The following is a 922,746-nucleotide window of genomic DNA, read 5'->3' on the forward strand; positions in this document are numbered from 1 at the left end:
GGATCGTCCAGTACCTCCGCCTCGAACAAAAGCTGGTTGTCGCCCAGGTGCGCGTTGAAGAAGAACACCGTGGAGCCCTCCGAATGGCCTGGCGCGGGCACCGCCTGCAAGGCCACTCCCGATACCAGCTCGACGGCGGCACCGAAGCCGGCCTGCGGGAAGGGACGCACATCTGCGGGGCGCAGCCACTCCGTCCCGGTCAAGTCGGCGAAAGTCCGGCCATCCACGCTGATGCCAGTGGTGCCGTCCGGGTCATCCAGGCGGTACAGATCCGGCTGCGGGATATACACGGGCACACGCGTGGGGTCCTCCGGCGCGCCGGCCAAACCGGTGGTTACGCGCCCTTCGGTCACCGCGGTGTCAATCAGTCGCTGGGTATCCCACACGTGGTCGGCGTGGCCGTGGGTGAGCAGGATGGCACCCAGGGTCAGGTTGTACGAACGCAGCAGAGCCATCGCACCGCGAGCGGCACCCGCACCAGGGTCCACAACCAGGGCGGACCCACCCGGCTCAGCGGCCAGGACGTAGCAGTTTGATCCGAAGACTGCGGCAAGAGTGCGCTCGATGAGCATGACGGCATGCTAGCCGACCCCTCCCCGGCCATTTGTCCGCTCCTGGATGATTCACGCGTCTCCGCGACGGTTTCGCCGTGCCCTGCCGACGGGTAGGCTCGGGTCTAACTGCCGCCTTCCGGCGGCGTGTCGTCGTCCGGCCGTGTGCCGGACGTGAACGGAACGGAGCGGGACCGCTCGCTCCACCCCGTCAGATCCGTGAAGGAGCGCAATGACCGAGCAGACACAGCCCCAGGCCGAGTCCACCACTCCCGCAGTGGAGTCGACGGCCGAACCCGGGCAGGCTGCTACCCCAATCACGCCGACGGCGCCCGCCGCCGACGAGCAGGCCACCGCCACCGACGCCCCCCAGCCCGCACAGTCCTCCGCCGCATCGACGTCGGCGCCAGCGGAGGCCTCGGCGGAGCCGTCAGCCCAGGGCGCGGCCGAGGCCGCCCCCCAGGAGGACGCGGTGCCGCAGCCGGCACAGCCCGATGCGTCCTCTTCGCAAGCGGGCGCCTCCGAGTCGGCGGGCACCGCCTCAGCGGCCGAGACCCAGCCCGCAGCCGACGGCGAGCGGGCCGACAACCCGCCTGCGGACGGTCGGCAGACCGCCGAACCGGCCGCACCGACCGAGCCGGAGATCGACCCCGAGGCCGCCATGGATGCCGCCAAGTGGGGCCGGGTCGACGGCGAGGGGCGCGTCTATGTGCAGGACGGCGGCTCCGAACGCGAAGTCGGCCAGTTCCCCGGCGTTCCGATCGCCGAGGCGATGGCCTACTACGTGCGCCGTTACCTGGACCTGAACTCCAACGTCGACCTGTTCGCGGCCCGGCTGCCGCACCTGTCGGTACGGGAGATCGACTCCACCATCAAGAACCTGGAGGAGTCCCTCAAGGAGCCGGCCGCCGTCGGCGACCTGGAGGCGCTGCGGGCCCGGTTCGCGGCCCTGAAGTCGGTGGCCGTGGAGCGTCGGCAGGCGGTCGCCGCCGAGCGTGCCGCCGCCAAGGAGCAGGCGCTGAAGGACCGCACCGCGATCGTGGAGCGCGCCGAGGCCGTGGCTGCTCAGGACCCGGCCCGCACCCAGTGGAAGTCCTCCGGTGCGGAGCTGCGCACCCTGCTGGAGCAGTGGAAGGAGGCACAGCGCCGCGGCCCGCGTCTGGACCGCCCCTCCGAGGACGCCCTGTGGAAGCGCTTCAGCCACGCCCGCACCACCTTCGACCGTCACCGTCGTCAGTACTTCAGTGAACTGGACGCCAAGCAGGCCAAGGTGAAGGCGGCCAAGGAGGCGCTGATCAAGCGGGCCGAGGAACTGTCGCATTCGACGGACTGGGCCGGCACGTCTGCCCGCTACCGCGAGCTCATGGACGAGTGGAAGAAGGCCGGTCGCGCCTCCCGCAAGGAGGACGACGCCCTGTGGGAGCGGTTCCACGCCGCCCAGCAGGTCTTCTACGACGCCCGCCGGGCCAAGGATGAGGCCACCGACGCCGAATACGCCGGCAACCTCAAGGTCAAGGAGGAACTCGCTGCCAAGGCGGAGGCGCTGCTCCCGATCAAGAATCCCAAGGCCGCTCGCAAGGCGCTGCGCCCCATCCAGGAGGCGTGGGACGAGGCCGGTCGGGTACCCCGCAACGCGGTGCGTCGGCTAGAGGCCCGCATGCGCGCCGTCGAGGATGCGCTGCGCCGGGCCGAGCAGGCCGAATGGCGCCGCACCGACCCGGAGACCCAGGCCCGCGCCCAGGGGCTGGCCAGCCAGCTGGAGGACTCCATCGCCGAGCTGGAGGCCGACCTGGCCGCCGCGAAGGAGTCCGGTGACACCAAGGCGCAAGCGCAGGCGGAGGCGGCGCTAACCGCTCGGCGGGCGTGGCTGGATCAGGTGCGCCGCACCACGCGCGCCTGATCCGCACGGAACCTTCGGCCACGACGACGGCGGGCCACACTCTTGCGTGAGCGTGTGGCCCGCCGTCGTGCTATGCGGCGCGCATCGCGGGGCTGCGGTTCGGTGCCGGCTACTGGGCAGCCGGGGCCAGGTTGCGCCAGGCGCGGCGGTGCAGTAGCACGCCGGCGGCAACGGATACGTTCAGCGACTCCACCGCCGGGTTCATCGGGATGCTCACCGTCGCCTGCGCCAGTGCCCGCGCCTGCGGCGTCAGCCCGGTGGTCTCGGCCCCCAGGATCAGGGCCAGTCGTCCCTCCCAGGCCGACAGCCGGTCCAGGGAGCCCGTCGCCCCGGCGTCGAGCGCGGCCAGGTGCCCGCCGGCACGGGTGAAGTCGGTGGCCAGCGCCTGCACCTGAGGCCAGTCCATAAGAGCCACCGGCAGGGAGAAAACATAGCCGCGGCTGGCACGGATCAGTCGGCGGTCCGCAATGGAGGCCAGCCCGGAGTCCACCAACACGATCCCGGCGGCCCCGAAGGCGTAGGCACTGCGGGCGATCGCCCCGATGTTGCCGACGATCCGCACCCCGTCGAGGATCAGCAGGTCGCCGGAGGCCTGCAGTAGGTCCTCGGGCTGCACCGGTGCGGGTACGCGGGCAACACCGAAGATCTCCGGTCGCTTGTCGGAGCGGAACAGGTCCGTGGCCAGCGCCGCCGCCATGACGGTGACGGGGACGCGCCTGCGCGCACACTCGTCCAGTAGCTCACGGGGCTGGCGGGTCGAGTCGAGCACGTACACGTCGGAGAAACGCAGCCCGGCACGCAGGGCGTTCAGCAGAGGCTCATAGTCCTCCACCAGCACGGACTTGCTGGGACGCCCAGAGACCTTGGCCAGGTCGGCGATCCGCTGGGCAGCGGGCGCCGCCCGATCCACCATGACCTCTCCCTCGGGGACGTCCCCGTCTCCGCCCTCGGCCGCCTTCCCGGTCATCTTTACGTCCTCTCCTCGGAGCCAACTCGGTGCGCGGCGAGTCTAGTCGGTCGGTCCTTCTTGAACTTGATTACGTAGGGGACGCCACGGAACTCATGGTTCGTCGGTGGGCTGGACGATTATCGTCTGGATCTCAGCGACGGGGATGGTGGTGGTTGTGCTGGTGGTGTGGGTGTCCATCGAGCCCGAAGCGCCGTCGGTGGCGGTGTAGGTGATCGCGTAGGACACTTTGATGTCTACCGGGGTGACGCTGTCCTTGAAGTGCGCGCTGGACCGGTCGAACACGATCTTGCAGTCCGTACCCTTGGCGTCGTTCTCTTCAGTCCACGGGATGCCGAAGCCGGTGCACGTGGCGGTGCCATCCTTAGGCTGAAGGGTCAGCATCGAGGCCGTGGCGGTGATTGTGGCGGTCGTCGACCCAGCCGTAGCCGTCACTTCTACTTCTTTGGGTGTGTCACCCGTGGCCCACACCCAGGTATCCATACCCACGATCGTGGCCCCCACATCCCCAACCATCGGGTTATAGCCGATCGTCGCCGTAGGAATCGTCACCGCATCCCACGCCGCCCGCGCCAACGTCTCACCATCAACCACCGACTCCGGAGCCGCTTGACCGGCAGGCACATACACGGGGGTCTTGCCGTCCAACCACTCCCGAGCATAGGCGTCAAAGTCCCTGGGATCATCCCCCAGGAAATACCTGTAATCGCACGTCGCCCGATACCAATACCCATCGGCATCCTCGGCGTGCTGGTCATACCCGTCGAACATCTCACCCAACGACTCCGCCAGATCCGGATCACTGGTGTTCTCAATCATCTCAGCCGTAGCCGCACCCGTACGCAACTGCTTGTACCAGCACACCGGATGCACCGCGGCGGTCACCACCTGCGACGACGTGGCCACCCCACCACCAGAACCGGAACCAGACCCGTCCGGCGCCGCCGACGTGAACTCCGCATACACCGCTATATCAACCGATCCATCCCCACCCTGCACCACCGAACCAGAAGACGAACCAGAACCAGAAGCCCCGCCCGATACGTCGAAAGCCCACGCATTTGACGACGCCATTACCGGCAATCCGATAGACAACACAACCAAGGCCAATATAGACGCCAGTCGCCTAACTAATCTCATTACTGCACCGTGCACTCATTTGTCGACAGCCTAGCCTCCTCGGAGACCAGCCAACCGTAACCTTCATTCGTAAACGTTACAAGTATTTCAAATCTTCCTCGAAGGTAATCTGGATCAGTATTCTCCTGGCCTGCGGCGTCGTAAGAGGTCAAATCGGACTGATCATCACACACAAGAACTTGGGCCTCAGTGGGACTCATGGCAAACACTTCCGTGACCGATATCCGTACCGTCCCTTCGATGGTCTGCCCAGATGAAGCCTCGTAGTTATTCTCGATAATCTGATACTCCTCGGCGGTCGTAAGCGGTTCAGCGTTTTCTACGCCGGTGCCGGTGAACCAGATGTTCCAGGTCACCTCGTCGTAGTTGACAAAGGCCTTGAGCACCTCGGTCTGCTGCTCATCCAGGTCCTCAGGGATCGACGTAATCACATGCCGATCGGTGGACAGCGACTCCGCAGTGACTATGCCCGCAGCCTCAGCAGAAGCCGCAGCCGACGCAGACGCCTCAGCAGCGGCGGCAGACTCAGACGCCTCCGCCGACGCCGCAGCCTCCGGATCATAGGTGGGGATATTCAGGGGGTTGTCATCCGACTCCGATGAGCACGCCACCAGCGGCCCACACGCCAACAGCAATACGAGCAGACCCGTCAACGAACGACGTAAACGACCCCGCAACGCAGCAGCTAGATGTCCCATACTCACGATCTCCTTAACAGTAGACAGGACAGCGACAGGCAATACAACACAAGCGCCCGGGCCACTCATGGCGTCCAGTACGGATCAGGCGTAGGCGAAGGCGTAGAGCTAAAACCAACATCATCCAAAAGCACCGCACCGTGCCTAACCACAAGCTCCTCAAGGATGTGAGCCTGAGTCGCAGCAATAGCATCATCATTGGTTCGAGTGGTGGAGAAGATCACAGCCGCAGTTCCCTCGAACCAGCCTGCATACGCGTCCCCTCCCTGAATCCAGGACACCACAGTCGCATCCCCGACCGACCGAACACGAGCCCCAGGCCTCGCAGACACAGTATCCAGCACCGACACACCTATATCCTTGTAGTTGACGAGCACATCATCTGCATCCCGAGCCGCCTGAATGTAGAGACCTCGCTCATGAGCGCCATTGACTCCACAGGTCCAATAAGATTCGATCATTTGCTCGTCGAGACCATATACGTTCGTTGCCTCGTCTAAAAGTGGGACAACATCCTCGTCGCTGAGCACCAAACAATATGGCTCGCTGGGACGCGGAGGAGGCAGCTGCTGGTACCCCCACCAAGCCAAACGACCCACCAGCACCAAAACCACAATCATCAACGACACCACAAAAGGCGCACCCAAACGATTAGCGAAGCCCCACATACGCTCAGACAACTTTGACGAACTCATGCAAATACCCACCTAGCCATCAGCCTTGTCGTGCCCCTCCCAGATACCTGAGCCGAACTGGATCTCCAAATCAGACGAGGGGACGTCGGGGCTCTCCATCCAGTGGTTGAACTGCTTCCTGTAAGTGGAGTCGGATAGCAACATGGTCATATCGATCTGATGGTCGTCGTCCATCCAGTCGTAGAGATCGCCGAGATCCTTCTGGTTATAGTCGATGTAAGCGGAGTCGGGCAGTCGTCCCGCGTTCGAGATCTGCGCCATGGCCCCCTGGAAGGCCTCCTGCTGGGCGGCCTCGGACAGGTCCTCGGTATCCTCTACCTGTGTCAGGTCGAACTGGCTCATCTGCTCGGTCAATCCCGGGGTTGCAGCAGTGACCGCAACCGACGCGGCCTGGGCGCCCGGATGCGGCACTACCGACAAACCCGCGCCGAAGGCACCCAGAATAGTCGAGGCGGCAAGTTCGTTGGCATGTGCCTCACTTTCACCATGACCGGTCAGCGCACTGACTGCGGATTGCTCAATGAACCCCAGGAGTGCGCCGTCATTCCTGCTGGCGGTCTTGAACGCCTCGTCCATCCCCGATCCGTCACCCAAAGTGGCGTCGGGGTACTCGTCGAGGATGGCCTGGTTGCGTGCCGTGGAGTAGCGGCCGACCGCGTTCGACAGGATCGACAGCGAGCTCTCCTCCATACCGACCAAGCGGGTCAGTGCGCGGATGTCTGACTCGTGGTTGTCGGGCAGCGCGGCGGGCCGCGTTGCATCCCCAACAAACACCGCCCCCGAGGAGTCCGCATTCCCGTTGATGACGTCCTCAATATCCGCCATGGAGTTGCCGAGAATAATGGCGGTGTTGTCCCTACCCGTCTGGGTGAATGCTTCCTCATCTAGACCGCTGAGGTAAGTCATCGCCTCTCCGGTCGCCCACGCGGCGCGCTCGTCCGTCGAATCATCAGACGGCATGCGCTGTGCAGAGGCCCCTGTCATCGCGGTCGTCAAGGCCTCGTTGCCCTTGTCAGGGTCCCAGGTGCGGTTGGTAAGCAACTCCCAGCGGTCCACCGAGGCCTGGCTGGGAACCCAATGACCTGAGCCGTCGACCGATCCCCCATCCTCGGGTGCCAGGTATCCCAGCGCGGCCTCGGTGTTGGTGCCCATCGCGGTCAGCACGCCCTGAAGCGGGTCCAGGCTTTCGCGCGTGTACACGCGACCGTATTCGTCAACCTTGTTGGCGGGCATGGGATAGGTCGGCCGGGTTCCGTCATACGGCAGCTCCTCCATCCGATCCGCCAAATCAACCAAGAAACCCGTGTCGTAGTACAGACCATCAACCGACAACAACGCATTCATCGCCGCGGTGCGGCCCTTGTGACCGTCCTCGGTCACCGCCGTCTCCAACGCGGCCGCAAGTCGAGGACCCGTGACATCATGGTGGGAAGCCGCCGCCAGGACATGCCCCATCGTATTCACAACCGAGTCGGTCGCCTCCTCATCCTCGGCCTTCGGATGAGCATACTGAGAGGTGCCGCTACTCGCAGTAGAGTAAGTGTTATCCGCCTGCACCTGCTGGACCATGTCCAGGAAAGTATCTACTCCCACGGTGTTTACGAAGGCAGCGCCGTAGATGTCAATATCCTGCTTCTTCGACATGGCCTCGGCGATTTCCTCGACGGTGCGGCCGTCTTCCGCGGTCCCGTCCTTACTGGCCAGTGCCTGCTTCAGTGACGTGGCATCAGCCTTAGCGTCTGCAACCGACTGGCTATTGTAAGTCTTGACGTTCTCCGGGGTGTCCTCCACCCCATCAGGCAGGTAGTAACAAACGGTGCCGTCGGTGGAGCCGAAGGTGATGCCGGAGTCGTTCATGGCGATCGCCTCATCCAGACGGGTCTGCAGATCATCGATGATTTGCTGGAGACCGCCCAGCAACCCCGACATATTCGTAGACGGCATATTCGTAGACGTACCGCCCAGTCTCGCCACAGCAGCAGAGGATGGAGTGATAGCGTACGCCTGCAAAGAAGGAATCCATCCGAAGAGCATCTCCCCAACCCCCTCCACCGGCTCCTCGACCCAGTAGTCGTTCAGGGTATACAAGTCAGAGCGCACAGCCTCTCGCGGTGACAGTCAAATCAATACTGGTGCCAATATCATCGGCCAGCGGTGAAGACCACACCTTGCCCAACTGCCCGCTAGGTCCTGTTGTGTAAGTGCTTGGGTGGCGGTGCGCGGTTGGGTGTCTGTGTGCGCGGCCGTCGAACCTGTCAGTTGGACCCCTGTTCCCCCGTTGGACCCCTGTTCCCCCGTTGGACCGCCGTAGCCGCCGGTTACAGCGGTCCAACGGGGCGTGGGCGGTCCAACCGAGCGTGAGCGGTCCAACCAGGGCGGTACAAGACCTACTCGCCCCCTTCGACTGTCGGCAACCAGGCCCCCGACACCGCGGGAACGCCCTACGCGCCTGACTGCGCACACCAATCCTCGCTGAGCACACAACCGGCCCGCCCACAGGCACCCACGTCGACAACCCGGCTCCGGGACGACGCTCCCAACAGCGCGAGCGAGCTCACGAAGACGACTCCGCGTCCCCCACGGGCACACGCAGCCCACTCAAACTCGGGCCCCACAGCCACCAGACACGACCAACTCACCATCCGCCACCAGACCACCACCCACATCGCCAGCACCGCCCCACCACCACAAACGACTTACACAACACGACCTAAACGCGCTCAAACCGCCCGCGGCGCCATAGGAAGAAGACGGTATGCCACCCGCGGCCACGACGGCGCCCACAACCAACGCCGAAGCCAGAACCTACGGATCATTCGCAAGAACCTCCCGCACGGTCCCCGCCCGGCCCATGACCTCCTCAATCGCCTGCTTCTTCAGGTTCACCGCCAGATCTGACGAACCGTCGTCGTCATCGCCGTCAGCGCTTGCGTCTGCGTAGGAGTTGTATGACATGACTAGCTCAGGGCCCCTTCCCCGGGCAGGACCCGGGTAACCAAACACAGCCACACTCCACACGCCACCAGTGCGCTGTACGGAACATGACCGACTCCAAAAAGTTACCACACCGCCATAACTCGGCAAAGCGTCCGTAGACCGATCTGTTCCCGCGCCAGCTGGGACAATGCTCGTGCCGTCGCGAGCGACCGTGCCGGCGACCCTGGCTGTAGCAAGGTTTTCCACAGGCAGCCGTCGGGCACTGGTGCCGGCGCCCGCGCCCAGGAAGGATGAGGCCATGCCCACGGCCCCTTCCACTCCCCCGGCTCCGTCGTCGTCGCCGGAGCCGCTGGTCGACTTCGCCCCGGGGGCCCGGACCCGCACGGTTCCCGCCCGGGCGGTGCTGGCGCGCCTGCTGCACGGCCCCGTCGAGCCGATTATGGATGTCCTGCCCATGCAGGAGTTGGCGCTGCTGCGCTGCCACGGTCTGGATGAGCGGGTGTTGGTGGACGTGCACGGGCAAGCGGTGCCGGCGGACCTGCTCGGCAACCCGGCCGCCCGCGCCGCCGCACTCGCGCCGCGGCTACCGGCCAACCGGGTGGTGGCCGGGCGCACCGCCCTGTGGGTGCACACCGGCGGGCAGGTACCCGCAGGACCAGAACTTGTGCGCAACGCGCCCCCAGCCGACGTCGTCACCCTGGAAGGGGTGGTCTGTCTACGGCTCCCCCGGACGGTCGTCGACCTGGCGCGCACTGCGCCACCCGCGGTGGCCGTCGATGCGGTGCTGCGTGCCCGCCGCGCCGGGCTGACCCGCCGCGACCTGGAGCCGGCGCTGCTGGCCCGCCGCGGCGGCGGCATGCGGGGCCTGCGGCGAGCCCGCCGGCTGATCGACGAACTGTACGCGCCGATTGTGCCGGACTGAGTTCAGGCGTCGGCCTGAGCCGGGCGCTCGTGCTGGTGCCGATTGGTGGAGGAAGTCAGCCGCCGCGCCTCGAACACGCCGTCGATGCGCCGCAGGGAGGCCAAGGTGTGGTCGAGGTGGCTGGCCTCCGCCAGCTCGACCACGAACCGGCCCACCACCACCCGGTCCCGGGAAGTGCTCACGTTGGCACTGATCATGTTGACGTGATTGTCGGCCAGGACGCGGGTGATGTCCGCCAGCAGGCCGCCACGGTCCAGGGACTCCACCTCCAGCTGCACCAGGTAGGCGCTCTGGGCGTGCTCGGCCCAGTGGACCTTGAGCAGGCGCTCGGGCTGCTGCCGCAGCTGCTCAACGTTCTGGCAGTCGGCGCGGTGTACCGACAGACCGGAGCCGCGGGTGACAAAACCAACGATCTCATCACCGGGCATGGGGGTGCAGCACCGCGCCAGTTTGACGAGCATGTCGCCCTCGTTCATGCCCTCGACGACGACGCCGGGGTCACCGGCGGAGAGGGCCCGCTTCCCGGTGGGTGCCGCCCGGGTGGGCAGCACCCCCTCCGCCAGGGTCTCCTCCGCGCCGGCCTCCCCACCGACAGACGCGACCAACGTGTCGACGACGTGCTGGGCGGAGATATGCCCCTCGCCCACCGCCGCATACAGGCCGTCGATGTCCTGCTTGTTGAGCGTCTCGGCGACGTTCATCAGCGAGTCGTGGCTCATGAGCCGCTGGATGGGCAGATCCTTCTTGCGCATGGCGCGGGCGATGGCGTTCTTGCCGTCCTCAATCGCCTCTTCGCGCCGCTCCTTGGAGAACCAAGACTTGATCTTGTTGCGGGCGCGGGTGGAGCCCACGAAGTTCAGCCAGTCGCGGCTGGGGCCGGCGCCCTGCGCCTTGGAGGTGAAGACCTCCACCGTGTCGCCGTTCTCCAGCTTGGTGTCCAGCGGCACCAGTCGACCGTTGACGCGGGCGCCGACGGTGCGGTGCCCCACCTCGGTGTGCACGGCATAGGCGAAGTCAACGGGCGTCGACTCACTCGGCAGTGCCAGCACGTCCCCCTTGGGGGTGAACACGTACACCTGCCCGCCGGACATTTCATAACGCAGGGAGTCCAGGAACTCGGCGGGGTCCTGAGTCTCCTTCTGCCAGTCGACCAGTTGCCGCAGCCAGCCGAGTTCACCGGCGTCGGAATCACCGGGGGCACCCCCCAGGGGGCTGGGGCCGGTGGCGTTGGGATCCTCCTTGTACTTCCAGTGCGCCGCCACCCCGTACTCGGCCATGCGGTGCATCTCGTGGGTGCGGATCTGAATCTCTACCGGCTTGCGGCCCGGACCGATCACAGTGGTGTGCAGCGACTGGTAGAGATTGAACTTGGGGACGGCGATATAGTCCTTGAACCGGCCGGACATGGGGGTCCAACGCGAGTGCAGCGCGCCGAGCACCGCATAGCAGTCCTGGACGGTATCGACGATTACGCGCACCGCCACCAGGTCGTAGATGTCGTCGAAGTCCTTCCCTCGCACGATCATCTTCTGGTAGATCGAGTAATAGTGCTTGGGCCGGCCGGTGACGATGCCCTTGATCTTGTTGACCCGCAGGTCCTCCTCGATCTGCAGGCGCACCTGCCGCAGGTACTCCTCGCGGGCGGGAGCACGCTCGGCCACCAGCCGCTCGATCTCGTCATACACGCCGGGGTACAGGGCCTTGAACGAGCGGTCCTCCAGCTCCCACTTAATGGTGTTCATCCCCAACCGGTGGGCCAGGGGCGCATAAATCTCCAGGGTCTCCTTGGCCTTGCGGGCGGCGGTCTCCTCCGGCACGTACTTCCAGGTGCGGGCGTTGTGCAGCCGGTCGCCCAGCTTGATCACCAGCACCCGGATGTCCTTGGACATGGCCACGATCATTTTGCGCACGGTCTCCGCCTGAGCGGCGTCCCCGTACTGGACCTTGTCCAGTTTGGTGACGCCGTCCACGAGCAGCGCGATCTCGTCACCGAAGTCGGCGCGCAGCCGCTCCAGGGTGTAGTCCGTGTCCTCCACCGTGTCATGCAGCAGTGCCGCGGCGAGAGTCTGCGGGGTCATGCCCAGTTCGGCCAGGATGGTGGCCACGGCCACCGGGTGGGTGATGTACGGCTCCCCGGACTTGCGCACCTGCCCGGCGTGCGCCTTCTCCGCAACCCGGTAGGCGCGCACGATCAGGCTGGTGTCCGCCTTCGGGTGGTTGGCGCGCAGCGCCCGCATGAGTGGCTCAATGGCCGGTGGGGTGGAGTGGCCGCGCGCCCCGAACCAGGCCAGGCGACTGCGCACACGCGACCCCGGCACCACCGTCTCATCGGCGGTGCCGGTCCCATTGCGCGTGTCCGTCGTCATACCCGGATCATAGCCGGGTCAGCGGTGTTTTATGCCGCCCGGCGCCAGGTCAGGCGGATTCGAAGACGACGACGGAGTCGATGTCCCGGCCGGCGAGCTTCTCGCGTCCACCCAGCCCGGCCAGCTCCAGCAGCATGCAGATCGACTCGACCTTCGCACCGGCCTGCTCGAGCAGGTCGATCGATGCGGCCGCGGTACCCCCGGTTGCCAGCACGTCGTCGATCACCAGGACGCGTGAGCCCTCCTCCACGGTCTCGGGCCGCAGCTCCATGCGGGCGGTGCCGTACTCGAGCTCGTAGTCCACACCCAGCACCGGGCCGGGCAGCTTGCCGGCCTTGCGCACGATCACCATGCCGATGCCCAGGTGCACGGCCAGTGGAGCGGCCAGGATGAAGCCGCGCGACTCCAGTCCGGCGACGGCATCGATATGGCCCCGGTAATGAGCCGCCAGGCCATCGATCAGGTTGGCGAAGGCCTCCCCGTTGGACAGTAGCGGAGTGATGTCGCGGAACAGCACGCCGGGCTCGGGGAAGTCCGGGATCTCCCGGAGGTTATCCAGGACAAGCTGCGTGAGTTCCTTCGGGAGGGCGGGTGAGATGGTCATGACCGCTTCTTCTTCCTCTTGGGCTGGGCGGAGATTCCGAGATGGTGTCCGGGGATGACGGGGGAGGCTGCGGGCGTGGCGGCAATGGCGGCCAGTGCCTCCGGGTCGTCTCCGGCTGCTGCCAGGCGCTCCCCGCGGGCGCGGGCGACCCGGGCCGCCTGCTCCTTGACGGCCGGCTCGCGGCTGCGCAGGTCCACCAGCAGCGGCGTGGCCAGGAACAGCGAGGAGATGGTGCCGGCGATCATGCCGATGAACAGGGTCAGGGCGATGTCGCGCAGGGTGCCGGCGCCCAGGATGAACGCGCCCACCACCAGCAGGGAGGCCACCGGCAGCACGCCGACCACGGAGGTGTTGATGGAGCGGATCAACGACTGGTTGACCGCCAGGTTGGCCAATTCACCATAGGTGGAGCGGGTCTGGGTCTCGAAGCCGTCGGTGTTCTCCCGGACCTTGTCGAAGACAACCACCGTGTCATACAGGGAGTAGCCGAGGATGGTCAGCACACCGATGATCGTGGCCGGAGTGACCTCGAAGCCACTGGCGGCATACACGCCCACGGTGATCAGGATGTCGTGGCACAGGGCCAGTAGCGCGGCCACCGCCATCTTCCAGGTACGGAAGTAGGCCCAGATGAGGGCTCCTACCAGCACGAAGAAGATGACCAGTCCGCGGATGCCCTTATTGGTCACGTCCGCCGACCAGGTGGGGCCGATGGTGGTCGCGGACACGTCGGCGTCGGTGACGTCGTACGCCTCCGCGAGGGCGGTGGACAGTCCGGTCAACTCGGTGTTGCTCAGTTCGTTAGTCTGCACCCGCACGGACGAGGAGCCCACGGTGGTCACCGACGCACCGGAGGACAGCCCCTGCTCGGCCAGCACATCATTAGCTGGGCCCACGTCGGGCTCGGCCAACGCGGTGATGGTGACTTCCGAGCCGCCGCGGAAGTCGATGCCGGGGGTCAGCCCGACGGTGGCCAGCAGCACGATGGACGCCGCCACCACGACGCCGGCGATCGCATACCACAGGCGGCGCCTGCCGATGAAGGGTAAGGAGGTGGTGCCGGAATAGAGCTCGTTACCGAGCTGGGCGAGGGACTTCATGCCTGCTCATCATCCTTTCCGCTCGCGTCTTCGGCTTCGACGGCGTCGGCCTGCTCTCTGGCACGGCGCGCCTCAGCCCGACGGCGGGCCAGGGAGCCGCCCGCGCCGACCGCACTCGCTGCCGCCCCACCCCGGTAGACGGCGCCAGAGCGGGCGCCCAGGTGCTCAGGGTCCAGTCCGGACCAGCGGTGCCCTCCCCGAAGAAGCGGAACCGCAGGATCCACACCAGCATGGGGTGGGTGAACAGGATGATGACCGCCAGGTCGACGACGGTGGTCACCCCGAGGGTGAAGGCGAATCCCTGCACGCCGCCGACCGCCAGGAAGTACAGCACCACGGCGGCCAGCAGGTTCACCGAGTCGGACACGATGATCGTGCGGCGGGCGTGTCGCCAGCCCTCGTCCACGGCCACCACCAGCGTGCGCCCATTGCGCACCTCGTCGCGCACGCGTTCGAAGTAGACGATGAAGGAGTCCATGGTGATGCCGATGGCGATGATCAGTCCGGCCACGCCCGCCAGTGACAGGCGGTAGCCCATCAGCCAGCTCAGCAGGGCGATCACCAGGTAGGTGCCGGCGGCGGCCATCAGCAGTGAGGCGACTGCCACCACCCCCAGGCCCCGGTACTGCCAGGCCAGGTACACCACGATCAGGGCGAAGCCGATCAGCCCCGCGATCAGTCCGTTGCGCAGCTGCTCGGTTCCCAGGGTGGCGGAGATGTGCTGCTCGGACTGCACGGTGAAGGACAGCGGCAAGGAGCCGAAGGACAACTGGTTGGCCAGGGTGTTCGCCTCGGACTGGGTGAAGTCGCCGGAGATCTGCACGCGACCGTCGGTGATTGCGGTGGTGACGGTGTCGTTGAAGCCGGAGGCCATGATCGTCAGTCCGTCGAGCACGATGGCGAACTCGGCCTTCTGGGAATCGGTGGAGGTGGCGTCCGAGGCGGCGGCGGCCGCATCGCGGTAGGCGATTAGTCGCCTTGAAACCTCGGCGAACAGGTCGCTGCCCTCGGAGTCGAATTCCAGGTTGACCACCCAGTTGTTGGTGGTGGTGCCCTGGCTCGTGGTCTCCAGACCGGAGGAGGCCGCTGCGATGTTGGTGCCGGCGATCTCCGCCGGGCCAAGGATGTAGATGGTGCCGCTGCCGTTCCGGGCGCAGGAGATGACCGCGGCGTCGGGGTCCTGGGCCTCGCCGGACAGGGCGTCCTCGGAGGTGCAGTCGGTCATGTAGGCGTCGTAGATCAGCTGTTCGGAGATCCAGGCGTCCGAGGAGTTGTCGTCGCTGGTGGACTCCAGCGGATCGGAGGAGATGGTGCCGTCGCCGTTGACGTCCGCCAGGCTGGTGGCCATCTCCTCGGCGGTTACCGGGGCAAGCGTGGCGTCAGCGGAAGCTGCATCCCCGTCAGTCTCTGTACCCTCTTCTGTGCCGTCTGTACCTGTACCCGATTCCACGCCCGTTTCCGTGGCGCCGTCGGTCGCGGCCGCGGAGGCAACGGAGTCGGCGTACTCGTTCTGCATGTCTGCATAAGCCGCTGCGTTCATCTGCAGGATTCGGATCACCGGGCGGAAGTACAGCACCGCGGAGGTGCGTACCAGGTCCAGCGTGTCCTCGCTGGGCGTGCCGGGCAGGGAGACCATGATGTTGTTGCCGCCCTGGCGGGAAATCTGTGCCTCGGAGACGCCGGTGGCGTCCACGCGCTGGCGGATGATCTCAATGGCCTGTTCGATGTCCTCGTCGGTGATCTCCGAGCCGTCGGAGGTGGTGGGTGTGAGGATGATCTGGGTGCCGCCCTCCAGGTCCAGGGCCAGCCCCGGAGTCATCTGGGTGCGCCCGGTGGCCGTACCGACCGCCAGGGCCACATAGCCCAGCACAATAACCAGGAGCGCCACCAGCAGGCGCCGGCCCGGATGCTTGAGTTTTTTGGTGGACACTTGGGTCCTCTCCTCGGGAAGGGCGGTCGGTGCCTCCGCCGTCGCGGGGCATTGGCGCGTGTTGGTCTCAGGCCTGGGGCTGTGTCTCGGCCGGCTCCTCGGGGGGCTCGTCCGCGGCGCCGCCTGCGTCTTCGCCGTGCGCAGCATCCGGGTTCGCGGGGACAACGGTGTCAGATGCCTCCTCGGCAACCGCATCCTCATCCTCCGCGGACGCGAAGGGCGGCTCCTCGGCACCGACGATCGCGCTCTTGTTCCACAGTGACTCGTCCCCCAGTGGGGTGGCCAGAGTGACAACGTCGCCATCGATCTCGACAACGGTGCCGTAGAAACCGGCGCGGGTCCGCACCCAGGTTCCGGGAACGAGTGCTTCCTCGGTGCGCCGGTTCTGCTCGTCCACCATCCGCTGCTGCTGCTTGCGGGCGAATCTGGACATGAGCCAGAAGGCCAGCAGCATGATGATCAGCATTAGCAGCATGGGGTCCATCGTGATGACTCCGTTCGTGAGGAATCCCGTCGTCGCCTCGGCGTCGGGCGTGTGCGAGTCTAGGCCACCGGGGGCGGTGCCTGCCCGGACGTTAGGGGTGCGCCGGTGTGACACGCGCCCCTTATCCGTGCCTACGCGGGGCCTTTAGGTGCCCATTCAAGTGGTGTTCAGGTGAATAGGGCGCCGTCTTCGGGCGGGCGCAGGCCCAGGTGCGTGTAGGCGGCGGGCGTGGCCATGCGGCCGCGCGGAGTGCGCACGAGCAGCCCCTCGCGGAACAGGTAGGGCTCGGCAACCGTCTCGATCGTCTCCGGCTCCTCCCCCACGCTCACGGCCAGCGTGGCCAGCCCCACGGGCACGCCCGCGAAGCGAGTACACAGGGTCTCCAGCACCGAGCGGTCCAGCCGGTCCAGGCCCAGCTCGTCGACCTCGAACACCTCTAGCGCCCCGCGGGTGGCGTCCAAGTCCAGCTGTCCGGGCGTGCCGTGCACCTGCGCCCAGTCCTGCACGCGGCGCAGTAGCCGGTTGGCGATGCGGGGGGTGCCGCGGGAGCGGCGGGCGAGCTCACCGGCGGCATCGGCGTCAATGCTCACTCCCAACAGGCCGGCGGAGCGGGTGACGATGCGGGTCAGGTCGCCCGGCCCGTAGTAGTCGAGGTGGCCGGTGAAACCGAAGCGGTCGCGCAGCGGGGCGGGCAGCAGGCCGGCGCGGGTGGTGGCACCGACAACGGTAAACGGCGGCAGGGTCAGTGGGATGGAGGTCGCTCCCGGCCCCTTGCCGACCACCACGTCGACCCGGTAGTCCTCCATCGCCAGATAGAGCATCTCCTCGGCGGTGCGGGCGAGCCGGTGGATCTCGTCGATGAACAGCACATCCCCCTCCTCCAGGGAGGACAGGATGGCGGCGAGGTCTCCGGCATGTTGGATGGCGGGGCCGGAGGTGATGCGCAGGGCGCCGTCCACCTCGTTGGCGATGATCATCGCCAGGGTGGTCTTGCCCAGGCCGGGCGGGCCGGACAGCAGCACGTGGTCGGGTACGGCGCCGCGGGCCAGGGCGGCGCGCAGCACCACGGAGAGCTGGCCGCGCACCACCTGCTGGCCGACGAAGTCCTCCAGGCGCTTGGGGCGCAGGGCGGCCTCGGCGGCGCGTTCGGCGTCGTCGGCGCCGCCACCGACCATGCGGCCGCCCCCTTCCGGGACGGCACTGGCAGCGGGGTAGTCAGCCACGGGCTCCTCCTCCCAGGTGCCGCAGGGCGGCGCGCAGCAGTTCCGGCACCGGCAGCGGCGCGTCCGGCTCGGTTTCCGCGTGAGCGGCCTCGACGGCGGCGACGGCGCGGGTGGCGGCGGTCTCGTTCCAGCCCAGTTGGATCAGGGCGGCGACGACGTCGGGGTTGGGTTCGCCGGCGGGTGCCGTCGGCGTGGGCTCCGGTGCCGTGCCGGTGGGCGGGCCGAGCTTGTCGGCGACGTCGATGATGATCCGCTGGGCGCCTTTGGGGCCCAGGCCCGGTACGCGCTTGAGGGCAGCCACGTCCTCGCCGGCGACGGCGCGGCGCAGCGCGTCGGGCGTGTGCACCGCCAGGATCGCCAGTGCGAGTTTGGCCCCTACACCCTTGGCCCCGAGCAGTACCTGGAAGCAGCGGCGTTCGTCGGCGTCGGCGAAGCCGTACAGGGTCAGGGCGTCCTCCCGCACGATCAGTTCGGTGTGGACGAACCCCTCCTCGCCGACGCGTAGCCCGGCCAGGGTGGCGGGCGTGGCCTGGAAGGACATGCCGACGCCGCCCACCTCGATGGTCGCGGCGGCGAGGGAGACCTCGAGGACGGTTCCGCGCAGTGACGAGATCATGCGGCGTGGGCTCCTTGGAATGTGGGCGTCGAACACATGTTCAGCATGGGGTCGACTCTAGCGGGTTCGGCGGCGCGGGTCGACGGCGCCGGTGCGGCGCGCCCTCGCCTGTGCGGCCGCCCACGCCTGCTGGGCGGGAGTGCGGGCGGAGGCCCGGATCGAACCGCCCGCGGAGACCATGTCCGTGCTGCCGTCGACGCCGGTGCCGCCACCGCGCCAGGCGTGGCAGATGGCCTGGGCCAGGGCGTCCGCCGCGTCGGCGGGGCGGGGCGGGGCGTCCAGGCCGAGGATGCGCCGGACCATTGCCTGCACCTGGGCCTTGCCGGCGGTGCCGGAGCCGGTCACCGCCGCCTTGGCCTCGCTGGGGGTGTGCTGGGCGACCTCCAGTCCGGCGCGGGCCCCGGCCACCATCGCCACCCCGATCACCTCGGCCACGGGAACCACCGAGCGCAGATTGTCCTGGGCGAAGACGCGTTCGACGGAGATGGCGGTGGGCGCCAGCCGGGCGATCCAGTCGTCCAGGGCGTCGGCGATGGTCAGCAGCCGCAGTTCGGGACTGGCAGAGGCCGGGGTACGCACCACCCCGACCTCCACCAGGCGGGCACGGCGCCGCGCATCGACGTCGATGCAGCCCAGTCCACAGCGGGTCATGCCGGGGTCGATGCCCAGCACGCGCTGCTCGGCGACGGCGCCGCGACGGCGGCCGCCCCGTCCAGGGGCCCGCTCGGTGGCCAGCGGGGACGGTTCGCTCATGGCTGCGCCTGGCGGTGGCGAGGTCTAATCGTCGCCCGCGTCGAGCTGGGCGGCAACCTCGGGGGTGATGTCGACGGAGGTGTAGACGTTCTGCACGTCGTCGAGGTCCTCCAGGGCATCGATCAGCCGCATCACCTTGCGGGCGCCGTCAAGGTCCACCGCCACGGTGGTGCCGGCGACGAACTGGGACTCGGCGGACTCGTAGTCCATGCCGGCGTCGGTGACGGCCTTGCGCACCGCCACCAGATCGCCGGGCTCGGAGATGATCTCGAAGGATTCGGCACCCTCCACGACCTCCTCGGCACCGGCGTCGAGCACGGCCATGAGGATCGTGTCCTCGTCCACGCCATCACCCTTGGCGACCTCGACCACGCCCTTGCGGGTGAAGTTGTAGGCCACCGAGCCGGGGTCCGCCAGGGAGCCGCCGGTGCGGGTGAAGGCGACGCGCACGTCCGAGGCGGCGCGGTTGCGGTTGTCGGTCAGGCACTCGACCAGGAAGGCGACGCCCTCGGGGCCGTAGCCCTCGTACATGATGGTCTGCCAGTCGGCGCCGCCGGCCTCCTCGCCGCTTCCGCGCTTGACGGCGCGGGTGATGTTGTCCGCCGGGACCGAGTTCTTCTTGGCCTTCTGGATGGCGTCGTACAGGGTCGGGTTGCCGTTGGGGTCGCCGCCGCCGGTGCGGGCGGCGACTTCAATGTTCTTGATCAGGCGGGCGAAAAGCTTGCCGCGCTTGGCGTCGATGGCGGCCTTCTTGTGCTTCGTGGTGGCCCACTTGGAGTGACCCGACATCTGTTCTCCTTGCAGTCTTCCGTTCCTCCCGGCGGCGAGGGTCGGGAGGCCGTATGCGAACATACCTACGTCAAGTCTAAGGGGTCGGTCAAAACGCGCCGGCCCTAGGTCGCGTTGTGTAAGTCGTTTGCGGTGGTGGGGCGAGTGGGTCTTGCACCGCCCCGTTGGACCGCCCACGCCCCGTTGGACCGCTGTAACCGGCGGCTACGGCGGTCCAACGGGGGAACAGGGGTCCAACCGGGGAACAGCGGTCCAACTGACAGGCTCAACAACCACACACCGTCACCCAAGCACTTACACAACAGGACCTAGTGCTCGACGACGTGGCGCACCCGGCCGTCCCAGCCGTCCAGGAGTTCACGGGCGAGTGCCGGAAGGATATGCGGGTAGACGGTCATGCCGGCAGCTACGGCGGCGTCCAGCTCGTCCAATTCCCACCAGCGCAGCGAGTCCAGCACCTGCCGCTCGGTGTCGGTCCAGCCGGAGCGGTCCACGCCGACGCTCGCCTCGAGGTGCGTCAGGTAGAACAGCTCGTCCTGGCGGCAGGTGACCTGGTTGAAAGTGAACAGCGCCCTGCGTTCCACAACCGGTCCGGTCAGGGCCGCCTCGGCCAGGGTGATGCCGGTCTCCTCCGCGAGCTCGCGACGCGCCCCACCGATGGGCGTCTCCCCCGACAGCAGCCCACCGCCCGGCGTGAATCCCCACGCATGGGTGGTGTCGCCGAAGTCATGGCCGACGACCAGCAGGATGGCGGGCCGGGGCACACGCCGCAGGGCGATCACGCGCGCCGCCTGGCGGAACGGCAGGCCGGCGGCGTTCAGGTGCCACTCGGAGGCGTCGAGCAGCTGGGTCCAGTTGGGCGGTACGCGCAGCGGGTCACGCCCGTCGGCGGCGAGGGTGGGGGCGGGCCAGGGCAGGTCGCCGACGTCAGCGGGTGAAGACATAGCGTTGCTCGACTATAGCCGCCAGCAGGGCGGACTCCTGTACCGCAAAATCGGCGTCGGCGTGCCCGTCGATCGCCTGCTGACGCAGCTGCGCCAGGGAGGCGGCCGCCTTCAGGAACGCCTGCATGGCCCTGGCGGCTGCCGGACCGCGACTCATGGCCCAGCGGCGGGCGGCCGCCCGCCCGGCGCCGGTGGTAATCATGGTGACCTCGGCGGGCGTGAGCCAGCCCGCGCGCTGATAGTCCGCCAGCCGCTGCCGCATGGTCATGCGTTCGCTCCAGCGCAGCCACAGCACCAGGCCGATCGCGGCGATGAAGAAGGGGACTGCGACATAGAAGTACAGGGACGGTTCACTGGCCAGCACACCGTTCCAGAAGGAGTGCATCACGATCGCGCAGGCCAGCCCCAGCGGTGTGGTCCACATCCACGCCAAGTTTGACCGCATGCGCACGCTCGCCCCGATCGCCAGCCCGGTGCAGGCGGTGAAGGTGACGTGGGCGAAGGGCGAGGCGATCCCGCGCTGGAGGAAGACGAACAGCAGCTCGTCGGAATACCGCACGAAGTACAGGATGTTCTCGGCGAAGGCGAAACCGGCGGCTACCACCGATGCGTAGACGATCCCGTCGACGGCGCCGTTGAAGGTGCGCCGCCACAGCAGGAAGATGATGAGCACGCCCAGACCCTTGGTGGATTCCTCCGCGATCGGTGCGGTGACGACCGCGGAGACGAGCTCGCCGCCGGACACCGTGCCGGTAGTGGATGACACCAGTAGGGAGGCAGAGGTGTTGATCACCATGGAGACGACGGTGGCCACGCCGGCACCCCATAGGAAGGCGGCCACCAGTACGCCGGGCGGTTCGGGCTCCCAGCGGTCGATCCAGCGGACCGTTACCAGGACGATGCCCAGCGGTACCAATGCCAGCAGGATGGGCTCCATCAGCTCGGAGGCGGCTCCGGTGGTGGAGGAGAAAATGATCCACAGCATCACCGCCAGCCCTACCGCTCCCAGGCAGGCCATGATCCAACTGACAATGGTGCCGCGGCGGCGGTGCACCATCGCCTGCGGTGTCCACGTCGGGGCGGAGGAAGGCTGTACGGGGCTGACCGCCGGGTAGCCGTTGCGTCGATACCCGGGGCGGGGTGCCCAGGCGTTGCCGGGGCCGGGGTAGGAGGACGGGGTGCTCATGATGTCACCTGCGTGTTTCCGGATGGGCTCGGCGCATCGGTGGCGTCGTCAATGTCGAAGGTACGTGGCAGGGGGGCGTGGCCTGCCAGGTGCAGCGCCCGTACGTCCAACGCCGCACGCAGGCGCCGGGCCTCGGCCACGTGCGTGTTGTGGAAACGGCGGGCCAGCACCATTCGGTAGGCGGCCTTGTCCAGCCGGTCCAGGGCGTCCTGGCCCCGCGGGTCGGCGGCGAGCGCGGCGCGCGTGGGCGCGTCGACGACGGCGCGGATCACCCGGGACAGGTCGGACTCGATACGGGCACGGCTGCGGGTGCCCTCGCCGGTCGGCTGGGCCGGGGTGTCCGTGTCCAGGCCGTCGTCGACGATCGGGCCCTCGGCGTCGAGCGCGTCGTGTGCGGCCTGCGACAGCAGCAGCGCGGAGGCGGGGTCGAGCAGACCGGAGGCCGCCAGGTCGGCGGCGGCCTGTGCCCGGTGGACCAACTGTGCCTCCAGAGTGGCTCGCGATCCCAGCACCTGCCGGTGCAGTCGGTCCACGCGCAGTGCCTTGGCATACGCCGACCAGGCGATCCCCAGAAACACCAGTGCCGCTGCGAGCACGACGACGGCGGGTCCCAGCCAGGTGGGCGGCCCACCCGGCGGGTCCGCAGGCGGGGCCGGCAGCTGCGACCCCGCAGCAATGATCGGGTTGAGCATGGCTTTACTCCTCCGGTCAGTCCTCAAGGGCGTCGCGCAGTCTGCCCACCATGGTGCGCGAGCCGGGGGCAATGGTTACGCGCGTGTGGGCCGTGGACAGGGCCATGTCGTACACATCCAGCACGGCGTCGGTGACCGCGGACCAGTCGTAGCGGCCCACCACCGCGGACGCGGCGGTGCGGCGAGCGTCGGCGGCGGCGGTGTCGGTGAGAGTGTCGATGATGGCGCGGGCCAGGTCGTCACTGTCACCGTTGCGGAACAGGGCGCCATAGGTGCCCTCGCCGAGGACGTCGGAGAACGCGGTCAGGTCGGAGGCGACCACATGGGTGCCGGCCGCCATCGCCTCCACCAACACAATGCCGAAGGACTCCCCGCCGGTCTGTGGGGCCACGTAGCAAGAGCAGGAGGCGAGCATCGCGGCCTTGTCGGCGTCGGAGACGCCGCCGAGGAACACCACCTGGTCGCCGAAGCGCTCCAGGGCGGCGCGCTCCTCCGCGGCGTCACCACGGCCGGCGATGAGGAAGCGGGCGTCCGGGATGGCGGCCAGCACCGTGGGAATGGCGCGGGCAAGTACCTGCAGGCCCTTGCGGGGCTCATCCAAACGGCCCAGGAAGGAGATGGTGGGGGCCTGCGTGGTGCCCACGAAGCGCGGATCATCCTTGGGGGCGTCCGCGAAGGGGGCGACGTACACGCCGTTGGGGATGACCACCGCGTCGCCGCCGTGGTACTGGATCAGGGTGCGGCGCGCCTCCTCGGAGACGGCGATGCGGGCGGTGAGCTTCTCCACCAGCGGCACCGCTACCGGGGACAGCAGTTCACGGGCCAGGGAGCGGTCCATGGCGGCGTGGAAGGTGCCGACCACCGGCCCGTCGGACGCCTGCAGGGCGAGCATGCCGACGCTGGGGGTGATGGGCTCGTGGATGTGCAGCAGGTCGAAATCGCCGGCGGCCAGCCAACGGTGGGCGCGGCGAGCCACCGCGGTCCCGAAATTGAGGCGGGCGATCGAACCGTTGTAGGGGATGGCGATGGAGTCGCCGGCACTGGTGACCCAGTCCGGCAGCTCCAGGTCCGACGAGGCGGGCGCCAGCACCTGCACCTCGTGTCCGCGGCGCATCAGCTCACGAGCCAAATCCATGACATGCACCTGCACGCCGCCGTGCGCGTCCAGCGAGTAGGGGCATACGATCCCGATTCTCATGCGCCGGCCTCCGGCTCGGCCTCGCCCGCCGGCTGCCTCGCGGACTCGGCGGCATGCCTGCGCGCGAGCCGCTCGGGATCGAGGTCGGCGTCGAAAACCGCCTGCAGCATGTGCCAATCGACGGCGTGTTCCATCAGGCGGGGGGCGACGTCGGCCACCCAGGCGTGGGTGAGAGCGGTGACCCGCTCACGCCCCACCAGGCCGGCGGGCGCATCCACCGGGCGGATGGTCAGCACGATGCCCCAGCGGGATCCGGCCCGGCGGCGGCGCTCGCCGTCCAGGCGCTCGTAGTGCAGGGAGGCGTCGTACAGGGGCACGCCGAGCCTGCCGGCCAGGGCCGCCGGCCCAGCGGCCACGCGCGCCGGGTGTCCGGCCAGGTCGGTCAGGATGCCGGAGCTGGACAGGTCGCGGTCGGCCAGTAGGGCGACCACGTAGTGCCCCTGGCCGGCGGTCTCGACCAGCCGGTCGAAGACCTTCTCCCCCCGGCCCTGGCCGATGACCTTCATGCCCAGGCCCTCGCGGAAGTCCACGAACTGTTCGAACAGGTCCGCCGGCTCCAGCTTCTCTGCGACGGTGAGTACCTGGGCGAGCTCCTGACTGGCCCAGGCGCCGGCCAGGTCCCAGTTGCCCATGTGGGGCAGGGCGATCACGATGGAGCCGTGTTTGAGGTCGGCATATGCGCGCGGGTCGATGTCGGGGCGCACGCGGGCGCCGATCTGCTCCAGGCTCATACCGGGCAGGGCGAAGGCCTCGTAGAAGTAGCGCATGTAGGAGCGCATGCCGGCGCGGGAGGTACGGCGCACCTGGCGGGCGGAGGCGCCCGGCATTATCCGCGCCAAGTTCTTCTCGAGTTGGCCGACGCCCTTCTCGCCGCCGCGCAGCCGGTGCCAGGCCCAGGCGGCGTCGGCCCCGGCGGCGGACAGGGCGTACCCGATTGGCGCGGGCACCTTGCGCACATGCCGCCACGCCAGCCGGTACAGGTCCTCGATTCCGATGCTCATGGGCGCGCCTCCGCCGCCGGTCGGGTCAGCTGCCGGTGGACGGTGGTCACCCGCTGAATGACGGTGATCAGGGAGCCGACGGCCACGAGCGCCAGGGCGGCGGTGAGCACCCATGCGGGCGCGCCCAGGCCGACGGCGAGGACGCCGACGGCGGTGATGATCAGCCGGTCGGTGCGCTCGGCGATGCCTACTGCCGCGGTGGCGCCCACGGACTCGGCGCGGGCGCGGGCGTAGGGGACGGCGGCCGCCAGCACCACGGTGGTCACAGCGACGGCGACCGTCCAGGTGCGCAGCGGCCCGGCCTGAAGGTGCACGGCGGCCCATACGGCCAAGGAGCCGAAGACGGCGCCGTCGGCCAGGCGGTCCATGGTGGAGTCCAGGAACGCGCCGAAGGGCGAGCTGGTACCGGTCAGGCGGGCGAGGATGCCGTCGAAGGAGTCACCGATCAGCACGGCCGCCAGCAGGATGGGACCGAGGATGAAGCGCCCCTGCGGCAGGGTCAGCACCGCCACGGCGATGGTCGCCACGGTGCCGGCGACCGTGAGCATATTCGGGGTGACGCCGATCCGGGCCAGCCCCCGGGCGGGGGCGGTGAACAGGGCGCGGGTGATGCCTCTTCCGTGTTGTCCGAGCATGCGGCTCCTCAGCGTTCCGGGTCGGGACGGCCCGTGTCCAGTGCGGTGGGCGCGCTGTCCCAGGCCGCGGCGAGCTGGTCACGCTGGTCTCCCAGCAGCTGGGGCACGGGTTTGGTCTTGCCGATGATCGGCATGAAGTTGGCGTCACCGGTCCAGCGGGGCACCACGTGCTGGTGCAGGTGGGCGGCGATGCCCGCGCCCGCGACCTGACCCTGGTTCATGCCCAGGTTGAAGCCATGCGGGTGGGAGACGGCGCGCACCACCTCCATGGCGCGAGCCGTGAGCACGCCGATCTCGGTGCGCTCGGCGGCGGTGGCCTCGGTCCAGTCGGAGATGTGCCGGTAGGGACAGATCAGCAGGTGGCCGGTGTTGTAGGGGTACAGGTTCATCAGCACGTAGGCGGTCTCGCCCCGGTGGACGATGAGGGCGTCCGTGTCCGACCGCCCGGGGGCGGCGCAGAAGGGACACTGGTCGGCGGAGTCGTCGGAGGGCTTGTCCTGCCCGCCGATGTAGACCATGCGGTGTGGGGTCCACAGCCTTCCGAAGGGGTCGGGGGTGTCGGCGGGCTGGAAGGGCGCCTCGATACGCACGCCGTCGACGACGGTGCCCTCCAGGCGCGTCAGCGCGGGCGCCTGCCCGGACGCGTCGGTGCCCGGGTCGGCCGCCTCCGGGAGGTACTCCTGCGCGGCTGTCTGGCCGGTCATGTCAGTCACGGGTGAGCTTCTCCCCCGCCGGCTCGTTGATGCGCTCGGCAATGACGCGGGTGATGTGCTCGATGGCCTCGTCCACGGGCACGCCGTTGGTCTGGGCGCCGTCGCGGAAGCGGAAGGAGACGGCACCGGCGTCGGCGTCATCCCCGCCGGCGATCAGCGTGAAGGGGACCTTCTCCTTGGAGGCGTTGCGGATCTTCTTACCGAAGCGGTCGTCGGAGTGATCCACCTCCACACGCACGCCCCGGGCCCGCAGCCTAGCGGCCACGTCGTCGACGTATGCGTCGAAGGCCTCCGCCACGGGCACCAGCCGCACCTGCACGGGAGCGAGCCAGGCGGGGAAGGCGCCGGCGTAGTGCTCTGTGAGCACGCCGATGAAGCGCTCCACGCTGCCGAGCTTGGCGGCGTGAATCATGATGGGGCGCCGGCGCGTGCCGTCGGCGGCCGTGTACTCCAGGTCGAAGCGCTCGGGCTGGTTGAAGTCGTACTGGATGGTGGACATCTGCCAGGTGCGGCCGATGGCGTCCTTGACCTGCACGGATACCTTGGGGCCGTAGAAGGCGGCGCCGCCCGGGTCGGGCACCAGCTCCAGTCCGGTGGAGGTGCACACCTCCTCAAGGGTGCGGGTGGCGGCCTCCCAGTCGGCGTCCGACCCGATGAACTTGTCCTTCTTGGCGCCGTCCTCGTCGCGGGTGGACAGCTCCAGGTAGAAGTCGTCCAGGCCGAAGGCCTTCAGGATCGACAGGAAGAACTCGATCTGCCTGCGGATCTCCTCCCCGGCCTGCTCGGGGGTGCAGTAGGTGTGGGAGTCGTCCTGGGTGAAGCCGCGCATGCGGGTGAGCCCGTGTACCACGCCGCTCTTCTCGTAGCGGTAGTCGCGCCCCATCTCGAAGAAGCGCAGCGGCAGCTCACGGTAGGAGCGTCCGCGGGAGCGGAAGATCAGGTTGTGCATGGGGCAGTTCATGGCCTTGAGGTAGTACTCCTGGCCGGCCTTGGTGATGTTGCCCTCGGCGTCGCGCTCCTCGTCGGCGAGCATGGGCGGGAACATGGTGTCCGCGTAGTAGGGCAGGTGCCCGGAGGTGTGGAACAGGCCGCCCTTGGAGATCTCCGGGGTGTGGACCAGGTCGTAGCCGGCCTGGATGTGCCGGTCGATGACGTACTGCTCGATCTCGTGGCGCAGGATGCCGCCCTTGGGGTGAAACACGACCAGTCCGGGGCCGATCTCCTCGGGGAAGGAGAACAGGTCCAGTTCGGCGCCGAGCCGGCGGTGGTCACGGCGGGCGGCTTCGGCCATACGGGTCTGGTAGGCCTTCAGGTCCTCCTTGGTGGCCCAGGCCGTGCCGTAGATGCGCTGCAGAGAGTCGCCGTTCTGGTCGCCCTTCCAGTAGGCGGCCGAGGAGCGGGTCAGGGCGAAGCCGTTGCCGATGAGCTTGGTGGAGGGCAGGTGGGGACCACGGCACAGGTCCTTCCAGGCCACGGTGCCGTCGCGGCGCACATTGTCATACATGGTCAGGCCGCCCGCCCCGACCTCCACGGAGGCGGACTCGGCACCCGCCCCCTTGGTGGTGATCAGTTCCAGCTTGTAGGGCTGGTCGGCCAGTTCGGCCCGTCCCTCGGCCTCGGTGATGTCGCGCCGCCGGAAGGTCTGATTCTCCTTGACGATGCGCTTCATGCGCTTCTCGATTTCGCGCAGCAGCTCGGGGGTGACGGCGTCGATCCCGCCGAAGTCGTAGTAGAAGCCGTCGGTGATGAAGGGGCCGATGCCGAGGTTGACGTCGGGGAAGAGCTCCTGGACGGCCTGCGCCATGACGTGCGTGGCGGAGTGCCGCAGGATGTTCAGCCCATCCTCACTGTCCAACGTGATGGGCTCGACGACGGCCCCCGCCGGGAGGGCGCGGTCCAGGTCCCAGGGCTCGCCGTTCACCTTCATGGCGACCACCTCACGGGCGTCCACGAACAGGGTGGCGCCCGTGGTGCCCGCCTCGATGCTGCGGGTGGCGCCGTCGAGGACAATGTCGAAGGTGGGCTGGTTGGACACGGGGACTCCTTTTGATCAATCGATCAGCTCAGGCGGGCTGTACTGGTGCCCGCACGCACCGGATCATACCGAGTGACGCAACCGGCCCCGGATCAGAAGCCGGTGTCGGTGGGCTCGGGGTAGAAACGCCGGAACTTGCGCCACTGGTTCAGCTCTCCCGCCAGCCGGTAGGCACGGCGTCTGGCAGAGGCATCCTTGGGGTTGTTCAGCGGGTTGATGACGCGCCCCGAGCGGCGCAGTTCCCACACGCGACGGCTCAGGGCCTTATCGCGCACGTAGCGGTCCAGGAGACGCCCAGGCACCAAGGTGTACAGGCATCCGGCCGTGAAGCGGGCCGGCGCCGTCGGCTCCCCGTCCACCACGTCCGCGACCAGTACCTCCATCGGGTTCACGCCCGCACCCACGCAATAGAAGCTGTTGCGCCCGATGCGCGGGTTGACCTCCAGGAAGAAGAACTCGCCGGTGCGCGGGTCCTGCTTGATGTCGAAGTTCGCGAAGCCCCGGTAACCGGTGGCCGTGAGGAAGCGCTCGGCGGCGGCGAACAACTCCGGCGCGTCGAAGGTGATCATGGCGCAGGGGTTGCCGAGTGTCGCCGGGGCGTGCTCCTCCAGCAGCACGCGGGCCGCGGCGCTCATTGATACCTGGCCGCGGGAGTCGACGTACGCCGTCACGGAGTACATCGCCGTGTCATCCCCGGGAACCAGTTGCTGCACCACGAAGCGGCTGCGGAAACCGGCGTCCGCCAGGGTGCGCCACAATTCCTCCAGTGCGGCCGCATCCTGGATGAAGTAAACCTTCTTGCGGCCCTCGAACTCCAGGGTCTCGTAGGTGGAGGAATCCGCCGGCTTGGCCACCAGGGGGAAAGTGAGGTCATCCGGCAGCGGCGCCGGCCTCCAGTCGGGTGCGTCGGCGCCGGATAGGTCCTGGTAGAAGGAGCGGGGCACCGGCAGATCCTGCTCCGCGGCGACGCGGGCGAATCCCTCCTTGTCGCTTACCAGGTCGATGGTCTCCAGCGACGGGATCGGCACCAGGTAGAACCGCTCCAAGCGTTCCCGGTGCTCGGCCAGGACGCGGATCCGCCAGTCGGTGTTGGCTATCAGCAGCAGCGGCACGCCGGGGTTCTCCTCGCTCAGGCGTGCGCCCAGGGCCTCCAGTTCCACAACCAGTCCCTCGGCGTCGTCGGCGCGGTCGCACTGGTGCCGGGTGACGATCGCGGAGTCCCGGATCGCCAGCGGGTCGTACTTGGTGACCAGCACGGACACCACCCCGTAGGCGTCGTTGAACTGACGTGCCAGCGCATAAGCGCCAATGTCACCACCGACGATGACCGGCTGGAACTTCTTCATAAGCATGCTCCTGAGACTGAGGGGCGGCCCTCGTGGGCCTGCTAGCGGATGGTACCGGCTGCCGACCCGTTACACTCGCCTACACCCGCCGTTACCAACCGCGGGTCGCGTGGAGGAGGTCACCATGACTAAACCCGACAGCCGTTTCCCGGAGCTGCGCGCCGAACTGGCCCGCCTGAGCGGGACCAGTGCGCAGGATTGGTATCCGGTTTTCAAGGCGCGCTACGGCATGCAGGTGGCCTTCGAGCAGATTCGTGCCGTGCACGGTGACGGGGCGGTACTCACCCAGTTGTTCACCTGCTGCACCGCAGTGGTACCAATCATGGCGGCGGGGCTCACCCCGCGCTACGCCGATATCGACGCCGACACCCTGGCGCTGGCCCCCAGCGCCGTAGACGCGGCCACCGCCCCCGACAGCGGGGGCGGCCCGGTCGTCCCACTGCGCGGCCTGGTCATCCAGCACACCTTCGGCATTCAGGGGGGCGAGGAGGCCGGCCGGCTGGCGCAGCAGGCACGCGACCTGGGCGCCGTCGTCATGGAGGATGCAGCCCACTGCGTCACCCGACTCGCGCGTGGAGACGACGGGCAGCCGCTCGCCGACGTGTCCTTCCACTCCTTCGGCGTGCAGAAGATCCTGCCGACACACTTCGGTGGGGCGGTCTGGGTCAACCCTCAACTGGCACGCCGCGATGCCGCCCTGGACTCCGCACTGCGAGTTGCGCTGGCCTCCTTGCCGGACCTGAACCACCGCCTGGGCGCCGCCGCCCGTATGTACCGCAATCAGGCCCGGGTCCTGGCTCACCTGCCACGCGCCGTCTCGGCGCCCGCCCGCGCCGTCGCCTCCCGCACCGGCCTGTTGGAACCGCCGATCGCCACGGCCGAGGAGGCCGGTCGACTGCCCTACGCACCGATGGTTCCCTCCGGCTGGGTTGCCCGCACCGCCACCGCCGCCCTGCGCCGCCTACCCGAGGCCGACGCCGCCCGTATCCGGGTAGTCGACCGCTACCGCGAAGCCCTGCCCGGACTCGCGGGTGTCACCGTTCCCGGCGGGGTACTGCGCGGCGACCCGGCCCCCCTGCTGCGCGTCCCCTTGCTGCTTCCCAACACCGACGAGGCCGAGCGGCTCATCGCCGGCATGCGGGCCATCGGGGTTTTCGCGGAAAGGTGGGGCCGCCCGCTGCTGTATCCGGGAGTAGATGATGAGGCCGCTTTCTGCGTGCCCGCGGCCCCCGGCAGTCTGCCGGTGACGCGGGACGTCTCGGCGCGCGTGGTGGCACTGCCGACCGAGCTCGACGACGCCCACGCCGCCGACGCGGTCCGCCTGGTCCAGGAGTGGTCGCGCCATCGCGCCTGATGCCGCGCCGACGTCAGCGACCCAGCCACTTGCGCACCAAGTGACGCGTACGCCGCGCCCGCCCCAGGGCCTGGTACACCACGGGCCGGGTCGGTACGTCCCAGGCGCCATCGACCTCGGTGGGATGCTGGGCGAAACGGCGCTTGTAGCGGCCCACGCCGTACAGTTCCGGGACCCGGGTGGACTCGGCCCCCATCAGGTCCAGGCTGCGTATGCCCTCCTTGGCGAGGGTGCACGCCACCGCCCAGTCCAACGCCTCGGCGCCGCGGAAGCTGCGTGAGGCGTTGGAGGAAGCGCCGTAGTAGGTCGCCGCGTCCTTGCCTGCAACGGTTACCAGGTCCCAGCAGTGCGGAACGCCATCACGCCGCAGTACGAACAGCCGAGCATGCTGCGGCCCCAGGGTGGTGAGCATGTCCCAGTAGACCTGGGAGGGATGGGGCCGGAATCCGTCGCGCTCTGCGGTGGCTATAAGCACTTGGTATACGCTCTCGAACTCCTCTCGACTCAGACCGGTCTCCTCGGCAATGGTGCAGCCCGCCTCGCGGGCCACGCGCTCGGCCCGGCGCACGCCGCGACGCCCGTCCTTGGGCATGGCCGCGCGAATGGCCTCAGGGGTGCCGGGGCGCAAGTCAATAACATAGGTGCGGTCGTAGGTTATGGAACTCATGAGCGGCAGGGTGTCGCGCGCGCAGAAGCGGGCGTGCATACGGATGAAGACGACACGCTTGTCGCGCCGCCGCACTTCGCGCACGAGCAGCTTACGCAGCTCGGCCTCGCGGGTGGGGGACTGCTCGCCGAGCCACACCGGCCCGTGCTTTGCCCATAAGAACGGCCATCTCGCCATCGAGTAGCGGTACAGGGCGATCACCGCTACCGTTTTGGAATCAACTTCGTAGGCGTAGCGACCGAACAGGGGTCTGCCTTGGCTGCGTTCGAAGTCCTCCCAGGGCTCCAACTGCTCCAGGGGCGCGGGCGCGCCCCCGATCGCGATACGCATTTGGCGTGCGTCGAGGGCGATGAGACGGCCACGGGCGGGTGATGGCGTAACGGCCATAAGCACACTCCTGAGAGAAACCTGTGTTTTTCACATGTTATTGGCCGCTCTGATCGTCTGACATCCTTCGCGGGGATGATCGGCCACCCCGGCTCCTCCTCAGGGAGAGTTCCCCGTCCTCCTCCGGGCGCAGGACCGTGACGCGTCGCCGCGCCGACGCAGCAGCGGCTTCGGGTGAAAGCGGTGGAACTTACGATCGTGGTTGAGTTTCTGGATGGCTACCAGCACGCGGCGACGCAGCGAGCGCTCGGCAGGATCCAGAAGCGGGTCGACGGCCCGCGGTGCCAGCCGCACCACCCTTCGGCGCAGCGCCGGGTCGTCGAGCTGATGCAACAGAAGGTGATGTGGCAGCAGGCTGTAGAGCACTTCGCGGCGAGCCTCCCGACGAGGGCCGGGGCGGCCGTCGACGAGGTCGGAGATCATGGGGACCATCGGGTTGACGCCGGCGGCACTCATATAGAAGGAATTCCGGCCGATACGGGGGTTCACCTCGAAGAACACGGGCTGCCCGTCGCGGGGGTCGATCTTGATGTCGAGGTTGGCGAAGCCCCGGTAATCGACTAGGGACAGGAGCCGTTCGGAGGCCTCCCACAGCTCCGGATACGGCTCGGTGATCATGGCCACAGGATTGCCGATCAGTGACGGCGCATGATCCTCTAGGAGGACCCTTGCGGAACCGATCATGGTGGTCTCACCGGTGGAGGCGACATATGCGGTCACCGAGCGCATGGCGTCGTCGTCACCCGGTATGTACTCCTGTATCAGGAAGGTGGAGGCGAATTCGGCCCGCCGCAGGTCCTCCCACAGGCCGTGTAGCTGCTCGGGGCTGTCCAGGAAGTAAATCTTGCGCTTCCCCGCGAAGGTCAGCTCATCCCAGTCGGAGCCGATGGCCGCCTTGCCCACCAACGGGAAGGGGATGTCGATCTTCGGATCACCCGCGGCCAGGTCGGCACCGGTGATCACCGCCTGTCGCGGCGTGCGCAGTCCCAGACTCTCGCAGGCGGCGCTGAAGCCGACCTTGTTGCTCAGCTGCTCCATGGCCCGCAGGGAGGGGAAGGGCACGACGTAAACCGGTTCGAGCCGCCCCCGGTGGGAGGCGAGCGTGTGGGCGACCGAATCATGGTTCGCCATTACCACCGCGCTGTGCGCGGCACGGTTGGCGGCCAGTCGCTGCAACAGGGCAATCAGGGCCTCGCCCTCGGCCTCCTGAAAGACGACGTCGATGTACGAAGACAACACGATGGCTTGAATCGGCCGGGACGCGATGAGGGTCACCCGCTGGCCGGTGGCCTCATGAAGCTGACGAGCCAGAGCGTATGCGCCGATGTCTCCGCCGATGACGACTGGCAGCAGTCCCGGCCGGTTGGACTGGTCAAGCTGCGCGCCGGTCAAAACAACCTCCTGCTGGTGTACCCGTGTCGGGGTGCGTCCACGAAGAAGGCCCCGAACCACCCGGTCCGGGGCCATACGCGTGGGCGATACTGGGATCGAACCAGTGACCTCTTCCGTGTCAGGGAAGCGCGCTCCCGCTGCGCCAATCGCCCGAGCGGATGACGGGACTCGAACCCGCGACCCTCACCTTGGCAAGGTGATGCTCTACCAACTGAGCCACATCCGCATGCCTGGCCTCCCGCGGGAGGCGCACAGGAAAAGTTAGCAGAGCAGTCCGGAAGCTGACAAATCCTACCGGTCCCGGCACGTGATGACCTCGCTCACGCTCGCACGCCGTGCTCGGTTTCCGCCGCTGGAGCATCAATCCGTGGCACAGTTGTGCCCATGCACAGTTCCAGAAACGCCTCTGCCGACGTCTCTTCGCCGTCCGCAGTACCCTCCGCACCCCGGCCTGCCCGGGCTAAGTCGGCGTCGGAGGAGGAACGCCCGGAGTCGCCCAAACTGTCGACATGGCCGGGCCGCCCCTACCCGCTGGGTGCCAACTACGACGGCTCCGGCACGAACTTCGCCCTTTACTCCTCAGCAGCCGAGGCCGTGGAACTGTGCCTGTTCGACGACGCCGGTCGGGAGACCCGCATCCCGTTGACGGAGGAGGACGCGGACGTGTGGCACGCCTATCTGCCGTCCGTACAGCCCGGCCAGCACTACGGCTACCGGGTGCACGGCCCCTACGACCCCGCCAACGGGCACCGCTGTGACCCCTCCAAACTGCTGCTGGACCCCTACGCGAAGGCGATGTCCGGCCAGGTGGTCGGATCGCAGGCGCTGTACTCCTACGACTTCTCCGACCCCTCGACCCGCAACCAGGAGGACTCCGCGCCCGACACCATGCGCTCGGTGGTGGTCTCCCCGTACTTCGACTGGGGCCGGGACCGGCCGCCCAGCCACGAATACCACAACACCATCATTTACGAGGCACACGTCAAGGGACTGACCAGACTCAACCAGCACATTCCCGAGCACCTGCGCGGCACCTACGCGGGCCTGGCCGAGCCCGCGGTCATAGACCATCTGAAGGATCTCGGCATCACCGCGATCGAGCTGATGCCAGTGCATCAGTTCGTCAACGACGCCTTCCTGCAGGACAAGGGACTGTCCAACTACTGGGGCTACAACACCATCGGCTACTTCGCCCCGCACAACGCCTACGCCGCCCACGGCACCGACGGCCAGCAGGTGCAGGAATTCAAGGCCATGGTCAAGGCCCTGCACGAGGCCGATATCGAAGTGCTCCTGGATGTGGTGTACAACCACACGGCCGAGGGCAACCACATGGGGCCCACACTGTCGTTCAGAGGCATCGACAACGCCGCCTACTACCGGTTGGTCGACGGCGATCAGGCCCACTACTTCGACACCACCGGCACCGGCAACTCACTGCTCATGCGCTCCCCGGCGGTATTGCAACTGATCATGGACTCATTGCGCTACTGGGCCACCGAGATGCACGTGGATGGCTTCCGCTTCGACCTGGCCTCCACCCTGGCACGGCAGTTCCACGAGGTCGACAAGCTCTCCGCCTTCTTCGACATCATCCACCAGGACCCGATCCTCTCCCAGGTCAAGCTGATCGCCGAGCCCTGGGACGTGGGTGAGGGCGGATACAACGTGGGCGAGTTCCCCGCCCTGTGGAGCGAATGGAACGGTAAGTACCGGGACACCGTGCGCGACTTCTGGCGGGGCGAACCCTCCACCCTGGGCGAGTTCGCCGCCCGGATCACTGGCTCCTCGGACCTGTACCAGCGCTCGGGACGCACGCCAGTGTCCTCCATCAACTTCGTCACCGCCCACGACGGCTTCACCCTGCACGACCTGGTCTCTTACAACGAAAAGCACAACGAGGCCAACGGAGAGAACAACGCCGACGGCGCCTCCGACAACCGCTCCTGGAACTGCGGTGCGGAGGGGCCCACGGATGACCCCGACGTGCTGGCTCTGCGCGGGCGGCAGGTGCGCAACTTCATTGCCACCCTGATGTTCAGTCAGGGCGTGCCCATGCTCTGCCACGGCGATGAGATGGGCCGCACCCAGGACGGCAACAACAACGGCTACTGCCAGGACAATGAGACCACCTGGGTCAACTGGGACCTGACCGAGGAGCAGGAGGACCTGCTGCAATTCACCCGCAATATGATCCGCATGCGCCGGGAGCACCCGGTGCTGCGGCGCCGCCGCTTCTTCACCGGCGAGGCCGCGCACGGCGGCGAGTCCGAGCTCGGCGAGATCGAGTGGCTGAGCCCGTCGGGTGCGCGCATGACCGACGAGGACTGGGACACCTGGTACGCCCGGGCCATGGCGGTCTTCCTCAACGGCGACGCCATCCATGAGCCCGACGAGCGCGGCCAGCGCATCAGCGACGACTCCTTCCTGGCGCTGTTCAACGCCTCCGGCGAGGACATCGTCTTCACCCTGCCCGGCCCCGACCACAGCCCCCGCTGGCGCACCGTGCTGGACACCGCCCCGAGCACGGCTCCTCGACCCCAGCAGGTGGCGACCGGTTCCGGGGAGGAGTGGGAGGCCGGCCAGCAGGTGACGGTGGAAGCCCACTCCATGCTGTTCCTCATGTCCATCCCCGCGCCCGAACCGGCTACCCCCAAGCCGTGGCCGAGGAGGAAGCGCCCGCCGCACCCCAGGTCGCGGTGGAGGCACTCGCCGATACCGCTGCGGCGGTGACAGCGCCCGCCGCACCGTCCGAACCGGCGACAACCGTGGTCACCGAGCAGGCAGGAGAGCTCGCATGAATGACGACGACGCCGCCCGTCACCTGCCCGATCCGTCCAAGCGCACCCCGGTTACCACCTACCGACTGCAGTTGGGAGAGTCGCTGACCTTCGACGACGTGCGCGCCCAGCTGCCCTACCTGCGCAGACTGGGCGTGACCGACCTGTACCTCTCCCCCGTCCTGGCGGCCAGCCCGGGCTCGACCCACGGCTACGACGTCGTCGACCACACCCGCATCAGCGCCGTGATGGGCGGTCGGGAGGGCCTGGAGAAGCTTGCCCGCGAGGCCCACGCCGCCGGCATGGGCGTGGTGGTGGACATCGTCCCCAACCACATGTCGGTGCCGACCCCGGTATGGCACAACCCGCCCCTGTGGTCCGTGCTGCGGGACGGAGCGGACTCACCGTATGCCGCCTGGTTCGATGCCCCCCGCGGCGAGAAGCTGCTAATGCCGGTGCTCGGTCAGCGGATCGGGCAGGCCCTGACCGACGGCGAGTTCACCGTGGAGCGCATGGTCATACCCACCGAGCCGGAGCGGGGCGAGCAGTGGGTGCTGCGCTACTACGACCACGTCTTTCCGCTCGCCGCGGGCACCCACGCCCTGCCCTTGCCGGAGCTGCTGGGCCGCCAGCACTATCGGCTCGCCTACTGGCGGGTGGGTGACGAGGAACTGAATTACCGGCGCTTCTTCGACATTGCCACGCTGGCGGCCGTGCGCGTGGAGGACCCGGAGGTCTTCGCAGGCTCGCACGCACTCATCCTGGAGCTGGTCGACGCCGGGGCGATCGACGCCCTGCGGGTGGATCACCCCGACGGCCTGTCCGACCCGGAGGGCTACCTGGATCGGCTCGCCCAGGCCACGGGCGGCGCCTGGGTCGCAGCGGAGAAGATCCTCGCCCCCGACGAACTGCTGCCGTACTCCTGGCGCGCCGCCGGCACCACCGGATACGACGCCGCCTGGCGCATCGACCAGCTACAGGTCGATCCCGCAGGAGCCCGCACGCTTGGCGCCCTGATGCGAGAACTCACCGGTAACGTGCCGATCGACTACGCTCGCGTTTCCGGCGACGCCAAGCGGGAGATCATCGCCGGCTCCCTGGCCTCAGAAGTGAACCGGCTGGTGGACCTGCTGCACGCCATCACCTCCCGGGACCTGTATCTGTCCGACCACACCTTCCGGGACCTGCGCGCCTGCGTGGTCGAACTTCTGGTGGCCGCTGACCGCTACCGGGCCTATGTGCTTCCGGGACGGCAGGCCGACGCGGAGCAGGCCGCCGTGTTGCGGGACACCGCCGCACGAGCGCGCGCCCACCTGACTCCCGACCAGTTCCCCACGCTCGACCTGGTGGTGGCGCTCCTGCTGGGCGAGCAGGTTGGCTCCGGTGAGCCCTCGGACTCACCGGAGCGGGCGGAGATCATCACCCGCTTCCAGCAGGTGTGTGGCGCGGTCACCGCCAAGGGCGTGGAGGACACCACCTTCTACCGGTGGACGCACCTGACCAGCCTGACCGAGGTGGGCGGCGACCCCGCCGGTTTCGCCCTACCCGCCGATGAGGCGCACGCCTGGGCCGGGCGCGTCCAGCGCAGCTGGCCCGCCACCATGGTCACGTCCACCACCCATGACACCAAACGCAGCGAGGACGTGCGCGCACGCATCGACGTGCTCGCCTCCTACGCCGCCGAATGGGCCGAGGTAGTTCATCGGCTGCGTGATCTGACCGCGGGTATACGCCCCGCCGATCTGGATGGGGCCACCGAGAATCTGTTGTGGCAGACGCTGTGGGGCACCTGGGCTCCCGACTCCGGAGACCCCATCACCGGCGAGCGGCTGGGGGCCTACCTGATCAAGGCGGCCCGCGAGCAGAAGTCGTGGACGACGTGGACGGCACCGGACACCGAGCGCGAGGGCCAACTGGCCTACTACGCAACCGCCCTGCTGGCGCGCGCGGACGTGGCCGAGGAGCTGAACGACTTCGCCGCACTGACGTCCCGCGCCGTGCGGGACACCATCCTGGCGAACAAGGCGATGACGCTCACCTGGCTCGGAGTCGCAGACGTTTACCAGGGCAGCGAGGTCACCCGCACCTCACTGGTGGACCCGGACAACCGCCGCCCGGTCGACTATGACTCCGACGGTGGTCTGCGTGCCGCCCTCGACCGGGTGGAGCAGGCCGAGCCGCATGCCGAACTGACGCTGGATGAGGCCAAGCTGCGCCTGACCAGCCGACTGTGTCGGCTGCGCGCCGAAAGGCCCGAGACCTTCGTCGGCGAGCGTTCCGGCTACATGCCGCTGCCGACGACTACCGCCTGCGCCTTCGCCTACGCCCGTCTGTTGGACGATCAGGCCGATGTCGTCGTGGTGGTGCGACGCCTGGGGCGTCGTCTCGAACGACTCGGCGGCTGGGGCGGCCACACCATTGTGCTGCCGCAGGGCGAGTGGACCGATGTTCTCACCGGCGCACCGGTGTCCGGCGGCACCCGGCTCCTGGCCGACGTCGTCGGCGGGGAGTCGGTGGTGGTCCTGGCCCGCCCGCACCGCGAGCAGCCCTGAGGCTCGCCCGCGCCGCGCGGCCCGGCTACTGCTGCGCCGCGGCGTCCGAGTCGTCGCCGACGCCGCCGCGCAGCGCACCGATCCGGCTGCGCGCAGCGGCAACGCCCGCCTCCGCACGGTGCTTGAGCTCCAGTGCCTTCACCAGCCCGGCGTACACGCGCGGCCGCACCAGCAGGTCCCACGGTCCGGGCACGGATACTGGACCGTCGGCGGTGAACTTGGCCTTGAAACTGCCGACGCCGTTCAGTTCGGGGGTTCGCTCGGACCCCACCCCCATCAGGTCCCAGGTGCGCGCGCCGCGCTCGCGCAACCAACAGCCCGCCTTGTACACGAGCGCGTCGGCGGCCAGGCTGCGCCGCCCCTCGGCGGTGGAAGCGGCATAGTAGTGCGCCGCACCGTCGCCCCACAGGGTGTCGATGCTCCAGGCCAGCGCCTCCCCGCCGTTCCGGCGCACCACGTACAGTCGGCAGTGGTCGGTGCCGAGCGTGCGCAGCATGGTCCGGTAGGTGTCCTCCGGGGCGGCGTGGAAGCCGTCACGGTCGCCGGTCTCCAGGAGGATCTGGTACAGCTCCCCGAATACCTGCTCGGCCCGGTCCGTCTCATCGTGGAAGGTCAGCTCGGTGTTACGCAGCGCCTTGCGCACGTCCCGGCGCCCGCGTGACTTGAAGGATGCCAGGAAGGCCTCGTCGTCCTCCCGGTCCAAGTTCAAAATGATGGTGCGGTCGTGGGGCATGGTCTGCAGCAGTTCGTGCAACTCCGGGGCGGAGTGGGTGCAGTGCAGGCGCACAAAGACAATGGCCGGGTCGTGGAAGCGCACGCCCTGAACCAGCAGTTCCCGCAGCTCGGCCTCCTCCTCGGCGGTCGGCTCTGCGCCCAGCCACACCGGGGCGTGCCGGGCCCACAGGTAGGGGAAGCCGCGCACGGACATGCGGGTTAGCGAGATCAGGGCGCGGGGGGTGCCGTCGGAGGCGGAGTAGACCAGTCGTCCCCAGGGCTCGCGTCCGTCCACGGCCGCGTCGAAGGCGTCCCACGCGGCGCTCTGCTCGATGGGCAGCGTGGTGTCGGCGTCGGCGGCGATGTGCCGGAAGGTCTCCCAGTCGATGCGCCGCATGGTGCCGCCGGATGCGCGGGGGTGGCGTTCTCGGGCAAGGTCATGGATGGGGTTCCTGTCCTGTCTTGGGGCTGATGGTGTCGCCGCCGCGAGCTGCGCCCGCCTGGCCGGTCTCACGATAGACCAGGAGACGGGCCTGCGGTGCGCTTGCGCCTGAGACGTGTCCGACGGCGGCCCTTGACACGGCGTGGCGACGCGGTGGGCGCACGCGCGCCGGTAGCCTGGGGCGGTGGCTGATATCCCCCGCGCGTCGGCCCCAGAGTCGGCCGCATCCTCGATGCCGGAACGTTTCCGCACCGCTCTGCTGTCACTGCGCGAAGTCGCCCGACCGCGCGGCCTGATTCTGGAGGAGGTGCCCGCGCCGTCTCGGCTCGCCCCCTACGCCGCCGCCCTCACGGCGGAGACGGTTCAAACGGAGGCGGGCACGCCGCTGGCCTCTGGACGCTTCGTGGTGCTGCACGACCCGGCGACGCAGCCCGCTTGGGACGGCGACTTCCGGCTGGTGGTGATGGTGCGTGCACGGGTCGATGAGGCCATCGGCGCGGACCCGCTGCTCGGCGCCGCCGCCTGGTCCTGGCTGACCGACGCGCTTGAGCATGCCGGCGCCGGCCGACACGCCCTGGTCGGCACCGTCACCCGGGTGCTGTCCGACACCTTCGGAGGCCTGGAACTGACCGACGCCAGCGCCCAGGTGGAGATCCGCTCCTCCTGGACTCCGACCACGCCCGACCTCGGCCCGCATTTGCAGGCCTGGTACGAACTGATTCACTTGGCGGCGGGGCACGAGCCGGAAAGCGCCGTCCCGTTGGGCCTGGCGGGAGCGACGCGATGACCGCCGCCCCCGCACCCAGCCCGGCCGCCGTCCCGGGCACAACCGACCGCCCGGTCCCCGCCGACGCCGTCGTCGCCTATCAGCAGCCCGCCGAGGGGCTGCCCGCCGTGACCGACACGCCTGCCGCACTCGCCCGCCAGGCCGCCGCCCTGGCGGCCGGCACCGGGCCGGTTGCCGTCGACGCCGAGCGGGCCTCCGGTTTCCGCTACGGTCAGGACGCCTACCTGGTGCAGCTGCGCCGCGCGGGCGCCGGGACGGTGCTGGTGGACCCGCAGGGCGCGGGCGAGCTGTCAGCCCTGGCCGCCGCCCTGGACGGCCCGGAGTGGGTGCTGCACGCCGCCGACCAGGATTTGCCCTGTCTGACGGCGTTGGGGCTGTCCACCGAGCGCCTGTTCGACACCGAGTTGGCGGCCCGCCTGCTGGGGCGCGAACACGTGGGGCTGGGCGCCGTCATCGAGGAGACGCTGGGACTGCGTCTGGCCAAGGACCATGCGGCCGCCGACTGGTCGACGCGGCCGCTGCCGGAGTCGTGGCTGGTTTACGCGGCGCTCGACGTCGAACTGCTGTTGCCCCTGCGCGACGCACTCGCTGAAGAACTGCATGCGGCCGGGCGCGCCGAGTGGGCGGCCGAGGAGTTCGCCTACGAACTGGCCCATCCTGCCCGGGCGCCCCGTCCCGATCCCTGGCGGCGCACGCCCCGCTCCGGCCCGGCGCTGCGTTCGCCCCGCTCGGCGGCGGTGCTGCGTGAGCTCTGGATCGCGCGCGAGGAGCTCGCCCGGCAGTTGGACGTGACCCCGTCGAAGGTGCTGCCCCACCGGGCCCTGGTGGCGGCGGCGGTGATACGCCCGACGTCGCCGCGCCGGCTGGCCGGCCTGCGGGAGTTCTCCTCGCGCACGGCGCGCCAACACCAGGAGCTGTGGTGGCGGGCCGTGGAGCGCGCCCTGGAGCTGCCGGAGGATCAGCTGCCGCCCGTGCATGCGCCACTGGCCCCGGGAGAGCTGCCACAGCCGCGCTCGTGGCCGCGGCATCATCCCGAATCGGCGGCGGCACTGGAGCGGGTACGCGGCGGCGTGCGGGAACGCGCCGAGCAGTTGCGGATCCGCCACGAGGTACTGCTGGGCACGGACGCACAGCGGCGTCTGGCGTGGGAGGTCGGCGAGGCCGAGGCCGCTGGTCGGCGCGTCGACGTGTCCGTGGCGGGTGTGTCCGCCCTGTTGGCCTCCTTCGATGCGCGTCCCTGGCAGATCGAGCAGGTGGCCCGGTCGCTTGCCACCGCCCTGCACTGATCCGCACCAGACCTCCGTCCCCTCGCCGAGGCCGGTCGAAGTAGCAGCGCAAAGCCGAACCGCCCCCGGCACGCGTTACGTGCCGGGGGCGGTTCGCGCAGCGGGCGCAGAAGATCAGTGCACTGTGAACCCGTGCGCGCGGAAGATCTGGCGGGTGGACTCCACCAGTTCAGGCTCGGGCGGACGGGTGTCGCGGAGCTTGTACTCCAGCTTCAGCGCATCCCATTTGTCGGTGCCCATCTGGTGGAATGGCAGCACCTCAACGCGGGAGACCACCGGCCGCCAGCGCTCCACGATGCGGGCCACGTTCTCCACGTTCTGCGGGTCATCTGTCAGCCCCGGTACCAGCACGAAGCGCACCCAGGTCTCGATGCCCTTGGCGGCCAGACGGTCGCCGAAGTCGATCGTCGGGGCGAGTTCGCGGCCGGTGACCTTCTTATAGGTCTCCTCGTCGCCGCTCTTGACGTCCAGCAGCACCAGGTCGATGTTGTCGAGCATCTCATCCGAGGCGTGCTGGCCGAGGTAGCCCGAGGTGTCGATGCAGGTGTGGATCCCCATGGCCTTCGCGCCGGCGAGGATGCGTGCGGCGAAGGCCGGCTGCATGAGCACCTCCCCACCGGACAGGGTGATGCCGCCGCCGGTGGCCTTGAAGACGTTCCGGTAGCGCCCGATCCGGCGTAGGAGCTCGTCGGCTTCAACCGGCTCGCCGTCCCGCATGAGGAAGGTGTCCGGGTTGTGGCAGTAAAGGCAGCGCAGCGGGCAACCGTTGAGGAAGATCGTCATCCGGGTACCCGGCCCGTCGACGGCGGTAACCAGCTCCCAGGAGTGGATGGACCCCAAGGTGCCCTCACGCATGCGGGCGAGGCGCTCGGATCTCTGAAGGTCGGTCAGCTCCTCGAGCCCGCCGATTCCGGCCCCGCGCAGACGGGCGGCCGGGGCCAGAAAGTCCTGGTCCCGGCCGCCGATCTGCTCCGGGGTGATGGTCTCAGTCATCTGAGTCCCTCACCCGTGTCGGTTCAGGCGCCGGCGTGGAAGGTGCGGTTGAGCACGTCGAGCTGCTGCTCGCGGGTCAGCTTCACGAAGTTGACGGCGTAGCCGGAGACACGCACCGTCAGGTTCGGGTAGTTCTCCGGGTGCTCCATGGCGTCCTCCAGCGTGCTGCGGTCCAGCACGTTGATGTTGGCGTGGTACAGGCCCTTGACTCCGCCGTTGTCGTCGCGCTGAGCCTTCATGGACTCCAGGCGCTCTTCGTATGTGGGCATGTGCGGCCCCTTTCTAATGGTGAGAATGAGTTGATTCAGATGGTCTGGTGGCAACCGCCGGGGCGGCGCGATCAGGCCTCGACGTTCTCGGGGACGAACCCGGCGTCGAGGATGCCCACGAGGTTGGACACGCGCTCGTCGAGCGTGCGGCCCAGGCCCTGGGGCGTGATGGTGTTGGTCAGGGAGATGCCGTCGAGGGCGTCGTTGTAGTCAAGCTTGCCGACGCTCAGCATGGAGGCGACCATGCCGTGCGTGTCCATGCCGTTCTCCGGGTTGGCACCCGGGGAGAAGGGGGTGCCCTTCTGGTGGCCGGACGGGAAGGAGCCGGTGGCCTTGCCGTAGACGACGTTGGAGGTGATCGTCAGCACGGACTGGGTCGGGATGGCGTCCCGGTACAGGGGCTGCTCCTTGATCTTGGACATGATGGTGTGGACCACCGTCGCGGCGATCTCGTCGGCGCGGTCGTCGTCGTTGCCGTAGATCGGGAAGTCGCCCTCGGTGACGTAGTCGACCACGAGGCCGGTCTCATCGCGCACCGGCGTGACCTTGGCGTACTTGATGGCACTCAGCGAGTCGGCGACGATCGACAGGCCCGCGATGCCGCAGCCCATGGTGCGCACGATGTCGGAGTCGTGCAGCGCCATCTCGATGGCCTCGTAGGCGTAGCGGTCGTGGCAGTAGTGAATGATGTTCAGCGCCTCGACGTAGGTGCCGACCACCCAGTCGAGCATCTTCTCGTACTTGTCCCAGACCTCGTCGAAGTCGAGCGGGGCGTCGCCCTCGATGCCGGGCAGGCCGGTGACGACCTGCTTGCCGGTCATCTCGTCGCGGCCGCCGTTGATGGCGTACAGCAGCGCCTTGGCGGCGTTCACGCGGGCACCGAAGAACTGCATCTGCTTGCCGACCCGCATCGGGGAAACGCAGCAGGCGATGGCGGCGTCGTCGCCCCAGTGCTCGCGGATCTGCTCGTCCGCCTCGTACTGGATGGCGGAGGTGGTGATGGAGATCAGGGCGCAGAAGTCCTTGTAGCCCTTGGGCAGGTCCTCGTTCCAGAAGATGGTGATGTTCGGCTCCGGGGCCGGACCCAGGTTGCGCAGAGTCTGCAGCAGCCGGAAGGAGGTCTTGGTGACCAGCGGGCGGCCGTCCTCGCCGAAGCCGGCGTCGGACCAGGTGGCCCAATAGGGGTCGCCGGAGAAGATCTGGTCGTAGTCGGTGGTGCGCAGGAAGCGGGTGATGCGCAGCTTCATGACGATGTTGTCGATGAGCTCCTGGGCGCGGGACTCGTCGATGACGCCGTTCTTCAGGTCGCGCTCGAAGTAGATGTCGAGGAAGGCGGACAGGCGACCGATGCTCATGGCGGCGCCGTCCTGGGACTTCACGGAGGCCAGGTAGGCGAAGTAGGTCCACTGCACGGCCTCGTGGGCGTCCTTGGCGGGGCCGGAGATGTCGAAGCCGTAGGAGGCGGCCATGTTCTTGAGCTTCTTCAGCGCCTTGATCTGCTCGGCGTGCTCCTCGCGGTACCGGGCCCAGTGCTCGGAGAAGGGCTTGTCGGCAACGGCGTCCTTGGCCTGCTGCTTGAGCTCGATGAGGCGGTCGACGCCGTACAGGGCGACGCGGCGGTAGTCGCCGATGATGCGGCCGCGGCCGTAGGCGTCGGGCAGGCCGGTGATGATGTGGGAGCTGCGGGCGGCACGGATGCGCGGGGTGTAGATGTCGAAGACCGCGTCATTGTGGGTCTTGCGGTAGCGGGTGAAGATCTTCTTGACCTCGGGGTCGACCTCCTTGCCGGCCTCCTTGATCGCCTGCTCCACCATGCGCCAGCCACCGTTGGGCATCATGGCGCGCTTGAGCGGGGAGTCTGTCTGCAGGCCGACGATGACGTCGTCGTCCTCGCTGATGTAGCCGGCAGGGAATGCGTCGATGTCGGACGGGGTGTGCGTGTCGACGTCGAGGATGCGCACCTTGCGCTCCTCAGACAGGTAGTTCTTCTCCAGGGTGTCCCACAGGCGCAGGGTCTTGTCGGTGGCGCCGGCAAGGAACGACGCGTCGCCCGCGTACGGGGTGTAGTTACGCTGGATGAAGTCCCGGACGTCAATATCCTCGGTCCACGGGCCCTTGGTGAAGCCCTCCCACGCGTCGCGGCTGGTGGTCTCGTCCGCAGTGGCGGATGCTGTGACCTCGGTTGTCATCCGTGCCCTCCTATAGGGTGGGTGGCTCACGCCACCCGATGGTGTGCGCCCTTGTGAGGCGTGGCGGTACATCGTTGCGCCGTCGAGTTAAGACTAGGCCAGACGTCCCGCTTTGTGTCATGCCGATTCAAAACCACCCGGTGGGATGACTCACAGCCACTACCCAGCCCAACCTAACCTAGGACGTTAGTCCTAGGCGTCGGCGCAACCTGTTCCTCCGGTCACCACTCCCCGCGAACACCCAAGAACCGCACAATCACGGCGATCCGCGCCCGCCCCGGCAATCTGCTCTAGATACCCTCATGCCAGTCCGTCGCGCGCGCCGCCTCCGGTCGCGTGCCGCTCGTTCAACCGGACGACGCCGACGCATCGCCCCGAGCCACGCTCCACCCCCAGCCTGGGACTGGTGTCCTACATCTGCGTGGGTGCGCCGGTCGGGGCCGAGATCAGCCCCTGCCGTCCGGGGCCGTGTCCGGATTCACGAGGCGACGCACCGCTGCGCAGATCCCCGCGCGGTCCATGCCGAAGTCGGCCAGCAGCTGCTCGCGCGTGGCCGTCGGCAGGAAGCGGCGCGGCACACCCAGCCGGGCTACGCGGGGGACCTCCGCGACTCCGTCCGCAAGGGAGGCGTCCTCGACGGCGTCGCGCAGCTGCGAGCCCACGCCGCCCTCCACGAGCCCGTCCTCCACCACCACCGTGCCGCTCGCGGCGCGGGCGAGCTCGACCAGCGCGTCCGGCACCGGCACGGGCCAGCGCGGACACACCACCCGCACGGCAACCCCCTCCGCAGTCAGGCTCCGCCCGGCGTCGAGCGCGTTCTCGGCCATGGCACCCACTCCAACCAGCAGCACCGGCCGCTCCCCCGCCGTGTCTAGCAGAACGTCCACGGCGCCGAAGGGCCCGTCGTCCTCCCCCACGGTGCGCACGGCCGGCAGCGGGGCGGGTAGGGAGCCCTTCGGATAGCGCACCACCGTGGGCGCATCGTCCACGTCGACCGCATCCCGCACGGCCTGGCGCAACGTGGCCTCGTCGCGGGGCGCGGCCAGATGCAGGCCGGGCACGTGCGCCAACAGCGCCATGTCCCACATGCCATTGTGGCTGGCGCCGTCGGTGCCGGTGATGCCGGCCCGATCCAGCAACACGGTGACGCCGGCCCGGTGCAGGCCCACGTCCATGAGCACCTGGTCGAAGGCCCGATTGAGGAAGGTCGCGTACAGCGCGACCACCGGATGCAGGCCGGCGAAGGCCATGCCGGCCGCGCTGGTGAGCGCGTGCTGCTCGGCGATGCCGACGTCGATCACCCGATCGGGCAGCGCGTCGGCCAGTGGCTGCAGACCGACCGGCTGTTGCATGGCGGCGGTTATGCCCACAACCCGCTTGTCGGCACGAGCCAGCGCCAGCAGCTCCTCGGCGACGACGGCGGTCCACCCGAAGCGGGAGGGCACCACCGGCAAACCGGTCTCCGGGTGGATGCGGCCGACGGCGTGGAAGCGGTCGGCGGCGTCCTCCTCGGCCGGGGTGTAGCCGCGCCCCTTCTCGGTGATGACGTGGACGATCACCGGTTCGGTGTAGTCCCGCGCCCGGGCCAGGGCGAACTCCACCGCGGTCTCGTCATGCCCGTCGACCGGCCCGGTGTACTTGATGCCCAAGTCCTCGAAGAAGGCCGAGGGCACCAGGATGTCCTTGAGACCGCGCTTCAGGCCGTGCAGCGCATCGAAGGCGGCGCGCCCCGGAGCACCTTGCGACAGCAGCGTGTGCTTCACACTGGACAGCATGCGCTCGTAGCCGGGATTGGTGCGCAGCGCGTCCAAGTGGTGCGCCAGTCCACCGATGGTGGGCGCGTAGGAGCGACCGTTGTCGTTGACCACGATCACCAGGTGCTTATCGGCGGAGTCGGCAATATTGTTCAGCGCCTCCCACGCCATGCCGCCGGTCAGCGCCCCGTCACCGATCACGGCGACGATGTGCCGGTCGCGTCCCTGCAGGTGGTTGGCGCGGGCGATGCCGTCCGCCCAGGACAGGGCGGTAGAGGCGTGGGAGTTCTCGACGACGTCGTGAATGGACTCCTGCCGGGAGGGGTAGCCGGATACGCCGCCGCGTTCGCGCAGCCGACTGAAGTCCTGCCGACCGGTGAGCAGCTTGTGCACGTAGGCCTGGTGGCCCGTGTCGAAGACGATGGTGTCGCGCGGAGAGCGGAAGGTGCGGTGCAGGGCCAGGGTCAGCTCGACGACCCCGAGGTTGGGGCCGAGGTGCCCGCCGGTGCGCGCCACCGTGGCCACCAGGTAGCGGCGGATCTCGGCCGCGAGCGCCTCGATTTCGTCACTGGTCAGGCCGCGCAGGTCGGCTGGGCGGTGGATGCGGCTGAGCAGTGGCGTAGCGGGCAGGGATGAGGGGGTGCCGACGGCGTCGGGAACACCACCTGTGCGGTCAGCACCGGCCGCGCCGAGGGTGGCAGGGGTCTCACTCATCGGCGCGTCTCCTCCTATTGCCGGTCGGGTTGCGGCGGCACGCGGGGAACCGCTGCCACCACGGCGTCCCAGCATATGCACATCCGCGCCGGGCGGGCCGCCACGACCCGCGGCCCACTAGGCGCCACAAGCGGACACCGTGCAGCCGGGAACACGTAGGGTTGGCCCCGGACCGTGCGCACCGCCCGACGGGCGCCCTGCGCCGACCCACCGCTTTCAGGAGGAACGATGAGTACCACAGCGCCGTACGGGACCTGGCCCTCGCCGATCACCCCCGGAACCATCACCACCCGCACCCTGTCCCTGTCACAGGTGCGCGTGGATGGCGGGGACACCTACTGGGTGGAGCAGCGCGCCTCCCAGGCCGGCCGCCAGGTCCTGCTGCGCCGGGACGGCGACGGACAGATCGGTGAGGTACTGCCGCTGACGCCGGCCGACGAGCTGGTGGACGCCCGCACCCGCGTGCATGAGTACGGCGGGCGCGCCTACGCCGTCGACTCCGGCATCATCGTCGTCTCCCACGCCGGCGATGGGCGCCTGTACCGCTACGACGTCGCCCACCGGCTGCGCGGCCTGGTGCCGCTGACCATCTACGGGGACGTGCGCCACGGCGACCTGGAGATCGACACCGCCCGCGGCCTGGTCTACGCGGTGCGCGAGGACCATCGCGGCGACGGCGAGCCGGTCAACACGCTGGTGGCCATTCCGCTGGACGGCTCGGCCGCCCGCGACGACGCCGCCTGCACCACGATCGTGTCCGACACCGACTTCGTGGTCTCCCCCACGCTGTCGCCGGACGGGGAGCACCTGGCCTGGATCACCTGGAACCACCCGGACATGCCCTGGGACAACGCCACCCTGCACGTGGGTGACCTGCTCCCGGACGGCACCATCGGCTCCCAGACCGTCGTCGACGGGGGCGCCGGCTATTCCGTGTCCGAGCCGCGCTGGACCGAGGAGTGCGAACTCGTGCACGTGTCCAACGCCTCCGGCTTCTGGAACCTGTACCGCACCGAGGGATTCCCGCGCCGCGGCACCAACCGCGAGGGCTGGACCGAGTCTCTGCGCACCCGCCCGCTGCACCCGATCGACGCGACCTTCACCTCCCCCGCCTGGGTGCTGGGGCCGCACCACTTCGACGTGCTCGACGGCGAGCATTTGATCGCCTCCTGGGCGCGCGACGGCGTGTGGCACCTGGGCACGGTCAAGCTGGCCAATGGGGAGCTGGAGGAGTGGAACGTCGGCTGGCAGCCGATGGGCAACGTCGCCTCCTCCGGGGGACGCGTCGTCATGCTGGCCGGCAGTGAGACCGAGCTGCCCAGCATCGTGGAGGTGCGTGGACGGCAGGTGGAGATTCTGCGCGGCTCGGGTGACTTCTCCGCTCACGACGCCGGCATCTCCTTCGCCGAGCCCGTCTCCTGGCCCACCACCGACGGCGCCACCGCGCACGGCTTCTTCTACGCCCCGGCCTCCTCCGCCTATGTCGGTCCCGACGACGAGCTGCCGCCGCTGATCGTGGGCGTGCACGGCGGCCCCACCGCCATGGACCGCACCGGGTATGACCTGCGCATCCAGTTCTGGACCAGCCGCGGTTTCGCCTATCTGGCCGTTAACTACCGTGGTTCGACCGGCTACGGCTCGGACTACCGGCGCCTGCTGAACGGCAAGTGGGGCGTGTACGACGTTGACGACGTCGTCTCGGGGGCCCAGTTCCTGGCCGACTCCGGCAAGGTGGACCCGGCCCGCATCGCGGTGCGTGGTGCCTCCGCCGGCGGATTCACCGCCCTGGCGGCGCTGGCCCGCTCCGACGTGTTCAGCGCCGGCACCTCCCTGTACGGGGTGGCCGACCTGGCCCAGTTGGCCCGCACCACTCACAAGTTCGAGTCCCGTTACATTCAAAGGCTGGTGGGCGCGGACGACCTGGATGACCCGGTCTACGCCGAGCGCTCCCCGATCAACCGCATCGATGACATTCACGCCCCGCTGTTGCTGTTGCAGGGCAGCGCCGACCCGATCATTCCGCCCGCTCAGGCCACCGGCATGTACGAGGCGGTCAAGGCCAAGGGGCTGCCGGTCGCCCTGGAGGTCTTCCAGGGCGAGGGGCACGGCTTCAGCCTCGCCGCCAACGTGCACCGCGCCTACCAGGACGAGCTGAGCTTCTACGCACAGGTGTGGGGCCTGGCCTCCCCGGTGCTGGAGCGGGTCGCCCTGCACGTGGATAACCTGGACCGCTGACACCCGCGCCGGCCGTGACTGCACTCGTGCCCAGAAATGCAGGCGGCCGGCTGCGGGAGCACACCCTGAATCTGCTGCGCTACCACCGCACCGGACTGTTCATTCTGGCGGTACTCACCGGTTTGACGGCCGGGGCCGGTGCCGTCGTCTTTCGGGCCGGCATCGACCTGTGGACCCGGGTCCTGACCGGTACCGATGACTACACCCTGATTCTGGGGCCGTCCACCGGGGTGCTGGCGGGCCTGGGCCGTGGGTTCGTGCTGGCGGCGCCGGTGCTGTCCGGTCTGTTGGTCGGGGTGCTGATGAGCCGGCTGGGTGCCACCGCCACGGGCCACGGCGTGGCGGGGGTGATCTGGTCGGCCCGTCGGTCCGACGGCACCATGGCTCCCCTACCCGCCGGCGCGAGCGTGCTCGCCGCCACATTGACCATTGGTGGCGGCGGATCGGTGGGGCCGGAGGGACCGATCGCCGAGCTGGGCGCGAGTACGGCCAGCGTCTTCGGGCGGCGCCTGGGGCTGCCGCGGCGCTCCGTGCGCCTACTGGCGGCCGCGGGCACGGCCGCCGGGATCGCCGCCGCCTTCAACGCCCCACTGGCCGGGGCATTCTTCGCCCTGGAGGTGGTGCTCATGGACTTCACCGTGGACGCCTTCGCCTTCGTGGTGCTGGCCTGCGTGGCCGCCACGGTGCTGGCGCACCACCTGCTGGGGACCACCCTGTCGGTGTCGCTGCCGGCGCTTGACCTGCACGGCGACGCCCAGCTGCTGTGGGTGGCGCTGCTGGGCCTGGTCGGCGGCGTTGTCGGGGTGATCTTCTCCCGCTGTCGCTACCTGGCGGCGGACCTGTTGGGGGCTGTCGGCGACCGGCTGCACCTGCCCGCCTGGGTCCGGCCCGCGGTGGGCGGGCTGCTGGTGGGGGCGCTGCTGCTGGCGGTGCCGGAGGTGTACGGCGAGTCGGCCGCGGTGCTGGATCGTGCCCTGGGCGGCCAGTACACGGCGGCAGCACTGCTGGGACTCACGGCCGCGAAGATCCTGGCGACCTCGGTGACCCTGGGGGTCGGTATGACCGGTGGCGTGTTCGCGCCGTCGCTGTGCATCGGGGCCACCCTGGGGGCGGCCTGGGGCACCGCGCTGGCGCCGAATCGGCCCGAGGCTGCGGCCGTGTTCGGAGTGATCGGCATGGGCGCGGTCTTCGCGGGCTCGGCGCGCGCACCCATCACCGGCACCGTGCTGATCATCGAGATGACCGGCCAGTACCACCTGCTGCTGCCGCTGATGCTGGCGGTGGCGCTGTCCACCACCATGAGCCGGTTCCTGACCCGCACCACGATCTACACCGAAGAGCTGCGCCGCCGCGGCGATGACATTGACGACCCGGTGCGTGCCACGCTGGTGGGCCGGGTGGACGCCCGCGGCCTGATGCACGCGCCCCCGGCGGTGCTGGAGGCCACCGCCTCGCTGGCCGAGGCCGCCGAGGCGCTGCGTGCGGCGGGTGCGGTGCGCCTGCCGGTGGTGGGGGACACCGCGGCCGGTCGGCCGGGGGCCGGCGCCGGGGACCCGAAGCCGGTCTGGCTGGGGTGTGTCTCCGCCGTCGCCGTCGCGGAGGCGCGCTCCCACCCCGACACCGGCGAGGCCTACGGTTCTCCGCGATGCGTGGGCGGGCTGCCCCTGGACCGGGAGCACGTTGACGGCGGCGCGGACGCGCACCGTGTGCTGGGGGCGCTGATCGAATCCCACCTGGAGGCGCTGCCGGTCACGCAGGCGCTGCCGGACGGTGGACTGGAGCTGATCGGCTGGGTGAGTCAGGAGGACATGGTGCGGCGCCTGTACCGGCAGCAGCGGCGTGCCGTCGAGGCCGCCGAGCAGCGCACCTCCCTGGGGTCGCGCACGCAGGCGTGGCTGCGCCGTCGCCGCACACGTTGAGCGCGCCCCTTGAGGGCGGTTACTTGCGGTCGCGGTGAACGGTTCCCTGGATCGTGTCGGAGATGTCGGTGATGCGCTCGGCATTGGTGACGATGCGACGCGGATCGGCCAGCCACAATTGCGCGCCGCCGACCAGCGGCAGGAGCACCGGCAGGTACCACCAGGCACTCCCCCACACCGACCAGGCGGAGCCCGTCAGGCCCACCACATTGACGGCGACGAGCCCCACCAACTCAACTACTAGGCAAGCCCATCCGACACGCCGCATGCGCCGGCCGTTGTGAGCCACGGCAACCGACAGCACCACGTAGCCCACCCCGCATAGGCCACTGAGCCCGGCCGGCAGGCGCATGCCCGCACCCGACCGGGCCAGGTCGACGAAGGCGGGCAGGGCCACCGCCAGGCCGAAAAGCGCGAAGACCCCCACGAGTGCGCGCCCCCAGCCGTGCGCGGGACGGCGCGTGTCGTTGAGGGACCGCGCCTGGGAAGACTCATCCATACGGTTACTGACCTCGTGGTGCACTGATTCGGAGCCGGGCCGTTCCCGGATGGCGCCCGGCGGGCCCGGCAGTGGCCGGCGCTGTGACGTTACCATTCCCGCATGAGTGAGATTACGACCTCCAGTCTGTCGGCCGCAGAGGTGGGCGGCGATGTCCTGGTATTGGCGGCCCGCGCGGAAGCCGACGCACCGGTTCTGCTCGGTGAGGAGTCCGGACTGGGCATCCTGCCGGATCTGAGCGCGCTGCCGGCACTGCTGTCCACTCTCGGCTTCACCGCGGCCCTCGACGCCGTGGTGCGGGTGCCCACGGCGGCGCTGGAGCACTCGCGCCGGGATTCGCTGGCCCCCACCCTGCTGGTGGTGGGCACCGGCGACGGCGACGACGTCGCCGCACTGCGCCGGGCGGCCGGACGCGCCGCCCGCGACCTGGCCGGAACCGAGCATGCGGTCTTCGCCCTACCCGCGGACACCACCGAGCGCCTGGCCGCAGTAGCCGAGGGCGCGTTGGAGGGCGCCTACGTCTGGTCACGGCGGATCCCGGAGCCGACAGCACCCCTGGCCCGGATCACGGTGCTGACCCCGCTGGGCCCACTGCCGCGCACGCTGCTGCGCCGCAGCCCAGCGGATGGGGCGGCGCCGGTGCTGCAGCGCGCCCGCGTCCTGGCCGAGGCGGTGGCCGCCACCCGGGACCTGGTCAATGACCCGCCCGCCTCACTCACCCCCACCGCCTTCGTCGAGTACGCCCGCCGAGCCGCCGCCGCGGCCGGGCCCGGCCGCAAGGACGGCCGCTTGGAGGTTGAGGTGTATGACGACAAGCGCCTGGCAGCCGACGGCTTCGGCGGAATTGCGGGAGTCGGCCAGGGGGCGGTGCATCCGCCCCGCCTGGTCCGCGTGGCCTGGACGCCGCGAGTCAAGGACGCCGAGCACGTCGCCCTGGTGGGCAAGGGCATCACCTTCGACTCCGGCGGCCTGTCGCTGAAGCCGCCAACCTCCATGCCCACCATGAAGTCGGACATGGCCGGGGCGGCCACCGTGCTGTCCGCAACGCTGGCAGCGGCCCGGCTGGGGCTGCCGGTCAAGACGACCGCCTGGCTCGCCCTGGCGGAGAACCTTCCCGGTGGGGCCGCCCAGCGTCCGGGCGACGTGGTCACCATATTCGACGGCACTACCGTTGAGGTGACCAACACCGATGCCGAGGGCAGGCTGGTGCTCGCCGATGCCCTGGCCGCCGCCGTCGCCGAGGAGCCCGACGTCGTGGTGGACGTCGCGACCCTGACCGGCGCACAGATCGTGGCGTTGGGCGAGCGCGTCGCCGCGGTGATGGGTAGCGAATCGGTGCGCGACGGCGTCATCGCCGCGGCCGAGCGCGCCGGGGAGGACTTCTGGCCCATGCCGTTGCCGGCGTATCTGCGCGCCAACCTGGAGTCCCCCTTCGCGGATCTGCGCAATGCCGCCGTCGGCAACCGGGCCGGCGGCATGCTCGTGGCGGGGCTGTTCCTGCGCGAGTTCGTGGGCCGGACCCCGTGGGCGCACCTGGATATTGCGGGGCCCGCCTACAACGAAAAGTCCGCCTGGGGGCTGACCCCCACCGGTGGGACCGGCTTCGGCGTCGCCACGCTGTTGGCCTTCCTGGAGGACCGGATCACGGGCGCGCGGCAGGGCACCGACCGAGCTGAGTAAACACTCGCCGTGCAGGTGATCCATGCCGTAGGCTACCCGGGACTCTCGTCCCCATTCGCGGGACCGCGGCCATCGCTGGCCGCCGAACAACACCGCCGCTCACGGCCGACTTTGAAAGGAAGCATGCACGTGACACAAGCAGGTGCGATCGACGGGGCCGGAACCGGTCAAGACGCCGTTTACGACATGGTGGTGCTCGGGGGCGGCTCGGGCGGGTACGCGGCGGCGCTGCGCGGCGCCCAGCTCGGGCTGCGCGTGGCACTGGTTGAGGCGGACAAGGTGGGTGGCACCTGCCTGCACCGCGGCTGCGTGCCCACCAAGGCCATCCTGCACGCGGCGGAGACCGCGGACGCGGTTCGGGAGGCCTCCGCAGTCGGCATCCGGGCGGCCCTGGAGGGCATCGACATGCCCGCCGTCCAGGAGTACAAGAACAGCATCGTCGCCCGCATGTACAAGGGGCTGCAGGGGCTGGTCTCCTCCCGCGGCATCGACCTGGTGGGAGGCTGGGGCCGCCTGGTCGCGCCGGACACGGTCGAGGTGGCGGGCCGGCACTACCGGGGCCGCAACGTGGTTCTCGCCTCCGGCTCCTACTCCAAGACCATGGGGCAGGAGATCTCCGGGCCGGTGATCACCAGCGAGCAGGCCCTCGAACTCGATCACGTGCCTGCGTCCGCGGTGATCCTGGGAGGCGGGGTGATCGGGGTGGAGTTCGCCTCCGCCTGGGCCTCCCTGGGCAGCCAGGTCACCATCATCGAGGCCTTGCCGCACCTGGTTCCCAACGAGGACGAGGCGATCTCCAAGCAGCTCGAGCGTGCCTTCCGCAAGCGGCGCATCAACTTCCGCGTCGGCACCCGCTTCGAGTCCGTTGAACGCACGCATAGCGGCGTGCGGGTGCGCACCGCCGATGGTGCCGTCACCGAGGCCGAGGTGCTGCTGATCGCGGTGGGCCGCGGCCCGGCCACCGCCAACCTGGGCTTTGAGGAGGTGGGCGTGGCCATGGACCGCGGCTTTGTGCTCACCGACCCGCACGGGCGCACGAACGTTCCCGGGGTGTGGGCCGTGGGCGATATCGTGCCCGGCGTGCAGCTGGCTCACCGCGGCTTCGCGCAGGGAATCGCCGTCGCCGAGCGGATCGCGGGCCTGGATCCCGAGCCGGTCGACGACGTCAAGGTGCCCAAGGTGACCTTCTGCGAGCCGCAGATCGCCTCCGTGGGGCTGTCCGAGGCGCGCGCCGCCGAGTTGCACGGCGCGGAGAACATCGTCACCAGCCAGTTCAACGTGGCCGGCAATGCCAAGTCCCAGATCCTGGGCACGCAGGGCTTCGTGAAGCTGGTGTCCCTGAAGGACGGTCCCATCCTCGGCTTCCACGCCATCGGCGCCCGCATGGGTGAGCAGGTCGGCGAGGGCCAGTTGATCGTGTCGTGGGAGGCCGACGCCAACGACGTCGCCGCCCTGGTGCACGCCCACCCCACCCAGAACGAGACCATCGGCGAGGCCGCCATGGCGCTGGCCGGCAAGCCGCTGCACAACCACGGCTGACCGCATACTCGCTCCACCCGAATTGAACTGGCAATCAGCAAACCAACGAGGAAGGCAAGCTCTAATGGCTGAGTCCGTGAAGATGCCCGCCCTGGGCGAGTCGGTAACCGAGGGAACCGTCTCCTCCTGGCTGAAGTCCGTGGGAGACACCGTCGAGGTCGGTGAACCCCTGCTGGAGGTGGCCACCGACAAGGTCGACACCGAGGTCCCCTCCCCGGTTTCCGGAACCCTGCTGGAGATCCGCGTCGCCGAGGACGAGAACGCCGAGGTCGGCACCGTCCTGGCCATCGTGGGCGATCCGGCCGAGGCCGGCGGCGCGCCCGCCGAGCCCGCGCCTGCCGCTTCGACGCCGCAGGAGCCCGCCGCGCCGACACCCGAGCCCGCCGCGGCACCGGCTCCAACGGCACCCGCCGCCCCGGACGCATCGCCGTCGGTCGGCTATGTCACTCCGATCGTGCGCAAGCTCGCCCGTGAGCGGGGCGTCGACCTGGCCACCGTCACCGGCACCGGCGTCGGCGGACGCATCCGCAAGCAGGACGTGGAGGCCGCGGCGGCGGCGCGGGCGGAGGCCGCCGCGCCTGCACCACAGGCCGAGGCCACGCCGGCACCGCAGGCCGAGCCTGCTGCACCCGTCTCCGCACCGCAGCCGGCGGCGTCTTCGGCCGCTCCCACCGCGGCGAGCCCGACCCGCCCCGCGCCGTCGGCCGGCGAGTCCGAGCTGCGTGGCCGCACTGAGAAGATGAGCCGCCTGCGCCGCCTGATCGGCGACCGCATGATGACATCGCTGCAGACCTCCGCCCAGCTGACCACGGTCGTGGAGGTGGATGTGACCCGCATCACCGCCCTGCGTGCTCGCGCCAAGGACGAGTTCCTGGCGCGCAACGGCACCAAGCTCACCTACCTGCCGTTCTTCGTGGCCGCCGCCACGGAGGCGCTCAAGGCACACCCGAAGCTGAATGCGACCATCGCGGAGGACGAGGTGACCTACCACGACGTCGAGCACATCGGCATCGCGGTGGACACTCCGCGCGGGCTGTACGTGCCCGTGGTCAAGCACGCCGGCGACCTGAACATTCCGGGCCTGGCCAAGCGCATCAACGACCTGGCCGCGCGTACTCGCGAGAACCGGGTCGACGCCGGTGAGCTGTCCGGTGCGACCTTCACGATCACCAACACCGGCTCCGGCGGCGCCCTGTTCGACACCCCGATCGTCAACCCGCCCGAGGTCGCCATCCTCGGCCTGGGTGCCATCACCCGCCAGCCCCGCGTAGTCAAGGACGGCGACGGCAACGAGGTCATTGCCGTGCGCTCGGTGTGCTACCTGTCCCTGTCCTACGACCACCGACTGGTCGACGGCGCGGACGCCTCCCGGTACCTCATGACCGTCAAGAAGCGCCTGGAGGACGGCGACTTCGCCGGCGAGCTGAGGCTGTAGCGCAGCCCACCCCCTCAAAGGCAGCCGCGGGGCCCGCACGCAACGCGTGCGGGCCCCGCCGTGGTTGCGGGCCTGTCGCCCTAGACAGCCAGGCCACGCCGGGTCGGTACGCGGGCCCGCCGTTGTTTCGGGTTCGCGCGCCGCAGGCCCTATTGGGTCACCGCCCTCCCCGTTTGGACCGTAGTCCTCTGTTTGGTGTTCGGACCGCTTCTCTCCGTTTGGACCGCCGTAGTGTGCAACTGGGGCGGTCCAAACAGACGTGACGTAAGGGGTCCAGACTGGCGAAGTCGTGAGCCGCCCGGTCGCGAACCCCTCCGAGCCGGGCCTGGGGTGTGCGGCGCCATCGGGTGGCCGAGCCCCCGCATCTCCGGCGCAGTTGTCCGGCCCGGGCCGGACCATTGCCAGTCATCCCGGATCCACACGACGCATCGCGAACCGTCTGCGGGAAGCGCGCCGAGTCACGCACTACCCGATCAACACCGGCTTCCCCTGGCGTCGCAGCGAAAGCCTTGATCCTGCAGATGCATGTACGTCCAGAACCCACGGTCGCATATCTGCGCAACTTTGGTTGACAAGCCACCACCTGTCAACGTAAGTTGCTTACGTGGCTTTGAAAACGACACCTACACCCGACCAAGTGGCCGCCGCGGCAGCCGATACGACAGAGCCGACAACCGGTTTGCGCGCCGTGGCCGCCTTGCGCAGACTCACCGAGACTCTGGAGCTTGCACAGGTTGAGGCTGCTCTGCGCGCTGGCATGGGCTGGACGGAAATCGCGAACAACCTCGGCGTCACCCGCCAGGCCGTCCACAAGAAGTACGCGAAACGAGTCGAACCAGGACTGGCACCCACCAGGAGGAGGAACCGATGACAGTATCGAGCCGTACCCATCTGTGGTCCTGGATTAGTTATGCGCGACATGAGGCCGGGCGTTTGCAGCACCCTGAGATCGACATCGACCACCTGCTGCTGGGGCTGCTCGCCCAGGGCGGTGAGGCGGCGGCGCTGCTCGGCACGCACGGAGTCACCCTGGCGAACGCCCGACGCGCCATGTACGAAGTATCCGCCGCGGACCTGGCGACCCTCGGCATAGACGCAACCGCCATACCGGCTTCGCTGCAGTCGCCCGGCCAGGAGGCGCAGAGGCTGGCCAACCTCGGCGATATCCCCTTGTCCGGCCAGGCTCAGCAGTTCGCCGCCGATCGTCGTAATGATTTCAGTACTTCCCTATCCGCTCTGAGAAGCCTGCTGGAGACGGAGGGCGGGGCGCCGATGCGCATACTCGCCCACCTCGACGTGGATACAGAACGACTGCACGCCGATCTGGCCACACACGACGGGGGCCACCTCCGCTCCCCAGGCGTTACTAAAGTCGACCGCGGCCTGTTGCCGGAGACGCCATCCGGAGCCCTGTGCCTGAGACGATTCATCTCTGCACCACCGGAGCTGGTGCACGCGGTGCTGGCCGATCCGGGGATGCTCACCGGATGGGCCGTATTGCCAACAGAGGTGCGCGAGCAGCATCTGGATGGGATTGTCAGTATGCACCGCTCGCGCAACAGAAGCCGCCACCTGGATTTGCGCTGGAGACACCTCGAGCTTGGGACCGACGTGGTGTGCTGGGTGAAGACCATTCTCACCGGGCCGTATGACGGCCAAACCCACTCCTACGACAGCTTCGTTCTGCGACCGGCACCCGGCGGGTGCGAGCTGACCTTCACGCGCGCATACCGTGTCTGGCGCCTGTCCGGGCGTCTACTACACCCGGTGACCCGGCGACTGACACGCATAGGCATGGTCAACACCTTCGGCGCCATCGCCAGGACGGTCGCCGCCTCTCTATGAGACCCGGCCGGCGTTGCACCTGAGCGCCCTAGATGATCGATTCCAGAGGTGGGCAACTGTCGTCGCTGGATGACGGCCTGAGCCCCGGGAACATCAGAGCCTCACGAGGAAATCGACATTGGCGCTCTACGCAGCGCGCACCTCAGCCACGCGCCACGGGTCGGGGACGAGGATCAGTATCACCTCGCGTGCCGCCAGCGCCGGCACGGTGCGCACGGCACCGTCCGCGCCCGTGCGGGTGGAGGCCGGCTGGGACTGACGGATGCGCACGGCCCGGGCGCCCACCCAGGTCTGCTCACAGTCCTCCGGCACGTCCACCTCGGTCACGCCGAGCACATCGGTGTCCAGCCCGTCGACGCTCTCCCCCGCCGCGGCCAGCGCCTCCAACACGGCCGCATCGGCGTTCGCCGCCGGCGAGTGCGGCACCGTGGTGTCGGCCAGGGCGACGCCGTCACCGGCATTCAAGGCGGCGTCGCGCCGCCCGGTCAGGTCCACCACCACCTCCAACAGGCTCTCCTCCGCGACTTGCGTCGGAGCAGGGACCGTGGCCGGGGCGCCGGCGGCTGCGCCGGTGCCGGGCGCCGTGGCCCGTGCCGCCTGGCCGACGCCGAGTAACCCGACGCCCAAACCCAACACGCTCACCAGCGCCACCAGGCCGACTAGTGCAGCAGCCAGCCGCCGTCGCCCCGTGCGAGATCGGCCGCGCCGGCGCCCGCGTCCCGCTTCGGGCCGCGCTGCCGGCCCCCGACGACGGCGCAGCGCGCGGCGGGTGGGGACCACGCGGGTGGGTCGGGCCGCCGCGGCACGCAGGGCGCCCGCGGCCAGGCGGGCGCCCTCGGGCAGGACCAGGCGGCCGGGCTGGGCCAGTTCATGCGCCCGGGCCGCCAGGGCACGGGCGGTGGGACGACGGGTCGGATCGGCGTCGAGCGCGTCGGGCAGGATGCGTTCAAGGCGGGCCTGCAGCAGCGCCGACCCGGAGGCGCATTCGCGCAGCAGGGCCGCCAGCGCGTACACGTCCGATGCCGGGGTCGCGGGGCCGCCACCGTGGCGCTCGGGGCGGCGCAGCGGTCGGTCCCGGACTCGAGGATGCCGCCGAACAGGTCAATGAGCACCAGCCCGCCATCGGTGGTGACCATGACGTTGGCGGGTGAGACGTCCCCGTGTGCCAGACCGTGGGCATGCAGGTGTGCCAGCGCGCCGCCGACGTCGTCGAGCACCCGCGCTGCCTCGGCGCGGGTCAAGCCACCACGCGCCCCGAGCACCACCGCCAGGTCGGCGCCCGCGATCAGGTCGACGACGACCGCCGCGTACCCGTCGGGCAGGAAGATGACGTCGCGCACGGGGGCGATCGCGGGGTGGGTCAGCCCACGCAGCTCGTTCAGGCGGCGCAGCGTGCGGGCCCCCGCGGCGTCGTCGGGCAGTTCGAGTAGATGGATCACGACGTCGCGGCCGGCGCCATCCAGGCCGCGGCGGGGCGCTAGCCGGCCCGGTGCGTCGCCGCCCAGGGGCGAGCCGACGGCGAGGCCCGCCTCTATGAGTGCGTCCTGCAGTTGCGGCGCGAGCGCGTCGGGATCCTCCGCCTGCTCGTCCCGCCGGCGGCTGCGGTGCTGGTTGGTGCCCATGGCCTCCATGTTCGCCGGAGCGGCACCAAGGTGCCAGGGTCAATGCGTCGCCTGTGGAAAACCCGTCACACCTGTCACCGCCCGCCGTTGAGACCGGCACCGGTTACGCGCCCGGACCGGTCGAAGTCGCTGAGGCCGGCCCGGCGGGCGACCACGCAGCATCCATCGCCACGGCTCCGGGCTAGGCGTCGGCCATGAGTGGAGTCAAGTGGGTCTCCAGCGCCGCCATCACCGGATCGGCCAGTTCGGCCGTCGCGTAGTGGATGCCGGTCACGGCTGTCAACGAGGTGACCCCGGCGTCGGTAATGCCGCAGGGGATGATCCGGTCCAGGTCGAATGCGGCCAGGTCGGGGTCCACGTTCAGGCCGATACCGTGCATGGTGGTGCCGCGCGCCACCCGCACCCCCAGGGCGCAGACCTTGCACTCGCGCGCCTCGCCGCGGCCCGGTTGTCGGCCCGGCGGCACCCACACCCCCGAGCGCTCCGGCACACGCATAGTGGTCACGCCGAGGTCGGCGCATACGTCCATCACCGCCGCCTCCAGGGCGCGCACATACTTGATCACGTCGATCGGCTCGGCCAGGCGAATGATCGGGTAGACGGTCAATTGCCCGGGACCGTGCCAAGTCACCTTTCCGCCGCGGTCTACGTCCACCACCGGCACGCGCTCGGGCCCAGCCAGCGGGCCGGCCGGACGCTCCCATGAGTGCGTGCGCCGCCCCACCGTGTAGACGCTCTCGTGCTCGAGCAGCAGCACCGTCGCGGGACGGCGGCCTGCGGCGACGTCGGCGTGCACGGCGCGCTGAAGCGCCAAGCCCTCGTCAAAGGGCACCAGGCGGGTCCCCAAACCGACGTCGACGCGTCCCAATCCATGCACCTCACCAGCCTAGATGAGACCCGTGCGGGGGTGCGTTGCTCGTGCCGGTAGCGACGCGGGGTGGCGGATGAGTGACGACCGGGGCGGACCGCATAGACTACGGGCCGATGGTCCTACGCCAATGGTCCTACGGGAGGAGTTCCAGTGCCCGACGCCGTCGCCCCTGAGGGCCGCCGCCTGCTGCGTGTGGAGGCCCGCAACGCCCAGACGCCGATCGAACGCAAGCCCGGCTGGCTGCGCACCCGCGCCGTGGTGACCGACACCTACCAGGATGTGCGCGGCCTGGTGCGCAGCCACGGCCTGCACACGGTCTGCGCCGAAGCCAACTGCCCCAACGTCTACGAGTGCTGGAACGACCGCGAGGCGTCCTTCCTCGTGGGCGGAAGCATTTGCACCCGCCGCTGCGACTTCTGCGACATCGCCACCGGCCGTCCCACCGAGTACGACCCGGACGAGCCGGCCCGGGTGGCCGCTTCAATCAGGGAGATGCGCCTGCGCTACGCCACCGTTACCGGGGTGAGCCGCGACGACCTGCCCGACGGCGGCGCCTGGCTGTACGCGGAGACCGCCCGCCAGGTGCACGAACAAGTGCCCGGCTGCGGCATTGAACTGCTGGTGCCCGACTTCAGGGGCCACCCGGAGTCGCTGCAGGAGGTCTTCTCCTCCCGCCCGGAGGTGTTCGCCCACAACCTGGAGACCGTGCCGCGCATCTTCAAGCAGATCCGCCCCGCCTTCTCCTACGCCGGCAGCCTGGACGTCCTCGCGCGCGCGTCGCAGGCCGGACTGCTGACCAAATCGAATCTGATCCTGGGGATGGGCGAGATCCGCGAGGAGATCGAGCAGGCAATCGCGGACCTCGTCTCGGTCGGTGTCAACATCCTGACCCTGACCCAGTACCTGCGCCCGTCCAAGCTGCACCATCCGGTCGACCGGTGGGTCAAGCCGCAGGAGTTCCTCGAGCTGGCGGCGCTCGCGGAGGACCGGGGCATCGATGCGGTCATGAGCGGACCCATGGTGCGCTCCTCCTACCGCTCGGGGATGCTGTGGGCGCGGGCGATGCGTGCCACGGGCCGGGAGATTCCCGCCAACATGCGCGACCTGGCCGAGCCGAGTACGGCCCGCCAGGAGGCCGCCGCCCTGCTCGCCGCCGGGACCGCCGCACGCTCCGCGGCCGACCGGGCGACGCCGAGCCCGGTGGGCCGGGCCGCCTCCTGAGGGACGGCGTGCGCCGTCGTCGGCTAAGGTGGGATCGTGAGCACAGCCCAGAGCGCCCAGCCGAAGAAGAAGCGGCGCCTCGCACAGGTCGCCCAGAACGTCAAAGACTCCTACACGATCTCACGGCGCAGCTATCCGTGGATCGGCTGGGCCCTGCTAGGCATCCTGGTGGCCCTGGTGGCACTGGCCGTTGCGCTGTCCGCCGTCACCAGCCAGGCGCTGTGGTACTGGCTGCTGATGGGCGTGCTGCTGGCGCTCATGGCGGACATGGTGGTTCTCTCACTGGCCACCCGCCGTGCCTCCTACATGCAGATCGAAGGCCACCCCGGTGCGGTCAAGGCCGTGCTCGATCAGGCGGGCCGCGGCTGGTACGTGGAGTCGGATCCGGTCGCCTTCAGCCCCAAGGGCCAGGACTTCGTATGGCGCCTGGTGGGACGCCCGGGCATCGTGCTGGTGGCCGAGGGTGCGCCGGGTCGTACCCAGCGCCTGGTTGAGGATGAGAAGAAGGTGCTGCGGCGCATCCTGTCCACGGTTCCGGTGCACGTGATCAGCGTGGGCACCGCGGAGGGGCAGACACGCCTGATCCACCTCGAGCGCGAGTTGCGGCGCCTGCCCACTAAGCCCACCAAGCTGACCAACACCGAGATCGACCGGGTCGCCAAGCGGCTGTCGTCCCTGTCCTCCAAGGGCCTGCCCATCCCGAAGTACATGGACCCGAACAACATTCGTCCGGACCGCCGCGCCATACGCGGCCACTGAACCGCCGCCGCGCCCGCCCGAGGCTGGCGCTCCGCAAGTCTGCGGACCGGCTCGGCCATGCAGCCGAAACACGGCGGACATATTCGCGGCACCGCCACGACACCGCGCCCACCTAGCCTGCATACCCACGCCCGGGATCTTTCGGGCATACAACACGCACACCCTGACGGAGGGACCACATGTTCAGTGACGCTGCGGAAGCGCTGGCCTACATCGAGAAGGAGGATGTGCAGCTGGTTGATGTGCGCTTCTGCGACCTGCCCGGCGTGATGCAGCACTTCACCATTCCGGTTGCCGCCTTCAAGGATGAGGCGCTCACCGAGGGGCTCATGTTCGACGGTTCCTCCATCCGCGGCTTCACCGCCATCCACGAGTCGGACATGAAGCTCATCCCGGACGTCACCACCGCCTTCCTGGACCCCTTCCGTGAGCAGCGCACACTGGTAATCAACTTCTCGATCGTGGATCCCTTCACCGACGAGGTCTACGCCCGCGATCCCCGTTCGATCGCCGCCAAGGCGGAGGACTACCTGCGTTCCACGGGCATCGCCGACACCTGCTACATCGGCGCGGAAGCCGAGTTCTACCTGTTCGACTCCATTCAGTACGAGACCACGCCCGCCTCCACCCGCTACCTGATCGACTCCGCCGAGGCGGCCTGGAACACCGGCCGTGACGAGCCCGGCGGCAACAAGGGCTACAAGACCGCCTTCAAGGGCGGCTACTTCCCCGTATCGCCCAACGACCAGATGGCCGACATTCGCGATCGCATCGTGCGCACCTGCATTCAGTCCGGCCTCGACATCGAACGCGCCCACCACGAGGTCGGCACCGCCGGGCAGCAGGAGATCAACTACCGCTTCGCCTCCCTACTCGCCGCCGGCGACGACATGATGAAGTTCAAGTACATCGTCAAGAACGAGGCCTGGCGCAACGGCAAGACCGCCACCTTCATGCCCAAGCCGATCTTCGGCGACAACGGCTCGGGCATGCACACACACCACTCCCTGTGGAAGGACGGCAAGCCGCTGTTCTTCGACGAGCGCGGCTACGGGCAGCTCTCCGACCTGGCACGCTGGTACATCGGCGGCATCCTGCGTCACGCCCCCAGCCTGCTGGCCTTCACCAACCCGTCGGTCAACTCCTTCCACCGGCTGGTGCCGGGCTTCGAGGCGCCGGTGAACCTGGTGTACTCGGCGCGCAACCGCTCCGCCTGCATCCGCATCCCGGTGACCGGCTCCTCCCCCAAGGCCAAGCGGATCGAGTACCGCGTGCCCGACCCGTCGGCGAACCCCTACCTGGCCTTCGCCGCCACGCTCATGGCCGGCATCGACGGCATCCGCAACCGCATCGAGCCACGCGAGCCCGTGGACAAGGACCTGTACGAGCTGGCCCCCGAGGACTACCACGACATCGACAAGCTCCCGGGCACGCTGGATGAGACGCTGGAGGCGCTGGAGGCCGACCACGACTACCTGGGCGAGGGCGACGTCTTCACCCCCGACCTGATCGAGACCTGGGTGGACTACAAGCGCACCAACGAGATCGCCCCGATGCGCCAGCGCCCCCACCCCTACGAGTTCGAGCTGTACTACGACCTGTGAGCGGCCTCTCGTGCCGGCCCGCCCCAACCATTTGCATATCTATGCTCTGATGTGGATATCCTGGCGGCGGCCGTAGTCCTCGATTCGAAGGAGCCGCATGAGATCCGCACGCACCTTGAGCGCGCGCGTCGCCGCCGGGCTGTGCCTGGCGCTGACGGCGACGGTGCCGCTGACCGCCTGTACCGACGCCGCCGATTGGAAGGCCACCCAGACCGGCGACGCCGCCGCCTTCACGGGCTATGACACCTCCGGCATCCAGGCTCAGCAGGACATCATCGACATGCTCCCCGAAGGCGCCCTGGCCGACGGCGTGCTCGACGTGGCCGCCTCCACCGACTATGCGCCCGCCGAGTTCCTGGACACCGACGGCACCGCCATCGGCTACGACGTCGATCTGACCAAGGCCATCGCCGCCGTGCTGGGCGTCGACTCGACCACCCACACGGCGGAGTTCGACTCCATCATCGCCGCCGTCGGCTCCAAGTACGACGCCGGCATCTCCTCCTTCACCGTCACCGCCGAGCGCGAGTCGGCCATGGACATGATCGCCTACATCAACGTCGGCTCCCGCTTCAACGTGGTCGCCAGCAATCCGGAGGGCGTGGACCCCTCCGACCACCTGAACCTGTGCGGCCTGACCATCGGCGTGCAGACCGGCACCGCCCAGGAGGAGGCCATGAACGCCGACTCCGCCGCCTGCACCGAGGCGGGCTTGCCGGCCATCGCCGTACGTTCCTACTCGACCCAGTCGGAGGCGACCACCGGTCTGATGGGGCACGTGATCGACGCCGTCTACTCCGATTCGACCGTGGCCGGCTACGCCATCGAACTGACCGACGGCGGGGTGGAGACCGTCGGCGAGATCGAGGACGCACTCCCCCAGGCCATCGTCCTGGCCAAGGACGATCCGCAGTTCAACGCCGCCATCCAGGCGGCCGTCCAGTACCTCATGGACTCCGGCACTTGGGAGGAGATCCTGGACGCCTGGGGCATTGAGGACGCCGCGCTCACCACCGCCGAGCTGAACCCGAACGTGGAGCAGTGATCACCACCTTGAGACCTCCCCAGCCCACCCAATCCCCTTCTGCCACGGCCGTCCCCGGCCCCGACCAACCGGTCCAGTTGAACCGTCTGAAGCCGGTTCCCCGGCCCGGCACGTGGATCAGCGCCACCATCGTCGCCATCCTCGGTGCGATGCTCATCCACGCCCTGGTGACCAATGAGAAGTTCCACTGGGGCACCGTCTGGTTCTTCTTCCGCGAGGTGCACGTGGTGCGGGCGGTCGGTTGGACGCTGCTGCTGACGTTCCTGGCGATGCTGATCGGCATCGTGCTGGCGGTGACGACGGCGGTCATGCGCCAGTCGTCGAACCCGGTGCTGCGCGGCGTGTCGCTGGCGTACCTGTGGTTCTTCCGCGGCACCCCGATCTACACGCAGCTGGTGTTCTGGGGGGCGCTGTCCGCCCTGTACCAGTACCTGAGCCTGGGGGTTCCCTTCGGGCCGGAGCTGATCACCTTCCGCACCACGGCGGTGTTCACGCCGTTCGTCGCCGCCGTGCTGGGGCTGGGAATCAACGAGGGCGCCTACCTGTCGGAGATCGTGCGCTCCGGCCTGGCCAGCGTGGATCCCGGCCAGACCGAGGCGGCCGGCGCACTGGGCATGAGCCGAGGGCAGATCCTGCGCCGCATCGTCCTGCCGCAGGCCATGCGCGTGATCGTGCCGCCCACCGGCAACGAGACCATCTCCATGCTCAAGACCACCTCGCTGGTACTGGCCGTCCCCTTCACGCTGGATCTGACCTTCGTCACCAACTCCTACGCCTCCTACACCTACCAGACCATCCCGCTGCTGATCGTGGCGGCCCTGTGGTACATCATCATCACCTCCATCCTGATGGTCGGCCAGCACTTCATTGAGCGCTACTACGGCCGCGGCTTCGACGGGTCCACCGCCGCCGCCGGGAGCCGCGCGGGCCGCGGCCTGTCAGCCCGCCAGCAGGCCATCCTCGACTCCCACACCACCAAGGACTCCCCCTTCCTGGAGGTCACCCCGTGAGCAGCATGAACTCGAACACCGCCCAGCCCGTCCCGCCGGGTACGCCCAAGGTCCGCATCGCCGGACTGCACAAGTTCTTCGGGGAGCTGCACGTGCTCAAGGGCATCGACCTGACGGTCGAGCCCGGCTCCGTGACCGTGCTGGTGGGCCCGTCCGGGTCCGGCAAGTCCACGCTGCTGCGCTGCATCAACGAGCTGGAGACCATCGACGCCGGGCGCGTGTGGGTCGACGGCGAGCTGATCGGCATGCGGGAGGAGCAGCGCCCCGACGGCTCCGTACGGCTGCACGCCCTGACGGACAAGCAGCGCGCCGCCCAGCGCTCCAAGATCGGCATGGTCTTCCAGCGCTTCAACCTGTTCCCGCATATGACCGCGCTGGAGAATGTCATTGAGGCGCCCGTCCACGTGCGTCACGTACCCAAGGACCAGGCCCGCGCACGCGGCATCCAGCTACTGGATCGGGTGGGGCTGGGCGACCGGCTTGACCACTACCCCTCACAGTTGTCCGGCGGGCAGCAGCAGCGCGTGGCAATCGCTCGGGCGCTCGCCATGGACCCAGAGCTGATGCTCTTCGACGAGCCCACCTCCGCCCTGGACCCGGAGCTGGTCGGAGAAGTGCTCCAGGTGATGAAGGACCTGGCCGCCGACGGCATGACCATGGTGGTGGTCACCCACGAGATGGGCTTCGCCCGGGAGGTCGGCGACCAGCTGGTCTTCATGGACGGCGGCCTCGTGTGCGAGTCCGGCAACCCCATCGACGTGCTCGATCACCCCACTCAGGAGCGCACCCGGGCCTTCCTGTCCTCCGTGCTGTAACCGGCCGGCGGCACCAACCGCTGCCGTGAGACGTCCGGGTCGGCGGGTTGCACTAGCCGACGGCCTCGGCCCGCCAGGTGCCCTCGTCCCAGTCGACCAGCCGCCAACCCGAATGCGGGTCGCCCTCGACCACGCTGACCGCCGTGTTGCGCATGGGGTGCTCGGCGATCCAGGCGGGGTCCGCTCCCCCGCCGACCGCCGCCGCCAGCGCCGTCCACAGACGCAGGATGGTGCCGTGCGCCACCAGCAGAGCGGTGCCGCCGGCGCGGGTGGAGTTGTAGATCTCCTCCACCACGCCGTTGAAGCGCGCGAAGGTGTCCGCCCCGTCCTCCGGGCTGCCGGGGATCCGCGCGGCCATACGCCCCACCATCCAGGAGCGGGTAGTGTCGGTGTAGCAGGCCACGGAGCGGATGTCCGTGTTCATCTCGATGTCGCCGGCCAATACCTCGCGCAGGCCGGGGCGGATACGGGCGGCCAGGCCGGTCGCCTGCTCAATGGGAGCGATCGTCTCCCGGGCCCGCTGGATCGGGGACACCCACAGTGAGGAGATGGCATCCAGGTCCCCACTGGACTCCAGGCGCCCCGGCAGCAGCGAGGCCTGCTCCACCCCGACGGCGTCCAGCGAGTTGCCGGGGAAGGCGGTATCCAGGGCGCCGGCGACGTTGGCAATGGTGCGGCCGTGTCGGACTAGCAGAAGCTTCACGAGCCTATACTGCCAGGCTCGCGGGCCGAGGGCGACGTCAGGACCGTTCAGGACCAGGGGTAGGGTCCGGCGCCGCGGGGGCGTCTGGGGGGACGGGGCCTGACACTCCCACCGCTGCCGGCGGCGCCTCCGGTGTCGCCCATGCGTGCCTGACCATTCTTCCCGCGCCGGCCCGCCGAGCGCGTCCCCGCGGCGGTCGTGGGCGGGGCCGGCCGCGCCGGGACGGCGTCGCCGAAGACGACGTGCTCCACCACGCGCCGGGCGTGCCGGGCGGTGCGCCGGTAGATGTCCTCCAGGTCCCGTTCGCTGCCGGCGGGCAGCCCCAGCAGCCGGCCGACCAGGCGAATCTCGCGCGGCTCCGTGGGCAGTACCTCCACCCGACTGGCCCCCTCGCGGCCGGTTCCCAGCACGGTGGCGGCCCGCACCCGGGAGGCCAGAACCCAGGCGGCGGTGAGCTTGCCGGCCTCGTCGACGCCGAGCAGGCCCGCCCGGGTAGCGGCGGACAGGGCCTCCAGCGTGGAGGTGGTGCGCAGTCCGGGCACCTGCGCCGCCCGGGTCAGTTGCAGCACCTGCGCGGACCATTCGACGTCGGACAGGCCCCCGGGACCAAGCTTGACGTGCCGACTGGGATCGGCGCCGCGCGGCAGCCGCTCGGCCTCCATGCGGGCCTTCAGGCGGCGGATCTCCCGCAGCCCGGCGTCGTCGAGCCCGTCCGGGCTCCAGCGCAGCGGGTCGATGAGCGCCTCGAAGCGCGCTCCCAGGTCGCGGTCGCCGGCGCAGGGCCGGGCGCGCAGCAGCGCCTGCCGCTCCCACACGGCCCCCCAGCGCTGGTAGTACTCGGCGTAGGAGTCCAGGGAGCGGGAGACCGGCCCCTGGCGCCCCTCGGGGCGCAGCCCGGTGTCCACCTCGAGCGGGTGCGGGCGCGCCTGGGCCAGCAGCCGGGTCACCCATTTCGCGACCGCCTCCGCCTCGGCGGCGGCCACGTCCGGGTCGGCGCCGGGCCGCGGCTCGTGTACGAACAGCACATCGGCGTCGGAGGTGTAGGTGATCTCCCGTCCGCCCAGGCGCCCCATGGCGATCAGCGCGTGACGGGCGGCGGCACCGGGCCAGGCGCCCTCGGCATCGGGGCCGGCGGCGACGGCGGCCGGCCCGTCCCGCTGCGCGATCACCAAGCCGGTGGCCACCGTCAGGGCGGCCCCCAGGACCGCGTCGGTGGCGTCGCCGAGGATGCGGGCGGTGCGAGCGGGGTCCACGCCGTCGAGTGAGTCGGCCAGGGCGGCGCGGATCAGCTCACGCGTGCGCACCCCCATGACCGCGCGGATCGCCTCCGCGGCCTGCTGCTCGATGCCGGCAGGGTCCGTGGCGGTGAAGGAGCGGCGCCGCAGTACCCGTTCCGTCTCGGAGCAGATCGCGCCGGGCGGGCGGGCGGCCAGTTCGGCGTCGTCGTCGAGCCAGGCGATCGACTCCGGACGCTCGGCGAGCCGGTCGGTGGTCCAGCGAGCACCGGATAGCACCTGGCACAGGCGGCGGGCGGCCACCGGAGAGTCCCGCAGCATGGCCAGGTACCAGTGGGAGCCGCCGATGGACTCCGACAGGCGGCGGAAGGACAGCAGGCCGTGGTCGGGGTCGGGGCCCTGCCCGATCCAGCCGATGATCACGGGCAGCAGCTGACGCTGAATGGCGGCGCGGCGACTGACGCCCTCGGTGAGCGCCTGGATGTGGTGCAACGCGCCGTCGGGGTCGAGGTAGCCGAAGGCCGCGAGGCGCTCGCGCGCGGCGGCGGGGGTGAGGCTCAGTTCCTCCGTGGTCAGGCTGGCGGCGGCGCTGAGCAGCGGCCGGTAGTAGATCTCCTCGTGCAGGGCCCGCACCCGGCGGCGCACCCGGTGGAAGAGCTTGCGCACCGCATCGGCGTCCTTCAACCGCCTGCGGTCGATACCCCGCCCGATGCGGCGCAGATCTGCATCGGCGGCCGGCAGGTCGTGGGTACGGCGCATGCGCAGAAGTTGGGCGCGGTGCTCCAGCAGCCGCAGCATCCGATAGCAGTCGGCCAGTTCGGCCGCGTCCGCGCGCCCCACGTAGCCGCCGGCGGAGAGCTGCTGAAGCCCATCCAGGGTTCCGCGCACGCGCAGGCGCGCGTCGGCACGGCCGTGCACCAGTTGCAGCAGCTGCACGGTGAACTCCACGTCCCGCAGGCCGCCGGGGCCGAGTTTGATGCGGCGGTCGTCGGAACCCGGCTGTGCGGACTCGGACTCGACCCGGCGGCGCATGGCGCGCGCGTCGTCGACGAAGTTCTCCCGCTGGCTGGCCGACCACACCAGGGGCGCGACACCGGCCTCATAGGCGGCGCCGAGCTGCCGGTCGCCGGCGCAGGCGCGCGCCTTGAGCAGTGCCTGGAACTCCCACGAGGAGGCCCAGCGCTGGTAGTAGGCCAGGTGCGAGTCCAGGGTGCGCACCAGGGCGCCGTCCTTGCCCTCGGGGCGCAGCGCGGTGTCCAGCGGCCACAGGGGTGGCTCGGCGCCCGACGCGGAGGTGATGCGGGCGATCTCGGTGGCGATCTGTGCCCCCACCCGCAGGATGTTCTCCTCGTCCGCCGCGGCGTCGGAGTCCGCCGCAGGCCCGCCGTCGTCCCGGTGGGCGGGGCCGACCACGTAGACGACGTCGACGTCGGAGATGTAGTTCAGTTCGCGTGCGCCCGTCTTACCCATGGCGATGATCGCCATGGCCACGTCCGCGGCGGCGGGTCCCACGACGGCGCGGGCGATGGTCAGGGCGGCCTCCAGGGCGGCGTCGGCCAGGTCTGACATGCGCCCGCCCACGGTGGGCAGGTGCGCCAGTGGGCTTGCGGCGGTCAGGTCGTCGGCGACCACGGCGAGCAGGCGGTCACGGTAGGCCACGCGCAAGGCGCTGATGGCGCGGCCGGTAAACGCCTCGGGAAGGGGGGTGGGGGCGTCTACAAGCACGGCGGCGACGGCGTCGTGCAGGCCGATGGCGGCTTTGGGCTGGCCGGGGGCGTCCCAGGCGTGCGCGGGGGCGAGGGCGTCCAGGTGCTCGGGGTGGGAGATCAGGAAGTCTCCGAGCGCCTGGGAGGCGCCGAGCACCGCCAGCAGGCGACCGCGGTGGCCCACGAGTTCCTGTTCGTCTGGGTCGAGGTCCGCCTCAGCGTCGGGGTCTCCCGTGTCTGTCGGCTCAGCGACTGTGTCCAGGCGCAGCAGCCGCGCAAGCGTGCGAGCAGGAGCGCCCACGCCGTCGGCGACGGCGTCGGAGTGCACGGTTTCCGGCTCCGCAGTGGGCTCGGTGGCGGTTTCTGGGCCGCCGATGACCGTGCATGCCTCCGCCAGGCGGACCAGGGCGAGCAGGGCCAGGTCCGGGTCGGCGGTGCGGCCGAGCTCGTCCACCAGCCTTACACGGGCCGGGTCGAGGGCAGGCAGCTCCCCGGTGTCGGCGTCGGGCGCCGGGGACACGGCGGGCAGCAGGGGCGCCAACGCCGGGTCGATGAGCAGGCCGTAGGCGCGATCCACCTCGGTGAAGCCTGCCCACAGAAGCCGGGCGCGTGTGCTGGGCCACGGGCCGTGCCCGGTCAGGGCCGGGCCGCGATCGGTGGGCGTGTCGGGGCGAGGACCCCGATGCTGCTGCCCTAGTTCACGGTTGGTGGGCACGGGTAATCACAGTCTCGGGAAGAACTGGCTGAGTTCGAAGTCGGTCACCTGCGCGTCGTAGGCCAGGTACTCGCGGCGCTTGTTGCGGCGGAAGAACTCGAAAGCGTCCTCCCCCAGCGTGTCGGCGACCAGGTCGGATTCGGCCATGGCGGCCACGGCGCTCTTCAGCGAGGTGGGCAGCGCACCGATGCCCAACGACTTGCGCTCCAACTCGGACAGGGCCCAAACGGTGTCCTCCGCCTCGGCGGGGAGCTCATACCCCTCCTCGATCCCCTTCATGCCCGCGGCGAGAATCACGGCGAAGGCCAGGTAGGGGTTCGCGGAGGAGTCGATGCCCCGGAACTCGACGCGGGCGGACTGAGCCTTGCCGGGCTTGTGCATGGGGACACGCACCAGGGCGGAGCGGTTGTTGTGGCCCCAGCACACGTAGCTGGGGGCCTCGTCGCCGCCCCACAGGCGCTTGTAAGAGTTCACGTGCTGGTTGGTCACCGCACAGATCTCGGTGGCGTGGTGCAGCAGACCGGCGACGAACGCACGCCCGGTGGCGGATAGCTGGTACTGCCCGGACGGGTCGTGGAAGGCGTTGTGGTCGCCCTCGTACAGGGAAAAGTGCGTGTGCATACCGCTTCCGGGCTGGCCGACAAAGGGCTTAGGCATGAACGTGGCCTCGCACCCCTCCTGCAGGGCGACCTCCTGGACCACGGCGCGGAAGGTCATGATGTTGTCGGCCATAGACAGCGCGTCGGCGAAGCGCAGGTCAATCTCGTTCTGGCCGGGTCCGCCCTCGTGGTGGGAGAACTCCACCGAAATGCCCATCTGCTCGAGCATGAGGATGGCGTGGCGGCGGAACTCGTGCGCGGTGCCGCCGGGCACGTGGTCGAAGTAGCCGGCGTGGTCGGTGGGGACGATGCGACCGTCACTGTCGCGACCCACCAGATAGAACTCGATCTCGGGGTGCACGTAGCAGGTGAAGCCGGCGTCGGCGACGCGGGCCAGCTGGCGTTCGAGCACGGCGCGCGGATCGGTGCGGGCAGGCTCGCCATCCGGGGTGAGCACATCGCAGAACATGCGGGCGACGCTGTTAACCTCCTCCCGCCACGGCAGCATCTGGAAGGTGGAAGGGTCCGGGGACAGCAGCATGTCCGACTCATACACGCGGGTGAGTCCCTCAATGGCCGAGCCGTCGAAGCCGATGCCCTCCTCGAAGGCGCCCTCAACCTCGGCGGGCGCGATTGCGACCGACTTCAGCTGGCCGAGCACGTCGGTGAACCACAGGCGGATGAAGCGGATGTCGCGTTCCTCGATGGCGCGCAGTACGTATTCCTGCTGCTTGTCCATAATGCTGGCGTTGCCTCCTTGCGCGGGCGGTGTGGACCGGTGCGGTCTGCGGGTCCGGCCACCGCGGGCTTCCTCGGTCAGCCTATCGGCTGAAGGAGTCCGCCGGGTTTCACGCGGCGGTGCGGCGGGCACGGCTGGGCACGACCATTCGCGGGTTATCGGCGTGAACGTGGGTATCGGAACGAACGTGGTGCGTTAGACCAGCGTCTCACGGGGGCGAAGGATCCGGTGAGCAGTGCCGGTTCACCGCGCCGGACTTGTCTGCCGCCATCCCCCGTGCCCGGAAGCGGGACCATCTGCTATGCGACTTCGCCATCCACGGCGTCTACAACGCCACTTCGGGGTTAACAACGCCGGTTAACGGTCTACTGAAGGGCTCCGAGGTATACAGCAGAGCGTTAAGTAGCGTTGTTAACGCCGAACCGGCGTAGCAGACACCCCAGTCCACTCACACGCCCGACCCAGACTCCCGACCGGCCCGTGGACACCACGCCCTCAAACCCGAAGAGCCAGTTTGAGCGTGCAGACCTGAACCGTCACACCGACAGCAGCCTCGCCGCCGGGGCTCCGCTGCCGATCGTCGCCGTCAAGGAATCGGAATAGGAGCTCCGCCCGGCGAGTAGGCTCCGAACATGACCACTTCCGCTTCCGACCAGTCATCCGCAGACGCTGCCACGGTAGGCGCCTCCCCCGCCGCCGACCGCTCTGCCGCCGAAGTCACCACCCCGGCCGCGGCGGGGCCGCAGATCTCACAGGTCAAGAAAGTGCGCGTGCACCACCTGCTGAGCGCGAAGCAGCGGGGCGAGAAGCTGACCATGCTCACCGCCTACGACGCGGTCACCGCGCGCATCCTGGATGCTGCGGGTACCGACATGCTGCTGGTCGGCGACTCGCTGGGCAACGTCATGCTCGGCTACGACTCCACCGTGCCGGTCACCCTCGACGAGATGGTGGTGGCCACTCGCTCGGTGGCCCGCGGCACCAGCCGGGCCCTGGTGGTGGCGGATCTGCCCTTCGGCACCTATGAGGCCGGCCCCGAGCAGGCCCTGGCCAGTGCCGTACGGCTCATGCGCGTGGGCGCCAACGCCGTCAAGCTCGAGGGCGGCCGCCCCCGGGCGGCAACGGTGCGCGCACTGTCCGACGCGGGCATCCCGGTGGTCGGCCACCTCGGCTTCACTCCCCAGTCGGTGAACAAGCTCGGCGGCTTCCGCGTACAGGGCCGCGGCGAGGATGCGCAGGAGGCCCTGTTGGCAGACGCCGCGGCGCTGGCCGACGCCGGCGCGATCGGGATGGTTCTGGAGATGATGCCTGAGCCGGTGGCGGCGCGCATCACGCAGGCGGTGCCGGTGCCCACGATCGGTATCGGTGCCGGAGTCCACTGCGACGGCCAGGTGCTGGTGTGGACCGACATGGCCGGTATGGAGGAGTGGAAGCCGCGCTTCGCACGGCAGTTCGGCCAGGTCGGTCGGGCGCTGCAACAGGCCGCGCAGGATTACAACGCCGCGGTCCGTGACGCCTCATTCCCGGGGGCTGCGGAGAGCTTCGAGGCCTAGGCTCGCCCCGGCGCCAAGTGCTGCTTCCCTTCCGCGGTGATGCCGGCGCTTACACGCGGGTGTCGAAGGCCAGCTTCGCACCGAATCCGAGCAGAACGCCGCCGGTGACCCGGTCCGTCCAGCGCACCAGCGCGGCCCCGGCACCGGACTCCAGCCGGGGCGCGATCCACGACGCCCCGACGGCGAGTGCGCCCATCCACACCATGCAGCACAGCCCGTGCACGGTGGCGAGCAGCACGCCCATCAGCAGTGGTGGCACCCCGACGGCCATGAACTGCGGAATGGTGGCGAGGTAGAACACGCCCGCCTTGGGGTTGAGCAGATCGGTCGCCAGCCCGGTGAGCCAGCCCCGCCACAGCGGAGCACCGTCGGCGTCAGCGACACGTGCTCCCGTTGTAAGCGGCGCTTCCGCCGACGCGGTCTCCGCCTGTGCCGCGCCCGTTCCCAGGTCTATGGCCGTCCGCCCACGGGAGGCACGACGGAAGGAACGCAGCAGCATGCCGCCGCCCATCCAGGCCAGATACAGGGCACCGGCCAGCGACAGGAGCCGGTAAGCCGTGCGGGAGGCGGCCAGCACCGCCGTCGCCCCGGCGCCGGCGGCTGCGCCCCAGATGATCAGCCCGGTGAAGATGCCCGCGACCGTGGCCAGGCCGTAACCGCGAGAGTGATTGAGTGCGCCCCGCAGCACGACCGCGGTGTCGAGTCCGGGCACCAGCGTGAGCACAACCACGATGGCCGCGAATCCGGCGAGCGCCTGCGGCAGCGTCATGCATTGCTCCTAACACCGTTCCCAACGGCGTCGGCCGAGCCGGCCGCCAGGCCCTCCGGGTGCTCCCAGTCGATCGGTACGGGCACGACCCCAGCAAAGGCGTCGCTGAAGTCCCGAACCGGGTAGGTAACTCCCTGGTTCCCGGGGTCCTCCGCCCACGTGAGCAGGCGCGGGGCGCCGTCGACGGCGCTCGGCGTCACCTCAACGGTGGTCACCGCGCAGTTGGCCATCGGGGCCATGCCATAGATCTGCGGCCCCACCCAGCGGGCCATGATGGTCATGAGCGTCATGCCGTGGGAGACCACCAGCACGTTGTCCGCGCCGTCGTCACCCGCCGCGACGGAGCGCAGGTCGGCGAGGATGCGGGCTAGGGCGCCGTCGACGTCGGCGAGGTAGTCGCGGGCGGTAATACCGCCGGGGGCGCCGGGGTGCACGCCGGTCAGGACGGCGGGCAGGTGCTGCTCCGCAGGCAGGGCCGCGTGCATGACCGGATCGGGGCCGCCGTCGTAAACGCCGTAGTTGTATTCGCGCAGGCCGGTCAGGTTCACCGGGGTGAGGCCGGGGTGCGCCTGCAGCAGGATGCCGCCGGTCTCCTGGACGCGCCCCTGGGGGCTGAAGTAGGCGCGGTTGAAGGGAACGTCGGCCAGGTAGTCACGGCAGATCTCGGCGCCCAGGCGTCCCTCGGGCGTCAGTGGGGAGTCGGCCGCGCCCTGGGTGCGGCGCTGCTCATTCAGGACGGTACGGCCGTGCCGCACGAAGTAGATCATCGCCATGCGGTAATCGTATGGCAATGCTCCGCATACGGTGCGGCCGGTCGTCGGCACCCACCGGAGCCCAGTATTTTGGAGGCCCCGGCGGTTTGCCCACGTTTCAGTCCCCCGGCTTATCCCCGCCGGTGGCCGCCGCCCGCTGCAGCCGGTTGATCTCCTCGGAGAAGGTCCAGCGGTTGAGCAGGTGTTCGAAGCGCCGACCGTCGATGTAGACAACCGGGCTGGCATCGTCGGTCAGGCCCTCGACGTCGCTGGCATCGGCGAGGACCTTCGCCTCATCGACTCCGGAGTCGATGCGCTCCCACATGGCGTGGGCATCGATTCCAGCATCCCTGGCCGCACGTGTGATCGAGTGGGAGGTGATGCCGCCGCGCAGCCCGGCCAGGGCATCGTGGAAGGCCCAGAGGCCCGGCTCGTCGTTTCCGGAGGCGGCCTCCAGTGCTAGTGCCGCCAGCAGGCTCCCGGGACCGGACAACTTGTGCCGCAGGATCAGTAGCACCTCGCCGGAGTCGATCAGCGGCTGCAGGCCATAAAGCGCCTCCGTCAGCCGCCACCGGTCCTCGTCGTCCATGTCGGCGTAGTTGATCAGCACATGCGGCGCGTCCATGCTGCCGAACGTCAGTTCGTGTGCCGGCGCGGGCGGGCGGCACAGGCGCATCCCAGTGGGCTCCGGCAGCGGGCAGAGCCGGTCGGTCACCTGGAACACGAGGGCGGCCAGCACCAGGGCCAGCAGCGAGGCGAGCAGTACTCCGAGGCGCGCCTGGTCGCGCAGAGTCTCGTCCTCCAGCGCGATGTTGGCCACCAGCAGGGAGATGGTGAAGCCCATGCCGGACAGAGCTCCGAGTCCGGTGATGCGCGGCAGGTCCAGCCCCGGCATGCGGGAGGCGGGCACGAGCCACAGCACCAGCCCGGCCCCAAGGACGACGCCGATGAGCTTACCCGCCACGAGGCCGCCGATCACGGCCCACAGGATGCGGGAGGAGATGGCGGCACCGATGGTCTCGGCGCCGAGCGCCACTCCGGCGTTGGCCAGGGCGAATAGGGGCACCACCAGGAAGTTCACGTACGGCGGCAGGAGGAACGCCAGGCGCTGATTGAGCGGCATGGAGTAGTTCAGGGACTCGCGCAGCATCCGGGCGCTTCCTGGCGCCGGGGCCTGCCGGTAAAGGGCGGCGAACTCCCCGGCGGCGTCGACGTCCTCGCTGCGCACGTTGTACACCGGCATGAGCAGGGCGATGAGCACGCCCGCGAGCGTGGCGTGCACGCCGGAACGGTAGACCGCGTACCAGATGACGACGGCGAGCACCAGGTAGGGCGGCACGCGCCAGACCCCGCGACGCGCCATCAGCCACACCAGGAGCAGCCCGGCCGCGGCGACTGCCAGGGCGACGAAGTTCAGCGACTCGGAGTAGAAGACGGCAATGACCGCCAGGGCGCCGATGTCGTCGATGACGGCGAAGGCCAGCAGGAACAGCCGCAGCCGCGGAGCGCGCTTGGGGCCCACCAGGGCAAGCATCCCCAGCGCGAAGGCCGTGTCGGTGGAGATCACGGATCCCCACGCGTGGGCCCCGTCCGAGCCGCCCATAATGGCCAGGTAGATCAGCGCCGGCACCACCAGGCCGCCCACCGCGGCCGCCGTGGGCAGCAGCGCGCGTCCCGGCAGCCGCAGCTCGCCCAGCGTCAGCTCTCGACGCACATCCAACCCGACCATGAAGAAGAAGACCGCCATCAGGCCCTCATCCACCCACTCGTGCAGAGTCAGATCCACCGCGAACGGGCCGACCGTGATAGCCGCGGATGTCTGCCAGAACTGGTGGTAGCTGTCGCCCACATTCGCCCAGATCAGGGCGGCGACCGTTGCCACGGCGAGGGCGATCGCCGCATAGGTCTCATTGGTCTGCAACTCGAGCAGCCGCCCTCGGCGGCGCAGGTAGCTGTCGACGACGTCGCGGATGCGCCCCTGGTCACTGGCGGCACGAACGTCGGGAGTGCTCATTCAATCTCCGTTTCCGAGCGTAATCACAGGAGGTGGTTTCCTCGCGCACGGTCAGCCGCCCGGTTGCATTGTCGACCGGCGGCACCGAATGCGAGCGGCCCAGATCCCTACCCGTGGGAGCGAAGCAGAGCGATACACGGGGCGCGGGACGGGCCGGCGAACTGGTGTCATTGTATGGACCGCTGTCAATCGCGTCCCGGCGGTGGCCGTTGGGTACTCGTGCCTCGGACGGCTCCTATGCTGACGCCATGACTACACCGACGATCTCACTTGCGGACCGGGCTCCCCGCGGCACTCTCACCAAGGGCGTTCTCACCCCCGAGCGGCATGTGCCCGCCTCCATAGCCCGTCCCGAGTACATGTTCCACGACGGCCCGGAGCGCGTAACCGCGTCCGACGTCAAGGACGCCGAGACGGTTGAGCGGATCCGGGCGGCCGGGCGGATCGCGGCGCGTGCCATGGCGGAGGCCGCCAAGGCGATCGCCCCCGGGGTCACCACCGACGAGCTGGACCGGATCGCCCACGAGTACATGTGCGACCACCACGCCTACCCCTCCTGCCTGGGCTACATGGGCTTCCCCAAGTCGATCTGCACCTCCATCAACGAGGTGATCTGCCACGGCATCCCGGACTCGACCGTGCTCAAGGAGGGGGATCTGATCAATCTGGATGTCACCGCATACTTCGAAGGCGTTCATGGCGACACCAACGCGACCTACCCGGTGGGTGAGGTCGACGAGGAGACGGCACTGCTGATCGAGCGCACCCGCATGGCCATGGAGCGCGGGATCAAGACGGTCAAGCCGGGCCGGGAGGTCAATGTGATCGGCCGGGTCATTGAGAAGTACGCCACACGCTTCAACTACGGGGTGGTGCGGGACTACACCGGTCACGGGGTGGGCGAGGCCTTCCACTCGGGGCTGATCATCCCCCACTACGACTCCGCCCCCCGATTCGACGACGTCATGGAGGTGGGTATGGTCTTCACCATTGAGCCGATGCTCACCCTGGGCACCGAGGACTGGGAGCAGTGGGACGACGGCTGGACGGTGGTCACCAAGGACCGCTCGCGCACGGCCCAGTTCGAGCACACGCTGGTGGTCACGGAGGACGGCGCCGACATTCTCACACTCCCCTGAGCCGCATTTGAGGTATTGGGGTAGTGCTACCCATCCCCCGAGCTGAGACGGATGCCCAACAAACGCCGATGCACGTGTACATTCACGTCTGTGATCCGTCCGCGACCGTTGTTCGCGGCATCGCGTGACAATATGCATCCCCACTTCCCGGAGGTATTGACTCATGGCACTGCGCTTCAACCCGCCGCCGAACTGGCCGGCACCCCCCGAGGGGTTCAACCCGCCCCCGGGGTGGCAGCCCGATCCCGCCTGGGGCCCGGCCCCCGAGGGCTGGCAGCTATGGGTGGATGACTCTGCCCCCGGAGCCTCCGCCGGCTCGGCCCCGCAGGCCGGCTCCGCGCCGGTCGCAGACCCGACCGGCCAGTCGGCATCGGCTCCTTCCGGTGATTACGCCGCCGGTGCGAGTCCGTACGCGGCCAACATGGACTACGCCCAGTCCCCCACGCCATATCACAACCAGCAGGCGACCCCGGGCACGTCCCCGCAGGCCGCCGGCTGGCAACCAATCGATGTCGGTCAGGGCGGCACCCCCGGCGGTCAGAAGCCGGTGACGAAGCAGTGGTGGTTCTGGACCATCATCGCCGTTGTCGTCCTGGCGCTGGTGATCGGCCTCATCGTGGCGCTGACCGGCGGTGACGACGAGCCCGTCGCGCGCCCGACCTCCACGGCGTCCTCCCGCACCAGTGACGACTCGCGCAACACCACCTCGGACGACACCGACGACGGTGACGACACGCCCAGTGACGACCCGACCAGTGACGACACCACGAACGACGACAAGGACGACTCCAACTCCTCTTCCTCCTCTTCGGACGTCGGCACCACCATGGACGACCCGGCCGATCCGGAGAAGGACGTGCTCGTCTTCGAGGCCGACGACTACGAGGACGATCCGGACGCCAGCTTCGACGTCCAGTTCGGCTCGGTCGAGTGGGATGCCACCTCCGATGTCGAGACCGAGGCCGGCAAGTACCGTTACGAGGACCCGGGCAGCGGCAACGTCTACATGCGGGTGCCGGTGACGATCACGTACCACGGCAAGGGCAAGATGGACGCGTATGACCTGACGGTCGACTACGTCAAGGACGGCAACACCACCGAGGCGACCTACCTGTACATCGACAGCGAGTTCCGCCAGCAGGACATGCCGCGCGACGGCGGCACCGCCACGGGCTACTTCATGTTCATCCTCAGTGAGGATGACGCCAACGCCCAGCAGGGCGTATTCGCGGTCAACGGCTACTGGGGCACCGACGAGCTGTACATGGAGGCCAAGTCCTTCTAAAGACCAGTTGATGGGCTCCGTGCCCACCGCTGCACCTCGACGGCGGCCCCGCTGGATAGCGGGGCCGCCGTCGGCGTATACGGGGAGCGAGAACTGCGAACACACCGCCGTTGGCGCGCGGAAACACCTGCGCGAATAGAGCGCGGACGAGCCGACCTGTACGCCGGGTTCTGTTGCCGCCGGCCGTTACCGGCCTGGCGGTGGCGACCATCCATCTTGGACCACCGTTGCCGATGGCCTCACGCGACCTACCCGCAGGCTCGGGCGAGCAACCCTTTCCGCCTTGCGGCGGTCACCTGCTGCGCGGTCTTGCTCCGGGCGGGGTTTACCTAGCCGTGGCGGTCACCCGTCACGCTGGTGGGCTCTTGCCCCACCGTTTCACCCTTACCGGCATCTGCCGGCGGTTTGCTTTCTGTGGCACTGTCCCGCGGGTCACCCCGGGTGGCGGTTAGCCACCGCCCTGCTCTGTGGAGCCCGGACGTTCCTCGACCCGCCGGTTCCCCGACGGTACCGCGGCCGCCCGGTCGGCTCGTCCGCAGCGGCGATTCTAAACGACCGGCACACCCATGGGGTAGCGCACCGGCGCACCTGGCGCTCAGTCCTCCATGCGGACCACGATCACGTCGTTCTCCTCGGCGTGAATGACCCGGTCCTGCGGTGCGGCGGCGATCCGGGCGTACTCCTGCGGGCTGATCTCAACCCCGCCGCCTTCGACGCGGCGACCGTGCAGGGCCACCGCCCCCAAGCCGCCGGTGGACTTGCGCACCGCCTCATACTCGGCCAGCAGTGCGTCCCCAATCGCCGCGGCGAGGTCGTTCCGCTTGCCGCGGGCGTCCGCGATCTCGGCGTCGAGGCGGGCGAAGTCGGCGTCGCGGGCGGCCGTCAGCTCGCGTCCGCCGGCGCGGATCTCCTTCTCCTCCGCAGCGGCGGCGTCCACCTCGGTGCGCGCCGCCTCCAACTGCTCCATGGCAGCGATCTGGGCCTCCTCCAACACCGCCTGGCGGCGCCCAAGCTGGTCGATCTCCGACTGAATGGCGGTGAGTTCACGTGCCGGCGCCGCACCGGAGGACAGGCGCTCGCGCAGCACCTGCGCACGGTGCACCACTTGGTCCACTTCCTCCTCGCGCGTCTTGGCGTTGGCCTGCGCCTCATCCAGGGCCGCCGCGGCTACAACCGCGCGCCGACGGTTGAGCTTCAACCGCTGCACCGTGGCCTCGATGCGTTCCAGCACGGGCAGGTGCTTGCGCTCGTGGGTGAGACGGGCGAGCTGCGAGTCGAGCCTCTGCAGGTCGATGAGCAGGCGCTGCTGGCTGAGGGGGGCGCTGGTCACGGCTTGATCCTTCGCTGGTCAGTCGGGATGAGTATCGAATTCTTCAGGGCCGCATCCGCCGCCGGTTCAGCGACCGGTGCTCAGACGCAGTGCCCACGGGTCGGTGACGATCTGCGACACGTACGTGGAGAGTCTATGCCCGCGCGCCTGCGCCGCCGCCTCGAGCCGGGCGGCCAGCGGCGGCAGCCCGACCCACTCGGTGGCCCAGTGCGTGCCGCACAACAGGTAGGGGCGACCGGCCTCGAGATGCTCGCTGGCCGGATGGTGACGCAGGTCGGCGGTCAGGAACACGTCGACGCCGGCGGCGCGGGCCGTCCCCAGCAGTGAATCTCCGGCGCCGCCGGAGACGGCGACCGTCTCGACGACGGCGTCCAGTTCACCGCCCACGAGCAGCCCGGGAGCGGAGTCCGGCAGGGCAGCGGCAACGGCGGCGGCGAGGTCCCGCAGCCGGGTGGGCGCCGGGAGCGCGCCCACGCGCCCGATCCCCTGGGTCGGGTCCTCGGGATTGGGCTGCAGGGGGCGCGTGTCCAGCAGGCCAACCCGGTCGGCGAGTGCCGCGGCCACGCCCCCATGGGCGGCGTCCAGCGTGGTGTGGGCGTTCGCCAGCGCGATCCCGGCGCGCACCAGGCGGTGCACTACCTTGCCCTTCGGATCGGTCGCGGAGACGTGATCGGTACCGCGCAGGTACAGGGGGTGATGCGTGATGATCATGTCCGCGCCCCGCGCCATAGCCTCGTCGACGACGACGCCGACCGGGTCTACCGCCAGCAGGATGTTGCGTACCGGCTCGTCCGGGTCGCCGCAGATCAACTGATTGGAGTCCCACGACTCCGCCAGCTGCGGCGGGGCGGCCGCGCGCAGCAGGGCCTCCACCTCCCCGACGGTCAGAGGCCGGGTGGTCGTGTCCGCCGCGGCGGCGTCGCAAGGATCGGTCATGGGGCCAGGTTAGCGGTCAGTGCCCCTGGCGGGGATCGAACCCGCATGCCCTCAGGCAGCGACTTTTAAGGTCGCCGTGTCTACCGTTCCACCACAGGGGCCAGCATCTGCAATCCGGTACCCCCTCTGGGATTCGAACCCAGGACCATGTGCTTATCAGGCACGGACGAGGTATAAGCTCGCTGCTCTAACCACTGAGCTAAGGGGGCGCGAGAAGGCGTCCCGGCGCGGGGGCGACTTCGGCGTCGGTCGTGCGGCCGACGTGCCCACATTAGCAGGGGAAACGGGTGGTGCATTTCCCATCCCGGTCCCCGTGTGTCATCTACTAGGAGGGGCTACCCTCACACCGCCGTTTGTCATGTTTCGCGCGCCCAACCGGCGCACACGTCCCGGAAAGAGAACCATGAAGCCCGCGCAGCGCGCCACTTCCGCACCGCCATTCCACGCCATGAGTATCGGTGCCCGCGCTCGCGAGATCGAGGCACGCGGCGAATCGGTGGCAAAACTCAGCCTGGGCGAGCCCAGCTTCGGCGCCCCGCCGGCGGTACGCCAGGCGCTCAGCGTCGTAGCCGGGCAGGACCTGCCGTATACGCCCGCCGAGGGTCTGCTCGCGCTGCGCCAGGCGATCGCGGACTTCTACCGGGAACGCCACGGCGTGGACGTGGACCCGGAACGCATTCTGATCACCTCCGGCGCCTCCTCCGCCCTGCTACTCGCCACCGCCTTGACCGCTGAACCGGGCGACGACGTCGTGATCGCCGACCCCTGCTATCCGTGCAACCGCGAACTGGTCGACTCCTTCGGCGGGCGCATCGTGCTGGCCCCCACCTTCCCGGAGACCCGCTACCAGTTGAGCCTGGAGTCCATGGAGACCACCTGGACGCCGTACACCAATGCCGTCCAGATGGCCACGCCGTCGAACCCCACAGGCACGTCCATCCCCCATGACGAGTTGGGGCGGCTGTGCGAGGCGGCACGCGCGCGGGGGGCCTGGCGGATCGTGGACGAGATCTACCTCGGCCTGGCGGACCCGGACGCACAGGGGCGCCCGGCCCGCACCGTGCTGGCGACAGACCCGGATGCGATCGTGATATCCAGCTTCTCGAAGTACTTCGGGATGACCGGCTGGCGGTTGGGCTGGCTGGTGGTGCCGGAGGAGCTGGTCGCTCCGGCCCGCAACCTTGCGGTCAACTACTTCCTGTGCGCCCCCACGCCGGCTCAACTCGCGGCCCTGGAGGCCTTCACCCCCGATTCGCTCGCCCTGTGCGAGCAGCACCGAGTCGAGCTGGTTCAGCGACGCGGGATGACGCTCGATCGGCTGCGCGCGCTGGGGATGGAGGTGCCGGTGGAGCCCGACGGCGCCTTCTACATCTACTTCGACGTCTCCCACACGGGCCTGTCCTCCTGGGACTTCTGCATGCGGGCGCTGGACGAGGCGCATGTAGCGCTGACGCCGGGACGCGACTTCGGGGTGCGCACCGCGGAGACGCACGTGCGTCTGTCCTACGCAGCCGCGCGTGAGGAGATTACCGAGGGGCTGGATCGCCTGGGTGACTTCCTGGCCCGTTTGGGCTGAACACGCGCCAGCAGGCGGCGCACCCCGGCCAGGCCGTTGGCGGAGTTGCGCGCCCAACCGGGCACCCACACCGACAGTCCCAGGTCCACCAGGCCCAGTGCCACCACGGCGGGCTTGTGCAGCAGGTACTCCCCCGCCCGGTAATCGCGCGCCCGAGCCAGGCGGGCCGCCAGGTCGGGGCGCTGCCGACGCAGGAACAGGCGGGCCTTGAGCGCATGCACGGGCTCGGAGACGATGATGATGCGGTCGGCGTCCTCGATCATCGGAATCACGGCGGCGATGTTCTCCCAGGTGGAACGGCTGGTGGTCTCCAGCTCCAGCGGACCGGCATAACCGAAGCGGTCGGTGGCGTAGCGGGCCATGAGTTCGGCCTCCGGCACCGGTCCGGCCACCGCCCCACCGGAGAAGATCAGCCGGGAGTCGGGCAGCCGACGACTGCGCAGCCCGGCCCGCACGCGCTGACGGTTGTCCCTGCCGGCGATCGGGCCGGGGTCTGCGTGGCCGAGCACCACCACCGCCTCTCCCCTGGGCACGGCCACGGCGTCGTCGACCTCACCGAGCAGGCAGTAAGAGGCGGCCCAGGAGACGACCTCCGCGGCCGCCAGCGCCCCGACGACGACGCCCACCGCCCGCAAGGAGCGCTTGGACTGGGGTAAGCGGGACACGGAAAACGGAAACTCCTGCAGAGCCTTAAGCAGTGGACCCGGCCGGGCTCGAACCGACGACCTACGCGGTGTAAACGCGTTGCTCTACCAGCTGAGCTACAGGTCCATTTGCGCCGCCGGCGCGCTTGCCGGTGGCGTGGGCACATACTCTACGCCAGCTGCGGCGCTCTCAGTGCCGCCGGCTCGAGACGCGGATGCCACTCCAATACTCGCCCATGGAGGCGGCCGAGGTGGCGTGCATGCCGGCGGTGCGGGCCGCCTCCTCGATTTCGGTGGCGTCGACCGCGCCGGTGGTGCGCGCCTTGGGGGTGAGCACCCAAACCAGGCCGTCGCCGTCGAGGTTGGTTTGGGCGTCGACCAGCAGGTCGGTCAGGTCGTCGATGTCGCCGTCGTCATCGCGCCACCAGATGATGGCGGAGTCGGCGACGTCCTCAAAGTCCTCGTCTACCAGTTCGGTACCGGTCTGCGCCTGGGCGGCCTGACGCAGGGTCTCGTCGACGTCGTCGTCGTATCCGAACTCCTGGATGATGAGACCGGGGGCGAAGCCGAAGGCTCCGGCCGCTGTACTCGTCACTGTTGTCCTCTCCATTCCGTGCCTGGGCTGGATGGCCCGCTTCTCGGCCGCCGCTGTGACGCGCCGAAATGACTACGGGGGATAGCCCATCGCACCGGACCCGCTCGGCGCAAGCGAACACGCCCGAACGGCTCGACTACCTTGCGCCTGCTGTCGCTCTTCTATGAATCCCCACGTATTATGAGGTGTTCGACATCACGCCTTGTCTGGGACCTTGTTCCCGATTTGGGGTGTGCTGCGGGACGCGGACCGCATAGATTAGCCCCGCTGGTCGCGGATACGAAGAAGGAGAATCTCCGTGAGCCCCACCAACGAAAACCCGCCCTTGATCGACGGTCTGCTGCACAAGGTCGCGGACAATGACCCGCAGGAGACCGCCGAGTGGCGAGACTCGCTAGATGCCCTCATCGAAGAGCGGGGCGGCCCCCGGGCCCGCTTCATCCTGCTGAATCTGCTGGCGGAGGCGCGCCGCAAGAACGTGCGCGTGCCCGCCCAGACCACCACCCCGTACATCAACACCATCGACGTCATCGACGAGCCCTACTACCCGGGCGACGAGGACGTCGAGCGCACCTACCGCCGCTGGCTGCGCTGGAATGCCGCCGTCATGGTCACCCGTGCGCAGCGTCCCGGCATCGGTGTCGGCGGGCACATCTCCTCCTACGCCTCCACCGCCACCCTGTACGAGGTCGGCTTCAACCACTTCTTCCGCGGCAAGAACCACCCCGGGGGCGGCGACCACGTGTTCTTCCAGGGGCACGCCTCCCCCGGCAACTACGCCCGCGCGTTCCTGGAGGGCCGCCTGAGCGAGGCGGACCTGGACGGCTTCCGCCAGGAGGTCTCCCGCCCGGCGGGCGGCCGGGGCCTGCCCTCCTACCCGCACCCGCGGCGCATGGAGGACTTCTGGGAGTACCCGACCGTATCCATGGGCCTGGGGCCGGCGGAGGCCATCTACCAGGCCTGGTTCGACCGCTACCTGCAGGGTGCCGGCATCAAGGACACCTCCTCCCAGCACACCTGGGCGTTCCTGGGCGACGGGGAAATGGACGAGCCCGAATCGCGCGGCATGCTGCAGCTGGCCGCCTCCCAGCAGCTGGACAACCTCACCTTCGTGGTCAACTGCAACCTCCAGCGCCTGGACGGCCCGGTGCGCGGAAACGGCAAGATCATTCAGGAGCTGGAGGCCTGCTTCAAGGGCGCCGGCTGGAACGTCATCAAGGTGATCTGGGGCCGCGGCTGGGACCGGCTGCTCGCGGCCGACAAGGACCATGCCCTGGAGCACCTGATGATGGAGACGCTCGACGGCGACTATCAGACCTTCAAGGCCAACGACGGCGCCTACGTGCGCGCGCACTTCTTCGGCCGCGACCCGCGCACCGCCGCGCTGGTGGAGAACTGGACCGATGAGGAGATCTGGGCGCTGCAGCGGGGCGGCAACGACTACCACAAGATGTACGCCGCCTATAAGGCCGCCACCGAGCACAAGGGGCAGCCCACGGTCATCCTGGCCCACACCGTCAAGGGCTACCTGCTGGGTTCCCACTTCGCCGGCCGCAATGCCACCCACCAGATGAAGAAGTTGAGCCTGGAGGACCTCAAGGGGCTGCGCGACCGCCTGCACATTCCCATCACCGACGCCCAGCTCGAGGCCGACCCGAAGCGGCCGCCCTACTACCGGCCCGAGCCCGACGACCCCGCGCTGGCCTACATGCTCGACCGCCGGCGCAAGCTGGGCGGCTTCCTGCCCGAGCGCCGCGATCCGGGCACGCAGCTGCCGCTGCCGGACGAGGCCTCCTACGACATCCTCAAGGGCGGCTCCGGCAAGCAGCAGGTCGCCAGCACCATGGCCTTCGTGCGGCTGTTGAAGGAACTGATCAAGGACGAGCACATCGGGCGGCGCATCGTGCCGATCGTCCCGGACGAGTCGCGCACCTTCGGCCTGGAGTCGCTGTTCCCCACCCGCAAGATCTTCAACACGCAGGGACAGCACTACACGCCGGTGGACGCGGAAATGATGCTGTCCTACCGGGAGTCAACCTCCGGGCAGATCATGCACACCGGCATCAATGAGGCCGGCTCCGCGGCCCTGTTCCAGGTGATCGGCACCAGTTACGCCACCCACGGCGAGCCGATGATCCCCGTGTACATCTTCTACTCGATGTTCGGTTTCCAGCGCACCGCCGACCAGTTCTGGGCGGCCGGAGACCAGCTGACCCGCGGCTTCATCATCGGGGCGACCGCCGGCCGCACCACGCTGACCGGTGAGGGCACCCAGCACATGGACGGGCACTCCCCGCTGCTCGCCGCCACCAACGAGGCGGTGGTCTCCTACGACCCGGCCTACGCCTACGAGATCCGCCACATTGTGCGCGACGCGCTGCAGCGCTGGTACGGGCCGGAGACCGGCCGCAACCGGGACGTCATGTACTACCTGACGGTTTACAACGAGCCGATCGTGCAGCCCGCCGAACCGGACGGCGTCGACGTCGAGGGAATCCTGCGCGGCATCTACCGGCTGGACGATGCGCCCGACGGCGACGGGCCCGAGGTGCAGTTGCTCGCCTCCGGGGTGGCGGTGCCGTGGGTCCGTGAGGCCCGCCGCCTGCTGGCCGAGGACTGGGGCGTACGCGCCTGCGTGTGGTCGGTGACCAGCTGGAACGAGCTGCGGCGCGAGGCCCTGGAGGCCGACCAGCACAACTTCCTGCACCCGGACCAGCCGGCGCGCACCCCGTACGTGACCGCCAAGCTGGCGGACGCCTCCGGGCCGTTCATCGCCACCAGCGACTTCGACCACCTGGTGCCCGACCAGATCCGCGCCTGGGTACCCGGCGACTTCCACACCCTCGGCGCGGACGGCTTCGGTTTCTCCGACACGCGCGCGGCCGCGCGCCGCCACTATCTGATCGACGCCGAGTCCGTCGTCGTCAAGGCGCTGCAGGCGTTGGCCGAGCAGGGACAGGTGGATCGGTCCGCGGTCGCCCAGGCGATCGCCCGCTACCGGCTCGAGGACGCCTCCGCGGGTCGCTCCGGCGCTCAGGGCGGGGAGGCCTGAGCCGCTGACCGTGGGTCGTGCGGCGGCGTCGGCGAGCCGAGACTCGCCGACGCCGCCGCAGCTCCTTCAGTCAGTCTTCAGCCACGGCACGCACGTCGGGGTCGGTGCCGGAGTAGTAGTGCGCGTCCCGGTAGCGGGGGCGCATCAGGTTCTCCGGGCTGAGCAGCTCGTCGAGCGTGGCCTCGTCAAGCAGGCCCATCTCCAGCACGACCTCGCGCACGTTGCGTCCGGAACGGGCACATTCGCGCCCCACCAGGTCGCCATTGTGGTGGCCGATCACCTCGTTCAAATAGGTGACGATGCCGATGGAGTTCATGACGTTGCGGCGGCAGACCTCCGCGTTGGCCTGAATTCCCACCACGCACAGGTCCTTGAGCGTCACCAGCGCGTGGCGCAGCAGGCGGATGGACTCGAAGCAGGCCTGGGCGATCACCGGCTCCATCACGTTGAGCTGCAGCTGCCCGGCCTCCGCGGCCATCGTCACCGTCAGGTCGTTGCCGATCACCTTGAAGCAGACCTGGTTGACCACCTCGGGGATGACCGGGTTGACCTTGGCGGGCATGATCGAGGAGCCGGCCTGCCGCTCCGGCAGTCGGATCTCGGCCAGCCCCGCCCGCGGCCCGGAGGACAGCAGCCGCAGGTCGTTGCAGATCTTGGACAGCTTCACGGCCAGCCGCTTGATGGCGGCGTGCATGGACACGTAGGCGCCGGTGTCGCCGGTGGCCTCCAGCAGGTTGTGGGCGCCGGTGACCCGCAGCCCGGTGACTTCCGCCAGGTGGCGTACCACCGCCTCCCGGTAGCCGGGCGGGGTGTTCAGTCCGGTGCCGATCGCGGTGGCCCCCAGGTTGACCTCCAGCAGCAGCGCCGAGTTGTTCATCAGCCGCGGGATCTCCTCGTCCAGCAGCTCGGCGAAGGCGCGGAACTCCGAACCCAGGCTCATGGGGACGGCGTCCTGCAGCTGGGTGCGCCCCATCTTGAGCACGTCGGCGAACTCCTTGCCCTTGGCCAGCAGGGCGTCGATCAAGTCGCACAGGTCCATCTCCAGGGCGTTGACGGCCCGGTACATGCCCAGCCGGAAGCCGGTCGGGTAGGCGTCGTTGGTGGACTGGGACTTGTTGACGTGGTCGTTGGGGTTGACGATGTCGTAGCGGCCCTTGGCATAGCCCAGGTGCTCCAGGGCGAGGTTGGCGATGACCTCGTTGGTGTTCATGTTGACGCTGGTGCCGGCGCCGCCCTGGAAGACGTCGATCGGGAACTGGTCCAGGCAGCGGCCCGCCTTCAGCACCTGCTCGCAGGCCCACACGATCGCGTCGGCGATGTCCTCGGCGACGGTGCCCAGTTCCTTGTTGGTCAGGGCGGAGGCCTGCTTGACCTCCACCATTCCGCGCACGAACTCCTCCTGGTCCCCCACGGTCTCCTTGGAGATGCGGAAGTTCTCGGTGGCGCGCAGGGTGTGAATCCCCCAGTAGGCGTCCAGGGGCACCTGCCGGGTGCCCAGCAGGTCCTCCTCGGTACGGGTGGCTGTGGTGGCTGGGGTCATGATTCCTCCGTCCGCGCCGCGGGGCGCTCACCGCCGTCGGCCGGGGTGCCCCGCGGGGAGTCGACGGCGCCTGCCCCGCACCCTGCCGACCTTACCGGCCCGCGCGCCTGCGGGTGCCGCGCAGCGCCGTCCGCCGGCATTCCGTCCCCGGCGGCAAGGGCCGCTAGCATCGGCGCATGGACCAGCTCAGCGCCCCGGCCGTCACGGCCCTGCGGGAGGCGCAGAACACGCTCATCGAGCATTCCCTGGACCGCATCAGCGCGGCCCTCCCCTGGTATCACACGCTGTCGTCCGCCTCGCGCGACCAGATTCAGAAGGTGGCACGGGTGGGCGTGACCATGTTCGTGGACTCGGTGGGTGAGCGGGGCGCGGAGGTGGATCCCTCAGGCATCTTCAACGTCGCCCCGGTTGCGCTGACCGGCGCCGTAACCCTGGAGCAGACCCTGGATCTGGTGCGCACCGTCGTCGACGTCGTCGAGGAGGAGGCCCCCAATGTCGTCCCGGCCGCCGGGCATGACGCCGTCCGGGTGCGGGTACTCACCTTCGGCCGCGACGTCGGCTTCGCCGCGGCGAAGGTGTACGCCCGCGTGGCCGAGGCCCGCGGCGCCTGGGACGCCCGCCTGGAGTCGGTGGCGGTCGACGCGATGCTGCACGACTCCGCCGACGACGCCGCCACCCGCGCCGGCGCCGCCGGCTGGCGCGGCACCGGGCCCGTCGTCGCCATCGTGGCGCGCACGGTGCTGGATGCCCTGGCCACTTCCCGGCTGCGGCACGAGTGCCGCCAGTGGGCGCAGGACTGCCTGGTCTCGGTGCACAGCGACTCGGTGATCGTGGTACTCGGCGGCGATTCCGCCGATGAGACGGCCGATGCCGCGGCGCAACGGACACGGCTGGTCGCCGCCGCCGACCGCATCGCCGTGGAACTGGACGGGGCTGTGGTGATCGGGCCGGTGGTCGACGGCGTCGCCCAGGCCGGCCGGTCCCTGCGCTCGGCACTGGCGGGGCTGCGTGCGCTGCCCGGCTGGGCCGAGGCCCCCAACCCGGTGCGCGCCGACGACCTGCTGCCCGAACGCCTACTCGACGGCGACCCGCTGGCGGTCGAACAGATTCGGGCACTGGTAACCGAACCGCTGCGGGAGATGGGCGAGCTCTACGAGGAGACCGTCGCCACCTACCTGGCACTGGGCCGGAGCCTGGAGATGACGGCGCGTACTCTGTTCGTCCACGCCAACACCGTCCGCTACCGGCTGGGGCGCGTCAGCAAGCAGACCGGTTGGGACGCGACCGACGCCCGCGACGGCCTGGTGCTGCACCTGGCGGTGATCGTCGGCCGGCTCGCCGCCGGCAACTCGCACTAGCCGCCCGGACCGGCCCCGACACCACCCGATCCTTCACAACCAAGCCCATCAGCACGAAAGAACCAAGGAGAACGCCATGGCCGACACCCCCACCGATATCCTCGCCGCCGTTACCGAAATCGTCGCGGAAGAGGCCGATGTGGACACCACACTGGTCTCGCCGGAGACCCGTTTCGCCGACGACCTCGACATCGACTCCCTGGGGCTGCTGACCATCGCCACCCAGGTGGAGGAGCGCTTCGGCGTCACACTCGACGACGCGCTCATTCCGACCGTGAAAACCGTTGGCGCACTCGTGGACCTCGTGGGCGCTCAGAAGCGCTGAAGACCCCGACCGTCTCGACGCCGCCGAGCAGCCCGTGTCGCCCGCATCCGCCCTCGATCCACGCGCCGTCGTCGTAACCGGGCTGGGAAGCACCAACCCGCTGGCCGGAGACGCGCCCGGCACGTGGCGGGCGCTGCACGCCGGCCACTCGGCGGTGCGCCCACTGGATGCCGGATGGGCGGGAGACCTGCCCGTGCGGATCGCCGCGCCGCTCGCCGTCGACCCCGCCACGCAGTTGTCCAACCGGCAGCGGCGTCGGCTGGACCGGTCGAGCCAATGCGCGATGGTGGCCGCCCACGAGGCATGGTCGGCCGCCGGTGCCCCGGAGGCGGATCCCGAGCGGCTGGCGGTGTCCGTGTCGCCCGGCATCGGGCCGGTGCTGTCCGTCATGGGCGCCTGGGACGCCCTGCGCGAGCAGGGGCCGCGGCGGGTGCCGCCGACGGCGATACCGGCGCTCATGCCCAATGCGCCGGCCGCCGCGGTGGGGATGGAGCTGGGGGCGCGGGCCGGCGTGCACGCGCCGGTGTCGGCGTGCGCGTCTGGGGCGGAGGCGATCGCCTACGGGGCCGACCTGATCGCCCTGGGTCGCGCCGACGTCGTCGTCGCCGGGGGCACGGACGCCGCCCTGCACCCGATGGTGATGGCGGCCTTCGCCGCCATGCGCGCCCTGTCCACCCGCAATGACGCCCCGGCCGGCGCCTCGCGCCCATTCGCTCCGGATCGGGACGGCTTCGTGCTGGGTGAGGGGGCCGGCGTGCTGGTGCTGGAGGCGGCCGAGCATGCGGCCGCGCGGGGCGCGCGTGCACTGGCGGTCCTGGCCGCGAGCGCGGTCACGGCCGACGCCTACGACGCCGTGCGCCCGGAGCCAGGCGGTGCCCAGCAGGAGCGGGCGCTGCGCCTGGCCTTGCAGCGCGCCGGGCTGGAGGCCGCACAGGTCGGGCACGTCAACGCCCACGCCACCTCCACGCCCGCGGGCGACGCGGTGGAGGCGGCGGTGCTGGCGCGGACCGTGCCCGGGGCGGGCGTGTCGGCGACCAAGTCCGTCACCGGGCATCTGCTCGGCGGGGCGGGCGGCCTGGAGGCGGTGCTGACGGTGATGGCGCTGTACGAGCGTCGACTGCCGCCGACGCTGCTTCCCGGCGGTATCGACCCGGCCATCACGGGACTCGGCCTGGACGTGGTGGGACCGGAGGGACGGGATGCCCCCGGGCTGGAAGCGGCCGTGAGCACGTCCTTCGGCTTCGGAGGCCACAACGTGGCGCTCGCCTTCACCCGCCTTCCCTAGCTTCCAAAGTCACCAAGACCGGTGGACCCGCCCCCAAGACCGGTAGCCAAAACCACCGAAGTCGGTTGATCTTACGTACCGAGGCCGGTCGAAGTGGCGGGCGGAGCGCTGGGGCTGCAAGGCGGCCGGTCGCGGAGGCTCAGCCGACTCGGTGCAACCAGCGCACGGGGGCACCGGCACCGGCGTAGCGGAAGGGCTCGAGCTCGTCGTCCCAGGCCTGCCCGAGGGCGAGGTCGAGCTGGCGGCGCATGACCGCGGGCTGGTCGGCGTGGGCCAGGGCGGCACGCACCCGGTCCTCGGGAACCACGACGTTGCCGTGCACGTCGGTTTGCGCGTGGAAGATGCCCAGGTCGGGGGTGTGCGACCAGCGTCCGCCGTCGTAACCGGGCGACGCCTCCTCCGTGACCTCGTAGCGGAGGTTCGCCCAGCCGCGCAGGGCACTGGTGAGTTGAGCGCCGGTGCCGACGCGTCCGACCCAGCTGGTCTCGGCGCGCATCATCCCGGGTGCGGCGGGCTGCTCGGTCCACTCGAAGTGGACACGACTACCCAGCACCTCGGCCACGGCCCACTCGATGTGCGGGCACAGGGCGCGGGGCGCGGAGTGCACGAAAAGTACACCGCGGGTGTAGGCACCGTTCACGGGGATCGCCTCCTGGTTGTTCCGAGATTCGTCTTCCCCAACGTTCTCGAATCATCCGGGCGCTTCGCGTGACGCACGCGGCGTGCGGCATCATGATGCCAGAGCCGAAGGCGCAATGCCAGCCGCCGGGCCGACATCACCGCATCCGGAGACGTGCCGCCCGTCTCAGGCCGCGCCGGTGCCGCGGCGGGCGCGGATCACGGCGTGTGGTCCAGCATCGCCAGGATCGTGTACCTACCGGGCAAGCGCTCAGGGGCCGGCGGGTCCCGCAGGCGCAGGGAGGGATGCGCCTAGTTGGACCGCGTTCCTCCAGTTGGACCCCTGTCCCCCCGTTGGACCGCCGTAGCCGCCGGTTACAGCGGTCCAACGGGGCGTGGGCGGTCCAAGCAGGGGCAGGCCGCCACTCGCACACCGCCGACCCGCGGCGCCGGCGGTGTCCTCAGGATGCCCACCGGTACACCAGCCCTCCGCCGCACGCCTGGCGATCAGCCGTCCGCTTGCCTCTACGATCACGGGCATGCCAGCTGAAACAAAGGGCTCTTCTCGACGTCTGCAGTTGTGGGAGCACGTCACCGAGTGGCCGCTCATCGTCGCCGCCGTCCTCTTCCTCACCGCCTATGCCTGGGAGGTGATCGCGGACCTTCAGGGTTCTGCCCGGCGTCTCCCCGAGGCGGTGATGAACGTCGTTTGGGTCGTGTTCGCCGTGGACTACGGTGCCCGTCTCGCCCTGGCCTCCGATCGTCGCCACTGGTTCGCCCACCACCTGCTGGACCTCGCCATGGTGGCGCTGCCCATGTTGCGGCCGCTTCGGCTGGTACGGCTGTTGGCCCTGGTCGGCGTCCTTCAGCGCAGCGCCGGGACCGCCCTGCGAGGACGGATCACCGCCTACACGGCAGGGAGCGTGGCACTGCTCTCCCTCGTGGCTTCGTTGGCGGTATTGGACGCCGAACGCGGAGCACCGGGAGCCTCCATAACCAGCTTTCCGGACGCGCTGTGGTGGTCGCTGGTCACCATCACCACCGTCGGTTACGGTGACCTCGCACCCGTCACGACCGTCGGCCGAGCCACCGCAATACTGCTAATGATTGGCGGCGTAGCACTGATCGGCGTGGTGACCGCCACGCTCGCCTCCTGGATCATCTCCCTGGTCGCCGAGGAGAACGCCGAGCAGGAGGCGGCTACGCGCGCTCAGGTCACAGACCTACAAGGTGAAATCGCCGCGCTCTCCGAGCAGATCCAGCGCCTTACGGAGCCACGCGCCGCAGTCGCGGGTGCCGCGCTGGTTGAAGACGACAAAAGCCCCGCCCGTGAGGGCGAGGCCGACGTTCGGCTCCCGCGGTTGGACTCGAACCAACAACCCTCCGATTAACAGTCGGATGCTCTGCCATTGAGCTACGCGGGATCGCGCTTGGCGCGGGTGGAACTTTAGCAAGCCGCGGGCGCCGACGTCGAATCTGCCCCGTTGCTCAACCTGGCGCCAGCGCACCGGAAAGTCAGCCTGTGGGCAGTCCCACACCGTCGCGGGCGCGCCGGATGAGCTCCTCCAGCGCCGCGCCGTCGGCCTCGTCCAGTGCCGCTGCGTCATCGGTGGACAGGTCGGAGGCCGTGTACAAGCGACCATCCGAGTCGCGGCGCACACTGACGGTTACACGTCGACCAGCCGGCAGCTGCCCGGTGACCGCGTGCACCAGGGCCGACTCGACCCCCTGCCGCAACGCGCGGGCGAACGGGGCGACATCCACCGCCACGGCCTTCTCCCCGCGGCTGACCGCCTCGGGCACCGTCAGCACCAGCGGCCGGCGGGTCGCATCCGTCCAGGTGAGTGTGAAGGTCGCGGCCTGGGCGTCCCAGCGGCCGCGCTCAACCTCATGCCAGCCCCGCCTCAGTTCGACCCCGCCGTGGCCGACAACCGTCAGATAGTTGGCGGTGGCCGCGGCCCAGCGGGAGTCGTCCTCAACCAGTGGCACCGCCCCGAGCAGGGGGCCGTCGTCGGGCACCATTGCCGCCAGGACGGGTGGGATCGCGGCGCGGCGACGCAGGCGCGCCACAACACCGGAGCGCCATGCGGGCCGGGCGAAAGAGGCTTTACGGATCGGCGCCATCATGCCCCTCAGGCTAGCCGCCACCGACGGCGACGCGCACCCGAGTGCGAGACGCGCCGCGGAACGTGCGAGGATGGCCCCATGGCATACCGCGACATCCGCATTATCGGCGACCCGGTGCTGCGCACCGTGTGCGACCCGATCACCGACATCGACGACTCCGTCAAGTCACTGGTGGAGGACCTGCTCGAGACCGTCAACGAGGACGGCCGCGCGGGCCTGGCCGCCAACCAGATCGGCGTCAGCCTGCGCGCCTTCTCCTGGCACATCGACGGCGAGATCGGCTACATCCTCAACCCCCGGATCGTCGAGCTCTCCAAGGACGAGTTCCAGGACGGCGAGGAGGGCTGCCTGTCGGTGCCCGGCCTGTGGTACCCGACGGAGCGCGCCTGGTACGCGCGCGCCGAGGGCATCGACCTGGACGGCAAGAAGGTGGTCGTCGAGGGCGAGGAGCTCATGGGACGTTGCATCCAGCACGAATGCGACCACCTGGACGGACACCTGTACCTGGACCGCCTGTCGCGCAAGAACCGGGCCAAGGCCATGCGCGAGCTGCGCGAACGCGGGCTGTAACCCCCGCGCCGCCCGGGCCACTACTCGCCGACCTGCTCCGAGCGATCCTCGCGGTCTGCTCGCAGCCTAACCGGTTCAGGCCCCGCGGGCCATCTGCATGCGTCGGTTCTCCAGGCCGACGATCTCCTCGAACAGCTCCCGGTAGCCGTCCTCATTAGGGTTCATGCGCCGTTGCCGTGAGCGCAGCTCCGTAAGTCGCCGGTTGATGCCCGTGCGGGCCAGCGAGGACAGCACGCCCGAGGCATAGCGCTCGACGGCGTCCGGATCCGGTTCGGCCTCGCGGTTGCCCCGCGGGGCGGGCAGCGGAAGCGGGGCGACGGCGAGCTCGGTCACCGCGGCGGCGATCGGCCCAATGGCACCCGCACGCACCTGCTCCAGCCAGTGCGTGGTGGCGCGCTTGACCGCGTCGGGTCCCGTTAGTCCCGCCGCCTGCGCCTGCTGCACGAGCCCGTCCACCTCGGCCGCTCCCCCGGCCGCTTCGATCGCCTCGAAGACCGCGCGATGGACCGGCACGGAGAAGGCCACCGCGTTGATGTCATCCGCACCCACACGGGCCGCCACCTGTGGTGCCTGCACGATGACCTCCAGCGCCTGCCGTTCAAGCTTCTCCACCGGATCGGTCACCGGCGGCAGGCCGGGCCGCTCGACCGGGCCCGCCGTGGTCAACTCGTCGGGCGGCCCGAACTGGCTGTTCTGGCTGTACGGTCCCGGCCCGCCGGCGGGGTTGGCGGCGTGCCCGCCGCGGCGTTCATAGGCGCGCACGGCGCCCACCGCCTCGGACTCCGGCAGTCCCAGCCAGCCGGCCAGGCGCCGGGTGTATTCGCGCTTGAGCGCCCGGTCGCGGATACCGGCGACGACGGGCGCGGCCGAGCGCAGGCCCTGTACGCGCCCCTCGGCGGTGTCCAGGTTGAGGTTGGCCAGGGAGGCGCGAATGACGAACTCGAACAGGGGCACGCGCCGGCTCAGCAGGCGGGGAATCGCATCCGGGCCCTCCTCCATGCGCAGGTCGCACGGATCCAGGCCGCGCGGCTCGACGGCGACGAAGGTCTGGGCGGCGAAGTGCTGGTCCTCCCCATAGGCGCGCAGGGCGGCCTTCTGGCCGGCGGCGTCGCCGTCGAAGGTGAAGATGATCTCCCCGCCGCGGGTCCGGTTGCCGGCGATCACCCCGGCGGAGGGGTCGGCGGCGTCCCCGAGCAGGCGGCGCACGATGCGCACGTGGTCCGGGCCGAAGGCGGTGCCGCAGGTGGCCACGGCCGTGGTCACCCCGGACAGGTGGGCGGCCATCACGTCCGTGTAGCCCTCGACGACGACGATCTTGTGGGAGCGGGCGATCTCCGCCTTGGCCAGGTCCAGGCCGTAAAGGACCTGGCCCTTGTGGTAGATGGCGGTCTCGGGCGTGTTGAGGTACTTGGGGACGGTTTTGTCCGCGTCCGACAGGCGGCGCCCGCCGAAGCCGACCGTGGCGCCGGTGACGTCCCGAATGGGCCACATCAGCCGGTCGCGGAAGCGGTCGTAGATGCGCCCGGAGCTGCCGCGCCCGCACAGTCCGGACTCCACCAGTTCCCGCTCGGTGAAGCCGTGGGAGCGCAGCACGCCCGCCAGATTGTCCCACCCCTCCGGGGCATAGCCCACCCCGAAGTGGGCGGCGGTGTTGCGGTCGAAACCACGACCGGTCAGGAAGTCCCGTCCGGTCTGGGCGGCCGGTGTGGCCAGCTGCTCCTGGAACCAGGACTCGGCCAGGCGGTTGGCCTCCAGCAGCCGCTGCCGAGTGCCCGGCTCGACGCCGCGTTTGACCGTCCCGCCCTCCTCGTAGCGCAGTTGCACGCCCACGCGACCGGCCAGGTACTCCACCGCCTCCGTGAAGGACAGGTGATTGATCTTCTGCACGAAGTCGATGACGTCGCCGCCCTCGCCGCAGCCGAAGCAGTGCCACAGCCCCAGCTGGGGGCGGACGTTGAAGGAGGGGGTGCGCTCGTCGTGGAAGGGACACAGGCCCTTCAGGGAGCCCACTCCCCCGCTTTTGAGCGTGACGTGCTCGCCGACGACGTCCTCGATTTTGGCGCGCTCGCGCACCGCGTCGATGTCCTCGCGCTTGATCAGTCCCGCCATGGCCTCATCCTAGGCGAGGGGTGCGACAGGAATGGACGGCGATTGCCCCAGCCGACTCCGCCCACGGCCGGGCAGTAACGGCTTGCACCGCGGGAAGTGCTCACACCGCGGACAGCAACCCGCACAGGCGGGCATGCCAGGCCTGCGCGGAGGTGTCGGTCAGGGAGGCGATCTGGTCCACCACGGCCCGGAGGCGCCCGGCGTCGTCGGCGGCCTGGTGCCAGGCGGCCGCGAAGATGGGCTCCAGGTGCGCACCGTTGCTCTCGAGCAGGGCGTCGGCGAGGTCGAACAGTTCGGTGCGCTGGCGCAGGTAGACGGGCTCATGCTCGCGGGGTGCCATCACATAGCGCACGGCCGCGCCCTTGAGCACCAGGATCTCGGCGGAGGTCTCCTCGGGAATGACCAGGTCGGCGTCGTAGCGGGTCAGTGGCCCCTCCCCGAAGACCTCCCGGGTGGCACGCGCGACTGCGGAGACGAAACGGCCGATGAGCTGGCTGGTGAGGTTCTTCAGCTGTGCCGCGTCCGCCAGTGCCCCCGTGTAACTGTGTATCCAGAACGGTTGCGCGGCCAGGCGCTCCCAGGCGGCGCCGAGCGCGTCGGCGCTCATGCGCCCGCCGTACCAGGCACGGGTGGCGTCGACGACGGTGACGACCTCGGCGGGGTCGGCGAGCCGGGCGGGGTCCATTTTGAACAGGGCGATGGCGTCCTCGACGTCGTGCACGGAGTAGCCGACGTCGTCGGAGAAGTCCATGATCTGGGCCTCCAGGCAGCGGCGGTTGGCGGGAGCACCGGCACGCATCCAGGAGAAGATCTCGCGGTCGTCGTCGTAGCAGCAGTACTTGACCGCGGAGCGACCACCGGGGCCGCCCGGCCCCTCGCCCTTGGCCCACGGGTACTTGGCGACCGCGTCCAGGCTGGCGCGGGTGAGGTTCACGCCCACGCCGCGCCCGTGGGCGTCCAGGGTCTTGGGCTCCAGGCGCGTGAGGATACGGAAGGTCTGCGCATTGCCCTCGAAGCCGCCGATGGACTCGGCCACCACGTTCAGGGCCTGCTCCCCGTTGTGCCCATAGGGCGGGTGGCCCAGGTCGTGGGACAGGCAGGCCGCGTCGACGACGTCGGGATCACAGCCCAGCGCCTGCCCTAGGGCGCGACCCACCTGGGCGACCTCCAGGGAGTGAGTCAGCCGGGTGCGCACGAAGTCGTCCGCGGAGGGCCCCAGCACCTGTGTCTTGGCGCCCAGGCGGCGCAGGGCGGAGGAGTGCAGCACCCGGGCGCGATCGCGCTCGAAGGGCGTGCGCTGCGGATTCTTGGGCGGCTCGGGCAAGAAGCGCGCCACATCGTCGGCGCCGTAGCCCACCAGGTCACCGGTGTCCTCGCCCATGACGCCGCCTGCCTCCGGCGCGACGGCGGCCGGTGAGTGCGGATGTGAGATGGACATGAGTCCAACGTATCGCAGCACTTGTGGCAGCGGCGTTCATGACGGCGGGTTACTATGAGTCACGCTCTAGCCGAATGGCTTAGCAGGATGTCTTGTCATCGGGCAGCGCCCGTGCCCGTGCGGGCCCGGGTCAGCCCGCAGGTCCGGGGCACAACCCGGCGGAAGGGAGCCAGTTGCCGTGAGCACCACGACGACGCTCATCCACCGCGCATACGCCGGCCCGGTCGAGTGGTGGCGCGACACGCTCGTATACGAGGTCGTCTCCCCCGAGCTTGGGGCTGAGCAGCTGGGCGATCTGGGCAATATCTGCGAGCATGTCGTCTCCCTCGGCTTCGGGGCCGTACTGATACGCCCTTCCCGTCTGGCTACCAGCACCGACATCGCCGAGTTCCGCCGCTTCGCCGATCGCGCCCACGAGCAGGGTCTGCGCGTGATCGTGCGCATCTCCGGCGCACTGGGGCCGGTGACCGGACTCCACGCCCACGAGGCCAACCCGATTCTGGTCGGCGAGGAACGCGGCTTCGAAGGCCTGGTGGAAAGGGCCGGCTGTTTCCTCGCCGCCGGCGCCGACGGCGTGGATCTGGGCACGATCATCCCACCCGAGGTGTGGGACCAGTCGGATCTGCAACGACTCAGCAACTATTTCACGCTGATGCAGTCCCTGTTGGCACAGCACGTGCCCGATGGGACGCTGGGTGCGGACGTCTCCGCCAGCTACCCCGACGCGCTGCGCCATCACCTCCAGGACGACTGGCTGCACCACCTGCGCGACGACCGACTCATGCTCTCACGCTGGGACCCCCAGTCGCTCACCGACGCCATCACCCATTCCCTGCGCGAGCACGACCGCTTCGGCGCCGCCCCCGTGTGGCGCTTCCTTCCCGGCTACCGACTGGTGGATCGGGCCAACCCCGGTGACGGCAGCCGCTGGTTCGAGACCGCGCCCGACCCGGAGCTGCGGCGGCGTGCGCTGGCACTGCAGGCGTTGGTACTGGCGCTGCCCGGCTCCGTCTACCTGCGCCAGGGTGATGAGATCGGTCTGCCCGACGCAGACAAGCCCACCGACCCGCTGGCGCTGGCCGAGTTGGTGCAGACACAGGCCGCTTCTCAGGGCACCCAGTTCGGCTCACCGCTGGCCACCGTTCGCCATGCCACCTATGTACGCCACGAGCACCATCTTGCAGCGGCGCCCTTCGCCTTCGTGCAGGGCCTGGACTGGTCTCCACGGGACGTGCTGACGGCGCTGACGCGGGATGTGCTAGTGCTGGTCAACACCTCCTCGCGGGCGCTCTTGTTGCCGGAGCACGCCGAGGTGCTGTTGTCCTCCGCGCAGCTCGGGCAAGACGGCGACAACCTGGTCGTGCCCCCGGCGACGACGGTCTGGGCGGCCGCGGCGACTGTCGCCTAAGGTACTTTTCTGCAACAACTTTGCAGCAAGACCCCCTTCTCCTTGCATGGCTTGCACAGGCGCGTTACATTTTTTGCCGTCAATCGCAAGCTCCCATCCGATTCGAAGGAGAATCACGGTGTCCCTCAATCGCCGGTCGTTCCTCTCTATGACCGCTATCGCCACCACCCTCGCCGCCGCTGCCGCCTGTGGCTCAGACAACACCTCCACCGCCGCCTCGCAGGCCCCGGCCGAAGCCACCGACGGCTCCACCGACGAGCAGGTCGTCCGCGACACCAACGCCGACCTGGTCATCTGGACCGACGAGGTCAAGGCGGGCGCGCTCAAGGACATCGCCCAGCAGTGGGGCGACGAACAGGACATCACCGTGGCGGTGCAAACAGTCGCCAACGACGAATTGCAATCCAACTTCATCGCCGCCAACTCGGCCGGCAACGGCCCGGACATGATCGTGGCCGCACACGACTGGATCGGCAACCTGGTGCAGAACGGCGCCATCTCCCCCATCACCCTCGACTCGGCCGCCGAGTCCAACTACAGCCAGGTCGCCCTAGACGCCGTGACCTACGACGGCCAGTACTACGGCGTGCCCTACTGCGTGGAAACGCTGGGCCTGTTCGTCAACACGGACCTCACCGACGTCACCGAGCCCGCCACCATCGAGGAGCTCGTCGAGGCCGGCCAGGCCTCCAGCGCCGACGTCGTGCTCTCCCTGCCCGTGGGCGAGTCCGGAGACGCCTACCACATGGAGCCGCTGTACACCTCCGGCGGCGGCTACCTGTTCGGCACCAAGAGCGACGGCTCCCTGGACGCCACCGACGTCGGCGTCGGCGGCGAGGGGTCCATCGCCGCCGCCGAGAAGATCGGTGGACTGGGCGAGCAGGGCGTGCTGGCCACCTCCGTCACCAGCGACAACGCCATCTCCCTGTTCACCGAGGGCAAGGCCGCCTACCTGATCTCCGGCCCCTGGGCACTGGGCGACATCAACACCGCCGGCATCAACTTCGAGCTGTCCAAGATCCCCGGCTTCGAGGGCATGGAGGACGCCCGCCCCTTCGCCGGCGTCAACGCCTTCTACGTGGCCGCCGCCGGCGCCAACAAGGCCTTCGCGGAGACTTTCGTGGCCGACGTCGCCAAGGACTCCACCATCGCCGAGGCCATGTACGCGATCAACCCGCTGCCGCCGGTCCAGGAGGACCTGGCCAGCAAGCTGGAGTCGAGCGACGCCAACATGGTCAAGTTCATGGAGTTTGCAGAGAACGCCGACCCGATGCCGGCAATCCCCGAGATGTCCGCCGTCTGGGGCCCGCTGGGCATGGCCGAGGCCAACATCGTCGGTGGTTCGGACCCCGAGTCCACCATGACCAGCGCCGGCGACGAGATCCGTTCCACGCTCGGACTGTGAACCGCGGGTGAGGGCCGGCGGCCTCGCCGCCGGCCCTCACCATGACCGCGCCTCCCGGCCGTCGCCCGCCGGCCGCCGACGGCCCCCCTGACCTGCGCCGACCGCTCCCCGAGCCGGCCGGACGCTCGCCCTGTCTGTTTTTCATATCTGTTTTCACGTCTGTTTTCACGCCTGTCTTTTCAGCCTCTTTCAGCATTGTGAAAGGTCCTTCGACGATGACGTCCCCAACCGCCCACAAAGACGGCGCCCACGCCGCCACAGGCGCGGACCAACCCGAATCCTCCCGGCGCACGCTGCGGGAGCGGACCACGACGATCCGCTCCGTGCTCGGACGAGTGCTCGTCCTCGGCGCCGCCCTGGCCCTGGCCGCCTACCTGGTGCCGCTGCTCATCGCCGCGCGCATGTGGCTGTGGCTGTTCATCGTGGTGACGGCCACCGTCGCCATCTTCGTGCTGTACTCCACCCACCGGTTCATCCCGGGCAAGTACTTCTTCCCCGGCACCTTCTTCCTGGCGGTCTTCCTGATCGTCCCGATCGTGATGACGATCCAGACCGCCTTCACGAACTTCGGTGACGGATTCCGCGGCACCAAGGAAGACGCCATCACCACCATCACCAACAACTCCGTGGTCCAGGCCGCCGACTCCCCGCTGTACAACCTGTCGGTGGCCACGACCGGCAGCGCGGAAGAGGGTCCCTTCACCCTGTTCCTGGTGGACACCGAAACCGACGAGGTGCTTTACGGGGCCGACGGCGAGACGGTCCAGCCCGCCACCGACGTGGACCTGACGGTCACCGACGGCTTCGTCACCGCCGCCGACGGCTACACCATCCTGACCGGCAAGCAGATCAACACCGCCTACGACACCATCTCCAACCTAACCCTGTCGGTCTCCGACGCCAGTGCCATCAAGGTCCAGGGCGTGCGCTCCGCCTTCGAGGGCACCAAGACGATGGTGTACGACGAAGCAGCCGACTCGATAACGAATGTTCAGACGGGCGACGTATACACGGTGCAGAAGGTCGGCAGCTCCGACTATTTCGTCAATGCCAACGGCGACAAGCTCGCCCAGTCCTGGAAGCAGAACGTTGGCCTGGACAACTTCCAGCGCCTGTTCGGCAACCAGAGCCTGCTCAAGCAGCTGGGCGGCGCCTTCGCCTGGACCCTGGTCTTCGCCGGCGGCTCGATGCTGCTGACCTTCCTGCTCGGCTACTTCCTGGCCCTCACCCTCAACGACGACCGTATTCGCGGCAAGAAGCTGTACCGCTCCTTCCTGCTGCTGCCCTATGCGGTGCCCGGTTTCATCTCGCTGCTGATCTGGTCCAACTTCTACAACCGCGACTTCGGCCTGATCAACGAGATGCTGAATCTGCACATCAACTGGCTGGGTGACCCGAACTGGGCGAAGGTGGCCGTGCTGCTGACCAACTTGTGGATGGGCTTCCCCTACATGTTCATCGTCTGCACCGGCGCCCTCCAGTCGATCCCCGACGACCTGAAGGAGGCCGCCCGTATCGACGGCGCCTCCGGCTGGCAGACCACCACCCGGGTGATCACCCCGCTGTTGCTGGTCTCGGTGGCGCCGCTGCTGGTGAGCACCTTCGCCTTCAACTTCAACAACTTCAACGCCATCCAGCTACTCACCGAGGGCGGACCCTTCGCCGCCGGCGAGTACACGCGCGGCGGCACCGACATCCTCATCTCGATGGTCTACCGCATCGCCTTCGGCGGATCGGGGGCCGACTACGGCTTCGCCTCCGCCGTCTCCGTCGTCCTGTTCGTCATCACCGGTGTCCTGGCCGCGGCGCAATTCACCGCCACCCGCCGCCTCGAAGACATCAACTGAAAGCGTCGGAAGGGACTGTTTGAAAATGACTGCAGCAAAAACCGCCACTACCTCCACGGCGCCCCGCCCCACCGGCGTCCCCGAGACGGCACCGAAACAGAACCAGATGCCTTTCAGCCGGTGGTTCCGCGAGATCGGCTGGCGTCACGTCGTCGGCGTGCTGGCGCTCGTGTTCGCCGCCTTCCCGATCTTGTACGTCATCTCCGCCTCGCTGAACCCCCTGGGCACCGTGGCCTCCACCTCGCTGATCCCCACCCGGGTAAGCCTGGTTAACTACCAGACACTGCTGGGCGGCGACAAGGGGCCATTCACCCGCTGGTACCTGAACACCATGATCGTGTGCGCGGTCGTGGCCGCGGCGCAGATCTTCTTCTCCGTGCTGGCCGCTTACGCCTTCAGCCGCTTCCGCTTCAAGGGGCGCCGCGGCGGCCTGCTGGCGCTGCTGCTGATCATGATGTTCCCCACCACCCTGTCGATGATCGCCATCTACAACATGATCTCCGGCATCGGCGACGTGCTGCCCAGCATCGGCCTGAACACGCTGCTGGGCTACTGCCTGGCGCTGATGGGCGGCGCCCTGGGGCAGGTGTGGCTGATCAAGGGCACCTTCGACACCATTCCCAAGGAGCTCGACGAGGCCGCCATCCTCGACGGCTGCACCCACTGGCAGGTCTTCTACCGCATTCTGCTGCCCTCCCTGAAGCCGATCCTGGCGACCACCTTCCTGCTGGCCTTCGTCGGCATCATCTCCGAGTTCCTGCTGGGCTCGATCTTCCTGACCGACGACTCCAAGAAGACCCTCGCCGTCGGCCTGTACGGCATGCTCTCCGGCGACCGCTCCAACAACCTCGGCATCTTCGCCGCCGGCTCGGTCATGACGATGGTGCCGGTAATCGCCCTGTTCCAGTACTTGCAGAAGTACATCGTCGGCGGCGCCACCGCCGGCGCCGTCAAGGGCTGACCCCGCCCGTAATAGCCATCCCAAGAACCGATCGATGACCTGTCTGAACACCACGCACTATCTGAACCAGCCCCATCATGACACCGGGCCCGCCTACCTGCTGGGCACGCGCCGCCCCGGCGCCGAACTCACCGCCAGACTGTGGGTGCCCGCCCCCTGGCAACCCGAGCACATCATCCTGCGCCAGGTGGTCGACGGCGAGCCGTCCCTGTCCGCCGCCCAGCTGGTGGCCCGCACCGACGCCGGGGCCTGGTGGGAGGCGACCCTCCGGCTCGTCAACCCCACCAACCACTACCGGTTCCTGCTGCTGACGCCGGACTCCGACCGCCCCTACGTCTGGTTCCACGCCGCCGGCCTGGCCGACCACGACGTCCCCGACGCCATGGACTTCCGGGTCCTGGCCGAAGACGATGCGCCCGACTGGGTACTCGACGCCGTGTGCTACCAGATCTTCCCGGACCGCTTCTCCGCCCATACCCCACCGCGTGAACGCACCGCCCCCGCCTGGGCGCAGGCACACGCGTGGCTCGACGAGCCGCCGGTCGCGGGAGACCCCAGCGGAGCGGCCTGGTACGGCGGCGATCTGGATGGAATCGTCGATCACCTGGATTACCTGCAAGAGCTGGGCGTCAACACCGTCTACCTGACTCCGGTCTTCCCGGCCGGCTCCGTGCACCGCTACGACTCCACCAGCTTCGACCACGTGGACGCGTTGCTCGGCGGCGACGCGGCGCTGGCCCGGCTGACTCAGGCCCTGCACGACCGCGACATGCGGCTGGTGCTGGACCTGACCACCAACCACACGGGCGTCACTCACGACTGGTTCCGGCGGGCCGTCACCGGACGCCAGCTATGGCTGGTGGCCGAGCACGGGCACGACGCCTCCGGCGACCTGACCGGGACCGGCTGGCAGGGCACCATGAACTACCACGGGTTCACCCGGCCGCTGTGGTCCTGGCTGGCCCACCCCGACCCGGCCGACGGCCTGAACTGGCTGGGTATCCCCACCGGGATCCCGCGCCTTCCCGGCGGGCCGATCTCCCAGGGGGTGCGCGAGTACACCGCACACATGCCGGCCACCTCCATCACCCACTCCATGAACCTGCTGGGCTCGCACGACACGCCGCGCATCCGCACCGTCGTCGGCTCCCGGGAGGCACAACTGGTGGCGGCCACCGCCCTGTTCACCGCACCGGGCGTGCCGACGGTGTTCTCCGGCGATGAGCTCGGAGCCACGGGACGCACCGGCGAGCACTCCCGCACCACCATGCCGTGGACCGCCCCGCCGGGCGCCGCCCCCACCGACGAGCTCGGCCCCGACGGCGCTTGGGGGCCGGTGGACCGCGTCGCCCTGGGGCGCTACCGGCACCTGGGGCGGCTGCGCCACGAGTTGCCGGCGCTGCGCCGCGGCGGCATGCGCTGGGTGTACGCCGACGAGGACCTGCTGGTCTGGCTGCGCACTCACCCGGATGGCGACGTGCTGGTGGCGCTGGCCCGTGCCGCCGGTGCCACGGTGGACCTGCCGCTGGCGTGCCTGCCCGCAGGGGCGGTGGACGACGTGCATGCAATGGACGGCGTCGACGTCACCGTGATCGGCGGCGCGGACGGCCACTTGACCGTGAACGCCACCGGACCCGGTTCGGCCATCGTCACTTTGAGAGCGGTGCTTCCCCGCACCGATAAGATCTGCACGCACTAGGCGCGGTATGCATGGCTCGTCTCAACCCGTACCAAGTACCGCCGCGTGGCGGCAGTATCGGTCGGTTTCCCTTTAGGATTGGCATCGTGCAACAGCGCATCACCCTCGCCGACATCGCCGAGCAGGCGGGCGTCTCGACGGCGACCGTGTCACGGGTTCTCAACGGCAAGTCGAACGTAGCCGAAGCGACCCGACGTCAGGTGCTCGTCGCCCTCGACCTGCTCGGCTACGAACGCCCGGAGTCACTCCGCCAGACCTCGAAGGGACTGGTGGGGCTGATCGTTCCCGAGCTCACCAACCCGATCTTCCCGCTATACGCTCAGGAGATCGAGCAGCTACTCGCCCCCAGCGGGCACACCCCGCTGCTGTGCACCCAGACGCCGGGTGGCACCAGCGAGGACGAGTACATTGAGATGCTCGTGGACCGGGGCGTGGCCGGCATCATCTTCGTGTCCGGCCGCCACTCCGACACCGGCGGCGACGTCACCCGCTACCAGCGGCTGCGGGACCGGGGCGTGCCCCTGGTAACCGTCAACGGCAACGCATCCACCATCAAGGTGCCCGGATTCGCCACCGATGATCGGGCCGCGGCCCGCATGGCGGTAGACCACCTGGCCAGCCTCGGGCACACCCGCATCGGTCTGGCGACCGGCCCCGGGCGAATGGTGCCCGCACAGCGCAAGACCGCCGGCTACGAGGACGGCATGCGCGCCAACCTGCCCGACCAGCCGCTGCGCATCGTGGAAACGCTGTACACCTATGAGGGCGGCGCCAGCGCCGCAGGCAGGCTGCTGGAGCAGGACTGCACCGGCATCATCTGCGGGTCGGACATTATGGCGCTCGGCGTCATCTCCGGGGTGCGCGCCGCCGGCAAGCACGTCCCGCAGGACGTGTCCGTCATCGGCTACGACGACTCCCCGCTGATTCCCATGATGAACCCCCCACTGACCACGGTGCGTCAGCCGGTGGCCGCGATCTGCCGGGCGGCGGTAACCACACTGCTGTCCGCCATCGCCGGCGAGCATCCGGCCGACACGGAACTGCTGTTCAAGCCCGACCTGATTGTGCGCGGCTCCACGGCCCCCGCCCCGCACACCATGGTCTCCTGATCTCTTCCCCCGGTCCCAAATCCCGCCGAGGTCGGTGCGAGCCTCTCAGCGGGACCAGGTGCGGGCCAGCCGCGCGCCGATCGCCTCCAACCGCGCGCCCACTGCCACCGCCCCGCCGGCATTCCACACCTGGTCTTCCACCGTGCGCGGCTGTTCAAGCGAGTACGCCGACACGATGCCCGCCTCCGCGAGTTCACCGCGCGGCACGGCCAACCGGCCCGCCACCAGCACCGTCGGCAGAGCCCAGGCCCCAGCCGCCTCACCGACCACCGCGGTCACGGAGTCGGCGACGACGTCGTAGGCCTCGCCGGTGGCGGTCACCACCAGATCCTGCCCGTCCACGGAATCCTCCAGACCCAGCAGCAGCGCCAAGACGCGGGGGCCGGGCAGGGCGCGGGCGCCGAGGGCCCGCAACACCAGCGCCGCTCCCCCGCCGGCCCCCGTGCCCCGGGCGGTGGCGGATAGCAACTGTGCCTGCGTGGGCTCGCCGCCGACCACCGGGAGCGAGTCCGGCCGGGGCACGGCGACCCGGGCCGCGATCTGCGACGCCGCGGCGCAGGCCCGCCGGTTCAGCACCTGCGCACGCGCGCTAGACAGGCTGGTTAGGTCGCTCAGGCTCTGGCCGGCGCCGGACACACCCCCCAGCGGCGTGTCGTCGGCCAGGGCGAGCAGCAGCTCACGTCCATCGCAGAGTCCCCGGGCGGCTTCCAGACCGCCCATGCCGTCCAGCACTCCCGCTCCGCCGTCGTGGACGGCTGTGGATGCCAGGGTAACGATCAGCGTGTCACCGGGAGCGGTAGCACCGAGCGCCGCGGCCAGCGCCTGTCCCAGCCCCAGCGTCGTCCCGGCCTCGGCCTCGCGGGCCGCCTCATCGCGGCCGGACGGCAGACCGACCAGCCGAGCGGCGTCCAGCAGCCAGGTGGCTCCCGTCGCGCCCGCGCGGGGCGCGACCGCAGGCCGCAGGCGCAGCAGGTCCACCTCGCGGACCTCCCCCAACGGCCCGCGGGCCTGCAGCACCGCGCGGGAGATGACCGCCGCGGCGGGGATCGCCTGGGCGGTGCCGGGGCCGCCGTCGGGAAGCGGCAGCAGCGTGAGGACGTCGTCGGGGCGCTCGCCCGCCCAACCGGAGGCGAGTGCGTCTGCGGCGGCGGCCGCAGCCAGGCCGGTTTCCGGGGTCACCAGCGGGACACCGCCCGGCTCGGGGTACATGGGGCCGGGCGCCAGAAGTACGCGCATATACGTGTCCGCCTGCGCGAGGTCAGTCGGCGGACGCCACGCCGCCGAGGCGCGCGAGCAGCAGGACATCCGCGGCGACGATGCGCTCGAGGTCGCCCAGGTGCATGGACTCGTCCTCGCTGTGGGCGCGCGTATCCGGGTCCTCAATGCCGGTGACCAGTACCTGGGCGTCCGGGAAGGTCTGCTTCAGCGTGGCGATGAAGGGGATGGAGCCGCCCTGGCCGATGTTGACCGCCTCAGTGCCGAAGGCCTGCGTCAGCGCCCAGTGGGCGGCGCGGGCGGCCGGGCTGTCGGCACCACCGTCGAAGGCGGGGCCCATCTCGCCCGCACTGACCGTCACCCGCGCCCCGAAGGGCGCATGGGTCTCCAGATGAGTGCTCAGGGCCGCCAGTGCGGCGGCCGGGTCCTGCCCGGGGGCGATGCGCATCGAGAGTCGAGCGGTGCAGGAGGGGGCGAGCACGTTGCCCGCCACCCGCAGCGGCGTCACGTCCATGCCGATGACGGACAGCGCCGGCTTGGTCCACAGCCGGGCGGTCAGTTCACCGCTGCCCGCCAGCCTCACGCCTTCCAGCACGCCGGCGTCGGCGCGGAAGTCGGCGTCGGAGTAGTCCGGGGCGCCGGCCGCCACGGGCCGGGAGACGAGACCGGGCACGGCCACATCGCCGACGTCGTCGTGCAGGGTCGCCACCAGCCGACACATGGCGGTAACGGCGTCGATGATCGGACCGCCGTACTGGCCGGAGTGGAGGGCGTGGTCGAGCACGTCCAGACGCACATCCACCTGGATCACCCCGCGCAGGGAGGTGGTCAGTGCGGGCACCCCCACCCGCCAGTTGGAGGAGTCGGCCACCACGATCACGTCGGCCTCCAGCTGCTCGCGGTAGGCGTCCAGGAACGCCTCGAAGGACGGCGACCCGACTTCCTCCTCCCCTCGATGAACACGGTCACCGAGCAGGGCAGCTGGCCGTCGTTCAGCTCGGCCGCCAACCGCAGGGCGTGCACCAGGGAGATGACACCGGCGCCGTCGTCGGCGGTGCCCCGCCCGTACAGCCGCTCGCCGCGCCGCTCGGCGGTGAAGGGGTCGGGCTGGCGCCACTTGGAGGGGTCGCCGACCGGCTGCACATCGTGGTGGGCGTACAGCAGCACGCGCGGGGAACCGACCGGGCCGTCACGGTGGGCCAGCACCGCCGGACGACCGGGGCCGTCGGGGCCGGGCACCGAGGTGACGCGGGCCTCCAGGCCGGCGTCGCGCAGCAGCGCAGCCACGTGCTCCGCGGAGCGCTCCACCTGGGCGGGGTCGTGCCCGGAGGCAGAGACGGAGGGGATGGCCACCAATTCGGTCAGGTCGCGGACAACCCGGTCGAAGGAGTCGTGGACGGCGGCGGAAACGGCGTCGGCATTGATCATGAGTTGCAGGGTAGCGCGGTTGAGCCGCTAACCTGTGGCCCGTGAGCCTGTTAGAGAAGCTGCCGTTCATCAAGCGCGACCGGTCCGGCGATGCCGCCGAGGCCGCCACGGCCGCCCCCGCCAAGACCTCCGGTAAGAAGGGCCGCCCCACCCCCAAGCGCAAGGATGCGCAGGCCCGCAACGTGCACCCGATCGTGCCCGCGGACCGCAAGGCGGCCAAGCGGGAGGCCCGCGCCAGGCAGGATGCGGCCTGGGAGCGCCAGCGCCAGGCCATGCAGACCGGCGACGAGCGCTACCTGCCCGCCCGCGACAAGGGTCCGATCAAGCGTTATATCCGCGACTACATCGACGCCCGCTACTCGCTCGGTGAGCTGTTCATCCCCTTCAGCTTCCTGCTGATCATCGTGTTCATCGGCTTCTCCTCGCGGAACACGCTGCTCAGCTATTACTTCATGCTGGCGGTCTACCTGTTCCTGTTCATCGCGATGATCGACGCCGTGATCTGCTGGCGGCTGCTGCGGCGGCGGCTGTACGCCAAGTTCGGCCAGGAGAAGGTCCAGTCGCAGGGGCACATTTTCTGGTACATCTTCTCCCGCTGTTTCAACCTGCGGCGCTGGCGCCAGCCCGCCCCCCAGGTGGCGCGCCGCCAGTACCCCGAATGAGCGAATAAGCGCCCGAGTGGCCGAGCGCCCCTCCCCCTCGCCGAGGTCGGTTGATATGACGTCCTGCAGATCGATGGGGCGGGATTGTTCCATGGAGGTACTTACTGGTCTATGCTGGTGTCATGGTCGCATATCGTCATCTCGGCAGCTCCGGACTCAAGATCACCGAAATCACCTACGGCAACTGGCTCACCCACGGCTCCCAGGTGGAGGCCGACACCGCCATTGACTGCGTGCACACGGCACTCGACCTGGGCATCACCAGCTTCGACACCGCAGACGTGTACGCGAACACCGTCGCGGAGGAGGTGCTGGGCCAGGCGCTGAAGGGGCAGCGGCGCGAATCCCTGGAGATCTTCACCAAGGTGTACTGGCCCGTCGGCCCCAAGGGCCCCAACGACGTCGGCCTGTCCCGCAAGCACATCATGGAGGGCATCGACGGTTCGTTGCGCCGCCTGGGCATGGACTACGTCGACCTCTACCAGGCGCACCGCTACGACTACGCCACCCCGCTGGAGGAGACCATGCAGGCCTTCGCGGACGTGGTGCGCGCCGGCAAGGCCCTGTACATCGGCGTCTCGGAGTGGACCGCCGAGCAGATCCGGGCCGGCCAGGAGCTCGCCACCCAGATGGGCTTCCGGCTGGTGTCCAACCAGCCGCAGTACTCCGCCCTGTGGCGCGTCATCGAGGACAAGGTCGTGCCGACCTCGACTGAGCTCGGCATGGGCCAGATCGTCTGGTCGCCGATGGCCGAGGGGGTCCTGTCCGGCAAGTACCTGCCCGGGCAGCAGCCGCCTGCCGGCTCGCGCGCCACCGATGAGAAGGGCGGCAAGGAGATGATCAGCCGCTGGATGCGCGACGACGTGCTCACCGCGGTGCAGCAGCTGAAGCCGATTGCCGACGACGCCGGGCTGTCCATGCCGCAGCTGGCCATCGCCTGGGTGCTCCAGCACGACTTCATCTCCGCGGCGCTGGTGGGCGCCTCGCGGCCGGAGCAGCTGGTCGAGAACGTCAAGGCCTCCGGTGTGAAGCTGGGCGACGAGGTCATGGTCGCAATCGATGCGGCTCTGGGCGACGTCGTCGAGCGCGATCCAGCCCTGACCCGCTCCCCCGAGCAGCGTCCGGCCTGACGCACTCTGTTTGGTCAACCAAGTACCCGAATAGCCGAGACCGGTCGGATGGCACGCACCATTTCGACCGGTCTCGGTGCGTATCTTCCACCGATCTGGGCACGTAAGATCAGCCGACCTCGGCACGTAAGATCAGCCGACCTCGGTGATGGGAGCGAGACGGGGTCAGCGCAGGTGACGCGGGCTGGTCGCCAGGGCGCGGTTGATGCGGCCGGGCCAGGCCGGGCCGTTGTAGATGAACGCCGTGTAGGCCTGCAGCAGGTCGGCGCCGGCGTCGAGCATGAGTTCCGCGTCCATGATGGAGGAGATCCCGCCGACGCCGATGATCGTGGGGCCCTCCCCCATCCGGTTGCGCAGACGACGCACCACCTGTAGCGAGCGCGGCAGCAGGGGCGCACCGGACAGGCCGCCCTCCCCCAGGTCGTGGTCGATGGTGGTGTTGGTGGCGACGACCCCGTCCAGCTTCATGTCCAGGACCAGGTCGGCGACGGCGTCGATGTCCTCGTCAGCCAGGTCCGGGGCGATCTTGACCAGTAGCGGCACGTGCCTGTGAGCGGCGGCGTCGGCGGCCTGGCGCACGGCGGTGAGGATCGGCCGCAGCGACTCGACCTCTTGCAGGCTGCGCAGCCCGGGGGTGTTGGGACTGGAGACGTTGACGACCAGGTAGTCGACCCAGCGTGCGACCTTCGAGGCGGAGTAGGCGTAGTCCTGGGCGGCCTGCTCCAGCGGCGTGGTCTTGGTCTTACCGATGTTGGCGCCGACAACGATGGAGCGGCCCCGCACGGTGGAGCGCAAATGCCGCAGCCGCGCGGCGGCCTCGTCGGCACCGGAGTTGTTGAAGCCCATGCGGTTGCGTACGGCGCGGATGGTCGGGTAGCGCCACATGCGCGGCTTGTCGTTGCCGGGCTGAGGACGGGCGGTGAAAGTACCCACCTCCACAAAGCCGAAGCCAAGCATGTCCATGCCCTCCACGGCCTGTCCCTCCTTGTCCATGCCGGCGGCCAGGCCGAGGATCCCGGGGACGGGGCGGACGAATGGGCCGCCCTGGTTCGCGGACGGCACGGGGAAGGCGGGGCGCCGCCCCACGGCTTGCCGGACGACGTCGCGCACAAGCGGCACCTTGCTGGTGGCCTCGATCGCCTCCACGCAGACGTCGTGGATGGTCTCGGGGTCGATGCGGGCGAAGACGGTCTTGTACAGCAGGTCGTACAGCACGGCTCCAGGGTACTCGTGGTGGGGGCGACGGCGCACCGATGCGTCACCGGGATCCGCCGTGTCCGCTAGCCTTGGGCGCAGACCGCAAACAATCAGCGCAGCGACGCCCCGGCAATGAGGTGGGTTCCGTGTCATTCAACCGCAACATCAAGCTCGATCCCAACCGGGTGCAGACGCGCTCCGGTGGCCGTGGCGCCGTCATCGGGGGCGGCTCCGTGCTGGCCGTATTGGCGGTCTTCCTGCTTTCGCAGGTGACCGGAGTGGACCTGTCCGGTCTGCTGGGCGGGCAGGACGCGGCCTCCGGCACCTCCACCTCCTCCACCATCGACACCTCCATGTGCACCAGTGGCCAGGCCGCCAACCAGTACACCCAGTGCCGCATGATCGCCACCGCGGAGTCGCTGGACGCGGTGTGGGATGAGCAGCTGCCCGGCCAGGCCGGCACCGCCTATGCCGAGCCGGGCTTCATCCTGTGGGACGGGCAGTCGGTGTCGACGGCGTGCGGCTCGGCCACCAGCGCCGTCGGCCCCTTCTACTGCCCGGGTGACTCCAACGTGTACCTGGACATGAGCTTCTTCTCCGACATGGAGTCCACACTGGGCGCCCAGGACACGCCGCTGGCGGAGGAGTACATCGTCGCCCACGAGTTCGGCCACCACATCCAGAACCTGCTGGGCGTCATGGGTTCCACGGACCGCTCGGGCACGGGCGCGGACTCCGACTCGGTGCGCACCGAGTTGCAGGCCGACTGCTATGCGGGCGTGTGGGTGCACTACGCAGCCACGACCGTTGACCCCGACACGGGCACCGCCTTCCTGGTCGAACCCACCCAGGCCGAGATCGCCACCGCCATCAACGCCGCCGAGTCGGTGGGAGACGACCACATTCAGCAGCGCTCCAGCGGGACCGTCAACTCCGACACCTGGACGCACGGCTCCTCCGAGCAGCGGGTGCGCTGGTTCACCACCGGCATGGAGTCGGGCTCCCTGCAGCAGTGCGACACCTTCGCCGTGGCCGGCTCCCAGCTCTGAGCCTTCCGGATGCGGCTTGGCCCCACCGCGGCAGCGGCGCTCCATCTCACGTACGCGTTCGCCTCTCACGTACGCGCTTTGGAGCTTTCCCCGCGTAGGGATGTTGAATAACTCCAAAACGCGTACGTGTGACGAGAAGTCGTACGTCAGGCGGCCAGCTGAGAGCCGACCATGTAGGAGAACTCGACGAGCCGGTTCGAGAAGCCCCACTCGTTGTCGTACCAGCCGAAGACCTTCACCTCGTTGCCGATGACCGCGGTCAGCGGGGCGTCGAAGATCAACGAGTGCGGGTTGCCGACGATGTCGCGGGAGACGATGGGTGCCTCGGAGTACTGCAGATACCCGGCGAGCGACCCGTTGGTCGCTGCCTCCCGGAAGGCCGCATTGATCTCCTCGACGGTCGCCGTCCGGCGGGCGACGACGGTCAGGTCGGTGATTGAGCCAACGGGAACCGGCACACGCAGGGCGGCCCCGGTCAGGCGGCCTTCGAGTTCGGGAATGACGGCCCCGATGGCGCGGGCCGCTCCCGAGGAGGTCGGGATGATCGACTCGGCCGCGGCACGGGCACGGCGCAGGTCGCGATGCGGTGCGTCGTGCAGGCGCTGGTCGCCGGTGTAGGCGTGGATCGTGGTCATGAGGCCGGTCTCAATGCCCACCAGATCGTTGAGGACCTTCGCCAGCGGTGCCAGCGAGTTCGTGGTGCACGAGCCGTTGGAGAAGACGTCGGCGGCATTGACGTCGAGTTCACGGTCGTTGACGCCGAGGACGAAGGTGGGGACGTCGCCCTTCGCGGGAGCCGAGACAATGACCTTCTTCGCGCCGCCCTCCAGATGCGCAGCGGCCTTGGCCGCGTCCGTGAAGAAGCCGGTGGACTCAATGACCACATCGGCCCCCACGCTGTCCCACGGGATACCTGCGGGATCGGGCTCGGAGAAGACCGCGATGCGGCGGCCGCCCACTACGAGCGCGTCGCCGTCAACGTGGACATCGTCCAGGCGGCCACTGACGGAGTCCCATTCGAGCAGGACGCCCAGCGTGGCGGCGTCGGTGAGATCGTTGACGGCGACCACCTCGATGTCCGCGTGGTTGGCCAGGGCGGCCCTTAGGTAGGTGCGGCCGATCCGACCGAAGCCGTTGATTCCGATTCGCACAGTCATGCTGTTCTCCCTCTTCTGCAGGTCGTGGATGTGTTTCGCTCACGGACACGACCGTGAGCGGCTGGTTGGCGGAGCCCTACGGCCCGCCGGCCTCCATCCCACGACGTGCAGCTGCGAGTCCCCTGCGGTCCCACTGGCAAGGTGGCGGGCAGTGCCTAACTCCGGGCGCACAGTTCGATGAGTTGTGGCTCGACTCGAAGGTTGCTCACCGCCGGGCCGCCAGCAGCTCCGAACCGGGCCATCGCAACCGGTACCCGCTTGCGTGCGACGCAACGTCACACCCGACGCTGGGTGCGTCCGCCCCACCCGGGGCACCGCCGACAACCGGGAGGAACCATGGCCACCGCACCCACCGCGCTCATCGTCATCGAGTCCTGCTTCGGCAACACCCGGACGATCGCCGAGGCCGTAGCCGCCGGGCTCACGGATGCCGGCGCCCAGGCCCGGGTCCTTGATGCGGTCCAAGCACCCGCCTCGCTGCCCGCGAAGCTCGATCTGCTGATTCTGGGAGCTCCCACCCACAACCGGGGACTGCCGACCACGGCCACGCGCGCTCAGGCGGGTAAGCAGGCCGGTGCCGCCGCGCCGAACAGCGGCATGCGCGAATGGCTGGCGCGCACCACCATTCCGCCCGTCCTCACCACGGCCGTCTTTGACACGGTGACCTCCAAGAGCTGGCTGAGCGGCTCGGCGGCCAAGGCGATTATCAAGGCCCTGCGGCGCGGGCGGGGTCGGGATGCGCCGTCGATCAGGAGCTTCCTGGTTCAAGGGCAGTCGGGGCCCCTCGCCGACGGCGAGGAGGCGGCCGCCCGCACCTGGGGGCGTGCTCTGGCGGCCTCGACGACCAACGTTTGATGCCCGCCTCACGGCGAACAGTCACATCCGACAACCTTCCGTAAGGAGAGCAGAATGACGACCAGCAACATCAAGATCCGGTTGAGCGGCCGCGCCACCACCGGGATCTGCCTGACCGCCTGCGGTATTCTCACCATAGTCTGGGGAGGCACGGTCGTGCTGGTCAGCATGTTCAGCGGCGACTTCATGTCCTTCGCGGCCGGGGGCCTGGTGCTCATCGCCCTCGGCGCGTACCTGGTCACCGCACTGCCACCGGCCCTGCGCATCGCGGCCGTCTGGCTGGCGGCGTCGGGCTTGATCGCCTACCTGTTCATCATCGGCATGGAGACGATCGTGGCGCTGATCGGCTGTGTCCCGGTCGTGGGGTTCGCGGCTTGGCTCAGCACCAGGCTGTGGCGTTGAACAGCCGTTGTTGGGCCGGTGACGGCGGGGCCGTGGACGCCTACGGTGGTGCCATGAGCCCCGCCTCCGGCCCCGTCCTCCCGTCCGCCGCCCTGCCCTGTTCCGACGCCGTCGTCCTGAAGGGGGTGCGTGAGACTCCGGCGCCCGACGACGGCCTGCGGGTGCTCGTGGACCGGCTGTGGCCGCGGGGAGTGAGCAAGCAGCGGGCCGCGCTGGACGACTGGGCGAAGGACGCCACCCCCACGACGACGCTGCGCAAGGCATTCCATTCCGGCGAGCTGGACTGGCCGCGGTTCGTCGACGCCTACCGCGCCGAACTCGCCGAGCGGCCCGAGGCGGCCGCAGCCGTGGCGGAGCTGCGCCGTCGCGCCCTGGCCGGCCGGGTGACGCTGCTGTTCGCCGGCCACGACCACGTACACACCCACGCCCGCGTGCTGCGCGAGGCCGTCCTGGGTGCCCAGGACCCGGACCTGCCCTGAGCCGAGGCGCCTGGACTCGACCGAAGGAGAAAGCCCCCTCCCATGCGCGTCGCCGAAATTGCCCGACTCACCGGCACCACGGTCCGCACCGTGCGCTACTACCACAAGCAGGGTCTTCTGCCCGTGCCCGAAGAGCGCGGCGGCTGGCGCGACTACGACATAAGCCATGTGGCTCGCCTGTCACGCATCCGCTGGCTGGTCCAGGCCGGCGTCCCGCTGAAGTCCATCGCCCGCATCCTGGACTCCCCCACCGACGAAGTGGTCTCCACGGATGCCGCCGTGCTCGACGACCTGTCCGGAGCCCTGGCCGTGATTGAGGAGCATCTGACGGAGGTGACCCGCCAGCGGGACATGCTCGCCTCCCTGCTGGAGCGCGCGCGAGAGGGCTTGACCGTCTCCCCCATGCCGCCGCGCATGGTCGCCTTCTTCGACCGGCTGGAGGCGGAGGCCCCCGATGAGCGGACACGGGCGGCCGTGCGCCGCGACCGTGACCTGGTCGATGTGGCCTGCTACAGCGGGCACATGCCGCCCGAGGCACAGTACCTGTTCCCCGGACCGAACGACGGCGAGGACGCCGACGCGCTCGTGGCCTACGGTCAGGACACCGACAGTCTGACCGACTCCCAGGTCGAGGCACAGGCCGCAAAGAACATTGCGCGGTTCGAGCGCACGCTCGGCCCACGGCGTTGCCGTGAACTCGCCGATAGCGTTGATGCCGCTGCCATTGCGCCCCTGTTCAAGCTGTTTGCACACCTTGGAGCCGGTGGCGCCCGATTGGCCGGCGAAATGGAACGGCAACTAACAGAAGCGATCGCCCGCTGGCGCGCAACACCTTGAGTGTGACGCGACGTCGCACCCGAACCTGGGCGCATGACACCCACAGTTACTGTCACCAGGCCAGCCCCCGTCGGTTCACCGATCCAGGAACCGGCAATCGAGGTTGCCGGACTGGTCAAGACCTTTAGCCGCCTGCACGCCGTGGACGGCCTGGACCTGCACGTGCGCCGCGGTCAGGTCCATGGCTTCCTCGGCCCCAACGGCGCCGGCAAGTCCACCACGATTCGGGTACTTCTGGGCATGTACCGTCGCGATTCCGGCGAGGTGCGGGTGCTGGGCCGTGATCCGGCGCAGGAGGCGGGCGCCATTACCCGTCGCACCGCCTATGTGCCCGGGGATGTGGCGCTGTGGCCGAGTCTGACCGGGGCGCAGACGCTGGATGCCTTCGCCGCGCTGCGCGGCCGCCGCGATCGACGCCGTGAGGCGGAGCTGATCGTGGCATTCAGCCTGGATCCTTCCAAGCCGGTGCGCAGCTACTCCAAGGGTAATCGGCAGAAGGTTGCCCTGATCGCGGCCCTGGCGGCGCCCTGCGAGTTGCTCATCCTGGATGAGCCCACCACCGGGCTCGACCCGCTCCAGGAGGAGGTCTTCCAGACCTGTGTGCGCGAGGCGGCCACCGGGGGCCGCACGGTGCTGCTGTCCAGCCATCTGCTGGACGAGGTCGACCGCGTATGCGACGCGGTCACCATCATCAAGGACGGGCGCACCGTGGAGACCGGCACGCTGGCCGCTCTGCGGCACCTGCGCAACTCGACCATTACCTGCCGCCTCCCCGACGGCGCCGCTCCCGCTCTCCCCCGAGGCTCGAACGCTCCGCCACCGGGAACCGATGGTGTGACGCGGATATCGGTTCCCGCTGCCGAGGTTCCGGAGACGTTGAGCGCCCTCATTGCCGCGGGTGCCCAGGGGATCACCTGCACCCCGGCGTCCCTGGAGGACCTGTTCCTGCGTCACTACGAGGGCCAGGCCCGATGATCACCCCGCCGACATTCATACGACACGCCCTGCGCACCGCCCGCATCATCGCCCGGGAGGAACGCGCCTGGCTGCTGGTCCTGCCGACGGCGGCCGCCCTGCTGACCGGCCTGCTCGCCCCGAACTACGCGACCACCTACGCCACAGCCGCCGATCTGGCGCGTGCCGTGGCGATGAGTAGGATATCCAAGTCGTTAACGGCCCTTTACGGTGAGCTGCCCGAGGGCGCCGACGCCGTGCAGCTCGCGGTCTGGGAACTCGGGGCGCTGACCTGTCTGCTGCTGGGGATCGTGGTGGTGCTGCGCGCGGTTGCGGTCACGCGCGCCCAGGAGGACGGTGGGCGCTCCGAGATGCTGCGCGGCGGCGGCGTCGGTCCGGTCGGTGAGCTGGTCGGCGTCAGCCTGATGCTCGGGGCGCAGTGTGTGCTGCTCGGCATCGGCGCGGGCGTTGGGATCCTCGCGTTGGAGGGCGCCGGGGCGGCGGATGCGACCGCCTATGGGATCGCCGTGGCCGGAACCTGTGCCCTGCTGGCGGCAGTCACGGTCCTGCTCGCACAGCTGACCACAGACGCCACCGGCGCGCGCGGCGCCGGGCTCGCAGCACTGGCTGTGCTGTATGCGGGGCACGGGGCGTGGGCCGCCCAGGGGTGGGGGTGGGCGGGTGCCTGGTCGCCGTTCGCGCTGCGCAGCGCGATTGATCCCGGCGGGAAGAACAACTGGCAGCCCGCAGCGATCGCGGGCGCCGCCCTGGTGATTCTGCTTGCCACGGCGGCGGGCGCCGCGCGCCGCCGCGACCTGGGGGCCGGACTGATCCGCATCGGGCCGGGCCGGCACCGTCCACTGCGGGTTCGCGGACCGATGACGCTCGCGCTGCGGCGCTCGCGCGGCCAGCTGCTGGCGTGGGCGCTGGCCGCCGCCGCCATCGCCGGGGTGCTCACGGCCATGGGCGAGAACATGGTTGAACTGGCCCGGCAGGGAGCGGTGGACGGCGGCACGTTCAGCTCGCTGCTGGGCGGTGGCGATCCAGGCACGGGATTCCTGGGTTACATCGGCGTGCTGGTGGCGGCCCTGGCCTGCACGCAATCGGTGGCGCTGACGGGACGCTTCGCGGCCGAGGAGTACTCCGGGTTGGTTGAGGCGCAACGCTCCACCGGCACCGGGCCGGCGCGGCTGCTAATCGGCCAGTGTCTGGTCGCACTGTTCGCAGCGGGGCTCACGCTCGGTGCGGCCGCTCTGGTCGCGGGGCTGGTGGGACACGCGCTGCTGGACACCACCGCCGATGACGCGCTGCGGCTGGTCGCCGGCCAGTGGCCCGCCGCAGCGGCCTGCACTGGCGTCACCGCGCTGCTGGGTGGCGCCTGGCCACGGCTACGGTGGCTGGCATGGGCACCATTGCTCGCAGGGCTCGGAATCGCCCAGCTCGGCCCCAGCCTCGACCTGCCGCAGTCGATGATTGACGCAGGGCTGTTCGCTCAGGCGGGCGATCCAACAATGGTCTGGCTGGTCCTGGTCGGCGCGACGGGGACAATGGCGGGCGCGGTGGTGGCGCACCGCCGTGACCTGCACCCGGCCATCGGGCGGCAGCCTGCCGGACGTGGGCTGCAGTCTGCCTTCGCCTACGCGCGTCTCAGACGTTGAAACCGAGGGCGCGCAGCTGGTCGCGGCCCTCCGGGGTGATCCGGTCCGGGCCCCACGGCGGCAGCCACACCCACTGCACACGCACCTTGTCGACGATGAACCCGAGCGCCTGCTGGACCTGCTCCTCGATCACGTCGGTGAGCGGGCAGGCGGCGGTGGTCAGGGTCATGTCGAGCACGACGGTGCCGTCGGGCTCGATCGAGATGCCGTACAGCAGGCCGAGGTCGACGACGTTAATTCCCAGCTCGGGGTCGACGACGTCGCGCAGTGCCTCCTCAATGGCGGCGACGTCCACGTCCGCGACGCTGGTGGGCGCGTGCTGCGCGGCCATCGGGTTGGTGGCCGGAGCGGTCTCGCTCATAACTCCTCCTGGTGGATTGAGACAGGGGCTGTGGTTTTGGGGCGGCCGGGCGGAAGCCCGCCGCACAGGCGGTTTCAGTCCGCCTTGGCGGCGTCCAGCGGGACGCCTGCCTTCAGCAACGCATCCTTGAGCGCGATCCATCCCAACAGCGCGCACTTAATGCGATTGGGGTACTTGGACACGCCCTCGAAGGCGGCGGCGTCCTCCAGCTCGTCCAGCACCGAGTCGTCCACGCCGCGGCCGCGCGAGTGCATGAGGGCATCGAAGTCGCCCTCGAGCCGCGCCACCGTGGTCAGGTCGGCGCCGTCGACGAGGTCGTGCATGATGGAGATGGAGGCCTGGGAGATGGAACAGCCGTCCCCCTCCCAACCGACGGCTTCGATGCGTCCGTCGCGCACGCGCACACCCAATGTGACCTCATCCCCGCAGGTCGGGTTGACCTGGTGGGAGGTGGAGTCCGGGGCCTCCAGCGCCCCGGAGCCGTGGCGCTCTCGCGAGTGATCGAGGATTACCTGCTGATAGAGCTGATCAAGATCGTTCATGTTCACCTCTGGAAGTATCCGCGGACGGAGGCGACGGCTTCCAGGAAGCGGTCGATCTCCGCGGGTGTGGTCACCGGGCCGAAGGATATCCGTGAAGAAGACGGCACCCCGAAGTGGGCGTGGACCGGCTGGGCGCAGTGGTGGCCGGTGCGCACCGCTACACCGGCGGCGTCCAACACCTGACCGACATCATGCGGGTGCACCCCGTCGAGCGTGAATGCGACCACGCCGACGCGGTCGTGGGCATCGGCGGGACCGAGCAGACGCAGCCCGGGCACCTCCGCCATGCCCCGCAGGGCCCGGTCGAGCAGCACCTGTTCGCGGGAGTGCAGCCGCCCCAGACCCACCTCGGCCAGGTAGTCGACGGCGGCGTGCCAGCCGGCGGCCTGGGCGAGCGGCTGACTGCCGGCCTCGAAACGCGCGGGGGCAGGCATGTAGGTGGAGGAGGCCATGGTGACGGTCTCAATCATGGACCCGCCGGTGAGCACCGGCGGCATCGCGTCCAGCAGCTCCTCGGTGGCCACCAGGGCACCGATACCGGTGGGGCCCAGCATCTTGTGGCTGGAAAGCACCATCGCATCCACTCCGGCCGCGGACAGCGCCGCGAAGTCCAGGGGCAGGTGCGGAGAGGACTGACAGGTGTCCAGCACCACCAGGGCGCCGGCGCTGCGGGCGGCCGGCAGGATGCCCTCCAGCGGGGTGACCGCGCCGGTGACGTTGGAGGCGTGAGTCAGCGCGAGCACCTTGGTGCGGTCGGTGATGACGTCGACCGTGCCCAGGTCGATGCGCCCGTCCGCGGTCAGGTCCAGCCAGCGCAGGATGGCGCCGGTGCGGGCGGCCAGCTCCTGCCAGGGCACCAGGTTGGCGTGGTGCTCGGCCACGGTCACGACGATCTCGTCGCCGGGGCGAAGGCGCAACCGGGCGGAGGGGTCGGTGGCTCCCGCGGCCGGCCCGCCGTGGCCGGCGGGCCGGGACAGGCTGGCGTGCCCGATGGCCAGGGCCACCAGGTTGATGGCCTCGGTGGCGTTCTTGGTGAACACCAGTTGGCTGCCGCGGGCGCCGACGAAGGCGGCGACGGCGTCGCGCGCGTCCTCCCACACGGCGGTCGCCTCGTCGGCCAGCTGGTAGGTGGAGCGCCCGGCGGCACCGTTGGACCGGCGGTAGAAGTCGGCCTCCGCGAGGATGACGCCGACCGGCTTCTGACTGGTGGCGGCCCAGTCGAGGTAGGCCAGCGGCTCACCGTTGCGGGCCGGACGCTCCAGGTAGGGGAAGTCGGCGCGTAGAGCGTCGACCTCGGCAGCGGTCAGCGGCGCGTCCGCGCCGGGAGCGTCACCCACCTGGCTCTGGGGCGACTGGGGCGTTTCAATCATTTGCGTTTGGTCTCCTGCGGGGGCTGGTGCTGGCGAGACGCCGGCGGATTGGGGCTGTTCAGGCGACGAAGCGGTCGTAGCCCTCTTCCTCCAGCCGGTCGGCCAGGTCCGGGCCGCCCTCCTCGGCGACGTGCCCGTCCACGAACACGTGGATGTGGCTGGGCTTGATGTAGCGCAGGATGCGCGTGTAGTGGGTGATCAGCAGGAAGCCGGCGTCGGAGGAGTCGTGCAGGCGGTTGACGCCCTCGGAGACGATGCGCAGGGCGTCGATGTCCAGGCCGGAGTCGGTCTCGTCCAGGATGGCGAAGCGGGGGCGCAGCAGTTCCATCTGCAGGATCTCGAAGCGCTTCTTCTCGCCGCCGGAGAAGCCGGCGTTGACGTCGCGCTGGGCGAAGGCGGGGTCCATGCGCAGGTTCTCCATGGCCTGGTTGACCTGCCCGATCCACTGGCGCACCTTGGGGGCCTCGCCGTCGATGGCGGTCTTGGCGGTGCGCAGGAAGTTGGAGACGGTGACGCCGGGGACCTCCACCGGGTACTGCATGGCCAGGAACAGGCCGGCGCGGGCCCGCTCATCGACGGTCATGTCCAGGAGGTTCTCGCCGTCGAGCAGCACCTCGCCGTCGGTGATCTCGTAGTCGGGGTGGCCGGCGATGGAGTAGGCCAGGGTCGACTTGCCGGAGCCGTTGGGACCCATGATGGCGTGCACTTCGCCGGAGGCGACGGTGAGGTCGACGCCCTTGAGGATGGGCTTGGGGCCGTCGTTGGTGGCGACCTGGACGTGGAGGTTCTTGATCTCGAGGGTACTCATCGCTGCTTGTCTTCTTCTTTATCCGTGAGGCTGATTGGTGGATGGTCTGCCGGGGTGGCCCGGACGGGGTGACGCGGGGCTACTCGGCCGCTGTGGCCTGTTCGCGGGCGGAGACGAGCGCGTTCAGTTCGAGCTCCTGCTCGATGGCGGCCATGAGCCGTTCCTCGACCTCGGGCACGCGGATCTCTGCGACGATCTCGTTGAAGAAGCCAAGTACCACCAGCCGGCGGGCCTCCATCTCCGGGATGCCGCGGGCGCGCAGGTAGAACAGCTGCTCGTCGTCGAAGCGGCCGGTCGCGGAGGCGTGGCCGGCGCCCACGATGTTGCCGTTCTCAATCTCCAGGTTGGGGATGGAGTCCGCCTTGGCGCCCTGGGTGAGCACCAGGTTGCGGTTGAGCTCGTAGGTGTCGGTGCCGCGAGCGCCGGCGCCGATCAGGCAGTCGCCCACCCACACCGAGTGCGCCCCCTGCCCCTGTAGGGCGCCCTTGTAGGCCACCCGCGAGTAGCAGTGCGGCTCGGTGTGGGCCACGTAGGGGCGGTGCTCCTGGTGCTGGCCGGCGTCGGTGAAGTACACGCCGTAGGCGTCGATGTGGCCGCCCTCGCCCTTGAAGCCGAGGTCGGAGCAGATACGCACGTCTCCGCCCAGGGAGACGACGACGTGCTTGAGGGTGCCCCGCCCCTCCACACGCACGCGGTGGTTGGAGGCGTGGATGGCAGCGTCCTCCCAGCCCTGGATGGTGACCAGGGTCAGTTCGGCGCCGTCGGCGACGGTCGCCTCCACCGTCTGCGTGAGTGCCGCGGTGCCGCGGTGGTCCAGAACAACCGTGGCAACGGAGTCGCCCAGGGCCGCGATGCGGATGTGCTGGGCGGCGGGGTGCTCCAGCCCCGTGTCGGTGCCCGTGGTGGTCACGCGCACGGCCCGTTCCAGCCCGGCGCCCGCCGGCAGGGTGACGACCGTGGCGTCGTGGAAGGCGGCCCAGGCGACGACGCCGGTGCGGTCCACGGGGGCGCCGACGACGCCCAGCCGCGGGTCGTCCCGGGAGACGGTCTCGACTCCGACTCCCGCCGGGGCGTCGATGTCCACGCTGAGCGGGTTTGCGGCGGTGCCGGCGGTGACGGCGTCGAGGTCGAACAGTGGTGCGAAGCGCTTGATCGGGGTGAAACGCCACTCCTCTTCGCGTCCATGCGGCGCGGGGATGTCGGCCGGGTCGAAGGAGGTGGGCCGGTCGGCGCGCGAGGAAACGTAGCGGCGCTGGCCGTGCGAATGTGCCCCTCGAGCGCTGCACGCGAGTGGTCGGTTTTCAGTTCGGGCATTGGTGCTCCTTGCCGGCGCTTTGCCGGCGGCTCGTGGTCGGGGAGGGTACGGGGACGGCGTCAGCCGACGGAGTTCTCCATCTGCAGCTCGATGAGCCGGTTGAGCTCCAGGGCGTACTCCATGGGCAGCTCGCGGGCGATCGGCTCGACGAATCCGCGCACGATCGTGGCCATGGCCTCCGTCTCGGTCAGTCCACGCTGCATCAGGTAGAACAGCTGGTCGGCACTGACCTTGGAGACGGTGGCCTCGTGCCCCATCTCGACGTCGTCGGTGCGCACATCCACATATGGGTAGGTGTCCGAGCGGGAGATCTCGTCCACCAGCAGCGCGTCACACAGGACATTGGACTTGGAGTGCCGGGCGTTCTTCTGAATCTGCACCAGACCGCGGTAGCCGGAGCGGCCGCCGCCGCGGGAGATCGACTTGGAGACGATGTGGCTGGAGGTGTGGGGCGCCATGTGGATCATCTTGGCGCCCGTGTCCTGGTGCTGGCCGGCACCGGCGAAGGCGATTGACAGCGCCTCGCCGCGGGCGTGAGGCCCCATCAGGAATACGGCCGGGTACTTCATGTTCCGCTTGGAACCGATGTTGCCGTCCACCCACTCCATGGTGGCGCCCTCGGCGCAGGTGGCGCGCTGGGTGACCAGGTTGTAGACATTGTTGGACCAGTTCTGGATGGTCGTGTAGCGCACGCGGGCGTTCTTCTTGACGATGATCTCCACGATGGCGGCGTGCAGAGAGTCGGTGGAGTAGATGGGGGCGGTGCACCCCTCCACGTAGTGCACGTAGGAGCCCTCGTCGGCGATGATCAGGGTGCGCTCGAACTGGCCCATGTTCTCAGTGTTGATGCGGAAGTAGGCCTGCAGCGGGATCTCGACCTTAACGCCCGGCGGCACGTAGATGAAGGAACCGCCCGACCAGACGGCGGTGTTAAGGGCGGCGAACTTGTTGTCGCCGGCGGGGACCACAGAGCCGAAGTACTCCTTGAACAATTCGGGGTACTGCTTCAGGGCGGAGTCGGTGTCCAGGAAGATGACGCCCTGCTGCTGAAGATCCTCACGGATCTGCTCGTAGACGACCTCGGACTCGTACTGGGCGGCGACACCGGCCACGAGCCGGTCGCGCTCCGCCTGAGGGATGCCGAGCCGGTCGTAGGTGTTGCGGATGTCCTCGGGCAGGTCCTCCCAGGAGTTGGCGGGCTTGTCCGTGGAACGGACGAAGTACTTGACCTGGTCCAGGTCGAAGTCGGACATGTCCACGCCCCAGGTGGGCATGGGCTTGCGCTGGAAAATGTCGTAGGCCTTCAGCCGCTTCTGCAGCATCCATTCGGGTTCGCCCTTGAGTGCGGAGATCTCGCGCACCACCTGCTCGTCCAGGCCACGCCGTGCGGACAGGCCGGCGGCGTCGGAGTCGTGCCAGCCGTACTCATAGGTCTCAGAGATCGAGTCGATGATCTCGTCGTCGCTACTGCGCACGCTTTCCGTCACGGGTGCTGTCATCAGTTTCCTTCCGTTACGCGGGGCCGACGGCTCCGCTGGTCTGCCGCCCGGACCGCGCGCTTGCGCAGGGTGGGCATGGCGATGGGTACATGGGTGGTGCATACGTGCTCGCCGCCCGCGAGAGTGGCCAGGCGTTGCACGGGGACGCCGAGTAGGCGGGCGAAGGTGCGGGTCTCGGCGTCGCACAGCTCATGGAAGTGCCCGGCGACGTCGCGCACCGGACAGTGGCCCTGGCACAGTTGCACCGCGAAGGTGCCGTCGCCGACGTCGCGGACGGTGGCGGCGTAGCCGTCCAGGGTCAGGGCATCCGCCAGGGCGCGCGCCCGGTCGGCGGGATCCTTGCCGGCGGCTTCCACGATCGGCATGTAGCGGCGCTCCAGATCGCGTCCGCGGGAGGCGGCGAAGGAGTCGATCGCCTTCTCCCCGCCGACCTGAGACAGGTAGGACAGGGCGCGGTTGGCCAGTTCCGAGTAGCCCTCGCCGAAGGTGGTGCGGGCGTCGGGAGTGGCGACGTAGAAGCGTGCCGGGCGGCCGCGACGGCGTTTGCCGTTGGCAGCGGGGGCGTGGGCCTCGATTTGCCCGGCCTGCTCCAGCGCGGTGATGTGGCGCCGCACGGCCGCGGGGGTCAGGCCCAGGACCTTGGCCAGTTGTGCGGCGGATACGGGGCCCTTCTCGGCGATAAGGTCAAGGACTCGGGAGCGGGTTGAGTCGTCGTCGGTCTGACTCATGGTTGACTCCTCTCCGCGGCTGGGCGATGCGGCAGCGGGGCCCCGGTTGGCTCCGCCTGTGTGCACCAGATTTTAACGAACATCTTCGTTCTCAAATTCCGGTCTCGCAAGTTTCCGCCGCGACGTCAGCAAGTGCGATGGAGCACGTTGACGCCGGGGAGCTCGCTTCCACTACTCGCCCGGACGAATGCCCGGACAAAGTATGGCCGTGAGAAACGGCGCAACTCTGCCGCAGCCGACACCGGGTGGCACTTGGAGTGCGCCGACCTGTGCTAACTTACCCGGCCGTTGACCCGCCGCCATTGAACGTTTCAGCTGAGCGTTTCAGCCTCATGCTGCGTCTGTCGGCGGCCGAGATCACCAGCCCGCGGTTGGACGCCGTGTCCACCGTCCTCCCCGTCTCAGCCGGAGCGTGAGCGCATCGACGAGCCGGCCGAGGAGGGCGTGCTCGCCGGCTGAGCGGGCAGCGACCACGTATAAACGCCGCGAGCGGCCCCGGCACCTGATTCCCCAGGTGCCGGGGCCGCTCACTGTGGCTTCGCCGAGCGCATGCCCCTGCTTATGGCCGCATACGCGCCACGCGCTCTACCTGCGTCCACGCCAGCGGGTCCGGAGCGGAGCCGACGAACTCGCCGTCGACGACATTGTTGAACCCGGTCAGCACCCACTGCCCGTCGCGTAGTCGGAACAACTGACCGGCATACAGATGCTCGGGCCGCAGATAGCGTGCCGCATCCACATCCCACGGACCCAGCGGCCCGGCCCCCTCGGCGATCCACACGCCGCCGGGGCCGGGCTCGGCCTGCATGTCATCCCCGCAGGAGAAGACCAGCAGGTGCTGTCCCTCGACCTGCCGCGACTGGCTTACCTCGAGCTGGCCAAACCTGCTCGGATCCGTCAGTGGTGGCAGTACCTCCCAGTGGTCGAGGTCGTCGGAGACGGCATGGCCGATGACGCCGGCGTGCAAGCGGTCGACGCCGCGGGCACGGGCGGTGATCAGCATGTGCCAGCGTCCTTCGTGCTGGAACACGAAGGGGTCCCGCCATGGTTCGTCGAAGGCATACCCGGGGTTCCACTTCTCATACCAGCGGCCATCGGCCTCAAGCGGCTCCGCGCAACGGCGCTCGAAGGTGATTCCATCGGCGGAGTCCGCCCACCCGATCCGTTGCACCATGCCGCGTTCCGCGCGGGAGATGCCCGTGTAGAACACGCGCATGCCGCCGTCGGGCCGCATCACGGTGCAGCCGGTCCAGATGGCCTGGTCGTCGAATGCCGGCCCATCGGAGTGCACCAGCGCGTCGGGAAGCAGCCGCCAGTCGCGGGCATCGTCGGAGACGGCATGGCCCAGCGCGGCCCGCCAGTGCCGGCGGTCGGGATCATGCAGTGCACGAGAGGCGCGCAGGAAGAACAGGTGGTACTGCTCGCCGTCGTCGGCAACCCAGTGGTCCCACAGCCAGTGGTCTGGGAGCGTGAGCGCCATCGGTCACCCCTTCACTGCTGTCCCCGCGAGCGACTGCACGAAGGACCGCTGGAAGATGACGAAGATGATCAGCACCGGCAGGGTGATCAGGGTGCCGTAGGCCATGATCTGCCCCCACACGGGGTTGAGCTGGAAGAAGTACTGCATACCCACGCTCACCGGCCGCATCGACTCCTGCTGGATCACCATCAGCGGCCACAGGTAGGAGTTCCACGCCGGCAGCATGGTGATGATCGCGACCGTGGCGAACGTAGGTCCGGACAACGGCACGATGATCTTGCGGTAGATGGTCCACCATCCCGCGCCGTCCACCCGGGCGGCCTCATCGATCTCCTTGGGGATGTCACCGAAGTGCTGCGCGAACAGGAAGATCGCCAGGGCGTTGGCGATGTAGGGCAGGATCTGCACCTGGTATGTGTTCAGCATGCCCTGCTTGAACAGGAATCCGTCGACGGCCCACTGGATGGAGGGCAGTTTGGCCACCCAGAAGACCAGCGGCACGGCGATGGTCTCGAAGGGCACCATGAGGGTCGCCAACACCAGGGAGAGCACGATGTTCTTCCCCTTCCACCGCATGCGTGAGATGGCAAAACCGATCATGGAGTTGACGATCAGCCCGAGGCCGACGATTGCGACCGTCACGATGATCGAGTTGGCGATGAAGCGACCGGCGGGGACCCGGTTGAACACGCCGGCGTAGTTGTCCAGGCTCAGGTCGCCCACCGGCAGGAAGGCCCGCAGCGAGCCGAGGTCGGAGAAGATCTGGGCGTCGGGCTTGAGCGAGGAGAAGATCATGAACAGCAGCGGGAACACGGCGACGATCGCCGCAAGGGTGAGCCCGACGTAGGTCAGGATCTTCGAGCGCCGCTTGGTGGCGGCCCGGCCGCGACGGCGCGACGTCGGCGCAGTGGCGACGTCCTTGTTGGTGTCTGCGGCGGTCATGTCAGTCGTCCTCCCGGGTCAGGCGCCGCTGAATGAGACTGATCAGCAGCACGGCGATGAAGAAGATCAGGGAGATCGCGCTCCCGTATCCCATGTCCTGCTCGCGATAGCCCTTGCGCACGGCGTGGTAGACGAGCGTGGAGGTGGCGTCCTGCGGGCCGCCGGAGGTCATCACGTCCACCTGAACGAACAGGCCCAGTGCGGCGATGGTGATGGTGACGAGAATGAACACCATCGTGGAGTGCAGTCCGGGCCAGGTCACGTAGCGGAAGCGCTGCCAGCCGTTGACGCCGTCCAGGGAGGCGGCCTCGTAGAGGGCCGGGTCGATGCCCTGCAGGCCGGACAGCCAGATGATCATGTGCAGGCCAACGGCCTGCCAAATGGACAGGACGATGATCGCGGGCATGGCGGTGCCGGGGTTGTTGAGCCAGGCGACGGCGGTCCAGCCGCCTCCCGTGATGGTGTTCAGCATCGAGTTGAACAGGCCGTCGTCCTCGTAGAAGAAGCTCCACAGGATGGAGACCACCACCATTGAGGTGACCACGGGCATGAAGATCATGGTGCGGAACGCGGTCACGCCCTTGACCTTCTGGTTGACCAGGATCGCCAGTGCCAGGGCGAGGCCCGATTGGCATGGGACGACGATCAGCGCGAAGAACGCGGTGTTCGTCAGTGAGCGCATGAAGGTGGGGTCGGCGCTGAAGGCACGCGTGAAGTTACCCAACCCGATGAACTGGGGCGGGTTCGGGGAGATCAGCCGCGCGTTGGTGAAGCTCAGCACGAAGGTGAGCACGATGGGGATGACGAGGAACAGCAGAAGCAGCAGCAGGGCGGGCGTGGACATGAGCCAGGCCGTGCGCGCCTCCTGGCGCAACGCGGCGGACCGCCCGGCGCGCCTCTTCTTCGGTTTGGTTGATGCTAAAGACATAGCAGTTCCCTTCCCGGTGGGGGCGCGAGTCGCCCCCACCGGACTTGCAGGAGGGTTACCGGTCATCAGCTGGCCTGGTAGCCGTTGTTGGACTTGATGTCGGCGTCGATGTCCTTGACCGCCTGGTCGAGGGTGGACTTCACGTCGGCTCCGGAGACGATGTCGCGGGCGGCCTTGTCGAAGATCGAGGAGATGACCTTGTAGCCGGGCGTGGCGGGACGCAGGAGGGCGTACTTGGTGCCGATCTCGTACACGGGCTCGAGCGCGCCGCCCTCCTTGTAGTACTCGGTGCTCGGCGTAGCCGAGGGCACGGAGGGGAAGTTGCCGATGGCGTTGGAGTACTCCACCAGGTACTCGTCCTGCATGAGGAACTCGATGAAGGCGTTGGCCGCGGTGGGGTTGGAGCTGGTGGCGGACACGCCCCACTGCCAGGAGCCACCGCCTACGTGCGCGCCCTCGCCGAAGTCCACCGGCGGCAGAATGAGCACCTCGTCCTCACCGAAGGTCTCCTGCGACTGGAGCACCTTCCAGCCACCGGCGTAGTACAGGGGCACCTTGCCCTGCAGGAAGTCCTGCCCGTCGGTCGCCGGGGTCTCCGAGGCGTACCCGTTCTCGAAGCAGGAGCGGAACCACTCGCCCCACTGCACCGCCGCATCGCCGTTGAGGAAACCCTCGGCGGTTTCGAAGGTCTCCCGGTCGATGAGGTCGCCGCCGAAGGACTGCAGCATCGGCGCGTAGGCGTAGGGCCACCACTCGGCGGTGTCCGCGACGGAGAAGTCGATGGCGTAGTCGTAGTCCTCTAGTTCGGACAGCTTCGCCAGCGCGTCGTCGAACTCATCCTTGGTCCAGGGCTCGTCGATGCTCGGCACCGGGACGCCGGCGGCCTCGAAGGCGGACTTGCGGCCCAGGAAGCACAGCGACGTGTCGTAGGGCCCCACCGAGTACAGGGTGTCGTTCCAGTAGCCCTTGGCGGAGTCGATGATGTTGTTCTCCAGTTCGGAGGAGATCTGGAGCGGGGCGAGGTATCCGGCCCAGGCCCAGTTGGGCATGATCGGGCCGTCCAGGTCGAGGATGTCGGGCAGGTCGCCGGCCACAGCGGCGGCCGCGATGGAGTCGTTGTAGGAGGCCTGCGGGAACGACTTGAGCTCAACGGGGGTATCGGGGTTCGCCTCGTTGAAGGCGGCGACCGCCTTCTCGACGACGGCGAGCTCCTCCTCATTCCCGCCGTTGTGGGTCCACAGGCTGATGCCGCCCGAGGCGCCGGATCCGGACCCGGAACCGCCCTGTTGGGAGGAGCAGGCGGCGAGAGTGGCGGCGATGGCAGCGGTAGCACCAAGGCCGAGGAAGGTGCGGCGAGTGGTGGACATGAGCACTCCTTCGTGTGTCACCTAAATTGTTGGGTTGACCGGGATCGGGGCGATCCCGGGGATTGTGGGCCGCCGAAGGTCTAGGCGGATGCGGGCGCGGTCGAGCCGCGGACGATCAGGTCGCATTGGCAGCGGTGGGTGGTGGCCGGTGTGGGCAGGTCGCCGGCGATCAGGTGGCGCACCAGCCAGTCGGCCATCTCGTAGTGGGGCAGGCGCATGGTGGTCAGTCGCGGCGCCAGATTGGTGGAGATCAGTTTCAGGTCGTCGAAACCGACCACGGACAGGTCATCGGGTATGGAGAGCCCGAGCGCGGCCGCGACGCGATACACGCCGGCGGCAATGCCGTCGTTGTAGCAGAAGACCGCGGTGGGGGGATCCGCGCGGTCGAGCAGTCTCCAGGCGGAGGCGTCGGCCCCTTCGGGGTCGTTGCCGCCACGGATGATGAGCGAGGGATCGGGGGTGATCCCGGCGGCGCGGAGGGTGTTCTCGTAGGCGGTGTGGCGCAGCCCGATGGCGACCGTCGAGTCGTCGTGGGTGATATGCCCGATGCGCCGGTGGCCGAGCTCGAGCAGGTGGGTAACGGCGGTGTTGGCGGCGGCCGCCTCATCCGGAACGACACCGACGACGTCGTCCCGGTCCGCGAAGCCGTTCAGTACGGCGACGTTGGCCAGCTCGGGCGGCACATGCACCTGCTGGTGGTACATGGCGGCGTGGACGATGACGTCCACGCGCCGTGAGCGCAGCTCACGCACCGCTCTGCGGGACTGCTCCGGCGCTCCGCCGGAGTCCGTCAGCAGGACCGACCAGCCCAGTTCCCGGCTGGCGGTGAGGATCGCATCGATCATGGCGACGGCGTACGGCGTCGACAGCACGTTCTCGCCGAGAACCCCCACGGTGTGGGTGCGGCGGTTGCGCATACCGCCGGCAAGTGCGTCGCGCACGTAGCCGAGGTCCTCTGCCGCGGCGCGCACGCGCGCCGCCGTCGCCTCGGAGACACGCCCCTTGGCCTTGCCGGACAGCACCAGTGAGGCGGAGGCGGTGGAGACGTTTGCGGCGTCCGCGACCTCGGCGAGGGTCGTCATCGCTCCTCCTGTCCGCTCATGAGCCTGGCTGCTGTGCCCGTCAACACGAGTGTGAGGCTCACGACGACGTTAAGTCAATCGATTAACGTCACAGCTGCGTATACGAGAGGGCCTGGGCGCGTGGCCCGAACGTTCAGCCGGCGTTCGCCGCCCAGCTGCGCGCCCCGCGCACCAGCCGTTCGAGCCCGTCCTCCACGCGGGCGCGCTGGGTGCCCAGGTTCATACGCAGGAAGCCGGCCCCGGCCGCCCCATAGGCGGTGCCGGGCGTGAGCACCAGTCCGGTGCGGGAGCGGATGTGGGCGGCCAGGGCGGCGGTCGCGTCCCCGGGTGCGCCCGCCGGCCCACCCGGCCCGGCGCCGTCGGCTCCCCCGCCATTGCGGCCGACCGCCCCGGCGCCGCACAGCAGCGCGCGCACGTCGATCCAGGACAGGTAGGTGGCCTGCGAGACCGGGGCGGCGCAGCCGGGCAGTTCACCCGCCACCACCTCGGCCACCCGCGCCTTGTTGGCGGCGACGTAGGCACGCACCTCCCCCAACCAGGCCTCCCCCTCAGCGCTGTAGGCGGCCACGACCGCGGGCACCGCAAACACGCCCGGCTCGGCGACCTCATCGGTGTTCAGGCTGCGCTCCACACGGGCCCGCAGGTGCGGCTCCGGGATGACGACCGTCGCCGAGTGGACGCCGGCGGTGTTGAAGGCCTTCGACGGCGACAGGCAGGTGATGCCCACCTCGGCGCACACCGGTGCGGCGGCGGCGAAGGGCGTATAACCCACTCCGGGCAGGGTGACGTCGCAGTGGACCTCGTCGGACACGACGGTCACGTGGTGGGTGGCGGCGAGTGCGCCGAGGCGGGCCAGTTCCTCCCGCGTCCACACTCGGCCGACGGGGTTGTGCGGGTTGCACAGGATCATCAGCGTGGTCAGCGGGTCGGCGAGCTTGGCCTCCAGATCCGCCCAGTCGATCGTCCACTCGCCGTTCTCACCCTGCAGCAGGTCACTGGTGACCAGGCGCCGGCCGTTGTTCAGGACGCTGTTGGTGAAGATGTTGTAGACGGGCTGCTGGATCAGGACCTTCTCGAACACGTTGGTCACGCTGCGCACGATCGAGGAGATCGCGGCGACTACCCCCGTGGTGGGGATCAGCCAGTCTTGCTGGAGCGGCCAGTCGTGGCGGCGTGCCCACCAGGCGGTGACGGCCTGCTCGTAGGCGTCGGTGACGACGGCGTAGCCGAGCAGGCCCTCGCGGGCCACCCGGGCGAGGGCCCGGCGCACGACGGGCGCGGTGCGCAGGTCCATGTCCGCCACCCACATGGGCAACTCGTCCGGTCCGGCCTCGTCCCATTTCAATGAGCCGGTGCCACGCCGGTCGGTGGGCTCATCCAGGTTGAAGTCGGCGGGGGCCCTCATGCGACCGCCTGGGGCGACCAGCCGGTCTCAATGCGGGTGGCCGCGGGGTCCACCCGGTCGGGATGAATGATCTGCTCGCCGATGGAGCCCGCCCGGATGACGCCGTCGGCAGGGTCGGTCAGCGAATCGAGGTGGCCGATGACCTCGGCGTCGATGCCCCGGCAGTACTCGAAGGCGAGGGTGGTGTCCAGCAGGCGACAGCCACGCAGGACGAGCCCATCGATGTAGCACAGACCCTGCAGGCTCTGGATGGTGCAGTCGACGAAGGTGACGTTGCGGGAGTTCCATCCCAGGTACTCCCCCACGATCATCGAGTTCTCCACCACCACGTTCTCGCAGTTCCAGAAGGCGTCCTTACTCAGCAGCACACTGTCGCGTACGGTCGCGTCCCGGGCGCCGTCGAAGGCGTAATTGCCCGTCAGGCGCAGCCGCTCGGCGGTGACACCGGCGGCGTCCTTGGCGAAGTAATCGCCGGTGGCGTTCACGTCCTCAAGCGTGATCTCCCGGCAGCTCCACAGGGTTTCTTCGGCATGCGGCAGGTCTACACGCCGCAGGCTGATGCCGCGGCCGCGGCGGAAGGTCTTGGGGGCGGCCACCAGCGTGCCGTCCAGACGGATGTCGTCGGTGTACCAGATGCCGGAGCGGGCGGTCTCCAGCAGGGCGCCGCCGGTGACCGACACGTCCCGGCAGTACCACAGCGGGTACTTCCACTCGAACACGGTGTCGCTGATGCGCAGGCCGCGGCTCTCCTTGAGCGGGGACTCGCCGTCGGCGAAGGTGGAGTGGGCGATGGTCAGGTCGCGCGAGGCGTACAGCGCGCGTTCACCGGTCAGGCGGCGATGGTCAACCACCGAGCCGACATGGTCGGGACAGCCGCCCGGGGCCTCCGCGGCGGTACTAGGAGATGCGGTCAACGTCATGGCATCGACTGTAGGCGGGCGGCCTCCCCGCAGCGAGGCCATGACAGTACCCCTCAGTCCCGGCGTGCCAGGGCCGCCCGGATCAGGCCCGCGAACAGCGGGTGGGCGTGAGTGGGGCGCGACTTGAACTCGGGGTGCGCCTGCGTGGCCACATAGTAGGGGTGCAGTGACCGGTCGAGTTCAACGAACTCGGTCAGCTGCCCGTCCGGGGAGGTACCCGTGACATGCAGCCCCGTCCCCTCCAGCCGGTCGCGGTAGGCGTCGTTGACCTCGAAACGGTGGCGGTGCCGCTCGGACACCTCGGTGGCACCGTAGGCCTCCGCGACCAGTGAGCCCGGCGTGAGCAGGGCCGGGTAGGCGCCCAGGCGCATCGTCCCGCCGAGGTCTCCCCCGCCGGTGACGAAGCGGCGTTGCGAGTCCAGGGTCGTGACCACCGGGTCGGGCGTGTCGGGCTCCATCTCGGTGGAGGAGGCGCCGCTCAGGCCCAGCAAGTTGCGGGCCGCCTCGATCACCATGCATTGCAGGCCCAGACACAGCCCGAGGGTGGGCACGCGGTGCTCGCGCGCCCAGCGCAGGGCACCCACCTTGCCCTCAATGCCGCGGATCCCGAAGCCGCCGGGGACGACTACGGCGTCGACGCCTGCCAGCGCCCGCTGCGCTCCGGCTGGCGTCTCGCAGGTGTCGGAGGCGATCCAGCGGATGTCCACGGCGGCGTCGCAGGCGAAGCCGCCGTGGCGGATCGCCTCGGTGACGGACAGGTAGGCGTCGTGCAGCTCGATGTACTTGCCGACCAACGCCACCTCGAGGCGGTGCTTCGGGGCGTGTACGCGCTCCAGCAGGGCGTTCCACTCGGTCCAGTCCACATCCCGGAAGGCCAGGTTCAGGCGTTGCACCAGGTAGGCGTCCAAACCCTCCCGGTGCAGGGCGGGCGGCACCTCGTAGATGCTGTCCACGTCCCGGCACTCGACGACGGCGCCCGGCTCCACGTCGCACATGCGCGAGACCTTGTCCTTGGTGCCATCCGGCAGCGGCCGGTCGGTGCGCAGTACGAGGGCGTCGGGCTGAATACCGATGCTGCGCAGCGTGGCCACCGAGTGCTGGGTGGGCTTGGTCTTCAGCTCACCGGCGGCGGGCAGGAAGGGAATCAGGGAGACGTGGACGAAGGCGACGTTCTCCCGCCCCAGGTCGGCGCGCACCTGCCGGGCGGCCTCCAGGAAGGGCTGGGACTCGATGTCGCCCACGGTTCCACCGATCTCGGTGATGATCACGTCGGGAGTGGCACCGCTGTCATCCGGTTCCGCCTGGGCGCGCATCACCCGTTTGATCTCGTCGGTGATGTGCGGGATCACCTGGACCGTGTCGCCCAGGTACTCGCCGCGACGCTCCTTGGCGATCACGGTGGAGTAGACCTGGCCGGTGGTGGCGTTGGCGGCCCCGGACAGGTTCACATCGAGGAAGCGCTCGTAGTGGCCGATGTCCAGGTCCGTCTCGGCACCGTCTTCGGTGACGAACACCTCCCCGTGCTGGAAGGGGTTCATTGTGCCCGGGTCGACGTTGATGTAGGGGTCCAGCTTCTGCATGGCCACACTGATGCCACGGGAGCGCAGTAGGCGGCCCAGGCTGGAGGCGGTCAATCCCTTGCCGAGGGAGGACACGACACCGCCGGTGACGAAGATGTGATGAGGGACGGCGGGGGTCTTCCCGCCCGGACGTGCAGGTGCGTTACTCACGGGCCTTCAACGTAGCACCGGGACGAAACGCGCCCGACGCATACGCCCACCGGCGGCCCGCCCCGGCCGGTTGGGCCGCGGGCACCGGCGGCTACACGTCCAGGCCGTACAGGATCGTGCCGCGCGTGGCGGTGTACCCCAGGTCGAGGAACAGGTCGACGGCGCCGCTCGGGTCGTCTGACTCGAAGCCGGCCGCCGCATACTCCATGCCGTCGGCGGCGTAGGCGCGCATGACCGCCGTCAGTAGTGCCGGGCCGGCGTCGCGGGAACGGTAATCGGCAAGCACCCCGATGACGTCGGTGTAGCCCTCCCGCCAGCCGAGTGCCTCCCAGTCCTGCTCGTAGCGGCTGGAGAGCGCATAGCCGGCGACCCGGGCACGGTCTCCCGACCGGTCCAGTGCCACGAAGCTCCACTGGGGTGCGAAGTAGGCGCGCCCGGCCCGCCACTCCTCCGGGCTCATGCTGCCGCCGCCGGAGTCGGCGAAGGCCTGGTTGTGGGCGCGGCGCACGGCGTCGTCGAGTTCCTCCGACCAGGGCTCGATGGTGAGGAAGCCATCCAGGTCCACCTCCGGGATGGGCTCGGAGAGCGGGCGGCGCACCTCCCGATACCAGCGGCGCGGTTCGAAGCGCAGCTCGGCCAGGTGCTCCTTCATGCGTTCGTCATCCTCCAGCACGGTGGTGACGATATGGGCGGGCACTGCGACCGTTGAGGAGCCGGTCGGCTCCCCAGCGCGCTCGGCGCCAATAAGGTGCCGGGCCCGTTCGGTCTGCCAATGCAACAGCGCCACCCCGATGCCGCGCTTGCGCCACTGCGGGTCGACCGTCCCGGTCATGGAGGCGTAGATCTCTCCGGCCGGCCGCAGTCGCACCAGTCCGAAGGCACGCATGACACCGTTCTCGTCACGGCCGGCCACCCCCGAGTAGGTGGGGTCCACGAAGTACTCGGCGGTCTCCTGGGCACTGGTGCGGTATGGGGGGTTGTCCGCCGCCTCGGAACGGGCGATGAGCTCGGCCAACTCGGTATTGTCGCGCGGCCCCAGCGGCGCCCAAGTGAGCATGCGGGGCAGCGCGGAACGAGGTCCGGGACGGAGCATCGACCAGGGACCGCCCGGGCCGGTGCGGCGCGTAGAGCCGTAAACAGGTGTCATGTGCGTCTCCTTCGACGGGACCGGGCCGACATTAAGGGTACGGGCAAATGGCTCAGGCGTCGATGCGTTCGCGGTCGACCTCGGCGGCGCCCTCGATGATGAAGTCGCGCCGCGGCTCCACGCTGGAACCCATGAGCAGCTCGAACACGTTCTCCGCCTCAAGCAGCTCGGCCTCATCGCCCAGGGTGATGCGCCGCAGGGTGCGGTGCTCGGGCTCCATGGTGGTCTCGGCCAGCTGGTGGGCGTCCATCTCCCCCAGGCCCTTGTAGCGCTGCGGCTCCTTGAAGCTACGACCCTGCTTCTCCAGCTTGCGCAGGGTGGTGACCAGCTCCTCGTCGGAGTAGGTGTAGATGACCTCGCGCTTGCGCCGGCCCTGAGCGGAAACCTCGATGCGGTGCAGCGGGGGGACGGCGGCGAAGACCCGGCCGGCCTCGATCATGGGGCGCATGTAGCGGAAGAAGAGGGTGAGCAGCAGGGTGCGGATGTGGGCGCCGTCGACGTCGGCGTCGGTCATGAGGATGACCTTGCCGTAGCGGGCGGCGTCCAGGTCGAAGGTGCGCCCGGAGCCGGCCCCGACCACCTGGATGATGGCGGAACACTCGGCGTTGCGCAGCATGTCCGCCTGGGAGGCCTTCTGGACGTTGAGGATCTTGCCGCGGATGGGCAGCAGCGCCTGGAACTCGCTGTTGCGGGCGTTCTTGGCGGTGCCCAGGGCGGAGTCCCCCTCAACGATGAACAGCTCGGAGGAGGCGACGTCGTCGGAGCGGCAGTCCGCCAGCTTGGCGGGCAGGGTGGAGGTCTCCAGAGCCGTCTTGCGGCGGGTGATCTCCTTGTGCATGCGGGCGGACACGCGGGCGCGCATCTCCCCGACGATCTTCTCCTGCAGGGCGCGCGACTGCGTCTTCAGGTCCCGCTTGGAGGAGGTCAGCAGGGCGGTGAGTTCCTTCTCCACCACCTTGGCGACGATCTGCCGCACGGGAGCGGTGCCGAGCACCTCCTTGGTCTGCCCCTCGAACTGGGGTTCGGGTACACGCACGGTGATGACGGCGGTGAGCCCGGCGAGGATGTCGTCCTTCTCGATACGCCCGTCGCGACTGGTGACCTTCAGGGCGCGGGAGTTGGCGTCGATCTGCTTGCGCAGCACCTTGGTGACGGCCTGCTCGAAGCCGGTCAGGTGGGTGCCGCCCATGGGGGTGGCGATGATGTTGACGAAGGAGCGCTCGGTGGTGTCGTAGCCGATGCCCCAGCGCAGGGCCACGTCGACGGTGCAGGTGCGTTCGACCTCGGTGGGCCGCAGGTGGCCGGTGCGCTTGTCGAGCTGCTGCACGGTCTCGGTGTAGGTGCCCTCGCCGGTCAGGCGGAAGGTGTCGGTTACGGATCCGTCGGTGGCCAGGAAGTCGACGAAGTCGGCGGTGCCGCCCTCGGCGTGGAAGACCTCTGCCCCCTCATCCTCGGCGCCGGCGGTGAACAGGTCATTGGCGCCGCGCGCGGACCTGGCCGACTTGCCTGTTTTATCCGCCCTTGTCGCCCGGCCGGGGCTCGTCCCACCCTTGACGCTCAAGGCCGGGTCGTCGGCGGCACCACTGGCGGTGGCGGCGATCGCCTCCGGGTCGCGCTCGTCGGTGAGGGTGAGGGTGAGCCCGGGCACCAGGAAGCTGGTCTGCCGCAGTCGGGCCCGCAGAGCGGTGACGTCGTACTGCGCGGGAGCGGGGAAGATCTCGGGGTCGGCCCAGTAGCGCACCCGGGTGCCGGTGACGCCGCGGCGCACCTTGCCGATCACGCGCAACTGGGAGGCCTCGGTGTATTCCGCGAAGGGAGCGTCCGGGGTGGGGCCCGCGGCGGTGTCGGTGAAGACACCGGGCACGCCCCGTCTGAAGCTCATGGCGTAGGTCTTGCCGCCGCGGTCCACCTCCACGTCCATGCGGGCGGACAGGGCGTTGACCACGCTGGCGCCCACCCCGTGCAGGCCACCCGCGGAGCCGTAGGAGCCGCCGCCGAACTTTCCGCCGGCGTGCAACTTGGTGTAGACCAACTCGACACCGGTCAGCCCGGAGGAGGGCTCGACGTCCACGGGCACGCCCCGCCCGGTGTCACGCACCTCGATGGAGCCGTCGGCATGCACGACGACGGCGATGCGGTCCCCGTAGCCCTCCAGGGCCTCGTCCACGCCGTTGTCGATGATCTCCCAAACGCAGTGCATCAGGCCCCGCTGATCGGTGGAGCCGATGTACATGCCAGGGCGCTTGCGCACCGCCTCGAGCCCCTCAAGAACTGAGAGGTGGCGGGCTGAGTAGGACTGGGAAGAATCTGGCACGGGCCGAATTTAGCCGATTGTTGGGGCGGGTCAGGCATCCCGCGCCGTCGCCGGAGGTGTGGTCTTCGCCCGTAGCCGGAGGATCGGGGCCGCCGCTGATTCCCGCCGTTCGCCGTGGGCGCAGGCGGTGCGCCCGGGGCGGAAAACCGCCCGACGGCGTTGGCGTGGGCTCCCGGTGGTGGTGGAATCGAGCCATGAGCACGACAACTCCAATCTCCCCCACGGTCGCCGATCCGACGACCGCGCCCGAACAGGCCACCGGCCCCACCGCGGCGACCGAGACGCGTCCGCTCACCACGGCCGATCGTTGCGACGTCTGCGGCGCACAGGCTTACCTGCGCGTGGTCCTCGCCTCCGGCGAGCTGCTGTTCTGCGCCCACCACGGCCACGCCCACCGGGACGCCCTGGAGCGCCAGGCCCTGTTCATCCAGGACGAGTCCGACCGCCTGACCCGCTCCGACGAGGTCGACTAACCGATTGGCGACGACCGGCTCACCCGCCGGCCTGCCTCAGCCTGCTGCCTACGCCCTCTGGCCGACTCGGCCAGAGGGCGTAGTAGTGGTGCACGGGGCCGTGCCCGTGGCCGACGCCGAGCGCGTCGGCGTGCGTGAGGGCTCCGGTCAGGTAGCCCTTGGCATCCCTTACCGCCGTTATCCAGCTCTCCCGCTGCGGGCGCAGCGCCGCAATCGCCGCGGAGAGCGTGCAGCCCGTGCCGTGCGTGTTGCGGGTGTCCACGTGGCGGCCGGGCAGCAGCAGCGTGCCGTCCGCATCCGCATACACGTCGGTGGCGTCCGCGCCGAGGTGCCCGCCCTTCAGCAGCACCCGGCGGGCACCGGCGTCCAATAGGAGCTCCGCCTGGCGGCGCATCGCATCGGTGCTCGCGGCCGGTGAACGGTCCAGCAGGGCGGCGGCCTCGTCCAGGTTCGGGGTGATCAGGTCCGCACGCGCGCACAGGCGCCTGACGGCGCCGATGGCCTCGGCATCGAGCAGCCGGTCCCCGGAGGTGGCCACCATCACCGGGTCCAGGACGGTGTTGGCCAGGTCGGGCAGGTACTCTCCCACCGCCTCGGCCAGTTCGGCGGTGGCGAGCATGCCGACCTTGGTGGCGTCGGGGGTGATGTCCGCCAGCAGGGCGTCCAGCTGCAGGCGCACGAAGTCCACGGGCACGGCCCGCACTCCGGCGACTCCGCGCGTGGACTGGGCGGTCAGTGCCGTGACCACGCTCATGCCGTAGGTGCCGAGCGCCCCCATGGTCTTCAGGTCCGCCTGGACGCCGGCGCCCCCGGAGGGGTCGGAGCCGGCGATGGTCAGTGCCTTGGGGATCGGTGTGTTCATCGCGCGGCCTCCCAGGCCCGGCGCAGCCGCCGGGCGGCGGCGCGCGGATCGTCCGCCAGGCAGATCGCGGAGACGACGGCGGCCCCGGCCAGTCCCCCGGCGCGCAGAGCGGGCAGGTCGGCGGGCGTAATGCCGCCGATGGCCACGCATGGCAGCGCAATGTCGGCCGCCAGGCGGCTGACGCCGTCGGTGCCGATGCCTGTGGGCGCGTCGGCCTTGGTGGCGGTGGCACGTACCGCGCCGACGCCCACGTGGTCGCAGGCGCCCTCCGCTGCCGCCGCGGAAAGTGCCTCCGGGTTGGCCGCGGACAGGCCCAGGTAGGCGTCGTCGCCGATGAGCTCGCGCACCACGGTGGCGGGCAGGTCGCGCTGGCCCACGTGCACGCCCGCCACCGGCGCCCCCAGGCGGCGGGCGGCCAGGTACACGTCGACCCGGTCGTTTACGAGTACCGGGACCAGCTCACCGACGGCGTTGGCGACGTCGCAGACCTGGGCGAGGAAATCGGCGCCGTCTGCGTCTTTGGCACGCACCTGCACGCAGGTGGCGCCGCCGGCCACGGCGGCCCTGACCGTGTCGGTGACGGTGCGGCCGCGCGCGCGGCACTGGGCGGCGTCGGTGACCAGGTAGACCCGCAGGTCGGGGGCGGGCCTCATGAGATCGGAATCCTGGCGACGTCGTCGGCGTCCAGGGCGTACAGGGCGTCGAGGAATGCGGGCGGGAAGGAGCCTGGGCCCGCGGCCGTTGCCGCGGCGATCTCGGCGGCGGCACTGTAGGCGGCGTGACAGGCGACGGTCGCCGCGAAGGCGTCGGTCCCGATGGCGGTCCCGGCGGCTAGGAAGCCCGCCGCCAGCGCGCCCAGGGCGCAGCCGCCGCCGGTGACGCGGGTCAGCAGTACGGAGCCGCCGCCCACCCGGCTCACGCGTGCACCGTCGACGACGGCATCCACGGGCCCGGATATCGCCACCACGGCGCCGGTGCGCGCCGCGAGCGACCGGGCGGCGTCCAGGGCGGTCTCCACGGCGGCGGTTGTCTCCACCCCGCGGCCGCCCGCACCGGCGCCGGCCAGGGCGATGATCTCCGAGGCGTTGCCGCGGATGACCGTGGGGCGTTCCTCCAGGAGCCGTTGGGCCAGGGCGGTGCGGTGCACCAGGGTGCCGACGGCGACCGGGTCGAGCACCCAGGGCACGCCCGCCATCCGCGCGGCGGTGGCGGCCTCCACGGCGGCGGCACGCTGCTCGGGCTGGGGTGTGCCCAGGTTGATCAGCAGGGCGGAGGCGGCGGAGGCGAAGGGCCCGGCCTCCCCGGTGACGTCGACCATGGCGGGGGCGGCCCCGGCGGCCAGCAGCACATTGGCGGTGAAGTTCGTGACCACCGCATTGGTGATGCAGGCGACCAGGGGGCCCTCGGCGCGCAGGGACTCCAGCACGGCCGCGGGTCCCGGAGACGGCGCCGCGGCCGCCGGCCCCGTCGACTGTGGCGGGGGCTCGTTCGGTTGGGTGTTGACGGACACGTGCTGCGCCATGCGACATCCCTTCGTCAGCATTATCTGAACAGGTTCAACGGGTTTGTTCTCAGCCTTGCGGCACCCCGTGTCGTGGGCACAACGATAGCAAACGACACGCCGCTCACGCACGTCATGCGATCCTTGGCCAACATTGAGCGGTCCTAGTCAGATTATGAAGCACCCCAGGGGCTAGCTCTCGTTCCCCTCCGCAGACTAAGCGCTCAGCTTTCTCATCAGTAGAAGGGCCGAAACTCACGCAAGAGCTTCTTCGAGCTCCTTTCGGATCACCCACGTAGGTCGGTACATCTGCGCACCACCATTTACACGGCTGGATCGAACGAAGCCGTAGCGGTCCTGGTAGTAAGACACCAACTTGTCGTCCCGTACATCCAGCACGAGGAACTTGCTCCCCGCAATATCAGCCGCCTCCACGTGCTTGGCGTACGCACAGAGCATCAGAACTTCACCCAAACCCCTGCCCTGATGACCCCGATCAAGGGCGAACTTACCAAGCAACTGAGCCGGGAAGGGATTGTTCAGGTTATACACCCACTCCCTGTTGGAACCTACGAACGCCTTATCCGTCTTGGCCACGTTACTCGGGATGATCTGGTGGGCGCTGAGCGTGAAGAAGCCCCATACATCGGTATCATCACTAGCCGGAGAGAGCACCCACACCGCGCACATGTCTTCACGCTGCCATTTCAACGCAGTGTCACTTAACCACCGGTCCATCTTGTCGTCGCGCCCGCAACTGAAGAAATCGACGTAATGATTGTCGTCCATCTTCCGAAGGCTCAGCCCCTTACTGGAAAGAAAGCCAGTCAAGCGGTTGTGATTCATGACGCAAAGCGGAAGGCACGTACCGCATCAACGAAGGGGCGATGCACCTCTGCTCGGGATTCAATAGCAGCCAGTTCTGTTGCCGAGGCGGGTAAGACCATCGCGGGAGGCAGCCCGTCAAGCGTCTCGTCCGACTTCGGCGTGCGACCGAGAAAGTAAGCAATCATGTCCGCACGCGTCAGATCGCCGCGCTTCGTACCTGTAGGCCGCGCCTTCCAGGCATCATCCCAAACAGACTCCTCGTGCGTGAGTTCGACGAGATCCCGACTCGTTTTGCCACCATACGCCGACCAGACGGCGTCCAGAACGGCCGTCTTGTACGCGTCCAGCTCGTCCCGGTCGTCCTCACGCTCCTTGCGCTGGTCCTCGATCATGGAGAGGTCAGCATGCGCCTTTCCGGCATGGGCACTGAGCAGCTCGCCAACTACCGGCCCCTTAGGCATGGCGTAGAAGGTCTCGCCGAACAGTGGCTCGCCTGTCAGATGTGCGTACCAACCGAAGGCGTAGAAACAGAGCTTCTGCAGCTTCACAGTCTCAATCGAGCCTCCACTGCGCTCAATCAACTCTGTTGCGACGTCGAAGACCGTGGTCATGGTGTTCACCTCCCGAAGCCAGATGCGGTTGATACTACCAAGCGGCAAGACTCCAATCACGTGGGCTCAGTCTCACCCCGCTGCCCAAATCACGATACTGCTGGCAAACAACTGGCCGATACCCCGCGATGAGGAACTTCGACGCAGCCGACCCTGCTAAGCCGCCCCGGAACCGGTCAGTTCCGGGGCGGCCGAGCCGTGTAGGAATGAGGGCTTGCCGTCGCCTCAGTCGTCCAGATAGTCGCGCAGCACCTGGGAGCGGCTGGGGTGACGCAGCTTGCTCATGGTCTTGGACTCTATCTGCCTTATACGCTCGCGGGTCACCCCATAGACCTTGCCGATCTCGTCCAGCGTCTTGGGCTGACCGTCGGTCAGGCCGAAGCGCATGGAGACCACGCCCGCCTCCCGCTCGGACAGGGTATCCAGGACGGCGTGCAGCTGCTCCTGCAGCAGCGTGAAGCTGACGGCGTCCGCGGGGACAACCGCCTCGGAGTCCTCGATCAGGTCACCGAACTCGCTGTCCCCGTCCTCACCAAGCGGGGTGTGCAGGGAGATGGGCTCGCGCCCGTACTTCTGCACCTCAACGACCTTCTCCGGGGTCATGTCCAGTTCGACGGCGAGCTCCTCCGGAGTGGGCTCGCGGCCCAGGTCCTGCAGCATCTGCCGCTGGACACGGGCGAGCTTGTTGATGACCTCGACCATGTGGACGGGGATGCGGATGGTGCGCGCCTGGTCCGCCATGGCGCGGGTGATGGCCTGGCGGATCCACCAGGTGGCGTAGGTGGAGAACTTGTAGCCCTTGGTGTAGTCGAACTTCTCCACGGCGCGGATCAGGCCCAGGTTGCCCTCCTGGATCAGGTCCAGGAAGAGCATGCCGCGGCCGGTGTAGCGCTTGGCCAGGGAGACGACCAGGCGCAGGTTCGCCTCCAGCAGGTGGTTCTTGGCGCGCTGACCGTCCTGGGCCACCCAGTGCAACTCGCGGCGGTACTTGGCATCCATGTCGTTGCCCTCGGTGGCCAGCAGGTGCTCGGCGTACAGGCCCGCCTCGATGCGCTTGGCGAGCTCGACCTCCTGCGCGGCGTTGAGGAGCGCGACCTTACCGATCTGCTTGAGGTAGTCCTTGACGGGGTCGGCGGTGGCGCCGGCGGTGACGACCTTCTGTGCGGGCTCGTCGCCCTCATCGGAGTCGGAGACCGTGAAGGAGCCGTCCTTGCCCTTTTCACCCTTGGACTTCCGCGACTTCTTGTTGGCGGCCTTCTCCGCCTCCTCCCGGCGGATACGGTCCAGTTCGCCGGTCAGGGCGGCGATGGAGGGGTTCATCTTGATGCCCTTGATGATCCAGCCGCGGAAGATGTAGCCGTTCTGGGTCAGGAACTCGCGGGCGACGACGGGCTCCTCCTCACCGGGGATGACGAAGCGCGGCACGGGGCCGTGCCCGTAGGGGGCCAGGGTGATCGGATCCTCCAGGGTGCCGTCGCCGTTGATCTCCAGGCCCTCCACGACGGTGCGGCTGCGCACGAACAGCGTGGCGCCGGGCGCCAGTCGCACGTCCTTCAGGGCGGCGGGGGTGTTGAAGGGGTGGCGCTTGGTGCCGTCGCCGTTCTCCTCCAGGGACACGTCCAGGTAGTAGTCGCGCAGCTCGGGGGCGGGGGCCGCGGCCTCCGGCTCGTCGTCGCCCTCGTCCTCGGAGTCCTCCGGCTCGTCGTCGTCCTCCGAGTCCACGTCATCCGCGTCGACGTCGTCCTCCACCAGGTCGTCGTCCTCGTCCTGCGCGAGGTCCTCATCCTCGTCGAGGTCGTCCAGATCGACGTCCTGCTTCTCCTCCAGGGCCTCGTCAACGTCGTCGGCGAATTCGACACGCTCCCGCGCGGTGGTGGGAGCAGGAGCAACTGTGGAAGTAGCCACGGATTTCCTTTCGCGGAGCAGACGGTTCGGCCGGAGCGGTGCATGGAGCCTCGGCGAAGTTTACGCGAGAACCCAAATGGTCTCACAGGCGCACGCGCCTAACGCGAGGACTTCACACGAGATCCGGCTACCACTACCAGCGCGAAGAGCAACGATGCGGACGCCGTGTCTATTCCCGAGCCCGATCATCTAGCCTGTGCGCATGACCGACGTGGACGCCCTGCTGCCGCTCGTGCGCGGCGCCGTCGATGCCCGCCTGGATGAGGTGCTGGCCCGGCTGCGCGCCCAGTGGCAAGACTCCCCCGCCGTAACCGATGAGCTGCTCGAGGCAGCCGCCACGGCCCTGGCGGGCGGGAAGCGAATGCGGGCGGTTCTGGGCGCAGTGGGATTGACCCTGGCGGGAGGAGACGCCGACCCCGCCGCCGTGGCGGCCGGCCCGACCGCGGCCCGGCTGGGCGCCGCCCTGGAGCTGTACCAGGCGAGCGCGCTCGTACACGACGACGTCATCGACGCCGCCGACACCCGCCGTGGCCAGCCGGCCGCACACCGTCGTTACGCGGCCCGTCACCGTCGGGCCGGCTGGACCGGCTCGGCCGACGTCTACGGCGTCAGTGCCGCGATTCTCCTGGGAGACCTGCTCATGTCGGCCGCCACCGCACAACTGGGCCAGGCGACGGCCGGCTGCGAGCGCGGCGCGGCACGGGCCGCCCGGGACGCCTTCGACGCCATGACGGCGGAGGTCGCCGTCGGCCAGTTCCTGGACGTGCACCAGGAGGTGATGCCCCTGCCGGCCCCGACGGACCGACCGGTGGCGGCGGGTGCCGCCATGCGGGAGGCCGCACTGGAGGTGATACGCCACAAGTCGGCGCGCTACTCGGTGATGTATCCGCTGCAGGTGGGGGCGCTGCTGGCCGGCGTGGCCCCCCATGGCGAGTTGTTGACCGCCCTGGAGGTATTCGGTGAGGAGATCGGGATCGCCTTCCAGCTGCGCGACGACGTGCTGGGCGTATTCGGCGACCCGGCCCTGACCGGTAAGCCGGCCGGTGACGACCTGCGCGAGGGCAAACGGACGGTGCTGGTGGCCCTGGCCTGGCAGCGCTGCAACAACGCGGGCCGGAAGCTGTTGACCCGGGTGCTGGCCGGGGACGAGGCCGCCACGGCCGCGGACTTGGCGGCGGCCGCCGCACTGATCCGCGACTGTGGGGCCTTGAACGCGCATGAGGATGAGATCGCCGCCCACACCGCCACCGGCCTCGCCGCGCTGGAGGCCGCCCCGGGCGCCCTGCCGGAGCGTTCGCGGCGCACCCTGTTGGGGCTGGCAGAAATGCTGACCGCCCGCCGCAGCTGACTGCGGGCGCGGCGGCCCCTGACGCACCGGGGCGTGCGAGCCCCGTACACTCGGCTACGTGACCAAGGATCCTCTCATCGGCCGGCTGGTCGACGCTCGCTACGAGATCGTCGACCGCGTGGCCCGTGGGGGCATGGCCACCATCTACCGGGCGCATGACCGCCGCCTGGACCGCATGGTGGCCCTCAAGCTCATGCACCCGCACCTGGCGGACTCCCCGGACTTCGTGGCCCGGTTCCGCCGCGAGGCCCGCGCGGCGGCGCGGTTGTCCAACCCGGGGGTCGTGGCCGTCTACGACCAGGGCAGCCTGGACGGCATCGCCTATCTGGTGATGGAACTGGTGGAGGGCCCCAATCTGCGCGACCTGATCGCCTCCGGTCCGTTGACCGTGCGTGAGGCGCTCGGGCTGACCGCCCAGATCCTGGGGCCGCTGGGGGCGGCTCACCGCGCCGGCCTGGTCCACCGCGACGTCAAGCCGGAGAACGTGCTGCTGCCCGCCGACGGCTCGGTCGCCAAGGTCGCCGACTTCGGGTTGGCCCGCGCCGTCACCGAGGTCGCCCAGACCACCACCGGGAACGTGCTGGGCACGGTCGCCTACCTGGCGCCAGAGTTGATCACCACCGGCTCCTCCGCCCCCTGCGCCGACGTCTTCTCCGTCGGCGTGATCCTGTATGAGCTGCTCACCGGCGTCCAGCCCTTCGAGGCGGACACACCCATCCAGATCGCCTTCCGCAACGTGCACGAGGACATTCCCGCCCCCTCGCTGCGGGTACCCGACCTGCCCGAGAGCGTGGACGAGCTGGTCGCGGCGATGACGCGCCGCGATCCGCACTCCCGGCTGGACGACGCCGACGCCGCCCTGGACCGACTGCGGCAGATCGTCTCCACCCTGAGCGAGGCGGAGTTGGCCGTCAAGCGCGGCGGCGCCACCGGCTCGGTGCGCACCCAGGAGGTGCTGGCCGCTAACGCCGAAGCGGCCCGCACCGCGATGCTGGTCACCGACGGCACCGAATCCGATGCGGACGCCGCCGAGGCCGCCGCCGACGCGGCCACCCCGGGCGCCGGGCTGCGCACCGTCTCCCTGCCCATCGGTTCCATCGCCCCGGACGGGGCGGCCGGCGGCCGGGACGGCACCACGCGCGCCCTGGACCGCAGTCGGCTGTCCCGCGGCGCGGACACGCAGAACACGCAACCGGTGGCCCGCCACTCCGCGCGGCGCCCGCGCCGACGCGCCGTGATCGCCGCCGCACTGCTGCTGGCGGCGGCCGGAAGCGGGGGCGCCTGGTACCTCACGGCCGGCCCCGGCCGCACCGTCCCGGTGCCGCAGATCGTGGGGATGAGCGCACAGGACGCGCAGGATGCGGTCGAGGCGGCCGGACTGGTGTGGGGCGCCCCCACCCGCGCCTACTCCGACACGGTGCCCGCGGACTCGGTGATTTCCTGCTCCCCCGGCGCCGACACCCGACTGCACCCCGGCCAGGCGGTGACGCCGGTGATATCCCGCGGCATTGAGCAGAAGGTCGTGCCCGACGTCGTCGGCTCCACTCAGGAGGACGCCACCAGCGCGATCGTGGACGCGGGCCTCACGCTCGGGGCGGTGACCAAGACCTACTCCGACGACGTCGCCTCCGGCATGGTGATTTCCTGCGAGCCGCAGTCGGGCAGCACGGTGGATCACTCCTCCGCCGTGGCGATCGTCGTGTCCCTGGGGCGCCAGCCCGCCACGGTCCCGGACGTGACCGGCATGAGCGTGGAGGATGCCACCACCACGCTGGAGGCGGCCGGGCTCACGCTCGGCACCCAGTCGGAGGCCTACTCCGACGATGTGGCCTCGGGAATGATCATCTCCTCCAGCCCGGCCTCGGGGGCGGAGGGCTACCACCACGGCGACGCGGTGGACGTGGTCGTGTCCAAGGGGCCGGAGAAGGTGAGCGTGCCCGACGTCGTCGGGATGAGCGAGCGCGAGGCCGTGACCGCGCTGGAGGACGCGGGGCTGGACCCGCAGGTCTCCCGTGTCATGGGCGGCTTGTTCGACACGGTTCACTCCACCGACCCGTCGGCCGGGCAGAGCGTGGAGAAGGGCTCACAGGTGACGGTGAACGTGATCTGAGCCCGGGCCGACTCAGCCGCGGAGCATCTCCGCCACCTCGAAGGCCATCTCCAGGGACTGCTGGTGGTTCAGCCGCGGGTCCACGAGCGTCTCGTAGCGGCGCGCCAGCCCGGCCTCGTCAATGTGCTCGCCGCCGCCGAGGACCTCGGTGACGTCGTCTCCGGTGAGCTCCACGTGAATGCCGGCGGGCACGGTGCCCAGCGCCCGGTGTACCTCGAAGAAGCCGCGCACCTCGTCCATGATCGTGTCGAAGCGGCGGGTCTTGTAGCCGTTTTCAGAGGTGATGGTGTTGCCGTGCATGGGGTCGGTGATCCAGGTGACCGGTCGGCCGTCGGCGCGGACGATCTCCACCAGGGGCGGCAGCACGTCGCGGATGCGGTCGGCGCCCATGCGGGTGATCAGGCTGAGCCGGCCGGGGTCCCCATCCGGGTTGAGGTGGTCGATCAGGGACAGCAGCTCATCGCGGGTCGTCGTCGGGCCGATCTTGACGCCCACCGGGTTGTGCACGCCCGCCAGCAGTGCGACGTGGGCGTCGTCGGCACCGCGAGTGCGCTCCCCCACCCACAGGAAGTGGGCGGAGGTGTCGTAAAGGCGCCCACTGCGGGAGTCCTCGCGCGTCATGGCGTCCTCGTACTCCAGCAGGAGCGCCTCGTGCGCGGCGTAGAAGTCGACCTGGCGCAGGGCTTCGAAGTCGACGCCGGCGGCCTCCATGAAGCGCATGGCCCGGTCGATCTCCTCGGCGAAGGACTCGAAGCGCTTGTAGGCGGGGTTCGCGGTGAAGCCGCGGTTCCAGGAGTGGACTTCACGCAGGTCCGCGTAGCCGCCCATCGTGAAGGAGCGGATCAGGTTCAGGGTGGTGCCGGCGCGCAGGTAGGCGTCGACCATGCGCTGCGGGTCGGGGATACGGGCCTCGGCGGTGAAGGCGTGGTCGTTGACGGAGTCGCCGCGGTAGGAGGGCAGGGTGACACCGTCGCGGGTCTCCGTGTCCGAGCTGCGCGGCTTGGCGTACTGGCCGGCCATGCGGCCGATCTTGACCACCGGGGTGGAGGCGCCGTAGGTGAGCACCGCCGCCATTTGCAGAATGGTTTGCAGCTTCAGGCGGATGTTGACGGCGGTGTTGTCGTGGAAGGACTCGGCGCAGTCCCCGCCCATGAGCACGAAGGCGCGCCCCTGGGAGGCCAGCACCATCTTCTCGCGCAACGAGTCGACCTCGCCGGCGAACACCAGTGGCGGCCGGGTGCGCAGGTCGGCCGCGGCGTCGGCCAGCGCCTGCGGGTCCGGGTAGCGGGGCTGCTGGGCGGCGTGGTGCTGGCGCCAGCCGGCCGCCCCGCCGGGTACCTGGAGCTCGTTCATCATGGGGTCAGCATAGGCGTGCGGGACCGCTGCCGAACCGTCACGCCGAAAGGTGGGACGCAGGGCACGCCGTCGGCCGGGCTCCCCTTCGGCGTCTTGTTGCGCACAGCGAGCCCAGAAGGGGGCGGGCGGACGCGTTCTCCCGCGTCCGCCCGCCCCCTCTAACTGGGTTGTGGATGAGCCGGCGGCTCAGGCCTCACCGTCCGTGGCGGCGGCGGGCTCGAGGTTCTGGCCGAGCTCGGCCATCAGGTCGACGAACCACTGCTGGGTGATGTCGAAGGGCTTGCCGCCGGCAATGCGCTCGAAGGCGATGGCGCCGAGCTGGTCGCCGTTCTCCTCGTCCTGGCCGATGACACCGGGCTCGCCGCGCAGGGCGCAGTCGACGGCGAGGTCGCACATCTGCTTGATCAGGGCCAGGTCCTCCTCGTTGGCGGCGGCGGCACGCGAGTAGTAGCCGGACTTCTGCACCATGACCTTCTCGGCGCCGATCTTGTCGGCGAACTGGCGGGCGAACCACTGGCCGGGGTTGATGGTGTCGAGCTTGACGTGGCCGAAGGGGTCGCGCTGGACCTCTTCACCCTTGGCCTCCATCTCCGCGATGATCTCGGGGACGCCGGCGCCCTCGGACAGGAAGATGTTGACGTTGCCCTGCTCGTCCATGATGGCCTTGAGGCGCTCGGCCTCGGCGGCGATGTCCAGCTTGGCCTCCGGCACGAACACGGCGTGCACGTCCCAGCGCTCCTTGGTCAGGCCCAGCGAGGGGGCCCACTGGCGGTCCTTGAGCAGCTCGTGGTAGCGGCGGGCGGTCTCGGCGGTGAGGTAACCGCAGTTGCGACCCATGCACTCGTGGACGATCAGCATGCGCGGGTTGGAGCGGTGCTCACCGATGACGTTGAGGGCGAAGCCGGCGCCCTGCTCGGCGGCGGTCCAGGCGCCCAGCGACTGGCGGATCGGAACGATGTCGTTGTCGATGGTCTTGGGCAGGCCGACGACGGTCAGGTCGTAGTCGTGGTCGCGCAGGTAGGCGGCCAGGTCGGCGGCGGTAGTGTTGGTGTCGTCTCCACCGATGGTGTGCAGCACGTCGACGCCGTCCTCGCGCAGCCGCTCGGCGGCGAAGGCGAGCGGGTCCACGCCCTCCTTGACCAGGCCGCGCTCGACGAGGTTCTTGGCGTTGGTGAGCTTGACGCGGGAGTTGCCGATCGGGGAGCCGCCGTACTGGCGCAGCACGCCCGCGTTCTTGCGGCCCTCCTCGTCGATGACGACGTAGTTGCCGGTGAGCAGGCCGTGGTAGCCGTACTGGTAGGCGATGATCTCGACGTCGGGGGCGACCTCGGTGTAGCGCTCGATGAGGTCGCCTACGGCGGCGGACAGACAGGGGGCGAAGCCGCCCGCGGTGAGGAGGGCGACGCGACGGATCGACATCGGAAACCTTTCGTAGGTGATGGGGCTTGTCGCCGCCATCCTATCGGGATGCCGCCCCCGCGCGCCCGGAATCCTCACCCCAACCCGGATACCCGCCGAGGTCGGTGGAAGTTACGTGCCGGACCCCATCGACACCGGTCGGGCTGCAGCATGGCTGAGACGCTCGGCGATCACACGCGCGTTTTCATGTGTGCGTGACGCAGCGCGCCGAACGTGACTGGATCCGCTTCCGTCGGCATGCGGCGGGGCTGAGCCAGCGCGAGCTCGCGGATCGCACCGGTGTCACCCAGCCACTCATTGCCGCTATCGAGTCCGGCGCGCGTCGTCCGTCCGCTGACACACGGGAGCGGCCGCGAAAGGCGTTACAGGTGCGCCCCTCAGTTCTGCTGCGCGCTGGGCGCAAAGAGGCCATCGCGTTGGCCGGTTCGCATGGATGCGAGGTTATCGGCGCGTTCGGCTCCGTAACCAGCGGCGAGGATCGCCCAGACTCGGACATCGACCTGCTGGTCCGTTTTCCACCAGATGCGGACATCCTGATCCTGCTGGAACTTGAGGAGGAGTTGTCAGATCTACTGACGGTGCCCGTCGACGTGATCTCCGTCGGCAGCGGCCCTGCCACGACGACCGGAGCTTCCCTAGGTCGTGTTGTGTAAGTCGTTTGTGCTGGTGGGGCGAGTGGGGCTTACACCGCCCCGGTTGGACCGCCCACGCCCCGTTGGACCGCCCCCGCCCCGTTGGACCGCCCACGCCCCGTTGGACCGCCCACGCCCCGTTGGACCGCTGTAACCGGCGGCTACGGCGGTCCAACCGGGGAACAGGGGTCCAACCGGGGAACAGCGGTCCAACCGACAGGCTCAACAGCCACACACCGCCACCCAACCGCGCACCTCCACCCAAGCACTTACACAACCGGACCTAGCGCGAGCGTGTAAGGCCGCGAGCGTGTAAGGCACGGACTCACCCCTTCTGGGAGTCGACCAACTCGTCCTTGCCGAGTGTCTCCACCCGCTGAGCACCCAAATCATCCGCTCCTGCGCGGATCCGCTCGATTAGCGCGGGACGGCTAAGGATGTCGAGCGTCTCCTCAACCGACTCCGGACCATCGACAGAGATGACGACTGCCGCGGGGCGCCCGCGCCGAGTGATCGTCACGCGGCTGCGCTCCCGCTCCACCTGGCTTACGACCTCGGACAGGTGGTTCTTCACGTCGCGCAGCGGCATGAAGGCGTCGACCGACATAGCAACAATTGTTGCCACACCGGCGGTCTGCGTGCCGCACAGACACTTGACGAAGTTATACATACAGGGTTGCCTGTAAGCATGCGTCGCACCGCCGCCGAGGCCGCCGAGACCCGTAAAGCCATCATCCACTCCGCCTTGCACCGCTTCGCACAGGACGGCTGGGAGGGCTGCTCGCTCGTCGAGGTGGCGCGCGGCGCAAACGTGACTCGCGGCGCCGTTTACCACCACTTCACCGGCAAGCGAGAGCTGCTGGACGCCGTCCTGGCCGAACAATGGCACAGCCGGGGTGAGGCGCTCTTGGCCGTGCTAGACACCTCAGCACCGCCGGAGGCGCGGCTCACGACGTTCCTGGCGGACTACCTGCGCAGGCTCCGTGAGGACACCGACTTCCGCGAGCTCGCCGTCGTCACGGTCCTTGTAGCGTCCCAAGCACCGGCGGTCAAGTCCGGACTGGAGCAGAAAACGGCGTCCCTCGCACAGTGGTCGGAGCAGATCGTCCGGCTCCTGGCCACCTGCGAGCCGCGGCTGCGCGTTCCGCTTGACATCGCCCGCTTCACCATCACGACATTCCTGCACGGCGCCACGCTCACCGCCGCGCTCATGCCAGAAGACCTGCCCGAACCAGGGCGCTGCGAAACGACGGCTCGTGCCCTCGTCGCCGGCCTGATCAACATCGAATCGCCTTGACCCCAGAGAAAGACCGGACATGCAACCAACACCCTCCGATGCCACAACCAGCCCGCGCATGGCCGTGGTGGTCGCCTGCGTCGCTCTGTTCACCGACATGCTCGTCTACGGGATTCTCATCCCCGTACTCCCCCTGCTCCCCGCCATGGCCGAGGCCGGTCCCTCGGCAACCGGGCTGCTCTTCGCCGCCTATGCGGCCGCACTGGTGATGGTCACTCCTATCGCCGGGCGAGTTGTGGACAAACGCGGTTCTCGTGGGCCACTGCTCGCTGCGTTGGTGGGTCTGGCATGCGCGTGTCTGCTGTTCACCATCGGTGGTCCTTACTGGTTGCTTCTGACGGCCCGCACGCTCCAGGGAGCTGCCGCCGGATTGAGTTGGGTGGCCGGACTGTCACTGATCGCCGCGACCGTGCCACTGCAGCGACGCGCGACCTATCTCGGGCTGGCGATGAGTATGGTTTCGGTCGGCGCGTTGGCGGGACCTCCCCTGGCGGGCTGGTTGGCCGGGCTCGGCGGACACTCCGCTCCCTTTCTTCTCGCGGCCGTGCTGCTCATGATCGACGGCGCGCTACGACTCGCGTTCGTCCGACCAACCTCACCGCCCAGCGACGACCCCGCTACCGCCTTGGATGTGTTGCGCACGCCCGGATGTTGGCCGGTCGTCGCGCTGATTCTCATAGGTGCCGCCGTAACCTCATGCATTGAGCCGGTGCTCCCTATGCAACTGGCTCGGGAGTTCGGCGTAGGTTCTGCGGGCATCGGCATGCTGTTCGCGCTGCTTACGCTTGTCGCCGCATGTCTGAATCCACTGGTCGGTGCTTGCCTGCCGCGCGTGTCGCTAAGAGCATTGACGCTGGTGGGCGCCGCAAGCGCGGCCGCGGGTTTGTTGCTAGTCGGGGTTGGACCGAATCTCCCGGTAATCACCGCCGGGCTTGTGTGCCTAGGCTCCGCAATCGCACTCCTGGTGGCACCGGCAAGTGCACTAATAGGCGTTCAGGGAGCCATGGCCACACCTCCCGCTATCGGCGGCGCCTACTCCCTCTACAACCTGGCTTACGCGGGCGGCCTGGTCCTGGGACCTGCACTCAGTGGTCCGCTCACCGAGCACCTCGGCTTCACGCATGCCTGCTTGACGCTGGCGGGGTTCCTAGCGCTCACCGTTCCCACATTCATCCGGTTGCCGCGCAAGTACGCGGCCGCGACCGCCGAAAGTGTCCAGATTCGGGACAGACGGGGTCAGCATCCCTGATTGCGTCCGTTGAAATCGCATGATTTCAATGCACTGGCACACTGGCACGGCGACGACAGCCTCGTTTGTCCCGAATATGGACTGACGGTGTGCCCATGCTCAATCATCATCGGGGCGCGGCGCGTTTTCTGCCGCATCGTCCTCGGACGCCTCTGTCCCCTCGTCGTCTTCCGCCTTGTCTGGCTCCGCCGGCGGCTCGGGGACCTCGACGTCGGGGGCGGGACGACCGCCGGGTGCCTCGACGGGGGCGGCGGCCGGCCGCTTGGCGGCCAACTCCTCCAGCATCTCGTCGACGACCTCCGCGGCCGTCTTCTTCTCCGCGTCCATCGCCTTCTTCACGTCCGCGGCGTACAGGTCCACGTACTCCTGACCGGACAGGGACATCAGCGCATACATGATCTCGTCGGTGATGGAGCGCAGCACGAAGCGGTCGTTCTCCAGACCCTGGTAGCGGGAGAAGTCCAGCGGCTCACCGATCACGATCCCCACCCGGTGCCGGGTGGAGGGAACCACCTGGCCGATGGGCTGGGCGAGGTTGGAACCGATCATGGCGACCGGGATCACCGGCGCCCCGGTGGCCAGGGCGACGCGCGCCACCCCGGTCTTGCCGCGGTACAAGCGCCCGTCGGGGCTACGCGTGCCCTCGGGATAGATGCCGAACAACTCGCCCGAGCGCAGTCGATCGATCCCGGCCTGCAGAGCCGCCATGGACGCTTTGCCCCCCGAGCGGTCCACCGGGATGGTGCCGACGGCGGTCATGAAGTTCTTCACCGCCCAGCCCTTGATGCCCTTGCCGGTGAAGTAGTCGGACTTGCCAATGAAGGCGACCTCGCGGTCCATCAGCAACGGCAGAAAGAATGAGTCGATGACCGCCAGGTGGTTGGAGGCCAGGATGGCGGGGCCCTCGGCGGGGATGTTCTCCTCACCGCGAATCCAGGGCTGGTAGAGCATCTCCATGGCCGGGCCGACGGCGGCCTTGATACCTCGGTAACCCACTGTGGGACCTCCTGTGTGCATCCGCGGTCGGGAACTGGCCGGCCGCCCGGGTACACGCGCCGGGCGTGTCCGCGGCCGGATCGGCTGCTGATCAAGTCTAGCCTCGCGGTGTGGTCCAACACGTGCTCTCGCCTCCGCCGTCCGTCGGCGCCGTCTTCGGCCGTGGGCGACGCGAGCCGGCACGGACGCCGTCGTCACCGTCCCAGCCGGTCCAGGCGGCCTTCGCGGACATGGGAACGGCGCTGCGTGAGGTGACCTTCGTCGTCGTCGATCTGGAGACCACCGGAGGCGGCCCGGGCGCGCACGCCATCACCGAGATCGGTGCCGTGAAGGTACGCGGCGGGGTGGTCGATTCGGAATTCTCCACGCTCGTAAATCCGGGCACCGCCATTCCCGCCCAGATAACGGTCCTGACCGGCATCACCAACGCCATGGTCGCCGACGCCCCTCCGGTAGCCCAGGCGGTGGCCGCCTTCCTGCAGTGGGCGCACCTGGCCGACCCGACGACGGTGGCGGTCGCCCACAACGCCCGCTTCGACCTCGGCCACCTGCGCGGGGCGGCCCGGGCCCTCGACCTGGATTGGCGTGAGCCGGTCGTACTGGACACGCTGGCACTGGCCCGCCGGGCCTGGGACCGCACCCAGGTGCCCAACCACAAGCTGGGCACGCTCGCCACCTTCGTGGGCTCCCCGACGACGCCCACCCACCGCGCGCTGGACGACGCCCGTGCCACGGTGGACGTGCTGCACGCCGCCCTGGAACGCCTCGGTCCCCAGGGCGTCACCCACCTGGAGGACCTGGCCACCGCCACCGACCCCGTGCCCGCATCCCGGCGGGTCAAGAGCCGGCTCGCCGACGACCTGCCCGCCGCGCCCGGCGTCTATCAGTTCCTCTCCCCCGCCGGGCAGGTGCTGTACGTGGGCAGCGCCGTGAACCTGCACCGGCGGGTGCGTTCCTACTTCACGGCCGCGGAGAAGCGCACCAAGGTGGCGCGCATGCTGGACACGACCGTGGCGGTGCGAGTGATCGAGACCCCCACCGAGTTGGAGGCGCGCGTGCGCGAACTGCGGCTCATCGCCGAGCTGGATCCGCCGGTCAACCGCCGCTCACGCGCCCCGCAGCGCCGCCCCTGGCTGCACCTGGTCGACTCCCCGCACCCACATCTGGGGCTGACTGCCGTGCTGCCGCTGTCGGAGGCGAGCCGCGCCATCGGCCCGTTCCCGTCGCGAAAGGCGGCCTTGGAGGCGCAGCGGGCCGCCGAGTCCGTGCTGCGTCTAGAGGTCTGGGACGGTCACAGCGCCCGGGCGGTGCGCCGCGCGGACACCCCGGCCGACGCCGGGATCGCGATGCGTGCCCTGTCCGGTGAGATCGATCTGGTCGCCCACCCGCTGCTGGCGCGAATAGCGGAACTGTCGGCCCAGGAGCGCTACGAGGAGGCGGGGCTGTGGACGCAGCGGCTGCGGGCGCTGCTGCTGGGGGCGCGGCGGGCGGAGCAGACTCGGCCGCTGCTGACCTGCCCGCATCTGCTGGCGGCCCGACGGCGCGAGCATGGCGGCTGGGAGTTGGTGGCGGTGCGTTGGGGGCGCCTGGCGGGCTCGGCGGTCACGGCGCCGGGCGTGGACCCGCGCCCCACCATTGCCACACTGCGCGCCACCGCGCAGGTGGTGGACCGGCCCGCGCGGGTGGGGTCGGAGACAAGCGTGGAGGAGACGGCGCTGTTGGCCGACTGGGTGCTGGATGCCGGGGCACGCCTGGTGGAGGTCGAGGGACTCGATGACGATGTGGCAGGCCAGAGCCTCGAAGGCGGAGCGGCCGCAGCGCTGTCTTGGCCGGTGGGGGCTGCCGCCCGACACCGGCGCGTCATTGACGCCGAGGTTTGATGAAGTGTTCTGCCGACAGGCCCAGCCCAGGCGCCATAGGGCAGGGCGGTGTCGGCCCGCTATCAGCCTGCCGGGGTGACCGAGCCGCGCCGTGCCCGCAGCGCCTTGGCGACGCCCTCCTGCAGGCTGAGCGGGTCCAGCGGCCGTGGCACCACGACTTCCGCCTTGGCCCAGGCGGCCAACCAGTCGTCCTGGGGCGGGCGGTCAACAGCACCACCGGAGGCCGCTGCTCAAGCTCGGTGAACAGCTCGTGCGCCAATCCCATGCCGCCCAGCTTCTTGGTCTCGGCATCCAACACCAGGGCGGCGAAGGGGGCCTGTCCGGCCTTCTGCCGGTCCTTGATGGCCAGGCGAACACCCTCGGCGGTGGCGGCCTCGGTCCAGGACACCAGTGGCATTCCCTTGGCGGGGCGGCGTCCGACGCCGTTCTTCACCTGCTGGCGCACGGTGGCGTCATCTGAGAAGACAAGAAGGTCGAGGGTGGCGGGTGCTGCCTGGTCGGTCATGCGGTCCTCCAGTGGACGACGGGGGCTTCCGCGGTCAGTGTAATCGCGTGACCGACATGCGTAGGGCCCTTCTAAGCTCACCGATCACCGTCTACGATTAATCTCGTCTAGGACTTCAGTCGCACCCATGAGTGAGGCTGCGTACCGCGACGTCAGTACCGACAACCGCACACCGCGAGGCAGGACCGCTATGAGCGCACCGACCGACATCAACACTCCGAGGTACACGCTGCCCGAGTTCCCCTACGACTACGCCGCCCTGGAGCCGCACATCTCAGGACGCATTATGGAGCTCCACCACGACCGCCACCACGCCGCCTACGTCACCGGCGCCAATGCCGCCCTGGAGCAGCTGGCCGCGGCCCGCTCTACCGGCGACTTCGCCGCCATCAACCTGTGGGAGAAGAACCTGGCCTTCAATCTGGGCGGGCACCTCAACCACTCGATCTTCTGGAAGAACCTGTCCCCCAACGGCGGCGGCGAGCCCGAGGGCGAACTGGCCGAGGCCATCAAGGACTCCTTCGGCTCCTTCGCCGCTCTCAAGCAGCAGCTGAACGCCACCGCGCTGGGCATCCAGGGCTCCGGCTGGGCGGTGCTCGCCTACGACTCGCTGTCCGGCAAGCTGGTCACCTTCCAGCTGTTCGACCAGCAGGGCAACGTGCCCGTGGGGACCATCCCGCTGTTCCAGATCGACATGTGGGAGCACGCCTTCTACCTTGACTACCTCAACGTCAAGGCCGACTACCTGGCGGCCATCTGGCAGATCGTCAACTGGGAGGACGTGTCCGCTCGCCTGGCGAACGCCGTCGCCCACGCCGAGGGCCTGATCGTGCGCTGACACCCGCCCGCGCCGTCTGAGCGGAACAAGCGCATCGCATACGCGAGGGCCGCCCGGCACCGGTGTGGTGCCGGGCGGCCCTCGCTATGCCGAGGCCTGGGGCGGGTGGTTACAGGATCTTGGCCACGTCGACTACGTAGGCGGACGCGACGGTACCCGCCGCCTCGTCACCAGGCATAAGGATGACAACGCGGGAGCCAACCGGCACCCCCACCAGGCCGCCGATTAGCGTCGCGGCCGCAACAACGGTCGTGATCTGCGGGCCGCCCACCTCCCAGGAGGACTGCAACGAGCCGTTGTCGCCCCAATTGACGAAGGCCAGTTCCAGCGCCACCTGATCGCCCTCGGCCACCTCATCACCGGCACCGCGCGCCAGCACGAAGTTCTGCTGCTCGGTGGGCGCCTCGGCTCCGTCGGCCACGGAGATGGTGGCTGCGGCGCCCAGGTCGCCGGAGACGGTGACGCCCAGGTCCGCCAGGGTCTGCTGCGCCTCGGCGTCAACCTCCGCATCCTTCGTGGCAGAAACAACTTCATCGGTGTTGATCGCCTGTTCGACCTCAACCACGAACACCAAGGGGCCGGATGGAGAGTTCGGTGACACGGCCAACTGGCCGTATGCCACCTGACTCCTGACAGGTCGCTGGGGTGATTGGGGTTTTTCGTTGGTGTGGTGTGGTTGGGTTGGTGGTTGTGGGGCACTAATCCGGTGGCGGTAGAGTGATGGTGTGTGAGCCCGTATGTTCGTAAGGTGCGTACCGCGTCGGGGGCTACGGCTGTGCAGATCGTGGCTAAGGAGCACGGTGTGCGCCGGATTGTGGAGCACCTGGGCTCGGCCCACGATGAGGCGGAGCTGGCCGCCCTGATTCAGGCCGGCAGGGAGAAGATCCGGGGCGGCCAAGGGGTGCTGGACCTGGCCGGCCTGACACCTCAGGCTGCCCGCCAGGCCGCCCCGGCGGTAGTCGTCGGGCAGCGCTCTGCCCTGCTGTGGGACGTGCTGTGTGGTGCGTATGAGGCCCTGGGGCTGGATGAAGCGGTGGGTGGGGATGAGGGGTTTATGCAGATGGTGCTGGCCCGTCTGGTCGAGCCCACCAGTAAGGAGCAGGTCCCCGCCGTGCTGGGAGAACTCGGAATTGATGCCCTAACCCCACGCTCCTTGTTCCGGTCCCTGGCCCGCTGCATTACTGGCGACTACCGCTCCCGTATTCAGGCCGCCTGCCTGCGGCACGTGAGTGCCGGCGGGGACCTGTCCCTGTGCCTATACGACGTGACCACCTTGTACTTCGAGGTCGAGAAGGAGGACTCCCTGCGGCGGGTGGGGTACTCCAAGGAGAGGCGGGTCGACCCGCAGGTCATCGTGGGGCTGCTGGTGGACCGGACGGGCTTCCCCCTACAGATCGGCTGCTGGGAGGGCAACAAGGCCGAGACCAGCACGTTGATCCCCATGGTCGAGGAGTTCCGGAAGGCTTCCAACATTGAGCACCTGGTGGTGGTGGCCGATGCCGGCATGCTCTCCGCGGCCAACCTCGAAGCGCTCGACCAGGCCGGCTTGGGGTTCATCGTCGGGTCCCGCATGACCAAGGCGCCGGCGGACCTGGCGGCGCACTTCGCCTGGCACGGGGACGCCCTGGCCGACGGGCAGGTGATCGATACGATCACCCCACGTCGAGGCACGCGCTCGACCGAGAGGGACGACAAGACGCGTGATGAGCCCGTCTGGAGCCCAGTGGAGTTCCCGGGCTCGTGGCGGGCGATCTGGGCCTATAGCGCGCGCCGGTTCGCTCGGGACAACAAGACCCTGACCGCGCAGGAGAACCGGGCGCGGGCGGTGGTCGCCGGCCACAGGCGCCCCAAGGGCACCCGCTTCGTCACCACCCGCAAGGGCGACCAGGTGCTCGACGAGAAGGCTCTGGCTCGCGCTAAGCGGCTCGCGGGACTGAAAGGCTACGTGACCAACATCCCCGCCACCGTGATGCCCGCCAGTGAAGTGATCGCCTCCTACCACGAGCTGTGGCACGTGGAGCAGTCATTCCGCATGAGCAAGCACGACCTGCGGGCCAGGCCCGTCTTCCACCACACCCACGACGCCATCCAGGCCCACCTCACCATCGTCATGGCATCCCTGGCCGTCGCCCGCCACCTACAAGCCGCCACCGGCATCAGCATCAAACAACTCGTCCGCGAACTGAAGCCACTTCAGGAAGTCACAATCACCATCAACGGACACCAAATAACCGCCCAACCCCAGACCACCCAGACCGCACAGCAAATCCTCAACAACCTGAACGCCGCAGGGCACTAAACTGTCAGGACTCAGGTCTGAGCGGAACAAGCGCATCGCATACGCGAGGGCCGCCCGGCACCGGTGTGGTGCCGGGCGGCCCTCGCTATGCCGAGGCCTGGGGCGGGTGGTTACAGGATCTTGGCCACGTCGACTACGTAGGCGGACGCGACGGTACCCGCCGCCTCGTCACCAGGCATAAGGATGACAACGCGGGAGCCAACCGGCACCCCCACCAGGCCGCCGATTAGCGTCGCGGCCGCAACAACGGTCGTGATCTGCGGGCCGCCCACCTCCCAGGAGGACTGCAACGAGCCGTTGTCGCCCCAATTGACGAAGGCCAGTTCCAGCGCCACCTGATCGCCCTCGGCCACCTCATCACCGGCACCGCGCGCCAGCACGAAGTTCTGCTGCTCGGTGGGCGCCTCGGCTCCGTCGGCCACGGAGATGGTGGCTGCGGCGCCCAGGTCGCCGGAGACGGTGACGCCCAGGTCCGCCAGGGTCTGCTGCGCCTCGGCGTCAACCTCCGCATCCTTCGTGGCAGAAACAACTTCATCGGTGTTGATCGCCTGTTCGACCTCAACCACGAACACCAAGGGGCCGGATGGAGAGTTCGGTGACACGGCCAACTGGCCGTATGCCAGCTCGGCGGGAATGGAGAGCAGCAGCCGATCCCCGACACGATGCCCGGCAATCCCACAGCGCCAGCCGGAGATGACCCCCTGCAGGCTGAACGGCGTCGCCTCTCCCCGCGCATATGAGGAGTCGAAGACCTCGGTCGCGCCCCACTCCCAGCCGGCGTAGTCGGCGAGGACGATCGAGTCCTCGGTCAGCTCGGCGCCGTCGCCAGCATCAAGGGTCTTGACGGTCAGGTTGGCCGGCGCATCGCCGTCGCCCCAGGTGACGGTGGGCTCGGCGTCGGCATCCCCCTCGAGCGTGGGCAGGGAGTCGGCGTCGTCGTCAATCTTCAGCGTGGAGCAGTCGACATTGCTCAATGGCGTTACGGCGGCCTCAGCGGAGCCGCTGGCTCCTCCAGACGAATCGGAGCAGCCCGCCAGGGCCAGACAGGCGGTCAGGGCCAGAGCGGGCAGGACAGTCGTGACACGGCGCAATTGAATACTCCTCGAATGCGTGCGAAAAGCGACGGGGTGAGGCGGGAGACGTGCGTCCGCTGCGCCACCCCGGCGCTGAACGGCACCGACACCAGCGAAGGGCCGGCTGCACGTGGAGCAGGACGATCGACGCCCGGTGCACTCAGTGGAAGGACTCGCCGCATGCGCAGGTGCCGACGGCGTTGGGGTTGTCGATGGTGAAGCCCTGCTTCTCGATCGTGTCGGAGAAGTCGATGGTGGCGCCATTCAGGTAAGGCACACTCATGCGGTCAACGACCACCTCCACGGAGGCGAGCTCGGCGTCACCGGTCGCGAAGGAGCGGATGGCGTCGCCGTCCAGGAGGCGCTCGTCGAAGTAGAGCTGATAGACGAGCCCGGAGCAACCGCCCGGCTGCACGGCCACACGCAGACGCAGGTCATCGCGGCCCTCCTGCACGAGTAGGCCGGCCACCTTGGCGGCGGCGGCCTCGGTGAGCATGACCTCGTGGGTGGGAGCGATCGTGTCGGTGGAAGCGTCGGTCAGGGTGGTCTCAGCCATGTCTGTCTCCTACTAACTCCTACTAAGGGGTGCCTTGCACCGGGGCGAACACGCCGACGGTCCGAGATGTTCCCCTCACCCTACGTCGGGCCGCATAGTGAACGGGAACACCGACGGGAGTGATGACACTCACCGTTCCAGCCGAGTCAGGCGAGCGTGACGAGCTCCAGGTAGTCCTCGCTCCACAGATCCTCGTCACCGTCGGGCAGCAGCAGCACCCGATCGGGGTTCAGGGCCTTGACGGCGCCCTCATCGTGGGTGACCAGCACGACGGCGCCGGCGAAGGTGCCCAGGGCGTGCAGGATCTCCTCCCGGCTGGCCGGATCGAGGTTATTGGTCGGCTCATCCAGCAGCAGCACGTTGGCGCTGGAGACCACCAGCAGCGCCAGGGCCAGGCGGGTCTTCTCCCCGCCGGACAGGACGCGGGCGGGCTTATCGGCGTCGGCCCCGGAGAACAGGAACGAGCCCAACACGCTGCGCACCTCGGTGTCATCCAGACCGGGCGCGGCGCTGCGCAGGTTCTCCACCACGGTGCGCGAGTCGTCGATGGTCTCATGCTCCTGCGCGTAGTAGCCGAGTTTCAGGCCGGTGCCGGCCTGCACCCGCCCGGAGTCGGGTTGCTCGATGCCGGCCAGCAGCCGCAGCAGCGTGGTCTTGCCGGCTCCGTTCAGGCCCAGAACCACCACGCGGCTGCCGCGGTCGATGGCCAGGTCGACGCCGGCGAACACCTCCAGGGAGCCGTAGGCCTTGGACAGTCCGGCAGCGCGCAGCGGCACCTTGCCGCAGGGGCGGGGTCGGGGAAGCGCAGGCGGGCGACCTTCTCCTGGGCGCGCTCGGCCTCCAGGCCCTCCATGAGCCGGTCGGCGCGCTTGAGCATCTGCTGGGCGGCCACGGCCTTGGTGGCCTTGGCGCGCATCTTCTCCCCCTGGGCGCGCAGCGCCGCCGCCTTCTTCTCGGCATTCGCACGCTCACGACGACGCCGGTTCTCGTCATCGGCGCGCTGCTTGAGGTAGGCGTCCCAGCCCAGGTGGTAGACGTCCAGGACGCCGCGCCCGGCGTCCAGGTACATGATCTGGTTGACGGTGTCGCGAAGCAGCTCCACATCGTGGCTGATGACGATGAAGCCGCCCGAGTAGGCGCGCAGGTGGTCGCGCAGCCACAGGATCGAGTCGTGGTCCAGGTGGTTGGTGGGCTCGTCCAGCAGCAGCGTGTCCGGCTGCTGAAACAGGACGCGGGCCAGCTCCACGCGACGGCGCTGACCACCGGACAGGGTGCCGATCGGCTGGTCGAGCACCCGGTCGGGCAGGCCCAGGGAGGCGCAGATGCGGGCGGCCTCACTGGCGGCGGCGTAGCCGCCCGCCATGGTGAACTCGTGGTCCAGGCGGGTGTAGCGGTCCAGGGCCTTGGCCTGCGCGTTGCCGCTGGTGGTGGCGATCTTCTCCTCGGCGCGGCGGATGCGCGCCAGCAACGCGTCGATGCCGCGGGCGGATAGGACCCGATCGCGGGTGATCTCGTTCAGGTCCCCGACCCGGGTGTCTTGGGGCAGGTAGCCGACCGAGCCGTTGCAGGTGATCAGGCCCTCGTGCTCGACGGCCTCCAGGCCGTGGCGCTCATCGGCGTCGGCGACCGCCTGGCTGGTGCCCTGCGCCACCGAGGCGGCCGCCAAGAGCTTGGTCATGGTGGTCTTGCCGGCCCCGTTGCGTCCCACCAGCCCGATGCGCATGCCCTTGTCCACCCGGAAGGAGGCGTCGGCCACTAGCTGCCGGGCGCCGATGCGCATGGTGAGGTTCTGGACGTTAATCACGATGCGCATGCTACGGGTATCCGGGCGGCCGCCCGCCCCTGGGAACGCGGCGGCCGACCCGGTTGTCCATCACATCGCCGGGAGGCGGTCGCCCGGCGCACAGGGCGGCTCAGTCCCACCACAGCCAGGTGCCGACCGGCCCATGGGTCCAGTGGCGGCGCAGGGGCTTGAGCTCATCGGGGCCGGCGTGAGCGTCCAGCTGGTAGCGCTCGGCCACGCAGCGCCACACCTCCCGCAGCCCCAGGGCGACCAGCGCCTCGAGCTCTTCGACGTCGTCGGGGTCACGGTCCTCACAGGCCCAGTACTCGTCATCGTCATACTCGTCTCCGTCATCCTCGATACCCGCGATCACCTCGTAGAGGGCGTCGAGCAGGTCGGGGTCGGCGATCCACAGCCCCTCCACGCTGACGCGCTCGTCCTTTCGCTGGGGGCCGATGCCGTAGCCGGACAGGCGTACCCGCCCGTCGGCGCGCACGCAGGCGCGCAGTAGGGCGCCCAGGGTGGGGCCGAGGTTCTGCCGGTCGCCGAGCTGTTCGGCGGGCAGTATGTCCAGTAGCCGCCGGGCGGTGCGCGGCCCCAGGTCGTGGAAGGGCGTGTAGTCGTCCTCCGGGGTGCCGTCGGCACCGATGAGCCCGGCGGGGGCGAAGCCGAACTGGGCGGGGATCACGGTGGAGCGCAACTCGTCGCGACAGTCGGCCAGGGCGTGCCATACGCCGGCGCGCACCGTCCAGCCGCGTGGCCCGTACAGACCAGGGTCCTGGTCCCTCTCACTTGTGGGCGGCGCCGTGCGACGCGGCGACGGCGGTGCCTGGACCGTGATGGGAGCGTTGGTCGGGGTGGATGAGAGCGGGGTCATGATGAGTCTCCTCGGCTTGGGATGCTGCGACGGCGTCGTCGCCGTCGAGTTCCAGCCTGTGCCTGCTCCGGGGTCCGACGCCGAGCACCTGTGAATGCGATTCGCGCAGGCTGTCGCGAAGCGCACCGGTGGACTTCGGTGAGTTCTCGGGACGTCACCAGCAGGCGGTCAGGAGCTCGCAAGCCGCTCATCAGCGGAATGCGGCGTGTCGCCCAGCGACGCGCGGTCGGGCAAGGAAATATGCCCCAGGTCACCTTCAGGGGCGTTACTCTGACATGCAGGGCCCTATGCATCCGGGCCCCTCCACCCAGCCCGTCGGCCCCCCTTGGGGTGCGGCCGACGGCCGACGGTTAAGGTGAACATGGCAACAACCACATCCGCTCCAGAAGCGATTCTCGAGGCCGTGGGTGGCCCCGAGAACATCGTCAACCTCACCCACTGCGCAACGCGACTGCGCTTTGAGCTCCAGGACGCCTCCGTGGTCGACAAGGCCACGGTGGAGAAGATCCCCGGCGTGATGGGTGCGGTCCCGCAGGCAGGCGACCGCTACCAGATCGTCATCGGCGGTGCCGTCCAGAGCGTGTACGACGACATCATGAATCTGCCCGCCATGAAGAGCGGCGGCGCCAAGACGGCACAGTCGAACGCCGACGTCAAGGCCGCCGCCCGCGCAAAGGCGCGCGGCAAGAACGCGTTCGTGGACGCGTTCTTCGAGTACCTGTCCGACTCCTTCCGGCCACTGCTGCCGGTGCTGCTGGGCACCTCGCTGATCATCGCCGGCGAGGCCATGGCCGAAGCCTTCGGGCTCATCGACACCCACGCCGAGGTCAAGCCGGCCTGGCTGGCCTTCATCGACGCCATGTACCGCTCGGTGTTCTACTTCCTGCCGATCATGGTGGCCTACAACGCCTCCAAGAAGCTGCGGATCGACCCGTGGGTGGGCACGGCCGTCATGGCGGCGCTCATTACGCCGAACTACATCGACATGAGCGACCTCGCCAAAACGACCGACGTGGTCTGCACCCACAACGCTCTCCTCGACCGGGACTTCTGCACCGCCACCGTGTTCGGGCTGCCCATGCAGTTGAACGACTACGGCGGCCAGGTGTTCACGCCTCTGATCATGGTGGCGCTCCTGGCACCGCTGTACAAGGGGCTGACCCGGATCATCTCCCCGAACCTGCAGATGGTGTTCGTGCCCTTCCTGTCCTTCGTGATCATGATGCCGATCACGGCGTTCATCCTCGGCCCCATCGGCATCTGGGTCGGCACGGCCCTGGGTACGGCGCTGTCTACGCTGAATAACGCCGCCCCGGTCGTCTTCGCGATCATCATTCCGCTGTTGTATCCGTTCCTGGTGCCGTTGGGCCTGCACTGGCCACTGAACGCCCTGATGCTGGCCAACATCGACTCCCTGGGGTACGACTTCATTCAGGGCCCCATGGGCGCTTGGAACTTCGCCTGCTTCGGCGCCACCGCGGCGGTGCTGGCCATCTCCATCCGGGAGAAGGACAACGAAATGCGCCAGACGGCCTTCGGTGCGCTGGTGGCCGGCCTGTTCGGCGGCATCTCCGAGCCGAGCCTGTACGGTATCCATCTGCGCTTCAAGCGCATCTACCCGCGCATGCTGGTCGGCTGCGCCGTGGGTGGTCTGATCGTGGGCATCGGTGGTGGTGTGGACGCGCGTACCTTCGCCTTCACCTCGCTGCTGACCATTCCGGTCTTCTACCCCATGGCCCTGTACGCCATCGCCATTGCGGCGGCCTTCTTCACCTCCTTCATCATCCTGTTCATCTCCGACTACCGCACGGAGGAGGAGAAGGCGGAGGCCCGCGCGGCGGCCGCCGCGGACGGCTACGTGGAGGCCTCCCCGGAGGAGACCGCCGCCGACCTGGCGCTGGAGGAGGCCGCCAAGGCCCAGGCCGCGCAGCCCAAGCCGGCACTGGTTGAGGGCGCGGTCACCGAACTCGTATCCCCCGTGCGCGGCACCGTGGTGCCGCTCGCCGAGGTCGCCGACCCGGTGTTCGCCGGTGGCGCCGTCGGCCAGGGTGTCGGCATCGAGCCCTCCGAACAGCAGATCGTGGTGACCGCCCCGGCGGCCGGCACCGTGGTGGTGGCGCCGGAGTCCGGGCACGCCTACGGTATCAACCTGGACTCGGGCGTGGAGCTGCTCATCCACGTCGGCCTGGACACGGTCGAGATGGAGGGCAAGGGCTTCGAAGTCCTGGTCAAGCAGGGCGACCGCGTCGAGGCGGGCCAGGAGCTGGTGCGCGTGGACCGGGCCGCCGTTGAGCAGGCAGGGCACCCGCTGACCACCCCGATTCTGATCACCAACACGGCGGCCTTCACCTCCGTGGAGGCGATCGCCTCCGGCGAGGTCGCCCCGGGCGACCCGCTGCTGCGGCTCACCGCCTGATCCGCACCTCACCCGGTCGACGACACGTCGGCCGGCGAGACAAGGCGCCGGTGGCCGGCACCCCGTTGCGGGGTGCCGACCACCGGCACATTTCGCGGGTTCCCGGCGGCGCGGCCAACCAGCCACCACGACCAGATTCCGTGTTGAAGGAGTCCACCGGCAGGCAGGTAGAAGACTTCACTGTCCTCCTGTCGTGGGCAACCCGGCAAGTACTCCCAGGCTGATCAGACTGACCGTCCCCGGTTTGCTCGAACCCCTCGTCAACGGATACCGCGACCTGGCGCGCGAGGCACGAACCATCCCTACCACCCCGCAATGGTCGACGGCGAGCTCCGCTACGGATCGCTCAGACCGGTGACGCAGCGAGCCTGGCTGGCGGCCGCAGCGGCGGTGGCGCGAGGCCTGTGACACCGGGGACCGCAAGGGCGGCGTTATCGTTCCGGTATCGGGTAGGGTCGAGGTTATGAGAGTGGACAAGGCCGCCTGGCACGAGGCGTGGCTGCACGCCACCCCGCAGTGGGTGGACATGAGAATGGATGATGCCCTGGAATACCGGGGCTGGTCTCCGATGGGGGTGGGCCAGCCTGCCAGTGAGCAGCACCTAGAGCGGTTCGGGGGCGTGCTGCCGGCCTCGGTGCTGCAGCTGTGGCGCCGCTTCGGCTTCGACGGCTTCGGGGACGGGCGCTGGTGGTTCACCGACCCCCTGGAGTGGCAGACAGTAGTGGACGCCTGGCTGGAGGGCACGCCCATCCCGTTTCCGGAGCAGAAGTGGTGGTGCCTGTCCCGCTCCGCCATGGGCGACATGGAGCTGTGGGGGGAGGTCTCCGGCCCCGCACTTACCATCACCCCCACCCTGGGCTGGATACGCCCCGACGCCGGCAACGCCCGCAAGATGTCCGACCCGGTGATGCGCGAGCGCAAGGGCTGCACCATACTGGTATCGCCACGCAAGGATACGTTCGAAGATGATGACACCGGCGAGCTGCTGGTGGACTGGGCGATTGAGCACCTGGGCACCCTGGGCCCGGGCCAGGTCTACGGGCTGACCCCCGCCTACTGCTTCACCGGCAAGGCCAGCACCAGTCAGGTGGGCATCGAGGACGCCACCGCGCACCTGACCTTCCTCGCCCAGGCCCAAGAACACCAGCTAGTGGAGGACTTCTCCGACGCGGTCTCCGGCATAGCCGCAGGCATCGCCAACAACACCGACACCGATGGCGGTGGGGCCCAGGACAGCTCCGACAACAGCGCCGATGACCAAGGCGGGGACGTCGGCACCTCGGCGGAGGCCAATTCCTAATGCCTATACACCCCGACAACCCCAGCCCGGCCAACAACGCCGTCCCGGGTTTGGTGGCTGCGGATATGTTCACGCCGGGTCGTGCCGGGGGCAGGGACGTGCTGGTGTGGGAGGGCAGTGCTGCTGCGCCGGCGAGCCCGCTGCCCTGGCACTCGAGCACGCCGGTGGAGGTCTTCTTCCACACCGGGCGGCGGCCGGGTACCAAGGCGCTGCCCCTGGAGTTCACCCGCCAGCTGGACCGCCAGCTGAGCGCCTTGTCCCTGCTGTCGGCCGAGAGGTTGTTGGAGGGCATACGCACCTACCGGGAACAAGGCCGCCAACCCAACTCCAACACCACCAACAAAGCCCGCGAGAACTTCATGGACAAGGTCATGCGCGAACTGGTGGACGAGTATGACTTCTCCGAGCAGGAGGCTGAGGAGAAGCGGGATGAGATCAACGATGCCCTGGTGGTGCTGCACGAGTCCGACCAGGTCACGTTCGGCCCCTCCCAACCGGGAATGAGCGTGCAGGGCTACCCGTCGGTGGGGTACGGGCCGGTCAACTCCTCCATCGGCTCCCAAGGCAAACCCATGTCGCGGGTGCTGGAGGAGGCCGCCCAGGCCGTCCCCGCCGAGCAGCGCGCCGGCGTACGCATCCTGGTACGAGCAGTACTCACGCACTCCCCCAAGCTCACCAAGCAGCTGCGCAATGGCCAGGCAGTCTTGGAACCCCGCTCCCAGGCACAACAGGCCGCCACCAGCCCCAGAGCACCACCCTGGACCCCAGGCAAAGTCGCCGCCGACATCGCCAACAACACCACCCCCTGGCAGCCGCCCACCTCGCCGCAAACCGGGACACCGCCCTCACAACCACCTGACACCCAGCCCCGCCAGCAACCCGACCCGGCCGCCTCATCGCCACAGCCCTCGCCGTCGACATCCATACCCGGCCGGGACCCCGACAAGGCCGCCGCCCTACGCCGCGCCTCCTTCCCACAACCCCCCTCGACCGCTCTACGCAAACCACCACCCCGCAAACGCACCCCCCAAGACGTCAAGGCCACCATCAACACACACGCCCAGCAAATCCGCCAGGACGCCCGAACCCCACCAACCACCAGAACCCGCACCACCCCCAAACATCCAGGACTCAGCCGATAACTGAACTGCACCGGGTTTGATGGAGGCAGTGAATGCACGGAAGGATCACTGTCATGAGTGCACCGAGGAAGTATCCTGAGGAGTTGCGGGAGCGGGCTACCCGGATGGCTGTGGAGGCCCGCCGGGACCCCGAGAGGTCTAAGGGGGCGATCCGCAGGATCGCCGATGAACTGGGCGTCCACCCCGAGGCACTGCGTACCTGGGTCAAGAAGGCCGAGATCGACGCAGGCGCCCGGCCGGGAACCACGAGCGAGGACGCCCAGCGGATCAGGCAGCTGGAGGCCGAGAACCGCGAACTGCGCAGGGCAAACGCGATCCTGAGGAGCGCGTCGGCTTTCTTCGCGGCGGAGCCAGGCCGCCCGTCCCGCTGATCTGCGAGATGCATCGACTCCCACAGGGAGGAGCTGCGGGGCCTGTGCCGGTTCTGTCAGGCGCTGGCCAGCGCCGATGTCAAGATCGCCCCGAGCACCTACTACGCAGCCAGGAGTCGTCCCCCATCGGCAAGGACGGTGCGCGACCAGGCTCTGAAGGCCGAGATCGGGCGGGTGCATGAGAACAACTACTGCGTACTGGGCGCAAGGAAGATGCATGCGATGCGGGGCCGTCCCGAGGAATCCGCCCGGCACGGCCTGGGGCATGTGGCCCGCTGCACCGTGGAGCGTCTGATGCGGGACATGGGCCTGCACGGCATCCGCCGCGCCAAGTCGCCCAGGACGACCCGGTCCGTACCGAAGGACGCATGCCCGGCGGACCTGGTCAAAAGACACTTCAGCGCCTTCAGGCCGAACGAGCTGTGGGTGGCGGACATTCCCCCACTACGTGGGAGGTACCCCCACCTACGTACGCACCCTGTCCGGCTGGGTGTATGTGGCCTTTGTCACTGACGTGTACTCCCGTCGGATCGTCGGGTGGCAGACGTCAACGAGCTTGTACACCGATCTGGCGCTGGACGCTCTGAAGATGGGTATCTGGCAGCGCCAGCGCGAAGGAGCCGACCTTACCGGCCTGATCCACCACTCCGACCGCGGGGTCCAGTACCGGGCGATCCGCTACGGGCAGACCCTGTCCGACTGCGACGCTGTGGCCTCGGTGGGCTCCAAGGGAGACTCCTACGACAACGCGCTGGCCGAGGCCCTCAACTCGCTCTACAAGGCCGAGCTCATCCGCAACCACAAGTACCTCGACTCCCACGGGCCCTGGGAGGGCATCGACGATGTCGAGCTCGCTACCGCCGAGTGGGTGCACTGGTTCAACACCGTCCGGCCTCACTCCGCCATCGACATGCACAGCCCCGTCCAGCACGAGCAGGCATACACCCCACCACCACCAGATACCACCGACACCGCCGACGCCCAGGACGTCGGCGAGCAGACCACCACCAACCAACCCCAGCCGGCAACCACCGGCGCCAGATAAAACACCCTCTACGAAACCCGGGGCTTGACAAACCCCCTCAAGCACCACGTTCACGCCAATAACCCGCAGTCTCGAAGCTATGCCCGCAGCGCCCAGAAGGCGACCGCGGCGGCCGCGGCCACGTTCAGGGAGTCCACTCCCCCGGCCATGGGGATGCGCACCACCGCGTCGGCGGCGGTGATGGTGCGCCGTCCCAACCCGTCTCCTTCGGTGCCCAGCACCACGGCCACCCTCCCCTCCGGGTCGGTGCAGGCCGGCGAGGCGGCGAAGTCGTCCAGGCCGACCGAGTCGTCGGTCAGGGCCAGGGCCGCCACCGTCCAGCCGCCCACGTGGAGTTCATCCAGGGCGGGCCAGCGGTCGATGCGCGTCCAGGGCACCTGGAAGACGGTTCCCATGGACACCCGCACACTGCGCCGGTACAGCGGGTCGGCGCAGTGCGGGGTGACCAGCACGGCGTCAATACCGAGCGCGGCGGCGCTGCGGAAGACGGCCCCCACATTGGTGTGGTCGACCAGGTCCTCCAGGATGGCGATGCGCCGCGCCCCGCCCCCGCCGCGCGCCCGGGCCAGCAGCTCGGTGACGCCGGCCAGTGCGGGGCGGTTCATGGCCGCCAGCGCGCCCCGGTGCAGGTGGAAGCCGGTCAGGGTCTCCAGCAGTTCCTCCGGGGCGATGAACACGGGGACCCGGCCGCCGTCGTCGCGTCCATCGCAGCCGCTGGCGGCGGCGATCACCGGGCGCATCTGCTCCCAGTGACGCGGCGCCATCAGGAAGGAGCGAGGTGCGTGCCCGGCGGCCACGGCCCGGGTGATGACCTTGGTGGACTCGGCCATGTACAGGCCGCGCTCGGTCTCCAGGCGACGCCGCAGCGCCACGTCGGTCAGGCGCGTGTAGTCGGCCAGACGGGGGTCGGCGACGTCGTCGAGGGTCTCAAGCGGGATGATCACAGGCGGTTGCCCCGGGGGTCCCGGCCCACTGCGGCCAGCAGCGGGTCGACCTGAACCGCGGGCTCGTCCTCCCCCTCCGGACCGGCGAACTGGCTCTGGTAGAGCTCGTAGTAGGCGCCCTGGGCGGCCATGAGGGTCTCGTGGTTGCCCTGCTCGACGATGTCGCCGTGCTGCATGACCAGGATGGTGTCGGCGTCGCGGATGGTGGACAGGCGGTGGGCGATTACGAAGCTGGTGCGTCCCTGCCGCAGTCCGACCATGGCCTTCTGAACCAGCAACTCGGTGCGGGTGTCCACCGAGGAGGTGGCCTCGTCCAGCACCAGGATCTGCCGGTCGGCGAGGAAGGCGCGGGCGATGGTGATCAGCTGCTTCTCGCCGGCGGACACGCCCGCCCCGGAGTCGTCGATGATCGTGTCGTAACCGTCGGGTAGGGAGCGCACAATGTGGTCGACGCTGGCGGCCTGGGCGGCCGCGCGCACCTGCTCGGGGGTGGCGTGGGAGGCGCCGAAAGCGATGTTCTCCCCGATGGTGCCCTCGAACAGCCAGGTGTCCTGCAGCACCATGCCGATCTGCTCGCGCAGTTCGTTGCGGGCGAGGTCGCGGGTGTCCACGCCGTCGAGCGTGATCGCACCGTCCTGCGGGTCGTAGAAGCGCAGCAGCAGGTTCACCAGGGTGGTCTTCCCGGCGCCGGTGGGGCCGACGATGGCGACGGTCTGTCCGGGCTCCACCGTCAGGTTCAGGTCGGTGATCAGTTCCGTGTCCGGGCTGTAGGAGAACTTCACGTGGTCGAAGACGACGCGGCCGGCCACTCGCTCCGGCAGGGCGCGGGTGGCGGTGTCGTCCTCCTCGGGGGCGTCCATGATCTCGAACAGCCGCTCGGCACTGGCGGCGCCGGACTGCAGCAGGTTGGCCATGGAGGCCAGCTGGGTGATGGGCTGGGTGAACTGCTGGGAGTACTGGATGAAGGCCTGCACGTCGCCCAGGGTCATCTGGCCGTTGGTGATCTTGACACCGCCGATCACCGCGATGATCACGAAGTTCAGGTTGGAGACCACGCGCATCGCCGGCTGAATGGTGCCGGAGATCCACTGCGCCTTGTAGGAGCCGTTGTACAGGCGGTTGTTCTCCTTCTCGAACAGGGCGTTGAAGGTCTCCTCGGAGTTGAACAGGGCAACCGCCTCGTGGCCGGTGAAGGCCTCCTCGACGACGCCGGACACGTCACCGGTGGCGTCCCACTGCTCGGTGAAGTGCGGCTGGGCGCGAGAGGCGATCAGCAGCGTGATGATCAGCGCCACCGGCAGCGTGGCCAGCGAGATCAGGGACAGCTGCACGGAGACCGTGAGCATCATGGCGAACACGCCGATCACGGTGATGATCGAGTTCAGCGCCTGTGAGAGGGTCTGCTGCAGGGTCTGGGTGATGTTGTCGACGTCGTTGGTGACGCGGGAGAGCATGTCGCCGCGGGAGCCGTGGTCGATGTAGGACAGCGGCACCCGGTCCAGCTTGGTGGCGACCTCGGCGCGCATGCGCTGGCCGGTGCGCTGGATGACGCCGGCCAGGATGTGGCCCTGCAGCCACAGGAACAGGGCCGAAAGCACGTACAGGGAGAGGGTCTGCAGCAGAATCACCATCAGGGCGTGGGTGTCCAGGCCGTGGCCGACGACCACGTCGTAGGCGGAGAGCATGTCCGCGTAGGTGTCCTGGCCGGCGCTTCGCAGCGCCTGCGCCAGTTCATCTCCGGACAGCCCGTCGGGCAGCCCGAAGTTGGCCAGGAGTTTGCCCAGCACGCCTTCGAAGATGACGTTTGTGGCGCGGGCGACGACCTTGGGGGCGGCCACATTCAGCACCACCGCCCCCGCGGTCAGCACTATGACGGCGCCGATGCGCAGCCGCTCGGGGCGCAGCTCGTGCAGCAGGCGCCGCCAGGTGCCGCTGAAGTTCTTCGCCTTCTGGTTGGGGGCCCGCCGGGGCCCGGGTCCGTGGCTCATGCGGCCTCCTCGGCGCTGATCTGGGACAGGACGATCTCTGCGTAGGTGGGGCAGGTGTCCATGAGTTCGTTGTGGGTGCCGATTCCGACCACGTGGCCCTCGTCGAGGACCACGATCTGGTCCGCGTTGCGCACCGAGGCGACGCGCTGGGCGACGACCACGATGGTCGCCCCGCCGGTGGCCTGCGGCAGCCCGGCGCGCAGGCGGGCGTCGGTGGCGTAGTCGAGGGCGGAGAAGGAGTCGTCGAAGACGTACACGCCGGCCCGGCGCACCAGGGCGCGGGCGATGGCGAGCCGTTGACGCTGGCCGCCGGAGAAGTTGACGCCCCCCTGGTCGACCTCGTGGTCGAGCCCGTCGTCGAGGGCCTGCACGAAGCCGGCCGCCTGGGCGGCCTCAAGGGCCTGCCACAGCTCGGCGTCAGTGGCGTCCTGCCGGCCGTGCTGCAGCGTGGAGCGGATGGTGCCGGAGAACAGGTAGGCCTTCTGGGGGACGGTGGCGACGTTCTCACGCAGTTCGTGCGGGTCCAGGTCGCGCACATCGACGCCGTCAACGCTCACCGACCCCTCGGTCACGTCCAGCAGGCGCGGCAGCAGGTTCGCGAGGGTGGTCTTGCCGGATCCGGTGGAGCCGATGAAGGCGGTGGTGGTGCCCGGGGCCATGTCGATGTTGATGTCGGCCAGCACGCGGGAGTCCGCACCCGGGTAGCGGAAGGTGACGTTGTCCAACTTCACGTGGCGGCCCCGGGTGCCTGCGGCGCCGCCGGGGGCGGGCAGGTGCGCCGGTTCGGCGGGCGCCTTGATGGCGGGATCCACGGCCATGACCTCCTGGAAGCGGCCCGCGGCCACCTGGGCGCGCGGCAGGATCGTCACCAGCATGACGGCGATCATGACGGAGAAGAGGATCTGCATGATGTAGTTCAGGAAGGCGGTCAGGTCGCCGACCTCCATCTGCCCGTCGTTGATGCGCAGCCCGCCGAACCACATCACGCCAATGGAGGCGAGGTTCATGATGACGGTCACCGACGGCATCAGGATGGCGAACAGGCGGCCGATACTCATCGAGGTACGCGTCAAGGAGTCGTTGGCCTCGGTGAACACCTGGCCGCGTTCCTTCTGCCGCACGAAGGCCCGGATGACGCGCACGCCCTGGATCTGCTCGCGCATCACCAGGTTCACCCGGTCGATCCGGGACTGCATGACTTGGAAGTGCGGCAGCAGGCGGCTCATGAGCACGCCCACCACCACCAGTAGCAGCGGGATCAGCACCAGCAGCAGGGCGGACAGGGGCACGTCCACGCGCAGCGCCATGACGGTGCCACCGACCAGCATGATCGGCGCCATCAACATCATGGTGCTGGCCATGAACACCACCATCTGCACCTGCTGAATGTCATTGGTGGAGCGGGTGATCAGGGAGGGCGCGCCGAAGCGGGACACCTCCTCCAGGTTGAAGCGCTGGACGTGGTTGAAGATGTCCTTGCGCATGGCGCGTCCGAGTCCCATGGCCGCCCTGGAGGACAGGTAGGTGCCGATGACGGCGACGACCCCCTGGACCACGGTGATGGCGAGCATCTGCCCGCCCAGGGACCAGATCTTGTCCGTGTCCCCCGTGACCACGCCGTCGTTGATGATGTCGGCGTTGAGGGTGGGCAGTGATAAAACGGCGATCGTCTCGATGATCTTCAGCAGGAAGACGATCGCCAAGGAGCCCGCATAGGGCTTGAGGTAATGACGAAGTGTCTTAAGCAGCACTCGGAGAGGCTACCGCGAGCCGCCCAATGGGCATGTGTCTATTTCACTGTCGGCACAGGGTTGGGGCGCGTCTCACGCGCCCCGGCCCGACGGCGGAATCGACGGCGGCACGTCGTCGTCGGAGGCCGGCGCCTCGGCGTGGCGGCCCGAGGTGGGCGGTGTCGCCGTGGCAGGGTCCGCTCCGGCCTCGGGGGCGGCGGTGGCAGGGGGCTGCTGTGCAGGCGCGGACGTGTCTGCGGCCTCGGCCTCCTGGGAGGCGGAGGCGGCCTCACCGCGGGCCTGGGCGAGTGCCTCCTCGGGGGCCTGCAGGCTGGTTTCGGCGAGGTCGCCGGCGATGTCCAGGCTGGACTCCATGCCGGAGACGTCCACCTTCACGTCGTCGTCGGTGCCGGTGGTGAAGGCGGCCGAGCCGGGGCCGCCGGCGGCGGACTTGCCGCCCAGGGCGCCGGCGATGCCGTCCAGCGCGGCGGTGAACTCGGTGGGCACGATCCACATCTTCGAGGAGGAGCCGTTGGCGATCTTCGGGAGGGTCTGCAGGTACTGGTAGGCCAGCAGCTTGGGGTCGGCGTTGCCGCGGTGGATGGCGTCGAAGACCTGCAGGATGGCGCGGGACTCACCCTGCGCCTTGAGGATGGCGGACTGGGCCTGACCCTCGGCCCGCAGAATCGCGGACTGCTTGTCACCCTCGGCGGTGAGGATCTGGGACTGCTTGACGCCCTCCGCGGTCAGGATGGCGGCGCGGCGGTCGCGCTCGGCGCGCATCTGCTGCTCCATGGCGCCCTGGATGGAGGCGGGCGGGTCGATGGACTTCAGCTCCACGTTGGACACGCGGATGCCCCAGCGGCCGGTGGCCTGGTCCAGGACGCCGCGCAGCTGGCCGTTGATCTGGTCGCGGCTGGTCAGGGTCTGCTCCAGGTCCATGGCGCCGATGACGTTACGCAGGGTGGTGACGGTCAGCTGCTCGATGGCCTGCAGGTAGTTGGCGATCTCGTAGGTGGCGCGCTTGGGGTCGGTGACCTGGTAGTAGATGACCGAGTCGATGGACACAACCAGGTTGTCGGAGGTGATCACCGGCTGCGGTGGGAAGGAGACCACCTGCTCGCGCAGGTCCACGGTGGTGCGCACCCGGTCGATGAAGGGCACCAACAGGTGCATGCCGGCGCCGTATTCGGCCTGGAACTTGCCCAGCCGCTCGACGATGATCGCGTAGGACTGCGGGACGATCTGCACCGCCCGGAACAGGGCGACGATCACCAGCAGCAGTATCAGTACAAGGATGACGAGGATCGCGGTCTCTAGCACTGTTGGCCCTTTCGGTCGGTTGTGAGCGGCAGCTTACGCGACTATGCGGCAAATCGTTACCGGCTGCGCCGGGTTCGGTGGCTTGCTACTGCGGGACGACGACGGCGACGGCGCCGTCAATGGCGACTACGCGCACGCCCGCCCCGGGGTCGACGTGCGCGGCGGTGTTGGAGCCGTAGGCCTCCGGGGTGTCGGCCAGGCGGGCGCTCCACTCCTCGCCGTCCAGGTTGATGCGCCCGTCGCGCGCATCGATCACCGTCAGGGCGGTCGCGCTGCGGCCGATGCGCGCCTCGGCGTTGGTGCGCATCTGCGGGGTGGTCGCCGCCAGGTGCCGCTTGGCCCAGGGCCGCACCGCGAGCAGCAGCAGCGCCGCCACCACTGCGAAGACAATCGCCTGTACCCAAACCTGGGCGCCCAGGGCGGCCGCCAGGGCGCCGCCGAGCGCGCCGCCGGCGAGCATGAGGAAGGTCAGGTCCGCCGTCGCCGTCTCGATGACGCCGAGCACGAGGGCGGCTCCGATCCACCAAAGCCAAATCATCGGGTCCTCCTCTGGTTATGTGTGCCCCGGCGAATCGGGGCGGGACTGACGTAAAGGATTCAGGCGCCGCGGGCGGTATAGCGACCGCGGTCCTTGGTGATCTCCAGCGGGAGACCGAAGGTGGTGGTGACGACCTCACCGGTCAGCACCGTGTCCAGCGGCCCGGCGGCCACGGCCCGGCCACCGCGCAGTGCGAGGCCGTGGGTGAAGCCTACGGGTATCTCCTCCAGGTGGTGGGTGACCAGCAGCATCGACGGGGCGCCCGGGGCGGCCAGGATCTCGGTCAGCGCCGCCAGCAGCTGCTCGCGTCCGGCCAGGTCCAGGCCGGAGGCGGGCTCGTCCAGGATCAGCAGCTCCGGGTCCGGCATGAGGGCGCGGGCGAGCTCAATGCGCTTGCGCTCTCCTGAGGACAGATTCGCCCAGGTCCGTTCCGCGAGGTGACCGGCGTCGAGGGCGGCCAGCAGCGCGCGGGCGCGTTCGACGTCGAAGTCGTCGTACTCCTCGCGCCACACGCCGATGGAGCCATAGGAGGCGGACAGCACCACCGACAGCGCCGTCTCACTGCCCAGGACTCGGCCGGCCAGGGCCGAGGAGGCCAGGCCGATGCGGGGCCGCAGCTCGGACACGTCGACGCGCCCCAGCCGCTCCCCGAGGATGTCCACCGCGCCCGCGGAGGGGAACAGCCTGGCCGAGGCGATGCGGGAGATGGTGGTCTTCCCGGCTCCGTTCGGGCCCACCAACACCCAGTGCTGCCCCTCCTCCACGTGCCAATTCACGTGGGAGAGGATCTGGGTGGTGCCGCGGTGGAGCGAGACGTCGTCGAAACGGAGCACGCTGGTCATGGGCTCAGCCTATCCTGCGCGCCACTGCGGCCGCCCACCATTTGGCGCTAAGGTGCGGCGACATGGATCCGCTTGCACTGCCCGTCTCCGTCCTGCTGGCCCTGTGGGCGCCGCTGCCCTCCTCCCAGGGGCGGGCGGTGGTGCAAGGCCCAGACGGCGTGCATGAGGCCCTCGACGGCGCCTCCCCGTGGGGACTGGGACGCCTGCCCCTGGAGCAGTGGGTGGCCGACTTCGGCCCGCTCGCGCGGGCGAGCGCGGTGCTGCCCTCCCCCGCGGACCCACTGCCGGGTCTGGCCGCCGCCATCGAGGTCGGCGAGGGCGTGGTCCTCGAGGCGGTCACTGGTAGGCACGTGCTGCTGGTGCCGTGGGTCGCGGGCGCATCGGTGGCCTGGCAGGTGGAGGAGATGACGGCGCCGCTGCCGCCGCTGGACGCCTCCCAGGCGCGGCGCGACGTACACCGGGCCACCGAGGCGGCGATCGACGCGCTGATCAAGTTGGATCTGGCCCGCGAGCGCCCCGAACTGGCCGACACGCTCAACGACGTCGTCACCGCCGTGCTCGACCCGCGGTTGCTGCCGCCCGGCCTGGACGCCCGCCGCCGCACCCTGCTGGAGCGTTCTCTGCGGCTGCGGGCGATCTGCACCCTGGCCCTGCAGGACGACGGCGCGGCGGCGACGGCGCTGCAGGCCGAGCGGCGCGCCGCCATCCTGCGGCCGCTGCTGGCCACCGCCCGCCAGGGGGTTGCCGCCGCCACCGAGTGGTGGGCGCACTGAACCGGCCGGTGCTCAAGCGCGCAGGGTGATCGCCTCGGCATCGTGCGCGTGGAAGCAAACGTCGAGTTCAACCGGTCCGTCGGCCAGGGCAATCCGCTTGACCAGCGGGTCCCAGGCGCCCAGCTGCGTGAGACGCACTGGGACGTCCACCTCCGCCGTCCTTCCCGCCGGGACCGCCACCGTGGCGAAGCCGAGGAGCTGGGTCTCGTCGGCGTGAGTGCCTCCGCGCCCGTACACCTGGACGACCTGGATGCCATCGCGAGCACCGGTGTTGGCCACGCGGGACCTGACGGTGAGTACGCGTTCCGCCCCCGTGCCGGTGGAGGCGGCGATCTCAGCCGCCTCGAGCCGATAGCGGGTGTAGGACAGCCCCCAGCCGAGCGGGAATGCCGCCTCGACGCCGAGGCGATCCAGCAACCGCTGCCCGTGCCATCGGTCGTAGGTGACCGTGGTCCAGTCACGATCGAAGTCCGGCAGATGAGCCTCGCTCGTGGGAATGGAGAAGGGCAGGCGCCCTGACGGGTTGGCCCTGCCGAGGAGGATGTCGGCGAGCGCGTGGCCGCCCTCCATGCCCGCGTACCACATCATGACGATGGCAGGAGCCTCGTGGCGCCAATTCTCCATCATGATGGGGCCGGCGCCGACCAGTACAACCACCGTACGCGGGTTGGCGGCAGCAACGGCCCTGATGATCTCCTCATCGACCTCACGCAGGGTCAGACGGGAACGGTCGCCCCCATAGCCGGCGGTCATCACGGCGTTGGCCTCCCCGGTCGGTGCCTGCGCGCCTTCGGGCAGTGGGGGGAAGAGATCGAACAGTACCGGGTCGTGCATAGTGTCGCCGCCAACCCACTCGCCCTCGTCGTGCTTGTCGAAGCCGGCGACGACGATGGCCACGTCCGCCTGGGAGGCGGCTCTGGCGGCCGCCTGCGGGTCATCATCCTCGACGAGCAGGATGCGGGCGTTGGGGCAGGCGGAGCGGATGCCGTCGACGGGCGTGACATGGCTGGGCGGATGGACCATGGAGGAGCCCGAGTCACCCATGTTCTCGGCCGTTGCCAGCCGCCCGATCACGGCGATCGTGTCCAGACGCGACGACAGCGGCAGAATCGGGTCGCCGTCTATGGCCTCGTTCTTGAGTAGGGTCATGGCGCGTACCGCGGCCTCGCGGGCGAGGGCGCGGTGCGCTTCGGCGGCGAGCAGGGAGTCGTCCTCGGGGACGTCCTCACGCAGGGCGTAGGAGCGCAACTGGGCCGCCAGCAGCCGCAGGCCCGCGCGCCGCACCATCTCCCAACTGGTCTCGCCGCTGTCGAGCTGCCGGCCCAGGTGCTCGGCGCGCTGCTGCGCGAAGGGCTCTTCGAGGTCGAGTCCGTTGTTGAGCGAGGTCGCCGCGTCTCGCAGGCCCCAGATGAAGTCGGAGACGGTGATGCCGTCCCAGCCCCACTGGTCACGTAGCACCTCGGTGAGCAGCTTCCGGTTCTGTCCGGCCCACTGCCCGTTGACGGAGTTGTAGGCGCTCATGATGGCGGCCACCCCCTCATCGGCCACCCGCTTGAAGTGGGCCAGATACTGCTCGTGCAGGCTGGCGTCGTCGATGGTGACGTCGACCTGGAATCGCTTGTTCTCCATGGAATTGAGTGCGTAGTGCTTGGCGCAGGCCATGGCGTAGCGCTGGATTCCCCGCGTCAGTGCGGCGCCCATCTCCCCCAGGATGCAGGTGTCCTCGCCGTAGGTCTCCTGGATTCGTCCCCAGGCGGGGTGCCGGGGCAGGTTGATGCACACGCCGCCGAAGAAATTGCCGCCTATGGCGCGCACCTCGGTGCCGATTGCCTCACCCACACGCTCCTCAAGGTCCACGTCCCAGGTCGCTCCGCGGGCCATGGACACGGGGAAGGCGGTGCCGCGGCCGCTGACGCAGCCGCGTGGGCCGTCGACGAAGCGCGTGCCGGGGATTCCCAGCCGCTCGACGGCTCCGTGAACGTAGGGGGCGGAGTTGTAGCCGACCTGCATCATATCGGCCATGCCCTGCCAGAACGGCACGTCGCCGTCGAGGAGCCCCAGCCTCTCATCGGCAGTGAGTCGGTCATAGAGGCCGGCGGCCTCGACGAAGGGGTCGGCTCCGTCGCGGACGGCTTTAACGGACTGATCGAAGGGGGTGGTCATGATGCTCCTCACGGTGACGGCGTCATCCTTGACCCGTCAGACACGCCAACAGATTGGTTGATCGATACAACTAATGTAGTCCTCGCCCCGCCCCCTCGCAAGGGCGAATCATTACCGTCTCCCGCGCACCAAGAAACCGATGGCGGCGGCACCCCGAGGTACCGCCGCCATCGCTCACCGCTCATCGCGCAGTCGGCGTCATCACCGCGGGTTGGACAGCGCCCAACGGTAGACCTCCATGGTGCGGTCGGCGATCGCGGTCCAGGAGAAGTGCTCCTCCACCCGCTTGCGGGCGGCCGCACCCATCTGCTGCGCCTTGTCGGCGTCCATGACCAGCTCGGTCAGCCGGTCGGCCAGGTCGGTGGCGAACTGCTCGGGGTGGATGGGGGTACCGGTGCCGTCCTGCAGCTGCTCGATCGGAACCAGGTAGCCGGTCTCGCCGTCGACGATCACGTCCGGGATGCCGCCGGTGGCCGAGCCGACCACGGGCAGCCCCATGGCCATGGCCTCGAGGTTCACGATGCCCAGGGGCTCGTACACCGAGGGGCAGACGAACACGTCGGAGGCGGCCAGCACGGCCTGCAGTTCGCGGTGCGGGAGCATCTCCTCGACCATGATCACACCGGTGCGCTGCCCCTGCAGGGCGGCGACGGCGGTGTCCACCTCGGCCTTGATCTCGGGCGTGTCGGGAGCGCCGGCGCACAGGATCACCTGAACCTGCTCGGGCAGCTTCTCCACCGCGCGCAGCAGGTGCGGCAGCCCCTTCTGCCGGGTGATGCGGCCGACGAAGACGACGGTGGGGCGGGAGGTGTCGATGCCGTAGCGGGCGCGGACGTCCGCCGCCAGCGCTTCAAACTCGGCGTCGTCGGGGCGGGCCCAGCCGGCCAGGTCGATACCGTTGTGGACCACCTTGACGCGTTCGGGGTCGACGTTCGGGTAGGACTTCAGGATGTCGGCGCGCATGCCGTTGGACACGGCGATGATCGCGGAGGCGCCCTCGTAGGCCTGACGCTCCGCCCAGGAGGACAGGGCGTAGCCGCCGCCGAGCTGCTCGGCCTTCCAGGGGCGCATGGGCTCCAGGGAGTGCGCGGACAGCACGTGCGGGATGCCGTAGAGCAGGCCGGCCAGGTGGCCGGCGAGGTTGGCGTACCAGGTGTGGGAGTGGACGATGTCGGCGCCCTCCACTCCGGGGACCATTTCCAGGTCCACGCCGAAGGTGCGCAGGGCGGCGTTGGCGCCCTCGAGTTCGGCCACCTCCGGGTAGCCGGTCACGCCCGCGTCGGCGCCCTCGGTGCCGGGCTCGCGGGGGCCGCCGAAGGCGTGCACGCGCACGTCCGCGAGCGGCCGCAGCACCTTGGCGAGCTCGTTGACGTGCACGCCGGCACCGCCGTAGATGAAGGGCGGATACTCCTTGGTCAGCAGGTCGACTCTCAGTCCGTCACTGGTGTTGGTGTCTTCGGTCACAGCGCTCTCCTTCTTGGTCGTGCACCCGTGCACATCCGGCGGGCATTGTCGCACGTCACACAGTATCGCCGACCGGGGTTCACCGCGCGGCTTTTCCGCCACGGGGAGATCGTCCGATTCAGTCGCTCGAATCCCCTCCCAAGATGACGAAAATCACCGTAAGGTGGCCCCATGGCTTCTCCTCGCGTCCTCGCAATCATCCTCGCCGGCGGTGAAGGCAAGCGCCTGATGCCGCTGACGGTCGATCGGGCCAAGCCCGCCGTGCCCTTCGGCGGGATCTACCGGCTGATCGACTTCTCACTGTCCAACATGATCAACTCCGGATTCCTGAAGGTGGTTGTACTCACCCAGTACAAGTCGCACTCACTGGACCGGCACATCTCCAAGACCTGGCGCATGTCGGACATGCTGGGCAACTACATCGCCCCGGTGCCCGCACAGCAGCGCGTGGGCAAGCACTGGTTCCTCGGCTCGGCGGACGCCATCTACCAGTCGCTGAACCTGGTTGAGGACGAGCGGCCGGACTACGTGGTCATTACCGGCGCGGACAACATCTACCGCATGGACTTCTCCCAGATGCTGGACCACCACATCGCCTCCGGCCTGCCGTGCACCGTCGCCGGCATCCGCCAGCCGCGTTCACTGGCCGACCAGTTCGGCATCATCGAGTCCGCCCCGGAGTCCCCCGGCAAGATCAAGGCCTTTGTTGAGAAGCCCAAGGAGACGCCGGGACTGCCGGACTCCCCCGATGAGGTGCTGGCCTCCATGGGCAACTACATCATGAACGCCGACGCCCTGACCGAGGCGGTCACGATCGACGCGGCCGACGACTCCTCCAAGCACGACATGGGGGGCAACATCGTCCCCTGGTTCGTCAACCAGGGCGCCGCCGGCGTCTACGACTTCAAGGACAACGAGGTCCCCGGGGCCACCGAGCGCGACCGCGACTACTGGCGCGACGTCGGTACCGTCGACGCCTTCTACGAGGCCCACCAGGACCTGATCAGCGTCACCCCCGTGTTCAACCTGTACAACAACCGCTGGCCGCTGTATGCCGGCTACACCAACGCCATGCCGCCGGCCAAGTTCGTCTACGGGCACCACGAGCGTCTGGGCCACGCCGTCGACTCGATCGTCTCCCCCGGCGTGATCGTCTCCGGTGGTGAGGTCATCTCCTCCGTGCTCTCGCCGGAGGTGCGGGTGAACTCCTGGTCCTCGGTGCGCGAGTCCGTGCTGATGGATGGGGTGAACGTCGGGCGCAACACGGTCGTCAACCGCGCCATCCTGGACAAGAACGTCGTCGTCGAGGAGGGCGCCATGGTCGGCATCGACCCCGAGCACGACCGCGAGCGCGGCTTCACGGTCACCGAGTCCGGTATCACCGTCGTCGCCAAGGGCCAGCGCGTCGTGCGCTGATCGGCGTGGCCGCCCAGCGGCCTGATGCGGACCGCCGCCCCGGGATCCTCACGGTCCCGGGGCGGCGTCGTATGCGGCGGGGCGGCGTTGGCTACCATCCTGGCCATGCACGCCTCTACGCCCCCGTCCTCCCAGTCGACCGGTCTGCCGCGCGTGTCCGGGGCCCATGCGAGCGGGGAGCTGGCCGCCCTGGGGCCCGGCCTGCTGGTCATGGATGTGGACTCCACCCTGATCGAGCAGGAGGTGATCGAGCTGATCGCCGAGCGGGCGGGCACCCGCGAGCGCGTCGCCGAGGTGACCGCGCGGGCCATGCGCGGCGAGCTGGACTTCGCCGCCTCCCTGCGTGAGCGCGTGGCGACGCTGGCCGGAGTTCCGGAGACGGTGTTCGCCGAGGTGCTCGGCGAGGTGCGGCTGACCCCGGGCGCGCGCGAGCTCATCGGGGCGCTGCATGCGCGCGGCTGCCGGGTCGGGGTCGTCTCCGGCGGCTTCGAGGAGGTGGTGTGCCCGCTGGCGAGCAGCCTCGGGATCGACCATGTGGCCGCCAACCGGCTGGAGGTGGCGGACGGGGTGCTCACCGGCCGGGTGCTGGGGCGCATCGTGGACCGCCAGGAGAAGATTCGCTGCCTGCACGCCTGGGCGCAGGCCGACGGCGTGCCCATGACCCGCACCGTGGCGATGGGCGACGGCGCCAACGACCTGGGCATGATCGCCGAGGCGGGGCTGGGGGTGGCGTTCTGCGCCAAGCCGGTGGTTGCCGAGTCCGCGCCCGCGGCCGTGCACGTGCGTGACCTGACCGCGGTGCTGGACCTGCTCTGAAGCCGTTGCGATGCCGCGGCCGCCGAGTTCGGTCGGGCGGCCGCGCTCCCCGGTCTGCGCAGTGGCGGGCTCAGCGCGGGGCGGTGACGATTTCGTTCAGGTGTGCGGTCTGCGGGCCGAGCCCCGCCCAGTTGACCGGTACCTGCAGCAGGAGCGCCGTGGCGGTGGGGATGCCGAAGGAGACCTGGTTGGCCAGGTCGTCGACGGTGTCGTGCAGCATGTGCGCCAGCACCGACACGGTCGGCTCGTGGCCGACGACGAGCACGTGCCGGGTCGTCTCCGGCAGCGGCTGCAGCAGTCGCAGGATGCCGCCGGGGCCCTCGTGGTAGATCTCGGGCTCCACGCGGGTGAGTGCGGGGCTCATGCGCTCGCGCATGGGACCGGCGGTCTGGCGGGCGCGGGCGGCCGGGGATACCAGCAGCAGGTCGAGGCTCGGCACCCGCCGTTCCAGGGCGTGGGCGAGTTCGTCGGCGAGCAGCCGCCCCCGTGAGGTGAGCGGGCGCTCCAGGTCGGTGGGGGCGTTGTGGGACGCCTTCGAATGCCGAACCAGCACGAGGATCTTGCCGGAGGAGTCAGTCGTCACGCGGCTACCCTACCGTCAGCGGCAGGGTGGCGCCGCCGTCGGCCCGGATGACCTGGCCGGTGGTGGCCGGCAGCCAGTCGGACAGCAGCGCGACGGCAGTGCGGGCGACGGGGCGCGCATCGCGGTGGTCCCAGCCCAGCGGTGCCGTGGTCTCCCAATGCCGGGCCAACGCGTCCAGGCCGGGGATGGCACCGGCAGCGGGAGTGGACAGGGGACCTGCGCCGATCGCATTGACGCGCACGCCCGCCGGGCCGAGTTCGACGGCGAGACTGCGCACGCACGCCTCCAGCGCGGCCTTGAGCGGCCCCATCCAGCCGTAGCCGGAGTGCACGTGGGAGGTGTCGAAGGTGAGAGCCACCACCGCCGCGCGTGGGGCGAGTAGGGGGCGTACCGCGTCAACCAGGGCCGGCAGGGAGGCGGCCGTGGTGGTGAAGGCCTCCGCCAGCCTCTGCTGGCGCCCGGCTCCGGCCGTGGCGGGGGCGGCGTCGGGGTCGCCGTCGGGGCCGGGTAGCAGGGTTCCGAGCAACTCTGCGTCGGCGTGGGCGATGGCGTGTACGACGCCGTCCAGCCGCCCCACTCCGGCGGCCCGCAGCCGCGGCGCCAGTTCGGCCAGGTCGGCGGGGTCGGTGACATCCAGCGGCAGCACGAGGTCGATGCCGTGCCGGCGGGCGACCGCCCGGGTGAGCGACAGCGTGCGGGGGTGGCCGGTGAGCACCACGCGTGCGCCCTGTTCGCGGGCGGCGGTGGCGATGGCGGTGGCGATGGAGGCGGGTCGCAGCACGCCGGTGACGAGGACGGTGCGCCCGTCCAGCAGGCCCACGGGCGGGGCCGGTTGCTCGCTCATGGCGTCAGCCTTGCACGTGGCGGCGACGACGGCGTGGATATGCCAGCATGTGCCGGTGACCGCCTCACCCGACTCCACCCGTCCGCCCACTCCTGGCTCCTCCCCCGCCGCCACCCGGCCCGGGCCGGCCGTGGCCGCGCCGCTGCATATCGGCCCGCTGGAGATCGCCACGCCGGTGGTGCTAGCCCCCATGGCGGGAGTGACGAACGCGTCGTTCAGGCGCCTGTGCCGCCTCTACGGGGAGCGGGCGCTGCCCGAGGCGCTGCGTCCGCAACAGGAGGGCCCGGTTACCACCGTCGCCGGCGGCCTGGCCGCACCGGCGGGCCTGTATGTCACCGAGATGGTGACCACCCGCGCACTGGTGGAGCGCAACGCCAAGACCCTGGCGATGGTGCGTACGGACCCCGCCGAGCGGGTGCGTTCGATTCAGCTGTACGGGGTGGATCCGGCCACGGTTGCGGCCGCGGTGCGGATCCTGGTGACCGAGGACCTGGCCGACCACATCGATCTGAACTTCGGCTGTCCCGTGCCGAAGGTGACTCGCAAGGGCGGGGGTGCCGCCCTGCCGTGGAAGCGGGACCTGCTGGAGGCGATCATGCGCGCGGCGGTGCAGGCCAGTGAGAGTGCGGTTGCCGTCACCGGCCGGCAGCGCGCGGTGCCGGTGACGGTGAAGATGCGGCTGGGGATTGACGACGACCACGAGACCTTCCTGGACGCGGCGCGTCTGGCCGCGGACGCCGGGATCGCCGCCCTGACGCTGCACGCGCGTACCGCCCGGCAGCACTATGCGGGCAAGGCGAGCTGGGAGCAGATCGCCCGGTTGAAGGAGGCCACCAGCCTGCCGGTGCTCGGCAACGGCGACATCTGGAGCGGGGACGACGCCGTGGCCATGCTTGAGACGACCGGCTGCGACGGCGTCGTCGTGGGGCGCGGCTGCCAGGGGCGGCCGTGGTTGTTTGCCGACATCGTGGCGGCCATGCATGGTCGCGCGGAACGCACCCGACCCGACCTGGACGCGGTGATCGCCGTGATCAAGGAGCACGGGCGGCTGCTGGCGGCCGAGCTGGGCGAGGACCGGGGTGTGCGCGATCTGCGCAAGCACATCGGCTGGTACCTCAAGGGCTACCCGGTGGGCGGGGCGGCGCGCGCCGAGCTGATGCGCGTGTTCTCGCTCGCCGACCTCGATGCGGCCCTGGCGCGGATGCGGGAGCGCCTGCCCGCGCAGGTGCCCTTCCCGGGGCGGCGGCCGAGGGTCCGCGGGGGCGGGCCGGCAGCCCGCGCCGCCCCCACCTGCCCGACGGCTGGCTGGACTCCCCCTACCTCGGACCCGCGGATCGGGCGCTGCTGGCCGAGGCCGAACTGGACGTCTCCGGCGGTTGAGCCGAGGCGGCGCCCCCGGTCCCTTGCCGAGTCGAGGCGCCACGCCCGGTCCCCTTCCGGCATGCGGCTCAAGGCCGGTGCCCGCGTCGTGCCGATCAGGCCTCGGCGGTCGCGGCCGGCTCGCCGGTGCGGCACAGGGCGGCGGCGATCGCCGTCGTCGCCGGGATGGCCAGCACCAGGCCGATGGAGGACACCAGGGTGCGCACGACCTCCTCGGCGATCTCGCCCGAAAGCAGCGTGGCGGCCAGGGGCCGGTCGATCAGCGAGGCCGCCAGGATGAGCGGCAGGGCCGTGCCGGCGTAGGCGAAGGCGAGGGTGTAGACGGTGGAGGCGATGTGGTCACGGCCGATCCGCATGCCGCCGGTAAACAAGCGGGCACGGCCCAGCGCGGGGTTGGCGGCGTGCAGCTCCCACACGGCGGAGGCCTGGGTGATGGTGACGTCGTTGAGCACGCCCAGGGCCGCCACCACCATGCCGCAGGTGAGCAGCGCCTGCAGGTTGATGCCGCCCACCATTGAGGTCAGGGTCAGGGCGGTCTCGTCGGTGGCGCCGGTCAGGTTGGCGGCGTCCACGCCCCACAGGGACAGCAGGACGGTGATGACCACGCCGGCGAAGGTGCCCAGCAGGGCGGTGGTGGTGCGCACGGAGATGCCGTGGGCGACGTAGACGGCCAGCAGCATCATCGCCGAGGCGCCCACCAGCGTCACCCACATGGGTGAGGCCAGGTCCAGCAGCGCCGGGATCATGAAGCCGAGCAGGACGCCCGTAGCCAGCAGCAGCCCCAGCACGCTGAGGGCACCCTTGCGGCCGGCGACGGCGACAACGAGCACCAGGTACACCACCGCCAGCGCGGTCACCGGCACCTGGCGGGCGTAGTCGACGAACACGTACGGGGTGCCGGAGGCCAGCGCGGCGGGGGCGTACATCACCTGCAGGCGGTCGCCGACGTCGGCCGCGGCCAGAGACTCGGCGGGGATGTGCACCGGCATGACCAGACCCGCGCCGTCGCCGGAGGTGATGCGCGCGCACACCGCGTCGGCGAGCAGCGAGTCGTTGGTCACTCCCTCCAGCGCGCCGGTGGTGTCGGCGCAGGCGGCGGTGTTCAGGGAGGTGATGGTGGCCGATTCGAGGGTGGCGCCGTCCGCGGTGAAGGGCTGGGAACCGACCAGGGAGTTCCCACTCGGCCACAGCACGATCAGACCGATAAGCGTGGCCACCACCAGGGGCACGACGATGGCGGCCAGCATCAGGCGCACCCGCCGGGCCTCGGCCGCCCCCAGGTTGAGGGGGCCGGAGTGGCTGTGCGCCGCCGAGGATACGTGCGGGATCGAGGTGTGCGAGCCCGAGGCGTGCGGGCTCGAGGCGTGCGGGCTCGAGGCGTGTGGGCCCGAGGCGTGTGGGCCCGAGGCGCCATCGGCGCGCCCGGTCGGTGATTCCCCGGCGTCCGCGTTGCTCGGCCCGTCGATGAGCGGGTCGGCGGGCGCTGCGGCGGTCGGCGTCGTCTCGTCGTTCACGCCGCCATCATGCCCGCCGGCGGTGTGAAACCGCAGGCACCGCGCAGGCACGTCGCCCTGAGGCGGCCGGCCCCGGCTTGAGCCGGCTTGAGGTACCGCGGGCGGCACGAGCCGGCAGGCGTGCGCCGACCAGCCGCTCATGCCCCGGCCAAATACACCCCGGCGCGTTGCACGACCCCGGGCCGCGTTGCACGACCTTCGGGTGCGTTGCACGACCCCCGGGTGGTCGTGCAACAGGCACCGAGGTCGTGCAATGTCACCGAGGTCGTGCAGTGAGAGGCCCGCGGCACCGCAAAACGAGACCAACCAGCGGTCGAGGAGTATGGACAGGGTGGACCACCGAAATACTCCCGCGGAGGCTGGCCAACCAAGGCACCAAAACCCACAGGTGCCATTAGCGGCACCCCAGACAACCGCTTGTCCACAGTCGACGATGCGAGTAGTGGTCATCGCACCCGACTTCGGCGAATGCTGGAGGCATGCCCGCCTCGCCTGACCAAGCTCGCGACCGTGATCTGTTTCCCGTGCTGATTCACACCGGTCGGCATGACCGCGCCGGCGTCACGGTCCCCCGCTCCGCGCTGCGGCTTGCTCCCGGCATTCACTGGGTTCCAGCCCCCGAGGCGAAGCGCTGGCAGCACCGCTATACCTTGGCCTTGGCACGCGCCATAACCGCGCAAACAACGCACCGCTCCGCACGCTGCCTCACCCACGCGTCCGCCGCACTTGTACTTGGCCTGCCAATGATGACCCAGGAACCGGACGTATACCTGGCGGTTCCCAGCACGCCCAAGCGAGTTGGCACGCCGCTGCCCTTGATCAGCGTGCCTCCCACGGGACCGCCGCGGTCGAGCGCAAACGAGGACTTCTACTGCCGACAGATCATGCTCTGGCGCCGACACTTGGACCTCCCGGAGAAAGACATCACCGTGGTCGGCGGGATGCCGGTCACCACCGTCTTACGTACCGCCTTCGACTGTGCGTTCGACGAGCCCGCGCACAATGCCCTGGCGATTGCCGACGCGGCCCTGCGCCTGTACTGTCGCACACAGCACGACAACCGCAGCCTGGATGCGCAGGCCGAAGCACGCGCCCGCGACATTTGGCAAGAATGGCTTCAGCAGTCCGCACGCAGACACGGAGTCGCACAAGCACGGGCAGTACTGGGGGCGGCGACGCCGCTGGCCGACTCTCCTGGCGAAAGCGTCATGCGCTGGCTGACTCTCGTACTCGGACTTGCGCCGCCACAAGTGCAGTACCGGGTGAGCGACCGCGCGAACATGTGGTGGCTCGACCTGTGCTGGCCCGAGCACGGGATCGTCATCGAGGTTGACGGCCGGATGAAGTACAACACCCGGGAGGACGCCTGGCAGGAGAAACTGCGCCAGGACGCCATCCAGGCCATGGGCTGGCGATTCATACGCGTGACTTACGGAGAGTTCCGCGATCTGCGCGCGCTGGCGGACAAGATCCTCGCGGCCTTTCCGCCCGGGGTTGTCGCCTCGCTCAGACCCAACCGTGATCTGCTGCGGCCGGGTACGAGGCTGGAAGCGGGGCTGCACGAAGGCTCCCTGCTGGGAATGCGCCGACGCTAAACGCAGTCGCCCCACGCGTGCTCCCCGAACCGAGCCGACGCCGGGCACATCTCATGCACAGCACGACCCCCGGCTGCGTTGCACGACCTCGGTGCCTGTTGCACGACCACCCGGGGGTCGTGGAACACACACCAGGGTCGTGCAATGTCACAAAGGTCGTGGAACGGCCGCGCTGCCCGGCCAGACGCCAATCAGGCGCCGGCCGGGCAGCCAGCATCTAGTTGGCCAACAGCGGACTGTTCAGCAGCCGACCAGGCGCTCGGCGAGGTAGCGCTCCACGCCCTCGAGCGGGATGCGCTCCTGGGCCATGGTGTCGCGCTCGCGCACCGTCACCGCACCGTCCTCGGGCGACTCGAAGTCGTAGGTGATGCAGAAGGGGGTGCCGACCTCGTCCTGGCGGCGGTAGCGGCGCCCGACGGCGCCGGCCTCGTCGTACTCGACGTTCCAGTTGCGGCGCAGCCGGGCGGCGAGCTCGCGGGCCGGGCCGGTCAGTTCCTCCTTGCGGCTCAGCGGCAGCACGGCGGCCTTGACCGGGGCCAGGCGCGGGTCCAGGCGCAGCAGCACGCGCTTGTCGACGCCGCCCTTGGTGTTGGGCGCCTCGTCCTCGGTGTAGGCCTCCACCAGGAAGGCCATCAGCGAGCGGGTCAGGCCCGCCGACGGCTCGATCACGTAGGGGGTCCAGCGCTCGTTCTTCCCCTGGTCGAAGTAGGACAGGTCCTTGCCTGAGTGATCGGCGTGGGTGGACAGGTCGAAGTCGGTGCGGTTGGCGATGCCCTCCAGCTCGCCCCACTCCCCGCCGGCGAAGCCGAAGCGGTACTCCAGGTCGACGGTGCGCTTGGAGTAGTGGGAGAGCTTCTCCTTGGGGTGCTCGTACAGGCGCAGGTTGTCCTCGCTGATGCCCAGGTCCGTGTACCAGGCCTTGCGGTAGTCGATCCAGTACTGGTGCCACTCCTCGTCCGTGCCGGGCTCGACGAAGAACTCCAGCTCCATCTGCTCGAACTCGCGGGTGCGGAAGATGAAGTTGCCGGGCGTGATCTCGTTGCGGAAGGACTTGCCGACCTGTCCGATGCCGAAGGGCGGCTTCTTGCGGGCGGCGGTCATCACGTTGGTGAAGTTGATGAAGATGCCCTGGGCGGTCTCGGGGCGCAGGTAGTGCAGGCCGGCCTCGTCATCGACCGGGCCGAGGTAGGTCTTGAGCAGGCCGGAGAAGGCCTTCGGCTCGGTGAAGGCGCCGCGGGTGCCGCAGTTGGGGCACACGAGCTGGTCCAGGGTGACGGTGTCGGGATTGTCAATGCCGTGTTTGGCCGCGTAGGCCTCCTGCAGCTCGTCCTCGCGCAGCCGCTTGTGGCAGGAGGTGCACTCGATCAACGGGTCGGTGAAGGCGGCCACGTGGCCGGAGGCGACCCACACCTCGCGCGGCAGGATGACCGAGGAGTCCAGGCCGACGACGTCGTCGCGGGACCGCACCATGTACTGCCACCACTGGCGCTTGATGTTCTCCTTCAGCTCCACGCCCAGCGGCCCGTAGTCCCAGGCCGAACGAGTGCCGCCGTAGATCTCGCCGCAGGGGAAGACGAAGCCACGCCGCTTGGCGAGGTTGATAACGCGGTCGAGCGTCGAGGGAGTTGCTGCCACTGTGTTTCTCCGTAGGTCCTGTTATGTGCTCTCGTCAGCTGCCGTCCGCGCCCCGCACGCGGTCGCCCGGACGAACGGGCTCAGTCTAAGGGGCGTCACGGGTCGGATTTGACGCCCGCCCCACAAGTAACTGAGAATGGTTCCCATGAACGTTTCTTTGCGCCCGCGCCGCCGCCCGCGCGCCCGCCGCACCCTGGCCGCCCTCTCCACGGTCGCGCTCGGGCTCACGGGCCTGTCACTGACCGCCTGCTCCGCCGATTCCACCGACGACGACGCGGCCGGGGACACGCTGTCCGTGGCGGCATCCTTCTACCCGATCCAGTACCTGGCCGAGGCGATCGGCGGCGACAACGTGACCGTCACCTCCATCACGCCCACCAACGTGGAGCCCCACGACTACGAGCTCGCCCCCAAGGATGTCACCGCCCTGTCGAGCACGGACCTGGTCGCCTACGTTCCCGGATTCCAGCCCTCACTGGACGACGCCCTGGCAGAGGTCGCCGGCCCCACCGTCGTGGATCTGTCCGAGGCGGTCGACCTGGTCCCCCACGACGGCGTGGAGCACGACGACGAGGCCGACGACGCCCACGAGTCCACGCAAGCCGACGACGGCGCGGACGCGGCAACCACCGACCCGCACTTCTGGCTCGACCCGGTAAGAATGCGGTCGGCCGCCCAGGCGATCGAGACCGCCCTGGCGCAGGCCGACCCGGACCACGCGGCCGACTTCGAGGCCAACCTCGCAGCTCTTACCGAGACCCTTGACGGCCTGGACAACGACTACTCCACCGGGCTCGCCCAGTGTGAGCGCAGCACCTTCGTCACCTCCCACGCCGCCTTCGGCTACCTGGCCGAACGCTACGGACTCACACAGGCCTCCGTGTCCGGCATCGACCCGGAGTCCGAGCCCAGCCCCGCCGAGCTCGCCACCGTCAAGCAGGTCGTGCAGGAGACCGGGACCACGACGATCTTCACCGAAGAACTGGTCTCCCCCAAGACCGCCGAGGCACTGGCGGCGGAGACCGGCGCCACTACCGCCGTGCTCAACCCGCTCGAGTCCGCACCCGAGTCCGGGGACTACGCTGACGCCATGTCCGCGAACCTGCAGGCGTTGCGCACCGCGCTGGCCTGCGAGTGAGTACGATTCCCATCATCGACATTCTTGACTCGACTTGCCTCAAAAGGACCCCATGACCCCAACCTCAGCGCCTGCGCGGGCGAGCATCCCACCGATCGAAGTGGCCGACGTCTCCGTGGTCCTCGGCTCCAGTCTGATCCTGGACGCCGTCGACCTGACCGTGCGCGGCGGCGAATCCGTCGCCCTGTTGGGCGCCAATGGCTCGGGCAAGTCCACGCTGGTCAAGACGATTCTCGGCCTGCTGCCGATCCGCTCGGGAGCGGTACACCTGTTCGGCCACGACGTCACCGACCGCCGCACGGTGCCCTGGGAACGGGTCGGATACGTACCGCAGCGGGTCGGGGTGGCCTCGGGTGTGCCGGCCACGGCACTGGAGGTGGTCCGCTCCGGGCTGCTCTCCCCCGGGCATCCCTTCGCCGACCGTGGTCGCACCGCCCGACAGCGGGCCCTGGAGGCCTTGGACGCCGTCGACCTGGCGGACCGGGCCCAGGACCACGTGCAGATCTTCTCCGGGGGCCAGTCCCAGCGCGTGCTGATCGCGCGGGCCCTGGTGCGCTCCCCCGAGCTGCTGCTGTTGGATGAGCCGCTGGCGGGCATCGACCGGGCCTCCCGGGAGGCACTGGCCACCACTCTGGCCGGTTTGCGCGCGCAGGGACTGACACTGTTGACCGTCCTGCACGAGATGGGCGAACTGGCCGACGTCGTCGAGCGGACTGTGGTCCTGGACGAGGGGCGGGTGGCATTCGACGGGCCGAAGCAGGCACTGGCCCACGATCACGCCCGTCACGACGAGCTCGGGCACGACCGCCTGGATGACTGTGAGCACGAGCACGCCCACGGCAGCACCGAGCCGGCCATTCACCACGCCCCGGTACTGACCACCTCCGTGCGTCAGGCGGGAGGCGTCAAATGAGCGCGCTCGCAGCAGCGCTGGGCGACATGCTCGCCAGCCCGCTCATGCAGCGGGCCTATATCGTCGCGGTGCTGGTCGGCCTGTCGGCCCCGGTGGTGGGCACCTACCTGGTGCAGCGGGGGCTGGCGCTGCTGGGCGACGGCATCGGCCACATCGCCCTGACCGGCGTGGCGCTGGGCTGGATCGCCGGGGCGGCCGCCAACGTCACCCCGCACGACGCCTGGGCGATCCCCGGGGCGATCGTCGCCTCCGTGCTCGGGGCGGTGCTGATCGAGGTGATTCGCGCCCGGGGGCGCACCCGCGGGGACGTGGCCCTGGCGATCCTGTTCTACGGCGGCATCGCCGGCGGCGTGATCCTCATCAAGCTGGCCGGGGGCACGACGACGAATCTGACCAGCTACCTGTTCGGCTCGATCGCCACCGTGTCGGCCTCGGACACTCGGTTCACGGTGGTGCTCGCCGTCATCGTGCTGGCCGTGGGGATCGGCCTGCGCGGGCCGCTGTTCGCGCTTTGTCACGATGAGGAGTTCGCGCGCTCGATCGGGCTGCCCACTGGGGTGTTGAACGTGACGGTCGCGGTGGTGGCGGCGCTGACCGTATCGGTGTCCATGCGCGTGGTCGGAGCACTGCTGGTGTCGGCGGTCATGATCGTGCCGGTGGCCATCGCCCAGCTGGTCTCCTACTCCTTCGGCCGCACCATGCACCTGGCCATGGCGATCGGCGTGGCCGCCTGCGTGATCGGGCTGACCATCACCTACTTCCTGGCGGCCTCGCCGGGCGCCATGATCGTGGTGCTGCTGGTGTGCACCTACGCCGTCGTCGCCCTGGTCAGCGGTCTGGTGCGCACCGTCCGCGCCAGGCGCGGGCGCCGTCCGGAGGCCGGTGACATGCGCGGCAGCATTGCCCAACGCAACCGCAGCGAGCAGGAGGTGCCCGCATGAGCATGAACACGTCCGCCGGTAACGGCAGTTCCCCACGCCACCGCGCCACCTGGCAGCGGGCCGCGGTGGCCGACATGCTGGCGCGCACCGACGAGTTCCGCTCCGCCCAGCAGATTCACGCGGCCTTGCAGGCGGAGGGCACGAAGGTGGGGTTGGCGACCGTCTACCGCAACCTGACCGCCATGGCCGAGGCCGGCGAGGTCGACCAGATCCGCAGCGCCGACGGCGAGGTCCTGTACCGGGAGTGCGAGCGGCCCGAGCACCACCACCACATCGTGTGCCGCTCGTGCGGGCGCACCGTGGAGGTGGCCGGCGGCGAGCTGGAGGAGTGGATTCGCCGGGTCTCCGCCGAGCAGGGCTATACGGACATGGAGCACACCGTGGAGTTCTTCGGCCTGTGCCCCGTCTGCTCGCGAGGTCGGTAGATCTTACGCACCGAGATCGGTTGAAGTGGCGTCGCCGGGTTCAGGACCGGGACGTCACCCGGTCGACGGCGCCGCCGAAGCGCCGCTCACGGTGCGCGTAGGCCTCGCAGGCGCGCCACAGTTCGGTGCGGTCGAACTCGGGCCAGGGCAGGTCGGAGAAGTACAGCTCCGCATAGGCCGAGGACCACATCAGGAAGTTGCTGGTGCGCTGCTCCCCGCCGGTGCGGATCAGCAGGTCCACATCCCGCATGTGCGGCGAGTACAGGTAGCGCTGCACGGTCTTCTCGTTGATCGACGCCGCCCGCAGCCGCCCGGCCTCCACGTCCTGGGCCATGGCGCGCGCGGCGTCGGCGATTTCGGCCCGGCCGCCGTAGTTCAGGCACATGTTCAGCACCATGGTGTCGTTGTCGGCGGTGATGCGCTCGGAGCGGCGCACCTCCTTGAGCACCGACTTCCACAGCCGCGGCTCGCGCCCCACCCAGTTCACGCGCACGCCCCAGGCCAGCAGGTCGTCGGTCTGGGCGCGCAGCACCGAGCGGGTGAAGCCCATGAGGAAGCGCACCTCCGCGGGTGAGCGCTTCCAGTTCTCGGTGGAGAAGGCGTACACGCTCAGCTCCTTGACCCCCAGTTCGACGGCGCCGGCGATCACGTCCATCATGGTCGACTCCCCCACCCGGTGGCCCTCGGTGCGGGGCAGGCCGCGCGCGTTGGCCCAGCGGCCGTTGCCGTCCATGACGCAGGCGACGTGTGCGGGCACGGCCGCCGGGTCGAGCGCCGGCGGGGTGAGCCCCCCGCGGTGGAGGGGGACGACGTCGAGCGGGCGCGGATCCGTGCCGGTCCCGTCGGCGGATGCTGAGCCTGTGGCGTCGGGCATGTCAGGCCCTTTCTACTAGGGAGAGGGAGCGCAGGCGCCGTTCCAGGTGCCAGGTCAGGTAGGCGGACACGCACCCGGACGCTTGGGCACGCTCGCGCGGGCTCGAGGCGTCGGCCAGCTCCCAGTTTCCCGAGAGCAGGGCACCGAGCAGCGCCATGGCGCCCGGTTCGACGTCGACGGCGCCGGCGGGTCGGCAGCCGGAGCAGACGGCGCCGCCGGCCTGCACGTGGAAGGCGGTATGCGGGCCGGGGGCGCCGCAGCGGGCGCAGTCGTAGCAGGAGGGCGCCCAGCCGGCCAGGGCCAGGGCCCGCAGCAGATAGGAGTCGAGTACCAGACCGGGGGCGTGACGGCGTCGCGCCAGCGCGGACAGCGCGCCGTACAGCAGCAGGAACTGCTGGGGGGAGTCGCTGGTGCCCAGGTCGCCGTCGTCCTGCGTGAGGCGCTCGGCGGTCTCCGCCATGGTCTCGGCGCAGGTGAACATCGCGTAGTCGGCGGCGATGCTGCGGCCGAAGGGGGCGATGGTCTCCACCTGGGTGACCACGTCCAGGCTGCGGCCGGCGTGCATCTGCACGTCGATCATGGAGAAGGGCTCCAGACGCGCGCCGAAGCGGGAGGTGGTGCGGCGCACCCCCTTGGCGACGGCGCGCACCTGCCCGTGGGCGCGGGTGAGCATGACGATGATGCGGTCGGCCTCGCCCAGTTTGTAGGTGCGCAGGACGATGGCCTCGTCCCGGTAGAGCCTCTCCCCCAAACGGCGCCTCCGTCAGCGCATGGCGCGGTTGACGGCGGAGATCACGGCCTTGAAGGAGGCGGTGGTGATGGAGGGGTCGATGCCGACGCCCCACAGCACCTGGCCGCCGACCTCGCACTCGACGTAGCAGGCGGCGCGGGCGTCACGCCCCTCACTCAGGGCGTGCTCGGCGTAGTCGAGGATGCGCACCTCGATGCCGGTCTGCTCCAGGGCGGTGACGAATGCGTCCAGCGGGCCGGAGCCGGAGGCCGTGAGCAGCTTGCGCTCGTCGCCGTCGGAGATGGTGACGGTGAGGATGGACTCGTCGTCGCCGACTGCCGTAAGGGTCGCCCCCTTGAGGCTGTAGCGGCCCCAGGCGGGCAGGTCGGCGCCGGGGGCGGCCGCGGCCGGCAGGTACTCGTCGGCGAAGATCGACCACAGCTCGTCGGCGTCGACCTCGCCGCCGAAGGTGTCGGTGTGGTGCTGGACGATGTTGGAGAACTCGATCTGCAGACGACGGGGCAGGTCGAGGTTGTGGGTGGTGCGCAGCAGGTAGGACACCCCGCCCTTGCCGGACTGGGAGTTCACCCGCACCACGGCCTCGTAGGAGCGGCCGACGTCGTGCGGGTCGATGGGCAGGTAGGGCATGGACCAGGGCACGGCCACCTCGGCCTCGGCCTGGCTCATGCCCTCGGCGGTCTTGGCGGCGACCTTCTCGGCGCGGGCCGCGAAGCCCTTCTTGATGGCGTCCTGGTGGGAGCCGGAGAAGGAGGTGTAGACGAGCTCGCCGGCGTAGGGGGTGCGCGGGGGCACATCCATCTGGGTGGAGTGCTCGACGACGCGGCGCACCTCGTCGATGTCGGACAGGTCGAGCATGGGGTCGATGCCCTGGCTGAACAGGTTCAGGGCCAGGGTGACCAGGTCGACGTTGCCAGTGCGCTCGCCGTGGCCGAACAGGCAGCCCTCCACGCGGTCGGCCCCGGCGAGCATGCCCAGTTCGGCGGCGGCGATGCCGGAGCCGCGGTCGTTGTGGTTGTGGATGGACAGGCACACGGCGTCGCGGTGGGAGAGGTTGCGGCTCATCCACTCGATCTGGTCGGCGTAGACATTGGGGGTGGCGCGCTCGACGGTGGCGGGCAGGTTGAGGATGATTTCGCGGTCGCCCTCGGGCTGCCACACGCCCATGACGGCCTCGCACACCTCCAGCGAGTACTCGCGCTCGGTGTCCACGAAGATCTCCGGGGAGTACTCGTAGCCGAAGATGGTGTCATCGGTGAGCACCTTCTCGGCCCGTGCCATTACCTGGCGGGTGCCCTCGACGGCGAGTTCGCGGATGTCGTCCTTGCCCATGCGGAAGACGACCTCGCGGAACAGCGGGGACAGGGCGTTGTACAGGTGGACGGTGGCGCGCGGGGCGCCCACGCAGGCGTCCAGGGTGCGGTCGATCAGGTCCTCGCGGGACTGGGTCAGCACCGAGATGGTGACGTCCTCGGGGATGGCGTCGTCCTCCACCAGGGAGCGCACGAAGTCGTAGTCGGTCTGGGAGGCGGCGGGGAAGCCGACCTCGATCTCCTTGAAGCCCATGCGCACCAGCAGGTCGAAGATGGCGCGCTTGGCGGCGGGGCCCATGGGCTCGATGAGGGACTGGTTGCCGTCGCGCAGATCGGTGCTCAGCCAGCGGGGGGCGTGGGTGATGCGGTTGTTAGGCCAGGTGCGGTCCGGCAGGGAGGCGTCGACGGTGTCGAGGAACGGCCGGTACTTGGTGAAGGGCATGCCGGAGGGCTGTTGCGGGGCGGGGCGGGCGGTACGCATGGGTCTGGTTCTCCTGAGCAGGTGTGCTTGGTTCCCGGCGCCGGTGCCCGGCGCGCCGGGGTGGCTGGCTACGCGAAGTAAGCCGCGGTCGGGGTGCCGGCCTGGTCAGGCCCCGCCGCGGCGACTAAGCAGGAGGTTCCGCTCCCGGACGGAGGTCGCGCGCACGGGGACACCGTACCGCGAATCCGCTGCTCCGCCACGCCAGGTCACAGTGTGGACGGCGCGACGACGGACGGATTTCGCGACTTGCAGCCACAGCAATCGTCATCACTACACGCATTATGTAGTAGGTCTGCTACGATCGATAGCGTACCTATCAGGAAGGAGCGGTCATGTCCCCTGCACCGCCCGCGATTACGACCCGCGGCGTCGACTTCGCCTACGGCAAGAACCCCGTGCTGCACGACGTCAGCCTCACGGTCCAGCCGGGCGAGGTGGTCTGCCTGCTCGGCCCCAACGGCGTCGGCAAGACCACGTTGGTGGAGAACCTGCTGGGCTCACTGCGCCCGCACGCGGGCAGCGTCCGCGTATTCGGCACCGATCCGCGCCGCGCAGGCGCCGCATTCTGGGCGCGGATCGGGCTGGTGCAGCAGAACTGGACCGATCACGCCAAGTGGCGGGTGAAGGATCAGCTGGAGTGGATCCGTTCCATGCAGCTGACCGCATCGGCGCGGGTGGCCACGATGGCCGAGGTGCTCGACGCCGTGGGTCTGGCTGACAAGTCCAACTCGCGTCTGTCCCGGCTCTCGGGAGGGCAGCGCCGCACGCTTGATTTCGCGGCGGCGCTGCTGGGGCGCCCGGAGCTGCTGATTCTTGATGAGCCGACGACGGGTCTGGACCCCTCCTCCAAGGCGCGCCTGCACGATCTGATTATGGAGCGCGTCGACGACCGCGCTACCGTGCTGATGACCACCCATGACCTTTCCGAGGCCGAGCGCCTGGCCTCGCGCGTGGTCATCATGGCGGCGGGACGGATCATCGCCGACGGCACCGTGGCCGAACTGCGCGAGCGGATCAGCAGCGAGGCGGAGGTGACCTGGATGCAGGACGGCGTACGCCATGTGCATGCCACCTCCAACCCCGAGCGCTTTCTACAGAAGCTGGACCTGGACGCGATCAGCGGGTTGACGGTCACCCGCCCCACCTTGGAAGAGGCCTACCTCGCCCTGGTCTCCCAGCCCGCGGAGGCCGAGCGAAGCAGCACAGATCACCTGGCCGTCCGGAGCGATCCGGCAACCACCCCTAGCACCAAGGAACCCCGGCCATGACCCCCACTCGATCTCTACCCCTGTCCGTACTACGCGCGGCGGCGCGTCAGGCCTATGGTGACCTGCGCCCGAACATCATGGGAGCCGGCGCGGCGTCAATTGTGCTTACCGTGGCCGCCATATTGGTCGTCTCCCGGATAAGCGACGGTCCGCTCCAAGGTTTCGGGTCTTCCAGCGCCTTCGGCACCATGCTCGCGGCCAGCTGCGTCGGCGGCTTCGCCAGTCTCATCATGATGCAGATAGGCGCGGAGACCTATACCGACCGCATCGGTGGCGCACTGCTGCGGGTGCGTATCCTCCCGCACGGACCGCTCACCTGGGCGATCGGCAAGACGCTTTCCACCGTGGTGCTGGTTTTCATCATGCAGGCGATGATCCTTCTGGGGACTGTCCTCTTGATTGATGTCGCTATGCCCGCCACCGGGACGGCGCTGCTCTGCCTGCTTATTGCCGCGCTGGCCTCGCTGGCGTGCGCGCCACTCGGGTTCTTCCTCAGCGTGTTCATCCGCGGCGTTTACAGTTACATGGTGAACATGGTGATCTGCCTCGCGCTGTTCTTGGCCGGTTGCTGCTACCCGACCTCCGCACTACCGGGCTGGGTACAGGGCATTCAAATGGTGCTGCCGACCTACTGGTCCGGGCACCTGACCCGCTGGGCGCTCGTGGGCGACCCGTCGTGGGAGATCGGTGGCAGCTTCCACCCGGCGTTGGGCTTCGGGGTGCTGCTGGCCTGGGTCGTCGTCGGCTTCGCGCTGGTGCCGCCGGTGATTCGCCGCAGCTTCCGCAAGGAGACGATCGGCGGCCTGAACCGCACCCAGTCAACGATCCGCTCGCAGACTGGGCTGTGAGATGTCCGGAGAGGTCGTTCACAACCGGATCGCCGTGCTGCGCGCGGACCGCAGGGTCAGCCGACGGGAGTTGGCGGAGGCGCTCGGCGTCCACTACCAGACGGTCGGCTATCTGGAGCGCGGCGAGTACGCCCCGTCGCTGTATCTGGCGCTGCGCATCGCCCGCTACTTCGACGTGCCCGTGGAATCGGTGTTCTCCCTGGAGGAGTTCCCGCCCCTAACCTGAGCCGAGGCGCTCCGGGCGCCCGCCCTCGCCGAAGCCGGTCGATGAGGCATTCAGCTGTTGGGCTAACCTCACCTGCGCCCCATGAGACTTGAGCTTTCATTGACCTCATGGCAACGCGCGAGGAGAACAGGGAGCGCATACGCGTCCTGTGGGAGTACATCAAGCCGCACCGGAAGGTGCTGGCCATCGGGGTCGTGCTCGGACTGGCGGGAACTGCCAGCTCGCTGGCCACCCCCATGGTGACCAAGTGGGTCCTGGACACCCTGGGAACGGGCGTCGACCTGCTGCAGCCGGTGGGGCTGCTGGTGGGTTTGTTCGTAGTGGGGGCGATTGCAAGCTTCGCGCAGTTCGTGGTGCTGGGGCAGTTGGCGGAGAACATCGTGTTGGATGCGCGCCGCTCCCTCATCAACCGGTTCTTCCGCGCCAAACTGCAGCAGGTACAGCGCATCCGTACCGGCGAACTGGTCACCCGCGTCACCAGCGACACGGTGCTGCTGCGGGAGGCGACCACCAGTTCCATCACTCAGCTGGTGGACGGAGCGGTGGCTCTGGTCGGCACCATCACACTCATGGTGGTCCTCGACGTGCCCCTGCTCATCGCCACGCTCATCACTCTCATGGTCATCGCCGTCCCCTTGATCGTCCTGATGCCCATGATCGGCGAGGCGGACAAGCGCGCCCAGGACTCGCTGGGCGAGCTCGGCGGCTCGCTCGAGTCGGGCATGCGCGCCCTGCGCACCGTCAAGGCCTCGCGCGCGGAGGACCGGGAAGTAGCCGCCTCGCAGGACCGGGCGCAGACCGCGGCCAAGTTCGCGGTCCGCTCGGTGTGGATCTCGGCCATGACCGGGGTAGTCGCCGGCGGCGGACTGCAGTTGGGGATCATCGCCATCCTCGGTTTCGGAGCCTGGCGGGTGAGTACCGGGGCACTGGCCGTCTCCACGCTCGTCGCGTTCCTGCTGTACGCCTTCAACCTCGTGACTCCGATCGGAAACCTGACCACGGCCTTCACCCAGCTGCAGTCCGGCATTGCGGCGGCCGGACGCATTCGTGAGACCCAGCATCTTGAGCTCGAGGATTTGCACGCGGTTCCGGGCGGCGCCGACGACGTCGCCAATGCGGAAGACTCGCCCCGGATCGCACTGCGAGACGTCGTCGCCCAGTACGCCGACGCGAAGCAGCCGGCCCTGAGCGGAGTGAGCCTGGAGATCCCCCGCACCGGCCACGTGGCCCTGGTGGGGCCCTCCGGTGCAGGCAAGACGACGGTGTTCTCCCTGCTCCTGCGCTTCCTTGAACCGACTTCCGGAAGCCTTGAGCTCGACGGCGTCCCCTACAACCGTCTCAGCATCGATCAGGTCCGCTCGCGGATCTCCTATGTGGAGCAGGAGACACCGGTCATTCCGGGCACCATCCGGGACAACGTTCACTACCGGCATCCGGACGCCGACGATACGGAGGTGTGGCAGGCGCTCGACGCAGTCGGCCTGGCGGACCGCGTGCGTCAGTTGCCCGAGGGAATCGACGCGCAGGTGGCCGCCACCAGCCTGTCCGGTGGGGAGAGGCAGCGGCTCGCCATTGCGCGCGCTCTGCTGCGTTCCCCCGACTTGGTACTCCTCGATGAGGCCACCGCCCAGTTGGACGGTATCAGCGAGGCCGCGATCCAAAGGGCGATCCTACGACTGGCGCAGGCGGGGACCGTGGTCACCATCGCCCACCGCCTATCCACCGTCATCGACGCCGACCGCATCATCGTCCTGGAGGACGGAAGGGTGCGCGATGAGGGCACGCACGCGGAACTGTTGGAGCGCGACGGTCTCTACCAGGAGTTCATCGCCGCCCTACGGATCGGGACGCCACGATAGGCGGTTTCACTTGGCCCTATGACCCGCCGGACCCGCCGACGACGCCGAAGACGTCCAGGTAGGCCCGCTCGGCGCCGCCGGCACGCACGTCCACGGTGGCGGCCACCAGCCCGTCCTTGAGCAGGACTACCCGCTCGCAGACCTCGTCGAGCACGCTGAGGATATGGCTGGACATCAGGGCGATGCCGCCGCCGTCCAGGTAGTCGGCCAGGGCGCGTCTGAACAGCAGCACGCCCTCCACATCGAGTCCGTTCAGCGGCTCGTCCAGCACCACCACTCGTGGGGAGCCGAGGAAGGCGCAGGCGATCCCCAGGCGCCGGGTCATCCCCTGCGACAGGTGGCGCACCTCGGTGTCGCCGAAGCTGGCGCAGCCGAAACGGGTCAGGTGCTCCCCCAGCGCGGCCTCGTCCACCTCCAGGCGGCGCATCGCGGCCTCGAAACGGCAGGCCTGCCGGGCGGTGAGCTGTGGGAACAGCCTGCTTTGCTCGGGCAGGAAGCCACACAGTACAGCGGGCAGGCGACGGCCCAGGTGGCGGCCGTCCAGCCGGACGGTACCGGCCTGGAGGTCGCTCACCCCGCACAACGCGTCGAAGAGGGTGGTCTTGCCGGCACCATTGGGTCCGACAACGCCGAGCACCTCCCCCGCGCTTACCGTCAGGCTAACCGGCCCGGTGCCGCGACCTCCTCGGTAACGGCGCTGCGCGTCAATGACTTCGAGCACGAGTCCTCCTGCGAAGTAGGTGGGCGGCGGCCGGGAGCACCGCGAGGGGCAGACCCGGAACCAGTGCGAGCAGTGCCCCGCCCAGCTCCGCGGCGGGCAGCATCCGATGCCGCCGGGTGTAGGCGGTGGCCGCGTCGGCCAGCACAGCGGCCAGCAGGGGCAGATAGACCAGGCAGGCCACCACGGCGGCACCGTCGATACGAGCACCGGCCCAGACGCCGGACAGTATCGTCATCAGGCATTCGGCAAGCAGCAGCGGCAGCGTCAACGCGAGCTTGACTCGCCGCAGCTCCGCGTCGGCAACACCGTAGCGACTCCTGGCGAACCGGGCGGCAGCGGTGTCATCAACCTCCGACAGAACACAGATGACGGTCGCCGCCAGATAGGCGCCCGCCACATACACCCCCGCGGAGAGAGGTTGGTCCAGTCGCCCCAGCACGTACGCGATCAGCACGCCCTCGGCGGCTGCGGCAAGCACCGGCCACCGTGAGGCGGAGCGGAGGTAGGCGAAACCCAGCGCCGGGAGACGGCGCCGCAGCCGGGCTCCCAGCGGGAGGCGACACCGCAGCCGAGCGTTCGATGCCATTGGAGCGCCGCGCACCGCGCTAGTACGACGCACTCCCACGTTTTCCATGTCTGTCGTGTCGGTGCCACGTCCTGCGCCGGCTCTCGGCACGGGCAGTTCCCCCACGATATCGACACCCCGGAGCCGCTCCGCTGCCGCCGTCACCAGCGCCGTCGCCGCCGTCCACGCCGCCAACAGCAGCCCGAAGCGGCGCGCGTCGGACCAGCCCGGGAATTCCAGTGCGAGCATTCCGCACGCGGCTTCCAACGCCGTCAGCGGCAGGGACGCGAACGCGTACAGCATGAGGAAATCCGCCGACCCGAATCCGTAGTAGCGCAGCGCCCCACGTAGGGCGACATCGAGGTCCCGCAGCAGCGCCGAGGCGTTCGCCGCCGCGACCAACACCCCGAGACCCGCCACGGTCAGCGACCGGGCGAGGCTGCCGGTAACGGTTACCGCGCTCCGGGTGGCGGTCCAGACGAGCACGAACACCAGCGCGAGCGCGAACGAGCGCACCGACGGGGTCAATACCAGCCCCGGGCGGTGCAGCCGACACGCGACGGCGATCAAGTTCAGGGCTCTCACGGCCTGCCTTCACCCTCCCGATGACTCACACCAGCATGGGGAACAGGCCCCAGTAGGCGATCGCAACCAGCAACGTGGCCGCACCGATCACGACCGCCGAGAGCACCGCGGCCGCGGGGACGGTGAGCCAGCGGCCCTTCTCGCCGCGCTCCCGGTTGGCCGCGTGGGCGGCGGCGCGCATGAGCCGGGCGCGGTAGGTCAGTTTGACCAGGATAACCACGGCTACCACCGCAACCAGCTGGACCACCACCCAGCCGCCGTAGGAGAACAGGTAGTTGGTGTGGTAGCTGGTGGCCAGGGACGCCACGCCGAGGATGTAGACGATGTACAGCGCCCAGGCGACGCTGACACTCACGCTCAGGGACACGGCCCAACGGCCGATCGGGTCCGGCAGGTGCAGGCCGCGCCGGCCCCGCAGCCGCGGCCCCTGTCCGAGCAGCCAGCCCAGCCCCGCCGCCACCATCAGTCCGAAGCCGATGACGAATGTGGCCAGCATGAGGTCTCCGGAGGCGTACCAGCGGGTGGAGGCGGGCCGCTGCGCCCAATAGGCCTGGGTGGGGGTGGCGCCGGCGACGTGCGGGACGGCGGCGGCCGTGTCGGGCAGGCCATTGACCCAGCGCGACAGGTCACGGGTGACCCCCGGGGCGAGAGAACCGTCGGTGGTGATGCCGAGCTTGAGACCGTGGTTGGCGCCGTCGTAGTAGCGGACGGTGAGCTGGTCGTTGTCGGCGGCCTGCAGTGCCTCCCACACGGTGCTGGGGCCCTGCACCAGGGGCATGGAGGCGTCGGCGGTGCCGTACATCATGAGGATGGGAACGGTGATGGTCTCCAGGTAGGACACGGAGTCGAAGTCGGCGTACTCGAAGCCGCCGCCGGGGATCTCCGCGCTGCCGAGCACGCGCGGAATCAGGTCGAGCATGGCCTGCGGCACGCCGACGTTGCGCATATAGCTGTCCACGGCCAGCGCGGCCTGCTCGCGCAGCCGCACCACGGGGGCGCTGGCCAGAATGAGGAAGGCGACGCGGTCGTCCTCCGCAGTCAGCACCACCCCGGGGATGGCGCCCTCGGACTCTCCGTAGATGCCGACGTCGTCGCTGTCCACGCCGTCCAGGGCGACCAGGTAGTCGAGACTGCGCTGATAATCGGCGGCCATGGACAGGTAGTCCCGGTCGGTTGCGGAGTAGTTCTCCATGGGTTTGGAGGGCACGAGCGTGGTGACGCCGGTGGAGGTGAGGGCCTCGGCCTGTTCGGTGAAACCCCAGATGGAGTGGGTGCCCGCGCCGTGCATGAAGACGACGCCGGGCGTGTCCTCCTCAACGCCTACGGGACGGCGTAGCAGTGCGGGCACCTCCTCGCCGTCGGCCTGGGTGATGGTGATGGTGGTGGTCTCCACCTCGTAGGTGCCGACGGCGGCGGTGGCAACGGTCCCGCCGATGCTGGTGTCGGTGGTGGATGGGGCCAGCGAGTCGGTCAGCGGCTGGGGGTTCCAGCGGGGGCCGGCGAAGGTGCCGATCAGGCTGAGGCCGAGGACGGCGACCACCACGCCGCCGATGGTGCGGTGGTCGGTGGAGACCGCGAGCACGAGGGCGCCCAGGCCGACGGTCAGCATGATTTCCCAGATCTCCCGGCCGCCGGTGCCGAGCCACCCGAGGAGCACCGCTACACCGACGGCGGCCGCCAGCACGATCAGAGTGCGGCGCCGCTCGGTGCGCCACAGCCGGGACAGCAGCGCCCAGGCGCGGCGGGGAAATTCACGCAGCCATGCCCAGCCGGAGCGCAGTTCGGCGGCGGTGATGCGTGCGGGCTGGGCTTTGGGGCGGGCCCGACGCGGCGAGACCGGCCGGGTGCGTCTCCGGCGCGGCGACGCGGTTTTGGGGCGCGGAGCCGCACCCCCGCCGGATCGGTCGTCGGGTGGTTGGGACAGCGGGGACATGGGCGGGTGGGCCTTCAGAATCCGAGCCTGGCGAGGGCCTTCGGATCGGACTGCCAGTCCTTGACGGTGCGCACGTGCAGGTCGAGGTAGACCTTGCGGCCCAGCAGCTCCTGGATGCCGCGGCGGGCCTCGGAGCCGATGGCCTTGAGGTTGGCGCCGCCCCGACCGATCACAATGGCCTTCTGGGAGTCGCGCTCCACCAGCAGACTGACGCGCACCTGCAGCCGGTTGCCGGTGCCCTTGACGCGGCCCGCGTCCTGGGTCTTGGGGTCAACGATCTCGTCGACGACGACGGCCAGGGAGTGCGGCAGCTCGTCACGCAGCCGCTCCAGGGCGGCCTCGCGAACGAGCTCGCCGACCATGACGGCCTGGGGCTCGTCGGTGACGGAGTCGGTGGGGTACAGCGGCGGGGATGCCGGCAGGTGGGAGGTGAGGACTTCCTCCAGGACGTCGACCTGGTCCCCCTTGAGTGCGGAGACGGGCACGATGTCCGCCCACTGTCCGAGCTGGTCGACGGCGAGCAGCTGCTCGGCCAGCTTGGCGCGGGAGACGGTGTCGGTTTTGGTGACGACGGCGACGACGGGCTTGCCCAGGTCGGCCAGTTCCCGGGCGATGAGCCGGTCGCCGGGGCCGATCTTGTCGCCGGCGGGTATGCAGAAGGCGATCACGTCCACGCCCGTGAGCGTGTCGCGAACGAGGTCGTTCAGGCGTTGGCCGAGCAGGGTGCGGGGGCGGTGGAAGCCGGGGGTGTCCACCAGCACCAGCTGGGAGTCGGGCCGGCTGACGACGCCGCGCACGTTGTGGCGGGTGGTTTCGGGGCGGCCTGAGGTGATGGCGATCTTTTGGCCCACCAGCGCGTTGGTCAGGGTGGACTTGCCGGTGTTGGGGCGGCCGAGCAGGCAGACGAAGCCGGCGCGGAAGTCCTCCGGGTAGTCGGGGACGGTTATGGATGCGCGGGTGGGGTCGTCCGCGTCCGGTTCGTCGGGCAAGATGGGGAAGCCGTCGGCGTCGGTGGCACTGGTCATCGGGGGTCCTAGGTCCTCAGTCGTCGTTGGGGTTGTCGCCGTCGTCGGCGTGATCGTTGGGGGAAGCAGCGGCCGCGGGGCCGTCGGGCGGCGCGGGCGGCCCGACGGCGTCGATGCGGGAGGCTAGCAGGGTGGCGACCTGGCGGCGTCTACCGGTGGCCTCCTCGGCCACCAGGCGGATGCCCTGCACGTCGCCGCTGGCCCCGGGCAGTGGTACCCGGCCGATGGCCTTGGTGAGCAGGCCGCCGGCGGTGTCGACGTCGTCGTCCTCGATCTCCAGGTCGAAGAGCTCGCCGAGGGCGTCCAGGCCCAGGCGCACGGGCACGCGGAAGGTGCCATCGCCGAGGTCCTCGGCCACGGGCTCGGCGTGGTCGTGCTCGTCGGTGAGTTCCCCCACGACCTCCTCCAGCAGATCCTCCATGGTGACCAGGCCGGCGATGCCGCCGTACTCGTCCACCGCCAGGGCGATGTGGAAGTGCCCCAGCTGCATCTCGCGCAGCAGGTCGTCGGCGAGCTTGGTCTCGGGCACGTACACGGCCTCACGCACGAAGGACACCACCGGCCGCTCCCCGTGCTCGGGGTGGTCGGACAGGCGCCGCAGCACGTCCTTGAGGTAGAGGATGCCGCGCACGTCGTCGGCGTCCTCCCCGATCACGGGCACGCGCGAGTAGCCGGAGCGGACGAACAGGCGCATGGCGGCGGAGGCGGGCTTGTCCTCGTCAATGGTGACCATGTCGGTACGGGGGACCATGACCTCACGTACGAGCGTCTGGCCGAGCTCGACCACGCTACGCAGCATCTCGCGGTCCTCATCCTCGATGGTCTCCGAGTCGCCGATCTCGTCGATCATCTCGCGCAGGTCCTCGGTCACCTCGGCGCGAGCCTCGGCGTCGGTGCGGGTGGAGGCGCGGCCGAAGCGGGACTGGAACCAGCGCCAGGGCGCCCCCAGAGCGTCGACCCGCTCCAGAATGCCGGCCAGTGCCAGGAGCGTGCCGGCGGGGTTGCGGCGGCCGGCCGAGCGCGGGGACACGCCCACGAGCAAACCCAGCAGCACCAGGCTGACGGCCACGGCCACGAGGAGCGCCTGCCACCACTGCTCGAAGCGCCCGGCCACGCCCAGGGTGACCAGGACCGCCACCAGCATGTCGACGCCGGCGCGCAGGACGGCGAGGGTTCCCAGCACCTGCTCGCGCTTAGCGGTCAGGGCGGCCACGCGGCCGGCCCCGCGGCGGCCGTCCTCGACCAGGTCCTCGGCGGCGGCCCGGGTCATGCGGCTCAGCGCCCCCTCCCCCGCCGAGAGCACCATTCCGAAGCCGAGCACGACCACCGCCACGAACAGCAGCGGGGCGGTGGGGGCGGCGGTCACTTGCCGCGCTCCGCCAGGAAGGTCAGCAGGAGGGTGCGCTGGAGGGCGAACATCTCCTCCTTCTCCTCCGGCTCGGCGTGGTCGTAGCCGAGTAGGTGCAAGATGCCGTGCACGGTCAGCAGCAGCATCTCCTCCACGGCGCTGTGGCCCGCCTCGAGCGCCTGCTTCGCGGCCACCTGCGGGCACAGCACCACGTCGCCCAGGGTGCCGGGCGGCGTCTCATTCTCCGCGGTGCCGGGGCGCAGCTCATCCATGGGGAAGCTCATCACGTCCGTGGGGCCCTCCAGGTCAAGCCAGCGCTCGTGCAGCTCGGCCATGGGCTCGGGCTCGATGAACAGGATGTTCAGCTCTGCCATGGGGCTCACGTGCATGGCGGCCAGCACGTAGTCGGCCAGGGCGGTGAACTCGGTGGCGTCGATGGGGGTGGTGGTCTCGTTGATGACCTCGGTGGTCATGGGCGGTTCCTGTCTCGGAATTCGGAGGGGGTTCGGCGGCGGGCGCCGCCACGTTGGGGGGCCGGCTCGCCGCCGCGGCCGGGGCGACCGGCCGGTTCGGCGCGCTCGGCGTCATAGCGGGCGTAGGCGTCGACGATCTGGCCGACCAGCCGGTGCCGCACCACGTCGGCGGCGGTCAGCTCGCAGAAGCTGATGTCCTCCAGGCCGTCGAGGATGCGGCGCACCACCCGCAGCCCGGAGGGGCGCCCACCGGGCAGGTCGATCTGGGAGATGTCTCCGGTGATCACCATCTTGGAGCCGAAGCCGAGGCGGGTGAGGAACATCTTCATCTGCTCGGGGCTGGTGTTCTGGGCCTCGTCCAGGATGATGAAGGCGTCATTCAGGGTGCGCCCGCGCATGTAGGCCAGCGGGGCCACCTCGATGGTGCCGGCGGCGATCAGCTGCGGCAGGGCCTCGGCGTCGAGCATGTCATGCAGGGCGTCGTACAGGGGCCGCAGATAGGGGTCGATCTTGTCGGTGAGGGTGCCGGGCAGGAAGCCGAGGTTCTCCCCCGCCTCCACGGCCGGGCGGGTGAGGATGATGCGGGAGACCTGCTTGCGGGCGAGGGCATCGACGGCCTTGGCCATGGCCAGGTAGGTCTTGCCGGTGCCGGCCGGGCCGATGCCGAAGGTGATGGTGGAGTTCTCGATGGCGTCGGTATAGGCCTTCTGACCGAGTGACTTGGGGCGGATGGAGCGGCCGTGGGTGGTCAGTACCTCGTCGGTGAGGACCTCGGCGGGGCGGGCGGAGGCGTCCAGCAGGCCGATGGCGCGGTCGACGGCGTCGGCGGTCAGGGGAGTACCGGCGCGGGCGATGTCGATCAGTTCGGACAGCAGGACGATCACGACGTCGACGCGGGCGGCGGGGCCGGTGACGGTGACGGTGGTGCCGCGCACGTACACGGACACGTCGGGGAAGCCGCGTTCGACGGCGCGCAGCACCTCGTCGCGGGCGCCGAGCAGGGCGACGGGGGCGAGGTCATCGGGCAGGGTCAGGGTGCGCGTGACGTCGGCCGGGGCGGCACCGGCCGCATTGGCGGGTGTGCTGGTTGTACCAGCTGAGGCGGAGGTGGTCGCCGCGGTCGCGGCTACTGGTGTGATGGGCGAATTCGTCATCTTGAAGCCCATGCTACCGGCCGGACCCGGACGGTACAGGCCGCGTTCGCGCTGAACGGTGTCATCCCCACCACCGAGGTCGGTTGATCTTACGTGCCGAGGTCGGTTGATCTTACGTGCCGAGGTCGGTTGTTGTGGCGCACCCAACGGCTCGGCCCGGATCCGCTAGGGTTGCTCCGTCGCTCAGCGGCAGTGATGCCCACGGTCGGGAGGTGCGAAGCGAGTGGTGATTTGGTGAGTAGCGATCTCCGCGCGCACGAGTATGTGAGGGGCAGGATGTAAGCGATGACCGAACTTCTAACTCTCGGACCCGAAGGCCGAGTCGTCATTAATGAAGGAAAGACGCTTGAGCTCAAGCGCGATCTGTCTTCACCCGACGGGCCACTGCGGACGATTGTTGCCTTCGCGAACTCCGCGGGCGGGCGGCTGGTCATCGGAGTCGCGGACGATGGCACGGTGGTTGGCGTCGAGGACCCGCTCGCCGAGGAGGAGCGCATCGCCAGCCTCATTGATGACCGGATCTCACCTCAGTTGGTCCCCGCGATCGATCTGGTGACGCTGGCAGACAAGACGGTGCTCGTTGTTGACGTGCCGCTCAGTACTCGCCGACCTCACTACATCACCCACCAGGGCGCCGAGGCCGGCGTCTACGTGCGCCTCGGCTCCACCACTCGGCAGGCGGACCCGGCGCTGGTGGCCGAGCTTGAACGCAACGCCAGCGGTATCGCCTTCGAAGACCTTCCCGAACCGCGCGCCACACTGGAAGACCTGGATCTGCAGGTCCTTTCCGATCTGCGCGGACGCGACACGTCCGTCGACGACCTCCTGGCACTCGGTCTCGCTGCCAAACAGGGTGACCAGATCGTCCCCACCAATGCGGGCGTCCTCGCCGCCTGCCCCGACCCTACGCGCTTCCTGCCCTCCGCCTGGGTCCAGTGCGGGCGCCTGCGCGGCCCGCACGGCACCGACATCTTCGACCAGACCGAGATCCATGGCCCCATGGCGCTGGCCGTCGACCCCGCCGTGGACTTCCTACTCAAGCACGCCTACAAGACCGCGGTCTTCGGCGAGGTCCGGCGCCGGGATGTCTACTCGATCCCCATCGAGCCGATCCGCGAAGTGATCGTCAACGCCCTCGTCCACGCCTCCTACACAGAACGCGGAACCCCCATCCGCATCGGCTTCTACGACGACCGCATCCAGGTTGACAGCCCCGGCCTGCTGCTGCCGGGCATGACCATCGACTCTATGCGGCGTGTGTCCCGCCTGCGTAACCCCGCCCTCGCGCGTATCTTCCGCGAGGCCGGGATCATGGAACAGTGGGGTACCGGTGTCCAGCGCGTCTTCGAGCAGGTGGCCGAGGCCGGTCTGCCCGAGCCCGTTATTGAGGAGGTCCAGGACCGCGTACGGGTCATCATCCAGATCCCCAGCCATGACCCGCGGCATGCGGCCGCCGCACACGCCGGATCGCACGAAGTACGCAGTGCCCACGAGCCGGAGACTGAGGACCAGATCAGCTCAGAACATGCCTACACACATAGCAATGACGATAGATATGACGGTAGGTATGATGTGGCAATGATGCGCGCGGCAGCGAATGGGCCGGTTCACCGGAACACGCTCCTGGAAGCCGCTGGCCTTAGGCCCCTGTCACAGAACTACGCGCGGCACGTCGTTCCACTGCTGAATCGTGGGCTGATCGCCATGACCCTGCCGGACAAGCCCCGCAGCAAAGCGCAGAGATACGTTCTGACGGATAAGGGCCGCGCCTACCTGCGCACCCTTACGGGAGATGCCGAATGAATGCCATGTCGGCCGTCCGACGCCGCGAGCACTTCGAGCTCGACCGGCGCCAGCAGTACTTCCGGCAGGTCAGGGAGTTCACGATCGCCTACATGCGCAAGCAATAGCCGGCCGCCCGCGCCTGCCTTCCCCCACGCCGCCCTCACCGCACCCGCCGCGGCACGGTCAGGGCGGCTACCGCGAGGATCGCCACCCCCACCCCGGCCACCAGCCCCAGGTCGGCGGCGAAGGCGGTGGTCGGCGCGGTGCTCGTGCTCAGCTCGCCGACGGCGTCGACGGCCCAGCTCATGGGCAGCACGTTGCTGCACAGCTCCAGCACGCGCGGCAGCTGGTCGCGGGCCACCAGCAGCCCGCACAGGAAGATCTGCGGGCCGATGATCACGGGGAAGAACTGGACGGCCTGGAACTCGGTGCGGGCGAAGGCGGATACGAACAGCCCCAGCGCCACGCCGAGGAAGCCGTCGACCAGCGCGGTGAGGATCACCCACGCCCAGGGGGCGGTGATCTGCACCCCCAGGCACCAGGCGGCCACCGCGCACAGCAGCAGCGACTGCCCCACGGCGGTGGCGGTGAAGGCGGCGGCATAGCCGAGCAGCAGGTCGGCGCGGTGCAGCGGAGTGGTCCACAGCCGCTCCAGGGTGCCGGAGCCGCGCTCACGCAGCATGGTGACGCTGGTGACCAGGAACATCACCAGCATCGGCAGGATCGCCATCATGGCCACGGCGATCCGGTTGAACAGCTGCTCGCCGTGCGGATAGTCGTAGTAGACGAAGTACAGCAGGGTCAGCAGCGCGGCGGGCACCACCATGATCAGTCCGAGGGTGCGCCGGTCGGCGGCCAGCTGCGCCAGCACCCGGCGCACGGTAGCGGCGAAGGTGCGCGCGTTCATCACTGTCCCTCCCCCTGCTCCGTTCGCCCCGCATGCCGGACGACGTCGAGGAAGGCCGCGTCGAGGGTGTCGGCGCCCGTGCGCTCCAGCAGCTCGCCCGCAGTCGTGGAGGCCAGGAAGCGGCCGGAGCGCATGAGCAGCACGCGATCGCAGTGGAAGGCCTCATCCATGACGTGGCTGGAGATCAGCAGGGTGGCGCCCGCATCGGCCAGTTCCCGGAAGGTGGCCCACAGCCCCTCCCGGGTCAGCGGGTCCAGGCCGACCGTCGGCTCATCCAGTACCAGCAGTTCCGGGCCGGCCACCAGGGCGCAGGCGAGCGAAACCCGTCCGGTCTCACCGCCGGAAAACGTACTCACGCGCCGGTCGGCAAGCTCGGTCAGCCCCACCGTGTCCAGCACCTCGTCGATGTCGCGGGCGCGCGCCCCGGCCAGCGCGGCGAAGTAGCGCAGGTTCTGGCGGGCGGTCAGGTCCTTGTACACGGCCGCCGCCTGGGTGACGTATCCGATCCGGCCGCGCACGGCGGGCGTGCCCGGCCGCTCCCCCAGGACCCTCACCACGCCGTCGTAGCACTGCACCCCGACGAGTACCCGCATCAGGGTGGTCTTACCACAGCCGGACGGCCCCAGCAGGCCTGTGATGGAGCCGGGACGCAGGTCCAGGTCCAGGCCGTGGAGGATCTCGGTGCCGCCGCGGCTCACCCGCAGTCCGCGCACGTGTACCGCACTGCCGACAGCCTCCGCGACGGCCGGATCGGCATGACCGACGACAGCACCCAAGCCATTTTTCATCATGCGATGAATATTTTTCATCATGCGATGAATATAGGGGGCACGGCAGCGGTCCGGCAAGGACTGCGGACTACTCCTCGGGTTCTTCCATGGTCTTGAAGGCCCCGGCATCCTCGACCGGGACATCGTGCGCGTCGCCGAGGTCACCGGTCAGGTAGCGCTGGATCACCGGACCCACGGCGGCCGCGAGCTCCTCCGGGCTTGCGGCGGATACGGCGTCGAGGCGGGCGATCCAGCGCGTCATGCCCAACCCGACCAGGTGTCCCGCGATCAGCTGGGACCGCAGCCGGACCCGATCGGGAGCCACACGTTCGACCAGCGGAGTCACCAGGGCGCCCACCACGAGCTCCCGTATGCGGGCGACAACGCCCTCGTGAGCCAGCGCCGCGCGCACCACCGCGGCGAAGCGGTCCGCCCCCATGCGGTCCCACTGGGTCACGAACAGGCGCACCAAGGCGGTTCCCTGCCGAGAGGCGGGCAGGCGCCGGACGTCGTCCAGAACGGCCGGATCCATGACGGGCCCGTCCGGCCCGTCATAGACGGCCTCCACGAACAGGTGCGAGCGCTCCGGGAAGTAGTGGTGCACCAGGGCGGGGTCGACGCCGGCCGCCCGGGCGATGCCTCGCAGCGAGGCGTTGTAGCCGTCGCGGGCGAAGGCGGCGCGGGCCGCCTCTAGAATCGCCTGCCGGGCGTCCGGGCTCCCGGCCCGCCTACGCCCTCGCGTGCCCATCTCGCCCCTCCTGCGCAACTATTGACGAGTCGAAGGATACGTGCGGTGTCCTCATTACCGCCGGACTTTAGGAGGCCGCCGCCACCGCCGACCCGGCCACGTCGCACACGAGCTTGCCGGCCTGGTGCCCCCGAGCCAGTTGGGCGTAGGCGGCGGGCACCGCGTCAAGCGGCACCGTCTCGGCCACGCGGGCGTCGAGCCGCCCGGCGGCGACCAGTTCCAGCATCTCGGTGAGCATGGTCGCCAGGTCCGCGCGGTCGCGGGCGGTGCCCGCGGAGTAGGCGGCGCCGAGGGAGACCTCGTGGATCGAGGGCGAGATCGTGAATCCCGGCATGGCAGACAGATCGGGGCACCCACCGATGAACGCCAGGGCGCCGTTGAAGGCGAGCGCGCCCAGATTCGCGGTGGCGGAGGCGCCGTCGAGCGTGTCGAGCACGGCGTCTACGCCACGCCCCTGCGGAGTGAGGGCGCGGGCCGCCGCGGCGACGGCGTCGGGATCGCCGGCGGCGCGGTAGTCGATGACCTCGTCGGCGCCGAGGGCGCGGACGGCCCGCACCTTATCGGTCGAGGCGGTGGCGACGACGCGGGCGCCCAGGTGGTGGGCGATCTGCACGGCGTAGCCGCCCACTCCCCCGGCCCCGGCGGTGATGAGAATGGTCTGCCCGGCGGCCAGGCGCAGGCGGCGGGTGAGGGCGTGGTAGGCGGTCATGCCGGCGCAGGGCAGGGCGGCGGCGTCGGTGGCGGAGACCGCGTCCGGCAGGTGCGCCAGTGCGAGGGCGTCGACGACGACGTACTGGGCCAGGCCGCCGGGGCGCCGCAGGTCGTGGTGCAGGGCGACCGTGTCGCCGACGGCGAGATCGGGGCGCAGCGCGGTGGCGCCGTCCTCGGCGGGAGTGGCAACGCCGGGTCCGAGGGCGTCGACGGTGCCGGCCACGTCGAGGCCGAGCACGTGGGGCCAGGTCCAGGCCGGGTTGCCGCCGCGAGCGACCTTCCAGTCCACGGGGTTCAGGGAGCAGGCCTCCACGCGCAGCCGGACCTGGCCGTGACCGGGCTCGGGGAAGGGCAGCCGCCCCAGGCGCATGGCTGCGGAGAGCTCGTCGGGCCCGGCCGGCCGGTCGAGCAGCAGGGCGGTCATGGTGTCGGGCACGGTCTCCTCCTGGACGTCCGGCGGCAAGCAAGGTCAATATGCGGGCCGCCCGGGCGCGCCCGCCCCGCCGCCTGCACGGTCCGCCGACATCGTATCGCCGCGCCTGCAGACCGCTCCCGGCAGAGGGCAGCAATGCGCCCGAATTCGTGTCGTACCCCTGGCGGACACTTGAGTCGAAAGGAACCGCCTGCAACACCTCTTGACTACTTGCCGAAAGGGGGATTGAATAATGAAGCGCAGAGATCTCATCCGGCAGTTGGAGGAGGTCGCCCGTCAGAAGGGACAGAAGCTTGTACTCACCGAGGGCGGAAGGCACACCAAGGCAACCATAGGGACGTGGAGCGAGCCCATCCCCCGCCACCGGGAGATCAACGAGATGACCGCACGGGCAATCTTACGGAGGAGCAAACGATGACCAGAATTGAAGCCATGGCACTTTACTGCGAGGGTTGGTGGGCGATCGACTTCACCCTTGAAGGCCACGAGTACTCCACCCAGGCGCGACGTCTCGATGAAGTCGTCCCGATGGTCACCGATGCCGCCGTCCTCATGACGGGGCGCCCCACAGACGACTTCGAGGTGCACTACACGGTACGCAACGCGAACTACGTAGACGCCGTAGAACAGTACAAGGCAGCAGCGCAAGCATCCACAAAAGCCAGTGCGGCCGCGGCAGCCGCCTCACGCCGCGCCGTCACCCTGTTGCGCGCCGACGGCCTACCGCTACGCGACATCGCCACCCTTATGGGAGTCACCACCCAGCGGGTCTCACAACTGGCCCGAAGCTGAAGCCACCCGCTCCCGCGAGCCCAGCGCAACTGCCATGCCGCGCGCAGATCGCTCCCGGCAGAGGCCAGCAATGCGCCCGAATTCGTGTCAGTGGGGCGTGCGATCTTGTACGCATGATGCCTCAACGAATCAGTACCGCAACGGTATGGCGGAGCGCGCCGCGTGGTGCACTCTTGACCAACCAAACTCGTCAACGTAAGGTTGACGGATGAGGGTTACTCGGTCGGCCCTCAAACACGGTGTCTCAGCCGATGACGTCGTCCACGCCTGGGAGAACGCGTTGCGATTGGTCGAGTACGAGTATGACGGGGAGGAACGATTACTCGTGATTGGTCCAGCATTGGATTCGAGTCTGCTCGAGTTGGTCGCTGTTCCCTCAGCCGCACCTGCTCGCATAATCCATGCAGACCGTCTACGGCCGAAGTTCTACGTCTTTCTGAAGTGATTCCCATGCAGCGAACAACTACGACTACGACCAGTTCTCCGGATACCGGCCTGCAGTCTCTCGACCCGGCACGCACGCCATCACGCGACGCCACGCACTTCCGGCGCATCATCGCCGCGAAAAAACACGTGATCGATGCGGAACAAGACCTGGCTCACGCCGTCGCCGACGCTCGTGCGGCCGGTGAGTCATGGACAGTGATAGGCGCCGCCCTCGGCGTCTCGAAGCAGGCCGCGCACAAGCGCTTCGGCCACTCATCCCCCGCTGAAGACCCGTCTCAGCCCCACAGGCCGGTGCGCTGGGCGAGGACCGCGAGCGCGACCGGTCCGGCCGATGCCGTGCGCAGCACATGCGGCCCCAGGCGCACGGCGCGTGCCCCGGCGTCCTCCAGCGCCTCCACCTCCGTGTCGCTGATGCCGCCTTCGGGCCCGACGACGACGGCCAGCACCGGCGCCTCTCCCGCACCACCGGCACCCTCCCGAGGGTCGCCTTCGGTTGTACCAGCCCCCTCCGACGCTCCCGCACCCGCCCGCGTCTCCGGCAGCGCCGCGTCGCCGATCGGCCTGGTCGCCTCCTCGTGCAGTACCAGCACCGTCCCGCCGGCCTCGCACACCTGTCGCACCCATCCGGACAGCTCGGCGGTGGTGAGCAGCTCCGCGATCTCGGGCACGCGTGCCCGCCGCGACTGCTTGGCGGCCTCGCGGGCGGCGGCCTGCCAGCGCTGGCGCCCGCGGGTCGCCTTCACGCCGCGCCACACCGCAACGCAGCGCTCGGCCCACCAGGGCACCACCAGATCCGCACCCACCTCGGTGGCGGTCTCGATCGCCTGCTCGTCGCGCCCGCCCTTGGCCAGCGCCTGCACCAGCACCAGTTTCAGCCCCGCGTCGGGCTCCTGGATCCGCTGCACGACCTGCACGCCCAGGCGCTCCCGCCGTCCACCGTCGGCGGCCGCGTCGGTCACCTCGCACACCAGGCGCAGGCCCCGTCCGTCCACCAGGTCGACCCGCTCTCCCGGATGCAGGCGCCGCACGGAGACCGCGTGATGCGCCTCCGGACCGGTCAGTGTGAGTCGGGCCCCGGGCGTGGCGGTGGTGGCCGCCCCGGTGGGTTCGAGCGTTTCGGGTGTGATGAGGAAGACGGGTGCAGTCACACTTACAGGGTACGGTTCCGGACGGGTCAGTGCCGCGGTGCTAGCGTCACGGAACATGACCGATCCGTCGTCCCTCCCGTCCCCCAACCGTCCACCGCACCGCCTGCCGCCGGCTCCGAACCCGCCGCGCAGCCGTCCAGCGCCCCCACGGCCACCACCGTGGAGGACTTCCGCCGCAACCTGGCCGCCGTGCGCGCCCGCATCGACGCCGCCGCCCGTGCCGCCGGCCGGGACCCCGCCGAGATTCGGCTGCTGCCGGTGTCCAAGACGGTGCCGGAGGAGCGCCTGCGGGCCGCCTGGGCCGCCGGCATCACTCAAATGGGTGAGAACAAGGTGCAGGAGGCCAAGCGGAAGGCGGCGAACCTGGCCGACCTGGGCATCCACTGGGCGCTGATCGGCCACCTGCAGACCAACAAGGCCAAGGACGTGGCGGCCTTCGCCGACGAGTTCCAGGCCCTGGACTCCCTGCGCGTGGCCGAGGCCCTGGATCGGCGGCTGCAGGCGGCCGGGCGCGGCCTGGACGTGTACGTGCAGGTCAACTCCTCCGGAGAGGCCTCCAAGTTCGGCCTGGAGCCGGACGCCGTCGCCGACTTCCTGGCGGCCCTGCCGGCCTACTCGGCGCTGCGGGTGCGCGGCCTGATGACGCTGGCCGCCCACACCGACGACGCCGACCGCATCCGCGAGTGCTTCCGCATCATGCGCACCCTGCGCGACGCCGGGCTGCAAGCGGGCACGGTCGGCGATGGGCAACTGTCCATGGGCATGAGCGGTGACTTCGAGCTGGCCATTGCGGGCGGTTCCACGTGTGTGCGCGTGGGGCAGGCGATCTTCGGTGCGCGCCCCACCCCGGATTCGCTGTACTGGCCCGCCAACGGCGCCGAGTAGCCCGATGCGGGCGGCCCGGGAGGCGCCGCCCGCATCGCGTCCGTGTCGGCAGACCCGTCAGCGGCCGGACAGCTTCTCCTTCAGCTTGCCCATCATGGACTCGTCCTTGGGGGCGGCGTAGCCGTCCTCACCGCGCAGGGAGGCCAGCTCCGTCAGCAGCTCGCGCTGCCGGTCGTTCAGGCGGGTGGGGGTCTCCACCACGATCTGCACGCGCAGGTCGCCGCGGCCGGGGCGGCGCAGCCGCCCCACGCCGAGGCCGGACAGGACGATCTCGTCCCCGCCCTGGGTGCCGGCGCGCACGGAGACATTGCGCTCGCCGTCGAAGGTCTCCAGCGGGAAGGAGGCGCCGAGGGCGGCGGCGGTCATGGGCACGCGCAGCTCGGTGTACAGGTCGTCGCCCTCGCGGGTGAAGGCCTCGTGCTCCCTCTCGTGGATCTCCACGTACAGGTCGCCGTTGGGGCCGCCGGCGGGCCCGGCCTCGCCGCGCCCGCCCATGCGGATGCGGGTTCCGGTTGACACGCCGGCGGGAATGTTGATGTCGATCGGGGTGCGCACGTGCTTGCGGCCCTCACCGTCGCAGTCCTTGCAGGGGGAGGCGATGACGGTGCCGTACCCCTGGCAGCGCGGGCAGGGCATGGAGGTGACCACGTTGCCGAGCAGGGAGCGCTGCATGCGCTGGACCGAGCCCTGGCCGTTGCACTCGGCACAGGTGACCGGCGAGGTGCCGGGGGCGCAGCAGGACCCGTTGCACGTGTCGCACACGACGTAGGTGTCCATGGTGACGGTCTTGGTGGTGCCGAAGACGACGTCGGCAAGGTCCACGTCCACGGCCAGTAGCGAGTCCTGGCCTCGGCGGGTGCGGGACGCCGGGCCGCGGGAGGCTGCGCCGCCGAAGAAGGCCTGCTGGAACAAGTCGGAGAAGCTGCCGAAGTCACCGGTGAAGCCACCGCCGAAGCCGTTGTTGCCGTGCAGGGCGTCCTCACCGCCCAGGTCGTACATCTTCCGCTTCTCGGAGTCGGACAGGACCTCGTAGGCGGCGGAGACCTTCTTGAACTCGTCCTCGTGCCCCGGACCGGCGACGTCGGGGTGCAGCTGGCGGGCCTTCTTGCGGTAGGCCTTCTTGATCTCCTCGGCCGTGGCCTGGCGGGTGACGCCGAGGACGTCGTAGTAGTCGCTCACGCTTGCTGGTGTTCCTTCGTGGTGGGGTGGTGTCGGATTCTCGGTGGGCGGGTCAGCCCGGCGCGCTGCCCTCCGTCCCGGTCAGGAACCGGGACAGGTAGCGGGCGACCGCGCGCACGGCCGCCATGGTGGCCGGATAGTCCATGCGGGTGGGGCCGATTACGCCCAGGTGGGCGACGGCGTCCCCGGGGCCGTAGGCGGCGGAGACGACCGAGGCCTCCGCCAGGGCGTCCTCGTGGGTCTCCGAGCCGATGCGCACGGTGGTTCCGGTGTCGTCGGCGTCGTCGCGGTGGGCGGCGTCCTCGGAGGTGAACAGGCGCAGCAGCACCACTTGTTCCTCAACCGCGTCCAGGAGCGTGCCGATGGCGGTGAAGTCCAGGGAGCGGGCGAGGTTGGCGGTGCCGGCGACGACGATGCGCTCCTCGGCGTCGGGCCGCAGAGCGGCGATCAGCTCGTCGGTGACGGCGGCCAGCACGGCGCGCTCGTCGGCGGGCGCCTGCTCGGCCAGGGCGGCGAGCACCGGGACCACCTCGACGGCGCGGCGGCCGACCAGGGCGGTGTTCAGCCGCAGGCGCAGCCGCTCCAGGACGGCCGGGTCCACCAGCCCGTCGGGGCCGCGCCCGGACAGGCCGACGGTGCGCTGCTCGACGCGGCCGGTGTCGGTGATGATGACCATGAGCAGGCGGGTGGGGCCGAGGGCCACCAGTTCGAGGTGACGCAGGGTGGTGCGGCGCAGACTCGGGTACTCGACGACCGCCAGCTGGCCGGTCAGTTGGGCGAGCGCGCGCACGGTGCGGGCGACCACCTGCTCCAGGTCGACGGCGCCGGACAGCAGGGCGTTGATGGCGGCCCGCTCGGGGGCGGAGAGGGGCTTGATGCGGGCCACCTCATCGACGAAGCGGCGGTAGCCCTTCTCGGTGGGGACGCGACCGGCACTGGTGTGCGGCTGGTGGATGTAGCCCTCGTCCTCCAGGGTGGCCATGTCGTTGCGGATGGTGGCCGGGGAGACGCCCAGCCGGTAGCGCTCCACCAGGGCGCGTGAGCCGACCGGCTCGCGGGTGCGCACGTAGTCGGTGACGATGGCGGACAGCACCTTCAGACGGCGATCGTCCGACATGGGGCCCTCCCTTCTCGTCTGCGATGCGCGCACGGGGCGACGCGACGCCCGGCCGCCGGTTCAGGCGTCACCGGGCCGGCCGACGCCGTTAGCACTCCCGGGGCGCGAGTGCCATCCTACGCCGCGCCGCGGCCGGCAATCAGGGCCGACGGCGTGACCTTCCCCTACCGTGCCCAGAGTGAACACGCCACCCTCCCGCCGTTCCGGCTCCCAGTCCACTTCCAACGCCCGCGGCGTCGTGCCCGGGGCGACGGCGGCACGCCGTCGGGCCCTGCGGGAACAGGCCGCCCGCCAGCAGGCCGCCGCACGTCGCAGCGGCGCCCCGGAGGGTGCGGCCCGAGCGGCCGCGGCTTCCGGGCGTTCCGCGGCGGGGCGTGGGGGCCGGAAGGCCGCCGCTCCCCCGCCCGCGCGCCCTTCGGCCGACAACCGTTACGGCGGGGATGTGCTGGCGGTGGACCCCCACCGAGTGGGCCCGACGGCGGTGCGCCCGGAGTCGGTGCATGTGGCCCTCACGCGCGGCATGGTGCTCGAGGACCGCCAGACCGGCTTCGTGGGGGCGGCGGTGGCCGTGGAGAAGTCCGGCGGCAAGCACCTGGTGGTGCTGGAGGATCGGCGGGGCGTGCACCGCGCCTTCCCACTCGGGCCGGGCTTCTGGCTGGAGGGCCGGCCCGTGATCGTGGACCCGCCGGCCCCGCGCAGGCGTCCCCCCGCCGGTCCGGTCAGCGCCGGCGGACGCAGGCTGACCGCCTCGGGCTCCTATGTCGTCGAGGGCGAGCGGGCCCGGGTGGCGCGGGCCTCGCGCATCTGGGTAGAGGGCAAGCACGACGCCGAGCTGGTGGAGAAGGTGTGGGGTGATGACCTGCGCCATGAGGGCGTGGTGGTGCTCATGCTGGACGGCGTCGACAACCTCGAGGAGGTCATGGCCGCCTTCGGTCCCTCGTCTCAGCGGCGGGCGGGAGTGCTCGTGGACCACCTGGTGCCCGGCTCGAAGGAGTCGCGCATAGCCGAGCAGGTGCGGGCCATGCCCGGCGGCGAGAACGTGCTGATCCTGGGGCACCCGTATGTGGATGTGTGGCAGGCGGTGCGGCCCGCCCGCGTGGGCCTGCAGGCTTGGCCGGAGATTCCCCGCGGCACCGACATCAAGCACGGCACCCTGGAGGCGCTGGGGTGGCCGCATGCCGACCAGGCGGATATCGCCCGCGGCTGGCAGCGGATTCTGGCGACGGTGCGCTCCTACAAGGATCTGGAGCCGAGTCTGCTGGGCCGCATGGAAGAGTTGATCGACTTCGTTACCGCCCCCGGCACCCGCTGATGACGCGCCCTCCTCGCTCCTGCCCCACCCTCAAACGCCGAGATCGGTAGTAGTTACGTGCCCAGATCGGTAGAAGTGGCACCTGCCACTGGGCATGGCCGTCTCCGCACGAGCCCGGCAACCTCACAAGCGACTCACAGCAAGACTCCCGGGTTACGCTCAGACGGCACCGGTTGCATCCTGTCTGTCACCCTGACATCAACTGGAAGGAATCCAACGATGATCCTCTCACGACGCACCGTCATGCGCGCGGTGCCGGTGGCGACGCTACTCGGCGTCGCGGGACTGGCTGCTTGCTCCAACGACTCCGGCAGTTCGACCAATACCTCGGGCTCCCCAGCCGCCTCCACCACCAGCACCGACCTGGCGCTCAACCCGGCGGCCTGGAGCTATGACGCCGACGGCGACGTGTACTACCAGCTGGGACTGTCCTACGTGGCCTCCCCCCAGGACACCAGCTACGAGGCCCTTGGCGTCTTCGTGCCCGGCGCCTACATGTCCGCCACCGACAACGGGGACGGCACCTTCACCGCCGAGGTCGCCTCCGACGGCGCGGTGGGCGACTGGACGGCCACGACGGCGCCGATCGTGCTGCCGGTCAACACCCCGGGCTACGCCGCCCAGCAGCCGCCCGGCGAGTACTCCTACGACACGGTGTCTGCCTACATGGAGGCCGGCTTCATCTACGTACAGGCGGGGCTGCGCGGCAAGGACTCCACCACCGACGCCGCCCCCGGCAACGCGCCCTGGGGTGTGACCGACCTGAAGGCCGCCGTCCGGTACCTGCGCTACAACACCTCCGCCCTACCCGGCGACCCGGAGCAGATCTTCGTGTTCGGCCACTCCGGCGGCGGCGCCCAGTCCGCCGTAATGGGAGCCTCCGGCGACTCCGCGCTATACACCCCCTACCTGGAGGCGCTCGGCGCGGCCACCACCGACGCCGACGGCAAGGCACTGTCGGACGCGATCGCGGGGGCCATGTGCTGGTGCCCGATCACCAGCCTGGATGCCGCCAACGCCGCTTACGAGTGGAACATGGGCCAGTTCGCCACCACCGGCACCCGCGAGGAGGGCACCTGGACGGAGGCGTACTCCAAGAACCTGGCCGCCGCCTACGCCAGCTACCTCAACGGCCTGGGCCTGGTCGACTCCGACGGCAGCACCCTGACCCTTCAGGAGTCCGCGGACGGGCAGTACCTGGCCGGCTCCTACTACAACCACATGGTCGCGGTGGTCGAGCAGTCCCTGAACGACTTCCTGTCCACCACCGAGTTCCCTTACACGCCCAACGCCACCGAGATGGCCGGTATGGAGGCCCAGGGCGGCTCCGGCGCGCCTGAGGGCGGTCCAGGCGACTCAGCCGACAGCACCTCCGGGCTCCCCTCCGGCGCCCCAGACAGCGCGCCCGTCGGCGAGGGCACGCAGGGTGCCCTCGCCGACGGCGGCCCGGACGGAGACGGCGCCACCGCCGGCGCGGGCGGCCCCGGGGAGGGCTCCTCGGCGGATTCCTCCGAGTCGGTCACCTACGAGACGGTGGAGGACTACATCGCGGCCCTGAATGAGGACGTGGAGTGGGTCTCCTACGACTCCTCGACCAACACGGCCACGATCACCGGCCTGGAGGGCTTCGTCACCAGCCAGAAGGCGGCGACCAAGGACGTGGGCGCGCTCGACGGCGTCGACCGCGGTCAGACGGAGAACACGGTCCTCGGGGTCGGGCAGACGGCGATGCACTTCTCCGAGCTCTCCCGCGACGTGATCGCTGCCAACCAGGACGCCTATGCGTCCCTGACCAACTGGTCTGACGAGTACGGCTCTTCCGAGTACGACTCGGACTTTGCGCAGACCGACGCGCTCGGCGTCGATGTGCTGACCCGCGAGCACATGTACAACCCGATGTACTTCCTGTCCACCGCCTACGAGGGCGCAGGCACCTCGACGGTGGCACCGAACTGGCGCATCCGCACCGGTATCACCCAGGGCGACACGGCCAGCACGGTGGAGGTGAACCTGGCACTGGCGCTGCAGGCGGTCGGCCAGTCGGTGGACTTCGCGACCATCTGGGGCCAGGGGCACACCATGGCCGAGTTGACCGGCACCGGTGAGGAGAACTTCATCGCCTGGGTCACCGAGCGGGCCGCCTCCTGAGGAGAGCCCCCCGGCTGCCCGGCACAACTCGCCGAGATCGGTAGAAGTTACGTGCCGAGATCGGTAGATATGGCCGGCCCGATAGATGTGAGACGGACAAATACGAGGGGCCCGGACACCTGCGGGTGTCCGGGGCCGGCCCGCTCGTATCGGCGGCGGTGAGCGCCGTCGTCAGGCGTCCGCCAGCGCCAGGCGGCGGCTGGAGCGCAGCAGCCGGACATTGTTGGCCAGCAGCACGACTACCAGCACGACGCCGAGGAGCTTGGCCCACAGCGGGTTGGCGATGAACAGCAGGACCATGGCGGCCAGCACGGGCACCAGGTACATGAAGGAGCGGCCGATGTAGCCGCCGAAGGACGGCATCTCGACGTCGCGCGCCTCGGCGACGGACTTGACCATGAAGTTCGGGCCGTTGCCGATGTAGGTCAGGGCGCCGCACAGGACCGCGCCAAGCGAGATGGAGCGCAGGTACAACTCGGGCACGCCGGCAACCGTGGCCCCGCCGGGGTGAGGGATCTGACCGGCCATCTCGAAGAAGGTCGCGTAGGTGGGGGCGTTGTCCAGTAGGGAGGACAGGCCGCCAGTGAACACGAAGAAGGTGATCTCGTTCAGCGGCAGGCTGCCGGCGACTTCATCCAGGTAGCGCAGGGCCGGAATCATGGTCAGGAAGATGCCGATGAACAGCGCGGCCACCTCGGCAATCGGCCCCCACTCGAACTGGTTATCCTCGAAACGGGCGCGCTTGTCGCCGAACTTGAAGGAGGCGGCGGCCGCGGCGAGCATGATCATCTCCCGAAGCGGGATCCAGTCCATGACGGTGGCGTGCCCCTCCTCTATGGCCTCGGCGTCGATGGAGGGGGCGAAGGCGACGGCGGCGATGATGACCACGAACCAGATCAGGTTATTGGCGCCGCGCAGGCCGAGGGGCTCGATGTCCGTCTTGTCGGCCAGGATGTCGGCGGCGGGCTCCTGCGAGTAGTACCAGGAGTCCAGGGCGAAGTAGATGGACAGCAGCATGGCGTTGACGAACAGCCACTCGACGGCGAGGTTGAACGTCCAAGTGAAGGGGACGCCACGTAGGAAGCCCAGGAACAGCGGCGGATCGCCGAGCGGGGTCAACAGGCCGCCACAGTTGGCGACCATGAAGATGGTGAACAGGACGGTGTGGACCCGGTACTCGCGCTCGCGGTTGGTGTTCAGCAGCGGACGGATCAGCAGCATGGCGGCACCGGTGGTGCCGACGAAGCTGGCCAGCAGCGCACCTATCGCCAGGAAGATGGTGTTGTTGCGGGGGGTCGCCTGAATGTCACCCCTGAGGAATATGCCGCCCGAGACCACGAACAGCGCCAGTAGCAGAGAGATGAACTGGATGTACTCCACCACGGAGGCGAATACGGGCTCCCAGCCAATGGCCACCAGCATCCAGACCGCGACGGGCAGTCCCAGGACGAGGGCGACCAGCAGTTGGTGGGAGTTCTTCTCCCACCAATGGGACGTTGCCGGCACGAGCGGCAGGACCGCGATCGATGCCAGCATGACAACGAAGGGCAGTATGGACCACCACTGCAACTCCACGTGAGACTCCTCAGTTCGGGGCAGGCGTGCTCGTCGCCCCATCAAAGATGCGACGACGCTAGCTTCACCCTATGACGATATCCGTCCCATATCGCGAGACATCGGTGTGTCCCGGGCACAAGGTGACCGGAAGCACGCCGGGCTCCGACCCCGGTGAGGGCCGACGACGCCGCACACCGCCGTCGACGCGGGTCAGCCCTGGCTCGGGTAGCGGGCCACGTCGCGTCCCTGGACGCGCACGTAGGCGTAGGTGGTCATTAGAGCGACCAGGGGAACGGTGACGATCCAGCCGATGACGGTGACGGTTCCGGCGACGGTCAGGAGGAAACCGATCAGCGCGAACGGCAGCAGCACGCCGACGTTGGCCGACAGCAGGCGCATCGAGTGGCGCATGGCGGCGATGGCATCCAGGTGGTGCTCGACCGCTGCAAACCTGACGAAGGTGAACAGGTAGTACAGGATGATGCCGGGAACGATCAGGAAGATGGAGCCGATCACGGTGGCCAGGCCCGAGAGGAGCATGGCAAGGAAGGCCTGCAGGAAGTTCGGGAAGGTGAAGAAGTCGCCGAAGCTCGCCTTGCGACCGGAGGATGTTAGTAGCCCCACATGCGCCGTGGCGATGGGACCGACCAACATGGCAGCCAGAGAGATGACGTTGCCGCCGGGGATTCCCAGGCCGTAGCTGTGCTCGACGCCGTCGACCGTGTAGCTCGCCTGCACCCCGACGCCGGCGAGGATCGTCCAGATGCCAAAGCCGACCAGCAGGACCACAGCGTTGTCGGTGATGCGGGACCACGCCCAGGACAGCCCGTCACCAATCGTGAGGGTGGGCGGGACCGGGGGCATGGAACCGTACGGTCCGGAGGCGCCGGGCTGCGACGCGCCATAGCCGTATCCCTGGCCGGTGTTTCCGTAGCCGTTGTTCTGGGGTGCTCCATAACCGAGCATACCTGTGCTCATAACTCCAGGATGCCAAATCGACACGTTGCATGTCCCGCCGAAACACTGTGGAGGCCGCCACGCCAGCGGCGTGGCAAGATGCAGAACGGACCGCCGTACCAGGCGCGGTAACGTCGCAGACCACGGTCTCAGACCTGACTCGTGCCACTTTTGGTGACATGACGTCGGGATCGTGGTTTTTCGTTGGTGTGGCGTGGTTGGGTTGGTGGTTGTGGGGCACTAATCCGGTGGCCTGTAGAGTGATGGCGTGTGAGCCCGTTTATTCGGAAGGTGCGTACCGCGTCGGGGGCTACGGCTGTGCAGATCGTGGCTAAGGAGCACGGTGTGCGCCGGATTGTGGAGCACCTGGGCTCAGCCCACGGGTGAGGCGGAGCTGGCGGCCCTGGTTCAGGCCGGCAGGGAGAAGATCCGGGGCGGCCAGGGCGTGCTGGACCTGGCCGGCCTGACACCTCAGGCCGCCGGCCAGGCCGCGCAGGCGGTAGTCGTCGGGCAGCGCTCGGCTCTGCTGTGGGATGTCCTGTGTGCGGCCTACGAGGCCCTGGGGCTGGGTGAGGCTACTGGTGGGGATGAGGGGTTTATGCAGATGGTGCTGGCCCGTCTGGTCGAGCCCACCAGTAAGGAGCAGGTACCCCGTGTAATCAGTGAGTTGGGGGTGGGCAGCGTGTCGCGGGCGTCCTTGTTCCGCTCGCTGTCCCGCTGCGCGGGCCGCCAGTGGCGAGAGCGGATCGCGGCCGCCTGCCTGCGGCACGTCACCGGCCGCGGCGACCTGTCCCTGTGCCTATACGACGTGACGACCCTGTACTTCGAGGCGGAGAAGGAAGACGACCTACGGCGGGTGGGCTATTCCAAGGAGCGGCGGGTGGACCCGCAGGTCATCGTGGGGCTGCTGGTGGACCGGAAGGGCTTCCCACTACGTGTCGGCTGCTGGGAGGGCAACAAGGCCGAGACCAGCACGTTGATCCCCATGATCCAGGAGTTCCGGGAGGCATCCGGGATTGAGCACCTGGTGGTGGTGGCCGATGCCGGCATGCTCTCCGCGGCCAACCTTCAAGCGCTCGACCAGGCCGGCTTGGGGTTCATCGTGGGGTCCCGCATGACCAAGGCGCCGGCGGACCTGGCCGCCCATTTCCGCTGGCATGGGGACGCCTTGGCCGACGGGCAGGTGATCGACACCATCACCCCACGTAAAGGTGCCACCAGCACCGAACGCGACCGGAACGTCCGCGATGAGCCCGTCTGGAGCCCAGTGGAGTTTCCGGGCTCGTGGCGCGCGATCTGGGCTTACAGCGCCAGGCGGTTCGCCCGGCACCAGCAAGACCCTGACCGCGCAGGAGAACCGGGCTCGGGCGGTGGTCGCCGGCCACAGGCGCCCCAAGGGCACCCGGTTCGTCACCACCCGTAAGGGCGACCAGGTCCTGGATGAGAAGGCTCTAGCCCGCGCTAAGCGGCTGGCGGGGCTCAAGGGCTACGTGAGCAACATCCCCGCCACGGTGATGCCCGCCAGTGAAGTGATCGCCTCATATCACGAGCTGTGGCACGTGGAGCAGTCATTCCGCATGTCCAAGCACGACCTGCGGGCCAGGCCCGTCTTCCACCACACCCACGACGCCATCCAGGCCCATCTCACCGTGGTGATGGCATCCCTGGCCGTCGCCCGCCACCTACAAGCCGCCACCGGTGTGAGCATCAAACGGCTCGTCCGCGAACTGCGGCCCCTCCAAGAAGTCACCATCACCATCAACGGCCACCACATCACCGCCCAACCCCAGACCACCCAGACCGCACAGCAAATCCTCAACAACCTAAACACCGCAGGGCACTAAACTGGCACGAGTCAGGGGACCGCCGTACCAGGCGCGGTAACGTCGCAGACCACGGTCTCAGAGGCCGAACGAGCGCTTCACCTAATGTGGTGCATGGGCTGCTTTCCCCTGCCGAACTGCACCCGTCAACCAAGGCTCAGGGCGCGCTGGACCTGCCCCGGACGTCGACAGCGTGGGTGCGTTCAGCTTTCTCGGACCTGACGGCGCCAACTCGCGTCATGGTGCCACTGAACCCCACACGCCCCATCGCGGCCGTGTTCGTCTACCCCGGCAAAACTGCATCCAGCGCCTGACGCAGCTTCTCACGCTCGTCACTGCCAGTCGTCGGCAAACGCAAGAGCGCAATACCATTACGGTCACAGACAGCGTTCTTAAGTTCATCACGCGCCGTTTGCCGCGGGTCATCCTCATGATAGGCGAAACCGTCCACTTCAATCGCAAGAAGGACCTCTTTCGTAATACTGTCGCCCAACACAAAGTCGAACGACGCACGCCGAATATACTCCCGCTCCTCTTCTGTCAGCTCAGCCCCTGGACCGAGAACTTCTTTGAGCGGAACCTGACTAGCAAGATGCAGGCGCGAATACTTATCTTCCGCCAGCAACTCATCCAGGACTGTCCATATAATGTTCTCAGACAAATAACGCGATCGCAATGTCACCCGACTCCGCAGGCCCCTCAAACGATCGGAATACTCACTGTAAAGCAAATCGAACACTGATAACACTTTACTCTGTGTATATTCATCTTCAGGCACCGGCCTGTGGTACCGCATCCACCCCGCCAAACTTCTCAGGTTCTTGCTACGAGGGAGGAATGAGCTGTCAATGACTAGCACAAAACGGCGCCTTGCACGCGACACCGCCACGTTTATCAGGTGTGGATCATCCGCGAATGGCGTCGCCCGATGCCCATCCCTGGAGTCATCAACTACCGGGCTGAGAACGATGATGTCCTTCTCGCGCCCTTGGAACTTATGAACCGTATCCGCGCGCGGTTGATTGGCGTACTCTACCTGCACGCTTGTCTGCTCCGCAATCGCACGAGTAATCTTGTCAACCTGCCTGCGATACGGCGTAATTACACCGATATGGCCTCCATCGCGGGCTTCCATTGGCAACGGAGCCAGTATCTCCCTGGCGATCACCTCGGCCTCACGCTGGCTTGAGTTGCCACCTGAGCGGTAGTGGCGCATGTGATTGCCCTCAGCCAGGCGGATCAACATCAACGGTTCCTTCCACCTAGCACCTGTCGGCATGGAAATAAGTTGATCGTCATAAAACATGGCGTTACAGAACCCAATAATGTCCGGATCGCAACGGTAATGCTCCCGCAGGAGGGTTCGCGGCACGGACTCACCGAACACTGCAATCACCGATGATAGAAGACTATGAGACCGCGGATCATACGCCGGACTCGGCGCCGGGGATACGCGCTCCTCAGAGACATCCGGCAGGATATCTGGAAGTTGTTTAAGGTCACCCACCACCACAACTTGACGCGCACATGAGAGGGCCAACGCCGCGGGCAGTAAGCCGACCTGTGACGACTCATCCACGATAAGATAGTCCAGGAGGAATCCCTCCGGCAAACACGCGCGTAATGAATGGCAAGTCGACAAGATCACGGGATGTTGATGAATGAACTGCCGAAACTCGCCTTTCCTTCGATAGGTATCCGGGCTGAACTCTCTTGGCCGTCGTGTGCCATAGCGCCCCTGAAGCGCATGTCGTAGAGCAGCTTGAGACAATTCCTTACGCCTTGCCTGCAGCCCGAGAAAATCCGCGCGTTCTAGTTCGGCTTGCGCAGTCGTCACTCGGCGCCGAATCTCTTCGACTTTCGCTCTGTACCACCCGCGCTCGATTGCGATCACCGTGTCTGCATCGCCGGGATCAATACTCTTAGTGGGCCCATATCTGAAATAGTTGCGAACCAGCCGCCCAAGTTTCCTAACCCTTCCCTCGCCGGGCAGAACATTTCCATTCTCGACAAGGTAATCAAGAATCCGATCGGCGGACTTGTGCAGTAATGGCAAAGACTTAAGATCAGGAAGTCGCTGCGCCGCCGCCAGCTGTTCGAAGTGTTGCCGCTCAAGTTCGAGAGCTGCAAGTTGCGATTGGTCCTGCGCAAGACCACGACTGCTCTCGAACAAGGCGTTTAGATATGCGTCAAGCGCGGAAATCTCTCCATCAACAGGCCGCGGAGGCAATGGCGAGGACAAGTACTCAGCAATTTGAGTACACAATTCCCCCTGGCGGGCGAAGAATGCATCCCTTTTACTCTTGCGCCCGAGGTCCGCAGCCACAAACCCAAGGCCAAACCTCGTAAGCTTTTCACTCACATTTTCTACCGCCGCGTTGTTGAAGGAAACAACCCCGACACTCTTCCCGTCGGCAACGATATTCGCAACGATGTTGAGTATCGTCTCAGTTTTGCCGGTCCCCGGAGGTCCCTCAATTACTGATACTCGCGATCTGAGCGCCCGACGTAGGGCGTCTTGCTGGCTCAGATTGGAGTCGAACGGAACAATTGTTTCTGCGGCATTCTGGAGCGGCTCCGTGCCCCGGCCTACTCTGGACGACTTCCAATTGTCCGAGGTGACCTCGAATTTCACCCCTTCAAGGTAACAGGCAAGCGCACTGCTAGGGTGGATGAATTTGAAGCTCCCATACGACCGCATTAGCGGATCATCGGCTTTCAGCGAAGACACGACTGAGCGCCAATGGGACATAATGGCAGAAGCGAAGGGCACCCGAGTTGCGGAGTCGATCACTTGAACAGCTTCAGACGGGTATGTCTGACAACGTTCACCACCGTCTTTCTTTCTCATGAATAGCCGCGCGTACTTTTGCGATCCATCGGAAAACCAAACCACCTCGTTCACCCCATGGACAACATCCCCTTTAGCAATAACAATTGACTCTTCATCGATAATCCTGCTCCCAACCCTGGAAAGCTCCCGTAAACGATCGTATTTGTCTAGGTACCCATATTCCTTGCCCGATCCGGCGAACTGTACAATTGTCGCCTCTCCTTGACGCCACCTCGCGACAATAGAGCTTGTCTTGTCTTCATACGTCGCGCCATCATCATTTTTAGCACGTATCAATATCATGGTTTCGCGAAGGTCCACAACGATCTCTCTCAGGTCCAGGAACTCAGGATTTACAGACGGTCGGCGTACACGGCGTGACGCTCGATACGCTCGCATTGTCGCATTGTCGGCTGCGACGCACCAGTGGCCGCTTGAGGCTGGACCGCCGCGACGATGAGCGGATGCTGGCCGGCCCGGAGACCATCTACCCCTGGATTGACGCCACCCGTCCACGTGCAGCCCAGCTGTCCGGCCGCCTGGCACCCGCCCACCGGCGCCGCGGCCACGCCCACGGGCGGCGGGCTTCGGACTACTCGATCCACCTGCGCGTGGGGGTCGGACAGCGGCCCGTGGCTGCTGATGAGCGCGTCCAGGCGTGCCACGGGGTAGTGACCTACTTCGCTGACTCCTACAGCTCCTGGCAGCGAGTCCCTAACGAGAACCGCAACAGCCGTACTACGCCGCGACCTGCCCAAGTGTACCGATAAGTGGCTCCAAACTGGCGGGTTCAGCCATGACGACGCGCACCTATCAGTGATGGCGCTGCCCTAATCGGCATGGTCGGCGCTTTGTCTTGTGTTTCATGATCCAAACCACGTTGCAACGCCCGACTCGGAACCGTGGCGTTACTGCTCTTTCGGCCCCGGAAGGCTCACCCTGATAGCAAGGACGGTCCAGTCGACACAATGATGTTCTTTCCAACCCGAGTATGACCGCATCATCCCGAGAACATACTTCTGCGTCCGAGCGCGTCTCCGCGCTGCACTCACACCGGAGTAGCCAGATCACTAAACCAAGCCGCGGGTGACCGTGTCGGCCATGAGCCGTCCCCGCAGGGTCAGTACGGCGCGTCCGGCCATGGCCGCGGCACCCTCGAGCAGGCCCTGTGCCACGAAGCCTCCCACCACCGGCACGAGCCGCCGCGGGGTTCCCGACGCCGTCGCGGCCTCCCCCGGCCGCGTCAGACTCCGCAACTCCAGACCCTCCCGCATGCGAATGCCGAGCATGACCCGCTCCAGTTCTCGCGAGTCGGCATCGATGACCTCATGCCCCGCGACGGGCAGTCTCCCGGCCGTCACCTGTCCGGCCCAGGCCACCGGATGCTTGGCGTTCCACATGCGCACGTCCCCCAGGTGGCTGTGTGCCCCCGGGCCGGCGCCCCACCAGTCCCAGTCGCGCCAGTAGGCCTGGTTGTGCACGCACTCGTGCCCGGGCCGCGCCCAGTTGGAGATCTCGTACCACGCGTAGCCGGCACGGCCCAGCACCGCATCGGCCAACTCGTACTTGGCCGCCTCGTCGTCGTCGGTGGGCAGGGGCAATTCGCCGCGGCGCACCTGGGTCCACATGCGCGTGCCCTCCTCGATCACCAGGGCGTAGGCGCTCAAATGGTCCGGGCCGATCTCCACCGCCGCCTCAAGCGAGCGGCGCCAGTCGTCCAGGGACTCCCCCGGCGTGCCGTAGATCAGGTCCAGGCTCGTGGCCAGTCCGGCCCGCCGCGCCCATGACACCACCTGCGGCACCCGCTCGGGGGTGTGGGCCCGGTCCAGGGTGCACAGCACCTGCGGCACCGCGGACTGCATACCGAAGGACACCCGGGTGAAGCCGGCCTGCGCCAGGGCCGCCAGGTAGCGCTCGTCCACGGTCTCCGGATTGGCCTCCGTAGTCACCTCCGCGCCGTCGGCCAGGCCCCAAGCGTCCCGCACCAAGGTCAGCATGCGGGCCAGGTCCCCGGCCGGCAGCATGGTGGGGGTACCGCCGCCGACGAACACGGTTCGTGCCGCCCGCTGCGGCAGGCCGACCCGCTCCATCGCGGTGCGGGCCAGACGCAGCTCGCCGGCGAGTGTGTCCACGTAATCCCCCGCCGAGGCCCCGCCGCCCATGGACAGGTTCGTGTAGGTGTTGAAGTCACAGTAGCCGCAGCGCACCCGGCAGTAGGGCACATGCAGGTACACCGAGAAGGGGCGTTCCCGGCCCGCCTCTTCCCCGGTGTCCGCCGCCCGGATCTGCGCCGGCAAATCGGCCGCGCCGGGCAGGGGTGCGCCGTCGGGCTGGGCAGGGCTCAAAGCGCCACCGCCTCACGCCGGAGCGGTACCCACATCTCACCGGTGCGAACCGCGGTCAGGTCACGGATGGTGCGGCCAGCACGGATGCCCTTCTCCTCAAACCGGGTCAGCACCCGGCCCGGATAGCGCGGCGACCAGCCGCCGCGCACACCGGCCGGGGAGCCGGGGTCGAAGCCATTACCCAGGCTGCCCTCCTCGGCGGTGTCGGCACCCAGGTCCGGGCGGGCCCCGGCGTCGGGGAAACGGAAGTAGGGGCCGGTGCAGTCCGCCTCCAGGCCCTCGGGCAGGGCGGAGGCGGCCTCCAGCACGTCGCGCATCTGCCAGGCGTAGTCCGCCCAGTCGGTGGCCAGCCGCCACACCCCGCCGGGTCGCAGTACCCGGGCCACGGAGTCGGCGAAGGCGGCCGTGACCAGGCGCCGCTTGCGGTGCCTGGGCTTGCGCCATGGGTCCGGGAAGAACACCCAAACCTCGCTGGCGCAGCCCACCGGCAGGGCAGTGGCCAGCAGTTGGGCCGCGTCGGCGGGCACCACCCGCAGATTGCGCAGACCGGCCTTGGCGGCACCGGCCACCAGCTTGGCGATCGCCGTCTCCCACGCCTCCACCGCCAGGTAATCCACCCCCGGATGGGCGGCGGCATGCGCGAGAATCACCTCCCCCGCCCCGGAGCCCACCTCCACGATCAGTGGACGCAGCTGGCCGACATGGCCGAAGGCGGCGGCCGGGTCCAGGCGGAAGGCCGGATCGACGGTGCGGATCGCGTCAGCGCGGGGCACGTCGATGACGTAGCGGTCCCCGTAACGCTCCAAGGCGCGAGCCTGTGAGTCGGTCAGGCGACCCCCGGCCCGCGAGTAGGAGCGCACGCGGGCGTGGATGGCATGCGAGCGGGGTGGATGCTGCTGCGGCACGGGACCGTCTCCTTCCGCTGGTGTTCTTACTGCATTGCCGCCGACGGCTACTTGCCGGTGGGCTGATCCGCGCCCAGCACGGCGATGAAGGCCTCCTGGGGGACCTCCACGCGGCCGACGGCCTTCATGCGCTTCTTGCCCTCCTTCTGCTTCTCCAACAGCTTCCGCTTACGGGTGATGTCGCCGCCGTAGCACTTGGCGAGCATGTCCTTGCGCAGGGCGCGAATGGTCTCGCGGGCGATGATGCGACTGCCGACGGCGGCCTGCACAGGCACCTCGAACTGCTGGCGGGGAATGAGTTCCTTGAGCCTGCGGGTCATCTTCTGCCCGTAGGAGTAGGCGGAGTCCTTGTGGACGATGGCGCTGAAGGCGTCCACCCGCTCCCCGTTCAGCAGGATGTCCACCTTGGTCAGGTCGGCGCTCTGGGTGCCGTCGGGCTCGTAGTCCAGGGAAGCGTAACCGCGGGTGCGGGACTTCAGGGCGTCGAAGAAGTCGAAGACGATCTCCGCCAGCGGAAGTCGGTAGCGCATCTCCACGCGCGTCTCGGACAGGTAGTCCATGCCGAGCATGGTGCCGCGCCGGGCCTGGCACAGTTCCATGATCGGGCCGATGAACTCGCTGGGGGTCAAGATGGTGGCGCGCACCACCGGTTCTTGGACGTCGCGGACCTTGCCCTCGGGGAACTCACTCGGATTGGTGACCGTGTGCACGCTGCGGTCCTCCATGGTGACCTCGTAGACCACGGATGGGGCGGTGGAGATGATGTCCAGGTTGAACTCGCGCTCCAGGCGCTCGCGGATGATCTCCAAATGCAGCAGGCCGAGGTAGCCGCAGCGGAAGCCGAAGCCCAGCGCCACCGAGGTCTCCGGCTCGTAGGTGAGGGCGGCGTCGTTGAGCTTGAGCTTGTCCAGGGCGTCGCGCAGCGCCGGGAAGTCGGAGCCGTCCACGGGGAACAGCCCGGAAAACACCATGGGCTTGGGGTCCTGGTAGCCGGACAGCGGCTCGGTGGCCGGGGCGGCTGCGGAGGTGACGGTGTCGCCGACCTTGGACTGGCGCACGTCCTTCACGCCGGTGATCAGGTAGCCGACCTCACCGGCGCGCAGTCCCTGGGTGGGAGCCGGCTCGGGACTGATGACGCCGATCTCCAGCAGGTCGTGGACGGCGTCGGTGGACACCATCTTGATGCGCTCGCGCGACTTCAGGGCACCGTCGACGACGCGCACGTAGGTGACCACGCCCCGGTAGACGTCGTAGACGGAGTCGAAGATCATGGCTCGGGCGGCGCCGTCGGGGTCGCCGGACGGCGGCGGGACGGCCTCGACGATCCGGTCCAGTAGCTCGGGAACGCCCGCCCCGGTCTTGCCGGACACGCGCAGCACCTCTTCGGGCTCGCAACCGATCAAGGAGGCGATCTCCGCGGCGTGCCGTTCCGGCTCGGCGGCCGGCAGATCGATCTTGTTGAGCACCGGGATGATCGTCAAGTCGCCCTCAATGGCCATGTACAGGTTGGCCAGGGTCTGGGCCTGGATGCCCTGGGCCGCGTCCACCAGCAGGACGGCGCCCTCACAGGCCGCCAGGGACCGGTTGACCTCGTAGGAGAAGTCGACGTGCCCGGGGGTGTCGATCATGTTCAGCGCGTAGGCGCGCGTGACGCCGTCCTCCCCGGTCACCGCCCAGGGCATGCGCACGGCCTGGGACTTGATGGTGATGCCGCGTTCGCGTTCGATGTCCATGCGGTCCAGGTACTGGGCGCGCATGTCGCGCGGGGCGACGACGCCGGTGGCCTGGAGCATGCGGTCCGCCAGGGTGGACTTGCCGTGGTCGATGTGCGCGATGATCGAGAAGTTGCGGATCTGGGCCTGCTCGGTGGACGCGGGGGCGACGCTTGTGGCCTGCTCGGACGTAGGGATCGGTGACACGGAAGCCTTCCATTACGGCGCCCTCGGACCTGCGTCCCGGGGCGCGGGACAGAAACCTACGCCAAGTCTCCCACGCGGTGGGCGGGCTGCCGTGCCGGCATGGGTGTGATGCCCGACGGCAAGCCCGTCACATGCTGCCCTCACGGATCACGAGCCACCCGCGCCCCAAAGGACGCTCAAGAACCAGTGTAGCGTTCCCAAAATCAGTACTCATCGGGTTGGATATGTTACTTAGGTCAATATCTTCAAGCCCATCAGTCATCGACACATGCGTCGCCTCCGCGTGCTTCTCGATAAGATTGCCAGAGACCATAGTATAAGTCTCCGTATAGTCGCGGATGGCCTGGTCACTGGCCGTGAACTCAATAACGTAGCCCCACCCACCCGGGTAGGCCTCCGCAAAATTCACCGCGGGCTCAACCGACACCACCTCAGCACCCTCCGGCAAACTATTACCCTGCCCGACAGCCAGAATCTCATCCAGGTGCTCCACATCCGCCGGACACGGCGCCCCCACCTGCACCCCAGCGGCACTGGCGGACGCAGACGCCCTAGCCTCCGACCTCTCAACCTGCACACTCGAAAGAAACAAATACCCCACGGTGAAAAGCACCCAGAACACCCCAATACCCACCAACACGGCAACAATGACGAGCACCTGCCGGCCGGTCACCTCCTCACCGGCCAAAACCGGACGCCTCACCACACATCACCCCCACTCACGACCCACTCCCATGCATAACCGACGACTCACCCGACATGTAATGTCACCTGCCGCCCCGCGGATCACTAGCCACCCACGACCCAAAGGACGCTCGAGAAAGAGGTGCGCGTTCCCAAAACCAGCCTCCCATGGATCGGTCACCCCACTGAGATCCACGTCCTCGGCGCCGTCAGCATTAGGATCGGCCATCGGGTCGTCATCAATGTAGTCACCGTTATAACCGACACGATCCGTAATGTAGTCGCGGATGGCCTGGTCACTGGCCGTGAACTCAATAACGTAGCCCCACCCACCCGGGATGGCATCCGCAAAATTCACCGCGGGCTCAACCGACACCACCTCAGCACCCTCCGGCAAACTATTACCCTGCCCGACAGCCAGAATCTCATCCAGGTGCTCCACATCCGCCGGACACGGCGCCCCCACCTGCACCCCAGCGGCACTGGCGGACGCAGACGCCCTAGCCTCCGACCTCTCAACCTGCACACTCGAAAGAAACAAATACCCCACGGTGAAAAGCACCCAGAACACCCCAATACCCACCAACACGGCAACAATGACGAGCACCTGCCGGCCGGTCACCTCCTCACCGGCCAAAACCGGACGCCTCACCACACATCACCCCCACTCACGACCCACTCCCATGCATAACCGACGACTCACCCGACATGTCATACTCCTGGGCCAACCCAGCGCGGTGCAGCTCCTGGAGCTGGCTATCGCTGACATCGAAAGGACCGATCTGCGTCGACTTGTTGCCATCCCAGTTGTATCGGTCGGCCACGTGCACACGGTAGTCATAGGAGTAGGTCCATTCCGGGTTGTCTGCCGTGGGCGGGTAGACCGTGACGGTCCCATCCGTAGCGTAGTTGCAGCCGCCCGTGGCATAGAACCAGTTCTGATCCTCCTCGGCTCTGATGTAGTACCCCTCCCACTTGGTGGTGAAAGGATAGGTGACCGGCCCGGTCACGCCCGAGGCCTGAGCGTCGTCTAAAGCTTCGTCAGCCATCCTCGAGGCGCGTTTTTGCGCCGCTGTATCCAACCCGTCAACATCTTCCAGCATACGGTCGGCGTCGAGTTCCTGTGGTTCCCCGCTGTTCCCCAGGTAGTGCAGCAGATTTCTTGACGCGTCCGGCCAGTCCGAGGCCTTGGCAACCGCGCCGATCATGGCCGCATCGTGGACAAGATAATCAAACGGATCTGCTGGCCGACTTCCGTATAGGCCGGACCCCTCATTGACCGTATCCCCCGGATAGACCCAGGGAGTCACCCCCGGCATCTCAGCATGCTCCCCGGGAACCGGGTCGCCGAGCTCCGTCTTGCCCTGCGTCTCAGGATCCTCGTTCCCACTCCTGCGGTTACTCTCCGTTTTCCTGGCGCTGTCCTCTGTGTTCCTGCGGCTGTCCTCTTTGTCCCGAGGGTCAGTCCACTTCCGTCCCGACCGGGCGTGATCCGGGCTGTCATAGCTCGAGCCGGCCAGGACGGTGGCATAGTCCTCATCGACCTGGGTGGCCAGCGTCAAAGCGGAGGAGACCATCTCCTCCAGCTCGGCTGCGTGGGCCTGCGCCTGGGCGGCTTCCACCATGGCCCCGCCCAGCCCCACAGCGACCATCCTCACCGGGCCTGCCGCCGCCACCACGGCGCTGCCGGTGGCCTTCCCGGCGCCGCTACTGGCCGCCTCGGCAAGGGACACCGACACCGAGCCGTCAGCGCCCAGCGTCAGGTAGGGGTGCGCATCAGCGAAGTCCTGACAGGCGAGTACCCTGCGCCGCACCTGGGCCACGCCTTCGCAGGCGTCGGCGGTGGCACGCGTGAGGAGTCCGATCCGCTCGGTCATCTCGCTGTGAGCGGTCGCGCACCGGCGCAGCGCGCCAAGCGCGGCCTCCACACTGGGTGCCCTAGACGCCACCCGCGAGCTCGCGGCTTGCGCGTCATCCCCCATCTCCGCCATGGAGGTGTGCAGCCTCCTCAGCCCATCCGAGGCATCGACCAGCGGCTCAGGATTCCAGGTCAGGATTTCGCTCCACATCGCCACCTCACATCAGCCCCTTAGCGCGCGCCCACTGGTTACCTGCGGCCGCTGAGACGGCGGCCCCCAGCGCTGCAGCACCCTGGGCCACGAACTCGTCATTGCTCCGGTGGGTGGACGCCAGCACCCACATCCCTGTAGCGGCCTCCCAGGGACGTCCTGCGGCTCTCCAGCCCGCTCACGGCGGTACCGGCGCTCCCTGAACTCAGTGAACCCGGCATGGCCGCGCCGACCTTCTCCAAGGGTCCGGAGACGTCCAGGGCCCCGATCCCGTCGCGAAGCTCCTCCAGGGAGGAGGCGAGCATCTCCAGATCACCGCCGACGATATGGATATCCGCATCCACCACGAATAAACCTCCAGAGCGTCAAGGGATCAACTCGCTCACAACGAGCCAGTCAGTGAACTGGACGTCACCTAACCATCGTGACCTGCTCGTGTCAAGACCGTGACTTCGGCCAGCACATCATCTAGACAGAGCGGATCGCCGCCTGCTCCCCCTCACGCCCGGAACCACGCCCGCACCACCTGCTCGAAGCACTCCAGTGCCGCCGCGATGGTGCGGTCCATGTCCAAGTACCGATAGGAGCCCAGGCGCCCGCCGAAGACGATCCGCTGCGCCTCCAACTCGGCCGCCAACTGCTGGTAGCGGGACAGACGTTCACGATCGGCCGACGTCCCCACCGGGTAGTAGGGCTCGTCGTCGGGGCCGGCCATGCGCGAGTACTCCCGCATGATCACGGTGGCGTCGTCCGGGTGGCTGCGCTCGGGGTGGTAGTGGCGGAACTCGTGAACACGTGTGTAGGGGACCTCGGCGTCGGGATAGTTGATGACCGCGGCGCCCTGGTAATCACCCGTGTGCAGGATGCGGGTCTCGAAGTCGAGGGTGCGCCAGGTAAGGGCCCCGAGCCGGTGACCGAAGAAGCGGTCCACGGCGCCGGTGTAGACCACCGGCACCTGCCCCACGCAGGCGTCACGGCCGACTGGACCGTCGCCCGCCAGGAAGTCCTCCCCCAGCCGCAGCTCGATTCTCGGGTGATCCAGCATCCGCCCCACCCAGGCCCCGTAGCCGCCGGTGGGAATGCCCTCGTGGCGGTCGGAGAAGTAGCGGTTGTTGTAGTTCAGGCGCACCGGCAGGCGGGTGATGATGGAGGCGTCCAGCCGGGTGGGATCGGTCTGCCACTGCTTGGCGGTGTAACCGCGGATGAAGGCCTCATACAGGGGGCGCCCGATCAGGGTGATCGCCTTCTCCTCCAGGTTGGCGGGCTCTCCGGTGATCTCGGCAGCATGCTCGGCGATCAGCCCTCGGGCCGCCTCCGGGCCGAGGGCGGCGCGGAAGAACTGGTTGATGGTGCCCAGGTTGATGGGCAGCGGGTAGACCTCGCCTGCGTGGTTGGCGTAGACGTGGTGCCGGTAGTCGTTGAAGGCGGTGAAGCGGTTCGCATAGGCCCACACTTGCTCGTTGGAGGTGTGGAAGATGTGGGAGCCGTAGCGGTGCACCTCGATGCCAGTATCCGCATCCCGGTAGGAGTAGGCATTACCGCCTACGTGCTCGCGGCGCTCGACCACGACCACGTGCACACCCAGCTCCTCGGCGGCACGCTGGGCGACCGTCGCACCGAAGAGCCCCGAACCGACCACTACTAGATCCGCCCGCAACGCCTGCGCCCTCCGTCGTAGCTCAACGATTGCCTCACCCATCGCCTGCCAGTAACTCCTGACACCGATACCCAACGAACATTCGGCCCGGTGGGTGTCCACAGCGATAGCGGACTCCGGTGAGACCGCGGTTCCCCGCAGCGCCGGTACACTAGCATGGTCTCAACTGTTACTTTCGGCGCTCCTTCGAACGCGCGGCCCTGACACGCCGCCTTCCGTCAAGCTCCCCTCGCTCCGGTAACAGTACCCAAGCACCACCATAAAGCCACCAATGAAAGTGAATACGAGCTCGACTCCCGTACTCCGCGTAGGCGTCGTTGAAGACGATGCCCGGCACCGCCGTGTCCTGTCCGACTACCTCGACCGCTTCGGGCGCGAGCGAGAACTGGAACTGCGAATATCCGTGTTCGACGACGGGCAGGCCCTACTGGACGGGTTCCGTCCGGTCTACGACATCCTCATGCTGGATATCCGGATGGAGGGAACCGACGGCCTGGCGCTCGCCCGCGCAGTGCGTCGTACCGACCCGGACGTCATCATCATCTTCATCACCGCCGCACAGCAGTACGCGATCAACGGCTACGAGGTCTCCGCCCTCGGCTACCTGGTTAAGCCCTTCCCCTACGCCTCCCTGGCCCGCGAGCTGAACCGCGCCCTGGCGATGCTGAGCCGGCAGGACAACGCCAGCGTCGTGCTGAAGGACGGGCAGGGACTGCGGCGCGTGCACGTGCGTGACATCGTCTACCTGGAATCCTCCGGTCACCGCCTGGACGTGCACCTGACCGACGGTGTCATCACTCTTACCGGATCACTCAAGCAAATGCAGCCGCAGCTGGCGCCCCACGGCTTCTTTCGTTCGAACTCCTGTTACATCGTCAACCTGCGCCATGTGGTAGCAGTGCGGGAGCAGGACTCCGTTATGAGCACCGGCGAGGCGCTGCGCATCTCCCGTCCCCGTAAGAAGGAGTTCATGCGCGCCTTGACCGAGCACGTATCTGGGACCCTTACGTGATTCAGGAGGCGCTACCAGACATCCCCCGACTGTGGACGGCGCTGGCCGAGTGGGGCGCATGCCTGCTGTACGTGCTGGCTACGTGGCGGCCGCAGGACTCCCGACGCCGCGGGGCCGCCGTGATGACCGCGGCGCTGCCGGCACTGTGCGTCTACCAGGTGCTTGCCGCGCGCCTGCCGATCTCGCTGTGGCTGGCCGGCATGCTGGGGGCGGTCGCCGCCATGTGGAGCATCCTGCACCTGGCGCTGAACGGGTCGCTGCGACGCTCCACCTATCTGGTGGTGCGAGCCTTCGTCGCCGCCGAGCTGGTTGCCTCCCTCGAGTGGCAACTGGAGGTGTTCCTCCTCGACGGGCATGCCGGCACGCGGCCGGCGGCGCTCTGTGCAATCGTCGTCGACGGCGTCGTGCTCGGGGCCGTCTACCTGCTGGAGCGGCCCCGGTTCCGCAGCGAGGTCGTTCCCACCACCGCTACCGTGGCCGGGGCGGCGGCAATCGCCGCTATTACCTTCGCCATGTCCAATCTCAGTTTCCTCAGCACGGCCACCCCCTTCTCCGGGCGGCTGGGAGCCGAGGTCTTCTACATCCGCACACTCGTGGATCTGTGCGGATTCATCATCCTGTACGCCCAGCGGGAGGTGGACCTGCAAAACCGGGCTTCCTTCGAACTTGCCGGCACCGAGGCGCTGCTGCGCTCACAGTACGAGCAGTACCTGACCTCCAAGCGGGCCATCGACATCGTCAACCGCAAGTACCACGACCTGCGGCATATGATCGCTTCGGTGCGCGCAGAGCCGGACCCCACGATTCGCCTGGACCGGCTCGGCGAACTGGAGGCGTCCGTGCGCCCCTACGAGGTGTTCGTGCGTACCGGCAGCCCCGTGCTCGATGTGATTCTGACCGACCGGGAGCAGGTCTGTTCGGAGGCCGGCGTCACCATGACCACGATCGCCGATGGTGCCGCGCTCGGCTTCATGGCCGCCGCGGACCTGGCCACGCTGGTTGGCACCGCTCTGGACAACGCCCTGGACGCGGTCTCAAGCAGCGGGGACGCCGACCGGTGGATCCGTGTTGATGTGCGTACCCGCCGCGGATTCGTACTGATCGAGGTGGAGAATCCGCTGGCGCGCGGGCAGGTCATGTCCACCGACGGCGAGCCCCCACGGCGCGCCGGGGCGAGTGGCGGCGCGCACCGGTACGGCCTCGGCGCCATTCGCGCGGCCGCCGAGGCTTACGGCGGGCAGGTCACCGCGGGAGAGAGTACACAAGGCACCTTCATGCTGCGCGTACTGCTGCCGATCCCCACCGCGCTCCCTCACCGAGACCGGCATCGGTAACACACCGAGACCTGTAGAGGCTACGTACCGAGGTCGGGCGTTGTGATCCTGTGTTTGGGGTGTGGTGAAGCCCCACTCCCGGCCCCAAGGAAGGCTCCGGTCCCGTTCTCAGTTCAGGGCCAGTACTCGGCGAGCCACCTTGTAACCGGCCACCGGCACCCAGTCCCCGGGGCGCCCCGGCAGCGTCATCAGCCGTCCCATGACGGAGCGGCGCACCCGCCGGGCCACGTCGGGGCGCGTGGCATCCAGACGTTCCCAGAGCTGCTGCTTTATGGCGATATTGCGGGGCGTACCCGAGCGCAGCGCCATGGTCGTGATCACCACCGCGCTCATGGTGTAGATGTGCACCAGGTAGCGCAGCAGTGCTTTCGGCACGTCGCCCTCGTGGGGCATCGCCTCCAGCATGAGCGCGTTCACCCGGTCGTGCTGGTCCAGGCGTGCCACGATCACGTCGTCGGCGACCGACTGCCCGGCCCGCCCAACCGTGTAGTAGTACAGGTCCAGGTCCAGGTAGGTCAGCGTGCGCACGTGGCGTAGCGGTTCGAAGGCGAACAGGTTGTCCACGTAGAAGCAGTGCTCGGGCAGCCGCATTCCGGAGCGCTCCAGCACCTCCCGTCGGTAGGCGAGGGAGTGCATCATGAGGTACTGGTCGGGGCGGAAGCGTCCGACGTCGTCCCAGCCGCCAATGCGTCCGCTCGGGAGCAGCCCCCGGAAGCGCACGACGTGGCGGCCGGGCCTGATCCCCCGCGGGCCCCGGCGGGCGGGTCCGTGGCGGAGCCGGTACCAGGCGGGCGTGCCCTCACGGACGTACACGAAGTTGGTAACCACCAGGTCCGGCTCGTTGCCGTCCCGTTGCCACGAGCGCAGGGCCGCGAGCAGGGTGCGCAGGGCGCCGGGATCGATGGCGTCATCAGCGTCGCACACCTTCAGCCAGGTACCCCGGGACGCGGCGACCCCGGTGTTTATGGCACCGCCGTGCCCCTTGTTCTCCTGATGGATGACCTCGATGGCCGTGTGCGCCGCGGCGTAGGCGTCGGCAAGGGCGCCGGTTCCGTCCGTGGCACCGTCGTCGACGACGATGATCTCCAGGGCGCCGCTCCCATCATCTGCCGCCACGAGACTGGACAGGCAACGGCCCAGGCAGTCCTCGGCGTTATACGCGGGGACTACGACCGTGATGAGCGGGCTAGCGGTCACCGTGCGGATCTCCTTGTTAGACGGAGTCCCGGCGTACCGCGGTCATCGGGCAGTCGCCCGACCCGCGCCCGAGGCGCTCCTGGTGATTGACGTGCATGACCCTACCGGACCGTGCCCGGCTCAGTGTACCGACGGCACCCCGGCCTGAGTGTCTGCTTCCGACTGTGCGTCCGCATCCTCGGGCACGCGCTTGAAGATGACCTTGAAGATCGGGAAGAACACCCAGAAGGAGATGGCCGCGTTGATGATCATGGTGACCACGTCCGCCACGGTCTCACCGGTGGAGGCGCCGAGCGTGCCCTTGCACCAGGAGTAGATGGGCTCCTTGTACAGCACCTGGAGGGCGGCGGCCACGATGGTGATGACCACGTAGGCCAGCGCATACCAGAAGGCCGCCTTCCAGATGGAGGAGTTCGACTTGAAGGTGATGGAGCGCTGGGCGAAGAAGTTGATCACCTGGGCGATCAGCAGGGTGATCTCAACCGCCAGGAAGTAGGCAAGACCACCGCCGGAGCCGTCGGCCTGGATGGGGCCGGCCACGTAGTCGAACAGGTAGACGGGGCTGCCGCCCGAGGACCCGACCGGCAGGAACTGGAAGGTGGTGCCCTGGAGCGAGGTGAATCCGAAGATCCACCGGAACACCGGCATCAGGATCAGCTGCAGCAGGGTCACGCCGTTGGACAGGATGAAGAAGACGATGAACTGGGCGATGGTCTCGTGCCGCTCCTCGAAGCGGTGCCACCAGGCGGTGATCGATTTCATGCGTGGTCTCGGTTTCTGTTGTCTCTTTTAGCGACGGGAACTAGATGGATTAGAGGCGGGACCGGTATCCCCCGGGCCCGACGGAGTCAGCGGGGGCCATCAAGCCGTCTCTGGGTGGCCTTGTCCTGGCGCCGGTTGCGGAAGAAACCACCCACGATGGTGCGCAGGCCGTGCAGCCCACGGCCGCCCGCGAAGTCGACGATGCCGTCGACCATCTCGGCGGACACCATGCCGCCGGTCATCTTGCCCATGGCGCGCAGCGGCATGTTGAGCATGAACAGGATGTTCAGATCGGGTTTGCCGGAGGCGTCGGCCTTGGCCTTCTGGCGTTCCAGGATCTTGACGGCCAGCTTGCCGATGCGGCTGCGGCCGTGGGCGAGGTCGGAGATGGGGCTGTTGGGGCCGATGCGGCCGGATGTCTCCGGCTGCGGCACAGGTCGTCCGAGCAGCGCAGCGAACTCGGCGTCGGTGGCATCGGTGACGGTGCCGTCCAGGTAGTGGCCCAGGGCCGGGTCGGCCGGGGCGACCGGGTCGCCGTCCACCTCCCAGGGGGCCTCGAGCGGAAGGTCATCGGCGTTGCGCCCCACCCGCACGCGCCACGTTCCGGCCGGGTGCACCCAGCGCCCCTCGCGCACCGAGTAGCGGCGGAAGGTGTAGTCATCGAAGGGGATGGTCACTGTCGCCGTCTCCCCCGCCGCCACGGGGACCTTCGCGAAGCCCTTCAGCTCGCGGTCCGGCCCCCACACGCCGTCGGGGGCGGTGACGTACAGCTGGACCACCTCGGTGCCGTCGACGGCGGAGGTGTTGGTGACCGTCAGGTGCGCGCCGCCCTTGTCCAGGCTCAGCCCGGAGTACTCGAAGCTGGAGTAGGACAGTCCGAAGCCGAACGGGTGGGCCACGGGCGTGCCGGTGGTGGTGTAGTAGCGGTAACCGACGTAGGGGCCGTCCTTGTACAGGGCGAGCTCCCCCGTGGCCGGGAACCAGGCGGAGGTGGGGTTGTCCTCGTAGCGCACCGGGTAGCTCTCAGCCAGGCGGCCGGAGGGGTTGACCGCGCCGGTGAGTACCCGCAGTGCAGCGCCGGCACCGGCCTGCCCGGACAGACTGGTGTGGACCACGGCCCGGGTGTGCTCCTCCCAGTCGGTTTCCACCGCGGATCCGGCGGAGACGACGGCGACCACGTTGGGGTTGGCACGGGCGACGGCGGCAAGCAGCCGGGTCTGCGCCTGCGGCAGGCGCATGTGGGGGCGATCCAGGCCCTCGGATTCGGACAGCTCATCCAGCCCGATGTAGGCCAGTACCACCTCCGCCCGCCCGGCCAGGGCGACCGCCTCGTCGAGCAGGGCCTGGTCGGGCTTGCCCTGGCGGTCGTAGCCCTGGGCGTAGCCGACCAGCTCCAGACCGGTACCGGCAATCTCCTCCAGGGTGGTCTCCAGCCGGGTCGGGTTGATCTGCGAGGAGCCCGAGCCCTGGTAACGGGGCGTGGAGGCCATGTCACCGATGACGGCGACGCGTGTGCCCGGGGCCAGCGGCAGGATGCCGTCCTGGTTGCGCAGCAGCACGATGGACTCCTCGGCCACCCGGCGGGCCAGGGCATGGTGGGCGTCGACGTCGAAGGTCGGCCGGTCCTCCGGGGCGGTCCTGGCCGAGGGCGCGGACGTGGCCATGGCAATGACCTCGGCGGCCCGCGCGTAGACGGCCTCACGGCTGATGCGCCCCTCCTCGACGGCGGCGACGACCTCCCGTGCGGAGTGCAGCCCCGGTGCGGGCATCTCCAAGGAGGAGCCGGCCGCGGCGGCCGCCGCGGCGTCATTGGAGCCGCCCCAGTCGGAGACCACCAGCCCCGTAAAGCCCCATTCTCGACGCAGGATGTCGGTGAGCAGCTGCGGGTGCTCGTTGGCATAGGTGCCGTTGACCCGGTTGTAGGAGCTCATCAGTGCGCGCGGGTGCGCCTCGCGCACGACGACCTCGAATGCGGTCAGGTAGATCTCGCGCATGGTGGCCTCGTCGACTACGGAATCCGAGGCCATGCGGCGCAGTTCCTGACCGTTGACGGCGAAGTGCTTCGGGGTGGCGGCCACGCCCCGTGACTGGATGCCGCGGACGAGGCCGGCGGCCATGCGGCCGGCGAGGATGGGGTCCTCGGAGTAGTACTCGAAGTTGCGTCCGCACAGCGGGGAACGCTTGATGTTCATCCCCGGCCCCAGCAGTACGTCCACGCCGAGTGCGAGTGCCTCCTGTCCGAGCGCGGCGCCCATCTGCTCGGCCAGATCCGGGTCCCAGGAGTTGGCGACCGTGGCCGCCGTCGGGAAGCAGGTGGCGGGCTCGGAGGCGGCGATGCCTAGGTGGTCGCCGCTGCCGAGCTGGCGGCGCACGCCATGCGGCCCGTCGGACAGGACGAAGGAGGGGATGCCGCGCTGGGGCAGGGCGCGCGAGTCCCATTCGGAGGCGCCCGAGAGGAGGGCGGCTGCCTCTAGAAGGGTGAGGTCCGAGGCGGTGGCGGTCACGGCGTGTTCCTTACCTTGACGGGTGGTCTGAATGGGTTGGGTACCGAAGCGTGTGGCTCCAGTGCGGGTCGCCGACTGGGGCGGGGCGAGAAGCGGCCTCCTCGCCCCGCCCCACGCGCCGATTACTTCGTCTCGGAGCTCTCGACGGCGGCGGTGGCCTCCGCCCGGCGGTGCCGGTAGCGGCGGATGGCGAGTGCCTCGAGCGCGAGCAGGCCGATGCCGAGCACGGCCAGGACGCCCCAGGTCAGGTACTCCCAGGAGGCCCGCTGCACATCCGGCTGACCGTCCTGGTATATCCAGGAGTTGGCGACGGTGTACAGGATGTTGTGCGCGGACTCCCGCATGGCGATCACTCCGGTGGCGGAGGTGTTCTGCACGGAGTTGACGGTGATGTCCGTGGTGGCGAGCATCATGTCACCGCCGTTGCGGGTGAGCTGGTCGGCGTTCTGGTAGCCGTAGCCGGCGAAGTAGTCCGTCAGCGTCATGCCGCGGAAGCCCCACTCGTCACGCAGCACGGTCTGCTGCAGTTCGGGCAGTGCTCCGGCATAGGTGGTGCCGATGTAGTTGAAGGCGGTCATCACCGCGCCGGCGCCGCCGTCCTTGATGCCGATTTCGAAGGGCTTGAGGTAGATCTCGCGGATCGCCTGTTCGTTGGACCAGGTGGCCAGCATGTTGGTGCGGTTGGTCTCCTGGTCGTTCATGGCGAAGTGCTTGATGAAGGCGTACACGCCCAGTTCCTTGGCGCCCTGGATCTCCTGGGCGACCTGGGTGCCGGCCAGGACCGGGTCCTCGGAGAAGTACTCGAAGTTGCGGCCCGCGTAGGCGTAGCGGTGAGTGTTGGTGGCCGGCGCATACCAGCCGGCCACGTCCATGTCGTGGGCCATGGTGCCGATGGCGGTGCCGAATTCGTGCGCCAGTTCCTGGTTCCAGGTGGCGGCGACGGACACCGCCGACGGCAGGCCGATGGAGCCGACGCCGGTGAAGTTGTTGTTCAGCGAGGCGGGCCCGTCCACGTCGGACACACGCACCTTGCCAACGGAGTCCACGGCCACGGAACCGTAGCCGCCGTTGGCGATCAGGCTGTTCATGTCGGCGACGGACAGCTGGTCGAGCAGCTGGTCCCACTTGGGATCGTCGTAGTCCAGGCCGTACATGTCACCCAGGACCAGGCCGTTGTCGGCGCCGGTGGTGGGCATCTGGTCGGAGTCGTCATCGAAGGCGGTGGAGTCGTAGTTGGAGTTGGCGACGAAGGCCGCCCGGTGCTCCTCCGACATCTCCAGGCTGGCCGGGGCGCCGGTGGCCTCCTCGTAGTTGGCGAAGGAGTCCGCCCGGGAGAGGTAGGTGACGTCACCGGCGGCGGCGTCGAACTGGTTGGTGGCGACGATGGCGTCACCGCTGTGCGTGTTGTCGTCGGAGTCGTAGGTGATGGTCGCATCGACCGTGAGGGTCTGCTCGTCGATCACCGTGTGGGAGTCCGAGCGCAGGGAAATGGTGTAGTCGCCGGCCTCGAGCACATAGGCGCGAGCGTTCAGGTAGTCGTAGGAGGCCATGTCGTCCTCGGCGAAGGTGACGGTGACGGTCTCGGAGGCGCCTGGCTCCAGCAGGCCGGTCTTGCCGTAGGCGGCCAGGTTCACGGCCGACTTCTCAATACCGCCATTGGTGTAGGGCGCGGTGTAGTAGACCTCCACGACGTCCTTGCCGGCCGTGTCTCCGGTGTTGGTGACGGTCACGTCGAGGCTGATCGTGCCGTCGGCGTTGCGGCTGAACTCCCCCATCTCCTGGGTGAAGGTCGTGTAGGACAGGCCGTAGCCGAAGGGATAGGTGACGGCCTCGTCGTAGTCGATGACGCCCTCGACGGCCGCCGTCTCGTACCAGCGGTAGCCGACGTAGATGCCCTCCACGTAGTTGACGAAGGCGGGGTAGGTGGTGGCGTCGGTGAAGGGCGAGGACTGGCCGTACTCCTCCATGTTGGTGTAGGTGAAATCACCGAAGTTGTTGGCGGCCGGAGAAGCCTTCAGGTCCGCGGCGAAGGTGTCGGGGGTCTTGGCGGAGGGATTCACCTCGCCGTCGAGGATGCGCCCCAGGGCGTTGAAGCCCACCTGACCGCCGGGGATGGCCCAGATGATGGCGTCAATCTCGGGGTCGGCTGCCAGATCGGACAGGTCGAAGGCGTTGGCGCCGTTGTAGACAACAACCACGGTCTCGGAGTTGTCCTTGGCGAGCTGGATGAGGTCGCGCTCGGGGGCGGTGAGTTCCAGGTAGCCCTGCCCGTCGGCGAAGTCGGTCTGGGTGGTGGAGTTGTCGGTGTAGGAGAAGGCGTCGTTGGCGGCGACCTCGGCGTTGACGTCCAGTGGCAGGTCGAAGCCCTCCCCGCCGGAGCGGGCGATGGTCACCACGGAGGTGTCGGAGAAGTCCTGAATGGAGCTCACGACGGCGTCGGTGTACGCCTCGGAGGTGGGCTCCGGCAGGGTCCAGTCGGCGGCGAACATGCCGACCTCGGGGCGCTCGGCGCGGTAGTCGTTGTAGAGGTCACTCAGTTCGGTGTTGGTCTCGAATCCGGCGTTGTGCAGGCCGTCCAGTAGAGAGGTCGTGGGGTTGTCTGGCGAGAGAGAGCCGGATCCGGTGCCGCCGTAGACGGGGTTGGTGGAGGCCCAGCCGAGCACGTTGATGGCGGAGCCGTCTTCGAGCGGCAGCGCGGCATTGTCGTTCTTCAGCAGAACCATGCCCTCGTCGGAGATCGTGTTGCCGAGTTCTTCGACGGAGGCCTTGGTTTGCTCGGTCAGCGTGCCGGAGCCGGAGGAAAGGTCAAGGATGGTCTTCAGACCGCCGTACATCATGCCGGTCACGGCAACCGCGATGGCGACCACCGCCACGATCCAGGTGGTGGACCGCACGAGCTTGCGGGTCGGCTTGTTGAGACTGCGCGCGACAATCGTGATGATGAGCGCCGCCAGCAGCGCCACACCGATGGCGATCAGTTGCGGCCGCAGGCTCGCCACCACGTTCCAGACGTCGTTCCAGTTGATCGACAACACTGTCGGGACACCTCTCTGTGTTCCCCGCATGGGATTGCGAGGGGGATGGGGATGCTCACCGGCGGGACGGGCCTCGAACCGCCATCACTGGGCGTCCGGGACCGCGTACTACCGGCCATTGACATGCAGTCGTATTCTCGGTCGATATCAGTCCGCTACACCGTCTTGACCGCTCGATCTGTCGGTTCGTGCGCATAACCTGTCAAACGTCAGTCCAAGGCCACCTCGCGATCATCGAGCGTCCCAGGAGGATCCATGAGCACCACACGCATACTCATCATGATCGCCGTCTACGCACTCAGCATCATCATGGTGCTGCTGACATTACCCCTCCTGCGCGGTGGAGCCCGCCCGGACAAGGCACGCATCACCGAGCCCGTGCCCGGGGCGGGGACAACCACCTATGAGTACCCCGTCCAGCGCCCCGACGCGAGGGCCCAAATCGGCCTGGTCATCCTGTTCGGCTGCGGTGTGGCGCTCCTCGTCTTCGTCACATTGCCCCTGACTGATGATTTGAAGGCTGTAGCGATCATCGCCGCGCTCGCGCTGGTCTGTATCGGCTACTGCTGCTATACCCTGGCCGCCTATCGCAACTGCAGCCTCATCGACGCTCCCACGCTGATCGCCGGCACCGACTGGCGCGGCCGCGCTGTGCAGATCCCCCATCAGGAGATCGCCTCGTTCTCGACCACCGGGCAGCGCTCGTCGGTCGTGCGCGACCAGCGCGGGCGGAAGATACAACTCAACATGAACTGGTTCTCCACCCCCAACCTGGCTCTCTATCTGCTGCGCGCCACCGCCGAGGGCCGCTTCCCGGGCAAGCGTCCGGGTGACCCGCGGGAGCTCAACCGGGGGCTGAACCGGGTGCAGTCCGCGCTCAACTTCCAGTGCGCCAAGCCCCTGCGGGAGGTGCTGCTCCAGGGGCCGGCCGCCAATCCGACGGCCTTCCACCGCGACCCCGCCGCACCGGAGGGCACCGGCTGGACCGGTCCGGAGTATGAGGCGTGGGCAAATATGGTGAACACCATTTTCTGGAGCTAGCCGAGCCTTCGCGCGGGCGTGGACAGAGTTGTCTGCCCGCGCCCGCGCGCCCTCACCCCCTTAGGTCACTTGCTCAGTCCTCAATCACCGAGCCGTCCAGGTGCAGGCCGAAACCGTAGTCATAGGCGTTGCCCGCGGAGTCGGTGTAGGGGGTCAAGTCCTTCGGGACGTCCTCCTGGTTGGCCTCCACGGTGTCCATATCCGCGGGGAACTGGATGGGCAGGCGGCCGTTGGACTCGTGCAGGCCCAGCGCGATCCTGATCAGGGCCTCGTCGGCGACTCCGAAACCCACGACGATGGCGTCGGCGCGAGCCTCGAACTCTGCGGGAACCACCGGGTTCGTGGCCTTGAGCGCCACGACGACGGGGATGTCCCGGTCCGAGGCGGCCACCGCGTCAGCGGCCCGGTTGAAGGCGTCCAGGTCGGCGGCGTTGGAGATCGCCGAGGTGGCTCCGTAGTAGGAGCGGTTCTCCCGGCCGCCGTCGTCGAGGATGTCCCCGGAGATGGAGGTGCGTCGGACGTTTTCCCCATCGGCGGTATAGGTGCCGTACTGGAGGGAGAGTGGGTACCAGCTGTCCTCCTCCTCGTTCCAGCCGGCCTTGGAGAAGCTGGTGCCGTTGATCGGCGAGCGCATGCCCACGAGCACCAGGTCCACATCGGTCAGGTCGGGCGCCGTATAGCCGGTGACGTGTCCGTCGGCGTCGTATTCGACCTCGTCTGTGACGACCTTGCCGAAATACTGCTCGGCGACCTCCACGTCGAGGGAGGGTCCCTCGGTGTACTCGGCCTCGCTGAAGGCACTGTTGAATCCAGTGTCGTAAGTCTGCGGGATGTAGACCGTCTTGTCGGAGAAGTCCGCCTCCGGATCCAGGGTGATGGCGCCGTCGTTCTTGAGGGTCACGACGGAGTTGAGCTGAGCTTCCTGGCCGGCCGTCACCTTGTCCTGCGATCCCACCTGTGCCTGGGACGCGGCCAGATCCAGGAACGGGTCATCGAAGGCGCCGATGTTGAAGGACATGGTCAGGATGCGCGCCGCCGACTGCTGCCAGCGGGTCTGGGCGTCGATGTCCAACTCCCCGGCCTCGTACGCCTCCTGCCATAGGTCGTAGGCCGCCAGTACGGGGGCGGCGTCGTTGTTGCCGCCGAACATGTCGGTACCGTTCTTGATGATCTGGAAGTGACGCTCTTCGACGCTCAGGTCCTCCGCACCCCAGCCGGTGGCGATAACCGGATCGTCGGGGTCGGTGGTGGCGCGGGTGACTCCCCAGTCGGTGACGACGACGCCCTCGTAGGCGTTGTCATCACGCAGCTCGGAGAGCTTACCGTCGTCATAGGAGGAGCCCATCCGCTGGGTGTACTCGGGCTCGCCTTCGGCGTTCAGGGTGATCGAGTAGGAAGTCATCACGGCCGAAGATTCCAGCGCCTGCTGGAACACCGACCGGTGCTCGGCGGAGTTGCCCCCAACCATGACCTCGTACTTGCCGGCATTGGTGTGGGACTCGCGCCCGCCCTCGCCTGCGCCGTCACCGGGCCAGTGCTTGATCATGGTCGCCACCGAGTCCGTGCCCCAGTCGCCCTCGCCGCCGTCCTGCGTGTACGTGCCCTGGAAGCCGGCCACGTAGTTGGCGGCCATTGCCCCGGCCATCTCGGCGTCCTCACCAAAGGTTCCGGACACGCGCAGCCACCGGGGCTCCGTGGCCAGGTCGATCTGTGGGGACAGGGCCGTACCGATACCGAGGCTCCGATACTCCTGTGAGGCCATCTGCCCGAACTGGAGCACCGTGTCGGGATCGAAGGTGGCGGCCAGCCCCAATGATCCGGGCCAGCTGGAGATCTCACCAACCCCCGTGAAGGCGCCGTCACCGGAGGCGTCCGAACGCGGATCGGAGGAGAAGTTGACCGGGATGTAGGGGGTGTCGGCGGAGGCGAGAGTCTCCACGTAGGCCTGCATCTGGTTGACCCACTGCACGTTGGCGGTCACGTCCGAACCGCCCGCGTTCAGCACTGCCCGCAGGTAGGACTCGGACAGGTACTGCTGTTGTTCGGCGGTCAACCCGTCCTCGGGCGCGCGTTCATGAGCGGAGAAGAGCATCAGCCCGGCCATCTGCTCCTTGGACAGGCCGGTGGCGTAGTCGGCGGCCCGCTCGCTCCCCGTCCGCCGCCAATCCTCGGCGGGGTCGAGCTCGCCGTTGCCGTTGAAGTCCTTGAAGGCATAGGTGTACTCGCCCTCAACCTGCTCAATGATGGTCATGCCGCCGTCGGCCGAGTAGCTCAGTACCTGGCCCCCGTTGGGGTTGACGACTCTGGTGAACCTGGTTTGACCATCGTCCAGTTCCTGAGTGATGTAGGTGTTGCCGTTGTTCTCCAGGTTCGAGGATGCGGTCGCGTCGGCGGTGGAACCGCCGGAGGTGCATCCTGTCAATGCCAGAGCCGCAGCCACGGCAACGGCGGCTAGGCTCCTTCCACATGTGATCCTCATTGATCTCTCCTTGCAGGGTTCTTCAGGGCTCAGCGGCCCGCCCCGGTGGGAGGTGGGGCCGCGCGTTCGGGCGAGTCTGCCGGAGACGTACCGACGACGAACTCCTCACCGCGGTTGTGAAGTCTCGGGACGCAGCGGCACCGTCGCCGGGGATGCCCGAACTCCCTCATCGTATGAGTCACAGCCCATTCCTGCGGCGGACTACAGCAGGAACTGTCGGTCGCGGCGCATAAACTGCATCCAATCCACCACCCGGGCCGTTGTCCCGTCATGTGAGACGCCCGGGATTCCTTTTGCCCACCGCCCGCGGCGCCCTTACCCTCACGCACGCGACCGCCGTCGAGCGCTGGAGACAGCAAGGAGGCACCCATGCGCACCCCCGCAGACCAAGAAACCGCCCTTCCCGGGGCGGCCCCCACCGCCAACCGTGTGCCGACCGGGCCGCTCGGACCCGACGCGCCCGGCTACACTCCGCCCGCACCCGGCACCGACACTCCGCGCCACACGCTTCTACCCGCCTACTTCGGTCGCTTCGGCGGCCAGGAGGTCCCCGCCGAGTTGCTGCCCGCGCTCGACGAACTCGAGGCCGCCTACACCGAGGCCGTCGCGGACCCAGCCTTCGAGGCCGAGCTTGCGGACCTGCGGGCAACCTACCTGGGGCGCGAGACACCCGTCTTCGAGTGCCGTCACCTGCCGCTGACCGGCGGCGCCCGCATCCTACTGAAGCGGGAGGACCTGGCTCACGGCGGGGCCCACAAGGGCAACAACGCGCTCGGTCAGGCGCTGCTGGCCAGGCGCATGGGCAAGCGACGGCTGATCGCGGAGACCGGCGCCGGTCAGCACGGCACCGCCACCGCCATGGTGGCCGCGCTGATGGGCATGGAGTGCACCATCTACATGGGTGCGCACGACGTGGAGCGGCAGCGCCCCAACGTGGAGCGCATGGAGCTGATGGGGGCCACCGTGGTGCCGGTGACCGCCGGACAAGCGGGCCTGAAGGATGCGATCGACGCCGCCCTCGCCGAATGGTGCACCCGCTTGGAGGACACCTTCTACCTGATGGGCTCGGCCACCGGGCCACATCCCTTCCCCTCGATCGTGCGTCACTTCCAGGAAGTGATCTCCAGGGAGTCCCGCCGCCAGGTGCTTCAGCGCTACGGCGCCCTGCCCGACGCCGTCATCGCGGCCGTGGGCGGCGGCTCCAACGCGATCGGCGCCTTCGCCGCCTACCTGGATGACCCATCGGTGCGGCTGATCGGCGTGGAGCCGGCCGGACGGGGACTGGGCACCGGCGAGCACGGCGCCCCCATCAACGCCGGCCGCACCGGCGTGCTGCACGGCATGCGCTCCTTCGTCATGCTCGACGACGACGGCAGCGTCCTGCCCTCACACTCGGTCTCCGCCGGACTCGACTACCCCTCGGTGGGACCGGAGCACGCCCACCTGGCCGACACCGGGCGGGCCGAGTACGTGGCCATCACCGACGCCGAGGCACTGGAGGCCTTCCGTCTGCTGAGCCGCCACGAGGGCATTATTCCGGCCATGGAGTCGGCGCACGCTGTCGCCCAGGCACTCGAACTGGCCCGCGAATATGCCGAGACCGACCACCCCGACGCCACCGAACCGCTGCTGCTGGTGAACCTGTCCGGCCGCGGCGACAAGGACATGGACGAGGTGCGCGAGCACCTGTCCTGACGGACGAGGTACCCGCGCACCTGCCAGATCAGCGTCGCCGTTTCAGTCGGCGCTCGCCCGGGCCTTGGCCCGCCTCGAACGCCACCGCAACACGACGGCGGTCATCGCGCCCACGCACAGCAGGCCCGTCACCACATCGATGATGATCGCCATGGTGGTGAGCCGGTCCAGGCCGCCATCATCGGTCTCCACGCTGTAGTTGCCGGAGTTGGCCACCGTGTACAGCACGTTCTTCGAGGCCTGCCGCAGCGCCGTCACCATGGTCGGCGAGTCCTGGTTCTCGATCTCCGAGCGGGCCTGGGAGCCCATGCCCAGCATGATGTCGTTACCGTTGAGCACCGAGTCCATGGTGATCTGGTAGCCGTAGGACCCGTACCAGTCGGTCAGCACCATGCCCTCGAAGCCCCACTCGTCCCGCAGGACGCCGTTGAGCAGGTCGGCGTTGGCGCCGGCGTAGCGATTGCCGATGAAGTTGAAGGAGGACATCACCGCATACGGCCCCTCCGCCCGGTTCTTCACCACGATCTCGAAGGGCCTGAGGTAGATCTCCCGCATCGTCTGCTCCGTGGCGAAGGTCTGCAAGAAGGTGCAGCGGTTGATCTCCTGGTCGTTCATCGCGAAGTGCTTGATGTAGCCGTATACGCCCTTGGCCGCCGCCGCATTGGTGGTTGCCGAGGCGATCTTGCCGGCGAGCACGCCGTCCTCCGAGTAGTACTCGAAGTTGCGTCCGCCGAAGGCGGTGCGGTGGGTGTTCATGGCGGGGCCGTACCAGCCGTAGATGTGCGCATCGGCGAACTCCTGGGCGATGCCGGCGCCGACTTCACCTGCCAGCTCGGTGTTCCAGGTCTGGGCGATGAGCACCTCGGCCGGGTAGGGGGTGCCCATCACGCCGATGACCCAGTCGTTCAGGCCGGCGGGCCCGTCAGAGTCGAGCGCGGCCCGCTTGTCGATGGAGCCGATGCCAACGGTCTGGAAGCCGCCGACGGCGACCAGCTCGGACATCTCCTCGACGGTGAGCTGGTCCAGCAGCCGGTCCCACTGCTCATCGTCGTAGGCGAGTCCGGTCATGTCGCGCAGACTCAGGTCGCCGTCCGCACCGGTCGTGGGCATGACCGCATCAGGGTCCTCGTGATCGGCCGGGTTGTAGTTGGCCACCGAGTAGGAGTCGATGAAGGCCTTCTCCTCCTCGGTCATGGTCAGGTCCTCCGCGGTCGGCGCGGCGGTGGCCTCGTCGTAGTTGGCGAATCCGCCGGCGCGGGAGAGGTAAGTGACATTACCGGCCGAGTAGTCCTCGAAGCGGTTCGTGGCGACCTCGGAGTCGGAGGCGCGTCCCTCGGCGGAGTAGTCCACGTCGGCGTCCACCGTGAAGGTCTCGGAGTCCAGCACGGTGTGGGAGTCGGAGCGGGCGGAGATGGTGTACTCGCCGGCCTCCAGCACGTAGCCGCCGTCGGCGGTCTTCAGGGCGGAGGAGTCGTAGGAGGCGAGCTCCTCCTTGGGGATCGCGAAGTCGATCGCCTGGGTGGCACCGGGATCGAGCAGCTCGGTCTTGGCGAAGTCGACCAGGTTCACGGAGGCCTTCTCGATGCCGCCGTCGGTGTACGGCGGCGTGGAGTACAGCTCGACCGCGTCCTTGCCGGCCACGTCACCGGTGTTCGTGACGGTGACCGTCACCTGCACCTCGTCCCCGTCAGCATTGAAGGCGGTGATCTCGTGGGTGAAGTCGGTGTAGGACAGCCCGTAGCCGAAGGGGTAGCGCACGGCGGCGTCGTAGTCGAAGCCCTCCACGGCGTCGTCGTAGGCGGTCTCGTAGTAGCGGTAGCCGACGTAGATGCCCTCGTTGTAACTCACGCGGCCGAGTACGCCCTGGAAGCCGGGGTCCGCCGCCGTGTACTGCTCCACCAGGTCATCCACATTCGTGTAGGTGAAGTTGCCGTAGTTGTTGTAGGCGGGCGTAGTGGTCAGGTCGTTGACGAACATGTCCACGGTGTGCCCAGAGGGGTTGACCTCGCCGGACAGGATGCGTCCCAGCGCCCCCATGGCGTTCTGGCCTGTTCCGGGGGCGAGCAGCACGGACTTGATGGAGGGGTAGTCGTCCAGCCAGTCCAGCTCCATCGTGTTGTTGGAGTTGATCAGCACGATCACCTGGGAGAAGTTGTCGTTGACGATCTGCAGCATGTCCTTCTCGGTACGTGACAGCTGCAGGTAGTGCTCACCCGCCTCGAAGTCGTCGTAGTCGCCGTTGTTGGTGTACTCGGCGTTGAAGTAGCCGTAACGTTCATTACCTCCGGCAACAGTCTCGGCCATCTTGGCGTAGTCGCCGTCGATCACGGCCTTCATGTCGGTGGGCAGGTCCTGCCCCTCACCGCCGGAGCGGGCCAGCACCACCACGGCGGTGTCGGAGAAGTCCTTGGCCTCACCCAGCACCTCGTCGGTGTAGACGTCGGCGGTCGGCTCCGGCAGGGTCCAGTCGGTGAAGCCGATCGTGCCCGTGGTGCCCTGGGACTCGCGGGTGTCCCGGTAGCTGGTGTACAGCTGCGTTAGGGTGTCGTTGGTGGCGTATCCGGCGTCGTGCAGGGAGTCCAGGACGCCGGTGGCGTTGGACATGTCGGCAGCGCCGGAGCCGGTGCCGCCGTAGATCGGGATGGTGGAGGCCCACCCGAAGACGTTGAGGTTGGTGGTCTCGGCCGGAAGTGGCAACAGTCCGTCGTCGTTCTCGGCCAGCACGAATCCCTCGTCGCCGACGCGGCCGATGATCTCCTCCGAGGCGGCGCGCGAGGCGTCCGAGACACTGCCCTGCACATTGACGAGGATGGACACGGTCGAGTACAGCGGACCGAAGACCACCAGGTTGCCGATTACGACGACGGCCACAACCGTGGTCAGGCCGGCGCCCCAGCGCCACAGGTGCCGGTCCCCCTTCTTGGCCAGCCAGTGCGCGCCGATCGCCACCGCGATCGCAACCAGGATGATGACGAGGAGCGTGTAGATGTAGCCGGAGCATTCATGGACATATGTCTCAACGTCCGCCGATGAGACTCCCATGCCGCCGAGAATCGGCGTCAGTATGTTGATGATGAGCTGGAGCACAATGGTCTCCTTGGACAGGTTGGGTTCGGGTCGTTCGGGTCGTGCCCCGAGGGGCTTGCGGCTCGGCGGGAGCGCGTCGGTCGTCGGCGCGGCGGCGAGCGGGCCATCGTTGGCACCCAAGACTTTATGGCTCCGATCACATTCCCGGGCCCGATGCCGCACAATTTGTCGGCCCGGGCGCATGTTCTGCCTGTTCTCCGTCCGCCCGGCCCGTCTCACCACGTGTCACCGATTTGGCCCGTCCCGCACGCCGGTCTAACCTGCCGCCATGACCGCGTTCCGCACCAGCCAGTGGTGGTGGCTCCCCAATGGGCGAGCCACTCACGCCGCATAGCCGGCGCCGGATCACAAGAGCTCGTCACCTGGCGGGCTCTTCGCATACGGGGCGAATCCCACCGGTGGCACGAACAGGAAGGCAACCGATGACGCTTCCCCCACCCTCCGTATTGACGCGGTCGGTGCGCTACCAGCACGACGGCGGCACCCTGCTGGAGCACCTGGCCCGCACCGGCCTGATCGCCACCACGGCGGACACCGGCGAGCCGCGGCCGCTGGACACCGTCCTGCTGGAGTCGGTGGACATCGCCACCAAGGCCTCCCGCACGACGATCGCCGTCCTGGAGTCCTCGACCCGCCTGACCTGCCGCGGCAACGCCGTCGTCGCCGAGGTCCTCCCCCAGGCGCCCGCCGACGGCGCCGCCGCCCTGGACCGGCTGCGCACCGCCCTGGCCGCCCACGTCACCGACGACGCCGCGGACAGCCTCACCCTCACCTTCCCGCCCGTCGCGAACGATTTGGAGGAGCGCGAGCGCCTAAAGGCGACTTCCACCATCGAGCCGTTGCGCGTGCTGGCTGCGGCCGACGTGGATCACCCGCACCTGCCGCTGGAGGCGGGAGTCTTCGCCTTCGACTACCTGGCGACCTTCGAGACGCTGCCCGAGGTCGCCATGGGCGCCAACACCTGCCCCGACTACCTGTTCTACGACGCCCGCATCATCCTGGTGATCGACCACCCCACCCGTGTGGCGACCCTGGTGGGCGCCTCGGTGGATGCCGCGAGTCTCGCCGCACGCCTGGACGCACTGGCCGCCGCCGCGGACGCCTTCGCCGCCGGGGACGCGGCCACTCCGCCCCCCGCCCCGCAGGACGCCGCTGAGGAGGCCGCCCACCCGGTCCTGCATGCCGCCCCCACCCAGTCCGACGCCGACTACGCCGCCGTGGTGGAGTCCATGAAGGAGTCGATCGCCGCCGGGGACGTGTACCAGGTGGTGCCCGCCCGCGGCTTCACCCTGCCCTGCCCGGACGCGCTGGCCACCTACCATGCGCTGCGCGAGTCCAACCCGAGCCCGTACATGTTCTACGTGGGCGCTCCCGACTTCGAGCTGCTCGGCGCCTCCCCCGAGTCCGCCCTACTGCATTCGGCCAAGACCGGACAGGTCGCCATTCGCCCGATCGCCGGCACCCGCCCGCGCGGACTGGTCCCAGACGGGGGGATCAGCCACGAGCTGGACACGCGCCTGGAACTTGAGCTGCGCACCGACGCCAAGGAGGTCGCCGAGCACGTGATGCTCGTGGACCTGGCCCGCAACGACGTCGCCCGGGTGTCCGTGCCCGGAACGCGCCGGGTCGGGGACCTGATGCGTGTGGACCGCTACAGCCGGGTCATGCACCTGGTCTCGGAGGTATCCGGGCAACTGGCCCCGGACCTGGATGCGCTGGACGCCTTCCGCGCCTCCATGACCATGGGCACCCTTACCGGCGCCCCCAAGCTGCGGGCGGCCGAGCTGATCCGCGACGCCGAGGGGGTGCGGCGCGGCAGTTACGGCGGCTCGGTCGGCTACTTCCGGGGCGACGGCGAACTGGATACCTGCATCGTCATCCGCTCCGCCTTCGTGCGCGGGGGCACGGCGCTGGTGCAGGCCGGGGCCGGCGTGGTCGCCGACTCGGTGCCGGCCGCCGAGGCCGCCGAGACCGTCCACAAGGCCAGCGCGGTGCTGGCGGCCGTCGCCGCCGCCCAGGGAGCCCAGCTCGTCATCGACTCCGGCAATGGCGCCGCCCGGCCGGAAGGGAGGCGCTGAAATGCGCGTAGTCCTGCTCGACAACCGCGACTCCTTCGTCTACAACCTGGTGGACCAGTTCGCCTCCCTGGGAGCGGATATCGCCGTCTACCGCAATACGGCCCCCGCCGCCACGGTGTTGAACGCGCTTGAACCCGCCGCCGGTGGCGACGCACACGCCGAAACGGCCCGCAGCGAGCGCCCGGTGTTGTGCCTGTCCCCCGGCCCCGGTCACCCGCGCGCCTCCGGCAACCTGATGGAACTGATCGCCGCCGCCCTGGACCGCGGCATCCCCACGCTCGGCATCTGCCTGGGCTTCCAGGCGATCGTCGAGTCCTGCGGCGGCTCCATCGACCGGGTCGGGCCCGTGCACGGCCGCAGCGTGCGCGTGGAGCTGACCGAGGCCGGGCGCGCCGACCCGGCCTTCCGGCCCCTCCCCGACGGCCGCCTGGACGTGGCCCGCTACCACTCCCTGGGCACGCGCGCCCTGCCCGCGGCGCTCACGCCACTGGCGGTGACCGGGGCGGAGGATCCCGCCGGCCCCGGCATTGTGATGGCGGCCCGCCACCGCTCCCGCCCCGTCGTCGGGCTGCAGTTCCACCCCGAGTCCGTGCTGACCCCACAGGGCCCCACCATCCTGCACGCGCTTACCGCCGGCCTGGCCGCCGCCGCGATCACCTGACCGGCGCCGTCCCCGCCCCCACGCAATTCCTCAGAACCGAATCATCAACCCCATTGTTTGTTTTAGGAGCACACCATGACCCCCGCACCCGCTGAGAACAACGCCATGCATACCCCCGCGGTGGCCGACGCCGAGGACGCGCACCGCCTGCTGCGCGGCGTCATCCAGGGCCGGCGCCTGACCCAGGATGAGACCGGCATCGTCTTCGCCGCGCTCGGCGCCGGAGACCTGTCCGAGGCCGAGACCGCCGCCCTACTGGCCGCCCTGCACGCCCGCGGCGAAACCGCCGATGAGGTGGCCGGCGCCGCGAGCGCCTTCCGCGACGCCGCCCGTCCCTTCCCCGAGGTCACCTTCCCGCTGGTGGACGTCGTCGGCACCGGCGGCGACGGCGTGGGCACCATCAACATCTCCACCGGCGCGGGCATCGTGGCCGCCTCCATGGGCGTATCCGTCGCCAAGCACGGCAATCGGGCCGTGTCCTCCAAGACCGGCGCCGCCGACGTCGTCGCCGCCCTGGGCCTGCCCCTGGACGTGGCTCCGGAGCGGGCCGTTGAGATCCTGGCCCGTGACCACTTCACCTTCCTGTTCGCCCAGGCCTACCACCCGGCCATGCGGCACGTGGCCCCGATCCGCAAGGCCTTGGCCACCCCGACGATCTTCAACGTGCTGGGCCCCCTGCTCAACCCCGCCCACCTGACCTACCAGCTGATGGGGGTGGCCGACCCGGACATCCTGGACATGATCGCCGAGACCATGGTCAAGCTGGGCCGCAAGCGCGCCCTGATCGTGCACGGCGCGGGCACCGATGAGATCGCCGTGCACGGCACCACCCAGGTGCGGGAGGCCACCCCGCGCGGGGTCAAGGCCTATGAGGTCACCCCCGAGGAGCTGGGTGTGTCCACCTACGACCTTGCCGACGTGCTGGGCGGCGAGCCGGAGGAGAACGCCGCCCTGCTGCGGGAGGTCTTCGCCGGCCGGGGCGAACCCGCCCACCGCGACGCGATCGCCGTGAACGCCGGCGCCCTGCTGTACCTGGCCGGTCCGGCAGACAACCTGGCCGACGGCACCCGCATGGCCCTGGACCAGCTGGCCAGCGGCCGGGTCGCCGAGCACCTGGACTCCATGACCAAGGCCGCCGCGGAGGGTGAGGCCCGATGAGCGGCGCCCCCAACGCCGGCGGTGCCCGGCCTCAGCGCCGTCCGGTGGACGAGCGGCTGATCGCCACCGGCACCGTCCTGGATGCGATCGTGGCCGCACGGCGCGAGCGCCTGCCCGAACTGCGCGCCCGCTTCGGGCACCTGCGCGCCGAGCAGCTGGAGCCCTCCCGGCGCTCCTTCGCCGACGCCCTGCGCACCCGCAGCGGCGATCACGCGAGCCCGCGGCCCGCCCTGATCATGGAGTGCAAGTCCGCCTCCCCCTCACGCGGCACGATTCGCTCCAGCTACGACCCGGCCGCGCTGGCGCGCGCCTACGCGCCGTGGGCGGCGGCGGTGTCCGTGCTGACCGAGCCGGACCGCTTCAACGGCTCCTTCGAGGACCTGGCCGCCGTGCGCGGCGCGGTGGACGTGCCGGTGCTGTGCAAGGACTTCATCGTGGACCCCGTGCAGGTGCTGGCCGCCCGCAGCCTGGGGGCGGACGCGATCCTGCTGATGCTCTCGGTGGTGCCGGACGACGTCTACGCCGAGCTGGCGGAGCTGGCGCACTCGCTGGGCATGGAGGTGCTCACGGAGGTGTCCACGCCTGCGGAAATGCACCGGGCCGCCGCCCTGGGGGCGCAGGTGATCGGCATCAACAACCGCGACCTGCGCACCCTGGCCACCGACATCTCCCGCACGGAGCAGATGGCACCGCTGGCGCCGTCGGGCGTGGTGCTGGTGGGCGAGTCCGGGGTGCAGACGGCCGACGACGTGCGGCGCCTGGCCGGGCAGGTGGATGCCCTGCTGATCGGCTCGGCCCTGTCGGCGGCGCCCGACCCGGGCGTGGTGGCCGAGGTGCTGGCCACCGCCGTGCCGGCGCCCGAACGCGGTCAGGCACGCGACGCCGCCCAAGCCGCTGAACGGGTGGCCGGGGCGGACGCCGCCCGGGCGCAGCGGGAGCACGCCGACCACACGCACCCGCGTTTGTGCGCCTACTTCGGCCCCTACGGCGGCCAGTACGTGCCGGAGCTGCTGATCCCCGCCCTGGACCAGTTGGAGGATGCCTACATCGATGCCCAGGCGGACCCGTCCTTCGCCGCCGAGCTGGACGAGCTCATGCGCCGCTACCTGGGGCGCCCGACCCCGGTGACGGAGCTGCACAACCTGCCCCGCGAGGGCAACGCCCGCATCTTCCTCAAGCGGGAGGACCTGGTGCACGGCGGCGCCCACAAGGGCAACCAGGTGCTGGGGCAGGCACTGCTGGCCAGGCGCATGGGCAAGACCCGCATCATCGCCGAGACGGGCGCCGGCCAGCACGGCACCGCCACCGCGATGGTGTGCGCGCTGCTGGGCCTGGACTGCACCATCTACATGGGCGCCACCGATGTGGTGCGGCAGGCCGCCAATGTGGAGCGCATGGAGCTGATGGGGGCGCGGGTGGTGCCCGTAGCCAGCGGCGCCGGCACCCTGAAGGACGCCGTCAACGAGGCCCTGCGCGACTGGACCGCCTCCTTCGCCACCACCCACTACCTGCTGGGCACGGCCGCAGGCGCGCACCCCTTCCCCACGATCGTGCACGAGTACCACCGCTGCATCTCCCTTGAGGCGCGTGCCCAGATCCTGGCCCTGACCGGGCGCCTGCCCGATCAGGTGATCGCCTGCGTGGGCGGCGGCTCGAACGCGATCGGCATGTTCTCCGAGTTCATCGACGACGTCGGCGTCGGCCTGATCGGCGTGGAGCCGGCCGGCGAGGGGCTGGACACGCCCCGCAACGGCGCCCCGATCAACAACGGCACCACCGGTATCCTGCACGGGGCACGCAGCTATCTGATGCGCACCCCGGAGGGGCAGGTGGAGGAGTCCTTCTCCGTGTCGGCGGGGCTGGACTACCCCGGCGTCGGGCCCGAGCACGCCTGGCTGGCCGATTCCGGGCGGGCCCGGTACGTTGCGATCACCGACGACGAGGCGGTGGAGGCCTTCCGGCTGCTGAGCCGCTGGGAGGGCATCATCCCGGCCCTGGAATCCGCCCACGCACTCGCCCAGGCCCTCAAGATCGCCCGCGAGACGCCCGCCGACGCCTCCACACCGCACCTGCTGGTGTGCCTGTCCGGGCGCGGGGACAAGGACCTGGAGCAGGTGCGCATGCGCCTGGGCGGCAGCTTCTCCGAGGATTCCGCCGTCGCCCGGGCCGCCGCCATGGTGGAGCAGATGGGCAAGCGCACCGAGTACCTGTCGCTGGCACGTGCCGGGGCGAACGCAGAGTCGGCAGCGCCGACTCACCAGCCTGAGGAGGCCTGAGATGAGCCGTTATCCCGCCATGTTCTCCCGCCTGGCCGACGCCGGTGAGGGCGCCTTCGTGCCCTTCGTCATGGTCGGCGACCCCACCCCCGCAGCCTCCGAGGCGATTATCGAGGCGCTGATCGACGGCGGTGCTGATGCCCTGGAGCTGGGCACGCCCTTCTCCGACCCGGTGGCCGACGGCCCGACGATCCAACGCGCACACCTGCGCGCGCTGAACGCCGGGGTGAGCTTAACCGACTGTCTGGAGGTGGTGGCGCGCGTGCGTGCACGCCACCCTCAGCTGCCCATCGGCATGCTCATCTACGGCAATGTGCCCTTCGCGATCGGGCTGGAGGAGTTCTACGCCCGCTGCGCCGCTGCCGGCATCGACTCGGTGCTGCTGCCTGACGTGCCGGTGCGCGAGTCGGCGGAGTTCTCCGCCGCCGCCGAGGCCGCCGGGATTGACGCCGTGTACATCGCCCCGCCGTCGGCGACCGCCCAGACCCTCGACGCGGTGGCCAAGGCCTCCCGCGGCTACGTGTACGCGGTCTCCCGGGCCGGGGTGACCGGGACCGAGCGCGCCTCCTCAAGCGTAGGCCTGGCGCAGTCGGTGGCGCGGCTGCGGCAGGATGCGGCCGCACCGGTGATGCTGGGCTTCGGCATCTCCGGCCCCGAGCAGGTGGCCGAGGCGATTGCCGCGGGCGCCGACGGGGCCATCTCCGGATCGGCGACCGTGAAGATCATCGAGTCCCACGTGCCGACGCTGGCCCGCCTGGCGCAGGAGTCCGGCGAGGACTCCCCCGAGTACACCGCTGCGGTTCAGGCCTTGCAGACCGAGCTGCGCGACTTCGTCGCCACCATGAAGGCCGCCACCCGCCGAGATCGGTAAAAGTTACGTGCCGAGATCGGTAGAAGTTACGTGGCTCTTCGCGCTTGCGGGTGTGGTGAACTGATGGGCGTTGGGTCGCCGGGGGCCGTTGGCGCACGCGTGCCGGTTGCGCGGCGCGTGGCGCGATTGGTGGGGGTGCGCGTTGGAGCACGGTGGGCCAGGCACGACGGCTCGTGCGTTCGGGTCAACGTTCACGCCTTCGCCTGACGGTTCGTGCGTTCCATTGACGGTTCGTACGTTGCGGTCGACGGTTCGGCACATCCGGCGACGGTTCGTGGGGTAGGGGTACGAACCGTCGTCGTTCATGCCGAACCGTTGCTGCTACCTGACGAACCGTCACCGGAACACACGAACCGTCCACCCCACGACGCCGCCCTCCGCCGGCCCGACGCCGCCCTCCGATCGGCCGAATACGACCTCGGCGGCCCGAACACGACCTCCCACACGCGAACCCGACCGCCTGGCGGGCCGGTTCACGTCGAACAGGGCCCCGAACCCGACCACCACACCACCAGCCGCGCCCGAACCACCGCACCCACAAACACAAACAGCCAGTTGCGTGCCGAGAATCACCGCAGTTCGCCATGCGGACGGGCCTGGATTGTCGGCTCCGCCCTGTCCTATGGTCCGAGCTGTGTTCAGTACTCTCCCGCTCCGTTCGGTCGTCCGTGCAGTCGGCGGCCGTTTCGGCGCGGCCGAGATGTGTATGTGTCGCGGTATCCGCATCACCGCTGCCGACTGACACGCCCTTCCCTTGACACGAGCTGCGTCGGCAGGTGCCTGCCGACGACTCCTCCTGTGTCTGTCCCTCTAACGGGCCCCACTTGTCGGGGCAGGTCCTGACGTGTACGCAGCAGTACCCGAAAGGTCTGCCCATGTCCCCTACCAGTAACACCGGCCGTAATACCAAGGCCGCGGACGGCCACGTGGACGTCCCACCCACCACCGTCATCCCGCCCGATGGGGACGGAAAGTTCTCCTTGAGCGAGGACTGGGTGGCCACCATCACCGGACTCGGCCTGCTCGTTCTGGCCCTGCTGGGCATCATCCCGAACATCTCGGGGTGGTTGTGATGAGTGCTCCCGCCCGCGTCAACACGCCCGCGCCCACTGCTGCCGGCCCCGCCGCCGAGCCCACCCCGGACGCCCGCCCGGAGGCCACCTCCCCGGGCTGGACGCTGCTCGGTGTCATCGTCGTCGTCGGCCTGGCCGCCGCCGTCGACTACCTGGACAGTCACGTCCCCCTTTGGAGCGAGGGGACCTGGCTCGGCGGAATCGCCGGGTCGATCGAGTTCCCCGTCTACGCCATCGCCCTGGGATTCGTCGCCAATGCCCTCCTGTCGGCGCTCGGCGTCATCGACCGCCTCTCGGCGGCGTTCCGCACCGAGTTCTTCATTAAGACGGGGCTCGTACTCCTGGGGTCGACCGTCAACATCAACGTGATCGTCTCCGCGGCGGCGCCGGCGATCATTCAGGCCCTGCTCATGATCTCCACGGTCTTCCTGTTCACCTGGTGGATCGCCGGCCTGCTGCGCGTCGAACCGCACCTCAAGGCCCTGTTGGCCACGGCCCTGTCGATCTGCGGGGTCTCGGCCGCCGTGGCGGCGGCGGGTGCCGTCAACGCCAAGCGCGAGCAGCTCGCCTACACGGCCGGGCTCGTCGTGGTCTTCGCCCTGCCGAGCATCTTCCTGCTGCCGTGGCTCGCCGCCCTCCTGGGACTGTCCGCGCCGGTGGCGGGGGCCTGGATCGGCGGAAACATCGACACCACGGCGGCAGTCACCGCCGCGGGGGCCGTCGCCGGCGAGGACGTGCTCGAGTTCGCCGCGATTGTGAAGATGACGCAGAACGCTCTCATCGGCTTCGTTGCCGTGGGCCTGTCCCTCTGGTTCACCCTGCGCGTGGACCGCCGTGACGCCGACGGCACCGCCGCCTCTGCTACCCGCCCCGGTTGGCGCGAGGTCTGGCAGCGCTTCCCGAAGTTCGTTCTCGGCTTCATCGCCGCGTCGGTGCTGGTCTCCGCCATTGCCGCCGCCGCGCCCGGCCTGGTCGCGGACGAGAGCAGTTGGTTGAGCACCGGTCTGGCCTCCGCCAAAGCGCTCCAGACCCTGTTCTTCACACTGGCCTTCGTGTCGATCGGCCTGGAGTTCCGCGTCGGTGCCCTGCGGGAGGCCGGCTGGAAGCCCGTGCTGGTGTTCCTCGCCGGCACAGTCTGCAACCTGGTGGCCGGCCTGCTCTACGCCCAGGCACTGTTCGGCTGGGTCTTCGGAGGACTGTTCTAAGCCCGTCGGCGGCTCGGCCGCAGCCGCCGACGCAGGTCAGGACGGCCTGCGCGGCCTCCCCGAGGCCCCATCGGGTGCCGGAGCTGCCTCACGGCTGTCTCAGGACTGGCTCACGCCTCTGTCTCGATCAGCAGCTCATCAAGCTCGACGACGCCGGTGCGCAGCGCCAGTAGCACCAACTGCACCCGGTCGCGCGCCCCGGTCTTGGCCAACAGGTGGGAGATGTGCGTCTTCACCGTCGCCATGGACAGCCACAGCCGGTCGCAGATCTCCTGGTTGGTCAGCCCCCGGGCCACCAGCGCGAGTACCTCCGTCTCCCGCTCGGTGAGCCCACCGGGCAGCGGCGGCGGCTGGGACCGGGTTTGCTCCACCTGGCCGGCGCGTACGGCGGTCAACAACCGCCGCGTCGGTCCGGGCGAGATGACCGAGTCGCCGCCATGGACGGTGCGCACCGCCTCGATCAGCCGCTCCGGGGCCGTGTTCTTCAACAGGAACCCGGCCGCGCCGGCCTCGATGGCACCCATGACGTAGCCGTCGGTGTCGAAGGTGGTGAGTATGACGATGCGGCCCTGGGCTCCCGCCTCAATCAGGCGGCGGGTCGTGGCCAGGCCGTCAAGGCCCGGCATCTGCACATCCAGCAGGACCACGTCCACGGGATCGCTCTGCGCACACCGCAGCGCCTGGCGACCGTCGCCGGCCTGCCAGGCGACCTCGATGTCCGGCTGCGCCCCCAGCAGCATGGCCAGCCCCGCGGTGAACAGCGGCTCGTCGTCCACCAGCGCGACCCTGATGATGCCGTTCATGCGGCCTGTCCCGGCTGCGCCTGGGTGAGGTGCGGCGGCGCCGGCAGGGTGACGTGCACGCGCCAGCCGCCCTCCGACCGCTCCCCGGCCCACAACCGGCCGTTGAGCGCCACCACTCGTTCGCGCATGGTCTGCAGCCCCGCTCCCCGCCGGGTGTCGTCGTCCAGTGCGCCAGCGGCACCGCCTCCGGCCGATATGGGCTCCGCATTCTCGACGACGATATCGACTCCGCCGTCCTCGCCCCGCACCCGGACCTTGGTCGGCGCGGATGCGGCATGGCGCATCACGTTGGTCAGCGCCTCCTGTACGCAGCGGTACGCCGCCTCCCCCACCGGGGCCGGCGGCTCGGCGTCGCAGCGCAGGTCGAGGGTGAGCGGCAGGCCCGCCCGCCGCGCACCCGTAACGAGCCGTGGCACGTCGTCGAGGCCCGGACTCGAGCCGCCCGGTGCCGCGCTCCCGTCCGACTGCGGCGAGGGCCGGGCCAAGGGGGATTCGTTGACGTCGGCGCGCAGCATGTCGACCAGTGAGTGCACTTCGGAGACCGAGCGCCGGCTCGTCCGCCCGATCACCGCCAGCGCCTCGGCGGCGGCCGCGGGATTGGTAGTCAGGACGGCCCGGGCGCCCTCGGCCTGCATGCCGATGACGGACAGCGAGTGCCCCAGCAGGTCGTGCACGTCCCGGGCGATGCGCTGCCTCTCGGCCACCACGGCCAGACGTCGTTCGGCCTCCTGCTGGGCGGCCAGTACCTCTGCCCGCTCCAGGGCCTGCTCGATCCGCTCGCGAGCGCGTCGGCGCAGCAGGCCGGTCAGGACGGCGACGGTGATGAACGCCCAGCTCACCGCGAGGACGATCAGCTCGGTGCCCGGGGTGGGCGGGTCGATCAGCTTGTCCGCGCGCAGGGCGCCGACCGCGCCACCGAGGTAGCCCAGGGCCGCCAGCGGCCAGGCGTGGGGGCGCGGGACACGACTCGTGCAGGTCTCCACCGCCACCAGGCAGGCGACGATGGCGAGGATGGAGAGCCCGTCAAAGATCAGTACATGAGCGGCAAGCGCCACTCCGACGGCGACAACGGCGACGGTCGGGGCGAGGCGGCGCAGCGCGATGGCCACGCAGCACACGGCGAGGATGATGACGTAGGCACCGGAGTCGACGAGTGCGTTGCGCAGAGCGCCGGCCGGCTGCTCCGTGATCATGGGCGGATTCCATGCGCACACATAGGCCAGGGAGACGGCCAGCAGCATGTCGGCCACACCCGGACGCCCCCGTGGCGGCCACCGCCGCACACCGCTGTCCGGCACGGCCGGCGCCCGCCGGCCACGCCCCGCTGCCTCGCCGTCGCGCATCCTCATCCCCGCCTCTCCCTACCTGTGTAAGGGGCCTGCCCTCCACGGAGCGCTGTCCGGTATGCGACGGTAGCGGCACGGCGGGGGCCGGGTCTTCATACCCGAGTATGAGTCCGGCGACCAAGCGCGCCCGAACTTCCGCCCCGGGCCTGATGCCGACGACCGCGGGCGCGGGAATGCTGCAAGGCATGAACACAGTCACCCTCACCCGCCCCGGACCCACCGGGGGCGACGCCGCGGCGCGGTTCCCGGACGCCGTCGTCACCACCGGTGCCCTGACCAAGATCTTCGGCAGGGGCGCCGCCGCCCGCACCGCTGTCGACCACCTCGACCTTGTCATTCCCCGCGGCGTCGTCTACGGCTTCCTGGGCCCCAATGGCTCCGGCAAGTCCACGACCATGAAGCTGTTGCTCGGCCTGCTGACACCGACGTCTGGAAGCGTGAACCTGTTCGGCGTCCCGCTGGATCGGCGCAGTCGCGGCGGGCTCATGGCGCGCACCGGCTCCATGATCGAGCAGCCGCCCGGCTACGGGCACCTGACGGGCGCCGAGAACATGCGCCTGGTGCAGCGCATGCTCGGGCTCAGCGATGCCCAGGTGAACCGGGCCCTTGACCTGGTGCGTCTGACCGGCCATCGGGACCGCCTGGTGAAGACCTACTCGATGGGTATGAAGCAGCGGCTGGGGATCGCCATGGCGCTGGCCCGCCAGCCGGAGCTCCTCATCCTGGACGAGCCGACCAACGGCCTTGATCCGGCCGGCATCGAGGAGGTGCGCAATCTGCTGGTGTCGTTGGCGGGTGAGGGCGTGACGGTGATGGTCTCCAGTCACCTGCTCGATGAGATCGACCGCATGGCGAGCGTGCTCGGCGTCCTGTCGGCCGGCAGGCTCGTCTTCCAGGGCACGCGTGCCGAGCTCATGCGCCGTTCGGTGCCGGACCTGCTCCTGGTCACGCCCCGGCCACAGGCCCTCACCCCGACAATGCTGGCCGGCCTGGACGGTGCCGCAGGCAACCGCCCTGCCCCGGAGCCGCCTGCGACGACGGTCGTGACAGACGCCGGTGTACGAATTCCCGGCTTGTCTCCCGGGGCCGCCGCCGAGCTGGTGCGGCGGCTGGTGGCCGCGGACGTCCCCGTGTATGAGCTGCGGCGTGAGCCCCAAAGCCTGGAGGACGTCTTCATGGACCTGACCGGCGGAGCGGGGGCGCTGTGATGGGTGCACAGCCGACAGTCGCCATGCCCTCCCGCGGGCGCCACGGCTGCGGCGGTTACGTACCGCCGCAAAGCCCGGGCGGGTCCTTCCGCGTCGCCGTGCGAATGGAACTGGCCAAGCTGCGGCGCCTTCGCACCACGCCGATCGTGACCGTGCTGGGTGTGACGGCGGTGGCGTTCGCCGCGCCGCTGTCCGCGTCCTCCCGGGCGGGCCTGAACGATCCGGCCGCCCACCCGTGGGAGGGGATCCTGCTGCAGTATGCGCTGATCAACGCCCTGTTCTCGCCGATCCTGGTGGCCGTACTGGCCAGCCGCCTGACCGACATTGAGCACGCATCCGGCGGCTGGTACCTGTCTGCGACGGCCGGCCTGACGCCCGGGCGGCTGTGTCGGGCCAAGTTCGCCACCCTGGCACTCGTGCTGGTGCCGACACTCGCGTTGCAGACGCTGGCGCTAATACTGGCAGCCTGCACCGCCGGCGCCACCGTGCCGCTGCCGATCGGGATATGGGCCGGATACACCGCCCTGTTGATCGGCGTCGACCTGGCCATGTGCGCGCTGCATGTTCTGCTCGCGGCCGTGCTCGACAACCAGCTTGCGTGTGTGGGCCTCGGGCTGGTGGGGGCCTTCATCGGCGTGTACATGTTCCTCGCCCCGGCCTGGCTCGCGCGGCTGCTGCCATGGGGGTACTGGGCGATGATCTGCCCCATCTCCCAGGTCGGCACCGGCGACGTCATGGTCGCCCGCCCACCCCTGGGCTGGATAGCCGGGTTTCTGGGGCTGGCCGCCGCCTGTTTCTACGCAATCACTTCCCGCCTCGACCGCATCGAAAGGTGAGCCCCGTGCCCGCAACCAGTGTTTCACGCGGTACTCCCGTCCCCATTTCGGTTACCTCGACGCCGACCGCCAAAAAAGGCACCTGGCCGGCCCTGCTGGCCGTGGAGGCCCTCAAGCTACGCAGGTCCCTGGTGTGGTGGGTCGTGGCGGTACTGCCGGTGCTCACCGTCATCTCCGGATCGGTCAACTTCGCAATGAATCAGGAGGTGCTGTCGCCTACTTGGGAGACCTTCGTCGGTCAAGTCACCCTGTTCTACGGCCTGTTCTTCTTCTCGATCGCGGTCGCCCTGCTGCTGGCGGCGGCGTGGCGCCCGGAGCATCGGGGCTCGTCTTGGAACTACATGGCCACGACACCGCACTCTCCGGCCGCGGTCGCCCTGGCGAAGACGGGCGTGATCCTGATGCCGGTGGCCGCCATGCAGTTGCTGCTGATCGCACTCACCTGGCTGTCCGGCATTGTGTTCCTGCACCTGGCTGGGGGCCTGCCCATCGGCTTCGCGGTCTCGGCACTACTGGCGGTGGTGGCGGCGGTGCCGCTGGTTGGTTTGCAGTCCCTGTTGTCGATGCGGATGCGGTCCTTCGCCGCGCCAGTGGCCCTGGGGCTGGCCGGTGCGGTGATCGGCATTGGGGTCGCCTACAAGGCGCAGACACTGGCGGGTTTGTGGCCGTACTCGCTGGTAACGCGGGCGCTGACGCTCGGCTCGAGCGCCCTCACCGACGCCGGCGGCCTGGACTGGGCCGGCATCGGTCCGGTCCTGGCCTGGGCCGTGGCGGGCTGCGCGGTCTTCTGGGCGCTGCTGGCGCGCATGGCCCGGCGGGCAACGCCTCGGGTCTGATGGAGTGCCCCTCGCGCGTAGGCCTACGCCCCGCCGTGCGTACGCGTTTGCCCCTGACGTACGCGTTTTGGAGGTTCCCGCCTCTAGCAGTCGCATGGCTCCAAAACGCGTACGTGTGGCGGGAAGTCGTACGTGTGGTGGAGAACCGTATGCGTGACGGTAGGGTCGGCTCATGCCCTCCCCACTGCTCAAGCGGATCGCCCGGATTCTTACCTCCAGCGCCAAACGGACCGTAACCGACGCCCTAGAGGAGGAGCTGAGCACCCGGGAGAAGTCGCGCAAGCGCAGCTCGTCCCGGCCTGAGGCGAAGCGGGCGGGTGCGTCCAAGAGTGCCGCGCACACCGTCTCCCACCCCCAGGCGCCGGCACACAGCCCCCGCACGGGCGCGCACGACGGCGTCGGCGTTTACGACGTCGCCTCCCTGGGACTTCCGGACTTCACCTACTCCCCCGATCCCGACGGCGACGCCGACCCCGGCGAGGTGGTGTGGACCTGGGTGCCCTTCGAGGAGGACGCCACCCAGGGCAAGGACCGTCCCGTGCTCGTCCTGGCCCACCACGGCAAGCGGCTCGTCGCCGCCCAGTTGACCAGCAAGGACCACGACCTTGACGCCGCCCAGGAGGCCCGCTGGGGTCGCTACTGGCACGACGTCGGCACCGGGCCCTGGGACTCCAAGGGCCGCCCCAGCGAGGTGCGCCTGGACCGCCTGCTGCTCGTCGAGCCGGATGTGGTGCGCCGCGAGGGCGCCACCATGAAGCGGTCAACCTTCGACGGCGTCGTTACCGCTCTGCGGGCGCACTGGTCCTGATCACCCGCCACGGGTGGCTGCGGCGCGACGCACTTCACGTCGTCGGCCGGTATTCGACCGAGTATTGCCGGTGTATCCGGTGCTAAAGTGCGCTTGGACCTCTGGCCTGGCCGGCTTCGGGGTCCGGCGACCGGGCCTGCCGGGTGCTTCCACCACCTCAAGTCCGCCCGCGGCGCCAACCCTCTCTCCGGCCATTGACCATTCAGACACCAGAAAGCTTCACTCACAGTGGCGAACATCAAGTCTCAGATCAAGCGCATCAAGACCAACGAGAAGGCCCGCCTGCGCAACAAGTCCGTCAAGTCCGAGCTCAAGACCTACGTGCGCCGGACGCGCGAGGCCGTCGAGGCCGGCGACAAGCAGGCCGCCGAGGAGCACCTGCGCAAGGCCTGCCGCAAGCTGGACAAGGCCGTCTCCAAGGGCGTCATTCACCGCAACCAGGCCCGCAACCGCAAGTCGAAGCTGGCCAAGCGCGTCAACGCCATGTGACCCGGCGCGCGCACGAATGCGTCTGGAAGGGCGTCTCCCAACTGGGAGGCGCCCTTCCTGGTTTCCGTCTTCCGGACCCGTACTCGTGGCCCGCTCCGACGGCGTTACGATTCCTCAGGCCGGCGCCCTCCCGCCCGGCCGCACATTCAGGCGACCGTGAGGAGAACGCATGCGCATCGGGTTCGACCGGGACAAATACCTCAAACTGCAGTCCGAGCGAATCGCACAACGCCGGGCCCAGTTCGGCGGCAAGCTCTACCTGGAGTTCGGCGGCAAGCTCATCGACGACATGCACGCCTCCCGCGTCCTGCCCGGTTTCACCCCCGACAACAAGATCGTGATGCTCGCCGAGTTGGCCGACGACGTGGAGATCATCGTCGCCGTCAATGCCAAGGACTTCGCCCGCCACAAGATCCGCGCCGACCACGGCACCTCCTACGAGGACGAGGTACTCCGCCATGTGGATGCCTTCCGCGACTACGGGCTGTATGTGGGCAGCGTGGTGATCACCCAGTGGACCGACGACAACCAGCAGGCCGCCGAGTTCAAGCGCAAACTGGAGAAGCTCGGCATCACCGTCTACCGCCACTTCCCGATCCCCGGTTACCCCAACGACGTGGCGCGCATCGTCTCCGACCAGGGGTACGGGCGCAATGAGTACATCAAGACGTCCCGCGACCTGGTGGTGGTCACCGCGCCGGGGCCGGGATCGGGAAAGATGGCCACCTGCCTGTCGCAGATCTACCACGACCACGTGCGCGGCATCTCCTCCGGCTACGCCAAGTTCGAGACCTTCCCCATCTGGAATCTGCCGCTGGACCACCCGGTCAACATCGCCTACGAGGCCGCCACCGCCGACCTTGACGACGTGAACATGATCGACCCCTACCACCTGGCCACCCACGGCGTGCAGACCGTCAACTACAACCGCGACGTTGAAGTGTTCCCGGTGCTCTCACGCCTGTTCGAGCAGATCATGGGCACCTCCCCGTACGCCTCCCCCACCGACATGGGGGTGAATATGGCCGGCTACTGCATCAGCGACGACGACGTGTGCCGGGAGGCCTCCAAACAGGAGGTGATCCGCCGCTACTACAAGGCGCTGGTGGCGGAGAAGCGGGACATGCTCGAGCCGGTCCAGTCCGGGCGGATCGCCCTGCTGATGAGCAAGCTCGGCATTGCCAAGGAGGACCGTTCCGTCGTCAAACCGGCATTGGAGTTGGCCGCTGCGACCGATGCGCCGGCCGCGGCCATTGAGCTGCCTGACGGAACCATCGCGCTGGGCAAGACCTCCCCGCTGCTGGGCTGCTCCTCCGCCATGCTGCTCAACGCCCTCAAGCGCCTGGCCGGCATAGACCCGACGGTCGACCTGCTCGCCAAGGAGTCGATCGAACCGATCCAGACGCTCAAGACCCGCCACCTGGGCAGCCGCAACCCGCGCCTACACACCGACGAGGTACTGATCGCGCTGGCGGTGTCAGCCAACGGGGATGCCAACGCCGCCCGCGCGCTGGACGAGCTGGGCAGCCTGCGCGGCTGCGACGTGCACACCTCGACCATCCTGGGACCGGTGGACGAGGGCATCTTCCGCTCCCTGGGGATTCAGGTGACCAACGAGCCGGTCTTCGCCACGAAGTCCCTATATCGCAAGAAGTAACCCGGCCTGTTCCCTCTCCCCACCGAAATCGCTGGTGTCAATCGCCATGTCTCGGTATATTCGCCGCAACGAGACATTCTCGTGTGCTCTGGGGTCGGTGTAAGTCCGAACCGGCGGTGACAGTCCGCGACCCGTCCGCTTCTGCGGTCGGCTGACCAGGTGGAACTCCTGGACCGACGGTAAAAGTCCGGATGGGAAGCGCACACGGGACACGCGATGTCGCGTCATGTGGCCGTTGGCCGACGCGCCCGCGCGTCCTCTCCCCCAGCGCACCCGAGGGAGAGGACCACATGACCGCGTTCTCGATTGCGGAGACGGCCGCGATGCACCGCGCCCTCGACGCAGCCGCCTCCCCCGACGTCCCTGCCGGTCCCAATCCCCGGGTCGGTTGCGTCATTCTCTCCCGCACGGGAGACGTCCTGGCCGAGGGCCACCACCGCGGCGCCGGCACCGCCCACGCCGAGGTCGATGCCCTGAAGAACCTGGCGGCGTCGGGCTTCAGCGCGCGCGGCACCACCGCTGTCGTCACGCTTGAGCCCTGCAATCACCAGGGCCGCACCGGCCCGTGCTCTCAGGCGCTCCTCGACGCGGGGGTCGCCAAGGTCATCTACGCCCTGGACGATCCCACCGCGCAGGCTCGGGGCGGTGCGGCCGCCCTCGCAGCCGCCGGGGTCCGCGTCCAGCGCGGCCTGTGCGCCGAGCAGGCCGCACGGCTCATGCGCCCCTGGCTCTTCGCCGTCAGGACCGGCCGTCCCATGGTGACCTGGAAGCTCGCGGCGACCCTCGACGGCCGCATCGCCGCTGCCGATGCGACAAGCCGTTGGATCACCCCTCCGGCGGCCCGACACGACGCACACCGCCTGCGCCGCGACTGTGATGCCATCATGGTGGGCACCGGCACCGTACTCGCCGACGACCCGGCACTCACCATCCGTGACGAGGCGGGTGAACCGGCACCGGCCAGACTTCAGCCGCTGCGCGTCGTCGTCGGCTCGCGTCCCGTCCCACCCACCGCGCGGGTGCTCGCCGACGACAATCACCTCCTGCTATCGGAGCGCGACCCGCACGCCGTACTCAACGCCCTCGCCGCCCGCGAGATCCGCCACGTCCTCCTGGAGGGCGGCCCCACCCTCGCGGCCGCTTTCCTGCGCGCGGGCGTAATCGACGAGGTGGTCGCCTACATCGCGCCCGCGCTGCTCGGCGCCGGGCTCGCCGCCACAGCTGACTTCGGAGTGTCGACGATCGCCGACATCCTGCGCCTCGGGCAGGTTCACGTCGAGGTTCTAGACGCGGGCGGCGATCCTGCGATCCGCGTGACCGGTGATCTCGGCGGCACAGACCTCGCCACCACAACCGTCCCCTCATCCATGACTCCACCCACTCCCCCACAACACGCTGAGGAGAATCACTGATGTTCACGGGAATCGTTGAGGAGCTCGGACGGGTCGTCCGGCTCGAGACCATGGCAGACTCCGCCCGGCTCACGGTCGACGCGCCGACGGTCACCCGGGACGCGCGGGAGGGCGACTCCATCGCCGTCAACGGCTGCTGCCTGACCGTCACCGAACTGCACGACGGCGCCTTCACCGCGGACCTCATGGCGGAGACGCTCGCCCGCACCAACCTGGGCGACCTGGCCCCCGACCACCACGTCAACCTCGAACGGGCGCTGCGCGCGGGTGACCGCCTGGGCGGGCACGTCGTCCAGGGACACGTCGACGCAACCGTCAACATCCTTGACCGCCGGCACGGGGAGCACTGGGACCTCGTGCGCCTCGGCCTGCCCCGGCATCTCGCCCGCTACGTCGCCGGCAAGGGCTCCGTCGCCCTCGACGGGGTCTCCCTGACCGTGGTCGACGTCGACGACGGTACCGGGAATGGCAAGGCCCCGGACCGGGGCGGGCCGTCCTTCACCGTCGGCCTCATTCCAGAGACTCTGCGCCGCACGACCCTCGGCATCAGAGCGCCGGGCGATCGGGTGAACCTGGAGGTCGATGTCATGTCGAAGTACGTCGAACGGCTCCTCGCCGCCGGGTCGGATCGGGAGAAGGCGTGAGCATGCCCGACAGCACCCGCCCCATGGAGCACCGGGACGATCCGACTGCCGGTCCCGCGGGCACGTCTGCCGGCATCCGCTTCGACACCGTCGAGCAGGCCCTCGGCGCGCTTCGCGCAGGCCGCATGGTGATCGTCGTCGACGACGAGGCCCGGGAGAACGAGGGGGACCTCATTTTCCCGGCACAGACGGCCACCGCCGAGCAACTGGCCTTCGCCGTCCGCCACTCAACGGGAATCATCTGCGTGCCCACGACGGCGGAGGAGCTCGATCGCCTGGACATCCCCATGATGACTGATCGCAATACCGACCCCAAGCGAACGGCCTTCACGCTAAGCGCAGACGCCCGCAACGGGGTTACGACCGGCGTGAGCGCCGCCGACCGGGCACGCACCATCCGCGTCCTGGCAGACCCGGACTCCGTACCGACCGACCTCGTCCACCCCGGCCACGTCTTCCCGCTGCGCGCCCGCCGGGGAGGGATTCTTGCGCGCCGCGGGCACACCGAGGCCGCCATCGACCTCATGCGCCTGTCCGGTCACCGCCCGGTCGGGGTCCTCGTCGAGGTCGTCAACGACGACGGAACCATGGCGCGCCGCCACGAGCTGCGTCAGTTGGCCGACGCGCATTCCATACCCATGATCTCGGTAGGCGAGCTCGAACACTTCCGGTGGCTGCACGAGGAGCTCGTCGAGGAGGTCGTCACGGCGCACCTGCCCACCGCCCACGGAGAGTTCACCGCTCATGCCCTGCGCAGCCGGGTCGACGGCGCCGAGTACCTCGCGCTCGTGTGCGGCAGTATCGGCGACGGCGAGGACGTCCTCACCAGGGTGCATTCCGCCTGCCTGACCGGCGACGTCCTCTCCTCCCTGCGCTGCGACTGCGGGCCGCAGCTGCGCGCCGCCATGGAGACGATCAGCGCCCGCGGACGCGGCGTGCTCGTCTATGCCTCCGATCATGAGGGGCGCGGCATCGGGCTCATCGACAAGCTGCGCGCCTACGCGCTCCAGGAGGGGGGCATGGACACCCTCGACGCCAACGTCGCACTGGGGCTGCCGGCCGATGCGCGCAGCTATGCCACCGCCGCCCAGGTGCTGAGGTTCCTCGGCGTGCGCTCGGTCGAGCTCATGACGAACAACCCGGACAAGGTCGCGGGCCTGGAGCGCTACGGGGTGAGCGTGTCCGCCCGGCGGGCGACGCCGACCTTCGCCAACGGGGAGAACCTCACCTACCTGCGCACCAAACGTGATCGCATGGGGCACCTGTTCACGGGGCTCGACGCCGGCGGGACACCTCCCCCGTCGGCTGCCCTGCCCTCCGAGGAGACGGCCTCCAGTGACCGACCGGCGCTGGACGACAGCGGCGACCGCACCGGCGACAGCAGCATCAACGAGACCGAAGGAGCAGCACGATGAGTGGAACCGGGGCGCCGGAGCAGAGTGCACCGCGCGCGCATGGAATGAAGGTGACGGTTGTCGCCGCCCAGTGGCATGAGCAGGTCATGGACGGTCTGCTCGCGGGGGCCCTGCGCGCTATCGAGGACGCCGGGGCGCGGGCTAACGTTGTGCGGGCCGTCGGCTCCTTCGAGTTGCCGATCCTCGCCGCCGCCGCGGCGCGAGGCGGGGCCGATGCCGTCGTGGCGCTGGGGGTGGTCATCCGCGGCGGCACTCCGCACTTCGACTACGTGTGCCGAGCCGCCACCGACGGGCTGAGCAGGGTTGCCCTCGACACGGGGGTGCCGGTGGGTTTCGGCCTGCTCACCTGCGACGACGAGGCCCAGGCGCTCGCCCGCTGCGGTGGCCCCGGCTCTGACGAGGACAAGGGTTACGAGGCGGCGTGCGCGGCAATGCGCACCGCGCTGACTCTGGCCGCCATCGCGCAGTCCTGAGCAGCGGGCGGCCCGCCACCCGGCGTTGGGTCCGGCGCTAGGAGGAGCGCACCGGCACTCTTCCGCGGCGGGCGTCGCAGATGGTGATAACGGCCCGCTCGACGGCGTAGACGGGGTCGCGGGAGGCGCCCTTGACCTCGGCGTCGGCGCGGGCTACCGCCTGGATCGCCACGGCGAGGGCGTCGTCGGACCAGCCGGCCAGCTCGCGGCGGGCGCGGTCTGCCTGCCACGGCGCCATGCCCAGGTCGCGGGCGGTCATGCCACGGCGACCACCCATGGCGGCGACCCGGGCGAGTTGGCGGATCTTCATGGCCAGGGCGGCGACGATGGGCACCGGGTCGGTGCCGGTGGCCAGGGCGTGCCGCAGGGCGGTGACGGCCTGGGCGACGTTCCCGGCCGCGGCGGCGTCGGCGACGGTGAAGCCGGTGGCCTCGAAGCGACCGGCGTAGTAGGTGTTGACGATGTCAACGGTGATGGTGCCCTGCGTGTCGGATATGAGTTGCTCGGCGGCCGCACACAGTTCCCGCAGGTCGTTTCCGAGCGCGTCAACCAGCGCCCCGACGGCGTCGGGGTCCATGCGGCGCCCGGCCCGCCGTACGTCTGCGCTCACCAGGGCGGCCTTGTCCTTGGGAGACTTCACGGCCTGGATCGTGCAGACCGGGTAGGGGGACTTGCCGAGCGCGTCCAGTAGCCTCTTGCCGCGCTGGCCGCCGTTGTGCCGCAGGATCACGGTGACATCCGGGGCGGGCGCGGGCACGTAGGCGAGCAGGTCCGTCAGCAGCGCGTCGGTCATCTGCTCCAGGGCGGGTATGAGCACGAGCTTGGGCTCTCCGAACAGGGATGGCGACACCAGCGTGTCCAGCTGGTGGGCCTCGTAGGTGGCGGCCTGGACGATGGTGACCTCGGTGGCCGGGTCCCGTCGGCGCGCCTGGGCCTCGAGCCGCGATACGGCCCGGTCGGCGAGCAGCTCCTCCCCCGCCCGGATCAGCACGATCGGCGCGAGCTCGACCTCGTCCCAGGCGGGTCCGGTGGGGGCGCGGCGGCCGCCGCGGGAGGTTCGGGAGGTTGCCATGGCTCATAGCCTGCCACGGCGACCGGTGCCATGTTCGCGCCGCCGGCCACGCCGATACAGGGCCGCGATCGCCGCCGCCTCTATGCCGGCCAGCAACAGCGCCCCGCCCAACTGCCCCGGCCAGGCGAGGGCAGCGCCCGGAAGGCGGGCGCACATTCGGGCCACCAGCGCCAGCCAGGCGCAAGAGGCCGTCGCCGGCCACGCGATCACCGCTGCGGCCTGCGGCCACCACGGCGCCACCAGGGCGGCGAGGATGCCGCAGACGGTGGCTACGGGCACGGGCGGGGCGGCGAGCACATTGGCCGCCACCGACCAGATGCCGACGCTCGGACGCAGGAGTACCAGCACCGGGGCGCAGGCGAGTTGTGCGACCACCGGCAGCGCCAGGCCGGCGGCCAGCGGGCGCGGCAGGCGGCGGGACAGGGCGGCGGTCAGCGGGGCGGCGCCGAGCAGGATGCCGGCGGTGGCCAGCACGGACAGGGCGAAGCCGTAGTCGCGGGCCTGCCACGGGTCGACCAGCAGCAGGACGATCACCCCGGTGCACAGGGCCGGCAGAGAGGCGGAGCGTCTTCCCGCCGCCACGCCCAGCAGCATGACCGCGCCCATGGCGGCCGCCCGCAGCACGGAGCCGTCCGGACGCACCAACACCACCAGCCCGGCCAGGACCAGGGCGCCGACGCCGGCACGCGCCCACCGGGGCAGGATGCCCAGTCCGGTCAGCGCCAGGCCCAGGACGATGGCTACGTGCTCACCGGAGACCGCCGTCAAGTGGGTCATGGACACGGTGCGCATGTCCTCGCGCACCTCGGTGGGCAGCGCGTGGTCATCCCCGAGGGCGACGCCGGGCACGAGGGCACGGGCGCCGGCCGGCCAGGTCACCCGGGTCCCGCTCCCGGGTTTCGTCCGGGCGGGCTCCGGCCCGACGGCGGTGATGAGCCCGTCACGCAGGGAGGCGACGGTGCCGAGCACCCCGGTGGCGGGGCCGGTGGTGGTCACTGCGGCGTTGGCGCCGATGATGGCGGCCTCGGCGCCGCCGGGGTCCGCGGGCCGCAGCCGCACCTGTACGCGCACCGGTGCGCCCATGGGCACCTTCAACCAGTCGGCGTCTCCCAGAACCGTTGCCGTAAGGCGAGAGCGGGCGCCGTCGACGGTGTCGACGGCGAGCGTGGTCAAGACGGTCGTCCAGCGTGCGGTGGCGGTGGCGCGCGGTGTGCGGGTGACCGTGCCGGTCAGGATGACGGTGCGCTCCTGCGCGGCGGCAAGGGTGAGTGGATCGCGGCTGCGAGCCCAGGAGCCGGCCGCGGTGGCCGCGAGCACCGCTGCGACCGCCAGCACCAGTACGAGCAGTGAGGCGGACACCGATCCGATCGCGGAGCCGTCGGGGGCGTTGGCGCCGGGCCTGGGGTCGTGGCGGTGCCGGGGCGGACGGAAACCGGCACCGGCCACGGCCAGGGGGATTGCTGCCAGCACGGCACCGGCCGCACCGACCGCCGCGGGCAGCCAGGGCCGTTCTCCGCCTAGGCCGATCGCCCAGAAGGCGCCGGCCCAGGCAGCGACCGCGGCGGGAGCCAGCCGCAGGTCGAGTGGCGGTGGGGCACTGTCGCTGATGGCGTGCCGCGCACGCCGGTTCGGGGACAGGCGGCGCAGGGTGGCGGGATCGTCCCAGGGGGCGGTCTCGGTGCGGTGGGCGCGGTGCCGACGCGCGCCGACCGCCCTGGCGCTCATGCGATCGCTGTTCATACGGTCGCCTCGTCTCGGAGTGCCTCGAGCTTGGCGGCGCCGATGCCGGAGACGTCGGTGAGTTCGTCGACGGCGGTGAAGGGGCCGTGTTCGGTGCGGTAGTCGACGATGCGCTGGGCCAGGGCGGGTCCGATGCCGGTCAGGCCTTCCAGTTCGGCGGCGGTGGCGGTGTTGATGTTGACGCGGCCGCCGGTGGCTTCGGCGCCGCCGTCATTCCCCGCGGCGCTCGTTCCCGCCGCGGTGGCGTCGTCCAGGTTCCAGTTGGAGGCGTCCTCTCCCTGGTGCGGCACACGCACCTGCTCGCCGTCGGAGAGGATGCGGGCGAGGTTGAGCTGGTCGGTGTCCGCGTCGGGCAGGGCGCCGTCCGCGGCGGCGATCGCGTCGACGACGCGGGCACCCGCTGGCAGCACGACCACGCCGGGGCTGGTGACGGCGCCGGCGACGTGCACCACCACCTCCCCACCCGCCTCAGCTCCGGCCGGCGCGACGGTTCCCAGTGGATCGGTAGCCGGGACGGTCGCCGCGGGGGCAGCCGAAGTGGTGGCGGCATCGCGGCTGTGGGGCTTGGGGGCGACCAGCACCGTGCGCAGGGCGAGAACGAGTGCCAGTGTCACCAGGGCGACGCCGATGCCGATGGCGGCCCTGGGGGCGAGGGCGAGTCGCCGCGGGCGCCGCACCGGTTCGATCGGGTCGGTGGAGCAGGCGATGCGCACGAAGTCCGTCAGGGGGCGTTTGCCCACCCGGTCCGCCACCCGTTTGCCGCTCATGCGCCGACGGTAGGGCGACTGGGGTCGCCCCGTCTTTGGGACTGTGGATGGCGTCGGCGGTGGGTGCGGCGAACGGTGCCTGTGGACACTGGCGGCGCGTGTACTAGCGCGGCGGCTCCAGGTGCGGGGCGACGACGATGCCCAGGGCGCCGGGGCCCAGGTGGACGCGGCTGGCCGGGTCGGCGGGTGAACGCATGATGGACTCGACGACGGCTCCGGCCTCGACCATGGCATCTGCCAGATCGTTCTCCAGGGCGCGTCCGTCGGCCGGATCGTCGCCGTAGTGAACGGCCAGTCGCACCGGCGCGGCGGGTGGCCGCGGGCCGGTCAGGGCGGTTCCACCCGCCGCACGCACGGCCTGCGCGATCAGGTGGCGGCGGGCACGGGCGGCACCACGGACCGTCTCGACTACGCCGATTCCCTCCGGCCCGGTGGTCAGGATGGGGCGAATGCCCAGGGTTCCGCCGACGAAGGCGGTGCCACGGTTGAGCCTGCCGCCGCGCCGCAGGTGGTTCAGGTCCTGAACCAGGAAGAACAGCCTGGAGCGGGCCGCCGACTCGCGGGCGCGGGCGGCACCGCGGCGGGCGTCGTCGGCCTCGGCGGCGGCCAGGGCGGCCAGCCCCAGTGCGCCGCCCGAGGCCCCGGAGTCCAGGGCCGTGACCGGTATCCCCTGTGTGGCCAGTTCGCGCGCCGCCGTCCGGGCGTTTTCGACCGTGCCCGACAGGGCGGCCGTGACATGCACCGCGAGCACCTCGTCGCCGCGCCGCGCGGCCAGACGGTAGGCGTCAATGAGTTCGGCGACCGTCGGGCGCGCCGTCGTCGCCGCGCCGTCGTCCGCCTCCACGGTATGCAGGGGAACGACGATGATGCCGCGCGCATCCGCGAGCGCAGCGGGCAGACAGGCTGCCGAGTCGGTGACCACCGTGAGCGACATGCTCGAAGCGTAAGCCTCCGACGCCGATACCCTGTCAACCGGCGCTTCCGACTTGCGGGTACAGCGAGCCACGAGCCGCCGTCCGCCAACCCGTAAACCTGGAGAGTCTGTTAACCCGCCGGGCCGTTTCACACCCGGGGCACCCTGGCCGCGAGGAGAGCGAGGGCGCTCAGGCAGGAGGGTTCGTCGAGCCGACGCCACTGGTAACCACCGGTGTCGGACGAGGTCGGGGCCAGCGGCGGCAGTTCCTCCGCGAGCGCCACATCTGCCACCACCCCGTAGTGGTAGAAGTCGATGGTGTTGCCGCACGAGTCCTCGGTCACGTGGACTTCCACCCGTCGCATACCCTGCACCGTGAAGGACGAGATACCCACTTCTTCTTTCAACTCACGGCGCAGGGTCTCCTCCCAGTACTCGCCCGGCTCGGGTCTTCCACCCGGCAGATCCCACAGCCCCATGTACGGTCCGCGCGTCTTACGGACACAGAGCATGCGCGCGCCCTCGACTATGCGGGCATACACGCCGAAGTGACACCGGCTCATGCCTCCCATCGTCGCACGGATCGGCGACGCAAATGCGCCGGACCTATGCAACCGCGCGATGGCGGCTCAAACTCACCTACCGGGCCGGTGAACAACGGCCGGTATCCCTTATCGACCGACCTCGGCACGTAACAACTACCGACCTCGGCACGTAAGTTCAACCGACCTCGCGTTGGAATTGCATGGCCGCATACGATGCGGGCATGACGAGTCCCACACCCGACCCAGCCGAGATCGCCCGCCTCAAGGCCGCGGCGGCGCAAGCGGCCGCGGACGCCGCCGCGGCGAAGGCGGCCGCCGCACAGGCAGCGTTGGAGGCTGCGCTGGCCGCTCAGACCGAGCCCGCCGTCGAGTCCTCGCCTCAACCGCTCGATGCGCCGACTCAGATGGAGGCTCGCACGCCCGGCTCGGCGGACCCGGCCGCCACGGCGCCTGCGGCTCCCGCAGCAACGGAGCCGCAGGACGCCCCGGCGGTGGAGTCGGAAGCAGCCTCCGGCTACGCCGCCCGCGTGCGGGACGGATACGCCTTCGCCGGCCCCGTACTGCCGGTGGGTACCTACCTGGACTACCCCACCGAAGACGAGCCGCACCCGGCCGGGACGAAGACGTCGGAGCCGATCCCGGTGCCCGGGGTGAACGTGGGCATCCCGCTCGGTCTGCTCAACCGTCACGCCCTGGTCGCCGGCGCCACCGGTACCGGCAAGACGCGCACCCTGCAACTGTTGGCGGAAGGACTGTCCACCGCCGGCGTGCCCGTGTTCCTGTCCGATGTGAAGGGGGACCTGACGGGTTTGGCGGAGGCCGGCGCCGCCTCCGACAAGCTCGCGGCTCGCAACGCCGCCACCGGGCAGGCGTGGGAGGGGCGGGCCTTCCCGCTGGAGTTGTTCACCCTCGGGGATTCGGAGGGGACGGCGGCGCAGCCGGCCACCGCAGCGGGCGCCTCCACCGGGACCCCCATCCGCACCACGGTGACGGCCTTCGGGCCGGTGCTGCTCTCCCGCGTTCTCGGGCTTAATGACACGCAGACCTCCGCACTGGAACTGGTGTTCCACTGGGCGGATGCGCAGGGGTTGGCGCTGATAGACCTGAAGGACCTGCGCAGCGTGGTCGACTACTTAACCGGCACCGAGCCCGGTAAGCAGGAGTTGCGCGGCATCGGCGGGGTGTCCAGCGCGACGGCGGGGGTGATCCTGCGGCAGGTCTCCGCCTTGGAGGCGGCCGGCGGCTCGGTCTTCTTCGGGGAGCCGGCCCTGGACGTGCACGACCTGCTGCGGACCGCCGCCGACGGCCGCGGCGTCATCTCGTCCCTGGAACTGGCGGACATCCAGTCCCAGGGGACGTTGTTCTCCACCTTCCTGATGTGGCTGCTGGGCGAGCTGTTCGAGGTGCTGCCGGAGGTCGGCGACCCGGACAAGCCGGCGCTGGTGTTCTTCTTCGACGAGGCGCACCTGCTGTTCGAGGGTGCCAGCAAGGCCTTCCTGGAGGCGGTCACGCGCACGGTGAGACTCATTCGCTCCAAGGGAGTCGGCATCGTGTTCATCACCCAGTCCCCCACGGACGTGCCCGAGGCCGTGCTGGCCCAGCTGGGCAGCCGCATCCAGCACGCGCTGCGCGCCCATACGCCGGCCGACGCCGCCAAGCTGAAGCAGGCGGTATCCACCTTCCCGGTCTCCCCACTGGACCTGACTCGAGTGCTCACCGGCCTGGGTACGGGCCAGGCGGTGGTATCGGTGCTGGATGAGAAGGGCCGTCCCGCGCCGGTGGCGCCCGTCGTCGTGAACACTCCGGCCGCGGTAATGGGTCCGGCACAGCCGGCCACGATCCGGTCGGTGCTCTCGGCCTCGCCACTCATGCCCAGGTACGCCACCGCGGTGGACAACGAGTCCGCCTACGAGCTGCTGGCCAAGCGCACCGAGGAGGAGACGGCCCGCGCCGAGGCGGCCCGCGCCGCGGCCGAGGCCCAGGCCGCGGCGGAGAAGGCCGCACAGGAGGCGGCTAAGGCACAGGCGAAGGCCGAGGCCCAGGCCGCCCGGGAGGCCCAGCGCACCGCCGAGCGGCTGCAGCGTGAGGCGGAGAAGGCGGCCGAGCGCGAGCAGCGGGCCCGGGAGCGGGCCGCCGAGCGGCGTCAGCGCGAGGTGGAGAAGCTGATCGGCTCCGCCGGCCGCCAGATCACCCGTTCCATCCTCGGCAACATCCTGCGCGGCCGCTGACCCCAGCGCGTATCGCGTCGACGCACCTGGCCCACCTGCACCATCTGTACTAGTATTAGCAGTACAGATCAGTTCGTCGTGCCCTCACCGGGAGTTCGCAGCATGGACCTGGAAATCGACCCCCTGTCCCCCACCCCGATCTACCAGCAGATCCGCGACCGGATCGTGGAAGGAATTGCGCGCGGCGAGCTGCCGCCCGGACGGCGTTTGCCCTCCGTGCGCGCCCTCGCCGGAGCCTTCGCCATCAACCCGGCCACCGTTTCCAAGGCCTACGATCTTCTGCGCGCCGAGGGCTTGGTTGTCACCAATGCCAAGTCCGGCACCGTCATCGCTCCTGCGGGTGACTGGACCGAGGCCGCCGCGTGGCAGTCGCGGCTGCGCACGCTACTGGCCGAGGCCCGCGCACACGGCCTGGCCGAGAAGCAGATCCTCGACGCCGCCGCCCACCAGCTCGACACGCTCTCACCGGTGGGGAGCGAACGCTAATGCTGGCCTACACCGTAAGCATGAGCTTGACCGCCGTCGTGCTGGGCCTGGCGTTCTGGGCGACTCCGGCCATCTCCCGGGACACGCTCCCACTGGGCGTGTCGGTACCCGCCGACCACGTCAACGCACCGGTCGTGCGTCGCGCCATTCGCGCATGGCACAGATGCTGCCTGGTCGGCGCCGCCGTCGCGGTGGCGGCGATTGCGCTGCTGCACTTAAGCGGCATCTCCGCCAGCCGCCCGGGCCTGCCCGTGATCGTCATGTTGGCGCAGTTGGGCGCGGGTTTCGCGTCCTGGACGGTCGTGCGCCTGCCCATCATCGAGGCCAAACGGCAGGAGGGCTGGTACGAGGACCGGCGGGTGCGAAAGCTGGCCCCGATCGGCACCCCCGAGGAATCCGGCGGCGCAATGCCCTGGTACGTCGCCTCGGTGCTCCTACTGTTGGTCGCCGCGGTCTTCGTACTACTGCGCTACGACACGCTGCCCGACCCACTGCCGATCCACTGGGGAGCCGACGGCACCGTCGACGGCTGGGCGCGGCGTAGTCCCCTGCAGGTGCTACTGCCTGCGGCCATCGGCCTCGGTCTGGTCGCCGTGGTGGCGCTGTGCACCAGAATCGTCCGCCGCAGATTGCTCGCGAGCATCCCCGTCGACGGCGACCGGAGCCGAACTCGACGGCTCACCCTCGCCCAGGCGCACCTGATCGACCGGGTGATGGGACCGCTGGCCCTGGCCACGGGCGTCTCCTTCGCCGGCATCCTGGTGTTGCCGCTTGCGAAGTCACCGGCCGCCGCGCGCTGGTGGCTGGCTATCACGGTGACGGTCACCTGCCTGCTGATCATGTGGATGATCGCCGACCTGATCCGACTCTCCCGGCGGTTCACACGCCGGCTCACACCCGTGGATGCCGACTCCCCCGACGACGACGAGCTGTGGCTCGGCGGGTTGTTCTACGTCAACCGCGCGGACCCCTCGCTGCTGGTGCCCAAACGCGCCGGCGTCGGCGTCGACCTGAACTACGGGCACCCGGTCGGGCGGGCGCTCGCAGTCTTCATACTGATCAACCTGGTGGTCGTCATCGGCGTGTGCATCCTCCTGTGACCGGCTAATAGCCAACCGCCGAGACAACCACACGCGCCCGGCGAGGCGCCGCCCCCTCACTCGGGGACGACGGACACCAGCTTGGGGGCGCGCACGATCACCTTGCGCACGCCGCGGCCGTCCAGCGCGCGGACCACGCCGGGGGCGGCCAGGGCCAGTCTCTCCAGCTCGGCGGCGTCGATGTCGGGGTCGACCTCCAGGCGGTCGCGAACCTTGCCCTTGACCTGCACCACGCAGGTGACCTTCTCGGCCGCCAGCAGCGTCTCGTCGGTGACGGCCGGGAAGGGCTCGTGGGCGAGCGAGCGGGTGTGCCCGAGGCGCTGCCAGATCTCCTCGCAGATGTGCGGGGCGACGGGCGCGGCCATGAGCACCAGGGCCTCCACGGCCTCGCGCGGCACGGTCTTCAAACCGGTGAGGTGGTTGTTGAGTACGATCAGCTTGGCGATCGCTGTGTTCAGGCGCATGCCCTCATAGTCATCGCGCACGCCCACGATGGTGCGGGCGACCAGGCGCCGGGTGGCCTCATCGGCGGGAGCGTCGGACACCGTCACCTCGCCGCTGGTCTCGTCGACGACGTTGCGCCACAGCCGCTGCAGGAAGCGCTGGGCGCCGGCGACGGCGCGGGTGTCCCAGGGGCGGTCCTGGTCGAGCGGGCCCATGCTCATCTCGTAGACGCGGAAGGTGTCGGCGCCGTAGGCGTCGTACATGTCATCGGGGGTGACGATGTTCTTCAAGGACTTGCCCATCTTGCCGTACTCGCGGCTCACGGGCTGCCCCTGCCAGGTGAAGACGGGCTTGCCGGCCTCGTCCTGGGTCTCCTCGACCTCGTCGGCGGGCACGTACTGGCCCCGGGCGTCGGTGTAGGCGTAGGCCTGCACGTAGCCCTGGTTGAACAGCTTGTGGTACGGCTCGGAGGAGGACACGACCCCCAGGTCGAAGAGCACCTTGTGCCAGAAGCGGGAGTAGAGCAGATGCAGGACGGCGTGCTCGACGCCGCCGACGTACAGGTCGGTGCCGCCGGAGGTATTCCCGGCCTCGGGGTGGGGCCCCATCCAGTAGGCCTCGTTGGTGGGATCGACCAGGTGCTCGGCGTCGGTGGGGTCGATGTAGCGCAGCTCGTACCAGCAGGAGCCGGCCCACTGGGGCATGGTGTTGGTCTCGCGCCGGTAGGTCTTGAGCCCGTCACCGAGGTCGAGCTCGACCTCCACCCACTCGCTCGCCTTGCCCAGCGGCGCCTCCGGGGAGGAGGTGGCGTCGTCGGGGTCGTAGGTGCGCGGGGAGTAGTCGCTGACCTCGGGCAGCTCCACCGGAAGCATGGACTCCGGCAGGGCGTGGGGGCGACCGTCCTCGTCCCAGACGATCGGGAAGGGCTCGCCCCAGTAGCGCTGGCGGGAGAACAGCCAGTCGCGCAGTCGGTAGGTGACGGCGCCGTGCCCGTAACCCCTGGACTCCAGCCAGGCGGTCATGGCGGCCTTGGCCTCGTCCTTGCCCATGCCGTTGAGGCTGATCTCGGCGTTGGCGGAGTTGATGATCTGCCCGTCACCGGTCCAGGCGGCCTCGTCCAGGGAGAATCCCTCCGGCGGGGCGATGGTGGCGATGACGTCCAGGTCGTAGGCGCGGGCGAAGTCCCAGTCGCGCTGGTCACCTGAGGGGACGGCCATGATGGCACCGGTGCCGTAACCCATGAGCACGTAGTCGGCGACGAAGACGGGCACCTGTGCGCCGTTGACGGGGTTGGTACCGAACAGCCCCGTGAAGACGCCGGTCTTGGTGCGCTCGGTGTCGGTGCGCTCGGCCTCCGTGGCCTGGGCGGCGCGGGCCCGGTAGGCGGCCACCGCCTCGGCCGGGGTGGCGTAGCCGCCGGTCCAGGCGTCACGGGTGCCCTCGGGCCAGGCCTGCGGCACGGTCAGGGCTGCGGCATCCTGCTCCGGGCTGGCTCCGGACAGGCCGCCCAGCAGCGGGTGCTCGGGGGCGACCACCATGAAGGTGGCGCCGAACAGGGTGTCGGGGCGCGTGGTGTAGACGGTCAGCTCGTTCTGGCTGGCGCCGACGGCGTCGGCCTCGGGCAGGGCGAAGGTCACCTCGGCGCCCTCGGAGCGGCCGATCCAGTTGCGCTGCATGGTCTTGACCTTCTCGGGCCAGTCCACCGTGTCCAGGTCCTCGGCCAGCCGGTCGCCGTAGGCGGTGATGCGCATCATCCACTGGCGCAGGTTTCGCTTGAATACGGGGTAGTTGCCGCGCTCGGAGCGGCCCTCACTGGTGACCTCCTCGTTGGCCAGGACGGTTCCGAGTCCGGGGCACCAGTTGACCGGGGCTGAGGAGACGTAGGCGAGCCGGTGGGAGTCGACGATGTCGGCCTGCTCCCCCGGCGTCAGCTCCGCCCAGGGGCGCCTGTCGGGGGTGGGGATCTGCCCGGAGGCGAGCTTCTCGATCAGTTCACTCACGGGGCGGGCGGCGCCGGTGCCGCGGCCGTCGCGGCGGGGGGCGTCCGGGTCGAACCAGGAGTTGTACACCTGCAGGAAGATCCACTGGGTCCAGCGCACGTAGTCAACGTCGATGGTGGCCAGCGAACGGCGCGGATCGTGGGACAGGCCGAGCCTGCGCAGCTGCCGGCGCATATTGGCGATATTGGCCTCGGTGGAGATGCGCGGATGCTGTCCGGTGGCGACGGCGTACTGCTCGGCGGGCAGGCCGAAGGCGTCGTACCCCATGGTGTACAGGACGTTCTTGCCGGTCATGCGGGTGAAGCGAGCCACGACGTCGGTGGCGATGTAGCCCAGCGGGTGCCCCACGTGCAGGCCCTTACCGGAGGGGTAGGGGAACATGTCCAGCAGGAAGAACTTCTCCTTGGCGGCGTCGGGGCCGGCCAGGGCGCCGACGGGGTTGCCGGCGTTGAAGGTCCCCTCGCGCTCCCACCGGTCCTGCCAGGCGGTCTCCAGGCGTCCGGCCAGGTCGGCCGTGTACCGGTATGGCGTGGGGTTGTCGGTGGTCTGCTGCGCCCGGCTGTTCTCCGTCATCGCGGGAGTGCTCCCTTAGGTCGTGTGGATGGGGCGGGGCCGCTGCGCCGTCGGCGGGCAGGCCGAACGGCGCGCGGCCCCGTTGCTGCGGGCCAGCCTATCCCCCACCCGGCCCGGCGCCGGTGCCGGTCCGATTGGTGGAGCCGCGACGCCGGTCACGTCCGGGCCGGTCCGACGCGCGCGCAGGTTCGGAGGGGCCTCAGGCCAGGGCCGGGGAGCCCAGGGCAGCGGGTACGTTCCCGCCCCAGCCGTCTTCGCGCAGGCCCGCGCGCAGGCGCTCCATGGCGGCGTCGAGTTCGGCGGCGGGCACGTCGTGCCGGGCGGCTGCCGGCGCCACATCCGCCTCGGCGCGGATGGGCAGCACGTGCAGGTGCAGGTGGTCCACCTCGTAGCCCACCACCATGACGGCGGCGCGCGCGGCGTCGAACACGCGCGTCTGGGCGCGGCCGATGCGCTTGGCGACGATGGCCAGGTGGGCGATGAGCTCGTCGGAGGCGTCCACGTAGGAGACGACCTGCTGCCGGGGCACGACCAGGACGTGCCCGTCGGTGTGCGGGGCGATGGTGGCGAAGGCGACGCAGAGCTCGTCGGCCCAGACGAAGCGCCCGGGCAGCTCGCCGCCAATGATCTTGGTGAACACGGATGGTGCGGGGCTGGTTGTGTCGGTCACAGACCCAGCGTAGATGATTGTGGCAGTGTCTCCGCCGGCTCCGAGGGTGCCAGCACCCACAGGCTCCCCGCCGGGACGACGGCATCGACCGGGTCCGCCGCCGTGTCGCCCTCGGGCCGCACCGCGCGCACGCTGCTGGTGGGCCGCCCGTCCTCGGAGCCATCACGCCCGAAGACGACGATGCGGGTGTCCAGCCCGATGCCGGCGCGGGTCAGCTGCTTCAGGAGGGCCGGGTCGTCCCGGATGCGGCCCACCACTCCGGACTGCCCGATTTGGAGGGTTTCGAGGGCACACAGGGCGGGGACGACGACGCTGCCGTCCGCCGCCGGGATGGGGTCGCCATGCGGGTCCCGGGCCGGATGCCCCAGGGCGGCGTCGAGGGCGGACAGCAGCCGGTCGGAGACCGCGTGCTCGAGCACCTCCGCCTCGGCGTGGACCTCATCCCACTCAAAACCAAGCGCCGCCACCAGGTAGGTCTCCAGCAGGCGGTGCCGACGCACCATTGCCCGTGCCAGGCGCCGCCCGCGGTCGGACAGGGTGACGGCCCGGTAGGGGGCGTGTTCGAGCAGTCCCGCCTCCACCAGGCGGGCCACATTCTCCGAGGCGGTCGACGGCGCCACCCCCATGCGCCGGGCCAGGCCGGTGATGGAGGCGCCCTTGCCGCCCCATTCGCTGGCCGCCCATACGGCCTTGAGGTAGTCCTGGGTGACGGCCGAACTGTCGGCCGGGGTCTGGGCGGCCGCCGTCACCGGAGCATCGCCACCCAACCGTCCCAGAACGCCACCAGCACGATGACGGCGATGACGGCGTACATGGCCCCGGCGATCCACCAGCGCCCGGCCAGCAGCCGACGAGAGGCGGCGGGAGGCAGCCCCAAGTGCCCGCCCGCGGCGGCGCGCCCCCACGTGTTGGTGGCGATCGGTATGGTCACCAGCCAGATCAGGGTGCAGAACGGGCAGAGCTTGCCGAAGGTGAGCACCGATGTGGCCAGGAACCAGGCCACGAAGCCGATACCGCAGACGGTGCCGGCCACCAGGCCCCACCAGACCCAGCGGGGCAGCCGCACCCCCGCGGCGAGCAACATCCCAATCAGCGTCAGCACGGCGAAGGCCATGCCGCCGACGAAGGCGTTAGGCACGCCCAGCAGATTGCCCTGCCACGCATTCAAGGAGTCCCCGCAGGAGACCAGCGGGCTGACGTCGCAGACAAGGGCGGCGTCGGGGTCGCGCAACTGGCTGATCTGGCTGGCAATCAGTTCCCAGCAGGCGCCGATGCCGATCAGGGAGCCGATCACGAGCAGTACGGCGTAGGAGCGGGGGGCGCCGGTAGCGGTGGCGTCGGTTTCGGGCCCGCCGGCGTTCACGTCCGGGGCGGTCGCACCAACCGCGAGGCTGGATTCGCCGGCCAGATAGGCGTCCAGCTCCTCCTCACTCATCGCGTCGATCATCGCGTCGACCTCGGCCTGTGTGGGCACGTGTGTCATCGCCGGATCTCCTCAGCCTCTCCCGGGGACATGGGCGCGCCCCGGCCGCTCCGGGACGCGCGCCCCAATTGTGCCTCACGGCCGTCTTGGCGCGAATCGGCGTTGATCACGCCGGCCGACGGCGGCAGGGGCCGCCCGCCTGCGCGGCCTAGTCGGCTGCGCTGTCTCCGCCGTGGGCGGCCTCCGCGTTCTGCTCGACCGTATCGTCCGTCTTCTGCGCAGCCTGGTCGTCGGCCTCCTGCGCGGCGGGCACCGCCTCCCAGGCGCCCACGGTCACCGAGGCGTCCGGGTGCAGGGTCACGGTGCGCCAGGCGAGCAGGTCGCCGTCGGCGTTGAAGGACAGCAGGTGCAGGTAGGCGTCGTCGGTGACCTCACCGATGGAGGTACCGCCCTTGCCGGCGCCGGAGACCAGCTGGGTGACGGCGAGGTTTCCGCCGTCGGTGGTGGTCACGCCCCGTTCCTGGTGAACGTGGCCGGCGAGCAGCAGCGGGGTACAGCCATCCGCGATCAGCGGATCGAAAGTGTAGGGCTGGTGAATGAGCACCACGTCGGCCCGGTTGCCTGCGTGCTCCGCCTGGCAGGAGACCTCGGCCAGGCGAGCGCCCAGCCCGGCTGCATCCTCGCTCCCGCGGGGGACGGTGCCACTGGCGGAGGTGCGGTCGGGGTCGACGTCGCCGAGTACGTTCAGCCCGGCCACCTCCCGCACGGTGCCGTCGGTGACGGTCCACCCCTGGGCGCGCAGTCGCTCGGCGGTGGATTCGGAGTCGTGATTGCCGATGGTGGCTACCCGGGCGACGCCGGCGGGGACCGCGTTGGACAGGGCGTCCACGCAGATCGACTCGGGCTGACTGCCGGTCATCGTCAGGTCGCCGTCATCCATGTGGATGTCGGCGCCCGCGAGCTCGTCCAGCAGGCCGGTGAAGGCGATGACGTCGAGGTTGCAGTGCAGGTCGGTGGATAGCACCGCGGTGGTGGTCTCCCCCTGGTCGACCGCCCAGCTGCCCGTGACCGGGGTGGTTGGGGCCGCGGTGGGCCTGGCCTCGGGGGTGGCCGTCGGCAGCGGGGCGATCTCGGGAGTGGCTACCGCCATCGGCGTGGTACCGCGGGCGGAAGCCGCCCGGAAGGCCTCCGCCACAGCGTCCTCATCCACCGCGCCGTCGACCGCGGTGACGTCGACGGCGCCGTCGACCGCGGCGGAGGCCTGCCACGCCACCCGCAGGTTTTGCTCGGCGGCCGTGTAGAAGGCGGTGTTCTCCTCCAGGAAGGCGGAAACGCGCGGACCATATGCCTGCACGATGTCGGCGACCCGTCCGGACAGACGCGCGTCTTGAACAGGCGTGCCCGCAAGTACTTCCAGCCGGGCGCCCGGCTGCGGGCCACTGCGCACGGCCGGGACGACGACGGCGATCGCGACCGCGGCGGCGGACGCGAACGCCAGGACCTTGGCGTTGCGGGGTAGGCGGCGTGGACTGCGGCGAGGCGGTCGCGGTCCGGCCAGGCGTCCGACCGTAACCAGACTCAGCAGTACCGACTCGACCAGGCCGGCGCGCCGCAGGGCGTCGTCGGCCAGGGCCCGCAGGCCGCGCTCGATCGTCAGTTCGGGGTGGGCAACCAGGGCGACGTAGGCGGCTCCGTCCGAGCTGAGCGCCTGGCCGAGGGTGTCGGGGGAGACGGCGTCGGGATCGGGCTCTCCCGGGATCTCGCCGACGACCACCTCGACACCGAGCAAACCGGCAGGCGAGTCCAGCACCACCGAGCCGAGTGGACCGAGGTCGACGGTGAGTGTGGAGTCCAGAGTGACCGACCATTCGGCCTCGTGCGGTCCCAGGGGTGAGGACGCGGTCGCGGTGGACACACCAATCGCCAGCGACGCCAGCGTGCTCAGGAGCAGCAGCAGGGCAGTGCGCACGCCCTTGCGGAACCGGGCCGTACGGGATCGCCACCAGCGGCGAGGGCCGTCATGCAGCTGGCCGAGCCGTCCGGTGAGAACGCCGCGGGTGTCCCGCCGAGCCTTAGGCACGCCGGTCAGCTCCGCTCCCCCGCCGTTAGGCGCGCGGCCAGGTCCGCGACGAATGTGGCCGTGTCCTCCCAGGTGTCCACCGCCTGGCAGGGCACGCCCAGCGCTTTGACCGGGTAGTCGTTGCCTTCGGGGTCCAGCCGGTCACCCACGAACAGCATCTGCTTCAAGGGGATGCCGGTGACCTCGGCGAGCCGGTTCATGCCGTAGGCCTTGTCGATGCCCTTGCGGGTGATGTCCACGCTGGTGGAGCCGCCGGAACGGACCTCCAGGTCTGGTAGTAGGGCGGCGACGGCGTCACGCAGGCGGCCCTTCTTCTCCCCCGTGGGGTCCCAAGCCTGTTTGGCGTCCAACGGTGCCTCCTGTCCCAGGGCGGAGAAGGTGATCTGACTGCCGCGGTCCTCCAGGGCCGGTCCCCAGGTGTGCTCCTCCCACAGCCCCAGACGGCGGGCCTCCGCCTCGACGACGGTGCACGCCTGCTCAACCTGGGCGGGCGTGAGGTCGTTGGCGTAGACCAGCGTCCAGTCGCCGTCATCGGGATTGTGCGTGTAGTAGCGGGTGCCGCAGGTGGGCATGAGGTGGAGCCGACCCAGCTCGTCGTCGCTGGCGTTCAGACGGGCGAGTACCTGCTCACGGAACTGCCCGATCTGACCACCGGAGATGATGCACACGGGCACGACGTCCAGCAGGGCACGCAGCGCAGTGGCCATGGGCTCGGGCATCGGCGACTTGGAGGGGGCGAGCGTCCCGTCCAGGTCGAAGGCGACCAGCCGGGGTGCAGCGGGTGTGTCGGCGGCGGCGGGCCGCAGCGGAGTCGAGCGCATGGGGTGCATTGTGGCGCACGTTTGCGCTGCTACGAAACCAGGTCCGGGCGCGGGAGTGTCCCGTATCCTCACCGATCGTCCTGCGGGTGCTTGAGGTGCTCGTGGGCGGCAGCCAGCGCGGCCTCCCGGGCCTCAACGTCCTCACGGCGTCCGCGCACGACCAGGGCCGTCACGGAGACGGCCAGACCGCCCCAGATGATCACGATGGCGACGAGCATTACGGCGATTGCCGGTCCGGTCATCTCACTTCACCTCCTCAAGCACATCCAGGTTAAGAGGCGCGTAGTCGTCTACCGGCGTGCGCCAGGGCATGCGTGTGAACACAATCGTGGCGACTACGACGAGGAAGATCACGCCCCATCCGAACACACCCTGCAGACCGGCGGAATACGCGTCATAGCCGTTGGTCGCATAGGACCAGACGTTCTGGACGAACATGTAGCCCAGGAGCAGCGGGGCGATTACCGCCACCAGGCCACGCCACCAGCCGCCAATGATGCGGGTGTCGGAGACCAGGTTGAGATGACGCTGCAGCTCCTTCAGCCGACGCAGCACCAGGCCGAGGCCGACGCACATGACAATGGCGGAGCCGACCACGCCGATGTAGTTGATGTAGGCGTCGACGATATCCAGATCCCACAGTCCCGAACCGGTGCTGAACAGGATGAATGACAGCGCGGCACTGGGCAGTCCGGCCGCCAGCGTGGCCTTGCCGTTGGACAGGCCGAGCTTCTCACCGATGGCGGGAGCGACCACCTGCAGGATGGAGATGAAGGAGGTCAGCCCCGCCATTGAGAAGGAGGCGAAGAACAGGACACCGAACAAGGCACCGCCCGGCATCTGCGAGATGACGGTCGGGAAGGTGATGAAGGCAAGCCCGACGCCCTGGATGCCCTCAAGGTCGGCCACCGACACGCCCTCGACATGGGCCATGAACCCCAGCGTGGCGAACACGCCAATACCGGCGAGGATCTCGAAGGAGGAGTTGGCGAAGGCGGCGGTGAAGCCGGTACCCACCAGGTTGGAACGGCGCTTGAGGTAGGAGGCGTAGGTGAGCATGATGCCGAAGCCGATGGACAGGGAGAAGAAGATCTGTCCGAAGGCGGCCACCCACACGGTGTAATCAGTCAGCCGACTCCAGTCGGGGGTGAACAGAGTGTTCAGGCCGTCCGTAGCTCCGGGCAGCAAGATGGCCCGGATCACCAGGATGACGAACATGACTACCAGTACGGGCAGGAATACCCGGTTGGCGCGCTCCACGCCGCGAGATATGCCGCGGGCCACGACGAAGATGCCGAAGGCCCACACCAGCGCCAGCGGGATGGCGACCCCCAGGATCGGAACCGGCGAGTACGCCGGGGTGGAAGGGTCGGCCAGACTGGTCTGGCCGATGTAGTCGCTGAAGAAGCCTGCGGCGTCGTCGCCCCAGGCGGTGGTGAAGGAGAACACCGTGTAGCGTAGCGCCCAGGCTACGATCACGGCGTAATAGGTCATGATGATAAAACAGATGAACACCTGCCACCAGCCGAGCCACTCGAACCGCTTGGATACCCGGCGGAAGACGGCCGGAGCAGAACCGCGGAAACGGTGTCCGAGCGCGTAGTCGAGGAAGAGCACGGGCAGGCCGGTGATCAACAGGGCGATGATGTAGGGGATCATGAAAGCGCCACCGCCATTGGTGTAGGCGGTGCCGGGGAAGCGCCAGATGTTGCCCAGACCGATCGCGGATCCGATGGCAGCCAAGAGGAATCCGAGTTGTCCGCTCCACTGCTCGCGTGCGGGCATCTGTACGGCGGTTGAGGATCCGGGGCTGGATGGCATTAAGAACCTTCCGGGTTGTGGGTAACCGGCAAGCCGGCCGCCGGTGCCGAAGGCACAGGCCTAGAATCGCTAGGACGATAGTCGCAGATGGAGCACCTGCCTATGACGTCCCGCCATCCGGACAGGAGCCTTAGATGGCACGACTTGGGTATCTCCACCCCCGAGCTGGCACGGCATGTGCGAGACTGGCCTGTCGCACTCGCAGCACTGCTCGGCACCGCCGGAGCTGCTGACAGCGCAACGTTGACGGACAACTGAAAGGACAACCATGGCCACGCCTCACATTGCCGCCGAGCCCGGCGACTTCGCCCCTGCGGTGCTGATGCCCGGAGATCCGCGCCGCGCCCAGCGCATCGCGGAGGGACTGTTGGATGATGCCCGCCTGGTTACGGATGTGCGTGGCATGCTCGGTTTCACCGGCACCGTAGACGGCAAGCCGCTGTCGGTGATGGGGTCGGGCATGGGGCAGCCGTCCTTCTCCATTTACGCTACTGAACTGTTCAGCCAGTATGGGGTTGAGCGAATCATTCGCGTGGGCACGGCCGGTGGCATCGGCAAGCAGGTGCATGTGGGTGATGTTGTGATTGCCACCGGAGCCCACACCGATTCGGCGATGAACCAGCTGCGCATCCCCGGCGTGAACTTCTCGGCCGTCGCCGACTTCCGCCTAGCCATGGCCGCCTATCGCGCGGGCGTCGAGGCCGGCATGGGCGAGCGGCTGCACACCGGCACGATCATCTCCCGCGATCACTTCTACTTCACGCCCGAGGGGCAAACGGAGCGTCTGTCCGCCTACGGGACCCTGTGCGTTGAGATGGAGGCGGCAGCCCTGTACGGGGTGGCGGCCGAGTTCGGCAAGCAGGCGTTGGCGGTGCTGACTATCTCCGACCACCTGCTGGACCACTCCGGTGACATGACCGCAGCCGAACGAGAGACCCGCTTCCAGGATTCGCTCCAGCTCGCGGTCGCCGCTGCCCTGAGCTGATTCCAAACCATCGCCGTCGAGCTGCTGTTGCATGACGCCAGGCGACGACGCGTGGCGGGCCGAGCACCCATTTACGGTGCTCGGCCCGCCGCTTGCGTATGTGTCGGTATATACGCCGCACCGTTCAGCGAGGATCGGCTCCGGCGTCTCCTGCAGCGGCCACCGCCAACGCGGTTGCTACCGCCGCACGGGCGTTGCCGCCGGGCGTGGGCAGCAGGAGGATTCCCATACGCCCCACCACGCGTCGCATGCCTGCGCCCATATGCTCGGCAATGATCGTGTCGACGCGATGCTCGTTAAGGAACCGGACAATGCGAGCGTGATGTGAGCCCTCGGTGCCGGCGTCATGGGCGACGTCCCAGCCGACAGGGAACTCCTGCCAGCGAGTGATCACCCCATCCGAGACGTTTACCACCGCGACGCGTGGTGCACGGCCGAAGCGCGGCTCCACCTGACCGTCTGTCGTCACGGGGATGAGGACCGTGGACACGGGCCCGATCATCGGCTCAGTGAATGAATCGCTCATGGCAGCAGCGTAAGCCCGTGGGCAGATTCGACGAACTTGGCCACATCCGCCGACTCAGTCGTGTTGCTCTCGCGACGCCTGGTACGCAGCACCCACGATGCCCGCGGTGTTCAGCAGCTGCGCCGGAACGATGGGAGTCTTCAGGTCGAGTCTGGGCAGGAACTTCTCGTGCTTCTTTGACACGCCTCCACCAACGACGAACAGGTCCGGTGAGAACAGCATCTCCACGTGGGAGTAGTACCGCTGCAGCCGCTTGGCCCACTTCTTCCACGACAGGTCCTGAAGCTCCTTCTGCCCCGAGGAGGCGCGCTTCTCAGCGTCATAGCCGTCGATCTCGAGGTGGCCGAGCTCAGTGTTCGGCACCAGGGTGCCGTCGACGATGATGGCGGAGCCGATGCCGGTACCTAGCGTGGTCACGATGACCGTTCCGGCGACGCCCTTGGCGGCCCCGAAGGCGACCTCGGCCAGGCCGGCGGCGTCGGCGTCGTTCAGTGCGGTCACGGGGCGCCCAAGGTGCTGCAGCATCAGCTCGTTGAGGTTCACTCCCGCCCACGAGTCGTCGAGGTTCGCAATGAAGGGGATTGTGCCGTGCACGATAGGCGCCGGGAAGGCGATACCTACCGGTACGTGCTCGCTGATGCCGAGGCCGTCAAGTAGCTGCTTACAAACCTCCGCCACGGCATCCGGTGTGGACGGCTGTGGCGTCTCGATCCGAATGCGGTCACCAATGAACTCACCGGTGTCGAGATCCACACGCGCACCCTTGATACCTGAACCGCCGATATCAATCCCGCACGCAACCGAAGTCATCGCAGCCTCCTCCAATTCCGCCTGCTGCCTGTACCGCGAGGATATCGGAGTCGGACGGCCGTTGGTGCCCGTTTTGGGCGACGTCTTCCGGCCGCGTGTGTTCGTGGTGTCGTTCGGACGCCCAGAGGTCCGTCTGTGGGTGTGGCGTGTGGACGGCCGTGTGCGGGCCCTGGTGCGCGGTCGTGTTGTGTGCGTGTGGTGTGTGCCCCCCCGGGCCGGGGCCCCGGGGGCACACATGTGGGTGTGGGTGTGGGTTCGTGAGCGTGCCGGCAGTGTCCTACTCTCCCACCCGCCTTCCGGGGGCAGTACCATCGGCGCTGGGGGGCTTGGCTTCCGGGTTCGGAAAGGAAAGACCGGGCATGACCCACCCCGCTATGACCACCGGCACACACACCAACCCACACCCACCCAGAAACAACCAGGCCAGGCGGACGCTCGCGCACGCACCACACACCCTGTTCACATATCAGCACCCTATTCGGGTGGGTTGCCTGTGAACCGTACAGCGGACGCAAAAAACAAACCAACTGATTGAAAGAACTGCCCAACTCATGTTGTTTGCCGGCTGAACACTGCTGCTTGTGGAAGCCCCACGCGTCAAGCCATCCCACGCGCACCCACCCCGAACACAAGGGGCCGGGGGGCGTGTGCCTGCCGATTCCATGCCATAAAAACAATTGTTTCGCTCGCCACCACCCACCACCTAAGGGGCCCCCGGCCGGGAACCCCCGGGCAGTGAGTGTTGTGTTGTGTTGTGTCGGCCATTGTTAGTACCAGTCAGCTCAGCAACAGGATTCACCCCACACGGGACTGCCTGCTTCCACACCTGGCCTATCAACCCAGTCGTCTAACTGGGAGCCTACCAACCCCCCACAAGGAGGGGTTGCGGAGACCTTATCTTGGAGACGGTTTCCCGCTTAGATGCTTTCAGCGGTTACCCGACCCGAACGTAGCCAACCAGCCATGCACCTGGCGGTACAACTGGCACACCAGAGGTTCGTCCGTCCTGGTCCTCTCGTACTAGGGACAGCACTCCTCAAGTCTCCAACGCGCGCAGAGGATAGGGACCGAACTGTCTCACGACGTTCTAAACCCAGCTCGCGTACCGCTTTAATGGGCGAACAGCCCAACCCTTGGGACCTGCTCCAGCCCCAGGATGCGACGAGCCGACATCGAGGTGCCAAACCATGCCGTCGATATGGACTCTTGGGCAGGATCAGCCTGTTATCCCCGGGGTACCTTTTATCCGTTGAGCGACGACCCACCCACACGGGATCGCCGGATCACTAGCTCCCACTTTCGTGCCTGCTCGACCCGTCAGTCTCACAGTCAAGCCCTCTTGTGCGCTTGCACTCAACACCTGGTTACCGACCAGGATGAGAGAACCTTTGAGCGCCTCCGTTACCTTTTAGGAGGCAACCGCCCCAGTTAAACTACCCACCAGGCACTGTCCCTGACCCGGATCACGGGCCCAGGTTCAGACGCACGCCACCATCAGAGTGGTATCCCAACAACGACTCCACAACCGCTAGCGCGACCGCTTCACAGTCTCCCACCTATCCTGCACAAACAATGGCGGACGTCAATACCAAGCTGCAGTAAAGGTCCCGGGGTCTTTCCGTCCTTCTGCGCGTAACGAGCATCTTTACTCGTAATGCAATTTCGCCGAGCTCATGGTTGAGACAGTAGAGGAGTCGTTACGCCATTCGTGCAGGTCGGAACTTACCCGACAAGGAATTTCGCTACCTTAGGATGGTTATAGTTACCACCGCCGTTTACTGGGGCTTAGGCTCACCGCTTCACCCCACACTAACCGTGGGACTAACGGATCCTCTTAACCTTCCAGCACCGGGCAGGCGTCAGTCCGTATACATCGCCTTACGGCTTCGCACGGACCTGTGTTTTTAGTAAACAGTCGCTCCTCCCTGGTCCCTGCGACCCTCACCCCTAGCCCGCAACGGGGCTTCAAGGCTCAGGCCCCCCTTCTCCCGAAGTTACGGGGGCATTTTGCCGAGTTCCTTAACCATGATTCACTCGCACGCCTGGGCATACTCTGCCCGACCACCTGTGTCGGTTTAGGGTACGGGCGGTAAAGCACCTCACGTCGAGGCTTTTCTAGGCACCACAGGATCACCCTACTATCCCCCACCACACCGGCAGGGTCACCATCACGCCTCACCCAACCCCACCCAACAGGGCAGGGCACGGCACCCGGATTTACCTAGGCACCAGGCCACACGCTTGAACGGGACAAGCCATAAGCCCCGCGAGGCTACCTCTGTGCGTCACCCCAGTTAAAACACGCTTGCCTACCAGCACGGTCGGTCCCCAGACCACACCACCACCCCACAGCCAGGCCCGAAAGCCCAACCACAGGAAAACAGCGGCAACGGCGTGGGTTAGCACCCGCACGTCAGCATGGGCGGTACTCCACCGGTACGGGAATATCAACCCGTCATCCATCGACTACGCCTGTCGGCCTCGCCTTAGGCCCCGACTCACCCAGGGAGGACGAACCTGCCCCTGGAACCCTTAGTCATACGGCGCCGGGGAATCCCACCCCGGTCTCGCTACTCATGCCTGCATTCTCACTCCCACGCCGTCCACCCAAGAGTCACCCCCGGGCTTCACCCAACGCAGGACGCTCCCCTACCACCCCAACCCAACCAGGGCCGGGGTCCGCGGCTTCGGCGGTGCGCTTGAGCCCCGCTACATTGTCGGCGCACGACCACTCGACCAGTGAGCTATTACGCACTCTTTCAAGGATGGCTGCTTCTAAGCCAACCTCCTGGCTGTCACCGCGACCGCACATCCTTTCCCACTTAGCGCACACTTAGGGGCCTTAGCCGGCGATCCGGGCTGTTTCCCTCTCGACCACGAAGCTTATCCCCCGCAGTCTCACTGCCACGCTCAACCAATACGGCATTCGGAGTTTGACTGGCATCAGCAACCCTGTAAGGCCCCTCAACCAACCAGTGCTCTACCTCCGCACGGCAACACGCAACGCTGCACCTAAATGCATTTCGGGGAGAACCAGCTATCACGGAGTTTGATTGGCCTTTCACCCCTACCCACAGCTCATCCCCCCCGTTTTCAACCGAGGTGGGTTCGGTCCTCCACACGCTCTTACACGTGCCTCAACCTGGCCATGGGTAGATCACCCCGCTTCGGGTCCAGAACGCGCCACTAAAACGCCCAAACTTCAGACTCGCTTTCGCTACGACTACCCCACACGGGTTAACCTCGCGACACGCCCTGACTCGCAGGCTCATTCTTCAAAAGGCACGCCACCACCCACACAGACCAGAAAACCAGCCCGGCAGGCTCTGACGGCTTGTAGGCGCCCGGTTTCAGGTACTCTTTCACTCCCCTCCCGGGGTACTTTTCACCATTCCCTCACGGTACTAATCCGCTATCGGTCACCAGGAAGTATTTAGGCAGCCAGGTGGTCCTGGCAGACACACGCAAGACTCCACGAACCCCACGCACAAAAGGGGAAAAAAAACATGCTCAACACCACACCAGCAGGTTCAACCTACGGGGCTATCACCCTCTACGGCTCCCCATCCCAGAGAATCCAGCTACCCACCAGCAAACAGTGCGGGCCCACGGCAGCAAACCCACAAGCACGCCCCACAACCCCGCAGCCGCAACCCCTGCCGAGTAATCACACGACCACGGTTTAACCTAATCCGCTTTCGCTCGCCACTACTCACAGAATATCCTCTCCTACGGGTACTAAGATGTTTCACTTCCCCGCGTAACCCCCCACCCCCTATCAATTCAGGGACAGGTGACGCGACACAACTCGCGCCGGGTACCCCCATTCGGAAACCCTCGGATCACAGCCCGCAAGCCAGCTCCCCGAGGCATATCGCAGGCCGCCACGTCCTTCATCGGCTCCTGGTGCCAAGGCATCCACCGAACGCCCAAAAAACAACACAAACAAACACAAGCAAAACAAAACAAGCAAAACAGGCAAAACAACAACAAAACACGCAAAACAACCACAAGCAACAACAAACCAGCAAACAAGCTGAACAAACAATCATTGATGCTCGCGTCCGCTATACAGTTCACAACCAACCCACCCAACCAACCCCACCCCCAACCCCAAAGGCCAGAAGCAAAGCCAGCAGGCAACCCAGGACACGCAGCCCCGGAACCCGACAGCATGCCACCCCCAACCCCACCAACCAACCAACAAAAAGAAGGAAGGAGGAGAAGAGGGTCCCGCCCGCCCCCCAGCCACGCAACACACGCAACCACAAGGAAACGAACAGAGTGCCTGCCTGCCCTGCCAGCAAAACAATCTCCCTAGAAAGGAGGTGATCCAGCCGCACCTTCCGGTACGGCTACCTTGTTACGACTTCGTCCCAATCACCAGCCCCGCCTTCGACCGCTCCCCATAAGGCCACGGGCTTCGGGCGTCACCGGCTTTCATGACGTGACGGGCGGTGTGTACAAGGCCCGAGAACGTATTCACCGCGGCGTTGCTGATCCGCGATTACTAGCGACTCCAACTTCACGGTGCCGAGTTGCAGGCACCGATCCGAACTGAGACCGGCTTTAAGGGATTCGCTCCACCTCACGGCATCGCAACCCACTGTACCGGCCATTGTAGCATGCGTGAAGCCCAAGACATAAGGGGCATGATGATTTGACGTCATCCCCACCTTCCTCCGAGTTCACCCCGGCAGTCTCCCGCGAGTCCCCGCCATAACGCGCTGGCAACACGAGACAAGGGTTGCGCTCGTTGCGGGACTTAACCCAACATCTCACGACACGAGCTGACGACAACCATGCACCACCTGCAGACCAGCCCAAACCACAAAAAGCAGCAAGAGAACCACCGTCTCCGGCAGCAACCAGCCCATGTCAAGCCTTGGTAAGGTTCTTCGCGTTGCATCGAATTAATCCGCATGCTCCGCCGCTTGTGCGGGCCCCCGTCAATTCCTTTGAGTTTTAGCCTTGCGGCCGTACTCCCCAGGCGGGGCACTTAACGCGTTAGCTACGGCGCGGAAACCCCGGAAAAGGGCCCCCACACCCAGTGCCCAACGTTTACAGCATGGACTACCAGGGTATCTAATCCTGTTCGCTCCCCACGCTTTCGCTCCTCAGCGTCAGCAACAGCCCAGAGACCCGCCTTCGCCACCGGTGTTCCTCCTGATATCTGCGCATTCCACCGCTACACCAGGAGTTCCAATCTCCCCTACTGCGCTCAAGCCAGCCCGTACCCACCGCAAGCCCCCAGTTAAGCCAGAGGATTTCACGGCAGACGCGACCAGCCGCCTACAAGCCCTTTACGCCCAGTAATTCCGGACAACGCTCGCGCCCTACGTATTACCGCGGCTGCTGGCACGTAGTTAGCCGGCGCTTCCTAACCCGGCTACCGTCAACCCACCCACAAACGAGGCAAGCCTTCACCACCGGAAAAAGAGGTTCACAACCCGAAGGCCTCCATCCCTCACGCGACGTCGCTGCATCAGGCTTCCGCCCATTGTGCAATATTCCCCACTGCTGCCTCCCGCAGGAGTCTGGGCCGTATCTCAGTCCCAGTGTGACCGTCCACCCTCTCAGGCCGGCTACCCGTCAAAGCCTTGGTAAGCCATCACCCCACCAACAAGCTGATAAGCCGCGAGCCCATCCCCCACCAGAACAACCAAAGTTGAACCTATACCAACCCACCCATGCAGGCAGGCCAGACCACCCCGTATTAGCCGCCCTTTCAAGCAGTTATCCAGGAGAAGAGGGCAGGTTACTCACGTGTTACTCACCCGTTCGCCACTAACCAACCCCAGCAAAAAACCAGAGCCAGCCCGTTCGACTTGCATGTGTTAAGCACGCCGCCAGCGTTCGTCCTGAGCCAGGATCAAACTCTCCAAACAAAACAAAAACCAAACAAAGAAACCAACAAAAAACCAACAAAACAAACAAACACGACACACTATCGAGATCCCAAACAACACACCCACCGAGTTTTCACATCGCCTTACGGCTGAATGCTTCATCTCGGAAGCGCCGGAAGAACTTTAGCGAGCCGCCTGATTCGGGTCAAATCGGAATCCCGTGATTCCGATCTCGACCAGCGGCCCTGTTCAGTTCATTCCTGCCGCCGTCCCCGGGTCATCCCCGCGGCGGCGACAGGGGAAGACTTTACGCAGACCGTCCGGCTCGGTCAAACGCGGCGGCGGTGACAACAGCCACACGCCGTCGCCACCGCCGTCGCTCCGCGTCTCAGCGGTTCAGGACTGCCTGGCAACCGCCAGGTTGCGCCGTCCCTTCCGCACCAACACAACGCCGCCCGCCAGCAGTTGTTCCTGCGTCACGGGCGCGTCCTCGTCGGTCACTTTGGCGTTGTTGAGGTATGCGCCGCCTGCCGCCACCGTCTTGCGGGCAGCGTTGCGTCCCCGCTCCAGCCCGGTGGCAACCAGCAGGTCGACGATGGTCGAACTGCCCACCTCGAGGGGGGCGGCCGGTAGGTCCGCGGTTGCGGCAGTCAGCGTCGCCTCGTCCAATGCGGTCAGCTCGCCTCTCCCCCACAGGGCCGCGGTGGCGGCCTCCGCCTGCGCGGTTGCGTCCGCCCCATGAACCCAGGTAGTCACCTCGTGCGCCAGAACGCGCTGGGCCTCGCGTGCCTTCGGGTTGGTCGCCACGCTCTGCTCCAACCGCTCAATCTCCTCACGGGGCAGGAAGGTGAAGACCTTGAGGAAACGCACCACATCGGCGTCGTCGACCTGCAGCCAGAACTGGTAGAACGCGTAGGGGCTGAGCATCTCCGGGTTGAGCCAGATGGCCCCGCCCTCGCTCTTGCCGAACTTCGTCCCGTCGGCCTTGGTGATCAACGGGTTGGTCATGACGTGCACCGAGTCACCCTCGACCTTGTGGATCAGGTCCATGCCGCCCACAAGATTGCCCCATTGGTCATTGCCACCGACCTCCAGCGTGCAGCCGTAGCGGCGGTATAGCTCCAGGTAGTCATTTGCCTGGAGGATCTGGTAGCTGAACTCCGTGAAGGAGATGCCCTCCTCACTGGCCAGCCGACGGGCAACGATGTCCTTGGACAGCATGGTGCCCATGCGGAAGTGCTTGCCGAGGTCCCGCAGGAAGTCGATCGCGCTCAGCCCAGCGGTCCAATCCAGGTTGTTGACAATGCGCGCCGGGTTGTCGCCGTCGAAGTCAAGCAGATGCTCGAGCTGCTCACGCAGCCCCTGCGCCCACTCGGCAACTACTTCCTTGGTGTTGAGGGAACGCTCCCCCTTCGCACGCGGGTCACCGATGAGCCCGGTCGCACCTCCCACCAGGGCCAGCGGATGATGGCCGGCCAGCTGCAGGTGCCGCATGACCTTGACCGCGACAAGGTGACCGTGATGCAGGGAAGGCGCGGTCGGGTCGAAGCCGCAATAGAAGGTGACCGGTCCGGCGTTCAGCGCTGCGCGCAGCGCGTCGATGTCGGTGTGCTGGGCGATGAGGCCCCGCCACTGCAACTCGTCCAGGATGTCGGTCACGGTCCTGTGCCTTCCCATGTCTTCTCCCGGCACATGCGGGCCGGGGCCGGGGCGGTTGCCCGGCGCGGGCTAGTCTGCCACGGCCGTGCCGCATGCCAGACGAAGTGTCAGGAGAGCGGACATGCGCCTCCAGCGATATCGGCGCCACGGCTCCCCTCCGTCTTCTGGATGCACGCAGTACCTATCGGGGCCGCGCCGCGGCAATGCCGATCATGGGGCCGTAGGCCTCCCAGCCGCCGGCCGCCCGGGCGCGCTTGCCGGCTTCGATGATCAGTCCGTGGAGGTCCACGAGCTCCGCATGGCTGAGTCCCTCGGCATCGATGCGGGCCTCAAGGGCCTTCCTGGTGGTCTCGTAGTCGTGGCCGACGGCGTAGCCGGCCTGCCGTAGCAGACGCCGCCCGTAGGCGTCGAAGATGAAACGACGCCTGCCATAGACCATCAGCGCCGCCACATCAGCACTTTCCGGCCCAATACCGGGCAAGGACAGCAGCGCGGCGCGCAGGGCGTCGTCGTCCAGCTCCAACGCGGCCTTACCATCCGCGGACAGCATCCAGGCGGCGAAGGCGCGCAGCGAACGCGACTTGGCCCGCATGAAGCCGGCCGGGCGGATGAGCGCGGTCAGTTCCGCATCGGTCAGGCGCAGCAGTTTCTCCGCTTCGAAGTCGGTGGCGTCCCGCAGCAGCGCCAGGGCGCGCTCGACATTCGTCCAGGCGGTGTTCTGCACCAGCACGATCCCGCACACGTATTCGAAGGGGGTCCGCGCGGGCCATACCGGAGTCTCCCCCAGCGCGGCGTGCAGGAGCGCCAGTAGGTCGCGCACCGGCAGCGGGTCGCCGGTCATTGCCCCGCCCCCATCGGGCGGTCCCAGACCAGTGAGTAGCGCCAGTAGAAGCGACGACGCATCCGGGACCCCGGCAGGATCCGGGCGGACGCCGCGCGAATCTCCTGCAGCGACTCGCGCGCCGGCGCCGTGGGCACGCCGACATCGCGCCTTTCACCGTGCAGCAGGCTCGCGATCCGAATAGGTACCACGCTCATGGCGCTCAACGCCCAATCCCAGGCAGAGGCGTTGGCGGCCAGCCCGACGATCAGGAGCCGACCTCCCGGAGCGACCAGTGCGGCCAGGCGCTCCAGCCCCACTTCCAGCGGCAGGTGGTGCAGGACCGCCACGCAGGTGACGGTGTCGAACTCTCCAAGGCCGTCGGCCGCGCCCGGGGCCAGCACGTCTGCCTGCCGCACATCGGCTCCGGGGAGTCCGGCTAGGCGCGCGCGAGCACGGCTCGCGGTATCCGGATCGGTCTCGATCCCGACGACCTGGTCGCACACGGCCGCGAGCCGTTCCATGAGCAGTCCCTCACCGCAACCCACGTCCAGGGCCCGCCCGCCGCGGCGGGCGGCGTCCGCCACGAGCTCGTTGTGGAAGGCCGCATTGTGGTTCCAGTAGCGGTTGGAATGCGCGGTGCCTGCGGCGCTCATCGTCTGCTCCCGCCCCGGCTGCGTGGACGTGCGGGCTTGTAGGGAGAGACCGTCGGCTCGCCGTCGATCCAGAAGCGCCACGGGAAGACGACGCCGTCGCCGCCGGGGCCGGACACACCGGTGCGCGGGCCGGTGCAGATACGAGCAGGGTCCGGTGCGCCTCCCGGTACGGGCAGCGTCAGGACCACGCGGGAGCCCGCCGGACCGAGCCGGACGCCGTCGTCGTCCCGGGTCAGACCGAGTGCCTGACACAGGCGGGCCGGCCCACGTGCCAGATCGCGGTCGGTGCGGGCGGCGGGCCGACGCCGACGCGCCAAGTCGAGTCCGTCCGTAACCTCCCCGCCGCGCAGCAGTACGGCGCGGGAGCGCCCGGCGGGCCCGCAGACGATATTCGCGCAGTAGTGCATGCCGTAGGTGAAATAGACGTAGATGGCGCCGGCGGCCTCGAACATGGAGGAGTTGCGGGCGGTGCGGCCGCGGTAGGCGTGCGAGCCCGGGTCCGCCTCACCCCGGTAGGCCTCGACCTCCGTCAGGCGCACCGACACCACACCCTGCGGTGAGTTGGTGGTCAGCACCGCGCCGAGCAGCCGCGGAGCCACGTCGACCGGGTCGTCGGCAAGCAGCCGGGCAACGTCCGCGGGCACGCCCGGCGCGCCGGCGGGGTCATCGCGGGGAGATTCCGTCCCCACCGCCTCCGACCACGTCATGTGCCCGTCCCTACGACTCCCGGACGGTGGTCCCGCCGGCCTCCGCCCCGGCGTCGGCGGGACCGTCGAGCAGGGAGCCCTCCCAGGAGAACACGCGCAGTTCGGCGGAGTGCTCGACGGCGCGAGCCAACTGCTCGACCACGCGCACCGGGGCGGTCCCTCCGTGACCGGCCCGGGCGGCGACGGATCCCTCGGCGGAGAGCACGCTGCGCACCTGCGGCGTCAGCCGCGGATCGATGGCGGCGAAGTCCGCATCGGTCAGGTCCCACAGTTCGATGCCGCGCCCCTCGCAGGCGCGCACGCAGGCACCGGAGATCTCATGGGCCTCACGGAACGGCACGCCCCGCTTGACCAACCACTCGGCGATATCCGTGGCCAGGGAGAAGCCCTGCGGCGCCAACTGCGCCATGCGCTCATAGTTCAGGCGCATGGTGGCGACCATGCCGGACACGGCGGGCAGCAGCACGGCGAGCGTGTCGACGGCGTCGAAGACCGGCTCCTTGTCCTCCTGCAGGTCGCGGTCGTAGGCGAGCGGCAGGGCCTTGAGGGTGGCCAGCAGCCCGGCCAGGTCGCCGATCAGGCGGCCGGCCTTGCCACGGGCGAGCTCGGCGACGTCGGGATTCTTCTTCTGCGGCATGATGGAGGAGCCGGTGGAGAAGGAGTCGTCGAGGGTGACGAAGTCGAACTCCTTCGTGTTCCAGATGATGATCTCCTCCGCCAGGCGGGAGACGTCCACCGCGGTCATGGCCAGGATGAAGGACATCTCGGCGACCGTGTCACGGGCGGAGGTGCCGTCGATGGAGTTCTCGCAGGCGGCGTCGAAGCCCAGGTCGGCGGCGACGGCGTCGGGGTCGAGTCCGAGCGTGTTGCCGGCCAGGGCACCCGATCCGTAGGGGCTGACGGCGGCGCGCGCGTCCCAGTCCTGCAGCCGCTCGACGTCGCGCATCAGCGGCCAGGCGTGGGCGAGCAGTTGATGGGCGACCAGCACCGGCTGGGCGTGCTGCATGTGGGTACGGCCGGGCATGATGGCCTCGCCGGCCGCGGCGGCCTGGTCGATGAGCGCATCGACGACGTCGAGGACCAAGCCGGCCAGGTGCCGGGCCTGATCGCGCAGGTACATGCGGATCAGAGTGGCGATCTGATCGTTGCGGGAACGGCCTGCACGCAGCCTGCCGCCCAGATCCGCGCCGGCTCGTTCCATCAGGCCGCGTTCAAGCGCGGTGTGCACATCCTCGTCTGCGGGCGTCGGGGCGAAGGCGCCGGAGACGACGTCGTCCTCGAGCCGGTCCAGGGCGGCGAGCATGCCGTCGAGCTGGACGGCGTCGAGTAGCCCGGCGGTGGACAGGGCGCGGGCGTGTGCGCGCGAACCGGCGATGTCGTAGCGGGCCAGGCGCCAGTCGAAGTGCGTGGAAACCGACAGTGCCGCCAGGGCATCGGCGGGCCCGCCGGTGAAACGGCCGCCCCATAGGCTGATGCCGTTCGGTGAGGATGCGGGAGTGGAGGGGGTCTGGGGCGGCTGACTCGTCATGGGGCCATCATGACTCATCGTGACGGCCGACCGGGAGCGGGTCCGCTGCCCGGACCGACACAGGACGCTCGGTCCGCGGCCCGTCATCGGCGTCGCGAGAGAGTTCGGTGGCTCTGACGCGCGGATGAGCCGCGGCCGTCGGCCTCGCCATCGCCGCGGTTGCGTTCGTAGAGACGGTGCAGACCCAACCAGGTGCCCAGGGCGCAGACGAGCACCCAGTTGCCCTCGCTCAGCAGCCGGGACTCGGTGAAGGACTGTACGGTCATCGCCGTCATGAGCAGGGCGGGTAGCAGCACCGAGGCGTCGGAGTCGACGTAGCGCAGCGCCAAGCGGAAGGAGCGATACAGGAGCAGCACGACCAGGACGACGACGAGCGTTGCCCCGACCACACCGGTTTGGAACAGCGCCTCGATGTAGGCGTTGTGGGCACTCATGGTGGGGGTGCCGTCCGGGCGGACCACGAGGGTGGCGAAAAGCGGCAGCCACGGCACCCAGTACATGATCCAGCCCCAGCCCAGGATGGTGTGCTTCTCCCACAGGTCCAGAACCCGCTGCCAGATCTCCCAGCGGCCGGACATATCCGTACTGCGTCCCAGGGCCGCCGTCACCTGTGAGTGGAGACCGACCGCCGCGGCGACCAGCGCCACCCCCAGGGCTGCCGCGCTCATGAGTATGGCCGGGCGCAGCCGGGGCGGAGCGTGCCGCACCAGCCACAACAGCAGGCACACGGCGGCGCACACGATCAGGGCCACGGAAACGGTCGCCGATCCGGCGAGCACCAGCACCAGCAGGGACACGGCCGTCCAAGTCACCAGTCCCAGCGGACGCACCCGCCGGTCGGCCCAGCGCACCGCGACGCACAACAGGGTGAGCAGGGCGATGAATGCCAGCGGGTTGCGGTTGCCGACAATGCCTTGAATCGGGCCGCCGTTGAACAAGTCCCCGTTGACCCAGTAGTAGGAGATCGGCACCTCATCCCAGTCGCGCATGTACAAGGGGATGAGCGGGTGGTGCAATACCAGGGCCACCCAGGCCTCCAGCAGCAGGCTCAGCACAAGGGTGGCTTCGAGGGAGCGGCTGAGGGCATCGGTCAGCTGTCGCAGTGACAGGCCGCATGCCAGCAGCACGCCCGCCGCGCTGGTGGCAAGCATGAGCAGCGCCGCGAGGGCGGTTTCGCGGCGATACTGGGACCAGATGATGCTCAGCACGCAGACGACGACGTAGGCGGTTGTCACCGGGGGCAGAGCGCGCCAGGGCACGCGGTGACCCTCATAAAGGAAGACGAGCAGGAGCACGACGCCGCTCAGGGCGGCGATCACGCCGAAGGCCCACCAGCCGACGAGATCACGCACCCCCTGGCCGGAGAAGGTCAGGAAGAAGGCCCAGGTTCCCAGGGCGGGCAACAGCGGGCGGCGTGAGCCGCGTACCGTTGCGGTAACTCGGGCGCGGTCATCGGTTGGCACGCTGCTCCTTGCCGGTATTGCTTTCATAATTCTCCGCCGCGCGGGTCGAGGCGGTGCCTACGCGGCTGAGGCGATGCGACATGATGTCGTACCGCCCTGCTGTAGCCGAAGCGTAATCGTTTGCGCTCCTCGCCGAGGCGGAATCGGAGCCCGAATAGGCAATCGGAGCCGCCGACGCGGCCGGCGGCCAACCGCACGGTCAATGTACGGTCGGCCGCCGGTGCCGTTATTGATGCCGGTTTCGGCGCTAGAAGGTGACGCCGTTGCCGAGGCGGACATCACGAGCGGCAGCGAGCTTGGACTGCATGCCGTAGATCTCGATGAAACCGCGGGAGGAGGACTGGTCGAAGGTGTCCCCCGTCTCGTAGGTGGCCAGGTTGAAGTCGTACAGGCCGGTGTCGGTGCGACGCCCGTTGACGGTGGCGCGGCCCCCGTGCAGCACCATGCGGATGTCACCGGTCACGTAGCGCTGGGTGTCCTCAATGAAGGCGTCCATGGAGCGCTTGAGCGGCGAGTACCACTGGGCCTCGTAGACCAGGTCGCTCCAGGCCTGCTCCATCTGCCGCTTGTAGCGACGCTGGAGACGCTCCAGGGTGACGGCCTCCAGGGCCTGGTGCGCCTCGATCAGCGCGACGGCGCCGGGGGCCTCGTAGATCTCGCGGGACTTGATGCCGACCAGTCGGTCCTCGACCATGTCGATGCGTCCCACACCCTGGGCGCCGGCGCGCCGGTTGAGTTCCTGAATCGCCTGCAGCGGGGTGACCGACTTGCCGTCGATGGCCGTGGGCACGCCCTGCTCGAAGTGGATCACGACCTCGTCGGGCAGCGGCGGGTAGGTGGGGTCGTCGGTGTAGACGTACACGTCCTTGGTGGGGGCGTTCCACAGGTCCTCCAGGAACCCGGTCTCGATGGCGCGGCCCCACACGTTCTGGTCGATGGAGAAGGGGTTGTGCTTGGTGGTCTCGATCGGCAGGTCGTGCTTCTCGGCATACTCGATGGCGACGTCGCGGGTCAGGGCGAGATCACGCACCGGGGAGATGCAGTTCATGTCCGGGGCCATGGAGGTGATGGCCACCTCGAAGCGCACCTGGTCGTTGCCCTTGCCGGTGCACCCGTGGGCGACCGTGCTGGCGCCGAACTCGCGGGCGGCCCGCACCAGGTGCTTGGCAATGACCGGACGGGACAGGGCGGAGACCAGCGGGTACCTGCCCTCGTACAGGCCGTTGGCCTTCAGGGCGGGCATGCAGTACTCGGTGGCGAATTCGTCCTTCGCGTCCGCCACATAGGCCTCCACGGCGCCGCAGTCGAGGGCGCGCTGGCGGATGACCTCCAGGTCCTCCCCGCCCTGGCCGACGTCGACCGCGACGGTGACGACCTCGCGGCCGGTCTGCTCGCCGATCCAGCCGATGGCGACGGACGTGTCCAGGCCTCCGGAGTAGGCGAGGACGACGCGGTCCTTGTGGTTGCTCATATGCGTTCCGTTTCTTTCTCTGTGGTGTCTGCGTAAGACGGGTCGTTGATGGGGAAATGGTCGGGGTGGGAGGGGCCGGTCAGCCGCGCTGGCCCGGGTCCGCCAGGGCCAGCAGGTGCGCGGCCACATCGGCCGCGACCGCCTCCGAGCGGGTGATCACCAGCACGGTGTCGTCTCCGGCGATGCAGCCGAGCACGCCGGGCAGCATGGCGTCGTCGACGGCGCCGGCCAGCAGCTGAGCGGCACCGGCCGGGGTGCGCAGGACCAGCTGGTTGCCGGCCCATTCGGCGGTCACCACCAGGTCGGCGCACCAGCGGGCCAGGCGGGCGGTGGTGTGCTCGGCCAGGGGCTCGCCGTCGTTGCCGGCGGCCGGCACCTGTCCGGGCGCACCGGCCTCGGGGATCGCGTACACCTGGGTGCCGCCGGCGCCGCGGACCTTGGTGGCGCGCAACTCCACCAGGTCGCGTGAGAGCGTGGCCTGGGTGGTGGCCACGCCGCGGCGGGCCAGTGCTTCACGCAACTCGGCCTGGGAGCGGATGCGCTCGTGGCCGAGGATCCGCGTGATCAGGGCGTGGCGGGCGGCCTTGGTTGCGGGCGTGGCCGATCCGGGTTCGTGGGCCGGGGCTTCGGGCCGGGCGCTCATGCCGCCGCCCGCTCGGCCAGGACGTCGGCGAGCACGCTGGTGAAGGCGTCGGCATCGGCGTCGGACAGGATGAAGGGCGGAGCCAGGCGGAGCGTATCGGGGCGAGGCGGGTTGACGATGAAGCCGCGCTGCTCGAGCTCGGCGGCGACTTCGGCGGCCGGGCCGACCCCGTCGGCCAGGCCCACGCCGCGCAGCAGCCCGACGCCACGCACCTCGGTCACGCCGGGCACGGCAATCAACCGCGCCGCCCACCGGTCCCCCAGCTCGGTGACCCGTTTGAGCAGCCCCTCCTTATTGATCGTGTCGATGACGGCCAGGGCGGCGGCCGCAGCCACGGGGTTGCCTCCGAAGGTGGTGCCGTGCTGGCCCGGGCCCAGCAACTGGGCCGCTTCCCCGGTGGCGGCCGCGGCCCCGATCGGCATTCCTCCACCCAGTCCCTTGGCAAGGGTGACCACATCCGGGACCACGCCGGGGGCGAGCAGGTGGTGTGCCATCCAGGCGCCCGAACGCCCCATGCCGGTCTGCACCTCGTCGAGGATCAACAGTGCCCCCGCGGCGGTGGTGAGTTCGCGGGCCGCCTCCAGGTAACCGGCGGGCAGCGGGCGTACCCCGGCCTCCCCCTGGATGGGTTCGACGAACAGGGCGGCCACGTCCGGGCCCAGAGCCGCCCGCAGGGCGTCGACGTCACCGGCGGGGATGAATTCGACCCCGCCGGGCAGCGGCTCGAAGGGCTCCCGGTAGGCGGCCTTGTGGGTCAGGGCGAGCGCCCCCATGGTGCGGCCGTGGAAGGCGTCCTCCAGGGCGAGAATACGCGGGCGGGCGGCGCCGCCGTGACGGCGGGCGATCTTGAAGGCCGCCTCATTGGCCTCCGTGCCGGAGTTGGCCAGGAAGACCCGGGAGGCCTGCCGCGCACCGGGGAACACCAGGGCGTCCAGCGTCTCGGCCAGGCGGATCTGCGCCGGAGAGGTGAACAGGTTGGAGATGTGTCCCAGGGTGCCCAGCTGCTCGGTGACCGCGGCGACCAGGGCCGGATGGGCGTGGCCCAGGCAGTTGACCGCGATGCCGGCCAGCAGGTCGACGTACTCGTTGCCGTCGGCGTCCCAGACGTGAGCACCGCTTCCGCGCACGAGCACGCGAGCGGGGGTGCCGAAGGTATTCATAACGGCGGCCGCGTAACGGGTGCGCCAGGTTTCATTGGGGTCGGCGGCTGCGGTCGCCGCGGTTGCGGGCGTACTCATAGCGTGGCTCCTCCTTTCGTGCGGGACTGCGGGATGACGTCGGGGTGGACCACGGTGCCGACGCCGTCGTCGGTAACGATCTCCAGCAGCATCGAGTGCGGCTGGCGGCCGTCGACGACGTGGGCCTGGCCGACGCCGCCGCGCACGGCCCGCAGGCAGGCCTCCATCTTGGGCACCATGCCGCTGGACAGTTCGGGCAGGAGCGCCTCGAGCGCGTCGGCGCCGATGCGGGAGACCAGCGAGTCCTTCTCCGGCCAGTTGGAGTACAGGCCCTCCACATCGGTCAGCATGATGAGCTTCTGCGCCTTCAGGGCCACCGCGAGCGCGGCCGCGGCGGTGTCGGCGTTGACATTGAGCACGGTGGTGGCGTCGGCGACCAGCGGGGCGACCGAGGACACCACCGGGATGCGTCCCTGGTCCAGCAGTTCAGTCACGGAGCGGGGATCGACCTCGACGACGTCGCCGACCAGGCCGACGTCGACGCTCTCGCCGTCCACGGTGGCCAGGCGCTGGCGGGCGCGCAGCAGACCGCCGTCCTCACCGGAGATGCCGACGGCAGCGGATCCGGACTCGTTGAGCAGGCTGACCAGTTCGCGCTGCACGCCGCCGGTGAGCACCATGCGCACCACATCCATGACCTCGGGGGTGGTCACGCGCAGGCCGCCCTTGAACTCGGACTCGATGCCGAGGCGGGCCAGCATGGCGCTGATCTGGGGGCCGCCGCCGTGGACCACGACGGGGCGCAGGCCCACCTGATGGAGGAAGAGCACGTCTTGGGCGAAGGCGCGCTTGAGGGCGTCGTCGACCATGGCGTTGCCGCCGTACTTGATGACGATGGTGGCGCCCTTGTAGGCGCGCAGCCAGGGCATGGCCTCCAGCAGGACGGAGGCCTTCTGGGTGGGAGTCAGCGAGGTGGGCAGAGCGGTGGTGGTCATGTCGTGTAGTCCGCGTTGATGGTTACGTATCCGTGGGTGAGGTCATTGGTCCAAACGGTGGCCGCGGCGTCGCCGGCGTTCAGGGCGATGTCGATGCGGGTCTCGCGCGGGGTCATGTCCACGACGGAACGGTCCGCCCCGAGGGCCCCGTGGGCGTAGATGATCACCCCGTTGATGGCTACGTCGACGGCGTCGGGGTCGAAGGGGCACACCGCCTCGGGGACGGTACCGAGCTGGGAGATGACGCGCCCCCAGTTGGGGTCCTCGCCGGCGACGGCGCACTTGAGCAGGTTGGAGGCCGAGACGGTGCGGGCGGCGGCCTCGGCGGCGGCCTCCGTGACCGCGCCGGTGACGGTGATGGCGATGTCGTGGGTGGCGCCCTCCGCGTCGGCCACCAGCCGGCGCCCGAGGCGGCCCAGCAGTTCCTGGACGGCGGCGTCGAATTCATCCGCCACCGGTACCCTGCCGGAGGCGCCGGAGGCGAGCAGCAGCACGGTGTCGTTGGTGGACATGCAGCCGTCGGAGTTGATGCGGTTGACGGTACGGGCTGCGGCCCGGGACAGGGCGGATTGGGCGGCGTCGGCGTCGACGACGGCGTCGGTGGTGATCACGCAGAGCATGGTGGCCATGCCGGGGGCGAGCATGCCCACGCCCTTGATCATGCCGCCGATGCTCCAGCCGTCCAGGTGGAGGGCTTCCTCCTTGGAGACGGTGTCGGTGGTCATGATGGCGGTGGCGGCGTCGTGGCCGGCCTCCGGGCCGTCTTGCAGGGATGCGACGGCGGTGGCGGCGCCGTCCAGCAGGTTGGGCATGTCCAGGGGCACGCCGATCACTCCGGTGGAGCACACCAGGACGGAGTCGGCCGCGGTGCCGGGGCGGAAGTCGGCGAGCAGTTCGGCAACGCGGGCGGCCGTGGCTGCCGTGTCGGCGGCCCCGCGGGGACCGGTGCAGGCGTTGGCCGAGCCGGAGTTGAGGATGACCGCGCGGGCGCGGTTGGCCGGGCCGCGCCGACCGGAGAGTACTTCGCGGCACCAGCGCACCGGGGCGGCGACCACCCGGTTGGTGGTGAACACGCCGACGGCTACATCCAGGGGGCCGTCGTTGACCACCAGGGCGAGGTCGCGCTTGCCCGACTCCTTGAGTCCGGCACTGATCCCGGCGGCGCGGAAACCGGCGGCGGCGGTGACGCTCACGGGGCGACTCCTTCGGTGATGACCCCGGTGACCTCGGGCAGGCCGAGGGCGAGGTTGAGGGACTGGACGGCGGCCGAGGCGGTGCCCTTGCCGAGATTGTCGATGGCGCAGATGATCACGGCAACGCCGGCGGCGGCGTCGTAGGCGACCTGCACGGTGGCCACGCCGGTGCCGGCGACCGCGCCGGTGACCGGCCAGACGCCCGCGGACAGCAGGTGAATGAGCGCCTCACCGGCTCCGGTGGGGCCGTAGACGCGCTCCCAGGCCTGACGCAGCACGGCATCGGGGTCATCGCTGCCGCTGACGGCCGCGGTGACCGGGGCGGTGACGGTGGCGAGAATGCCGCGGCTCATGGGCACCAGCACGGGGGTGAAGGACAGGCGCACGGAGTCCGGGGCGGCGCCGGCGACCTGGAGGTTCTGGATGATCTCGGGGATGTGCCGGTGGGTGCCGCCGACGGCGTAGGGCTGAGCGGAGCCGAGGGCCTCGGAGGCGGTCAGGTGGGGCTTGAGCGCCTTGCCGGCACCGGAGTAGCCGACGGCCAGCACGGCGTTCAAGCGGCCCGGGTCGATGAGTCCGGCGGCGACGCCGGGTTGTGCGGCCAGGGTGATGGCGGTGACGTTGCAGCCGGGCACCGCGATCCGCCGAGTGGTGGCCAGCTGCTCGCGCTGGGCGCCGGCCACGGTCTCGCCGGCGTGGAGGAGCTCGGGCATGCCGTAGGTCCAGGCGCCGGCGTAGTCGGTGCCGTAGAACCGCTGCCAGGCGGCGGCGTCGGTGAGCCGGTGGTCGGCGCCGCAGTCCACCAGGATGGGGGTGGGGCCGTCCGCCTGTTCCAGCGCGGCGGCGACGGCGCCGGACACGCCATGGGGCAGGGCCAGCACGACGATGTCGTGTCCGACCAGATGCTCGGGGTCGGTGGGGGCCACCACGCGGTCGGCCAGGCCGATCAGGTGCGGGTGGTGCTGCCCCAGGCGCGTGCCGGCCGAGGCGTTGGCCGTGACGGCGCCGATCTCGATCTGGGGATGTGCGGCGAGCAGGCGGAGGACCTCTCCGCCCGCGTACCCGGTCGCTCCGGCGACCGCTGCTGTCCATGTCACGCCGGAACCATACATCCGAGTGGATACATATGCACAGCTGGGCGGGCGCTGGAGCCGGGTCGGCTTACTCACATCCGCCGGGAATGTGTCACCAGACCCCGCAGGCAGCGCGGAGCGATGCCTACCGGGCGCCCCTCAACGTGCGGCCAGGTCCTGGGCGATCTTGTCGGCCCAGGCGCGCACGGCGTCGAGGTCGAGAAAGTCCCCCTCGGAGGCGCCGCCCATGCGGGCGATTGAGCGTTCCCGCAGCGAGAGTTCGGCCGGGTTGAAGCGGCCCGGGAAGGTCGCATGATCCTCCGGGTCGATGGACAGCAGCACCGGGCCGATGCGGTGCGGGTCAGAGACCTTGCCCTTGGGCAGGCCGGACAGGCCCACCGAGAACGCCCACACGGGGTGGGAGTGCAGGGATTCGCTGAACCGTTGGGTGAAGTCAATGGCCTCCGCGGTCCAGCGGGTCATGTACACGGCGCTGCCGAGCACGAACGCGTCGTAGCCGGCGACGTCGGTGACGTCCTCGGGGTGGGACTGGTCGACGTCGTGGCCCGCGGCGCGCAGCTCCTGCGCGATCGCCGCGCCGACTTCGTCGGTGGACCCGTGGCGGGAGGAAGACGTGAGCAGGATTCTCATGGCGTCAGTATCACCGTGCGGGGACGGTTCCGGCAGGCGGTCCGTCCGACGAACCGCCATCCGTGACCACCTCCACAATCAGGCGCGCAGCTGTGCGCCCAAGCGCTTGGCCGCGCGCTTGACCACGCGCTTGCGCACCGCGGCGGTCTCCTCGGCGGTCAAGGTCCGGTCGGCCGCGCGCAGACGCAGGGAGAAGGCCAGCGATTTACGTCCCTCCCCGAGCTGCGGGCCGCGGAAGACGTCGAACAGGCGCACCTCATCGGCCAGGTCTCCGGCAGCCTCACGCACCACCTGCTCAACCGCGGCGGCGGTGACGGATTCATCGACGACGAGGGCGACGTCCTCCTTGGCGGCCGGGAAGGTGGACACGGGACGCACCTGAAGGACGCCGGCGTCGGCGGCTGCCGCCAGCAGCGGCTCCAGGTCGAGTTCGATGGCGCAGGCCCGCGGTGGCAGCCCAATGTTGCGGGCGATGCGCGGGTGCAGTTCACCGGCGTGGGCGATCAGCGCTCCGGGCACCAGTTCGCGGCCCTGCCGGACGGCGGGCAGGCGCACCTCGGCGGTGCGGCCGGGATGCCAGGGGGCGTAGGGCGTCTGCGGGGCGCCGACCTCGACATCTACCCCGAGCGCGCCGGCCACCGTGCGCACCAGTGCGATGGCGTCGGCCCAATCCCAGGGGCGGCCGGTACCGAGCACGCCGGCGCGCTCCCGGTCTCCGGCCAGGACGACGCCCACGTGCGTGGGCTGGGCCGGGATACCGGCGTTCAGCGCCGCGATCTCCGCGTCGGAGGGGCGGTGGTCCACACCCGGGATGGGCGCCGGCACGGTCCCGGCCGGATGGGTGACGGAGCCGACCTCGAACACGGCCACGTCCTCAAGGCCGCGTGAGACATTGCGGCGGGCCACCTCGAGCAGCGAGTCGAGCACGGAGGTACGCAGCAGCGGAGCATCGTCGGCCAGTGGGTTGGCCAGGCGCACCGCCACTCGGCGCGGATCGTCGGCGGGCAGCTCGAGACGGTCGTGCACATCGCCGATGAACGGGTAGGACAGCACCTGGGTGAGGCCGGCGTCGGCGAGGGCGCGCACGACGTCGCGGCGGGCGCGCTGCCGGAAGGTCAGGCCCGTGCCCGCAGGTGCCACCGGCACGATCGAGGCGATGTTGTCATAGCCGTCCAGCCGGGCGACCTCCTCGGCGAAGTGGGCGGCGCCCACCAGGTCCGGCCGCCAGGTGGGCGGGGTGACCGCGAGGAGCTCCACGCCGTCGACGGCGGTTCCGGCCGATTCAACCGTGCAGCCGATGGCGCGCAGCAGTTCGGTGACGCGGGCGGTGCCGTAGGCGACACCGGTCAGGCGCTGCGCGGCGTCCGCGCGGATGGTGATCGGCTGCGGCGCGACGGTGCGGTTGACGTCGGTGGCGACCGCATCGGCGGTGCCGCCACCGTACTGGACCAGCAGGTCCACGGCGCGCTGCGCGGCCACGGGAGCGAGCTCGGTGTCCACGCCGCGCTCGTTGCGCTTGGAGGACTCGGTGGGCAGCTTGTGCCTGCGGGCGGAGCGGGCGATGGACACAGGGTCGAAGTGGGCGGCCTCGATGAGCACGTCGGTGGTCTCCGCGTCGATCTCCGTCTCCGCGCCGCCGAACACGCCCGCCAGCACCAGCGGCCGGGAGCCCTCCCCGGACGGGGAGTCGGTGATCAACAGATCCTCGCCGTCCAGGTTGCGGGTGACCTCGTCGAGGAAGGCGAGGGTCTCCCCCGGCCGGGCGCGGCGCACCACGATCGGGGCGGCCAGCTTGTTCAGGTCGAAGGCGTGCAGCGGCTGGCCCAGGTCCAGCATCACGTAGTTGGTCACGTCCACGGCCAGGCTGATCGGGCGCATGCCGGCGGCGATCAGGCGGTCCTGCATCCACTTCGGGGAGGCGGCGGAGGGGTCGATGCCGCGCACCACGCGGGCGACGTAGCGGTCCACGCCCGGGCGACCGTGAATGGGGGCGGTGTCCTCGGCGAAGTGGACGGGGAAGCCGTCCGCCCCGGCCGGGGCGATGCCCTGCGGGAAGCGCTCGGGGTTGGTGGCGTCGGCCGGGTCCGTGAAGGCGGCACCGGTGGCGTGGGAGTACTCGCGAGCCACGCCGCGCATGGAGAAGCAGTAGCCGCGGTCCGGGGTGATGTTGATCTCCAGGACCTCCTCCCCCAGTCCGAGCAGGCCGATGGCGTCACTGCCCGGGGCGGGGACTGGTTCGCCGTCGCGACCGTGGGCGGCCAGCCAGCGCTCGAGCACGATGATGCCGGAGTGGTCGTCGCCGAGGCCGAGCTCCCGCTCGGAGCAGATCATGCCGTCGGAGATGTGCCCGTAGGTCTTGCGGGCGGCGATGGCGAAGTCGCCGGGCAGGACCGCGCCGGGCAGGGAGACCACCACGTGGTCGCCGGCCTCGAAGTTGTGGGCACCGCACACGATGCCGCGGCTGGGCAGTTCGGAGGGCTCCTTGCCGGTTCCGGGGGCGTCGTTGTACTGGCCGACGTCGACGCGGCAGTAGTTGATGATCTTGCCGTTCTTCTGTTCCTTGGCCTCACGGGTCAGTACCCGGCCGACGACGAGGGGGCCGGTGACGGCGGGGGGAACGATGCGTTCCTCCTCCAGGCCCACCTTGACCAGGTCGGCGGCCAGTTCGGCGGCGGTGGTGCCAACGGGAACATCGACGTGCTCACGGAGCCACTCGATCGGGACGTACGGCATGTCAGTTACCCCTTCCGGTGGTGCCGAACTGCTGGGAGAAGCGGATATCGCCCTCGACGATGTCATGCATATCGGCGATGCCGTGGCGCAGCATGAGGGTGCGCTCCAGGCCCATGCCGAAGGCAAAACCCGTGTACTCCTCGGGATCGATGCCGCAGGCGGTCAGCACATTGGGGTTGACCATGCCGCAGCCGCCCCACTCGATCCAGCCGGCGCCGCCCTTCTTCTGCGGGAACCACAGGTCCATCTCGGCGCTGGGCTCGGTGAAGGGGAAGTAGGAGGGGCGCAGCCGGGTGCGCGCCTCGGGCCCGAACATGGCGCGGGCGAAGTGGTCCAGGGTCCCCCTCAGGTGTGCCATGGTCAGTCCCTTGTCCACGGCGATTCCCTCTACCTGATGGAAGACCGGGGTGTGGGTGGCGTCCAGCTCGTCGGAGCGGAAGACCTTGCCGGGGCAGGCCACGTAGATCGGCGGGGCCTGGGCGAGCATGACGTGCGCCTGCACGGGCGAGGTGTGGGTGCGCAAGACCAGGTTCGCGGTGGCGCCCGGGGCGCCCCCCACGGAGGCGCCATCGATGTAGAAGGTGTCCTGCATCTGGCGGGCGGGGTGGTCGGCGTCGAAGTTGAGGGCGTCGAAGTCGAACCACTCGTGCTCGACCTCCGGCCCCTCGGCGATCGACCAGCCCATGGCGGTGAAGAAGTCGGAGACCTCGTCGACGAGTACATCCAGGGGGTGGCGGGCGCCGGCGGCGGCGCGGTCGGTGGGGACGGTGACGTCGACGGCCTCGGTGGCCAGCATGTCTGCCTCCGCCTGCGCCTCAAGCACCTCCTGGCGGGCGGCCAGGGCGGCGGAGATACGGCCGCGCGCGCCGCCGAGGAGCTTGCCGGCGGCCGCCTTGGCGGCACGGTCGGGCAGCCGGCCGATCTCGCGGTTGGCCAGGGCCAGAGCGGAGGCGTCGCCGGCGTAGGTCAAACGCGCCTCCTTCAGCGCAGCGAGGTCGGCGGCGGCGTCGATGGCGGCGATGGCCTGGGCGACGAGGGCGTTGACGCCGGCCTCGTCCGTTGGCGAGAGGGCGCCGGGGGCGTCAGTCATATGCGGTTGCCTTCCACCAGATGAGTCGGGAATCTCCGGGTCCAGATTAGTCCGCGCCGCGCCAGGGCCCGAAATCGTCTCAGATGCGCGCCTGAGAGCGTGCCCTCGCCCGTGGGCGATGCATTACAGCGTTGCGCGGACGCATACGCGGGCGGGTCTTGACGGTGACGTTACGTCACCTGTTGGGATGGGTGCATGCGCATCAAGGAGATGTCCGATCTGGCCGGAACAACCCCGCGGGCGGTGCGTCACTATCACCGCCTGGGACTGTTGCCGGTGCCGCCGACCGTGCGCGGGCGGCGGGAGTACGGCGTAATGCACCTGGCCCGGCTCATGCGGATCCGTTGGCTCGCAGACGGCGGGCTGCCCCTGGCGCAGATCGCCGAGGTGCTCGCCCAGGATCCGGGTGGCGCCGACCGCGAGGCGGTACTGCACAGCCTGCGGGCCACTAGGGACACGGTTATTGCGCGCCGCCGCGAGCTGCAGGCGCAGGAGGCCCGCATCGACGAGTTGATCGCCCGGGTCGAGGACGGTGAGGGGCTGGAGCCGATCCCCCAGTTGCTGGTGCGCTTCTACGACGCCGTGCAGGCACGCCTGGAGGAGGAGGGACTGAACAGCCGCGGACTGCGCGCCGAACGGCAGGTGGTGACGGCACTGGCCGCCCTGGCCCTGGTCCCCGACAGCATCGGCACCTTCCTGGCCGAGCTGGATGGCGCCGAGTGGGAGGCGGGCGTACGCATCTACGCCCAGATCGCCCGCCTGGAGCAGCTGCATGGGGAAGCCGCCCGGACCGCCGCCCTCGATCTGGCCGCGGAGACCTGGGAGTACACCCTCCGACACCGCCGTACGGCGCTGGCCGCATTCGCGGACTTCCCGACTGGGTCGCCGGGTCGCACCACCTGGCGGCTGACCCAGATGATCACCGACACCTACACCGGACCGGCACAGCACCTGTACCTCGACCGTTTCCTGGAGCTGCTCATGGCGGACCCGGACTTCGCCGCCGTCATCCGGCGCCTGGCCGGCGATGAGCCCGCACTGTGAGCGGCTCCTGTTCCGGACCGTCCCTGATTCCGATCCCACCACCCGCACTCTCATGAAAGGACGCCATTGATGACAACACGCAGAGACAGGGGCCGCGCCGTCGGCGCCACGAGTCCGTCCGGAACCCCGATTCGGGTGCAGGGCCTGGTCAAGCGCTTCGGGCGCTTCACCGCCCTGGACGGGCTGGACCTGGAGGTCGCCGCCGGTCAGGTGCACGGCTTCCTCGGCCCGAACGGAGCGGGCAAGTCCACGACCATTCGCACCCTACTGGGCCTGTACCACCCCGACAGCGGCAGGGTGCGCGTGCTGGGGCGCGATCCCCGGCGTGAGGCACCTCAGATCAACCGGGAAGTGTCATACGTGGCCGGGGATGTGGCGCTGTGGCCGAACCTGACCGGCGGACAGGCGCTCGACGCCCTGGCAGGTCTGCGCGGCAAGCGGGACCGCGCCCGGGAGGAGGAGCTGATAGACCGCTTCGCCCTGGACCCGACCAAGAAGGTACGCACCTACTCCAAGGGCAACCGGCAGAAGGTAGCACTGGTGGCGGCACTCGCCGCACCGACAAGCCTGCTGATTCTCGACGAGCCGACCAGCGGCCTGGACCCCCTGATGGAGCAGGTCTTCATGGATGAGGTAACCCGGGCCGCGGCCCAGGGGCGCACCGTGCTGCTGTCCAGCCATATCTTCGCCGAGGTGCAGCGCCTGTGCAGCGCCGTGACGATCATCAAGGACGGCCGTGTGGTGGAGCAGGGCGACTTGGCCCGACTGCAGCAGCTGGCCCGTACCCAGATCGAGGTCGGCGGCGATGCGGATCTGCTGCGCGGCATAGCCGCGTCGCTGCCGCAGCTGGAGGACGAGCTGACTGTGGAGGACGGCCGCCTGAGCGTGCAGGTGGGCGCCGCCCAGGTACCGGCGGTACTGGCGGCCGTCGCCGCGCAGGGAGCCACCGACGTGATCTGCCGGCCGGCGAGCCTGGAGGACCTGTTCCTGCGTCACTACGAGGAGGTGCGCGGATGAACCTGCGCAACGACCTGCGCGGCCTGGGCCGCGCCCTGCGCCTGACCGCCCGGAGGCTGCGTGTGCAGGCGCTCGCCTGGATCCTGCCCCTGTGGCTGGGCCTGGCGTCCTTCGCGCCGGCCTATCAGGACGCCTACTTCTCCGCAGCCGGCGACGCCGGTGGTGGGGGCGGCAATGCGGTGGTCGAGGCGCTGCGGGCCTCCCCGGGCACGCGCCTGTTGTACGGCGAGCTTCCCGCCCCGGGCACCATCGGCCAGCTGGTGCAGTGGGAGGGGGCCACCTACCTGCTGGTGTGCACCGCGCTTATGGCGGTGCTGCTGACCTGCCGCCTGTTACGCGCGGATGAGGACGAGGGTCTGATCGAACTTTTGCGGAGCGCGGGCACTGGGAGGTGGGTACCTTTCCTCGCCCCGGTGCTGGTTATCTGGGCGGCGGTCGGCGTCCTGGCCGCCTTGGTGGGCGGCACGCTCGCGGCCGAGGCCGCGCAGATCGAGTCGCTTCCAGCGGCGGGCGGATGGGCGTTGGCCGGAGTGACCGCCGTCGTCGGCTGGGGCTTCGCAGGCCTGGCCGCCGTAGCCTGCCAGTTGGCGCGCAGCGCCGCCGGCGCCCGCCCGCTGGCCCTGGCATGTGTTGGGGTTGCCTTCATGGTGCGGGTGGCCGCCGACCAATGGGAGCTCACCTGGCTGCGGTGGCTCACACCCCTGGGCTGGCGCGACCTGGTCGCCCCTTACACCGACGACGACCCCATGCCACTGGCGGCATGCGCGGCGATATGCGTTGTCCTAGTGGCGGCGGCCGGAGCCCTGTACGCCCACCGGGAGTATGCCGGCGGCTACCTGCCCGACCGGACCACCAGCGGGCGCCGCTGGCGGATCCACGGCTACGCCGACCTACTCACGCGCCTGTCCACACGCACAACACTGGCATGGGCGGCGGCGGTGGTCTGCTTCGCGGCGTTGTTCGGCTCTATGACCGAGGGCATCCTGGAGATGATGCGGGACGAGCGCATCGCCGAATACGTGAACATGCTGGTACAGGCCGGCGCCGACATGATGGAACAGTTCATGTCGCTGATGACCGTGATGATGGTGCTGCTGATCGCGGTGGCGGCGACTGGGCAGGCGGGTCGGCTCGCCGCCGATGAGGACGCCGGACTGGTGGAGGCCGAGGCCGCCGTCGGGGTGCCGCGCCGGCGTCTGTTCCTGATGCAGGCAGTCTCGGCGGCAGCGGTGGGGACGATTCTACTGGTGCTGTGCGGGGCCGTGCTGGCCGCAGTCACGGCCACGCAGGTGACCGAGGATCATGCAGTGGAGCGGGCCTTCGTGTTCACCGTCACCCAGCTGCCCGGCCTGCTGGCAGCGATTGGCATTGCCCTGGCGGTGGTCGGCGTGGCGCCGCGACGTTTCGGCGTCGTGTGGGCAGTGATCGCCTGGAGCGCCTTCGCCAGGCTGCTGGGCGGCATGATGGACCTGCCGACCTGGGCGCAAGACCTGAGCGTGCTCGGGCACTACCTCGACGTCGTCGGCGACCCGGACTGGGTGCCGCTGGCGGTGCAGACGGCTATCGGCGTCCTCGGTACCGCCGTCGGCCTGGTGGCCTACCGACGCCGCAACCTGAGTAGAGCCGGGTGAATCGAGGGCTACGTGCGTACCGCCTCTGCCAGGCAATTGACAGCGACGCAGGGTCGCTTGCTGGGATGTGGGCATGCGTGTCAAGGAAATGGCCGACCTCGCCGGCACCACCACACGGGCGGTACGCCACTACCACCGGCTCGGCCTGCTGCCGGTACCGCCGTCGGCGGGAGGGCGCCGGGACTACGGCGTCGAACATCTGGCCCGGCTGCTGCGCATCCGCTGGCTGGCGGACCGCGGCCTGTCCCTGACCCAAGTCGCACAGATTCTCGCCGCGGATGCGCGGGGCACGGATCGCGAGGCAATCCTGCGGGACCTGCGTTCGGCACGTGAGAACATCGAGGAACGGCAGCGGGCGCTGCGTGAACAGGCCGATCGCGTCGATGAGCTCATCGCCCGGGTTGCCGGCGGCGGCCCTCCCTCACCTTTGCCCACTGCACTCACCTGCTTCTACGACGACGTCGCCCGCCGGATACGCGACCTGGAGGCCCCGGCCGGGGACCGGGCCTTGCAGGTCCTGACCGGGGAACGGCGCCTCATGATGGCGCTCGCCGCGCGCGAGATGATTCCCGCCAGTGCGAGCCGGTTCATTGCGGAGCTCGACGCCGCCGAGCGCGACACGTGCGCCCGACAGATATGCGCCTTCGCCGAATTGGAGCAGACGGGTGAGGCCGGTGCAGTCGAGCTGGCGCAGGAGTCGTGGGCACTGGCCCTGCGGCACAAGCAGAGTTCGCTGGCCATCCTGAACGACCTTCCCGAGGGCGCGCTGGGGCGAGCCCTATGGGATTTGGCCGGAGTCCTCTCGACCATAAGCTATCCGCTCAAAGTCCACCGGCGCTTCACCGGCGCACTGCTCGACCTGATGCTGGCCGACCCAGACTTCGCGGCGGCGATCCACCGGTCCGCCGGCGGGAAGCGGGTCAGCTTGTGACAACTCGCGCCGAGCGCCTTCCCGTACGGATGCGCGCCGCACCCAGGCCGCAGGGAACTGTGCTCCATGGGCTGTATCCCTCCGTGCATCTACTGTGGCGACGCCTGCGGTGGCAGGTCCTGGCCTGGTGCCTGCCCCCATGGCTGCTGGCGGCTGTCACTCCCCCGGCGTATGAACGCGTGTATCCCTCGCCGCAGGCCCGGGAACTGCTCGTACAGAGCATGCGCGACACGCCGGGCACCCGCCTGCTGTACGGCGTCCTGCCGCTGCCGGGAGGGATCGGGCAATTGGTGCAGTGGGAGACGGGCACTTACCTGTTGTTCTGCGTGAGTCTCATGGCGGTGCTGTTGGTCACCAGGACGATGCGCGCCGACGAGGAGGACGGCCTGGTCGAGGTACAGCATGCGGCGGGAGTGGGGTGGGCGACTCCCTTCGCAGCGCCGGTGCTTGTGTGCACCGGGGCGGTTGCGGGGTTCGGACTCGGCGTCGGCATGGTTCTGACCGGCGTGGCTCGATTCGTGACCGAGATGACGGTTGTTGGGGCTTGGATGCTGGCGGGCGCGGTCGCGGTGACCGGCTGGGCCTTCATCGGTCTGACGGCGCTGGGCAGTCAGTTGTATCGGCGGGCGAGTCAGGCGCGGTTGCTCGCCCTGGTGACCCTGGCCACAGGGTTCGCGCTGCGGGTGGCCGCCGACCAATGGGAGCTCACCTGGCTGCGGTGGCTCACACCCCTGGGCTGGCGCGACCTGGTCGCCCCTTACACCGACGACGACCCCATGCCACTGGCGGCATGCGCCGCGATATGTGTTGTCCTAGTGGCGGCGGCCGGAGCCCTGTACGCCCACCGGGAGTATGCCGGCGGCTACCTGCCCGACCGGGCCACCAGCGGGCGCCGCTGGCGGATCCACGGCTACGCCGACCTACTAACGCGCCTGTCCACACGCACAACACTGGCATGGGCGGCGGCGGTGACCTTCTTCTCCGCACTGTTCGGTGCCATGGCGGGCAACCTCACCGGCCTGCTGAAGCCGGGCTCGGCGACCGGTTCATATGTCGGGAAGATGGCCGCCGGCAGTCCGATCCAGCAGTACCTGTCGCTGCTCACAATAATGACCGTCCTACTCGTCGCGGTGGCCGCGGTGCAGCGAATCAACGTCATCGTTCTGGAGGAACGGTCCGGGCTGATCGACGTCGATTACGCGGTCGGGCTGTCACGGACCCGAAAGTTCGCGGTAGTGGGCGGTGTGGCCGCGGTTGAGGCCTTCGGCCTGCTGGCGCTCTCCGGCGGTGTGCTAGCCGCCGCGACGGGTTCTCAACTCGCCGAGGACCACGCCGTGGGGCGGGCATTCGTGTTCACCGTCACCCAGCTGCCCGGAGCGCTGGCGGCGATCGGCATTGCCCTGGCGGTGGTCGGCGTGGCGCCACGGCGCTTCGGGGTCGTGTGGGCAGTACTTGCCTGGAGCGTGTTCGCTCGTTTCTTCGGTGGACTGGTGGAGTTGCCGACCTGGGCGCAGGACCTGAGCGTGCTGGGACACTACCTCGACGTCGTCGGCGGCCCCAACTGGGTACCGCTGGCGGTGCAGACGGCTATCGGCGTCCTCGGTACCGCCGTCGGCCTGGTGGCCTACCGACGGCGCGACCTGTCAGGTGTCTGAACTGCTTACTGAAGCGCGGCAAGACCGGCCAGATGACATGCGGCCGCAGCGACAGCACCGCCCGCCATGCCAGGCTGCCGACACGCAACACCGACCACCACATCACCGAGCTGAGCGAGCGCGGCAACGGCCAAGACGAACTGGGACAGCGGATACACGGGCGTCAACCAGACGACGCACGCAACCACCGCACCAAGCGGCACCGCCCTGGCCGCATACATCGCCGGATAGAAGCGATCAGCGTCGCCGCCTGCGCTGCCAGGCGCCAGCAGCTCCGGGCGGAGCAACGCCGCCGCAGCAGCAATCACCGACGCGACTCCCATGACTGAGTTGAGAAGCGCCAACCACCACGGCATGCCAACCACCTAGCTAGATCGTTCAATATTGAATGATTCAATAGAGTACCATCATAACCATGAAGACAACAGGGGCCGGCAGCGCAGAGGATGGCGGCGAGGCGATCCTGTCCGCCGCATGTTTTCGGCTGGGCATGCTCGGCGCACAGATCACCCGGGATTTCTCCGAAAGGATCGCGCCGTCCGGGTTGTCCCACAAACAAGTGGGCCTGCTGGCCGTCATAGACGCCGGGCTGGCGACCTCGCAGCGTCAGATCGCGACCCAGCTGCACGTGGCACCGAGCCTGGTGGTCACGCTGGTGGACCAACTCGTGGACCTCGGAGCCGTGAGCAAGACCCGCAGCCGCAGCGATCGCCGGACTCACAAGATCGAAATCACCCCCGAGGGGCGGCGGCTGCTCGCCAGTGCTGCTGTGGCGGCCGAAGCGCTGGACTCCGGCATCCGCAGCTCCCTCTCCCCCGCCGGACGGACCGCCTTGAGAACGCTGTTGATGGAGCTCGATACACACCAGAACCGGGATCAGTAGCGCGCTCACAGGATTGATTCGCCACCATGGGATGCAACCCGCGTCGGATGCTCAAGCAGGTGATGCATGCCGCTTGCTACGGAGCGATGACCATGACGACGATTCCACACCGCGAGCTACGGAACGACAGCGCCGCAATCCTCCGCCGAGTGGAGGCCGGCGAGAGTTTTGAGATCACCAACAACGGACGTCCCGTGGCTGAACTTGTACCTATTACTCACGACCGCTTCGCTCTACTGCGTAGGCAAAGAGCTACGCGTCCAGCGGTCCCCACAGACTTCAACGCCTTAAAACACGCGCGCCCTCAGTTCAAAAGATGTACTGGACGATCTGCGCGGCGAGCAATGACCATTTGCTACCTGGATACCTCCGCGGGAACATCTGCTCAACGCAGCGCGAGACACGGCGGGGCTGCGTGCGGCAGACGCGATCAACCTCGCAGTTGCCCTGAACGTGCGCTCCGACCTACTCCTCACTTACGACCGGGAAATGCAACAAGATGCGCTGCAACGAGGGCTGACGGTGACCGCCCCCAGATGATTGATTCCCAGGGCACCGCCGGGCTTCGCCTTGAAGTGCCCACCCACTTGGAACGCCTTGTACGCGCTCTCAGACGGTCCAAGTAGAAGAACGCGGTCCAACTGGACAAACGCGGTCAGCACGACGACCGGCTTGACTCACAAGTACGCAGGTCGGCCCGCAGCAGCCATGAGTTGCTGCGGGCCGACCTGCGTGTGTGCATGGCGGAACGAGCGATCAGCGCTCGACCTCACCCCGGATGAAGGCTTCGGTAGAGTCCATGGCCTCCTCGTCGGGACGCTGCTCCGGCGGAGACTTCATGAAGAAGGATGCCGGAGACAGCAGCGGACCGCCGATGCCGCGATCCAGGCCGATCTTGGCGGCCCGGATGGCGTCGATGACCACGCCGGCGGAGTTCGGGGAGTCCCAGACCTCGAGCTTGTACTCAAGGCTGACGGGGGCGCCGCCGAAGTTGCGCCCCTCCAGGCGTACGAAGGCGAACTTGCGGTCGTCCAGCCAGCCGACGTAATCGGAGGGGCCGACGTGAATGTCCTTCTCGGCGAATTGCGTGGAGACGTTGGAGGTGACCGCCTGGGTCTTGGAGATCTTCTTCGACATCAGCCGCTCGCGCTCCAACATGTTCTTGAAGTCCATGTTGCCGCCGACGTTGAGCTGGTAGGTGCGGTCGATGGTGATGCCGCGCTCCTCGAACAGACGCGCCAGCACCCGGTGGGTGATGGTGGCGCCGATCTGAGACTTGATGTCGTCGCCGATGATCGGCAGGCCGGCGTCGGTGAACTTCTGTGCCCAGGCCGGATCGGATGCGATGAATACCGGCAGGCAGTTGACGAAGGCGCAGCCGGCGTCAATGGCGCACTGGGCGTAGTAGCGATCGGCCTCCTCCGAGCCGACGGGCAGGTAAGAGACCACAACGTCGACCTGGGCGTCCTTGAGCGCCTGGACCACGTCGACCGGAGGCTCACTGGACTCCTGAACGGTCTCGCGGTAGTACTTGCCGAAGCCGTCGAGGGTGACGCCGCGCTGCACCCTCACGCCGGTGGGGGCGACGTCGGCGATCTTGATGGTGTTGTTCTCGGAGGCGTTGATGGCGTCGGCCAGGTCAAGTCCGACCTTGGCGGCGTCGATGTCGAAGGCGGCCACGAACTCGATGTCCGAGACGTGGTAGTCGCCGAATTGGACGTGCATCAGGCCGCCGACCTTGTCGGTCGGCTCGGCGTCGGCGTAGTGGGCGACGCCCTGCACCAGCGACGACGCGCAGTTGCCCACGCCGACGATGGCGACACGAATCTTGCTCATCTGTTCTCCTAATCGGCCAACCCATGACCGTTCGAGGATCTGACGGCTGAGATAGTAATGATCCGCCTCGATTGGGGCATGTCACGCCCGTGAATAGCGGCAGTCGGTGGTGTGCGCCTACGCACCGGCGGCTAGCACCTCGGCACCCCCAACTCATCGTTGGTGTTGGTATTGCACTCAAGCCGGACGCAGGCTACTCTTACTGAACACGCTCAACGAACCCGTTCAATGAACACATTCACGGCAATCCCGAGGAGAGTTCGTGCCCACGCGCATTGAAGCCCGTGCCGCCACCAGAGCCAAGGTCCTAGCAAGTTCCCGAAGACTGTTCGAGGAGAGAGGCTTCCGTGCGACGACCATCAAAGACATCGCGGCAGACGCTGCTGTCAGCGTGGGCACCGTCATGCACGTCGGAGACAAGAGTGGCTTGCTGGTTGCATGCTTCGACGAACACATAGAAGCCCTGCACACCACCTCCCCGCGAACCAGTCACGCGCCAGTACAGTCCGAAGGTGTTAACGGCGGCTCGGAGGCGATCCTCGATATCCTCTTTCCCTTCATCGAGCTGTTCGCCAGTAGCCCAGACCTCGCCCGGTCCTACGGAGCGGTGCTCATCTCCGGCGCTCACAGTTCGAGAGTCTTCAGCGAACTGCGGGAGGAGTTGATCAACGAACTCCAAGACGTCTTTGCCGCGGCTACCGGCTGCTCGATGACGGCCGCCAAACAGCGTGCCACAACTGCGTATCTTGCCTACCTGGGCGCGCTTCTCGAATGGGCATCCCTGCCAGGAACCGGGATAGACGCACTCTGTAGCCGAGTGCGCGACGCGGTCCGCCCGCTCCTGACAGCCTCCAACGAGGAGCACAACCAATGACGCTGCTCCCTCACTTTCCGTGGCTGGTGATCCTCCTCGCAGTTGTACTGCTGGGTGACGCCACCTTGTCGCTGCGACCTCCTTCCTTCATCCGTAACTGCCTCACCGGAGTCGGATTTCCACGGCAGTGGTGGTGGACTCTTATAGTCATCAAGGTCTTGGCGGCCGTCGGCCTGCTTATCGGTTTGCACGTGCCGGGAGTCGCGCTCGCCGCCTGCACGGGCGTGATCTGCTACTTCCTATGCGCCGTCGTCGCCCACGTCAGGGCAGGGTTCATGGGCCGCGAGCTGTGGATCAACTGCCTGGGCATGCTGGCCCTGGCTGCTGTAACCGCCATCGCGTCATTCGTCGGCTAGCCCCTCCCGGTCATCACCGCATCAGTCGCGGAGTCGCGTCTGCGCGCCCATGCTCATCTGCCCGTCGCCCTGACCGTCGCGCTGGCGGGCTACTGGAGGTGGCGCGCATAGTCCAGAGGCATACCGCTTCCGGGACCACACCGCTTTCCTGTCACCAGATGCACCACTTTCCCGGTCGGCTCCACATAAGCATCAGGCTCCTCCTCCGACATCCAGGGGTGTCCTAACTACTCGACCATCAAAAGTGGTGCATCCAGTGACACCAGCGGCTCTCGAACAGGCCGTCTCAGCGGGTGCGCGCCTCGACGCGCCTGGCCAGCACGCCCAGCGCCCAGTTGATGAGCACGTAGATCACCGCGATGATCACGTAGGCGGGTAGATAGACGTCCAGGTGCGCGGTGACGCGTGCCGACGAGGTGAGCAGGCGCCCGGCGTACATCAGCTCCGTGTACGCGACCACATATCCCAATGATGAGTCCTTCAGAATGGTCACCAGCTGGGTGATCAACGTCGGCAGCATTAGCCGCAGTGCCTGCGGTGCCAGCACCAGCCGCATTGCCTGGCCTGCGTTGAGTCCCAGTGCCTGGGAGGCCTCGCTCTGACCGCGTTCCAGCGCGAGCACCCCGGAGCGGAATACTTCCGCCGTAGTCGCTGAGGAGCACATGACGATGGGCACGGTGAGCATCCAGAAGGGAGACAGAGTGAGTCCCCAGCGCGGCACCGCCAGCAGGAAGAAGTAGATCAGCAGCAGCATGGGTATGGCGCGCATGGCGTCGATCCACGCTCCCACCGCGGACCGCAGCGCCGTCGAGCGGCTCATGCGTGCCCAGCCCAACAGGATGCCCAGCGGAAAGGACAGGGCCGCACCCACCGCGGTGACCAGCAGGGTGTCGGCCAGGGCGCGCCCGAGGTAGCCGACCACCGACTGCCCCAGGAAGTAGCGCCACTTGGGGTAGGCGAGCTGGCCGGCCTGGCCGAGCTGGAACAGAGCCGCTGCGGCGAGCGCCAGGACAATCAGGGTCACCAGCACCGATCCGATGAGGATGCGGCGCCGTCCCTTGGGGCCCGGAGCGTCGAAGAGCAGATCGGCGTCGGCGGCGCCGGATGTGCGGGCGGGGGTCGGCGTGGTCAGGGCACTCATGCGTGGGCCTCCCGTCCGGTTATACGGCGCTCGAGCAGGCCGCCGAGTTTGGTGGCCAGGAAGGCAATGGCCAAGTAGGTCAGTCCGGAGGTGAGGAAGGTGATCACCGCCTGCGCGTAGCGCAGGTTCAGCTGCTGAGTGACGTTGGTCAACTCGGGCACGCCGATCGCGGCGGCCAGGGAGGAGCCGATCAGGCAGGATATGAAGATGTTGACCAGTGGCTGAATGGTGCGGGCCAAAGCCTGGGGCAGCACCACCGCGCCGATGATCAGCCCGAAGGGCATGCCCAGGGCCCGGGCCGCCTCGATCTGACCTTTGGACACGGAGTTGATGCCGGAGCGCACCGTCTCGCACACGAATCCTGAGGCGGAGAAGACGATCGCGGTGACGGCCGCGGCGAACAGGGACAGGGGCACGCCGGCCCGCGGCGCGGCGAAGGCGGCCAGGATCATCAGGCACAGGGTCGGGATGTTGCAGGCCACCGTCGCCCAGGCGGCACCGAGCGCGCGCAGCGGCGGGATCGGGCTGACGCGGAAGATCGCGATCACCGTGCCGACGACGAGCGCGCACGCGTAGCCGATGATGGCGATTGTCAGGGTCGTGACCAACCCCTGGCCGAGCATGCCGAGGTTATCGGTGATGACGTTCATGGGCGCCTCCTCCGGAGCGTTGGGGCGGCCGCCTCGGAAGGCGGGCCGCCCCACCCACCGTGCTTTGCGAGCGGATTGATGTTGGCCCGAGCCGTCCGACCGAGGTCAGTCGGTAGCCGCCGCGGTGGCGGCGTCCGTCTCGGAGCCGGGGACGGAGCCGATGGCGGGCGGCTCGGGTGCCTCGCCACCGATGATGGTGCCGATCGTGGCCTCCCAGATGGCGTTCCAGGTGCCGTCGTCGTAAATGGTCTGTAGGAAGGTGTTGACGAACTCTTGGGCGTCGGAGTCCTTGGGCAAGCCGATGCCGTAGGGGTCCTCGGTGAAGGGGTCGCCGACGATCTTGACGGCGTCGTTGGACTGCACCTCGCTGAGCTCAAGGGACTGGTCGACGACGTAGGCGTCCACCTGGCCGGCCTCGAGCGCGGCGACGCAGCTGGCGTGATCGGTGAACTGCACCTGCTCGGCGTCGGGCGCAGCCTCGTCCAGGGCGGGGCCGGAGGAGGAGTTGGACTGGACGGCAACCTTCACGCTGGCCAGGTCGTCGACGCCGTTGATTTCAGAGTCGTCGGCGCGCACCAGGACGGACTGACCGGAGGAATAGTAGGGGCCGGCGAAGGAGATCTTCTCGGCGCGCTCGGGGTAATCGTGTAGGTGGCGAAGACTGCGTCGACCTGTCCGTTCTCGATCATGGTCTCGCGGGTGTCGGAGGTGACCTGGGTGACCTCCAGCAGGGAGCGGGCGTCTTCCCCACCGATGATGTAGCGGGCCAAGACCTGAGCAAGGGCGGCGTCGAAGCCGGTGATCTTTCCGGTAGCGGGGTCCTCCAGGGAGAACACCTCGGAGGTCTTGGTGCCGCCGGTCTTCAGCACGCCCGCGTCCTTGACCGCCGATGCCCAGGTGGATGCGGCCACGACGTCGTCGGCGGCGACGGGGCCGGAGTTGATGACGGCGTCGTAGTCGCTGTCATCACCGCTGGAATCGGCGCAGGCCGCCAGCACGGCGGCGAGCGAGGCCACGCCGGCGGCGGTCAGCAGGGTACGGCGAGACAGGCCGGTAAGAACAGACATGGGGGGTTCCTTTCGACTGTGGCTGAAGGAGCAGCTATAGCGGTTGTTAATGCCCAGCTCAGTGGCTGAGTACCTTGGACAGGAAGTCACGGGCGCGCTCGGTGCGCGGGGCGGCGAAGAAGTCCGCCGGCGCAGCGAGTTCGACGATCTGGCCGCCGTCCATGAAGGCGACGCGGTCGGCGACGGAGCGGGCGAAGCCCATCTCGTGGGTGACCACGAGCATGGTCATGCCCTCGGCGGCCAGGTCCTTGATGACGTCGAGGACCTCGTTGATCATCTCCGGGTCCAGGGCGGAGGTGGGCTCGTCGAAGAGCATGATCTTGGGGTCCATCGCCAGGGCGCGGGCGATCGCCACCCGCTGCTGCTGTCCCCCGGACAGCTGCGGCGGGCGCTTGCCGGCCTGGTCGGCAAGCCCCACACGCTCGAGCAGCTGGAGGGCGCGATCCTCGGCGTCGGCCTTGGGCACCTTGCGCACGCGGGTGGGCGCGAGGGTGATGTTGTCCAGCACCGTGCGGTGCGGGAACAGGTTGAAGGACTGGAAGACCATGCCCACCTCGGCGCGCAGGCGGGCCAGTTCACGCCCCTCCTCGGGCAGGAGTTCGCCGTCGATCTCAATGGTGCCGGACTGGATCGTCTCGAGCCGGTTGATGGTGCGGCACAGAGTGGATTTGCCGGAGCCGGAGGCGCCGATGACGGCGACCACCTCACCGCGGTGAATGTCCAGCGAGACGTCGTCGAGCGCCTTGAAGTCGCCGTAGTACTTGCTGACGTGACTGATGCGCACGAGCGGGCGCTCAGGGATGGAAGGGTTGGCGGGAGCAGGCATAGGAGCCTCTTCTCGTATTAAAGGGTTAAAGGGCGAATGGGACTGGAGCTGCCTCAGCGACAGCTACAGCAACACATTCGCATGACCACTGTTTCCCTCCGGTTCGGATTCGCGGCGACCGACCGCAATCCGGGTGGACCGCACGGTGCTCGCCGGACGCACAGTAGCACTCGAGACCTGGGAACAGGTGCGCGGGTATTCAGCATTCGGACGTGCTGGGAGCAGCATCACAGCACCGTCTCGGTGGTTGAGACGCGGCTCGACGCGCTTAACCGAGATGCTGCGCCCGGGCACTGGCGTACAGGCAGATGGCGGCGGCGGAGGCGACGTTCAGGGACTCGGCCCGACCGTAGATGGGGATCGAGACCACCGTATCCGCCGCGTCCAGGGCCGCGGGGGCAAGCCCGTGGGCCTCGTTGCCCAGCAGCCAGGCCGACGGCGCCGCCAACTCCGCCTCGGCGTCAAACAGACTCACGGTGCCGTGCCCGTCGGCGGCCAGCAGCCTCAGCCCCGCCGCCCGCAGTGCCCGCACAGCGTCCGACAGTTCGACGCCGGCCAGCACCGGTAGGTGGAACAGGGAGCCGGCCGTGGCGCGCACGACCTTTGGGTTCGTCGGATCCACGCCGCCCTTGACGAGCACGACAGCGTCGGCGCCCGCGGCGTCGGCGGCGCGGATGATGGTGCCCGCATTGCCGGGATCCTGCGCCTCAGTGAGCACCGCCACCAGGCGCGCCCCGGACAGGGCCGCCGCCAGGGTGGAATCGGAGGGGAGCCCCGCCTCGCTCCCGACGGTGTCGGCCTCCGTGCCGGCAGAAGCCGCCCCGGTTCCTCCCCCGCCGGCCTCCGTCTCCGGTGGCACCGCCACCGCCCCAGTATCGACGACGGCGAGTACGCCCTGGGCGTCCGCGCTCATGGCGCGCATGACCTCGGGGGTCACCAGGTGGGTGTACAGCCCGGCGGAAGCGGCGGCGTCGGCAATATCGGCGTGAGCCCGAGCCGCCTCCTCGGTGAAGTAGACGTCCAGCACGTGCCCGGCGGCGTAGTTGACGGCCTCGCGCACGCCCTGCGGACCCTCCACCACGAAGCGCCGGTACTTGCTGCGGGCGGCGCGGCGGACCAGTCCGGCCACGCGGGTAATGCGGGTGGCCGTGGGATTGTTCAGGATCGCGCTCGTGCTCATGAGCGGCAGGTTACCGGGAAAAACGAGGCGGCCCCTCCCCCGTGCCCCGCCGGTTGGTGGAGTCATGGGTGAGGAGCCGTCTCAAGTGTTGCGGCCGCGCGCGGCGGCCGGATGCGCCCGACGGTGTCGGGCACCGATGGCTCAGGCCTTGGGGGCGTTGACGTCCGCGGGCAGCGCCTTGCGGGCGGTGTCCACAAGCGCCTTGAAGGCGGCGGGCTCGTTGACGGCCAGTTCGGCGAGCATGCGGCGGTCGACCTCCACGCCGGCCAGGCCGAGGCCCTGGATGAACCGGTTGTAGGTCATGCCCTCGGCGCGAGCGGCGGCATTGATGCGCTGAATCCACAGGCGACGGAAGTCGCCCTTGCGCGCGCGGCGGTCGCGGAAGGCGTATACGCCGGAGTGGGTGACCTGCTCCTTGGCCTTGCGGTACAGGCGGGAGCGCTGACCGCGGTAGCCGGAGGCCCGGTCGAGGACGGTACGACGCTTCTTCTGGGCGTTAACAGCCCGCTTCACACGTGCCATGTGATGACTCCTTTAAGTGTTATGGGCCGGTCAGCGACCGAGCAGCCTCTTGACCTGGCGGGCGTCGGCCGGGGAGACGGCCTGGTCCTGGGACAGCCTGCGCTTGCGGCGGGAGGACTTGACCTCCAGCAGGTGGCGCTTACCGGCCTGCTCGCGCATGAGCTTGCCGCTGCCGGTGACCCGGAAGCGCTTCTTGGCACCGGAGTGCGTCTTGTTCTTCGGCATGTTTATTTCCTCATTCTCGGTCCCCGGCGCCGCTTGGGTCGGGGGCTGCTGACCTCGTCGGGTGACGGGGCTGGGTCGTGACTTACCCGCCGGCGGCGGGCTGGTGCTGGGGCGCTGTTACTCGCCCCCGCTCGCCGCCTCGGCGGCCTTCGCCTCCGCCTTGGCCTCGCGGGCCGCCTTGGCGGCCTGCTTCTCGGCCCGGCGGCTGGCGCGTGCCGCCTCGCGGCGACGGCGCTGGTCGGACTTGACCTCCGCCTTCTTGCGGGTGGGAGCCAGGACCATGACCATGTTGCGGCCGTCCTGACGGGGGTGGGACTCGATGGTGCCCAGCTCGGAGACCTCCTCGGCTACGCGCTGGAGCAGCCGAATACCCAGCTCCGGGCGGGACTGCTCGCGTCCGCGGAAGCGGACGATGCACTTGACCTTGTCCCCGCCCTTGAGGAAGCGCTCGACGTGCCCCATCTTGGTGGCGTAGTCGTGCTCGTCGATCTTGGGGCGGAACTGGATCTCCTTGAGCTGGGTGTTGGCCTGGTTGCGCCGGGCGTCGCGTGCCTTCATGGCCGACTCGTACTTGAACTTGCCGTAGTCCATGAGCCGGCACACCGGGGGGCGTGCGTCGGGAGCGACCTCTACGAGGTCGAGACCTGCCTCTTCGGCCAGGCGGAGAGCGTCCTCCACCCGGACAATGCCGACCTGCTCACCGCTGGGGCCGACAAGTCGCACCTCGGGGACGCGGATCCGTTCGTTGATACGGGGCTCGCTGATGACTGTTCCTCACTCTTGGAAGTGGTGACCGCCGCAACGAAGAAGGCCTTCGCCGCATACGCGCGCGAAGGCCTTTCATGTGCTCGTCGGAGCACGGCCGCAGAGCCCAAGAGGGCGGCGACCGCGAGGATCGCTCCTCGCATGACCCGGCTCCCTTCGGGAACCCAGGTGGGATTTCTCCGCTTGCGTGCCGGAGACGGAGCCTCCGGCCGGTCGGTGCCCGATATTAGCAGGCCCGGCCCGCTGTGGGCGCGCCGGGCGGCGGAGTGCGAACGTGAGTCTGCCCATACGCCCCGCACGCCGGGGCCCCGTCAAGCGGGGACGGGGCACAACTCCACGGTGTCGATGAGTTCACCCCAGGCCGGGTTGACCATCACGTACTGGCACTGCTCCAGGGTGGCGGCCACGGCGGGCGTGCCGGCGGAGGCGTCCACGCGGATGAACACGCGCAGTTCGGCGTCCTCGCCGGGAGCGAAGGCAACCCCGGTCACCCCATCGATGGCGCCCAACTGAGCGGCCACCTCGGCCTGCACCGGCTGGTTGCGCCACGACGGGATCCAGTCCTCTCCCCCGGCCAGGGCGACTACGGCGGGCCGGGGCAGGCGCAGGTCGCGCGTGCCCGGGTCCAGTACCCACAACTGGTCGGTTAGCAGGCAGGCGACCTCTGCGGCGCGACGCGGGGTCACGGGCACGGGACGCACATCTTCACGCCAGGCCGCGGCGGCCGCCGCGGACGTGAACACCGGTAGGGCGCGGTGCCCGTCGGGCAGCTGGACGGCCAGGTCCGCGGCGTCCTCGGCGGGGTCGGCGGTGTGGGGCTCGTGCACGGGGACGGCCGGCGCGTTTCGCCCCAGGTGGATGCGCGTGGGCCCACCGACGGCGTGGGCGGCGACCGGCACGATCAGCCGACTGGCGGCCAGCGCGGCAAGCAGCCGGTCCAGGTACTCGTGGCGGGGCAGTCCCTGTGCTTCCAGGGCGGCGGTCACGGCAGGGTCGGCGGCGCCGTCGTCGGTGGCGAAGGGGGTCGGGGCGGCCAGCAGCTGCTCCAGCCGGTTGCGGGCGGCCAGGGCGGCCGCCAGTTGCAGGTCCGGATTCAGTTCCGAGCCGTTGCCTTCGGTGGGCACGTCGGGGATGTCGGGGGAATCGGGCATCAGTGCGCCTCCTGGTCCCCTTCGCCGCGGCAGACGGCCAGTGCGTCTTGGAGGGTGAAGTTGCCGTTGTAAAGCGCCTTGCCGACGATGGCACCCTCCAGGCCGTAGCTCTCCAGGCGGGCCAGCGCGCGCAGGTCGTCCAGGTGGGCGATGCCGCCGGAGGCGACCACGGAGGCCGCGGTGCGCTCACAGACCTGGCGCAGCAGGTCGATGTTCGGCCCCATGAGGGTGCCGTCCTTGGTGACGTCGGTGACCACGTAGCGGGCGCAGCCGGCGGCGTCCAGACGGGCCAGGGTCTCCCACAGGTCCCCGCCCTCCTGGGTCCAGCCGCGGGCGGCCAGGGTGGTGCCGCGCACGTCCAGGCCCACCGCGATCTTGTCCCCGTGCTCGGCGATGACCCGTTCGGTCCACTCGGGGTCCTCCAGGGCGGCCGTACCCAGGTTCACTCGTGCGGCCCCGGCGGCCAGGGCCCGGTCCAGCGACGCGTCGTCGCGGATGCCGCCGGACAGCTCGACCTTGACATCCACCTCGCCGACGATCCGGGCGAGCAGGGGGGCATTGGTGCCGCGTCCGAAGGCCGCGTCCAGGTCCACCAGGTGAATCCACTGCGCGCCGGCCGCCACCCAGTCACGGGCGGCGTCGACGGGGTTGCCGTAGTCGGTCTCGCTGCCGGCCTCGCCGCGCAGCAGCCGGACGGCCTTGCCGTAGGCGACGTCGACGGCCGGAAGAAGGGTGAGCATGGGTGGTCTCCTTGGGGGGCGGGGTTGGCGAGTGAGCGTTCAGAGGGTGGTCAGCCAGTTGCGCAGCAACTGCGCCCCGGCGTCCCCGGACTTCTCGGGGTGGAACTGCGTGGCACTGAGCGCCCCGTTCTCGACGGCGGCTACGAAGTCCTCGCCGTGGGTGGCCCAGGTGGCACGGGGCGGGGAGGTGTGACCGGGTCCGAGCAGCGTGGCCGGGTCCGTCTTGGCGGCGTAGGAGTGCACGAAGTAGAAGCGTTCGGACCCGGAGGCGTCGAACAACCCGTCGAACAGGACCGTGCCGGCGGGTGGGCGCACCTGGCTCCATCCCATGTGGGGGACGATGTCCGCCTGCAGGCGGGAAACGGTGCCGGGCCACTGCGCCAGTCCAGGGACTGCTTCGGAGCCCGCGGCGTGCTCGGTGGAGGCCTCGAACATGACCTGCATGCCCACGCAGATGCCCAGCACGGGTCGTCCGCCGGCCAGCCGCCGGTCAATCATCCGGGGGGCATCGACGGCGCGCAACTGCTCCATGACGGCGGCGAAGGCGCCGACGCCGGGCACGACGAGCCCGTCGGCGTTGGCCACCGCCTCCGGATCCGCGGTCAGCTCGGTGGTGGCGCCCACGCGCTCCAGGGCGCGCACGGCCGAGCGCACGTTTCCGCTTCCGTAGGACAGGACGACGACGTGTGGTTGCCTCACGGGGCCCACACTACCTACACCCGTGGGGGCCGCGGCCTCCATGTCAGTTCCCGGACGGGTCACCCCGGCCCTGGTCGCCTCCGCGCGGACGCATCCCGCGGCCCAGCCAGCGCATCATGCGGCCGGGCTTGACCTCGCTGGTTTTGAGGGCGCCCGGTGCCTCCTCCGCGCGGAGGGCGCCGAGCAGAATGTCCTCAAGGGTCTGGTCGGCGGAGGCCAGCAGCAGCCCAGCACTGGTCTCCTCCCCCGCCTGGCCGTGCTGGTATCGGCGGGCCGTGATGGTGCCCGACAGTCCCGCCTCGGTACCGACGTCGGTGGCCAGGTCGGCGGTCATGAGCACCACGCCGACGCGGCTCAGGCGTGACAGCGCGGCGGCAAGCTCGGCGGCTTCGGCGGGCTCGGTCTCGGCGCCGCCCAGCAGCTCGGTGATGTCCCACTCCGCGTGCGCAGAGACGAATTCCTTGACGGCGATGGCGCCTGAGGAGGAGGGCACCACCGTGCAGTCCAGGCCGCCGGCGGCGCACAGTGCGGCCAGGGCCTCCGCGCTGGCCAGGGGCGTGAGTACGACGGCGATCTTGACCGCGTTGGGGCGGTCCGCGTCGGCGGGACCGTAGGTGTTGTGCGGCACGTCGTGGGGCGAAACCGGGCCGGTGTCCTCCGGAGCGTCCGAGAGGTCGGCGGGCAGGTTCAGACCCTCCATCATGGCGGCGAACTCGGCGTCGATATCGGGTTCGTCGTCGCGGCGGCCGGCGGAGTCGTCGGAGTGGTCGTCACGCATCACAAAGCGCCTTTGGTCGAGGGGATGCCGTCCACGCGGGGGTCGGGTTCGACGGCGGTCCGCAGGGCGCGGGCCAGGGCCTTGAACTCGGCCTCGGCGATGTGGTGGGGGTCGCGCCCGGAGATGACGCGCACGTGCAGGCAGATGCCGGCGTGGTAGGCGATCGCCTCCAGGCAGTGGCGGACCATGGAGCCCGTGAAGTGCCCCCCGATCAGGTGGTGCACGAAGGCCTCGGACTCGCCGTCGTGCACCAGGTAGGGGCGGCCGGAGATGTCGACGACGGCCTGGGCCAGGGCCTCGTCCAGGGGCACGAGGGCGTCGCCGAAGCGGCGGATGCCGCGCTTGTCCCCCAGGGCGGTCTTCAGGGCCTCGCCGATACAGATGGCGGTGTCCTCCACGGTGTGGTGCACGTCGATGTCGGTGTCGCCGGAGGCGTGCACCGTCAAGTCGATCAGGGAGTGCTTGCCCAGGGCGGTGAGCATGTGGTCGTAGAAGGGAACGGTGGTGGAGATGTCGGTCCTGCCGGTGCCGTCCAGATTCAGCTCGACCACGACGGAGGACTCGCTGGTGCTGCGTTCAATGCGGGCGGTGCGGTTCATGCGGGATTCTCCTCCAGGTTCTGGCCGTTGCGGTCCGGTTGGTGCGGGCCGTCGCTGGTGACGGCAGTGAGGGCGGTACGGAAGTCGGCCATCTCTGCCGGCGTGCCGACGCAGACCCGAAGGTACCCCTCCGGGCCGACGACCCGGATCAGGACGCCGCGGTCGAGCAGCCCCTGCCACACCGCCCGCCGGTCGGTGAAGGGCCCGAACAGGACGAAGTTGGAATCGGAGTCGTAGGCGGTCCAGCCCTGTGCGCGCAGCCAGCTCACCAGGCGGTCGCGTTCGTCGCGCAGGGAGGCGACCTGACTCATGAGCTCGTCCCGGTGATCCAGAGCAGCGAGGGCGGCGGCCTGAGTGAGCGCGGACAGGTGGTAGGGCAGGCGCACGATGCGCAGCGCGTCCACCAGCTGCTGGCAGGCGGCCAGATATCCCAGCCGCAGCCCGGCCATGCCGAAGGCCTTGCTCATGGTGCGAGTGACGGCCAGGTGCGGGTAGCGGGGGGCGCCATCGCCGTCGGTGCGCTCCAGCAGCTCCAGTGCGCTGGGCACACCGGGGCGGCGGAACTCCGCGTAGGCCTCGTCGATCACCACCACGCAGTCGGTGGCGCCGTCGTCGCCTGCCGCCGCGTCGACGGGGCCTTGGCCGCGGGCGGCCTCGAGGATGGCAACCACGTCGTCGAGCGGCAGGGCGGTGCCGGTGGGGTTGTTGGGGCTGGCTAGGATGACCACGGCCGGGTGCTCGCGCGCGATGGCCGCGGCGACGGCGTCGACGTCGACGGTGAAGTCCTCCAGCCGTGGCCCGGTGACGTAGCGGGTGAAGGTGTCGCGGGCGTACTCGGGGTACATGGAGTAGGTGGGGGTGAAGGACAGGCAGGTGCGTCCGGGCCCGCCGAAGGCCTGCAGCACATGTGTCATGACCTCATTGGAGCCGTTGGCGGCCCAGATCTGCTGCCAGTCCAGGCGCACGCCGGACTCGGCGGCCAGGTAGTCGGCCAGGGCGGCGCGCAAATCGGGGAAGTCGCGGTCCGGGTAGCGGTTGAGGCCGGCCGCCGCTCGCCCGGCGGCCGCGGCGATGTCTGCCACCACTGCCGGGCTGGGCGCGTAGGGGTTCTCGTTGACGTTGAGGCGCACCGGCACGTCCAGCTCGGGGGCGCCGTAGGGTTCGCAGCCGTGTAGATCTGGCCGCAGCGGGAGAACGGTCACGGGCCGAGTCTACGCGGAGTCCGCCCGGTCCCGGCACGCGTCTTATTCCGCGGTGGTCAGCAGGATCTCCTTGGCGTCCAAGCGTTCGAGCGCATACTCCAGGCTGCTGGAGGAGAACAGACCCTCATCGCGGGCATCGAGCAGGGCATGGCGCTGCACACGGATGGTCTCGATGGCGAGTTCGCGCGCCTCGGCGGGGGTGAGCGCGTCGGCATGCCGGCTGGTGGCGGCGTCGCCCAGTAACCGGAGCAACCGCTCGCGCTCGGCATCATCGGCGGTGCGAGAGGCCATGCGCGGGCGGACCAGCCGGATGACACCGCCGAGTGTGAGTCCCTGGATGACCAGTGACCCACTGGCGACCAGTAAGGCCACCAGCAGCAGGAACGGCCGGTTGGGTGTGGTTAGGGGAAGGGTCTGGGCGGCGGCCAGGGTTACGGCGCCGCGCATGCCCGCCCACACGATCACCGCCCCCTCACGTGGCCCGAGAGGATCGGCGGTGAAGTAGTCCAGGTCGGCTCCCCGGCGCCGCTGACGCCGTTGGCCGCGCTCCAGCCGGTCGCGCCAACCGGTGACCGCCTGGTGCCACTGCTCCGCGGACAGGCCGTGTTTGGCCAACAGCTCGTCGTCGATGTCACGTGCCTGCTCCAGGCGCGTCTCAAAGCGCTCCAGCCGCTGGCGCTCCTCCTCCAGATGCTGGCGGTGGCGGCGACGCACGCGACGCAGCCAGACCAGCAGCGGCGCCACGAAGGCCACCCGCACCAGGACGGCCAGGGCGCCGGTTCCGGCTGCCAGAAGCACGGCGGCGCGCAGGCCGAAGCCGCCGTCGACCACGTCCTGGACGATCCCGTATGCCTGCAGCCCCATGAACAGGAAGATGCCGCCTTCCAGAATCAGCTCAATGGTGCGCCAGTTCTGCTGGGCGGTCTGCCGGTGGGCGGGTGGCAGCAGTCGCGGCCTGCGGAAGGAGATGACCAGGCCGGCGACGACGGCGGCGACCAGCCCGGAACCGCCCAGATAGTCTGTGGGCAGGGACGCCAGGAAGGGGATGGTGAAGGACACGACCGTGTCCGCCGTCGGGTTGGTGATGCGGGAGCGGACCCGGATGCTGCCCTCCCCCACCGCCCAGCCGATGGCCAGGGCGAGGGCCAGCGAGGTGAGGAAGCCGGAGACGAGCGCGGCCGGCTGCAGGGCGTCGGCGCTGTGAGCAATGCCCGCGGCCGTGGCGGAGGACAGCAGGATCAGGGCGGTGGCGTCGTTGAACAGCCCCTCCCCCTCCAGGATGGTGATGATCCGCTGGGAGACGCCCGAGCCGCGGGCGACGGTGATGGCGACGGCGTCGGTGGGGCTCAGCACCGCCCCCAGGGCGATCGCCCAGGGCAGGGCGATCGTGGGCATTACGGCGTGCACCACCAAGCCGATGATGGTGGCGCTGACGGCGACCAGTCCGACCGCGAGCGCCGCGACGGCGCGCAGTTCGCGCCGGAAGTCCATCACGGGCATGGACACCGCGGTGGAGAACAGCAGCGGCGGCAGCACCACTTCGAGGACGATGTCGGGATCCAGCTCGATCGCCGAGACGAACGGCAGGAAACCGACACCCGCCCCCAGGGCCAGCAGCAGTAGCGGGGAGGCTACGCCGACCCTGGGGGCGAGTTGGTTGCCGGCGGCGATGACGAGCAGGCCCGCGACCGCGATGACGAGTATCTCCACGGCCGCACCCTAGAGCGCAGCGGCTGGGAGGGCGCTCACAGACGCGCGGAGGCCAGCCGGGCGCCCTCGGTCAGGGAGGCGAGCTTGGACCAGGCGATGTGAGCATGCACGCGTCCGCCCAGGCCGCAGTCGGTGGAGGCGACCACGCGCTCGGGTCCGACCAGCCGAGCGAAGCGCTCGATGCGGTCGGCCACCAGTTCGGGGTGCTCCAGCACGTTGGTGGCGTGGGAGACGACGCCCGGGATCAGGTACTTGCCGTCGGGCAGGGAGGTGTCCTGCCAGATCTTCCACTCGTGCTCGTGGCGGACGTTCGCAGCCTCGAAGCTCAATCCGTTGGCGTTCACGGACAGCGCCAGGTCCACGATCTTGTCGAAGCCGAGGTCGGTGGAGTGCGGCCCGTGCCAGGAGCCCCAGCACACGTGGTAGCGCACCTGGGCGGGGTCGATGCCCTCCAGGGCGTGGTTGAGGGCCTCGATGCGCACGGCGGAGAAGCGGCGGTAGTCCTCCAGGGGCGGTTCGGTGATGAACTGGTCCCAGGACTCGGCCAGGTCGGGGGCGTCGATCTGGACCGTGAGTCCGGCGTCGGTGATCGCCCGGTACTCCTCGCGCAGGGCGTCCGCCCAGGCCCAGACGGCGGCCTCGTCGTCCTCGTAGTAGTAGTTGCCCACGCGAGCCGCCGACGCCGGGCTGATGGAGGCAACGAAGCCCTCGCTCAGCGGCTTGCCGGCTCTCTCGAGCCCGTGCTTGAGTGCGGCGATGTCGCGGGCGACGATGTCCTGACCGGTGTAGCGGATCTCGCCGGTGACCACCGGGAACACCCAGGGCCTGCGTGTGGCCAGGTGGATGCCGGAGGTGGGGTCGGCGTAGGCGTCGGCGTAGGCGACCCAGTCGCGGCGGTCGGTCATGGCGTCGAGTTCGAGTTTGCCGGCCGGCGTGGGCTTGCGCTCGGGCAGCTGGTCGAGTAGCTCCAGGCCGCTGAAGCGGGTGAAGGAGTATGACCACCAGGCGCCGTAGTCGACCTTCTCGGTCATGGCGTGCCCGTATTCGCCGTCGTTGACGATCGTCAGGCCGATCTCGGCCTGCCGGGCGACGACGGCGTCGGTCTGCTCGGCGACGACCGCCGCGAGTCCGGCGTCGTCGAGCGTGCCGGCCGCGTGCGCGGCATTCGCCTCCAGCAGTGCCTCGGTGCGGGGCAGGGAGCCGACATGGGTGGTGCGGATTTGCTTGGCCATTTCAGGTCCTTCCATCGGTCCTGGCGGGAGCACCGCACCGCCGGACGCATGCCGACGGCGTGGTTGCTGCGGCGTCGACGAGCCAGGTCTCTCAGCCGCTCTGGATGGTGCACTCGCACCCTATCAAGGTCTGCCCACCACTCGGTACCCTGGGCGCGGGCGCGTCCGGGTTAGCGTGGCGTCCATGATCCGGCCAGTCTCGACCAGAACGCCCGCCGCATCCCCGTCCGCACCCGTCTCCGGAACCACGCCGCTCCGCGAGCGCGCCGAGGCGGTGCTGCGCGACCTGGTCGGCCGGACAGACGCGCACCTGCGCACGGACCAGTGGCGCGCCATTGAGGCACTGGTGGTGCAGCGGCGGCGGGCGCTGGTGGTGCAACGGACCGGCTGGGGTAAGTCCGCCGTCTACTTCGTGGCCACCGTGCTGTTGCGTGAGGGCTGGGCCGACTGGCGCCCGGGCGCTCCCATCCCCTCCGCCGGCGCCCGCACGGGCGCCGGCGCCACGGTGATCGTGTCCCCGCTGCTGGCACTGATGCGCGACCAGGTGGCGGCCGCCCGACGCGCCGGCATCCGGGCCGTGACCATGAACTCGGTCAATGCCCCGCAGTGGCCCGAGATCGAGGCGCAGGTGCGGCGCGGGGAGGTGGACGTACTGCTGGTGTCCCCCGAGCGTCTCAACAACCCGACCTTCCGGGATGGAGTGCTGCCACAGCTGGCGGCCGACGCCGGGCTGGTCGTGATCGACGAGGCGCACTGCATCTCCGACTGGGGACACGACTTCCGCCCTGACTACCGACGTATTCGTACCCTGCTGGTGCAGCTGCCGCCGGGGACGCCGGTACTGGCCACCACCGCGACGGCGAATGCCCGAGTCAGCGCCGACGTCGCCGAGCAGCTCGGCGCACCGGCGGGGGTGGGGAATGCGACCGCCGGTGCGGCAGCCGAGAACGAGGTGCTGGTGCTGCGCGGGACACTCGCCCGCGACTCCCTGCACCTGGGGGTGAGACGCCTGCCGGATGCCGCCAGCCGCCTGGCCTGGTTGACCGACTACCTGCGGGACACACCCGGCTCAGGAATCGTGTACTGCCTGACGGTGTCGGCGGCCGGCGAGGTCGCCACGCAGTTGCAGGAGGCGGGATTGAAGGTCGCCGCCTACACGGGGCGCACGGATTCCGCGGAGCGGGAGCGCTTGGAGGAGGAGCTCAAGGACAACCGGATCAAGGCGCTGGTGGCCACCAGCGCGCTCGGCATGGGCTTCGACAAGCCGGACCTGGCCTTCGTGGTGCATATGGGGGCGCCGAGTTCACCGGTGGCCTACTACCAACAGGTGGGCCGGGCGGGGCGCGGGGTCGAGCGTGCCGAGGTGATCCTGCTGCCGGGGCCCGAGGACCGCGCGATCTGGAATTGGTTCGGCGCACAGGGCTTCCCGCCCGAGGATGCGGTGCGCGAGGTGCTGGCCGCGCTGGAGGAGGCGGGCGGGCCGCTGAGCACCAATGCCCTTGAGGCCGTGGTGCCGCTGCGGCGCGCGCGTCTTGAGTCGATGCTCAAGGTGCTCGACGTCGACGGCGCGGTACGGCGGGTGCGCGGCGGCTGGGAGACTACCGGTGTCGCCTGGCGCTACGACTCGGCGCGCTACGCGCGGGTGGAGGCGGCGCGGGACGCGGAGCAGGAGCTCATGAAGCGCTACGAGGCGCTGGCGGAGCCGGCATGTCGCATGGCCTTCCTGCGCGGTGTGCTCGACGATCCCGAACTCACCGAGGATTGGCGCTGCGGCGCCTGCGACCTGTGCGGCGGGCTGGATCTTCCGCGCGCCCCGGGCGAGCAGGAGGTGGCCGCCGCCCGCCGGGCGCTGGCCCGGGTGGGCGTTGTGCTCGAGCCGCGCAGGCGCTGGCCGAGCGGCATGGATCGGCTGGGCCTGCCCGCGCTCAAGGGCACCATCCCCGACGACGACCGGCCGACGCCGGGGCTCGCCGTCGGCCGCCTGGACGGGCTGGGGGTGTCCGCGTCCCTACGCGAGTTGTTCGAATCGCCCAGCGACGGCGAGGTGCCGCCTGCCCTGCGCACTCCCGCGCTGGAGGTCGCCGATCGGCTCGCCGCCGAGCTGGGACCCCGATCCGCGCAGGGCGACACGGACGCGCCCAGGGGTGAGTTGGCCGTGGTGATTGTCGATTCACGCACGCGCACACACCTCGTGCGGCACCTGGGGCATGCCGTGGCCCGGCACCTGGGGGCCGTGCCGCTGGGGATCATCGGGGTGCGCGGAGAGCCGGGGCGGCACGACGTCGGGTCCGCCTTCCGGCTGGCCGAGGTCGCCGGGTCCCTGACGCTGGAGAACTGGTCCCCGCGCGCGCTGGCGCGCCTGAAGGGGACCCCCGTCGTGCTGGTGGACGACTGGACCGACTCCGGCTGGACGCTCACCGTCGCTGCCCGGCTGCTGCGCCGGGCGGGCGCCGCCTCGGTCCACCCGCTGGTTCTGGGACAGCGCTGAGTCGGGCCGTCGCCTCGGTGGCCCTATTGGGCTAGTGCCCGACCCGGCATCGGCATCCGGAGTCAGTCGGAGGCCTCGATGCGCGCCGCCTCAACCAGGTCCTGCGCCACCGCGCCGGAGCCGTCCTCGCCGTCTTCCTGCCCCGACAGGCCCGGCGCGTCCTGCGTGTCGGGGGCAATCACCCCCTCATCCTGAAGGTAGTACCACCACAGCGGCGCAGCCCAAGCGCGAGGTTGTCCAAGCGCGGCGGCCGTGAGATGCCGGGCAACCGCTGCCCGGCCGGCCTCGACGTCGTCGGGGGAGCCGAACCACCACGGCCCGTCGTTCAGATCCTCCGCCCCGTATCCGAGCTCGGTCAGCGCCGTGCGCTTGTCGCCCACCACCCGTCCCAGAGCGTCCAGGACGCGCCGGGCGCCGGAACCCAGAGGGTGCCACTGCGGGTAGACGGACAGCCCCACGACGTCGGTCAGCTCCGTCAGTTCCTCCCCCAGGTTGGCCGCGGCCCAGGACATGACCGACTCCGTGGCCGTGCCCTGCCCCAGCTGGTAGTACAGGGTGAGCAGCCGGGGGGCGGAGGCCGTCGCCGGGTCGGCAGCCAGGGCGCGGGCCGCCTGCAGGGTCCGTTCAACGGCATCGGAGCCGGCCCACTCCCCTGCGAGCTCGTTGCCGATCTCCCAGGCGTCGGCGTCGGGGAACGCGGCGATGAGCGCAGCGATCCGCCGCGTCCAGGCGGCCTCGTCAAAGTCGACGAGTGCCTGGGAGTCGCAGATCTGCACCATGACCTGGGCGCCTGCCTCGTGCAGCTCGGTGACGCACCGCCGCCACCCGTCCATCTCATCGACCGCGTCGGTGTCCTCGACGACGATCCGCACCAGCACCGTCCGGCCCGCACCTTCCAGGCGGGACACGGCCTGTGCAGACCGTCCCGATGCAGGAGCAGCCGTAAAAGTCACGCCCAACATCGCGTCTTCGGGCCCCAGCCCGGAGGCGGCCTCGTCCTGAGCGAGTTGCGCCGCGGTTGCCGCCTCCAGGGCGGAGTTGGCACTGATGGCGCGCTCGGCGGGGGCCGCCGCGGCATCGCACTCCTGCAAGGCCCGGGCGGTCCGGGTGCGGAGCACGTCCACCTCCCGCGCCTCACTGCCGGTGGCCCGCATCCGCGTCTGGACATCCTCCTGCGCCTCGTGCAGGCCGCGGGCGGCGAGCTCGGCCAGGGCATAGTGCCCGGGGCCGGGCAGGTCCACCAACAGCGCCGAGTAGCCGTGACTAGTCGGCCAGGACAGATTCAGGCAAGCGGTGCGCCCTGCGGGCAGCTGGACAGCAGCGCTGGCCTCGGCGTGCCTTTGCAGGGGCGCCAGTTCGATGAGTTCAAGCGTTTCGGCGTCGAGCAGGGCGTCGTCGCGAGCGTCCTCGCCGCCCCCGTTGGTCTGCACCTCCAGCACACCGTCGAAGTCCAGCAGCTCGCCGTCGGCCCCGGCGATATCAAGCAACACCAGGCCGCCCGTGCCCCAGGTGGAGCCGGTTGGTGCGGTGGGGTCTCGGGGCGCCGCCAGTTGTCGCACACGCGCCAGGACCGCCGCAACAATGGTGGCTGCGGCGGCTATGAACAGGCCGATGACGCGGCGCCGGCTCAGCGGTGGCCGCCGCGCCGGCTCCCGGGAACCGTCGGTATCGCGGTTCCCGGGGCCGTCGCGGACGCCATCATCTCCGGCAGTCATCTGCGGTCCGTGTCATCTCAGTTCGGTGGCGGGTACGAAGGTATAGCCCTCCGCGCGGACGCCCTCGACGATCTCCTGCAAGAGCGAGACGTCGTAGTAGGGGTGGAAGAAGAAGCTGGCTGTGGCGTGGGTGTTCACCAGGTTCGCGTGCGCCGCGGCCACGATGTCCGCGGGCAGGCGCGGCGGGTGCTGGTTGTAGGACTCCAGTTCCACATTGCCCAGGTTCTCCGGCAGCACATGGCTGCCGTAGGGGTCATTGACGGCGTAGGGGAAGAACTGCCCGAAGTAGTCGAAGCTTCCGCCGGTTCCGCCGGTCAGTAGGCCAGCGTGCAGGAGCTCGCGCTCGTAGCGCACCTGATAGACCTGGTTAATGCCGTTGTAGGCGGCGGCCGTGGCCGCGTAGTGGGGCGTTTCGAATACCGTCGGCTCGGACAGACCGACCTGGGTGAAGACGGCTCTGCCCTCCAGCACCCGCTGGGTGGCCCAGGCGGTGCCGGTGCCGGGCAGGTCGCCGCCGATCTGTACCCAGGAGTCGTTGGCGCAGGCAACCGCCGGCGCGGTGTTGTCGTTCGAGTCGGTGCACCAGGAGCGGATGAACTCGAAGTCGTCCGTGCTCACCGCGTTGTACGGGTTGCTCAAGTCGGAGAACTGGTGGCGGGTGCCGTGCTGGATCAAAGTGCCGCCATTGGCGACGGCGTAGGCAAGCACTTCGACCAATTCCGGATTGTCCGCCAGGGTGATGGTTTCGGGGACCGAGTCGTTGTAGACCCCGCCCGGGTCGGTGTACACGGGCACGACGGCGATCTGGAACGGGACCCCCGCCCCGACCAGGTAGTCGACGATGGTGCGCAGCTCAGTGCCCGTCGTGGCGGGGCTGACATCCTCGATGCGTACAGCCGCCTGCCGGATGGTGGCCGCCCCGGGTTGGAGGATGTCGAGCACGATGTCTGCGGCGGCCAGGTAGCGGTCTCGCTCCGAGAGGTAGGACAGGGGGATCTCGCCGATGTAGGTGAGGTTTCCGGACTTCAGTGCCCACGGGAAGGAGCTGCCGGTCGACTGCGCAATGGACGCGCAGTCGGTCGCCGTGCCCGCCGCGTCGGAGCAGTTGGCGGCCCCCAGGACTGTGACCTGCTCCGGGTTGGTGATCCGGGGGGCGAGGATGCCGCCGGTGTTGAGGGCGTTGCGGGCTAGATTCTGCCCGTTGTAGGCGATGCTGGTGACAGTGTCGGTGGAGTCTATGTACGAACTGGCCGCGTCCCAGCCATACCGGGTGGTGAAGGTGGCGCGATCCTGGGTGTCGGCTGCCAGCTGCCAGATGTTGAAGCCGGACCACAGCACGGGCACGTCACCGGTGAGGACGTCCTCGATGAAGGCCCGGGGCAACGGCTCGTCATAAGTGGATCCGGAATAGATGACCGCCGTGAAAGAGCCGGCCAGGCCGGCGACATAGTCGGTCACCGGCATGGCCGTCACCGTGCCCGAGTGAGAGGCCAGCATGCCCATGCCTAAAGCGTAGTACTCGCCCAGGTGCGCGTACTCACCGGTCGAGTCGAACAGCACCAGAGTGCGGGCCGGGCCGGCCTGTTCGGTTGAGAATGTGCGTGCCGACGCCGGCAGGGCGACGTTGGCCGGCAGGTCGCGTATCTCGGCGTCCGCGTCGGCGGCCTTGACCGGCCGGGCTAGCTCCGCCTCGTCGACGACGCCTGCGGCCACCAGCGGCAGAGTCTGGTCGGCGGCCGCCACGGGCTCCGGCGGCGCCTCGACCGCCGCCTCCTGGGTGATGTCGACCGGGATTATGGCAGGTTCGGTCTCGGCCGCTACGGCGGTCACGGAGGGGCCAGTGGTGGCAGGTACCAGCAGGGCTGCCACCAGCATCAGGCCGAGGACGGTGCTGCGGCGCCGATTCAGGAATCTGGGAAGCACTCAGTTCTCCTTGGTGATGGGAATGTTTCTTTCAGGGGTGAAGTCCGACACACGCTCGCCCACACCGGCCAACGCTGCCATGGCGGCGATGACGCGGGCGCACGCCCGCCCATCGCCGTACGGGTTGGCGGCATTCGCCATGCGCGCGTGAGCATCGGCGTCGTCCAGCAGGGTGCCGACCGCTTCGACAATCGTCTCCTCGTCGGTGCCGACGAGTCGGGCCACCCCGAAGCTGACGGCCTCCGGGCGCTCGGTGTTCTCCCGCATGACTAGGACCGGCTTGGACAGGGCCGGCGCCTCCTCCTGCACACCACCGGAATCGGTGAGCACCAGGTGGGCACGGTTCATGAGAGTGCAGAACTGCCCATATTCAAGCGGCTCGGTGACGACCACATTGTCCAATCCCTCGATATGCGGCAGGATTGCCGCCCGCACCTTGGGGTTGCGGTGGGCGGGCAGCACGATGAGGTCGTCGGGGTGCGCGCGTGCCACGCGGGCGACCGCGCGACCTATTGCCTGCATCGGCGACCCCCATGACTCACGGCGGTGCGCGGTCACCAGCACCACTCGTCGACTGGTATCGGCCGTGGCATCAGCCAGGGCGGGATCAGTGAACGGCACCGGCCTGGCCACGGCGTCCAGTAATGCATCAATGACGGTGTTGCCGGTGACTACGACGTCTGCGGGATCGGTGTTCTCCCGCAGCAGGTTTTCGCGGGCCAGCGCGGTAGGGCACAGGTGCAGGGAGGCAACCCGTGTCAGCAGCCGCCGGTTGGCCTCCTCGGGGTATGGGGAGGCGATGGATCCGGTGCGCAGCCCGGCCTCCACATGCGCCACCGGCACCTGGTGGTAGAACCCCGCCAAGCCGGCGGCGAATGCGGAGGTGGTGTCTCCCTGGACCGCCAACAGATCGGGGCTGAGCTGCTCAATGGCGCGCTCCACCCCCTCCAGTGTCCCCACGGTTACCTGCGTCAGGCTCTGGCCGGGGCGGTGGATGTCGAGATCCACGTTCGGGATGATGCCGAAGAAGTCATTGACCTGATCGAGCATTTCGCGATGCTGGCCGGTGACGACGACTACCGGCTCGAAACGCTCGTCGTGCTGCAGGGCGCGCACCAGTGGGGCCATCTTGATGGCCTCGGGCCGGGTTCCGTACACCAGCATCACGCGTGGGCGGGCACCCGCCGCAGTGGTGGCCAAGGTGTTTTGCATGTGTCTCCTCAGGGGTTTCAAGGGTATGGATGAGACTGGCCTTGCGGATGTAATAGCTGCTCAGGGCTTGGTTGGCGTGATCGTCACGTCGACGTCGGCGTCTTCGGTGTAGGCGGCCGCAGTACCGGACCGGTAGGGGTAGTCGGTGTCGGTCACGGAAACCAGATGCTCGCCGTCCACCGTGATGGCAGCGGTCATTTTGCCGCTTGCGGTGGTGTCAATGGTGATGTCCACGTGGTGCTCCCGACCGACGGCGAAGCGTGGAGTGTTGCCGGAGGCCAGGAACTGCTGTTTGCCGGGGTAGGCGGGATTCTGTTTGGACACCTCCCACCCGTTGGGTTTGAGCACGAGCGCATAGAAATGGTCATTGTCCTGATAGCTCCATATCAGCCAGGCGACCTCCCAAGGATTTGGGGTGCTGCCCCGCCGGAGCTGCCTGCGGGTGAACATATTCGCCTCGAAGGTCGTGACCCGTCCCGGGGCCACGCTGACTTCGCGTGAGACGGCCAGTCCCGCGTGGGTCTCGTCCGCCGCGGAGGCGGAAGCAGGCCTGAGGCTCACCGTCTTGCCGCTGCACGACGCCGAGCCGTACCCGTCGAACACCAGGTCCCAGGCCGTGCAGTTCATTTCCTCACCCCTGACGAGCCCGGCAGCGGTAAGGGTCGCTGCCATAACAATCGCTAACACCGCTGCGGACAGCTTGCGCGGGCGGCGTCGCCGAGACCTTCCAGCGGTGTCGGTCATGGTTGGGCCTCCTGAGTGACTACTTCGGGTGCGGAACCGTGCTCCGCCTCACGGGCTGTCTTGGCCCAGCCGGACCTGCCCAAGAACTCACGCGCCAGCGCTCGCCAGCCGAAGACTCCTGCGAGCAGGCCGTAGAGCACGAAGACGTGGCACCATGCCACGCAGCGCACAGGCCCTGCGCCCTCTTCGCGCGCATACAGCCAGTACACCAGGGCATACAGGTATGACGGCCCGAAGGCCAGCAGATATGTACCGGGCACCCACGACCACTGCTGAGGCACACCACGAATCACATTGATAATGCACAGCGTCAGCATCAGCAGGAATGAGACAACCATCAGGGAGCCGACGAGCAGCAGGTAGGGACTCAGTACCTGCCACAGGGTATCCGCACGGGCGCGGCCCCGTAGGTGCCGGGCGATGAAGCCCAGCAGGTTACGGGCCTGCAGATTGCCCTGGAACCAGCGGGTGCGCTGGCGAATCAGCCGCCGCAGGGAGGTGACGCCCTCCTGATGCACTGCGGCGTCGCCCCTGAACTCGTTGATCCATCCGGTGCCGTTGAGCCGGATTCCCAGGTCGAAGTCTTCCGTCAGGGACCGCGTCCAGGGACTCCTTCCCAGCGCGTTCAGCGCGGCCAGCCGCACGAACTGGGCGTTTCCCCCCATGCCGACGCTCCGCATGCGGCGGCGCCCCTGCTGAAAGATCGACGTGAAGGTGACAAACTCGATGTCCTGCATCCGGGCCAACAACGAACCGCCGCGGTTGGAGATGCGCACGCCGAGCTGGACGGCACCCACGGTCTGGTCGCGGAAGGCGCCGCGCACCACGTCCCAGGCGGTGGGGTCGAGGTGCCCGTCGGCGTCGACTACGCCTACTATGACGTGCTCGGGATCGATGTCCCGGTATCGCTCACGAACGATCTCCACAGCGTGGTTAAGTGCCTCGCCCTTTCCTTGCCGGGCGTTGGGCGGATCGCGTCGCAGCAACGCGACGCGCGGGTCGGCGATGGTGCTCACGATCTCGCTCGTCGCATCATCCGACCCGTCGTCAACCACCAGGACGTGCAGCGCCGGATTGGGGTCCTCCAGCAGACGCGCCACCGATGGCCCGATCACTGCGGCCTCGTTGAGGCAGGGCATCAGCACCACGATCTGCAGTGGTGTTCCAACCGGATGCGGTAACGGCGGTGACATGCGCTCCCGTTGCCCGGCGCGCCTGCGCCTCCCGGCCAGGGTATAGGCACCACACGCCAGCACCAGCATGTAGGTCAGCGCCACCACCACCATGCAGACGGCGGCCCAGAATCCGACCGCGTCCAGAGCGGCCGCGAGGCCTTCGTTGGCGATGACCCGACTGAACTGATCCCGACTCATGCCGCAGCCGCTCCCGGCTCGCGGGGTTGGCCGATGCCTTCGGGGGTCTGCGTTGTCGGCGCCCCGCTCGCGTCGGCAACGCGGGCTCGGCGGTACGCGAGGGATCCGTAAAGATTGAGAGCAAGAAACAACAGGGCGATCACCAGGAAACCGAAGCCCGACAAATCGAGCGACACACGGGCGAGGACTTGCAATCCTCCAGGAAACCCGCCGGAATCCGAGCAGCCCACACCGGGCGCAAACAGTAGAAAGGGCATGCTAACTCATTCAGGGACAGGGACCAGGGAGCAGCACACAAGCGATGTCAGGTTGACCTCGTGTACTTACCTGAACAAGGTAACACAGTTCAGCCGGGAATACCGTCGCGAACGCTCACCAATACCACAGATGTGCGGCATCTCCTATTTGCTAGTCACCCCGTTGAATGAGGCAACCTGGATTCATGCAAGCGAAACCTGAATTGGTGTCCGCCAATTTAGAACCCTCAATTCAACATCACTAATTCAGCACCGCCGGGCGCGGGCCGCCTCACTGTGTGCGGGCAGGTTCTCGGACTCGGCCAGCGCGGTCAGCGGCGCGGTCATCGCGGCCAGTGCATCGGCGTCGTAGTTGATGAGTTGAACCGGCTTGAGGTAGGCCATGACGTTCAGTCCGGCGGCGAAGCGGGCGGTGCCACCGGTGGGCAGGACGTGGTTGGAGCCGGCCAGGTAGTCGCCCAACGGGACCGGCGAGTAGGGGCCGACGAAGATGGCGCCCGCGTTGTGAATACGGCGGGCGACGGCGGCGGCGTCGACCGTCTGGATCTCCAGGTGCTCGGCCGCGTAGGCGTCCGCGACGGCAATTGCCTGCTCCAAATCCCGCACCACGACGATCGCCGACTGCCTGCCGGTCAAGGCGGTGTGGGCGCGCTCCCGGTGACGGGTGGCGTCCAGGCGACGGGCCAGCGCGGTGTCCACGGCGTCGGCCAGGGCGGGAGAATCGGTGATCAGCACCGAGCCGGCGTTAGGGTCGTGCTCGGCCTGCGAGAGCAGGTCGGCGGCGACGTATTCCGGGTTGGCGCCGGAGTCGGCGACGATGGCGATCTCGGTGGGGCCGGCCTCGGCGTCGATGCCGACGGCGCCGCGCACCGCCCGCTTGGCGGCGGCCACATAGACGTTTCCGGGCCCGGCCACGACGTCGACCGGCTCGCACAGGATGCGCCCGTCGCCGCCGCCGGCCAGGGAGTCGGCGCGATCGACGTCGTCGGCCGCCTCGGCGCCGTAGGCGAACATGGCGATGGCCTGGGCACCGCCTACCGCATAGACCTCGGTGATTCCCAGCAGCGCACAGGCCGCGAGCACGGTGGGGTGGGGCAGGCCGTCGAAATCCGCCTGGGGCGGGGAGGCCAGGGCGATCTGCTCCACACCCGCCACCTGCGCGGCGACCGCGTTCATCACCACGGAGCTGGGGTAGACGGCCAGGCCGCCGGGTGCGTACAGGCCCACCCGGCGTACGGGGATCCAGCGCTGGATGACGTGCCCTCCGGGGATGATCTCGGTGTCGCGCTCGACTGGCAGCTGGGCGACGTGCCCGGCACGGTTGTGGGCGATGGCCAGTTCCAGGGCATCGCGCACCTGCGGGTCCAGCCCGTCCAGGGCCGCCTGCAGGGCCGACGCGGGCACCCGCAGGTGGGCCGGACGCACGTGGTCGAAGCGCTCCGCGGCGTCTCGCAGCGCGGCGGCGCCACGCTCACGCACGTCGGCGATGGTGGGAGCCACGGCCACCAGCGCGGCGGCGACATCCTGGTCGGCACGCGGCAGGGCCGCCGCCAGTTCCCCGGCGGTCAGGTTCGAGTCACGCAGGTCGATGCGGTTCAGCAGCATGGTGAGAGCCTACCGGCTCCGGTAGCGGCAGGTGCGCACGTCATCAATGACGCCGGACCAGTTCAGGCCGAACCCGAAGGCGTAGGCGTGCCCGGCGGCGTCGGTGTAGGCCGCGTAGTCGAAGGGCAGGTCCTCGCAGTGCGCCTCGACGGCCTCCATGGATGCCGGCAGCGTGATCGGCAGCAGCCCCCTGGGCTCGAAATCGCCGGCCAGCAGCTCCCACACGGCCCGCTGCTGCACGCCGAAGTCCACCACGATGGCGTCTGCGTAGGGCTCAAGCTCGGCCAGCACGGCCGGGTTGTGCATGCGCACCACCACGACGACGGGCCGGTCCCCCATCGACTCGCGGGCGGTGATGACCGCATCCAAGTCGGTGGCGTTGGCGGCCCGGTTGGTCTTGCCGCGGTAGGCGCGGTCCCCGGTTTCACGGAAGTCGCCGGCGGCCAGGGAGCGGGGGCGGGCCGTGGCGGCGGTGTAGGGGCAGTACTGGAGCGTGAGCGGCAGGTAGCCGTTGCCGCCGGCGTCACGGTCCGCCGTCGAGTACGGGTTGGAAAGGGGCGACTCGATGAAGACGACGGCGGCGTCGGCCTCCTGCGGGGTGTCGGCCCGCATGTAGGGCGAGGCGGCGGCGTCGAAGGGGTCGATGTCCCGGGCGGGCTCGCCGCCGCGCATGAAGCCGGGCTGGGCGTCCACATGACGCGTGGGCACCCACACGCGGCGCACGCCGGCGCCCAGCGGCAGCACCGGCGCGGCATCGTCTGCGGCGTCGTCGGAAACGGCTACGGCGCTACGGTTCTTGAGCAGCACCAGGCTGTCACGCTGGGCGGCGCGGGCGGCGGCGGTAAAGGGCTCGCAGCCGACGACGGCGGTGGATCCGGCCGGGTCGAGGTAGGGGTTCTCAAACAGTCCGGCGCGGAAGAAGACCCGCAGCAGGCGCGAGGCGGAGGCCTCGAAGCGGGCGCGGGCCGTGGCCTCGCCGTCGCGGGCGACGATACGGCGGTAGGCCTCGATGATCGGGGCGGCCTCACTGTTGCCGCCGAACTGGTCCACGCCGTTGTCGATGGCCAGCTGGTGGCGGCCCGCCACATCCAGGTCCTCCACGCCGTAGCAGCGCTGACCGAAGTGGTCGATCTCCGGGTCGGGATCGGCGGTGATGCCCCAGTCGGTGCACACCACGCCGTCGAAGCCGTGGCCCTCGCGCAGCAGGTCGTGGACGATGGCGCGGTTGTAGGCGTTGGCCCGCGGCGGCGTCGGAGCGCCTTCGCCGTTGAGCACCTTCCCGTCGGGGGTGCGGTAATGCCAGGAGATCGTGTAATAGGGCATGACGGCGCCTGCCGATCCGGTGGGGCCGTCCAGGTGGAAGGCGGCGTCGAAGGAGCGCACGTGCTCGGACTCGTTGCCGCCGGGGTAGACGGCGAACTTGCCGAATCCGTAGTGGGCGTCGCGGCCGCCCTCACCGGTGCCGCCGCCGGGCCAGTGCTTGACCATGGTTGACACCGACGCGCCGCCCCAGCCGGGGTCGGCGTAGGAGACGGCCGTCGGCGGCAGGTCGGCGTGGCCCGGAGTCAGGCCGAAGGCGGCGCCGGTGCCGTCGGGAGTGGTCTGCATGCCGTCGCAGTAGGCGCGGGTGTAGTCGGCCACCAGGCCGGAGTGCGGCCCCCAGGTGTCCTGCAGCCGCATCCAGCGGGGGTCGGTGGCGATGTCGATCTGGGGGCCGAGCGCCGTGGTGATGCCCAGGGCCCGGTACTCGCGGGAGATGATGGCGGCGTACTCGGCCACCCGGTCGGGCTCGAACAGGGCGGCCATGCCCAATCCCTCCGGCCAGCGGGACACATCGGCGGCGGAGGTGGCGAACTCGGCGCCGGAGGCCTCCGCGGCACCGTTGCGCGGGTCGGTTGAGGTGTTCACCGGGATGCCCAGCGGTTCGGACTCCGCGAGCGCCTGCATGGCGTTGTTCCAGCGGGCGGCGGTATCCGCATCCTGGAGGGTGAAGACGAGCACGTGACGGACGTGGTCGGCGGTGAGCATGGCGCGCTGCTGGTCGGTCAGTGCCCAGGCGGGCACGCCGGCCTCCGGGTAGGGGCGGCCGCCGTAGGTGCCGGCGAAGGGGCCGACGCCGGGGTTGGGGACCGGCTGGTGGGGCGAGTAGAGCATGAGCCCGGCGATCGCCTCCAGGCTCATCCGGGAGGCGAGGTCGGCGGCGCGCGCGGCGGCGGGCAGCCGCCAGTCCTCGTAGGGCAGCAGCGTCCCGGTGCGGGCCAGGTCCTTGAACAGGCGGCCGTCGACCTCGATCACGGGGGCTGAGGTGGCCCCCAGGGTGGGGCCGTCGTCCTGCGGGTAGAGCGTGACGGCGGGCTCGGCGTCGACGGGGACGTCGGAGTGGGAGTCGGGATTTGAGCCGGTCGTTGGGGTGGTCACGGAAGCTCCTTCTTCGGGCGACGACGCGCGGGCGCTGGGGCAAGCATCGCACGAGCGCCCAGGGTTGCGCCGTCTTTCCACAGGCCGGGCGACAGACACCTGAGCACGGGGTTATCCACAAGCGCCGGACAATCGTGTCGTATGCCGGCGTTACCGTGAGTGCGTCTCCGGAGACCGGACGGCAGGCGCCGCTGCGTATCCATTGCAGGGCCCTATGTCCGGTCCCGACCGTTCCGACCTGAGGTGCCCAATGCGCAATTCCCTCCGTTCTCCGCGTTCTCCGCTCCCCTCGCGCCCGGTTTGGCGTGACCATGTCCACTGGATCGGCTACACGCTGGCTGCGATCGCAGTGTGGGTATTCATGTCCACAGCCCTGTTCCCGGCGTGGAGAGCCGAGACGGAAGACGGCGGCCAGCTCCTGCTCGTACTGGCCGCCCCTCCGCTGTTCCTGTTCCTGGTGTGGCAGGCGATGAGCCGGTTTGGGCGTTGCACCTGGCGGCACTGGCGTGCCTACCGCTTCGCGCATGGACACCCCACGCGCCGCGAGGCGCGGATGCTGGCGATGGTGCATGACCATCAGATGGCGATTGAGCATGCACGGGCGGTGGCCACGGACCTGGCAACGACACAGTCTTTGGACCTCGGCCCGGCCTGGGACGTCAATCTCAATCACGGCGAGCGAATCCTGTTCAACGGCTCCGCGCACTACTCCCGGTTCTACGGCCAGGAGGTCACCTACTGGGAGTCGAGCGCCTTCTTCTCCGGCTCTCCCCTGTTCGTAGTCGCCGGCCTGGGTGCGACGGCGCTGGGAAACCGCGCACGTCGCAATGCTGCCCTGCGTCAGGCCGCCGCCCAATGGCGCGAGGGGCAGATGACCAGATGCTTGGTGACCGATCAGCGCATTCTCATTCATCATCTTGACGGCAGGTGGCTGTCCTTCTGGTTCAGCGGTGCCGTGGGCATCTATCCCGCTCTGAATGAGGACACCCTGATCCTGGAGTTTGACGATACCTCACCACTGCGGGTGCAGGGCCCAGCCAGCCTGATCGCCTCGGTGAGCGCGATTTGGACCGCGCACGGCGTCCAGGGGCTGTTGCGGCACCCGGCGCTGGAGCCGATCCGGTAGCGGGCCGCGGTGTTCGACTCCTCGTACAGCCAAACCATTCGCCCCCTACGCTGCCGTCATGAGACTCGCCAACCCGAACTCCGCTTCCGCGGGCGCCCTGACCGACTCCCAACTGGACCGCATTGAGGGCGTGCTGCTGGCGCAGGCGGTCGGCGATGTCATGGGGGTGCCCTACGAACCGGGCGAGGTGCCCCTGGAGGGTCCCGCGCAGTTGCTCGGCGGCGGCTTCGGCGACTATGCACCGGGCGAGTGGAGCGACGACACTCAGATGTCCCTGTACATCGCCGAGATTACGGCCACGGGCGCGGACCTGACCGAGGACGCGGCCCTAGATGAGATTGCGCGCGGCTGGTGCCGTTGGGTGACCGTTGACGGCGCCACCGATGTGGGAGCCCAGACCCGCGCGGTGATCGACGCCGTCGCCGACACCGCTGCTGCGCCGGGAATCGCCGCCCGGATGCGGGCAGCCGCCGCGGACCTGCATGCGCGCACCGGCCGGACGGCGGGCAATGGTGCTCTGATGCGCAACGGGGTCGTGGGCCTGACCCGCCTGGGCGACCGCAGTGCGACGGCCGCCGCCGCCCGAGCGGTCGCCGAGCTGACGCACGCCGATCCCCTGGCCGGGGACGCCTGCGTGATTCAGGCCGAGATGATCCGTGCCAACGTGATGGCACCGGCGTGGCAGGGGATGCCGTATTTCGGGGCCAACGCCTTGGCGACCCTGGACCTGATTCCCGCCGAGCGTCGCGAGTACTGGCATGACCTGTTCGACGGCGGGATTCTGGACGCGGACCACTACCAGGCCCCGCCGGCCGGCGACGGCTTCGCGGTGCACGCACTCGGACACGCGACACTCGCCTTCATCTTCGCCAACCGCGCCGGCCACCGCTCCGCGGCGGCCATGAGCGGTGACCGCGGGGAGGTGGCGCGCGTCTGGATGAATCTGCTGTTGGACCGGGCGGTGCAGGCCAGCCAGGACAAGGACACGGTCGGGGCCATAACCGGTGCGATCGCGGGCAGCTACCTGGGTGCTAGCGCGCTTGACCCGCAGTGGGTCGCGGCCGTGCACGGCCTGCCGCGTCGCAGTGACGGCACCGACCGCACGGCCGCCGACCTGCGCGCCCTGGCCCGGGCCACCGCCACGGCCGGGCTGAACCGTTAAGGCACTCCATTTGCATTCAGCCAGCTCGCTATCCGCTGCCACTCGACTCGCCCCGCAGCAACCTCCACCACGCGGTCATAGGCCTCGTCGTCATCGACGTCCAGTTCCACGCCGTTGAGTCCCAGGAAAACGACCATGCAGAGCCACCCGAGCCGTTTATTCCCATCGACCAACGCGTGGTTACGAACAACCGATTCCAGGAGGACAGCCGCCTTCGCCGCCAAAGTCGGGTATGCGTCGTGTCCGTAAAGAGTGGTCGTTGGCCGCTGCGCTGCGGCGGCCAACAAACCCAGATCCCGTACCTCCCGCACGCCGAGGTCGGCTGCGAGTGCAAGTAGGTCTTCCAAATCGAGGAAACGTACCCTCACTCACCGAGCCTCCGCAGGAGATCGGCGTAACGGGTCCGAGTCTGCTCGGAAAGCTCGGCCAGCCGTTCCTGATGCAGGTGGCGCTCGGCCGTCTCCACAATCGCGCGCGCAGCGGCCTCCTGCTTAGAGATGTTCTGCGCCGCGGCCAACTCTCTGAGAAGTCGATCCTGGCGCTCGTTCAGCCGCAGAGTCATAGCCACTCAAGAATGATACCAGTTTGGTGGCAGGATCCAGGTGCTGCCGAGAGGCCGGCCCTTATCATCCTCCGCCCCCAGCCGGCGCATCCCGCCGATCGACGATGTGCACGGGCCCCTGCAGGCCGCACTCCCGCAGGGCGGCGTCGAGTTCCTCCACCAGGGCCTCGATGCTGGTCAGCCCCGCCGCCACCTCCGCATGGTCGATCCACAGCGCTGCCACTCCCCCGATCTCGGGCACCGGCTCAATGACGAAGCGCTCCGCGGCCGCCTCCTGGAACAGTTCCAGATCCTCGGAAGGGCCGTATACGACCGTCTGCGCAGATGGAGGCGCCTCGGGACCGTTGCCGAACAGCGGATCGTGCAACCTCACCTCCACGAACACGGTGCCGTCCGCCGCCTCCGGCCGTCGCGTGCCGAGGCGACGCGGCCGACCGCGCTCGCCCGCACGTGGCTCGGGCAGCCCGGTGCCCGCGTCGGCGAAGGCGCGCAATCCTGCGGCGTTGAGGGCGTCCGCGAGTGCCGCCAGGCGCGCGTCCGCCAGGCCGTCGACGTCGGCCAGGAGCAGCCAGTCGGCTTCGGGTGTAGCCCGATTCAGGCGAAACCCGGCCCGCCGCGCGGTTGCGGCCACCTGCGCCGTCGCGTCGAGGGGAAAGACGCGCACGAAGGCGGTGTGCGGACCGGCCCGGGTTACCAGCGCCGTCGGCAGGACCAGCCCGGTATCGAACAGGTAGGGCACGCCCGGCATGGAGCGGGACGTCATGCCGTCACCGGCGGACGGGTCGGCACGCCCATCGGCGGACTGCGGATCGGCTGGATGCGGATCGGAAGTGGGCTCGGTCATATGCGGAAGATATCCAGGAGGTACGACACGAATTCGGCGGGCTTACCGGAGACTCGGCGAGTGCCGGGAGTCGCCGAGCTACGCGAGCGGGACACGATATTGCCGCCGAGCTGTCCACCGGTGTACGCCGGGAGACTTCCACCGCGCGAGCCGTCACCCACAGTGAACGTTCACAATTCGTGGCCGGTCCCACTATCATGGCGCCCATGGGCCCGGCCGGGCGCGACGTCGCACCCGGCCGGAAGGCAGCAACACACCAATCAGCAACGGAGCTCCGCATGACCGCAGCAACCACCCCCGCAAACATCGATTCGGCCAGCACCGCCCTCGGCGTCGAGTTCGGCTCGACCCGCATCAAAGCGGTACTCATCGACTCCATCGGCACCGTGCTGGCCGACGGGGGCTTCACCTGGGAGAACGAGCTGGTCGACGGCGTGTGGACCTACTCGATGGACGCCGTCGTCTCCGGCCTGCAGGCCGCCTACGCCGACCTGGCCGATCGCTACCGGGAGCGCTACGGCGCACCGCTGTCCGAGGTGGGGGCAATTGGCATCTCCGGGATGATGCACGGCTACCTCCCCCTGGACGCCGACGGGGAACTGCTGGCGGCCTTCCGGACCTGGCGCAACACCTTCACCCAGGACTCCTCCCGCACCCTGTCGGAACTGTTCGGGCTGAACATCCCGCAACGCTGGTCAATCTCGCATCTGCACCACGCCATTACCCACGGCGAGGAGCACGTGACCCGCATCGCCCACCTGACCACGCTGGCCGGCTACGTCCACTACCGGCTCACCGGCCGCCACATCCTGGGCGTGGGCGAGGCCTCCGGCATGTTCCCCATCGGCCCGGACGGACGCTCCTTCGACGCCGGCATGCTCGGCGCCTTCGACCAGCTGGTCGACATGCCGTGGCGGCTGGCCGACATCCTGCCGGAGATCGCGCTGGCCGGGCAGGACGCCGGTCGGCTTACTCCCGCAGGGGCCCGCCTGCTCGATCCCACCGGGACGCTCCAGCCCGGGGCGAGGCTGTGCCCGCCGGAGGGCGACGCCGGCACCGGCATGGTCGCGACCAACTCGGTGCGCCCACGCACCGGCAACGTCTCCGCGGGCACGAGCGCCTTCGCCATGATTGTGCTGGAGCAGCCGTTGCGCAGCCTGGTGGAGCAGATCGACCTGGTGGCCACCCCGTCCGGAGCGCCGGTGGCCATGGCACACGCCAATAACTGCACCTCCGACCTGAACGCCTGGGTGGAGATCTTCTCCCAGTTCGCCGACGCCATCGGCCACCCCATCCAGCGGGGCCCGCTGTTCGACATTCTCCTGGGCGCCGCCGCCGAGGGCAATATGGATGACGCCGGGGTGCTGTCCTACAACTTCCTGTCCGGCGACGCCATCGTCTCTCTGCCGGAGGGGCGCCCGCTCACGCTGCGCCAGCCCGGCATCCGGTTCACCCTGGCCGGCCTGATGCGCTCACACCTGTTTGCCGCCTTCGCCTCCATGGCCTACGGGTTGAAGATCCTCAAGCAGAACGCCGACGCGCCGATCGACTCCATGTTCGCCCATGGGGGCATCTTCAAGACGCCCGAGATCCCGCAGCGGGTCCTGGCGGCCGCCTTCGACACCCCCGTGTCGGTCGGTCAGGCAGCCGCGGAGGGAGGCGCCTGGGGCATGGCACTGTTGGCCGGCTTCCTGCTGTGGGGCGACGGAACGCAACTGGCCGACTACCTGGAGCAGCGCATCTTCGCCGATCTGGAAGTCACCACCATCGTCCCCACACCCGCGGAGGTCGCCGAGTACGACCGCTATCTCGAGCGCTTCGTCGCCGCCCTGCCGCTGGAGCGCACGGCCACCGAGGTGTTCTAGTCGACGTCTCCCGGACGGCGGGCGGGGCGGGCTGCGGCGCGCCCCGCCCGCCGCTGTTGCTCGCCGGATGAGCCGATGTAGGTTTAGCTGGGTTCGTCGAGGCAATGGCGTCCGCCTCGGCTCCACTTCGGCTTCCTTCTTCCAAAACAAGAACAGCGACTTGGAACATGGCAACGATGAGCGACATCGCCCGTGAAGCGGGCGTCTCCCTGAGCACGGTGAGCTATGCCCTGAGTGGCAAGCGACCCATTTCTCCCGCTACACGCGAGCGTATACAGGAAGCCATCGAAAAGCTGTCATACCACCCGACGGCGTCCGCGCGCGCCCTAGCACTCAATCGCGCTTCGATTCTCGCCGTCGCGGTTCCGCTGCGTCCCGGAGCGAACGGACACGTCATCATGCAGTTCGTCCGCTCAATGCTCGGCACCGCTTATGAACGAGACGTAGACATCCTCCTGGTCACCGGGGAGGATGCCGATCATACTCAACGGGTTATCGAAGAGGGCAAGGCCGACGCCCTCGTAGTAATGGACGTCAGCGATAGCGATCCACGCATGGGATTCCTCCGCAAGCTGAGCAAGCCGGTCGTCCTCATCGGCTACCCGAAGCGCACCTACGGCCTTGCATGCGTCGACTTCGACTTCCGCGAAGCCGCTGCGCTGTGCGTACGAGAGCTCCACAGCACCGGTGCGCGCAAGATCTACATGATCCGCCCGCCTCAGGAGGCGCGCGAGCCTGTGTTCACCTACCAGCGACGCTCGCTTGAGGGCTTCCGCGATGGCCTGGACGATTTCGACCTGACTGGCGACGTCGTTGAGCTCCCCGCCTCTTACCCTGCAATCCTTCAGTGGGCTGAACAAGCGTTGACCGGCCCCGAGGCGCCCGACGCCCTTTTCGTTCACCATGAAGCCCTGCTGGCCCCCCTCGGACGTGTACTTCGAGATCTCAGCATTCAGATCCCCGACGCGCTCCAAGTAACCGCGATCGCTCCGGAAGATGTGGCGTCAGACGGCCCCTGGCAAGTATCGGGCACCACACTGCCAATCGAGGCAATCGGAGCCACAGCCGTGACCATGGCCCTCGATCTGGTGGACGACGCCGAACTCGCTCCCTCCGCGCAGCTCCTTGCGCCCCGCTTCACCCGTCGCGAGACCACGCGCTGATCGGGGCCACGCGCAGATGCACCCCTAACGGAGACCGTTAGCGCAACTGGAAATCGTCGAAGCGATTCGATAATATGCTTCGTACACCGACCGCACCACGCCGGTGCACGCCGACGCACGGAGGCACTCAATGACGAAACGCCGTACGCAGCACCCGCACGAATTCTCGGGAACCGCCGACACCAGGCGGCTCGAATGGGCCCGCAAGACAGTGGCCCAGCTCACTATTGACGAGCGCATCAGCTTCCTCCACCAGTATTCCCCGGGCGTCGAGCGGCTCGGAATCGGCCCCTTCGTAACCGGCACCGAGGCGCTTCACGGTGTGGCCTGGCGTGGACCAGCCACGAGCTTTCCCCAACCGGTTGGAATGGCGGCAACATGGGACCCCGACCTGCTCAGCAGAGCCGGCCAGGTCGTCGCGGCCGAAGTCCGCCAAATGAAGCAAGCGGATCCCAACATCAGCCTGACCGTATGGGCGCCGGTGGTGAACACCCTTCGGCACCCGCGTTGGGGTCGGACCGAAGAGGCCTACACGGAGGATCCCCTGCTCAACGCCGAGCTTGCCACCGGCTACGCGACGGGGCTCCGGGGCGAGGGCGAGCACTGGACGACCGTGCCCACACTCAAACATTTCCTCGCCTATTCCAATGAGACCGACCGCTCGGCCACATCCTCACAGCTAGACCCACAGCTCCTTGAGGAGTATGAGCTTCCCGGGTTTCTCACCCCCTTGCGGCGGGGCGCAGCGGGGTCCGTGATGCTCTCATACAACCTCGTCAACGGCCGCCCCGCCCATCTGAGCGAGCTGGTCAACACCAGGCTGCGCTCCGCCGTAGCCGAGCCGGACCTGCTCTTCGTCGTGACCGATGCGGGTGCCCCAAGCAACCTTTGGAGATCGGAGAAAGTGCTTCCCAACGCTCCCGCGGCGTACGCGGCGATGCTGCGGGCCGGGGTGGACTCCTTCACCGACCACGACTCCGACCCCGGCGAAACGATCGCCGCCGTTACGCAAGCACTGCAAGACGGACTGATCACGACCGCAGACATAGACCATGCCGTGGTCAGGCAGCTGGTGGCGCGCGCACGCACCGGAGAGTTCGATTCGCTCATGGGCCAGCCTCCGCGTGAAAGCACGCCAGCTATCGACCGCCCGCTGGCATGCGCCGTCGCTCGGGAGGTGGCGACACGCAGCATCGTACTTCTGACACATGGGTCGCGCGGGCGTGCTGCACTACCCATCGCCCCCCAAAGCGCCGTCGCTGTGATCGGCAATCGGGCCCACGAGGTGCTCCACGACTGGTACTCGGGAGACCTCATTGCCCCGGTGTCACTCGTGGATGAGCTGTCGACGCGGCAGCAGGTACCCGTAAAGGCCACCAAAGCCATCGAAGCGATTCGCCTATCGGTGTCGTCCGAGTCGTACCGGCGTGGGCAGTCCGCGACGGGCACTGCCTCGGAGTATGTCTTCGTCGGCGACGACGGATCATTGCGCCTCAGCCGTCCGCAGGCAGATGGCCCGCAGGTTTCGGCTCAACCCGTCCTCCTCGAGATGATCGATTTCGGCGAGAACGTCATTGCTCTACGCGGCGAAAACGGTCGTTACCTCCGCCCCGACGACTATGGCCAGCTCGCCCTCGAGGCGGAGGCAATCGGCGGGTGGGTGAGCCAGGAACTATTTCGACGCGAGCAGTTCTCGGATGGCCACTGGTTCCTGATCCATCGCGCTAGCGGACGCTACGTCGGGGTTGAGCACCATTCCGGCGCCCTCACGCTTCGCGGCACCGGGGCTGACAGTGGCGTGCCCTTCCGGGCGCAGTCTATGCAGACTCCAGAAAAGGCGTTCGCCGACGCCGCCCGTGGGGCCGACGTCGTAATCGCCGTCGTCGGGAACAATCCCTACGTGCACGGCCGCGAAACCGAGGATCGGCCGCACACGCACCTTTCCGAGCCGGATAAGGCACTCGTACGACGACTGCGGGAACTCCCCGAGGACGTCGCAACCGTGCTCCTCATCATCTCCTCCTACCCCTACGACCTCGAGGGGGCAGATGACGGCATTGATGCGGTGATCTGGTCATCTCATCTGGGCCAAAGCGAAGGCGAGGCGCTCGCCGACGTCCTGACCGGCGCGCAAGACTTCTCTGGCAGGCTCGCCCAAACCTGGCCAATCGACTCGGCTCTACCCGATCTGCTCGACTACAACATAGTGCGGACCGGGTCGACCTACCTTTATGGCCAACCGCACCGGTTCGCCTTCGGGCACGGCCTGTCGCTTGACGCTGCGCATTGGGAGCGGGCTGATTTGGAGTTGGGTCCGCACGCGGTCAACGTGCACGTCGACATCGCCGCGCCACGGCAACGTTGTACGCGGGGCCCCCTCCGTGACGTGGTCCAGGTATACGCCGATCTGCCCACCAGTGCGTTCGGCCGCCGTCCGCTGCACACGCCGGATACCCGTCTGGTTGGCTTCGCCACCGCCACCATCATGCCCGGGCAGGACTACGCCTCGGTCGATCTCGTGATCCCATTCGATCGCCTCGAGGTCTTCGCACCTGATACCGCTGCCTGGGAACTCCCCGACGGCCCGTTCCGAGTTCGCATCGCCCGCTCCAGCGCCCAGGAAACAACCGTCTTCGAGCGTGTATTCGTCCTGCCCACTGACCTCACCCGGCGGCCTCAGACGGCCTCGGCCGCACCCGCCTTCATCGACACGAGTCGCGCCGAAGATCTATCCGGCCTCGTCCGCGCGGCCGCCTCCCCGGCGCATGGGGAAGAACTTAGGCCTGAGGCAGGCAGCGGTACCTGCGACTTCATCCTGCCCGCGGGAACGCGGGTCTCCGAGCTCCGGACGCGCCGGCTGGCGGATCCCTGCGCTATCACGTCTCCAGCGGCCGAAGTCGTTGACGCCATCACGGGTGAGCCGCTCCGGGTCCCACTTACCGTCAGTGCGGAAGATCCCTATGACGTGGGTCGAGTGCGCATTCGCCTCAGCGGCCCAATCGCCCTGTTGGGTATAGAAGCCGCAGCGAATTAAACACCCAGCACAAACCCCTGAATGATCCAAGGAAAGATATCTTCATGAAGTTTTCAAACGGCTACTGGCTTACCCGCGATAACGTCACACTTCTCCACCCCAGCGAAGTATATGACGTAAACATTGCCGAAGATGGTCACTCCCTGCGCGTATTCGCCCCCACACGCCATATTGCCTCACGAGGCGACACGCTCAACACCCCGGTATTCACAATCACCCTCGACGCACCGGCGACCGACGTAATCGGTGTACGTATCACCCATCACGGTGGCACCCCGACGCCGACTCCGGCCTTCCCCCTCATGCCAGGAAGCGAGGTCGACGCCGAGGTGAGGCGGGCGGACGATGGGTCTTCGGTCACCTTGCGCTCGGGACGGCTTGAGGCCCGCGTTCGCCTTTATGGGCCTTGGCTAGTCGAGTACTTCTGGGACGGGGCCTTCCTCACCGCGTCCACGGAGCGCTCCGTGGGCTATGCCCGCGTGCGCCCGACCTCAGGGCCGACCGGCGGAGACTATGACGACGGTGCACAACCACTTGACACCCATCTTGCGGCGGGTGGCCCCTACGTGTACGAACAGCTGAGTCTCGGCCCGGGAGAGCGCCTTTACGGCCTCGGGGAGCGGTTCGGCGCCTTCGTCAGGAACGGTCAGGCGGTCGACGTGTGGAATGCCGATGGAGGGACCAGCTCTGAGCAGGCATATAAGAACATCCCCTTCCTGCTTTCCTCACAGGGCTACGGACTCTTCGTGGACGACGCCGGCCCCGTCTCCTTCGAAATCGGTTCCGAGAACGTCTCCGCCACCCAGTTCTCCGTCCCGGGCGAGACGCTGCGGTACGAGATCTACGGCGGTGGGGAGCCGCTGGAAGTACTGGAGCGGTACACCGCCCGTTCCGGTCGCCCGGCTAAGCTCCCCGAGTGGTCCTTCGGCCTGTGGCTGTCGACCTCTTTCACCACAAACTACGACGAGGACACCGTCCTGTCATTCGTTGACGGGATGGCCGAGCGGGGCATCCCGCTCTCCGTGTTCCACTTCGACTGCTTCTGGATGCGCGGCTTCCACTGGTCGGACTTCGCGTGGGATCCCGCGACTTTCCCGGATCCTCGCGGTCTAATTGACAAGCTACACGCTCGAGGCCTGCGCGTATGTACCTGGATCAATCCCTATATTGCCGAGCAATCCCGGCTATTCGACGAGGCCGCAGACCGCGGCTATCTGCTGCGGCGTGCCGACGGCGCGATTTGGCAGACCGACCTGTGGCAAGCAGGCATGGGCCTGGTCGATTTCACCAACCCCGATGCCACCGCTTGGTTCACCGACAAGCTGGAGCAACTGCTCGACGACGGCGTCGATTGCTTCAAGACCGACTTCGGCGAGCGGGTTCCCGTGGACGGCGTGATGTGGGCGGGCGGATCGGACCCGCTGCGAGAGCACAACTTCTACACTCGCCGCTACAACGAAGCGGTGTTCCGTCTGCTTGAGCGGCGGCGCGGAACCGGCGAGGCGGTGCTATTCGCGCGCTCCGCGACCGCCGGCAGCCAGGCATTCCCGGTTCACTGGGGTGGGGACTGCGAGTCCAGCTACCCCGCCATGGCTCAGTGTCTGCGCGGTGGGCTGTCGCTGGCCGCATCGGGATTCGGCTACTGGAGCCATGACATCGGTGGCTTTGAGGGGACGCCGGACCCATTGCTGTTCAAACGCTGGGTCGCCTTCGGTCTGCTGAGCTCCCATTCTCGGCTGCACGGCTCGAACTCCTACCGGGTGCCCTGGCTCTTCGACGACGAGAGCGTCGATGTCATGCGCGAGTTCGCGCTGCTCAAGGACCGGCTGCGACCGTACCTGCTCAGCACCGCGGAGGGCGCCCGAGAGCACGGTCATCCCATGATGCGTCCCATGTTCATGCAGTTCCCGCGTGATCCCGCCGCACGGGACCTGGATCTGCAGTACATGCTCGGGCCCGACGTGCTGGTAGCACCCGTATTCCGTCCGGACGGTGCGGTCGACGTTTACCTGCCGCGGGGAGTTTGGCGACACCTCATAGACGGCGAAGTCGTTGACTGCGCAGACGGAGGCCGCTTCATCCGACGCGTCTACGACGTGCACTCCCTGGGGCTGTTCGCCCGCGAGGGCTCCGTGCCGATCGATTTGGTCGGAAGTGAAGGAGGCTCCCGGTGAGTACGTGCCATCAGCCGTTCGACCCTGGGCACCTCCTGTACGGAGGGGACTGGAACCCCGACCAGTGGCCGCGTGAGGTGTGGCGGGAAGACGTCGCCCTCATGCGAAAAGCCCACGTGAACACCGTAACCGTCTGCCCGTTCTCGTGGGCCTCCATGGAGCCCCGCGAGGGCCACTACGAATTCGGCTGGCTCGATGACGCGATCGAGCTACTCGCTGACGCGGGTATCGGATTCTTTCTGGCGACCCCGACTGCCTCTCCCCCACCTTGGTTCACCCTGGCGCATCCCGACGCCCTCGCCGTTACGCCCAGCGGCGTCCAGCTGCGCCACGGCTCACGTGACACCTATGCCATTGCGGCCCCTGCCTACCGCAAGGCATGCCGACGTATCTCCCGCTTGCTGGCCGAGCGCTATGGCAAGCATCCGGCACTGCGGGGGTGGCACGTGCACAATGAGTACGGAACCATCGATTACGGCCCGCATGCCGAGCGCGGGTTCCGTCACTGGCTCAAGGACAAGTACGGCGACCTCGATAATCTGAACGACGCCTGGGGCACCAGCTTCTGGTCGCAGCGCTACGGTTCCTGGGAGGAGATCCTGCCGCCGGTCGCCACACAGTATCTGCCCAATCCCGGGCTGGTTCTGGACTTCCGCCGGTATTCGTCCGATGAGATGCGCAACGCCTACCTGGAGCAGGCAGAACAGATACGCGCGGCCGGTTCCACGGTCCCTATCACCACCAACTTCATGCTCCCGGACTGGAACAACCTCGAGCAGTGGTCCTGGGCCGAGGATTTGGACGTTATCTCCCTCGACCATTACCTGGACTCCACCTCTCACGAGGCCGAGGCGCACGTCGCCTACGGTTCCGACCTGGCGCGCTCCTGGAGCGGCGGCCCTTGGATACTCATGGAGCAGAATGCCACGCAGATCAAGCTGCGCGGCAGGGCTCTACCGAAGCCCCCCGAACGCACCATCCGCGATAGCTTGGGCTACATCGCACGCGGCTCGCAGTCATGCATGTTTTTCCAGTGGCGAGCCTCGACAGCCGGTGCCGAGCAGTGGCACTCGGGAATGCTCCCCCACGCCGGGGTCGACAGTGAGGGCTTTCGCACCGTCGTGCAGCTGGGACAGATCCTGAAACGCCTAGACGAGGTCCATCTGCCGCCCGTAGACGGACCGATCGTCCACGCTGACGTTGCGATCGTGTGGCACGCCGACGGCTGGTGGGCGCTTCAGACTCCTGACCTGCCCAGTGCGGACATCATCTATGCGAAGGAATTGCGCGCGACCCATCGCGCCCTACGCCGGCTCGGAATCGCCACCGACTTCGTCGCCCCCGGCGCCTCACTGGACTCCTATCGCCTGCTGGTCGTCCCCTGCCTGTATCCCATGGACGAGCAAACCGCCGCCTGGATCAGCGCTTTCGCCCGCACCGGCGGAACGGTGGTGGTCACCTATCTCAGTGGTTTGGCCGACTCGAATATGCGGGTGCTACCCGGCGGCTATCCAGGCCGCCTGCGCGATCTGCTGGGGGCCTACTCCGAGGCGCTGTGCCCGCTCGAGCCGGGCGTGCGGCACAGGCTGCTCAGCGCCCGGGGAAAGCCGTTGGACGCCGTTGCCTGGACCGAACACGTGCACCTTACGCACGCACGTTCCGTGTACTCATATGCGGAAGGCCCGCTTGCCGGTCTGCCGGCGATAACCTGGGCCCGGGCAGGCGCCGGGTCCGCATGGTACGTTTCCGCGCAGCTTACGCGGCCTTCGTTGCAGGACCTGTGGTGCCTCATTCTGCACGACGCCGACGTCAAGCCGACCGTCGTTGGCGCTGCTCCGCTAGGGATTGAAGCGGTTGTACGGCGTTCCCGCGACGCCGACTACCTCTTCCTGATGCACGATGGCGAGATCGACGTCGACGTCACCGCGCCTGGCGTCGACCTGATGAGCGGTATCGACCTCTCCGAAGGTGGCCTGCTTAGGGCCGGGAGTTGCACAGTCATTCGGCTTCAGCCCAATGCAGCCCATGCGGTGTCAGTTGCCATTCACAAGCCCGCCGACGACTCCACCCACCTCGAATCTGATCTCAACAGGGAGTACCAATAATGACCACCGAGGCCGATCTCACGCCAGCCCCGTTGGCGGCAGCAGGAGCTGTACAGCACGAGCCCGCGCCCGAGTATGTCTGGCCGTCAGATCCGTTGGTCAGGCAGAGCCTTGGGCACTGGCAAGACCTCAAGGTAGGCGTCATCATCCACTGGGGGATCTATACCTCTATCGGGCAGGGCGGGTCCTGGTCCCTACACCGCGAAGACCTCGGCTGGTTCACAGACCCGCCCGAGGATTGGCATGGGACCGACGCCGAGTACCACACCTGGTACTACGACCAAGCCCGCACGTTCACCGGCGAAGACTTCGATGCGCAAGAGTGGGCCAGTGCCTGCGCAGCGGCTGGGATGCGGTACTGCGTATTCACCACAAAGCATCACGACGGGTTCTGCATGTACGACTCCCAGTACACCAATCTAAAGTGCACGTCCGAAGAGTCCGGCCTCCGACGTGATGTGCTCCGGGAAGTCACCGAGGCCTTCCGCGACAACGGCCTGGAAATGGGAGCGTACTTCTCCAAGGCGGACTGGTCGCGCCCGGAGTACTGGAACCGATCTGTACCAATCAAAGATCGCTTCCACAACTACAGCATCCATACCCATCCGCGGGCATGGAACCGCTTCGTGGAGTTCACCCGTGACCAGATCGAGGAGATCCTGACCGGCTACGGCCCATTCTCGGTACTCTGGCTTGATGGAGGTTGGGTCTGCGCGCCCAAGGAGCCGATTGACATCGACGGCATCGCGCGTACCGCACGCAAAGCGCAGCCAGGCATTCTCGTGGTTGACAGAGAGGTTCCGGGGCCACACCAGAACTACCTGACCCCGGAGCAGCAGCTTCCGTCAACTCCGTTGCGGGTGCCCTGGGAGGCGTGTATCTCCCTCACCAAGGAGTGGTGCGCGATGCGACCGGATGATCCCGCCAAGTCAACTGCCGAGACGATCGGCAACCTGGTGAGGATCGTCGCCGGTGGCGGTAACTACCTGATCGGCATCGGGCCCGACGCACGCGGGCGGATGGTTCCTTCAGTCAGGCGCTTCCTGCGAGATCTGGGCGAGTGGATGCAGGTCTGCGGCGAGGGCATTTACTCCACCCGCCCGCCCGAGAACCCGCCATCCGTAACGTCCGACGACGATCTGAGCTGGCACCTCACGCAGCGTGATGGAGCTCTGTACGCGTTCGGCCTCTCCGGCGCAGACTCGATTCCGGCTACTACCCTGCACGTCGGCGCCAAACTGAGCACAGTCAACATGCTCGGCAGCGGACCACTGCAATTCCACGCAGATGGCGATACGACCGTCGTTACTGTACCCCCGTCCGCGACACGGTGGGCAACCTGCCTGCGGATCACGTTGGCATGAGTATTCGAGCAGGGGAGGCACCAAGTGGAGCCTGTTGATAACCGCACCGTCCGGGGTCTTTCGAGCTTCTTCACACTGGTAGCACTCAATCTCATCTACGTCGTCACCTGCATACCGGTGCTAACCATCGGGGCCGCAACCAGCGCGCTTCTAGAAACCATGGATGCAGTGCGCACCGATCCCGACACCGACATGTTACGCACCTACATGGCTGCACTGAAGTCCGACAAGATACGCGGCACCGTCGTCTTCTGGACCCTTTGTCTTCCAGCTCTCCTGGCGCTGTTCGCCATCAGCTTTTGGTGGTCCGTAGGCGGAGCGGCAGGCACTATCGCAGCTCTCGCGGCCGGGTTGTTCACGCTGTATCTCGCGGCAAGCACAGCGCACGGCATGCTCCTGGTTGCAACCCGCACTGCGCCTGCACGAACCACCATCCACAATTCGCTACTGCTCCCGGCTGCCGCGCCCGGACGCTCCCTCCTACTTGTTCTGGTTCCGGTCACCGAGATAGCGGTGGCCATCGCTGTGCCCGTGTCCCTGATCTTGATTCTGACGGTCGGACTCACCATCGGTGCACTCATACAAACAGCCGTCGCGGCTCCCCTCTACGCCAGCCTGTCTTGAGTTGCGGGTGCCGAATGCTAGACATCAACAGCGTCGAAGCGTATCGACACTCACGGTTGACCAGACCGCACAACGCGGGTACGCTGAGTCGACGTAGGGAGTCGGCAACCCCCTTGGAAACTAAGCGAGATCAGACGGTCCGCCATCATCTGCAAGGACGCAGCAACGCATCCGGTAATCATCGAACCGCTACGATCGATAAGGAGTAATCATGGCATTGCCACCAGCGCCGGCGTCGGTCGTTGCCGCCAACGAGAAAGCCGGGCGCTCACGTCGCCACGCGCAAACCGACCAGCCGCAGCACCGTCGTCCCAAGTCGTTCAAACTCTTCCTGTCGATCACACCGTTCCTGGTCCTGGTACTGCTGTTCAGCTACCTGCCACTGCTCGGATGGGTGTACTCGCTGTTCGACTTCAGGCCGGCCCGCGGCCTGGCCAATTCTGAGTTCGTGGGGCTCCAGTGGTTCCGGATGCTGGTCCAATCACCAACCCAGGTGCATCAGATCCTGCGGGTGCTCGCCAACACGCTGGGGATGAGCTTCCTTGGTATCGCGACGTCGGTACTCCCCCTGGGCTTCGCCGTGCTGCTCAACGAAATCCAGGCCAAGTGGTTCAAGAACCTCGTCCAGACGCTGACCACGCTCCCGAACTTCATCTCGTGGGTACTCGTCTACATGATCGCATTCGCACTATTCTCGTCAACCGGAATGGTGAACTCGACGATGCTGTCGCTCGGGCTCATCGACGTACCGGTCAAGTTCCTGGACTCCGGCTCACACGTCTGGCTCAAAATGACCGCATGGGGACTGTGGAAAGGACTCGGATGGGGCTCGATCATGTACCTGGCCGCCATTTCCGGAATAGACCAATCCCTATATGAGTCGGCGAAGGTTGACGGCGCCGGGCGGTTTAGGACCATGTGGTCCATCACCATCCCACAGCTACTCCCCACCTATTTCGTGCTGCTCATGCTCTCGATCGCAAGCATCTTGAACAACGGCATGGAACAGTACTACGTGTTCCAGAATGCCTTCAACAAGCAGCACATCGAGGTTTTGGATCTGTACGTCTACAACGTCGGCATGGGCGGCAATAACCTATCCCTCGCGACCGCGATCAGCATGCTCAAGTCGATCGTATCCGTCGTACTCCTTCTATCTGTAAACGGCCTGTCGAAGCGCCTGCGCGGAACTTCGCTCATCTGAGGGGTGTAGAACAATGCTCAAGTCCAAGCGGCCCACAGTTCCGCAGGCCCGCCGCATGAAGCGCACCCGCGGAGATGTTGCCTTTCACATCGCCAACTACACCGGTGCGGCCCTGCTCGCCTTCGTCTGCGGATATCCCTTCTACTACCTGATCATCAACTCGATCAGCGCCAACAACGTCGCCGCGTTGGGCGACGTGCGCTGGCTGCCAGAGGGAATCCATTTCAGCAACTACGCCAGCGTATTCCAACTCAGCGGACTCTCGCAGGCCGCGGCCGTGTCCGTGGCACGAACCGTGATTGGGACCGCATGTACCGTACTTGCGTCGGCATATCTGGGGTTCATGTTCACCCAGGAGCGCTTGTGGAAGCGTGCCTTATGGTATCGGCTCGTCGTCATCACCATGTACTTCAACGCAGGCATTATTCCCGTCTTCATCGTCATGTACGCGTTAGGACTTACCAACAACTTTCTCGTGTACATCCTGCCGGCTATCGTCCAGCCCTTCAATATCATTCTCGTGAAAACCTATGTCGAGTCGATGCCCCACGAGCTGCAGGAAGCCGCCGAGGTCGATGGCGCCAGCACCGTACAAGTATTCGCTCGCATAATGCTGCCGAACATGACCCCGATCCTGGCAACGGTCGCGATCTTCTCCGCGGTGGCGCAATGGAACAGCTTCCAGGATACCCTGATGTACATAACTGACAAGAGCCTATACACATTGCAGTACCTGTTGTACACCTACATCAATCAGGCGGACAGCCTCGCTCAAATGGCTCAGCAGTCCGGGGGCAACCTCGGTTCCGTCGCCGCGGCGGCAACTGCCCAGACGGCGACCTCGATCAGAACCACCGTAGCGGTCGTTGTCGTATTGCCGATTCTCTTCGTATACCCGATGTTCCAGCGCTACTTCGTCAAGGGAATCATGCTCGGCGCCGTCAAAGGCTAGTCAGCACTTCTTCAGTCATCCAGCCATCCACTATTCCTCACCCCATCAAAGGAGATGCACATGGCCACCTCAATCTCACGCCGATCGCTATTGGTCGGAGCAAGCGCCGCGTTCGGCCTGCTGACACTGGGAGCATGCGGCAAGAACAACGCATCCGGTTCATCGTTCAGCAACGCGGATGCCACCGCATTCCCAACCACGTGGTCCGACACGGCTAAGTTCGAAGTGTTCGACGGCCTCGCCAACCAGGCGGGCGAGCAACCCGGTTGGTTCGGCAAGATGGTCTCGGACCGCTATGGCCTCACTCTCAACTTGGTGTCGCCCAACGTCGCCGGAGGTGGCGACACGCTGTACAACACGCGCGTCACGGCGGGCAACTTGGGTGACATTGTGGTGGTCAGTGTTGGTAAGCAAATGAATGAGCTGATCGACGGCGGCCTGCTCATGGACTTCACGCCGGTATACGGCGCCATGAAGAATGTGGCACGCTTCGACGCGGCAGTCCAGAAGCTGAACGAGGACAAGGACGGACTGTACGGACTGCCCACCCAGATCTCGACGCTCAAGCCTACTGAACCCAGCGAAGGCATTGACCCGACGTTCGGTCCCTTCGTGCGTTGGGACCTCTACAAACAGATCGGCTACCCGGAGATCCCGACTCTCGAAGACCTGCTTCCGGTACTGCAGCAGATGCAGGAGGCCCAGCCCACCGCGGACAATGGTAAGAAGACCTACGCCATCTCCCTGTTCAAGGATTGGGACGGGAACATGATGAACAACGCCAAGCAGCCGGTGTGTTACTACGGCTATGACGAGATCGGGTTCGTACTCGCCAAAGCTGATGGCTCCGACTTCCAGGGAATCCTCGACGATGATGGCCAGTACCGCCGTGTGCTCAAGTGGTTCTTCGACGCGAATCAGCTTGGTATCGTCGATCCGGACTCGACGACGCAGAACTATGACACGTTGTTCTCCAAGATGCAGGCCGGCCAGGTCCTCTTCTCATTCTGGCCCTGGCAGGGTCAGTCTGCATACAACACCGAGGAGCACATGGCGGCCGGTAAGGGCTTCGAGATCGCCCCACTCGCGGACATGAAGGTCTTCTCCTACGGTGCCGAAGCGGTCGGCGGCCAGCAAATCATCGCTATTGGCTCACAGGTAAGCGACCCGGACCGCGCCGCAGCCTTCCTCGACTGGCTGTACAGCTCGGAGGGGGTATCTTGCAACTCCAGCCAGACGATGGGCGCTGCAGGGCCGCGGGGCCTCACCTGGGATATCAACGCCGACGGCAAGCCCGAGCTCACGGACTTCGGCCGCGAGGCGCTCCTGGGCGACGACGCGGACGTCCCCAGCGATTGGGGAACCGGCACCTACAAGGAAGGCGCCTCGTGGCTCAACGTAACGACCGTACTCGGTAACGACATCGACCCCGAAACCGGCTACCCCTTCAACTACAAGATGTGGGAGACATACCAGGAGACCACCGCTAACCCACTCTCCGAGGACTGGTCGGCCAAGATGGGCGGCGCAACGACAACAATGCAGTACCTCCAGGACAACGACATGTTGGCGGTCGCCCCGGGCGCTAGCTACGTGGCTCCCGACGATGACTCACAGACCGAGTCGCTGCGCAACCAGGTAAAGTCCGTCATCGTTGAAAGCTCCTGGAAGATGGCATTTGCCAGCGACGAGGCCGAGTTCGACTCCCTATGGGAAGACCTCAAGGCCACCGCCGATGGACTGGGCTACCAGGACGTCCTTGAGGTCGACATGTCCAACGCAAAGGATCAGCAGGCCGCGCGCGAGGAGATCGTGGCACAGTTCGGCTGAGTTCCCGTGACGTCCCCACCCCGGGTGTTGGTCGTGATGTATCACTCCGACGAGCACCCGGGGTGTTGGCTAAACCGGTTGCGGCGCCACGCCGTGGTCCTCGTTCATCCTTGGGCCCAGTAGTCCCAGCAGGCACTGCGCTCGGGCGGCGCCCAGGCGTCGTCGGCTGTGCCGACCTCACCCTTGGCCTGGTTGATCACCAACGCCGGCAGGCTCGGCTCGCCGCGCTCGGCGCAGTCGTGTCCGAGCATGTGCAGCAGCGGGCCCATGTGGCGAGGCAGGACGGTGCCGCCGATCGCCTCGCTGAGCTCGCCGTAGGTGATGACCTCACGGTGCGCGGCGACGTCGATCAGCACCTCGCGAGCACGCATCACGGCTTCGGCCAGCCGCGGCGTCAGCGTGTACCTGCGCTCACCCACCGGGTAGCGCTCCCCCACGGTCAGCGCGAGTTCGCCTCCCGCAGGCAGCTCGGGCTCGGGCGATGTCCCAGACGCAGACGATGACACCCGTTCATCCTCCCAGATCCTGACGCAGGCGTGGGCGGAGGTCAGGGCTCGCGGCTGCGAATACCGTGCGGCCCTGTCAAAATGAGCGCATGTCTGCATCCGCCTTCCCCTCCGTTCCCGTCTCCGGCGAGATCAAGCTCGGGCAGTTCCTCAAGCTCGCAGGCCTAGTGGACGACGGAGCCGACGCCCGCATCGCCATCCAGTCCGGCGACGTCACGGTAAACGGCGAAGTCGAGACCCGGCGCGGGCACCGCCTGGCCGACGGCGACGTCGTCGTCGTGGACCTGCCGATGGGTGCGGCCGGCGCCGTCGTGACCGCCGCGCCCTGAGCCGCCCACCCCCGGTAACCCGACTGCCGCCTGCGTGCGGCGTCTAGTACGAGCTTTTGCACCCTGGTGTATGGCAAATAGCCGCACACCAGGGTGCAAAAGCTCGCAGTAGAGCAGTAGCCCGCACCGGGGCAACACGGCCGTGTGATCTCATCGGCGTCCACAGGGAACACTCACGACACCCCACGGGCGTTCCATCAACAGCCCTCGGAACCCACTGCTCGCAACCGCCGCAGGCTTGAACCATGCAGTCCTACCCGACACCTCCACCGCTGCCCTCCGTCAAGTTCACCGCCGAGCGCACGCGCCGTTCCCTACCCGCCGGGGACAACCTGATAGCAGTGGATCGGGGCGCCTATGTGCCGCGTCCGGACTCGGCTGCTCCACTGTGGTCGCAGCGGCAATACATAACGCTGGCACGGTGCGAGGCCGTGCTGCATGCCCATACTTCGGCGATCAGTCTCACGCATGAGGCAGCTGCGGTTGTCCAGGGCATCGCCATCCCCAGTGCCGAGCCCGACATCCGCGTCGCAGTACCGCACAACCATTCGCGCACGCGCAGGCCCCTACCCCAGCAGACATATGTTCATGCCAACAGCGGGCACTCCGGCCGGCGCGTCGCTGCCGTTCGCTCGACGACCGCCCCGGTTCTAGACGACGTCCGTGTGGTCGGCGGCCTGCGGGTGACAACACCGCTGCGCACCGCCATGGACTGTGCCTTTGACCTGCCCGCGCTTGACGCGATCGTGGTAGTTGACTCCGCTCTGCGCGCTGTTTGCCGACCCGACCGCTTCACCGGTCGTTGCTGCGGCGATCTCTCCGCGACTGCCGCGATTGACACGCTGAAAGCGATGATTGAGGAGCAGGGACTGCGCGCCGGCAAACGGCGAGCACGCGCCGTCGTCGACATCGCCGACCCGCGAGCGGAGTCTCCCGGCGAAAGCATGCTGCGCGGAGTGGTCCACGCCGTCGGCCTACCGGATCCACAGATACAGGAACGCTGGCTCGATGACGGCGAGATGGCCGAGTACTTCTTGGACCTCGCCTGGCCCGAATATCGCCTCGCCCTGGAGTTCGACGGCTATGGCAAGTACCGCGCCAGCAGCGACCTTCGCGATGAGAAGCACAGGGAGATGCGACTACGCAACGCCGGGGGCTGGCAGGTACACCGCGTCGAGTGGGGCGACCTGCGCGATCGCGAGTCCTTCGGGCGACGGCTGGTGGACTTGTTCCCACCATCCGCGGCGCGCCTGACACGACGCCGGAAGGACCTGTGGTTGTAGGCCGCCGAGCACACCGAGCCACGTACCACTGACACACGCAAAACCCGTCTGGTACGAGCTTTTGCACCCTGGTGTATGGCAAATTGCCGCACACCAGGGTGCAAAAGCTCGTAGTAGGGCACAAAGGGTCGCAGCAGGCCGACGGTCAGCGCTTGAGACAGCCGGGGCCCAGCAGCGCCTTGATGTCGGAGTAGAAGGCCGCAGACGCCTCCACGCGCAGGGAGTTGTCCAATTGGGTGCGCACCTCACGGCCGGGACTCGTCAGCGTCAGCCGCACGGTGGACATGCCCGGGTGCTTCTCCAGCACCGTCTTGAACTGCTCCACCAGCGGGCCGGTGCAGCGGTTGGTCGGCAGCGTGATCGTCACCGCCTCGTGCGTGGCGCTGGACACGTCCGGCACCGTCATCTCCTGCACGTACAGGGCGACCTGCCCGTCGCGCCGGTTCAGGCGCCCGCGCAGGGTCACCACCGTATCCGGGGCCAGCATCGTGGAGACCGTCTGGTAGGTGGAGGGGAAGAACAGGGCTTCGATGCTGCCGCCCAGGTCCTCGATCTGGGCGATGGCCCACAGGTTGCCCTGCTTGGTGGTCTTGCGGGTCAGCGAGGTGATCAGCCCGGCGATGGTGACCATGGCGCCGTCGGGCCGGTCGTCGTCCTCGATGAGGTCGGAGATCTCGGTGTCGGCCAGCTTGGACAGGGCGCTCTCCAGCCCGAGCAGCGGGTGGTCGGAGACGTACAGGCCGAGCATGTCACGCTCGTAGGCGAGCTTCTCCTTCTTGTCCCACTCGGGCAGGTCGGGCACCTCCGAGGAGAAGACCGGGCCGGAACCGAAGCCGGCATCGGCGGACTCGCCGCCCCCCTCCCCCATGAGGGAGGCGAACAGGTCGAACTGGCCGGCGGCCTCGTTGCGCTTGACGCCGATGATCTCATCGACGAAGTCCTCGTGGCAGGCCTGCAGGGCGCGCCGAGACTTGCCCAGCGTGTCGAAGGCGCCGGCCTTGATCAGGGAGTCGATGGTGCGCTTGTTGCACACCACCGCCGGGACCTTGTCGAGGAAGTCCTCGAAGCTGGTGAAGTCGCCCTTCTGCTCGCGCGCCTGCACGATGGCGTCGACGACGTTGGCACCGACATTGCGGATGGCGCCCAGGCCGAAGCGAATGTCCTCGCCCACGGCGGAGAACTGGGCGCGCGAGGCGTTGACGTCCGGGGGAAGCACCTTGATACCCATGTGGCGGCACTCGCCCAGGTAGACGGCCAGCTTGTCCTTGTTATCCTTCTGGGAGGTGAGAATGGCCGCCATGTACTCGGTCGCGTAGTGGCACTTGAGATAGGCGGTCCAGTAGGTCACCACGCCGTAGGCAGCCGAGTGAGCCTTGTTGAAGGCGTAGGAGGAGAAGGGGACGACGACGTCCCACAGGGTCTGGATGGCCTCCTCGGAGTAGCCGTTGTCCAACATGCCCTGCCGGAAGCCGACGAACTCCTTGGCCAGGATCTCCGGCTTCTTCTTACCCATGGCCTTGCGGAGCTTGTCTGCCTTGCCCAGGGAGAAGCCCGCCAGCTCCTGGGCGATCCTCATGACCTGCTCCTGGTAGACGATCAGGCCGTAGGTGGTGCCCAGGATCGGATCCAGAACGTCCTTGAGCTCGGGGTGGATGGGGACGATCTCCTGCATGCCGTTCTTGCGCAGGGCGTAGTTGGTGTGCGAGTCGGCGCCCATGGGGCCGGGCCGGTAAAGGGCGCCGACGGCGGAGATGTCCTCGAAGTTGTCCGGCTTCATCAGCCGCAGCAGGGTGCGCATGCCGGAGCCGTCCAGCTGGAAGACGCCCAGGGTCTCCCCGCGGGCGAGCATCGCGTAGGTCTCGTGGTCGTCCAGGGAGATGTTGTCGATGTCCAGAGCCGGCTTGCCGTTGGCGACGATGTTGTCCAGGGCATCGGAGATGACCGTGAGGTTGCGCAGCCCCAGGAAGTCCATCTTGAGCAGCCCCAGGTGCTCGCAGGTGGGGTAGTCGAACTGGGTGATGTAGGCGCCGTCCTGAAGCCGCTGCATCATGGGGATGATGTCCGTCAGCGTCCGGCTGGACATGATGACCGCGCAGGCGTGTACGCCCCACTGGCGGGTCATCCCCTCCAGGCCGCCGGCCAGCTCGACGATCTTCTGCGCGTCGGGGTCCTCGGTGTGCAGGTCGCGGAACTGTTGGGCCTCCCCGTAGCGTGGGTCCTCGGGGTTGAACATGCCCTTGATGGTGATGTCCTTACCCATCACCGACGGCGGCATCGCCTTGGTCAGGCGGTCGCCGACCGCGTAGGGGTAACCCATGACACGGGAAGAGTCCTTCAGGGCCTGCTTGGCCTTGATCACGCCGTAGGTGACCACCTGGCTGATCTTGTCCGCGCCGTACTTGTGCTTGACGTACTCCAGCACCTCGTCGCGCCGGCGCTCGTCGAAGTCGACGTCGATATCCGGCATGGAGATGCGCTCGGGGTTGAGGAAGCGCTCGAAGATCAGCCCGTGGTTCAGGGGATTGAGTTCGGTGATGCCCATCGCGTAGGCGACCATGGAGCCGGCGCCGGAGCCGCGGCCCGGGCCCACGCGAATGCCCTGCCGCTTGGCCCAGTTGATGTAGTCGGCCACCACCAGGAAGTAGCCGGGGAAGCCCATCTGCACAATCACGCCGATCTCATACTCGGCCTGCTTGCGGCAGTCCTCGGGAATGTCGCCGTGGAAGCGGCGGTCCATGCCCTTCCAGCATTCCTTGATGAACCAGGACTCCATGGTCTCCCCCTCGGGCACGGGGAAGGCCGGCATGTAGGACACGCCATCGTCAACCGTCTGGAAGTTGACGTTGCACTGTTCGGCCACCAGCAGCGTGTTGTCGCAGGCCTCCGGCATCTCCTTGAACAGGGCCCGCATTTCCCGGCCGGGACGCAGATAGTAGGTGTCGCCGTCGAACTTGAAGCGGTCGGGGTCCGAGAGCACCGAGCCGGAGTTGATGCACAGCATCGCGTCCTGCACGGTGCGGTCCTCCGGACGCACATAGTGGGAGTCGTTGGTGGCCAGCAGGGGGGCGTCCAACGCCTTTGCGATGCGCAGCAGGTCCTTGGTGACGCGCCGCTCGATCTCCAGCCCGTGGTCCATGAACTCCACGTAGAAGAAGTCCTTGCCGAAGATGTCCTGGAACTCCCCGGCCGCCCGCAGCGCCTCGTCGTACTGGCCCAGCCGCAGGCGCGTCTGCACCTCGCCCGAGGGGCAGCCGGTGGAGCCGATCAGGCCCGCGGAGTAGCGGGACAGCAGTTCGCGGTCCATGCGCGGCGCCTTGCCCCACTGCCCCTCCAGCGAGGCGTAGGAGTCCAGCCGCATGAGGTTGTGCAGGCCCTCGTCGTCGCGAGCCAGCAGTGTCATGTGCGTGTAGGAGCCGCGGGCGGAGACGTCGTCGGAGCGCTGGGACTCGTCTCCCCAGAACACACGGGTCTTGTCGAAGCGGGAGGTGCCCGGCGTCATGTACGCCTCCACCCCGATGATCGGCTTGATACCGGCCTGCTTGGCGGCCGCGTAGAACTCGTAGGCGCCGAACATGTAGCCGTGGTCGGTGATGGCCAGGGCACGCTGCCCCAGCCGTTTGGCCTCGGCGACGTAGTTCTTGATCTTCCCGGCGCCGTCGAGCATGGAGTAGTCGGTGTGAACGTGCAGGTGGACGAAGTCGTCGTAGGGCTCCTGGCCGTCGGTCTGCTCGTCCACCGTCTGCGCAACGCTCGTGTCTGCCATGCGGCTCATCTTAGGAGCGTGTGAGCGTGCGGGCCATGTCCTGATGCCAGATACCGGCATCCAGGTAGCGCTCCCCGGTGACCACCCGGTAGCCACAGCGCCGATAGAAGCCCATGGCCGTTTCCTGCGCCGCCAGCAACACGGTGACGGCGCCCTCCACGGACGCGTACCGCAGGGCGGCCTGCTCGACGGCGGCGACCAGGCGCGCCCCCAGCCCGGTGCGTCGGGCGGGGCGTCTGACGGCCAGGCGTCCCAGGTGGACCTGCCCGGGGCGGTCGGGTTCCAGCAGCAGGCGCGCCGCGCCCAGTGGGGCGCCGTCCGCGCCGCAGGCGAGCACGTGGATGGTGGTGGCCGCGAAGTCGCGGGCGTCGATCTCCAGGGCGAGGGGGACGTCCTGCTCGTCCACGAACACCTCCAGACGCACGTCCGCCACCGCGCGGCGCAGCTCGTCGAGGGCGGGGTCGGCATCATCGCCGCGGGCGGTGGCGAAGCGGATGGGGGCGACGACGGCGCGCAGCGGCGTGATGCGCAGCGGCGGGTGGCCGGTCGGGTCAGGTGCGGTCATTGGCGGCAGGCGGTTCAGGGCAGGCGTAGGACTTCCAGGGCCCGGGTCAGGTCCTCGGGGTAATCGCTGTGGAAGGTCATCCGTCTGCCGGTGAGCGGGTGGGCGATGGTCAGTTCGGTGGCGTGCAGCCACTGGCGTCTCAGGCCGGTCTGGGCGCTCAGGGTGGGGTCCGCCCCGTAGGTGGCGTCTCCCACGCAGGGGTGGCCGACGGCGGCCATGTGCACGCGGATCTGGTGGGTGCGGCCGGTCTCCAGGTGGACCTCCACCAGGCTGGCGCGGGGCATTAATTCGATCACGTCATAGTGGGTGATGGACTCGCGCCCGCCGTCGATGATGGCCATCTTCCACTCCCTGCCGGGGTGACGGCCGATGGGGGCGTCGATCGTGCCGGAGGAGGGGTCCAGGTGGCCTTGGACGACGGCGTGGTAGACCTTGTCGACGGTGTGCTCACGGAAGGCGCGCTTGAGCACCGAGTAGGCCCGTTCCCCCTTGGCGACGATCATGACGCCGGAGGTGCCCACATCCAGCCGCGAGACGATGCCCTGTCGCTCGGCGGCGCCGGAGGTGGCCACCGATATGTGCATGGCTCGCAGCGCGCCGAGCACATCGGGACCGTCCCAGCCGACCGACGGGTGCGCGGCCACGCCGGCGGGCTTGTCGACCACGACGATGTCGGCGTCCTCGTACAGGATTCCCATGCCCTCCACCGGGGTGGCAGCCGGGGCGGGCGGGCGCGGGTCGGGCAGGTCGGCCTCGATCGTGGTGTCGGCCTCCAGCCGCTGCGCCTTGTCCGCGGCCGCGCCGTCGATGCGGACCCGGCCGGCGGCGCAAAGGGCCTCAACCTTGGAGCGGGACAGCCCGGTCATGCGGGCCAGGGCCGCGTCCAGCCGCTGCCCCACGAGCCCGTCCGGAACGGGCAGCAGCCGCAGGCTCATGCGTCGGTCTCCGCATGCCGACCGCGCCCCTCGCCAGCACGGCTGCCGTCCAACTCGCGGCCGCGCACGGACAACACCATGATGATGACGGCGGCGCCGACGATGGCGATGTCGGCCACATTCCCCACGAACCAGCCGCCGTAGTCGATGAAGTCCACCACGTATCCGCGCAGCACGCCGGGGGCGCGCACCAGGCGATCGATGAGATTGCCCACCGCGCCGCCCAGCACCAGGCCGAGCGCGACCGCCCACCACATGGAGCCCAGTCGTCGGGAGATGCGAATCACCACCACGGTTACGATGATGGCGATCAGGGCGAAGATCCAGGTCTGACCGGTGGCGAAGGAGAAGGCGGCGCCGGGGTTGCGCAGCAGCGTCAGCGTCAGCCAGTCGCCCAGCACGCGCACGCGGTGCCCATCCGACAGGGCTGCTACCGCCCACACCTTCGTCAGCTGGTCCACGGCCACCACCGCGACCGCCAGCGTCCACAACGCCGCCAGGGGGCGGTGCGGACGCCGGACGGACGCCGTCTTGGTCGCCTCCGGCATGCCGGCGGAGGTCGGCGTGTCCGGCGTGCCGGCGGAGGTCGGCCGGATCGGCGTGACGGGTTCGGGAGTCTCGCTCATGGTCCTCCGTGGAGTTCAACGGGTGGATGCGGCTTGCCACCGCCCGGCAGAGACGAACCCGGTCGGGGCGGCGGCCCGGCTGGGCCCGCCGCCCCGACCGGCGGATGTCATGACGCGGTTGCGGCGTCGGCGCTGCCGTTACAGGCTGGGCGCGGCCGACGCGTTGCCGTCCTCGACGGTGGTCAGCAGGTTCTGCAGGTAGCTCTTCAGGCGCGTGCGGTAGTCGGACTCGAAGCGGCGCAGTTCGTCGATCTTGTGCTCCAGGCCGGAGCGCTCCTTCTCCAGCTGCGCCAGGGTGCGGTTGCGCTGGTCCTCGGCCTCGCGCACGACCTGCTCACCGGTGGCGCGGGCCTCGGCGATGATGCGCTCGCCCTCGGCCTTGCCGTTGGCGACGTGCTCGTCGTGCAGGCGCTGGGCCAGCTCGAGCATGCCGGAGGCGGCGGCCGGTTCCTGGGACTCGTCGGCGACCGGCACGACGGGAGCCGGCTCGACGACGGGCTCCACCACCGTGGTCTCCCGCGCGGCGACCGGCGCGGCCGGGGCGCCCTCACCCAGCTCGGCGATGCGGGCGTTCGCGGCCTCAAGCTTGGCCTTCAGGTCGGCGTTCTCGGCCTCAAGCTGACGCATGGACTCGACGACCTCATCAAGGAACTCGTCGACCTCGTCCTGCTCGTATCCCTCGCGGAACTTGGTTGCCTGGAACTTCTTATTGAGGACGTCGTCTGCGGTTAGCAGCGTCATAGTCGTCACCTCGGTGTCGTTACGGAAGATGCCACGAGCACCGGATGACCGGCGACTCATGCGGACAGATTACCTGAACTCCAGGTTCAGGCCACATTCGGAGGCGCATGTCACGCGCCCGGTGTCGCCCCTGCCTGCCCCCTTAGCCTTGCATTGGCGCGCTCCAGGCGCGCAACTCGGGCCTTCGCGGATGCCAACTCGTTCTCAAGACTCCGCATGGCCGCGATCACCTCATCAAGAAACTCGTCAACTGCCTCCTGCCCGTATCCTTCGCGGAACCGGGTGGTCGGAAGCTTCTTGTTGAGGACGTCGTCCGCGGTCAGCGGCATGATGATGATCTCCTCAGCGTCGTGGGGTGGACTGATTGGGCACCGGAGAACCGGCCCTCATGCTGTCGGGATGCTCAGCTCCTGATGCGAGTTAAATCGGAAGGGACCGGCCACACCCCGTGTTGCGTTAGCGCCATGGGGCGGACCACATGTCACGTTACCATCACATGCGGCGATGTATGTCGCCTTCGGGCTGAATTCCTGCCGCATCCTCGATCCAGCGACCGCGTTGAACGTCACACCAGCAGCAGGAGCAGGCGCCGGACGATGACGATTCCGAACCACAGGACTAGGAAACTCAGGTCTATGCCGACGCCGCCCAGGCGCACCAGCGGCACGAAGCGGCGGATCTGCCGCAGCGGCGGGTCGGTAAGCCCGTAGACGGCATTGGCCAGAACCAGCACGACGCCGGTGGGGCGCCAGCTACGAGCGAACAGCTGGATCCAATCCAACACCACACGGATCAGCAGGATCAGAATATAGAGGTTGAGCAGGCTCGAAATGATCGAGACGACAATTGCGGTCATGGGCTGCGCAGGTCGGCCCGATCAACTCTGGTTGAAGAAGCGACCGTGGGCGTCATCGGCGCCCTCGCCGTCGTCGATCTCGACCGAAGTCGGGGTCAGCAGGAACACGCGCGGGGTGACCCGCTCGATGGCGCCGTGCAGCCCGAAGACCAGCCCGGCGGAGAAGTCGACCATGCGGCGGGCGTCGGACTCGCTCATGTTGGTGAGGTTGACGATGACCGGTACGCCATCCCGGAAGGACTCGCCGATCACCCGGGCCTCGTTGTAGGTGGAGGGGTGCACGGTGACGATGCGACGCAGATCCGGGGTCGCCGCCGAGGCGGGCGTCTCCTCGAAGGGGGCCTCGTAGACGTTGCCGGCGTCGTGGTCCGTGTAGTCATCGGCCAGGCCCTGGGTGAAGTCCACGTGGGTGTCCTCGGGGGCGTCGGCGTAGTCCTCTTCGATCGGCTCGGAGTAGCCGAGGAAATTGGTCATCTTACGCAGTGCGCTCATGAGAGTTGCTCCTTGTCCGTCCGGTTCCCTGCGGTCCGGACGAGGCTGACGGTATCGGGCGCCGACGGACTGGCGGCTGATTCACTGCGGCGTGTCATCGGATATCGGCGCGTCCGTATCCATTCGGCGCCGTTACGCCGGTGCCGGCAGCACAATCCCGGCCTGACGACCGGTCACGCCGTCGCGCCGGTAGGAGTACAGCTCGGTTTGCTCGTAGGTGCAGCGGTGGACGTTGAGAATGTGGCGTACGCCGGCGCGTTCGAGTTGGGCAGTGATGCCGGCGGCCAGGTCGATGCCGGGCGTGCCCCAGCGCGTGGTGCTGGCGCAGGCGGGCTCACGGTCCGCGGCCTCGGCGTGCAGCGCGGCGCCCACCTCGTAGCAGGCGCCACAGATCGACGGTCCAATGGCAGCGCGGATGCCGGCGGGCTCCGCGCCGACGGCGACCAGGGCCGCCACGGCCGCCGGGACGATTCCGGCCAGGAACCCGCGGCGGCCGGCGTGGACGGCGGCAACCGCGGCGCCGTCGGCGCTGGCCAGCAGCAGCGGTACGCAGTCGGCCACGAGCACGGCCGCGGCCGCCGCCGGGAGCGGACCGGAGCCGCCCGGGCCGGCGGGTGGGGTGCGGGTATCCAGGACCAGCGCATCGGCAGTGGGCACGGCGTCGGCCTGGGCGGAGGCGACGCGGGCCGAGTGCACCTGGTTCATCCAGGCGATGCCTGCACGGCCACCGGCACCGGGCGCGGCTTCCGCCGCGTCGGGAACAACGCCCAGCGCCCGAGCGAGGCGGCGGCGGTGAGCCTCAACCCGGACGGAGTCGTCACCGACGTGGAGGGCGAGGTTGAAGCCCGCATACGGGCCGCCCTCCCCCGCCGGTGCGGGCGCGCGGGTGGTGAAGTAGCCGCGGGCGCCGTCGCCCATGTCGACGGCGATCAGCGCATCCGCTACTGCCCCTTCCGCCACGGTTCAGCGCAGGAAGTCGGGCAGGTCGATGTCGTCCTTCTCGGCGTCCACGCCGATGACCCGAGGCACGGTCAGCTCCGGCTCCGCCTCGGGCTGGGAGTCGTCGACGTAGGTCGGCACCTCCGCCGTAGTGGGGGCGGGGACGGCCGGAACGGGGCGGGTGATCGGGTTCTCGGCCGCGTGAGCGCCGCGCGCCGGGGTGGCGGGGCTAGGGGCGGGGCGGGCCGTAGCGGCCGCGCGCGACAGAGGGGCCGCCGCGTCGGCAGCGGAGTCCGCGGGGCCCTCCTCGTCGAAGCCGGCGGCGATGACGGTGACGCGCACCTCGTCACCAAGGGCGCCGTCGACCACGTTGCCGAAGATGATGTTGGCCTCGGGGTGGACCGCCTCGCGCACCAGGTTGGCCGCCTCGGAGATCTCGAACAGTCCCAGATCGCTGCCGCCCTGGAAGAAGAGCAGAACGCCGTGGGCGCCGTCGATGGAGGACTCGAGCAGCGGGGAGGCGATGGCCTGCTCGGTGGCGGTCAGGGCACGATCCTCGCCGGTGGCGGAGCCGATACCCATCAGGGCGCTGCCGGCGTCCTGCATGACGGACTTGACGTCGTTGAAGTCAACGTTGATCAGGCCGGGCGTGGTGATGAGTTCGGTAATGCCCTGGACACCCTGTAGCAGCACCTGGTCGGCCTGCTTGAAGGCGTCGACGACACTGATGTTGCGGTCGGCGATCTGCAGCAGCCGGTCGTTGGGGATGACGATGAGGGTGTCCACCTCGGCGCGCAGGTTGGTGACGCCGTCCTCGGCCTGCATGGCGCGCCGCCTCCCCTCGAAGGCGAAGGGCCGAGTGACCACGCCGATGGTCAGCGCGCCCAGGGAGCGGGCGATCTTGGCGACGATCGGGGCGGCACCGGTGCCGGTGCCGCCACCCTCGCCGGCGGTGACGAAGACCATGTCGGCGCCCTCGAGGGCCTCCTGGATGTCGTCCTCGTGGTCCTCGGCGGCCTTGCGGCCGATGGTCGGGTCGGCGCCGGCGCCGAGGCCGCGGGTGAGGTTGCGGCCGACGTCGAGCTTGGTGTCGGCGTCGGACATGAGCAGCGCCTGCGCGTCGGTATTGACGGCGATGAACTCGACGCCGCGCAAGCCGGCCTCGATCATGCGGTTGACGGCATTGACGCCGCCGCCGCCGACGCCCACCACCTTGATGACTGCTTGATAGTGCTGCGATTCCGCCACTGTCTGCCTCCGCGTTTGGTGCCGAGTCCAAGGACTCCCCTCAACCTTCAACCTGAAGTCGAGGTCTATACTTATGTCATTCTTCCGATGACGTGCCCAACGCTATGGGCCCCTGGCCCGCCGCAGGCGTATTTGAGTTCGGCGTGTCAGGAGGTGGTGGGACTGTGCGGACTGGACACGTCGTAGGTCTGCGCCTCCTGGTCGAGCAGCACCGCCAGCACCCGTGCCTTGAGCTCGTTGTCGGTGGACTGCCCCCAAACCACGGTGGCGCCGCCGGTCAACGTCAAGGTCACCTGCCCGGTGTCCGAGACGGCGCCCTTGGCAACCTGTGCGCGTACGTCGGCGTCCAGGCTGCCGATCGCCTCGGTCACTGCCGAAACCTGTGCCTCGGACAGCTCCTGCCCCGGCTGGGTCTGGATCACGGCCAGGTCGTCCGGCGCCTGCTCGACGGTCTCAAGGACCACGGCCTCACCATCGAGCACCTGGTATCCGGCATCCGTGGGCCGGGCGGCGACGGGCACCCGCAGGGTCAGCCGCACCGCCAGGCCGTGCGGCCAGGAGCGGGTCACCGCCGCCGACTTCACCCGCACCAGGGAGTCGGCAACCTCATCGCCCAAGGCGCCGACATTCAGCCGCAGCAGGGACTGGCCGGCGTGGTCGGCGAGCGCCTGCTGCACCGCGGCGGCATCGACAGTGTCGTCGGCTCCCGTCACGGTGATGTCGGTGGTGCGCAGGGCCAGCAGCGGTGAGAACAGCGCCCCCCACCCCAGCAGGACCAAGGCCGCCACCAGGGCGACGGCACGCACCAGCCGACCGCGACGCAGCCGGCGGCGGGCGCGACGGCGCTCATCGAGCCGGTCGGTCAGCCCGGTGGACACGACCCGGTCGCGGTGCTCGCCCCGGACGGGAAGGGCGGGCCCGCCGTCATCGTGCACGCTCAATTCGGCCGCGGCCGAATCCGGCTCCGGTTCCGTTTCGGGGCCGCGCGGGCGCGGCGGGGTCGGCTTGCGCATCATGCCGAGGCGCTGCGCTCGGCGAGCGCCTCCAGGATGACGGGGCCCAGCCGAGTGACGTCACCCGCGCCGATGGTCAGGATCAGGTCGCCGGGTTGGGCGGCAGCCGCGGCCGCCCGGGCGGCGGCATACGGGTCGGCGATGTAGCGGGCGTCGCCCGGGGTGCGGTCGACGACGATCTGGCCGGTGACGTCGGGGAAGTCCGTCTGGGCCTCGCGGGCCGGGTAGATCGCGGTGACGATCACGCGGTCGGCGCCGGCCAGGGCCGCGCCGAAGCGGTCGGCGAAGTTGCGGGTGCGCGAGAACAGATGCGGCTGGAACAGGGCCACCACGCGCCCACCGCGGGCGTCGGCGACCTCACGTGCAGCCGCCAGCAGCGCCTCGATCTCGGTGGGATGGTGGGCGTAGTCATCGATGACGCGGACCCCGGCCGCCTCACCGCGATCCTCGAAGCGGCGCCCGGTGCCGCCGAATTCGCTCAGGGCACGAGCCATGGCCGTCGACTGCACGCCCAGCTCACAGCCGGCCTCCCACGCGGCGGCGGCGTCCAGGGCGACATGGTCGCCGGGAAGGGACAGTTCCAGCGACACCGGCTGCGAGCTCGGGCCGGAGCCCGCGGCGACGGCGTCGGCGTCCCAGCGGGTCAGGGATGCCTGCGTGCCGGTGGCGCTGCGGACGATCACCTCCACGCGCACGTGGGCCGCACCCGGCACCGGGCCGCCGGGGATGTCCGCGGGGGTGGTGGTGCCGTAGGTGGTCACGCGGGTGTCGGCGGCGGCGGCCGTGCGGGCCAGGTCCAGGGCGCCGGGGTCGTCGGCGCAGGCGATCAGCAGTCCGCCGGGGACCAGGCGCGCGGCGAAGTCGACGAAGGCGGCGGCGAAGGCCTCCGGGGTGCCGTAGTTGTCGAGGTGGTCGGGCTCAATGTTGGTGACGATCTCGACGGTGGGGGCGTAGTTGAGGAAGGAGCGGTCGGACTCGTCGGCCTCGGCGACGAAGGCGGGCCCGGCCCCGTAGTGGGCGCCGGTGTGCAGGGAGCGGACCACTCCCCCGATCGCGAAGGAGGGGTCCTGCCCGGCGGTCGACAGCGCCTGGGCGAGCATGCCGGAGGTGGTGGTCTTGCCGTGGGCACCGGCGACGGCCACGAAATCGCGACCGCGGGCCGCCAGGGCGAGGGCCTGGGAGCGGTGGATGACCTCCTGGCCGCGTTCGCGGGCGGCGCGCAGCTCCGGGTTGGTCTCCTTGATGGCGGTGGACACCACCACGGTGGCGGCCTCCGGCACGTTGGCGGCGGCGTGGCCCAGGTGCACCTTCAGGCCCTGTTGACGCAGTTGCTCGTAGGCGTCGCCGCCGTGGGCGTCCGAGCCGGTCACGGCGGCGCCCCGCGCCGCCAGGATCTGAGCCACCACGCTCATGCCGGCGCCGCCCACGCCGATCAGGTGGAAGGCGTGACCGGCCAGATCCGTGGGCGCCTTGTCTGTGTGCGCCTGGTCCGCTCCGGCGGCGGGGTTGGACAGCTGTGGATTGGTCACTGGCCTGGCTCCTGGTTCTCGTCGGCCTGCGCCGTGCCGGGCACGCGGCCGGCGGCGGCGCGGATCAGCGCGGCCAGACGGGCGGCGCCGTCGCGCACCCCGGTGGAGGCGGCGGCAGCCGCGGCCTGGGCGCGGCGGGTCGGGTCGGTGAGCAGGCCGGTGAAGGCCAGCACGTCGTCACCGCTCAGGTCGGCGTCGTTAACCAGCGTCCCGCCGCCCGCGGCCACGCAGTCGGCGGCGTTCAGGCGCTGCTCCCCGTTGCCGATGGGCAGGGGAACGTAGAGGGCGGGCAGCCCCAGGGCGGTGAGCTCGGCGACGGTGCCGGCGCCGGAGCGGCAGATGACGCCGTCGGCGCACGCATAGGCCTGCTCCATGGTGGTGAGGTAGTCCAGCACGTGGTAGCGCTCCAACAGCCCGGGGGCGCCCGCCGCGGCCCGCTCCAGGGCGGCGCGCACCGGGGCGTCCTTCCCGCGGCCGGTCAGGTGCAGCACCTGCAGGTTCTCCGGCAGGCGGGCGGCGCAGTCGCACAGGACCTCGTTGAGGTGCTGGGCGCCCAGCGATCCGCCGGTGACCAGCAGGGTCGGGGCGGCCGGGTCCAGGCCGAGGGCGGCGGCACCCTCGCGGCGGACGGCGTCGGCATCGTCATTGAGACGGGCGGCCAGGGCGCCGATGGCGGGGCGCAGCGGCAGGCCAGTGACCTCGGTGCGGCCGTGCGTGGCGGCCAGCGGGGTGGAGGCGAAGGTGAGGGCGACGGCGGCGGCCCAGCGGGCCCCGAGCCGGTTGGCCAGGCCGGGGCGGGCGTTCTGCTCGTGGATGACCACAGGCACGCCGGCGCTGCGGGCCGCCAGGTAGGCGGGGGTGGAGACGAATCCGCCGAAGCCGACCACGACGTCGGCACCAACCTGTGCGATGGCCTGGCCGGCGGCGTCGACGGCGCGGTGCAGGCGCCGTGGCAGCAGCAGCAGGTCGCCGGTGGGACGCCGCGGCATGGGCACGCGCGGCACATGGGCCAGGGGGTAGCCGGCCTCGGGGACGAGCCGTTCCTCCAGCCCCTCCTTGGTCCCCAGCACCAGGATGTCGGTGTCCGGGTCGCCGCCGCTGGTGTCGTCGCGCAGGGCGGCGGCCGTCGCCAGCAGGGGGTTGACGTGACCGGCGGTGCCGCCGCCGGCCAGCAGCACACGCAGCGGCCGGCCGGTGGGGCCGTCCGCGGCGGGTTCGGGGGTGGGAGTGTCAGACACGTTTCCTCCTGCGCGGGGCGATGACGGCCAGGGTACGGCGTACGGCGCCGCTGCGGGAGCGCAGCGCCTCGGGCGCGCCGGGCTCGTTGCGGGCGAAGGCGAGCAGCACCCCGACGGCGAACAGCACGGACACGAGCGCGGAGCCGCCCGCGCTGATCAGCGGCAGCGGTACGCCCAGCACGGGCAGCAGGCCGACCACCACGGACATGTTGATCAGGGCCTGGCCGACGATCCAGGTCATGATGCCACCGACGACCACGGCCGCGTACAGGGAGTCGGAGCGACGGATGATGCGCAGGCAGCACCAGCCGACCACGGCGAACAGGAGTATCACCAGCAGGGTTCCCACCAGTCCGAACTCCTCCCCGAGGACGGCGAAGATGTAGTCGGAGTCCGCCTGAGTCAGGTAGCCCCACTTCTGCCGGGAGGAGCCGGGACCCACCCCCCACCAGCCTCCGGTACCCAGGGCGTAGCGCCCGTGCAGGGGCTGGTAGCCGACGTCGAGGGGGTCGTAGCGCTCCGGATGCAGCCAGGCGAGGATGCGGGCGCGGCGGTTGGCGGACAGCATGGAGGCGCCCGCGAAGCCGACCATGCCCACCAGCCCCAGGGCGGCGAACCAGCGCCAGCCGAGTCCCCCCAGCCACAGGGCGCCGGCAACTAGGGCCGTCAGCACGATCACGGTGCCCAGGTCGCCACCGGCCATGACCAGGCCAATGCCGATGCCGGCGGGCAGCAGGATCCAGCCGCCAAAGCGCGCGAACTTGGGCCAGCTGTTCACGCCCCCCAGGAAGGCGTCCCGCCGGGCGGAGACCGTGGCGCCCAGGTACAGGCACAGCCCCAGCTTGATGAACTCCGAGGGCTGGGCGGTGCCCAGGCCGGCGGGCAGGGCGATCCAGTTCCGGTTCCCGTACACGTCGATGCCGATGCCGGGCACGAACACCAGCAGTTGCAGCGCGAAGGCTAGCAGCAGCGCGGGCCAGGCCAGGCGCTTGAGTGCCCGCAGCGGCAGCCGGGAGAGCACCACCATGCCCACCAGGCCGACGGCGGCGAACGCCAGGTATTTGGTGAAGGCGGTGAAGGCGTTGCCGCCCTCGGCGGCGGTGGTGACCGACTGCACCGAGAAGACCATGATGAGTCCGAACGCGAGCAGAGCCAGCGTGGCGATGAGCAGGGCGTAGTAGCTCAGGGTGCTGCCCTCGCCCTTGACCGGGCCGTCCTTGCCCCGCAGGCGGCGCCGGCGATCGGACCCGCGGCGGCGGGGGGTGGGCTTGTCGGCGGCCATGTCAGTGCCGAACCTCGCCGTCGGCGGCCCGGGCGGCGGCCTGGGCGAACAGGTCACCGCGCTGGGCGTAGGAGTCGAACTGGTCCCAGGAGGCGCAGGCGGGCGCAAGCATGACGGTGTCGCCCGGGCGGGCCAGGGCGGCGGCCGCGGCCACCGCGGCGTCGGTGACGTCCTGGGGGTTCCCGTCCGGGATCGTGGTCACGGGCAGGCCCGGAGCCTGGCGGGCCAACGCCCCCGCCACGGCGCGCTGGTCCCGGCCGATCACGACGGCGCCGCGCAGGTGCGGACGGACCGCGCGCACGAGCTCGTCGAAGCTGGCGCCCTTGGTGTCACCACCGACGATCCACACGCCGGTGCCGGGCGGCAGGGCGGTCAGGGCGGCCTGGGCGGAGTGGGGGTTGGTGGCCTTGGAGTCGTCGATCCAGGTAACGCCACCGGCCTCGGCGACGGTGACGATGCGGTGAGCGCCCGGCTGGTAGGCGCGCAGGCCGCGGGCGATTGCGGTCGGGTCGGCGGCGACGGCGTCGGTGGCCAGGGCCAGGGCGGCGGCGGCCAGGGCGTCGGCGACGACGTGGGCGGGCAGGCGGGTGGCGTCGCCGCCGGGGGCCAGGTGGGCCAGGTCGTCCAGGGTGGCGAGCTGGGCCCCGCTGCGGCGCCGGTCGGGGTGGTAGGCGCGGTCTATGAGCAGGTCCTCCACGCAGCCGATCTGCCCGAGGGCGGGGATGGCGGTGGTGAAGCCGATGGCGCGGCAGCCCTCGGCCACATCGGCGTCCTCCACCATGGTCAGGGTGGCGGCGTCGGCGGTGTTGTAGACGGCGGCCCGGCGGGTGCGGGCGTAGACGCGGGCCTTGTCTGCCCGGTAGGCGTCCAGGGAGCCGTGCCAGTCCAGGTGGTCGGGGGCGAGGTTGAGGCAGGCCGCGGCCAGCGGCCTGAGGGTGTGGGTGGAGTGCAGCTGGAAGCTCGACAGTTCCACGGCCAGGGCGTCCGCCCTCCCGGCGGCGACGGTGGTGATGACGGGGTCGCCGATATTGCCTACCGCGGACGCGTTCAAGCCGGCGGCCGTAAGGATCTGCGCGAGCATGCCGACGGTGGTGGTCTTGCCGTCGGTGCCGGTGACGGCCAGCCAGGGCACGTCGGGGCGGGCGGAGGCGCGCTGGAGGCGCCAGGCCAGCTCAATCTCGCTCCAGGTCTCGATGTGGGCGGCGCGGGCGGCGGCCAGGACGGGACCGGTGGCGGGCACACCCGGTGAGACCACCAGCAGGCGCAGGTCGGAGTCGGCGACGGCGGCGGCGATGTGCGCGTCGTCGCCTGCGGTGGCGCCGGCCAGGCCGACGGCCGTGTCGGCACCGAGCGCATCCGGCAGGGCGTCGATGGCGCCGGGGCGGGAGTCGAATACGGACACGCGGGCGCCCAGGCCGGTCAGTACGTCGACGACGGCGAGTCCGGTGCGGCCGAGCCCGACCACGCCCACGCGCGCCCCGGCGAGTGCCGCGACCCCGGTGCTGCTGGAGATGTCTGCTTGCATGACCTCTGCTTCACGTTTCGGCTACTTGGGCCGCGGGCTGGCCGCGGCGGCGGGCGCACGGCAGGTTTTCAGGACACCAGGTATTCGGCGTAGAACAGGCCCAGGCCGAGTACCACGAACACGCCGGTGACGATCCAGAAGCGGATCACCACGTTGACCTCGGTCCAGCCGCCCAGCTCGAAGTGGTGGTGCAGCGGGGCCATGCGGAACACGCGTTTGCCCGTGGACTTGAAGGAGACCACCTGGACGATGTCGCTGACGACCTCGGCCACGAACAGTCCGCCGATGAGCACCGCCAGGAACTCCGTGCGGGTGAGAATGGACAGCCCGGCCACGGCGCCGCCCAGCGCGAGGGAACCGGTGTCGCCCATGAAGATCTTCGCCGGCGAGGCGTTCCACCACAGGAAGCCGAAGCAGGCGCCCATGAGTCCGGCGGCGATCATGGCCATGTCACGCGGGTCCCGGGTCTGGTAGCACAGGGTGGCGACCACGTCGCCGTGCCCGTAGGTGCAGGACTGGTTGGTCTGCCACACGCCAATGAGGGTGTAGGCGGCGAACACCATGGCGGAGGAACCGGCGGCCAGGCCGTCCAGCCCGTCGGTGAGGTTGACGGCGTTGGACCAGGCGGTGATCAGGAAGTTAGACCAGATGGTGAACAGGATGATGCCGCCGACGGCGCCGGCGAAGGCGAGATCCAGATTCGAGTCGCGGGCGAAGGATATGCGCGTGGAGGCGGGGGTGAGCCCGTTGCGGTTGGCGAAGTTCAGGGCGGCTACCGAGAAGGTGATGCCGATGAAGGCCTGGCCGAGAATCTTCTGCCAGGGGCTCAGGCCCAGGGAGCGCTGCTTGGAGATCTTGGCGAAGTCGTCCAGGAAACCGATCAGTCCCAGCCCCACGATCAGGAACAGCAGCAGCACACCGCTCGCGCGCGGCGTGCGCAGTTCACTGAGGTTGGCCGCCGCGTAGCCGAGCACGGTGGCGATGATGATGACCAGTCCCCCCATGGTGGGGGTGCCGCGCTTGGTGAAGTGGCCCTGTGGGCCGTCCTGCCGGATGAACTGCCCGTACTCGCGCTTGTGCAGGAAGCGGATGAGCACGGGGGTGCCGAACAGGGTGATCAGCAGGCCGACCGCCGCGGACACGAGGATTGCTGTCATTGGGCGTGCATCTCCTTGAGACTGTCTCGGAGGTGGTCGGCCAGGCGCCACGCGCCCGACCCGTTGGATCCCTTTACCAGGACGGCGTCGCCGTCGCGCAGCGGGCCGTCGGGGGCATCCAGGGCCGCCTGGGCGGCATCGGCGTCGGGCATTTCCAGCACCGTTACGCCTGCGGCTCGGGCGGATACCGCGGCCGGCGCGGCGCCGGCGCCGACGGTGATCAGCAGGCCGACACCGGCCTGAGCGGCCAGCTGTCCGGTGCGGACGTGGTCGGCCACGGACGCGGCCCCCAGCTCCAGCATCTCTGAGATGATGGCGACTCGCCGGCGGCCGCCGGCCAACGTGGCCAGGGAGTCGAAGGCGGCCGTCATGGAATCGATGTTGGCGTTGTACGCGTCGTCGATCAGCAGCACGTCCCGCCCCAGGTGGTTCACGTCCATGCGGTGGGGACTCTCCAGGCGGGCGGCGCCGAGGTCGGCGGCGACTGCGGCCGGGTCGGCGCCGGCGGCCACGGCCAGGCCGGCGGCGGCCAGGGCGTTGGCCACGTTGTGGGCGCCGGGGACGGCCAGGCGGACGCGGCGGGGGGCGATCCCCGGCAGGTGCAGCTCGAAGCCGGCGTGGGCATCCGCGTCCAATTCAACCGCGGTGGCGCGGATATCCGCCTCGGGGGCGCCGGCGGCGGAGAAGGTGAGCACCGCGGGGGCGAGCTCGGCCATGGCGGCGGCGCGGGCGTCGTCGTGGTTGAGCACGGCGGTGCCGGTGGGCAAAAGCCCGCGCACGATCTCCGCCTTGGCGCGGGCCACGCCGTCGATCGAGCCGAAGCCCTCCATGTGGGCGTGACCGACCATGAGCACGGCGGCGGCGTCCAGCGGCGCGATGTCGGTCAGGTAGGTGATGTGACCGGGGCCGGAGGCGCCCATCTCCAACACCAGGTAGCGGGTGTCGGCGTCGGCCTCCAGGACGGTGAGCGGCAGGCCGATCTCATTGTTGAAGGAGGCGATCGGGGCGACGGTGGGGCCCTGGGCGGCGAGCAGCTGCCGGGTCAGGTCCTTGGTGGTGGTCTTGCCGACCGAGCCGGTGACGGCCACGACGGTCAGCGCCTGGCCGCGCTGCACGGCCCGGTGGCGCAGGTCGGCCAGGTGCCCGCGGGCCAGTGCCCCGAGCGCGGTCACCGTGTCCGGAACCGCGATCAGCGGCAGGCGGGCACCGGCGTCGGCCAGGGCGGCACGGGCGGCGTCCACGTCGCTGACGAGCGCGGCGGCGGCCCCGGCGACGGCTGCGGTGCCGACGTGGGCGTGCCCGTCGGTGCGCTCACCGGCAAGGGCGACGAACAGGGTGCCGGGCGCGGCCCGGCGGGAGTCCGTCACCACCGCGGACACGGTCGCCCCCGGTGCGGGAACGGCCTCGGCGTCCACCAGGGTGCCGCCGGTGAGGGCGACAACCTCGGTCAGGGGGCGGTCAATCATGCGGGCTCTCCCCACTTGTCCAGGACCGCCTCGCGCATGACGGGCGCGTCGTTGTAGCGGATGAACTCGTCGGCGATCTCCAGGAAGGGCTCATGCCCCTTGCCGGTGACGATGACGGTGTCCTGGGGGCCGCACAGCTCGACTCCGCGGCGCACGGCGTCACCCCGCCAGGTGGTGATCTCCTCCACGTCGTGCAGGTCGGGACGAACCTTGCGCACGCCGGCGAGGATCGCGTCGCGGATGGACTGCGGGTCCTCGCTGCGGGGGTTCTCGTCGGTGACCACCAACACGTCGGCGAGCCGGGCGCAGACCTCCCCGAGCATGGGCCGCTTGCCGCGGTCGCGGTCGCCGTCGGAGCCGAAGACCACGATCAGGCGGCCGGGGGTGATCTGGCGGACGGCCCGGAGGGTCAGCTCCATGGCGTCGGGGGTGTGGGCGAAGTCGACGATGCAGGTGCCGCGCACGCCGTCGCGCTGGCTGATGCGCTGCATACGGCCGGGGATGTTGTGGGCGGTGGCCAGCGCGGCCACGGCGGTCTCGGCCGGGACTCCGGCGCGGATCGCCATCACCAGGGCAAGCGCGGCGTTTTGGACGTTGACGAGCCCGGGCAGGGGGCAGGCGGCGGCGATGGTCTGCCCGTCGGGGCCGTGAAGGGTGAAGGTGGTGGCGGAGTCGGTCATGGAAACCGCCGCGTCGCTGACCCACCAGTCGGCGCCGGCGGCATCCTGACCGCCGGGGACGGGGTAGGCGCGTACCCGATCGACGGGGACCTGTCCGGCGGCGACGCGGTCGGCCAACTGCGCGCCCCACTCGTCGTCGACGCAGATGACGGCGCGGCGGGCGTGCTCGGGGGTGAACAGCTGCGCCTTGGCGTCCAGGTACTCCGGCATGGTCTTGTGGAAGTCCAAGTGGTCGCGCTGAAGGTTGGTGAACCCGGCAACGTCCACCACCATCCCGTCCAGGCGGTGTAGCACGATCGCGTGGCTGGAGGCCTCTAGGCTGGCGGCGCCCACACCCTCCTCCACAGCCAGGGCGAGCATGCGCTGCAGTACCGGCGCCTCCACGGTGGTGCGCGGGGACTCGACAGCAATGTCTCCCACGCGCAGTTGGACGGTCCCGGCAATCACGCAGGCGCCCCGGTGGGCGGTAAGCATGGCGTCGAGGAAGTAGGAGGTAGTGGTTTTGCCGTTGGTGCCGGTAACGGCGGTGGTCAGCAGCTGCTCGGCCGGGTGGTGGTAGACGGCGGCGGCGAGCGGACCGACGACGGCGCGCGGATCGGGATGGGTTAGCACGGGAATGCCGGGGCAGTTGGCGTGCACCATGGCCGCGCCGTCCGGGTCGGTCAGCACGGCGACGGCGCCGGCGGCCACGGCCTCGGGGGCGTAGACGGCACCGTGCGTCTTGAATCCGGGCAGGGCGGTAAACAGTTCCCCGGCGGACACGTCGCCGGAGTCGACGCTGACACCGCTCACCTCCAGCGCCTCCACCGAGTCGGTGCCGCCGTCTTCACGCCGGGCGGGGGTCAGCGCGAAGTCCCGGGCGAGGTCGCTCAGGAGCGTGGACGCGCACCGGTGTGGGCGCAGCCGTGCGGCCGACTCGTAGGCGTGGTTGCTCATAGGTCCCCAATCTATCGTGACAGGACGGTTACAGCCGCCAGGCGCGGGGCGGCAGCTGCCAGGACGAGGGTACTCATCCTTCGTCGCCTGTGCTTTCGGACTGTGCGGCCTCGACCGCCGCATCCGCCTCGGCGGCGGCTTCGGCTGCGATAATGCTGGGGTCCGGGGCAATCCCCAGGGAGTGCATGGCGGCCAGGGCAACCTTGCGGAACACGGGGGCGGACACGGTGCCGCCGTAGGTGTCGCGGGGACGATAAACGATGACGGCGACGGCGATGGCCGGGTCGCGGGCGGGGGTGAAGCCGACGAAGGAGGCCACCGTGCCGTCCTCGGCGAGGATCTCGGTGGTGCCCGTCTTGCCGGCCACCAGATAGCCGTCAATGGAGGCGGCCTCGGCGGTGCCGCCCTCCTGGGTGACACCGATCAGCATCTCGGTGAGGGCCTCGGCGGTGGCCTCGCTGATTACCCGCTCCCCCGCGGGAGTCTCCTGGGGGGTTTCGTTACCGTCGGCGTCGATCCAGGCGTCCACCACGCGCGGCGGCACCCGTACCCCCTTGTTGGCGACGGTGGCGAGCACCTGGGCGGCCTGTAGGGCGGTGCCGGCGATGCCCTGGCCGAACATGGTGGTGTAGCGGGTGCGGTCGTCCCAGTCCGCGGCGGCGGCGACCATGCCGGCGGACTCGGCGGGCATCTCAATGCCGGTCAGCGTGCCAAAGCCGAAACGCTTGAGGTACTCGTAGCGCACGGCGTCGTCGAGCTGCTCACCGATCTGGACGGTGCCGACGTTCGAGGACTCGGCCAGCACTCCGGCGGAGGTGAGTGTCTGGGTCTCGTGGTAGTGGGAATCGTGGAAGGCCTGCCCGTTGGCGGCGGTCCAGCTGTAGGGAACGGTCCAGGTGTCTTCCGGGCTCATGGTGCCCTCCTCGAGGGCGGCCGCGAAGGTGATCACCTTGCCGACGCTGCCGGGCTCGAAGATGGCCTGGACCGAGCGGGCGTTGCGGGATGCCTCCGGGGTTTCCGACGGCTTGGCGGGATTGACGGCGTCGGAGTCGGCGAGCACCAGCAGCTTCCCGGTGGAAGGTTCCATCACCACCACGCAGCCCCAGTCGGCGCCCTGAGCGTCGACCACCTCGTCGATGGCCTCTTGGGCAACGGCCTGCAGGTCGGGATTGATGGTCATGCGCACGCTGTCGCCCGCGGTCGCGGGCACCTCTTTCTGCTCGCCGGTGGGGATGATGGCACCGGACTTGCCGACCTCCACCCGGCCCAGGCCGTCGACGCCGGTCAAGGCGTCGTTCTGTGTCAGTTCCAGGCCGGCGGAGCCGATGAGCGTGCGGCCGGTTCCCTCGTAGGTGTAGCCCAGGATGTTTCCGGCTACCGAGCCGGCCGGGTAGGTGCGTCGGGTGCGCTGGTCCGGTTCCACACCGGGGATCGACAGCGCGTTGATGCGCCGCCAGGTGTCCGGGGCGACGGCCTCGGCGACGACGACGTAGGTGGACTCCCCCACCATCTGGGCACCGAGCTCCTGGGCATCCACGCCCAGGATCTCGGCCATCTGCTCGGCAGCTGCGGCGGCGCCGTGGCCGACGACGACGCTGCGAATCTCCCCGGTGGCGGGGTCGGCGCGTTCTTCGCTGCGCTCGTACTGGGCAATCTTGAGCTGATTAACGCCGATGTCGTATGAGACGGCAGAGGAGGCCAGCACCGTGCCGTCGCGGCCGAGGATGTCACCCCGTGGTGCCCGGTTGACCCAGGCGACGGTGCGTTCGGCCTTTGCCGTGGTGGCGAGCTCGGGACCATCCACCACCTGCAGCCAGGCGGTCCTGCCTGTCAGTGCGCCGAATCCCGCCAGCCCCATGAGTTGCAGGACGCGGCGTCGGCTCGGGTTGACCGGGTTCACTGGGCGTCGTCCGCCTCGGCGGCGGTGCCGCCCGCCAGGGTGGAGTCCGCCAGGTCGACGACGCCGGGGGCGGCGGCCGGAACCATGCCCAGCTCCGCGGCTCGAGCGGCCAGCCTGTCGGCGGCGGAGGCCTCTTGCACGTCGGCCCGCACGGTCTCGATGTGGTCGTTGAGCACGTTCAACTCCACCTGCGCCGTCTTCATCTTGTAGGCCGTGTCCGCCATGCGCGCGTTCAGCAGCATGCTGGAGACCAGCGCACAGGCGAGTATGCCGATGACCAGGACCAGGAAGGGCAGGGTGCGCCGGGAGGGGACAACGCCGCGCACCACGCGCAGTTCCGGCCGCGCGGAGCTCTCGCCCACCGGGCGCGAGGCGGGGCGGCGCGCGGCCCGAGCGGTCGCGCCGTCGGTGAGCGCACGCCAGGACGGATTGGCCGCGGCGCTGCGTTGAGCGTTGACAGTGGTCATCGGCGGTTCCTTCCTCGAGTCTTTGCGGCGGTAGTGGAGTCGGCGGGGTAAGGGGCGGGGGCCTCGGCGACGGGCCGGATGCGGGTGGCGGCCCGCAGGCGCACCGAGGCGCTGCGCGAATTGGCGTCCCGCTCGGCGGCATCCGCTTGCTCGGCGCCGCGAGTGACCAGCTCCAGGTAGGGTTCCAGTCCCTCCGGGACGACGGGCAGGTCGACGGGCGCGCCAGGGGAGGCGCCGGCGGCCAGGGCCTGTTTGACGATGCGGTCCTCCAGGCTCTGGTAGGACTCGACGACGATGCGCCCGCCCACCCGCAGCGAGTTGAGGGCTCGCGGCAGGGCGCGCTGCAGCAGCTCAAGTTCACCGTTGACGGCGATGCGCAGCGCCTGAAAGGTGCGTTTGGCGGGGTTCCCGCCCCGGCGGCGCGCGGCGGCGGGAGTGGCCTCACGTACCAGCTCGGTCAGCTCGGCCGTGGTGGTGACGGGCCGGCCGGCGCGGCGGCGGCGCACGATGGCGGCCGCGATGCGCGGGGCGAAGCGTTCCTCGCCGTAGGTGCGCAGGATGCGGGTCAACTCGCGCTCGTCGGCGCCGTCGAGCAGCTCCTGAGCGGTGCGTCCACCGGTCTGGTCCATGCGCATGTCCAGTGGGGCGGGCTGGGCGTAGGAGAAGCCGCGGTCGGCGTCGTCGAGCTGGAGGGAGGAGACCCCCAGGTCCATGAGGATGGCGTCGATGGTGCGGTCGGGACGGCGGGAGGCGTCGCGGGCAACGGCGTCGACGGCGTCGTAGGTGGCCTGCACGGCGCGGAAGCGGTCCCCGAAGCGGGCCAGGCGGGCGCCGGCCAGGGCGATGGCCTGGGGATCGCGGTCGATGCCGACCACGGTGAGGTTGGTGAAGCGCTCGAGGGCGGCCTCGGTGTGTCCGCCCATGCCGAGCGTGCAATCGATCATGACGGGTGCGGCGACTTCCAGGGCCGGGGCGAGCAGGTCCAGACAGCGCTCCAGGAGGACGGGCGTGTGGCGGCCGGCGGCGTCGGCGGGGGCCGGCTGCGCGACAGCCGGCGTTTGCGCGGCGGGGGCGTCGCTCACGGGTGTCCTCCTCTCCTGGTTCGGATTGCCACGACGTCGGCATTGCGACGTGCGGGGTACTCGGGTGCTGTTGGGCGTGGGGCCGCCGGTGGCGCCGCTCTGCCAGGACTCCTCCCGCGGGTTCCGGCGCCGGGGAAGAGGCGTCGGACGCTGCGGCGGGCGGAGACCTCACGGAACGGAACCGTTGCCGGTGGACTTCCGGGGGTTTGGGGCGGCTGGGGCCCATGCCTGACGGCGTTATGCAGTTGTACGGCCGAGGTGTTCGGGGCGGGTCAGAAGAACCCGGGGATGATCTCCTCGGCGGTGTCGGCGAAGACCTGCTCCTGTGCGGCCAGGTAGGTCTCCCAGGCCTTCGCGTCCCAGATCTCCACGCGTGCGCCGGCGCCGATGACCGCAAGATCGCGGCCCAGCCCGGCGTAGGCGCGCAGCGGCGCGGGGATGGTGATGCGCCCCTGCTTGTCGGGGATCTGCGAGTCGGCGCCGGAGAGCATGACGCGGACGTAATCGCGCGCCTGTTTCTGCGCCAGGGGGGCCTCGCGCAGTTGGGCGTACATGCGCTCGAACTCGGCGGAGGTGAAGGCGTAGATGCAGTGCTCCTGGCCGCGGGTGAGGATCACACCGCCGGCGAGCTCCTCACGGAACTTCGCCGGAAGGATGAGCCGGCCCTTCTCATCGAGGCGGGGAGCGTGGGTACCCAAGAACATGCGGACCTCACTCCTCTCCCCTCGACGATCCAACGTGCCCCACATTACTCCACTTCGCTCCCCTTTCTTCCACTCTGAGGTCGCAAACTGGGGTCATGATCGCGTCGAGGCGGCCAACGGGACGGAGTTTTCCCCGGAATCACGGGCTCATACTGAGGTGGTTGAAAGTGGAGGGAAAGGGGCGCGCGGGACGGCATGGGCGTGGCGAGGTCGACCGACGTCGGGCCGCGGACGGCAGCGCGAGCAGGGACGGCGGGGATGGCGACACCGGGGAGGCCACCCGTCGGCCGAGATCGGATAACGGGACCAGGCCGGGGAAAACGGAGGTGCCGGCGGTGGCGGTGCCGGTGTGTGGCGGACGCCCGGCACCCCCGCCCGGAACCACCCGTGGAGGAAAGTGGAGGGACGTCCGACGGACGCCCCGCACCCGCCCGGGCGGGTTGCGTTTCAGCCAATGGAGACCTTAGGTAGTGGCGCTGCTCACGACTTCGCGGTGAACTGACACAGTGTCAGCGTCGACATCCGAGGAGCCAGCCATGCTCACCGCCAACAGCCCCACTACCTCGACCACCAACCAAACCACCGCACCGGACACCGCCTACCCCCACCTCCTGTCGCCCCTGACGATCGCCGGTCATGTCCTGCGCAACCGCGTCCTCATGCCGCCCATGGGCACCGAGATGTGCACCGAGGACGGACTGTCCACCCCGCGCGAGGCCGCCTATTACGGGGCGCGCGCCGTGGGCGGCACCGCCGTCGTCATGACCGGCATCAACTTCGTCCAGTCCGAGCTTGAGCCCATCCACAAGGGCCTGGCCCGGGTCGATTCCGACGACTGCATCCCGGGCCTGCGCGGTATCGCCGAGGCCGTCCACGCCGGCGGGGGCCTCGCCGCACTGCAACTCACCCCTGGCCTGGGCCGCAACAACCAGTACTACGACGAGCTCGGGATGGAGCCGGTCTCGTCCTCGGACAACACCTATTTCTTCGACCCGTCCCGCCGCTGCCGCCCCCTGACGACCGAGGAGATCCGCCTCATCGTCCAGCGCGTGGGTGAGGCGGCACGCCGCGGCGCCGAAGCCGGCTTCGACGCCATCGACCTGCACGGGCACACCGGCTATCTCGTCGACCAGTTCATGAGCGCGCTGTGGAACCGCCGCACGGACGAGTACGGCGGCTCGCCAGAGAACCGCGCCCGCTTCGCCGTGGAGTGCCTGCGCGCCATCAAGGACAACGCCCCCGACTGCATCGTCTCCTTCCGCATCTCGGTCAACCACCGATTCGAGGGCGGGCGCACCTGGGAGGAGACCCAGGCGCTCGTCCAAGCCCTCGAGGCCGGCGGGCTCGACATGATCCTGTGCGACGACGGCTCCTACGAGGCCATGGACTACGTCTTTCCGCCGTACTACCTCGGCGACGCCCCGATGTGGGAGGCCGCCGCCAGGGTCAAGGAGGTCGTCTCCATTCCCGTGGCCGCCTGCGGCTCCCTCACCCCCGAGATCGGCGAGCGGCTCATCGCCGAGGGCAGCGCCGACCTCGTTGCCCTGGGGCGCCCGCTCATCGCCGACCCCGACCTCGTCGTCAAGCTCGAGCAGGGCCGCCGGGCCGACGTCCGCCCCTGCATCCGCTGCAACCAGATGTGCACCGGCAATGCCTTCTTCGGGCTGCCGGTGGCCTGCGCCGTGAACCCCGAGGCGGGTTTCGAGCTTGAGCGCGTGATCGAGCCCGGCAGCGTCACCGAGCCCAAGCGCGTCGTCGTCGTGGGCGCCGGCCCGGCGGGGCTCGAGTTCGCGCGCGTCGCCGGGCTGCGTGGGCACCGCGTCGAGATCTACGAGAAGGGCGACCGGATCGGCGGTGTCCTCCTGCCGGCGGCGACCCCCGACTTCAAGCGGGAGCTGTTCCGCATGATCGGCTGGTGGGAGCGCCAGCTCGAGCAGATCCCGACGGTGAGTATCCACCTGGGCCACGAAGTCACGGTCGAGGATGAGGTCCTCACCGGCGCCGACGTCCTCGTCCTCGCCAACGGCTCGCACCCCTTCGTACCCGAATCGGTCGCCGTCGCCCCCGGGGCGCGCCCCGTCGACGTCCTCGCCTTCCACCGCGGGGCGCCCCTGGGCCAGCGCGTCGTCGTGTGCGGTGGTGGCCTATCGGGCGCCGACGCGGCCCTCGAGATCGCCCAAAAGGGCCACGCGGTCGTCATCCTCGAGATGGTCGAGGAGATCGCCGGGGACATGCTGATGCTCAACCGGATCTCGCTGCTGCGCGAGCTCGAGGCGCACGGGGTCGAGATCCGCACCCGCACCCTCGTCAAGGAGATCACCCCCGAGGGCGTGCGCGTCACCGGCACCGAGGGCGCCGAGGAGCTCGTCGAGGCCGACACCGTCATCACGGCCTTCGGGCTCAAGCCCGCCACGGGCGCGGGCGATGCTCTCGCCGCGGCCGTCCCCGGCGCCGAGGTCATCCGGGTCGGCGACTGCGTCAAACCGCGCAAGGTCGGCGATGCCATCAACGACGCCTACGTCGCCGCGCTCGCCCTCTGAGACGCGAGCGACGGCGGGGCCGCACCCTCCTGCGGGAGGTGCGGCCCCGCCGTAATGCGCCCGGGGTGGTCAGTTCTGGCCGTCGCGGCGGCGATCCCACCGCTCTGACTGGCGCTCCATGAAGGAGGAGCGCTTCGCGTTGCCGACGCCGGCCGCGGTCGCCTTAGAGCTTGGGCGGAAGAGCATGAGCGTGACCCCCCACACGGCTAGGGCGAATCCGAGCACGCCCAGCAGGATGGACACGACGCTGCTGCTGCCGGCGGCCACGCCGCCGATCACGACGGCAAGGCCGAGCAGGAGCAGCGCGGCCCCAGCGCCGATGCGGCGTGGTGAGGGGCGCCGCAGTGCCGTTTCGGCATGCTGCATGGTCTCGGCCAGCGACGGGTCCTCGTCGTTGAGTTGTTCCTCAAGGTCGCGCAGCACCTGCTGCTCGCGTTCCGACAATGCCATGGCACGCCTCCCTTCCGGTTGTGGGCTCACATGGACGGCCGGAGGGTCGTCTCGGCCAACCCGCCTGAACAACATCCAGGATAGGCGGTTGTCGTCACAGGATGAAAACCAGCCCGTCCCATTGCCCAGAAAACAACGTACGACGCGGGGTTCTTCCCGAATCGCGGGCGCCCGACCCCCGCCCGGACGGCGGCGGATCGGCGCCGCGAAACACGTGCGCCGCGGCCGCCTCAGTGCGCAGGACGGTCGGGCTGATCGGGCTCCCGGGGGCGGGACAGCAGGCTGGCGGGGGCGAGGGCGGTGCTGCCCCAACGCTCGCGTACGGCGTCGGCGGCGCGCTCGGGGGCGCCGCGGCGCGGGTCATCGTCCAGGAGCAACTGGACGCCGTCGTCGGCGCGGGCCAGGCCCTCCACCCGCACCCCGAGCAGCCGGAAGCCGCCGCCCGGGGTGGGCAGGGCGTTGAACAGCGACTCCACGACGGCGAAGATGTCGCGCGCCAGGTCGGTGGGCACCCCCAATGTGCGGGAGCGGGTGACGGTGACGAAGTCGGCGCCGCGCGCCTTCAGCACCACCACCCGGCCCCGCAGTCCGCCCGCGCGCAGCCGGGCGGCACACTGGTGAGCCTGGTCCAGCAGCACCCGGCGGGCGTGCTCACGATCGGTGATGGTGTCAAAGAAGGTGCTCTCGGTGCCGACGGACTTCTCCTCCCGCTGCGGGGTGACCGGACGCGGATCGACGCCGTGGGACAGATCGTGCAGGTGGCGGGCGGCCGCCGGGCCGAGGATGCGTTCCAGGCGGCGCACATCGGTGGCGGCCAACTGCCGCACGTCGGTGATGCCCCAGCGGGCCAGCGCCTGAGCGCTCTTCTCCCCCACTCCCCACAGGGCGCCCACCGGCAACACGTTGAGGAAGTCCTGGGTTGCCTGCGCAGGAATCAGCAGAAGCCCGTCGGGTTTGGCGTGAGCGGAGGCCAGTTTGGCCACGAACTTGGTGGAGGCGATACCGACGGAGGCGGGTACCCCCACGCGCTCGCGCACCTGGCGTCGAATCCAATGCCCAATGGTCACCGGAGAGCCCATGCGGCGACGGGCGCCGGAGACGTCCAGAAACGCCTCGTCCACGCTGACGCGTTCCAGCAACGGGGTGACCTCACCGAGGATGCCCATCACCTGCCGGGAGACGGCGGAGTACACGCCGTGGCGCACCGGCAGGACCACGGCCTGGGGGCAGCGGCGCATGGCCTCGTTCATGGGCATGGCCGAGCTGACTCCGTAGGCGCGGGCCTCATAGGAGGCGGCGGAGACCACGCCGCGCCCGTCGCGGCCGCCGACGATGACGGGACGCCCGACCAGCTCGGGGTGCTCGAGCAGTTCCACCGAGGCGAAGAAGGCGTCCATGTCCACGTGCAGAATGGGGGTGGCGGAGTCGTCCTCGCCCCACGAGCGGCGGGCGCTCTCGGCCCGCGGTGCCCGGCTCATATCCGCCCTCCCCCGCGTATCCCCGCCGTGCCCCGTACCCGGGGCTGACTGGGCGACGTCTTACGCGGCCACGATAACGTGCCCCTGTGACACGCAGTCAATCCTCCGCCCGCTCCTCCAAACAGCGCCGCCGCGGCACCGACGCCGCCGTCCGCGTCGCGGCTCTGCCCACGGGGCCGGTGGAGACCTCCTGCGCGACGGCGCGCCTGGAGTTGCGGGACACCGGGGTGCTGCTGCTACTAGACGGCACCGAGTCCTCCTGGGTCGATCTGCGTGACCCCACGCACCTGGACTTCGAGTACCTCCAGCAGATGGACGCGGTCGTTTCGGCGCTGTGTGGGCGGGGTGAACCCTTGCGGGCACTGCACCTGGGCGGCGCCGGCTGTGCCCTGGCCCGCGCCTGGGATGCCGCCCGGCCGGGCTCGACCCAGTTGGCGGTGGAGATTGACGCTGTGCTGGCCCGCAAGGTGCGCGAATGGTTCGACTTGCCGCGCGCGCCGCGGCTGCGCATCCGCGTGGGCGACGCCGCCCAGGTGGTGGGCACGCTGCATGCCGAGGCGTGGGACGTGGTGGTGCGCGACGTGTTCGCGGGCGGCATGGTTCCCGGCGCCTGCCGGGGGCGCGAGTTCCTGGCCGAATGCCGCCGGCTGCTGGCGCCCGGCGGACTGTACCTGGCCAATACCGTTTGCCCGCCGCGCGACGTGGTGGCGGCGGAGCTGGCGCACCTGTGCGCCGTGTTCGGCGGGGTGCTGGTGGTGGGTGACCCGGCCGTGGTGCGGGGCCGGCGCCGCGGCAACCTGGTGCTGGTGGCCCGCGCGCAACCGTTCACGCCGCCGGAACTGGACGCCGTGGAGCGGGCGGTGCGGCGCCTGCCGCTGCCGGTGCGCACCTGGCGGCCGAACGACCCGGCGCTGCCGCAGCCCAGTTAAGGGGGGCCGAGAGCCCGCCCGCGGGGCAGCCCGGGACGGTACCGGCCGCGAGCGCGGCTCGGGCCGCGCTAGTGCTGGAGACCGTCGCCGGAGGTGTTTTCGTTCGCCTCCAGGAAGGCCTCCAGGCGGGCGCCTATCTCGTCCGCGCTGGGCAGGTCGAGCGTGGGGGTGCCTTCGAAGCCTAAGTCCTCGGCCTGCTGCAGCATGGCGTCGTACTGGGCCTCGAGCGCCGAGACGACGGCGCTGACCTCGGGCTGCTGGGCGGCCTCCGCGTCGATCTCGGCGCGGTTGACGTTGGCGGCCGCCTCCAGGTCGCCCAGGGGCAGGGCCAGGCCGGTGTTTTCAGCCACCGCGCGCAGCAGCGCGGCGGCACCCTGCGGGAAGTCGTCGCGGGCGATGTAGTGGGGAATGGAGGCGGACAGGCCGCGGGAGTCGATGCCGACCTCGCCCAGGCGCAACTCCAGGAAGGCGCCCATGGAACCGGGCAGTTCGACCCGGCCGAACACCTCCGTCTGCGAGTTGAGCTTGTCCGGCTGCGAACCGTGGGCGTGCACGTAGGTGGGGCGGGTGTGCGGGATCGCCATGGGGATGCCGCTGATGCCGACGGCCTGGCTCACCCCCATGGACACGGCCAGGTGGATTACGGCGTCGGCGAACTCCTGCCAGCGGTAATCGGGTTCCGAGCCGTGCAGCAGCAGCAGGTCTTCGCCGTCGTCGTCCTGCAGCAGGTCCAGGACCAGCTCGGGCATGGCGGCGTCGCTGTAAGTGTTGTGGTCGAAGGTCATCACCGGCCGACGGGCCCGGTAGTCGAGCAGGGAGTCGATGTCAAAGGTGGCCACGCGGGTGTGGGGCAGGGTCATCACCAGCTGGTCCACGGCCAGCGATCCGGCGTGGCCGGCGTCCATGGCTCCGTCGAAGTAGTGCAGGAGCACGCGCGGCGAGACTGGCTCACCCGCTGGGTGCTCCACGGTGTATAGCTGTCGCATCGCTCCTCCTCTCGCGCCTTCAGCGCTCGTATTCATGCAGGCGCATCTCGCACGTGGCCCGCTGCGGGCCGCGCGGACGGCCATGCGTCGGCTGGTGCAACACCGGGAGGGCGGCCTGTGTTCCCGTCCGGTGGGCTCCGGCGTAAGCCACGAAGCGGATTCCCCCGCCATCCCCGAAACCGGCGGTCCCCTACGCGTCCCCTCCGGGCGAACAAGATGACGCGTAGCTGGCGAGGCGGGTCGCCGGGGAGATAATGGACGATCCCCGTCGGCTCGGGTGCCGCCTCGTGCGGAGGCCTTGCGCCGACCACCACCGTACACGACTACTTCTTCTCCGCCGCCGCCGTCGGGCCCTGGCCCGCACCGGTGAGGGCCCAACGCCTAGCGAGGTCATGTGAGCCAGCATCATCCCTGCCCCGAACCGGCCGAGGCCACCGAGTCGGACGACCAGCGTCCGACCATGGCGTCCGCCCGTGACCGCGAGATCGCAGCGGAGCAGGAGGTGGTGGATCTGGCTTACAGCGAACTGGACCGGCAGCTGGGCGCGGCCCGCCGCTCACTGACGGCCACGCAGGCGCGGGGCGCCTCGGGGACGCACCAGTCGCGCGGTGAGCGGGACGCCTACGCGGTGCACTACTCCGACCTGATCGCCTCCCTGGAGGGGGTGGAGGACCGGCTGGTCTTCGGACGCATGGATATGGCGCAGCCGATTGCTGATAGTGCCGACGACCCCGCCCCCGCCGCCCCGGATGGGGATGGCGACGTGACCGCGGCGGGCCTGCGCCACTACGTGGGGCGTATCGGCCTGCAGGATGTCCGCCACCGCGAGGTGGTGCTGGACTGGCGCGCTCCCCTGTCGCGGGCCTTCTACCAGGCCACTGCCTCCGCCCCGATGGGATTGGTGCGGCGGCGGCACATCGACACGCGTGCGCGCCGCGTGATCGGTCTGGAGGATGAGCTGATCGACGTGACCGCGGCGGGCGGACCTGCCGCACTGGCCGCGGCCGACCCCGAGGCCGCGCAGACGCATATGGCCATTGACGGGCTGCAGGGTGAGGGCGCGTTGATCGCGGCCATGTCCGCGGCCCGTGACGGGCGCATGGGCGACATCGTCGCCACGATCCAGGCCGAGCAGGACCGGGTGGTGACCGGTGACGGCAAGGGCGTGCTGGTGGTGCAGGGTGGTCCCGGCACCGGTAAAACGGCGGTGGCCCTGCACCGGGTCGCCTACCTCTTCTACGCCGAACGCGAGCGCCTGGAGCGCTCCGGGGTGCTGCTGGTGGGCCCGTCGCGCACCTTCCTGCGCTATGTCGAGCAGGTGCTGCCTTCCCTGGGGGAAACGGGCGTGGTCTCAACCACGTTGGCGGACCTGGTGCCCGGCGTGCACGCCCGCGGCACCGAGCCGGGCGAGGTGGCCGAGCTGAAGTCCCGGTCGGTGTGGACGGACATTCTGCGCCGGGCGGTGCGCGGGCTGCAGCGGGTGCCGGACGCGCCCCGCGACATCGTGGTGCAGGGCACCCACCTGCAGTTGTTGCCCGCGGACGTGCGGGAGGCGGCCGCCCGCGCCCGGCGCTCGGGCAAGCCCCACAACCTGGCGCGCGAGACCTTCGTGCTGTGGTTGCTGGAGCGCCTGACCGACCAGTTCGCCGCCGCCACCCACCAGGACGCCACCGACGCCGACACGCGCGCCTGGATCCGGGAGGATATTCGCACCGCCCGTGACGCCCGTCGGGAGATCAACCTGTGCTGGATGCCGACGACGCCGGTCGGCCTGCTGGAGCGACTGTGGTCTCACCCGGACCTGCTGGCCCGGGTGGCCCCGGAGTTGCGGCCGGCCGAGCGGCGGCTGCTGGAGCGACCGGCGGGCAGCGAATTGACGGAGGCGGACGTGCCCCTGATCGACGAACTGGCCGAGTTGCTGGGGCCCAGTGAGGACGCCGAGGCCCGCCGCGCCCGTCTGGAGGCGCGCCGCCACGAGTCGCTGGTCGCCTACGCGGCGCAGGCGATCGAGTCGCAGGAGCTCGGGGACGGCATGGTCAGCGCCGAGATGCTGGCCGACCGGGTCGAGGAGTCCGGGCCGTCCCTCACGCTGGCGGAGCGGGCACGGGCCGACCGCAGCTGGACCTACGGACATGTCGTCGTCGACGAGGCGCAGGAGCTGGGTGCCATGGCGTGGCGGGCACTGGCCCGCCGCTGCCCGGTGCGCTCCTTCACCATCGTGGGCGACCTGGCCCAGTACTCCGGTCCGAGCCGCCCGGGCTCGTGGCGGCACGTGCTATCGGCTCTGGGCACGCGCCCGGCCAAGCGCCGTGGTGGGCGCGGCTCCCGGGCGCTGGCGGCGGCGACGCCGCTGCGTGAGGAGGCGCTGACCGTCTGTTACCGCACACCGGCGACGATCATGTGGGCGGCCGAGCAGGTGGCCGCGGGGCTCGGCGCGCCGGTGAACTACCCGGTGAGCTCGGTACGCGACCTGCCCGACTGCCTCGCGGTGGACGATCTCTCCGACTCCCCCGCCGCCGGGCGGGACGAGGCGGCCAATGCCGCCTGGGGCCAGGCCCTGCGTGAGGCGGTGGCGGCGGAGTCGGTCACATTGGATGCGGCCGTGGGCAAGAGTGCCGGCCGCATCGCGGTGATCGCCCCGCAGCCGCGACAGGTCGCCGCCCTGCTGGCGCAGGATCCGGCGCTGGCGGCCGCGATGGAGGCGCCGGGCGGCGACATTCTGCGCAGTCGACTGGCGGTGATGGGGCCGCGGCTGTCGAAGGGGCTGGAGTTCGACGTGGTGGTGCTGGTGGACCCGGCGGCCATCGGGGAATCAAGCCCCGGCGACCTGTACGTGGCGATGACGCGGCCGACGCGGCGTCTGCGCGTGGTCTCCCGTCTGCCGCTTCCCGCCGGCCTGTAGCCGGCTCACGGCCAGCGCACAGGTCGGCGCGCTAGCGTGCCGATGGTCGGGTCGGCAGTGAGCGTCAAACCACAGGTCGCACACTTGTCACGCGCCCACACACCTACGCGACCGTAGGTTACGGTTGCGTAGGCTACGACTCCCCGCCCGGTCAACCGCCAGGCCAGGGTGGGAAACTCGGGAAAGGGAACGATGAGCAGCTTTGACCAGGCCGCCGACGCCGGCCGCCAGGCCCGCACCCGGGGCGACTCCTCCGAATACCAGCGCCCCCATTACGCCCCCGGCATCCCGAGCGTGATCGCGCCCGTCACCGAGCCGCTCTCCCGCATGCTCGACGACGCCACCCGCCGCTTCCCGGACCGGATCGCCCTGGACTTCATGGGGCAGGCGACCACCTACCGGCAACTGAGTGACCAGGTGACGCGGGCCGCGGAGGCGCTGCGCCGCCTGGGCGTGGGCCGCGGCGACGTCGTCGGGGTGATTCTGCCCAACTGTCCCCAGCACGTCGTGATCGCCTACGCCGCCTGGCGGCTCGGGGCGATCGTCGCCGAGCACAACCCGCTGGCCCCCGCCGCCCAGATCCGCGAGCAGATTCAGATGCACCACGGCCGGGTGATCATCGCCTGGGAGAAGTCGCTGGCGCGGATCGTGCAGGCCGTCGGCTCCCTCGATCGCGCCGGCATGGCCGAGGCGCGGGTGCTGTCCGTGGACCTTTCCCGCGGGCTGCCGTGGAGCAGCCGACTGGCTCTGAAGCTCCCGGTGGCGGCCGCCCGCTCCCAACGCCACGAGCTGCGCGGCAGAGTGCCGGCCGGGGTGTCCTCCTGGGACGACCTGGTCGCCACCACCCCGCCGCTGCCCTCGGGCCACCCTCTGCCGGACGTGAACGACGTCGCCGTGCTGCTGTACACCGGCGGCACCACCGGTACCCCCAAGGCGGTCCAGCTGACTCACGCCAACGCCCGCGCCAACGCGGAGATGAGCCTGGCGTGGGCCTCCCAGACCTGCGAGGTCGGTCAGGAGACCTTCTACGCGGTGCTGCCCTTCTTCCACGCCTTCGGCTTGAGCCTGTCGCTGCTGTGTGCCGTCGGGCTGGCCGCCACCCAGGTGGTGCTGCCCAAGTTCGGGGCCGACATGGTGCTGGCCGCCTGGAAGCGGCACCCGGCCACCTTCTTCCCGGGGGTGCCGGTCATGTTCGATCGGATTGTTACCCGCGCCCGGGAGACCGGCGCCGACCTGTCCAGCTGCAAGATCGCCGTCTGCGGGGCGGCGCCGACTCCCAAGGCGGTGGCCGACGCCTGGGAGGAGGCCACCGGCGGGGTCATCATCGAGGGCTACGGCATGACGGAGACGGCACCCATCATCCTGGGCAACCCGATCTCCCCCGAGCGGCGGCCCGGCGCACTGGGCGTGCCCTACCCGTCCACCGACGTGCGCGTGGTCGACCCCGACCACCCCGAGGTGGAGGTGGAACCGGGCCAGGTAGGCGAGCTGGTGGTTCACGGCCCGCAGGTGTTCGTCGGCTATTGGGAGAACCCCGAGGAGACGGACGCCGTCATGCTGGACGGGGGCTGGCTGCGCACCGGGGATCTGGTGCGCCAGGAGGACGACGGCTTCTACGTGATGGCCGACCGCCGCAAGGAACTGATCATCTCCGGCGGCTTCAACATCTACCCCAGCGAGGTGGAGGCGGCCGTGCGCTCCATGCCGCAGGTGGAGGAGGTCGCCGTCGTCGGGCTGCCGGCAGAGGCCGGCAACGAGTCCGTGGTGGCCGCCATCCTGCCCAAGGACGGGCAGACGGTCACGCTCGACCAGGTGCGCGCCTGGGCGGAGAAGACCCTGTCCCACTACGCGCTGCCCCGCCAGGTGGCGATCCTGACGGAGATGCCGCGCTCCCAGATCGGCAAGGTGCTGCGCCGGGTGGTGCGCGAGGAACTGCTGGCCGCCCGGGAGGCGGCCGCGGGTGCGGCGGCGACGGCGGCCGCCGCCTCCCAGTCCGCCGCCACCGCCCTGGTGGAGCGCCTGGGTGAGGTCGGCCGCGGTGAGCCCGAGCAGGGCACCAGTGCCGGGGAGCAGACCCGGTGAGCGACGTGGAGGACGCCGAGCGGTACCGGCGCCCGCACTACCAGCCGAATATCCCCGCCGTCATTGAGGTCCCCGAGACTCCACTGGGCGAGCTGCTGCGCACGGCCGCCGAGTTCTACGGGGACCGGGTCGCACTGGACTTCATGGGGGCAACTCTGACCTACCGTGAGCTGCTCGAGGCCTCCGAGCGCGCCGCGGGCCTGCTGCGCCGGGCGGGCGTCAAGGCCGGCGACCGGGTCGCCCTGCTCATGCCGAACTGTCCGCAGCACGTGGTGGCGATCTACGGGGCGCTGCGACTGGGGGCGATCGTCGCCGAGCACAACCCGCTCGCCCCCGCGCAGGAGATCCGCGCCCAGCTGGCCCACCACGGCGCGCGGGTGGTGATCGCCTGGGAGAAGGGCGTCGAACTGGTGCTGGATCCGGCGTCGACGGCGGCCGGCGGCACGGATCCGGGAGCCGACCCGCTGGCCGGGCGCACCGTGTTCAGTGTGGACCTGGCCGCCGCCATGCCCGCCCGGCTGCGCGCCGCCCTGCACCTGCCCGTGGCCAGGGCGCGCCAGACTCGCGCCTCTATGCGGGCCGAATCGCTGCCGGCGGGCGTGCGCTCCTGGGACCGGGAGGTGGCCCATGCGGCGCGGCTGGAGGCCTCCTGGCCGCAGCCGGGCGGGGATGACGTGGCCGTGCTGCTGCACACGGGCGGCACCACCGGCATGCCCAAGGCCGCGATGCTCACGCACAAGAACCTGCGCGCCAACGCCAACCAGGCGATCGCCTGGGTGCCGATGCTGCACGAGGGCGGGGAGACCTTCCTGGCGCTGCTGCCCTTCTTCCACGCCTTCGGGTTGACCTTCAACGTGTTCTGCGCGGTGCAGAAGGCGGCCACGCAGGTGATGCTGCCGAAGTTCTCGGTCAGCCAGGTGCTGGAGGCCCACCAGCGCCGCCCCTTCACGTTCTTCGTGGGCGTGCCGGTGATGTTCGAGCGGATCCTGCGGGGCGCCCAGAAGAAGGGCGTGTCCCTGAAAACCCTGCGCTACGGCGTGTGCGGGGCGGCCCCGATGCCGCCGGCCGTGGGGGCGGAGTGGGAGGCCGCCACCGGCGGCTACTTCGTGGAGGGCTACGGGATGACGGAGACCAGCCCGATCGTCTCGGGCACGCCCATGGGACCCAGCCGCCGCCTGGGGGCGCTGGGGCTGCCCTTCGCGTCGACCGACGTGCGTGTCGTTGACCCCGACGCCCCGGACCCCGGGCGGGAGGTGCCCGACGGGGAGCCGGGCGAACTGCTGGTGCGCGGACCGCAGGTCTTCGCCGGCTACTGGGACGACCCGGAGGCGACGGCGGCCGCCATGCTGCCCGGCGGCTGGCTGCGCACCGGGGACATGGTGCGCCGGGAGGATTCCTTCCTGTGGATGGCCGACCGGCGGCGCGAGCTGATCCTCACCGGTGGCTTCAACGTCTACCCCTCCCAGGTGGAGGCGGCGATCCTGAGCCTGGAGGGCGTCGCGGACGTCGCCGTCGTCGGGCTGCCGGGTGGGGCGAATGGGGAACTGGTGTGCGCGGCGGTCGTGCTGGAGCCGGGCACGCCGGCCGGGGCGGTCACCCTGGAGACGGTGCGTGCCCACGCCGAGCGGGTGCTCCCCCACTACGCGCTGCCGCGTCACCTGGAGATCATCGAGGAGATGCCGCGCTCCCAGATCGGCAAGATCCTGCGCCGCGTGGTGCGCGAGCAGATCCTCGGCCGCGTCGACGGCGCCTGAGCGCGGCGGCGTACGGAGCCGGCTGGATCGGAGCCAGCGAGCCCGGCGGGCTCAGAGCAGCCCGGCGGCCTCGAGACTGTCACGCAGCGCGGCGACCTCGGCGGCGGTGGCGCGCACCAGGGGCAGGCGCACGGTGGCACTGGGGATGCGCCCCTGCAACGCCAGCGCCTCCTTGGCCATCACCGCGCCCTGGCCGCCACCCATGATGGCGCGCACCAACGGGCGCATGCGCTGGGCCACGGCGCGGGCGCCGGGCAGGTCACCGGCGTCGACCTCGCGGATCATCTCCCGCCAGGAGTGGGCGTCGGCGTGAGCGACCACGGATACGACGCCGCTGGCACCGTGGGTGAGCCAGGCGAAGTTCAGCCCGTCGTCGCCGGAGTAGTACTCCAGGCCGGTGGCCTCCATGCGCTCGAATCCCTGCTCGACGTCGCCGGTGGCGTCCTTGACCGCGAGGACCCGTTCGTGCTCGGCCAGGCGGGCGAGGGTGTCGTCGGTAATCTTCACGCCGGTGCGACCGGGGATGTCGTAGATCATGACCGGCAGGTCGGTGGCCTCGACCACCGCCATGATGTGCCGGTAGACGCCCTCCTGGCTGGGGCGGTTGTAGTAGGGGGCGTTGATGAGCAGCCCCTGCGCGCCGGCCTCCTGGGAGCCCACCCCGATGCGCACCGCGTGGGCGGTGTCGTTGGAGCCGGCGCCGGCCACGAGCATGGCCCGGCCGGCGAGCGCGTCCTTCACCTCGCGCAGCAGCGTCTGCTTCTCCGGCAGGTGGGTGGTGGGGGCCTCGCCCGTCGTGCCGGCCAGCAGGATCATGTCGGCCCCGTCATCGACCAGGGAGACGGCCAGCTTCTGGGCGGCCTCGACGTCGATCTCCCCTTCCGGGGTGAAGGGGGTGACCATGGCGACGCCGACGGAGCCGAAGGACCGGCTGGGGAGAGTGCTCATAGTGAGCAGCGTAACGGTATTGCCGCTCCGGCGGCGGCTCCGGTCGCACAGTGAGCGGCCGGAGGCGGGGCATTTGCGGATGCGACGGGCGAGCATGCGGGGTGAAGGCGGCTTCGGCCCGCACGGGCGCATAGGCTCGGCGACATGACTGATACGCGCCTCCCCGACGGATCGCCCCGCCCGCCGTCTTCTTCCCCATCCGCCGCCGGCTTCGTGCGTGAGGCCACCGCCGCGGACCTGGACGCGATCGGGCGGGTGCACGGCGCCGCCATGCTGGCCTCGCTGCGCGCCGCGTATACGGACGCCCACGACGCGCCGCTGCCGGCGGGAGTCGAGGCGATGATGGCAGCACCGGTGATCGCCGCCGGCTGGGAGCAGGCGGTGGTGGCTCCGCCGTCGCCGGCGCACCGCGTACTCGTGGCCGTGGATGAGGGCGGCGAGGTGGCGGGCCTGATCGGCGTCGCCCCCTCCCCGAGGGCACGGATGCGACGAGGGCCGCGGGCGAGACGAGCCGAGTCGGCGACGACGCGGCGGCAAACCCGGCCCTCACGAGCGAGCGGGGCCTGGAGATCACTGCTATCGGCGTCACCCCGGAGCAGCAGCGCCGTGGGCACGGCTCCCGGCTGCTGGCCGCCGCCACAGATCAGGCGCGCGCCCAGGGCGCCGAGGTGCTGCTGGTGTGGGCGGTGCGCGGGGACGAATCGCTGGCCGGGTTCCTGCACGGCGCCGGTCTGACGCGTACCGAGTCCTTCCGCCGGCTACCGGTCGGGCAGGGCGTCATTGAGGACTGCTGGGCGGCCGTGCTGTAACGGCGTCGGGCGACCGGGCCAAGCCGGCACGCGCCGTCGCTCGTGCGTGCCTCGAGTCGACGCGCGGCGCCCGGGCAGCCCCGGGCGCCGTCAGAGGTCCAGCAGCTGGTCCAGGCCGATGGTCAGGCCCCCGCGTCCGCCGACCTCACGCACAGCCAGCACCACACCCGGCATGAAGCTGGCACGGTCGAAGGAGTCGGTGCGGATAGTCAGTTGCTCGCCGGGGTTGCCGAGCACAACCTCCTCGTGGGCGGTAAGCCCGCGCAGGCGCACGGCGTGAATGTGCACCCCGTCGACCACGGCACCGCGGGCGCCGTCCGGGTCGGTCTCGGTGGCGTCGGGCACCGGCCCCAGTTCCGCCTCGGCGCGGGAGGCGGCGATGCCGCGGGCGGTCGCAATGGCGGTGCCGGAGGGGGCGTCCACCTTGTTCGGGTGATGCAGCTCGATGACCTCGGCGGACTCGAAATAGCGGGCGGCCTTGGCGGCGAAGCTCATGGTCAGCACCGCCGACAGGGCGAAGTTCGGGGCGATGATGACGCTGCGGCCGGCCGCCTCCGGGCGGGCCAGGTGCTCGCGCACGCGCTCGTAGGACTCGTCCGTCCAACCGGTGGTGCCCACCACCACGTCCACGCCGGCGTCGATGAGGGCGTGGACGTTGGCCTCGGTGACGGCCGGGACCGTGAAGTCGACGGCTACCTCGGCACCGTTCAGGGTTTCGGCGCTGATGGTGTCGCCGACGTCGAGACGGGCGACGAGCTCGAGCCCGTCGGCGTCCTGAACGGCCTGGCAGACGGTCGATCCCATGCGCCCGGCGGCGCCGACTACGGCAACGGCAATACTCATGTGGGCATCCTAGCCAGGGTTGTCCAAATTCGGGACAAACGAGCCCTCAGACCCTTTCCGACGGTTTCTGGATCGTTGGAATCATGCGGTTTTACGACCTGCGCTCAGCAGCTCCGGCGGCGTTTGTGCCGATTCTGGACACTTTTCGGCTCAAGCGCCCGGGCGGCGCGGTCGTAGACGGGATTCGTAGGTACCAGTCAGTCCTGCCTGCTGGAGCACGTGCCCGGCGATGGCCCGCTTGAGCCCGGAGAGCCGGCTCCATTCGGAAAGCCGCAGTACGGTGTCAAGCGCATACACGGTAAAGCGGTAGGTGTGGGTGGTACCGCGGGGAGGCTTCGGTCCGCGGTACCGGTGCAGGCCGTAGGCGATCCCCTGGACTATCCCGGTGCCGGGACTGACACGACCCGGCGGGATGGCCCCGGGGATCAGCTCGCTCGCGGGAATGTTCCACGCCACCCAGTGGGCCATGGTTCCGAACAACGGATGAGTCAGGTCCTCGAGCGTAACCGCCAGAGTCTTCGCGCGGGCATCCAGCCCTTGCAACCGCAGCACCGGTGAGACGTCCTCACCGCGTCCGGTGTATCTCGTCTCGAAGCGACCGGCGTCATCAAAGCACTCCGAAGTGAGAACGAGTGTGGCGGCGGGATCTGGCGAATTCATGACTCGGCTCCGGTATGTCTGGCACCCGGCCCGACCACCACGCGGCAGCGCTCCTGGGCGGCGAGCTGGGCCGCCAGGGCGCGCACGTCGTCGGCGGTGACCGCGTCCAGGCGGCGCAGGTTCTCCTCCATGGAGCGCAGGCGGCCGGTGACGACCTCGGCGCGTCCCAGCCGCCCCATGCGCGCCAGGGAGTCCTCTCCCCCGAGCACCATGGAGCCGCGGATCTGCCCGCGGGCGCGCTCCAGTTCGCGCTCGGTGACGCCGTCGGCGGCCAGCGACTCGAACTCGCCGGCCATGACGGTCAGCACCTCATCGACGTCGCCGGGGGCGCAGCCGGCATACAGCCCGAAGGCGCCCGCCCCGGCGTAGGGGGTGTCGAAGGCGTAGGTGGTGTAGGCCAAACCGCGCTTCTCGCGGATCTCCTGGAACAGGCGCGAGGACATGCCGCCGCCGAGGATGGTGGTGAGCACGCTCATGGTCCAGCGGCGCTCGTCCAGCGCCGGAATGCCCTGGCAGGCGAGGTAGACGTGGGACTGCTCGGCCTCCCGGTTCACCGTGATGTCATGAACCGTCAGCTCCGCCGCGGGTTCGGTCTCGAAGCGGCGCGGGCGCGGGGCGACGACGCCGGTGGTGTCCCAGCCGGCGGCGGCCAGGTCGGCGGCCACGCGCGCGCAGATCTCGTCGTGGTCGACGGCGCCGGCGGCCGCGACCACGAGCGTGTCGGAGGCATAAGTGCGCTGGTAGTGCTCCCATACGGCGTCGCGGGGAACCGCCGAGACCGTCTCGTAGGTGCCGCCGATGGGGCGCCCCAGCGGGGTGTCGTCACCGAAGGCGGCGCGAGCGAAAGCCTCTTGGGCGATTTCGGCGGGGTCGTCGGCGGCGTCGGCCAGCTCGGAGACGATCACGCCGCGTTCGGTCTCCACCTCGCCCGGGTCCAAGCGGGAGGAGGTGACCATGTCGGCGAGCACGTCCAGGGCGGTCAGGTCGTCCGGGCCGAGCACGCGGGCGTAGTAGGAGGTGTGCTCCTTGGAGGTGGCGGCGTTGGACTCCCCACCGATCATGTCGAAGGCCTCGGCGATGTCGTGGGCACTGCGCGTGGCGGTGCCCTTGAACAGCAGGTGCTCCAGGAAGTGGGTGGAGCCCTCCTGGCCGGCGCGCTCGTCGCGGCTGCCGACGCCGAACCACATGCCCAGTGAGGCCGAGCGCAGTGCGGGCACGTGCTCGGTGATCACCCGCACCCCGCCGGGCAGGATCGAGCGGCGGATCGTGGCGCCGTCGTCGACGAGGCGCAGTTCGGTGCCGGTGGCACCCGCGGGCGCGCGGTCGAGGGCGGCTTCGGCGAAGCTGGTTTCGGGGCCGGTCGGGGCGGGAGTGGTCACCGCACGAGCCTAGACGACCGACCTCGGCACGTCATTCCTGCCGGTCTCGGACGAATCCCACCCGCCGTCGGCCGACCCGTCGCTAAAACAACCGACCTCGGCACGTAACGTCAACCGACCTCGGCACGTAAGTTCTACCGACCTCGGCACGTAAGTTCTACCGACCTCGGCACGTAAGTTCTACCGACCTCGGCACGTAAGTTCTACCGATCTCGGTGAAGAGAGTAGGGGAGGAAGCAAGAAAAGGGGGGGCCGGGCTCCGGTTGATCGTCGTGATCGCGCGGAGCCCGGCCCCAGGTTGTCACCGGGTCAACCGGATCGGTCACTCCTCCTCGGAGGCCTCCACGGTGCGCATGCGGCGGCGGCGCGGGCGGCGCTCGCGGCGCTCGCCGTCCTCGTCGGTGCGCTCGCGCCGGCGGCGCGGCCGACGCTCACCGTCGCCCTCACTGCGCTCGGCGCGGCGCGCCTTGGCCTCATCCTCGGCCGCCTGCTGCTCCTCGTTGAGGACGGCGTGCAGGCTGAGCTTGCCGCGCTGGTCGATCTCGGCCAGCTCGACCTCGACCTTGTCGCCCACGCCCAGCACATCCTCGACGTTCTCCACGCGCTTGCCGCCGACCAGACGGCGGATCTGGGAGACGTGCAGCAGGCCGTCCTTGCCGGGGGTCAGCGACACGAAGGCGCCGAAGGTGGTGGTCTTGACCACGGTGCCGACGAAGCGCTCGCCGATCTCCGGCATCTGCGGGTTGGCGATGGCGTTTACGGCGTCGCGGGCGGCCTCGGCGGACGGACCGTCGGAGGCGCCGATGTAGACGGTGCCGTCGTCCTCGACCGTCAGCTCGGCGCCGGTGTCCTCCTGGATCTGGTTGATCATCTTGCCCTTGGGGCCGATGACCTCACCGATCTTGTCCACGGGGATGTGCACGCTCAGCACGCGCGGCGCGGTGGGGGCCATCTCGTCGGGAGAGTCGATCGCCTGGGCGAGGACGTCCAGGATGAACAGGCGGGCGTCGCGGGCCTGGGCGAGCGCACCGGCCAGCACGTCGGAGGGCAGACCATCCAGCTTGGTGTCCAGCTGCAGGGCGGTGATGAAGTCGCGGGTACCGGCCACCTTGAAGTCCATATCGCCGAAGGCGTCCTCGCTGCCGAGGATGTCGGTGAGCGTGGCCCACTTGGTCTCGCCGTTGATCTCCTCGTGCATCAGCCCCATGGCGATGCCGGCCACCGGGGCGCGCAGCGGCACGCCGGCGTTGAGCAGCGAAAGGGTGGAGGCACACACCGAGCCCATGGAGGTCGACCCGTTGGAGCCGAGGGCCTCGGAGACCTGACGGATGGCGTAGGGGAACTCGTCGCGACTGGGCAGCACCGGCACCAGGGCGCGCTCGGCCAGGGCGCCGTGGCCGATCTCGCGGCGCTTGGGGGCGCCGACGCGGCCGGTCTCGCCGGTGGAGAAGGGCGGGAAGACGTACTGGTGCATGTAGCGCTTGTGCTTGAGCGGCGACAGGTCGTCGATCTGCTGCTCCATGCGCAGCATGTTCAGGGTGGTCACGCCCATGATCTGGGTCTCGCCGCGCTCGAAGATGGCCGAGCCGTGCACGCGGGGCAGCACCTCGACCTCGGCGGCCAGGGTGCGGATGTCCTTCAGGCCGCGGCCGTCCATGCGCACGCCCTCGGTGAGGGTGCGGTGGCGCACGAGCTTCTTGGTGACGGAGCGGAAGGCGGCCTTGAGGGCCTTGGCGTCCTCCTCGGCCGGGTAGGCCTCGGCCAGGTCGGCGAGCACCGCGTCGCGCACGGCGTCGGTGGCCTCGTCGCGGGCCTGCTTGCCCTCGGTGGCGATGGCGGCGGCCAGGTCGTGGGCCTCGGCGGCCTTCTCGACGGCGTCGTACTGCTCGTCGGTGTAGTCCAGGTAGAGGGGGAAGTCGGCGGTGGGCTTGGAGGCGTGCTTGGCGACCTCCATCTGGGCCTCGCACAGGACCTTGATGTGCGGCTTGGCGGCCTCCAGGGCCTCGGCGACGACGGCCTCGGTGGGGGCGGTGGCGCCGGCGGCGATCAGGTCCCAGGCGTTCTCGGTGGCGCCGGCCTCAACCATCATGATGGCGACGTCGCCGTCCTCCAGCACGCGCCCGGCCACCACCATGTTGAAGGTGGCGCGCTCAAGCTCGGAGTAGCGGGGGAAGGCCACCCAGTGCCCGTCGATGAGGGCCAGGCGGGTGCCGGCGACGGGGCCGGAGAAGGGCAGGCCCGCGATCTGGGTGGACATGGAGGCCGCGTTGATGGCCAGGACGTCGTAGGCGTCGTCGGGGTGGATGGACAGCACGGTCTCAACCACCTGCACCTCGTTGCGCAGGCCCTTGACGAAGGAGGGGCGCAGCGGGCGGTCGATCAGACGGCAGGCGAGGATGGCGGAGGTGCCGGCGCGGCCCTCACGGCGGAAGAAGGAGCCGGGGATGCGGCCGGCGGCGTACTGGCGCTCCTCCACGTCCACGGTGAGCGGGAAGAAGTCGAACTGGTCCTTGGGGTGCTTGCCCACGGTGGTGGCCGACAGCACGGTGGTCTCACCGTCCAGGTAGGCCATGGCGCTGCCAGCGGCCTGCTTGGCCAGGCGCCCGGTCTCGAAGCGGACCACGCGCTTGCCGAAGGGGCCGTTGTCGATCACGGCCTCGGCGGCCGTGACCTCGGGGTCATCAAGGAACATATGTTGCGTGTCTCTTTCTGTGTCGATCGTTAGGCCGACCGTGGCCTTCGATCGAGGCCCACGGAGCTGCGCACGCGCTGGTCCGGAGGCCACCACCGAAAACCGACGGGCCGTGCCGTCCGGTTACCGGGTCTGTCCCGGCCACCGGGTCCACTCCCCGTAGCTGCCTTCCGGGCCGACGACGCCGCTGCCGGCGCCATCCGCGTCCGGTAGTGCGGGCTGTTCCGGAACCGATCCGGGAGGGCGTGTTCGGCGGAGCACCTGCCGGCGCCCGGAAAACCCACTGCCACTGCCACTAGCTTGAGGACGGACGGCTAGATCCTACCGTGGCGCCCGCGCGCGCGGGGGTGACGGAACGGCCGGGAGACGTGAAATAGGACGCGCCGAGGGCTCGGGACTTTCGTGCCTTCCATTTGAGGCAAGCCTTATGCAATCGTTTCAAGTGCGTGGTGGTGGATCACCCACCTCGTCTGCCGGCCACGCGCCGGCGATCCGAAACCCAAGGGAGCGTTTTATGACCTACCGCATGATCTTCAACCAGACCGGCTACTTCGGACGCGGCGCCATCGCCAACATCCCCACCGAGATCACCGCCCGTGGACTGAGCAAGGCCTTCATCGTCACCGACCCGGTCCTGGCTGAGAACGGCACCGCCGCGCGCATCACCGACCTGCTCGACGCCGCAGGCATTGCCTGGGAGATCTTCTCCGACGTCGTGCCCAACCCGCCGGTGGAGAAGGTACAGGCAGGTCTGGCCGCCTTCCGCAACTCGGGCGCCGACATCCTCATCGGCCTGGGCGGCGGCAGCCCGCAGGACACCTGCAAGGCGATCTCGGTGATCGCCACCAACCCCGAGTTCGAGGACGTGCTCAGCCTGGAGGGGGCCTCCCCCACGAAGCACCCGGGCACGCCCATCATCGGGGTGCCCACCACCGCGGGCACCGCCTCGGAGACCACCATCAACTACGTCATCACCGACACCGCGAACCAGCGCAAGTTCGTGTGCGTCGACCCGCACGACATCCCCGTGATCGCCGTGGTGGATCCCGACCTGATGGACGGCATGCCGCGTGGGCTGAAGGTCGCCACCGGCCTGGACGCCCTCACCCACGCCATCGAGGGCTACATCACCCCCGGCGCCTGGGAGCTGTCCGACGCCCTGTGCCTGCGCTCCATCCAAATGATCGCGAAGAACCTGCGTAAGGCGGCCGAGGGCGACGCCGACGCCGTGGAGCAGATGGGGCTGGCCGCCTACATCAACGGCATGGCCTACTCCAACGTGGGCCTGGGCCTGGTGCACGGCATGGCGCACCCACTGGGCGGCCGCTACAACGCTCCGCACGGAGTGGCCAACGGCATCCTGCTCGCCCCGATCATGGCCTACAACGCCGAGTACACCGGCGAGAAGTACCGCGACATCGCCGAGGCCTTCGGCGTGGCCGACGCGCAGACCATGCCGCTGGACCAGGCGCGCCAGGCCGCCGTCGACGCCGTCGCCCAGCTGACCCGCGACCTGGGCAACCCCACGCGCATCAGCGAGGTGGGCGTGGACGAGTCCGGTATCGCCGCGCTGACCGAGGACGCCTTCGCCGACGTGTGTACCCCCGGCAACCCGCGCCCGGCCACCCGTGAGGACATTGAGGCGCTGTACCGCTCACTGCTGTGAGTCGCGCCGGACGCGTCGATACCGCCTGGTGGACGTCGGCGCGCCCCGCCCTCAGGCTCTTCGTGTTCGAGAGGGTGTGGTGGTGCGGGTGGCCCCGTGGGCGACGGTTCGGCACTTCACGTGACGGTTCGGCACTCGGCTCGGACGCTTCGGCACTCGTGGCGACGGTTCGTACCCCGGGGTGCCGAACCGTCGAGAAGAAGTACGAACCGTCGTCCTGAAGGTACGAACCGTCAGGTCCCGCCCCGCCGGAGTGGGCACCGCGGGGGGCTTGGTGCGAGATCAATTCGCCCCGGGTCCGGCAGCGCATGGCCGGACAACCACCACGCGCCGGGCCCCGGTCTCCACTGTGGAGACCGGGGCCCGTTGTGTAGTCCTGGCGCGCTGTCGCTCAGCGGCGGATGCCGAGGCGGGCGATGAGCTTGCGGTAGCGCTCGATGTCCTCGCGCTCGAGGTAGTCCAGCAGGCGGCGACGCTTACCGATCAGCAGGTACAGGCCGCGGCGCGAGTGGTGGTCGTGAGCGTGGGTCTTGAAGTGCTCGGTGAGGTTGGAGATCCGCTCGGACAGGATGGCGACCTGGACCTCCGGGGAGCCGGTGTCGCCCTCGTGGGTGGCGTACTCGGCAATGAGCTCCTGCTTGCGTTCGGGGGAAATCGACACGATGACTCCTGATCTTCTCGTTGCGCGGAGCGCCGGGGCTGGTTCTCCCGGGCATGACACTCCCGCGGCCGATCGACGGCTGGGCAACCATATCAGCCGCGGGCCGCGCGCCTCGCCCACCGGCCGGTGGCATCGGGCACATGCAGCCGGCCCCGCCGCCTATACTGGCGTTACCTGCAGCACCGCAAACATCGTTGTTTCCCTGAGGAGTCCCCTTGCTATCCCCTGCGCAGCAGTCATTGAAACCCTCCGCACGTATTCGGCCTGTGCTCGTATCGCTCATCGCCGCGCTGGTTGTGCTCGCCCCGGTCGCGGTCACCGGATGCGGTGCCGAGCCCACCTCGTCAAGCACCGCCGGCGCCGACAGTTCCGGCACCGGCACCATGGTGTCGCCTTGCAGCCGCACGCTGTCGGGCACGCAGACCGTCGACGTCGTCTTCGAGGACGAGACCTACCCGGTCCGCGTGCACGTGCCCGAGGACGCCGACCCCGATTCCCCTCTCCCCCTGGTCCTTGACCTGCACGGCTCCAACTCCAACGGCGTCTCCCAGGCACAGATCAGCGAACTCGATGCCGTGGCCGACGCCGACGCCGACGGATTCATCGTCGCCGAGCCCACCGCCGCCATCGCCCTGGACACCGACGACCCGCTGCCCGACGGCAACTGGGCCTGGAACGTGCCCGGCGTGCCCACCACCGCCGGCGAGTACCCGGCGGACGACGCCCGCGACGACGTCGCCTTCCTGACCACGGTTGTCGAGTCCCTGTCGGAGCAGGCCTGCGTGGACCCCAACCGCGTCTACGCGACCGGCTACTCCGGGGGCGGCCGCATGGCCAGCGCCCTGGCCTGCGAGCGCCCCGATTTGATCGCCGCCATCGCGCCCGTCGCGGGTCTGCGCGCCGGCAAGGCCACCGCGGACGACTTGACCACGATCGACCCCTCGAGCTGCACCCCGGACCAGCCGGTCTCCGTGCTGACCTTCCACGGCACCGACGACGTGGTCAACCCCTATGACGGCAACGACGATCCTCGCTGGGGCTACGGCGTCGAGACGGCCGTAAGCACCTGGGCGGAGCTGGACGGCTGCACCGCCGAGCCCACCACCGACCAGGTGAGCGACCACGTGTCCCTGACCCGCTACGGCTCCTGCGAGAGCGGCACCGAGGTGGGGCTGTACACGGTGGACGCCGGCGGTCACACCTGGCCCGGCACGAGCGCGGACCTGTCCGCCCTGGGCACGATCACCCAGGAGATCAACGCCTCGCAGTTGATGTGGGAGTTCTTCTCCGCCCACCCGCGGCAGTGATGCCCCGAGCGGAGCGGCATCGCCCAGTGTCGGCGCCCCCCTGCCGTCACAGGGCGGTGACGTCCTCGGGGCGGATGGGCTCGGGCACGGGCACGTCCAGCACCGCGGCGGTGTCGATCACGTCCTGCCGCATCTGCGCCAGCAGCGGCTCCAGGCCGTCGAAGGCGAGCATGGGGCGCAGCCGCTCCACCAGTTCGATCACCACGACCTCCCCGTACAGGTTCAAGTCCGCGCGCCCCAGCACATGCGCCTCCACGGTGCGGTCGGGCACGTCGTCGAAGGTCGGGTTGGTGCCGATGGAGATGGCGGCGGGCAGGCGCTCCTCCCCCGCGGCGCCGGCCACCCCCGCCTGGGGGGAGCGCACCAGCCAGCCCGCGTAAACGCCGTCGGGCGGGACCACGCCGGCGGTGGCGGCGTCCAGGTTCGCGGTGGGGAAGCCGAGTTCGCGGCCGCGGCGGTGCCCGTGGATGACCGTGCCGCGCAGCCGGTGGACGTGGCCGAGGACCTCGGCGGCGCCGCGCATGTCGCCGGCCTCCAGCAGTTCACGCACCCAGGTGGAGGACCAGCGGCGGCCGGTGGGGGCGACGACGTCGGAGACGATCTCCACCTCCACGCCGTCGGCGCGACCGATCCGGCGCAGGGTGGCGGCGTCGCCGCTGTTGTCGCGACCGAAACGCACATCGTCACCGACCACGATCGCCCGCGCTCCGAGCAGGCCCTCGAGCCAGTCGCGCACGAACTCCTCCGGCCCCTGGTCGGCGAAGTCGAGGGTGTAGTGGACCACGAGCACCGCATCCAAGCCGGTGGCCGCCAGGGACTCCAGGCGGTCGGCGAGCGAGGTGATCAGTGGAAGCCGTGTGGCGGGGCGGTGTACCGCCACCGGATGCGGGTCGAAGGTCAACGCGATGGTGCACGGCCGACGCCCGTCGGGGGTGGCCGCATGGTGGGCGCGCTCCACGACGCGGGCGAGGATCGCCTGGTGGCCGCGATGCACGCCGTCGAACACGCCTACGGTGACGATGCTGCCGGGGCCGGAGGGATCCCTCAGGGCTGCCGGCACCTGCTCGGCGCCATACCAGATCTCCACGGTGCGCCGCCTCAGTCCACGTCGCCGAGGTGCCGCGGGATGTGGGCGATCGTGGTCTGGTTCAAAGGTGTCTCCTGGGTTGAGGGTGTCCGGGTGCGGCGCGGAGGCGGCCGCATCAGTTCGGCAGCACGAGCACGGGACGGGCGTGTTCGCCCTTGTGTGCCAACAGTGCCACGAGCCCGCCCGCCGGGTCGAACCCGGCGGCCACGCCCGGCGCGGCGGCCTTGGAAACAACCCGATGCCCCGGGGGCTGTGCCCGGTCGAGCACCGCGGTGGGCAGGGGCTGACCGTGGCGCAGGGCGCGCGCCTCGGCCTCGTCCAGGGCGACGGCGGGGAAGCAGCGGCGGGCCACGGCGGCCAGGGGCAGCACGGGCAGGGTCTGCCCGGCGGCGACGACGGCGGACAGGGAGGCGATGGTCGCCGCCTCGGCGACCGTGAAGGGACCCACCTCGGTGCGGCGCAGCGCGGTCAGGTGCGCCCCACAGCCCAAGGCGGTGCCGAGGTCACGCGCCAGGGCGCGCACATAGGTCCCCGAGGAGCAGTGCACCTCCAGGTCGACGTCGACCACGGCGGTGCCGTCAGCGGCGGTCGTCGGCCGTGGGGCTCCGCTGCGGGTGAGGGCGTGGATGGTGACCGGACGGGCCGGCAGGTCGACGTCCTCCCCGCCGCGCACGCGCGCATAGGAGCGCACCCCGTCGATCTTGATGGCCGATACCGCGGAGGGCACCTGCATGATTTCGCCGGTCAGGGAGGCCAGGGCGGTGTCGATCCGGGCGGTCAGGTCGGGGCCCGGCGGGCAGCCGGCGGCGGACGTGAGCTCGCCGTCGGCGTCCTCGGTGAGGGTGGTCTGCCCCAGGCGGGCCGTGGCCCGGTAGGTCTTGTCGGCGCCGACCAGGTAGGTCAGGAACCGGGTGGCCCGACCGATGCCGAGCAGCAGCACCCCGGTGGCGGCAGGATCCAGGGTGCCGGCGTGGCCGACCTTGCGGGTGGCGGCCAGGCGGCGGGTCATGGCGACCACGTCGTGGCTGGTGATGCCGGCGGGCTTGTCCACCACCAGCAGCCCATCCGGGGAGGTGACGGAGCCGCGGGGGACGTCGATGCGCCGTCCGGTGGGTCGGCTTGCGGGGTTGCTCACGCCCCGGTCCCCTCCTCATCGGCGTCGGCTTCGGCCGGTTCGTAGTCATCGTGGTCGATGGCCTCGTAGTCGTCCTGGTCCGCGTCACCTGCCGCCTGCGCCGGGTCGTCATTGTCTGCGGCGTAGTCGTCCCCCTCGTCTTCGTCGTCGTGGCGGTAGGGGTCGGCGTCGCCGGCGTAGGTGGCGCCCGCGTAGGTGCGGGCAATCTGTTCGTCGCGGGCGCGTGCCTGGGCGAGGGCGTCCTCGAAGGCCTGCGCCTGCGTGGGCAGCGTGTCAAGCTGGAAGGCAATCGACGGGGTCAGCCGAATGCCGAGCGCCCGACCGACCTCGGAACGGATCAGACCGGTGGCCGAGCGCAGGGCGGCGGCCGTCTCCTCTCGCTCCTCGTCGGTGCCGTAGACGGTGTAGAAGATGGTCGCCTGCTGCAGGTCACCGGTGACGCGCACGTCGGTGATGGTGACGAAGCCGATCCTGGGGTCCTTGATCCTGCCCTGCAGGAGGCGGGCGACGGTCTGTTGAATACGGTCAGCGACCTTGCGGACGCGGGCGGCGTCGGCCATGAGGGCTCCTTAAGGATCGACTACTGGTGGTTCGGGTCACGGCTGCAAGTACTGTGCTGACGGCGCCCGCACCGTGTACCGGAAACCGGCGGACGGATCATTTTGCACCACCGCCAGCGCGATCGCCAGAGCTCCGGGCCGCGTCTCATACACGAGTTCGTCTCACATACACGAGTCTTGGAGGTTTGCAGGCGCCGGGCACGTGCAAACCTCCAAAACTCGTGGTCATGACGCAAACACGTGTTCATGGCGCCGGGCGCGCTAACGTTCCTGCCGACATCCCGACTCCTGCGGGCGCCATGCCGCGCGAATCAGGCTCGTGCGCACTGCCTCCCGCCGAACAGGAAAGCCACACGTGACCGACTCCGCCTCCCCCGCTCCCGAGTCTCATACCGCCGTCGCAACGCCGGCACCGGCGCGAACCGCCGCCGGCACCGGGGACACCTCCGGCGTGGCGATGGTGCTCGGCTGCTACCTGCTGTGGGGCCTGTTCCCCTGTACTTCCGCCTGCTGCAGGATGCCGGCAGCGTTGAGATCATCGGGCATCGCCTGGTGTGGACGCTGGCCACCTGCCTGGGACTGACCGCGCTGCGCCGCTCCTGGCCTGCCCTGCGCACGGCGGTCGCGACGCCGCGAATCCTGGGCACGCTCGCGGCCAGCGGACTGCTGGTGTCGGTGAACTGGCTGGTGTACGTCTACGCGGTCAACTCCGGCCGCACCGCGGATGCGGCCCTGGGGTACTTCATCAACCCGCTGGTAACGGTGGTGCTCGCGGCGATCTTCCTGGGTGAGCGGCTGCGCCGGGCCCAAGGTGTCGCCGTCGGCGTTGCGGTGGTGGCGATCACCGTGCTGGTGGTGGCGCAGGGATCACTGCCGTGGATCTCGCTGTCGCTGGCGCTGTCCTTCGGCCTGTATGGGCTGGTGAAGAAGCGCGTCGGCGGGAGGGTGGACGCGCTCACCGGACTCACGGTGGAGAGCGGCTGCATGACACCGGTGGCGCTGGCCTACTTCGCCTGGCTTTACGCCGGCGGGCACGGCGCACTACAGGGGACGACGGCGTCTGCGGGCCTGGCCGCGGGACTGGTGCTGGCGGGCCCGGTGACGGCGGCGCCGCTGCTGCTGTTCGCCGCGGGCACGCGCCGGGTGCCGCTGTCCATCGTGGGGCTCAGCCAGTACATCACCCCGGTCATGCAGTTCCTGCTCGCCTGGGCGGTGTTCCACGAGGAGATCTCGCCGGCACGCTGGGTCTCGACGGCGCTGGTGTGGGTCGCGGTGGTCGTGTTCGTCACCGACCTGCTGTGGCAGCTGGCGCACCGGCCGCGCCCTGGCAAGCATTAACGCTTCACGGAGGCCCGATTACCCCCGGCTCTCAGCCGAGCAGGTTGAAGACTCCACCACCATCCTTGCCGTGCTTGTCATCGGTGGCCGGATGACGCGGCCGGGCCGAACCGCCCGGCGGCAGTAGCCCGACACTTGACCGCCGCCCCGCGACACGCTGCTCTGAAGCACCACACCCACACGAATTACCCAGACACGCCGGCCCGGAACACCACGCTCACGCCAATGCCCCAGTCATAAGCCCGGGTGTCCGGGAGCCAGATGACGCCGGTGCCACCACTCCCGAAGGAGTCGGCGGCACCGGCGTCATTTCTACCGGTCGCGGCGCGTTACAAGTGCCGGTCTCGGTGTGTTAGCCGGCGGCGGTCCCGACGGTCAGTCGCGGGGCTTCTCGCGCATCTCCCAGGTCTCGATGACGTCGCCCTCGGCGATGTCACGGAAGCTGAGGTTGATACCGCATTCGTAGCCCTCGCGGACCTCGGTGACGTCGTCCTTCTCGCGGCGCAGCGTCTCCACCGTGAGGTCCCCGTTCACCACGACGCCGTCGCGCACCAGGCGGGCCTTGGCGCCGCGCTTGATGACACCGGAGCGGACGATCGAACCGGCGATCGAACCGAACTTCGAGGAGTGGAAGACCTGGCGGATCTCCGCCGTGCCCAACTCGACCTCCTCGTAGACCGGCTTGAGCATGCCCTTCAGGGCCGCTTCGACGTCCTCGATGGCGTTGTAGATGACCGTGTAGAACTTCATGTCGACGCCCTCGCGGTCGGCCAGCTCGGCAACACGCACGGCGGGGCGCACGTTGAAGCCGATGATGACGGCGGAGTCCACCGTGGCCAGGTTGACGTCGTTCTGAGTGACGGCGCCGACGCCGCGGTGGATGACCCGCAGGGCCACCTCGTCGCCGACGTCGATCTTGAGCAGCGAGTCCTCCAGCGCCTCGACCGCACCCGAGCTGTCGCCCTTGAGGATGAGGTTGAGGGTATCGACCTTGCCCTCCTTGAGGACATCGGTGAGGTTCTCCAGGGAGACGCGCTTGCGGCGCTTGGCCAACTCCGCGGCGCGCCCGGCGGCCTCACGTCGGTCGGCGATCTGCCGGGCCGTGCGGTCGTCGGGAGCGACGATGAAGGAGTCGCCCGCGCTGGGCACGTTGGTCAGCCCCAGCACCTGGGCGGGCCGGGCCGGGCCGGCCTCCTCCAACGGGTTGCCGTACTCGTCGAACATGGCGCGCACGCGCCCATAGGCGCTGCCGGCGACGATTGGGTCGCCGACGTGCAGGGTGCCGCGCTGGACCAGCACGGTGGCGACGGCACCGCGGCCCCGGTCCAGCTTCGCCTCCACGGTGACGCCGCGGGCGTCCGTGTTCGGGTTGGCGCGCAGGTCGAGGGCGGCGTCGGCGGTCAGCAGGACCGCCTCCAGCAGGCCGTCGATGTTGGTGCGCTGCTTGGCGGAGATGTCGACGAACATGGTGTCGCCGCCGTACTCCTCGGGCACCAGACCGTACTCGGTGAGCTGGCCGCGGATCTTCTCCGGGTTGGCGCCCTCCTTGTCGATCTTGTTGACGGCCACGACGATCGGCACACCGGCCGCCTGGGCGTGGTTGAGGGCCTCCACCGTCTGCGGCATGACGCCGTCGTCGGCGGCGACCACCAGGATGGCGATGTCCGTCACCTCGGCACCGCGGGCACGCATGGCCGTGAAGGCCTCGTGACCGGGGGTGTCGATGAAGGTGATCGGTCGGGTCTCATCACCCAGGTGCACCCGCACCTGGTAGGCGCCGATGGACTGGGTGATGCCGCCGGCCTCGCCGGCGACCACGTCGGTGGAGCGGATGGCGTCCAGCAGCTTGGTCTTACCGTGGTCGACGTGGCCCATGACCGTGACCACCGGCGGGCGCGGCAGCAGTTCGGCGTCGTCCTCGCCGGCCTCCTCGGCCTCCAGGTCAATGTCGAAGGACTCCAGCAGCTCACGGTCCTCGTCCTCGGGCGAGACGATCTGGACGTCGTAGCCCAGTTCGGCCCCCAGCAGGGCGAAGGTGTCCTCGTCCAGCGACTGGGTGGCCGTGGCCATCTCCCCGAGGTGGAACAGGACGGTCACCAGCGCCGCCGGGTTGGCGTTGATCTTCTCCGCCAGGTCGGTCAGCGTGGCGCCCTGGCGCACACGCACCGGGGTGGAGCCGTCGCCGCGGGGGACGACGACGCCGCCGATCGTCGGCGCACTCTGCTGCTCGAATTCCTGGCGCTTGGCCCGACGCGACTTACGGCCCCGCGGGGCACCACCACCGCGCCCGAAGGCGCCCTGGGTGGAGCCACGACCGCCACGACCGCCACGGGGGCCGCCGAAGCCGCCACGGGGACCGCCGCCGCCGGAACCTCCGCGACCGCCGGAGCCGGGACGACCACCACGGCCGCCCTGACCGCCGCGGGACGGCGCACCGGGACGCCCCACCGAGGAGCGGCCCGGCATCATGCCCGGGTTGGGGCGCGGACCACCGGAACGCGGGCCCGGACGCGGGCCACCCTGACCCGAGCGCGCGCCCTGTGGACGCGGACCACCCGAACCGCCGGGACGCGGGCCGCCACTACCGCCGGGACGCGGTCCCGGACGTGGACCGCCCTGACCGGGGCGTCCACCCTGCGGACGCGGACCACCCGAGCCGCCGGGACGGGGCATGCCCTGGGAGGTGGCGTACGGGTTGTTGCCCGGACGCGGGCCGCCGGAACGGCCGCCCTTGCCGCGGCCACGGGAGCCGCCGGGACGGGGCATGCCCTGGGAGGTGGCGTACGGGTTGTTGCCCGGACGCGGGCCGCCCGGGCGGGGGCCGGGCGTGGGTGCGCTCGGGCGGGGGCCCGGAGTCGGCGCGGCCGGGTGGGCAGTCCCCTCGGCGCCCGGGGTCGACGTCGGGTGCGCCGGCCGGGGCCCAGGAGCCGGATGCGCGGGCTTGGGCGCCGCGGGCTTGGGCGCGGAGGAGGTCTGCTTCGGTGTCGGTGCGGCCGAGGTCGCAGCCGGCTTGGGCGCGGCGGGGGCCGGCTTCGGGGCGGCCCCCGACGGCCTCGGGCCGGTTGGCTTGGGCGCCGCCGGCTTGGGTGCCGACGCGGCCCCCTTGGGGGCGGTCGGCTTGGGGGTCTTGGACTCGCCGCCCTGCGCGGCGAAATGCTCGCGGACCCGGCGCGCAACGGGGGGCTCAACGGTGGAGGACGCCGCCTTGACGAACTCTCCCTGATCCTTGAGCCAGGCCAGAATCACCTTGGAGGTGATCTTCTTGCCAGTGGGGTCGAGCTCCTTCGCGAGCTCATGAACGCGTGGTTTTGCCACTTTTCTCCTGTCCGGTTCCCCACCCCGAACAGGGTGGGTGCTAGTAGAGGCAGCTCATCGCCGGGTACTCATCGGGTGCCCATCAGCTTCCTACCCGCCTTTGCTATCGGTCGTGCCGACCCCGGTCGGGGACGGCGTGTACGCGCGGCCGTGATCCGCCCCGTGAAGGCCGATCCAGTCGCGCACGGGGGCCACATCGGGTGACCCGCTCATGCGCAGGGCACGCGCAAAGGCGCGCCTGCGCTCAGCGAGATTGACGCATTCCGGGTCCGGGTGGATCCAGGCGCCGCGTCCGGGCCGGATTGCCCGGGCGTCGACGGCCAGCTCGCCACTGTCCGTCAGGGTCAGGCGCAGCAACTGCGCCCTGGGGGCCTTGCCGCGGCAGCCGATACAGGTGCGTTCGGGCACGTGGGGGGTTTTGACCACCGGCTGGCCGCGTCCTTCCGCTCGCTGTCGACTGCCCGCCGCGGAGCGCCGAGCCGGGGCCCGACGCTTGCCCGTAGGCAGGCCGAAAGCAAGTGTAACCGGGTTGGGCGTCAGTCCTCAGCGCCGGGCGCTGAGGGACCAGTCACGTCGTCGGCACGGGAGTCGTGGCCGGGAGTCACCTCACCGGACTCGGTGTCGGCGTGAATGTCGATCTTCCAGCCCGTCAGCCGGGCCGCCAGGCGAGCGTTCTGCCCCTCCTTGCCGATCGCCAGCGACAGCTGGAAGTCGGGGACGATGGCGCGGGCGGAGCGCTCCTCGGCGTCGAGCACGGTGACGGAGGAGACGCGCGCGGGCGACAGGGCGTTGGCGACGAAGCGGGCCGGGTCCTCGGAGTAGTCGACGATGTCGATCTTCTCCCCGCCCAGCTCGGCCATGACCGCGCGCACTCGCTGCCCCATCGGGCCGATACAGGCGCCCTTGGCGTTCACGCCGCGCACCCGCGCGCTGACCGCGACCTTGGTGCGGTGCCCGGCCTCGCGGGCGACCGAGACGATCTGCACGTCACCGGAGGCGATCTCCGGGACCTCGCGCTCGAACAGTCCCCGCACCATGCCCGGGTGGGTGCGCGAGAGGATGATCTGGGCTCCCTTGGGCCCACGGGACACCTCGGTGACGTAGGCGCGGATGCGGTCGCCGTGCCGGTAGTGCTCACCGGGCACCTGCTCGTGCGGCGGCATGATGCCCTCGTGCTCGTCGTCCAGGCGCACGTAGACCAGGCGCGGGTCGCGGCCCTGCTCGACGGTTCCGGAGATGAGCTCGCCGGCCTTGTCCTTGAAGGCGCCCAGGACCTCGAAGTCGCGCCGGTCCTGGATGCGCTGCACGATCACCGAGCGGGCGGTGGCCTGGGCGATGCGGCCGAAGTCGTCAGGGGTATCGTCGAAGTACTCGCCGGTGGGCTCGTCGTTCTCGTCGACCTCCGGGGCGAGTACGGTCATGTGCCCGGTCTTGCGGTCGATCTCCACGTGGGCGCCGCGGATGGCGCCGGGGACCTTGCTGTATGCGCCCAGGATGGCGTCCTCAATGGCGGGCAGCAGATTGTCCAGGTCGATGCCCAGCTCGTCGGCTGCGCCGCGCAGCTCCGGCATGTTGATGTCCATGATTCCTAATTCCTTTGTCTCGTCTGGGTGCGGTCGGCGTCGCCGGCTGGGTCCGGGCGGGGCGCCGGGGCGGGGCTGGGGCCGCTTACATGCTCACGACCATACGGGCGGTGGCGATGTCCGCGAGCGCGATGGTGCGGGGCGAGTCGTCGACGGTGAGGGTGACGGTGTCGGCGTCGGCGGCGGTGACCTCGCCCTCCAGGGCCTGTTCCTCGGCGGTGGTGACTACCGCGCGGTGGCCGACGGCGCGGCGGAAGTGGCGGGGTGTGTGCAGTTCCCGCTCGGCGCCGGGGGTCGACACCTCCAACGTGTACTGGCCTGCGACCGGGTCGGCGGCGTCGACGGCGTCGGAGATCGCGCGGGTGGCCTCGCCGAGGGTGTCCAGGTCGAGGTCGCCGGGTCCGTCGGGAAGGTCGACGACCACGCGCAGCGTGGTGTACTTGCCGGCCCGCGCCAGGCGCACGTCCTCCAGGAAGAGCCCGGTCTGCTCGACGACGGGGGCGAGTAGCTGATGCAGGCTTTGCTCCTGGCTCCGGGCGGACGCGTCGGTCATATGGAGGTTCCTCCCGTAATGGGCCCGGTGGGGGCGGATTGTGTCTGAGTTCTTCAAGTCGGATCGGTTGATCGCCACCATGCTACCCGCCCATGCGAGGATGACCACATGACACCGACGCCCGCCACCGATTCCGCCGCGCCCTCCCCAGAGCCTGCCGCATGCCGTGCCGCCCACGCCGGCGGTTCACACCGGCCCGGATCGGCTCCGGTCGGCGCGCTCCCCCGCCGGGTGCTGCTGCGCCGGGCGGGAGCGCTGGCGGCGGTGGCCGCGACCGCCGCCTGTGGGGTGCGCCTGGGTGAGGGTTCGCCCGCCTCGCTGCCGACGGTGCCCGCTCAGGAGGCGATGCGGGACGCGCTGGCCCGACAGACGACGCTGATCGGCTCAACGGCGGACGTGGTCGCCCGCTCGGGCGGGCAGCAGTCCGCCCAGGCGGATGCGATCGCCGTGGCGGCTCGGACCCAGTTGGAGGCCCTGGGCGGGGTGTGGGACCCGTGGGCGACGCCGGTGCCCACCACCTATGAGACGGTCTCCCCTGCGCCGTCGGCCGCCGCGGATGCCGACGTCGACGACCTGGTCTCCGCCCTGACCGACGGGTTGTGGCAGGCGCGTGCGGCGGCGGCCGCCTGCGAGGATGCCGCGACGGCACGGCTGTACGCCGCCCTGGCGGTGGCGTGGTCGCTTCAGGCGCGCACGCTCAATGCGGATGCGGTGGAGGTGAGCGGCCGTGACGCCTCGGCCCTGGCCGAGGCACTGCCCGGCGTGCTGCTGGCCGCCTACGACGCGACCCGCTATGCGCTGGAGGAGGTGGCCGCGCGTTCGAGTGACGAGGCCCGCACCCGTGCCGAGGCGGACGTGGTCTACACCAAGGCGGTCATCAGCGCGTCGCTGGCGCTGGGCGGGGAGGACACGCGGCTGGCGGCCTACGCCGCCCCGACGCAGGCGGCGGACTCCGCCACCTCCCTGGACGTCACTTGGGCGCGGCAGGCGTGGCTGCGGGTGGAGGAGACGGAACTGGCGCAGGTCGCCCCGGCGGGCGGCGAGGCCACCGAGGCGGCGATCGACGCGGCCCTGTATGCGGCGGAGCGTGCCCGCGCGTGGGGCGCCGCCGCGGACGACCCGCTGCCCGGCTACTCCGCCTGAGGGGGCGGAGCATCGATCCAGGCGCGTTCACGCACGGCATGCACCAGTTCGCCGGCGCCCAGTGGTCCCCGCGCCGCGACCAGGGCGTGCAGGTCCCCCTCTTCACGCACCAGGCGCAGGCGACAAGGACCGGTCTGCAAACTCCAGGACTCGACGAAGGCCGTGACCACCCGTCGGGATCGCCCCAGGGTGCGCGGTACCGCCAGGTACAGGCGGTCGCGTCCACGTACCCGGTCCAGGGCGTCCAGGCCGCGGGCGAGCAGTCGTCGCAGCCTCCCGGGCGGGGTGGTCACGCGCAGGGTCCAGCGGGGCACCTCGAGCACGAACCGTGGACGGTGCTTCGGTGCGGATACCAGTTCGACGAGGGTGTCCGCTGCCAGTCTGCGGTCGGCGGCGGCCCCGCCGGTGAAGGCGATGCGCGACGCGCCGGCCTCCGTCAGGCTGAGGGCCCCGATACCGGCATCGGCGTCAATGCGACCGGCGGCGATGAGTCCGGCCAGGACGCTACACGCTGCGCCGTACCACAGCTCGGCGGGATCGCCGCGCCGTAGCAACCCGTCCTCGGCGGTCAGTACCACCGTCTGCGCCTCCTCGCCCAGGCTCTCGAGTGCCGAAACGCGCTCCTCTGCGACGGTGGCGGACGGCGGGGTGCTCCAGGCACGTCGCTCCCACTCGCGGGGGCCGAGCACCGTCGCGGCATTGAGGGCACCGACAATGTCGGCATCTGCGCCGCCCGCGACGGCGCCGAGCAGGCGGCACTGGTGCGGTTCCAGGGCGGCGTCCAGCCCGGTGCGAATGGCGGCGGTACCGGCCTCGGGATCGGGGACGGCACTCCACAGGTATTCGTGGCGTCGCCGGAGCCGGTCCAGGTCGCCTCCGGGGCCCGCTCCCGCCCGGCGGGGCAGCAGGCAGGTGACGGACCAGTTGTGGGCGGTCTTGTCGGGCCAGGCGGAGTCGAGCCGCAGCGTGCGCCCGCGCAGCTGCTGAACGGAAGTGGCGGTGGTCACGGTGGTCAAGTCGATCAGGGTGTTAACGGCCGGGCAGTCCCACCCCTCCCCAACAGGCCGCGGGTGCCGACGACGAGCTGCACGGCTCCCCGGTCCATCAGCGTGCTCACGGCGCGCACGAGTCGAGCGGTGCCAGCACCCACGCCCTGCACGCGCAGAGTCCAGCCGTCGTCGATTGCGGGCAGTTCCAATCCGGTGTCGGCACGCAAACGGTCGAGCAGCTCGTGGTCGGCCGAGGCGAGTTGCAAGTGTCGGCCGGTCAGAAGCACGGGGTGCAGTTCACGCACCAGGGCGTCGGCCAGGATCGTCATGTAACAGCGCAATGCACCGCCGCGTGAGGCCCGTTCCTCCGAGCCGGTGGGCGGTCCGAGGACGTCCAGAGCGCGGTGGGCGGCCGAGCGCTCGGCCGCATCGGTGACCACCACGGCGCGCAGCCTGTCCCCGAGGCAAGCGTGTTCGGCGTGCAGGATGTCCACGACGGCTACATCCTTCGCCCTGGATGCCGCGCATATCGCGTCCTGTGGCGAGCGGCCGGGACGCAGTCCGGAGTCGGTGAGCCGGTAGCCGTAGCCGGCCAACAGCTCCTTGACATCCTGCCACTGACGGCGGCGCCCCGGGACGGGCAGCAGCCGGGTCAACGCGTACCGGCCGAGCAGTTCCAGGTTCTCGACCACGTCCAGCACGCGGGTGGCCGGCAGGAGAGGCACCAGCGCCGTCGTCTGCTCGGTGGGGACATATTCGCCCAGGCGGTCGCGCAGCAGTGCTCCGGCCGCGATAGCGGCCTGCGGATCGGCGTCAAAGCCGGCTACCAGGCGGACGGTGAGGGCGTCGTCGTCGGTGGCCGTCGGCTCGGGCAGATCATCCACGGGAGGCGCCACGGTGTGCACCAGGAAGTCCACACCGTCCGGGGCCAGCAGGAGCTCATCGAGGCGATGGTCCAACTCGGCACCGGCGTCGGCCAGGAATGCCCGTTCCTGTTGATCCGGGAGGGTGAAGCGCACCAGGCTGCGGCTCGGTGCGAGACAGCCGGCACGAACTACGGCGGGAACCGGGATCTCGTAGTCGACCTCGCCCAGCAGCGCTTGGTACCGGCTGCGGGAACGATCCTCCACAGACGGGAGCGTGGCGGTGAGCCCGATAAGGGTGGGACGGGCGCCGACCGAGTCGAGACGGGCCAGCAGGTAATGGATGACGGCCGCCCAGTGGGCGCGCAGATGGTGACATTCATCGACGACGACGGTGGCCACGCCCGCCTTCACCAGCGCGTCTATCCGAGCCCGGGCCGTCGGATGCAGCAGGGAGGCCAGGTGATCGGCGTCCAGCGAGGCCAGCGAGGCGCGAACGGCGGAGGCTCGACGGGAGATGCCGGAGCGGTAGGCCGCAGGGTTCTTCGCGGCCAGGTCCTCCAGCCACGCCTCGGCGCCGCCCGGAGCCTGTCCGGAGTCAGCGAGTTCCTCGAGCCAGCGCTCTCGAGCGGCCGCCCGCCAGGGCGCGGCGGTGTCGACCACGGCCAGGGACTGGTAGGTCAGTACCGTCAGGTCTGCGGGGACCGTGGAGCCGTAGTCGTCTTGGGATGCATCTTCGCCGTCGCTCACATGGTCGCGCACGCGTGGCGGGCGGCCGTTGACGTCGCGTAAGTGCCCCCTGGCATGCTCACACCACTGCTGACGGATCAGGGTGGTGGGGGTCAGTACGAGAGCCCGCCGCCCGTTGGCGCGCGCGAGGGCCAGGCCAATCAGTGTCTTGCCGGATCCCGGTGGCGCCACCAGGTGCAGACGCGCGCCGTCGACGGGATCCACGGCGCGCAGCATGTCCACCTGATAGCCGCGCAAGTTCGCCGTCAGAGTCCAATCGGACAGCGGGCGCGGCGGGCGGATCGCCCCGCTATGGGCGGGCGGCATCGTCCCCGGCCAGCGCCGCCTGCACCAGTTCGCGCACGCGGTCGGCGGCCTGCGCCACCGGCACGGAAACCCGCTCGCCGCTGCGGCGGTCGCGGATCTCCACGGTGCCGTTCTTGGCCAGGTCGCGCCCGACCACCACGATGAAGGGCATGCCGAGCAGCTCGGCGTCCTTGAACTTCACGCCGGCGCTGACCCTGCGGCGGTCGTCGTACAGGACCTCCACCCCGGCCCCGTCCAGCGCGGCGGCGAGGGATGCGGCGGCCTCGAAGACGGCGTCGTCCTTGCCGGTGGCCAGGACCTGCACCTGGTAGGGGGCAACCTGGATGGGCCAGGCCAGGCCCTGCTCGTCGTTGTTGGACTCGGCCAGGGCCGCCAGGGCGCGGGTGACGCCGATGCCGTAGGAGCCCATGGTGACGATGCGGGACTTGCCGTTCTCATCCAGCACGGTCAGGTCCAGGGCGCGCGCGTACTTGCGTCCCAGGGCGAAGATGTGCCCGAGCTCGATGCCGCGGGCCAGGTGCAGGGGGCCGGAGCCGTCGGGGGCGGGGTCGCCCTCACGCACCTCGGCGGCCTCGATGGTGCCGTCGGCGGTGAAGTCGCGGCCGGCCACCAGGTCGAGCACGTGCCGCTGGGGGGCGTTGGCACCGGTGACCCAGGCGGTGCCGGGCACCACCCGCGGGTCCAGCAGGTAGCGCACCGAGCCGGTGAGCACCTCATTGCCCTCCGCGTCCCGCTCCACGCGGCGCTTCGGCGAATTGGGGCCGATGACGGCGGGGCCGATGTAGCCGCGCACCAGCTCGGGGTGGGCGGCGAAGTCGGAGTCGGTGGCCATCTCCACCTCGGCGGGGGCGACGGCGGCCTCCAGGCGCCGCATGTCGACGTCGCGGTCCCCGGGAATACCGACGACCAGCAGCTCCCGCTCACCGCCGGGGTGAGTCAGGGCTACGACGACGTTCTTGAGCGTGTCCGCGGCGATCCAGGCGCGCCCGTCGGCGCGTGGGTGTTCAGCATTGACGAAGTCGACCAGGGTTTCGATGGTGGGGGTGTCGGGCGTATCCACCTCATGGGCGGGACCGACCCCGGAGGCGTCCACGTCCGCGGGCACCGGCGTGGTAACCGCCTCCGCGTTGGCCGCGTAGCCGCCGTCGGTACGCACGAAGGTGTCCTCACCGATGGGCGAGGGATGCAGAAACTCCTCGGAGTGGGAGCCGCCCATGGCACCGCTCATGGCGTTGACGATCACGTACTCCAGGCCCAGCCGCTTGAAGATCCGCTGGTAGACGGCGCGGTGCGCCTGGTAGGAGGCCTCCAGGCCGGCGTCGTCGATGTCGAAGGAGTAGGAGTCCTTCATGACGAACTCGCGGCCGCGGATGACGCCGGCGCGCGGGCGGGCCTCGTCACGGTACTTCGTCTGGATCTGGTAGATGGACACCGGCAGGTCCTTGTACGAGGAGTACAGGTCCTTGACCAGGAGGGTGAACATCTCCTCGTGCGTGGGTGCCAGCAGGTAGTCCGCGTCCTTGCGGTCGGTCAGCTTGAACAGGGTGGGCCCGTAGTCGTCCCAGCGGCCGGTGGCCTTGTAGGGCTCCGCGGGCAGCAGTGCCGGGAAGAGCACCTCCTGGGAGATGGTGTCCATCTCCTCGCGGACGATCGCCTCGATCTTGCGCAGGGTGCGCAGGCCGAGCGGCAACCAGGTGTAGACGCCCGGGACGGTACGGCGGATGTAGCCGGCGCGCACCAGCAGCTTGTGGCTGTCTACCTCCGCGTCGGCGGGGTCCTCGCGCAGGGTTCGGATGAAGGCCTTGGACATGGTCTGAAGCACGGGGCCGATCTTACGTGCTGACGGCGCGGGGCCAAGTCGAAGACCCGCCGCCACGGGAGTCAACCGGCCGAGGCCAAGTGCCGGCACGGCCCGCGTCGAGGCGGAGCCGCACCCGACGAGCGCCGCAACCGATGAAAACAGACCGAGCACCATGGGTTTGCGTCACAAACTAGTTCGTGTACACTTAAAGCAGCGGTTTGCGTGGCCAACCACTTTGTTCTACTTAAGGAGCAGTCATGGACCCGACACCGGTTTCCCCCAACAACGCAGACGGCGGACTCGAGCCCGCCGCCGCACTCGCCACCATCAGCGAGCAGCAAACCGCCTACCTACGGCACATGGAGGTCCACTCCGCCCCGCTCTACCTCGCCTGGGGCCTGGCCTGGCTGATCGGGTACGGCGTCTGCGGTCTCAGCGTGGGCGGCGATTATGAACTCCCCCGCAATTCCTGGCTAGCCTTCATGGGCTGCCTGGCGGCCGCCGCCGTCTTCACCTGCGTATACATCGCCCGACGCTCACGCGGACTGCGCGGCCGCACCTCCTGGATCGGCATGCTGTACGGACTGGCCTGGGCGGGCGGCATGATCCTGGCCTTCACCACCACCGCCAGGCTGGGAGCATTCCTCAACGAACTGGGGACCGCCCAGGCGGCGAATGTGGGCTCAATCGTCGCCAACGCCCTGCCGTGCCTGGTGGTCGGGGTACTGTTCCTCGCCGGAGCCGCCATCTGGGAGGAGACCACGATGGCCGTCACCGGCGGCTGGATACTGGTAGTCACCACAGCGGCCACCGTCGTCGGCGGACACGCGCTGTGGGCCATCATGGCCCTGGCCGGCGGAGGTGGCCTCCTGGCGGCAGGGATCCTGACGGCGCTCCTCGGCCGCCGTCAGAGCGCAGCCGTGCGGGACTGACGATGCCCACCAGCGAACCGCTCGACCCGGTCATTCACGCCCAGTCCCGCCTGCGGATCATGGCCACCCTGGCCGCGGTCCCCCAGGGAGACGCCCTGGTCTTCCCCCGTCTGCGCCAGCTGCTGGGCATGACGGCGGGCAACCTGTCCACCCACCTGTCACGGCTGGAGGAGGCGGGGTACGTGGAGCAGAACAAGACCTTCTCCGGGCGCATGCCCGCCACGTATGTCTCGCTCACGCCTCGAGGCCGCGCGGCCTTCGCCGAATACACCCGGCAGCTACGCGCCTTGCTGGATGCCGAGTGACGGCGACGCCCGCTGTGAGTGCACCAGACACCTGGTGCACTCATAACACATCACTGTATGATGCAGTCATGCGCACTACCGTCGATCTGCCACCCGCCGTACACAGCCAGATCAAACGGCTCGCCGAGGAAAGGAAGACTTCCATATCCTCGCTGGTGGCGGATCTGACGCGTCGCGGTTTAGAACAACTCGAGCCCGAGACGCCCCTAGAGATCGATCCCGAGACCAATCTTCCGGTCATGCATGTTGGACATCGGGTCACCGCGGCAGATGTTGATGCCTTTCTGGCGGATTCCGAATGACTACGTATCTCTTGGACGCCAATGTCCTCGTAGCTTTGCTGGTTCCGGAGCACGAACACCACGATCCGGCTCGCGCCTGGCTGGTGTCCTGCCCGGATGAGGCGGTGTTCGTGCTCAGCCCCATCACCGAGGGGGCCTATTGCCGGTACATGGTCCGCTGCGGTTACTCCATAAAGACATCACAAGCCGCCTTGAACCATCTCCATTTGCTGGAACAATGGGCCTTTTGGCCGGACGACGCATCGTATGCGGACATCGACATGAATGACGTTCATGGGCACAAACAAGTCACGGACACATACCTGGCTGAGTTGGCCCACTCCCATGGCGGGCTACTGGTCACCTGCGATCGCCCCTTGGCACAGCGCCGTCAGAGCACAACCATGCTCATTCCCGGAGTCATTCCCGGCGCCTAAGCCGCTCGACTCCTCACCGGGCCCCGATTATCGGTTCTTCCGGTTTGGGGGTGTGGTGGTTGTCTCGGGCTGCGGCAGGAGTGCTGCCGATGTCCTGGGATATGGCATGGGGTGGGGTGGGTGGCGTGGGGTGTCTGGTGCGCCGGCTGGGCGTTAACAACGCTACTAAACGCTCTGCTGTATACCCCAGGGGCCTTCAGCAGACGGTTAACCGGCGTTGTTAACCCCGAAGTGGCGTAGCAGACGGCGAAGCGGCGCAGTAGACGGCCCCGCTCCCGGGCGCCGGAGCTATCGGCAGCCAAGTGCAGCCAGGCCAGGCGTTCTGGCGTGGTGAGCCGGCGCCGTGGAGGTTTAACCCGCGTCCTCGAGCACTCCGCCCGGCCGGCGGCGAGGACGCCCCTACCGGGCCGAGGACGTCCTCGCCAGCCCGAACACGACCCCGCCGGCCACAAGTCCTCGTCAGCCTCAGAACATCCTCGCAGACCCCACGCCGACCTCGTGCGCCCGGGCACGACCACCCGCGGGCCCGAACCACCACACCCACAAACCGCAGCGCCCATGAACATTCGATAGTGCTCCCAGCTGTCACAGATTGCACCACTTTGCTGGGACATGCCGGAACCTTGGTCGACAGAACCGCATGATTTCAACGATGTGCGCTAGGTGGCTCGTGTCCGGGCAGGTAAAGTGGTGCAATCAGTGACAGCTGGGCGGCGGTCACCGTGGTGAACCGGCAGGCCCACCGGTTTCCTCGCCCGGAGACACGCCGGCCGCCACATCCACAAGCACGACGAGCCGGCCTGGATGGCCTGGCGGGGTTGCTAGAGGACACGCCCCGGCCCTCGAGGACGCCTCCCGGGAGAGCGTCCTCGGCGGCCCGACGACGTCCCCGCCGACCCGAGCACGACCGCATCACCCCGACCACCACCCCCGCACCACAGCCCCGGCCGGACCTCACACCCGCAAACCGGAAGCACCCGATTATCGGTGTGAACGTGTTGCTTTAGGTCGTGTTGTGCAAGTCGGCGTGGTGTGCGGGATAGGGTGAGGCCTTTGGGGTATCACGGGTGGCGTGAGAACAGAAGGACCGCAACGCCGTAGATCGCTGCTTCGGCGAGCTCAAGCAGAACCGGGCCATGGCCACCAGGTACGACAAACTCGCCGTCCGCTACCAAGCCACCACCCACATCGCCAGCATCGATCACTGGCTCAAACGACCTATATAACACGACCTCGACGTCTTCCCGCATCCACTCACCGATTCCATACCCACAGTTGACAGTTGCATGCTATACTCTATATGTGGGGTATTTCTCGCCACTTCAACGTCGAAGGAGATCATCATGTGCCCCCCATCAAGATTGCCGCATTGATTGCCGTATTCTGCCTGGCACTGCTCGCGCCGCCGAGCCAAGCCGCGACAACCGCCGATGAACAAGCACCGCGGGACTGGTTGACCTCATACGGGGTTCCATCCGAACTGCAGCAGTACGCGATCGACAAGGTCAAGAACGACGAGACGCTTGACGCCGACAAGGAGGGAAGCGCTCCCATCATTACAGAGGACAGAACATCGGGCACATCTATCATTCACGTCAAGATCTATGCCGACGGCTCCTTCACTGCCGACCAGGAGTATACGGCATCTAGCCAAGCTACGGGTCACGGATCACTAATTTCTGGGGCGCAGGCGGTGATACGACCTATGGCGGTGGCTCCTTCCGCGCTCAGCGAGTCGCCTCGAACAGAATTCTCGTCCTCGGAGACTTCGCTAATTACGGCGGTTAGGGAACCCACACCAGGGGAATGTACGTCACATCGTACGGTTCACATCTCACAACGTCGTCCTACTACTGAGCACTGACGGAATCGGGACAAAGGAGGGTGTCGAGGAGCCATGACGACTTGGGTTGACTACTGGACTCTAATCCAGGATCTAGTTGTTTTCATCGGTATCATTGTTGGAACCTGCACGCTCGTAAACATCGCTCGGTCACTAGGTGAAATAGTGCGCATGTTGCGGCATCAGGAAGAGTCGAACAGATTGGGGGACGCCAACAGACTCGCTCACAAGCAATGAGGCCAACACTCCTGCGGCAGAAAACACGCACAGGCGCGCTCTCCCTCACAGCAGCACGGTGGCGAAGGTGCCCACGCGTCTGAAGCCCAGACCGTAGTACAGCCCCAGGCCGGCAGCGTTGAAGGAGTTCACGTACAGGCTCACCGCACCGTCGGCACCCACGTGGTCGCGGTGCACCGCGTCCACCACGGCTGCGAGCGCCACCGAGCCGATGCCGCGCCCGCGCAGGTCCGGGCGGGTCCACACACCGGTCAACTGCGCCACCGAGCCGCCCGGCCGCAGCCACAGGGAGCCCACGTCGACCTTGAAGGCCACGGCGGCTCCCCCGCCGGCAACCGCATCCTGCCCGACGGGACCGCCGGCGCCGTCGTCGAGCAGCACATAGCTGCGGCCGGAGCCCACCAGCCAGCCGACGTGCCGGGCGTAGGAGGACCCGGAGGTGGTCGGGTCGTAGCCGAGCTCGCCGGTGAACATGGCCACGCTCGCCGGCAGCACCAGCGCCTCCTCCGTCGGCGCCGCCCGATGCACCCCCGCCGCCACCCAGGCCAGTTCCGGGCGCCGTGCCAGGGCGTCGGCCGCCAACGTGCCGCCCGTCCCCCGCGGCGCCACCAGCAGCGGCTGCTCCCAGCGCTCCTCCCGCGAGCGCATGCCGGCCGCCGCCAGGTGCTCCCACACGGCGGCGACGTCCGCCACCGGTCCGGCCACCGAGCCGCGGCGAGTCAGGCGCCGGAAGGCGTGGTCCGCGAGCGCGCGGGCCACCTCGTCCCCGGCGCCCGGGTGTCCCAACTCCGGCCGGGCGGCCAGGCCGAAGGGCATGAGTGAGCCGGTGGCCCAGGCGCCGGCCACAGGCCGCCAGGGGTCGGCGGCGACCACCACATCCCCGCGCGCCCAACTGGGCCAGCGCAGCACCTGGTGCGCCAGGGCGACGCCGGCGACCGGGTCGAGGGCGCACAACTCGAGCAGCCCGTCCAATTGGGCCGGGTCGAGCGGGGTGAGCGGCGACGTCGGGCGGCGGCCGAACAGGTTCACGCGGATGCGGGCGGTTGCAGGAATCGGGGCATTACGGGCGGGCTCAGACGCTGGCGACCACACTCGGTGAGGTGCCGGCCAGAGCCGCCTCGCCGAACTCGGAGCGCATCTGCTCGGCCATGATCTGGGCCTGCTCCAGCAGCGTGTCCACCACCTGGTCCTCGGGAACCGTCTTGATGACCTTGCCGCGCACGAAGATCTGGCCCTTGCCGTTGCCCGAGGCGCAGCCGAGGTCGGCCTCGCGGGCCTCACCGGGGCCGTTGACGACGCAGCCCATCACGGCCACGCGCAGCGGGGCGGACACGTCCTTCAGCCCCTCCTCCACGGATTCGGCCAGCGACCACACGTCCACCTGGGCGCGCCCGCATGACGGGCAGGAGACGATCTCCAGCTTGCGTTCGCGCAGCCCCATGAACTCCAGCAGCTTGGTGCCGACCTTGACCTCCTCCACGGGCGGGGCGGACAGGGACACGCGAATGGTGTCGCCGATGCCCTGCGCCAACAGGATGCCGAAGGCGGCACAGGACTTGATGGTGCCCTGAAATGCCGGGCCGGCCTCGGTCACGCCCAGGTGCAGCGGCCAGTCGCCGCGCTCGCTGAGCATTTGGTAGGCCTGCACCATGGTGACCACGTCGTGGTGCTTCACGGAGATCTTGAAGTCGTGGAAGCCGCACTCCTCGAACAGGCCGGCCTCCCAGACGGCGGACTCCACCAGGGCCTCGGGGGTGGCCTTGCCGTACTTCTTCAGCAGGCGCGGGTCCAGGGAGCCGGCGTTGACGCCGATGCGCAGGGAGGTGCCGTGGTCGGAGGCGGCCTTGCAGATTTCGGCGACCTTGTCGTCGAACTTGCGGATGTTGCCGGGGTTGACGCGCACGGCCCCGCAGCCGGCCTCGATGGCGGCGAACACGTACTTGGGGTTGAAGTGGATGTCGGCGATGACGGGGATGCGCGACTGCTTGGCGATGATCGGCAGGGCCTCGGCGTCCTTGTCCGTGGGGCAGGCGACCCGCACGATGTCGCAGCCGGCCGCCGTCAGTTCCGCGATCTGCTGGAGGGTCGCCCCCACGTCGTGGGTCTTGGTGGTGGTCATCGACTGCACGGAGATGGGGGCTCCGCCCCCGACCTCCACGTCACCGACGCGGATCTTGCGGGTGGGCTTGCGGGGCGCCAGCACCGGGGGCTCCTCACGCACGGTTGGCATGCCTAGGGCGATCGCTTCTGTCACGCCTCACAGTATGGCACCGGGCGAGCGCGGTCGCCGTGGTGGCCGGCTCACACCGGGGTGCGATTCGCCTCCCGGGGCGGCGTTTCCGCAGCCCGCGCCGCCCACCGCTCAAATGGGCGCGACGATGTCAACCCAGATGAGTAGCACGGCCATGAGAATCAGCAGGTAGAAGACGACCTGCCCGACCGGCAGCATCCTGGCGGTATCGGCGTAGCCGGGATCGGGGTTGCCGTGAGCGCGGGCCCACAGGCGACGGATGCCCTCCCAGCAGGCGCCGGCGACGTGCCCGCCATCCAGCGGCAGCAGCGGAATGAGGTTGAAGGCGAACAGGGCCAGATTCAGCGAGCCGAGCAGGCTGAGCATGGAGAACAGGCGCACCGAGAAGGGCAGACCCATATCCGTGCCGGTGCCAGCGCTGGACACCTCCCCGGCGATGCGCCCCACCCCGACCAGGCTGACCAGGCCCTCGGCGTTGCGCTCCTCCAGGCCCAGTCCGGCGGCGACGGCGTGGTACAGGCCCGCCGGCAGGGTCACGATCGCCTTCAGGGTCTGTCCGACTGCGTCACCCACCACCCGCGGGATCTCCCCGGCCGGGGTGCGCACCGTTCCCAGCGAGGGGCCGATGCCCACATACGGGCGCGGCTCGGTAATCACCTCTCCGGAGGCGTCGGTGGCGGGGTTGCCCTCGGCGTCGTAGACGGTGCGGGGCACCTCCACGGCCGTGATGGTCAGGGTCAGCGCCTGCCCATCGCGCTCGACGACGACGTCGGCCGGCTCGGTGCCGGAGGCGGCGATGGCCGCCTGCACCTCGGCCCAGGTGGCGGTGGGCTCACCGTCCCAGGACACGATCGTGTCGCCTACCTGCAATCCGGCCGCGGCGGCCGGGGAGGTGGGGTCGGCGTCGGTGCACGCGGCGCCGGCGTCGATGTCGGAGGAGACGCATTCGGACACCGACGCGAGGGTGGCGGTGTAGGCGGGCTGCCCGATCACCCCCAGGGCGACGGTCAGGCAGATGACGCCCAGGGCGAGGTTGGTGAGGATGCCGCCGGCCATGACCAGCAGCTTCTTCGGGACGCTCAGGCGGTAGAAGGCGCGGTCCTGCTCGTCGGGGCCAAGCTCGTCCAGGGACTCCGCGCGCGCCTCGGCGACCATGGAGCCGGGCTTGTCCGGGTGGCCGGGGCGGGCGGGCGGCAGCATGCCCAGCAGGCGCACGTAGCCGCCCAGCCAGATGGCCTTGATGCCGTACTCGGTCTCACCGCGGCGGGTGGACCACAGCTTGGGGCCGAAGCCGATGAAGTACTCGGGTACCTTCACGCCGAAGTGTTTGGCGGGCAGCATGTGGCCCAACTCGTGCAGGGCGACGGACAGGCCGATGCCGATGATGAGGATGACGATGCCCAGGATGTAGGCAAGGGTGTGGCTCAAGGGGTCTCCTGGTCAGCGGGTACGGGCGGCGATCAGCTCGTCGGCGCGGGCGCGCGCCCAGGCGTCGGCGGCCAGCACGTCATCGAGGCCGGGGTCGGCGTGCCCGGTGTGGGCCTCCAGCACGGCGGCGTCGATGGCGACGATGTCCAGCCAGCGCAGGCGCCCGTCCAGGAAGGCGGCGACGGCCTGCTCGTTGGCAGCGTTGAAGACGGCCGGGTGGGTGGGTGAGGCGGCCACGGCGGCGCGGGCCAGGTCCACGGCCGGGAAGGTATCGGCGTCGAGCGGCTCGAAGGCCCAGGCGGTGGGATCGGTCCAGGGCTGGGGCCGGACCAGGCCGGCCAGGTCGGGGCGGTGCGGCCAGGTCAGGCCCAACGCGATCGGCAGGCGCATGTCCGGCGGGGAGGCCTGGGCGATGGTGGCGCCGTCGATGAACTCGACCATGGAGTGGACCACGGACTGGGGGTGTACGGCCACGGTAATGTCGGCGGGGTCGACGTCGAACAGCAGGTGCGCCTCGATCAGCTCCAGCCCCTTGTTGACCAGGGTGGAGGAGTTGACGGTGACCACGGGGCCCATCGCCCAGGTGGGGTGGTTCAGGGCCTGGGCGGCGGTGACGCCCGCGAGTTCGGCGCGGGTACGGCCGCGGAAGGGCCCGCCGGAGGCGGTCAGGATCAGCCGTCGCACTTCGCTGCGGCCGGTGACGTCGGGGCTGGTCAGCCCCTTCTCGTGGACGCCGGCGCGCAGGGCCTGGGCGATGGCCGAGTGCTCGGAGTCGACGGGCACGACCTGTCCGGGACGGCGCAGGGCGCGCTTGACCAGGGCACCGCCGACCACCAGGGACTCCTTGTTGGCCAGCGCGAGGGTGGCGCCGGAGCGCAGGGCGGCCAGGGTGGGTGCCAGGCCGACCGAGCCGGTGATCCCGTTGAGGACCACGTCCCCCTCCCCCACGCCGGCGGCCTGAATCAGCTCGGTGGCGGCGTCGGGGCCGGAGAGGATCGCGGTGACGGGGTCGGGCCGGCCCGCACGGGCGGCGGCGTCGGCGAGGGCCGCGCGCAGCCGGGGTACGACGTCGCCGGCGGAGGCGGACACCGCCAGGCGGGGCACGCGGTGGGCGACAGCCTGCTCGGCCAGCAGTTCCAGGCGGCCGCCGCCGGCGGCCAAACCGGACACGCGCGGCGCCGGGACCCGGCCGGGTTCACCCGGGGCGCCGGGGTGGGCGGCCAGGTGGTCGATGACCTCGAGGGCCTGGGTGCCGATGGAACCGGTGGAGCCGAGCAGGACGACGGCGCGCGCGGGATCACCCGAAGCGGTTGCGGTCATGGTGTGCCCTACTCCACCGACAGCAGGACCTCGACGGTCCGGGCGAGAAAGCGGTCGACGCTGGCCTCGTCATAGGCCTTGTCCCCGCGGGCGGCGGGGAAGACGGCGGCACGCACCTGGGTGGAGGTCAGGGCGCCGTCGGAGTCGAAGTAGGCGGCAATGCGGTCCATGAGGGCGTCGACGGCCTCCTTTTCGTACCCCCGCCGGGCGGCGGGGGCGAAGCGCTCACCGGCCGGGCGCAGCAGCCGCGGGTACAGGGTGGTGGCCAACTGGGCCACCTGGTCCATCCAGGCCTTGCGGCCGTTGGTGGCCACGTACTCGGCGCGGCGGCGCTGCAGGAAGGCGGCCTCGAGCCGGTCCAGCGCGGCGTCGACGGCGTCGGGCCGGTAGCCGCCGTGGACGATGTCGAAGGCGACGGTGCGCACCCCCTCGGAGTCCATCTCGGCCAGTTCGCCGGCGTCGTAGATCTCGTGGGCGGTCTCGAAGTAGCCGTCCACCTGCTCGACGCGGTAGCCCTGCTTAAGCATGCCGACCCTGGGGAACATGTCGCTCATCGCGTGTGCGCCGCCCTTTCCTGCTTGAGCACCTCGGTGGCCAACTGGCCGCAGGCGCCGTCAATGTCGCTGCCACGAGTGTCTCGCACCGTGGTGGTGATGCCGGCACGCCGGAGCGTGTCGACGAAACGTTCCTGGACCTCCTGCTCGGAGCAGGTCCAGATGGAGCCGGGGGTGGGGTTCAGGGGAATGGGATTCACGTGGGCCCAGCCGTGGCCGCGGCGGTTGAGCTCGTCGGCCAGCAGCTGCGCGCGCCAGGCGTGGTCGTTCATGTCCTTGATCAGGGCGTACTCGATGGAGACGCGCCGGCCTGTGGCCTCGAAGTAGTCGTGGGCGGCGTCCAGCAGCTCGCCGACCTTCCACTTGGAGTTGACGGGAATGAGGGCGTCGCGCAGTTCGTCGTCGGGGGCGTGCAGGGAGACGGCCAGGGTGACCGGCAGGCCCTCACCGGCGAGCTTGCGGATCAGCGGAACCAGGCCCACGGTGGAGACGGTGACGCCGCGGGCGGACAGGCCGAAGCCCTCCGGGGCGGGGTCGATGATTCGGTGCAGGGCCGCCACCACGTTCTTGTAGTTGACCATCGGCTCGCCCATGCCCATGAACACGACGTTGGACAGGCGGGCGGGGCCACCGGCCAGACCGCCGGCCTCGGACAGGGCGGCGGCGTGACGAATCTGCTCGATGATCTCCCCGGTGGACAGGTTCCGGGTCAGCCCCATCTGGCCGGTGGCGCAGAAGGGACAGGCCATGCCGCAGCCGGCCTGGGAGGAGACGCACAGGGTGGTGCGGTCCCGATAGCGCATGAGCACCGACTCCACGCGCACGCCGTCGTAAAGCTCCCACAGGTGTTTGATGGTGCGGCCGCCGTCGGCGCGCAGGGCACGCACCTCGTGGATCAGGTCGGGCAGCAGTTCGGCGCACAGTTGCTCGCGCTGGGCGGCGGGCAGGTCCGTCATGTCGGCGGCGTCGCGGGTGAAGTGAGTGAAGTAGTGGCGTGAGAGCTGGTCGGCGCGGAAGGCGGGCAGACCGGCCTCCCGCAGTGCCTGCTTGCGGCCGGCCAGGTCCAGGTCGGCCAGGTGCCGGGGGCCTTGCCACGGGCGCGGGGAACGGCGAAGGACAGGCGGGGGCGAGCGTCGGGGCTGGTGGCGCCCTCGGGCGGCTGATCGGTGGGCAGCACCTGGACGCGGTCGGAGTCGCGGCGCGGCGTGGCCGTACGGGCGGCCCCGGCACGTGGGCCGCGTGCGCGGATGACGGCGGAGGTGCTGCTCACTGGGGCCATGATCCTTCCGTTTGTGAGAGTCGAGCGCGTTCGCGGACACGAGCGGCCGAAGCGGCAGCGTACTCGTGCCAAGCCGCCACTGCCACGGCGTCGGTCACAGTCCCGGGGCGACGGCGCCGCATCTGGTGCATCGCCGGGTCACCCGACCAGGAGGCTGAATACGTAGACCACCGGGGCGGCCACCAGGATGGAGTCGAGCCGGTCCATGAGACCGCCGTGGCCGGGCAGGAGGGTGCCCATGTCCTTCAGTCCGAGGTCGCGCTTGAGCAGGGACTCCCCCAGGTCGCCCAGCGTCGAGATGACCACCACGGTGGCGCCCAGCAGCGCGCCCGCCCACACCGGCCCGTCCAACGCCCACAGGCAGACCGCGCCGGCGCCGACGGCGGCCAGCAGGGAGCCGGCGAAGCCCTCCCAGGACTTCTTCGGCGACACGCTCGGCGCCATGGGATGCCTGCCGAAGTTGATGCCGGCCAGCCAGCCGCCGGTGTCGTTGGCGACCGGCAGGGCGATCAGGGTCAGGACCTTGCCGACCCCGTGCGTCTGGGCGACCAGCAGCACGGCGAACCCGGCGAGGAAGGGCAGGTAGGTGGCGGCGAACACGGAGGCGGAGGCGTTCACGGAGCGGGAGCGACGCACGGCGTCGTGGGCCTCGGTGCGCAGCACATCATGGCCGGCCTCTTCCAGGGCGGTGCCGGACTCGGCCTCCGCCTGATCCAGGAAGCACCAAACCACGCAGGCGCCGGCGGTGGCGATGTAGGCGCCCAGGGCGGCCTCCGCGCCCGCCCGCCAGGCGCACACCGCCACCCCGAGGGTGCCGATCCAAAGCGGGGCCAGCGGCAGTCGGATGCCCTTGCGGGCGAAGGCACCGGCCAGTTCCCACAGGGCTCCGCACACGGCCACGACCACCACGCCGACGAACACGATCTTGTTGAAGACCAGCGAGGCCAGGATCGCCCCGATCAGGACGACGGCGACCCCGACGGCGGCGGGCAGGTTGCGTCCCGCCCGCCCGGTGGCGGGCAGGGGGGCGCGGTTGCGCGTCGGCGGCGGGGCGAGCAGGGTGGACAACAGGCTCACGGTGGGCGGCGTACTGGTGCGGTTCGGGGTGCGAGGCGGGGCTCAGACCTCGAGGAGCTCGGACTCCTTGGTGGCCAGGGCGGCGTCGATCTGCTCGACGTAGCGCTTGGTCAGGGCGTCCAGCTCCGCCTCGGCGCGCTTGACGTCGTCCTCGCCGGCCTCGCCGTCGCGCTTGATGGCCTCCAGCTCCTTCTTGGCCTTGGCGCGCACACCGCGCACCTGCACGCGGGACTCCTCCGCGCGGGAGCGGGCGAGCTTGACGTAGTCGCGGCGACGCTCCTCGGTCAGCACGGGCAGGGTCACGCGGATGACGGTGCCGTCGTCGGTGGGGTTCACGCCCAGGTCGGACTCGCGGATCGCGGTGACGATCTCCTTCATGGCGCCGCGGTCGTAGGGGCTGACGATCACGGAACGGGCCTCGGGAATGGTGATGGAGGCGAGCTGCTGCAGGGGCGTGGGCGCCCCGTAGTAGTCGACCACGATTCCGTTGAACATGGACGGGTTGGCGCGGCCGGTGCGGATGGCGGCGAGTTCGTGCTTGCCGGCGTCGAGGGCCTTGTCCATCTTGTCCTCGGCATCGAGCATGACGTCGTCGATCATGGTTGGTTCCTTCGGTTGTTAGCAGTGTTGATGGGCTGTCGGTCGGCTGTGGTTCAGCCTTTGGCGCGTTCGCCCGTACGGCCGAGCGCGGAGGGCGCCGCGCGGATGGCGCGGCCGGAGGCTAGTCGCGGGTGACGAGGGTGCCGATGTCCTCCCCCAGCAGGGCGCGGGTGATGTTGCCGGGCTCCCCCATGCCGAACACGCGCATGGTCAGGGCGTTGTCGCGGCTGAGGGCGAAGGCGGAGGCGTCGGCGACCTGCAGCCCGTCTGCCAGGGCGCGCGCATAGGTGAGGCGGTCGAGCTTGACGGCCTCGGGGTCGCGGCGCGGGTCCGCGGTGTACACGCCGTCGACCCCGTTCTTGCCGACCAGCAGCTCGTCGCAGTGAGTCTCCAGGGCGCGCTGGGCGGCGACGGTGTCGGTGGAGAAGTAGGGCATGCCGGCGCCGGCGCCGAAAATGACGGCGCGGCCCTTCTCCATGTGGCGGATGGCGCGCAGGGGAATGTAGGGCTCGGCGACCTGGGTCATGGTGATGGCGGACTGGACCCGGGCGGGTACACCGGCCTTCTCGATGAAGTCCTGCAGGGCGAGCGCGTTCATCACCGTGCCGAGCATGCCCATATAGTCGGCCCGGGCGCGATCCATACCCCGGGCGGACAGTTCTGCGCCGCGGAAGAAATTGCCGCCGCCGACCACGATGGCTACCTGCACGCCCTGCTTGATGGCGGTGGCGATCTGCTGGGCGGCGTCGGCGACGACGTCGGCATCCAGGCCGACCGCCCCACCGCCGAAGACCTCACCGGAGAGCTTCAATAGCACCCGCCGGGGATGGGTGCCGTGGGCGATGCGGTCGTCGCGGTCCGGGGACTCGCTCATGCGTGGTGCCTCCTGCTGGGTGCGGACGGTTCAGCGGCTTCGATGCGGGCGCTGCGCACAGCCTACCTGCACAGGGTGGTTCCGCGCCGGAGGTAACGATAGAGTCAGGGAGTGACGAAGCGTATATCGACGGGGTGAGCAGCCGTGTTCGGATTCAGACTCAGCGAGGCGTCATCCCCGGAGGAATGTCGGCACCTGACCGACAGGACGACGTGCCAAGACACTGACGCCAACGCTATCGAGGTACGCGCGCTGAGCAAACGCTTCGGCGGGCCCACGGTTCTGAACGAGGTCACCCTGGATGTCCGCTACGGCGCCATCACCTGCCTCCTCGGCCCCAATGGGGCGGGCAAGACCACGCTTATGCGGATCCTCGTCGGACACGAGTCCATCAGCCGCGGGAGTGCTCGCATCGTGCTGCCGGAGGACGGCGCGCTCGCGGACCGCACTGTCGGATACGTTCCCGACTCTTCGCTGGTATACCCGCTATTGACTGTGCGCGAGCATCTGCGGCTGGTGGAGGCGTTGTTCGGCCTCAGCCGGTTCAGCCGGGCGCAGGAGGAACAGTTTCTGAAGGCGCTGGGACTTGATGAGCACGCGGACCTGCTGGCCAGCAAACTCTCGAAGGGGTTGAAGAAGCGGCTGATGCTCGCCTGCGCGGTGCGCCAGGGCGCGCGAGTCCTCGTCCTGGATGAGCCCTTCGATGGGCTCGATCCGGCGGGCCAGGAGATGCTCATGTCGCTGGTGGAGCAGTTGCGCGACCAGGGGTGCTGCGTGCTGGTGTCGACGCATCGGCTGGACATCGCCGAGCGGGTAGCCGACGAGCTGTTGGTCCTGGACCACGGTGAGCTCGTGTTCTCCGGCACGCCCACCCAGTTCGTGCGTCTCGGCGAGCCCTCCCCCGACAAGACTGCCTTCGAGGCCGCCTTCGCCGCCGTCAGCCGCCGCTCCGATTCCCGACCCCGGCTGGCCGAATTCGACGGGACGAGTCCATGACCGCCGACGTTGTTCCCACCGCCGCGCGCCAGCGTGCCCGACAGCACGTCTCGCGACTGGTACTGGTACTGCTGGAGGCCCGTCTGCGCGGCGTTCGACACAAGGCGGTCGGACTGCTTAAGAGCTGGCCGGGGCGTCTTGCTGGTATCGCCGTGGTGGTCGTCAGCGGCCGGTTGCTTTGGATCCTGGTAGCGCCCCCATCCGGGCGCGCATCTGCCATCCCCGACTGGCTGCTGCGAGATGTGCTCGGCGCCGTACTGGTCGGTGCCCTCACGGTCTGGGGCACCCATTCAGTCGCCCGGCCTCCCGTCATTCTGGGCACCGGTGATATCGGCGTTGTGGACTCCGGCTCCTTGATTCGCGTATCACTAACCGCGGGCATTCTCGCCCGTCTGTCGGCCTCCGTAATCGGCGGCCTGTACCTGGCCGCCGTACTCTCCGGGGTGGCCCCCACGCAGTGGGCGGAACTGGAGTCGCGCCTGTGTTTGTGGACAGTCCTGAGCAGTCTCGGAGTCTGGATGACCAGCGCGCGCTTGGCCTGCGGCTGCGCAACGTGGGCTTTTCCCCGCACGCGCCCGCTCCTGACCCTGGCATGGTGGAGTCCGACGACAGTATTGGTATGCAGTGTGCTCGCCCGCGTGTCGGAACAGGGGGTGAGGGCACTGAACCTGCTGGGCGACATCTTCATGACGCTGACCGGGCACTGGCGATCGGCCATACTGCTCGCCGCTGCCGCCGCCTTGATCTACGCGGTGGTGATCGCGGTGGCGCCCGGGCTGACTCCGCTGTGGGCGGCACCCGCGTACCAGCTGGCCGCAATCCTCGACCTGGCCGAGAGTCGGGACGCCTCGGCGGCATTGGCCCTTATGCGCCCGGCACATGCGTCCAGCGGGAACATGCCCGCCGTCGTCCGTGGGGCGGCCGCCTTAGTAATCCGCCAGTGGTGGGAGGCGGGACGCCGCCATTCCGGCAGGGTCCTCGTATTCGAGGCGCTGGCGGCCTATGGGGTCGGCCGGCTGATCGGTTGGCTGCTCCCGGAGTGGTGGCCAATCGCGTTCCTGATCGTAGGCGGATTTGCAGCTTCCTCATGCGCGCTGGACGGCGCCCTAGCGGAAGCACGCTACCCCCTGTTCTCTGCGGCGAGCAGTACCCGCTGTAACGCACTGTACGTGGGTGCGTGGAGCTGTCTGTTGCCCGCATTACAAACGTGCCTGATCTGCCTGCTGACCGTCCTCGGCGGCGCCCAGGCTCGCCTGCCCGGCGGTGCCGTGGCCATCGCACTCGGTTGCGCATTCACCTGGCCGCTGTTCGCCGCGGCGTGTTCCGTGTCCGCCGCGCTCCTAGCAGCGCGAGGCATTTCGAACCACCTGACCAGCGGCGTCGGCGGGCTTGCCGCCCTCGGAGGGCCGCTGGTCCTCGCCGTCGGCCAGGGCACGGCAGCATTGGCACCCGGGTTTGTGGCAATCGCCGCTCAAGTCGGGGCCACCGCATTGGCCTCGTGGGCACTGCTGCACATCGCCCTCGCAAGCTGGTCCGCCTCGCGGTACGCGGTACGCATTGACAGCCGGACGGCCGCCAAACACCTCAACACAACCACTCAAAGTCCCGCCGAAACGGAGGAATGATCATGGCAGGAATGGACGAGAGCGCCAAGACGGTGCTCAAGGACGCCCGCGCGGTGGCGAAGGAACGGGGGGCAGGCAACGCCGAGCCCCTGGATGTGTTCGTCGCCGCGCTCCGCACCAGCCCCGAGGTGGAGGCGCTCGTCGGCACGCCCCACCAACTGAGCTGGGAGGAGTTGGTGCAGGAGGCGACCGCCGACGCTCCCCGCCGCGGCCTGGGGCGGCTACTGCCCCGGCCGATCGGCTTCGACGACCGCGCCAAGGCGGCCTCGGTGCGGGCGGTCGCGCTGGCGGTCGACTCCGATGTCTCCGCGCGTCATCTGGCGGCGGCCGCACTGGAGCAGGACGACGCCCGCCTGAATGAGTACCTCGTTGCCCACGGCACCAGTTGGAACCGGCTCGTCGAAATACTGGTGACCTGAGCGCCCGTAAGCACCCGAGATATAACACGGGGTCCCCGCGAGCATGCGCTCACGGGGACCCCGGTGCTTGATCGCGTCAGCTCAGGCGCCGACGCGGAAGCGGACGAAGCCGTTCAGCTTGCCGCCGGTGGCCGTGATGACCTTGCCGACCGTGGTCTTGGGGTCCTTGGCGTAGGCCTGGTCCACCAGGCAGTTCTCCTTGTAGAAGCCGTTCATACGGCCCTCGACGATCTTCGGGATGGCCTTCTCGGGCTTACCCTCGGCGCGGGTCGTCTCCTCGGCGATGGCGCGCTCCTTCTCCACGGTCTCGGCCGGGACGGAGTCGCGGTCCAGGTACAGCGGGGAGTAGGCGGCCACGTGCATGGCGACGTCGTGGGCGACCTCGGCGGCCTTGGCGTCGGTGCCGACCAGCACCCCCACCTGCGCGGGCAGGTCGGGGTTGGTGCGGTGCAGGTACAGCTCGACGTGGTCGGCGGCCAGGCGGCCGACGCGGCGCACGACGATCTTCTCGCCGATGACGGCCTGCATGGAGTCGGTGAGCTCCTTGACGGTGGTGCCGTCGACGGCGACCTCGGCCAGCGCCTCGGCGGTCTCGGCACCGGAGTCGATGGCGGCAGTGAGGACCTTGTCGGCGAACTCGATGAACTTCTCGTTCTTGGCGACGAAGTCGGTCTCGGAGTTGATCTCCACCAGGACGCCCACCTGAGCGTCGTCGGTGTCGACCACCTTGGCGGCGATCAGGCCGGCGGAGGCGGAGCGGCCCTCGCGCTTGGCGATGCCCTTCAGGCCCTTGACGCGGATGATCTCGATGGCCTTCTCGGCGTCACCGTTCGCCTCGTCGAGCGCCTTCTTGACGTCGAGCATGCCGGCGCCGGTCTTCTCGCGCAGCGCCTTGATGTCAGCGGTGGTGTAGTTGGGCATGGATATCTCCTGAAATTGCTGAGATTGGAGTGAACGGGCGGCTACTGGACTCAGGCCTGCTCGGCGGGAGCAGGCTCGCTATCCGAAGGAGCCACCGGAGCCTCACTCTGGACGGCCTCGGTGGCCGACTCAGCGGCAGCCTCGGTGACCGACTCTTCGCTCGGGGCGGCCTCGGCCTCGGCACCGGCCAGCAGCTGGGCCTCCCACTCGGGCAGCGGCTCGGCCTCGGCGGCGGGGACCTCCGCCTCCTCACCGGTGCGGGCGCGGCCGGCGGAGCGCGACACGAGCCCGTCGGCGACGGCGTCGGCGATGATGCGGGTCAGCAGCGCGACGGAGCGGATGGCGTCGTCGTTACCGGGGACGGCGTAGGTGACCTCGTCGGGGTCGCAGTTGGTGTCCAGCACGGCGACGACGGGGATGCCCAGCTTCTGTGCCTCGGAGATGGCCAGGTGCTCCTTCTTGGTGTCCACCACCCAGATGGCGGCCGGCGGCTTGGCCATGTCGCGGATGCCGCCGAGAGTCTTGACCAGCTTGTCCTTCTCGCGGCGCATCATGAGCAGTTCCTTCTTGGTGTGGCCGGAGCCGGCCACGTCGTCGAAGTCGATCTGCTCGAGTTCCTTCATGCGGTCCAGGCGACCGCGCACGGTGGTGAAGTTGGTGAGCATGCCGCCCAGCCAGCGCTGGTTGACGTAGGGCATGCCGACGCGCTGGGCCTGCTCGGCCACGGCGGCCTGGGCCTGGGTCTTGGTGCCGACGAACAGAATGTTGCCGCCGCGGGCGACCGTCTCCTTGACGAAGTCGTAGGCGGTGTTGATGCCGTCGATCGACTGCTGCAGGTCGATGATGTAGATGCCGTTGCGCTCGGTGAGGATGAACCGCTTCATCTTGGGGTTCCAACGGCGGGTCTGGTGGCCGAAGTGCACACCGTTCTCGAGCAGCTGGCGCATGGTGACAATCGCCATGAGGTTCCTTTCAGGCACGCCCGGCGGGCGCGCAGTCGAGGGGCGGCCCGCCGCGGTGCGGACGGGGCGCCCGGTTATGGGTGGTTTTCCCCTTTGACCGGAGGCCCCGTGGGCGGGGCGCGGCTGCCCGGAGGCCGGGCATGGGGCCTGGTGCCCGCGACGCCGGGCCACCCACCGTGCTTACGCAATGCGGGACCTCGGCCGTGGCGCTCGAAAGGACGTTCCCGCCCCGCCGACGGCGGAACGGGCGCGGACACGCGAAGTCAGCCACGCAACGGATCGACTAAGGCCGCCGAACCCGCGCGGGGCTGCGGGCGCGAGGTTATCACAGCGCCGGCGCGGATCATGCGGGCGGGGCCGCCGGGCAAGCCTCGTGGCACGGGACGAATCCGCAGGCCACAGCGGGGTGAGTCCGTGGGCGGGTGCGCTCGGCCGGAGGGGCGGGCACCTTCGGATTGGCGTACCGGCGTCCACAGGTCCGATTGGCGACATCCAACCGGATCGGTTATCCACAGGCGGACCATGCCGCAGGTGCGCTCGGGTGCGTACCCGCGCACGCTGGTGTCCATGAGCAACTTCACAGCCGCCGACACCGCCGTCGGCACCTCCGCTTCAGCCGTTACCGTCAACACGACCGCCACGGATGGGCACTCCCCCGTGGCCCCGGGCGGGCACACCCGCCAGGATCCGGCCGACCGCTCCCCCGGCGAGGTCTCATCCGGCGGTCCCCCTCCACCGCGCCCGGGAGGGGCGCGACGTCGGGCCCGGCGCCTGGCGGCGACTTGGGCCGCGCTTACCGTCGGCGCCGCCCTCGCCCTGTCGCCGGCGCCGGCCTCCGGAGTGGACGCAACATCCTTGGGGTCCGCGACCGTGCCGCGGCAGGTGGTGATGGCCTGGCGGGGCGGCGAGCCGAACCCGCTGCAGGCATTCGCGGCCGGGACGGCGGCGGAACCCGCCACGCCGCTGCCGGGGGTGGTGGCCACGAGGGTGCGCTACGCCTGGCCGACGGGCATGGCGACGACGGTGCTGGCCGATTTCGATCCGCCTGCGGTGGTCTGGGGCTCCGGGCACCGCGGCGTGGACCTGGCGCTGGCGGCGGGCTCGCAGGTGCTGGCGGCCGCGGACGGGACGGTCGCCTTCGCGGGGATGGTGGCCGGACGACCGGTGGTGTCCATCGACCATGCCGACGGCATCCGCACCACCTACGAGCCGGTGGATCCGTGCGTCGAGGCCGGCGAGGCGGTTGCGCGCGGCCAGGTGATCGGCACGCTGCAATCCGGCCACCGCGCCGACGGCGCCGACGCCCTGCACTGGGGTGCCCGCACCGGCCCGAAGACCTACGTCAACCCGCTGCGCCTGCTTCAGCCCGCGGTGATCCGCCTCAAGCCGCTGGGCTGACTGGAGGCCGACTTGCCGGCCGGGCCGAGCGGGGTCGGTGTCGCATACTCGGTAGCCGGGTCGTCAAGCCCGTGGGAAGGCCTGGGCGTAGACGGCGCGCAGGCGCTCGGCGGATACATGCGTGTAGCGCTGGGTCGTGGCCAGCGACGAGTGCCCGAGCAGTTCCTGCACGCTGCGCAGGTCCGCTCCCCCGCTGAGCACGTGGGTGGCGGCCGAGTGGCGCAGCCCGTGGGGGCCCAGGTCGGGCACGCCGGCGCGGGCGGCCGTGCGGTGGACAATCTCGCGTACGGCCCGCGGCCCGATGCGGCGACCGCGGGCGCCCAGGAACAGGGCCGCTCCGGCGTCGGCGGCGGCTACGGCGGGGCGTGCGTCCGCCCAGTCCTCCAGGGCCGCGGCGGCGGGGCCGCCGTAGGGCACCGTGCGTTCCTTGTTCCCCTTGCCCAGTACCCGCATGGTGCGACGCGCGGCGTCCACGTCCCCCAGGTTCAGGGCGCACAGTTCGGACACGCGCACGCCGGTGGCGTACAGGATCTCCAGAATCGCCCGGTCGCGCAGCGCCAGTGCCCTGGCCAGCTCGGCATCGGTGCCGCCATCCGCCGTCGTCCCGGCCGCGGCGACGGCGTCGGCCGCCGCGTCCAGCAAGACGGCGGCCTGGGCGGGGGTGAGCACGGAGGGCAGGCGAGCATCGGCGCGGGGCGAGCGCAGCCGGGCGGCGACGTCGGCCCCCAGCAGTCCGTTGCGGTAGGCCCAGTTGGAGAAGGTGCGGCAGGCGGCGGCGCGGCGGGCCAGAGTCGCACGGGCGGCGCCGTCGGCGGACATGGTGGCCAGCCAGGCGCGCAGGTCCGGCAGGTCCAGGCTGCCCAGGGCGGGCCCCACCGGCTCGTCGTCTCCCTCGCCGACGCCGAGGAAGGTCAGCAGCTCCGCCAGATCGCCGAGGTAGGCGCGCACCGTGTGCGCCGACAGGCCGCGTTGCAGGTCCAGGTAGCGGGCGAACGCGTCCAGCAGCCCGGCCCGGGTACCGCACCTGCTCCCGTTCGTCGGCCTCATCTGTCGTCCCACCGCCGGGGCCGCCGAGGAGGCCTCACCAGCCTTGGGATCCGCGCGCACGCCATCAGTCTAGTGACTCTTCTGGTTTGAGGATGTGGGTGGGACGCGGCTCGGCCCTTGAGCGCCGCCACGACCGGCATTGTCGCCATCCGGGACAAACGCACGCCGCCGGACCGGTCGCCGATCTTGAAGCCGCATAATTCCAACGATTCTGGAATCGAGGGCCGGTGCTCCAAGTATGTTTGTCCCGGATTCGGACAATGTTCGCCCCGACAAGCCAGGGAACACGTGACCAGGCCCGGTGTCCGGCTCACGGACCGGTATTGACCCTCCCATATTGCCTCCGTAGCGTACTCAGAGATGCACTTCGCGCCCGCCGGGTGCCGAATGGGCGCATGCCGTCGGCTCGGGAGGACTCATGTCGGCAGTTATCGCCACTCATTCGCTTCACAAGCGCTTCGGAGACGTGCATGCGGTGCGGGGCATCGATCTGCGGGTCGAGCGCGGCTGCGTGTACGGACTGATCGGCCCCAACGGGGCCGGCAAGACCACGGTGCTGCGCATGCTGCTCGGCATCATGCGCCCCAGCAGCGGCGGCATCTCCGTGCTCGGCGCCTCGCCCACCACGGACCACCCACAGCTGCGCCGTCGCATCGGCTACCTGCCGGGTGAGCTCAACCTGGGCGAACGCACCAGCGGCGCCGCGCTGTTGAAGCATCTGGCCGAGCTCAGCGGCCCGGTCGCCCCAGGTCGGATCGAGGGCCTGGCCGAACGCCTCGATCTTGACCTGAGTCGCCCGGTGCGGTCACTGTCGAAGGGGAACCGGCAGAAGCTTGGGCTTATCCAGGCGTTCATGCACTCCCCCGAGCTGTTGATCCTCGACGAGCCCACCAGCGGACTGGACCCGCTCATGCAGCGCGAATTCTTGAACCTGGTACGGGAGGCACGCGACGCCGGACAGACCGTGCTGCTCAGCTCTCATATCCTCAGCGAGATTCAGCATGCCGCGGATGCGGCTGCCGTGCTGTCCCACGGCAGCGTTGTGGCCGAGGGCGAGGTCTCCTCCCTACGCCCGGCGGCCGTATCCCGAGTGCGCGCGGTGCTCAGTGAGGTCACCGCGCGGGAGATTCGCGGCGGCCTGGCAGAGCCCGGGATATTGAGTGATCTGCAGATCGAGCCGGCGCCGGGCAACCAGTTGCGCGTTCAGGGGGCGTTCCGCGGACGGGCGGACGAACTCGTCAAGGCCCTGTCGCGATTCACGGTTCAGGAACTCACGATCGAAGAGCCCGATCTGGAGGAGTCGATCCTCAACCTGTACGCCCAGGAGGAGCAGGAGGAGTCAGCATGAGCGCTTCCAACACGCGGGCCGCCATTTCCGGTGCGGAATCCCGCGCCGCCGTGCCGATCCTGCGCCGGCACCTGGCCGAGGGCGCCCGCTCGCTGCTCGGCTGGAGCGTCGCACTCGCCGCGGTGCTGGCTCTGTACCTGCCGGTCTACCCGTCGCTGCAGACGCCCGAACTCGCGGACATCCTCGACACCCTGCCCACGGAGCTCGTGTCCCTCCTGGGGTACGACCAGATCGCCACGGGTGCGGGCTATGCCCAAGCCACCTTCTTCGGGCTGCTCGGCTTCGCGCTCGGAGCCATTGCCGCCACCGCCTGGGGTGCGCGGTTCATTGCGGGCATGGAGGAGAGCGGACGCCTGGAGCTCACGCTCGCTCACGCCGTGGGCCGCGTGCAGTACGTGGCAGAGACCGCCGCCGCATTGGTCATACGGGTGCTTGTGCTCTCCCTCGTCACGGTAGCTGTGTTACTGGTGCTCAACCCAGTCGTCGAGCTGGCGCTGTCCATCCCCAACGTGCTGGCTGCAACGGCCTCCTGGGCGGGTCTCGCCGTGCTCTCCGGAACTGCCGCGCTGGCGGCCGGCGCGCTGACAGGCCGGAGCGCCTGGTCGCTCGGTGCCGGCGCCACGGTGGCCGCGCTCGGCTACGCATTAAACGCAATCGGCGGCATGTCCGCCGATCTGGACTGGCTCGTGCACCTGTCGCCGTATTACTGGGCCTTCGACGAGCGCCCTCTGAGCAATGGCGTCGACTGGGGCGGCCTGGCGCTGCTATGGGGGTTCAGTGCCCTGCTGGTCGCAGTCGCCTGTGTGGCGCTATCACGCCGCGACATCGGGCGCTGAGACAAGGGGTAGGTGCCGGCTGCGTCCACCACTGGGCGCCGCAGCGCCGATCACCGGGTGGGGAAGCCACGGACGGGTGGGGTCTACTTAGCCCCCTCGGTGTTTACCAAGTCTTCGTGCTTGGGGACGCGACGGGCTGATGGGCAGCGGGTCGCCGGGGGTGGTGGACGCACGCGTGCCAGTTGCGTGGTGCGTGGCGCGATTGGTGGGAGTGCGCGTTGGCTGGGGGTGCGCGCTGGACCGCGGTGGGCCAGGCACGACGGCTCGTGCGTTCGGGTCAACGTTCACGCCTTCGCCTGACGCCGCCCCCGACGCCGCCCTCCACCGGCCCGACATCGTCCCCGCCGCCCCGAGAACGTCCTCATCAGCCCGACAACGACCCGGGCTCGACCAAAACGACCTCGTCAACCCGAAACCCTCCCGAATGTGGAGGGTTTGGGGACGACGAGGTCGTATTCGGCAAACCGGCGCCCGCCGAACACGACCTCGTCAGCCCGAACACGACCTCCCACACCCGAACACGACCACCTGGCGGGCCGGCTCTTGTCGAACAGGGCCCCGAACACGACCACCACACAGCAGCCCGGGCCCGCGCCCATAAACAAACACGAAGAGGCGGATTAGTGGCGCCTTCGGCTTGGCGGTTGTGGTGGGCCGATCCGGGGTGTAGGCCGCAGTGGAATGTCCAGATTCGGCACGAACGGTGCCAGCCGTGTCAACGGCCGCGAACAATACGTTGAAATCATGCGGATGCCGCATCAGACTGCATCCGCATCGACGGCGTTAGTGCCGAATGTGGACATTTCCGGCCTCCGCCCGGCACCACGCAGTGCGCAGCCGCGAGTCCTTCACAACCGTCGGCACCCCACCATCCGCACACCCGTACCCTCCCCGCCATCACGCCCTCGAACGCCAAGAGCCGAACCCGCGCACGGGTGGGCCCGGCGACGACCAGGACGCCCCGATCCGGGGCATGGCGCCGAACCCGCGCCCGGGTGGGTCCGGCGTGAGCACGCGCGGCACGCTCAGTTGTGGAGCTGTTCTAGCGATTTGGCGTTATTACGCGGATAACACATCAACCGGTGAACAGTGCGGCCGGCTCCCATGTGCGGTGATCCCCGCGGCGCGCATGGGAGCCGATGGGCCTCCGCCTGCCCAAAACCAAGATCATTGAAATACCAGGCAAAACCCGCCGACCGGTCGGAGCGGCAAGGTGATTGAGCGTGCGCCACCCCCCGGGGCACTCACCCGACCGGTCGGAGCGGCAAGGTGATCGAGCGTGCGCCACCCCGGGGCACTCACCCGACCAGTCCCTAACCACCCCCGCCTGGCACCAACACCCACACATACACGTCCACCCGAACCCACCACACCCCAAACAAACACGAAGAGGCGGATTAGTCCCCGCAGGCCGATACGTGCAACCGGCAGAAGATTACCGGACCGCCGCTTGACGCCCCTCATACTTCATTTCAATGAAGTCGAAGACTCCCCCGTTGGTAACCTGTTTAAAGGAACGCACTCTACGAAATCCGCTCCGACGGTACACCACAATTGCACGCTCATTGAAGCAGGCCACGCTCAAGCGAATCTCCCGACCAGGTAGATTCTCCTCCAGCCAGCCCAGATTACACTTCATGAAGCTTAACCCGAGGCCACGACCAGTGAGATCAGGCCGCATCCCCACCCCAATCTCCAACACGCCTTCACCATCATCGACGTCGGCGGACAAGAATCCGAACAGCTCGCCCCTTGAGCGGACTTGCATGAGGACGTCGGGCCACTTCTCGGGAGTCACGAACTCCTCGTAGTCCTCTGGATCCGCCGTCATGTAATAGACGTCATACGGTGGTGGATACTTCCAGCCGTCAGCAATCTCCAAAGCAGCCTCGAGGGTCATCGCACTGTACGACAGCTCGAGATGACTCCTACCGCTTCCCCCCAAACATTGCCCCCACCTGGATCACGCCGCGATGATACTCCGAGCCAATAAAGCTGATGCGGCGGTATTCTCGTCCTCCATCCTCGAACTACGACGATGGCTCCTTCCGACTGTGCTCCGTTCATTTGAGCCGAGATACAGAGCACCCTCCAATCGGACGAGTCCGCGAGGCGCCGTCACGCCGAGACATAGGGTGGTGAGACTTGTCGGTGCTCGGGCGGTAGGCGGCTACTGGGCATTGACGAGGGGTGGTCCGGTAAGACTCGTCGGCGCTGGGGCGGCAGCGGTGCCAACCGGCATCGAGTTCACCGGTGCCCGCGGGCGCGGCGCCAGGCGGCGCCACGGCGTTCCACCCGGCCCTCGAGTTCCAGCAGTCCCAGGGCGGCGATGGTCTCGCGTTCGGTGAGCCCGGCGGCGCGCACGATCGACTCCACGCTGGCTTCGGCGCGGGCGGGCAGCGCGTCCAGGACGACGGCCGCGGGCCCATCCAGGCCGTCGAGCAGCCCGGATCCCGCATTGGCGGGGTCCGCGGCCTTGGCCGCATCGGGGTCGGTGGCTCCCAGGGGTGCGACCAGTTCCAGGGCCTCGTCGGCGTCGGTGACGCAGACGGCGCCCTGCCGCAGCAGCCGGTGACAGCCCACCGACGCCATGGAGGTGACCGGCCCGGGCACGGCCCCCACCGGCCTGCTCACCTCCAGGGCGTGATGGGCGGTGGACAGGGCCCCGGAGCGCCATGCCGCTTCGACGACGACGGTGGCGTCGCTCATGGCGGCGATCAGCCGGTTGCGGGTCAGGAAGCGGTGGCGGCCGGGCTGGCAGCCGGGCGGCACCTCGGCGACCAGGGCACCGGTGGCGATAACCTCCTCCAGCACGTCGGCGTTGCCGGCCGGATAGAGGCGGTCCACTCCCCCGGCGGACACGGACACGGTGACGCCGGCGCGCAGGGCGCCACGGTGGGCGGCGGCGTCGATGCCGAAGGCGCCACCGGAGACGACGACGACACCCTTCGCTGCCAGCCCACTGGCCATATCGAAGGTGACGTGCTCGCCGTAGTCGGTGGAGGCGCGCGCCCCGACCAGCGCCAGCGCGCATCCGGCGCCGGGCCCGTCCGGCACCAGATCCTCGCGGGCCCGCGGCAGGGCGACGTCGGCGGCGCCCCGGCGGGCGACGAGTAGGGCGGGATCGCCGCGCACCCATAGGCAATGGGGTGGGCGCTCCAAGTCGTTCAGCCCCGTGGGCCACCCCGGGTCGGTGGGGATGAGCAGGCTGCCGCCGAGGCGTTCCAACACATCCAGTTCGCGGCGGATGTCCAGGCCTTGCAGGCGCGGGGCCCAACGGGCGGCGGCCGTGGCCCAGTCCGCGCTGGCGCGGGCGGCGTCTCCGTGGGGCGGCAGCGGCGGACGTGGGGCGGGCCGGGGCTCCCCGTCGGCGTCGAGGGCCTCATGCGTGAGCCAGTCCAGGGCGGCGGTGGCACCGAGGCGGCCGACCAGGGCGCAGGCGTGGGCGTCTGCGGGCTCGGCGAGCCGCGACCAGGTGGCCCGGGCCAGGGCCTCGGCGTCGCCATCGACAGTGGCCTCGACGCCGACATCGGAGGCGGGCGGTGGGTCCGCGCAGGCGACGTGTGCGGTGGAGCCGGCGGCGGATGTGTTCGCGGCTCTCATGGGCGGGCTCCTCTCGTGCGCAGCGCCAGAGCGGCGCCGATATCGGTGGGGGTGGGCGCGGGGCGGGCGCCGAGGTCGGCCAGGGTCCAGGCCAGCCGCAGCACCCGGTCGACGCCGCGCAGGGTCAGGTCGCCCCGGTCCAGGGCGGTCATGAGCGGGGTGAGCAGAGAGGGGTCGGTGCCGGAGGCGGGCGAGCGCAGCCAGCTCCCGGGGACCTCCCCCATCAGTCGCCAGGGGGTGTCGGCCAGCCGCCGGGCGGCCCGTGCGCGCGCCTCGGCGACGCGGGCGGCGACGACGGCGCTGGGCTCGCCTGCGGTTCCGGCGGCCAGGTCATCGGCGGTGACGGCGGCGACCTCCACCTGGATGTCGACCCGGTCCAGCAGGGGGCCGGACAGGCGGGAGAAGTAACGGCGCCGCTGCAAAGAGGTACAGGTGCACTCCAGACCACGCCCCGTGGCGCGCCCGCAGGGACAGGGGTTGGCTGCCAGCACCAGTTGAAAGGCGGCCGGGTAGGTGGCGCGCCCGCCCACCCGGTCGATGGTCACCACTCCGGACTCCAGCGGCTGGCGCAGGCAGTCGAGCACGCCGGCGGAGAATTCGGGGGCCTCGTCCAGGAACAGCACGCCGCGGTGGGCGAGCGACACGTCACCGGGGCGGGGTGTGCCCGTGCCGCCGCCCACGACGGCGGCGCGCGTGGCGGTGTGGTGGGGCGCGCGCAGGGGCGGGCGGGTGAGCAGGCCGGCGTCGGCGTTGAAGGTTCCGGCCAGGGAATGGATGGAGGTGACGGTGACGGCGTCGTCGGGACTCAGGGGCGGCAGGATGGAGGGCAGGCGCTCGGCGAGCATGGTCTTGCCGGCGCCCGGCGGGCCGATCAGCAGCAGGTGGTGTCCGCCCGCGGCGGCGACCTCCAAGGCATGACGCGCCTGGGTCTGTCCCACCACATCGGCCAGGTCGGGTTCGCGCACCCGGTCTCGGCCTCCGGCGGGGCGGGGAGCGTGGGCCGCCTCACGGCGGGCGCGGCGCATGAGTTCGCGGGCCCGACCGGGCAGCTTCCCGCCGTAGCGCTCCAGCAACTCGCCGATGTGACTGACGGCGGTCACGTCCACGCCCGGTACCAGGGCCGCCTCCCGGCCCGCGCCGGAGGCCACCACCACCTCGGTCACGCCGGCATCGGCGGCGGCGCGCACGGCGGGCAGGATGCCGCGGACCGGGTGGATGGAGCCGTCCAGACCGAGTTCCCCGATGTAGACGGTGCGGGCCATGTGGGCGATGGCACGAGCCGGCAGCTGGCCGCGGGCGCCCAGGACCGCAAGCGCCAGGGCCAGGTCGAAGCCGGTCCCGGTCTTGGGCAGGTCGGCCGGAGAGAGATTGACGGTCAGCCGGTGCTCGCCCCAGGTGACTCCGCAGGTGGACAGGGCGGCCCGGACGCGCTCGCGCGACTCGCGTATGGCCGCGTCCGGAAGGCCGACGAGGGTGAATCCGGGCAGTCCGTGAGCGGAGTGGGCCTCCACGTCCACCAGGTGTCCGGCCAGTCCGGTCAGGGTGACGGCAAGGGTGCGTGCCAGGCCCATTTCAATCCCCCACTCCCCGGTGGTGGCGCAGCAGGGCGGGACGGCCGGCACGCAACTGAACGGAGACGACGTCGAGGCGCAGCCCCGCGTGCGGCACCGGGTGTGTGGCGGCCCAGGCGACGGCCAGGGTGCGCAGGCGGGCTAGCTTGCGCGCGTCGACGGCCTCAGCCGGCGGTCCGGCGACGGCGGAGGTGCGGGTCTTGACCTCCACGATCACCAGCGTGCCGAGGCCGTCGGGGTGTGGTTGCAGGGCAACGATGTCCACCTCGCCGCGCAGGCCGGGGCCGGGCCGCCAGTTGCGGTCCAGAATGCGCCAGCCAGAGTCGCTCAGATAGCGGGCGGCAATGGCTTCGCCGCGCTGACCGATGAGCCGGCGCGGGTCGGTCGGCGTAGTGGTTGGTGCTGGTTGCATGGGCTTGACCTCCACCACCAGCGTGCCCGTGGGGGCGTGGCGGGGCCAGCGCGCGATTTGATCTCTGTGGATTAGGGGTGCACGAACGATGCCTGTGGGATCTGGTGAATCCTCCGCGCGGTCATTTCAGGGCCGGCGGCCGGTCAGGAAGGGATGTCCATTTCCGGCTTGGTCAGCTCCTCGACGTTGACGTCCTTGAAGGTGACCACGTGCACGGACTTCACGAATCGGCTGGCCCGGTAGATGTCCCACACCCAGGCGTCCTCGAGGGTCAGCTCGAAGAACACCTCGCCGCCGTTGGTGCGCACCTGCACGTCCACGGCGTTGGCCAGGTAGAAGCGGCGCTCCGTCTCGACGACATAGGAGAACAGGGAGATGACATCGCGGTACTCGCGGTACAGGTCGAGCTCCAAGTCGTTCTCATACGACTCCAGATCTTCAGCACTCACCCGTCCATCATGCCCAATGGGCGTCCCTTCCGGCAGCAGGTCCCGCGGGCGCGTCGGCCACAGCCACGGTCCGGGTCGGCGCCTGTACCGGGGCGGCGGCGCGCAGCGGCGCGGGGTCGGCCCCGGCAGCCCGGGCCGTGAAGCGATCCAGTCCGGGCAGGTGCCAGGAGCGGCGGTGCTGATCGCTGGCGCCCAGGCGGGCCAGGCCCTCGATGTGGGCCGGCGAGGTGTAGCCCTTGTTGCGGGTCCAGTCGTAGCCGGGGTCGGGCAGGGCGGTCATGAGCGCGTCGCGCTCCACCTTGGCCAGAACGGATGCGGCGGCCACCACCGCGCAGTGAGCATCCGCCTTGACGGAGGTGTACACGGACGGGATGGGCCGCGCGGCGGACGCTACTGCAACGGACGCGGCCGGCCCCACCGGCGTCACCGCAGCCGGCGCCGTGGTCTGCTCGGCCGCGTCGGCCGGGGCAGGGCGCAGCCAGTTCATGGTGCCGTCCAGGATGATGGCGCCGGGCAGGTGACCGCGTAGGGCGACCTCGGCCAGGGCCCGCTGCCCGGCCAGTCGCAGTGCGCCGATGATGCCGACGGCGTCGATCTCCGCAGGCGCGGCGTGACCGACGGCGTGGTCAACCGCCCAGGCGCGGCAGGGCTCCACGAGCGCCTCCCGACGGCGGGGCGTGAGCTGCTTGGAGTCGGCCAGGCCCGCAGGGAAGGCAGCAGGCGTGGCCCGGGAGACGACGGCCAGGCCGACGCTGACGGGTCCGGCCAGGGAGCCCCGGCCGACCTCGTCCATGCCACCGACCAGCGGATAGCGGACCAGCAGCCACTCCTCCAGGGCGCGGTCCGGCAGGATGCGGGCGCGGGTCACGGACCAGTCCCGGAGGTGGTGCTCGAGGCGGCGTCGGGAACGGCGTCGAAGGCGCCACCGTCGTCAAGGGTCTCCAGGCGTGACAGCGGCCAGAGCACGACCTTGGCGACCCCGACCACGTCGTCCAGCGGGACGAATCCGCCGTTGGCGTCGTCCTGGTGGAAGCGGGAGTCGGCGGAGTTGGCGCGGTTGTCGCCCATCACCCACACATAGCCGTCGGGGACGGTGACGTCGAAGGCGACGTCGGAGGCGGAGCGGCCGGACTTCAGGTAGGGCTCGTGGACCTCGACGCCGTTGATGGTCAGCGACCCCTCGCCGTCGGCGACGATGCGGTCCCCAGCCACGCCGATGACGCGTTTGATCAGGTGGTGGCCGGAGTCCTCGGGCAGCAGGTGCAGGACGATGAGTGCGTCCTGGACGAAGCCCCTCAACCCGGTGGGCTCGGTGACGGTGAGCCAGTTGTCCGGGTCGGTGAATACCACGATGTCGCCGCGGTCGACGTCGTCGGCGTCGTACATGGTCACGGCCACCCGGTCGCCCTCAAGCAGGGTGTCCTCCATGGAGCCGGAGGGGATGCCGAAGGTCTGCACCACGAAGGTCTTGACCAGGGCGACGACCACCAGCACCGCGAGCACGATCAGCAGGGTGGAGCCGCGGCGGCGCGGCGCGGGCTCGGCTTCGGCCCGCTCGGGTGCGGCCAATGGGGTGGGCCGGTGGACCGGCTCGTAGGAGGGGGGCAGCTCGTCCGCGCCGTCGGTGGCATCCGCGGCCGCGGGAGCGGAGGTACCGGCTTCAGGCAGGTCTTCGGCGTCTTCCTGCGGTGCGGTCACCGTTTCCCTCTCGAATAGTGGCTGGGCGGTTTCAGGGCTGGGGTCGGGTGGATGCGCCGGTGCCCGGGACCCGTGGGCCCCGGGCACCAGGGCTCGGAAGTGTTCCGGGCCGTCAGTTGGCGCGGTACTCCTTGATCTTGGCGGCCTTGCCGTGCAGGTTGCGCAGGTAGTACAGCTTGGCGCGGCGCACGTTACCGCGGGTGACGACCTCGATCTTCTCGATCGTGGGGGTGTGCAACGGGAAGGTACGCTCCACGCCGACGCCGAAGGAGACCTTGCGGATGGTGAAGGTCTCGGAGACCCCGGATCCCTTGCGGGCGATGACGACGCCCTGGAAGACCTGGATGCGGCTGCGGGACCCCTCCACGACCTTGACGTGCACCCGCAGGGTGTCGCCGGCCCGGAAGTTGGGGATGTCGTCGCGCAGGGAGGCGGCGTCGATCTCGTCGATCAGGTTGGTCATTGATTTCTCTCCACGCCCGTGCCACTGGTCAGCGAGCGTTTAACAGGCGGCGCCGCCGGCCGGGGTGCCGGTCGGGCGGCTCGTGCCGCATGCGGATGCCAGCGGGTCCTACTCCTGACCGCCTCCCCAGTGGCAGGGGCGGTCCGAGGCCCGAGGCCGGTCCAGTCTGCCACAGGGGCCGCGCCGTCAGAGGGCTACGACGGCGCTTCGTGCCGGATTTCACGTCCGCCGGCTGCGCGGTGCGCCTCCCGCCGGCGGCCAGGTAACGTCTACGCGGCCGTTTCCTGCGGGTTAAGGACCATGACGACGTCGCGGCAGCGCTCCCCGCCGACCTCGTAAGTGCGGGTACCGACCTTGCGGAAGCCGGCGCGCCGGTAGGCCTTCTGGGCGCGGCGATTGGCGTCATTGGTGCCCAACCACAGCGCGGTGACCCCCATGGTGGCGGCATCACAGACCGCCTCTGCCAGCAGGGTCGGGGCGATGCCGGAGGCACGCAGGCGGGCGTCGACGTACACCTTGGACAGTTCCGCAGCCAACCCACCGACGTCGTCGGGGCCGGTCGGGACGCCGACGGAGGGCGGGCGCGGGTCGAGTCCGGCGGGAAGTGCGCCGGCGGCGTCGAGGGACTCGGCGACCACCGCGCTGTAGCCCACCAACGCGCCGGGCGGCAGCGCCGAGGTGCCGGGGACCTCGGGGGGCGCGGGCAGGCCGTCGGGCAGCTCGGCCACGGTCAGGACCACGCGCGGGTCCGCTAGCCAGGTGGCCAGGCGCTGAGGGGAAAGATTCACGGCAATGTGGGCGGCGATCTGTTCGCTCGTCAGGAAGCTGGGGCAGGCGTCGGGGAAGGTGCGCGCGGCCAGGTCCGCGAGCGCAGGCAGATCCGCTTCCAGTGCGGGACGCACCACCAACGGCACCGGGTGGGAGGCGCCGGCCGGCGCGACCCAGCCGTTGCGGGTCAGGGCGGCGCGGTCGCCGGCGTCCAAGCGGGCTGGGTCCAGTCGGGCCATTAGGTCGGGGCGGCGCACGGCGGTGCGGGCCACCGCCTGGTCACGACGGTGGCGATCGATGCGGGCGTGGTCGCCCGACAGGAGCACCGGCTCGGTGGCGGCGAGGTCCAGGCCGCGCCAGGCCACGGGGCGGGTGTAGACGGGGTACTCCAGCAGGCCGGCGCCCGTGTGGGACTCCTCCACGATCGACTCGGGATTGCCCAGCACACCGGGGCGCAGGCGGGCGATGGCCTCGATCATGACCAGGACGGCGGCTTCCCCGCCGTTGAGCACATAATCGCCGATGGAGAGCTCATGCACCTCCACGCCGGACGACGCGTAGTGCTCGGCCACGCGGGCGTCGATGCCCTCGTAGCGGCCGCAGGCGAAGACGAGCTGGTCGGCGCCCGCCAGGTTCTCGGCGGTGCGCTGGGTGAACAGTTCACCGGAGGGGGTGGGGATCACCAGCACGCGCCTGGGGGCGGGCAGGCTCGCAACCTTCGTGGGCTCCGCGACCTCAGCGCTGGCCGGGGCGGCGGGCAGGGGGGCGGCCAGCACGTCGTCGAGGGCGGCGCCCCACACGTCGGGTTTCATCACCATGCCGGCGCCACCGCCGATGGGGGTGTCGTCCACGGTGCGGTGGCGGTCGTGGGTCCAGTCACGCAGGTCGTGGACATGCAGGTCCAGCAGCCCGTCGGCGTGGGCTCGTCCGATCAGGGACAGGTCAAGCACGCGCAGGTAGTCGGGGAAGATCGTCACCACGTCCAGGCGCAGGGGCCCGGAGGCGGACGCCGGGAACGCCTCCGCGACGGGCATCGGGGACGGCGCCGCGACGGCCTCGGTCTGGTCCAGGCGGTTCACCGGGCCTCCTCCGCCTCTCCCAGGCCGGGGAACAGGCCGCCGGGCGGGTCGATGGTGACGGTGCCGGCGTCGGGGTCGATCTCGGGGACGAGTTGCTCGACGAAGGGGACGGACACCTCCTGTCCGTCGGGGGTACGCACCAACAGGCGGTCCTGGGCGACACCCGGCTCCAGGCCACTCACCTCCCCCAGCTCCTGGGTGCTGCCGTCCGCCAGCACCCGGATGGCCCGCAGGCCGATCAGCTCGTGGGCGTACCAGGCGTCGTCGTCCTCCGCTTCCTCGGCGTCCGTCTCCACCAGCAGCTTCACCCCGCGCAGGGCCTCGGCGGCGGTGCGGTCCGGGGCCTCGACGAAGGCGGCGTACCAGCGGGTGCCGTCGAAGCGCAGCCGGGAGACGGTCAGGTGTCCAGCGGCAGCGGGGCCGGTGGCGGGATCGACGGGCAGCACACTGCCGGGGGCGAGCCGGCCCTCGGGATCGTCGGTGCGGATTTCGAGGCGCACCTCGCCCTTGAGGGCGTGGGCGGGGCCGATGACGGCGACGGTTAGCAGCACGCGCCCAAACCTACCGTGCGCATCACCACCGCAGGCGCCACCATGCACGTCACCATCGCAGGCACCACCATGCGCGTCACCACCGCAAGCACCACCATGCGCGTCACCACCGCAAGCACCACCATGCGCGCCACCACCGCAGGCGCCACCACCGCAAGCACCCTCTGCTGCGAGCTTTTGTACCCTGGTGTGCGGCAAATACCCGCACACCAGGGTACAAAGGCTCGTAGTAGGCGCTAGCGCTGGGTGTGCGTGTCAGTTGGTCGTGGTTTGTGTAGGGTGCCCGTCCCGGCTTGATGCAGGAGAGTGATACTGCACGACCTCGGGCCGCGTTCCACGACCTTGGTGCATGTTGCACGACCACCCCGGGGTCGTGGAACGAGCACCAGGGTCGTGCAGTGTCGCCCAGGGTCGTGCAAAAACACGCCCCCCCACACGCCGCCGGGCCAAAACACACGTCCGTGCCGACAACCCGACCTAAAGCAACACGTTCGCGCCGATAACCCACCCTCACGCCAATCCTCCGCGTCCGAGTTATCGAGTTATCGGCGGACACTGTTGAAAACGCCGCCGCCCGCGTCCCGGGGTGGGATGCGGGCGGCGGCGCTGGTGAGACTTCGCGCCGGTGTCAGCGGCGGTCGGTGTCCACGACGTCCACGCGCACCGGCGAGTCGGCCAGCGCGCCGACGACCGTGCGCAGTGCGCGGGCGGTGCGTCCCGACCGGCCGATCACGCGGCCGAGGTCATCGGGGTTGACCCGGACCTCCAACAGGTCGCCGCGGCGCAGCGTGCGGGCGGTGACGGTGACGTCGTCGGGGTTGTCGACGATGCCGCGCACGAGGTGTTCGAGTGCGTCGGCAAGCACGTCAGGCCTCCTCGGCGGGGGCCTCGGTCGGCTCCTCGTCCGCGGCGGCCGCCTGGGCCTCGGCCTGCTTGACGGCGGCGTCGGCCTTGCGCTTCTCGGCGTCGTCGGCAACGGCCTTGACGGCGGCCTGCTTGGCGGCGGCCTCCGCCTCGGCGTCCTTGACCTTCAGGCGGGGCTTAACGCCCTTCAGGCCCTTGAAGGTGTGATAGTCGCCGGTGATCTTGAGCAGGTTGAAGACGGCGTTGGAGGGCTGTGCGCCTACGCCGAGCCAGTACTGGGCCCGCTCGGAGTCGATGCGGATGAGCGAGGGCTCCTGCATCGGGTCATAAACGCCGATCTCCTCGATGACACGGCCATCGCGCTTCTTACGGGAGTCGACGACGACCACCCGGTAGAAGGGTGCGAACTTCTTGCCGAGGCGCTTGAGGCGAATCTTGACTGCCACTTGGAAAAAACTCCTGGTTCTCGATGGTTTGGCCCATGCCGATTCCCGGTGGGGTTACAGCAACGGGGGCCGGTTAGGGCCGAGACGCGATCGCACCGGGAGAGGGACCGGGAACGGTCGAGTACAGCCGTGCATTCTGCCAGAGCGACGCCGCCGCATGCCAGCCGTGGGACGCCCGCACCGCACCGATTCGGTGCGAGATCGCCCACAGAGCATGCCGCGGTCCGCCACTCCCCCGACCCGAGTGGTCCCGCTTACGGCGCGGCGGCGTCTCCCGCACGGCGGCGGCACCGGGACCGGTTCAGATCTCCTCGTGGAGGCTGTCCTGTCGCAGAATGGCCCGGTCGGCGGTCCAGACGTCGCCGTCGAGCTCACCGGGCAGCAACGGGTTGCCGGAGGTGATGAACACCGGCTCGGCCACGCCGTCGCGCATCTGGGCGTCGTAGTCCCTCAGCGTGGCCACCACCCAGCCGGACAGCCATAGCACCGCCACCAGGTTCAGGATCGTCATCAGCGCCAGGGCCACATCCGCCATCACCCAGGCCAGATCCAGGGTGACCAGCGCACCCAACCCGGTGGCGATCGTCATGGCCAGACGCAGAGCAACGCCGGCCTGTTGCCCGCCGCCGAGGTAGCTGACGTTGATCTCGGCGAAGGCGGAGTAGCCCAGCACCGAGGAGTAGGCGAAGGTGAGCACCACGAAGCTCATGAACCAGATGACCCAGTTGCCGGGCACGGCGTCGCCCAGGGCGTGCTGTACCAGGGTGGTCTCCGCCCACTGCGGCTCTACCCCCGGCGTGTAGACCGCCGGAGAGGACAGCAGAATGGTCAATCCGGTGGCGGTGCAGATCAGGATCGTATCCACGCATACGCCCAGCGCCTGGATGAGCCCCTGGGTGACGGGGTGGGCGACGTCGGCCGTGGCGGCGCCGTTCGGGGATGACCCCTGGCCGGCCTCATTGGAGAACAGGCCGCGCTTGGTCCCGTTGAGGAAGGTGGCGAAGATCCCGCCGCCGGTGCCGGCCAGGCCGGAGCGCAGGTTGAAGGCGCCGGCGAAGATGTCCATAAAGGCGCCGGGCACCCGGTCGATGGATACAACGATGACCACGAGTATCACCACCAGGTAGGCCAGGGCCATCAGTGGGACCAGCCACTCGGTCACCTTCGCCACCATCCGCATGCCGGCCAGGAGGATCGGGGCGGTCAGCGCCATAAGCACGATCGCCGTGACCGAGGTGCTCACGCCGTGCGCCTCACGCAGGGTCAGGGCGATGGTGTTGGACTGCACCATCGGGAAGATGAGCCCGTAGGAGAACACCAGCATCACCGCGAACACGACGCCCATGTAGCGGCCCAGGCCACCGCCGATGCCGCGCTGCATGTAGTAGGCGGGACCGCCGCGGAAGATGCCGTCGACGTTGCGGACCTTGAACACCTGGGCCAGGGTCGACTCGGCGAAGCTGGTCGCCATGCCGAGGATCGCCACCACCCACATCCACAGCAGGGCGCCCGGGCCGCCGAGGGTGACGGCCAGGGCCACGCCCGCAATGTTGCCGGTGCCCACGCGCCCGCCCAGACCAATCACGAAGGCCTGGAAGCTGGACAGGGAACCGCGTTGGTGACGGGAGTGGGCCACGAGGCGAAGGGCTCGTACGAAGAGGCGCAGCTGGACGGCGCGCGTGCGCACGGTCAGGTACAGGCCGGTGCCCAGGAGGATCCAGATCAGAATATTGCCGGAGACGAAGCCCTCGAAATTGGACAGGGCTTCGGTGAGTGCAGCGGACACGGTGGTTTCCGTCCGTCGGGGATGGCGGGGCGGGTGCGAGGTTACCGCAGACGGCGGGCGCAGATAGCCGACGTGCAAGGAGTGGGACGCAAGTCCGAGACCGAGTGTCATGATCGGGGACAAACGCCTGCCGCCGGCTCGGTCTCCGATCGACGAGCCGCATGACTCCAACGAGTCTGAAACCGAGGACCGGTACTCCAAGCACGTTTGTCCCGGATCCGGACAATCCACCGGCACGCTTGACTGTACCGTAATGTTTGGGGCATGAGTGTGTTCTCCCGACGCGGCATCCGTCCTCCCGGCGCCCCCAGGTCTATCCGCCCGCCACGTCAACTGATCGGCTCCAGCCCCGTGCGCCCGGCAACCGCGGATGGGGAGCCGACCGCCCCCACACGGCCGAGCCCTCCAGCCGGTAGCACACCCCGCAACTCACATGGCCTCAACCAACCGCCGCGCAACACGGGCAGCCTGCCGCAGTACGTATCAAGCCGCAGACGCTCACGGACTCTCCCTGCCGGCATCATCGCTGTCGCCGCAGTCGTCATTGTGTGCGCCAGCGTTCTCGGCAACCGGTTCGGGTCAGCCACCGAAGCTGAAATCACTCCCAGCCCCGCATCCCCCACGCCCCGCACCGTGAACGCCGTCGTGGAACCACCCGCACAAACCGGCTGCTCGACGACGGCCGTCCTGGACACCCCCACCGACCCGACCGGCTGGGCGGAGGAATGGCGCCTGGACAGTGGTCGAGGCGATTTGCTGGACGTGCCGAACTGGCAGGCGTTCTCCGCCGGAGACTGCCTGGTGATCGTCTCCGAACGACACCTGGACACGCCCGCCAAGGTCACCGGTTATCACCTCACCAGCACGGGCGCCGAGGAGCTCTGGACCCGCTCCGGCGATGACCCTGACGGCAAAGACATCAACAGGCTGTACCCGGGTGAGTACGCCCAGTGGTGGGGCGGGTATCTGGCGACCGGGAGCCTACTGCTCGACCCGTCGACCGGCGACCTGACCCAAGCTCCCTGGGCCGATGAGTCAGGCGTCGTCATCTCCATTGCCGAGGAACTGGCCATCAATTGTCGCCACGCCTACAGCAGCTCCGCCGCCACCTGCTCCGCCTGGGACTGGAATGATGGCAATCCATCACAGCGGTGGAAGCAGGACTATGAGGAAGACATGGTCTATCCGACTATCGGCTTCGGAATGAGCGGCAACGTACAGGATGGCTCGCTCGTGGCCAATACGGAATCCGACGCCGAAAACACCCGCACCTACTCCCTGATGTCTCTGGCGGACGGCTCACTTCACGGTAACTGGCCCAGATCAACGGACGCCGGCGGCTTCCCCGTATTCATTCCAGCACGTGACGGCTGGTTGCTGCTGTCCAAATCCCAGAATCAGGCCGCATTGATCACTTCAGGCGGGGAGGAGGGACAACCGTTCCCGGTCATCGCCGAGCTCCCCACGGTGCTGCTGACCGACGGCGAGCTGCCAATGCTAGCGCAGTTGCGCGCCGCCTACCGCGACGGAGACTTCGACTGGGCGGATGTGGTCCTGCAGTGCCGGGACACTTCTGCGTGCACATTGAACGGGAACGAGGTTGACCTGCCCGAAAGCGTGCTCATAGATACGTATCTCCAAGGCGGCTACTACCAGAGGATGGCGGCACTCACCGCCGATGGTCGCAGCCTGGTCCTCCGTTCACGGCCAAATGTGAACGCATGGGCCATTGTCTTCGACACGGAGTCGGGAGAGGTGCTGGTCCCGGAGTATTCGCAGGATCGTTCCAAGGGCCGAGCCCTGGTACGCACGACCGATGACCTGATCCTCATGGGCGTCGATTCCGAGGTAATCGCCTATACCCCGTCCTGACCGATTCGAACGCCGTTCCGGGCTGTGCGCACACGCCGGTCCGCCGGCGGCAGCGCCCGCTCGGGAAGCGGGCGGAGCCGGAGTCCGCGTGGTGCGTCGGTTTTGCCGATCGGGCCCGGACGGCGAAAGACCGACGAGCCCCTTGCCGTGCCGGTGGCCGTCGGCGGGCTTACAGGCCCAGGTGACGGCGCAGATCCTCCGGCAGGGCGGCCATGGCGTCGGCTACCTCGTCGTCACTCGACTGCGGCTGGGGCTGTGAGGCGTTTGCCGCCCCCTGCCCCGGCATAATGCCGTAGCTGGGGGCCGCCGCGGCTGGCTGGCCCAGCCCGAAGGCGGAGCCGGCCGGGGCGGGCGCGGGGGTCTCCACGGCGCCGTCGGCCCTCTGCGCGCGGGCGGCGGCCGCCTCACGCGCCTGCCGGGCGGCCTTGGCGGGGTTGCCGGAGCGCCCCTTCTTGCCGCCCTTGCGCTTCTTGCCCTTGGGGGCCTGCCGGGCCTTGGCCCGCTTGCCGGTGGATGGTAGCGAGCCCATGCCCGGCATGCCGCCGGGCCCGCCCATGGCGCCCGGGCCGCCGCCGGCCGTCATGGCCTCCATCATCTTCTTGGCGGCCTCGAAGCGGCTGACCAGCTCGTTGACTGCCTGCACGGTGGTGCCCGAGCCCTTGGCGATGCGGGAGCGGCGCGAGCCGTTGAGGATGGACAGGTCACGGCGCTCGGCGGGGGTCATGGAGCAGACGATCGCCTCGATGCGGTCGACCTCCCGCTCGTCGAAGTTCTCCAGGGCCTCGCGCATCTGCCCCATGCCGGGCATCATGCCCAGCAGCTTCTTCATCGACCCCATCTTGCGCAGCTGGCGCAACTGGGACAGGAAGTCGTCCAGGGTGAAGGTGCCGGAGGCGAGCTTGGCGGCGGCGTCCTCCGCCTCCTTCTCGTCGAAGGCCCGCTCGGCCTGCTCGATCAGGGTGAGCAGGTCACCCATGTCCAGGATGCGGGAGGCCATGCGGTCGGCGTGGAAGCGCTCGAAGTCATCCAGGCCCTCGCCGGTGGAGGAGAACAGGACGGGGGCCCCGGTCACCCCGCGCACGGACAGGGCGGCACCGCCGCGGGCATCGCCGTCGAGCTTGGACAGCACCACGCCGGTGAAGCCGACCCCGTCGCGGAAGGCGACGGAGGTGTTGACGGCATCCTGACCGACCATGGCGTCCAGGACGAACAGGATCTCGTTGGGGCTGACCGCGTCGCGGATGCGGATGGCCTGGTCCATCATCTCCGCGTCGACGCCCAGGCGGCCGGCGGTGTCGATGACGACGACGTCGTAGCCGTTTGCCCGCCCCTGCTCGACGCCGCTGCGGGCCACCGCCACCGGGTCGCCCACGCCATTGCCGGGCTCGGGGGCCCACACGTCCACGCCGGCGCGCTCGGCCACCACGCTCAGCTGGGTGACCGCGTTGGGGCGCTGCAGGTCGGAGGCGACCAGCAGGGTGCGCTTGCCCTGCTGCTTCAGCCAGCGGCCGAGCTTGCCCGCCAGGGTGGTCTTACCGGCGCCCTGCAGACCGGCGAGCATGATGACGGTGGGGCCGCGGTCCGCCCAGTTGAGCTCGCGGGATTCGCCACCGAGCACCTCGATCAGTTCGTCATTGACGATGCGGACGACCTGCTGGGCCGGGTTCAGGGCCTGCGAGCGGGCGGCGTCCTTGGCCTTCTCCCGCACGGCGGCGGTGAAGGAGCGCACCACCGGCAGGGCGACGTCGGCCTCGAGGAGGGCGCGGCGGATCTCGGAGACGGTGGCGTCCACGTCCGCTTCGCTCAGGCGGCCCTTGCCGCGCAGCGAGTTGAACGAGGCGGTGAGCCGGTCGGAGAGGTTGCCGAACACGCGGGGTCCTTCCTTGGCGCCGGGGCGCAGGTGGTTGGAGGAACGGATGGTGCGCGCCGACGCCGGGGCACGGCGCACGCTTCAGTTCAGGATAGCGGGGAGGGCCCGCGCCGTCCCACCCAAGGGGACGTGCGGGCCCTCACGGCGATGGCCGGGCGGCGTCAGATCGCGGCCTCGCCGCGCTCACCGGTGCGCACCCGGACCACCTCCTCCACATCGGTCATCCAGATCTTGCCGTCGCCGAGCGCACCACCACCGCTGGAGCGGGCAGCGCCGGAGATAGCGCCGATGATGGCTTCTACCTGCGCATCGGTGGTGAGGATCTCCAGGCGGAGCTTGGGCACATAGTCCACCTGGTACTCGGCGCCGCGGTAGACCTCCGTGTGCCCCTTCTGCCTGCCCGCGCCCTGGGCCTCGGAGATGGTCACGCCGCTGCTGCCTGCCAGTTCCAGCGCGGAGATGACGGCGTCGAGCCGGTAGGGCTGGATGATTGCGGTGACGAGTTTCATGGCTCAGGCCTCCTCGGCTGCGGCGGTAACGGGACGGTGCTCCCGGCGGGCGACGACGGTGGCCAGGCGGCCGCCGGTGAGCGACTCGTAGGCGGACTCGTAGTGCTCCGCCTTGTCGGCCCCCAGGTGCTCAGCGTCGGCGGACAGCCGCCAACCGCCCGGGGTACGGGAGACGATGAACCAGCACAGGGTGGTGATCACCAGGCTGAACCCGACGGCGACGAGGGCGACCAGCACCTGGACGACCAGCTGGGCGGGGCCGTGCCCGTACAGCAGCCCGGTGTCCGCGGAGAGGAAGCCGACCAGGACCGTGCCCGTGAGCCCGCCGACCAGGTGGACGCCGACGACGTCGAGCGCGTCGTCGTAGCCGAAGCGGTACTTCAGGCCCACGGCCATGGCGCACAGGGCGCCGCAGATCACGCCGAGCACCAGCGCGCCCACGGGAGTGACGGAGCCGGCGGCCGGGGTGATGCCGACCAGGCCCGCGACGACGCCGGAGGCCGCCCCCAGGCTGGTGGCGTGGCCGTCGCGCAGGCGCTCGACCAGCAGCCAGCCCAGGACGGCGGCGCAGGTGGCCGCGGAGGTGTTGACCCAGGCCAGGCCGGCCAGGCCGTCCGCGGTGAAGGCGCTGCCGGCGTTGAAGCCGAACCAGCCGATCCACAGCAGGCCGGAGCCGAGCATGGTCAGGGGCAGGTTGTGCGGCCGCATGGGCATCCGCCCGAAGCCGCGGCGCCTTCCGATCAGCACCGCCAGGACGAAGCCGGCGACGCCGGCGTTGATGTGGACCACGGTGCCGCCGGCGAAGTCGATGGGCTCGGCGATGGAGGCGAACCAGCCGTCGCCGGACAGGGCGCCGCCGCCCCAAACCATGTGGGCCATGGGGAAGTAGGACAGGGTCACCCACAGCGGCACGAAGGTCATCCAGGCGCCGAAGCGGGTGCGGTCGGCGATGGCGCCGGAGATCAGGGCGACCGTGATCACCGCGAAGGTCATCTGGAAGGCGACCCCGACGATGACGGGCACGCCGTAGTCGTCGAGCAGGAACTGGCCGGATGAGTCGGTGATGGCGCCGTGCAGGCCGAGTTGGTCGAACGGGTTGGCCAGTATGCCGGCGATGTCGGTGCCGCCGTAGGACATGGACCAGCCGTACAGGATGTACAGGACGCCGACGACGGCGGTGCCGCCGAAGGACATCATCATCATGTTCAGGACCGACTTGGATCGGCTCATGCCGCCGTAGAAGAGCGCGAGCGCGGGAATGGTCATGAGCAGCACGAGCGAGGCGCTCACCAGCATCCAGGCCGTGGCTCCGGTGTCGAGGACCATGAGATCTCTCCCTTCAGTGTGCGAGGGGTTCGCACAGGAGGGAGCCAATCAGGGGCGCGTTCGCCGCCGGTGACGCGCCGGTGACGCGTGCGTGTCAACACCTTGCATGGTATTGCAACGGTGTTTCAGGCGAGCAGGGCGTCTACGAAGCCCTCGGGGTCGAAGGGCGCCAGGTCGTCCGCGCCCTCGCCGAGCCCGACGAGCTTGACAGGCACGCCCAGCTCCCGCTGCACGGTGACGACGATGCCGCCCTTGGCGGTGCCATCGAGCTTGGTCAGCACGATGCCGGTGATGCCGACCGCCTCGGAGAAGACCTGCGCCTGGCGCATGCCGTTCTGCCCGGTGGTGGCGTCCAGCACCAGCAGCACCTCACCGACGGGGGCGACCTTCTCCATGACCCGCTTGATCTTGCCGAGCTCGTCCATGAGTCCGGCCTTGTTCTGCAGGCGGCCGGCGGTGTCCACGAGCACCACGTCCACGCCGTCGCGGGCGGCCGCGCGGGTGGCGTCGTAGGCGACGGAGGCGGGGTCGGCGCCCTCCCGTTCGGAGCGGACGACCTCGACGCCGACGCGCTCGCCCCAGGTGGTCAACTGGTCGGCGGCGGCTGCGCGGAAGGTGTCGGCAGCACCCATGACGGCCGTCCTGCCATCGGCGACGAGCACCCGGGCCAGCTTGCCGCAGGTGGTGGTCTTACCGGTGCCGTTGACCCCGACCATGAGCACGGCAGCGGCCGGCTCGCCGTCGGCGGAGTTCCAGCCCGCGGCGGGGGTGGGCTTGGCCAGGTTCAGGGAGCGGTCCATGGACGGATCGACCAGCTTCAGCAGCTCTTCGCGCAGCACCCCCCGGATGGCGGCGGGGTCGGAGGTGTCCAGGACCTTCGCCTGGGTGCGCAGCTCGTCCATCAGGGAGGTGGTGACCTCGATGCCGAGGTCCGAGGTGAGCAGGGTGTCCTCGATCTCCTCCCAGTCGGCCTCGGTGAGGTCGCCCCGGGACATGACAGCGAGGATGGCCCGGCCGAAGCCGCCGGCGCCGGCCAGGCGCGAGCGCAGGCGCTGCATGCGGCCGGGGATGGACTCGGGGCGCTCCAGGGTGGCGGGCGCGGCCGCCTCCGGCGTCGGCCCGGCCGGGGTCTCCGCTTCGGCGGGGGCCTGCTCCTGCGGCGGGGCGAGCAGGATGTCGTCGGCGCTGGTGGGCTTGTGGGCGCTGACCTCCGGCGGCACCTCTCCGCCGCGGTTGCGCCCCGCGTAGAACCAGATACCGCCGGCGACGGCGAGTACGACGACGACGATGAGGACGATCAGCAAGGGATCCATGATCCCATCATGCCTGATCGCCTACGGGGGCCGGCAAGTGCGTGCGCCCGACGCCGGGCGCCGGCAGGGGCGCTAGCGCTGCGCCGCCGTCTCCCGGGTGCGGCGGGCCGCGGCGGCGTCCTTGTTGCGACGCACCTCGGCGGCCTTGGACTCGGCCGTGTCCATGGCCTTCTCGACCACGTCCACGAGTCCGGAGAAGGACTCGGTGCCCACGTATACGGCGGAGTCGTCCCGGGTCATGAGGTCCTCAAGCCGGGCGTCCTGCGGCACCACCTTGACGGGCTCCTCCTTCTCACGGGCCACCCCCGCCAGGTCACGCAGCCGGTCGCGCCAGGTGGCGACCGGGTAGCGCTCGGCGACGACCAGGCCGAGCACGATCAAGGCAGCGACGAGGACGACGGCGAGGGGGAAGATCATGGAGCCCATGGGCATAATTGTGCCTTCCGTTTGTCACAATGCCGCCAAGGCGAGCGGGCTGTGTCGCCCACCAGACAGCGCCGTGTTGGTCACAGTTGCTCGCAGTCGCCCGCGGCGACCGCTCAGCAGCATGCTGGCCCCGGTTACTGGGTGGCGGATGAGAGCCGCTGGGAAACCGCCTGAGTCACGCCGTCGCGCATGGTGATGCCGTACAGGGCGTCGGCGATCTCCATGGTGCGCTTCTGGTGGGTGATGATGATCAGCTGACTGGAGGCGCGCAACTCGGTGAAGATGTCCAGCAGCCGCCCCAGGTTGGTGTCATCCAGGGCCGCCTCCACCTCATCCATGACGTAGAACGGCGAGGGCCGGGCACGGAAGATCGCGACCAGCAGCGCCACGGCGGCCAGCGAGCGCTCCCCACCGGACAACAGCGACAGGCGCTTGACCTTCTTGCCGGCGGGGCGGGCCTCAATGTCGATGCCGGTGGTGAGCATGTCATCGGGGTCGGTGAGCACCAGGCGCCCCTCGCCGCCGGGGAAGAGCCGGTCGAAGACGATCGCGAACTCGCGGGCGGTGTCCGCGTAGGCCTGAGTGAACACCTCCTGCACGCGCTGGTCCACGTCTTCAACGATGCGCATCAGGTCGGCGCGGGACTGCTTGAGATCGGCGAGCTGCTCGGCCAGGAAGCGGTGGCGCTCCTCCAGAGCCGCGTGCTCCTCCAGGGCCAGCGGGTTGACCTTGCCCAGCCGCGCCAGGTCCCGGTTCGCCCGCGCCAGCCGCTTCTCCTGCTCGGCGCGCACGTAGGGCCGACCGGTCGGGTGCGCGGCGGGCTCGGACCGCCCCGTCCGGGTGTTCTCCTGCGCGTCGGGCGCGTCGGCGGCACCGTCCCGGTCGGCAGCGGCCTCGGCGGCGGCTTCCGCCTCCGCATCCGGCACGAGCATGTGGGGACCGTACTCCTCCACCAAGGGGTCCAGCTCCAGGCCAAGCTCGTTCATGGCGCGCTCGGCCAGATTCTCCAGGCGCAGCTTCTGCTCGGCGCGGGCGATCTCGTCGCGGTGGGCGGCGTCGGACAGGGCGGCGAGTTCACCGGCCAGAGCATCCAGCTGCTTGCGCACATCGGCGGCCGCGGCGGCGGCATCGGCACGCTCGGCCTCGATACGGGTGCGTTCGCTCTGGGACTGTTCGACCCAGGTGCGAGCGGTCTCGGCGGCGGTGCGGGCCTGGTCGCGCACCTGCGCCGCCGTTGCCAGCCGCGCCTTGCGGGCCTGCTCCGCGCGGGCGGCGGCGGCGCGCTGCTCGCGTTCGCGCCGGGCGGCTCGGCGCAGGGAGTCGGCGCGGCCGCGGCCGCTGCGCTCCCGCTCCTCCGCGGTGCGCAGGCTCAGCCGCGCCTCCGTCTCGGCGGTGCGGGCCGCGGAGGCGGCTGTGGCAGTAGTCTCACGGGTGGCGCGAGCGGCATCGATGGCGGCGTCGAGGTCATTCTCCCCGGTGGGTGCGGCCCTGCCTCCGGGCGCGGACAGGACCGCCGGCGCCTGGTTCTCGACCTCGGCGAGGGCGGCCTGGGCGGTGGCGAGTTCGGCGGCGCGCTGCGCGGCCTCCGCCTCGGCGCGCTCCAAGACGCGGCGGGCACGACCGGTCTCCTCGCGGGCGGCGCGGGCCGCGGAGTTCAACCGGGCGCGGTTCTCGGCCACGCGGGCGGCCTCGGCGTCGGCGGCGCGCAGCCGCTCCAGCGCGGTGGCGACGGCCTTGCGCGCGGCGGCCTCCTCGGCGCGGGCGGTATCGAGCTCGTCGGCGGCGGCGTGCTCGGCCTCCTGCGCGGCGGCGGCGCGAGCGGCGGCCTCGTCGTAGGCAGCGGCCAGGGCGAGCACGGAGGAGGCGCCCTCCCCGGCGCCGGTGGCCCAGGTGGGGGCGAGCACGTCGCCGTCGCGGGTGGCGACCACGGCGCCGGGTTCGGCGGCGCGCAGAGCCTGGGCTGTCTCCAGGTCGGGTACCACCCAGGCGTCGGCCAGCAACGCGTTGAGGGTGCGGGTCAGCGCGGCGGATTCGGCGGTGACGAGCGCGGCGGCCGGCCGAGCACCGGCGGGGGCAGCTTCCGGGACCGCGGGTTCGGCAGCGGGCGGGTCTGCCGCGCCGTCGGCGTCGGGACCGGAAATGATCAGCCGCAACCCGCCGCCGTCTTCGCTGCGGGCGTGGGCGAGGGCGGCGACGGCGGCGTCGGTGTCGGCGACGACCGCGGCTCCGGCCAGCTCGCCTAGCAGGCCGGCCAGGGCGTCTTCCCAGCCGGCGGCTACCGTGACCGCGCCGGCGAGCGGGCCGAGTATGCCGGGCAGGCCGGCGTCGGTCAGGTCGGCGGTGGCATCCTGAGCGCGCAGGGACAGTGCGAGGGCGTCACGGCGGGCGGTCCAGGTGGCCAACTCGGCGGCCGCCTCACGACGGGTGTCGGTGGCGGTGGCGACGACGTCGCGGACGGCGTTCAGCGCGGCGGTGGCCGCCGCGTGGGCGGCGGCGGCACGGGCCTGCTCGCCGGCCGCGGTGTCGGGCCGGTCGGCGTCGGCCGATGCTTCGGGGCGGTCCGCGTCGGCGGACGTGGCCTCCTCCAGGGCCCGGACGGCGGCGGCGTCGCGGCCCTCCGCGGCGGCCAGAGATGCCCGGGCCTGCTCGACGGCAGCGCGGGCGGCCTCGTGGCGGGAGCGGGCCGAAGCGACGCGGCCCCCAGCGCGGGCCAGCAGCTCGCGATGCTCGGCGCGCCGGGTCTGCAGCGCCGCGAGTGCCTGCTCGGCGGTGGCGGCGGCGGCCTCGGCGTCGACGCGTTCAGCGGTGGCGTCCGTCAGTGCGGTACGGGCGGCCTCAATGGCGGCGGCCAGTTCCGTCTCCTCGGCGGCGGCCTCCTGGGCCCGGCGCTCCAGTTCCTCCGGGTCGGTGCCGACGGCGGGGCCCGGCGCGGCGGCCAGCCCGCGCACGCGCTCCGCGGCGACGTCGGCCAGGGCGGCCAGGGATTGGGCGGCGCCCGTCAGCTCCTCCCAGGTGGCGGTGGCGCGGGCCAGCCGCTGCCCGGAGGTGGCCTCGACGGCGGTAAGTTCTTCCAGCCGGACGCGGGCGACTCGCTCGGACTCCTCAATGCCGGCGCGGCGGCGGTCCAGGCGGGCCCGATCCTCCTGGCCGGCGTCCAACAACGACTGGACCTGCACGACGTCGTCGGCCAGCAGCCGGGCGGTGGCGTCGCGGACCTCCGCCTGGATGACGTGGGCGCGGCGGGCGACGGCGGCCTGCCGGGCGAGGGGGCCGAGCTGTCGATGCAGTTCGGCGGTAAGGTCGGTGAGCCGGGTCAGGTCGGCTGCCATGGAGTCGAGTTTGCGCAGCGCCCGCTCCTTGCGGCGCCGGTGCTTGAGAACGCCGGCGGCCTCCTCGATGAAGCCGCGCCGCTCCTCCGGGGTGGCGGTGAGCACCGCGTCGAGCTGTCCCTGACCGACCACCACGTGCATCTGCCGGCCCATGCCCGTGTCGGACAGGAGTTCCTGGACGTCCAGCAGGCGGCAGGTGTTGCCGTTGATCTGGTACTCGCTGCCGCCGCCGCGGAACAGGGTGCGGGTGATGGTCACCTCGCTGTAGTCGATGGGCAGGGCGCCGTCGGTGTTGTCGATCGTCAGGGAGACCTCGGCGCGGCCGAGCGCGGGGCGGGAGCCGGCTCCGGCGAAGATGACATCGGCCATGGAACCGCCGCGCAGGTTCTTTGCGCCCTGCTCCCCCATGACCCAGGTCAGGGCGTCCACCACGTTGGACTTGCCCGAGCCGTTGGGGCCGACCACGGCGGTGATGCCCGGCTCCAGGCGCAGGGTGGTCGACGAGGCGAAGGACTTGAATCCCTTCATCGTCAACGTCTTGAGGTGCACACGCCAACGATAGCGGGAAGCGGGCGAAAACCCGCAGTCCGCCGCCATGAACACGCGTTTGCGTCAGGCTCACGAGTTTTAGAGCTTTGCGGGCGCTGCGCACGTGCAAACCTCTAAAACTCGTGTATTCGAGAGGAAGGCGTGTGCGTCTGGCGCAGAGGGGTGTTCTTGACGCACCGGCGTACGCGGTGCCCGGCGCTTCGCCCCTCACGGCGGTGGGGACAGCGAGCGCTCCAGCAAGCGACCTTGACACCAGCGCTTGCGGTCGAGCAGACTCTCCACGTCAAGCGGACTTAACACTACCCATCCCGATTGGAGTGCCCGTGCTCGACATTGCGAACCTGTCCAAACGCTTCGGGAGCCTGCAGGCTCTCGACGCCCTGTCCCTGCGCCTAGGTGACGGTGAGATCGTGGGCTTCGTGGGCGCCAACGGCGCCGGCAAGTCCACCACCATGCGCATCGTCATGGGGGTGCTGACCGCCGACGCCGGCTCCGTGACCTGGGACGGCGCGCCGGTGGGCGCCGCCGAGCGTCGTCGCATCGGCTACATGCCCGAGGAGCGCGGCCTGTACCCGAAGATGAAGGTCGGTGAGCAGCTGACCTACCTGGCCCGCCTGCACGGGGTGACGGCCGACACCGCCCGGCGGGCCGGCGAGCAGTGGACCGAACGACTGGACATTGCCGCCCGACGCGACGACGAGGTGCAGAAGCTCTCCCTGGGCAACCAGCAGCGCGTCCAGTTGGCGGCCGCCCTGGTCTCCGACCCCGACCTGCTGATCCTGGACGAACCCTTCTCCGGCCTGGACCCGGTGGCCGTGGACGTGATGAGTCAGGTGCTGCGCGAGCGGGCCGCGGCCGGGGTGCCCACGCTGTTCTCCTCCCACCAACTCGACGTCGTGCAACGGCTGTGCGACCGCGTGGTCATCATCCGGGAGGGCCGACTGGTTGCCGACGGCACCGTGGCCGAGTTGCAGGCGGGCGCCGAGCCGCGCTGGCGCGCCGTCGTCGAGGTCGCCGGCGAGCCCGAGGCCGCCGTCGGCGCCGCCACCGCCATGCTGGCCGGAACCCCCGGAGTGGAGGCGAGCGCCGAGCCCATTGCCGAGGGTGCGCGGGTGACCGTCGTGGCCGGCGGCCCCGACGAACAGCGATTGTTGGAGGCGGCCCAGCGCCTGGGACGGCTGCGCGAACTGGGGCCCGTGACCCGCCCGCTCACCGAGATCTTCCGCGACGTGCTTGCCGCCCCCACCGCATCCCCCGCCCCCACGACCGAACAGGAGGCCTGAGCCGTGCCCGCCCCCGAACACTCCAACACCACCATCTCCCGCTCACAGGAGATCCGCCTGGTAGCCGGCCGCGAGCTGCGCACCCAGTTGTTCAAGCGCTCGGCGGTGATCTCCACACTCATCATGCTGGTCCTCGCCGTCGGCGGCATCCTCGTGGTCGCCCACCTGACGGGCGGCGAGGACGAGCCCTACCGGCTGGGCGTTTCCGCGCCCGATGCCGAAACAACCACGGCACTGGTCTCGGTCCTGGGCCAGGTCAGCGACAGCAACGGCCTGACCGTCCAGGTCACCGATGTCTCCGACACCGACGCCGAGGCGGCGCTCGGCATCACCGCCGATGACGGCGACGTGGACATGGTGCTCGACCTGACCGGCCCCTCCCCCGCGCTGAAGGTCAGCGAGGAGGGCAACGCCGACCAGGCGGTGGTCGCCGCCGTAACGAACGTGCTCCAACAGTCGGCCCTGTCCGAACAGATCACCGCCCTGGGCGGCGAGCCCACCCAGGTGGCGGCATCGGTGGCGGGGGCCGTGCCCCAGGTGGAGGCCCTCGACCCGCCCGACCAGGACTCCGCCGACTTCGGCGCCCGCTACTACGTCCTGCTGATCGTCGACATCCTGCTGTTCATCATCGTCATGGGCGGCGGCCAGACGATCGCCATGGGCGTGGTGGAGGAGAAGTCCAGCCGCATCGTGGAGATCCTGCTGGCCTGCGTGCGGCCCACCTCCCTGCTGGCCGGCAAGGTGATCGGAACCGGCACCGCGGTGCTGGTCTCCTACGGGTTGATAGGGATCATCGCCGGCGTGACGGCGAAGCTGAGCGGCGTACTGCCCGAGGGCGCCGTCGACATCGATACCGTGCTGGTCGCCATGATCGTTTGGATGATCGTCGGCTACGCGATCTACGCGGTCGGCTACGCCGCCGCCGGCGCGCTGGTCAGCCGCCAGGAGGACGTGGCCAGCGCGGTCATGCCGCTGACGATGACGCTGATGATCCCCTACGTGCTCTCCTTCGTGATGGCGCTGGGCGACTCCTCATCCCTGCTGTACCGCGTGCTGGCCTACCTGCCGCCCTTCTCCCCATTCCTGATGCCGGCGCGGCTCGTGCTCGGCGTCTCGTCCTGGGGCGAGCAGGCGGCAGCACTCGTGCTCGCACTGGTGTTCATCCCGGCATTCGTGTGGCTGTCGGCGCGGATCTACACGCGGGCCGTCACGCGCACCGGCGCCCGGGTCCCCCTGAAGGAGGTCCTGTCCCGGCGTCCCGCCTGACAGCGGGCCCGTTCCCCGTCCCCTCACCGCATCGCCCCCTCACCGAGGTCGGCGGATGTTACGTACCGAGGTCGGTCTGAACGGCATGTGGGGTCGCCACCGCACTGGTGGCGACCCCACATGCCTTCCCGCTGCGTCCGCAGCTCGGTTCAGTTCGCCAGCTCGGGGAACCAGATCGCGATCTCACGCTCGGCGGAGGCGGGCGAGTCCGAGCCGTGCACCAGGTTCTGGATGGCGTTGGTGCCCCAGTCGCGGCCGAGGTCTCCGCGGATGGTGCCGGGCGCCGCGGACGTCGGGTCGGTCGCCCCCATGAGCGAACGCACCCCCTCCACCACGCGCTGTCCCTCGGCGACGGCAGCGATGACCGGGCCACGGGTCATGTACTCCACGACCCCGGGATAGAAGGGCTTATCGACGTGGTCGGCGTAGTGGGCAGCCAGAACCTCGGCGGTGGGGAGCACCAGTTTCAAGGCGGTGAGCTCGTAGCCCTTGGCCTCGATGCGGCGCAGGATCTCGCCGACCAGGTGCCGCTCCACGGCGTCGGGCTTGAGCAGGATGAGGATGCGTTCGGGGGCGTCAGTCATGACGTTCCTTCTGTCGTAGCGAGGACTGGAGAGCGTCCGCAGGCGCAAATGCCGACGGTCCGACCGAGTGTAGATGGTTCCGGCGACGCGTAGTGCCGGGTGCGGCGCCCCGGACGCGCCGGGACGGGCCATCACCTCCGACCAGGCCTTCCTGGACTGGGCGGCGCCCCGGACGCGCCGGGGCGGGGCTCAGGCCTTGCCGAACAGGGCGCGCGCCTCGGCGGCGAGCACCACGGACCCAACAATCAGCACCCCGGAGGCAGTCATCGGGGCGTCGAAGCCCTCGGACAGGTTCACCGCCTGCTCCACACCGGCCGCCAGCGTGGGGGCCACCACCACCCGATCCGCGCCGAACACCTCGCGCGCGACCGCACCCAAGTCCTCCGTGTCCATGGCACGTGGGGAGTCAATGGGGACGCACACGACGGCGTCGCAGGCCGGCTCCAGCAGGGACAGAATTCCCTCCACATCCTTGTCCTGCATGGCGCCGACGACGGCGACCAGGTGCTGGAAGCCGAAGGCCTCCTCGACCGCCGGGACCAGGGCGACGACGCCGTGGGGGTTGTGACCGGCGTCGACGATCACGGTCGGGCTGGAGCGCAGCACCTCCAGGCGACCGGGGCTGGTGACCGAGGTGAAGCCGTCCTCGACGATCTTGGCGGGCAGGGGCCGGCCGCCGAAGACGGCCTCGGCGGCAGCCAGGGCGAGCAGGGCGTTGTGGGCCTGGTACTCCCCGTGCAGGGGCACGAACACGTCCTCGTACACGGCGGCGGCCGTGGCGAAGGCAACCATCTGGCCGCCCACCGCCAGGGCGCAGTCGAGCACGCGCAGCACGCCGGCGTCGGGGGCCTCGGGGTCCTCCTCCGGGTCGAGCTCACGACGCCACACGACCTGATGCTCGGCGGCGGCCGCGGCGATCACCTCCTGCACCGGCTCAAGCTGCCGGGAGGAGATCAGCGTGGCGCCATCCTTGATGATGCCCGCCTTATTTGCGGCGACCTCCTCCAGGGTGGTACCGAGCCAAGCGGCGTGGTCGAGCCCGATCGGGGTGATGACCTCGACGTCGCCGGGAACCACGTTGGTCGAGTCCCAGGTACCGCCCATGCCGACCTCGATCACCGCGACGTCCACGGGGTGGTCGGCGAAGGCAGCCAGTGCCATCACGGTGAGCACCTCGAAGAAGCTCAGCCGCGGCCCGCCGGCGGCCCGGGAACGGGCGTCGACCATCTCGATGTAGGGGGCGACGTCCTCCCAGGCGGCGATGAAGTCCTCCTCGCTGATGGGCTCACCGTCCAGAGCGATGCGCTCACGGATGGTGGCCAGGTGCGGACTGGTGAAGCGCCCGGTGCGCATGCCGGTGGCGGCCAGCAGCCGCTCGGTCATGCGAGCGGTAGAGGTCTTGCCGTTGGTGCCGGCGATGTGCACGATCCGGTAGCTGTGCTCGGGGTGGCCCAGGATGTCGAGCACGGCGGCCACCCGGTCCAGCGAGGGCTGCACCTGGTGCTCGGGAGCGCGGGAGAGAATCTCCGCCTCAACCTCACGCAGTCGCTGGGACACTTCGACGGCGTGGGCGGCCGCGGTCAGGTCGGCCCGGTGACGCTCGACGTCGGAGCCGACCGCGGCGTCCGGGGCGGTATCGGGCAGGACCGGTTCCCAGTCCTCCCAGTCGTCGGTTTCATCGTCGTCGACCTCCGCCAGCAGGGCGTCCAGGCGCTCGAGGTCGCCGCCGGGCACCATGTTGGCGGCCACCAGCTCGCGCAGGGCCGCCAGGTCCTCCGCCTCGGCCTGCGCGCGGCTGCGGTCGGCGGCCGCATCGGCGTCGGCAACCTCGGCCAGAGACCGCCCGTCGGTGGCGTCGGCAGCCTCCAGATATGGCAGCAGGTCGGGGTCGATACCGGAGTGCGTACCGCCGGGCCCGTAGACGGCGTCGACGACGTCCTCCCCGCTGGCGCCGGCGGGGATGCCGAAGGCCGCGCCGGGGTGTGACTCGGCTTGGCCGCCGGCGTGAGCACCCCGGTCGTGTTGCTGCTTGCTGCTCATGTGCTGCTGTTCCTGCTTCCTGCTCGACGACGCGGGCCAGCCTAGATGATCGGCTCCGGGGAGGGCGGGGCAGGTGCTGGCGCCCTGACCGGAACCGGAACCGTATTGACCAGCCCGGTGGTAACAACGACCGATCTCGGTGGTTATTTCTACCGACCTCGGCGAGAGGCGGTGGCCTCGGCCACCCGGCCTCTCAGCGCTCGGCCTCGACCAGCTCGATGAGTTCGCCGATGCCCCCATGGATGCCGAAGGGCCGGAAGGGGAAGGCCTCGACCTGCTCCAGAGTGGTCGAGCCGGACAGCACCAGGTGCGTGCGCAGGCCCGCCTCGACGCCCGCCTGAATGTCGGTGTCCATGCGGTCCCCCACCATTGCGGCCGCCTCGGAGTGGGCGCCGATCTTGTTCAGCCCGGCCCGGATCATCACCGGGTTGGGTTTGCCGACGAAGTAGGGGGAACGACCGGTGGCCGCCTGAATCATGGCCGCGACGGCGCCGGTCGCCGGCAGCGTGCCCTCGTCCGAGGGGCCGTTGACGTCGGGGTTGGTGGCGATGAACTTCGCCCCGCCCTCGATCAGCCGGATGGCGCGGGTGATGGCGTTGAAGTCGTAGGTGCGGGTCTCCCCCAGGATCACATACTCCGGGTCCTGGTCGGTCATGATGTAGCCGGCGCCGTGCAGCGCCGTGGTCAGACCGGCCTCGCCGATCACGTAGGCGGTGGAGGCCGGGGACTGCTGGGTCAGGAAGGCCGCCGTGGCGTTGGCGGAGGTCCAAATGCGCTCCTCGGGCACGGAGAGCCCGGAGCGGGCCAGCCGGGCGGACAGGTCCCGGTTGGTGAAGATGGAGTTGTTGGTCAGCACCAGGAAGGGCATGCCCTTGCGCTCCAGGGCGTCCAGGAACTGCTGCGCGCCGGGCAGGGCGCGGTTCTCCCGCACCAGCACACCGTCCATGTCGGACAGCCAGGCGGTGACCGGGGGCATTTCGTCGAGCGGCAGCGAGGCGGTGGTCGCGTCGTCGGCGGGAAGCGTTGGTGAGGCCATGGGGTAATCCTGCCATTGCGTTCCGCCGGCGTGCGTACCGCTGGCGCGGCTCAGTAGTGTTCCTCCGTGGACATCGCGGCAGGCCATCCGCTTTGAGAGCGCTTGGCGTCCTGGGCTCGGATCGCGCCGAGTTCCTCGTCACTGAGCCGGAAGTCGAAGATGTTGAGGTTCTCGCGGATGTGCTCCGGGTTGAGCGACTTGGGGATCGACACGATCCGGTTCTGCGTGAGGAAGCGCAGCAGCACCTGCGCCGGGCTCTTGCCGTGGGTCCGGCCTATCCGCACCAGGACCGGATCGCGGAGCATGCCCGACTGCCCCTCGCCGAGCGGCGACCAGGACTCGTGGACGATCCCGTGGGAGGTGAGGAAGTCGTGCATGCCCCACTGCTGCCAGTACAGGTGGGTTTCGATCTGGTCGACGGCGGGGACGACGTCGGCTGTGTCGATGATCTCCAGGACCTGCTTCCGGTTGAAGTTGGACAGGCCGATCGCGCGCAACTGGCCGGTCCGGTACGCCTCCTCCAGAGCCCGGTAGGTGCCGCGGCTGTCGGCATTGGGCCAGTGGATGATCATCAGGTCGAAGTAGTCCAGCCCGGCGGCCGCCAGGGAATCCTCGATGCCCGCGCGGGTGGACCGGTAACCGCTGGTCTGGGTCTTCGAGGTCATGAAGATCTCCTCGCGGCCAAGCCCGGATGCGCGTACCGCGGCCCCGACCTCGCGCTCATTGCCGTAGTTCTGAGCGGTGTCTATGAGCCGGTAGCCGGCGTCCAGGGCGTCGGCAACATGGCGCTGGGTCACGCGCCGCGGGGTCAAATAGGTGCCGTAACCCAGCACCGGCATCACCACTCCGTTGTTCAGTTCGACGTACTCCATGGGAATTGGTCCTGTTCGGTTGAAGTGTTCCTGGTTCTCAGATCGACTTGCCCAGCTCGTAGGCCTGCCGGGGATTGTCACCGAGCCGGCTGACCAGCCGGGCCCCGCCGGCATGGATACACCCATGGTCGCGCCAACGCACGTAGTCGGTGAGCATCCAGTGGTAAACGGGATACTCCGGTTTGTGGGGGTGGGTGGCGCGCGCCCGGGCGCCCCGCCGGGGGACGGAATGTCCGAATCCGGCACAAAGGCCGTCGACGACCGCAGGGGCCGATTTGAAAACCGCATGATTCCAACGTTCTTCCCATGGCCGCCGGCGACGGCGGAGTCGTTTATGCCGATCCTGGACACTTTGGGCAACCACGCACGGGATCGCCCCGAAGCCGGTCGCCTCGCGCGGGTCAGGACTTTCGGCGTCCCTGATCAGCAGCACGTCTACGCCCGCGGCGGGATGCCGGCGCGCGGTTGAGGACGGTTCCAAGTACCTCGGCTCCGCCCTGCTCGACTGCCAGCACCGCATCGTTCAGGTCCTCGCCGGTGGTCCGCGCCGATCGCACGACCATCAGGACCCCGTCGGCTTGTTCGGCGAGAATCGCACCGTCGGTGAACTGCAGCAGCGGCGGCGAGTCGATGATCACCGTGTGTGCAGTACTCAAACGCTGCAAAAGTGCGGACATGTCGGCGGACGCAAGCAGCTCGGACGGGTTGGACGGAGTCGCGCCGGCGGGAAGAATCTCCAGCCCGGGCGTGGAGGTGCTCACCAGTACCTCCTCGAGGCTCGCCGCACCCTCCAGCAGTTGCGACAATCCGGGGCCGTCCTCGGGCAGTCCGAGAACGTGGGCCAGGGAAGGGGCGCGCAGGTCCCCCTCGACGAGGACGACCCGCCGTCCCAGCGCGGCCATCACGCGGGCGAGGCCTACCGACACCGTCGTACGCCCCTCCTGCCTCCTCGCCGAGCTCACGACCAGTACCCGGATGTCGCCCTTCGGTCCGACGTGAAGCAGATTGGTCCGCAGGCGACGCAGCTCTTCCTCGGTATCCGGGTCGGCACCCCGCAGCGGGCCGTCCTCGGCGATCGACCTCGACGATGGGACGGCGCCGAGTGGCGCGGCGCGGCCGGCTGCGATGACAGCCTTCGCGCCGTGCATGCGCCTGTCCGACAGCTCGCGGAAGATGATCCACAGATATCCGAGCACGAGGCCGCCGAGCGCACCCAGACCCAGGTAGGCCCAGGCGTTCGGCGAACGCGTGACACCGGAGAGTCTGGAGGGAGTCATGAGGATGACCTCCACCGGCGAGGTCTCGCCCTCGAGCTCGCTGACCTCCTGCGCGGCCTGGAGGACCGCCTCGTCCGCGACCGAGCGCGCCTCGGCCGCGGAAGTCGCCGTCGCCGACACGCTTACGGTAGCCGTGTCCTCGGCGTGCGTCGCCGTCAGCGACTGAGCGACACTCGCGGCCGTCGCATCCAGACCAAGCGCGTCCACGACCCGCTGGCCGACCGCCTCCGAGGTGAAGACGGGAACGATCGCCGTGATCTTTCGGGGTGCCATCTGGGTTGCGGCGTAGTGCGCCTCCGTGTCGTCCTGCGCTCCGACGGGCACATTGACCCGGACGTAGGCGACTGCGGAGGCGGTGTAGGTGACCGGCGTCACCCGCACCACGACGGCGGCGGCAAGCACGCAGGCAACAATCACCGCCAGCAGCACGCCGGCGCGCCGACGAGTCAGGGATATGAAGCTCTCCAGCGTCATTTCGCATCACCGACTTAGGATCACGACAGGGAGGAACGGCGCCGTCAGACGCAGAAATGTAGTCTTCAGGGAGCACGTGAACGAACACGCCGAGCCTAGCACGCAAGATCCCCAAGCACCTTCATGGCGAGCGAACTCCACTCGCCTTGGCATGTGACCGCGCCGAACAGCGGATCGGCGCCGCAGCGTTTACAGCATGACCCCCTTAAACGGCTTCTTTGACGGTAGAACGAGCCTGTCACCAAACTCCAGGTTGTAGCAAGCGGGCCGGAAATGGGCCAGGCCGTCCGCGTCCGTGAAGGTAATCTCCCCGAAGTAGACGCGTCCGTCCACCTCATAGAAGTCGATTCTGGCGCAGGCGAACCCCTTGCCGAGCCGCTCGGCGACGGCGAGCATCTCATCGAGCCGCTCCGGAGCCGGCACATCCCCAGAACAGCGCGATTCACAGATGTACTCGAACGGTGCCCTGGTCCAGTCAGGCAGGTAGGTTCCCCGGCACACGCCGTCCGGGCCCCGGTCGACAGTGAACGCGAACTGGACGACGCCGTCGAAGGTCATGAACTTGTAGTCCCGCAGCCCTCCAGAAGCGTCCTGCAGGTATTGCTCGCACACGATCCGCGGCTCGCAGAACTCGTAGTGCATTTCGAAGCCGCCCTTCATCGCCTGCCGACGCTTCAGCCAACCCTCCAAGCGGCGCCGACAACCGGCAACGTCGAGCTCGCGCTTGTCGCGGACGACGATGTTCCAGCCTGAGCCATGGGTGGCCTTGAGGACGAAACTGTCGGGCAGCGCGTCGAAATCGATCTCCTCGGGCGAGTCCCAAACACCCAGCAGGGGAACCAGGTAGTCCTCCCCCACCGTTGCGCGGACCCACTCGCGCACAAGGTACTTGTCGGCGAGACGACCCTTGAGCGGGGTGGAGTCATAGAGCTTGAGCCAGTTGATCTTGTCGGTCATCGAGCGGGGATGGTCCAGATCGCAGGCGCGTCCCTTGAGCAGGCAGTGCCACCGCTTCAGCTCGGCGCGGTACCGAGAAGGATCAAGACCGCAATTGCGCCGGTAGACGGCCTCCTTCAGCCAGGTCTGTGCCGAGCCGGGCATAACGGCCACGGCCACGCCTTTGACGCTCACGATCAAGACTCCAGGGATCGGTATCGGCCACCCGGCGCCGATGCGTCGGATGCGGAACACGCGGCGCGAGCTGTTGAGCAACGGTGTAATACCGCCTCGGCTCCACCGCCCGAGCGGCCGCGCAGCCATAGAATTATCGCCCAGGCGGGCCCGTCATGTCGAATAACAGTGGGCGTGTTCGCCAACATATCGGTCACGATGCTCACACCTCGATACCAATTGCGCGAATAAGGGGATTTCTTAGCGACTTCCCGGACGCCCCATGAACGCCCGCCTCACGCGCAAGAACGACTCACACAGTACCCCGACGTCGCTCACAAAAAGCAGCACCAGACACGCTCCGGCGAATAAGACCGGCCACATGCTTCCCTCGCACGACATGCAAATAGACATGACCGAGAGGAGCAACAGCTGGTAGGCAATTCTCGCACGGTCGATCGGCATGTCTATCCGCGTGGCGATGTCGCGTACACGGACCAGGAGAACGATCGCGTATGCCACCACGCCGGCGACGCACGCCCCCCAGGGCCCCATCGCCGGTACGAGCGCGACTCCCAGAAGCAGGTTTACGGCCGCGCCGATCGCAGTCGAGATCATCAGCATCCGGCTCTTCATGAGTGCCTGGTAGAACGTGCCGAAGAACACCGACATGACGCCGAAGGCTGCGGCGAGCATCAGCAGCGGCACATAGCGCCAGGCATCCTGGAACTCCGACTGCAGCAGTAGCCCGGAGATCGGCCTGTTGAGTACTATCACCACCCCCGCCATCGAAAGCGTCACCAGGGAGTACCCGCGCAGCACGCGCCCAAAGAAGGACCCACTATCGGCCGCACCGATCTCCCGGGCGGTTGAGAATTGCCAGGCCTGCTGAAATACGGAGCTGACGATGTTGATCAGCGACGGCATCTTGGTTGCCGCCGTGTACAGCCCGGCCGCAGCCAGACCACTGCCCCACACGACCACATAGCGGCCCGATACGCTCACGATCCACCACGACAGGAGATTGGGGACCAGGGGGAGGCTGTAGATCAGCATCCGGCGTAGGAGCGCACCGTCGAACCGCAGCGGCGCCACGAAACGGTACTCCGCCGAGCACACGAATGCGGCGGCACCGGCCACCACGTATCCGATCGAGTACGACCACAGGTATCCGGCGACGCCGGCGCGCAAGTGAACGAGCAATGCGTACGTGGCGATAACGAGGACGAGGGCGTTTATGAAGCCGTACCCGACGAATCGCCGCACGTGCCCGAGCCCGCGCGCGAACTGGCTGGTCGCCTTGTAGATGCAGGCAGACGCGAATAGGAAGAAGAAGGGCACGGCGTGGGCGTAATCAAAGATCCTCCAGGCCAGCGTCGATAGAACGGCCGCGACGAGGATCCCGCCGCCGAGAACCAGGACCGAGTTGCAGAACAGCTCCCCCTTCCCCACCGTCTCGTCTATCGAGAAGCGGTACAGCGCCTCAATGACACCGAGCGACGCCAGCGGCAGAACGATCTCGATCCCACTGTTCAGCAGCTCGGCTGCGCCATAGTCCGAGGCGGTCATGGCGCTCGTGTACAACGGCATGAGCACCAGCGAGACCACCTTGACCGCCAGGCTTCCCAGGCCGAAGATCACGGTATTGCCGAGGAGCTCCGCCAGGCGGCCCCGACTACGACCCGACATTGAACTGGGCCTTCCACCGTTCGATCAGGGCGAAGTCCAGACCATCCAGCTTGGTCTCCCACCTGTCCTCGATCATCCGGGGCAGCGCGACGGTGATGTCCGGGCGCTCGACTAGCGTGAGCGAGTAGTCCTTACCCATCTCTCGCGCACGGTAGTCGATCGAGATGATGATCGCGCGGCATCCCTGCTGGAGCGCGAATATGCCGCCGTGGAGTCGATTGCCCACGTAGTCCACCCCGGTCTCCAGAACGGCGCGGTAGGCATCGACATTCGGCGGCACGACCTCTATGCCGGACATGTCGCTCAAGGAGCGCAGGTAGGCGAGGTCGTCCACGCCCTGTGGCCAGAAGCAGATTCTGCGATAGTGCTCTCGCAGGATCCCGATCATCGCCGCATCATTGTCCCGGTCCGGCTGATAAGAGGTCAGAGTGAACACCACCGTGGAGCTCTTGGAATGCGGGATGCTCGCGCAGTGCTCGGGAGTCAGTCCCCACAGCGTCGGACAACCGGTGTTCCACGCCCTCAGGCCGATGGTCTCTAGGAGCCGCTTGGTTCGGTCGTCGCGTACGGAGTGCACGACGTCGTGCGCCAGTACCTTCCTGAACAGCGCCCGCGTGTAGAGGTTCACCGAGGCGCTGTTGACGCCCGCCCCGACTCCAAGGCACACCGTTCCCACCGCCAGGCCGCAGTTCAGGTAATTGATGTTCCAGGCGGGCAGCGGCCGCAGCATGTTGGTGTACATGGCGTTCGTGCCGCACAGGAATTTCAGATCCGCGGTCTTGAACGGGTCGAGCTTGCGCCGACAGAGTAGGTACTGCAACGGCGTATGGGTCGGGGTGTGCGAAGCCATGCGCATGACATAGTTCGATGCGAACAGCTCCGGCCAGTTGGCAGCGATCGACCGATTGATGATCTCGTCGCCCATGTTCAAAGAGCCCACCGACGTGTCAAGGAGCAGGATCCGCTTCATCATGAGTCTCCCCGCCCGCCCTCGAGGATCCGCGCCGGCACGCCGACGGCGGTGGCGCCACTGGGCACGTCATGGATCACGACCGCCCCGGCACCGATCACGGCGTCATCGCCTACCGTAATGGGCCCGAGGATCAGCGACCCGCATCGAACGGTGGCGCGGTCGCCGAGCCGCGGTAGGACGTTGATTCCCTTGCGCCTCCCGATTGTCACGTTCTGTCCTGCCTTGCAGTTCTCGCCGATTTCCGCAGCAGGATGAATGACAGCCCCCAGCGCGTGGTGGGGAAAGAGGGTTCCTTTTCCAATCTTTGTGGCATAGGGAACGTCACACGCGAAGACCACCCGCATCACTCCTCTGATCAGGTGCGCCGCCGGACGCAGCCCGTGCCGGGCGCACCGGAGGGCGGCGAAATAAGAAGCATGGACGGGATTCATTACCAGACTCCTTCCTCAAATACCGTTCGGTAAGGAAACAGGGTGTACCAACCGGGTCGATATAGAAGCATGATCGTCATACTCACGAAGGCTATGAGTACGAGCAGCACCGAGACGTACCAGTTCCGCAGCCCCGGCTCGCGGGCGACGACATTCCCCAGGCCGACGACCATCGGGAGCGTCAAATACATCTCGAGGCGGTCGAGCAGGTTGAATCCGAGGGAGACGATCATGATCCCGGCGTCGACGACGGCGAAGGTGACCAGGATGCGGGTGGCCCCGGTCTTGTCCGCCGCCACCGCGGAGTTCCATCCACACATCGCCACCAGACCGATCATGAGCAGCCGCACCCCCACCCCCATGACCGTGGCCATCCTGACGCCGCCCTCCGCGTACTGCGAACTCAGGTAGTGGCCGTAGTACGCAGAGAATACGGAGGCCTTGGTGAGGACCAAGCTCAGGCAACCGGTGCAGGCGCCGATGACCGCCCCCCATTTGACCCAGTCCAGGAAGCTGTTCAACCTCAGCATCGGAATGAAGTAGGCGGCGAGCAATAGTATGGCGGAGGCATGGAACTGCGCAGCAAGTAGTATCAGAATGAGGTAGCGCACGAGCCGCCGCTCCATCAGAGCCGGTACGGCGAGCAGGAATATGGCCGCCGCGATGCCCTGCCGGGTGGCGAGCATGATGTCGTAGAACACGGACATGCCGAAGGCCAGGAGCAACGCCAGCGGGTTCGACCTCGCATACCTGTGGATGAAAAGCACAACCGACCAGAAGGAGAAGATGGAGACTACTAGCAGCAGCACATTGAAGTCGTCCGTGATACGGCTGATCAGGTAGTTGACGACCACGTATCCGCGTTCGAATCTGCTGACGGCAAAGGCCTCCGACAGGCCGTCCGTGTCAGTAATCTTCTCGAACACGTCGTAGTACCGGCTGGTGTCGTTTCCCACCGTTCTGGCACGCAGGCCCGCCATCGCCACGAACAGCAGCCAGGCGACGAGCAAGGGCGCGGTCGACTTGCGGCTCCCGTCTTCACGACGACCGCCGAGCAGCCCGCCCACCAGGGCCAATATCCCGAACAGAGCGTAGTGAACCCACATGGCCGTTACTCGCCCCGCGCCAGGGACAGGTAGCGCCGCGAGAGCGCCCCGGCCTCTGCGGCGACGTCGAATCCACTGCTGCGCGCCTGCTCGACGCCCTGCGCCCTGAGTGCCTCGGTCCCGGCCTGCGGGAGCACGTCCCTGACCCGCTGCGCCCAGTGTCCGGCGCCGAGTTCCAGCGCCAAGAAGGAACAGTCGCCAATGGACACCTCCTGCGGCACCCTGTCGGAGCAGACCAGCGGCAGACCCGCGCACTGCGACTCCACACCGACCATCGGCAGCCCCTCGAAGCGGGAGGGCAGCATCAGCACATCCATCGCCTGGTAGAGCGCCGGCACATCAGACCGGTCACCGAGGAACGTCACGCTCCCCGACAGGCCCCGCTCGCCGACCAGGCGCTCAATGTCCCCACGCAGCGGCCCGTCGCCTACGAGCAGCAGATGGCAGTCGGGCTCGAGTGCGAGCAGCTTCTCGAAGACCGCTACCAGGAACCGGTGGTTCTTCTCCTCGCTGAAGCGACCAACGTGCCCGACGACCTTGAGCCCGTTAAGGCCGAGTTCCGTCCGCTTCGCGTCCCGCATGCGCTGATCGAAGCGGTATCTGTTGACCTCCACGGCATTGGGAAGCACCTCGAACTGGCCCGCGCCGAACAGGAACTCGCCGGCGCTACGGGAGCAGGCCAGCCGCACGTCGGAGTAGCGGCCCATGTTGCGGCAGACGATCTGGTTGCGTATCGAGTTCAGTCTCGAGTCGGAGTACGCCGTGGAATGGGAGTGCACGATCATGGACCTCACGCCCGCTCGGTGCAGGACCGGGTAGATGAAGCGGGCCAGCACCGGATCGTGAAGGTGCACGACGGGGTACTGCCCCGGATGCTCGTGCAGCAGCGTCGCGAGCTCCTTGCGGATCCGCAGGATGTTCTTGCCCGCGCGCCCGGGGAAGCACCTGCCCCCGAGCGACTCGATCTCCGCGCGCCGAGTCTCATCGGGGGTGGCGTAATAGTAGAAGTCGAATATCACCCGGCGCCGGTCGACGTTCCGGAAGTAGTTCATGACGACACTCGTCACGCCGGAGCGGCGCGAAATTGAGGAGTTGATATGCAGGATCCTGAGTGGGCCGCCGACGCCGACCTCCCGCCGAGTCCGATTGTCCATGGTTGCCTTCATCCTCTTACGATTACTCTCCCTGCCCGACGCGTCCCCGATACGAGCGATCGTCGAGCACTCACTTCAGCCTCAGCACCTTGATGACACCCCAGGCGCACACGTGGAATACCGACCGCACGACGCTCAGGTGCTCAATATCTCGATACAACCTCCAGTGATACTTCACCAGACTGAGCTTGTTGGCGGATATCGAGTCGCTGCGGACCCGGTACTGGGCGAGGACATCAGGGATACCCCATATATACTTCTCCCTCTTGAGCATGCGCAGCCACAGGGCGTCGTCATTGCGTTTCCGGATGTCAGGGACTTCGAATTTGCCTAGTCGAGACACATCGTACATCACCGTGGAGTTCCCCACCGGGCAGTCCAGCAGGAGCCGGTTGTAGCCGACTCGCCTCGGACTGGTCAGGACCTTGCCGGTGGGAGCCCCGTGCTCGTCCACCTGTTCGTACGCGGTACAGCACAGGGCGACGCCGTGGCTGCCCATGAACTCCAGCTGGCGGGTCAGCTTGTCCGGATGCCAGAGATCGTCGGCATCCAGGAAGGCCATGTATTGCCCCCGGGCCATCTCCATCGCGCGGTTGCGCGCCATCGCCGCACCGCTGTTGCGCTCCAAGCGCGTGCACCGCACACGCGCGTCGGCATCCGCCAGCAGCCTCGCGCGCTCGAAGGTCCGATCGGTGGAGCAGTCATCCACAATCAGCAGTTCCCACGAGGTATAGCTTTGCGCCTGCACCGATTTGACGGCCTCATCGATGAAGCGCTCCGCGTTGAACGCCGGCATGATGATCGACACTAGTCCGGGCACCACTGCCATTACGCCGTCTCCTTTCTTCAGTGGGCTCCGAACACTGCGCGCACCGTGGCCAGAATGATCCGTAGATCGCGACCGATGCTGAACTCACGAATATCGTCCAGGTTGAAACACATCTTCGCCGGAAGAATCTCCTCGATGTAGGCCCTATCTGCATCCGCGGCCGAGGTCAGTAACAGCGCCTCGTCCTTGAACTCGATGCTCGCGGTGGAGGTCACTCCCGCAGGAAGCAGTAATGTGGCTTTCATCTCCTGCGTGTACTCGCGCACATACTCGGGAACCTCGGGCCGGGTCCCGACAAAGGTCATGTTCCCTTGCAGAATGTCTATGAGCTGGCTGGTCTCATCTATCCGGTAACGCCGCATGAAGGCGCCGACCCGGGTGATACGGGGATCGGCGTGCACCGTCACCTGTGTCCCGGGTTCGCTCGGACGGTCCACCATCGTGCGAAACTTGTGGATCTTGAACTCGCGGCCGAAACTGGTCACCCGTTGTTGCCGGAAAAACACAGGGCCGGGCGAGTCGAGCTTAATGATCAGCGAAAGCAGGACGAACATCCACCCGAGCGCGACCAGCATGAGCCCGGCTCCAACAACATCGAACAGCCGCTTCAGCCGCAACTGCCCTTCATGCGCAACCAGGTGATCGTAATAGGGACGCACGGCGTCGTTCTGCATGTCCGCCGGGAGGTCGGACCAGGCGGGCATTGCCGCGCGACGTCCCCGCCTCGCGCCGACGGTGCCCGCCCGCCGTCGCGGCGCACCGCTCCGCCTCCCGTCCTCACGCCCCGGATCGGCAGTCCCCTTCGCAGTTGCCGCGGGTCCACCCCGTTCCGGCATGGGGTTTGCGCCCGCCCGGAATGAGGAATAGCCGCCACGCATAAAACTACGTCGACAAGGCGAGAAGTGGTTATCAAGGCTCATTTCAGGGACCACCGGGGATTGAATCAGGAGGGGCGCGCACGACCGCGTGGGGCGAGCAACGACAGGCTTCATGGATGGTTTTCGCTAATGCGCGGGACGCGGCACACAGCAATGAACGCACCGACATACCGTTTCTCAGCCCGCGACGTCACTGCGCGGGCGTGAGGGGCTCATGCCTCCTTATTCGCCAGGGGACGGCGTTGACAGAGCCATCGTCAAACGCCGAATAACGCTCGCAACCTACGTCCCAAGTCGCCCCGAAGCAAGTAGCACAGAATACCGTTACCCTCTTGGAACTATGGAGGCAATTATTGCGCTTCACGCCACCGGCTAGGCGCGTCCCCCGCCTGCCCGGACACGATCGGGCGCCACGCCGGGGCCGGGCTGCAAGCGGCGTGCAACCCCGCCCCGATTCGGGGCCGGCACCCGGTTGCTCATTCGCCGATGGGGCAGCTCCACTCCCCCTCGGGGGTGCGGTCCATCCGATCCAGGATGCCGGCATCACGGAAGGCCCGCAGCGTGGCTCCGGGGCCGTCGACGAAGTGCTCCCAGCCGATCTGGTGGGCGACGACGACGTGCGGCGCCCCCAGCACCTGCGCTGCCGCGCTGGCCCGCTCGGCGGACAGGCTCAGCGGTCGCCCCGCGAACTTGGCGGGCACGGTCGCCCGACCGGCGTTCAGCACCGCATGGCCGATGCTCCCGAAGCGGGCCTTGACCTGTGCGATCAGCTCCAGGGAGGCGTTGTCCCCGGTCAGGTAGATGGTGGTGCCGGGCGTCTGGATGACGAAGCCGGTGACCTCGCAGTTGACGTGCCCGGCGGCGTCAACCTCCCCGTCCGCGGGTCCGTGCTGGGCGGGCACGGCGGTGACGGTGACGCCGTCCCCCACCACCACGGACTGCCACGGGACCAGCCCCTCGGCGCCCGCCCCGAGCTGCCGGGCCGAGCCGGGATTGGTCAGCAGGCGCGGGGCGGCCAGGGCGAAGACACGCCCGGAGACGTCGAGGTTGTCGGCGTGATCGGCATGGCTGACCAGCACGACGTCGACGTCCGCGAGCGCCTCGGCCGCCACGGCCGGACCACGGGTCTTGCGCAGGGCGCCGTAGTCGGTGGGCGGGTCGAAGGTGGGGTCGACGACGAGGCGCAGGCCGGCGACGTCGATGGCGACGGTGGGCCCGCCAACCACGAGGAAGGCGAGGTTGTGACGTGGAAACGGCGAGCGCATTATTGGGGTCCTTTCCGCGAGCGCGGTTGGGGTGGCTGGGATGGCGCCGCTGCCGACACGGGCTCGGCCTCCTGTCGGCAGCGGCGCGGGATGGTACTCCCCCGGCTCGGTCCTCAGGCCCGCGCCACGGTGGCGCTGGGGGTGTCCACGTCGGCGGTGATCACTTGCAGGTCCACACAACTGACCTCGCGCTTGATCAGGTCCAGGTGTGCGCCGGTCCAGGCGTTCTTGTCCGCCGGGATCGTCAAGGTGGCGCGCGCCGGCTCGCCGACGTTCAGGCCGGTGGCCTTGCGCTCATCCATCAGCAGCCGCACCAGGTCGCGGGCCCAGCCCTCGGCCTCCAGGTCGTCGTCGAGCGCCGTGTCCAGCACCACGAAGGCGCCCGAGGGCAGCACGGTGGCGGACAGGGCGTCGTCGTGCACCTCGATGCGTGTGGACAGCGTGAAGGCGGAGTCCTCCGCCTCCAGCACCACCGGGGAGCCGTCGAGCAGAACCGTGTCGAAGCGAACGTCGCCGTCCTCGGTGACCTCCCACTCCCCGCCTTGACGGCGGTGAACAGCTTCGAGGCCAACTTGCGCACCTGCGGAGCGAAGGCGCGCGGGTTGAGGGTCAGCTCCTCGGTCAGCTCGTAGCCGGCGTCGGCGGCGTCCAGCACCCGCACCTGCTTGACGTTGACCTCGTCGGCGATCAGGGCCGTGAACGGCGCCAGGCCCGCCGGGTCGGAGGTGGCGATGGTCAGGGTCCGCAGCGGCTGGCGTACGCGCAGCTTGTCGGCCTTGCGCAGGCTCAGCGCGGCGGACACCGCGTCGCGCGCCTGATCCATGGCGTCCACCAGGGCGCCGTCGGCCACATGCTCGGGCAGGACCGGCCAGTCGGTCAGGTGCACGGAGCGCTCCCCGGTCAGGCCGCGGTAGATCTCCTCCGCCGTCAGCGGGGCCAGGGGCGCCATCACCTGCGTCAAGACGCGCAGCACGGTGGCGAGCGTGTCGAAGGCGGGGCGCGCGACTTCGGCGCCGCCGTCCACGAACCGCGACCGGGAGGTGCGCAGGTACCAGTTGGTAAGCACGTCGATGAACTCGCGCACCGTGTGGGTGGCGCCGGTGACGTCGTAGGCGTCCAGCTGCGCGGCCACGGTGTCGGTCAGGTCCTTGGTGCGGGCCAGGATGTAGCGGTCCATCACGTCGAGGGAGCCCTTGCGGCCGAACAACGAGGCGTCGGCCAGGTCCACGCCGTCGGTGAGGTAGCAGCTCCCCGCGTCCCCCGCCTGGGCGGCGTACAGGGCGAAGAAGTACCAGGTGTTCCACAGCGGCAGCATCACCTGGCGCACCGTGTCGCGGATGGCCTTGTTGGTGACGGACAGGTTGCCGCCGCGCACCACCGGGGAGGACAGCAGGAACCAGCGCATGGCGTCGGCGCCGTCGCGGTCGAAGACCTGCTGGACGTCGGGGTAGTTGCGCAGGGACTTGCTCATCTTCGCCCCGTCGTTGCCCAACAGAATGCCGTGGGAGACGCAGGTGGTGAAGGCGGGCCGGTCGAACAGGGCGGTGGCCAGCACGTGCAGCGTGTAGAACCAGCCGCGGGTCTGGCCGACGTACTCCACGATGAAGTCGCCCGGGTTGTGCGACTCGAACCAGTCCACGTTCTCGAACGGGTAGTGCACCTGGGCGAAGGGCATGGAGCCGGACTCGAACCAGCAGTCCAGCACGTCGGGGATGCGGCGCATCATGGACTTGCCGGTCGGGTCGTCCGGGTTGGGGCGCACCAGCGTGTCGATGAAGGGCCGGTGCAGATCCTTGACCTCCACGCCGAAATCGCGCTCCAGCTCCGCGAAGGACCCGTACACGTCGGTGCGCGGGTAGGCCGGGTCGTCGCTCACCCACACGGGGATGGGGGAGCCCCAGAAGCGGTTGCGGGAGATGGACCAGTCGCGGGCGCCGGCCAGCCAGTTGCCGAAGATGCCGTCCTTGACATGCCCGGGCACCCAGGTGATCTCCTGGTTGAGTTCGACCATGCGGTCGCGGATGGCGGTGACCTTCACGAACCAGCTCGAGACGGCCTTGTACATCAGCGGCTTGCGGCAGCGCCAGCAGTGCGGGTAGGAGTGCACGTAGGACTGCTGGCGCACCAGTACGGCGCGCACGGCCGCCTCGCGGCGGGCCAGCGGGCCGGTGCCGTCGCGCAGGTCGGTGATGACCGGCTTGTTGGCGTCGAAGATGTGCATGCCGGCGTAGTCGGGGACTTCGCTGGTGAACACGCCGCCGTCGTCGACGGGGATGACCGTGCCGATGCCGTAGGGCTGGCAGGAGTACATGTCGTCCTCACCGAAGGCGGGCGCCAGGTGCACCAGGCCGGTGCCCTCGGTGGTGGTGACGTAGTCGGCGGTGATGATCTGCCAGGCCGCCGGCCCGGGGGCGGCGCCCTCCGCGCGGTGGGCGGCGTCGTCGTAGTAGTCGTAGATGGGCACGTAGCGCACGCCGACCAGGTCGGTCCCCTTGTAGGTGGCCAGCACCTGCGGGTCCTCGCCCAACTCGCGGGCGTAGGTGCCCAGCAGGTCGCGGGCGAGCAGCACATCCTGCCCGGCGACCGGGGAGTCGAGGTCGGCGTCCACCCGGACGGTCACGTAGTCGACGTCGGGGCCGACGGCGACGGCGGAGTTGGACGGCAGGGTCCACGGGGTGGTGGTCCAGATCAGCGCCAGCTCCGGGGCGGCGTCGGGGTGGGTGTCATCCAGGCGCCGTTCCAGGCGCAGGCCCACCGTGACGGTGTTGTCCTGACGGTCCTGGTAGACGTCGTCATCCATCTTGAGCTCGTGGTTGCTCAGCGGCGTGCGGTCGTGCCAGCAGTAGGGCAGCACCCGGTAGCCCTGGTAGGCCAGGCCCTTGTCGTACAGGGTCTTGAAGGCCCACATGACCGACTCCATGTAGGTGGGGTCGAGGGTCTTGTAGTCGTTCTCGAAGTCCACCCAGCGGGCCTGGCGGGTGACGTAGTCCTCCCACTCCTTGGTGTAGCGCAGCACGGAGGTGCGGCAGGCCTCATTGAACTTCTCGATGCCCAGCCCGCCGGGGCGGGTGATCTCGGTGACGTCGTCGATGCCGAGCTCGCGCTGCGCCTCCAGCTCGGCGGGCAGGCCGTGCGTGTCCCAGCCGAAGCGGCGCTCGACGCGGCGGCCCCGCTGGGTCTGATAGCGGCCGACCGCGTCCTTGACGTAGCCGGTCAGCAGGTGCCCGTAGTGGGGCAGGCCGTTGGCGAAGGGCGGACCGTCGTAGAAGACGAATTCGTTGGAGTGGCCGTTGTCGTCCAGCGCGGGGCGGGCGTCGATGGAGGCCTGGAAGGTGCCGTCCTGCTTCCAGTAGGCCAGGACGTCCTCCTCGATCGCCGGGAAGGAGGGGGACGGCTCGACCTTCTGGCCGGGGCGGTGCAGGGGGTAGAAGGCGGCGCCCGCGTGCTGGGTGCCGGTGGGCTCTTCGGCCATTTGTCTTGCCTCGCGTCTCACTCGTAGTCGTTTGCGCCCGTTGGGGCGCGGGATCCACGAGGACGACGCCGCTCCGACCGCCGATGACCCGGCGGCGGTGCCGCACCGCGGTACCACCTCGCTTGCCCCCTCCGGCAGTGCCGGGGTGGGCCGCTCGATTCGCAGCTGTGACGGGCTGTCCCGTCCGGTTCTACTGGGGGCAGCGCGCCAAATGTGAACGCGGCCCGGTTCTTCCGGAGGCTCGCCGGTGATGGCCGGGTCGGCGCCTGTGGCGGTGAGTGTAACCGCGCACCGCGCCCCCGGCCATCCCCGGGCGGCTCCAGACGGCGTCATCCTCGCCACATCCCGGGATCGCGGGGCCCCTGTGTGGTTTGTCAAGCGGCGGTGGGCGAGGGCGAGTACGACCTGGTTGTGGCGCTTGCCCTGGGCGCGTTTGCGGTCGTAGTAGGCGCGGGATGTGGGGTCGGAGCGCAGTGAGGCGAAGGCTGACAGGAACATGGCTGGCTTGAGGCGCTTGTTGCCCGCGTGACAGACGCACCTCACCCCGGATGGAGGACCCCGACCGCCGGGTGACTGGTGTCAGGCCGACGTATGAGGCCAGCTGGGCGCCGGTGGGGAAGGCTCTGCCCGCGGTTTCGGCCAGGAACACAGCGGCGGCCGGGACCCCCACCCCGGGGCACGGGTGGTCAGGGGCCGGGCAGAAGAAGGATGGGCCACCCGCCAGGGCCACTATCTCGGGCGGCGACATCGTCGCGTTGGGCGCGGGTGGGCGATGAGCTGGCGAGCCAGCTCCAGGTCAAAACCGGTCAACATCGACAAGGACGCGGCGTCCTCATCCGAAGTGCTGATGGACCTGAGCGTGTGGGGCATGGTGCGGGCAGCATCCGCGATCACCGCCGCATCGCGGGCCTCGGCATGCTTGACCTTGCCCACGCCCGAAACCGACGAAGACCTCGATATCGTCAACCTGCATGACAGGCTCCCTTACTTGGCGTCTACGTGGCCAGCCCTCGGACGATTGATCCCGCACCCACGCCTGCGAAAGGACTCCAAGGCAAAACCCCTCGGTCCGTTCCCCTAATCAGCGCTTCCCCATCCGCCCACCACCGGTGACACCCCCGGATCATTCGGTAAGACGGGAGCAAGACACCCGCGCCGGCCGCCGCTGGCCCAACCGCGAGGCGGTTCCCCACGACTACCAACTAAGTTCCGGGCGGGGCTCGCAGTAGGGTGGCAATTCCCGTAGGGATCCCTTAAGCGGCGGGACGACGCTTGGTACCCTGACCCGACGGTTCGTACTTTCCGGTGGACGCTTCGTACCCTCCGGTGACGGTTCGGCACTCCAGGGTACTGTGCTGTCTCCACACTTCTGGGACGGTTGAGTCTCATGACTTCTGGGACGGTTGAGTCTCATGGGTTTTGGGACGGTTGGGAGCGGGGTGAGCGGGGTGGCCTGCTGATGATTCTGTTGGGTGGTTTGGAAGCGTTGATGGTGGCCCGGCTGTGGGTCTGTGCCTGGGTGGGCTGGGGCCAGGGAATCGCGGCGAAGTGTGTTCCGGCCTGGTCGTAAAGGTCCAGGCGGGTGGGGTACTGGCGGAACTCGATTCTCTGGCCGGCCATGAAGGAACCGACGTAGATGATCCGGCCCTTGTAGGTCACGCTCCCGTTGCTCAGGGCCTGTCTGCTGGTGATGGCCGGGTCGGTGCTGGCTGCCTGCGGCAGGCTCAGCGGCACCGGCCCGGATAGCGCGTCAAGGTTGATCGGGGAGGGATTGGGCAGGGCCCGGGGGACCTGGTGCCACACGCGTATGGGGGTTATGGCTATCCCCAGCCCCTGGTGCTGGCGCTCGGTGTTGTAGTAGGCGGTGAAACACTCCAGGCCGGTGTTGAGGTCCTCCAGGGTGGTGTAGGGGTGCGCTTCCAGCCACAGCTGGAGGGGCTTGTGGGAGCTTTCGACCTTGCCCTGGGTCTGTGGGTGACCGATGGCGCCGCTGATCGGACGGATCCCCAGGCTGGCCAGCCACCTCTCTGTCCGCCCGAATCCGGTGGTGCGGTGAGTGTTGAAAGCCCTGCCGTTGTCGGTCAGGATGGCTGCGGGCCGCCCCCAGGAGTCTGAACTGCACCGGGTTTGATGGAGGCAGTGAATGCACGGAAGGATCACTGTCATGAGTGCACCGAGGAAGTACCCTGAGGAGTTGCGGGAGCGGGCTACCCGGATGGCTGTGGAGGCCCGCCGGGACCCCGAGAGGTCTAAGGGGGCGATCCGCAGGATCGCCGAGGAGTTGGGCGTCCACCCCGAGGCGCTGCGTACCTGGGTCAAGAAGGCCGAGATTGACGCAGGCGCCCGGCCGGGAACCACGAGCGAGGACGCCCAGCGGATCAGGCAGCTGGAGGCCGAGAACCGCGAACTGCGCAGGGCAAACGCGATCCTGAGGAGCGCGTCGGCTTTCTTCGCGGCGGAGCCAGGCCGCCCGTCCCGCTGATCTGCGAGATGCATCGACTCCCACAGGGAGGAGCTGCGGGGCCTGTGCCGGTTCTGTCAGGCGCTGGCCAGCGCCGATGTCAAGATCGCCCCGAGCACCTACTACGCAGCCAGGAGTCGTCCCCCATCGGCAAGGACGGTGCGCGACCAGGCTCTGAAGGCCGAGATCGGGCGGGTGCATGAGAACAACTACTGCGTACTGGGCGCAAGGAAGATGCATGCGATGCGGGGCCGTCCCGAGGAATCCGCCCGGCACGGCCTGGGGCATGTGGCCCGCTGCACCGTGGAGCGTCTGATGCGGGACATGGGCCTGCACGGCATCCGCCGCGCCAAGTCGCCCAGGACGACCCGGTCCGTACCGAAGGACGCATGCCCGGCGGACCTGGTCAAAAGACACTTCAGCGCCTTCAGGCCGAACGAGCTGTGGGTGGCGGACATTCCCCCACTACGTGGGAGGTACCCCCACCTACGTGCGCACCCTGTCGGGCTGGGTGTATGTGGCCTTTGTCACTGACGTGTACTCCCGTCGGATCGTCGGCTGGCAGACGTCAACGAGCTTGTACACCGATCTGGCGCTGGACGCTCTGAAGATGGGTATCTGGCAGCGCCAGCGCGAAGGAGCCGACCTTACCGGCCTGATCCACCACTCCGACCGCGGGGTGCAGTACCGGGCGATCCGCTACGGGCAGACCCTGTCCGACTGCGACGCTGTGGCCTCGGTGGGCTCCAAGGGAGACTCCTACGACAACGCGCTGGCCGAGGCCCTGAACTCGCTCTACAAGGCCGAGCTCATCCGCAACCACAAGTACCTCGACTCCCACGGGCCCTGGGAGGGCATCGACGATGTCGAGCTCGCTACCGCCGAGTGGGTGCACTGGTTCAACACCGTCCGGCCTCACTCCGCCATCGACATGCACAGCCCCGTCCAGCACGAGCAGGCATACACCCCACCACCACCAGATACCACCGACACCGCCGACGCCCAGGACGTCGGCGAGCAGACCACCAGCCAACCCCAGCCGGCGACCGCCGGCGCCAGATAAAACAGCCTCCACAAAACCCGGGGCTTGACAGTCGAACGCCTCGGACAGGATTTGGCGGGTGGCCTCATGCGTCTCCCCGCCCCAGGCCGCCTTGAGCGCCACCAGCACCCTGGAGCAGTCATCGATGACCTGGTAGATGGTCACCACACGCCCCTGGATGCGCCACTCGATACCGTCTAGCTGCCACAGCTCGTTAGCACTGGTACGCGTGAACCGCTTGAAAGACACCCGCGGGCGCTTGCGTGGCGCCGGAACCACCAGCCCCATGGCCCGCATGCGCCTGGCAATAGTCGCCCGCGACGGGGCCGGGTTGGCCCCCGCCCCGGACAGCACCCACCACACCGACCACGCACCCGCATCCTTCCCGTCGGCAACCAGCTCCCGGCGTACCTGGGCGATACGCTCATCAACCCGCTCATCCCAACGGCGCGCCGGGTGCAGCGGCGCCCTGGAACGGGCGACCAGCGCCGCCCCCGGTCCCTCCTGCTTGGCCCGCTTACGGATCCGGTAGAACGAGGACTTCGAGACCCCCACCTGCCGGCAGAACTCCTCCACGCTCACACCCGCAACCCGCGAGTCAAACTCAATGATGCGCTGACGCTTGAACGGCGAAACTGCATAACCCATCCCCCAACCCAACCCCACCCGCACCGCCCCAGAATCTCACGACTTCTGACACTCCCAGATGTCATGAGATCCAACAGTCCCAGAAGTCATGAGACAACACAGGCACTCCAGGGTACGAACCGTCACCGAAGGGTACGAAGCGCTGATGCCAAGTGCCGAAGCGTCGTTGGAAGTGCCGAAGCGTCGGCGGCCGACCGTGCTTCGGCAGCCGACGTCAACCGCCGACAGTCGTAATCCCAATACCTGACAAGACGTCGTCTCACGATCCGACCGCATGGTTGTCTTTCCCGCCGCCGCGTCCCTAGTGTGCGCCGTATGACCCAAGCGCATCCCCTACTCGCCGCCGCGGAGTCCCGCGGGGCGTGGTTGCGCTCCACCCGAGTCATGTGCTGTCAGGCCTGTTAAGCGCCTGACCATTGCGGCTAAGCCGTACACGGAATCCGGCGCACTGAGGCGTCCGGAGCCGCACGGCACCAAGTGGATCACTCCCGGCCAGCAACCGGCGGTCACTTGATAGCACCGATCCGGAGCGAGTCCCCGAAACGATGACTCCGGACGCTCATGCACCACCAGCCTGGAGGAGACATGAGCCCGATCAAGAACCCGTCCACAAGCGACGCCGGCGCCGGCCGCGCCATCCGCCCGCCGCGCGCCGGCCGCGCCAACGGCCAGTGGCGCATCGACGGCCGCAAGCCCCTGAACCCCAACGAGGTCGTCAAGCAGGACGGCGATCCGCTCGGCGCGCACGACCGCATCCTGTCCACCTACGCCGCCGCCGGCTTCGACGCGATCCCGGACGACGACCTCCACACGCGCTTTCGCTGGTGGGGCCTGTACACCCAGCGCAAGCAGGGCATTGACGGGGGCCGCACCGCCCAGCTCAGCCCCGCCGAGCTGTCCGACCGGTACTTCATGCAGCGGGTGCGCATGGACGGCCAGTCCCTATCCGTAAAGCAGATGCGCGTCCTCGGCCGGGCGTCGAACGAGTTCGCCCGCGGCACCCTGGACGTCACCGATCGACAGAACCTCCAGATGCACTGGATCCAGATCGAGTCCGTGCCGGAGCTGTGGCGCCGACTGGAGGAGGCCGGCCTGATCACCATCGAGGCCTGCGGCGACACCCCGCGCGGGATCCTCGTCTCCCCCGTGGCCGGAATCGACCCCGATGAGATCATCGACCCCTCTGCCGCCGCGGCCCAGATCCGCGACACGTTTCTCGGCAACCCCGAGATCTCGAACCTGCCCCGCAAATTCAAAACGGCCTTCACCGGCTCCCCCACGCTGGACATCCTCCACGAGATCAACGACATCGCCTACGTGGGCGTCAACCATCCCGAGTACGGTCCCGGCTACGACCTGTGGATCGCCGGCGCCCTGTCGACCGCGCCATTTCTCGGGCAGCGCCTGGGCGCATTCGTACGGCCCGACCAGGTCAGCGACGTGTGGTGGGCCGCCATCCGGCTCTTCCGCGACTACGGCTACCGCCGCCTGCGCAACAAGGCCCGCCTGAAGTTCCTCATGGCCGAGTGGGGCCCGGAGAAGTTCCGCCGCGTCCTGCAGGAGGAGTACCTGGGCTACGAGCTGGCCGACGGCCCCGCCCCCGCGCCACCCGCGGGCGAGGCCGACCACATCGGCGTCCACCGGCAGAAGGACGGACACTACTGGATCGGCGGCAAACCGCCGGTCGGCCGCCTGTCCGGCGACACCATGCTGGGGCTGGCGGACCTGGCGGAGACGGTCGGCTCGGACCGAGTGCGCACAACCCCGCTGCAGAACATCCTGCTGCTGGACGTGCCGGCCGAGCGCGTGGACGAGGCCGTGGCTGGCCTGCGGGAGCTCGGCATCGACCCGGACCCGGGGCCGTTCACGCGCTCGCTGCTGGCCTGCACCGGCCTGGAGTTCTGCAAGTTCGCGATCGTGGAGACCAAGTCCCTGGCCGCGCGGGTCGGCGCCGAGCTCGACGCCCGCCTGGCGGACCTCAACCTGGAGCGGCGGATCTCCATCAGCGTCAACGGCTGCCCCAACTCCTGCGTCCGCATCCAGATCGCCGACATCGGTCTCAAGGGGCAGATCATCACCGTCGACGGCCAGCAGGTACCGGGCTTCCAGGTGCATCTGGGAGGCGGCCTGGCGTCGGCCGGCCACGAGGAGGCCGAGCTGGGACGTACCGTGCGCGGCCTGAAGGTGGCCGCCACCGACCTGACCGACTACATCGAACGCGTCGTGCGCCGCTATGCCGCGGGGCGCACCGCGGGAGAGTCCTTCGCCCAGTGGGCGCAGCGGGCACCGCAGGAGGAACTGGTATGAGTACCGAAGGTATCGCGCCCCTGGCCGGGCTGCGCGCAGCCACCATCCCCGTCCTGACGGCCGACAGCGCCCCGGCGACCGCCCCCACGGCATCCCCTGCGGGCGTCAACCCCTACGGCCGGCTCGTCGCGCGTGGCGCCAACCGTCCTCGCTCCGCACAGGCCCCCCGCCGCAGCGAGGCCGAACTGCGGCGCATCGCCGCCGACGGCGCCGCACGGTTGGGCTCGAACGCCTCGGCCGAGGCGGTGGTCGCCTGGGCGGCCGAGACCTTTCCCGGCTCCCTGGCCGTCGCCTGCTCCATGGCGGACGCCGTCCTGCCGCACGTCGTAGCCTCCCGCATTCCCGGCGTCGACACGCTGTTCCTAGAGACCGGCTTCCACTTCCCCCAGACCGAGCAGACCCGTGACGCCGTCGCCCGCACCATGGACGTCACCGTCATAGACGTCCTGCCCGAGCTCACCATCGCCCAGCAGGACGCCGAGTACGGACCGCGCCTCTATGAGCGCGACCCCACCAAGTGCTGCTACCTGCGCAAGGTGGCACCACTGGCACGCGCCCTGTCCGGCTACGAGGCCTGGGCCACGGGCCTGCGCCGCGAGGACTCCCCCACCCGCGCCGACGCGCCCCTGGTCGCCTTCGACGAGAACCACCGGATCGTCAAGCTCAACCCGTTGGCGGCCTGGAGCTTCGACGACCTGCTGGAGTACGCGACCGCGCACGACGTCGTCGTCAACCCACTGCTGGCGGACGGCTACCCGTCGATCGGCTGCGAGACCTGCACCCGGCGCGTCGCCCCGGGCGAGGATCCCCGCTCCGGACGCTGGGCCGGATTCGCCAAGACCGAGTGCGGCATCCACCTGTGACCGCCACCCCGCACGCCCCGAACATGAAACCGCGGAACCGATTGGAGAGCCCCATGACCACAGCCACAGACAGCGTTACCGGCGTTACCGGCGTTACCAGCGCCCCTGCGGATCACCTCGACGCCCTCGAGTCCGAGGCGATCGGCATCATCCGTGAAGTGATCGCCGAATGCCGGCGCCCGGTGCTGCTGTTCTCGGGCGGCAAGGACTCCGTGGTCATCCTGCACCTGGCCCGCAAGGCCTTCTGGCCGGCGCCGCTGCCCTTCCCCCTGCTGCACGTGGACACCGGCCACAACTTCCCCGAGGTGCTCGCCTACCGTGACGCGACGGTCGCCGCCGCTGGAGCGCGCCTGCTCGTCGCCCGGGTGCAGGACTACATCGACGACGGCCGCCTGCGCGAACGCCCGGACGGCACCCGCAACCCGCTGCAGACCCGCCCGCTGCTGGACACCATCCGCACCGAGGGCTTCGACGGCGTCATCGGCGGCGCCCGCCGCGACGAGGAGCGGTCGCGCGCCAAGGAGCGCATCGTCTCCCTGCGGGATGAGTTCGGGCAGTGGGATCCCCGCAACCAGCGCCCCGAGTTGTGGCGGTTGCTCAACCTGCGTCACTCCCCCGGCGAGCACCTGCGCGTCTTCCCCCTGTCCGACTGGACCGAACTGGACGTGTGGCGCTACATCGAGCGCGAGGACATCGTCCTGCCAAGCCTGTACTACGCGCACCGGCGGGAGGTCTTCTCGCGCGACGGCATGTGGCTCGCCGTCACCCCGGTGACCCAGCCGCAGGAGGGCGAGACCATCACCACCCGCACCGTGCGCTACCGCACCGTGGGCGACATGTCCTGCACCGGCGCCGTGGACTCGACGGCGGCCAACAACCACGAGATCGCCGTCGAGGTGGCCGCCTCCACACTCACCGAGCGTGGTGCCACCCGGGTCGACGACCGCCTGTCGGAGTCCGCCATGGAGGACCGCAAGCGCGAAGGCTACTTCTGATTCCCATCCCACCCTGCGAACCCACCAGACACGCACCCTGGAGAAACCTATGACCATCACCCCCTCCGAGTCCGCCCGCGCCGCAGCGGACCAACCCACCCTGCAACCGTCTCCGACCGCCGGTCTGCTGCGCCTGGCCACCGCCGGCAGCGTCGACGACGGAAAGTCGACCCTCGTCGGCAGGCTCCTAGTGGATTCCAAATCCGTGCTGCGCGACCAGCTCGCCGCCGTGGAGCGAGTGAGCCTGGACCGCGGCCTGACCCACGCCGACCTGGCCCTACTCACCGACGGCCTGCGCGCGGAGCGGGAGCAGGGCATCACCATCGACGTCGCCTACCGCTACTTCGCCACTCCCCGCCGCTCCTTCATCCTGGCCGACTGCCCCGGCCACGTGCAGTACACGCGCAACACGGTCACCGGCTCATCCACCGCCGACGTGGTGGTACTGCTGGTCGACGCCCGCCACGGCGTAGTGGAGCAGACCCGCCGACACCTGGCCGTGGCGGCAATCCTGAACGTCCCGCACGTGGTGGTCGCCGTCAACAAGATCGACCTGGTGGACTTCTCCGCCGACGTCTACGACGCGATCGTCGCCGAACTGGCCGCCGCCGGCGCCGAGCTGGGGGTCAAGGACCTGCGGGCGCTGCCGACCTGCGCCCTCGAGGGGGACAACGTGGTACGTCGCTCGTCGCGGACCCCCTTCTACAGCGGTCCCGCCCTCCTGGAGCTGTTGGAGACTATTCCGGCCGACTCCACGTCGGCGGACGGCGCCTTCCGGCTGCCCGTGCAGCTGGTCATTCGGCCGCAGGGGGCCGCACCGGAGGGGTTGTCCGACTACCGCGGTTACGCCGGGCGGGTCGCCGCGGGATCGGTCCGTGTGGGCCAGGAGGTCGTGGTTCTCCCCTCACGGCGCCGCAGCCGGGTCACCGCCATCGACCTCGCGGACACCGCCCTGCCGGAGGCGCACGCCGGCCAGTCGGTGACCCTGCGGCTAGCCGATGACATCGACATCACGCGCGGTGATCTGCTCGCCGCCGCCACCGACCCGCCGCAACTGCTCCGGGATGTCACCGCCCGCGTAGCCTGGCTGTCCGAGCACCCCGCCAAGCCGGGAGACCGGGTCCTCGTCAAACACGGAACGCGTACCGTCCAGGCGATCGTCACCGCGATCGAGGCCGTCCTCGGCCTCGACGACCTCACCGCCGAGCCCGCACAGACCCTGGTCCTCAACGACATCGGCACCATCCGCCTGCGCCTGTCCGAGCCGCTCCCCGTGGCCGACTACGCCCGCTCCCGCAGCGACGGCGCCTTCCTACTCGTAGACCCCTTCGACGGCTGGACACTCGCCGCGGGCATGGTGCACCTCGAGGGCGAGCGCGCGTCCGCACCACTGGCGGCATGAGCCGGACGAGCACGGCCCCGGGCATCGAGGGACGGCCCGCGCAGGAGGTCGAAAGCGTCCCGGATACCGACCGTCCCGGCACCGGGTGGGTGGCACTCATCGGAGGCGGGCCGGGGGACCCGGGGCTGGTCACGGTGCGCGGGCTGGACCTGCTGCGGCGGGCCGACGTCGTCGTCGTCGATCGTCTCGCCCCGCGCCAACTGCTGGAGGCCGCCGGTCCCGGCACGGAGGTGATCGACGTGGGCAAGCGTCCGGGGCACCATCTGCTGCCGCAGGAGCAGATCAACGCGGTGCTGGTGGAGCGGGCCCGCGCCGGGCAACGTGTAGCGCGCCTGAAGGGCGGCGACCCGTATGTGCTGGGCCGCGGCGGTGAGGAGGCGGCGGCCTGCCGGGCGGCCGGCGTCATCGTGGAGATCGTCCCCGGGGTCACCTCGGCCATCGCCGTGCCGGCCGCCGCCGGCATCCCGGTGACCCACCGGGGGCTGGCCCGGGGCTTCTCCGTGGTCACCGCGCACGAGGAGCTGGTCTCCACGGTGCCGGCGCGGCGCGACCACACGCTGATCCTCCTGATGGGAGTGGCGCACCTGCGTCGCTCGGCCACGATCCTCCTGCAGGCCGGGGCCGAGCCCGACACCCCGGCCGCCATCGTCGAACGCGGCTTCCTACCCGACCAGCGAGTAACCACCACCGTGCTGCGATGTCTGCCCGACGTCGCTACCGAGGTCGGCGTCACCGCTCCGGCGGTCATCGTCATCGGCGACGTCGTCACCGTCAGCCCCGCATGGAACACGCGGGTCGTCCCCGGCTAGTGCATCCGGCTACGACCCCGGCAGCCCTGAAGGATCATCATGCTCGCACTCATCCTCCTCGCCCTGGTCGGCCTGGTCGCGCAACTCGTGGATGGGACCCTGGGCATGGGCTACGGCGTCACCAGCTCCTCGCTGCTGCTCGCCGTCGGCCTGAGCCCGGCACTGGCCAGCGCCAGCGTCCACCTGTCCCAGATCGGGACCACGCTCATGTCCGGTGTCTCCCACCTGCGCCTGGGCAACACCGACCGGGCACTGGTGGCCCGCCTCGCCGTCCCCGGCGCCGTCGGCGCATTCCTGGGCGCCACCGTGCTGTCCCGGCTCGCCACGGCCGCGGCGACCCCCGTGACCGCCACCATCCTGCTGGTGCTGGGCATATATGTGCTGGTGCGCTTCGCCGTGCGGCCGCCGACCGGCGCTACCTCACGCAACAGCCCCCACACCTCCCGGCTGCTGACGCCACTGGGCCTGATCGGCGGTTTCATCGACGCGACCGGCGGCGGAGGCTGGGGGCCGGTGGTCACCACCACCCTGCTGTCGCGCGGCCGCACCGCCCCGCGCACCATCGTCGGCAGTGTGGACACCGCCGAGTTCATAGTCAGTGTGACCGCGTCGTTGGGCTTCCTCCTCGGGCTGGGGACGGCCGGAATCGACTTCGGCGTCGTCGTCGCCCTGCTGGGCGGCGGCATGTTGGCCGCCCCGCTGGCCGCCTGGGCGGTGTCCCGGATGCCGGGCACGATCTTGGGAACCGCCGTCGGCGGCCTGATCGTGGTGACGAATACGGTGACGGTTCTGGAGACACTCGGTCTAAGCACCACGGTCACCGCGTGGACGCTGTCGGCGCTGGTTGCGGCGCTGGCGCCGCTCATCGCCGTCACGGTGTACCGCACCCGCCGCGCCAACGTCGTCGCGGAGGTGCAGGCGGCATGAAGACGCGTCCCCTGGTGGTGCTGGCGCATGGCACCCGCGCGCCCGGCGCGCTCCCGGTGCTCGAACAGATCAGTGCGCAAGTGGCCGACCTCCTGCCGGGAGTCGTCGTGCGCCACGGCTTCGTGGAGTTCCAAAACCCGACGGCCCGGGAGGCCTTTTCGGGGCTGCACGATCCCGTCGTGGTCCCCTTCTTCCTGGGTGGGGGCTACCACGTCCTGCACGACCTGCCCGGTCTGCTCGCCGAGCACGGGTCCGGCAGCGCCACCCGGCATCTGGGGCCCGAAGCCACGATTGTCAACGCGGTGGCCGACCGCCTCCGGCAGGCAGCGGCGGAGGCCGGCGCTGCCGTCACCAGCCTCGACGGCGTCGTGCTGGCCGGCTCGGGATCGTTCAGGCGTCGACCCGTGCGGGAGACCGAGCAGGCGGCGGCGCTGCTGGCGCGGGAGCTCGGTGTTCCCGTCCGGCCCGCCTACCTGGCCAAGACCTCGCCCACGGCCCGGGAGGCGGTGGCCTCCTGGCGCCGGGAGGGCGCGCGGACGATTGCGGTGGCCCCGTATCTGCTCGCCGAGGGCAAGTTCTCCCGCGCGTTGCACCGGAGCGAGGCGAGCTTCGTCGCCGCTCCCATCGGCGCCCACCCGGCGGTCGCCCGCGTGGTCGCCCAACGCTACCGGGAGGCCGTCGGCAGCGAAATCGGTATCGAATGCGCCCGCGGGCGCGTCAGCTTAGCCCCCGTGGCCGCGGGCTAAGCTGCAACCGCAGCACCAGTGCGGGAGGGAACGGGACGTGCCTACGACCGATGCGACCGCGGTGAGCACCACACCGGAAGGCGCCGCACCCGCACGACGACGCACCTGGATCCTGATCACCTGCTGCATGAGCCTGTTCATCTCCACCATGAACGCCTCCGTGGTCAACGTCGCCCTGCCCGCGCTGCGCCGCGACCTGGGGGCCTCGACGGCCGCGCTGCAGTGGACGGTGGACGCCTTCACCCTGGTGGTCGCCGCCTTCCTGCTCATGGCGGGCACGACCGCCGACCGGGTGGGGCGGCGGCGCACCTTCGCCCTCGGTCTTTTCACCTTCGCCCTCGGCTCGACGTTGAGCGCATTGTCGCCCAGTGTGGAGCTGCTGATCGCGGCCCGCTGTGTGCAGGCCTTGGGCGCCTCCATGCTCAACCCGGTGGCGCTGTCCATCATCACCACCACCTTCACCGAACCGCATGCCCGCGCCGGCGCGATCGGCGCCTGGGGCGCGGTGGTGGGTGTCTCCCTGGGAGTGGGGCCGCTGGCAGGCGGCATCCTGGTGGAAGCCTTCAGTTGGCACGCCGTGTTCTGGATGAACGTGCCCGTGGCGTTGGCGGTGCTGGCCATGACCGCGGTGTTCGTGCCGGAGTCCCGCAGCGCGGTGCCCCGCCGGTTCGATCTGCCCGGCCAGGTGCTGCTGGTGGTGCTGCTCACCGCAGTGGTGGCCGTCCTGATCGAGGCGCCCGAACGGGGCCTGGGTGCGCCGCTGACCGTGGGGCTGGGCGCGACGGCGGTGGTCGCGGCGGCGCTGTTCGTCGTCGTCGAGCGGCGCGTGAGTCAGCCGGTGCTGAATCCGCGCTTCTTCCACTCCGTGCCGTTCACCTCCTCGGTCATCACCGCCCTGGCCCTGTTCGCCGTCCAAGGTGGGTTCATGTTCATCATGAGCGTCTACCTGCAGGAGACGCGCGGCTTCTCCCCGCTGCAGGCGGGCGCGGCCCTGATTCCGCTGGCCCTGTGCCAGGCGGTGGCCGCGCCCGTATCGGGTCGCCTCGTCTCGGCGCGAGGCACTCGGCCGCCGCTCGTGCTCGGAGGCTTGATTCTGGCGGCTGCCGGCTGCGTTCTGGCGGTCATCCCCGACGACGTCGGCATGCCGCCCCTGGCGGGCCTGTTCGCCCTGATCGGTCTGAGCCTGGGGCTGGTGAACCCGCCGATCACGACGACGGCGGTGGCGGGTATGCCGCTGTCCCAAGCGGGGGCGGCGTCCGGGGTGGCGGCATCCAGCCGGCAGGTCGGCATCGCGCTGGGGGTGGCCCTGGCCGGGCTGGTCTCCGGCAACGGCGGCCTGACTCTGGTCTCGGCCCGCCCCATCTGGGTGGCGATGGCGCTGGCGGGCGCGCTAATCACTGCCCTCGGCCTGCTCGCGGCCACCCCCTGGGCGCGCCGCACCGTCGACGATCTGGGCCCTCTGTTCGAGCCCGGGCACTGACGCCGGTCAGGCCGAGGTGTTCTCGTTCTGCAGCACGCCGGCGCTGTTGCCGTCCTCGGAGGTGGCTCCGCCGTCGGAGCCGCCGGTGGCGTCGTCGTTGGGCGTGGTGCGTCCGGCACCGCCACCCTGCTCCCCCCGGCCGCCGGGCATCTGGCCGCCGCCCGGCATCTGACCATCACCCGGCCCGCCCTGCCGCGGGTCGAAGTCGCTGCGCTCGCTGCCGGCCGGGGCCTGGTCGGGCGAGAGCAGCTCGTTCGTGCCCCAGCCGGCGCCGAAGGCGGCCGCAGCGAGAGCGACCACGGCGACGACGGCGACCCAGGCGCGCCGGTACCAGGGACACTGCCGCTTGGTCCGTGCGGGAGCGGCGTCGTTCGTCAAGCCCGCGTCGGCTCCATCGGCCGACGTCGGGTGCTGTGTGGAGGCGTCGGGGGTGGGGATGCGGGCGGTGACGTCGAAGTCGTCGGGCCTGGGCTCGGTCATCTGAGTCCTTTCGGTACGCGGTGGGCCTCGCAGTGTCGAGGCGAGGCCGAAGCTAGGCACCGCGGCTGAATCGCCCACGTACCGGCGCTGTGGCGCAGCTGTGTATTGGGCACGCCGCCTCAGTCGCGGGCCACCACCGTGTTGGAGGCCTGCGCCCGGGGGCGCACGATGAGTGAGTCGATGTTGACGTGTGCGGGCCGCTCCAGCGCCCACACGATGCACTCGGCAATGTCCTCGGCCACCAGTGGCTCGGCGACGCCCGCGTAGACGGCGGTCGCGCGCTCCCTGTCGCCGTGGTAGCGGTTCAGGGAGAACTCGGGAGTCGCCACCATTCCCGGGGCGATCTCGATGACGCGCACGGGCTCGCCGACCAGTTCCAGACGCAGAGTGTTGGCGATGATCCGTTCGGCGTGCTTGGCGGCCACGTAACCCCCGCCCCCGGGGTAGGTGTCGTGCGCGGCGGTGGAGGTGAGGAACACCAGGTCGCCGCCCCGCTCACGCATTTCCGGCAGGAACGCCTGGGTGACCCGCAGCGCCGCCAGGACGTTGCGCTCGTACATGGTGGCCCATTCCTCGACGCTGCCCGTGGCCACCGGATCCGCGCCCAGAGCACCGCCGGCATTGTTGATGACGGCGTCGACCGGGCCGCCGGCCTGCACCTGCTCGACCAGGCGCGCGACGTCGGCGGGCTGCTGCAGGTCGGCAGCCACCCAGGTGCAGCCGGTCTCCTCACTCAGGGCGGCCAGGCGCTCGCTGCGTCGGGCGGTGGCGACCACCTCCCAACCGTGGGCGCGCAGCAGGCGGACGGTGGCTGCGCCGATGCCGGTGGAGGCCCCGGTGACCAGGGCGCGACGCGAAGTAGGGAACGAAACTGGGGCGGAAGTGGCTTGGCTCATGCCGCCATTGTCCTCTTTCACCGGGCCCTAGGTCGTGTTGTGTGAGTCGTTTGTGCTGGTGGGTCGGTGTTGGCGATGTGGGTGGTGGTCTGGTAGCGGATGGCGAGTTCGTCGTACCTGGTGGCTACGGCGCCCCAGCTTGAGTGGGCTTGGTGTGCGCCCGTCGAAGGGGCAAGTGGGTCTTACACCGCCCCGTTGGACCGCCCACGCCCCGGTTGGACCGCCCACGCCCCGTTGGACCGCCCACGCCCCGATGGACCGCCCACGCCCCGATGGACCGCTGTAACCGGCGGCTACGGCGGTCCAACGGGGGAACAGGGGTCCAACGGGGGAACAGCGGTCCAACTGACAGGCTCAACAGCCACACACCACCACCCAGCCACACACCGCCACCCAAGCACTTACACAACAGGACCTAGGGGCTCTTCGTGTTTGTGGGTGTGGTGGTTCGGGGCGGGGCTGCGATTCCGATGGTCGTTATCGGGCGTAGGAGGACGTTTTCGGGGTGCGGGAGGTCGTACTCGGGACGGCGAGGTCGTACTCGGTAGGTGCCAACGCGCCGAATACGACCTCATCGGCCCCAAACCCTCCCGAATGTGGAGCGTTTCGGGCTGACGAGGTCGTTTTGGCCGAGCCCAGGTCGTCCTCGGGCCAAGGAGGACGTTTTCGGGTGCGGGAGGTCGTACTCGGGGCGGCGGTGCTGGCGACCGCGGGCGATTCGTCGGAGGCGTTGGAGTCATGTGGGCGCCGGGTCGGGGGCCGCGGCCCCTTGACGGCGCATGCCAGTGACATTGGGGCCGTCCCCCAGACGCCCCGGGGCGCGCACGCCCGGCAGTCCAAACACATGCCCCGCCCGCCGGCCCATCACACACCCGAACACGAAGACCGATAAAGGCCGCCGACGGAGCCGGACCCAAGAACCGCGAGCGCCTACCGGTCGTCTACTAGTCTGGAGGCATGACGGTCTACGGCTTCATCGGTGCGGGCAATATGGCGGAAGCGATCGTGCGCGGCACCATCGCGGCGGGCACGCCCACCACCGACGTGCTACTGACCAGTGCACACGACTCCGCCTCCCGCCTGGCCGCCGCCACCGGGGCGCGGCACGTCCCGGCGCCGGCGGACCTGGTGGCGGCCAGTGATGTGGTGGTGCTCGCGGTCAAGCCGCACGTGGTGCCGGAAGTGCTGGAGTCCCTCGCCGACGCGCTGGCCGCCCGCCGCCCGCTGGTGCTCTCGATTGCGGCGGGGCTGAGCACCGAGCGCCTGGCGCAGATGCTGCCCCCGAGGGCCCGCGTGGTGCGGGCCATGCCGAATATGGCGGCGGCGGTGGGCCAGTCCATGACCGCCCTGGCGGCGGGCGCCACAGCCGACGCCGCCGACCTGGAGACCGCGCGTGCCCTCATGAGTACCGCGGGCCGCACCGTGGTGCTGGCGGAGAAGGACTTCTCGGCGTTCACCGCGCTGGCGGGCTCCTCCCCCGCCTTCGTGTTCCAGTTCATCGAGGCGCTGGCGCGCGGCGGAGTGGCCGCCGGCATTCCCAAGGCGCAGGCGGTTCAGATCGTCACCCAGGCGGTGCTCGGCTCGGCCCTGACCGTGCAAGCCGAGGCGTCCGACACCGGGGACGCCGGGCGCGGCCGTACTCCCGCCGACCTGATCGACGCCGTCTCCTCCCCCGGCGGCACGACGGTGGCGGGGCTGGTGGCGCTGGAGCGGGCGGGCTTCTCCGCCGCGGTTGTCGACGGCGTGCAGGCGACCATTGCCAGGGATCGGGCGCTGGGCGCTTAATCTCTCACGCGTGCGCCGTGCACGCACCCCCGTAAAGCCGCTAAGCTGGCACTACTTGCCCCGTCCGTTACCGGATCCGTGCCTGTTCCTGATCATCTTGTTCCTGACCGTTTACCTCCTGACACCTGCCCATTCCTGACCGCTGCCCCGGTGAAGCCTCCGAAAGGGGAACTCCTATGGCGAACCAGGCGACCCTGAGCACCTGGAAGCAACCACGCACCTTCTATGCCCGCTACGGCAAGCGCGCCCTGGACGTGGGCGCCGCCCTCGCCGTCATGCCGGTGCTGGGGGTGCTGACCGTCGGCGTGGGCGCCGCCATCAAGCTCGACGACGGCGGCCCCATCTTCTACCGGCAGGAGCGCTGGGGACGCCACGGCCGCCCCTTCAAGATCTTCAAGTTCCGCTCCATGTCCGTGGGCGCACCCGATATCCGCAACGCGGACTCCTCCTCCGTCGCCTCCCGCACCGATACCCGTGTGACTCGTGTGGGCCGTTTCCTGCGCACCACCTCCGTCGACGAGGTGCCCCAGTTCCTCAACGTCCTGAACGGCACCATGAGTCTGATCGGGCCGCGCCCCAACCTGGCGACCAAGCCGCTGGAGCGCATGGGCGCGGACGAGCGGCGGCGACTCACGGTCAGGCCCGGCATCACCGGCTACAACCAGGCCTTCTACCGCAACTCCACCACCCTGCCCGAGCGCTACGCCGCCGACTGCTACTACGTCGATCACCTGTCCTTCGGCCTGGATCTGCGCATCGTGCTCAAAACCATCCAGACCGTGCTCACCGGCAAGTCCGTCTACTCCGACGCCAAGGAAACCGCCTGAGAACCGGCGTCAAGGAAACCAAGGAGCCACTTCATGACCGTCCCTGAAACCCCCGCCATCCAGCCCCACGCGGACGCCGACCAGTCGACGCGCCCCGCCGCCGAACGCCCACCGGTGCTGATCCTGGGTGGTTCCCCGCTCCAGGTGCCGATGATCCGCAGGGCCCGCGACCTGGGGCTGCGCACGCTGGTCGTGGACGCCAACCCCAACGTTCCCGGCGCCGCGCTGGCGGACGAGTTCGCCGCCGTGTCCACCACCGACGTGGAGGGGCTGCTGGCCCTGACTCGCGACCGCGAGCTGGCGGGGGTCACCTCTGTGGGCACGGACCGGCCGGTGCGGGCCATGGCGGCCGTCGCCCAGGCTCACGGTCTGCCCGCCGTCTCGCCGGACACGGCCGCGGCGTGTACCGACAAGGCGCTGATGCTTCAGGCCGTCGCCCGCGCGGGCGTACCCCACCCGCGCTTCGCCCTGGCCACCGACCTGGACGAGCTGCGCGCCGCCGTCGCCCAGGTGGGCCTGCCCTGCATCGTCAAGCCGTTGGACTCCTCCGGGTCCCGCGGGGTGGTGCAGGTGGACAGCGAGGCAGACCTGGCCCGGGCACTGGACTATGCCCTGGCTCCCTCCTACGAGCCGACCGTGATCGTGGAGGAGCTGCTGGTGGGGCGGGAGATCAGCTGCGAGGTGCTGTGCGTGGACGGTACGTACCACGTGGTCGCCACCACGGATAAGGACACCACCGGCAGCCCCCACTTCATTGAGACCGGCCACACCCAGCCCGCCGACCTGGACGCCGACACCCTGGCCGCCGCCCACGCCCTGGTGGCCCAGTGCCTGGCCGCCGTGGACATGCACTTCGGCCCAGCCCACGTGGAGATGATGCTGACGGACAACGGACCCGTGCTCATTGAGTTCGGCTGCCGCATGGCCGGCGACTTCGTCTCCTCCCATGTGGTGCCCGGCTCCACCGGCATCGACTTCATCGGGCTGGTGCTGCGGCAGGCCTGCGGGGAGAAGATCGAGATGCCGGCCTCCTCCGGACGGGCCGCCGCCATTCGCTTCCTGACCGCCCCCGAGGGCGTGCTGCGCGCCTTCCACGGGGTGGAGGAGGCGCGCGCTGTACCCGGCGTCGACGCCGTCATCACCCTGGCGCAGCCCGGCGAGGCCATCGCCCCGCTGCACTCCAGCACGGATCGCCTGGGCGTGGTGGTTGCCTCCGCCCCCGACCGCGTCACCGCCGTCGCCGCCTGCGAGCGGGCCCGCGACCTGATCCGCATCGAGGTCGACGCGCAGCTCCCCTCCCCCGCCGCCACGCCGACGGCGGCCTCCCCCGGCCCCGCCTCCTCGACGCCGGGCGACCTGCCCGCGCGGGGCCGCCGCGTGCTGATCATCGGCGCCGGCCGCGGCCAGTTGGGGCTTATCCGCGCCGTCAAGCGCCTGGGAGCCACCGCGGTAGTCGCCAGCCTCACCGCCGGTCCGCCGCCGGGACTCAAGGAGGCCGATGAGGCCATCGACGTGGACCTGCTCGACCCGGCCGCGGTGGCCCGGGAGGCCCGTCTGGCCGGTGTCGACGCCGTCGCCACCAGCTGCCTGGACACGGGCCTGGAGGCGCTGGGCGCGGTGGTCGACGAGCTGGGGCTGCGCGGTATCGGCCGCGCCGCCGCCCGGCTGTGCATGGACAAGCTGGCCATGAAGCGCCGCCTGGTCGAGCGCGGCGTATCCACCGCCCCATTCCGGGAGGTCACCAGCCGCGATGAACTGGACGCCGCCCTGGCCGCCGTCGGTCTGCCGGCCATGGTCAAGGCCGCCGACCTGCAGGGCTCCTCCGGCGTGTTCAAGGTGGCCTCATCCGAACAGGCCCGCGCCGCCTTCGATCGCGCCCACGCCCTCAGCCGCCACGGCACGGTGATCGTCGAACGCTTCCTGGACGGCCGCGAGTTCGGCGCGCAGGCGCTGGCGCACGACGGCGAGCTGATACACGTCACCGTCCACGGCGACGACCTGGCCGCCGGCCTGCCGATCCCCATCGGCCACCACGTGCCCCTCGACGACGCCGACCTGGCCGCCCAGGCTCGCGAGGTCACGGCCGCGGCGGTGGCGGCGCTGGGTCTGGACGACTGCGCCGTCAACATCGACCTGATGGCCTGCGACGGCCAGGTGTACGTGATCGAGCTGACCGGCCGCGCCGGGGCCAACGGACTGCCCGAGTTGATGGGTGCGGTGCACGGCCTGGACTACTACGAGCTGGTGGCCCGGGAGGCGCTGGACCTGGACGTGCCCGGCACCTGGGCGCGGCGCGAACCCGGGCCGGGCGCCGCCCTGGCACTGATGCTCACGGACCCTGACGCCCACGGCACCATCGCCGACGTGCTGGTGCCCCGGGACCTGCCCGACTGGGCGGTGGACCTGAGCCTGTTCCGCGGCCCAGGCGACCGCATCGACGGCTTCGCCTCCTCCAATGACTGTCTGGGACAGGTGGTGGTGCGCGGGCAGGACCTGGAGCAGTGTCGGCAGCGGGCCGCCGCCCTGGCCGCCCAGGTGACCTTCCGACTGCAGGAGGCGGCATGAAACGACTTGTCATCCTGGCGAACGCCTTCCCCTGGGGCAACTGGGAGCCGTTCCTGGCGACCGAGCTGGAGTACCTGACCGGTTTCGACCAGGTGGACATCATGTCTCTGTCGGTACGGGAGGACCAGCGCGCCAACGTGCGCCCGCTGCCGGCGGGCATGCGCGCGCATGCGATCCCGTTCCGCTCCCACCTGTTCTACCTGCTCGGTTCCTTCCCGGTGCTGGGCGACGCCAACCTGTACCGCGAGCTGGCCGACCTGGCCCGCCGCCGCCGGCTCAGCCCCTCCCGCGTGGTCACCCTGTTCGTGTTCCTCAGCCGCGCCCGCCACGAGTCCGCCCAGGTCGCCCGGCTTCTCCGGGAGGCCGGGGCGGGCCCGGACGACGAGGTGGTCTTCTACTCCTACCGCTTCGCCTACCAGCCCTATATGGCTGCTCGACTGCGCCGCCGCTTCCGCCGCACGGCCTCGGTGGCACGAGCCCACCGCGCGGACCTGTACGAGGAGTACTCCCCCGCGGCTACCTGCCGCTGCGAGCACAGACGGTGGCCGACCTGGACCGCATCTACCTGGTGGCGGACCACGGACTGCGCTACCTGCTGGACCGGCAGCCGGAGGCGGCGGACAAGGCCGTCGTCGCCCGCCTGGGCACCACCGATCACGGTGTCCCCGCCGCGGTGCCGCCCCGCCGGGAGGGGCTGCGGATCGTATCCTGCTCGACCATCGTCCCCATCAAGCGCCTGGACCTGCTGGTCGAGGCGCTGGCCGGAACCGAACTGCCGGTCCGGTGGGACCACTTCGGTGAGGGGGAGCTGCGTGAGCAGCTGCAGGCGCAGGCCGATGCCGAGCTGCCCGCCAACGTGAGCCTCACCTGGCGGGGCTTCGTGCGCAACGCCGACCTGGTGGAGGAGTACGTGCACTCCCCCCGCCACCTGCTGGTCAACGTCTCCGCCTCCGAGGGCGTGCCCGTGTCGATCATGGAGGCGCTGTCGGCGGGCATCCCGGTGGTGGCCACGGATGTGGGCGGCACCGGCGAGCTGGTGCGCACCGGCGTCAACGGGATTCTGTTGCCCGCCGATCCGACGCCGGCGCAAGTGCGGGGCGCCATTGAGCAGATCGCGGGCCTGGATGAGGATGCCTATGCCGACCTGCGCGCCGGCGCCCGGCGCACCTGGGAGGAGCGCTGCGACGCGCGCGCCCTGTACACCCGCTTCGCCGCGGAGCTGTCCGGCCTGCTGGAGGAGGCGGAATCCCGCGCCGCCGCGCAGGAGGGACGAGCATGAGCGGACAGGCTCCGGGACAGCAGTCATCAGCCGGCGACGCGGTGAACGGCGAGCCCGAGCGACGCCGTCGGGTCGAGCGCGCTGTCTCGCGCCGCCCCGGGCTGGCGCTGGTCGCCACCCTGTGCAACCTGGCGGCGGTCGCCCTGGCTCTGGCCACCCAGGCGTCGCTTCCCTGGGTCCTGATTCTGCTGCTGTGGCTGAACGCGCTGCTGTTCGCCGCCGCCCGCATGGCCGAGCGCACCATCCTGGCGGCCTTCCTGGTGTCCTTCTTCCTGCTGCTGCTGGGGCGCGAAATCACGGTGGACTTCTTCCACTATGAGACCAGTCAGGCGCCGCCGGGGCAGACTGAGCACCTGCAGCTGTGCCTGGCGCTGAGCCTGGTCGGCATTCTGGCCGGGGCGCTGGCCGTGAGTGCCTGGCGCACAGGGAAGTCGCGCCTGCGGGCGGTGGGCGGCGCTGGTTCCGCTGGCTCCAGCCGCGGGCGCTTCGGCTCCGCCCGCATTGGCGTTCCCGAGGGCGCGACCGTGCTGGCGGACCCGTCGATCGTGCGCTTCCTGTACTGGGCCACGCTCGTCCTGTCACTGATATCGGTGGCGCTGCGGGCCCGCTACGTGCTGGCCAACGGCTACCTGTCCTATTACACGGACTTCTCCGATCTGGAGGACGCCTCCGGATCCATGTACGGGCTGCGCCGCATCGAGATCATGCTGCCGCTGGTGCTGACGATCTATCTGGGCCTGTTCCCGCCGCGCCGCCAGGTCACGGCCGCCAGCGTCGGCTGGGCCGTTTACCTGGCACTGAGTCTGCTGACCGGGCAGCGCGGCACCTTCGTGGGCGGCCTGGTCATCATCCTCGCCTACTGGATCGTGCGTGCCCGCCAGGACCCGCCCGGCACCTGGCGCATCGGGAGGACGGGCCGGATCGTCGGCGTCGTCATGGTGCCGCTGGTCGCGGTCGCCTTGGCCGCGGTGGAGTCGGCGCGCGGCGTCGGTGCGGTCGCCTCGGACACCGCCGGCCGCAACCCGATCCTGCAGCTGTTGTACGGCCAGGGCGTGAGCTCGACGGTGGTGCGCAACGCCTACACCTACGCCGACTTCATTCCCCAGGACTGGTACACCGGTGAGTTCCTGCACTCCGGGCTGCCCGCCCGCCTGCTCGACGCCCAGGTCTACCACGGCAACACCGTCGCGCACGCGTTGCACGGCGGCTCCTTCACCCACGCCTTCGCCTACACGCTGCTGGGGCCGCAGTACCTCAGCGGCCGCGGCACGGGATCGTCCTTCATCGCGGAGCTCTTCTACGACTACGGCTACGCAGGCGTGCTGGTGGGCGGAGCCGTGTACGGCGCCGTGTGCATCTGGGCCTGCACCCTGGTCAAGGGGCAGCCGCTGCGCAACGGCCTGCGCCTGGTGATCGTGCCGACGCTGTTGTGGGCGCCGCGCGGCAGTGCCACCGGCTTCCTGAGCACCTGGCTGACGCCCAGCGTGCTAGTGGCGCTGCTCGGCGTGACCGTGCTGTCCCTGGCCGCCGCCCTGCTGCGCGAAGCCGGCACCAGTAATACCCCGAGGTCGGTAGAAGTTACGCACCGAGGTCGGTAGAAGTTACGTGGCCGAGGTTGGTAGAGATGGCGGGTCCCAATCCCGCCGGGCTGCACCCGGACCACCGGGCTGCCCTTGGACCGCCTCAGACGCACCCCAGGCGGTCAACCACAGAATCGCGGTCCAAGTAGGAGCCCGGGACAGGCACAGGCGCCGGGCCCGGCTGGCCTTACCGCCGTCGGCCGGCGCCCCGAGCGCAGAGCCGAGAGTCCCGGGCGGGCCCAAACCGGTTCTTCGGTTTGAGGGTGTGGTGGTTCGGGTGTGTGGGGTCGTTGTCAGGCCGGCCGGGTCATTGTCGCTTCCGGGCCATGTCCTCGCGGGCTAACCCACGTCCTCGATGGGACCCCACCGACCCGCCCGCCCGGGCAAACAACAACACGCAACACTGACAACGACCTCATCAGCCCGACGACGTCCTTATCAGCCCGAAGACGTCCCCGGGCGGGCGAAGACGTCCTGGTTCGCCCGAAACCCTCCCGGATGTGGAGGGTTTCGGGCGGAAAAGGTCGTATTCGACGAGCGCGGGGGTTCGAGTACGACCTCGCGAGCCTCAGAACGACCCGACCCGGCCGGGCGAACACGACCTTCTACGCCCGAACACGACCTCGCGTGCCCGAAGACGACCTTACAAGCCCCAGAACGACCCGTCTTCGCCGGGCGAGTACGTCCTCTTCAGCCCGAACGCGACCCCGGCGGGTCGAGTACGACCTCCCCGCACCACACCCTCAAACCGGAAGAGCCCCCAAACCAGCTCCCCGGGGGGTGTGATGTTGCATTCCGGGGCGAGGTCGGGGGTGCGGGGGTAGGGGGCCTGTCCGCCCAAGGTTGCTCGCCGCTGGTGCTCGTTCCCGTGCGCGGCAGCCCAAAGTGTCCAGGATCGGCATAAACGACTCCGACGTCGCCGGCGGCCGTGGCCAGAACGTTGGAATCATGCGGTTTCAGAAACGACCATAGCGATCGCCGGCAGCCTTCGTGCCGAATTCGGACATTCTGCCCCACAGCGGGGCGCCCGAGGCGCGCACCACCCACCAGCACCCAACCCACCAGGCCGGCAACACCCACCACCCACCACGGGGTCAAAGCCCCAGACCCCTTGAGACTCAACCGTCCCAGAAGTTAGGAGACAACACAGCGGGGTACATGCGCCGAACCGTCGCAAGAAGTAGCGAAGCGTCCACCGGAAGACACGAACCGTCGTTGTACCCGGCGAACCGTCAGCGGCAGCATCACGCGGGCTAGTCGACTGCGCGTCGACCGCGGCGCCGGCCCCCCAAACCCGGCAGCGCATCGCGGTGAACATAGCCGTACAGGACCAGTGTGGCGTAGACGGCCAGTAGCCCCAGCGGCGGCCCGCCCGCGGCGACCGCTCCCAGGAACACGGCACACACCAGTAGCTCGGTGAGGGTATCGGCCAGAATCGGCACGCCAATGAGCCGGTTGATCAACACCTCCGAAGCGATCGAGCGCACCGCCGAGACCATCGCAATCAGGAACACGGCCGCAGTCACCGAACCCCACAGGTAGACGGTCCACCACGTGCCCACCACGGCCAGTCCCAGGCAGGCCAGGTTTATGACCGCCATCAGGCGCTCCCGGCGCATCACCTTCAGGAACACCACCGACAGGCCCCTGCTCTTGGTCTCGTACACGCTCAGGGGGAACAGCAGCGCCAGGAAGAAGATCGCCTGCCCGTAGTTGGGCAGCCACAGGCCCAGCACCCAGGCCAGCGGGAAGTACAGGCCGAGCATGAGCACCAGCGGCGTGACGAACCGCGAGCGCAGGGTGGCATAGGCGTCGGCGTAGTGGGCGCGGTCCAGGTTGCTCAGCTGCGGGTATACGGAGATGGACACCGAGTTGACCAGCACCATGAACATGGTGGTGAACTGGAATGCCAGGGACACCTGCGCGAACATCTCGATACCCCAGTGGTCCTCCACCGCCCAGCGCACAACGAAGGTGATCAGGGCGGCGGCCAGGTTGGACACCAGCACGAACATGCCCGCTCCGCAGTCGACGAAGAATTCCCGCGTGGCCTGCCAGCTCAAGTCGGGGCGAGCAAGGAACACCCCGCGGGCGATGAGCACCGCGATCACCAGGCCCAGGGCCTTGCCCAGCACGTCGAAGACAATAAACACGATCACCGCGCGTACCCCGAACAGCAGAGCCCCACCGACGCCGACGAAGGTCACCATCCGCTCCACCACCGTGCCCAGGGCGAAGGCACGTGCCCGGCCGGCGATCTGCAGAACCACGGTGACCAGGGTGCGCGGCACGTAGAACAGGGCGCCCAGCCCGGCCAACACCAGGATCAGGCCCCGCTGCTGCGGTGGGGCGACCGCCCACACCCACGCCACCAGGCCGATGCAGGCCAGCAGGTCGAGGGCGAACAGGCGGATCAGGCCGGCAGACAGGCGTGGCCCGGGCATGTCCGCCCAGCGGCGGCCGCCCAGCCGCAGGTACACGCCATCGGTGTAGCCGAAGGTCACATACCCGAAGTACATGACGTACAGCTGGTACAGCTGCCACAGCCCGTAGTCGGCCACGGAGATGATGCGCGGCAGCACCAGCGTGAGCAGGGCCGCCGAAGCCATGTACAGGACGTTGCCGACCAGAACCCAGGGCAGGCCCCGGGTCAGGCTGCGGCTGGAGGGGGATGCGGTGGACACAGGGATTCTCCTCACATGTCATCGCTGCAGGGCGCAGACGGGTTCAGGGCACAGGCCTGTGATGACCTGCCAATGCTGACCCGCGCACACCGTGTCCGTCAAACGATTGGTATTTGACCAGAATCGCGTTTGCGCTTTAAATGTAATGGTCCCTCGTTCCGCTTCCCTGACGTTGCGCCGGTGCCGAAACCACTCTTCTGTGCGCGTTCGACGTTGCCGTGGTCGCGAGGGTGCCGCCCTGATCCCTGGGTCGGTCTCCAGCCGAGAGGTACGTGACCATTCATGCGACCAAGCACTTCCGCCCCTGATCGACAAACACTGCTCCTGCCCATACTAGACACCCTGTTCTGGCTGCTCGCCGCGTTCGTGCCCTGCCGGCTGCACGGGGACGCCTTCGCCTCCCCCGCCGCCCTGAGCGTGCTGGCCTGCGCCGCCGTCGCCGCAGTCGTCAGCCTGTGCCTGGGCTACTTGTGGCTGCTGACTTACCGCCGACGTTACCCGGCCGGTTCCTTCGACGAGGTCACCGCCGTCGTCACCCAGTTCGGCGTATCCGCCCTGGTCATGTTCGGGGTGGCGGCGATCTGGGGGCTGATCACCGACACGCCTCTGCGTGCACTCACCCTCGCCGCCGCCTTCGCACTGGCGCTCCTGGCCGCGCTCACGGCCCGCTTCGCGGCACGGCTGGTAAACACCTACCGGGCCTCCCAGTACTACCAGCGCGTCGCCCGCGGCCAGGACCGCATCGTCGTCGTCGGCGCCGGCCGGGTGGGCCAGCAGATCATCCACCTGACCAAGTTCGACGCCGCCTCCCCCTTCACCCCGGTCGGCCTGGTCGACGACGACCCCGCCAAACGCAACCTGCGGATCCTGGGCGTGCCCGTGCGCGGCGGCGTAGACGATCTGATCGACGTTTGCGCCGAGCTGTCCGCCTCCACGGTGGTGATCGCCGTCGCCGATTTCCCCGCCGACCGGCTCAAGACGGTGACCACCGGCTGCGCGGAGCACGGCATTCGAGTGATGACGATCGTGCCGGTACGCCAGCTGGCCCACCGCGCCCTGCAGATCTCCGACATCCGTGAGATCGACCTGGCCGAGGTGCTCGGCCGCCGTGAGATTCACACCGATGTCTCCCAGATCGCCGGCTACCTCTCCGGCCGCACCGTGCTGGTCACCGGAGCCGGCGGCTCGATCGGCTCCGAGCTCGCCCGGCAGATCCACCGTTTCGGCCCCAAGGAGCTGGTGCTGCTGGACCGGGACGAGTCCGCCCTGCACGCCGTGCAGCTGGACATCTACGGCAAGGGCCTGCTGGACACCCGCGACATGGTGCTGTGCGACATCCGCGACCGGGCTGCCCTGGAGGCGGTCTTCGCCGAGCACCGCCCGCAGGTGGTCTTCCATGCGGCGGCGCTCAAGCACCTGCCGATGCTGGAGATGTACCCGGAGGAGGGTTGGAAGACCAATGCGTTGGGATCGCGCAACGTGATCGAGCTGGCCCGACGCTACGAGGTGCAGACGCTGGTCAACATCTCCACCGACAAGGCGGCCGATCCCACCTCCGTGCTGGGCCGTACCAAGCTGGCCGCCGAACGCATGACGACGGCGACCGCCCTGGACTGCGGTCGGCGCTTCGTCTCGGTGCGCTTCGGAAACGTGCTGGGCTCACGCGGCTCCATGCTGTGGACCTTCAAGCGGCAGATCGAGGAGGGCGGACCGGTCACGGTCACTCACCCGGACGTGGAGCGCTTCTTCATGACCATCCCCGAGGCCTGCCAGCTGGTGCTCCAGGCCGGTTCCTTCGGCCGCCCCGGCGACACCATGGTGCTGGACATGGGCGAGCCGGTGAAGATCGTCGACGTCGCCCGCCGGCTGATCGCCCAGTCCGGCAAGGACATCCCGATTGAGTACACCGGGCTGCGCCCCGGCGAGAAGCTGTCGGAGGACCTGGTCGCGCACTCCGAGCACGGTGAGCGCCCCTTCCATCCGCTGGTGAGTCACGTGCGCGTACAGCCGCAGCCGACGCCGCAGGTGGAGGAGTTGCACGCCTGGGCGGTGGGTGAGGACCCGCTGGCGGGGGCCGCGCAGGTCCGGCCCGACGGCGTCCCCGCCGGCCCGGCCCCCGGAGTCGCCGCCGGCTCCACCGCCGATCCCACCGACACCGCCCTACCGGTTCCTGACTCCGCGGAGGCCCTGCGATGATTCCCTTCTCCCCGCCCACCTTGACCGAGGACGACATCAACGCGGTGGTGGAGGTGCTGCGCTCGGGCTGGATCACCTCCGGGCCCGTCGGCCGCCGCTTCGAGGAGCAGCTGGCCCAGTGGGCCGGCACCTCCGGCGCGGTCGCGCTCAGCTCCGCCACCGCCGCCCTGGAATTGGCGCTGCGCGCCGCGGGCGCCGGCCCGGGCGACGAGGTGGTCGTGCCGGCCTACACGTACACGGCGTCGGCCTCCGTGATCGACCACGTCGGCGCCCGGATCGTCATGGTCGACTCCGAGCCCGGCTCCCCCTTCCCCAGCGTGGAACGCATCGCCGCCGCGGTCACCGACCGCACGCGCGCGGTGATCACCGTCGACCTGGCCGGCATCCCCTTCGACTCGCGTCCCCTGGCCACGCTCCTGGCCGGGCGGGGCCGGATCGACACCGGACTGGGGGCCGCCCTGGGACGGCCGGTCATCATCTCCGACTCGGCGCACTCGCTGGGTGCCTCGCTGGAGGGGACGCCCGCGGGCTCCCTGGCGGACCTGACCGCCTTCTCCTTCCACGCCGTCAAGAACCTCACGACGGCGGAGGGCGGGGCCCTGACCTGGCGCGCCGACCTGCCCACCGACCGCGAGGAGCTGGCCCGCTGGGTGCGCACCTACTCGCTGCACGGGCAGACCAAGGACGCCCTGGCCAAGTCCCGCGGTGCCTCCTGGGAGTACGACGTGATCGCCCCCGCCTACAAGTGCAACCTGCCGGACACGCTGGCCGCACTGGGACTGTCCCAGCTGGGACGCTATGAGCAGACCCTGCGGCGGCGCCGCGAGCTACTGGCCCACTACGCGCAGGGCCTGGCCGACACCGGCGTGCAGCTGCTGGAGCACGGCGGCGACGGCGTGGTCTCATCCGGCCACTTGGCGATCGCCACGCTGCCGGTGCCCGGGGTCACCGAACGCAACCGGGTCATTCAGGACCTGTACGCGGCGGGAGTGTCGGCGAACGTGCACTACAAGCCGCTGCCACTGCTGACCGCCTACCGCGATCTCGGCTTCGACATCGCCGACTTCCCGCACGCCTACGCCTTCTACACCCGGGAGCTGACCCTGCCGCTGCACCTCGCACTCAGCGACGCGGATGTGGATCGGGTGTGCGCGGCGCTGGCCGGCTCGCTGCGGCACATCTCTCACAACTCCGCGGGCAGCGCTGCCTCCGCTGCCTGACACCCGCCCGACCTACCTGCCGAAAACGGGAAGGATTTGAAAACAATGCAGGAACTTATGACGCTTGTGCGCCGTGGCCTGGTCTGGATCATCGTCCTGGGCATCGTCGGCGGCGGGGCCGGGGCCGCGGTCGCCGCGACCACCGACCCCACCTACACCGCCGGCTCGATGGCCTATGTACAGGTGGAGGTGGACCCGGAGGAGGGGATGACCGGCTACTCCTACGCCTCCACCGTCGCCGACTCCGCCACCGACGGCTTCCTGCCGGTGATCACCTCCCCGGCGGTGGCCCAGGAGGTGATCGACGAGCTGGGCCTGAGCCAGTCCCCGACCGAGGTGGCCTCCTGGGTCTCCGCGACGCGGGTAACGGACTCCCCTGCCATTGAAATTCAGGTGTCGGCGCCCTCGCGCGAGGACGCGATCGCGGTTGCGGACGCCGTCGTCGCCCACGCCTCCGACGACCTGGGGGCGTTGGCCGGTGACGACTACCCGGTCAGCCTCGCCCTGCTGAGCTCGGCGCAGGTCGGCGCGGTCACGCAGACGCCCTCACTGCTGCGTTACGCGGCCGTCGGCGTGGTCGTCGGCGTTATCGCCGGGTTGGTCGTGGCCTTCGTCCTCGCCACTCGTCCCGCTCCTCGCCGAGATCGGGCGGAATAGCCGGCGCGACCGCTCCACGCCGCCAGCGGCGGCCGATTCCGTCGCCTCGGCCGAGGCGCCCCGCTCGGCCAGCGGCAGCCAGGCCGCGGCCAGCGCGGCCTCATCCGGGGAGTTCAGTACCACTACCTGCGCCGACGACGCCGGCAACGGGCCGGCCGGTGTTCGGCCACGCCCCGTTAGGTACACGAAGACGTGCTCGGCCGCAGCCGCCACGGCGTCAAGCCGCGCCCGCGGGGCCGCCGGGTCGTGGGCGTCGTCGAGGAGCAGCACCGTATCGGCCCAGCGGTGGCCCGCCTCCGCTTGCGGCGTGCCCGGCTGCGGCATGCGCATGCGCACGTCAACGCCCAGGCGGCGCAGCAGCGCCGCCGCCTTCAGCACGGTGGTGCGCACACTCGCAGCGGCGGTCTCGCCGCCCGGCCACAGCACATTGAAAGTAGGGCTCGCCCCGGCTCGGGAACTGCCCGCCTGCTCCATATCCATCCGTTCTTGCTGCCCACCCACCTGGTTCCGGCCTCTCAGTCGAAGGCTCGCATGCGCCTTGTAATCCGGAGGCACATCCTGCCATTGCCGATGCCCCCACAGCGCCCGGGGGCGGCCGCCGTCGCCCACCTGAGCCGCGGTTGCGTCCGGCTCGCAATGGAACGCCGGGCCGGTTGCCCACCTCACATGGCCTGCGCGGGTGCTGGCGCAGGCGGGCCCGCCCGGCCGTGACAGAATCGGGCACATGTCTGAGTCAGCCGCCGAATCCGCTGCGCCCACACCCGCCGCCCCGGCCGGGGACCGCTTCCTGCCCTCCGAGCTTCACTCCCCCAACGTGCCCGAAAGGGTCAACGCCGACGGGCTGGAGGAGACCTGGAAGGAGCGCTGGGAGCAGGACGGCATCTACGCCTTCGATCGCAGCGCGCAGCGCCATGAGGTCTTCTCCATCGACACTCCCCCGCCCACCGTCTCCGGATCCCTGCACGTGGGGCACGTGTTCTCCTACACCCACACCGACACGCTGGCCCGCTTCCAGCGCATGCGCGGTAAGGCCGTCTTCTACCCCATGGGCTGGGACGACAACGGCCTGCCCACCGAGCGGCGCGTACAGAACTACTTCGGGGTGCGCTGCGACCCCTCCCTGCCCTACGACCCCGACTTCGTTCCCCCGCACACCGGCGGCGAGGGCAAGTCCATCAAGGCCCGCGACCAGGTGCCGATCTCGCGGCGCAACTTCGTGGAGCTGTGCGAGCGCCTGACCGCCCTGGATGAGGCGCAGTTCGAGGCCCTGTGGCGTCACCTGGGGCTGAGCGTGGATTGGAAGCAGAACTACCAGACCATTGGGAAGCGCGCCCGCAAGGTCGCACAGACCGCCTTCCTGCGCAACCTGGCCCGTGGCGAGGCCTACCAGGCGCAGGCGCCGGGCCTGTGGGACGTCACCTTCGGCACCGCCGTCGCCCAGGCGGAGATCGAGTCGCGCGAATACCCGGGCTTCTACCACCGCCTGGCCTTCCACGTCGTCGACCCCCAGGCCGCAGCCACCGCCGCCGCGGCCGGCGCCCCCATCGAGACCGGCCCGAACGGTACCGCCGACGTGTGCATCGAAACCACCCGGCCGGAGCTGCTGGCCGCCTGCGTGGCCCTGGTCGCCCACCCCGACGACGAGCGCTACCAGCCGCTGTTCGGCACCACCGTGGCCTCCCCCGTATTCGGGGTGGAGGTTCCCGTGCTGCCGCACCCCGAGGCGGAGATGGACAAGGGCGCCGGCATCGCCATGTGCTGTACCTTCGGCGACACCACCGACATCGACTGGTGGCGGGACCTGAACCTGCCGCTGCGGGCCATCCTGCGCAAGGACGGACGCATCGAGACCGAGACCCCGGACTGGATCACCACCGACGCCGGCCGCCGGGCCTACGCGGACATGGCGGGCAAGACCACCTACTCGGCCCGCCAGGTGATGGTGGAGGCGCTGACCGCTTCCGGCGAGATGCGTGGCGAGCCCACCAAGACGGTGCGCCAGACCAACTTCTTTGAGAAGGGCGACAAGCCACTGGAGATCGTCACCTCCCGCCAGTGGTACATCCGCAACGGCGGCAAGGCGTGGACCAACCCCGCCTCCGGGAAGAACCTGGCCGACGAGCTGCTTGAGCGCGGGAAGGAACTGAACTTCTATCCCGACTTCATGCGGGTGCGTTACGAGAACTGGGTGGGGGGCCTCAACAACGACTGGCTGATCTCCCGTCAGCGCTTCTTCGGCGTGCCCTTCCCGCTGTGGTACCGGGTGCGCGAGGACGGCGAGGTCGACTACGACGCCGTCATCACCCCCGAGGAGTCCGCCCTGCCGGTGGACCCCTCCAGTGACGTGCCCGCCGGCTACACCGAGGACCAGCGCGGCAAGCCCGGCGGCTTCGTCGGCGAACTGGACATTATGGACACCTGGGCCACCTCCTCCCTGTCCCCGCAGCTGGCCTCCGGCTGGCTCACCGACGAGGACCTGTTCGGTCGCGTCTACCCCATGGACCTGCGCCCGCAGGGGCAGGACATCATCCGCACCTGGCTGTTCACCTCCGTGGTGCGCGCGAACCTGGAGTTCGGCGCCCTGCCGTGGGCGAACGCGGGGCTGTCGGGCTGGATCCTGGACTCCGACCACAAGAAGATGTCCAAGTCCAAGGGCAATGTGGTCACCCCCATGGGACTGCTGGAGCAGTACGGCTCCGACGCCGTGCGCTACTGGGCGGCCTCAGCCCGGCTGGGCCTGGACGCCGCCTTCGAGGAGACGCAGATCAAGATCGGCCGCCGCCTGGCCATCAAGCTGCTCAACGCCTCCAAGTTCGCCCTGTCCATGGGCATCCCGTGGGACGCCGACGCGGCCACCAAGGCGGCCGCCCCCGCCCCGAGCCTGAACGCGGCCGAGGTGACCGAGCCCATCGACCGGGCGCTGCTGGCGGCGCTGGCCGATGTGGTCGACGCGGCCACCACCGCCTTCGAGGGCTTCGAGCACTCCCGCGCCCTGGAGGCCACCGAGTCGCTGTTCTGGACCTTCTGCGACGACTACATCGAGCTGGTCAAGGACCGTGCCAACGACTTCGACGGCTCCCACGACCCGGCCGCGGTACGCAGCGCCCGCACCACCCTGGCCATCGCCGTGGACACCTTCGTGCGCCTGTTCGCCCCGTTCCTGCCCTTCGCGACCGAGGAGGTGTGGAGCTGGTACCGCACCGGCTCCGTGCACCGGACCAACTGGCCCGTCGCGGCACCGCTGCGCGAGGCGGCCGGCGACGCCGACGCCGAGTTGGTCGTCCACGCCGGTGCCGCCCTGGCGGCCCTGCGCAAGGTGAAGTCGGAGGCCAAGACCAGCCAGAAGACGCCGATCCTGGCGGTGACCCTGGCCGTGGCCGCGCCGGCGACCCCCGCCGTCGAGACGGTGCGCGCGGACCTGGTGGAGGCCGCCAAGGTCACCGGGGAGCTCACGCTGGCCCCGGCCGCCGAGGCCGCCGCGCCGGTGCAGGTGGTCGCGGTCGAGCTCGGGGAGCCCCCGGCCAAGCCGGCCAAGCGCCGCTGACCCGAGCGCCGTCGGGCCCGGAGTCGCCCGGGCCCGACGGCGCACTCGTGCCTGGCGCGGGACGACTCGAATGCACGCAGCCAGCACCCGCCGGCGGTATGGTGAGTAATCCATAACCGAAGCCGGGGTGCACGTGCCCCATCCCGTGTCGTTGTGCCGCCCCGGCTCGAGGAAGAAGAAACCATGACCTCCACCCCCGTGGAACCCGCCTCCCAAGCAGATGGGGCCAGCTCCTCCGATCCCGCCCCGACCGGTGGTCGGCCCGGGCACGCCCTCGAGTGGCAGGCGCCCACACTCATCCGCATCGACGAGCACACCACCATCCCCTCCATGCTGCAGGACCGCGTGCGCCGCTCCGCCGCCCGCCCGCTGATCGCCCGCAAGCAGGAGATCGGCGAGACCTGGCGCAACATGACCGCCCAGGAGTTCTACGACGACGTGCTCTCGGTGGCCGCGGGCCTGATCGGTATGGGACTCGAGCCCGGCGACCGGGTCGCCATCATGTCCCGCACCCGGTACGAGTGGACGCTGCTGGACTTCGCCTGCTGGACGGCGGCGCTCGTGCCCGTCCCCATCTACGAGACCAGTTCCGCCGAGCAGATCGCCTACGTGCTGGCCGACGCCGACGCCCGCCTGGTGGTCGCCGAGACCATCACCACCGCGGAGCTGGTGCGGGCGGCCGCGGCCTCGCTGAACCAGGACGGCCTGAAGGTCCTGTCCCTGGACACCGGCGCCCTGCACACCATCACCGAGGCCGGCCGGGACGTGTCCCGCGAGCAGGTGCGCACGCGCACCGACTCCCTGACCACCGAGTCCATCGCCACCATCGTGTACACCTCCGGGACCACCGGCTCGCCCAAGGGCACGGTCCTGTCGCACGGCAATTTCACCAACCTGTGCTCCAACGCGCACCTGTGGATGCCGGAGATCGGCATGGGGCGGGGTTCGCGGCTGTTGCTGTTCCTGCCGCTGGCACACGTGTTCGCCCGCTTCCTGGAGGTCTTCCAGATCTCCGGCGAGGGGATCATGGGACACGCGCCCGATACCAAGAACCTGCTGTCGGACCTGGCCTCATTCCGTCCCTCCTACCTGCTGGTGGTCCCCCGGGTGCTGGAGAAGATCTACAACTCCGCCGATGCGCAGGCGGGAGGTGGCGGCGCCCGAAGGATCTTCCGCTGGGCCGCGAAGGTCGCGATCGAGTACTCCCGGGCGCAGGACACCCCGGCCGGGCCGTCCCGTGCCCTGCGCGCCCAGCGCGCCGCGGCCGACCGGCTGGTCTACCAGCGCATCCGCACCCTGGTGGGTGGCAACGCCGACTGGATCATCTCCGGTGGCGCTCCCCTGTCCACCCGCCTGGCCCACTTCTACCGGGGCCTGGGCATCCCGGTGCTGGAGGGCTACGGGCTGACCGAGACGGTCGGCCCGATCGCCGTGAACACGCCGCGGCTGTCCAAGATCGGCACCGTCGGCCCGCCGCTGCCGCCCATGGCGGTGCGCATCTCGTCCGAGGGCGAGATTCTGCTCAAGGGCCCGTCCGTGTTCCAGGGCTACCACCACGACCCCGAGGCGACGGCCGCCGCATTCACCGACGACGGCTGGTTCCGCACCGGCGACCTGGGCTCACTGGACCGGGACGGCTACGTGACCATCACCGGGCGTGCCAAGGACGTCATCGTCACCGCCGGCGGTAAGAACGTCTCTCCGGCTGCGCTGGAGGACTCCCTGCGCGGTCACCCGCTGATCAGCCAGGTGGTGGTGGTCGGCGAGCAGCGGCCGTTCGTGGCCGCCCTGATCACGCTGGACGCGGAGATGCTGCCGACCTGGCTGCGCACGCACGATCTGGAGCCCATGACCGTGGCCGAGGCCGCCGTCCACCCGCAGGTGCTGGCTGCGCTGAACCGCGCCGTGGACCGTGCCAACAAGCACGTCTCCCGGGCCGAGTCGATCCGCAAGATCCGGGTGCTCACGGACGACTTCACCGAGGCCAACGGCCTGCTCACCCCGTCGCTGAAGGTACGCCGCAGTGCGGCCCTGAAGCACTTCGCCGCCGACATCGACGCCATCTACGGCGGGCCGGCGGGCGTGCAGTCCTGACGGGCACCGATCCGCGCGCCCGGTGTCGGCGGGGGACCGGTCACGCCGGCCCTCCGCCGCACCGCGGCCGATTCGCCCCTTCTCCCATCCACCACCTGGAGGTTTTCTCCAATACTGGCAGCCGGTTTCGTCGCTCCAATCCGCGCACAACCGGCGCTCGACCTGAAAGAATGTTGCAGTGGCCCCACAATCCTCCGCACCCATGTCCACCGGCGTCCCCTCCGAGGCGGGCAGCCCCACCGCCGTCGACGGCGTCGCCGTCAGCCCGCTGATCAAAGAGCCGGAGTCGGATTGGACCGTCCCGTGGCTGCTGGCCGACCGCATCGCCCGCACACCCAACGCCACCCTGATCGAGCGCAAGACGCAGCTGGGCAACTCGTGGGTCAAGGTGACCGCCCGCGCCTTCGGTGAGGACGTCGCCCGGGTCGCCTCCGGGCTGATCGGAATGTGCCTGGAGCCCGGAGCCTCGGTGGGCATCATGGCGCACACCTCTTACGAGTGGACGCTGCTGGACATGGCGATCGCCCGGGCCGGCCTGGTGTCGGTGCCCATCTATGAGACGGACTCCGCCGAGCAGGTGGAGTGGATTCTGGCCGACGCCGACGTTCGGCTGGTGGTGACCGAAAGTGCCGTCCTGGCGGAGCTGGTGCGGGGGGCCGCGGCCGCATACGCGTCCGCCCAGCCCGACGCGGCGGTGAAGGTGCTGTCCCTGGACCATGACGCCATCTCCACCATCGTCGAGGCCGGTCGGGGCGTGCTCCGCGAGGAGCTGGAGTCCCGTTCGGCCGCGCTGACCTGCGATGACGTCTACTCGATCATCTACACCTCCGGCACCACCGGGCGCCCCAAGGGCGTGGAGATCACCCACCGGCAGGCCGCCGGCCTGGGCTGGAACGGGGTGCGCTGGATCCCGGAGCTGCTCAACTCCCCCGACACGCGCCTGCTCCTGTTCCTGCCCCTGGCGCACGCCTACGCGCGCTTCCTGCAGCTGCTGGCCATCGCCGGCAACGGCGTGCTCGGCCACACCCCCGACGTCAAGACTCTGCTGCCCGACCTGCAGGGCTTCGCCCCCTCCTACGTGCTGGCGGTACCGCGGGTGATGGAGAAGATCTACAACGCCGCCGACGCCAAGGCCGGCTCCGGCGTCAAGCTGCGGACCTTCCGCTGGGCGGCCAAGGTGGCGATCGCCTACTCCCGCGCCCTGGATACCCCCGAGGGGCCCTCCCGGCAACTGCGGGCCGCGCACGCCCTGGCCGACCAGCTGGTATACCGCACCATCCGTGCCCTCCTGGGACCCAACGCCCGCTACGCCATCTCCGGCGGCGGGCCGCTGGGCGAACGGCTGGGCCACTTCTACCGGGGTATCGGCCTGGTCATCCTGGAGGGCTACGGCCTGACCGAGACGATCGGCCCCACCGCCGTCAACCTGGACATCCGCAACAAGATCGGCACCGTCGGCCCGCCCGTGTGCGGCAACCGGGTGCGCGTCGGCGCCGACGGCGAGCTTGAGGTCACCGGCCTGGGTGTCTTCTCCCGCTACCACAACAATCCCGAGGCGACCGCCGAGGCCTTCACCGACGACGGCTGGTTCCGCACCGGCGACATCGGCTCCGTGGATTCCGACGGCTGGGTGCGTATCACCGGCCGCAAGAAGGAGCTCATCGTCACCGCCGGCGGCAAGAACGTGGCCCCCAACATTCTGGAGGACCGACTGCGCGGCCACCCGCTGGTCAGCCAGGTCCTGGTGATTGGCGACGGCGAGCCCTTCATCTCCGCCCTGGTCACCCTGGACAAGGAGATGCTGCCGCAGTGGCTGGCCAACCACAACCTGCCGGAGATGGACGTGACCACCGCCGCCTCCCACCCGCAGGTGCTGGCCGCCCTGGACCGGGCAGTGGCACGCACCAACCGGGCGGTCTCCCGCGCCGAGTCGATTCGCACCTACCGGGTGCTCACCTCCGACTTCACCGAATCCAACGGACTGCTCACCCCGTCGCTCAAGGTCAAGCGCAACCTGGTGATGGAGACTTACGCCGAAGTCATCGCCGACATCTACGCCACCACCAGGAAGGGGCCGCAGGAGTGAGCCAGGAAACCAACTCCGCCGAGGCGTGCGCGCCCACCGTTTCCCCGCGCGAGCATTCGACACCGCTGCTGGTGCCGGCGCACGCCGCCATGACGGCACCTTGGGCGCTGGCCGAGCGGGTACGCACCAACCCCACCGGCGCACTGATCGCCCGCAAGTCCTCCGTGGGAGGGCGCTGGCGCGACATGTCCGCGCAGGCCTTCCGCGACCAGGTGCGGGAGGTGGCCGCTGGACTGGTCGCCCTCGGTCTGGAGCCCGGCGACGCGCTCGGCATCATGGCGCACACCTGCTACGAGTGGACACTGCTGGACTTCGCCGCCTGGGAGGCCGGCCTCGTCGTCGTCCCCATCTATGAGACATCTTCCGCCGAGCAGGCCCGCTGGATCCTCACCGACGCCGCCGTACGGCTGGTGGTCGTCGAGGACCAGCCCATGGAGACCATGCTGACGGCGCTGGCCGGCCATGACCCGGCGCTCGCCGACCTGCGCGTGCTGAGCCTGGCCCGGGAGGCCATCACCGAACTCATCACCGCCGGCAAGGACGTGCGCGCCGCCGAGCTCGACGCCCGCACCGCCCAGCTGACCAGCACCGACCTGGCCACCATCGTCTACACCTCCGGCACCACCGGCCGCCCCAAGGGCGCCGAGCTCACCCACGGCAACCTGGTCCACCTGTGCGTCAACGCCTGCGCGCACGTGCCCGAGGTGCTGGAGGCGCCCGAGACGCGCACGCTGCTGTTCCTGCCCCTGGCGCACGTACTGGGCCGGTTCGTGGAGATGGCGATCGTGTGCTCCTCGGCCGGCGTGCTGGGGCACGCCCCCAATGTGAAGAACCTGGTCACCGACCTGGCCTCCTTCCGACCGACCTTCGTGCCCGCGGTACCGCGCGTCTTCGAGAAGATCTACAACGCGGCCGACGCCCGCGCCACCGGCGCCAAGCAGAAGGTGTTCCGCCTGGCCGCCAAAACGGCGATCGCCTACTCCCGCGCCCTGGACACGCCCGCCGGACCGAGCCGCGGACTGCGTGCCCAGCGCGCCGCCTTCGACCGGCTGGTGTTCTCCACGCTGCGCAGCCTGCTCGGCGGGCGCGTCACGCATGTGATCTCCGGCGGCGGCCCACTGGGTGAGCGGCTGGGCCATTTCTACCGTGGCGCCGGGGTGACGGTGTTGGAGGGGTACGGGCTCACGGAGACGTCGGCCCCCTGCACGGTGAACCTGCCGGCCGCCACCCGCATCGGCTCGGTCGGCCTGCCCCTGCCGGGCACCGCCGTCCGCCTGGACGACGACGGCGAGGTGCTGATCAGCGGCATCGGCGTCTTCCGCGGTTACCACAACAACCCCGAGGCGAGCGCCGAGGCGTTCGTGACACTGCCCGATGCCGCGCCCGCGCAGACCGCCGGCACGGACCCGGCGCCGGCGAAGGCAGCGGGTGCGAGCGGCACCCGGTGGCTGCGCAGTGGGGACATCGGCACCCTGGACGCCGACGGCTTCCTGCACATCACCGGCCGCAAGAAGGAACTCATCGTCACCGCCGGCGGCAAGAACGTCGCGCCCGCCGTGCTCGAGGACCGGCTGCGTGGGCACCCGCTGGTCAGCCAGGTGCTGGTGGTCGGGGACAACCGGCCGTGCATCGGGGCCCTGGTGACGCTGGATGCGGAGATGCTGCCACTGTGGCTGTCCAGTCACGGCCTGCCGGACATGGATCCGATCGACGCCACCAAGGATCCGCGCGTGCGTGCGGCCCTGGAGCGGGCCGTGGCCCGCGCCAACGAGGCGGTCTCCCGGGCCGAGTCCATCCGCACCTTCACGGTGCTGCCGGGCGACTTCACGGAGGCCAACGGGCTGCTCACCCCGTCGCTGAAGGTGCGGCGGGATGAGGCCACCAAGCGCTTCGCCAAGGAGATCGACGAGCTCTACACCCGGGTGTGACGGCCCCCGCCTCACCGGGACCGATGCTCACGCACCAAGACCGGTCGAGACGACTGCCGGGCACCGTCTTGCAGCCCCTCCCACTTGGGAGATGTGTAGCCGGTTGCCGTCGGCAGGGTTCTGCCAGGGACACCGCTTGACGGTTCACGACCTTGGGGTATGTTCCACGACCCCGGGGTGGTCGTGGAACATACCCCAAGGTCGTGATTTGACGCCGGCTGGCACCAACGGGACGACGAGCCCGCCCGGCCCGGGCAGTCACCGGAGCGCTGCTTCCGCTCCGGCGACCTGGGTGTGATCGACGCCGAGGGACTGTTGACATCACCGGCCACAAGAAGGAGCTCATTGTGACAGCAGGCGGGAAGAACGGCTGGCCCGCCATCCTGGAAGACCGGCTGGGCCGGCCCCCTCTCATCAACCAGGTGCCGGTGGTTGGCGACAGGCTCCCCTGCAGATGCGCCCTGATCCCGCTCACCACCGACACGCGAAGGGCCGCCTGTAAGCTTCCCCCATGAGTCCCGTCCCTCCCCCGCACCAATTCGAGTCCAGCACCGATCCCTACGCCGCGCCTCAGCCCACGCCCCAGAACCAGGAAGCGGTCGGCTACTCTCCGGAACCGCCCGCGCCCGCAGGGCCGTCGACCAAGAAGAACCGTATGCCGCTGATCATCGGGGCGGTCCTGGGCGTCATCGTCCTGGTGGCCGCTGGCGTCGGCATCGGTGCGCTGCTGCGTTCCCGCGGCACGTCCGGCAACGCCACTGCCTCCGCGAGTGTCTCTGCCGACTGGGCGGAGGGATCACACCAGACCTGGTCCCTGGAGCTGGAGCCGGACTCCTACATTCGAGGCAACGGCAGCCAACTCGCCGTCGCCTCCCCCACCGATTCGCTGGGGGTTTGGAGCGTTGCCGCCTACGACACCGCCGACGGCGCCCCGCAGGAGCAGTGGAGCGTTGAGGTAGAAGTAGGCACCGATGAGTTTCGCTTCGAGTATTGGGGCGACTACCTCGTCGTCGGCGGCACCCTGCTGGAGACGTCCGACGGCGGCGCCTACACCGCCCCGTGGGAGTCCCGTGACGCCCCGGAGTTTCTGGACGAATACGCCTTGCTGTGCACATACGACGGCACCTGCACCAGTTGGGCCGCCGACGACCCGAGTACCTCCCTGTGGGAACAGCAAATAGACGAGCCCGAAAACATCTTCATCGACCAGTCCACAGCATACCCGGACCCGTCCCGCGTCTATCAGGACGACCAGGTAGCCTACGTGAGCGTCTCCCGCAGCAAGGCGGTGGACCTCGCCACCGGCGATGTCATCGACTTCGACCTCGGCGACACGTACGGCCTAGGTGCTCTTGCCGACGGCTGGGTCAAGGTTGATCACGACACTGGGCGCTACACGTTGCTTTCTCCAACCGGAAAGGAGAGGGACAGCTTCGAGGCCGCCGCTGATGAGAACCCACTGGGGGCCGCGCGCCTGTTCGACGCCCCGAACGTCACCGCCGAGCAGATCACGAAGCTCGCGAAGGACGGTGACCTCAGCTGGGCGCGCGCCCAGGTCAGGACCGATGAGGACGCCGAGACCTGCACGGTAGCCTTCCTCGTAGACGGGACCGAGCTTGACACCACGCAGGAGGACTGGGGCTGCAGCTTCGACTACACGCCGTACCTGCTGATCTCGGATGACGACTCACTGGTCATGATGACCGCCTCCTCCCCCATGCAGACCGCGTCAACCATCTCGCTGCGCGGCATGTGGACCACCGCGGACGGCAAGCTGATCAGCTTGGGGGAAAACGAGTTCGGCACCGACGAGTTCTACCTCATGAACCCCGAGTTGATCGTCGCCTACGACCCGACCAGCGGGGAGGCGACGGGCTACGCGCCCGGCGCCGAGTAGGACCCCGCCGGGCCGGACGCGTCCCGATGACCGGCTGCGCGCCCGGCCCGGCGCATTTGTACATCCTCGTAGGCGTGATTGGCGCCATGTTCTAGTATCGCCGTATGAGCGCCGCCACACCGCCCCCACAAGCTGGCAACGCCTACGTACCGGGCACACCGTACGGCTATATCGTTGCGCCCCCACCCCCTCCGAAGAGGCGCAGACGCCCCCTGATCATCGGAGCCGTGTCCGCCGTAATACTTCTGGTATGCGCCGGTGTGGGCACCTTCGCCGTGTTGCGCGCTCTCCACTCCTCCAGCCAACAGATCATTTCCTCCCGTTGGGCCGATGGCGCCCATGAAGTTTGGACACTCGACGTCGAGGCCGACTCCCAGGTCATAGCAAACGGGAATCAGCTTCTTACCCTTGACACAGGCTCCTCGGACGACGTTTCGCGGCTAACCGCCTACGACATCAGCGGCAAGACACCTACCCGGAGCTGGAGTACCGACGTCGGCCCCCAAAACAATGTCTTCATGTATTGGGGCGACGTCATAATCGCGGGAGGCCAGTTGCTGACCACATCCGGCGAACTGATCTCCGACGTCCCATGGGAGTCCCCAACCCCGCCGGTAATAGTCGGCACATACGCATTCACCTGCGCTTACGGAACCTGCACCGGCTGGTCCTCGGCAAACCCTACAAGTGAACTGTGGCAGACCCGCATCGAGGACTACTACAATTACGTTATGGCCTGGACTCTTGGATTCGTATACGTGGGAGAGGACGCCACCTACGCGCTAGTCAACGATGACACCGCAATAGATCTTGCTTCAGGAGAAACGATTGACTTCGACCTAGAGGCAGGTCATCTCGTTCTCTCCCTGGCCGATGGCTGGATCACAGCTACCGACAATGAGGTAACAATATTCTCACCAGACGGCGAACCGGTAGACGTTTTCGAGATTACAGATCCGGAGCGTCTAGAGGACTCACTGGGTCCCGCAACAGAACTCGCACTCAGCCCTTTGTATCAGTCACCACGGCCTACCGCCGAGCAGGTCAAACGGTTCTTCACCGAAGGCGACCTGACTGGGCAGCAGATCCAGGTCGAATACGACGACTCCGTTTCTCCCTACGACGATGAGTGCCCTCTGATCATCACCGTCAACGAGGCCGAGATCGTTCCCGCGGGAGCCGACGGCAGCTGCGACTTCACATCCAGCCGATTTGTCCTGTCGAATGATCAGTCGGTCGTGGCGATGACCCATTCCACTCCTTTACGTGCGAGTTCGACGCTGTATCTCGTCGGCATGTGGACCGTGTCCGACGGCTCGCCCATCGCGCTGGGTAACTCGGGTGCCGAGCATGACACTGTCATGCTGATCAACCCGTCCCTAATCGTCACCTACGACGAGTCCCCGGGACGACTGACCGCCTACGCCCCTGGCAGCTAAGCCCTAAACGCGAAGAGCCGCTAAGCCCAAGGGAGGCAGCCGTGGCCTCTATCGGGTACGCGACGCCTTGGAAGGGGGATGTCGGCGCGAACCTGGTGCTATTGGCCGGGGCCTTGGCCCTAGCAGATCGGGCAGAGTCTTGCCCGCAGGGACCGTGTTCCCACCAGTCCGCACGCTTACCCATATACCCGCGAGTGTCGAGCACCGCCCCGGAATCACCCTCCAGACCATGTTCGCCCAGATTCTCCCGCACCACACCAACCAGAATCTGATCGTCGACACCACGCCCACGCCCAGAGCTCGTGCTTTGGACCGGCGGCCCGCGGGGGCGGTGTCTTTGCACGACCCTGGGCGACACTGCACGACCCTGGTGCACATTCCACGACCCCGGGGTGGTCGTGCAACACACACCAAGGTCGTGGAACGCGGCCCCGGGTCGTGCAACACATACATAGGGGCGGGGTGAGCGTCACCACCACCGGGCACATAACGGGCCATCGACGCGAACGTGGTGCTTCAGCCCGGCGCGTCCCGGTCTTCTAGCTGGTTCGGGCATCTACCCCACGAACCGTCGCAGGAACTGCCGAATCGTCGACCGCAACACGCGAACCGTCGGGCGAGGGCGCGAACCGTCGTGCATGATCCACCGCGCGCTCTCCCAGCCAACGCGCACTCCCACCAATCGCGCCACGTGCCGCACTACCGGGACACGCGCGCCAACCACCACCGACAGCCCAGGGCACCCTCAAGCACGAAGAACTCGGAAAGCCACCGTCAGTCCTATCGGTTCTGCGCCCCACGAAGGACGCATGGGAGCCGGGAAAGGCTCACTCGTCTCCTTCTTTGCCGTCCCGGATGGCCTCGTGGTGGCGGATCACCTCGGCGACGATGAAGGCGAAGAACTTCTCGGCGAACACCGGGTCCAGGCCCGCCTCCTCCGCGAGCGCCCGCAGCCGGGCCACCTGCTGCTCTTCACGAGCCGGATCCGAGGGTGGCAGGTGTAGTTCCGCCTTGAGCCGGCCCACCTGCCGGGTGCAGCGGAAGCGCTCCGCCAACAGGTGGATGAGGGCGGCGTCGAGGTTGTCGATGGTGGCCCGGTAGGCCGCCAGCTGCGGCGGCACCGGGGCGGGCGCACCCGACGGCGCCCCCGGTCCTGCCTGCGGCTGCGGCGGCTGGCTGCTCATGCGGTGCGGGTCCTGCCCTTGGAGGTGGCCGACAGGGTGCCGCTGCCGTGCTCGTAACGGGGGCTGCCGATGCCGCGCACGGCCTCGGCGTCGACGACGACGCGGCCGACCTCCGGCATGGAGGGCACCTCGAACATGGCCTGCCCGAGCACCTCCTCCACGATACTGGTCAGCCCGCGAGCACCGGTCTTGCGCTCCAGTGCGAGGGTCGCAATGGCCCGGATGGCCTCGTCCGTCAACTCCAGTTCCACACCGTCGAGGCTGAACAGGTACTCGTACTGGGTCAGTAGGGCGTTCTTCGGTTCGGTCAGCACCCGCACCAACTCGTCCACGCCCAGGTCGTGCACGGTGGCGATCACCGGCAGCCGACCGATGAACTCGGGGATGAGCCCGAACTTGTGCAGGTCCTCGGGACGCACCGGCGTGGCGAACACGTCCTCACCCTGCTCCTTGGCAAGAGTGGCACCGAAGCCCACGTTCTGGGCGCCGGCCTCGCGGCGACGGCGTTGGCGGACGATCTCCTCGATGCCGGAGAAGGCGCCGGCGGCGATAAACAGGATGTTCGTGGTGTCGATCTCCAGGAACTCCTGGTGGGGGTGCTTGCGTCCGCCGCCCGGCGGCACCGACGCGGTGGTGCCCTCGATGATCTTCAGCAGGGCCTGCTGCACGCCCTCCCCGGACACGTCGCGGGTGATGGAGGGATTCTCCGCCTTGCGGCCGATCTTGTCGATCTCGTCGATGTAGATGATGCCCTTCTCGGCGCGCTTGACGTCGCCGTCTGCGGCCTGGATGAGCTTGAGGAGGATGTTCTCCACGTCCTCGCCCACGTAGCCGGCCTCGGTCAGGGCGGTGGCGTCGACGATCGCGAAGGGCACGTCCAGCAGGCGGGCCAGGGTACGGGCCAGGTGTGTCTTGCCGGTGCCGGTGGGCCCCAGCAGCAGGATGTTGGACTTGCCCAGCTCCAGCCCGTCCCCCTCGGCGACGGCACGCTCACGCATCTGGACGCGCTTGTAGTGGTTGTATACGGCCACGCTCATGGCGCGCTTGGCGTCTTCCTGGCCGATGACGTACTGGTTCAGGAAGTCGAAGATCTCCTGCGGCTTGGGCAGTTCGAGCGGGACACCAGAGCTGGACGCGCCCAGTTCCTCATCAATGATCTCATTGCACAGTTCGATGCACTCGTCGCAGATGTAGACGCCTGGTCCCGCGATGAGCTTCTTGACCTGCTTCTGACTCTTGCCACAGAAGGAGCACTTGAGAAGGTCGACGCTCTCAGCGCTGCGTGCCACCTGGATTCCCTCCCGTTTTCGGGTGCGCCCGCCACGCGCGGACACCGCCCCAGCCTACGGGGAGTAGGCCGCCACGGCTATAGTCAAACGGCCGGTGTGTTGACACCAATCCCTGGGCGAACTCCCGCAGGTGCCCGTATCCCCTGGGCAGGCGGTGCTCCATCAGTGCCCGGAGGCGGTGCGACCCCAGCGCCCGGAGCGCAGGTCCGCAGCAATCCCCAGGGCGCCGGCCACGAGCGTAGGCAGGATCCAACCGGTGGTGTCATTCCAGTGGCCGGTGGCCGCCAGCAGCTGCGCGGGAGCATCCACCCCGAAGCCGGCCAGGGCCGCAACCAGCCCCAGCAGCCCGGCCACGCCCACCGGCACCCGGTAGGCGGCCCGGAGGTGTCCGGGGGCGACGGCGTCGATGAGCGCGACCAGCACCAGCGTGATCGCCACGGGATACAGCAGCAGCGTCACCGGCGTGATGACCGCGATCATGGCGCGCAGGCCCAGGTTGGCCAGGCCGAAGGAGATGACCGCGCCGGCCAGCAGTTGCGCATGCGGGCGCAGCCGCGCCGGGACCGGCAGGGCGGGCAGCGCCGCCGTGGCGTAACCGGCCCAGGCGGACAGCAGCCCCACGCTGGTGGTCAGGCAGGCCAGCAACACGATGGCCGCGAAGATCACTACCCCCCAGTCGCCCAGTGCCCGGGCCGCGGCCGCACGCAGCAGGGCGGTGCCGTCGTCGGCGGCGCCCGGGGTGCGCTCACCGATCAGGGCCAGCCCCACATACACCGCTGCCAGCAGGCCCGCGGCCAGGGCCCCGGAGGCGGCGGTGGCCCGCACCACCGCGCGCGGGGTGCGCAGGCCCCGGCCGTGCAGCGTGGTGATGACCACGATGCCGAAGACGGTTGCCGCCAGCACGTCCATGGTCAGGTAGCCGCGGGTGAGCCCGATGGCGACGGGGGCGGCGGCGTAGTCCGGCGCGGCTGGACGCGTCACCACCGGTTGGGAGGCGACCACCACCGTGCACAGCACGGCGATCAGCGCCAGCAGCGCGGGGGTGAGCCAGCGGCCGATCGTGTCGGCCAGGTGGCTGGGCCGGGCCGCCACCGCCACAGACGCAGTGAAGAAGACTGCCGCATGGGCCGGCAGCGCCCAGTGGCCCGCGTCGACCCCTGCCAGGCCCAGCAGCGGGCGAATGGCCAGCTCATAGGAGACGGTGGCCACCCGCGGCACCGCGTACAGCGGACCGATGGACAGGTAGACCGCCAGCGGCATCAGCGCACCGAAGCGCGGCCCCACGCGCCGGGCCAGGCCCACGATCCCCTCTCCGGAGGTGGACACGGCAACCACGGCCGCCAGCGGCGCCACCACCCCGGTCGCCAGGAACCCGACCAACACGGCAGGCAGGTGTGCGCCGGCCGACGCGCCCAGGACCGGTGGAAAAACCAGGTTGCCGGCGCCGAAGAACAGGGCGAACAGCATCAGTCCGGTGGTGGCGACGGTCGCCGGGCCGGCTCCTCCGCCGGGCGTGGGGCGGGCGGTGTTCACGGTGGCCGGGGCGGGGGCCGCCGTGCGCTCAAGCAAGGGTGATCCGCCCGACCAGGTTCACCGGTCCGGTGAGTACCGGGGAGGCGCCGTCGGTGAGCGGGGCGGCGCCAACGTGCACGCCGACCTCGCCGCCGGGCAGGCGCAGCAGATAGTCCGCGGGCGCACCGTTACCGGTCCATTCATGCAGGGCCAGCGCCGCCGCGCAGCTGGCCTCGGCGCTGGCGCGCACCTCCCCAACGCCCGGCGTCAGCACGCGCACGCGGGCACGACCGACGGTGGTGCCGGTCTCCGGGTCGGCGTGTTCGCCAAGCGGCACCAACAGTTCCAGGGTCGGAGGCGTTAGCGGCGCCGGAGTGTAGGCGATCGACTCGCTCGCGGCGGGATCGCCAAGCTCGGCGGCATCCAACTCGGCCTCCTGCTCGACGGCGACGACGGCGTGCCGGCCCGACAGGTTCAGGCTGAGGGCGGCCCGTTCCCCGGCCAGGCCCGGGATCGACACGGCGGTGTCCCAGCCCTCCGCGGCGGCGTCCGCGGCCGGATCGGTCACCTCCGCCAGGTGGGCGGGGCCGACGTCGACGGCCCACAACTCGCCCAGGCGGGTGACGGTGCGGGCACCGCCGCGGGTGCCGATGGTGATGGCAGCGCCGTCGGCGAGGGACACCAGGCCCTCGGCGTCCAGTACGGCGGCCAGCAGGCGGCAGGCGTCGCCGTAGGTGGGTGCGGCGCCGGCCGTGGGGGCGCCGTCGGGGCGGTAGTAGTCCAGGAACCATTCGGCCTCGGGGACGGCGGCGCGGAACGCCCCGGTTCCGGGCAGGGCGGCGGTGCGCACTACCCGTACCAGGCCGTCGGCGCCCAGGCCCGTGTGCGGGTCGCAGACTGCGGCGACGTCGGCGGCGGTGAAGGCGGCCTCCCGCTCGGGGTCGACGAGCAGCAGGAGGTCGGAGCCGGCGGCGTGGCCCTTGATGAGGGTGCGGCCGGCCAGGCCGGGGGCAATGGTCATGGGGTCACCCTATTGCCTAACCGGAGCTGTCACTGTCCGGCCCGGGCGTGGGTCTCCGCCGCCTGCACGAGGCGGGCGGCTTCGGCGACGATGCGCGCACGCTCCCCACTCGCCCAGGTGACCCCGTTGGCGGCGACGTCGAGCCAGTGCACGCGCGGGTCGCGGCGGAACCACTTCAGCTGCCGGGAGGCGAGTTTGCGGGTGGCGGCGGCAGTGGCGGCGACCGCCTCCGATCGTGACATGCGGCCGTCGAGTACGGCGATGGCCTGGGCGTAGCCGATGGCGCGCGGCGCGGTCGGGCCCTCCTGCAGGCCGTCCTCGAGCAGGCCGGCAGTCTCCTCCAGCAGGCCGGAGGTGAACATGGTCTCGGCGCGCACGTCGATGCGCCGGTTCAGGACGTCGCGGTCCCAGCGCAGCGCCAGGTGCACGGTGGGGACGAGGTCGGCGTAGCGGGGCAGCGAGGCGGAGAAGGGACGGCCGGTGAGCCGCACCACCTCCAGGGCGCGCACAATGCGCCGCGTGTTGCCCGGCTCAATGCGCGCGGCGGCTTCCGGGTCCACCCGTTGCAGCTCCTGCCGCAGAGCGGCGGTGCCCTCGACTCGGGCGCGTTCCTCCAGCGCGGCACGCAGCCGGGGGTCGGTGCCGGGAAAGTCCAGGGCGTCGGTGACGGCGCGCACGTACAGCCCGGAGCCGCCCACGATGACGGCCCGGTTGCCGCGCTCGGTGATGCCCTTTAGGTCGGCGCGGGCATGGAACTGGTAGGCGGCGACGCTGGCCTCCTGGCGCACGTCCAGCACGTCGAGTTGGTGGTGGGGGTAGCCGCGGCGCTCGGCGAGGGGGAGCTTGGCGGTGCCGATGTCCATGCCGCGGTAGAGCTGGAAGGCGTCGGCGTTGACCATCTCGGCCGCCCCGCCCAGGGCGTCGGCCAGGTCCAGGGCGAGCTCGGATTTACCGGTGGCGGTGGGACCGACCACCGCCACCTGCACCGGCGGGATCTGGGCGCTCACAGCTCGGGCAGCAGGGGTTGGACCCGGCTGAGGGCCTGGGTGCAGGAGGACAGGGCGGTGTCCAGATGCAGGCGCAGCTGAGCGTCGGTGACGCCCGGCTCCATCCCCACCAGGTAGGTGGCACGCACCAGCGGACCGGCCGGAGTGTCCACGAGGGCGACGGTCGGGAAGTACTTGTCGCGGTTCCAGTCGTTGACGGAGGCCGCCAGCTCGTCGCGTTCGCTCCCACCGGCCGGCTTCTCCCAGTCGCCGGACACCAGCAGCCAGTCGTCGTGGCCCTCGGGAATCTCAATGACGAAGGGGAAGCCGTCCCAAGTGCCCAGCAGGCATACGTGGCCATCCTCGCGGTGCCGGCGCACCCCGTAGCCCATCGGACCGGTGAGCATGGCCTCGATGCGATCCAGGGTCAGTGGGGTGGGCAATTCGCCGTTGTCGGGCCCGCGTGTGGTGCCGCGGGCGACCTGCGCCGAGCCGGACTGCGAGTCGGCTCGGGTGTCGACGCGCTCGGGGTAGTCGATGTCGAAGTCGGACAGGTCCACCGGCCCGGGGTGGCGCAGCCGACGCCCGCCCTCGCGGTGGATTTGCCGCACGTCGGGCGGGTTGTCCTGGTCGCCGGGAACGCGCTCATCCCAGGACTTGCCGAACAGGCGGGCGATAAAACCGGTCCAACGCCGGCCGGGCCGACGGCTCATGGCTCCAGCCTTCCGCGGATGGGGTCCGGGAAGACATCCTCCGCCTCCCGCATGAGGGCGACGATGAGCCGGCAGCCGGTGAAGATGAAGTCCTCGAGCTGCGCGTCGGTCATGCCGGCGCCCAGCGGATAGGTGACCTCCCCGTGCAGCCGCACCACGCCGCCGTCGGCAATCGTCAGGTAGGCCTTGGGACCGATGCGGGTGGCGTTCCAGTCCTCCACCAGGCGGCGCAGTTCAGCCAGGTGCTCGGTGTCGGCGATGCGGTGCCACACGCCGCGCAGCTGCAGGGCGCGGTCGCCCTGGAAGATGGCGTGGACGGTGACGTAGCGCCAGGGGATACCGACGTCGCCCTCATCGTCGAGGAAGAAGCGCAGGCCCAGGCGACGCACGCAGTCCATGACGCGGTCGACGTCCACCGGAGCCGGGGCTGCGGGGGCGTCGGCGGCGCTGGCGGGTTCGAACTGCGGCATGACACCAGCGTAACGGGCAGCCCGAGTGTTTCCCATGTGGCTTCGCGGACGGCTGCGCGGCACGCAACCGGCGGGAGAGGTTGGGGCGAAGGCGTGGCGGGGCCGGCGGGAGCGGCCCGAGGCACGAGGGCCGCGAATGACGGGCCGGGCCCCAGGCTGTCGGCGAGCGGGAGAGGTTGGGGCGAAGGCGTGGCGGGGCCGGCGGGAGCGGCCCGAGGCACGAGGGCCGCGGATGGTAGCCGAGCCCCAACCTCTCCCGCCGCCCGCGCGTTTCGTTATCAGGAGGCCTCGGCGGCCTGGGCGGCGATGGCGTCGACGGCGTCGTTGAAGGCCGCGGAGGTCTTGGACGCCCCGGCCAGGGCGGTCACGTGCGCGTCCTCGATGCTGCGGCCGACCACCGCGTCGTCGATCTCCTCGACGAAGTCCGCCATGTAGTTCTTGGACGTGCCGGTCAGGGCGTGCCCGGTGACGGACACGTCGGTGATGTAGCCGCCCTGCAGGCTGAGGGTGACGTCGATGGAGTCCTCCTCCACCACGTCGTCCACCACCCCGTAGGCCTCGCTGACGGTGTACTCGCCGTCGGCGTAGGGGCCCCCGGTGGGGGTGGCGGAGGCGGTGGGCGCCTCCGCTCCGGCGGTGGTGGCGGGCTGCGCCGTCGGGTTCTCGGTCTGGGCGCGGCCGGCGTACTCGTCCTGCGCGGGAGTGACCTCCCCGCCACCACAGCCGGCCAGGCCGGCGGTGGCCAGAACGGCGCCGACGGCGGCCAGCGCGCGCCGCCTCATGACTGCGCCTCCTCGCCGCGGAGCGCGGAGGCGTCGCGCGCCCGGGTGTCCGGCTCGCCCTGTCCGAAGTCGAGCATGTCGCTCTCGCGGCGCCCGGCACCGCCGACGTTGTGCTTCTCCCCCACCAGGCGCCCGTGGTTGAGCAGGATCTGGCGCTGTCCGCAGGAGGCGACGTGGGCGTCGTGGGTGACCACGATCAGGGTGGTGCCGGCGGCGTGCAGGCGGGCGAAGATGTCCAGGACCAGCTGCTCGTTGGCCTCGTCGAGGTTGCCGGTGGGCTCGTCGGCGAGTACGAGCTGTGGGTGGTTGATCAGTGCGCGGGCGATGCACACGCGCTGCTGCTCGCCGCCGGACAGCTGGGAGGGCAGGTGGTGGGCGCGCTCCCCCAGGCCCACGTTCTCCAGGGCCGCCAGCGCCTCCTTCTCATCGGTCATGGAGTGGTAGTACTGCGCGACCATGACGTTCTCAATGGCGGTCAGGTGTGGGATCAGATGAAACTGTTGGAAGACCAGGCCGATGACGTGCTTACGGATGTCGGTCAGCTGGGAGGCGTTGAGCCGCCCGAGTTCGCGCCCGTCCAGGAGCACGGAGCCGCGGGTGGGCGTGTCCATGCAGCCGATGATGTTCATCAGGGTGGTCTTGCCGGAGCCGGAGGAGCCGACGACGGACAGCCACTGCCCGCGCGGCACCTGCAGGCTGAGGTCGTCGACGGCGTGCAGGTCGCCGTAGATCTTGGACACGTGCTGCAGTTCGAGCAGCACATCGGCGCCCTGGTCCGGCGAGCCGGTCCGCGGCGCGGTGAGCGTGTCGGTCATGTCATTCCTCTCTGAGGACGAGCGCGGGGTCGATGCGCGAGGCGCGGCGCACCGGAGAGTATGAGGCGACGACGGCGACCAGCGTAGTCAATGCGACGGAGGCGGCCGCCAGCCACCAACTGAAGCCGATGGGGCGGTCGAACACACCCAGGCCGACGGCGACGGCCAGCCCATAACCGATGGCGGTGCCGACCAGCCCGCCGATCAGTCCCAGCAGGGCCGCCTCGGCGAAGAACTCGGTGGCGATGGACCCCCCGGAGGCGCCCAGCGCCTTGCGCAGGCCGATCTCGTTGCGGCGTTCGGCCACGACGACGGTCATGGTGGTGGACACCCCCACCAGCGTCAGGCCCAGCACCACCACGGCCACCACCCAGAACAGGGTGTTGAGCATGGTGATGATGCGGGTGTCCCCGCTGGAGATCTTGGAGACCGGCTGGGCGGCCACGCGTCCGGCGGCGTCGGAATCGGTCACCGCGGCGGCGGCCTCATCCACGCCGGCGGCGGAGGTGTCGACGGAGAACTCCACCACGTCGTAGCCGGCGTCGACGGTGCCGGTGAGCGACTCGAGCGCGGCGGTGGGGACGTAGACGATGTCGTCCTCCTCCCCGCCGGTGTCGACGATGCCGGACACCCGCCACTGGGCCTGGCCCGCGGCGGTCTCATCGGACTTGGCCGGGTCGCTGGTGGCGGCGGTCGCCGAGCTGGAGGCCGAGGCCCCGGCATCGCCGTCGCCCTCCCCAACGGAGGCGAGGTTGTCGCTGGACAGGTACTCGGCGTTGACGGTGGAGCCGATCTTCAACCCGGCGTTCTCGGCCACATTGAGCCCGATCAGCACCTGCCCGGCCTGCGGCCAGTCGCCGTCGATCTCCCAGTGGCCGTTGAGCGCGCGCACGGCGTCGACGTCGATGCCGGCCAGCAGGTAGGGGGAACGGTTGATGCGGATGGTCTCGTAGCGGTAGGCGGCGGTGGCCAGCTGCTCGGTGGTGGTGTCGGTGGCCGCGGCGACGGCGGCGTCCACCAGCGCCAAGTCGGCGGCGCTGATGCGTGCGGTCGAGGTCGGGCTCTCCCCCGCCCCGTCGGCGTTCGCCGCCGTCGCGGCGGCCGCGTCCGTGGCGGCTGTCGTGGCGGAGTCATTCGTGGTTGAAGCCGCCTCGGCGTCAATGGGGGTGACGATCAGGTTGGCGCCGTACTGGCGCATCTCGGCACTCATCTGGGCGGGTACGGCCAGGCAGATGGAGGCCAGGCAGAACAGGGTGGCGGCGCCCACCACGGATGAGCCGATCGCGGACAGGGCGCGGGAGCGGCGCCGCAGCATGGCGCCGATGAGCATGGTGGCGAACATGCGTCGATTGGTCATGGGCCGGCCGATGCCGGAGCGAGTACTCATGTTCCTCCTCACCGCTTGTGCAGGGCGGTTGCCGGCTGAATCCGCAGGATGGTCCGCATTGAGGAGGCGGTGGCGATCACCAGCACCAGCGCCACCAGCACCGCCACCAGCACGTACACCATGGGCCGCATGGTGATGGAGGAGCCGAAGACCACCCGCCCGATCAGTTGGGCGATCCCGGATCCGGCCGCCGCGCCGACGGCCGTGCCGATAACCCCGATGACGGCGGTCTCGGCCAGGATCAGCCGGTTGATGGAGGCGGAGGAGGCGCCCACCGCCTTGAGCAGGGCGAACTCGCTGGTGCGCTCCACCAGGGAGGCGTTGGTCAGGGAGGCGACGGCCAGCACCGCGGCGACCAGGCTGAGAGCGGTCATCAGGATCATCAGCGCCTGAGTCTTCTCCAGCACCTTGCCTTCGACGGCGGCCACCTGGCGCACCTGCTTGGCGACGGCGCCGGGCATGACCTCCTCGATCTGGTAGGTGATGGAGGAGGCGTAGGCCGTGCAGTACCAGGTCTCCCACTCGGAGGCGGACAGCACATTGGGGTTGCGGGCCGCCTTGCGCGACAGGTCGTTCTCCGGGGTGGTCAGCGCCTTGACCTCCACCTCGTCGACCTGACCGACGTGCCCGGTGAGTTCCTGGACCACTGCCAGCGGGGCGTACAGGGAGTCGTCGTCATCGTCGCCGGAGGTGTACACGCCGGTGACGGTCAGGGCCCGCTCGCCGCTCGCGGTGGACAGGGTGAGGGTGTCGCCGGTGGTGACGCCCAGACGCTGGGCGAGGGTGGAGCCGACGACCGCCTCGTCGGCGTCGTCGGCGGGCCAGGCGCCCTCCAGGGTCCACCAGGAGCGCAGGGTGGTGACTCCAGCGGTGGTGGTCTGCCCGGTGGACAGATTCAGCTCCTTGTCGAACCAGGTGCCGGTGATGGCCAGATCCTGCGCCTGGGCGGAGGCGGAGGCCACGTCGACGCGGCCGGTGAGCTCGGCGGCGAAGTCGACGATGTTGTAGGCCCAGAAGATCGTCTTGATGTTCGGCACCTCTGCCTCGTCGATGAAGGCGGTGGCCTCGGTGGTCTCCTCGGTCTCGTACAGGCTGGAGACGACGGCGTCGGCCTTGGGCTGGACCACGATGTTGGAGCCGTAGGCGGTCAGCTCGGCGTTCAGCTTGTCGCCGACGTCGAGCACGACGCCGAGCATGGCCACGGAGATGGAGGCGCAAAGCGCCACGGTCAGACCGACCAGGGAGCGGCGCCACAGTTGGCGGGTGAAGGAGCGGTGCAGTAGGCGGGCGAAGAACACGTCAGGCGAACACCTCCGCGCTGTCCTCCAGGGAGGAAAGGGGCACGGATACGGCGCCGTCGGCGACGGTGAAGTCGATGGGGATGGGGTTGCAGCCGCCCTTGAAGCCGATGGTGGCGGGGTTGATGGCCACGTCGCAGCGCTTGCAGATGATCTTGCCGTCGCGCTCGTAGTAGCCGGCCGGCCCGCAGGACTCGCAGGCGTCCAGTCCCACCCCGTAGGCGCCGCCGTTCTTCAGAATCATGATGAAGCGGACCTCGGTGCCGCCGGAGGCCTCGTAGGCGAAGCGGTGCAGGTGGCCGTCGGCCAGGAGGGTGGCGGACACGACGGCGGCATCTTGGGAGCGCTCGTAGGGTTCGGGATCGGACAGGGTGGGAACCTCGTTGACCTTGGCGACGGCGACGGTCCGGGTGGCCACGAGTGCGGCGAAGCCGAGCCCCGAGGCGAGCACCCAACGGCGCGAGCGGCGCCGCTCGGCGCGCAGGGCGCGGGTGCGGGCCGGATTGGACTGCGCCGGGGTGCGCCCGACCGCTCGGACCAGGGCGAACCCCATGGGCACGAGCCACACGGCGGCCGCCGCGAGCAGGATGATCCCGCCCGCATTGTTGGTGGCCCAGGTCATGGCGCGAAAGGCGGATCCGCTCAGGCGGATCCGGTGGGTGGACTGCAGTACCCGTGCCAGCTCCGCCAGGTGCATCGCCCCGAACACGACCGCGAAGACCAGTAGGGTCACGCGGGTGGGACGCACCGGGGCGCGGCGGGCCGTGCGGTAGTAGACGAAGGCGAGCAGGGCCACGGCCACCCAGCCGCCGATGAATCCGAGGAGGCGCAGCAGCATTTCGGAGGACAGGACCTCCTCGCCCGGCTCGATGAAGGCGGTCAGCCCCAGCACCACGTTCGGGACGGCGCGGAAGAACGCCAGGCTGACCGCCAGGCAGGCGACCGGATGGGCGACCGCACCCAGCCGACCGTCCGCGCCCCAGGTGGGGCGGCGCACCAGCAGCGCGAGTACGACGATCAGGGCCGCGTCGATCGCCACACAGGCGATGAGGGTGGGGATGTTGACGACCGTGCGCCGGTCGATGACGGCGGTGGCCCGCAGGACGGCGAAGACGAGTCCGGCAGCAGTACCGGTCAGGGCGGAGGCCAGGCGCCAGCGGCCCGAGCGCGTCCAGCCCTCAACGACGGCGGGCGTCAGCAGGACGGCCAGAGCGGCGTACAGCAGGAAGGGCAGGGTGGCCCCTCCAACAACGGAGACAAAGCGCTCCAACACTCCGCAGGTGCTCCTCTCGGTATCGGTTACCTATGTCTGTTCGCCCGTGCCTGCGGGCCACGTGACGGCGGCGCCGTCACCGCGGGGTCACCACTCCATGGGGGTGTAGTCCCAGTCCCAGGTGAGCTCGATGGGCTCGTTCCAGAAGCGGCCCTCGACACCGGTCTCGGGGTCGGTGTGCAGCACCCAGCCGTTCTCCTCCGGGCTGTGGATGGTGATGGTGACCGTGTACTGGCCGGCCTCCTCCAGGGCGATGTTGGCGCCGTAGTGGGGGCCGTCGGAGGCGTTCATCTGCATGAAGGTGCCCTCCACGGCCTCGCCGGAGCCGTCGGCCGGGGCGATGGAGTAGTCCACGGTCAGGCCGGGCACGAAGTCACCGGCACCGTAACCGAGGGTGTTGTCGGCCAGGGCACTGACGTCGGCCTCCATGTGGAAGCTGGCGTCGGAGGCGGCCAGGCCGGCGGCGCCGGCGGGCTCCATATCGACCGGCTGGAAGTAGACCAGGTTGACGCTGATCTGGCCCTCGGCCTCCTGGTCCACTTGGGAGTCGTTGACGTTGAACTCCTCGAATCCGGCGTCGTTGCCGGCGTCCGCGGCCGCCTCGGTGGCAGCGTCGGTAGAGGTGTCGGCGGCGTCGTCGGACGAGGAGCAGGCGGCCAGGCCGAGGGTCCCGACGAGGACGAGCGCGCCCGCCGCACTGACGAGTTTGAGGGATCGCATGGGGTGTCTTCCTTTGCGGTTGGTGGGTTTCTTATTCGGTTGCCCCGGCCGTCTCGGCCGCGGCGTCGGTGTCCGCGTCCGCGGCGGCCCGGGCGGCGTCGACCCGGCGGTGACGCAGCACGGACACGGCGGACAGGACGATGACGAGCGCGGCCATGAAGGCCTGGAACAGGAGGGTCTCCCGGTAGGGGTACAGGCCCAGGTAGTCGTACGTGGGCCACCCCGGTAGGTAGGTTGCCGGGATGATGTCGCCCTCGATGAGGGCGTGGGCGCCGCCGCCGGCGAAGATCACGACGAGGACGGCCATGAGGAAACTCGTGATGGCGAAGAAGGGCCGCAGCGGAATCCTCACGCTGGTGAAGCGGATGAGTAGGAAGATGACCACGAGCACCGCCGCTCCGGCGGCGAAGCCCTGCCAGATGCTGGCCGAGCCGGAGGGGTCCATGGTGAACAACGCCTCGTAGAACATGACCGTCTCCGCGCCCTCGCGGAAGACCGCGAGGAATGACAGGGACGCCAGCGCCCAGAAGCCGCCGTCGGAGATGGAGGCCTCGGTCTTGTCCTTGATGTAGCGGTTCCAGGAGGCCACCGATGACTTGGACAGCATCCAGTTGGAGGTGAACAGCAGCATGACCATGGCGATCAGCGCCACGACGCCCTCGAGGATCTCCTGGTGGGCGGAGGCGGAGTCGTACAGCCAGGCGAACAGCAGCGCCACCACGCCGGAGCCCGCCAGCCCCAGTACCAGGCCGGCGTAGATGTACTTGACCCGGTCCCGCATGCCGGCCTTGAGCAGGTAGGCGATGACGGCGGCGACCACCAGGATGGCCTCCAGGCCCTCGCGCAGCAGAATCAGGAAGGCCTGCCCGAAGGAGCCGGTGAGGAAGGCCTTGACGGGGCTGATGTTCTCGGCGGCCCCGCCGTCCAGGGTGGCGGCGTCCTCGGTCAGGTAGCCCTTGAGGGTCTCGGCGTCGGCGGTGATCGTCTCGATGTCGCCGCCACCCACCATGGCCTTGCGCACGACCTTGAACTGGTTCTCCACCTCGGAGACGCGGTCGCCGGAGATGGCGGACATGACGGTCTTCTCGAAGCCAAGCTTCTCGTAGTAGCCGTAGTAGGCGTTGTTGACGTCGGCGGCCCCGCCCTCGCGGTCGCCGGCGGCGGCCTTGTCCACGCCGGCGTCGATGAGTTCGTTCATCTCGGCGGCGACCTCGGCCCAGCTGCGCTCGCCGCGCCCCTCGTTGACGCGGGTCTTGTTGGCCTGGAGCTCGGCCCGCTGGGTGGCGATGGTGGCGGCCTGGTCGGCGGCGTAGGTGCGCGGGTCGGCCAGGTCGGCCAGCTCGTCGAGCTGGGCGGTGGTGCTCGTCAGGGAGTCGGACAGGTCGGTGACGCCGGAGTCTATGGTCTCCTGGTTGCCGGTGGCGTAGGCCGCCTGTCGCAGGTCGGTGAAGGCCTGCTGCTGCTCGGACACGACGTCGGCGCCGAGGTTGTCGGTGGTGACGACCTGCAGGTTGGAGGCGACGTAGCCGGAGTTGTAGGCGCGCTGGAAGGCGGCGGCGGCCCCGGAGGTGTCGCCCGAGGCGTAGGAGTCGGCGGCGGCGTCGAGCTCGGTGGAAATGGCCTGTGCCACCGCCGACCAGGAGTCGTAGTCCGTATCGGACTCGGCCGCGTGCGCCGTCGGCCACAGCCCGGATACCAGCCCGGTCAGCAGCAGCAGTAGCGCACCGAGCGCAACGGCGCCGCGGACCGGCGGGGGCGCGGGGCGGTCCTGAAACGGGGCATGGGCCATGCTGGCGGCTTCCTTCACATACTGGATACGTTAGTCAAGCCTTCTACATAGTAGATGAGCCTGACCTGCAAACGAAAGACTAGGCTTACATAAATAGATTCGTCAAAAGCTGTTGTATTAAGACCTGGCAGGCCGTCATGATCCACCAGTCGCATCGATCCGGGGAGACGCAATGAGTGCTTTGTACGCTCCGGGCGGGCTCGCACACGCCTGGCGGTTCGAGGCCACCGGCTGCCGGTGGACCGTCCACACCCGTTCCCCCCTGCCCGCCGCGCTGCGTCGACAGATCACGGCGCACATCGACGCCTTCGAGAACATCTGGTCCCGCTTTCGCCCAGGGTCGCTGGTGCGTCGGGCCGCCGCCGGGCGGCTCGCGCCAGAGCCCGACGGCACGGTCGCGCTCGCACTGCCGACCGGCTCGACTCCCCTGCTGGACCTGTACGACCGGCTGCATGCGGCCACCGGCGGGCGCATCGACCCGTTGGCCGGCGCGGACCTGGTGGAGCTCGGTTACGACGCCGACTACAGCTTCGTGGTGCGCGACGGCGCCGCCCACCGACTCGGTGCCATCCATGGGCGTCCGACCTGGGCGGCCTGGGCTCGCCACGACGGCGATCGACTGCTGCTGCGCCGGCCGACCCTGGTCGACGTCGGTGCCGCCGGCAAGGGTTTCCTGGCCGACCTGCTGGCCGCCCGGCTGCGCGCGGCCGACCATGAGGAGTATGTGATCGACGCCAGCGGCGACCTGTTGGTGCGCTGCCAGCAGCCGGTGCGCATCGGCCTGGAGCGGCCCGCAAGCGCGGGCGACGACCCGGACGGCACGGTGGTCGGCGTCGTGGAGTTGACCGCCGGGGCGGTATGCGCCTCGGGCGTATCCCGCCGCACCTGGGGGCCGGGACTGCACCACATCCTGGATGCGCGCACGGGCCTGCCCGTGACGGGGGCGAGCGCCGTCGTCGCCGCCTGGGCGGTGGCGGACCACTGTGCCGTCGCCGACGGGCTGGCCACGGCGCTGTTCGTGGCCGACCCGGCCCGGCTGGCCGCCGCGGGGTTCGACTACGACTTCGCCCTGCTGCGTGCGGACGGCTCGGCAGCCACCTCACGCACCTGGCGCGACCTGCCCGCCGAACTCTTCACCGCCCCTCGCCGAGGTCGGTAGATCTTACGTGCCGAGGTCGGTCGATATGGCGGAGCCGGACCCGCCGACGTGTGGCGTCTGTCCATACAAGACACCCTGCCCCATCACGTCCACGCCGCCATCGGGGCAGCTGCCCACTCACACCTTGAACTCGAACCACTTCTTCCGGTGCGGAGATGTGGCGCGGGGCGGCTAGCGTGCCGGTGTCGGAGTCGGTCGTCGGCATGGCCGGCGTACGATCTGCCGTCTCGCGTACGATTCCTGCTCTCACGCACGCGTTTTGGAGTATCCCGACTCCCAGGCGCGAGGAAACCTCCAAACGCGTACGCGAGACGGACACGCGTACGTCAGAGGCGGAACAGTCCTGGCGAACGAGATCAGCGGCACCAGGAATCCTCGCCACGGCCGGAAGAATGATAGTGCGCCCACTCGGCGGCCGGGGCGGCGGCTGGCCCAGTGGTGTTGTTCGAGTCCCTGTGGTGAGTCTGCACACTCCAGAAGTGAGCGCCGCGACAGAATCCGCGGAATTGTGCGGATTTGACCTGCGGCCCGGGTGTCATGACAGTGCTCCAGTGTGCAACGAGGGCCTCGTTGCACACTGGAGCGATGTCACCGGATTCGGGACGAGAAACCACTTCCGCGTATTTCCAGGGGAAAACGGCGGTCAGCCGAGTCTGCTCGGATCACCCTTGCGTGCAGACCGGCGCTAGTGCGCAGACACGCTCCGCCACCAACCTCGCCGCCGACGTGCCGCGCCCGACCACATGGAGTGCTACCCACCTCAGCACGCAACTACTACCGACCTGGCCGGGCCACCCACGGACGCTCCCGCACCACGCAGCCCAACCCCCTACGGCGTGGCCGACCACACCCCATAGACTTACCCGTCTAGGGCGGTCCAAGTAGAGCTTCGCGGTCCAACGCGCCAACCGCTGACCCGAGCACACCAGCCGCCACCCGCCAGCCCACCACACCCCCAAACACGAAGGGCCACTTCGTGCCGAGGTCCTTCTACGGCCCAGCCGGCAGTCAGGCGCCGACGCGGATGGTGGGCATGCCGATGGCCACGGGCGCAGCATCCGGCTCGGGCGCAGTGTGCGCCTCGCGGCGGCGCCGCTCCCAGGCATCCCCGGCCCGGGTGCGCCGCACCTCGAACAGGGCGGGGCCGCCGTCCAGCCAGATGCGGTCCCCGGCGCCTCGGCCCTCACCGTCCACGGCCGCCCCGTCGGGCACGGTGCCGCAGCGGGCGGAGTCGGCAATCAGGTTGTGGGGGGCGCCGTGGGTGACGCGGACGGTGAGCATGTCGCCGGGCCGCGGGGCGCCGCCGGCGTAGTCGTCCGCAGCCAGTCCGGCCGGCAGGGCGGCGTGCACCAGGCGGTTGTCGTCGGCGCGTCCGGAGACGCGCGCCGTGGCCTGGTCGCGGCGCCCCTCCCCCTCGGCCACGAGGATCTCGACGACGCGGCCCTCCTGGCGCTCGTTCTCCTCCTGGGTGATGCGGCGCACCAGTTCGTCCAGTCGGGCGTAGCGCTCCTTGACCACCTCGATCGGCACCTGGTCGGGCATGCCTGCGGCCGGGGTGCCCGGGCGCGGAGAGAACTCGAAGGTGAAGGCGGAGGCGAAGCGGGCCTGTTCGACGACGTCGAGGGTGGCCTGAAAATCCGCCTCGGTCTCGCCGGGGAAGCCGACGATCAGGTCGGTGGTGATGGCCGCCTCGGGCATCCGCTCGCGCACGCGCTCGAGATTGTTCAAGAACCGCTTGGTGCGGTAGGAGCGGCGCATGGCCCGCAGGATCCGGTCCGACCCGGACTGCAACGGCATGTGCAGGCTGGGCATGACCGTCGGCGTGTCGGCCATGGCGTCGATGACGTCATCGGTGAAGGCGGCGGGGTGGGGACTGGTGAAACGCACCCGCTCAATGCCCTCCACTGCGCCGGCAGCACGCAACAGGCCGGCGAAGGCGCCGCGTTCACCGAAGCCGACACCGTAGGAGTTGACGTTCTGCCCCAGCAGGGTGACCTCGATGGCCCCCTGGGCGGCGACGGCCTGGATCTCGGCCAGGATGTCACCGGGGCGCCGGTCGCGCTGCTTGCCGCGCAGGGAGGGCACGATGCAGAAGGTGCAGGTGTTGTTGCAGCCCACCGCGATGGACACCCAGGCGGCGTAGGCGGACTCGCGCCGGGTGGGCAGGGTGGACGGGAAGACCTTCAGGGACTCCTCGATCTCCACGGCCGCCTCGCGGTTGTGGCGGGCGCGCTCCAGCAGGGCGGGCAGTACATCGATGTTGTGGGTGCCGAAGACGACGTCGACCCACGGCGCCCGCTCCACGATCCCCTCCCCCATTTGCTGGGCCAGGCAGCCGGCGACGGCGATCTGCATACCGGGGCGCTCCCGCTTGACGGCGGCGAGCTGCCCGAGGTTGCCGAACAGGCGGGTGGCAGCGTTCTCCCGCACCGAGCAGGTGTTGATGATCACCACGTCGGCGCCGCCGTCGCCGGCGGCGGTGGCGCGAGCGGCCGCCTCGGGCACGTCCTCGGCACGGCGATATCCGGCCTGTTCCAGCAGGCCGGCCATGTGCTCGGAATCGTGGACGTTCATCTGGCAGCCGAGCGTGCGCACGTGGTAAGTGCGCAGGTCGTCGCCGGCGCGGGCGGCGGTGGCGGGAACATCAAGCATGGTCATCGTGCGCAGTCTAGAAGCCGCGGCGCCCACCGCAGAACCAGGCCGCCCCGGGCCTGCGCCTCGGGCCCCAGCCGTGAGATTTGTAACACCAGCGCACAGCGCCTGTTACAGGTTGGAAACATGGCCGGACCATTCCCGACACGGTCGCGGTATGTCATGAGCCGCATGAGTACCTCCCCGTCGCCCGCGCCCAACCGCCCCGCCGACGCCGGCCCCGCCGACGCACTCATCACGGATGCCGCGCCGGCCGCCGCGGGCGGGAACGACGTGCTCGTGGAACTCGTCGGCGTCAACAAGCACTTCGGCGACCTGCACGTGCTCAAGGACATCGACCTGTCGGTCACCCGGCAGGAGGTCGTGGTGGTGCTCGGCCCCTCCGGCTCCGGCAAGTCGACCCTGTGCCGCACCATCAACCGGCTGGAGTCGATCGACTCCGGCACCATCCGCATCGACGGCCAGGAACTGCCGCAGGAGGGCAGGGAGCTCGCCCGGCTGCGCGCCGAGGTCGGCATGGTGTTCCAGTCCTTCAACCTGTTCGCCAACAAGACGATCCTGGACAACGTCACGCTGGGCCCCATCAAGGTGCGGGGCGTCTCCAAGCCGGAGGCCGAGGCGGAGGCACACCGACTGCTGCAGCGCGTGGGGGTGGACTCCCAGGCGAACAAGTTCCCGGCGCAGCTCTCCGGCGGGCAGCAGCAGCGCGTCGCCATTGCGCGCGCCCTGGCGATGCGTCCCAAGGTGATGCTCTTCGATGAGCCCACCTCCGCCCTGGACCCGGAGATGGTCAAGGAGGTCCTCGACGTCATGGCGGAGCTGGCCGCGGAGGGCATGACCATGATCATCGTCACCCACGAGATGGGTTTCGCCCGCCAGGCCGCCGACCGAGTGGTCTTCATGGCCGACGGCGCCATCGTCGAGGAGGCCGCCCCCGACGAGTTCTTCACCAGCCCGCGCACCGAGCGCGCCCAGGACTTCCTGTCCAAACTGATCACCCACTGAAGTCCCGCATCCGCTCACCACTAGCACCGCCCACCGATAGGAGGTCGGCATGCATCCCCTCAACCACTCGCGCCGCCGCAGCCCGCGCGATGTGCCCGCACGGCGGCGCCCCCGCTCCCGGCCGGCGCGCCGCGCCCGGGCCGTGCTCGCCGTCCTCCTGGGGCTGACCCTGGGCGTCACGGGACTGGCCGCCTGCTCCGGCGGTGACACCTCCGCGCACTCCATCCGCATCGGCATCAAGTTCGACCAGCCCGGCATGGGCCTCAAGGACGGCTCGGAGTACACCGGCTTCGACGTCGACATGGGCCGGGCCATCGCCGCCAAACTGGGCTATCAGGAGGACGAGATCGTGTGGGTGGAGGCCGTCTCCGCCCAGCGAGAGACCATGCTGCGCAACGGGCAGGTGGACATGGTCATCGGCACCTACTCGATCACGGACGCGCGCCGGGAGAAGATCACCTTCGCCGGCCCCTACTTCATCGCCGGGCAGGACCTGCTGGTGCGCTCCGACTCGGACATCTCCGGTCCCGATGACATGGATGGCCACATCCTGTGCTCGGTGGAGGGCTCCACCTCCGCCCAGACGATCCGCGACAACTACTCCACGGGCACCCTCCAGCTGTTCCCCGTACGCTCTTACTCCCAGTGCGTGGAGTTCCTGGCCGCCGGCACCGTCGACGCCGTGACCACCGACAACATCATCCTGGCCGGATTCGCCGCCCAAGACAATTACACGGGCAAGGTGCAGGTGGTCGGCAACGCCTTCTCCGAGGAGCACTACGGCGTCGGTCTGCCCCAGGGGAACCCCGACCGCTGCCTGGCCGTCAACCAGGCGATCACCGACATCATCGCCGAGGGCACCTGGAGCCGGCTGCTTCAGGACAACGTCGGCACCGCCTTCGACCCCGATGCGACCCTCAACCCGCCGACGGTCGACGACTCGCTGTGCGAGTAGGCGGCCCGGAATCGGCAGGAAGGAAAGGAAGAGCCATTGGGTGAGCTGCTATCCCAGTACGACGTCCTCGGCGCGTTCCTCGTCAACATTGAACTGACACTCTTCTCCGCGATCGGCGCCGCCCTGCTCGGCACCATCCTGATGATCATGCGGGTTTGTCCGATGGGCTCGCTGCGTGGCTTCGCCGCGGCCTTCACCAACATCGTCATGAACATCCCGCTGACCCTGATCATCCTGGCCTGCTCGCTGGGGGTGTACGGACAGCTCGGCATCGTCGTCTCGGGCCGTTGGGGCGACCAGTGGCTGGCACGCAACTCCTTCTGGCTGACGGTCATCGGCCTGAGCGTGTACACCGCCACCTTCGTGTGCGAGGCGCTGCGCTCGGGGCTGAACACCGTTCCGCCCGGGCAGGCGGAGGCCGCCCGTGCGATCGGTCTGGGCTTCGGGCAGACCATGGGGTCGATCATCCTGCCGCAGACCCTGCGCGGGGCGGTGGCCCCGCTGGGCAACACCCTGATCGCGTTGGCCAAGAACACCACGGTCGCCTCGGCCGCGGGCGTGTCCCAGGCGGCCTCGGTGATGTCGGACATGTTCGAGTTCTCCCCGCAGCACCTGCTCGCGATCTTCGCCGTCTTCGCGATCGGCTGGACCATCATCGTCCTGCCGATCGGACTGCTCACAACCTCTCTGTCCCGGAAGCTGGCGGTGGCCCGATGAACGACCAGTCCCTCCTGTTCGACCTGCCCGGTCCCCGGGCCCGGCGCCGCGAGCGCATCGGCAACGCGATCGGCATCGTGGTGCTGGTGGCGCTTGGGGCGTGGGTGATCGTCGCCCTGGCCGCCAAGGACCAGTTCACCGCCGCCCGCTGGGCGCCCTTCCTGACCGTCTCCGCCTGGACCGACTACCTGCTGCCGGGCCTGTGGGCGACGCTGCGGGCCGCCGCCGTGGCGCTGGTGGCCGCCTTCGTCTTCGGGGTGGTCTTCGGGCTGGGTCGGCTGGCCGACGCCCGCCCGGTGCGCTGGATCAGCACCGTGGTGGTGGAGTTCTTCCGGGCGGTTCCCGTGCTGGTGCTCATGCTGTTCTTCTACTTCATGTTCTCCCAGGCGTCCTTCGTGCCGGCCACCTCGGCCGCGTTCTGGGGCGTGGTCACGGCCCTGACCCTGTACAACGGGTCGGTGGTGGCCGAACTGGTTCGCTCCGGCATTCACTCCCTGCCCTCCGGGCAACGTGAGGCGGCCCTGGCGATTGGGCTCACGCCGGCCCGCTCGCGCCGGCTCATCGAGCTGCCGCAGGCACTGGTGGCGATGATGCCGGCCATGATCAGTCAGCTGATCGTGGCCCTGAAGGACACGGCCCTGGGATACATCATCACCTACTCCGAGCTGCTGGCCGCAGGCAGCCTGTTGGGCAGCGCCAAGGCGAACCTGATCCCGTCGCTGATCGTCACGGCCGTCATCTTCGTGGCGCTCAACTTCGGCATGTCCTGGGCGGCGCAGCGCCTGGCCGACCGGCTCTCCCGCCGCACCAGCGAGCAGATGAGCACGGTCACCGGTATTGCCACCGCCGCGGACGTGGCCGACGTCCCGACCCCAGCGCTGCCGGTCCCGCCGCGTCCGGAACGCTCGGGACGACGGCCCCGGTAAGGCCTGCCTACTCCGCTGTTTCCTTGGTCGCGTCCGTCTGGGCCCGCGCACGCTGCTGGGCCAGCCGGGCGTCGTGCTCCGCGGCGGCGGCGAAGGCGGCGCCCGGTGCGGCCACCGAACCGAAGCTGGCCAGGTCGCGGCGAAATACGGCGGCGGCGAACCAGTCCATCATGATGCGCACCTTCCGGTTCAGGGTGGGCATGGCGTACACGTGGTAGCCGCGGTGCGCGGTCCAGGCCGGCAGACCGCGCAGGTTATGGCCCAGGATGCGAGCCACCCCCTTGCCGATGCCGAGGGAGGCGACGGTGCCGAGGTTCTCGTGGCGGTAATCGGCCAGCTCCACCGACGCATCGGGGTCGGCCGCGAGCGTGGCGGCCAGATTGTCGGCCAGTACCTTCGCCTGGCGGACGGCGTGCTGGGCGGTGGGGGCACAGGTGGCGGCCGGGTCCTGGCTGGTCAGGTCGGGCACGGCCGCGCAGTCCCCGGCGGCCCAGGCGCCGTCTACGACGACGCCGTCGCGGGCCACCTGCAGGGTGGGCAGGGTGGTGACGCGCCCGCGCCCCTCGATGGGCAGGTCGGAGTCGGCCAGCACCGGGGCGGCCTTGACGCCGGCGGTCCATACGATGGTGTCGGCGTCGAACTCGGTGCCGTCGGACAGGACCACGTGCCCGTCCACGCAGGAGTTGAGGAAGGTGGACAGGCGCACGTCGATGTCGCGCTCGCGCAGCTGCTGCAGGCCGTAGCCGGACAGCTCCTCGGTCAGTTCCGGCAGGATGCGGCGAGTGCCCTCCACCAGCACGAAGTGCACATCGCTCTGCTCGACGCTGGGGATCTTGGCGACGGCGGCCCGGGCCATGTCCTCGAGTTCGGCGATCGCCTCCACGCCGGCGAAGCCGCCGCCCACGAACACGAAGGTCAGTAACCGCCGGCGGCGGTCGTGGTCCCAGGTGGAGGCGGCCTCCTCGATATTGGACAGGACGCGATTGCGCAGGGCCAGGGCCTCCTCCACCTGCTTGAAGCCGAGGGCCTGCTCGGCCAGGCCGGGAATCGGCAGGGTGCGGGCCTCGGCGCCCAGGGCCAGCACCAGGTGGTCGTAGGCGAGCTGGTAGGGCTCGGGGACCACGCGCGTGGATTCGGGGGTCGGGGGCGTGATGGTGATGTTGCGGTGGGCGTGGTCGATGCCGGTGACGGAGCCGGTCAGGATCGTGATGCCGTCCAGGCCGCGGCGGTGGGAGGCGACGACGTGGCGCGGCTGGATGGAGCCGGCCGCGACCTCCGGCAGGAAGGGCTGGTAGGTCATGTATGGGCGCGGGTCGACGACGGCGATCTCGACCTCGTCGGTGTTCAGCCGCCGGCGCAGCGCCCGGGCGGTGGTGAAGCCGACGTATCCGCCGCCCGCGATGACCACGCGGGGCGGGCGGTGGCGGCCCTGGTCGACGGCGACGGCGGGCACGTGCGGACGCGGCGAGCGGATGGTGACGGCGAGGGCGGCGCCTGCGGCCGCCAGGCCGGCGGCGCCGAGGGTGATGGCGACGGGACGTCTCATAGGGAAAATGTAAGGGTTGCCTTACGTAAGGAGAAAGCGGCCTCGGCGCCGCTACCCATGATTCGCCTCACACCCGCGCCCAAACGCGCCGATACCAGCACTAGTCACGTGCCGCAATGCCTCCCGCACCTCCGCCAATGTCCGAGCAAATAACGCTTGCGAAACCGTGACGTGGCTGTTTTACTGCCCATTGTCTCAGCCATTGACCCAGGAACTTGAGTGATGCGACTTCGTAGTCTCCCCCGCCGTACGACCGCACTGGTCGCCGTCTCCGCCCTGACTGCCGCGGCGGCATGCTCCTCCCCCACGGCGACGGAGGCCGACTCCTCCGCTGCCGCCTCGCCGAGCCGCGCCACCTACGGCACGCAGGCCCCTTTGGTGGGTAACGCGAATTTCGAGGCGGTAGGCCTGACCGCGACCACGTTCAGTTTCAAGGCCGAATCGGGCACGGTCCGCGCGGACGAGCTCGGAATCACCTACATCGACCCTCGCACAGACGATTCCGCGGACCTGACGGTACGTCGCACCCTGTGGGACGGCACCGAGGCCTGGTCCGCAGCCGTGGCGGTGCCCGACGGCGCCGCCGACATGCAGGCGCGGTTGAGCCTGGACCCGGCAATCGGGGTCGTCTCGGTCTGGTTCTCCGGCCCGGACGCGCCGAGCGAGGACGGCGCCATCATCCTTAGGAACACCGACGCCATGTCCGGTCAGGTCACCTGGCTGGACGTGGAGACCGGTAGGGCCGTCTCCGAGGATCTGATGGTCACCGCCTCCGATCTTGCGGGCGTGTCCGTGCGCACGAATGAGGACTTCGTGGGCGCTATCGTCATGGAGGACGACTCGACGACCTCCGGCCTGCTGCATGTCGACGCCGACCTCACCTTGGCGGGCTCGGCCTGGGGCGACCTGATCTCGGCTGAGGGCGACTTCCAATTGAGCGGCGTATCCCAGTGGAACAGCGTGCCTTTGTTCACACTCGTCGACAAGAATGACGGCAGCAACAACATCGTGCAGTTCGGCTCCACCGAGCTGCTGACCGCCGACAGTGACGCCATCCGGTTCATCCCCGGCCCCACGCACCTGGGTCTGAAGCACGATGAGGACCTGTGGCTGGTGGATGATACGGGCACCGTCGTCGAGGTCGACACCAGCGCCTGCGAGCTGGGCAACAACCACCAGTACCCGACAATCTCCGACACGGCACTATATGCCGGCCTCGCTCGCGTCACCCTCGGCGACATGTCCGTGGAGTGCCTGGCAGACATCGCCCCCACCCCGGACGCCGCGATCGTCGGGGAGTTCTCCGACGGCAACCTGCTGCTCGCATCAACCCTGTCCAACGCGCAGGTGCGCGGCACCTGGCTGGTTCCGGCCGACCGTTCCGAGGCCGTGGAACTGGACAGCCTCGGCCCGGTTGAGGTGCACTCGGACCACGTCGTCAACATCGTGGACGGCTCCGAGAGCACGTTCGTGGACGTCTACGACTACCGCGATCTGCTGCCGACGCAGCAGTGACGCCGACCGCAGAGCACGGCCGGGCAGGACTAGGCACCAGGGCTAGGTCGTGTTGTGTGAGTCGTTTGTGCCGGTGGGTCGGTGTTGGCGATGTGGGTGGTGGTCTGGTAGCGGATAGCGAGTTCGTCGTACCTGGTGGCTACGGGGCCCCAGCTTGAGTGGGCTGGTGTGCGCCCGTCGAAGGGGGCGAGTGGGTCTTGCACCGCCCCGGTTGGACCGCCCACGCCCCGTTGGACCGCCCACGCCCCGATGGACCGCTGTAACCGGCGGCTACGGCGGTCCAACCGGGGAACAGGGGTCCAACGGGGGAACAGCGGTCCAACCGACAGGCTCAACAGCCACACACCACCACCCAGCCACACACCGCCACCCAAGCACTTACACAACAGGACCTAGACCGCCCCAGTCGGTCCCGGGCAGGGCCTCCGCTTCGGTGCTCGGCGGGGCGACGCCGGAGTTACTCCTCCGCCAGGGCCCGCTCGACCGCGCCCGCGGCAACGGAGGCGGAGTAGCCCTTGCGTCCCAGCGCGGCCAGGGCCCGCCGACGGCGCACGGTCGGCTCCAGGCCCCGGCTGACCGCCAGCCGTTTGCGCGCCAGCGCCAGGGCGGCAGCGGCCTCGTCCTCGCCGTCGATCTGCTCCAGGGCGGCACGGATGTGTCCCTCCCCCAGCCCCTTGCGACGCAGCTCCTCCGCGATGGCGCGGCGGGCCGCGCCCTTCTCCGCAAAGCGGGTGCGTGCCAGGCGGGCGGCATAGGCGGCGTCGTCGATCACGCCGGCGGCCTCCAGGCGATCCAGCACCTCCTGGGCAACGACGGGATCAACCTCCTTGCGCTCCAGCAGCTGGGCCAGGGCGGCGCGTGGGGCGGCGGAGCGGTCGAGGCGGCGCAGGACGATATCCCTGGCCGCCTCGACCTGCTCGGTGTGGGCGTCCGGGGTGAGCCAGGGCATCAGAAGCCGCCGGCGTCCTCACCGAACATGGCGTCGGCCTCTTCCGCCGCGGCCGCCTTCGACTTGCGCCCGCCGGACTTCGCACCGGCGCCCTTCGCGGCGGTCTTCGCGCCCGCCGGGGCGGTGGCGGCGGCGGCCTTCTCCGCCTCCTCCTGCGCGGCGGCCTCGCGGGCCTCACGGCCGGGCTCCCCGATGCCGAGGGTGGCCAGGATCTTGTGCTCGATCTCATCGGCCAACTCGGGGTTGTCCTTCAGGAAGGCACGGGCGTTCTCCTTGCCCTGCCCCAGCTGGTCGGTGCCGTAGGTGAACCAGGCGCCGGACTTGCGCACAATGCCGTTCTCCACGCCCAGGTCGATGATGCCGCCCTCGCGGGAGATGCCCTGGCCGTAGAGGATGTCGAACTCGGCCTGCTTGAAGGGCGGGGCCATCTTGTTCTTGACGACCTTGGCGCGGGTGCGGTTGCCGACCGGCTGGTCGCCGTCCTTGAGGGTCTGGATGCGGCGCACGTCGATGCGCACGGAGGCGTAGAACTTCAGGGCCTTGCCTCCGGTGGTGGTCTCGGGGTTACCGAAGAAGACGCCGATCTTCTCGCGCAGCTGGTTGATGAAGATGGCGGTGGTGCCGGTGGAGGACAGGGCGCCGGTGATCTTGCGCAGCGCCTGACTCATCAGCCGCGCCTGCAGACCGACGTGGGAGTCACCCATCTCCCCTTCGATCTCCGCCTTGGGCACGAGGGCGGCGACGGAGTCGATGACGATGATGTCCAGCCCGCCGGAGCGGATCAGCATGTCCGCGATCTCCAGGGCCTGCTCGCCGGTATCCGGCTGGGAGACCAGCAGGTTGTCGGTGTCCACGCCCAGGGCCTTGGCGTACACCGGGTCCAGGGCGTGCTCGGCGTCGATGAAGGCGGCGTTGCCGCCGGCCTTCTGGGCGCTGGCGACGGCGTGCAGCGCCACGGTGGTCTTACCGGAGGATTCGGGACCATAGATCTCCACGATGCGGCCGCGGGGCAGCCCGCCGATGCCCAGGGCGACGTCGAGGGCGACGGAGCCGGTGGGGATCACGGAGACGGGCGGGCGGACGTCGTCGCCGAGCCGCATGACCGAGCCCTTGCCGAAGGACTTGTCGATCTGGGCCAGGGCTGTGGCCAGAGCCTTGGAGCGGTCCTGTGTCTGAGTTGCGGTGGGCATTGGTATTCCTCTGTTCTAATGCGGCTCGCCGCCGCGGCGGATACGGCTGGTCCTGGTTGCGGAAGCCCCTCTCCGGGGCTCGCGAACGACGTTATGCCGGACCACTGACATGAATCAGCACCCCTCCGCGACCGCTGTGGCCGCGGGGTGCACGAACGTCGCCTGTGGACCACAGTAGGCGAACAGTTGTTCGAATGCGAGCGGTGCTCACCGCGTGTCGCGGCGGCGCCGACGCGGGTCGTCGCGGAATACCCAGCGGTCCGCCTCACTGCGGTCGGTGTCATCGCACAGGGCGTGCCAGACATCGCGCGGCGGCACGCCGGCCTCAAGGGCCTCCACGCTGGTGCGGCCGATACCGGAGAGCACCAGGTCCTGCGCCAGCGAGCGCCCGTAGGCGGAGCCGAACACGGTGTCGACGGCGCGCCAGAACTCTGAATGTTTCATGCGGCTCCTCGAGGTCGAGTGGGCGGCTTCGCACCGCCGGGATGGACATGGGCGGGCGCCGTCGGCGCGGCACCGACAACGCCCCTGCGGGCGGATCGCGGCGTGGACAGTGCCGTGGGCAGTATGGCGCAGGGCCGGCTCCGGGACGCGATCGTGCCCGGGAGGGGCCGCCGCAGCGGCCCACAACCGGGCACGATGTGAAGACGTAGGCGTTCCGCCGGAACGGGTTCAGCGCAGCGTCAGACCCTGTTGGCGGACCAGCTCGTCGGGGACGGTGTCGGGTACGACCACGCCCTCGGCGATGGCGATACGGTCGGAGACCTCACGCAGCACCGCGGACAGCGGGGCGTCGAGGGCCTGGCAGATCGAGGCCAGCAGTTCGGAGGAGGCTTCCTTCTGACCGCGTTCGACCTCGGAGAGGTAGCCGAGCGAGACACGGGCCTGGCTCGAGACCTCACGCAGGGTACGTCCCTGGTGCTGACGCACCGAGCGCAGTACCTCGCCGATCTCGCGGCGCAGAAGGATGTTCTCGTGCTTGTTCGTCGCGTTGTCCACGGCGGTGCCATGCCCCGCCGCGGGTGCTTGCCGCATCGGTGCGCGGCCCGCCGGGCGTGCGGGACGGGTGGTGCGGGGGTGAGTCACGTTGTTCATCGTGTGGCACAACCATTCGTGTGGCGGTTTCATTCCCGCCTCCGGCGGGTCCTCCCCCGGCGGCGTTGAGACGATCCTTCCCGACAAATCTGGAAGAAGCCTGGGGGTTCCGTCGGTAAGACCCAGGTTATCCGGCCGTCGGTTCGCCCGCGCTACTCGACGGCGTCCGCGCCGGGCGGCGGGGCGGCCTCGAGCAGCGCGCCCGCCAGGGCCAGCACCGCGGTGGTGGCGCCGTCACGCACCGCATCCCGGTCACCGGACAGGTGCAGCTCGCGCGCCAGCGTCCCCCAGGGTGAGGCGACGGCCACATGCACGGTGCCGGCCGGGTGTCCGTCGGCCGCGCCCGGCCCGGCCACCCCGGTGGTGGCCAGGCCCAGATCGGTGCCCATGAGCCGGGCCACGCCCGCGGCCATCTGCTTGGCCACCTCGCCGTCGACCGGCCCGGTTGCGGCCAGGCGGGCGGCATCCACCCCCAGGACCTGCTCCTTGATGCGGGTGGCGTAGGCGACGACGGCGCCGACGACGACGGCCGAGGCCCCGGGCACGCTCACCAGCGTGGAGGCGACCTGGCCGCCGGTGAGCGACTCGGCGACCGACAGCGTCAGACCGCGTTCCTCCGCCTTGGCCAGCAGGAAGCGCGCCGCCTCCACCAGGGTGCTGTGATCGCCGTCGGGAGCGGACGCCGCGGTGGTGTTCTGGTCGGCGGGGGTGGCGCTCATGCGGTCTCCTCCCCACGTGCGATGCGGCGGGCCTGCAGCACGTAATCCACGCCGGTGACCACGGTGACCACCAGGGCGGCACCGATGGCGGCGTAGGCGAGGGCCACCAGCACATTGGCGAACCCACCCGGCAGGAACATCGTCCAGGGCAGGAGCAGCCCAATGATGCCGGTCATCTGCAGCGTGGTCTTGAGTTTGCCGCCGCGGGAGGCGGCCATGACGGCGCGGCGCAGCATCACGAACCGCATGACGGTGATGCCCAACTCGCGCACCACGATGATGATCGTCACCCACCACCACAGGTGCCCGGCCACGGACAGCAGGATGAATGCGGACAGGGTCAGCGCCTTGTCGGCGATGGGGTCGGCGATCTTCCCGAAGCTGGTGATCAGGCCCCGGGAGCGGGCCAGCTGACCGTCCAGCTTGTCCGTTATCGCCGCCACGACGAACACGATCGTGGCCGCCAGCCGCATGCCGTCACCCAGCTGGAGCATCAGCCAGATGAAGACGGGGACCAGGATCAGCCGCAGCACCGTCAAGACGTTGGCGATGTTCAACAATGGGGGCGCGCTCGCCTGCGGGGCGGTGGCCGGTTCGCCGGGTGTGGTGTTCATCGCCCTCCAGCCTAGATGATCCCCGCCGCACACCTCACCAGGAGGCGCCGCGGCCGGTCAGGCTCCAGGCGTCCTCGGAGTCCTCCTCGGCGGCCAGGTCGTCCCAGGACTCCGACTCGCTCAGGCCCCGGTCGGCCTCCAGGGGGTCGGAGCCGTAGCGGTCGGTGGGCAGCGTCGTCGTCGTGGCGTCGGCGCTGCCGTCAGCGTCCGCGGCGGGCGCGGCCGCCTCCGCATCCGCCTCGCCGCCGGGGGCGGCGCCCTCGCCCTTGATCCAGGCGAGGGTCTCCTCCAGCTGCTCGGGCTGGACCAGCACCTCGCGGGCCTTGGAGCCCTCCGAGGGCCCCACCACCTCGCGGGTCTCGAGCAGATCCATGAGTCGGCCGGCCTTGGCGAAGCCGACTCGCAGCTTGCGCTGAAGCATGGAGGTGGAGCCGAACTGGCTGGTGATGATCAGCTCGGCGGCCTGCAGCAGCAGGTCCATGTCGTCGCCGATCTCCTCGTCGATCTGCTTCTTGACCTCCGGGACGATCACGTCCTCGCGGTAGTCGGGCTGCAACTGCCCCTTGACGTGCTCGACGACCGCGCGGATCTCCGACTCGGTCACCCAGGAGCCCTGCACGCGCACCGGGGTGGAGGCACCCGGACCGAGGTAGAGGGCGTCACCCTGGCCGGTGAGGGTCTCGGCGCCGTTCTGGTCCAGGATGACGCGCGAGTCGAGCTGGGAGGCGGTGGCGAAGGCCAGGCGGGAGGGCACGTTGGACTTGATCAGTCCGGTGACCACCTGGGCGACGGGCCGCTGCGTGGCCAGCACCAGGTGGATACCGGCGGCGCGGGCCAGCTGGGTGATGCGCTGGATGGAGGCCTCGACGTCCTTGGGCGCGGTCATCATCAGGTCCGCCAACTCGTCGACCACCACCAGCAGGTAGGGGTAGGGGGCGATCACCCGTTGGGATCCGGGCAGGGGCTGCACCTCGCCGGCGCGCACCGCCTTGTTGAAGTCGTCGATGTGCTTGAAGCCGAAGGAGGCCAGGTCGTCGTAGCGGGCGTCCATCTCCCGCACCACCCACTCCAGGGCCTCGGCGGCCTTCTTCGGGGAGGTGATGATCGGGGTGATCAGGTGCGGGATGCCCTCGTAGATGGTCAGTTCCACGCGCTTGGGGTCCACCAGCACCATGCGAACCTCCTCCGGTGTGGCCCGCATCATGATGGAGGTGATCATGGAGTTGACGAAGGAGGACTTTCCGGAGCCGGTCTGCCCTGCGACCAGCAGGTGCGGGGTCTTGGCCAGGTTGGTGACCACGTAGTCGCCCTCGACGTCCTTGCCCAGGCCCACCACCAGCGGGTGGGTCTGCTTCTTGGCGGCCTGGGAGCGCAGCACGTCGCCGAGCTTGACCATCTCGCGGTCGGAGTTGGGGATCTCCACGCCGATGGCGCTCTTGCCGGGGATGGGCGTGAGCAGGCGGATCTCGTCGGAGCCGACCGCGTAGGCGATGTTCTTCTCCTGGCTGGTGACCCGGGAGACGTTCACGCCGCGCCCCAGGTGGACCTCGTAGCGGGTCACCTGCGGGCCGCGCGTGTAGCCGGTGACGGTGGCGTCCACGCCGAACTCGGTGAACACGTCCTGCAGCTTGTTGACGATGGCGTCGTTGGCGTCGGTGCGGGTGGCGTGTCCGTGGCCGGGCTCGAGCAGGGACTCGTCGGGCAGGCGGTAGGTGGAGCCGTCGGGCAGCTGCATCTGCCCCAGGGCGATGGCGTCGGCGAAGTCCTGTTCGTCCTGTTCGGCGACGGCGGGGGTCTCCTGGGTGACGGCGTCGGGCTCACTCCGGGGCGCGGGGACGGCATTCGGCTTGGAGCCGGCGGACTTCGCGGACTTGCCGGACTTGCTGTTGCCCTTGGCGGCCTTGACCGCCTTGGGCCGGCGTGCGGGGGCGGCGGGGACGTCGTCGTCCAGGGGCACGTCGACGGGCGGATCGGGCAGCACGCTGGTGGCGGAGTCGTCGCCGGCCAGCGTCGGCGCGGCGGGCAGCTCGGCGGGGGCGCTGGTGCGCTTGCGCCGCCCGCTGCCACGCGGGCGCTTGTCGGTCTCGATGGCGCTGCGGAAGGCCTCGTCGCCGTCGTATGCGTCCAAGCGGGTGGTGGAGGCCTCCTCGTCCGCACCGGCGACGGCGCGGCGCACCCGCCCCAGGGTGCGAGTGGCGAGGTTGGGGGCGGTCTGGCCGGCGTCGTCGACGCCGGCGCGGCGTTCGTTCAGGCGCTCACGGATCTCCGCGACCGTCTTGCCGGAAATGACCAGGGCGGAGAAGACGATCAGCAGGACGAACAGGATCACCGCGCCGACCGCACTGAACAGGGTGGCCAGCGGGTAGCCGACCACCCAGCCGAGCAGGCCGCCGGCCTGCTCCAGGGGGGCGATCCCGTGGTCGAGGGCTGGGTTGCCGGAGGTCACGTGGATGATGCCGGCCACGCCGGTGAGCACCCCCAGGCAGCCGACCGCCACGCGCACGGGCGTGCCGGCGAAGCTGCGGGCACGCAGCATGGCCACGCCCAGGACCGCCAGCAGCACGGGCACGGCGATTCCGAGCACGCCCAGCGGCCCGGCGGCGATGTGGTGCAGCACGCCGCCGGCGGCGCCGGAGATGCCGAACCACTCGCGCAGTCCGATCACGACGGCGAGCGCCAGCACGACGAACGCCCAGCCGGTACGGCGGTAGCGTCCGCCGGCGGGCTGAGCGGGGGGCGGCGAAGTCTTGGTGCGAGAATTGGCCATGGTGTCGTTAACGCTACCCGTGCGCTCGGCGGGCGGCGGGCCTGCCACGCCGGGCTAGGCGCGCAGGAACGCGTCTATCTCGTCTCGCCGCGGGGCGCGGGCCGGCCCGACCCGGCTGACGGCCTCAGCGGCGGCGGCGTTGGCCCGGCGGGCGGCGGCGACGACGTCGAGCCCGTCCATGAGGCCGACCACCAGCACGCCCGTGTGGGTGTCGCCGGCGCCGGTGGTGTCCACCACGTCGCGGGCAAACCCGGGCACCTCGATGCGGTCGCCGCCCACGGGCCACATGACGCAGCCGTGCACGCCGGTGCGACGGACCAGCAGGCCGTCGGGGCAGGCGCGGCGCAGCGCCTCGGGGCTGCCCAGGCGGGCGGTCAGCTGGGTGGTTTCGAAGTGATTCCCGGTCAGCAGGGTGGTGCGGCGCAGGACGGGCAACAGCACGTGGTCGGGGATCTCCGGCTGCACGGGGCCGAGGTCGACGACCAGCCCGACGTCTTCGGGCAGACTCAGCAGCCAGGAGGTGAGCACGTCCCGGCTGGAGCGGTGCACCAGGTCGTAGCCGGTGGCGTAAACCCAGTCGCCCTCGCGCAGCTCGATGCGTTGCAGGTCCTCCAGCTGGGGTTCGGCCTCCACCCCCTCGGTGGTGATGAAGGTGCGCCTCCCGCTGGGCTCGATCAGGGTGGTGCAGGTGCCGATGTCGCCCACCAACTCGTCCACCAGCAGTTCCACGCCGTCGTGCATCATCGTCTCGCGCACCTGGGCGGAGTTGGGGCCGGTGCCCAGGGTGGCGGCCAGGGCGGCGGGCAGCCCCTGGCGCGCGACGGCGGAGACGACCGTGTAGCCGCCGCCGACCGTGGGGCCGGACGAGGTGGCGGTGACGGCGCCGCCCGGCGCGGGGACGCGCTCGACGTGCAGCGGCAGATCGATCAGCACGGAGCCGGTGGAGATGAAGCAGGCGGGGCGGCGCATGGCCCGCTGACCGTCGCCCTGGTTGATCAGGGTGCTGCGGAGCGCGCTCATGCTTCGATGACCACCGGGACGATCATGGGCCGGCGCCGCAGCCGGCGGCCGATCCACCGGCCCAGGGTGCGGCGCATGGCCTGTTGGAGGGAGTGGGCGTCGGCGTTGCCCTTGTCCAGGGCGTCGGCGAGCGCGTTGGTGACGTCGGGCAGGACCTCGTCGAACACGGAGTCGTCCTCCGCCACGCCCCGCGCCTGAATGTCCGGGCCGGCCAGGATGGTGCCGGTGGAGGTCTCGACGACGGCGTAGACGGACACGAAGCCCTCCTCGGCGAGGATGCGCCGGTCCTTGAGCTCGGTCTCGTCGATCTCGCCGACCGAGGAGCCGTCCACGTAGACGTAGCCGCAGGGCACGGAGCCGGCGATGCGGGCCTTGCCGTCGACCAGGTCGACCACGACGCCGTCCTCGCACAGCATCACCCGCTTGGGGTCGACGCCGGTCTTGACCGCCAGGGCCCCGTTGGCCACCAGGTGGCGGATCTCGCCGTGAATCGGCATGACATTGCGGGGGCCGACGATGTTGTACACGTGCAGCAGTTCCTCGGAGGAGGCGTGGCCGGACACGTGCACCTTGGCGTTGCCCTGGTGGACCACGCGGGCCCCCAGGCGCATGAGCTGATTGATGACCCGGTATACGGAGTTCTCGTTGCCGGGAATCAGGGAGGAGGCGAAGATCACCGTGTCTCCGGGCTCCACGGTGACGGAGCGGTGCTCGCCGTGGGCCATGCGGGACAGGGCGGCCATGGGCTCGCCCTGGGAACCGGTGACCATCAGCACGCGTTCCTCGGGCGGCAGGGAACTGAGGTCGCGGGCGTTGACCAGCACCCCCTCGGGTACCTTCAGGTAGCCGCGCTCGGCGGCGATGCCCATGTTGCGCACCATGGAGCGGCCGATGAAGGCGACGCGGCGCCCGTGCAGGGCGGCGGCGTCGAGCACCTGCTGGACGCGATGCACGTGGCTGGCGAAGGAGGCGACGATGATCTGCTGCTCGGAGTCGGCGAAGACGCCGTCCAGGACCGGGCCGATTTGGTTCTCATGGCCGATCATGCCGGGGACCTCGGCGTTGGTGGAGTCCACGCAGAACAGGTCCACGCCCTCGTCGCCGAAGCGGGCGAAGGAGCGCAGGTCGGTGATGCGCCCGTCGATGGGCAGGGAGTCGATCTTGAAGTCTCCGGTAATCAGCACCGAGCCGGCGTCGGTGCGGATCATCGCCGCCATGGCATCCGGAATGGAGTGGTTGACGGCCACGAACTCCAGGGCGAAGGGCCCGTAGGAGACCTCCTCGTGTTCGGAGACCACGCGCAGCACCGGGTGGATGCGGTGCTCGGAGAGCTTGGCCGCCACGAAGGCGAGGGTGAGGTCGGAACCGATCAGGGGAATGTCCTCGCGCAGACGCAGCAGGTAGGGCACGCCGCCGATGTGGTCCTCGTGGCCGTGGGTGAGCACCATGGCGACCACGTCGTCGAGGCGGTCCTCGATGTAGGTGAAGTCGGGCAGGATCAGGTCGACGCCGGGCTGGTCCTCCTCGGGGAAGAGCACGCCGCAGTCGACGATGAGCAGCTTGCCGTCGACCTCGAAGACGGTCATGTTGCGCCCGACCTCGCCGAGGCCACCCAGGGGGGTGATGCGCATCGCTCCGTCCTGGAGCGGGCCGGGGGCGCTGAGCTTGGGGAAGTTGGTCACGGCGGCGAGTGTAGCCACTCGCCCGGCCGGGGTGAGCCATCGGGGGCCTCCCGCACGGAGTTTTCGGGGTGTCGGTGCCGGATGCGGAGGCGCCCGCCGCGCCAAGGCCCTGCGCCGCAGGGCTTGGTTATCGCCGGTATTGCGTGGAGGGTAAACAAAAACCCGGCCACGTGGGCCGGGTCGGGAACGGCGCCGACCTCGGGAGCTTGACTTCCGGAGGGGATCCTCGGCGCTCGGTGGTACCCCGTGCCGGATTTGAACCGGCGCTGCCGCCGTGAGAGGGCGGTGTCCTGGGCCGCTAGACGAACGGGGCCTGCCAACTGACTCCGCGAGGAGCCGTGGCTCGTACCCCGTGCCGGATTTGAACCGGCGCTGCCGCCGTGAGAGGGCGGTGTCCTGGGCCGCTAGACGAACGGGGCGTGCGTATTGAATTGTTCGAGGTACTGAGGCCGTACTCTGCCCATCAATACGATGGGCTGGTTGGCTGCTTTCAGCACTCGGCTGGGGTACCAGGACTCGAACCTAGAATGGATGAACCAGAATCACCTGTGTTGCCAATTACACCATACCCCAAGAGATTGGTGCACCCGCGCGGCTTACGCCCGGGCAGCGATCGGTAATCTACACGGCCTCCCCGCCAACGCCAAGTCAGATCGCCGTGAGTGCAGCCACACCCTGTGTGTGCGCCCCGCCCCGGGTCACAGCGTCCGGTGCGTAGTCCATGGCACCACACCGCGCCGGGTCACAGCGTCCGGTGCGTAGTCCATGGCGCCACACCGCCCCGGCGCCCGCCCGCACGCACACGTGTTTGGCTCATGAACACGAGTTTTAGAGGTTTGCAGGCGCTGTACACGTGCAAACCTCTAAAACTCGTGTCAATGCCGAGAACTCGTGTATGTCGACTACGGGCCGGAGCATCGGCCGGTCGCCGGTCTCTTCACCGGCGTCCACAGGTGCGGTTCGTGCACCCCTTGTCCACAGAACTCGCCGCCCCTGGTGGCACCACGCACACCCCGACCGCAGGATCGGCGCATGGACGCTTATCCGACGCCGCCGTCTCTCCCACCGGTCATCCTGTCGGCGGTAAGTAACTTGCCACATCTGCCGAGCCGCCCCGGCCTCATGCGCCTCATGCGTGGCGTGTACTTCAGCCCCTCCGAACAGGCCGAGGTGTGGCGGCAAAAACGCGAGGTCAGCCTGGCGCGTTGTCGGGGCGCATGGGAGACGCGCCGATCCGCCACTGCCCTCACTCACGAGTCCGCCGCGCTGGTACACGGTCTGTGGGTGCGCGATGCCGAACCAGATGTTTGGACCGCCGTTCCCAGACGTCCCTCGGCACCTACCATCGTCCTGCCTGCGATGGAATTCCGCCGCGGAAGAACTCCCCGCCTAGCGCCGAGGGGTGCGGCTGTGCGAGCGGTGCACCTGCGCAGACGCAGACTGCAGATCCCGAGCGAGCAATTGGTCATGATCCAGGGCATCATGGTGACCGACCTCATGCGCACCGCGGTCGACTGTGCTTTCGATCTGCCGGCGTGCCAATCCATCACCATCGTGGACTCGGCCATGCGCGCCCTGGTCCGTCCGGATCGTCGCGACCCTGCTGGATCACAGCATCGCTGGCAGGAGGTTCGCAACAGGTTTCTGCAGGCGGTGGAGGAACAGGCCGGTCGGAAGGGCGCCGTCCGTGCGCGGGCGGTCGCCCGAATCGCCAGCCCCTTCTCGGAGTCCCCAGGTGAGAGCGTGGTGCGCTGGCAGGTCGAGGCCCTCGGGCTGCCCTCCGCGGCGCTACAGCAGCGGGTCGACATTCCTAGCCAGGGGCGCCATTTCTTCCTCGATCTCGCCTGGCCTGCGCTGCGGATCGCCGCGGAGTACGACGGCCGCGAAAAATACACCGTTACGGGGACGACCTGGGATGAAAAGGTCCGCCAGGATCTCATCCAGGAGGCATCCGGTTGGACCTTCAAACGGTTCACCGCCGAACACCTGCGCGACGCGGCCCGACTCTGTCAGGACGTCCTGAGCATGTTCCCGCCCGCCGTCGCCGCCAATGCCCGACGACGCCGGGGACTATGGGACTGAAGAGCCTGCAAGTACACGCGTTCACGTCGCGTACACGAGTTTTAGAGGTTTGCGGGCGCTGCGCACGTGCAAACCTCTAAAACTCGTGTCAACGCCAAGAACTCGTGTACGTGCGGGCTCCGCAGGTTCCAGCCCAGTCAGCCCAGGCGGGCACGCAGGGCGCGCAGGCGCGCCAGGGAGGACTCCGCCCCCAGGATCTCCATGGACTCAAACAGCGGCGGGGAGACCTGCCGGCCGGTGACGGCCACGCGCAGCGGCCCGAAAGCCAGACGCGGCTTGATCCCCATGCCGTCAACGATGGCGGCACGCAGGGCCTGCTCCAGCACCTCGGTGCGCCACGGCCCGGGCAGCGCCTCGAGCGTGGCGATGGCGGTGTCCAGCACCTGCGGGGCCGAGTCCTTCAGCCGAGACACGGCCCGCTCCTCGAGCTCCAGGTCGGCGTCGTCAACCAGCAGGAAGCCGAGCATGTCGCGGGACTCGCGCAGCAGCTGGATACGGGTCTGGATCAGTGGGGCCGCCGCGGTGAGGATCTCCTGCTCGCGCTGCGTCAACTCGGCGAAGGAAGTGGCGCTGACCAGGGGACGGGCCGTCCAGTCGGGATCGGCCGGGTCGGGGTAGACATCCGCCAGGTAGGGCACCAGCCGGTTGCGGAAGTCCTCGCCCTCCAGACGGCGCAGGTGCTCGGCGTTGATGGCCTCACACTTCTTCGGATCGAAGCGCGCCGGGTTGGGGTTGACGTCGCGGATGTCGAAGGCCGCCACCAACTGGTCGGGGGTGAACACGTCCTCGTCCTTTGACAGGGACCAGCCCAGCAGAGCCAGGTAGTTGAGCAGCCCCTCCGGCGCCATGCCGCGGAAGCGGTGAATGAGCAGGTTCGACTCCGGGTCGCGCTTGGACAGTTTCTTGTTCCCCTCCCCCATCACGTAGGGCAGGTGGGCGAACTCGGGCACCCGCTGCGCGCGCCCGATCGCCATCAGGGCGCGATACAGGACCACCTGGCGGGGCGTGGAGGACAGCAGGTCCTCCCCGCGCAGCACGTGGGTGATGCCCATGGCGGCGTCATCAACGGGGTTGACGAGCGTGTACAGCGGGTCGCCGCCGGCACGCACCACCACGTAGTCGGGCACGGAGCCCGCCTTGAAGGTGACCGGGCCGCGCACCAGGTCGTTGAAGGTGATGTCCTCGTCCGGCATCCGCATGCGCAGCACGGGCCGGCGCCCCTCGGCGCGGAAGGCCGCCTTCTGCGCCTCGGTCAGGTCGCGGTCATAGCCGTCGTAGCCGAGCTTGGGGTCCTCGCCGTTGGCGCGGTGGCGCGCCTCAATCTCGGCGGGTGTGGAGAAGGACTCGTACAGGTAGCCGGCCTGCAGGAGCTCGTCGGCGACCTGCCGGTACAGCGCGGTGCGCTGAGACTGGCGGTAGGGGGCGTGCGGGCCACCCTTGGCCACTCCCTCGTCCCAGTCCAGGCCGAGCCAGCGCAGCGAGTCGAGGATCGCCTCGAAGGACTCCTCGGAGTCGCGGGCGGCGTCGGTGTCCTCGATGCGCAGCACGAAGGTGCCGCCGGTGTGCCGCGCGTACGCCCAGTTGAACAGGCAGGTGCGCACCATCCCGACGTGGGGCGTGCCCGTGGGCGAGGGGCAGAAGCGGACGCGGATCGGTGAGGATCCGGGGGCGGGCGGGGTGAAGGCGGGGGCATTGGCGGTGTCGTCACTCATGATGGGCCAACCCTAGCCGCCCGCGCGCCCGGCTCCCACACGCGGCCGCCTACGGCGCTGCCGGCAATGGTTCACGCCACGCCCGGCTCCCACACGCGCCCGCCGACGGCGCTGTCGGCGATGGTTCACGCCACGCCCGGCTCGCACGCGCGCCCGCCGACGCCGCTGCTGCCACTGCCCGTCACACCACCGCAGCGGGCGGTCTTCATAGACTGCCCGCATGAGTACCGCCAGCCCTGCGCCCGACGCCGTCCCGCCCGTATTCAATGCCGCCGCCACCACGGCCGCCTTCGATGCCCTGACGCCCGACGTGATGCGGCGGCGCGGCTCACTGAAGTGGACCATGTACCCCGGTGACGTGATCGGCGCCTGGGTGGCGGAGATGGACCTGGGCACGGCGCCCTCGGTTACCGCCGTCCTCCAGCGCGCGGTGACGGACGGCTCCTACGGCTACCTGCCCCCGCAGGTTGCCGAGTCCGTCCGTGAGGAAACAGCCCGCTTCCAGGGTGAGGCCTTCGGCTGGCGGGTGGATGCGCAGGACGTGAGCCTGCTGCCGGACGTGCTGTCCGCCCTGGGCGCGGTGATCGCCCACCACACCCGACCGGGCAGCGCCGTGATCGTGCCGACCCCGGCCTACATGCCCTTCCTTTCCTACCCTGGCCTGTACGGACGCGAATGCGTGCAGGTGCCGTCCCTGCGCACCGCGGCCGCCGACGCCGCCGCGGGCACGACCTGGGCGCTGGACCTGGACGGTATCGAGGCGGCGATGGCCGCCGGCGCCGGCCTGCTGGTGCTGTGCAACCCCTGGAACCCGGTGGGGCGGGTGCTGTCGCCCGCCGAGCTCGACGCCGTCGCCGCGCTGTCCGCCCGCTACCGGGTGCCGGTCTTCGCCGATGAGATCCACAACTCGCTGATCCTGGACCCGCAGGCCGTGCACGTCCCCTACGCCTCACGCCCGGGCACCGACCCCGACCTGACCTTCACCGCCACCGCCGCCTCCAAGGGCTGGAACACGCCCGGCCTCAAGTGCGCGCAGCTGATCGCCTCCGCCGGAGCCCGACGGGCCTGGAATGACAGCCCCCTGTCCAAGCACCTGGCCAATGAGGCGTCGCTGCTCGGCGCGCAGGCGACCGTGGCCGCACTGCGCGACGGGCAGGAGTGGAACGCCTGCGTGCGCGCATACGTCCGCGACAACGGTCGGCTGGTGGCCGAGACACTCGCCGAGGTTGACGGCCTCGAGCTCACGGTCCCGTCCGGCACCTACCTGGCCTGGCTGGACTGCTCCGGCCTGGAGCTGCCCGACGGCGTGACCCCGGCCGACTACTTCCGCCGCGAGCCGGGGGTCGTCATGAACGACGGGGCCGCCTTCGGGGCCGGCTACGAGTCGTTCTGCCGGCTCAACCTGGCCACCGGGCGCGGAATCATGCGGCAGGCGCTCCAGCGCCTGGTCGACGCCGTCGCCCGCCTGCGCTCCTGAGGCGGGACGCCCGCTTCAGCGCCGCACGACCGGGTTGCCGAAGGAGCCGATTCCCTCGACCTCGACCTCGACCCGCTTGCCGGCGTGGATCTCACCGACGCCGGCGGGCGTGCCCGTGAGTACGACGTCGCCGGGAAGCAGCGTGAAAATGCGCGAGACGTAGGCGATCAGTTCGGGAACCGAATGGATCATGTCGGCGGTGTTGCCCTCCTGCACGACCCGCCCATCCACGCGGGCACGCACCACGGCGTCGGCGGGGTCGAAGGCGGGGCGTTCGCCCGCGGGCTCCGGAATCTCGATCCAGGGCCCGAGCGGGCAGGAGGTGTCGAATGCCTTGGCGCGGGTCCAGGTGCTGTCCTGGCGCTGGCAGTCGCGGGCGGAGACGTCGTTGGCGACCGTGTAGCCGAGCACCGCGGCGGCGGCATCGCGTGGGGAGGCGTCCTTGACGACCGTCTTGATGACCACGGCGAGCTCGGCCTCGTAATGGACCTCGCGCGACCAGTCGGGCAGCACGATGGGCATGTCCGGGCCGATGACGGCCGTGTTGGGCTTGAGGAAGACGATCGGGTCGGCCGGGGCCTCCCCGCCCATTTCGGCGGCGTGGGCCGCGTAGTTCTTGCCTATGCCCACCACCTTGGAGCGTGGGATCACCGGGGAGACCAGGCGCGCCTCGTTCAGGGGCACCACCTCGCCGGTCGCCTCGGGGACGGTGTACAGCGGGTCGCGCTTGAGCACCAGCAGGCGGCCGGCGGACTCGCCCGAGGGGGCCGCCTCATCGGTGGGCAGGCCGTCAACAATGCCGTAGCGGAGCTCGTCTCCCGTGGAAAAGCGTGCGATCTTCATGGCATGACCCTAGATGATTGACGCCGCGCGGGCGGACGAGTGCGGCGGTACCGCACGGGCCCGCGAGCGCCGTCGCGCCGCGCGGGCGGACGAGTGCGGCGGTACCGCACGGGCCCGCGAGCACCGTCGCGCCGCGCGGACCGGCCGAATCCGCCCGCCTATTCGGCAGAGACTTCGACCGCGTCCAGGTCGCGCTGGACCGCGGACTCCTCGGTCCAGATGTCGCCCGGCAGCTGCGCGGGCAGGAAGGGGTTGTCGGTGGCCACGAAGTAGATCTTGTCCCGCAGCCCGGCCTGCAGCTCCGCCTGCTGCTGCTCCCAGTCGCGCAGCGCCCCGAAGGCCCACTTGCCCAGGCTGAGGACCGCAATGATGTTGATGATCGCCATCAGTCCCATGACGACGTCGGACAGGTTCCACACGAAGGTCAGCGAGGCGACCGCACCCAGTGCAGCGGCGACCACAATCATGGCGCGCACCCCGTAGTGGCGGCGCCCCATGCCACGTAGGAAGTCCATGTTGACCTCCGCGTAGGCGTAGTTGCCCAGCAGCGAGGAGTAGGCGAAGACGAACACCACCACGGCCATGAGGTACTGGGCCCAGGGGCCGAGCACATTGCTGACGGAGTTGACGGTCAGCGTGCCGGCGGCGTCAACGTCGGCGGTGGCCGGGTCGTAGACGCCCGACAGCAGGATGATCAGCGCGGTGGCGGTGCAAACCACGATGGTGTCCACGAACACGCCCATGGACTGGATGAAGCCCTGCTGCACCGGGTGGTGCACCGTGGCGGTGGCGGCCGCGTTCGGCACAGAGCCCTCACCGGCCTCGTTGGAGAACAGGCCGCGCTTAATGCCGTTCAGGGCCGCCGCCATGAAGCCGCCGCTGAGCCCCCAGAATGCCTGGTTCGCCCCGAAGGCGCCCTCGAACACGGACAGCAGGGCGCCCGGAATGGCGCCGGCGTTCAGCACCAGGATCACTACGGCGATGATCACGTAGATCAGAGCCATGAGCGGGGCCAACCACTCGGTGATGGCGGCAACCCGCTTGATGCCCTTGAAGACGACGGGCGTCGTGATCAGCACCAGCACGATGGCGGTGACCCAGGGCTCGATGTTGAAGGTGCCCTTGAGCACGTTGGAGATCGCGTTGGCCTGAGTGGCCTCGTAGGCGAAGCCGAACACGAAGGTGATCACCACGGCGAAGATGCTCGCCCAGGTCTTGGAGCCCAGGCCCTTGTGGATGTAGTAGGCGGGGCCACCGCGGAAGGTGCCATCGGGGTGAGCGACCTTGAACAGCTGGGCGAGGGTGGACTCCACGAATCCGGTCGCCATGCCCACCAGGGCCACCAACCACATCCAAAACACGGCGCCCGGCCCGCCCATGGTGATGGCGATGGCCACGCCGACGATGTTGCCGGTGCCCACGCGGGATGCCAGCCCCACGGTGAAGGCCTGGAAGGAGGACATGCCCTCGCCGACGGCGCCGCGGGAGGAGGTGATGGTTCGCAGCATCTGCCCGAACAGTCGCAGCTGCAGCGCGCGCGTGCGCCAGGTGAAGTACAGGCCGGCGGCGATCAGCAGCCAGGCCAGCAGGTCGCCGTAGAGATGATCGGAGATGTTCTCCAGTACCTTGGCGGGGCCGTCGAAGAAGCCGGCGGTCGGCAGAACGGTGGGATTCATGGGTCTCCGGACGTAGTCGGGATGCGCCGGCGGGAGGGCGCGGGGGCTGGTCGCGCGGACCACCCCTTGACGGTTTGAGCCGTCCCGGAACCGCAGGCGCCGAAGCCTGCGGATGAGGCGGAACGGTCCTCACTGTATTTAGTTCACGGCGTCATCCGCCTGTAATGTTGGCGATCTCACGGCGTCGTCATCCCATACGTCACCGGGCAGCGGCCTGGGCAGGTAGGGGTTGTCGACGGCGACGAAGCGGACGTCCGCGGCGCTCTGCACCCCGGCGACGACCCGGGCGCGCTGGTCCTCCCAGTCGCGCAGCACGCCAACCGCCCACGGGGTCAGCGCCACCAGGGCGATCAGGTTCAGGACGGCGCCGATGCCGAGCAGAACGTCCGCCAGCGTCCACACGGTGGTCAGGGCGATCCCACCGCCGATGAAGGCGCAGGCGACGGCGGCCGCGCGCAGCGCCGTCGTCACCCAGGGCGTGCGGGTGAGGTAGTCCAGGCACACCTCCGCGTAGGAGAAGGCGCCCAGGATGGTGGAGTAGGCGAGCACGAACACCAGCAGCGTCATCGGCCAGCTGGTCCAGTCCCCCAGCGTGGCCCCGATCGCGGTCTGGGTCAGGGTGCCGGAGACGTTTGGATCTTTGAGGCCGGTGACGCCGGGAGTGTATACGGCGCCGTCGGAACGGCCCGCGATCAGGATGGCCAGGGCGGTGGCGGTGCACACGAACAGGGTGTCCACCAGCACGCCGAAGACCTGCACGAAGCCCTGCTGAGCCGGGTGGGCGACCGTCGCCGAGCCGGCGGCGCAGGCCGCCCCGCCCAGGCCGGCCTCGTTGGAGAACAGGCCGCGGCGCACGCCGTTGAGCAGTGCCGCGGTGATGCCGCCGGCGGTGCCGGCCAGGCCGGCGCGCAGGTTGAAGGCGGCGGCGAAGATGTCGCCTATCGCCTCGGCGGCCTGCAGCGGGTGGGTGATGATGATGACCAGCACCAGCAGCAGGTACAGGGCCGCCATGATCGGGGCCAGCCACTCGGTCACCCGTACCACCGAGCGCAGCCCGCCCAGCAGCACGGGGGCGACCAGCACGGTGACGATGGCCGCGCCCCACCAGGGGTTGAGGCCGGTGGAGGCGCCCAGCGCCGCGGTCATGGCGTTGGCCTGCACCATGGGCATGGCCAGGCCGTTGGCCACCATGAAGACGACGGCGAACACGCCGCCGAGCACCGGCAGGCGCATGCCGCGGGCCATGTAGTAGGCGGGGCCGCCCCGGTAGGTGCCGTCGCCGCGGCGCACCTTGAACAGCTGCCCCAGGGAGGCCTCCACGAAGGCGGTGGCGGTGCCGAGCAGGGCCACCACCCACATCCAGAACACGGCCCCGGGACCGCCGAGGACCAGGGCGAGTGCGACGCCGACGATGTTGCCGGTGCCCACGCGGCAGGCGAGCCCCACGGCGAAGGCCTGGAAGGAGGAGATGCCGCCGCGAGCGCCGGACCGGGAGCCGGCCACCGAGCGCATCATGGAGCCGAGGTGACGCAGTTGCAGGCCGCGGGTGCGGATGGTGAACCAGGCGCCCGCGCCCAGCAGCAGCCAGATCAGGATCGTGCCGAACAGCAGATTGGAGGCGCCGGTGAGTAGTTCGTTCAGGGTGTCCATGGGTCAGTTCCCCGTCAGTCGGGCGTCGTCGACGGCGTCGAGTGGGCCGTCGACGGTGGCGATGGGATCCTCCCACACGCCGGGCAGGGTGTCCCCCGGCATCAGCGGGTTGCCGTGGCCGACGAACACCGGGATGACGCCGACGGCGCGCTGGGCCTCGTAGTCGCGCAGGGCGCCGCGCACCCACGGGAACAGGCGCACGATCACCACCAGGTTGATCACGCCCAGCAGGCCCAGGGCGATGTCGGTCAGTGCCCACACGATCGGCAGGGTCAGGACGGTGCCGGCAAAGGCGGCGGCGGTGAGCAGAATGCCGAAGGCCTGCTCGGCGCGCCGCTCGCCGCCCAGATAGTTGACGTTGACCTGGGAGTAGGAGTAGCAACCGAGCACGGTGGAGAAGACCAGCACGAAGATCAGCACCACGATCGGCCAGGTGGTCCACTGCCCCAGGTGCTCGGCGACGGCCTGCTGGGTGAGGACGGCGCCGACGAGTCCCTCGTTGCCGGGCTGGTAGGTGTCGGTGGCCAGCAGGATCAGCAGGCCGGTGGCGGTGCACACCAGGCCGGTGTCCACGAACACGCCGAAGGACTGGATCAGGCCCTGGCGGACGGGGTGGCTGGTGGTGGCGGTGCCGGCGGCGTTGGGGACGGTACCCAGGCCGGCCTCGTTGGAGAACAGGCCGCGGCGCACGCCGTTGAGAACGGCCGCGAGCATGCCGCCCGCGGTGCCGAACAGGGCCTGGTCCCGGCCGAAGGCGCCGCGGAAGATCTCCCAGAAGACCGTGGGAATCTCACCGAGGTTCATCAGGATCACCACGATGGTGACCAGCACGTAGGCCAGGGCCATCAGGGGTGCAACGACCTCGGTAACGCGGGCCACGGACTTCAGCCCGCCGAGCACCACCGGACCGGTCAGCAGCACCAGGGCCACGCCGACCATCCAGGGCTCAACCGTGGACACGGTGGCGTTGACGACGCCGGCCAGGGAGTTGGTCTGCACCATCACCACCGTGACCCCGACGCTGACGATGCACATGGCGGCGAAGATGGCGCCCCAGGTCTTGGAGCCGAGTCCGTTCTTGATGTAGTAGGCGGGCCCGCCGCGGAAGGTGAAGTCGCGGCCGCGCTCCTTGAAGATCTGGGCCAGGGTTGACTCGGTGAAGCTGGTGGCCATGCCGATCAGGGCGACCACCCACATCCAGAACAGGGCGCCGGGGCCGCCGGCGACGACGGCGAGCGCCACCCCGGCGATGTTGCCGATCCCGACGCGGGCGGCCAGGCCGACGGCGAAGGCCTGGAAGGAGGAGATGCCGCCCTGGGCGCCGGACCGGGAGGAGGCCACGGCCCGCAGCATGGAGCCGAAATGCCGCAGCTGCACGGCGCGGGTGCGGATGGTGACGTAGATGCCGACGGCGATCAGCAGGGCGGCCAGGAAGTAGGTGTAGAAGATGTCGTCTACCTGGTTGAGGGTGTTCTCCAGGTTCGCGAGGCTCATGGCGGGTTGAGACATCGGGGCTCCTTGCGGGTGGGGCTCTAGGGGGCGGTGGCTGGGTGGCGGTAGGCGGTCAGTTCCAAACGTCGCCGGGCACGTCGGCGGGCAGGTGGGGGTTGTCGTGTCCAACGAAGACGGGCTCTTCAACCCCGGCGCGGCGCTGGGCCTCCCAGTCGCGCAGGGCGCCCACCCCCCACTTGGACAGCAGGATCAGGGCGACGAGGTTGGTCACGGTCATCACGGCCATGGCGATGTCGACGGCGTTCCAGACGATGTCGAGCGACAGCACGGCGCCGGCGGTGGCGGAGACGACTGAGACCACGCGCACCGTCCAGGTGGCCCAGGTCTTGCCGCCGGTCAGGAAGGACATGTTGGTGTCGGAGTACACGTAGGCGGCGATGATCGACGAGTAGGCGAGTACGAAGATCAGGACCGCGATGGGCAGGATGGTCCAGCCGCCCAACTCGTGGGAGACGGCCATGATCGTCAGGGTGGAGGGGTTGGCGCCGTTGGCGCCCCAGACCTCGGGTCCGGCAATGAGGATGACGAAGGCGGTGGCGGTGCACACCACGATCGTGTCGATGAACACGCCCAGGGACTGGATCAGGCCCTGCTGCACCGGGTGGGCGACGGTGGCGGTGGCGGCCGCGTTCGGGGCGGTGCCCTGGCCGGCCTCGTTGGAGAACAGGCCGCGCTTGGTGCCGTTGACGACGGCGGCGAGGATGCCGCCGCCCAGGCCACCGACCAGCGGCTGGGGGGCGAAGGCGGAGGAGATGATCAGGCCGAGCACCTCCACGAAGCGGCCCAGGTGCATCAGGCAGATGATGAACACCAGGACGATGTAGATGCCCGCCATGATCGGGGCCATCCACTCGGTCACGCGGGCGACGGTGCGGATGCCGCCGAAGATCACCATGGCGGTGAACACGAAGACCAGGGCGGCGATGACCAGCTGGGCGGCGGAGAAGCCGCCGAAGCCCTCGATGGCGGAGCCGTCGTCGCCGATCGCGCCTAGAAGCGTGCCGGCCACGGCGTTGGACTGCACGGAGGTGATGATGAAGCCGCAGGTGACCAGGGTGATGACGGCGTAGACGCCGGCCAACGCGGGGCTGCCCACGCCGGATCGCATGTAGTAGGCGGGACCGCCGCGGAAGGAACCGTCGTCGGCGCGGACCTTGAAGATCTGGGCGAGGGTGGCCTCGAAGAAGGCGGTGGCCATGCCCACCAGGGCCACCACCCACATCCAGAACACGGCGCCGGGCCCGCCCATGAGCAGGGCGGCGGCCACGCCGAAGATGTTGCCCACCCCCACGCGCGCGGCCAGGGAGATGGCGAAGGCCTGGAAGGAGGAGATGCCGCCGTGAGCGCCGGCGCGCGAGGAGCTCACCGCCCGGAACATGTTGGGCAGGTGGCGCACCTGGACGGCGCGGGTGCGGATCGTCAGGAACAGGCCGGTGCCGACCAGCACCCACATGGTGATGTGGGCGGTGATCCAGTCGGCGATCGAAAGCAGACTGTCGGCGAGAGCTTCCATGGGCTTGCGACCTTCCGCGTGGGGAGACGGGAACGCGCGGCATCATCGCACAAACCCCGCCGCGACCCGACATCCGTCCACATGTTCATACGCCGTCGGCATTGCCAGGGTGGTCGAGCCGTCGACTTGGGACTCAGGGCTGCGACTGTGCGAGCGGCGGCGCCACCGCCTCCCGGACGACTCCGTAGTCGATCATGAGCTGCACCGGACGATCATCGCGGTCGAACCCCCAGTAGACGGCGTAGGTGCCGTCCCCCATCCGGAGCTCGTCATGACCCCGATGGGCCCGGCGCCATAGTCGAACATCGTCATATCCTCCCAACGGCGCTCCGGGAACGGATTCCAGACATTCCACCACTGCCGCCGCGTCAGACGTATGTATGCGGCGGCGTCGACGATCGCGGCGGTGCCCGAGTCCACGCCCACAGCGGTCCCGCACCCTGGGAGGAGCGCGGCCGCACGCCAGTGCACGGCCTCGGCGTCGGCGAGCAGCACCCGGACGGCGGCGACTCGCTCGTAGGAGCCGGTGTCGGTCTCAATCGTCGCCAGCAGCGCCTGGGCGGTGGCATCCCCCGGCGGCACGCGCAACGCACACGCGTACATCATGTTCGCGCCCGAGCCGGCGTCGCCCACCGCGAACACGCCCGCGTGCGGAAAGCCCCCAATGGTCTGCACCCTGACCGCCAGTACCTGTGCCCGGCGCTGGGCCTCGGCGATCGCCTGCCGCCACAGGGGGCCTTCGATTTCATCCACCTGTTCCGCCAGCTCGAACGTGTCCACGGGCACGCGGGACCAGCCGTCGTGGAACAGTGCGCCGGGGTTGGGGCCGTCCGCGTCCGGGCTGAGACTAATGTCCTCATAGGGTGCCGTCCCGTCCGGCGCGTGCAGCCAGCTGTCGCGAAGCTCCTGCGGCACCAGGGTCTGGCCGGGATCCTCGTGGTACTCGTCGATCCTGTCTATCAGCCAGTCCCGCGAGTCGTTGCGCAGGACGACTTCAACAATGGGCCAGCCCCGGCCGCCGGTGCGCGCCACCCGCACCCGGGCCCAGTTCCCGTACTCCTCGGCCCGCTCCACCTTGCAGGTCTGTGGACTGTAGTCGCTTTCCGAGGAGAAACCGCGCACGCGCTTAACCCAGGACCGCTCGGTCCGGTGGGCCGCTTCGACGGCGTGCAAAGCCTGGCTCCAGGCGTCAAAGGGATCGGGTTCAGAGCGCTTCTCGCCGCCTTCCCTGCTCCGCTTGCGGGCTCCCCCGGGACCGGCGGAGTGCCGGCCGGCGGTCGTCTCCTCGTCATCCGGCGGATAGAACAGCGGCTTCACCCGCGCGTGGGCGGCGGCATAGTCCGCCAGAAATGCTTCTACTCGGCTGCGGGGGTCCATATCCGGTCCAATCGTGTGGGTGATGGTGTCCTGCAAGCCTGCCACATCCATATCCGTCAGCCGGGAGACCGTCAAGGAGCGTCAACCGGGGCGACCGCCCCGGGGCCGGCGGAGCGTCGTGAGACCATGACCGCATGCCAGCCACCTCCGCGCCCGCGCTCAACGTCATGCTCGACGCCCTCATCCCCGCCGACGACGCGGAGCGCGTCCCGGAGCCGGAGGAGGTCTACCTGGCCTTCGCCGAGTGGGCCGAGTCCACCGGGCGGCCGCTGTATCCGCATCAGGACGAGGCCCTGAGCCAGATCCTGTCCGGTCGGCACGTCATCGCTGCCACCCCCACCGGCTCGGGCAAGTCGATGATCGCCCTGGCCGCGCACACCGCCTCCCTGGCGCGTGGCGGCCGCTCCTACTACACGGCCCCACTCAAGGCGCTGGTCAGTGAGAAGTTCTTCGAGCTGGTGGGCCTGTTCGGGGCGGACAACGTCGGCATGGTCACCGGCGACACCGCCATCAACGCCGCCGCCCCCATCATCTGCTGCACGGCGGAGATCCTGGCCAACCAGTCCCTGCGCGAGGGCGAGGCGCTGGACGTGGACACGGTGGTGATGGACGAGTTCCATTATTACGCCGACCCGCAGCGCGGCTGGGCCTGGCAGGTGCCGCTGCTGGAGTTGCCGCAGGCGCAAATGGTGCTGATGTCGGCCACGCTCGGGGACGTGTCCTTCTTCGTACGGGACCTGCGCGAGCGCACGGGCCGGGAGGTCGCCGTCGTCGACGACGCCGTGCGGCCGGTGCCCTTGGAGTGGGAGTATGCGATTGAGCCGATCGGCGACCTGCTGCAGCGGCTGGTGGGGCAGGACAAGACGCCCGTGTACTTGGTGCACTTCTCGCAGAAGGAGGCGGTGGAGCGGGCCTCCGCGCTGCTGAGCGTGGACCTGGGGGTGAAGAAGCGTAAGGAGGAGTTGGCGGCGGCCATCGGCGACTTCCGCTTCGGGCCCGGTTTCGGGCGCACCCTGTCGCGGCTGCTGCGCTCCGGCATCGGCGTGCACCACGCCGGCATGCTGCCCCGCTACCGGCGGCTGGTGGAGCGCCTGGCCCGTACCGGCCTGTTGTCGGTGATCTGCGGCACGGACACCCTGGGCGTGGGCATCAACGTGCCCATCCGCTCGGTGGTTTTGACCAGCCTGGTGAAGTTCGACGGCGCCAAGGAGCGGCACCTGACCGCCCGAGAGTTCCACCAGATCGCCGGGCGGGCCGGGCGCGCCGGCTTCGACACCCACGGGTATGTGATCGTGCAGGCGCCCGAGCACGTGATCGAGAACGCCCGCGCCCTGGCCAAGGCCGGCGACGACCCGCGCAAGCGCCGCCGGATCGTGCGCAAGCAGGCGCCCGAGGGGCGCGTGAACTGGACGGACAAGACCTTCGAGCGGCTGCGCGACGCCGCCCCGGAGACACTGACCAGCCAGTTCCAGGTCACCACCACCATGGTGCTGAACCTGATGGAGCGCGACGGCGATCCGGTGCGGGCCATGGCGCAGCTGCTGGAGCGCGTGCACGAGCCGGAGGCGGCCCACCGCCGGCACGTGCGCCGGGCGATTGAGATCTACCTGTCCCTGCGCACCGCCGGGGTGCTGGAGCACGTCTCCTCCGCCCAGGCCGCCGCCGACGGCCGCCCCCGGCTGCGCCTGGCCGTGGACCTGCCCGACGAGTTCGCCCTGAACCAGCCGCTGGCCCCGTTCGCGCTGGCGGCCATGGATCTGCTGAATCTGGACTCGCCCGAGCACACGCTCGACGTGGTCTCGGTGGTGGAGTCGACCCTGGACGATCCACGGCCGCTGCTGTACGCCCAGCAGCGGCAGGCCCGCGGCGAGGCGGTGGCCGCCATGAAGGCCGAGGGGATGGACTATGAGGAGCGCATGGCGGCCCTGGAGGACATCACCTGGCCACAGCCGCTGGCGGACCTGCTGGCTCCGGCGCTGGAGATGTATAAGCAGTCCAACCCGTGGGCGGCCGAGTACGAGCTGAGCCCGAAGTCGGTGGTGCGGGACATGGTGGAGAGCGCCATGACCTTCTCCGACCTGATCTCCCGCTACGACCTGGGCCGCAGCGAGGGGGTGGTGCTGCGCTATCTGACCGACGCCTACCGGGCGCTGCGGCAGGTGGTGCCCGAGGAGCACCGCACCGAGGAGGTGGAGCAACTGACCGACTGGCTGGGCGACCTGGTGCGCGCCGTGGACTCCTCCCTGTTGGACGAATGGGAGGCGCTGGGTGCCGCCCAGGCCGGTCACGCCCAGGAGGGCGCGGCGCTGTTGGAGCGGGAGGCCGCCGACGGGGCGGCCGGGGCCGAGCGGGCCTTCGGGGCCGACGCCGACGGCAGGCTGCCGTTCACCCGCAACCTGCACGCCTTCCGAGTGGCGGTGCGCCGGGAGATGTTCCGCCGCGTGGAGCTCATGGCGCGCGACGACGTCGAGGGGCTGGGACGGCTGGATGCCGCCTCCGGCTGGGGCGAGGACCGCTGGGATGAGGCGCTGGGCCGCTACTGGGACGAGTACGACTGGATCAGCACGGATACGCCTGCCCGGGCGGTGACGCTGGCGCCCCTGGATGAGGCACCGGATGATGCGGCCCTGGCGGCGGCCGGGGTGTCGGAGCGGCTGCGCGAGGCGCTGGCCGGCTCGGGGCGGCGCGTGTGGTTGGCCACCCAGATCCTGGAGGACTCGGCGGGCGACCACGACTGGCGGCTGACAGCCCTGGTGGACCTGGCCGAATGCGACCAGGCCGATGCCGCCGTTGTGCACCTGCTGCGTGTCGGCCCGCAGAGCTGAGCGCCGCCGGCTGCCAGGCGGCACCGGACGCTCAGGAGGCCCTCCGCCGGCCGGCTCGGGTGAGCGGCTTGGTGAAGTGGACGAGTTGGTAGGAACCTGCGGTCGTTCTCCCAGCCTCGCGGTAGCCGAGCCGCTCGTAGAGTCGGATGTTGGCGGCGCTGTGCTCGCCGGTGAACAGCCGTATCTCACGCGCATCCGGGAAGACCGCCTCGGCATGGCGCAGCAGGAGGGTGCCCAGGCCCTGTCCCTGGCGGTCGGGAGCGACGATGAGGCGCCCGAGTTCAACCGCGTCGCCTTTGTGGCGCAGGCGCATGGCCGCGATGAGACAGCCGCGATCTCGGATACCGCGCGCCGTTACGGCGGGGTCGGAGAGCTCCTCCTGCAGCTCGGCCAGGGTCTGTGTCAGGGGCGGGAGACCGAAGTCGCTGTGTGCCGTGGCCTCGGTGATGTAGGCGGCCCGTTGCAATGTCAGGATTTCGCCCGCGTCCTGCAAGCCGAGTTCTATGACGGTCGGCGCATGCTCGTACTCGGGGGCGGAGGTGCGGGTGCTGTTCATGTCCCCAGCCTTCCACGTCCCGAGCAGTACACGCCCCCGGCCACCGCCGCACCCGGCCACCCGCGCCCTTGAACTCAAGAATCCGGGCCTGCGGGAGGTAGTCTTTTTCAATGGCAGAGGCAGGTGGGATTCTGTACGCGGTGCCCCGTTTGGACGTGTGGGTCGTGTGCCCTCGCTGCGCCGGACCAGCGCACGTGGTGAAGCGCGGGGTCTTCTGCATCTCCTGTACCTGGCAGGCCTCGGGCGCCGCATCCGGTTGGATGTGCGGGTGCTGCGGACGGTGGGAGGGCGATAGGCCGTTGCCTGTCGAGCCGACCCCAGCGGACCTGTTTTGGCGCTGCCCCACCTGCGGTAGGCGTGAGAAGACAAGAAGTCGTCTGTCCGCCCATTCCCGCCCATCACGCACTTGCACCTGCGGCGCCCGTCAGGAGCTGACCGGCGTCTCCGTCTCCACTCGGGTCTCCGACGGGTGCGACGCCCTTTACGGTCTGCCCTTCTTCCTTACAGACTCGTGCGCCGGCCATACCCTGTGGGTCGCCAATCGAGCTCATGCCGAGTACCTCATGGACTATCTGGGAGCGGGCCTGCGCCGTAAGCGTGACACAGACGTGGGCAGGGGCATGGAGCAGCGGCTCCCGGGGTGGATAGTCAGCCGCAAGCATCGCACAGCCGTGTTGCGCGGATTGCGCAGGCTCCGTGATCGCGCAGAAGCCCTCGAAGAGATCGAAGGCAGTCCCACCCGGTGCGAACCGCGCCGCCAGCCGGCGTGATCCCCACCTGAGAACTCCGGCCCGAGCGCCGAAGAGTCGGCTACTACTGGGTGTCCTCGGCGGACAAGGCTGCGGCGGGCAGGACCGCGCACCCAAGGCGACTACAGCAGGCGGGGCGGCTCAGATGATGCCGCGGCCGGGCACGATCTGCTTGCCGAAGGGGAAGCAGGTCACCGGGATCATCTTCAGGTTGGCGACGGCCAGCGGGATGCCGACGATGGTGACGGCCTGCGCGGCCGCCGTGGTGATGTGCCCGATGGCGAGCCAGATCCCGGCGACAAGGAACCAAATGACGTTGGACAACCCGCTCATCACCCCGGCATGCGGCATCTCCACAACCTCCCGGCCGAAGGGCCACAGGGCGTAAGAGGCGATGCGGAAGGAGGCGATGCCGGCGGGGATCGTCACGATCAACAGGCACGCGATGATGCCGAAGAACATGTACTCCAGCCACAGCCAGAAACCGCCGAAAACCACCCAGATGATGTTGAGCAGTGTGCGCATGAGCCCATGTCTACCCGATGCAAACCGCCGGCGCCTCATCCTCACGCAGGAGACGACCCTGAGTCATCCCTGACCCGTGCCCGCCGGAACCCGTCCGGTGCTACCCCAGCAGCGCCGCGCCGATGATCCCGCATATGCCGGCCCATGTCAGGGAGGCGAGCGTGCCGATGATGAATCGTTCCGTCGACCCGGGGTTGTCCTTCAGATCCGCCCAGCGCCCAAGCCCCTTTACCGCAACGACCACGGCAATCAGCGTCGCATGCCCGGACAGGAGGGCACCCGTCGTCGCCAGGCGCTCAAGCACTCCGATCCAGGTGCCACCGCGAAGAACCGGGGACTCGGAGTCGTCTCTCGGAGACAAGACCGGCGCAGTCGAACCTGCGGGCGTAGGTTCCCGTGACGGCGGCAGCTCGGGCACGCGCGCCCAGCGCAAGACCAGTGCGACGATCCCCCAACCACCGAAAATGGAGAGAAGAAAACAGGAAAGGACTACAACCACACTCGCCAAGGCCTGAGTCATACGTCACCCGCCATATCTGCCGATGTCTCCAGCCCCATTGACAGCCGGTGCGCCCGGTCGAGGAGCCGCTCGATGGCCGGCACGGCAGCGACTTCCTCGTCGTAGTGCGATGAGACCCGATGCTTGGAGACGGCCTGGCCGCTTACCCCCAGCCGCTTCGCCGCGTCCTTGCCGCTGAGCCCGGCGTCAAGAAGGGCCAGGGCCGAGCGCTGAGCCCTGGTGCGGGAACCGATCAGCACGCCGAGAAGCCGCAGCACCGCCTCGGCATCGGCCGTCGCCGTACGTGCCTCCCGATCGGCGGCACCGGTACGGACTGCGAGCGACACACGAGACGACTTGGATTCCTCCACGGCTTGCCGTGCGGCGATGAATGCTGCTCCGCCTCCCGAGCGCGACCCGTGCTCACCTAGCGCACCGGTACCGATCCCCAGACCGATGTGCCATCCGCCGGCCGCCAGGAGACGACGTGCACATGCAACGGCCGCGGCCGCGTCTTCGAGCACCCCCTGTGCCTCGTCTCCGACTGTACGCTCGAAGGGAGCCAGTGCAGGAACGTCAGCGAGCAAGCGGATGAGGTCCGGGATTTCATCCGCGCCCGCTCGGCTCGCAACCTGGTCCACTGTGAGCACGTACATGCCTGCATGCTCCCATCAGCATCCCCAAAACACAACCATTTTCGGTTGATTCAACCTCAATCAACCCCACACAGTTGATTGCCGTCGGGCCATGGGCCGTGAGCCACCTGCGCGGCAGCCCCAGCCCTACCAGAAGACGCGCTGGGCGATGGCGTCGGCGAAGTTGTCCAGGGCAGCGGGCGCAGAACCGAGGTAGAGGCCGGCGTCGATGAGGGAGACCTCCATCAGGTAGAAGCCGCCCTGTCCGTCGCCGACGACGTCGACCCGGTTGAACAGCAGCTGAATGTCCCGACCCGAACGCTCCTTAATGATCGTGTGGATGGCCTTGCGGACCCGCTCGCCCCACAGCCATTCCTGCTCGCTGGGCTCGCGGGCGGTGACGATCTCCTCGTGCACTTCGTCCACGGAGCGGAAGGACGGGTGCAGCATGGGCGCCTTCTCCACCGCGTGTGACAGCACGCCGTTGAAGTACACCAGGGACACCTCGCCCTTGCGGTCGACCTCCTCCAGGTAGCGCTGCACCATGACGCTGCGGCCGCGACCGAGGTGGTGCATGGTGTCGTTGATGGCGTCGGCGCGGGACTTGGCGTCGGTGGCGGTGTAGCGGCCGGTGCCGCGACCGCCGGAGGAGATGGCGGGCTTGACCACGAAGTCGCCGTGCGCCGGGAAGCGGGTGTGGACCTGGTGCTTGGAGTAGCCGGCGTCCGGCTCCAGCCAGGTGGTGGGGATCATGGGGACACCCAGCTCGGCCATGCGCTTGAGGTAGTGCTTGTCCGAGTTCCAGTCGACGACGTCGGCGTGGTTGATCAGCCGCCTGATTGAGTGGGCCCAGGCGAGGAAGTCCGTGTAGTTGCGGTTCTTGGCGTAGTCACGCACGGAGCGCAGCACCACCACGCCGGCGTCGGCCCAGTTCACGCCGGGGTCGTTCCACACCGCGATCCGGGGCTCGATGCCGCGCTCGCGCAGCGCGTCGGGCAGCCCGCGGTCGTCTTCATCGAGGTCCGCGTAGTCGGCTGAGGTCGCAAGAGTCACGATCGGGGCGTTCACATGTCTACGGTACCGCCCGCCGAGGGTCCGCGTGGAACAGTCACGACGGCGATCAAGCACAATGAGCCCATGCACGACACCGCCGCACCGGCCCTCTCTACGGCAGACCGGCAACGCACCTTCTATCCGCCCATTGAGCCCTACGACTCGGGTCTGCTCGACGTCGGCGACGGGCAGCGCATCTACTGGGAGGCCTGCGGCAACCCGGACGGCATTCCCGCGGTATTCGTCCACGGCGGGCCCGGCGGCGGCTGCTCCCCCGAGCACCGCCGCTGCTTCGACCCCGCGCGCTACCGCATCATCCTGTTCGACCAGCGCGGCTGCGGCCGCTCCCTGCCGCACGCCTGGGAGCCGAATGCCGACCTGAGCACGAACACCACCTGGCACCTGGTGGCCGACATGGAGCGACTACGCGAGCACCTGGGCATCGAGTCCTGGCTGGTATTCGGCGGCTCCTGGGGCTCCACGCTGGCGCTGGCCTACGCCGAACGTCACCCGAGCCACGTACTGGCACTGGTACTGCGCGGCATTTTCACGCTGCGCAAGCGCGAGCTCGACTGGTTCTACGAGGGCGACGGCGCGGACATGATCTGGCCCGACGAGTGGGAGGCGTATGTGGCCGGAGCCGGCGAGGGCGCCGCCCCGGGCGGTTTCATCGACCGCTACCACAAGCTGCTGACCGACCCGGATCCGGCGGTACACGGCCCCGCCGCCCGCGCCTGGACCACCTGGGAAGCGGCCACCTCCACGCTGCTGCGCGACCAGGCCTACATCGACGAGGTGCAGGACCCGGCCTTCGCCACCACCTTCGCGCGCATCGAGAACCACTACTTCCACCATGCCGGCTGGATGGACGACGGGCAGCTGATCGCCGACGCGCATGTGCTGGCCGAGAACGGCATTCCGGGCGTGATCGTCCAGGGCCGCTACGACGTCGTCTGCCCGATGGGAACCGCCTGGGCCCTGCACCGGGCGTGGCCACAGGCCGAGCTGCACGTCTCGGCCGCAGCCGGTCACTCCTTCGCCGAACCGGAGACCCTCTCCACACTGATCACCGCCACCGATCAGTTCGCGGCCCTGCTCGCCGCTCCGTCCGGGGACGGCGGGGCGCCGAGACGCAGCTGACAGCCCTGAGACTTCACGCACACAACGGCGTTTTGAGCCCATTTCGGTTGGACTCGGCGGCGCCGGACGCGTAAAGTCTTTCTCGTCGCCAGGCGGAAGCGCCTGACCGGCTAAGCCTCCTTAGCTCAGTTGGTTAGAGCACCTGACTCTTAATCAGGGTGTCCAGGGTTCGAGTCCCTGAGGGGGTACCACGCAGAGCAGCACATGGCTGCGGCGCTGTACCGGATCCGGTGAGCATTGTTCCCGCCACCGCGGAGATCCGTGCGGTTCATGCCCACTCCGTCCCCCGGTCGTGGGAATACCCTTCACCGCCAGCGGTGTTGCTTATGCGTCGGCCGGTAGGCAAGTCCCTTCGAGCGGTCACGCACCACTTGCGAGGCGAGCAGCCCTCCGACCACGGGCCGAACGGAAGCCGTCGCGCGGACGCGCAACTTCCCCGGACCGCACAGACCAGATCACAACGCCGGGTCGCAGGAACCACCTGCCATCCGCCCGGCACAGAGGGGCCCGCAGGGGGCCATGAAGGGAAGGATGAGATGTACCTGATCAACTCCAACAACACCCGCGCCGCAGCCGAGCGCGAGCTCGCCGCCGCCCGCACCGAACTGGCGTCGCTGGACAACACCGCTTCGCCGTCGCGTCTGGAGCGCGCACTCGAGCGGTTGCAGGCCGCGCAGGACGCTCTGGCGCTCGCCGCCTGAACTGTTCTCGCGCTGCCCGTAAGCCGCGGGCGCCAGTCCCGCGAAACCGGCACTGATCCCGTGCCGAGACCGGCTGTCGTGACACACAGGCCGGTTCAAACAACCGGCGGCGTTCGACTCGGCGCAAGGCCTCGGACGCCGTCGGATATGCCTTGAACACGCCTGGGCCGCCACCGCAACACCGCGGTGGCGGCCCTCGTCGTACCCAACGCATCGGCGACGGGCTACATTTGCGGAGTCAGCACCAGTTCCGCAGGCAACAGGAGGACGCCGTGCCTCAGCTATCCGTCGGCGACACCGCCCCCGACTTCACTCTCCCCGACCAGTCCGGCACCCCGGTTTCCCTGGCCTCCCTGCGAGATGGCGCCGCGCGCGGCGTGGTCGTCTACTTCTACCCGCGGGCTGGCACCGCCGGCTGCACCAAGGAGGCCTGCGACTTCCGCGACTCGCTGGAGGGATGGCGTCGCGCCGGTTACGCCGTCGTCGGCATCTCCCCCGACCCGCCCGCCGCGCAGGCGCGCTTCGCGGAGAAGCAGTCCCTACCCTTCCCGCTCCTGTCCGACCCCGACCACACCGTGATGGAGGCCTGGGGCGCGTGGGGGGAGAAGAAGAACTACGGTCGCACCACCACCGGCGTGATCCGCTCCACCGTGGTCGTAGGGGCCGACGGCGACGTCACCTTGGCCCGCTACAACGTGCGCGCCACCGGCCACGTCGACCGCCTGCGCCGCGAACTCGGCCTGGACGACTGAACTCCCGACGACCGGCGGCTACTCCCCGGGGTAGGTGACGCCGAGCCGACGGCGCACCTCGTCCATGGTCTCCAGCACCGCCAGCGTCTCGCTCCACGGCATGGTCTGCGACTCCGTCCTGCCGGCGGCGATGCAGCGGGCCACCTCGGCGGCCTGGAACTGGAAACCACCGGGCACGGTGGCGTCCCACTCGTGACGCTGGGCGTCCGGCCCCTCCCCCAGGACGACCTCCAGCGGCGCGGGCCGGTAGAACTGCGTGGGCAGCACCACCCGGCCGCGAGTGCCGACCACCTCGCCGGCCGTCTCCGAGGCGGCGGACATGCTCGAGACGGCCACCGCCAGCGCACGCGGGTAGGTCATGGAAACCGACTCGTCCAAGTCCACGCCCGTCTCCGACAGTCGCCCGACCGCCGTCAGCGCCGTCGGGGCGCCCAGCAGCGAGTGCACAAAGCTGACCGAGTACACGCCCAGGTCGAGCAGAGCACCACCGGCCAGTTCGGGCCGGTTCAGGCGTTCAACATGCTCCAGCGACTGGAGGTGCTCGGCGCGCACGTAGCGCAGCTCCCCCAGCGCGCCACTGCCGGCCAGTGCCCGCAGCAGCACCTGCCCGGGCAGGAAGCGCGTCCACATGGCCTCCATGGCGAACAGGTTCGCCGCGCGGGCGGCGTCGAAGACCCGACGCGCCTCGGCGGCGTTGCGGGTGAAGGACTTCTCCACCAGCACCGGCTTGCCCGCCTCCAGCGCCAGCAGCGCCTGCTCACAGTGGAAGTTGTGCGGGGTGGCGATGTAGACGGCGTCCACGTCCGGGTCACCCACGAGCGCCTCGTAGGAGCCGTGGGCGCACACCGACTGCCCCTTGCCGGCGTCGGGGTGGGCGTCGATGAAGGCCTGCGCCCGAGCCCGATCGCGGCTGCCGACGGCGACGATCCGCCCGGAGGAGAAGGCGGGCACGTCGGTGGCGAAGGTGGCGGCGATGCCGCCCGCGCCGAGAATGCCCCAGCGCAGTGCGGGCGCGTCCTGCGGCTCGGGGACGGCGGCGGCCGGGTTGAAGGGGGCGCCGGCCGCGGCCAGGGCGTCGAGGATGGGGGTGGGGATGGCGGGGAGTTGATCGGTGGTACGGATGGATTTGTCTTGCGCCATGTCGAAACTCTAGGCCACGCCGAAACCTCAGCGCCATACCTCACACTCGCTGCGGGGCCGGCGCCGTCGGCTGCAGGTGCGTGTGGGGCCCGACGGGGCCGACGGTGCCGATGACGAGCCCGGCATCGCCGGCGGCCCCGTGTCTCATCCGGGGCCCGGCCACTGCTAGGCTGTGCGCGGCCGTAGACCGAACGCTCCGACTGGCACCGCACGGTGCCGGGCACGTTCGGCCGGATGCGGCTGCGAGCGCGAGTGGCGGAACTGGTAGACGCCCCAGATTTAGGTTCTGGTGCCTTCGGGCGTGAGGGTTCGAGTCCCTTCTCGCGCACCATGACGACCTTATACGAACTCGCATCATGCGAAGTTGGCGTAGGGGCTGTCTCATACGACGAAGCGTGCTCACTCTGCGGGGTGGGCGTTTTTCGTTGTGGGAGAGTTTTGTGTCCAAAGTCACTGCTGTCTGTGTCGGCTCGATGCTCGCCGTTCACGGCGTGGTGGATGTCTTCGTCTTGGCTGCGGTAGCCGCCTCCGGGGTACGCATCGTTATCCTCGGGCTCATCTTCGCCGCGGTCGTTGGTCTGCTTCTGCAGGTAGCGTTGGGCGGCGCGTCGCAGACCGAGGCTGCTGAGTTGCTCGAAGGGGAAGTTGAGGTAGCCAGCGGCGTCGGGTTGGCCGCTTGGTCCGCGAGCTAGTAGCGGCAGCGCCGGTGCCTTGTCTTGATTCTCTAGTCCTTCCTGCTCGCCTGTCGTCCCCGGGGTAGCGCTAGCGTCTGTCGGGTCGTGGTCTGGTTCGGCGGTGGGGTCTGGTGGGGTGATGAGTCTGCCGTCGGGGTCGGTGTCGGGGTTGATGAGGATGCGGTTGAAGAAGACTTGGTTGAGTTGCTTGCGTAGGTGGGGTGGGGCGGCGGTGTAGAGACGGTGGCAGTCTTCGAGGAGGTCTAGTGCCTGGGCTAGGTGGTCGCGGATGTCGTTGATGTCTGCTTTGTATCCGGCCAGGGTTCGTTCGATGTCGTTTAGCTCACGTCCCAGCCGGTCTTGTTCCTCCTTGAGGAGGTCCAGTGGTACGGCGCCGCCCAGGTGGGCGTGGAGTAGCTTGCGGCGTTCGTCTTCGACGTTGGTGCGGCGGGTGGTTAGTGAGCGAATGTCGCGGGCGCGGTAGGCGTGGATCTGGTCGAGTTCGGCGTGTAGGTACTGCTCGATGAGCTGGCGATCTTCGGGTTGGAGGTGGATGCGGTGGTACAGGTCTGCGACGCGTGTGTCTACTTCTTCGATGAGGACTGCTTTGAAGTTGCAGTCGTGGAGGCGGTGGCGGCGGGCGCAGACGAAGTATGGGTAGATGGTGCCGTGGGGGTTCTTGGTGTTCTGGACCAGGAGCCGTGAGCCGCACAGCCCGCATACCACGGTGGTTTTCAGGTGGTGGTTGTGGATGCGTTGGCGTTCGCCGTTGCGGTGGCTGTCCAGGATCTGTTGGACCTTCTCCCAGGTCTCGATGTCTGCCAGTGGCTCGTGCTTGCCTGGGTATTGGACTCCTTGGAAGGTGACTACGCCTTTGTAGTAGGGGTGGCGGAGCAGTGTTTGGAGGTGGCCGGCGGTGATGGCGGTTGCGGGTTTGCGTGGTGTGGGTGGGATGGTTAGGCCGAGGGCGGCAAGGTGTGCGGCCAGCTGCCTGATGGTCCAGGTTCCGGTGGCGTACTCGGTGAAGGCTTGGCGCATGAGGGGCGCGCGTTCGGGGTCTAGCTCGACGGTGCGGATCTCGCGGCCTTGGGCGTCTCGGCCGCGGACGTTGAGGTAGCCCAGTGGGGCCTTGCCGATGGTGCCGCCGTTCCTGGCTTTCTCGCCCATGCCTTTGAGGACTTCGTTGGACAGGTTGCGGCTGTAGAACTCGGCGATGGAGCTCATGATGCCGTGCAGGAGGATGCCGCCGGGGGTCTGGTCGATGTTCTCCGAGGTGGATACCAGGCGCACGCCGGTGTCGTCGAAGACCTTGTTGATCTCGACGTCGTCGGCCCGGTTGCGGGCCAGGCGGTCTAGTTTGTGGACGATGACATAGTCGATGTCTGGCGTGTCATGCAAGTAGGTGAGCATCTTCTGCAGCTCGGGCCGGTTGGCTGAGCGGGCAGACTCGCCGCGGTCCACGAACTCCTTAACCACCAGCGCACCCATGGACGCAGCCTTGCGTTTGTTGGCGTCACGCTGGGCGGGAATGGAGAAACCCTCCTCCGCTCCAGCGCGTTCGGCCTGCTCACGGGTGGAGACGCGAATGTAGGAGACAGCGCGTTTCGGGGTGAGCGCCTGGCTCATGGCTACCAGCGGGTCCGGGACGGTGGTGCTCATGCGTTGCTCCTTACGGTGATGAGGGTGGGTTCTGGTTCGGTGATGATCAGGCCGAGGCCGGTGGCTGCCAGGGCGCCGATCAGGCGGCGGTACTGCTCTTGGCTGCCTCCGGTGGGGTGCTCGATATTCGGGGTGATCAGGTAGCGGATGTTGTTGGCGGGGTCGGTGGCGACGTGCAGGGCGCGGGCGATGCCGGTGCTGCTCTCTGGTAGGTCGTAATAGAGGCCGATGTTGTTGAGGCTGTACTGCTGGCAGCAGCGGCTAATACTGGCGATGCTGTCATCGGGGATGATACGGCGGTAGCCGATGACTCGACTGCCGGAAATTATGTTTTCTTCGGGAGTGTGCATGATGTTTTCTCCTTTCGTTTATGTACTTCGGTGTGGTGGTTGTTCTCCTTCCATTGACGCTCAGAACGGGCGAAGAGTCAAGCCTGTTTTTCTGGGCGGATCGTTTCGCCTGGGCGTGCTGGTGCTTCAGTGTTTTATGGTCCGTTCTGAATTAGGCGCGTGAGTTCTTCTGGGCTGGTGATTATTTTGAACAGGCCCGGCGTGAAGGTGGTCTGGTCAGTGATTTGCTGGGTGAGTCTGGTGGCGCGGTCGGGGTTGTTTAGTAGCCAGACGACTTGTGGGTAGTAGCCGCGGAGGGTTTGTTCGGTGCCGGTGTTGAGGTGGGCTTGGTAGTCGTGGCATTTGGCCAGTAGGCGTGCGGGGTTCTCGGTGCCGAGGTCGATTTCGAGTAGCCAGTGGTCTTGGTCGCCGTGGGCGGTGGTGGTGATGGCTTCGAGGTCGGGTTTGAGCCAGTGTGTGGTGCCGGCGGGACCGTGCCAGGTCCGCCAGCATTCGGGTTCGGTGGCCAGTAGCGTGAGTCGGCCGCCGGCGTGGTGGGCGGCTTGCTCGATGATTAGTCGGGCTTCGGTGATGGCGAGCGTGTGGGCCAGGAAGGCGTAGGAGGGCTCGCTGGTGCGTTTCCTGACGGTGGCATCGGGGCTGGTGAGGCGGTGTCCGGGCTCGCGTAGGCGCCAGACGTGACTGGTGGATCCGGATTTGGCTCCGCCGATGCGCCGCTCCAGGTGGTCTGTCAGGCCGAGTTGGCGGTGTCGGCTAAGGCGGCGGCTGGTTTGCCGCAGTGCGGAGCGGTCGGAGGCGTAGCGGCCGGTAAGACTGATGATTCGGGCGAGTTGGCGGGTGGTGGCGTAGCGGTGCGCAGCCAGCAGCCCGAGAAGCTGGCGGTCGATGGTGTCGAGCTGGTCGGCGATGGCCTGGAGCTGGCGACGTCCGACACGCGCGCTGGTGCTTGGGGTGCTCATGGGTGTGGCTCCTTATGGGCGTTGATTGGTGTAAGTGGGCTGTGCGGGCGCCGCGGGGTCGGGCTGGGCGGTCCAAGATGGACCGACAGTCGTCTCCCTTGTTCGGCGGTGCTCGGCGTGGCGGGGCGGCAGGAGGCGGGCGGTTGCGGCACCGATTGGTGCGGGGATTGGTCGGCCGATGCGTCTCGTTCTCCCGGTACGACTTTGAGCTCATGAGGTGCCTCCATGCCGGGGTCTGCGACCGATGGCGACCCGAACGGCCTGGCTCTGAGGTGACTGGCCCTGCGCGGGCTGCGGGCCGGCGGCGGCTTGCGTGAGGCCGAGGCGTTCCAGTAGTTGCTCCTCGACTACGTGGGCGTCTTGCCCGTAGCGGGCGGCGCTGGCAGCTACCAGCGTGACCGGGTCGCCGTCTGGTGGTGGTAGCGGCAGCGTGTGGGCCAGGCACCAGGGGTTCGGGTGGCCGTGGTGGATGGCGCGCACGTAGGCACCAAAACGCGGCAGTAGCTGAAAGTCGGCGGGTTCAAGCTCGACGGTTTGACGTGCGATCTCGCTGGCGTCGGCGGCGGAAAGACCGAAGATGATCTTGTTGCGTGCGTTGGTGTCCACGGCGGAGCGCAGGTTCGGTGGGAGCTGGGCGCGGTACTGGTGCGCCAGGTGGAAAGCGACCCCGAGGCTGCGCGCCTGGCTGAGTGCGTCGGCCAGATCACCGGGCAGAGCCAGGTAGTCCTGGACCTCGTCGATGAACACGCTGACGATGTGACGTCGCCCCACCGGGAGGGCGGCTCGGGCCAGGATCAGCGGCCAGACCTGCCCGATGATCAGGCTGCCCAGCAGCCGAGCGGACTCGGCCCCGAGAATCCCCTTGTTCAGACTTACCAGCACGATCCGGCGTTTAGTTAACAGATCGGCCAGGTCGAAGGCGGGCGCGGTCTGCCCGAGCGTGGCGCGCAGGTGCGGGCGTATCAGGAACGGTTGCAGCTTGTTGAGCACCGGGGCGATCCACTGCATTCGCTGCGCGTCAGACAGGGAATCGTACTTCTCCCAGAACTGGCCGGTTCCCAGCGGATCCGGCGCCCCGGCAACCACCCGACGCCGAAAGCCCGGGTTGGTCAGCAGCAGCGGTAGGTCCACCAGGGTGGAATCGGGGGTGCGCGCGAGCGTGAGGAGGCCGGCGGTGAGAATCTCCTCGGTGCGCACGCCCCAGGCGTCGGCGAACAGCGTCTTGAAGGTCGCCAGCACCGTGTCGGCAACCAGGCTCGGCTCCCGCCGCTTGCCCGTAGCGGCTAGCGGGTTGACACCGACCGGCGTGGGGCTGGTCGGGTCGATCACCACCACATCGCCGTGCCGCTGCCGGGGAATACGAGCCAGCAGATCATTGACCAGGTCGGTCTTGGGATCGATCAGCAGCACTCCGCGGCCGGCACGAATATCAGCCAGGGCGAGGTTGGCCATCACGGTGGACTTCCCGGCGCCAGTCGGGCCGAGCAGCACCGTATGGAACAGGGCATCCTGAACCGAGATGCCCAGGCGCTGGTCGGCCTGCTCATCCACCCCGGCGGCAAAGACACGCTGCGTGTCGCGCTGCTCGAGCAGCGGCAGGTGCCTGGGGTGAGCGGCCCCGGTTGCGGGCAGCCCGGCCTGGCCGATCGGCCACCCGCTCAGGCAGGCGACCTCCCGCGCGGACAACGTCAACGGGTAGCGCCACGGGCGACGAGCCTGATCCAGCCGGGCCGGGCTGTCGGTGTGGACGCGAAGATGAACGCCGGCGCTCTCCGCCACCCGCAGCGCACCCAGCAGGCTCTGCAACAGCAGTCGCCGCCGCTGCGGTGAGGCCGCTTTGACACCCAGCCGTACGGTCACGCCGGCCCGATGGCTAGCGGCCTGTGCTCGCCGCCGGCGCCCGTTCTCCCCACCAGCGGACGGCGGCGGGATCAGCCCGAGCGTTTCCAACCAACCCACCGGCTGCGTGCCCTGAGCCAGGCTAGGGCGGTAGCGCGGGCCGATCATGACCTGAAGCACCAGCTCCTCACCGGCGCCTGTAGTAGCCAACGCCGCCAGCACCGCCCTGGCGATCGCCTCCAAACGCTCAGCCGACAGCGGCAGGCCCGCACGGCATGCCACCACCCGCAGCCCCTGATCCACCGATCCACGCCCTGTCGAATCCGCAGCGGTTACGATGCGCGTGCCCGGAGCCAGCTCACGCACCACCGCATCCAACCGACCACCGACAGTCGAGCCCAGCAGATAGCGGGCACGACCATCCCGACCACGCGCCTCCAGCACCACTCGGCCCAGCGTCGGGTCCACCACGATCCGCTCCAAAAGACCGGTAGCCGTGGCCGCATCCAGCGGCAACGCGAACCGGATACCTCGCCACAGCAACCGGTGACGGCCACTCATTGCCGCCCGCCTCCCTGCGAGGCGCGCGTCCCCCGGTCTTCGCGTTCAGTGATGTTGTCGGACTGGTCGGATGCGGCCTGGGCGAACAAGGCGATCAGGATCCGAGCCAGAGCCCGATGATCAAGCGCATCGGTCCTAACCGGAACCACGCGCACCCGACGCGACTTGGGCGGACGGCCTCCCGCATGACGACGACGGCGACTCACAGCCGGCTCCGTTTCCGGCTCACCAGCGGCCCTGCCACCACACCACCACGACGACGATGGCGCCGACCACTACGGCTGCGCCGGCGAGCCACATCCAAGCGCTTCGCAGCAGCTCGACGATCCACCTCAACCCGATCGCAATGGCGATCAGCCCGACGCCGCCGCGAAGAAGGCTCCCAGACAGGCAACCCCTCGAATCCCCACTCATCCGAGTCTCCTTCATCAAACCACCGGGCACCCATCACCGAACCTCCTTCACGCAGCCACCGGCGCGCTGGCTGTAGCGGGGAACCGGGAAGCCGGGGATACGGATGTCGGAATCGATCTGATCGCCCCAAACCGCCCAATCCGCGCGCGACTCCGGCCGACGCCAGGCGAACAACTCCAAATACGGACCCGGGCTGACCCGCTCGATAATTGCGAACTGCTCCGCCGGCTTACGCGAATGCTCCGCAACCGGGGCGTTGAACCACGTCGGCTGCGACCGGCTACCCAACGGCGCCGTACCACGGGTGCAGAACAGCAACTGCTCGGTGGCATTGCGCAGCTGATAGCGCCCAGACGACCCCAGCCGAAACTTCACCCACGTCAGCGGGCTACGCACCGTGAACCCCCAGGCCTGCGCCACCTCATACGCCCGCGGCAGCAGACCATTGGTGGTCCACAACCACAGATGCGCATCCTTAGCCGCCAACTGGCCCACCGGCATCGCCTTGATCGCCTCCAGGCTCATCGTGCGGTAGTGCGCCTCACCGCCCTGACCCGGCCACGGCGGATCCACCAAAATCGTGGCGAACCCACCCTCCGGCACACCATCCCGCTGGCTGATCTTCGTGTTCTCGTCGCTGTAGCTCATAATCATTTCTCCTTTCCGATTACGTGCTTTGACCTAGTTTTCGCACACAAAGCACCCATAAACAAGAGTCCCGCTTAAGCCTTACCCGCCGACACGACAACCCCAAGAGGCCATACAACAAGGAGCTCAAAGATGACGGCGGACAATGCGGCTTGCTCTGGTTCAAGTTAAGCGGCGACCAAAGTGTTTGCTGTAGAATTCACAACACCCAGGCAGCCGGCGGGCGACTCCACCTCCGCAACCGTCCGAACGCCGTGCCAGGCAAGCCAGCCGGCTACCGGCACCGGAAACGGCGCGCCGCCTCCTGCATAGCCCGAGCCGCCAGCAGCGCCGCCACGTCCTGCTCGAACCTCAACCGCGCCGCCCGACGCCGCACCGCCTCACACTCACGCTCCGCGCCACGCCGAGCCAACCCCGCGCCATGCGGGCCGGACGGCGGCCGCGGCCGGGGTGAAGCAGTACGCCCAGAAGCGCCGTCTCCATCCTCCCGCCACAACCACCACGCCAGCGCCAACACCGCCGCGCCCACCAACACCCCGGCCAGAAAACCCATCATCACCATCACCTCACCAACGCTCCTGGGGCTCAGAAGCCGGCGATCGCCCGCGCCGCACCCAGCCCGTACGCCTTGACGATCGCCTCGTAATACGGCGCACCAGCCGGCGCGGACTCATAGCACTGCTCGGCCAACCCCACCAGAGCCGCCGTGTTACTCAGCGCCCCAGACGCCAGCACCGCCCGCGCCTGATCACGTGTATGCGCCACCTGCGCCCGGCCCAGCACCGAATCCACCTCCCGCCGCGACGCCCGCACCACCGCCCGCGAAGACGGCCCCTCAAACGGCATCACACCCGTCGAGTACGCCTCCGGCACCTGCGAAACCAGCTCACCAGACATGCTCAATCCCCTCCGATACGTCCGCCCGACCCGCCAGACCCCTGCAGCCAGGCTGATAACAGCCGATGCGGACACAAACCAAGGTAAACCGTTGAAATCACGCCGCAAAGCATAAGCGTGATAACACCAAACAGAGCGCCGAAAGAGTACGATCGCCCCATGTCGAACCAGCCGGACACCCCAGCACGCCACGAAGCCTCAGCCGCACCAGAACAAGCCAAACCCGCCAACGACTCCCCACCAACGAGTCCGGTACCCGAGCCGGGCACGCCAACCGACGACGCCACCGACGTCCGCCGCTACCCCGACTACCTCATGGACTTCCCGCCAGGCATCGGCCCCGACACCGCTCAGCGCTGGCAACGCTTCTTCGAACTACGCGAAGACATCCTCCTCGACTACGGCTACCACACCGCCCGCGCCTACTGGGCAGACCTCCAAGACATCTTCGAATGGGCCATCCAGCGCGACAAGGACGTCCTCAACCTCACCGAACGCGATCTCACCCAGTACCGCGCCCTCCTCCGCCGCCGCAAGTACTCCGAGAACACCATCCGCCGCCGCATGGTCACCTGGAACAAGCTCCAAGCACGACTAGAACAAGACACCGAACCGCAGACCTGAGGCCGATCAGACAGCAACCGGAAGCGAGCCTCCCCGCGCCAGACACGCCGCCACACAGCCCCTAGAGGCAGTTGGCCGCCAGCTCCAAACCCCACGAAACCGCCGAATCACGGCACAACTCGCTCACGAAATCACCCAGACCACCCAGGAAGCATGTAGTATGCGTAGCCATGGGTCACAAGCCCGCCGGCGCTAAGGCGCCATGGAGCAACAACATGTGGACGTCGCAGAAGGGCGTCCGCATAATGCGTTGCGAAACCCTGCAGCAAGCTGCCCGCTCCCTCCCAGCTCCGACCCCTAATCTAGACCTCGCCATATTCTTTAGCTTCACGACTGGCGGAATACTGAATATACCCCAGTAGCATCTAGGTGCGTACGTAGTATTTACTTCCGCACCGGTACATGTTATATATAGTAGTGTATGACAGAGAATGCCCGAGATCCACGCATAGAAACAGGTGATGACAACATGCCAGACCCGGAGGCGCTTGTAGCCGAGATTGACAGGCGGTTCGCTTCAGGTGAATCTCACCGGTACACGCTAGAAGAAATGAGACTGTACATGAAAAGCGAACGCTGCAAGCGGGCGCGGCGCGTTCTCGAAGAATTGGGCAAACGAGCATCGCGTCCTTCGAACCTTCGAGAAGATCTACCACGTGATGTTGCCTGGGTATCTGTAATTCCCGTGGGCTTGTAGTGATCGACAAACAACCCGTTGGATAATAGTCTAGGTCGACAACGTGGTCTCGACGTTAGTAGTTGCGGACAAATATGCAGAACTCTCCCCGGACAGCTGGCGCTTCTTTTCTGAGCTTTGGCGCGAACGGTCCTGGGTGGTACGGAGGGTTGATCAAGTTAAGTTCTTAGATCGCGACCGAGTTCAGCTGTCAATCAGTTTTACGATTGACAACGACAGAGTCCGTAAAGTCGCTAACCAATGCAACGTGGGTTGTACCTCTGGTCAGGTTCCATTGCCACTACTCCTACGACAGCGGACGCCGATATTGGATCTAGACACCTTTGACGACATCGGAAGAAGCTTGCCCGTAGTCAGCGGCAGTGTGAACACATATATGGCAGAGTGTATTTTGCTGACACAAGCGTTTCCAAAACCCGATTTCAGCGACACCGACCAACAGGAGCTCTTTCTAAGGTTGTCTCGCGACCTATTTTCGTCTATCCGGGACGGCGAACAGAAAGCCTTCAATGACTTGGAGAAAGAGCTTGAACGCGAGACTCGTCCGCATTCCAATGATGATGATAATGAGTCAGACAGGCAGATAGATTCCTATTACGAGGCCGAGTTCGAATATTATACGTACGTACAGCGCTTTCTAGACTCTGTAGATGTCAACGATCTAGATGCGTTTATGCAGTACCACATTTTCGCAGTTTACGTCGACTGTTTTAGTCGTCGCGGTCAACAAGTCATCAAGTGTAGGTTCGTTTACCCCAGCGGGTTCGAAGTTGGTCCTGCACAGTTCGGCCGCGCCTTTTACAGGCACGAGGTTGGATCTGGAAATCCGAGCAGTCTAGACGGGCGTTATCATATACGCGTGGAGGCGCCAGCGGGCATGCGCATAGCATCCTTCGATTTATATGATGTCACCGTCAAAGACGATAGCCCCTCAAAACGGCGTATGGACAAGACTATGTCGCGAGTTTCCTCTACACCTAGTTTTCTTGAAGTACGCGTGGGCGACAGCGTGGTAAAGCGAACGTCTGAAGTTCGGCTCGATATCGCTTACACGCCTATGCGATCTGCGCTAATCGTGCCGGCAGTATGCTTGGCCGCTGTTTATATTTTGATGTGTATCGTGCTTATGCAGATACATGAGCCATTCACGGCGTATGACGGCGTCGCAGCCGTAATAGCGGTGCTTCCTACAGTTGCGGCTACAGTCTTACTTAGAAGCCAAGTACATGACATTGCACGCAGAGCCTCCGCACGCACTCGATTCTGGACTATGGTCTTGGCTACACTCATGTTTATCATGTGTGTTGTCTATGCGCTTAATCTTCCCATTATTGTAGTGTTAAGTGTTGGATGGGCGACGATAGTCTTAAGCGCAGGATTTCTTGCATCTGGACTCGTATCTATTGGCCGAATTAGTTGGCATAATAGTAAATACAAGAAAGAATCGTTTGCAGGTGTCGCGTAGCGCGTAAAGTTGTTTCATTCGAGCCAGGATTCCAACGCACAGCTGGGGTCTGGAGCGAGGTGTACGCGCAAAGTGTTTAGGTGACGGCTTTGGTCTATTATGTGGGTAGAGAGTATCGGCGCTTCCGGTCTGCCACGACACGCGCTGCTGCGCTTATTATCGTTCTACGGTCGACCGCACATACTCCGCCAAGAACCAGTACCACCCAGGAGACACGAGCACCGTGTAGTCCGGCGCGCCGCCTGCTCGGACGGCACAGCGGCGCGGGCCGGCGAATGACTCGTTGATCTGCAGGTCGACCGGCAGGCCACCGTTGTGCACTAGTTCGCAGCGCATCCACTTGTAGAACAGGTGGTCGAGGTCGACTTGCTCGCCGCGGTACTCGACGCTGATCGTCCAGTCGTGGCTGTCCTTCATGAACGCCACGAAGTTGGCGCGATCCCCGCGGATCTCAGGGTGAGCCAGGCGACCAGTGGCCGCTACAGCAACCAGCACCATCAAGAACGCACCCTCCCGCCGGCCGTTGGCCCACAGGAGTTCGGCATCGCTCAGGCGGTCGAGGATCGGGTTGGTGGTGACATCCATCAGAGAAGCCTCAGGCTAGTGGACGTTGATTCCGTGGTCTCTCTTTTCCGGTGGCCTCGGTAGATTGTCGAGGTTCACTGCCCGGAGCGGACGTATGCTCAATGGCGACGCCCTCTTCGGGAAGCAGCACAACGACGGCACGGTTGCTGTGTCCGGGCACGAAATGCATCTGCCCATCGTCCTGGGAACGGTCTGCCGTTACGAGTTGCGCTGACTCATAGACGACTCGTAGCTTGCGGCCGGTGTCGTATTGTTGTCCTTGATGCGAGATGTAGAAGCCACGCTCGTTGATGATGACTTGCTCTTCGCCAATGGACGCGGGGAGATTATCTGCGTCTCTTGGGACGACCTCGACGTGGTCCCATGTCGCGGTTAATTGCTCACCTCGTAGCAGGCGCGAGGCACGTACTATTTCGTCGACATCCGAACCGGTAAGCGCCTCAAACGGAGGTATGTGAATTGGTGCAACGACATGTTTTTGAACTTCGGCGAGTGCTCCAACATACTCTGCAAGCACCCCGTAAGCCGATTTCGCTCGCACGTCTTCCGCGTCGCTGCTGTCGAGTGAAAGCAGGACTTTTCCGCCGCCTCGTACGCGGAGCTCCAAACGTCCACCCTCAGACAGGCGGCGGAGAAACCGAAGGCTTGATATTACTTCGCTCGGGATACGACCGGTCAGGTCGGCGCGGCGGAATTGGAATGTGCTTGCCTTTCTGGGTGACACGAACAACATAGTCAGTTCGAATACTCGCGCTTCGTCGATAAGTGTAAGGTGCCAGCCTCCTTCTATAATGCCCGATCCTGCAGTAAGTCTTTCTATATTAACCGCTACCGTATCCTCGTCGGCGGAAGGGGTGAGCGCGAGTTCAAGCGGAGGTAGAGGCGTGTCAGAACAGGGAACGTCGAACAGAGTGATGGTACCGTGTCCGGGCTGCAGACCGCCTGGCGGAGACACTACATTCGTGATATCGACGTCGATGTTCTGGGGTGGCACCCCGTAACGTACGAAATTCTGCAATGCTTCATGCTGGGCTGTACCGGGATCGGCTTTCAGTGTCATGTCCATTGAGATGGGGCTAAGTTGTGCAGACTCGCGGCACCGCGGAATAATATGTAGGAGGAGGTAATGATCATCACTGTCTCGTTGCGTCCATACCGCGAAAGCGTCTTTGTGAGTGGTATTGAAGAGCGACTCTGCGGCGGTGTACTCATCGATGCAGCCGCGACGAATTTCGCACTCGTAGCGGTAGAACGGATCAACTTCATCCAAGAGCGAGCTGATCGTATCGATCTTGTTGAGCAGACCATCAAGCATCGTTGAACCGCTGTTGGCGCTTACGCTCTGACCGTTGTTGACCAACGCGAATACCTTTTCAAGCAATTCCTCCGTGCGAGTCTTGCCATCACCGAAGAAGTAGTCGACCAGTTTCGGCATGTCAGAAGCCCACCCATCGAGCTGCGCGCGGCCGATCCAGTTGACTTTAATTCCGGACTCGGCAGTGAGATCCTTGAGCCACGCAAGGTTCTCGTGTGTCGGGTCGCATGGAAGAACAAGGTTCCACGACGAGACAGTAACTCGCGGCACAGTCTGTTCGATAAACGTGCGCCAGGAACGTGCGATCTTGCTCTTCTGCGAGCCTTTCAGTCGGCTAGAGTAGCGTTTGACCTGGTAGATATCAAAGATGCCGGGAGATGACTCGACCTGAATGTCGACGCCGCGATCACCCTGCGATGGGGTGATTAGGTTACCGTGCGGATTGCGCAGCAGGATCATCGCGGCGACGAACTTCTCGATCTGCTCCCCGCCGTGGATCTCCCAGTTAACCTGCGTCATGCATGAACAGTACTCCGTGGCGCCTTCGCCTCCGTGCATCGACCCTCAGTCAAGGGAGGCCATCAGCTCCCTCACGTCTACTCCGATCTGTTCGGCGATGCGTTCGAGGCTCTTGAGGGTGAGGTTGCGTTCGCCTCGTTCGATGCCGCCCATGTAGGTGCGGTGGACTCCCAGGAGGTCGGCGAAGGCTTCTTGGCTCAGGCCTCGCTGGAGGCGGTAGGCACGCAGGTTGCGCCCAACGGTCTTCTGTAGGTCCCCAACAGCCATGACGTTGAGCCTGAACGGCCGCTACTTGAAAGTCTACAGACTTATGAGTAGCATGTTTGCTCCGGCGCGACCCAATCCGCGCCTCACGCCGCCGGACCAGTAGGGGTGTCTGATGCCCGTCAACCTTCACGCTCTGGCAGAGCATCACATTCCCCAGGTTCTGGAAGCTTGTCACGATTGGGAGGAGCTGGCTCAGCATGGTCCGCCGTACTGGCGCCCGCGCAGTAGCGCCGAGCTCCGGCGCAAGATCGTTGACGCTGCGGGTCCACAGCTCGCCCAGGCCTACAGTTTTGTCTTGGCGGACGACTGTCAGCTCGTTGGCGAGACGTCTATCCATGCCATCGACTGGCGCAATCGTGTTGCGCAGGTTGGCATCTGCATTTGGCGCCCAGAAGACCGCAGACGTGGTTACGGGCGCGCAGGCGCGGAAGCCGCCATTTCCTGGGCGCTGGATGAGCTTGGGTTGTTGAGGCTGGAGGCCTGGATCCTGGCGACCAACAAGGCATCGCAGGAACTATTTGCCGGGCTCGCCTTCGCATACGAGGGCACGCTGACTGGCCGTTACCGACACGGCGGCGTGCGGCATGATGTCGTGGTCTATGGACTGACGCGCTGACCACCGCCGGCAACTTGCCAACCCGTACTACTTATAAGTAGCATATGTTTAGACAATCTGCCAACAGCAGGAGGTGAGTGTCATGCAGGGCGGCGGCGACTGAGCGCTTGGACCATTTCATCAGGCTGCCCTGCGGCGTTGCTCGTCGCGGGGCAGTTCTGACTCTAGCGTCCAGGTTGCCGAGAAACCGCTCCTAGGCATTAGCCACCCCGGCAGATCCATCGAGACTACGCGTCCGGCAACGTTCGTTGGCGACCTGGTGATCTGCACGGAGCGACTGGTGGCCACGGTGTCACTTAGTGTCAAGTATGCGATGTCGGTATTGGTGTAGTCGATATCCAAGGACAAGCCTCTGCAAGGTTGAGAAAGTTCAAAGTAAAGACGGTGTCCCCAAGTTGGCGTCACTACCCGAAACACCTGTCGGATACGTACCGGCTCGCCGCTGCACGCTGCCGCATCAAGGCGGACGCTGTAGGTTTGGCCAGTCTTGCGGCTGCTGCGGCGTATGCTCTGCGGGCGCCCGTCGACAGTGAGTTCCAGGAACTCGTAGGAATCGCGACTGGATGCATCAACGCCAGGACGGTTCTGCATGAGCCATGGCGAGGTGGCAGGTCGGTCCAAGAGTAGCTCGCGATACTCTTCCCGATCTGACACGCATGCGAAGCGGCGCACCGAACTACTCGGGATGGTGGTGTACTCCCATTCCACAGTAACGTCGAAGACAGGAGTACCTGCGGTACTCCTGTCTAGTGCACTAGACAGCCGAACATGAACTTCGACGTCGTACCACCGCTCGGAAGCGCGGAAGGCTTGGTCACGGATGTCTGCGTAGATCTCTCGAGCGAACTGTTCATCGCCCAGGCGCAGTGACATGACGTTGCTAGCGATGTCGTCCAGCAGCTCGGGATTGGCGACCCGCTTAAGATCGTCAGGGTGAATAGCGAAGCCCTCGACCACTGCGTCACGCATGGATGGAGCCTGCTCGCGAATGATCTGGCGGAACCGCTCAACCGTGGACTCCTCTTGGTCACGCCGAAAGGTGTACTCGAAGAGAGTACTCAACAAGCCGGCACCGAATAGTGTTCCGCCTAGCTCGCCTAGCGGTAGCGCTTGCATCCACGACCACGGGCCTAGGTCGAGATTCGCCATCCAGCCGTTCAGCAACATGAGAAGGACACCAGCCAGCGTTAGAGACACGGCCACCAACGCCGCTTTTATCCGGAGTAAGCGCCGAGAGAATGACTGAGTATTTCGTTTCTTCATCTATGCTCTGATTATAGCAGCAATCATTCGACAATCCAAGTACAATACAACTCAAATAGTACTACTTAATCGTCTCCGATTCAGATCGCCGAGGACATACAGCGGCGCGCGTTGACTATCCAGTGTTTCGCTATGACACAGCGACAGCTGATGGTCGATGCTTTAGCCTGGGGGCGCAGTCTACCAAGTCCAATAATGGAAGTTGTCGTGGCTACCTACGCAAGGCAAGTTGACGGTAGATATCGTTGATATTGTATTCACTCCGAGCTTGTGTTTAAATGGATGTATGACAAATGACGATCTAGCGAAGGAAATCAAAGTACTGAACGGCCGAGTCGACACTCTAGTCGGTAGAGTAGATACTTTGGCGGACAGGGTGGACTCTCTGACAACCAAAGTGGACACTATAGCCGGCACTGTCGACAAACTTGCCCGGACGATGGCTGAGGGGTTCAAGCGTGTTGATGAGCGCTTCAAGGAGATTGACCAGAGGTTCGAGCAGATGGACGAGCGGTTCGAGCAGGTCGACCAGAGGTTTGCTCAGATCGATGAGCGGTTCGAGCAGGTCGACCAGAGGTTTGCTCAGATCGATGAGCGGTTCGAGCAGGTCGACCAGAGGTTTGCTCAGATCGATGAGCGGTTCGAGCAGGTCGACCAACGCTTCGAACAGATTGATGAGCGGTTCATACGTGTCGATGAGAGGTTCGAGCAGATCGACGGGCAGCTTGCCGCCATGCGTGAGGACCACCGGACGCTGGTGGACGTTGTCAGGGATCTTGAGCTGCGTATGGACGAGCGCTTCAAGGACTTGCAGACCGGACAGAAGAGGCTCGAGGCCGACCAGGAGGAGATCCGCAAGGAGGTCGCTGCACTGCGCCATGACGTGTTCCTCGAGGAAGGTAGCCGCGAGACCGCCGACCACCGTCTCTACGAGGATCTGGATCGCCGTTTGCGCGTAGTGGAGTCCAAGTCACTGAAGCCTGCCAGCGGTTCGGCGTAGAGGAAGGCGGACGCTGTAGACCCAGACGGTCCCGTCTGATCCGAAGGGGCGGCGCCCAACGCGTCGCCCTTATTCATGGAGTAACGAGCCACGGTTGAACCGTGGCCCCGGACGGCTGATTCATACGCGGCCGTCGAGGTAGGCGCTCAGCTCCACAGCCAGTCTGCGAGCACTCTCAAGACTCAGGTCCAGGCCAGTGAACCCATCTCCTATGTACACCCAGGTCTCCGTATCACCGTGGTATTGGTACTGCACGACGCTTAGTTCGGCTGGCACTGCACTGCGCGCCGGCGAGCCATCACCCCGGGCGCGTTGTATCTGCACGCAGGGCACTGCCAGGGCCGGCGCCTCGTGGAGCAGGTCGTCAGGTGACTGAATCTGATGGTCTGCGGTACACCACTCCGGGCAGATGACTCCTGGGAGCTTCGGGTCCGGCTTCGCTCCCATCGCTAGAGCCTCTCCATGCCCGTCGACGATACTCATAAGTCTGTAGACTTTCAAGTAGCGGCCGTTCAGGCTCAACGTCATGGCTGTTGGGGACCTACAGAAGACCGTTGGGCGCAACCTGCGTGCCTACCGCCTCCAGCGAGGCCTGAGCCAAGAAGCCTTCGCCGACCTCCTGGGAGTCCACCGCACCTACATGGGCGGCATCGAACGAGGCGAACGCAACCTCACCCTCAAGAGCCTCGAACGCATCGCCGAACAGATCGGCGTGGACCCACGGGAGCTGATGGAGTGAGGTGATCCAGGCGAGGCGGTGGCGCAAAGCGCTGTTGACATAGAAGGTGGTCTGCTGCGTTTGTAGTGAGAACGCAACTGGCAAAGGCGCCTCGTTCGCGTGTAGCGGTGGCAGTCTCCGTGTATGGACTCACCTCTGCCCTCCCTATCATGGCGCGTGGGTGTCTGCGCCAACTGTCTACAGGCGCTTGACCCTGCGACGGTCAAGTTCAAAAACGCAGCATTCTGTTCGCAGCACTGTCAGAAGCAGGCGGAGATGGTGAGGTATGTGCGCGGCGTAATTCGCGACGACAGAATACGAGACCTCATGACTAGGATGACGATGTTCAATAACAACATCAACTTCTTAGCACTTGACCTTGCGTACGTACGTCCTCGTGTGCCCGAAGACATCCGACAACAGGTCCTTGCGCGCAACGATGGGCTATGCGTTGTTTGTAACTCCGTGGAGGCTACTGAAGTTGATCACATTAAAGGTGGTTCTATAGCATTGGATAATCTCAGAGGCCTTTGCCGTAGATGTCACGAACTGAAGCCACGCGGTCCAATCCCTATTGACTTGACCAGGGAAGGCAAAGGAATCGTGGATGCAAGCACTGAAGCATCCACGCTCCTGGACGCCTGGCGTGCGGCACTCTTTCTGGGCGAGCCACTCGGCGAGGGTGGCGATTGGTATGATCTAGAGACGCGGGCCTTGGCCTGTCAAGACACCCGCTTTGGTTGGATTACCTGTCAGATCCTCGCTGAGCATCCGATCTCGCCGGCGCACGACGAACGAAACTGGAAGAATATATGGCAGAAGATGCGAAGAGACTACCTAGCTTGGGCCAAACGAGAACTAGCGCACTGATCGAGAGGCGGAGTGCTTAATGCTGAGCGATGCTGCAAACTGGGCGACGGTCATTGGAGCCGTTCCTGTCATCGCGGCGGCCGTCGTGTTCTTGTTTAGAACCCTCCCAGCCTTCGTGTGGGCGCCAAAAGGGTTGCGTATTGATCTTATGAGAGCGGTTGGCGATCCAGGATACTTCGTCCAAGTCACCAACTATGGTGAAGTCGAGCGTCATATTCACAGCATCGGTGTCATGCCTGCCAAGATGTGTCCGAGGGCAACGTGGCTGTTTCGGCGAGTGCCGACGCGCATGAACTCCGAAGACTCGCTGCGGACCTCCACGCTGATGGTTAAAGTAGATACTGGAATAGACCGTGGCAGGAGGGTTTCTCGGCAAGTCCCGCAACCTATTTGTCATAACTCTGACGACGAGCCGCCGCAGTGGGCGCTAGAAAACTATGAGGCGGCAGTCAAACGGTATGCGAGTTGGGAAAACGCTCCAGGGAATCCGATACCGTTGGTTGCTTACGTGCGTCTCGACGATGGCAGCATGGTCCTAAGCAGAAAGATTCGGCTGAAGCCAGATCAACAGTGTCTCGCTATGATCCCTCTGTGTAAGTGTGGGCATTCTGTTGGAGAACATTCCGTTCGTCAATTGGATAGGCTTGCCGTGAACATGCATGTGTCTACGAACTGTAAGTCCTGCAAGTGCAAGAAGTATGCGGAGGGCCGTTTGCCATAGAACCTATGGGTAAAGCCTGAGGGGTTAGGGTTCATCTTCTCGCTGGGCTCACGCGCGGATCCTTGTACCCGTTGAAGAAGGGATTCACTCCTTGGCCAGATGCTTCCGCACCGTGCTTCGTTCGAAGCCTAGCTCCAGGCTGATCTCGATGAAGGTTTTACCCTGGGCGCGTAGCTCCAGTGCCCGCTGGCGGTCTTCCTCGGTGAAGCGGTGTAGGCCTCTTGTGCGCTCGCGCTTGTTCGGCTTGCGCCAGATGGCGCGCACGGTGCCCTCGTGAACGCCGTACCGCCTAGCCACTTCCGGAGCGCTGAGGCCGCTGCCCGCCTGCTGGAAGATGGCGTCACGTGTCTGGGCGGACACCGGACGGTGCTTCGCGTGAGTGACTCGACGGACAGTACGGCTAGACGAGATGGAAGCATCCGCCTCGCTGGAGCCCGGGCTGCTTGGAGGTTCGACCAGACGGTCTCGTTCGCCCTCCCCAGTCGGCTCCCCGAGCCGTCTCAAGTACCGCAACAGGGGCGCCCAGTTGTTAGTGTTGAGCATGCCGAGGCGCACCATGACGACCTTATACGAACTCGCACGATGCGAAGTCGGTGTAGGGGTCGTCTCAACCAACGAAGCGTGCTCACCCTGCGGGGTGGGCGCTTTTCGTTGTGGGAGAGCTTTGTGTCCAGTATCAAGCCACAGGTTTTGTGGCGACTGTTTCGAGGTAGAGGCGACCCAAGGATCAGCTCGGCCTTGCACAGCGAGTTCAGCACCTCGGCCAGAGCAACGCCAGAAGGAGGTCGCCCTTCGACCCCACCGAGGCCACCGGGTCGCAGTCAGACAGGGCCCGCCCGCCAGGTCTGCCGGTCACTGCTCCTTTCTTGAGCAGAAGCAGGCGCTTGTACCCTGTTTCCCCAAGGAGGCTTGTACTGTTCAAGGGGTGACCATTATGATCACCGCGGCAGACGGTCGGCGGTGCAATGTAGACGCAAGGTGCGGCCGGTGATCGATTACGTTTACGTTCGCGGGAGGATCCGCATGGCCGGGACAGGGAAATCGGAGTGGGTGAAGCCACGACGAACACACGGTGCGGGCGGCAGCGGCCTGACCTGGCTCGCATCCCTGTCTATTGCGCTGATTGTCGTCATCGCCGGGGCGGGATTGCTGTCCTTCCCTGCGGGAGCGCCTCATGAGACCCTCAACCAGTACGGCGAGTCAATACAGATGTGGGGCGGCGGAGTATACGAGCACGACTCGTACTTCAAGGCGACAATCTTCATCGGCACGGATTGTGCCTGGCTTCTTGTTGTTGTGCCGTTCGCTGTAAAGGTGGTCGCCGACTACCGCAGGCGGGACGAAATGGGCAGTCGCATAAACCTCCTCGCATTCTTTTCTCTCGCCCTCTATTACGCCGTTAGCATGTCATTCGGAGTGACATTCAACGAGTTGCACCTACTGTACACGGCATTGCTCTCGCTATCCTTCTTTGGAACCGTCACCTTGTCCCTAAGCCTTCTGAGGGAGCGGCCGGAGGACTTCGAATACGCTACTCCGAAGGGCGCGGTCGCGTTCTTGGTGATTACGGGATCAGCCTTGTTAGCGGCCTGGCTGCCCGACATCGTCGGCGCTTATCTGACCTCGGGCACACTCGATCTCATCGAGGTTTATACAACGGAAGTGACCTACGTCGTCGACATGGGCATTATTGCCCCGCTCATGTTCTTGACGATCGGACATCTTCGGAGGAGGACGTTTACCGGGTACGTGCTGCTGCGGCTTCTGCTCCGAGTTTGCCTGGGCGTCGGCGTGGTTCTGGTGTTTCAGACGGTTGTCCAGATGCTTGGGCGCGTCGATCTGCCTGTTCAGGCCGTGATCAGTAAGACTGCAATCTTCGTCATACTCGCGCTCTGCGCCGTTCTCATCGACAAGAAGATTCATGTCACGGAGAAGGCTACGAACGCCGCCTGAGCGGGTGAGCGTTGAAGCGAGCCGCTTCTGAGGAAGATGTCGGCCTGGAAAGCAGTGAGCCTTTCTCATCAGGGAAGCGCGTTGGCTCCCTATGCGGGGCTTCTCAGGTAGGTCTGGACCTGGCCTGTAGGAGCGCCGCCCATGTCGGACCTGAACCCCTGGCGGGCATCTTGCCCCGACGTCGGAGCCCACATCCCCCTTGCCCGCCAAGGTCGCTGCGCGCTGGGTGGCCTGGATGAGAGTGATCACCCGCCCTGTACGCCGGCGGAATGACGGTGCGCGAAATCCAGCACCACTTGGCCTCGACCAGCGGTGTCGGCGGAGCGGAGACGAATGCCGGACTGCCGCCGTCCGTACCGGCCGTCCGCCGGTCCCGGGCCCGAATCCAGCCCCCGGGTACCCTGGGGCGCGTGACTGACACCAAGACCCGTAAGGACGGCCGCTCCCCCAACGAGCTGCGCTCCATCTCCATCACCCGCAACTGGCAAGTCAACGGCGAAGGCTCGGTCCTCGTCGAGTTCGGCCGCACGCGCGTGCTGTGCGTCGCCTCATTCGTCGAGGGCGTGCCGCGCTGGCGCAAGGGCGGCGGCGAGGGCTGGGTTACGGCCGAGTACGCGATGCTGCCGCGCGCCGGCTCCGAGCGCTCCGGCCGCGAATCCGTACGCGGCAAGATCGGCGGCCGCACGCACGAGATCTCCAGGCTGATCGGCCGCTCCCTGCGCGGCGTGGTGGACGTGGCCGCGCTGGGAGAGAACACGATCACCCTGGACTGCGACGTGCTCCAGGCCGACGGCGGCACCCGCACCGCCGCCGTCACCGGCGCCTACGTGGCGCTGGCCGACGCCGTCGCCTGGGGCACGCGCCGCGGCTACGTCAAGGCTCGCGCCGGCAAGCCGGTCATTGCCGACTCCGTCTCGGCGGTGTCGGTGGGGATTATCGACGGCGTCCCCTGCCTCGACCTGCCCTATGAGGAGGATGTGCGCGCCCAGACCGACATGAACGTGGTCCAGACCGGCGCCGGCAACTTCATTGAGGTGCAGGGAACCGCCGAGCACGCCCCCTTCGACCGCACCGAGCTCGGCACCCTGCTCGACCTGGCCACCAAGGGCAACGCCGAGCTGGCCGCACTGCAGGCCCGCGTGCTGGCCGGTCCCGACGACGTTCCCTTCACCGTGTCCACATCCGAGCAGGCGGCGCAGTCCCCCGCCGGGACCGGCCCGGCGGCCGGAGTCGAGGAGGGCTGACCGTGGCACCTCAGCTCAACCCGGCGCAGGCCGCGACGCCGTCGGCCGACGGTTCGGTGGCCGTGCCCGTAGGTGCCCGGCTTGTGCTGGCCAGTCACAATCCCGGCAAGTTGGCCGAACTGCGCGCAATCCTGACGCCGCTGGTGGACGGACTGGCTCCCGAGCAGATCATCTCCTCGGCCGGACTCGGCGCCCCCGAGCCGGTGGAGGACGGGCTGACCTTCGCCGCCAATGCCACGCTCAAGGCGCGCGCCCTGGCCCAGGCCACCGGGCTGGCGGCGGTCGCCGACGACTCCGGGCTGTGCGTGGATGTGCTAGGTGGCGCGCCGGGCATCTTCTCGGCCCGTTGGTCGGGCCGCCACGGCGACGACGAGGCCAACCTGCAACTGCTGCTGGGACAGCTCGCCGACGTCGCCGACCCGCATCGTACGGCGCGCTTCACCTGTGCCGCGGTACTGGTGGTGCCGGGCCGGGACGGCGAGCCGGAATCAGTGACCGTGGTGGAGCGCTCCATGACCGGTCGGCTGCTGCACGCGCCGGTTGGCGCCGGCGGCTTCGGCTACGACCCGATCTTCGTGCCGGTTCAAGAGGACGCCCCGGGCGGTTCCGGGCGGACGACGGCGCAGATGAGTGCGGCGGAGAAGAACGCCATCTCCCACCGTGGCCAGGCCCTGCGCGCCCTGGCTCCCGCCCTGCGGGACCTGCTCGCCTAGCCTTGCCGGGACCGGCGTCCGCACCGAGGTCGGTCGAAGTGGAGCGCCAAGACACGAGCCTCAACCGGTTCTTCCGATTTGGCAGCGCTGTTCCGAGCGGCCGCATCATCCTCAAGCTCAAGTGCGAAGCGCTGGTCAGTGCTGGTTTCCGATCTTGGGGTGTGGTTTACGACCCCGGGGTGGTCGTGATTCGCACCCCAAGGTCGTAAAACGACATGACACCCGTCTCACGGAAGCACAGCCGGCCGAGGTACACGGGCCCCACCAACCCCGGGCCACAGGACCAGGTCCCCGTGCCTGAAGCCCGGCCCACACCGCCGGGCGCGGGCCAGGCGGACTGCCGAGTGCGGTGTGTCGGAGGGCTCTGGCACGCGGGCCATCATTGGTCGGCGTCAGGGCGCGGCGTCATGGGGGTGGCGTCAGGGGGTGGACGGTTCGTGTGTTCCGGTGACGGTTCGTCAGGTAGCACCAACGGTTCGGCATGAACGACGACGGTTCGTACCCCTACCCCACGAACCGTCGCCGGATGTGCCGAACCGTCGACCAGAACGTACGAACCGTCGCCGGATGTGCCGAACCGTCGACCAGAACGTACGAACCGTCGCCGGATGTGCCGAACCGTCGACCCGAGCAGACGGACTGTCACTCCCAATCCACCGCGATTCATCGTGCGCACGCCCCGCCCACCCGTCACGCCCGCCGGGACGCCGGAACCGGCCCCGCCGGACGGGTGCTCGTCGCCGAGCGCGCGCCGCCCCGCTCTCAAACCGGAAAGACCACTCAACCAACAACACAACACCCCTTGCTTTCCAATACGGAAAACATAATACTTTCCACATCGGAAAGTGAGGTGTAGTCGTGTCCTCATCCCCATCGTCAGCCATGTCCCCCAACGAGGCGCGCAGCCGCCTGCGCGACGTCGCCGCCACCGAGCGTGCGGCCGCGCAATGGCATCCCGCCACCTGGGCGGTCGCGTTGTTCGCCATTGCCTTCGGCACCACGCTCGGCGCCCTACTCACCGAGCACTACTGGGTGCTGCTCGGCGGTCTCGCCGCACTCGTGCTCATACATGTACTGCTGCGGAACCAACTCCTCCGCCCCGGGGTCCGCACCCGAGACGATCTGATCGGCACCGACCGGCAGTGGTGGAAGCGGAACAGCCTGACCGCGTGGGTTCTGGTTGTAGGCGCTGTCATACGGGGGGCGTCTATACATCCGGTGCTGATCGGCGTGCTCGTGCTGCTCGCTACCGCTCACGCCTGGTACTGCGCCGCCGTGGTCTGGCCGGAGGGCAGTCGTGCTTGACCCCGTGATTCACCCGCTGAGCCGCCTGCGGATCTGCGCGACACTAAAGTCCGTCGGGGCCGTGAACGACGGCGCCCTGGTGTGGACCGGTACCGAGATGAAGTTCTCCGCGCTGCGTGACGCGGTTGGTCTGTCCGATGCCAGTCTGTCCAAGCAGCTCAAGGCGCTGGAGGAGGCGGACTACATCCGCCGCCACCGCGACTACGGCGTGGTCCGTTCCATGGACGTCGTCTGGGTGTCGCTCACCCCGCGCGGTCTGAAGGCATTCGAGGATCACGTCGCCGCGCTGCGAGAGATCGCCGGAGATTGATACCGGTTACTTCCTCGGCACGCCACCGGTGCCGGTTGCAGTGTGCTACTCGTGCCGGTCGCGGCGGGCTTGGGCGTCCAGGCGTCGCTGCACGCCCTTGGGGACCAACGAGTCGTGCGCCTTGACGTAGCCGTACAGGCAGCGCCAGCCGCCGCAGAAAACCACCAGGAATGCGGCCAGCATCACCGCGAACGACGCCACCCCACCGGCTCCGGGAATTGCGCCGACAGCAGCACCCCAGGCATACAGGCCCGTCCACGCCGCCCAGGTCAGCGCAATGATCCAGCCGCCGTCCGGCCAGCCCACCTCCAGGTTGTCGCCGGGACGGCGCACCAGCCACGTGACCGCCCAGGCGACGACGACGGCCGCCGCGCCGCGAACGAGCAGTCCGGGCACCTGAGCCAGGTCATGCGCCGACGCGGCAGCGAAGCAGGCGATCAGTGCAACCGAAATCGTGTCGGCCAGCACCACCAGCCACCAGCGGGTGCGGCGCCCGCGCGTCCAGGGCCGATCCGGCCCGTCGGGCACCGGCGGCGTGAAGCTGATACGACGGGGCTCGTCTCGCGGCGATTCCTGCACGGCTCAGAGCTCCCAGCAGGCGCCGGGAGTGGCGGCCGCCAGCGGGCCGTCGTAGACGGCGGCGGCCTCTGCCACCGGATCGTCCGGGTCGGTCCAGGGCTGGATGTGGGTGAGCACGAGCCGACCGGCAGGACGCCGCCCGCCCCGCCCCGAGGTGCCCGCGGCAAGCTCCCCGGCGCGCCGGCCGGTCAGGTGAATGCCGCGCACGGCGTCGCGTCCCTCCAGGAAGGCGGCCTCGGACAGCAGCAGGTCGACGCCGTCGGCCATGGCCTCAATGCCCTCGCACAGGTCGGTGTCGCCGGTGAAGGCCAGGGTGACGGGGTTGCCGTCGCGCCCGGGTCCCTCCACCCGGTAGCCGAAGGCGTCCACCGGGTGCAGTGCCGGGAACGGGGTGATGGTCAGCGGGCCGACCTGCACGCCCTGCCCCGCCGAGACGGTGCGGAAGGAGAACTCGGTGGCGTAGCTCTCCTGCGCGGGCGTGCCGTCGACGCCGTTCAGGCGCGGCAGCAGCTCTCCCGGGCCGAGCGTGAGCACCGGGTCCAGGCGTCCGGCGGGGTTCCAGCGGCGGAACACGTGCATGCCCACCAGGTCAACCATGTGGTCGGCGTGGCAGTGGGAGATGGCTATGGCGTCCAACTCGGCCGGGTCCAGATAGCGCAGCAACTGGCCCATGGCGCCGGGGCCGAGGTCGAGCACGACCGACCAGGTGCGCCCAGCGGCGTCGTCGGCCTGCACCAGGTAGGAGGAGGCGACGGCGTTGGGACCGGACATGGAACCGGTACAGCCGATGATGGTTAGCTTCATGCGGGATCCTCGCTCGAATTGGGGACAAGGGCGGGGTCTGGTGGGGCGACGGCGGGGGCCGACTCGCCGGCGTGGGCGAGCGGAACTTCGGGTCCCGGGGCGACGGCGGTCGGGGTCGGCTCGACGCGGCGGACGCGTCCGACCTCGGGGCCGAGGAAGCGGCGGGCCAGCACCGCGAAGGAGTCCGGGTCGCCCGTGGCGCGGAACTCGTGGCGGGGGGCGGGGGCATCGGGGTCGCGCAGCAGGTCGCGGCGGGCGAGCTCGCGGTAGACGTCCTTGGCGGTCTCCTGGCTGGAGGTCACCAGGGTGACGTCCTCCCCCATGACGTAGGAGATGGGACCGGCCAGCAGCGGGTAGTGGGTGCAGCCCAGGATGAGGGTGTCGACGTCCGCGGCCTTGACGGGGGCGAGGTACTCCTCGGCCGTGGCCATGACCTCCGGGCCCGTGGTGATGCCGCGCTCGGCCAGCTCCACAAAACGCGGACACGCCTGGGAGAACAGGTGCACGCCGGGAACGGCGGCCAAGGCGTCGGCGTAGGCGTTGGAGTCGACGGTGCCCTGGGTGGCGATCAGGCCGACGCGCCCGTTGCGGGTGACGCGGGCGGCGGCGCGCGCGGCCGGGTGAATGACCTCCACCACGGGCACGCCCTTGTCGCGGGTGTAGCGGCTGCGGGCGTCGTGCAGGACGGCGGCGGAGGCGGTGTTGCAGGCGATCACCAGCATCTTCACGCCGGAGTCGACCAGCTCGTCCATGATGCTCAGGGCCAGGCGGCGCACCTCCTGCACCGGGCGCGGCCCGTAGGGGGTGTTGGCGGTGTCACCGATGTAGAGCACCTGTTCGCCGGGCAGCTGGTCGATGACCGCGCGGGCAACGGTCAGGCCGCCGACGCCGGAGTCGAACATCCCGATGGCCGCATCATTCACAGCGCCGAGACTATGCGGCTCCATCGTCGTTCAATAGCACGGCCACCAGTGATTCCTGCCACCAGGAGAGCATGTCGTAGGACAGCGCCATGGCCCGGTTCCAGCGCTGCCGCTCCCCCTCGCCGGCGGGCGTCTCCTCCCAGGCGAGGGCGTGCACCTGTTCGGCCGCGTCGGCGGAGTCGATGTCCAGCCGCTCGGCGAGCACCAGGCGGGCGTCGTTGAGGGCGCCGAGCCAGCGGCCCTCCTGCCCGGCGTGCACCAGCACCGCCCCGCCGGGACCGGTGGGAGCGAGCAGCTCGTGCACCACGTCCTCCATGCGGGAGCGCTTGTCGTCCCGCAGCTGGGAGCGGGTCAGGGCGGCCACCTCGACGGCGACGTCCGGGTCCTCGGAGGCGTCTGGCAGGAGCACGTCCAGCAGCGGGGCCAGGGAGGCGGGGACCGAGCTGGACGCTCCGGCGTCGGCCGGCTCGGGCTCGAAGTCGAGGGCGGCGAGCACATTGCCGTCCCGCGAGCTCTCGCCCGGACGCGGGGCGGGGTGCTCCGCGGCGGCGGGGGCGTCGGCGCCGAGCAGGTCGGCGATCTGTTTGAACAGTCCGGCCAGGTACTCGCGCTCCCACGGTTCCAGGGCGCTGGCCCAGCCCTCGGCCTCGGGGTGGAAGGCGCGCATCAGGCGCCGCCTCCGTCCGGGCCGCCCGCGCTCGGGCCGGAGTCGGCGTCGTCGTCGGCGAGGGGCTCGATGGTGGCGTGCAGGCCGTAGGAGTGCATGGCGGTGACGTCCACCTCCATGCGTTCGCGGGCGCCGCGGGAGACGACGGCGCGGCCGGTGGTGTGCACCTGCAGCATGCGGCGACGGGCGAGCGGGATCGGGAAGCCGAAGTAGGTGTGGAACACCCAGGTGACGTAGTCCATCGTGTTGACGGGGTCGTCGTGCACCACCGTGCACCACAGGCGCTGGGCGGCGGTGTGGGCGTCAGACAGCGTCTGCGCCTCGGGGGCGGAGGCGGCGTCGACGGGCACTGCGGGCTGCATGTTTCCAGCGTAGTCGCGGTCGGATGCGTCGACCGGCCGGTTCCGCCGTGCGCCCGCCTGCGGTAGGTTGGCTGTCATGACAGTCAACCTACGGGACGTCCCCGCCCCGGCAACTTCCAGCACCGCGCTGCTCACGGACATGTACGAGCTGACCATGCTGCAGGCCGCGCTGCATGCCGGCGTCGCCGAGCGGGCCAGTGTCTTCGAGCTGTTCGGCCGCACTCTGCCCGCCTCACGCCGCTTCGGCGTGGTCGCCGGCGTCGGCCGACTCCTGGACGCCGTTGAGCGTTTCACCTTCACCGACGCCCAGATCGATTACCTGCACGCCGCCGGCATTGTCGACGACGACACCATCGACTACCTGCGCTCCTACCGGTTCTCCGGGACGATCCGCGGCTACGCGGAGGGCGAGTGCTACTTCTCCGGCTCCCCGCTGCTGACGGTGGAGGGCAGCTTCGCCGAGGCCTGCATCCTGGAGACACTGGCCCTGTCCATCTACAACTACGACTGTGCCGTGGCCGCAGCGGCCTCCCGCATGACGATCGCCGCCCACGGTCGCCCCTGCGTGGAGTTCGGGGCGCGCCGGGCGCACGAGCGCGCCGCCGTGTCCGCGGCGCGGGCGGCAATAGTCGGCGGATTCGTGGGCACCAGCGACCTGGAGGCCGGCATGCGCTACGGCATCCCCACGGTCGGCACCTCCGCCCACTCCTTCACCCTGCTGCATGACACCGAGGAGGAGGCCTTCGCCTCCCAGGTGGCGAGCCTCGGTCCGGGCACCACCATCCTGGTGGACACCTATGACATTGAGCGCGGCGTCGCCCGCGCGGTGGCGGCGGCCCGGGCCGGCGGTGGCGAACTCGGTGCGGTGCGCCTGGACTCCGGCGACCTGGTGGCCGAGGCCTTCAAGGTGCGCGCCCAGTTGGACGCGCTGGGGGCGACGACGACGAAGATCACCGTCACCAACGACCTGGACGAGTACGCGATCGCCGCCCTGGGGGCCGCGCCGGTGGACTCCTACGGCGTGGGCACCAAACTGGTCACCGGCTCGGGGCGGCCGACGGCGGCCCTGGTGTACAAGCTCGTCGAGCGCGCCGACTCCACCGGGCAGATGCAGGAGGTCGCCAAGTTCTCCACCGGCGGCAAGTCGACCGTGGGGGGACGCAAGTGGGCCGGCCGGGTGCTCGACGCCGCCGGCTCGGCCACCGAGGAGCTGGTCATCTCGGCGCGCTCCGAGGCCGCCGGGCTGGCCGCCCTGGAGCAGGCCGGGGCCCGGCCGCTGCAGGTGGATCTGGTACGCGACGGCGTGATCGTGGAGGAGCACCGCGGCCCGGATGCGCTGGCGGCGGCCGCCGAACGCCACCAGGTGGCACGCGCCGAGCTGCCCTACGACGGCTGGCGGCTGAGCGAGGGCGACCCGGCGATCCCGACCCGCCACGTGGACATCGACCAGCGGCAGCCGCTGCGCGGCTGACCCGGATCCGCAGCCGACGGCTCGACCGGTCTGGCGCCGTCGCCGCGCGCCCCACGGCGTGCTCGCGGCGGCGTCGGGCCCGGGCCGCCGGCTAGTGGTTTTCAGCGCCGCCCGACGAACCAGCGGCGCAGGGTCTCGATGCGCCCCTCGATCTGCGCGGTGGTGGCCTGGGCCACCTCCGGGCCGCCGCATACGCGCCGCAGTTCGGTGTGAATCACCCCGTGGGGCTGCCCGGAGCGGCGTGCCCAGGCGCCCACCAGTTTGGACAGCTCCTTGCGGGCGGCGGCGCGCCGACGGGCGTCGTCAACCCCGGAGTTGGCGCGGCGCTGCTGCTCGGCCGCCTGCTGCCGCTTCTGCTGCTTGATCTGCTGGTTCTGCCGTTGCCGCAGCAGGGCGGTGACCTGCTCGGGCTCCAGCAGGCCGGGCAGGCCCAGGTACTCCTGCTCCTCGGGGCTGCCCACCATGGCGCCGGTGCCGAACTCGCCGCCGTCGAACAGGACCCGGTCGAACTCGGCGGTGGAATCCATCGCCTCGAACCCGCCCAGCAGGTCGTCCGAGGCGTTCTCGGTGCGGTTGGCCTCGGCGATCAGCCGGTCCTCCGGGGAGCCGAACCGGGAGTCCTCCCCCGCGCCCCGCTTGCCGAGCACGTGATCGCGGGCGGTCTCCATCTCTCCGGCCAGCGCCAGCAGCGGGGTGACCGAGGGCAGGAAGACGCTGGCGGTCTCCCCCTTGGCGCGTGAGCGCACGAAGCGGCCGACCGCCTGGGCGAAGAACAGCGGGGTGGAGGCGGAGGTGGCGTACACGCCCACGGCCAGCCGGGGCACGTCCACTCCTTCGGAGACCATGCGCACCGCCACCAGCCAGCGGTCGTTGGAGGCGGCGAAGGTCTCGATGCGGCTGGAGGCGCCGGAGTCGTCCGACAGGGCGATGGTGGGCGCCTGCCCGGTGATGGCGCGCAGCTGCTTCGCGTAGGCGCGGGCGGAGTTCTGATCGGAGGCGATCACCAGGCCGCCGGCGTCGGGTACCTGTCGGCGTACCTCGGTGAGCCGCTGGTCGGCGGCGGCCAGCACGGCGGGAATCCACTCCCCGCTCGGGTCCAGGGCGGTGCGCCAGGCCTGCGCCTCCATGTCCTTGGTCAGCGGCTCGCCCAGCCGGGCGGCCACCTCGTCGCCGGCGCGGGTGCGCCAGTGCATCTGCCCGGAGTAGCTCATGAACATCACCGGCCGCACCACGCCGTCGGCCAGGGCCTCGGCGTAACCGTAGGAGTAGTCGGCCCGGGAGCGCTTGACGCCCCCGGCCTCCTCGGTGTAGGTGACGAACGGGATCGGCGACTCGTCGGAGCGGAAGGGCGTGCCGGTCAGGGACAGGCGGCGTCGGGCGGGGGTGAAGGCCTCGCGGATGGCGTCGCCCCAGCTGCGGGCGTCGCCGCCGTGGTGGATCTCATCGAGGATCACCAGGGTGCGGGTGCGGTCGGTGCGGGCGCGGTGCAGGTTGGGGTTGGCGGCCACCTGTGCGTAGGTGACGGCGACGCCGTCGAATTGGGACCCGAGCGCGCCCTGAGAGTTGGCGTAGGAGGGGTCGATGCGGATACCCACCCGGGCGGCGGCCTCCGCCCACTGATACTTCAGGTGCTCGGTGGGGCACACGACGGTCACCTTGTGCACGTCGCCGGCGGTGAGCAGTTCGGTGGCGATGCGCAGCGCGAAGGTGGTCTTGCCGGCGCCGGGGGTGGCGACGGCGAGGAAGTCGCGCGGCATCGCCTCCAGGTACTGCTTGAGGGCGGCGGCCTGCCAGGCGCGCAGCGGCCGCGTGGTGCCCCAGGCGGCACGCTGCGGGTAGGCCGGGGAGAGGTTCTCCGCGGCGAAGATGGAGGGCTGGGTCGGATGGTGCTGGGACTTGGAACGGGGTGCGGGACTCACCGACCGCCTCGTCCGAACGGGAAACGCGGGCGCTTGGGGCCGGAGCCGCCCTGGTCGCCGTTGCCGCCGGGGCGCATCTGCTCGTAGATCTCCTTGCAGGTGGGGCACACCGGGTACTTCGACGGATCGCGGCCGGGGGTCCACACCTTCCCGCACAGGGCGACGACGGGGCGGCCGGTGGCGGCCGCGGCGGCGATCTTGTCCTTGCGCACGTAGTGGGCGAAGCGGTCTGCGTCGCCGTCGTCGGTGGACTTCAGCTCCTCGCGTTCGAGGACGGCGGTGCCGGCGGACTGTGCGGGCTCGCCGGCCGGGGTGCCGGGGGAGCCGGGGCCGGCGGGGTCGGTGCTGGCCTGGAGCCAGGCGGTGAGCTGACGCATGACCCCTAGTGTATGCCGCCGTGCAGGTGCGGCCGCGGGCCGCGGCTGTGGCGACTCTCTCCTTCGGGACCGGCCCGGACCGCGGCGATTCCGCGCCGGCAGGAGGCACAGAAGGGACGAGCGCGGGTGCGGCCGCGGCAGCGGAGGCGCAACCTGGACAGGCGGAGGCGGCACCCGCCGGACGGATGCCGCCCGGCGGGTGCCGCCTCCTACAGGTCGGTGCTGCTTGGGTCAGTGCTGCTTGAGCAGGCCGGCGGCGGCGTGGTCGACGAGTACCAGCGCGTCGGGGTGGTTCTGCATGACGGTGGCCGGCCAGTCGGGGGTGATCTCGCCCTCGACCAGGTGGGCGATGGCCTCGGCCTTGTTGGCGCCGGTGGCGATCAGCACCAGCTTGCGGGCCTTCATGATGGTGCCGAGTCCCTGGGTCAGGCAGTGGGTGGGGACGGCGTCGATGTCGCCGTCGAAGAAGCGGGCGTTGTCCGAGCGGGTCTGCTCGGTGAGCACGTCGACGTGGGTGGCGGAGTCCAGCGGCCCGCCGGGCTCGTTGAAGCCGATGTGTCCGTCGGCGCCGATGCCCAGGATTTGCAGGTCGCAGTATCCGGCGGCCGCCATCTGTGCCTCGTAGTCGGCGCAGGCCTGCTCCAGGTCGTCCGCGAGCGCGTCGGGGCCGTGCAGGGCGCCGGGGGCCATGTCCACCCGCGAGCGCAGGTTGCGCTCCATGAAGGTGGCGTAGCGCTCGGGGTGTCCCTCGGGCAGGCCGACGTACTCGTCGAGCATGAAGCCGGTGACGTCCTTGAAGGAGATGCGGCCTTCCGCGCAGCGGCGGGTGAGCTCGTCGTACAGGGGCAGGGGGCTGGAGCCGGTGGCGGTGCCGAGGACGGCGTTCGGCTTGTCCTTGAGCAGGGATTCGATGACGTCGGCGGCGCGGGAGGCGATCTCTTCGGCCGTGTCGAGGATGACGAGCTCCATATTGGTTCCTTAGGGTTTTGCTTCCGGCGGCGGACCTAGCGACCTCATCCGTGAGGCCGACGGGCGGCGAGCCCGTGTCGCGCGTCAATGCTACGGCGTGAGGGAACGGGTTGCGGGAAGGCGGGCCCTTGAGGTTGGAGCACAATGCACAATGCCGGCGCGAGACCACATGTCCTACCGACGTCTCCCACGCACGTCTCTGCCACACGTACGACTTCCCGCCACACGTACGCGTTTTGGAGCTTTCCCCGGGTTTAGCCCGCGGCGACTGTCAGACCGCATCGTGGCCGGGCCAGGAGCGGATGGTGGCGAGCACGTGCGCGTAGCGCTGGTCCAGCAGACGACCGCCCAGCACCGCTCCGTACCACGCGGCTCCCCCGCCCCACAGCGCCCCGCCGACCAGCAGCAACCAGCCCCAGCGCCAGGCCTCCTGCATCACCACGACGATCAGCGGCACCAGGACCGGCAGGCAGACGACACCGATCACCAGTACTCCCAGCAGCTGCAGCAACGCCACAATGAAGGCGGTACCGGAGGTGCGCGACTTCATGGGGCTCTCCCCCGGCGGGTTCGTCTCATAGGGCAGCAGCACGCTGGTCAGGCTCGACCAGGCCAGGGCGACGCCGTACACGCCCAGGCCCGCCCCCAGGTAGGCGGGCGCCTCGCGCCAGTTACCGGTGAGCCAGCCGCCGACCAGTAGAAGGATGATCAGTAGCGGCAGCTGCCAGATGGCTGATGCCAACATCCGTCCCAGCCTGTCTACGCGTCCGGGCAGGCCGGCAGCCAGGTGAGTCCACAGGGCCGTGGAGTCGAAGCCCAGGTCGTCGTGAATCATCCAGCCGCACATCAGGGCGGTGATCGGCCCCAGGATGAGCAGTGCTCCCGGTGCGTGCCCCGGGGTGAAGTCGACGTTCTTTTCCACCGCGTCGTAGTTGGTGGATATCGCCAAGGTGAACAGCACCCCGATTATGGCAACCGTCGCCATCTGCACCAGATAGCGGGGGTCGGAGCGCCAGTAGCGCAGGCAGCGGGCGGCCACGGCCGCCGTCGGCCCGGAGCTGATCCGCTCGAGTCGGCGCTGCCAGGGCAGCACGTCGAGTCCTTCGGCGCCGGCGCCGGCGTCCCCGATCCCACGCGCGTGGTAGGCGTGTGAGCGCGTCCGCGTTTGCGCTGGCCCCGTCATGGCCTGCACCACGACCCGGTGCCAGATCGGGGCCAGGAGCAGCGGCAGCGCCAGGGCGCCCACGGTCAGCGCCGCCGCCGTCGCCACGCGCCCTTGAGCGAGGTAGCCGGGGGCCGCGAGGGCCCAGCCGAAGGGCGTCAGGCCCAACACGCGCGCGATCCTGGCGAGGCCGCCGAAGTCCAGTCGCTCCATGTCCAGCAGGCTGTTCATCAGGGAGGGCAGCAGTGCGAGTGCCATGACGGCGAAGAAGCCGACGACGGCGAGCAGGTCCCGGCCGCGCCGGGAGGAGACTCCCGCGCGCACGACGACACTGCGTCCCAGCAGCACGCAGGTCGCCAGGGTGGGAGGGGCGAGCAGCAGCGCGAGGATGGCGGCGCCCGCACTTCCGGCCACCGCCCAGGTCAGGACCGGGATGAGCAGCGCCAACCCGGTGATGATGCCGGGCAGCCCGCAGGCGCCGGCGACCGCCAGCCCCGTGCTCAAGGCCCGGGAGGGCGCCGTCCAGGCCGCGATGGCGCGCGGGTCCAGAGTCGCGTCGACACCCGTGAACAGCAGGGGCACCACCGTCCACCCGATGGTGACCACGGCACCAAGAGCCCCCGCCACCAGGGTGACGGTTGTGGGATCTAGGCGTCCCAGCGCAACGGCTCCTAGCAGCAGCGGCGCCAGCATCCCCAGTGCGCAGGCGGCCCCCAGAAGCAGGCCGACGGTGGCCCAGATGTTGTTGCGCAGCGCATTGAGGGTGATCCGCCACCTCAGTTGGACGAGGGTCGCAACCATGACAACTCCTCCTGCGACACCTGCGCTCCCACGAGCTGGGCGAAGCGGTCCTCCAGGTCGGCGCCCGCGGCCACTTCGGTGGTGGTGCCCGCCGCGACGACGCGGCCCCGATCGATGATCGCCACGTGCGTGCACAGACGCTGCACCGTGGCCATGACGTGGCTGGAGATGACGACGGTGCCGCCGGCGGCGGCGAAGTCGGTGAGGATCTTCTGGATCGTCTTGGCGGAGATGGGGTCGACCGCCTCGAAGGGCTCGTCGAGTACGAGCACGCTGGGCGAGTGCACCAGGGCGCAGGCCAGGTGGACCTTCTTGCGCATGCCGGCGGAGTAGTCGGCCACGAGGGTGGTGCCGGCGTCCCACAGGTCCAGCACGTGCAGCAGTTGCGTGGCACGGGGAACCACGACGTCGCGGGGCATGCCGCGCAGCAGGCCGGAGTAGGTGACCAGTTCCAGGCCGCTCAGGCGGTCGAAGGTGCGCAACCCGTCGGGCAGCACGCCGAGCAGGGCCTTCGCGCGGGCGGGCTCGGCCCATACGTCCACGCCGTGGACCAGGGCGCGTCCGGAATCGGGTAGCAGCAGGCCGGTCGCCATGGACAGCGTGGTGGTCTTGCCCGCCCCGTTGGGGCCGACGATGCCGTAGAGGCTGCCGGCGGGAATGGCCAGGGAGAGCAGGTTGACGGCGATCTTTGGGCCGAAGGCCTTCGCCAGGGAGTCGAAAAACAGGGCGGGGCAGGGGCCGGGGACGGCGGGCCCACCCGGGGGCGGGAGCGGCGACGGGGCGGTCATGACTCGAAGGTATCGGGGCTGGCGCAGGCCTCGGCTCATCCGGCAGGAGGAACCCGGTCCCGGACCGGCACAGGGACCGGCCTCGGCAGGTAACAAGTGCCGGTCTCGGTGAGGGGGCAGGGGGTGGCAGGGAACGGGTACAACGAAGGCGCGCCGCCCGTGTAGGACGACGCGCCTTATCCGTTGGCTTCCGCGGGCCGCCGTTGGCGGGCCCGCACGCCCCGGGTTCCCTAGGGGGTCACTTGCCGGAGGCGGCCTTCTTCAGGGCGGAGCCGGCGGTCAGCTTCACGCCGTAGCCGGCCGGGATCTGGATCTCCTCGCCGGTGCGGGGGTTGCGACCGGTACGAGCGGCGCGCTCGACGCGCTCGACACCCATCAGGCCCGTGATCTTGACGGCCTCGCCCTTGGTGACGTTCTCAACGAGGACGTCCTGGAAGGCGCCGAGGAAGGCGTCGGCGTCGGTCTTGGTCAGGCCGGCCTTCTCAGCGATGGCGGCAATGAGCTCGGTGCGGTTGATGGACATGTATCTGCCTCTCGGTTGGTGATTTGGACGTCTAGGTGACGGTTGGGCACCTTGGAGCGGTGCCGCTGGCCGTAACGCTATGCATAAATGGGGCGATTTGTCAGATACGACGGCGTTTTCCTCGGCGTGGCGTACCGTTTTGTGGCCCACAACAAACACTTCGGCCGCACTCGTCACACGCGCCCCACGGGTCCCGTCATCGGTGGGCGACGGCGTCGACGAACCAGGAGGTGATGGTCGTCGGGTGGGTGATGGCGGTACCGACGACGACGGCGAAGGCGCCGTGGTCCATGGCGGCTGCCGCCTGGGCGGGGGTGTGCACTCGTCCCTCGACCACCAGCGGCACCTGCGCGATCGCCGCCACCTGGTCCACCAGCTCCAGGTCCGGCCCGGTGGTGGGGGGACGCTCACCGGTGTAGCCGGCCAGGGTGGTGCCCAGGATGTCGGCGCCGGCGTCCTGGGCGGCCCGGGCGTCGTCCAGGCTGCCGCAGTCGGCCATGACCAGCACGCCCGGGCGGGCGGCCTTGAGTGCGGTGATCGTCTGGGCGAGGCTGCGCCCGTCCGGGCGTGGACGGCGGGTTCCGTCCAGGGCGACGATCTGCGCGCCGGTGGCGGCCACGGCGATCGCGTGGGTGAGGGTCGGGGTTATGAACACCCCGCCCGCACCGTCCTTCCACAGTCCGATGACGGGCACGTCCACGTGCTGGGTGATCAGGGCCAGGTCGGCCAGTCCCTGGGCGCGGATGCCGACGGCGCCGCCGGCGACGCAGGCCTGGGCGACCTGGTCCATGGTGCGGGGATCGCGCATGGGCTCGCCGGGATAGGCCTGCGCGGAGGCGATCAGTCCGCCGCGCAGACGCTCGAGTACGGGGTCAAGAGTGGTCATGGTGCCTCCTGATTCGCGCAGGTGTTTTGCGGTGGGTGGGCTCAGCGGGCGTCCGCCAAGCGTTGGGCGGCCTGGTGGGCGGCGCCGACGATGGGCGCCGTCGTGCCCAGGGCGGCGGGCAGCAGCTGCAGCTCCGTGGCTACCGGCTCGACCAGCTCGCGGCGCACGGTCTCGCGCAGCGGCTCCCACCACAGCGGCCCGGAGCGGGCCAGCCCGCCGGAGATGATGACCCGGTCGGGGTCCAGGACGGTGACGACGCCGGCGATGGCCTGCCCCAGGGCGGTGGCGGCCTCGCGGTACAGGCGGCGGGCGTCGGGGTCACCGGCGCGGGCCAGGCGCTCCACGGCGAGCGCGCCGGTCACGTCCTGGGCGCCGGTGGCCTCGCAGAAGCGGCGGGCGATCTGTGGGCCGGCGGCGACGGCCTCGAGGTGGCCGGGGCGCCCACAGCTGCACCGCTCCCCCGCCGCCAGGGCGCTGGGCATGTGCCCCAGCTCCCCGGCCAGGCCGTGCGCCCCGTGGTGGACGCGCCCGTCCAGCACCACCGCCCCGCCCACGCCGGTGCCGACGGCGACGACCAGCGCGCAGGCGGCCCCGGCCCCGGCCCCGATCCAGGCCTCGCCGGCGGCGTAGGCGTTGACGTCGTTGTCGACGTGCACCGCGGGCGCCCCGCCGTCCGGGCCGTGCAGGCCGGCGGCCTCCAGGCGTGCGGCCACGCCGCCGGCGATGTCGGTGCCCACCCAGTCGGCGATGGCGTCGGTGGCGGAGATGACCGTGCCGCGCTCGGCGTCGATCACTCCCGCCGAGCCGATGCCGACCGCCGCCACCGGGCCGGGGCGCCGGGACGTCGGCGTGCCCGGGCCGTCGTCGGCGACGGCCACGATGAGGCCGGCGATGGCGTCGAGCATGGCGGCCGGGCCGGCGTGTGCGGGCGTGGGCACCTCCCGCACGCCCCCGCGCAGGGCGCCGTCGGGGGCGACGCGGGCGGCGGCGATCTTGGTGCCGCCCACGTCCACGCCGATCAGGTCCTCCGCGGTCGCGACCGGGCGGTCGGCCGGGCCGGCGACGGCGGGCATCTCAGATCAGCCCCTGGGCGCGGGCGATCGCCAGCACGCCGTCGCGGGCCTCGCCGTCCAGGGCCCGCACCGGGAAGGCCATGTCATTGGTGTCGATGGTGCCCTGGGCGGCCATGACGGTCTTGAAGGCGCCGATGCCGGTGGCGTCGCCGGAGCGGCCGCGCGGCACGTAGACGATCTCGAAGCCCGCGCACAGCTGGTCCTGAAGGTCGCGAGCCACGGCCCAGTTTCCGGCCTGGGCGGCCTCCCACAGCGCCACGTAGCGGCCGGGGTCCACGTTGCCGTATCCGGGCACGCAACCGTCCCCACCCAGCAGCAGCATGCCGTCCACCACGCACTCGTGACCGGAGAGCACGGCCAGCGGGTGACCGGCGGCGGCGTTGGCGGCCACCAGCCGGCGGAAGCCGACGTCGTCGCCGGAGGAGTCCTTGACGCCGGCGAGCACGCCCTCCTTGCCCAGGGCCACGAGCAGGTCGCGGCCCAGCTTCTTGCCGTTCAGGCGCACCGGCACGTCATAGGCCAGCAGCGGCACGTTCAGCGCGGCGGCAATGGCGCGGAAGTGGTCGGCGATCTCGGCGGCGTCGTTGATCGCGTAGAAGGGGCAGGTGGCGACGACGGCGTCGACGCCGAGCACCTCGGCCCGCCTGGCCTGCTCGATGACCCGGTGCGCGGTGGTGTCGATGGCGCCGGCCAGCACGGGCACGCGCCCGGCGGCCCGCTCGACGACGGTGGCGATGACGGCGTCGCGCTGGGAGTCGGTCAGGTAGGCGACCTCGCCGGAGGAGCCGCCGACGAACAGGCCGTGCACGCCGGAGGAGATGAGGAAGTCGACGGTGCGGCCGAGGGAGTCCAGGTCGATCTCGCCGTGGTTGAAGGGGGTGACGACCGGCGGTATGACGCCGGTGAAGCGGATGTCCATGTAAAGCTCTCTCCATTGAAAATTGATCGGACGTCTGATGTCTATTGTAAGTGTGCCAGATATGGAGCGCGCACGCCACCCACCGCCGCATCCGAGCGCTCCGATACGGATGGCGCGCCGGGCCCGGAGCAGCGTGCGCACCGAGCGACGGGGCGGTTACTTCACCGACCCTTCCGACAGTCCGCCGGCGATGTGCTTCTGGATCAGCATGAAGAACACCACCGAGGGGACGATGACGATCACCGAGGCGGCCATCATGGCGCCCCAGTCGAGTACCTCCGATCCCTGCAAGGAATACAGGCCAACGGCGACGGGCATCTTGTCGGAGTCCGTGATGAACAGCAGAGCGTAGAGGAACTCGTTGAAGGTGTTGATGAAGGTGTACACGGCGGTGGCGACGATTCCCGGCATGATGATGGGGACCGAGATCTGCCAGAAGACTCTGAACCTGCTGGCGCCGTCGACGGCGGCCGCCTCCTCTATCCCGATCGGAACCGTCTGGAAGAAGCCGATGAGCATCCAGATCGCGTACGGGATGGAGAACGACAGGTAGGCGATCACCAGGCCAACGTAGCTGTTCATGAGTCCGAGCTTGACCATCGTGACGGTGTACGGAATGGCCAGCAGGATCGGAGGGAACATGTAGGTGCTGATGAGGAGCTTGGTGAGCTGCCGCCCGACGCGGGGGAAGAACCGGACAATGCCGTAGGCGCCGAGCAGCGAGACCAAGACGGCGATGACCGTGGAGCAGCCGGCGATGAGCAGCGAGTTCTTCAGGTTCCTGAGGAAGCCGATCTCGGTGACGACCTTTCGGTAGTGCTCCGGCGTCGGAGACGAGGAGAACAGCTGCAGCGGGTTCTGGGCCAGTTCACCGGAGGTCTTGAATGAGGAGGTGATGACCCACAGCAGCGGGAACACCGCAATGAATGACGCAACAGTGAGCAGCGCATAGACGCCTGCTACTCCCCACCGACTCTGACCAACGCGACGCATGGCTCAGCCCCTTTCTCGATTCCAACGGTTCATGATCTTGAAGGCGCCCACCGCAACCAGTAGCAGGAAGACCAGCAGAAGCACGGTGACGGTAGAGGCGACTCCGAGCTGCCGCAGGTTCCACCCCTCCTGATAGGCGAAGATCGGCAGGGTGGTCGTTCTGTTGCCCGGCCCGCCGCCGGTCAACAGGAACAGCATGTCGAAATTGTTGAAGATCCAGATCACACGGAGGATCACCAACAGGGCGATGACCTCCCGGATGTGGGTCAGGGTTATGAAGCGGAAGCGCTGCCACCCCGTGGCGCCGTCAACCATTGCGGCCTCGTACTGCTCCTGGGGAATCGTCTTGAGTGCAGAGAGGATGTTCACCATGAACATCGGTGTACCGAACCAGACGTTGATGGCCAGCACCACCCAGAACGTGAAGCTCGGGTTTCCCAGGAGAGCGATGTTCGCCTCCGTCAGCCCCGAGGCCGTCAGGAGATTCGGGACGACGCCATAGACGTCGTTGAGGATCCACTTCCACGCGAAGGCGGTGATGATGGCGGGAAACGCCCAGGGGACGATCAGCAGGGTCCGAAACAGAGCCGATCCCCTCGGTACGCGGTCCAGAGCGAGGGCGAGGATCAGGCCGGTGAACAGCTGGAACACGATCGACAGAGCCGTCCACTTGATGGAGACGCCGAAGGCGTTCCAGTAGTCCGACGACGTCAGGACGGCCAGGTAGTTCTTGAGCCCGACGACGTCGTAACTCGTGCGCAGGAGATGCTTGTCGGTGAATGAGAACCAGATGCTCGAGAGCACCGGGTAGATGAGCAGCGCGAGCACCACGACTATCGATGGGGCTACGAAGGCGATGCCAGTCCAGTTGAGTTGTTTGATGCGATTCATAGTCTCCGCTCCCGTCGGTGGTGGCGGGTGGGATGCACCCGCCACCACCTTCATGAGTCGGCTGCCGGCTCAGCCGATCTGGGCACCAGCCGCCTCGAAGGCGCTGTTCAGTTTGTCCTCGCAGTCCTTGGCCGCGGCCTCTATGTCCACGGCGTCGATGATCACAGAGTGGAACATCTTCTCGATCATGCCCTGACTGGTCAGGATGCCCGCTTGGACAAGCGGCCCCTCCTCCATGCCAATGGCCGAGCCGACACCGACCTGGTCTTGAATGACCTGGATCGAGTCGGAGTACTTGGTGATGGTCTCATTGTCCAGGTACTGCGAGTCCTCGGCGATGTCGGTCAGGACCGGCAGCATGCCGCCGGGGATGGCGTGAAGGAAGTCGATGTACTCGTCCTTTGAGAACAGGTACTCGAGGAAGGCCTTGGCCTCACGCTTGACCGCGGACGCCTCCCAGACCACCAGCGGGATGTTGGAGATCTCCGCCGGGTAGTTGACCGAGTCGGTGCGCTTCAGGCGCGGCAGTGGCGCGGCCGCGATCGACTCGCTGAGATCGGGGCGATTCTCCTGCACTCCGGAGATGTGGAAGCCGGAGTTGAAGTCGAAGGCCGTCTTGCCTTGATAGAAGAGCGTGGCCTGGTCGAGTACGGAGTAGTCGAGGGAGCCCGACGGGGAGACGGTGCGGTACAGGTCGACCCAGTACTTGATTCCGTCGAGTGCGGCGGCAGAGGTGAGGTTCGCGGAGCCGTCATCCTTGAGCAGGCGCTCTCCCGCTGAACGCACGTAGAAGTTGAGGTAGCGGGCACCCAGCACGTCCCCGGCGCCCAGGGGCACGGAGAGGCCGTAGAGGTCGTTGGAGCGGCCGATCGTCTTGGCAGCCTCAGCCAGGTCATCCCAGGTCTCGGGAACGGACAGGGAGTATGACTCGAGCAAGTCCTTGCGGTACCACATCACCTGCGCGTGGGAGTAGATAGGCACGGAGTAGGAGATGCCGTCGGCCTGCCCCTCCTTGAGCGCGGCTTGCGGGAAGCGGTCACGGCCGATGGAGTCGATGATCTCGTCAAGGGGTACGAGAGCCTCGGCGTTGATCATCTCCACGACGTTGTTCGGCAGTGCGGTCGAGATGTCGGGGACCTGACCGGCGGTGAGTCCAGTGGTCCACTTAGTATTGAACTCGCCCCATGAGAACTGCTCGATGTTGACCGTGACGCCGGGGTTCTCGGTGTGGAAGGCGTCGGCCATCCGCTGCATCCAGTCGGCGCGGGCGCCCTGGGTGAACGAGGACCACATGGTCACCGTGCCGCTGAGCGGACCGGTTTCCTCGGATTCTGCGGAGCCGGAGGCGCCGCACGCAGCGAGCAGGCCGAGCATGCCGACGCCGGAAGCCGCCATGAATCCGCGTCGGCTGAATGCGTATGGGTAGGTCTGAGGGGTGGAAAGGAACATATTGCTTCTCCTTTGGATTGGACGTGTGCTGTTTGTGCTACGGGGTGAGCGACGAGCGCAGGGGGGCGGTCGCTCAGGGAAATCACGGGTCAGTCGGCGGTCTGCGCCTCCTCATTCACCTCGGCGGGGGCAAGGGGGATGCCGAAGAAGCTCAGCGGCAGGCGTGAGAAGTACAGGCCCTGGCACTCGTTCTCCCACAGGAGGCCGATCCTGCCGTCGGGCAGTTCGCACATGCACTGGTAGACGTAGTGCGCGGGGTTGAAAGTCCGGGACCGCTCCCACGATTGCCCCCCGTCCAGGCTCAGCCGGAGCACGCCGCAGCCGCGGTAGGGGAGCATGAGGGAGGCGTTGGCGAAGACAACCCGGTCCTCCCCGCGGGCGAGGTGAGTGCCACGGCGTTGGGCTGGCACCAGATCTCCGGCAGGCTCTCATCAAAGGTGATTTCACCCCAGGTGACACCGCCGTCGGGCGACTCCGCAGTCGCCACGCGTCCGCGTGGATCCTGATTGCGCATGAGCATGAGCACGGAGCCGTCGGCCCGCTCGACGATAGTGGCCTCGTGCAGCGAGTACTGCTCATCGGTGAACTCGGCCGGCACGAGGGGGCCCGCAGGGGTGGGCCGCCCATCGTTCGGGCTGGAAGCCAGCGTCCAGGTCTCACCGTGGTCGTCCGAGTAGATGACGGTGGCGCACATGGCGAGCCAGTTGTGGTCGTTGTTGAAGTACACCGGGATCAAGATCCGGCCGGAGTTCGCACCGTGACGCAGGACGATTCCGTTTCCCGGGCAGGTGCCGAGGAATCTCATCCACGGCTCCTTGAGCGCATGGTTGAGGTCCTCCGGCTCCGACCAGGTGAGGCCATCGTCATCAGAGTAGACGTGCTGCAGGTAGGACGTCGGGATGGCGAACAGGGACTGTTCCGGGTCCGTCCCTGGCGCGAGATCGAGGTTTCCGGCGGGGCGCCCGGACCGGGTGATGTTGAGTGCGGCGTCCACCTGGAAGTCGGTGGGATCCCCCGCTGCCGTGTACACGGCGCCGTCGGCATCCACGTAGTAGCGCCCCATATCGAGGTCCCGAACCAGTCTGCGGCCCTTGGAGTCGAAGCCCGTGGACGCCCAGCAGTTGGGCTGGCCGATGCCGCCCGGGAAGTGGTCGACGAACACGTGGATCCTGCCGGTCGCCGGGTCCTGAACCATGCAGGAGTCGATGACGCAAGCGGCATCCTCCCCCGTACCGGGGCAGTCGATGACCGTCTGGAGCGGCCCCCAGGTCTCTCCCCCGTCCAGCGACCTGCGTACAACGAAATTGATGTCGTTAGGGGCGTCGTTGGCGTTGAATACGCGCTGGTCGGCCCCTGCGAGTATGGTGCCCGAGGTCAGCGTCAGGAGCGAGGGGATACGGTAGGAGGCGGAGTCGTGGAAGCCCCGGTCGAAGAGCGCGTCAGTCTGTATGGGCTCGACGCCGTGGAGCCGCTTGATCTGCTCATCGCCGAGGACCTGCTCGAAGATCGCGGCGCTTTGCACCTCCCCCGACAGACGGACGCCATGGCAGTCCTGGCCGATGACGATCTCATCGAGGCCGTTGATGTCGCCGAGGAAGAACTCGCCCGGCACATGGGCCTCTCGGTACCCGTCCACGTATATGTCCACGGCCCCGTGCCCGCAGACCACGGCCACACGGTGCCACTGGCCGTCACCCCATCTGCCCTGTGCGACGGCCTCACGGACCCGACCGACTCCGGCGACCGCGCGGTAGACGATTCCCGTGGGTGTCACCCGCAGCGATAGGCGTTCGTCGCCGGCGGCACCGGCGGCGAACAGGGTTCCCTCCTGCATGCGACCGCGCACGCGAAAACTCAGGTCGACGGCTCCCCGCCGCGTCTGGGCGAAACGAGCGACATCGAGTTCGTCCAGGCGGTTCGCAGCGAACTCCACAGCCGGCTGGGCGACTCTCGCACGGGTAATGACCTCCCGGGCGCTAGGCACGGATCGCGAGACGGTGAAGTCGGCGATCTCCGGTGTGCCGAGGTCACCGACCCGGACGGACGCGTCGGCGCCGAGATCACCCAGGAACGCCGTCGTCGTCGCGCAGAACGCCTGATAGCCGTCGACGTACAGGCGCGTGCCGCGCGCGGTCACGGTGATCACGGCGCTGTGCCAGTAACCGTCGGCCACCCCCCTGGTGTCCTCGGCCTCGATCAGGCCCCAGTTCCCGTCAACTGCGGCCTCGTAGACAAGGTAGCCGCCTTTGATCCGGGCGGAGAGCCTGCCGCGCACGCCGCCATCGATCTCTACGAGATTGCCATCGGCGGTGGCGCGGAAGTCGAACATAATGCTTCCCGTGGGCGCGCCGACAACCGTTTCCGCCAGTCCGCCATCATAAGAAGCCGCATACATTTGCTGTCTCCATTCTGAAAATAAGCGCAGTACCCCCTGGAAAATGGCTCCGGTATTAGGCGACACCGAGCGGGTACGCTCCAGGAAATCGCTGAGATCCGGTCAATACGGGCCGAGCACGGCGCCCGACGTCGTTCTCATTCAGCGCCCTCGGGGGCGGGAGGGGCGCACTTCACCCGGAGAGTTCGTTTCCGGGGTGGAAGGGGATCGCCCGCGGCTCAGCGGGCGCCACCAACGGCTCTGGCTGGTGGCGGGTCAGGACTGCGTCAGAGAGGGCCCGCGCTCCTCGCGAATAGCGGAGCGACGACGCCGAGCATTCGTAGTGATACGCCAGGCAGACGCAGCATGCATGAGACCCTCCTCGAAATGTCGTGCCGAACTGATTCGCGCCTGAGCACCTCGTAGGCGGATCCGCTTTGATCCGCCGACAAGATAAAGGTAGCGAACCCTCGCACGCTCGTCAAGCGTTTCTCGGACCGGCTGCGGCTCCTAGAATTACCGTTTCGGAACGAAGTATGAGCCGCCTCAACTGAACGGGTTCATTTAGATTACCGAAATCGCTTTTTCCGCCGCGCGCAGCCGTCGGCACACAGGCGGCGGCCGGATCCACCCGAGTGGATCCGGCCGCATACGATGCCGCCTACGCGGGGAGCGCCCCGAGGACGAGCGGTCAGGCCTCGAGCAGGGAGGGCACGGCGCCGAGCAGCGTGCGCGTGTACTCCTGCTGGGGGTGGGCGAAGATCTCCGCCGTCGTGTTCATCTCCAGGATCTTGCCGAAGTACATGACGGCGATGCGGTCGGAGACGTAGCGGACCGTGTTGATGTCGTGGCTGATGAACACCAGCCCCAGACCGAGGGCGGCCTTGAGGTCCTGCAGCAGGTTGAGGACCTGGGCGCGCACGGACACGTCCAGGGCGCTGGTGGGTTCATCGGCGACGATGATGTCCGGGTCCAGGGCCAGTGCCCGGGCGATGGCGACGCGCTGGCGCTGGCCGCCGGAGATCTGCCGGGGCAGCACCTCCAGAGCGCTGGGCGGCAGGCCCACCAGGTGCAGCAGGTCGCGGACCTTCGCCTCGCGTTCGGCGGGTGAGCCGATGCCGTGGACGTTGAGTGGGTCGATGAGCGTGTCGTGCACGATCATGCGCGGGTTCAGCGCGGTGGCCGGGTCCTGGAAGACCACGGACACCGAGCGGCCCAGGGCGCGCCGGTCGGCGGCGGAGTGCCCGAGGGGGCGCCCCTTGAAGTAGACCTCGCCGCGAGTCAGCGGTTGCAGGCCGGTCATGACGCGGGCGGTGGTGGACTTCCCGCAGCCGGACTCCCCCACCAGTCCGAGGGTCTCGCCGCGCTTGACCTTCAAGGAAACGTTGTTGACGGCGTGGACCGTGTCGGGGCGGAACAGCTTGCCGGTGCGGGACTTGTGAATGACGTGGGCGTGGCGCAGCTCGATGACCGGATCGGTCTCGGGATTCCAGCCGGCGTACTTGTCGGTGGGCATCAGTGGGCCTCCTTGGCGAGGACTGCCTCGAGCTCGGGCGTGATGGCGTAGTAGTGCTCGCCGGCGCCGGCCACGGGCCGCAGCACCGGGCGGGTGTTCAGGCCGACGTCGGGGTGAGATGAGCGCGGGGCGAAGCGGTCACCGGCCACGAACTCCTGCGGGCTGGGGACGGTGCCGCGCACCTGGTGCAGGCGCTTGGATCCGGCCTCGATGGAGAGCACCGCCCCGAGCAGACCGCGGGTGTACTCGTGGACGGGGTTGGTCAGCAGCTCCGCGGTGGCGGCCTGCTCGACCACCTGCCCGGCGTACATGACGGTGATGCGGTGGGCAACCTTGGCCACCAGGGCCAGGTCGTGGCTGACGAAGACCATGGCGAAGCCGAGCTTCTCGCGCAGCTGGTTCAGCAGGTCGATGACCTGCTTCTGCACGGTGACGTCCAGGGCCGTGGTGGGCTCGTCGGCGATGACCAGGCTGGGATCGCGGGTGAGCGCCATGGCGATCAGCACGCGCTGGCGCTGCCCGCCGGACAGCTCGTGCGGGTAGCTCTTGAGCGTGCGCACCGGGTCGAGTCCGACCAGCTCGAGCAGCTCCTCGGCGCTGCGGGTGCCGCCGCGGGAGGTGAGCTGCTTCATCTGGGCGCGGATGAGCATGGAGGGGTTCAGGGAGGACAGAGCGTCCTGGTAGATCATGCTCATCTCGTGGCCGCGCAGGGCGTTGTGCTCCTTGGGACTCAGCTCCAGCAGGTCGCGCCCTGGAAGCGGATCCGCCCGGTGATGCGCGCGCTGGACGGCAGCAGCCCCATGACCGCCATGGAGGTGATGGACTTCCCGCAGCCGGACTCCCCGACCAGGCCCATGGTCTCACCGGGGCGCACGGAGAAGGACACGCCGTCGACGATGTTCACCTCCCCGTGCTGGGCGGGGAAGGCGATCGACAGGTCCTCCACCTCCAGCACGGGTGCGGCCTGCGGGGTGGGGTAGACGAGCCGGTCGTGGCGGGCCAGTTCGGCGTCGCGCAGGGAGGCCAACCGCTCGGCGAGCGGAACCTCCTCGGCGGCGGGCTCCACGACGCCGGTCAGGGCGCTCTTCTGCCCGCCGGGGGTGGCGTCCGCGGTCACCTCGGCGTGGGAGCGCACGGCGTGGCCGGCCTCGTCCCAGGCCTGCTGGGTCTGCATGGCCTCCTCGTCGGCCTCGACGTCCACGTGGGCGCGGATGCGCGGGGAGGCCATGGCGTCGGTCAGGCCCTCGGACAGGATGTTCAGGCACAGGGTGGTGATCAGGATCATCAGCCCGGGGAAGAACGTCGGCCACCAGTGGCCGGACAGCAGCAGGGCCTTGCCCTCGGAGAGCATGTTGCCCCAGGTGGGGGTGTTGACGGCTTTGATGCCGGCGCCGATGAATGACAGGGAGGCCTCGAAGACGATGGCGTCGGCCACCAGCACGGTGGCGTACACCATGATCGGGGCGACGCAGTTGCGCACCACGTGCTTGGCCAGGATCCAGGGGACGCGGGCCCCCATGACCTTGGAGGCGGCCACGTAGTCCTCGCCGAACTGGGCGAGGATATTGGCGCGCACCACGCGGGTGAGCTGTGGGGTGTAGACGACCGCCGTGGCGATGATGATCACGGCCACCATCGGCAGCCCGGAGGCGGACATGGCCAGCACCAGCACGGCCGCGAGCGCGATCCCGGGGAAGGACATGAGCACGTCCAGCACGCGCATGACCACCTCCCCGATCCACTTGCGGCTGGTGGCGGCGATGGCGCCGAGGACCGCGGCCAGGGCCAGGGCGATGCCGGTGGCGCTCAAGCCCACCACCAGGGAGACGCGGGCGCCGTAGATGGCGCGGGAGAAGATGTCCCGGCCGGTGGCGTCGGTGCCGAACAGGTGCGCGGCGGAGGGGGCGACGGCGGGGTCGGAGGAGACGACGTCGCCCACACCCTCCACATGGGTGACCGTCTCGGCGGAGGCCAGGCCGGTGGCGCCCGGATGGTAGGGGGCCACCAGCGGGGCGAAGACGGCCATCAGGGCGATGAGGGCCAGCACGATCACGGCGATCTTGGAGCCCAGCGGCAGGCGGCGCCAGCCCTGGAAGCGCAGGCCGGGGGCGGCAACCTTGTCCAGTGTGCGGCGGTGGGGCATCAGACGCTCCTGATCCTCGGGTTGACCAGCACGTAGAGCATGTCAACGACGATGTTGATGATGATGAAGGCCAGTGCGACCGTGATGGACACGCCCTGGACGATGTTGACGTCATTGCGGGTGATGCCCTGGAAGATGAGCTGTCCCATCCCCTGGATGTTGAAGATCATCTCGATGACGACGGCGCCGCCCATGGCGTAGCCGAGCCGCAGGCCCAGCACCGTCAGCGGGGTGATCAGGGCATTGCGCAGCACGTTGCGGGCGACGACGACGTGCTTGGGGATGCCGGCGCCGATGGCGGTGCGCACGTAGTCGCGGTCGAGTTCCTCGACCATGGCGGTGCGCACCACGCGGGTGAGGGTGCCGGTGTTGGGGACGGCGACGGCCAGGGCGGGCAGGAAGATCTGCCGCGCGTAGGCGCCGGGGTCATCGCCGAAGGAGACCCATTGGGTGACCACCGAGGGGAAGGTGCCGGTGGCGCCGGGGATGTCGCCGAACCACTGGATCAGCAGCAGGGCCAGCCAGAAGGAGGGGGTGGCCAGGCACAGGATGGAGATCACGCGGATGACCTGGTCGGGCCAGGCGTCCCGGTACAGGGCGGCGATCACGCCCAGGATGGTGGCGGCGATAACGGCCAGGAAGATGCCGATGAAGGTCAGCTGCAGGGTGATGGGGAAGGCGCTGGCGACCATGTCGGTGATCTTCACGCCTGTGAAGGTGGTGCCGAGGTCGCCGTGCGCCAGGCCCACCAGGTAGTCCCAGAAGCGTTGCAGCAGCGGGTCGTTGAGGTGGTGGGCCTGGCGGTACTGCTCGAGGGCGTCGGCCGTGGCGGCCTCCCCCAGCGCCAGGCGCGCCGGGTCGGCCGAGGAGAACGACATGACGACGAATACGAGCAGTGTCACGCCCAGCACCATGATCGGCAGCGCCACCAGGCGGCGGCCGATCAGGCGGAGGAGGTTGGACACTGGGGTGCTCCTTTTGCCGGAACTGGGGGAGGCGGGCGGTCAGGCGGCGGTGGTGCCGACGTCGATGAAGGACAGGCCGGTCAGGGCGATCGGCTGGAATCCGACCAGCGCCTCGGCGTCGTAGGCGGTGGGCGACTTGCGGTGGAAGATCGGGTAGAGCGGCACGTCTGCGGCGATCAGGTCGAAGATCTCCTGCCACTTGGCCACCTGGGCGTCGCCGTCGAGCTGGACGGCCTCGTCCAGGGCGGCCTGCACCTGGTTGTAGGCGTCGGTGCCCTTCCAGTGCAGGCGGGTGTCGGTCCAGATGTCGCCGGCGTACCACCAGCGCATGAGCAGGTCCGCGTCGTTGCCGAAGACGGAGGGGTCGCCGGGGGCGATGACCACGTCCCAGTCGCCCTGGGCGGAGTCGATGAAGGCGTAGACGTCCGCGGACTTCTTCTCCTCGTAGTTGACGGTGATGCCCAGGGCCTCGAGGTTCTCGCGGATGATCGGGCGGACGGAGGCGAACCAGCCGTGGTCGGAGCACAGCAGGTTGATGCTGGTCACCCCGGCCTCGGCCAGCAGCGACTTGGCCTTGTCGGCGTCGTAGGTGTAGACGGTGCTGGCCTGCTTGTAGGCGGGGTGGTCGGCCTGGACGAAGCAGGTGGCGGGGGTGGCGAGCGTGCCCATGCCGGTCTCGCAGATCTTGTCGTAGTCCAGGGCGTACATGATCGCCTGGCGGGCCTTGACGTCGGAGAGCGTGGCGTTGTTGAACATGGCGAACAGCAGGGAGAAGCCCTGCTGGGCGGCCACGGTGATGGGCGCCTGCATGGTGGCCAGGTTGGCCACGGGGACGGCGTCGATGGCCTGGACGGTGCCGGAGGTGATGGCGTTGGTGCGGGTGGTGTCGTCGGGCAGGATCTGCCAGGTCATGGACTTGGCCAGCGCCGGGTGGGGGCCGTTGTAGTTGTCGTTGCGCTCGAAGACGATGGTCTGGGAGGCGGCGCCGTTGTCGGTCATGGTGTAGGGGCCGGTGCCGACCGGGTTCATGTCGAAGGCGGCGGCGTCGGCCTCGACGGCGGCGCGGGGCACGATCTTGACCACGCTGATGCGTTCGGCCACCAGCGAGTAGGGGTATTTGGTGGTGATGGTGATGGTGGCGTCGTCCTTCTTCGTCACGGAGTCGATGAAGGTGATGAACTGGGAGTACAGCGAGTTGTTGTCCGGGTCCAGGACGCGTTCGAAGGAGAAGGCCACGTCGTCGGCGGTGACGGGCGTGCCGTCGGAGAAGACGGCGCCGTCGCGCAGAGTCACCTCATAGGTGGTGTCATCCACCTGCGCGGGCAGGTCGGCGGCCAGGGCGGCGTAGCACTCGCGGGTGGCGGGGTGCAGCTCGGTCAGGCCCTCCAGGGTGTGCCAGTTGGCGGCGACGGTGAGCGCGGCAGTGGTGGTCATGGGGTCGTAGCCGTTGGTGCCCAGCTCGTAGGAGATGCCGGCGGTGATGGTGCCGTCGGCGTTGGAGGCGGCCGCGTTGGCGGCAGGGTCGCCCGCCACTGCCGTGGCTCCGGAATCGGAGGATGAGCCGGAACCGCCGCAGGCGGCGAGGCCGGCGGCCAGCCCGGCTGCCAGCCCCAGCGTGGAGGACAGGCGGATGAAGTCGCGGCGGGAGGCGCGGGGAGTCGAGATCGTCATTGAGGTCTCCTGAGATCGGACATCTGTTGTCTGATGTCGGTAGAATGAATGTAGCAGGCGTCGGATATCTGATCAATCCCGGGACGGAAGATGGATTATGTGTAACGATGACCTGAGAGCCCTCCCGGCCTCACCTGACCGGGAGGCGATAGGCGCGCGAGCGCAGCGGAACCGAAGAGGGGACGAGCGAGCCATGACCGCCATGGAGATCAAGCGCGGGGCCTACACCGCCAGCAGTGGGGCGACCACGCAGGCCACCAGCGCCATGAACGCCATCAAGGACTACATCCTGCAATCCCACCTCCAGCCCGGCGACCCGCTGCCGACCGAGTCGCAGCTGTGCGAGACCCTGGGCGTGTCCCGCTCCTCCGTGCGCGAGGCCATCCGCACGCTGGCGGCCCTGGACATCGTGGAGGTGCGCCACGGCCACGGCATGTTCGTGGGCCAGGTGTCGATGCGCCCCATGGTGGAGTCCCTCGTCTTCCGGGGGCTGCTCAAGCCGGGCGACGACTACCGCAGCCTGCGCGAGGTGGTTCAGGTGCGCCGCACCCTGGATACGTCCCTGGCCGAGGCCGTCACCGAGGCGTGGCGGGGACGCGAGGACGCGGAGATCGACGCCGTCGTGGATGAGATGGAGGCGCTGGCGAAGCGTGGGGAGACCTTCACCGACCAGGACCGCAGCTTCCACCAGATGCTGCTGGCGCCGGTACCCAATCAGCTGTTCGCCCACCTGATGGAGGCGTTCTGGGCGATTCACACCCTGACGGTTCCCATGCTCCATGCCCCGCGCCCGGAGGACATCGTCAAGACCGCCAACGCCCATCGGGCCATGCTGCAGGCGGCCCGCGCCGGGGACGTGGACGCCTACCGGGAGGCGATCGTGGCGCACTACGAGCCGCTGGAGAAGGCCCTCACCCGCGACTGACCTCGCCCGCCGTAATCGTCGGGAAGGTCCCCTCCCCCATCACCCGCGCCAGGTTGAGGCGCGGGTCTTCAGGCTCAAGCAGCCGGGTGAGCCAGCTCAGTCGCGCGGTCTCCAGGCCGTCGCGCAGCCAGGTGGCGCTGACGTACTCCATGGCGTGGGTGGCTCCCGGCCACACGTGCAGCTCGCAGTCCCCGCCGTCGCGCCACAGGGCCGCGGCGAAGGCGACCACCTCGTCCCGGAAGGTCTCGGCCCCGGCGACGGACAGGAAGATCGGGGGTAGCCCGGCCAGGGCGCCCGGCTGGTCAACGGCGCGGCCGGCCGCCTCATGCACGCTCACCGCCGCTCCGCCCCGCCGGCCGGGCAGGATCTGTTCCCAGGCCCAGTCGTTCCAGTGCGCCGGCCACAGCCCGTCGTCGGGGAACTGGCGGGCCGACGGCGGCTGCACCGCGCCGTCGGGGCCAGGCAGCCCGGTGCGGTCGTCCAGCATCGGGTAGTCGAGCAGGTAGCCCAGCGCCCGAGGCCCACCGCGGTCCCGAGCGGTCAGAGCCAGGCAGGCGGCCAGTCCCCCGCCGCCGCTGGGCCCGACGACGACGATGCGCTCCGGGTCCGCCCCGTAGTCCGCGGCGTGCTCGGCGGCCCAGGCCAGTGCCGCCAGGCAGTCCTCCCCCGCTGCGGGTGCGGGGTGCTCCGGCGCCAGGCGGTACTCCGGGGCGAGGACGACGCCGCCGAAGCGCCGCGCCCAGGCGGTCGGGGCGGCCAGGTCGTCGAAGCGGCAGCCCATCACCCGGCCGCCGCCGTGGATGGACAGCAGCAGTGGGGCGCCCGGCTGCGCCGCGCCGTCGGTCGGGGTGACGACGGTCAGCGGCATGGTGGTGCCGTCGGCGCGAGTGAGGGTCGCCTCGTGCAGGTGCGCGTCCGGGCAGGCGGCCAGATAGACGGCGCGGCGCCGGGCGATCGGGATGCGACGGTCGGTCAGCGTGGAGCTGTTCAGGGGCGGGAGTCCGCCGGCGGCCTCGAGGCGCTGGAGTACGAGCGCGGTGGCGGGCTCGTAGGGCGGGCGGGGTGGCGTCGTCGGCGTCATGGGCGGAGAGTACGCGTGCCGGCGCCCCGATCCGCTCCGCCTGGGCGCGCGAGTTCGAAGAACCGGGTTGAAAGGCATGCACGGGCACCCAGGCGGCGTATCCTTCAATTCCGAGGCGGGCGTGTCGCATGGGTGCGAGAAGAGGGCGGTCATGTTCTGTTCACTTGCCCGTAGGCGAGGAGGCGCCGTGAATAAGAAGCAGACCACTGGGATCGTCGTCTTGGCCGGGATCGCCCTGCTCGCTGTCCCGTTCGCTATCGGTAAGAGCGGCGATGCCGCGACCGCCGCGCCCGAACCGGCGGCGTCGTCTGAGGCACCGATCGCGCCGGAAGTTCAGGAGCTCGCCCATCACGAGCTCGAGGGCGACGACTTGACCTTCGCCCCCGGGGTCGAGGTGCCCACAGCAGCAGACCTCATTCCCGAACTCGCGGGCGCCACCGTTCAGACGCAGGACGGCTCCGACCTCACCCTCGAGGCCGACGCAGAGAACCCGGCGGCCCGGCGCAGTCTGGAGGACAGTGGGCTGGACCCCGACTCCACCGGCGTGGTGGTTCACGTGGCCGAGGGAGACCTCGCGGTTTCCGAGGCCCTGTACTGGCAGTGCGGCTGGATCGACGAGTACTTGAACGCGGCCGACGCCGGGGACGCCACGCGCATGGATAGCGCCGAGGCGCAACTGAGCACCTTCCCCACCCTCAACGCCATCACCACCTACGCTCCGGAATTCGCCGAGATGCACTCGTACATCGTGGTGCCCATGATTGACGGCGACCTCGATATCGGACGCCGATGGCTCGACAAGAACTGCCAGCCCTACACCAACCGCTAACACCACGCGGCCTGGCAGCCTCGAGGCCACAACCTCGCTCGCGAAAGGATAAGCGCTCATGCCAACGCCTGCACGGCGATTACTCAGCTCGGGCGCAGTCGTCGCAATCTATATCGCGTGCTGCGTGGTTTTGGGCGTGTCTGGGCACCTCGCACTAATCAGGGACGAGTCCATTCCCGCGCCCGTGATCGAACTCTACACAGTGTTCCTCGTGATGCCACTTGTTCTTCCCGCAATCGCCCTCCACTTCGACAAGAAGCTCCAGGCGAAGCAGACCTGGTGGACCAGCCTGCTGCTGGCACCGATCGAGTATCCACTATACCTGCTCGGAATCGCCCTGCACTTCTGGTCCATCAACCCCATTGCAGATGCGTCGCTTCCCCCTCCCTGGGCGTTGTATGCGGTGTGTGCTGTGTTTCCCGCGGCGACCGTACTGGTAGGCCGGATTTACCGGGTCATACGGCCGCCGCGGGAAACACAGAGATCAGGCCAGCAGGAAGTTCGCAAAGGCCCGTGACGCCGCCTTCGACACCAAGTCCCTCAACTGGATGGTTGATTCCAGGGGGTGGGTGTCGGTGGGGTTGGCGTTTGTCTCGGAGTGCGTGTCTGGTCGGACCGCTTACGCGCGGATGGGCCGAGTGCGCGCGGTCGGACTGCCTTAGACGCACTCTCAGGCGGTCCAACCGCCCAGACGCGGTCCAAGTGAAGCAACGCGGTCCAAGTAGGAGCCGAACCCGCCCCTGCCCCCGAGCGATCCACCCGCCCACGCCCACCGACCCCTGACATCTGCCCAAACAAGACACCCCCGCCCCCTACCACGCCCACACCCCGGAGTCGAATCATTTCCTCCGGTAAGGGGGTGCGGCGCGGGGCAGCTCGCGCGCCGATGCTGAACCCGGCCGTTGGCGTGGCCGGCGCACCCACTGGCGGCCGGGGCGGCCGTCTGCCCAGTGGTGTTATTCGTTGCTCCTGTGGTGGGTCTGCACACTCGAGGGGTGAACCCTGAGGCGGAATCCGCAGAATCATGCGGATTTCACCCACAATCCGAGTGTCATGACCGTGCTCCAGTGTGCAACGACCCCTTCGTTGCACACTGGAGCGATGTCACCGGAATCGGGCCGAGAAGCAACTTCCGCGTATTTCCAAGGAAAAACCGGCCTCAGCCGACCCTGCCCGGATGACCCTTGCGTGCAAACATGCGGTGCCGGGCCAAGCGAATCAATCACCAACAAGAGCAACATCTCGACCACCCCCGAAAACACCCCACCCACCACCCACAGGCACACCCGTCCTACGATCGCTTACCCCACACGACCACCAACCACACCCCCACGAACTCACCCATCTAGGGCAGTTCGGCGCTGAGGAGCATGAGACCTTTCATCACCAGATCCTCAATCAGCGCAACCTCGCCGTAGAGATTCATCCGTCCAACCTGCGCCACGAACCCCTCTGGGTAGCTGAGCAGTGGGTAGATACTGTAGCTGTACATCGTGAGCTGCGTCCGGAACATTTCACGCTCGGACTCCACCGCATTGGGGAACTGCTTGCGCAGAACCTCCGCAAGCTCGACGAAGAACGGGTGGATGTCGCGCTGGAAGTCCACGATAGCCTCGTCACCGCACTTGCTGCGCAGGGAGGCGTCGTTGATAGCGAGAAGCTGCAGGATGAGCCGGCGGCCGAGCAGCGACTTGGCGAGCTCGCGGCAGAACTCCTCTCGCCCCATCCTCCGTTTGAACCTCACGCGTATCTCTGTCGCCCATGCGGCGTACTCGCGCCGCATCAGGTCGAGATAGACCTCCTCCTTCGTGGCGTAGTAGTGATACACGGACGGGCGCGCGATCGAGCACTTCTTGGCTATTGCGGCCAAGGTGACGGTCTCGTACTCCTGCTCGGCCAGCAAGGCCGCCGTCGCGTCGAGTATCTCCGCCCTGCGTGCGGCAACCTCCGCGTCCGTCCTGGCCCTCACATTACCCATGCGTCTCCCCCTGAGTTGCAACCGACACCCTGTCGGTTATACGATCCGACGGTCTTCATTCAGACATCGCACAAACACCGCTTGCAAGGGGAAGGTACCCATGAAAGCACTGCTGATCAACGCTCACCTGCCCTACCCCAACTGGTCGGAGGGCGCACTCAACGCCTCCGCACACGCAGTCGCGAAGGAGTTCTTCGAGGCCCGCGGCGACGAGGTCACCGAGACCAAGATCGCCGACGGCTACGACCCCGCCGCAGAGGCCCAGAAGATGCTCGACGCGGATGTCGTCGTCGTGCAGACTCCCATCAACTGGTTCTCCGCTCCGTGGATCTGGAAGAAGTACACCGACGAGGTGTTCAACGTCGGTCTGCACGATCAGACCTTCCTGACCGGAGACGGCCGCACGCGCAAGGACCCGACCAAGCCGTACGGCTCCGGCGGACTAATGGCACCGCGCAAGGTGCTCATCTGCACCACGTGGAATGCACCGCGGGAGGCGTTCGACGAGCCGTCCAACCCGACGCTCCAGGGGCGTTCGCTGGCGGACATGCTCAGCGACATCACCTGCACGTTCCGCTTCTGCGGCTTCGAAGTACTGCCCGAATTCGGCATCTTCGACATCTTCAAGAACCCCGACGTCGAGGCGGATCTCGCCGCCTACCGCAACCACCTCGAGAAGCACCTCGGTTAATTCGGTAGTCGATCGACGCCACCCTGGTCCTCTCCGTCTGGGGTCCTGCCGCACCCGGCCTCCTGAGAACCCGCGACGCCGGCGCGCTGCACTACGCGTACGGATCCTCGTAGTCAGCTAGCCAGAACCCCGTCGTACCCGTGAGAAACGCCTTGCCATCCACCACGCTCCCGGGGTGCGGCGCAGGTGTTGTGCCGATGGGAAGTCCCAGTGTGATGGGGAATCCACAATCGGCGTTCACCTTGTACCACTGATTTCCAGTGAGGCGGTTCGTCACGATCGTCACCTCATTGCAGACGGCCTTCAGCATGCCGATGGGGCTGACGTCTTCTGGCCCGGCCTCGCCGCTGTAGAGCGCGAACAGCCAGGGGCTAGCGACGAACCGCGGGCCGATGTAGACCTCGTCGGGCAGGTCTTCGTCCATCCTCTTTGCCGGCGAGTCCTTCATGCTGATCGGCGTCTGGGCCTTCTCCCAGTCCTCCTCCGAGTCGAACACCTCGACGTCCACGGCGATCGCACCAACCCGGTAGTCGCCGTAGCGCGCCACCGGTCCGTCAGCGTCAATCCCGTACACCGGATACATGTTGGGGTCATCGACCCACATCAGCAGGCGAGTCATTTCCTCACCGTCGTCGTCGAGGACGCTGAGATGGGCGACGCCCGGTACGACCTGCCAGCCTTCGACGCTGACTCGCGCAGGGCCGGCAACAGTGAGCGACTGGCTCGAGGTACCGTCCGCCGTCTCGAACAGGCAGATGTTAGCCCCCGAGTCGTCGGGGTAGACCACGATGTGGTTGAACTGATCGTTGCGCGGCAGGCCCATCATTGCAGGCGGCGTAAGCAGGTCGTAGGTTGCCTGCCAGTCGGCAAGAAACCCGACCGCCTCCAGGTAGTTGCTCTCCATGCCAACAGAGTCTCACGAAGGTCCGACACAAAAGCTGGCTACTTCAGACCGGCCAGGCGGCGCAGGCTCCGCCTAGGACAATCCACCTCGCCGATGATTCGCCCATCCCGGGCTTCACCGGCGAGGTGAATTGTCGCAATCCCTCCGGGCCTCGCTGTCGTGCGACTGCACGCTCAGCCGAGCGGGAGATACACCTCGGTCACGAGTTGATCTGCGGGAACCGCGTCCGGCGTCGTGAGGTAGATGTTGAACGACTTGCCCGCCAGGGAGTCGTCGGCCGGTGGTGTCAGTCCCTCCGCAGCAATCCGGGTGGCCAGCCGGTCATGGGCCCCGGTGATCTGGTCGTACGGCCCGACGATGTGGGCCACGAGGCAGTCCCGGGCCGGAAGCTCGTGGACCCGCAGCGGCGCCGCGGCCGTCGTTCCGGGTGCGACGGGCAGGAAGATCTCCTCGTCGACATCGTGCTCGGTGTACTCGGCGTCGTGCTCGATCACTCCGCACGGGCCGATCGGTTTGATGCCCTGCCGGGTGATCTCGGGCATCATGCGGACCCAGAGGAGATGCTCGTCGGAATAGGTCGGGATGACGTCGCGCAGGGATACGATGGTCATGGCCGCGATGGTGCGGCGCTCGACGGTGATGGACATGCTGGTTTCTCCTTCGATGAGGTGAGAGATGAGAGCCAGCCGAGCCTGGGCGGCGCGCGCCTCCTCGACGACGGTCTCGCGCTGGAGCTCCAGCGCAGCCGACCATGCCGGGGTGCCGCGGGCGGCGAGCAGGGCGGAGATGGCGGAGACGCCGAACCCGACATCGCGCAGGTTCCGGATGTCCGCGGCGTCGCGCAGCTGGTGCGGCGCATAGCGGCGGTATCCCGTCCACGGGTCAACGTCCACGGGTACCAGGACACCGTGAGCGTCGTAGTGGCGCAGCATGCGTACCGACAGGCGAGTCAATGAGCTGAACTCGCCGATCGTCATGAGATTCGTGGTCTCGGCCATGAGTCAACCATGTGCCCTCACACCGTGTCAGGGTCAACCCTCAGGGTCGTCGGTGTGAGCGCGTTGCTTGTACCTCGGTTCTGGTCGGCGGGTGGAGGAGCTCGCCGTGCATCCGGCGTCGGCCGACGCCAAGCACAGCCAGGCTGATCTGGTCGGTCGAGATCGGGCTCCGCCGGTTTCGGGCATGTTGCAACGGGCGGGGCGGCGACGCCCCGCATCCCTGGGGCGACTGCAATGGTTGCCCCGCCCGTGGATTGCACGACCCCGGGCGGCGTTCCACGACCTTGGTGCGTACTGCACGACCCCGGGGTGGTCGTGCAACAGGCACGAAGGTCGTGGAGTGTCACCAAGGTCGTGCTGAAGACCGCCTCCAGCACCCACGATCAACACCAAGTCACATGTGAAGCAGCGTCTCAACCCCGATAACCCGATGACCCGACTCTCACAAGCAGGATCGAAGCCGGACAAGAAAACAAAGAACCTGCTGGCGCGTGACCGTGTCAGCGCCAGCAGGTTCTTGGTGGAGATGCGGGGAATCGAACCCCGGTCCGACGGTGGTGCAACAGGACTTCTCCGGGTGCAGTTCGCTGCTGAGTTTCTCAGCCCCGGCGTCTCACGCGAACAAGGACGCCGACAGGCTCAGCCACCTTAGAGTCCCGGGACCCCCGATGGCGAGGGGCCCCAGCAGTGGCTTCCTAGATGACGCCAGGAACCGGGGCGGAAGCTCCCCCGGGCTGACGGACTTCGAGGCTCGCCTCAGGCGGCGAGGGCGAAGTCGGTGCGAGTGTTATCGGCACCTATTGGTTCGCACAGAGCGTTGACGAGATGACTGTGCATCCTCGACCCGCTTCTCCTGAATCCACGACCGTCGTCGAAACCGATCATCCCCTGTTGAGTTTTCCCCGCCCGGCGTGCTGCGCGGGAACCCGCTGAGACCTCAGCAACTCAAGGATACCAGCCGCCCCCTGCCCCGCCGCGAGACCTTCGCCACTAGATTTGTTTCACCGAACCACTGGGAGCGGCTAGGCTGACCGCACCAGCACAAACTCGTAGGAGGCACGTCATGGAGAACCGCCCACTCCCCGCTCTGGATCGCAACATCTCCACCATCGGCATCGGCACCTGGCAGCTCGGCACCGACTGGGGTGAAGTCACCGCCGAGGACGCCACCGCTACCCTGCAGGCGGCACTCGACGCCGGCGTCACCTTCATCGACACCGCCGACGTCTACGGCGACGGCCGCTCCGAGCGCTTCGTCGGCGCCTTCGCCGCCGCCCACCCCGACGCCGGACTCACCATCGCCACCAAGATGGGCCGGCGTGTGGAGCAACTCCCCGAGAACTACACGCGCGACGCCTTCCTGGCCTGGAACGACCGCTCCCGGCAGAACCTGGGCGTGGACACCCTCGACCTGGTGCAGTTGCACTGCCCGCCCAGTGAGGTGATCGCGGCCGAGCGCACCTGGGACTGGCTGGAGGAGATGGTGGAGGCGGGCCGCATCCGCGCCTACGGGGTCAGCGTGGAGACCTGCGCCCAGGCCCTGGAGGCCATGCGCCGCCCCGGGTGCGCCAGCGTGCAGATCATCCTCAACGTCTTCCGCCGCAAGCCGCTGGAGCAGGTGCTACCCACCGCGCAGACCACCAGCACCGCGATCATCGCTCGCGTCCCGCTGGCCTCCGGGCTGCTGTCCGGCCGCTACACCGCGGACACCACCTTCCCCGCCTCCGACCACCGCAACTACAACCGCGACGGCTCCGCCTTCGACATCGGCGAGACATTCTCCGGCGTGCCCTTCGACGTCGGCGTCAAGGCCGCCCAGGAGTTCACTGGCCTGTGCCGCGAGCTCGGCCCCGCGGGCGCCACCCCGGCCCAGGTGGCGCTGCGCTGGATCCTGGACCAGCCGGGCGTGACCACCGTGATCCCCGGCGCGCGCAACGCCGAGCAGGCCCGCGCCAACGCCGCGGCCGCCGCGCTGGAACCTTTGAGTGACCAGCTGCACGCGGCCCTGGCTGACCTGTACGACCGGCGCATCCGCGCCCACGTGCACGACCGCTGGTAAGGCGAGCCGCCCCGCTCGCCACCGACCCGCTCGTCGGCAACCGGCCGACAGCCCGACGACGGCGCGCGACGCCCCCTCTGACCGGCAGGCGCCGTCACGCCCAGATGCCCGCGTCAGCCGCGGCGCCGGTTGGCGGCGGCCATGGCGCGGGCCGCATCCCGCTTGTCCTGCGCCTCCCGCAGGGCCTGGCGCTTGTCCCAGTCCTGCTTGCCTCGGGCCAGCGCGATCTCCAGCTTGACGCGCCCGCCGGTGAAGTACAGCTCCAGGGGCACGATCGTGTAGCCCTTGGCCTGCACCCGCTGCGCGAGCTTGTCCAGCTCGGCCCGGTGCAGCAGCAGCTTGCGCTTGCGGCGCGGGGAGTGGTTGTTCCAGGTGCCCTGCAGGTACTCGGGGATGTGGGCGCCCTGCAGCCAGGCCTCGCCGTTGCGGTCGATCTCGATCCACGCCTCGGTCAGAGAGGCCCGGCCCATGCGCAGCGCCTTCACCTCGGTGCCGGTCAGGGCGAGCCCCGCCTCGTAGCGGTCCTCAATGAAGTAGTCGTGCGTCGCCTTGCGGTTGCGGGCGATGGTCTTGTGCGCGTCGGCGGCCGCCTTGGCACGCTCCGCCGGAGTGAGTTTCCTCGTACCCTCGGTCTTCTTGGCCACCGGCGTCTCCTTCCCTCGTCCCGGGCCGTCAAGCCACGGCGCCGCATCCTACTGCCGCCGACGGCGGTCGCCAAGGCCCGCCGTCGGCAAGGCCCTCATCTGCTCTCTAGCGCCGGGGCCGCCCCGGGCGTCAGAACCCGGGCAGGGTCATGGGGTCGACAGTCGTCCCGTTGAGATAGACCTCGAAGTGGCAGTGCGGTCCGGTGACCCCGCCGGTGGCACCAGTCAGCCCGATCTGCTGCCCCTTGGAGACCGTCTGCCCGACGTACACCTGCTGCACCGACAGGTGGCAGTAACGCACCTGCACGGACTGCCCGTCAATGACGCCGCCATTGATGGTCACGCTCTTCCCGCACGCAGTGCCGCCGTAGTCGGTGGTGCTGGTGACGGTGCCGGACACGGCCGCGTACTGGGGCGTGCCGGTAGACGCCATGAGGTCGACGCCGGCGTGGAGCTTCATGTAGCCCAGCACGGGGTGAAGGCGCCAGCCGTATGACGAGGTGACCACCAGGGCCCCGGCGATCGGGTGCCCGATCTTGCCGCTGCCCAGGGATGAGGTGTCGGTGCTGCCGGAACTGGCCACGCTCTGCCCGGACTTGACGGCCGCAGCCCGGTTCTCCGCGTCGATGCGCTGAATCTCGGCGGCGGCGGCGGCCTCGTCGGCCTGTGCCTGCGCCTGCTGCTCCTCCAGGTCGGCCTTCTTGTCCTCCAGGTCTGAGGCGGCGGTCTCCTTCTCGCTCTTGAGGGTGGCGACCTCGTCGCGCTTGGTCTGGGCGGTGTCCTTGGCGGTCTGGGCGGCCTGCTTGGCGGCGTCGGCCTCCGCTTTGAGCGTGGTCACACGCTCGGTGGTGGCATCCTGGCGGGCCTCGCGGTTGGCGGCCTGGGCGCGGTCCTCCTCGGCGGAGGACAGGACAGACTCCTGCACGCCGGTGGCGATCTCCATGGTGGAGGCGCGGTCGCTGAGCTCGTCGACCGAGTCGGAGGACAGCACATAGGTCCAGGAGGTGATGGCGCTGTCGCCCTGGTAGGTGGCCACCACCAGGTCGGCCACGGAGGTGGTGTTCTCATCCACCGTGGTCTGCGTCTGCGCCGATTCCTCCTGCAGCGTGGCCAGGTCGGACTCTGCCACGGCCAGGCGGTCGGCTGCGGTCTGCTGCTCGCGTTCCTTCTGCGCCAGGACGGTCTCGGCGTCGTCGAGCTCGCTCTGGGCCGTGGAAAGGGCGGTCTCCGCGTTCTGCAGGTCGATGTAGGCCTGGCCGAGCTCGGCGGACACGCCCTCCAGGGAGGAGGCCAGCTCGGCCTGCTTCTGCTGGGCGGCGGCCTGATCGTCGACGGCGTCTTGACGCTCGTCTGCCAGCGCCCCGACAGAGAGCGGGGCGGCGACCAGCATCAGGGCGGTGGCGCCGATGGCGGCACGTCGGGCCCGTCGTCTAGTGCGGCGACTGGGACGCGGGCGGTTTGCAGCGCGGACTGGGAGCATGGGAATCAGACCCTCGTGTACCTAGACAGTGAGAAGGCGGAGGACACCAGCGCGAGGACGATCGCGGCCAGCAGCAGCCAGGGGGCCAACCGCAGCACGTCGCCGATGCCGATGAAGGCGGTGAAGGTTAGGGAGGTGGACAGCCAGTCCACCACCACGTAGCGCACCAGCGCCCACAGCGCGGCCACGGAGCCGATCGCGCCGATCAGGGCGGCGATGGCGCCCTCAAGCATGAAGGGCAGTTGGATGAACAGGTTCGAGGCGCCCACCAGCCGCATGATGCCGGTCTCCTTGGAACGGCTCATGGCGGACAGCCGGATGGTGGTGGAGATCAGCAGCACCGCCGTCAGCGCCAGGATGGCGGCCAGTCCCCCGGTGATCCAGGAGACCCGGTTCATCACCACGAACAGTGGCTCGAGGGTCTCCGCCTGGTCGATGACGCGTTCGACGCCGGCGCGGCCGGTGAACTGCTCGGCCACCACCTGGTACTTCTCCGGCTCGACCAGCTTGATGCGGAATGACACCGGCATCATGTCCTCGGTGGCGTTGCGGCCGATGCGCGATTCGCCGTAGGCGGCCATGAACCGCTCATAGGCCTCGGCCTTGGACTCGATGGTGTAGGTGTCGATGTAGGGGGCCAGCGTGTTGGAGTTGATCAGGTCCTCGACGGCGTCGATCTGCTCCTGGGTGGCCTCGCCGTCGGCGCAGGCGGCCGCGTTGGACGACGTCGGGCACATGTAGACGCTGACCTCGACCTTGTCGTACCAGTCGCCCTTCATCACCGAGATCTGGTTCTGCAGCAGCACCGAGGCACCGACGAACAGCAGTGACACGAAGGACACCAGGATCACCGAGACGGTCATGACCAGGTTGCGGGTGAGCCCCTTGAAGGTCTCGGAGATGATGAAACGGAATCGCATGCGGTTACCTCAATGCCTCTTTCGCGAGATTCGTAGCCCTTGCATCCACGCTGCGCGCCGGCCTCAACGGTCCGAGCCGTACACGCCGCGCGCCTGGTCGCGCACGACCTCGCCGGCCTTCAGCTCGATGACGCGCTTGCGCATCTGGTCGACGATCTCGTCGTCGTGGGTGGCCATGACCACGGTGGTGCCCTGCCGGTTGATGCGGTCCAGCAGGCGCATGATGCCAACCGAGGTGGACGGGTCCAGGTTGCCGGTGGGCTCGTCGGCCATCAGCAGCTTGGGACGGTTGACCATGGCGCGGGCGATGACCACGCGCTGCTGCTCACCGCCGGACAGCTCGTGCGGCAGGCGCTTCTCCTTGCCGGACAGCCCCACCAGCTCGAGCGCCTCGGGCACGGCCGTGAGGATGTAGTGGCGGGGCTTGCCGATCACCTGGGAGGCGATGGCAACGTTCTCGAACACGCTCTTGTTCTCCAGCAGCCGGAAGTCCTGGAAGACGAAGCCCATCTCCTGGCGCAGTTTGGGCACCTTCCAGCTGGAGATCTGTGACAGGTCGCGGCCGAGCACATGGATCGACCCGGAGGTGGGGCGCTCCTCGCGCAGGGTCAAACGCAGGAAGGTGGACTTGCCGGAGCCGGACGCGCCCACCAGGAACACGAACTCCTCGCGCTCGATCTCTATGGAGACGTCATCGAGCGCGGGACGGGCGCCGCGCTTGTACACCTTGGAGACGTTGTCGAATCGGATCATGGGATCGTTGCTTCCTGCTCGTGGCCGACGCAGGCACGCCGGGGCTGCAAGCCACGGTAACCAGTGAGGCTTGGAATCCCGGCCGTGACACGCCAGGACACACCGACTGCGGGTGTGGTGAGGCCCGCGTTGGGGTTCTAACGTTCCGAGCATGTCAACAACACATCCCGACGACGACTCCCCCACCCCGGCCAGCGGGCAAGAGCTCGACGTCGGCTCCTGGAACCGCTTCATCCCGTCTCTGACCCACCTGCTGCAACAGACCGGGCCCGACGACGACGGCGCAATCGGCGTGCGGCTCACCGCCACCGAGCCGATTGTCACCGCCGCGACGGCCGCCTACGCGCGTCCCGAAGGCGGCCTGCGCCGACTGCTGGGGCGACGGCGTCGCCTGTCCCCCTCCCCGCTGCCACCGGTCTTGACGGTGCGGACCTGCCCGGACGCGGTGGTGCTGACCGCGCCGCTGCTCGACGACGACGGCCGGGCCCGGCTCGGGGAGGATGCCCTGGCGGCCCTGGACTCGCTGGGTTGGAAGCGACAGGACGATGCGATGGTGCTGCGCGTGGTGGACGCCGCGTCGGCGGCCGAGTTGGCGACGCGAGTACTGATCGAGGTGTTCGACGTCGCCCACCCGGCCGACCTTGTTGCCGTCGCGGAGCCCGCAGCAGCGCCCGAGGCCTGAGCCGGCGACGCCGCGGGGCTGGGTCACCCGTCCTCGTCGGCGAGCGTGTAGTCGAAGGAGGACGCGTCGGCGGCGGGGCCGCTGGTGGAGCCGGCGGCGGAAAACGACTGGGATGGGCCGACCGGCGGCGGGTTCTGGCCGGTGGGGCGGATTACCTCGTCCGGGCCGGCGACGGCACCAGTGGCGGCCGAGCCGGCCGAGGTGGCGGCGGCCGGTGTGGTGGCGTCCGTCCCCGCCGCAGTGGTGGGGCCGGCGGTATCGGCCGAGCCGGCCGACGTGGTGGCGGCCGACTCCTCGCCCGTGCCGGCGTCGTCGGCCTCGGCGTTATTCGCGCTGTGGATGATCCGCATGAAGCGCGACTCGCCGCGGGTCAAATCGTGGCCGCCGCAGGAGACGGTCAACACGTTGGTGGTGAACTGCTCGGTTCCCTTCGACCAGTTCTCCTGGGAGAAGCGGCCCACCAACACCACCGGATCGCCCTTGTGCAGCGAGCGCCCCAGGTTCTCGGCCAGTGGGCCCCAGGACTTGGCGGTGAACCAGATGGTGTCGCCGTCCTGCCATCCGTCGGCGGTGCGGAAGGACGGGGAGGTGGCCAGGCGGAAGTAGCAGTAGGGGCGCCCGCCGGCGGTGCGGGTGACGGCGGGGTTGGTGCCGAGGACGCCTTGGATGACGAGATCGAGTTGACGGCTCATGGGTGCTCCTTGCGTTGGAAGCCGGCACCGTGCCGGCTGCCTCAACGGTCCCGCGGCCGCACCCCGCGCCGCCACCGGCCTGTGAATGCGGGGTCGGCACCCCCTGCACGAGCCGTACCTGTGGACGCCGGTGACCACCGGCGGGCCGCTACCGACCCGGAACCTGGAGGGCCTCGCGGAGCGCACGGTGGCGCGCCAGCACGCCGTCGGCGGGGCGGGTGAGGTCGCGTTCCACCACCGACGCCAGCCGCGCGCGCACGGTACGGGCATAATCGTCGGCCTCACGGCGGGCCCGCGAGTGCCGTGCAGACAGCGCCACCATCGCCACGACCAGGCCAATGATGATCAGCAACGTCACCGGCGCGATCAGGCCGGCGCCGACGGCACTGCCCTGCATCAGGCTGACCGCCGTCCACACCGCTCCGATCAGTGCGGTCAGCGTGCCGCCCCACCAGGCCAGTTCGATCAGCGGCGCGCGGTGGCGGGGCAGCTGCACGCTGCCGACCGCCTCGGCGGTGCGGGCGGCAAGGGCCTCGGGGGTGGCGACGGCGTTCTCCACGCTGTGCAGCCAGGCACCGGGCAGGCCCGCGGTGGTGCGCCGCAGCCACGTGGTCTGAATAGAGGCGACGGCATCGCGGGCGGGCGGGGCGGGCCGGGCCATGGCGCGCGGGAAGGTGCGGGCCAGGCCGGTGCGCACCGAATCCTCCACCGCCTGGGCGCCGCACGCGTGCACGAGCGCGGTGACGGCGGCATCGGCCAGTTCGGGGCGGGTGGTCACGGGCTGCGCGGCGGCCGCGGGACGCAGGCGCATGGCGATCGCGTCAAGCCGCGCCGAGGCGGCGCGGGCGGCGTTGGACTCGCGGGAGACCCGCTCCAGGAACAGTTCACGTACCGCCCCGAGGTTGTCCCCGCGCACCGCGGAGACCGGCAGTACCTGCACGTCGTGCAGGCCGTCGGCCGCAAGCAGGCTGCGCACGTCCGCGAGCAGCGTGTCTACGCCGCCGGCGGGCAGGGTGTCCACCTGGTTGACCAGCACGAGCATGTCCTGTTGGCGGGCGCCCAGCCCCCGCAGGTAGCCCTCATGCAGGGCGGCGTCGGCGTATTTCTGCGGGTCCACCACCCACACCAGCAGGTCCGCGAGCGGCACCAGCCGGTCCACCTGGAGGGCGTGCTCGGTGTTGACGGAGTCGTAGTCGGGCACGTCCAGCAGCACCAGGCCGGCGAAGGCGTCCTGGTCGGTGGCGTCCAGCAGCGACTCGCGGCGGATGCGGCGCTCGTCGGCCACCTCCAGGAAGTCGAGCAGGGCCGCGGCGTCGTCGCCCCAGGTGCAGGCGGTGGCATGGGCGGTGGTGGGGCGGCGGGCGCCGACGTCGGCGAACTGCAGGCTGGTCAGGGCGTTGAACAGGGAGGACTTGCCGGAGCCGGTGCCGCCGAACAGGGCCACCACCGTGTGATCCACGCCGAGGGCCAGACGTTCGGCGACCTCGTCCAGTTGATCCCGGGCGGGCAGGGACAGGGAGGCGGGGATCTCTGTGGGGCAGTTGTCCAGGGCGGCGCGCAGGCCGTCCAGGCGGGCCTGGAGGTGGGCGGCGTCGAGCACGGTTTCCCCGGCGGGGGCGACGGTCGGGTTTGCGGTCATGCGGTGGCTCCGGGACGAGTGAACGGTGCGAGTTCGCCGGCGCGCAGGCGCAGCGCGGCGGCCAGGGCGGGATCGGGGGCCAGCGCGCGGGCGGCGCCGGCGGGGACGGCGGCGGCGAGCACGTCGGTCAGGGTCTGCGCCAGGGAGGTCTTGGCGTCGGTCACGGCCTGCCCGAGGCCCAGGCGGTTGGCGGCGGCGCGGACGCCGTCGATGCCGGCGGCGGCGGAGATCAGCAGGTCACCGGCTCCCTGCGGGGTCAGGCCCTTGGGCGGGGTGGTGATGCGGGCGGTCTGGTCTGCGGCCCAGGCGTCGACGACGGCGGTCGCGTCGGCGTCGGTGGGAAGCAACTCGCCGGCGCGGGCGGAGGCGCCGGCCTCCCGCCAGGTACGGGCGGCGTCGTCGCGAACGGTTACAAGGGCCGCCTCCAGGCGGGAGGCGACGGACTCGCGGACGTCGGCGGCAAGCGCGGACAGGGCGGCGGCGCGCGCCTTGCCGGTGCGGCCGAACCAGCCGGAGCGGAGTTTGCCGCCCTGCGCGAGCGGGGCCAGTGGGCCGCCGGAGGAGGCGAGGGTGATCCAGCGGGTGGTGGGGGCGCCCTGCGCGCAGGTGCCGCGCTCGACGTCGGCGCGCAGGTCCGCGCTGGGCGCCTCCAGGAGGCGCTGTGAGGCCTGTTCCAGGCGGGCGGCGGCGTCGTCCTGGGCGTCGACGCCGTCGGCGAGGGTGAGCAGATCGGCGCGCAGACCGGTCCACACGCCACGGCCGGTGCGGCGCACGAGCCCGGCGGCGCGGTGGCGGCCGGCCAGCAGTTGCAGCCAGTCGCGCAGCTCGCTGACGGAGGCATCCGGCAGCATGCCCTCGTGGGGGCCGGCGTCGGGGACTACGAAGAAGGGGGATTCGGCCAGGCCGAGGGCGTCCAGCCGCTCGATCAGGTCGCGGCGGACCTCGGCCAGCACCTTCACGGGGACGCGGTTCAGGACGATGCCGATGGGCGTTTCCCGGCCGGCCGCCTCCTCCAGGGAGGCCCACGGGGTTTGATCGCCGTAGCGGGCGGCGGTGGTGACGAACAGCCACAGGTCGGCGGCGTCGAGCAGCCGGGCGGCTAGGACGCGGTTGGTCTCCTGCACGGAGTCCAGGTCGGAGGCGTCCACGAGGGCCAGGCCGGCGGGGACCGCGGCGGAGGTGACGGTGACGCAGACCTGGGCGATCGGGTGGTCGGCGAGTGATTCGCGGTCCTCGGGGTTGACCACCAGGACCGGGGTGCGCGTGGTGGGGCGCAGTACGCCGGCGTCGGAGACCTCCTGACGGAGCACGGAGTTGACCAGGGTGGACTTGCCGGCGCCGGTGGAGCCGCCGACCACGACGATCGCCGGGATGTCGGCGTCGGCGAGACGTGGGAGTACGTGGTCGCGGATCTGGGCGATGAGGCCGGCACGCAGGCGGCGGGCGTCCTCGGCGCCGTCGGTGTTCAGGCTCAGGTCGAGGCTGGAAAGGTCCCCCACGGTGTCGGTGAGGACGTCGATGAGCTGTGCGCGGCTGAGCGCAGAGACGGGGACGTCTTCTCCGGCGGACAGCGGGGAAGCAGATGAAGCCATGGTCCAACCTTAGGCGGAAGCCGGGGCGAAGCCCGTATCGACCCGCCACTGTGGGGTTGGGGCGGGCTGAGCCGTCGGCGGCGGATGCGCGCACCGGCCGGGCGGGTGCGGCGCCGTCGGTGCGGGCGGAGGCGGCGTCACGGGCGGGCGGAGGGTCGGCAAGTGTTGCCCGCTCTGGCCAGGCGAGCCCGACACCAGCCGAGTTGGGACGGCGCCACGGGCGGGCCCGAACTGGGAACATGTGCCCGCGGTGACGTACGCTGAGCGCACGCCTCCGTAGCTCAATGGATAGAGCATCGGCCTTCTAATCCGCAGGTTCCCGGTTCGAGTCCGGGCGGGGGCACCAATGCGGGCCCTGGCCACGCCTCACGCAGCCGGGTCTAGACTCGGCGACCGTGAGCCGACAGATAACTACCGCCGATCCCCTGGTGTGGATCGACTGCGAGATGACGGGCCTGAGCCTGGAGACGGATGCGCTGATCGAGGTGGCCGTGATTGTCACCGACTACGAGCTCAAGCCGCTCGATAAGGGCATCGACGTCCTGATCAAGCCCCCGGCGGCCGCCCTGGAGCAGATGGGCGACTACGTGCGCGAGATGCACACCAGTTCCGGCCTGCTGGAGGAGCTCAAGGAGGGGCTGACGCTTCAGGAGGCCAACCGCACGGTCCTGGACTATGTGAAGTCCCTGGTGCCGGAGGCCCACACCGCGCAGCTGGCCGGCAACTCGGTGGGAACCGACAAGACCTTCCTGGCCCGCGACATGCCCGAGCTCATCGACTACCTGCACTACCGCATCGTCGACGTGTCCTCCATCAAGGAGGTCGCCAAGCGCTGGTTCCCGCGCACCTTCTTCCACGCGCCGGAGAAGCACGGCGGGCATCGCGCGCTGGCGGACATCCTGGAGTCGATCGACGAGCTGCGCTACTACCGCGCGGTGCTGTTCCCCAAGGATGAGGGTCCGACGAGCGAGGAGTGCCAGGCGGCCGCGGCCGAGATCGTCGCGCACCCGACGGCGGAGCTGCTCTGACGCCAACGGCTCCCCCGGCGTCCGTGCACCGGGCCGACGGCGAATCGCCGCCGGCCGGGCTCATCCAGCCGTCGGCGGCGGTTCCCCGTATCCGCGCCAGTTTCAGCCAGTCCGGCCGACGGCGGGGCGGCTGTCCCGCCGTATCTGCTCGCTCCCCTGCAACGAAGGTGACGTAGTACACGGGGCTCGGATTGGTGCCAGCACGGGCTAGCCGATAAAGTACCGACTCGGTGCGACGGCGTCGCCCCATGGTGGCTGTAGCTCAGTCGGTAGAGCGCCTGGTTGTGGTCCAGGAGGTCGCGAGTTCAAGCCTCGTCAGCCACCCCACTTCTTGCAGCCGCAGTGCTGCTGCAAAGCCCTGACCCTGGCGCTGCATTCCGAGCCGCCGTTTCCCGCAGCCGCACTACCGGGCCGTCGCTCACCCCCACTGCCCGCTCACGGCATCGGGCTGTCCAAATCCGGCATAAACAAGCCTTTAACGGCGATCGGCGTTCCCCCGACCCTTGAAATCTTGCGGTTTGGTCGCTCGGCAGTCGATGTCTCGCCATCGTTTATGCCGGATTTGGACATTCGTTCCGGCGATCCGGGCCCGAAGAAGACAGGACCCGGGCGCAGCGCGAGTGCCGGCCCCGGTAGTCGGTGGAGACGGCGTGTTGCCCCGATCTACCCCGGCGCCGAAGGCCGGGAAGACCGACGACATCAAAGAGGATCTGCTTCCAGGCGGTGCCGCCTCAATGGAGCCCGGCCTTGAAAGCCGGGAAGACCACCGAGGACACATTCGCACAGACACCCAAGGCCGACTGTCTCAATGGAGCCCGGCCTTGCAGGCCAGGAAGACTGCTTCGCTGGACGGTACGGACTGTGAAGAGACATAGCCTCAATGGAGCCCGGCCCTGAAGGCCGGGAAGACCCGCAGGCTGAGACCGATCTTGGAGGCGATCGTGTCGCCTCAATGGAGCCCGGCCTTGAAGACCGGGAAGACATTCGTCGGCTACCTCCTACAGCACTACCTCAATGGCCTCAATGGAGCCCGGCCTTGAAGGCCGGGAAGACGCAAGTGGGTCAAGGTCTGCTCACGGACCGCGGCATCGCCTCAATGGAGCCCGGCCTTGAAGGCCGGGAAGACCGGAGAGAGGCCGGATGTTCCACGCCGAACAAGAACTGCCTCAATGGAGCCCGGCCTTGAAGGCCGGGAAGACGGCGTCGGAGAACGCATGGGTCACCTTGGAGGAGTGGCCTCAATGGAGCCCGGCCTTGAAGGCCGGGAAGACATGGGGAAGCGAGGTCCGCTGCCTAAGCGTTCCGACGCCTCAATGGAGCCCGGCCTTGAAGGCCGGGAAGACCTCCGGCCTTGTTGGCGGCACTGACGGCAGACAGGTGCCTCAATGGAGCCCGGCCTTGAAGGCCGGGAAGACGTGGACTGAGGAGTGGGACGTTCACATTTCCGAGCTGCCTCAATGGAGCCCGGCCTTGAAGGCCGGGAAGACCACGGTCGCCACCACAGTGAAGGACTGGGCCGCGTCGCCTCAATGGAGCCCGGCCTTGAAGGCCGGGAAGACGGAGTACCAGCGACGCATCCCCGAAGCCACTAAGGGGCCTCAATGGAGCCCGGCCTTGAAGGCCGGGAAGACCGCTCGCAGAATACGCCGCGGCACGTCAACGATTCAACGCGGTCTCGCGAGCGCTGGCTCAGAAACGCCAGATCCGATCGCGCCCCATCGAGCGTCAACCACCAGAAAACCCCGCCATACCGCGAATTCGAGCGCTCCCCAGGAATCCGACCGGCACCCGAGCGCTCGCTAGACAACCTGCGCCTCCCGCGTAGGCAACCCCCGGCGACGCCCAACGAACGTGAAGCGATCCTCGCCGATCTCACCCAGATCCACAATCACCACCGAATCCTCATCCAGGTTCATGATCCTCTCACCGTCGGCGCGCAGGTGGACAAGCTCGCTGCGGGTCAGGTCGCAGATGAATACAGAGTACTGCAGCCGCTCACCGTTGGCCTCCATCAGTTTGCAGATGCGACGCAGCCGCCCCGGCTTGCGGATGTCGTAAGCAATGAGGTACCTGCGTCGGTTCGTCCTCATCGGGTCACCATCGCCGTGTACTCGTCCAACTCCCCCAGCATGACCGCACCCAGCACCCGGGCCTGGATGTCCATGACTCGGCGGTAGCTGGCCTTGTAACCGAACTGCGGATGAGTGATCTCCTGGTCCAGTCGGCGTTCGTATGCTCTGAGTACAGCCTTGCGGCCGCTCGCCTCCAGCATGCAGCCGCCGGCACGACTGCGGAAGTCGCGTGGACCCACCTCACCATTGTTCAGCACCTGCAATACGACGCTCTCGGCAATCAGCGGCCGGAACTCCTCCGCCAGGTCCAAGGCCAGGGCCGGACGACCGAACCGCGGCCTGTGGAACATTCCGTAGTACGGGTCGAAGCCGATACCCGAAAGCGTCACCGTCAGGTCCTTCACGAGCAGTGTGTAGCAGAAGGACAGCAGCGCGTTGAGTGGGTCCTTAGGTGGTCGACGCGTGCGCCCGTTCTCCTGGAAATCGCTGACATCCACACGCGAGCCCTTCCCAACCATCGCCGGAAAACTCGCGAAGTACAGGCGGGCATCCGTCCCCTCAATGCCGAGCAGTTGCTGCGGAGAGTCTGCCTGCCTTGCTTGGATGGCGAGTTCCTTGAGCTGGTCACCAACACGCCCCAGCTCAGCACGCGCGTTGCGGCGCAGCATCGTGCGACTGTTCCGGATCTTCCCGGAGATCATCCGGCGCGCGATCTCAAGCTGCTGCTCCTCGGAGGCGCGGAACTGTGCGATCCGCAGGTCTACGTTCTTGCCCGGCAGCCCCTCGGCCATGCCGGAGAACCAGCCTCCATAGCTGAACCACAATACCGGAACATCGCGGGAAAGCAGCGCCCTGACACCTTGTGCCGATACCGTCACGTTCCCGAACACGCACACCTGACTGACATCTATCAGCCGATAGCTCGCCTGCAGCTCGCCGGAGGATCGGACTTCGAGGCGGTCGCTACGTACCCCCACCGTGGCGCCCTGCAACGTCACGTACACCGGGCGCCCTTCCAGCACCGGCGCCATTAGACGCTTCAGCGGACGTCTCTGCCTTGGTGGCGTTTTCAGCGCCTCCAGCTCGTCGGGCAGGCAGATGCCCACCAGGGAGCAGCCGGCGCACTTCGGGCTGTCACGCAGCGGCGGAGGTGCGACCGGGTCGGAGGCCACCCGCCATGCGCGCGCTACGGTATCCGTGATCTCCTGCATTGCCGCATCGTCCACGGCTATGTGCACTCGCTGTCGGGTCTCGGCGTACCAGATCTCGGCCCGCTCGACGGCGTAGCCCTCCTCGCGAAGCAGCAGCGCTTGGACCAGGGACTGCATCCGGTCGCTGGGCCAGGCGCGACCATCTCGATTCGGATGTCCCTTCTTGTAGTCGACCGGAACGACGGTGCCGTCCCCGCCATCCTCCACCAGGTCCAGTCGGGTGGCCAGGCCGAGCCTCGGTGAGGACAGCGACACGGATCTGGCGACCCGGCCGTCCCACGCCTCGGACTTGTCAGGCAGATCCCCGGTCTCCCGGTCGACGACGCGATGCAGGTACAGGCCCTCCTCGACGTCGTCGCTGGTGGCGAACTGCTGCTGCACCCATTCCAGATGGAACAAGCGGGGGCAGTACACGAACTCATTCAGCATGCGCGCGGGGACTGTCTCCGGCAGGCCCGGCAGGTCCGGTCTGATGATGTCGACGCTCATGACACCGGCACCAATACGCCCGCTGATTTGCCGCCGTCTGTCTGGCGGCGATGCGCATTGCACACATGGAAGATCCCGAGCAGGCGGAGAGCAGCGGCGTCCAGTGTCTTCGTCTCCCCTTTGCCTTCGAGAACCGGATGCTCAACAAGCGCCTTTATCGCCGCCGGACCAAGCGGTTCTTGCCAGAGCGGCAACCGCAGTTCCTGCCGACGACGGTCGGCAGTGTGCCAGCCACTTGTGCGGGGTTGCTTTCCAGCGGCCGTGGTGGTCCACAGCGGGTAGGACATGAGCGCAAGCCACGTCGCACCTGGAACACCGCGCATTTTCCCGTTCTGACCTCGAGGATCATCCGTTGCACTCCAGATCGCACGATGATCCAGGTACTCGCCGGTCACACCCTCGACCCTGCGCCACCCAGCAAGGGCTTGATACAGATACTCCGGGTGGGAACGCACACTTTCATGCGACTTTTCAAGCATCGTTGCTATGGTTTGTTGTCCAGCGCCCGCAATGAACTGGCTTACCATGCCGACCGGCGACTCACCTTTCTTTGCTGGCTTCCTAAACACGAGATCAGTTACGAGACTCCCCATCCAAATCGCAACCGTGTCAACCTCTGATTCGCATGATCCTGCGGTTAGAGTCGCAAATAAATCCGCCATACCTCCGGGCAACGGCCGCATTGGATCTGACCCTTTTGTGCCTATCCTTTCCAGCGGAAACCCCGCTGGCCCTCCGGGCACGACCACATCGTCGGGCATCTCGGCGACGATCTCCGCCAGTTCCTCGGCGACGGCGTCGACCGATGGCAGCTTCGAATGCAGCACCGGTGCCCGATCCGCAGGATCCCAGGACAGCCGAGCGCCTTCATCGACGAAGTCATGGATCAACCGGAGCGTGCCGATCGCAGCAAGAATGGCCAGCGGCGATTCACCGACCAGCGCGGGCAGTTTGACTTGGTTCATGATCCCTCCGAGGAAATGGTCATGTCGGCGCAGCGCACCACTGCCTCCAGCAGTGCCAAGCCCCACCGGCCGTAACGGTCATTGAGCCGGGCGAATCGATCCGCGTCGGTCAGATGCAGCCCAACTGGTAGGGGCACATCGACGGCGACCTCACCAATCGCCGCGCGTAGAACGCCATCTCCCCGGTCGTCAACGGGCGGCAGGAAGGGCCGGGCATGACCGTGGTGGCTGGCGATAAGGTGCTGGAGCAGCTCGGCGTCACCCGGATACGACTCCGCGAGCCCCTCCAGATGAGCCGTTACGATCGCCTCTGACCAGGCCTCGTGCCGGGCGCCGCGAGGCAGGCCGCTGAGGCGTCGGGCGCGTCGATGCCGGTCCCGGTCCCCGGGCGGCATACCGGACTTCGCCAGCGGCTCCCGGGCGAGTTCCGCGGCGATCCGGCTGCCGTCGAACAGCATGGCCTGGAAGCGCAGGTCCACCTTGCCCAGGTCGTGCCAGCGGGCCGCGTCAACGACGACGCGCCGCAGTTCGTCCGGCAACCCCAGGTTGGTGGCGATCTGCTCGGCGCGCTCGCCCACAGCCGCCAGATGCTGCGCGAGAGTCACACGCTGGTTGAGGGCGGAGCTGTCCGCCACATCCGACTCATCGACCGCGCGCCAGGCGGGTGCAGTCGTCGTGTGGTCGGCATCCGCGACGTTCGCATGATCCCCATTGGTACCAACGCCTCGCCAGTCGTCTGCGCGAACGACTCCGCGAAGCACCGGGATCGGCTCCTCCTGCTCCTCCTGCCTGCGGTCGGAAGGCCGACGTTTTCTGTTCTTACGTCTTTGATCGACGTTGGAGGAGACAAATGCATCGTCGCTCAACAGCGCCTTTTTCAAGTACGCAATATCGTCCGGCGTCCATGGCTCTTCCGGATCGCTTTCTTGGGATTCCAGCCACGTACGCGCCGCCCCATGAAGACGATCCTGATAGGTCTGGCGATCCTCCGGATCCACCGCATTGCGCCAGTCGGCCACCAGGCCGCTCAGCCCCTCCATGGGCTGCAGCCCCAGTCGGCTCCCCGGGTCGGAATCCAGACGCAACATTGGTTGCCCACGTCTAAGGGAGGCCAGTTCGGAAACGTCCTTGACGGTCTCCTTGCTGGAGGGGTTCCAGCCGAAGCGGTCCAGGCCGCCGTACTCGCACGGGGCGATAATCGTGTCTCCCGGCCGCAGGTCAGGAGCCGATACTGGCTCCCACCAACCGTCGGCCCGGCGACGCAGCACCTGCCGGTCGCTGTCGTCGTCTCTGAAGGGGACGTCATCGAAGTCGTCGTAGTCATCGACGTCGGCCAGATCCTCCGACTTGCCCTCCTGCAGCCAGGCACGTACCGCCATGAACGACACCTCCACGCACTCCTCGCTCCGTAGCGGGATGGCATCCGCGACAGACCCGGCGTACGACAGCAGTTCCAACGTGTCCTCGCCGTCCGCCCCCTCGTTGCGCCGCACCAGCCCGGCCCGCCAGGCGATGGTGACAGGAGGTGTGGACTTGTCGATTCCGTGCAGGTAGGGGTCGACCGGCGGATCATTGGTCGGCGCCGGGTTTGTCCTCGCCCACGCATCCAGATGAGCGGGCAGCAGCAGCGGGAGCAGGGGCCGTGGTGCGCTCAGCCCATCGGGCACCTCCAGGTGGCGCAGCGCCAAGGGCGACACATCCAGTCCATCCTGCGCGACCTCGCGAAGGAAGTCGGCCGTGGCCACCTTGGCGGGACCGTATACGGGGGGCTTCTTGGCACCGTCCTCCAGCACCGTGATGGAGGCCGACTCGCGGTCACCCCGCCGGTTGACCCGGCCGAAGCGCTGTACCAGGGCGTCCCAAGAGGCGGTCTCGGTGACCATATCCGTGGCATCGAGGTCGATGCCGACCTCAATGGTCTGGGTGGCCACCAGAACCGCCTTGTGCGTACCCGGTTTCCGGTCGGCGCCGAACAGCTCGGTGACCCGCGCGGCGATACCCTCGCGATCCAGCGGACGCGAGCGCCCCATGAGCAGCAGTACCTCGACGCCGTCCAGCCTCGTCCTTCCGGTGGTCAGCGCCTCATACACTTCCCGGGCGCGGGCCACCGTATTGCACACCACCAGCACCCGGTCACCCTCGGACTCATTGGGGGATTCATCGGGTTTTTCGGGCTCTTTGAGGAGGTCCCGTACCCGGGCAGCCATCTCCTTGACGATCTTCTTCTCCGTGGAGTCGACGAGCGTAAGGCGCTTATACGCGGTCAGCCTCTGTTTGGCAGTCTCATTCCGCAGATGCGCGTCCTCATCGAATGAGGCCTCCCAGGCATCGGAGTTCTTCTCGGGCCTCTCCGCGCTCGTAGCACTCAGGTGGATGATTGAGCTCTCCGGCAGTCCCAACTGGTGGGTCGCGTCCGCCTCATGTGCGGAGGCCAGCGAGGTGGTGAAGGCCTGGGCCAGGTGGGCCTCGTCGATCATAATGACCGAGTCGGTGCCCACCAGTGCGGCGTCGATGGGTCGTCGCCCACGCGTGACCCCGTAACCGCGGAAGAGCAGGCGACTGCCCACCTGGTCGACGGTGCCGGTGATGATGGCGGGCAGGTCGGGACGCGGCAGCCAGGCGGCATCCCACGTCGCTCCGCCGCGCATCTTCACCACCCGCAGTGCGTGGTCCTCGTCCGCGTCTCCTGCCAGGCCGCGTAGTCTCCGAGCCACCTCGAAGCGGACCTCGCCCTCGGTCGCCCCCTCCAGGGCGTCCGCAATGTGCCGTCCATGTGCCTCGGCCTGGTCGACCACGATGCGGCGGTCCACCACCAGGAAGATGCGACGCCGCCCCAGGCCAGCGGGAGCGTCGCCTCCGGCACTGAGTGCCAGGAGGAACACGGCCACATCCAGCATGGAGGTCTTGCCCAGCCCGGTGGGTACGTCCACGACCGCGGGCCAAGTGCCCTGTTCCACGGCCTGCTCGACCACGGCGGACTGCCAGGGGAACGGGTCATGCCCATGTACTTCCCGCATGAACTTCGCGAAATCGGTGGCCTTCATCGCCGGTCCTCCTCATACTCGGGAGCGAACAGCCCGACGCCGAAGTAGCGTCCCGCACCGGCCAGGACCGGCCCGCGCACGGGACGGTCGAAGGTCACGCGCGCATGCGTGTACAGGCGCCCCTGACACCGCTTGGGCAACTCCTGCGGTCTCAGCCGCACGGCCCCGTCCATCAGCGGTTCCTTGCTCACTTCAATTTCACGCGGTTCCGGCAGGCCGGCGTTGACGAAGGACTCGGCCACCACCGCGGCAAGGTCGCCGTCCTTCGGGTAGCGATCCAGCACCAGGGGCGTGGCCGTTGCCCACGTCCGCGCGGGGTCCGTCCAGCGCTCGACGGTGGAAGTGAAGGGCCGCGTCTCATCCGGCGCGTACCGGAGCCGAAAACTCTGTTTGAATCCGTTTACGCGCAGCACGACCTCCCCTTCTGGGTCCTCTCCGAGAATGCCCCGCAGAATGCGTAGACGTTCATCATGCTCCAGCCCGGGAATGGCCACGGCCAGGGCCATGAGTTGCCCGTCGGCGTGCTCGTTGCCCACGAAGGGCAGCCCGAGGTAGGCCACATGCGGCAGTCCGGGGGTGCCGTGGCCGTGCAGTGCGGGAGGCAGTGGGTCCTCCGTCTGCCCCATGACCTTGCGGCGCAGGGCCTCGGTGAAAATGGGGACCAGATGGCCGGAGGGACGCAGCTCCTCGAATCTGAGTATGACCAGATCCGGGTAGGGGGAATCGAAGTCGTCCATGACAGGGGTCTCCTCACTGATCTCGTCGCTAGCCTCTACCGCCCCGACATCACGGTAGAAGCGGCGCGCACGCGGGCCGGCGGCCTGCCATGCGGGCTGCTTGTCCTGGTACAGGGCGTTGAGCTCATCGAGGTAGCCGGGGTAGGGCACGCGGATACTCAAGGGGCCGCGCCCCGCAGTCGGCTCATAGGTGGTCAGGCCCGGCAGCGGCGAAGGATCGTCCACCCGGCTGAAGGCGAGTGTTGCCGACGACGTCGAGCGACCGAGGTACGGCACCCGCCGGGCGAGGTGGTCCAGTTCGGCTACGACGCCGTCGGACAGCATCCCGTCATCCGGCCAGTCGAACTGAACGCGGACATCCTCGGGCAGGCTGCTGGTCCGCTGCCGGAATCCGCTGGTGCGTGCGGGGTGGGTCTGATGCCCGCCCTTATTGGCGCGTACATTTGTTACGACGTACCCCCGGGTGCGCCGCTCACCCACCGAGGTGGTGGGGGACGCATGGATCAGCGGCGGCGCCAGGCACTCCAGTTCGGCGAGCGGTTCCAGTTCCTCCTCGCCGGCGACGGACCGCAGGGCTGCAAAGACCCGGGCCGGGTGGGGAGGCCATTCCGCCAGTCGCGGGTCCTCCCCTCCACCGGCGTCGTAGCGCTCGCTCAGGAGCGTAATGTCCAAACGGAGGGTCATGTCACTCCCCCGTGGACTCGGCCTTGGTCAGGCTGAATTCGATCGCCTTAGCCAGGGATTCGTTGGGCTTCAGCTCCACGGTCTCCAGGTGCAGCGGCACTCCGGCGTCCAGGGCCGCCTGCAGTGCGTCCTCGTACAACTGGACCGCCGCGCTCGGGGACAGCGTGAATGACTCCGCGACACCGCCGCGGCCGACCCACTCCAACTGCTCGGTCTGCATCACCAGGTCGCAGCCGCTGCGCAGCCACAGGCCGGCGTCGCCGAAGGCGAGACGGTCACCCAGGAGCCCGAATGCGACGAGCAGTGCTCGGGCAGCCTGGACGGCGGCAGGCTCCATGGAGCCGAAGCCGAGACGCCGGGTCGCGGTAAGGCTGAGGACGGCGGTGCGAGTCGCCTCGCTGATGGTCACGCCGCCATGGGCGACGTCTGGGGCGATATTGCCATGTCCGATCTCGCTGAGCTTGGCGTCCTCCTTCTTCGCCTTCACGGCAGAGTAGGACCACTCATCACCTTCGCCACTACGGGATCCGGTGAGGTTCGCCGGGTCCATGCGCCCGGCCTTGCGCTTACCCTCCTCCGGGTCCCAACCAACGATCTCGCTGGCGTACAGGCGCGGGAACTTGGCCTGCCGCCCCTTGCGGTGGGAGTTCCAACCGCCATAGACGAGCGTGGCGGGGTCATAGGTCAGCAGCGCGGTCGCATCCGCCAGCGACGCAGCCAGGATCGCCTTGCCGATCTCGGTACGATCGAACTTGGCGCCATCGAGCTCGCAGTCACGCCAGTAGGCGTCGAAGGCCCGGTGCGGTGCCTCCAAACCGATGAGCTCAAAGCTCGCCGCGCCTCCGTGCCTCATCCGCAGCATGGGCATGCGCACCGCACCCTGACGCCAGGCCCTCGCCTCGGCCTCCTCACAGCGGTTGGCCTGGGCCGGCACCTGGTCCAATACCACCGCCTCACGAACCTCACCATCGCAGCGCCGCCGCTCCCGGAGATAGCGGTCCTTGTCCTTGGCAGCGCTCCTTGCTATGGGGAAGGTGGGCGGATACACGCGCGTACCCGGCCCGCCGCTGGGCTGGTAGGTGGCTTCCATGCGGATCGCGGCCCACTCCGGGTCCCCGAGCTTGCTCCGCAGGGCGTCCAGCGTAAGTTCAGTCGTCATCATTGTCTCCTAAATCAGTTGCGGTGACTGTGGCTGTGATCAGGGGTGAGCTGTCGCGGTCCACGATCGTGAGCGTAAACCGTCCTTGGGCAAGGCAAGCGATCCTTGAGCGACCGATATTCCCCCGGCCGGCGGCACCGGCCGGCAGCCCGCATACGCGTCACGGACCGTCGCTTCAGGATCTCTCCGGAACTCTCCCTGTTCACGACCAACATGCTGCCAGGCGCCTCCGACACGAATCGGGCGGCCTTAGCGTTATCGGGGTGAGCATGCTGCTTAAAATCAGGGCTTTAGTTGGCGTGGTGCGGGAAAGTCGAGGCGTTCACGGTCCGGCTGGTCAATCCAGCGGCTGCGCTCGCCATCCGCGGAGTGGAAGAGCCGGCCGAGGACTGAGCTCACGGCTCCGTGAGCACAGCTCTGCCCGATGTGTCAGCCCCCGCCACGCGGCCCGGCGGCCAGGCCACGCCCCAGGCGCGGCGGAAAACACACGCCGCACGGCGGAACGCCGCACTCACGCCGATAATCCAGTACGCCGCAGTCGTCGCGGCGGCAGGAAAATGTCCAGAATCGGCACGAACGGGCTCGCGGCGCGCGGGCGCGCCGGAAGGAACGTTGGAATCATGCGGATCTGCAACCGACCCGACGGAGCGTCGGCGTCGTTTATGCCGGATTCGGACATTCGCGCCGGCGATCCGGGCCTGAAGGAGGCGAAACCTGGGTGGAGCTAGGGGGATTCGAACCCCCGACCTCTTCCATGCCATGGAAGCGCGCTACCAACTGCGCCATAGCCCCGAAAGGGTGATCGGCCCGCCACTGGTGGCGGTGATCGTGGAGCTAGGGGGATTCGAACCCCCGACCTCTTCCATGCCATGGAAGCGCGCTACCAACTGCGCCATAGCCCCTTACGGGTCTCGCCCTCGCGGGCGACGTCCAAACTCTACGGAGTCAGACGGTCCTCGAGCAAATCAAAAACGCGTGCCGTGCCTCACCCGCCAGTGCACGCCGGCATCACCCACCGGCCGACAGCGACTCGCCGGTGGGCGCACCCCGCCCGTGCGCACCCGCACCGCTCACTGCACGTTCCACTCGGCGAGCGTCCACCCGGGCACCCGCTCCCCCGGTACAACGACCCCGTGGCGGCAGTTGTCCAGGCCGCGCAACCCGAACCACGCAGAGGGGTCGAGCCCCAGCAGGTGGGTGATACCCAGCGTGAGCGCCGAGCCGTGGGAGACGACCACCACGGTCTGGTCGCCGTCGGCCCGCGGAGTCTCCTCCAGGATGCGTTCCAGGGTGCCCCCACGCGCAGTGACACCGCCTGTCGGGTCTCCACCCCGACGTCGGCCGGGTCCTCGCCCCGCTTCCAGGCGGCATAGGCCTCGGGCCACTGGCTCTCCATCTCGACGCGTGAGAGTCCCTCCCAGCGTCCGAAGGAGCGCTCCAGCAGGCCCTCATCCAGTTCGATATCGATGCCGGCCAGGTCGGCCAGCGTACGCGCCGTCTCCTGGGCACGAGACAGCGGGGAGGAAACGATCCGCACCGGCTCCAGCGCGGCGAGTCCAGAGGCGGCGGAGCGCGCCTGCTCGCGGCCGATCGCGTTCAAGGGAATGTCGACGCGCCCCTGCACGCGCGCATGGGCGTTGTAGTCGGTCTGGCCGTGCCGCCACAGGATGAGTCTGGTAGTCATCTCAGGCCTGGGCCGGTTCCGAGGCGAATTCGGGCAGAGGCACCAGCGGGCAGTCCTTCCACAGGCGCTCGAGCCCGTAGTACTCACGGTCCTCGGCCTGCAGCACGTGCACGACGACGTCGGCGTAGTCCAGGAGCACCCAGCGGACCTCCTCGAGCCCCTCCCGCGATCGCGCCTTGACGCCCGCCTTGAACATGGCCTCCTCGACGGCGTCGACGATGGCACGCGCCTGGCGCTCGTTGGCGGCGGACACGATCAGGAAGATGTCGGCGAAAGGCAGACGCTCGGATACGTCAATGGCGACGGCGCTGTCCGCCTTCTTCTCGGTGGCGGCGCGGGCCGCGACGGCGGCCAGCTCGACGGCGTGTTCAGTAGCGGGCACGGGGCTCCTTCTCCGGCTGAGACATCGGTGTTGGCCCACCACTCTACGGGCCGACTCGCGGCATGAAACACGCAGGCGGCCTAGTGTGGCCAAGCCGACGTCCGCGGCGGAGCGCGGTACCGGCGAGTTGGTTGCGCCGGGCTAGACGAGCAGATGCGTCCAAATATCGAGCACCTGCGGCAGCGAGCCGATGATGCCGTTGTGGCGCAGGAACCACACCACGGCGAGCACAACCAGCGCGATCACCACGGCCAGCAGCACGATCAGCAGCGTGCGTCCCGCACGCGAACCGCCCTCGGCCTGGGCGTACGTCGGCGCCGAGCTCGCCTCGGCCGGTGCCTGCACCGCTTGGCGCCGCGTCGACTCCGCCTCGGCCAGCGCCGGCGCCGGGGCCGTGGTCGCGGCGGTTTCGGTCCTGGCCTGGTCCGCGGCCTCGGAGCCGGCCGCGTCCGCGTCGGTCAGCGAGCGCCACTGCGGGTTGTCGATGCCGCCATAAACCTCGACGTCCTCGGCTTCGTCCTCGCGGTCCTCGCCCGCGGCGTCCTGGGAGACCTGCAGCGCCGCGTCCGGCTGAATCACCGGCTGGACGGTGCTGAGCTCCCCGGTGTCGGTGTCCACCGTGCGCACACCCTGGGCGGCGGCGGGAATGCGGACGATCGGGCGGCGGGTCGGCACCTTCGGCTCTTCGTCCTCCACGGCGGGCTTTTCGTCCTCCGCGACGGGCTCGGCGGCTTGGTCGTCGGCGGACTGGTCGTCTGCGGTCTGGTCGGACTCTTCCGCGACGTGCCGGTGCCGCAGGGAGCGGCGCGTGGGGATGGGGGCCGCCGTATCCGGCTGCACGTCCACGATCGGGGCGTCAACCGCCTCGAGGACCCCGGTCGGCAGGCTGGCGATCTCTTCCTTCTGCGCGTCGGTCAGGGCGGTGTCGGCCGCCTGCGGGGAGGGAGCGCCGGGCACACCCGTCACCGGCGTGGCGCCCGCGGATGCAGCCGTTCCTTCGACGGCCGGAACCTCCACGGCTGCGGGCTCCTCAGCGGGGGTCTGCGTCGGGGTCGGGGCCGACGGCGACGCGGCCCGGCCGAACGACTCGGCCTGCGCGGGGGACGCGGCTTTGGATTCCGCCGGTACCTCAGCCTTGCGGGCAACCTCAGAATCTGCCTCGTAGCCGGCGTCGGCGCCGACTTCCTTCACCTCCGGCGCGCCGGCCTTCGACTCGGCCGCCTCCGGCACCCCGGCATGCTCCGGCGCGCTGACCTCCGGCTCAGCAGAGGCAGGCTCCGACTCGGCGGCCACCTCGGCTTCTGCCTCCGTAGGCTCCCCGGACGCGACCTCCTCAGGCTCCGCCGACTCGGCCGGGCTCTCGGCGGTGGCGGGAGTCGGCATCGTCGCCTGCTCGGCAGGAACGGCGTCGGCGGGCGTCGCGGCGACGGCGTGCTGCCCGGTGGCCTCGTGCGCAGGCACACTGATGACGGGCTGGTCGGCCAACGGATCCTGGAGGGCGCGGGCCTGCTCGGGAGTGATCTCCCCGGCTTCAAGCGCCTGCTGCAGCGCCTCCGCCTCCTCACGCAGGCGCCGCATCTCCCGGCGAGTGAGCAGCGGCTGCTGCCCGGTCAGCATCGCCTCACGCTCGGCGGCGCGCTCCGCCTCCCGGATGGCACGACGGCTGCGACGCGGGGCAGCCCCCGAGCCGGACTCGGACTGGTTGACGTCGGTGTTCTCACTCACCTTCGCTCTCCTTCCTCAGGGACTGCTCGCACGCTACGTGGGCGGTCATCGACGTCGTCGACGCCGACCGCTCGGCCACGCGGTAAAGACCATATTTGCGGATGTACTGGACGACGCCGTCGGGCACCAAATACCAAACGGGACCGCCGTGGCTGACCCGCTCGCGGCAGTCGGTGGAGGAAATAGCCATTGCAGGCACCTCCACCAGAGAGATCTTGTCCGCGGGCAGACCCGTGTCCGTGAGCACGTGACCGGGCCGCGTCACCCCCACCATGTGCGCCAGGGAGAGGATCTCCTCGTTGTCCTTCCAGGTCAGGATCTGGGCGAGGGCGTCGGCACCGGTGATGAAGTACAACTCGGCGCCCGGGTACTCCGCCATGATGTCGTGAAGCGTGTCGATGGTGTAGGTGGTGCCACCCCGGTCAATGTCCACCCGAGAGACCGTGAAGCGCGGGTTCGATGCGGTCGCGATTACCGTCATCAGATAGCGGTGCTCGGCCGGAGAGACGCGCCGGTCCTTTTTAAACGGCTGCGCCCAAGTGGGCACGAAGATGACCTCGTCCAGTTTGAAGACGTCCTGTACCTCAGAGGCCGCCACGAGGTGGCCGTGGTGGATCGGGTCGAAGGTGCCGCCCATAATGCCGATGCGCAGGGGACGCGCGCTGCCGCTCACAGGCACCTCACTAAGGTGTCGGTCTCCACGCACACTCCTCCGGTTCGTTCCGCACGCCGAATGCGCACGGGCGCCTACATACTGCCACGTTGGGACCAGCATGGCCGATTCTCACACGCGGAGCGCCACTGTTATCAGGCCAACGACAACCAAAAGCTGACACATCCGAGCACTCAAAACTCGCACACGGCAAACCGAGTATGGCTACGATCACATCAGGCTGTCGTCATCCTCCTACCGCTTCTCCCAACGACACCTGACTGAGTCCCTGCCAGGCCAGCACCGGTGAAGACAACGCAGGCGTTGCGCGGAAAGCCGGCCGACGGCAGCTCTGGCCCCCACCCCGAAAGGAGACCACGATGATCTGGTTCCATCTGGCCGTCGTCTTACTGTTCATAATCATCGGTGCCCGCATGGGCGGTGTCGGCATCGGTCTGGCCGGCGGCGCCGGCATCCTGGTGCTGGTACTGACCGGCGTGCACACCTCCACCGATGACGCCCCCTGGGAGGTCATCGGCATCATCATGTCGGTGATCTGCACGGTTGCGGCGCTGCAACTCGCCGGAGCCATGGACCACCTGGTCCACCTCACCGAGGTGCTACTGCGCAAGCACCCCAAGCAGATCGTGTTCCTCGCACCGATCGTCACCTACCTGATGTCGTTGCTGTGCGGTACCGGGCACACCGCCTACTCCGTCATTCCCGTCATCGTGGATGTGGCCAAGGGGCACGGCATCCGCCCGTCGCGGCCACTGTCCATCGCCGTGGTCGCCTCGCAGGTGGGCGTGGCCGCCTCCCCCATCTCCGCGGCCATGGTGGCCCTCGTCGTCGCCCTGGAGCCGATCAACATCGGCTACCTGCAGTGCCTCGCCATCGTCATTCCCACCACCTTCATCGGCTGCATGGTCGGCGCCGTCGTCGCCTACTTCCAGGGCAGCGAGCTGGAGGACGACCCGGTCTACATCGAGCGGAAGGCCAAGGGCCTGGTCAAGCCCTCCACCGCCGCGGCCTCCGACTACCAGGCCGCCCCCAGCGCGGTGCCCAGCCTGTTCATCTTCCTGGGTGCCCTCATCGCGGTGGTCGCCTACGCCACCATCTCCTCCCCCGAACTAAACATCATGTCCGACCCGCCGATGGGCTCCACCCCGGCGATCATGACCATCATGCTGGCCACCGCCGCGATCATCTGCACCGCCGCGAAGAAGCCGACCACCCAGATCGCCTCCCAGGACACGTTCCGCGCCGGCATGACCGCCGCCGTGTGCATCCTCGGTCTGGCCTGGCTGGGCAACGCCTTCGTCAACCAGTATGAGGAGACCATCTCCAACGCCCTGTCCGGCCCGTTCCAGGCGGCCCCCTGGCTGGTGGCGGTGTTCTTCTACTTCGCCGCGCCGCTGATGTTCTCCCACGCCGCCACCACCCGCGCGTTCATGCCGCTCATGGTGGCGCTCGGCCTGCCCGGGACGGCGCTGGTGGCCTCCTACCCGGCGGTGGCGAACTACTACCTGCTGCCCAATTACCCGACGACGGTCGCCGCCATGGAGATGGATGACACCGGCTCCACGCGCGTCGGCAAGATGGTGCTCAACCACCCCTTCGTGCTGCCGGGCACCGCATCCATCATCGTGTGCGTGGCCCTGGGCTTCCTCATCGCCCCGTTCATCCTCTGACCACGCCGCCCGGGGCGCGCAGGAATGGGCTCAGAGTCGCCGCCTACGGCCCACGCTCACCAGCGCGCCCCGGGGCAGCACATTGTTGGGGTCCAGGGACTTGGGCACGGCATTGAGCAGGATCGAGAAGACGGCGGGCTTGCGTTGGGACAGTTCGATGCGCCCTCCGTCGGCCTCCACCAGGTCCTTGGCCAGCGCCAGCCCCACGCCAGTGGAGCCGTGCCCGGAGACGTTGCGTTCGAACACATTCGGGGCAATGTCCTCGGCCACGCCCTCACCCTCGTCAGCGACGTCGATGAAGACGCCGTGCCCACCATTGGCGCTGCGCACGTTCACACTGGTGGTGCCGTCGCCGTAGCGCAGCGAGTTCTCAATGACGGTGGCCAGCACCTGTGCCAGCGACCCGGGCGTGGCCAGCACCGGCATGCCGACCTCGTCGGTGAAGGTGATCTCGCGTCCCGCCTCGTGGAATGCCGGCTCCCACTCCTCGCGCTGCTGGTCGAACAGGTCCTTCAGGTGCAGCGCCTCGGTGGTGCCGCCGCCGGTGCGCCGGGAAATGCGCAGCAGATCCTCCACCACGCCGGCGAGCCGGTCCACCTGCTCAATGCAGGCGCGGGCCTCCTCGCGCACCTCCTCCTGCGTGGACAGCAGCTCAATCTCCTCCAGACGCAGGCTCAGTGACGTCAGGGGCGTGCGCAGCTGGTGGGAGGCGTCGGAGGCGAACTGGCGTTCGGCGGCGATACGACCGGCCACGCGCTCGGCACTGCGCACCAGCTCGGCCTGCACCAGGTCGATCTCCTCGATGCCGGACGAACGCAGCCGCGGGCGCACCTGCCCGGATCCGAGCTGCTCGGCCTCGGCCGCCAGGTAGATCAGAGGGGCGCTGATGCGCCGCGACGCCCTGGCCGCGACGATGTAGGCGGCCACCAGCGCCACCGCTGCCAGACCGACCGTGGTCAGTACCACGACCATGATGACCCGCAGGTGGTCTTCACCGTCGGAGGAGGCTCGGGGGGCGACGGCGATCCAGGCTCCGCCCAACGGCACCCCCAGGAGGAGGACGGCGACGGAGACCGCCGCCATGGTCATCTGCATCGCTCGGCGTTGCATTGTCCCTGCCTTCACAGACGGTCGCTTTGAGTTGTGGTCGGTTCCGGATCCGGCGTTCGGTCAGACCGCCAAACGGTATCCGGCACCGTCGGCCACGAGCAGTGCCGGGGCATCGGCGTCGTCACCCAGCTTGCGGCGCAGCCAGGTGATGTGCATGGCCAGCGTGTGCTCGGTGCCGGTCGGGTCCTCGCCCCAGACCTCCTTGAGGATGTCCTCGGTGGGCAGCACCTGGCCGCCGCCGCGCACCAGCACGCGCAGCAGCTCGAACTCCCGCGTGGTCAACTGGAGCTCATCCCCGCCGACGAAGGCGCGGTGGGCGGCGATGTCCACACGGATGTTCCCGGCGACCAGCTCCTCCTCGATCGCCTCCCCGGAGGCACGCCGCACCTGGGCCCGCACGCGGGCGAGCAGCTCGGCCAGGCGGAAGGGCTTGGTCACATAGTCGTCCGCGCCGGCGTCGAGGCCAACCACCAGGTCGGTGTCCTCGCTGCGGGCGGTGAGCATGAGGATGGGGATGGTCAGTCCCTGGGCGCGAACCTGCCGGGCCACGTCCAGGCCGTCGATGTCGGGCAGGCCGAGGTCGAGGACGATGATGTCCGCCCCGTCCAGGTCTTCGAGGGCGCCCTTGCCGGTGCCGTGAGCGTGGACCTCATAGCCCTCACGGCCGAAAGCGCGGGCGAGCGGCTCGGAGATGGCGGGGTCGTCCTCAACGAGAAGCACAGTCGTCATGCGCAGGATCGTATGCGACCAAGGCGGCAGGCGTCATCCTCCCCGCGCAGGAGGTGTCCCGCCTCAGGACGGGGCGAATACCCGGGATCGGTGGGCCTCAGGCCAGGGCGAGCGCCCACGGGGTGACGTTGCCCAATCCCTTGGCAACCACCTCGTGGCAGGGGTGAACCGTGTACTTGTGGGCGTCCGGGCCGTTGAGAATGTCCATGGCGGTGGCCTCATCCATGCGGATGCCACCGGGCTCGGCGGTGTCCACCAGCCGGGAGGCGAGGTTCACAGGCGGACCGAAGACGTCCCCGGAGCGGGAGACGACCCGTCCCTGCACCAGGCTGGCGCGCACCCGCATCATCTCCGGGCCCGACTGGAGCTCATCGACGAGCGCGGTGACGACGTCGGCCGCCGTGGTCAGATCGTCGGCGATGTACATGACCGCATCCCCGATGGTCTTGACCACACGGGCGCCGCGGGAAGTGACCACGTCGCGGGCGGTGGACTCGAAGTCGTCGAGCATCTCCGAGAGCTCCAGCCTGCCCATGGTCTGGGCGCGCTGGGTGAAGGAGACGATGTCCACAAAGCCCAGGGAGCGGATCAGCGGGTAGAAGTCGGGTCCGGCGTCCTCCCGGCCCCGGCGGGAGACCTCCGAGTCGGTGCGGTCCAGCAGCGACGCCAGGTGCCGGCGCCACACGTAGATCAACTGCTGGGACAGGGAGTCGATCATCTCGTCAATGTGGTCCAGGGCCACCAGCCGCGCGGCAGTGTCGTCCAGGTGCAGGCGCTGGGAGATGTCGGCGACGAGGGTTTCCAATTGCCAGAGCACCAGCCGGTCCATGGTGAAGGACTGGGCGCGCAGCAGTTCCAGGACGCTACTGGCGGCGAGCCCGCCCCCGGGCGCGTGCGCGGACGGCAGGCCGTCGTCGGTCTCGTCGATCAGGTCTGCGATGGTGCGCAGGGCTACGGCGTCCTGATCGGTGAAGCAGATTTCGTCGGGGTCGACGTCGGCGAAGCCCATGGCGCGCCAGAAGCGGCGGGCCAGATCCATCCCGGTGCCGGCGCGGTCGGCGATCTGCCGCAGGCTCAGGCTGGGGGTCCCCTGCAGTAGCCGCTGCTCGTGACCGCGAACCGTGGCCCAGGCGTCGTCGGCCGGGGCGCCCGCTATGGATGCGGCCTCGCCGGGATCGGAGTCCCCGGCGGGGGTGCTCGGGCCGGGCGTCTGCTGATGGGTCACCGCGCAAGAGTAGCGCACATCACATGCACGCGATCAATCGTTAGAGCAAACAGAAGGATTCGAAACTCCGGTCAGGCACCGCCGGCTCGGCCGGCCTCGCCGTCGCTCACATCCGCCGCACGCACGCCCGTCACCTCCCCCGCGGTGACGACGACGCGGCGCGCAGCGGTGCCGTCGCCCACCTGCAGGACCAGGCCGGGGGCGAGGTCGACGGCGGTGCCGGTGATGGTCTCCGCGGGACCGGTGACGCGCACGCTCTGTCCGAGGGTGGCGCAGGCGCCGCGCAATTGCATCCCCAGCGCGCCCGCGCCGGCGTCCGGGTCGCCGTTGCTCGCCTCCCAGTCGGCGAGCAACTCCGCCAGGTGGCGTCCGCAGTCCTCCAAGACCGCCGCGGCCGCGGGTGCGGGGGCGCCGAGTGAGGTCAGGGAGGCGGCCCAGGGCACCGGCAGCTGCGCGGCGGGCTGGGCGAGGTTGATGCCGATGCCGACGACGACGGCGGGTGCCTCGCCCCGGCGGGCCGGGGCGGCGGAGTCGGAGGCCTCGCTGCCACCGGGCGCGCCGATCAATTCCGTGAGGATGCCGGCGACCTTGCGGCTGGTCCCCCACCCCGGCACCTCCGCGGGCGCCAACGCCGCAGGGGTGGGCACGGCGACGACGTCGTTGGGCCACTTGGTGGCCACGCTCCAGCCGGTCGATTCCAGGCGGGGGGCGAGGGCGCGGGCGACGGCGAGGCCGGCCAGCAGCGGAAGCCAGGCCAGGCTGGCGGCGGGCACTAGCGGCCGCACCACGATCGAGGCGGTCAGTGCACCGGTGGGCGGCGTGGTCCAGGTGTGGTCGGCGCGGCCACGGCCAGCGGTCTGGGCGACGGCCCGCAGGGCGGACAGGTGGGGCCAGGCGGCGGCCGCGGCGGGGTCGAGGGCGCCGTCGGGGCCGGTCAGCGCCAGCCGCAGGTCGGTGTTGGTCGAGCCGGTGCGCTCCACCACCACGAGCCGGCTGAACGGGGAGCAGGCGGTCATGCCACCAGCCTATGCGAGCACCGAGGTCGGTTGAAGGTACGGCCGAGGTGGTGGTGTCAGGGGGTGGTTTGAGCGCCGGTGTTGGGGCCGGTCGTCGGTGTGATTGGTGCGCCCACTCGGCGGCCGAGGCGCCTGGCCCAGTGATGTTGTTCGAGTCCCTGTGGTGAGTCTGCACACTCCAGAAGTGAGCGCCGCGACAGAATCCGCGGAATTGTGCGGATTTGACCTGCGGCTCTAGTGTCATGACAGTGCTCCAGTGTGCAACGAGGGCCTCGTTGCACACTGGAGCGATGTCACCGGAATCGGGCCGAGAAACCACTTCCGCGTATTTCCAGGGGAAAACGGCGGTCAGCCGAGTCTGCTCGGATCACCCTTGCGTGCAGACCGGCGCTAGTTCGTGTTGCGTTAGTCGGGGTGGTGTTGGCGTGGTGGTGTTGTCGTGGTGTGTGGGATGGAGTGAGGCTTTCGGGGTATCACGGGTGGCGTGAAAATGCCACGGGGCTTGCCCCTGTGGGCCTGGCACCGCTCCGGTTGGACCGCCCACGCCCCCTTGGACCGCCCACGCCCCCTTGGACCGCCCACGCCCCGTTGGACCGCTGTAACCGGCGGCTACGGCGGTCCAACGGGGGAACAGCGGTCCAACGGGCGGGTCGACAGCCGCGCACGCAGACACCGGGGCTTGCCCCGACGCTCCCGTACTACGCCCTACGGTCACGAACCACACCCCTGACTTACTCATCTAGGCTTGAGCCCGTGCTTGTTCTGGCATCTCAGTCCACCGGTCGGCTGGCGACCCTGCGCGCAGCCGGTGTCGATCCGCAAGTGCTGGTATCGGACGTCGACGAATCCCGCGTCCTGGCCGACCTCGCCGACGCCCACGCGGCCGCCGATGCTCCCGCCCCCACGCCCACCGAGCAGGTGCAGGCGCTGGCGCGGGCAAAGGCGCTGGATGTGGCCGGTGGCCTCCCGCCCGCCGCGGTGGAGGCGGACCCGGACCTGGTGGTGGTCGGCTGTGACTCCATGCTGGAGATCGATGGCGCGGTGGTGGGCAAGCCCGGCACGGCGCAGCGGGCCCGCGAGCGCTGGCTGACGATGCGCGGCCGCAGCGGCACCCTGCACACCGGTCACAGTCTGGTGCGCGCACGCGATGCGGCCACCGCCGAGGGCGTGTCCTCCACGATCGTGCACTTCGGCTCCCCCAGCGACACCGAGATCGACACCTACATCGCCTCCGGGGAGCCTCTGTGGTGTGCGGGCGCCTTCACCATCGACGGCCTGGGCGGCGCCTTCATCGACGGCGTCGAGGGGGATCCGCACGGTGTGGTGGGCATCTCTCTGCCGCTGCTGCGGCGCCTGCTGGCCCGCCTGGGCATCACCTGGACCGATCTGTGGTCCGCGCCGGCGCGCTGAGCCCGCTCAGCGCCGCACCAGCACGGTGCGCCCGGCGATGGTGAGGCCGCCGGCGGGGAGGACGCCGAGTCGGGCCACCCCGCCGCCCGGCAGTGCGGCGGGGCCGGGGAAGCGCAGGTCGACGACGCCGGTCGTGGAAGTGAGGGCGAGGCTGAGTGCGCCCAACAGCAAGCCGTGGGCGACGAGTTCCTGCTCCCCCACGGCCAGCCCGGCTCGGTGGGCGGCACCGGGGTGGAGGTGGATGGGGTTGTGATCGCCGGTGGCGTCGGCCCAGGCGCGCACGTCCGCAGCCGTGATGGTGAGGGTCCCGGGCGTATCGACGTCGCGGAGCGCCGAATCGGTGTCGGCACCCGGCGGGTGCGGACCGGTGGGGACGGGAGGGGCGGTCGGCGGTGTGCGGCGGGCCAGGTCGTGGGTCACGCGGGCGCCAGCGGGCCAGGCGGGTCCGGCGTCGCGGACGACGACCGCCCCCTGCAGCAGTTCCCAGCCGCCGCGAGCAGTTCGACGAAGGCCGACCTCGGCGCCTCCGGCACCCGGCTCCTGGGGGCGATCGTCGGGAGCCTGGGCGCCGACCGGGGCGATCCGACAGCGGCGGTGGATGAGGCCGGCCGCGCCCGTCTCCATGGGGCGCTCAGGCGGCCGTTGCCCGGCGCTGTCCGATTCGAAGGCGCCGTCGCTGACCAGGTGCTCGGTCAGCCGCCCCAGTGCCAGGACTGCGGGCAGAAGCTGCTGCGCCGCGCCGGTTGCACGGGACCACGGCGCGGAGCGGGCGGTGGCGACCGTCTCGCGCCCAGGGGTCGGCGCTGTGCGCATGAGTACGCGCGCTATGACGGCGGCCATGTCCGCGGCCGTCGCGGCACCCGGAGTCGCCGTCGTGGAGGTACAGCAAGGCCCCGGCGACCTGGAGTCGTCGGGGCCTGTGCGCGCGGGGGGCGCCGCCATGATCAGCGGGTCTCGCGGTGCTCCGTGTGCTTGCCGCAGCGCGGGCAGAACTTCGACAGAGACAGCCGGTCCGGGCTGTTCCGGCGGTTCTTCTTGGTGATGTAGTTGCGCTCCTTGCACTCCGAGCACGCCAGAGTGATCTTGGGGCGAACGTCGCTGGACTTAGCCACGTAACTCTCCTCTCAGTGATCCTCGAGCGGCCCTTGGGGTGCCATGCTCGAACTTGCGTAGCGGGGGAGGGACTCGAACCCTCGACCTCACGATTATGAGTCGTGCGCTCTAACCAGCTGAGCTACCTCGCCAGATGACACGTCAGGGGCCCGTAGGCCCCCGCAGTATCAGAGCCCCGAAAGGGATTCGAACCCTTGACCTTCTCCTTACCATGGAGACGCTCTACCGACTGAGCTATCGGGGCAACGAGCGGAACTTTAGGCAGATCGGATTCGCACACGCAACTCCGTTCGCCGTGGCTTCGCTCACCGCGGCCCCGCCTTGCGGGCGGGTCTGACTGCGTGCGCGCAAACGCCGCAACCATGGTGGCGGGTGAGGGATTCGAACCCCCGTAGCATACTGCGGCTGATTTACAGTCAGCTCCCATTGGCCGCTCGGGCAACCCGCCGGGCTCCGGGCTCGTCGTAGGCCGTTCTCACGACCTCACGTCCTCGCTCGGTGCCGTGGAAGGATAGCAAGCCGACGGCGGCGCACGCCAATCGCCGCCATAGGACCCTGCTCACAGCGACGCCGGTGCCACGTCCAGCCCCATCTTGACGCGATGCGTTCTAGAGTCGTTGCCATGTCGCAACCTCAGTCCCCCTACGGCCCCAACCAGCAGCCCGCTCCCCAGTCCCAGTACGGACAGGCCCCGTACGGTCAGCAGCAACCCGGGATGTCGACGCCGACACCCGGCGCTCCCATGCAGCAGCCCCAACAGCCCACGCGCCAGAAACGCCGGATCCCCACGATTGTGATCGCAGTGCCGTTGATCATCATCATCGGCGTCATCATCGGCGTGACTTCGCTCAATCGTCCCACCCCCGCCACCAAGGCCGCCACCGGGGAGTGCATCCAGGAACCGGAGGGCAAAAAGAGCAGCGAGGTCCACGTCACGGACTGTGACGCCGACGACGCCGCCTACAAGGTCACCGCGGCCGCCGGAGCCGACTGCACCACCTTGGCAGGTACAACCACCGTCTATGAAGACCTGTGCCTGATCGGCGTGAACGAGGACCCGAGTATCTCGTTGGCCGGCGTACAGGAGGGCGACTGCCTGCACATCAACGAGTCCACCCGGGAGGCCACGGCGCAGGACTGCACTACTGGGAGTCGTGAGGTCTTGAAGGTACTCACCGACGTCAAGGACTCCGAAATGGAGACATGGCCTGACGCCTGCTACAACGCCGGCGTCGATGATGACGCATACGACTATTGGTACGTGTGGAACTTCGACTTCTACAGCTCCAGCACCGAACCCAACCTGGGAAGCCTGACCGGAGACGACACCAACGACATCGTGTTCTGTCTGGGCACCGAGCAGCCCTGATTCTCTCTCCCCCCCCCGGCCTAGGCACCGCGGCCGCGCCACGCCGCCGAATCAGTAGCCGGCCATCTGCTCCAGACGGGCGATGCGCTGCGCCATCGGCGGGTGGGTGGCGAACAGGTTTCGCACCCCGCCGAAGGGGTTGGCGATCATCATGGCGCTGACCGGCTCCAGGCGCGGGTCCTGCGGCATGGGCGCGGCGGCCACGCCCGTCTCCAGCTTGTGCAGCGCACTGGCCAGGGCCAGCGGGTCGTTGGTCAGGACCGCGCCGTCGTGATCGGCGTCGTACTCGCGGGTGCGGGAGACTGCGAACTGGGTCAGGCTGGCCGCCAGCGGAGCCAGCAGCGCCAGCAGGAGCAGGACGATAGCGTTGGAGTCGCGGCGGTCGCGACCCCCGCCGAACCACATGATGCCGGTGGCGATCGAGGAGATCACCCCGGCGATGCCGGCGGCGATCGAGCCGGTCAGGATGTCCCGGTTGTACACATGGGACAGCTCGTGGCCGAGCACTCCCCGCAACTCCCGCTCATTGAGCAGCTGTAAAATGCCCTGGGTGCAGCAAACGGCGGCGTGCTGCGGGTCACGGCCGGTGGCGAAGGCGTTCGGGCTCACGGTCGGCGCCACGTACAGGCGCGGCATGGGCTGCCCCGCCGCCGTGGACAGCTCGCGCACGACGGCGTACATGACCGGCTGCTGCGCCTCGCTGACCTCGACGGCGCCCATGGAGCGCACCGCAAGCTTGTCGGAGTTCCAGTAGGAGTATGCCGTCTGCGCCACCCCGATCGCGGGCATGAGCAGCAGCCAGACGCTCGAGCCGGTGCCGCGCGCCAGCAGCCAGCCGATCAGGAGCAGCAACCCCCACAGTCCCCCATGAGGACCGCCGTTTTAAGTCCGTTGTGGTGGTTCGTGCTGGTCATGTCGACGAGTGTATGAACACTCGCTGTGGCCTTGCTGGGAACGGGCCGTCTTCAGGCCAGCAGAGTGGCCACGTCGGCGACGGCGAGGTCCAGGGCCTGACCGACGCCGTCCGTGTACAGGGCGCCGGCGTGGGTGGCCAGGCCGCGGGCGAGGTCGGACCGCTGCCGACACGCGTCGCGCCAGCCGTTGTCGGCCAGGGCGACGGCGTAGGGCAGGGTCGCGTTGGTCAGTGCGTAGGTCGAGGTGTAGGACACGGCCCCGGGCATGTTGCCGACGGCGTAGAAGATCTTGCCGTCCACCTCGTAGGTGGGCTCGGAGTGGGTGGTGACGTGGGAGTCCTCGAAGCATCCGCCCTGATCGATGGCGATGTCCACGAGCACCGAGCCCGGGCGCATCGCCTGGGCCATCGCGTGAGTCACCAGTCTGGGGGTGCGAGAACCGGGGACGAGCACGGCCCCGATGACGAGATCGGCGTCGGCCACCGCGCCGGCCACATCCAGCGGGGTGGAGAAGCGCGTGCGGACCGTCCCGCCGGTCAGTTCGTCGATCTGGCGCATGCGGACCGGGTTGACGTCCATGACGGTGACGTCCGCACCCATGCCGGCCGCCACGCGGGCGGCGGCCAGGCCGGCGGTGCCACCGCCGAGGACGACGACGTTGCCACGGCGCACGCCCGCGGCTCCGCCCAGCAGCACGCCGGAGCCGCCACCCGGGGCGAGCAGGGCGTCTGCACCAACCTGCGCCCCGAGCCGCCCCGCGATCTCGGACATGGGGGCGAGCAGCGGCAGACCGCCGTCGTCGGTGGCTACCGTCTCATAGGCGACGGCGGTGACCCGCTTCGCCAGCAGAGCCTCGGTGAGCGCGCGGTCGGCGGCCAGGTGCAGATAGGTGAACAGCAACAGGCCCTCGCGCAGGTAGCCGAACTCGGCCGGAACCGGCTCCTTGACCTTGAGGATCATTTCGGCGTCGCCCCAGACAGAGGCCGCCTCGGCGGCGATGTCCGCGCCGGCGTCGAGGTAATCCGCATCGGTGATGCCGGCGCCCAGCCCGGCGCCGGCCTGTACGGTCACCCCATGCCCGTGGCGAACCAGTGTGTCCACGCCTGCCGGCGTGAGCGCCACGCGGTACTCGTGATCCTTGACCTCGGTGGGGACGCCGATGCGCATGGGAGGCTGCCTTTCTCTGGTTGGCGCCTGGACAACAGGCCTGGGCGGCACAGCCTACCGCCCCGGCGGCGGGTCAGTCCCGCAGTCGGTGTGCGACCCGCTCGGGCACGCGGTCGGGGTCCGGCTGGCCGATGAGGTCGTCGGGACCCTCGGTGCTGCGGGAGATGGCGGTCATGGCATCCCGGGCGACGACCTTGACGCGCTCGCGCGGCTTGGACTCGCCCCCAGTGACGGTGACCTCGCCGTACTCCTCCCCCAGGTGGCGTTCGTAGGCGTCCAGCAGCTCCCAACCCTCCCAGGTGGTGTAGGGCACGTCGCGGGAGTCGAGCAGCGCCAGCAGGGCGTCGTGGCCGACCTGGGACTCGTCCTCCGTGGTGGCGTGCAGCAGGCCGGCGTTGGCGTCGGCGACCAGGTTCGTGATCGTCTCCTGGGCGTCGGACTTGGTGGAGCCGATCAGGCCGACCGGGCCGCGGCGGATCCAGCCGGTGGCGTAGATGCCGGTGAGCGGTTCACCGTCATCGCCGAGCACGCGGCCGCCGGCGTTGGGGATCACGTGCCGGTCGGCGTCGAAGGGCAGGCCCTCGATCGGGCTGCCGGCGTAGCCGACGGCGCGGTAGACGGCCTGCACCGGCCAGTCCCGGAACTCGCCGGTGCCGGAGACGGTGCCGTCGCCGTTGAGGCGGGTGCGTTCGGTGCGCAGGGCGCGCACATGCCCGGCGTCGTCGGTGAGGATGGCGGCCGGCGCCTGGAACAGGTGGATGTGGATGGTGCGGGAGGCGGTCAGTTCCTCGGGTTCCTGCATGGCGTAGTTCTCCAGGGCCTTGACCACCTGCCGCTGCTGGTTGGAGACGGCCAGGGCCTCGCGGGAGCCCTCGTCGTACTCGAAGTCCTCCTCGTCGACGGTGACGTCCACGTCGGGCTGCTTGCCGAGTTCGCGCAGCTCCAGGGGGGTGAACTTCACCTGGGCGGGGCCGCGGCGACCGAATACGTGCACGTCGGTGACCGGGGACTTCGCCAGGGTCTCGGCCACATTCGTCGGGATCTCCGTGGTCATCAGGTCCTCCACGTGCTTGGCCAGGATGCGGGAGATGTCCAGGGCGACGTTGCCGACGCCGATGACGGCGACCTGCCGGGCCTCCAGCGGCCAGGTGCGCGGGTGGTCGGGGTGACCGTCGTACCAGGAGACGAAGTCGGCGCCGCCGTATGCCTCGGGCGCGTCAATCCCGGGGATGTCCAGGGGGGCGTCGGTGTCGGCGCCGGTGGAGAAGATCAAGGCGTCGTAGTGCTCGTGCAGCTCGGCGACGGAGATGTCGCGGCCGACCTCCACGTTGCCGATCAGCCGGATGTCGCCGCGCTGGAGGATCTTGTAAAGGGCCACGATGATCTGCTTGATGCGCGGGTGGTCCGGGGCGACGCCGTAGCGCACCAGCCCGTAGGGGGCCGGGAGGCGCTCAAACAGGTCGATATTCACGTCCAAACCCGATTTCGACAGGATGTCCGAAGCGTAGATACCGGCGGGGCCTGCTCCGATGACGGCAACATTGAGGGGACGTGCGTTCACTGCTCTTCGTTCCTAGTGACTACGGGTGGGCGGCCCCACGCGCACCGGGCGGTGCGCCGCTCAGGCCGGCCCAAGTGTATGCGGGTGTTCGCCGGTCGCGGTGTGGCGTGCGTCCCGCTCGCCCGACCAGGCTCCGCCGCTCCGCTCGCCGAAGTCGACACGAGTGGCGCACCGCGACCGATGCAGGCGGCGCATCACAGTCAAGGCCGAGCGTTTCCGGCTCTTCGTGTTTGTGGGTGTGGTGGGTGGGGTGTCTGGGTGGTGGTTTGTGTGTGCTCCGGCGGGTGCGATGAGCGGGGATGGGATAGTTCACCGTGAATCTCGGTGGATCACGGCGGACAGCGGCGGATCGTGCGTGACGGTTCGGGTGCTTGCGTGAAAGTTCGCGCCTTCGCCTGACGGTTCGTACGCTCGGGTCGACGGTTCGGCACATCCAGCGACGGTTCGTACGCTCTGGTCGACGGTTCGGCACATCCGGCGACGGTTCGTGGGGTAGGGGTACGAACCGTCGTCGTTCATGCCGAACCGTTGGTGCTACCTGACGAACCGTCACCGGAACACACGAACCGTCCACCCCACGACACCACCCCATGACGCCGCGCCCTGACGCCGCACCATGACGGCCCGCGTGCCAGTGCCCTCCGACGCCGCACTCGGCAGTCCGCCTGGCCCGCGCCCGGCGGTGCGGGTCAGCGCCCGGCCCGCGCCCGGCGGCGTGGGCCTGGGCTTCAGGGACGGGGACCCGCCCCCGTGGCCCGGGGATGGCGGGGCCCGTGTTCCTCGGCTGGCTGTGCTCCCGTGAGACGGCTGTCATGTCGTTTTACGACCTTGGGGTGCGATTCACGACCACCCCGGGGTCGTAAACCACACCCCAAGATCGGAAACCAGCGCCGACCAGCGCTTCGCACTCGAGGGTGCGACCGCTCGGAACAACCGCACGGAGGCCATCCACGGGCCCGGCAGGCCGCCCTCGGGCACGGGAGATGGCCTTCGGGCACGTGAGGCTGCGCGCGGGCGCGGGAGAGGTCGTCCTCGGCAGAACTCGTTCTCAGGCCAACCAGAACACACCACCAGCCACACCCCCAAACACGAAGAGCCGCGTTTCCGCGGCAGGGACACACCAACACCGCCCGATATAGAATTGAAATAATTCTTTCGTTTGGATTGAGGAGTCTCATGAAGCGCCGTCATCTTCTCGGCGGAATGCTGGCAGCTGCCGCATTCCCCCTGACTAGCGCATGCCGCCCGCGGACGCCGTCGAGCGGGCCCACCGCTCGTACGCCCACTGTCGGAGCGAGCGCAGCGCCCTCTGCAACGTCCACCCCGCGTATTCCGACCGCCTTCGACGACGCCGGGAGTCTGCCGGGATCAGACTTCCGACCCGAGTCGTTCACCTGGCTCCGTGGCGGCTACCTCGTGGGCAGCAGCGGCAACACCTGGTGGTACGGGGATCCATCCGCCATGAACTACTGGTACTTCACAGCCGACGGCACCGACGCCGACTCCATGGAACTGGTAGCCATGGGCTCCGCCGAAGAGCTTCAGAACCTCGCACCGCAGGTCGGACCGGCTCAGATTCTCACCGACGAAATCATGGTCGTCGACGCCGCTGCCCACTTCGGCTATGTCGTCGTAACGGCGGTACGCACCGGGGTGACCCAGGAATCCGCCTGGCAGGCCCATCTGCTCAAGGTGGATCTGGAGGCTGCGGCTGTCGTGGCAGTGCTGCCGCTAGACGTCGACGCCGCAGTCGACACCACGATCGGCAACTGGGCGATGGCGCTAGACACCGACGGCATCAACCTGGGCGTCGGTACCGGGAGAATCCGTGGCGACACCCGCGTTTGGGCCATCAACACCGAGTCGATGGAGATTGCCCTTAAGGATCCGCATCAAGTTGGTTATGACACCTTCCATCAGGTCAACGGCGACGCCCTACTGACAGGCACGGCGAGCTCCCCCTACTCCGAGGGCGCCTACCCGCCCTACATCGTCTACTCGCTCGAGTCCGGCAACCTGGTCACCCAGGAGAACAACACCGACACCTACCTGCTCGGCCGCTGGCTGTATTGGCTGGAGACGGCCTTCGACGCCTGGCGCGTCATGGACGTGACCACCGGCGAGGAGGTGACCATGGCCGATCAGCCTCCCGTAGGCGCGCCGGACGCGCGCCCGACGGTGTGGGAGACGGGCGGTTATTCGGTCGTGCGCACCGACTCGGCGCTGGATGTGCGCCCCCTCGGTTCACCGACGGCGACACTATCCCTGTCTGCGGACGCCGGCGACACCATCCCCGCAGCGCTTGCCGTCCACCGCGATGTCGTTTATGCAGCCTATCCCTCCGCCGCGCATGAGCTGCACCTGATCGATCTCGCCACCGGCGAAGAGCTGGCCACCGCCAGGCTCGGAACCGAGGAGGACGGAATCGATCGTGAGCCGCAGGCGCTAGCCGTCTCCGAGGTCGGTGCCGGCTACTTCTACAGCCGAGGCGGGGCCTGTACCTTCCACGCAGCCACCGACTGGCTGCACTGACCGGCAGCTCCCGGTACACAACGTCCTACCAGCCCGGGGGTGTCATTGGTGCCGGTCTTAGCAACAGGGCGGCGGGCAGCCCTGCCCATGGGCATATCGGGAGCACCCCGGGACACTGGGACCGTCTCCATCCCCGTCCCCGGGTGCAGGCCCGGTAGGAGTCTCGATGCGTCGACGCACTGTTCTAACCGCCGCCGCCTTGGGTGCCGTCGGGTCGCTCATCGGCTTGCCCGCCTGCTCCGTCTTCAACTCCCCCAGTGCGGCGCCGACGCCGTCACCGGCCATGCCGCCCGGCCCGGACGCCGTCCCGGATGCTCTGAGCGACCAGCACCTGTGGCCGGGTGGCTCTCACGTGCGCTCCACTGTCACCGCAGTGCGCGAACACTTCCTTACCGGGGCCGTTCAGGCCACCGAGGCCACGGCCTACGTCCAGGGGATGTGCCCGGTGGTGGTGGACCTGAACGGTCCCACCACATGGGGCGTCCTCCTCGACGACGACGGACGGTGGACCACTAGGCAGGTAGTGCCGGACAGCAAGGCCGGGCCGGGCGAGCGCGACCCGGACGACAACCAGCCCACGACCATGCTCGTCGCCGGTCCGGCGGTGATTGATGACACGCACGCCTACACCGTCGTGGCCGCTTTGGCCGGCGTGCCGTACAACCAGGAGTACTACTCCCAGCCCGACGACGCCTGCCTCGTCAGCCTGCTTAAGGTCGACCTGGCCGACGGGTCCCTGGATGCCGTAACCACCGTAAGCGAGAGCTGGCCGGCCAGCGCGATACGCCATCTCTGCCTGTCCTTCACACAGGACCGCGCCGGTCTCCTACTCACCGGCGCTCCCGACACCGACGAGGGATCCTTCCGTAAGGAGACATACGCCCACATCGGGCTGCGTCTGTCTACCGAAGATCTCTCCGTGGAGCTGGACAGCCACGACCTTCTGCGCGGCCGAGGCTACGACATGGTCTCCCCCTGTGGCCAGGCCGTGGTGGGCAAAACCGAATTCGGCCGGGAATGGCTGCTGGTCTGCCTCGAGGACGGCACGCTTATCAGGCCGTCTGAGGACGCCTACCCCCACCTGGTGCGGGATGGCTGGTTCTATTACCAGCAAGAGCGTTCCCTTCGTGCCCAGGAGCTCGGTTCGAAAGAGGCCATCACCGTGACGGACATGGACATTCAGACATCGAATGGGAGCTACTGGCCGGAGATCTACTCCGATCAACCGGAGATCATCCAGATCGGCAGGAGCTCGGCCTCGGGGATAGAAGCTCTCCGTGTGTTACGCCCCGGCCAGACCACCCCGATCGTGTCCTGGAATGGCGAGGACAAGGTGCCTGATGGCGCCTGCGTATGCGGGGATGTCCTCTATGCCTGGTACCAAGAGGACGCTAGTGGCCACTTGCGCGTGGAGATGATCTCGCTGAGTGAGGGGGAGGAGGGCGACGCCCTGGGCACGTGTGAGACCGGGGAGATGACGGTGACAGTGGATGACTCCCCTGTGGTAACCGCCTGGGGAGTTGCCGTAGGCGACCGCTTCTACGCGGCCACACAGTGGCTCGACGGCGTCCCCCAGCAGCCCACGGGGACAGCCAGTCCCGGCCCCGCATCACCCCAGGCCTCCTCCAGCCCGACCGGATAGCGGCACCTTCACCGTCGTCCCCGGTGCCCATCCCACATCAGCAACCCACCGCTCGCCCAACACTCGCCATCAGGCATTTAGGAACAGCCATGCGTCGTCGTACCGTCCTAGCCACTGCCCTTGCCGCAACCCTTGGCTCCGGAGCTCTCGCCGGCCTCACCGCCTGTTCATCCTCCGGCAAAAGCAACGTCATAGCGCCCACCCCCTCGCCCGTTCCGGCTGCGACCATCAAGCAGCCGCCTGTGCCCGCGCCACCGTCCTCCACCTCCTGCCCCTCAGGCTTCTCCTCCCGGGTACTGTGGCCCACTGCCAATGTGCCCTCCGCCATCACCGCTGTCCACGAGCATTACCTGGCAGGTACTGCTGAGGTTAACGACGACCTACTCCCCGAAACCAACGGCCTGCGTCCCGTGGTGGTGGATCTCAATGGTCCCACCACCTGGGCGGTACTCCTGGACGAGGACGGGGAACTGATCACCAAGGAGGTCGACCTCAAAGATTCTCCCGCAACGTCCCGCCTCGATCCCTTCGGCACCTCCGACGACTCCGCCTCTCCCACCCCCGGCCTTCCCTATACGGCGCTGAGCGCTGGCCCCGCCGTCATTGATGGCACCCACGCATACCTCGTGGTAGCCGCCGTTGACTATGCCTACCCCGGCGAAACCATCCGCGGTTCCATGAACTTCCCGGTCAGCCTGGTTAAGGTCAACCTGACTAACGGTGCTCTGGAGACGTCTACAACGATCAGCGAAGGGCTGCCCATCAAGGACGTCATCGTGCCGACCAGCTCGCGCCACCCGGGAGGCGGGCTTCGCAGCGGACTGTACCTGTCCCTGTCGCCGGACCGCACCGGCCTGCTGCTATCCGCCGATCCGTCCAGCGACTCCTACGACGCCCAGCCCTTGGGGCTGCGTCTGTCCACCGAGGATCTCTCCGTCGAGCTCGATGTCCTGGCCGACGTACCCAACCTTGGGCCGTTCGACCTTTACGGCGAGGCTGTGAGGATCAACAGCAGCGCAACCTCCGTCATCTCGCTGGCAGATGGACAGGAAGTATCCATAGAGGCCGCTGAACCGTTCTTCGCCTGGAACGGTTGGCTCTACTACTACGGCGCTCCCACACGCTCCGTCAACAACAGCTGCTACGCCCGCGAAATGGCAACAGGACAGACCATTGCCCTCGACGTCACGGACTCCTATTTCAACGGCTCAACCGTGTCCTATGCCATCGGCAGCTCGTATCACGTGCCAGGCATATTCAGCGACCAGCGCCAACTTCTTTTCACCGCCGGCCCCTTTTACTACCTCGACCCACCGAGCTCGACCACCGGAGCTCCCGGCTGGGACAAGAGTCGGCCGGCACCGCAGGCCGCCTGCGTTTTCGGCGACGTGCTGTACACGGTTCCCGCGGCCGGGGCGGACACAACCGCCGACGTCGAGCTGACCTCGGTCACCACCGGCGAGCCACTGGGCGAGGTCGCCGGGGTGGGGATTGACTGGCCGATCGCGGTCACGGCTTGGGGCCTGGCATGCGGCGGCAGCTTCTACCCCGCCAACGCATGGCTGGACTGATCCCTGTCGCCATGTCATTTCCGCCGGTTCAGGTGCGCTACTTGTGCCGGTCTCGGCGCGGCTGACGGTCAGGCGGCGCGGTCCACCAGCAGATGGGCGAACTGCACCATGCCGTCGTGCACCAGCGCCGCCCGCTCCCGCGCGTCGGCCAGGGCGGCCTCGCGCGCAGATCCGGTCACGCCCGCGGCATCCAGACGATCCTTGGTACCGGCCAGCACAGTCTCTTCCAGTCCGTTCAGCACCGCGATCGCCTGGTCCGCCCAATGCGTCGCCATTTCCCGGGTGCGGCTCAACACCGGATGCACCCGAAGCTGGGCGACGAGACCGGCCAGGACCGCGTCGTCGGACAGGTCGGCGCTAGACAGGGTCGCCAGGATCGACTGCCCGGCGGCGTCCAGCTCGCCGGCGGCAAGCGCCTGACGCAGCAGCAGCACCGGCATGGTGTCCACGCCCTCCCGCAGGTCTGTGCCCGGCGTCTTGCCGGTGGTGGCGGCGTCGCTGGTCAGATCTATGCAGTCGTCGGCCAGTTGGAAGGCCACGCCGATCTTCTCCCCGAAGGCCTCCACAATCGCCTCGGTAGCCTCCCCCGCTCGGGTGAGCATGGCACCGTAACGGGCCGAGACCGCGATCAGCGAACCGGTCTTGTCCGCCAGCACCTGCAGGTAGTGCGCCACCGGATCGGTGCCCGCGGGGCGCGGCAGGGTCTCATGCAGCTGCCCCATGCACAGCCGCTCAAAGGTCTTGGAGTGGGCCAGCACCGCCTGCGGTCCCAGCGCCGCCACCAGCTGGGAGGCGCGCGCCACCAGCACGTCGCCGGCGAGGATGGCGGCGGAGTTGCCCCAAACGGTCTGTGCGCTCGGGGCGCCGCGCCGCAGCGGGGCCTCGTCCATGACGTCGTCGTGGTAGAGGGTGGCGATGTGGGTCAACTCGACCGCGACGCCGGCGTCTCGCACCAGCTCGCCCGTCGCCAACTCCGGGTCGCCCAGTTGGGCGGTCAGCAGCGTCAGCACCGGGCGCAGCCGCTTCCCACCGGCCGCCGCCAGGTGGGAGGTCGGCGGGTTGATCGTCGCGTCAGCGCTGCTGACGACCTCGAGCAGGCGCGTCTCGACGGTCTCGAGCTCCGGAACAATCCGTTCTTCGAGCTGCGGCAGGCTGAGTGGCAGCGTTCCAATCACGGCAGGAGCATAGCGGCGTCTGCCAGCGAGCCGAGCACGGCCTGCGGCAGCACGCCGATCAGGACGGTGGCGGCGGCCGCCAGACCGATCGTCAACGCGGCCGGGCCCATCGAGCCGACCACGACCACGCGGTCGCCGTCGGGCTCCCGGAAGAACATGAGCACGATCAACCGCATGTAGAAGAAGGCCGTGGCAACGGAACTGACGATGGCGACGATCACCAGCCAGGTGGCCCCACCGGCGATGCCGGCGATGAACACCTCGAACTTGGCCATGAATCCGGCGGTCAGCGGGATCCCGGCGAAGGACAGCAGAAACACGGTCATGGCGCCGGCCAGCCAGGGGCTGCGGCGGCCCAGGCCGGTGAAGGCCTCCAGGTCATTGGCTTCGGCACCGGGGGCACCGTCGTGGCTGGTGCGCACCAGGCCGATGATGCCGAAAGCGCCAACGGTCGCGATGCCATAGGTGAGCGCGTACAGCAGCAGGCCACTCACGCCCATCCCGTTCCAGGCGATGATGCCGATGAGCATGTAGCCGGCGTGAGCGATGGCCGAGTAGGCGAGCATGCGCTTGACGTCCTTCTGGATGACACCGACGACGGTGCCCACGGCCATGGTCAAGATGGCGACGGTCCACAGGAAGGGGGCCAGGTCCCAGCCGAGCGTCCCGCCGAGCACGTAGTAGAAGCGCACCAGGGCGAGGAAGGCGGTGGCCTTGACCCCCGCGGCCATGAAGCCGGTCACGGGGGTCGGCGCCCCCTGGTAGACGTCGGGGCTCCAGGCGTGGAAGGGGGCGGCAGCGGTCTTGAACAGCAGCCCGACGGTGACCAGGGCGACCCCGGCCAGCGCCAGCCAGTCCATGCCGGCCACTCCCCCACCGCCGATGGCCATGGCAATGACGCTGTAGTCCACCGAGTCGGACACGCCGTATAGGAAGGCGGCGCCCATGAGCAGGAAGGCGGAGGAGAAGGCGCCCAGCACGAAGTACTTCAGGGCGGCCTCCTGACTGAGCAGGCGGCGGTGGCGGGCCATGGCCGCCATGATGTACAGCGGCAGCGACACCAGCTCCAGGGCGACGAACAGGGTGATCATGCCGTTTGCCAGCGGGAACAGCATCATGCCGCCCAGCGAGAACAGGGTCAGGGGGAACATCTCGGTGGCGACCCAGCCGGCGTGGATGGATTCCTCCTCCTCGGCGCTGCCGGGCCGGTCGGCGGCCTGTGCGGCGAAGGCGCCGTCGTCGGCGGTGGTGCGGTCGGCCATGACCAGGACGGCCAGCAGGCCGATGGCCAGCAGAATGCCCTGGGCGGCCACCCCGAAGGGGTCTTCGGCGATGCCGGTGGTCAGCTCCCGGCCGCTGCCGACGGCCACGACAACACTCCAGCGGCCCGACAGGGCGACGGCGGAGGCGAGGATGGCCAGCAGGCTCAAGAGGACCTGGACGGCCGGGCGGACGCTACGGGGCACGAAGGCCTCCACGAGGACGCCGACGACGCCCGCGCCCAGAATGATCAGTACCGGGGTGAGGCCGGCCCATTCAATGACCGGGGCGGTGAAGCTCACTTGGTGTTCCCTTCTGCGATCACGACGGCGACAGCGGGGTCGGCCGGGGCGGTGGGCACGGTGGCCAGAGCGGCGGTCTCGCCGGGGGCCTCCACGGCCGCGGCGACCTGGCCGGCGACGTCCTCGAAGGCGTCTGTCAGCGGTGCGGGTGCCAACCCGACGGCGAGCATGGCGGCGATCACCGGAACCAGGACCAGCTTCTCGCGTCCGTCCAGGTCGGCGCTGCCCACCCGCTCACGGGCGGGGGCGCCGGTGAACACCCGCTGGTAGGGCAGCAACACATACACGGCGGCGATGATGACGCCGAGCACGGCGACGACGCCGAGCGGCACCGACTTCGAGAAGGTGCCGGTCAGCACCATCCACTCCGGCACGAAGCCGCTCAGGCCCGGCAGGGCGATGGAGGCCAAGCCGGAGATGAGGAAGGTGCCGGCGATCAGCGGCATGACTCGCTGCATGCCGCCGAGTTCACTGATGGCCACGGTGCCCGTGCGGCGGGCGAGGAAGCCGCTGACCAGGTACAGCCCGGCGATCGACAGCCCGTGGGCGACCATGTAGACCATGGCGCCGGTGGCGGCGATCTGGCTGCCGACGAACAGGCCCAGCACCATGAAGCCGAAGTGGCTGATGGAGGTGTAGGAGATCAGCCGGTAGAGGTTGTCCTGCGCGACGGCAGCCAGGCCGCCGTAGATGATGCCGACCACGGCCAGCACCAGGATCACCGGGGCGGCCCAGGCGGATTCACGCGGGAACAGGGGCAGTACCAGGGCGGCCATGCCGTAGGTGCCGATCTTGTCCAGCACGCCGATCAGCAGCACGGAGGTTCCCGGAGTGGCCTGCTCGGCGGTGTCCGGCAACCAGGTGTGCACCGGCACCATCGGCGCCTTGATGGCGAAGGCGATGAAGAAGGACGCGAAGATCCAGCGGCCGGCCGTGGTGGAGGCGGTGATCTGGCCGACCAGGTTCTCAACCAGGTAGGCGCCCTCGCCGCGCGGCCCGTACACGTACAGGGCCACCACACCGACCAGCATGATCAGTCCGCCGGCCAGGGAGTACAGCAGGAACTTCAGAGCGGCGCGGCGGCGGCGCTCACCGCCGAAGCGGCCGATCAGGAAGTACACCGGCACCAGCATGGCCTCGAAGCAGATGTAGAACAGGAAGACGTCGCGGGCGGCGAAGATGACCACCACGAAGGCCTCCAGCACCAGCACCAGGCCGCTGAACAGGCCCTGCTGGTCGGCGGGGATCTCACCCCAGCTGGCCAATAGCACCAGCGGCACCAGGAAGGCGGTCAGCAGCAGCATGGCCAGGCCGAGGCCGTTGACGCCCAGCGCCCAGGACACGCCCAGCATCGGAATCCAGGAGTGGGTCTCGGTCAGCTGGATGGCGCCGGCCTGGGAGGCGTCGAAGACGGCGAGCGTCCAGATTCCCACGCCGAGGGTGGCCAGGGCGAACAGCAGGCCGATGACCCGACCCTGGCGGCGCAGCGGCGGCACGAGCCACAGCAGCAGTGCCCCGCCCAGCGGGACGATGGCCATGGTGGTCAGTACGGGGAACGTTGCATTCATGGGCTTGTCGTGTCCTCTCAGAACCTGCCGGCCAGGACGGCGATGAGTACGAGCACCGTTCCGCCGAGCATGTAGCCGGCGTAGGAGCGGACGCTGCCGGACTCGGTGCGGGCGGTGAGCCGGCCCAGCGCCGCAGTGCCCTTGGCGAGCCCCTCGACGGCGCCGTCGACGACGTAGTGGTCCGTGGCCCCGGCCGCCAGGACGAGTCCCTGGCCGGGCCGCATGGCGACAGCCTCGTTGATGGTGTCCTGGTACATGTCGTGGCGGGCGGCCTCCACCATCACGTTGGAGCGCTGCACCACCGTGGGCACCGCGCGGCGCACGTACATGACCCAGGCGACGACGGCGCCGACGATCACCAGGGCGAGAGTGGAGACCATGATGACGGTGGCCGGGAGGACCGGCTCGCCGTGCGCGCCCGCCTGCCCGGTGACGGGCTCCAGCCAGGTGACGAAGGTGTCGCCGATGCTCAGCGCCCAGCCCAGGCCGACGGAGAAGACCGACAGGACGATCAGCGGCAGGGTCATCAGCCAGCCGGACTCGTGCGGGTGGACCTCGCCCTCAATGTCCTTGGCCGTGGTCCAGCGGGGAGTGCCGTGGAAGATCATGAAGAACAGCCGCGACATGTAGAAGGCGGTGAGTCCCGCCCCCAGCAGGGCGATGGTGCCCAGGATCCAGGGACGGGCGCCGTCGCCGACGAAGGCCGCCTCGATGATCTTGTCCTTGGACCAGAAGCCAGAGAAGGGCGGAATGCCCATGATGGCGAGCCAGCCGATGCCCATGGTGATCCAGGTGAGCTTCATGGCGCGGCGCAACCCGCCGAAGCGGCGCATGTTCACCTGGTCGCTCATGGCGTGCATGACACTGCCGGCGCCGAGGAACAGCTGTGCCTTGAAGAAGCCGTGGGTGAGCAGGTGGAAGATGGCGAAGGCGTAGCCGACCGGGCCGAGACCGGCCCCCAGCATCATGTAGCCGATCTGGCTCATGGTGGAGGCGGCCAGCACCTTCTTCATGTCGTCCTTGGCGCAGCCGATGACGGCTCCCAGGGCCAGGGTGATGGCGCCGACGACGGCGACGGCCAGTTGGGCGTCGGGGGCGCCCTCGAAGACGGCACCGGAGCGGACGATCAGGTAGACGCCGGCGGTGACCATGGTGGCGGCGTGAATCAGCGCGGACACCGGGGTGGGGCCGGCCATGGCGTCGCCCAGCCAGGCCTGTAGCGGGAACTGGGCGGACTTACCGCAGGCGGCCAGCAGCAGGAAGAAGCCGATGGCGGTCAGCCAGCCGGTGGAGATGGTCCCCTCCTGGGCGGCGGGCAGCACCGCGTCGTAGGCGACCGAGCCGACCTGGGCGATGCAGGCCATCATGGCCAGCAGCAGGCCCACATCGCCGATGCGGTTCATGACGAAGGCCTTCTTGGCGGCGGCCGCGTTCTCCCGGCTGGTGAACTGCTCCGCCTGGGGGGCGTCGGCATCGGCGGTGTTCCAGAAGCCGATGAGCAGATAGGAGGCCAGACCCACGCCCTCCCAGCCGATGAACAGGGAGATGTAGGAGTCGCCGAGCACCAGGGTGAGCATGGCGGCGATGAAGAAGTTCAGGTAGGCGAAGAAGCGGCGGCGGTCCCGGTCGTGGGCCATGTAGGCCACCGAGTAGACGTGGATGAGAAAGCCGACGCAGGTCACCAGTGCCACGAAGGTCAGTGACAGCGGGTCCAGGCGCAGGCCCAGTTGCACGTTCAGGTCGCCGGCGCCGAACCAGCGCCACAGTGGTACGCCCAGGACCCGGTCGGCGGCGTCCAGGCCGAGCACCTGCGCGAGGATGATCAGGCCCAGGACGGCGCTGAAGAGCGATGCGGCCACGCCCAGCCAGTGGCCCCAGGCGTCGGCGGCCCGACCCGCCAGCAGCAGGATGGCGGCCGAGGCCGCGGGCACGGCGATCAGCAGCCAGGCCAGTGCGGCGGCGCCGGTGGCCGGGGCGGCGGCCCCGACGACGGACTCGGCGGCCAGCAGGCCGGTGGAGAGCACGAGAGGGGATGCGGTCATGGTCTCGGGCTCCTTCAGTGCTTGAGCAGGTTCAAGTCGTCGACGGACGTGGACCTGCGGGTGCGGAAGATGGACACGATGATGCTCAGCCCGACCACGACCTCGGCGGCGGCCACCACCATGACGAAGAAGGCGAACACCTGCCCGGTCAGGTCCCCGTACAGGCGGGAGAAGGTGACCAGGACCAGGTTGACGGCGTTGAGCATGAGCTCCACGCCCATCAGCTCGATGATGGCGTTGCGTCGCAGCAGCACGGTCAGGGCGCCGAGGGTGAACAGCACCCCGGCCAGCACGACGTAGGCGGTGATGGGGACGCTCACTTGTGCTCCTCCTTCTGGGCCGGGGCGGCCGGGTCTGCCGGTTCGTCGGCGACGTCCGCCGGCGCCTCGGCCGGGGCCAGGGGTTGGACGACGTCCGGGGCGGGCGCGCCGGGCATCGCCGGCATGCCGGAGCGGCCCACGCTCGCGTCCTCGCGGCTGGTGATCCGGCCGGCACGCTGGGCCGCGCCCATCTCCGGGGAGACGTCGGACAGTTCCAGGTCCTGCCCGCGCACGCGCAGCACCCGGGGAATGGACTCCTCCAGGGCCTCGCCGGAGGCGGCCAGGGCGGGGGCGGCGGCGGTGTTGGTGGCGGCATAGACGCCGGGCATGGGCTTCTGGCCGGGGTGCGCGCCGGTTTCGGCGTAGGCGCGCATCTTGGCTTCCACCCGGTCGCGCTGGGTCAGGCGGGGGCGCACGCGCTGCCGGTGGGTCAGGGTCAGCGCCCCGACGGCGGCGATGATCAGCAGGAGGCCGGTCAGCTCCATGGTGACGACGTGGTCGCCGAACAGCACGGCGGCCAGCGTCTGGGGGGTGGCGGCGTCGCCGTCGGCCAGGCCGGTGGCGGCCGGGAAGACGGTGCGCCACACGACAGCGGAGAGCACCACGATCAGGCCGGCGCCGAAGAGGGCGGCCAGGCCCTTCGTGGCGGTGGAGTGGGCGGCGATGGGCTCGTCCCCGCCCACGCCGACCAGCATGATGACGAACAGCACCAGGGTCATGACGGCGCCGGTGTAGACGACCACCTGGGTGATGCCCAGGAAGGGCGCCTCGCCGGCGATGTACAGCACCGCCAGGCCGAGCATGATCATGATCATGCTCACGGCGGCGATCACGGCCCGCCTGGCGGTCAACAGGCCGATGCCGCAGCCGACGGTGAGCAGGGCGACGACGGCGAACAGGATCGCCTCGCCGCCCGAGACGGTGCCGGAGGCGGTGAGCGTGGCGGGCAGGGCGGATGCGGCCGCAATGGCGGGCGTCATGAGTGCACCGCCTCCTTCCGGGGCGCGGGGACCGGGCGGGCGGTGGCGAGCGTCGGGTCGTCGGGGCGGTGTGCGCGCACCCAGTCGACCTGGCCCTGGGTGGGGCCGGTGATGGCGCCGCGGTAGTAGTCGGCGTCCTCGGTGCCCTCGACCATGGGGTGGGGGGCGGCCAGGGCGCCGTCGGGGACGGGCGCCAGCAGGTCCTGCTTCTCGTAGATCAGGCCGGTGCGGTTGGGGCCGACCAGTTCGTCGATCTCGTGGGTCATGGTCAGCGCGCGGGTGGGGCAGGCCTCGATGCACATGCCGCAGAAGATGCAGCGCAGGTAGTTGATCTGGTAGACGCGCCCGTAGCGCTCGCCGGGCGAGTACTGCGCCTCGGGGGTGTTGCTGGCGGCCTCCACGTAGATGGCGTCGGCGGGGCAGGCCCAGGCGCACAGCTCGCAGCCGACGCACTTCTCCAGGCCGTCGTCGTACCGGTTGAGCTGGTGCCGCCCGTGGTAGCGGGGCATGAGCACCGGCTTCTCGAAGGGGTACAGCTCGGTGACCGTGGGCTTGAAGATGGAGGAGAGCGTCACCCCGTAGCCGGCGACGGGGGCGAACACGCGTCCCAGGGCGCTGGGCTCGTCGCGCAGCCACTGGTCGTGGTCGGTGTCCTCCCGACCCCGGGGGGCCTGGGGTGTGGGGTCAGTCATCGGTTTCCTCCTGAACGGTGACGTCGGAGTCGGTGGTCGTGGCGCCCGCAATCGCCAGGTCACTGGCGGCGTCGCGCACGGGGGCGGCCGTCTGCGCGGCACGGCGGGAACGCGGCGAGGGCGGCAGCTGCTGGCCGGGCAGCGGCGGGACGGGGAAGCCGCCGGCGAAGGCGTCCAGTTCCTCACCCGGCACGGTGATGTCCACGCCGGCAGCGGCGGTGGTTGCCTCTTCCTCTTCCTCCCCCTCGGGCAGGACCAGCAGGATGATCATGGCCACCAGGAAGATGGCGGCCAGCACGAGCAGCAGCCCCTGAGTGGAGCCGCCGGAGAAGGCCCGGTAGCCCTGGACGATCGCAACCAGTACGAACCACACCAGGGAGACGGGGATGAGGAACTTCCAGCCGAGCTTCATGAAGTGGTCGTAGCGGATGCGCACCAGTGTGCCGCGGGTCCAGATGAGCAGGAACATCACGCACCACACCTTGGCCAGGAACCACAGCATCGGCCACCAGCCGGAGTTGGCGCCGTCCCAGAAGCTGGCCAGGATGAAGGAGCGCCACCCGCCCAGGAACAGGGTGGTGCACACGGCCGAGACGTTGAGCATGTTCAGGTACTCGCCCAGGTAGTACCAGGCGAACTTCATCGAGGAGTACTCCACCATGTGCCCGGCGACGAGCTCGCCCTCGCCCTCGGGCAGGTCGAAGGGCAGCCGGTTGAGCTCTCCGACCATGGAGACCAGATAGATCAGCAGGCTGGGGATCATGGCCAGTCCCCACCACAGGCGCTCCTGGGCGGCGACGATCCCGGAGGTGGACATGGTGCCCGAGGCCAGGAAGACCGTCAGGATCGACAGGCTCATGCTCAGCTCGTAGGAGATGACCTGGGCGGCCGAGCGGACGGCGCCGAACAGCGGGTAGGTGGAGTGCGTGGACCAGCCGCCGAGGATGATGCCGTACACGCCGAAGCCGGTGATGGCCAGCACGTACAGGATGGCGACGGGGAAGTCCGTCAGCTGCAGCGGGGTGGAGTGGCCGAACATGCTCACCTGCGGCCCGAAGGGGATGACCGCGTAGATCATGAAGGCGGTGAAGGCGGCGATGACCGGCCCCAGGACGTAGATGAACTTCTCGGCGCCCTTGAGCCAGAAGTCCTCCTTCATGATCAGCTTGGCGGCGTCGGCGATCAGCTGCGGCAGGCCGAGCGGACCGTTGACGTTCGGGCCGGGGCGGGTCTGGATGCGCCCCAGGATGCGGCGCTCGGCCCAGATCGCGACGATCACGCTGAGGATCAGGAAGACGATGATGAAGACGGCCTTGATGAGGGTCAGCCACCAGGTCTCGTCGGAGAAGTCGGCCACCACACCCCCCTGGGCGGCGAGTGCCGCCGGCAGGGCGGCGGGGATAGCGGAAACACTGAGCGGATTCACTGGGCCACCTCCGGGCTGTCCACAGTGGTGAGCGAGAGGGAGACGCCGGCGCCGTGGCCGACACCGAGGCTCTGGCGGACCGTGGAGCCGGGCGAGCACTCCGGCAGCCAGACGGTTCCGTCGGGGACGTTGCCGATGGCGGCAGGCAGCGTGATGGTGCCGGCCGGGCCGGTCACGGCGACGCTTTCGCCGCCGGTCAGGTGCAGGCGGGCGGCCAGGTCGACGCCCACGCGGGCGACGGGGCGCAGGGCGGTGGCGGCCAGGAAGGGCTCACCGTCCTGCAGGCGGCCGGAGTCGAGCATCGGCTTGTGGGTGGCCAGGACGGCGTCCAGGCCGGAGACCGTGGAGCGGCCCGGCTGGTCCGCCGCCTCCGTCGCGGCCGGGGCGGACTGCGCCTGCGGGCTGAAGGTTACGCTTGGACGCGCTCCGGCCCATAGGCCCAGCGCGGCCACCTGCGCGTGCACGTCCTCCAGCGTGTCCACCCCCAGGTCGGTGCCCATCTCGGCGGCAAGTGCGGCCAGCACCTGCCGGTCGGTGCGGGCGCGGGAGACGTGGGCCTGCCCGAAGGGGCGCACGCGCCCCTCCCAGTTGACGAAGGTGCCGTTCTTCTCCACGGGCGGCGCCACCGGCAGCACCACGTCGGCGTGCTCGCTGACTTCGCTGCGGCGCACCTCCAACTGCACGGTGAAGCCGGAGGCGGCCAGGGCGGTGCGGGCCAGGCCCGGGTCGGGGAAGTCGCGCAGGTCGACGCCGCCGATCACGACGCCGCCGAGCTCGCCGTCGGCGAGGGCGTCCAGGATGGCGGTGGCGTCACGGCCCGGCTGCGCGGGCAGCGGGTCGGGGGCGTTCAGGCCGCCGCCGGGCGCCCACAGCTGCTGGACCTCGGCGCGGGCGGCGGGGTCGGCGACGGGGCGGCCGCCGGGCAGCAGGTGCGGCAGCAGGCCGGCCTCGATGCCGCCGCGCTCACCGGCGCGGCGCGGCACCCAGGCCAGGCGGGCGCCGGTGGCTTTGGCGAGCGTGTCCACCACGGACAGCAGGCCGGGTACGGCGGCGGCCCGCTCCCCCACCAGGATGGTGGCGCCGTCCTCCCCCAGGGCCCGGGTCAGCTCCGGGTGGGTCTGGGACAGCAGGGCGACGGCGCGGGCCTCGGTGCCGGGGGCGGCGAGGATGACATCGGCGTCGAGCTTGCGCGAGCCGGCCGAGGCGAGGTTCGCGACGGTGGCGACCTTGACGCCCCCGGCGCGCACCCCCTTGCGCAGCCGCAGGAACAGCGAGCCGCATTCGTCCTCGGGCTCCAGGGCGATCAGCAGCACCTGGCCGGCGCTCTCCAGCGACCGGTAGGTGACCGCGCCCAGGCCGGTGCCGGCCACGCGGGCGGCGAGGAAGGAGTCCTCCTCGGGGGAATGGTCGCGCACGCGCTGATCGATGTCGTTGGTGCCCAGCACGGTGCGGGCGAACCGGGACCAGGCCCAGCCGTCCTCCAGGGTCAGGCGGGCGCCCGGCAGGAGCCCCACCCCGCCGTCGGCGCGGGCGGCGGTCAGGCCGCGGGCGGCCACGTCCAGGGCGTCGGACCAGGAGGTGGGCACCAGCTCACCGGTGTTCTCGTCACGCACGAGCGGCACGTCCAGCCGGTCCTCCAGGGTGGACCAGGGGAAGGCGAAGCGGTCCTTGTCGGTGATCCACTCCTCGTTGACCTCCGGGTCGTTGCCGGCAAGTCGGCGCAGCACCACGCCGCGGCGCATGTCCACGCGCAGGGCGGAGCCGGAGGCGTCGTGCTCGGTGACCGTGTCGGTGGACACCAGGTCGTCGGGGCGGGCCCGGAACCGGTAGCGGGCGCTGGTCAGGGCGCCCACCGGGCAGATCTGGATGATGTTGCCGGAGAAGTAGGAGGCGAAGGGGCGCCCGGAGACGTCCAGCTCCTCGGCCCCGCCGAGCGTGCCGGGCCCGTAGACGGTGCCGTCGACGACGCCGGGCTGCCCGCCCGGGCCGGTGAGGTCGTCCTCGGTCACCAGGTGCTCGCCGCCGCGCACGGTCTGGGTGGGCGCGGTGGCTTCGGGGTTGTAGAAGTCGAGCACGCCGGCGTCGAAGCGCCCGATCTGCTCGGAGTAGAGCCCGCCGGTGATCTCGCCGCCCGCGTGGCCGGCGCCGCGCCCCTGCAGGGTGATGAAGCGGTCGCCGGCGATCTGGTCGGCGAAGCGCACGCAGCGCTGGCACAGGATGCAGCGGTCGCGGTCCAGCAGAATGTTGCTGGTCAGGCGCAGCGGCTTGGGGAAGGTGCGCTTGACGTCGGTGAAACGGGTGACCGCCTGGGCGCCGGTCGCCATGAGTTCCAGCGCCTGGTTCTGCAGGGGGCACTCGCCGCCCTTGTCGCACACCGGGCAGTCCAGCGGGTGGTTGATCAGGAGGAACTCCATGTTGCCGGCCTGCGCCTTGGCGGCCATCGGGCTGGTGGCCTGGGTGGAGACCTCCATGCCGTCGGAGACGGCGGTGGCGCAGGCGGGCTGGGGCTTGGGCATGGGGCGGACCACGCCGTCGCGGCCGGGCGCGGCCACCTCCACCAGGCACTGGCGGCAGTTCGCCGACGGCGACAGCAGCGGGTGGTCGCAGAAGCGCGGGATGCGCACGCCGGCCCGCTCGGCGGCACGGATGATCGGAGTGCCCTTCTCAACCTCGAGGTGCGTGCCGTCGATCGTGATGTTGACCGTGTCAGTCATCTGGTCACCGTCCGCTCTGAGCCTGGCTGTTGACAATGGAGGAGGCCGCCGGCGGGAACAGCTCGGCAGCGGGAGTGGTGTAGCCGGCCTCGAACTCGCTGCGGAAACGCTTGATGCCCGACGCGATCGGGGTGGCGGCGGCGTCCCCGAGGGCGCAGAACGAGCGGCCGGAGATGTTGGCGGCGATGTCCTCCAGCTTCTCCACATCACCGGGCCGGCCCTGCCCGGCCTCCAGGCGGGTCATGATCTGCCGCATCCAGTAGGTGCCCTCGCGGCAGGGGGTGCACTTGCCGCAGGACTCGTGCTGGTAGAACTCGGTCCAGCGGGACACCACCCGCACCACCGAAACGGTGTCGTCGAAGACCTGCAGGGCGCGGGTGCCCAGCAGGGAGCCGGCACCGATTACGGACTCGTAGTCGAGCGGGACGTCCAACTCCTCGGGACCGAAGATGGGGGTGGAGGAGCCGCCCGGCACCCAGAACTTCAGCTTGTGGCCGGGCCGCATGCCCCCGGCCAGCTCGATCAGCTCGCGCATGGTGATGCCGAAGGGGGCCTCGAACTGGCCGGGGTTTACCACGTGCCCGGTCACGGAGAACAGGCCGTGTCCCTTGGAACGCTCGGTGCCCATGGAGGAGTACCAGGCGGCCCCGCGGGTCAGCACCCCGGGCACGGAGGAGATCGTCTCCACGTTGTTGATGACCGTGGGACGGGCGTACAGGCCCTGCACGGCCGGGAAGGGGGGCCGCAGGCGCGGGTGGCCGCGCCGTCCCTCCAGGGAGTCCAGCAGTGCCGTCTCCTCACCGCAGATGTAGGCGCCGGCGCCGGCGTGCGCCACGATCTTCAGCGGCTGCTGGCCGTCCAGGCCGAAGCCGTCGTCGAGCAGGCCGGCGTCGGTGGCGTCGTGGATGGCGTGCAGCAGTCGCCGGTAGGCGTGGGCGACCTCGCCGCGCACGTATACGAAGGCGCGGTCGGCGCCGATGGCGCGGGAGGTGATGGCGACGCCCTCGACAAGGGCGTGGGGGTTGGCCATCAGCGTGGGCATGTCCTTGCAGGTGCCGGGCTCGGACTCGTCGGCGTTGACCACCAGGTAACGGGGCAGGCCATCCGGGGCGGGCAGGAAGGACCACTTCAGGCCCGTGGGGAAGCCGGCGCCGCCGCGGCCGCGCAGGTTGGAGGCCTTGACCAGGTCGACCAGCTCACCGGCGCTCATGGTCTTGGCGCGGGCCAGGCCCTGGTAGCCGCCGGCGTCCCGGTAGGCGTCCAACGTCCAGGAGCGCTGCTTGTCCCACATGTCGGTGACGACCGGGGTGAGGGTGCCCGGGGCGGTGAAGGTCGGCTCCGCGGAGCCGGGAGTCTGCTCGCTCACTTGTCCTCCTCCTGAGTGGGTGCGTCGGTGTGGGCCGCCTCGGCGGCGGGCTGCTCGCGGGGAGCGGTCCAGTCGTGCTCGCGAGCCAGGCGCAGACCGCGCAGGCTGGACTCGCCGGCGGCAATGCCCTCGTCGGCGCGGCCGTCGTCGAAGCCGGCCAGCAGCCGCTCGTTCTCCCGGAAGGTGGGCACGGTCTCCGGGCCGCGGGTGGGGGTGATGTCCTCGCCGCGTTCGAGCCGCTCAACCAGGTCCACGGCGGAGGCGGGGGTCTGGTTGTCGAAGAACTCCCAGTTGACCATCACCACGGGGGCGTAGTCGCAGGCGGCGTTGCACTCCACCCGCTCCAGGCTGATGCGGCCGTCCGCGCTGGTCTCGTCGCTGCCCAGGCCGGTGTGCTCGCTGACGGCCTGCCAGACGTCGTCGCCGCCCATGACGGCGCACAGCGCGTTGGTGCACACGCCCACGTGGTACTCGCCGGCGGGGTGACGGCGGAACTGGCTGTAGAAGGTGGCGACGGCGGACACCTCGGAGCGGGTCAGCCCCAGCTTCTGGGCGACCAGGGCGATGCCGGCCGGGGATACATAGCCGTCCACGCTCTGCATCAGGTGCAGCATGGGGATGATGGCGCTGCGCTCATGCCCGGCCGGGTAGCGGGACATGATCTCGGCGATGTCGGCGTCCAGCTGCGCGGCCACGTCGGGGGCGTAACCGAGGGCGATGCCGGCGGCGTCGGCCGGGGCGGGGGTGTTCTCAAGGGTGCTCATTAGCGGTCCACGCCTCCCAGGACGGGGTCGATCGAGGACAGTGAGGCGACGACGTCGGCGATCATGCCGCCCTCGCACATCATGGCCAGCGATTGCAGGTTGGAGTAGGAGGGGTCGCGGAAGTGGACCCGGTAGGGGCGGGTGCCGCCGTCGGAGACGGCCTGGATGCCGAGGACGCCCTTGGCGTGCTCAACGGTCTGGTACACCTGCCCGGCCGGTACCCGGAACCCCTGGGTGACGAGCTTGAAGTGGTGGATCAGGGACTCCATGGAGGTGCCCATGATCTCCTTGACGTGCTCCAGGGACTGGCCCTGCCCGTCGGTGGCGATGGCCATGCGGGCCGGCCAGGCGATGGTCGGGTCCGCGACCATGACGGTGTTGGACGGATCGTCGCCGCGGGCGGCGATCTCGTCGAGCCGGTCCAGCGCCTGGGAGACGATCTTGAGCGACTGGTAGCACTCGTCGAAGCGGACCCGCAGCCGGTTGTAGCAGTCGGAGTTGTCGTAGACGGGGACCTCGAAGTCGTAGGTCTCATACCCGCAGTAGGGGCGCAGCTTGCGCATGTCCAGCGGGTAGCCGGCCGCCTTCACGCACGGGCCGGTCAGGCCCATGGCCATGGCGGCGGCGAGGCTCATCTCGCCGATGCCCACGAACCGGGACTTCAGAATCGGGTTGGCCATGAGCAGGGATTCCAGCTCGCCCAGGTCGTTCTTGATGTTGGGCATGACCGAGCGGACGAAGTCGGTGAATCCCTCCGGCAGGTCCTGGGCCAGGCCGCCGGGGCGCACGTAGGCGTGGTTCATGCGCAGCCCGGTGGCCATTTCGAAGGCGCGCAGGATGTTCTCGCGGCAGCGGAAGGAGATGGTCATCAGCGTGGTGCCGCCCATCTCGTTGCCGGCCGAGCCGATGGCCACCACGTGGCTGGCGATCCGGTTGAGTTCCATGAGCACCACGCGGGCGACGGTCGCCTTCTCGGGGACGTCGTCGGTGATGCCCAGGAGTTTCTCCACCGCCAGGGCGTAGCCGACCTCCTGGAAGAAGGGGGCCACGTAGTCCATGCGGGTTACGAAGGTCTCCCCCTGCACCCAGGTGCGGTACTCCATGTTCTTCTCGATGCCGGTGTGCAGGAAGCCGGTGCCGGCGCGCAGCTCGGTGACCGTCTCCCCGTCCGTCTCCAGCAGCAGGCGCAGCACCCCGTGGGTGGAGGGGTGGATCGGGCCCATGTTGACCACGACGCGGTCGTGCTGGAGGCGGTCCTCCTCATCACGGGCGGCGATCTGGGCGGCGATGTCGTCCCAGTCGCCGCCGTTGGCGGTGAACTGGGGGGCGCCGTCGGCGAGGGAGTCGGTGGCGGGGCCGGTGGCGTGCATGTTGCTCATCAGCGGTACGACCTCCGGGTGTCGGCGGTGGCGGTTGAGGCGCCCTTGTACTCGACGGGGATGCCGCCGAGGGGGTAGTCCTTGCGCTGGGGGTGCCCGACCCAGTCGTCGGGCATGGCCGAGCGCGTCAGGTTGGGGTGGCCGTCGAAGACGATGCCCATCAGGTCCCAGGCCTCGCGCTCGTGCCAGTCATTGCCCGGGTACACCGGCACGAGCGAGGGCACGTGCGGGTCGGAGGCGGGGCAGGTGACCTCCAGGCGCAGGGCGCGGGCGCCGTGGGTCAGGGAGATCAGTTCGTAGCAGGCGTGCAGCTCGCGGCCGGCGTCGCCCGGGTAGTGCACGCCGGTGACGCCCAGGCACAGCTCGAAGCGCAGGTCCTGGTCGTCACGCAGGGGGCGGGCCACGTCCAGCAGGTGCTCGCGGGTGACGAACACGGTCAGCTCGTCGTGCTCGACGACGACCTTCTCGATGGCGGCGGCCGGCTCGACCCCCGCCTCGGTGAGGTCCTCGATCAGGGCGTCGACGACGTCGTCGAACCACCCCCCGTAGGGGCGGGTGGCGGCGGGCGCGAGGGCGACCACGCTGGTGGTGTCGCCGTAGCCGGTGGTGTCGCCGGCGTCGGCGGCGCCGAACTGGCCGGTGTGGGCACCGATGACCTCCAGGCGCAGTTCCTCGCGCACCGGCTTGCCGGCGATCTCCGGGACGGCGGGGGCGGTCTCGGCGACGGCGTCGGGCTCGGCTGTGGGGTTCGCGGCGTTGTCGGTGCTCATGCGAGCAGCCCCTTCATCTCGGCGGTGGGGGTGGCCTTGAGGGCGGCGGCCTCGACGGCGCGGGCGATCTCCTCGCGGTGGGCGAAGATCGGCTTGCGCTCGATCTGGCGGGTGAGCTCGAGCATGGCGTTCAGGAGCATCTCGGGGCGGGGCGGGCAGCCGGGCAGGTAGATGTCTACCGGCACGATGTGGTCGGCGCCCTGGACCACGGCGTAGTTGTTGAACACGCCGCCGGAAGAGGCGCAGGCCCCCATGGAGATGACCCACTTGGGCTCGGGCATGGAGTCGTAGACGTTGCGCACCACCGGCGCCATCTTGTGGGAGACGCGGCCGGAGACGATCATGACGTCGGAGTGGCGCGGGGAGGCGCGGAAGACCTCCCAGCCGAAACGGGCCATGTCGAAGCGGGGCGTGCCGGTGGCCATCATCTCGATGGCGCAGCAGGCCAGGCCCATGGTCACCGGCCACAGCGAGCGCGCCTGCGCCAGGTCGGCGAGTTTCTCCACCGTGGTGAGCATGAAGCCGGGGCCCTCGACGCTTTCCAGCGCCTGGGCGTACGGGTCATCCCGCTTGGAAGGGATGTGGAGCATCTTCTCCCGGTACTCGTGCATGTCCATGAGGGGTTACTCCTTACTCCCAGTCCAGGCCGCCACGGCGCCACTCGAGGACGTAGGGCACCGTGATCAGGGCGATGAAGACGAGGGCGGCGCTCAACCCGAAGAAGCCCAGTTGCGCGAAGGCGGTGGCCCAGGGGTAGAGGAAGACGACCTCGACGTCGAAGATGATGAAGGTCATGCCGACCAGGTAGAAGGCCACCGGGAAGCGCCCGTGGTCGGTGTTGGTCGGGGTGGGGTCGATGCCGCACTCGTAGTTGGCGACCTTGACCCGGTTGCGCCGGTTGGGGCTCACGATGGCGGACAGCACCAGGCCACCGATGGCGATGACCATGGCGACCGCCGCCATGATGAGCAGAGAGACGTAGGGGTTCATGCTGCCGGCACCATCCTTGTCAGAAGTTGGATGAAGTGGTCGATTCCGTCGCCGCCGCGGCGCTCCCAGCCGTCGGACAGGAGCTTGGCGACGAGCCGCATGAGGCGCTTGCGGGGCAGCCCGTAGCGGGTGCACACGCGCATCACCTCGGGATGCTCGATCAGGGCCACGAAAATGCGGCCCAGCGTGTAGTAGCCGCCCATCTGCGCCTCCAGGGCGGCGGGGTACTGGGACAGGGCGAGCTCACGGCCCGACGCCGTGGGACGCGCCGCCGCCTGGGCCGCCGCCTCGGCCGCCAGGCGCCCGGATGCGAGCGCCTGGGCGATGCCCTCCCCGTTGAAGGGCGAGACCATGCCGCCGGCGTCGCCCAGCAGCATGAGCCCGTCGGCGTAGTGGGGCTTGCGGTTGAAGGCCATGGGCAGGGCGGCCGAGGCGATGCGGCCGACCTGATTCTCGGGGGTGAAGCCCCAGGATGCGGGCACGTGCGCGAGCCAGCGCTTGAACACGGCGCGGTAGTCGATGCCACGGGTGGAGGCGGCCGCCGGCGTCGAGCTCACCGACCCCAGGCCCACGTTGACCAGACCGTCGCCCACGCTCCAGATCCAGCCGTAACCGGGCAGCAGGTCGGAGTGGCCGGCGGGTCCGTCCCACAGTTCCAGGCGGGACTCCATCCAGTCGTCGTCGGCGCGCGGGGAGCGGAAGTAGGCGCGCACGGCCACTCCCAGCGGTCGACGCTCGTCGCGGGTGCGGCCGACGGCGGTGGCCAGGCGGGCGGAGACCCCGCCGGCGTCCATGATCAGCGGGGCGGTGATGGTGGTGGGCGCCTCGACGCCGGGCTCGGGGTGGCGCGGGGTGGGGCGGACCTGCACGCCGGTGACGCGCCCCGAGGGGCCGGTGACGGGGGCGGTGGCGGTGACGCCGGTGAGCAGACGGGCGCCGGCGACGACGGCGTGGGTGGCCAGGTCCCGATCCAGCTGGCTGCGGCGTCGCGCCAGCGCATAGGCGGGCAGGCTGGCCTGCTCGGGCCAGGGAATATGCAGCTGATGCCCGCCGCCGATGACGCGCAGCCCCCGGTTGCGCCGCCAGGTGGAGGTGTCCACACCCATGTTGACCAATTCACGCACGGCGGAGGGGGTGAGCCCGTCCCCACAGACCTTGTCGCGGCCGAGTTCGTGGCGCTCGAGCAGCAGCACGTCCAAACCGAGCTTCGCCAGGTGGTAGGCGGCGGAGGATCCGGCGGGACCGGCCCCCACGACTACGACGTCGGCGCTCAGCTGCTCGGTCGTCACTGCGCGCCTCCTTCGTTTGCGCTCGTACGGGTGGGGATGCTGGCCGCCGGACGGCCACGGCCCTGCAGGCAGACGGGACCGCCGAAGACATTACCGACTGTTCCCGGCGCCGCAGGCAGGGGGCGGCGGCTCGGCGCGGGCCGAGCGGTTTTCCCCCGGAATTCCCAGAACTTCGTGTTCCCGACGCGCTCGGGGGCGGCCCCGGGAGGGCAGCACGGGTCACCTATTTAGACATACCTTGCCTTGCGAATTAGTCCCCGTTGACGCGGCGGCGCCGGCACTCCCCCGACGCGGGCGGCCCGGCGTGTCGGAGGCGGCCGCGGAATCTGCGAGGATCGGCCCATGAGTCGAGCCTCTCTCGCCAAGGACCCGCGCGAGGTCGCGGGCATGTTCGACGCCGTCGCGCGCCGCTATGACCTGACTAATGACGTCATGAGCCTGTGGCAGGTGCGCATGTGGCGCGCGGTCACGCGCGCGACCGTCGCGGCCCGCCCCGGCATGCGGGTGCTGGACCTGGCCGCCGGCACCGGCACCTCCAGCGTCGATTACGCGGCCGACGGCGCACAGGTGGTGGCCTGCGACCTGTCCGCCGGCATGGTGGCCGAGGGACGCCGCCGCCACCCCGAGATCGAGTTCGTGGTCGGCGACGCCACCGCCCTGCCCTTCCCCGACGCCGACTTCGACGTGGTCACCGTCTCCTACGGACTGCGCAATGTGCAGGACACGGCGGCGGCGCTGGCGGAGATGGCGCGGGTGACTCGGCCCGGTGGGCGGCTGGTGATCGCCGAGTTCTCCACCCCCGTGCGTGCGGCGTTCCGGCGCCTGTACCGCTTCTACCTGGGCACTGCCCTGCCGGCGGCCGGGAGGCTGGTGTCCTCCAATGCCGACGCCTACGGCTACCTGGGCGAGTCGATCCTGGCCTGGCCCGACCAGGAGGCCCTGGCCGCACTGATCCAGGACGCCGGCTGGCGGGGCGTGGGTTACAAGAACCTGTCCGGCGGGATCGTGGCCATCCACCGCGCCACCAAGCCGGGGATCCCCGCCGCCGACGCCGCCGACGCCGCGCCGACGGCCCCGGAGGCCTGAGGTGGGCGCTCCCGGGCCCGCCCCGGACTCCTCGGCCTACCCCGCACCCGCCGCATCGACTTCGTCCGCGTGGCGAGCCACCACCGCCCCGACACGCCTGTCCTTCCGCACCGTTGCCCTGCCCGCCGGCGTCATCACCCCGGAGGGCGGCGACGGCGGCACGGGACTGCTCGACCTCCTGGCGGGGCGGGAGGATGTCGTCAGCTGGGTGCGGCACGGGCGCGGCCTGGTCGGTTGGGGGCAGGCGCTGCGGCTGGAGGCGCAGGGGCCGGATCGGATTGAGGCGCTGCGGAGCGCCTGGCGGGCCACCGTGTACGCCTCCTGGTGGCGCGACGCGCTGGTGCGGCCCGGCACCGGCCCGGTGGCCCTGGGCACCATCGCCTTCTCCCCCGCCTCCGCCGCCGTCTCCGTGCTGACGGTGCCGCGCGTGCTCGTGGGCCTGGATGACTCCGGGGCGTGGCTGACCACCGCCGTGGCCGATGGCGAGGCGCACCCGGAGTTGGCGGAGGTACTGGCCCGGCTGCGCCCGCCGGCGTCCGCCCAGACGGATGTCCCCTCCCCCGACGCCCCCGTGGTCTCGGCCGGGGCACTGCTCGAGGCCGACTACCTGGCCGCCGTCGCGGAGGTGCGTCGGCGCATAGCCGTCGGCGAGGCGCGCAAGGTGGTGCTGGCGCGGGATCTGCTGGTGAGGCCGGCAGCGCCCCTGGCGACCGGTGATCTGCTGCGGCGCCTGGGGGCGAACTACCCGTCGTGCTGGACCTTCGCCGTGGATTCCACGGTGGGAGCCACCCCGGAGCTGCTGGTACGGCTGGAGAATCGGCGCCTCGCCAGCCGGGTGCTGGCAGGCACCGCGCGCCGTCACCCGGGTGACGCGGCGACCCGCGAGCGCGAGGCGGAGCGACTTGCGCAGTGGCTGGCGGCGTCGGCGAAGAACCGGGCCGAGCACGAGTTCGCGCGCGCCTCGGCGCTTTCATCCCTGGAGCCCTTGTGCTCGGTGGTGGAGGCCGCCGCGCCACGGGTGCTGACACTGCCGAACGTACTGCACCTGGCCACCGACATCACCGGCGTGGTCGCCGGGGACACGGGGGCGCTGTCCCTGGTGGGCGCGCTGCACCCCACCGCCGCCGTTTGTGGCACCCCCACTGCCGCGGCCGCCCGCGTCATCGCCGAGGTCGAGGGCATGGACCGGGGCCGGTACGCCGGTCCGGTCGGCTGGGTGGACTGGCACGGCGAGGGCGAGTGGTGCATCGCGCTGCGCAGTGCCGCGCTGCCGCCCGGCGGGGTGGGACCGGAGGCGCCGGCGCGGGTGTTCGGCGGTGGCGGGATCATGCCCGAGTCGGTGCCCGCCGACGAACTGGCTGAAACCACGGCGAAGATGCGCCCCATGCTCACCGCCCTGGGCGCGGACGTCTAGCCGTCGAGCGGATCCATGCTGATTGGACCCGTCAGACACCACGCCCTCGAACTGGCTAGCCCGCCTATAGCCGCCGACGCAGGGCCCACGCCCCAAGCCCAACTCCCACCGCGGCGGCCACGGCGCAGCCGGTCAGCGCCGGCATCGCCGATGGTGGCGCGGTCATCCACGCCTGGGCCTGCATGGTCTCGAACACGTAGGCCGGTGGCCAGAAGCGGTCGAATGTCTGCACCGCACGGGGCAGGGTGGCGAGCGACGAGAAGCCGCCCGAGGCGAAGAACGATCCCGCAAAGGTGATCATGAGCAGTGGCTGCACGGTGCGATAGTCCCGCAGCCAGGCACCGATCGCGACGCCGAACCCGGCACACGCCAATGAGGTCAATGCGGCCAGGGCCGCCAGCGCCGGTAAGCGCCCCATGGGAATGCGTACCCCGAAGACGGCCGCCGCGACCGCCAGCGTGACCAGGGTGCTGATGCCTCCGGCGATGACGGCGGCGACCAGTGTTCCGGCGGTGACATCGCCCAGGGGCCGGGGCGCGAGCCGCACCTCCTTGACGGTGCGGTGCTCCCATTCGCGCGCAACCATGATCGCAGCGTTGAGGGCGGAGCCGACCATGACTGCGAGGATGACGGCGCTGTGTCCGATGAAGGTGCGCCGCCATACGTCGTCTGAGCGGGTGGTTGTCTGGATGACGGTGACCGGCGCGGCGCCGGGCGCCTGCGCGGCGGCGTAGTCCTGTATTGCGCGACTCAGCCGCAGGCGGGCGTTCTTCATCATGTCGGTGTTGATGTTGTAGGTCCTGGTGTGCAGTACCGGGGTCTGCCCCGCCTCGACGCGTTCATCGAAGTCGGCTGGGATGGTGACCACCAGGTGCAGGCGGCCGGCGGCCACCAACTGCTCGGCCCGCTCGGCGTCGGTGGTCACCACGCGGAAGTAGGGGCTGATGTTGCTGCGCAGGCCGCGAACCTCCGCCTCGAAGGCGGCCGCGTGCGGCCCCTCCCCCTCATTGACCAGTCCGATGTTCCACTCGTCTCCACCGAAGCCGAACAGGATGCCGCACAGGAACATCAGCACCAGCGGGATGAGCATGGGGCCGGCCAGGGCCTGTCGGTCGCGGGCCCACTGACGCAGATCCTTGCGGGCGACGGCACCCACGCGGTCCAAGTGCCCCGAGATTCGGCGTGTCTGGCTGCTCTGCATCATGGTCTGTTTCACTGTCCTCCGGTCAGGTGGGTGTAGGCGCGGCGCAGCAGCCATCCGGCCAGGCCCAGAATCGCCGCCGTTGAAATCAGCACGATGGCGAGGTTGCGGGCCAGATCCGAGGTGTCGCCGGTGAGGAAGATGGAGCGGGCACTCATGAAGGCGTAGGTGGTGGGCAGTGTCCGGGACAGCTGCCACAGCGCGGTGATCGGCTGTCCCCAGGCGAGCCCGCGCATGGACTCCTCGTTCCCTGACACCAGGAAGAGGGCCACCGCCGCAGTGATCAGGCCCGACGCCGTCGCCAGGGTCTTCTTCGAAGCGACTCCGACCACCATGCCGATGCCTGCTCCCATGAGCAGCACCACCCCGACGATGCCCGCCATGGCCAGCAGGCTGCCGCTGGGTTGGAAGTCGAAGCCGACCACGAGCACCAGGAGCACCAGAGCCACCGATGTCAGCGACTGCCCCAGCCCCGCAATCACCTTGCCCGCCACGAGCGCGCCACGTCCGAGCGGCGCCAGCAGCAGGTGCTTGACGGTGCGGTCGTTCCACTCCGCGGCGATCTGCAGGCCGGTGTTGACCATGGCGGCGTACAGGCAGCCGAACAGGAGCAGGCTGGTGGAGATGTAGCCGAGCATGGTGGGGTCGGTGGGCAGCCAGCGGGTCTCCTCCACCTCCACCACCGGGCCGGCCAGTTCCTCATTGAGCGCGCCCACCGCCGCGTCCAGGCGCAGACGCAGGTTCTTGGAGTAGTCGGAGTTGATGTTGTTCAGCCGCAGCTCCACCCGGGCGTCCCCGGCGGCGACGGCCTGGGAGAACCCGTCGGGAATGATGACGACGGCGAGCGCCTCTGTGTCATCGAAGGCCTTCAGCGCGGTTTCGGGGTCGGTTGTGCGCACGTCGTAGTAGGGGCCCTCGTCGGAGTGGATGGTGCGCATGACCTCGCTCAGGCGCTCTGCGACGGGACCGCCGTCCAGGTCGGCGATCATGATCGGGTTGTTGTTGGATACGGGGATTACCAGGGAGTAGAAGAAGATGAACACCAGCGGGATGACCACGCTGATGACCATGAGGAAGGGTTGACGCACAAACCTGGTCCAGTCCTTAACCGCGATGGCAACGGCGGCCCGGGCGCCGGTCATGACTCTCCCCCGTCGCGCAGTGCCTTGCCGGTCAGGTCCAGGAACACGTCGTTGAGGTCGGGGCGGCGCACCCCCACCAGGGCGGACCCGGGATCGTGCTCGGCGAACCAGTCGAGGATGGCGCGGGTGGTGGCGGGTGAGCCGTCCGCGGCCACCGCGGCGACGCCGTCGCGCCAGGAGACTCCCGTGACGCCGGCCAGATGCTCGAGTCCGGGATCGGGGCGGCTGCAGCGCACGTCGATGAAGGTCTTGCCGAGGCGTCCGCGCAGTTGGTCCGGGGTGCCGGTGGCGATCAGCGCACCGTGGTCGAGGATGGCGAGGTTGTCCGCCAGCGCCTGTGCCTCCTCCATGTAGTTCGTGGTCAGCAGTACGGTGCCGCCTTCGGAGGCGATGCGTCGCACTCGTTCCCACAGGGCGGCGCGGGACTGTACGTCCACCCCCAGCGTGGGCTCGTCAAGGACGACGACGCTCGGCTGGGTCAGCAGTGCCCGAGCCAGGGCGAGCCGGCGTTGCATACCCCCGGAGTAGGTGCCCACGCGGTCACCGCGACGCTCCTCCAGCCCGACAAGCTCGAGTACCTCGTTGATGCGGGTGCGGCGCTGCGCGCGGGCGACGCCGTACAGGCGCGCGTGGAAGGAAAGATTCTCATCGGCGCTCAGGTCGTTGTACAGGGCGGTTTCCTGAGGGACAACGCCCAAACGCGCCCGCACCGCGGTGACGTCGTCGCGCACGTCGATGCCCTCCACCAGTACCGTGCCGCCGGTGGGCCGTAGCAGTCCGCATAGCAGATTCACCGAGGTGGTCTTCCCGGAGCCGTTGGGCCCCAGCAGGCCGAAGACCTGGCCGGGGGCCACGTCGAGGGTGAGCGAGTCGAGCGCGACCAGCGGCCGGGATCGGCGGCGTCGGAACTCCATGCGCAGTTCGCGGAAGCTGATGGCGGGGGCTTCCGAGGGGCTGATGGCGAGGGCTTCCGAAGGGCTCATGCTTGCCAGGAAACGCCTGCGCCCACCATGATTTCTACTGTGGTGAATAAACGGCGTGGCCGCCCCTCTGGTCCCTCGAACACCCGCGAACGAATCCTGGCCGCCGCTCGGAAGCGTTTCGAACAGGACGGTTACGCCGGCACGTCGCTGCGATCAATTGCGGCGCAGGCCGACGTGGACCACTCCCTGATCACCTACTACTTCGGTTCCAAGGAGGGACTTTTCCGCGCGGTCGCGGAGCTGGCGCTGAGCCCGGCGCGGGGCTTCGACATCGTCTCCGCCAAGGTCGCGCCGGAACACCTGGCGCCGGCGCTGCTGCGCTCGGCGCTGTCCGCATGGGACCGCCCCGGCTACCGCGATGGGCTCGCCCGCCTGTTCGCCGATGCCCTCACCTCCGAGGCCGCGCTGCGGGTGCTACGGGAATATCTGCACACGGAGATGGTCGGGCGCCTGACCGAGCACATCGGCGGCTCGGACGCCGAACGGCGAGCGGCCACGGCGGCAACGATCTTCTCCGGCCTGTTCCTGACCCGCTACCTGCTGCGGCTCGAACCGGTCGCCTCGCTGTCGGCCGACGACGTCGTGGCGCAGCTGGCACCCGCGCTGCGCTCGGCGTTGACGCCGCACAGCCCCGGGGCTACCAGGGCCAGTCGGAGGTGAGGTAGGCCTCGATGGCGCGATGGCGGAAGCTGTAGGGCCTGGTGCGGCGGATAATGCGTCGGGTGAGGTCCAAGCGCTGCGCCGTAGGTCCGGCGTCGGTCCCCTTCGCATAGCCGGCGGCCCGGGCGATATTGGTCAGGGTGCGCTCCTCGGGCTCCAAACCAGCCATGGTCTCGAGGAACTGCCGTTCGCGCCCGGGGAGTCGATCCAGGATGCGCTGTACGTGCGCTTCGGCCTCTGGGGCGGCGTCACGCCACCCGGTTCGCACCTGCGTAGCAGTGATGAGATTGCCGGTACCGGCATACCAGGCGCGCTCCCCCGCGAGCTGGAAAAGGAACGGCTCTCCACAAGAAAGCTCCACGATGGCGCGCTGCGCCGCGGGTTCCATGAACACTCGATCCGCATCGCCGCCGTCGTTGGCGATTGGCCAGCCGTCCGTGACAAAGGGCTGGAGCGCGGTCATGAGAGCTGTGTCGTCGATAGCATCGAGGGTGATGGTGCGGAAACGGCGCGCGAAGGTTGCTCCTGTACGGGCACCCGCCGTATCTGCGAACTCGGGTAATCCGGCTCTTCCGGTTTGTGGGTGTGGTGGTGGGGTGGTTGTGGCGTTCACCCTGCCCCGTATGTACTTGCACGACCTCGGGCCGCGTTTGACGACCTTGGTGTGTGTTGCACGACCACCCCGGGGTCGTGCAACGTGCACGAGGGTCGTGCAGCGTCGCCCAGGGTCGTGCAAAACGTCGCCCTCGCACGCCGCCAGGGGCGTCCTCCGCCGCCACGTTCCCCACCCCTGCCCGCCTGCTTCTGGCAAGGCGTACTCCCAGGCACTGGCCGGCCCCCTTCGTCCCGGAATTGGACCGCCCGCATCCACTTGGACCACCTGCCCGCGGATGGACCACCTGCCTGCGGTTGAACCGCCTCAGACGCACTCTCAGACGGCCCAAGTGCACGAACGCGGTCCATCTGAAGTGACGCGGTCCGAGTGCGGGGGTCCCGGTGCGAACACCGAAGGGGTTGACGGCGGGTCTGCCCACGACGCGCCGGACCGAGGCGCCACGCACGTGCCGACAGCCCGTGATGGTTCGGCGCAGGGCTACGCTGCGAGGGTCGTCTTCGGGCTGAACAGGACGTTTTCGGCCGGCCGGGGTCGTACTCGGGCTGACAAGGACGTGTTCGCCCGGCCGGGCCGGGTCGTTGTGGGGCTCGTGAGGGTCGTCTTCGGGCACGCAAGGTCGTACTCGAGCCCCCTGTACTCGTCGAGTACGACCTTTTCCGCCCGAGACCCTCCACATCCGGGAGGGTCTCGGGCCAATGAGGACGTCTTCGACCGCCCGGGGACGTCTTCGGGCTCACAGGGTCGTCTTCGGACCGACCACGACCCCACACACCCGAACCACCACACCCACAAACCTGAAGAACCCCATATCTACCGACCTCGGCGGTTACTTCAACCGACCTCGGCGAAGAGGAGAGCCGGCCAGCGGGCACAGGGGCCCACGCGGTCAGGAGTCTTTGCGCTCCTTGAGGGTCACGGGCACCTGGAGCTCTTCGCCGTCGCGAATGATCGTCAGCGTCACCTCGTCGCCGGCCGAGTACTGGCGCACGAAGCCGGTCAGGGCGGCCGCCTGGCTGGTGGCCTTGCCGTCGATCGCGGTGATGACGTCACCCTGCTTGATGCCGGCCTGATCCGCAGGCGAGCCGGATTCGACGGAGCCGACCTCGGCACCCGCACGCGTGACGCCGTCGGAGGTGGTGGCGCCGCCGTCGCCGATGGACACGCCCAGGTAGGCGTGTGTCGCCGTGCCGGTCTCGATGAGTTGGTCGGCGACCTTCTGCGCCAGGTTGGAGGGGATCGCGAAACCGATGCCGATCGACCCCGCGGAGGAGTCCGCGGAGCTGGACAGACTGGCGATCGAGCTGGTGATGCCGATGACGGCACCGGTCTCATCGAACAGCGGGCCGCCGGAGTTGCCGGGGTTGATGGCCGCGTCGATCTGGATGGCGTTGGTGTACACCTGTGTCGTGGTGGTCTGGGACTGCCCCAGCAGGCCGCCGAGCTGGCCGGGCAACGCGGATCCAGACTGCTCCTCGGTTTCCTCCTGGGTGGTGACCACGGGGCGGTTCAGAGCGGAGATGATGCCGGTGGTGGCCGTGGAGGACAGCCCCAGCGGGTTGCCGATCGCCATGACGTCCTCACCGGTGACCAGCTCGTCGGAGTTGCCGAATCGGGCGACCGTGAGGTCACTCGGGGCGTCGACCAGTTCGATGACGGCCAGGTCGGTGGTCGGGTCGGTGCCGGTCAGCTCCGCGTCGAAAATGCGCCCATCGGCGAGCGTCACCTGAATCTGGCTGGCGCCGGAAACCACGTGGTTGTTGGTGATGATGTGTCCGTCGGCGTCGTAGATCACGCCGGATCCCACCGCGGTGCCGTCGTTCAGGGCGACGGTGATGGATACGACGGAGTTGGAGACCGCTGCCGTCACGGCCTCCCAATCGGGGGCGGTACCGGTAGAGGAGACGGTCTGGGTGGTGGCGCCGGTGGCGATCGCGGTGGGCGCGGAGACGGAGGCGGTGGGAGCGTCGTCGTCGAAGTGATGCAGCGCGGCCACGGTCCCGCCGCAGGCTAGCAGCGCGGTGACCAGGGACGTGACGATGACGCCGCCCCAGCCGGGGCCGCGGCGGCCGGAATCAGGGGTGGAGGGCGTCGGCGGCTGGTAGGGGGGCTGGCCGAAGGCCCCGGAGCCGCCGCCCTGTGCGGGCCGGTCGTAGGGGCTGGATGCCGATGCGGAGGGACGGCCGAAGCTGTATCCGGCGGGCGGCTGCGGCGCGGAGGTGTAGGGCGAGGAGCCGGCATCGGCATAACCCGAGTCGGCCGCGCCGGCATTGCTGCTGGAGTAGTCCGCACTGCTCGCGTAACCCGAGCTGACCGAGCCGCCGCCGGAACCACCCTGGTATGAACTCGCATCGCCGGACAGCTGCTGAGTTTCATCGCCGGCTGACTGCGCGGCATCGCCGGATGCGGCAAAGGGCTCGTTCGTGCTCATGGCTCTCCTCCTGGGCCGTTGGCCCGTTCACTAAACGAATCTCACCTAATACGCACGACCTGGGGCATCACCGACACTCATCTGGGACTTGCCTGTGAACCGGGGCGTGGGGCCCGAGCGAGCGCGCCGGGCTGTGTCACGTGGAGTTGTTGTCCCCCGCCTCGGCGGCGAGGCGCACGTGCACCAGGCTCAGTCCGTGCACGGGCTGGTCCAGGAGCGCCCGCAAGGCAGCGAGGCCGGGGGGCCGGTGCACCCGGAGGCCCAGCGCGGCCGCGAGCGCGGCCGGATCGGTGGCCTGCGGCGTGGTGAAGAAACGGGCCAGGTCCGCGGGCGGGGTGACGGCCGGGTACTCCAAGGTGGAGAAGATGGCTCCCCCGCCGTCGTCGATGACGATGACCTGTAGGTCGGGCTCGGCCTCCAGGCTTCCGCGCGACAGGCTCATGGCGTCGTGCAGGAAGGTGAGGTCGCCGACGACGACGCGCACGGGCCCGGCCGTGATGGCGGCGCCGAGCGCGGTGGCGAGGGTGCCGTCGATGCCGGCCAGGCCCCGGTTGGCGATCGCGGCGGGCGCGGGGCCGCGGGCGGGCGCGGCCAGCCGGTCCAGGCGGCGGATGGTCAGGGAGGAGCCGACGACGAGAAGGGGCGCGGCGCCGACGGGGGCGCGCAGGGCGGCGTCCCACACGGCGGTGACGGCGGCGTCCGCGCTGAGGATATCCGCGCGCGCCGGGTCGGGGTCGGCCGGCAGGGCGGCGACGGCGGCGTGCCAGCGCGCCGTCCAGCCGTGTGGGCCCTGGCCCAGATCGAGGGCGTCCGCCAGGTCGGCGGGAGCCGACGGCGCAGCGGTGCCGGCGGGCGCGTTCCGGTGGGCGGCGGGCATGAGCGGCATCACGGATGCGGCGGTGCCGGCGACGTCGGTCCAGCGGGCAGTACCGGTCAGCACGTCGATGCGCAGGTCGTCGCGGGCCAGTAGGGCGCCGATCGGGCGGGTGAGGCTGGGGTGCCCGGCGACCACGACGCGCTCAACCTGTGCGGCGAGCCGGGCGCCGGCTCGGGTGTTCAGCAGCTCGGCGTAGCGGGTCAGGGCCTGGGGGCCGCCGCGCGCCCCGGAGGTGGGCTCGGCCAGCAGGGGCCAGTCCAGGTACTCGGCCAGGGCGCGCGCGTACCGCCCGGTGGCGTCGACGGCGTCGCCCGCGACGACGACGCCGTGCTCCTCCCGACACCCGTTCCCCGCGTTCTGCCGTGGTTGTTCCGCAGCCCCCGGACGCTGTGGGGCGGCGGGAACGGGAGCGATCGGCGCGGCGGGCCCGCCCGAGGTCTCGGGGAGGCCCACTTGTGTCGGCGGTGCAACGCCCGGGGCCGTCCCGGTTCCGGCGGGCGTCTCCGCTCCGGGCTCGGACGCGAGCGGGGGCCGGAAGCGGAGGTTGAGCTGGGCCGGCCCGGGGTCGTTGGTGAGTGCCCCGGTGGCGGCGTCTACCGCCCGGCGCACCTGGCCGGCGACGGCCCGCACGCCGGCCTGCCCCAGGTCGGCGGTGATGTCGGCGGGCAGGTCGCCCGTCAGGCGCGCTGCGGCCCCGAAGATGCGGGTCTGCTCGGTGGTCTGGTTGGCGCCGGTGCCGACCGCCTCGTGGGGCCGGTCGGCGGTCACCAGCAGTAGGGGTACGCCGGCGGCGTCGGCCTCGGCGACGGCCGGATGCAGGTTCGCCACCGCGGTGCCGGAGGTGGTGACGACGGCGGCAGGACGGCGGCGCCCGGCCAGCAGTTCGGCGCGGGCGCACCCCAGGGCGACGAAGCCGGCGCTGCGTTCGTCGAGGACCACCCGCACCCGCAGCTTCCCGTCCCGCTCGGCGGCGGCCAGGGCCGGAACCAGGGGCGCGGAGCGAGAGCCGGGGGCGAGGATCACCTGGTGCACGCCGGCGTGAATCAGGGCGCGGACGACGGTGCGGGCAGCCACGAGCGAGGGCGGCTCGGGATGCGAGTCTGTCCCGGGCCGCGCGTTGTTGCGGCCCGTGGAGTCGGCGGCGCTCATAGGGGCAGTCCGGCCACGACGCTGCCGGCGTGGGCGCGCTCCCGCTCGCGTCGGCGCTGCAGGGCGGCCGTGATGTGGCTCAGGCGCAACTGCCAGCGGGCGGTGAGTTCGGCGTCGGCGGCGGCGGTGCGCAGCAGCGCTCGCGAGACGTGCACGGGGCGCACCGGCAGGGCGCCGTCGGCGGGGATGGCGGCGGGGGCGGCGACGTCGCGGGCGAGCAGCCGGACGGTGCCCAGCCCGCAGGCGTGCTTGAGCCCGGGTAGGGCGGCGGCCAGCGCGACGCCCGCGCCGATGCCGACGCTGGTGTCGATGGCGGAGGAGACGACGGCCGGCAGGCCCAGGCGCTCAGCCAGGGCCAGGGCGCGACGGGCGCCACCTAGCGGGGCGACCTTGAGGACGGCCACATCGGCGGCGTCCAGGCGGGCCACGGCCAGCGGGTCGGCGGCCAAGCGGATGGACTCGTCCGCGGCGATGGGGATGTCCACCAGCCGACGCAGGTCGGCGAGCGCCTGCGTGGAGCCGCAGGGCTGTTCCACGTATTCCAGGCCCTGGGCGGCGGTATTCATCAGCGGCAGGATTCTGCGGGCGGTCTCCAGGTCCCAGGCGCCGTTGACGTCGATGCGGATGCGGCCGTGCGGGCCGATGGCGTCGCGGACCGCCTCGATGCGCTCCAGGTCGGCGGCCAGGGCCTGGCGGTCGGAGACGCGCGCTCCGGCGACCTTGACCTTGACGGTGACTGGCAGGGCACTGGGAGGGGTGGCGGCATGCCGAGCCGGCCCGGCGGCGGTGCCCGCCTCGGCGATCAGGGCGCGCGCCCGGTCGGGGTCGACGGCGGGGACGGTGATGTTGACGGGGATGGTCTCGCGGAGGCGGGGCAGGTCGGCGTTGCCGACGGTGGTCTGTTCCAGGGCGGCGGCCAGCCAGGGGGCGGCGGCGTCGGCGTCGTAGTCCCAGAAGGGGGCGACCTCGCCCCAGCCGGCCGGGCCGTGCAGGAGCACGCCGTCACGGCGGGTCAGGCCACGGAAGGAGGTCTTCAGGGGGACGTCCCAGGCGACGGCTCGGTCAATGTCGGCCAGCAGCGCCCCGCCGACGCCGGCGCGCAGGGCGTCCAGATCGAGTTCGCCGCGCACGCGGGCGGACGCGGACTCCGGGCCGCGGTTGGGGATGGTCACGCCGACAGGATAGCCAGGGGGCCGGGCCGTGGTGGCCGGGCGTGACGATCAGTGCCTAATGGCAATGGTTCGGCCGTCATTCCTCGTCCATGCCGTAGAGCACCTTGCTGGCGGCATCGACGGCGTTGTCCTCCCTGGTGGCCGTCTCAAGCCCGGTCAGCCGCTGGGTCTGCGAGGCACCGGCGATGGCCCGACGGAGTGCAGGGCGACGGTATCCGGCTTCCACAGATGGAAGCCGTCGGCCCAGCGCAGCGCGGTCCAGGTCACGCCGGTGGTTGCCCGTTACCTTGTTTGTGGTTCCGGGTGAAAACGGGTGAAGCTGACTTCGACTCCCGCGGCATGCGCCTGCGGAGCCGTTGACACCAGCAGTGGGGCGCCAGCGCCCAGACCGAGCCCACAGATCAGGCTGCGTCGGGACATGCGCAATGGCTACGATGCGTCTTGGGGTGTGGATGAGTGCATGGTTGTTCCTCGAGTCGGGGTGTTAATGCGAGGTCATGACATGCCGCGAGATTCCATGTGAGTGGGAGAACTACCAAGGTGGCGGATCTGCGAAGAAGGGCAGCAGCCAACGGTCCCAGACCAGGGCGAGCAGCACCGTGCCAACCAGGTAGACCGCTGTTGGAAACAGGCAGCGCGCCCACAGAGGGATCCGGTCTGCGAAGCAAGCCATCACTGTCAGAGTCGCCAGCCCCGCGAAGAATGGTGCCGCCAGTGCTATTAAATCCCACGGGTTCGGCCAGCACCCTGGGTAGGTACAGGTACCGTAGGTACCCGCGCCCGCCGTTAGACGAATAAGGAACACCACACAAACAACACTTAGTGCTACCGCAATAGCTGCCACAACATCATAACGTCCCTTGGTGTGCCATTTCGGGATGAGAACGAAACCGAGCGCCACCTCCAGCGCGGAGCGCCACCAAACAAAAGTGAATGTTCCATCCCCCTTCATTATCCGTGTGACCATCCCGCTGTCGGCCGCCATATTCGGCCGGACCACCGAAAGGCCTGAGGCCATAGCAGCCCACTGCGCACCCCACAGCAACAGCGCGAACCCGACCAGCACCATTACCGTCCGCAAGGCGAAACAGAACCCAACCAGAAGCCGCTGGCAAGCCTTAGAATCAGTCCTCATCTTCCAGACCCTGTATCGATATTAGTCCAGCGCCTCTACAGATTCTCTAAACCCTCCGGATGACCGGGCGTCCCGGATCAGTCGGCCTGCGCCGTCGCGGCCGGGTCGCCGAGGGTGGCGACCATGACGGCCTTGATGGTGTGCATGCGGTTTTCGGCCTGGTCGAAGACGATGGAGCGCTCGGACTCGAAGACGTCCTCGGTGACCTCCAGGCCGTCCATGCCGGTGGCCTGGTAGATCTCCTCCCCGATCGTGGTCTCGCGGTTGTGGTAGGAGGGCAGGCAGTGCATGAACTTGGCCTGCTCCCCCGCCTTGGCCATCAGGGCGGCGTTGACCTGGTAGTCGCGCAGCAGCTCGATGCGCTCTGCCCACACGTCCTTGGGCTCGCCCATGGACACCCAGATGTCGGTGTGTACGAAGTCCACCCCGGCCACGCCCTCTTCCACGGACTCGGTGAGGGTTATGCGGGCGCCGGTGTCGGCGGCCACGGCCTGGGCGGCGGTGACGCATTCGTCGTCGGGCCACAGCTCCTTGGGAGCGACGATGCGCACATCGGCGCCGAGCAGGGCGCCGGCCACCAGCAGGGAGCGGCCCATGTTGAAGCGGGCGTCGCCGATGTAGGCGTAGGCGATCTGGCCCGCGGGCTTGTCGGCGTGCTCGAGCATGGTCAGGCAGTCACACAGCATCTGGGTGGGGTGCCAGTCGTCGGTGAGCCCGTTCCACACCGGTACGCCCGACAGTTCGGCGAGTTGGTCGACCTTGGCCTGGGAGTCGCCGCGGTACTCGATGCCGTCGAACATGCGGCCCAGTACGCGGGCGGTGTCCGCCACGGACTCCTTGTGGCCGATCTGAGAGCCGGAGGGGTCCAGGTAGGTGGTGTGGGCGCCCTGGTCGTGGGCGCCCACCTCGAAGGAGCAGCGGGTGCGCGTGGAGGTCTTCTCGAAGATCAGGGCGATGTTCTTGCCCTTCAGGTGCTGAGCCTCCCGGCCGGCTCGCTTGTCCGCCTTCAACTGCGCTGCCAGGCCGATCAGCGTCATCCACTCCTGCGGCGTGAAGTCCAGTTCGCGCAGGAAGCTGCGTCCCTTCAGGGAGGCGAGGACGGCGGGGTCGGGGGCCGGGATGGCGACAGGCATGCGGGGATCCTTTCAAAACTGTGAGTCGAGCCGAGACTAGGCTACCGGCTACGCTGCCACTTCCCCATTACTCCGCTGTCAGTAGCACTGGCATCAGGGCGGAGCATACGGCCTCGCCCGACTTATGGCGGGCATTGCACGGCCTCAGGGATGTCGCGCACACTCGCGGAATACCCACAATGAGCGCCTCTTTGAGGACGGCAGCTACCCACCGCCGCCTGTAAGCTCACGAAAGCTGGAAGCAAATCATACGAGGGCGCGCCCGGGACGGTGCTCCTGAGCGAGAAAGGCTTCCCGAGTGAAAGGCTGCACGCCGTCGTGCGAGGCAAGGCTGGAACGCACCCGATTCAGCGCCAGGAGCGCTGCCCCCTGGGCCGAGGAGAACTGGTCATTCGCCGAGACCACGACCTTCGGGGGGCGCCTGACCCCTGCAGCGAGCGCGGCTCTGATGTCGTCGAGGAACAGATGCGCGACCGGGGTGAGGGCGCCGGCCACGACGACCAGTTCGGGATCATCAATCGCCACCGCAGTCACCAGGGCGGGAGTGATGCCCTCCATCAGTCGGCGAATGCGCCCCAGGGCGACCTGGTCTCCCGTGCTAGCCTCGCGCACGGCGCGCCCCAAGGCGTCCGCCCCCTCGCTGAGCTCCCCCAGCCCGCCGGGACGGTGCTCCGTGGGCACACGGGCATCTGCCGACAGGTCACCAGCCATCCCGTGGGCACCGTGCCTGAGACGACCGCCGTGCATGATGCCGAGCGTAGGACGCCGACCGGTTTGCAACAGAAGAACGTCATCGTAGCCGGACGCTGCTCCCCTGCAGCGCTCCGCGTATACGGAAGCACACACGTCATTGACAATGAGGCACCCGGGCCCCAGAAGAGACTCGAAGCGCTCAAGGGGACGTGTACCGTTCCAAGAGGGGATTGCCGCACTCTCCACCAGAGTTCCGTCTTCCTCAACGAAACCACCGACGGCGAGCACAGCCGACCAGCACTGCGCCCCTCTCAACGCCTGCTCGACGACCTGTCGGGCAGCAACGTCACGCTCATCGTCCTCCCGCCCGGCGGTAAGACGAATTTCGGATTGCGCGAGTTCTTTACCATCTAGGTCGAGACACTGAGCTCGGACCACGTGGGCTCCGACATCCAGGCCGAGCACACACCCGGACGGCACTCGCAGCGAGTACGTCTGAGCGGGCCGCCCCTTGGCACCCTGAGCCGACGTCCCCACCGCGACCCACCCTTTGCTCTGGAGATCACGCAGCACCGTCCCGAGCGTGGCTACCGTCAAACCCGTCGTCTGCCTCAACTGCGATGCGCGCTGCGGGCTGGACTCGCGCAGCGCAGTAAGCACTGCGTACTCGTTCCACCTGCGCAGCACACCTGGGTCGCCGCGGCCGATGCTCGCCCGTTGCGCGTGGCGCTGCGATCCGGCCAGCGCGGGCCGCGGTTCAGCAAGGGACGTGTCCTCCACAGCCGACATCCTTCCAGGCACTTCCGCACACGTCCAAGACGTGCTATCTTTTCTTTAAGTAGTTTACTTACTACCTAACAAAAAACAACCGCTCACCGTCATGGTGGTCGCCGCGCCCCGAGGGAGGGACCATGTCAGACATCCGCTTCGAAACGACGGTGATCCCCGTTACGTCGCTCGGTGAGCTCGGCGAACTCATCCTCGACGGCGGAGACCGCCGAGTTCCGACCGCCGCCGATCTGGAGCTGTTGCAGGTCGGGGAGCACCACGCAAGTGGTCCGCCCACTCTCCTGCCCTACCGCTACCAGGACTCCTACGACGGCAGCGTCACACCGTCTGAGCTCAATGTCGCAATCCTGGAGAACCAGCGGCTACGGGCCGAGTTTCTGCTCGACCTCGGCGGACGCCTGTGGCGCCTGACGGATCGCCGTTCAGGCCGTGAACTTCTACACCAACCCGAACGAATCGACCTAGCCAATCTCGCTCTGCGCAACGCCTGGTTCGCCGGCGGCGTCGAGTGGAACCTTGGCACCACCGGCCACTGGGGCCTGACCAACGAGCCCGTGGCCGCAGGAACCCTCCCGGATGGACGCGGTGGACGGATCCTGCGTATGTGGGCGTATGAGCGCATGCTCGGACTCACCTGGCGGTTGGACGCCTGGCTACCTGATGGATCCGATTCCCTTTACACCCACATCCTGCTGGAGAACCCTACCACCCGGGAGGTTCCCGTCTATTGGTGGTCCAACATCGCCATTCCGCAGAGCGCCTCCACCCGAGTCATTGCCGACGCCGACTCGGCCTTCCACTTCGGCTACGCCGATGCGCTCGACATCGTCAGCGTCCCCGAGCATCACGGACGCGACATCACCCACCCCCAGCGTCAGGCTGGCGGCGCAGACTACTTCTATCGCATCCGATCACGCATCCCATGGATTGCAGCGGTGGACGGCGACGGCGTCGGAATCTGCCAATACTCGACGCACGAACTGAACGGGCGCAAACTGTTCACCTGGGGAAGCGGCATGGGCGGGCGGTCATGGCAACGCCGACTGTCCAGGACACGCCGCTATGCCGAGATCCAGGCTGGGCTTGCCCCCACCCAACTGGAGCACTTACACCTCTCTGCGGGCGCCTCCATCCGCTTCACCGAGTGCTACGGCCCTGTAGCCATCGACAACCCGGAGGACCAGTGGGAGGCAGTCGTAGCGCGCACAGCGCGGGCCGTCATCAATCCCGCACGCCTGGAGGAGGCCTCGGCACGTCTCACCTCCCTTGAACAATCCCGGGTCACCCCCGTCCCCCTCAAAGATGGCCCGGAAGAGCGCGCAGCACGGGAGGGATGGGGAGCCCTCGAGGTGCTGGCAGGACATCGAGTTGCCTCCTGGGCTACGCCCTTCAACACCGATACGCTCAACGCCGAGCAGAGCGCTTGGCTCAAAGCTGCACGCACGGGCCAGCTGGACCCAATCCTGCTCGGGTCAGCGATGATCGGACCCGATTGGATCGCCGTCCTGCGACGCGCAATGCCCAGTTGGTTGCGCGACTACCTTCTTGGGGTAGCACTTCACGCCGCAGGTTTCACGCAAGAGGCCCGTGCACTATGGCGAAAGTCAGAGCGCGCGCACCTTACCGCGGACGTCCTACGCGCTCTGGCCCTCACCGACTCCGACGGCGAAGCACGCGCCCGTGGCCTGCTCCGTGCCCACACTCTTGCCCCAAATCGTCACGGCATCACTATCGAGGCACTCACCCACCTACTCGACATCGGCCTGATCGACAAAGCCCTCACCCTCATCGACTCTCTGCCCTCCGCCGTGCGTGGCCTGCCCCGAGTGCAGTATCTAGAGTGCGTCGGCCGGGTACGGGCAGGGCATCTTGCGCGAGCTCGCGAACTAATTGAGACCCCACTCAGTCTCCCGGACCTGCGTGAGGGTGACCTGGGCCTGGAACGCCTGTGGTGGGACTATCAACACCTCGCCGGAACGCACGACCCTGTCCCCGAGGCCTATGCCTTCGCAATGACCACGCCAACACAGGAGGAGCGCTACTGAGACAGGAGATCGGCGCTCGACGGTGAGCGCCTTCCCACCCCGGCTTGGCCGCACCGACATACCACGACTGCGACACAAAGCTGCAGTACCAAATACACGAACAAAGGAGATCGTGATGACACTCACGCGACGTGACTTCATATCATTGTCAAGCACAGCTGCACTTACCGCCACACTGGCCGCTTGCGGTAATTCCGGAACCGCCAACTCAGGCGGAGACCAGCGTTTCACCTATTGGTCCATGTGGCAGCAAGGAGAGCCTCAGCAGGTGCTCCTGGCAGAGCTCTTCGAGGCCTTCACCGAGAAAACAGGCATCCAGGTTGAGGCCCAGTGGGCAGGTCGCGAAGTGCTCACTCAGGTGGTCCCGCGGCTGAACTCGGGCAACCCCCCAGACCTCGTTGACCAGGCCGCTTCGGACTTCCCCGCCAAGCTCGGCCTGGACAATCTCGCAGATCTGACCGACTTGTGGGCCATGCCCATCGACGGCGAGGACATCACCGTGGGCGAGTCGGTTCCCGAGTCGCTTATGGACGCATTACGCACCGACGGCAAGATCTTCTGTTTCCCCTACTCCGTGGCCGGTGAGACCATCTTCTTCAACAAGAGAATCACCCCCGAGTTGGTGGAGAACCCACCCCAGAGTTTCGACGATCTACTCGCCTATCTCGATGAGCGCAAGGCGGCGGGGCGCACGCCGATCGCCCTCGACGGTGACATCAAGGATTACGAGGCCTACTGGCTCGAGTCCGCGCTCCTGCGCGCTGGCGGACGTGGCGTCATCACAGAGGCTGCGCAGGACGCGACCGGCGAGAAGTTCGGGTCCAAACCGTGGGTGGACGCGACCGAGGCTATCGGCACACTCATCGCCGGGGGCTACTTCCCTGCAGGGTTTCAGGGCACCAAATTCCCCACGCAACAGGCTTCCTTCGCCGACCAGTCAACTAAAACCGACATGATTCTCATGGGCACCTGGTTCCCATCCGAGGCCTCCTCCTCCCTAGAGAAATCTGGAGACGATCCAGACTCGGTGGAGTGGGGTTCCTTCAAGTTCCCAGCCGTCGGAGACAACGCCGGAGCTGGTATCGCGATCTCCGGTCCCACCGGCTTCGCAATCCCGATCAAGGCACGCAACCAGGACGCGGCCAAAACCTGGATGGCCTACTTTGCCAATAAAGAACGTTGTGGGCGTATCGCCTCGGACGCCAAGAACCTCACGGCACGAACTGACATTGACCAGAGCCCCGAGCTCGCTGACTACGGTAGGGAGTACGCCGAGGCCTCCGACGTTGTACCCTTCACCGACGGCGTCGGCGTCGCCGAACCGCAGTGGGTCACCGACGTCTGGCAGCCCCTCGTCAATGACTTGTTCGGCGCGAAAATCGACGCCGCCCAATTCCGGGAACAACTGGCCGCCAACACAGTGACCTACCACGGGAACCAGTGATGGCCTGGCTCCGCACATCCGCGTCGTCCCCCGGGGCAGGGGCGGCAGTGTCCGTTGCCTCCCCTGCCCAGGCAGCTCGCCGGCGTCTCTACTGGCCCTTACTCCTTCCGGCGCTCGTTGCATATGTAGGGCTCCTCATCGTACCTGCCCTCTACGGCGTCTACATCTCCTTGACCACCTGGACGGGCCGCGGCGAGGCACCCCAGTTCATCGGATTGGGGAACTACAGACGGCTGTGGAGGGACGCTCTGTTTCGTCAGGCGTTCACCAACACGCTCCTCATCCTCGTGCTTTGCGGCGTCGGCATATTCATACTGACCTTCATATTCTCCGCAGTTTTCCGCGAGGCGCGTTGGAGCCGGGCAGCATTATCGTTGATGTTCTTCCCATACCTGCTCTCCGCAATAGCCGTCGGTATCGCGCTGAGTCTATTACTGTCCCCCGATGGCCCTCTCAACGCCGGGTTGCGCGGACTGGGGCTGGGATCGTGGGCGCGGATGTGGCTGACGCCGGACTACATTTTCAAAGTGATCGTTGTCGGTATCGTATGGGTAAGCGTAGGCTATTACCTCACCCTCATGATGAGCGCGATCGGGCGCATTCCAAGATACTACTACGAGGCGGCCGAGCTCGACGGCGCGGGTCGGCTACGCACATTCTTCAACGTGACCTTGCCTCTGACTTGGGACGTACTGACGGTCTCCGTGGTGCTTTGGTGCATCAACTCGATCAAGATCTTCGAGTTCATCTATGGCATCACCGGTTCTGGGGATGCGCCGGCACCAGAGGCCCGCACCCTGACTATCGCTCAGTTCCTGGCTACCACGGGAGGACGCAATCCCCAGTATCAGCTCGGTTTGGGTAGCGCCATGGGGGTAATCATGGTCATTCTCATCTCGCTGTTCGTCATCGGAGTACGGCGACTCATGCGACGCGAATCCTTGGAGTTCTGATGGCGGACGAAGCGATTGAAGTCACCACAACAAGACAAGTCGCCGCTAAAGGCACCGCCCCCTTACCCGAGCACTCTATCCGCCATCGCATACGACGCACACTCGGCACTCTGATATGGCAGGCCACCAAACTCATGATCGCACTGTGGTGCCTTTTCAACATCGCATTATTCGGATGGGTCATCCTCAATTCGTTTCGCGGGGGATCTGCCATCTTCAGCCGTCCACTCGAACTCCCCAAGAGGGTCTCGCTCACCAACTACGTCTCCGCCTGGACTGCATCATCGCTGGGCCGGGGCCTATTCAACACGCTGACCATCGTCGTCACCTGCACGATCATCACGGTGGCCCTCGCCTCGATGGCCGCCTATGTGCTCGCGCGCACCAACGTCCCAACAGCGGGCCCAATCACGTCCTTTTTCGCGATAGGACTCGGGATCCCTGTTCAAGTCGTCATGATTCCCCTGTGGGTCGCAATGAACGCACTCTCCGGGTTCATGTGGGATACCATCGGCTGGTGGGACGAACGCATTAGCCTTGGCATGTTATATGTGGCTACCTCCCTGCCCTTTGCGGTATTTCTGCTCACGGGTTTCTTCCGTTCCCTGCCCACCGACCTTGAGGAGGCGGCGGCTCTGGACGGGGCCTCTGCGTGGATCACCTTCGTCAAGATCATGTGGCCTCTGGCACGCCCTGGGGTACTGTCAGCGGCGATGCTTACCCTCATGGGCCTTTGGAACGAGACACTCCTTGCACTGGTATTCATCACGGATGATAAGAAATACACCCTTCCGCAATCGCTGCTGGCACTTCAAGGCACCATGCAATACACGTCCGACTGGGGCGGACTGTTCGCCGGAATCGTCATCGTCGTCATTCCCACTGTCCTGCTCTATGCCATCCTTGGCAAACGACTAGTCGAGGGGATGACGCTCGGCTCAGGCAAATAGCAACCGGCGACTTAATCGCCCCACTTTCCATTTCCTTTCCCGGCCCGTCGTCTTTGAAAGGCTTACAATGATCCAGTTCGGAACCGGCGGTTGGCGCGCCATCATCGCGGATGGCTTCACCCGCGCCAACGTTCGTTTTCTCACTCAGGCACTCGCGAACCGTATGGCCCGAGAGGGCTCAACTGACCGCGGCGTCGTCATCGGCTACGACCGCCGCTTTCTGTCCGACACCGCTGCCTGGTGGGCAGCTGAGGTTCTCGTGGGCAACGGGGTGCCCACCACCGTCCTCGACCGCCCCGCCCCCACCCCGACGACCATGTGGACCGTGCGTGAAACCGGAGCCGCCTACGGCATGGTCGTGACCGCGTCGCACAACCCTGCTCTGTATAACGGCATCAAGATCGTTCTGCCAGGCGGGCGTGACGCGGACCTCGCCACCACCGACGCTCTCAGCGAGCACGCCAACGCTCTCACGGAAGCAGACGTGCGCGCCGTCGCGCCCGACGAGGCACGCTCCCACTCACTCGTCACCGTCCAGACCTCGCTTAACCAGTACCTCGACGCGATTCTCGACAAGCTGGACACCGAGACAATCCGCAACGCCCACATGCACCTCATCCTCGACCCCATGTTCGGGGTCTCCGAGACGAGTCTGCAAACCATTCTGCTCACCGCCCGCTGCCAGGTTGAGGCTATTCACGATCGCCACGACCCACTATTCGGCGGGCATGTGCCTTCTCCCACTGAGGACACTCTCGCGGCACTGCGTCATGCCGTCCTCGAGTCGGGGGCTGATTTGGGTATCGCCACCGACGGCGACGCCGATCGCCTGGGCATTATCGACGAGACCGGCACTTACATCACTGCCAACCAGGTGCTCGTCCTGCTCTATGACTATCTTCTCACCCGGAAGGGGTGGAGCGGGCCGGTAGTGCGCAACATGTCCACCACCCACATGCTCGACCGCGTCGCCGCCGCCCACGGCCAAACCTGCTACGAGGTGCCTGTCGGTTTCAAGTGGATCAGCGCGAAGATGGCCGAGACAAACGCCATCATCGGCGGGGAGTCTTCTGGCGGTCTGACCGTGCGCGGTCACATACCCGGCAAAGATGGCGTCTACGCCGGTTCTCTGCTGGTAGAGGCCGTGGCTGCCTCCGGCAAGTCTCTGTCCGAGCTGTATGCCGACATTGTCGAGCGCTATGGCGAGCTTGTCATAGTCGAGGCTGCTTACGGCTTCACCGCCGAGCGCCGCAGCCAGCTGGCCTCGCTGATCTTCGAGGACCATAACCTACCGGACTTCACTGTTCTTGGTCACAAGACCGAAAAGGTCGTCTGGGAGGACGGCTGCAAGATCTACTTCACGGATGGCGGCTGGGCGACCATCCGCTTCTCGGGGACAGAGCCCCTGTTGCGCGTGTTCTGCGAGATGCCCACCCGCAGCCAGGCGCAGACCGTTGCCGACGCCATCGCCACCTACTACGAGCTGAGTTGACGACGTGACCGACACGACCACCCGCACGGCTCTCATTCTCGCCCGGGGCTTGGGCACGCGGATGCGCGCCGTCAGCGGCGGCTCCATCATGAGGGCCGACCAGGCTGCCGCTGCTGCCAGCGGCAACAAGGCACTCATGCCCATCGGAGAGCACCGCCTCGTCGATTACTCCATGAGTGCTCTGGCAGATGCCGGCATCGAGCGCATCGTAATAGTCGTCGGTCCCGAACACGACGATTTTACAGCACACCTGCACTCGCTCAGCCTGAGTCGAATCGCCGTCGAGCTTGCCGTCCAGGTTGAGCCGCGGGGCACCGCCGACGCCGTCGTATCGGCCGCCGGAGCCATAGGTGATGACCCCTTCCTTATGATCAACGGAGACAACTACTACCCGGTGGAAGGAATCCGGGCTCTCGCCGCCCACAAGGGCAACGCCTTGCTCGGTTTCGACCGCGCTACTCTCGTGGCTGGTTCCAACATCCCGACCGAGCGAGTGGCGTCTTTCGCACTAATATGTTCGAAAGATGGCCTGCTAGTCGACATCGTCGAAAAACCAACGCCAGAGGCGGTCAGTTCCGCCGGGACGCATGCACAAGTCTCGATGAACTGCTTCGCCTTCATGCCAGACATCTTCGAGGCCTGCCGCCGCATCTCACCGTCACCGCGTAGCGAGTACGAGATCGTAGACGCAGTGCGCGCCCTAGACACTCCCGTAACAGTCATCGGTTGGAGCGGCCCGGTACTCGACCTGACATGCCGTGACGACATCGCAGACGTCGAAGCCCGTCTCGCCGCCACCGAGGTACTCCTATGAATGAGCATGGCACTCCCGCATACGCGACCTACCTCGGCAGCTCCGCCCCCGTACGCTCCGCCTGGCGCGTACCCGGGCGTATCGAAATCCTGGGCAAGCACACCGACTACGCCGGAGGACGGGTCTTGGTGGGGGCCGTCGAACGGGGAGTCACCGTCTGCGCCGAGCGCTCCAACAACGCTATGGGCACCCTGACGGCCACAACGACAGCTGGCGGTGAGCCCGTGTCGCTGACAGCCAACGTCAACTCGGCTTTGCCAGTTGGCCACTGGGGGCACTACTTACAGACGGTACTCGATCGGCTGACTAACAACTTCTGCGCGTCGGTACCCGCCAGTCTGACAATCACCTCGGACCTGCCGCCAGCGTCAGGTATGAGCTCCTCCTCGGCGCTTGTCTGCGCGTGCGCCCTCGCCTTGGCGGACCTCAACGGCTGGTCCTCCTCGGAGGTTTGGAAGCGCAACATTCCTGATCGTCTATCACTCGCCGGCTATTTTGCCAGCGTCGAGAATGGGAGGGATTGGCGCGAGCTGCCAGGCACAACGGGTGTAGGGACGCAGGGCGGCAGCGAAGACCATACGGGCATACTGTGTGGAGCAAGAGACAAGTTGCTCTACGCCGAGTTTGACCCTGTGCAAATACTTCGACTTATCACTTTTCCCTCACAGTGGTCGATCGTCGTCGGCATCAGCGGCGTGCTAGCTGAAAAGAGCGGTGCAGCGCTTGCGGACTATAACCGCGGACCGGAAACCCTGCAGACAGTACTCGCGCGTTGGAACGAAGCCAGCGGACGCAGTGACACCACGCTGGCAAGCGCGGTCCGTTCACTTATCGGTGAAGCCACCGGCAGTGAAGCCATGAAAGACCCACAACTAAAAAGGCTGCTCAACTTCACAAAGTCAGATTACGAGAGAGGACGCGTTGAACAATTCCTCATAGAGTCGCTAGTCCTTGTGCCCGCCGGAGCCGACGCCATCGCAAAGGCCGACGCTAACGCAATCGGAGCGATAGTCAATCGCTCACATAGTTTAGCAAACGAGCGTTTGCACAACCAGGTTCCAGCTACAAACTCAATGGTGTCGCTGGCCCGAGACATGGGTGCAATCGGGGCCTCAGCCTTCGGCGCAGGATGGGGCGGTTCAGTTTATGCCATCGTACCGAGCACTGATGCCTACGCTTTCGCAGACGAATGGATAGAACGGTACAGAACAGAGTACGACGCACTTCCGTCGGCCTCGGCCTTCGTCACTCGACCGGGGGACAGCGCTACACAGCTGGAGGGTAATTGATAGGGATGTAGGAATCCGGCGCGCCAGGGTTTGGGCTGGCGAGGAGGCGGCCGACCGTTGAGACGACGCGGATGTCTTAGCCCGAGCCTCTCAGGAACCAGGCCGCCTCGGCAACACGCCGGCCGTCTGACGAAGGAACCCCGCACCAAGTGCGGGGCCCTTACGAATCGGCGCCGGGGATCTGTTTCATCCCTAGCTCCCAGGCTCAACGCTTCCGCCGGTCTTCGCGCCAGTCAAACCCGGCCATCGCCGACTGCCGTTCACTCGCAGACCTCCGGGCACCATTTGCCAAACAGGCTGGCAACCTCATGATCGCGTGGGTGTCAACCGGCGTCCTGGCGGACCGTACGGTCGCCGAGGTCGGCACCGAGAGCTACGCGCGTGGTTGAAGTCAACGCGATCGCCTGGCAGGCGCCGGCGTCCGGCAAGGTACCGACGCTGAGGTTGATTGTCACGTCCTGGTCGGTCTCGAGGACTTCCGCACTCACGCCCTCACACTGCGCAGGGCCGGCCAGGAATGTCAGCTCGATCGTCCGCGGGTCGACCAGTTCCCACGAGTCCCACGCGACGGCGGCGGGCGAGACCAGGTCGTCGCGGGCCTGAAGCACCTGGACCGAGCCCGTCGCATCACCGGTCGGCGCGGGAACGCTCGTTGAACCAGCCGCTCCGGAGTCACCGGTGGCTGTGGCCTGCTCCGTCGGCGAGTCCGTAGCATCATTGGGACCGGTCGGCTCGGTTGAGGCGGTGGGTGAGTCCCGCGCTTGCGTGCAGCCTCCCGCCCCCGCGATCGCAATGCCCGCGGCAAGCGCAAGTCTCGTCATTGTGCGGCGTCTGATCAGCGACATGATCGCCCCCTGTGCTCGGTGGTCGGCATCGGCGCACGCCGGACTAGTCGGACTAGTCATAGTTCGAGGCGTCCACCATCTTCTTGACATCGGTGTTGAAGTAGGGCCCCCAGTTCTGGTCCGCCGAGTCCAGCCATGTGGACGTCACCGACCGAACATGCCCCAGCCCGGTACGGTTGTTGTACTGGGCAAGCCAGGGCCCGCCCGATGAACCATTACCGAAGTCGCAGCCTGTGACCGTATCCCGATCGTCGTCACCGCGGGTAGCACTCCAACAGGCCCACATGCTGTAGCGACCGTTCGGATTGCTCTTGTTGCTCGGGTAGCCGAAGATTGAGACGTCGAAGCTCTTGGAGCCGTTCCACATGAGGCCGTGCCCGCCGACGGCGTCGACAATTCTTCTGTTGTCGTCTCCGCCGTTGTCCAGGGTAATGATTCCGACGTCGTGGGAGAGGTCCGAGTTGTCGATCCAGGAGTTGAATGTGCGCAGGGTGCGCGCAGTCCAGATTCCCACCGGATCGGGGTCCGCCTTCCGGCCGTCGTAGGCGGGGACGAACACAACGTTCTGCGACCAGGCCCCCTGGTAATACACGCAGTGTCCCGCCGTAATGATCACGCGCTTAGTCGGCGTGTTGAGCGCGGACGCCGAACAGTATCCGTTCTCTTTTTCATAGCCCTCGAAGAACAGCTTGCCGTTGGTAACGGAGTAGTTCGTCACCGGCGGCGCGACCACCGCAGTCTCCTCGCCGGAGTCCGCGGTCAGCGTTTGCAGGTCCTCGTCGAAAAGGCCGGCGGCCTGCGCCTGCGCGAGCACGTCGTCGGCGGGCTCGGCGGGCTCGGTGAGGCCCTCCTCTCCCGGCTCGGAATCGGCGGCGGACGCCAGCGCCGAGGCCTCGGCCTGGGCGAGCTGTTCGGAGTCCGCGACGACGTCTACGGGCTGGGCCTGCGCCATCCGCTCGGCCGTCCAGTAGTCGATTACGTCCTGGTCGGACTCGGCATCAATGTTGTCCAACGCGGCCTCGTCCGCGAGCACCGCCTCCTGGCCGAAGCTGTTGGGTGCGACGACGGCGGTTGAGGCGGCGTCGTCTTCGGCAACCGCCGCGGCAGCCGCTGATGGCGTGACCGCGCCGTCCGGGGCCGGTGCAGCGGCGGTTCCGGACGCCGAGGTCGCGGCGACCGCCGGAGAAACAGTCAGGGCCGCGATCGCAGTCAGTGACAGAAGCGTCACTCTCAGGGGTCTCTTGGGGTTCTTTCCAGCGAGTCTCGCGTTCATGAGGTCCTTCCATGTCCACCCACGGAATCGCCTTGCGTAAACAGCACTACGCACTCAAGCGCCCGGGCGGATATTGGATGTTGCAGGGTTCAGAGACATGACCGCGCAAGCGATCAAAACTCACGGTAACGGTACGAACACATCGAGTCAACCGCCCGAGGAGACTCATCGCGAGTGTTCGCAAACGGGGTGCAAGCCCTCATCCGGAAAAAACGGCAGCGCTCCGGCTCGGACCGGCGAAGACCTCAGACGGCGTCGCGGGCGACGGGGCAGGTCATGCAGTGGGCCCCGCCGCCGCGCACGTCAGCCGACACCACACGACTCGTCCCAGAGCTGGTTACCATTGTCACCACCGCCGACTCGCCGTTAACCGTCACCGGCTATGAGAAGGTCGTAGCCTCACCCCATGGGAGTGGTTGATGATCTTCGCCGGGTGGCGGCGGCAGCACCCCACTTGGACGGGTTGGAGTCGCAGCGGGAGCGTGCGCGGGGGCTTAGCTCCTCGGGGCGCGCCCTGCGGCGCTCGGCCGTGCTCGTCCTATTCGGGGTGGGCGAGCAGGCGGCATCCCGCGGGGTGCGCGCCGACGGCGAGGGGGCATCGGTGGACGACCTCGACGTCGTTCTCACGCTGCGCTCCGCGGCGGTGAGTCACCACCCCGGCGAGGTCGCTTTCCCCGGCGGCGGGCTGGAGCCGACCGACGGGGGCGATCCCACGGCAGCGGCTCTGCGCGAGGCATGGGAGGAGGCGGGCATCGAACCGTCCGACGTGGATGTGCTCGGCGCGCTGCCGGAAGCGGCGCTGACCGCTTCGGCGAACCTGGTGACTCCTGTGCTCGGCTGGTGGGCGACGCCTCGGGATATGCGGCTGGACGGCACCGAGACGAGGTGGGCGATGCGGGTTGGGGTAGGTGCGCTCGTGGATCCGGCGGCTCGGCGTACGTGGGTGCTGGAGAGCGGCGGACAGGTGTGGCGGGGCCCCGCCTTCGTTCCCCGCGACGACGGGCCGCTCGTATGGGGCTTCACCGCCGCGGTGCTGTCCACGGTGATCGATGCCGCGGGTTGGACGGTGCCTTGGGACGAGGCGCGGGAGATCAGCGTCGTCGGGAAGTGAGCGGCGCAGTCGCCTCGGACACCCGAGCAAGCTCGGCGTCACTCGGCTCAATCGCGCGTGTACGGCAAGGCCTCTCACGCGACTCAATCGCCTCGGACACCCGAGCAAGCTCGGCGTCACTCGGCTCAATCGCGCGTGTACGGCAAGGCCTCTCACGCGACTCAATCGCCTCGGACACCCGAGCAAGCTCGGCGTCACTCGGCTCAATCGCGCGTGTACGGCAAGGCCTCTCACGCGACTCAATCGCCTCGGACACCCGAGCAAGCTCGGCGTCACTCGGCTCAATCGCGCGTGACCGGGCAGGTCATGCAGTGGGCCCCGCCGCGGCCGCGCACCAGCTCGACGCCGGGCGTCTCGATGACCTCCACGCCCGCCCGGCGCAACACGTCGTTGGCCCGCTGGTTGTGCGCGTAGCCGATGACCCGCCCGGGCGCCAGGGCGACGACGTTGCAGGAGTCACGAGACAGTTCGCGCAGTGCCTCGGCCTCATCGGACATGTCGGGGCTGATTACCTTGAAGGCGTCGATGCCGGCGGCTCGGGCCAGGACGGCGTCCATGTCGCCGCCGTCGTGGACGGTGACGCGCAGGGCAGAGCCCTTGGTGGAACCGTGGTTGGCGCCGGGTTCGATCTCCACGGTGGTGACGTCGTTGAAGCCGGAGAAGCGCAGGTAGGTGTCGGGGGCGACCATGGTCATGAGGGTGTCCAGGTGCATGACGGCGTCGAGTTCGGTGTAGAAGGCGCGGTCGGGCATATGGATGCCGATCACCCGGTCGGCGACGCCGTCGGCGAAGAGCCGAGTGGCCAGGCGCTCCACGCCGGCCGCGCTGGAGCGGTGGGTGAGCCCCATGACCAGGGTGCGGTTGCCCAGCACCTGGAAGTCACCGCCCTCGACGGTGGCCGGGGAGGCGCCATGCGACTCCACCCACAGCGGGCCGCGCTCGCCCCGGTCCCGGTCCGACGACGTCGCCCCTCCCCCACGCGGGACGGAGCCGACTCGGCTGGCGAAGGCGGGGTGGAAGCGGTAGACGGCCTCGTAGTTGACGGCCTCGCGGCGCCGGGGGGCCAGCGCCATGGTGTTGACGGACACGCCGCCGTACAGCCAGGCGGAGGTGTCGCGGGTGAACAGGTGGTTGGGCAGAGGGGTGACCACGAACTGTCCCTCCAGGGTGGACAGGTAGGTGGTGGCGAACAGGGTGGCGGCGTCGCCGGGGTCCAGGCGCTCGCGCAGCTCGTTGCGGGTGATGCCGGCCAGGAGGACCTCGGCGAGTTCGGCGTCGGGCAGGCCGCCCAGGAAGTCGATGAGCACCTCGGACGTGGACACGCCGACCGCCTGCGGGCCGACGGTCTCCTCCAGGACCAGGCGACGAGCCTCGGGGACGGCGAGGGTCTCGGTGAGCAGGTCGCGGAAGTCGTGGACGATCACGCCCTCGGCGCGCAGGATGGCGGTGAAGGCGTCGTGCTCGGCCTGGGCGCGGGCGATGTTCAGGGCGTCGTCGAACAGCAGGGAGTTGGCGTTGATCGGCGTGATGCGGGCGATCTCCCGCCCGGGCCGGTGGACGATGACCTCACGCAGGCGGCCGGTCTCGGAGTCGACGCGGCCACCGCCGGCCGAGCGCGCGATGACCGTGCGGTCGGCGGGGTCCGAGGCGGTTTGGGGACTCTGCGTCATGAGCGTCATGGGCACAGGCTAGCCGGGTCGAGCGCCGGGCGTGTGCGCGAGCACTGTAAACCGGGCATTGTGCGCGCCGTAAGCGGACGCGCCTGCACTCACGAAACGCGCGCACATCTGTGCGCCGGCGGACGCGCACCCTCATGGGCGACGCCTCATGTGCTTCTGCGACGGCCTGCTCCACCGGCGTCCGCCGGCCTCGTAGGCTACTCGCTGAGGCCGAGCCGGCTCGCCGCGTCACCTAGGGAGAATGTCCCGGCATCGCTGCTTCCAGCAACGCCGTCAGAAATCGGAAACACACCCTGATCCGCCGAGGTCAGGAACACATCCCCATCATCGGAAACTTTGACGAAGATCGCATACTCGCCGCCGGACGCCATCTCAACCGACTCGGCCGTGCCAGTATCCGCTGGAATCTCCAGGGTGACCGCCTCATCACTGAAACTCGGATCACTCGCAAGCACGTCACCGTGGACAACATCCCACGCCGCACCATCCACGACACTCGCCTCAACATCGGTCACCGAGATGCGCAGCGCATAATCCGAAGCGGCTTCCAACTCACTCAACGAACCGTAATAGGGCGAGTCCTCCGCGACGCGATCATCGCCCGAGCCGCAGGCAGCCACCGTCACCACGCCAAGCGCAGCGCAGGCAACAGTGAGCATCTTCTTCACGGAAGGCATCTACGACCTCCTCGTCAGGGAACACGGCCTGATAGAAATGATTCTAACATAAGGGGCTCTTCGAATTTGTGGGTGTGGTGGTTCGGGTTGAGGCTGTGATGTGGGTGGTCGTTTCGGGTGTGGGGGTCATTTTCGAGTTATCGGCGTGAACGTGTTGCTAAAGATCGGGATTATGGTTGCTGTGGTGCGGGGAAGTCGGGGTGATTATGGCCTGGGAGGTTAACCCGGGACGGTGGTTGACTTTCGGGGGTAGATGTGCGGGCCGTGAGAACACGGTCCCCACGAGCAAGGCTCTGCCCGATCTGCCAGACCCCTATGAAGAAGCCCGGCCGCACCGCCGCAGGCACCCAACGGTGGAAGTGCACCGCCCCGGTTGGACCGCCCACGCCCCGGTTGGACCGCCCACGCCCCGGTTGGACCGCCCACGCCCCGTTGGACCGCCCACGCCCCGTTGGACCGCTGTAACCGGCGGCTACGGCGGTCCAACCGGGGAACAGCGGTCCAACCGGGGAACAGCGGTCCAACTAACAGGCTCAACAGCCACGCACACCGCCACCCAGCCACACACCGCCACCCAAGCACTTACACAACCGGACCTAGTGAGCCCGGGGGCGCCCGAACCACACACACGTTCGCGCCGACAACCCCGAAGAAGGCCTCTGGAAACGCAAAGGCTGGGCCGGACGAACCAGCTAGAACACCCCGACACGCCGGTCTAAAGCAACACGTTCGCGCCTATAACCCTCATTTTCGGGCTGGCGAGGTCGTTTTGGCCGGTCATAGGACATTGTCGGGCTGGCGGGGATGTCCTCGGGTCGGCGTCGGGGTGAGCGGTTCGTGTGTTTGGGTGGGGGTTCGTCAGGTAGCTCCAACGACTCGCCACTTCCGGCGCCGCGCGTCTGCCCCACGAACCGTTGCAAGAGGTGGCGAACCGTCGACCGCGGCGCGTGGTGCGCCACTGGGGCGCACGCGTCCACCACCACCTGGTCAGCCGCCGCTCCTGGCCCGCCACGTCTCCGAGCGCGAGGAGTCTGTGTGCCTGACGGCGAACCGTTTCTTCGTAGGGGGTATGGAGGCTGGCGGTGCGAGCACCCGAGGTGGGGCGGCGTCGCGGGCGTAGAGCCAGTGGGGACAAGGCCAGGGCCCGATCATTGGGTACGCCCCTTCGGCCTTTGCTGCGCCTTTTCGGCGTCTGCTACGCCAGTTTGACCTCTGCTGAAGGGCTCAGAACCCTTCAGCAGACACCTAACCGGCGTAGTAAACCCCGAACCGGCGTAGTAGACGACGTCAACGCTAAGCACGCGGGCGAACCGATCCCGGCTCCATCCACACCCACAAACACGAAGAACCCCATAAGACCTTGCTAGTATGGCACGCACCCCCGGACGATACTCAACTCGCCCTCCGAAGCCGGTACGGCCCGGCCAGCGCGGCGAGCCGAGCACGGCGCTCCGCTCGAGCGTGCGCCGACGGACACTGGAACAGGCAGCTGAACAACCTGACAAAGGTCAACTGTTCGGGCACACCCGCGCGGCATAAAATGGGGTGGAGGAGGCGTCGGTACAGCTGCCGCACCGACCGGAGCGTCGAGGTCAACCCACGCGCACGCCCGAAGGATCAACGAGGAGCCGGAAATGAAAACCACCTACCGCACTTCAGGGAGAACGATAACGATACTGGTTGGGAGCTTTTGCCTCGTATTAATGCTCTCAGTCATCGCGCTCACCATTCTCGATGGCGCCAGCCTACGCGCGGTCACACTGACACCAACGCCGTGGATAACCGCGGTCTTGGGCACATTCATTCAGTGGCTGCGACTTCGTGAAGGCAACAATTAGACCGACCTTCTGAACCGATGCTTCTCGCCTAGTTCCGAAGGAGTCCCGCATGAAAAGGTCGCTGCAGGAATTACGCGGGTACGTCGTGCTCGCGGTGATGGTTGTCATGGTCACGGCGCCGATGTACCTCGCCCTGGCAGCAGTCGCCCTTCTACCCGTCGGCAGACCCAAGTACGGTGGTCTCACGCTGGTTTGGCTGCCGCCACTTCTGATGCTGACCTGGCTGGTAGTGGTGATCCTCTGGGGCGACTTCGTTTCCAAGTCACACGTGGGCCAGTTCCTCGGCGAGGCGCTGGAACTCGTCGTGCAGGTATCTGCCATGGCGCTGATCGGCGTCCTGCTGGTGGAGCCCCTGCCCGCGGTCCTGGTGCTCGCCACGACGGCGTTGACCTCCTTCCTGCTGTTCTACTGGCTGTACGGGAAGATCCCCGCACCAGAGGGAGACGACCGATAACATCCCGGCCGGCAGCAGTGACACCATGCGGAACATCCGGCTCGTGCAGTGGCCTCGCACGACAACCCTGACAAAGATCAGTCTATGATTCGGCTCATACTTTCCCTATACTCACCCTGAAAGGTATCGGCTGATCGCAGATCGACGGACAAACTCCAATCAGGAGAACCCATGGCGACCACAACACAGGAATCCGGCTCCCGCTGGCGCCCGGCGATCCCGCTGTGGGCGCTGGCCTCCGGGAGGGCCTTCATGGCTCTGCTCTACGGACTCGGTCTTGGCATCGTCACAGGGATCTGGTCGGCGCTGACCCACATGGGCCTGACCATCGACCGCGTGGTCGCATTCGCGATCGTGGCCGCAGTCATACGGGAGGTTCTCGACGCGACGGCGTCGCGGCTGATCATGCGAGCCAAGCGGTCGCAGGACCCCGAGGGACCGACCCTGACTGTCATCTCGCTCATCTGCCCAGCCGTAGCAGGCTTTACGGCTGCTGCGCTGCTAGCGTCGACCTCAATACTCACCCTCACCCTGGTGACCTGGATCTTCTACATGGTCATCATCATCACCCTTGAGAAGCCTTGGAACACCACCCTCAACCACGAGGAAATGATGAAGCGCGGCCGCCAAGTGCGCCTGATGACACGCGAGCACTTCGCCGAGGAGATTCAGGACGGCCGCTTGAGTTTCCAGGAGATCGACGATGAAGGGTACTACGTTGACGAAGATGGCAACCGGATCGAAGAAGAGTAGACGATGGTAAACAAGTGTCACATGCATCGTATTGCAACGACGTTCATTCTGATAGCAGCGCTACTAGCTCCGACTGCCCCTACAACGGAGACTATCACACCTGAGGGATCAACCAACCCACCTTGGTGTAGGTACTTACCGGTACCCTTGATGTGCCATTTGAAATGATCCCCTCCACGCTACGGGCGCTTCACTTTCACCCCCGAGTCCCAGCACTCGCACTGAGTGCGATACTGGTCTTCGCTCTGGACCTGCACACACTTCTCACTTCGTCGACCATCGTGTCCCCGTTCTGGGAAGTGGTGCAGGTTCTCGCGTTCACGCTCTACATACGGTACCGGCACGTCGGCGCAGTCGCGTTCACGGCGACTCTGACCATCGCTCTGTTATTACCTATTACCCGGAGTCCATCTTCTGTGGGCGTCTGTCCTCACATATGTCGTCGTGACCGACCTCATCACCTACAGCCATTTCCCAGCAGCAGCCAGTATCTTTTTAATCTTCTATGCGGCCCAGTCTCCTTGGACGACTCCCGCGGAACTCCTCACTCCCATGGCACTCTGGGCCGTCATCTGCGCCGGTGTGGGGCTGTTACTTCAATGGGTTGGCGGGCGAATGAATGCACTTGAGCGGGAGGCCAAGGCCTCTCGCGAGGCCGCCGATGCGCTCAACCGCCAACTGCGCCGTGACATCGCCGACACCCTGCACGACGACCTCGCCGCGGACCTGACTCACCTACTGATCCTGACCCGCCAGCTGCGCGAGGCGGCCCCGGAGCACGAGTCCGAAGCAGCCGCCGTCGAGGCGAACGCGCGCAAGTCCCTCGGTCACCTGCGCGCGCTCATCGACAACCTCGCGACATCCCCGCATTCCCAGGTCGAAGAACCTACCATCCCCGAACTCGTCGCCACCAGCAGGAAAGCACTCGCGCAGCGGTCCATCACCCTTGATGCGGACTTGGACAATACCGAACGTCTTCTCCCGCGGTACGGGCCCGAAGCCAGCCGATTGCTCGCGGCACTCATTCGCGAGTGCACCGTCAATGCCCTGAAGTACAGTGACGACGGCGATCTGCTCTCGCTGGTAGTCGAACCGGTCGAGAAGCACCTGGCGATCACCTTCACCGCGCCCTGGCGTGACCGCGAGGTCCCCGCCGAACTGCACGGCGGACACGGCCTAGCCACCTTGACGAGCCGCTTCGAGAAGGCCGGTGGCGAGCTCGTCGCCAGTAGGGTAGGTGAGTCTTGGACCGTCCTGGCAACCATCCCGATCGCCCCGGCACCTGATCACCCAGGAACGACCCACTCCACCGAACTAACGGAACGCACTGGAGCGTCCCATGTCTGAGGTAACCCCACCGCTGCGGATCCTGATCGTGGACGACGATCCGCTCATCCGCACCGTATTCGCCGAGCAGATCGATGCGCAGCCGCCCGTCGCCGTCGTCGCCACCGCCGCGGATGGAATGACCGCGCTGGACCTGCTCAGCCGCGGCAATCTGGAGATCGACGTGGCCCTCGTCGACATCGACATGCCCGGGCTGAGCGGCCCCCACACCGCGCGCGCCATCATTCAGAACCATCCCGGCATCGCCGTCGTCATGTTCACCGTATTTCGGCGGGAGGACTCCCTCAGAGATGCCCTAGCCGAGGGAGTCAGCGGGTTCATCACCAAGGACGAGCCACCGGAGGCGGTCGCCTATGCCCTGGTTCGTGCCGCCCGGGGCGAGCCCGTCATGTCCACCCGCCCCACCGAGCTGCTCGTAGAGGCCTACCGGGTGCAGCAGGACCGGAGCGATGCCGTGCGGCAGGCGCAGGCCGCCGTCGAGAAGCTGCCGCCGCACCTCCAAGAGGTCCACGCCTGCCTGCTGAAGGGGTTGACCAACAAACGGATTGCGACTCGCCTGAACCTCTCACAGAACACGGTCCGCCTCTACGTGTCCGATGTGCTCCACGAGCTCGGCTACAACTCACGCACCGAACTCATGGCCGCCTACATCACCGGCTGACCAAGACGCCGTCTCCTCCCCTTACCCTGTGCGCATGAGCCAGTCGTCAACTGCCGAGCCGTCGCCCCACCCGCTGCCGCAGCGGGTCTCGGAGATCTTCGATCCTCTCCGCTGGCGCGACGTCGCCGGATTCGCCAACCGCGGCGACGGTCCGGGCGCACTCACCGACGTCACCTACCACCGCGGCTGCGAGCGCGACGCCAACGGCACGTGGCTGCGCGACCTGCCGGTGGTGCGGGTGGCCCTGGACCGGCCCGAGCTGCGCAACGCCTTCCGCCCACACACCGTCGACGAGCTGTACCGGGTGCTCGACCACGCACGCATGAGCGGCGACGTCGGCGCCGTCATCCTCACCGGCAACGGTCCCTCCCCCAAGGACGGCGGCTGGGGCTTCTGCTCCGGCGGCGACCAGCGGGTGCGCGGACGGGACGGCTACCTGTACGAAAAGAGCGACGACGACGCCGGGGCCACCTCCACTGCCGGGGCGGACGCCGGGACGTCACGCCCCGACGCCGTAGACGAGGCCGCCGCGGCCGCGCCCACCGACGACCACGACGCCGCCGTCGCCGCCCAGCGCGAGCGCCTGGACGCCGCCCGGGCCGGGCGATTGCACATCCTGGAGGTGCAGCGACTCATCCGCACCATGCCGAAGGTCGTCATCGCGGCCGTATCCGGCTGGGCGGCCGGCGGCGGACACTCCCTGAACGTGGTCTGCGACCTCTCGCTAGCCTCCGCCGAGCACGCCCGCTTCAAGCAGACCGACGCCGATGTGGGCTCCTTCGACGCCGGCTACGGCTCCGCCCTGCTCGCCCGGCAGGTCGGGGACAAGCGGGCCCGCGAGATCTTCTTCCTGGCCCGCACCTACGACGCCGCCACCGCCGAGCGCTGGGGCGTGGTCAACGAGGCCGTCCCCCACGTCGAGCTGGAGGAGCGGGCCCTGGAGTACGCGCGCATCGTGGCCGGCAAATCGCCGCAGGCGATCCGCATGCTCAAGTACGCCTTCAACCTGGCCGACGACGGCATGGCGGGCCAGCAGGTCTTCGCCGGGGAGGCCACCCGCCTGGCCTACATGACCGACGAGGCCGCCGAGGGGCGCGACGCCTTCCTCGAGCGCCGCGATCCGGATTGGTCGCCGTTCCCCTACTACTTCTGAGCGTCCGCGCCCGGTTCCGCGGCCACCTGGCGGCGTCTCTTGGCCGCGTCCGCACGCGCCCACTCACAGGCCGCCCATACCTGGTCCAGTCGGTCCTCTACCGCCTGACGTGCGACGGCGGGGTCGTCGTACTGCTTCATATTCTCCAGTCCGCGCACGCGTACGCGCCCAGACGAGGTGTAGTAAACGGCACGATGGTGAGGGCGTCTGGCCAGACGCCGCTTCTCGACAACGAGAAGTTCCTCGCGCCGCCGCGGCCAGGGCAGGTAATCCCTGGCGATGTGCATGCCGCGTTCAGTCACCTGCACGCTCCGGGGCGACAGCAGAAAGCGGTGGGCGCTGTACCAGGCGGCTCCAAGCGCCGCGAAGTAGCACAACAGTACGAAGGCCCCCGTGGCCGCCACGTCCACAATGACGAAGAGCGCGGAGAACATCACCGCCAGCCGCAGACCGCACACCAGAACGACCGCCAGGATGGCACTGACAACACCAAGCGCGGTTCCGCCGTGCTCATCGTTCCTTTGGTAGTAGATCACACCTTTACCCTATGCGCTTGCTGGAGTTGTGTTGACGAGTTCGACACCCACCTTCGCCGCCGGGTCGCTTGGACACCGGCGCTACGCCGTGAAATCGTTGGTCGACCCAGATGAGCGCGCCGCAAGCGCCTGCTCATCATCGCCGCGGCGACCCCGCCGCAATACCCGGAGGTTCCCACATGCCCGCCTGGATCACCCGCCTGCTCGGCTCGACCGAGCCCTCCCGCCGCCGCGTCGGCGTGGCCACACTCGTCGGTCTCATTGCCGGCACCTTCTCCGCCCTGGTCAAGTTCGGCTGGGAGGTGCCGTTCCCGCCGCGCACGCCCGGCATCCGCTCGGACACGAACCCGCCGCAGGCGATGCTGGAGTGGTTCGGCATGTCCCCGGAGACCTCGCACCTGACGATCACCTTCTCCAACAACGAGCTGCCGATCATGTCCTTCATCGTGCACTTCAGCTTCGCGATCGTCTTCGGCCTGATCTACTGCATCGCCGCCGAGTACTTCCCGCGGATCAAGCTGTGGCAGGGCGCCGTCTTCGGCGTATTCGTGTACGTGGGCGCGCACGTCATCGTCATGCCGCTGCTGGGCTGGGCGCCCACCCCCTTCCCTTGGATCGACGGCGCCCAGACCTGGTCGGAGCACTTCTCGGAGTTCTTCGGCCACATCGTGTGGATGTGGTCCATTGAAATCGTGCGCCGCGACCTGCGCAACCGCATCACCCACGAGCCCGACGCGGAGGTCGCCCTGGAGGCCGCCACCCGCTGAGCCCCTTCGCTTCCCGACGACGGCGCCCGCCCCGACTCTCCTGCCGGGGCGGGCGTCGTCTGTGCTACCCCGGTCAGCGGCCCAGGAGCGTCAGAATGTGGCGCCGCAACCGCTGGAACTCGGGGGCGGCCTCGTCACGCCCCAGCCCCTCGGGCACGCGAATGTCCTCCACCACGTGCGCGGGCCGCTCGGAGAGCACGATGACGCGGTTGGACAGGCGCAGTGCCTCCTCCACGTCGTGGGTGACCAGCACCGCGGTGAAGCCCTGCGAGGCCCACAGGGAGGCGATCTCGTCCTGCAGGGTCAGGCGGGTGAGCGCGTCGAGCTTGCCGAAGGGCTCATCCAGCAGGAATAGGCGCGGCCGGTTGACCAGGGCCCGGGCCAGGGCCGCGCGCTGCGCCATGCCGCCGGACAGGGTGGTCGGGTAGGCGTCGGCGAAGTCGCGCAGCCCCACCACCTGCAGCGCCGCCTCGACCCGCCGCGGCTCCAGGCGTCCGCGTGCCTGTGGCCCCAGGGCGACGTTCTCCCGCACCGTGCGCCAGGGCAGGAGCGTGGCGTCCTGAAAGGCCAGGGCCCGCTCGGGGGCGGTGCCGGTCACGGCCTCGCCGTCGACGACGACGCTGCCCTGGCTGGGAGTCTCCAGCCCCGCCAGCAGCCGCAGGATCGTGGACTTGCCGCAGCCGGACTGCCCCACCAGGGAGACGAACTCGCCCGGGGCGATGTCCAGGTCAATGTCATCCAGCACCGGCAACTGGTCCGGTTTGGCGGACTCGGCCTCATACCGGGCCCGGGCGGCGGGGGAAACCAGTCGCATGAGGGCCGGCACCCAGCCGTGGTCGACGTCGTGCCGCAGCGGGTAGTGGTGGCTGATGCCGGCCAGGCGCACCCGCGCTCCGCGCGACGCGGCGCCGGTGGTGGAGGTGCCCGCTGCGTCCGCCTGCGCCGGCGCAGAAGTCGTAGAAACGGTTGAGGGCGTCGAAGCAGTCATCGTTTACCACCTCACCAGGTCCTGCTGCCAGGCCAGCAGCGAGGAGCGCAGTTTGAACAGCAGAATCATCAACGCGCGGCAGAAGATGATGAGCACGGCCAGGCCCACGTACATGCGCGGGTAGTCGGCCCACCCCTTGACCCAGTTGATGTACCAGGCGAGTCCCTGATCGACGCCCACCAGCTCCGCGGTCATCAGCGCCGCCAGGCTCGTGCCCAGGCCCGTGAACAGTCCGGTGAGCATGTCGGGCAGGGCCGCCGGGATGGCGATGCGACGCACCAGGAAGGACTCGCTGGCGCCCAGCGTGCGGGCCACGTCTATGTAGGAGCGGGGCACCGCCCGCACGCCGGCGCGGGTCATGGTCGCCATGGGGAACCAGGCCCCGAAGGCGACGATGAAGGCGGCCGAGGCGTACGTCGTCGGCAGGATGAGCACCGCCAGCGGCAGCAGCGAGGCCGCGGGCACCGGCCCAATCGTCTGCAGCAGCGGGTGCAGCCAGTAGTCGGCCCGCCGCGACCAGCCCATGAGCAGGCCCGTGATGAAGCCCAACACCGACCCGACGGCATAGCCGGTCAGGAACAGCAGCGCGGAGGACCCCAGGCACCTCGCCAGCAGCGTCCAGTCACCGCGGAAGGCCTCGATGAGCACCTCCGGGGCGACGAAGTAGGGCGGGTCCAGCAGCCCGGACTTGACCGTGGTCAGCTGCCAGACGATGAACCACGCCCCGAAGAACACGATCCAGGGCAGCCGGTGGGCCAGTGCCCCCGCGGCGGGTGTGCCCGGGCGCGCCAGGGCCGCCGCCGTCCACAGGCCCAGCGCCACGATCCAGGCGCCGACCCCGGCGAGCAGCGGCGTCGTGCTGGCCGTGCGCGCGTCGGCGGCGTCGGGCACCGCCACGACGACGGCGGCATACAGGATCCAGACGGCAAGCGCCGCTCCGGCGAGACGGGTCAGGCGGGCACGTCGGCCCGCGGTCGCAGAGGGGCGGTCGGGCGGCGTCGCAGCAGTGCCGGCCGGGGCCAAGTCGTCGGCGGGAACGGGCTGCCCCGCCGCGACGCTCGTCCGGGGTGCGGCGCTCACCGGTTGATCCCCAGGTCCGCGTAGACGGTGTCGGCGAGCTCGGCGGCGGAGATGCTGGAGTCGATGTAGCCGGTGAGCTTGAAGTCCTCGATGCCCGGCTCGATGGCCTCGCGGAAGGCGGTGGCCGAGGCCTCCCAGCCGTAGGTCTCCAGCACCTGCTCCACCAGGGACTGGTCGGCGGCCACGTAGTTGTTGTCGACCTCGATCTTGGCGATCTCCTTGCGGTTGGCCTCGGAGGCGGCCAGGTAGTCCGAGCCCTTCAGCCACGCCTCGGTCAGTGCCTTGGCGTCGTCGGGCCGGTTGGCGACGAAGTCGCCGTTCAGGGCCACCGAGCAGCAGAAGGGCTCGGACTCGTTGGACTCGACCACGTGGGCGGTGCCGTTGAATACGGGCAGCAGCGGGGCCGGGTCGGAGCCCATGATGGCGTCGACGTCACCGTTGGTCAGGCGTGTGCCCAGGGAGTCCTCGTCGATGGTGGTCCAGGTGATGTCGCCGTGCTCGGGGTCCACGTCGATGCCGGCCTTGGCCAGGCCGATCGAGAAGTAGGCGAAGGCCGAGGAGGACAGTGAGGGAACGCCGATGGTGGCGCCCCTCAGGTCCGCGTAGGAGGAGATCGGGGAGTCGTTGTTGACCACGAGTTCCAGGCAGCCGGAGTGGAAGCCCGCGGTCAGCTTGGCGTTGATGCCGTTGTAGATGGGCTCCAGCCAGGAGAAGAAGATGCCGGGGGCGCCGATGTACTTCCCGGCGCTGAGGGCGTCCTTGGTGTCCTCGGTTCGCTGGGTGCGGGCGAGGGTGACGTTCAGGCCGGCGTCGTCGAAGTAGCCCTGGTGGTAGGCGGCGTACAGCGGGGCGGCGCAGATGTCGCCGCCGATGACCAGCGGCAGCTCCTCGGCGGCGCCGACGACGCCGGAGTTGGTGCGCCGCAGCGTGAGCCATGCGGCGCCGCCGGCCACGGCCGCGGCGGCGAGTCCGCCGACGGTGAGCAAGCGCCGCCGGGTAAGGCGCGAGGTTTTGGAGGACTCCGCGGCGTCGGTGTCGTCTGCGGCGAGGATGTCGGCGGCGTTCTCGGCGGTGACGTCGCCGGCCTGGGGATCAGGGGTGCCGCCGACCTGGGGTTCGGGGGGCGAGTCGGGCGTGTGCTCGGGGTTGTTGACGGGGTTGGAGGGAGTGGACATGGGGGTTCTCCTCAAGGCGCATCGACGTGATCGTTGCGCGGCTGCGGACGGAAATGGCGTTGTCCGAAAGGGAGGATCGCTGTCAGGCACAGGCGGACGGCGGCAGCAATGGCTCGTCCCAAGGTTTCCGCGGCGCTCGATCCAGGTCGGGTTTGCGCCCCGGCGGGGCCTCCGAATGATGCAGAAGTCGCGCGGAGTTGAGTTGGGGTTGAGTCGGGCTAGCGGCGGGCGTCGCGCCTCACGGACAGGGTCAGCGTGCCTGACAGCACCGACACATGCACACCTGACACATGACCGCGAGCGCCTGGGCGCTGCCAGCGGTCCGGGTCATCAGGTGAGTGTCAGCCATGTCCTGGACGCTAGCCCTCGCGATCCGAGCCGTGCAAACTGTCGGGCCGAACTCCGGCGGATCTCACACCAGCGCGACCAGGACGACGGCCAGGACGATGCCGTAGGCCAGCTCGTACAGACCGGCGTCGCGCAGCGCGGGGATCAGCGCCCGGCCGGTGGCCCCGGCCAGCACCGGCCGCAGCGTGCGCACGGCAGCAGCGGTGAGCACCACGAGCAGCACCGCGACGAGGGCGAGCAGCCTCCACACCGAGCCCGGCTCCGCGGCCCTCGCGGTAAGGTCGGCGCGCGCCCAGACCGGCACGAGGACGGCCATCACCACCGGGGTACACACCATGACGACGAAGGCCCGCCGCGCGCCGCGCTCCCCCAGGCGCACCGCCAGTGTGCGCTTGCCGTGCTGCGGATCGGTGTCGATGTCCCGCAGATTGTTGACCATCAGCAGGGAGCAGGCGATCAGGCCGATCCCGCTCGCGGCCAGCCACACCCACCCGGGCACGCTCCCGGCCTGCACGTACACGGTGCCGCCGGTGGCCATGAGCCCGAAGAAGATGAATACGAAGACCTCGCCGAGTCCCATGTAGCCGTATGGGTGGGAGCCGCCGGTGTAGAACCAGGCGGCCGCGACCGCGGCGGCGCCGGCTGCCACCAACCACCACTGGCCGGAGAGCGCCACGAGGGCCAGTCCGAACAACGCGCCGATGCCGAAACACCCGAAGGCCGCGTACTTCACGCGGCGCGGAGCGACCTGGCCGGAGGCGGTGAGCCGGGGCGGACCGGTACGGTCGTCATCGGTGCCGCGCACGCCATCGGAGTAGTCGTTGGCCAGATTGGAGCCGATCTGCAGCGCCAGGGCCACGCCCGCGGCCAGCAGGGTGCGCACCAGCGAGAAACCGCCCAGGGCCGCGGCGGCGCCGGCGCCGAGAATGACCGGGGCGACGGCAGCGGGCAGTGTGCGCAGGCGCACGACCTCCATCCAACTGGTGGCGGCCGGGCCCGTGGGGCTCTGACCGCCGCGCTGTGTGGATCGGTTGCCTTCCGATGCCTGCCGCTCGCTCATGGTTTCCTTTCTCCGGTACGGGCAGAGCCTACTCGCAGAGCAAGGTGTCACAATCTGCACCACTTTCCCACGCGGACCGCTCGCGCCACACTAGGAAAACCCCGTAATCACGCGGGTCAAGCGGTGACCTGCACCTACAGGGACGGGGAAAGTGGTGCATTTCGTGTCACCGCGTCGGCCGATCCGAGGCACCGCATTGTCTTAGAGCGCACTCGAAGTCCTAGCGTTCGAAGTATGGATGCGGAAGCCCTAGCACAAGCCCTGCGTCTTGCGGTCGACCCACCCGGCGGAGTCGGTATCGAAGCGCTGCAAGGCCTGGTCCGCGATGATCAAGCGGCGGACTGGGATATCGGTACGACCGCCCGGCACCTGCAGCTCAGCCCGCACACGCTCCGCTACTACGAGCGTGTTGGACTGGTCACCGTCACGCGCGACTCGGTCGGTCACCGGCGTTACACCCCGGCGACTATTCGTCGCTTAGTTTTTCTCGCTCGCATGCGGGCCTCGGGCCTGTCGATTGCCGATCTCCAGCGATACATCAAGCTGGTCGACGCGGGCCCCGAGACGATTCCCGCCCGCGTCGCTCTGCTCACCGGGCACCGCGACGCGCTGCGCCATCGAATCGCTCAACTGCAACTCGCGCTAGCGGCCACCGAATTCAAACTCGCCACCTACTCGGAAGGACCTCAGCCATGAACTCTACCCAGCACGACATCTCATCCACCGAGAACCTAGCTCGGCGACAGCATGGTCAAGACGTCTTGTACCGGATCGATGGAGACCAAGGCGGAGCCGTCATCGACTCGCTCGCCGACATCAACCCGGCGATGGGCCACCACATTGCCGCATTCGCCTTCGGAGACGTCTACGACCGGCCGGGCTTGGATGCGCGTAGCCGGCAGCTGGTAACCCTCGGGGTGCTGACGGCTCTGGGCGGCTGCGAGCCCCAGCTCAAAGTACACGTCGGCGCCGCCCTAAACGTCGGGATCACCCGCGAAGAGATCGCCGAAGTGATGCTGCACGCCGCCGTCTACTGCGGCTTCCCGAAAGCTCTCAACGCCACCTTCGCCGCCCGGGAGGTCTATACGTCTCTTGATCAGCCGCAGGATCCAACGGTCAATGCGGCAGATCGTCGCTGACGCTGCGTCCACCGGCACGAGTGGTCAGTATCCGGCACCGCCGCATCGATCTCGCCCTAGGATGCGGACCTCTGAGAGACTCGCATTACCTCCCGTTCCCGATTCGTGATTTTGTGGGCGGTCGGTTAGGGTGGGGCGTCCTTCCCCAAACGGAGGTCCTCGCATGACCAACAGCCCGAAACCCGACCAGCAGTCCCCGTACACGAACAACGGCGGACGGCCGCGCAGCTATGACGTGCCGACCTGGCGCAAGGTCGCCTACTACGGCGGGGCCGTGCTCCAGGGCGTGGGACTGGTCATGTTCTTCAGCGTCTTCTTTATCGGCTTCAGCGCCTTCTCCGGGATCGGTACTTCGGACACGGGCCAGGACATCGGCCGCATGTTCCGGTCCTTCCCCGTCTCACTCGTCGGTTTCATCCTGATCGGGATCGGCCAGTGGATCCGACGCGTCGGCAAGGAGGGACTGGCCGGCTCCGGCGTCGTGCTGTCGCCCCAGGGAGAGGCCCGCGACGCCGAACCGTGGAAGCGGTCGGAAGGCGCCCAGGATCAGATGCGGCTGGAGGAGGTTCCTACCCTGCAGACCGCACTCGGCGGCTCTTCTAAGCCGGCGGGCGCCCCGGCCGAGGTGGTCCGGCTGCGCTGCCGCTCCTGCGGATACCTGGAGACCGAGGACGCCACCTTCTGCTCCCAGTGCGGCCAACCGATCTGAGATCGCTCGGGGGCGGCCCGCAACTCTGCCCGCAAGCACACCGTCCGGTCCGGCCGCGCCCGCTACGAGTCAGAGCCCGGCCTGATTCCGTGGCACCGAGTCACTGGCCATAATCCCGGCCCGCCCCTACGGTGGGGGCATGAGCGAGCACACCGACTCCCCCACGAACGCCAATCCCTATCTCGGCCTGCTGGAGGCCTCACTGGATCGCTCCCGCGAGCGCTTCGACCGCGCCCTGAACGGGGTCACCGTGGAACAGGCGAACACTCAACCCACCCCGGAGCTCGCTCCGCGCATCGACTCCCTCAGCTGGCTGGCCTGGCACACCGCCCGCGAGATCGACATGCAGATCTCCGCCCTGGCGGGCACCGAAATGCTGTGGACCGCCGCCGGCTTCAAGGAGCGGTTCGCTCTGCCGCTGCCGGACGACACCGAGGACTGGCGCCACACACCGGCTCAGGCCGCGCTCGTGCGCGTGGCCGACCTGACGGTGCTGACCGACTACCTCGACGCCGCCTACGCCCTGGCGCGCGACTACCTGCGTTCTCTGTCGCCGCAGGCGCTTGAAGAGGTCATTGACCGGGCCTGGACGCCGCCGGTCACTCGCGGGGTGCGGCTGGCCTCGATCATCGACGACGCCGCCCAGCACTCCGGGCAGGCCGTCTACACCCACAGGCTCCTGGGGCTGCCCGGCTGACCAGCTCCCGCGGCCCCGACGGAGGGCGGCCCGAACCGGCACTAGCTGCACGCCGCCCGGCCCCGGGTCAGTCCACGACCTCACCGCGGCGGATCACGGTCACCGGGCGCAGGTCCGCGTCGGTGACCACGACGTCGGCCCATAGGCCGGGTTCCAGTGCGCCGATGGAGTCGTCACCGAGGATCTCGGCGCCCTGGCAGGAGGCGGCGAAGACGGCGTCGACCAGGTCAACCCCGCCGCGCCAGGTGGTGCGCACGACGTCGAGCAGGTGCGCCGTGCTGCCGGCCAGCGCCCCGCCCTCGGTCAGGCGGGCCACCCCGCCGGAAACCGTGACGGCCTGGGAGCCGAGCACGTAGTCGCCGTCGGGCACGCCGGCGGCGGCGAGCGCGTCGGTGATCAGCACGACGTTCTCCCGCCCCAGCGTCTCGAACATGTCGCGCACGATGGCGGGGTCCAGGTGGACGCCGTCACCGATCAGCTCCACGATGCACTCCCCGCCCGCGGCGGCGGCGAGGAACTCCGGCACGGGTCCGGGCTTGCGGTGGTGCATGGGGCGCATGCCGTTGAACAGGTGGGTGGCGGTGGCGCGGGCGGAGCGGACCGGAGCGCCGGCCTCAGCGCGTGCGGCGATACGGGCGGAGGCGTCGGCCAGGGCGGCGCGCACCGGGGCGGCCTCGGCATCGGTGTGCCCGAAGGAGGGCAACGCACCGCCGTCGATCAGCGCAGCGACCACGCCGTCGTCGCCGGTGATGTGCGGCTTCTCGGGGGCGATCGTCATGGTGGCCACGTGTCCGCGGCCGAGTGCGATCAGCTCGCGGGTGAGGGCGGCATCGGGGTCCGTGATGTAGGTGGGGTCCTGGGCGCCGCAGCGCTCGACGGACACGAATGGTCCCTCGAAGTGGATCCCGGCGAGTTCCCCGGCGTCGCACAGGTCGGCAAGTACTCGCGTGCGCGCCTTGAGCACCTCCGGGGCGGCGGTGACGCAGGAGGCGACCAGGCTGGTGGTGCCGTGCCGGCGGTGCTCGCGGACGGCGGTCATGGCCTGGGCAGGGGTTTCCGCGTTGGGGAAGGACTCGCCGCCGCCGCCGTGGCAGTGCACGTCCACCAGGCCGGGCAGCAGGTAGCCGCCCTCCGGAGCATTGTGAGCGGTGGCGAGCAGGTCCGCCCAGCCCGCCCGCGCAGCCTCCGTGGCCGGCCCCACCCAGGCGATGTGGCGTTCGGCGAGGACGACGACACCGTCGTCGATGATCTGCAGCGGGGTGACCACGCGCCCGCGAAGGGCAAAGGGCGCGCTCGGTGCCGCTTCGGCGGCCATGGTGCCAGAGGCAACTGTGGTGTGGCGCGCATTGGAGGAGGCCGACGCGGAGTCGGCGGGCATGGCGGCGTTGCTCATGCCGCGAGTCTATCGCACACACCCACGAACATCAGACGTCTGTTGTCTCACGGGGTTGGGGTGGATGAGATGACGACATCCGCGGCAGTCAGCGGCTCAGACGGCGCTCGACGCGGCGCACCGCCCGCTCCACGGACTGCTCCAGCCTGGCCGAGCGGCGGGCGCCGTCGGCCCACAGCAGCCCCTCCCCCACGGGCCGCACGGCCACCACCCGTCCGCGATCCACCAGCAGCGGGCGGAACATGCCGTTGCTCGCCGGGCAGATCAGCCGCTCACCGGCGGCGTCGGTCAGGCACAACCGGTCCTTGTAGCCCACATGCAGCTCATCGAAGGAGGGCAGAAACAAGGTACGGCCGGCGGCGCGGCGGCTGCCCTCAAGCAGCTCGGGCAGGTCGGCGCGCAGGTAGAGCACGTCGCGTCCGGGCCGCGCCCCGGCACCCGCTTCGAGCAGCCGCACGCTCCCCCGCAGCCCGCCCTCGGCCCGAGCCCGCACCAGCGGCACACGGGCCGTGTCCGGGTCCACCGGGTAGGCGGCGGCGTTTGTGATCTCGACGGCGTCCTCCAGGGCTCGGGCAGCCTCGGCCTGAGGCAGGGTGGTCCAGCGGGCCAGGTCGGCGGCGCTCACCGGCCCGTGACTGGTGGCGTAGCGACGGGCAATCTCCGCGAGCGCAGCGCGGTGCCCGGCGGCGCCGTGGGCCGCTCCTCCGCTACCGCCGGGGCCGGTGTCTGCGCCGGGCAGGTCGCGGGCGTCCATGATCAGGTGCTCATTGCCGCGCCGGGGCCCCTGCACCAGCAGGCCCGCGCGCTGCAGTCGCACCAGCAGGTGTCGCCGCCGCCAGGTCCTCACGCTGGATGCATCCGCGGAATCGAGCAGACCGGCCTCCCGCCAGGCCTCGATCAGGCGGACTCGGGTCACCGGCCCCTCCCGGCCGATGAGCGTCAAGGCGGCATCGGCGGCGCGGCCCAGTACGGCGTCGTCTATGCCCAGGCGCGCCTCGGTCTGTCGCGTCCAGGCGTCCGAGCGGTGCATGAGTGCCTCGCGCAGCCAGTGGTGGTCGGCGGAGGTGGTGATGTGGATCGTGCCGCGCATCGGCCAGGAGCGCACCAGGTGCCCGGAGGCGAAGGCGGCGTCGACTGCCGAGCCCGTGGCGCCGTCGGCCCGCAGAATCAGCGCGTGCGGTACGGCGGAGGGCTGCTGCCCCTGCACGGCGAGTTGACGACGCACCGCCTCGACGACGTCGGGGGCGGTGGTGGCGGGGACGAGCCCCTGGGCGAGGATGCGCAGGTAGGACATCTCGCGCGGGGCTGCGGAGCGGACGGCGGGCATGGACAGATGCTAAACGCCCGGCGAGGGTGCGGCACGACGGGGAGGGAACGGCGCACGCGCCGTGACTCGGGCCCGGTCCCGCGCCGCCGGGCTACGCCGACCCGTCAGAACAGCCGGGAGGAGGGATCGTCCAGGCCGCGCATGGCGTCGTAGTCCAGCACCACGCAGCGGATACCGCGGTCCTCGGCCAGCACGCGCGCCTGCGGCTTGATCTGCTGGGCGGCGAACACCCCGCGCACCGGGGTCAGCAACGGGTCGCGGTCGAGCATGTCCAGGTAGCGGGTCAGCTGCTCGACGCCGTCAATGCCGCCCACGCGCTTGACCTCCACGGCGACGGCGGCGCCGGCCCCGTCACGCACGAGCAGGTCGACCGGGCCGATGGGGGTGGGGTACTCGCGGCGCACCAGGCGGAAGCCGGGGCCGAGCAACTCCACCTGCTCTGCGAGCAGCTCCTGCAGGTGGGCCTCGACCCCGTCCTTGGTCAGCCCGGGGTCGACGCCGAGCTCCACGCTGGTGTCTGAGACGATCTCGAACAGGCGGATGACCAGGCGGTCGTCGGTCTTGGCGGCGGTCACCTCCCAGCGGGCGGTGACGCCGGCCTCGGCGTCCTCCTCGTCCGGGGCGACCTCCGCCAGGCGGGCGGGCGGGCTCATCCAGTTCAGTGGCTTGTAGGAGCCGCCGTCGGAGTGGACCAGCACCGAGCCGTCGGCCTTGACCATGATCAGGCGGGTGGCCCGGGGCAGGTGGGCGTCCAGACGGCCGGAGTAGTCCACGGAGCAGGAAGCGATGACGACGCGCACCCCGGCAGCCTACCCGCTTCCCCCTCACCGAGGTCGACTGCACTTACCCGCCAAGGTCGACTGCACTTACCCGCCGAGGTCGGTTGACGTCACGTACCGAGCTCGGTAGGTATGACGCGGCTCACCCCACTCAGTTCGCCCCGCCCGCGGACAGCGGCCCGTAGTACCAGGAGGCGGTGACGCCGCCGTCGGCCAGCACGTCCGTGCCGTTGATGTAGCCGGCCTCCGGCCCCATGAGGAAACCGGCCAGCGCGGCGATCTCATCGGGCGTGCCGGCGCGCCCGGCCGGGGAGAGCTCGAGCTGCTTGCGGTAGCCGGCGCCACGCGGCCCCTCGAGCTCGTCGCGCGCCAGCGGCGTGATGACGATGCCGGGACTGATCGCATTGATACGAGCACCGCGCTCCCCCCAGGTGACGGCGTTCGCCCGCACCCGCAGGCCATTGGCCCGCTTGGACATCTGGTAGGCGTGCAGCGTGGAGGTGATGGCGCCGTCGGCGAGCAGCGGCAGGTCTAGCAGCTTGTCAACGGGGGTGGTCGCCAGCAGGGCGTCCTGCTCACGGGTGAGCGCGGGCATGCGGTAGCCGGACTGGCTGGAGATGACGACGCCGGAGCCGCCCCGGGCGATCACCTTGCCGAACTCCTCCAGGGCGACGGCGAAGCCGTACAGGTCCACCCGCAGGATGGTGGGGATGTCGGCCTGCGACGGCGAGACTCCTCCGGCGAGGATCACGCGGGTGACCGGCCCGAGCGAGGCGGCGTGCTCCGCCAGGGCACGGATGGAGGCGGGGGCGGCCAGGTCCGTCGTCGTCGCCTCGGCGCTGTAACCGGCGTCGAGGAGTTGCTCGCGGACCTTTTGCGCGTTCTCGAGCCGCAGGTCGGCGACGACGATGTGGCCGCCGTTGGTGACGCGCCGGGCGATGGCGGTGCCGATGGCTCCGGCGCCGAGCAGGACGGTAACGGGACGTTTTGTGCTCATGAAAGCGATTGTCCGCCTCGGCGCGCCCTCGAGGCAGGCCGTGTCACAGGGGGTCCGAGGGACCCTCCCTATCCTCGTGTGCGGACCGTCCGCTCGGGCGCCGCTGCGCCGTACGTCATCTCTTCCAGATTGGCTACAGCCTGATCAACCACTTCGAGTACCTCGGGCAGCAGTCGTTCACACTGTGATCTGGTTGGCGCAGTGTCGGGCTCCAGCAGTTGACGGATTGTGCGGGCCAACACGGCGGCCGGGTCGATCAGCGCAGAGTCCGCGCGCTCCGTCACCTTGCCGACGACGAAACCGGTCATCACGGCGTTGAAGACGTAGGCCTGTTCGTGCGCATCGGTATCACTGCGCACAAGTCCCTCCCGGCGCATCAGAGGCAACACACGCACACACAGTTCCATCGGCATGGATCGTTCCAGGAGCTCTCGAGAATCCCGGTGCGCGGCGAGGACTCGACGCAGGTATAAGTCGGAGGCAATGAGTTCAACCACTTCATGGCGCCACGAGTCCAGCAGCAGCACCGCCAGACGGGACGGGCGCAACCGCTCGGGATCGTGCACCACCTCGGCGCGCACGGATCGGATCCACACCACCAGCTCGTGGGCGAGCAGCGCCAGCAGCAACTTCTCCTTGCTGGGCCAGTACAGGTAGGCCGTCCCCTTGCCGACGCCGGCCGCTCGGGCGATCTCGGCGACGGTGGTCTTCTGGGGACCGTGCTGACCGACGAGTTCCGCGGCGGCCGTGAGGATCCGCTCGGGGAGGGCAGAAACGACGGTCGGCACCCCGACGTCGGATGCGTGCCGGGTATTGCGCATGGGGCGATCATATTGCCGCTGGGTGCCTTGACTGTCCGGCCCCCAGGACCGGTCCGGTGAAGTTGAGCCTTCGGGCGCCCGGCGCCGCCCAGCAAGCCCAATTCGCTGTCAGCCAAGGTTGCCGTTGGTGCCCTCCGCCGGTGCAGGTTGTGGGATTGATGGTTCGGCCGTCACCGACATCCGGGTGACGACGCCGGCCGAACCGTCCACCTCGATCAGTTCGCCGTCGCTAATCCGCGCGGTGGCGCCGGTGGCACCGAGCACGGCGGGTATGCCGAACTCCCGGGCGATGATCGCGGCGTGCGACAGAGGCCCTCCCGCGTCCGCGACGACGCCGGCGGCCAGGGAGAACAGCGGTGTCCACGACGGGTCGGTGAACGGGCACACCAGCACCTCCCCGGCGTTCAAGCGCCCGAAGTCCCGCGGCTCGAGGATCACCCGCGCGCGCCCGCGTACCCTGCCCGCCGCGGACGGAAACCCGCGCAGTGCCAGTCCTTCTGCGGGTCGGTAGTCGGCCGACTCAACCGCGTCTGTTGCGCCGCAACTGCGCAGCCAGGTCTCCCGAGCCCGCGCACGGGCGTTCTTGCGTCGAGTGATCAGGCTTGTCAGCCCCACCTCCGCGGGACGGGTCAGCGCCCGACGCACCTCGGCGTCGTAGAGCAGGACCACGTCCTCCGCCTCCTCCAGCACACCGCCGGCCACCAGCCTGCCGGCGATCTCAGCCATGACCCGGCGGGCCTGGAGGAAGAACTCCTCGATCAGGTAGAGGGTGCCCTCCCGTCCGACGTGCAGGGCGCGCTGCCGCGCCACGGATCGGTGCCAGCAGCCACGCAGCGGCGCAGACAACCGAGCCGTCACGTCCTGCATCACGGCGGGCCGGGACGGAGGCTCAATCTCCGTCCGCTCGCGGGCCGAGGCGTTCATTCCGCGCAGTTGCACCGCGATGAGCCCGATCAGGTCCTCGGGACACTCACGCCATGATCTGGCGGAGAACGCCAGGTAGGGCGAGCCGGCTCGCGCACCGTAGTCATCGAGGAACTGGTGCAGTTCGGCGAGAAGTTTGCGTCCCGCAGGCGTGGCGTCGAGCCCGTTCAGGAAAGGTCGCGGCCCGTCCTGAAGCAGCCTCCGCTCCAGTCCGAGTGAGCGCATCCGCTCGCCGAGGCGGGAGATTCCCGCGTTAGCCGCAGCGGTTACATAGGACAGATCCCGGTAGAGGTCCTCCTCCTGCACACCGTCTCCCAGACCCGCCATTGCCGCCAGCCGCATGGTGACCGCCCGGTTCACGGCGAGAGGCACGAGATAGTTGCGGTAGCGGTCGTGCAGGACGTGGGCGGCGGCGTCGACCGCTTGATCCAGAAGTCGCAGGAGCGCTGCCGAATCGGCTTCCGCGCATCGATCGATGCACCGGGTGAGACGACCAAGGCGTCTGCGGATAGCGGCCTCCTCCTGGGACCAACACCCGGGATCGTGGCGCAGGCTGCGCCCCACGACGGCGGGCAGGCGCGTGAGCCCCCACAGACTCTGCGGCGGCAGGGACGCATGCAGGCGTATGACGCCGTCGGCGTCGCCTTGAAGCAGTGCCTCCGGGGCGGGAGGATTGAAGCCGGCGCGGTACAGCAGCGCCCCTACGGCCTCGACGAGCCGATGCGCGGCACTCAAGTCGAGGGGGTAGGGGCAGGGCAGGTGCTCAGCCACGTCCGCCCGGATCAACTCCTCCGCTCGGGCGCGCATGGATCGCGGTCCGGCAGGCGGTGCGGCGGAGCCGGCCCGGCCGGCAAAGGCGGTGACCGGCCTGGCCTGGAGGAGCACGACCTCTCCGTCGCACAGCGCCCACTCGACGTCCTGCGCGCACCCGTAGTACTCCTCCAGGCGCATTCCGATATCGAGCAGGCGGAGCAGCTGATCGTCGTCGAGGCACAGTCGGTTGCGCTCGGCCGAGAGGACCTGTGTGGTGACAACGCCCCGCGGGCCCAGGTCCATCCGAGTCTCCTTGGAGCCCATGGTTCGGCTGAGGATTCGCGGCGGGCTGGCACTCAGCTTGAAGACATCGGGCACCACGTGACCGGAGACCACGCTCTCCCCGAGCCCGTACGAGGCGCTCACCACCGCCGCATCCGCTGCCGCGGAGAGCGGGTCGCGGGTGAATAGCACGCCGGAGACTGCGGGATCCACCATCCTTTGGACGACGACGGCGATGGGCGCCGCCTCCGTGATCTCCCGGCGGCGGCGGTACTCGGCGGCCCGCTCGTTGAAGGCGGATGCCCAGCAGGTGCGTACGGCGTCTAGCAGTGCGGCCGCGCCCGACACGCCCAGGACAGTGTCGTGCTGCCCGGCCAGGCTGGTTTCGCGGCCGTCCTCATCGGCACCCGAGGAGCGCACCGCGACTGCGGGCCGTCCCAGCCGGTCATAGGCGTCAAGCAGGGCGGACTCAAACCCGGGAGGAAGTGGGAACGGGTGCGTGCCATTCGTCTGCCCATCAACTGCACCCGACCGGCTGGCGGCGAGGAATGCCCTGGTGGTGATGCAGAAGCCGTCGGGGACGGGCAGACCCAGCTGACGACACTGCGCCAGGGAGGCGCCCTTGCCGCCCGTCAGTGAGCGATCGGAGGCTTCGGCGTCGTCGAGCCAGAGAATCATGGCGCCTCCATTCAGCGGCCGGGACGCGGGGTACGCCGCAACCCATCCTGACTAACTGACCAAAACATGTCAACTGGTCAGTCAAAGGGTGTTGCCGTCCCCGGGCTCGGACCATCAACACCTGTTTGGACCGCGCAAGTCCATTCGGCGCTTCTCTCTGTTTGGACCGCCGTCGTGCGCCACTGGGACGGTCCAAACCGACGCAAGCGCTCCAAACAGGGACAAGTCGGGGCTTACCCCCTTGAGCTAGAAGAGGGTGGGCTGGGAGGGGGCCGCCGATTCGATCCAGGCGACCAGCGCGGAATGGGAGTCCTCCACCATGGCCAGCTCGAAGCGCTCGCCGCGGTAGCGGCAGGGCACGTCCACGACGTGCCCGCCCTCACCGCGGTGGTGCACCGGGCCCAGCTCGAGGTCTTCGCGCAGCAGCCGCTGACGCGGCCGCAGCGATAACGACACCAGCCGGTGCCACTCCAGGTCGTCGTCGCCGAAGATGGCGATACCGCTGATCCAGTGCCGCCCGCCGGTGGGACGCAGTGCGCACTCGAAGGCGCCGACGCGCCCCGCCAGATGACGCAGCCGCGTGAGGAACAGGCCGGCGAGGATGATCACCACCAGCGCTATCGCACCGACAATCCCCCACACCGGCATGCTCATGATCAGTCCCGTATACCCACGCCGGGGATGACGATGGTCTCGGCGATCACGTCCGTGACCTGGGCGCTGGACTCGGAGGCCCCCGCCCCGGCCACGTCGGCCGCCACGGTGACCACATCGCCGTCGACCGAACAGAATCCGCCGGCCACCGGCACCGCGACCGGCTCGCCGTCGACCGGCGTGATGCGCACGTTGCCGCGTCCGAGCACCGCCAGGATCGGCTGGCGCCCGGGCAGGATGCCGAGTTCGCCGTCGGGCAGCGGGACCGAGACCCGGGTGGCTGCGCCGACCCAGGCCTCGCCCCCGAACCGGGAGACCACCTCCACACTCAGGCTGTGCTCGCCGGGCATGTCAGGCGTCCGCCATTTCGGCCGCGCGGCGCTCGAGGTCGTCGATGCCGCCGATGTTGAAGAAGGCCTGTTCGGGCAGGTGGTCGTACTCGCCCTCGGTGATGCGGCGGAAGGCCTCGATGGTCTCCGCCAGCGGCACCGTGGAGCCGGGCACACCCGTGAACTTCTCCGCCATGTAGGTGTTCTGGGACAGGAACTGCTCGATGCGCCGGGCCCGGCCCACCGTCACCCGGTCCTCCTCGCTGAGCTCGTCCACACCGAGGATGGCGATGATGTCCTGCAGCTCCCGGTTCTTCTGCAGAATCGACTTCACGCGGGTGGCGACGTCGTAGTGCTCCTGCCCCACGTACTGGGGGGCGAGCAGCCGGGAGGTGGAGGCCAGCGGGTCCACCGCCGGGTAGATGCCGCGGGAGGCGATGTCGCGCGACAGCTCCGTGGTGGCGTCCAGGTGGGCGAAGGTGGTGGCCGGGGCGGGGTCGGTGTAGTCGTCGGCGGGCACGTAAATCGCCTGCAGGGAGGTGATGGAGTGGCCGCCGGCGGAGGTGATGCGCTCCTGCAGCTGTCCCATCTCATCGGCCAGGTTCGGCTGGTAGCCCACGGCCGACGGCATGCGGCCCAGCAGGGTGGAGACCTCGGAGCCGGCCTGGGTGAAGCGGAAGATGTTGTCGATGAACAGCAGCACGTCCTGGTGCTGCACGTCGCGGAAGTACTCCGCCATGGTCAGCGCGCTCAGGGCCACGCGCAGACGCGTGCCCGGCGGCTCGTCCATCTGTCCGAACACCAGCGCGGTCTTGTCGAACACGCCGGCCTCGTCCATCTCCCCGATCAGGTCGTTGCCCTCACGGGTGCGCTCGCCGACACCGGCGAACACGGACACGCCACCGTGGTTCTGGGCGACGCGCTGAATCATCTCCTGGATCAGGACCGTCTTGCCGACGCCGGCGCCGCCGAACAGGCCGATCTTGCCGCCCTGCACGTAGGGGGTCAGCAGGTCGATGACCTTGATGCCGGTCTCGAACATCTGCTCCCTGGCCTCGAGCTGCTCGAAGGCCGGCGGCTGGCGGTGGATGGGCCAGCGCTCCTTGATCTCCAGGCGCTCGCCCGGTTCAAGGTTGAGCACCTCGCCGGTGACGTTGAAGACGTGCCCGAGGGTGACGTCCCCGACGGGCACGGAGATGGGGGCGCCGGTGTCGCGCACCTCGGTGCCGCGCACCAGGCCGTCGGTGGGCTTGAGCGAGACGGTGCGCACGATGTTGTCGCCCAGGTGCTGGGCCACCTCGAGGGTGATCTCGTGGGTCTCGTCGCCCTCACCGGTGGAGTTCACGGTCACCTTCAGGGCGTTGTACATCGCGGGGATCGCGTCCGGCGGGAACTCGACGTCGACGACGGCGCCGATGATCCGGGTGACGTGCCCGATGGCGGGGATGGTCCCTTGGGGGGTCGTGTCGGTCATGATGCGTTCTTCCGTGTCCGTTCTGCCAGAAGCTACTGGGTTGGTTGGCTGTGATCGAGTGGGGCGGCCGTTATTGCGAGCCGAGGGCGTCGGCGCCCGAGACGATCTCGGTGATCTCCTGGGTGATGTCGCCCTGACGGGCGGCATTGGCCAGGCGGGTGTAGGTCGCGATGAGGTCCTCGGCGTTCGAGGTGGCCGTGTGCATGGCCTGTTGCCGGCTGGCCAGCTCGGAGGCGGCCGCCTGCAGCAGGGCGTTGCGGATGCGGCTGCGCACATAGCGGGTGAGCAGGGCGTCCAGCACGGCGTCGGCGCTGGGCGAGAACTCATACAGGGGCTGGGCGCCGGTCCGCTCGGCCCGCACCCGCTCGACGTCGGCGGCCAGGTCCTCGCGGCTGAGTTCGCCGGGCCCGTCGACGTCGACGACGGTCAGCGGCAGCATGCGGCGCACCTCGGGCACCTGGGAGACCATCGACACGAAGCGGGTGAAGACGATGTGCACCTCGGCCACGCCCCCGGCCTCCACGCTGGACAGGAAGTAGTCCAGCATGACGGTGGCCACCTCCTCGATGGAGGCGTCGCTGGGACGGTCGGACTCGCCGGTCCAGGAGAACTCCACGGGCCGGCCGCGGAAGGCGAAGTAGGCGCTCGCGCGGCGCCCGTAGGTGAACAGGACGGGCTCCTTGCCGTCCTCCACCAGCTGCTCGATCAGCCGCTCGGTCTCACGCAGGATGGTGGCGGAGTAGGCGCCGGCCATGCCGCGGTCCGAGGTGAGCACCAGGACGGCCACCCGATTGGTGTCCTCCCGCTCCCGGGTCAGCGGGTGGTCCAAGACGGCGTGGGTGCCGACGGCGGCAACCGCCTGACTCAGGGCGTGGTCGTAGGGGCCGGCCTCCTGGGCGTTGTGGCGTGCGGAACCGATCCGGGAGGAGGCGATCAGCTCCATGGCCCGGAAGACCTTCTGCAGCGTCTCGGTGGACCGGATGCGCTGCTTATAGATGCGCTGGTTCCCTGCCACGGCGGTCAGCTCCTCTTGACCACGATCTGCTCGGCGGTGTGCTCCGCGGGCACCTCTTCCTCGGGCGCCTCAACCTCGCCGGACAGCATGCGCCCGCCGGACAGGTAGGTGGTGCGGAAGGACTCCACGGCCTGGCGCAACGCCGCCTCGGTGTCGTCGTCGAGCTGGCCGGTGTCCCGGATGGTGTCCAGGATGGAGGTGTTGCGGCGCAGGTAGTCCAGCAGCGCGCGCTCGAAGGGCAGCACGTCGGCGACGGGGAGGTCGTCGAGGTAACCGTTGGTGCCCGCCCACACGCTGGCGACCTGCTCCTGCACCGGGTAGGGGGTGAACTGGGGCTGCTTGAGCAGCTCCATGAGCCGCTCACCGCGGGTCAGCTGCTGACGAGTGGCCGAGTCCAGGTCGGAGGCGAACATGGCGAAGGCCTGCATGGAGCGGTACTGGGCCAGCGTGATCTTGAGCGTGCCGGCGACCTTCTTCATCGCCTTGATCTGCGCGTCACCACCGACGCGGGACACCGAGATGCCCACGTCGACGGCGGGGCGCTGGTCGGCGTTGAACAGGTCGGACTGCAGGAAGATCTGCCCGTCGGTGATGGAGATGACGTTGGTGGGGATGTAGGCGGAGACGTCGTTGGCCTTCGTCTCGATGATCGGCAGGCCGGTCATGGAGCCGCCCCCCAGCTTGTCGGACAGCTTGGCGCAGCGCTCCAGCAGCCGGGAGTGGAGGTAGAAGACGTCACCGGGGTAGGCCTCGCGGCCCGGCGGACGGCGCAGCAGCAGCGATACGGCGCGGTAGGCCTCCGCCTGCTTGGACAGGTCGTCGAAGACGATCAGCACGTGCTTGCCGCCGTACATCCAGTGCTGTCCGATCGCCGAGCCGGTGTAGGGCGACAGGTACTTGAATCCGGCCGGGTCGGAGGCCGGGGAGGCGACGATGGTGGTGTACTCCAGGGCGCCGCGCTCCTCCAGGGTGGCACGCACCGAGGCGATGGTGGAGCCCTTCTGGCCGGTGGCCACGTAGATGCAGCGCACCTGCTGGTTCGGGTCGCCCGTCTCCCAGGCGGCCTTCTGGTTCAGGATCGTGTCCAGGGCGATGGCGGTCTTGCCCGTCTTGCGGTCGCCGATGATCAGCTGTCGCTGTCCGCGACCGATCGGAATCATGGAGTCGATGGCCTTCAGGCCGGTCTGCAGCGGCTCGTGCACGGACTTGCGGGCCATCACGCCGGGGGCCTGCAGCTCCAGGGCGCGGCGCCCCTCGGCGGCGATCTCACCGAGCCCGTCGATGGGGCGGCCCAGCGGGTCGACGACGCGCCCGAGGAAGCCGTCCCCCACCGGTACCGAGAGCACCTCACCGGTGCGGTGCACGACCTGTCCCTCGTCGATGTCGGAGTAGTCGCCCAGGATCACCACGCCGATCTGGCGCTCGTCCAGGTTCATGGCCAGTCCGGCGGTGCCGTCCTCGAAGGTGAGCAGCTCGTTGGCCATGGCCCCGGGCAGGCCCTCCACGTGGGCGATGCCGTCGGCGGCGAAGACCACGTGCCCGATCTCGTCGGCGGCGACTTCCGCCGGCCGGTAGGAATCGACGAACTCGTCCAGGGCGGAGCGAACGTCCTCCGCGGCGATGGTCATATCAGCCATCTGTCGTCTCCTTCGCTGTGGCTGGCTGCGTTATCGCAGCGGTTCGTTTGGCTTGTATGTGGCGTCGGCGCCGGGAGGCGGGTCATCCGGTCAGTGCGGTGCGCAGCCCGGCGAGCGAGTGGCGCACGGTGGAGTCCATGACGAGGTCGCGCACCATGACCCGCACGCCGCCGATGACCTCCGGATCGACCTGCAGGTTGAGTTCGACGTCGTATCCCAGCCGCCGGGCCAGGATGTCGCGCAGCCGGGTCTGCTGCCGGGTGGTCAGCGGCACGGCCGTGACGACGTCGGCGATCACCCGGTTCTGCATGGCGGCGGCCAGCTCGGTGACGCGGCGCAGGTTGTAGGGCACCCCGCCGACGGCGACCTCCGGCTGGTGTCGCACGCACCAGACCACCAGGGTCATGGCGGGGTGGGAGATGCGTGAGGCGAACAGCCGCTGGGCCAGGCGCACACGAGCCTCGGTACTGGTGCGGCGGGCCGGCTCGAGCGCCTGCCGGATCTCCCGGTTGGCGGCTACCTGGCGGGAGACGGCGAAGACCTCCTGCTCGACGTCGTCGAGGGTGCCACCCGCCCGGGCGCCGGCCAGAATCGACTGGATGCCCAGGTCGTGCAGCGCACTGATCAGGTCTACGGGCCGGGACCAGCGGCCCCGCGCCATGCCCTGCAGCAGCTCCACCACGCGCGCGTCCACACGTCCCGTGAACAGGCGGGCGGCCAGCGCGGCCTTGTGCTCCGGCTCGCGATTGGGGTCCGTCAGGGGGCCGCGCAGCGGGTTGGAGGCGATCGCGTGGGCCACGGTGAGGATCTGTTCGCCGAGTTCCTGCCCCTGCGCACCGGCGGCGGCCAGGACCGGCGCCCAGGCCTCCTCGGCTTGGGCGCGGGTGGTGGCGGTTCCGGCTTTCACCGGACCGACCCCGCTCTGGCGGACCAGGCCGGGCTCACCGGCGCGTTCTCGAGTTCGTCAAGGAAGCGGTCGATGACGCGACCGGACAGCTCTGTGTCTGACAGGTGCTCACCGACGAGCTTCTCCGCCAGGTCCGTGGCCAGCAGGCCGACGTCGGAACGCAGCGAGATCTGGGCGGCCTGCTTGTCCGCCTGGATCTGCCGCTCGGCGGCCTCCATGGCGCGGCCGGCCTCGCCGGCGGCCTCGGCACGGGCGTCGGCAATGATCTTGTCCGCCTCCGCCTGGGCGTTCTCGCGGATCTTGGCGGCCTCCAGGCGGGCGTCCTCCACAAGCCGGGCCGCACGGGCCTCGGCCCCGGACTGCTCCTCCTTGGCCTTCTCCGTCAGGGCCAGGCCCTCCTCGATCTTCGCGGTGCGCTCGTCGAGCACCGCGTTGAATCGCGGCAGGGCGTACTTGATCAGGACGACGGCGATGATCAGGAAGCAGATCGTGCCCCAAACCAGGTCGGCCAGGTCGGGGATGAACAGACCAATTCCCTCCGGGGTCCCGGCCGCCGGCAGCACGACGGTACCGACAGACATGCTGGTCACTCCGTAACGATCAGTGGAAGATGAAGCCGGCGACGAAGCCGAGCAGGCCGAGGGCCTCGATCAGGGCGGCACCGATGAACATGTTGGTGCGCAGCACGCCGGCGACCTCGGGCTGCCGGGCGGTGGACTCCTGGGTCTTGGCCACGACCATGCCGATGCCGAGGGCGGGACCGACGGTCGCCAGGGCGTAGCCGATCGTCGCGATAGAACCGGTGATTCCCATGGGGTTTCTCCTCAGTGTTGGTAGGTGGGTGGGTTGTTCGGGGGCGGGTCAGTGCAGGTGCACCGACGATTCGATGTAGACGGCGGACAGCAGCGCGAAGATGTAGGCCTGCAGCGCGGCGATGAACGTCTCGAACAGGATGAAGACGATACCCGCCGCCAGAGTGACCACGCCAACGGCCTTCAGCTGCGCCGACGCGTACACGAAAAGTGCGTTGGTAGCCAGGAACCACAGCGACAGCAGCAGGTGCCCGGAGATCATGTTCGCCATGAGTCGGACGGTCAGCGTGAACGGGCGCATCACGAAGGTCGACAGGAACTCGACCGGGACGATCAGGGGATACAGGAAGCCGGGCACGCCCGCCGGCACCAGCGAGCGCAGGGTGAACTTCCCGACCCCGTTCGTGCGTACACCCGCGTAAATGAAGGCGATGTAGGAGACGATGGCGAAGACCAGCGGCATGCCCACCACGCCGGTGGAGGCGATCTGCAGGCCGGGTATCACGCCGGAGAGGTTCAGGAAGAACACGCCCAGGAAGATCGTGGTGATGATCGGGGTGTAGCGCTTGCCGTATTTCTCGCCGAGGATCTCCACCGCAATGTTCTTGCGGACGAACTCCAGCAGCATCTCCAGCGCGTTCTGCATCCGCCCCGGCACCACCTTGGCGCGGGACGCGCCGATGCCGAACAGAGCCACCAGCACCAGCGTCATGATGATGCGCACCAGCATGACCCGGTTGAGCTCGAAGGGCGTGCCCAGGAAGGCGAAGGGCTCGGGATAGAAGTCGTCGATCGAGGGGGGTTCGAAGCCGCCCTCGTCCGCTGCCGGGACGATCGCGGCCAGACCGGATGCGAGGATCGCGCTCGTTGTCACCGGACCTCCTCAGGAATGATTGCGGACTGCGGGATGTTACCGCGGCGCGCCGCAGCGGCGGTGCCCGATGGCATCTGCCACCGCCTCCAGCGCCGGCACCTGGCGGTCATGGTACTCCCCTCATGGTGCAGTGACCCTACCCCGCTTCGGCGCCGGTCGCACGCCCGGGCCCCCGGATTCCGTTGCATGGCGGTCGAGGATTGCGCCTCCCGGATGCAGGTGACGGTGCCGGGCACGCTTCGGCACGCCGACGCGCCTAAGTCTTTAGGTCTTATCATCCGAGTTGTTGCCCGCGGGACGCCCTGAGGGCGCATGGCTGCCGGAGCCGAGCGAGACGACCTCGACGACGGTCACCCCCAGCAGCACCGCGGCGAAGGCACAGAAGAACCAGCCCGGCGCCAGCGCACCGCGGTGCGCTCCGAGCACCAGCACCACGCCGATCACCACGAGGATCTTCGCGGCGAAGGAGACCATTACCCCGGCCGACGCGAGCATGGGGAAGCGGTCCCAGGGGATGAGCAGGGCGATGACGGTGACGACGGTCAGCAGAACCCCGGTCAGGGCACCCCACGCCGCCCCGGCCCAGGCGCCACCGCCCGCCAGGGCGCCGGCAATCAACGCGACCGCGGCAATCACACCGCCCGCCCAGGCGACGCGCACCGCGGTGCGGCGGAACAGGGACTGCTGCGACATCCGCTGCGATAAGGACCGCTTCTGGCTCGGCCCCCGCCTCTGCTTCAACGCCGCTCCCCCCTGACGCGTCGGGGGCGGGCGTGGCGGGCGCCCAGGTGACGCGTCCAGGCGACGCGGACGCCGGGCATCAGGTCCGCCGTCACCACCAGGGCGAGGACCACACCGACGGCGGCGCCCGCCAGGACCCAGCGCAGGGGGAAGAAGGCCATGGCCGCCACGGAGTACGCGGCGACGGCGGCCCACACGTACATCACCAGCACGGCACGGCGGTGGGAGTGGCCGGCGGCGAGCAGACGATGGTGCATGTGCATGCGGTCGGGGTGGAAGGGGCTGTGGCCGGCGCGGGTGCGGCGCACAATCGCCATGATCATGTCCATCAGCGGCAGCAGCAGCACCGCCAGGGGGATGAGCACCGGCAGGAACACGGGCACCGCCGTCGGCCCCCCGAGCGTGCCCGGGTCGATCTGCCCGGTGACGATGATGGTGCCGGCGGCACTGATCAGCCCCAGCTGCATGGAGCCGGAGTCGCCCATGAAGATGGTGGCGGGATGAAAGTTGTGGGGCAGGAATCCCAAGCAGATGCCGATCAGGGCCGCCATCACGGTGGCCGCCAGGGAGGTGTAGGACTCCGGGGAGGTGTGGCGGGTCAACACGTAGACGTACAGGAAGAAGGCGGAGGCGCCGATGCCGATGATGCCGGCGGCCAGCCCGTCCAGGCCGTCGACGAAGTTGACGGCGTTGATGACCGCTAGGACCACGATGATGGTCGAGAACAGGGACAGCCGCGAGGAGCCGATGGTCAGCCCGCCGACGGGGAAGGTGATCAGCTGCACGCCCTGCCACGCCATGACGCCGGCCGCCAGCACCTGCCCCACGAGCTTCGTCATCCAGTCAAGCTCCCACAGGTCGTCGATAACCCCGAGGACGCACACCAGGCCCGCCCCCAGCACCACCGCCCAGGCCGAGGAGTCGATGACGCGGGACAGGTAGGGCACCTGGGAGGCGACCACCATCGCGGTGGCGAAGCCGGCGAACATGGCCACACCCCCCAGCCGCGGGATCGGCTTGGAGTGCACGTCCCGCGCCCGTACCGGGGTGAGGGCACCGCTGACCAGGGCGAGGTGACGCACGATCGGCACGGCCACATAGGTGACGGCCGCAGCGACCAGCAGCACGAGCAGATAGACCCTCATGCGTCCACGCCCTCCAATCGCGCGCGGGTGATGACACCCTCCCGCAGCACCGCGGGGGCCTGCGCGGCCGTCCCGGCCAGGGAGACGATGGTGGAGGGTACCGAGCCCGGGGTGGGGCCGCCGTCGAGCAGGAGTATGTCCGCGGTTGCGGGCTGGCCTGCGGCAGCGTCCCCGGCGTCGACGACGCGCCCCGGGAAGGCGGCGCGCACTCCGGCGGCGTCGGTGGCCGGGGGCCGTCCCGTGGCATTGGCGCTGGTGACGGCCATGGGGCCGGTGGCGTGCAGCAGGGCCAGGGCCAGAGGGTGGTCGGGCATGCGCACGGCGATCGTGCCGCCGGTCTCCCCAAGGTCCCAGCCGAGGCTCGGCGCGGCGTCGAGTACGAGGGTGAGCGCTCCGGGCCAGAAGGTCTCCATGAGGGCACGGGCCGCCTCCGGGACGTGGGCAACGACGCCGTCGAGCTGGGACACGCCGGCGATCAGCACGGGCGGCGGCATGCTGCGGCCACGACCCTTGGCGGCCAGCAGGCGGGAGACGGCGTCCGCGTCGTCGGCGCGCACGCCCAGGCCGTAGACGGTGTCGGTGGGCAGTGCCAGTAGTCCGCCGGCGGCGACGTGTGCGGCGGCCCTGGCGATCTGCTCGGGCATCGAGTCCGAAGGGGCCTGCTGGGTCACGGCCGTCATCTTCGCACGATTCACCCCGTCACGCGCGCACGCGCCGCGGTCACCGGCTCAGCGCTTGGGCGATTCCTTGCCCGCGGTCAAGGCTGCGTACCAAATCAGGGCAATGCCGAGAACCATTTGTATCAGCATTATGACTACCGGAACTACGAACGGGATGATTTCAGGCAGGAACGCCTGAATCACGAACAGCACGGCGGAGTCGAAGCATATGAAGCCCAGCAGCAGTACGGCGTTCGCACAGGCCGACTGGATTTGATACCAGTCCTCCTCGGAGCGGTAGGCACGGGGGATGCGTACCCCCGCAAAGGAGTTCGGTTTGAGGGTCCCGCGTTTCATCTTGACACCGATGACGGTGACCAGAACACCGCTGGCGGCGAAGACCACGGTCATCAGCATGCCCGCCAGGAAGTCCTCCATACCTCCCACCTCGCTCCGCCTGCCCAGGAAGCCGCCGCTCCGGGCGTACCAGCAGCCTACCGTTTCCGGATGACCGGTTCCAGGGCGGCAGGACCCGGCTGCCTTCCCCGAGCACGGATGCGCGTCACGGGGCGTGGTCGACGACGGCTCGTCGGCTACACGATGCGGCGAGCGGCGGCCCAGCGGGTGAGCTCGTTGCGGTTGGACAGCTGCAGCTTGCGCAACACGGCGGACACGTGGGTCTCCACCGTCTTGACGGAGATGAACAGCTCCGCGGCGCACTCCTTGTAGGTGTAGCCGCGGGCGATCAGGCGCATGACCTCGCGCTCGCGGGCGGAGAGCCGATCCAGTTCGGAGTCGGCCACCGCGACCTCCCCCGCCCCGGCACCGAAGGCGTCCAGCACGAAGCCGGCGAGCCGTGGGGAGAAGGCGGCGTCCCCCGCAGCGACGCGCCGCACCGCCTGCGCCAGGTCGGTTGAGGAGATGGCCTTGGTGACGTAGCCGCGAGCGCCGGCACGGATCACGCCCACGACGTCCTCTGAGGCGTCGGATACCGACAGGGCCAAGAAGCGGGTGGCGGGCACGTCCCGGCAGGCGGTGACGACCTCGGCCCCTCCCCCGCCGTTGCCGCCGGGCAGGTGCACGTCCAGCAGGACCACGTCGGGGGTCAGGGCGTGAACGGCGGCGATGGCGCCCTCGACGTCGTCGGCCTCGGCGATCACCTCCAGGTCGGGGGCGTCGGCGGCAAGCTCGGCGCGCACGCCGGCGCGCACCAGGGCGTGGTCGTCGACGACGAGGATGCGCAGCGGGGGCTGTTCGGGCTGATCGGAGGCGGGCGGCTGGGTCACGGGGAACTCCTGGTTCTGGATGGGAGTGGGCGGCTGCGTTCTGGACGAGGGCGGGCGACGACGTGGGCCGTCAGTGCGGGGAGGCCGGCCCGGCCGAGGCTCCGGACGCGGGCGACGGCGAGGCAGGCGTGGCCGGGCCGACCGGTGTGGCCAGGGACAGGTGTACCTCGGTGCCGCTCTCGCGGCAGCGCACGGTGGCACGGCCGCCATGGCGTTCCATGCGCCCGATGATCGACTCCTTCACGCCGTGACGGTCGGGGGCGACCTCCGCCAGGTCGAAGCCGGCACCATGGTCGCGGACGAACACGTCCAGGTGGTCGACGGCGATCTCGGCGTAGGCGCTCACCGGCGGGGTGCCGTGGCGCACGGCGTTGGACAGCGCCTCCCGGGCGGCGGCGACCACGACCTCCGTTGCCGCGTCCGGGGGCCGGTCCCCCACGATCACGAGCTCAACCTCGACGCCGTGGCGATCCTCGATCTCGGCCGCCAGCTCGCGCAGGACGTCGGCGGTGGAGGCGGCGGCCTCGGGGCGGTCGGTGTACAGCCAGGCGCGCAGTTCGCGCTCCTGGGAGCGGGCCAGACGCGCCACCGTCTCGGAATCGTCGGCGCGCTTGCGGATCAGGGTGAGGGTTTGCAGCACGGAGTCGTGCAGGTGGGCGGCGATGTCGGCGCGCTCGGCCTCGCGGGCCTCGGCGGCACGGGTGTCCGACAGGGCGCGATTGGTGCGCAGCCACAGGGGCGCCAGGACCAGGCCGATGCCCGCCACCAGGGCGCCACCGGTCAGGGCGCCTTTGACCAGCTCACGCGGCGGGACGTCGTCGCCGATCAGCAGCAGGACGCCGGCGGCCGCCAGCAGCACGCCCCCGGCCAGGCGCACGATGGTGCCGGAGTCCCGTTCCGGGCCGGTGACGGCGTCGGCCTGGGACCAGGCCAGGGCGGCGCCGGAGGCGATCAGGATCAGCGGTAGCAGCAGGCCGGCGCCACCGGTGAACACGCCCTCCCGCCAGGCGGCAATCATGGCGGCGGCCAGCAGCAGGGAGCCGCCGCCGACCAGGCCGCGCAGCCTGGGCGTCAGCAGCGGCCGATCGGCGGTGCGGCCCGCCAACCGGGCGGCCAGTCGGGCTCGCGCGGGCGGCAGCGGTGCCGGGCTGAGCGGGTTGCCAGTGGGCACGAATGCCCACAGCAGTAGGTACAGCAGGACGCCGGCGCCGCTCATGGTCGCCGCCAGCACCATGGCCAGCCGCACGACGCCGACCGGCAGCCCCAGGTGAACGGCCATCCCCGCGCATACGCCGGCGACGACCCGCGACGGGCACGGCGCTGCGGCCCGGTAGGGCGGGCGCAGCAGCGGGGGACGACCGGGCGACGGCGCCCCCGCGCCGGCGCCCACCGGAGCGGCGGTCGGCGTCGGCAGCTGCCGCGAGGGCGCGGACGCAGACCGGTCCCCGAATGCGGAGGGCGCGCCGGAGGCGGTCTGGGTCATGCCCCCATGTTGGCACGCGGAACCGTCCTCCAGGCAGGTCCGTAAACGGAATTCAGGGACTCGGGCGGGAGAATCGGGGGCGACTCAGGGGAGCCCCCATCGCGTTGGAGCCGCCGGGGCGCCGAGGATGGGGCCATGAGTGAAGTGCCCCCTACCGAGCCGCCCGCCGACCAGCCGCAAGACCGGGCGCCCAGCCCCGGTGCCGGACAACCCGAGCCCTCCGGTGGGCCGGTGCCTCCGCCGGGCACGGTCCCCGCGGACGACATGCCGCCGGGTGCTGCGCCACCTGGGGGCGTGCCGCCGCAGGGCGCCTTCCCGCCCGACGCCGGCGCGCCCGTGCCCCCGCACCGGCCGGCATCGGCGGGGTTCTTCGAGTCTCTGCGCCGCACCGGCCTGGTGCGCACCAATGAGCGCTGGATCGGTGGCGTTGCCGGCGGGGTCGCCCGCCGCCTCGGCCTGGATCCCACCCTGGTGCGTTGCATCTGGCTGGTGTTGACCATCTTCAGCGGCATCGGGCTGGTGCTGTACGGCCTGGGCTGGGCGCTCATGCCCGAGGAGTCCGACGACCGTATCCACTTGGAGCAGGCTGTCGGCGGTGACTTCGACGCCGGACTCGCCGGAGCGCTGGCCACCTTCATCGCCGGCTGGGTGCTGCTCGACCACGGCCTGGTCCCCTCCTGGTACATCACCGGCCTGGCCGAATCGGACCTGTACAACGGGTTCTGGCCCGTGGTGTGGACCTGCCTGATGGTGGGGCTGGTGTATTGGGCCTACCGCGTCTTCCAGCGACGGCAGCGTCAAAAGCCGCCGGCTCCGGGCTCCCCGGGCTCACCGACGCCGGGCGCCGGCATGCCCTACGCCGCTCCACCGGCGGCGGGGCCGCAGGTGAGGACGCCGCCCCCCGGGGCCCCCGCGGCACACGCCACCCCTTACGCCGCTGCCGCGCGGGCAGCCGGTGGGGCAGACGGCGCCGTGCGCGCAGACGCGGCGCACAACGCACCCGCGGGCATGCCCGGCCCGACGGCGTCGGGCCCCACTCGCCCCATGCCCGCACAGGCCGGTGCCGGCCACGCCGCGACCAGGCCGACGGCCGCGCCCGGCACACCGGCGTCGGCGGCGCGCCGGCCGACTTACGTCGCTCCCCGTCCCGTCCGGCCGGTGCGGCCCCGTCGTCCCGGGCCGAGTCGACGCCTGGGGCTGGCGATTATGGGCATTGCCTGCTGCTGCATCGCCGTGATCGTGCTGACCTGTTCGACCGGCAGCATGGGTCCGCTGGCGGCGGGCTTCGCCATGGTCGGCACCGTCACCGCGCTGCTGGGAGCGGGCGTCATCATCAGTGCCCTGCGTGGGCGCCGCGGCGGCTGGATGACCGCCACGGGCTGGCTCGCCGTGATGGTGGCCGTGCCCGTACTGGCGATCGGCACCAGCATGCCAGAGGGTGCCCTGAGCGCACGCAGCACCACCCGCGGTGGCACCACCAACACCGTCACGTTGACCTGGGCCGACCTGGAGCCGCAGCTGACCGCCGCCGATGGCAACGCGAACGTGGTAAGCCTGGGTGACTACGCGGTGGGAAGCATCGTGCTTGACCTGCGCGACATGCCGGCCGGCGCCGAACCGCACACGCGGGCGCGGCTCAGCGTCGGCGTCGGCGAGGTCACGGTGCGCACCGTCACGGGCCAGAACCTGGCCGTTGACGCGGAGGTGGGCATGGGTGAGTTCACCGCCGACTTCAAGGACGACTGGCTCGTCGACGGCCAGCCGGTCAGCGACGGCGGCTACTGGCAGGAGGCCCGCTTTCGGGTCGACGGGAGCAGCGTCAACAACTACGCCGTCGCGCGCCTGAGCATGGACGAGACCAGTTCGGTCACCTCACCGGCGGCCCGGGCCTCCGGAACCGCCCTGATGCTCGACATTGAGATGGGCACGGGAGAGGTGCGCGTAGCCGAGCAGCCCAGCGAAGTGACCTGGTACGGGAACCAGAACAACGAGGTGTGGATCGTCTGGTACTGGGTGGACGCCAACGGCAACTCCCACGACGGGCTCCCGGTTCCCGGCATGACGCATGACGCCATCGACAGCGACACCGCCGATATCTGCGCAGAAGCCGCGGAGGAGGCCCGGAATGCCGAGACCGCCGCGGAGGACGGTTCAGAGGATGCGGATCCCTACGAGGACGACTACTGGGACGGCAGCTGGTATGACGTCTCCAACTTGACGGGTGCCGGCCGCGAGGCCTGGGACAACTGCGTGAGTGAGGCCCTGGAGGCCGGGGCCGCCGCCGACGGGCAGGCCGAGCCGTCGGCCCCGGCCTCGGCGCAGCCTTCCGATGAGCCGTCGGCCGGGCCCTCGACCTCGTCGTCGACCGCGGAGCCCACGCCTACCCCGACTCACTGACCTGCGGCCGGATGTTTAAGGAGAAGACCATGAACGAGAACACGAGTGAGATCACCACAGACCCGGATGACCGGCCCGCGGAGGTCGCGGACACCACCGACGCTGGGCGTAACGAGTCCGGCGTCGCCCCGGACGCGAGCCCGGAGGAGGAGACCCGCAAGCTGGACACCACCACCCCCGACGATCCCCCTACCGCCCCGCTGCCCCTGACGGCGCCGGACTCGCCCGACCCGGCGACCACCTGGCAACTGCCGGCCGGTAAACCGCCCGAGTCCCCCGCCGCGCGGCCGCCTCACGACCTGCCGCCGCTCACCCCGGAACGCGATGTCTGGAGCGCGCCGCGCAAGGGCACGCTCAACCAGGGCGCCGAGGCGCAGAAGAACGGCGCGAACACCGCCTCGGCCCCGGCCGCCCCGCGGGGCGTGCGGGCCAGCACCCTGGTGTGGGGACTGATTCTGCTGGTGCTGGGCGGGCTGTTGCTCGCCGTCGCCGTGGGCGTGAAAGTCGATCCGGTCACCGCGCTGATTGTGCTGCTGGCAGGAATCGGCGTCGCGCTGCTCATCATCGCGCTGCTGCCACACCGCAAGGCGGACGGACGGCAGTAACGGTCAGTCACGGTCAGTAGGCCTGGCAGGTGGGGCACCAGAACAGGTGCCGCCCGCCAACCTCCCGCTCGGCAATGCGAGTGCCGCAGCGCAGGCAGGGCCGCAGCGCGCGGTGGTAGACGTACCAGCGCCCGGCCTCCGCGTCACCCTCGGGCAACGGCTCGGGCGCCTCCGCGGCGTCGACCGTGGTGATGAAACCTGTGGCGACCCCGTATTCCATGAGCGGCACCAGGTCGTCCCAAATCTCCTGCAGCCGCTTGGCGCTGATCCGCTTGCCCTGTCGGAATGGGGACAGCCCCACCCGGAACAGGACCTCGGCGCGGTAGATATTGCCAACCCCGGCCAGAATCGATTGATCCATGAGTAGCTCGCCGATGGTGCGCTTGCGGCGGCGAACACCGGTGATGAAGTCCTTGGGGTCGGCATCCGGGCGCAGCGGGTCCGGCCCCAGGCGACGGCGCACCGCGGCCACGCCGTCGGCATCCAGCAACTCGCAGGCGGTCGGGCCGGTCAGGTCCGCCACCCCATGCTCCCCGGCGAGCCGCAGCCGGACGGCACCGCGGGGCTCGGGCGGGGCCCACTGTCCGGGCGCGGCGGGAGCCGGCTCCTGCCCGTCTAGGCCGGACAACGCGGAACCGCCGCCGTGGGCGAGGGCGTGCTCGCCCCGCTCCCCCACTCTGCGGCGGGGCGCGCCAATGGAATGGGGCGCGGTGAAGGCGCTGTCGCCGGCGAAGGTCCACGAGCCGTACAGGCCCAGATGGATGCGCACCCAGGTCACGTCCGGGGCGTCCTGGGGCAGGTCGGGAGCCGGGGCGAAGGGCAGGAACAACTGCTTGCCGTGCGCCTGCGCGCCCAGGAGTATCTGCCCGTTCAGGCGGGCGGCTCCGGCGGCGAAGCGCCCCTGCGGCGAGGACACCTCCAGGCGCTGGCCGCCGTACAACTCGGTGAGGGCGTCGGCGAGGCGGTGGACGGTGTGACCTTCGGGCATACCGGGAACGCTACACGCTGGTTAAGGCGCCGCAGCGGTTGGTCTCAATCCTGGGGATGGCTGCGGCGCGCCTCGTAGGCGGCCATCTGGTCGATACGGTTCTGGTGGCGCTGGTCGCCGCTGAAGGGCTCGGCGATGAAGGCGTCCAGGATCCGCACCGCCTCGTCGGTGCTGTGCATGCGGGCGCCCAGCCCGGCCACATTGGCGTCGTTGTGCTGACGGGCGAGCCGCGCGACCTCCTCGTTCCACACGAGCGCGGCGCGCACGCCGTCGACGAGGTTGGCGGCGATCTGCTCGCCATTGCCGGAGCCACCGAGTACCACGCCCAGGCTGCCCGGGTCGGCCACCACCGCCTCGGCGCAGGCGATGCAGAACTCCGGGTAGTCGTCCATGCGGTCGTAGACGTAGCAGCCGTGGTCGACGACCTCGTGTCCGGCCTGTCGCCAGTGGTCCACGAGAATGCCCTTGAGCTCGAATCCGGCGTGGTCGGTACCGATGTGAATGCGCATAAGGAGATTGTGCCCCACGCGAACAGCTCCGACGCCCTCAGCTAGCGAATACGGGCGGATGTGCAACCGCGGGCTAGCGTTGCGCCATGACTGAACCGACTGCTTCCCCCGCCGGCGCCGACGCCCCGGCGGCGCCCGCCGACTCCGATGCCGCCGTGCTGGCGGGCGTGTACGAGATCGCCGCCGCCGACGCCTCCGTGCGGCCGCAGGACGACCTGTACCGCCACGTCAACGGGAGCTGGCTGAGCGGCACGCAGATCCCCGCCGACCGCCCGGCCACCGGCTCCTTCCTGGTGCTGCGCGACGCCGCCGAGGCCGCCTGCCGCGACATTCTCCAGGAGTTGGCAGACGCCCCGCACGACGACGTTCCCACCACCTCCGCGGGCAAGCTCGGCGCCCTGTACGCCGCCTTCCTCGATGAGGAGCACGTCGAGCAGCTCGGTGCCGGCCCGTTATCCCCCGAGCTGGAACCGGTCCTTGTGGCGGCGGACAAGGAGGCGCTTGCCCGCGCCCTGGGCGCGCACCTGGCCGCAGGTTTTGTCGGGCCGGTAGCCATCGACGTCGAGGTCGACCTGAACGACCCGGACCGCTACACCACCTGGATGGCTCAGTCGGGCCTGGGCCTGCCGGACGAGTCCTACTACCGGGAGGAGAACCGCGCCGAGATCCGCCAGGCGTACGTCGCCCACGTGGCGCGCATGCTGGAACTGGCGGGTCTGCCGGAGCAGTTGGGGGCCGGCGCGGACGCGCTCGCCGGACGCATCATGGCGTTGGAGACGGCGTTGGCCAAGGGGCACTGGGATGTGGTGGCCTGCCGCGACATTGAGAAGATCAACAACCCTACGACCTGGGATGACCTGACGGCTTCCGCACCCGCCTTCCCCTGGCGGATCTGGCGCGAGGGCGTGGCCGAGGCCGTCGCGGCCGCGGATGCGCCGCTGGGGACCCTGCTGGAGCACACGATCGTCGAGCAGCCCGACTACCTGGCGCACCTGGCGCAGGTGTGGCAGGACACGCCACTGGCGGACCTGCGCGCCTGGGCGGCCTGGCATGTGGTGCATGGCCGCGCCACCCTGCTGTCGAAGGACTTCGTGGAGGAGAACTTCGACTTCTACTCCCACAGGCTGCAGGGCGTGGACGAGCTGCGGGCCCGCTGGAAGCGCGGAGTGGGCCTGATCGAGGGAACGTTGGGGGAGGCGCTGGGCGAGCTGTACGTGGCCCGGCACTTCCCGCCCGCCCACAAGGCGCGCATGGAGCAGCTGGTCGCCCGCCTGATCGAGGCCTACCGCCAGTCGATCTCCGCCCTGGACTGGATGAGCCCGGCCACGCGCGAGCGCGCCCTGGAGAAGCTGTCCCTGTTCACGCCGAAGATCGGCTACCCGAGCAAGTGGCGCGACTACACCGCCGTCACGGTCACGCCCGGCGACGTCGTCGGCTCGGTGCGCTCGGTTGAGGCCTTCGAGCTGGCCCGCGCCCTGCGCAAACTGGGCGGCCCGGTGGACCGGGACGAATGGCACATGACCCCGCAGACGGTCAACGCCTACTACAACCCGACCATGAATGAGATCGTCTTCCCGGCGGCGATCCTGCAGCCGCCCTTCTTCGACCCGGACGCCGACGACGCCATCAACTACGCCGGCATCGGCGCCGTGATCGGTCACGAGATCGGCCATGGCTTCGACGATCAGGGCTCCACCTTCGACGGGCACGGCAAGGTGACCGACTGGTGGACCCAGGCCGACCGGGAGGCCTTCGAGGCCCGCACCCATGCGCTGATTGCCCAGTACGACGCCTACCGTCCGGCGGCGCTGGTGGCGCGGGCGCAGGCCGAGGGCAAGGACGGCGATGCCGTCCCCCATGTCAACGGGGAACTCACGATCGGGGAGAACATCGGCGACCTGGGCGGCTTGGGCATCGCTCTGAAGGCCTATGCGCTGGCCCTGGCCGACGCCGGCATCGGTTCGGTGGCCGAGGCGCCGGTGATCGACGGCCTCACCGGCCTGGAGCGCTTCTTCTACTCCTGGGCCCGCATTTGGCGTAACAAGAGCCGGGACGACTACGCCGAGCTGCTGCTGACGATCGACCCGCACTCCCCCGCGGAGTTCCGCTGCAACGGAATTGTGCGCAACGTGGATGCCTTCTACGAGGCCTTCAACGTCACCGATCACGATGCACTGTGGCTCCCGCCGGAGGAGCGCGTGAGCATCTGGTGAGGCGCCGGGCCGGGCGAGGCGGCGTGAGGCGAAGTCAGCCGGCCTGACGGGGCGGGGTACGCAGGCGCGGGGCCCGGATGGGCGGCTCTCCGCGCATTGGGGCGGGCCGACCCCGCAGGCGCAGGGGGTACCGCGCTCTTCCAGTTGGACCCCTGTCCCCCCGTTGGACCGCCGTATCCGCCGGTTACAGCGGTCCAACGGGGCGTGGGCGGTCCAAGCAGGGGCAGACGGTCCAAGTAGGGGCAGACGGTCCAACGCCCAAACGCGAAACGCCAGACTCACCGGGCCTTAGGTCCCAGCTATGAGACTGATGTGACACCTGTTGCACCATATGGAAGCGGGATCACAAAGAGATCACACGAAAGGGACTTGTCTTCAAACCGAGATCAAGGAAGGCTTGGCTGAGTCCGGCGCTCCCCGCGCCGCACCTCGTCTATCCCATCTGGAGGATTCATGCGTCTCGGACGCCCCATCACCGCCATCGGTGCCGCCGCGCTCGTTGCCGCCGGCGTCGTCGTATCGACCCCGGCATTCGCCTACACCACCGATGACGGCTTCACGCTCGACGCCCCCGACAGCCGCGTCGTCGACCCCAACTCGTCCATCACCGTGACCGGCTCCGGCTGCGGCAACTCGGAGAACCCCGGGAAGGTGGCCGTCGCCCTCACCAACGACGTGAACGGCTCCACCTACTCCACGCCCGTCACGGTTGACCCCGGCACCGACGGCACCTGGACCGCCACCGTGGACCTGTCCACCGCCGTCGCCGAGGTCGGTGGCGACCCCAACGAAGACCCCTGGTACGTGGCCGCTCAGTGCCTCAGCTACAACGGTGACGAGAGCGACACGGCCGGCGAGCGGATCATCCTGGACGGCACCGACTTCTCCGGCAATTACACGATCAGTGGTGCGGCCGGATCCCAGACCTTCGAGATCACGGCCTCGGGCCTGACCCCGGGCGAGACCGCCACCGCCACCCTGATCCGCCAGGCCGACGCCGAGTCGGCCGACGCCACCCCCGTGGCCACCATCGGCTCCGGCACCGTTGACGCCGATGGCAACTTCAACGGCACCTTCCCCGCCCCCTCCGTCCCCGACGGAACCTATGTGATGCGCCTGACCGGCTCCCGCTACGGCGAGGGCGGCGACTCCACCTCCCTGATCACCGTCACGAACGGCGCGTACAACCTCGCCGCCCGCGACAACAACTCCGACGACACCGCCATCACCCAGAACGACCCCACCACGACGACGGCGGACAACACCTCCGCGACCGTGGCGGTCGCCGTTCCGGCCAAGGCCTCCAGCAAGCAGCTGGCCAAGACCGGTGGTGAGGGCCTGGTCCCGGCCATTCTCGCGGCCGGCCTGCTCGCCTCCGGCGCCGTGCTGCTGCGCGCCCGCCGTCACGCCTGATTGCTGACTAGTCTGCCCGGGTGATGACCTCATCGGAGAACTCGCCCACAACGGTCGGCTTCCTCGCCCGCGCCCACCAGGCACTTTCCGCCTGGTGGGCGCGGGCGCGTACATGGGGACGCAGGCACCCGCTGCGCGCCGCCATCTGCGCCGTTCTCGCCGTGCTGCTGGTTCTCGGAGTGGGAGACCTCGGTCTGCTGTGGACCCGCCTGGACCGCTTCGACGTCGATCTGCCCGGCAGTGCCTCCGGCGGTGCCACCGCTGCGGGGGATACGGCGGAGACCTGGCTGGTTATCGGCACCGACTCGCGCACCGATCTGCCCGACGGACCCGCCCGCTACGGCGGCGTCGAGGAGGTGGGCGACGGGGCGCGCGCCGACGTCGTCGCGCTGGTGCAGCCGACCGCCTCCGGCTTGAACGTGCTGGTACTGCCGCGTGACCTGACCGTGGCACAGGGGCAGCTGTTCGACGAGCGCCTGACCACGTCCTTCCTGCAGGGCGCCCAATACACGGTCGATGCCCTGTGCACCGCCTACGGTGTGGCAGCCGACCACGTGGTCACGGTCGACATGGCCCAGTTCGCGGACATCGTCGACGCCCTGGGCGGGGTTGAGGTCGAGGTCGATGAGCCCGTACGCGACGCCTACTCCGGGCTCCAGATAGATGCCGCGGGCACGCAGCGCCTCAACGGTGTGGACGCCCTGGCGCTGGTGCGGTCGCGCCACCCGGAGGTCCTTCGCGATGGGCGGTGGGTGGCGCTGTCCGAGCAGGAGGGTGCCGAGCGGCGCAGCCGCTTCACCGGCGTCGTCATGCGCGCCGTACTGGCGGGGATATTGGAGCGGGCACACAACCCCCTGGCGATGCAGTCACTCGCCTGGACCCTGACCGGAGACCTCGGGGTCGATTCCGGCACCGGGCTGCTCGACCTGGCGCGCCTGGCCCGCACCGTGCGCAGCAGCACGGGTACGGATGCGGCCGACGGGGTGAACCTGGTGACCGTCCCCGCGGGGCCGGTCGGGGACGGCTTCACCGCACCCCCGACCGACGAGACCTATGCGACCCTGGCGGAATACGGATACACGCCGGGGGCATGCACTCCCGCCGACTAACTCGCCGCGATCACTAGAAGTTACGCACCGCCGCTTTACGCCCCCCGGGGCTGATTTACGACCCCGGGGTGGTCGTGAAACGGACCCCAAGATCGTAAATCGACGACGGGTCGCTGTCCCCGCACCTACTGGGGTCAACGCCGCAGGTAGTCGCCGACGGCGCGACGCAGGTTGTCCGGGCCGTGGCGCAGGGCCTGTTCCAGCGGCTCGTCGGGGGAACCGACCTTCACCAAGTCGCGCACCCCGTGTTCGAGCAGGTTTTCGGCCCCGGCCTTGATGCGCCCGGCGAAGACGACACAGGGCACGCCCGCCCCTGCGGCGAGGCGGGCGACCCCGGCGGGCGTCTTGCCCGCCAGGGTCTGGGCGTCCACAGACCCCTCCCCCGTAAGCACCAGGTCCGCCCCGACGACGGCGTCGGCGAGGCCGACCGCCTGGGCCACCAGCTCAACTCCGGGCTCAAGCTCCGCGCCGAGGAAGACCCGCAGGGCGAAGCCGAGCCCGCCTGCGGCTCCCGCCCCGGGCGTGTCCGCCTCCGGCTCGTGGCCGGATACCCGGGCGACGTGGGCCAGGGCATGGTCCAGAATCGGCACCATCTCGGAGGTGACGCCCTTCTGCGGCCCGAACACGGCGGTGGCGCCGGTAGGGCCGGTGAGCGGGTTGGTCACGTCGCAGGCGACCTGGAAGCGGGTCTCGGCCAGCTGCGGGACGAGCCCGGAGGTGTCGATCTCGGCGATCCGCTCGAACCGCCCCGGATAAGGAGCGATCTGCGCTCCGTGTTCGTCCCGCAGCCCGGCTCCGAGGGTGGTGAGCATGCCCAGGCCGGCGTCGTTGGTGGCCGAACCGCCGATGCCCAGGATGATGCGTCGCGACCCGCGGCCCACGGCGTCCCTGATGAGCACTCCCAGCCCGGCGGTGTTGGAGTGCAGGACGTCGCGGTCGGCGGGGGCGATGAGCTCCAGGCCGGCGCAGCTGGCCACGTCCATGACGGCGCGATCACCGTCGAGCCCGTAGGTGGCCTGGATCGGCCGGCCCAGGGCGTCGACGGTGGACACCTCCACGAGCTCGGCGCCCCAGGCGGCGGTGACCGCGTCCACGAAGCCCTCCCCGCCGTCGGACATCGGCACCATGACCGTCTCGGCGTCGGGATACACGTCGAGGACGCCGCGACGCATCGCCTGTGCGGCCTCGCGTGCCGTCATGTTCTCCTTGAAGGAGTCGGGTGCCAGAACCAGTTTCATTGGGCTGCCCTTTCGGTCTCGTGTACGCGGTGCCCGCCGCCCGGTCAGGACGCTTTGACCGGGGTGAGCGGCTCACGCCCGTCCAGCACGGCGAGGACATTGTCGACGGCGAGGCGGCACATGCGGTCGCGGGTCGCCTCACCGGCGCTGGCGGTGTGCGGGGTGAGCACGACCTGTGGACGGGCGATCAGTTCGGGGTTGACGCGGGGCTCACCCTCGAAGGTGTCGATGGCGGCGCCGCGCAGGTGTCCGGAGTCGATCGCCTCGATCAGCGCCTGCTCGTCGACGATGCCGCCGCGGGCGCAGTTGACCAGGTAGGCGCCCGGCTTCATGAGAGCGAGCGTCTCGGCGTTGATCAGGTGCCGGGTTGAGGGCAGCAGCGGCACGTGCAGGGTGACCACGTCGGCGGTGGCCAGCAGCTCCTCCTGGGTGACGATCTCCACCCCGTCCACGCTGCTGCCCAGAGGGCGGGTGGCGTCGGTGGCGATGACGCGCATGTCGAAGGCACGCGCACGCCGGGCCACCGCGCGGCCGATGCGGCCCAGGCCGATGATGCCCAGGGTCGCGCCGGCGGAGATGTCCAGGCCGACGAACATGCGCGGCCCCCACGCCCAGTCATTGCCCTCGCGGATGAACCGGTCGGCCTCGACGATGCGCCGACCGAGCGCCAGGATGAGGGCGAAGGTGTGATCGGCGGTGGCGCCGTCCAAGACACCTGGCGTGTTGGTGACCGTGACCCCGTGACGGGCGGCGGCGTCCAGGTCGATGTTGTCGAAGCCGACGGCCACGTTGGCCACCACCTTCAGGCTCGGGCCGGCCGCGGTGAAGAACTCCTCGTCGATGCGCTCGGTGAGCGTGACAATGGCGGCGTCCTTCCCGGCCACCCGTTCCAAGAGCTCCGCCCGGGCGGGCGGCGCCTCCTGGCCGATGTCGAAGCCGAGCCCGGCGTGGGAGTCGAGCTCGCGGGTGACGGCGTCGGTCAGGAGCCGGGCGACGTACACGGACTTGGTCGGCTTCACAGCCTCCACACTATTTGTCGAAGTGGTCATGGAACTGCCTTTCGTGAGGGAATGACAAATGGAGTTGGGTGGTCGGAGCGGTCAGATCTCCGGCAGGGGTTCGCGTCCGGTCGCGTCGGTCCAGGAGGCGCGGAAGGCCTCCCAGCGGTCGTCGTTGATGGCCACCCAGTCCGGCCGGGGACTCACTCGCCGGGAGACGACCTCCGGCAGCACCGCGTCGGTGACCGTCGCACCGCACATGCCCGCCGCGCCGATGGCCGGCAGGTAGGACTCGTCCACCAGGTCCAGGTCGGCATCCAGGATGTCGGCGAGCATCTGGGGGAAGGCCTCGTCCGCCCCGAAGGCCCCGGTGACGTAGATGGAGCCCGAGCCCTTGGGCACGCAGGACCCGAGCACCATGCGGTCCACCAGCAGCACGCCGTCGACGATGCCGCGGGCCACCTGTGCGCGGCTGGTCTCGCGGGTGATGTCCACCAGCCGGGCACAGGGCGCCTCGAACCACAGCGGCCCCCGCTCCCGCATGACATGCGGAATGAAGAACGGGGCGGTGACCGCGTCCTCGCGGGAGATGTCGTAGGCGGTGCGGATCATGCCGGCCACGCCGCCGTCGGCCTCGCCGAAGCCGGCCACCAGCGCACCGGTGGCCAGGGCGTCCCCACCGTTGGTAACCCCATTGATCAGCCACTCGCCCGGCCGGTTGCCGCAGCGTTGCAGGGCGGTGGCGCGGGTGTCCGGAGCGGCCAGGCAGGAGTTGATCACGTGAGTGGTGCCCATGATGAAGAACGGCTTCGTGCCCGGCCTGGTCCCCAGGGCATAGGAGGCAGCCGGGGTGTCCGCCGAGCCGACCGACACGGGGATGCCGGCGGGCAGGCCGAAGTCGGCGGCCGCCTCCGGCGTGACCGTGCCGAGGATCTCCACCGCGTGCTTGACCGGCGGCAGCGTGCCCGGATCGACCTCCAGCAGGTCGACCGTCTCCTGGATCCACCCCTGGGCCGGGTCCAGCGTGTTGAAGATGCCGGAGTAGGAGGCCTGCGTGGGGTCCAGAGCGGTCTTCCCGGTGAGCAGCGCGCCGAGCCACGTGCCGGCCATCCCGAAGGTGGCCATGCCCGCGAAGGCGTCGGTGTCATGGTTGCGCAGATAGGGGTATGCCAGCGCCATGAAGGTCGACTGCGAGGGGTGGTTCCCGGTAGCCGCCAACGCCTGCGGCGAACGCTGATCCGAATACTGGTTGAAGTAGTAGCGCAGAATGTTGTTGTCCCACACCACCCCCAGCCCGCAGGCCTTGCCGGCGGCATCCAACGGAACGGCGACCGGGCAGTGGACGTCGATACCGACGCCGGCGGCGCCGGCAAGGGCGGGTCCCAGATCGGCCAGCGCGCCGCGGATGGACTCCTCCCAGGCCCGGGGGTCAACGCGGCCCTGCACGGAGCGGGAGCGCGGGTGGGCGCAGCGGGCGCGCGCGATCACCTCCCCGCCGGCGTCGACGACGACGGCCTTGGTGGCCGAGGTCCCCAAATCGATTCCGACGAATGTGCTCATCATTGAACCTCCGTCTTCCTGTCGTCTTGGCTGACGTCGACCGCCGTCAGTCCAGCAGCTTGACGGCCTCGGACGGGGCGACGCCGTCGTGCACCACGGCCCGCAGGGCCCGGACCATCTTGGCGGGGTCCTCGGCCTGCCAGATGTTGCGCCCGCAGGTCATGCCCACGCCGCCGGCCTCCATCACCGCGGCGGCCTGCTCGAGGACGTTGATGGGCTTGGGGGCGGGGGCGCCACCGGCGGCGACCACGGGTGTGGGGACGGCGTCGACGACCTGCTTGAACTCCGCGGCGGAGCCGGTGTACCAGGTCTTGACGATGTCGGTGCCGCATTCGGCGGCGGCCCGGGCCGCGTATACCACTGACTCGGTGGAGCCCTTGCGATCGCCCCAGAGCTCACCGGAGGGGTAGGCGTGGCAGATGACCGGCATGCCCCACTTGTGAGCCTCCTCGGTGGTGGCAGACATCATCTCCAGCATGGCGACCTGGTTCTCCGAGCCCGCGGAGATACCGATGGCCAGGGCGTCGGCGCCCAGGCGGATGGCGTCGTGAACGGACGCGACGGTGGCGTCGTAGGTGGGGTGGAAGTCGACGCAGAAGGTCGATCCCTTGATGATCAGCGGGACGGTGATGTCGGTGTCCCACAGCAGGTGGCCGGCGATGCCCTTGAAGACGGTGAAGGCGTCGGGTCCGCCCTCGATGATCCGGTTGAAGGTGTTCTTGATATCGGCCAGGCGGGGTGCAACGCCGCGCGGGACCGCCTGGTCCAGGGCCACCGACATCATCCGGCCGTCCGTGCCGAGCAGGCGGCGCATACGCAGCTGGCGTCCCAGGGCGGGAGTGGTGCCGACGGGGTTGATGGAGTAGACGGACATGGTTTTCTCCTTGTTGTCATGTGACCCGGCCCTGCGCCGGGCCACTTGGGTGAAGTTGAGTAGTGAGTCGAAAAAGGGTGCGTTGACCGGGACTCGCGTCGTGAACGCGAGTCGGAGGGGTGGTTGAGAAGAGTCGCCGGGCGTTAGGCCCAGACGTCGACGCCGACGCGCATGTCGGCACCGGAGGCGGCCAGATCAATGGCCTCCGTGGCCCGATCGAGCGGCAGCTGAGTGCCGATCAGATCGGCCACCTTCAGCCGACCGTCATTGATCATTGGGGCGACCTGCTGGAAGTTCTCCAGACGGCAGGAGGATGCGCCCACGATCTCGTACTCGTTGTAGTGGATGTCGTTGGCGACGAACTCGAGCTTGGCCTCGGAGTTGAAGCCGGCGAACACCGAGATGCGAGCTCCCGGAGCCAGTAATCCGAGGTAGGGGGTCATGGCCTCGGGACGGCCGATGGCCATGATCACCACGTCGATGCCGTCGGGGGCGAAGTCCCGGATGCGGTCGGCGATGTCGTCCGACGGCGCGAGCACCAGGTCCGCCCCGGAGGCGCGGGCGATGTCGTGGCGGGCCTGGTTGGGCTCGACGGAGATGACCTGGCGCACGCCCTGCGCCTTGGCCAGGCGGATGTGGATCAGGCCGAGCGGCCCCGCCCCGGCCACCAGCACCGTGTCGGCCCCGGCCACCTTGGCCAGGTTCTGGCCGTTCAAGGCGCACGAGACGGGCTCGACGATGGCAGCCTCCCTGGGGGAGACGTTGTTGATCGGGATCAGGTTCTCGCGCGCCTGGGCGGGGACCCGCACATACTGGGAGAGCCCGCCGTCGAGCTGGTAGCCGAAGGCGACGCGGTTGCGGCAAATGTTGGGGTGCCCCTTGGAGCAGGCCGAGCAGGTCCCGCACGGGACGAGCGGGTAGACACAGACCTGGTCGCCCATGGACACGCCCTCAGGCAGCTCGCCGTTCACGGCTACCACTTCTCCGGCGAACTCGTGCCCGAGTGTGGAGGGCAGAGTCACGTTGCGGGTCTTTCGACCGGTGTAGATGCGGACATCCGTGCCGCATAGAAGGGCCCCGGTGACCTTGAGCAGGACGTCCCCCGGCGCAAGTTCGGGGATCGGCACCTGCTCAATCCGCATGTCGTTGGGGGCGTGCAGTACCGCCTTCCTCATGGTGGCGTTCAAGTCGACGGTCGTGTTGACAGTCATGATTGTTCCTTAGGATTACGTGAGTCTTTGGGGATCTGCTCGCCGGCGAGCAGAATGGTGGTGGCGCCGTGTTCCTCGAGCGCGTCGAGCTGTTCCTGAGTCGCACCGGCGTCGGTGATCAGCGCCCATTCATGGGGCAGAGGCGACCAGTAGGGGTAATCGTTCGCGTCGTCGAGCTTGGAGGAATCGGCGATGACATAGACCTGGGCGGCCTGCCGGAGCATCATCGACTTCAGCCGTGACTGGTCGTAGGTTCGCGAGGCGATGCCGCGTTCGGTGTTGACGGCGTCGGCGCCGACGAAGGCGATGTTTCCGTAAATACGGGACAGTGTCATCTCGGCGTCACCGCCGCAGATCGTCTCGTTGATGCCGCGCAGATTGCCGCCGAGGACCAGCACGTGAACGCGCTCCTGACCTACCAACCGGTTGATACAGCGCAACCCGTTGGTGACCACGGTGAGTTCGAAGCGGTTGTCGATGGCGGCGGCAATGCGTTCCGCGGTAGAGCCGGCATCGAGGATCACCAGGTCGCCGTCGTGCAGCAAAGACACCGCGACTTGAGCGATCGCCTCCTTCTCGACGACGTTGGAGACCTCCCGCTGCGCCATGGTCATTTCCCGCCGCCCCGGGGCCAGCGAGGCGCCCCCATAGGTACGGGAAATGACCTCGTCCTTCTCCAGTAGGGCCAAGTCCCGACGGATCGTGACTACGGAGACGTCCAACGCCTCGGCGAGCTCGTTCACCGACGCGCGCTTGCCCGTACCCTCACCGAGCATTTCAACGAGCCGGGCTCGCCGCCGATCCCCCTTGGTGCGGGGCTCGGCAGTCGCATTCGAACGAACGGTGATGGCCATGGTGTCTCCCTGGTCGTTTAAGACGGTCTCTAGGCGCATCGTCCCACCTCCCTTCGTCGTTGTCGTTCGTTCGTGTCGTGTGCCGCAATGGACTCGTGTGGAGCGCATCTCTCAACTGCGGGGCCGAGGCCCTTCTGCCTCCGGTACTCGTCTGTTGCTGCGCTTACACGGTGACCAAGTCCCTGGAGAAGTCGATCTGTTCGACCTTGGGAAGCATGAAGGCGAAGACCAGGGCGCCGAGGACGGATACCGCCCCGGACAACAGCAGCGGCAGGCCGAAGGCTCCGGTAGCCCCATACAGGAAGCCGATGACGATCGGGTTGAGCGCGGAGCCGATGTTGGAGAAGAAGTTCTGAGTGCCGCCCAGCACTCCGACGGTGGAGGCGGGGACGAAGTCAGCCGGTAGGCACCAGATGGTCACGATGGTGAAGGCCGAACCGAAGTAGGACACGGACATGAGCGCAAGCGCCAGTCCCGCTGTGGGGACGAAGGCCGCTCCACCGATCACGGCACACAGCAGCATGCCGACGACCAGGCAGGTCTTGCGGACCCTGGTGACACCCCAGCCGCGCTTGAGCAATGCGTCGTTGATCAGACCACCGCTCCAAGAGCCGATGATGGAGCAGATCGGGGGAATCGCGCCGAAGGCTCCAAGCTTGAGCAGGTCGAAGCCACGCTCGTCCACAAGGTAGGTGGGGAACCAGGTGAGGAAGAAGGTCACCGCGAAGTTCACGCAGAAGAAGCCGATCATCATGGCCCACACGGCGCGCTTGCGCAGCAGGATGAGTACCGGGACGGCCTTCTCGGTACCGGCCGCAGCCGCTTCGCGCTCCTCCTCATCGCGCCCCTCGTTGATGATCGCCATCTCCTCCTCACCGATTGAGCCGACAAGCTCCGGGCGGCGATAGAGCGCCCACCAGCCGAGCGACCACAGGATCCCGAGCACGCCTGCGATCAAGAAGACCCACCGCCAGCCCCACAGGCCGATGATCCCGGCGATCACAGGAGTCGCGATGGCCGAGCCGATACGCGCGCCTGAGTCATAGACGGAGGTGGCGCGAGCACGCTCCCGCTGGGGGAACCAACGGGAGACGGTCTTTGCAGATGCCGGGTAGGCACCCGACTCACCGATACCGAGGCCGAGTCTCAGCCCGAACAGCATGGCGAAGCTGCTGACCAGGAAGGTGGCACCGGTGCACACCGACCACACGAACACCGACGCGCCGAACATGACGCGCTCGCCGAACTTGTCGATCAGTGAGCCCGCGGGGATCTGCATGATCGCGTACGACCAGGAGAAGGCGGACAGGATCAGGCCCTGTTCACCGGGCGTGATGTGGAAGTCCTTGGTCATATAGGGCAGCGACACCGAGATCGCAGAGCGATCGATGTAGTTGATGGCGAGCCCGATAGCACAGACGACGGCGACCACCCACCGCCAGTTGGTCTTGCCAGACCGGCGTACCGGTACTCCAGTTGAAGTCGTCATGGATACCTCCTTGTACCTCAAAAATGAGCGGTTCACTCACATAAGGAACCGTCGACGATCGGTTCGATCATTCCGACGACACCATCGTCGCCCAGCCCCGCCACCCGGTCAAGTCAGATCGATCGATTCGACCATCTTTTCGATCGATTCGATCATCACACACCGAGTTGCTTGGGACCTAAGTACTAGACGCTTCGAACACCTCGGACCCTGCAGGCATGCTCTCCTGCGCACCAGCACCCATGGTCGTGAGTGCGCCCGCTATGGTGGCGTACTTCAGGGCGGAGTCGATGTTCTGTCCTCGCACCAGCGCGGCACACATGGTCCCTACGAACGAGTCGCCGGCACCCGTGGTGTCCACAGCATTCACATGGTGCGCCGGAACCACCTTTTGTCCCTTCGCCCCCGCATACACGGAGCCCGCCCCGCCGAGGGTCACGATCACCTCAGGCGAGATCCGCCGAAGCCCGACAGCCAGCCGCTGCCACCCGGCGATGTCCCCCGGTGCATGCTCACATCCCGCGTATGCGAGTGCCTCCTCCTCGTTCACGATGAGGTACTGGAACAGACCATGCAGCTCGTCCCCGTACGGCACGTAGGGGGCGGCATTCAGAACCGCCGGAATGTGCATGTCACGCGCTCTTCGACCGACGGAGACGACGGAGTCCGCCGGGACCTCGTTCTGGGTGAGAACCAGCCCAGGTCGGGGAATGGCGGCGAACGCAGCGTCCACGTCCGCTGGTGTGAGCCGTGCGTTGGCACCGGAGATCACCGTGGATGAGACGGTCCCGTCTGGAGTGCAGTGGACGAATCCCAAGCCGGTTGCACAGCCGTTGATCTGCGTGACACGCAGGGCAACTCCTTCCGACCCCATCCGAGAGAGGTAATCGCGCCCCCGGTCGTCGGCGCCTACCGCGCCGACGAATGTCACCGGTACTCCCAGCCGACGTGCCTGGATCGCTTGGTTGGCGCCCTTACCGCCAAAACTCGTAACAGCGTCAGTTACACAGAGCGTCTGCCCGGGTCTGGGCAACTCGTCCACGTATACGGTGAAGTCCGTGTTAAGGCTTCCAACAACCAACACGCCACCTTCCATGGGAATTGCGCCGGTCATGATCCCCCACCCCTGCCCAGCAGTTCCAGGCGCAGCGCGGCGACCTGCAGCGCATCCTGGGACTCAGCGACCTCCTGGAAACGATCAGGCTCCTGCCTATCAAGCACCTCCAAGAGGGCATCAGCCGCGGCGACATTCGCCTGCAACTCGCCAGCAGCGTCCTCCCGCACGGGGAAGGTGTCAAAGTAGATCGGGGCCTGATAGCCGCCACGCCTGAGCCAGTGCAGAAGTTCTAGGGTCTCCCATGGGTGGACGGAACCCACGATCATCCCGTCGTCACTGCCCCCATACCCGTCGTTTAGATGGATTCCATACAGCCTTCCGTCCGCGAGCAGGAGCGCAGCAGCGTGTGCGGGATAGTCGCGTGCCATGATCATGTGACAGAAGTCCAGAGTCGCACCCACATTGGGCCGATCAATACACTGAAGCAGGTAGAGGACGAAGCCGCTACTTGGAATCATCGTGTGAACGCGCTCCTCATACGGCTTGTACTCGATGCTGAAGCGCATGTCCGGGTGCTCGTCCGCCAAGCGCTGATAGACGGAAACAAGGCGCTTGGTAGCCGTCACGAAGTCCTTTTGGAAGGCGTAGTCATAGCCGTCATATCCGAGCCACAGGGTGACCAGGTCACTGCCGAGGTCTCTGGCGGCCCGTACACCGGCACCTACCAGCTCATAGGCGTCGTCGGATATACTCGTATCCGGCCCGGTGAACTCTCCGGATCGGTACTTGCTGCGGAATCTCACAGCGATCGAGTTCAGCCGCAGTCCGTTGGCAGAAAGCGCCTCTTTGACGGCCCCGACGCCTCCGTCCACCAAGTGCTCGGGATAATTGAGATCCACATAGCCGACGCCGTCCACGCCGGCGATCGCAGCGAGCGCCTCCGGCACACTCATTCCCTGTTTGATGTATGAATTGATTCTGGCCGAGTACTGCATTCGACCCCTCCTATTCCATCGGCGCCAAACGCCGAAACTGTTGGTGCTGTAAGACACGTGTAGTGTTGATCCGCGACGTCTCTCACCTATATGCGGTAGAAATCGGTCGCCGTGCCGGCGAACAACCGGCCTCGCTCTTCTCGGGTGAAGTCCGCCACCGTCGCATCAAAAGCCGCGTACAGAGTCGACATGTCGGAGTAGAGCGAGTCGACGGGGAAATTGCTGGCGAACATGGAACGCTCCACTCCGAATGCATCGATCGCGGTCAGAATCGGCTCCCTTATGGACGTCTTCGTCCAGTGGTGGTCGGTAGTTCCTAGGCCGGAGAGCTTGACCAACACGTTTTCGCGCCGAGCCAGATCACGCAGTCCACCGCCCCACCACCTCAAGTAGTCCGCGTCCCGACGGATCGGCATGCCGAGGTGGTCAAGGACTATCCGTGTGGAGGGGAAGGCGTCCGCCAGTCGTGCGGCATCGGACAGCTGCCCGGGGAATACCTGCAAGTCGAACGACATGCCCAACGGTTCGAGCTGTGCGAAGTTCTCCCGCCACACCGGCTCGTCCATGATGCCGTCGCGGGTACGGTGGGTGTAGTAGGGGTCAGGATCCCAGTTGAGGATGTCGCGTACCCCTCGGATAGTCGACAAGCTCGCATACCGTTCCAGAAGCGCCGGGGCAGCGGGATCCAACAGGTCGGCCTTGGCCACCTGCACGCTCCGACTGCCCGACAGCACATCGTTGATCCACTCCGCTTCACGCAGCGGCGAAGCGGCGCCGTTCTCTATCACCACGGAGGCGACCACCGGGATTCCGGCGCAGTCCGCTTGATAGTCCTCGATGAGGTAGTCACGGCGCAGCGGCGTATCATCGCCGTGATATCGCGGCATCGGCGGTCCACTCAACCAGGGATAGCCGTCGGCCAATCGACACAGGTGGTGGTGCGCATCCACCACGGGCACGTCAATCATGACCGGCTCCGGACGTCGTCGCCGTTTGACTGCCGTGCATCTCCGACTCCTGGGGTTCACTCGGCACCGGGCTGGACCGCTTGGGTCGCTTGGTGCCGCGTCTCATAGCCGGCCAGTTCTTTCCGACCTGGTCGAAGGTGACCGCGATTACGACTACCAGTCCGGTTACGATCTGTTCGTAGAAGCTCGGCACGCTCAGCAGCACTAGGCCGTTCGTCAGCGCCCCGAGAATCAGGGCACCGATGATCGTTCCACCGATCGAGCCCTCGCCACCCATGAGGTTTGCACCGCCGATCACTGAGGAGGCGATCGCCGTCATCTGGTAGGGGGCACCGGCCTCGGACTGCGCCGCCGAGATGCGGGCGACAACTACCATTCCCCCCAGTCCAGACAGTGTGCCGGCCAGGACGTAAACCCAGATCTTGACCCGCGCTACATTGACTCCGGAGAGCCAGGCAGTCTCCTCGCTGCCGCCCGTGGCAATGACATTCTGGCCGAACACGGTGCGCCGCAACAGGAACCAGCAAAGGATCGCACAAATGGCAACAGCCGCGACCGAGGTCGGTATTCCCATCACCCGAGAGTTCAAGATCATGACGAACGGCTTGGGAATGTTGTACACGGGAAGACCGTCGGTAACGACGTACGCCAAACCCTGAAATATCGACATGGTCCCCAATGTAGCGATGAACGGAGGCAGTCGAACGAGGGCGACCAATACGCCATTCACCAAGCCGCACAGAGCCCCAACAACGAGCCCTACCACGAAACCCAGATATGGGTTTAACCCCTGGTTAACCATCAGGGCCGCACTGACCATGCCCGACAGGCTCGCGATCGATCCGACCGACAGGTCGATGCCGCCGGTAATGATCACGAACGTCATGCCGAGCCCGATAAGGCCGTTGACACACGCTGAGATCGCGACATCGCGTAGATTGTCGAGCCCGAGGAACCTGGGATTCAGTATGCCGAATCCCAGATAGATCACCAGAGCGGCGATCGCGATGGTGAAGGTCTGCGCGTTGATGCGGGAGCGCCACGCCGTGGCTCTACTTCTTATGTTATTCATGTCCGTTCTCGTTCCATCGTCCATCCGGTCGGTCACGTCAGGCGGCAGCGTCATCGACGCCCACCGCAGCCGCGACGAGGTTCTGCTCATTGATGTTCTCTCCCGAGAACTCCGCGACCGCATGCCCCTCCTTCATGACGAGGGCGCGGTCACTCAGGGCGATGATCTCGGGCATATCGGAGGAGACAATGACCACTGCGCAACCCTGAAGCGTCAGCTCGTCAATGAGTGTGTAGATCTCGGCACGTCCTCCGACGTCGACGCCTTTTGTGGGCTCGTCGAACAGGAAGACGCGGGCGTTCGTGGTCAGCCACTTCCCGAGCACGATCTTCTGCTGGTTGCCGCCGGAGAAGTCCCGCGCCTTGGCCCGCACATTCTTAGGTCTCAGGCCAACGGACGCGGACAGCTGTTCCGCTACCTTCGTCTGCTTACGCGGAGAGACCACTCCCATGCGGGAGCCCATAATCGGTCCGTTGGGAAGTGCAAAGTTCTCGTAAGCGGCCGTCAACAGGACCAGGCCCTGGTTCTTCCTATCCTCCGGGATGAACGCGATTCCCGCCCGTTTCGCATCCTGTGGATTACGAATGCGCAGAGGCTGCCCGGCGATCGCCACGTTAGCCTCCGTGCGGGGATCAGCACGGATGATGGCCCGCAGTAGCTCGGTACGACCGGAGCCGACGAGTCCGGAGATGCCCAGTACTTCTCCACCGCGCACGGTGAAGGACACCGGGCCGACCCCCCTCGGATGGGTGGCGGCGTCGACGGATAGCAGGATCGGGTTGCCGCGTAGGTCCCGCTTGGGGCGCTGGTAGTCGAGCAGCTCGCGCCCGACCATGGCTCGCACGATGTCACGTGAGGTCGTGTCCGAGATCTTCTCGTCGAAGCTCGCCCGCCCATCACGGAGTACCACCACACGATCGGAGATCTTCATGACCTCGTTCATCTTGTGAGAGACGAACAGGATGCCGATCTGCTTTTCGTGGGCAAGCTGTCTAACCCTATCAATGACGGCGGCGGCATTCTGTTCCACCATGGCGGTGGTGGGCTCGTCCAGAGCGACAATCTTGGCCCCGAAGGCGAAGGCCCGCGCGATCGTGAGTGCGTGACGTTCGGCCGGGCTCAATGTCCGCATCAGGCGGTTCCGGTCGAAGTCGAACCCCATACGCCGCACGTCTTCCATCGCTCCCGATACGGCGCCCGCCGCGGCTACGCGGGCGGCACGCCCGAGCCCGATGAGTATGTTCTGCTCCACGGTAAGCTGAGGGACGATGGCAGGTTCCTGGTGCGCGATGACGATGCCGTCATGCCGCGCAGACTCGGGCGTGTACTCGCTGCGGACCCGTCCTTCAATGGCGAGTTGTCCACTGTCTGGCCGTAGCGAACCACCGAGGATACGTAGGAAGGTGCTTTTACCGGCGCCATTCTCGCCAGCCAGAGTGAGGACCTCCCCGTGATGCAGCTCGAAGGATACGTCAGCGAGTGCGAGCACTCCCGGGAACTGTTTTCGGATTCCCTCAACCTTTAGGAGCGGTTCAGAAGCACGCATGATCTCTGCTCCGGATACGGTGGCTCACGGCATACCGGTCAGGTAGTCGTTCACGTTCGATTTGTCCACAACGAACGCCGGAACGTCGACGAACGCCGGCACCTTGTTGCCGGCAAGCAGCCACAGCGCCACCTTGACACCACTCGTTCCCTCGGTGGTGGGACGCTCGGAGACGGTCGCCGTGTATCCGTTGTCATTCGCGATCTCGGTCTTCGCCTGCGGGATGCCGTCGGTGCCTACGAGGATGACTTCACCCTGCTTACCCTTCTCCTGGATCGCTGACATGGCGCCCAGTGCCATGGTGTCGTTTTGACAGTAGATAGCCGTCAGATCCTCGTTGGCCGTCAACATGCCTGCCGCGGTGTCCTTGGCAAGAGCGGTATCCCACTTGGCCGTGGTCGATGCGACGAGTTCGATGTTCGGGTAGTCCGTCTTGAGCGTCTCCCGGAAGCCAGTTCCTCGATTCTGGGCATTCGAGGATCCCGGATCGCCCTCGATCATCGCGACCTTCCCGCCATCCGGCAGCTTCTCCGCGATGTACTGCGCAGCGGTGGCGCCGATGGTCGTCGCATCGGGCCCGACGTAAACCGTACCCGCGACGCTGCTGGCTGCATCGTTGAGGATGATGACGGGGATTCCCTGGGAGATAGCGCTCTCGAATACCGAGTCCAGAGCTGTAGCGGAGATCGGTGACGCCAAGATTGCCGAGCACCCTGACTTCATCGCCGACTGGGCCTTGTCCAGCTGCTCAGTGATCGATGCTTCGTCGTTGACTGCATAGGTCTGGTACTCGACGCCGTACTCCTGCGCCGTCTGTTCGAAGCCATCGCGTTCGTAACTCCAGTACTCGTTGGACAGCGTCCTGGTGATGTAGCACAGGCGGATGTCTGAGCTGCCCGTCGGTTCGCCGAGTTCACCCTCGATGTCCTCGATAGGCGTCTTGCCCTCCGCGTCCACCAGCGAGACGACATCCACACCAGCTCCACCACCGGAGGCTCCGGATCCGCCCTCGTCACCGGGGGTGCAGGCCGCGAGCAGGCCCATCGACACGGCCGCCGCACACAGAGCGGCTAGCGGTTTGGATCGAAGATTGTTCATGTCACCACAACTTCCTCATTGAAGGCGCTCCGCTCCGATGCGGTCTGCGCGGGTACGTAAATGATCGCATCGATCATCTAGTTCGCGCAAGACGCAATTTTCGATCTTTCTTGCCCGCCAGATTCGATCACACCGATCGCTCTGGTCGGCTTGAGCGCGGCTCAGGCCCACGACGCCTGCCACGATTTCTGGCCCCCGGCGCGCGGTGGGACAATCGCCCGGGGCGTCGCGGCCCACACCGCGGTTCCCAGAGCATCTGCCACTACGACTGAAGGAGCTTTTGTGCCCGGTCAGAACCTCACCCGCGAGGAGGCGGCGGCACGCGCCGCCGTCGTCTCCACCGACAGCTACGACGTCGTCCTGGATCTGTCCGGCGCCGCGGATCCCGCCAACGCCACCTTCCGCTCCACCACGACGGTCCGCTTCACCGCCACCCCGGGGGCCTCCACCTTCATCGACCTGATCGCCCCGGCCGTCCACGCAGTGACGCTCAACGGCACCGCCCTGGACCCGGAGCGGGTGTTCGCGGACTCCCGCATCGCGCTGGCGGACCTGCGCGCGGACAATGAGCTGACCGTGGTTGCCGACTGCGCCTACATGCACACCGGCGAGGGCCTGCACCGCTTCACCGACCCGGCCGACGGCGAGACCTACCTGTACACGCAGTTCGAGGTGCCCGACGCCCGTCGCATGTACACCGTGTTCGAGCAGCCCGACCTGAAGGCCACCTTCCGCTTCACCGTCACCGTGCCCGAGGGCTGGACGGTGTTGTCCAACTCCCCCACCCCCGCGCCCACGCCGGCCGCCGCAGGCACGCACACCTTCGCCTTTGAGCCCTGCGAGCGCATCAGCTCCTACATCACGGCGATCGTGGCCGGCCCCTATGTCGGGGCCACCGACGTCTACACGGCCGCCGATGGCCGCACCGTCCCCCTGGGCGTGTACTGCCGCAAGAGCCTGGCGGAGTTTATGGACGCCGAGGAGATCCTGTCGATCACCAAGAACGGCTTCGCCTACTACGAAGAGCTGTTCGGCACCCCGTACGCCTTCACCAAGTACGACCAGGCCTTCGTGCCCGAGTTCAACGCCGGGGCCATGGAGAACGCCGGCATCGTCACCCACCGCGACGACTACATCTTCCGTTCCCGGCCGGTGCAGGCACGCGTCGAGCGCCGCGCCGAGACCATCCTCCACGAGCTGGCACACATGTGGTTCGGGGACCTGGTCACCATGAAGTGGTGGGACGACCTGTGGCTGAACGAGTCCTTCGCCGAGTACTGCTCCACGCTCGCCGTTGCCGAGACCACCCGCTGGACGGACGCCTGGACCACCTTCCAGGTGCTTGAGAAGAACTGGGCCTACAACCAGGACCAGCTCTCCTCCACCCACCCGATCGCCGCGGACATCAACGACCTGCACGATGTGGAGGTCAACTTCGACGGCATCACCTACGCCAAGGGCGCCTCCGTGCTGTCCGCGCTGGTGGCCTATGTGGGACGCGAGTCCTTCTTCGCCGGCATCAAGAACTACCTGGCGGCCCACGCCTACGCCAACGCCACCCTGGCCGACCTGCTCGGTGAGCTGGAGCGGGTCTCCGGCCGCGACCTGTCCGCCTGGACCCGCGTGTGGCTGCAGGAGGCGGGTGTGACCACGCTGCGCCTGGAGCTGGACACGAACGCCGACGGCGTGATCACCTCCGCGGGGATCGTGCAGGAGATCCCGGCGGCCTCCCCGGCGTCGCTGCGCCCCCACCGGGTGGTGCTGGGCGCCTATGCGCTCGGCGCCCAGGCCCCGGCCACCCTTGAGCGCACCGGCCGCATTGAGCTCGATGTCGCCGGCGCGCGCACCGAGGTGCCCGAGCTGGTCGGCACCGTCCGCCCCGACGTCCTGCTGCTGAACGACGACGATCTCACCTACGCCAAGGTGCGTCTGGACGCCGCCTCGCTCGCCACCGGGCTGGCGCACGTGGACGCCTTCACCGCCTCACTGCCGCGTTCGGTGCTGGTGGCCAGCGCCTGGGACATGGTGCGCGACGGCGAGCTGCCGGCCGCGGACTTCCTGGCTGCTGCACTGCGCGCGCTGCGCACCGAGACGCACTCGAGCGTGGTGCAGGGGCTGCTGGCGCGGGTGGCGACCTGCCTGTCGGCCTATCTGCCCCCGGCCACGCGTCGGGATGCGGCCGTATCGACTACCGACACGCTGCTGGACCTGGCGCGCGCGGCCGAGGCTGGCAGCGACACCCAGCTGCAGCTGGTGCGCGCCGTCGCCGCCCACGCCGTCACCACCCCCCAGCTCGACGTCGTCGCCGCCTGGCTGGACGGATCCGCCACCCTGCCGGGCCTGGTTGTGGATCAGGACCTGCGCTGGGAGCTGCTGGTGGGGCTGGTCGCCGCCGGCCGGTGTGGCGAGGCGGAGATCGCCGCGGAGGAGGCGCGCGACCGCACCACCACGGGCCGCGAGCGCGCCGCCCAAGCACGCGCCGCCGTCCCCACCGCGGAGGCAAAGGCCGCCGCCTGGCGCGAGCTGGTGGACAACGCCGGCCTGCCCAATGAAACGCAGGTGAAGATGCTCGCCGGCTTCAACATGGTGGAGCGCAACCCCGAGCTGCTGGCCCCCTACGTCTCCGAGTACGTCAAGGAGGCCGACGGCATCTGGAACTCGCGCACCTTCCACATGGCCGAGAACCTGCTGGAGCGCCTGTGGTCGTCCGCCACCGTGGGACTGCCCGACGTCGCCCCGGCCGCGGCGCTGGAGAGCTGGCTGGCCGCCCACGCGGATGCGCCCGCGGCCTTCCGCCGCATCGTCAGCGAGAACCTGGACGACACGCGCCGCGTGATGAGCGTGCAGGCCTGCGCCCGCCCCGCCGAGGGCTGATACTCACCGGCCCAATTGCGCGTGCCGCCGAGGGCGTGGAATCCGGAGACTCGGGTTCCACGCCCTCGGCCCCTCTGCGGCTCTGGGGAGCGGATTTCCCGGAACATGTGGGCTGCGACGCGCACCGGTCAATGGGCCGCGGACTTACCGGAGCTCTTCGCCGCGGCGTCCTGGGCGGCCGCAAAGGCGTCGGCGTCGTCCGCCTCGCGGCCGGGGGTCTTGAATACCGGTGAGCACGGCGTGGACCGCGTACAGCGGGAAGGCGACATAGGCGAAGGCGTACTCCAGCGGCTTGGTGATGCCGGTGACAAAGGCGGTCAGGGCCACGGAGATCATCAGCGCACCGGTGGCCTTGCGCTTGGCGGGCAGGGCGCTGCGCCAAATCGCCAGGGCCGCGGCAACTCCTCCCTCCGTGCCGGCCGTCATCAGCCAGCCGCCCAGTTGCTCGTTGATGAGCCAGTTGAAGGCGGGATACAGGGCCCCATGACCAGGGCGACGCCGATCGCCGCCACCGAGGTGATGATCGGGACGAAGCGGCGACCGCCGAAGAAGGCAAGCCTGTCGGGCAATTTGATGCGGTAGTACCGCTGCCACAGCCTCGCCGCCACGATGCCGATGACAATGCCGCCGAACACGCCCTGGAGCACCAGGTAGCCGAACAGGCCCGCAATGGCGGTGGAGCCGTCCGACTTCCTCGCGAAGCCGATGGCCACGCCGACCGCGAAAATCAGGGCCAGATTGAGGCTCGTCCTTGAACGCGTTCGAACCGGCGCTTCCAGTGCAAGCCCTGCGCCGCTGATTGTCAAGGACGGGGCGGGTGACCCTGCCGCTACCATGGCCGGGAGCGCCGGTCACTTCCGGCCGACTGGGTGATGGCGCCATATGCATGCCGTCGACCGACCCGCACCGTCACGGCAGACATGCGGCGAACCAAGGAGGACACACATGTTTCAGGCATCGAGCGGCGTTGGCATCCCGACCGGATCGGACGGCGATGCGGCAGGCACCTTCGCCGCCGGCGCCGAGGACGCGGAGAGCGCCGTCGTCCGCTCGCCCCTGGCCGGGCGCGTGATCGCCGTCGGCGATGTTCCCGACCCGGTCTTCGCCACCGGCATGCTCGGCCCAGGAGCGGCGATCGACCCCGACCGCGCGGGCGGAGGCGAGGTCAGCGCGGTCGCCCCCGTCGCCGGGACGGTCGCCAAGATTCACCCCCACGCCTTCATCGTGACCGGCACTGCGGGACGCAGTGTCCTGGTGCACCTGGGGCTGGACACGGTTCAGCTCGAAGGCGCCGGCTTCACGCTGCACGTCGCCGAGGGCGACGCCGTCGCCGTCGGCGACCCCGTGGTCACCTGGTGCCCGGCCGCCGTCGAGGCCGGTGGCCGCAACCCGATCGTGCCGGTCATCGCCCTCCAGGCCGAGGGCGCGCAGGTCACCACCGGTGCCGCGGGCGGACACGTGGAGGCCGGCGCGCCCCTGTTCACCTGGATCTGACCGGCAGCCACCCGCCCTCAGCGATTGAACTCGTCGCGCACGGCCCCCAGCAGGCTGGCCAGGCGCACGTTTTCCGGCAGGTCCTCCATCAGCACCACTTCACCCGACCCGTCCGCCAGCGGCATCTTCCAGTTCGGGTACTCCTTGTCGGTGCCGGGCTGGTTCTGGGCGCGGCGCTCGCCGACACCGTCTACCAGTGACACGCCGACCAGCGCCGAGGGGGTGCGCACCACATAGCGGTACAGCGCCTCCACGGTCTCACGCTCGGAGGGATTGTCCGCCAGCAGGTTGTGCTCGCGCAGGCGCGTCAGCATGCGCTCGCGCTCGATGCGGGCCTCGGTGCGCACCTGCTCGACGGGCTCGGTGAGCAGCCCGAGCCGCTCGCGCAGCGCCACGTGCTCGTCGGCCAGATAGCCGGCGGTGGGCGGCAGGTCGTGAGTGTTCACGGTGGACAGGGCCAGGTGCCGATAGGCGCCCGGCTCCAGCGGCCAGTCGTCCTCGTCCTTCTCGAACCAGAGCACGGAGGTACCCAGCACGCCGCGGCTGGCCAGGTACTCGCGGACCCACGGCTCCACGGTGCCCAGGTCCTCGCCAATGATGACGGCGCCGGCACGGTGCGCCTCCAACAGGACGACGCCGATCATCGCCTCGTGGTCATAGCGCACGTAGGCGCCCTGATCGGCGCGCAGGCCGTCGGGAATCCACCACAGGCGGAACAGGCCGATCACGTGGTCGATGCGCAGTGCCCCCGCGTGCCGCAGCACCGTGCCGACCATCTCCCGCAGCGGGGCATAGGCCGTCTCCGCCAACCGGTTGGGGTCCCACGGCGGCTGGGACCAGTTCTGGCCCAGCTGGTTGTACATGTCCGGCGGGGCGCCAACCCCGACGCCGGAGGCGAAGGCGTCCGGCTCGGCCCACACGTCCGCACCCTGCGGGTGCACGCCGACAGCAAGGTCGTCCATCAGCCCCAGGCTCATACCGGAGGCCTTGGCCTGGGCCTGGGCCCGCCCCAGCTGCTCATCGACGATCCACTGCAACCAGGCGTAGAAGTCGATGCGGTCCGCCAGCGTGCGGGCCTCGTTCGCAACGAAGGCGCTGGAGGCGTCCTTGAGGTTGTCGGGCCAGTCCGCGAAGCTGCCGTACTTCTCCATCAGCGCGCACCACAGGGCGAAGCGCTCCAGCCCCACGCCCTGGGCGTCGCGGAAGCGCTCGAAGTCGCGCTGACGGGAGCGGGAGCGGCCGGCGGCGAAGATGACCTCCAGGGCCTCACGCTTGGCCTTCCAGGCGGTGTCACGGTCGATGGCGTCGGCGCTGAGGTTGGCCTCGGCCACCTCCTCATGCGCCCACTGCACCAGGGAGCGGCGCGGCCCGGACAGGCGCGAGACCTCCAGGATGTTCTCGGGACGGATGTAGATGGGGTTGACGAAGCGGCGGGTGACCGGCAGATAGGGCGAGGGCGTCATCTCGCCGACGGGCTCGGCGGCGTGCATCGGGTTGATGAGCAGGAAGTCGGCGCCCTCGTCACCCAGGAAGCCGACCAGCTCGGTGAGATCATCGGCGTCGCCGATGCCCCAGGAGCCGTGGGAGCGTATGGAGTACAGCTGGGCCATGACGCCCCAGCCGCGGCCTCCCAAGGAGGAGGGCAGGTCGAGGTGGTCGGGGGTGACGGCCAGCGCGGCGCTCGCCGAGGAGCTGCCGCCGTCCGGACCGGCGTCGACGTCGGCGATGATCGTGTGCCAGCCCAGCGGCAGATCGTCGGGGATGACGAAGGAGGCCTGGCCGGTGAGCACGCCGTCGACCTCGCGGGGGGCGGTCCAGTCGTCGGCCTGCAGCAGCTGCAGGGTGTCGCCCTCCTCCAGCTTGATGTGCACCCGGACGTGAGCGCCGTCGGGCAGGTGTACGGGGATGGTCGACTGCGTGCCGACCCGCACCACCACGGTGGGGGGAAGGGTGCGCCGCCAGGGGGCGATGTCGACCTCACGCAGGGACTCCTCGACCTCCTGCGGGTCACTCGCCTTGACGCCCAGGGCGCCCAGGACGGCGACCAGCGTGGTGCGGGAAGGCGCGGCGAGGTTGCCGTGGTAGTCCCAGTACTCGGTGGAGACCCCGTGGGCCTCGGCAAGCTGCTTCAGGCGCTCGTCGGGGATGTCGGATGCGGCGTTGGAGTCGGTCATGGCGGTTGCCTCGTGCTCGGTCGCGCGTGCGCGCGAGGGCGTCCCCGGTTGCATGGGGCGCGGGAAGGTGATTTCAAGGGATGATCCGCCGGCTGCACCGATGCGACCGCGCGGTCGGCACGGCAGACGAGAACATCTCTTGCAGCAAGCGTTTCACACGATCCGTGCCAACGCCAGTCGCCCACGCCGACGACGGCGGGCCGGGCTCCTTCTCATCCCCACCCACCGCTGACGCTGGGCGGGTCTCGGCGGCCCAATGCGGCGGCCGAGCGGGTCGGCCGCCGGGAAGGAAGCGGCGGCCGACCGGCCGAATCAGTCGAGTTCGGCGATCTCCTGTGCGAGGGTGTCCGCGGTCGGGCCGACAACCACCTGCACCACGCGGCCGGAGCGGACCACGCCGAAGGCGCCGGTGGCGCGCAGGGCCTCCTCGTCGACCTTGTCCTGGTCGACTACCTCCACCCGCAGACGGGTGATGCAGGGCTCCAAGTCGGAAATGTTCTCGCGCCCACCCAGGCCGGCGACGATCTCAGCTGCAGTACTCATGCGTGCTCCTCGGGGTTCCTCGTGCTCGCCGTCACTTTATCGCAGTTCGGGGCGCTCAGGGGACGGGTCCGCGGGCCGCTTATCTGTCAATCGTCATTCATCCGATGGCAAAATCGTTCCCCAAGCGCCCAAGTCGGTGCACAATGAGCCGTGACACTCATCTCCATCGCCGTTGAGGAGAACCGCATGGCCCCGTCCGCCGCAAACCCCAACTCTCTAGCCGGTATTGGCGTGAGCCCCGGGCTCATCGCCGGCCCCGTCGCCCGCATGGCCCCCGGCATTTCCGAACCCGAGATCGCCACGTTGGATCCGAGCCGTGACACCGAGAAGGAGTGCGACCGCGTTGCCGCGGCCGCACAGACCGTGAAGAAGGGCCTCGAGCTGTCCGCCGCCGAGGCCAAGGGCGACGGCCGCACCCTGCTGGAGACCACCGCACAGATGGCCGCCGACCCGACCCTGACTTCCTCGGCGCAAGCCATGATCCGCGAGCGCCGCCTGGTGCCCGAGCGGGCCGTGTGGGAAGCGGCGGGGACGCTCGCCTCCATGTTGGAGTCGCTCGGCGGCTACATGGCCGAGCGCACGCGCGACGTGCAGGACGTGCGCGACCGCATCGTCGCAGTGCTGACCGACTCCCCCATGCCCGGCATTCCCCGCCTGCCCGAGCCCTTCGTGCTCGTAGCCGAGGACCTCGCCCCCGCCGACACGGCCCTGCTGGACCCGGAGAAGGTCGTCGCCTTCGTGACCTCCGAGGGCGGCCCGACCTCCCACACCGCGATCCTCGCCCGCGCCCTGGGCATCCCCGCTATCGTCGGCACCGGCTCCGCCGTCACCGACCAGCTGTCCGACGGCGACATCGTCCTGGTGGACGGTACCAAGGGCACCATCGTCGTCGACCCCAGCGAGGATCAGCTGCGGCGCGCCCGCGAGCTGGCCAGCCGCGTGCGCGTATTCAACGGGGACGGCGCCACCAAGGACGGCCACGAGGTGCAGCTGCTCGCCAACGTGGGCGACGGCGCCGCCGCCCGCTCGGCCGCAGAGGCCAACGCCATGGGCGTGGGCCTGTTCCGCACCGAGTTCTGCTTCCTGGACCAGCCCGAGGAGCCCAGCGTCGACGACCAGGTCGAGGCTTACAAGGCGGTCCTGGCGGCCTTCCCCGGCAAGAAGGTGGTGGTGCGCACGCTGGACGCCGGCGCCGACAAGCCACTGCCCTTCCTCACCGACGCCACCGAGGCCAACCCGGCCCTGGGCGTGCGCGCCTACCGCACCACCCGCCGCGACCCGGAGGTTCTTGACCATCAGCTGGAGGCCCTGGCCAAGGCCGAGGCCGAGACCAACGCCAAGGTATGGGTGATGGCCCCCATGATCTCCACGGCGGAGGAGGCCAAGGCCTTCACCGAGAAGGCCCGCTCCTACGGCCTGCAGACGGCCGGCATGATGATCGAGGTGCCGTCGGCGGCGATCATGGCGGACAAGATGTTCGAGTACGCCGACTTCGCCTCCATCGGCACCAACGATCTGACCCAGTACGTGATGGCCGCCGACCGGCTGCTGTCCTCACTGGCGGACCTCTCCACCGCCTGGCAGCCGGCCGTGCTGCGCCTGATCAAGGAGGCCTGCGACGGCGCCGCCCCGCACGGGCGCCCGGTGGGCGTGTGCGGTGAGGCCGCCGCCGACCCGGCACTGGCGACGGTGCTGGTGGGCCTGGGCGTGGCCAGCCTGTCCATGACCGCCCGCGCCCTGCCCGACGTCGACGCCGTGCTGAAGTCGGTGGACCTGGCCGAGTGCCAGCGGCTTGCCGGTATCGCGACCAGCTCGGCGACCGCCGAGGAGGCCCGGCAGGCGGTGCGCGCCGAACTGCCCATCCTGGAGGAGCTCGGTCTTTGACGCATCCGTATCCCGTTCCCCCCGCCACCACCGAACCGCTCGGGTCCGTCACACGGATCCTCGCTCTTGAGGAGGTGGTCGGCGCGGGGGACGGGACGGAGGCGTTCACGGGTTCCTCGCTTCCCCAGATCTCCGGACGCATCTACGGCGGACAGGTAGTTGCCCAGGGCCTGTTGGCGGCCGCCGCCACGATGGTTGACGACGGCGACGGCCCCCGGCAGCCGCACTCCGTGCATGCCTTCTTCATGCGCGGCGGCAAGCCGGGCGAGCCGCTGCGCTTCGAGGTGGAGCGGATGCATGATGGCCGCTCGTTCTCCCAGCGCCGCACCACCACGACCCAGGACGGGGCGCCGATCCTGACGATGGTCTCCTCCTTCCAGGAGCGGCAGGAGGGCACCGAGGTGCAGCTAGAGGCGCCCGACGTGCCGCCGCCGGAGGAGTTGACCAGTGCGCTGGAGATCTTCCGCTCCATCGATCACCCGGTGGCCAAGTTCCTGGGACGCACCACCGCCTTCGACATCCGCCACGTGGAGGGCAACATCTACCTGCGCCCCGGCAAGCAGACGGAGGGCCGCCAGCACCTGTGGGTGCGCTCGCGCGGGGCGCTTCCACCGGACACCACCCAGACGGTGCATCGGGCACTGCTGACCTACATGTGCGACCAGGTCATGCTGGAGCCCGCGCTGCGCAGTCAGGGGTTGTCCTGGCGCAGCGAGGGCATGAGCCTGGCCACCCTGGACCACGCCCAGTGGTTCCACCGCGACGTCGACGCGGGGGATTGGCTGCTGTTCGTGCAGGACTCCCCCACTTCCCAGGGCGGGCGCTCCATGGCCCGGGCGGAGGTGTTCGACTCCGCCGGGCGCCTGGTCTCCACGATCGCGCAGGAGGGCATGATCCGCACTCCGACGGCTACTTCGCACGGGAGCGGCGACTGGGCGATTCGGGTGGCCGAGGGCGACGACGGCGGGCCGATTCCGGAGGCCGCGGATCCGCAGCCCTCGGCCTGACACCGTCTCGACGCAACACCGGTCCGGGCCGGCTCAGTCTCGGCCTGGCACCGGTCCGGGCCGACGCCGGCCGGGGCCGACACCATCTTCGCCCGACACCGTCTCGGACTGCCAGCCGACGTCGCAGCAAGGGGCGTGCGCACGAACGACATCACACGAGATTGCTTGCAACACCGTTGCTAGCGACTTGGTGATAAACGCAACAGCTTATTACATGCGATGCCGCACAAACGCGCTTAGAGACGCACAGTTAAGGGTATGCTGCCGAATTGAGACCTAGCGCCGCGAACCTACGCGCTCCTGTCTGACACGTCGGTTGTCACCACGAGAAGGCGGGAGCGCGCAGTCGTCGCGACGGTCCTGGATACAAAACACTCTCCCGATAACGGCATGAGAAAGGAGTCCCATGCGCTCCCGCACCGCCTCTCACCTTCTGGCGGTACTTGCTCTCGGGGCATTGGCCCTGGTGATGATCGTCCCCGCTACTTTCATCAGCTCGGCAAGCGCCGCCGAAGACACGTGCACCACCACCACCGAGACCCCCGACGTCTCGCTTCTCAAAAACGATCAACCGGTGTCCGCCGAAAACACGGCGGTCGCCTGGGAAATGCTGAAGCTACAGTTCGACCTCACGCTCAATAACGGCCACTGCGCCGGTCAGACCTATGAGATCGGCACTCCCGCCGAGCTGCGGTTCGATTCCGGAACCACCTGGAACCTCAACACCGAGAGCGGCGAAACCGCCGCCACCATGACCTACCGGGCCGATGAGGACGGCACGAATGGCCGCCTGGTCATCACACTGACCGACTACGTCGAGTCTCACCAGGACGTGTCCCTGTCCGGCTGGGTCGACACCCGGCTGACCAGCGCGATCACTCCTTCCAGCACCGAGACCCTCACGTTCAACATCAATGGCGAGGTCACCACCGTCGAGGTGCCCGTCGGCGTGTGCGAGGGCAACTGCACCGAGATGCCCAGTTATCTCGCCAAGTTCGGCTCCGCCCCTGCACCTGACGCTGATGGCGTCAGTGCGGGCAGCGTGACCATCCAGACACCCACTGTCACCCCGGAGATGGCCGCCGGAGCCGACTCCGTGACGCTGAATTGGAGTGATGAGCTCACCTCACCCGACCAGACCTTCACCTGCAGCGCCACCGCCCACTCGTACACGGGACGCAACGAGTGGGGGGACCCCACCGGCGGCACCGCCGCGCAGGTGAACGTCACCAGCTGCACCGACAAGACCATCAGTGGAACGGTCGTAATTCCCGCGGGACAGTTCGCCCGAATCACCCTGCCCATGAACTTCCGCGGCGCCGGCCCGTGGACGGACACCGCCTCGCTGGTCTTCGGCAGCAACACCTTGGAGCGTGAGACCGAAGTGATCCTCCGCAACGGCGGCGGCTCCGCCAGCGGCAATGTGCCGGTCGTCCCGACTCCGAGCGAGTCTCCTGCTCCCTCCGCGACCCCGAGCGAGTCGCCCACGCCGACCGAGTCCGCCACTCCTTCCGAGTCGCCCTCCGCGACCCCGAGCGAGTCGGAGAGCCCGGCTGCAACCGCCTCGGCGACCCCCAGCACAAGCCGCGTGGTCGTCACCACCTCCTCTACGCCGTCGCCGCACCGCTCACTGGCCCGCACCGGCGCCAACAGCCTGGTGCTCGTACTCGGCGCAGGCTCACTGCTGATCGCCGGCGCGGTCGCACTCCAGCGCGCCCGTGCTCGCGAGTGACGCCGATCGTCCGCCTGCCCAGCTGAGCTTCGGCCCGGCAGCGAAACGGGTGGGGCCCCGGATCTCAACGATCCGGGGCCCCACCCGTTTTATCGGGTTGTCTACGCCAACGCGTGCGGGGAGACGGAGACGGGCTCAGGCCGCCTTCCCCTTCCCGCGTTATTCCCTCGCGAGTGTCTACTACGAGCTTTTGCACCCTGGTGTGCGGCAAAACGCTGCACACCAGGGTGCAAAACGTCGTAACAGGGCACAAAGTGTCGCATCGGCTCAGTCGCGCGTGTTCGCCCCGCAACCAACGCGACTCCATCGCCTCGCAAGCTCGAGCAAGCTCGGCTTGACTCGGCTCAGTCGCGCGTGTTCGCCCCGCAACCAACGCGACTCCATCGCCTCGCAAGCTCGAGCAAGCTCGGCTTGACTCGGCTCAGTCGCGCGTGAGCTTCCTGTAGGTGACGCGGTGGGGGCGGGCGGCCTCGGCGCCCAGGCGCTGGACCTTGTTCTCCTCATAGGAGGCGAAGTTCCCCTCGAACCAGTACCAGGAGGCCGGGTTCTCCTCGGTGCCCTCCCAGGCCAGGATGTGGGTGGCCACACGGTCCAGGAACCAGCGGTCGTGGGTGATGACCACCGAGCAGCCCGCGAAGTTCAGCAGCGCGTTCTCCAGTGAGGACAGCGTCTCGACGTCGAGGTCGTTGGTCGGCTCGTCCAGCAGGATCAGGTTGCCGCCCTGCTTCAGCGTGAGCGCCAGGTTCAGACGGTTGCGCTCACCACCGGACAGTACCCCGGCCGGCTTCTGCTGGTCGGCGCCCTTGAAGCCGAAGGAGGCCACGTAGGCGCGCGAGGGCATCTCCACCTGGCCGACCTGGATGTAGTCCAGCCCGTCGGAGACGACCTCCCACAGGGTCTTCTTCGGGTCGATTCCGGCGCGGTTCTGGTCCACGTAGGACAGCTTGACCGTCTTGCCGATCTTGAGCTCCCCGCCGTCGAGCGGCTCCAGGCCCACAATCGTCTTGAACAGGGTGGTCTTGCCGACCCCGTTCGGGCCCACGATGCCGACAATGCCGTTGCGCGGCAGCGTGAAGGACAGGTTGTCGATCAGCGTACGACCATCGAAACCCTTCTTGAGGTTGGTGGCCTCCAGAACCTGGTTACCCAGGCGCGGGCCCGGCGGAATCTGAATCTCCTCGAAGTCGAGCTTGCGGGTGCGCTCGGCCTCCGCGGCCATCTCCTCATAGCGGGCCAGACGCGCCTTGGACTTGGCCTGGCGACCGCGCGCGGAGGAGCGCACCCACTCCAGCTCGTCCTTCAGACGCTTGGCGAGCTTGGCGTCCTTCTTGCCCTGGATTTCCAGGCGCTTCTCCTTGGTCTCCAGGTAGGTGGAGTAGTTGCCCTCGTAGGGGTAGAGGTGCCCGCGGTCGACCTCGGCGATCCACTCGGCCACGTGGTCCAGGAAGTACCGGTCGTGGGTGACGGCGATGACGGCGCCCTTGTAGGTCTTCAGGTGCTGCTCGAGCCAGAGCACGGACTCGGCGTCGAGGTGGTTCGTGGGCTCGTCCAGCAGCAGCAGGTCGGGCGCCTCCAGCAGCAGCTTGCACAGGGCGACGCGGCGGCGCTCACCACCGGACAGGTTCTTCACCTCGGCGTCCGGCGGCGGGCAGCGCAGGGCGTCCATCGCCTGCTCCAGCTGCGAGTCGAGGTCCCAGGCATTGGCGGCGTCGAGCTCGTCCTGCAGGGTCCCCATCTCGGCCATGAGCGCGTCGAAGTCGGCGTCGGGGTCGGCCATGGCGGCGGAGATCTCGTTGAACCGGTCGAGCTTGCCCTTGAGCTCGGCCACGCCCTCCTCCACGTTGCCGAGCACGGTCTTGTCCTCGTTCAGCGGCGGCTCCTGCAGCAGGATGCCGACGCTGTAGCCCGGCGACAACCGGGCCTCGCCGTTGGAGGGCTGGTCGATGCCGGCCATGATCTTCAGGATCGAGGACTTGCCGGCACCGTTGGGGCCAACCATGCCGATCTTGGCTCCCGGGAGGAAAGCCATGGTGACATCATCCAGGATGACCTTGTCACCGTGCGCCTTGCGCGCCTTGATCATCTGGTAGATGAATTCAGCCACAGGTCTGATACGCCTTTCAAAAGGGGTTTCTCGGATTCGCTCGTGCCCCGACGACGACGCTCCCCGGCCGCGCCGGGGTGCGGATCGCGTCGTCGGCGCACACCATCACCCAGCCTACGGGAGCCGCGGGCCGACGACGACGGCGCGGGCCAGTGACGCCGTGCACGTGTGCCCGGTCGGGTCGCGGCCCGAAGCACATCAGCCCGGCCGCCCCCATGCACCCGCGACCAGGGACCATGCGGATGACTACCGTTCAGAGATCGCCCGGCCTGATGCTCGCCTGCGCACCTCGGGCCTCAACCGCACCGTACGTGCGACCGGCGCGCGCCTGGTGAAGTAGCAGCACGATCACCCCTGCGACCAACCACAGACAGCCAACGACAATCCAGGTGACTGGCTCGTCAACGGGAACGCCGGTACTCACCGCCAAAAGATTCGACAGGTGAAATCCGCCGTGCGCGCCTACGGCCGCCCAGGTCGAGCCCGAGACCCAGCGTGCCGCCATCGCTGCCGCTCCAAAGCCGAAGGGCATGGCCAGGTAAATGACGCGCTCGCCCCACCCCTCCTGACCGCCCTGAGAGATCAAGTGCATGACGGTGAAGGCGAGTAGCGATATGGCCGCCGCCGTCCGGGTGGAGCCGAGTGAGCGGAACAACCAACCACGCCACACCAGTTCCTCAGGGATCCCCTGCAGGAAGAACCCCAGAGCGATCTGGATCAGGATCGCGGACCACCACGTGTCGCCCGGCATGGCGGGCTCCACTCGGGGGATGCCGAGCGCTTCGCCTACGGCTCCGGCCATCGGCATGATCGCGAAGGCGACGGCGATCATGCCCAGGCACCAGGCCAGTGCACGCGGACTCGGGCGCATTGCCAGATCTGAGAGACGCGCGTGGTCCAGGCGAGTGATCAGCAGCCTAGTGCACTGGTAGGCGCACGCCGTCGCCAAGGACATGATCACGAGCACCGCCAGACAAACCACCAGCAACCCTGCGCTGCTCCGGCCGAAGACTTTTCCGTCCAGCAGTGCCTGCACTCCAGGTATGGCCATGATGAGCGTTGGTACCGTGGCGCTCAGCACCATGACCACGATGGCGATCGCCACCCGTGCCGCGGCGCCGCCCGGGCCCGGTCGGCTCGTTCGCGCCTCCAACTTCGGTTCCGTATTGGCTTCCGTCCCGGTGATCTCGCGTGGGCTCATACCGATCACGTTAAGTGGCGCAAGTCACCGACTCCAGGGGCTGCGACGATAACCAGGGACGACACGCCGCGGATTCAGGGACCCGTCAGGGACCTCCCCGAGGGCCTTTCCAGCCCTGTACCCGTCCGGCTATGGTGCGAAGGCATGGATGTATTGACCCGGCCCAGTAAGGCCAAGGCGGGCGACAGGATCGCGGTACTGTCGCCGTCGCTGGCGGTGCCCGCGATCGGCCCCGCAGTGCATGAACAGGCCTTGGAGCGGCTTCAGGCCATAACCGGTCTGGTGCCGGTGGAGTTTCCCACGACCCGTCGTCTCGGAGCCGGCGCACGTGAGCGCGCCGACGATCTGAATGCGGCCTTCTCCGATCCGAGCATTCGCGCGATTATCGCCACCGCGGGCGGTGACGATGAGATGACGGTTCTGCCACTCCTTGACGCCGAGCCCGTACTGAATGACCCCAAGCCGGTGCTCGGCTACTCCGATAACACCAACCTGCACCAGTGGCTGTGGCAGCACGGCGTGTGCAGCTTCCACGGCGGCGCCACCCAGGTTCACCTGGGCCCCGGGCCCGAGGTCGACGCCATTCATAGTGCCTCGCTGCGCGCCGCACTGCTGACGGGTGAGGCTCTGGAAGTCACCGAGCCGGGATACTCGGAGGACTTCGGCAAGGACTGGGCCGATCCGCGAGCACTGCACGAATACGGAGTCCGCGAGCAGACCGAGCCGTGGCTTTGGGACGGGCCTTCCGCAACAGTCAGCGGCCCCGGCTGGGGCGGATGCTTGGAGGTGCTGGTGCTCGGCCTCGCCGCGGGGCGTATCCATGCCGATGCCACTGCCCTTGATGGCTGTGTGCTGATGCTGGAAACCTCTGAGATACTCCCCGGTCGGGAATTGGTCGCGGGCATGCTGCGCTCTCTGGGGGAACGGGGAGTGCTCGAAGCCGTGGCCGCCATCCTGCTAGCCCGACCGCCCGCTTCCAGTCCCCAGACCTCTCCTGACGCCCGGGCGCGTGCGCAGTACCGGCAGGAGCAGGCCCAGGGCGCGCTTGAGGTCATCCGGCACTACAACACGCAGGCACCGGTCTGCATAGGCGTCCCCTTCGGTCATACTCGACCCCAGTGGATCCTCCCCCACGGCGGCACGCTCACCATCGACGCCGCATCCCGGCGCATTATTGCCTCCTACGCTTGACGAGTTTTGCGGGCGGGATCTACCTGATCGCCCTTGTGCGCGGGCCTGCCCGTACCGGCCACCGCCGTAAGTACCACCGCCTCCCAAGTCTCCGCCGACGGTTGACGGTTTACGACCTTGGGGTGCGTTTCACGACCTCCCCGGGGTCGTGAAACGCACCCCAAGGTCGTGATTCGACATCAGAACGCTCAAAGCTCTGCGCCGCATCGACAAGCGGGATCAGCGCCGGCTCCAGGGTGCGATCGCTCTGCTTGCCACCAACCCGCGCCCTCCCGGATGCCGCCCTCTCAAAGGCCGCCCCGCCTGGCGGGTACGAGTAGGCGACTTGGGTAAATTCAGCATCATCTACACGATCGACGACGGCCGACTCGTCGTCGTTGTGGTCACGCTCGGACACCGCCGCGACGTTTACCGCTGACCGGACCGAAGACCCCCGCAGGCGTCATGCCGCCGGCACAACCAAATAAGCTCATTGAGGTGACCGGTGTTCACTACGCACACGCCGGTTTTGAAAGAGAGGAATGGTCCCTTGCCAGACGACACATCCGCCTGGGCGGTGCTTGTCGGCGTCACCACCTCCGGGTCGCACGCGTCGGCGCACTGGTTTCAAGGCTTTCTGAAGTCCTGCCGGGAGCGGAAGCTGCGCATCTGCGGCGTGGATTTCCACGAGCCTTTGCAGCACCGGACCCCGCCCATCCCGGTGGATTGTTTAGTCACGGTGCCCGGCCCCTACGCGAGCGGACTCGACGCGGAGCAGACCACTGCGGCGGTGCAGGAGATTCGAGCGCGCTGCCCGGGCGAAGTGGTGCTGTCCACCGCACTCCGAGAGAACTATCAGCTGCAAAACAGTCAGCTTGCCCGCGCGCTGGGGACCATGGCCAACGACGATGCCTGCATCAGGCTGATCCAGGACAAGCCTGCCTGCCGCGAGGCTCTGCGTCAGGCCGGTGTGCGTCAGCCGCAGAGTCTGCGGATCATAGGGGCCGCGGCGGACGGAACACCGCTGTTCGGCAATGCGGCCGGAGAGGGAGTGAAGACACCGCCTCCCGCCCCGGCGGCTGGATCGTCAAGCCGGCTACCGGGATGGGCAGCGTAGGGGTCCACCACATCGCTTCGCTGGACGAGTTGCCCGATCTTGGTCCCGATGTCGTCGCAGGAGGTTACTGTCTGGAGGAGTTCGTGACAGGTACGGAGTTCTCTGTCGAGGGCCTCACCGTCGACGGGCAAGTCCGCGTTTACACGACGACCGCCAAGACGACCAACGAGAGCTTTGTCGAGACTGGCCATCTTCAGCCGGCCGGGCCCGACAGGATCCCGCCGTCATGTCACTTGCGGGAGCAGCTCCAGACGTGCATCGATGCGCTGGGGATTCGGTGCGGGCACCTGCACGTCGAGTTCTGGGTGACACCTGAGAAAGAAATCGTATGGGGTGAGTTCCACGTCCGGCAGGGCGGAGACTTCATCGCCCCCGACCTGGTGTCTGCGGTGTGCCCGGGGCTGGACTTTTACGGCGAGTTGATCGACTCCCTGCGCGGAGAGCCGCTGCCGCCGATACCGGAGATCGGTCGCCACGCAGGCGTGCGCTTCGTCGAGACCGCCGCCGGAACCGTCGTCGACACCAGCCTCAGTAGAGAACTCCCGGCCGGGACCGACGTCTTTTGGGAATGCCGCCCCGGCGAGACGGTCCACGCCGTCAATGGGCTGCGCGCACGCCCGGCCGCGGTCCTGGCGTGCGCCGATGACGAGCCTGCGGTCGAGGCCAGGCTGGCCGACGCGATTGACGCCTGCGATATCCGGGTCGCCTCGTCCAAGCGAGGCGGAGCGTGACGTGCCGGGCGACAGCTGCACGGCCGGGGCATTCCCGACGCTGACGAGTTGGCGAGTGTGATACCGATCGACCGGCAGGCCGGTCTAGGCGAAGTACGGCCGACTCACGCAGGCGATTGCGTCGCCAGCCAATTGCGGCTCAGTCGGCGGCCTGCTCCTGCTGCTTGCGCCAGCGGATGCCGGCGTCGATGAAGGCGTCGATGTCGCCGTCGAACACGGAGTCGGGGTTGCCGACCTCGTAGCCGGTGCGCAGGTCCTTGACCATCTGGTAGGGGTTGAGCACGTAGGAGCGCATCTGGTCGCCCCAGGAGGCCTTGACGTCGCCGGCAAGCTCCTTCTTCTTGGCGTCCTCCTCCTGCTGCTTGAGCAGCAGCAGGCGCGACTGGAGCACGCGCATGGCGGCGGCGCGGTTCTGGATTTGGGACTTCTCATCCTGCATGGACACCACCAGCCCGGTGGGCAGGTGCGTGATGCGCACGGCCGAGTCGGTGGTGTTCACGGACTGGCCGCCGGGCCCGGAGGAGCGGAACACGTCGATGCGGATATCCGTCTCGGGGATGTCGATGTGGTCGGTGGACTCGATCAGTGGGATGACTTCGACGGCGGCGAAGGAGGTCTGACGGCGCCCCTGGTTGTCGAAGGGGCTGATGCGCACCAGGCGGTGGGTGCCGCCCTCCACGCTGAGCGTGCCGTAGGCGTAGGGGGCGTGCACCTCGAAGGTGACGGACTTCAGCCCCGCCTCCTCGGCGTAGGAGGTGTTGAGGATCTTGATCGGGTATTCGTGACGCTCCGCCCAGCGGGTGTACATGCGCAGCAGCATTTCCGCGAAGTCGGCGGCATCAACGCCGCCCGCCCCGGAGCGGATGGTTACCACGGCGTCGCGCTGGTCGTACTCGCCGGACAGCAGGGTGCGGATCTCCAGGTCGGACAGGTCCTTGCGCACGCCGACCAGGTCGCGCTCGGCCTCGGCGAGCAGCTCCGCCGCATCATCACCGGACTCCTCCCCCGCCATCTCGACCATGGTCTCCAGGTCGTCGATGCGCCCGCCTAGTGCTTCCACCCGCTTGAGGTCGGCCTGTGCGTGCGCCAGAGCGGAGGTGACGGCCTGGGCGGCGTCGGCGTCGTCCCACAGGTTGGGGGCGGCGGCCTGCTCGGACAGCTCGGCGATGCGTCCGCGCAGCGCCTCCGGGTCCGTCACGGCGACGACGGAGGCGTAGGTGTGTCGGAGCTGCTCAATCTCGGCGGGAAAGTCTGTGGCCACGGGCCCGAGTCTAGAACAGACCCGGGGCCGGCCCCGACAGACGGGATACCGACGGCGACCGCAACGCCATCCTGAGCCGCTGCCCGTCCAGCAGGACCGCCGTCACCGGCTGCCCTCCGCAACCTACCCAACGGAGCCGCACTCGCAAGACCGGTTCCGGTTAGGGTGGATACGTGCATGTCGTTCCCTACATCCTCGCGCTGACGCTTGAGGAACACGGCGGGTTGTGCGCGTCCGTCATTCCCTCCGACAACTCCCCGGCATCGTGACTCCTTTCGCCGACACCGCTCGCGGCAGCTCCTCCGACGGCGATGTCCCCGCCGCGGACGCTCCGGTCACCACCGCGACTCCAGTAGGACTCCCGGCCGCAACCGCCCTGGACTGGCGTCGGCACTGCCGTCTGATCGGACCCACCCGCTACCGGATTCCGCTCAGCGACGCGGTGCTCACGATTCTGTTGGCGGTCGTGGCGCTGGCCGACTTCACACTGTTGTACACCTGGGGCCCGCACCCGGCCTATGTGGCGAACGTGCTCGTAGCCCTGACGGTGACCGCGGCTCAGCCCTTCCGCCACCGCTCCCCCACGGTTTCGGGCGTGGTCGTCTACCTGGCGATGGTGGCCTACGTGGCGCTGCTGCGCATCACCCCGGTCAACCTCGGCCTCTCCCCGATCATCGTGGCGGTGCCGACGGCGTTGCATGCACTCACCCGCTGGGCCGCGGACCGGCGCTGGGGCGTGGCGGGGCTGCTGGCCGCACTGGTCGGGGCGGTGATCAACCCGCAGACGGTGTACGCGGTCAACCCCCATACCGCCGACATGTTCAACTATCCGCCCTTCGGGTTCGCCCTGGCCTGCGTGCTCGTAGTGACCGTCACCTACCTGTGGGCGCTCAGTCGACGTGCCGGCGCGGAGTCCATGGACCGTACCGTCGCCGCAGCATCCCGGCTGGCCGCCGCCCAAGCGGTGTCTGCGGAGCGCCTGGCCGTTGCGCGGGAGCTGCACGATCTGGTCGGCCACGGCCTGACCGTGGTCAAGGTGCAGGCGGATACCGGGCTCGCCCTGGGGACCCCCGAGGCCGCCCGTGATTCCCTTACTGCGGTGCGCGATGCCTCCGCGGCCGCGCTCGCCTCCACCCGCGAACTGGTGGCCCTGTTGCGCAGCTCAACGACTCAGGGGCCGCCGGCCCCGGTGGCGGACCTGACCGCGCTGCCGGAACTGGTGGCACAGGCGCGCGCCACCGGCGTGGAGGTCGAAGCCGCGCTGCCCACTGCGGCCGAACTCGCCGCCTGGAACGACTCCTGGACGGCGTTGCAGCGGCTGACATTGATTCGGGTGGTCACCGAGGGCCTGACCAATGCGGCCAGGCACGGCGACGGCACCGCCCGGATCACCATTGCCCGGCACGACGACAGCTGCCGGGTGCGTATAACCAACCCGTTGCCCGGCGGCGTATCCACTTTGGCCGCGGACGGGGATAACGGCCGCGAACATGGATATGGACTGACCGGTATGGCCGAGCGGCTGCGTCTGGTCGAGGGCCGGTTGGAGGCCGGCCCGAGCGAGGACGCCGGGGCGTACTTCCTGCTCGACGCCGTCTTCCCGGCTGACTTCCGCCACGACCCCGAGGAGCATCGATGAACCAGGACCGGCTGCGTATCGCCGTCGTCGACGATCAGCAACTCCTGGTCGCGGCCTTCCGTTCCCTGCTGGACGCCCAGGCGGACATGACCGTAGTGGCCACCGCTCATGACGGCCGGGCGGCGCTGGAGTCGCTGCGCCGCGCCAGGGGCCGTGGCGAGCCGGCAGACGTGGTGCTGATGGACATCCGCATGCCGGGACTGGACGGCATCGCCGCCACGCGGCGGCTGCTATCCGATACCGCCCTGAGCGGCCGCGACGGCGACAGCCCCACACGGGTACTCATGCTCACCACGTTCCAGGAGGAGGAGCTGGTGCTGGGAGCGCTGCGGGCCGGGGCCGTCGGCTTCCTGCTGAAGGACTCCGGCCCGACCGACCTACTGGCGGCCGTTCACGCCGTCGCCGCCGGACAGGCCTGGCTGGACCCGGTGATCACCCCCTACGTACTGCGCGCGCTGGAGGGAGAACCCGAGCAGGCCGCAGCCGGTCCGGCTGCGGCAGCGGTCGATTCGGCTGCCACGCCCGTCTCTTCCCCGGTCGACGCGGAGCCCGCCGAACGTCCCAGGACCGAGGTCGGGCTCCTGCCCGGCGAGACGCTGACCGGCCGCGAGCGCGACGTGCTCGAGCTGGTCTGCCGGGGAATGACCAACCCGGAGATCGCCGCGCGCCTATACATCGCCGAGTCGACCGTGAAGACCCATGTCAAGGCGCTGCTCGGACACACCGGCTGCCGCAACCGGGTGGAGCTGGTGATCCACGCGCTCAGGTCCGGGATGGTCGACCCAGGCCTGTAGACGGCAACCTCTCTCCCCCTTTCGGAGGAGGCCTTTACGCGGCCGGTGGCTGTGCTCGTGCCCCTTGTGGGGATCCGCCGGCAGGCACCCGAGCGGATTCTGGCCTCATGGCTACAGCACCATTGTCACCGCCCACGTCATCTCCCGCTTCCACCGCCGACTCGTCCCGGCCGGCCGCGGACCTCACCGCCCCGCCCGGGCTGGCACTGCGTAATGTGGAGGTGAGCTACGGCAGGCAGAAAGTACTGATGGGACTCAACCTGACCGCGCGCCCGGGGCGGGTCTACGGTTTGTTGGGGCTCAACGGCGCCGGCAAGTCCACCACCTTCAACACCGCGCTGGGGCTGTTGCGACCCGACGCCGGCTCGATCGAGGTGCTGGGCAGGCCCTTGACCCGCGAGAGTCTCAGCCACGTGGGGGCGAGCATAAACGGCCCGGCGTTCTACCCGCAGTTGTCCGCCCGCCGCAACCTGCACATCCACTGTCTGCTGACCGGCACCACCGTCGAGGTGATCGACCCGCTGCTGGAACAGGTCGGCCTGGGGCGGGCCGGCCGCAAACGGGCCGGTAGCTTCTCCACCGGCATGAAAGTGCGCCTCGCCCTGGCGATGGCGCTGCTGGGCGACCCGGAGGTGCTGGTGCTGGACGAGCCGCAGAGCGGCCTGGACCCGCAGGGCATCATCTGGCTGCGCGACCTGCTGCGTGAACTGGCCGCGGGTGGACGCACCGTCATCGTGTCCAGCCATGTGCTCGGGGAGATGGCGCGCACTTGCGACGACGTCGGGGTGCTCGCGGGTGGGCGCATGGTCTATGAGGGGCCGCTGACCGAGTTCGCGGTGGCCGGCCAGGACCTGGAGGACGCCTTCCTCGCCGCCGTCACCGGGGCCGCGGACCGCCGTGGGCAGGAGGTGCGGCGATGAGCACTGCAACCTCAGTTCCCATCACCACCCGAGCGGATTCCCTGCCGGGTGCCCGTCCGCGACGCCTGCCGGGGCTCGGAGCCGTGCTGCGCGCCGAGCTGGGGCGCAGCCGCCGCACCGCTACCTGGGGCATTCCGGTGGCGGTTGTGGTCTTCTCCCTGCATGCCCTGCTGGTGGCGCATGCCGCCCTTACCGCCGACGGCTGGAACGACGGCGTGTTGCCGTGGCTGAACCCCTACCCCGCCGCCTTCGCCCTGCCCATGGGGGCGTTGACCGGTGCCATGGCCGCCTGGCGCGAACGGCGCCACCGGGCGGGAGGGACCGCCTGGCGGGGCGTATCTCCGGCGCTTTCGGCGACGGCGAGGGTGTCCGTGCTCGCCGTCTCCGCACTGGTATCTCAGGCGCTCCTCCTGGCCCCGATCGTCATCGACGCACTCATTCGCGGCGCCGGCTGGGGGCCGTGGTCCCAGTACCTGTTGTTCGCCTTGGTGATGTGGGTATCGGTCACTGGTGCGAGCGTGTGGGGGCTGGCCCTGGGCCAGTGGCTTGGCGGCATCGCCGTCGGCCTGGCCCCGGCGCTGGCGCTGGTGTGGTCGGCCGCGGGCGCGTTGCAGGCGGAGACACCGACCTGGTGGGCGCGGCCGTGGACCTGGGCGATGCGCCCGACCCTGCCGCTGTTGGAGGTGCATGCCAACGGCATCTCCCTGGAGGCGGGCTCACCGGTGTGGAACTATCCGGTGGCGCCGGGCGCGCTGGGCAGCGCCGGGTTGTGCCTGCTCGGCGTCGGCGCCGTACTACTGGGGGCTCGGCGGGCTAGTGCGCTCACGGGCGCGCGCCGGGCGGCGGGGGCTCTCGCCGTTCAGCGCCTTTTCACTCGTCGCCCACGTTTCTGGGCGCGGACACAAGCCGCCGAACCCGCCTCGACCGGTCCGCTGGACACGATGCCCACGCCGGTCTCTGCACCGGACGCCTCGATCTCTGCGCCGTCCGGGCCCGTCGGGCCGGCGCTCACCCAGGGCCATGCTGTTCCCGCCGGGAGGACGGTCGTAGCCGGCCGAATTGCGCACGCACCACAACACAGCCTGTCCCCTGCGGTTCTGGCCGGACTGACATCGCCGGGCTCGCGCAGTGCCTTCCGCGCGGTGGCCCTCGGCCTGCCCTGGCGGCTGTGGCTGATGCTGACGGCCGTGCTGCTGGGGCTCCTGGGACTGACGCAGGCGGTCTACTCCGCCGCGTACGCGCTGCCGCTGTTCACCCTGGCGGGCGCGCCGATTGCCGCCTGGGTGGCGGGGGCGACGGCGTGGCGGGCGCAGGCCGACGCCTGGCGGGGCCTGGTGCTGCGGGCCCGACCGGCTGCTCTGACGGCGTCGACACTGACCTGGGCGATGGCGCTACTGGCCGCGGCGCTGATTCCGGCGTGGGCCATCGCCCGCCTGGGGGCGCCGCTGTTCCCTACCGACTCCGAACTGGGCGGACTGGGCGCCCCCGTGTACACGTTCATGGTGATGCCGTTCGTAGTCTTCATGCTGGCGGCGCTCGCGCATGCGGTGGCGCAGGTGGCCGGCACGGCGGTGACGGTCGGCGTGGGCGTGGGCCTGTTCCTGATGGGCCTGATCATCGACGGCAACGAGGTGCTGGTGGCGACGCCGCTTTGGCAGCTGGCGCCATGGGGCTGGATTCAGGCGGCGGGCACCTACCCGGGGCGCTGGGCCGCGATCGCGGCGGCAAGCCTGGCGATCGGCGTGGCTGCCTTCGCCGTCAGCGCCGCTCGCGGCCGCGCCGTCGCCACCCGGCAGACCGAATAGCTCGACGGCTCCCGCCGAGGCCGGCGCCGCCACGGCTTCACCCGCGCGGGCGCGTCAGCCCAGGGCACGTGGCTGGTAGCGGGGCCAGTTGGAGGTGTCCACGGTGTAGCCCCACGCGGCGGCGTGCGCGAACCAGTCCGCCGGCAGCCAAGGAACCCGCCTGGACGGTCACCTCTGCGATGATTGACCTGCCTCCACGGCGCAACCCCGGAACGACTCAGCACAGCTCAGCCGGGGAGCGCACCGTAAGGAGGTGAGATTGGGCATGTCATCCAAGAAGCGGAAGCACCGCCGCAAGGCGCAGAAGCGGAAGGGGAAAGGGATGACGGGTGAGCAAAGGGCCCAGATTTGGCGGACCGTAGTCCAAACAACTCCGCCATTGATCTGGGCCCTGACAGCTCTTCTCAGTGTCTTAAGACACTGAGCGACGCCCGGTTTCCCGGGGAGTCGGGCGGTTGCCGCCGCTCGGCTCCCTGTCATGATCCCACACCCAGCCTGGCTCAGTCCAGGGCACGTGGCTGGTAGCGGGGCCAGTTGGAGGTGTCCACGGTGTAGCCCCACGCGGCGGCGTGAGCGAACCAGTCGGCGGGCAGCCAGGTGCGGCCCACCAGCTGAGGGTGCCCGGGCATGTACCGGGTCGCCCACATGACCAGCACCAGCTCCGCCCACTGGCCGCGCAGCTTCCACCGCGCCGAGCCGGAGGCATTGGCCGCCGCCATCACCACCTCACCCACGCCGGTCAGCTGCACCTCCTGCACGTCGGCGAAGGCGATCGGCATGACGCCCTCACCCGTACCCAGGTAGATGCCGTGAGTGGACACCGTCAGCCGGGCGTAGGCCAGGTGCCGCCACTTCTCCACGGCGTCGGCCTCGGCGGCCCGCTTGCGCCGGGAATTCAGATAGGCCTGCCCGCCGAAGAAGGCGGCGGTCAGCGCCAACCCCACCGGCCCGCCGGCCAGGAAGAAGCCCCGGGAGGGGTTGTAGGTGGCGTCGCCACGCCGCCACACCAGCATCTCCGCATCGCAGGTGGCCAGCATGACCTCCTCACCGGAGAAGGCGGCGCGAATGGGGTCGACCATCGGGGAGACGGGGTTGGGGCGGCGTCCCGCCCGCAGTGCGGTAAGCACGCCGGCGGTGTTCCACCACACGAAGTCCTGCCCGGTCCAGGGCCGCTGCGGGGCCGGACGTGACGGGGCGGCGGGAACGACGTCGGCGGCCCGGGCGGGCACCAACTCGCCCGCGCCCGACCCATGCGCGGCCGCACGCGAGGAGTGATCGTCTTCGGGTCGGAACGACCCCGGTGGCATAGGGGTGCCGGTCATGCGTCCCGCGTGACGCGCTCGGCGTCGTCGGCGTTGGGATTCTCGGCCTCGCCGGACCCGATGTTCTCGGCGGCGGCGGAGGTTCCCGGCACCATGTCCTCGGCGCGGCGCAGCAGGTCGCCGGCCGGCTCCCAGTAGGACAGCCCCACCAGGGTGCGCCCGTCGAAGGTGAGCGACGTCAGTGAGGCGAGCGCGCACTGGCGCCGCCGCGGGTCGTGGGCCAGCGGTCGCCCCTCCAGGTACAGACGCAACGCCCAAACGGGCAATTGATGGGACACCAGCAGGGCCTCACGCCCCTCGACCTGCGGGATCGCCGCGCGGACGGCGTCGCTCATGCGGGCCACCAGCTGCGTGTACGGCTCCCCCCAACTGGGGCGCAGCGGGTTTACGTAGTAGCGCCAGTTCTCGGGGCGCGCCAGAATCTTCCGGTCCCGGTTCACGGGCACGCCCTCGAAGTGGTTGTCGGCCTCGATCAGACGCGGGTCGCTGATTGGGGTCAGGCCGAAGGCGGCCGCGGTGGGGGCGCCGGATTCGCGCGCCCGCTCCAGCGGGGAGGTGATCACGGCGGCGATGTCGTGACCGGAGGCGGATAGGACGTCGGCTACCTGGTCGGCCATCTGCCGGCCGAGCTCGGAGAGGTGGTACCCAGGCAGGCGCCCGTAGAGCACGCCCTCGGGGTTGTGGACCTCGCCGTGCCGCATGAGGTGAATGGTGGTACGCGCCATGTCGCGATTCTTGCACGCCCCGATCGACGCTGGCGACGTCGGCCCGGCACACTCCGCCGACGGGCCCGCCCGCCACCGCGGCCTGCGCGCCCCGACGACGCCACCGCCCAGTGCGCACCGTGCACCACCGCCCGGCGTCCCGTATGGTGCATCCATGACGACTCGCAGCGCATGGGGTCTCGGCCTGGCGACCGTGACCGACGACGGCAACACCCTGGATGTCTGGTATCCGCGGCCGGTCCTGGGCGAGGCGCCCGACGACGGCGACGCCGACCTGCTGGCCACGCTCAGTTCCATGGAGCGCCGCGACCCGGCCCGCGGCGTGCACACCACGGTGGTGCGCACCTCCGCCGACCTGGACGACGCCCCGCAGACGGTGGCCGGCGCCTACCTGCGCCTGCACATGCTCTCGCACCGGCTGGTGCGCCCGAACACGATCAATCTTGATGGCCTCTTCTCCCGCCTGCCCAACGTGGTGTGGACGTCGGCGGGCCCCTGCGCGGTGGAGAACTTCGAAGCCACGCGCATCCGCCTGCAAGCCTCCCTGGGGCGGCCCGCGCAGGTGCTGTCCGTGGACAAGTTCCCACGCATGACCGACTACGTGCTGCCCTCCGGGGTACGCATCGGTGACGCCGCGAACGTGCGTCTGGGCGCCTACCTGTCCGAAGGCACCACCGTGATGCACGGCGGCTTCGTCAACTACAACGCGGGCACGCTCGGACGCTCCATGGTGGAGGGCAACGTCGCCCAGGGCGTGGTCGTCGGCGACGGCTCCGACATCGGCGGCGGCGCCTCCACCATGGGCCTGCCCTCGGGCGGGGACGGACGCCGGGTGGCGCTGGGCGAGCGCTGCCTGTTGGGCGCCAACTCGGGCCTGGGGATTCCGCTCGGCAATGACTGCGTGGTTGAAGCCGGCCTGTTCGTCACCGCGGGCACCCGCGTGTCACTGATGCCGCAGGGCGGGGTGGTGCCCGGCTCGCACGGGCTGTTCAAGGAGCCGCGCGTGGTGGCGGCCAGTGCGCTGGCGGGCGCGTCGAATGTGCTGTTCCGCCGCAACTCCCAGTCCGGGGCGGTGGAGGCTCTGTCCCGCGGCGGCAAGGGCATCGAATTCGATCCGCAGACCGCCTCCCGGTAGGGACTCGCAGGCCTCGCCGTGAACCGGGGCCGGGCACCGCGGCGTTCACGCTCGTACCCCCTAAACGACCATTCTGCGATACGTCGCCGGTCGCCATACAAGACATACGCCCACCGGCGCCCAGCATTTTGTGACACGCGTTACGATAAGCGTGTACCTGAACACCCATGGGTGACGCCCGCAGGACATCGTCGTCGAGGGGAGCTCTGATGCCCGCACAAACCCGCTCCCACACCCCGGACGCCGGCACCGCTGCACCGGCTGGCGCATCACAGGCGCCCCCGCGCGGCGATCTGCCCACACCGCGTCCGCAACACCGGCACCGCGTGTCCTACACCGCGCTGAAGACGACCATGGCGATCACCGGCACCATCATGGCGCTGTTCGTGCTCGTCCACATGATCGGCAACCTCAAGGCATTCCAGGGCGCCGAGTCCTACAACAACTACGCCGCCTGGCTGCGGGAGATCGGCTACCCGCTCGTCCCCCACGAGGGCGTGCTGTGGATTCTGCGGCTGGTGCTGGGCACCTGCCTGATCCTGCACGTGACGGGAGGCATCACCCTTTGGTGGCGGGGCCGGAAGGCCCGCGGCTCCTTCCGCAGGCAGAACATGCGCCCGCGCACGCTCGGAGCCCGCAGCATGATCATCACCGGCGGCCTGATGCTGGTGTTTATCGCGGTGCACCTGCTCGACCTGACCATCGGCCGCCTGGTGGCCTCCAGTAGCTATACGGCCGCCACCCACTCCAACGGGCAAATGACCGCCTATGCGTACGAGAACCTGATCGCCAGCCTGTCGCGCCCGCCCATGGCGATCTTCTACAGCCTGATCATGCTGCTCATCGGCGTGCACCTGGCGCAGGGACTGTGGTCGGTCGTCAACGATCTTGGCGGCACCGGCACCCGGCTGCGCCGCGTCTGCCTGGTAATCGCCATCGCCGTCGCCCTGGCCATCGCCATCTGCAACGGCATGCTGCCCCTGCTGGTGCTGAGCGGAGTGATCGCATGAGCCCTGTACCACCCCCGGTCGACAACCTCTACGACGTCGGCCCCGATCTGGACCCGCACCTGCCCGACTGCCCGCCCGAGCAGGCCTGGACGCGCCGGCGCGACGAGTACCGGCTGGTCAATCCCGCCAACCGACGGCGTCTGACCGTGATCGTCGTCGGCACGGGCCTGGCCGGCAGCGGGGCCGCCGCCACCCTGGGCCGCCTGGGCTACCGGGTGGAGTGCTTCAGCCTGCACGACCTGCCCCGGCGGGCCCACTCCGTGGCCGCGCAGGGCGGGATCAACGCCGCCCGCGCCCGCAAGGTCGACGGCGACTCCCTGAACCGGTTCGTGAAGGACTCCGTCAAGGGCGGAGACTACCGCGGCCGCGAGTCCGACGTGGTGCGCCTGGGGATGGAGTCGGTGCGGGTAATCGACCACATGTACGCCATCGGCGCCCCCTTCGCCCGCGAGTACGGCGGCCAGCTGGCCACCCGTTCCTTCGGCGGCGTGCAGGTGTCCCGCACCTACTACACGCGCGGGCAGACCGGCCAGCAGTTGGAGGTCGCCTGCGCCCAGGCGCTCCAGGAGCAGATCGCCGCCGGAAGCGTGCACATGCACGCCCGCACCGAGATGCTGGATCTGATCGTCGCCGACGGCCGCGCCCAGGGAATCGTCACCCGCGACCTGCTCACCGGCCAGATCCGGGCCTGGACGGCGCACGCCGTCGTGCTGGCCACCGGCGGCTACGGCTCCGTCTTCCACTACTCCACTCTGGCGATGGCCTCCAACGCCTCGGCCACCTGGCGGGCCCACCGCCGCGGCGCGGCCTTCGCCTCCGCCTGCATGGTGCAGTTCCACCCCACCGCCTTGCCGGTCAGTTCGCACTGGCAGTCCAAGACCACGCTGATGAGCGAGTCCCTGCGCAACGACGGGCGGATCTGGGTGCCCAAGCGGCCCGGGGACGACCGACCCCCGAACGACATCCCCGAGGACGAGCGCGATTACTACCTGGAGCGCAAGTATCCGGCCTTCGGCAACCTCACCCCGCGCGACGTCGCCTCCCGCAACGCCCGCGAGCAGATCGAGTCCGGGCACGGCGTCGGCCCGCTGCACAACTCCGTGTACCTGGACTTCCGCGACGCCCTACAGCGCCTGGGCAAGCCGGTGATCGCCGCCCGCTACGGCAACCTGTTCGACATGTACCTGGACGCCACTGGCGAGGACCCCTACGAGGTTCCCATGCGCATCGCCCCGGGTGCCCACTTCACCATGGGCGGCCTGTGGGTGGACTTCGACCAGATGTCCACCGTCCCGGGGCTATTCGTGGGCGGGGAGGCGTCCAACAACTACCACGGCGCCAACCGGCTGGGTGCCAACTCCCTGCTGAGCGCCTCCGTGGACGGCTGGTTCACCCTGCCGCTGTCGGTGCCGAACTACCTGGCCGGGCTGGTGGGCACCGGCGTGCTCGCCGCCGATGCCCCGGAGGTGACCGCCACCCTCGCCGACGCCCGCAGCCGGGTGGAGCGGCTGCTGGCGGTGGGCGGCACGCACCGACCCGTCTGGTTCCACCGGCGCCTGGGCGAGATCCTGTACGCCGACTGCGGCGTGAGCCGCTCGGAGGCGGGACTGCGCCACGGGCTGGAGCAGGTGCGGGCACTGCGCGAGGAGTTCTGGGCGGATGTGAAGATCGTCGGCGGCGCAGAGCGGCTCAATCAGGAGCTGGAGAAGGCGCTGCGGGTGGCCGACTTCCTGGAGCTGGCCGAGGTGATGATCCTGGACGCACTGGATCGACGCGAGTCCGCCGGGGCGCACTTCCGGGAGGAGTACGCCACCGCCGAGGGCGAGGCCAAGCGCGACGACGCCGACTGGTGCACCGTGTCCGCCTGGCTGACCGACGCCTCCGGTCGGCACACGCGCCGCAGCGAGCCGCTGACCTTCTCGCTGGTACCGATGCAGGTGAGGGATTACCGATGAGAGTGGAACTGGAGATCTGGCGGCAGGACGGGCCACGCGCCCGCGGCCGCTTCGAGTCCTACACCGTGGACGACGCCGAGCCGGAGATGAGCCTGCTCGAGCTGCTGGACCGCCTCAACGACCAGATCATTGAGGGCGGCGGCGAACCGGTCGTGTTCGAGTCCGACTGCCGCGAGGGCGTATGCGGAATGTGCGGCTTCCTCGTCAACGGCAAGCCGCACGGACCGCAGGACAACACCCCCGCCTGCCGCCAGCACCTGCGGGCCTTCCCCGGAGTGACGCGCTTCCGCCTGGAGCCCTGGCGCTCGGCGGCCTTCCCGGTCATCCGCGACCTGGTGGTGGACCGCACCGCCCTGGACGAATTGATCCGCGCCGGTGGAACGGTGGACGTGGCCGCGGGCACGGCGCCCGACGCCGACTCCGTGCCGCAGCCCTATCAGCAGGCCGAGCAGGCGCTCGACTTCGCCGCCTGCATCGGCTGTGGTGCGTGCGTGGCCGCCTGCCCCAACGGTGCGGCCATGTTGTTCGCCGGGGCGAAGCTGGCGCATCTGTCGCTCATGCCGCAAGGGCGCCACGAGCGCTCCCGGCGGGCGCGGCGCATGACGCAGGCGGTGGGCGAGCTGTTCGGCCCCTGCTCGCTGTACGGGGAGTGCGTGCCGGCCTGCCCGGCGGGCATCCCGCTGACGGCTATCGCAGCCCTGAACCGGGAGGCGCTGCGGGCCGGCCTGCGCGGGCACAGCCGCGACAACTGAGACCGCCGGGCTGACACATCCCCTCTTGGCCGGTCTGCCGACCGCCCAAGTCTTGTTCGGCAGACCGTTGCAGGCGCCGCCGTCGTCGGCTTTACGCGGGCTTATGGGCAACCAGGGCGATGCCCACCATGTCCTGCTCGTACCGCTTGAAGGTGCGGCGCATCGTTAGCATGCGCTGCCGTAGCTCCCGGTCGGCGATGACGTTGCGGGCGATGCGCGCAAAACCGCCCAGGCCCTCGTCGCGCAGGTTGCGGCCGAGCTTCATCAGCGCCATGGGGGCGGTGTCCACCCAGTCGACCACGAGGCCGGCCTCCTGTAGCAGCTGCCGCCAGGCGGCCGCCGTCATGGGGCGGGCGTTGACGTGGATGGCGCGCGCCAGGTCCTTGCGCAGCTCGGTGTAGCGGGCCTCATCGATGTCGTCCGGAACCACGCCCAACTCGTGGATGGCGTAGCGACCTCCGGGACGCAGCACCCGGGCCGCCTCCGCGGCGATTGTCGCCTTGGCCTTGTCGCCCTGCATGGTCAGCATGGCCTCGCCGATCACCACGTCGGCACTGGCATCGGGCAGGCCGGTATTGGCGGCCTCGCCCCGGCGGACACGTCCGCGATCGCCGACCACCGCGGCCACCCTGCGGGCGGCGTCGGGGTCCCGGTCGATGGCGATGTAGGAGGCCGGGTCGGCGGCGATGACCTCGGCGGCGGTGCGGCCCAGCCCTGGGGCGAGTTCGACGACGTCGGCGCCGACCAGGTGGGCGTGCTCGAGCATGGCGGCGGACAGGGCGGCGCCACCTGGACGCAGGACGCGTTTGCCCGCGCGGGCGAGCACCCAGTGGCCGGGTGCGGTCGCGACGGGGCGGTCGGCGTAGGGCAGGGGCGGTTCGGGGGAACCCGGCCCAGCGGTCACGGGTTCGGTGGCGTCAGAAGCAGTGGTCTCGGCGGCAGTTCCCTCATCGGTCATGCGAGCTAGTTTAGCCTCGCCTCACATCTAAGTTACAGGCTGGCACAACACACTCCGAAAGTATCCGCCGAGGCAAGCCCGACTCGTCCACCACTCCCCCGCTGGGGAGCACTCTCAGGACCACGCTGCCCCACGCCGCACCACCTAGCATGAAGGCGCATGCCGGCATTCGGCGCATCAGCCGGCGAAAACGACCGCCGCCACACCCGGCTCGAAGGAGACCATCCGATCATGGAAGCACAGATGCTCAAGGGCCAGGTCGCCCTAATAACTGGAGCCAGTTACGGGATGGGCCGCACGATGGCCGAGTTGTTCGCCGAGGAGGGGGCCGCCGTCGCGGTCACCGCCCGCCATGCCGAGCAGCTCGATGAGGTCGTCCAGGCCATCCGCGCCAAGGGCGGACGGGCAATCGGCGTCGTCGCCGACGTCACCAGCCTGGAGGACACCGAGCGGGTCTTCGCCCGCGTGCTGGAAGAGTTCGGAGACCTGGATATCCTGATAAACAACGCCGGCATCGGTGAGCAGAAGACGATTGATGACACCGACGACGACTGGATGCTCTACGTCATGAACACCAACCTCGCCGGCCCCATGCGCTACATCCGCGAGGCGCTGAAGATCTTCAGGCCAAAGAACGCGGGCTGCATCATCAACATCTCCTCGGTCAACGGGGAGCGTCCCTTCTGCGGCGCCGCCTACACCTCCACCAAGGGCGGTCTGAACACGCTGACGAAGAACGTGGCGATGCTGCTCAACGACACGGATATTCGTTGCAACGCCGTCGCGCCCGGTTCCACCGTCACTCCGGCGCACCTGGCCAACAAGGCCGGCGAGCAGCCTGGGGGACAGAAGATGCTGGAGCATTCCCAGCACTACGTCTACTTCCCCGGGCCGGAGTGCGACCCCATGGACCAGGCCTACGCCTGCCTGTATCTGGCCTCGAAGATGGGACGGGCCGTGCGCGGCCAGGTGATCCAGGTGTGCAACGGCGCCTTCCTCTGACCTTTCAGTGGCCGACTGTCAAAATCGGTGACAAACACCGGAACCATCCGCTCGAGCCGATTCAGAAACCGCGTGATTCCAACGATTCGCAAAACGCGATTCGAGGCCCGGGGCGCGTTTGTCTCCATCTGTGACAATGCGCTGCCGCCCGGCTGTCAAATGGCGGTGTAACCGCCGTCCACGGGAATGGCCGTGCCGGTGACGTAGGCGGAGGCGGGCGAGGCCAGGAACAGGGTCGCGGTGTCGAGCTCACCCTCCGCGCCGTAGCGGCCAAGCGGGATCGTGCGCTTGGCGTGCTCCTGGAAGAACTCGGATTCGAGCGTATCGGCGGTCAGCTCGGTGTAGAAGTAGCCGGGGCAGATCGCGTTGACGGTGATGCCGTACTTGCCCCACTCGGCCGCCAGCGCCCGGGTCAGGTTGACCATCCCGCCCTTCGCGGCGTGGTAGGGGGCGGACCCGGCCACCATATTGCCCACCAACCCGTACATGGAGGAGATGTTGATGATGCGCCCGTAGCTGGAGGGGATCATGGCCTTGTTGGCGGCGGCGCGGGCCACGCGGAAGGAGCCGAGCAGGTCGATGTCGACCTCGCTGACGAACTGCTCGTCGGTGATGGTCTCCGCCGGGCCAACTGCACCGGTGCCCGCGTTGTTCACCACGATGTCGAGCCGCCCGAACTTCTCCAGTACCGCATCCACAACCGCCTCGACGTTGGCCGTGTCCGTGATGTCGCAGCGCAGGGCCAGGATAGGTACCCCGTATTCCTCCGCGATCTCGGCGGCGACCGCCTCGATGCGGGGCACGCGGCGGGCGACGGCGACGATGCCGGCGCCGGCGGACGCCAGCGCCTTGGCCATCTGCACGCCCAGGCCGGAGGAGCAGCCGGTGACGAGGGCGACTTGCCCGGTCAGGTCGAAGTAGTTGCGGTCCATGTGTCCAAGAGGCCTTTCTATCGGGAGTTGCCGAGTGGCGGGGAGGTTCGGAGGGACGGTGAACGATCTAGGCGGCGCCGGGCTCGATCGACAACGACCGCTCCGGACGCGACGCGAGCCTATGTGCCCAGGTCGCCCTCCGGGAAGGATTGTCGTAATAATCCGCCCGGTAATCGCCCGCCGATATCACGCCGGCGCCCGGGGCTACCGGACGGCATCGGCGAGGGGCCGGTTTTGGCGCCCGGTGGCGACGACGGCGAGCAGTGCGGCGACAAGCATGACGCCCAGCAGGGTCCAGAAGACGATACGGGTGCCGGCGGTGGTAGCCGCGGCGACGTCGTCGGGGCGGGCGACCTGGGCGGTGGCAACGATCGTGGCCGCCACGGCGGTGCCGATCGCGCCGCCGAGCTGCTGAATGGTGTTGAAAGCGGCGTTGCCGTCGGGCTGAAGGTCGTCAGGGAGCGTGCGCAGCCCGTTGGTCATGGAGTTGGAGACGGACAGGCCCTGGCAGATGGGCATGAGGACATAGATCCAGGCCATGCGCGTGGCCGAGCCAGAGGTGCCGATCAGAGCGAAGAGAACCAGCGTCGCCACGCCGAAGGCAGCGCCGGTGCGGATCGGGCGAGCGGGGCCGAGGGCGTCGAGCACACGCCCTCCGAACGGTGTCAGGCAGGCACCCACGATGCAGCCGGGTAACAGCAGGCAGCCGGCCGCGAAGGCACCCATGGCGTCGGCGACTTGCGCGTAGTAGGGGATCAGATAGCCCAGGGCGAGCACGGTCGCCTGGACGAGCACCACGTACAGGATCGAGAGGGTGAACACGGGGCGGAGGAAGACCCCGACGCGCAGCAACGGGGCCTGCGAGCGCGCCGATACCAGGCAGAACGCCGCTACGAGGACGACGGCGAGTACCAGCAGCCCCAGCACGCGCGGGCTGGCGAACCCGGCGGTGGAGGCGGAGCTGGTGGCGATCACCAGGGCCGTGAAACCGGTGGCCAGGAGCAGGAACTGAACCGGCGAGAAGGGCGCGGGCGCCGTCGGATGGGACTGTCGGATCGTGGCCACGCCCAGGAGGAGTGAGACCAGTAGGAAGGGGACGAGCACCCAGAACACCGAGCGCCAACCGTAGGCTCCGATGAGGAAGCCTCCCAGCGATGGCCCCACCGCCGGAGCGATCGCGGTGATTAGTGTGGCGATGCCCATCATCATGCCGAGCCGCTCCAGGGGCGCCTGTTCCAGGACCAGGTTGAACATAAGTGGCAGGGCGATGCCCGCGCCGACGCCCTGAATGAGGCGGCCGAGGACGAGCGGGGCGAAGCCGGGAGCGAGTGCGCACAGCAGGGTGCCAGCCAGGAACGCCAGTCCTGCGGCCACAAACAGGCCGCGGGTGCGGAAGCGACGGTTCAGCAGGGAGGAGATCGGCATGATCACGGCGAGCACCAGCAAGTAGCCGGTGGTGATCCACTGGACGGTGGAGGTGGCGATCCCGAACTCCGCCATGAGGGCCGGAAAGGCGATGTTCATGGCGGTCTCCACCACCACACCGGCGAAGGACATGACGCCGATGGCGACCACGGCGATGACGAGGCGGGCGTCCAGACGCCGCTCGAATACGTTCGAAGCTGTCATGACTCTCCGGGACTATACGCCGGGCCCACGCGTCTCCGTCCGCCGAGGTCAGTAGCGGTGAATGCCGCAGCTCTCCTTGATGCGCCGTATCCGCGGCGGGAGCTGGTCCAGCGGCATGTTTCGCGGGGCGTCGCAGGATCCCGTCGCCGCGGCAACCTCGTAAAACCAACATTTGTAGTCGATGAAGTCGAGGGTGGTCTGCAGTTCCTCCAGCTCGCGCAGGACCTCGCGGCGACGCGCCTGGACCATGCGACGACGCGCTTCGATCGTGGAGTCCCCCTCGAAGTAGAGCCGCACATATTCGCGGATCTCCTTGATGGGCATGCCGGACTTCTTCAATCGCTCCACGTACCGGATCCACTCCAGGTCGTCCTCGGTGAAGCGCCGCGTTCCCCCGCCCGTGCGGGCAACGCCCGGAATGAGGCCTTCCCGGTCGTAGAAGCGCAGGGCCGACGTCGTCAGGTCGGTCTCCCGGGCGGCCTCCCCGATCGTGTAGGTGCGTTCCGCGACTGCGGCTGGAGTGCTCATTAAGGCTCATACCCTTCGAATGTGACGACGGCCGCCCGACGGCCGCTTGACCTGAAGCTCACTTCAACTTGAAGACTATCCCCATCGGCGAGGTGCGCGGCTGCGGCTCCGCCGGGCCGAGCACGACCGCCGCTCTTGCGCAGTCCCGTCACAGCGGGACTGCCGACTCATGTTGTTCAAGGAGCACTCGTGTTCGTCATCGATCTGACCATCACCGAAGAGGTCGACGACGCCGTAGCGGCCGAGCACCTGGCCGCCCACCGGCGTTGGTTCGCCTCCCACGTCGAGTCCGGGGACTTCCTCCTGCTCGGACCCCGCCGGGACCGCTCGGGCGCCGGGATCGTCCTCGCCCGCGCCGAGTCCCGGGCGGCGCTCGAGGAGATCCTCGCCGGCGACATCTACCACCCGGAAGGCGCCACCTACGAGGTCGCCGAGTTCAAGGCGACCATGGGGGCACCGGCCCTGGCCGACCTGCTGGAGTCCTGAGGCCGCGCCGGGCTCTGCCAGTACCTGGCAGCCGGTACCCGCGAACACTTAGGTTCGTGGCCGGGAAATCCGAGCCGGTCTCCCCGGCAGGCCATACTTCGCCCGGGGAGCTCCCCTCCAAACCAACCAGTCGCATCCGCTCTTCGAAGGAGTTCTCTTGAAGACCACCGTCCTCGTCTTCCACCCCCGCCTGAACGCAGGCTCGCGCGTCAACGCGCGCCTGGCGCAGGCCGCCCGGGCTGCCGGCACCCCCGACACGCCCGTCGAGGTCCGGGACCTGTACGCCCTCTACCCGGACTTCCGCATCGACGTCGAGGCCGAGAAGGCCGTGCTGACCGCCGCCGACCGCATCGTCTGGCAGTTTCCCATGTACTGGTACTCAACCCCCTCGCTGCTCAAGCAGTGGGAGGACGACGTCCTGGAGCACGGCTGGGCCTACGGCTCCACCGGCACCGCCCTGCACGGCAAGGAGCTCGGCGTGGCCGTCTCCCCCGGCGCCCCCACCGAGCGCTACGGCCACGAGGGCGCCTTCCACTACACGGTCACCGACCTGCTGCGTCCGCTGCAGGCGACCAGCAACCTGATCGGCACCCGTTTCCTGCGGCCCTTCGTCACCACCGGCGCCATGGCCATCTCCGATGCCGACCTGGAGGCTCAGGCCGACGCCTACACGGCATGGCTGACCGGCGAGGTGCCCGCGCTCGGCGACTTCGAGTAAGTCCACTCTCCTCGGCCGTGGAGCCCCCGCGGCCGAGGAGACTGCGCAGGGCTCTCGTACCCGTCTGGGCAGTGGGCGGGATGACCTTCGACCGGCGTCGTTTCGCCTAGGAGTGGACATGTCTGTGGCTACAAGCGGGCACGGGGCGCCCGAACAGGTTGGTCCCAAGGCGCTGATCACCCAGTTCACCGATCCCATGATGGGGCTGTCATGGGAGTGCGAACCGACTCTGCGCAGGGTGGAGACGCACTTCCCGGGTGCGGTCGACTTCGACACCGCGATGGGCCTGCTGGTGCGCGACGTGTCCGACTTCATGACGCCGGCCGAGCGCACTCTGGATGCGGCCGCCGGCATCCGCGCCTACAACGCCAGGCTGGCGGATATCTACCGCGAGGAAGAGCCGCTCGCGGGTATGCCCATCAACATGGAGGGCTTCTCCCTGTTCTCCCCGGCCCGGCGCTCATCGCTCCCGCTCAACCTCGCCTATGAGGCGGTCCGGTTGATCGCCCCCGGCCAGGCGGAGCGTTTCCTCTACCGGCTGCGCTTCGCGACGGTCGTCGAATGCCGGCCCACCACCGCGACCGAGGAGCTGGTGGAGGTGGTGCGCGCCTGCGGCCTGGACATCGGCGCCTTCCTGGCGGCCTTCGACGGGCCGGCGGCCAGGGCGGCCCTGCGGGCGAGCCTCGAACGCCGAGCGGCCCTGGGCATCAGGGGTCTGCCCGCATTCATGATCAGCTACGGCGATACCAGGATGCTGCTGGGCGGGGTCTGCGACTACGACGCCCTCGCCGCTGCGCTCGAGCGCGTCTCCGGCGGCCGGATGCAGCCGGCCGCCGTCAGCCCGACGACGACGGCGGTTGATGAGCTGTTGGCGGCCCACCCGCTGCTGTCCGACGTCGAGATCGGCGCAGCCCTGGACCTGAGTGGGCCGGATCAGGCACGCGACTTGGCCACTCCCCTCCTCGACGCCGGCCGTGCCCGGCTCCTTCAGGCACCACGAGGCTGGTTCATCGAGCGGGTGTGAGCGCGCCCCGTTTCATAGCGGGCATCGGCGGTCAGGGAAGCTTGGAGCCGCGGTAGTAGAGCACCGCGATCTGGGTGCGGTTGCGTAGGCCGAGCTTGGCCAGGATGGCGCTGATGTGATTGCGCACCGTGCCCTCGCTCAGGTGCAGCCGGTCCGCCGTCTCGGCGTTGTCGAGCCCCCCGCTGATGGCCTGAACCACCTCGTACTCACGCTCGGTCAGCGCGGCAAAGGCCGGAGGGCGTACGTCTCCGGGCGTCGCCGCACCCGTCGCCATCCCCATGGCGGCGGTTCGCTCGAGTACCCGCCCCTCCAGGACGCTCATCCCGGTCATGACACTCCGCAGCGCGGGGGCTATCTGCGCCACGTCCTGCTTGATCAGGTAGCCGCGGGCCCCCAGTTGCAGCGCCCGTGCAATGTACTCATCGTCGGCGAAGGTGGTCAGAAAGACCACCTTCGCGCCCGGATCCAGGGCGAGGATCTGCTCGGCCGCATCCAAGCCGTCGGCTCCGGGCATCTGTATGTCCAACAACACCACGTCGGGGTGCGCGTCTCGGAAACCGGCTACCGCCTCCAGGCCGCTGGCGCCCACACCGACCACGTCGATATCCGCCTCGGCCCCCAGGATCGTCGCCAGGGAATGGGCGAGCAGACGATCGTCGTCGACGATTAGTACCTTCACGCGGTCTCCTTCGGGATGGTGGCGAGCACCGTGAACCTCGGAGAAGTCAGGATACGGAGCGTTCCCCCCAGGGACTCGACCCGATCGGTCATGGAACGTGTGCCGAGCCCCATGCCGTCGGCGTCCGGACGTGCGCTCAGCAGCGGCTGTGGGGACTCGGCCCACGCCGGGACGGAGCCGTCGTTGGCGATCGTCAGCCGCCAGAATCCGGGGAAGTCCGCGACCGTCACCCAGGCGGTCCTCGCCTCGCCGTGGCGGGCGGCGTTGGTCAGGGCCTCGCGTGTCACCGCGACCAGGCAGCGCGTCACCAGTGCCGGTGGAGACGCGTCGGGAGCACAATCGACCCTCACCTGCGCGACGCCACAGCCCACAGCGAGCCGGTTGAGAGCCACGGCCAGGTCCTCGCCCGTGTCATCCAGGGCATGAACCCCTGCGCGCATGGCCGACAGCGCCTCGTCAGCTGTCTGCGCAATCTGCCTCAGTTCGGCCACCGCAGCCGAGTCATCCCGGTGGGCGGCTTGGGCGGCGTGCACCTGGAACAGCAGACGAGTGAGCAGGTGCCCGACGCCGTCGTGAATCTCCCGGGCAATCCGAGTGCGCTCCGACAAGGCCGCGGCACGCGTCTCGTACTCTTGAGCCTGCTCCAGCCGAGCCTGCGTCTCCTGCAGCGCGGTAACCCGATGCTGTAGATCGTCCCGAACGGCGTGCAAGGCGCTGCGGGCACGGTCCACCTGCCCGGTGCGCACCGCCAGCAGGGCGGCCACCGCCGCCAGGGCCGCCGCCACCGACACAACGGCCCCAGAATCACGCCGCAGCGCCAACACCAGGGGTGCCACACAGATCACCGCGCCGCCCCATGCCCAACGGCCCCGATCCGAGACCGCCCCCACCAGCTCATAGACGGCCAGTGGCACTCCCACGGCGGCCGCAGAGTCCGCGCATCCCGCCAGCAGGTAGGCGGCCGGCAGGGCACCCACGGCCGGCCACCGCCCCCAGGCGGCACAGGTCCCACTGCAGGTGACGGCAACCAGGAACCACACGATCGTCGTCGGCGTGGGCATCCCGAACACCAGCACCAGGGGGACGCAGGCCGCCAGCACCACGGTCCTGTCCGTCAGCTCCCTCACGCACCGATTATCAGCCACGGCGGCGCGGCGAGTGCGCGGACGGTGACAGCCCCTGACATTTGTCACGACCGGGCCGCCACCTCATGACAGCAGGCACTTCCGGCACCGTGCCGCCTCGCGCAACCATGGCCCCGAACCCGATCGACGGGCGAAAGGAGACGACGTGTCCGACATGGCGGTGGTCGTTGATGACCTGGTCAAGCGCTACGGGGAGCTGGTAGCCGTGGACGGGCTGTCGCTGGAGGTCGCCTCGGGCGAGATCCTCGGGCTGCTCGGCCCGAACGGCTCGGGTAAGACCACGGCGATCAATTGCATACTGCAGCTGCTTACCTACAACCGGGGCGAGATCCGCGTATTCGGCGAGCCGATGTCGGCCACCGCCTACGAGCTCAAGCGGCGAATCGGGGTGGTGCCGCAGGAGGTGGCCGTCTTCGAGGAGCTCACAGTCCGGGAGAACATCGACGCCTTCTGCGCCCTGTACGTCTCCGATCGCGCCCGCCGTCGCGAGCTGGTGCAGGAGGCGATCGACTTCGTGGACCTGGGGCGGTTCGCCAGGTTCCGCCCCAAGAAGCTCTCCGGCGGGCTGCTGCGCCGCCTGAACATCGCCTGCGGCATCGTGCACCGCCCCGATCTAATCATCCTGGATGAACCCACCGTGGCCGTCGACCCGCAGAGCCGCAGCGCCATCCTCGACGGGATCAAACACCTCAACACCCGCGGCGCCACCATCGTCTACACCAGTCACTACATGGAGGAGGTGGAGCAGCTTTGCACGCGGATCATCATCATGGACCGGGGCAGGCAGATCGCCGGCGGCACCGCCAGCGAGCTCAAGGCGATGATCGGCACCGGTGAGCGCATCCGCGTGGAGGTCGTCTCCCCCGCCGAGCTCGGCGAGCGCGAGCTGGAGCCGGTGCGTCGAGCGGAGCACGTCCGCACCGTCACCTACGAGCCGCCCGAGCTGGTCGTCGAGTGCGCGCCGGGGGCGCACAACCTAGCCGACGTGCTGGCGGCACTGGCGGCGGTGGACGTGACTTGTGGCCGGGTGACCTCCGAGCCGCCGACCCTGAACGACGTGTTCCTGGAGATCACCGGCCGGGCGCTGCGCGATGAGGCGGCCTGATATGCCCACCGTCTTCCGTTACCAGGTGCTCCGACTCCTGCGCGACAGGATCCTGCTGTTGTGGACACTCGGCATGCCGATCGCACTGTCCCTGATGTTCATGATGATGTTCTCCGGGCTGGAGGCGGGTTACGCCGTCGACCCCATCCGGGTCGGGATCGTGCGTGATGATGCCTACGCGGCCGAGGCGGGATTGGGTGGCGCCCTTGACACCGTCTCCGCCGACGACGCCGAACTGCGGCTGCTCGATCCCGTGGCCTACGACACCGCGGAGCAGGCCGAGGCGGCCGTTCGCGACGGCGCGGTGGTCGGCTACATCGCGGTCCAGAGTGGCACGCCCGTGCTGCACCTGTCCCCGGAAGGCAATGACCTGTCCACCACCCCGGTACTGCGCGCCATGCTGGACACCTACGTGCACAGCCGCGACGAGATCACCTCGCTGATCGCCGCGGGAGCACCGCCCGCGGATGCCGCCGCCGCAGTACAGGGCCGCCACGCATTCACCACCGAGGTCCAGGTCACCCGTGTGCCCGGAAAGCCCGAGGTGCCGTATTACTTCGCGCTGCTCGCCTTCACCAGCGGCATGGGTATGACGATCGCGGTAGTCGCCATCCGGGAGATCACCGCCCCTTCAGGGCCTCTGGCGGCGCGCCGCAACCTGGGGGCACTGCCGCGCTGGAGACTGCTCCTGGGGACGCTTTCCGCGGCCTGGGCATGCACCTGGGCCTGCCTGGTACTGGCATTCATATTCATGCGATTCGTGGTGGGTGTGGACTTCGGCCCCTACACGGCGCTATGCCTGTTGGCAATCGGGATCTCCAGCCTCATGGCCTGCGCCGCCGGCTCGGTCCTGGGAACCTTCCCGCGGATGCCGCTGGGCGGAGTCTCGGCAATCAGTTGCCTACTGTCCCTGTTCTGCGGGCTGTACGGCACCGCCTCACAGCGACTAGCCAATGCCATCGAACTCAGCGCCCCGCTGGCGTCCCAGCTCAATCCCCTATGGCAGGCGACCCGATGCTTCTACGGGCTGCTCTACTACGACTCCCTGGAGCCATTCGCTCGCAGCTGCGCCGTGCTGGCGGGTATGAGCGTCATATTCCTGCTGATCGCCCTAATGCGCATGCGGAGGACGAACCATGAGTACCTTTAAGACCTCGCTGCGGATTCTGGTGGCGCACCGCCTCTACATCCTGATCTACCTGGTGCTCATGAGCGCGGGCGCTGTCTTCGTCGGGACCGGCTCCGGCAACGCGACCGACGCCGGCGTCACCCAGGTGACGGCGGATGTTGCCGTGATCGACCGCGACGACTCCGCGGTATCCCGGGCACTGGCCGAATACGTGGGCTCCGTCGGCAACACCCAGCCGCTGGAAGACACCAAACAGGCACTCCAGGACGCCACCGCCAAGGACCGCATCCAGTACATCCTGATCATCCCCGCCGGCTTCGGCGAGGAGCTACAGGCCGCGGCCCAGGACGGAACCCAGCCGCCCGCCGTGAAGACCGTCGTCAGCTACCGGTCCTACATGGGCTCACTCATGAACGTGCACACCAACTCGTACCTGAACCAGGTCTACGACTATCTGCATGCCCTGAACACGGATGCCACCGGCACCCAGTCCGCCGAACAGTCCGTGGAGCGGGCCGTGACCCTGGCAAAAGGTTCAATGCGCGGCGGCTCCGCCGCTCGGCTCATCACCCAAGACGCACTCCCTCTGCCGGAGTCCTTGAAGCTGTATACGCTGTTCTCACTGTTCCCGCTGACGGCCTTCTGCGTGGTAGCGATTGCGGTGCTCATGGCCTCCCTCAACCGACCTCCCGTGCACTCCCGCGTGTCTTCCGCGCCCGTGACCGGCCGCTCACGCGGCCTGGGGCTGCTGGGCGCATGTCTTCTAGTGGGTCTGGTGGCATGGTTGTGGTTCTTCTGCCTGGGCACTGCGGTCTTCGCCGCCGATCGCATCGTGGATGCGGCACCACGGCTGGGGGTGATCGGTCTCGCGCTGGCCGCGTATACCCTGAATGGAGTAGCCATGGGCTTCCTCGTGGGGCAACTGCGACTGGGGGAGAACGCCGCGAACGCCATCGCAGTCATCGGCGGCATGGCATTCTCCGTCCTAGCGGGCGCGTGGGCCCCCCTGGACATGCTGCCCGACGCCGTGATCGCGGTCGCGCGGCTCACACCCGGATATTGGGCCACCCTGGCCACCGGTGGCGCCTTCAACGCCGGCTCGACCTCCGCCCAGGTGCTCACGCCGCTGCTCGGGTACTGCGGGATATGCGCCCTGTTCGCCGTCGCCATCGGAGCGATCGGGCTGGGTGTCGGCCGCTCACGGGCACGTGCGGCGGTCTAACCAGACATCGAGTCATCGGCAGAAATGTCCATCGGTGCCCACTTTCACCGCAGCCAGCCCATAGTTTCACGGCTCTTCGCGTTTGTGGGTGTGGTGGTTCGGGCTCGCGGTTGGTCGTGTTCGGCGCGCTGTTCGGCGCGGACGGGTCCGACTTGGTGGTCGTGTTCGGGACGATGAGGTCGTGCTCGGGCGTGCGGGAAACGAGGTCGTGGGTCCTGCGCGGACGTTCTGAGGCTGACGACGACGTCACCGGCGGCGGGGATGTCCTCGGGGCGGTGTCACGGGCGTGGAGCGAGTGGGATCGAGGCCAGGGCGCGGTCGTTGGGTACGCCCCTTCGGCCTCTGCTACGCCAGTTTGGCCTCCGCTGAAGGGCCCAGACCCCTTCAGCAGACACCCAACCGGCGTAGTAAACAGGCGCTTCCGGTTTGCGGGTGTGAGGTTCGGCCGGGGCTGTGGTGTGGGGTGGTGGTTGGTGCGGTGCGGTCGTGCTCGGGTCGGCGGGGACGTCGTCGGGCCGCCTAGGACGCTCTCCCGGGAGGCGTCCTCGAGGGCCGGGGCGTGTCCTCTAGCAACCCCGCCAGGCCATCCGGACCGGCTCGTCGTGCTTGTGGATGTGGCGGCCGGCGTGTCTCCGGGCGAGGAAACCGGTGGGCCTGCCGGTTCACCACGGTGACCGCCGCCCAGCTGTCACTGATTGCACCACTTTACCTGCCCGGACACGAGCCACCTAGCGCACATCGTTGAAATCATGCGGTTCTGTCGACCAAGGTTGCGGCATGTCCCAGCAAAGTGGTGCAATCTGTGACAGCTGGGAGCACCATCGGATGCTCACGGGCGCTGCGGATTGTGGGTGTGGTGGTTCGGGCCCGCGGGTGGTCGTGCCCGGGCGCACGAGGTCGGCGTGGGGTCTGCGCGGACGTTCTGAGGCTGACGAGGACATGTGGCCGGCGGGGTCGTGTTCGGGCTGGCGAGGACGTCCTCGGCCCGGTAGGGACACCCTCGCCGCCGGCCGGGCGGAGTGCTCGAGGACGCGGGTTAAACCTCCACGGCGCCGGCTCGTCATGCCAGGCCTGGCTGCACTTGGCTGCCGATAGCTCCGGCGCCCTGGAGCGGGACCGTCTACTGCGCCGCGTCGCCGTCTGCAACGCCACTTCGGCGTTAACAACGCCAGTTAACCGTCTGCTGAAGGCCCCAGAGGTATACAGCAGAGCGTTAAGTAGCGTTGTTAACGCCCAGCCGGCGCACCAAACACCCCACCCCACGTCACCCCACCCCATGCCATACATCGGCAGCACTCCTGCCGCAGCCCGAGACAACCACCACAGCCCCAAACCGGAAGAACCACTTTTCCTCTCGGCACGCCGCCCGGGACAAGCTCCTCAAAGCCGTCGGAGGCCGAGGCCAAGCCAGCGGGGTGGGCCGCCGCCACACGGCGGCCCACCCCGGAGTGCTCAGAGCTGCGCGAAGATGCGACTCAGCCGAGGTTGGTGCGCAGGAACTCGGTGATCCTCTCCCACGGGATGGCGCCGTTCTCGCCGCCGTCGTACAGGTCGGTGTGGGAGGCGCCGGGGATGGAGACGAATTCCTTGTTGTCGCCCTGCAGGCGGGCGAAGGCGTCCTTACCCATGTAGTAGGAGTGGGCCGCCTCCCCGTGGACGATCATGACGGCGTTCTCGATCTCCTCGATGTAGCCGAGCAGGGTCGCGTTCATCAGCGAGGAGCCACCGATGACCGTCCACCCGTCGTTGGAGTTCAGGGAGCGGGGGTGGTAGCCGCGGGGCGTCTTGTAGTAGGCGTAGTAGTCCTTGACGAAGCCGGGAGCATCCTCGGGCAGCGGGTCTACTACCCCGCCGGCCAGGGCGTAGGTGCCGGAGCGGTAGTCGGCGGTGCGCTGGGCGGCCACGGATGCGCGCGTCTGATTGCGGGCCTCGGCGGAGTCGGCGGAGTCGAAGTAGCCGTTCGCGGCCACCCGGCTCATGTCGTACATGGTGGAGACCACGGTGGCCTTGATCCGCGGGTCGGCGGCCGCGGCAGCCAGCGCCATGCCGCCCCAGCCGCAGACGCCGATGATGCCGACGCGTTCGGGGTCGACGTCGTCGCGCACGGACAGGAAGTCGACGGCGGCCTGGAAGTCCTCGATGTTGATGTCCGGGGAGTTCATGTAGCGGGGCGTGCCGCCGGACTCGCCGGTGAAGCTGGGGTCGAAGGCGATCGTGAGGAAGCCGCGCTCGGCCATGGTCTGGGCGTACAGGCCACTGGACTGCTCCTTGACGGCGCCGAAGGGCCCGCTCACGGCCAACGCGGGCAGCTTGCCGTCGGCGTCCTTCGGCTTGTACAGGTCGGCGGCCAGGGTGATGCCGAAGCGCGTGTGGAAGGTGACCTTCTCATGGTCCACGGCGTCGGACTGGGGGAAGACCTTGTCCCACTCCTGGGTCAGTTCGAGGTTCTCGGTGCTCATTTCCTGACGCTCCGTTCTCTGTATCTGTGGCTGTGCGTGGCGCCCCGTTACGGTGCGGAACGCCTCCGGCATCTAAATTAACCACTCGGGCAACATGACGCTAATGACCGTTTGTCATGCCTGACATGCCGTCTTGGCATATCTTGTTGGACATGGAGATACGCACACTGCGGTACTTCGCCGCCGTGGCCCGGGAGGAGAACATGACCCGAGCCGCCGCACAGCTGCACGTCTCGCAGCCTACGCTTTCGAAGCAGATGAAGGCGCTGGAGCGGGAGTTGGGGCACAAGCTGTTCGTCAGGCACTCCTTCAGCATCGAGCTCACCGAGGAGGGCCGACTGCTGCGCGAACGGGCCGAGGATCTAATCGGCCTGGCAGACCGTATCGAGGCCGACTTCCTTACCCTGGGTGACATCACCGGAGGCGATCTGTACCTGGGGCTGGCCGAGTCCTACCAGGTGGGTCTGCTCGCCCGCCAGCTCAAGCTGCTCAAGCAGGAGTGCCCCGGACTGCGCTACCACGTCACCAGCGGCGACACCGAGCAGGTCACCGAGAAGCTGGACCGGGGCCTGCTCGACTTCGCGGCGATCGTCGAGGAGCCCGACGGCGAGCGCTTCAGCCGGTACGAGACGCTGCCCCTGCCCGTGGCGGACAGGTGGGGCGTGGTGCTGCGGCACGACGACGCCCTGGCCGGCAAGAAGGCCGTCACCGTGGACGACCTGGCGGGACTACCGCTCTTCTGCTCGGAGCAGTCCTGGGCACGAGACATCCCGGCCTGGGCCGGCAGCCGCATGGGCGAGCTGCAACTTGAGGGCACCTTCCGCCTGCCCTACAACGGCGCGGTCTTCGCCCGCGAGGGCCTGGGCTACCTGCTCACCTTCGACCACCTGGTGGACACCAGCCCCTCCAGCGGACTGGCCTTCCGCCCGCTGGAGCCGGCACTCGAGTCGCGGATGTACCTCATCTGGCGGCGGCAGCAGGCTCACTCCCCCATGGCGGAGCGCTTCCTGGAACGGCTGCGCGCCTCGCTGGCCGACGACGACACGCCCGCACCATCCACTAGCCTGTCGGTGCAACCGCGGTCGACCTCGAGAACACCGAGAAGGAGCTGAGCACGTGTACAGAGTTCTGGTGGTGGAGGATGATGCGGCGCTGGCACGCGGCATCATCGGCCTGTTAGAGCGCTACCAGTACGACTGCACCGCGGCATCCGACTTCGGAAACCTGCTGCACGAGGTCGAGCGCGTCGATCCGGACGTCGTCCTGTTGGACGTGAATCTGCCGCGCTACGACGGTTTCTACTGGTGTCGCCGCATCAGGGAGGTCTCCAAAATCCCTATCATCATCGTGTCCGCCCGGGACGCCACCGGCGACCAGGTCCGAGGCATCGAAGCGGGCGCAGACGACTATCTGACCAAACCCTTCGATCCGGAGCTACTGCTGGCCAAGGTCGGTGGTGTGATTCGACGCGCCTACGGGGATTTGAGTTCCGCGGATGCCGAGGACGCGCTCACGGTGCGGGATTTAATTCTGTTCCCCGGGCGGCAGCTGGCGGCCATCGGCGGCCAGGAGGTCGAGCTGTCACTCACGGAGACGAAACTGCTGCAGGCCCTGATGCAGGCGCATCCCGATGCGGCCTCACGCGATCGGCTACTCGCCTCCGCCTGGGAGGACGCCGCCTACGTGGAGGACAACACCCTCACCGTCAATATTCGCCGGCTACGCGGCCGCCTCTCAGGACACCGTGTTGGAGTTGAGCTCAGAGCCGTGCGCGGATACGGATACCGGCTCGTCGTCGGCGCGGATGAGCGTGGCGGAGGCACCACGTGAGACTGTTTCTGCGCGAGCACCTGGGCATCGTGATGCTATTCGTCCTGGTTGTGGGAGGGCTGCTACCGCTTTACCAAGGTGTTGGCGGATTCAACACCACCGGCGGCATGACCTACTTCTTGTGCCTGTCCGGTTTTCTGCTGGTGGCGACCCTTACGGTGCGGTATTTCCGACGTCGGCGGCTGTATCGCTGGCTCGGCTCCCCCGGCCGGGTCCTGGAGGAGCTGCTCGGACAGGAGTCCACCGATCCGCTCGTCAATGCCTTCATCCAACACGGCAACGCCAGTTACCAGCGCTACCTGGGGCTGCTCACGGAGCAGCAGGCGGCGACCGAGCAGTGGCGCACCCATATCGTCCAGTGGGTGCACCAGATGAAGACGCCGCTCAGTGTTATCCGCCTGCTGGCGCAGGACGGCGAGGGGAGCCGTGATCCCTTCCCTGTTCTTTGTGAGCTCGACCGGTTGCAGCGGCAGTTGGATCTGGTGCTGAGTCTGGCCCGGATCGAGCGCTTCGAGAACGATCTGGTGACCGAGCAGGTGCACCTGAGTGATCTGGCACGTGGGGTCATGCAACAGAATCAGCGGCTGTTCCTGCAGAGCGAAGTGAGCGTCGCCTGTACCGGCGAGGACGTCGTGGTGAACACGGATCGCAAGTGGATCGGCTTCGTCGTGGACCAGCTGATCCACAACGCGGTTAAGTTCTCCGAACCGGGATCCTCGGTGGAGGTACGCATCGGCGCCCGACCGGAGGGAGCGCAGCTGAGTGTCATTGATACCGGCTGCGGCATACGTCCCCGCGACCTGCCACGCGTGTGCGACCTGTACTACACCGGTTCAAATGGTCGAGCGGGCTCGCAGTCCTCCGGGGTGGGCCTGTACCTGGTCAAGCAGGTGCTCGAACGCCTCGGACACTCGCTGCAGATCACTTCGGCCGTCGATGAGGGAACCACCGTCACCGTGCGCTTCGGCACAAGCACAGCCGCGGCTGCCTGACCACACCGCAGGTGACAGCGATTGTCACCCACCGTCACCCGCTTCGATGGTTCGCGCCCCGTGCGGGCAATAGCTTTAACGGCAGTTGCCGAACACACGGAAGGGGCAAGCAATGACTGAAACGGCAATGCGAAACACCGTGACACACGAGCCCGGACCGGCCGTGGTGTCCCTGGAGGGCGTGAGCAAGATTTACGGGGACACGGTCAGGGTCAAGGCCGTCAATCAGCTCTCGCTGCGCATAGGCGCGGGCGAACTGGTGGCAATCATGGGGCCCTCGGGTAGTGGCAAGTCCACGGTCCTGAATCTGGTGGCGGGAATCCTGCCGGCCACCTCGGGCACCGTACGCGTTGGAGGTCAGAATCCGGCCGACCTGAGCGAGGAGGAGGCCGCAGTCTTCCGGCGGACACGGCTGGGGTTCGTGTTTCAAGACTTCAACCTGGTGGACACGCTGACCATTCAGGAGAACATCATGCTGCCGCTCATGCTGGCATCGGATGAGAGCCCCGCCCGCATGCGACGCCGCTCCCGGGCGGTGGCGGAGCAGCTCGGCATCGGGGATGTCCTGGCCCACCGGGTGCATGAGGTTTCGGGCGGTCAGGCGCAGCGGGCGGCCATCGGGCGGGCGATCATTCACGGACCGCAGCTGCTGCTCGCGGACGAGCCGACCGGGAATCTCGATTCCGCGGCCGCACAGGACGTCATGCGCATCTTCTCCGATCTCAACGAGCGCCAAGGGGTATCCACCATCGTGGTCACCCATGATGCGCGCACCGCGAGCTGGTGCAAACGGGTGGTGTTCATCAAGGACGGGGCCGTGCACTCCGAGCTGTATCGGGAGAACGACCGACTGGCCTTCTACGACCAGATCCTGAACGTGCTCAAGCTCATCGGCGGTGAGGGACGATGACCCTCTGGCAGTTCGCGAAGCATAATGTCCTGCGCGATGCGGAGACCTACATCGCCTACTGGTTGAGCAGCGTCTTCACCGTCACGATCTTCTTCATCTTCGCCGTCAACGCCGACCACCCCGAACTGGATCAGGGCGGCGGTAGCATCCAGCTGTTCATGCGGATGGCCTCGGTGATCGTGCTTGTGTTCGCGGTCGTGTTCCTGTCGCTTTCGATCTACTCCTTCGTGGATCGGCGCAGGCGCACCTTCGGCACCCTGCGGGCCATGGGCATGTCACGCCGCCAGTTACGTCGCATGCTGCTGGCGGAGAACTCCCTGATCGGAGCCAGCGCCATTGTGGTCGGCATGCTCGTGGGGACGGCCTTCGGCCACCTGTCGGTACTGATCATGGCGCGCATCGTCCGCCTGTCCAACATCACCTGGAAGACTCCCCTGGCACCGATCCGCGATACGGCGATCGGATTCGCGGTGGTGTTCGTGCTGGTGACCCTGCTCCTGGTTCGCGGCCTGTCCCGGCGCCCCGTACTCGAGCTGCTCTCCTCCTCGGGGCACGAGGCCAAGGGCGTGCGCTTCTCCAGCCCGCTGGCCGTTGTCGGGGTGGTGGTACTGCTACTCGGATACGCGTTGACCTTCTACCCGCGCTATGCAGGATCCGCCCCGGCGCTGATCGACCGCGCCCTGGAGAAGACGCTGAACTACGTGCTGATCGGGTGCTTCATGGTGGGCACATTCCTGGTTCTGAGCCAGTTCGTCTTCCTGGCCATCACCGGCATCCAGAAGCACTCACGCCGCTACCTTCGCGGCGGCAACGCGCTGTGGGTCTCGGCACTGCTGTACCGCCTGAAGAGCGGGGTGACCTCCATGTTCATCTCCACCATGCTGCTCACCGCGGCCTTCTGCGCCATCACCGCATCCATCTCCCTGGCCATGTCCGTCCGCGCCGATATCACGGCCAGCGTCCCCTTCGCCGCCACCTACTACGCCTTTGGCGACAGCGATCGGGAGGCAGGGGACCTCGCGCTCATTGAGCGGGAGCTGGACGGCAACGGCATCGATCATCAGCAGTACACGCTGGACTTCATCCTCCTGGGAGAAGGAGACGATGTGGGTCTGGTGGACACCAAGTTCGTATCCGAGGAGGAGTACGGCCGGGTGACCGGAGAGCACCCCGACCTGGCGGCCGGCCAGGCGCTCGACATCAGTGGGGCGAGCGAAACAACCGGGAGTACGGTCGGCGTGGATGGCGTCGGCGAGCTCGAGGTGGTAGGCGCCGGCACCCGGCTGCTCGACAATCCGCGCAACATTGACTGTTACGTGGTCGCCGACCAGACACTGCAGGAGATCTCCCAGCAACCGCGCACGACCTCCATGCGTGCCCACCTGTTCGACTTCGACGACGCGCTGCATGACTCCGGCGCCCGCGCCTTCTCCACCACCGTGCGCAATACGATCGGCGTCGGGATGGCTGATGGCGAGAGCTTCCTGTTCATCCCGCGCATTGATGAGATCGACGCCGACGAGTTCAGCCACCAGATCTTCACCTACGTGGGCGTGCTATTCTCCGCGGTCTTCATGGCCGCCTCGGCCAGCCTGATCTACTTCCGGCTGGTTTCCAGCGTGCGGGACAACCTGCCGATCACACGGAACCTGCACCGCATGGGCATGTCGCTGCGGGAGATTCTGCGCGTGCAGCGCAGGCAACTGCTGGTACTGTTCACCGTTCCGGTGCTGCTGGCGGTCGTCAACACGGGCTTCGCCATGAACTACCTGGTGATGGCACGGATCGCCTCCCGGCTCCTGTACGGGCGCTTCCTGATCATCCTCATCCCGCTGCTCGCCCTGCAGGCCGGCTACTTCGCCTTCCTGAGCAGTCGCTTCTCGGCCAAGGTGCGCATCTTCCTGAAAGATCCGCAGTAGGCGGGCGCGTATTCCGGGCACCTCAGGATGTGGGGAGATCGAGTCGATCATCCGGCTCGATCTCCCCACTGCCGCGAGTAATGAACTGCGTGGGGATCACAATGTGCTCCGGCCGGAGAACCTCACCCTCCAGGCGGCGGAACAGGCGCTGCGCCGCCACCCTTCCCATGCGCCGGGGGTCCTGCCGCACTACCGTGAGCGCCGGCTGAAGCATGTCCGCCAGCGGCAGGTCGTCGAAGCCGACGTGCGCTATCCGGTTGCGCAGTTCCAGATTGTGCAACGCGTGCAGCGCCCCCTCGGTGAGGAGGTTCTGCCCACTGAAGATCGCCGTCGGCGGGCACGGCTCATTGAAGAGCCCAGTGACGGCGCACTCGGCCGCCCCCGCCCCTACCAGCCCGGACACCACGATGGCGCCGTCGGCGTCGGCGCCGCGAGACGTAAATGCGGCTGCGAACCCCTCTTGCCGCTCCACCGCGGTGGCCACATTCAGGCGCTCGGTGAGCAGGGCAATACGGCGGTGACCACGCTCAAGCAGGTGCGCGGTCGCCCGCTCTGCCGCAGCCCGGGTATCACTGGTTACACGGTCGGCCTCGATTCCGTGCGGCGCCCGATCCACGAAGACGATCGGCACCCCCAGGTGCAGCACCCGCTCCAGCGCAGCCCCGTCCGCCGTGGTGGTGTTGACGATGATGCCGTCCACGTGGCGTCTGATGGAGTCCTCGACCGCCGCCACCTCCCGCTCCGGCTCCTCGTCCAGGCTGGAGGCCAGCACCGCCACATCGTGCTCGCGGGCGACGTCCTCCACACCCCGGTGGAGCTCTCCGGCGAAGGGATTGTCAACGCTGCCCACCAACAGGGCGATGGTGCGTGTGGCGCCGCCGGGGCGGCGCAGGCTGCCGGCGCGCAGGTCCACGTGGTAATCCAACTCACGGACGGCATCCCAGACACGCTCGGCGGTGGCGTCGGAGACATTGGGCTCGCCGTTGACCACGCGCGAAACCGTCTTGACGCCGACTCCCGCCAGGCGGGCGACCTGCTTCATGGTGGCCCGCCGCTGCATCCCCGGCGTCGCGCCGGCAGACGAGTATGACGTCACTGTCTCCTCCCCGATTCTTAAGACGCACTTGACCCGAGTGGAAACCAACCGTACCATCGTCACTGCGATTGACATCGTTGTCAGTACTGGAACGCCGCCACTTGGAGGCATCCCAGTAACCCCTTCCCACCGGCCGCTTCGGCGGCCCTCCCAGCCGCGCCCGGCACCGCCGCCCGCGGATCACCTCAAGCAATGGAGCAGATATGGCACCACCACAACCACCCCGGTTGAGACTGACAGACGTCTCCAAGTCCTTTCCCGGAGTGCAGGCTCTCAGCAGCGTGTCCTTCGACCTGATGCCAGGAGAAGTGCACGCTCTCGTCGGGGAGAACGGCGCCGGCAAATCCACCCTGGTGAAGATCCTCACCGGTATCCACCCGGACTTCGAGGGCAGCTACGAGTACGACGGCGCCCCGGCAGCCTTCCGCACCATTCGCGACGCCCAACGCGCCGGCATCGCCATCGTCCACCAGGAACTCAACATGATGGCCGACCTGAGCGTGGCGCAGAACATCTTCATCGGCAGGGAGTCCTCCTCTCTGTTGGTCTCCGATCGCGCGCTGAACCGCCGTGCCCAGGAGCTGCTCGCCGAGCACGAGGTCGACGTAGCCCCGCAAACCCTGTTGCGGGACCTGTCGGTCTCCAAGGCACAGCTGGTGGAGATCGTGCGCGCCATGTCCTTCGAGGCGACCAAGGTGCTGATTCTGGACGAGCCGACGGCGGCGCTGTCGGAGGCCGAGAGCGCCGAGTTGCTTCAGCGAGTGCGACGGTTACGGGACCGCGGTGTCTCGGTCGTCTACATCTCTCACCGCATGCACGAGGTCATGGCGATCGCCGACCGCATTACGGTCCTGCGCGACGGCGCGCATGTGGGCACGCTCAAGACGGCCGAAACCGACCTCGACGAGATCATCGAGATGATGGTGGGCAGGCAGGTCGTCAACACCCCGAAAACCCACTCCGACGTAGCACCCGACGCGCCCGTCGTCATGCGGGCCGAGCATCTCGCCTCCGCCGACGTCAAGGACGTGTCCTTCACCCTCCATCGCGGGGAGATCCTCGGATTCGCGGGTCTGGTCGGCGCCGGCCGCACGGAGGCCATGCGGATTGTCGCAGGTGCGGAGCGTCCCACATCCGGGCGGCTGGAGGTCAACGGCGCCGAGGTGTCCTTCCACCGTCCCAAAGACGCTATTCATGCGGGAATCGCCTATCTGTCCGAGGATCGCAAGCGCTTCGGCCTGGTCACGGGCCTGTCCGTCAGCGACAACACAGTCCTGGCCTCCTACGACGCCTTCACCACCGCCACGGTCGTACACGAACGTGCGGTACAACGCGCAACCCGCAAGTACGTGGACATGCTGCGCATCAAGACCCCGTCCACACGCCAGCGCGTACGCAACCTCTCCGGCGGCAACCAGCAGAAGGTGGTGCTGGCCAAGTGGCTGCTGCGCGACGTCGACATCCTCATCTTCGATGAGCCCACACGCGGCATCGACATCGGTGCGCGCGCAGAGATCTATCAGCTCATGCGCGATCTGGTCACGCGGGGCAAGTCGATCATCCTCGTCTCCTCAGACCTCGATGAGGTCCTCCACCTGTCCGATCGCGTAGTTGTCATGCGCGAGGGACGCAAGACCGGAGAGCTGGACGCCTCCGAGGCAACGCAGATCAAGATCATGGAATTGGCCACCAAGCAGGAAGAAGGTCGCGCAGCATGAGCGCAAACATCACCAAGAACAACCCACTGCGTGCGCTACCGATGCAACAGTTGATGGCGCTGGCGGCACTGGTCATCCTGTATGCGTTCTTCGCCGTATTCGGCAATCACTTCCTGTCCCCCAGCACCTTCGTGTCGATCCTCGACTCGTCCTACTACATCGGTTTCCTGGCCATCGGGATGACCTTCGTCATCATCACCGCGGGCATCGACCTGTCCTCCGGGACGGTGATGGTCGGCTCCGCGCTGGTCGGCGGCGTGGCATACAACGTATGGCACCTTCCGATCGGCCTCGCGCTGCTGGTGGTACTCGCAACCGGGGTCGCCTTCGGCATCGGCAACGGAATCCTGGTCGGCTTCCTGCATATCCCGCCTTTCATCGCCACCCTGGGCATGCAGTTCGCCTCCCTCGGCCTGTGCGCGGTGATCGCCCAGGTGCAGACACAGACCTTCCCGAGCCTGACCTCCGACGACGGCTGGTTCAAGACGGTCCTGTACAAGGCGGGGAACCTGCCCGTGGGCATCCTCTGGCTGGCCGCGTTCTTCGTAATCGCCTGGTTCATCCTCACCCGCACCAAGCTCGGCCGCTACACCTACGCCATCGGCTCCAACGAGGAGGCGGTCGAGCTGTCCGGCGTGGTGGTCTCCCGCTGGAAGTTCTGGGTCTACGTGCTCAACGGCTTCTTCTGCGGACTGGCCGGGGTCATCTACGCGGCCACCTTCTCCTCCATTACACCCCAGACCGGCAACGGTCAGGAGATGTACGCGATCGCCGCATGCGTGATCGGCGGTACCTCACTGGCCGGGGGCGTCGGCTCCCTGTGGGGAACCATCATCGGCGTCTTCGTCATCTCCGTGCTCAAGACGGGCCTGCTCTCCATGGGCCTGCCGGTGCAGTGGCAGCAGGTCCTCATCGGCGTCGTCGTAGTGCTCGCGGTCCTGCTCGACGTCATCCGCTCGCGTCGCTCCGGCCGCGCCTGATCCCGCCAACCGTTCTCCTCCCCCACCCCATGAAAGGAAAAACAACCATGACCACCATGCTCACCCGGAGGACCGCACTGACGGCGGCGCTCGTATCCGCCTGCTCGGTATCCCTGCTGGCCGCTTGCAGTGACGACGGCGGCTCCGCAGGTGCGGACGGAAAGATGAAGGTCATCATCATCTCCAAGAGCTACCAGAACCAGTTCTATCAGGCCGCCTTCAAGGGCGCGCAGGACGCCGCCGACGAGCTCGGCGTCGACCTGGAGACCAATGGGCCCGACGCGGAGAGCAATGTCTCCCAGCAGGTGGAGCAGCTCGCCTCCGCGGTCAACCAGCGGCCGGCCGCGATCGCCCTGGCGGCCTGCCAGCCCGACGCCGTGCAGGACGCCCTGGTGAACGCCAAGAACCAGAACATCCCGGTGATCGGCTTCGACTCGGGCGTGCCCGACGACGCCTCCGGCGCGGTGCTGGCCACCGCGACCACGGACAACGAGGTAGCGGGCGGCAACGTCGCCACCAACCTCGCCGCCAACGCCGATCTGCAATCCGCCCTGGCCTCCGCGAGCGCGGACTCCCCCGCCGTCATCGGGGTCCTGGCACAGGACTCGACCTCCGGCTCGATCGTCCAGCGTGTGGACGGCTTCACCGCCACCCTCGTGACCGAGTTGGAGAAGCTTGACGGCCTCGCCGGTGCGGTCGACGTGTCCGGACAGCAGCGTTGGACCACGCCTTCGACCAACCCCGCCAAGGTGAAGATCGTCGTCACCGTACCGCCCACCACCAGCCAGGCGGACATTCAGTCCGCGGCCACCTCGATCCTGTCCACGGACGGCCTGGTGGCCTTGTTCGCCGCCAACCAGGACGCCGTCAACGGCGTCATCAGCGCCACCGCTGACGCCTCCCAGTTGGACCGTGACTCCGGCCGCTACAAGGACCTGCTGGTGGTGGGCTTCGACGCCGGCACTTCACAAAAGGACGCCGTGCGCTCCGGGGCCTTCCTCGGCTCGGTGACCCAGGACCCCTACCAGATGGGATACCAGGCGGTCACCCTCGCCGTGCAGGCGGCGAATGGTGAGAGCGTTGAGGACGTGGACACCGGTTCACACTGGTATGACTCCTCCAACATCGATGATGAGGACATCTCGGTGCTCCTGTACGACTGAGAGAACCGAACGACGTGGTGGCCGGGCGGCGCGTTACCGCCCGGCCACCACGTGTCTCCACGGCGGTCGGTGGGGCACTCCCCCAGCGGCCTCATCTAGGCGCGGCGCTCGGGTATGTTCTGCGCCTGCGGACAGCCCGCACCGAGGCCATGCGGCCTGGATCCTGATACGCGGAGGGGCCAATATCAAAGCCTGTCGACGAACTCCGCAGCAACCTCGAGAGGGACCGGATCCCATTTCCTCACGTACTGGATGGCAGACACACGGCCTCTTTTCCCCGAGTCGCGTGTGCGCCTGATGTAATCAAGATCGAGCGGGCACTCCGCAAGCATACGATCCACCGAGGCTCCGTACATGTACCGAAAGTGCAGCCTCTGCAAGTCTTTCTTTGTCAACGCAGAGTTGCGTGAAGCAAAAACAGCGACCGCCAGCAACAGGACGACCGGAACCACAAAAAAGATTACGGCCAACACTGCCTCAGACAAGCTTTTGCCCCTCTTTCCCGACACCGCGCAAGTGCTTCAAATCCGCCACGTGCAGCGTATCACCCAGGCTCGCTGACTCACTGAGCCGGGTTGGCTTCGCGACTGCGTCCCAATGACTCTCCCGTTTCCTCGGCGAGTCGCCGACTACTCCAAGGCCAGCCGCAGTCCTTCCGCGCTCTCCCTGCCGATCCGCCAGGTTATAGTGGTGGTCGCCTCCACCAGGGCGGCGTCGTGGGAGACGAGCAGCAGCGCCCCCGGGAATGCTGCCAGCATCCGTTCCAGCGCCCGGATGGAGCCGATGTCCAGGTGGTTGGTGGGCTCGTCCATGACGATCAGCTCCGGCCGGTCGAGGACGCCGAGTGCGAGCATGAGCTTGCGCATCTCGCCGGGGCTGATTGCGTCCCCCTCCAGGACCCGCTCCGGAGAGGAGTTGAGCCTGGCGACGATCAACAGCACCCGGCCACGCCGTTCGGCATCCAGCCCGGCCAGGCGCGCCAGCGTCGCTTCCCGCGCCGCCCGGTCGGGTTCTTGGGGCACATACAGCCGCGCCGTGTCCTCCGGCAGCCGCGCCAGCAGCGCTCGGACGAGCGTGGTCTTGCCGGTGCCGTTGTCGCCCACCAGTGCCACGTGGTCGCGACTGTTCAGGTGCAGCGCCGGCGTGCGCAGGGTTGTGGCCTCTCCCAGGAGCAGGGCGAGCGGCTGTGTGCGCAGCAGTACTGGACGACGGCTCGGGGCGGAGTCGACCCACAGGTCGGCGTCGTAGCGCTTGTCGATGTGCATGGCCTCCACCTGGGCGTTCGCGCGGGCGAGCCGGGCCTCCATGCGGGAGGCGAGCCGGCCCGTCTTGCCGTCCTGTCCGGTCACCACCGCTAAGCGTCGACGGAAGCGTGCGTCGTTGTCGTGCTTGGCGATGTTGCGGGCGGAGCGGCGGGAGGCGGTGCGGGAAGCCTCCTCGCGGCGTCGTTGGGTCTCTCGAGCCAGGCGCCGCTGCTCCCGCTTGGCCGCCTCACGGCGCTGGACGGCGCTCTCCCGCTCCAGCTCGGCCTGGGCGAAGCCCTGCGTGTAACCGCCCGGCCGCATGACGGCGGTACCGGCGTTCATGAACAGGCACTGAGCGCACAGGGCGTCCAGCAGGGCCCGGTCGTGGGAGATGAGGATGCCGACGCCGTTGAAATGCGCCAGGGCGGCACGGATGGCCGCGCGGGCCGCGGCGTCGGCATGGTTGGTCGGCTCGTCAACCACCAGCAGGTCCGGCTGCTCCCACAGCGCGCAGGCGACCTGGACCAGCTTGCGCTGTCCGCCCGAGAGCGTGTCGTAGCGCCAGGCCCACTCGTCGGCGACGCCGAGGTCGCGGCGCAGCCGCGTGGCGACCTCGTCATAGGCGCAGGCGAAGTCCATCAGCGTCGGCGGTGGCGCGGCGGCGTCCTGGGCACAGTAGTGGGACACCAGGCGCGGAGCCACTGCGCCGGCGTCGGGGTCCAGTTCCCCGCAGGCGATGCGGGCGAGGGTGGTCTTACCGCAGCCGTTGTCGCCGACGACGCCGGTCCAGCCGGCCGGGAAGGTGGCGGTTACGCCGGACAGTGCCGGAGAGGCGGTGCCGGGGTAGGTGTGGTGGATATCGGACAGGGTGAGCTGCATGCGGGCCTCCTGGAGGGGTAGGAGGCCGTACGGCGGTGCAGGCTGTTCGCAATTTCGCAACGAGGACTGTCCGACAAGGCAGTACTTGCGCGGAGGATGCCGCGTCCGTCGAGGCGGGTCCGGCATTCAACCGGCCGGCGCGGGAGCTCAGGCCGACGGCGGATCGGTATGGAGGTCAGCGACGCTGCACCCCGGGCACGGCCTCATGGGTTAAGTCTGTTTCCGTGCGCCCGTGGGGCATCGCTACTTCCTCATGGGCCCGACGTTACTGGGCAGGCGCGCGCCCGTCCAGCCCTGTCGCAGTCTTTCCCGCCTTCGACAGTCCTCCGCCGCCGCGGGTGTGCAGTCGATGTGCGAGGCGAGACTCCGCCCCGGCGAGAGCATTAGCTACTGCCGGGGCGGAGCGATTCTGATCGTGATTCGGTTACTTGCTCACGCTGGTGCCGGCGAGCGGCTTGTCGCCGGGGCGGGCGAGCGGGCCGACCAGCTCGTGGGGCTGGTAGGGCTCCTCCAGGTAGGCGATCTCCTCGTCGGTAAGCTTCAGGTCCAGGGCGCGCACGGCGTCGTCGACCCGGCTGGGCCGCGAGCAGCCGACGATCGGCGCGGCCACACCCCGTGCCCAGTGCCAGGCCAGAGCCACGTCCGCCATGGGAACGCCGTGCTTCTCGGCGGTCTCGGCCACGCGCTCGATGATGGGCATATCGATCTCGCGGTCGCGGTCGTACTTACTGCTCATGACCTTGTCGGTGGTGGAGCGCACGGAGTCGGAGTCCCAGGTGGGTCGGGTGAGGTGACCGGAGGCCAGCGGGCTGTACGGCGTCAGGGACATGCCGTACTGCTGGCACACGGGGATCAGCTCGCGCTCGTCCTCGCGGTAGAGCAGGTTGTAGTGGTTCTGCATGGAGGCGAAGCGAGTCCAGCCGCCCGCGTCCGCAGCCAGCTGCAGGTTGTGCAGCTGGTAGCCGTACATGGCCGAGGCACCCAGGGCACGGACCTTGCCCGCCTTCACCAGGCCGTCCAGCGCCTCCATGGTCTCTTCGACCGGGGTGTCGTAGTCGAAGCGGTGGATGATGTACAGGTCCAGGTAGTCGGTGCCCAGGCGCTTGAGGCTGCCCTCGATCTCCCGGTTGATCGCCTCCCGGGACAGGTGCCCCTCGTTGAAGTAGACCTTCGAGGCGAGTACCACATCCTCCCGCTTGACGCCGAGGTTCTTCAGGGAGGCGCCGATGAACTCCTCGCTGGTGCCGCGGGCGTAGACGTTGGCGGTGTCGATGAAGTTCACGCCCAGCTCCAGGGCGCGGGCGATCACTTCCTGGGTGGCGCTCTGGTCGATGGACCACTGGTGGGAGTCGGGGAAGACCTCCCCGAAGCTCATGCCGCCGATGCACAGGCGGGGGATGGTGATGTCCGTGGTTCCGAGCTTGGTGTACTCCATGTCAGAGTCTCCTTGGGTACGTGAGTCGGTATGCGCGTTCGGGCGCGGGGCGGCGACGCCGTCGCCCCGGCCTTAGCGTGCCCCGGGCGGAGCCCGCACAGCCAGGTTCTGGCAGTGCCCCTCGTGGCGGCCCGACGAGCGCAGGCCCCGGCGACACGGCCGCAATCCTTCCGCGCACAACGACGAAAGTGTCCATCCGTCGCCATTTTCAACTTGGCATTCCCTCACCGCCCACTGGGAACAACGTGTTTGCGCCGATAAGAAGCGGTTTCCAACAGAAAGCACCGTTGTCGTCAAACGAAAGTGGCGACGGATGGACACTTAGGAGCGGCATGGGATATGGGCACGCATGCCACCGTGGGGTCGGCCGCGCCTATGGAAAGAGCACCGGCAGCTCGGACGAACCCCGGCCAACGGTCGCAGGACGCCACACCTTCAAACGCGAGCAGTCGCATCACGGCCCGACCGGGCTAGACCAGCACGCCGTGCGTCGGACGGCCACGAGTGGCGAAATTCGGGAGTCGCGTTCCCGAATTTGACCGGCGGCGCGTCGTCGGGATGCCCGTCACGCGATCACGCCAGCACCGCGGTATCAGTTGCGCAGACAAGCCAGGGGGATGACGAAAACGCCGTCATCTCGGCGGTAAGCGGTGGCTCCAGCGGTAATCACCGCAAGGAAGGACGGCTCGCCCATTCGATCCAAGTCCACACGGTCCCGCAAACGACGCAGGTGGGCAGCAGCATCGTCAAGCTGCGCGGAGCCGAGTTTTACCTCGACCGGCGCCCACCGTCCGTCGGCGAGGACGATGACGGCATCCGCCTCCAGACCGGTCTTGTCGCGGTAGTGGAAGAGCGTCCCGTCGTTGGCTTCGGCGTAGACCCTTAGGTCGCGCACGCACAGCGATTCGAACTGCAGTCCGAAGGTCTCGAAGTCACGTAACAGGTCAGCCGGAGTCCAGCGCATGACGGCAGCACCAATCGATGGGTCCACGAAGTGACGGGTCGGGCTGGTTCTTATCGCGGTCTTCGAACGCAGCGCGGGGTTCCATGCAGGCAGATCCTCGATCACGTAGGCGCGCGATAATGCGTCGAGATAGTCGCTTACCGTGTTAGGCGCCATGGAGGCTTCATCAACCGCGAGGTCGGCCGCGATCGTGGCCTGTGAGGCCTGAGTGGAGACATGACGCGCATAGGCGCGCATGAGCGCACGCATGCGAGTGGCGTTCCGGGTGACACCATCCATGCGCGCTACGTCGGAGTCGACCAACCCCTCAACGTAGTTCCTTGCCAGGCGCCCAGCCGGCACCGCTGCACCTGCGGTGACGGCGGCAGGCCAGCCGCCACGGCAGAGCACCCGCGCCATGTCTTCCACGTCAAGCGTGGCGACGCCGGCTATCTCCGTTTCTCCGTCAAACAGCGCCTTTAGAGACACCTGCCCAGCGGACTCCTCCGACTCGAAGAGCGTCATGGTCCGCATGACCAGGGAGGCAATCCTCCCAACGCCGGAGTGCATCCCCTGTACAGTCGGCGTGGATGAGCCGGTGAGTATGAACTGCCCCGGCTCGCCGCGACGGTCGACGGCGAAGCGGATCGCATCCCACAGCTGCGGCGCCATCTGCCACTCGTCTATGAGTCGCGGCGTCTCCCCTTCCAGCAGCGCGGAGGGCTTTGCATCCGCCAGCGCGAGGTAGGACCGACTGCGGTCAGGATCCTGGAGGTAGATGACGCTGCCGGCCTGTTGCAAGGAGGTAGCGGTTTTGCCGCACCACTTCGGTCCCCTGACTTGCACCGCACCGCTGATCGCCAGGGCCTCGCCAAGCAGGTCGTCTGCGAGTCGTGGCAGGTAGCGCATAGCTCGTTCCTCCAGCTTCCGAAACCCGCAACTTTATGCCGCTAGCCTACCCGATTGCGCGACTTGGACCGGATCCGTTGCGTCAGTTGGACCGGATCCGTTGCGTCAGTTGGACCAGATCCGTTGCGTCAGTTGGACCGGATCCGTTGCGTCAGTTGGCGCCAACGCCCATGACTCCCACGGGATCACGAAGCAGCCCGAGAAGCCAGCCCTGTCGATGCGCGCCGCGTTCGTGACGGCGTCGAGGACGATGGCGACGGCGGCCCGCCACGCCCGAGGGGAAGCGCTTAGAGAGTCAGAAAGGCGGGGCTGGTCGCACGCACGTAACGGAGCCGCGTCGCCGGAGAGTACGCGAAGCATGGATAGGCTGTAACTGCGGACTGCCCGCACAGTCGGCTCCGCTGTATTCACGCACGCCGCCTTCAAGGGCAAGGGAGCAGGGCATGGGAACGATCAGAGCCGTTCTGGGCGCAAAGCCTGAGAACCCGAATGTGCCGATCCACAGATACGGTCTCGAGAACGCGGAGCGCGCGCGAGCTTGGTGCCGGAGTTTCCCGGAGTACCGCCAGACCCCGCTCGCCAACCTGGACGACTTGGCCTCCCACCTCGGCGTCGCCTCCCTTAAGGTCAAGGACGAGAGCGAGCGCTTCGGACTCAATGCCTTCAAGGTTCTGGGCGGCAGCTATGCCATGGGGCGTGTCCTTGCACAACGCCTGGGTCGGGAGCTGTCCGACCTTCCTTACCCCGTCCTCACGAGCGATGAGACCCGCGAGGCGCTCGGAACGCTCACCTTCGTCACAGCGACGGACGGAAACCACGGGCGAGGTGTCGCCTGGACGGCAAACCGCCTTGGCCTCCAAAGCGTGGTGTACATGCCTCGAGGGAGTGCGAGAGAACGGCTGAAGAACATCCAGGCCCTGGGAGCCAACGCCCGCATCACCGATCTGAGCTACGACGACGCTGTGCGGTTCGCCGCCGCGCAAGCCGAGGAGCACGGCTGGGTGCTGGTACAGGACACGTCGTGGCCCGGCTACGAGGAGATCCCGAGTTGGATCATGGAGGGGTACACCACCATGGGCGCGGAGCTCCTGGAGCAGCTGAACGGTGCCATACCGACCCATGTGTTCCTGCAAGCCGGCGTGGGCTCCATGGCCGGTGCCATGGCGGCCTTCCTTGCGAACCACTACGGGGAGAGCCGCCCGATGGTCCTGATCGTGGAGCCGGAGGGGGCGGACTGCATCTACCGTACGGCGGCCGCCGACGACGGAACGCTCCACGCGGTGAAGGATCCGCACACGATCATGGCAGGGCTGTCCTGCGGCGAGCCCTGCGGCATCGCCTGGAAGATCCTGCATCAATACGCCGACGCCTTCCTGACCATCCCCGACGAAGTCGCGGCCACGGGCATGCGCATTCTCGGTAATCCTCTGGGCAGCGACAGGAGAATCATCTCCGGTGAGAGCGGTGCCGCCACGCTGGGCACCGTGGCAGAGCTATTGCGCAGGGATTGCTATGCCCCGCTGCGGCGTTCTCTGCGCCTCGGCGCGGATGCAAGGATCGTGTGCATCTCGACCGAGGGCGACACAGACAGGGATAACTACCGCCACGTGGTGTGGGACGGCCGATACGCGAGCAACTGAGCATCAGGGCTGAGCGGCCGGGCCGTGGCCGCCGTGGGCAAACAAGTGATACTCGCACGGCACGTCGGCGGCCTGCAGCGCCGCCACGAGCGCAGTGGTTTCCCGCGGATCGACCACCGGGTCATCCGCGCAGTGCCAGATGAACATGGGGGCGTCGTGCGCGCCCACATAGTTGACCAGGTCCGGATCGGAATTAACCAGCAACCCTTGCGGTGCGGGCAGGACCGACACAGCTGAGGCCTGCATCGCAATTCGGATTATAGACGCCCCCTCGCTCTCGGCACCTTCTCCCCAATCACACAGGACGCATTGCGACCCCGACTCGATGCTTTCAAGACTCTCCACTGCATCTTCTTATCGTCGCCCGCATTTACAACCACATGCATGAACGGCTTAGAGCGCAATAGCATTTACCTCAACGGATATTGAGTGTTTCCGCACCCCTGAGTTCATGCATAATCTTCCGGCGGCCGCCGCCCTCAACTCTCATCATCCGTTTACCGACAATCAGGAGCTGACATGACCTCTCCTACTCAACCTCCCGCTCCCGTCAATCACTCTGCGAAGAAGCGTCAGAGCGTTATTGGGATCATCGCTCTGGTGTGCGGGATCGTCGGCATCATCTTCGCCTGCATCCCAGGAGCGCTCGTCATCGGCTGGATTCTGCTGCCGATCGCATTCATCCTCGGCCTGGTTGCCCTGTTCCGTAGGGGCGAACGACTCTGGCCGTCCGTCACCGCGATCATTGTGGCGGTGGTCGGCGGCGTCGTGAGCCCGATGGTATTCCTCGGCGCAGCTACCGAGGCCGTCGACGACGCCCTGGGCGGCTCTGAGAGCACGTTCTCTGCGGCGCCCGACGTGCAGGCTGCGCCCGAGGAGGACGACGCCGCGGCGGATGCGCAGACGGGAACGCGAGAGCAGCCACTGCCGCTGGGATCGAAGGTCTCCGGCGCCGAGTGGAAGGTAGTCGTGAACTCGGTGACATTCGACGCCACCGACGCAGTACTCGCCGAGAACGAGTTCAACGAGGCACCCGCCGACGGGTATGAGTACATACTCATCAACTACTCGATCACCTACCTGGGCAATGACCCCAATGGGGAGTATCCCGACTCGGCCAGCGTCGCATACGTCACTCCCGATGGAGTAACCATCGACGGTTTCGACACAATGGCGGTGACACCCGACGACATTGATACGGGAACCGCGCTCTACAACGGGGGCAGTGTGTCGGGCAATGTAGCGCTGTCGGTTCCTTCGGCCACTGCTCAGGACGGTGTCCTAGCGGTGCAACCCGGCATGATTGCAGACAAAGTCTTCGTCGCCGTCGAGTAATTCGCTTACGCCCCTCCATCCGGGCCGGCGCCCTGACACATCACTGCGGTCATGGGCGCCGGCCCGACGCCGTTTGTTTATGAAGCCGGCACGGCGAAGGCTCCGTCAGGCTGCTTTCTCGGCTTGTCCCGGTAGCGGTGAAGACGCACCCGCTCCGCCACTCGGCGAGAAGGCCTGGGGCGCTGCGCCTGAGGCGAGCTGCCTCCTGTGGCCCACTACTCTTTCCAGCGCCGCAGGTGGGGCAGTACCGCACTCATGTAGGAGATGGCCTCGTCCTCGGTGATGTGCACGCCTTCGGACATGTACGGGGCGCTGTACTCGATCAGTTCTTCCAGGGTCTCCGGGCCGACGAAGGCGCCGTCCTGGTAGCACCAGGCACAGTAGTCCTCAGACTTCGTCCCGTCGATCTCGCTGCCGTGCTGCTCCTCCTTCGGAATGGGCATGCCGCAGCTCTGGCAGTGCGGCCCGGGCGGCGCCTCAAGAAGGCGGGTGACCGGCACCTCCAGCGCGGTGGCCAGCAGCTTGCACATGTCGATGCCAGGCGTGGTGGCGCCGGTCTCCCAGCGTGAGACCGCCTGCCGGGTCACCATGACCCGCTGCGCCAGTTCGTCCTGCGTCATCCCCCGCAACGCCCGAACCTCAGCGATGACTTCTCCGATTGCCATGTCGGCCTCCTCTTCCGCGACCCCCGGTGATGCCGCCACACAAGAACAGCACAGTTGGCACACGCCGTCGAGCAACGGGTTGTTGCATCCCCCCGCTTCCCCAATCGCTGCTCACGGACGCAGGGCGCTCAGGGGAAAGGTGAGGACGCCGTCGGCCAGCTTCATGGTGGGCCCGTCGGCGGTCACGACGGCGGTGAAGACCGGCGCGGGCGTACGTCGCGTGTCGATGTCCGCCACGAACGCGGCTAGGGAATCCTGGGCCTTCGCTATCTGCCGTTGCCCCAATTTGACTTCAAAAGCAGCCCAACGTCCGTCGTCGAACTCGACGACGGCGTCGGCCTCCTTTCCCGACTTGTCCCGATAGTGGTAGACATGCCCGCCCCGCAACTCGGCGAAGGTGCGCAGATGCTGCACAACTTGCGACTCGAACCACAACCCGGCGGTCTCCAAGTCCTGCATCAGGCGCTCCGCCGAGGTCCCGGTGACGGCTGCGGCCAGGGCAGGATCCACGAAATGGAGCTTGGACGAGGTACGTACGGCGTAGCGTGAGCGCAAGTGCGGGGCCCACGCAGGCTGCTCCTCGACAATGAAGAGCCGCCTAAGGGCATTGATGTAGCTCGCTGCCGTCTCCGCGCTGAGCGCCTGAGTCGTCACGTCCTTCGCGATGGTGGTGAATGAAGCCTCGGTGGCGATATGGCGCGCAAGCGAGCGCAGAAGCGCTCGCAACCTGATCGGATCGCGACGCGGCTCCCCATCGAGCCGCCCCATGTCGATGCTGACGACGTCCTCCACATAGTCGCGCAGATACCGCTGTGCCTGCGCGGTGGTGGCATCGACGTCACCCGGCCAGCCGCCGTGAACCAGCGCATCCAGCGCCTCCCGGACGCTCGTGCCGGAGTCAAGCGCGGGTGGCGGCTCCTCGCCGTCGAACAGTGCCGTCAACGAAACGCTCCCTGCACCCAGGCCGCGCTCGAACAGAGTCATCGGACGCAGACGCACCCTGGAGATCCGGTGGGCACCAGAGTGCCGCGTAGCATCCTCGGCGGGAACCGAGGAACCGGTGAGTATGAACTGTCCGGGGCGTTGCCTGGCGTCAACCTCCCGCCGTACCGCGTTCCACAGGTCTGGCGCAAGCTGCCATTCGTCGATCAGCCTGGGAGTTTTCCCTTCCAGCAGCAGCGCGGGATCAAGGTCAAGCGCAGCGCGTATCTGCGGCAGGCCCGAGTCCAGAGCGACCTCGGATGCGGCATGCTGCCGTCCGGTCATGGTCTTGCCGCAGGCACGCACGCCTTCGATGAGAAGACCACCTGAGTAGCCCAGGATCTCGCTGATAAGCGGGTCAACGACACGATGCCGGTAACTCACGTCGGCCATCGACTTCCTCCTGCGATCCAGCGCGAAACCCACCCCAATCCTGGAGTTGGCTTCATTCTAACCGGGCAGTTGGCGTCGCTTCAACCAGGCATATGGCGTCATTCCAGTCGGCGTTTTGGCGTCACGACGAGCAGGTAGGGCCGGCCGAGCCGCATCGCCAGAGCGGATGCTCTCCTCCTCGGCCGCATGTCCCTGCTCGCCCCGGATCCGGGCCGCAGCAGTTAACGGCACCAAGTTGCCTTCCGAGTTGCTTATCCACCCATTCGTACCGAAAGAGACCATCGACGCCGCGCCCGCGCGCTCCTAGGTTGAGTACGAACCAACCGACGAGCAGAGAGGACTCCCGCATGGCCCCCGCATCGAGCCTGAAGCACCAGACCTACCTCACCCTCAACGACGGCAACCGCATCCCCCAGTTCGGCATGGGCGTGTACCTCGTGCCCGACGGCGAACCCACCGAGACCGCCGTCGCCGAGGCCCTGCGACTGGGCTACCGCCACATCGACACCGCGCACGCCTACCAGAACGAGCGCTCCGTGGGCCGCGCGGTCAAGGCCAGCGGCATCGACCGCTCAGACATCTGGATCACCACCAAGCTGTGGCCCAGCGAGTACGGCGAGGGCGCCACCGCGGCCGCCATAGACAAGATGCTGGAGCGCCTGGACACCGACTACATCGACCTGCTGCTGCTCCACCAGCAGTTCGGCGACTACAAGGGCGCCTGGAAGGACATGGAGCGCGCCGTCGCGGCCGGCAAGGTGCGGTCCATCGGCATCTCCAACTTCGAATCCGCCAACCTGGAGGACCTCATGGCCGCAGCCACCATCAAGCCGTCGGTCAACCAGGTGGAGTGCCACCCCTACTACCCGCAGGACGAGCTGCGCGAGCGCATGGCCCCCTATGGCACGCTCGTCGAGAGCTGGTACCCGCTCGGCCACGGCGACGCCGGCCTGCTCGACGAGCCGCTCTTCGCCGAGCTCGGCACCAAGTATGGCAAGACGCCCGCCCAGGTGATCCTGCGCTGGCACATCCAGAAGGGGAACATCATCTTCCCCAAGTCCACCAACCCCGAGCACATTGCCGCCAACATGGACATCTTCGACTTCGCCCTGACCGAGCCGGAGATGGAGCGCGTGGCCGCACTCGCCAACGGCAGGCGCTTCTACAACGTCTCCCTGGCCGACCAGGAGAAGAACCTCGGCGCCTGGGCCCCCGCCGACTGAGTCCTGCGCTTACCGCGGTCGCCCCGGCTGCGACGGTGTGGCTCCAGGCCGGCAAACTCCGGTCAACACCTACGCCGACGCGTTCCGCATTCCGCTCCCCTCCCACCAACTTCTTGAAAGGAACCCCACAATGATCTTCGACCGCAATGAGAACCGCCCCGTCATCGCGCTGCTCGGTGCCGGTGCCATGGGCACCGCCATCGTTCGCCGCATCGCCAACGGCAAGCAGATTCTGCTCGGCGACATCTCCACCGAGAACCTTCAGACCGTCGCCCATGACCTGGCCGCCTCCGGATACGAGGTGGCCACCCAGCAGGTGGACGCTCTGGACCGGGCCAGCGTCGAGGCCTTCGCCGCCAAGGCCGCCTCCCTGGGCGAAGTCCGGTACTTCATCGACACGGCCGGCGCCTCCCCCAACCAGTCCTCGCCCGAGCACATCGTGGCCCTCGACCTGGTTGCCACCGCCATGGCGATCGACGTCTTCGCCAACGTCATTGCGCGCGGCGGCGCCGGCCTGGTCATCTCCAGCCAGACCGGTTACATGATGCGGCTGAGTGACGAGGTCGAGCGTCAGCTGGCACTGACTCCCACCGAGGAACTTGCCGAACTCGACTTCCTCAAGCACGACGCCGTGGCCAGCTCCGGCGTCGCCTACATGGTCTCCAAGCGTGCCAACCATCTGCGGGTGCGCACGGCGGCCGCCACCTCCTGGGGCGATCGGGGCGCCCGCATCAACACGATCAGCCCCGGCATCATCGTCACCCCGCTGGCCTACGACGAGTTCCGGGCCGCCGGAGAGAACTACCAGGCGATGATCGACGCCTCCCCGGCCCGCCGTGTGGGCACCTCCGATGAGATCGCCGCGGCCGGCTCCTTCCTGCTCGGTGAGCAGGCGGCCTTCATCACCGGCACGGACCTACTGATCGACGGCGGCGTGATCGCCGCCATCAACGCCGGCCGCTTCACGCTGGGCGGCTGACACCGAGCGCCCGAACCGGTACGCATTCCCGACGACGGCGGTCGATGGCGCCCCCATAAGCGGCCGGCCGCCGTCGTCGCTTGGGAGTGCTCGTGCCACCCCACCCGGCCGCCGGTCAGCGGATCAGGACGGCTGCCTGCATTTGGTTCCTCCCTGGTGGAATGTCCGAATCCGGCACAAACGTCTGCGAAGCAACCAGCCGAGCCGCATGATTCCAACGGTGTGGATCCCCTGGACGACCTTTTCAGGAGCGATCGTGCCGATTTTGGACAATCTACCCGGTCGGCTTCCCGTGGGCGCGCCCGCACGAGGCTCCGGATTCGCAGCGCGCCCCGCTCACCGCGATCTCGGATTGGAATGTTCTTCGCTTTCACATGAGTCCCAACAGGTGGAACCAGATCGCCTCCACGATAACGACGACGAATACGACCACCGTGAGCGGGGTCCCCAGCCGCACGGCCTCTTTGGCGCCGTAGCCCGCGTTGTCCTCGCCCTCACCCACGAGGATCGGCAGGTTGTGGAACGGCAGGATGTAGTGGATGTTGATGGCGGAGAAGACCATCATGGCCACCGCGATGTCGCTCACGCCCGAGCCGGCGGTGAAGGCAATGAACGCCGGCACGCAGATGCCGAGCACGGCCATGACCGAACCCATGAACATGTGGATGATCACCGTGATGCCGGCGATCAGCAGGGCCAGCGCCAGCGCGTTACCGGGTACGGAGTCGGGGAGCACCACGCTCGCGATCCAGGCGTTCATGCCGGTGGCCTCACCCGCCGTGCCGATGCCCATGGCGGCGGTGAGGAACACCAGGGTGCTGATGGGGACGGAGTTCCACGTCGCCGGGGTGATCACCTCGCCGATCACGGGCAACGCCAGGACGGCGCCAACCAGCAGGGTGACGAAGCCGATGTTTAGCCCGGTCACGGATTCGGTCAGCCACAGGGCGATGGCGATGACCAGCCAGATGACTGTGCGCTTCTCCTTGGTGCTGACCGTCCCGAGGGCGGCCCGCTTGACGCGCACCTCGTCGAAGTCAATACGCATCTGCGTCTCGGGCCGGAACAGCACCAGGCCCAGGCCCAGCGTGCACAGGGTCGCGACCAGCATGGGTACCGACATGTAGACAAACCACTGGATGAAGGAGCAGCCGTCTGCGGCGTAGGAGGCCACCAGTGGATTGAGGGTCGCGTCCCCGGTGAGGAAGAACATGGAGCCGGGCGCGGCCGCCGCGAACACGAGGAAACCCACCTTGATCTTGTCCGCTCGGGACATCTTGGCGGCGTCGCAGATGACGAGCATGACCGCCAGGATCATGAAGGCGCGCGGGAAGGGGTGCGGGATGAGCAGCGACAGGATGAAGGTGAGCGCGAAGATGCTGACCACGAGTGAGGTCCAGCCGCGCACGAACTTCAGCGCGAACCAGTAGGCGATGCGCTCGCCCAGGCCGGAGTCCTTCACGGCGGCGGCAATCAGGTAGGCACCGATCACCATCCACATCTGCATCTTGGTCCATGACGCGAACACCGTGCCCGTATCGGCCGTGCCGGTGAGGATGAGCAGGGCCAGGTAGACGGCCGACACGTAGGCGGGCTGGGCCACGCCCGTCGCCCACCACACCACGGTCATGAGGGTGAGGGCCAGGCAGTGCTGGCCGGCGGCGGAGATGGGCGCGAGGCCGTCCAGCGGGACGACCCACACCAGGGCGCAGGCGAGGATGCCCGCGAGCAGGCCGACGACGCGCTTGTCGAGCTTCATGCGGGCTCCCTTCAGTAGGCGAGTTCAGCGTGACTCATACCGGTCCTCCTCCGGCTGCCCGCGTTCACGGGGCAGTGCCGCGTTGCGCCCCGACTGTAGGGGATCAGCCTGCCGCGGCTGGCGCGTCTTGGAGCTCACGCACCATGAGCCATTCGGTCTCGTCGCTGCCGTCGCCCACGATCCGGAAGCCCAGCCGCTCATACAGGTGCACGGCCCGGTTGGCCTTGACGACGCCGAGCGAGGCACGCGCGTAGCCGGCCTCCCGCAGCTGTTCGAGCATGCACCGCAGCATTCGGGTGCCGATTCCCCGGCCCCGGTACTCCCGGTAAAGGGAGATCGCGAATGCCGGCGTCGAGTCGTCCAAACGGCCGTAGCAGTCGGTGGTGCGCACCCAGCAGGCACCGACCACGCGACCGTCAACTTCCGCAACCAGCGCCCGGTCATCCGGCAGCGTTCCGAAGCCCTCGAAGTGGGCGCGGCACATGGGGTCGTCGTAAATGACGCTGCGCGGCACCTGCCCGGTGAAGTCCTCGGGCACGTATACGGCCTCCAGCAGGAAGTCCTCCAGCAGAGGCGTCTCCTCGGGGCGCAGCGGCCGAATCAGTACAGCATCGTCGTCGATCGTCATGACGGGTGATTTTAGGGCGAAATACCGCCCTTGCAACGCTGCTCACTCATTCTGCGTAGGGAATGCGGAAGTAGTCGAGGTGCTGTTTGAAGCGGTCCTGGGCTGCACGGCAGGTCTCCAACAGGAACCCGGGCTGCGAGTCCCATTCACGCAGGCCCCGGTAGTAGAAGGCCTTCATTTCATCGGTGATGACGAAGGGCACGACGTCGCTTGCCAAGCACTCACCCAGCATGATCAGCCTGCCGACCCGGCCATTGCCGTCCTGGAAGGGGTGAATGCGCTCGAGGCGCACATGCATGTCAATAATCTCCTCCAGGGTATGGCGCTCAGCCGGACCGTAGCGGGCCAGGAGCGCACCTATCGCCTCGGGCACCTCTTCGGGCGGCGTTGTCGGCATCCCGGAGACCTCGTTGGGCACGCGCTTGTAGTCACCGACGGCGAACCACTCCTTGGCGGCGTCGCCGGTCGCCGCCTTGAGAATGCGATGCAGACGCTTGAGCGCGTCCTCGGTGAGCGGCTCACCCACGTGGTCGATCACGGCGTCGATGGCGCGGAAGTGGTTAGAGGTCGCGACGACGTCGTCGACGCGCACCGGCCCCTCGGAGGCATCAAGCGTGCGGGTCTCGAAGATGAGGCGGGTCTGGTCCTCGGAGAGCCGACTGCCCTCGATCCGGTTCGAGGAGTAGGTGAGGTCGATCTGGAGGCGGTGGTAGATGCCGCCCTTGATCCTCTCCGCCTTCTCCGCTCGCAGCCGGGCGAGTAGCGGCGAGCCGGGCACGTTGGCGTCCTCTGAGACATCATTTAGCAAGGGCCCGGCCCCCGCGCGTGACGGACGTGTCACCGGCACATCGTCATCAATCGTCATCGGGCGCGATTGTAGGTTCCGGCACCGGGTTCTGACCGGGTCCTCGCCGTCGGCAGCGTCAGCGAGCGGCATACTCCTCCAGCAGCGCCACCAGCCTGCGGCAGTCGGTGTCGTTAACGTCGTTGTTGGTCAGGAAGCGCACGACTTGTCCGTCCGGCTGGCCGATGATGGCGCCACGCTCGGCCAGCCAGCTCTTGAGGCCGGCAAGATCGGGCCAGTCGAAGGTCGCGAACACCATGTTGATCTGTACCGCGTCGAGATCGACTTCCACCCCCGGGAGTTCGTTCAGCAGCTCCGCCAGCAGACGCGCGTTGGCGTGGTCCTCATGCAGGCGCTGCGTCATCTCCTCGATGGCGAGGATGCCGGCGGCGGCGAGCACGCCGGTCTGTCGCATGCCGCCGCCGAGCAGCTTGCGGTACTTGCGGGCACGCGCAATGAATGCGGCGTCCCCGCAGAGCATGCTGCCCACGGGCGCACACAGTCCCTTAGACAGGCAGAACTGCACGCTATCGACGCATGCGGCCAGCTCACTCGCCTTGACACCCAGGGCCGTGGCGGCGTTGAACAGGCGGGCGCCGTCCAGGTGCACGGGAATGCCGTGTGCGCGCCCGACCTCCTGCACCTCCCGCATCACGCTCACCGGCACCACGCGACCATTGGCGAGCCCATTCTCCAAGCAGATCAGGCCCGTGGCCGGCTCGTGAATGTCGCTGGAGCGGATGGCGCCTCGGATCTGTGCCGCGTCGGGCACACCGTCCGGGAAGGCCAGGGGGCGCAGATTCAGGCTTGAAAGCACCGCGGCCGCGCCCACCTCGTGCATGAATATGTGGCTGTCGGCGCCGACGATGGCCTCCTGCCCCTTGACGGTGTGCGACATGAGCGCGAGCTGATTGCCCATCGTGCCCGAGGAGACGAAAAGTGCCGCCTCCTTGCCCACCATCTCGGCGGCCAGCTGCTCCAGGCGGTTGGTGGTCGGGTCGTCCTGGTAGACGTCGTCGCCCACCTCGGCGTCCGCCATGGCCCGACGCATGGCCGGCGTGGGATGCGTGACCGTGTCACTGCGGAAATCCATCCGCCTTGCCGCACCGCCGTCGACGGTGTTGTTGCTCGTCATTTCATTACGCATGGTTTCTCCTTCTTAGGGGACGGCTCGAAGCCCGACTACTCCCACTCGATGGTGCCGACGGGCTTGGGGGTGAGGTCGTAGGCCACACGGCACACGCCGGGGACCTCCGCCAGGATACGGGCGGTGATCCGCCGCAGCAGCGCCCAGTCGAGCTCGGGCACCTCGGCGGTCATGGCGTCGACGGTATTGACGCAGCGGATGATGACGGGCCAGTCGAAGGCACGCCTGCCGTCGCGCACGCCGGTGGCGCGCATGTCCGGCACCACGCAGAAGTACTGCCAGATGTCCTGGCCGGCGGCCTCGATCTCCTCGCGGACGACGGCGTCGGCCTCGCGCAGCGCCTCCAGGCGGTCGCGGGTGATGGCGCCCAGGCAGCGCACCCCCAGCCCCGGGCCGGGGAAGGGCTGGCGCTCCACCATGGACTCCGGCAGGCCGAGCCGGCGGCCGACGACGCGCACCTCGTCCTTGTACAGGAGCTTGACGGGCTCAACGAGTTCGAAGTCCATGTCCTCGGGCAGGCCGCCGACGTTGTGGTGGGCCTTGACGCCGTCGGCGGACTCGAGGATGTCGGGGTAGATGGTGCCCTGCCCCAGGAAGCCGACACCCTCCAGCTTCGCCGCCTCCTCGGCGAACACGTTGATGAACTCGGCGCCGATGAGCTTGCGCTTGGCCTCGGGCTCGGCCACGCCCGCCAGCAGGTTCAGGAACCGGTCCGTGGCGTCGACGTACACGAGGTTGGCGTCCAGCCCGTCCCGGAAGACCTCAATCACCTGCTCGGATTCTCCCTTGCGCATCAGGCCGTGGTTGACGTGGACGCTGATCAGCTGCTTGCCGATCGCCTTGATGAGCAGGGCGGCGACGACGGAGGAGTCGACGCCGCCGGACAGGGCGAGCAGCACCTTGCCGTCGCCGACCTGCGCGCGCACGGCGTCGACGGCCTCGGCGATGAAGGCGTCCGCCAGCTCGGGGGTGGTGATGCGCTCCATGTCGGCGGGGCGTTGGTTGGAGGTGAAGTCCACGGCGGTCTCCTTCGTCGTCGCGTGCGCGGGTTCGCGCCCGACTCTACTGCCATCCCCCAGGGCGGCGCGGAAGAGGCCACCCACTCCCGATCAGTAGGCAGCCAAGATGTCAAAATCGATGACAAACGAGTCCGGGGGCGTTGGCGGCAGCGAACAAAACGTTGGAATCATGCGGGTGCTGGGTCGGCTCTCGCCGGCATCGAGAGTGTTTGTCATCAAAATTGACACTTCCGCCCCGGGCACGCAGCCCCACGCGTAAGCTCCCCCGCCCCAAACCGGAAGAGCCCCTTCAGGCTGCGCCTATTCCAGGCCCAAGACGACGACCAACTGCCGCGAGACCTCGGCCATGTCATCCTTGCCCAGGATGCCAACTCGCTTTCCGAGAAGTTGTTTGTCCACAGTGACGATCTTCTCGGTCATCACGTAGCTCGGCTTCGCAAGTCCATTGCCTTCACTCGGCTCGATAGGGACCCTCGTGGGGATGTCGCGCGAGTCGAAGCTCGTGAATAGGCACAGGACAACCGATCCGAAGCCTGTCAGCTCATCGTTCTGTACGACAACGACCGGTCGCGCCTTGCTAGCGTAGGCATCGTCGCGCAGCGTCCAAACCTCACCGCGTCTCATTGATCGCCCTCAGGGAGAGGTCTGTCGCAAACCTGGTGGCGTCCTCCTCGGTGGCGAACGGCTCGACGTCCTCCGAGAGGCGCACGTCGTAGGGGAAGCCACGGTGACTGTTGAAGGCGGTCACGAACATGCGCAGCACGTCCGCCGGGGTAGTGCCGAGCTTTCTCGTGGTCTCCTTGAAGAGCTCCGCCTGCTCCGCGTCGACCCTCGTGGCGATCTGTCTCATTGCCATGACATGCCTCTTTCCGTCAAGACAAATCATACCAGCTATGCGGTGCAAAATATACCTATTTGCTAGCTATGCCTGGCGGTCAGGGAGACTCCGCCGACTACTCCCACTCGATGGTGGCGGGGGGCTTGCTGGTCACGTCCAGCACCACGCGGTTGACCTCGGGAACGGCGTTGGTGATGCGCGTGGAGATGCGGGCCAGCACGTCGTAGGGCAGACGCGTCCAGTCCGCCGTCATCGCGTCCTCACTGCTCACCGGCCGCAGCACCACCGGATGCCCGTAGGTGCGCCCGTCGCCCTGCACGCCCACCGAGCGCACATCGGCCAGCAGCACCACCGGGCATTGCCAGATCTCCTCATCCAGTCCGGCCGCCGTCAGCTCCTCGCGGGCGATGCCGTCCGCGGCCCGCAGGATCCGCAGGTTCTCCGCCGTCACCTCGCCAATGACGCGAATGCCCAGACCCGGCCCGGGGAAGGGCTGGCGGGCCACGATCCCCTCGGGCACGCCCAACTCCCGCCCGATCGCACGCACCTCGTCCTTGAACAGCGCCCGCAGCGGCTCGATCAGCTCGAAGTCCAGATCCTCGGGCAGCCCACCCACATTGTGGTGGCTCTTGATGTTGGCGGCGCCCTCCCCGCCGCCGGACTCCACCACGTCCGGGTACAGCGTGCCCTGCACCAGGAACTTGATCTCGCCGCCGGCGGCGCCGACCTCCGCGATCACGCGCCGCTGGGCGGCCTCGAAGGAGCGGATGAACTCCCGGCCGATGATCTTGCGCTTGGCCTCGGGCTCGGTGACGCCCGCGAGTGCGGTCAGGAAGCGCTCGGACTCGTCCACGGTGATCACGCGGATGCCCATGCCCCGGGCGTAGTCGCGCTCCACCTGCTCGCGCTCGCCGGCGCGCAGCAGGCCGTGGTCCACGAAGATGCAGGTCAACTGGTCCCCGATGGCCCGGTGCACCAGGGCCGCCGCCACGGAGGAGTCGACGCCGCCGGACAGGCCGCAGATGACGTGGGCGTCGCCCACCCGCTCGCGGATGCGCTGGACCTGCTCGTCGATGATGTTGCCCGGCGTCCAGGTGGCGGGGATGCCGGCGCCGTCGCGGAGGAAGTTCTCCAGCGCCCGCTGGCCGAACTGCGAGTGCATGACCTCGGGGTGCCACTGCAGCCCGTACAGGCGCCGGGCGGGGTCCTCGAAGGCGGCCACGGGCGTCTGCGAGGTGGAGGCGGTGACGGTGAATCCGGCCGGGGCGGCCTGCACGGCGTCGCCGTGGCTCATCCACACCGCCTGCCGGACGGGGGTGCCGGCGAACAGGCAGGAGTCGGGGTCGACGTCGGTGTCGGTGTGCCCGTACTCGCGGGTGCCGGTGCGCCCGACGGTGCCGCCGAGGGCCTGAGCCATCGTCTGGAAGCCGTAGCAGATGCCCAGCACCGGCACACCCGCGTCGAACATGGCCGGGTCCACGCTCGGGGCGCCGTCGGCGTACACGGAGGCGGGCCCGCCGGACAGGATGATGGCGGCCGGCTGCTTGGCGAGCATGTCCGCCACCGGCATGCTGTGGGGCACGATCTCGGAGTACACGCTCGCCTCGCGCACACGGCGGGCGATCAGCTGGGCGTACTGGGCACCGAAGTCCACCACGAGGACGGGGCCGATCCGGCCCTCCTCCCCGGTGGCACCATGGGGAGATGTCGTCACCGGCACAGGATAGCGGGATCCGCCGGTGCGACGACGCCGGCGTCCGCGAGCGCCACAATCTCCCGGGCTCTCGACGGCGTCCGCGCGTCCCGCGCCCTCCGCACGCTTTGCTATCGGCTAGAGTCTCCTTGTCCGCATCCTCGCCGAAGCGGGCAGGATGGAGTACCTAATGGCCGCCAACGGTCACGACGTCACCCAGTCCGACGTCGCCGCTGCCGCCGGGGTATCCCGCAGCCTGGTCTCCCTGGCGCTGAGCGGCTCCCCGCGGGTCGCCGAGGACACGCGCGCACACATCATGCAGGTGGCCGATTCGCTCGGTTACCGGATCAACACGGCGGCCTCGGCGCTGGCGCGCCAGCGCTCCACCACGATCGGCCTGGTACTGCCCAACCTCCGCAACGCCTTCTTCGAGCAGGTCTCCCGTTCCCTGGACGCCGCCGCCGCCCAGGCGGGGCTCACGGTCTTCGTCACCGTCGGCGCCGAAGATCAGGAGCGTCTGCGGCGGGCCATCGACTCCCTCCTGGGCGTGCGCGTACTCGGATTAATCCTGGTGTCCCCGTGGCTGACGAACGCACAGCTGGTCGCATTGGGCGAGGAGACGCCCACCTGCGTGATTAGTCGACGCTCCCCGGGCGGACATGTCGACGCCGTCCACATCGACGAGCGGCACGCCGCCGAGCAGATCGTCTCCCACCTTCTCTCGCGGGGAGTCAACTCCTTGGGATACGTGACGCCCAGAATGGACGACGACGCCTCTCGCCTGATCCGCGGGAAGTCCCTGACCCGGGCCGCCCACAGCGCCGGACTGGTTCTGAACACCGCGGAAGCGGGCGACGACGACGCCGGCACCGCCATACGCCGACTGCTGGACGCCGGCACACCGCGAATGGGGCTGATCACCCACAACGACATGCTCGCCATCGACGCCGTCGCCGTGCTGCGGGAGCTGGGGCCCGAGGGCACGGGGCGCGTGCCACTGGCCTCTTACGACAACACCTATCTGGCACGGCGGGCGGAGTTCGCGCTCACCAGCTTGAATCAACCGGATCAGCAGATGGCCCGCGACGCCGTGCGCCTCGTCGTCGAGCGGGCCGATGCCCTACTGCGACGGCCAAACAACCCTCCCCCGCCTCAGGACGTCGGTGCCGAGGGGCACCTGGTTGTCCGCGCCTCCTCCACCGGCTGACGTTCAACCCGGCGCCCCCGCCCGACGTCGTCGAGGTCGGTGCACGTTACCGTCGACCGACCTCGGCGCGTCACTTCAACTGACTTCGGCGACGGGAGGTCAGCTGTATTCCCGCTCGAAGCGCTCCTCCAGCTCCTCTAGGGAGTCGTACTTCGTCTCGGGCACGAACTTGATGTAGAAGATGAGCGATACGACATTGACCGCAGCGAAGATGAGGTAGGTCAGCGCCCCGCCCAGCCCCTCCATCATGATCGGAAACACGGCGGCGACGATGGCGTTGGCGATCCACAGCGCACCGATGGCGAGTCCGACGGCCGTGCCGCGGATCTTGCTGGGGAAGATCTCGGCGACGATAACCCAACTGACCGTGCCCGACTGCTTGGCGAATACGAACAGGCTCACAATGATCAGCACCAGGAAGGGTGCGAAGGTCGGGGCGCCAATGATGTCGCCGTCCTCATTCTGGTAGGGCTGAATGAGAAAGAAGAACACCGCGGCCAGCAGGGTCAACGAGATCACGATGCTGGTCTCCTGATAGATGCCGACGTGGCGACGGGCGAACTTGGTAACCAGCCACAGGCCGACCGCCGAGCCGATGAAGGACACGCCTCCGGAAATCACGTTGAGCGAGATGGCGTCACTCATGGGCAGACCGGCGGCGGCGAGCACCTTCGGCGTGTAGTACATGGCAGTGTTGATGCCCGTCATCTGGTCGGCCAGCCCCAGGATGATGCCGATAATGAGCAGGTGGCGCGTCCACTTGGTGTGCCAGATCTGGGACAGCCGCCACTTCTCCTGATTGGCCTCCTTGCGCTGGACTTGAAGCATCTCATCGATCTCCTCGGCGATGGGGCCGTCCTTTTCCTCGTTGCGCACGCGCTTGAGGGAGCCGATCGCCTCTGGAATACGCAAGTTGGCCACGTACCAGCGCGATGACTCGGGCATGAGGCGGATACCGATCCACAGTGCGACGGCCGGGATCGAGGCCAGCACCAGCATGTAGCGCCAGGTCACCCCGTTGCCGGACACCGCCACGACATTGGCCAGGTTCTGCACACTCTCCCAGGTGACGGTCTCGCCCGCGCGAGCGACCGTCTCACCGGCGGAATTGACGACGTCGTTCGCGACCGTGACCCGGGGCCCACCGCGCGCGTGGGCGAGGATGGCATTCATGGAGTAGGCGAGGAATTGCCCGAAGACGATCATCATCTGGTCCACGGCCACCAGGGTGCCGCGGATGCGTTTTGGGGCGGTCTCGCCGAGGAAGACCGGGACCGTGACGGAGGCCCCGCCGACGGCGAAGCCAAGGATGACCCGGAACAGGCACAGGATCCAGAAACTCGGCGAGGCGGCGCAGCCCAGGGCGCCGATCAGGAAGATGATCGCCAACATGGTGATGTTGTGGCGCCGCCCGTACCTGTCGGAGAGCTTGCCACCAACGGAGGCGCCCACCGCGGCGCCGATGCACAGGAAGGTACCGACCAGGCCCTCCTCCCAGGTCTTCAGGGCGAGGCCGTCGGCGTCGGCGGGCAGATACATGTAAGGGAGGGCACCGGAGATCACGCCGGTGTCGTAGCCGAAAAGCAGCGAACCAAGCGTGGCTACCAGGGCTATGACTCCCAGCGAACGCTTCTTACCCGACGGCGGAGTCGCTTCGACCAGATCCTGGATTGTCTCAAGACTGTAGTCGCCAACGGCAACCCGGGATGGGGACATAGTTATCTCCTTGAGGATCCTGCAGCCTTGAGCAGGCTAGAACACGAGCCGAAATTGGCGTCCCCAAACCTACCCGCGGACGCCGCAGCGCCGTACCATGTTGTTCATTGACACGCTATGTGTTCAATGATCACCCGCCCAGAGAGCCTGCATGCCGGACACCCCCTACCAGCCAGAGATTGTCATTGACCGCACCAGTGACCTCCCGCTGTACACACAGATAGCGGAGACACTCGGCGCGCTCATACTGGACGGCACCCTTACGCCCGGGACCCGCATCGAGGACGAGGTCTCCATGGCGCGGCGCCTGCAAGTCTCCCGCCCCACCACACGCCAGGCACTACAGTCCCTGGCGGATCGAGGCCTGGTCTCCCGGCGCCGCGGTGCCGGCACGGTGGTCGCCTCCCCGCATGTGCGCCGCCCCATGGAACTATCCAGCCTGTTGGCCGACCTGACCGCCGCCGGCTACCAAGTCTCCACCAGGCTGCTGGAATACGACACCCACCCAGCCGACGCGGAGGAGGCCGAGCACCTGGAGGTAGACCCCGGCACCCAAGTAACCCGACTGCGCCGTCTGCGCAGCGCCGACGGCGAACCGATCGCCCTCATGCACAACCTCCTCCCCGCCGCCATCGCCCCTTCCCACCAGGAACTGGAGCAGAAGGGTCTATATGACCTGCTGCGTTCACGCGGAGTCATGCCCGCCACCGCCAAGCAGGTGATCGGCGCCCGCAATGCCACCGCCAAGGAGGCGGACACCCTGCATGAGCGCCGCCGCGCCGCACTACTGACGGCCCAACGCACCACCTACGACGCCGCGGGGCGCGTCATCGAGTACGGCGACCACCTCTATCGCGCTTCGCGCTACTCCTTCGAAACCTCCCTCTTCACCGGCTAGACCCTGCTCCACCCCCAGCCGGATCGGGGCGGCCGACGAGGGTCACTCCAGGCAGCCGCGAGCCCCCAAGGTGACCAAAAAGTCGGACATAAACACCCGCTGGCCGTCTCTGCGGCCCCCAAGACCGCGTCGGTTGGGGCAGACTTAGGTCCGATGCGCTACGGCCGCCCGCGGCGCACCCACACTCGACGTCGAGACGCAAGAAGGACAGCTGAACCGTGGCGCGCAGCATTTACATCGCCTCCCCCAATGC

763 protein-coding genes, 18 tRNA genes, 3 rRNA genes, 2 other RNA genes, 18 pseudogenes, 1 CRISPR repeat array and 3 riboswitches (2 of these 808 only partly in view) are annotated in these 922,746 nt (G+C 68.9%); of the genes and pseudogenes, 284 read left to right on the forward strand and 520 right to left on the reverse strand.

The genetic code is table 11. The features are described from left to right. Window positions 1-572, reverse strand: partial view of an MBL fold metallo-hydrolase gene (locus tag C3B71_RS07850; RefSeq protein WP_108967225.1) — the 5' portion only. 256 nt of this gene lie to the left of the window's left edge; 572 of the gene's 828 nt are visible here — the first part of the coding sequence; it begins with the start codon at window positions 570-572; its stop codon lies beyond the left edge, outside the window. 211 nt (window positions 573-783) lie between these two features. Between C3B71_RS07850 and C3B71_RS07855 the strand changes: the two genes are divergently transcribed. Further along, entirely contained in the window at window positions 784-2,451 is a 1,668-nt protein-coding gene (locus tag C3B71_RS07855; protein WP_108967227.1) for a DUF349 domain-containing protein, read from the forward strand. 109 nt (window positions 2,452-2,560) lie between these two features. On the opposite strand, the gene C3B71_RS07860 is transcribed toward C3B71_RS07855, so the two are convergent. The 6 genes from C3B71_RS07860 to C3B71_RS15890 form a co-directional block, all read right to left on the reverse strand. Further along, the gene (locus C3B71_RS07860) at window positions 2,561-3,418 is read right to left on the reverse strand and encodes a TrmH family RNA methyltransferase (protein ID WP_108967229.1); all 858 of its coding nucleotides are present in this window, start codon (window positions 3,416-3,418) and stop codon (window positions 2,561-2,563) included. A gap of 93 nt (window positions 3,419-3,511) precedes the next feature. Next, window positions 3,512-4,522 (reverse strand): hypothetical protein, encoded by a 1,011-nt coding sequence (locus C3B71_RS16440; protein WP_442778364.1) that lies wholly within the window; start codon window positions 4,520-4,522, stop codon window positions 3,512-3,514. 35 nt (window positions 4,523-4,557) lie between these two features. Next, on the reverse strand, window positions 4,558-5,211 hold the full coding sequence (locus C3B71_RS07870) for a hypothetical protein (RefSeq protein WP_159097663.1): 654 nt from the start codon (window positions 5,209-5,211) through the stop codon (window positions 4,558-4,560). A gap of 110 nt (window positions 5,212-5,321) precedes the next feature. After that, a complete protein-coding gene (locus C3B71_RS15885; protein WP_146750829.1) occupies window positions 5,322-5,951 on the reverse strand; it encodes a hypothetical protein in 630 nt (209 codons plus the stop codon). A gap of 12 nt (window positions 5,952-5,963) precedes the next feature. Next, entirely contained in the window at window positions 5,964-8,039 is a 2,076-nt protein-coding gene (locus tag C3B71_RS07875) for a DUF6571 family protein (RefSeq protein ID WP_146752355.1), read from the reverse strand. A 717-nt stretch (window positions 8,040-8,756) separates the two neighbouring features. Then, a complete protein-coding gene (locus tag C3B71_RS15890) occupies window positions 8,757-8,906 on the reverse strand; it encodes a hypothetical protein (protein WP_159097664.1) in 150 nt (49 codons plus the stop codon). 280 nt (window positions 8,907-9,186) lie between these two features. Between C3B71_RS15890 and C3B71_RS07880 the strand changes: the two genes are divergently transcribed. Continuing rightward, window positions 9,187-9,810, forward strand: a complete 624-nt coding sequence (locus C3B71_RS07880; RefSeq protein ID WP_108967239.1) for a hypothetical protein — start codon at window positions 9,187-9,189, stop codon at window positions 9,808-9,810. A gap of 2 nt (window positions 9,811-9,812) precedes the next feature. Here C3B71_RS07880 and C3B71_RS07885 read toward each other — a convergent pair whose 3' ends face one another. From C3B71_RS07885 to C3B71_RS07970, 18 genes and pseudogenes are all read right to left on the reverse strand, one after another. Beyond that, window positions 9,813-12,176 (reverse strand): RelA/SpoT family protein, encoded by a 2,364-nt coding sequence (locus C3B71_RS07885; protein WP_073331894.1) that lies wholly within the window; start codon window positions 12,174-12,176, stop codon window positions 9,813-9,815. A gap of 49 nt (window positions 12,177-12,225) precedes the next feature. Next, window positions 12,226-12,780 (reverse strand): adenine phosphoribosyltransferase, encoded by a 555-nt coding sequence (locus C3B71_RS07890; RefSeq protein ID WP_073331891.1) that lies wholly within the window; start codon window positions 12,778-12,780, stop codon window positions 12,226-12,228. Beyond that, window positions 12,777-13,880 (reverse strand): protein translocase subunit SecF, encoded by a 1,104-nt coding sequence (secF, locus tag C3B71_RS07895; RefSeq protein ID WP_108967242.1) that lies wholly within the window; start codon window positions 13,878-13,880, stop codon window positions 12,777-12,779. The genes C3B71_RS07890 and secF overlap by 4 nt, the downstream gene beginning before the upstream one ends. Next, a pseudogene (gene secD, locus C3B71_RS07900) lies at window positions 13,877-15,810 on the reverse strand (protein translocase subunit SecD). Before secD ends, secF begins: the two are co-directional and overlap by 4 nt. 67 nt (window positions 15,811-15,877) lie before the next feature. Continuing rightward, complete coding sequence (locus C3B71_RS07905; protein WP_181574830.1) at window positions 15,878-16,285, reverse strand: preprotein translocase subunit YajC; 408 nt, start codon at window positions 16,283-16,285, stop codon at window positions 15,878-15,880. 176 nt (window positions 16,286-16,461) lie between these two features. Continuing rightward, complete coding sequence (gene ruvB, locus C3B71_RS07910) at window positions 16,462-17,469, reverse strand: Holliday junction branch migration DNA helicase RuvB (RefSeq protein ID WP_073332150.1); 1,008 nt, start codon at window positions 17,467-17,469, stop codon at window positions 16,462-16,464. 40 nt (window positions 17,470-17,509) lie between these two features. Further along, window positions 17,510-18,133 (reverse strand): Holliday junction branch migration protein RuvA, encoded by a 624-nt coding sequence (ruvA, locus tag C3B71_RS07915; RefSeq protein WP_108967244.1) that lies wholly within the window; start codon window positions 18,131-18,133, stop codon window positions 17,510-17,512. Between the two features lie 57 nt (window positions 18,134-18,190). Continuing rightward, window positions 18,191-18,805 carry a crossover junction endodeoxyribonuclease RuvC gene (gene ruvC, locus C3B71_RS07920; protein WP_073332148.1) on the reverse strand — a complete coding sequence of 205 codons (615 nt, stop codon included), beginning with the start codon at window positions 18,803-18,805 and terminating at the stop codon, window positions 18,191-18,193. A gap of 105 nt (window positions 18,806-18,910) precedes the next feature. Then, complete coding sequence (locus tag C3B71_RS07925; protein WP_108967246.1) at window positions 18,911-19,675, reverse strand: YebC/PmpR family DNA-binding transcriptional regulator; 765 nt, start codon at window positions 19,673-19,675, stop codon at window positions 18,911-18,913. A 308-nt stretch (window positions 19,676-19,983) separates the two neighbouring features. Further along, window positions 19,984-20,619 carry an NUDIX hydrolase gene (locus C3B71_RS07930; RefSeq protein ID WP_108967249.1) on the reverse strand — a complete coding sequence of 212 codons (636 nt, stop codon included), beginning with the start codon at window positions 20,617-20,619 and terminating at the stop codon, window positions 19,984-19,986. Then, window positions 20,603-21,805, reverse strand: a complete 1,203-nt coding sequence (locus C3B71_RS07935; protein WP_108967251.1) for a PrsW family intramembrane metalloprotease — start codon at window positions 21,803-21,805, stop codon at window positions 20,603-20,605. Before C3B71_RS07935 ends, C3B71_RS07930 begins: the two co-directional genes overlap by 17 nt. Next, the gene (locus tag C3B71_RS07940) at window positions 21,802-22,497 is read right to left on the reverse strand and encodes a hypothetical protein (RefSeq protein WP_234415847.1); all 696 of its coding nucleotides are present in this window, start codon (window positions 22,495-22,497) and stop codon (window positions 21,802-21,804) included. Before C3B71_RS07940 ends, C3B71_RS07935 begins: the two co-directional genes overlap by 4 nt. Before the next feature lie 16 nt (window positions 22,498-22,513). Then, complete coding sequence (locus C3B71_RS07945; protein ID WP_108967253.1) at window positions 22,514-23,695, reverse strand: glycosyltransferase family 4 protein; 1,182 nt, start codon at window positions 23,693-23,695, stop codon at window positions 22,514-22,516. Further along, on the reverse strand, window positions 23,692-24,696 hold the full coding sequence (locus C3B71_RS07950) for a phosphatidylinositol mannoside acyltransferase (protein WP_108967256.1): 1,005 nt from the start codon (window positions 24,694-24,696) through the stop codon (window positions 23,692-23,694). The genes C3B71_RS07945 and C3B71_RS07950 overlap by 4 nt, the downstream gene beginning before the upstream one ends. Further along, window positions 24,693-25,331 (reverse strand): phosphatidylinositol phosphate synthase, encoded by a 639-nt coding sequence (pgsA, locus tag C3B71_RS07955; RefSeq protein ID WP_108967258.1) that lies wholly within the window; start codon window positions 25,329-25,331, stop codon window positions 24,693-24,695. The genes C3B71_RS07950 and pgsA (C3B71_RS07955) overlap by 4 nt, the downstream gene beginning before the upstream one ends. An 8-nt stretch (window positions 25,332-25,339) precedes the next feature. Then, window positions 25,340-26,044, reverse strand: a complete 705-nt coding sequence (locus C3B71_RS07960; protein ID WP_395994444.1) for an HIT family protein — start codon at window positions 26,042-26,044, stop codon at window positions 25,340-25,342. Further along, window positions 26,037-28,079 carry a threonine--tRNA ligase gene (thrS, locus tag C3B71_RS07965; RefSeq protein WP_108967260.1) on the reverse strand — a complete coding sequence of 681 codons (2,043 nt, stop codon included), beginning with the start codon at window positions 28,077-28,079 and terminating at the stop codon, window positions 26,037-26,039. Before thrS ends, C3B71_RS07960 begins: the two co-directional genes overlap by 8 nt. Before the next feature lie 92 nt (window positions 28,080-28,171). After that, a complete protein-coding gene (locus tag C3B71_RS07970) occupies window positions 28,172-29,425 on the reverse strand; it encodes a carboxylate--amine ligase (protein ID WP_073331859.1) in 1,254 nt (417 codons plus the stop codon). Window positions 29,426-29,549: 124 nt separating this feature from the next. On the opposite strand from C3B71_RS07970, the gene C3B71_RS15895 reads away from it, so the two are divergent. Further along, complete coding sequence (locus C3B71_RS15895) at window positions 29,550-30,779, forward strand: DegT/DnrJ/EryC1/StrS family aminotransferase (RefSeq protein ID WP_159097665.1); 1,230 nt, start codon at window positions 29,550-29,552, stop codon at window positions 30,777-30,779. 13 nt (window positions 30,780-30,792) lie between these two features. On the opposite strand, the gene C3B71_RS07980 is transcribed toward C3B71_RS15895, so the two are convergent. The 4 genes from C3B71_RS07980 to C3B71_RS07995 form a co-directional block, all read right to left on the reverse strand. Beyond that, window positions 30,793-31,776: a lipid II:glycine glycyltransferase FemX gene (locus C3B71_RS07980; RefSeq protein ID WP_108969700.1), complete on the reverse strand. Its 984-nt coding sequence runs from the start codon at window positions 31,774-31,776 to the stop codon at window positions 30,793-30,795. 156 nt (window positions 31,777-31,932) lie between these two features. Next, the gene (locus C3B71_RS07985; RefSeq protein WP_108967262.1) at window positions 31,933-33,225 is read right to left on the reverse strand and encodes a carboxylate--amine ligase; all 1,293 of its coding nucleotides are present in this window, start codon (window positions 33,223-33,225) and stop codon (window positions 31,933-31,935) included. An 80-nt stretch (window positions 33,226-33,305) separates the two neighbouring features. After that, a tRNA-Val gene (locus C3B71_RS07990) sits at window positions 33,306-33,377 on the reverse strand. Between the two features lies 1 nt (window position 33,378). Then, window positions 33,379-33,451: transfer RNA gene (locus tag C3B71_RS07995), tRNA-Gly, on the reverse strand. Window positions 33,452-33,609: 158 nt separating this feature from the next. Between C3B71_RS07995 and glgX the strand changes: the two genes are divergently transcribed. Then, entirely contained in the window at window positions 33,610-35,958 is a 2,349-nt protein-coding gene (gene glgX, locus C3B71_RS08000) for a glycogen debranching protein GlgX (RefSeq protein ID WP_108967264.1), read from the forward strand. Between the two features lie 64 nt (window positions 35,959-36,022). Beyond that, on the forward strand, window positions 36,023-38,557 hold the full coding sequence (gene treY / locus C3B71_RS08005; RefSeq protein WP_108967266.1) for a malto-oligosyltrehalose synthase: 2,535 nt from the start codon (window positions 36,023-36,025) through the stop codon (window positions 38,555-38,557). A gap of 25 nt (window positions 38,558-38,582) precedes the next feature. Here the strand turns inward: treY and C3B71_RS08010 are convergent, their stop codons facing one another. After that, window positions 38,583-39,668 (reverse strand): lipid II:glycine glycyltransferase FemX, encoded by a 1,086-nt coding sequence (locus C3B71_RS08010; protein ID WP_108967268.1) that lies wholly within the window; start codon window positions 39,666-39,668, stop codon window positions 38,583-38,585. Between the two features lie 277 nt (window positions 39,669-39,945). On the opposite strand from C3B71_RS08010, the gene C3B71_RS08015 reads away from it, so the two are divergent. Further along, window positions 39,946-40,500 (forward strand): DUF3000 domain-containing protein, encoded by a 555-nt coding sequence (locus C3B71_RS08015; RefSeq protein WP_108967270.1) that lies wholly within the window; start codon window positions 39,946-39,948, stop codon window positions 40,498-40,500. Next, the gene (locus C3B71_RS08020) at window positions 40,497-41,786 is read left to right on the forward strand and encodes an HRDC domain-containing protein (protein ID WP_108967272.1); all 1,290 of its coding nucleotides are present in this window, start codon (window positions 40,497-40,499) and stop codon (window positions 41,784-41,786) included. Before C3B71_RS08015 ends, C3B71_RS08020 begins: the two co-directional genes overlap by 4 nt. A gap of 114 nt (window positions 41,787-41,900) precedes the next feature. Here the strand turns inward: C3B71_RS08020 and pflA are convergent, their stop codons facing one another. The 4 genes from pflA to dxs all read right to left on the reverse strand — a co-directional run bounded on the left by pflA (window position 41,901) and on the right by dxs (window position 47,705). Further along, window positions 41,901-42,779 (reverse strand): pyruvate formate-lyase-activating protein, encoded by an 879-nt coding sequence (gene pflA / locus C3B71_RS08025; protein WP_108967274.1) that lies wholly within the window; start codon window positions 42,777-42,779, stop codon window positions 41,901-41,903. A 23-nt stretch (window positions 42,780-42,802) separates the two neighbouring features. Continuing rightward, a complete protein-coding gene (gene grcA2, locus C3B71_RS08030; RefSeq protein ID WP_073331841.1) occupies window positions 42,803-43,048 on the reverse strand; it encodes an autonomous glycyl radical cofactor GrcA2 in 246 nt (81 codons plus the stop codon). Window positions 43,049-43,119: 71 nt separating this feature from the next. Then, window positions 43,120-45,237: a formate C-acetyltransferase gene (gene pflB, locus C3B71_RS08035; protein ID WP_108967276.1), complete on the reverse strand. Its 2,118-nt coding sequence runs from the start codon at window positions 45,235-45,237 to the stop codon at window positions 43,120-43,122. A 446-nt stretch (window positions 45,238-45,683) separates the two neighbouring features. Further along, window positions 45,684-47,705 carry a 1-deoxy-D-xylulose-5-phosphate synthase gene (gene dxs, locus C3B71_RS08040; RefSeq protein WP_108967278.1) on the reverse strand — a complete coding sequence of 674 codons (2,022 nt, stop codon included), beginning with the start codon at window positions 47,703-47,705 and terminating at the stop codon, window positions 45,684-45,686. A gap of 228 nt (window positions 47,706-47,933) precedes the next feature. Here dxs and C3B71_RS08045 point away from each other — a divergent pair, with 228 nt between their 5' ends. Both C3B71_RS08045 and C3B71_RS08050 read left to right on the forward strand, forming a co-directional pair. Further along, a complete protein-coding gene (locus C3B71_RS08045; RefSeq protein WP_108967280.1) occupies window positions 47,934-49,940 on the forward strand; it encodes an alpha/beta hydrolase family protein in 2,007 nt (668 codons plus the stop codon). A gap of 26 nt (window positions 49,941-49,966) precedes the next feature. Beyond that, window positions 49,967-51,859, forward strand: coding sequence for a chloride channel protein (locus tag C3B71_RS08050; protein ID WP_108969702.1), 1,893 nt, complete (start codon window positions 49,967-49,969; stop codon window positions 51,857-51,859). 19 nt (window positions 51,860-51,878) lie between these two features. Here C3B71_RS08050 and C3B71_RS08055 read toward each other — a convergent pair whose 3' ends face one another. Then, window positions 51,879-52,358, reverse strand: a complete 480-nt coding sequence (locus tag C3B71_RS08055) for a hypothetical protein (RefSeq protein ID WP_073331832.1) — start codon at window positions 52,356-52,358, stop codon at window positions 51,879-51,881. Between the two features lie 102 nt (window positions 52,359-52,460). Here C3B71_RS08055 and C3B71_RS08060 point away from each other — a divergent pair, with 102 nt between their 5' ends. The 5 genes from C3B71_RS08060 (at window position 52,461) to C3B71_RS08080 (ending at window position 58,857) form a co-directional block, all read left to right on the forward strand. Beyond that, on the forward strand, window positions 52,461-54,038 hold the full coding sequence (locus tag C3B71_RS08060) for a leucyl aminopeptidase (protein ID WP_073331829.1): 1,578 nt from the start codon (window positions 52,461-52,463) through the stop codon (window positions 54,036-54,038). A gap of 186 nt (window positions 54,039-54,224) precedes the next feature. Beyond that, a complete protein-coding gene (lpdA, locus tag C3B71_RS08065) occupies window positions 54,225-55,577 on the forward strand; it encodes a dihydrolipoyl dehydrogenase (RefSeq protein WP_181574831.1) in 1,353 nt (450 codons plus the stop codon). Between the two features lie 64 nt (window positions 55,578-55,641). Beyond that, window positions 55,642-57,012, forward strand: coding sequence for a 2-oxoglutarate dehydrogenase, E2 component, dihydrolipoamide succinyltransferase (gene sucB, locus C3B71_RS08070; protein WP_108967284.1), 1,371 nt, complete (start codon window positions 55,642-55,644; stop codon window positions 57,010-57,012). A gap of 604 nt (window positions 57,013-57,616) precedes the next feature. After that, on the forward strand, window positions 57,617-57,883 hold the full coding sequence (locus C3B71_RS08075; RefSeq protein WP_234415849.1) for a hypothetical protein: 267 nt from the start codon (window positions 57,617-57,619) through the stop codon (window positions 57,881-57,883). After that, window positions 57,880-58,857 (forward strand): SRPBCC family protein, encoded by a 978-nt coding sequence (locus C3B71_RS08080; protein WP_108967286.1) that lies wholly within the window; start codon window positions 57,880-57,882, stop codon window positions 58,855-58,857. Before C3B71_RS08075 ends, C3B71_RS08080 begins: the two co-directional genes overlap by 4 nt. Window positions 58,858-58,983: 126 nt before the next feature. Here C3B71_RS08080 and C3B71_RS16445 read toward each other — a convergent pair whose 3' ends face one another. From C3B71_RS16445 to lipB, 3 genes are all read right to left on the reverse strand, one after another. Next, on the reverse strand, window positions 58,984-59,499 hold the full coding sequence (locus C3B71_RS16445; protein WP_181574829.1) for a hypothetical protein: 516 nt from the start codon (window positions 59,497-59,499) through the stop codon (window positions 58,984-58,986). A gap of 17 nt (window positions 59,500-59,516) precedes the next feature. Then, a complete protein-coding gene (locus C3B71_RS16450; RefSeq protein ID WP_234415850.1) occupies window positions 59,517-60,479 on the reverse strand; it encodes a protein kinase domain-containing protein in 963 nt (320 codons plus the stop codon). A gap of 181 nt (window positions 60,480-60,660) precedes the next feature. Next, window positions 60,661-61,347 (reverse strand): lipoyl(octanoyl) transferase LipB, encoded by a 687-nt coding sequence (lipB, locus tag C3B71_RS08090; protein ID WP_108967288.1) that lies wholly within the window; start codon window positions 61,345-61,347, stop codon window positions 60,661-60,663. Window positions 61,348-61,500: 153 nt separating this feature from the next. Between lipB and lipA the strand changes: the two genes are divergently transcribed. The 6 genes from lipA (at window position 61,501) to C3B71_RS08120 (ending at window position 67,804) form a co-directional block, all read left to right on the forward strand. After that, entirely contained in the window at window positions 61,501-62,571 is a 1,071-nt protein-coding gene (gene lipA, locus C3B71_RS08095) for a lipoyl synthase (RefSeq protein ID WP_108967290.1), read from the forward strand. A 36-nt stretch (window positions 62,572-62,607) separates the two neighbouring features. Further along, window positions 62,608-63,330 (forward strand): DUF4191 domain-containing protein, encoded by a 723-nt coding sequence (locus tag C3B71_RS08100; RefSeq protein ID WP_073331810.1) that lies wholly within the window; start codon window positions 62,608-62,610, stop codon window positions 63,328-63,330. Window positions 63,331-63,509: 179 nt separating this feature from the next. Further along, the gene (glnA, locus tag C3B71_RS08105) at window positions 63,510-64,934 is read left to right on the forward strand and encodes a type I glutamate--ammonia ligase (protein WP_108967293.1); all 1,425 of its coding nucleotides are present in this window, start codon (window positions 63,510-63,512) and stop codon (window positions 64,932-64,934) included. A 97-nt stretch (window positions 64,935-65,031) separates the two neighbouring features. Then, window positions 65,032-65,979, forward strand: a complete 948-nt coding sequence (locus tag C3B71_RS08110) for an ABC transporter substrate-binding protein (RefSeq protein ID WP_108967295.1) — start codon at window positions 65,032-65,034, stop codon at window positions 65,977-65,979. A gap of 77 nt (window positions 65,980-66,056) precedes the next feature. Beyond that, entirely contained in the window at window positions 66,057-66,989 is a 933-nt protein-coding gene (locus C3B71_RS08115; RefSeq protein ID WP_395994445.1) for an amino acid ABC transporter permease, read from the forward strand. 5 nt (window positions 66,990-66,994) lie between these two features. Further along, window positions 66,995-67,804 (forward strand): amino acid ABC transporter ATP-binding protein, encoded by an 810-nt coding sequence (locus tag C3B71_RS08120; RefSeq protein ID WP_108969709.1) that lies wholly within the window; start codon window positions 66,995-66,997, stop codon window positions 67,802-67,804. A gap of 52 nt (window positions 67,805-67,856) precedes the next feature. Here the strand turns inward: C3B71_RS08120 and C3B71_RS08125 are convergent, their stop codons facing one another. From C3B71_RS08125 to C3B71_RS08135, 3 genes are all read right to left on the reverse strand, one after another. Next, window positions 67,857-68,507 (reverse strand): histidine phosphatase family protein, encoded by a 651-nt coding sequence (locus tag C3B71_RS08125; protein WP_108967297.1) that lies wholly within the window; start codon window positions 68,505-68,507, stop codon window positions 67,857-67,859. A gap of 47 nt (window positions 68,508-68,554) precedes the next feature. Beyond that, a complete protein-coding gene (locus tag C3B71_RS08130) occupies window positions 68,555-72,088 on the reverse strand; it encodes a bifunctional [glutamine synthetase] adenylyltransferase/[glutamine synthetase]-adenylyl-L-tyrosine phosphorylase (RefSeq protein ID WP_108969711.1) in 3,534 nt (1,177 codons plus the stop codon). Window positions 72,089-72,169: 81 nt separating this feature from the next. Then, window positions 72,170-73,501, reverse strand: a complete 1,332-nt coding sequence (locus C3B71_RS08135) for a glutamine synthetase family protein (protein ID WP_108967299.1) — start codon at window positions 73,499-73,501, stop codon at window positions 72,170-72,172. A gap of 480 nt (window positions 73,502-73,981) precedes the next feature. Here C3B71_RS08135 and C3B71_RS16695 point away from each other — a divergent pair, with 480 nt between their 5' ends. Further along, entirely contained in the window at window positions 73,982-74,104 is a 123-nt protein-coding gene (locus C3B71_RS16695; RefSeq protein WP_258522238.1) for a hypothetical protein, read from the forward strand. A 161-nt stretch (window positions 74,105-74,265) separates the two neighbouring features. Beyond that, window positions 74,266-75,054 (forward strand): 3-methyl-2-oxobutanoate hydroxymethyltransferase, encoded by a 789-nt coding sequence (gene panB / locus C3B71_RS08140; protein WP_073332128.1) that lies wholly within the window; start codon window positions 74,266-74,268, stop codon window positions 75,052-75,054. Window positions 75,055-75,103: 49 nt separating this feature from the next. Here the strand turns inward: panB and C3B71_RS08145 are convergent, their stop codons facing one another. From C3B71_RS08145 to nhaA, 3 genes are all read right to left on the reverse strand, one after another. Next, window positions 75,104-75,823: a LysE family translocator gene (locus C3B71_RS08145; protein WP_108967303.1), complete on the reverse strand. Its 720-nt coding sequence runs from the start codon at window positions 75,821-75,823 to the stop codon at window positions 75,104-75,106. Continuing rightward, entirely contained in the window at window positions 75,820-76,596 is a 777-nt protein-coding gene (locus C3B71_RS08150; RefSeq protein WP_073331783.1) for a histidine phosphatase family protein, read from the reverse strand. Before C3B71_RS08150 ends, C3B71_RS08145 begins: the two co-directional genes overlap by 4 nt. A 97-nt stretch (window positions 76,597-76,693) precedes the next feature. Beyond that, complete coding sequence (gene nhaA / locus C3B71_RS08155) at window positions 76,694-78,589, reverse strand: Na+/H+ antiporter NhaA (RefSeq protein WP_108967305.1); 1,896 nt, start codon at window positions 78,587-78,589, stop codon at window positions 76,694-76,696. Between the two features lie 248 nt (window positions 78,590-78,837). Between nhaA and map the strand changes: the two genes are divergently transcribed. Both map and C3B71_RS08165 read left to right on the forward strand, forming a co-directional pair. Beyond that, window positions 78,838-79,728 carry a type I methionyl aminopeptidase gene (gene map / locus C3B71_RS08160; RefSeq protein ID WP_073331778.1) on the forward strand — a complete coding sequence of 297 codons (891 nt, stop codon included), beginning with the start codon at window positions 78,838-78,840 and terminating at the stop codon, window positions 79,726-79,728. Between the two features lie 163 nt (window positions 79,729-79,891). Further along, entirely contained in the window at window positions 79,892-81,013 is a 1,122-nt protein-coding gene (locus tag C3B71_RS08165; protein WP_108967307.1) for a hypothetical protein, read from the forward strand. 143 nt (window positions 81,014-81,156) lie between these two features. Here C3B71_RS08165 and rnpB read toward each other — a convergent pair. The 5 genes from rnpB to C3B71_RS08190 all read right to left on the reverse strand — a co-directional run bounded on the left by rnpB (window position 81,157) and on the right by C3B71_RS08190 (window position 83,488). Then, window positions 81,157-81,545: RNase P RNA component class A (gene rnpB, locus C3B71_RS08170), an RNA gene on the reverse strand. Between the two features lie 63 nt (window positions 81,546-81,608). Then, window positions 81,609-82,343 carry a zinc ribbon domain-containing protein gene (locus C3B71_RS08175; RefSeq protein ID WP_073331772.1) on the reverse strand — a complete coding sequence of 245 codons (735 nt, stop codon included), beginning with the start codon at window positions 82,341-82,343 and terminating at the stop codon, window positions 81,609-81,611. 66 nt (window positions 82,344-82,409) lie between these two features. Then, window positions 82,410-83,279, reverse strand: a complete 870-nt coding sequence (locus C3B71_RS08180; RefSeq protein WP_073331770.1) for a Nif3-like dinuclear metal center hexameric protein — start codon at window positions 83,277-83,279, stop codon at window positions 82,410-82,412. Window positions 83,280-83,299: 20 nt separating this feature from the next. Continuing rightward, window positions 83,300-83,380, reverse strand: a tRNA-Leu gene (locus C3B71_RS08185). 17 nt (window positions 83,381-83,397) lie between these two features. Further along, window positions 83,398-83,488, reverse strand: a tRNA-Ile gene (locus C3B71_RS08190). Window positions 83,489-83,682: 194 nt separating this feature from the next. Here C3B71_RS08190 and C3B71_RS08195 point away from each other — a divergent pair. Then, window positions 83,683-84,855 carry an aminotransferase class I/II-fold pyridoxal phosphate-dependent enzyme gene (locus C3B71_RS08195; protein ID WP_073331767.1) on the forward strand — a complete coding sequence of 391 codons (1,173 nt, stop codon included), beginning with the start codon at window positions 83,683-83,685 and terminating at the stop codon, window positions 84,853-84,855. On the opposite strand, the gene C3B71_RS08200 is transcribed toward C3B71_RS08195, so the two are convergent. From C3B71_RS08200 to C3B71_RS08210, 3 genes are all read right to left on the reverse strand, one after another. Continuing rightward, complete coding sequence (locus C3B71_RS08200) at window positions 84,783-85,520, reverse strand: YdcF family protein (RefSeq protein WP_234415851.1); 738 nt, start codon at window positions 85,518-85,520, stop codon at window positions 84,783-84,785. The two genes, C3B71_RS08195 and C3B71_RS08200, sit on opposite strands and share 73 nt — an antisense overlap. Before the next feature lie 33 nt (window positions 85,521-85,553). Further along, window positions 85,554-85,626, reverse strand: a tRNA-Val gene (locus C3B71_RS08205). A 63-nt stretch (window positions 85,627-85,689) separates the two neighbouring features. After that, the gene (locus C3B71_RS08210) at window positions 85,690-86,094 is read right to left on the reverse strand and encodes a DUF3052 domain-containing protein (protein ID WP_108967309.1); all 405 of its coding nucleotides are present in this window, start codon (window positions 86,092-86,094) and stop codon (window positions 85,690-85,692) included. Between the two features lie 298 nt (window positions 86,095-86,392). Here C3B71_RS08210 and aceE point away from each other — a divergent pair, with 298 nt between their 5' ends. Continuing rightward, a complete protein-coding gene (aceE, locus tag C3B71_RS08215; protein ID WP_108967311.1) occupies window positions 86,393-89,146 on the forward strand; it encodes a pyruvate dehydrogenase (acetyl-transferring), homodimeric type in 2,754 nt (917 codons plus the stop codon). A 70-nt stretch (window positions 89,147-89,216) separates the two neighbouring features. Here the strand turns inward: aceE and aspA are convergent, their stop codons facing one another. Then, window positions 89,217-90,686, reverse strand: coding sequence for an aspartate ammonia-lyase (aspA, locus tag C3B71_RS08220; protein WP_073331754.1), 1,470 nt, complete (start codon window positions 90,684-90,686; stop codon window positions 89,217-89,219). 176 nt (window positions 90,687-90,862) lie between these two features. Here aspA and C3B71_RS08225 point away from each other — a divergent pair, with 176 nt between their 5' ends. The 3 genes from C3B71_RS08225 to C3B71_RS08235 all read left to right on the forward strand — a co-directional run bounded on the left by C3B71_RS08225 (window position 90,863) and on the right by C3B71_RS08235 (window position 93,654). Then, the gene (locus C3B71_RS08225; RefSeq protein ID WP_108967313.1) at window positions 90,863-92,044 is read left to right on the forward strand and encodes a PucR family transcriptional regulator; all 1,182 of its coding nucleotides are present in this window, start codon (window positions 90,863-90,865) and stop codon (window positions 92,042-92,044) included. A 76-nt stretch (window positions 92,045-92,120) separates the two neighbouring features. Beyond that, on the forward strand, window positions 92,121-92,369 hold the full coding sequence (locus C3B71_RS08230) for an acyl carrier protein (RefSeq protein WP_108967315.1): 249 nt from the start codon (window positions 92,121-92,123) through the stop codon (window positions 92,367-92,369). 34 nt (window positions 92,370-92,403) lie between these two features. Further along, window positions 92,404-93,654 (forward strand): beta-ketoacyl-[acyl-carrier-protein] synthase family protein, encoded by a 1,251-nt coding sequence (locus tag C3B71_RS08235; RefSeq protein WP_108967317.1) that lies wholly within the window; start codon window positions 92,404-92,406, stop codon window positions 93,652-93,654. Window positions 93,655-93,793: 139 nt separating this feature from the next. On the opposite strand, the gene C3B71_RS08240 is transcribed toward C3B71_RS08235, so the two are convergent. Further along, on the reverse strand, window positions 93,794-94,294 hold the full coding sequence (locus C3B71_RS08240) for a DUF3145 domain-containing protein (protein WP_073331744.1): 501 nt from the start codon (window positions 94,292-94,294) through the stop codon (window positions 93,794-93,796). A gap of 778 nt (window positions 94,295-95,072) precedes the next feature. On the opposite strand from C3B71_RS08240, the gene C3B71_RS16800 reads away from it, so the two are divergent. Continuing rightward, on the forward strand, window positions 95,073-95,663 hold the full coding sequence (locus C3B71_RS16800) for a potassium channel family protein (protein WP_325048227.1): 591 nt from the start codon (window positions 95,073-95,075) through the stop codon (window positions 95,661-95,663). Here C3B71_RS16800 and C3B71_RS08250 read toward each other — a convergent pair. Next, a tRNA-Asn gene (locus C3B71_RS08250) sits at window positions 95,625-95,696 on the reverse strand. The two genes, C3B71_RS16800 and C3B71_RS08250, sit on opposite strands and share 39 nt — an antisense overlap. 91 nt (window positions 95,697-95,787) lie before the next feature. Continuing rightward, window positions 95,788-96,399, reverse strand: a complete 612-nt coding sequence (locus C3B71_RS08255) for a hypothetical protein (protein WP_234415852.1) — start codon at window positions 96,397-96,399, stop codon at window positions 95,788-95,790. 78 nt (window positions 96,400-96,477) lie between these two features. Between C3B71_RS08255 and def the strand changes: the two genes are divergently transcribed. Further along, window positions 96,478-96,969, forward strand: coding sequence for a peptide deformylase (def, locus tag C3B71_RS08260; RefSeq protein WP_073331741.1), 492 nt, complete (start codon window positions 96,478-96,480; stop codon window positions 96,967-96,969). Between the two features lie 75 nt (window positions 96,970-97,044). Here def and dnaG read toward each other — a convergent pair whose 3' ends face one another. Then, on the reverse strand, window positions 97,045-99,078 hold the full coding sequence (dnaG, locus tag C3B71_RS08265; RefSeq protein ID WP_073331739.1) for a DNA primase: 2,034 nt from the start codon (window positions 99,076-99,078) through the stop codon (window positions 97,045-97,047). Window positions 99,079-99,178: 100 nt separating this feature from the next. After that, complete coding sequence (locus C3B71_RS08270) at window positions 99,179-100,459, reverse strand: deoxyguanosinetriphosphate triphosphohydrolase (protein WP_395994447.1); 1,281 nt, start codon at window positions 100,457-100,459, stop codon at window positions 99,179-99,181. 235 nt (window positions 100,460-100,694) lie between these two features. Here C3B71_RS08270 and C3B71_RS08275 point away from each other — a divergent pair, with 235 nt between their 5' ends. From C3B71_RS08275 to C3B71_RS08300, 6 genes are all read left to right on the forward strand, one after another. Continuing rightward, window positions 100,695-101,924 (forward strand): glycosidase, encoded by a 1,230-nt coding sequence (locus C3B71_RS08275; RefSeq protein WP_108967321.1) that lies wholly within the window; start codon window positions 100,695-100,697, stop codon window positions 101,922-101,924. Between the two features lie 118 nt (window positions 101,925-102,042). Then, window positions 102,043-103,329, forward strand: coding sequence for a sugar ABC transporter substrate-binding protein (locus C3B71_RS08280; protein WP_108967323.1), 1,287 nt, complete (start codon window positions 102,043-102,045; stop codon window positions 103,327-103,329). 215 nt (window positions 103,330-103,544) lie between these two features. Beyond that, entirely contained in the window at window positions 103,545-105,176 is a 1,632-nt protein-coding gene (locus C3B71_RS08285) for an ABC transporter permease subunit (protein WP_108967325.1), read from the forward strand. A 25-nt stretch (window positions 105,177-105,201) separates the two neighbouring features. Continuing rightward, the gene (locus C3B71_RS08290; protein ID WP_083565859.1) at window positions 105,202-106,137 is read left to right on the forward strand and encodes a sugar ABC transporter permease; all 936 of its coding nucleotides are present in this window, start codon (window positions 105,202-105,204) and stop codon (window positions 106,135-106,137) included. A gap of 34 nt (window positions 106,138-106,171) precedes the next feature. Further along, complete coding sequence (locus C3B71_RS08295) at window positions 106,172-107,836, forward strand: alpha-amylase family glycosyl hydrolase (protein ID WP_108967327.1); 1,665 nt, start codon at window positions 106,172-106,174, stop codon at window positions 107,834-107,836. Window positions 107,837-107,922: 86 nt separating this feature from the next. Next, window positions 107,923-108,945, forward strand: coding sequence for a LacI family DNA-binding transcriptional regulator (locus C3B71_RS08300; protein WP_108967329.1), 1,023 nt, complete (start codon window positions 107,923-107,925; stop codon window positions 108,943-108,945). Between the two features lie 45 nt (window positions 108,946-108,990). Here the strand turns inward: C3B71_RS08300 and C3B71_RS08305 are convergent, their stop codons facing one another. Both C3B71_RS08305 and C3B71_RS08310 read right to left on the reverse strand, forming a co-directional pair. Beyond that, window positions 108,991-110,181, reverse strand: coding sequence for a glycerate kinase (locus C3B71_RS08305; protein ID WP_108967331.1), 1,191 nt, complete (start codon window positions 110,179-110,181; stop codon window positions 108,991-108,993). A gap of 22 nt (window positions 110,182-110,203) precedes the next feature. Then, window positions 110,204-111,588, reverse strand: a pseudogene (locus C3B71_RS08310) (M20/M25/M40 family metallo-hydrolase). 41 nt (window positions 111,589-111,629) lie between these two features. Between C3B71_RS08310 and C3B71_RS08315 the strand changes: the two are divergent. Beyond that, window positions 111,630-112,250: a DUF3043 domain-containing protein gene (locus tag C3B71_RS08315; protein WP_234415853.1), complete on the forward strand. Its 621-nt coding sequence runs from the start codon at window positions 111,630-111,632 to the stop codon at window positions 112,248-112,250. 122 nt (window positions 112,251-112,372) lie between these two features. Further along, window positions 112,373-113,380 carry an aldo/keto reductase family protein gene (locus C3B71_RS08320; RefSeq protein WP_108967333.1) on the forward strand — a complete coding sequence of 336 codons (1,008 nt, stop codon included), beginning with the start codon at window positions 112,373-112,375 and terminating at the stop codon, window positions 113,378-113,380. A gap of 165 nt (window positions 113,381-113,545) precedes the next feature. Here C3B71_RS08320 and C3B71_RS08325 read toward each other — a convergent pair whose 3' ends face one another. Then, on the reverse strand, window positions 113,546-114,595 hold the full coding sequence (locus tag C3B71_RS08325; RefSeq protein WP_108967335.1) for a quinone-dependent dihydroorotate dehydrogenase: 1,050 nt from the start codon (window positions 114,593-114,595) through the stop codon (window positions 113,546-113,548). 128 nt (window positions 114,596-114,723) lie between these two features. On the opposite strand from C3B71_RS08325, the gene ypfJ reads away from it, so the two are divergent. Next, window positions 114,724-115,626 (forward strand): KPN_02809 family neutral zinc metallopeptidase, encoded by a 903-nt coding sequence (gene ypfJ / locus C3B71_RS08330; RefSeq protein ID WP_108967337.1) that lies wholly within the window; start codon window positions 114,724-114,726, stop codon window positions 115,624-115,626. Window positions 115,627-115,772: 146 nt separating this feature from the next. Here ypfJ and gap read toward each other — a convergent pair whose 3' ends face one another. Further along, a complete protein-coding gene (gap, locus tag C3B71_RS08335) occupies window positions 115,773-116,783 on the reverse strand; it encodes a type I glyceraldehyde-3-phosphate dehydrogenase (protein ID WP_108967339.1) in 1,011 nt (336 codons plus the stop codon). Window positions 116,784-117,119: 336 nt separating this feature from the next. On the opposite strand from gap, the gene C3B71_RS08340 reads away from it, so the two are divergent. Genes C3B71_RS08340 through C3B71_RS08365 form a run of 6 tightly spaced genes read left to right on the forward strand, consistent with a single transcriptional unit; the run spans window position 117,120 to window position 121,968 of the window. Continuing rightward, on the forward strand, window positions 117,120-117,638 hold the full coding sequence (locus C3B71_RS08340; RefSeq protein ID WP_108967341.1) for a flavodoxin family protein: 519 nt from the start codon (window positions 117,120-117,122) through the stop codon (window positions 117,636-117,638). A 54-nt stretch (window positions 117,639-117,692) separates the two neighbouring features. Then, on the forward strand, window positions 117,693-118,040 hold the full coding sequence (locus C3B71_RS08345) for a hypothetical protein (protein WP_108967343.1): 348 nt from the start codon (window positions 117,693-117,695) through the stop codon (window positions 118,038-118,040). A 53-nt stretch (window positions 118,041-118,093) separates the two neighbouring features. Next, window positions 118,094-118,519, forward strand: coding sequence for a DUF488 domain-containing protein (locus C3B71_RS08350; protein ID WP_181574828.1), 426 nt, complete (start codon window positions 118,094-118,096; stop codon window positions 118,517-118,519). A 42-nt stretch (window positions 118,520-118,561) separates the two neighbouring features. Then, a complete protein-coding gene (locus C3B71_RS08355) occupies window positions 118,562-119,356 on the forward strand; it encodes a MerR family transcriptional regulator (RefSeq protein ID WP_108967345.1) in 795 nt (264 codons plus the stop codon). Between the two features lie 33 nt (window positions 119,357-119,389). Next, window positions 119,390-120,331: an ABC transporter ATP-binding protein gene (locus C3B71_RS08360; protein ID WP_108967347.1), complete on the forward strand. Its 942-nt coding sequence runs from the start codon at window positions 119,390-119,392 to the stop codon at window positions 120,329-120,331. After that, entirely contained in the window at window positions 120,328-121,968 is a 1,641-nt protein-coding gene (locus C3B71_RS08365; protein WP_108967349.1) for a hypothetical protein, read from the forward strand. Before C3B71_RS08360 ends, C3B71_RS08365 begins: the two co-directional genes overlap by 4 nt. Here the strand turns inward: C3B71_RS08365 and C3B71_RS08370 are convergent. From C3B71_RS08370 to C3B71_RS08450, 17 genes and pseudogenes are all read right to left on the reverse strand, one after another. Continuing rightward, window positions 121,958-122,329 (reverse strand): metal-sulfur cluster assembly factor, encoded by a 372-nt coding sequence (locus C3B71_RS08370; RefSeq protein ID WP_073331699.1) that lies wholly within the window; start codon window positions 122,327-122,329, stop codon window positions 121,958-121,960. The two genes, C3B71_RS08365 and C3B71_RS08370, sit on opposite strands and share 11 nt — an antisense overlap. Window positions 122,330-122,403: 74 nt before the next feature. Beyond that, window positions 122,404-122,871, reverse strand: a complete 468-nt coding sequence (gene sufU / locus C3B71_RS08375; protein ID WP_073331697.1) for a Fe-S cluster assembly sulfur transfer protein SufU — start codon at window positions 122,869-122,871, stop codon at window positions 122,404-122,406. Between the two features lie 2 nt (window positions 122,872-122,873). Further along, window positions 122,874-124,241 (reverse strand): aminotransferase class V-fold PLP-dependent enzyme, encoded by a 1,368-nt coding sequence (locus C3B71_RS08380; protein ID WP_108967351.1) that lies wholly within the window; start codon window positions 124,239-124,241, stop codon window positions 122,874-122,876. 58 nt (window positions 124,242-124,299) lie between these two features. After that, entirely contained in the window at window positions 124,300-125,049 is a 750-nt protein-coding gene (sufC, locus tag C3B71_RS08385) for a Fe-S cluster assembly ATPase SufC (protein WP_108967354.1), read from the reverse strand. Window positions 125,050-125,128: 79 nt separating this feature from the next. Continuing rightward, a pseudogene (gene sufD / locus C3B71_RS08390) lies at window positions 125,129-126,363 on the reverse strand (Fe-S cluster assembly protein SufD). Window positions 126,364-126,423: 60 nt separating this feature from the next. Next, complete coding sequence (gene sufB, locus C3B71_RS08395) at window positions 126,424-127,863, reverse strand: Fe-S cluster assembly protein SufB (RefSeq protein ID WP_108967356.1); 1,440 nt, start codon at window positions 127,861-127,863, stop codon at window positions 126,424-126,426. Next, window positions 127,863-128,591, reverse strand: a complete 729-nt coding sequence (locus tag C3B71_RS08400; protein ID WP_108967359.1) for a helix-turn-helix transcriptional regulator — start codon at window positions 128,589-128,591, stop codon at window positions 127,863-127,865. Before C3B71_RS08400 ends, sufB begins: the two co-directional genes overlap by 1 nt. Window positions 128,592-129,150: 559 nt before the next feature. After that, the gene (locus C3B71_RS08405) at window positions 129,151-130,071 is read right to left on the reverse strand and encodes a glycosyl hydrolase family 32 (RefSeq protein ID WP_108967361.1); all 921 of its coding nucleotides are present in this window, start codon (window positions 130,069-130,071) and stop codon (window positions 129,151-129,153) included. A gap of 3 nt (window positions 130,072-130,074) precedes the next feature. Next, on the reverse strand, window positions 130,075-131,013 hold the full coding sequence (locus tag C3B71_RS08410; RefSeq protein ID WP_073331677.1) for a carbohydrate ABC transporter permease: 939 nt from the start codon (window positions 131,011-131,013) through the stop codon (window positions 130,075-130,077). Window position 131,014: 1 nt separating this feature from the next. Then, window positions 131,015-131,941: a carbohydrate ABC transporter permease gene (locus C3B71_RS08415; protein WP_108967363.1), complete on the reverse strand. Its 927-nt coding sequence runs from the start codon at window positions 131,939-131,941 to the stop codon at window positions 131,015-131,017. A 65-nt stretch (window positions 131,942-132,006) separates the two neighbouring features. Then, a complete protein-coding gene (locus C3B71_RS08420) occupies window positions 132,007-133,308 on the reverse strand; it encodes an ABC transporter substrate-binding protein (protein ID WP_073331671.1) in 1,302 nt (433 codons plus the stop codon). 80 nt (window positions 133,309-133,388) lie between these two features. Next, on the reverse strand, window positions 133,389-134,390 hold the full coding sequence (locus C3B71_RS08425; protein WP_108967365.1) for a LacI family DNA-binding transcriptional regulator: 1,002 nt from the start codon (window positions 134,388-134,390) through the stop codon (window positions 133,389-133,391). 133 nt (window positions 134,391-134,523) lie between these two features. Further along, entirely contained in the window at window positions 134,524-135,795 is a 1,272-nt protein-coding gene (locus C3B71_RS08430; RefSeq protein WP_108967367.1) for a MalY/PatB family protein, read from the reverse strand. Continuing rightward, window positions 135,792-136,715, reverse strand: a complete 924-nt coding sequence (locus tag C3B71_RS08435) for a DUF3737 family protein (protein ID WP_108969720.1) — start codon at window positions 136,713-136,715, stop codon at window positions 135,792-135,794. Before C3B71_RS08435 ends, C3B71_RS08430 begins: the two co-directional genes overlap by 4 nt. Window positions 136,716-136,768: 53 nt before the next feature. After that, complete coding sequence (locus tag C3B71_RS08440) at window positions 136,769-138,445, reverse strand: CTP synthase (RefSeq protein WP_108967369.1); 1,677 nt, start codon at window positions 138,443-138,445, stop codon at window positions 136,769-136,771. A gap of 91 nt (window positions 138,446-138,536) precedes the next feature. After that, window positions 138,537-139,592 (reverse strand): GNAT family N-acetyltransferase, encoded by a 1,056-nt coding sequence (locus C3B71_RS08445; RefSeq protein ID WP_108967372.1) that lies wholly within the window; start codon window positions 139,590-139,592, stop codon window positions 138,537-138,539. Between the two features lie 52 nt (window positions 139,593-139,644). Continuing rightward, window positions 139,645-141,906 carry a DNA gyrase/topoisomerase IV subunit B gene (locus tag C3B71_RS08450; RefSeq protein WP_234415854.1) on the reverse strand — a complete coding sequence of 754 codons (2,262 nt, stop codon included), beginning with the start codon at window positions 141,904-141,906 and terminating at the stop codon, window positions 139,645-139,647. 194 nt (window positions 141,907-142,100) lie between these two features. Between C3B71_RS08450 and C3B71_RS08455 the strand changes: the two genes are divergently transcribed. Beyond that, window positions 142,101-142,379 carry a DUF7455 domain-containing protein gene (locus tag C3B71_RS08455; RefSeq protein ID WP_073331654.1) on the forward strand — a complete coding sequence of 93 codons (279 nt, stop codon included), beginning with the start codon at window positions 142,101-142,103 and terminating at the stop codon, window positions 142,377-142,379. A 19-nt stretch (window positions 142,380-142,398) separates the two neighbouring features. On the opposite strand, the gene thiD is transcribed toward C3B71_RS08455, so the two are convergent. The 6 genes from thiD to C3B71_RS16455 form a co-directional block, all read right to left on the reverse strand. Continuing rightward, window positions 142,399-143,241: a bifunctional hydroxymethylpyrimidine kinase/phosphomethylpyrimidine kinase gene (thiD, locus tag C3B71_RS08460; RefSeq protein WP_108967376.1), complete on the reverse strand. Its 843-nt coding sequence runs from the start codon at window positions 143,239-143,241 to the stop codon at window positions 142,399-142,401. Further along, entirely contained in the window at window positions 143,238-143,894 is a 657-nt protein-coding gene (gene thiE, locus C3B71_RS08465) for a thiamine phosphate synthase (protein ID WP_073331648.1), read from the reverse strand. The genes thiD and thiE overlap by 4 nt, the downstream gene beginning before the upstream one ends. Next, a complete protein-coding gene (thiM, locus tag C3B71_RS08470; protein WP_108967378.1) occupies window positions 143,891-144,763 on the reverse strand; it encodes a hydroxyethylthiazole kinase in 873 nt (290 codons plus the stop codon). Before thiM ends, thiE begins: the two co-directional genes overlap by 4 nt. Continuing rightward, a riboswitch (TPP riboswitch) is annotated at window positions 144,753-144,841 on the reverse strand. It overlaps the preceding gene by 11 nt. A 156-nt stretch (window positions 144,842-144,997) precedes the next feature. Beyond that, a complete protein-coding gene (locus tag C3B71_RS08475) occupies window positions 144,998-145,588 on the reverse strand; it encodes a GNAT family N-acetyltransferase (protein ID WP_146750790.1) in 591 nt (196 codons plus the stop codon). After that, complete coding sequence (locus C3B71_RS08480; RefSeq protein ID WP_146750789.1) at window positions 145,585-146,181, reverse strand: Panacea domain-containing protein; 597 nt, start codon at window positions 146,179-146,181, stop codon at window positions 145,585-145,587. The genes C3B71_RS08475 and C3B71_RS08480 overlap by 4 nt, the downstream gene beginning before the upstream one ends. Window positions 146,182-146,406: 225 nt before the next feature. Next, on the reverse strand, window positions 146,407-148,086 hold the full coding sequence (locus C3B71_RS16455) for an RNA polymerase sigma factor (RefSeq protein ID WP_073331645.1): 1,680 nt from the start codon (window positions 148,084-148,086) through the stop codon (window positions 146,407-146,409). 202 nt (window positions 148,087-148,288) lie between these two features. On the opposite strand from C3B71_RS16455, the gene C3B71_RS08490 reads away from it, so the two are divergent. After that, entirely contained in the window at window positions 148,289-149,434 is a 1,146-nt protein-coding gene (locus C3B71_RS08490) for a polyprenyl synthetase family protein (RefSeq protein ID WP_108967385.1), read from the forward strand. A gap of 58 nt (window positions 149,435-149,492) precedes the next feature. After that, window positions 149,493-151,544 (forward strand): Stk1 family PASTA domain-containing Ser/Thr kinase, encoded by a 2,052-nt coding sequence (gene pknB / locus C3B71_RS08495; RefSeq protein WP_108967387.1) that lies wholly within the window; start codon window positions 149,493-149,495, stop codon window positions 151,542-151,544. Window positions 151,545-151,556: 12 nt separating this feature from the next. Here the strand turns inward: pknB and C3B71_RS08500 are convergent, their stop codons facing one another. Together C3B71_RS08500 and C3B71_RS08505 are read right to left on the reverse strand one after the other, a co-directional pair. Beyond that, on the reverse strand, window positions 151,557-152,900 hold the full coding sequence (locus tag C3B71_RS08500; RefSeq protein ID WP_108967389.1) for a class II 3-deoxy-7-phosphoheptulonate synthase: 1,344 nt from the start codon (window positions 152,898-152,900) through the stop codon (window positions 151,557-151,559). A gap of 186 nt (window positions 152,901-153,086) precedes the next feature. Further along, complete coding sequence (locus C3B71_RS08505; RefSeq protein WP_073331636.1) at window positions 153,087-154,319, reverse strand: pyrophosphate--fructose-6-phosphate 1-phosphotransferase; 1,233 nt, start codon at window positions 154,317-154,319, stop codon at window positions 153,087-153,089. A gap of 194 nt (window positions 154,320-154,513) precedes the next feature. Here C3B71_RS08505 and C3B71_RS08510 point away from each other — a divergent pair, with 194 nt between their 5' ends. Continuing rightward, the gene (locus C3B71_RS08510) at window positions 154,514-154,972 is read left to right on the forward strand and encodes a helix-turn-helix domain-containing protein (protein WP_108969722.1); all 459 of its coding nucleotides are present in this window, start codon (window positions 154,514-154,516) and stop codon (window positions 154,970-154,972) included. A 304-nt stretch (window positions 154,973-155,276) separates the two neighbouring features. On the opposite strand, the gene C3B71_RS08515 is transcribed toward C3B71_RS08510, so the two are convergent. After that, a complete protein-coding gene (locus C3B71_RS08515; protein ID WP_199912482.1) occupies window positions 155,277-155,558 on the reverse strand; it encodes a type II toxin-antitoxin system Phd/YefM family antitoxin in 282 nt (93 codons plus the stop codon). 81 nt (window positions 155,559-155,639) lie between these two features. On the opposite strand from C3B71_RS08515, the gene C3B71_RS08520 reads away from it, so the two are divergent. Continuing rightward, entirely contained in the window at window positions 155,640-156,248 is a 609-nt protein-coding gene (locus C3B71_RS08520; RefSeq protein ID WP_108967392.1) for a TetR/AcrR family transcriptional regulator, read from the forward strand. Between the two features lie 19 nt (window positions 156,249-156,267). Continuing rightward, entirely contained in the window at window positions 156,268-157,497 is a 1,230-nt protein-coding gene (locus tag C3B71_RS08525; RefSeq protein WP_234415855.1) for an MFS transporter, read from the forward strand. A gap of 99 nt (window positions 157,498-157,596) precedes the next feature. On the opposite strand, the gene C3B71_RS08530 is transcribed toward C3B71_RS08525, so the two are convergent. Beyond that, on the reverse strand, window positions 157,597-158,493 hold the full coding sequence (locus tag C3B71_RS08530) for a lysophospholipid acyltransferase family protein (protein WP_108967396.1): 897 nt from the start codon (window positions 158,491-158,493) through the stop codon (window positions 157,597-157,599). A gap of 110 nt (window positions 158,494-158,603) precedes the next feature. Here C3B71_RS08530 and C3B71_RS08535 point away from each other — a divergent pair, with 110 nt between their 5' ends. Further along, window positions 158,604-160,373, forward strand: a complete 1,770-nt coding sequence (locus C3B71_RS08535; RefSeq protein WP_258522095.1) for a DEDD exonuclease domain-containing protein — start codon at window positions 158,604-158,606, stop codon at window positions 160,371-160,373. Window positions 160,374-160,435: 62 nt separating this feature from the next. On the opposite strand, the pseudogene C3B71_RS08540 reads toward C3B71_RS08535, so the two are convergent. After that, window positions 160,436-160,878 (reverse strand): annotated as a pseudogene (locus C3B71_RS08540) (hypothetical protein). A gap of 190 nt (window positions 160,879-161,068) precedes the next feature. Here C3B71_RS08540 and C3B71_RS08545 point away from each other — a divergent pair. Further along, the gene (locus C3B71_RS08545) at window positions 161,069-161,716 is read left to right on the forward strand and encodes a superoxide dismutase (RefSeq protein ID WP_108967398.1); all 648 of its coding nucleotides are present in this window, start codon (window positions 161,069-161,071) and stop codon (window positions 161,714-161,716) included. Between the two features lie 109 nt (window positions 161,717-161,825). On the opposite strand, the gene C3B71_RS08550 is transcribed toward C3B71_RS08545, so the two are convergent. Beyond that, on the reverse strand, window positions 161,826-162,338 hold the full coding sequence (locus tag C3B71_RS08550) for a hypothetical protein (protein WP_108967400.1): 513 nt from the start codon (window positions 162,336-162,338) through the stop codon (window positions 161,826-161,828). Window positions 162,339-162,443: 105 nt separating this feature from the next. Between C3B71_RS08550 and C3B71_RS08555 the strand changes: the two genes are divergently transcribed. Further along, entirely contained in the window at window positions 162,444-164,015 is a 1,572-nt protein-coding gene (locus tag C3B71_RS08555) for an IS1634 family transposase (RefSeq protein WP_108967402.1), read from the forward strand. A 110-nt stretch (window positions 164,016-164,125) separates the two neighbouring features. Here C3B71_RS08555 and C3B71_RS08560 read toward each other — a convergent pair whose 3' ends face one another. The 4 genes and pseudogenes from C3B71_RS08560 to C3B71_RS08575 all read right to left on the reverse strand — a co-directional run bounded on the left by C3B71_RS08560 (window position 164,126) and on the right by C3B71_RS08575 (window position 168,304). Next, the gene (locus C3B71_RS08560; RefSeq protein WP_234415857.1) at window positions 164,126-165,106 is read right to left on the reverse strand and encodes an FKBP-type peptidyl-prolyl cis-trans isomerase; all 981 of its coding nucleotides are present in this window, start codon (window positions 165,104-165,106) and stop codon (window positions 164,126-164,128) included. A gap of 142 nt (window positions 165,107-165,248) precedes the next feature. Then, window positions 165,249-165,644: a HesB/IscA family protein gene (locus C3B71_RS08565; RefSeq protein WP_073331612.1), complete on the reverse strand. Its 396-nt coding sequence runs from the start codon at window positions 165,642-165,644 to the stop codon at window positions 165,249-165,251. A gap of 146 nt (window positions 165,645-165,790) precedes the next feature. Continuing rightward, window positions 165,791-167,448 (reverse strand): annotated as a pseudogene (locus tag C3B71_RS08570) (ABC-F family ATP-binding cassette domain-containing protein). Window positions 167,449-167,557: 109 nt separating this feature from the next. Further along, a complete protein-coding gene (locus C3B71_RS08575) occupies window positions 167,558-168,304 on the reverse strand; it encodes a hypothetical protein (RefSeq protein WP_234415858.1) in 747 nt (248 codons plus the stop codon). A 361-nt stretch (window positions 168,305-168,665) separates the two neighbouring features. Between C3B71_RS08575 and C3B71_RS08580 the strand changes: the two genes are divergently transcribed. The 4 genes and pseudogenes from C3B71_RS08580 to C3B71_RS08595 form a co-directional block, all read left to right on the forward strand. Next, window positions 168,666-170,720 (forward strand): glucose PTS transporter subunit IIA, encoded by a 2,055-nt coding sequence (locus C3B71_RS08580; RefSeq protein WP_108967407.1) that lies wholly within the window; start codon window positions 168,666-168,668, stop codon window positions 170,718-170,720. 463 nt (window positions 170,721-171,183) lie between these two features. After that, on the forward strand, window positions 171,184-172,020 hold the full coding sequence (locus tag C3B71_RS08585) for a GAD-like domain-containing protein (protein WP_108967410.1): 837 nt from the start codon (window positions 171,184-171,186) through the stop codon (window positions 172,018-172,020). Then, entirely contained in the window at window positions 172,020-173,162 is a 1,143-nt protein-coding gene (locus tag C3B71_RS08590) for a polymorphic toxin type 15 domain-containing protein (RefSeq protein ID WP_108967411.1), read from the forward strand. Before C3B71_RS08585 ends, C3B71_RS08590 begins: the two co-directional genes overlap by 1 nt. Before the next feature lie 53 nt (window positions 173,163-173,215). Next, window positions 173,216-174,476: pseudogene (locus C3B71_RS08595) on the forward strand (IS3 family transposase); the annotation flags it as partial. A 179-nt stretch (window positions 174,477-174,655) separates the two neighbouring features. Here C3B71_RS08595 and C3B71_RS08600 read toward each other — a convergent pair. The 6 genes from C3B71_RS08600 to C3B71_RS08625 all read right to left on the reverse strand — a co-directional run bounded on the left by C3B71_RS08600 (window position 174,656) and on the right by C3B71_RS08625 (window position 181,943). Next, window positions 174,656-175,522 (reverse strand): TrmH family RNA methyltransferase, encoded by an 867-nt coding sequence (locus tag C3B71_RS08600; protein WP_108967413.1) that lies wholly within the window; start codon window positions 175,520-175,522, stop codon window positions 174,656-174,658. Further along, complete coding sequence (locus tag C3B71_RS08605) at window positions 175,519-177,510, reverse strand: ABC transporter ATP-binding protein (RefSeq protein ID WP_108967415.1); 1,992 nt, start codon at window positions 177,508-177,510, stop codon at window positions 175,519-175,521. The genes C3B71_RS08600 and C3B71_RS08605 overlap by 4 nt, the downstream gene beginning before the upstream one ends. Further along, window positions 177,507-179,261 (reverse strand): ABC transporter ATP-binding protein, encoded by a 1,755-nt coding sequence (locus tag C3B71_RS08610; protein WP_108967418.1) that lies wholly within the window; start codon window positions 179,259-179,261, stop codon window positions 177,507-177,509. Before C3B71_RS08610 ends, C3B71_RS08605 begins: the two co-directional genes overlap by 4 nt. Before the next feature lie 72 nt (window positions 179,262-179,333). Then, window positions 179,334-180,563, reverse strand: a complete 1,230-nt coding sequence (locus C3B71_RS08615; RefSeq protein ID WP_108967420.1) for an SPFH domain-containing protein — start codon at window positions 180,561-180,563, stop codon at window positions 179,334-179,336. Window positions 180,564-180,648: 85 nt separating this feature from the next. Continuing rightward, a complete protein-coding gene (locus C3B71_RS08620; protein WP_073331592.1) occupies window positions 180,649-181,101 on the reverse strand; it encodes an NfeD family protein in 453 nt (150 codons plus the stop codon). 59 nt (window positions 181,102-181,160) lie between these two features. After that, window positions 181,161-181,943, reverse strand: a complete 783-nt coding sequence (locus tag C3B71_RS08625; protein WP_073331589.1) for an ABC transporter ATP-binding protein — start codon at window positions 181,941-181,943, stop codon at window positions 181,161-181,163. A gap of 62 nt (window positions 181,944-182,005) precedes the next feature. Here C3B71_RS08625 and C3B71_RS08630 point away from each other — a divergent pair, with 62 nt between their 5' ends. Beyond that, window positions 182,006-182,716: a hypothetical protein gene (locus C3B71_RS08630; RefSeq protein ID WP_108967422.1), complete on the forward strand. Its 711-nt coding sequence runs from the start codon at window positions 182,006-182,008 to the stop codon at window positions 182,714-182,716. A 12-nt stretch (window positions 182,717-182,728) separates the two neighbouring features. Here the strand turns inward: C3B71_RS08630 and C3B71_RS08635 are convergent, their stop codons facing one another. Further along, window positions 182,729-184,879: a glycoside hydrolase family 3 protein gene (locus C3B71_RS08635; protein WP_108967424.1), complete on the reverse strand. Its 2,151-nt coding sequence runs from the start codon at window positions 184,877-184,879 to the stop codon at window positions 182,729-182,731. Between the two features lie 201 nt (window positions 184,880-185,080). After that, a complete protein-coding gene (glgA, locus tag C3B71_RS08640; protein ID WP_108969731.1) occupies window positions 185,081-186,313 on the reverse strand; it encodes a glycogen synthase in 1,233 nt (410 codons plus the stop codon). A 201-nt stretch (window positions 186,314-186,514) separates the two neighbouring features. On the opposite strand from glgA, the gene glgC reads away from it, so the two are divergent. Together glgC and serB are read left to right on the forward strand one after the other, a co-directional pair. Then, a complete protein-coding gene (gene glgC / locus C3B71_RS08645; RefSeq protein ID WP_073331583.1) occupies window positions 186,515-187,759 on the forward strand; it encodes a glucose-1-phosphate adenylyltransferase in 1,245 nt (414 codons plus the stop codon). 105 nt (window positions 187,760-187,864) lie between these two features. After that, a complete protein-coding gene (gene serB / locus C3B71_RS08650) occupies window positions 187,865-188,575 on the forward strand; it encodes a phosphoserine phosphatase SerB (protein WP_108969733.1) in 711 nt (236 codons plus the stop codon). Window positions 188,576-188,645: 70 nt separating this feature from the next. Here serB and C3B71_RS08655 read toward each other — a convergent pair whose 3' ends face one another. Together C3B71_RS08655 and C3B71_RS08660 are read right to left on the reverse strand one after the other, a co-directional pair. Beyond that, window positions 188,646-189,158, reverse strand: coding sequence for a SixA phosphatase family protein (locus tag C3B71_RS08655; protein ID WP_073331580.1), 513 nt, complete (start codon window positions 189,156-189,158; stop codon window positions 188,646-188,648). Window positions 189,159-189,162: 4 nt separating this feature from the next. After that, a complete protein-coding gene (locus C3B71_RS08660) occupies window positions 189,163-190,002 on the reverse strand; it encodes an SDR family oxidoreductase (RefSeq protein WP_108969735.1) in 840 nt (279 codons plus the stop codon). 190 nt (window positions 190,003-190,192) lie between these two features. Here C3B71_RS08660 and dusB point away from each other — a divergent pair. Next, window positions 190,193-191,382 (forward strand): annotated as a pseudogene (gene dusB, locus C3B71_RS08665) (tRNA dihydrouridine synthase DusB). A gap of 95 nt (window positions 191,383-191,477) precedes the next feature. On the opposite strand, the gene C3B71_RS08670 reads toward dusB, so the two are convergent. Next, window positions 191,478-192,896: a YibE/F family protein gene (locus C3B71_RS08670; protein ID WP_396027145.1), complete on the reverse strand. Its 1,419-nt coding sequence runs from the start codon at window positions 192,894-192,896 to the stop codon at window positions 191,478-191,480. Between the two features lie 479 nt (window positions 192,897-193,375). On the opposite strand from C3B71_RS08670, the gene C3B71_RS08675 reads away from it, so the two are divergent. Further along, window positions 193,376-194,491 carry a hypothetical protein gene (locus C3B71_RS08675; RefSeq protein ID WP_108967426.1) on the forward strand — a complete coding sequence of 372 codons (1,116 nt, stop codon included), beginning with the start codon at window positions 193,376-193,378 and terminating at the stop codon, window positions 194,489-194,491. A gap of 240 nt (window positions 194,492-194,731) precedes the next feature. Here the strand turns inward: C3B71_RS08675 and C3B71_RS08680 are convergent, their stop codons facing one another. Then, on the reverse strand, window positions 194,732-196,126 hold the full coding sequence (locus tag C3B71_RS08680; RefSeq protein WP_108967428.1) for a glycine--tRNA ligase: 1,395 nt from the start codon (window positions 196,124-196,126) through the stop codon (window positions 194,732-194,734). 136 nt (window positions 196,127-196,262) lie between these two features. On the opposite strand from C3B71_RS08680, the gene C3B71_RS08685 reads away from it, so the two are divergent. The 4 genes from C3B71_RS08685 to C3B71_RS08700 are packed head-to-tail and all read left to right on the forward strand — an operon-like array spanning window position 196,263 to window position 199,543. Then, complete coding sequence (locus C3B71_RS08685; RefSeq protein WP_396027144.1) at window positions 196,263-197,264, forward strand: metal ABC transporter substrate-binding protein; 1,002 nt, start codon at window positions 196,263-196,265, stop codon at window positions 197,262-197,264. 52 nt (window positions 197,265-197,316) lie between these two features. Next, window positions 197,317-198,177, forward strand: a complete 861-nt coding sequence (locus C3B71_RS08690; protein WP_073331567.1) for a metal ABC transporter ATP-binding protein — start codon at window positions 197,317-197,319, stop codon at window positions 198,175-198,177. Continuing rightward, window positions 198,174-199,118, forward strand: a complete 945-nt coding sequence (locus C3B71_RS08695; protein ID WP_108967432.1) for a metal ABC transporter permease — start codon at window positions 198,174-198,176, stop codon at window positions 199,116-199,118. The genes C3B71_RS08690 and C3B71_RS08695 overlap by 4 nt, the downstream gene beginning before the upstream one ends. Then, window positions 199,115-199,543 (forward strand): Fur family transcriptional regulator, encoded by a 429-nt coding sequence (locus C3B71_RS08700; protein WP_108967434.1) that lies wholly within the window; start codon window positions 199,115-199,117, stop codon window positions 199,541-199,543. Before C3B71_RS08695 ends, C3B71_RS08700 begins: the two co-directional genes overlap by 4 nt. Window positions 199,544-199,583: 40 nt before the next feature. Here C3B71_RS08700 and uppS read toward each other — a convergent pair whose 3' ends face one another. From uppS to leuA, 3 genes are read right to left on the reverse strand one after another with little or no spacing between them, the layout of a single operon-like run. Beyond that, entirely contained in the window at window positions 199,584-200,417 is an 834-nt protein-coding gene (uppS, locus tag C3B71_RS08705; RefSeq protein ID WP_108967437.1) for a polyprenyl diphosphate synthase, read from the reverse strand. A gap of 1 nt (window position 200,418) precedes the next feature. Continuing rightward, on the reverse strand, window positions 200,419-201,168 hold the full coding sequence (gene recO, locus C3B71_RS08710; protein WP_108967439.1) for a DNA repair protein RecO: 750 nt from the start codon (window positions 201,166-201,168) through the stop codon (window positions 200,419-200,421). Window positions 201,169-201,180: 12 nt separating this feature from the next. Further along, on the reverse strand, window positions 201,181-202,959 hold the full coding sequence (gene leuA, locus C3B71_RS08715) for a 2-isopropylmalate synthase (RefSeq protein ID WP_108967442.1): 1,779 nt from the start codon (window positions 202,957-202,959) through the stop codon (window positions 201,181-201,183). A gap of 332 nt (window positions 202,960-203,291) precedes the next feature. Between leuA and C3B71_RS08720 the strand changes: the two genes are divergently transcribed. From C3B71_RS08720 to C3B71_RS08735, 4 genes are all read left to right on the forward strand, one after another. Continuing rightward, window positions 203,292-204,227, forward strand: coding sequence for an ABC transporter ATP-binding protein (locus C3B71_RS08720; RefSeq protein WP_108967444.1), 936 nt, complete (start codon window positions 203,292-203,294; stop codon window positions 204,225-204,227). Further along, on the forward strand, window positions 204,224-205,075 hold the full coding sequence (locus tag C3B71_RS08725; RefSeq protein ID WP_073331555.1) for an ABC transporter permease: 852 nt from the start codon (window positions 204,224-204,226) through the stop codon (window positions 205,073-205,075). The genes C3B71_RS08720 and C3B71_RS08725 overlap by 4 nt, the downstream gene beginning before the upstream one ends. A 1-nt stretch (window position 205,076) precedes the next feature. After that, the gene (locus tag C3B71_RS08730; protein ID WP_073331552.1) at window positions 205,077-205,301 is read left to right on the forward strand and encodes a helix-turn-helix transcriptional regulator; all 225 of its coding nucleotides are present in this window, start codon (window positions 205,077-205,079) and stop codon (window positions 205,299-205,301) included. Between the two features lie 107 nt (window positions 205,302-205,408). Further along, window positions 205,409-207,160: an ABC transporter ATP-binding protein gene (locus tag C3B71_RS08735; protein ID WP_108967446.1), complete on the forward strand. Its 1,752-nt coding sequence runs from the start codon at window positions 205,409-205,411 to the stop codon at window positions 207,158-207,160. Window positions 207,161-207,176: 16 nt separating this feature from the next. Here the strand turns inward: C3B71_RS08735 and C3B71_RS08740 are convergent, their stop codons facing one another. Genes C3B71_RS08740 through C3B71_RS08765 form a run of 7 tightly spaced genes read right to left on the reverse strand, consistent with a single transcriptional unit; the run spans window position 207,177 to window position 214,964 of the window. Continuing rightward, window positions 207,177-207,881 (reverse strand): ABC transporter ATP-binding protein, encoded by a 705-nt coding sequence (locus C3B71_RS08740; RefSeq protein ID WP_159097666.1) that lies wholly within the window; start codon window positions 207,879-207,881, stop codon window positions 207,177-207,179. Further along, complete coding sequence (locus C3B71_RS15900; protein WP_159097667.1) at window positions 207,865-209,031, reverse strand: hypothetical protein; 1,167 nt, start codon at window positions 209,029-209,031, stop codon at window positions 207,865-207,867. Before C3B71_RS15900 ends, C3B71_RS08740 begins: the two co-directional genes overlap by 17 nt. A 25-nt stretch (window positions 209,032-209,056) precedes the next feature. Beyond that, window positions 209,057-210,964 carry an alpha/beta hydrolase family protein gene (locus C3B71_RS16700; protein WP_258522936.1) on the reverse strand — a complete coding sequence of 636 codons (1,908 nt, stop codon included), beginning with the start codon at window positions 210,962-210,964 and terminating at the stop codon, window positions 209,057-209,059. Between the two features lie 14 nt (window positions 210,965-210,978). Next, the gene (era, locus tag C3B71_RS08750) at window positions 210,979-211,989 is read right to left on the reverse strand and encodes a GTPase Era (RefSeq protein ID WP_108967452.1); all 1,011 of its coding nucleotides are present in this window, start codon (window positions 211,987-211,989) and stop codon (window positions 210,979-210,981) included. A gap of 16 nt (window positions 211,990-212,005) precedes the next feature. Beyond that, window positions 212,006-213,355 (reverse strand): hemolysin family protein, encoded by a 1,350-nt coding sequence (locus C3B71_RS08755; protein ID WP_108967454.1) that lies wholly within the window; start codon window positions 213,353-213,355, stop codon window positions 212,006-212,008. Then, window positions 213,352-213,810 carry an rRNA maturation RNase YbeY gene (gene ybeY, locus C3B71_RS08760; protein ID WP_073331540.1) on the reverse strand — a complete coding sequence of 153 codons (459 nt, stop codon included), beginning with the start codon at window positions 213,808-213,810 and terminating at the stop codon, window positions 213,352-213,354. Before ybeY ends, C3B71_RS08755 begins: the two co-directional genes overlap by 4 nt. Continuing rightward, window positions 213,807-214,964, reverse strand: a complete 1,158-nt coding sequence (locus C3B71_RS08765; protein WP_108969741.1) for a PhoH family protein — start codon at window positions 214,962-214,964, stop codon at window positions 213,807-213,809. Before C3B71_RS08765 ends, ybeY begins: the two co-directional genes overlap by 4 nt. A 285-nt stretch (window positions 214,965-215,249) precedes the next feature. Between C3B71_RS08765 and C3B71_RS08770 the strand changes: the two genes are divergently transcribed. After that, window positions 215,250-216,767, forward strand: coding sequence for an AlbA family DNA-binding domain-containing protein (locus C3B71_RS08770; RefSeq protein WP_108967456.1), 1,518 nt, complete (start codon window positions 215,250-215,252; stop codon window positions 216,765-216,767). A 142-nt stretch (window positions 216,768-216,909) separates the two neighbouring features. Here the strand turns inward: C3B71_RS08770 and C3B71_RS08775 are convergent, their stop codons facing one another. From C3B71_RS08775 to C3B71_RS08790, 4 genes are all read right to left on the reverse strand, one after another. Next, the gene (locus C3B71_RS08775) at window positions 216,910-217,656 is read right to left on the reverse strand and encodes an ABC transporter permease (protein WP_108967458.1); all 747 of its coding nucleotides are present in this window, start codon (window positions 217,654-217,656) and stop codon (window positions 216,910-216,912) included. Continuing rightward, entirely contained in the window at window positions 217,656-218,468 is an 813-nt protein-coding gene (locus C3B71_RS08780) for an ABC transporter ATP-binding protein (RefSeq protein ID WP_234415859.1), read from the reverse strand. Before C3B71_RS08780 ends, C3B71_RS08775 begins: the two co-directional genes overlap by 1 nt. A 46-nt stretch (window positions 218,469-218,514) precedes the next feature. After that, window positions 218,515-219,174, reverse strand: coding sequence for a TetR/AcrR family transcriptional regulator (locus C3B71_RS08785; protein WP_108967461.1), 660 nt, complete (start codon window positions 219,172-219,174; stop codon window positions 218,515-218,517). 67 nt (window positions 219,175-219,241) lie between these two features. Further along, window positions 219,242-220,321, reverse strand: coding sequence for a zinc-binding dehydrogenase (locus tag C3B71_RS08790; RefSeq protein ID WP_083565850.1), 1,080 nt, complete (start codon window positions 220,319-220,321; stop codon window positions 219,242-219,244). 411 nt (window positions 220,322-220,732) lie between these two features. On the opposite strand from C3B71_RS08790, the gene C3B71_RS08800 reads away from it, so the two are divergent. Then, on the forward strand, window positions 220,733-221,110 hold the full coding sequence (locus C3B71_RS08800) for a hypothetical protein (RefSeq protein WP_073331526.1): 378 nt from the start codon (window positions 220,733-220,735) through the stop codon (window positions 221,108-221,110). A 722-nt stretch (window positions 221,111-221,832) separates the two neighbouring features. On the opposite strand, the gene C3B71_RS08815 is transcribed toward C3B71_RS08800, so the two are convergent. Continuing rightward, on the reverse strand, window positions 221,833-222,705 hold the full coding sequence (locus tag C3B71_RS08815; RefSeq protein WP_108967465.1) for a 16S rRNA (uracil(1498)-N(3))-methyltransferase: 873 nt from the start codon (window positions 222,703-222,705) through the stop codon (window positions 221,833-221,835). A gap of 159 nt (window positions 222,706-222,864) precedes the next feature. On the opposite strand from C3B71_RS08815, the gene C3B71_RS08820 reads away from it, so the two are divergent. Continuing rightward, entirely contained in the window at window positions 222,865-223,590 is a 726-nt protein-coding gene (locus C3B71_RS08820; protein WP_108967467.1) for a YggS family pyridoxal phosphate-dependent enzyme, read from the forward strand. A gap of 57 nt (window positions 223,591-223,647) precedes the next feature. Here C3B71_RS08820 and dnaJ read toward each other — a convergent pair whose 3' ends face one another. Together dnaJ and hrcA are read right to left on the reverse strand one after the other, a co-directional pair. After that, complete coding sequence (gene dnaJ, locus C3B71_RS08825; protein ID WP_108967470.1) at window positions 223,648-224,769, reverse strand: molecular chaperone DnaJ; 1,122 nt, start codon at window positions 224,767-224,769, stop codon at window positions 223,648-223,650. Between the two features lie 52 nt (window positions 224,770-224,821). Continuing rightward, on the reverse strand, window positions 224,822-225,886 hold the full coding sequence (gene hrcA / locus C3B71_RS08830; protein WP_108967472.1) for a heat-inducible transcriptional repressor HrcA: 1,065 nt from the start codon (window positions 225,884-225,886) through the stop codon (window positions 224,822-224,824). A gap of 178 nt (window positions 225,887-226,064) precedes the next feature. Between hrcA and C3B71_RS08835 the strand changes: the two genes are divergently transcribed. Next, the gene (locus C3B71_RS08835) at window positions 226,065-227,198 is read left to right on the forward strand and encodes a DUF3097 domain-containing protein (protein WP_396027143.1); all 1,134 of its coding nucleotides are present in this window, start codon (window positions 226,065-226,067) and stop codon (window positions 227,196-227,198) included. Between the two features lie 219 nt (window positions 227,199-227,417). Further along, window positions 227,418-229,346, forward strand: a complete 1,929-nt coding sequence (locus tag C3B71_RS08840) for a subtype A tannase (protein WP_108967477.1) — start codon at window positions 227,418-227,420, stop codon at window positions 229,344-229,346. 171 nt (window positions 229,347-229,517) lie between these two features. Here the strand turns inward: C3B71_RS08840 and C3B71_RS08845 are convergent, their stop codons facing one another. Beyond that, a complete protein-coding gene (locus C3B71_RS08845; protein WP_108967480.1) occupies window positions 229,518-230,921 on the reverse strand; it encodes a sodium:proton antiporter in 1,404 nt (467 codons plus the stop codon). Between the two features lie 192 nt (window positions 230,922-231,113). Then, window positions 231,114-231,881: a hypothetical protein gene (locus C3B71_RS08850; protein WP_146750809.1), complete on the reverse strand. Its 768-nt coding sequence runs from the start codon at window positions 231,879-231,881 to the stop codon at window positions 231,114-231,116. Window positions 231,882-232,130: 249 nt separating this feature from the next. On the opposite strand from C3B71_RS08850, the pseudogene C3B71_RS08855 reads away from it, so the two are divergent. Continuing rightward, window positions 232,131-233,704, forward strand: a pseudogene (locus tag C3B71_RS08855) (IS1634 family transposase). 262 nt (window positions 233,705-233,966) lie between these two features. Here C3B71_RS08855 and C3B71_RS08860 read toward each other — a convergent pair. Further along, a complete protein-coding gene (locus C3B71_RS08860; protein WP_159097668.1) occupies window positions 233,967-236,837 on the reverse strand; it encodes an AAA domain-containing protein in 2,871 nt (956 codons plus the stop codon). A 113-nt stretch (window positions 236,838-236,950) separates the two neighbouring features. On the opposite strand from C3B71_RS08860, the gene C3B71_RS16930 reads away from it, so the two are divergent. Then, window positions 236,951-237,286 carry a hypothetical protein gene (locus C3B71_RS16930; RefSeq protein ID WP_395994425.1) on the forward strand — a complete coding sequence of 112 codons (336 nt, stop codon included), beginning with the start codon at window positions 236,951-236,953 and terminating at the stop codon, window positions 237,284-237,286. 300 nt (window positions 237,287-237,586) lie between these two features. On the opposite strand, the gene hemW is transcribed toward C3B71_RS16930, so the two are convergent. From hemW to glf, 8 genes are all read right to left on the reverse strand, one after another. Beyond that, entirely contained in the window at window positions 237,587-238,861 is a 1,275-nt protein-coding gene (hemW, locus tag C3B71_RS08870; RefSeq protein ID WP_108967491.1) for a radical SAM family heme chaperone HemW, read from the reverse strand. Further along, the gene (gene trmB / locus C3B71_RS08875; RefSeq protein WP_073331488.1) at window positions 238,858-239,766 is read right to left on the reverse strand and encodes a tRNA (guanosine(46)-N7)-methyltransferase TrmB; all 909 of its coding nucleotides are present in this window, start codon (window positions 239,764-239,766) and stop codon (window positions 238,858-238,860) included. The genes hemW and trmB overlap by 4 nt, the downstream gene beginning before the upstream one ends. Window positions 239,767-239,813: 47 nt before the next feature. Further along, a complete protein-coding gene (gene lepA / locus C3B71_RS08880; RefSeq protein ID WP_108967494.1) occupies window positions 239,814-241,685 on the reverse strand; it encodes a translation elongation factor 4 in 1,872 nt (623 codons plus the stop codon). A gap of 127 nt (window positions 241,686-241,812) precedes the next feature. Then, the gene (locus C3B71_RS08885; RefSeq protein ID WP_234415862.1) at window positions 241,813-242,373 is read right to left on the reverse strand and encodes a hypothetical protein; all 561 of its coding nucleotides are present in this window, start codon (window positions 242,371-242,373) and stop codon (window positions 241,813-241,815) included. Window positions 242,374-242,394: 21 nt separating this feature from the next. Beyond that, on the reverse strand, window positions 242,395-243,006 hold the full coding sequence (locus C3B71_RS16160) for a hypothetical protein (RefSeq protein WP_199912483.1): 612 nt from the start codon (window positions 243,004-243,006) through the stop codon (window positions 242,395-242,397). A 31-nt stretch (window positions 243,007-243,037) separates the two neighbouring features. After that, entirely contained in the window at window positions 243,038-244,438 is a 1,401-nt protein-coding gene (locus tag C3B71_RS08895; RefSeq protein WP_234415863.1) for a hypothetical protein, read from the reverse strand. Window positions 244,439-244,536: 98 nt separating this feature from the next. After that, window positions 244,537-244,785: a hypothetical protein gene (locus tag C3B71_RS08900; protein WP_108967496.1), complete on the reverse strand. Its 249-nt coding sequence runs from the start codon at window positions 244,783-244,785 to the stop codon at window positions 244,537-244,539. A 152-nt stretch (window positions 244,786-244,937) separates the two neighbouring features. Continuing rightward, window positions 244,938-246,137 (reverse strand): UDP-galactopyranose mutase, encoded by a 1,200-nt coding sequence (glf, locus tag C3B71_RS08905; RefSeq protein ID WP_181574865.1) that lies wholly within the window; start codon window positions 246,135-246,137, stop codon window positions 244,938-244,940. Window positions 246,138-246,366: 229 nt separating this feature from the next. Between glf and C3B71_RS08910 the strand changes: the two genes are divergently transcribed. Both C3B71_RS08910 and C3B71_RS08915 read left to right on the forward strand, forming a co-directional pair. Continuing rightward, entirely contained in the window at window positions 246,367-247,107 is a 741-nt protein-coding gene (locus C3B71_RS08910; protein ID WP_073331480.1) for a LytR/AlgR family response regulator transcription factor, read from the forward strand. Further along, window positions 247,104-248,441: a GHKL domain-containing protein gene (locus tag C3B71_RS08915; protein ID WP_108967502.1), complete on the forward strand. Its 1,338-nt coding sequence runs from the start codon at window positions 247,104-247,106 to the stop codon at window positions 248,439-248,441. The genes C3B71_RS08910 and C3B71_RS08915 overlap by 4 nt, the downstream gene beginning before the upstream one ends. A gap of 108 nt (window positions 248,442-248,549) precedes the next feature. Here the strand turns inward: C3B71_RS08915 and C3B71_RS08920 are convergent, their stop codons facing one another. The 4 genes from C3B71_RS08920 to C3B71_RS08935 all read right to left on the reverse strand — a co-directional run bounded on the left by C3B71_RS08920 (window position 248,550) and on the right by C3B71_RS08935 (window position 255,939). Beyond that, window positions 248,550-249,638 (reverse strand): glycosyltransferase family 2 protein, encoded by a 1,089-nt coding sequence (locus C3B71_RS08920; protein ID WP_159097669.1) that lies wholly within the window; start codon window positions 249,636-249,638, stop codon window positions 248,550-248,552. Between the two features lie 120 nt (window positions 249,639-249,758). Further along, window positions 249,759-250,400 (reverse strand): hypothetical protein, encoded by a 642-nt coding sequence (locus tag C3B71_RS08925; RefSeq protein ID WP_073331474.1) that lies wholly within the window; start codon window positions 250,398-250,400, stop codon window positions 249,759-249,761. Window positions 250,401-250,486: 86 nt separating this feature from the next. Then, the gene (locus C3B71_RS08930; protein ID WP_108967507.1) at window positions 250,487-252,904 is read right to left on the reverse strand and encodes a glycoside hydrolase family 3 C-terminal domain-containing protein; all 2,418 of its coding nucleotides are present in this window, start codon (window positions 252,902-252,904) and stop codon (window positions 250,487-250,489) included. Window positions 252,905-253,026: 122 nt separating this feature from the next. After that, window positions 253,027-255,939 (reverse strand): glycoside hydrolase family 3 protein, encoded by a 2,913-nt coding sequence (locus C3B71_RS08935; protein ID WP_108967510.1) that lies wholly within the window; start codon window positions 255,937-255,939, stop codon window positions 253,027-253,029. Between the two features lie 255 nt (window positions 255,940-256,194). Between C3B71_RS08935 and C3B71_RS08940 the strand changes: the two genes are divergently transcribed. Then, entirely contained in the window at window positions 256,195-256,980 is a 786-nt protein-coding gene (locus tag C3B71_RS08940; protein ID WP_108967512.1) for a hypothetical protein, read from the forward strand. Window positions 256,981-257,053: 73 nt separating this feature from the next. Here the strand turns inward: C3B71_RS08940 and C3B71_RS08945 are convergent, their stop codons facing one another. Continuing rightward, window positions 257,054-259,459, reverse strand: coding sequence for a glycoside hydrolase family 3 N-terminal domain-containing protein (locus C3B71_RS08945; protein ID WP_108967515.1), 2,406 nt, complete (start codon window positions 259,457-259,459; stop codon window positions 257,054-257,056). 369 nt (window positions 259,460-259,828) lie between these two features. Between C3B71_RS08945 and trpB (C3B71_RS08950) the strand changes: the two genes are divergently transcribed. Continuing rightward, window positions 259,829-261,154 carry a tryptophan synthase subunit beta gene (gene trpB, locus C3B71_RS08950; RefSeq protein ID WP_108967517.1) on the forward strand — a complete coding sequence of 442 codons (1,326 nt, stop codon included), beginning with the start codon at window positions 259,829-259,831 and terminating at the stop codon, window positions 261,152-261,154. Window positions 261,155-261,196: 42 nt separating this feature from the next. On the opposite strand, the gene C3B71_RS08955 is transcribed toward trpB (C3B71_RS08950), so the two are convergent. Next, window positions 261,197-264,361 carry a glycoside hydrolase family 3 protein gene (locus tag C3B71_RS08955; protein WP_199912484.1) on the reverse strand — a complete coding sequence of 1,055 codons (3,165 nt, stop codon included), beginning with the start codon at window positions 264,359-264,361 and terminating at the stop codon, window positions 261,197-261,199. Window positions 264,362-264,663: 302 nt separating this feature from the next. On the opposite strand from C3B71_RS08955, the gene C3B71_RS08960 reads away from it, so the two are divergent. From C3B71_RS08960 to C3B71_RS08990, 7 genes are all read left to right on the forward strand, one after another. Next, complete coding sequence (locus C3B71_RS08960) at window positions 264,664-266,319, forward strand: anthranilate synthase component 1 (RefSeq protein ID WP_108967519.1); 1,656 nt, start codon at window positions 264,664-264,666, stop codon at window positions 266,317-266,319. Between the two features lies 1 nt (window position 266,320). Further along, the gene (locus C3B71_RS08965; protein WP_108967521.1) at window positions 266,321-266,980 is read left to right on the forward strand and encodes an anthranilate synthase component II; all 660 of its coding nucleotides are present in this window, start codon (window positions 266,321-266,323) and stop codon (window positions 266,978-266,980) included. Window positions 266,981-267,055: 75 nt separating this feature from the next. Next, a complete protein-coding gene (gene trpD / locus C3B71_RS08970) occupies window positions 267,056-268,138 on the forward strand; it encodes an anthranilate phosphoribosyltransferase (protein ID WP_108967524.1) in 1,083 nt (360 codons plus the stop codon). Continuing rightward, window positions 268,135-270,414 carry a tryptophan synthase subunit beta gene (gene trpB / locus C3B71_RS08975; RefSeq protein WP_108967526.1) on the forward strand — a complete coding sequence of 760 codons (2,280 nt, stop codon included), beginning with the start codon at window positions 268,135-268,137 and terminating at the stop codon, window positions 270,412-270,414. Before trpD ends, trpB (C3B71_RS08975) begins: the two co-directional genes overlap by 4 nt. 1 nt (window position 270,415) lies before the next feature. Then, entirely contained in the window at window positions 270,416-271,285 is an 870-nt protein-coding gene (gene trpA / locus C3B71_RS08980; protein ID WP_108967529.1) for a tryptophan synthase subunit alpha, read from the forward strand. Between the two features lie 875 nt (window positions 271,286-272,160). Then, window positions 272,161-272,358 (forward strand): hypothetical protein, encoded by a 198-nt coding sequence (locus tag C3B71_RS08985; protein WP_108967531.1) that lies wholly within the window; start codon window positions 272,161-272,163, stop codon window positions 272,356-272,358. Beyond that, window positions 272,358-273,563: a YeiH family protein gene (locus C3B71_RS08990; protein ID WP_108967533.1), complete on the forward strand. Its 1,206-nt coding sequence runs from the start codon at window positions 272,358-272,360 to the stop codon at window positions 273,561-273,563. Before C3B71_RS08985 ends, C3B71_RS08990 begins: the two co-directional genes overlap by 1 nt. A gap of 110 nt (window positions 273,564-273,673) precedes the next feature. On the opposite strand, the gene C3B71_RS08995 is transcribed toward C3B71_RS08990, so the two are convergent. Both C3B71_RS08995 and C3B71_RS09000 read right to left on the reverse strand, forming a co-directional pair. Then, window positions 273,674-274,357, reverse strand: coding sequence for a response regulator (locus tag C3B71_RS08995; RefSeq protein ID WP_181574866.1), 684 nt, complete (start codon window positions 274,355-274,357; stop codon window positions 273,674-273,676). 5 nt (window positions 274,358-274,362) lie between these two features. After that, window positions 274,363-275,607: a sensor histidine kinase gene (locus C3B71_RS09000; RefSeq protein WP_234416233.1), complete on the reverse strand. Its 1,245-nt coding sequence runs from the start codon at window positions 275,605-275,607 to the stop codon at window positions 274,363-274,365. Window positions 275,608-275,897: 290 nt separating this feature from the next. On the opposite strand from C3B71_RS09000, the gene C3B71_RS09005 reads away from it, so the two are divergent. The 10 genes from C3B71_RS09005 (at window position 275,898) to ribH (ending at window position 285,490) form a co-directional block, all read left to right on the forward strand. After that, window positions 275,898-276,920, forward strand: coding sequence for an ABC transporter ATP-binding protein (locus C3B71_RS09005; protein ID WP_234415864.1), 1,023 nt, complete (start codon window positions 275,898-275,900; stop codon window positions 276,918-276,920). Then, a complete protein-coding gene (locus C3B71_RS09010) occupies window positions 276,920-277,756 on the forward strand; it encodes an ABC transporter permease (RefSeq protein ID WP_234416235.1) in 837 nt (278 codons plus the stop codon). The genes C3B71_RS09005 and C3B71_RS09010 overlap by 1 nt, the downstream gene beginning before the upstream one ends. 5 nt (window positions 277,757-277,761) lie before the next feature. Further along, a complete protein-coding gene (locus C3B71_RS09015) occupies window positions 277,762-278,592 on the forward strand; it encodes an ABC transporter permease (protein ID WP_234415865.1) in 831 nt (276 codons plus the stop codon). A gap of 172 nt (window positions 278,593-278,764) precedes the next feature. Then, a complete protein-coding gene (locus C3B71_RS09020) occupies window positions 278,765-279,400 on the forward strand; it encodes a type II toxin-antitoxin system PemK/MazF family toxin (RefSeq protein WP_108967539.1) in 636 nt (211 codons plus the stop codon). A gap of 228 nt (window positions 279,401-279,628) precedes the next feature. Then, a complete protein-coding gene (gene rpsT / locus C3B71_RS09025) occupies window positions 279,629-279,889 on the forward strand; it encodes a 30S ribosomal protein S20 (RefSeq protein ID WP_073328083.1) in 261 nt (86 codons plus the stop codon). A 169-nt stretch (window positions 279,890-280,058) separates the two neighbouring features. After that, window positions 280,059-281,546 (forward strand): DUF1846 domain-containing protein, encoded by a 1,488-nt coding sequence (locus C3B71_RS09030; RefSeq protein WP_108967542.1) that lies wholly within the window; start codon window positions 280,059-280,061, stop codon window positions 281,544-281,546. A gap of 79 nt (window positions 281,547-281,625) precedes the next feature. Further along, a riboswitch (FMN riboswitch) is annotated at window positions 281,626-281,754 on the forward strand. 82 nt (window positions 281,755-281,836) lie between these two features. Further along, window positions 281,837-282,958: a bifunctional diaminohydroxyphosphoribosylaminopyrimidine deaminase/5-amino-6-(5-phosphoribosylamino)uracil reductase RibD gene (gene ribD / locus C3B71_RS09035; RefSeq protein ID WP_108967544.1), complete on the forward strand. Its 1,122-nt coding sequence runs from the start codon at window positions 281,837-281,839 to the stop codon at window positions 282,956-282,958. After that, a complete protein-coding gene (locus C3B71_RS09040) occupies window positions 282,958-283,602 on the forward strand; it encodes a riboflavin synthase (RefSeq protein WP_108967546.1) in 645 nt (214 codons plus the stop codon). Before ribD ends, C3B71_RS09040 begins: the two co-directional genes overlap by 1 nt. A 23-nt stretch (window positions 283,603-283,625) precedes the next feature. Beyond that, the gene (locus C3B71_RS09045) at window positions 283,626-285,017 is read left to right on the forward strand and encodes a bifunctional 3,4-dihydroxy-2-butanone-4-phosphate synthase/GTP cyclohydrolase II (protein ID WP_108969759.1); all 1,392 of its coding nucleotides are present in this window, start codon (window positions 283,626-283,628) and stop codon (window positions 285,015-285,017) included. Continuing rightward, window positions 285,014-285,490 carry a 6,7-dimethyl-8-ribityllumazine synthase gene (gene ribH / locus C3B71_RS09050; protein ID WP_108967548.1) on the forward strand — a complete coding sequence of 159 codons (477 nt, stop codon included), beginning with the start codon at window positions 285,014-285,016 and terminating at the stop codon, window positions 285,488-285,490. The genes C3B71_RS09045 and ribH overlap by 4 nt, the downstream gene beginning before the upstream one ends. A gap of 37 nt (window positions 285,491-285,527) precedes the next feature. Here ribH and holA read toward each other — a convergent pair whose 3' ends face one another. The 5 genes from holA to C3B71_RS09075 all read right to left on the reverse strand — a co-directional run bounded on the left by holA (window position 285,528) and on the right by C3B71_RS09075 (window position 290,545). Continuing rightward, the gene (holA, locus tag C3B71_RS09055) at window positions 285,528-286,562 is read right to left on the reverse strand and encodes a DNA polymerase III subunit delta (protein WP_108967550.1); all 1,035 of its coding nucleotides are present in this window, start codon (window positions 286,560-286,562) and stop codon (window positions 285,528-285,530) included. Window positions 286,563-286,565: 3 nt separating this feature from the next. Then, entirely contained in the window at window positions 286,566-288,302 is a 1,737-nt protein-coding gene (locus tag C3B71_RS09060) for a ComEC/Rec2 family competence protein (protein ID WP_234415866.1), read from the reverse strand. Then, the gene (locus C3B71_RS09065) at window positions 288,299-289,069 is read right to left on the reverse strand and encodes a helix-hairpin-helix domain-containing protein (RefSeq protein WP_234415867.1); all 771 of its coding nucleotides are present in this window, start codon (window positions 289,067-289,069) and stop codon (window positions 288,299-288,301) included. The genes C3B71_RS09060 and C3B71_RS09065 overlap by 4 nt, the downstream gene beginning before the upstream one ends. Window positions 289,070-289,172: 103 nt before the next feature. Beyond that, window positions 289,173-290,003: a DegV family protein gene (locus tag C3B71_RS09070; protein ID WP_108967552.1), complete on the reverse strand. Its 831-nt coding sequence runs from the start codon at window positions 290,001-290,003 to the stop codon at window positions 289,173-289,175. 128 nt (window positions 290,004-290,131) lie between these two features. After that, window positions 290,132-290,545, reverse strand: coding sequence for an NUDIX domain-containing protein (locus tag C3B71_RS09075; protein WP_159097670.1), 414 nt, complete (start codon window positions 290,543-290,545; stop codon window positions 290,132-290,134). A gap of 203 nt (window positions 290,546-290,748) precedes the next feature. On the opposite strand from C3B71_RS09075, the gene C3B71_RS09080 reads away from it, so the two are divergent. The 3 genes from C3B71_RS09080 to C3B71_RS09090 all read left to right on the forward strand — a co-directional run bounded on the left by C3B71_RS09080 (window position 290,749) and on the right by C3B71_RS09090 (window position 294,341). Beyond that, window positions 290,749-292,755 (forward strand): helicase HerA-like domain-containing protein, encoded by a 2,007-nt coding sequence (locus C3B71_RS09080; protein ID WP_108969764.1) that lies wholly within the window; start codon window positions 290,749-290,751, stop codon window positions 292,753-292,755. A gap of 102 nt (window positions 292,756-292,857) precedes the next feature. Then, the gene (locus C3B71_RS09085) at window positions 292,858-293,241 is read left to right on the forward strand and encodes a GntR family transcriptional regulator (RefSeq protein WP_108967556.1); all 384 of its coding nucleotides are present in this window, start codon (window positions 292,858-292,860) and stop codon (window positions 293,239-293,241) included. A 20-nt stretch (window positions 293,242-293,261) separates the two neighbouring features. Further along, window positions 293,262-294,341 carry a DUF1648 domain-containing protein gene (locus C3B71_RS09090; protein WP_159097671.1) on the forward strand — a complete coding sequence of 360 codons (1,080 nt, stop codon included), beginning with the start codon at window positions 293,262-293,264 and terminating at the stop codon, window positions 294,339-294,341. A 56-nt stretch (window positions 294,342-294,397) separates the two neighbouring features. On the opposite strand, the gene C3B71_RS09095 is transcribed toward C3B71_RS09090, so the two are convergent. The 8 genes from C3B71_RS09095 to C3B71_RS09130 form a co-directional block, all read right to left on the reverse strand. Further along, the gene (locus C3B71_RS09095; RefSeq protein WP_108967560.1) at window positions 294,398-297,358 is read right to left on the reverse strand and encodes a leucine--tRNA ligase; all 2,961 of its coding nucleotides are present in this window, start codon (window positions 297,356-297,358) and stop codon (window positions 294,398-294,400) included. 199 nt (window positions 297,359-297,557) lie between these two features. Then, complete coding sequence (locus tag C3B71_RS09100; RefSeq protein WP_073328068.1) at window positions 297,558-298,028, reverse strand: HIT family protein; 471 nt, start codon at window positions 298,026-298,028, stop codon at window positions 297,558-297,560. Continuing rightward, window positions 298,025-298,777: a metal-dependent transcriptional regulator gene (locus C3B71_RS09105; RefSeq protein WP_108967562.1), complete on the reverse strand. Its 753-nt coding sequence runs from the start codon at window positions 298,775-298,777 to the stop codon at window positions 298,025-298,027. Before C3B71_RS09105 ends, C3B71_RS09100 begins: the two co-directional genes overlap by 4 nt. Beyond that, complete coding sequence (locus C3B71_RS09110) at window positions 298,774-299,511, reverse strand: vitamin K epoxide reductase family protein (RefSeq protein WP_108967564.1); 738 nt, start codon at window positions 299,509-299,511, stop codon at window positions 298,774-298,776. The genes C3B71_RS09105 and C3B71_RS09110 overlap by 4 nt, the downstream gene beginning before the upstream one ends. Before the next feature lie 148 nt (window positions 299,512-299,659). Further along, a complete protein-coding gene (locus tag C3B71_RS09115; protein WP_234415868.1) occupies window positions 299,660-301,531 on the reverse strand; it encodes a metallophosphoesterase family protein in 1,872 nt (623 codons plus the stop codon). A gap of 5 nt (window positions 301,532-301,536) precedes the next feature. Next, window positions 301,537-302,352, reverse strand: coding sequence for an HAD-IIB family hydrolase (locus C3B71_RS09120; RefSeq protein ID WP_108967566.1), 816 nt, complete (start codon window positions 302,350-302,352; stop codon window positions 301,537-301,539). Window positions 302,353-302,420: 68 nt separating this feature from the next. Further along, window positions 302,421-302,594, reverse strand: a complete 174-nt coding sequence (locus C3B71_RS09125) for a methionine/alanine import family NSS transporter small subunit (protein WP_073328060.1) — start codon at window positions 302,592-302,594, stop codon at window positions 302,421-302,423. Between the two features lies 1 nt (window position 302,595). Next, window positions 302,596-304,173 (reverse strand): sodium-dependent transporter, encoded by a 1,578-nt coding sequence (locus tag C3B71_RS09130; protein ID WP_073328059.1) that lies wholly within the window; start codon window positions 304,171-304,173, stop codon window positions 302,596-302,598. A gap of 268 nt (window positions 304,174-304,441) precedes the next feature. On the opposite strand from C3B71_RS09130, the gene deoD reads away from it, so the two are divergent. Then, window positions 304,442-305,158 carry a purine-nucleoside phosphorylase gene (gene deoD / locus C3B71_RS09135; protein ID WP_073328057.1) on the forward strand — a complete coding sequence of 239 codons (717 nt, stop codon included), beginning with the start codon at window positions 304,442-304,444 and terminating at the stop codon, window positions 305,156-305,158. Window positions 305,159-305,282: 124 nt separating this feature from the next. Here deoD and C3B71_RS09140 read toward each other — a convergent pair whose 3' ends face one another. From C3B71_RS09140 to pheS, 20 genes are all read right to left on the reverse strand, one after another. Continuing rightward, entirely contained in the window at window positions 305,283-305,684 is a 402-nt protein-coding gene (locus C3B71_RS09140) for a NifB/NifX family molybdenum-iron cluster-binding protein (protein ID WP_199912485.1), read from the reverse strand. A 54-nt stretch (window positions 305,685-305,738) separates the two neighbouring features. Then, a complete protein-coding gene (gene ppgK / locus C3B71_RS09145; RefSeq protein ID WP_073328054.1) occupies window positions 305,739-306,494 on the reverse strand; it encodes a polyphosphate--glucose phosphotransferase in 756 nt (251 codons plus the stop codon). A 264-nt stretch (window positions 306,495-306,758) separates the two neighbouring features. Continuing rightward, window positions 306,759-306,880, reverse strand: a 5S ribosomal RNA gene (gene rrf, locus C3B71_RS09150). 359 nt (window positions 306,881-307,239) lie between these two features. After that, window positions 307,240-310,439 (reverse strand): 23S ribosomal RNA (locus tag C3B71_RS09155). A 376-nt stretch (window positions 310,440-310,815) separates the two neighbouring features. Then, window positions 310,816-312,382: ribosomal RNA gene (locus C3B71_RS09160) — 16S ribosomal RNA — on the reverse strand. The 16S, 23S and 5S rRNA genes sit together here, the layout of an rRNA operon. A gap of 357 nt (window positions 312,383-312,739) precedes the next feature. Continuing rightward, window positions 312,740-314,002 carry a tyrosine--tRNA ligase gene (gene tyrS / locus C3B71_RS09165; protein WP_108967571.1) on the reverse strand — a complete coding sequence of 421 codons (1,263 nt, stop codon included), beginning with the start codon at window positions 314,000-314,002 and terminating at the stop codon, window positions 312,740-312,742. A gap of 181 nt (window positions 314,003-314,183) precedes the next feature. Next, window positions 314,184-314,843, reverse strand: coding sequence for an endonuclease III domain-containing protein (locus C3B71_RS09170; protein ID WP_108967573.1), 660 nt, complete (start codon window positions 314,841-314,843; stop codon window positions 314,184-314,186). Further along, on the reverse strand, window positions 314,840-315,478 hold the full coding sequence (locus C3B71_RS09175; protein WP_073333223.1) for a class I SAM-dependent methyltransferase: 639 nt from the start codon (window positions 315,476-315,478) through the stop codon (window positions 314,840-314,842). Before C3B71_RS09175 ends, C3B71_RS09170 begins: the two co-directional genes overlap by 4 nt. Continuing rightward, window positions 315,475-316,185, reverse strand: coding sequence for a DNA-3-methyladenine glycosylase (locus tag C3B71_RS09180; RefSeq protein WP_083565927.1), 711 nt, complete (start codon window positions 316,183-316,185; stop codon window positions 315,475-315,477). Before C3B71_RS09180 ends, C3B71_RS09175 begins: the two co-directional genes overlap by 4 nt. Before the next feature lie 10 nt (window positions 316,186-316,195). Further along, window positions 316,196-317,713, reverse strand: coding sequence for an argininosuccinate lyase (gene argH / locus C3B71_RS09185; RefSeq protein ID WP_073333219.1), 1,518 nt, complete (start codon window positions 317,711-317,713; stop codon window positions 316,196-316,198). Window positions 317,714-317,796: 83 nt separating this feature from the next. Continuing rightward, window positions 317,797-319,176: an O-antigen ligase family protein gene (locus C3B71_RS09190; protein WP_108967575.1), complete on the reverse strand. Its 1,380-nt coding sequence runs from the start codon at window positions 319,174-319,176 to the stop codon at window positions 317,797-317,799. Between the two features lie 247 nt (window positions 319,177-319,423). After that, window positions 319,424-320,647: an argininosuccinate synthase gene (locus C3B71_RS09195; protein WP_073333216.1), complete on the reverse strand. Its 1,224-nt coding sequence runs from the start codon at window positions 320,645-320,647 to the stop codon at window positions 319,424-319,426. Window positions 320,648-320,726: 79 nt separating this feature from the next. After that, the gene (locus C3B71_RS09200; RefSeq protein ID WP_108967577.1) at window positions 320,727-321,290 is read right to left on the reverse strand and encodes an arginine repressor; all 564 of its coding nucleotides are present in this window, start codon (window positions 321,288-321,290) and stop codon (window positions 320,727-320,729) included. Next, entirely contained in the window at window positions 321,287-322,528 is a 1,242-nt protein-coding gene (locus C3B71_RS09205) for an acetylornithine transaminase (protein ID WP_108967579.1), read from the reverse strand. Before C3B71_RS09205 ends, C3B71_RS09200 begins: the two co-directional genes overlap by 4 nt. After that, on the reverse strand, window positions 322,525-323,463 hold the full coding sequence (gene argB, locus C3B71_RS09210; RefSeq protein ID WP_073333209.1) for an acetylglutamate kinase: 939 nt from the start codon (window positions 323,461-323,463) through the stop codon (window positions 322,525-322,527). The genes C3B71_RS09205 and argB overlap by 4 nt, the downstream gene beginning before the upstream one ends. Next, a complete protein-coding gene (gene argJ, locus C3B71_RS09215) occupies window positions 323,460-324,656 on the reverse strand; it encodes a bifunctional glutamate N-acetyltransferase/amino-acid acetyltransferase ArgJ (RefSeq protein WP_108967582.1) in 1,197 nt (398 codons plus the stop codon). The genes argB and argJ overlap by 4 nt, the downstream gene beginning before the upstream one ends. Further along, a complete protein-coding gene (gene argC, locus C3B71_RS09220) occupies window positions 324,653-325,753 on the reverse strand; it encodes an N-acetyl-gamma-glutamyl-phosphate reductase (protein ID WP_181574815.1) in 1,101 nt (366 codons plus the stop codon). The genes argJ and argC overlap by 4 nt, the downstream gene beginning before the upstream one ends. A gap of 135 nt (window positions 325,754-325,888) precedes the next feature. Next, window positions 325,889-326,380 (reverse strand): flavodoxin domain-containing protein, encoded by a 492-nt coding sequence (locus tag C3B71_RS09225; RefSeq protein WP_073333295.1) that lies wholly within the window; start codon window positions 326,378-326,380, stop codon window positions 325,889-325,891. 78 nt (window positions 326,381-326,458) lie between these two features. After that, window positions 326,459-329,113: a phenylalanine--tRNA ligase subunit beta gene (pheT, locus tag C3B71_RS09230; RefSeq protein WP_108967586.1), complete on the reverse strand. Its 2,655-nt coding sequence runs from the start codon at window positions 329,111-329,113 to the stop codon at window positions 326,459-326,461. A gap of 1 nt (window position 329,114) precedes the next feature. Further along, window positions 329,115-330,203 carry a phenylalanine--tRNA ligase subunit alpha gene (gene pheS, locus C3B71_RS09235; RefSeq protein ID WP_108967588.1) on the reverse strand — a complete coding sequence of 363 codons (1,089 nt, stop codon included), beginning with the start codon at window positions 330,201-330,203 and terminating at the stop codon, window positions 329,115-329,117. Window positions 330,204-330,398: 195 nt separating this feature from the next. Between pheS and C3B71_RS09240 the strand changes: the two genes are divergently transcribed. The 5 genes from C3B71_RS09240 to C3B71_RS09260 all read left to right on the forward strand — a co-directional run bounded on the left by C3B71_RS09240 (window position 330,399) and on the right by C3B71_RS09260 (window position 336,481). Beyond that, window positions 330,399-331,247 (forward strand): MerR family transcriptional regulator, encoded by an 849-nt coding sequence (locus C3B71_RS09240; protein ID WP_108967590.1) that lies wholly within the window; start codon window positions 330,399-330,401, stop codon window positions 331,245-331,247. Window positions 331,248-331,316: 69 nt separating this feature from the next. Then, on the forward strand, window positions 331,317-332,264 hold the full coding sequence (locus C3B71_RS09245) for an ABC transporter ATP-binding protein (protein WP_108967591.1): 948 nt from the start codon (window positions 331,317-331,319) through the stop codon (window positions 332,262-332,264). Continuing rightward, a complete protein-coding gene (locus tag C3B71_RS09250; protein WP_108967593.1) occupies window positions 332,261-333,895 on the forward strand; it encodes an ABC transporter permease in 1,635 nt (544 codons plus the stop codon). Before C3B71_RS09245 ends, C3B71_RS09250 begins: the two co-directional genes overlap by 4 nt. A gap of 73 nt (window positions 333,896-333,968) precedes the next feature. Continuing rightward, entirely contained in the window at window positions 333,969-334,826 is an 858-nt protein-coding gene (locus C3B71_RS09255) for a MerR family transcriptional regulator (protein WP_108967595.1), read from the forward strand. Between the two features lie 29 nt (window positions 334,827-334,855). Continuing rightward, entirely contained in the window at window positions 334,856-336,481 is a 1,626-nt protein-coding gene (locus C3B71_RS09260; RefSeq protein WP_108967597.1) for an ABC transporter permease, read from the forward strand. 5 nt (window positions 336,482-336,486) lie between these two features. Here the strand turns inward: C3B71_RS09260 and C3B71_RS09265 are convergent, their stop codons facing one another. After that, complete coding sequence (locus C3B71_RS09265) at window positions 336,487-336,825, reverse strand: hypothetical protein (RefSeq protein WP_325048202.1); 339 nt, start codon at window positions 336,823-336,825, stop codon at window positions 336,487-336,489. Window positions 336,826-336,896: 71 nt separating this feature from the next. On the opposite strand from C3B71_RS09265, the gene C3B71_RS09270 reads away from it, so the two are divergent. Continuing rightward, complete coding sequence (locus tag C3B71_RS09270) at window positions 336,897-337,364, forward strand: MarR family winged helix-turn-helix transcriptional regulator (protein WP_073333182.1); 468 nt, start codon at window positions 336,897-336,899, stop codon at window positions 337,362-337,364. A 92-nt stretch (window positions 337,365-337,456) separates the two neighbouring features. Then, window positions 337,457-337,990, forward strand: a complete 534-nt coding sequence (locus C3B71_RS16810; protein ID WP_325048230.1) for a type II toxin-antitoxin system Phd/YefM family antitoxin — start codon at window positions 337,457-337,459, stop codon at window positions 337,988-337,990. 130 nt (window positions 337,991-338,120) lie between these two features. Here C3B71_RS16810 and C3B71_RS09285 read toward each other — a convergent pair whose 3' ends face one another. After that, window positions 338,121-339,200, reverse strand: coding sequence for an inositol-3-phosphate synthase (locus C3B71_RS09285; RefSeq protein ID WP_108967601.1), 1,080 nt, complete (start codon window positions 339,198-339,200; stop codon window positions 338,121-338,123). 262 nt (window positions 339,201-339,462) lie between these two features. Here C3B71_RS09285 and C3B71_RS09290 point away from each other — a divergent pair, with 262 nt between their 5' ends. Continuing rightward, window positions 339,463-340,074: a TetR/AcrR family transcriptional regulator gene (locus tag C3B71_RS09290; RefSeq protein WP_108967603.1), complete on the forward strand. Its 612-nt coding sequence runs from the start codon at window positions 339,463-339,465 to the stop codon at window positions 340,072-340,074. Further along, a complete protein-coding gene (locus tag C3B71_RS09295; protein WP_108967604.1) occupies window positions 340,071-340,430 on the forward strand; it encodes a DoxX family protein in 360 nt (119 codons plus the stop codon). Before C3B71_RS09290 ends, C3B71_RS09295 begins: the two co-directional genes overlap by 4 nt. A gap of 286 nt (window positions 340,431-340,716) precedes the next feature. Here C3B71_RS09295 and C3B71_RS09300 read toward each other — a convergent pair whose 3' ends face one another. The 17 genes from C3B71_RS09300 to C3B71_RS09375 all read right to left on the reverse strand — a co-directional run bounded on the left by C3B71_RS09300 (window position 340,717) and on the right by C3B71_RS09375 (window position 354,917). Then, window positions 340,717-341,571: an amino acid ABC transporter permease gene (locus tag C3B71_RS09300; protein ID WP_108967605.1), complete on the reverse strand. Its 855-nt coding sequence runs from the start codon at window positions 341,569-341,571 to the stop codon at window positions 340,717-340,719. Continuing rightward, window positions 341,568-342,221, reverse strand: a complete 654-nt coding sequence (locus tag C3B71_RS09305; protein WP_108967606.1) for an amino acid ABC transporter permease — start codon at window positions 342,219-342,221, stop codon at window positions 341,568-341,570. Before C3B71_RS09305 ends, C3B71_RS09300 begins: the two co-directional genes overlap by 4 nt. 105 nt (window positions 342,222-342,326) lie before the next feature. Next, window positions 342,327-342,842, reverse strand: a complete 516-nt coding sequence (locus tag C3B71_RS16935; RefSeq protein ID WP_442778376.1) for a hypothetical protein — start codon at window positions 342,840-342,842, stop codon at window positions 342,327-342,329. Then, a complete protein-coding gene (locus C3B71_RS16940) occupies window positions 342,746-343,288 on the reverse strand; it encodes a hypothetical protein (RefSeq protein ID WP_442778366.1) in 543 nt (180 codons plus the stop codon). Before C3B71_RS16940 ends, C3B71_RS16935 begins: the two co-directional genes overlap by 97 nt. A 58-nt stretch (window positions 343,289-343,346) precedes the next feature. Then, entirely contained in the window at window positions 343,347-344,114 is a 768-nt protein-coding gene (locus C3B71_RS09315; protein ID WP_108967607.1) for an amino acid ABC transporter ATP-binding protein, read from the reverse strand. A 268-nt stretch (window positions 344,115-344,382) separates the two neighbouring features. After that, on the reverse strand, window positions 344,383-345,294 hold the full coding sequence (locus C3B71_RS09320) for a TrmH family RNA methyltransferase (RefSeq protein ID WP_234415869.1): 912 nt from the start codon (window positions 345,292-345,294) through the stop codon (window positions 344,383-344,385). A 141-nt stretch (window positions 345,295-345,435) separates the two neighbouring features. Then, the gene (gene rplT, locus C3B71_RS09325) at window positions 345,436-345,816 is read right to left on the reverse strand and encodes a 50S ribosomal protein L20 (protein WP_108967610.1); all 381 of its coding nucleotides are present in this window, start codon (window positions 345,814-345,816) and stop codon (window positions 345,436-345,438) included. A gap of 30 nt (window positions 345,817-345,846) precedes the next feature. Further along, window positions 345,847-346,041 (reverse strand): 50S ribosomal protein L35, encoded by a 195-nt coding sequence (rpmI, locus tag C3B71_RS09330; RefSeq protein WP_086615114.1) that lies wholly within the window; start codon window positions 346,039-346,041, stop codon window positions 345,847-345,849. 117 nt (window positions 346,042-346,158) lie between these two features. After that, a complete protein-coding gene (gene infC / locus C3B71_RS09335) occupies window positions 346,159-346,806 on the reverse strand; it encodes a translation initiation factor IF-3 (protein ID WP_073333154.1) in 648 nt (215 codons plus the stop codon). Window positions 346,807-347,117: 311 nt separating this feature from the next. After that, window positions 347,118-347,885: an SseB family protein gene (locus C3B71_RS09340; RefSeq protein ID WP_073333293.1), complete on the reverse strand. Its 768-nt coding sequence runs from the start codon at window positions 347,883-347,885 to the stop codon at window positions 347,118-347,120. 71 nt (window positions 347,886-347,956) lie between these two features. Continuing rightward, window positions 347,957-348,697: a bifunctional 1-(5-phosphoribosyl)-5-((5-phosphoribosylamino)methylideneamino)imidazole-4-carboxamide isomerase/phosphoribosylanthranilate isomerase PriA gene (priA, locus tag C3B71_RS09345; protein ID WP_108967612.1), complete on the reverse strand. Its 741-nt coding sequence runs from the start codon at window positions 348,695-348,697 to the stop codon at window positions 347,957-347,959. A 39-nt stretch (window positions 348,698-348,736) separates the two neighbouring features. Next, a complete protein-coding gene (gene hisH / locus C3B71_RS09350) occupies window positions 348,737-349,438 on the reverse strand; it encodes an imidazole glycerol phosphate synthase subunit HisH (RefSeq protein ID WP_395994416.1) in 702 nt (233 codons plus the stop codon). A 1-nt stretch (window position 349,439) separates the two neighbouring features. Beyond that, a complete protein-coding gene (locus C3B71_RS09355; RefSeq protein ID WP_073333149.1) occupies window positions 349,440-350,174 on the reverse strand; it encodes a hypothetical protein in 735 nt (244 codons plus the stop codon). Beyond that, window positions 350,174-350,773 carry an imidazoleglycerol-phosphate dehydratase HisB gene (hisB, locus tag C3B71_RS09360; protein WP_073333146.1) on the reverse strand — a complete coding sequence of 200 codons (600 nt, stop codon included), beginning with the start codon at window positions 350,771-350,773 and terminating at the stop codon, window positions 350,174-350,176. Before hisB ends, C3B71_RS09355 begins: the two co-directional genes overlap by 1 nt. Then, entirely contained in the window at window positions 350,770-351,975 is a 1,206-nt protein-coding gene (locus C3B71_RS09365; RefSeq protein WP_108967614.1) for a histidinol-phosphate transaminase, read from the reverse strand. The genes hisB and C3B71_RS09365 overlap by 4 nt, the downstream gene beginning before the upstream one ends. Window positions 351,976-352,017: 42 nt before the next feature. Beyond that, the gene (locus C3B71_RS09370) at window positions 352,018-353,685 is read right to left on the reverse strand and encodes a cation:proton antiporter (RefSeq protein ID WP_073333141.1); all 1,668 of its coding nucleotides are present in this window, start codon (window positions 353,683-353,685) and stop codon (window positions 352,018-352,020) included. A gap of 35 nt (window positions 353,686-353,720) precedes the next feature. Then, the gene (locus tag C3B71_RS09375; RefSeq protein WP_073333138.1) at window positions 353,721-354,917 is read right to left on the reverse strand and encodes a cobalamin-independent methionine synthase II family protein; all 1,197 of its coding nucleotides are present in this window, start codon (window positions 354,915-354,917) and stop codon (window positions 353,721-353,723) included. 8 nt (window positions 354,918-354,925) lie between these two features. Next, window positions 354,926-355,028, reverse strand: a riboswitch (SAM riboswitch). 73 nt (window positions 355,029-355,101) lie between these two features. Here C3B71_RS09375 and C3B71_RS09380 point away from each other — a divergent pair. Further along, window positions 355,102-357,405: a RecQ family ATP-dependent DNA helicase gene (locus C3B71_RS09380; protein ID WP_108967617.1), complete on the forward strand. Its 2,304-nt coding sequence runs from the start codon at window positions 355,102-355,104 to the stop codon at window positions 357,403-357,405. A 62-nt stretch (window positions 357,406-357,467) separates the two neighbouring features. On the opposite strand, the gene C3B71_RS09385 is transcribed toward C3B71_RS09380, so the two are convergent. From C3B71_RS09385 to C3B71_RS09420, 8 genes are all read right to left on the reverse strand, one after another. Continuing rightward, complete coding sequence (locus C3B71_RS09385) at window positions 357,468-359,120, reverse strand: hypothetical protein (protein ID WP_073333131.1); 1,653 nt, start codon at window positions 359,118-359,120, stop codon at window positions 357,468-357,470. A gap of 12 nt (window positions 359,121-359,132) precedes the next feature. Then, on the reverse strand, window positions 359,133-361,043 hold the full coding sequence (locus C3B71_RS09390) for a DUF2334 domain-containing protein (protein ID WP_309300305.1): 1,911 nt from the start codon (window positions 361,041-361,043) through the stop codon (window positions 359,133-359,135). Beyond that, window positions 361,044-362,255, reverse strand: coding sequence for a non-hydrolyzing UDP-N-acetylglucosamine 2-epimerase (wecB, locus tag C3B71_RS09395; RefSeq protein ID WP_234415871.1), 1,212 nt, complete (start codon window positions 362,253-362,255; stop codon window positions 361,044-361,046). Between the two features lie 60 nt (window positions 362,256-362,315). Continuing rightward, a complete protein-coding gene (locus C3B71_RS09400) occupies window positions 362,316-362,999 on the reverse strand; it encodes a hypothetical protein (protein WP_073333129.1) in 684 nt (227 codons plus the stop codon). Next, window positions 362,996-364,372 carry a glycosyltransferase gene (locus C3B71_RS09405; protein WP_108967623.1) on the reverse strand — a complete coding sequence of 459 codons (1,377 nt, stop codon included), beginning with the start codon at window positions 364,370-364,372 and terminating at the stop codon, window positions 362,996-362,998. Before C3B71_RS09405 ends, C3B71_RS09400 begins: the two co-directional genes overlap by 4 nt. Beyond that, a complete protein-coding gene (locus C3B71_RS09410; RefSeq protein WP_108967626.1) occupies window positions 364,369-364,629 on the reverse strand; it encodes a hypothetical protein in 261 nt (86 codons plus the stop codon). The genes C3B71_RS09405 and C3B71_RS09410 overlap by 4 nt, the downstream gene beginning before the upstream one ends. Window positions 364,630-364,875: 246 nt before the next feature. Next, window positions 364,876-366,231 (reverse strand): histidinol dehydrogenase, encoded by a 1,356-nt coding sequence (gene hisD, locus C3B71_RS09415; protein ID WP_073333284.1) that lies wholly within the window; start codon window positions 366,229-366,231, stop codon window positions 364,876-364,878. A 12-nt stretch (window positions 366,232-366,243) separates the two neighbouring features. Continuing rightward, entirely contained in the window at window positions 366,244-368,652 is a 2,409-nt protein-coding gene (locus C3B71_RS09420) for a glycoside hydrolase family 3 N-terminal domain-containing protein (RefSeq protein WP_234415872.1), read from the reverse strand. A gap of 361 nt (window positions 368,653-369,013) precedes the next feature. On the opposite strand from C3B71_RS09420, the gene C3B71_RS09425 reads away from it, so the two are divergent. Together C3B71_RS09425 and C3B71_RS09430 are read left to right on the forward strand one after the other, a co-directional pair. Further along, window positions 369,014-369,778 (forward strand): hypothetical protein, encoded by a 765-nt coding sequence (locus C3B71_RS09425; RefSeq protein WP_146752338.1) that lies wholly within the window; start codon window positions 369,014-369,016, stop codon window positions 369,776-369,778. A gap of 58 nt (window positions 369,779-369,836) precedes the next feature. Continuing rightward, window positions 369,837-370,940 carry an ADP-ribosylglycohydrolase family protein gene (locus C3B71_RS09430; protein WP_108967635.1) on the forward strand — a complete coding sequence of 368 codons (1,104 nt, stop codon included), beginning with the start codon at window positions 369,837-369,839 and terminating at the stop codon, window positions 370,938-370,940. Here C3B71_RS09430 and C3B71_RS09435 read toward each other — a convergent pair. The 3 genes from C3B71_RS09435 to C3B71_RS09445 are packed head-to-tail and all read right to left on the reverse strand — an operon-like array spanning window position 370,937 to window position 372,346. Beyond that, window positions 370,937-371,308 carry a type II toxin-antitoxin system death-on-curing family toxin gene (locus tag C3B71_RS09435; RefSeq protein ID WP_108967638.1) on the reverse strand — a complete coding sequence of 124 codons (372 nt, stop codon included), beginning with the start codon at window positions 371,306-371,308 and terminating at the stop codon, window positions 370,937-370,939. The genes C3B71_RS09430 and C3B71_RS09435 overlap by 4 nt on opposite strands. Continuing rightward, window positions 371,305-371,508, reverse strand: coding sequence for a CopG family transcriptional regulator (locus C3B71_RS09440; protein WP_073333116.1), 204 nt, complete (start codon window positions 371,506-371,508; stop codon window positions 371,305-371,307). Before C3B71_RS09440 ends, C3B71_RS09435 begins: the two co-directional genes overlap by 4 nt. A 58-nt stretch (window positions 371,509-371,566) precedes the next feature. Continuing rightward, entirely contained in the window at window positions 371,567-372,346 is a 780-nt protein-coding gene (locus C3B71_RS09445; protein ID WP_108967641.1) for a hypothetical protein, read from the reverse strand. A 278-nt stretch (window positions 372,347-372,624) separates the two neighbouring features. On the opposite strand from C3B71_RS09445, the gene C3B71_RS09450 reads away from it, so the two are divergent. The 10 genes from C3B71_RS09450 (at window position 372,625) to C3B71_RS09495 (ending at window position 388,661) form a co-directional block, all read left to right on the forward strand. Then, entirely contained in the window at window positions 372,625-374,211 is a 1,587-nt protein-coding gene (locus C3B71_RS09450; protein ID WP_108967644.1) for a xylulokinase, read from the forward strand. A 176-nt stretch (window positions 374,212-374,387) separates the two neighbouring features. Then, entirely contained in the window at window positions 374,388-375,374 is a 987-nt protein-coding gene (locus tag C3B71_RS09455; protein ID WP_159097672.1) for a LacI family DNA-binding transcriptional regulator, read from the forward strand. Between the two features lie 130 nt (window positions 375,375-375,504). After that, a complete protein-coding gene (locus C3B71_RS09460; protein WP_108967650.1) occupies window positions 375,505-378,408 on the forward strand; it encodes a glycoside hydrolase family 3 C-terminal domain-containing protein in 2,904 nt (967 codons plus the stop codon). Window positions 378,409-378,452: 44 nt separating this feature from the next. Continuing rightward, window positions 378,453-380,582 (forward strand): alpha-xylosidase, encoded by a 2,130-nt coding sequence (gene yicI / locus C3B71_RS09465; protein ID WP_073333104.1) that lies wholly within the window; start codon window positions 378,453-378,455, stop codon window positions 380,580-380,582. After that, window positions 380,579-382,687 (forward strand): beta-galactosidase, encoded by a 2,109-nt coding sequence (locus C3B71_RS09470; RefSeq protein ID WP_108967652.1) that lies wholly within the window; start codon window positions 380,579-380,581, stop codon window positions 382,685-382,687. Before yicI ends, C3B71_RS09470 begins: the two co-directional genes overlap by 4 nt. Continuing rightward, window positions 382,687-384,051, forward strand: coding sequence for an alpha-L-fucosidase (locus tag C3B71_RS09475; RefSeq protein ID WP_108967655.1), 1,365 nt, complete (start codon window positions 382,687-382,689; stop codon window positions 384,049-384,051). Before C3B71_RS09470 ends, C3B71_RS09475 begins: the two co-directional genes overlap by 1 nt. A gap of 24 nt (window positions 384,052-384,075) precedes the next feature. Further along, complete coding sequence (locus C3B71_RS09480) at window positions 384,076-384,675, forward strand: DUF624 domain-containing protein (protein ID WP_108967658.1); 600 nt, start codon at window positions 384,076-384,078, stop codon at window positions 384,673-384,675. Window positions 384,676-384,886: 211 nt separating this feature from the next. Then, window positions 384,887-385,879, forward strand: coding sequence for an ABC transporter permease (locus tag C3B71_RS09485; protein WP_083565923.1), 993 nt, complete (start codon window positions 384,887-384,889; stop codon window positions 385,877-385,879). A 13-nt stretch (window positions 385,880-385,892) separates the two neighbouring features. Then, window positions 385,893-386,831 carry a carbohydrate ABC transporter permease gene (locus C3B71_RS09490; RefSeq protein ID WP_083565922.1) on the forward strand — a complete coding sequence of 313 codons (939 nt, stop codon included), beginning with the start codon at window positions 385,893-385,895 and terminating at the stop codon, window positions 386,829-386,831. A 60-nt stretch (window positions 386,832-386,891) separates the two neighbouring features. Beyond that, window positions 386,892-388,661, forward strand: a complete 1,770-nt coding sequence (locus C3B71_RS09495; protein ID WP_073333096.1) for an ABC transporter substrate-binding protein — start codon at window positions 386,892-386,894, stop codon at window positions 388,659-388,661. Window positions 388,662-388,765: 104 nt separating this feature from the next. On the opposite strand, the gene C3B71_RS09500 is transcribed toward C3B71_RS09495, so the two are convergent. Continuing rightward, a complete protein-coding gene (locus tag C3B71_RS09500; RefSeq protein ID WP_234415874.1) occupies window positions 388,766-389,167 on the reverse strand; it encodes a hypothetical protein in 402 nt (133 codons plus the stop codon). An 89-nt stretch (window positions 389,168-389,256) separates the two neighbouring features. On the opposite strand from C3B71_RS09500, the gene C3B71_RS09505 reads away from it, so the two are divergent. After that, complete coding sequence (locus tag C3B71_RS09505; protein ID WP_108967661.1) at window positions 389,257-389,496, forward strand: RNA-binding S4 domain-containing protein; 240 nt, start codon at window positions 389,257-389,259, stop codon at window positions 389,494-389,496. A 245-nt stretch (window positions 389,497-389,741) separates the two neighbouring features. Beyond that, window positions 389,742-390,779 (forward strand): hypothetical protein, encoded by a 1,038-nt coding sequence (locus C3B71_RS09510; RefSeq protein ID WP_108967664.1) that lies wholly within the window; start codon window positions 389,742-389,744, stop codon window positions 390,777-390,779. 145 nt (window positions 390,780-390,924) lie between these two features. Here C3B71_RS09510 and dnaE read toward each other — a convergent pair whose 3' ends face one another. The 22 genes from dnaE to mraZ all read right to left on the reverse strand — a co-directional run bounded on the left by dnaE (window position 390,925) and on the right by mraZ (window position 415,923). Then, entirely contained in the window at window positions 390,925-394,542 is a 3,618-nt protein-coding gene (dnaE, locus tag C3B71_RS09515) for a DNA polymerase III subunit alpha (RefSeq protein ID WP_108967666.1), read from the reverse strand. Window positions 394,543-394,552: 10 nt separating this feature from the next. Then, a complete protein-coding gene (locus C3B71_RS09520) occupies window positions 394,553-395,107 on the reverse strand; it encodes a GNAT family N-acetyltransferase (RefSeq protein WP_108967669.1) in 555 nt (184 codons plus the stop codon). A 14-nt stretch (window positions 395,108-395,121) separates the two neighbouring features. Then, entirely contained in the window at window positions 395,122-396,042 is a 921-nt protein-coding gene (locus tag C3B71_RS09525; protein WP_108967672.1) for an RluA family pseudouridine synthase, read from the reverse strand. Then, complete coding sequence (gene lspA, locus C3B71_RS09530; RefSeq protein WP_108967676.1) at window positions 396,039-396,668, reverse strand: signal peptidase II; 630 nt, start codon at window positions 396,666-396,668, stop codon at window positions 396,039-396,041. The genes C3B71_RS09525 and lspA overlap by 4 nt, the downstream gene beginning before the upstream one ends. Before the next feature lie 138 nt (window positions 396,669-396,806). Then, complete coding sequence (locus C3B71_RS09535; protein WP_073333078.1) at window positions 396,807-397,409, reverse strand: DivIVA domain-containing protein; 603 nt, start codon at window positions 397,407-397,409, stop codon at window positions 396,807-396,809. 110 nt (window positions 397,410-397,519) lie between these two features. Then, window positions 397,520-397,738: a DivIVA domain-containing protein gene (locus tag C3B71_RS09540; RefSeq protein ID WP_073333075.1), complete on the reverse strand. Its 219-nt coding sequence runs from the start codon at window positions 397,736-397,738 to the stop codon at window positions 397,520-397,522. Between the two features lie 236 nt (window positions 397,739-397,974). Continuing rightward, window positions 397,975-398,265 carry a YggT family protein gene (locus C3B71_RS09545; RefSeq protein ID WP_073333074.1) on the reverse strand — a complete coding sequence of 97 codons (291 nt, stop codon included), beginning with the start codon at window positions 398,263-398,265 and terminating at the stop codon, window positions 397,975-397,977. Window positions 398,266-398,286: 21 nt separating this feature from the next. Beyond that, window positions 398,287-398,757 (reverse strand): cell division protein SepF, encoded by a 471-nt coding sequence (locus tag C3B71_RS09550; RefSeq protein ID WP_108967678.1) that lies wholly within the window; start codon window positions 398,755-398,757, stop codon window positions 398,287-398,289. Window positions 398,758-398,889: 132 nt separating this feature from the next. Beyond that, window positions 398,890-399,675 carry a polyphenol oxidase family protein gene (locus C3B71_RS09555; protein WP_108969777.1) on the reverse strand — a complete coding sequence of 262 codons (786 nt, stop codon included), beginning with the start codon at window positions 399,673-399,675 and terminating at the stop codon, window positions 398,890-398,892. Between the two features lie 45 nt (window positions 399,676-399,720). Continuing rightward, entirely contained in the window at window positions 399,721-400,944 is a 1,224-nt protein-coding gene (gene ftsZ, locus C3B71_RS09560) for a cell division protein FtsZ (protein WP_073333070.1), read from the reverse strand. A gap of 146 nt (window positions 400,945-401,090) precedes the next feature. Beyond that, window positions 401,091-401,960 carry a cell division protein FtsQ/DivIB gene (locus tag C3B71_RS09565; protein ID WP_108967680.1) on the reverse strand — a complete coding sequence of 290 codons (870 nt, stop codon included), beginning with the start codon at window positions 401,958-401,960 and terminating at the stop codon, window positions 401,091-401,093. After that, window positions 401,957-403,486 (reverse strand): UDP-N-acetylmuramate--L-alanine ligase, encoded by a 1,530-nt coding sequence (gene murC / locus C3B71_RS09570; RefSeq protein WP_396027127.1) that lies wholly within the window; start codon window positions 403,484-403,486, stop codon window positions 401,957-401,959. Before murC ends, C3B71_RS09565 begins: the two co-directional genes overlap by 4 nt. Then, the gene (locus tag C3B71_RS09575; RefSeq protein ID WP_073333068.1) at window positions 403,483-404,724 is read right to left on the reverse strand and encodes a UDP-N-acetylglucosamine--N-acetylmuramyl-(pentapeptide) pyrophosphoryl-undecaprenol N-acetylglucosamine transferase; all 1,242 of its coding nucleotides are present in this window, start codon (window positions 404,722-404,724) and stop codon (window positions 403,483-403,485) included. Before C3B71_RS09575 ends, murC begins: the two co-directional genes overlap by 4 nt. After that, the gene (locus C3B71_RS09580) at window positions 404,717-406,006 is read right to left on the reverse strand and encodes a peptidoglycan glycosyltransferase FtsW (RefSeq protein ID WP_073333066.1); all 1,290 of its coding nucleotides are present in this window, start codon (window positions 406,004-406,006) and stop codon (window positions 404,717-404,719) included. The genes C3B71_RS09575 and C3B71_RS09580 overlap by 8 nt, the downstream gene beginning before the upstream one ends. Before the next feature lies 1 nt (window position 406,007). After that, window positions 406,008-407,531 carry a UDP-N-acetylmuramoyl-L-alanine--D-glutamate ligase gene (gene murD / locus C3B71_RS09585; RefSeq protein WP_108967683.1) on the reverse strand — a complete coding sequence of 508 codons (1,524 nt, stop codon included), beginning with the start codon at window positions 407,529-407,531 and terminating at the stop codon, window positions 406,008-406,010. 68 nt (window positions 407,532-407,599) lie between these two features. Next, the gene (mraY, locus tag C3B71_RS09590) at window positions 407,600-408,688 is read right to left on the reverse strand and encodes a phospho-N-acetylmuramoyl-pentapeptide-transferase (protein WP_073333064.1); all 1,089 of its coding nucleotides are present in this window, start codon (window positions 408,686-408,688) and stop codon (window positions 407,600-407,602) included. Continuing rightward, window positions 408,685-410,154, reverse strand: a complete 1,470-nt coding sequence (locus C3B71_RS09595) for a UDP-N-acetylmuramoyl-tripeptide--D-alanyl-D-alanine ligase (RefSeq protein ID WP_108967686.1) — start codon at window positions 410,152-410,154, stop codon at window positions 408,685-408,687. Before C3B71_RS09595 ends, mraY begins: the two co-directional genes overlap by 4 nt. Continuing rightward, a complete protein-coding gene (locus tag C3B71_RS09600; RefSeq protein ID WP_108967689.1) occupies window positions 410,151-411,770 on the reverse strand; it encodes a UDP-N-acetylmuramoyl-L-alanyl-D-glutamate--2,6-diaminopimelate ligase in 1,620 nt (539 codons plus the stop codon). Before C3B71_RS09600 ends, C3B71_RS09595 begins: the two co-directional genes overlap by 4 nt. A gap of 73 nt (window positions 411,771-411,843) precedes the next feature. Beyond that, window positions 411,844-413,628: a peptidoglycan D,D-transpeptidase FtsI family protein gene (locus C3B71_RS09605; protein WP_108969781.1), complete on the reverse strand. Its 1,785-nt coding sequence runs from the start codon at window positions 413,626-413,628 to the stop codon at window positions 411,844-411,846. Between the two features lie 38 nt (window positions 413,629-413,666). After that, on the reverse strand, window positions 413,667-414,137 hold the full coding sequence (locus tag C3B71_RS09610) for a hypothetical protein (protein ID WP_108967693.1): 471 nt from the start codon (window positions 414,135-414,137) through the stop codon (window positions 413,667-413,669). Next, entirely contained in the window at window positions 414,134-415,219 is a 1,086-nt protein-coding gene (gene rsmH / locus C3B71_RS09615) for a 16S rRNA (cytosine(1402)-N(4))-methyltransferase RsmH (RefSeq protein WP_108967696.1), read from the reverse strand. The genes C3B71_RS09610 and rsmH overlap by 4 nt, the downstream gene beginning before the upstream one ends. Before the next feature lie 272 nt (window positions 415,220-415,491). After that, window positions 415,492-415,923: a division/cell wall cluster transcriptional repressor MraZ gene (mraZ, locus tag C3B71_RS09620; RefSeq protein WP_073333053.1), complete on the reverse strand. Its 432-nt coding sequence runs from the start codon at window positions 415,921-415,923 to the stop codon at window positions 415,492-415,494. Window positions 415,924-416,459: 536 nt separating this feature from the next. Between mraZ and C3B71_RS09625 the strand changes: the two genes are divergently transcribed. Further along, window positions 416,460-418,463 carry an oxidoreductase gene (locus tag C3B71_RS09625; protein ID WP_108967699.1) on the forward strand — a complete coding sequence of 668 codons (2,004 nt, stop codon included), beginning with the start codon at window positions 416,460-416,462 and terminating at the stop codon, window positions 418,461-418,463. A 69-nt stretch (window positions 418,464-418,532) separates the two neighbouring features. On the opposite strand, the gene C3B71_RS09630 is transcribed toward C3B71_RS09625, so the two are convergent. Both C3B71_RS09630 and dinB read right to left on the reverse strand, forming a co-directional pair. Then, window positions 418,533-418,913, reverse strand: coding sequence for a DUF3040 domain-containing protein (locus C3B71_RS09630; RefSeq protein ID WP_073333051.1), 381 nt, complete (start codon window positions 418,911-418,913; stop codon window positions 418,533-418,535). Between the two features lie 230 nt (window positions 418,914-419,143). Next, entirely contained in the window at window positions 419,144-420,391 is a 1,248-nt protein-coding gene (gene dinB / locus C3B71_RS09635) for a DNA polymerase IV (protein ID WP_108967702.1), read from the reverse strand. Between the two features lie 179 nt (window positions 420,392-420,570). On the opposite strand from dinB, the gene C3B71_RS09640 reads away from it, so the two are divergent. Then, entirely contained in the window at window positions 420,571-421,320 is a 750-nt protein-coding gene (locus tag C3B71_RS09640; protein ID WP_108969784.1) for a spermidine synthase, read from the forward strand. Window positions 421,321-421,388: 68 nt separating this feature from the next. Here the strand turns inward: C3B71_RS09640 and C3B71_RS09645 are convergent, their stop codons facing one another. Further along, the gene (locus C3B71_RS09645; protein ID WP_073333047.1) at window positions 421,389-422,306 is read right to left on the reverse strand and encodes a PAC2 family protein; all 918 of its coding nucleotides are present in this window, start codon (window positions 422,304-422,306) and stop codon (window positions 421,389-421,391) included. Window positions 422,307-422,766: 460 nt separating this feature from the next. Between C3B71_RS09645 and C3B71_RS09650 the strand changes: the two genes are divergently transcribed. The 3 genes from C3B71_RS09650 to C3B71_RS09660 all read left to right on the forward strand — a co-directional run bounded on the left by C3B71_RS09650 (window position 422,767) and on the right by C3B71_RS09660 (window position 429,044). After that, a complete protein-coding gene (locus C3B71_RS09650) occupies window positions 422,767-425,208 on the forward strand; it encodes a HelD family protein (protein WP_108969786.1) in 2,442 nt (813 codons plus the stop codon). Between the two features lie 192 nt (window positions 425,209-425,400). Beyond that, window positions 425,401-427,290 carry an AMP-binding protein gene (locus tag C3B71_RS09655; RefSeq protein WP_108967704.1) on the forward strand — a complete coding sequence of 630 codons (1,890 nt, stop codon included), beginning with the start codon at window positions 425,401-425,403 and terminating at the stop codon, window positions 427,288-427,290. Further along, window positions 427,287-429,044, forward strand: a complete 1,758-nt coding sequence (locus C3B71_RS09660) for an AMP-binding protein (protein ID WP_108967707.1) — start codon at window positions 427,287-427,289, stop codon at window positions 429,042-429,044. The genes C3B71_RS09655 and C3B71_RS09660 overlap by 4 nt, the downstream gene beginning before the upstream one ends. A 51-nt stretch (window positions 429,045-429,095) precedes the next feature. Here C3B71_RS09660 and dapA read toward each other — a convergent pair whose 3' ends face one another. After that, a complete protein-coding gene (gene dapA / locus C3B71_RS09665) occupies window positions 429,096-429,992 on the reverse strand; it encodes a 4-hydroxy-tetrahydrodipicolinate synthase (protein ID WP_108967710.1) in 897 nt (298 codons plus the stop codon). Window positions 429,993-430,570: 578 nt separating this feature from the next. On the opposite strand from dapA, the gene C3B71_RS16470 reads away from it, so the two are divergent. Further along, complete coding sequence (locus C3B71_RS16470) at window positions 430,571-430,801, forward strand: GNAT family N-acetyltransferase (RefSeq protein ID WP_234416240.1); 231 nt, start codon at window positions 430,571-430,573, stop codon at window positions 430,799-430,801. 90 nt (window positions 430,802-430,891) lie between these two features. Here the strand turns inward: C3B71_RS16470 and dapB are convergent, their stop codons facing one another. The 4 genes from dapB to C3B71_RS09690 all read right to left on the reverse strand — a co-directional run bounded on the left by dapB (window position 430,892) and on the right by C3B71_RS09690 (window position 436,375). After that, window positions 430,892-431,644 (reverse strand): 4-hydroxy-tetrahydrodipicolinate reductase, encoded by a 753-nt coding sequence (gene dapB, locus C3B71_RS09675; RefSeq protein WP_108967713.1) that lies wholly within the window; start codon window positions 431,642-431,644, stop codon window positions 430,892-430,894. Between the two features lie 150 nt (window positions 431,645-431,794). Beyond that, the gene (locus C3B71_RS09680) at window positions 431,795-432,304 is read right to left on the reverse strand and encodes a YbhB/YbcL family Raf kinase inhibitor-like protein (protein WP_108967716.1); all 510 of its coding nucleotides are present in this window, start codon (window positions 432,302-432,304) and stop codon (window positions 431,795-431,797) included. Continuing rightward, window positions 432,301-433,683 (reverse strand): M16 family metallopeptidase, encoded by a 1,383-nt coding sequence (locus tag C3B71_RS09685; protein WP_108967719.1) that lies wholly within the window; start codon window positions 433,681-433,683, stop codon window positions 432,301-432,303. Before C3B71_RS09685 ends, C3B71_RS09680 begins: the two co-directional genes overlap by 4 nt. A gap of 322 nt (window positions 433,684-434,005) precedes the next feature. Then, complete coding sequence (locus C3B71_RS09690; RefSeq protein ID WP_108967722.1) at window positions 434,006-436,375, reverse strand: polyribonucleotide nucleotidyltransferase; 2,370 nt, start codon at window positions 436,373-436,375, stop codon at window positions 434,006-434,008. Between the two features lie 514 nt (window positions 436,376-436,889). Here C3B71_RS09690 and fucO point away from each other — a divergent pair. Next, entirely contained in the window at window positions 436,890-438,041 is a 1,152-nt protein-coding gene (gene fucO / locus C3B71_RS09695) for a lactaldehyde reductase (protein WP_073333014.1), read from the forward strand. A 391-nt stretch (window positions 438,042-438,432) separates the two neighbouring features. Here fucO and rpsO read toward each other — a convergent pair whose 3' ends face one another. Continuing rightward, complete coding sequence (rpsO, locus tag C3B71_RS09700; protein WP_073333012.1) at window positions 438,433-438,702, reverse strand: 30S ribosomal protein S15; 270 nt, start codon at window positions 438,700-438,702, stop codon at window positions 438,433-438,435. 266 nt (window positions 438,703-438,968) lie between these two features. On the opposite strand from rpsO, the gene C3B71_RS09705 reads away from it, so the two are divergent. After that, window positions 438,969-440,009: an extracellular catalytic domain type 1 short-chain-length polyhydroxyalkanoate depolymerase gene (locus C3B71_RS09705; RefSeq protein ID WP_234415875.1), complete on the forward strand. Its 1,041-nt coding sequence runs from the start codon at window positions 438,969-438,971 to the stop codon at window positions 440,007-440,009. Between the two features lie 46 nt (window positions 440,010-440,055). Here the strand turns inward: C3B71_RS09705 and C3B71_RS09710 are convergent, their stop codons facing one another. The 3 genes from C3B71_RS09710 to rbfA form a co-directional block, all read right to left on the reverse strand. After that, window positions 440,056-441,096, reverse strand: a complete 1,041-nt coding sequence (locus tag C3B71_RS09710; protein ID WP_073333010.1) for a bifunctional riboflavin kinase/FAD synthetase — start codon at window positions 441,094-441,096, stop codon at window positions 440,056-440,058. 115 nt (window positions 441,097-441,211) lie between these two features. Then, on the reverse strand, window positions 441,212-442,231 hold the full coding sequence (gene truB / locus C3B71_RS09715; RefSeq protein ID WP_108967726.1) for a tRNA pseudouridine(55) synthase TruB: 1,020 nt from the start codon (window positions 442,229-442,231) through the stop codon (window positions 441,212-441,214). Continuing rightward, window positions 442,228-442,791 (reverse strand): 30S ribosome-binding factor RbfA, encoded by a 564-nt coding sequence (gene rbfA / locus C3B71_RS09720; protein WP_083565918.1) that lies wholly within the window; start codon window positions 442,789-442,791, stop codon window positions 442,228-442,230. Before rbfA ends, truB begins: the two co-directional genes overlap by 4 nt. 480 nt (window positions 442,792-443,271) lie before the next feature. Here rbfA and rarD point away from each other — a divergent pair, with 480 nt between their 5' ends. Next, window positions 443,272-444,129, forward strand: coding sequence for an EamA family transporter RarD (gene rarD / locus C3B71_RS09725; protein WP_234415876.1), 858 nt, complete (start codon window positions 443,272-443,274; stop codon window positions 444,127-444,129). Between the two features lie 375 nt (window positions 444,130-444,504). On the opposite strand, the gene infB is transcribed toward rarD, so the two are convergent. The 4 genes from infB to rimP form a co-directional block, all read right to left on the reverse strand. Next, a complete protein-coding gene (gene infB / locus C3B71_RS09730; RefSeq protein WP_108967730.1) occupies window positions 444,505-447,444 on the reverse strand; it encodes a translation initiation factor IF-2 in 2,940 nt (979 codons plus the stop codon). Between the two features lie 90 nt (window positions 447,445-447,534). Next, complete coding sequence (locus C3B71_RS09735; protein ID WP_234415877.1) at window positions 447,535-447,852, reverse strand: YlxR family protein; 318 nt, start codon at window positions 447,850-447,852, stop codon at window positions 447,535-447,537. Between the two features lie 128 nt (window positions 447,853-447,980). Continuing rightward, window positions 447,981-449,027, reverse strand: coding sequence for a transcription termination factor NusA (gene nusA / locus C3B71_RS09740; protein ID WP_108967737.1), 1,047 nt, complete (start codon window positions 449,025-449,027; stop codon window positions 447,981-447,983). Window positions 449,028-449,112: 85 nt separating this feature from the next. Then, a complete protein-coding gene (gene rimP, locus C3B71_RS09745) occupies window positions 449,113-449,580 on the reverse strand; it encodes a ribosome maturation factor RimP (protein WP_073332997.1) in 468 nt (155 codons plus the stop codon). A gap of 108 nt (window positions 449,581-449,688) precedes the next feature. Here rimP and C3B71_RS09750 point away from each other — a divergent pair, with 108 nt between their 5' ends. Next, window positions 449,689-450,723: a hypothetical protein gene (locus C3B71_RS09750; protein ID WP_108967739.1), complete on the forward strand. Its 1,035-nt coding sequence runs from the start codon at window positions 449,689-449,691 to the stop codon at window positions 450,721-450,723. Here C3B71_RS09750 and C3B71_RS09755 read toward each other — a convergent pair. From C3B71_RS09755 to C3B71_RS09765, 3 genes are read right to left on the reverse strand one after another with little or no spacing between them, the layout of a single operon-like run. Further along, entirely contained in the window at window positions 450,711-451,739 is a 1,029-nt protein-coding gene (locus tag C3B71_RS09755; protein ID WP_108967742.1) for a hypothetical protein, read from the reverse strand. The two genes, C3B71_RS09750 and C3B71_RS09755, sit on opposite strands and share 13 nt — an antisense overlap. A gap of 5 nt (window positions 451,740-451,744) precedes the next feature. After that, window positions 451,745-453,562 carry a DEAD/DEAH box helicase family protein gene (locus C3B71_RS09760; protein WP_199912487.1) on the reverse strand — a complete coding sequence of 606 codons (1,818 nt, stop codon included), beginning with the start codon at window positions 453,560-453,562 and terminating at the stop codon, window positions 451,745-451,747. Between the two features lie 52 nt (window positions 453,563-453,614). Beyond that, window positions 453,615-455,453: a proline--tRNA ligase gene (locus tag C3B71_RS09765; protein ID WP_108967747.1), complete on the reverse strand. Its 1,839-nt coding sequence runs from the start codon at window positions 455,451-455,453 to the stop codon at window positions 453,615-453,617. A gap of 236 nt (window positions 455,454-455,689) precedes the next feature. Here C3B71_RS09765 and C3B71_RS09770 point away from each other — a divergent pair, with 236 nt between their 5' ends. The 5 genes from C3B71_RS09770 (at window position 455,690) to C3B71_RS15915 (ending at window position 459,251) form a co-directional block, all read left to right on the forward strand. After that, the gene (locus tag C3B71_RS09770) at window positions 455,690-456,364 is read left to right on the forward strand and encodes a hypothetical protein (RefSeq protein WP_073332987.1); all 675 of its coding nucleotides are present in this window, start codon (window positions 455,690-455,692) and stop codon (window positions 456,362-456,364) included. A gap of 2 nt (window positions 456,365-456,366) precedes the next feature. After that, the gene (locus C3B71_RS09775) at window positions 456,367-456,669 is read left to right on the forward strand and encodes a winged helix-turn-helix domain-containing protein (RefSeq protein WP_108967750.1); all 303 of its coding nucleotides are present in this window, start codon (window positions 456,367-456,369) and stop codon (window positions 456,667-456,669) included. 68 nt (window positions 456,670-456,737) lie between these two features. After that, window positions 456,738-456,971: a CopG family transcriptional regulator gene (locus C3B71_RS09780; protein WP_108967754.1), complete on the forward strand. Its 234-nt coding sequence runs from the start codon at window positions 456,738-456,740 to the stop codon at window positions 456,969-456,971. After that, complete coding sequence (locus C3B71_RS09785) at window positions 456,968-457,387, forward strand: TA system VapC family ribonuclease toxin (RefSeq protein ID WP_108967758.1); 420 nt, start codon at window positions 456,968-456,970, stop codon at window positions 457,385-457,387. Before C3B71_RS09780 ends, C3B71_RS09785 begins: the two co-directional genes overlap by 4 nt. A gap of 1,345 nt (window positions 457,388-458,732) precedes the next feature. After that, window positions 458,733-459,251: a hypothetical protein gene (locus C3B71_RS15915; RefSeq protein ID WP_146752434.1), complete on the forward strand. Its 519-nt coding sequence runs from the start codon at window positions 458,733-458,735 to the stop codon at window positions 459,249-459,251. A gap of 261 nt (window positions 459,252-459,512) precedes the next feature. On the opposite strand, the gene C3B71_RS09795 is transcribed toward C3B71_RS15915, so the two are convergent. The 9 genes and pseudogenes from C3B71_RS09795 to pyrH form a co-directional block, all read right to left on the reverse strand. Beyond that, window positions 459,513-460,496, reverse strand: coding sequence for a GNAT family N-acetyltransferase (locus C3B71_RS09795; protein ID WP_108967764.1), 984 nt, complete (start codon window positions 460,494-460,496; stop codon window positions 459,513-459,515). A gap of 43 nt (window positions 460,497-460,539) precedes the next feature. Beyond that, complete coding sequence (ispG, locus tag C3B71_RS09800; RefSeq protein WP_073332953.1) at window positions 460,540-461,721, reverse strand: flavodoxin-dependent (E)-4-hydroxy-3-methylbut-2-enyl-diphosphate synthase; 1,182 nt, start codon at window positions 461,719-461,721, stop codon at window positions 460,540-460,542. Window positions 461,722-461,829: 108 nt separating this feature from the next. After that, window positions 461,830-463,146 (reverse strand): M50 family metallopeptidase, encoded by a 1,317-nt coding sequence (locus tag C3B71_RS09805; RefSeq protein ID WP_073332950.1) that lies wholly within the window; start codon window positions 463,144-463,146, stop codon window positions 461,830-461,832. 12 nt (window positions 463,147-463,158) lie between these two features. Beyond that, the gene (dxr, locus tag C3B71_RS09810; protein ID WP_108967768.1) at window positions 463,159-464,466 is read right to left on the reverse strand and encodes a 1-deoxy-D-xylulose-5-phosphate reductoisomerase; all 1,308 of its coding nucleotides are present in this window, start codon (window positions 464,464-464,466) and stop codon (window positions 463,159-463,161) included. A gap of 8 nt (window positions 464,467-464,474) precedes the next feature. Beyond that, window positions 464,475-465,020, reverse strand: a complete 546-nt coding sequence (locus C3B71_RS09815) for a DivIVA domain-containing protein (RefSeq protein WP_073332945.1) — start codon at window positions 465,018-465,020, stop codon at window positions 464,475-464,477. After that, window positions 465,017-466,299, reverse strand: a pseudogene (gene rlmN, locus C3B71_RS09820) (23S rRNA (adenine(2503)-C(2))-methyltransferase RlmN). The gene C3B71_RS09815 and the pseudogene rlmN overlap by 4 nt, the downstream one beginning before the upstream one ends. Window positions 466,300-466,437: 138 nt before the next feature. Beyond that, on the reverse strand, window positions 466,438-467,367 hold the full coding sequence (locus C3B71_RS09825; RefSeq protein ID WP_073332940.1) for a phosphatidate cytidylyltransferase: 930 nt from the start codon (window positions 467,365-467,367) through the stop codon (window positions 466,438-466,440). 51 nt (window positions 467,368-467,418) lie between these two features. Further along, window positions 467,419-467,976 (reverse strand): ribosome recycling factor, encoded by a 558-nt coding sequence (frr, locus tag C3B71_RS09830; RefSeq protein WP_108967771.1) that lies wholly within the window; start codon window positions 467,974-467,976, stop codon window positions 467,419-467,421. A gap of 121 nt (window positions 467,977-468,097) precedes the next feature. After that, window positions 468,098-468,850, reverse strand: a complete 753-nt coding sequence (pyrH, locus tag C3B71_RS09835) for a UMP kinase (RefSeq protein ID WP_073332934.1) — start codon at window positions 468,848-468,850, stop codon at window positions 468,098-468,100. 144 nt (window positions 468,851-468,994) lie between these two features. Here pyrH and C3B71_RS09840 point away from each other — a divergent pair, with 144 nt between their 5' ends. The 3 genes from C3B71_RS09840 to C3B71_RS09850 are packed head-to-tail and all read left to right on the forward strand — an operon-like array spanning window position 468,995 to window position 471,890. Further along, window positions 468,995-469,846 (forward strand): ABC transporter ATP-binding protein, encoded by an 852-nt coding sequence (locus C3B71_RS09840; RefSeq protein WP_108967774.1) that lies wholly within the window; start codon window positions 468,995-468,997, stop codon window positions 469,844-469,846. Further along, window positions 469,843-471,471, forward strand: a complete 1,629-nt coding sequence (locus C3B71_RS09845; RefSeq protein ID WP_108967777.1) for a hypothetical protein — start codon at window positions 469,843-469,845, stop codon at window positions 471,469-471,471. The genes C3B71_RS09840 and C3B71_RS09845 overlap by 4 nt, the downstream gene beginning before the upstream one ends. A 2-nt stretch (window positions 471,472-471,473) precedes the next feature. Further along, window positions 471,474-471,890, forward strand: a complete 417-nt coding sequence (locus tag C3B71_RS09850; RefSeq protein ID WP_108967779.1) for a hypothetical protein — start codon at window positions 471,474-471,476, stop codon at window positions 471,888-471,890. A gap of 81 nt (window positions 471,891-471,971) precedes the next feature. Here the strand turns inward: C3B71_RS09850 and tsf are convergent, their stop codons facing one another. Further along, window positions 471,972-472,811 (reverse strand): translation elongation factor Ts, encoded by an 840-nt coding sequence (tsf, locus tag C3B71_RS09855; protein ID WP_073332924.1) that lies wholly within the window; start codon window positions 472,809-472,811, stop codon window positions 471,972-471,974. Between the two features lie 50 nt (window positions 472,812-472,861). After that, on the reverse strand, window positions 472,862-473,773 hold the full coding sequence (gene rpsB / locus C3B71_RS09860; protein ID WP_073332923.1) for a 30S ribosomal protein S2: 912 nt from the start codon (window positions 473,771-473,773) through the stop codon (window positions 472,862-472,864). A gap of 567 nt (window positions 473,774-474,340) precedes the next feature. Between rpsB and C3B71_RS16475 the strand changes: the two genes are divergently transcribed. After that, on the forward strand, window positions 474,341-475,171 hold the full coding sequence (locus C3B71_RS16475) for a M23 family metallopeptidase (RefSeq protein WP_234415878.1): 831 nt from the start codon (window positions 474,341-474,343) through the stop codon (window positions 475,169-475,171). A gap of 63 nt (window positions 475,172-475,234) precedes the next feature. On the opposite strand, the gene C3B71_RS09870 is transcribed toward C3B71_RS16475, so the two are convergent. Continuing rightward, window positions 475,235-476,218 carry a tyrosine recombinase XerC gene (locus tag C3B71_RS09870; protein ID WP_108969792.1) on the reverse strand — a complete coding sequence of 328 codons (984 nt, stop codon included), beginning with the start codon at window positions 476,216-476,218 and terminating at the stop codon, window positions 475,235-475,237. Between the two features lie 418 nt (window positions 476,219-476,636). On the opposite strand from C3B71_RS09870, the gene C3B71_RS09875 reads away from it, so the two are divergent. Next, window positions 476,637-477,566 (forward strand): ABC transporter ATP-binding protein, encoded by a 930-nt coding sequence (locus C3B71_RS09875; RefSeq protein WP_108967782.1) that lies wholly within the window; start codon window positions 476,637-476,639, stop codon window positions 477,564-477,566. Next, a complete protein-coding gene (locus tag C3B71_RS09880; RefSeq protein WP_073332918.1) occupies window positions 477,563-478,402 on the forward strand; it encodes an ABC transporter permease subunit in 840 nt (279 codons plus the stop codon). The genes C3B71_RS09875 and C3B71_RS09880 overlap by 4 nt, the downstream gene beginning before the upstream one ends. Window positions 478,403-479,837: 1,435 nt before the next feature. On the opposite strand, the gene C3B71_RS09885 is transcribed toward C3B71_RS09880, so the two are convergent. The 14 genes from C3B71_RS09885 to C3B71_RS09945 form a co-directional block, all read right to left on the reverse strand. Further along, window positions 479,838-480,302 (reverse strand): GNAT family N-acetyltransferase, encoded by a 465-nt coding sequence (locus C3B71_RS09885; protein ID WP_108967784.1) that lies wholly within the window; start codon window positions 480,300-480,302, stop codon window positions 479,838-479,840. Window positions 480,303-480,649: 347 nt separating this feature from the next. Further along, window positions 480,650-482,005 carry a DNA-processing protein DprA gene (locus tag C3B71_RS09890; RefSeq protein WP_108967786.1) on the reverse strand — a complete coding sequence of 452 codons (1,356 nt, stop codon included), beginning with the start codon at window positions 482,003-482,005 and terminating at the stop codon, window positions 480,650-480,652. After that, window positions 482,002-483,576 carry a YifB family Mg chelatase-like AAA ATPase gene (locus C3B71_RS09895; RefSeq protein WP_108967789.1) on the reverse strand — a complete coding sequence of 525 codons (1,575 nt, stop codon included), beginning with the start codon at window positions 483,574-483,576 and terminating at the stop codon, window positions 482,002-482,004. The genes C3B71_RS09890 and C3B71_RS09895 overlap by 4 nt, the downstream gene beginning before the upstream one ends. Before the next feature lies 1 nt (window position 483,577). After that, window positions 483,578-483,988 (reverse strand): YraN family protein, encoded by a 411-nt coding sequence (locus C3B71_RS09900; protein ID WP_108969797.1) that lies wholly within the window; start codon window positions 483,986-483,988, stop codon window positions 483,578-483,580. A 143-nt stretch (window positions 483,989-484,131) separates the two neighbouring features. Beyond that, the gene (locus C3B71_RS09905; protein ID WP_073332911.1) at window positions 484,132-484,437 is read right to left on the reverse strand and encodes a DUF2469 domain-containing protein; all 306 of its coding nucleotides are present in this window, start codon (window positions 484,435-484,437) and stop codon (window positions 484,132-484,134) included. A gap of 7 nt (window positions 484,438-484,444) precedes the next feature. Next, window positions 484,445-485,305 carry a ribonuclease HII gene (locus tag C3B71_RS09910; protein ID WP_396027152.1) on the reverse strand — a complete coding sequence of 287 codons (861 nt, stop codon included), beginning with the start codon at window positions 485,303-485,305 and terminating at the stop codon, window positions 484,445-484,447. Continuing rightward, the gene (gene lepB, locus C3B71_RS09915; protein WP_108967791.1) at window positions 485,302-486,135 is read right to left on the reverse strand and encodes a signal peptidase I; all 834 of its coding nucleotides are present in this window, start codon (window positions 486,133-486,135) and stop codon (window positions 485,302-485,304) included. The genes C3B71_RS09910 and lepB overlap by 4 nt, the downstream gene beginning before the upstream one ends. Before the next feature lie 112 nt (window positions 486,136-486,247). Further along, window positions 486,248-486,598, reverse strand: coding sequence for a 50S ribosomal protein L19 (gene rplS, locus C3B71_RS09920; protein ID WP_073332903.1), 351 nt, complete (start codon window positions 486,596-486,598; stop codon window positions 486,248-486,250). A gap of 269 nt (window positions 486,599-486,867) precedes the next feature. After that, window positions 486,868-488,358 (reverse strand): tRNA (guanosine(37)-N1)-methyltransferase TrmD, encoded by a 1,491-nt coding sequence (trmD, locus tag C3B71_RS09925; protein ID WP_181574881.1) that lies wholly within the window; start codon window positions 488,356-488,358, stop codon window positions 486,868-486,870. Between the two features lie 83 nt (window positions 488,359-488,441). After that, the gene (gene rimM / locus C3B71_RS09930; RefSeq protein WP_073332900.1) at window positions 488,442-488,996 is read right to left on the reverse strand and encodes a ribosome maturation factor RimM; all 555 of its coding nucleotides are present in this window, start codon (window positions 488,994-488,996) and stop codon (window positions 488,442-488,444) included. Further along, window positions 488,987-489,148: a hypothetical protein gene (locus tag C3B71_RS15920; RefSeq protein WP_159097673.1), complete on the reverse strand. Its 162-nt coding sequence runs from the start codon at window positions 489,146-489,148 to the stop codon at window positions 488,987-488,989. Before C3B71_RS15920 ends, rimM begins: the two co-directional genes overlap by 10 nt. 476 nt (window positions 489,149-489,624) lie before the next feature. Further along, window positions 489,625-489,861 (reverse strand): RNA-binding protein, encoded by a 237-nt coding sequence (locus tag C3B71_RS09935; RefSeq protein ID WP_108967793.1) that lies wholly within the window; start codon window positions 489,859-489,861, stop codon window positions 489,625-489,627. 1 nt (window position 489,862) lies between these two features. Next, entirely contained in the window at window positions 489,863-490,306 is a 444-nt protein-coding gene (gene rpsP, locus C3B71_RS09940; RefSeq protein ID WP_108967795.1) for a 30S ribosomal protein S16, read from the reverse strand. Window positions 490,307-490,607: 301 nt separating this feature from the next. Then, a complete protein-coding gene (locus C3B71_RS09945) occupies window positions 490,608-492,092 on the reverse strand; it encodes an alanine/glycine:cation symporter family protein (RefSeq protein ID WP_234415879.1) in 1,485 nt (494 codons plus the stop codon). A 633-nt stretch (window positions 492,093-492,725) separates the two neighbouring features. Here C3B71_RS09945 and C3B71_RS09950 point away from each other — a divergent pair. Further along, window positions 492,726-493,964 (forward strand): hypothetical protein, encoded by a 1,239-nt coding sequence (locus C3B71_RS09950; RefSeq protein ID WP_146752433.1) that lies wholly within the window; start codon window positions 492,726-492,728, stop codon window positions 493,962-493,964. Between the two features lie 169 nt (window positions 493,965-494,133). Here the strand turns inward: C3B71_RS09950 and ffh are convergent, their stop codons facing one another. From ffh to smc, 6 genes are all read right to left on the reverse strand, one after another. Next, window positions 494,134-495,834 carry a signal recognition particle protein gene (gene ffh / locus C3B71_RS09955; protein ID WP_108969804.1) on the reverse strand — a complete coding sequence of 567 codons (1,701 nt, stop codon included), beginning with the start codon at window positions 495,832-495,834 and terminating at the stop codon, window positions 494,134-494,136. Between the two features lie 161 nt (window positions 495,835-495,995). After that, window positions 495,996-496,343: a P-II family nitrogen regulator gene (locus C3B71_RS09960; protein WP_073332886.1), complete on the reverse strand. Its 348-nt coding sequence runs from the start codon at window positions 496,341-496,343 to the stop codon at window positions 495,996-495,998. A gap of 3 nt (window positions 496,344-496,346) precedes the next feature. Next, entirely contained in the window at window positions 496,347-497,669 is a 1,323-nt protein-coding gene (locus tag C3B71_RS09965) for an ammonium transporter (RefSeq protein WP_073332883.1), read from the reverse strand. Window positions 497,670-497,794: 125 nt separating this feature from the next. Then, on the reverse strand, window positions 497,795-498,982 hold the full coding sequence (gene ftsY / locus C3B71_RS09970) for a signal recognition particle-docking protein FtsY (RefSeq protein WP_108967801.1): 1,188 nt from the start codon (window positions 498,980-498,982) through the stop codon (window positions 497,795-497,797). A gap of 72 nt (window positions 498,983-499,054) precedes the next feature. Continuing rightward, window positions 499,055-499,408 (reverse strand): hypothetical protein, encoded by a 354-nt coding sequence (locus C3B71_RS09975; RefSeq protein WP_108969806.1) that lies wholly within the window; start codon window positions 499,406-499,408, stop codon window positions 499,055-499,057. A 134-nt stretch (window positions 499,409-499,542) separates the two neighbouring features. Beyond that, window positions 499,543-503,286, reverse strand: coding sequence for a chromosome segregation protein SMC (gene smc / locus C3B71_RS09980; RefSeq protein WP_108967803.1), 3,744 nt, complete (start codon window positions 503,284-503,286; stop codon window positions 499,543-499,545). A 323-nt stretch (window positions 503,287-503,609) separates the two neighbouring features. Between smc and C3B71_RS09985 the strand changes: the two genes are divergently transcribed. Both C3B71_RS09985 and C3B71_RS09990 read left to right on the forward strand, forming a co-directional pair. Continuing rightward, the gene (locus C3B71_RS09985; RefSeq protein WP_108967805.1) at window positions 503,610-504,569 is read left to right on the forward strand and encodes an ABC transporter ATP-binding protein; all 960 of its coding nucleotides are present in this window, start codon (window positions 503,610-503,612) and stop codon (window positions 504,567-504,569) included. A gap of 3 nt (window positions 504,570-504,572) precedes the next feature. Next, window positions 504,573-505,835 carry an ABC transporter permease gene (locus C3B71_RS09990; RefSeq protein WP_108967808.1) on the forward strand — a complete coding sequence of 421 codons (1,263 nt, stop codon included), beginning with the start codon at window positions 504,573-504,575 and terminating at the stop codon, window positions 505,833-505,835. A gap of 149 nt (window positions 505,836-505,984) precedes the next feature. Here C3B71_RS09990 and ndk read toward each other — a convergent pair whose 3' ends face one another. The 17 genes and pseudogenes from ndk to C3B71_RS10080 form a co-directional block, all read right to left on the reverse strand. After that, window positions 505,985-506,419, reverse strand: coding sequence for a nucleoside-diphosphate kinase (ndk, locus tag C3B71_RS09995; protein WP_108967810.1), 435 nt, complete (start codon window positions 506,417-506,419; stop codon window positions 505,985-505,987). A gap of 189 nt (window positions 506,420-506,608) precedes the next feature. Further along, window positions 506,609-508,459 carry a bifunctional folylpolyglutamate synthase/dihydrofolate synthase gene (locus C3B71_RS10000; RefSeq protein ID WP_108967812.1) on the reverse strand — a complete coding sequence of 617 codons (1,851 nt, stop codon included), beginning with the start codon at window positions 508,457-508,459 and terminating at the stop codon, window positions 506,609-506,611. A gap of 193 nt (window positions 508,460-508,652) precedes the next feature. Continuing rightward, a complete protein-coding gene (locus C3B71_RS10005; protein ID WP_073332862.1) occupies window positions 508,653-509,495 on the reverse strand; it encodes an HAD-IIA family hydrolase in 843 nt (280 codons plus the stop codon). A 50-nt stretch (window positions 509,496-509,545) separates the two neighbouring features. Beyond that, a complete protein-coding gene (locus tag C3B71_RS10010) occupies window positions 509,546-510,367 on the reverse strand; it encodes an aldo/keto reductase (protein ID WP_108967815.1) in 822 nt (273 codons plus the stop codon). Between the two features lie 401 nt (window positions 510,368-510,768). Then, the gene (locus tag C3B71_RS10015; RefSeq protein ID WP_108967817.1) at window positions 510,769-512,118 is read right to left on the reverse strand and encodes a polysaccharide biosynthesis tyrosine autokinase; all 1,350 of its coding nucleotides are present in this window, start codon (window positions 512,116-512,118) and stop codon (window positions 510,769-510,771) included. A gap of 189 nt (window positions 512,119-512,307) precedes the next feature. Next, window positions 512,308-513,249, reverse strand: coding sequence for an ATP-grasp fold amidoligase family protein (locus C3B71_RS10020; RefSeq protein WP_108967819.1), 942 nt, complete (start codon window positions 513,247-513,249; stop codon window positions 512,308-512,310). Window positions 513,250-513,489: 240 nt separating this feature from the next. After that, window positions 513,490-514,917: a lipopolysaccharide biosynthesis protein gene (locus tag C3B71_RS10025; protein ID WP_181574886.1), complete on the reverse strand. Its 1,428-nt coding sequence runs from the start codon at window positions 514,915-514,917 to the stop codon at window positions 513,490-513,492. Further along, window positions 514,904-515,890 carry a polysaccharide pyruvyl transferase family protein gene (locus C3B71_RS10030; RefSeq protein ID WP_234415880.1) on the reverse strand — a complete coding sequence of 329 codons (987 nt, stop codon included), beginning with the start codon at window positions 515,888-515,890 and terminating at the stop codon, window positions 514,904-514,906. The genes C3B71_RS10025 and C3B71_RS10030 overlap by 14 nt, the downstream gene beginning before the upstream one ends. Then, complete coding sequence (locus C3B71_RS10035; RefSeq protein ID WP_108967823.1) at window positions 515,887-516,321, reverse strand: serine O-acetyltransferase; 435 nt, start codon at window positions 516,319-516,321, stop codon at window positions 515,887-515,889. The genes C3B71_RS10030 and C3B71_RS10035 overlap by 4 nt, the downstream gene beginning before the upstream one ends. Further along, window positions 516,321-517,427 (reverse strand): EpsG family protein, encoded by a 1,107-nt coding sequence (locus C3B71_RS10040; RefSeq protein WP_108967826.1) that lies wholly within the window; start codon window positions 517,425-517,427, stop codon window positions 516,321-516,323. The genes C3B71_RS10035 and C3B71_RS10040 overlap by 1 nt, the downstream gene beginning before the upstream one ends. Before the next feature lie 5 nt (window positions 517,428-517,432). Then, a complete protein-coding gene (locus tag C3B71_RS10045) occupies window positions 517,433-518,581 on the reverse strand; it encodes a glycosyltransferase family 1 protein (RefSeq protein ID WP_073333237.1) in 1,149 nt (382 codons plus the stop codon). 70 nt (window positions 518,582-518,651) lie between these two features. Beyond that, window positions 518,652-519,410: a glycosyltransferase family 2 protein gene (locus C3B71_RS10050; RefSeq protein ID WP_073332842.1), complete on the reverse strand. Its 759-nt coding sequence runs from the start codon at window positions 519,408-519,410 to the stop codon at window positions 518,652-518,654. 17 nt (window positions 519,411-519,427) lie between these two features. After that, window positions 519,428-520,114 carry a sugar transferase gene (locus C3B71_RS10055; RefSeq protein ID WP_073332840.1) on the reverse strand — a complete coding sequence of 229 codons (687 nt, stop codon included), beginning with the start codon at window positions 520,112-520,114 and terminating at the stop codon, window positions 519,428-519,430. A gap of 650 nt (window positions 520,115-520,764) precedes the next feature. After that, window positions 520,765-521,553: an MBL fold metallo-hydrolase gene (locus C3B71_RS10060; protein WP_108967828.1), complete on the reverse strand. Its 789-nt coding sequence runs from the start codon at window positions 521,551-521,553 to the stop codon at window positions 520,765-520,767. 113 nt (window positions 521,554-521,666) lie between these two features. Next, window positions 521,667-525,025 (reverse strand): annotated as a pseudogene (gene ileS, locus C3B71_RS10065) (isoleucine--tRNA ligase). A gap of 372 nt (window positions 525,026-525,397) precedes the next feature. Beyond that, window positions 525,398-525,928 (reverse strand): annotated as a pseudogene (locus tag C3B71_RS10070) (transposase); the annotation flags it as partial. A 507-nt stretch (window positions 525,929-526,435) separates the two neighbouring features. Continuing rightward, window positions 526,436-527,191: an integrase core domain-containing protein gene (locus C3B71_RS10080; protein WP_108965259.1), complete on the reverse strand. Its 756-nt coding sequence runs from the start codon at window positions 527,189-527,191 to the stop codon at window positions 526,436-526,438. On the opposite strand from C3B71_RS10080, the pseudogene C3B71_RS10085 reads away from it, so the two are divergent. After that, window positions 527,190-528,450, forward strand: a pseudogene (locus C3B71_RS10085) (IS3 family transposase); the annotation flags it as partial. The gene C3B71_RS10080 and the pseudogene C3B71_RS10085 sit on opposite strands and share 2 nt — an antisense overlap. Window positions 528,451-528,996: 546 nt before the next feature. Here C3B71_RS10085 and C3B71_RS16945 read toward each other — a convergent pair. Next, a pseudogene (locus C3B71_RS16945) lies at window positions 528,997-529,176 on the reverse strand (helix-turn-helix domain-containing protein); the annotation flags it as partial. Between the two features lie 585 nt (window positions 529,177-529,761). Here C3B71_RS16945 and C3B71_RS10095 point away from each other — a divergent pair. Genes C3B71_RS10095 through C3B71_RS10130 form a run of 8 tightly spaced genes read left to right on the forward strand, consistent with a single transcriptional unit; the run spans window position 529,762 to window position 538,705 of the window. Then, complete coding sequence (locus C3B71_RS10095; protein WP_181574823.1) at window positions 529,762-531,483, forward strand: nitrite/sulfite reductase; 1,722 nt, start codon at window positions 529,762-529,764, stop codon at window positions 531,481-531,483. Next, window positions 531,480-532,346, forward strand: a complete 867-nt coding sequence (locus C3B71_RS10100) for a phosphoadenylyl-sulfate reductase (protein WP_073332825.1) — start codon at window positions 531,480-531,482, stop codon at window positions 532,344-532,346. Before C3B71_RS10095 ends, C3B71_RS10100 begins: the two co-directional genes overlap by 4 nt. A 53-nt stretch (window positions 532,347-532,399) precedes the next feature. Then, window positions 532,400-533,341, forward strand: coding sequence for a sulfate adenylyltransferase subunit CysD (gene cysD, locus C3B71_RS10105; protein WP_199912488.1), 942 nt, complete (start codon window positions 532,400-532,402; stop codon window positions 533,339-533,341). A 49-nt stretch (window positions 533,342-533,390) separates the two neighbouring features. Further along, on the forward strand, window positions 533,391-534,743 hold the full coding sequence (locus C3B71_RS10110) for a sulfate adenylyltransferase subunit 1 (RefSeq protein WP_108967835.1): 1,353 nt from the start codon (window positions 533,391-533,393) through the stop codon (window positions 534,741-534,743). Next, on the forward strand, window positions 534,740-535,552 hold the full coding sequence (cobA, locus tag C3B71_RS10115; RefSeq protein WP_108967836.1) for a uroporphyrinogen-III C-methyltransferase: 813 nt from the start codon (window positions 534,740-534,742) through the stop codon (window positions 535,550-535,552). The genes C3B71_RS10110 and cobA overlap by 4 nt, the downstream gene beginning before the upstream one ends. A 39-nt stretch (window positions 535,553-535,591) precedes the next feature. Next, entirely contained in the window at window positions 535,592-536,479 is an 888-nt protein-coding gene (locus C3B71_RS10120) for a sulfite exporter TauE/SafE family protein (RefSeq protein WP_108967837.1), read from the forward strand. Beyond that, a complete protein-coding gene (locus C3B71_RS10125; protein ID WP_108967838.1) occupies window positions 536,476-537,225 on the forward strand; it encodes a sirohydrochlorin chelatase in 750 nt (249 codons plus the stop codon). Before C3B71_RS10120 ends, C3B71_RS10125 begins: the two co-directional genes overlap by 4 nt. Before the next feature lie 37 nt (window positions 537,226-537,262). Further along, the gene (locus tag C3B71_RS10130; protein ID WP_199912489.1) at window positions 537,263-538,705 is read left to right on the forward strand and encodes an MFS transporter; all 1,443 of its coding nucleotides are present in this window, start codon (window positions 537,263-537,265) and stop codon (window positions 538,703-538,705) included. 6 nt (window positions 538,706-538,711) lie between these two features. On the opposite strand, the gene C3B71_RS10135 is transcribed toward C3B71_RS10130, so the two are convergent. Next, window positions 538,712-539,185, reverse strand: coding sequence for a hypothetical protein (locus tag C3B71_RS10135; protein ID WP_108967839.1), 474 nt, complete (start codon window positions 539,183-539,185; stop codon window positions 538,712-538,714). Between the two features lie 119 nt (window positions 539,186-539,304). Further along, window positions 539,305-540,081, reverse strand: a complete 777-nt coding sequence (locus C3B71_RS10140) for an SDR family NAD(P)-dependent oxidoreductase (protein WP_108967840.1) — start codon at window positions 540,079-540,081, stop codon at window positions 539,305-539,307. Between the two features lie 957 nt (window positions 540,082-541,038). Here C3B71_RS10140 and proC point away from each other — a divergent pair. The 5 genes from proC to C3B71_RS10170 all read left to right on the forward strand — a co-directional run bounded on the left by proC (window position 541,039) and on the right by C3B71_RS10170 (window position 548,135). Continuing rightward, window positions 541,039-541,866, forward strand: coding sequence for a pyrroline-5-carboxylate reductase (gene proC / locus C3B71_RS10150; RefSeq protein WP_108967843.1), 828 nt, complete (start codon window positions 541,039-541,041; stop codon window positions 541,864-541,866). A 176-nt stretch (window positions 541,867-542,042) separates the two neighbouring features. Next, entirely contained in the window at window positions 542,043-542,693 is a 651-nt protein-coding gene (locus tag C3B71_RS10155; protein WP_073332802.1) for a sugar transferase, read from the forward strand. 33 nt (window positions 542,694-542,726) lie between these two features. Beyond that, window positions 542,727-545,258 (forward strand): ATP-grasp domain-containing protein, encoded by a 2,532-nt coding sequence (locus C3B71_RS10160; RefSeq protein ID WP_108967845.1) that lies wholly within the window; start codon window positions 542,727-542,729, stop codon window positions 545,256-545,258. A gap of 541 nt (window positions 545,259-545,799) precedes the next feature. Next, the gene (locus C3B71_RS15925) at window positions 545,800-546,537 is read left to right on the forward strand and encodes a glycosyltransferase (RefSeq protein ID WP_159097674.1); all 738 of its coding nucleotides are present in this window, start codon (window positions 545,800-545,802) and stop codon (window positions 546,535-546,537) included. Then, window positions 546,534-548,135 (forward strand): O-antigen polysaccharide polymerase Wzy family protein, encoded by a 1,602-nt coding sequence (locus C3B71_RS10170; protein ID WP_108967849.1) that lies wholly within the window; start codon window positions 546,534-546,536, stop codon window positions 548,133-548,135. The genes C3B71_RS15925 and C3B71_RS10170 overlap by 4 nt, the downstream gene beginning before the upstream one ends. A 1,235-nt stretch (window positions 548,136-549,370) precedes the next feature. Here the strand turns inward: C3B71_RS10170 and C3B71_RS10175 are convergent. Beyond that, on the reverse strand, window positions 549,371-550,801 hold the full coding sequence (locus C3B71_RS10175; protein WP_108967851.1) for a lipopolysaccharide biosynthesis protein: 1,431 nt from the start codon (window positions 550,799-550,801) through the stop codon (window positions 549,371-549,373). Window positions 550,802-551,083: 282 nt separating this feature from the next. On the opposite strand from C3B71_RS10175, the gene C3B71_RS10180 reads away from it, so the two are divergent. Genes C3B71_RS10180 through C3B71_RS10190 form a run of 3 tightly spaced genes read left to right on the forward strand, consistent with a single transcriptional unit; the run spans window position 551,084 to window position 554,874 of the window. Then, complete coding sequence (locus tag C3B71_RS10180) at window positions 551,084-552,997, forward strand: polysaccharide biosynthesis protein (RefSeq protein ID WP_108967853.1); 1,914 nt, start codon at window positions 551,084-551,086, stop codon at window positions 552,995-552,997. Beyond that, on the forward strand, window positions 552,994-554,217 hold the full coding sequence (locus C3B71_RS10185) for a DegT/DnrJ/EryC1/StrS family aminotransferase (RefSeq protein ID WP_108967855.1): 1,224 nt from the start codon (window positions 552,994-552,996) through the stop codon (window positions 554,215-554,217). The genes C3B71_RS10180 and C3B71_RS10185 overlap by 4 nt, the downstream gene beginning before the upstream one ends. Window positions 554,218-554,262: 45 nt before the next feature. Beyond that, entirely contained in the window at window positions 554,263-554,874 is a 612-nt protein-coding gene (locus C3B71_RS10190) for a Wzz/FepE/Etk N-terminal domain-containing protein (protein ID WP_073332786.1), read from the forward strand. On the opposite strand, the gene C3B71_RS15930 is transcribed toward C3B71_RS10190, so the two are convergent. Next, window positions 554,764-555,354: a hypothetical protein gene (locus C3B71_RS15930; protein WP_146752344.1), complete on the reverse strand. Its 591-nt coding sequence runs from the start codon at window positions 555,352-555,354 to the stop codon at window positions 554,764-554,766. The genes C3B71_RS10190 and C3B71_RS15930 overlap by 111 nt on opposite strands. Window positions 555,355-555,598: 244 nt before the next feature. Between C3B71_RS15930 and valS the strand changes: the two genes are divergently transcribed. From valS to C3B71_RS10220, 6 genes are all read left to right on the forward strand, one after another. Continuing rightward, on the forward strand, window positions 555,599-558,418 hold the full coding sequence (gene valS / locus C3B71_RS10195) for a valine--tRNA ligase (protein ID WP_108967857.1): 2,820 nt from the start codon (window positions 555,599-555,601) through the stop codon (window positions 558,416-558,418). 183 nt (window positions 558,419-558,601) lie between these two features. Further along, window positions 558,602-560,512 carry an AMP-dependent synthetase/ligase gene (locus C3B71_RS10200; protein WP_108967859.1) on the forward strand — a complete coding sequence of 637 codons (1,911 nt, stop codon included), beginning with the start codon at window positions 558,602-558,604 and terminating at the stop codon, window positions 560,510-560,512. Between the two features lie 202 nt (window positions 560,513-560,714). Next, window positions 560,715-562,598, forward strand: a complete 1,884-nt coding sequence (locus C3B71_RS10205; RefSeq protein ID WP_108967861.1) for an AMP-dependent synthetase/ligase — start codon at window positions 560,715-560,717, stop codon at window positions 562,596-562,598. An 89-nt stretch (window positions 562,599-562,687) separates the two neighbouring features. Next, the gene (locus C3B71_RS10210) at window positions 562,688-564,526 is read left to right on the forward strand and encodes an AMP-dependent synthetase/ligase (RefSeq protein ID WP_108969815.1); all 1,839 of its coding nucleotides are present in this window, start codon (window positions 562,688-562,690) and stop codon (window positions 564,524-564,526) included. Window positions 564,527-565,037: 511 nt separating this feature from the next. Continuing rightward, window positions 565,038-566,423 (forward strand): hypothetical protein, encoded by a 1,386-nt coding sequence (locus C3B71_RS10215; protein WP_146752345.1) that lies wholly within the window; start codon window positions 565,038-565,040, stop codon window positions 566,421-566,423. Window positions 566,424-566,527: 104 nt separating this feature from the next. Then, on the forward strand, window positions 566,528-567,862 hold the full coding sequence (locus tag C3B71_RS10220; protein WP_146752346.1) for a hypothetical protein: 1,335 nt from the start codon (window positions 566,528-566,530) through the stop codon (window positions 567,860-567,862). Between the two features lie 827 nt (window positions 567,863-568,689). Here C3B71_RS10220 and C3B71_RS10225 read toward each other — a convergent pair. The 14 genes from C3B71_RS10225 to C3B71_RS10295 all read right to left on the reverse strand — a co-directional run bounded on the left by C3B71_RS10225 (window position 568,690) and on the right by C3B71_RS10295 (window position 583,101). After that, complete coding sequence (locus tag C3B71_RS10225) at window positions 568,690-569,046, reverse strand: chorismate mutase (protein ID WP_083565799.1); 357 nt, start codon at window positions 569,044-569,046, stop codon at window positions 568,690-568,692. Next, window positions 569,043-570,335, reverse strand: coding sequence for an ATP-dependent Clp protease ATP-binding subunit ClpX (clpX, locus tag C3B71_RS10230; protein ID WP_108967867.1), 1,293 nt, complete (start codon window positions 570,333-570,335; stop codon window positions 569,043-569,045). Before clpX ends, C3B71_RS10225 begins: the two co-directional genes overlap by 4 nt. A gap of 162 nt (window positions 570,336-570,497) precedes the next feature. Further along, a complete protein-coding gene (brnQ, locus tag C3B71_RS10235; protein ID WP_258522921.1) occupies window positions 570,498-571,868 on the reverse strand; it encodes a branched-chain amino acid transport system II carrier protein in 1,371 nt (456 codons plus the stop codon). Window positions 571,869-571,896: 28 nt separating this feature from the next. Next, window positions 571,897-572,868, reverse strand: coding sequence for a diaminopimelate epimerase (locus C3B71_RS10240; protein ID WP_073330584.1), 972 nt, complete (start codon window positions 572,866-572,868; stop codon window positions 571,897-571,899). 29 nt (window positions 572,869-572,897) lie between these two features. After that, window positions 572,898-573,875, reverse strand: coding sequence for a tRNA (adenosine(37)-N6)-dimethylallyltransferase MiaA (gene miaA, locus C3B71_RS10245; protein WP_108967869.1), 978 nt, complete (start codon window positions 573,873-573,875; stop codon window positions 572,898-572,900). Continuing rightward, window positions 573,872-574,567: a YbjN domain-containing protein gene (locus tag C3B71_RS10250; protein ID WP_108967872.1), complete on the reverse strand. Its 696-nt coding sequence runs from the start codon at window positions 574,565-574,567 to the stop codon at window positions 573,872-573,874. Before C3B71_RS10250 ends, miaA begins: the two co-directional genes overlap by 4 nt. After that, window positions 574,564-575,037, reverse strand: a complete 474-nt coding sequence (locus C3B71_RS10255) for a YbjN domain-containing protein (RefSeq protein WP_073330589.1) — start codon at window positions 575,035-575,037, stop codon at window positions 574,564-574,566. The genes C3B71_RS10250 and C3B71_RS10255 overlap by 4 nt, the downstream gene beginning before the upstream one ends. Window positions 575,038-575,315: 278 nt before the next feature. After that, a complete protein-coding gene (locus C3B71_RS10265; protein ID WP_108967876.1) occupies window positions 575,316-575,819 on the reverse strand; it encodes an FMN-binding protein in 504 nt (167 codons plus the stop codon). After that, entirely contained in the window at window positions 575,816-576,634 is an 819-nt protein-coding gene (locus C3B71_RS10270; RefSeq protein WP_199912490.1) for an ABC transporter ATP-binding protein, read from the reverse strand. The genes C3B71_RS10265 and C3B71_RS10270 overlap by 4 nt, the downstream gene beginning before the upstream one ends. Window position 576,635: 1 nt before the next feature. Next, the gene (locus C3B71_RS16705; protein WP_199912491.1) at window positions 576,636-578,021 is read right to left on the reverse strand and encodes an ABC transporter permease; all 1,386 of its coding nucleotides are present in this window, start codon (window positions 578,019-578,021) and stop codon (window positions 576,636-576,638) included. An 8-nt stretch (window positions 578,022-578,029) separates the two neighbouring features. Further along, window positions 578,030-579,319: an ABC transporter permease gene (locus C3B71_RS10280; protein WP_108967878.1), complete on the reverse strand. Its 1,290-nt coding sequence runs from the start codon at window positions 579,317-579,319 to the stop codon at window positions 578,030-578,032. A gap of 1 nt (window position 579,320) precedes the next feature. Further along, window positions 579,321-580,592 carry a DUF2318 domain-containing protein gene (locus C3B71_RS10285; protein WP_108967881.1) on the reverse strand — a complete coding sequence of 424 codons (1,272 nt, stop codon included), beginning with the start codon at window positions 580,590-580,592 and terminating at the stop codon, window positions 579,321-579,323. Between the two features lie 87 nt (window positions 580,593-580,679). Then, window positions 580,680-581,312, reverse strand: coding sequence for an iron transporter (locus tag C3B71_RS10290; RefSeq protein ID WP_108967883.1), 633 nt, complete (start codon window positions 581,310-581,312; stop codon window positions 580,680-580,682). Between the two features lie 31 nt (window positions 581,313-581,343). Continuing rightward, complete coding sequence (locus C3B71_RS10295) at window positions 581,344-583,101, reverse strand: FTR1 family iron permease (RefSeq protein WP_108967885.1); 1,758 nt, start codon at window positions 583,099-583,101, stop codon at window positions 581,344-581,346. A 172-nt stretch (window positions 583,102-583,273) separates the two neighbouring features. Between C3B71_RS10295 and C3B71_RS10300 the strand changes: the two genes are divergently transcribed. After that, entirely contained in the window at window positions 583,274-584,260 is a 987-nt protein-coding gene (locus C3B71_RS10300; protein WP_108967887.1) for an FAD:protein FMN transferase, read from the forward strand. A gap of 1,008 nt (window positions 584,261-585,268) precedes the next feature. Here C3B71_RS10300 and miaB read toward each other — a convergent pair. Continuing rightward, window positions 585,269-586,918, reverse strand: a complete 1,650-nt coding sequence (gene miaB / locus C3B71_RS10305) for a tRNA (N6-isopentenyl adenosine(37)-C2)-methylthiotransferase MiaB (RefSeq protein WP_108967890.1) — start codon at window positions 586,916-586,918, stop codon at window positions 585,269-585,271. A 165-nt stretch (window positions 586,919-587,083) separates the two neighbouring features. Between miaB and C3B71_RS10310 the strand changes: the two genes are divergently transcribed. Genes C3B71_RS10310 through C3B71_RS10325 form a run of 4 tightly spaced genes read left to right on the forward strand, consistent with a single transcriptional unit; the run spans window position 587,084 to window position 590,515 of the window. Further along, window positions 587,084-587,917 carry an amino acid ABC transporter ATP-binding protein gene (locus tag C3B71_RS10310; protein WP_108967891.1) on the forward strand — a complete coding sequence of 278 codons (834 nt, stop codon included), beginning with the start codon at window positions 587,084-587,086 and terminating at the stop codon, window positions 587,915-587,917. A 49-nt stretch (window positions 587,918-587,966) separates the two neighbouring features. Continuing rightward, on the forward strand, window positions 587,967-588,872 hold the full coding sequence (locus C3B71_RS10315) for a glutamate ABC transporter substrate-binding protein (protein ID WP_083565803.1): 906 nt from the start codon (window positions 587,967-587,969) through the stop codon (window positions 588,870-588,872). A gap of 36 nt (window positions 588,873-588,908) precedes the next feature. Continuing rightward, a complete protein-coding gene (locus C3B71_RS10320; protein WP_073330619.1) occupies window positions 588,909-589,589 on the forward strand; it encodes an amino acid ABC transporter permease in 681 nt (226 codons plus the stop codon). After that, complete coding sequence (locus tag C3B71_RS10325) at window positions 589,586-590,515, forward strand: amino acid ABC transporter permease (RefSeq protein ID WP_073330622.1); 930 nt, start codon at window positions 589,586-589,588, stop codon at window positions 590,513-590,515. Before C3B71_RS10320 ends, C3B71_RS10325 begins: the two co-directional genes overlap by 4 nt. A gap of 7 nt (window positions 590,516-590,522) precedes the next feature. Here C3B71_RS10325 and C3B71_RS10330 read toward each other — a convergent pair whose 3' ends face one another. Beyond that, a complete protein-coding gene (locus C3B71_RS10330; protein ID WP_108967893.1) occupies window positions 590,523-592,061 on the reverse strand; it encodes an NAD(P)/FAD-dependent oxidoreductase in 1,539 nt (512 codons plus the stop codon). A gap of 222 nt (window positions 592,062-592,283) precedes the next feature. Here C3B71_RS10330 and C3B71_RS10335 point away from each other — a divergent pair, with 222 nt between their 5' ends. Continuing rightward, complete coding sequence (locus C3B71_RS10335) at window positions 592,284-593,576, forward strand: hypothetical protein (RefSeq protein ID WP_108967895.1); 1,293 nt, start codon at window positions 592,284-592,286, stop codon at window positions 593,574-593,576. Between the two features lie 457 nt (window positions 593,577-594,033). Here C3B71_RS10335 and C3B71_RS10340 read toward each other — a convergent pair whose 3' ends face one another. From C3B71_RS10340 to C3B71_RS10395, 12 genes are all read right to left on the reverse strand, one after another. Then, entirely contained in the window at window positions 594,034-594,525 is a 492-nt protein-coding gene (locus C3B71_RS10340; RefSeq protein ID WP_073330631.1) for a regulatory protein RecX, read from the reverse strand. Then, the gene (gene recA, locus C3B71_RS10345) at window positions 594,525-595,715 is read right to left on the reverse strand and encodes a recombinase RecA (RefSeq protein ID WP_108967898.1); all 1,191 of its coding nucleotides are present in this window, start codon (window positions 595,713-595,715) and stop codon (window positions 594,525-594,527) included. The genes C3B71_RS10340 and recA overlap by 1 nt, the downstream gene beginning before the upstream one ends. Before the next feature lie 207 nt (window positions 595,716-595,922). Further along, window positions 595,923-596,159 carry a DUF3046 domain-containing protein gene (locus C3B71_RS10350; RefSeq protein WP_073330637.1) on the reverse strand — a complete coding sequence of 79 codons (237 nt, stop codon included), beginning with the start codon at window positions 596,157-596,159 and terminating at the stop codon, window positions 595,923-595,925. Window positions 596,160-596,387: 228 nt separating this feature from the next. After that, window positions 596,388-596,810, reverse strand: a complete 423-nt coding sequence (locus C3B71_RS10355; protein WP_170866493.1) for a helix-turn-helix domain-containing protein — start codon at window positions 596,808-596,810, stop codon at window positions 596,388-596,390. 152 nt (window positions 596,811-596,962) lie between these two features. Beyond that, window positions 596,963-597,529 carry a CinA family protein gene (locus tag C3B71_RS10360; RefSeq protein WP_073330640.1) on the reverse strand — a complete coding sequence of 189 codons (567 nt, stop codon included), beginning with the start codon at window positions 597,527-597,529 and terminating at the stop codon, window positions 596,963-596,965. Next, the gene (gene pgsA, locus C3B71_RS10365; RefSeq protein WP_108967900.1) at window positions 597,526-598,143 is read right to left on the reverse strand and encodes a CDP-diacylglycerol--glycerol-3-phosphate 3-phosphatidyltransferase; all 618 of its coding nucleotides are present in this window, start codon (window positions 598,141-598,143) and stop codon (window positions 597,526-597,528) included. Before pgsA (C3B71_RS10365) ends, C3B71_RS10360 begins: the two co-directional genes overlap by 4 nt. Before the next feature lie 34 nt (window positions 598,144-598,177). After that, window positions 598,178-600,910: a DNA translocase FtsK gene (locus C3B71_RS10370; RefSeq protein WP_108967902.1), complete on the reverse strand. Its 2,733-nt coding sequence runs from the start codon at window positions 600,908-600,910 to the stop codon at window positions 598,178-598,180. A gap of 54 nt (window positions 600,911-600,964) precedes the next feature. After that, window positions 600,965-601,879: a PfkB family carbohydrate kinase gene (locus C3B71_RS10375; protein ID WP_073331344.1), complete on the reverse strand. Its 915-nt coding sequence runs from the start codon at window positions 601,877-601,879 to the stop codon at window positions 600,965-600,967. Between the two features lie 47 nt (window positions 601,880-601,926). Beyond that, a complete protein-coding gene (locus C3B71_RS10380) occupies window positions 601,927-603,561 on the reverse strand; it encodes a ribonuclease J (protein WP_108969824.1) in 1,635 nt (544 codons plus the stop codon). Between the two features lie 288 nt (window positions 603,562-603,849). Continuing rightward, window positions 603,850-603,925: transfer RNA gene (locus C3B71_RS10385), tRNA-Glu, on the reverse strand. Window positions 603,926-603,958: 33 nt separating this feature from the next. Next, window positions 603,959-604,031, reverse strand: a tRNA-Glu gene (locus C3B71_RS10390). Between the two features lie 82 nt (window positions 604,032-604,113). Next, a tRNA-Gln gene (locus C3B71_RS10395) sits at window positions 604,114-604,185 on the reverse strand. Window positions 604,186-605,079: 894 nt separating this feature from the next. Between C3B71_RS10395 and C3B71_RS10400 the strand changes: the two genes are divergently transcribed. Then, window positions 605,080-605,694 (forward strand): hypothetical protein, encoded by a 615-nt coding sequence (locus C3B71_RS10400; RefSeq protein ID WP_146752347.1) that lies wholly within the window; start codon window positions 605,080-605,082, stop codon window positions 605,692-605,694. 137 nt (window positions 605,695-605,831) lie between these two features. Here the strand turns inward: C3B71_RS10400 and gltX are convergent, their stop codons facing one another. Continuing rightward, window positions 605,832-607,406 (reverse strand): glutamate--tRNA ligase, encoded by a 1,575-nt coding sequence (gene gltX / locus C3B71_RS10405; RefSeq protein ID WP_108967906.1) that lies wholly within the window; start codon window positions 607,404-607,406, stop codon window positions 605,832-605,834. Window positions 607,407-607,626: 220 nt separating this feature from the next. Between gltX and C3B71_RS10410 the strand changes: the two genes are divergently transcribed. Continuing rightward, complete coding sequence (locus C3B71_RS10410) at window positions 607,627-608,883, forward strand: MalY/PatB family protein (protein WP_108967908.1); 1,257 nt, start codon at window positions 607,627-607,629, stop codon at window positions 608,881-608,883. 15 nt (window positions 608,884-608,898) lie between these two features. On the opposite strand, the gene C3B71_RS10415 is transcribed toward C3B71_RS10410, so the two are convergent. The 6 genes from C3B71_RS10415 to C3B71_RS10440 all read right to left on the reverse strand — a co-directional run bounded on the left by C3B71_RS10415 (window position 608,899) and on the right by C3B71_RS10440 (window position 617,499). After that, the gene (locus tag C3B71_RS10415) at window positions 608,899-609,726 is read right to left on the reverse strand and encodes a fumarylacetoacetate hydrolase family protein (RefSeq protein WP_108967911.1); all 828 of its coding nucleotides are present in this window, start codon (window positions 609,724-609,726) and stop codon (window positions 608,899-608,901) included. A 158-nt stretch (window positions 609,727-609,884) separates the two neighbouring features. Then, the gene (locus C3B71_RS10420) at window positions 609,885-611,402 is read right to left on the reverse strand and encodes an alanine/glycine:cation symporter family protein (RefSeq protein ID WP_108967913.1); all 1,518 of its coding nucleotides are present in this window, start codon (window positions 611,400-611,402) and stop codon (window positions 609,885-609,887) included. Between the two features lie 138 nt (window positions 611,403-611,540). Then, a complete protein-coding gene (locus C3B71_RS10425) occupies window positions 611,541-613,052 on the reverse strand; it encodes an alanine/glycine:cation symporter family protein (protein WP_108967915.1) in 1,512 nt (503 codons plus the stop codon). Between the two features lie 3 nt (window positions 613,053-613,055). Continuing rightward, entirely contained in the window at window positions 613,056-614,546 is a 1,491-nt protein-coding gene (locus tag C3B71_RS10430; protein ID WP_108969826.1) for an alanine/glycine:cation symporter family protein, read from the reverse strand. Between the two features lie 70 nt (window positions 614,547-614,616). Then, entirely contained in the window at window positions 614,617-616,077 is a 1,461-nt protein-coding gene (locus tag C3B71_RS10435) for an alanine/glycine:cation symporter family protein (RefSeq protein ID WP_108967917.1), read from the reverse strand. A gap of 192 nt (window positions 616,078-616,269) precedes the next feature. Then, a complete protein-coding gene (locus C3B71_RS10440) occupies window positions 616,270-617,499 on the reverse strand; it encodes a DUF4241 domain-containing protein (RefSeq protein WP_159097675.1) in 1,230 nt (409 codons plus the stop codon). Between the two features lie 89 nt (window positions 617,500-617,588). Here C3B71_RS10440 and C3B71_RS10445 point away from each other — a divergent pair, with 89 nt between their 5' ends. Continuing rightward, window positions 617,589-620,279: a DEAD/DEAH box helicase gene (locus C3B71_RS10445; RefSeq protein ID WP_181574825.1), complete on the forward strand. Its 2,691-nt coding sequence runs from the start codon at window positions 617,589-617,591 to the stop codon at window positions 620,277-620,279. Between the two features lie 31 nt (window positions 620,280-620,310). On the opposite strand, the gene C3B71_RS10450 is transcribed toward C3B71_RS10445, so the two are convergent. From C3B71_RS10450 to C3B71_RS10470, 5 genes are all read right to left on the reverse strand, one after another. Continuing rightward, window positions 620,311-620,835, reverse strand: coding sequence for a GNAT family N-acetyltransferase (locus C3B71_RS10450; RefSeq protein ID WP_108967921.1), 525 nt, complete (start codon window positions 620,833-620,835; stop codon window positions 620,311-620,313). Window positions 620,836-621,725: 890 nt separating this feature from the next. Beyond that, complete coding sequence (locus C3B71_RS10455) at window positions 621,726-622,109, reverse strand: YccF domain-containing protein (RefSeq protein ID WP_073330672.1); 384 nt, start codon at window positions 622,107-622,109, stop codon at window positions 621,726-621,728. 100 nt (window positions 622,110-622,209) lie between these two features. Beyond that, window positions 622,210-622,470, reverse strand: coding sequence for a hypothetical protein (locus tag C3B71_RS16170; RefSeq protein ID WP_199912493.1), 261 nt, complete (start codon window positions 622,468-622,470; stop codon window positions 622,210-622,212). Between the two features lie 155 nt (window positions 622,471-622,625). After that, the gene (locus C3B71_RS10465) at window positions 622,626-623,264 is read right to left on the reverse strand and encodes a hypothetical protein (RefSeq protein WP_086614366.1); all 639 of its coding nucleotides are present in this window, start codon (window positions 623,262-623,264) and stop codon (window positions 622,626-622,628) included. A 126-nt stretch (window positions 623,265-623,390) separates the two neighbouring features. Further along, window positions 623,391-624,311: an ATP-grasp domain-containing protein gene (locus C3B71_RS10470; RefSeq protein WP_073330681.1), complete on the reverse strand. Its 921-nt coding sequence runs from the start codon at window positions 624,309-624,311 to the stop codon at window positions 623,391-623,393. 69 nt (window positions 624,312-624,380) lie between these two features. Between C3B71_RS10470 and pip the strand changes: the two genes are divergently transcribed. The 4 genes from pip to C3B71_RS10485 all read left to right on the forward strand — a co-directional run bounded on the left by pip (window position 624,381) and on the right by C3B71_RS10485 (window position 626,889). After that, window positions 624,381-625,436 carry a prolyl aminopeptidase gene (gene pip, locus C3B71_RS10475; RefSeq protein ID WP_108967923.1) on the forward strand — a complete coding sequence of 352 codons (1,056 nt, stop codon included), beginning with the start codon at window positions 624,381-624,383 and terminating at the stop codon, window positions 625,434-625,436. Between the two features lie 114 nt (window positions 625,437-625,550). Continuing rightward, a tRNA-Lys gene (locus tag C3B71_RS10480) sits at window positions 625,551-625,627 on the forward strand. Window positions 625,628-625,972: 345 nt separating this feature from the next. Next, window positions 625,973-626,137, forward strand: coding sequence for a hypothetical protein (locus C3B71_RS16175; protein WP_170866494.1), 165 nt, complete (start codon window positions 625,973-625,975; stop codon window positions 626,135-626,137). A 272-nt stretch (window positions 626,138-626,409) separates the two neighbouring features. Beyond that, window positions 626,410-626,889: a peroxiredoxin gene (locus C3B71_RS10485; RefSeq protein WP_108967925.1), complete on the forward strand. Its 480-nt coding sequence runs from the start codon at window positions 626,410-626,412 to the stop codon at window positions 626,887-626,889. 18 nt (window positions 626,890-626,907) lie between these two features. On the opposite strand, the gene C3B71_RS10490 is transcribed toward C3B71_RS10485, so the two are convergent. After that, window positions 626,908-628,029: a Gfo/Idh/MocA family protein gene (locus tag C3B71_RS10490; RefSeq protein ID WP_108967927.1), complete on the reverse strand. Its 1,122-nt coding sequence runs from the start codon at window positions 628,027-628,029 to the stop codon at window positions 626,908-626,910. Between the two features lie 246 nt (window positions 628,030-628,275). Here C3B71_RS10490 and C3B71_RS10495 point away from each other — a divergent pair. Then, window positions 628,276-628,360, forward strand: a tRNA-Leu gene (locus C3B71_RS10495). A 109-nt stretch (window positions 628,361-628,469) separates the two neighbouring features. Beyond that, window positions 628,470-628,721 (forward strand): hypothetical protein, encoded by a 252-nt coding sequence (locus tag C3B71_RS16485; RefSeq protein WP_234415882.1) that lies wholly within the window; start codon window positions 628,470-628,472, stop codon window positions 628,719-628,721. A gap of 561 nt (window positions 628,722-629,282) precedes the next feature. On the opposite strand, the pseudogene C3B71_RS10500 reads toward C3B71_RS16485, so the two are convergent. The 7 genes and pseudogenes from C3B71_RS10500 to C3B71_RS10535 all read right to left on the reverse strand — a co-directional run. Beyond that, a pseudogene (locus tag C3B71_RS10500) lies at window positions 629,283-630,362 on the reverse strand (recombinase family protein); the annotation flags it as partial. Continuing rightward, entirely contained in the window at window positions 630,359-630,712 is a 354-nt protein-coding gene (locus C3B71_RS10505) for a hypothetical protein (RefSeq protein ID WP_108967929.1), read from the reverse strand. The pseudogene C3B71_RS10500 and the gene C3B71_RS10505, both read right to left, overlap by 4 nt. Window positions 630,713-630,846: 134 nt before the next feature. Beyond that, window positions 630,847-631,671 carry a replication-relaxation family protein gene (locus C3B71_RS10510; RefSeq protein ID WP_108967932.1) on the reverse strand — a complete coding sequence of 275 codons (825 nt, stop codon included), beginning with the start codon at window positions 631,669-631,671 and terminating at the stop codon, window positions 630,847-630,849. A 210-nt stretch (window positions 631,672-631,881) separates the two neighbouring features. Then, window positions 631,882-634,071 (reverse strand): type IV secretory system conjugative DNA transfer family protein, encoded by a 2,190-nt coding sequence (locus tag C3B71_RS10515; protein WP_108967934.1) that lies wholly within the window; start codon window positions 634,069-634,071, stop codon window positions 631,882-631,884. A 225-nt stretch (window positions 634,072-634,296) separates the two neighbouring features. Further along, a complete protein-coding gene (locus tag C3B71_RS10520) occupies window positions 634,297-634,485 on the reverse strand; it encodes a hypothetical protein (protein WP_146752348.1) in 189 nt (62 codons plus the stop codon). Window positions 634,486-634,518: 33 nt separating this feature from the next. Continuing rightward, window positions 634,519-635,133 (reverse strand): MT-A70 family methyltransferase, encoded by a 615-nt coding sequence (locus tag C3B71_RS10525; protein ID WP_108969830.1) that lies wholly within the window; start codon window positions 635,131-635,133, stop codon window positions 634,519-634,521. 585 nt (window positions 635,134-635,718) lie between these two features. After that, window positions 635,719-636,030 carry a phosphoenolpyruvate carboxylase gene (locus tag C3B71_RS10535; RefSeq protein WP_108967940.1) on the reverse strand — a complete coding sequence of 104 codons (312 nt, stop codon included), beginning with the start codon at window positions 636,028-636,030 and terminating at the stop codon, window positions 635,719-635,721. A gap of 159 nt (window positions 636,031-636,189) precedes the next feature. On the opposite strand from C3B71_RS10535, the gene C3B71_RS10540 reads away from it, so the two are divergent. Then, window positions 636,190-636,654 (forward strand): site-specific integrase, encoded by a 465-nt coding sequence (locus C3B71_RS10540; protein ID WP_073330708.1) that lies wholly within the window; start codon window positions 636,190-636,192, stop codon window positions 636,652-636,654. Window positions 636,655-637,715: 1,061 nt separating this feature from the next. Continuing rightward, window positions 637,716-638,816, forward strand: a complete 1,101-nt coding sequence (locus C3B71_RS15935) for a hypothetical protein (RefSeq protein WP_146752349.1) — start codon at window positions 637,716-637,718, stop codon at window positions 638,814-638,816. Window positions 638,817-638,972: 156 nt separating this feature from the next. On the opposite strand, the gene C3B71_RS10545 is transcribed toward C3B71_RS15935, so the two are convergent. From C3B71_RS10545 to C3B71_RS10555, 3 genes are read right to left on the reverse strand one after another with little or no spacing between them, the layout of a single operon-like run. Further along, window positions 638,973-639,401, reverse strand: coding sequence for a hypothetical protein (locus C3B71_RS10545; RefSeq protein ID WP_108967942.1), 429 nt, complete (start codon window positions 639,399-639,401; stop codon window positions 638,973-638,975). A gap of 10 nt (window positions 639,402-639,411) precedes the next feature. Further along, complete coding sequence (locus C3B71_RS15940) at window positions 639,412-641,235, reverse strand: hypothetical protein (protein WP_146752350.1); 1,824 nt, start codon at window positions 641,233-641,235, stop codon at window positions 639,412-639,414. A gap of 45 nt (window positions 641,236-641,280) precedes the next feature. Beyond that, window positions 641,281-641,502: a helix-turn-helix domain-containing protein gene (locus tag C3B71_RS10555; RefSeq protein WP_108967947.1), complete on the reverse strand. Its 222-nt coding sequence runs from the start codon at window positions 641,500-641,502 to the stop codon at window positions 641,281-641,283. A 112-nt stretch (window positions 641,503-641,614) separates the two neighbouring features. On the opposite strand from C3B71_RS10555, the gene C3B71_RS10560 reads away from it, so the two are divergent. Next, window positions 641,615-642,118, forward strand: a complete 504-nt coding sequence (locus C3B71_RS10560) for a GNAT family N-acetyltransferase (RefSeq protein WP_108967949.1) — start codon at window positions 641,615-641,617, stop codon at window positions 642,116-642,118. Between the two features lie 120 nt (window positions 642,119-642,238). Here the strand turns inward: C3B71_RS10560 and C3B71_RS10565 are convergent, their stop codons facing one another. Next, window positions 642,239-643,381 (reverse strand): hypothetical protein, encoded by a 1,143-nt coding sequence (locus tag C3B71_RS10565; RefSeq protein ID WP_108967951.1) that lies wholly within the window; start codon window positions 643,379-643,381, stop codon window positions 642,239-642,241. Between the two features lie 286 nt (window positions 643,382-643,667). Here C3B71_RS10565 and C3B71_RS10570 point away from each other — a divergent pair, with 286 nt between their 5' ends. After that, window positions 643,668-644,381: a hypothetical protein gene (locus C3B71_RS10570; protein WP_108967953.1), complete on the forward strand. Its 714-nt coding sequence runs from the start codon at window positions 643,668-643,670 to the stop codon at window positions 644,379-644,381. A 120-nt stretch (window positions 644,382-644,501) separates the two neighbouring features. Here C3B71_RS10570 and C3B71_RS10575 read toward each other — a convergent pair whose 3' ends face one another. Continuing rightward, the gene (locus tag C3B71_RS10575) at window positions 644,502-644,909 is read right to left on the reverse strand and encodes a DUF6907 domain-containing protein (protein ID WP_108967955.1); all 408 of its coding nucleotides are present in this window, start codon (window positions 644,907-644,909) and stop codon (window positions 644,502-644,504) included. Between C3B71_RS10575 and C3B71_RS10580 the strand changes: the two genes are divergently transcribed. Together C3B71_RS10580 and C3B71_RS16950 are read left to right on the forward strand one after the other, a co-directional pair. Further along, the gene (locus C3B71_RS10580) at window positions 644,908-645,120 is read left to right on the forward strand and encodes a helix-turn-helix domain-containing protein (RefSeq protein WP_108967957.1); all 213 of its coding nucleotides are present in this window, start codon (window positions 644,908-644,910) and stop codon (window positions 645,118-645,120) included. The two genes, C3B71_RS10575 and C3B71_RS10580, sit on opposite strands and share 2 nt — an antisense overlap. 321 nt (window positions 645,121-645,441) lie before the next feature. Next, on the forward strand, window positions 645,442-645,969 hold the full coding sequence (locus tag C3B71_RS16950) for an HNH endonuclease (RefSeq protein WP_396027128.1): 528 nt from the start codon (window positions 645,442-645,444) through the stop codon (window positions 645,967-645,969). 805 nt (window positions 645,970-646,774) lie between these two features. Here C3B71_RS16950 and C3B71_RS10585 read toward each other — a convergent pair. Further along, window positions 646,775-647,050: a helix-turn-helix domain-containing protein gene (locus C3B71_RS10585; protein ID WP_234415883.1), complete on the reverse strand. Its 276-nt coding sequence runs from the start codon at window positions 647,048-647,050 to the stop codon at window positions 646,775-646,777. 627 nt (window positions 647,051-647,677) lie between these two features. Between C3B71_RS10585 and C3B71_RS10590 the strand changes: the two genes are divergently transcribed. From C3B71_RS10590 to C3B71_RS10610, 5 genes are all read left to right on the forward strand, one after another. Continuing rightward, window positions 647,678-648,643: a hypothetical protein gene (locus tag C3B71_RS10590; RefSeq protein ID WP_108967959.1), complete on the forward strand. Its 966-nt coding sequence runs from the start codon at window positions 647,678-647,680 to the stop codon at window positions 648,641-648,643. A 410-nt stretch (window positions 648,644-649,053) separates the two neighbouring features. Then, complete coding sequence (rph, locus tag C3B71_RS10595; RefSeq protein WP_234415884.1) at window positions 649,054-649,887, forward strand: ribonuclease PH; 834 nt, start codon at window positions 649,054-649,056, stop codon at window positions 649,885-649,887. Window positions 649,888-649,889: 2 nt separating this feature from the next. Continuing rightward, window positions 649,890-650,600, forward strand: a complete 711-nt coding sequence (gene rdgB, locus C3B71_RS10600) for an RdgB/HAM1 family non-canonical purine NTP pyrophosphatase (RefSeq protein WP_234415885.1) — start codon at window positions 649,890-649,892, stop codon at window positions 650,598-650,600. Window positions 650,601-651,458: 858 nt separating this feature from the next. Continuing rightward, window positions 651,459-651,905 carry a hypothetical protein gene (locus C3B71_RS10605; protein ID WP_139240933.1) on the forward strand — a complete coding sequence of 149 codons (447 nt, stop codon included), beginning with the start codon at window positions 651,459-651,461 and terminating at the stop codon, window positions 651,903-651,905. Further along, window positions 651,898-652,215, forward strand: a complete 318-nt coding sequence (locus C3B71_RS10610) for a transcriptional regulator (protein WP_073330740.1) — start codon at window positions 651,898-651,900, stop codon at window positions 652,213-652,215. Before C3B71_RS10605 ends, C3B71_RS10610 begins: the two co-directional genes overlap by 8 nt. A gap of 45 nt (window positions 652,216-652,260) precedes the next feature. On the opposite strand, the gene C3B71_RS10615 is transcribed toward C3B71_RS10610, so the two are convergent. The 5 genes from C3B71_RS10615 to clpS are packed head-to-tail and all read right to left on the reverse strand — an operon-like array spanning window position 652,261 to window position 655,550. Beyond that, window positions 652,261-652,794: a DUF3054 domain-containing protein gene (locus C3B71_RS10615; protein WP_234415886.1), complete on the reverse strand. Its 534-nt coding sequence runs from the start codon at window positions 652,792-652,794 to the stop codon at window positions 652,261-652,263. Between the two features lie 3 nt (window positions 652,795-652,797). Next, the gene (locus C3B71_RS10620) at window positions 652,798-653,598 is read right to left on the reverse strand and encodes an MBL fold metallo-hydrolase (RefSeq protein ID WP_108967963.1); all 801 of its coding nucleotides are present in this window, start codon (window positions 653,596-653,598) and stop codon (window positions 652,798-652,800) included. Then, window positions 653,595-654,500: a glutamate racemase gene (gene murI, locus C3B71_RS10625; protein WP_220092944.1), complete on the reverse strand. Its 906-nt coding sequence runs from the start codon at window positions 654,498-654,500 to the stop codon at window positions 653,595-653,597. The genes C3B71_RS10620 and murI overlap by 4 nt, the downstream gene beginning before the upstream one ends. Window positions 654,501-654,531: 31 nt before the next feature. Beyond that, the gene (locus C3B71_RS10630; RefSeq protein WP_108967967.1) at window positions 654,532-655,188 is read right to left on the reverse strand and encodes a DUF2017 family protein; all 657 of its coding nucleotides are present in this window, start codon (window positions 655,186-655,188) and stop codon (window positions 654,532-654,534) included. Next, window positions 655,188-655,550 carry an ATP-dependent Clp protease adapter ClpS gene (clpS, locus tag C3B71_RS10635; RefSeq protein ID WP_073331380.1) on the reverse strand — a complete coding sequence of 121 codons (363 nt, stop codon included), beginning with the start codon at window positions 655,548-655,550 and terminating at the stop codon, window positions 655,188-655,190. Before clpS ends, C3B71_RS10630 begins: the two co-directional genes overlap by 1 nt. Window positions 655,551-655,626: 76 nt before the next feature. On the opposite strand from clpS, the gene C3B71_RS10640 reads away from it, so the two are divergent. Next, window positions 655,627-657,021 (forward strand): nicotinate phosphoribosyltransferase, encoded by a 1,395-nt coding sequence (locus C3B71_RS10640; protein ID WP_108967969.1) that lies wholly within the window; start codon window positions 655,627-655,629, stop codon window positions 657,019-657,021. Window positions 657,022-657,122: 101 nt separating this feature from the next. On the opposite strand, the gene C3B71_RS10645 is transcribed toward C3B71_RS10640, so the two are convergent. The 18 genes and pseudogenes from C3B71_RS10645 to C3B71_RS10725 form a co-directional block, all read right to left on the reverse strand. Then, window positions 657,123-658,778: a DEAD/DEAH box helicase gene (locus tag C3B71_RS10645; protein WP_396027130.1), complete on the reverse strand. Its 1,656-nt coding sequence runs from the start codon at window positions 658,776-658,778 to the stop codon at window positions 657,123-657,125. 158 nt (window positions 658,779-658,936) lie between these two features. Continuing rightward, window positions 658,937-659,317 carry a DUF3039 domain-containing protein gene (locus C3B71_RS10650; protein WP_073330756.1) on the reverse strand — a complete coding sequence of 127 codons (381 nt, stop codon included), beginning with the start codon at window positions 659,315-659,317 and terminating at the stop codon, window positions 658,937-658,939. 231 nt (window positions 659,318-659,548) lie between these two features. Then, a complete protein-coding gene (gene nagB / locus C3B71_RS10655; RefSeq protein ID WP_073330759.1) occupies window positions 659,549-660,286 on the reverse strand; it encodes a glucosamine-6-phosphate deaminase in 738 nt (245 codons plus the stop codon). Window positions 660,287-660,557: 271 nt separating this feature from the next. Next, window positions 660,558-662,249 carry a transporter gene (locus tag C3B71_RS10660; RefSeq protein WP_108967974.1) on the reverse strand — a complete coding sequence of 564 codons (1,692 nt, stop codon included), beginning with the start codon at window positions 662,247-662,249 and terminating at the stop codon, window positions 660,558-660,560. Further along, on the reverse strand, window positions 662,225-663,037 hold the full coding sequence (locus C3B71_RS10665) for an ABC transporter ATP-binding protein (RefSeq protein WP_108967976.1): 813 nt from the start codon (window positions 663,035-663,037) through the stop codon (window positions 662,225-662,227). The genes C3B71_RS10660 and C3B71_RS10665 overlap by 25 nt, the downstream gene beginning before the upstream one ends. Before the next feature lie 238 nt (window positions 663,038-663,275). Then, on the reverse strand, window positions 663,276-663,560 hold the full coding sequence (locus tag C3B71_RS10670; RefSeq protein ID WP_073330768.1) for an HU family DNA-binding protein: 285 nt from the start codon (window positions 663,558-663,560) through the stop codon (window positions 663,276-663,278). 196 nt (window positions 663,561-663,756) lie between these two features. Further along, window positions 663,757-664,446 carry an N-acetylmannosamine-6-phosphate 2-epimerase gene (locus C3B71_RS10675; protein WP_073330770.1) on the reverse strand — a complete coding sequence of 230 codons (690 nt, stop codon included), beginning with the start codon at window positions 664,444-664,446 and terminating at the stop codon, window positions 663,757-663,759. 41 nt (window positions 664,447-664,487) lie between these two features. Next, complete coding sequence (locus tag C3B71_RS10680) at window positions 664,488-665,519, reverse strand: ROK family protein (protein ID WP_108967979.1); 1,032 nt, start codon at window positions 665,517-665,519, stop codon at window positions 664,488-664,490. 1 nt (window position 665,520) lies between these two features. After that, window positions 665,521-666,438: a dihydrodipicolinate synthase family protein gene (locus tag C3B71_RS10685; protein WP_108967981.1), complete on the reverse strand. Its 918-nt coding sequence runs from the start codon at window positions 666,436-666,438 to the stop codon at window positions 665,521-665,523. A 156-nt stretch (window positions 666,439-666,594) separates the two neighbouring features. Continuing rightward, a complete protein-coding gene (locus C3B71_RS10690; protein ID WP_108967983.1) occupies window positions 666,595-667,431 on the reverse strand; it encodes a carbohydrate ABC transporter permease in 837 nt (278 codons plus the stop codon). A 3-nt stretch (window positions 667,432-667,434) separates the two neighbouring features. Further along, window positions 667,435-668,322: a carbohydrate ABC transporter permease gene (locus tag C3B71_RS10695; RefSeq protein WP_073330782.1), complete on the reverse strand. Its 888-nt coding sequence runs from the start codon at window positions 668,320-668,322 to the stop codon at window positions 667,435-667,437. Between the two features lie 69 nt (window positions 668,323-668,391). After that, window positions 668,392-669,771 carry an ABC transporter substrate-binding protein gene (locus C3B71_RS10700; protein WP_073330784.1) on the reverse strand — a complete coding sequence of 460 codons (1,380 nt, stop codon included), beginning with the start codon at window positions 669,769-669,771 and terminating at the stop codon, window positions 668,392-668,394. Window positions 669,772-669,860: 89 nt separating this feature from the next. Continuing rightward, a complete protein-coding gene (locus C3B71_RS16490) occupies window positions 669,861-670,109 on the reverse strand; it encodes a sialidase family protein (protein WP_234415887.1) in 249 nt (82 codons plus the stop codon). Next, a complete protein-coding gene (locus tag C3B71_RS10705; RefSeq protein WP_234415888.1) occupies window positions 670,073-672,166 on the reverse strand; it encodes an exo-alpha-sialidase in 2,094 nt (697 codons plus the stop codon). The genes C3B71_RS16490 and C3B71_RS10705 overlap by 37 nt, the downstream gene beginning before the upstream one ends. A 670-nt stretch (window positions 672,167-672,836) precedes the next feature. Further along, window positions 672,837-673,661, reverse strand: a complete 825-nt coding sequence (locus tag C3B71_RS10710; RefSeq protein WP_073330790.1) for an ATP-binding cassette domain-containing protein — start codon at window positions 673,659-673,661, stop codon at window positions 672,837-672,839. Further along, a pseudogene (locus C3B71_RS16710) lies at window positions 673,661-675,804 on the reverse strand (dipeptide/oligopeptide/nickel ABC transporter permease/ATP-binding protein). The gene C3B71_RS10710 and the pseudogene C3B71_RS16710 overlap by 1 nt, the downstream one beginning before the upstream one ends. Then, window positions 675,804-676,769, reverse strand: a complete 966-nt coding sequence (locus C3B71_RS10720) for an ABC transporter permease (RefSeq protein ID WP_073330796.1) — start codon at window positions 676,767-676,769, stop codon at window positions 675,804-675,806. Before C3B71_RS10720 ends, C3B71_RS16710 begins: the two are co-directional and overlap by 1 nt. 39 nt (window positions 676,770-676,808) lie before the next feature. After that, the gene (locus C3B71_RS10725; protein WP_108967985.1) at window positions 676,809-678,440 is read right to left on the reverse strand and encodes an ABC transporter substrate-binding protein; all 1,632 of its coding nucleotides are present in this window, start codon (window positions 678,438-678,440) and stop codon (window positions 676,809-676,811) included. Window positions 678,441-678,642: 202 nt separating this feature from the next. On the opposite strand from C3B71_RS10725, the gene C3B71_RS10730 reads away from it, so the two are divergent. Further along, complete coding sequence (locus C3B71_RS10730) at window positions 678,643-679,365, forward strand: FadR/GntR family transcriptional regulator (RefSeq protein ID WP_073331383.1); 723 nt, start codon at window positions 678,643-678,645, stop codon at window positions 679,363-679,365. On the opposite strand, the gene C3B71_RS10735 is transcribed toward C3B71_RS10730, so the two are convergent. Then, window positions 679,352-680,446: an alpha/beta hydrolase fold domain-containing protein gene (locus C3B71_RS10735; protein WP_108967987.1), complete on the reverse strand. Its 1,095-nt coding sequence runs from the start codon at window positions 680,444-680,446 to the stop codon at window positions 679,352-679,354. The two genes, C3B71_RS10730 and C3B71_RS10735, sit on opposite strands and share 14 nt — an antisense overlap. A 187-nt stretch (window positions 680,447-680,633) precedes the next feature. On the opposite strand from C3B71_RS10735, the gene C3B71_RS10740 reads away from it, so the two are divergent. Then, window positions 680,634-681,275, forward strand: a complete 642-nt coding sequence (locus tag C3B71_RS10740; RefSeq protein ID WP_108967989.1) for a hypothetical protein — start codon at window positions 680,634-680,636, stop codon at window positions 681,273-681,275. A gap of 58 nt (window positions 681,276-681,333) precedes the next feature. Then, window positions 681,334-681,792, forward strand: coding sequence for a hypothetical protein (locus C3B71_RS10745; RefSeq protein ID WP_108967991.1), 459 nt, complete (start codon window positions 681,334-681,336; stop codon window positions 681,790-681,792). Window positions 681,793-682,620: 828 nt separating this feature from the next. On the opposite strand, the gene C3B71_RS10750 is transcribed toward C3B71_RS10745, so the two are convergent. Next, window positions 682,621-683,253: a TetR/AcrR family transcriptional regulator gene (locus C3B71_RS10750; protein WP_108967993.1), complete on the reverse strand. Its 633-nt coding sequence runs from the start codon at window positions 683,251-683,253 to the stop codon at window positions 682,621-682,623. A 100-nt stretch (window positions 683,254-683,353) separates the two neighbouring features. On the opposite strand from C3B71_RS10750, the gene C3B71_RS10755 reads away from it, so the two are divergent. Then, window positions 683,354-683,944 (forward strand): NAD(P)H-dependent oxidoreductase, encoded by a 591-nt coding sequence (locus tag C3B71_RS10755; RefSeq protein ID WP_073330811.1) that lies wholly within the window; start codon window positions 683,354-683,356, stop codon window positions 683,942-683,944. A 91-nt stretch (window positions 683,945-684,035) separates the two neighbouring features. On the opposite strand, the gene C3B71_RS10760 is transcribed toward C3B71_RS10755, so the two are convergent. The 3 genes from C3B71_RS10760 to ssrA form a co-directional block, all read right to left on the reverse strand. Beyond that, window positions 684,036-684,848, reverse strand: coding sequence for a hypothetical protein (locus tag C3B71_RS10760; protein ID WP_108967995.1), 813 nt, complete (start codon window positions 684,846-684,848; stop codon window positions 684,036-684,038). Between the two features lie 173 nt (window positions 684,849-685,021). Continuing rightward, a complete protein-coding gene (locus C3B71_RS10765) occupies window positions 685,022-685,846 on the reverse strand; it encodes a MerR family transcriptional regulator (RefSeq protein WP_108967997.1) in 825 nt (274 codons plus the stop codon). A gap of 518 nt (window positions 685,847-686,364) precedes the next feature. Further along, window positions 686,365-686,735: a transfer-messenger RNA gene (ssrA, locus tag C3B71_RS10770) on the reverse strand. 174 nt (window positions 686,736-686,909) lie between these two features. Here ssrA and C3B71_RS10775 point away from each other — a divergent pair. Continuing rightward, on the forward strand, window positions 686,910-687,905 hold the full coding sequence (locus C3B71_RS10775) for an aldo/keto reductase (RefSeq protein WP_108967999.1): 996 nt from the start codon (window positions 686,910-686,912) through the stop codon (window positions 687,903-687,905). Window positions 687,906-688,018: 113 nt separating this feature from the next. Here the strand turns inward: C3B71_RS10775 and smpB are convergent, their stop codons facing one another. From smpB to ftsE, 4 genes are all read right to left on the reverse strand, one after another. Further along, entirely contained in the window at window positions 688,019-688,549 is a 531-nt protein-coding gene (gene smpB, locus C3B71_RS10780) for an SsrA-binding protein SmpB (protein WP_073330831.1), read from the reverse strand. A gap of 130 nt (window positions 688,550-688,679) precedes the next feature. After that, complete coding sequence (locus tag C3B71_RS10785; RefSeq protein WP_073330833.1) at window positions 688,680-690,029, reverse strand: peptidoglycan DD-metalloendopeptidase family protein; 1,350 nt, start codon at window positions 690,027-690,029, stop codon at window positions 688,680-688,682. Between the two features lie 5 nt (window positions 690,030-690,034). Further along, window positions 690,035-690,949, reverse strand: coding sequence for a permease-like cell division protein FtsX (gene ftsX, locus C3B71_RS10790; protein WP_108968001.1), 915 nt, complete (start codon window positions 690,947-690,949; stop codon window positions 690,035-690,037). A 63-nt stretch (window positions 690,950-691,012) separates the two neighbouring features. Beyond that, window positions 691,013-691,702, reverse strand: coding sequence for a cell division ATP-binding protein FtsE (gene ftsE, locus C3B71_RS10795; protein WP_108968003.1), 690 nt, complete (start codon window positions 691,700-691,702; stop codon window positions 691,013-691,015). Window positions 691,703-691,853: 151 nt separating this feature from the next. Here ftsE and C3B71_RS10800 point away from each other — a divergent pair, with 151 nt between their 5' ends. Beyond that, entirely contained in the window at window positions 691,854-692,384 is a 531-nt protein-coding gene (locus C3B71_RS10800) for a TY-Chap domain-containing protein (RefSeq protein ID WP_108968005.1), read from the forward strand. A gap of 23 nt (window positions 692,385-692,407) precedes the next feature. On the opposite strand, the gene C3B71_RS10805 is transcribed toward C3B71_RS10800, so the two are convergent. The 3 genes from C3B71_RS10805 to C3B71_RS10815 form a co-directional block, all read right to left on the reverse strand. Then, the gene (locus C3B71_RS10805) at window positions 692,408-693,076 is read right to left on the reverse strand and encodes a single-stranded DNA-binding protein (protein ID WP_108968007.1); all 669 of its coding nucleotides are present in this window, start codon (window positions 693,074-693,076) and stop codon (window positions 692,408-692,410) included. Between the two features lie 148 nt (window positions 693,077-693,224). After that, complete coding sequence (locus tag C3B71_RS10810; RefSeq protein ID WP_108968009.1) at window positions 693,225-694,715, reverse strand: GTPase; 1,491 nt, start codon at window positions 694,713-694,715, stop codon at window positions 693,225-693,227. Continuing rightward, entirely contained in the window at window positions 694,712-696,307 is a 1,596-nt protein-coding gene (locus tag C3B71_RS10815; RefSeq protein ID WP_073330849.1) for a GTPase domain-containing protein, read from the reverse strand. The genes C3B71_RS10810 and C3B71_RS10815 overlap by 4 nt, the downstream gene beginning before the upstream one ends. A 270-nt stretch (window positions 696,308-696,577) precedes the next feature. Here C3B71_RS10815 and C3B71_RS10820 point away from each other — a divergent pair. From C3B71_RS10820 to C3B71_RS10830, 3 genes are all read left to right on the forward strand, one after another. After that, window positions 696,578-696,653, forward strand: a tRNA-Arg gene (locus C3B71_RS10820). 61 nt (window positions 696,654-696,714) lie between these two features. Next, window positions 696,715-697,335 carry an oligoribonuclease gene (gene orn, locus C3B71_RS10825; protein ID WP_108969839.1) on the forward strand — a complete coding sequence of 207 codons (621 nt, stop codon included), beginning with the start codon at window positions 696,715-696,717 and terminating at the stop codon, window positions 697,333-697,335. 251 nt (window positions 697,336-697,586) lie between these two features. Then, window positions 697,587-697,662, forward strand: a tRNA-His gene (locus C3B71_RS10830). A gap of 401 nt (window positions 697,663-698,063) precedes the next feature. After that, a CRISPR array of direct repeats spans window positions 698,064-698,966; the repeat unit is 36 nt; unit sequence GCCTCAATGGAGCCCGGCCTTGAAGGCCGGGAAGAC. Between the two features lie 168 nt (window positions 698,967-699,134). On the opposite strand, the gene cas2 is transcribed toward C3B71_RS10830, so the two are convergent. From cas2 to nadD, 13 genes and pseudogenes are all read right to left on the reverse strand, one after another. After that, window positions 699,135-699,425, reverse strand: a complete 291-nt coding sequence (gene cas2 / locus C3B71_RS10835) for a CRISPR-associated endonuclease Cas2 (protein WP_108968010.1) — start codon at window positions 699,423-699,425, stop codon at window positions 699,135-699,137. Next, complete coding sequence (gene cas4g/cas1g / locus C3B71_RS10840) at window positions 699,422-701,107, reverse strand: CRISPR-associated endonuclease Cas4g/Cas1g (protein WP_199912494.1); 1,686 nt, start codon at window positions 701,105-701,107, stop codon at window positions 699,422-699,424. Before cas4g/cas1g ends, cas2 begins: the two co-directional genes overlap by 4 nt. Then, window positions 701,104-702,072, reverse strand: a complete 969-nt coding sequence (locus C3B71_RS15945) for a type I-G CRISPR-associated protein, Cas3-extension family (RefSeq protein ID WP_139240937.1) — start codon at window positions 702,070-702,072, stop codon at window positions 701,104-701,106. Before C3B71_RS15945 ends, cas4g/cas1g begins: the two co-directional genes overlap by 4 nt. Then, window positions 702,069-705,116 (reverse strand): type I-G CRISPR-associated helicase/endonuclease Cas3g, encoded by a 3,048-nt coding sequence (gene cas3g, locus C3B71_RS10845; protein WP_108968012.1) that lies wholly within the window; start codon window positions 705,114-705,116, stop codon window positions 702,069-702,071. The genes C3B71_RS15945 and cas3g overlap by 4 nt, the downstream gene beginning before the upstream one ends. After that, window positions 705,113-706,537: a type I-G CRISPR-associated protein Csb2 gene (csb2, locus tag C3B71_RS10850; protein ID WP_108968014.1), complete on the reverse strand. Its 1,425-nt coding sequence runs from the start codon at window positions 706,535-706,537 to the stop codon at window positions 705,113-705,115. Before csb2 ends, cas3g begins: the two co-directional genes overlap by 4 nt. A gap of 1 nt (window position 706,538) precedes the next feature. Beyond that, window positions 706,539-707,699 (reverse strand): type I-G CRISPR-associated RAMP protein Csb1/Cas7g, encoded by a 1,161-nt coding sequence (cas7g, locus tag C3B71_RS10855; RefSeq protein WP_108968016.1) that lies wholly within the window; start codon window positions 707,697-707,699, stop codon window positions 706,539-706,541. Window positions 707,700-708,415: 716 nt separating this feature from the next. Further along, window positions 708,416-708,488: transfer RNA gene (locus C3B71_RS10860), tRNA-Ala, on the reverse strand. Between the two features lie 37 nt (window positions 708,489-708,525). Further along, window positions 708,526-708,598, reverse strand: a tRNA-Ala gene (locus C3B71_RS10865). A gap of 168 nt (window positions 708,599-708,766) precedes the next feature. Next, the gene (locus tag C3B71_RS16820) at window positions 708,767-709,081 is read right to left on the reverse strand and encodes a histidine phosphatase family protein (RefSeq protein ID WP_325048205.1); all 315 of its coding nucleotides are present in this window, start codon (window positions 709,079-709,081) and stop codon (window positions 708,767-708,769) included. Next, window positions 709,042-709,380, reverse strand: a pseudogene (locus C3B71_RS16510) (histidine phosphatase family protein); the annotation flags it as partial. The pseudogene C3B71_RS16510 and the gene C3B71_RS16820, both read right to left, overlap by 40 nt. A 1-nt stretch (window position 709,381) precedes the next feature. Then, window positions 709,382-709,762 carry a ribosome silencing factor gene (rsfS, locus tag C3B71_RS10875; protein ID WP_108968018.1) on the reverse strand — a complete coding sequence of 127 codons (381 nt, stop codon included), beginning with the start codon at window positions 709,760-709,762 and terminating at the stop codon, window positions 709,382-709,384. A 141-nt stretch (window positions 709,763-709,903) separates the two neighbouring features. After that, entirely contained in the window at window positions 709,904-711,487 is a 1,584-nt protein-coding gene (locus tag C3B71_RS15950; protein WP_159097676.1) for a hypothetical protein, read from the reverse strand. Continuing rightward, complete coding sequence (gene nadD / locus C3B71_RS10890) at window positions 711,480-712,160, reverse strand: nicotinate-nucleotide adenylyltransferase (RefSeq protein WP_108968021.1); 681 nt, start codon at window positions 712,158-712,160, stop codon at window positions 711,480-711,482. The genes C3B71_RS15950 and nadD overlap by 8 nt, the downstream gene beginning before the upstream one ends. Before the next feature lie 359 nt (window positions 712,161-712,519). On the opposite strand from nadD, the gene C3B71_RS10895 reads away from it, so the two are divergent. Beyond that, on the forward strand, window positions 712,520-713,830 hold the full coding sequence (locus tag C3B71_RS10895) for an anaerobic C4-dicarboxylate transporter family protein (RefSeq protein WP_073330872.1): 1,311 nt from the start codon (window positions 712,520-712,522) through the stop codon (window positions 713,828-713,830). Window positions 713,831-713,860: 30 nt separating this feature from the next. Here the strand turns inward: C3B71_RS10895 and C3B71_RS10900 are convergent, their stop codons facing one another. The 4 genes from C3B71_RS10900 to C3B71_RS10915 all read right to left on the reverse strand — a co-directional run bounded on the left by C3B71_RS10900 (window position 713,861) and on the right by C3B71_RS10915 (window position 717,910). Then, complete coding sequence (locus C3B71_RS10900) at window positions 713,861-714,940, reverse strand: sensor histidine kinase (RefSeq protein ID WP_108968023.1); 1,080 nt, start codon at window positions 714,938-714,940, stop codon at window positions 713,861-713,863. Between the two features lie 60 nt (window positions 714,941-715,000). Then, a complete protein-coding gene (locus C3B71_RS10905; RefSeq protein ID WP_073330876.1) occupies window positions 715,001-715,669 on the reverse strand; it encodes a response regulator transcription factor in 669 nt (222 codons plus the stop codon). Window positions 715,670-715,766: 97 nt separating this feature from the next. Beyond that, window positions 715,767-716,825 carry an adenylate/guanylate cyclase domain-containing protein gene (locus C3B71_RS10910; protein ID WP_073331392.1) on the reverse strand — a complete coding sequence of 353 codons (1,059 nt, stop codon included), beginning with the start codon at window positions 716,823-716,825 and terminating at the stop codon, window positions 715,767-715,769. Between the two features lie 140 nt (window positions 716,826-716,965). Beyond that, window positions 716,966-717,910: a biotin--[acetyl-CoA-carboxylase] ligase gene (locus C3B71_RS10915; protein WP_108968024.1), complete on the reverse strand. Its 945-nt coding sequence runs from the start codon at window positions 717,908-717,910 to the stop codon at window positions 716,966-716,968. Window positions 717,911-718,663: 753 nt separating this feature from the next. Between C3B71_RS10915 and C3B71_RS10920 the strand changes: the two genes are divergently transcribed. After that, window positions 718,664-719,320, forward strand: a complete 657-nt coding sequence (locus tag C3B71_RS10920; protein WP_073330880.1) for a Maf family protein — start codon at window positions 718,664-718,666, stop codon at window positions 719,318-719,320. A 6-nt stretch (window positions 719,321-719,326) separates the two neighbouring features. Here the strand turns inward: C3B71_RS10920 and C3B71_RS10925 are convergent, their stop codons facing one another. The 5 genes from C3B71_RS10925 to C3B71_RS10945 all read right to left on the reverse strand — a co-directional run bounded on the left by C3B71_RS10925 (window position 719,327) and on the right by C3B71_RS10945 (window position 720,881). Next, window positions 719,327-720,160 carry a MaoC/PaaZ C-terminal domain-containing protein gene (locus tag C3B71_RS10925; RefSeq protein ID WP_159097677.1) on the reverse strand — a complete coding sequence of 278 codons (834 nt, stop codon included), beginning with the start codon at window positions 720,158-720,160 and terminating at the stop codon, window positions 719,327-719,329. A 104-nt stretch (window positions 720,161-720,264) separates the two neighbouring features. Continuing rightward, window positions 720,265-720,432: a 50S ribosomal protein L33 gene (gene rpmG, locus C3B71_RS10930; RefSeq protein WP_108968028.1), complete on the reverse strand. Its 168-nt coding sequence runs from the start codon at window positions 720,430-720,432 to the stop codon at window positions 720,265-720,267. Window positions 720,433-720,490: 58 nt separating this feature from the next. Then, window positions 720,491-720,564: transfer RNA gene (locus C3B71_RS10935), tRNA-Met, on the reverse strand. Between the two features lie 40 nt (window positions 720,565-720,604). Beyond that, window positions 720,605-720,677: transfer RNA gene (locus C3B71_RS10940), tRNA-Thr, on the reverse strand. A 119-nt stretch (window positions 720,678-720,796) separates the two neighbouring features. Continuing rightward, window positions 720,797-720,881 (reverse strand) — tRNA-Tyr (locus tag C3B71_RS10945). Window positions 720,882-721,055: 174 nt separating this feature from the next. On the opposite strand from C3B71_RS10945, the gene C3B71_RS10950 reads away from it, so the two are divergent. Next, on the forward strand, window positions 721,056-721,802 hold the full coding sequence (locus tag C3B71_RS10950) for a hypothetical protein (protein WP_146752340.1): 747 nt from the start codon (window positions 721,056-721,058) through the stop codon (window positions 721,800-721,802). A 51-nt stretch (window positions 721,803-721,853) separates the two neighbouring features. Here the strand turns inward: C3B71_RS10950 and htpX are convergent. From htpX to C3B71_RS10965, 3 genes and pseudogenes are all read right to left on the reverse strand, one after another. Further along, a pseudogene (gene htpX, locus C3B71_RS10955) lies at window positions 721,854-722,716 on the reverse strand (zinc metalloprotease HtpX). A 51-nt stretch (window positions 722,717-722,767) separates the two neighbouring features. After that, on the reverse strand, window positions 722,768-723,883 hold the full coding sequence (gene ald, locus C3B71_RS10960) for an alanine dehydrogenase (protein WP_108968033.1): 1,116 nt from the start codon (window positions 723,881-723,883) through the stop codon (window positions 722,768-722,770). A gap of 73 nt (window positions 723,884-723,956) precedes the next feature. Then, the gene (locus C3B71_RS10965; protein ID WP_108968035.1) at window positions 723,957-725,444 is read right to left on the reverse strand and encodes an FAD-dependent oxidoreductase; all 1,488 of its coding nucleotides are present in this window, start codon (window positions 725,442-725,444) and stop codon (window positions 723,957-723,959) included. Between the two features lie 1,416 nt (window positions 725,445-726,860). Here C3B71_RS10965 and C3B71_RS10970 point away from each other — a divergent pair. From C3B71_RS10970 to C3B71_RS10980, 3 genes are all read left to right on the forward strand, one after another. Next, the gene (locus tag C3B71_RS10970; protein ID WP_108968037.1) at window positions 726,861-727,976 is read left to right on the forward strand and encodes a hypothetical protein; all 1,116 of its coding nucleotides are present in this window, start codon (window positions 726,861-726,863) and stop codon (window positions 727,974-727,976) included. A gap of 166 nt (window positions 727,977-728,142) precedes the next feature. Beyond that, window positions 728,143-729,618, forward strand: a complete 1,476-nt coding sequence (locus C3B71_RS10975) for a hypothetical protein (protein WP_108968039.1) — start codon at window positions 728,143-728,145, stop codon at window positions 729,616-729,618. A 242-nt stretch (window positions 729,619-729,860) separates the two neighbouring features. Continuing rightward, the gene (locus C3B71_RS10980; RefSeq protein ID WP_111890612.1) at window positions 729,861-731,189 is read left to right on the forward strand and encodes a hypothetical protein; all 1,329 of its coding nucleotides are present in this window, start codon (window positions 729,861-729,863) and stop codon (window positions 731,187-731,189) included. A gap of 68 nt (window positions 731,190-731,257) precedes the next feature. Here the strand turns inward: C3B71_RS10980 and C3B71_RS10985 are convergent, their stop codons facing one another. From C3B71_RS10985 to C3B71_RS11060, 16 genes are all read right to left on the reverse strand, one after another. After that, window positions 731,258-732,364 (reverse strand): polyprenyl synthetase family protein, encoded by a 1,107-nt coding sequence (locus C3B71_RS10985; protein ID WP_108968043.1) that lies wholly within the window; start codon window positions 732,362-732,364, stop codon window positions 731,258-731,260. After that, window positions 732,361-733,926 (reverse strand): NADH-quinone oxidoreductase subunit NuoN, encoded by a 1,566-nt coding sequence (gene nuoN / locus C3B71_RS10990; protein ID WP_108968046.1) that lies wholly within the window; start codon window positions 733,924-733,926, stop codon window positions 732,361-732,363. The genes C3B71_RS10985 and nuoN overlap by 4 nt, the downstream gene beginning before the upstream one ends. After that, window positions 733,923-735,494: an NADH-quinone oxidoreductase subunit M gene (locus tag C3B71_RS10995; protein WP_108968049.1), complete on the reverse strand. Its 1,572-nt coding sequence runs from the start codon at window positions 735,492-735,494 to the stop codon at window positions 733,923-733,925. The genes nuoN and C3B71_RS10995 overlap by 4 nt, the downstream gene beginning before the upstream one ends. A 17-nt stretch (window positions 735,495-735,511) precedes the next feature. Next, on the reverse strand, window positions 735,512-737,536 hold the full coding sequence (gene nuoL, locus C3B71_RS11000; protein ID WP_108968051.1) for an NADH-quinone oxidoreductase subunit L: 2,025 nt from the start codon (window positions 737,534-737,536) through the stop codon (window positions 735,512-735,514). Between the two features lie 14 nt (window positions 737,537-737,550). Then, the gene (nuoK, locus tag C3B71_RS11005) at window positions 737,551-737,856 is read right to left on the reverse strand and encodes an NADH-quinone oxidoreductase subunit NuoK (protein ID WP_073330915.1); all 306 of its coding nucleotides are present in this window, start codon (window positions 737,854-737,856) and stop codon (window positions 737,551-737,553) included. Beyond that, a complete protein-coding gene (locus C3B71_RS11010) occupies window positions 737,853-738,836 on the reverse strand; it encodes an NADH-quinone oxidoreductase subunit J (RefSeq protein WP_108968053.1) in 984 nt (327 codons plus the stop codon). The genes nuoK and C3B71_RS11010 overlap by 4 nt, the downstream gene beginning before the upstream one ends. Further along, window positions 738,833-739,528, reverse strand: coding sequence for an NADH-quinone oxidoreductase subunit NuoI (gene nuoI / locus C3B71_RS11015; RefSeq protein WP_108968055.1), 696 nt, complete (start codon window positions 739,526-739,528; stop codon window positions 738,833-738,835). Before nuoI ends, C3B71_RS11010 begins: the two co-directional genes overlap by 4 nt. Next, entirely contained in the window at window positions 739,521-740,954 is a 1,434-nt protein-coding gene (gene nuoH / locus C3B71_RS11020) for an NADH-quinone oxidoreductase subunit NuoH (RefSeq protein WP_073330923.1), read from the reverse strand. The genes nuoI and nuoH overlap by 8 nt, the downstream gene beginning before the upstream one ends. Beyond that, window positions 740,951-743,668, reverse strand: a complete 2,718-nt coding sequence (locus C3B71_RS11025) for an NADH-quinone oxidoreductase subunit G (RefSeq protein ID WP_108968056.1) — start codon at window positions 743,666-743,668, stop codon at window positions 740,951-740,953. The genes nuoH and C3B71_RS11025 overlap by 4 nt, the downstream gene beginning before the upstream one ends. A 4-nt stretch (window positions 743,669-743,672) precedes the next feature. Continuing rightward, the gene (gene nuoF / locus C3B71_RS11030) at window positions 743,673-744,959 is read right to left on the reverse strand and encodes an NADH-quinone oxidoreductase subunit NuoF (protein WP_073331395.1); all 1,287 of its coding nucleotides are present in this window, start codon (window positions 744,957-744,959) and stop codon (window positions 743,673-743,675) included. Window positions 744,960-745,030: 71 nt separating this feature from the next. Further along, window positions 745,031-745,798, reverse strand: a complete 768-nt coding sequence (nuoE, locus tag C3B71_RS11035; RefSeq protein WP_108968059.1) for an NADH-quinone oxidoreductase subunit NuoE — start codon at window positions 745,796-745,798, stop codon at window positions 745,031-745,033. Continuing rightward, a complete protein-coding gene (locus C3B71_RS11040; protein ID WP_083565836.1) occupies window positions 745,798-747,168 on the reverse strand; it encodes an NADH-quinone oxidoreductase subunit D in 1,371 nt (456 codons plus the stop codon). Before C3B71_RS11040 ends, nuoE begins: the two co-directional genes overlap by 1 nt. An 8-nt stretch (window positions 747,169-747,176) precedes the next feature. Then, the gene (locus tag C3B71_RS11045; RefSeq protein WP_108968061.1) at window positions 747,177-747,947 is read right to left on the reverse strand and encodes an NADH-quinone oxidoreductase subunit C; all 771 of its coding nucleotides are present in this window, start codon (window positions 747,945-747,947) and stop codon (window positions 747,177-747,179) included. Continuing rightward, window positions 747,944-748,564 (reverse strand): NADH-quinone oxidoreductase subunit B, encoded by a 621-nt coding sequence (locus C3B71_RS11050; protein ID WP_073330938.1) that lies wholly within the window; start codon window positions 748,562-748,564, stop codon window positions 747,944-747,946. Before C3B71_RS11050 ends, C3B71_RS11045 begins: the two co-directional genes overlap by 4 nt. Before the next feature lie 13 nt (window positions 748,565-748,577). Then, entirely contained in the window at window positions 748,578-748,937 is a 360-nt protein-coding gene (gene ndhC / locus C3B71_RS11055; RefSeq protein WP_073330941.1) for an NADH-quinone oxidoreductase subunit A, read from the reverse strand. Beyond that, complete coding sequence (locus C3B71_RS11060; RefSeq protein WP_073330943.1) at window positions 748,934-750,226, reverse strand: geranylgeranyl reductase family protein; 1,293 nt, start codon at window positions 750,224-750,226, stop codon at window positions 748,934-748,936. The genes ndhC and C3B71_RS11060 overlap by 4 nt, the downstream gene beginning before the upstream one ends. Window positions 750,227-750,568: 342 nt before the next feature. On the opposite strand from C3B71_RS11060, the gene C3B71_RS11065 reads away from it, so the two are divergent. Both C3B71_RS11065 and C3B71_RS11070 read left to right on the forward strand, forming a co-directional pair. Next, window positions 750,569-751,312 (forward strand): demethylmenaquinone methyltransferase, encoded by a 744-nt coding sequence (locus C3B71_RS11065; RefSeq protein ID WP_108968063.1) that lies wholly within the window; start codon window positions 750,569-750,571, stop codon window positions 751,310-751,312. A gap of 1 nt (window position 751,313) precedes the next feature. Next, window positions 751,314-752,726 carry an isochorismate synthase MenF gene (locus C3B71_RS11070; RefSeq protein ID WP_396027129.1) on the forward strand — a complete coding sequence of 471 codons (1,413 nt, stop codon included), beginning with the start codon at window positions 751,314-751,316 and terminating at the stop codon, window positions 752,724-752,726. Between the two features lie 64 nt (window positions 752,727-752,790). Here C3B71_RS11070 and C3B71_RS11075 read toward each other — a convergent pair whose 3' ends face one another. The 3 genes from C3B71_RS11075 to C3B71_RS11085 are packed head-to-tail and all read right to left on the reverse strand — an operon-like array spanning window position 752,791 to window position 756,052. Then, window positions 752,791-753,930, reverse strand: coding sequence for an ABC transporter permease (locus C3B71_RS11075; protein WP_159097678.1), 1,140 nt, complete (start codon window positions 753,928-753,930; stop codon window positions 752,791-752,793). 8 nt (window positions 753,931-753,938) lie between these two features. After that, window positions 753,939-755,069 (reverse strand): ABC transporter permease, encoded by a 1,131-nt coding sequence (locus tag C3B71_RS11080; protein WP_108968065.1) that lies wholly within the window; start codon window positions 755,067-755,069, stop codon window positions 753,939-753,941. Beyond that, window positions 755,066-756,052 (reverse strand): ABC transporter ATP-binding protein, encoded by a 987-nt coding sequence (locus tag C3B71_RS11085; protein WP_073330954.1) that lies wholly within the window; start codon window positions 756,050-756,052, stop codon window positions 755,066-755,068. Before C3B71_RS11085 ends, C3B71_RS11080 begins: the two co-directional genes overlap by 4 nt. Window positions 756,053-756,091: 39 nt before the next feature. On the opposite strand from C3B71_RS11085, the gene C3B71_RS11090 reads away from it, so the two are divergent. Beyond that, entirely contained in the window at window positions 756,092-756,712 is a 621-nt protein-coding gene (locus tag C3B71_RS11090; RefSeq protein WP_159097679.1) for a TetR/AcrR family transcriptional regulator, read from the forward strand. On the opposite strand, the gene C3B71_RS11095 is transcribed toward C3B71_RS11090, so the two are convergent. From C3B71_RS11095 to C3B71_RS11125, 8 genes are all read right to left on the reverse strand, one after another. Next, the gene (locus tag C3B71_RS11095; protein WP_234415889.1) at window positions 756,690-757,175 is read right to left on the reverse strand and encodes a hypothetical protein; all 486 of its coding nucleotides are present in this window, start codon (window positions 757,173-757,175) and stop codon (window positions 756,690-756,692) included. The two genes, C3B71_RS11090 and C3B71_RS11095, sit on opposite strands and share 23 nt — an antisense overlap. Before the next feature lie 1,039 nt (window positions 757,176-758,214). Continuing rightward, window positions 758,215-759,756: a S1C family serine protease gene (locus C3B71_RS11100; protein WP_108968067.1), complete on the reverse strand. Its 1,542-nt coding sequence runs from the start codon at window positions 759,754-759,756 to the stop codon at window positions 758,215-758,217. Window positions 759,757-759,892: 136 nt separating this feature from the next. After that, complete coding sequence (gene menD / locus C3B71_RS11105; RefSeq protein ID WP_108968069.1) at window positions 759,893-761,782, reverse strand: 2-succinyl-5-enolpyruvyl-6-hydroxy-3-cyclohexene-1-carboxylic-acid synthase; 1,890 nt, start codon at window positions 761,780-761,782, stop codon at window positions 759,893-759,895. Then, complete coding sequence (locus tag C3B71_RS11110) at window positions 761,779-762,954, reverse strand: o-succinylbenzoate synthase (RefSeq protein WP_234415890.1); 1,176 nt, start codon at window positions 762,952-762,954, stop codon at window positions 761,779-761,781. The genes menD and C3B71_RS11110 overlap by 4 nt, the downstream gene beginning before the upstream one ends. A 76-nt stretch (window positions 762,955-763,030) precedes the next feature. Further along, window positions 763,031-763,180: a hypothetical protein gene (locus tag C3B71_RS15955; protein WP_159097680.1), complete on the reverse strand. Its 150-nt coding sequence runs from the start codon at window positions 763,178-763,180 to the stop codon at window positions 763,031-763,033. Between the two features lie 306 nt (window positions 763,181-763,486). Further along, a complete protein-coding gene (locus C3B71_RS11115) occupies window positions 763,487-764,089 on the reverse strand; it encodes a hypothetical protein (protein WP_108968071.1) in 603 nt (200 codons plus the stop codon). Between the two features lie 77 nt (window positions 764,090-764,166). Then, entirely contained in the window at window positions 764,167-765,222 is a 1,056-nt protein-coding gene (gene argF, locus C3B71_RS11120; RefSeq protein ID WP_108968073.1) for an ornithine carbamoyltransferase, read from the reverse strand. 246 nt (window positions 765,223-765,468) lie between these two features. Further along, on the reverse strand, window positions 765,469-766,704 hold the full coding sequence (locus tag C3B71_RS11125) for an ROK family transcriptional regulator (RefSeq protein WP_108968075.1): 1,236 nt from the start codon (window positions 766,702-766,704) through the stop codon (window positions 765,469-765,471). Between the two features lie 122 nt (window positions 766,705-766,826). Here C3B71_RS11125 and C3B71_RS11130 point away from each other — a divergent pair, with 122 nt between their 5' ends. The 7 genes from C3B71_RS11130 to C3B71_RS11160 all read left to right on the forward strand — a co-directional run bounded on the left by C3B71_RS11130 (window position 766,827) and on the right by C3B71_RS11160 (window position 775,691). Further along, window positions 766,827-768,749: a DUF5107 domain-containing protein gene (locus tag C3B71_RS11130; protein ID WP_108968077.1), complete on the forward strand. Its 1,923-nt coding sequence runs from the start codon at window positions 766,827-766,829 to the stop codon at window positions 768,747-768,749. A gap of 241 nt (window positions 768,750-768,990) precedes the next feature. Further along, window positions 768,991-770,193 (forward strand): ABC transporter substrate-binding protein, encoded by a 1,203-nt coding sequence (locus C3B71_RS11135; RefSeq protein ID WP_159097682.1) that lies wholly within the window; start codon window positions 768,991-768,993, stop codon window positions 770,191-770,193. Between the two features lie 170 nt (window positions 770,194-770,363). Then, entirely contained in the window at window positions 770,364-771,146 is a 783-nt protein-coding gene (locus C3B71_RS11140; RefSeq protein ID WP_159097683.1) for a carbohydrate ABC transporter permease, read from the forward strand. Continuing rightward, complete coding sequence (locus tag C3B71_RS11145; RefSeq protein WP_199912495.1) at window positions 771,146-772,096, forward strand: carbohydrate ABC transporter permease; 951 nt, start codon at window positions 771,146-771,148, stop codon at window positions 772,094-772,096. The genes C3B71_RS11140 and C3B71_RS11145 overlap by 1 nt, the downstream gene beginning before the upstream one ends. A 67-nt stretch (window positions 772,097-772,163) precedes the next feature. Continuing rightward, a complete protein-coding gene (locus tag C3B71_RS11150) occupies window positions 772,164-773,588 on the forward strand; it encodes a phosphoglucomutase/phosphomannomutase family protein (RefSeq protein WP_108968081.1) in 1,425 nt (474 codons plus the stop codon). Between the two features lie 4 nt (window positions 773,589-773,592). Next, complete coding sequence (locus tag C3B71_RS11155; RefSeq protein ID WP_234415891.1) at window positions 773,593-774,402, forward strand: nucleotidyltransferase family protein; 810 nt, start codon at window positions 773,593-773,595, stop codon at window positions 774,400-774,402. Continuing rightward, complete coding sequence (locus C3B71_RS11160; RefSeq protein WP_108968083.1) at window positions 774,399-775,691, forward strand: galactokinase family protein; 1,293 nt, start codon at window positions 774,399-774,401, stop codon at window positions 775,689-775,691. Before C3B71_RS11155 ends, C3B71_RS11160 begins: the two co-directional genes overlap by 4 nt. A gap of 323 nt (window positions 775,692-776,014) precedes the next feature. Here the strand turns inward: C3B71_RS11160 and C3B71_RS16180 are convergent, their stop codons facing one another. Together C3B71_RS16180 and C3B71_RS11170 are read right to left on the reverse strand one after the other, a co-directional pair. Continuing rightward, window positions 776,015-776,536 carry a hypothetical protein gene (locus tag C3B71_RS16180; protein WP_199912496.1) on the reverse strand — a complete coding sequence of 174 codons (522 nt, stop codon included), beginning with the start codon at window positions 776,534-776,536 and terminating at the stop codon, window positions 776,015-776,017. 52 nt (window positions 776,537-776,588) lie between these two features. Next, complete coding sequence (locus tag C3B71_RS11170) at window positions 776,589-777,764, reverse strand: trypsin-like serine peptidase (RefSeq protein ID WP_234415892.1); 1,176 nt, start codon at window positions 777,762-777,764, stop codon at window positions 776,589-776,591. A 451-nt stretch (window positions 777,765-778,215) separates the two neighbouring features. Here C3B71_RS11170 and C3B71_RS11175 point away from each other — a divergent pair, with 451 nt between their 5' ends. Next, window positions 778,216-778,920 (forward strand): NUDIX hydrolase, encoded by a 705-nt coding sequence (locus tag C3B71_RS11175; RefSeq protein WP_073330994.1) that lies wholly within the window; start codon window positions 778,216-778,218, stop codon window positions 778,918-778,920. A 281-nt stretch (window positions 778,921-779,201) separates the two neighbouring features. Here the strand turns inward: C3B71_RS11175 and C3B71_RS11180 are convergent, their stop codons facing one another. Next, window positions 779,202-780,590, reverse strand: a complete 1,389-nt coding sequence (locus C3B71_RS11180) for an arginine deiminase (protein WP_073330997.1) — start codon at window positions 780,588-780,590, stop codon at window positions 779,202-779,204. A 206-nt stretch (window positions 780,591-780,796) separates the two neighbouring features. Then, complete coding sequence (locus C3B71_RS11185; RefSeq protein WP_159097684.1) at window positions 780,797-781,267, reverse strand: hypothetical protein; 471 nt, start codon at window positions 781,265-781,267, stop codon at window positions 780,797-780,799. Between the two features lie 273 nt (window positions 781,268-781,540). On the opposite strand from C3B71_RS11185, the gene C3B71_RS16955 reads away from it, so the two are divergent. The 7 genes from C3B71_RS16955 to C3B71_RS11215 all read left to right on the forward strand — a co-directional run bounded on the left by C3B71_RS16955 (window position 781,541) and on the right by C3B71_RS11215 (window position 787,482). Further along, window positions 781,541-781,741: a transposase-like zinc-binding domain-containing protein gene (locus C3B71_RS16955; RefSeq protein ID WP_108968090.1), complete on the forward strand. Its 201-nt coding sequence runs from the start codon at window positions 781,541-781,543 to the stop codon at window positions 781,739-781,741. A gap of 1,169 nt (window positions 781,742-782,910) precedes the next feature. Further along, window positions 782,911-783,114 carry a hypothetical protein gene (locus C3B71_RS15960; protein ID WP_146752358.1) on the forward strand — a complete coding sequence of 68 codons (204 nt, stop codon included), beginning with the start codon at window positions 782,911-782,913 and terminating at the stop codon, window positions 783,112-783,114. Between the two features lie 49 nt (window positions 783,115-783,163). After that, the gene (locus C3B71_RS11195; RefSeq protein ID WP_108968092.1) at window positions 783,164-783,568 is read left to right on the forward strand and encodes a hypothetical protein; all 405 of its coding nucleotides are present in this window, start codon (window positions 783,164-783,166) and stop codon (window positions 783,566-783,568) included. A gap of 171 nt (window positions 783,569-783,739) precedes the next feature. Beyond that, on the forward strand, window positions 783,740-784,321 hold the full coding sequence (locus C3B71_RS11200) for a hypothetical protein (RefSeq protein WP_108968095.1): 582 nt from the start codon (window positions 783,740-783,742) through the stop codon (window positions 784,319-784,321). A 444-nt stretch (window positions 784,322-784,765) separates the two neighbouring features. Next, window positions 784,766-785,668, forward strand: a complete 903-nt coding sequence (locus C3B71_RS11205; protein ID WP_146752359.1) for a sensor histidine kinase — start codon at window positions 784,766-784,768, stop codon at window positions 785,666-785,668. After that, window positions 785,661-786,329 (forward strand): response regulator, encoded by a 669-nt coding sequence (locus C3B71_RS11210; RefSeq protein ID WP_073328766.1) that lies wholly within the window; start codon window positions 785,661-785,663, stop codon window positions 786,327-786,329. Before C3B71_RS11205 ends, C3B71_RS11210 begins: the two co-directional genes overlap by 8 nt. A 34-nt stretch (window positions 786,330-786,363) precedes the next feature. Further along, a complete protein-coding gene (locus C3B71_RS11215) occupies window positions 786,364-787,482 on the forward strand; it encodes a 1,4-dihydroxy-2-naphthoyl-CoA synthase (RefSeq protein WP_108968099.1) in 1,119 nt (372 codons plus the stop codon). Here C3B71_RS11215 and C3B71_RS11220 read toward each other — a convergent pair. Further along, window positions 787,473-788,018: a hypothetical protein gene (locus C3B71_RS11220; RefSeq protein ID WP_108968101.1), complete on the reverse strand. Its 546-nt coding sequence runs from the start codon at window positions 788,016-788,018 to the stop codon at window positions 787,473-787,475. The genes C3B71_RS11215 and C3B71_RS11220 overlap by 10 nt on opposite strands. A gap of 179 nt (window positions 788,019-788,197) precedes the next feature. Here C3B71_RS11220 and C3B71_RS11225 point away from each other — a divergent pair, with 179 nt between their 5' ends. Beyond that, window positions 788,198-788,785 carry a YagU family protein gene (locus C3B71_RS11225; RefSeq protein WP_108968103.1) on the forward strand — a complete coding sequence of 196 codons (588 nt, stop codon included), beginning with the start codon at window positions 788,198-788,200 and terminating at the stop codon, window positions 788,783-788,785. Window positions 788,786-788,858: 73 nt separating this feature from the next. Here the strand turns inward: C3B71_RS11225 and C3B71_RS11230 are convergent, their stop codons facing one another. The 4 genes from C3B71_RS11230 to C3B71_RS11245 form a co-directional block, all read right to left on the reverse strand. Then, complete coding sequence (locus tag C3B71_RS11230) at window positions 788,859-789,773, reverse strand: ABC transporter ATP-binding protein (RefSeq protein WP_108968105.1); 915 nt, start codon at window positions 789,771-789,773, stop codon at window positions 788,859-788,861. 3 nt (window positions 789,774-789,776) lie between these two features. Next, on the reverse strand, window positions 789,777-790,853 hold the full coding sequence (locus C3B71_RS11235) for an ABC transporter permease (protein ID WP_108968107.1): 1,077 nt from the start codon (window positions 790,851-790,853) through the stop codon (window positions 789,777-789,779). After that, window positions 790,850-792,028, reverse strand: a complete 1,179-nt coding sequence (locus tag C3B71_RS11240) for an ABC transporter substrate-binding protein (protein ID WP_108968110.1) — start codon at window positions 792,026-792,028, stop codon at window positions 790,850-790,852. Before C3B71_RS11240 ends, C3B71_RS11235 begins: the two co-directional genes overlap by 4 nt. Before the next feature lie 412 nt (window positions 792,029-792,440). Continuing rightward, complete coding sequence (locus C3B71_RS11245) at window positions 792,441-793,436, reverse strand: 1,4-dihydroxy-2-naphthoate polyprenyltransferase (RefSeq protein ID WP_108968112.1); 996 nt, start codon at window positions 793,434-793,436, stop codon at window positions 792,441-792,443. Between the two features lie 234 nt (window positions 793,437-793,670). Here C3B71_RS11245 and C3B71_RS11250 point away from each other — a divergent pair, with 234 nt between their 5' ends. The 4 genes from C3B71_RS11250 to C3B71_RS11265 all read left to right on the forward strand — a co-directional run bounded on the left by C3B71_RS11250 (window position 793,671) and on the right by C3B71_RS11265 (window position 795,981). After that, window positions 793,671-794,132 (forward strand): MerR family transcriptional regulator, encoded by a 462-nt coding sequence (locus C3B71_RS11250; RefSeq protein ID WP_073328743.1) that lies wholly within the window; start codon window positions 793,671-793,673, stop codon window positions 794,130-794,132. Beyond that, a complete protein-coding gene (locus tag C3B71_RS11255; RefSeq protein WP_073328740.1) occupies window positions 794,129-794,575 on the forward strand; it encodes a carboxymuconolactone decarboxylase family protein in 447 nt (148 codons plus the stop codon). The genes C3B71_RS11250 and C3B71_RS11255 overlap by 4 nt, the downstream gene beginning before the upstream one ends. Before the next feature lie 163 nt (window positions 794,576-794,738). Next, window positions 794,739-795,284 carry a zinc ribbon domain-containing protein gene (locus tag C3B71_RS11260; RefSeq protein ID WP_073328738.1) on the forward strand — a complete coding sequence of 182 codons (546 nt, stop codon included), beginning with the start codon at window positions 794,739-794,741 and terminating at the stop codon, window positions 795,282-795,284. A 139-nt stretch (window positions 795,285-795,423) separates the two neighbouring features. Beyond that, window positions 795,424-795,981 (forward strand): mycothiol transferase, encoded by a 558-nt coding sequence (locus C3B71_RS11265; protein ID WP_108968114.1) that lies wholly within the window; start codon window positions 795,424-795,426, stop codon window positions 795,979-795,981. A gap of 67 nt (window positions 795,982-796,048) precedes the next feature. Here C3B71_RS11265 and C3B71_RS11270 read toward each other — a convergent pair whose 3' ends face one another. The 21 genes from C3B71_RS11270 to C3B71_RS11370 all read right to left on the reverse strand — a co-directional run bounded on the left by C3B71_RS11270 (window position 796,049) and on the right by C3B71_RS11370 (window position 816,951). After that, a complete protein-coding gene (locus C3B71_RS11270) occupies window positions 796,049-797,296 on the reverse strand; it encodes an N-acetylglucosamine-6-phosphate deacetylase (protein WP_108969855.1) in 1,248 nt (415 codons plus the stop codon). A gap of 166 nt (window positions 797,297-797,462) precedes the next feature. Beyond that, the gene (locus C3B71_RS11275; RefSeq protein ID WP_108968116.1) at window positions 797,463-798,701 is read right to left on the reverse strand and encodes a DNA glycosylase AlkZ-like family protein; all 1,239 of its coding nucleotides are present in this window, start codon (window positions 798,699-798,701) and stop codon (window positions 797,463-797,465) included. Between the two features lie 104 nt (window positions 798,702-798,805). Beyond that, on the reverse strand, window positions 798,806-799,501 hold the full coding sequence (gene nucS, locus C3B71_RS11280; protein ID WP_073328730.1) for an endonuclease NucS: 696 nt from the start codon (window positions 799,499-799,501) through the stop codon (window positions 798,806-798,808). 130 nt (window positions 799,502-799,631) lie between these two features. Continuing rightward, the gene (locus C3B71_RS11285; protein ID WP_108968118.1) at window positions 799,632-800,477 is read right to left on the reverse strand and encodes an SDR family oxidoreductase; all 846 of its coding nucleotides are present in this window, start codon (window positions 800,475-800,477) and stop codon (window positions 799,632-799,634) included. Window positions 800,478-800,545: 68 nt separating this feature from the next. Further along, on the reverse strand, window positions 800,546-801,298 hold the full coding sequence (locus C3B71_RS11290; RefSeq protein WP_108968120.1) for a TetR/AcrR family transcriptional regulator: 753 nt from the start codon (window positions 801,296-801,298) through the stop codon (window positions 800,546-800,548). Between the two features lie 108 nt (window positions 801,299-801,406). Further along, a complete protein-coding gene (locus tag C3B71_RS11295) occupies window positions 801,407-803,935 on the reverse strand; it encodes a PEP/pyruvate-binding domain-containing protein (protein ID WP_108968122.1) in 2,529 nt (842 codons plus the stop codon). A gap of 246 nt (window positions 803,936-804,181) precedes the next feature. Continuing rightward, entirely contained in the window at window positions 804,182-804,589 is a 408-nt protein-coding gene (locus tag C3B71_RS11300) for a DUF2550 domain-containing protein (RefSeq protein WP_170866463.1), read from the reverse strand. 2 nt (window positions 804,590-804,591) lie between these two features. After that, a complete protein-coding gene (locus C3B71_RS11305) occupies window positions 804,592-804,939 on the reverse strand; it encodes a F0F1 ATP synthase subunit epsilon (RefSeq protein WP_073328717.1) in 348 nt (115 codons plus the stop codon). Window position 804,940: 1 nt separating this feature from the next. Further along, complete coding sequence (gene atpD, locus C3B71_RS11310; protein ID WP_108968124.1) at window positions 804,941-806,392, reverse strand: F0F1 ATP synthase subunit beta; 1,452 nt, start codon at window positions 806,390-806,392, stop codon at window positions 804,941-804,943. A gap of 70 nt (window positions 806,393-806,462) precedes the next feature. Further along, a complete protein-coding gene (locus C3B71_RS11315) occupies window positions 806,463-807,407 on the reverse strand; it encodes a F0F1 ATP synthase subunit gamma (RefSeq protein WP_073328712.1) in 945 nt (314 codons plus the stop codon). 5 nt (window positions 807,408-807,412) lie between these two features. Continuing rightward, window positions 807,413-809,044 carry a F0F1 ATP synthase subunit alpha gene (gene atpA, locus C3B71_RS11320; RefSeq protein ID WP_108968126.1) on the reverse strand — a complete coding sequence of 544 codons (1,632 nt, stop codon included), beginning with the start codon at window positions 809,042-809,044 and terminating at the stop codon, window positions 807,413-807,415. An 82-nt stretch (window positions 809,045-809,126) separates the two neighbouring features. Further along, window positions 809,127-809,951, reverse strand: a complete 825-nt coding sequence (locus tag C3B71_RS11325; protein ID WP_073328707.1) for a F0F1 ATP synthase subunit delta — start codon at window positions 809,949-809,951, stop codon at window positions 809,127-809,129. After that, the gene (locus C3B71_RS11330; RefSeq protein WP_108968128.1) at window positions 809,948-810,532 is read right to left on the reverse strand and encodes a F0F1 ATP synthase subunit B; all 585 of its coding nucleotides are present in this window, start codon (window positions 810,530-810,532) and stop codon (window positions 809,948-809,950) included. Before C3B71_RS11330 ends, C3B71_RS11325 begins: the two co-directional genes overlap by 4 nt. A gap of 19 nt (window positions 810,533-810,551) precedes the next feature. Beyond that, window positions 810,552-810,758, reverse strand: a complete 207-nt coding sequence (atpE, locus tag C3B71_RS11335) for an ATP synthase F0 subunit C (protein WP_073329290.1) — start codon at window positions 810,756-810,758, stop codon at window positions 810,552-810,554. Between the two features lie 54 nt (window positions 810,759-810,812). Continuing rightward, window positions 810,813-811,637 carry a F0F1 ATP synthase subunit A gene (gene atpB / locus C3B71_RS11340; RefSeq protein WP_083565576.1) on the reverse strand — a complete coding sequence of 275 codons (825 nt, stop codon included), beginning with the start codon at window positions 811,635-811,637 and terminating at the stop codon, window positions 810,813-810,815. A 264-nt stretch (window positions 811,638-811,901) separates the two neighbouring features. Beyond that, entirely contained in the window at window positions 811,902-812,330 is a 429-nt protein-coding gene (locus C3B71_RS11345) for a hypothetical protein (RefSeq protein WP_108968130.1), read from the reverse strand. A 44-nt stretch (window positions 812,331-812,374) separates the two neighbouring features. Then, window positions 812,375-813,523: an MraY family glycosyltransferase gene (locus tag C3B71_RS11350; protein WP_108968132.1), complete on the reverse strand. Its 1,149-nt coding sequence runs from the start codon at window positions 813,521-813,523 to the stop codon at window positions 812,375-812,377. Next, window positions 813,520-814,203: an L-threonylcarbamoyladenylate synthase gene (locus C3B71_RS11355; RefSeq protein WP_108968134.1), complete on the reverse strand. Its 684-nt coding sequence runs from the start codon at window positions 814,201-814,203 to the stop codon at window positions 813,520-813,522. The genes C3B71_RS11350 and C3B71_RS11355 overlap by 4 nt, the downstream gene beginning before the upstream one ends. Before the next feature lie 48 nt (window positions 814,204-814,251). After that, window positions 814,252-814,620: an SdpI family protein gene (locus tag C3B71_RS11360; RefSeq protein WP_073328697.1), complete on the reverse strand. Its 369-nt coding sequence runs from the start codon at window positions 814,618-814,620 to the stop codon at window positions 814,252-814,254. 155 nt (window positions 814,621-814,775) lie between these two features. Further along, on the reverse strand, window positions 814,776-815,468 hold the full coding sequence (locus tag C3B71_RS11365; protein WP_108968136.1) for a LuxR C-terminal-related transcriptional regulator: 693 nt from the start codon (window positions 815,466-815,468) through the stop codon (window positions 814,776-814,778). Window positions 815,469-815,538: 70 nt separating this feature from the next. After that, window positions 815,539-816,951 carry an ATP-binding protein gene (locus C3B71_RS11370; protein WP_108968138.1) on the reverse strand — a complete coding sequence of 471 codons (1,413 nt, stop codon included), beginning with the start codon at window positions 816,949-816,951 and terminating at the stop codon, window positions 815,539-815,541. A 135-nt stretch (window positions 816,952-817,086) separates the two neighbouring features. Between C3B71_RS11370 and C3B71_RS11375 the strand changes: the two genes are divergently transcribed. Next, a complete protein-coding gene (locus C3B71_RS11375) occupies window positions 817,087-819,348 on the forward strand; it encodes a PspC domain-containing protein (protein ID WP_108968140.1) in 2,262 nt (753 codons plus the stop codon). Window positions 819,349-819,377: 29 nt separating this feature from the next. Continuing rightward, window positions 819,378-819,953 carry a hypothetical protein gene (locus C3B71_RS11380; RefSeq protein WP_108968142.1) on the forward strand — a complete coding sequence of 192 codons (576 nt, stop codon included), beginning with the start codon at window positions 819,378-819,380 and terminating at the stop codon, window positions 819,951-819,953. Window positions 819,954-819,966: 13 nt separating this feature from the next. On the opposite strand, the gene C3B71_RS11385 is transcribed toward C3B71_RS11380, so the two are convergent. Together C3B71_RS11385 and C3B71_RS11390 are read right to left on the reverse strand one after the other, a co-directional pair. Then, window positions 819,967-820,941 carry an Fpg/Nei family DNA glycosylase gene (locus tag C3B71_RS11385; RefSeq protein WP_108968145.1) on the reverse strand — a complete coding sequence of 325 codons (975 nt, stop codon included), beginning with the start codon at window positions 820,939-820,941 and terminating at the stop codon, window positions 819,967-819,969. Between the two features lie 44 nt (window positions 820,942-820,985). Continuing rightward, window positions 820,986-821,450, reverse strand: coding sequence for a ribose-5-phosphate isomerase (locus C3B71_RS11390; RefSeq protein ID WP_108968147.1), 465 nt, complete (start codon window positions 821,448-821,450; stop codon window positions 820,986-820,988). Between the two features lie 86 nt (window positions 821,451-821,536). Here C3B71_RS11390 and C3B71_RS11395 point away from each other — a divergent pair, with 86 nt between their 5' ends. The 3 genes from C3B71_RS11395 (at window position 821,537) to C3B71_RS11405 (ending at window position 826,185) form a co-directional block, all read left to right on the forward strand. Beyond that, the gene (locus C3B71_RS11395; RefSeq protein ID WP_108968149.1) at window positions 821,537-823,663 is read left to right on the forward strand and encodes a M13 family metallopeptidase; all 2,127 of its coding nucleotides are present in this window, start codon (window positions 821,537-821,539) and stop codon (window positions 823,661-823,663) included. A gap of 453 nt (window positions 823,664-824,116) precedes the next feature. Beyond that, a complete protein-coding gene (locus tag C3B71_RS16715; protein ID WP_108968152.1) occupies window positions 824,117-825,076 on the forward strand; it encodes a hypothetical protein in 960 nt (319 codons plus the stop codon). A gap of 23 nt (window positions 825,077-825,099) precedes the next feature. After that, on the forward strand, window positions 825,100-826,185 hold the full coding sequence (locus tag C3B71_RS11405; protein ID WP_108968154.1) for an LCP family protein: 1,086 nt from the start codon (window positions 825,100-825,102) through the stop codon (window positions 826,183-826,185). A 134-nt stretch (window positions 826,186-826,319) separates the two neighbouring features. Here C3B71_RS11405 and C3B71_RS11410 read toward each other — a convergent pair whose 3' ends face one another. From C3B71_RS11410 to C3B71_RS11470, 13 genes are all read right to left on the reverse strand, one after another. Beyond that, complete coding sequence (locus C3B71_RS11410) at window positions 826,320-827,423, reverse strand: glycerate kinase (protein WP_108968156.1); 1,104 nt, start codon at window positions 827,421-827,423, stop codon at window positions 826,320-826,322. 44 nt (window positions 827,424-827,467) lie between these two features. After that, window positions 827,468-828,472 (reverse strand): 2-hydroxyacid dehydrogenase, encoded by a 1,005-nt coding sequence (locus tag C3B71_RS11415; RefSeq protein ID WP_108968158.1) that lies wholly within the window; start codon window positions 828,470-828,472, stop codon window positions 827,468-827,470. 51 nt (window positions 828,473-828,523) lie between these two features. Continuing rightward, window positions 828,524-829,984 carry a xylulokinase gene (locus tag C3B71_RS11420; protein WP_108968160.1) on the reverse strand — a complete coding sequence of 487 codons (1,461 nt, stop codon included), beginning with the start codon at window positions 829,982-829,984 and terminating at the stop codon, window positions 828,524-828,526. A gap of 43 nt (window positions 829,985-830,027) precedes the next feature. Then, window positions 830,028-830,855: a class I fructose-bisphosphate aldolase gene (locus C3B71_RS11425; RefSeq protein ID WP_073328666.1), complete on the reverse strand. Its 828-nt coding sequence runs from the start codon at window positions 830,853-830,855 to the stop codon at window positions 830,028-830,030. A gap of 143 nt (window positions 830,856-830,998) precedes the next feature. Continuing rightward, window positions 830,999-832,066: an alcohol dehydrogenase catalytic domain-containing protein gene (locus C3B71_RS11430; protein ID WP_199912497.1), complete on the reverse strand. Its 1,068-nt coding sequence runs from the start codon at window positions 832,064-832,066 to the stop codon at window positions 830,999-831,001. Then, complete coding sequence (locus C3B71_RS11435) at window positions 832,063-832,920, reverse strand: DeoR/GlpR family DNA-binding transcription regulator (RefSeq protein WP_159097685.1); 858 nt, start codon at window positions 832,918-832,920, stop codon at window positions 832,063-832,065. The genes C3B71_RS11430 and C3B71_RS11435 overlap by 4 nt, the downstream gene beginning before the upstream one ends. Window positions 832,921-833,083: 163 nt before the next feature. Continuing rightward, the gene (locus tag C3B71_RS11440) at window positions 833,084-834,409 is read right to left on the reverse strand and encodes an MFS transporter (RefSeq protein ID WP_073328661.1); all 1,326 of its coding nucleotides are present in this window, start codon (window positions 834,407-834,409) and stop codon (window positions 833,084-833,086) included. Between the two features lie 178 nt (window positions 834,410-834,587). Next, complete coding sequence (locus C3B71_RS11445; protein ID WP_108968164.1) at window positions 834,588-835,523, reverse strand: ribokinase; 936 nt, start codon at window positions 835,521-835,523, stop codon at window positions 834,588-834,590. Further along, on the reverse strand, window positions 835,520-836,461 hold the full coding sequence (locus C3B71_RS11450; protein WP_108968166.1) for a sugar phosphate isomerase/epimerase family protein: 942 nt from the start codon (window positions 836,459-836,461) through the stop codon (window positions 835,520-835,522). The genes C3B71_RS11445 and C3B71_RS11450 overlap by 4 nt, the downstream gene beginning before the upstream one ends. 86 nt (window positions 836,462-836,547) lie before the next feature. Next, window positions 836,548-837,429: an amidohydrolase family protein gene (locus C3B71_RS11455; protein ID WP_108968168.1), complete on the reverse strand. Its 882-nt coding sequence runs from the start codon at window positions 837,427-837,429 to the stop codon at window positions 836,548-836,550. Then, window positions 837,422-838,555, reverse strand: coding sequence for an ABC transporter permease (locus C3B71_RS11460; RefSeq protein WP_073328654.1), 1,134 nt, complete (start codon window positions 838,553-838,555; stop codon window positions 837,422-837,424). The genes C3B71_RS11455 and C3B71_RS11460 overlap by 8 nt, the downstream gene beginning before the upstream one ends. Beyond that, window positions 838,539-840,047, reverse strand: a complete 1,509-nt coding sequence (locus C3B71_RS11465) for a sugar ABC transporter ATP-binding protein (protein ID WP_108968170.1) — start codon at window positions 840,045-840,047, stop codon at window positions 838,539-838,541. The genes C3B71_RS11460 and C3B71_RS11465 overlap by 17 nt, the downstream gene beginning before the upstream one ends. A 24-nt stretch (window positions 840,048-840,071) precedes the next feature. Further along, window positions 840,072-841,022, reverse strand: a complete 951-nt coding sequence (locus C3B71_RS11470) for a substrate-binding domain-containing protein (RefSeq protein WP_073328647.1) — start codon at window positions 841,020-841,022, stop codon at window positions 840,072-840,074. Window positions 841,023-841,427: 405 nt separating this feature from the next. Between C3B71_RS11470 and pepN the strand changes: the two genes are divergently transcribed. Next, complete coding sequence (pepN, locus tag C3B71_RS11475) at window positions 841,428-844,019, forward strand: aminopeptidase N (protein WP_108968174.1); 2,592 nt, start codon at window positions 841,428-841,430, stop codon at window positions 844,017-844,019. Between the two features lie 128 nt (window positions 844,020-844,147). Here the strand turns inward: pepN and C3B71_RS11480 are convergent. Then, window positions 844,148-844,759: pseudogene (locus C3B71_RS11480) on the reverse strand (PTS transporter subunit EIIC); the annotation flags it as partial. Between the two features lie 205 nt (window positions 844,760-844,964). Here C3B71_RS11480 and C3B71_RS11485 point away from each other — a divergent pair. Then, window positions 844,965-845,513 (forward strand): PTS sugar transporter subunit IIA, encoded by a 549-nt coding sequence (locus tag C3B71_RS11485; RefSeq protein ID WP_083565552.1) that lies wholly within the window; start codon window positions 844,965-844,967, stop codon window positions 845,511-845,513. 17 nt (window positions 845,514-845,530) lie between these two features. On the opposite strand, the gene malQ is transcribed toward C3B71_RS11485, so the two are convergent. Further along, on the reverse strand, window positions 845,531-847,687 hold the full coding sequence (gene malQ, locus C3B71_RS11490; protein ID WP_108968176.1) for a 4-alpha-glucanotransferase: 2,157 nt from the start codon (window positions 847,685-847,687) through the stop codon (window positions 845,531-845,533). Window positions 847,688-847,999: 312 nt separating this feature from the next. Further along, a complete protein-coding gene (locus C3B71_RS11495) occupies window positions 848,000-848,230 on the reverse strand; it encodes a glucose PTS transporter subunit EIIB (protein ID WP_073328637.1) in 231 nt (76 codons plus the stop codon). A 186-nt stretch (window positions 848,231-848,416) separates the two neighbouring features. Between C3B71_RS11495 and ptsP the strand changes: the two genes are divergently transcribed. The 3 genes from ptsP to C3B71_RS11510 all read left to right on the forward strand — a co-directional run bounded on the left by ptsP (window position 848,417) and on the right by C3B71_RS11510 (window position 852,853). Continuing rightward, window positions 848,417-850,114: a phosphoenolpyruvate--protein phosphotransferase gene (ptsP, locus tag C3B71_RS11500; protein ID WP_073329280.1), complete on the forward strand. Its 1,698-nt coding sequence runs from the start codon at window positions 848,417-848,419 to the stop codon at window positions 850,112-850,114. After that, complete coding sequence (locus tag C3B71_RS11505; protein WP_108968179.1) at window positions 850,111-851,121, forward strand: acyl-CoA thioesterase; 1,011 nt, start codon at window positions 850,111-850,113, stop codon at window positions 851,119-851,121. The genes ptsP and C3B71_RS11505 overlap by 4 nt, the downstream gene beginning before the upstream one ends. 406 nt (window positions 851,122-851,527) lie before the next feature. Beyond that, window positions 851,528-852,853, forward strand: a complete 1,326-nt coding sequence (locus C3B71_RS11510; RefSeq protein ID WP_108968181.1) for an Ig-like domain-containing protein — start codon at window positions 851,528-851,530, stop codon at window positions 852,851-852,853. A gap of 421 nt (window positions 852,854-853,274) precedes the next feature. Here C3B71_RS11510 and ettA read toward each other — a convergent pair whose 3' ends face one another. After that, the gene (gene ettA, locus C3B71_RS11515; protein WP_108968183.1) at window positions 853,275-854,957 is read right to left on the reverse strand and encodes an energy-dependent translational throttle protein EttA; all 1,683 of its coding nucleotides are present in this window, start codon (window positions 854,955-854,957) and stop codon (window positions 853,275-853,277) included. Window positions 854,958-855,210: 253 nt separating this feature from the next. Beyond that, the gene (locus C3B71_RS11520) at window positions 855,211-856,158 is read right to left on the reverse strand and encodes a CPBP family intramembrane glutamic endopeptidase (protein WP_108968185.1); all 948 of its coding nucleotides are present in this window, start codon (window positions 856,156-856,158) and stop codon (window positions 855,211-855,213) included. Window positions 856,159-856,302: 144 nt separating this feature from the next. Between C3B71_RS11520 and C3B71_RS11525 the strand changes: the two genes are divergently transcribed. The 4 genes from C3B71_RS11525 (at window position 856,303) to C3B71_RS16190 (ending at window position 859,176) form a co-directional block, all read left to right on the forward strand. Beyond that, window positions 856,303-857,349, forward strand: a complete 1,047-nt coding sequence (locus C3B71_RS11525) for a S66 family peptidase (protein WP_108968187.1) — start codon at window positions 856,303-856,305, stop codon at window positions 857,347-857,349. Window positions 857,350-857,545: 196 nt separating this feature from the next. After that, window positions 857,546-857,767 (forward strand): type II toxin-antitoxin system RelE family toxin, encoded by a 222-nt coding sequence (locus C3B71_RS11530; RefSeq protein ID WP_258522927.1) that lies wholly within the window; start codon window positions 857,546-857,548, stop codon window positions 857,765-857,767. A gap of 111 nt (window positions 857,768-857,878) precedes the next feature. Next, on the forward strand, window positions 857,879-858,445 hold the full coding sequence (locus C3B71_RS16185) for a hypothetical protein (protein ID WP_199912498.1): 567 nt from the start codon (window positions 857,879-857,881) through the stop codon (window positions 858,443-858,445). Continuing rightward, the gene (locus C3B71_RS16190) at window positions 858,433-859,176 is read left to right on the forward strand and encodes an ATP-grasp domain-containing protein (RefSeq protein ID WP_199912499.1); all 744 of its coding nucleotides are present in this window, start codon (window positions 858,433-858,435) and stop codon (window positions 859,174-859,176) included. The genes C3B71_RS16185 and C3B71_RS16190 overlap by 13 nt, the downstream gene beginning before the upstream one ends. A 139-nt stretch (window positions 859,177-859,315) precedes the next feature. On the opposite strand, the gene prfB is transcribed toward C3B71_RS16190, so the two are convergent. After that, window positions 859,316-860,437 (reverse strand): peptide chain release factor 2, encoded by a 1,122-nt coding sequence (gene prfB / locus C3B71_RS11540; RefSeq protein ID WP_108968192.1) that lies wholly within the window; start codon window positions 860,435-860,437, stop codon window positions 859,316-859,318. 265 nt (window positions 860,438-860,702) lie between these two features. Between prfB and C3B71_RS11545 the strand changes: the two genes are divergently transcribed. From C3B71_RS11545 to C3B71_RS11560, 4 genes are all read left to right on the forward strand, one after another. Beyond that, window positions 860,703-862,076, forward strand: coding sequence for a sensor histidine kinase (locus tag C3B71_RS11545; RefSeq protein ID WP_146752360.1), 1,374 nt, complete (start codon window positions 860,703-860,705; stop codon window positions 862,074-862,076). Further along, complete coding sequence (locus C3B71_RS11550; RefSeq protein ID WP_073328617.1) at window positions 862,073-862,870, forward strand: response regulator transcription factor; 798 nt, start codon at window positions 862,073-862,075, stop codon at window positions 862,868-862,870. Before C3B71_RS11545 ends, C3B71_RS11550 begins: the two co-directional genes overlap by 4 nt. Before the next feature lie 107 nt (window positions 862,871-862,977). Continuing rightward, on the forward strand, window positions 862,978-863,790 hold the full coding sequence (locus C3B71_RS11555; protein ID WP_108968197.1) for an ABC transporter ATP-binding protein: 813 nt from the start codon (window positions 862,978-862,980) through the stop codon (window positions 863,788-863,790). After that, on the forward strand, window positions 863,787-865,595 hold the full coding sequence (locus C3B71_RS11560; protein WP_108968199.1) for a hypothetical protein: 1,809 nt from the start codon (window positions 863,787-863,789) through the stop codon (window positions 865,593-865,595). The genes C3B71_RS11555 and C3B71_RS11560 overlap by 4 nt, the downstream gene beginning before the upstream one ends. 500 nt (window positions 865,596-866,095) lie before the next feature. Here C3B71_RS11560 and C3B71_RS11565 read toward each other — a convergent pair whose 3' ends face one another. Continuing rightward, window positions 866,096-866,917, reverse strand: a complete 822-nt coding sequence (locus C3B71_RS11565) for a hypothetical protein (RefSeq protein WP_234415894.1) — start codon at window positions 866,915-866,917, stop codon at window positions 866,096-866,098. Continuing rightward, complete coding sequence (locus tag C3B71_RS11570) at window positions 866,914-867,642, reverse strand: histidine phosphatase family protein (protein WP_108968201.1); 729 nt, start codon at window positions 867,640-867,642, stop codon at window positions 866,914-866,916. The genes C3B71_RS11565 and C3B71_RS11570 overlap by 4 nt, the downstream gene beginning before the upstream one ends. 154 nt (window positions 867,643-867,796) lie before the next feature. Here C3B71_RS11570 and dapD point away from each other — a divergent pair, with 154 nt between their 5' ends. From dapD to C3B71_RS11590, 4 genes are all read left to right on the forward strand, one after another. Then, a complete protein-coding gene (dapD, locus tag C3B71_RS11575) occupies window positions 867,797-868,777 on the forward strand; it encodes a 2,3,4,5-tetrahydropyridine-2,6-dicarboxylate N-succinyltransferase (protein WP_073328605.1) in 981 nt (326 codons plus the stop codon). 209 nt (window positions 868,778-868,986) lie between these two features. Further along, window positions 868,987-869,787 carry a succinate dehydrogenase cytochrome b subunit gene (locus C3B71_RS11580; protein ID WP_199912500.1) on the forward strand — a complete coding sequence of 267 codons (801 nt, stop codon included), beginning with the start codon at window positions 868,987-868,989 and terminating at the stop codon, window positions 869,785-869,787. Continuing rightward, the gene (locus C3B71_RS11585) at window positions 869,784-871,742 is read left to right on the forward strand and encodes a fumarate reductase/succinate dehydrogenase flavoprotein subunit (RefSeq protein ID WP_108968203.1); all 1,959 of its coding nucleotides are present in this window, start codon (window positions 869,784-869,786) and stop codon (window positions 871,740-871,742) included. Before C3B71_RS11580 ends, C3B71_RS11585 begins: the two co-directional genes overlap by 4 nt. Continuing rightward, window positions 871,739-872,494 (forward strand): succinate dehydrogenase/fumarate reductase iron-sulfur subunit, encoded by a 756-nt coding sequence (locus C3B71_RS11590; protein ID WP_073328600.1) that lies wholly within the window; start codon window positions 871,739-871,741, stop codon window positions 872,492-872,494. The genes C3B71_RS11585 and C3B71_RS11590 overlap by 4 nt, the downstream gene beginning before the upstream one ends. A gap of 91 nt (window positions 872,495-872,585) precedes the next feature. On the opposite strand, the gene C3B71_RS11595 is transcribed toward C3B71_RS11590, so the two are convergent. Further along, window positions 872,586-873,452 (reverse strand): class I SAM-dependent methyltransferase, encoded by an 867-nt coding sequence (locus C3B71_RS11595; RefSeq protein ID WP_108968205.1) that lies wholly within the window; start codon window positions 873,450-873,452, stop codon window positions 872,586-872,588. 231 nt (window positions 873,453-873,683) lie between these two features. Between C3B71_RS11595 and C3B71_RS11600 the strand changes: the two genes are divergently transcribed. Beyond that, the gene (locus tag C3B71_RS11600) at window positions 873,684-874,454 is read left to right on the forward strand and encodes an SDR family NAD(P)-dependent oxidoreductase (protein ID WP_108969861.1); all 771 of its coding nucleotides are present in this window, start codon (window positions 873,684-873,686) and stop codon (window positions 874,452-874,454) included. Between the two features lie 155 nt (window positions 874,455-874,609). Here the strand turns inward: C3B71_RS11600 and C3B71_RS11605 are convergent, their stop codons facing one another. From C3B71_RS11605 to C3B71_RS11615, 3 genes are all read right to left on the reverse strand, one after another. Next, window positions 874,610-875,386 (reverse strand): SDR family oxidoreductase, encoded by a 777-nt coding sequence (locus C3B71_RS11605; RefSeq protein ID WP_108968207.1) that lies wholly within the window; start codon window positions 875,384-875,386, stop codon window positions 874,610-874,612. A gap of 204 nt (window positions 875,387-875,590) precedes the next feature. Next, on the reverse strand, window positions 875,591-877,015 hold the full coding sequence (locus C3B71_RS11610; RefSeq protein ID WP_108968209.1) for a DHA2 family efflux MFS transporter permease subunit: 1,425 nt from the start codon (window positions 877,013-877,015) through the stop codon (window positions 875,591-875,593). Window positions 877,016-877,063: 48 nt separating this feature from the next. Further along, on the reverse strand, window positions 877,064-877,543 hold the full coding sequence (locus C3B71_RS11615; RefSeq protein WP_108968211.1) for a MerR family transcriptional regulator: 480 nt from the start codon (window positions 877,541-877,543) through the stop codon (window positions 877,064-877,066). 189 nt (window positions 877,544-877,732) lie between these two features. Here C3B71_RS11615 and C3B71_RS11620 point away from each other — a divergent pair, with 189 nt between their 5' ends. The 3 genes from C3B71_RS11620 to C3B71_RS11630 all read left to right on the forward strand — a co-directional run bounded on the left by C3B71_RS11620 (window position 877,733) and on the right by C3B71_RS11630 (window position 879,771). Further along, window positions 877,733-878,029, forward strand: a complete 297-nt coding sequence (locus C3B71_RS11620; protein WP_108968213.1) for a YciI family protein — start codon at window positions 877,733-877,735, stop codon at window positions 878,027-878,029. A 157-nt stretch (window positions 878,030-878,186) separates the two neighbouring features. After that, the gene (locus C3B71_RS11625; protein ID WP_108968216.1) at window positions 878,187-878,747 is read left to right on the forward strand and encodes an NAD(P)H-dependent oxidoreductase; all 561 of its coding nucleotides are present in this window, start codon (window positions 878,187-878,189) and stop codon (window positions 878,745-878,747) included. Between the two features lie 118 nt (window positions 878,748-878,865). After that, window positions 878,866-879,771: a DsbA family protein gene (locus tag C3B71_RS11630; protein WP_108968218.1), complete on the forward strand. Its 906-nt coding sequence runs from the start codon at window positions 878,866-878,868 to the stop codon at window positions 879,769-879,771. Between the two features lie 31 nt (window positions 879,772-879,802). Here C3B71_RS11630 and C3B71_RS11635 read toward each other — a convergent pair whose 3' ends face one another. Beyond that, window positions 879,803-880,450 carry a response regulator transcription factor gene (locus C3B71_RS11635; protein WP_073328559.1) on the reverse strand — a complete coding sequence of 216 codons (648 nt, stop codon included), beginning with the start codon at window positions 880,448-880,450 and terminating at the stop codon, window positions 879,803-879,805. Next, window positions 880,447-881,577 (reverse strand): sensor histidine kinase, encoded by a 1,131-nt coding sequence (locus tag C3B71_RS11640; protein WP_073328556.1) that lies wholly within the window; start codon window positions 881,575-881,577, stop codon window positions 880,447-880,449. Before C3B71_RS11640 ends, C3B71_RS11635 begins: the two co-directional genes overlap by 4 nt. 172 nt (window positions 881,578-881,749) lie before the next feature. On the opposite strand from C3B71_RS11640, the gene C3B71_RS11645 reads away from it, so the two are divergent. The 3 genes from C3B71_RS11645 to C3B71_RS11655 are packed head-to-tail and all read left to right on the forward strand — an operon-like array spanning window position 881,750 to window position 885,051. Continuing rightward, window positions 881,750-882,700, forward strand: a complete 951-nt coding sequence (locus C3B71_RS11645) for an ABC transporter ATP-binding protein (RefSeq protein WP_108969864.1) — start codon at window positions 881,750-881,752, stop codon at window positions 882,698-882,700. A gap of 1 nt (window position 882,701) precedes the next feature. After that, window positions 882,702-883,850 (forward strand): ABC transporter permease, encoded by a 1,149-nt coding sequence (locus tag C3B71_RS11650; protein WP_108968220.1) that lies wholly within the window; start codon window positions 882,702-882,704, stop codon window positions 883,848-883,850. Next, window positions 883,837-885,051 carry an ABC transporter permease gene (locus C3B71_RS11655; protein ID WP_181574833.1) on the forward strand — a complete coding sequence of 405 codons (1,215 nt, stop codon included), beginning with the start codon at window positions 883,837-883,839 and terminating at the stop codon, window positions 885,049-885,051. Before C3B71_RS11650 ends, C3B71_RS11655 begins: the two co-directional genes overlap by 14 nt. Before the next feature lie 1,475 nt (window positions 885,052-886,526). Here C3B71_RS11655 and C3B71_RS11660 read toward each other — a convergent pair. Further along, on the reverse strand, window positions 886,527-887,510 hold the full coding sequence (locus C3B71_RS11660; RefSeq protein WP_073328551.1) for an alpha/beta hydrolase: 984 nt from the start codon (window positions 887,508-887,510) through the stop codon (window positions 886,527-886,529). Between the two features lie 152 nt (window positions 887,511-887,662). Between C3B71_RS11660 and C3B71_RS11665 the strand changes: the two genes are divergently transcribed. The 5 genes from C3B71_RS11665 (at window position 887,663) to C3B71_RS11685 (ending at window position 893,161) form a co-directional block, all read left to right on the forward strand. Beyond that, window positions 887,663-888,622, forward strand: a complete 960-nt coding sequence (locus C3B71_RS11665) for a LysR family transcriptional regulator (protein ID WP_108968222.1) — start codon at window positions 887,663-887,665, stop codon at window positions 888,620-888,622. A 4-nt stretch (window positions 888,623-888,626) separates the two neighbouring features. Further along, window positions 888,627-889,340 (forward strand): response regulator transcription factor, encoded by a 714-nt coding sequence (locus C3B71_RS11670; RefSeq protein WP_073328549.1) that lies wholly within the window; start codon window positions 888,627-888,629, stop codon window positions 889,338-889,340. Further along, window positions 889,337-890,332, forward strand: coding sequence for a sensor histidine kinase (locus C3B71_RS11675; protein ID WP_108968225.1), 996 nt, complete (start codon window positions 889,337-889,339; stop codon window positions 890,330-890,332). The genes C3B71_RS11670 and C3B71_RS11675 overlap by 4 nt, the downstream gene beginning before the upstream one ends. A gap of 112 nt (window positions 890,333-890,444) precedes the next feature. Then, on the forward strand, window positions 890,445-891,242 hold the full coding sequence (locus C3B71_RS11680; RefSeq protein WP_234415895.1) for an ABC transporter ATP-binding protein: 798 nt from the start codon (window positions 890,445-890,447) through the stop codon (window positions 891,240-891,242). Then, complete coding sequence (locus tag C3B71_RS11685; RefSeq protein ID WP_108968229.1) at window positions 891,239-893,161, forward strand: ABC transporter permease; 1,923 nt, start codon at window positions 891,239-891,241, stop codon at window positions 893,159-893,161. The genes C3B71_RS11680 and C3B71_RS11685 overlap by 4 nt, the downstream gene beginning before the upstream one ends. 22 nt (window positions 893,162-893,183) lie before the next feature. Here C3B71_RS11685 and C3B71_RS11690 read toward each other — a convergent pair whose 3' ends face one another. Then, window positions 893,184-894,257 (reverse strand): LacI family DNA-binding transcriptional regulator, encoded by a 1,074-nt coding sequence (locus C3B71_RS11690; protein WP_199912501.1) that lies wholly within the window; start codon window positions 894,255-894,257, stop codon window positions 893,184-893,186. A gap of 227 nt (window positions 894,258-894,484) precedes the next feature. Here C3B71_RS11690 and C3B71_RS11695 point away from each other — a divergent pair, with 227 nt between their 5' ends. From C3B71_RS11695 to C3B71_RS11705, 3 genes are read left to right on the forward strand one after another with little or no spacing between them, the layout of a single operon-like run. Next, window positions 894,485-895,975, forward strand: a complete 1,491-nt coding sequence (locus C3B71_RS11695) for a sugar ABC transporter ATP-binding protein (protein WP_234415896.1) — start codon at window positions 894,485-894,487, stop codon at window positions 895,973-895,975. Continuing rightward, window positions 895,972-896,955, forward strand: coding sequence for an ABC transporter permease (locus C3B71_RS11700; RefSeq protein ID WP_108968233.1), 984 nt, complete (start codon window positions 895,972-895,974; stop codon window positions 896,953-896,955). The genes C3B71_RS11695 and C3B71_RS11700 overlap by 4 nt, the downstream gene beginning before the upstream one ends. A gap of 47 nt (window positions 896,956-897,002) precedes the next feature. Beyond that, a complete protein-coding gene (locus C3B71_RS11705) occupies window positions 897,003-898,118 on the forward strand; it encodes a substrate-binding domain-containing protein (protein ID WP_159097686.1) in 1,116 nt (371 codons plus the stop codon). Window positions 898,119-898,303: 185 nt separating this feature from the next. On the opposite strand, the gene C3B71_RS11710 is transcribed toward C3B71_RS11705, so the two are convergent. From C3B71_RS11710 to C3B71_RS11725, 4 genes are all read right to left on the reverse strand, one after another. Next, complete coding sequence (locus tag C3B71_RS11710; protein WP_146752329.1) at window positions 898,304-898,603, reverse strand: hypothetical protein; 300 nt, start codon at window positions 898,601-898,603, stop codon at window positions 898,304-898,306. Window positions 898,604-898,747: 144 nt separating this feature from the next. Beyond that, the gene (locus tag C3B71_RS11715) at window positions 898,748-900,241 is read right to left on the reverse strand and encodes an ATP-binding cassette domain-containing protein (protein ID WP_108968240.1); all 1,494 of its coding nucleotides are present in this window, start codon (window positions 900,239-900,241) and stop codon (window positions 898,748-898,750) included. 424 nt (window positions 900,242-900,665) lie between these two features. Beyond that, on the reverse strand, window positions 900,666-901,676 hold the full coding sequence (locus C3B71_RS11720) for an aldo/keto reductase (protein ID WP_108968242.1): 1,011 nt from the start codon (window positions 901,674-901,676) through the stop codon (window positions 900,666-900,668). Window positions 901,677-902,268: 592 nt separating this feature from the next. Then, complete coding sequence (locus C3B71_RS11725; RefSeq protein WP_108968244.1) at window positions 902,269-903,528, reverse strand: ATP-binding protein; 1,260 nt, start codon at window positions 903,526-903,528, stop codon at window positions 902,269-902,271. 443 nt (window positions 903,529-903,971) lie between these two features. Between C3B71_RS11725 and dpaL the strand changes: the two genes are divergently transcribed. Continuing rightward, window positions 903,972-905,168 carry a diaminopropionate ammonia-lyase gene (gene dpaL / locus C3B71_RS11735; protein ID WP_108968249.1) on the forward strand — a complete coding sequence of 399 codons (1,197 nt, stop codon included), beginning with the start codon at window positions 903,972-903,974 and terminating at the stop codon, window positions 905,166-905,168. A gap of 3 nt (window positions 905,169-905,171) precedes the next feature. Here dpaL and C3B71_RS11740 read toward each other — a convergent pair whose 3' ends face one another. Continuing rightward, the gene (locus tag C3B71_RS11740; RefSeq protein WP_108969873.1) at window positions 905,172-905,414 is read right to left on the reverse strand and encodes an alpha/beta hydrolase family protein; all 243 of its coding nucleotides are present in this window, start codon (window positions 905,412-905,414) and stop codon (window positions 905,172-905,174) included. A gap of 273 nt (window positions 905,415-905,687) precedes the next feature. Here C3B71_RS11740 and C3B71_RS11745 point away from each other — a divergent pair, with 273 nt between their 5' ends. Continuing rightward, window positions 905,688-906,503: a DUF4352 domain-containing protein gene (locus C3B71_RS11745; protein ID WP_234415897.1), complete on the forward strand. Its 816-nt coding sequence runs from the start codon at window positions 905,688-905,690 to the stop codon at window positions 906,501-906,503. Between the two features lie 215 nt (window positions 906,504-906,718). On the opposite strand, the gene C3B71_RS11750 is transcribed toward C3B71_RS11745, so the two are convergent. Further along, a complete protein-coding gene (locus C3B71_RS11750; RefSeq protein ID WP_108968251.1) occupies window positions 906,719-907,168 on the reverse strand; it encodes a zinc ribbon domain-containing protein in 450 nt (149 codons plus the stop codon). A 111-nt stretch (window positions 907,169-907,279) separates the two neighbouring features. Continuing rightward, entirely contained in the window at window positions 907,280-908,542 is a 1,263-nt protein-coding gene (locus C3B71_RS11755) for an ATP-binding protein (protein ID WP_108968253.1), read from the reverse strand. A gap of 347 nt (window positions 908,543-908,889) precedes the next feature. Between C3B71_RS11755 and C3B71_RS11760 the strand changes: the two genes are divergently transcribed. Both C3B71_RS11760 and C3B71_RS11765 read left to right on the forward strand, forming a co-directional pair. Next, complete coding sequence (locus C3B71_RS11760) at window positions 908,890-909,765, forward strand: aldo/keto reductase (protein WP_108968255.1); 876 nt, start codon at window positions 908,890-908,892, stop codon at window positions 909,763-909,765. A gap of 130 nt (window positions 909,766-909,895) precedes the next feature. Beyond that, window positions 909,896-910,744 (forward strand): SDR family oxidoreductase, encoded by an 849-nt coding sequence (locus C3B71_RS11765; protein WP_108968258.1) that lies wholly within the window; start codon window positions 909,896-909,898, stop codon window positions 910,742-910,744. Window positions 910,745-911,114: 370 nt separating this feature from the next. Here the strand turns inward: C3B71_RS11765 and C3B71_RS11770 are convergent, their stop codons facing one another. From C3B71_RS11770 to guaA (C3B71_RS11805), 8 genes are all read right to left on the reverse strand, one after another. Beyond that, complete coding sequence (locus tag C3B71_RS11770) at window positions 911,115-912,503, reverse strand: SLC13 family permease (protein WP_108968260.1); 1,389 nt, start codon at window positions 912,501-912,503, stop codon at window positions 911,115-911,117. Between the two features lie 103 nt (window positions 912,504-912,606). After that, on the reverse strand, window positions 912,607-913,131 hold the full coding sequence (locus C3B71_RS11775; RefSeq protein WP_108968263.1) for a GNAT family N-acetyltransferase: 525 nt from the start codon (window positions 913,129-913,131) through the stop codon (window positions 912,607-912,609). 46 nt (window positions 913,132-913,177) lie between these two features. Continuing rightward, window positions 913,178-913,996: a Fic family protein gene (locus C3B71_RS11780; protein WP_199912502.1), complete on the reverse strand. Its 819-nt coding sequence runs from the start codon at window positions 913,994-913,996 to the stop codon at window positions 913,178-913,180. A gap of 58 nt (window positions 913,997-914,054) precedes the next feature. After that, window positions 914,055-915,122 (reverse strand): low-specificity L-threonine aldolase, encoded by a 1,068-nt coding sequence (gene ltaE / locus C3B71_RS11785; protein ID WP_199912503.1) that lies wholly within the window; start codon window positions 915,120-915,122, stop codon window positions 914,055-914,057. Between the two features lie 35 nt (window positions 915,123-915,157). After that, window positions 915,158-916,225: a glutamine-hydrolyzing GMP synthase gene (gene guaA / locus C3B71_RS11790; protein ID WP_199912504.1), complete on the reverse strand. Its 1,068-nt coding sequence runs from the start codon at window positions 916,223-916,225 to the stop codon at window positions 915,158-915,160. A 216-nt stretch (window positions 916,226-916,441) separates the two neighbouring features. Continuing rightward, a complete protein-coding gene (locus tag C3B71_RS11795; protein WP_108968268.1) occupies window positions 916,442-916,765 on the reverse strand; it encodes a type II toxin-antitoxin system PemK/MazF family toxin in 324 nt (107 codons plus the stop codon). Then, a complete protein-coding gene (locus C3B71_RS11800) occupies window positions 916,752-916,997 on the reverse strand; it encodes a type II toxin-antitoxin system RelB/DinJ family antitoxin (protein WP_073328490.1) in 246 nt (81 codons plus the stop codon). Before C3B71_RS11800 ends, C3B71_RS11795 begins: the two co-directional genes overlap by 14 nt. 97 nt (window positions 916,998-917,094) lie before the next feature. Beyond that, a complete protein-coding gene (gene guaA / locus C3B71_RS11805; RefSeq protein WP_108969881.1) occupies window positions 917,095-918,651 on the reverse strand; it encodes a glutamine-hydrolyzing GMP synthase in 1,557 nt (518 codons plus the stop codon). A gap of 211 nt (window positions 918,652-918,862) precedes the next feature. Between guaA (C3B71_RS11805) and C3B71_RS11810 the strand changes: the two genes are divergently transcribed. Further along, entirely contained in the window at window positions 918,863-919,879 is a 1,017-nt protein-coding gene (locus C3B71_RS11810) for a LacI family DNA-binding transcriptional regulator (protein WP_108968271.1), read from the forward strand. Window positions 919,880-919,978: 99 nt separating this feature from the next. Here C3B71_RS11810 and C3B71_RS11815 read toward each other — a convergent pair whose 3' ends face one another. Then, the gene (locus tag C3B71_RS11815; RefSeq protein WP_108968273.1) at window positions 919,979-921,595 is read right to left on the reverse strand and encodes an MFS transporter; all 1,617 of its coding nucleotides are present in this window, start codon (window positions 921,593-921,595) and stop codon (window positions 919,979-919,981) included. Window positions 921,596-921,746: 151 nt separating this feature from the next. Here C3B71_RS11815 and C3B71_RS11820 point away from each other — a divergent pair, with 151 nt between their 5' ends. Both C3B71_RS11820 and pta read left to right on the forward strand, forming a co-directional pair. Then, complete coding sequence (locus C3B71_RS11820; protein ID WP_108968275.1) at window positions 921,747-922,493, forward strand: GntR family transcriptional regulator; 747 nt, start codon at window positions 921,747-921,749, stop codon at window positions 922,491-922,493. A 218-nt stretch (window positions 922,494-922,711) separates the two neighbouring features. Continuing rightward, window positions 922,712-922,746, forward strand: partial view of a phosphate acetyltransferase gene (pta, locus tag C3B71_RS11825; protein WP_108968277.1) — the 5' end (the start) only. Its footprint extends 2,020 nt past the window's final position; only the first 35 of its 2,055 coding nucleotides appear in the window; the start codon lies at window positions 922,712-922,714; its stop codon lies off the right edge, out of view.

This window comes from Actinomyces sp. Z16, from assembly GCF_003111765.1.
Lineage (GTDB): Bacteria > Actinomycetota > Actinomycetes > Actinomycetales > Actinomycetaceae > Actinomyces > Actinomyces glycerinitolerans.

Excerpts from the sequence above, each read along its gene's own strand:
- C3B71_RS07855 (WP_108967227.1), top strand. The coding sequence starts at position 784 with ATGACCGAGCAGACACAGCCCCAGGCCGAGTCCACCACTCCCGCAGTG.
- C3B71_RS07860 (WP_108967229.1), bottom strand. The coding sequence starts at position 3,418 with ATGACCGGGAAGGCGGCCGAGGGCGGAGACGGGGACGTCCCCGAGGGA.
- C3B71_RS15885 (WP_146750829.1), bottom strand. The coding sequence starts at position 5,951 with ATGAGTTCGTCAAAGTTGTCTGAGCGTATGTGGGGCTTCGCTAATCGT.
- C3B71_RS15890 (WP_159097664.1), bottom strand. The coding sequence starts at position 8,906 with ATGTCATACAACTCCTACGCAGACGCAAGCGCTGACGGCGATGACGAC.
- C3B71_RS07880 (WP_108967239.1), top strand. The coding sequence starts at position 9,187 with ATGCCCACGGCCCCTTCCACTCCCCCGGCTCCGTCGTCGTCGCCGGAG.
- C3B71_RS07885 (WP_073331894.1), bottom strand. The coding sequence starts at position 12,176 with ATGACGACGGACACGCGCAATGGGACCGGCACCGCCGATGAGACGGTG.
- C3B71_RS07890 (WP_073331891.1), bottom strand. The coding sequence starts at position 12,780 with ATGACCATCTCACCCGCCCTCCCGAAGGAACTCACGCAGCTTGTCCTG.
- secF (WP_108967242.1), bottom strand. The coding sequence starts at position 13,880 with ATGAAGTCCCTCGCCCAGCTCGGTAACGAGCTCTATTCCGGCACCACC.
- C3B71_RS07905 (WP_181574830.1), bottom strand. The coding sequence starts at position 16,285 with ATGCTGCTAATGCTGATCATCATGCTGCTGGCCTTCTGGCTCATGTCC.
- ruvB (WP_073332150.1), bottom strand. The coding sequence starts at position 17,469 with ATGGTCGGTGGCGGCGCCGACGACGCCGAACGCGCCGCCGAGGCCGCC.
- ruvA (WP_108967244.1), bottom strand. The coding sequence starts at position 18,133 with ATGATCTCGTCACTGCGCGGAACCGTCCTCGAGGTCTCCCTCGCCGCC.
- C3B71_RS07925 (WP_108967246.1), bottom strand. The coding sequence starts at position 19,675 with ATGTCGGGTCACTCCAAGTGGGCCACCACGAAGCACAAGAAGGCCGCC.
- C3B71_RS07930 (WP_108967249.1), bottom strand. The coding sequence starts at position 20,619 with ATGTCTTCACCCGCTGACGTCGGCGACCTGCCCTGGCCCGCCCCCACC.
- C3B71_RS07935 (WP_108967251.1), bottom strand. The coding sequence starts at position 21,805 with ATGAGCACCCCGTCCTCCTACCCCGGCCCCGGCAACGCCTGGGCACCC.
- C3B71_RS07940 (WP_234415847.1), bottom strand. The coding sequence starts at position 22,497 with ATGCTCAACCCGATCATTGCTGCGGGGTCGCAGCTGCCGGCCCCGCCT.
- C3B71_RS07945 (WP_108967253.1), bottom strand. The coding sequence starts at position 23,695 with ATGAGAATCGGGATCGTATGCCCCTACTCGCTGGACGCGCACGGCGGC.
- C3B71_RS07950 (WP_108967256.1), bottom strand. The coding sequence starts at position 24,696 with ATGAGCATCGGAATCGAGGACCTGTACCGGCTGGCGTGGCGGCATGTG.
- pgsA (WP_108967258.1), bottom strand. The coding sequence starts at position 25,331 with ATGCTCGGACAACACGGAAGAGGCATCACCCGCGCCCTGTTCACCGCC.
- C3B71_RS07970 (WP_073331859.1), bottom strand. The coding sequence starts at position 29,425 with ATGAAGAAGTTCCAGCCGGTCATCGTCGGTGGTGACATTGGCGCTTAT.
- C3B71_RS15895 (WP_159097665.1), top strand. The coding sequence starts at position 29,550 with ATGACTAAACCCGACAGCCGTTTCCCGGAGCTGCGCGCCGAACTGGCC.
- C3B71_RS07980 (WP_108969700.1), bottom strand. The coding sequence starts at position 31,776 with ATGCGTATCGCGATCGGGGGCGCGCCCGCGCCCCTGGAGCAGTTGGAG.
- glgX (WP_108967264.1), top strand. The coding sequence starts at position 33,610 with ATGCACAGTTCCAGAAACGCCTCTGCCGACGTCTCTTCGCCGTCCGCA.
- treY (WP_108967266.1), top strand. The coding sequence starts at position 36,023 with ATGAATGACGACGACGCCGCCCGTCACCTGCCCGATCCGTCCAAGCGC.
- C3B71_RS08010 (WP_108967268.1), bottom strand. The coding sequence starts at position 39,668 with ATGCGGCGCATCGACTGGGAGACCTTCCGGCACATCGCCGCCGACGCC.
- C3B71_RS08015 (WP_108967270.1), top strand. The coding sequence starts at position 39,946 with ATGCCGGAACGTTTCCGCACCGCTCTGCTGTCACTGCGCGAAGTCGCC.
- C3B71_RS08020 (WP_108967272.1), top strand. The coding sequence starts at position 40,497 with ATGACCGCCGCCCCCGCACCCAGCCCGGCCGCCGTCCCGGGCACAACC.
- pflA (WP_108967274.1), bottom strand. The coding sequence starts at position 42,779 with ATGACTGAGACCATCACCCCGGAGCAGATCGGCGGCCGGGACCAGGAC.
- grcA2 (WP_073331841.1), bottom strand. The coding sequence starts at position 43,048 with ATGCCCACATACGAAGAGCGCCTGGAGTCCATGAAGGCTCAGCGCGAC.
- pflB (WP_108967276.1), bottom strand. The coding sequence starts at position 45,237 with ATGACAACCGAGGTCACAGCATCCGCCACTGCGGACGAGACCACCAGC.
- dxs (WP_108967278.1), bottom strand. The coding sequence starts at position 47,705 with ATGAGTGAGACCCCTGCCACCCTCGGCGCGGCCGGTGCTGACCGCACA.
- C3B71_RS08045 (WP_108967280.1), top strand. The coding sequence starts at position 47,934 with ATGAGTACCACAGCGCCGTACGGGACCTGGCCCTCGCCGATCACCCCC.
- C3B71_RS08055 (WP_073331832.1), bottom strand. The coding sequence starts at position 52,358 with ATGGATGAGTCTTCCCAGGCGCGGTCCCTCAACGACACGCGCCGTCCC.
- C3B71_RS08060 (WP_073331829.1), top strand. The coding sequence starts at position 52,461 with ATGAGTGAGATTACGACCTCCAGTCTGTCGGCCGCAGAGGTGGGCGGC.
- lpdA (WP_181574831.1), top strand. The coding sequence starts at position 54,225 with ATGGTGGTGCTCGGGGGCGGCTCGGGCGGGTACGCGGCGGCGCTGCGC.
- sucB (WP_108967284.1), top strand. The coding sequence starts at position 55,642 with ATGGCTGAGTCCGTGAAGATGCCCGCCCTGGGCGAGTCGGTAACCGAG.
- C3B71_RS08080 (WP_108967286.1), top strand. The coding sequence starts at position 57,880 with ATGACAGTATCGAGCCGTACCCATCTGTGGTCCTGGATTAGTTATGCG.
- C3B71_RS16450 (WP_234415850.1), bottom strand. The coding sequence starts at position 60,479 with ATGGGCACCAACCAGCACCGCAGCCGCCGGCGGGACGAGCAGGCGGAG.
- glnA (WP_108967293.1), top strand. The coding sequence starts at position 63,510 with ATGTTCAGTGACGCTGCGGAAGCGCTGGCCTACATCGAGAAGGAGGAT.
- C3B71_RS08110 (WP_108967295.1), top strand. The coding sequence starts at position 65,032 with ATGAGATCCGCACGCACCTTGAGCGCGCGCGTCGCCGCCGGGCTGTGC.
- C3B71_RS08120 (WP_108969709.1), top strand. The coding sequence starts at position 66,995 with ATGAACTCGAACACCGCCCAGCCCGTCCCGCCGGGTACGCCCAAGGTC.
- C3B71_RS08135 (WP_108967299.1), bottom strand. The coding sequence starts at position 73,501 with ATGGACAAGCAGCAGGAATACGTACTGCGCGCCATCGAGGAACGCGAC.
- C3B71_RS08145 (WP_108967303.1), bottom strand. The coding sequence starts at position 75,823 with ATGACGCTGCCGCAGGCGCTCGCCGGATTCGCGGCCATCGTGGTTGTG.
- C3B71_RS08150 (WP_073331783.1), bottom strand. The coding sequence starts at position 76,596 with ATGGCGATGATCTACTTCGTGCGGCACGGCCGTACCGTCCTGAATGAG.
- nhaA (WP_108967305.1), bottom strand. The coding sequence starts at position 78,589 with ATGAGCACTCCCGACGTTCGTGCCGCCAGTGACCAGGGGCGCATCCGC.
- map (WP_073331778.1), top strand. The coding sequence starts at position 78,838 with ATGACTACACCGACGATCTCACTTGCGGACCGGGCTCCCCGCGGCACT.
- C3B71_RS08165 (WP_108967307.1), top strand. The coding sequence starts at position 79,892 with ATGGCACTGCGCTTCAACCCGCCGCCGAACTGGCCGGCACCCCCCGAG.
- C3B71_RS08180 (WP_073331770.1), bottom strand. The coding sequence starts at position 83,279 with ATGACCGATCCTTGCGACGCCGCCGCGGCGGACACGACCACCCGGCCT.
- C3B71_RS08195 (WP_073331767.1), top strand. The coding sequence starts at position 83,683 with ATGAAGCCCGCGCAGCGCGCCACTTCCGCACCGCCATTCCACGCCATG.
- aspA (WP_073331754.1), bottom strand. The coding sequence starts at position 90,686 with ATGACCCCAGCCACCACAGCCACCCGTACCGAGGAGGACCTGCTGGGC.
- C3B71_RS08225 (WP_108967313.1), top strand. The coding sequence starts at position 90,863 with ATGGACCAGCTCAGCGCCCCGGCCGTCACGGCCCTGCGGGAGGCGCAG.
- C3B71_RS08230 (WP_108967315.1), top strand. The coding sequence starts at position 92,121 with ATGGCCGACACCCCCACCGATATCCTCGCCGCCGTTACCGAAATCGTC.
- C3B71_RS16800 (WP_325048227.1), top strand. The coding sequence starts at position 95,073 with ATGGTGGCGCTGCCCATGTTGCGGCCGCTTCGGCTGGTACGGCTGTTG.
- C3B71_RS08255 (WP_234415852.1), bottom strand. The coding sequence starts at position 96,399 with ATGATGGCGCCGATCCGTAAAGCCTCTTTCGCCCGGCCCGCATGGCGC.
- def (WP_073331741.1), top strand. The coding sequence starts at position 96,478 with ATGGCATACCGCGACATCCGCATTATCGGCGACCCGGTGCTGCGCACC.
- dnaG (WP_073331739.1), bottom strand. The coding sequence starts at position 99,078 with ATGGCGGGACTGATCAAGCGCGAGGACATCGACGCGGTGCGCGAGCGC.
- C3B71_RS08270 (WP_395994447.1), bottom strand. The coding sequence starts at position 100,459 with ATGGGCGAGGACACCGGTGACCTGGTGGGCTACGGCGCCGACGATGTG.
- C3B71_RS08285 (WP_108967325.1), top strand. The coding sequence starts at position 103,545 with ATGACGTCCCCAACCGCCCACAAAGACGGCGCCCACGCCGCCACAGGC.
- C3B71_RS08290 (WP_083565859.1), top strand. The coding sequence starts at position 105,202 with ATGACTGCAGCAAAAACCGCCACTACCTCCACGGCGCCCCGCCCCACC.
- C3B71_RS08295 (WP_108967327.1), top strand. The coding sequence starts at position 106,172 with ATGACCTGTCTGAACACCACGCACTATCTGAACCAGCCCCATCATGAC.
- C3B71_RS08305 (WP_108967331.1), bottom strand. The coding sequence starts at position 110,181 with ATGCGCGTACTTCTGGCGCCCGGCCCCATGTACCCCGAGCCGGGCGGT.
- C3B71_RS08320 (WP_108967333.1), top strand. The coding sequence starts at position 112,373 with ATGGTCGCATATCGTCATCTCGGCAGCTCCGGACTCAAGATCACCGAA.
- gap (WP_108967339.1), bottom strand. The coding sequence starts at position 116,783 with ATGACTGTGCGAATCGGAATCAACGGCTTCGGTCGGATCGGCCGCACC.
- C3B71_RS08340 (WP_108967341.1), top strand. The coding sequence starts at position 117,120 with ATGGCCACCGCACCCACCGCGCTCATCGTCATCGAGTCCTGCTTCGGC.
- C3B71_RS08345 (WP_108967343.1), top strand. The coding sequence starts at position 117,693 with ATGACGACCAGCAACATCAAGATCCGGTTGAGCGGCCGCGCCACCACC.
- C3B71_RS08350 (WP_181574828.1), top strand. The coding sequence starts at position 118,094 with ATGAGCCCCGCCTCCGGCCCCGTCCTCCCGTCCGCCGCCCTGCCCTGT.
- C3B71_RS08355 (WP_108967345.1), top strand. The coding sequence starts at position 118,562 with ATGCGCGTCGCCGAAATTGCCCGACTCACCGGCACCACGGTCCGCACC.
- C3B71_RS08360 (WP_108967347.1), top strand. The coding sequence starts at position 119,390 with ATGACACCCACAGTTACTGTCACCAGGCCAGCCCCCGTCGGTTCACCG.
- C3B71_RS08365 (WP_108967349.1), top strand. The coding sequence starts at position 120,328 with ATGATCACCCCGCCGACATTCATACGACACGCCCTGCGCACCGCCCGC.
- C3B71_RS08370 (WP_073331699.1), bottom strand. The coding sequence starts at position 122,329 with ATGAGCGAGACCGCTCCGGCCACCAACCCGATGGCCGCGCAGCACGCG.
- sufU (WP_073331697.1), bottom strand. The coding sequence starts at position 122,871 with ATGAACGATCTTGATCAGCTCTATCAGCAGGTAATCCTCGATCACTCG.
- C3B71_RS08380 (WP_108967351.1), bottom strand. The coding sequence starts at position 124,241 with ATGATTGAAACGCCCCAGTCGCCCCAGAGCCAGGTGGGTGACGCTCCC.
- sufC (WP_108967354.1), bottom strand. The coding sequence starts at position 125,049 with ATGAGTACCCTCGAGATCAAGAACCTCCACGTCCAGGTCGCCACCAAC.
- sufB (WP_108967356.1), bottom strand. The coding sequence starts at position 127,863 with ATGACAGCACCCGTGACGGAAAGCGTGCGCAGTAGCGACGACGAGATC.
- C3B71_RS08400 (WP_108967359.1), bottom strand. The coding sequence starts at position 128,591 with ATGAGTCAGACCGACGACGACTCAACCCGCTCCCGAGTCCTTGACCTT.
- C3B71_RS08405 (WP_108967361.1), bottom strand. The coding sequence starts at position 130,071 with ATGGCGCTCACGCTCCCAGACCACTGGCTGTGGGACCACTGGGTTGCC.
- C3B71_RS08410 (WP_073331677.1), bottom strand. The coding sequence starts at position 131,013 with ATGACCGCCGCAGACACCAACAAGGACGTCGCCACTGCGCCGACGTCG.
- C3B71_RS08415 (WP_108967363.1), bottom strand. The coding sequence starts at position 131,941 with ATGTCTTTAGCATCAACCAAACCGAAGAAGAGGCGCGCCGGGCGGTCC.
- C3B71_RS08420 (WP_073331671.1), bottom strand. The coding sequence starts at position 133,308 with ATGTCCACCACTCGCCGCACCTTCCTCGGCCTTGGTGCTACCGCTGCC.
- C3B71_RS08425 (WP_108967365.1), bottom strand. The coding sequence starts at position 134,390 with ATGACGACCCTCGCCGAGGTCGCGGACGCCGCAAACGTCTCCACCGCC.
- C3B71_RS08430 (WP_108967367.1), bottom strand. The coding sequence starts at position 135,795 with ATGAGGGCCCCCGCCGACTTCAACCTGGATGAGCCCACCGACCGGCGT.
- C3B71_RS08435 (WP_108969720.1), bottom strand. The coding sequence starts at position 136,715 with ATGACGTTGACCGCATCTCCTAGTACCGCCGCGGAGGCCCCGGGCGGC.
- C3B71_RS08445 (WP_108967372.1), bottom strand. The coding sequence starts at position 139,592 with ATGACACCTGTTTACGGCTCTACGCGCCGCACCGGCCCGGGCGGTCCC.
- C3B71_RS08455 (WP_073331654.1), top strand. The coding sequence starts at position 142,101 with ATGAGCACGACAACTCCAATCTCCCCCACGGTCGCCGATCCGACGACC.
- thiD (WP_108967376.1), bottom strand. The coding sequence starts at position 143,241 with ATGAACACACCGATCCCCAAGGCACTGACCATCGCCGGCTCCGACCCC.
- thiE (WP_073331648.1), bottom strand. The coding sequence starts at position 143,894 with ATGAGGCCCGCCCCCGACCTGCGGGTCTACCTGGTCACCGACGCCGCC.
- thiM (WP_108967378.1), bottom strand. The coding sequence starts at position 144,763 with ATGGCGCAGCACGTGTCCGTCAACACCCAACCGAACGAGCCCCCGCCA.
- C3B71_RS08475 (WP_146750790.1), bottom strand. The coding sequence starts at position 145,588 with ATGAATCACAACCGCTTGACTGGCTTTCTTTCCAGTAAGGGGCTGAGC.
- C3B71_RS08480 (WP_146750789.1), bottom strand. The coding sequence starts at position 146,181 with ATGACCACGGTCTTCGACGTCGCAACAGAGTTGATTGAGCGCAGTGGA.
- C3B71_RS08490 (WP_108967385.1), top strand. The coding sequence starts at position 148,289 with ATGACCGACGTGGACGCCCTGCTGCCGCTCGTGCGCGGCGCCGTCGAT.
- C3B71_RS08500 (WP_108967389.1), bottom strand. The coding sequence starts at position 152,900 with ATGATGAACGAGCTCCAGGTACCCGGCGGGGCGGCCGGCTGGCGCCAG.
- C3B71_RS08505 (WP_073331636.1), bottom strand. The coding sequence starts at position 154,319 with ATGTCGATCCGTCGCGTCGCCCTCCTCACCGCGGGCGGCTTCGCCCCC.
- C3B71_RS08515 (WP_199912482.1), bottom strand. The coding sequence starts at position 155,558 with ATGTCGGTCGACGCCTTCATGCCGCTGCGCGACGTGAAGAACCACCTG.
- C3B71_RS08520 (WP_108967392.1), top strand. The coding sequence starts at position 155,640 with ATGCGTCGCACCGCCGCCGAGGCCGCCGAGACCCGTAAAGCCATCATC.
- C3B71_RS08525 (WP_234415855.1), top strand. The coding sequence starts at position 156,268 with ATGCAACCAACACCCTCCGATGCCACAACCAGCCCGCGCATGGCCGTG.
- C3B71_RS08545 (WP_108967398.1), top strand. The coding sequence starts at position 161,069 with ATGAGCGCACCGACCGACATCAACACTCCGAGGTACACGCTGCCCGAG.
- C3B71_RS08565 (WP_073331612.1), bottom strand. The coding sequence starts at position 165,644 with ATGGCTGAGACCACCCTGACCGACGCTTCCACCGACACGATCGCTCCC.
- C3B71_RS08575 (WP_234415858.1), bottom strand. The coding sequence starts at position 168,304 with ATGACCCCGCTCTCATCCACCCCGACCAACGCTCCCATCACGGTCCAG.
- C3B71_RS08580 (WP_108967407.1), top strand. The coding sequence starts at position 168,666 with ATGGCAACAACCACATCCGCTCCAGAAGCGATTCTCGAGGCCGTGGGT.
- C3B71_RS08585 (WP_108967410.1), top strand. The coding sequence starts at position 171,184 with ATGAGAGTGGACAAGGCCGCCTGGCACGAGGCGTGGCTGCACGCCACC.
- C3B71_RS08590 (WP_108967411.1), top strand. The coding sequence starts at position 172,020 with ATGCCTATACACCCCGACAACCCCAGCCCGGCCAACAACGCCGTCCCG.
- C3B71_RS08605 (WP_108967415.1), bottom strand. The coding sequence starts at position 177,510 with ATGAGCCACGGACCCGGGCCCCGGCGGGCCCCCAACCAGAAGGCGAAG.
- C3B71_RS08620 (WP_073331592.1), bottom strand. The coding sequence starts at position 181,101 with ATGATTTGGCTTTGGTGGATCGGAGCCGCCCTCGTGCTCGGCGTCATC.
- C3B71_RS08625 (WP_073331589.1), bottom strand. The coding sequence starts at position 181,943 with ATGACCAGCGTGCTCCGTTTCGACGACGTCTCGCTCCACCGCGGCACC.
- C3B71_RS08630 (WP_108967422.1), top strand. The coding sequence starts at position 182,006 with ATGGATCCGCTTGCACTGCCCGTCTCCGTCCTGCTGGCCCTGTGGGCG.
- C3B71_RS08635 (WP_108967424.1), bottom strand. The coding sequence starts at position 184,879 with ATGACCACCCCCTTCGATCAGTCCGTTAAAGCCGTCCGCGACGGAGCC.
- glgC (WP_073331583.1), top strand. The coding sequence starts at position 186,515 with ATGGCTTCTCCTCGCGTCCTCGCAATCATCCTCGCCGGCGGTGAAGGC.
- serB (WP_108969733.1), top strand. The coding sequence starts at position 187,865 with ATGCACGCCTCTACGCCCCCGTCCTCCCAGTCGACCGGTCTGCCGCGC.
- C3B71_RS08660 (WP_108969735.1), bottom strand. The coding sequence starts at position 190,002 with ATGAGCGAGCAACCGGCCCCGCCCGTGGGCCTGCTGGACGGGCGCACC.
- C3B71_RS08675 (WP_108967426.1), top strand. The coding sequence starts at position 193,376 with ATGCCCGCCTCGCCTGACCAAGCTCGCGACCGTGATCTGTTTCCCGTG.
- C3B71_RS08685 (WP_396027144.1), top strand. The coding sequence starts at position 196,263 with ATGGTTCCCATGAACGTTTCTTTGCGCCCGCGCCGCCGCCCGCGCGCC.
- C3B71_RS08690 (WP_073331567.1), top strand. The coding sequence starts at position 197,317 with ATGACCCCAACCTCAGCGCCTGCGCGGGCGAGCATCCCACCGATCGAA.
- C3B71_RS08695 (WP_108967432.1), top strand. The coding sequence starts at position 198,174 with ATGAGCGCGCTCGCAGCAGCGCTGGGCGACATGCTCGCCAGCCCGCTC.
- C3B71_RS08700 (WP_108967434.1), top strand. The coding sequence starts at position 199,115 with ATGAGCATGAACACGTCCGCCGGTAACGGCAGTTCCCCACGCCACCGC.
- uppS (WP_108967437.1), bottom strand. The coding sequence starts at position 200,417 with ATGCCCGACGCCACAGGCTCAGCATCCGCCGACGGGACCGGCACGGAT.
- leuA (WP_108967442.1), bottom strand. The coding sequence starts at position 202,959 with ATGCGTACCGCCCGCCCCGCCCCGCAACAGCCCTCCGGCATGCCCTTC.
- C3B71_RS08720 (WP_108967444.1), top strand. The coding sequence starts at position 203,292 with ATGTCCCCTGCACCGCCCGCGATTACGACCCGCGGCGTCGACTTCGCC.
- C3B71_RS08725 (WP_073331555.1), top strand. The coding sequence starts at position 204,224 with ATGACCCCCACTCGATCTCTACCCCTGTCCGTACTACGCGCGGCGGCG.
- C3B71_RS08730 (WP_073331552.1), top strand. The coding sequence starts at position 205,077 with ATGTCCGGAGAGGTCGTTCACAACCGGATCGCCGTGCTGCGCGCGGAC.
- C3B71_RS08735 (WP_108967446.1), top strand. The coding sequence starts at position 205,409 with ATGGCAACGCGCGAGGAGAACAGGGAGCGCATACGCGTCCTGTGGGAG.
- C3B71_RS16700 (WP_258522936.1), bottom strand. The coding sequence starts at position 210,964 with ATGTCCCCGCTGTCCCAACCACCCGACGACCGATCCGGCGGGGGTGCG.
- era (WP_108967452.1), bottom strand. The coding sequence starts at position 211,989 with ATGACCAGTGCCACCGACGCCGACGGCTTCCCCATCTTGCCCGACGAA.
- ybeY (WP_073331540.1), bottom strand. The coding sequence starts at position 213,810 with ATGACCACCGAGGTCATCAACGAGACCACCACCCCCATCGACGCCACC.
- C3B71_RS08765 (WP_108969741.1), bottom strand. The coding sequence starts at position 214,964 with ATGACGAATTCGCCCATCACACCAGTAGCCGCGACCGCGGCGACCACC.
- C3B71_RS08770 (WP_108967456.1), top strand. The coding sequence starts at position 215,250 with ATGACCGAACTTCTAACTCTCGGACCCGAAGGCCGAGTCGTCATTAAT.
- C3B71_RS08775 (WP_108967458.1), bottom strand. The coding sequence starts at position 217,656 with ATGAACGCGCGCACCTTCGCCGCTACCGTGCGCCGGGTGCTGGCGCAG.
- C3B71_RS08780 (WP_234415859.1), bottom strand. The coding sequence starts at position 218,468 with ATGATGAAAAATATTCATCGCATGATGAAAAATGGCTTGGGTGCTGTC.
- C3B71_RS08785 (WP_108967461.1), bottom strand. The coding sequence starts at position 219,174 with ATGGGCACGCGAGGGCGTAGGCGGGCCGGGAGCCCGGACGCCCGGCAG.
- C3B71_RS08800 (WP_073331526.1), top strand. The coding sequence starts at position 220,733 with ATGACCAGAATTGAAGCCATGGCACTTTACTGCGAGGGTTGGTGGGCG.
- hrcA (WP_108967472.1), bottom strand. The coding sequence starts at position 225,886 with ATGTCGGACGATCGCCGTCTGAAGGTGCTGTCCGCCATCGTCACCGAC.
- C3B71_RS08840 (WP_108967477.1), top strand. The coding sequence starts at position 227,418 with ATGATCCTCTCACGACGCACCGTCATGCGCGCGGTGCCGGTGGCGACG.
- C3B71_RS08850 (WP_146750809.1), bottom strand. The coding sequence starts at position 231,881 with ATGAGCACAGGTATGCTCGGTTATGGAGCACCCCAGAACAACGGCTAC.
- C3B71_RS08895 (WP_234415863.1), bottom strand. The coding sequence starts at position 244,438 with ATGTGGAGCGAAATCCTGACCTGGAATCCTGAGCCGCTGGTCGATGCC.
- glf (WP_181574865.1), bottom strand. The coding sequence starts at position 246,137 with ATGGGTGAGGCAATCGTTGAGCTACGACGGAGGGCGCAGGCGTTGCGG.
- C3B71_RS08910 (WP_073331480.1), top strand. The coding sequence starts at position 246,367 with ATGAAAGTGAATACGAGCTCGACTCCCGTACTCCGCGTAGGCGTCGTT.
- C3B71_RS08925 (WP_073331474.1), bottom strand. The coding sequence starts at position 250,400 with ATGAAATCGATCACCGCCTGGTGGCACCGCTTCGAGGAGCGGCACGAG.
- C3B71_RS08940 (WP_108967512.1), top strand. The coding sequence starts at position 256,195 with ATGAGCACCACACGCATACTCATCATGATCGCCGTCTACGCACTCAGC.
- C3B71_RS08945 (WP_108967515.1), bottom strand. The coding sequence starts at position 259,459 with ATGAGGATCACATGTGGAAGGAGCCTAGCCGCCGTTGCCGTGGCTGCG.
- trpB (WP_108967517.1), top strand. The coding sequence starts at position 259,829 with ATGCGCACCCCCGCAGACCAAGAAACCGCCCTTCCCGGGGCGGCCCCC.
- C3B71_RS08960 (WP_108967519.1), top strand. The coding sequence starts at position 264,664 with ATGACGCTTCCCCCACCCTCCGTATTGACGCGGTCGGTGCGCTACCAG.
- C3B71_RS08965 (WP_108967521.1), top strand. The coding sequence starts at position 266,321 with ATGCGCGTAGTCCTGCTCGACAACCGCGACTCCTTCGTCTACAACCTG.
- trpD (WP_108967524.1), top strand. The coding sequence starts at position 267,056 with ATGACCCCCGCACCCGCTGAGAACAACGCCATGCATACCCCCGCGGTG.
- trpB (WP_108967526.1), top strand. The coding sequence starts at position 268,135 with ATGAGCGGCGCCCCCAACGCCGGCGGTGCCCGGCCTCAGCGCCGTCCG.
- trpA (WP_108967529.1), top strand. The coding sequence starts at position 270,416 with ATGAGCCGTTATCCCGCCATGTTCTCCCGCCTGGCCGACGCCGGTGAG.
- C3B71_RS08985 (WP_108967531.1), top strand. The coding sequence starts at position 272,161 with ATGTCCCCTACCAGTAACACCGGCCGTAATACCAAGGCCGCGGACGGC.
- C3B71_RS08990 (WP_108967533.1), top strand. The coding sequence starts at position 272,358 with ATGAGTGCTCCCGCCCGCGTCAACACGCCCGCGCCCACTGCTGCCGGC.
- C3B71_RS09000 (WP_234416233.1), bottom strand. The coding sequence starts at position 275,607 with ATGCTGCTGGCCGTCTCCCTGGCCTATGTGTGCGCATGGAATCCGCCC.
- C3B71_RS09005 (WP_234415864.1), top strand. The coding sequence starts at position 275,898 with ATGAACACAGTCACCCTCACCCGCCCCGGACCCACCGGGGGCGACGCC.
- C3B71_RS09010 (WP_234416235.1), top strand. The coding sequence starts at position 276,920 with ATGGGTGCACAGCCGACAGTCGCCATGCCCTCCCGCGGGCGCCACGGC.
- C3B71_RS09020 (WP_108967539.1), top strand. The coding sequence starts at position 278,765 with ATGCCCTCCCCACTGCTCAAGCGGATCGCCCGGATTCTTACCTCCAGC.
- C3B71_RS09030 (WP_108967542.1), top strand. The coding sequence starts at position 280,059 with ATGCGCATCGGGTTCGACCGGGACAAATACCTCAAACTGCAGTCCGAG.
- ribD (WP_108967544.1), top strand. The coding sequence starts at position 281,837 with ATGACCGCGTTCTCGATTGCGGAGACGGCCGCGATGCACCGCGCCCTC.
- C3B71_RS09040 (WP_108967546.1), top strand. The coding sequence starts at position 282,958 with ATGTTCACGGGAATCGTTGAGGAGCTCGGACGGGTCGTCCGGCTCGAG.
- C3B71_RS09045 (WP_108969759.1), top strand. The coding sequence starts at position 283,626 with ATGGAGCACCGGGACGATCCGACTGCCGGTCCCGCGGGCACGTCTGCC.
- ribH (WP_108967548.1), top strand. The coding sequence starts at position 285,014 with ATGAGTGGAACCGGGGCGCCGGAGCAGAGTGCACCGCGCGCGCATGGA.
- holA (WP_108967550.1), bottom strand. The coding sequence starts at position 286,562 with ATGGCAACCTCCCGAACCTCCCGCGGCGGCCGCCGCGCCCCCACCGGA.
- C3B71_RS09060 (WP_234415866.1), bottom strand. The coding sequence starts at position 288,302 with ATGAACAGCGATCGCATGAGCGCCAGGGCGGTCGGCGCGCGTCGGCAC.
- C3B71_RS09065 (WP_234415867.1), bottom strand. The coding sequence starts at position 289,069 with ATGAGCGGCAAACGGGTGGCGGACCGGGTGGGCAAACGCCCCCTGACG.
- C3B71_RS09070 (WP_108967552.1), bottom strand. The coding sequence starts at position 290,003 with ATGTCGCTCACGGTGGTCACCGACTCGGCAGCCTGTCTGCCCGCTGCG.
- C3B71_RS09075 (WP_159097670.1), bottom strand. The coding sequence starts at position 290,545 with ATGAGCCGGTGTCACTTCGGCGTGTATGCCCGCATAGTCGAGGGCGCG.
- C3B71_RS09080 (WP_108969764.1), top strand. The coding sequence starts at position 290,749 with ATGACGAGTCCCACACCCGACCCAGCCGAGATCGCCCGCCTCAAGGCC.
- C3B71_RS09085 (WP_108967556.1), top strand. The coding sequence starts at position 292,858 with ATGGACCTGGAAATCGACCCCCTGTCCCCCACCCCGATCTACCAGCAG.
- C3B71_RS09090 (WP_159097671.1), top strand. The coding sequence starts at position 293,262 with ATGAGCTTGACCGCCGTCGTGCTGGGCCTGGCGTTCTGGGCGACTCCG.
- C3B71_RS09095 (WP_108967560.1), bottom strand. The coding sequence starts at position 297,358 with ATGACGGAGAACAGCCGGGCGCAGCAGACCACCGACAACCCCACGCCA.
- C3B71_RS09110 (WP_108967564.1), bottom strand. The coding sequence starts at position 299,511 with ATGACACACGTGCCCACACAGGCCGAGGTCGACGCGATGATCGACGCG.
- C3B71_RS09120 (WP_108967566.1), bottom strand. The coding sequence starts at position 302,352 with ATGCGCTCGACTCCGCTGCGGCCCGCCGCCGCCGACACACCCGCTGCA.
- C3B71_RS09125 (WP_073328060.1), bottom strand. The coding sequence starts at position 302,594 with ATGACCGGACCGGCAATCGCCGTAATGCTCGTCGCCATCGTGATCATC.
- C3B71_RS09130 (WP_073328059.1), bottom strand. The coding sequence starts at position 304,173 with ATGCCATCCAGCCCCGGATCCTCAACCGCCGTACAGATGCCCGCACGC.
- deoD (WP_073328057.1), top strand. The coding sequence starts at position 304,442 with ATGGCCACGCCTCACATTGCCGCCGAGCCCGGCGACTTCGCCCCTGCG.
- C3B71_RS09140 (WP_199912485.1), bottom strand. The coding sequence starts at position 305,684 with ATGAGCGATTCATTCACTGAGCCGATGATCGGGCCCGTGTCCACGGTC.
- ppgK (WP_073328054.1), bottom strand. The coding sequence starts at position 306,494 with ATGACTTCGGTTGCGTGCGGGATTGATATCGGCGGTTCAGGTATCAAG.
- C3B71_RS09170 (WP_108967573.1), bottom strand. The coding sequence starts at position 314,843 with ATGACCGGCGACCCGCTGCCGGTGCGCGACCTACTGGCGCTCCTGCAC.
- C3B71_RS09175 (WP_073333223.1), bottom strand. The coding sequence starts at position 315,478 with ATGAGCGCCGCAGGCACCGCGCATTCCAACCGCTACTGGAACCACAAT.
- C3B71_RS09180 (WP_083565927.1), bottom strand. The coding sequence starts at position 316,185 with ATGACGTGGTCGGAGGCGGTGGGGACGGAATCTCCCCGCGATGACCCC.
- argH (WP_073333219.1), bottom strand. The coding sequence starts at position 317,713 with ATGACGAGTCAGCCGCCCCAGACCCCCTCCACTCCCGCATCCTCACCG.
- C3B71_RS09195 (WP_073333216.1), bottom strand. The coding sequence starts at position 320,647 with ATGAGCAACCACAAGGACCGCGTCGTCCTCGCCTACTCCGGAGGCCTG.
- C3B71_RS09200 (WP_108967577.1), bottom strand. The coding sequence starts at position 321,290 with ATGAGCGCCCGGCCCGAAGCCCCGGCCCACGAACCCGGATCGGCCACG.
- C3B71_RS09205 (WP_108967579.1), bottom strand. The coding sequence starts at position 322,528 with ATGAGTACGCCCGCAACCGCGGCGACCGCAGCCGCCGACCCCAATGAA.
- argB (WP_073333209.1), bottom strand. The coding sequence starts at position 323,463 with ATGACCACCACCGCTCTGCCCACCTCGCTGACTCCCACCCAGAAGGCC.
- C3B71_RS09225 (WP_073333295.1), bottom strand. The coding sequence starts at position 326,380 with ATGAGAATCCTGCTCACGTCTTCCTCCCGCCACGGGTCCACCGACGAA.
- pheT (WP_108967586.1), bottom strand. The coding sequence starts at position 329,113 with ATGCCGTACGTCCCGATCGAGTGGCTCCGTGAGCACGTCGATGTTCCC.
- pheS (WP_108967588.1), bottom strand. The coding sequence starts at position 330,203 with ATGACTGACGCCCCCGGCGCCCTCTCGCCAACGGACGAGGCCGGCGTC.
- C3B71_RS09240 (WP_108967590.1), top strand. The coding sequence starts at position 330,399 with ATGCGCATCAAGGAGATGTCCGATCTGGCCGGAACAACCCCGCGGGCG.
- C3B71_RS09245 (WP_108967591.1), top strand. The coding sequence starts at position 331,317 with ATGACAACACGCAGAGACAGGGGCCGCGCCGTCGGCGCCACGAGTCCG.
- C3B71_RS09250 (WP_108967593.1), top strand. The coding sequence starts at position 332,261 with ATGAACCTGCGCAACGACCTGCGCGGCCTGGGCCGCGCCCTGCGCCTG.
- C3B71_RS09255 (WP_108967595.1), top strand. The coding sequence starts at position 333,969 with ATGCGTGTCAAGGAAATGGCCGACCTCGCCGGCACCACCACACGGGCG.
- C3B71_RS09260 (WP_108967597.1), top strand. The coding sequence starts at position 334,856 with ATGCGCGCCGCACCCAGGCCGCAGGGAACTGTGCTCCATGGGCTGTAT.
- C3B71_RS09270 (WP_073333182.1), top strand. The coding sequence starts at position 336,897 with ATGAAGACAACAGGGGCCGGCAGCGCAGAGGATGGCGGCGAGGCGATC.
- C3B71_RS16810 (WP_325048230.1), top strand. The coding sequence starts at position 337,457 with ATGACGACGATTCCACACCGCGAGCTACGGAACGACAGCGCCGCAATC.
- C3B71_RS09285 (WP_108967601.1), bottom strand. The coding sequence starts at position 339,200 with ATGAGCAAGATTCGTGTCGCCATCGTCGGCGTGGGCAACTGCGCGTCG.
- C3B71_RS09295 (WP_108967604.1), top strand. The coding sequence starts at position 340,071 with ATGACGCTGCTCCCTCACTTTCCGTGGCTGGTGATCCTCCTCGCAGTT.
- C3B71_RS09300 (WP_108967605.1), bottom strand. The coding sequence starts at position 341,571 with ATGAGTGCCCTGACCACGCCGACCCCCGCCCGCACATCCGGCGCCGCC.
- C3B71_RS09305 (WP_108967606.1), bottom strand. The coding sequence starts at position 342,221 with ATGAACGTCATCACCGATAACCTCGGCATGCTCGGCCAGGGGTTGGTC.
- C3B71_RS16940 (WP_442778366.1), bottom strand. The coding sequence starts at position 343,288 with ATGTCTGTTCTTACCGGCCTGTCTCGCCGTACCCTGCTGACCGCCGCC.
- C3B71_RS09315 (WP_108967607.1), bottom strand. The coding sequence starts at position 344,114 with ATGCCTGCTCCCGCCAACCCTTCCATCCCTGAGCGCCCGCTCGTGCGC.
- C3B71_RS09320 (WP_234415869.1), bottom strand. The coding sequence starts at position 345,294 with ATGAGCACGAGCGCGATCCTGAACAATCCCACGGCCACCCGCATTACC.
- rplT (WP_108967610.1), bottom strand. The coding sequence starts at position 345,816 with ATGGCACGTGTGAAGCGGGCTGTTAACGCCCAGAAGAAGCGTCGTACC.
- rpmI (WP_086615114.1), bottom strand. The coding sequence starts at position 346,041 with ATGCCGAAGAACAAGACGCACTCCGGTGCCAAGAAGCGCTTCCGGGTC.
- priA (WP_108967612.1), bottom strand. The coding sequence starts at position 348,697 with ATGCTCACCCTTCTTCCGGCCGTCGACGTCGCCTACGGCAAGGCCGTC.
- hisH (WP_395994416.1), bottom strand. The coding sequence starts at position 349,438 with ATGGAGGCCGCGGCCCCCACGGGTGTAGGTAGTGTGGGCCCCGTGAGG.
- C3B71_RS09355 (WP_073333149.1), bottom strand. The coding sequence starts at position 350,174 with ATGCGTGACGACCACTCCGACGACTCCGCCGGCCGCCGCGACGACGAA.
- hisB (WP_073333146.1), bottom strand. The coding sequence starts at position 350,773 with ATGAACCGCACCGCCCGCATTGAACGCAGCACCAGCGAGTCCTCCGTC.
- C3B71_RS09375 (WP_073333138.1), bottom strand. The coding sequence starts at position 354,917 with ATGGCCAAGCAAATCCGCACCACCCATGTCGGCTCCCTGCCCCGCACC.
- C3B71_RS09380 (WP_108967617.1), top strand. The coding sequence starts at position 355,102 with ATGATCCGGCCAGTCTCGACCAGAACGCCCGCCGCATCCCCGTCCGCA.
- C3B71_RS09385 (WP_073333131.1), bottom strand. The coding sequence starts at position 359,120 with ATGACTGCCGGAGATGATGGCGTCCGCGACGGCCCCGGGAACCGCGAT.
- wecB (WP_234415871.1), bottom strand. The coding sequence starts at position 362,255 with ATGCAAAACACCTTGGCCACCACTGCGGCGGGTGCCCGCCCACGCGTG.
- C3B71_RS09400 (WP_073333129.1), bottom strand. The coding sequence starts at position 362,999 with ATGACCGACACCGCTGGAAGGTCTCGGCGACGCCGCCCGCGCAAGCTG.
- C3B71_RS09405 (WP_108967623.1), bottom strand. The coding sequence starts at position 364,372 with ATGAGTCGGGATCAGTTCAGTCGGGTCATCGCCAACGAAGGCCTCGCG.
- C3B71_RS09410 (WP_108967626.1), bottom strand. The coding sequence starts at position 364,629 with ATGCCCTTTCTACTGTTTGCGCCCGGTGTGGGCTGCTCGGATTCCGGC.
- C3B71_RS09425 (WP_146752338.1), top strand. The coding sequence starts at position 369,014 with ATGTCCACAGCCCTGTTCCCGGCGTGGAGAGCCGAGACGGAAGACGGC.
- C3B71_RS09430 (WP_108967635.1), top strand. The coding sequence starts at position 369,837 with ATGAGACTCGCCAACCCGAACTCCGCTTCCGCGGGCGCCCTGACCGAC.
- C3B71_RS09445 (WP_108967641.1), bottom strand. The coding sequence starts at position 372,346 with ATGACCGAGCCCACTTCCGATCCGCATCCAGCCGATCCGCAGTCCGCC.
- C3B71_RS09450 (WP_108967644.1), top strand. The coding sequence starts at position 372,625 with ATGACCGCAGCAACCACCCCCGCAAACATCGATTCGGCCAGCACCGCC.
- C3B71_RS09455 (WP_159097672.1), top strand. The coding sequence starts at position 374,388 with ATGAGCGACATCGCCCGTGAAGCGGGCGTCTCCCTGAGCACGGTGAGC.
- C3B71_RS09460 (WP_108967650.1), top strand. The coding sequence starts at position 375,505 with ATGACGAAACGCCGTACGCAGCACCCGCACGAATTCTCGGGAACCGCC.
- yicI (WP_073333104.1), top strand. The coding sequence starts at position 378,453 with ATGAAGTTTTCAAACGGCTACTGGCTTACCCGCGATAACGTCACACTT.
- C3B71_RS09475 (WP_108967655.1), top strand. The coding sequence starts at position 382,687 with ATGACCACCGAGGCCGATCTCACGCCAGCCCCGTTGGCGGCAGCAGGA.
- C3B71_RS09485 (WP_083565923.1), top strand. The coding sequence starts at position 384,887 with ATGGCATTGCCACCAGCGCCGGCGTCGGTCGTTGCCGCCAACGAGAAA.
- C3B71_RS09490 (WP_083565922.1), top strand. The coding sequence starts at position 385,893 with ATGCTCAAGTCCAAGCGGCCCACAGTTCCGCAGGCCCGCCGCATGAAG.
- C3B71_RS09495 (WP_073333096.1), top strand. The coding sequence starts at position 386,892 with ATGGCCACCTCAATCTCACGCCGATCGCTATTGGTCGGAGCAAGCGCC.
- C3B71_RS09505 (WP_108967661.1), top strand. The coding sequence starts at position 389,257 with ATGTCTGCATCCGCCTTCCCCTCCGTTCCCGTCTCCGGCGAGATCAAG.
- C3B71_RS09510 (WP_108967664.1), top strand. The coding sequence starts at position 389,742 with ATGCAGTCCTACCCGACACCTCCACCGCTGCCCTCCGTCAAGTTCACC.
- dnaE (WP_108967666.1), bottom strand. The coding sequence starts at position 394,542 with ATGGCAGACACGAGCGTTGCGCAGACGGTGGACGAGCAGACCGACGGC.
- C3B71_RS09520 (WP_108967669.1), bottom strand. The coding sequence starts at position 395,107 with ATGACCGCACCTGACCCGACCGGCCACCCGCCGCTGCGCATCACGCCG.
- C3B71_RS09525 (WP_108967672.1), bottom strand. The coding sequence starts at position 396,042 with ATGAGCCTGCGGCTGCTGCCCGTTCCGGACGGGCTCGTGGGGCAGCGG.
- lspA (WP_108967676.1), bottom strand. The coding sequence starts at position 396,668 with ATGAGCGAGACTCCCGAACCCGTCACGCCGATCCGGCCGACCTCCGCC.
- C3B71_RS09535 (WP_073333078.1), bottom strand. The coding sequence starts at position 397,409 with ATGACGCTGCTAACCGCAGACGACGTCCTCAATAAGAAGTTCCAGGCA.
- C3B71_RS09540 (WP_073333075.1), bottom strand. The coding sequence starts at position 397,738 with ATGCCGCTGACCGCGGACGACGTCCTCAACAAGAAGCTTCCGACCACC.
- C3B71_RS09545 (WP_073333074.1), bottom strand. The coding sequence starts at position 398,265 with ATGACCGCAATTGTCGTCTCGATCATTTCGAGCCTGCTCAACCTCTAT.
- C3B71_RS09550 (WP_108967678.1), bottom strand. The coding sequence starts at position 398,757 with ATGAGCGCACTGCGTAAGATGACCAATTTCCTCGGCTACTCCGAGCCG.
- C3B71_RS09555 (WP_108969777.1), bottom strand. The coding sequence starts at position 399,675 with ATGGGCGACGGCGCCCGCGGCTACTTCACCACCCGCGCGCCCGCACCG.
- C3B71_RS09565 (WP_108967680.1), bottom strand. The coding sequence starts at position 401,960 with ATGATGCGCAAGCCGACCCCGCCGCGCCCGCGCGGCCCCGAAACGGAA.
- C3B71_RS09580 (WP_073333066.1), bottom strand. The coding sequence starts at position 406,006 with ATGGCCGCCGACAAGCCCACCCCCCGCCGCCGCGGGTCCGATCGCCGG.
- murD (WP_108967683.1), bottom strand. The coding sequence starts at position 407,531 with ATGCAAGCAGACATCTCCAGCAGCACCGGGGTCGCGGCACTCGCCGGG.
- mraY (WP_073333064.1), bottom strand. The coding sequence starts at position 408,688 with ATGACAGCAATCCTCGTGTCCGCGGCGGTCGGCCTGCTGATCACCCTG.
- C3B71_RS09595 (WP_108967686.1), bottom strand. The coding sequence starts at position 410,154 with ATGATTGACCGCCCCCTGACCGAGGTTGTCGCCCTCACCGGCGGCACC.
- C3B71_RS09600 (WP_108967689.1), bottom strand. The coding sequence starts at position 411,770 with ATGAGCAACCACGCCTACGAGTCGGCCGCACGGCTGCGCCCACACCGG.
- C3B71_RS09605 (WP_108969781.1), bottom strand. The coding sequence starts at position 413,628 with ATGGGGCTGGCGGGATTCGGCGCACTGACAGGCAGGACCGCCTGGCTG.
- C3B71_RS09610 (WP_108967693.1), bottom strand. The coding sequence starts at position 414,137 with ATGACCACTGTCAACGCTCAACGCAGCGCCGCGGCCAATCCGTCCTGG.
- mraZ (WP_073333053.1), bottom strand. The coding sequence starts at position 415,923 with ATGTTCTTGGGTACCCACGCTCCCCGCCTCGATGAGAAGGGCCGGCTC.
- C3B71_RS09625 (WP_108967699.1), top strand. The coding sequence starts at position 416,460 with ATGCTCACCGCCAACAGCCCCACTACCTCGACCACCAACCAAACCACC.
- C3B71_RS09630 (WP_073333051.1), bottom strand. The coding sequence starts at position 418,913 with ATGGCATTGTCGGAACGCGAGCAGCAGGTGCTGCGCGACCTTGAGGAA.
- dinB (WP_108967702.1), bottom strand. The coding sequence starts at position 420,391 with ATGAGCCGGGCACCGCGGGCCGAGAGCGCCCGCCGCTCGTGGGGCGAG.
- C3B71_RS09645 (WP_073333047.1), bottom strand. The coding sequence starts at position 422,306 with ATGCGACAGCTATACACCGTGGAGCACCCAGCGGGTGAGCCAGTCTCG.
- C3B71_RS09650 (WP_108969786.1), top strand. The coding sequence starts at position 422,767 with ATGGCGTCCGCCCGTGACCGCGAGATCGCAGCGGAGCAGGAGGTGGTG.
- C3B71_RS09655 (WP_108967704.1), top strand. The coding sequence starts at position 425,401 with ATGAGCAGCTTTGACCAGGCCGCCGACGCCGGCCGCCAGGCCCGCACC.
- dapA (WP_108967710.1), bottom strand. The coding sequence starts at position 429,992 with ATGAGCACTCTCCCCAGCCGGTCCTTCGGCTCCGTCGGCGTCGCCATG.
- dapB (WP_108967713.1), bottom strand. The coding sequence starts at position 431,644 with ATGAGTATTGCCGTTGCCGTAGTCGGCGCCGCCGGGCGCATGGGATCG.
- C3B71_RS09680 (WP_108967716.1), bottom strand. The coding sequence starts at position 432,304 with ATGAATTCGCCAGATCCCGCCGCCACACTCGTTCTCACTTCGGAGTGC.
- C3B71_RS09690 (WP_108967722.1), bottom strand. The coding sequence starts at position 436,375 with ATGTTCCTTGATGACCCCGAGGTCACGGCCGCCGAGGCCGTGATCGAC.
- fucO (WP_073333014.1), top strand. The coding sequence starts at position 436,890 with ATGACCTACCGCATGATCTTCAACCAGACCGGCTACTTCGGACGCGGC.
- rbfA (WP_083565918.1), bottom strand. The coding sequence starts at position 442,791 with ATGGCCGACGCCGCCCGCGTCCGCAAGGTCGCTGACCGTATTCAACAG.
- nusA (WP_108967737.1), bottom strand. The coding sequence starts at position 449,027 with ATGGACATCAACATGCCGGAGCTGCGCGGCGCAGCCGACGAGCTGGGC.
- rimP (WP_073332997.1), bottom strand. The coding sequence starts at position 449,580 with ATGACCGACGCGTCCGCCCGGAGCCAGGAGCAAAGCCTGCATCAGCTA.
- C3B71_RS09750 (WP_108967739.1), top strand. The coding sequence starts at position 449,689 with ATGACACCGACGCCCGCCACCGATTCCGCCGCGCCCTCCCCAGAGCCT.
- C3B71_RS09770 (WP_073332987.1), top strand. The coding sequence starts at position 455,690 with ATGGACCCGACACCGGTTTCCCCCAACAACGCAGACGGCGGACTCGAG.
- C3B71_RS09775 (WP_108967750.1), top strand. The coding sequence starts at position 456,367 with ATGCCCACCAGCGAACCGCTCGACCCGGTCATTCACGCCCAGTCCCGC.
- C3B71_RS09780 (WP_108967754.1), top strand. The coding sequence starts at position 456,738 with ATGCGCACTACCGTCGATCTGCCACCCGCCGTACACAGCCAGATCAAA.
- C3B71_RS09785 (WP_108967758.1), top strand. The coding sequence starts at position 456,968 with ATGACTACGTATCTCTTGGACGCCAATGTCCTCGTAGCTTTGCTGGTT.
- dxr (WP_108967768.1), bottom strand. The coding sequence starts at position 464,466 with ATGACCGCAACCGCTTCGGGTGATCCCGCGCGCGCCGTCGTCCTGCTC.
- C3B71_RS09815 (WP_073332945.1), bottom strand. The coding sequence starts at position 465,020 with ATGAGCGACATGTTCCCCAGGGTCGGCATGCTTAAGCAGGGCTACCGC.
- frr (WP_108967771.1), bottom strand. The coding sequence starts at position 467,976 with ATGATCGACGACGTCATGCTCGATGCCGAGGACAAGATGGACAAGGCC.
- pyrH (WP_073332934.1), bottom strand. The coding sequence starts at position 468,850 with ATGAGCGAGTCCCCGGACCGCGACGACCGCATCGCCCACGGCACCCAT.
- C3B71_RS09845 (WP_108967777.1), top strand. The coding sequence starts at position 469,843 with ATGACCGCCGACGTTGTTCCCACCGCCGCGCGCCAGCGTGCCCGACAG.
- C3B71_RS09850 (WP_108967779.1), top strand. The coding sequence starts at position 471,474 with ATGGCAGGAATGGACGAGAGCGCCAAGACGGTGCTCAAGGACGCCCGC.
- tsf (WP_073332924.1), bottom strand. The coding sequence starts at position 472,811 with ATGCCCAACTACACCACCGCTGACATCAAGGCGCTGCGCGAGAAGACC.
- rpsB (WP_073332923.1), bottom strand. The coding sequence starts at position 473,773 with ATGGCGATTGTCACCATGCGCCAGCTGCTCGAGAACGGTGTGCACTTC.
- C3B71_RS16475 (WP_234415878.1), top strand. The coding sequence starts at position 474,341 with ATGAGCAACTTCACAGCCGCCGACACCGCCGTCGGCACCTCCGCTTCA.
- C3B71_RS09870 (WP_108969792.1), bottom strand. The coding sequence starts at position 476,218 with ATGAGGCCGACGAACGGGAGCAGGTGCGGTACCCGGGCCGGGCTGCTG.
- C3B71_RS09875 (WP_108967782.1), top strand. The coding sequence starts at position 476,637 with ATGTCGGCAGTTATCGCCACTCATTCGCTTCACAAGCGCTTCGGAGAC.
- C3B71_RS09880 (WP_073332918.1), top strand. The coding sequence starts at position 477,563 with ATGAGCGCTTCCAACACGCGGGCCGCCATTTCCGGTGCGGAATCCCGC.
- C3B71_RS09885 (WP_108967784.1), bottom strand. The coding sequence starts at position 480,302 with ATGACCCTCGAGGCTGCTTTGGAGATTGCTGACGGCTGGAAGTATCCA.
- C3B71_RS09890 (WP_108967786.1), bottom strand. The coding sequence starts at position 482,005 with ATGAGAGCCGCGAACACATCCGCCGCCGGCTCCACCGCACACGTCGCC.
- C3B71_RS09895 (WP_108967789.1), bottom strand. The coding sequence starts at position 483,576 with ATGGGCCTGGCACGCACCCTTGCCGTCACCCTGACCGGACTGGCCGGA.
- C3B71_RS09900 (WP_108969797.1), bottom strand. The coding sequence starts at position 483,988 with ATGCAACCAGCACCAACCACTACGCCGACCGACCCGCGCCGGCTCATC.
- rplS (WP_073332903.1), bottom strand. The coding sequence starts at position 486,598 with ATGACCAACCTGATCGACGAGATCGACGCCGCCTCCCTGCGCGACGAC.
- C3B71_RS09960 (WP_073332886.1), bottom strand. The coding sequence starts at position 496,343 with ATGAAACTCGTCACCGCAATCATCCAGCCCTACCGGCTCGACGCCGTC.
- C3B71_RS09965 (WP_073332883.1), bottom strand. The coding sequence starts at position 497,669 with ATGGTCCTCGACACCGGAGCCACGGCCTGGATGCTGGTGAGCGCCTCG.
- ftsY (WP_108967801.1), bottom strand. The coding sequence starts at position 498,982 with ATGGATCCCTTGCTGATCGTCCTCATCGTCGTCGTCGTACTCGCCGTC.
- C3B71_RS09975 (WP_108969806.1), bottom strand. The coding sequence starts at position 499,408 with ATGGGCTCCATGATCTTCCCCCTCGCCGTCGTCCTCGTCGCTGCCTTG.
- ndk (WP_108967810.1), bottom strand. The coding sequence starts at position 506,419 with ATGACTGACGCCCCCGAACGCATCCTCATCCTGCTCAAGCCCGACGCC.
- C3B71_RS10000 (WP_108967812.1), bottom strand. The coding sequence starts at position 508,459 with ATGAGCAGCAAGCAGCAACACGACCGGGGTGCTCACGCCGGCGGCCAA.
- C3B71_RS10005 (WP_073332862.1), bottom strand. The coding sequence starts at position 509,495 with ATGGCCTCACCAACGCTTCCCGCCGACGACGCGACCACCGCCTCGCTG.
- C3B71_RS10010 (WP_108967815.1), bottom strand. The coding sequence starts at position 510,367 with ATGGAGTACGTCGAACTGAACAACGGAGTGGTGATGCCGGTGCTGGGT.
- C3B71_RS10015 (WP_108967817.1), bottom strand. The coding sequence starts at position 512,118 with ATGACGCTGGAGAGCTTCATATCCCTGACTCGTCGGCGCGCCGGCGTG.
- C3B71_RS10025 (WP_181574886.1), bottom strand. The coding sequence starts at position 514,917 with ATGTCGGGTCGTAGTCGGGGCCGCCTGGCGGAGCTCCTCGGCAATACC.
- C3B71_RS10030 (WP_234415880.1), bottom strand. The coding sequence starts at position 515,890 with ATGATGAAGCGGATCCTGCTCCTTGACACGTCGGTGGGCTCTTTGAAC.
- C3B71_RS10035 (WP_108967823.1), bottom strand. The coding sequence starts at position 516,321 with ATGAATCCCGTCCATGCTTCTTATTTCGCCGCCCTCCGGTGCGCCCGG.
- C3B71_RS10040 (WP_108967826.1), bottom strand. The coding sequence starts at position 517,427 with ATGTGGGTTCACTACGCTCTGTTCGGGATATTGGCCCTGGTGGGCGGG.
- C3B71_RS10045 (WP_073333237.1), bottom strand. The coding sequence starts at position 518,581 with ATGGACAATCGGACTCGGCGGGAGGTCGGCGTCGGCGGCCCACTCAGG.
- C3B71_RS10050 (WP_073332842.1), bottom strand. The coding sequence starts at position 519,410 with ATGGCAGTGGTGCCCGGACTAGTGTCGATCATCATGCCGGCGTTCAAC.
- C3B71_RS10055 (WP_073332840.1), bottom strand. The coding sequence starts at position 520,114 with ATGCCCGCCTGGTCCGACCTCCCGGCGGACATGCAGAACGACGCCGTG.
- C3B71_RS10060 (WP_108967828.1), bottom strand. The coding sequence starts at position 521,553 with ATGCGCTCGCCGTTTCCACGTCACAACCTCGCCTTCCTCGTGGTTGGC.
- C3B71_RS10080 (WP_108965259.1), bottom strand. The coding sequence starts at position 527,191 with ATGACAGTGATCCTTCCGTGCATTCACTGCCTCCATCAAACCCGGTGC.
- C3B71_RS10095 (WP_181574823.1), top strand. The coding sequence starts at position 529,762 with ATGAGCCCGATCAAGAACCCGTCCACAAGCGACGCCGGCGCCGGCCGC.
- C3B71_RS10100 (WP_073332825.1), top strand. The coding sequence starts at position 531,480 with ATGAGTACCGAAGGTATCGCGCCCCTGGCCGGGCTGCGCGCAGCCACC.
- cysD (WP_199912488.1), top strand. The coding sequence starts at position 532,400 with ATGACCACAGCCACAGACAGCGTTACCGGCGTTACCGGCGTTACCAGC.
- C3B71_RS10110 (WP_108967835.1), top strand. The coding sequence starts at position 533,391 with ATGACCATCACCCCCTCCGAGTCCGCCCGCGCCGCAGCGGACCAACCC.
- cobA (WP_108967836.1), top strand. The coding sequence starts at position 534,740 with ATGAGCCGGACGAGCACGGCCCCGGGCATCGAGGGACGGCCCGCGCAG.
- C3B71_RS10120 (WP_108967837.1), top strand. The coding sequence starts at position 535,592 with ATGCTCGCACTCATCCTCCTCGCCCTGGTCGGCCTGGTCGCGCAACTC.
- C3B71_RS10125 (WP_108967838.1), top strand. The coding sequence starts at position 536,476 with ATGAAGACGCGTCCCCTGGTGGTGCTGGCGCATGGCACCCGCGCGCCC.
- C3B71_RS10135 (WP_108967839.1), bottom strand. The coding sequence starts at position 539,185 with ATGACCGAGCCCAGGCCCGACGACTTCGACGTCACCGCCCGCATCCCC.
- C3B71_RS10140 (WP_108967840.1), bottom strand. The coding sequence starts at position 540,081 with ATGAGCCAAGCCACTTCCGCCCCAGTTTCGTTCCCTACTTCGCGTCGC.
- proC (WP_108967843.1), top strand. The coding sequence starts at position 541,039 with ATGACGGTCTACGGCTTCATCGGTGCGGGCAATATGGCGGAAGCGATC.
- C3B71_RS10155 (WP_073332802.1), top strand. The coding sequence starts at position 542,043 with ATGGCGAACCAGGCGACCCTGAGCACCTGGAAGCAACCACGCACCTTC.
- C3B71_RS10160 (WP_108967845.1), top strand. The coding sequence starts at position 542,727 with ATGACCGTCCCTGAAACCCCCGCCATCCAGCCCCACGCGGACGCCGAC.
- C3B71_RS10170 (WP_108967849.1), top strand. The coding sequence starts at position 546,534 with ATGAGCGGACAGGCTCCGGGACAGCAGTCATCAGCCGGCGACGCGGTG.
- C3B71_RS10180 (WP_108967853.1), top strand. The coding sequence starts at position 551,084 with ATGCGACCAAGCACTTCCGCCCCTGATCGACAAACACTGCTCCTGCCC.
- C3B71_RS10185 (WP_108967855.1), top strand. The coding sequence starts at position 552,994 with ATGATTCCCTTCTCCCCGCCCACCTTGACCGAGGACGACATCAACGCG.
- C3B71_RS10190 (WP_073332786.1), top strand. The coding sequence starts at position 554,263 with ATGCAGGAACTTATGACGCTTGTGCGCCGTGGCCTGGTCTGGATCATC.
- C3B71_RS15930 (WP_146752344.1), bottom strand. The coding sequence starts at position 555,354 with ATGGATATGGAGCAGGCGGGCAGTTCCCGAGCCGGGGCGAGCCCTACT.
- valS (WP_108967857.1), top strand. The coding sequence starts at position 555,599 with ATGTCTGAGTCAGCCGCCGAATCCGCTGCGCCCACACCCGCCGCCCCG.
- C3B71_RS10200 (WP_108967859.1), top strand. The coding sequence starts at position 558,602 with ATGACCTCCACCCCCGTGGAACCCGCCTCCCAAGCAGATGGGGCCAGC.
- C3B71_RS10205 (WP_108967861.1), top strand. The coding sequence starts at position 560,715 with ATGTCCACCGGCGTCCCCTCCGAGGCGGGCAGCCCCACCGCCGTCGAC.
- C3B71_RS10210 (WP_108969815.1), top strand. The coding sequence starts at position 562,688 with ATGACGGCACCTTGGGCGCTGGCCGAGCGGGTACGCACCAACCCCACC.
- C3B71_RS10215 (WP_146752345.1), top strand. The coding sequence starts at position 565,038 with ATGAGTCCCGTCCCTCCCCCGCACCAATTCGAGTCCAGCACCGATCCC.
- C3B71_RS10220 (WP_146752346.1), top strand. The coding sequence starts at position 566,528 with ATGAGCGCCGCCACACCGCCCCCACAAGCTGGCAACGCCTACGTACCG.
- C3B71_RS10225 (WP_083565799.1), bottom strand. The coding sequence starts at position 569,046 with ATGAGCAGCCAGCCGCCGCAGCCGCAGGCAGGACCGGGGGCGCCGTCG.
- C3B71_RS10240 (WP_073330584.1), bottom strand. The coding sequence starts at position 572,868 with ATGACCATTGCCCCCGGCCTGGCCGGCCGCACCCTCATCAAGGGCCAC.
- C3B71_RS10250 (WP_108967872.1), bottom strand. The coding sequence starts at position 574,567 with ATGAGCCGTCGGCCCGGCCGGCGTTGGACCGGTTTTATCGCCCGCCTG.
- C3B71_RS10255 (WP_073330589.1), bottom strand. The coding sequence starts at position 575,037 with ATGCCGCAGTTCGAACCCGCCAGCGCCGCCGACGCCCCCGCAGCCCCG.
- C3B71_RS10265 (WP_108967876.1), bottom strand. The coding sequence starts at position 575,819 with ATGAGGCGGCGCGCGCTGGCCGCCGTCGGCGCCGTTCTGGCCACCGCC.
- C3B71_RS10270 (WP_199912490.1), bottom strand. The coding sequence starts at position 576,634 with ATGACCGACACGCTCACCGCGCCGCGGACCGGCTCGCCGGACCAGGGC.
- C3B71_RS16705 (WP_199912491.1), bottom strand. The coding sequence starts at position 578,021 with ATGAGTACTCGCTCCGGCATCGGCCGGCCCATGACCAATCGACGCATG.
- C3B71_RS10290 (WP_108967883.1), bottom strand. The coding sequence starts at position 581,312 with ATGCGATCCCTCAAACTCGTCAGTGCGGCGGGCGCGCTCGTCCTCGTC.
- C3B71_RS10295 (WP_108967885.1), bottom strand. The coding sequence starts at position 583,101 with ATGGCCCATGCCCCGTTTCAGGACCGCCCCGCGCCCCCGCCGGTCCGC.
- C3B71_RS10300 (WP_108967887.1), top strand. The coding sequence starts at position 583,274 with ATGAGTGCTTTGTACGCTCCGGGCGGGCTCGCACACGCCTGGCGGTTC.
- miaB (WP_108967890.1), bottom strand. The coding sequence starts at position 586,918 with ATGACCATGCTTGATGTTCCCGCCACCGCCGCCCGCGCCGGCGACGAC.
- C3B71_RS10310 (WP_108967891.1), top strand. The coding sequence starts at position 587,084 with ATGAGTACCTCCCCGTCGCCCGCGCCCAACCGCCCCGCCGACGCCGGC.
- C3B71_RS10315 (WP_083565803.1), top strand. The coding sequence starts at position 587,967 with ATGCATCCCCTCAACCACTCGCGCCGCCGCAGCCCGCGCGATGTGCCC.
- C3B71_RS10325 (WP_073330622.1), top strand. The coding sequence starts at position 589,586 with ATGAACGACCAGTCCCTCCTGTTCGACCTGCCCGGTCCCCGGGCCCGG.
- C3B71_RS10330 (WP_108967893.1), bottom strand. The coding sequence starts at position 592,061 with ATGAGACGTCCCGTCGCCATCACCCTCGGCGCCGCCGGCCTGGCGGCC.
- C3B71_RS10335 (WP_108967895.1), top strand. The coding sequence starts at position 592,284 with ATGCGACTTCGTAGTCTCCCCCGCCGTACGACCGCACTGGTCGCCGTC.
- C3B71_RS10340 (WP_073330631.1), bottom strand. The coding sequence starts at position 594,525 with ATGCCCTGGCTCACCCCGGACGCCCACACCGAGCAGGTCGAGGCGGCC.
- recA (WP_108967898.1), bottom strand. The coding sequence starts at position 595,715 with ATGCCCACCGCAACTCAGACACAGGACCGCTCCAAGGCTCTGGCCACA.
- C3B71_RS10350 (WP_073330637.1), bottom strand. The coding sequence starts at position 596,159 with ATGAAACATTCAGAGTTCTGGCGCGCCGTCGACACCGTGTTCGGCTCC.
- C3B71_RS10355 (WP_170866493.1), bottom strand. The coding sequence starts at position 596,810 with ATGAACAACGTGACTCACCCCCGCACCACCCGTCCCGCACGCCCGGCG.
- C3B71_RS10360 (WP_073330640.1), bottom strand. The coding sequence starts at position 597,529 with ATGAGCGCCACCCCCGCCGACCAGAACACCACCGCGGCGTCCGCTCCC.
- pgsA (WP_108967900.1), bottom strand. The coding sequence starts at position 598,143 with ATGAACACCACACCCGGCGAACCGGCCACCGCCCCGCAGGCGAGCGCG.
- C3B71_RS10370 (WP_108967902.1), bottom strand. The coding sequence starts at position 600,910 with ATGGCCAATTCTCGCACCAAGACTTCGCCGCCCCCCGCTCAGCCCGCC.
- C3B71_RS10375 (WP_073331344.1), bottom strand. The coding sequence starts at position 601,879 with ATGCGCCGCCCCGCCTGCTTCATCTCCACCGGCTCCGTGCTGATCGAT.
- C3B71_RS10380 (WP_108969824.1), bottom strand. The coding sequence starts at position 603,561 with ATGCGCATCACCCCCCTGGGTGGCCTCGGCGAGGTCGGGCGCAACATG.
- C3B71_RS10400 (WP_146752347.1), top strand. The coding sequence starts at position 605,080 with ATGATCCAGGGCATCATGGTGACCGACCTCATGCGCACCGCGGTCGAC.
- gltX (WP_108967906.1), bottom strand. The coding sequence starts at position 607,406 with ATGAGTGACGACACCGCCAATGCCCCCGCCTTCACCCCGCCCGCCCCC.
- C3B71_RS10410 (WP_108967908.1), top strand. The coding sequence starts at position 607,627 with ATGAGTACCGCCAGCCCTGCGCCCGACGCCGTCCCGCCCGTATTCAAT.
- C3B71_RS10415 (WP_108967911.1), bottom strand. The coding sequence starts at position 609,726 with ATGAAGATCGCACGCTTTTCCACGGGAGACGAGCTCCGCTACGGCATT.
- C3B71_RS10420 (WP_108967913.1), bottom strand. The coding sequence starts at position 611,402 with ATGAATCCCACCGTTCTGCCGACCGCCGGCTTCTTCGACGGCCCCGCC.
- C3B71_RS10425 (WP_108967915.1), bottom strand. The coding sequence starts at position 613,052 with ATGGACACCCTGAACGAACTACTCACCGGCGCCTCCAATCTGCTGTTC.
- C3B71_RS10430 (WP_108969826.1), bottom strand. The coding sequence starts at position 614,546 with ATGAGCCTCGCGAACCTGGAGAACACCCTCAACCAGGTAGACGACATC.
- C3B71_RS10435 (WP_108967917.1), bottom strand. The coding sequence starts at position 616,077 with ATGGAAGCTCTCGCCGACAGTCTGCTTTCGATCGCCGACTGGATCACC.
- C3B71_RS10445 (WP_181574825.1), top strand. The coding sequence starts at position 617,589 with ATGCCAGCCACCTCCGCGCCCGCGCTCAACGTCATGCTCGACGCCCTC.
- C3B71_RS10450 (WP_108967921.1), bottom strand. The coding sequence starts at position 620,835 with ATGAACAGCACCCGCACCTCCGCCCCCGAGTACGAGCATGCGCCGACC.
- C3B71_RS10455 (WP_073330672.1), bottom strand. The coding sequence starts at position 622,109 with ATGCGCACACTGCTCAACATCATCTGGGTGGTTTTCGGCGGTTTCTGG.
- C3B71_RS10465 (WP_086614366.1), bottom strand. The coding sequence starts at position 623,264 with ATGTACGTGCTCACAGTGGACCAGGTTGCGAGCCGAGCGGGCGCGGAT.
- pip (WP_108967923.1), top strand. The coding sequence starts at position 624,381 with ATGCACGACACCGCCGCACCGGCCCTCTCTACGGCAGACCGGCAACGC.
- C3B71_RS16175 (WP_170866494.1), top strand. The coding sequence starts at position 625,973 with ATGTACCTGATCAACTCCAACAACACCCGCGCCGCAGCCGAGCGCGAG.
- C3B71_RS10490 (WP_108967927.1), bottom strand. The coding sequence starts at position 628,029 with ATGGCGCAAGACAAATCCATCCGTACCACCGATCAACTCCCCGCCATC.
- C3B71_RS10505 (WP_108967929.1), bottom strand. The coding sequence starts at position 630,712 with ATGCACACTCCCGAAGAAAACATAATTTCCGGCAGTCGAGTCATCGGC.
- C3B71_RS10510 (WP_108967932.1), bottom strand. The coding sequence starts at position 631,671 with ATGAGCACCCCAAGCACCAGCGCGCGTGTCGGACGTCGCCAGCTCCAG.
- C3B71_RS10515 (WP_108967934.1), bottom strand. The coding sequence starts at position 634,071 with ATGAGTGGCCGTCACCGGTTGCTGTGGCGAGGTATCCGGTTCGCGTTG.
- C3B71_RS10520 (WP_146752348.1), bottom strand. The coding sequence starts at position 634,485 with ATGAGTGGGGATTCGAGGGGTTGCCTGTCTGGGAGCCTTCTTCGCGGC.
- C3B71_RS10525 (WP_108969830.1), bottom strand. The coding sequence starts at position 635,133 with ATGAGCTACAGCGACGAGAACACGAAGATCAGCCAGCGGGATGGTGTG.
- C3B71_RS10535 (WP_108967940.1), bottom strand. The coding sequence starts at position 636,030 with ATGTCTGGTGAGCTGGTTTCGCAGGTGCCGGAGGCGTACTCGACGGGT.
- C3B71_RS10540 (WP_073330708.1), top strand. The coding sequence starts at position 636,190 with ATGTCGAACCAGCCGGACACCCCAGCACGCCACGAAGCCTCAGCCGCA.
- C3B71_RS10545 (WP_108967942.1), bottom strand. The coding sequence starts at position 639,401 with ATGGATGTCACCACCAACCCGATCCTCGACCGCCTGAGCGATGCCGAA.
- C3B71_RS15940 (WP_146752350.1), bottom strand. The coding sequence starts at position 641,235 with ATGACGCAGGTTAACTGGGAGATCCACGGCGGGGAGCAGATCGAGAAG.
- C3B71_RS10555 (WP_108967947.1), bottom strand. The coding sequence starts at position 641,502 with ATGGCTGTTGGGGACCTACAGAAGACCGTTGGGCGCAACCTGCGTGCC.
- C3B71_RS10560 (WP_108967949.1), top strand. The coding sequence starts at position 641,615 with ATGCCCGTCAACCTTCACGCTCTGGCAGAGCATCACATTCCCCAGGTT.
- C3B71_RS10565 (WP_108967951.1), bottom strand. The coding sequence starts at position 643,381 with ATGAAGAAACGAAATACTCAGTCATTCTCTCGGCGCTTACTCCGGATA.
- C3B71_RS10570 (WP_108967953.1), top strand. The coding sequence starts at position 643,668 with ATGACAAATGACGATCTAGCGAAGGAAATCAAAGTACTGAACGGCCGA.
- C3B71_RS10580 (WP_108967957.1), top strand. The coding sequence starts at position 644,908 with ATGGCTGTTGGGGACCTACAGAAGACCGTTGGGCGCAACCTGCGTGCC.
- C3B71_RS10575 (WP_108967955.1), bottom strand. The coding sequence starts at position 644,909 with ATGACGTTGAGCCTGAACGGCCGCTACTTGAAAGTCTACAGACTTATG.
- C3B71_RS16950 (WP_396027128.1), top strand. The coding sequence starts at position 645,442 with ATGTTCAATAACAACATCAACTTCTTAGCACTTGACCTTGCGTACGTA.
- C3B71_RS10620 (WP_108967963.1), bottom strand. The coding sequence starts at position 653,598 with ATGAAGCTAACCATCATCGGCTGTACCGGTTCCATGTCCGGTCCCAAC.
- murI (WP_220092944.1), bottom strand. The coding sequence starts at position 654,500 with ATGTTCGACTCCGGCGTCGGCGGCCTGACCGTTGCCCGCGCGGTCATC.
- C3B71_RS10630 (WP_108967967.1), bottom strand. The coding sequence starts at position 655,188 with ATGCGCGCCTTCCACCCCGAGGCCGAGGGCTGGGCCAGCGCCCTGGAA.
- clpS (WP_073331380.1), bottom strand. The coding sequence starts at position 655,550 with ATGCAGCCCGCAGTGCCCGTCGACGCCGCCTCCGCCCCCGAGGCGCAG.
- C3B71_RS10640 (WP_108967969.1), top strand. The coding sequence starts at position 655,627 with ATGACAGTCAACCTACGGGACGTCCCCGCCCCGGCAACTTCCAGCACC.
- C3B71_RS10645 (WP_396027130.1), bottom strand. The coding sequence starts at position 658,778 with ATGCCGCGCGACTTCCTCGCCGTCGCCACCCCCGGCGCCGGCAAGACC.
- C3B71_RS10650 (WP_073330756.1), bottom strand. The coding sequence starts at position 659,317 with ATGCGTCAGCTCACCGCCTGGCTCCAGGCCAGCACCGACCCCGCCGGC.
- nagB (WP_073330759.1), bottom strand. The coding sequence starts at position 660,286 with ATGGAGCTCGTCATCCTCGACACGGCCGAAGAGATCGCCTCCCGCGCC.
- C3B71_RS10660 (WP_108967974.1), bottom strand. The coding sequence starts at position 662,249 with ATGGTTGCGACCCTCGTCCAACTGAGGTGGCGGATCACCCTCAATGCG.
- C3B71_RS10665 (WP_108967976.1), bottom strand. The coding sequence starts at position 663,037 with ATGACCGCCCCGTCGCCGCTCCCGCCCCCGGGTGGGCCCGCCGTCCCC.
- C3B71_RS10670 (WP_073330768.1), bottom strand. The coding sequence starts at position 663,560 with ATGTCCATCAACCGCACCGAGCTCATTGCCGCCATCGCTGAGAAGGCC.
- C3B71_RS10675 (WP_073330770.1), bottom strand. The coding sequence starts at position 664,446 with ATGACCACTCTTGACCCCGTACTCGAGCGTCTGCGCGGCGGACTGATC.
- C3B71_RS10680 (WP_108967979.1), bottom strand. The coding sequence starts at position 665,519 with ATGCCCGCCGTCGCCGGCCCGGCCGACCGCCCGGTCGCGACCGCGGAG.
- C3B71_RS10685 (WP_108967981.1), bottom strand. The coding sequence starts at position 666,438 with ATGGACATCCGCTTCACCGGCGTCATACCGCCGGTCGTCACCCCCTTC.
- C3B71_RS10690 (WP_108967983.1), bottom strand. The coding sequence starts at position 667,431 with ATGCGTCGCGTTGGTCAGAGTCGGTGGGGAGTAGCAGGCGTCTATGCG.
- C3B71_RS10695 (WP_073330782.1), bottom strand. The coding sequence starts at position 668,322 with ATGAATCGCATCAAACAACTCAACTGGACTGGCATCGCCTTCGTAGCC.
- C3B71_RS10700 (WP_073330784.1), bottom strand. The coding sequence starts at position 669,771 with ATGTTCCTTTCCACCCCTCAGACCTACCCATACGCATTCAGCCGACGC.
- C3B71_RS16490 (WP_234415887.1), bottom strand. The coding sequence starts at position 670,109 with ATGCTCCCCTACCGCGGCTGCGGCGTGCTCCGGCTGAGCCTGGACGGG.
- C3B71_RS10705 (WP_234415888.1), bottom strand. The coding sequence starts at position 672,166 with ATGTATGCGGCTTCTTATGATGGCGGACTGGCGGAAACGGTTGTCGGC.
- C3B71_RS10710 (WP_073330790.1), bottom strand. The coding sequence starts at position 673,661 with ATGCCCACCGACAAGTACGCCGGCTGGAATCCCGAGACCGATCCGGTC.
- C3B71_RS10725 (WP_108967985.1), bottom strand. The coding sequence starts at position 678,440 with ATGACGATCTCGACTCCCCGCGCCTCCCGCCGCGACTTCATCCGCCTG.
- C3B71_RS10730 (WP_073331383.1), top strand. The coding sequence starts at position 678,643 with ATGGAGATCAAGCGCGGGGCCTACACCGCCAGCAGTGGGGCGACCACG.
- C3B71_RS10735 (WP_108967987.1), bottom strand. The coding sequence starts at position 680,446 with ATGACGCCGACGACGCCACCCCGCCCGCCCTACGAGCCCGCCACCGCG.
- C3B71_RS10745 (WP_108967991.1), top strand. The coding sequence starts at position 681,334 with ATGCCAACGCCTGCACGGCGATTACTCAGCTCGGGCGCAGTCGTCGCA.
- C3B71_RS10750 (WP_108967993.1), bottom strand. The coding sequence starts at position 683,253 with ATGGGTAATGTGAGGGCCAGGACGGACGCGGAGGTTGCCGCACGCAGG.
- C3B71_RS10755 (WP_073330811.1), top strand. The coding sequence starts at position 683,354 with ATGAAAGCACTGCTGATCAACGCTCACCTGCCCTACCCCAACTGGTCG.
- C3B71_RS10760 (WP_108967995.1), bottom strand. The coding sequence starts at position 684,848 with ATGGAGAGCAACTACCTGGAGGCGGTCGGGTTTCTTGCCGACTGGCAG.
- C3B71_RS10765 (WP_108967997.1), bottom strand. The coding sequence starts at position 685,846 with ATGGCCGAGACCACGAATCTCATGACGATCGGCGAGTTCAGCTCATTG.
- C3B71_RS10775 (WP_108967999.1), top strand. The coding sequence starts at position 686,910 with ATGGAGAACCGCCCACTCCCCGCTCTGGATCGCAACATCTCCACCATC.
- C3B71_RS10785 (WP_073330833.1), bottom strand. The coding sequence starts at position 690,029 with ATGCTCCCAGTCCGCGCTGCAAACCGCCCGCGTCCCAGTCGCCGCACT.
- ftsX (WP_108968001.1), bottom strand. The coding sequence starts at position 690,949 with ATGCGATTCCGTTTCATCATCTCCGAGACCTTCAAGGGGCTCACCCGC.
- ftsE (WP_108968003.1), bottom strand. The coding sequence starts at position 691,702 with ATGATCCGATTCGACAACGTCTCCAAGGTGTACAAGCGCGGCGCCCGT.
- C3B71_RS10800 (WP_108968005.1), top strand. The coding sequence starts at position 691,854 with ATGTCAACAACACATCCCGACGACGACTCCCCCACCCCGGCCAGCGGG.
- C3B71_RS10805 (WP_108968007.1), bottom strand. The coding sequence starts at position 693,076 with ATGAGCCGTCAACTCGATCTCGTCATCCAAGGCGTCCTCGGCACCAAC.
- C3B71_RS10810 (WP_108968009.1), bottom strand. The coding sequence starts at position 694,715 with ATGACCGCAAACCCGACCGTCGCCCCCGCCGGGGAAACCGTGCTCGAC.
- C3B71_RS10815 (WP_073330849.1), bottom strand. The coding sequence starts at position 696,307 with ATGGCTTCATCTGCTTCCCCGCTGTCCGCCGGAGAAGACGTCCCCGTC.
- cas2 (WP_108968010.1), bottom strand. The coding sequence starts at position 699,425 with ATGAGGACGAACCGACGCAGGTACCTCATTGCTTACGACATCCGCAAG.
- cas4g/cas1g (WP_199912494.1), bottom strand. The coding sequence starts at position 701,107 with ATGAGCGTCGACATCATCAGACCGGACCTGCCGGGCCTGCCGGAGACA.
- C3B71_RS15945 (WP_139240937.1), bottom strand. The coding sequence starts at position 702,072 with ATGAACCAAGTCAAACTGCCCGCGCTGGTCGGTGAATCGCCGCTGGCC.
- cas3g (WP_108968012.1), bottom strand. The coding sequence starts at position 705,116 with ATGAAGGCCACCGATTTCGCGAAGTTCATGCGGGAAGTACATGGGCAT.
- csb2 (WP_108968014.1), bottom strand. The coding sequence starts at position 706,537 with ATGACCCTCCGTTTGGACATTACGCTCCTGAGCGAGCGCTACGACGCC.
- cas7g (WP_108968016.1), bottom strand. The coding sequence starts at position 707,699 with ATGATGACGACTGAACTTACGCTGGACGCCCTGCGGAGCAAGCTCGGG.
- C3B71_RS10895 (WP_073330872.1), top strand. The coding sequence starts at position 712,520 with ATGATCTGGTTCCATCTGGCCGTCGTCTTACTGTTCATAATCATCGGT.
- C3B71_RS10900 (WP_108968023.1), bottom strand. The coding sequence starts at position 714,940 with ATGCAACGCCGAGCGATGCAGATGACCATGGCGGCGGTCTCCGTCGCC.
- C3B71_RS10905 (WP_073330876.1), bottom strand. The coding sequence starts at position 715,669 with ATGACGACTGTGCTTCTCGTTGAGGACGACCCCGCCATCTCCGAGCCG.
- C3B71_RS10915 (WP_108968024.1), bottom strand. The coding sequence starts at position 717,910 with ATGACCGCCTGCTCCCCGTTCAGCCGGCTCGTGGTGGTGGAGCGCACC.
- C3B71_RS10925 (WP_159097677.1), bottom strand. The coding sequence starts at position 720,160 with ATGGCCGCCGTCATAGCGCGCGTACTCATGCGCACAGCGCCGACCCCT.
- C3B71_RS10950 (WP_146752340.1), top strand. The coding sequence starts at position 721,056 with ATGTCGCAACCTCAGTCCCCCTACGGCCCCAACCAGCAGCCCGCTCCC.
- ald (WP_108968033.1), bottom strand. The coding sequence starts at position 723,883 with ATGCGCATCGGCGTCCCCACCGAGGTCAAGGATCACGAGTACCGCGTG.
- C3B71_RS10975 (WP_108968039.1), top strand. The coding sequence starts at position 728,143 with ATGCGTCGACGCACTGTTCTAACCGCCGCCGCCTTGGGTGCCGTCGGG.
- C3B71_RS10995 (WP_108968049.1), bottom strand. The coding sequence starts at position 735,494 with ATGAATGCAACGTTCCCCGTACTGACCACCATGGCCATCGTCCCGCTG.
- nuoL (WP_108968051.1), bottom strand. The coding sequence starts at position 737,536 with ATGACCGCATCCCCTCTCGTGCTCTCCACCGGCCTGCTGGCCGCCGAG.
- C3B71_RS11010 (WP_108968053.1), bottom strand. The coding sequence starts at position 738,836 with ATGACGCCCGCCATTGCGGCCGCATCCGCCCTGCCCGCCACGCTCACC.
- nuoI (WP_108968055.1), bottom strand. The coding sequence starts at position 739,528 with ATGACTGACCCCACACCCCAGGCCCCCCGGGGTCGGGAGGACACCGAC.
- C3B71_RS11025 (WP_108968056.1), bottom strand. The coding sequence starts at position 743,668 with ATGACTGACACGGTCAACATCACGATCGACGGCACGCACCTCGAGGTT.
- nuoF (WP_073331395.1), bottom strand. The coding sequence starts at position 744,959 with ATGTGGGACAAGCAGCGCTCCTGGACGTTGGACGCCTACCGGGACGCC.
- nuoE (WP_108968059.1), bottom strand. The coding sequence starts at position 745,798 with ATGAGCACCCTTGAGAACACCCCCGCCCCGGCCGACGCCGCCGGCATC.
- C3B71_RS11040 (WP_083565836.1), bottom strand. The coding sequence starts at position 747,168 with ATGCACGCCACCGGCCCCGCCACCGACTCCCTCGCCGACGGCGCCCCC.
- C3B71_RS11045 (WP_108968061.1), bottom strand. The coding sequence starts at position 747,947 with ATGAGCACCGACAACGCCGCGAACCCCACAGCCGAGCCCGACGCCGTC.
- C3B71_RS11050 (WP_073330938.1), bottom strand. The coding sequence starts at position 748,564 with ATGGACATGCACGAGTACCGGGAGAAGATGCTCCACATCCCTTCCAAG.
- ndhC (WP_073330941.1), bottom strand. The coding sequence starts at position 748,937 with ATGAACCCCTACGTCTCTCTGCTCATCATGGCGGCGGTCGCCATGGTC.
- C3B71_RS11065 (WP_108968063.1), top strand. The coding sequence starts at position 750,569 with ATGAGTCGAGCCTCTCTCGCCAAGGACCCGCGCGAGGTCGCGGGCATG.
- C3B71_RS11075 (WP_159097678.1), bottom strand. The coding sequence starts at position 753,930 with ATGATGCAGAGCAGCCAGACACGCCGAATCTCGGGGCACTTGGACCGC.
- C3B71_RS11080 (WP_108968065.1), bottom strand. The coding sequence starts at position 755,069 with ATGACCGGCGCCCGGGCCGCCGTTGCCATCGCGGTTAAGGACTGGACC.
- C3B71_RS11085 (WP_073330954.1), bottom strand. The coding sequence starts at position 756,052 with ATGAGCCCTTCGGAAGCCCTCGCCATCAGCCCCTCGGAAGCCCCCGCC.
- C3B71_RS11095 (WP_234415889.1), bottom strand. The coding sequence starts at position 757,175 with ATGACCGCGCTCCAGCCCTTTGTCACGGACGGCTGGCCAATCGCCAAC.
- C3B71_RS11100 (WP_108968067.1), bottom strand. The coding sequence starts at position 759,756 with ATGAGCACGAACGAGCCCTTTGCCGCATCCGGCGATGCCGCGCAGTCA.
- menD (WP_108968069.1), bottom strand. The coding sequence starts at position 761,782 with ATGAGCGCCGCCGACTCCACGGGCCGCAACAACGCGCGGCCCGGGACA.
- C3B71_RS11115 (WP_108968071.1), bottom strand. The coding sequence starts at position 764,089 with ATGAGGACTGATTCTAAGGCTTGCCAGCGGCTTCTGGTTGGGTTCTGT.
- argF (WP_108968073.1), bottom strand. The coding sequence starts at position 765,222 with ATGCCTGTCGCCATCCCGGCCCCCGACCCCGCCGTCCTCGCCTCCCTG.
- C3B71_RS11125 (WP_108968075.1), bottom strand. The coding sequence starts at position 766,704 with ATGTCGGCTGTGGAGGACACGTCCCTTGCTGAACCGCGGCCCGCGCTG.
- C3B71_RS11130 (WP_108968077.1), top strand. The coding sequence starts at position 766,827 with ATGTCAGACATCCGCTTCGAAACGACGGTGATCCCCGTTACGTCGCTC.
- C3B71_RS11135 (WP_159097682.1), top strand. The coding sequence starts at position 768,991 with ATGTGGCAGCAAGGAGAGCCTCAGCAGGTGCTCCTGGCAGAGCTCTTC.
- C3B71_RS11145 (WP_199912495.1), top strand. The coding sequence starts at position 771,146 with ATGGCGGACGAAGCGATTGAAGTCACCACAACAAGACAAGTCGCCGCT.
- C3B71_RS11150 (WP_108968081.1), top strand. The coding sequence starts at position 772,164 with ATGATCCAGTTCGGAACCGGCGGTTGGCGCGCCATCATCGCGGATGGC.
- C3B71_RS11160 (WP_108968083.1), top strand. The coding sequence starts at position 774,399 with ATGAATGAGCATGGCACTCCCGCATACGCGACCTACCTCGGCAGCTCC.
- C3B71_RS16180 (WP_199912496.1), bottom strand. The coding sequence starts at position 776,536 with ATGTCGCTGATCAGACGCCGCACAATGACGAGACTTGCGCTTGCCGCG.
- C3B71_RS11175 (WP_073330994.1), top strand. The coding sequence starts at position 778,216 with ATGGGAGTGGTTGATGATCTTCGCCGGGTGGCGGCGGCAGCACCCCAC.
- C3B71_RS11180 (WP_073330997.1), bottom strand. The coding sequence starts at position 780,590 with ATGACGCAGAGTCCCCAAACCGCCTCGGACCCCGCCGACCGCACGGTC.
- C3B71_RS15960 (WP_146752358.1), top strand. The coding sequence starts at position 782,911 with ATGAAAACCACCTACCGCACTTCAGGGAGAACGATAACGATACTGGTT.
- C3B71_RS11195 (WP_108968092.1), top strand. The coding sequence starts at position 783,164 with ATGAAAAGGTCGCTGCAGGAATTACGCGGGTACGTCGTGCTCGCGGTG.
- C3B71_RS11200 (WP_108968095.1), top strand. The coding sequence starts at position 783,740 with ATGGCGACCACAACACAGGAATCCGGCTCCCGCTGGCGCCCGGCGATC.
- C3B71_RS11210 (WP_073328766.1), top strand. The coding sequence starts at position 785,661 with ATGTCTGAGGTAACCCCACCGCTGCGGATCCTGATCGTGGACGACGAT.
- C3B71_RS11215 (WP_108968099.1), top strand. The coding sequence starts at position 786,364 with ATGAGCCAGTCGTCAACTGCCGAGCCGTCGCCCCACCCGCTGCCGCAG.
- C3B71_RS11225 (WP_108968103.1), top strand. The coding sequence starts at position 788,198 with ATGCCCGCCTGGATCACCCGCCTGCTCGGCTCGACCGAGCCCTCCCGC.
- C3B71_RS11230 (WP_108968105.1), bottom strand. The coding sequence starts at position 789,773 with ATGACTGCTTCGACGCCCTCAACCGTTTCTACGACTTCTGCGCCGGCG.
- C3B71_RS11240 (WP_108968110.1), bottom strand. The coding sequence starts at position 792,028 with ATGTCCACTCCCTCCAACCCCGTCAACAACCCCGAGCACACGCCCGAC.
- C3B71_RS11245 (WP_108968112.1), bottom strand. The coding sequence starts at position 793,436 with ATGAGCGAGCGGCAGGCATCGGAAGGCAACCGATCCACACAGCGCGGC.
- C3B71_RS11250 (WP_073328743.1), top strand. The coding sequence starts at position 793,671 with ATGGATGCGGAAGCCCTAGCACAAGCCCTGCGTCTTGCGGTCGACCCA.
- C3B71_RS11255 (WP_073328740.1), top strand. The coding sequence starts at position 794,129 with ATGAACTCTACCCAGCACGACATCTCATCCACCGAGAACCTAGCTCGG.
- C3B71_RS11260 (WP_073328738.1), top strand. The coding sequence starts at position 794,739 with ATGACCAACAGCCCGAAACCCGACCAGCAGTCCCCGTACACGAACAAC.
- C3B71_RS11265 (WP_108968114.1), top strand. The coding sequence starts at position 795,424 with ATGAGCGAGCACACCGACTCCCCCACGAACGCCAATCCCTATCTCGGC.
- C3B71_RS11270 (WP_108969855.1), bottom strand. The coding sequence starts at position 797,296 with ATGGCCGCCGAAGCGGCACCGAGCGCGCCCTTTGCCCTTCGCGGGCGC.
- C3B71_RS11275 (WP_108968116.1), bottom strand. The coding sequence starts at position 798,701 with ATGCCCGCCGTCCGCTCCGCAGCCCCGCGCGAGATGTCCTACCTGCGC.
- C3B71_RS11285 (WP_108968118.1), bottom strand. The coding sequence starts at position 800,477 with ATGAGCACAAAACGTCCCGTTACCGTCCTGCTCGGCGCCGGAGCCATC.
- C3B71_RS11290 (WP_108968120.1), bottom strand. The coding sequence starts at position 801,298 with ATGCGCAATACCCGGCACGCATCCGACGTCGGGGTGCCGACCGTCGTT.
- C3B71_RS11295 (WP_108968122.1), bottom strand. The coding sequence starts at position 803,935 with ATGATTCTCTGGCTCGACGACGCCGAAGCCTCCGATCGCTCACTGACG.
- C3B71_RS11300 (WP_170866463.1), bottom strand. The coding sequence starts at position 804,589 with ATGAGCATGCCGGTGTGGGGGATTGTCGGTGCGATAGCGCTGGTGGTG.
- C3B71_RS11305 (WP_073328717.1), bottom strand. The coding sequence starts at position 804,939 with ATGCCCGGCGAGCACAGCCTGAGTGTGGAGGTGGTCTCCCGGTTCGGG.
- atpD (WP_108968124.1), bottom strand. The coding sequence starts at position 806,392 with ATGACCGACACGACCCCCCAAGGGACCATCCCCGCCATCGGGCACGTC.
- atpA (WP_108968126.1), bottom strand. The coding sequence starts at position 809,044 with ATGGCTGATATGACCATCGCCGCGGAGGACGTTCGCTCCGCCCTGGAC.
- C3B71_RS11330 (WP_108968128.1), bottom strand. The coding sequence starts at position 810,532 with ATGTCTGTCGGTACCGTCGTGCTGCCGGCGGCCGGGACCCCGGAGGGA.
- C3B71_RS11345 (WP_108968130.1), bottom strand. The coding sequence starts at position 812,330 with ATGTCGCAGCAGTCCCTGTTCCGCCGCACCGCGGTGCGCGTCGCCTGG.
- C3B71_RS11350 (WP_108968132.1), bottom strand. The coding sequence starts at position 813,523 with ATGAGGGTCTATCTGCTCGTGCTGCTGGTCGCTGCGGCCGTCACCTAT.
- C3B71_RS11355 (WP_108968134.1), bottom strand. The coding sequence starts at position 814,203 with ATGACGGCCGTGACCCAGCAGGCCCCTTCGGACTCGATGCCCGAGCAG.
- C3B71_RS11360 (WP_073328697.1), bottom strand. The coding sequence starts at position 814,620 with ATGGAGGACTTCCTGGCGGGCATGCTGATGACCGTGGTCTTCGCCGCC.
- C3B71_RS11370 (WP_108968138.1), bottom strand. The coding sequence starts at position 816,951 with ATGACCCAGACCGCCTCCGGCGCGCCCTCCGCATTCGGGGACCGGTCT.
- C3B71_RS11375 (WP_108968140.1), top strand. The coding sequence starts at position 817,087 with ATGAGTGAAGTGCCCCCTACCGAGCCGCCCGCCGACCAGCCGCAAGAC.
- C3B71_RS11380 (WP_108968142.1), top strand. The coding sequence starts at position 819,378 with ATGAACGAGAACACGAGTGAGATCACCACAGACCCGGATGACCGGCCC.
- C3B71_RS11385 (WP_108968145.1), bottom strand. The coding sequence starts at position 820,941 with ATGCCCGAAGGTCACACCGTCCACCGCCTCGCCGACGCCCTCACCGAG.
- C3B71_RS11390 (WP_108968147.1), bottom strand. The coding sequence starts at position 821,450 with ATGCGCATTCACATCGGTACCGACCACGCCGGATTCGAGCTCAAGGGC.
- C3B71_RS11395 (WP_108968149.1), top strand. The coding sequence starts at position 821,537 with ATGACTGAACCGACTGCTTCCCCCGCCGGCGCCGACGCCCCGGCGGCG.
- C3B71_RS16715 (WP_108968152.1), top strand. The coding sequence starts at position 824,117 with ATGCGTCTCGGACGCCCCATCACCGCCATCGGTGCCGCCGCGCTCGTT.
- C3B71_RS11405 (WP_108968154.1), top strand. The coding sequence starts at position 825,100 with ATGACCTCATCGGAGAACTCGCCCACAACGGTCGGCTTCCTCGCCCGC.
- C3B71_RS11410 (WP_108968156.1), bottom strand. The coding sequence starts at position 827,423 with ATGAAACTGGTTCTGGCACCCGACTCCTTCAAGGAGAACATGACGGCA.
- C3B71_RS11415 (WP_108968158.1), bottom strand. The coding sequence starts at position 828,472 with ATGACCACTTCGACAAATAGTGTGGAGGCTGTGAAGCCGACCAAGTCC.
- C3B71_RS11420 (WP_108968160.1), bottom strand. The coding sequence starts at position 829,984 with ATGATGAGCACATTCGTCGGAATCGATTTGGGGACCTCGGCCACCAAG.
- C3B71_RS11425 (WP_073328666.1), bottom strand. The coding sequence starts at position 830,855 with ATGTCCGTCTACTCCATCAACCCCGTCGGCACCACTCCCGCCCTGGGA.
- C3B71_RS11430 (WP_199912497.1), bottom strand. The coding sequence starts at position 832,066 with ATGACTGTCAACACGACCGTCGACTTGAACGCCACCATGAGGAAGGCG.
- C3B71_RS11435 (WP_159097685.1), bottom strand. The coding sequence starts at position 832,920 with ATGGCCATCACCGTTCGTTCGAATGCGACTGCCGAGCCCCGCACCAAG.
- C3B71_RS11440 (WP_073328661.1), bottom strand. The coding sequence starts at position 834,409 with ATGACGACTTCAACTGGAGTACCGGTACGCCGGTCTGGCAAGACCAAC.
- C3B71_RS11445 (WP_108968164.1), bottom strand. The coding sequence starts at position 835,523 with ATGACCGGCGCAATTCCCATGGAAGGTGGCGTGTTGGTTGTTGGAAGC.
- C3B71_RS11450 (WP_108968166.1), bottom strand. The coding sequence starts at position 836,461 with ATGCAGTACTCGGCCAGAATCAATTCATACATCAAACAGGGAATGAGT.
- C3B71_RS11455 (WP_108968168.1), bottom strand. The coding sequence starts at position 837,429 with ATGATTGACGTGCCCGTGGTGGATGCGCACCACCACCTGTGTCGATTG.
- C3B71_RS11460 (WP_073328654.1), bottom strand. The coding sequence starts at position 838,555 with ATGACGCTGCCGCCTGACGTGACCGACCGGATGGACGATGGAACGAGA.
- C3B71_RS11465 (WP_108968170.1), bottom strand. The coding sequence starts at position 840,047 with ATGCGTGCTTCTGAACCGCTCCTAAAGGTTGAGGGAATCCGAAAACAG.
- C3B71_RS11485 (WP_083565552.1), top strand. The coding sequence starts at position 844,965 with ATGTTTCAGGCATCGAGCGGCGTTGGCATCCCGACCGGATCGGACGGC.
- malQ (WP_108968176.1), bottom strand. The coding sequence starts at position 847,687 with ATGACCGACTCCAACGCCGCATCCGACATCCCCGACGAGCGCCTGAAG.
- C3B71_RS11495 (WP_073328637.1), bottom strand. The coding sequence starts at position 848,230 with ATGAGTACTGCAGCTGAGATCGTCGCCGGCCTGGGTGGGCGCGAGAAC.
- ptsP (WP_073329280.1), top strand. The coding sequence starts at position 848,417 with ATGGCCCCGTCCGCCGCAAACCCCAACTCTCTAGCCGGTATTGGCGTG.
- C3B71_RS11510 (WP_108968181.1), top strand. The coding sequence starts at position 851,528 with ATGCGCTCCCGCACCGCCTCTCACCTTCTGGCGGTACTTGCTCTCGGG.
- C3B71_RS11520 (WP_108968185.1), bottom strand. The coding sequence starts at position 856,158 with ATGAGCCCACGCGAGATCACCGGGACGGAAGCCAATACGGAACCGAAG.
- C3B71_RS11525 (WP_108968187.1), top strand. The coding sequence starts at position 856,303 with ATGGATGTATTGACCCGGCCCAGTAAGGCCAAGGCGGGCGACAGGATC.
- C3B71_RS16190 (WP_199912499.1), top strand. The coding sequence starts at position 858,433 with ATGGGCAGCGTAGGGGTCCACCACATCGCTTCGCTGGACGAGTTGCCC.
- C3B71_RS11550 (WP_073328617.1), top strand. The coding sequence starts at position 862,073 with ATGAACCAGGACCGGCTGCGTATCGCCGTCGTCGACGATCAGCAACTC.
- C3B71_RS11555 (WP_108968197.1), top strand. The coding sequence starts at position 862,978 with ATGGCTACAGCACCATTGTCACCGCCCACGTCATCTCCCGCTTCCACC.
- C3B71_RS11560 (WP_108968199.1), top strand. The coding sequence starts at position 863,787 with ATGAGCACTGCAACCTCAGTTCCCATCACCACCCGAGCGGATTCCCTG.
- C3B71_RS11565 (WP_234415894.1), bottom strand. The coding sequence starts at position 866,917 with ATGACCGGCACCCCTATGCCACCGGGGTCGTTCCGACCCGAAGACGAT.
- C3B71_RS11570 (WP_108968201.1), bottom strand. The coding sequence starts at position 867,642 with ATGGCGCGTACCACCATTCACCTCATGCGGCACGGCGAGGTCCACAAC.
- dapD (WP_073328605.1), top strand. The coding sequence starts at position 867,797 with ATGACGACTCGCAGCGCATGGGGTCTCGGCCTGGCGACCGTGACCGAC.
- C3B71_RS11580 (WP_199912500.1), top strand. The coding sequence starts at position 868,987 with ATGCCCGCACAAACCCGCTCCCACACCCCGGACGCCGGCACCGCTGCA.
- C3B71_RS11585 (WP_108968203.1), top strand. The coding sequence starts at position 869,784 with ATGAGCCCTGTACCACCCCCGGTCGACAACCTCTACGACGTCGGCCCC.
- C3B71_RS11590 (WP_073328600.1), top strand. The coding sequence starts at position 871,739 with ATGAGAGTGGAACTGGAGATCTGGCGGCAGGACGGGCCACGCGCCCGC.
- C3B71_RS11595 (WP_108968205.1), bottom strand. The coding sequence starts at position 873,452 with ATGACCGATGAGGGAACTGCCGCCGAGACCACTGCTTCTGACGCCACC.
- C3B71_RS11600 (WP_108969861.1), top strand. The coding sequence starts at position 873,684 with ATGGAAGCACAGATGCTCAAGGGCCAGGTCGCCCTAATAACTGGAGCC.
- C3B71_RS11605 (WP_108968207.1), bottom strand. The coding sequence starts at position 875,386 with ATGGACCGCAACTACTTCGACCTGACCGGGCAAGTCGCCCTCGTCACC.
- C3B71_RS11610 (WP_108968209.1), bottom strand. The coding sequence starts at position 877,015 with ATGACAGCTTCGAACGTATTCGAGCGGCGTCTGGACGCCCGCCTCGTC.
- C3B71_RS11615 (WP_108968211.1), bottom strand. The coding sequence starts at position 877,543 with ATGAGCACTCCAGCCGCAGTCGCGGAACGCACCTACACGATCGGGGAG.
- C3B71_RS11630 (WP_108968218.1), top strand. The coding sequence starts at position 878,866 with ATGTCTGTGGCTACAAGCGGGCACGGGGCGCCCGAACAGGTTGGTCCC.
- C3B71_RS11645 (WP_108969864.1), top strand. The coding sequence starts at position 881,750 with ATGGCGGTGGTCGTTGATGACCTGGTCAAGCGCTACGGGGAGCTGGTA.
- C3B71_RS11650 (WP_108968220.1), top strand. The coding sequence starts at position 882,702 with ATGCCCACCGTCTTCCGTTACCAGGTGCTCCGACTCCTGCGCGACAGG.
- C3B71_RS11655 (WP_181574833.1), top strand. The coding sequence starts at position 883,837 with ATGAGTACCTTTAAGACCTCGCTGCGGATTCTGGTGGCGCACCGCCTC.
- C3B71_RS11660 (WP_073328551.1), bottom strand. The coding sequence starts at position 887,510 with ATGAGCACCGAGAACCTCGAACTGACCCAGGAGTGGGACAAGGTCTTC.
- C3B71_RS11665 (WP_108968222.1), top strand. The coding sequence starts at position 887,663 with ATGGAGATACGCACACTGCGGTACTTCGCCGCCGTGGCCCGGGAGGAG.
- C3B71_RS11680 (WP_234415895.1), top strand. The coding sequence starts at position 890,445 with ATGACTGAAACGGCAATGCGAAACACCGTGACACACGAGCCCGGACCG.
- C3B71_RS11685 (WP_108968229.1), top strand. The coding sequence starts at position 891,239 with ATGACCCTCTGGCAGTTCGCGAAGCATAATGTCCTGCGCGATGCGGAG.
- C3B71_RS11700 (WP_108968233.1), top strand. The coding sequence starts at position 895,972 with ATGAGCGCAAACATCACCAAGAACAACCCACTGCGTGCGCTACCGATG.
- C3B71_RS11705 (WP_159097686.1), top strand. The coding sequence starts at position 897,003 with ATGACCACCATGCTCACCCGGAGGACCGCACTGACGGCGGCGCTCGTA.
- C3B71_RS11715 (WP_108968240.1), bottom strand. The coding sequence starts at position 900,241 with ATGCAGCTCACCCTGTCCGATATCCACCACACCTACCCCGGCACCGCC.
- C3B71_RS11720 (WP_108968242.1), bottom strand. The coding sequence starts at position 901,676 with ATGGAGTACACCAAGCTCGGAACCACGGACATCACCATCCCCCGCCTG.
- C3B71_RS11725 (WP_108968244.1), bottom strand. The coding sequence starts at position 903,528 with ATGCGCTACCTGCCACGACTCGCAGACGACCTGCTTGGCGAGGCCCTG.
- dpaL (WP_108968249.1), top strand. The coding sequence starts at position 903,972 with ATGGGAACGATCAGAGCCGTTCTGGGCGCAAAGCCTGAGAACCCGAAT.
- C3B71_RS11740 (WP_108969873.1), bottom strand. The coding sequence starts at position 905,414 with ATGCAGGCCTCAGCTGTGTCGGTCCTGCCCGCACCGCAAGGGTTGCTG.
- C3B71_RS11745 (WP_234415897.1), top strand. The coding sequence starts at position 905,688 with ATGACCTCTCCTACTCAACCTCCCGCTCCCGTCAATCACTCTGCGAAG.
- C3B71_RS11750 (WP_108968251.1), bottom strand. The coding sequence starts at position 907,168 with ATGGCAATCGGAGAAGTCATCGCTGAGGTTCGGGCGTTGCGGGGGATG.
- C3B71_RS11755 (WP_108968253.1), bottom strand. The coding sequence starts at position 908,542 with ATGGCCGACGTGAGTTACCGGCATCGTGTCGTTGACCCGCTTATCAGC.
- C3B71_RS11760 (WP_108968255.1), top strand. The coding sequence starts at position 908,890 with ATGGCCCCCGCATCGAGCCTGAAGCACCAGACCTACCTCACCCTCAAC.
- C3B71_RS11765 (WP_108968258.1), top strand. The coding sequence starts at position 909,896 with ATGATCTTCGACCGCAATGAGAACCGCCCCGTCATCGCGCTGCTCGGT.
- C3B71_RS11770 (WP_108968260.1), bottom strand. The coding sequence starts at position 912,503 with ATGAAGCTCGACAAGCGCGTCGTCGGCCTGCTCGCGGGCATCCTCGCC.
- C3B71_RS11775 (WP_108968263.1), bottom strand. The coding sequence starts at position 913,131 with ATGACGATCGACGACGATGCTGTACTGATTCGGCCGCTGCGCCCCGAG.
- C3B71_RS11780 (WP_199912502.1), bottom strand. The coding sequence starts at position 913,996 with ATGACGATTGATGACGATGTGCCGGTGACACGTCCGTCACGCGCGGGG.
- ltaE (WP_199912503.1), bottom strand. The coding sequence starts at position 915,122 with ATGCGTAATGAAATGACGAGCAACAACACCGTCGACGGCGGTGCGGCA.
- C3B71_RS11795 (WP_108968268.1), bottom strand. The coding sequence starts at position 916,765 with ATGAGACGCGGTGAGGTTTGGACGCTGCGCGACGATGCCTACGCTAGC.
- C3B71_RS11800 (WP_073328490.1), bottom strand. The coding sequence starts at position 916,997 with ATGGCAATGAGACAGATCGCCACGAGGGTCGACGCGGAGCAGGCGGAG.
- C3B71_RS11810 (WP_108968271.1), top strand. The coding sequence starts at position 918,863 with ATGGCCGCCAACGGTCACGACGTCACCCAGTCCGACGTCGCCGCTGCC.
- C3B71_RS11815 (WP_108968273.1), bottom strand. The coding sequence starts at position 921,595 with ATGTCCCCATCCCGGGTTGCCGTTGGCGACTACAGTCTTGAGACAATC.
- C3B71_RS11820 (WP_108968275.1), top strand. The coding sequence starts at position 921,747 with ATGCCGGACACCCCCTACCAGCCAGAGATTGTCATTGACCGCACCAGT.